The sequence below is a fragment of the Roseovarius pelagicus genome, from assembly GCF_025639885.1.
Lineage (GTDB): Bacteria > Pseudomonadota > Alphaproteobacteria > Rhodobacterales > Rhodobacteraceae > Roseovarius > Roseovarius pelagicus.
In genome coordinates, this window is the sequence record NZ_CP106738.1 from 3,140,989 (window position 1) to 3,862,953 (window position 721,965).

At 58.9% G+C, this 721,965-nt stretch carries 670 protein-coding genes, 7 tRNA genes, 1 other RNA gene, 16 pseudogenes and 3 riboswitches (1 of these 697 only partly in view); of the genes and pseudogenes, 365 read left to right on the forward strand and 329 right to left on the reverse strand.

Features of this window, described 5'->3' with window-relative positions; translation table 11 throughout:
• Positions 1-41 carry the final stretch of a peroxiredoxin gene (locus tag N7U68_RS16575; protein ID WP_165193772.1) on the forward strand. It extends 613 nt beyond the left edge of the window, so 41 of the gene's 654 nt are visible here — the last part of the coding sequence; its start codon lies beyond the left edge, outside the window; its stop codon occupies positions 39-41.
• A 298-nt stretch (positions 42-339) separates the two neighbouring features.
• On the opposite strand, the gene N7U68_RS16580 is transcribed toward N7U68_RS16575, so the two are convergent.
• The 6 genes from N7U68_RS16580 to tsaD all read right to left on the reverse strand — a co-directional run bounded on the left by N7U68_RS16580 (position 340) and on the right by tsaD (position 4,146).
• On the reverse strand, positions 340-735 hold the full coding sequence (locus N7U68_RS16580; protein ID WP_165193770.1) for a DUF1761 domain-containing protein: 396 nt from the start codon (positions 733-735) through the stop codon (positions 340-342).
• A gap of 12 nt (positions 736-747) precedes the next feature.
• Positions 748-900 carry a hypothetical protein gene (locus N7U68_RS16585; protein ID WP_165193768.1) on the reverse strand — a complete coding sequence of 51 codons (153 nt, stop codon included), beginning with the start codon at positions 898-900 and terminating at the stop codon, positions 748-750.
• A gap of 499 nt (positions 901-1,399) precedes the next feature.
• The gene (locus N7U68_RS16590; RefSeq protein WP_165193766.1) at positions 1,400-1,822 is read right to left on the reverse strand and encodes an EVE domain-containing protein; all 423 of its coding nucleotides are present in this window, start codon (positions 1,820-1,822) and stop codon (positions 1,400-1,402) included.
• Between the two features lies 1 nt (position 1,823).
• Positions 1,824-2,093 carry a YciI family protein gene (locus tag N7U68_RS16595; protein ID WP_165193764.1) on the reverse strand — a complete coding sequence of 90 codons (270 nt, stop codon included), beginning with the start codon at positions 2,091-2,093 and terminating at the stop codon, positions 1,824-1,826.
• Positions 2,087-3,052: an NAD(P)H-dependent glycerol-3-phosphate dehydrogenase gene (locus N7U68_RS16600; RefSeq protein WP_165193762.1), complete on the reverse strand. Its 966-nt coding sequence runs from the start codon at positions 3,050-3,052 to the stop codon at positions 2,087-2,089. The genes N7U68_RS16595 and N7U68_RS16600 overlap by 7 nt, the downstream gene beginning before the upstream one ends.
• Positions 3,049-4,146, reverse strand: coding sequence for a tRNA (adenosine(37)-N6)-threonylcarbamoyltransferase complex transferase subunit TsaD (tsaD, locus tag N7U68_RS16605; RefSeq protein WP_263047522.1), 1,098 nt, complete (start codon positions 4,144-4,146; stop codon positions 3,049-3,051). Before tsaD ends, N7U68_RS16600 begins: the two co-directional genes overlap by 4 nt.
• A gap of 49 nt (positions 4,147-4,195) precedes the next feature.
• On the opposite strand from tsaD, the gene N7U68_RS16610 reads away from it, so the two are divergent.
• Genes N7U68_RS16610 through N7U68_RS16620 form a run of 3 tightly spaced genes read left to right on the forward strand, consistent with a single transcriptional unit; the run spans position 4,196 to position 7,978 of the window.
• Positions 4,196-4,951 carry a uroporphyrinogen-III synthase gene (locus tag N7U68_RS16610; protein ID WP_263047523.1) on the forward strand — a complete coding sequence of 252 codons (756 nt, stop codon included), beginning with the start codon at positions 4,196-4,198 and terminating at the stop codon, positions 4,949-4,951.
• Positions 4,952-4,997: 46 nt separating this feature from the next.
• Complete coding sequence (locus N7U68_RS16615; protein ID WP_263047524.1) at positions 4,998-6,458, forward strand: COG4223 family protein; 1,461 nt, start codon at positions 4,998-5,000, stop codon at positions 6,456-6,458.
• A 20-nt stretch (positions 6,459-6,478) separates the two neighbouring features.
• A complete protein-coding gene (locus tag N7U68_RS16620; protein WP_165193754.1) occupies positions 6,479-7,978 on the forward strand; it encodes a heme biosynthesis protein HemY in 1,500 nt (499 codons plus the stop codon).
• A 41-nt stretch (positions 7,979-8,019) separates the two neighbouring features.
• Here the strand turns inward: N7U68_RS16620 and N7U68_RS16625 are convergent, their stop codons facing one another.
• The 3 genes from N7U68_RS16625 to N7U68_RS16635 form a co-directional block, all read right to left on the reverse strand.
• Positions 8,020-9,045 carry a LacI family DNA-binding transcriptional regulator gene (locus tag N7U68_RS16625; protein WP_263047525.1) on the reverse strand — a complete coding sequence of 342 codons (1,026 nt, stop codon included), beginning with the start codon at positions 9,043-9,045 and terminating at the stop codon, positions 8,020-8,022.
• A gap of 183 nt (positions 9,046-9,228) precedes the next feature.
• On the reverse strand, positions 9,229-9,687 hold the full coding sequence (locus N7U68_RS16630) for a YHS domain-containing (seleno)protein (RefSeq protein WP_263047526.1): 459 nt from the start codon (positions 9,685-9,687) through the stop codon (positions 9,229-9,231).
• A gap of 117 nt (positions 9,688-9,804) precedes the next feature.
• Positions 9,805-10,680, reverse strand: coding sequence for a hypothetical protein (locus tag N7U68_RS16635; protein ID WP_263047527.1), 876 nt, complete (start codon positions 10,678-10,680; stop codon positions 9,805-9,807).
• Between the two features lie 240 nt (positions 10,681-10,920).
• Between N7U68_RS16635 and N7U68_RS16640 the strand changes: the two genes are divergently transcribed.
• Positions 10,921-12,000, forward strand: a complete 1,080-nt coding sequence (locus N7U68_RS16640) for a DMT family transporter (protein WP_263047528.1) — start codon at positions 10,921-10,923, stop codon at positions 11,998-12,000.
• A 42-nt stretch (positions 12,001-12,042) separates the two neighbouring features.
• Here the strand turns inward: N7U68_RS16640 and N7U68_RS16645 are convergent, their stop codons facing one another.
• The 3 genes from N7U68_RS16645 to glpD all read right to left on the reverse strand — a co-directional run bounded on the left by N7U68_RS16645 (position 12,043) and on the right by glpD (position 15,894).
• A complete protein-coding gene (locus N7U68_RS16645; RefSeq protein ID WP_165193748.1) occupies positions 12,043-12,720 on the reverse strand; it encodes a glycosyltransferase in 678 nt (225 codons plus the stop codon).
• Positions 12,721-12,737: 17 nt separating this feature from the next.
• Complete coding sequence (gene glpK, locus N7U68_RS16650) at positions 12,738-14,231, reverse strand: glycerol kinase GlpK (protein WP_263047529.1); 1,494 nt, start codon at positions 14,229-14,231, stop codon at positions 12,738-12,740.
• 85 nt (positions 14,232-14,316) lie between these two features.
• A complete protein-coding gene (gene glpD / locus N7U68_RS16655; protein WP_263047530.1) occupies positions 14,317-15,894 on the reverse strand; it encodes a glycerol-3-phosphate dehydrogenase in 1,578 nt (525 codons plus the stop codon).
• A gap of 183 nt (positions 15,895-16,077) precedes the next feature.
• Between glpD and N7U68_RS16660 the strand changes: the two genes are divergently transcribed.
• The 5 genes from N7U68_RS16660 to N7U68_RS16680 all read left to right on the forward strand — a co-directional run bounded on the left by N7U68_RS16660 (position 16,078) and on the right by N7U68_RS16680 (position 22,525).
• Entirely contained in the window at positions 16,078-16,845 is a 768-nt protein-coding gene (locus N7U68_RS16660) for a DeoR/GlpR family DNA-binding transcription regulator (protein ID WP_165193742.1), read from the forward strand.
• 270 nt (positions 16,846-17,115) lie between these two features.
• Positions 17,116-19,074 carry a polysaccharide biosynthesis protein gene (locus tag N7U68_RS16665; protein ID WP_263047531.1) on the forward strand — a complete coding sequence of 653 codons (1,959 nt, stop codon included), beginning with the start codon at positions 17,116-17,118 and terminating at the stop codon, positions 19,072-19,074.
• A gap of 141 nt (positions 19,075-19,215) precedes the next feature.
• The gene (locus tag N7U68_RS16670; protein WP_165193740.1) at positions 19,216-19,869 is read left to right on the forward strand and encodes a protein-L-isoaspartate O-methyltransferase family protein; all 654 of its coding nucleotides are present in this window, start codon (positions 19,216-19,218) and stop codon (positions 19,867-19,869) included.
• Between the two features lie 37 nt (positions 19,870-19,906).
• On the forward strand, positions 19,907-21,367 hold the full coding sequence (locus N7U68_RS16675) for a TolC family outer membrane protein (RefSeq protein WP_263047532.1): 1,461 nt from the start codon (positions 19,907-19,909) through the stop codon (positions 21,365-21,367).
• Positions 21,368-21,436: 69 nt separating this feature from the next.
• Complete coding sequence (locus tag N7U68_RS16680; RefSeq protein WP_263047533.1) at positions 21,437-22,525, forward strand: putative sodium/potassium/calcium exchanger; 1,089 nt, start codon at positions 21,437-21,439, stop codon at positions 22,523-22,525.
• A 78-nt stretch (positions 22,526-22,603) separates the two neighbouring features.
• Here the strand turns inward: N7U68_RS16680 and N7U68_RS16685 are convergent, their stop codons facing one another.
• Both N7U68_RS16685 and N7U68_RS16690 read right to left on the reverse strand, forming a co-directional pair.
• Complete coding sequence (locus N7U68_RS16685; protein ID WP_263047534.1) at positions 22,604-24,070, reverse strand: cobyric acid synthase; 1,467 nt, start codon at positions 24,068-24,070, stop codon at positions 22,604-22,606.
• Positions 24,071-24,492: 422 nt separating this feature from the next.
• Positions 24,493-24,816, reverse strand: coding sequence for a DUF6280 family protein (locus N7U68_RS16690; protein WP_076531761.1), 324 nt, complete (start codon positions 24,814-24,816; stop codon positions 24,493-24,495).
• Positions 24,817-25,032: 216 nt separating this feature from the next.
• Between N7U68_RS16690 and efp the strand changes: the two genes are divergently transcribed.
• A complete protein-coding gene (efp, locus tag N7U68_RS16695; protein ID WP_165193736.1) occupies positions 25,033-25,596 on the forward strand; it encodes an elongation factor P in 564 nt (187 codons plus the stop codon).
• A gap of 61 nt (positions 25,597-25,657) precedes the next feature.
• On the opposite strand, the gene ygfZ is transcribed toward efp, so the two are convergent.
• Positions 25,658-26,392 (reverse strand): CAF17-like 4Fe-4S cluster assembly/insertion protein YgfZ, encoded by a 735-nt coding sequence (gene ygfZ, locus N7U68_RS16700; RefSeq protein WP_165193734.1) that lies wholly within the window; start codon positions 26,390-26,392, stop codon positions 25,658-25,660.
• Positions 26,393-26,457: 65 nt separating this feature from the next.
• Between ygfZ and N7U68_RS16705 the strand changes: the two genes are divergently transcribed.
• Entirely contained in the window at positions 26,458-27,129 is a 672-nt protein-coding gene (locus N7U68_RS16705; protein WP_263047535.1) for a TIGR04283 family arsenosugar biosynthesis glycosyltransferase, read from the forward strand.
• Positions 27,130-27,233: 104 nt separating this feature from the next.
• Positions 27,234-27,307: transfer RNA gene (locus N7U68_RS16710), tRNA-Gly, on the forward strand.
• A gap of 12 nt (positions 27,308-27,319) precedes the next feature.
• Here N7U68_RS16710 and N7U68_RS16715 read toward each other — a convergent pair.
• The 5 genes from N7U68_RS16715 to N7U68_RS16735 all read right to left on the reverse strand — a co-directional run bounded on the left by N7U68_RS16715 (position 27,320) and on the right by N7U68_RS16735 (position 33,788).
• Entirely contained in the window at positions 27,320-28,648 is a 1,329-nt protein-coding gene (locus N7U68_RS16715; protein WP_263047536.1) for an NAD(P)/FAD-dependent oxidoreductase, read from the reverse strand.
• 30 nt (positions 28,649-28,678) lie between these two features.
• Positions 28,679-29,248, reverse strand: a complete 570-nt coding sequence (locus N7U68_RS16720; RefSeq protein ID WP_263047537.1) for a sarcosine oxidase subunit gamma — start codon at positions 29,246-29,248, stop codon at positions 28,679-28,681.
• Complete coding sequence (locus tag N7U68_RS16725) at positions 29,241-32,189, reverse strand: sarcosine oxidase subunit alpha family protein (protein WP_263047538.1); 2,949 nt, start codon at positions 32,187-32,189, stop codon at positions 29,241-29,243. The genes N7U68_RS16720 and N7U68_RS16725 overlap by 8 nt, the downstream gene beginning before the upstream one ends.
• On the reverse strand, positions 32,186-32,473 hold the full coding sequence (locus N7U68_RS16730) for a sarcosine oxidase subunit delta (protein ID WP_165193726.1): 288 nt from the start codon (positions 32,471-32,473) through the stop codon (positions 32,186-32,188). Before N7U68_RS16730 ends, N7U68_RS16725 begins: the two co-directional genes overlap by 4 nt.
• 64 nt (positions 32,474-32,537) lie before the next feature.
• Positions 32,538-33,788, reverse strand: a complete 1,251-nt coding sequence (locus tag N7U68_RS16735) for a sarcosine oxidase subunit beta family protein (RefSeq protein WP_263047539.1) — start codon at positions 33,786-33,788, stop codon at positions 32,538-32,540.
• Between the two features lie 136 nt (positions 33,789-33,924).
• On the opposite strand from N7U68_RS16735, the gene N7U68_RS16740 reads away from it, so the two are divergent.
• From N7U68_RS16740 to N7U68_RS16750, 3 genes are all read left to right on the forward strand, one after another.
• The gene (locus N7U68_RS16740) at positions 33,925-34,830 is read left to right on the forward strand and encodes a GlxA family transcriptional regulator (RefSeq protein ID WP_241188225.1); all 906 of its coding nucleotides are present in this window, start codon (positions 33,925-33,927) and stop codon (positions 34,828-34,830) included.
• A 61-nt stretch (positions 34,831-34,891) separates the two neighbouring features.
• Positions 34,892-35,758, forward strand: a complete 867-nt coding sequence (locus N7U68_RS16745) for a carbon-nitrogen hydrolase family protein (protein WP_263047540.1) — start codon at positions 34,892-34,894, stop codon at positions 35,756-35,758.
• Between the two features lie 98 nt (positions 35,759-35,856).
• Complete coding sequence (locus N7U68_RS16750; RefSeq protein ID WP_165193722.1) at positions 35,857-36,864, forward strand: type I glyceraldehyde-3-phosphate dehydrogenase; 1,008 nt, start codon at positions 35,857-35,859, stop codon at positions 36,862-36,864.
• Here the strand turns inward: N7U68_RS16750 and N7U68_RS16755 are convergent.
• Complete coding sequence (locus tag N7U68_RS16755; RefSeq protein ID WP_263047541.1) at positions 36,861-37,544, reverse strand: tyrosine-protein phosphatase; 684 nt, start codon at positions 37,542-37,544, stop codon at positions 36,861-36,863. The genes N7U68_RS16750 and N7U68_RS16755 overlap by 4 nt on opposite strands.
• Positions 37,545-37,696: 152 nt before the next feature.
• Here N7U68_RS16755 and N7U68_RS16760 point away from each other — a divergent pair, with 152 nt between their 5' ends.
• Positions 37,697-38,893, forward strand: a complete 1,197-nt coding sequence (locus N7U68_RS16760) for a pyridoxal-phosphate-dependent aminotransferase family protein (protein WP_263047542.1) — start codon at positions 37,697-37,699, stop codon at positions 38,891-38,893.
• Between the two features lie 30 nt (positions 38,894-38,923).
• On the opposite strand, the gene N7U68_RS16765 is transcribed toward N7U68_RS16760, so the two are convergent.
• Together N7U68_RS16765 and N7U68_RS16770 are read right to left on the reverse strand one after the other, a co-directional pair.
• Positions 38,924-39,085 carry a hypothetical protein gene (locus N7U68_RS16765; protein ID WP_165193718.1) on the reverse strand — a complete coding sequence of 54 codons (162 nt, stop codon included), beginning with the start codon at positions 39,083-39,085 and terminating at the stop codon, positions 38,924-38,926.
• Between the two features lie 72 nt (positions 39,086-39,157).
• On the reverse strand, positions 39,158-40,264 hold the full coding sequence (locus N7U68_RS16770) for a pyridoxal phosphate-dependent aminotransferase (RefSeq protein ID WP_263049180.1): 1,107 nt from the start codon (positions 40,262-40,264) through the stop codon (positions 39,158-39,160).
• A gap of 99 nt (positions 40,265-40,363) precedes the next feature.
• Here N7U68_RS16770 and N7U68_RS16775 point away from each other — a divergent pair, with 99 nt between their 5' ends.
• Entirely contained in the window at positions 40,364-40,528 is a 165-nt protein-coding gene (locus tag N7U68_RS16775; RefSeq protein ID WP_165193716.1) for a Tat pathway signal protein, read from the forward strand.
• 62 nt (positions 40,529-40,590) lie between these two features.
• Positions 40,591-41,385 carry a crotonase/enoyl-CoA hydratase family protein gene (locus tag N7U68_RS16780; RefSeq protein WP_263047543.1) on the forward strand — a complete coding sequence of 265 codons (795 nt, stop codon included), beginning with the start codon at positions 40,591-40,593 and terminating at the stop codon, positions 41,383-41,385.
• A 129-nt stretch (positions 41,386-41,514) separates the two neighbouring features.
• On the opposite strand, the gene N7U68_RS16785 is transcribed toward N7U68_RS16780, so the two are convergent.
• Entirely contained in the window at positions 41,515-44,628 is a 3,114-nt protein-coding gene (locus N7U68_RS16785) for a valine--tRNA ligase (RefSeq protein ID WP_263047544.1), read from the reverse strand.
• A 169-nt stretch (positions 44,629-44,797) separates the two neighbouring features.
• Here N7U68_RS16785 and N7U68_RS16790 point away from each other — a divergent pair, with 169 nt between their 5' ends.
• Positions 44,798-45,766 carry a zinc transporter ZntB gene (locus N7U68_RS16790; RefSeq protein ID WP_263047545.1) on the forward strand — a complete coding sequence of 323 codons (969 nt, stop codon included), beginning with the start codon at positions 44,798-44,800 and terminating at the stop codon, positions 45,764-45,766.
• 92 nt (positions 45,767-45,858) lie between these two features.
• On the opposite strand, the gene N7U68_RS16795 is transcribed toward N7U68_RS16790, so the two are convergent.
• The gene (locus N7U68_RS16795; protein WP_263047546.1) at positions 45,859-46,467 is read right to left on the reverse strand and encodes an HD domain-containing protein; all 609 of its coding nucleotides are present in this window, start codon (positions 46,465-46,467) and stop codon (positions 45,859-45,861) included.
• Positions 46,468-46,704: 237 nt separating this feature from the next.
• On the opposite strand from N7U68_RS16795, the gene N7U68_RS16800 reads away from it, so the two are divergent.
• Positions 46,705-47,784, forward strand: a complete 1,080-nt coding sequence (locus tag N7U68_RS16800; protein ID WP_263047547.1) for a T6SS phospholipase effector Tle1-like catalytic domain-containing protein — start codon at positions 46,705-46,707, stop codon at positions 47,782-47,784.
• On the opposite strand, the gene N7U68_RS16805 is transcribed toward N7U68_RS16800, so the two are convergent.
• Complete coding sequence (locus N7U68_RS16805) at positions 47,785-48,285, reverse strand: PaaI family thioesterase (protein ID WP_263047548.1); 501 nt, start codon at positions 48,283-48,285, stop codon at positions 47,785-47,787.
• 164 nt (positions 48,286-48,449) lie between these two features.
• Positions 48,450-49,316, reverse strand: coding sequence for a methylenetetrahydrofolate reductase [NAD(P)H] (metF, locus tag N7U68_RS16810; protein WP_165193704.1), 867 nt, complete (start codon positions 49,314-49,316; stop codon positions 48,450-48,452).
• A gap of 98 nt (positions 49,317-49,414) precedes the next feature.
• Between metF and N7U68_RS16815 the strand changes: the two genes are divergently transcribed.
• Together N7U68_RS16815 and N7U68_RS16820 are read left to right on the forward strand one after the other, a co-directional pair.
• Complete coding sequence (locus N7U68_RS16815) at positions 49,415-50,323, forward strand: LysR family transcriptional regulator (RefSeq protein WP_263047549.1); 909 nt, start codon at positions 49,415-49,417, stop codon at positions 50,321-50,323.
• Positions 50,324-50,400: 77 nt separating this feature from the next.
• Complete coding sequence (locus tag N7U68_RS16820) at positions 50,401-51,438, forward strand: Hint domain-containing protein (RefSeq protein ID WP_263047550.1); 1,038 nt, start codon at positions 50,401-50,403, stop codon at positions 51,436-51,438.
• A 99-nt stretch (positions 51,439-51,537) separates the two neighbouring features.
• Here the strand turns inward: N7U68_RS16820 and N7U68_RS16825 are convergent, their stop codons facing one another.
• Positions 51,538-52,089, reverse strand: coding sequence for a hypothetical protein (locus N7U68_RS16825; protein ID WP_263047551.1), 552 nt, complete (start codon positions 52,087-52,089; stop codon positions 51,538-51,540).
• 114 nt (positions 52,090-52,203) lie between these two features.
• On the opposite strand from N7U68_RS16825, the gene N7U68_RS16830 reads away from it, so the two are divergent.
• Entirely contained in the window at positions 52,204-52,992 is a 789-nt protein-coding gene (locus N7U68_RS16830; protein ID WP_165193697.1) for an inositol monophosphatase family protein, read from the forward strand.
• Between the two features lie 27 nt (positions 52,993-53,019).
• Here N7U68_RS16830 and N7U68_RS16835 read toward each other — a convergent pair whose 3' ends face one another.
• Genes N7U68_RS16835 through putA form a run of 3 tightly spaced genes read right to left on the reverse strand, consistent with a single transcriptional unit; the run spans position 53,020 to position 57,615 of the window.
• Positions 53,020-53,388: a GFA family protein gene (locus N7U68_RS16835; RefSeq protein ID WP_263047552.1), complete on the reverse strand. Its 369-nt coding sequence runs from the start codon at positions 53,386-53,388 to the stop codon at positions 53,020-53,022.
• Positions 53,385-54,128 carry a rhomboid family intramembrane serine protease gene (locus N7U68_RS16840; RefSeq protein ID WP_263047553.1) on the reverse strand — a complete coding sequence of 248 codons (744 nt, stop codon included), beginning with the start codon at positions 54,126-54,128 and terminating at the stop codon, positions 53,385-53,387. Before N7U68_RS16840 ends, N7U68_RS16835 begins: the two co-directional genes overlap by 4 nt.
• Positions 54,129-54,159: 31 nt before the next feature.
• Positions 54,160-57,615 carry a bifunctional proline dehydrogenase/L-glutamate gamma-semialdehyde dehydrogenase PutA gene (gene putA / locus N7U68_RS16845; protein WP_263047554.1) on the reverse strand — a complete coding sequence of 1,152 codons (3,456 nt, stop codon included), beginning with the start codon at positions 57,613-57,615 and terminating at the stop codon, positions 54,160-54,162.
• Between the two features lie 108 nt (positions 57,616-57,723).
• On the opposite strand from putA, the gene N7U68_RS16850 reads away from it, so the two are divergent.
• The 13 genes from N7U68_RS16850 to N7U68_RS16910 all read left to right on the forward strand — a co-directional run bounded on the left by N7U68_RS16850 (position 57,724) and on the right by N7U68_RS16910 (position 66,523).
• Entirely contained in the window at positions 57,724-58,215 is a 492-nt protein-coding gene (locus N7U68_RS16850) for an Lrp/AsnC family transcriptional regulator (RefSeq protein WP_165193691.1), read from the forward strand.
• A 123-nt stretch (positions 58,216-58,338) separates the two neighbouring features.
• Positions 58,339-58,647: a YdeI/OmpD-associated family protein gene (locus N7U68_RS16855; RefSeq protein ID WP_165193689.1), complete on the forward strand. Its 309-nt coding sequence runs from the start codon at positions 58,339-58,341 to the stop codon at positions 58,645-58,647.
• 59 nt (positions 58,648-58,706) lie between these two features.
• The gene (locus tag N7U68_RS16860) at positions 58,707-59,249 is read left to right on the forward strand and encodes a tetratricopeptide repeat protein (protein WP_263047555.1); all 543 of its coding nucleotides are present in this window, start codon (positions 58,707-58,709) and stop codon (positions 59,247-59,249) included.
• A gap of 57 nt (positions 59,250-59,306) precedes the next feature.
• Positions 59,307-59,393, forward strand: a tRNA-Leu gene (locus N7U68_RS16865).
• A 268-nt stretch (positions 59,394-59,661) separates the two neighbouring features.
• Positions 59,662-59,952, forward strand: a complete 291-nt coding sequence (gene yajC / locus N7U68_RS16870; protein WP_165193687.1) for a preprotein translocase subunit YajC — start codon at positions 59,662-59,664, stop codon at positions 59,950-59,952.
• A gap of 45 nt (positions 59,953-59,997) precedes the next feature.
• Complete coding sequence (gene secD, locus N7U68_RS16875; RefSeq protein WP_263047556.1) at positions 59,998-62,631, forward strand: protein translocase subunit SecD; 2,634 nt, start codon at positions 59,998-60,000, stop codon at positions 62,629-62,631.
• Positions 62,624-63,376, forward strand: a complete 753-nt coding sequence (locus N7U68_RS16880; protein WP_263047557.1) for a sulfite exporter TauE/SafE family protein — start codon at positions 62,624-62,626, stop codon at positions 63,374-63,376. The genes secD and N7U68_RS16880 overlap by 8 nt, the downstream gene beginning before the upstream one ends.
• 39 nt (positions 63,377-63,415) lie before the next feature.
• Positions 63,416-63,769: an Mth938-like domain-containing protein gene (locus N7U68_RS16885; RefSeq protein WP_263047558.1), complete on the forward strand. Its 354-nt coding sequence runs from the start codon at positions 63,416-63,418 to the stop codon at positions 63,767-63,769.
• Positions 63,770-63,807: 38 nt separating this feature from the next.
• Positions 63,808-64,425: a heme ABC exporter ATP-binding protein CcmA gene (ccmA, locus tag N7U68_RS16890; RefSeq protein ID WP_263047559.1), complete on the forward strand. Its 618-nt coding sequence runs from the start codon at positions 63,808-63,810 to the stop codon at positions 64,423-64,425.
• The gene (gene ccmB / locus N7U68_RS16895; protein ID WP_165193677.1) at positions 64,422-65,078 is read left to right on the forward strand and encodes a heme exporter protein CcmB; all 657 of its coding nucleotides are present in this window, start codon (positions 64,422-64,424) and stop codon (positions 65,076-65,078) included. The genes ccmA and ccmB overlap by 4 nt, the downstream gene beginning before the upstream one ends.
• A gap of 26 nt (positions 65,079-65,104) precedes the next feature.
• Positions 65,105-65,836: a heme ABC transporter permease gene (locus N7U68_RS16900; protein WP_165193675.1), complete on the forward strand. Its 732-nt coding sequence runs from the start codon at positions 65,105-65,107 to the stop codon at positions 65,834-65,836.
• Entirely contained in the window at positions 65,833-65,991 is a 159-nt protein-coding gene (gene ccmD, locus N7U68_RS16905; protein ID WP_165193673.1) for a heme exporter protein CcmD, read from the forward strand. Before N7U68_RS16900 ends, ccmD begins: the two co-directional genes overlap by 4 nt.
• On the forward strand, positions 65,984-66,523 hold the full coding sequence (locus N7U68_RS16910) for a DsbE family thiol:disulfide interchange protein (RefSeq protein ID WP_263047560.1): 540 nt from the start codon (positions 65,984-65,986) through the stop codon (positions 66,521-66,523). Before ccmD ends, N7U68_RS16910 begins: the two co-directional genes overlap by 8 nt.
• A gap of 113 nt (positions 66,524-66,636) precedes the next feature.
• Here the strand turns inward: N7U68_RS16910 and N7U68_RS16915 are convergent, their stop codons facing one another.
• From N7U68_RS16915 to acnA (N7U68_RS16925), 3 genes are all read right to left on the reverse strand, one after another.
• Positions 66,637-67,611 carry a Hint domain-containing protein gene (locus N7U68_RS16915; protein WP_263047561.1) on the reverse strand — a complete coding sequence of 325 codons (975 nt, stop codon included), beginning with the start codon at positions 67,609-67,611 and terminating at the stop codon, positions 66,637-66,639.
• A gap of 3 nt (positions 67,612-67,614) precedes the next feature.
• Positions 67,615-68,172, reverse strand: a complete 558-nt coding sequence (locus tag N7U68_RS16920; RefSeq protein ID WP_263047562.1) for a toxin-activating lysine-acyltransferase — start codon at positions 68,170-68,172, stop codon at positions 67,615-67,617.
• Between the two features lie 287 nt (positions 68,173-68,459).
• Positions 68,460-71,237 carry an aconitate hydratase AcnA gene (acnA, locus tag N7U68_RS16925; RefSeq protein WP_165193665.1) on the reverse strand — a complete coding sequence of 926 codons (2,778 nt, stop codon included), beginning with the start codon at positions 71,235-71,237 and terminating at the stop codon, positions 68,460-68,462.
• Between the two features lie 221 nt (positions 71,238-71,458).
• Between acnA (N7U68_RS16925) and N7U68_RS16930 the strand changes: the two genes are divergently transcribed.
• Positions 71,459-72,154: a DUF1223 domain-containing protein gene (locus tag N7U68_RS16930; protein ID WP_263047563.1), complete on the forward strand. Its 696-nt coding sequence runs from the start codon at positions 71,459-71,461 to the stop codon at positions 72,152-72,154.
• Between the two features lie 6 nt (positions 72,155-72,160).
• On the opposite strand, the gene N7U68_RS16935 is transcribed toward N7U68_RS16930, so the two are convergent.
• The 6 genes from N7U68_RS16935 to N7U68_RS16960 form a co-directional block, all read right to left on the reverse strand.
• Entirely contained in the window at positions 72,161-73,102 is a 942-nt protein-coding gene (locus tag N7U68_RS16935) for a lysophospholipid acyltransferase family protein (protein WP_263047564.1), read from the reverse strand.
• A 64-nt stretch (positions 73,103-73,166) separates the two neighbouring features.
• Complete coding sequence (gene nthA / locus N7U68_RS16940; protein ID WP_263047565.1) at positions 73,167-73,808, reverse strand: nitrile hydratase subunit alpha; 642 nt, start codon at positions 73,806-73,808, stop codon at positions 73,167-73,169.
• 6 nt (positions 73,809-73,814) lie between these two features.
• On the reverse strand, positions 73,815-74,078 hold the full coding sequence (locus N7U68_RS16945; RefSeq protein ID WP_263047566.1) for an SH3-like domain-containing protein: 264 nt from the start codon (positions 74,076-74,078) through the stop codon (positions 73,815-73,817).
• Entirely contained in the window at positions 74,071-74,421 is a 351-nt protein-coding gene (locus tag N7U68_RS16950) for a ScnB-like protein (RefSeq protein ID WP_373322936.1), read from the reverse strand. Before N7U68_RS16950 ends, N7U68_RS16945 begins: the two co-directional genes overlap by 8 nt.
• A 57-nt stretch (positions 74,422-74,478) precedes the next feature.
• Positions 74,479-75,549, reverse strand: coding sequence for a flagellar motor switch protein FliG (locus tag N7U68_RS16955; protein ID WP_263047567.1), 1,071 nt, complete (start codon positions 75,547-75,549; stop codon positions 74,479-74,481).
• Positions 75,550-75,618: 69 nt separating this feature from the next.
• Complete coding sequence (locus N7U68_RS16960) at positions 75,619-76,146, reverse strand: tetratricopeptide repeat protein (protein WP_263047568.1); 528 nt, start codon at positions 76,144-76,146, stop codon at positions 75,619-75,621.
• A gap of 173 nt (positions 76,147-76,319) precedes the next feature.
• On the opposite strand from N7U68_RS16960, the gene N7U68_RS16965 reads away from it, so the two are divergent.
• Entirely contained in the window at positions 76,320-76,730 is a 411-nt protein-coding gene (locus N7U68_RS16965; RefSeq protein ID WP_165193652.1) for a hypothetical protein, read from the forward strand.
• A gap of 33 nt (positions 76,731-76,763) precedes the next feature.
• Here the strand turns inward: N7U68_RS16965 and purB are convergent, their stop codons facing one another.
• From purB to N7U68_RS16980, 3 genes are all read right to left on the reverse strand, one after another.
• Positions 76,764-78,071: an adenylosuccinate lyase gene (purB, locus tag N7U68_RS16970; RefSeq protein ID WP_263047569.1), complete on the reverse strand. Its 1,308-nt coding sequence runs from the start codon at positions 78,069-78,071 to the stop codon at positions 76,764-76,766.
• Between the two features lie 132 nt (positions 78,072-78,203).
• On the reverse strand, positions 78,204-79,418 hold the full coding sequence (locus tag N7U68_RS16975; RefSeq protein WP_263049182.1) for a bifunctional alpha/beta hydrolase/OsmC family protein: 1,215 nt from the start codon (positions 79,416-79,418) through the stop codon (positions 78,204-78,206).
• A gap of 105 nt (positions 79,419-79,523) precedes the next feature.
• Positions 79,524-80,255 carry an FkbM family methyltransferase gene (locus tag N7U68_RS16980; protein ID WP_263047570.1) on the reverse strand — a complete coding sequence of 244 codons (732 nt, stop codon included), beginning with the start codon at positions 80,253-80,255 and terminating at the stop codon, positions 79,524-79,526.
• 267 nt (positions 80,256-80,522) lie between these two features.
• On the opposite strand from N7U68_RS16980, the gene N7U68_RS16985 reads away from it, so the two are divergent.
• Positions 80,523-80,744: a hypothetical protein gene (locus N7U68_RS16985; protein WP_263047571.1), complete on the forward strand. Its 222-nt coding sequence runs from the start codon at positions 80,523-80,525 to the stop codon at positions 80,742-80,744.
• A gap of 18 nt (positions 80,745-80,762) precedes the next feature.
• Here N7U68_RS16985 and dddP read toward each other — a convergent pair whose 3' ends face one another.
• The 4 genes from dddP to N7U68_RS17005 form a co-directional block, all read right to left on the reverse strand.
• Positions 80,763-82,106, reverse strand: a complete 1,344-nt coding sequence (gene dddP, locus N7U68_RS16990; RefSeq protein ID WP_263047572.1) for a dimethylsulfonioproprionate lyase DddP — start codon at positions 82,104-82,106, stop codon at positions 80,763-80,765.
• Between the two features lie 237 nt (positions 82,107-82,343).
• Entirely contained in the window at positions 82,344-83,123 is a 780-nt protein-coding gene (locus tag N7U68_RS16995; protein ID WP_263047573.1) for a hypothetical protein, read from the reverse strand.
• 237 nt (positions 83,124-83,360) lie between these two features.
• Positions 83,361-84,767, reverse strand: a complete 1,407-nt coding sequence (gene glnA / locus N7U68_RS17000) for a type I glutamate--ammonia ligase (RefSeq protein WP_165193642.1) — start codon at positions 84,765-84,767, stop codon at positions 83,361-83,363.
• 36 nt (positions 84,768-84,803) lie between these two features.
• Positions 84,804-85,142 (reverse strand): P-II family nitrogen regulator, encoded by a 339-nt coding sequence (locus tag N7U68_RS17005; protein ID WP_165193640.1) that lies wholly within the window; start codon positions 85,140-85,142, stop codon positions 84,804-84,806.
• Between the two features lie 170 nt (positions 85,143-85,312).
• Here N7U68_RS17005 and N7U68_RS17010 point away from each other — a divergent pair, with 170 nt between their 5' ends.
• Positions 85,313-86,872 carry an NAD(P)H-hydrate dehydratase gene (locus N7U68_RS17010; protein ID WP_263047574.1) on the forward strand — a complete coding sequence of 520 codons (1,560 nt, stop codon included), beginning with the start codon at positions 85,313-85,315 and terminating at the stop codon, positions 86,870-86,872.
• Positions 86,873-86,888: 16 nt separating this feature from the next.
• On the opposite strand, the gene N7U68_RS17015 is transcribed toward N7U68_RS17010, so the two are convergent.
• Complete coding sequence (locus N7U68_RS17015) at positions 86,889-87,386, reverse strand: Hint domain-containing protein (protein ID WP_263047575.1); 498 nt, start codon at positions 87,384-87,386, stop codon at positions 86,889-86,891.
• A gap of 172 nt (positions 87,387-87,558) precedes the next feature.
• Here N7U68_RS17015 and N7U68_RS17020 point away from each other — a divergent pair.
• Positions 87,559-87,642 (forward strand) — tRNA-Leu (locus N7U68_RS17020).
• A 118-nt stretch (positions 87,643-87,760) separates the two neighbouring features.
• Here N7U68_RS17020 and N7U68_RS17025 read toward each other — a convergent pair.
• The 3 genes from N7U68_RS17025 to N7U68_RS17035 form a co-directional block, all read right to left on the reverse strand.
• Positions 87,761-88,480, reverse strand: coding sequence for a ribonuclease activity regulator RraA (locus N7U68_RS17025; protein ID WP_263047576.1), 720 nt, complete (start codon positions 88,478-88,480; stop codon positions 87,761-87,763).
• Positions 88,481-88,498: 18 nt separating this feature from the next.
• Positions 88,499-89,284, reverse strand: coding sequence for an SDR family oxidoreductase (locus N7U68_RS17030; protein WP_263047577.1), 786 nt, complete (start codon positions 89,282-89,284; stop codon positions 88,499-88,501).
• 73 nt (positions 89,285-89,357) lie between these two features.
• Entirely contained in the window at positions 89,358-90,572 is a 1,215-nt protein-coding gene (locus tag N7U68_RS17035) for a pyridoxal phosphate-dependent aminotransferase (RefSeq protein WP_263047578.1), read from the reverse strand.
• A gap of 260 nt (positions 90,573-90,832) precedes the next feature.
• On the opposite strand from N7U68_RS17035, the gene N7U68_RS17040 reads away from it, so the two are divergent.
• Positions 90,833-91,750 carry a LysR family transcriptional regulator gene (locus N7U68_RS17040; protein ID WP_263047579.1) on the forward strand — a complete coding sequence of 306 codons (918 nt, stop codon included), beginning with the start codon at positions 90,833-90,835 and terminating at the stop codon, positions 91,748-91,750.
• A gap of 28 nt (positions 91,751-91,778) precedes the next feature.
• Here N7U68_RS17040 and N7U68_RS17045 read toward each other — a convergent pair whose 3' ends face one another.
• Both N7U68_RS17045 and N7U68_RS17050 read right to left on the reverse strand, forming a co-directional pair.
• Positions 91,779-92,726, reverse strand: a complete 948-nt coding sequence (locus N7U68_RS17045) for a 2-hydroxyacid dehydrogenase (protein WP_263047580.1) — start codon at positions 92,724-92,726, stop codon at positions 91,779-91,781.
• Positions 92,727-92,849: 123 nt separating this feature from the next.
• A complete protein-coding gene (locus tag N7U68_RS17050) occupies positions 92,850-93,620 on the reverse strand; it encodes a LamB/YcsF family protein (RefSeq protein WP_308446187.1) in 771 nt (256 codons plus the stop codon).
• 307 nt (positions 93,621-93,927) lie between these two features.
• On the opposite strand from N7U68_RS17050, the gene N7U68_RS17055 reads away from it, so the two are divergent.
• The 7 genes from N7U68_RS17055 to N7U68_RS17085 all read left to right on the forward strand — a co-directional run bounded on the left by N7U68_RS17055 (position 93,928) and on the right by N7U68_RS17085 (position 101,915).
• The gene (locus N7U68_RS17055) at positions 93,928-94,572 is read left to right on the forward strand and encodes a GntR family transcriptional regulator (RefSeq protein WP_241188221.1); all 645 of its coding nucleotides are present in this window, start codon (positions 93,928-93,930) and stop codon (positions 94,570-94,572) included.
• A 90-nt stretch (positions 94,573-94,662) separates the two neighbouring features.
• Complete coding sequence (locus tag N7U68_RS17060) at positions 94,663-95,586, forward strand: dihydrodipicolinate synthase family protein (RefSeq protein WP_263047582.1); 924 nt, start codon at positions 94,663-94,665, stop codon at positions 95,584-95,586.
• A gap of 389 nt (positions 95,587-95,975) precedes the next feature.
• On the forward strand, positions 95,976-96,929 hold the full coding sequence (locus N7U68_RS17065) for an ABC transporter substrate-binding protein (protein ID WP_263047583.1): 954 nt from the start codon (positions 95,976-95,978) through the stop codon (positions 96,927-96,929).
• 130 nt (positions 96,930-97,059) lie between these two features.
• Complete coding sequence (locus N7U68_RS17070) at positions 97,060-98,775, forward strand: ABC transporter permease subunit (protein ID WP_263047584.1); 1,716 nt, start codon at positions 97,060-97,062, stop codon at positions 98,773-98,775.
• On the forward strand, positions 98,772-99,953 hold the full coding sequence (locus N7U68_RS17075; RefSeq protein WP_165193604.1) for an ABC transporter ATP-binding protein: 1,182 nt from the start codon (positions 98,772-98,774) through the stop codon (positions 99,951-99,953). Before N7U68_RS17070 ends, N7U68_RS17075 begins: the two co-directional genes overlap by 4 nt.
• Positions 99,954-99,958: 5 nt before the next feature.
• The gene (locus N7U68_RS17080; protein ID WP_263047585.1) at positions 99,959-101,182 is read left to right on the forward strand and encodes a metal-dependent hydrolase family protein; all 1,224 of its coding nucleotides are present in this window, start codon (positions 99,959-99,961) and stop codon (positions 101,180-101,182) included.
• Between the two features lie 25 nt (positions 101,183-101,207).
• The gene (locus tag N7U68_RS17085) at positions 101,208-101,915 is read left to right on the forward strand and encodes an SDR family NAD(P)-dependent oxidoreductase (RefSeq protein WP_263047586.1); all 708 of its coding nucleotides are present in this window, start codon (positions 101,208-101,210) and stop codon (positions 101,913-101,915) included.
• A 43-nt stretch (positions 101,916-101,958) separates the two neighbouring features.
• Here N7U68_RS17085 and N7U68_RS17090 read toward each other — a convergent pair whose 3' ends face one another.
• The 3 genes from N7U68_RS17090 to N7U68_RS17100 are packed head-to-tail and all read right to left on the reverse strand — an operon-like array spanning position 101,959 to position 104,745.
• Entirely contained in the window at positions 101,959-103,170 is a 1,212-nt protein-coding gene (locus tag N7U68_RS17090; protein WP_263047587.1) for a M24 family metallopeptidase, read from the reverse strand.
• Between the two features lie 16 nt (positions 103,171-103,186).
• A complete protein-coding gene (speB, locus tag N7U68_RS17095; protein ID WP_263047588.1) occupies positions 103,187-104,134 on the reverse strand; it encodes an agmatinase in 948 nt (315 codons plus the stop codon).
• The gene (locus N7U68_RS17100) at positions 104,131-104,745 is read right to left on the reverse strand and encodes a DUF1989 domain-containing protein (RefSeq protein WP_263047589.1); all 615 of its coding nucleotides are present in this window, start codon (positions 104,743-104,745) and stop codon (positions 104,131-104,133) included. The genes speB and N7U68_RS17100 overlap by 4 nt, the downstream gene beginning before the upstream one ends.
• A 226-nt stretch (positions 104,746-104,971) precedes the next feature.
• Between N7U68_RS17100 and N7U68_RS17105 the strand changes: the two genes are divergently transcribed.
• The 13 genes from N7U68_RS17105 (at position 104,972) to N7U68_RS17165 (ending at position 119,638) form a co-directional block, all read left to right on the forward strand.
• On the forward strand, positions 104,972-105,802 hold the full coding sequence (locus tag N7U68_RS17105; RefSeq protein WP_165193592.1) for an amino acid ABC transporter ATP-binding protein: 831 nt from the start codon (positions 104,972-104,974) through the stop codon (positions 105,800-105,802).
• Complete coding sequence (locus tag N7U68_RS17110) at positions 105,799-106,470, forward strand: amino acid ABC transporter permease (protein WP_165193590.1); 672 nt, start codon at positions 105,799-105,801, stop codon at positions 106,468-106,470. The genes N7U68_RS17105 and N7U68_RS17110 overlap by 4 nt, the downstream gene beginning before the upstream one ends.
• Positions 106,471-106,530: 60 nt before the next feature.
• A complete protein-coding gene (locus tag N7U68_RS17115; RefSeq protein WP_263047590.1) occupies positions 106,531-107,316 on the forward strand; it encodes a transporter substrate-binding domain-containing protein in 786 nt (261 codons plus the stop codon).
• A 122-nt stretch (positions 107,317-107,438) separates the two neighbouring features.
• A complete protein-coding gene (locus N7U68_RS17120; RefSeq protein WP_263047591.1) occupies positions 107,439-108,680 on the forward strand; it encodes a M20/M25/M40 family metallo-hydrolase in 1,242 nt (413 codons plus the stop codon).
• Complete coding sequence (locus N7U68_RS17125; RefSeq protein ID WP_263047592.1) at positions 108,677-109,936, forward strand: M20/M25/M40 family metallo-hydrolase; 1,260 nt, start codon at positions 108,677-108,679, stop codon at positions 109,934-109,936. The genes N7U68_RS17120 and N7U68_RS17125 overlap by 4 nt, the downstream gene beginning before the upstream one ends.
• Positions 109,937-110,093: 157 nt before the next feature.
• The gene (pxpB, locus tag N7U68_RS17130; RefSeq protein ID WP_263047593.1) at positions 110,094-110,819 is read left to right on the forward strand and encodes a 5-oxoprolinase subunit PxpB; all 726 of its coding nucleotides are present in this window, start codon (positions 110,094-110,096) and stop codon (positions 110,817-110,819) included.
• A complete protein-coding gene (locus N7U68_RS17135; protein WP_263047594.1) occupies positions 110,816-111,862 on the forward strand; it encodes a 5-oxoprolinase subunit C family protein in 1,047 nt (348 codons plus the stop codon). The genes pxpB and N7U68_RS17135 overlap by 4 nt, the downstream gene beginning before the upstream one ends.
• A 16-nt stretch (positions 111,863-111,878) precedes the next feature.
• On the forward strand, positions 111,879-112,829 hold the full coding sequence (locus tag N7U68_RS17140; RefSeq protein ID WP_263047595.1) for an NAD(P)-dependent oxidoreductase: 951 nt from the start codon (positions 111,879-111,881) through the stop codon (positions 112,827-112,829).
• Positions 112,826-114,118: a hydantoinase/carbamoylase family amidase gene (locus N7U68_RS17145; protein WP_263047596.1), complete on the forward strand. Its 1,293-nt coding sequence runs from the start codon at positions 112,826-112,828 to the stop codon at positions 114,116-114,118. The genes N7U68_RS17140 and N7U68_RS17145 overlap by 4 nt, the downstream gene beginning before the upstream one ends.
• Before the next feature lie 192 nt (positions 114,119-114,310).
• Complete coding sequence (locus N7U68_RS17150) at positions 114,311-115,549, forward strand: efflux RND transporter periplasmic adaptor subunit (RefSeq protein ID WP_263047597.1); 1,239 nt, start codon at positions 114,311-114,313, stop codon at positions 115,547-115,549.
• Entirely contained in the window at positions 115,546-118,587 is a 3,042-nt protein-coding gene (locus tag N7U68_RS17155; protein ID WP_263047598.1) for an efflux RND transporter permease subunit, read from the forward strand. The genes N7U68_RS17150 and N7U68_RS17155 overlap by 4 nt, the downstream gene beginning before the upstream one ends.
• 31 nt (positions 118,588-118,618) lie before the next feature.
• Positions 118,619-119,071, forward strand: coding sequence for a GbsR/MarR family transcriptional regulator (locus tag N7U68_RS17160; RefSeq protein ID WP_263047599.1), 453 nt, complete (start codon positions 118,619-118,621; stop codon positions 119,069-119,071).
• Positions 119,072-119,152: 81 nt separating this feature from the next.
• Complete coding sequence (locus tag N7U68_RS17165; RefSeq protein WP_263047600.1) at positions 119,153-119,638, forward strand: flavodoxin family protein; 486 nt, start codon at positions 119,153-119,155, stop codon at positions 119,636-119,638.
• Between the two features lie 6 nt (positions 119,639-119,644).
• Here the strand turns inward: N7U68_RS17165 and N7U68_RS17170 are convergent, their stop codons facing one another.
• Positions 119,645-120,307, reverse strand: a complete 663-nt coding sequence (locus tag N7U68_RS17170) for a GntR family transcriptional regulator (RefSeq protein ID WP_165193568.1) — start codon at positions 120,305-120,307, stop codon at positions 119,645-119,647.
• Positions 120,308-120,377: 70 nt separating this feature from the next.
• On the opposite strand from N7U68_RS17170, the gene N7U68_RS17175 reads away from it, so the two are divergent.
• Positions 120,378-121,529 (forward strand): benzoate/H(+) symporter BenE family transporter, encoded by a 1,152-nt coding sequence (locus tag N7U68_RS17175; protein WP_263047601.1) that lies wholly within the window; start codon positions 120,378-120,380, stop codon positions 121,527-121,529.
• 124 nt (positions 121,530-121,653) lie between these two features.
• Positions 121,654-122,985 (forward strand): trigger factor, encoded by a 1,332-nt coding sequence (gene tig, locus N7U68_RS17180; RefSeq protein ID WP_165193564.1) that lies wholly within the window; start codon positions 121,654-121,656, stop codon positions 122,983-122,985.
• 172 nt (positions 122,986-123,157) lie between these two features.
• On the opposite strand, the gene N7U68_RS17185 is transcribed toward tig, so the two are convergent.
• The 4 genes from N7U68_RS17185 to N7U68_RS17200 all read right to left on the reverse strand — a co-directional run bounded on the left by N7U68_RS17185 (position 123,158) and on the right by N7U68_RS17200 (position 127,426).
• Positions 123,158-123,640, reverse strand: coding sequence for a lytic transglycosylase domain-containing protein (locus N7U68_RS17185; RefSeq protein WP_165193562.1), 483 nt, complete (start codon positions 123,638-123,640; stop codon positions 123,158-123,160).
• A gap of 116 nt (positions 123,641-123,756) precedes the next feature.
• A complete protein-coding gene (gene metG / locus N7U68_RS17190; RefSeq protein WP_263047602.1) occupies positions 123,757-125,475 on the reverse strand; it encodes a methionine--tRNA ligase in 1,719 nt (572 codons plus the stop codon).
• Between the two features lie 67 nt (positions 125,476-125,542).
• Positions 125,543-126,766, reverse strand: a complete 1,224-nt coding sequence (locus tag N7U68_RS17195) for an MFS transporter (protein WP_165193558.1) — start codon at positions 126,764-126,766, stop codon at positions 125,543-125,545.
• A gap of 90 nt (positions 126,767-126,856) precedes the next feature.
• Positions 126,857-127,426: a YceI family protein gene (locus N7U68_RS17200; RefSeq protein WP_263047603.1), complete on the reverse strand. Its 570-nt coding sequence runs from the start codon at positions 127,424-127,426 to the stop codon at positions 126,857-126,859.
• Between the two features lie 211 nt (positions 127,427-127,637).
• Here N7U68_RS17200 and N7U68_RS17205 point away from each other — a divergent pair, with 211 nt between their 5' ends.
• Positions 127,638-128,681, forward strand: coding sequence for an aldo/keto reductase (locus N7U68_RS17205; RefSeq protein ID WP_263047604.1), 1,044 nt, complete (start codon positions 127,638-127,640; stop codon positions 128,679-128,681).
• Here the strand turns inward: N7U68_RS17205 and N7U68_RS17210 are convergent.
• The gene (locus N7U68_RS17210; protein WP_263047605.1) at positions 128,675-129,547 is read right to left on the reverse strand and encodes a helix-turn-helix domain-containing protein; all 873 of its coding nucleotides are present in this window, start codon (positions 129,545-129,547) and stop codon (positions 128,675-128,677) included. The two genes, N7U68_RS17205 and N7U68_RS17210, sit on opposite strands and share 7 nt — an antisense overlap.
• Before the next feature lie 119 nt (positions 129,548-129,666).
• Here N7U68_RS17210 and N7U68_RS17215 point away from each other — a divergent pair, with 119 nt between their 5' ends.
• From N7U68_RS17215 to N7U68_RS17225, 3 genes are read left to right on the forward strand one after another with little or no spacing between them, the layout of a single operon-like run.
• Positions 129,667-129,873: a DUF2061 domain-containing protein gene (locus N7U68_RS17215; protein ID WP_263047606.1), complete on the forward strand. Its 207-nt coding sequence runs from the start codon at positions 129,667-129,669 to the stop codon at positions 129,871-129,873.
• Positions 129,866-130,756 (forward strand): fatty acid desaturase, encoded by an 891-nt coding sequence (locus N7U68_RS17220; RefSeq protein WP_263047607.1) that lies wholly within the window; start codon positions 129,866-129,868, stop codon positions 130,754-130,756. The genes N7U68_RS17215 and N7U68_RS17220 overlap by 8 nt, the downstream gene beginning before the upstream one ends.
• A gap of 20 nt (positions 130,757-130,776) precedes the next feature.
• Positions 130,777-131,679, forward strand: coding sequence for an EamA family transporter (locus N7U68_RS17225; protein ID WP_263047608.1), 903 nt, complete (start codon positions 130,777-130,779; stop codon positions 131,677-131,679).
• Here N7U68_RS17225 and N7U68_RS17230 read toward each other — a convergent pair.
• Positions 131,642-132,349, reverse strand: a complete 708-nt coding sequence (locus N7U68_RS17230) for an NUDIX hydrolase (protein ID WP_263047609.1) — start codon at positions 132,347-132,349, stop codon at positions 131,642-131,644. The genes N7U68_RS17225 and N7U68_RS17230 overlap by 38 nt on opposite strands.
• A gap of 30 nt (positions 132,350-132,379) precedes the next feature.
• Positions 132,380-132,784, reverse strand: coding sequence for a DUF983 domain-containing protein (locus N7U68_RS17235; RefSeq protein WP_165193544.1), 405 nt, complete (start codon positions 132,782-132,784; stop codon positions 132,380-132,382).
• Positions 132,785-133,009: 225 nt separating this feature from the next.
• On the opposite strand from N7U68_RS17235, the gene N7U68_RS17240 reads away from it, so the two are divergent.
• The 4 genes from N7U68_RS17240 to N7U68_RS17255 all read left to right on the forward strand — a co-directional run bounded on the left by N7U68_RS17240 (position 133,010) and on the right by N7U68_RS17255 (position 134,978).
• Positions 133,010-133,483, forward strand: coding sequence for an EF-hand domain-containing protein (locus N7U68_RS17240; protein WP_165193542.1), 474 nt, complete (start codon positions 133,010-133,012; stop codon positions 133,481-133,483).
• A gap of 85 nt (positions 133,484-133,568) precedes the next feature.
• A complete protein-coding gene (locus tag N7U68_RS17245; RefSeq protein WP_263049183.1) occupies positions 133,569-134,153 on the forward strand; it encodes an RNA polymerase sigma factor in 585 nt (194 codons plus the stop codon).
• The gene (locus N7U68_RS17250) at positions 134,146-134,505 is read left to right on the forward strand and encodes a hypothetical protein (RefSeq protein WP_263047610.1); all 360 of its coding nucleotides are present in this window, start codon (positions 134,146-134,148) and stop codon (positions 134,503-134,505) included. The genes N7U68_RS17245 and N7U68_RS17250 overlap by 8 nt, the downstream gene beginning before the upstream one ends.
• Positions 134,505-134,978 (forward strand): periplasmic heavy metal sensor, encoded by a 474-nt coding sequence (locus N7U68_RS17255; protein ID WP_263047611.1) that lies wholly within the window; start codon positions 134,505-134,507, stop codon positions 134,976-134,978. Before N7U68_RS17250 ends, N7U68_RS17255 begins: the two co-directional genes overlap by 1 nt.
• A gap of 20 nt (positions 134,979-134,998) precedes the next feature.
• Here N7U68_RS17255 and N7U68_RS17260 read toward each other — a convergent pair whose 3' ends face one another.
• Positions 134,999-136,390: a diguanylate cyclase gene (locus N7U68_RS17260; RefSeq protein WP_263047612.1), complete on the reverse strand. Its 1,392-nt coding sequence runs from the start codon at positions 136,388-136,390 to the stop codon at positions 134,999-135,001.
• Positions 136,391-136,475: 85 nt separating this feature from the next.
• Here N7U68_RS17260 and N7U68_RS17265 point away from each other — a divergent pair, with 85 nt between their 5' ends.
• The 4 genes from N7U68_RS17265 to N7U68_RS17280 all read left to right on the forward strand — a co-directional run bounded on the left by N7U68_RS17265 (position 136,476) and on the right by N7U68_RS17280 (position 140,050).
• On the forward strand, positions 136,476-136,760 hold the full coding sequence (locus tag N7U68_RS17265) for a DUF3572 domain-containing protein (protein ID WP_165193535.1): 285 nt from the start codon (positions 136,476-136,478) through the stop codon (positions 136,758-136,760).
• A complete protein-coding gene (locus tag N7U68_RS17270; RefSeq protein WP_263047613.1) occupies positions 136,757-137,458 on the forward strand; it encodes an HAD family hydrolase in 702 nt (233 codons plus the stop codon). Before N7U68_RS17265 ends, N7U68_RS17270 begins: the two co-directional genes overlap by 4 nt.
• Positions 137,455-138,351 carry a DMT family transporter gene (locus N7U68_RS17275; protein WP_263047614.1) on the forward strand — a complete coding sequence of 299 codons (897 nt, stop codon included), beginning with the start codon at positions 137,455-137,457 and terminating at the stop codon, positions 138,349-138,351. The genes N7U68_RS17270 and N7U68_RS17275 overlap by 4 nt, the downstream gene beginning before the upstream one ends.
• Positions 138,352-138,487: 136 nt before the next feature.
• Positions 138,488-140,050, forward strand: coding sequence for a trimethylamine methyltransferase family protein (locus N7U68_RS17280; protein ID WP_263047615.1), 1,563 nt, complete (start codon positions 138,488-138,490; stop codon positions 140,048-140,050).
• A gap of 149 nt (positions 140,051-140,199) precedes the next feature.
• Here N7U68_RS17280 and N7U68_RS17285 read toward each other — a convergent pair whose 3' ends face one another.
• The 5 genes from N7U68_RS17285 to N7U68_RS17305 all read right to left on the reverse strand — a co-directional run bounded on the left by N7U68_RS17285 (position 140,200) and on the right by N7U68_RS17305 (position 143,445).
• Positions 140,200-140,955: an ABC transporter permease gene (locus tag N7U68_RS17285; RefSeq protein ID WP_263047616.1), complete on the reverse strand. Its 756-nt coding sequence runs from the start codon at positions 140,953-140,955 to the stop codon at positions 140,200-140,202.
• Positions 140,952-141,674 carry an ABC transporter ATP-binding protein gene (locus tag N7U68_RS17290; RefSeq protein WP_263047617.1) on the reverse strand — a complete coding sequence of 241 codons (723 nt, stop codon included), beginning with the start codon at positions 141,672-141,674 and terminating at the stop codon, positions 140,952-140,954. Before N7U68_RS17290 ends, N7U68_RS17285 begins: the two co-directional genes overlap by 4 nt.
• 1 nt (position 141,675) lies before the next feature.
• Positions 141,676-142,350: a thiaminase II gene (gene tenA, locus N7U68_RS17295; protein WP_165193526.1), complete on the reverse strand. Its 675-nt coding sequence runs from the start codon at positions 142,348-142,350 to the stop codon at positions 141,676-141,678.
• Entirely contained in the window at positions 142,347-143,282 is a 936-nt protein-coding gene (locus tag N7U68_RS17300) for an ABC transporter substrate-binding protein (protein ID WP_263047618.1), read from the reverse strand. The genes tenA and N7U68_RS17300 overlap by 4 nt, the downstream gene beginning before the upstream one ends.
• Before the next feature lie 19 nt (positions 143,283-143,301).
• Complete coding sequence (locus N7U68_RS17305) at positions 143,302-143,445, reverse strand: hypothetical protein (RefSeq protein WP_263047619.1); 144 nt, start codon at positions 143,443-143,445, stop codon at positions 143,302-143,304.
• Positions 143,440-143,547, reverse strand: a riboswitch (TPP riboswitch). (Overlaps the previous gene by 6 nt.)
• A 136-nt stretch (positions 143,548-143,683) precedes the next feature.
• Here N7U68_RS17305 and N7U68_RS17310 point away from each other — a divergent pair.
• The 4 genes from N7U68_RS17310 to N7U68_RS17325 all read left to right on the forward strand — a co-directional run bounded on the left by N7U68_RS17310 (position 143,684) and on the right by N7U68_RS17325 (position 148,586).
• Positions 143,684-145,435 (forward strand): DUF4153 domain-containing protein, encoded by a 1,752-nt coding sequence (locus N7U68_RS17310; protein ID WP_263047620.1) that lies wholly within the window; start codon positions 143,684-143,686, stop codon positions 145,433-145,435.
• A 74-nt stretch (positions 145,436-145,509) separates the two neighbouring features.
• A complete protein-coding gene (locus tag N7U68_RS17315; RefSeq protein WP_263047621.1) occupies positions 145,510-146,097 on the forward strand; it encodes a heme NO-binding domain-containing protein in 588 nt (195 codons plus the stop codon).
• On the forward strand, positions 146,098-147,153 hold the full coding sequence (locus N7U68_RS17320; protein ID WP_263047622.1) for a GGDEF domain-containing protein: 1,056 nt from the start codon (positions 146,098-146,100) through the stop codon (positions 147,151-147,153).
• Positions 147,154-147,341: 188 nt separating this feature from the next.
• Entirely contained in the window at positions 147,342-148,586 is a 1,245-nt protein-coding gene (locus tag N7U68_RS17325) for a glycosyltransferase family 2 protein (protein ID WP_263047623.1), read from the forward strand.
• A 20-nt stretch (positions 148,587-148,606) separates the two neighbouring features.
• Here the strand turns inward: N7U68_RS17325 and N7U68_RS17330 are convergent, their stop codons facing one another.
• A complete protein-coding gene (locus N7U68_RS17330) occupies positions 148,607-149,377 on the reverse strand; it encodes a cephalosporin hydroxylase family protein (protein WP_263047624.1) in 771 nt (256 codons plus the stop codon).
• A gap of 49 nt (positions 149,378-149,426) precedes the next feature.
• Positions 149,427-150,620, reverse strand: coding sequence for a class I SAM-dependent methyltransferase (locus tag N7U68_RS17335; RefSeq protein ID WP_263047625.1), 1,194 nt, complete (start codon positions 150,618-150,620; stop codon positions 149,427-149,429).
• 166 nt (positions 150,621-150,786) lie between these two features.
• Here N7U68_RS17335 and rfbF point away from each other — a divergent pair, with 166 nt between their 5' ends.
• Genes rfbF through N7U68_RS17360 form a run of 5 tightly spaced genes read left to right on the forward strand, consistent with a single transcriptional unit; the run spans position 150,787 to position 155,204 of the window.
• On the forward strand, positions 150,787-151,557 hold the full coding sequence (gene rfbF, locus N7U68_RS17340) for a glucose-1-phosphate cytidylyltransferase (RefSeq protein ID WP_165193513.1): 771 nt from the start codon (positions 150,787-150,789) through the stop codon (positions 151,555-151,557).
• Positions 151,539-152,600, forward strand: coding sequence for a CDP-glucose 4,6-dehydratase (gene rfbG, locus N7U68_RS17345; RefSeq protein WP_263047626.1), 1,062 nt, complete (start codon positions 151,539-151,541; stop codon positions 152,598-152,600). The genes rfbF and rfbG overlap by 19 nt, the downstream gene beginning before the upstream one ends.
• The gene (locus N7U68_RS17350; protein WP_263047627.1) at positions 152,597-153,145 is read left to right on the forward strand and encodes a dTDP-4-dehydrorhamnose 3,5-epimerase family protein; all 549 of its coding nucleotides are present in this window, start codon (positions 152,597-152,599) and stop codon (positions 153,143-153,145) included. The genes rfbG and N7U68_RS17350 overlap by 4 nt, the downstream gene beginning before the upstream one ends.
• The gene (locus tag N7U68_RS17355) at positions 153,142-154,365 is read left to right on the forward strand and encodes a class I SAM-dependent methyltransferase (RefSeq protein WP_263047628.1); all 1,224 of its coding nucleotides are present in this window, start codon (positions 153,142-153,144) and stop codon (positions 154,363-154,365) included. The genes N7U68_RS17350 and N7U68_RS17355 overlap by 4 nt, the downstream gene beginning before the upstream one ends.
• Positions 154,365-155,204, forward strand: coding sequence for an NAD-dependent epimerase/dehydratase family protein (locus N7U68_RS17360; RefSeq protein WP_263047629.1), 840 nt, complete (start codon positions 154,365-154,367; stop codon positions 155,202-155,204). Before N7U68_RS17355 ends, N7U68_RS17360 begins: the two co-directional genes overlap by 1 nt.
• Here the strand turns inward: N7U68_RS17360 and N7U68_RS17365 are convergent.
• The 4 genes from N7U68_RS17365 to N7U68_RS17380 are packed head-to-tail and all read right to left on the reverse strand — an operon-like array spanning position 155,201 to position 158,573.
• Complete coding sequence (locus N7U68_RS17365; protein ID WP_241188217.1) at positions 155,201-156,337, reverse strand: aromatic ring-hydroxylating oxygenase subunit alpha; 1,137 nt, start codon at positions 156,335-156,337, stop codon at positions 155,201-155,203. The two genes, N7U68_RS17360 and N7U68_RS17365, sit on opposite strands and share 4 nt — an antisense overlap.
• Positions 156,330-157,004: a DUF1028 domain-containing protein gene (locus N7U68_RS17370; RefSeq protein ID WP_263047630.1), complete on the reverse strand. Its 675-nt coding sequence runs from the start codon at positions 157,002-157,004 to the stop codon at positions 156,330-156,332. The genes N7U68_RS17365 and N7U68_RS17370 overlap by 8 nt, the downstream gene beginning before the upstream one ends.
• Positions 157,001-157,417, reverse strand: coding sequence for a RidA family protein (locus N7U68_RS17375; protein ID WP_263047631.1), 417 nt, complete (start codon positions 157,415-157,417; stop codon positions 157,001-157,003). The genes N7U68_RS17370 and N7U68_RS17375 overlap by 4 nt, the downstream gene beginning before the upstream one ends.
• A 13-nt stretch (positions 157,418-157,430) precedes the next feature.
• Positions 157,431-158,573, reverse strand: a complete 1,143-nt coding sequence (locus N7U68_RS17380; RefSeq protein ID WP_263047632.1) for an aromatic ring-hydroxylating oxygenase subunit alpha — start codon at positions 158,571-158,573, stop codon at positions 157,431-157,433.
• 377 nt (positions 158,574-158,950) lie between these two features.
• On the opposite strand from N7U68_RS17380, the gene N7U68_RS17385 reads away from it, so the two are divergent.
• The 3 genes from N7U68_RS17385 (at position 158,951) to N7U68_RS17395 (ending at position 163,441) form a co-directional block, all read left to right on the forward strand.
• Positions 158,951-160,255, forward strand: coding sequence for a UDP-glucose dehydrogenase family protein (locus N7U68_RS17385; RefSeq protein WP_263047633.1), 1,305 nt, complete (start codon positions 158,951-158,953; stop codon positions 160,253-160,255).
• A 305-nt stretch (positions 160,256-160,560) separates the two neighbouring features.
• Positions 160,561-162,432 (forward strand): polysaccharide biosynthesis protein, encoded by a 1,872-nt coding sequence (locus N7U68_RS17390; RefSeq protein ID WP_263047634.1) that lies wholly within the window; start codon positions 160,561-160,563, stop codon positions 162,430-162,432.
• Positions 162,433-162,649: 217 nt separating this feature from the next.
• The gene (locus N7U68_RS17395; RefSeq protein WP_263047635.1) at positions 162,650-163,441 is read left to right on the forward strand and encodes a metallophosphoesterase family protein; all 792 of its coding nucleotides are present in this window, start codon (positions 162,650-162,652) and stop codon (positions 163,439-163,441) included.
• A gap of 100 nt (positions 163,442-163,541) precedes the next feature.
• Here the strand turns inward: N7U68_RS17395 and N7U68_RS17400 are convergent, their stop codons facing one another.
• Complete coding sequence (locus N7U68_RS17400; protein ID WP_263047636.1) at positions 163,542-164,555, reverse strand: NAD-dependent epimerase/dehydratase family protein; 1,014 nt, start codon at positions 164,553-164,555, stop codon at positions 163,542-163,544.
• Positions 164,556-164,890: 335 nt separating this feature from the next.
• On the opposite strand from N7U68_RS17400, the gene N7U68_RS17405 reads away from it, so the two are divergent.
• A complete protein-coding gene (locus N7U68_RS17405) occupies positions 164,891-165,106 on the forward strand; it encodes a hypothetical protein (protein ID WP_263047637.1) in 216 nt (71 codons plus the stop codon).
• Positions 165,107-165,111: 5 nt separating this feature from the next.
• Positions 165,112-165,867 carry an SDR family NAD(P)-dependent oxidoreductase gene (locus N7U68_RS17410; RefSeq protein ID WP_263047638.1) on the forward strand — a complete coding sequence of 252 codons (756 nt, stop codon included), beginning with the start codon at positions 165,112-165,114 and terminating at the stop codon, positions 165,865-165,867.
• Between the two features lie 242 nt (positions 165,868-166,109).
• On the opposite strand, the gene N7U68_RS17415 is transcribed toward N7U68_RS17410, so the two are convergent.
• A complete protein-coding gene (locus N7U68_RS17415; protein ID WP_263047639.1) occupies positions 166,110-166,790 on the reverse strand; it encodes a GntR family transcriptional regulator in 681 nt (226 codons plus the stop codon).
• A gap of 106 nt (positions 166,791-166,896) precedes the next feature.
• On the opposite strand from N7U68_RS17415, the gene N7U68_RS17420 reads away from it, so the two are divergent.
• Complete coding sequence (locus N7U68_RS17420) at positions 166,897-167,736, forward strand: phytanoyl-CoA dioxygenase family protein (protein WP_263047640.1); 840 nt, start codon at positions 166,897-166,899, stop codon at positions 167,734-167,736.
• 16 nt (positions 167,737-167,752) lie between these two features.
• Here N7U68_RS17420 and N7U68_RS17425 read toward each other — a convergent pair whose 3' ends face one another.
• Complete coding sequence (locus N7U68_RS17425) at positions 167,753-168,505, reverse strand: pyrroline-5-carboxylate reductase family protein (protein WP_263047641.1); 753 nt, start codon at positions 168,503-168,505, stop codon at positions 167,753-167,755.
• 92 nt (positions 168,506-168,597) lie between these two features.
• On the opposite strand from N7U68_RS17425, the gene N7U68_RS17430 reads away from it, so the two are divergent.
• The 5 genes from N7U68_RS17430 (at position 168,598) to N7U68_RS17450 (ending at position 172,267) form a co-directional block, all read left to right on the forward strand.
• Entirely contained in the window at positions 168,598-170,364 is a 1,767-nt protein-coding gene (locus tag N7U68_RS17430) for a cobalamin-dependent protein (protein ID WP_263047642.1), read from the forward strand.
• A gap of 68 nt (positions 170,365-170,432) precedes the next feature.
• Positions 170,433-171,110 (forward strand): Crp/Fnr family transcriptional regulator, encoded by a 678-nt coding sequence (locus N7U68_RS17435; RefSeq protein WP_263047643.1) that lies wholly within the window; start codon positions 170,433-170,435, stop codon positions 171,108-171,110.
• 72 nt (positions 171,111-171,182) lie between these two features.
• Positions 171,183-171,389 (forward strand): YgaP family membrane protein, encoded by a 207-nt coding sequence (locus tag N7U68_RS17440; RefSeq protein WP_165193479.1) that lies wholly within the window; start codon positions 171,183-171,185, stop codon positions 171,387-171,389.
• A gap of 5 nt (positions 171,390-171,394) precedes the next feature.
• Positions 171,395-171,826 (forward strand): YeeE/YedE family protein, encoded by a 432-nt coding sequence (locus N7U68_RS17445; RefSeq protein WP_165193477.1) that lies wholly within the window; start codon positions 171,395-171,397, stop codon positions 171,824-171,826.
• A 3-nt stretch (positions 171,827-171,829) separates the two neighbouring features.
• Positions 171,830-172,267: a DUF6691 family protein gene (locus tag N7U68_RS17450; RefSeq protein ID WP_263047644.1), complete on the forward strand. Its 438-nt coding sequence runs from the start codon at positions 171,830-171,832 to the stop codon at positions 172,265-172,267.
• Positions 172,268-172,878: 611 nt separating this feature from the next.
• Here N7U68_RS17450 and N7U68_RS17455 read toward each other — a convergent pair.
• The 3 genes from N7U68_RS17455 to N7U68_RS17465 are packed head-to-tail and all read right to left on the reverse strand — an operon-like array spanning position 172,879 to position 175,681.
• Positions 172,879-173,202: a 2Fe-2S iron-sulfur cluster-binding protein gene (locus tag N7U68_RS17455; RefSeq protein WP_165193473.1), complete on the reverse strand. Its 324-nt coding sequence runs from the start codon at positions 173,200-173,202 to the stop codon at positions 172,879-172,881.
• Between the two features lie 31 nt (positions 173,203-173,233).
• The gene (locus tag N7U68_RS17460) at positions 173,234-174,247 is read right to left on the reverse strand and encodes an alpha/beta fold hydrolase (protein WP_263047645.1); all 1,014 of its coding nucleotides are present in this window, start codon (positions 174,245-174,247) and stop codon (positions 173,234-173,236) included.
• Between the two features lie 15 nt (positions 174,248-174,262).
• Entirely contained in the window at positions 174,263-175,681 is a 1,419-nt protein-coding gene (locus N7U68_RS17465; protein ID WP_165193469.1) for a glutamine synthetase family protein, read from the reverse strand.
• Between the two features lie 402 nt (positions 175,682-176,083).
• On the opposite strand from N7U68_RS17465, the gene N7U68_RS17470 reads away from it, so the two are divergent.
• The 6 genes from N7U68_RS17470 (at position 176,084) to proX (ending at position 182,093) form a co-directional block, all read left to right on the forward strand.
• On the forward strand, positions 176,084-176,923 hold the full coding sequence (locus N7U68_RS17470) for an ABC transporter permease (RefSeq protein ID WP_263047646.1): 840 nt from the start codon (positions 176,084-176,086) through the stop codon (positions 176,921-176,923).
• 58 nt (positions 176,924-176,981) lie between these two features.
• A complete protein-coding gene (locus N7U68_RS17475) occupies positions 176,982-178,046 on the forward strand; it encodes an ABC transporter substrate-binding protein (protein ID WP_263047647.1) in 1,065 nt (354 codons plus the stop codon).
• 72 nt (positions 178,047-178,118) lie between these two features.
• Positions 178,119-178,919, forward strand: coding sequence for an ABC transporter ATP-binding protein (locus N7U68_RS17480; protein WP_263047648.1), 801 nt, complete (start codon positions 178,119-178,121; stop codon positions 178,917-178,919).
• A 52-nt stretch (positions 178,920-178,971) separates the two neighbouring features.
• Positions 178,972-180,048 carry a quaternary amine ABC transporter ATP-binding protein gene (locus tag N7U68_RS17485; RefSeq protein ID WP_263047649.1) on the forward strand — a complete coding sequence of 359 codons (1,077 nt, stop codon included), beginning with the start codon at positions 178,972-178,974 and terminating at the stop codon, positions 180,046-180,048.
• A gap of 4 nt (positions 180,049-180,052) precedes the next feature.
• Positions 180,053-181,036 (forward strand): ABC transporter permease, encoded by a 984-nt coding sequence (locus tag N7U68_RS17490; protein WP_165193463.1) that lies wholly within the window; start codon positions 180,053-180,055, stop codon positions 181,034-181,036.
• Between the two features lie 67 nt (positions 181,037-181,103).
• Complete coding sequence (proX, locus tag N7U68_RS17495; protein WP_165193461.1) at positions 181,104-182,093, forward strand: glycine betaine/L-proline ABC transporter substrate-binding protein ProX; 990 nt, start codon at positions 181,104-181,106, stop codon at positions 182,091-182,093.
• Between the two features lie 49 nt (positions 182,094-182,142).
• On the opposite strand, the gene N7U68_RS17500 is transcribed toward proX, so the two are convergent.
• From N7U68_RS17500 to N7U68_RS17515, 4 genes are all read right to left on the reverse strand, one after another.
• Positions 182,143-182,673: an Lrp/AsnC family transcriptional regulator gene (locus N7U68_RS17500; protein ID WP_241188216.1), complete on the reverse strand. Its 531-nt coding sequence runs from the start codon at positions 182,671-182,673 to the stop codon at positions 182,143-182,145.
• Positions 182,674-182,776: 103 nt separating this feature from the next.
• Entirely contained in the window at positions 182,777-183,679 is a 903-nt protein-coding gene (locus tag N7U68_RS17505; RefSeq protein WP_263047650.1) for a 2-hydroxy-3-oxopropionate reductase, read from the reverse strand.
• A 35-nt stretch (positions 183,680-183,714) separates the two neighbouring features.
• Positions 183,715-184,728, reverse strand: a complete 1,014-nt coding sequence (locus tag N7U68_RS17510) for a D-2-hydroxyacid dehydrogenase (RefSeq protein WP_263047651.1) — start codon at positions 184,726-184,728, stop codon at positions 183,715-183,717.
• Positions 184,728-186,098: an aromatic ring-hydroxylating oxygenase subunit alpha gene (locus N7U68_RS17515; RefSeq protein WP_263047652.1), complete on the reverse strand. Its 1,371-nt coding sequence runs from the start codon at positions 186,096-186,098 to the stop codon at positions 184,728-184,730. Before N7U68_RS17515 ends, N7U68_RS17510 begins: the two co-directional genes overlap by 1 nt.
• Before the next feature lie 226 nt (positions 186,099-186,324).
• Between N7U68_RS17515 and N7U68_RS17520 the strand changes: the two genes are divergently transcribed.
• Complete coding sequence (locus N7U68_RS17520) at positions 186,325-186,855, forward strand: Lrp/AsnC family transcriptional regulator (protein WP_263047653.1); 531 nt, start codon at positions 186,325-186,327, stop codon at positions 186,853-186,855.
• Between the two features lie 231 nt (positions 186,856-187,086).
• Positions 187,087-187,971, forward strand: a complete 885-nt coding sequence (gene rfbA, locus N7U68_RS17525) for a glucose-1-phosphate thymidylyltransferase RfbA (RefSeq protein WP_263047654.1) — start codon at positions 187,087-187,089, stop codon at positions 187,969-187,971.
• Between the two features lie 135 nt (positions 187,972-188,106).
• On the opposite strand, the gene rfbD is transcribed toward rfbA, so the two are convergent.
• From rfbD to rfbC, 3 genes are read right to left on the reverse strand one after another with little or no spacing between them, the layout of a single operon-like run.
• Positions 188,107-188,949: a dTDP-4-dehydrorhamnose reductase gene (gene rfbD / locus N7U68_RS17530; RefSeq protein ID WP_263047655.1), complete on the reverse strand. Its 843-nt coding sequence runs from the start codon at positions 188,947-188,949 to the stop codon at positions 188,107-188,109.
• Between the two features lie 56 nt (positions 188,950-189,005).
• Entirely contained in the window at positions 189,006-190,043 is a 1,038-nt protein-coding gene (gene rfbB / locus N7U68_RS17535; protein WP_263047656.1) for a dTDP-glucose 4,6-dehydratase, read from the reverse strand.
• Entirely contained in the window at positions 190,040-190,609 is a 570-nt protein-coding gene (gene rfbC / locus N7U68_RS17540; RefSeq protein ID WP_263047657.1) for a dTDP-4-dehydrorhamnose 3,5-epimerase, read from the reverse strand. The genes rfbB and rfbC overlap by 4 nt, the downstream gene beginning before the upstream one ends.
• Positions 190,610-190,995: 386 nt before the next feature.
• Between rfbC and N7U68_RS17545 the strand changes: the two genes are divergently transcribed.
• Entirely contained in the window at positions 190,996-192,705 is a 1,710-nt protein-coding gene (locus N7U68_RS17545; RefSeq protein ID WP_263047658.1) for a bifunctional sulfate adenylyltransferase/adenylylsulfate kinase, read from the forward strand.
• A 167-nt stretch (positions 192,706-192,872) separates the two neighbouring features.
• Here the strand turns inward: N7U68_RS17545 and N7U68_RS17550 are convergent, their stop codons facing one another.
• From N7U68_RS17550 to dctP, 5 genes are read right to left on the reverse strand one after another with little or no spacing between them, the layout of a single operon-like run.
• Positions 192,873-194,378 carry a malonate--CoA ligase gene (locus tag N7U68_RS17550; RefSeq protein WP_263047659.1) on the reverse strand — a complete coding sequence of 502 codons (1,506 nt, stop codon included), beginning with the start codon at positions 194,376-194,378 and terminating at the stop codon, positions 192,873-192,875.
• An 11-nt stretch (positions 194,379-194,389) separates the two neighbouring features.
• Entirely contained in the window at positions 194,390-195,634 is a 1,245-nt protein-coding gene (locus N7U68_RS17555) for a malonyl-CoA decarboxylase (RefSeq protein WP_263047660.1), read from the reverse strand.
• Complete coding sequence (locus N7U68_RS17560; RefSeq protein WP_165193443.1) at positions 195,631-196,947, reverse strand: TRAP transporter large permease; 1,317 nt, start codon at positions 196,945-196,947, stop codon at positions 195,631-195,633. The genes N7U68_RS17555 and N7U68_RS17560 overlap by 4 nt, the downstream gene beginning before the upstream one ends.
• Complete coding sequence (locus N7U68_RS17565; RefSeq protein ID WP_165193442.1) at positions 196,947-197,495, reverse strand: TRAP transporter small permease; 549 nt, start codon at positions 197,493-197,495, stop codon at positions 196,947-196,949. Before N7U68_RS17565 ends, N7U68_RS17560 begins: the two co-directional genes overlap by 1 nt.
• A 59-nt stretch (positions 197,496-197,554) precedes the next feature.
• Positions 197,555-198,535: a TRAP transporter substrate-binding protein DctP gene (dctP, locus tag N7U68_RS17570; protein WP_263047661.1), complete on the reverse strand. Its 981-nt coding sequence runs from the start codon at positions 198,533-198,535 to the stop codon at positions 197,555-197,557.
• A gap of 141 nt (positions 198,536-198,676) precedes the next feature.
• Here dctP and N7U68_RS17575 point away from each other — a divergent pair, with 141 nt between their 5' ends.
• Entirely contained in the window at positions 198,677-199,330 is a 654-nt protein-coding gene (locus N7U68_RS17575; RefSeq protein ID WP_165193439.1) for a GntR family transcriptional regulator, read from the forward strand.
• Positions 199,331-199,617: 287 nt separating this feature from the next.
• The gene (locus tag N7U68_RS17580) at positions 199,618-200,442 is read left to right on the forward strand and encodes a DeoR/GlpR family DNA-binding transcription regulator (RefSeq protein ID WP_263047662.1); all 825 of its coding nucleotides are present in this window, start codon (positions 199,618-199,620) and stop codon (positions 200,440-200,442) included.
• A gap of 230 nt (positions 200,443-200,672) precedes the next feature.
• Here N7U68_RS17580 and N7U68_RS17585 read toward each other — a convergent pair.
• The 5 genes from N7U68_RS17585 to N7U68_RS17605 form a co-directional block, all read right to left on the reverse strand.
• Positions 200,673-200,747, reverse strand: a tRNA-Glu gene (locus N7U68_RS17585).
• 122 nt (positions 200,748-200,869) lie between these two features.
• Positions 200,870-202,615 (reverse strand): single-stranded-DNA-specific exonuclease RecJ, encoded by a 1,746-nt coding sequence (recJ, locus tag N7U68_RS17590; RefSeq protein ID WP_263047663.1) that lies wholly within the window; start codon positions 202,613-202,615, stop codon positions 200,870-200,872.
• Positions 202,616-202,661: 46 nt separating this feature from the next.
• Positions 202,662-203,627, reverse strand: a complete 966-nt coding sequence (glpX, locus tag N7U68_RS17595) for a class II fructose-bisphosphatase (protein ID WP_165193374.1) — start codon at positions 203,625-203,627, stop codon at positions 202,662-202,664.
• Between the two features lie 86 nt (positions 203,628-203,713).
• Positions 203,714-205,000, reverse strand: coding sequence for a homoserine dehydrogenase (locus tag N7U68_RS17600; protein WP_165193372.1), 1,287 nt, complete (start codon positions 204,998-205,000; stop codon positions 203,714-203,716).
• An 84-nt stretch (positions 205,001-205,084) separates the two neighbouring features.
• Positions 205,085-205,402 (reverse strand): hypothetical protein, encoded by a 318-nt coding sequence (locus tag N7U68_RS17605; protein WP_241188209.1) that lies wholly within the window; start codon positions 205,400-205,402, stop codon positions 205,085-205,087.
• Positions 205,403-205,502: 100 nt separating this feature from the next.
• On the opposite strand from N7U68_RS17605, the gene N7U68_RS17610 reads away from it, so the two are divergent.
• The gene (locus N7U68_RS17610; RefSeq protein ID WP_263047664.1) at positions 205,503-206,090 is read left to right on the forward strand and encodes a TetR/AcrR family transcriptional regulator; all 588 of its coding nucleotides are present in this window, start codon (positions 205,503-205,505) and stop codon (positions 206,088-206,090) included.
• Positions 206,091-206,227: 137 nt separating this feature from the next.
• Complete coding sequence (locus tag N7U68_RS17615; protein WP_263047665.1) at positions 206,228-207,172, forward strand: NAD(P)-dependent oxidoreductase; 945 nt, start codon at positions 206,228-206,230, stop codon at positions 207,170-207,172.
• A gap of 30 nt (positions 207,173-207,202) precedes the next feature.
• Here N7U68_RS17615 and ribD read toward each other — a convergent pair.
• From ribD to N7U68_RS17685, 14 genes and pseudogenes are all read right to left on the reverse strand, one after another.
• Positions 207,203-208,272 (reverse strand): annotated as a pseudogene (gene ribD, locus N7U68_RS17620) (bifunctional diaminohydroxyphosphoribosylaminopyrimidine deaminase/5-amino-6-(5-phosphoribosylamino)uracil reductase RibD).
• A 20-nt stretch (positions 208,273-208,292) separates the two neighbouring features.
• On the reverse strand, positions 208,293-208,775 hold the full coding sequence (nrdR, locus tag N7U68_RS17625) for a transcriptional regulator NrdR (RefSeq protein WP_165193366.1): 483 nt from the start codon (positions 208,773-208,775) through the stop codon (positions 208,293-208,295).
• A gap of 169 nt (positions 208,776-208,944) precedes the next feature.
• Positions 208,945-209,367: a secondary thiamine-phosphate synthase enzyme YjbQ gene (locus tag N7U68_RS17630; RefSeq protein WP_263047666.1), complete on the reverse strand. Its 423-nt coding sequence runs from the start codon at positions 209,365-209,367 to the stop codon at positions 208,945-208,947.
• Between the two features lie 31 nt (positions 209,368-209,398).
• Entirely contained in the window at positions 209,399-209,647 is a 249-nt protein-coding gene (locus tag N7U68_RS17635; RefSeq protein WP_165193363.1) for a hypothetical protein, read from the reverse strand.
• A gap of 227 nt (positions 209,648-209,874) precedes the next feature.
• On the reverse strand, positions 209,875-210,177 hold the full coding sequence (locus N7U68_RS17640; RefSeq protein ID WP_263047667.1) for a hypothetical protein: 303 nt from the start codon (positions 210,175-210,177) through the stop codon (positions 209,875-209,877).
• 90 nt (positions 210,178-210,267) lie between these two features.
• Positions 210,268-212,259, reverse strand: a complete 1,992-nt coding sequence (rpoD, locus tag N7U68_RS17645; protein ID WP_165193360.1) for an RNA polymerase sigma factor RpoD — start codon at positions 212,257-212,259, stop codon at positions 210,268-210,270.
• 116 nt (positions 212,260-212,375) lie between these two features.
• The gene (gene dnaG / locus N7U68_RS17650) at positions 212,376-214,319 is read right to left on the reverse strand and encodes a DNA primase (protein ID WP_263047668.1); all 1,944 of its coding nucleotides are present in this window, start codon (positions 214,317-214,319) and stop codon (positions 212,376-212,378) included.
• Positions 214,320-214,429: 110 nt separating this feature from the next.
• Positions 214,430-214,735 (reverse strand): hypothetical protein, encoded by a 306-nt coding sequence (locus N7U68_RS17655; protein WP_263047669.1) that lies wholly within the window; start codon positions 214,733-214,735, stop codon positions 214,430-214,432.
• Between the two features lie 42 nt (positions 214,736-214,777).
• A complete protein-coding gene (locus tag N7U68_RS17660; RefSeq protein ID WP_263047670.1) occupies positions 214,778-215,329 on the reverse strand; it encodes a sarcosine oxidase subunit gamma in 552 nt (183 codons plus the stop codon).
• Positions 215,322-218,246 (reverse strand): sarcosine oxidase subunit alpha family protein, encoded by a 2,925-nt coding sequence (locus N7U68_RS17665; protein WP_263047671.1) that lies wholly within the window; start codon positions 218,244-218,246, stop codon positions 215,322-215,324. The genes N7U68_RS17660 and N7U68_RS17665 overlap by 8 nt, the downstream gene beginning before the upstream one ends.
• On the reverse strand, positions 218,243-218,515 hold the full coding sequence (locus tag N7U68_RS17670) for a sarcosine oxidase subunit delta (protein WP_263047672.1): 273 nt from the start codon (positions 218,513-218,515) through the stop codon (positions 218,243-218,245). Before N7U68_RS17670 ends, N7U68_RS17665 begins: the two co-directional genes overlap by 4 nt.
• A 1-nt stretch (position 218,516) precedes the next feature.
• Entirely contained in the window at positions 218,517-219,026 is a 510-nt protein-coding gene (locus tag N7U68_RS17675) for a hypothetical protein (RefSeq protein WP_263047673.1), read from the reverse strand.
• Complete coding sequence (locus N7U68_RS17680) at positions 219,004-220,257, reverse strand: sarcosine oxidase subunit beta family protein (protein WP_263047674.1); 1,254 nt, start codon at positions 220,255-220,257, stop codon at positions 219,004-219,006. The genes N7U68_RS17675 and N7U68_RS17680 overlap by 23 nt, the downstream gene beginning before the upstream one ends.
• A gap of 246 nt (positions 220,258-220,503) precedes the next feature.
• Positions 220,504-221,933: pseudogene (locus N7U68_RS17685) on the reverse strand (Glu/Leu/Phe/Val family dehydrogenase).
• A 321-nt stretch (positions 221,934-222,254) separates the two neighbouring features.
• Between N7U68_RS17685 and N7U68_RS17690 the strand changes: the two are divergent.
• From N7U68_RS17690 to N7U68_RS17700, 3 genes are read left to right on the forward strand one after another with little or no spacing between them, the layout of a single operon-like run.
• Positions 222,255-224,012: a TadE/TadG family type IV pilus assembly protein gene (locus N7U68_RS17690; protein WP_263047675.1), complete on the forward strand. Its 1,758-nt coding sequence runs from the start codon at positions 222,255-222,257 to the stop codon at positions 224,010-224,012.
• Entirely contained in the window at positions 224,009-224,545 is a 537-nt protein-coding gene (locus N7U68_RS17695; RefSeq protein WP_165193346.1) for a TadE/TadG family type IV pilus assembly protein, read from the forward strand. Before N7U68_RS17690 ends, N7U68_RS17695 begins: the two co-directional genes overlap by 4 nt.
• Positions 224,545-225,108 carry a TadE/TadG family type IV pilus assembly protein gene (locus tag N7U68_RS17700; protein WP_165193345.1) on the forward strand — a complete coding sequence of 188 codons (564 nt, stop codon included), beginning with the start codon at positions 224,545-224,547 and terminating at the stop codon, positions 225,106-225,108. The genes N7U68_RS17695 and N7U68_RS17700 overlap by 1 nt, the downstream gene beginning before the upstream one ends.
• A gap of 61 nt (positions 225,109-225,169) precedes the next feature.
• Here the strand turns inward: N7U68_RS17700 and N7U68_RS17705 are convergent, their stop codons facing one another.
• The 4 genes from N7U68_RS17705 to N7U68_RS17720 all read right to left on the reverse strand — a co-directional run bounded on the left by N7U68_RS17705 (position 225,170) and on the right by N7U68_RS17720 (position 230,328).
• Entirely contained in the window at positions 225,170-225,643 is a 474-nt protein-coding gene (locus N7U68_RS17705; protein WP_165193343.1) for a hypothetical protein, read from the reverse strand.
• Positions 225,644-225,756: 113 nt separating this feature from the next.
• The gene (locus N7U68_RS17710; protein WP_263047676.1) at positions 225,757-227,775 is read right to left on the reverse strand and encodes a capsule polysaccharide biogenesis protein; all 2,019 of its coding nucleotides are present in this window, start codon (positions 227,773-227,775) and stop codon (positions 225,757-225,759) included.
• Positions 227,775-228,863, reverse strand: coding sequence for a polysaccharide biosynthesis/export family protein (locus N7U68_RS17715; RefSeq protein WP_165197694.1), 1,089 nt, complete (start codon positions 228,861-228,863; stop codon positions 227,775-227,777). Before N7U68_RS17715 ends, N7U68_RS17710 begins: the two co-directional genes overlap by 1 nt.
• 172 nt (positions 228,864-229,035) lie before the next feature.
• Positions 229,036-230,328: a capsule polysaccharide biogenesis protein gene (locus N7U68_RS17720; protein ID WP_165193339.1), complete on the reverse strand. Its 1,293-nt coding sequence runs from the start codon at positions 230,326-230,328 to the stop codon at positions 229,036-229,038.
• A 126-nt stretch (positions 230,329-230,454) separates the two neighbouring features.
• On the opposite strand from N7U68_RS17720, the gene N7U68_RS17725 reads away from it, so the two are divergent.
• Positions 230,455-231,042 (forward strand): riboflavin synthase, encoded by a 588-nt coding sequence (locus N7U68_RS17725; protein ID WP_263047677.1) that lies wholly within the window; start codon positions 230,455-230,457, stop codon positions 231,040-231,042.
• Positions 231,043-231,133: 91 nt separating this feature from the next.
• Here N7U68_RS17725 and N7U68_RS17730 read toward each other — a convergent pair whose 3' ends face one another.
• From N7U68_RS17730 to N7U68_RS17750, 5 genes are all read right to left on the reverse strand, one after another.
• Positions 231,134-231,760 (reverse strand): DUF3726 domain-containing protein, encoded by a 627-nt coding sequence (locus tag N7U68_RS17730; RefSeq protein ID WP_263047678.1) that lies wholly within the window; start codon positions 231,758-231,760, stop codon positions 231,134-231,136.
• A complete protein-coding gene (locus N7U68_RS17735) occupies positions 231,757-233,448 on the reverse strand; it encodes a hypothetical protein (RefSeq protein WP_263047679.1) in 1,692 nt (563 codons plus the stop codon). The genes N7U68_RS17730 and N7U68_RS17735 overlap by 4 nt, the downstream gene beginning before the upstream one ends.
• 26 nt (positions 233,449-233,474) lie before the next feature.
• Entirely contained in the window at positions 233,475-234,461 is a 987-nt protein-coding gene (locus N7U68_RS17740; RefSeq protein WP_263047680.1) for a membrane dipeptidase, read from the reverse strand.
• Positions 234,458-235,909, reverse strand: a complete 1,452-nt coding sequence (locus N7U68_RS17745) for an aldehyde dehydrogenase family protein (RefSeq protein ID WP_263047681.1) — start codon at positions 235,907-235,909, stop codon at positions 234,458-234,460. Before N7U68_RS17745 ends, N7U68_RS17740 begins: the two co-directional genes overlap by 4 nt.
• 89 nt (positions 235,910-235,998) lie before the next feature.
• Positions 235,999-236,892 carry a LysR family transcriptional regulator gene (locus N7U68_RS17750; RefSeq protein WP_263047682.1) on the reverse strand — a complete coding sequence of 298 codons (894 nt, stop codon included), beginning with the start codon at positions 236,890-236,892 and terminating at the stop codon, positions 235,999-236,001.
• 166 nt (positions 236,893-237,058) lie between these two features.
• On the opposite strand from N7U68_RS17750, the gene N7U68_RS17755 reads away from it, so the two are divergent.
• From N7U68_RS17755 to N7U68_RS17765, 3 genes are all read left to right on the forward strand, one after another.
• Complete coding sequence (locus tag N7U68_RS17755; protein WP_165193328.1) at positions 237,059-237,370, forward strand: ETC complex I subunit; 312 nt, start codon at positions 237,059-237,061, stop codon at positions 237,368-237,370.
• A 248-nt stretch (positions 237,371-237,618) separates the two neighbouring features.
• Positions 237,619-238,488: a polyphosphate kinase 2 gene (gene ppk2 / locus N7U68_RS17760; RefSeq protein WP_263049184.1), complete on the forward strand. Its 870-nt coding sequence runs from the start codon at positions 237,619-237,621 to the stop codon at positions 238,486-238,488.
• A 63-nt stretch (positions 238,489-238,551) separates the two neighbouring features.
• Positions 238,552-239,919: an MATE family efflux transporter gene (locus N7U68_RS17765; RefSeq protein ID WP_263047683.1), complete on the forward strand. Its 1,368-nt coding sequence runs from the start codon at positions 238,552-238,554 to the stop codon at positions 239,917-239,919.
• A gap of 88 nt (positions 239,920-240,007) precedes the next feature.
• Here N7U68_RS17765 and N7U68_RS17770 read toward each other — a convergent pair whose 3' ends face one another.
• Together N7U68_RS17770 and N7U68_RS17775 are read right to left on the reverse strand one after the other, a co-directional pair.
• Positions 240,008-240,433 (reverse strand): hypothetical protein, encoded by a 426-nt coding sequence (locus N7U68_RS17770; protein WP_165193322.1) that lies wholly within the window; start codon positions 240,431-240,433, stop codon positions 240,008-240,010.
• Between the two features lie 10 nt (positions 240,434-240,443).
• On the reverse strand, positions 240,444-241,646 hold the full coding sequence (locus N7U68_RS17775) for a pyridoxal phosphate-dependent aminotransferase (protein WP_263047684.1): 1,203 nt from the start codon (positions 241,644-241,646) through the stop codon (positions 240,444-240,446).
• 85 nt (positions 241,647-241,731) lie between these two features.
• Here N7U68_RS17775 and N7U68_RS17780 point away from each other — a divergent pair, with 85 nt between their 5' ends.
• The 3 genes from N7U68_RS17780 to N7U68_RS17790 all read left to right on the forward strand — a co-directional run bounded on the left by N7U68_RS17780 (position 241,732) and on the right by N7U68_RS17790 (position 242,994).
• Positions 241,732-242,133 carry a helix-turn-helix domain-containing protein gene (locus tag N7U68_RS17780; protein WP_165197690.1) on the forward strand — a complete coding sequence of 134 codons (402 nt, stop codon included), beginning with the start codon at positions 241,732-241,734 and terminating at the stop codon, positions 242,131-242,133.
• A 34-nt stretch (positions 242,134-242,167) separates the two neighbouring features.
• Complete coding sequence (locus tag N7U68_RS17785; RefSeq protein ID WP_263047685.1) at positions 242,168-242,401, forward strand: succinate dehydrogenase assembly factor 2; 234 nt, start codon at positions 242,168-242,170, stop codon at positions 242,399-242,401.
• Positions 242,402-242,493: 92 nt separating this feature from the next.
• Positions 242,494-242,994, forward strand: a complete 501-nt coding sequence (locus tag N7U68_RS17790) for a MarR family winged helix-turn-helix transcriptional regulator (protein ID WP_165193318.1) — start codon at positions 242,494-242,496, stop codon at positions 242,992-242,994.
• Here N7U68_RS17790 and N7U68_RS17795 read toward each other — a convergent pair.
• The 3 genes and pseudogenes from N7U68_RS17795 to N7U68_RS17805 form a co-directional block, all read right to left on the reverse strand.
• Positions 242,988-243,716 (reverse strand): DUF1194 domain-containing protein, encoded by a 729-nt coding sequence (locus tag N7U68_RS17795; protein WP_263047686.1) that lies wholly within the window; start codon positions 243,714-243,716, stop codon positions 242,988-242,990. The genes N7U68_RS17790 and N7U68_RS17795 overlap by 7 nt on opposite strands.
• On the reverse strand, positions 243,713-244,411 hold the full coding sequence (locus N7U68_RS17800) for a DUF1194 domain-containing protein (protein ID WP_263047687.1): 699 nt from the start codon (positions 244,409-244,411) through the stop codon (positions 243,713-243,715). Before N7U68_RS17800 ends, N7U68_RS17795 begins: the two co-directional genes overlap by 4 nt.
• A pseudogene (locus N7U68_RS17805) lies at positions 244,405-244,834 on the reverse strand (VOC family protein). The gene N7U68_RS17800 and the pseudogene N7U68_RS17805 overlap by 7 nt, the downstream one beginning before the upstream one ends.
• A 144-nt stretch (positions 244,835-244,978) precedes the next feature.
• Here N7U68_RS17805 and N7U68_RS17810 point away from each other — a divergent pair.
• From N7U68_RS17810 to N7U68_RS17820, 3 genes are all read left to right on the forward strand, one after another.
• Positions 244,979-245,812 carry a thymidylate synthase gene (locus N7U68_RS17810; protein ID WP_165193312.1) on the forward strand — a complete coding sequence of 278 codons (834 nt, stop codon included), beginning with the start codon at positions 244,979-244,981 and terminating at the stop codon, positions 245,810-245,812.
• Between the two features lie 3 nt (positions 245,813-245,815).
• A complete protein-coding gene (locus N7U68_RS17815) occupies positions 245,816-246,295 on the forward strand; it encodes a dihydrofolate reductase (RefSeq protein WP_263047688.1) in 480 nt (159 codons plus the stop codon).
• A gap of 141 nt (positions 246,296-246,436) precedes the next feature.
• The gene (locus N7U68_RS17820; RefSeq protein ID WP_165193308.1) at positions 246,437-247,021 is read left to right on the forward strand and encodes an invasion associated locus B family protein; all 585 of its coding nucleotides are present in this window, start codon (positions 246,437-246,439) and stop codon (positions 247,019-247,021) included.
• Between the two features lie 28 nt (positions 247,022-247,049).
• On the opposite strand, the gene N7U68_RS17825 is transcribed toward N7U68_RS17820, so the two are convergent.
• Positions 247,050-247,814 carry an alpha/beta fold hydrolase gene (locus N7U68_RS17825; protein ID WP_263047689.1) on the reverse strand — a complete coding sequence of 255 codons (765 nt, stop codon included), beginning with the start codon at positions 247,812-247,814 and terminating at the stop codon, positions 247,050-247,052.
• A gap of 182 nt (positions 247,815-247,996) precedes the next feature.
• On the opposite strand from N7U68_RS17825, the gene N7U68_RS17830 reads away from it, so the two are divergent.
• Positions 247,997-248,371 (forward strand): hypothetical protein, encoded by a 375-nt coding sequence (locus tag N7U68_RS17830; RefSeq protein ID WP_263047690.1) that lies wholly within the window; start codon positions 247,997-247,999, stop codon positions 248,369-248,371.
• On the opposite strand, the gene N7U68_RS17835 is transcribed toward N7U68_RS17830, so the two are convergent.
• Both N7U68_RS17835 and glyA read right to left on the reverse strand, forming a co-directional pair.
• Entirely contained in the window at positions 248,310-249,200 is an 891-nt protein-coding gene (locus N7U68_RS17835) for a DUF817 domain-containing protein (protein WP_263047691.1), read from the reverse strand. The two genes, N7U68_RS17830 and N7U68_RS17835, sit on opposite strands and share 62 nt — an antisense overlap.
• Before the next feature lie 99 nt (positions 249,201-249,299).
• A complete protein-coding gene (gene glyA, locus N7U68_RS17840; protein WP_165193303.1) occupies positions 249,300-250,583 on the reverse strand; it encodes a serine hydroxymethyltransferase in 1,284 nt (427 codons plus the stop codon).
• 176 nt (positions 250,584-250,759) lie between these two features.
• On the opposite strand from glyA, the pseudogene N7U68_RS17845 reads away from it, so the two are divergent.
• Positions 250,760-251,522: pseudogene (locus N7U68_RS17845) on the forward strand (NAD kinase).
• A gap of 123 nt (positions 251,523-251,645) precedes the next feature.
• On the forward strand, positions 251,646-251,843 hold the full coding sequence (locus N7U68_RS17850) for a CsbD family protein (protein WP_165193299.1): 198 nt from the start codon (positions 251,646-251,648) through the stop codon (positions 251,841-251,843).
• 97 nt (positions 251,844-251,940) lie between these two features.
• Here the strand turns inward: N7U68_RS17850 and prpE are convergent, their stop codons facing one another.
• Entirely contained in the window at positions 251,941-253,830 is a 1,890-nt protein-coding gene (gene prpE / locus N7U68_RS17855) for a propionate-CoA ligase PrpE (RefSeq protein ID WP_263047692.1), read from the reverse strand.
• Positions 253,831-254,050: 220 nt separating this feature from the next.
• Positions 254,051-256,330, reverse strand: coding sequence for an NADP-dependent malic enzyme (locus N7U68_RS17860; protein ID WP_263047693.1), 2,280 nt, complete (start codon positions 256,328-256,330; stop codon positions 254,051-254,053).
• Positions 256,331-256,478: 148 nt separating this feature from the next.
• Between N7U68_RS17860 and N7U68_RS17865 the strand changes: the two genes are divergently transcribed.
• From N7U68_RS17865 to N7U68_RS17885, 5 genes and pseudogenes are all read left to right on the forward strand, one after another.
• On the forward strand, positions 256,479-256,871 hold the full coding sequence (locus tag N7U68_RS17865; protein WP_263047694.1) for a cytidine deaminase: 393 nt from the start codon (positions 256,479-256,481) through the stop codon (positions 256,869-256,871).
• A 3-nt stretch (positions 256,872-256,874) separates the two neighbouring features.
• Positions 256,875-258,178, forward strand: a pseudogene (locus tag N7U68_RS17870) (thymidine phosphorylase).
• Complete coding sequence (locus N7U68_RS17875; RefSeq protein WP_263047695.1) at positions 258,178-259,359, forward strand: phosphopentomutase; 1,182 nt, start codon at positions 258,178-258,180, stop codon at positions 259,357-259,359. Before N7U68_RS17870 ends, N7U68_RS17875 begins: the two are co-directional and overlap by 1 nt.
• A gap of 76 nt (positions 259,360-259,435) precedes the next feature.
• A complete protein-coding gene (upp, locus tag N7U68_RS17880) occupies positions 259,436-260,068 on the forward strand; it encodes a uracil phosphoribosyltransferase (RefSeq protein ID WP_165193287.1) in 633 nt (210 codons plus the stop codon).
• A 65-nt stretch (positions 260,069-260,133) separates the two neighbouring features.
• The gene (locus tag N7U68_RS17885; RefSeq protein ID WP_263047696.1) at positions 260,134-261,564 is read left to right on the forward strand and encodes an SPOR domain-containing protein; all 1,431 of its coding nucleotides are present in this window, start codon (positions 260,134-260,136) and stop codon (positions 261,562-261,564) included.
• Positions 261,565-261,687: 123 nt separating this feature from the next.
• Here the strand turns inward: N7U68_RS17885 and N7U68_RS17890 are convergent, their stop codons facing one another.
• The 3 genes from N7U68_RS17890 to N7U68_RS17900 form a co-directional block, all read right to left on the reverse strand.
• Positions 261,688-262,713 carry a M48 family metalloprotease gene (locus N7U68_RS17890; RefSeq protein WP_263047697.1) on the reverse strand — a complete coding sequence of 342 codons (1,026 nt, stop codon included), beginning with the start codon at positions 262,711-262,713 and terminating at the stop codon, positions 261,688-261,690.
• 112 nt (positions 262,714-262,825) lie between these two features.
• A complete protein-coding gene (locus N7U68_RS17895; RefSeq protein WP_263047698.1) occupies positions 262,826-264,454 on the reverse strand; it encodes an AMP-binding protein in 1,629 nt (542 codons plus the stop codon).
• A 168-nt stretch (positions 264,455-264,622) separates the two neighbouring features.
• Positions 264,623-265,075, reverse strand: coding sequence for an Lrp/AsnC family transcriptional regulator (locus N7U68_RS17900; RefSeq protein ID WP_165193280.1), 453 nt, complete (start codon positions 265,073-265,075; stop codon positions 264,623-264,625).
• 154 nt (positions 265,076-265,229) lie between these two features.
• Here N7U68_RS17900 and N7U68_RS17905 point away from each other — a divergent pair, with 154 nt between their 5' ends.
• From N7U68_RS17905 to N7U68_RS17920, 4 genes are all read left to right on the forward strand, one after another.
• Positions 265,230-265,664, forward strand: a complete 435-nt coding sequence (locus N7U68_RS17905) for a universal stress protein (RefSeq protein WP_165193278.1) — start codon at positions 265,230-265,232, stop codon at positions 265,662-265,664.
• A gap of 21 nt (positions 265,665-265,685) precedes the next feature.
• Positions 265,686-267,230: an alanine/glycine:cation symporter family protein gene (locus N7U68_RS17910; RefSeq protein ID WP_165193277.1), complete on the forward strand. Its 1,545-nt coding sequence runs from the start codon at positions 265,686-265,688 to the stop codon at positions 267,228-267,230.
• A gap of 110 nt (positions 267,231-267,340) precedes the next feature.
• A complete protein-coding gene (locus tag N7U68_RS17915) occupies positions 267,341-267,985 on the forward strand; it encodes a sulfotransferase family 2 domain-containing protein (protein WP_263047699.1) in 645 nt (214 codons plus the stop codon).
• 214 nt (positions 267,986-268,199) lie between these two features.
• On the forward strand, positions 268,200-268,832 hold the full coding sequence (locus tag N7U68_RS17920; RefSeq protein WP_165193274.1) for a Hint domain-containing protein: 633 nt from the start codon (positions 268,200-268,202) through the stop codon (positions 268,830-268,832).
• A 182-nt stretch (positions 268,833-269,014) separates the two neighbouring features.
• Here the strand turns inward: N7U68_RS17920 and N7U68_RS17925 are convergent, their stop codons facing one another.
• From N7U68_RS17925 to N7U68_RS17960, 8 genes are all read right to left on the reverse strand, one after another.
• Positions 269,015-271,213 (reverse strand): 3-hydroxyacyl-CoA dehydrogenase NAD-binding domain-containing protein, encoded by a 2,199-nt coding sequence (locus tag N7U68_RS17925; protein ID WP_263047700.1) that lies wholly within the window; start codon positions 271,211-271,213, stop codon positions 269,015-269,017.
• Between the two features lie 21 nt (positions 271,214-271,234).
• Positions 271,235-272,446 (reverse strand): acetyl-CoA C-acetyltransferase, encoded by a 1,212-nt coding sequence (locus N7U68_RS17930; RefSeq protein ID WP_263047701.1) that lies wholly within the window; start codon positions 272,444-272,446, stop codon positions 271,235-271,237.
• Positions 272,447-272,460: 14 nt separating this feature from the next.
• Positions 272,461-273,096 carry a glutathione S-transferase family protein gene (locus N7U68_RS17935; RefSeq protein WP_263047702.1) on the reverse strand — a complete coding sequence of 212 codons (636 nt, stop codon included), beginning with the start codon at positions 273,094-273,096 and terminating at the stop codon, positions 272,461-272,463.
• Positions 273,097-273,237: 141 nt separating this feature from the next.
• Positions 273,238-274,389: an acyl-CoA dehydrogenase family protein gene (locus N7U68_RS17940; RefSeq protein ID WP_165193266.1), complete on the reverse strand. Its 1,152-nt coding sequence runs from the start codon at positions 274,387-274,389 to the stop codon at positions 273,238-273,240.
• Positions 274,390-274,402: 13 nt separating this feature from the next.
• Complete coding sequence (locus tag N7U68_RS17945) at positions 274,403-274,615, reverse strand: hypothetical protein (protein ID WP_165193265.1); 213 nt, start codon at positions 274,613-274,615, stop codon at positions 274,403-274,405.
• A 42-nt stretch (positions 274,616-274,657) separates the two neighbouring features.
• A complete protein-coding gene (locus N7U68_RS17950) occupies positions 274,658-276,433 on the reverse strand; it encodes an acyl-CoA dehydrogenase C-terminal domain-containing protein (protein WP_263047703.1) in 1,776 nt (591 codons plus the stop codon).
• A 41-nt stretch (positions 276,434-276,474) separates the two neighbouring features.
• A complete protein-coding gene (locus N7U68_RS17955; RefSeq protein ID WP_165193262.1) occupies positions 276,475-276,876 on the reverse strand; it encodes a MerR family transcriptional regulator in 402 nt (133 codons plus the stop codon).
• A gap of 170 nt (positions 276,877-277,046) precedes the next feature.
• Positions 277,047-277,418 carry a MerR family transcriptional regulator gene (locus N7U68_RS17960; protein ID WP_165193260.1) on the reverse strand — a complete coding sequence of 124 codons (372 nt, stop codon included), beginning with the start codon at positions 277,416-277,418 and terminating at the stop codon, positions 277,047-277,049.
• A gap of 216 nt (positions 277,419-277,634) precedes the next feature.
• Here N7U68_RS17960 and N7U68_RS17965 point away from each other — a divergent pair, with 216 nt between their 5' ends.
• The 4 genes from N7U68_RS17965 to N7U68_RS17980 all read left to right on the forward strand — a co-directional run bounded on the left by N7U68_RS17965 (position 277,635) and on the right by N7U68_RS17980 (position 280,356).
• Positions 277,635-278,066 (forward strand): PaaI family thioesterase, encoded by a 432-nt coding sequence (locus N7U68_RS17965; RefSeq protein ID WP_206295738.1) that lies wholly within the window; start codon positions 277,635-277,637, stop codon positions 278,064-278,066.
• A gap of 34 nt (positions 278,067-278,100) precedes the next feature.
• Positions 278,101-278,586, forward strand: a complete 486-nt coding sequence (locus N7U68_RS17970) for a PaaI family thioesterase (RefSeq protein ID WP_263047704.1) — start codon at positions 278,101-278,103, stop codon at positions 278,584-278,586.
• Complete coding sequence (locus N7U68_RS17975; RefSeq protein ID WP_263047705.1) at positions 278,579-279,910, forward strand: MATE family efflux transporter; 1,332 nt, start codon at positions 278,579-278,581, stop codon at positions 279,908-279,910. The genes N7U68_RS17970 and N7U68_RS17975 overlap by 8 nt, the downstream gene beginning before the upstream one ends.
• Before the next feature lie 62 nt (positions 279,911-279,972).
• The gene (locus N7U68_RS17980; protein WP_165193255.1) at positions 279,973-280,356 is read left to right on the forward strand and encodes a VOC family protein; all 384 of its coding nucleotides are present in this window, start codon (positions 279,973-279,975) and stop codon (positions 280,354-280,356) included.
• 14 nt (positions 280,357-280,370) lie between these two features.
• On the opposite strand, the gene N7U68_RS17985 is transcribed toward N7U68_RS17980, so the two are convergent.
• The 4 genes from N7U68_RS17985 to N7U68_RS18000 form a co-directional block, all read right to left on the reverse strand.
• A complete protein-coding gene (locus N7U68_RS17985; protein ID WP_263047706.1) occupies positions 280,371-281,993 on the reverse strand; it encodes an MFS transporter in 1,623 nt (540 codons plus the stop codon).
• Positions 281,994-282,078: 85 nt separating this feature from the next.
• Positions 282,079-282,420 carry an arsenate reductase (glutaredoxin) gene (gene arsC / locus N7U68_RS17990; RefSeq protein WP_263049185.1) on the reverse strand — a complete coding sequence of 114 codons (342 nt, stop codon included), beginning with the start codon at positions 282,418-282,420 and terminating at the stop codon, positions 282,079-282,081.
• Positions 282,417-283,475: a quinone-dependent dihydroorotate dehydrogenase gene (locus tag N7U68_RS17995; protein WP_263047707.1), complete on the reverse strand. Its 1,059-nt coding sequence runs from the start codon at positions 283,473-283,475 to the stop codon at positions 282,417-282,419. Before N7U68_RS17995 ends, arsC begins: the two co-directional genes overlap by 4 nt.
• The gene (locus N7U68_RS18000) at positions 283,472-283,810 is read right to left on the reverse strand and encodes a DUF952 domain-containing protein (protein WP_165193251.1); all 339 of its coding nucleotides are present in this window, start codon (positions 283,808-283,810) and stop codon (positions 283,472-283,474) included. Before N7U68_RS18000 ends, N7U68_RS17995 begins: the two co-directional genes overlap by 4 nt.
• Positions 283,811-283,928: 118 nt before the next feature.
• Between N7U68_RS18000 and N7U68_RS18005 the strand changes: the two genes are divergently transcribed.
• Positions 283,929-285,494 carry a bifunctional metallophosphatase/5'-nucleotidase gene (locus tag N7U68_RS18005; protein WP_263047708.1) on the forward strand — a complete coding sequence of 522 codons (1,566 nt, stop codon included), beginning with the start codon at positions 283,929-283,931 and terminating at the stop codon, positions 285,492-285,494.
• 63 nt (positions 285,495-285,557) lie between these two features.
• The gene (locus N7U68_RS18010) at positions 285,558-286,751 is read left to right on the forward strand and encodes a class I SAM-dependent methyltransferase (protein WP_263047709.1); all 1,194 of its coding nucleotides are present in this window, start codon (positions 285,558-285,560) and stop codon (positions 286,749-286,751) included.
• A gap of 78 nt (positions 286,752-286,829) precedes the next feature.
• On the opposite strand, the gene N7U68_RS18015 is transcribed toward N7U68_RS18010, so the two are convergent.
• The 5 genes from N7U68_RS18015 to N7U68_RS18035 all read right to left on the reverse strand — a co-directional run bounded on the left by N7U68_RS18015 (position 286,830) and on the right by N7U68_RS18035 (position 290,779).
• On the reverse strand, positions 286,830-287,369 hold the full coding sequence (locus N7U68_RS18015) for an adenine phosphoribosyltransferase (RefSeq protein WP_263047710.1): 540 nt from the start codon (positions 287,367-287,369) through the stop codon (positions 286,830-286,832).
• An 81-nt stretch (positions 287,370-287,450) separates the two neighbouring features.
• Positions 287,451-287,924, reverse strand: coding sequence for a DUF2269 family protein (locus tag N7U68_RS18020; RefSeq protein WP_165193245.1), 474 nt, complete (start codon positions 287,922-287,924; stop codon positions 287,451-287,453).
• Positions 287,925-289,085 carry an SDR family oxidoreductase gene (locus tag N7U68_RS18025; RefSeq protein ID WP_263047711.1) on the reverse strand — a complete coding sequence of 387 codons (1,161 nt, stop codon included), beginning with the start codon at positions 289,083-289,085 and terminating at the stop codon, positions 287,925-287,927.
• 150 nt (positions 289,086-289,235) lie between these two features.
• On the reverse strand, positions 289,236-289,865 hold the full coding sequence (locus N7U68_RS18030) for a LysE family translocator (protein WP_165193241.1): 630 nt from the start codon (positions 289,863-289,865) through the stop codon (positions 289,236-289,238).
• A gap of 26 nt (positions 289,866-289,891) precedes the next feature.
• A complete protein-coding gene (locus N7U68_RS18035) occupies positions 289,892-290,779 on the reverse strand; it encodes an S-methyl-5'-thioadenosine phosphorylase (RefSeq protein ID WP_263047712.1) in 888 nt (295 codons plus the stop codon).
• Positions 290,780-291,088: 309 nt separating this feature from the next.
• On the opposite strand from N7U68_RS18035, the gene N7U68_RS18040 reads away from it, so the two are divergent.
• Entirely contained in the window at positions 291,089-292,684 is a 1,596-nt protein-coding gene (locus N7U68_RS18040; protein WP_165197680.1) for a SulP family inorganic anion transporter, read from the forward strand.
• Positions 292,685-292,707: 23 nt separating this feature from the next.
• Positions 292,708-293,628 (forward strand): AEC family transporter, encoded by a 921-nt coding sequence (locus tag N7U68_RS18045; protein WP_263047713.1) that lies wholly within the window; start codon positions 292,708-292,710, stop codon positions 293,626-293,628.
• A gap of 14 nt (positions 293,629-293,642) precedes the next feature.
• Here N7U68_RS18045 and N7U68_RS18050 read toward each other — a convergent pair whose 3' ends face one another.
• A complete protein-coding gene (locus N7U68_RS18050; RefSeq protein WP_263047714.1) occupies positions 293,643-294,227 on the reverse strand; it encodes a flavin reductase family protein in 585 nt (194 codons plus the stop codon).
• Between the two features lie 83 nt (positions 294,228-294,310).
• Between N7U68_RS18050 and N7U68_RS18055 the strand changes: the two genes are divergently transcribed.
• Entirely contained in the window at positions 294,311-294,808 is a 498-nt protein-coding gene (locus tag N7U68_RS18055) for a GNAT family N-acetyltransferase (RefSeq protein WP_165193236.1), read from the forward strand.
• A gap of 40 nt (positions 294,809-294,848) precedes the next feature.
• Positions 294,849-295,616 (forward strand): EcsC family protein, encoded by a 768-nt coding sequence (locus N7U68_RS18060; protein WP_263047715.1) that lies wholly within the window; start codon positions 294,849-294,851, stop codon positions 295,614-295,616.
• A gap of 52 nt (positions 295,617-295,668) precedes the next feature.
• On the opposite strand, the pseudogene ptsP reads toward N7U68_RS18060, so the two are convergent.
• The 6 genes and pseudogenes from ptsP to N7U68_RS21015 form a co-directional block, all read right to left on the reverse strand.
• A pseudogene (gene ptsP, locus N7U68_RS18065) lies at positions 295,669-297,913 on the reverse strand (phosphoenolpyruvate--protein phosphotransferase).
• Between the two features lie 92 nt (positions 297,914-298,005).
• Positions 298,006-299,244 (reverse strand): aspartate kinase, encoded by a 1,239-nt coding sequence (locus N7U68_RS18070; RefSeq protein ID WP_165193232.1) that lies wholly within the window; start codon positions 299,242-299,244, stop codon positions 298,006-298,008.
• Between the two features lie 127 nt (positions 299,245-299,371).
• Positions 299,372-299,764, reverse strand: a complete 393-nt coding sequence (locus tag N7U68_RS18075) for an ACT domain-containing protein (RefSeq protein WP_263047716.1) — start codon at positions 299,762-299,764, stop codon at positions 299,372-299,374.
• Between the two features lie 12 nt (positions 299,765-299,776).
• Complete coding sequence (locus tag N7U68_RS18080; RefSeq protein WP_165193228.1) at positions 299,777-300,421, reverse strand: SDR family oxidoreductase; 645 nt, start codon at positions 300,419-300,421, stop codon at positions 299,777-299,779.
• Positions 300,422-300,478: 57 nt separating this feature from the next.
• A complete protein-coding gene (locus tag N7U68_RS18085) occupies positions 300,479-300,925 on the reverse strand; it encodes a DUF1178 family protein (RefSeq protein ID WP_165193226.1) in 447 nt (148 codons plus the stop codon).
• Between the two features lie 67 nt (positions 300,926-300,992).
• Complete coding sequence (locus N7U68_RS21015; RefSeq protein ID WP_308446152.1) at positions 300,993-301,754, reverse strand: NUDIX hydrolase; 762 nt, start codon at positions 301,752-301,754, stop codon at positions 300,993-300,995.
• A gap of 1 nt (position 301,755) precedes the next feature.
• On the opposite strand from N7U68_RS21015, the gene modA reads away from it, so the two are divergent.
• The 3 genes from modA to modC are packed head-to-tail and all read left to right on the forward strand — an operon-like array spanning position 301,756 to position 304,225.
• Complete coding sequence (gene modA, locus N7U68_RS18095; protein ID WP_263047717.1) at positions 301,756-302,424, forward strand: molybdate ABC transporter substrate-binding protein; 669 nt, start codon at positions 301,756-301,758, stop codon at positions 302,422-302,424.
• On the forward strand, positions 302,421-303,113 hold the full coding sequence (gene modB, locus N7U68_RS18100; RefSeq protein ID WP_165193222.1) for a molybdate ABC transporter permease subunit: 693 nt from the start codon (positions 302,421-302,423) through the stop codon (positions 303,111-303,113). Before modA ends, modB begins: the two co-directional genes overlap by 4 nt.
• Positions 303,110-304,225, forward strand: coding sequence for a molybdenum ABC transporter ATP-binding protein (gene modC, locus N7U68_RS18105; RefSeq protein ID WP_263047718.1), 1,116 nt, complete (start codon positions 303,110-303,112; stop codon positions 304,223-304,225). The genes modB and modC overlap by 4 nt, the downstream gene beginning before the upstream one ends.
• A gap of 124 nt (positions 304,226-304,349) precedes the next feature.
• Here modC and N7U68_RS18110 read toward each other — a convergent pair whose 3' ends face one another.
• The 6 genes from N7U68_RS18110 to N7U68_RS18135 all read right to left on the reverse strand — a co-directional run bounded on the left by N7U68_RS18110 (position 304,350) and on the right by N7U68_RS18135 (position 310,418).
• Complete coding sequence (locus N7U68_RS18110) at positions 304,350-305,321, reverse strand: ABC transporter ATP-binding protein (protein ID WP_165193218.1); 972 nt, start codon at positions 305,319-305,321, stop codon at positions 304,350-304,352.
• Positions 305,318-306,289 (reverse strand): ABC transporter ATP-binding protein, encoded by a 972-nt coding sequence (locus tag N7U68_RS18115; RefSeq protein ID WP_263047719.1) that lies wholly within the window; start codon positions 306,287-306,289, stop codon positions 305,318-305,320. Before N7U68_RS18115 ends, N7U68_RS18110 begins: the two co-directional genes overlap by 4 nt.
• Positions 306,289-307,197, reverse strand: a complete 909-nt coding sequence (locus N7U68_RS18120) for an ABC transporter permease (RefSeq protein WP_165193214.1) — start codon at positions 307,195-307,197, stop codon at positions 306,289-306,291. The genes N7U68_RS18115 and N7U68_RS18120 overlap by 1 nt, the downstream gene beginning before the upstream one ends.
• Complete coding sequence (locus N7U68_RS18125; RefSeq protein WP_263047720.1) at positions 307,194-308,180, reverse strand: ABC transporter permease; 987 nt, start codon at positions 308,178-308,180, stop codon at positions 307,194-307,196. Before N7U68_RS18125 ends, N7U68_RS18120 begins: the two co-directional genes overlap by 4 nt.
• A gap of 152 nt (positions 308,181-308,332) precedes the next feature.
• On the reverse strand, positions 308,333-309,871 hold the full coding sequence (locus N7U68_RS18130) for an ABC transporter substrate-binding protein (protein ID WP_263047721.1): 1,539 nt from the start codon (positions 309,869-309,871) through the stop codon (positions 308,333-308,335).
• A 259-nt stretch (positions 309,872-310,130) separates the two neighbouring features.
• Positions 310,131-310,418: a DnaJ family domain-containing protein gene (locus N7U68_RS18135; protein ID WP_308446188.1), complete on the reverse strand. Its 288-nt coding sequence runs from the start codon at positions 310,416-310,418 to the stop codon at positions 310,131-310,133.
• 199 nt (positions 310,419-310,617) lie between these two features.
• Between N7U68_RS18135 and N7U68_RS18140 the strand changes: the two genes are divergently transcribed.
• From N7U68_RS18140 to N7U68_RS18170, 7 genes are all read left to right on the forward strand, one after another.
• Positions 310,618-312,294, forward strand: a complete 1,677-nt coding sequence (locus N7U68_RS18140) for an ABC transporter permease (protein ID WP_263047722.1) — start codon at positions 310,618-310,620, stop codon at positions 312,292-312,294.
• Positions 312,295-313,087: 793 nt separating this feature from the next.
• Positions 313,088-313,717, forward strand: a complete 630-nt coding sequence (locus N7U68_RS18145) for an ATP-dependent Clp protease proteolytic subunit (RefSeq protein ID WP_165193208.1) — start codon at positions 313,088-313,090, stop codon at positions 313,715-313,717.
• Positions 313,718-313,859: 142 nt separating this feature from the next.
• Positions 313,860-315,128, forward strand: a complete 1,269-nt coding sequence (gene clpX, locus N7U68_RS18150; RefSeq protein WP_165193207.1) for an ATP-dependent Clp protease ATP-binding subunit ClpX — start codon at positions 313,860-313,862, stop codon at positions 315,126-315,128.
• 226 nt (positions 315,129-315,354) lie between these two features.
• Positions 315,355-316,266: a hypothetical protein gene (locus N7U68_RS18155; RefSeq protein ID WP_263047723.1), complete on the forward strand. Its 912-nt coding sequence runs from the start codon at positions 315,355-315,357 to the stop codon at positions 316,264-316,266.
• A gap of 142 nt (positions 316,267-316,408) precedes the next feature.
• Positions 316,409-316,792, forward strand: coding sequence for an NADH:ubiquinone oxidoreductase subunit NDUFA12 (locus N7U68_RS18160; RefSeq protein WP_263047724.1), 384 nt, complete (start codon positions 316,409-316,411; stop codon positions 316,790-316,792).
• Positions 316,793-316,912: 120 nt separating this feature from the next.
• Positions 316,913-317,371: an outer membrane lipid asymmetry maintenance protein MlaD gene (gene mlaD, locus N7U68_RS18165; protein WP_165193201.1), complete on the forward strand. Its 459-nt coding sequence runs from the start codon at positions 316,913-316,915 to the stop codon at positions 317,369-317,371.
• Complete coding sequence (locus N7U68_RS18170; RefSeq protein ID WP_165193199.1) at positions 317,368-317,724, forward strand: DUF2155 domain-containing protein; 357 nt, start codon at positions 317,368-317,370, stop codon at positions 317,722-317,724. The genes mlaD and N7U68_RS18170 overlap by 4 nt, the downstream gene beginning before the upstream one ends.
• On the opposite strand, the gene aat is transcribed toward N7U68_RS18170, so the two are convergent.
• The 4 genes from aat to N7U68_RS18190 all read right to left on the reverse strand — a co-directional run bounded on the left by aat (position 317,688) and on the right by N7U68_RS18190 (position 320,920).
• Complete coding sequence (gene aat / locus N7U68_RS18175; RefSeq protein WP_263047725.1) at positions 317,688-318,353, reverse strand: leucyl/phenylalanyl-tRNA--protein transferase; 666 nt, start codon at positions 318,351-318,353, stop codon at positions 317,688-317,690. The two genes, N7U68_RS18170 and aat, sit on opposite strands and share 37 nt — an antisense overlap.
• Before the next feature lie 3 nt (positions 318,354-318,356).
• A complete protein-coding gene (gene accC, locus N7U68_RS18180; protein WP_165193197.1) occupies positions 318,357-319,706 on the reverse strand; it encodes an acetyl-CoA carboxylase biotin carboxylase subunit in 1,350 nt (449 codons plus the stop codon).
• 10 nt (positions 319,707-319,716) lie between these two features.
• Positions 319,717-320,220, reverse strand: coding sequence for an acetyl-CoA carboxylase biotin carboxyl carrier protein (gene accB / locus N7U68_RS18185; RefSeq protein ID WP_263047726.1), 504 nt, complete (start codon positions 320,218-320,220; stop codon positions 319,717-319,719).
• 163 nt (positions 320,221-320,383) lie between these two features.
• On the reverse strand, positions 320,384-320,920 hold the full coding sequence (locus tag N7U68_RS18190; RefSeq protein WP_263049188.1) for a LuxR C-terminal-related transcriptional regulator: 537 nt from the start codon (positions 320,918-320,920) through the stop codon (positions 320,384-320,386).
• Between the two features lie 94 nt (positions 320,921-321,014).
• Between N7U68_RS18190 and N7U68_RS18195 the strand changes: the two genes are divergently transcribed.
• Positions 321,015-322,538, forward strand: coding sequence for an AMP-binding protein (locus N7U68_RS18195; protein ID WP_263047727.1), 1,524 nt, complete (start codon positions 321,015-321,017; stop codon positions 322,536-322,538).
• Between the two features lie 58 nt (positions 322,539-322,596).
• Here N7U68_RS18195 and N7U68_RS18200 read toward each other — a convergent pair whose 3' ends face one another.
• Both N7U68_RS18200 and N7U68_RS18205 read right to left on the reverse strand, forming a co-directional pair.
• Positions 322,597-323,511, reverse strand: a complete 915-nt coding sequence (locus N7U68_RS18200; RefSeq protein ID WP_263047728.1) for a DMT family transporter — start codon at positions 323,509-323,511, stop codon at positions 322,597-322,599.
• Positions 323,508-324,539, reverse strand: a complete 1,032-nt coding sequence (locus N7U68_RS18205) for a DMT family transporter (protein WP_165193189.1) — start codon at positions 324,537-324,539, stop codon at positions 323,508-323,510. The genes N7U68_RS18200 and N7U68_RS18205 overlap by 4 nt, the downstream gene beginning before the upstream one ends.
• A gap of 294 nt (positions 324,540-324,833) precedes the next feature.
• On the opposite strand from N7U68_RS18205, the gene N7U68_RS18210 reads away from it, so the two are divergent.
• Positions 324,834-325,610, forward strand: coding sequence for a methyltransferase domain-containing protein (locus N7U68_RS18210; RefSeq protein WP_263047729.1), 777 nt, complete (start codon positions 324,834-324,836; stop codon positions 325,608-325,610).
• A gap of 105 nt (positions 325,611-325,715) precedes the next feature.
• On the opposite strand, the gene acs is transcribed toward N7U68_RS18210, so the two are convergent.
• The 6 genes from acs to N7U68_RS18240 all read right to left on the reverse strand — a co-directional run bounded on the left by acs (position 325,716) and on the right by N7U68_RS18240 (position 332,971).
• A complete protein-coding gene (gene acs, locus N7U68_RS18215) occupies positions 325,716-327,662 on the reverse strand; it encodes an acetate--CoA ligase (RefSeq protein WP_263047730.1) in 1,947 nt (648 codons plus the stop codon).
• A gap of 81 nt (positions 327,663-327,743) precedes the next feature.
• Complete coding sequence (locus tag N7U68_RS18220; protein WP_263047731.1) at positions 327,744-328,499, reverse strand: ABC transporter ATP-binding protein; 756 nt, start codon at positions 328,497-328,499, stop codon at positions 327,744-327,746.
• A 15-nt stretch (positions 328,500-328,514) separates the two neighbouring features.
• On the reverse strand, positions 328,515-329,270 hold the full coding sequence (locus N7U68_RS18225; RefSeq protein WP_165193181.1) for an ABC transporter ATP-binding protein: 756 nt from the start codon (positions 329,268-329,270) through the stop codon (positions 328,515-328,517).
• Between the two features lie 12 nt (positions 329,271-329,282).
• On the reverse strand, positions 329,283-330,491 hold the full coding sequence (locus N7U68_RS18230; protein WP_165193179.1) for a branched-chain amino acid ABC transporter permease: 1,209 nt from the start codon (positions 330,489-330,491) through the stop codon (positions 329,283-329,285).
• Between the two features lie 3 nt (positions 330,492-330,494).
• Positions 330,495-331,526, reverse strand: coding sequence for a branched-chain amino acid ABC transporter permease (locus tag N7U68_RS18235; protein WP_165193177.1), 1,032 nt, complete (start codon positions 331,524-331,526; stop codon positions 330,495-330,497).
• Between the two features lie 98 nt (positions 331,527-331,624).
• Positions 331,625-332,971, reverse strand: a complete 1,347-nt coding sequence (locus N7U68_RS18240) for a substrate-binding protein (protein WP_165193175.1) — start codon at positions 332,969-332,971, stop codon at positions 331,625-331,627.
• Between the two features lie 217 nt (positions 332,972-333,188).
• Between N7U68_RS18240 and N7U68_RS18245 the strand changes: the two genes are divergently transcribed.
• The 6 genes from N7U68_RS18245 to N7U68_RS18265 all read left to right on the forward strand — a co-directional run bounded on the left by N7U68_RS18245 (position 333,189) and on the right by N7U68_RS18265 (position 339,265).
• Entirely contained in the window at positions 333,189-334,487 is a 1,299-nt protein-coding gene (locus N7U68_RS18245; protein WP_263047732.1) for a helix-turn-helix domain-containing protein, read from the forward strand.
• Between the two features lie 71 nt (positions 334,488-334,558).
• On the forward strand, positions 334,559-334,927 hold the full coding sequence (locus N7U68_RS18250; protein ID WP_165193171.1) for a response regulator transcription factor: 369 nt from the start codon (positions 334,559-334,561) through the stop codon (positions 334,925-334,927).
• Positions 334,924-335,277, forward strand: a complete 354-nt coding sequence (locus N7U68_RS18255) for a DUF308 domain-containing protein (protein WP_263047733.1) — start codon at positions 334,924-334,926, stop codon at positions 335,275-335,277. The genes N7U68_RS18250 and N7U68_RS18255 overlap by 4 nt, the downstream gene beginning before the upstream one ends.
• On the forward strand, positions 335,274-337,583 hold the full coding sequence (locus tag N7U68_RS18260; protein WP_373322939.1) for a histidine kinase dimerization/phospho-acceptor domain-containing protein: 2,310 nt from the start codon (positions 335,274-335,276) through the stop codon (positions 337,581-337,583). The genes N7U68_RS18255 and N7U68_RS18260 overlap by 4 nt, the downstream gene beginning before the upstream one ends.
• Positions 337,584-337,605: 22 nt before the next feature.
• Positions 337,606-337,959, forward strand: a complete 354-nt coding sequence (locus N7U68_RS21085) for a sensor histidine kinase (protein WP_373322940.1) — start codon at positions 337,606-337,608, stop codon at positions 337,957-337,959.
• A gap of 103 nt (positions 337,960-338,062) precedes the next feature.
• The gene (locus N7U68_RS18265) at positions 338,063-339,265 is read left to right on the forward strand and encodes a FliM/FliN family flagellar motor switch protein (RefSeq protein WP_263047734.1); all 1,203 of its coding nucleotides are present in this window, start codon (positions 338,063-338,065) and stop codon (positions 339,263-339,265) included.
• A 70-nt stretch (positions 339,266-339,335) separates the two neighbouring features.
• Here N7U68_RS18265 and N7U68_RS18270 read toward each other — a convergent pair whose 3' ends face one another.
• Positions 339,336-340,199: an MBL fold metallo-hydrolase gene (locus N7U68_RS18270; protein ID WP_165193165.1), complete on the reverse strand. Its 864-nt coding sequence runs from the start codon at positions 340,197-340,199 to the stop codon at positions 339,336-339,338.
• Between the two features lie 134 nt (positions 340,200-340,333).
• On the opposite strand from N7U68_RS18270, the gene N7U68_RS18275 reads away from it, so the two are divergent.
• Positions 340,334-342,424 (forward strand): enoyl-CoA hydratase-related protein, encoded by a 2,091-nt coding sequence (locus N7U68_RS18275; RefSeq protein WP_263047735.1) that lies wholly within the window; start codon positions 340,334-340,336, stop codon positions 342,422-342,424.
• A gap of 5 nt (positions 342,425-342,429) precedes the next feature.
• On the opposite strand, the gene N7U68_RS18280 is transcribed toward N7U68_RS18275, so the two are convergent.
• Positions 342,430-342,645 (reverse strand): hypothetical protein, encoded by a 216-nt coding sequence (locus N7U68_RS18280; protein WP_165193161.1) that lies wholly within the window; start codon positions 342,643-342,645, stop codon positions 342,430-342,432.
• Between the two features lie 204 nt (positions 342,646-342,849).
• Between N7U68_RS18280 and N7U68_RS18285 the strand changes: the two genes are divergently transcribed.
• From N7U68_RS18285 to N7U68_RS18295, 3 genes are all read left to right on the forward strand, one after another.
• Positions 342,850-343,110, forward strand: coding sequence for a DUF2312 domain-containing protein (locus tag N7U68_RS18285; protein WP_165193160.1), 261 nt, complete (start codon positions 342,850-342,852; stop codon positions 343,108-343,110).
• Between the two features lie 155 nt (positions 343,111-343,265).
• A complete protein-coding gene (locus N7U68_RS18290) occupies positions 343,266-343,937 on the forward strand; it encodes a hypothetical protein (protein ID WP_263047736.1) in 672 nt (223 codons plus the stop codon).
• A gap of 112 nt (positions 343,938-344,049) precedes the next feature.
• Entirely contained in the window at positions 344,050-344,865 is an 816-nt protein-coding gene (locus N7U68_RS18295; RefSeq protein WP_263047737.1) for a MipA/OmpV family protein, read from the forward strand.
• Between the two features lie 98 nt (positions 344,866-344,963).
• Here the strand turns inward: N7U68_RS18295 and rplI are convergent.
• The 3 genes and pseudogenes from rplI to rpsF all read right to left on the reverse strand — a co-directional run bounded on the left by rplI (position 344,964) and on the right by rpsF (position 346,219).
• Positions 344,964-345,597: pseudogene (rplI, locus tag N7U68_RS18300) on the reverse strand (50S ribosomal protein L9).
• A 12-nt stretch (positions 345,598-345,609) separates the two neighbouring features.
• Positions 345,610-345,837 carry a 30S ribosomal protein S18 gene (rpsR, locus tag N7U68_RS18305; RefSeq protein ID WP_005852865.1) on the reverse strand — a complete coding sequence of 76 codons (228 nt, stop codon included), beginning with the start codon at positions 345,835-345,837 and terminating at the stop codon, positions 345,610-345,612.
• 28 nt (positions 345,838-345,865) lie between these two features.
• Positions 345,866-346,219, reverse strand: a complete 354-nt coding sequence (rpsF, locus tag N7U68_RS18310; RefSeq protein ID WP_165193153.1) for a 30S ribosomal protein S6 — start codon at positions 346,217-346,219, stop codon at positions 345,866-345,868.
• A 255-nt stretch (positions 346,220-346,474) separates the two neighbouring features.
• On the opposite strand from rpsF, the gene N7U68_RS18315 reads away from it, so the two are divergent.
• Together N7U68_RS18315 and N7U68_RS18320 are read left to right on the forward strand one after the other, a co-directional pair.
• Entirely contained in the window at positions 346,475-347,002 is a 528-nt protein-coding gene (locus N7U68_RS18315) for a hypothetical protein (RefSeq protein WP_165193152.1), read from the forward strand.
• Between the two features lie 141 nt (positions 347,003-347,143).
• Positions 347,144-347,716, forward strand: coding sequence for a YceI family protein (locus N7U68_RS18320; RefSeq protein WP_263047738.1), 573 nt, complete (start codon positions 347,144-347,146; stop codon positions 347,714-347,716).
• Between the two features lie 60 nt (positions 347,717-347,776).
• Here N7U68_RS18320 and N7U68_RS18325 read toward each other — a convergent pair whose 3' ends face one another.
• Positions 347,777-349,003: a cytochrome b/b6 domain-containing protein gene (locus tag N7U68_RS18325; protein ID WP_263047739.1), complete on the reverse strand. Its 1,227-nt coding sequence runs from the start codon at positions 349,001-349,003 to the stop codon at positions 347,777-347,779.
• 197 nt (positions 349,004-349,200) lie between these two features.
• Between N7U68_RS18325 and fabD the strand changes: the two genes are divergently transcribed.
• From fabD to N7U68_RS18415, 18 genes are all read left to right on the forward strand, one after another.
• Positions 349,201-350,142: an ACP S-malonyltransferase gene (fabD, locus tag N7U68_RS18330; RefSeq protein ID WP_263047740.1), complete on the forward strand. Its 942-nt coding sequence runs from the start codon at positions 349,201-349,203 to the stop codon at positions 350,140-350,142.
• Positions 350,143-350,215: 73 nt separating this feature from the next.
• Positions 350,216-350,953: a 3-oxoacyl-[acyl-carrier-protein] reductase gene (gene fabG, locus N7U68_RS18335; protein WP_165193145.1), complete on the forward strand. Its 738-nt coding sequence runs from the start codon at positions 350,216-350,218 to the stop codon at positions 350,951-350,953.
• A gap of 391 nt (positions 350,954-351,344) precedes the next feature.
• Complete coding sequence (locus N7U68_RS18340) at positions 351,345-351,578, forward strand: acyl carrier protein (RefSeq protein WP_111735012.1); 234 nt, start codon at positions 351,345-351,347, stop codon at positions 351,576-351,578.
• A gap of 216 nt (positions 351,579-351,794) precedes the next feature.
• The gene (locus N7U68_RS18345; protein WP_263047741.1) at positions 351,795-352,538 is read left to right on the forward strand and encodes a 1-(5-phosphoribosyl)-5-[(5-phosphoribosylamino)methylideneamino] imidazole-4-carboxamide isomerase; all 744 of its coding nucleotides are present in this window, start codon (positions 351,795-351,797) and stop codon (positions 352,536-352,538) included.
• Between the two features lie 229 nt (positions 352,539-352,767).
• Positions 352,768-354,027, forward strand: a complete 1,260-nt coding sequence (gene fabF / locus N7U68_RS18350) for a beta-ketoacyl-ACP synthase II (RefSeq protein ID WP_165193141.1) — start codon at positions 352,768-352,770, stop codon at positions 354,025-354,027.
• Positions 354,027-355,184: an endolytic transglycosylase MltG gene (gene mltG, locus N7U68_RS18355; protein WP_263047742.1), complete on the forward strand. Its 1,158-nt coding sequence runs from the start codon at positions 354,027-354,029 to the stop codon at positions 355,182-355,184. Before fabF ends, mltG begins: the two co-directional genes overlap by 1 nt.
• Positions 355,185-355,282: 98 nt before the next feature.
• Positions 355,283-357,079, forward strand: a complete 1,797-nt coding sequence (locus tag N7U68_RS18360) for an ABC transporter transmembrane domain-containing protein (protein WP_263047743.1) — start codon at positions 355,283-355,285, stop codon at positions 357,077-357,079.
• Between the two features lie 70 nt (positions 357,080-357,149).
• Positions 357,150-357,578: a peptidoglycan-binding protein LysM gene (gene lysM / locus N7U68_RS18365; RefSeq protein ID WP_263047744.1), complete on the forward strand. Its 429-nt coding sequence runs from the start codon at positions 357,150-357,152 to the stop codon at positions 357,576-357,578.
• A 228-nt stretch (positions 357,579-357,806) separates the two neighbouring features.
• A complete protein-coding gene (locus N7U68_RS18370; RefSeq protein ID WP_263047745.1) occupies positions 357,807-358,691 on the forward strand; it encodes a carbon-nitrogen hydrolase family protein in 885 nt (294 codons plus the stop codon).
• Positions 358,692-358,783: 92 nt separating this feature from the next.
• A complete protein-coding gene (infA, locus tag N7U68_RS18375; RefSeq protein WP_005978431.1) occupies positions 358,784-359,002 on the forward strand; it encodes a translation initiation factor IF-1 in 219 nt (72 codons plus the stop codon).
• An 86-nt stretch (positions 359,003-359,088) separates the two neighbouring features.
• Positions 359,089-359,688 carry a Maf family protein gene (locus N7U68_RS18380; RefSeq protein ID WP_263047746.1) on the forward strand — a complete coding sequence of 200 codons (600 nt, stop codon included), beginning with the start codon at positions 359,089-359,091 and terminating at the stop codon, positions 359,686-359,688.
• Positions 359,685-360,704, forward strand: a complete 1,020-nt coding sequence (locus tag N7U68_RS18385) for a ribonuclease E/G (RefSeq protein WP_263047747.1) — start codon at positions 359,685-359,687, stop codon at positions 360,702-360,704. The genes N7U68_RS18380 and N7U68_RS18385 overlap by 4 nt, the downstream gene beginning before the upstream one ends.
• Positions 360,701-360,892, forward strand: a complete 192-nt coding sequence (locus tag N7U68_RS18390; protein ID WP_165193129.1) for a DNA gyrase inhibitor YacG — start codon at positions 360,701-360,703, stop codon at positions 360,890-360,892. Before N7U68_RS18385 ends, N7U68_RS18390 begins: the two co-directional genes overlap by 4 nt.
• 78 nt (positions 360,893-360,970) lie before the next feature.
• Positions 360,971-361,045, forward strand: a tRNA-Phe gene (locus tag N7U68_RS18395).
• A gap of 345 nt (positions 361,046-361,390) precedes the next feature.
• Positions 361,391-364,048: an SMEK domain-containing protein gene (locus N7U68_RS18400; protein ID WP_263047748.1), complete on the forward strand. Its 2,658-nt coding sequence runs from the start codon at positions 361,391-361,393 to the stop codon at positions 364,046-364,048.
• A complete protein-coding gene (locus tag N7U68_RS18405; protein ID WP_263047749.1) occupies positions 364,045-364,422 on the forward strand; it encodes a hypothetical protein in 378 nt (125 codons plus the stop codon). The genes N7U68_RS18400 and N7U68_RS18405 overlap by 4 nt, the downstream gene beginning before the upstream one ends.
• Positions 364,406-364,804: a hypothetical protein gene (locus N7U68_RS18410; protein ID WP_263047750.1), complete on the forward strand. Its 399-nt coding sequence runs from the start codon at positions 364,406-364,408 to the stop codon at positions 364,802-364,804. The genes N7U68_RS18405 and N7U68_RS18410 overlap by 17 nt, the downstream gene beginning before the upstream one ends.
• Before the next feature lie 132 nt (positions 364,805-364,936).
• Complete coding sequence (locus N7U68_RS18415; RefSeq protein WP_263047751.1) at positions 364,937-365,842, forward strand: radical SAM/SPASM domain-containing protein; 906 nt, start codon at positions 364,937-364,939, stop codon at positions 365,840-365,842.
• A 48-nt stretch (positions 365,843-365,890) separates the two neighbouring features.
• On the opposite strand, the gene N7U68_RS18420 is transcribed toward N7U68_RS18415, so the two are convergent.
• Entirely contained in the window at positions 365,891-366,100 is a 210-nt protein-coding gene (locus N7U68_RS18420) for a hypothetical protein (RefSeq protein ID WP_263047752.1), read from the reverse strand.
• A gap of 246 nt (positions 366,101-366,346) precedes the next feature.
• Here N7U68_RS18420 and N7U68_RS18425 point away from each other — a divergent pair, with 246 nt between their 5' ends.
• The 4 genes from N7U68_RS18425 to istB (N7U68_RS18440) all read left to right on the forward strand — a co-directional run bounded on the left by N7U68_RS18425 (position 366,347) and on the right by istB (N7U68_RS18440) (position 370,635).
• Positions 366,347-366,808, forward strand: a complete 462-nt coding sequence (locus N7U68_RS18425; protein ID WP_263047753.1) for a hypothetical protein — start codon at positions 366,347-366,349, stop codon at positions 366,806-366,808.
• Between the two features lie 282 nt (positions 366,809-367,090).
• On the forward strand, positions 367,091-367,321 hold the full coding sequence (locus N7U68_RS18430; RefSeq protein ID WP_263047754.1) for a hypothetical protein: 231 nt from the start codon (positions 367,091-367,093) through the stop codon (positions 367,319-367,321).
• Between the two features lie 1,003 nt (positions 367,322-368,324).
• Positions 368,325-369,854, forward strand: coding sequence for an IS21 family transposase (istA, locus tag N7U68_RS18435; protein ID WP_263046779.1), 1,530 nt, complete (start codon positions 368,325-368,327; stop codon positions 369,852-369,854).
• A complete protein-coding gene (gene istB / locus N7U68_RS18440) occupies positions 369,844-370,635 on the forward strand; it encodes an IS21-like element helper ATPase IstB (RefSeq protein WP_263046774.1) in 792 nt (263 codons plus the stop codon). Before istA (N7U68_RS18435) ends, istB (N7U68_RS18440) begins: the two co-directional genes overlap by 11 nt.
• 66 nt (positions 370,636-370,701) lie before the next feature.
• Here istB (N7U68_RS18440) and N7U68_RS18445 read toward each other — a convergent pair whose 3' ends face one another.
• From N7U68_RS18445 to N7U68_RS18480, 8 genes are all read right to left on the reverse strand, one after another.
• A complete protein-coding gene (locus N7U68_RS18445) occupies positions 370,702-372,021 on the reverse strand; it encodes an AAA family ATPase (protein WP_263047755.1) in 1,320 nt (439 codons plus the stop codon).
• 58 nt (positions 372,022-372,079) lie between these two features.
• Positions 372,080-372,778: a hypothetical protein gene (locus N7U68_RS18450; RefSeq protein ID WP_263047756.1), complete on the reverse strand. Its 699-nt coding sequence runs from the start codon at positions 372,776-372,778 to the stop codon at positions 372,080-372,082.
• 47 nt (positions 372,779-372,825) lie between these two features.
• On the reverse strand, positions 372,826-373,050 hold the full coding sequence (locus N7U68_RS18455) for a helix-turn-helix transcriptional regulator (RefSeq protein ID WP_263047757.1): 225 nt from the start codon (positions 373,048-373,050) through the stop codon (positions 372,826-372,828).
• A 113-nt stretch (positions 373,051-373,163) separates the two neighbouring features.
• Positions 373,164-373,895, reverse strand: coding sequence for a hypothetical protein (locus tag N7U68_RS18460; protein WP_263047758.1), 732 nt, complete (start codon positions 373,893-373,895; stop codon positions 373,164-373,166).
• Complete coding sequence (locus N7U68_RS18465) at positions 373,849-375,054, reverse strand: tyrosine-type recombinase/integrase (protein ID WP_263047759.1); 1,206 nt, start codon at positions 375,052-375,054, stop codon at positions 373,849-373,851. The genes N7U68_RS18460 and N7U68_RS18465 overlap by 47 nt, the downstream gene beginning before the upstream one ends.
• Positions 375,055-375,149: 95 nt before the next feature.
• Entirely contained in the window at positions 375,150-377,045 is a 1,896-nt protein-coding gene (locus N7U68_RS18470) for a RiPP maturation radical SAM C-methyltransferase (RefSeq protein ID WP_263047760.1), read from the reverse strand.
• A complete protein-coding gene (locus N7U68_RS18475; protein WP_263047761.1) occupies positions 377,042-377,668 on the reverse strand; it encodes a hypothetical protein in 627 nt (208 codons plus the stop codon). The genes N7U68_RS18470 and N7U68_RS18475 overlap by 4 nt, the downstream gene beginning before the upstream one ends.
• A gap of 1,319 nt (positions 377,669-378,987) precedes the next feature.
• The gene (locus N7U68_RS18480; RefSeq protein WP_263047762.1) at positions 378,988-379,620 is read right to left on the reverse strand and encodes a TetR family transcriptional regulator C-terminal domain-containing protein; all 633 of its coding nucleotides are present in this window, start codon (positions 379,618-379,620) and stop codon (positions 378,988-378,990) included.
• 132 nt (positions 379,621-379,752) lie between these two features.
• Here N7U68_RS18480 and N7U68_RS18485 point away from each other — a divergent pair, with 132 nt between their 5' ends.
• Together N7U68_RS18485 and N7U68_RS18490 are read left to right on the forward strand one after the other, a co-directional pair.
• Positions 379,753-380,568 carry a HalD/BesD family halogenase gene (locus N7U68_RS18485; RefSeq protein WP_165193126.1) on the forward strand — a complete coding sequence of 272 codons (816 nt, stop codon included), beginning with the start codon at positions 379,753-379,755 and terminating at the stop codon, positions 380,566-380,568.
• An 81-nt stretch (positions 380,569-380,649) separates the two neighbouring features.
• Entirely contained in the window at positions 380,650-382,251 is a 1,602-nt protein-coding gene (locus N7U68_RS18490) for an ABC transporter substrate-binding protein (RefSeq protein ID WP_263047763.1), read from the forward strand.
• 109 nt (positions 382,252-382,360) lie between these two features.
• Here N7U68_RS18490 and argE (N7U68_RS18495) read toward each other — a convergent pair whose 3' ends face one another.
• Positions 382,361-383,503, reverse strand: coding sequence for an acetylornithine deacetylase (argE, locus tag N7U68_RS18495; RefSeq protein WP_263047764.1), 1,143 nt, complete (start codon positions 383,501-383,503; stop codon positions 382,361-382,363).
• Positions 383,500-384,474 carry a LysR family transcriptional regulator gene (locus N7U68_RS18500; protein WP_263047765.1) on the reverse strand — a complete coding sequence of 325 codons (975 nt, stop codon included), beginning with the start codon at positions 384,472-384,474 and terminating at the stop codon, positions 383,500-383,502. The genes argE (N7U68_RS18495) and N7U68_RS18500 overlap by 4 nt, the downstream gene beginning before the upstream one ends.
• Before the next feature lie 269 nt (positions 384,475-384,743).
• Here N7U68_RS18500 and N7U68_RS18505 point away from each other — a divergent pair, with 269 nt between their 5' ends.
• Positions 384,744-386,018, forward strand: a complete 1,275-nt coding sequence (locus N7U68_RS18505) for a flavin-containing monooxygenase (RefSeq protein ID WP_263047766.1) — start codon at positions 384,744-384,746, stop codon at positions 386,016-386,018.
• 9 nt (positions 386,019-386,027) lie between these two features.
• Here the strand turns inward: N7U68_RS18505 and N7U68_RS18510 are convergent, their stop codons facing one another.
• On the reverse strand, positions 386,028-387,263 hold the full coding sequence (locus tag N7U68_RS18510; RefSeq protein WP_263047767.1) for a urate hydroxylase PuuD: 1,236 nt from the start codon (positions 387,261-387,263) through the stop codon (positions 386,028-386,030).
• 97 nt (positions 387,264-387,360) lie between these two features.
• Here N7U68_RS18510 and N7U68_RS18515 point away from each other — a divergent pair, with 97 nt between their 5' ends.
• Positions 387,361-388,293, forward strand: coding sequence for a LysR family transcriptional regulator (locus N7U68_RS18515; protein ID WP_263047768.1), 933 nt, complete (start codon positions 387,361-387,363; stop codon positions 388,291-388,293).
• Here the strand turns inward: N7U68_RS18515 and uraH are convergent.
• A complete protein-coding gene (gene uraH, locus N7U68_RS18520) occupies positions 388,278-388,631 on the reverse strand; it encodes a hydroxyisourate hydrolase (RefSeq protein WP_165193112.1) in 354 nt (117 codons plus the stop codon). The two genes, N7U68_RS18515 and uraH, sit on opposite strands and share 16 nt — an antisense overlap.
• Before the next feature lie 142 nt (positions 388,632-388,773).
• On the opposite strand from uraH, the gene puuE reads away from it, so the two are divergent.
• Entirely contained in the window at positions 388,774-390,186 is a 1,413-nt protein-coding gene (gene puuE, locus N7U68_RS18525) for an allantoinase PuuE (protein WP_263047769.1), read from the forward strand.
• A complete protein-coding gene (locus N7U68_RS18530) occupies positions 390,183-390,668 on the forward strand; it encodes an ureidoglycolate lyase (RefSeq protein WP_263047770.1) in 486 nt (161 codons plus the stop codon). The genes puuE and N7U68_RS18530 overlap by 4 nt, the downstream gene beginning before the upstream one ends.
• A gap of 31 nt (positions 390,669-390,699) precedes the next feature.
• Here the strand turns inward: N7U68_RS18530 and N7U68_RS18535 are convergent, their stop codons facing one another.
• Positions 390,700-391,206, reverse strand: a complete 507-nt coding sequence (locus tag N7U68_RS18535; protein WP_263047771.1) for an AmiS/UreI family transporter — start codon at positions 391,204-391,206, stop codon at positions 390,700-390,702.
• A gap of 551 nt (positions 391,207-391,757) precedes the next feature.
• Complete coding sequence (bhcA, locus tag N7U68_RS18540) at positions 391,758-392,948, reverse strand: L-aspartate--glyoxylate aminotransferase BhcA (RefSeq protein ID WP_263047772.1); 1,191 nt, start codon at positions 392,946-392,948, stop codon at positions 391,758-391,760.
• 182 nt (positions 392,949-393,130) lie between these two features.
• Between bhcA and bhcR the strand changes: the two genes are divergently transcribed.
• Entirely contained in the window at positions 393,131-393,964 is an 834-nt protein-coding gene (gene bhcR / locus N7U68_RS18545) for an HTH-type transcriptional regulator BhcR (RefSeq protein ID WP_263047773.1), read from the forward strand.
• A gap of 17 nt (positions 393,965-393,981) precedes the next feature.
• On the opposite strand, the gene N7U68_RS18550 is transcribed toward bhcR, so the two are convergent.
• A complete protein-coding gene (locus tag N7U68_RS18550) occupies positions 393,982-394,812 on the reverse strand; it encodes a bifunctional allantoicase/(S)-ureidoglycine aminohydrolase (protein ID WP_165193100.1) in 831 nt (276 codons plus the stop codon).
• A gap of 257 nt (positions 394,813-395,069) precedes the next feature.
• Here N7U68_RS18550 and hutC point away from each other — a divergent pair, with 257 nt between their 5' ends.
• Positions 395,070-395,759 (forward strand): histidine utilization transcriptional repressor HutC, encoded by a 690-nt coding sequence (gene hutC / locus N7U68_RS18555; RefSeq protein WP_263047774.1) that lies wholly within the window; start codon positions 395,070-395,072, stop codon positions 395,757-395,759.
• A 61-nt stretch (positions 395,760-395,820) separates the two neighbouring features.
• Here the strand turns inward: hutC and hutU are convergent, their stop codons facing one another.
• Genes hutU through hutI form a run of 4 tightly spaced genes read right to left on the reverse strand, consistent with a single transcriptional unit; the run spans position 395,821 to position 401,028 of the window.
• Complete coding sequence (gene hutU, locus N7U68_RS18560) at positions 395,821-397,488, reverse strand: urocanate hydratase (RefSeq protein ID WP_263047775.1); 1,668 nt, start codon at positions 397,486-397,488, stop codon at positions 395,821-395,823.
• Positions 397,485-398,285: an N-formylglutamate deformylase gene (gene hutG / locus N7U68_RS18565; protein WP_263047776.1), complete on the reverse strand. Its 801-nt coding sequence runs from the start codon at positions 398,283-398,285 to the stop codon at positions 397,485-397,487. The genes hutU and hutG overlap by 4 nt, the downstream gene beginning before the upstream one ends.
• The gene (gene hutH, locus N7U68_RS18570; RefSeq protein ID WP_263047777.1) at positions 398,282-399,820 is read right to left on the reverse strand and encodes a histidine ammonia-lyase; all 1,539 of its coding nucleotides are present in this window, start codon (positions 399,818-399,820) and stop codon (positions 398,282-398,284) included. The genes hutG and hutH overlap by 4 nt, the downstream gene beginning before the upstream one ends.
• Positions 399,817-401,028, reverse strand: a complete 1,212-nt coding sequence (gene hutI, locus N7U68_RS18575) for an imidazolonepropionase (RefSeq protein ID WP_165193090.1) — start codon at positions 401,026-401,028, stop codon at positions 399,817-399,819. The genes hutH and hutI overlap by 4 nt, the downstream gene beginning before the upstream one ends.
• 87 nt (positions 401,029-401,115) lie before the next feature.
• Here hutI and N7U68_RS18580 point away from each other — a divergent pair, with 87 nt between their 5' ends.
• Entirely contained in the window at positions 401,116-402,474 is a 1,359-nt protein-coding gene (locus tag N7U68_RS18580; RefSeq protein ID WP_263047778.1) for a formimidoylglutamate deiminase, read from the forward strand.
• Here the strand turns inward: N7U68_RS18580 and N7U68_RS18585 are convergent.
• The 9 genes from N7U68_RS18585 to N7U68_RS18625 all read right to left on the reverse strand — a co-directional run bounded on the left by N7U68_RS18585 (position 402,435) and on the right by N7U68_RS18625 (position 412,328).
• On the reverse strand, positions 402,435-403,022 hold the full coding sequence (locus N7U68_RS18585) for a HutD/Ves family protein (RefSeq protein WP_263047779.1): 588 nt from the start codon (positions 403,020-403,022) through the stop codon (positions 402,435-402,437). The two genes, N7U68_RS18580 and N7U68_RS18585, sit on opposite strands and share 40 nt — an antisense overlap.
• Before the next feature lie 52 nt (positions 403,023-403,074).
• The gene (locus tag N7U68_RS18590) at positions 403,075-404,220 is read right to left on the reverse strand and encodes a serine hydrolase domain-containing protein (protein ID WP_263047780.1); all 1,146 of its coding nucleotides are present in this window, start codon (positions 404,218-404,220) and stop codon (positions 403,075-403,077) included.
• The gene (locus tag N7U68_RS18595; RefSeq protein ID WP_263047781.1) at positions 404,217-406,325 is read right to left on the reverse strand and encodes an acetate--CoA ligase family protein; all 2,109 of its coding nucleotides are present in this window, start codon (positions 406,323-406,325) and stop codon (positions 404,217-404,219) included. Before N7U68_RS18595 ends, N7U68_RS18590 begins: the two co-directional genes overlap by 4 nt.
• Before the next feature lie 6 nt (positions 406,326-406,331).
• Positions 406,332-407,492: an acyl-CoA dehydrogenase family protein gene (locus N7U68_RS18600; RefSeq protein WP_263047782.1), complete on the reverse strand. Its 1,161-nt coding sequence runs from the start codon at positions 407,490-407,492 to the stop codon at positions 406,332-406,334.
• Positions 407,493-407,495: 3 nt separating this feature from the next.
• A complete protein-coding gene (locus tag N7U68_RS18605) occupies positions 407,496-408,299 on the reverse strand; it encodes an ABC transporter permease (RefSeq protein ID WP_165193080.1) in 804 nt (267 codons plus the stop codon).
• On the reverse strand, positions 408,296-409,105 hold the full coding sequence (locus N7U68_RS18610; protein WP_241188200.1) for an ABC transporter permease: 810 nt from the start codon (positions 409,103-409,105) through the stop codon (positions 408,296-408,298). The genes N7U68_RS18605 and N7U68_RS18610 overlap by 4 nt, the downstream gene beginning before the upstream one ends.
• A gap of 142 nt (positions 409,106-409,247) precedes the next feature.
• On the reverse strand, positions 409,248-410,357 hold the full coding sequence (locus N7U68_RS18615) for an extracellular solute-binding protein (protein WP_165193076.1): 1,110 nt from the start codon (positions 410,355-410,357) through the stop codon (positions 409,248-409,250).
• Between the two features lie 82 nt (positions 410,358-410,439).
• Positions 410,440-411,441 carry an ABC transporter ATP-binding protein gene (locus N7U68_RS18620; protein ID WP_263047783.1) on the reverse strand — a complete coding sequence of 334 codons (1,002 nt, stop codon included), beginning with the start codon at positions 411,439-411,441 and terminating at the stop codon, positions 410,440-410,442.
• A complete protein-coding gene (locus tag N7U68_RS18625; RefSeq protein WP_165193072.1) occupies positions 411,438-412,328 on the reverse strand; it encodes a beta-keto acid cleavage family enzyme in 891 nt (296 codons plus the stop codon). Before N7U68_RS18625 ends, N7U68_RS18620 begins: the two co-directional genes overlap by 4 nt.
• 126 nt (positions 412,329-412,454) lie before the next feature.
• Between N7U68_RS18625 and N7U68_RS18630 the strand changes: the two genes are divergently transcribed.
• Positions 412,455-413,495 (forward strand): GlxA family transcriptional regulator, encoded by a 1,041-nt coding sequence (locus N7U68_RS18630; protein WP_263047784.1) that lies wholly within the window; start codon positions 412,455-412,457, stop codon positions 413,493-413,495.
• A gap of 161 nt (positions 413,496-413,656) precedes the next feature.
• Here N7U68_RS18630 and N7U68_RS18635 read toward each other — a convergent pair whose 3' ends face one another.
• Together N7U68_RS18635 and N7U68_RS18640 are read right to left on the reverse strand one after the other, a co-directional pair.
• Positions 413,657-414,595, reverse strand: a complete 939-nt coding sequence (locus tag N7U68_RS18635; protein ID WP_263047785.1) for a 3-hydroxyacyl-CoA dehydrogenase NAD-binding domain-containing protein — start codon at positions 414,593-414,595, stop codon at positions 413,657-413,659.
• Positions 414,595-415,398 (reverse strand): carnitinyl-CoA dehydratase, encoded by an 804-nt coding sequence (locus tag N7U68_RS18640; protein ID WP_165193066.1) that lies wholly within the window; start codon positions 415,396-415,398, stop codon positions 414,595-414,597. The genes N7U68_RS18635 and N7U68_RS18640 overlap by 1 nt, the downstream gene beginning before the upstream one ends.
• Before the next feature lie 424 nt (positions 415,399-415,822).
• On the opposite strand from N7U68_RS18640, the gene N7U68_RS18645 reads away from it, so the two are divergent.
• The 6 genes from N7U68_RS18645 to N7U68_RS18670 all read left to right on the forward strand — a co-directional run bounded on the left by N7U68_RS18645 (position 415,823) and on the right by N7U68_RS18670 (position 424,371).
• Positions 415,823-416,281: an SRPBCC family protein gene (locus tag N7U68_RS18645; RefSeq protein WP_263047786.1), complete on the forward strand. Its 459-nt coding sequence runs from the start codon at positions 415,823-415,825 to the stop codon at positions 416,279-416,281.
• A gap of 58 nt (positions 416,282-416,339) precedes the next feature.
• On the forward strand, positions 416,340-416,810 hold the full coding sequence (locus N7U68_RS18650; RefSeq protein ID WP_165193062.1) for a (2Fe-2S)-binding protein: 471 nt from the start codon (positions 416,340-416,342) through the stop codon (positions 416,808-416,810).
• Between the two features lie 22 nt (positions 416,811-416,832).
• The gene (locus N7U68_RS18655; RefSeq protein ID WP_165193060.1) at positions 416,833-419,193 is read left to right on the forward strand and encodes a xanthine dehydrogenase family protein molybdopterin-binding subunit; all 2,361 of its coding nucleotides are present in this window, start codon (positions 416,833-416,835) and stop codon (positions 419,191-419,193) included.
• A gap of 14 nt (positions 419,194-419,207) precedes the next feature.
• Positions 419,208-420,002, forward strand: a complete 795-nt coding sequence (locus N7U68_RS18660; protein ID WP_263047787.1) for an FAD binding domain-containing protein — start codon at positions 419,208-419,210, stop codon at positions 420,000-420,002.
• 167 nt (positions 420,003-420,169) lie between these two features.
• Positions 420,170-421,282 carry an efflux RND transporter periplasmic adaptor subunit gene (locus tag N7U68_RS18665; protein WP_263047788.1) on the forward strand — a complete coding sequence of 371 codons (1,113 nt, stop codon included), beginning with the start codon at positions 420,170-420,172 and terminating at the stop codon, positions 421,280-421,282.
• Entirely contained in the window at positions 421,279-424,371 is a 3,093-nt protein-coding gene (locus tag N7U68_RS18670) for an efflux RND transporter permease subunit (protein ID WP_263047789.1), read from the forward strand. The genes N7U68_RS18665 and N7U68_RS18670 overlap by 4 nt, the downstream gene beginning before the upstream one ends.
• A gap of 38 nt (positions 424,372-424,409) precedes the next feature.
• On the opposite strand, the gene N7U68_RS18675 is transcribed toward N7U68_RS18670, so the two are convergent.
• Together N7U68_RS18675 and N7U68_RS18680 are read right to left on the reverse strand one after the other, a co-directional pair.
• Positions 424,410-425,339, reverse strand: coding sequence for an isocitrate lyase/PEP mutase family protein (locus N7U68_RS18675; protein WP_263047790.1), 930 nt, complete (start codon positions 425,337-425,339; stop codon positions 424,410-424,412).
• Positions 425,336-426,004, reverse strand: coding sequence for a GntR family transcriptional regulator (locus tag N7U68_RS18680; protein ID WP_165193053.1), 669 nt, complete (start codon positions 426,002-426,004; stop codon positions 425,336-425,338). Before N7U68_RS18680 ends, N7U68_RS18675 begins: the two co-directional genes overlap by 4 nt.
• A gap of 166 nt (positions 426,005-426,170) precedes the next feature.
• On the opposite strand from N7U68_RS18680, the gene acnA (N7U68_RS18685) reads away from it, so the two are divergent.
• The 10 genes from acnA (N7U68_RS18685) (at position 426,171) to N7U68_RS18730 (ending at position 438,873) form a co-directional block, all read left to right on the forward strand.
• The gene (gene acnA / locus N7U68_RS18685; RefSeq protein WP_263047791.1) at positions 426,171-428,837 is read left to right on the forward strand and encodes an aconitate hydratase AcnA; all 2,667 of its coding nucleotides are present in this window, start codon (positions 426,171-426,173) and stop codon (positions 428,835-428,837) included.
• Positions 428,834-430,192 carry a dihydroorotase gene (locus tag N7U68_RS18690; RefSeq protein ID WP_263047792.1) on the forward strand — a complete coding sequence of 453 codons (1,359 nt, stop codon included), beginning with the start codon at positions 428,834-428,836 and terminating at the stop codon, positions 430,190-430,192. The genes acnA (N7U68_RS18685) and N7U68_RS18690 overlap by 4 nt, the downstream gene beginning before the upstream one ends.
• Positions 430,193-430,203: 11 nt before the next feature.
• Entirely contained in the window at positions 430,204-430,923 is a 720-nt protein-coding gene (locus N7U68_RS18695; RefSeq protein ID WP_263047793.1) for an isochorismatase family protein, read from the forward strand.
• A 171-nt stretch (positions 430,924-431,094) separates the two neighbouring features.
• A complete protein-coding gene (locus tag N7U68_RS18700) occupies positions 431,095-432,288 on the forward strand; it encodes an FAD-dependent oxidoreductase (RefSeq protein ID WP_263047794.1) in 1,194 nt (397 codons plus the stop codon).
• The gene (locus tag N7U68_RS18705; protein WP_263047795.1) at positions 432,281-433,090 is read left to right on the forward strand and encodes a maleate cis-trans isomerase family protein; all 810 of its coding nucleotides are present in this window, start codon (positions 432,281-432,283) and stop codon (positions 433,088-433,090) included. Before N7U68_RS18700 ends, N7U68_RS18705 begins: the two co-directional genes overlap by 8 nt.
• Positions 433,091-433,123: 33 nt before the next feature.
• Positions 433,124-434,155, forward strand: coding sequence for an ABC transporter substrate-binding protein (locus tag N7U68_RS18710; protein WP_165193041.1), 1,032 nt, complete (start codon positions 433,124-433,126; stop codon positions 434,153-434,155).
• Positions 434,156-434,221: 66 nt separating this feature from the next.
• The gene (locus N7U68_RS18715; RefSeq protein WP_165193039.1) at positions 434,222-435,400 is read left to right on the forward strand and encodes an ABC transporter permease; all 1,179 of its coding nucleotides are present in this window, start codon (positions 434,222-434,224) and stop codon (positions 435,398-435,400) included.
• Between the two features lies 1 nt (position 435,401).
• Positions 435,402-436,199, forward strand: a complete 798-nt coding sequence (locus N7U68_RS18720) for an ABC transporter permease (RefSeq protein ID WP_263047796.1) — start codon at positions 435,402-435,404, stop codon at positions 436,197-436,199.
• Positions 436,196-437,323, forward strand: a complete 1,128-nt coding sequence (locus N7U68_RS18725; protein WP_263047797.1) for an ABC transporter ATP-binding protein — start codon at positions 436,196-436,198, stop codon at positions 437,321-437,323. The genes N7U68_RS18720 and N7U68_RS18725 overlap by 4 nt, the downstream gene beginning before the upstream one ends.
• 5 nt (positions 437,324-437,328) lie before the next feature.
• The gene (locus N7U68_RS18730) at positions 437,329-438,873 is read left to right on the forward strand and encodes an aldehyde dehydrogenase (protein ID WP_263047798.1); all 1,545 of its coding nucleotides are present in this window, start codon (positions 437,329-437,331) and stop codon (positions 438,871-438,873) included.
• 71 nt (positions 438,874-438,944) lie between these two features.
• Here the strand turns inward: N7U68_RS18730 and N7U68_RS18735 are convergent, their stop codons facing one another.
• On the reverse strand, positions 438,945-439,331 hold the full coding sequence (locus N7U68_RS18735) for a RidA family protein (protein WP_263047799.1): 387 nt from the start codon (positions 439,329-439,331) through the stop codon (positions 438,945-438,947).
• Positions 439,332-439,509: 178 nt separating this feature from the next.
• On the opposite strand from N7U68_RS18735, the gene N7U68_RS18740 reads away from it, so the two are divergent.
• The 6 genes from N7U68_RS18740 (at position 439,510) to N7U68_RS18765 (ending at position 446,618) form a co-directional block, all read left to right on the forward strand.
• Positions 439,510-440,046, forward strand: a complete 537-nt coding sequence (locus N7U68_RS18740; protein ID WP_165193029.1) for a hypothetical protein — start codon at positions 439,510-439,512, stop codon at positions 440,044-440,046.
• Positions 440,047-440,178: 132 nt separating this feature from the next.
• Positions 440,179-441,471 (forward strand): aspartate aminotransferase family protein, encoded by a 1,293-nt coding sequence (locus tag N7U68_RS18745; protein ID WP_263047800.1) that lies wholly within the window; start codon positions 440,179-440,181, stop codon positions 441,469-441,471.
• Entirely contained in the window at positions 441,468-442,253 is a 786-nt protein-coding gene (locus N7U68_RS18750) for a GntR family transcriptional regulator (protein ID WP_263047801.1), read from the forward strand. Before N7U68_RS18745 ends, N7U68_RS18750 begins: the two co-directional genes overlap by 4 nt.
• Before the next feature lie 110 nt (positions 442,254-442,363).
• Complete coding sequence (locus tag N7U68_RS18755) at positions 442,364-443,440, forward strand: coiled-coil domain-containing protein (RefSeq protein WP_165193023.1); 1,077 nt, start codon at positions 442,364-442,366, stop codon at positions 443,438-443,440.
• A 46-nt stretch (positions 443,441-443,486) separates the two neighbouring features.
• On the forward strand, positions 443,487-444,611 hold the full coding sequence (locus N7U68_RS18760; RefSeq protein WP_263047802.1) for a hypothetical protein: 1,125 nt from the start codon (positions 443,487-443,489) through the stop codon (positions 444,609-444,611).
• A 72-nt stretch (positions 444,612-444,683) separates the two neighbouring features.
• Positions 444,684-446,618 carry an AAA family ATPase gene (locus N7U68_RS18765; protein ID WP_263047803.1) on the forward strand — a complete coding sequence of 645 codons (1,935 nt, stop codon included), beginning with the start codon at positions 444,684-444,686 and terminating at the stop codon, positions 446,616-446,618.
• 49 nt (positions 446,619-446,667) lie between these two features.
• Here N7U68_RS18765 and N7U68_RS18770 read toward each other — a convergent pair whose 3' ends face one another.
• The gene (locus N7U68_RS18770; protein WP_263047804.1) at positions 446,668-447,084 is read right to left on the reverse strand and encodes an RrF2 family transcriptional regulator; all 417 of its coding nucleotides are present in this window, start codon (positions 447,082-447,084) and stop codon (positions 446,668-446,670) included.
• Positions 447,085-447,230: 146 nt separating this feature from the next.
• On the opposite strand from N7U68_RS18770, the gene N7U68_RS18775 reads away from it, so the two are divergent.
• A complete protein-coding gene (locus tag N7U68_RS18775) occupies positions 447,231-447,470 on the forward strand; it encodes a hypothetical protein (protein ID WP_263047805.1) in 240 nt (79 codons plus the stop codon).
• A gap of 16 nt (positions 447,471-447,486) precedes the next feature.
• On the opposite strand, the gene N7U68_RS18780 is transcribed toward N7U68_RS18775, so the two are convergent.
• Positions 447,487-448,503: an NAD(P)H-dependent flavin oxidoreductase gene (locus tag N7U68_RS18780; protein WP_263047806.1), complete on the reverse strand. Its 1,017-nt coding sequence runs from the start codon at positions 448,501-448,503 to the stop codon at positions 447,487-447,489.
• Positions 448,500-448,877 (reverse strand): DUF488 domain-containing protein, encoded by a 378-nt coding sequence (locus N7U68_RS18785; protein ID WP_263047807.1) that lies wholly within the window; start codon positions 448,875-448,877, stop codon positions 448,500-448,502. Before N7U68_RS18785 ends, N7U68_RS18780 begins: the two co-directional genes overlap by 4 nt.
• Before the next feature lie 173 nt (positions 448,878-449,050).
• Between N7U68_RS18785 and N7U68_RS18790 the strand changes: the two genes are divergently transcribed.
• From N7U68_RS18790 to N7U68_RS18800, 3 genes are all read left to right on the forward strand, one after another.
• The gene (locus N7U68_RS18790) at positions 449,051-449,338 is read left to right on the forward strand and encodes a DUF6522 family protein (protein ID WP_263047808.1); all 288 of its coding nucleotides are present in this window, start codon (positions 449,051-449,053) and stop codon (positions 449,336-449,338) included.
• 152 nt (positions 449,339-449,490) lie between these two features.
• The gene (gene nirK / locus N7U68_RS18795) at positions 449,491-450,639 is read left to right on the forward strand and encodes a copper-containing nitrite reductase (protein WP_263047809.1); all 1,149 of its coding nucleotides are present in this window, start codon (positions 449,491-449,493) and stop codon (positions 450,637-450,639) included.
• A gap of 73 nt (positions 450,640-450,712) precedes the next feature.
• Positions 450,713-451,525, forward strand: coding sequence for a formylglycine-generating enzyme family protein (locus tag N7U68_RS18800; protein ID WP_263047810.1), 813 nt, complete (start codon positions 450,713-450,715; stop codon positions 451,523-451,525).
• Positions 451,526-451,565: 40 nt separating this feature from the next.
• Here N7U68_RS18800 and hemN read toward each other — a convergent pair whose 3' ends face one another.
• From hemN to N7U68_RS18840, 8 genes are read right to left on the reverse strand one after another with little or no spacing between them, the layout of a single operon-like run.
• The gene (gene hemN / locus N7U68_RS18805) at positions 451,566-452,921 is read right to left on the reverse strand and encodes an oxygen-independent coproporphyrinogen III oxidase (RefSeq protein WP_263047811.1); all 1,356 of its coding nucleotides are present in this window, start codon (positions 452,919-452,921) and stop codon (positions 451,566-451,568) included.
• Positions 452,922-452,972: 51 nt separating this feature from the next.
• The gene (locus tag N7U68_RS18810) at positions 452,973-453,668 is read right to left on the reverse strand and encodes an NnrU family protein (RefSeq protein ID WP_263047812.1); all 696 of its coding nucleotides are present in this window, start codon (positions 453,666-453,668) and stop codon (positions 452,973-452,975) included.
• Positions 453,665-453,883: an NnrT protein gene (locus N7U68_RS18815; protein WP_165193002.1), complete on the reverse strand. Its 219-nt coding sequence runs from the start codon at positions 453,881-453,883 to the stop codon at positions 453,665-453,667. The genes N7U68_RS18810 and N7U68_RS18815 overlap by 4 nt, the downstream gene beginning before the upstream one ends.
• Positions 453,880-454,065, reverse strand: coding sequence for a hypothetical protein (locus N7U68_RS18820; RefSeq protein ID WP_165193000.1), 186 nt, complete (start codon positions 454,063-454,065; stop codon positions 453,880-453,882). The genes N7U68_RS18815 and N7U68_RS18820 overlap by 4 nt, the downstream gene beginning before the upstream one ends.
• Position 454,066: 1 nt before the next feature.
• Complete coding sequence (locus N7U68_RS18825) at positions 454,067-455,944, reverse strand: nitric oxide reductase activation protein NorD (RefSeq protein ID WP_263047813.1); 1,878 nt, start codon at positions 455,942-455,944, stop codon at positions 454,067-454,069.
• A gap of 4 nt (positions 455,945-455,948) precedes the next feature.
• Positions 455,949-456,743 carry a CbbQ/NirQ/NorQ/GpvN family protein gene (locus N7U68_RS18830; RefSeq protein WP_263047814.1) on the reverse strand — a complete coding sequence of 265 codons (795 nt, stop codon included), beginning with the start codon at positions 456,741-456,743 and terminating at the stop codon, positions 455,949-455,951.
• A 3-nt stretch (positions 456,744-456,746) separates the two neighbouring features.
• The gene (locus N7U68_RS18835; protein ID WP_165192994.1) at positions 456,747-458,090 is read right to left on the reverse strand and encodes a cbb3-type cytochrome c oxidase subunit I; all 1,344 of its coding nucleotides are present in this window, start codon (positions 458,088-458,090) and stop codon (positions 456,747-456,749) included.
• 14 nt (positions 458,091-458,104) lie between these two features.
• Positions 458,105-458,557: a c-type cytochrome gene (locus tag N7U68_RS18840; protein ID WP_165192992.1), complete on the reverse strand. Its 453-nt coding sequence runs from the start codon at positions 458,555-458,557 to the stop codon at positions 458,105-458,107.
• Positions 458,558-458,683: 126 nt separating this feature from the next.
• On the opposite strand from N7U68_RS18840, the gene N7U68_RS18845 reads away from it, so the two are divergent.
• Positions 458,684-458,905, forward strand: a complete 222-nt coding sequence (locus N7U68_RS18845) for a DUF1858 domain-containing protein (RefSeq protein ID WP_165192990.1) — start codon at positions 458,684-458,686, stop codon at positions 458,903-458,905.
• Here N7U68_RS18845 and N7U68_RS18850 read toward each other — a convergent pair.
• Positions 458,902-459,597 carry a Crp/Fnr family transcriptional regulator gene (locus tag N7U68_RS18850; protein ID WP_165192988.1) on the reverse strand — a complete coding sequence of 232 codons (696 nt, stop codon included), beginning with the start codon at positions 459,595-459,597 and terminating at the stop codon, positions 458,902-458,904. The two genes, N7U68_RS18845 and N7U68_RS18850, sit on opposite strands and share 4 nt — an antisense overlap.
• Positions 459,598-459,697: 100 nt before the next feature.
• Between N7U68_RS18850 and N7U68_RS18855 the strand changes: the two genes are divergently transcribed.
• The 5 genes and pseudogenes from N7U68_RS18855 (at position 459,698) to N7U68_RS18875 (ending at position 464,334) form a co-directional block, all read left to right on the forward strand.
• Entirely contained in the window at positions 459,698-460,126 is a 429-nt protein-coding gene (locus N7U68_RS18855; RefSeq protein WP_263047815.1) for a pseudoazurin, read from the forward strand.
• Positions 460,127-460,205: 79 nt separating this feature from the next.
• Complete coding sequence (locus tag N7U68_RS18860; RefSeq protein WP_263047816.1) at positions 460,206-461,402, forward strand: NnrS family protein; 1,197 nt, start codon at positions 460,206-460,208, stop codon at positions 461,400-461,402.
• Between the two features lie 266 nt (positions 461,403-461,668).
• Positions 461,669-462,666 (forward strand): annotated as a pseudogene (gene dusA, locus N7U68_RS18865) (tRNA dihydrouridine(20/20a) synthase DusA).
• Positions 462,667-462,727: 61 nt separating this feature from the next.
• On the forward strand, positions 462,728-463,552 hold the full coding sequence (locus N7U68_RS18870; RefSeq protein ID WP_263047817.1) for a sulfite exporter TauE/SafE family protein: 825 nt from the start codon (positions 462,728-462,730) through the stop codon (positions 463,550-463,552).
• Positions 463,546-464,334 carry a hypothetical protein gene (locus tag N7U68_RS18875; protein ID WP_263047818.1) on the forward strand — a complete coding sequence of 263 codons (789 nt, stop codon included), beginning with the start codon at positions 463,546-463,548 and terminating at the stop codon, positions 464,332-464,334. The genes N7U68_RS18870 and N7U68_RS18875 overlap by 7 nt, the downstream gene beginning before the upstream one ends.
• A 54-nt stretch (positions 464,335-464,388) precedes the next feature.
• On the opposite strand, the gene N7U68_RS18880 is transcribed toward N7U68_RS18875, so the two are convergent.
• From N7U68_RS18880 to ccmI, 3 genes are read right to left on the reverse strand one after another with little or no spacing between them, the layout of a single operon-like run.
• Complete coding sequence (locus tag N7U68_RS18880) at positions 464,389-464,643, reverse strand: DUF1289 domain-containing protein (RefSeq protein WP_263049189.1); 255 nt, start codon at positions 464,641-464,643, stop codon at positions 464,389-464,391.
• An 8-nt stretch (positions 464,644-464,651) separates the two neighbouring features.
• Entirely contained in the window at positions 464,652-465,128 is a 477-nt protein-coding gene (gene ruvX / locus N7U68_RS18885; RefSeq protein ID WP_263047819.1) for a Holliday junction resolvase RuvX, read from the reverse strand.
• The gene (ccmI, locus tag N7U68_RS18890; protein WP_263047820.1) at positions 465,125-466,351 is read right to left on the reverse strand and encodes a c-type cytochrome biogenesis protein CcmI; all 1,227 of its coding nucleotides are present in this window, start codon (positions 466,349-466,351) and stop codon (positions 465,125-465,127) included. Before ccmI ends, ruvX begins: the two co-directional genes overlap by 4 nt.
• A 202-nt stretch (positions 466,352-466,553) precedes the next feature.
• On the opposite strand from ccmI, the gene N7U68_RS18895 reads away from it, so the two are divergent.
• The 5 genes from N7U68_RS18895 (at position 466,554) to N7U68_RS18915 (ending at position 472,139) form a co-directional block, all read left to right on the forward strand.
• Positions 466,554-467,798: a sarcosine oxidase subunit beta family protein gene (locus N7U68_RS18895; RefSeq protein WP_165192972.1), complete on the forward strand. Its 1,245-nt coding sequence runs from the start codon at positions 466,554-466,556 to the stop codon at positions 467,796-467,798.
• Positions 467,799-467,862: 64 nt separating this feature from the next.
• Positions 467,863-468,060, forward strand: coding sequence for a hypothetical protein (locus tag N7U68_RS18900; protein WP_165192970.1), 198 nt, complete (start codon positions 467,863-467,865; stop codon positions 468,058-468,060).
• Positions 468,061-468,168: 108 nt separating this feature from the next.
• Positions 468,169-468,498 carry a sarcosine oxidase subunit delta gene (locus tag N7U68_RS18905; RefSeq protein WP_263047821.1) on the forward strand — a complete coding sequence of 110 codons (330 nt, stop codon included), beginning with the start codon at positions 468,169-468,171 and terminating at the stop codon, positions 468,496-468,498.
• Between the two features lie 61 nt (positions 468,499-468,559).
• A complete protein-coding gene (locus N7U68_RS18910; RefSeq protein WP_263047822.1) occupies positions 468,560-471,574 on the forward strand; it encodes a sarcosine oxidase subunit alpha family protein in 3,015 nt (1,004 codons plus the stop codon).
• The gene (locus N7U68_RS18915; protein WP_263047823.1) at positions 471,567-472,139 is read left to right on the forward strand and encodes a sarcosine oxidase subunit gamma; all 573 of its coding nucleotides are present in this window, start codon (positions 471,567-471,569) and stop codon (positions 472,137-472,139) included. Before N7U68_RS18910 ends, N7U68_RS18915 begins: the two co-directional genes overlap by 8 nt.
• An 82-nt stretch (positions 472,140-472,221) precedes the next feature.
• Here the strand turns inward: N7U68_RS18915 and N7U68_RS18920 are convergent, their stop codons facing one another.
• A complete protein-coding gene (locus N7U68_RS18920) occupies positions 472,222-473,781 on the reverse strand; it encodes an asparagine synthetase B family protein (protein WP_263047824.1) in 1,560 nt (519 codons plus the stop codon).
• A gap of 245 nt (positions 473,782-474,026) precedes the next feature.
• Between N7U68_RS18920 and N7U68_RS18925 the strand changes: the two genes are divergently transcribed.
• Entirely contained in the window at positions 474,027-474,626 is a 600-nt protein-coding gene (locus N7U68_RS18925; protein WP_165192960.1) for a superoxide dismutase, read from the forward strand.
• 305 nt (positions 474,627-474,931) lie between these two features.
• Positions 474,932-475,849, forward strand: coding sequence for an EamA family transporter RarD (gene rarD, locus N7U68_RS18930; protein ID WP_263047825.1), 918 nt, complete (start codon positions 474,932-474,934; stop codon positions 475,847-475,849).
• Here the strand turns inward: rarD and N7U68_RS18935 are convergent.
• Positions 475,789-476,340: an LOG family protein gene (locus N7U68_RS18935; protein ID WP_263047826.1), complete on the reverse strand. Its 552-nt coding sequence runs from the start codon at positions 476,338-476,340 to the stop codon at positions 475,789-475,791. The two genes, rarD and N7U68_RS18935, sit on opposite strands and share 61 nt — an antisense overlap.
• A 221-nt stretch (positions 476,341-476,561) precedes the next feature.
• On the opposite strand from N7U68_RS18935, the gene N7U68_RS18940 reads away from it, so the two are divergent.
• The 3 genes from N7U68_RS18940 to N7U68_RS18950 all read left to right on the forward strand — a co-directional run bounded on the left by N7U68_RS18940 (position 476,562) and on the right by N7U68_RS18950 (position 480,265).
• A complete protein-coding gene (locus N7U68_RS18940; protein ID WP_263047827.1) occupies positions 476,562-477,794 on the forward strand; it encodes a hypothetical protein in 1,233 nt (410 codons plus the stop codon).
• A 25-nt stretch (positions 477,795-477,819) separates the two neighbouring features.
• Complete coding sequence (locus tag N7U68_RS18945; protein WP_263047828.1) at positions 477,820-478,278, forward strand: LysM peptidoglycan-binding domain-containing protein; 459 nt, start codon at positions 477,820-477,822, stop codon at positions 478,276-478,278.
• 175 nt (positions 478,279-478,453) lie between these two features.
• Positions 478,454-480,265 (forward strand): ABCB family ABC transporter ATP-binding protein/permease, encoded by a 1,812-nt coding sequence (locus N7U68_RS18950; protein WP_263047829.1) that lies wholly within the window; start codon positions 478,454-478,456, stop codon positions 480,263-480,265.
• Between the two features lie 91 nt (positions 480,266-480,356).
• Here the strand turns inward: N7U68_RS18950 and N7U68_RS18955 are convergent, their stop codons facing one another.
• Together N7U68_RS18955 and N7U68_RS18960 are read right to left on the reverse strand one after the other, a co-directional pair.
• Positions 480,357-484,286 (reverse strand): efflux RND transporter permease subunit, encoded by a 3,930-nt coding sequence (locus N7U68_RS18955; protein WP_263047830.1) that lies wholly within the window; start codon positions 484,284-484,286, stop codon positions 480,357-480,359.
• Entirely contained in the window at positions 484,283-485,563 is a 1,281-nt protein-coding gene (locus tag N7U68_RS18960; RefSeq protein WP_263047831.1) for an efflux RND transporter periplasmic adaptor subunit, read from the reverse strand. The genes N7U68_RS18955 and N7U68_RS18960 overlap by 4 nt, the downstream gene beginning before the upstream one ends.
• 219 nt (positions 485,564-485,782) lie before the next feature.
• Between N7U68_RS18960 and N7U68_RS18965 the strand changes: the two genes are divergently transcribed.
• The 4 genes from N7U68_RS18965 (at position 485,783) to N7U68_RS18980 (ending at position 490,377) form a co-directional block, all read left to right on the forward strand.
• Positions 485,783-486,463, forward strand: a complete 681-nt coding sequence (locus tag N7U68_RS18965; RefSeq protein ID WP_263047832.1) for a tetratricopeptide repeat protein — start codon at positions 485,783-485,785, stop codon at positions 486,461-486,463.
• A gap of 46 nt (positions 486,464-486,509) precedes the next feature.
• The gene (locus tag N7U68_RS18970; protein ID WP_241188196.1) at positions 486,510-487,847 is read left to right on the forward strand and encodes a PQQ-like beta-propeller repeat protein; all 1,338 of its coding nucleotides are present in this window, start codon (positions 486,510-486,512) and stop codon (positions 487,845-487,847) included.
• A gap of 49 nt (positions 487,848-487,896) precedes the next feature.
• On the forward strand, positions 487,897-489,357 hold the full coding sequence (gene der, locus N7U68_RS18975) for a ribosome biogenesis GTPase Der (protein ID WP_263047833.1): 1,461 nt from the start codon (positions 487,897-487,899) through the stop codon (positions 489,355-489,357).
• A gap of 120 nt (positions 489,358-489,477) precedes the next feature.
• Positions 489,478-490,377, forward strand: coding sequence for a hypothetical protein (locus N7U68_RS18980; protein WP_263047834.1), 900 nt, complete (start codon positions 489,478-489,480; stop codon positions 490,375-490,377).
• Positions 490,378-490,381: 4 nt separating this feature from the next.
• Here N7U68_RS18980 and N7U68_RS18985 read toward each other — a convergent pair whose 3' ends face one another.
• From N7U68_RS18985 to N7U68_RS19005, 5 genes are all read right to left on the reverse strand, one after another.
• Positions 490,382-491,080: a TspO-related membrane protein gene (locus N7U68_RS18985; protein WP_165192942.1), complete on the reverse strand. Its 699-nt coding sequence runs from the start codon at positions 491,078-491,080 to the stop codon at positions 490,382-490,384.
• A 110-nt stretch (positions 491,081-491,190) separates the two neighbouring features.
• Complete coding sequence (gene serS / locus N7U68_RS18990) at positions 491,191-492,486, reverse strand: serine--tRNA ligase (RefSeq protein WP_263047835.1); 1,296 nt, start codon at positions 492,484-492,486, stop codon at positions 491,191-491,193.
• Positions 492,487-492,564: 78 nt separating this feature from the next.
• Complete coding sequence (locus N7U68_RS18995; RefSeq protein ID WP_165192938.1) at positions 492,565-493,806, reverse strand: multidrug effflux MFS transporter; 1,242 nt, start codon at positions 493,804-493,806, stop codon at positions 492,565-492,567.
• Positions 493,807-493,926: 120 nt separating this feature from the next.
• A complete protein-coding gene (locus N7U68_RS19000; RefSeq protein ID WP_263047836.1) occupies positions 493,927-495,603 on the reverse strand; it encodes an ABC transporter substrate-binding protein in 1,677 nt (558 codons plus the stop codon).
• A 160-nt stretch (positions 495,604-495,763) separates the two neighbouring features.
• Positions 495,764-496,465, reverse strand: a complete 702-nt coding sequence (locus N7U68_RS19005) for a glutathione S-transferase family protein (RefSeq protein WP_263047837.1) — start codon at positions 496,463-496,465, stop codon at positions 495,764-495,766.
• A 218-nt stretch (positions 496,466-496,683) separates the two neighbouring features.
• On the opposite strand from N7U68_RS19005, the gene rpiA reads away from it, so the two are divergent.
• The 6 genes from rpiA to N7U68_RS19035 all read left to right on the forward strand — a co-directional run bounded on the left by rpiA (position 496,684) and on the right by N7U68_RS19035 (position 502,800).
• The gene (gene rpiA, locus N7U68_RS19010; RefSeq protein WP_165192932.1) at positions 496,684-497,472 is read left to right on the forward strand and encodes a ribose-5-phosphate isomerase RpiA; all 789 of its coding nucleotides are present in this window, start codon (positions 496,684-496,686) and stop codon (positions 497,470-497,472) included.
• Between the two features lie 22 nt (positions 497,473-497,494).
• On the forward strand, positions 497,495-498,850 hold the full coding sequence (gene gor / locus N7U68_RS19015) for a glutathione-disulfide reductase (protein WP_263047838.1): 1,356 nt from the start codon (positions 497,495-497,497) through the stop codon (positions 498,848-498,850).
• Between the two features lie 95 nt (positions 498,851-498,945).
• Positions 498,946-500,103, forward strand: coding sequence for an FtsH protease activity modulator HflK (gene hflK / locus N7U68_RS19020; RefSeq protein ID WP_165192928.1), 1,158 nt, complete (start codon positions 498,946-498,948; stop codon positions 500,101-500,103).
• Between the two features lies 1 nt (position 500,104).
• Positions 500,105-500,974: a protease modulator HflC gene (gene hflC, locus N7U68_RS19025; RefSeq protein WP_165192926.1), complete on the forward strand. Its 870-nt coding sequence runs from the start codon at positions 500,105-500,107 to the stop codon at positions 500,972-500,974.
• The gene (locus N7U68_RS19030) at positions 500,974-501,171 is read left to right on the forward strand and encodes a DUF2065 domain-containing protein (RefSeq protein WP_263047839.1); all 198 of its coding nucleotides are present in this window, start codon (positions 500,974-500,976) and stop codon (positions 501,169-501,171) included. Before hflC ends, N7U68_RS19030 begins: the two co-directional genes overlap by 1 nt.
• Positions 501,172-501,396: 225 nt before the next feature.
• Positions 501,397-502,800: a DegQ family serine endoprotease gene (locus N7U68_RS19035; RefSeq protein ID WP_241188245.1), complete on the forward strand. Its 1,404-nt coding sequence runs from the start codon at positions 501,397-501,399 to the stop codon at positions 502,798-502,800.
• 108 nt (positions 502,801-502,908) lie between these two features.
• On the opposite strand, the gene N7U68_RS19040 is transcribed toward N7U68_RS19035, so the two are convergent.
• A complete protein-coding gene (locus N7U68_RS19040; protein WP_263047840.1) occupies positions 502,909-504,750 on the reverse strand; it encodes a BCCT family transporter in 1,842 nt (613 codons plus the stop codon).
• Between the two features lie 180 nt (positions 504,751-504,930).
• Here N7U68_RS19040 and N7U68_RS19045 point away from each other — a divergent pair, with 180 nt between their 5' ends.
• From N7U68_RS19045 to N7U68_RS19090, 10 genes are all read left to right on the forward strand, one after another.
• Positions 504,931-505,113 (forward strand): hypothetical protein, encoded by a 183-nt coding sequence (locus N7U68_RS19045; protein ID WP_263047841.1) that lies wholly within the window; start codon positions 504,931-504,933, stop codon positions 505,111-505,113.
• 216 nt (positions 505,114-505,329) lie between these two features.
• On the forward strand, positions 505,330-507,042 hold the full coding sequence (locus N7U68_RS19050; protein ID WP_165192918.1) for a BCCT family transporter: 1,713 nt from the start codon (positions 505,330-505,332) through the stop codon (positions 507,040-507,042).
• Between the two features lie 90 nt (positions 507,043-507,132).
• Positions 507,133-508,359 carry an aminotransferase class V-fold PLP-dependent enzyme gene (locus N7U68_RS19055; RefSeq protein WP_263047842.1) on the forward strand — a complete coding sequence of 409 codons (1,227 nt, stop codon included), beginning with the start codon at positions 507,133-507,135 and terminating at the stop codon, positions 508,357-508,359.
• A 48-nt stretch (positions 508,360-508,407) separates the two neighbouring features.
• Entirely contained in the window at positions 508,408-509,829 is a 1,422-nt protein-coding gene (locus N7U68_RS19060; RefSeq protein WP_263047843.1) for a cryptochrome/photolyase family protein, read from the forward strand.
• 153 nt (positions 509,830-509,982) lie between these two features.
• Positions 509,983-510,441, forward strand: coding sequence for a TrgA family protein (locus N7U68_RS19065; protein ID WP_165192895.1), 459 nt, complete (start codon positions 509,983-509,985; stop codon positions 510,439-510,441).
• A 3-nt stretch (positions 510,442-510,444) separates the two neighbouring features.
• Complete coding sequence (locus N7U68_RS19070; RefSeq protein WP_263047844.1) at positions 510,445-511,572, forward strand: NUDIX domain-containing protein; 1,128 nt, start codon at positions 510,445-510,447, stop codon at positions 511,570-511,572.
• Between the two features lie 54 nt (positions 511,573-511,626).
• Positions 511,627-512,658 carry a cysteine synthase A gene (locus tag N7U68_RS19075; RefSeq protein ID WP_263047845.1) on the forward strand — a complete coding sequence of 344 codons (1,032 nt, stop codon included), beginning with the start codon at positions 511,627-511,629 and terminating at the stop codon, positions 512,656-512,658.
• A gap of 5 nt (positions 512,659-512,663) precedes the next feature.
• Positions 512,664-515,129, forward strand: coding sequence for a DUF3772 domain-containing protein (locus N7U68_RS19080; RefSeq protein WP_263047846.1), 2,466 nt, complete (start codon positions 512,664-512,666; stop codon positions 515,127-515,129).
• A complete protein-coding gene (locus N7U68_RS19085) occupies positions 515,126-515,845 on the forward strand; it encodes an alanyl-tRNA editing protein (RefSeq protein ID WP_165192887.1) in 720 nt (239 codons plus the stop codon). The genes N7U68_RS19080 and N7U68_RS19085 overlap by 4 nt, the downstream gene beginning before the upstream one ends.
• 83 nt (positions 515,846-515,928) lie before the next feature.
• Positions 515,929-516,018, forward strand: a tRNA-Ser gene (locus N7U68_RS19090).
• 454 nt (positions 516,019-516,472) lie between these two features.
• On the opposite strand, the gene istB (N7U68_RS19095) is transcribed toward N7U68_RS19090, so the two are convergent.
• Together istB (N7U68_RS19095) and istA (N7U68_RS19100) are read right to left on the reverse strand one after the other, a co-directional pair.
• Positions 516,473-517,264: an IS21-like element helper ATPase IstB gene (gene istB / locus N7U68_RS19095; protein WP_263046774.1), complete on the reverse strand. Its 792-nt coding sequence runs from the start codon at positions 517,262-517,264 to the stop codon at positions 516,473-516,475.
• Positions 517,254-518,783 carry an IS21 family transposase gene (gene istA / locus N7U68_RS19100; protein ID WP_263046779.1) on the reverse strand — a complete coding sequence of 510 codons (1,530 nt, stop codon included), beginning with the start codon at positions 518,781-518,783 and terminating at the stop codon, positions 517,254-517,256. The genes istB (N7U68_RS19095) and istA (N7U68_RS19100) overlap by 11 nt, the downstream gene beginning before the upstream one ends.
• Positions 518,784-518,905: 122 nt before the next feature.
• On the opposite strand from istA (N7U68_RS19100), the pseudogene N7U68_RS19105 reads away from it, so the two are divergent.
• From N7U68_RS19105 to N7U68_RS19125, 5 genes and pseudogenes are all read left to right on the forward strand, one after another.
• A pseudogene (locus tag N7U68_RS19105) lies at positions 518,906-519,124 on the forward strand (transposase); the annotation flags it as partial.
• 268 nt (positions 519,125-519,392) lie between these two features.
• Entirely contained in the window at positions 519,393-519,536 is a 144-nt protein-coding gene (locus tag N7U68_RS19110; RefSeq protein ID WP_263047847.1) for a hypothetical protein, read from the forward strand.
• A 270-nt stretch (positions 519,537-519,806) separates the two neighbouring features.
• Positions 519,807-519,947: pseudogene (locus tag N7U68_RS21090) on the forward strand (IS3 family transposase); the annotation flags it as partial.
• 145 nt (positions 519,948-520,092) lie between these two features.
• Positions 520,093-520,770 (forward strand): IS21-like element helper ATPase IstB, encoded by a 678-nt coding sequence (gene istB, locus N7U68_RS19120; protein ID WP_373323010.1) that lies wholly within the window; start codon positions 520,093-520,095, stop codon positions 520,768-520,770.
• An 89-nt stretch (positions 520,771-520,859) separates the two neighbouring features.
• Positions 520,860-521,276, forward strand: a complete 417-nt coding sequence (locus tag N7U68_RS19125) for a hypothetical protein (RefSeq protein WP_263047850.1) — start codon at positions 520,860-520,862, stop codon at positions 521,274-521,276.
• A 462-nt stretch (positions 521,277-521,738) separates the two neighbouring features.
• On the opposite strand, the gene N7U68_RS19130 is transcribed toward N7U68_RS19125, so the two are convergent.
• Positions 521,739-521,879, reverse strand: a complete 141-nt coding sequence (locus tag N7U68_RS19130; protein ID WP_373322941.1) for a hypothetical protein — start codon at positions 521,877-521,879, stop codon at positions 521,739-521,741.
• Between the two features lie 207 nt (positions 521,880-522,086).
• On the reverse strand, positions 522,087-523,148 hold the full coding sequence (locus tag N7U68_RS19135; RefSeq protein WP_263047851.1) for a LacI family DNA-binding transcriptional regulator: 1,062 nt from the start codon (positions 523,146-523,148) through the stop codon (positions 522,087-522,089).
• Positions 523,149-523,328: 180 nt separating this feature from the next.
• Here N7U68_RS19135 and N7U68_RS19140 point away from each other — a divergent pair, with 180 nt between their 5' ends.
• From N7U68_RS19140 to N7U68_RS19210, 16 genes are all read left to right on the forward strand, one after another.
• Complete coding sequence (locus N7U68_RS19140; protein ID WP_263047852.1) at positions 523,329-524,306, forward strand: Bug family tripartite tricarboxylate transporter substrate binding protein; 978 nt, start codon at positions 523,329-523,331, stop codon at positions 524,304-524,306.
• A gap of 47 nt (positions 524,307-524,353) precedes the next feature.
• Positions 524,354-524,839 carry a tripartite tricarboxylate transporter TctB family protein gene (locus N7U68_RS19145; RefSeq protein ID WP_263047853.1) on the forward strand — a complete coding sequence of 162 codons (486 nt, stop codon included), beginning with the start codon at positions 524,354-524,356 and terminating at the stop codon, positions 524,837-524,839.
• Positions 524,840-524,881: 42 nt separating this feature from the next.
• Positions 524,882-526,417, forward strand: coding sequence for a tripartite tricarboxylate transporter permease (locus N7U68_RS19150; protein ID WP_263047854.1), 1,536 nt, complete (start codon positions 524,882-524,884; stop codon positions 526,415-526,417).
• A complete protein-coding gene (locus N7U68_RS19155; RefSeq protein ID WP_263047855.1) occupies positions 526,414-527,349 on the forward strand; it encodes a ketopantoate reductase family protein in 936 nt (311 codons plus the stop codon). Before N7U68_RS19150 ends, N7U68_RS19155 begins: the two co-directional genes overlap by 4 nt.
• 15 nt (positions 527,350-527,364) lie before the next feature.
• Positions 527,365-528,531 carry an enolase C-terminal domain-like protein gene (locus N7U68_RS19160; protein ID WP_263047856.1) on the forward strand — a complete coding sequence of 389 codons (1,167 nt, stop codon included), beginning with the start codon at positions 527,365-527,367 and terminating at the stop codon, positions 528,529-528,531.
• Complete coding sequence (locus N7U68_RS19165; RefSeq protein WP_263047857.1) at positions 528,528-529,940, forward strand: 3-isopropylmalate dehydratase large subunit; 1,413 nt, start codon at positions 528,528-528,530, stop codon at positions 529,938-529,940. Before N7U68_RS19160 ends, N7U68_RS19165 begins: the two co-directional genes overlap by 4 nt.
• The gene (locus N7U68_RS21095) at positions 529,937-530,524 is read left to right on the forward strand and encodes a 3-isopropylmalate dehydratase small subunit (RefSeq protein ID WP_373322942.1); all 588 of its coding nucleotides are present in this window, start codon (positions 529,937-529,939) and stop codon (positions 530,522-530,524) included. The genes N7U68_RS19165 and N7U68_RS21095 overlap by 4 nt, the downstream gene beginning before the upstream one ends.
• 363 nt (positions 530,525-530,887) lie before the next feature.
• Positions 530,888-531,406 carry a P27 family phage terminase small subunit gene (locus N7U68_RS19170; protein WP_308446153.1) on the forward strand — a complete coding sequence of 173 codons (519 nt, stop codon included), beginning with the start codon at positions 530,888-530,890 and terminating at the stop codon, positions 531,404-531,406.
• Between the two features lie 433 nt (positions 531,407-531,839).
• A complete protein-coding gene (locus tag N7U68_RS19175; protein ID WP_263047858.1) occupies positions 531,840-533,177 on the forward strand; it encodes an MmgE/PrpD family protein in 1,338 nt (445 codons plus the stop codon).
• Positions 533,174-534,079: a LysR family transcriptional regulator gene (locus tag N7U68_RS19180; protein ID WP_263047859.1), complete on the forward strand. Its 906-nt coding sequence runs from the start codon at positions 533,174-533,176 to the stop codon at positions 534,077-534,079. The genes N7U68_RS19175 and N7U68_RS19180 overlap by 4 nt, the downstream gene beginning before the upstream one ends.
• A gap of 165 nt (positions 534,080-534,244) precedes the next feature.
• Positions 534,245-536,326 carry a hydantoinase/oxoprolinase family protein gene (locus tag N7U68_RS19185; RefSeq protein WP_263047860.1) on the forward strand — a complete coding sequence of 694 codons (2,082 nt, stop codon included), beginning with the start codon at positions 534,245-534,247 and terminating at the stop codon, positions 536,324-536,326.
• Positions 536,316-537,992 (forward strand): hydantoinase B/oxoprolinase family protein, encoded by a 1,677-nt coding sequence (locus N7U68_RS19190; RefSeq protein ID WP_263047861.1) that lies wholly within the window; start codon positions 536,316-536,318, stop codon positions 537,990-537,992. The genes N7U68_RS19185 and N7U68_RS19190 overlap by 11 nt, the downstream gene beginning before the upstream one ends.
• Positions 537,992-539,155, forward strand: a complete 1,164-nt coding sequence (locus N7U68_RS19195) for a mandelate racemase/muconate lactonizing enzyme family protein (RefSeq protein ID WP_263047862.1) — start codon at positions 537,992-537,994, stop codon at positions 539,153-539,155. The genes N7U68_RS19190 and N7U68_RS19195 overlap by 1 nt, the downstream gene beginning before the upstream one ends.
• Before the next feature lie 45 nt (positions 539,156-539,200).
• A complete protein-coding gene (locus N7U68_RS19200; protein WP_263047863.1) occupies positions 539,201-540,262 on the forward strand; it encodes a TRAP transporter substrate-binding protein in 1,062 nt (353 codons plus the stop codon).
• A 130-nt stretch (positions 540,263-540,392) separates the two neighbouring features.
• Complete coding sequence (locus N7U68_RS19205) at positions 540,393-540,935, forward strand: TRAP transporter small permease subunit (RefSeq protein WP_263047864.1); 543 nt, start codon at positions 540,393-540,395, stop codon at positions 540,933-540,935.
• A gap of 74 nt (positions 540,936-541,009) precedes the next feature.
• Entirely contained in the window at positions 541,010-542,293 is a 1,284-nt protein-coding gene (locus N7U68_RS19210) for a TRAP transporter large permease (protein ID WP_263047865.1), read from the forward strand.
• Between the two features lie 1,169 nt (positions 542,294-543,462).
• Here N7U68_RS19210 and N7U68_RS19215 read toward each other — a convergent pair.
• The 5 genes from N7U68_RS19215 to N7U68_RS19235 form a co-directional block, all read right to left on the reverse strand.
• Entirely contained in the window at positions 543,463-545,100 is a 1,638-nt protein-coding gene (locus N7U68_RS19215) for a gamma-glutamyltransferase family protein (RefSeq protein ID WP_263047866.1), read from the reverse strand.
• Between the two features lie 22 nt (positions 545,101-545,122).
• Entirely contained in the window at positions 545,123-546,841 is a 1,719-nt protein-coding gene (locus tag N7U68_RS19220; protein ID WP_263047867.1) for a dipeptide ABC transporter ATP-binding protein, read from the reverse strand.
• On the reverse strand, positions 546,838-547,728 hold the full coding sequence (locus N7U68_RS19225) for an ABC transporter permease (protein WP_165192879.1): 891 nt from the start codon (positions 547,726-547,728) through the stop codon (positions 546,838-546,840). Before N7U68_RS19225 ends, N7U68_RS19220 begins: the two co-directional genes overlap by 4 nt.
• Positions 547,725-548,690 (reverse strand): ABC transporter permease, encoded by a 966-nt coding sequence (locus N7U68_RS19230; protein WP_165192877.1) that lies wholly within the window; start codon positions 548,688-548,690, stop codon positions 547,725-547,727. The genes N7U68_RS19225 and N7U68_RS19230 overlap by 4 nt, the downstream gene beginning before the upstream one ends.
• Positions 548,691-548,759: 69 nt before the next feature.
• On the reverse strand, positions 548,760-550,325 hold the full coding sequence (locus N7U68_RS19235; RefSeq protein ID WP_165192875.1) for an ABC transporter substrate-binding protein: 1,566 nt from the start codon (positions 550,323-550,325) through the stop codon (positions 548,760-548,762).
• Positions 550,326-550,532: 207 nt separating this feature from the next.
• Between N7U68_RS19235 and N7U68_RS19240 the strand changes: the two genes are divergently transcribed.
• Complete coding sequence (locus tag N7U68_RS19240) at positions 550,533-551,438, forward strand: LysR family transcriptional regulator (RefSeq protein ID WP_219436604.1); 906 nt, start codon at positions 550,533-550,535, stop codon at positions 551,436-551,438.
• 376 nt (positions 551,439-551,814) lie between these two features.
• Here N7U68_RS19240 and N7U68_RS19245 read toward each other — a convergent pair whose 3' ends face one another.
• From N7U68_RS19245 to N7U68_RS19265, 5 genes are all read right to left on the reverse strand, one after another.
• The gene (locus N7U68_RS19245) at positions 551,815-555,126 is read right to left on the reverse strand and encodes an error-prone DNA polymerase (protein ID WP_263049191.1); all 3,312 of its coding nucleotides are present in this window, start codon (positions 555,124-555,126) and stop codon (positions 551,815-551,817) included.
• On the reverse strand, positions 555,126-556,604 hold the full coding sequence (locus N7U68_RS19250) for a Y-family DNA polymerase (RefSeq protein WP_263049192.1): 1,479 nt from the start codon (positions 556,602-556,604) through the stop codon (positions 555,126-555,128). Before N7U68_RS19250 ends, N7U68_RS19245 begins: the two co-directional genes overlap by 1 nt.
• Positions 556,546-557,340: an ImuA family protein gene (locus N7U68_RS19255; protein WP_308446154.1), complete on the reverse strand. Its 795-nt coding sequence runs from the start codon at positions 557,338-557,340 to the stop codon at positions 556,546-556,548. Before N7U68_RS19255 ends, N7U68_RS19250 begins: the two co-directional genes overlap by 59 nt.
• Positions 557,341-557,739: 399 nt before the next feature.
• Positions 557,740-557,973: a hexameric tyrosine-coordinated heme protein gene (locus N7U68_RS19260; protein WP_263047868.1), complete on the reverse strand. Its 234-nt coding sequence runs from the start codon at positions 557,971-557,973 to the stop codon at positions 557,740-557,742.
• A gap of 144 nt (positions 557,974-558,117) precedes the next feature.
• Positions 558,118-558,864 carry a hypothetical protein gene (locus N7U68_RS19265; protein WP_165192870.1) on the reverse strand — a complete coding sequence of 249 codons (747 nt, stop codon included), beginning with the start codon at positions 558,862-558,864 and terminating at the stop codon, positions 558,118-558,120.
• Between the two features lie 88 nt (positions 558,865-558,952).
• Between N7U68_RS19265 and N7U68_RS19270 the strand changes: the two genes are divergently transcribed.
• Entirely contained in the window at positions 558,953-559,495 is a 543-nt protein-coding gene (locus tag N7U68_RS19270) for a MarR family winged helix-turn-helix transcriptional regulator (RefSeq protein WP_263047869.1), read from the forward strand.
• 91 nt (positions 559,496-559,586) lie between these two features.
• Here the strand turns inward: N7U68_RS19270 and N7U68_RS19275 are convergent, their stop codons facing one another.
• The 6 genes from N7U68_RS19275 to N7U68_RS19300 all read right to left on the reverse strand — a co-directional run bounded on the left by N7U68_RS19275 (position 559,587) and on the right by N7U68_RS19300 (position 565,843).
• Complete coding sequence (locus N7U68_RS19275) at positions 559,587-560,819, reverse strand: serine hydrolase domain-containing protein (RefSeq protein WP_263047870.1); 1,233 nt, start codon at positions 560,817-560,819, stop codon at positions 559,587-559,589.
• A gap of 81 nt (positions 560,820-560,900) precedes the next feature.
• Entirely contained in the window at positions 560,901-561,932 is a 1,032-nt protein-coding gene (locus tag N7U68_RS19280) for an extracellular solute-binding protein (protein WP_165192867.1), read from the reverse strand.
• Between the two features lie 32 nt (positions 561,933-561,964).
• Positions 561,965-562,777 carry an ABC transporter permease gene (locus N7U68_RS19285; protein ID WP_373322943.1) on the reverse strand — a complete coding sequence of 271 codons (813 nt, stop codon included), beginning with the start codon at positions 562,775-562,777 and terminating at the stop codon, positions 561,965-561,967.
• Positions 562,770-563,699: an ABC transporter permease gene (locus N7U68_RS19290; RefSeq protein ID WP_165197650.1), complete on the reverse strand. Its 930-nt coding sequence runs from the start codon at positions 563,697-563,699 to the stop codon at positions 562,770-562,772. The genes N7U68_RS19285 and N7U68_RS19290 overlap by 8 nt, the downstream gene beginning before the upstream one ends.
• Positions 563,700-563,716: 17 nt before the next feature.
• On the reverse strand, positions 563,717-564,823 hold the full coding sequence (locus N7U68_RS19295) for an ABC transporter ATP-binding protein (protein WP_373322944.1): 1,107 nt from the start codon (positions 564,821-564,823) through the stop codon (positions 563,717-563,719).
• 210 nt (positions 564,824-565,033) lie between these two features.
• Positions 565,034-565,843: a helix-turn-helix transcriptional regulator gene (locus N7U68_RS19300; RefSeq protein WP_263047871.1), complete on the reverse strand. Its 810-nt coding sequence runs from the start codon at positions 565,841-565,843 to the stop codon at positions 565,034-565,036.
• Positions 565,844-566,012: 169 nt separating this feature from the next.
• Between N7U68_RS19300 and N7U68_RS19305 the strand changes: the two genes are divergently transcribed.
• Positions 566,013-567,680 (forward strand): amidohydrolase, encoded by a 1,668-nt coding sequence (locus N7U68_RS19305; protein ID WP_263047872.1) that lies wholly within the window; start codon positions 566,013-566,015, stop codon positions 567,678-567,680.
• Positions 567,681-567,700: 20 nt separating this feature from the next.
• On the opposite strand, the gene N7U68_RS19310 is transcribed toward N7U68_RS19305, so the two are convergent.
• From N7U68_RS19310 to xdhA, 10 genes are all read right to left on the reverse strand, one after another.
• Positions 567,701-568,363, reverse strand: a complete 663-nt coding sequence (locus N7U68_RS19310) for a DUF938 domain-containing protein (protein WP_263047873.1) — start codon at positions 568,361-568,363, stop codon at positions 567,701-567,703.
• Positions 568,364-568,533: 170 nt separating this feature from the next.
• Positions 568,534-568,884 carry a VOC family protein gene (locus tag N7U68_RS19315; protein ID WP_263047874.1) on the reverse strand — a complete coding sequence of 117 codons (351 nt, stop codon included), beginning with the start codon at positions 568,882-568,884 and terminating at the stop codon, positions 568,534-568,536.
• Positions 568,885-568,982: 98 nt separating this feature from the next.
• The gene (locus N7U68_RS19320; protein ID WP_263047875.1) at positions 568,983-570,029 is read right to left on the reverse strand and encodes a fatty acid desaturase; all 1,047 of its coding nucleotides are present in this window, start codon (positions 570,027-570,029) and stop codon (positions 568,983-568,985) included.
• Positions 570,030-570,279: 250 nt separating this feature from the next.
• Entirely contained in the window at positions 570,280-571,353 is a 1,074-nt protein-coding gene (locus N7U68_RS19325; RefSeq protein WP_165192860.1) for a BMP family ABC transporter substrate-binding protein, read from the reverse strand.
• Between the two features lie 29 nt (positions 571,354-571,382).
• Positions 571,383-572,303 carry an ABC transporter permease gene (locus N7U68_RS19330; protein WP_165192859.1) on the reverse strand — a complete coding sequence of 307 codons (921 nt, stop codon included), beginning with the start codon at positions 572,301-572,303 and terminating at the stop codon, positions 571,383-571,385.
• Entirely contained in the window at positions 572,303-573,385 is a 1,083-nt protein-coding gene (locus N7U68_RS19335; RefSeq protein ID WP_165192858.1) for an ABC transporter permease, read from the reverse strand. Before N7U68_RS19335 ends, N7U68_RS19330 begins: the two co-directional genes overlap by 1 nt.
• A gap of 51 nt (positions 573,386-573,436) precedes the next feature.
• Entirely contained in the window at positions 573,437-574,954 is a 1,518-nt protein-coding gene (locus N7U68_RS19340) for an ABC transporter ATP-binding protein (protein WP_165192857.1), read from the reverse strand.
• Entirely contained in the window at positions 574,951-575,706 is a 756-nt protein-coding gene (gene xdhC / locus N7U68_RS19345; protein ID WP_263047876.1) for a xanthine dehydrogenase accessory protein XdhC, read from the reverse strand. Before xdhC ends, N7U68_RS19340 begins: the two co-directional genes overlap by 4 nt.
• Complete coding sequence (locus tag N7U68_RS19350; RefSeq protein WP_263047877.1) at positions 575,703-578,159, reverse strand: xanthine dehydrogenase molybdopterin binding subunit; 2,457 nt, start codon at positions 578,157-578,159, stop codon at positions 575,703-575,705. The genes xdhC and N7U68_RS19350 overlap by 4 nt, the downstream gene beginning before the upstream one ends.
• Positions 578,156-579,517 carry a xanthine dehydrogenase small subunit gene (gene xdhA, locus N7U68_RS19355; RefSeq protein WP_263047878.1) on the reverse strand — a complete coding sequence of 454 codons (1,362 nt, stop codon included), beginning with the start codon at positions 579,515-579,517 and terminating at the stop codon, positions 578,156-578,158. Before xdhA ends, N7U68_RS19350 begins: the two co-directional genes overlap by 4 nt.
• Positions 579,518-579,836: 319 nt before the next feature.
• Between xdhA and dnaE the strand changes: the two genes are divergently transcribed.
• A complete protein-coding gene (gene dnaE / locus N7U68_RS19360; protein ID WP_263047879.1) occupies positions 579,837-583,337 on the forward strand; it encodes a DNA polymerase III subunit alpha in 3,501 nt (1,166 codons plus the stop codon).
• A 19-nt stretch (positions 583,338-583,356) separates the two neighbouring features.
• Here the strand turns inward: dnaE and N7U68_RS19365 are convergent, their stop codons facing one another.
• Complete coding sequence (locus N7U68_RS19365) at positions 583,357-583,551, reverse strand: SlyX family protein (protein WP_165192840.1); 195 nt, start codon at positions 583,549-583,551, stop codon at positions 583,357-583,359.
• Positions 583,552-583,697: 146 nt separating this feature from the next.
• Between N7U68_RS19365 and hisS the strand changes: the two genes are divergently transcribed.
• The 3 genes from hisS to hisG are packed head-to-tail and all read left to right on the forward strand — an operon-like array spanning position 583,698 to position 586,959.
• Positions 583,698-585,182 carry a histidine--tRNA ligase gene (gene hisS, locus N7U68_RS19370; protein ID WP_263047880.1) on the forward strand — a complete coding sequence of 495 codons (1,485 nt, stop codon included), beginning with the start codon at positions 583,698-583,700 and terminating at the stop codon, positions 585,180-585,182.
• On the forward strand, positions 585,182-586,267 hold the full coding sequence (locus tag N7U68_RS19375) for an ATP phosphoribosyltransferase regulatory subunit (protein WP_263047881.1): 1,086 nt from the start codon (positions 585,182-585,184) through the stop codon (positions 586,265-586,267). Before hisS ends, N7U68_RS19375 begins: the two co-directional genes overlap by 1 nt.
• On the forward strand, positions 586,264-586,959 hold the full coding sequence (hisG, locus tag N7U68_RS19380; protein WP_165192834.1) for an ATP phosphoribosyltransferase: 696 nt from the start codon (positions 586,264-586,266) through the stop codon (positions 586,957-586,959). The genes N7U68_RS19375 and hisG overlap by 4 nt, the downstream gene beginning before the upstream one ends.
• A gap of 51 nt (positions 586,960-587,010) precedes the next feature.
• Here hisG and N7U68_RS19385 read toward each other — a convergent pair whose 3' ends face one another.
• Both N7U68_RS19385 and N7U68_RS19390 read right to left on the reverse strand, forming a co-directional pair.
• Positions 587,011-587,601: an outer membrane protein gene (locus N7U68_RS19385; RefSeq protein ID WP_165192832.1), complete on the reverse strand. Its 591-nt coding sequence runs from the start codon at positions 587,599-587,601 to the stop codon at positions 587,011-587,013.
• Between the two features lie 259 nt (positions 587,602-587,860).
• Positions 587,861-588,295 carry a DUF1489 family protein gene (locus N7U68_RS19390; protein ID WP_263047882.1) on the reverse strand — a complete coding sequence of 145 codons (435 nt, stop codon included), beginning with the start codon at positions 588,293-588,295 and terminating at the stop codon, positions 587,861-587,863.
• Between the two features lie 138 nt (positions 588,296-588,433).
• Here N7U68_RS19390 and N7U68_RS19395 point away from each other — a divergent pair, with 138 nt between their 5' ends.
• Both N7U68_RS19395 and istA (N7U68_RS19400) read left to right on the forward strand, forming a co-directional pair.
• Complete coding sequence (locus tag N7U68_RS19395; RefSeq protein ID WP_263047883.1) at positions 588,434-590,944, forward strand: adenosylcobalamin-dependent ribonucleoside-diphosphate reductase; 2,511 nt, start codon at positions 588,434-588,436, stop codon at positions 590,942-590,944.
• A 754-nt stretch (positions 590,945-591,698) separates the two neighbouring features.
• A pseudogene (gene istA, locus N7U68_RS19400) lies at positions 591,699-592,310 on the forward strand (IS21 family transposase); the annotation flags it as partial.
• A 113-nt stretch (positions 592,311-592,423) separates the two neighbouring features.
• Here the strand turns inward: istA (N7U68_RS19400) and istB (N7U68_RS19405) are convergent.
• From istB (N7U68_RS19405) to N7U68_RS19415, 3 genes are all read right to left on the reverse strand, one after another.
• A complete protein-coding gene (istB, locus tag N7U68_RS19405) occupies positions 592,424-593,152 on the reverse strand; it encodes an IS21-like element helper ATPase IstB (protein ID WP_263047112.1) in 729 nt (242 codons plus the stop codon).
• Positions 593,085-594,650 carry an IS21 family transposase gene (istA, locus tag N7U68_RS19410; RefSeq protein WP_263047111.1) on the reverse strand — a complete coding sequence of 522 codons (1,566 nt, stop codon included), beginning with the start codon at positions 594,648-594,650 and terminating at the stop codon, positions 593,085-593,087. The genes istB (N7U68_RS19405) and istA (N7U68_RS19410) overlap by 68 nt, the downstream gene beginning before the upstream one ends.
• Before the next feature lie 613 nt (positions 594,651-595,263).
• Positions 595,264-596,049, reverse strand: a complete 786-nt coding sequence (locus tag N7U68_RS19415; RefSeq protein WP_165193628.1) for an AraC family transcriptional regulator — start codon at positions 596,047-596,049, stop codon at positions 595,264-595,266.
• 87 nt (positions 596,050-596,136) lie between these two features.
• On the opposite strand from N7U68_RS19415, the gene N7U68_RS19420 reads away from it, so the two are divergent.
• The 3 genes and pseudogenes from N7U68_RS19420 (at position 596,137) to N7U68_RS19430 (ending at position 598,146) form a co-directional block, all read left to right on the forward strand.
• Positions 596,137-596,562: a cupin domain-containing protein gene (locus tag N7U68_RS19420; protein WP_241188223.1), complete on the forward strand. Its 426-nt coding sequence runs from the start codon at positions 596,137-596,139 to the stop codon at positions 596,560-596,562.
• Between the two features lie 50 nt (positions 596,563-596,612).
• Positions 596,613-597,335 (forward strand): GNAT family N-acetyltransferase, encoded by a 723-nt coding sequence (locus N7U68_RS19425; RefSeq protein ID WP_263047884.1) that lies wholly within the window; start codon positions 596,613-596,615, stop codon positions 597,333-597,335.
• A gap of 243 nt (positions 597,336-597,578) precedes the next feature.
• Positions 597,579-598,146 (forward strand): annotated as a pseudogene (locus N7U68_RS19430) (tyrosine-type recombinase/integrase).
• Between the two features lie 182 nt (positions 598,147-598,328).
• Here the strand turns inward: N7U68_RS19430 and N7U68_RS19435 are convergent.
• Positions 598,329-602,300, reverse strand: a complete 3,972-nt coding sequence (locus tag N7U68_RS19435) for a DUF8371 domain-containing protein (RefSeq protein ID WP_263047885.1) — start codon at positions 602,298-602,300, stop codon at positions 598,329-598,331.
• 349 nt (positions 602,301-602,649) lie between these two features.
• On the opposite strand from N7U68_RS19435, the gene N7U68_RS19440 reads away from it, so the two are divergent.
• Both N7U68_RS19440 and N7U68_RS21100 read left to right on the forward strand, forming a co-directional pair.
• Positions 602,650-603,327: a hypothetical protein gene (locus tag N7U68_RS19440; protein ID WP_263047886.1), complete on the forward strand. Its 678-nt coding sequence runs from the start codon at positions 602,650-602,652 to the stop codon at positions 603,325-603,327.
• A gap of 38 nt (positions 603,328-603,365) precedes the next feature.
• Complete coding sequence (locus N7U68_RS21100) at positions 603,366-603,653, forward strand: ATP-binding protein (protein WP_373322945.1); 288 nt, start codon at positions 603,366-603,368, stop codon at positions 603,651-603,653.
• Positions 603,654-604,267: 614 nt separating this feature from the next.
• Here the strand turns inward: N7U68_RS21100 and N7U68_RS19445 are convergent.
• A pseudogene (locus tag N7U68_RS19445) lies at positions 604,268-604,423 on the reverse strand (IS5/IS1182 family transposase); the annotation flags it as partial.
• A gap of 1,569 nt (positions 604,424-605,992) precedes the next feature.
• On the opposite strand from N7U68_RS19445, the gene N7U68_RS19450 reads away from it, so the two are divergent.
• From N7U68_RS19450 to N7U68_RS19465, 5 genes are all read left to right on the forward strand, one after another.
• Positions 605,993-607,264 carry a multicopper oxidase domain-containing protein gene (locus N7U68_RS19450; RefSeq protein WP_373322946.1) on the forward strand — a complete coding sequence of 424 codons (1,272 nt, stop codon included), beginning with the start codon at positions 605,993-605,995 and terminating at the stop codon, positions 607,262-607,264.
• Positions 607,191-607,718, forward strand: a complete 528-nt coding sequence (locus N7U68_RS21105) for a multicopper oxidase domain-containing protein (protein WP_373322947.1) — start codon at positions 607,191-607,193, stop codon at positions 607,716-607,718. The genes N7U68_RS19450 and N7U68_RS21105 overlap by 74 nt, the downstream gene beginning before the upstream one ends.
• Positions 607,719-607,747: 29 nt before the next feature.
• Entirely contained in the window at positions 607,748-608,464 is a 717-nt protein-coding gene (locus N7U68_RS19455) for a copper resistance protein B (protein WP_263047887.1), read from the forward strand.
• A 97-nt stretch (positions 608,465-608,561) separates the two neighbouring features.
• On the forward strand, positions 608,562-608,924 hold the full coding sequence (locus N7U68_RS19460; protein ID WP_263047888.1) for a copper resistance CopC family protein: 363 nt from the start codon (positions 608,562-608,564) through the stop codon (positions 608,922-608,924).
• Positions 608,925-608,926: 2 nt separating this feature from the next.
• Entirely contained in the window at positions 608,927-609,805 is an 879-nt protein-coding gene (locus N7U68_RS19465) for a CopD family protein (RefSeq protein ID WP_263047889.1), read from the forward strand.
• 7 nt (positions 609,806-609,812) lie between these two features.
• Here N7U68_RS19465 and N7U68_RS21110 read toward each other — a convergent pair.
• The 6 genes and pseudogenes from N7U68_RS21110 to N7U68_RS19495 form a co-directional block, all read right to left on the reverse strand.
• Positions 609,813-609,946: pseudogene (locus N7U68_RS21110) on the reverse strand (glutaredoxin); the annotation flags it as partial.
• Positions 609,947-609,956: 10 nt separating this feature from the next.
• Positions 609,957-610,781 carry a DUF305 domain-containing protein gene (locus tag N7U68_RS19475; RefSeq protein WP_263049195.1) on the reverse strand — a complete coding sequence of 275 codons (825 nt, stop codon included), beginning with the start codon at positions 610,779-610,781 and terminating at the stop codon, positions 609,957-609,959.
• Between the two features lie 76 nt (positions 610,782-610,857).
• On the reverse strand, positions 610,858-611,262 hold the full coding sequence (locus tag N7U68_RS19480; protein ID WP_263047890.1) for a c-type cytochrome: 405 nt from the start codon (positions 611,260-611,262) through the stop codon (positions 610,858-610,860).
• Positions 611,259-612,638, reverse strand: a complete 1,380-nt coding sequence (locus N7U68_RS19485; RefSeq protein WP_263047891.1) for a multicopper oxidase family protein — start codon at positions 612,636-612,638, stop codon at positions 611,259-611,261. Before N7U68_RS19485 ends, N7U68_RS19480 begins: the two co-directional genes overlap by 4 nt.
• 1 nt (position 612,639) lies before the next feature.
• Positions 612,640-613,080 carry a c-type cytochrome gene (locus tag N7U68_RS19490; RefSeq protein ID WP_263047892.1) on the reverse strand — a complete coding sequence of 147 codons (441 nt, stop codon included), beginning with the start codon at positions 613,078-613,080 and terminating at the stop codon, positions 612,640-612,642.
• Positions 613,081-613,167: 87 nt separating this feature from the next.
• Positions 613,168-613,485 carry a hypothetical protein gene (locus N7U68_RS19495; RefSeq protein ID WP_263047893.1) on the reverse strand — a complete coding sequence of 106 codons (318 nt, stop codon included), beginning with the start codon at positions 613,483-613,485 and terminating at the stop codon, positions 613,168-613,170.
• Positions 613,486-613,760: 275 nt separating this feature from the next.
• Positions 613,761-613,864, forward strand: a riboswitch (TPP riboswitch).
• A 59-nt stretch (positions 613,865-613,923) separates the two neighbouring features.
• Here N7U68_RS19495 and thiD point away from each other — a divergent pair.
• Genes thiD through N7U68_RS19525 form a run of 6 tightly spaced genes read left to right on the forward strand, consistent with a single transcriptional unit; the run spans position 613,924 to position 618,173 of the window.
• Positions 613,924-614,703 carry a bifunctional hydroxymethylpyrimidine kinase/phosphomethylpyrimidine kinase gene (gene thiD, locus N7U68_RS19500; RefSeq protein ID WP_263047894.1) on the forward strand — a complete coding sequence of 260 codons (780 nt, stop codon included), beginning with the start codon at positions 613,924-613,926 and terminating at the stop codon, positions 614,701-614,703.
• The gene (locus tag N7U68_RS19505) at positions 614,700-615,680 is read left to right on the forward strand and encodes an FAD-dependent oxidoreductase (protein ID WP_263047895.1); all 981 of its coding nucleotides are present in this window, start codon (positions 614,700-614,702) and stop codon (positions 615,678-615,680) included. The genes thiD and N7U68_RS19505 overlap by 4 nt, the downstream gene beginning before the upstream one ends.
• Positions 615,658-615,855, forward strand: coding sequence for a sulfur carrier protein ThiS (thiS, locus tag N7U68_RS19510; RefSeq protein ID WP_263047896.1), 198 nt, complete (start codon positions 615,658-615,660; stop codon positions 615,853-615,855). Before N7U68_RS19505 ends, thiS begins: the two co-directional genes overlap by 23 nt.
• 1 nt (position 615,856) lies before the next feature.
• A complete protein-coding gene (locus N7U68_RS19515) occupies positions 615,857-616,627 on the forward strand; it encodes a thiazole synthase (protein WP_263047897.1) in 771 nt (256 codons plus the stop codon).
• Positions 616,624-617,220, forward strand: a complete 597-nt coding sequence (locus N7U68_RS19520) for a thiamine phosphate synthase (RefSeq protein WP_263047898.1) — start codon at positions 616,624-616,626, stop codon at positions 617,218-617,220. Before N7U68_RS19515 ends, N7U68_RS19520 begins: the two co-directional genes overlap by 4 nt.
• Entirely contained in the window at positions 617,217-618,173 is a 957-nt protein-coding gene (locus N7U68_RS19525) for a HesA/MoeB/ThiF family protein (protein ID WP_263047899.1), read from the forward strand. Before N7U68_RS19520 ends, N7U68_RS19525 begins: the two co-directional genes overlap by 4 nt.
• Positions 618,174-618,730: 557 nt before the next feature.
• On the opposite strand, the gene N7U68_RS19530 is transcribed toward N7U68_RS19525, so the two are convergent.
• Positions 618,731-618,820: transfer RNA gene (locus tag N7U68_RS19530), tRNA-Ser, on the reverse strand.
• A 208-nt stretch (positions 618,821-619,028) separates the two neighbouring features.
• Here N7U68_RS19530 and N7U68_RS19535 point away from each other — a divergent pair.
• From N7U68_RS19535 to N7U68_RS19570, 8 genes are all read left to right on the forward strand, one after another.
• Positions 619,029-619,919 carry an SPOR domain-containing protein gene (locus tag N7U68_RS19535; RefSeq protein ID WP_263047900.1) on the forward strand — a complete coding sequence of 297 codons (891 nt, stop codon included), beginning with the start codon at positions 619,029-619,031 and terminating at the stop codon, positions 619,917-619,919.
• A gap of 14 nt (positions 619,920-619,933) precedes the next feature.
• A complete protein-coding gene (locus N7U68_RS19540; protein WP_165192768.1) occupies positions 619,934-621,103 on the forward strand; it encodes a D-alanyl-D-alanine carboxypeptidase family protein in 1,170 nt (389 codons plus the stop codon).
• Complete coding sequence (tmk, locus tag N7U68_RS19545) at positions 621,100-621,726, forward strand: dTMP kinase (protein ID WP_263047901.1); 627 nt, start codon at positions 621,100-621,102, stop codon at positions 621,724-621,726. Before N7U68_RS19540 ends, tmk begins: the two co-directional genes overlap by 4 nt.
• Positions 621,723-622,859: a DNA polymerase III subunit delta' gene (locus tag N7U68_RS19550; RefSeq protein ID WP_263047902.1), complete on the forward strand. Its 1,137-nt coding sequence runs from the start codon at positions 621,723-621,725 to the stop codon at positions 622,857-622,859. The genes tmk and N7U68_RS19550 overlap by 4 nt, the downstream gene beginning before the upstream one ends.
• 9 nt (positions 622,860-622,868) lie before the next feature.
• Positions 622,869-623,675, forward strand: a complete 807-nt coding sequence (locus N7U68_RS19555) for a TatD family hydrolase (RefSeq protein ID WP_263047903.1) — start codon at positions 622,869-622,871, stop codon at positions 623,673-623,675.
• The gene (locus tag N7U68_RS19560; RefSeq protein ID WP_165192760.1) at positions 623,675-624,472 is read left to right on the forward strand and encodes an MBL fold metallo-hydrolase; all 798 of its coding nucleotides are present in this window, start codon (positions 623,675-623,677) and stop codon (positions 624,470-624,472) included. The genes N7U68_RS19555 and N7U68_RS19560 overlap by 1 nt, the downstream gene beginning before the upstream one ends.
• Positions 624,473-624,474: 2 nt before the next feature.
• Complete coding sequence (locus tag N7U68_RS19565; RefSeq protein ID WP_165192758.1) at positions 624,475-625,404, forward strand: AEC family transporter; 930 nt, start codon at positions 624,475-624,477, stop codon at positions 625,402-625,404.
• A gap of 126 nt (positions 625,405-625,530) precedes the next feature.
• Positions 625,531-625,965, forward strand: coding sequence for a PACE efflux transporter (locus N7U68_RS19570; RefSeq protein WP_263047904.1), 435 nt, complete (start codon positions 625,531-625,533; stop codon positions 625,963-625,965).
• Positions 625,966-626,001: 36 nt separating this feature from the next.
• Here N7U68_RS19570 and N7U68_RS19575 read toward each other — a convergent pair whose 3' ends face one another.
• The 8 genes from N7U68_RS19575 to N7U68_RS19610 all read right to left on the reverse strand — a co-directional run bounded on the left by N7U68_RS19575 (position 626,002) and on the right by N7U68_RS19610 (position 634,166).
• Positions 626,002-627,231, reverse strand: coding sequence for a mandelate racemase/muconate lactonizing enzyme family protein (locus N7U68_RS19575; RefSeq protein WP_263047905.1), 1,230 nt, complete (start codon positions 627,229-627,231; stop codon positions 626,002-626,004).
• Between the two features lie 61 nt (positions 627,232-627,292).
• Positions 627,293-628,384, reverse strand: coding sequence for an alcohol dehydrogenase catalytic domain-containing protein (locus N7U68_RS19580; RefSeq protein ID WP_263047906.1), 1,092 nt, complete (start codon positions 628,382-628,384; stop codon positions 627,293-627,295).
• Positions 628,385-628,502: 118 nt separating this feature from the next.
• The gene (pcaD, locus tag N7U68_RS19585; protein WP_263047907.1) at positions 628,503-629,291 is read right to left on the reverse strand and encodes a 3-oxoadipate enol-lactonase; all 789 of its coding nucleotides are present in this window, start codon (positions 629,289-629,291) and stop codon (positions 628,503-628,505) included.
• Complete coding sequence (pobA, locus tag N7U68_RS19590) at positions 629,291-630,460, reverse strand: 4-hydroxybenzoate 3-monooxygenase (protein WP_263047908.1); 1,170 nt, start codon at positions 630,458-630,460, stop codon at positions 629,291-629,293. Before pobA ends, pcaD begins: the two co-directional genes overlap by 1 nt.
• Position 630,461: 1 nt before the next feature.
• A complete protein-coding gene (locus N7U68_RS19595) occupies positions 630,462-631,664 on the reverse strand; it encodes an endonuclease/exonuclease/phosphatase family protein (protein ID WP_263047909.1) in 1,203 nt (400 codons plus the stop codon).
• On the reverse strand, positions 631,661-632,647 hold the full coding sequence (locus N7U68_RS19600) for a threonine ammonia-lyase (protein WP_263047910.1): 987 nt from the start codon (positions 632,645-632,647) through the stop codon (positions 631,661-631,663). Before N7U68_RS19600 ends, N7U68_RS19595 begins: the two co-directional genes overlap by 4 nt.
• On the reverse strand, positions 632,644-633,480 hold the full coding sequence (locus N7U68_RS19605; protein WP_263047911.1) for an alpha/beta fold hydrolase: 837 nt from the start codon (positions 633,478-633,480) through the stop codon (positions 632,644-632,646). The genes N7U68_RS19600 and N7U68_RS19605 overlap by 4 nt, the downstream gene beginning before the upstream one ends.
• The gene (locus N7U68_RS19610) at positions 633,480-634,166 is read right to left on the reverse strand and encodes a haloacid dehalogenase type II (RefSeq protein ID WP_263047912.1); all 687 of its coding nucleotides are present in this window, start codon (positions 634,164-634,166) and stop codon (positions 633,480-633,482) included. The genes N7U68_RS19605 and N7U68_RS19610 overlap by 1 nt, the downstream gene beginning before the upstream one ends.
• A gap of 241 nt (positions 634,167-634,407) precedes the next feature.
• Between N7U68_RS19610 and N7U68_RS19615 the strand changes: the two genes are divergently transcribed.
• Positions 634,408-634,836: an FKBP-type peptidyl-prolyl cis-trans isomerase gene (locus N7U68_RS19615; RefSeq protein ID WP_165192738.1), complete on the forward strand. Its 429-nt coding sequence runs from the start codon at positions 634,408-634,410 to the stop codon at positions 634,834-634,836.
• A gap of 38 nt (positions 634,837-634,874) precedes the next feature.
• Here N7U68_RS19615 and N7U68_RS19620 read toward each other — a convergent pair whose 3' ends face one another.
• The 3 genes from N7U68_RS19620 to irrA are packed head-to-tail and all read right to left on the reverse strand — an operon-like array spanning position 634,875 to position 637,135.
• Positions 634,875-635,861 carry an NADPH:quinone reductase gene (locus N7U68_RS19620; RefSeq protein ID WP_263047913.1) on the reverse strand — a complete coding sequence of 329 codons (987 nt, stop codon included), beginning with the start codon at positions 635,859-635,861 and terminating at the stop codon, positions 634,875-634,877.
• Between the two features lie 45 nt (positions 635,862-635,906).
• Entirely contained in the window at positions 635,907-636,722 is an 816-nt protein-coding gene (locus N7U68_RS19625) for a phosphodiesterase (protein WP_263047914.1), read from the reverse strand.
• Positions 636,719-637,135: an iron response transcriptional regulator IrrA gene (gene irrA / locus N7U68_RS19630; RefSeq protein ID WP_263047915.1), complete on the reverse strand. Its 417-nt coding sequence runs from the start codon at positions 637,133-637,135 to the stop codon at positions 636,719-636,721. The genes N7U68_RS19625 and irrA overlap by 4 nt, the downstream gene beginning before the upstream one ends.
• A gap of 183 nt (positions 637,136-637,318) precedes the next feature.
• On the opposite strand from irrA, the gene fabA reads away from it, so the two are divergent.
• The 5 genes from fabA (at position 637,319) to N7U68_RS19655 (ending at position 641,491) form a co-directional block, all read left to right on the forward strand.
• The gene (fabA, locus tag N7U68_RS19635; RefSeq protein WP_263047916.1) at positions 637,319-637,828 is read left to right on the forward strand and encodes a bifunctional 3-hydroxydecanoyl-ACP dehydratase/trans-2-decenoyl-ACP isomerase; all 510 of its coding nucleotides are present in this window, start codon (positions 637,319-637,321) and stop codon (positions 637,826-637,828) included.
• Between the two features lie 109 nt (positions 637,829-637,937).
• Positions 637,938-638,270 (forward strand): ArsR/SmtB family transcription factor, encoded by a 333-nt coding sequence (locus N7U68_RS19640; RefSeq protein WP_165192728.1) that lies wholly within the window; start codon positions 637,938-637,940, stop codon positions 638,268-638,270.
• A gap of 45 nt (positions 638,271-638,315) precedes the next feature.
• A complete protein-coding gene (arsB, locus tag N7U68_RS19645; RefSeq protein WP_165192726.1) occupies positions 638,316-639,371 on the forward strand; it encodes an ACR3 family arsenite efflux transporter in 1,056 nt (351 codons plus the stop codon).
• A gap of 93 nt (positions 639,372-639,464) precedes the next feature.
• Positions 639,465-640,694 (forward strand): beta-ketoacyl synthase N-terminal-like domain-containing protein, encoded by a 1,230-nt coding sequence (locus N7U68_RS19650; RefSeq protein ID WP_263047917.1) that lies wholly within the window; start codon positions 639,465-639,467, stop codon positions 640,692-640,694.
• A 5-nt stretch (positions 640,695-640,699) separates the two neighbouring features.
• The gene (locus N7U68_RS19655; protein ID WP_165192722.1) at positions 640,700-641,491 is read left to right on the forward strand and encodes an enoyl-ACP reductase FabI; all 792 of its coding nucleotides are present in this window, start codon (positions 640,700-640,702) and stop codon (positions 641,489-641,491) included.
• Between the two features lie 103 nt (positions 641,492-641,594).
• Here the strand turns inward: N7U68_RS19655 and N7U68_RS19660 are convergent, their stop codons facing one another.
• Positions 641,595-642,464, reverse strand: coding sequence for a glycosyltransferase family protein (locus tag N7U68_RS19660; protein ID WP_263047918.1), 870 nt, complete (start codon positions 642,462-642,464; stop codon positions 641,595-641,597).
• A 123-nt stretch (positions 642,465-642,587) separates the two neighbouring features.
• Here N7U68_RS19660 and miaB point away from each other — a divergent pair, with 123 nt between their 5' ends.
• The 4 genes from miaB to N7U68_RS19680 all read left to right on the forward strand — a co-directional run bounded on the left by miaB (position 642,588) and on the right by N7U68_RS19680 (position 646,200).
• Positions 642,588-643,913: a tRNA (N6-isopentenyl adenosine(37)-C2)-methylthiotransferase MiaB gene (miaB, locus tag N7U68_RS19665; protein WP_263047919.1), complete on the forward strand. Its 1,326-nt coding sequence runs from the start codon at positions 642,588-642,590 to the stop codon at positions 643,911-643,913.
• 234 nt (positions 643,914-644,147) lie between these two features.
• Positions 644,148-644,723 carry an OmpA family protein gene (locus N7U68_RS19670; protein WP_165192716.1) on the forward strand — a complete coding sequence of 192 codons (576 nt, stop codon included), beginning with the start codon at positions 644,148-644,150 and terminating at the stop codon, positions 644,721-644,723.
• 48 nt (positions 644,724-644,771) lie between these two features.
• On the forward strand, positions 644,772-645,032 hold the full coding sequence (locus N7U68_RS19675; protein WP_241188243.1) for a hypothetical protein: 261 nt from the start codon (positions 644,772-644,774) through the stop codon (positions 645,030-645,032).
• A 202-nt stretch (positions 645,033-645,234) separates the two neighbouring features.
• Positions 645,235-646,200, forward strand: coding sequence for a PhoH family protein (locus N7U68_RS19680; RefSeq protein ID WP_263049196.1), 966 nt, complete (start codon positions 645,235-645,237; stop codon positions 646,198-646,200).
• 25 nt (positions 646,201-646,225) lie between these two features.
• Here the strand turns inward: N7U68_RS19680 and N7U68_RS19685 are convergent, their stop codons facing one another.
• The gene (locus N7U68_RS19685; RefSeq protein ID WP_263047920.1) at positions 646,226-647,329 is read right to left on the reverse strand and encodes a GDSL-type esterase/lipase family protein; all 1,104 of its coding nucleotides are present in this window, start codon (positions 647,327-647,329) and stop codon (positions 646,226-646,228) included.
• A 153-nt stretch (positions 647,330-647,482) separates the two neighbouring features.
• Between N7U68_RS19685 and ybeY the strand changes: the two genes are divergently transcribed.
• The 6 genes and pseudogenes from ybeY to N7U68_RS19715 all read left to right on the forward strand — a co-directional run bounded on the left by ybeY (position 647,483) and on the right by N7U68_RS19715 (position 654,355).
• Complete coding sequence (gene ybeY / locus N7U68_RS19690) at positions 647,483-647,971, forward strand: rRNA maturation RNase YbeY (RefSeq protein WP_165192710.1); 489 nt, start codon at positions 647,483-647,485, stop codon at positions 647,969-647,971.
• A gap of 42 nt (positions 647,972-648,013) precedes the next feature.
• Positions 648,014-648,920: pseudogene (locus tag N7U68_RS19695) on the forward strand (hemolysin family protein).
• A complete protein-coding gene (gene lnt, locus N7U68_RS19700) occupies positions 648,913-650,460 on the forward strand; it encodes an apolipoprotein N-acyltransferase (protein ID WP_263047921.1) in 1,548 nt (515 codons plus the stop codon). The pseudogene N7U68_RS19695 and the gene lnt overlap by 8 nt, the downstream one beginning before the upstream one ends.
• 31 nt (positions 650,461-650,491) lie before the next feature.
• A riboswitch (SAM-SAH riboswitch) is annotated at positions 650,492-650,540 on the forward strand.
• A gap of 4 nt (positions 650,541-650,544) precedes the next feature.
• Entirely contained in the window at positions 650,545-651,726 is a 1,182-nt protein-coding gene (metK, locus tag N7U68_RS19705; protein WP_263047922.1) for a methionine adenosyltransferase, read from the forward strand.
• A gap of 164 nt (positions 651,727-651,890) precedes the next feature.
• The gene (trmB, locus tag N7U68_RS19710; protein WP_263047923.1) at positions 651,891-652,604 is read left to right on the forward strand and encodes a tRNA (guanosine(46)-N7)-methyltransferase TrmB; all 714 of its coding nucleotides are present in this window, start codon (positions 651,891-651,893) and stop codon (positions 652,602-652,604) included.
• Positions 652,605-652,756: 152 nt separating this feature from the next.
• Positions 652,757-654,355 (forward strand): calcium-binding protein, encoded by a 1,599-nt coding sequence (locus N7U68_RS19715; protein ID WP_263047924.1) that lies wholly within the window; start codon positions 652,757-652,759, stop codon positions 654,353-654,355.
• A 50-nt stretch (positions 654,356-654,405) separates the two neighbouring features.
• Here N7U68_RS19715 and argE (N7U68_RS19720) read toward each other — a convergent pair whose 3' ends face one another.
• The gene (argE, locus tag N7U68_RS19720; protein ID WP_263047925.1) at positions 654,406-655,578 is read right to left on the reverse strand and encodes an acetylornithine deacetylase; all 1,173 of its coding nucleotides are present in this window, start codon (positions 655,576-655,578) and stop codon (positions 654,406-654,408) included.
• Between the two features lie 352 nt (positions 655,579-655,930).
• Between argE (N7U68_RS19720) and N7U68_RS19725 the strand changes: the two genes are divergently transcribed.
• The 5 genes from N7U68_RS19725 (at position 655,931) to N7U68_RS19745 (ending at position 664,524) form a co-directional block, all read left to right on the forward strand.
• Positions 655,931-656,335 (forward strand): BapA/Bap/LapF family prefix-like domain-containing protein, encoded by a 405-nt coding sequence (locus N7U68_RS19725; protein WP_263047926.1) that lies wholly within the window; start codon positions 655,931-655,933, stop codon positions 656,333-656,335.
• Positions 656,310-659,708, forward strand: a complete 3,399-nt coding sequence (locus N7U68_RS19730) for an Ig-like domain-containing protein (protein ID WP_263047927.1) — start codon at positions 656,310-656,312, stop codon at positions 659,706-659,708. Before N7U68_RS19725 ends, N7U68_RS19730 begins: the two co-directional genes overlap by 26 nt.
• Before the next feature lie 115 nt (positions 659,709-659,823).
• Positions 659,824-661,104 carry a TolC family protein gene (locus N7U68_RS19735; RefSeq protein WP_263047928.1) on the forward strand — a complete coding sequence of 427 codons (1,281 nt, stop codon included), beginning with the start codon at positions 659,824-659,826 and terminating at the stop codon, positions 661,102-661,104.
• On the forward strand, positions 661,101-663,335 hold the full coding sequence (locus N7U68_RS19740; protein WP_263047929.1) for an ATP-binding cassette domain-containing protein: 2,235 nt from the start codon (positions 661,101-661,103) through the stop codon (positions 663,333-663,335). The genes N7U68_RS19735 and N7U68_RS19740 overlap by 4 nt, the downstream gene beginning before the upstream one ends.
• A gap of 1 nt (position 663,336) precedes the next feature.
• A complete protein-coding gene (locus N7U68_RS19745) occupies positions 663,337-664,524 on the forward strand; it encodes a beta-barrel domain-containing protein (protein ID WP_263047930.1) in 1,188 nt (395 codons plus the stop codon).
• A 58-nt stretch (positions 664,525-664,582) separates the two neighbouring features.
• Here N7U68_RS19745 and dtd read toward each other — a convergent pair whose 3' ends face one another.
• The 10 genes and pseudogenes from dtd to N7U68_RS19795 all read right to left on the reverse strand — a co-directional run bounded on the left by dtd (position 664,583) and on the right by N7U68_RS19795 (position 674,231).
• Complete coding sequence (gene dtd / locus N7U68_RS19750) at positions 664,583-665,020, reverse strand: D-aminoacyl-tRNA deacylase (protein WP_263047931.1); 438 nt, start codon at positions 665,018-665,020, stop codon at positions 664,583-664,585.
• 57 nt (positions 665,021-665,077) lie between these two features.
• Positions 665,078-665,980, reverse strand: a complete 903-nt coding sequence (locus tag N7U68_RS19755; protein WP_263047932.1) for a DMT family transporter — start codon at positions 665,978-665,980, stop codon at positions 665,078-665,080.
• 74 nt (positions 665,981-666,054) lie between these two features.
• Positions 666,055-666,741, reverse strand: coding sequence for a nitroreductase (locus N7U68_RS19760; protein ID WP_263047933.1), 687 nt, complete (start codon positions 666,739-666,741; stop codon positions 666,055-666,057).
• The gene (locus N7U68_RS19765) at positions 666,741-667,859 is read right to left on the reverse strand and encodes a TFIIB-type zinc ribbon-containing protein (RefSeq protein WP_263047934.1); all 1,119 of its coding nucleotides are present in this window, start codon (positions 667,857-667,859) and stop codon (positions 666,741-666,743) included. Before N7U68_RS19765 ends, N7U68_RS19760 begins: the two co-directional genes overlap by 1 nt.
• Before the next feature lie 95 nt (positions 667,860-667,954).
• Positions 667,955-669,076 (reverse strand): SPFH domain-containing protein, encoded by a 1,122-nt coding sequence (locus N7U68_RS19770; RefSeq protein ID WP_263047935.1) that lies wholly within the window; start codon positions 669,074-669,076, stop codon positions 667,955-667,957.
• A 21-nt stretch (positions 669,077-669,097) separates the two neighbouring features.
• Positions 669,098-670,030, reverse strand: a complete 933-nt coding sequence (locus N7U68_RS19775) for a DUF2927 domain-containing protein (protein WP_263047936.1) — start codon at positions 670,028-670,030, stop codon at positions 669,098-669,100.
• A 40-nt stretch (positions 670,031-670,070) separates the two neighbouring features.
• A pseudogene (locus tag N7U68_RS19780) lies at positions 670,071-671,268 on the reverse strand (toxic anion resistance protein).
• Between the two features lie 13 nt (positions 671,269-671,281).
• On the reverse strand, positions 671,282-672,178 hold the full coding sequence (locus tag N7U68_RS19785) for a 5-bromo-4-chloroindolyl phosphate hydrolysis family protein (protein WP_165192675.1): 897 nt from the start codon (positions 672,176-672,178) through the stop codon (positions 671,282-671,284).
• Between the two features lie 341 nt (positions 672,179-672,519).
• Positions 672,520-673,338: a TerC family protein gene (locus tag N7U68_RS19790; RefSeq protein ID WP_263047937.1), complete on the reverse strand. Its 819-nt coding sequence runs from the start codon at positions 673,336-673,338 to the stop codon at positions 672,520-672,522.
• A gap of 101 nt (positions 673,339-673,439) precedes the next feature.
• Positions 673,440-674,231, reverse strand: coding sequence for a pseudouridine synthase (locus tag N7U68_RS19795; RefSeq protein WP_165192671.1), 792 nt, complete (start codon positions 674,229-674,231; stop codon positions 673,440-673,442).
• Positions 674,232-674,294: 63 nt separating this feature from the next.
• Between N7U68_RS19795 and N7U68_RS19800 the strand changes: the two genes are divergently transcribed.
• Positions 674,295-674,750 (forward strand): nucleoside deaminase, encoded by a 456-nt coding sequence (locus N7U68_RS19800; RefSeq protein WP_263047938.1) that lies wholly within the window; start codon positions 674,295-674,297, stop codon positions 674,748-674,750.
• Positions 674,751-674,833: 83 nt separating this feature from the next.
• Here the strand turns inward: N7U68_RS19800 and N7U68_RS19805 are convergent, their stop codons facing one another.
• Positions 674,834-675,526 carry a metal-dependent hydrolase gene (locus tag N7U68_RS19805; RefSeq protein ID WP_263047939.1) on the reverse strand — a complete coding sequence of 231 codons (693 nt, stop codon included), beginning with the start codon at positions 675,524-675,526 and terminating at the stop codon, positions 674,834-674,836.
• A 195-nt stretch (positions 675,527-675,721) separates the two neighbouring features.
• Here N7U68_RS19805 and gatC point away from each other — a divergent pair, with 195 nt between their 5' ends.
• The 6 genes from gatC to rpmG all read left to right on the forward strand — a co-directional run bounded on the left by gatC (position 675,722) and on the right by rpmG (position 679,782).
• Positions 675,722-676,009, forward strand: coding sequence for an Asp-tRNA(Asn)/Glu-tRNA(Gln) amidotransferase subunit GatC (gatC, locus tag N7U68_RS19810; protein ID WP_165192665.1), 288 nt, complete (start codon positions 675,722-675,724; stop codon positions 676,007-676,009).
• Positions 676,009-677,499 (forward strand): Asp-tRNA(Asn)/Glu-tRNA(Gln) amidotransferase subunit GatA, encoded by a 1,491-nt coding sequence (gatA, locus tag N7U68_RS19815; RefSeq protein WP_263047940.1) that lies wholly within the window; start codon positions 676,009-676,011, stop codon positions 677,497-677,499. The genes gatC and gatA overlap by 1 nt, the downstream gene beginning before the upstream one ends.
• Positions 677,500-677,532: 33 nt before the next feature.
• Positions 677,533-678,261, forward strand: coding sequence for a hypothetical protein (locus tag N7U68_RS19820; RefSeq protein ID WP_308446156.1), 729 nt, complete (start codon positions 677,533-677,535; stop codon positions 678,259-678,261).
• 51 nt (positions 678,262-678,312) lie between these two features.
• Complete coding sequence (locus N7U68_RS19825; RefSeq protein ID WP_263049197.1) at positions 678,313-678,972, forward strand: N-acetylmuramoyl-L-alanine amidase; 660 nt, start codon at positions 678,313-678,315, stop codon at positions 678,970-678,972.
• 11 nt (positions 678,973-678,983) lie between these two features.
• Positions 678,984-679,390: RNase P RNA component class A (rnpB, locus tag N7U68_RS19830), an RNA gene on the forward strand.
• 224 nt (positions 679,391-679,614) lie between these two features.
• Positions 679,615-679,782 (forward strand): 50S ribosomal protein L33, encoded by a 168-nt coding sequence (gene rpmG, locus N7U68_RS19835; protein WP_007799108.1) that lies wholly within the window; start codon positions 679,615-679,617, stop codon positions 679,780-679,782.
• Between the two features lie 69 nt (positions 679,783-679,851).
• On the opposite strand, the gene N7U68_RS19840 is transcribed toward rpmG, so the two are convergent.
• The 3 genes from N7U68_RS19840 to N7U68_RS19850 all read right to left on the reverse strand — a co-directional run bounded on the left by N7U68_RS19840 (position 679,852) and on the right by N7U68_RS19850 (position 681,826).
• A complete protein-coding gene (locus N7U68_RS19840) occupies positions 679,852-680,622 on the reverse strand; it encodes a class I SAM-dependent methyltransferase (protein ID WP_263047941.1) in 771 nt (256 codons plus the stop codon).
• 135 nt (positions 680,623-680,757) lie between these two features.
• Complete coding sequence (locus N7U68_RS19845; protein WP_165192657.1) at positions 680,758-681,477, reverse strand: Bax inhibitor-1/YccA family protein; 720 nt, start codon at positions 681,475-681,477, stop codon at positions 680,758-680,760.
• A 139-nt stretch (positions 681,478-681,616) separates the two neighbouring features.
• Positions 681,617-681,826 carry a DUF1127 domain-containing protein gene (locus N7U68_RS19850; protein ID WP_165192655.1) on the reverse strand — a complete coding sequence of 70 codons (210 nt, stop codon included), beginning with the start codon at positions 681,824-681,826 and terminating at the stop codon, positions 681,617-681,619.
• Positions 681,827-681,949: 123 nt separating this feature from the next.
• On the opposite strand from N7U68_RS19850, the gene N7U68_RS19855 reads away from it, so the two are divergent.
• A complete protein-coding gene (locus N7U68_RS19855) occupies positions 681,950-682,825 on the forward strand; it encodes a LysR family transcriptional regulator (RefSeq protein WP_165192653.1) in 876 nt (291 codons plus the stop codon).
• Between the two features lie 50 nt (positions 682,826-682,875).
• Here N7U68_RS19855 and N7U68_RS19860 read toward each other — a convergent pair whose 3' ends face one another.
• Positions 682,876-683,838: an NADPH:quinone oxidoreductase family protein gene (locus tag N7U68_RS19860; protein ID WP_263049198.1), complete on the reverse strand. Its 963-nt coding sequence runs from the start codon at positions 683,836-683,838 to the stop codon at positions 682,876-682,878.
• 303 nt (positions 683,839-684,141) lie between these two features.
• Here N7U68_RS19860 and N7U68_RS19865 point away from each other — a divergent pair, with 303 nt between their 5' ends.
• The 4 genes from N7U68_RS19865 to N7U68_RS19880 are packed head-to-tail and all read left to right on the forward strand — an operon-like array spanning position 684,142 to position 687,166.
• Positions 684,142-684,513 (forward strand): helix-turn-helix domain-containing protein, encoded by a 372-nt coding sequence (locus N7U68_RS19865; RefSeq protein WP_165192651.1) that lies wholly within the window; start codon positions 684,142-684,144, stop codon positions 684,511-684,513.
• Between the two features lie 55 nt (positions 684,514-684,568).
• Positions 684,569-685,357 carry a histidinol-phosphatase gene (gene hisN, locus N7U68_RS19870; protein ID WP_165192649.1) on the forward strand — a complete coding sequence of 263 codons (789 nt, stop codon included), beginning with the start codon at positions 684,569-684,571 and terminating at the stop codon, positions 685,355-685,357.
• Complete coding sequence (locus N7U68_RS19875; RefSeq protein ID WP_263047942.1) at positions 685,354-686,691, forward strand: 8-oxoguanine deaminase; 1,338 nt, start codon at positions 685,354-685,356, stop codon at positions 686,689-686,691. Before hisN ends, N7U68_RS19875 begins: the two co-directional genes overlap by 4 nt.
• 34 nt (positions 686,692-686,725) lie before the next feature.
• Positions 686,726-687,166, forward strand: coding sequence for a CAP domain-containing protein (locus N7U68_RS19880; RefSeq protein WP_263047943.1), 441 nt, complete (start codon positions 686,726-686,728; stop codon positions 687,164-687,166).
• A 2-nt stretch (positions 687,167-687,168) separates the two neighbouring features.
• On the opposite strand, the gene guaD is transcribed toward N7U68_RS19880, so the two are convergent.
• The gene (gene guaD / locus N7U68_RS19885) at positions 687,169-688,458 is read right to left on the reverse strand and encodes a guanine deaminase (protein ID WP_263047944.1); all 1,290 of its coding nucleotides are present in this window, start codon (positions 688,456-688,458) and stop codon (positions 687,169-687,171) included.
• 133 nt (positions 688,459-688,591) lie between these two features.
• On the opposite strand from guaD, the gene mgtE reads away from it, so the two are divergent.
• The 6 genes from mgtE to N7U68_RS19915 all read left to right on the forward strand — a co-directional run bounded on the left by mgtE (position 688,592) and on the right by N7U68_RS19915 (position 694,812).
• On the forward strand, positions 688,592-689,995 hold the full coding sequence (mgtE, locus tag N7U68_RS19890) for a magnesium transporter (protein WP_165192643.1): 1,404 nt from the start codon (positions 688,592-688,594) through the stop codon (positions 689,993-689,995).
• Positions 689,992-690,549 carry a 5-formyltetrahydrofolate cyclo-ligase gene (locus N7U68_RS19895; RefSeq protein ID WP_165192641.1) on the forward strand — a complete coding sequence of 186 codons (558 nt, stop codon included), beginning with the start codon at positions 689,992-689,994 and terminating at the stop codon, positions 690,547-690,549. Before mgtE ends, N7U68_RS19895 begins: the two co-directional genes overlap by 4 nt.
• A 36-nt stretch (positions 690,550-690,585) precedes the next feature.
• Positions 690,586-691,056 carry an OsmC family protein gene (locus N7U68_RS19900; protein WP_206295732.1) on the forward strand — a complete coding sequence of 157 codons (471 nt, stop codon included), beginning with the start codon at positions 690,586-690,588 and terminating at the stop codon, positions 691,054-691,056.
• A 200-nt stretch (positions 691,057-691,256) separates the two neighbouring features.
• On the forward strand, positions 691,257-692,069 hold the full coding sequence (locus N7U68_RS19905) for a TIGR00282 family metallophosphoesterase (RefSeq protein ID WP_263047945.1): 813 nt from the start codon (positions 691,257-691,259) through the stop codon (positions 692,067-692,069).
• Positions 692,066-693,034, forward strand: a complete 969-nt coding sequence (locus N7U68_RS19910) for a DMT family transporter (protein ID WP_263047946.1) — start codon at positions 692,066-692,068, stop codon at positions 693,032-693,034. Before N7U68_RS19905 ends, N7U68_RS19910 begins: the two co-directional genes overlap by 4 nt.
• 38 nt (positions 693,035-693,072) lie before the next feature.
• Positions 693,073-694,812, forward strand: coding sequence for an SLC13 family permease (locus N7U68_RS19915; protein WP_263049199.1), 1,740 nt, complete (start codon positions 693,073-693,075; stop codon positions 694,810-694,812).
• A 145-nt stretch (positions 694,813-694,957) separates the two neighbouring features.
• On the opposite strand, the gene N7U68_RS19920 is transcribed toward N7U68_RS19915, so the two are convergent.
• Positions 694,958-696,730 carry an SLC13 family permease gene (locus tag N7U68_RS19920; protein WP_263047947.1) on the reverse strand — a complete coding sequence of 591 codons (1,773 nt, stop codon included), beginning with the start codon at positions 696,728-696,730 and terminating at the stop codon, positions 694,958-694,960.
• A gap of 128 nt (positions 696,731-696,858) precedes the next feature.
• Between N7U68_RS19920 and N7U68_RS19925 the strand changes: the two genes are divergently transcribed.
• Positions 696,859-697,599, forward strand: a complete 741-nt coding sequence (locus N7U68_RS19925; RefSeq protein ID WP_165192621.1) for a YebC/PmpR family DNA-binding transcriptional regulator — start codon at positions 696,859-696,861, stop codon at positions 697,597-697,599.
• Between the two features lie 910 nt (positions 697,600-698,509).
• Entirely contained in the window at positions 698,510-699,094 is a 585-nt protein-coding gene (locus N7U68_RS19930; RefSeq protein WP_165197628.1) for an HNH endonuclease, read from the forward strand.
• 191 nt (positions 699,095-699,285) lie between these two features.
• On the opposite strand, the gene N7U68_RS19935 is transcribed toward N7U68_RS19930, so the two are convergent.
• Positions 699,286-699,828 (reverse strand): bactofilin family protein, encoded by a 543-nt coding sequence (locus N7U68_RS19935; protein ID WP_165192617.1) that lies wholly within the window; start codon positions 699,826-699,828, stop codon positions 699,286-699,288.
• A complete protein-coding gene (locus tag N7U68_RS19940) occupies positions 699,818-701,140 on the reverse strand; it encodes a M23 family metallopeptidase (RefSeq protein ID WP_206295731.1) in 1,323 nt (440 codons plus the stop codon). The genes N7U68_RS19935 and N7U68_RS19940 overlap by 11 nt, the downstream gene beginning before the upstream one ends.
• 366 nt (positions 701,141-701,506) lie before the next feature.
• Between N7U68_RS19940 and N7U68_RS19945 the strand changes: the two genes are divergently transcribed.
• Positions 701,507-702,304 carry a sulfotransferase-like domain-containing protein gene (locus tag N7U68_RS19945; RefSeq protein WP_263047948.1) on the forward strand — a complete coding sequence of 266 codons (798 nt, stop codon included), beginning with the start codon at positions 701,507-701,509 and terminating at the stop codon, positions 702,302-702,304.
• On the opposite strand, the gene N7U68_RS19950 is transcribed toward N7U68_RS19945, so the two are convergent.
• Both N7U68_RS19950 and N7U68_RS19955 read right to left on the reverse strand, forming a co-directional pair.
• Positions 702,301-703,230, reverse strand: a complete 930-nt coding sequence (locus N7U68_RS19950) for a choline/ethanolamine kinase family protein (RefSeq protein WP_263047949.1) — start codon at positions 703,228-703,230, stop codon at positions 702,301-702,303. The genes N7U68_RS19945 and N7U68_RS19950 overlap by 4 nt on opposite strands.
• A 10-nt stretch (positions 703,231-703,240) precedes the next feature.
• A complete protein-coding gene (locus tag N7U68_RS19955) occupies positions 703,241-705,655 on the reverse strand; it encodes a GcvT family protein (RefSeq protein WP_263047950.1) in 2,415 nt (804 codons plus the stop codon).
• Between the two features lie 156 nt (positions 705,656-705,811).
• Here N7U68_RS19955 and N7U68_RS19960 point away from each other — a divergent pair, with 156 nt between their 5' ends.
• Positions 705,812-706,813 (forward strand): GlxA family transcriptional regulator, encoded by a 1,002-nt coding sequence (locus N7U68_RS19960; RefSeq protein ID WP_263047951.1) that lies wholly within the window; start codon positions 705,812-705,814, stop codon positions 706,811-706,813.
• Between the two features lie 39 nt (positions 706,814-706,852).
• On the opposite strand, the gene N7U68_RS19965 is transcribed toward N7U68_RS19960, so the two are convergent.
• The 5 genes from N7U68_RS19965 to N7U68_RS19985 form a co-directional block, all read right to left on the reverse strand.
• Entirely contained in the window at positions 706,853-707,842 is a 990-nt protein-coding gene (locus tag N7U68_RS19965; RefSeq protein ID WP_263047952.1) for a C45 family autoproteolytic acyltransferase/hydrolase, read from the reverse strand.
• 22 nt (positions 707,843-707,864) lie between these two features.
• Complete coding sequence (locus N7U68_RS19970) at positions 707,865-709,349, reverse strand: biotin carboxylase (protein WP_165192607.1); 1,485 nt, start codon at positions 709,347-709,349, stop codon at positions 707,865-707,867.
• Positions 709,350-709,394: 45 nt separating this feature from the next.
• The gene (locus tag N7U68_RS19975) at positions 709,395-712,154 is read right to left on the reverse strand and encodes an aminotransferase class I/II-fold pyridoxal phosphate-dependent enzyme (protein WP_165192605.1); all 2,760 of its coding nucleotides are present in this window, start codon (positions 712,152-712,154) and stop codon (positions 709,395-709,397) included.
• Positions 712,155-712,240: 86 nt separating this feature from the next.
• Complete coding sequence (locus N7U68_RS19980) at positions 712,241-713,269, reverse strand: carbon-nitrogen hydrolase family protein (protein ID WP_263047953.1); 1,029 nt, start codon at positions 713,267-713,269, stop codon at positions 712,241-712,243.
• 136 nt (positions 713,270-713,405) lie between these two features.
• Positions 713,406-714,677 (reverse strand): NAD(P)/FAD-dependent oxidoreductase, encoded by a 1,272-nt coding sequence (locus N7U68_RS19985; protein ID WP_263047954.1) that lies wholly within the window; start codon positions 714,675-714,677, stop codon positions 713,406-713,408.
• A gap of 90 nt (positions 714,678-714,767) precedes the next feature.
• Here N7U68_RS19985 and N7U68_RS19990 point away from each other — a divergent pair, with 90 nt between their 5' ends.
• Positions 714,768-715,163: a rhodanese-like domain-containing protein gene (locus N7U68_RS19990; RefSeq protein ID WP_263047955.1), complete on the forward strand. Its 396-nt coding sequence runs from the start codon at positions 714,768-714,770 to the stop codon at positions 715,161-715,163.
• A gap of 9 nt (positions 715,164-715,172) precedes the next feature.
• Here the strand turns inward: N7U68_RS19990 and N7U68_RS19995 are convergent, their stop codons facing one another.
• Complete coding sequence (locus N7U68_RS19995) at positions 715,173-716,039, reverse strand: alpha/beta fold hydrolase (protein ID WP_263047956.1); 867 nt, start codon at positions 716,037-716,039, stop codon at positions 715,173-715,175.
• Positions 716,040-716,132: 93 nt separating this feature from the next.
• Here N7U68_RS19995 and N7U68_RS20000 point away from each other — a divergent pair, with 93 nt between their 5' ends.
• Positions 716,133-716,447: a hypothetical protein gene (locus tag N7U68_RS20000; RefSeq protein ID WP_165192595.1), complete on the forward strand. Its 315-nt coding sequence runs from the start codon at positions 716,133-716,135 to the stop codon at positions 716,445-716,447.
• 24 nt (positions 716,448-716,471) lie between these two features.
• On the opposite strand, the gene N7U68_RS20005 is transcribed toward N7U68_RS20000, so the two are convergent.
• Positions 716,472-717,854 carry a M20/M25/M40 family metallo-hydrolase gene (locus tag N7U68_RS20005; protein WP_263047957.1) on the reverse strand — a complete coding sequence of 461 codons (1,383 nt, stop codon included), beginning with the start codon at positions 717,852-717,854 and terminating at the stop codon, positions 716,472-716,474.
• A gap of 197 nt (positions 717,855-718,051) precedes the next feature.
• On the opposite strand from N7U68_RS20005, the gene hemA reads away from it, so the two are divergent.
• The 3 genes from hemA to ispG all read left to right on the forward strand — a co-directional run bounded on the left by hemA (position 718,052) and on the right by ispG (position 721,869).
• Positions 718,052-719,275, forward strand: coding sequence for a 5-aminolevulinate synthase (hemA, locus tag N7U68_RS20010; RefSeq protein ID WP_263047958.1), 1,224 nt, complete (start codon positions 718,052-718,054; stop codon positions 719,273-719,275).
• A 111-nt stretch (positions 719,276-719,386) separates the two neighbouring features.
• Entirely contained in the window at positions 719,387-720,619 is a 1,233-nt protein-coding gene (locus N7U68_RS20015; protein ID WP_165192589.1) for a helix-turn-helix domain-containing protein, read from the forward strand.
• Between the two features lie 116 nt (positions 720,620-720,735).
• Positions 720,736-721,869, forward strand: a complete 1,134-nt coding sequence (gene ispG / locus N7U68_RS20020; RefSeq protein WP_165192587.1) for a flavodoxin-dependent (E)-4-hydroxy-3-methylbut-2-enyl-diphosphate synthase — start codon at positions 720,736-720,738, stop codon at positions 721,867-721,869.
• Positions 721,870-721,965 lie beyond the last annotated feature (96 nt).

A 721,965-nucleotide genomic window follows, 5' to 3' on the forward strand; every position in this document is an offset into this window, starting at 1 on the left:
CGGTTCTGCCCTACTTGCGGAAAACAAAACTGCCGAGCTGACTCTGACCGCGGGTCACAGCATTTTAATGCCCCGATCGGTATCTGCCGGTCGGGTTTTCTTTTTCAAAGACCTGATTTTAATCGCATTCAATATAATCAGAATTTGCCTGACTTCATTCCGGAGGCTAAGGTGAATTCCAACAGGCTAGGATGGCCGGGACCAAATTCGACAGTTTACACGTGTGGTGCGTAGGGAGCACGTGGGGTGACGGAGGGTTTCGGCTTTGGCCTGAACCCTCCGTTTTTTTTGCACGCCTGATACCTGCCAATCCGCGTTGAGCCGTCCATATCGGAACGTTCAGAATGCTGTCAGTACGGCACCGATGACTGCACTGCCAAAAGTCGCGTATCCACCGTCAATCAGGGTTAGCCGTTTGGATCGTCCGGCAAAACCGTAGCAGGTCATCAGCCAAGGCAGTGCCAGAAACAGACCGATGCCGAGACCAGACACCAATCCCTCGCCAATCGTGTCTATCCCGCTAAGCGCAAAGATATGACGCATCATACCTGCTACCAGCAGCATCGCAACAAACCCGGCGATGTAGGGAACGGGATCAGAGCTGTTTGCGGGCTTGCCATCCGCGTTCACCGGGACGCCAGAGGCCGAGATCCACTGCTTTGCCAGAACTGAGTACCAGAATGCCCCGAAACCGAAACCTGCCACCGCCGCAATGATCACGCTGAGAAATGCCATCGGTTTGTCCTTTCACTTGCTGCTGTCTGACGCCAGAGTGCCAGCAAAGTCATAATCGGTCCAGTTTTCGGGAAGTCCACGAAAGAATGCGCCGCAGAGCGTGGCCTTTTCCATGTGATCAATCCGCTTGGTGTGGGTTAGTTGCCTTACAATTCGTCGGTTCATTTGCGCACTTCATAAACCGCATTTCGCGCACCGTGCTTGTCGACGACGTATGTGCATTGCACGCCGGGAAGGCGACCAGTTCCTTGGCCAATACAACGTCTGTGCCCTATGCGACCAGATCTAGGTCGCTCAGCGATTCATTCTTGGTGAAACCGAACTGAACGACTTCGCCAGCTTCGCTCTGGTAAGGGGCAAAGCACGACTTGCGGGTCGTGTTTTTGTGAATACTCCACGCGCTCGGATTTCGGAACAGGAGATGTCGTCTGCGCTTGCGGGCAGAACGTGGTCAGCTTCAAGCGCCGTCGCGTCGCTTGTACCTACAAACAGGGTCGCGCATGCAGGAGCGTACGCGGTGACAGTTGAAAGTACTTTGGCCATCGTCAATTTCGAGTAGATGTTTTTTTGGCTCCCTGCCGCCTAGGATAGCACCGCTCACACTCAATGGAACATGACCTGAACAAAGAGTGTGACCACTTAAATCCGGCCATATTTGGCTGGATTATCCCGGCTTTGTCTTACCCATCTCACAGACGATTTCCCATTCTCTCTCTGTCACAGGCTGAACTGACAAACGAGAGTTCTTGACCAGAACCATGTCTGCAAGTCGAGAGTCGGCTTTGATCATGTCCAGTGTCACAGGCTGTGCGAAGGGACGGACCGCCCGGATGTCCACGCATTCCCAACGATCATCGTCTGCCGTGCTGTCGGGGTGCGATTCTGCGCAGATTTCGACAATACCCACCACGGCCTTCTCTGTCTGCGAATGGTAGAAAAAACCCCGGTCCCCAGCCGCCATTTTGCGCATGAAATTGCGCGCCTGATAGTTGCGTACGCCGTCCCACTCCTCGCCTGCATCTCCCTTGGCCACCTGATCGTCCCAACTCCAGGTCGCCGGTTCAGATTTAAAGAGCCAAAGCGCCATGTCAGATCACCTTTTTCCATGCAATCATTCTGACCTCGGAGAATAATCCGGCCCTGGCATAGGGATCATTTTCGGCCCATTGCTCTGCGGCGGCCATGTCTGGCACATCAAGGATGACCAATGAGCCGATCATCTCGCCACCTTCGTCCAGAAACGGCCCCGCCTGACTAACCACGCCGCTGTCCTTGAGATAGGCGATATGCGCATCGCGATTGTCGATCCGGGTCTGGAGCGCACCAGTATTGTCCTTGGCCATAAGAGCAATCAGCATTTTTCTTCCTTCAATGGACGTGAGAGCAAATTATTCATAGCCTGATCTACACGCAGTTGACCATTGGTCAATCCGCACACGGCGTCGGTGATTGGCATGTCGATCTGTAACGCCCGCGCGCGTGCTTGAACTGCCTGAGCCGTGGCCGCACCTTCAACGGTAACCGAAGCATCGAAATCCTCTCCGCGCCCGATGCTCAGACCAAACCGTGCGTTGCGCGATTGTTCCGAGGTACAGGTCAGCGTTAAATCGCCAAACCCCGATAGTCCCGAAAGTGTTTCAGCGCGTGCACCGACGGCCTGCGCCATGCGTTGCATTTCTGCGTATCCGCGCGTCATGAGTGCGGCGCGTGCGCTCTCACCCAATCCGGCACCCATGGCTGCCCCGCAGGCAATCGCCATGACGTTCTTGAGCGCGCCACCCAATTCCGATCCGATCGTGTCGGTGGTTCTGTATAGCCGCAGGTTGGCAGTGCTGAGCCTGTCCTGTAGCGCGCCACCTGCCAGTGCGTCGGCACAGGCCAGCGTCATGGCCGTGGGCAGACCTTTCGCGATGTCATGTGCAAAGCCGGGGCCGGTCAGGATCGCGGCCACCGCATCGGGCACTGTTTCGGTGATTACCTGTACTGGCCCCTGTAGGGTCTCTAACTCGACGCCCTTGCAGCAGGCGACCAGCGTCTTGCCCGCTAGGTTGGGGGCATACTCGGTCAAAACCGTGCGCAGTTTCTGCATGGGCACAGCGAGTAGCACAATGGTCGCGTGCTGCAACTCGTCAATATCGGCACTGAGGCGCAAGGTGTCGGGCAGAGCGGTGCCGGGCAGACGGCGCGCGTTTTCGCCCGCGATCCGCATCTCGTCGATATGAGTGCGATCCCGTGCCCAGAGTGTGACAGGGCCGTTCCCGGTTAGTGAGATGGCCAGCGCCGTGCCGAATGCTCCTGCGCCCATGACCCCGATCATGCCTTTGCCCCTTTTCTGCCCGATCCCAACATCGGCGCGCTGGAGCGATCCAGCGGCCACCGGGGGCGGGCGCTTAGGTCCATACCGTCGCGTTGGCCATCCATCAGCAGCAACCCGCCCGCGTAGGCGATCATCGCGGCGTTATCTGTGCAGTATCGCAATGGCGGTGCAACGAACCGGGTGTCGGATTTGGCGGCCACGCCTTCCAGAGCGGCGCGTATGCTCTTGTTTGCAGCCACACCGCCGGCGACGGCCAATGCGCTGAGCGCTATGCCACGTTTCGTACATTCGGCCAGCGCCCGCCGAGTCTTCTCGGCCAGCACATCGCACATCGCGGCCTGAAATCCGGCACAGAGATCGGCACGGTCGGTGCGTGTCAGGCCGCCACGTTCAGTCATGGTCGCGTCACGGGTGCGCAACAACGCGGTTTTCAACCCCGAGAACGACATGTCGCATCCCGGGCGATCCAGCAGCGGGCGGGGAAAGGCAAAGCGTACCGGATCACCGGACTTCGCGGCCTCTTCAACCTGCGGGCCACCGGGCTGAGGGAGAGCCAAGAGACGGGCAGTCTTGTCGAATGCCTCGCCGGGGGCGTCATCGATTGTCCCGCCGAGGCGCGTAAACCGGTCCGGTCCGTGGACGATCAGAAATTGACAGTGACCGCCAGAGACCAACAACATAAGGTATGGAAACGGTACATTGTCCTCCAACTGCGGGCTAAGAGCGTGCCCGGCCAGATGATTTACGCCGACTAGCGGCTTGCCTGCGCCTATCGCCAAACCCTTGGCGCACATCACTCCGGAAATGACGCCGCCGATTAACCCAGGACCGGCTGTCACCGCGATTCCGTCGACAGCGTCCACCCCTAACCCGGCGACAGTCAGCGCATCGCTGACACAAAGGTCAAGCTTTTCGGCGTGGGCGCGGGCGGCAATTTCGGGCACGACGCCGCCGAAATCCGCGTGCAGCGCCTCCTGACCTTCGGTAACGAGCGCTAGGATTTCAGGGCAATTGCGCGGGTCCATACGCAAGATTGCCGCGGACGTATCGTCGCAGCTGCTCTCTAATCCCAGTATTGTCCACGTCTGTGTCATGGTTCTGCCCGTTGCGGTGCTACACTTAGGCAGGTAACACCGCAGGGCCATGCAAACAACTCCGCTCACATCTGCCGCACCCTTGGTGCTGATCACCCGGCCAGAACCGGGCGCAAGCCAGTTCGCGACCGCCATGAGTGAACGCTATGGCGGACGGATGCATGCGCTTTGTTCACCAGTGATGGATATTGTCCCTGCTGGTGCGGTGCCCGATCTGACGGGTGTCCGGACGCTGGTTTTCACGTCGCAGAATGGTGTGCTTGCCTATGCTGCAGGTACGGACCGCCGGGATATCCCGTGTTATGCGGTGGGGGATACCACCGCACAGGCCGCCGAAAGGGCTGGAATACAGGCGATTTCAGCCAAGGGGACGGCAGAAGACCTGCTGGCGATGATGCTCTCGGACGATCTGCGCGGGCCTGTACTGCATTTGCGCGGGGCGCATGCGGCGGCTGATGTGGCTGGAGCGTTACGTGATGCCGGGTACGAAGCGCATGATGCAGTGCTTTATGAACAAGAACCCCGTGGATTGACTGCTGCAGCACGAGAAGCCTTGCGCGGTAAGGGCCCGGTGATCCTGCCGCTATTCTCGCCGCGTAGTGCACGACTGGTCATTGCCGATACTTATCCTACATGTCCGTTGGTGCCGTTGGCGATCAGTGACGCCGCTGCCTTGGCGTTGCCCGCACAGCTGGCACAGGCGGCGATCGTGGCGCAGCGCCCGGATGGATGCGCGATGCTAGAGGCGATGGCGGATGCGCTGACCGCGGCCAAGCGGCTTGAGGGTGCAATAGGGCCGCAGTAAGGTTGTCGAACGCTCGGTTGTGGCAGATTCGAAAAGGGTTTTGAAAGTGGCGGAAAAAAAGAAATCTTCCAACAACGCACGAACCCGCAAGGATGACGCGGTCAAGGCGGATACAGCCACAGGTGCGGCCGGTGAGGATAATCTGGAAACGGCTCAGAAACCGGACACTTCCACGGAAGAAAGCACAACCGAGAACGTGTCAGGCAAAGATGAAGCCGATGCCGCAACACCAAGCGACAAAGCGATACGGGCGGAGGATTTAGAATCCGGGTCCAATACGGCTGAACAGGGTGCGGTTACTGCTGCCGATACGCAGGACAGTTCAACGCAATCCGATGACGATGTCGTGCCCGACACGGATGCTGAGCCGACTGGCGATGATCGCGCGGCGGGAAACCCATCAGAGAATGAAACGGTAGCGACGCCCACCGGAACGGAGCCTCTAGACGATAGTGCTGCACCTGCCTTGGTGCCAGTCACGCCGACGTCTGAGCCGAAATCGGGATTCTGGCCTATGGTTCTGGGCGGGGTGATCGCGGCAGGCATCGGCGCTGGCACCGCGTATTATGTTCTGCCGAAAATCGGCGTCTTGGGTGTACCCGAGGGTACATTCAGAGATGACGTGACGGGCATACATGCCGCACAATCGCAGAAGATCGAAGAGCAGTCAGCCGAGATCGAAACGCTGCGCAACGAGATTGCAAAGGCACGAGAGGCGGCTGAGGCCGCCACCGGTGCGGGCGGTTCCCCGGATTTGACTGCGATTGAAGACACGCAAAGCGATCTCCAGACACAGTTGGCCGCGCTATCCGATCAGATTAGCGGTTTGCAAAGCAAGATGACGGCGCTCGAATCGCGACCGATATCTGGCGGATCTTCGGTGTCGCAGAGCGAGATCAACGACCTACAGCAGATGCTTGAAACCCAATCCGAGGCGCTGGCAATGCAGCAGACCGAGATTGCGGCCCTTAGCGCGGATGCAGCCGAACAAGAAGCCGCTGCTGTGGCGTCGGCGTCTGCAGCGCTACGGCGTGCGGCCCTGACCCGAATTCGCACCGCGTTGGACACCGGGACGGGCTTTACCGGCGCACTGGATGATCTCGAAGCAACCGGGCAAGAGGTCCCCGACGCACTGCGTGCAGTGGCAGCGGAGGGGGTGCCGTCAATGGCCAGCCTACAGGATGCGTTCCCGCCTGCTGCGCGTCTCGCGCTTGCTGATGCGCGCAAGGAACTCGGTGAAAGCGGTGAGGGGCAAGGCGGAGTAATGGCCTTTCTCAGTGATCAGCTGGGCGCACGATCGCTGGAGCCGCGCGAAGGTGACGACCCCGATGCCGTGCTTTCGCGGGCCGAGTTTGCGCTGCACGAGGCGCGGCTGGGTGATGCGCTGGCTGAAATCGCAACATTGCCAGCCACCGGGCAGGCGGCTCTTGCCGGTTGGGTTGAAAATGCCCGTACACGGATGAATGCGACCCGTGCCGTCGATGCGCTCAGCGCGGAAATCAACTGATCCCGAAAGGTTAACGCTTCATGCTATGGTCCATCATCAAGATCGTTGTTTTCCTCGGACTTGTCGTCGGGGCGACGTTCGGTGCCGCATACCTTCTCGAACTGGATGGCGGTGTTCGCATCGTCATGGCCGGGATCGAGCTGAACCTGACCCCGATGAAAGCAGTCATTGCCTTTATTTTACTGCTTCTGTTGGTTTGGTTGCTGCTCAAACTCGCCTCGCTGACCATCGCGGTGCTGAAGTTCATCAATGGGGACGAGACAGCGATTTCGCGCTATTTTGATCGTAACCGACAGGAAAAGGGGTATCGCGCCCTGACAGAAGGAATGATGGCGCTGGCCTCTGGTGATGGCAACACGGCGATGTCGCGCGCGGGCAAAGCAGAGCGTTATCTGAAAAAGCCGGAACTGACGACGTTGCTGACGGCGCAGGCCGCAGAGTTGTCGGGGAACCGCGCCAAGGCCGAGGAAGCCTATAAGCGTCTTGTGGCACACAAGGACACGCGCTTTGTCGGGGTGCGGGGCATTCTGCGGCAGAAATTGGCGGATGGGGATACTGATACGGCACTGAAACTGGCCGAGACGGCCTTCGGGCTAAAGCCTGCGCATCCCGAAATTCAGGACACGCTGCTGCAATTGCAAACACAAAAAGCAGATTGGGTTGGCGCGCGCGCCACGCTCAATGCCAAGCTTAAACATGGCACATTGCCGCGTGACGTACATAAACGGCGCGATGCGGTTCTAGCACTGTCAGAGGCCCGCGAAGTGGCCGAAGAAGGGCGCGACATTGCCGCCCGCGAAACCGCGATCGAGGCAAATCGCCTGTCACCGCATCTGGTACCCGCCGCGGTCATGGCTGCGCGCAGCTATATCGATCAGGCGAACAAGCGGTATGCCACCCGCGTCATTCGCAAAGCATGGGACGCTCAACCGCATCCTGACCTCGCCGCTACATTTGCCGCCATCGAGCCGGATGAGAGCCCTGCTGCGCGGCTCAAGCGATTTGACAAATTGATCAAGGCCAAACCTGACCATCGCGAAGCCAGACTGCTGGAGGCGGAATTGTTCATCGCGAATGAGGATTTCCCGGCGGCGCGCCGTGCGCTTGGGGATCTGGCTGATCGTGACCCGGATGCCCGCGTGCTTACGGTCATGGCCGCAATCGAACGCGGCGAAGGTGCCCCTGATGCAGTCGTCAAAGGCTGGCTTGCGCGGGCGTTGACTGCGCCACGCGGTCCTCAGTGGATCTGTGACAAATGCCAACATATTCATGCTGACTGGGTACCGGCCTGCGAGAACTGCCACGCTTTCGATACACTGGATTGGAAATCGCCACCTGCATCCGCCATCGCGGCACCGACTGGGGTCGAAATGTTGCCGCTGATTGTCGGCCAACTGGACGACCAACGTGCCGAAGCGGAGGATGCGCCCGTTGAAACGACAACAGACGTTGAAGTGATTGACGCGGAAATTGTGGAAGACGCTGAGGGTGACGACACCGTGCGGTCAATGGATAGGTAGCACACCACCCGTTTCTCGTTCCGGGTGCCTGCGAAAAGTTACTACCACATTGGCGGTGGTCCGACGGTCGCGCGCCAACGCAGACTGGTCGGCAGAGCTATGGTTTTGTCGATATCGCCCTCGTCGACCATTTGCAGCAGTGCGGTTGCAGCTGCGCGTCCTATCTCGCGGTGCGGGATATGAACGGTGGTCAAAGCTGGGAATGTCGTTTGTGCTAGGTCGATGTCGCCGAAACCAGTGATCGAGACCCTTCCCGGAACATCGATCCCCATCGCCCGGGCGCAGCCAAGCGCCCCGGCGGCCAGCACGTCATTGCTGCACAGCACTGCGGTGGGTGTAGGCCATTCCTGCATCAGGGCCTCGAACGCTGCGGCGCCGGTTCCTATGCTGTATGGAGTTTCAATAACCCGCAACATTGCCGGGTCCAGCCCGGCAATGAACATGGCGGCATGAATCCCTTCGATGCATTCGCGCGTGTGATCGTTCTGTGCGGGCGGGCCCGAGATCGTAGCGATCTGGCGATGGCCGATTGCGATCACTTCGGTTGCAAGCGCTTGCATAGCGGCGCGATTATCGACACCGACGGACGGGCACGGCAGAGTTGCATCGAGCGACCACGCCGCCAGCACGGGAACGGCCTGTCTGTGCAGGTAGTCATAGAGCGCGGCATCGTGCCTGTGCCCGACGAGCAATATGGCTTCTGCTCCGCGCGCGAGCAATGCGTGCGCCTGTTCCATCTCTGCGCTCGGGTCATACCCGGTGCTGGCAAGCAATAGTGCATAGCCCGCGTTTTGCAGGTCCACCTGAAAGGTGTGCAGGCCGCAAGCATAGGCGGCGTCGTCCATCGTCGGTACGATCGCACCAATAGTTCTGGTTCGCCGAGAGGCCATCATCCGCGCGCCAAAATTGGGCGTATAGTCCAGGTCGTCGACAGCTTGCATCACCCGTGTGCGTGTTGGCCCTGACACGCTGCCGGGACTATTGAGGCACCGAGAAACTGTCGCGGTCGAAACCCCCGCGCGCGCGGCTACGTCACTTAGGGTCGGGGCACCGCGTTTGTTTGTCATAGCAAAATCCTGCGCCAGTCCGGTAAGATTGTAAAGCAGGGCGCAGCGCATGAAAGCGGTTGCACTCCCGGTGGGCGATCCCCCGGTGCAACGTAAAACCCCCCGCAGCGATTAGCTGGCGGGGGGCTCGAGGTCACCGCGCCGGAGGGACAGCCGCGCGGTGGGAGGTAACCTGTAAATCTATCAGTTCAGAACAGCAGGCCAGTTTTCATTTGCCCGCGATATATAGCCCGACGTGTCACGCTCCCAGATACGGCGCACGCTCTTGTCATAGTTAAGGTAGAGCCTGCCGTCGTGGACCGTCCAAGCATCGGGTTCGGTTTTGGCGGTGTACCCCTTGGACACGGCATAGGCACAGTAGCCGCCATATTGAGGGGCGTATTTTTCCGGGTTTTCCTCGAACATCGCCTTGTTCGCGGCACTGGCGAAATGCCATTCTGCGCCGTCCCAGCTCAGTGCATGGGCCGTATCACCCTTTACTGGTTTCATCTGAGTGAAATAGGCAACTGGATCATACCCACCAATAGCGGCACCGTCATGCGTGAAATACCGGTCTTTTCCTGCGAAAGCAGGCAAGAGGGGCAACACGATGCCCAGAGGCAGGCTCGCTGCTGTAGCCAAGAGGAAGCGACGGGTGAGCATGAACGAAATCCTGACATGGGTGACACATCTATGCCACTCAACATGCCACTTTGGCCGCGTTTCCCCAAGTCCCGTCACGCTATCGTGATCCCTGCGCGTTGGCGCGGGTCAGAGCAATCAGGTGGCAAGGGGCGAGATTTTCCAATCCGCGATATCAGTCAACTCATTCGCTGGCCGTGCGAGGAATAGCTGCGCATGGAAATACCCGGTCGTTTCGAAACCCTCTGGATCGTGGCCGCGCGCAGCGGCATTGGCGATCGCGCGGGCCTGTTCGGCATCGTCCGCGAACCGTCGGTGGCGAAAGGGTGGTATTGGCAATGCCTCGACCGTTAGTCCGTGTTGCGCCATTACGTCCATCGCGGCAGCAGTATCATTGCCGCGGATCGGTGCGGTTATGACCCACGGTTTGCGTGCGGCAGCACCTCGCAGCACGCGGTCCAGTGCTTGTGACAGCATATGCGCGACGCTGCCGATTTCGACCACCAAATCGCAGCCCGACAGCCACTCAGTCAGCGCCTCGCTGGGCGCGTCGGCTTGCAGGTCTTCGGCAAAAGCCGCGTCAAAGACGCCGATACGCTGGCCATAGGCCAATGCCTGATCAGCGATATCGAGGCCAGCATAGCTGTCTGCATTATCTTCGTCGCGCAAGGCCCGGAGCCACTCGCGATCATGCGCGGTCATCTCTGGGGTCGTAAGGCCCTCTACCGCAGGATCGCGGTAGTGGTTCAGCACAGCGTCCAACGAAATCTGGTGCCGCATCAGAAGTGCGGCGATGCCATAGCCGCTGGCAAAGTCGAGTACGCCCAGTGACGACAGATTGCGCAACCGCATCAATTCAGCCCGTGCTGCGACAAAGGCGGCCGCGCCGTGGTGAGCGGTGCGAAAGCCGGCATGGTGCATCGCACGGAAGTAGTCGCGCGCATCGGGAAGGTTGTAGATATCGTCGTAAATCGTAACGATCCGCGTTGCGCGGTTACCCTCGGTTTCGATCATCACGCTCATCCTTTCGTACTGTTTCTCTGTCGTGTGCGCCGAGTTGACAGCTATCACAAGGACATTCTGAGCCGCCCACGGGGCACTGGTTGTTTCAGAAATGCGCGCGCGCGTGAACAATATGGGACCGATAGGTCGGGTTTGAAACAATGTTTCGGGTGGGCACCGCAACGTGATAGAGATGTGCGGCATACGGTCTTGTCCGCTGCCATGCGGTCTGCGCCAAATGGGGGCAAGCCAATGCAAAAGGACAATTCGATGAGCCACGCCGAAACCCATGAAGGCCGACAGGTTCCAAAGTTATTGCTTGGGGCGGGCCTCGTCTGGCTTGCTGTTTTTGTCTATGCCTCATCAAACTCTATCGTTGCCCTGCTCACCCAGATCGGACGCGATAATCCCGTGGACGGACGCAACGCAATCACCTTTTGCAATCTGCTTTTCCTCGGGTCGCTTCTGTCGCTCATTCCGATGGTGTTTATGTTCTGGCGCGACTGGACCCGAGAGAACCTGTCGAAACTGAGCCGCAAGGATTGGAGTGTTCTGACCGTCTCAGCGGTATTGTCGTCGGCGCTTACTCCGGCGCTGTTTTTCATCGCGCTTGACTACACCACCGTGACGAATGTCGTCCTGATCGGTCGGATTGAGCCGCCGCTGTTTTTGCTTGCGACGTATTTCATCCTCGGAGAGAAGCTGGATCCGTGGGCCTTTGCCGCGGGGCTGATTGCGCTGGTGGGGGCGGTCATCATTATTTCGCTCAAGGGCGATGGTGCTTCGTTCATGGTCGGCAAGGGTGAGATCGCGACTGTGGCTGCGACCATCAGCTTTATCGCGTCTACCTTGGTCGCTCGGGTTGGATTAAAGGGCGTGCCGCTGGGCATCTTTTCAATTTACCGAACGGTATTGGGCACGGCGATTTATTTCTTCTTCGCCATGTACCTCTATGGTCCGTTGCATTTTCAGGACGTGCTATCGCCAGTTGTATGGAAATGGGTCTGGGTCTATGCGGTGATCGTGATCGTGATTGGTCAGTTCGCGTGGAACATCGGGCTAAAGAATGCCCGTTCCTCTGATGTCTCGCTTGCCACGTCATTTTCGCCACTGGCAGCTTTGCTGATTGCGATGGTGCTGCTGGGTGAGGATCCGGGTCCGGGCCTCATCCCCGGCGGTGCGATCATCCTCTCGGCAATTGCGCTCGGGCAGTTTGGTCGCAAACGCACGATAATGGCCGAGGCCGAAGCCGAGGCGGCGAAAAAAGAGAAAGACGATCACGTTGATGAAGCATTGAAAGCGGAAGGCCGTATCAATTTCAAGGGGGCGTGATATCTGGCGCGCGCGCCGCAGAAACCGAATCCGCCAGCGTGATTAAGTTGAACTGGCTTTCGAGGAAGCGCGGGCGCAATCCAGAAAGAAACCCATGATCTCATGCGCCATGGCGCTATAGTGCGCGGGGCTCCGCCGATCGTTCTCGATCTGCCCGATATCGACCTCTGCCACGCCATGCCCGGCCCACGCCATGCGCAGCATCGCATCCAGATCAACGGCATAATTGCCGCGCAGCTCGGTATGAGCGATGCGGGATCGGTCCATCAGGTAAATTCCCGAATTGGGCGCGGTCAGTTCCGCCAGTGCGGGGCAGAGTGCGGCGACTGCGGGCTGTACCAATAGGCGCGTCATCGGCATGTCGTCTCCGGGGTCCTGCCACGCGCCTTTGACCAGCCCGATACCCGGCGCGCGCGCATTTGCAAGGCATGAGACGAGTCGCGGACCAAACCTCTCTAGGTCTGCGTCGACCTTCATGACCCAATCGTTCTGTGCTGCGGCGACGCCAGCCTTGAACGCGTGGCCCATTCCCTGTCGCGTTTCAGTGACGACACGTGCACCAGCGGTGGAGGCCACGCTAGCGGTGTTGTCGACGGAGTTATTGTCGACCACGATCACCTCGTTCACCTCGGGCGCGCGGATGAGGTAGGCAACGACGGATGCGATCGTCTCGCTCTCGTTAAAGGCGGGTACGACAGCGGTGATGGGATCGTGTGCCATGGTGTTCTCCGGGATTTTCAGACGGCCATCGTTGCCTGCACAGCACGTTTCCAGCGCGCGTATTTGGCATCACGTGTGGGGCGGTTCATTGCCGGGCTAAATGTGCGGTCCAACGCCCAACCGTTCGCAAACCCGTCCTGATCGGGATAAAGGCCGACATGCATCCCCGCCAGCCACGCCGCACCCAAGGCCGTGGTTTCCAGAACCTTGGGGCGGTCCACAGGTGCGTCCAGAATGTCAGCAAGGAATTGCATGGTCCAATCTGACGCGCTCATTCCTCCGTCGACACGCAGGGTCGGCGCGCCTGTGCTGGCCTGCCCGGCCCAGTCGGCGCGCATTGCCTCCAGTAAATCCCGAGTCTGATAACCGACGCTTTCCAGTGCTGCACGGCTCAATTCAGCCGGTCCGGAATTGCGGGTCAAACCATAGATCGCGCCCCGGCATTCTGCATCCCAATAGGGCGCCCCGAGGCCGGTAAAGGCAGGAACCAGCACCACGTCCTGACCCGGATCGGCGTCGTCGGCCAGTGCGTGTGTTTCGCCAGCCTCTTCAATGACACCCAATCCGTCGCGCAGCCATTGCACGACAGCACCGGCGACAAAGATTGACCCTTCGAGCGCATAGGTGGGTTTGCCGTTCAACTGATAGGCGATGGTCGTCAGCAATCGGTTCTGCGAGGTCACGGGCGCATCACCGGTATTCAGCAGCGCAAAGCAGCCGGTGCCGTAGGTTGATTTCATCATACCGGGTCGGAAACAGGCCTGCCCTACAGTCGCAGCCTGTTGATCCCCGGCAACGCCGCGTATCTTGATCGGTGCGCCAAAGTGATCGGCGTTGGTTTCGCCAAAGTCGTCAGCACTGTCGCGCACGTCTGGCAGCATCTGCATCGGAATATCGAGAAGTGCGCAAATTTCTTTGCTCCACTCACCTTCATGGATGTCATAGAGCAGCGTTCGCGCGGCATTGGTCGCGTCGGTGGCATGTACTACCCCTCCGGTGAGATGCCAGATCAAAAAGCAATCGACAGTTCCGAAGAGCAAGTTGCCCTGTGCGGCGCGGTCGCGTGCGCCGTCATGCTGATCGAGGATCCACTTCAGTTTTGTTCCTGAAAAATAGGGATCGAGCAACAGCCCGGTGCGCCGACTGACCATGGGGCCGTGCCCCGCTGCGCGCAACGCGCGGCAGGTTTCGGAGGTGCGGCGGTCCTGCCAGACGATGGCGTTGTGTAATGGCTCACCAGTGGTGGCGTCCCAGACAACAGTCGTTTCGCGCTGGTTCGTGATGCCGATGGCGGCAATATCTGCGGCGGATAGTTCGGCGTCTTTCAGGGCGGCGCGACACGTGGCAAGGGTGGTCGACCACAGATCGCCCGGATCATGCTCTACCCAGCCGGAGGCTGGAAAGTGCTGGGCGAATTCCTCTTGCGCCGTGGCGATCGGCTGCATCTGCGCATCAAAGACGATCGCCCGGCTGGAGGTGGTTCCCTGATCAATGGCGAGGATGTGGGTCATGGGAGTCCTCCGGACAAAAGTGCGCGAACCAAGTTTACTGTGATGGGGTGGAATTCCGCAATGCTTGGCTTAGTGGTGCAAGGGGTCAAGCGCGCTGCGCACCAATCCAGTCATCTATCTCCGCGATCTGATCCGGCGTCAATTTTAACCCCAGACGGGTGCGCCGCCAGACCATATCCGCGGCAGTGCGGGCGTATTCGTGGCGCATCATCCAGCCCAATTCTCGCTCTGTCAGCGTTGCGCCGAAATTGCGCCCGAGGTCGGCGGCGGTTTTTGCTTCGCCCAGCATTTTGCGCGCTTCGGTGCCGTAGGCGCGAACAAGGCGCATGGCCCATTCAGCGGTGAGGAACGGATAATCCGTGGCCAATCCGGCGACCAGCACCGGCACGCCGTCGACCGCAAAATCGCCCCCGGGCAGTGCGACACCTGCGGTCCACTTGCCAGTTGCATCGGGAAAGAACGGGGCGAGTTTGGCGAGTGCGCTTTCAGCCAAGCGCCGGTAGGTGGTGATCTTGCCGCCAAATACATTGAGCAGGGGGGCAGGGCCAGACTGGTCCAGTTTCAACACGTAGTCGCGCGTCGCGGCTGTGGCAGACGTCGCCCCATCATCATATAGCGGTCGAACGCCAGAATAGGTCCAGACGATATCCGCCTCTTTTACAGGACGTTTGAAATATTCAGAGGCAAAGCGGCACAGATACGCGACCTCTTCAGCCGAGCATTTTGCCGGCGTCGACGGATCAGGGTGATCGGCGTCCGTTGTGCCGATCAGGGTAAATTCGCCCTCATAGGGAATCGCAAAGATAATTCGTCCGTCGGTGCCCTGAAAGAAGTAGCATCGATCATGGTCAAACAGACGCTTTGTTACGATGTGGCTGCCGCGCACCAGCCGCACGCCCTCTTGTGGTGACAGACCCAGATCGGTGCGGATGACATGCTCGACCCACGGACCTGCGGCGTTGACGAGCGCGCGCGTCAGGATGCTGCGGGTCGCACCAGTTTCGGTGTCTTGTATCCCGACCCTCCACAGATCGCCCTCGCGTTTGGCATGGATCACCTTGGTGCGCGTAAGGATCGTGGTGCCTCGGGCTTCGGCGTCGCGGGCATTCAGTACGACAAGCCGCGAATCTTCGACCCAGCAATCGGAGTACTCGAAGGCGCGGGCATATTTATCCTTGAGCGGGATGCCCGCCGGGTCGTGCGCCAGGTTGAGAGAGCGTGTTCCGGGCAGGATTTTCCGCCCACCGAGCGTATCATATAAAAAGAGGCCGAACCGGATGAGCCATGCGGGCCTGCGCCCGCGCATCCATGGCATGAACAACCCGAGAAGCCTTGACGTGGGCGTTCCTTTCTCGAACCGCATGTCACGGTGATAGGGCAGCACAAATCGCATCGGCCAGCTGATGTGCGGCATAGCGCGCAGCAGTGTTTCGCGCTCCTGCAACGCCTCACGTACCAAACGGAACTCAAAGAACTCCAGATATCGCAACCCACCATGAAACAGCTTGGTCGATGACGACGAGGTGGCAGAGGCCAGATCATTCATCTCTGCCAGTGTCACGCTCAGGCCGCGCCCGGCAGCATCCCGTGCGATGCCACAGCCGTTGATACCTCCGCCAATCACGAAAAGATCAACAGGCTGAGAAAGGTCAGGGCCGGGCATGACGAGTCCTTGGTTGCACTTGGCGTGCAAAACACGCGTAACGGGTGCGAGTCAATGCGGTAATGTTCGACTGTTTTCGGTTTTTGTTGTCCGCCGCGCCCAAGCCGCCAGACCTAGCTGGAAATTTCCACTGCAATAGGGTAACAATGATATTTTGATCACAAACGAAAACGCGCGCCAGATATGTCTACGACCTTTCGCCATCCCGATATCCTGGAGATTGCCCGCCGCGACGGTCGTGTGACTGTGGACGGGTTGGCCGAAAGGTTCGGGGTTACATCACAGACCATCCGGCGCGACCTGACCAACCTTACTCGCTCTGGGGTACTGGAGCGGGTTCACGGTGGGGCTGTTCTGGCCTCGGGTCTCACGAATATGGAGTACGAGGCGCGCAGACGGCTGAACGCGGCTGGAAAACAGGCGATCGGGCAGGCGGCAGCGGCGCACATTCCAGACGGTGCATCTGTGTTTCTGGATATTGGAACGACATCCGAGGCGGTGGCGCGGGCGCTCAGTGCGCATCGTGGCCTCTTGGTAGTGACCAACAATCTGCATGTGGCCGAGATTTTACGCGCCAGTGATTGTGGAAGTGTGATTGTTACCGGCGGCGCGTTACGTGCCGCGGACAATGGGCTGGTCGGTCCGTTGACAGTACAGAGCATCGACAATTTCCGTTTCGATTGCGCGGTACTTGCGTGCTCGGCAGTGGACGAGATGGGCGATCTCTTGGATTTTGATTTGCAAGAAGTGCAGGTAGGGCAGGCGTTGTTGCGTCGCGCGCACGAGGTCATTTTGGTGGCCGATCAGTCAAAATTCTGTCGCAGCGCACCGGTGCGCATTGCAGGATTGGCGGATGTCGGGCGCGTCATCAGCGATTCGCCGTTACCGGCGGCGTTGGCTTCTCTGTGCGCGCGCAGCGGGGCCATCATTGAGATTGTGGTGCCGAAATGACTGGGCTAGCAATCTTTCCCTTACGTCACCATAAGGGCGCAGGAATGCTGCGCTTGCAGTGTCCCGGGTTGATTGGGGGCTGGAAAACGCGCGATACTAATGAATTAGGTGAACCCGTTGTTTTTATGGGAAAAGGTGATTTTACCCTGACTCTTTTTTATGATCGGACCCAAAATTCTGGGTTGGTGGGAATTTGATATTGATAGATTTTTTTATGGATTATCCGCGTATTCTGCGTATTGGGCTGGCGAAGTTTCGAAAGATTGAGCAATGCTAGACATGAATCTGAACCGGTTGTTGCAACTGAATCGTACGCAAAAACGTGCCGTACAGCTCGGTGCTGATCTTGTCATAATTCTGGTCAGTTTTGTTTTGGCGATGATCCTGCGGTTGGAAGGCGTGGCCTTTCTGGCGGACGCCGGTGTGTGGCTCGCCATCTTGGCCACAATGCCAATTTCATTGCTGGCCTTCACATGGCTCGGCTTCTACCGCGCCGTTATCCGTTACATCTATATGTCGGAAAATGCGGCGGGTACGATCCTTGCCGGGGCCGCGATCTCGGCGCTGTCGCTGCTGGTCATATCTCAGATACTGGGCCTGCCCATTCCGCGCTCCGTTCCCGTGATATATGGCATACTGCTGTTCTTTTTGCTGGGGGCCATGCGCATGATCATGCGCGGCCTGTTTCTGCGACCGGTCGTGCGCCGGCGGGCGCCCGTGCTGATCTACGGTGCCGGGAGTGCCGGAAGGCAACTGTTGCGATCCCTTGAGCAAGGGCGGGAGTATCGGGTGGCCGCCTTCATCGACGATGCCTCGGAATTACAAGGTACGGATATTTGCGGCGTACGAGTATACCACCCGGATGATGTCGCCGGGCTGGTCGAGCGCAAGCAGCCCGAGATTATCCTGCTGGCCGTGCCCAGTGCGTCGCGAACACAACGCAAGGGGATTGTTGAGCGGCTCGAACGGCTGGCCGTACGGGTACAGACAATCCCGGGTATGGCCGATATTGTCACTGGCCGGGCAAAAGTGAACGAACTGCGCGAAGTCGCAATCGAAGAGTTGCTGGGGCGGGATCCCGTCCCCGCCATGCCTGCGCTGATGGCAGGCAACATTCGCGGCAAGGTCGTGATGGTGACCGGCGCGGGCGGATCTATCGGTAGCGAGCTTTGCCGCCAGGTCATCCGCCAGACCCCTAGCATGCTGCTTTTGTGGGAACTTTCAGAGCTTGCGCTCTATACACTTGACCTGGAGTTGCGGGACATTGTGAAGAATGAAGGACTGGACGTGCCGATCATCCCGCTGATCGGGTCGGTCCAGAACCCGCGTCGAGTGTCTGCGGCGTTGAAACGCTATGGTGTCCAGACAATCTATCATGCCGCAGCTTACAAACACGTTCCTCTGGTCGAGCACAACGTTGTTGAGGGGCTGCGCAATAATGTATTTGGTACCAAGACCGTGGCAGATGCCGCTATCGATGCTGGTGTCGAGGCGTTTATCCTTGTTTCTACCGACAAGGCTGTTCGCCCGACCAACATAATGGGAGCATCCAAACGGTTGGCCGAATTGGTGTGTCAGGCGGCTGCAGAGCGCCAGAGCGACACGATTTTTACAATGGTACGGTTCGGCAATGTCCTTGGTTCTTCGGGTTCTGTCATCCCACGCTTTCGCAAACAGATTGCCGAAGGAGGACCGGTTACCGTTACCCACCCCGAAATTACCCGGTATTTTATGACAATTCCCGAGGCGGCTCAGCTCGTCATTCAAGCGGGCGCCATGGGCGAAGGCGGGGACGTCTTCGTGCTCGATATGGGGTGTCCGATCAGGATCGTCGATCTGGCTGAGCGCATTGTACGGCTCAGCGGGCTCACTTCGTATCGTTTGCCAGAGGGGCAAATGTGTGGGGGGGATGCCTCGGGCGACATTGCGATCGCCTTTAGCGGACTGCGTCCGGGCGAAAAGCTGTACGAGGAACTGCTGATCGGAGAACAGGCGGGCGAAACGCGGCATTCACGCATAATGACCGCAAAAGAAGCAAAACTTGCCCCTGAGGCGCTGGATACTTTGCTGGACCAGTTGCTCGTTGCCTGCCAGAAACAGGATGTCGTGACTCTGCGCAAATTGATCACAGAGGCCCCGACTGGCTACAAACCGGATGCGCAAATCGTCGATCTTCTGTGGAGCGAGGTGCTAGAGGCGGGTACGCCGGTGCTGCGTGCGGGCGAATAACCATCAGACCCACGTCTTTTCGACTGCCGTGTGATTCTGCGACCTCCTTTACTGTTTATGTGTTGTGCGCCGTTGCTGTGGTCGGTCATCTGTGGCAAAACATTTGTGAAAGTGCATCGCCCGAACCGAAGAGTTTAGCCAATGACCGATTTTGCCGCCCGGCGCACCATGATGGTGGATACGCAGATCCGCCCATCCGATGTGACAAAGTTCCCGATTATAGATGCGATGCTCAGTGTGCCGCGCGAGGCCTTTGTGCCGCGCCGTCTGCGCGAGGCGGCCTATATGGGTGAAAATGTTGATCTGGGCGGCGGGCGCGTGATCCTTGAACCGCGCACCTTGGCCAAGATGTTGGACGCGCTCGAAATTCAGGGCGATGAGTTGGTGCTCGATGTGGGCAGTGCGATGGGCTATTCCGCTGCCGTCATGGCGCGGATGGCGCAGGTGGTCATCGCAGTCGAAGAGAATGCCGAACTTGCGTCAGAAGCACCGGCAGCCCTGATGGAGCATGCTGCCGACAACGTGGTGGTACACGAAGGCCCGTTGCGCGATGGCGCAGCAGAGCACGGCCCATACGATGTCATCGCGGTGCAGGGGGCGGTGGAACACCTGCCTGAATCGCTGATCGCTCAACTGAAGGATGGCGGGCGTATCGCCTGCCTCTTTATGGAAGGCGCGCTCGGTGTGGTGCGTATCGGTTACAAAATTGACGGACATATGACGTGGCGGTTCTCTTTTAACGCGGGTGCGCCTGTTCTCCCAGGTTTTGAGAAGCACGCAGCTTTTACGCTCTGACGGCAACGGTCGGAAACAGGGGCAGAGGATGACAGGTATGACACTTCGCATTTCTTCACCGGGCCGGTCAGGGGCATGGCTGCGTTTGCCTATGAAACGACTGCGCCCCATGATTTACACGGCTATTCTGGCTATCGCGTTCGCCCCGCAACAGGCGGCACAGGCTGACACGTTGGCGGATGCGCTGGTCGGGGCCTACAATCACAGCGGGTTGCTGGATCAGAACCGCGCGTTGTTGCGCGCTGCGGACGAAGACGTGGCTGCAACCGTGGCGGGGCTGCGTCCGATCATCAATTGGTCCACTGATATCACGCGCAGCTTTTCCCGTACCCCTACGGTGCCGGGGCCGGGCAACACCAATTCCGCCGCGACCAACGCCAATGCGGGCATCACGGCCGAACTGTTGCTCTATGATTTCGGCCGGACCCCCTTGCAGATCAGCGTTGCAAAGGAAACCGTGCTGGCCACCCGTCAGACGCTGATCGGGATCGAACAGCAGGTGCTGCTACGTGCCGTACGCGCCTATATGAACGTCCAGCGCAATACGCGTTTCGTCGCGTTGCGCCAGAGCAACGTACGTGTGATCAGCCAGTCGTTACGTGCCGCGCGTGATCGGTTCGAAGTAGGTGAAGTGACTCGCACCGACGTTGCGCAGGCCGAGGCTCGCCTTTCATCCGCAGAAAGTGGATTGGCGGCCGCGCAAGGCGATCTGTTGCAGGCAATCGAGGAATACATCGCCGCTGTGGGTCACAAGCCCGGGCGTCTGACGCAACCGCCGAGCCTGCCAAAGATTACCCGCTCCGTCGATTCGGCCAAGACAGTGGCTGTGCGCTATCATCCTGATGTTCTGAAGGTGCAGCATGATGTTGCTGCTGCCGAGTTAAGCATCCTCGTGGCCGATGCAGCGATGAAGCCGCGCGTCACGTTGAACGGAAGCCTTGGCGTGCGCGAAGAGCTTGGCGGCAGCAGTTTTTCTCGTCAGGGCAGCTTTGGCATTCAGGCAGCAGGACCAATCTATCAAGGCGGCGGGTTGAGCGCGGCAAGGCGACGCGCCATGGCAATTCGTGATGCTCAACGTGGTCTGTTGCACATCACGTCGCATGCCGTGCGGCAGAATGTCGGTAACGCTTATGCGATTCTGCGCGCGGCTCAGGCTGTCGCGACATCCAGCAACGATGAGGTCCGCGCAGCGCAGGTAGCGTTTAACGGTGTTCGTGAAGAGGCCAAGCTAGGCGCGCGCACGACACTGGATGTTTTGAACGCCGAGCAGGAGCTGCTGAATGCCAAGGCCAATCAGATTTCGGCGCAGGCAGATGTCTATATTGCCGCTTATTCGGTGCTTTCCTCGATGGGTCAGCTGACAGCCAAAGATCTGAATCTGGCGGTTCAGACCTATGACCCGAGTGCCTATTACAACCTTGTAAAAACGGCACCGGTCCCCAGCAGTAAGCAGGGTAAACAATTGGATCGTGTACTGCGCTCGCTCGGAAAACAGTAAAACGCGCCCTATCTGTTGTGTGAATGCCGTCCGCCCGGTAAGCTGTGCTGAGGCAAGAGTGGTAAGAAAATGTCAGATCCCGTAACCAATGTGGAAATCGAGGACGTGCTTTCATCAATTAGAAGGCTGGTCTCGAACGAATCGCGCGTTGCTGATACCGACTCACACGGTGGTGTCAGCCGGCCCGTTGCCCGCAATAAGGGCGACGCTGAAACATCTGATGTTTCAAAACTGGTTCTGACACCGTCCTTTCGAGTCGATGAAACGCAACGAGAGGTTCCGCCCGAGCCCGAATCCGAACAGGCGGTGCCCGAGGCAGAAGAACTGCGCGCACCCAAGGAGCGCACGGAAGAGGTGCGCGAGAGCGATGAAAACGAGGCGGAGAGCCAACGAACCGATAACGGTCATGCCGATGACCACGATCATCTCGACGTTAATCAGGACGATGAAGAATTCGACACTGATGAGGCTTTTGATCGGGCGGAAGAAGATCATAGCACCCGTCTGGATGATGACGAAGCATCCGATTTGGACGAACATGATCATACTGTCGCTGTAGAGAACACCGCGCCATCTGACGTTGCGAGCGCCCTGAAAAACCGCGTTGCTGAGTTAGAGCAGGCTGTAGCCGAGCGTTCTGAACAATGGGAGCCGGACGGTGCATCAGATGATGACTACGCGGGTGCAGCCGTCGAGCCGCTGCCGTGGGAAGACTATGTGCCAAGCGACACTGGCGGTGACGCGGATGGGAACACTCAAAGCGACGCTGCGGCAAAACAATCCGACGCAGCAGAAAGCACCATGCGATCGCGAGGGGCATTCGAAGTCAGCGAAGAGGCAGCATCGACCACAACCAAACCTTCTCAGGATAGTCTGAATAGCGATGACACCGATACCGCCGAGGATTTTGCAGAGCAGGAACTGCCGCTGCCGGAAGCGGCAGATACAGAAGATCGTTTGGAGGACGACACGGCCAGATTGCTTGGCCTTGATGAGGACTCCGATGCAATCCTTGATGAAGATGCGCTGCGTGAACTGGTGACTGAAATCGTCCGCCAAGAGCTGCAAGGCGGTCTGGGTGAGCGGATCACGCGTAACGTGCGCAAACTTGTCCGCCGAGAAATACATCGCGCGCTAGCCAGCCAAGAGCTGGAGTAGGCACGCAGAGCTGATCGCAGAGACTTGCGCTATTTACGGTTGAATTGACAAAGCGCCGCACGTTGTTGCTGGGTTCACTCAATTACCGACGGGGTTTGGATCCTGCGCGAGGCTAAGCAATAGGTCAATATCCATATGCCGTTCCAAGTGCGCGGCCAGAGCATCCAGGGTCTCTTCGACGCTGGTATCGTAGGCTGTATCAGAAGCCGCCCCAAACCCGGCGAGGTAGGCTGCGCGGAACGGATCTGAAGCGAAAAGCCCGTGCAGGTAACAGCCGCGTATGTGTCCGCTGGGGGTCGCGGCGCCCATGGGTTCTCCTGCCACATCCAGCCAAGCGCGTACGCAATCCGGCCCGTCGGTCTGACCGATGTGAATCTCATATCCCTCGACTGTCGCGCCGGTGGGTAGGTAAGTGGCGGATGTGCGTGCCAACCGCTTTTCGGGGCGCATTATCGTGGTGACATCTAGCAGTCCCAGTCCGGGCACACTGCCCGGCATCCCCTCAATTCCCTCCGGGTCAGCGATCTCTCGACCCAACATCTGATAGCCGCCGCAGATACCCAAAACATGCCCACCACGCCGGACGTGGGCGGTCAGGTCGACATCCCAACCGTGCATGCGGAACGCCGCAAGATCTGCAATCGTCGACTTGCTGCCGGGTATCAAGACCAGCGTTGAATCGCCGGGTAAGGGCTGTCCGGGCTTGATGATCTGGACACTGACGTTTGGTTCCGCACTGAGCGGGTCGAGGTCGTCAAAATTTGCAATCCGCCCGAGGTGCGGCACTGCCACCTTGATCGCGCCGCCGTGTGGCCCTGACGCGATGTCCATGACATCTTCGGCCGGTAGCCGCCACGCATCAGAAAACCATGGGATCACGCCCAGCGACGGCCATCCCGTGCGATCCACGATAGCGGTCAATCCGTCGTCGAAGAGCGCAGGATCGCCGCGAAATTTGTTGATGGCAAAGCCCTTTATCCGGTCAGCATCCAATGTCGGCAGAATGGCCTGTGTGCCGACGATTTGCGCGATCACACCTCCTCGATCAATATCTCCGACCAGCACGACAGGGACGCCAGCGGCCTCGGCAAAGCCCATGTTGGCGATGTCGCCTGCTCGCAGATTGATCTCTGCCGGGCTGCCTGCTCCTTCGATCAGGACCAGATCAGCCGTGCCGCACAGCCGATGAAAACTTTCCATCACTGGGGGGAGAAGCGAAGATTTGGCCTGACCATAATCGCGCGCCCGCAGCGTGGCAAAGCGTTGGCCCTGCACGACGATCTGCGCGCCGGTCTCGCTCTCTGGTTTCAGCAGAACAGGGTTCATGTCGGTATGCGGTGCGCGACGGCTCGCGAGTGCCTGAAGTGCCTGCGCGCGGCCGATTTCACCACCGTCTGCCGTCACGGCGGCGTTGTTTGACATGTTCTGGGGCTTGAACGGCGCGACGTCTAGCCCGCGGCGCACGCAGGCGCGTGCAAGCCCTGCCACGAGCATCGATTTGCCCACATTCGAGCCCGCGCCCTGAATCATGATAGCCCGTGCCATTGGGTGTCCTACGCTGCGTCCATAGCCGGGTGTACAAACTGCCTGTGCCTGATGGAACCCATGAACATGTCAGCCCGTCCGATTTTCCACGGCACCAAGGCGACAGGTGGCCGAAAAACTGGCCGTATAGAATCCGGTTTATGAAAATTCAGCTCTCAATTGTGATCGTGCTCACTGCGGATCATTCGCTGCGCTGATGGAAATGGGCGCATGCGAGATGGTGTCGCTCTTGCCGCTATCTCAGGTTCACCGACCAGCGGTCGTGAGCGTTGATTGATTTTGCCGGGGTGATCCAGTTGTCGCCAGTCATTGTATTTTCAGGTCGCGACACCTGACGTTGCGTCAATCTGAGGGGCCTAAAAACAGCGAAAGCCCCGCTTGATGGCGGGGCTTCACGCATCCCTTTCCGGGATGGAAGTGGCTCAGGCGGCTTCGGCCTGAGCGGCAGCGGCGTTGCGGCGTTCGCTCTCTTCGCGCGACAGCGCGACAGAGGTGCGGACACCTTTGGAAACAAAGTCCATCAAGCCCGACACAACCCGCTCGTTGGGGTCGATCCCGGCGCAGGATAGCACTTCGCGCCCGTCGCGCGAACGCGCCCAGCGTGCGATCTGATCGGGGCCGTTGCCATATTTCTTATCGTCAGAAATGGCATCATCCAATGCGGCCAGTACGACAGCCGCGAAAAGTTTGCGTGCACGATTGCCTTGCTCGTTATTGAAGGCGGCACCGTCAACGAAATCCTTCATGATTCGTCCTTAGTTTATTGCTCTTGTCTTTTCGGCGTAGCGATGGTTATGACGTGTTTCGATCGATTCGGATAGAGCAGATTTGCATAACATCTATGCGTTAGCTGCATGACTTCTGCACTTGCAGCACGAGATTTCGTCTGCTTGCCCCCCGGACCAACCCAATATATAGGGTAGGGCCGAATTTAATCAAGTTTTGGACAAGGTTTTGCCACAATGCCCAAGATCAACGGAAACGAAATTCGCCCCGGCAATGTGCTGGAGCATAACGGAGGTCTGTGGTCTGCTGTAAAGGTCGATCATGTGAAGCCCGGCAAGGGCGGAGCCTTTGCCCAAGTCGAGATGCGCAACCTGCGAAACGGCTCGAAACTGAACGAGCGATTTCGAAGTGCCGACAAAGTCGAGCGTGTACGGCTGGAGCAAAAGGATCAGCAGTTTCTCTATGAAACCGATGGTATGCTGGTGTTTATGGATTCCGAGACCTACGAGCAAATCGAACTGCCTGCGGAAATTCTGGGGGAACGTCGGCCGTTTTTGCAGGACGGTATGACCATCGCAGTGGAATTCCACGAGGCCGAGGCGTTGAACGCAACCTTGCCGCAGAAAGTGACCTGCACCGTGGTTGAAACCGAGCCAGTCGTAAAGGGGCAGACCGCGGCCAACAGCTTTAAGCCCGCGATTCTGGACAATGGCGTTAAGGTGATGGTGCCGCCCTTTGTCGGTCAGGATGAGGCGATTGTGGTGAACACAGAAACAATGGAATATTCCGAGCGCGCGTGACGCGATATTTTTTTCGGATGAAGGGGCTGCGTCTGCGGCCCCTTTTTTTGTGCCGATATTTTTATGCCGACGGGTATCTGACAGTGGCATCACTTGCCTGCATCGGACCTCGCGCCCGATCAAATCGCAGATAGGCGATAGCCCGCCCACCTGATTGAGTGAACAGAGTACCTGCGGCTTTGCCTTCGGCGGAGATGTCTGACCCGACCGGGGCGCTGCCATTGATGTCGACAGTGGCAAACCCTTTGCGCAGTTCAGTCTTGTGTTTCATTCGCGCGGTCACTTCCTGCCCGACATAGCAGCCTTTGCGGAAATCGACGCCGTTCAATCGTTCGAAACCGGCTTCGAGGATGAACGTGTCAGGCGTCAGCTCGATTCCGGTTTCCGGCACGCACTGAGCAACGCGCAACGCGTCCCAATCTGTGCCGTCGTCACCTTCTGAATTACCATATAGTCGCCAACCCAACGTCGAATGGCGCGGGTCGTCAAACGCGCCTTCCGGGGCAGGCCCGGTGCCGCGCGTGACGAGCAGATCGCTGGGGGTGATCTGCACATTCGCGCGCAGACGGTACATGTTCAGCCGTTGGATCAAGCCGGGAGCGATGCCTGCATCAACATCAAGCAAGATCACATCATCACGTTGAAACAGAAAAAAATCCGCCAGATATTTGCCCTGCGGTGTCAGAATTGCCGCATAGACCAGACCATGTTCCAGCTTGGCAATGTCATTGGTGATCAGCCCTTGCAGAAAGGGCGCGGCGTCACTGCCTGTGATCTGATATATGGCGCGTGTCATCGGCACTCCTGTTTTCTGTCTCCCTGTCATATAGGATCATGGCGGTCCGGCAACAGGGGGTGGTGATGCGCGCGGTACTATCAATTGTGATCCCAACCTTGAACGCGCAGGAGGCACTGCCTGTTGTCCTGTCGTCATTGATGGAAGGCCTCGAAGCTGGTCTCGTCCGTGAGTTGATCGTGTCGGATGGCGGATCACGAGATGCGACGCGACAGATCGCTGATGAGGTCGGTGCGATCATAGTGGCAGGGTCGGCGTCGCGTGGTGGACAACTGCGGCGCGGGGCAGGGATAGCGCAAGGGGCGTGGCTGCTGTTTCTGCATGCGGATACGCAATTGCCCGAGGGTTGGTCGGCAACTGTCAAGGCGCAGATTGCACAAGGGCAGCCAGCGTATTTCGGGCTGCGCTTTGGCAGTGACGAGGTGGTGGCTCGGCTCGTGGCGGGGTGGGCCAATCTACGCTCGCGCCTCTTTCATCTGCCTTACGGGGATCAGGGCCTGCTGATATCACGAATTGACTATGACGCGGTGGGTGGTTTTCCGGATATCCCTTTGATGGAGGATGTGGCGATAGCACGGTGCCTCGGCCGACGACTGATGCGGATGCCGGGGCATGTGACGACCAGCGCGGCACGATTTGAGCGCGACGGTTGGCTGTTGCGCGGGGGGCGGAACCTGTTGCTGTTGGTGCGCTATCTTTGCGGGGCAAATCCGCATGATCTGCGACGACGCTACTGATGTCCGGCAGCGTCTATGTGCCCTTTCGTAAGGAAGAAGCACACGGATTTGCGACATGAGGGCTTGACGGTTTTTGCCAGCACGAATAGCTAGAGGGTCGTTGAGCGGGTATGGTGAAATGGTATCATAAGAGCCTTCCAAGCTTAAGGTGCGGGTTCGATTCCCGCTACCCGCTCCAACGTCTCACATTTTACTGCGCACGCTTGCGGCCCTGCCGATTTTCAGACCAATCCACATAGCTGCGATACCACAGGTTTGCGGCCTGCAAGAAATGGGGATTGCTGCTGGGGTGCAGCCAACTGGGCGCGAATGCTGTGTTAGAGTACGCCGTTTCGCCTCTTGGATCGCCAAGCGCCTGCCAAGCGGCCTTGGCCCCCAGATAAGGGGCCATGACAGTGCCGGATCCGGAAAACCCCATCGCGTAATGCACGCCATCATGGCATCCGACATGCGGCATGTGGGTAAAGCTGTAGCCAGTGTTGCCGGTCCAGACGTGACTGAGGCGTGTCTGTTCCAATTCGGGCCAGACTTCGCACATGGTGGCATGCAGGCGCTCTGCGGCGGTTTGCAGGTCCACGTCGACCATTGCCGCCCGCCCGCCATACAGCAGGCGCGTACCATCGGGTGAAATCCGAAAGTAGCTGTGGCGCGCGCGGGTTTCGACCATCATCCGACCGCCCGGTACCAGGTGAGCAATCAGATCGGCCGGTAGTGGCTCGGTCGCGATGAGGTAACTGGGCAAGGCAAAGACACGGCGGATCTGCCAACGAAACGGCTTTGTTGTGTAGCCATTGGTCGCGAGCACGACCTTTCGCGCTTTGATTTTTCCTTTGGGTGTCGACGCGATATGACCTGCGTCGGTGCGCTCAACCTGTTGCACGCGCGCGTGGCCAGTGATGGGAATGCCACGGCGTCTGGCGGCAGCGATCAGTCCTGCATGGTACTTGGCAGGGTGCAGTCCGCAATGCTCTGGAAAGACGATGCCACCGAAATACTGCTCTGTCGTGATCTCGGTCGAAAGGTCAGCGCGGTCCACAATCTGCACGTTGACCGTGCTCTTGTCCCGGATTGTCCGCGCAAGACGCTTTTGGTTTTCGAAATGAGACGCACTCCAGGCGAGTTGGATGCGCCCGGTCTGCTGTAGATCGCAGATGATGGCTTCATCTGCGATCAATGCGCGGGCCCATGCCAATGCGTCAGGTGCCTCTGCAAAGATGTTGTCGGCGGTGGCTGCGTCAAAACGGCGGCGCAATTCGTCCCAGCCAAGACGGGGATGCGCGCCGAACATGCCGCCATTGCGTGTAGAGGCCCCGCGACCGGGGATGTCTGCATCGACCACTGCGACACGCGCGCCGCAATCATGTGCAGCGATGGCGGCTGACAGTCCGGTGTAGCCCGCCCCGATCACCAGAAGATCGCAGGATTCGGGTAACGGATCATCCGGTGCCGGATTTTCCAACGCATCCCACCAATACGGCGTGCCCGGCTTTGCCGCGTCTGTCCATCTGAGTGCCATCATGCCTCGCTTTCACGATGCATGGTGGCGCGCTCAGGCGGTGTTTTCAATCGACGTTTCAATGGCGTGTAAAAATGACTTGGCAGATGAGCTGGCCGAGAGCAGCAAGTAGGTATCGTCACCGGTGCGGGCGATGATCACGCCCAGATGCTCCATCACCGTTCGGGCGATGGCGTTCACCTTGAAGGCGTCCGGATGCAGATCAAGCAGACAGATACGTTCCAGTGCAGTGCGGCTGCCCGATCCGCTGATTTCCAGTGCACACCAGACGTCGGTCTGGTCCGTGGTGTAGGCAGCCCCCTTTAGCTTTTTGGCAATCCGTGGTTCGGCATCGGGCGTTTCGCAGGGGAAAATAACAAACGCCAGATCACTGCCCAAACGCATGACTGCGCTGGATTTATCCTTGGCGACATCAGACATGTCGACGTCAGGCAAGTTGATGCCGAATGCGGATTTTACCGCCTTTTCGGCCTCCGCCTCGCCACCTAATGGCAGGGCGATCGAGACAATAGCAAGGTTTTCCGGCGCCTTGAGTGATGTTGCGCCAAAGCTGCGGTTGTAGCCCGCCAGCGGCGGGGCGGCGGTAAGGGTAAAATCAGCCACGCAGACGCTCTCCTTCTGGGTCGATGAAATGCGGCGAAACGATCTCTACCCGCATCTCTGTCTTGTGTACGGGGCTGACGGCGCGAACCACTTCACCGATGCGCGTGTCCCCGGATTTGATGAAGCCCAGACCGATGGAATGGCCGAGGGTAGGCGAATAGGCAACCGATGACATCCAGCCCTCATCATTGTCCATCGTCGCATCCTTTCCCTGAGCGATGAAATGTGAACCGGCGATGAGTTTCTTCATCCGGTCCTCTGGACGAAAGCCCACCAATTTTACCGCATCAGACTGATTCATCTGGGGTCGCTGCGACAGGGTGTTGCCGATGCAATCCTTGGCGGCGCTTACCATCCGGCCAAGACCGAGGTTGAATGCCGTCGTGCGCCCGTCCAGTTCGTTGCCGGCTGCGTGCCCTTTTTCGATACGCATCACGCCGAGGGCCTCTGTGCCATAGGGCACAGCGCGGAATTCGCGACCTGCCTCCATAAGCACACCCATCATGGCGTTGCCATAGCGGGCAGGCACTGCCACCTCGTAGGCCAGTTCGCCAGAGAACGAGATTCGGAATAGCCGGGCAGGGATACCGCCACAGACAGTAACTTCGCCGCAGGCCATGAAGGGAAAGCCCTCGTTGGACAGGTCCTGTTCTGGGTCCACGACCTTTTGCAGCAGCTTGCGCGCGTCCGGGCCAGCGACTGCAAACTGTGCCCAGCCATCGGTGGTCGAAATCAGGTGAACGTCCATATCCGGCCAAAGGCATTGGCGCGCAAACTCCATCCGCCGATAGACCAGAACGGCATTGGCGGTGGTGGTGGTCATCACAAAGTGGTTCTCACCCATGCGCGCGGTGGTGCCGTCGTCGTAACAGATCCCATCCTCGCGTAGCATGATGCCGTAGCGCACCTTGCCAACGGCAAGCTTGGCAAAGCCGTTGGCGTAGACCTTGTTCAGAAACGCCGCTGCGTCCCGGCCCTGAACGTCGATCTTGCCCAGTGTGGTCACGTCGCAGATACCGACGGTTTGGCGAGTTTGCAGAGCTTCACGGTCGACGCTGTCGCGCCAGCCCTGCTCGCCGGGCTGAACGAACCATTGTGCGCGCAGCCAGTTGCCGACCTCAACGAAGGTGGCGCCATTGGCCTTGGCCCATTCATGGCTGGGTGTCAGACGGGTTGGGCGGAATTCCTTACCCCGTGCACGACCAGCCAGCGCGCCAAGGGGGACAGGCGTGTAGGGGGGGCGGAAAATGGTTGTGCCGGTCTCGGGGATCGATTTTCCGGTGCACTCCGCCATGATGGCCAGTGCAGGGATGTTTGCTGTTTTTCCCTGATCGGTGGCCATACCGAGTGTCGTGTAGCGCTTCATATGCTCGACCGAGCGGAAGCCCTCGCGGTGGGATTGCTTGATGTCTTTGACGGTGACATCGTTCTGCAGATCAAGCCACGCCCGCTTCGCGCTCGCTCCGATGTGCCAGACTGGGGCGCCTTCATGCGGCTCGTCCTCAGCGTGCGGCGCAGGGTTGCGCGCAGGCGTGAAGCCGAGGTCCTTGATCTGTGCATTCGCTACCCTGCGACCCTCGTCGAGAGCCGTACCAAGTGTCAGCGCACCATTCGCGGCCCCAGCAACGCTCATGCCAGCGGGTAGGTTGCTGCCCGGTACGAAAGCCGAGAGGGCATCGTTCCAGTCAGGCCGCCCGCGCTGGTGGCAGGTCAAATGCACGTTGGGGTTCCATCCACCCGACACAGCGAGGCCATCGCAGGGGATGACCTGCCCATCGGTAAGGGTGATAGCGCGCAGCCCTTTGCGTCCGACAGTATCGATCACGCCCGCGCTGCGAATGTGGCGTGCGCCGGGTACATTGCAGACGGCAGGTGCGTCGCGGGTGTCGATGATCGCACGGACGTCGACACCTTTGGCCACTAGGTCATAGGCCGTGCGCCAGCCATCGTCATTATTGGTGAACACTGCCATGTTCTGACCGGGTGTGACGCCGTAGCGGTTCACATACGTGCGGACCGCGCCCGCCAGCATGATGCCGGGCCGGTCGTTATTGCCGAACGCGATGGGGCGTTCTGTTGCGCCCGCCGCCAGTACAGCGCGTTTGGAGTAGATCCGCCAGAGGATTTGGCGCGGTTTGCCGTTGGCGTGGGCGAGGTGGTCTGTGCACCGCTCCAGCGCGCCATAGGTGCCATGATCATAAGCACCATAAATGGTGGTGCGAGTCATCAGGCGTACATTGTCCATCGCGGTCAGCTCCGCGATGGCCTCGGCGGCCCACTCGCGGCCCGACATTCCGTCCACTTCCAGTGTTTCGGCGTTGAGGCGCCCGCCGGGAGCGAAGTCTTCGTCTGCCAGAATTACGCGTGCGCCACTGCGACCAGCAGCCAGCGCAGCGCTCAGACCGGCGGGACCTGCTCCGATTACCAGCAGATCACAATGCAGATAGCCCTTGTCGTAGCTGTCCGGGTCATCTTGCATCGACAACCGACCAAGGCCAGCCGAGGCACGAATCGCGGGTTCGTAGAACTTTTCCCAAAACGCTTTGGGCCACATGAATGTCTTGTAATAGAATCCGGCACTTAGGAACGGAGACAGAAAATCAGTCGCCGCCATCAGATCGTATTCCAGCGACCCGCGGTGGTTCTGGCTGGTCGCGCTTAGGCCATCGAACAGCTCGGCCACGGTGGCGCGTGTGTTCGGTTCCTGATGCGCCCCAGAGCGCAATTGAACCAGCGCATTAGGCTCCTCGGAACCAGCGGTGAAAATGCCGCGCGGGCGGTGGTATTTGAACGACCGACCGACAAGGCGCTGACCGTTCGCCAGCAATGCTGAGGCCAGCGTATCGCCGGGATGCCCCTGCATCTGCTTGCCGTTGAAAGTGAACTGAAGCGTTTGCGTAGTATCGACGAGCCCGCTGCTGATACGGTTGATCTGGGTCATGCGCTGCGCCCCCGGCTGCGTGCCACGTCGCGGGCAAGTTGCACTTCTGTGATCTCGTGGGTGAGTGTGTCGCGGGTGACCACCAGCCAGCTGCGGTCTCCTTGCTCGTGATACCAAAGCTCCTGATGCCGACCCGCAGGATTGTCGCGCAGATAGCCATAGGCGTGGAACTGCTCGGCGGCATCCTTGGCCTGCCAATCGGGCCGGTCGATGAGGGCCGCATCGCCGAGATAGACGAACTCTGCCGCATCACGCGGACCAAGAAGGGGATGGTTGATGATCATGATATGGTCCTCTCGGGCGAGGTCGAAATTGGAGTATTTTTGCAAAGAAGAAGCATGAGGGCGCTCAGTGCAGGTTGGGCTGGTTGCCCATGCCCTTTTCGTCGATCATGTGACCACGTGCGAAGCGATCCAGCCGCATTTCGGCTGCCACCGGGTGCGGTGCGTCGCGGGCTAGCAGATGGGCGTAGCACCATCCCGAGGCTGGCGTTGCCTTGAACCCGCCATAGCACCAGCCGCCGTTGAAATAGAGGCCGTCGACATGTGTGCGGTCGATAAAGGGCGAGCCGTCCATCGACATATCCATGATGCCGCCCCAACTGCGAAGCAGTCGGGCACGCCCGATCATTGGCATGATTGCCATGCCGCCTTCGGCCACGTCCTCGACCACGGGCAGATTTCCGCGTTGTGCGTAAGAGTTGTAACCATCGATATCGCCGCCAAAGACCAGCCCGCCCTTGTCGGACTGGCTGACATAAAAGTGACCCGCGCCAAAGGTAATGACGCCGGGGATCACCGGTTTCAGTCCTTCGGTGACAAAAGCCTGCAAAACGTGGGATTCGATCGGCAGGCGCATACCGGCCTGCGCGGCAACACGCCCCGATGACCCGGCGACACACATCGCCACCTTGCGCGCACGGATCGGACCGCGAGAGGTCTCGACGCCGCGGCAGACGCCGCCTTCGATGTCAAAGCCGGTGACTTCGCAATTTTGGATGATATCGACACCGCGGCTGTCGGCACCACGGGCAAACCCCCATGCGACCGCGTCATGCCGGACAGTGCCGCCGCGCCGCTGGTAAAGCCCGCCTTTGATCGGAAACCGTGCGTTGTCGAAATTGAGAAACGGCAGTTCGGCGCGCAATTGGTCTGCATCGGCGTATTCGGCATCTGCCCCGGCCAGGAACATCGCGTTGCCGCGTCGGATGAACGCATCGCGCTGCCCGTCGGAATGAACGAGGTTCAGGATCGAACGTTGTGAGATCATCGCATTGTAGTTGAAGTCCTGCTCCAAACCTTCCCACAGCTTCAGCGACAGCTCGTAAAACGGCTCGTTGCCCGGCAGCAGGTAATTCGAACGGATGATCGTCGTGTTACGTCCGACATTGCCGCCCCCGATCCAGCCCTTTTCCAGCACGGCGACATTGGTGGTGCCGTACTCTTTGGCCAGATAATAAGCCGTCGCAAGCCCATGCCCGCCGCCCCCGATAATGACGACGTCATATTCACGCTTGGGTTCCGGCTCGCGCCAGACGGGTTTCCAGCCTTTGTTGCCGGTGAGGCCTTCTTTGAGAATACGAAGGGCAGAGTAGCGCATAGTGATGGTCCTGCTGGGATCAGTGTTCTCAAGCATGCGAACTTTCCAGGGAATAGACTTTCCTGAAAATGACATTTAGATATCCAAAATGGACAGTGAGCGGAAAAGTAACGTTACAAGGGTCGGATTGTTACCGATGCCGGATTTTGCCCTGATGTCCTATGCGGCAACAGCAGAACCGTTGCGCGCCGCCAACTTGCTGGCCGGCAGGCAACTCTATGACATCATCCCCGTAGGTATGGGAACCGGCGCTGTTTTCAGCTCGGGGGCCGCGTCAGTTACGGCACAGGCGCGGGTGGGTGACGATCTGGCGCTGGATTATCTGTTTGTCATCGCGGGGGGGGATCTGAGTGGAGTTTCTGACCCTGCATTGCTGCGGTGGTTGGCTCGCAAGGCGCGATCCGGAACAGTGATGGGCGGCGTCTCAGGCGGGCCGGTCATTCTGGCGCAGGCCGGGCTGATGGCAGGACGGCGAATGACCCTACATTGGGAATATGCGCCCGCGCTGGCCGAGTTGTCGCCGGACTTGCAAATCGAGCGCACGCTATATGTCATCGACCGTGACAGGATGACCTGCGCGGGGGGAACCGCGCCGCTGGACATGATACATGCACTTATCGCCAGCCAGCACGGAAAAGGCTTTGCCCGGCAAGTCAGCGATTGGTTCATGCACACGGAAGTCCGCCCGCCCATTGGCCCGCAGCGTGCCGGTTTGGTTGAGCGGATCGGCAGTCATACACCGGCTGTTCTGGATGCTGTGTCCGCGATGGAGAGCCACGTCGCGGATCCGCTTGATCTGGCGCAGTTGGCGGTCATTTCCGGCGTGTCGCCGCGCCAGCTTGCCCGGCTTTTTAGAGCGCAGCTGGGTCAGCCGGTGATGCAGTATTATAGATCTCTGCGGTTGGAGCGCGCGCAGAGCCTGTTGCGCAACTCGGCCCTGCCGTTGACCGAGATTGCGCTTGCCACCGGGTTTGCGAATTCGGCACATTTCTCGCGCAGTTACGCGGCGCAGTACGGTCAGCCGCCCTCTGCCTATCGCTGAGAGTTTTGCACAGTCCGTAGCACTGGGATAGGTTGCGGCGAACACCAAAGGAGACCCTCGGATGTCACGCCCCATCATGATCGCCTGCCTACAGACGCGCGCACGCCCAACGTTTGAAACTGCGCTAGAGGAGGCCCTTCCGCTTGCTCGCAACGCGGTTGATGAGGGGGCGCAAATGATCTTTTTGCCGGAGTATTGCAGTGGTCTGGCGACGGATGGATCCACAGTAACACCGCCCACCGCCGTCGAGGCCGACCACTCATTCCTGAAGGCGATGCAGGGCTTTGCAGCCGAACATGGTATCTGGGTCAATCTCGGGTCGATAGCCGTGGCTGGATCGGACGGGCGGATTATTAACCGCGGCCTGATGCTGGACCCGCATGGCCAGATTAACGGGCGCTATGACAAGATACATATGTTCGACGTTACGCTTTCTGCGGATGAGGTTTACCGCGAAAGTGCGACTGTCAGTGCAGGAAACTGCGCGGTCATCCACGACACAGCGTTGGCGCGTATCGGGCATACCATCTGTTACGATCTGCGGTTTGCGCAACTCTATCGGTCGCTGGCGCAGGCCGGGGCGGAAATCCTGTGTTGTCCGGCGGCGTTTACGGCGCTCACCGGCGCGGCACACTGGCATGTCCTGACCCGTGCCCGCGCGATCGAGACAACGCGGTTCGTGGTTTCGGCTGGCATGGTCGGTCCGGTGCCCGGCGGCGGCGAAACCTATGGCCATTCGCTGATTGTCGATCCTTGGGGCAGGGTGTTGGCCGATGGCGGCCGTGATCCGGGGGTGATTCTAGCCGAGATCGACCTCGATCTGGTGGCTGAGACGCAGTCGCGTGTGCCGAGCCTGAGGAATGACGCGCCATTTGCGGCACCGCGTGCGCTTCGGCCCGGCGCGGGTTCGGCGGGGACAACTCATTAGGCGTTTCCCCGTAACACAATGTATGCGGTACAATTTGTTGGTTGGCAGCATGGGGCGCGCTGCGATAGCGATGGTGCGACACGACACCGGAGGCCCCCATGTCCGATCGCCCGATCCGTATCGCCATCAATGGTTTTGGTCGTATTGGCCGCGCGTTGCTGCGCATTCTGCTACAGGGCCGCGATGGGTTCGAGCTGGTTCTGATCAACGAGATCGAACCATTGGAAACCTGTGCCTATCTCTTTCAATATGACAGTATTTACGGGCCTTGGCCGGGTACCGTGGACACCAGCGAAAATGCCCTCACCGTGGATGGTCGGCCTATCCCGTTTCATGCTGAGACCGACTTGCGTACGCTGGATTTGAGTGGTGTCGATCTGGTGTTGGAATGTACCGGAATGGCCGGGCGCCGAGCCGTGGCCGAGCGTGGGTTACAGGCTGGCGCGGGTGCGGTTCTGGTTTCGGGTCCCGCTGCCGAGGCCGACGTCACGCTGGTTCTGGGGGCAAACGAGGATGATATGGGCGATGCGCGCATTATCTCGAATGCGTCTTGTACCACCAACGCGCTGGCACCTTTGTTGAAGCGGCTGGATGAAAGCTTTGGTGTCATCGACGGGCAGATGACCACAGTACATTGTTATACCGGCAGTCAGCCCACCGTGGACAAACCGCGCGCAAACCCTGAACGCAGTCGCGCGGCGGCATTGTCGATGGTGCCCACGACGACAAGTGCGCAACATCAGACTTATCTGGTGTTGCCGCACCTCAAGGACCGGATCGAGGCGCGTGCGATCCGAGTGCCGACGGCAAGTGTTTCTTGTATCGACCTGACTGTGCAAACGGAAAAACCAGCTTCGGTGAACGCCGTAAACACGTTGTTGAAGGACGCGGCGGCATCGGGCGGTGTTTTTGGCTGGACAGAACAACCTCTGGTATCGTCCGACCTGCGCGGCAGACCGGAATCGATCATTATCTGCGGGCGTGAAACCTCGGTGAGTGCGGGCGGTTTGCTGCGTGTCTTTGGTTGGTATGACAATGAATGGGGGTTCTCGTGCCGGATGCTCGATATGGCAGAGCGGATCGGACGGCGCGGGGTGGTGACCTAAAAGCGGGGTTTGAATTTGGCTTCAAACTCGGCTTGGACTGTTTCGTTCTCGTATTCGGTCTCTACCCAGTCCTCAAAGCTGATTGGCGCGCGTGCGTTGCGCGCCTCATAAAGATCAAGGATATAGTCAAGAACACCAGTGCGTGAACTCTTGATATGAAGGTATTTGAAGCTGAGCATTTTACGCACTTCGGACACCGGCTTGCCTTCGATCACCAACAGGTAGATAGCCGAGGCGAATCCGGCGCGATCTGCTCCTGATTTGCAATGCATCACAAAGGGTTTTTCGATGCTGCGGAATGCAGCAATGACTGCCTGAATGTCGTGGCGCGGCGCTGCAAAGCGCGCGTGCAGCGTCACGTTTACCAAGTTGAGCCCTAGTTTCGCACAGCTTTCCTCTTCGACCAGATAGTGCGCGGCGCCCGCTGAACCGCGCAGATTGAGGATGCTGCGGATGCCCATTGCCTTGAGCTTTTCGAACCGGCGATGTGTTGGTTGGTTTGATCGGTAGACACCGGGCGCGACGGGATAGAAATTCGTCCAGAAAATACGCAGTACTGCGTGATCGAACCAAAGGTTGTAGATTTCAGCACGGCGACGGTTCTCGGGTGTCGAAAGGTCGGTATTGTAGGATTGACGCAGATTGCGCTCCCACTCTGTGATCCGCTTGATAAGGGTCATCTCTGCCTTGGCTTTGGGGTGCGCCGGGCAAACCGACGATGCGAAGCCCTCATGTAGGCGCAGCCCGGAGCCATGGCAAGCGGATGGATGGGCATTGACGCGACCTGCCGCCTCAGTAATGTCCGACGGACCTGTATCTCGGAGCGCAGAAAATGAGCCTTGCCAGCGGACATCCCTACCTTGCCATTCCCGGTCCGTCTGTCGTGCCCGACGAAGTGCTGCGAGCCATGCACCGGGGGGCGCCAAATATCTATGAAGGTGAGTTGATCGAGATGACGGCAAGCCTGCTGCCTGATCTGCGTCGTGTCGCGCGCACCAGCCATCATGTTGCGATATATATCGCCAACGGGCATGGCGCATGGGAGGCGGCGCTGGCAAATACTCTGGCACCGGGTGATGCGGTTATGGTGCTGACGACAGGTCGGTTTGGACATGGCTGGGCCGAAATGGCCGCGTCTTTGGGGGTGGTCGCAGAGATTATCGACTTTGGCAAGAAAAGTCCGATTGACCCTGCCCGAGTCGAGGACGTGCTACGCGCAGATACAGACCATCGGATCAAGGCAGTACTTGCCACGCATGTCGACACCTCGACCGGTATCCTCAGCGATATGAAAGCGGTGCGGGCTGCAATCGACGCCGCAGGGCACCCGGCGCTGTTGATGGCCGATTGCATTGCCAGCCTTGGATGTGACCGTCTGGAGATGGATGACTGGGGCATTGATGTGACTGTGACCGCCAGTCAAAAAGGTCTGATGACACCGCCGGGCCTTGGGTTCGTGTTCTTCAATGATCGGGCGGCGGCGGTGCGGGCCAATCAGGAACGCGTCAGCCCCTATTGGGACTGGACCCGTCGCGCCACGCCTGAAATCTTTTATCAGTATTTCTGTGGGACGGCGCCGACGCATCATCTGTATGGTTTGCGGGCCGCGCTGGACCTGATCCATGCGGAAGGGATTGAGTCTGTCTGGGCGCGCCACGATACACTGTCCCGTGCGATATGGGCTGCGGCAGATGTCTGGGGCAGGGCGGGGGCATTGAGTCTGAATGTCGCTGATCCTGTGCATCGCAGCCGCGCGGTTTCTTCGCTATCGCTGCCTGCCCCACGCGCGACGGAGTTGCGCCGTTGGGTCGAGGCCAATGCCGGTGTCACCCTCGGGATCGGACTTGGCATGGCCGAGTGTACCGACCCGGCGTGGCATGGATATTTTCGGATTGGTCATATGGGACATGTAAATGCGCATATGGTGTTGGGTATGCTGGGCGCGATCGAGGCTGGATTGGTTGCCCTGGATATCCCGCATGAGGCTGGCGGTGTAAGTGCGGCGGCGCGTGTGATTTCCGTGGGTTGATATGTGCTGAACTGTCATCCACGCACCAGTTCAGTCGCGATGCTTGATCCGGTCAATCAGCAGGTTTAACCCATAACCCGTAGCCAGTACGATCGGTAGGCCAAAGGCCACCCAAAGGACAAAGAAAACCCACACCAGATTAACCAGCCCCATGATCAGGGCTGCGTTTGTGTAATTCGGGGCAGAGGGCATGTTTCCGCGTCGCATATCCAGATGATATAACGATCCAAAGAAAAGTCAGGCGTCAATATCGACCCTGTGCGATCATGCGCGCGCTTCCGCCAGCGCCTTTGGCAGTGCGGCGCGAAACAGGGCCAGATCCGCTTCGCGCCCGCAACTGATGCGGATGCAGCGATCATGGGGAGCAGCAAAGGGCATGCGTACGAACAGATCTTGGTTCACCAGAGATGCCAGTACCCGGCGCGCAAAGTCACCATCCGCGCCACAATCAATGGTCACGAAATTGGTGGCTGAAGGCAGGGCGATCAGACCGTTTTTAGCTGCGATATCTGCAATCTGCCTGCGTGATGCATCAACCCGAGCAAGGGTTTGCGCCAACCAGTCCTGATCTTGTAATGCCGCCAATGCGCCCGCTTGGGCTGCGCGATTCAGGCCAAAATGGTTGCGGATCTTGTCAAAGCTGCGGATCAGATCGGGGGCACCGATGGCATAGCCGATACGTGCGCCCGCCATGCCGTAAGCCTTGGAAAATGTCCGCATGCGAATGACGCGCGGATCGTCTGCCGCGATCCGCGGCGCGGTCCCTTCGGGGGCGAATTCGACATAGGCTTCGTCCAGCAGCAGCAGACATCCCTCGGGCAGCATGTCGAGTGCGCGCAAGATTGTATCGCCCTCATGCCAACTGCCCATCGGGTTGTCGGGATTGGCCAGATAAACCAGCTTGGCATCCACCTCTGCCGCCTTGGCAAAGAGCGCGTCCGGGTCTTCGTGGTCGCCGTTATAGGGCAGCTTGTGCAGTACCCCACCAAAACCGCTGACGTGGTAGTTGAACGTTGGATAGGCCCCGTCCGATGTTACCACGGCGTCGCCGGGCGCGATCAGCAGCCGTACCAAATACCCGAGCAGGCCGTCGATACCTTCGCCGATAACGAGGTTTTCCGGGGTCACATCCAGATGTGCGCTCAGCGCCTCTTTCAGGTCGAAACTGGCGGAATCGCCGTATTGCCAGATACCCTCGAGCGCATCGCGCATGGCGGTGAGGGCGTGGGGTGAGGGGCCAAAGACATTTTCGTTCGCACCCAGCCGCGCGGCAAACGGTGCGCCGCGAGTGCGCTCTTGCACTTCGGGGCCGACAAACGGCACGGAGGCGGGCAGGGACAGGATCAGGTCGGTGTATCGTGGATGGCTCATTTCGCCAGATAACGCCATGCCGTGGTGTGGCGCAATCCCTTGTAATTGCGTGGGTGCACCCATAGATGCGAATCATTCGCAACTAAGAAGGACATCCAGATGCCAACATTCTCTCGCCGTGGGTTTATCGCGGCTACGCTTGCGGCCGGTGCTGTCCGTACTGTCCCGGCCATTGCTACGCGGACCGGCGGGCGTCGTATCCTGACACTGGTTTATGATAAATCACTGGGCGCGCTGCGCGCGGTGGAACGTTGGGTGCCGTAAGGTTCTTCTTGCGCGGGCCGCATCGCGCGGTTTTGCTGGCCGCAGTCGATAGGAGCCTGCCAATGTCCCGCGTTACCACTGAAATTACCGACCACATCGCCCATGTCCGGCTAAGCCGCCCGGAAAAACGCAACGCAGTCGATCCGGCAATGGCCGAGGCGATTGTCGCCGCCGGGCAGGCGCTGATGGGTGCCGATATCCGTGCCGTGGTTCTGTCGGGCGAGGGCGAAGCATTTTGTGCGGGCCTGGACGTGATGAGTTTCGCGCAACTGGCGGCGGGTGATCCCGAAGCATTGGTGATGCCACGCACCCATGGCAACGCTAACCTTTTTCAAGAAGTTGCGTTAATTTGGCGTAAACTTCCCGTTCCGGTCATCGCCGCATTGCAGGGGGCGGTCTATGGCGCCGGGTTTCAGCTGGCATTGGGGGCGGATGTTCGCATTGCCGCACCGGGCGCGAAATTGGCGATTATGGAGATGAAATGGGGCCTTGTCCCGGATATGGGCGGCATGGCCCTGTTGCCGCATCTGACGCGCAGCGATGTGATCCGGCGGATGACCTATTCGGCCACGCCGATCAGCGCGCAGCAAGCGGCAGATTGGGGGCTGGTGACAGAGATCGCTGATGATCCGCTGGCGGTGGCGCAGGCATTGGCGTCAGAGATTGCGGGCAAGAGCCCGTCAGCGATGCGCGCGGCGAAGGCACTGATAGAATACGCTGAATCCGGTGCATCGGCGGATGATGTGCTGATTGCAGAGAGCCGTGCGCAAACCGATCTGATCGGCAAACCGGATCAGATGGAAGTGATCAGCGCCAACATGGCCGGGCGCGCACCACGGTTCACGACACGCGGGTGAGCGGTGGCATTGCTGTCAGAAGTAGGCCGGGCTTTAGCCCGGCGCGTGCTATAGGCAAGGTGGGATTGAATCCGACCTTGCGATGGTTATGGAACTTCTCGTCGGTGCCGGGCTGAAGCCCGGCCTACGTTATCCGATTTCGTTCAATCGCTCCAACGCTGTGCGCAACTGCGTTTCTTCCTCTTCGCGCAGGGCGAGGTTAGCGCGGGTTTCCTCGACCACCTCGTCGGGGGCGGAGGCCACGAATTTAGGGTTCCTGAGCCGTCCACGCAGACCGCCAAGTTCCTTTTCCAGCTTGCCCAGTGTCTTTTCCAGTCGTGCCTTTTCCTCATCAATATCAATGATATCCGCCAGAGGCAGGCCAAAGTTGCCACCCTCTACAGCGACGGTGATCGAGCCTTTGGGCAATGTCTCGACATGCGTCAGGCTCTCGACCCGTGTGAGCCGCATGATCATCGCTTCGTTGCGGTCCCATGCGGCCTGACCGGCCGTATCGAGTGCGGTCACGACCATCGGGATTTTCAGCCCCGCCGGTACGTGCATCTGGGCGCGCGCAGAGCGGACGGATTCGATCAGCGCGATCACCCAGTTCATTTCGCGATCGGCATTTTCATCAACCAGATCAGCGGGTTGATAGGTGGGCCAAGGGGTGTGCACCAGCATCTGGTCGCGATCCCCCAGCGTGCCCCACAGCTCTTCGGTGACGAAGGGCATGATCGGGTGCAGCAAGATCACGCATTGGTCGATGACCCATGCCATAACCTCTTGGGTTTCCTGCTTAACTTCGTCGGTGCCATCCATCAGCAGTGGTTTGGAAAACTCCACATACCAGTCGCAGACCTTGCCCCAGACAAAGGTATAAAGCGCGCTGGCGGCGTCGTTAAAACGGTATTGTTCCAGCGCGTGGTCAACGGCGGCGCGGACCTGTGCGGTCTCTCCGATGATCCATTTATTGACCGTCTGTTTTGCGTCGGTAAGACGTCGGTATTTCGTCGGTGCATTGGCGGTGGTTGCACCGTTCATCTCGGCGAAGCGCGCGGCGTTCCAAAGCTTGGTCCCGAAGTTGCGATAGCCTGCGATGCGCTGTGTGCTGAGCTTCAGATCGCGGCCCATGGCGGCCATCGCGGTCAGGGTAAAGCGCACGGCGTCGGCGCCGTAATCGTCAATCAGCTCGATCGGGTCGAGCACGTTGCCGAGCGATTTGGACATCTTCTTGCCCTTCTCGTCGCGCACCAGCGCGTGGACATAGACGTCCGAGAAGGGTTTCTGGCCCACAACGGCGTATTGCATCATCATCATCCGGGCGACCCAGAAGAAGATGATGTCGAACCCGGTGATCAGCGTCGAGGTCGGGAAGTATTTCTGTAGCGCCTCGTTTTGGGCGTCGGTGTCCGCATCGCCGGTCCAGCCCAGCGTGCCGATGGGCCAGAGGCCGGAGGAGAACCACGTGTCGAGCACGTCGGGGTCGCGAGTGAGACGGATTGAGCTACTTTCATCAGCGCCCCGGATCTGGATCTCATGGTCGGAAACGGCACCGAGTGCTTCGTCTCCAACAAAAGGACGGGCATTGATACCCAAATGCTGACGATAGTAGGCCCTCGCCTTTTCAAGTGCTTCTTCGGCACTTGGAGCGCAGAAATACTCGACCTGGCCGAGTTGCTGGGCTTTGCCTTCAAACTTCGGTCCATACCAAACCGGTATCTGATGCCCCCACCACAATTGCCGGGAAATGCACCATGGCTCGATATTCTCCAGCCAGTGGAAATAGACCTTACGATCGCTCTCGGGCATGATCCGCACGTCGCCATTGCGCACCGCATCGAGCGCGGGATCGACGATCTTGGACGTATCGACGAACCACTGATCCGTCAGCATCGGCTCAATCACCACTTTGGAGCGGTCGCCGAAGGGCTGCATGATGGGTTTGCTTTCGACGAAAGGCACGTAGGCCGGGCTTGAGCCCGGCTCTGCGCTGTCGGCAGCGTCTTCGTCGGGTGCCGGGCTGAAGCCCGGCCTACCTTCAGCCTCGACCATCACGGCGAGGCCCTCGGCGGTGATATCCGCCACGACCCGTGCGCGCGCCTCGAACCGGTCCAACCCGCGATATTCATCCGGCACAAGGTTCATCGCGGCAATCATCGCCTCGTCGAACTCTTGTTCGCCATTCGCGATGGCCTGCGCGATCGCGGCCTCTTCGGCGTAGGGTTTGCCATCGGCGCGCATGTTCGCCTTGGTGTCCATGAGGTTGTACATCGGGATATTCCCGCGCTTGGCCACCTCGTAATCGTTGAAATCATGTGCGCCAGTGATCTTGACCGCGCCCGAGCCGAAGGTGGGATCGGGATACTCATCAGTGATGATCGGGATCATCCGGCGGTGTTCTTTGGGGCCGACGGGGATTTCGCACAGCTTGCCCACGATGGGCGCGTAGCGTTCGTCCGATGGGTGCACCGCGACCGCGCCATCGCCCAGCATCGTCTCTGGCCGAGTGGTGGCAATCGAGATGTAATCGCGGGTTTCTGTCAGGGTAACGTTACCGTCCTCGTCCTTCTCGACATATTCATAGGTCTCGCCCCCGGCGAGCGGGTATTTGAAGTGCCACATGTGACCGGCTACTTCGATATTCTCGACTTCCAGATCGGAAATCGCGGTCTCGAAATGCGGGTCCCAGTTGACCAGTCGCTTGCCGCGATAGATCAGGCCTTTGTTGTACATGTCGACAAAGACCTTGATGACCGCGTCGTGGAAATTGGCGCTGCCTTCGTGGCCGACCTTCGTATCGCCTGCCGCACCGGCCATCGTGAACGCCGTACGCGACCAGTCGCATGACGCGCCGAGGCGTTTGAGCTGTCCGACGATGGTGCCACCGGATTTTTCTTTCCACTCCCAGACTTTTCCGAGAAACGCCTCGCGGCCCATCTCTGCCCGACTGGGCAGCTGGTTTTCGGCCAGCATCCGCTCCACGACCATCTGCGTGGCGATGCCCGCGTGGTCGGTGCCCGGCTGCCAGAGCGTGTCGTAGCCCTGCATCCGCTTCCAACGGATCAGGATGTCCTGCAACGTGTTGTTGAATGCATGGCCCATATGCAGCACGCCGGTCACGTTGGGCGGCGGGATCATGATGCTGAATGGCTCCGCTCCGTCTGCGGCGTTGGCCCCGGCGGCAAAGCTGCCTGCGTCCTCCCAAGCGTCATAAATGCGCTTTTCGGCCTCGGCGGCGTCGAATGTCTTGTCCAGTCCCATCGGGTGTCTCCGCTCGTTTGCGTGGTTGAGAGGTGGCTTACCCAATGCGCGGGCCAAGGGGAAGGTGCACGGGGGGAATTTCACGGTCTCCGGTGCGTGTTACAGAGAAGTGTTGTGGAATTTGCTTGGCGTGTTCTACTGCCACGGGAAATATGGAGGGGCTGCATCAATGAACGAAAGATTTGCTCTGATGCTGGACGGCGCTGGCGGGGCGGTGTCGGTTGATCTGGATGGTCCGATACCCGCGCCAGCCGAAGGGGGATTTCTCTGGGTGCATGTGATGCAGGCGGCCGGCACTTCGGCTGAATGGCTGGCGGCGCTGGGTGGGGATGGCTTGGTCGAGGCCGCGCTGATGGCCGAAGAGACACGCCCGCGCTGCACCGTTCTGGACGAGACAGTGCTGATGAATCTGCGCGGGGTGAACCTGAATCCCGGCGCGCAGCCCGAGGATATGGTCAGCATGCGGATATGGGCCGGCGCGCGGCAGATCGTGACTGTGACGCGTCGACAGGTGCAGGCGCTGGGCGACCTGCGGACGCGCAGCGAAGCAGGCAAGGCGCCTGCCAGCCCGGCAGAGCTGATTGCGCGGCTGGCGCTGCGTCTGGCCGACCGGGCAGAGCCGGTGGTGGCAGAGCTGAACGAGCGGATTGATGATCTAGAAGAACAGGTGGCGGCGGGCCATACGATGCCGCTGCGAACGGCATTGGCCGATATTCGGCGGGTATCGATCGTGCTGCGGCGCTACATGTTTCCGCAACGTGATGCGCTCAGTACGCTGGAGATCGAGGAACTGCCGTGGATCGGACGGGCCGAACGCAGCAGCCTGCGCGAGGCGACAGAGCGGGTCACGCGACTGGCAGAGGAACTGGACGCGATTCGCGACCGGGCGCAGGTGGTGCATGATCACATGATGGATGCCCGCGCCGAACAGATGAACCGACAGATGCTGCTCTTATCGGTGGTGGCGGCGATCTTCCTGCCGCTCGGTCTGATCACCGGGTTGCTGGGGATCAATGTCGGCGGGATGCCCGGTGCGACGTCGCCGCATGCGTTCTGGATCGTCAGCGGGGGGCTGTTGGCTGTCGGTGCACTTCTGCTGTTTCTCTTTGCGCGTTTGGGATGGCTACGGTCGCGCTGAGGAACGACTGCTGTGCATTGGGTATTTTTACCAAGAAAAAGCGCCGAATCTGGTTTTTTCTTGGTAAAAATACCCAAGTTCCGACAGAGGCATCAAGCGCGCGGGGTGCCGGTTAGCGGGATACGCGTGCCCGGCTGGATGACATCAGGATCGTAGGGTTTTCGCGCGAATACTCCCTCGACCATCGGCGCAAAGAATTCCAGCGGCAGGGTGTCGTAGGCGGGGTCAAAGCTGGCCTGATCCCAGCGTTCGCAAAACTCGGCGCAGTCGTCGAAATAGGTATGTCCGCGATGGCGCTCGCGCTTGTTCTCGTCGAACCCGTCCAGGTGGTGGCCGTAATAGAGCATCTGAAAGTCGCCATGCGTGGCCACGACCCATGTGCATTGCTCGCGCACGAAGGGTTTGAGGATCGTGGCGGCGTATTCGTCGTGATTGTAGGGCGCGTAGATATCGCCGATGTCGTGCAGGAGGGCGGCCACGATCCAATCGGTATCCGCGCCGTCGCGCCATGCGCGGGTGGCGGACTGGATCGAGTGGCCGAGGCGCGTGATTTGGTAGCCTGACAGACCTTCGTCCAGTTCCACCAGCGCTTTGAGCAGGCGTTGCGCGGTATGTTTGGTGTGGTCAATCTCGTGCGCGGTCAGGAATTCATAATCTTCCTTGGTGCCGTCTTTCATCTGGGTAAAGCTGACGCGTTCCATATTCGGTGGCTCCTCAGGTCATGGTGTGCTTAGCAAACCGTATTTTCCATATCCTGCGCAAGGCTCTCTGTGTGATCGGTGCGGATTCTTGCGGCGGTTTGGCTTGCGCATTTAAACGGTGTTGGCAGTATCTCAACGTAGGATCTGGACATTCAGTGAACGAGTATCAGGTACTTGTACAATACGATCCCCTGCGGCGACGCGGCCACATGGGCGACCAAGACGAAAGGCATTGCGATGAGTTGGCGCCGGTGGGCCAAAGCCATCACCGAGATTTTCCTGCCGGGTATTCGGCGCGGGCAAAGCGTGCATGGCGTTCGAACGCGCGGGTCAGTTACCCATGTGCTGATCCTTGACGGAACTATGTCGTCGTTGTCACCGGGGAGCGAAAGCAACGCGGGGCTGGCCTATCGGCTGATTGCCGAGCAGGCGGGGCCTGCTGTGTCGGTGTTCTATGAGGCCGGGCTGCAATGGCAGGACTGGCGATCTGGCGCTGGAGTGATGATGGGGCGCGGGATCAATCGGCAGATACGGCGCGCTTATGGGTATCTGGCCAGCCGGTATCGCACTGGTGATCAGATCATTTTGCTGGGCTATTCGCGAGGTGCCTATGCGGTGCGGTCGCTGGCAGGTGCGATTGAGCGGGTGGGTTTGCTAAAGGCGGAACATGCGACCGAGCGCAATGTGCGGCTGGCGTATCGTCATTATGAGAGCCACAACGTAGGTCCGGCGGTCGATGCCTTTCGGCAGGCCTATTGTCACGAGGCGACGCCGATTGCGATGGTCGGCGTCTGGGACACGGTAAAGGCGCTGGGCCTGCATGTGCCGGTTCTGTGGCGGCTGACGGCGCATCGCTATGCATTCCATTCGGATGCGCTGGGCGCGTCGGTGCTGCACGGGTACCACGCGCTGGCATTGGATGAGACGCGGCGCGCGTTCGCGCCCGTGATGTGGGACAGTCGCGCGGCCCCGCAAACACAGGTGACACAGATGTGGTTTCGTGGGGCGCATGGCGATATCGGTGGTCAGCTGGGCGGGTTCGATGCTGCGCGCGGATTGTCGAACATCCCGCTGGTCTGGATGTTGGAGCGGGCCGAAGAGGCCGGGCTGTTGTTGCCGGAGGGCTGGCAGGCGCGGTTTCCATGCGATCCGGATGCGCCGTCGGTCGGCACATGGCGGGGCTGGGGCAAGCTGTTCTTGTTGCGGAGCCGTCGTCGGATTGGAGCAGATCCGTCGGAGCGGTTGCATCCAACGGCAGGTGTGCGCGATCTGCCGCTGGCTGTGGCATCCCAAACTGTCCGGGGTGGGCAGGTGTGATCAGTCGCGGCCGGGCGCAACCATGATCATACAGGTAGTCGAGCCGGAGGCGTAGAGGCGGCCATCGTCGCGCCCGCGAATTTCGCCGGTCGCAACCGCGGTAGAGCGGCCCGCGTGGCTGACCAGCCCTTCGGCGATGACATCTGTGCCGAGTGGGATCGCGCGTGTCAGGTTCACCTTGTATTCCAGCGTGGTGTAGAAGCTGCCGCGCGGAACATGGGTCATCACGGCGCAGGCCATGCAGCTGTCCAGAATCGCCCCGTACCAGCCGCCATGCACGCCGCGCATTGGGTTGGTGACTGCAAACTGCGGCGTGCCCGCAAAGGTCACGCGTCCTTGCTCGACGGTCGCAATGGTAAAGCCCAGTGTTGCACCAATAGGCGGGCCGGAGATGTTTCCGGCAAGGATGTCTTGCATGAATTCAAGGCCCGAGCGCGCCAGTAGCGCGTCAATGTCGGGCAGGTCGTCGAGAGAGCGGGCGGTGTGGGGTGTGTTGGTCATGCGCTGTTTCTGGCACAGGTGTAGGGCAGGGACCAGTCCCCCAATGGCGGTCATGGGACAAGCAGTGCGCGCCGGAGTGTTTCAGCCTGTCGCGATGAATGGGTGCCGCCCGGCGGCGTCATACGCCATAAAGCCGGGCATGTGTTGCACCTGTCATCCAGTCATCACGCCACGTCGCGCAGCTCTACCCGGGGTGTTACGCCAAGAGCATGGCAGATGTCGCGCGTCAGTTCGGGGCGGTTCAGTGTGTAGAAATGCAGGTTCTCGACACCTTCGTCGATCAGCTTGCTGCACAGTTCGGTCGCCACGGCGGTTGCCAACAGTTCGCACCGGTCGTCGCGCTCTGCGGTGGTGAAAGCACTGTCGAGCCAGTCGGGGATGCCGGCACCGCAAGCAGCGGCAAAGCGGCGGGTCGATTTCCAGTTCTCGATCGGCAGGATGCCGGGCAGGATGGGTTTGTCGATGCCTGCCTTGGCGCAACGATCACGGAACCGCAGGAATGTGTCCGCGTCAAAGAAGAACTGCGTGATTGCTTCGTCCGCGCCTGCGTCGAATTTGCGTTTGAGCCAGTCCACGTCGGCCTGATCACCTGCGGCCTCGGGGTGTGGCTCCGGGTAGGCGCCAACGCGGATTTTGAAATCGCCGCGGTCTGCCAATGCCTCGATCAGCGCGCAGCTGTCGGTAAACCCGTCCGGGTGTGCCGTGAACCCTGTCGCGCCTTTGGGCGGGTCGCCGCGCAGGGCCACGATCTCTTGGACGCCAGCGGCGGCGAATTCATCGGCAATCGCCATCGTCTCTGCACGGGTGGCGTCAACGCAGGTCAGGTGGGCAGCAACATTCAGGCCGGTCGCCTGATGCAATGTGCCGACCGCCTCGCGGGTCAGCGCGCGGGTGGTTCCGCCTGCGCCATAGGTGACCGAGACAAAGCGTGGCGCAAGTGGAGCCAGCGTATGAACCGTATCCCAGAGGCGAAACGACGCCTCAAGCGACTTGGGTGGGAAGAACTCGAAAGAGACGGAAGGCGTGGTCATTGTGCAAATCCTTTGCGAAAGGCTTGTCTCCTTGTCGGCGCAAAGTGTAATAGAGGCAAATTCATAATATTCACAAAGATTATGAGGCTACCCGCAGTATGCATATCGAGTTTCGCCACCTTCGCACGATCCGCGCCATTCATCAGGCGGGTGGTTTGGCGCGTGCGGCCGAGATGCTGCACATCACCCAATCTGCGTTAAGCCATCAGATCAAGGGGTTAGAGGATCAGGCGGGTGTACAACTGTTCGTGCGTCGGTCAAAGCCGATGAAACTGTCGGCGGCTGGGCACCGCCTGCTGCGTCTGGCGGAAAAGGTGCTGCCCGAGATTGAGGCGCTTGAGGCGGAATTCAGCGGCGTGCGGGACGGTAGCGCGGGGCGAATGCATATCGCGATTGAATGTCATGCCTGTTTCGAATGGCTGTTTCCGGTGTTGGAGCAGTTTCGCAAGAACTGGGGCGAGGTGGATGTGGATATCCGCCCCGGTCTGGCCTTTGACGCGCTGCCGGCGCTGCAAAAGGAAGAGGTCGATCTGGTGGTGTCGTCCGACCCCGAGAACCTGCCCGGGATCACGTTCAAGCCGCTGTTTGATTACGAGCCGGTCTTTTTGGCGTCCAGCGTACATCCGTTGGCGCAAAAGAATTATGTCGAGGCCGAAGATTTTCGCGGTGAGACACTGATCACCTATCCGGTGGATCGGTCCCGGCTGGATGTATTCACCGAATTGCTGACCCCTGCCAAGGTAGAGCCTGCCGCGACGCGGCAGGTGGAGCTGACGGCGGTGATATTGCTGTTGGTTGCGTCAAATCGCGGGGTGGCCGTGCTGCCCGACTGGGTCGTGAGAGAGCAACGCACCAATGGCGATTACGTGACCCTGCCTGTCACCCAAGCAGGGTTGACCAAGCGCCTTTATGCGGCGATCCGCGACGAGGATGCACAAAAACCTTATATGGCGCATCTGATGCGGCTGGCGCGCGAAATTCCGGTGCGGTTGCAACGCCGGGCATAGCGGCCACCTTAATCCTATCAAAACTTCTGTGGCTTAGACAGGCGGGCAGTTTTGTGCGTTTTGATGGGGGCACAGGTATGCCGACGACATTCAATGTTATATCGCTTGGCCAGTTGGCGGATATGGACACGACCGAGGGTAATGCGGTGGCCGAAAATGCCTCGGCATTGGTCGGTCAGAGTTTTGGGGGACCGGGGGCGCCATTGGTGGATGAATTTGCCTCATTCAGCCGGGTTGGCGCGGCAGATACGACATTTGATCAGGATAGTGACGCCGACACGGACTATTTTTCGATCGATGGTGGCCCGGCGCAAACCTTTGACAGTGTGGCCGTCTACAACGCCACGATCACCTATACCGACGGATCGACCGGTAGTATTTCCGCCGTGGTGTTTCAGGATGTGAACGGTCACAGCTACCTTGCGCCCGAATTTTCCGCCAATGCCGATATGGCCGCGCTGGAGGGCGGTGCGATACGGTCGATCAGCCTCGATAGCCTGATTGGCAATGAATATTCGGGGCTAACGGCGTCGCGTGAGGCATGGAATTTCGTGACCTGTTTCGTGCGTGGTACTGAAATTCACACTGCCGCGGGCCCGGTCCCGATCGAGCGATTGGTACCCGGTGATATGATCTGGACGGTGGATCGCGGGATGCAACCGCTGCGCTGGATCGGGCGGCGGCGCGTGGCGGCGCGTGGGACGCTGGCACCGATTCTGATCCGAGCGGGGGCCTTGGGCAACAGTTGCGATCTGCGGGTGTCACCTCAGCACCGTATTCTGCTGACAGATTGGCGCGCAGAAATGTATCTGGGCGCGCGCGAGGCGCTGGCGCCAGCCAAGCATCTGGTCAACGGGCATGACATCGTGCGCGAGCCGGGCGGGATGGTGGAGTATTTTCATATCATGTTCGACCAACACGAGCTGGTCCACGCGGGCGGGATCGCATCGGAGAGCTTTCATCCCGGTGCGATGGCATGGGACGGGATGGGGGCGGATGCGCGGGGCGAAATACTGGCAATTTTTCCAGAGCTGCGCCAGAGTGGGCCGGAGGTCTATGGCCCGCCGGTGCGCAGGTCACTGAAGGCGCATGAGGCGCGGCTGTTGATGAACTGAGAAAACCGCCCTACCTTTGCAGCGCGCGCGGGTTGGAAACTGCACGCAAATCTTACCCAAGTGCCGGGGAGCGGCCATTTGGGGGTGCGAAGATTTCGGCTACTGAGCGTTGAAGTACTTCAGATCTGTGATGCAAACGACCATTCCGCCGACATTATCCCCCAGACCGGTATCGTTGATGCGGAAATCCACCTGATTGGAATGGGTCGGATAGCCGGCCGCCGCGCGTTGTTCCCGTATATGCGCCAGTTTGAGATTCGCACTACGGCTCAAGAGAGCGCCGAAGGGTAAGTCGGCAAAGAACTTGTACCGCTCAAATGGTTTGAGGGCCGCCGCATCCGCGCCGGTATGGCCGTCGGGACCAACCCTGTCGTAACGCGCGCCATCGACGCTCCATTTATAGTCAACGTGAACGGAGTTGAGAGTAGACGGCGGAAAGTGAGCGGTCCCAAGCGCGTAGACAGCCGGTTTGGACAGATGCCGTGTGTCTATGCTCTGCCAGCCGAGTTGTGCGTCAATCGCAGCGCATGTGTAGTGTAGAGCGAAGTCCGCCGGCAAGGGAATGAGACGTGCGGGTATCGCGTCTGACGCATGAAGTGCAACCGTCTGCAGGGCTATTCCCGCGATGAGTGCAGTTGTCAATTTGGCCATCTGTCGTCCTCCTGGTGAGGGCCAGATTGGATCAGGTGCCGTCATTTGGCAAGGACCCTTGGCAAGAGTGGTCCTTGCGCGTATATGCGCGAGCTTAATCCAAGGAGCGTAGCAATGGCCGTTAGTGCAAACCTCAACGTGATGATGAAGGCCGCCCGCAAGGCGGGGCGCGCTTTGGCGAAGGATTTCCGCGAGGTGGAAAACCTGCAGGTCAGCATGAAAGGCGCGGGCGATTTCGTAAGCCGTGCCGATATCAACGCGGAGCAGATCATCAAATCCGAGCTGATGAACGCGCGCCCGACCTATGGCTGGATCGCCGAAGAGGGCGGCGAGGAGCCGGGTAAGGATCCGACCCGCCGCTGGATCGTTGACCCGCTGGACGGAACCACGAATTTTCTGCACGGGTTGCCGCACTGGGCTGTCAGCATCGCGCTGGAGCACAAGGGGCAGATCGTATCGGGCGTCGTTTATGACGCTGCCAAGGACGAGATGTTTTGGGCTGAAAAGGGCGAAGGTGCCTGGATGAACGAGAGCCGCCTGCGGGTGTCCGGGCGGGCCAAGATGATCGAGAGCATCTTTGCCACCGGTGTGCCCTTTGGCGGGCGGCGTGATTTGCCGCAGACATTGCAGGATCTGGCGCGGCTGATGCCGGCCTGTGCAGGCGTGCGGCGCTGGGGCGCTGCCGCGCTCGACATGGCCTATGTGGCCGCAGGGCGCTATGACGGGTTCTGGGAACGGCGCCTGAATCCATGGGACATCGCGGCGGGGATCGTGATCGTGCGCGAGGCGGGCGGGCTGGTAGAGCCGCTTGATCCGGGCCGGGATATGCTGGAGACCGGGGCGGTGATCTGCTCTAACGAGCCTATCTTTGACAAATTCGCCAAGGTGATCCGCGACGCGTGATCGCCCGGCCGGACCGTACGGCTGGCGTTATGTGTCGGACGGGTGTTCGCGGCCATTGACCCAAGGGATATCGCCCAGATCGCGCAGGTTAACACCGTGGAGCGCGCCCAGATTGACGCCCATTTCATTGGGGTTCGAGCGCCGCCGGTGATGCGTGTAGATGCCGCAAACCGAGCAAAAGAAGTGCCGCGCCGTTTTGGTCCCCCACTGATATTCGGTCAGCTTGTCGGCCCCCTTGACCACTTCGATCCCATCCAGCGGCGCTGTTACTGCCGCCGCCCCGCGCCGCACGCAAAAGCTGCAATCGCAGCGACGGGCCGTGTTCAGCCCGTCAGAGAGGCGCACGCGCATTTCGACGGCACCGCAGTGGCAGGTCGCGGTTACTGTTTCGGTCATTTACGCCTCACTTTGGGGATGCGGGAGCGGGCCAGTTCGTAACGTGCCTCGGGATGTGGCGGGTGGCCGTGGGTGCGGGCCCAAAAGCGCGGACCGCCAAGACGCAGGAAAACCGGCAGGGTCATCACGATTCCGGCGACAAAGCCACCGGCATGCGCCCAATAGGCCACGCCGCCGCTGCCCTGCACCGCGTTAAAGCCACCAAAAATCTGCATGGCCAGCCAGACGCTGAGCACGATCCACGCGGGGATCGGCAGGATGCGAAAGATGATGACGATGATGATGAGGATATCGACCTTTGCCTTGGGAAAGAGCAGAAGATACCCGCCCATGACGCCTGCGATGGCCCCGGATGCCCCAACCGTGGGCACGCCCGACAGTGGGGCGGCGACCACTTCGGCAAGGGAGGCTGCGACGCCTGCGGCAAGATAAAAGACCAGATAGCCGACATGACCCATCTCATCCTCGAGGTTGTCACCAAAGACCCATAGAAACAGCATGTTACCGGCCAGATGCATCCATCCGCCATGCAGGAACATTGAGGTGACAAGGCTATAGTATTCGCGGCCATTGCTGACAGAGACCGGGTGCATGGCCCAATCCCGAAAGAAGGCATTTAGCGCGCGCGGATCGTCGAACAGCGGCCAGTAGGAGATAAAGACGACGATGTTGATCGCGATCAGCGCGTAGGTCACATAAGGTGTGCGCCCCGAAGGGTTATGATCGCGGATCGGGAACATGGGGCATTAGTTGCCCCATGTTCCGCCGAGGTCAACCCAGACTGGTCGCGGCGCTACCCAAAAGCGCGGCGTTGCCACCCGCCGCTGTCGTATCGACACAGACGTGACGTTCGTGCAGCGCGTGGCCGGTGTCCGGCAGGCCGGTGATCAGTGGCAGGATCGGGCCCGACCGGTTGGCCAGTGCCAGCGCAAATTCGCGTGCGGCCTTGGTTTCGCCCCACCAGAGCGCCCCGGAGAATCCGGTAAGCGTGCTGAGTGCGACCGGATCGACATATCCGGTCACGATGGTGGCCACACCGCCGAGGTCGGTCACGGATTTGGCTTGCGCTTCTGCCGCGTCCTTGCCCGGGCCCATGCACAGCAGGGGCGCGCGGTGGTGTGTTGTCAGTCGGTTGGATTCACCCGTCGGGCCGGGCAGCACGAGGGCCTCGCGCGGGGTGCGCGGGTGGGTCGCGGTCTTGTCCAGCGCCTTTTGCACGTCGCTCGTTGGCATGGCACTGGGCCATTCGCCGTCGGCCTTTGGCGCAGGCCGCGCGGTGAAGCGGGGCAGATAATTTGGCCCGCCTGCCTTGGGGCCGGTGCCTGACAGCCCCTCGCCGCCAAAGGGCTGGGAGCCGACGATGGCGCCGATCTGGTTGCGGTTGACGTAAAGGTTGCCAGCCTGCACGCGTTCGGTGACATATTGCACGCGATCGTCGATGCGGGTCATCAGGCCGAAAGTCAGCCCGTATCCGGTGGCGTTGATTGCGTCGATCACCTTGTCCAGTTCGGTCGCACCAAAGGTGGTGAGATGCAGCACGGGGCCGAAAATCTCGCGCTTCATGTCGGCAATGCTGTCCACGCGGATCAATGTCGGGGCAATGTAGGTGCCGGAATTGGGTGTTTTCAATTCGTGCATCAGACGCCCCTCGGCGCGGGCGGTCTGGATGTGGTCGGCGATACCCTTGCGGGCGGTTTCGTCAATCACTGGGCCGCAATCGGTCGAAAGGTCCCAGGGCAGGCCGATCACGAGCGCGTCCATCGCGCCCTTGAGCATCTTGATGAAATCCTCGGCAATGTCCTCTTGGACATAGAGACAACGCAGCGCGGAGCATCGTTGACCTGCGGATTGGAACGCGCTTTCAACAATCGCCTGCACGGCCTGTTCGGGCAGGGCGGTGCTGTCCACGATCATCGCGTTCATGCCGCCAGTTTCTGCGATCAGTGGCGCGCCGGGGGCGAGGTTTTCGGCCATCGTCGCCTTGATCTTCATCGCGGTCGCAGTCGAGCCGGTGAAGGCCACGCCGCCGACACGCGCATCAGAGGTAAGCGCTGCGCCGACATCGCCACCACCGGGCAAGAGTTGTAATGCAGATTTCGGCACACCGGCCTCATGCATCAACGAAATGGCGAAATGCGCCATGATCGGCGTTTGTTCGGCAGGTTTGGACAGCACGGCGTTACCGGCTGCCAGCGCCGCCGCGATCTGGCCAGAGAAAATGGCCAGAGGGAAGTTCCACGGGCTGATGCAGGTGAATACACCAACGGCGGGGGCTTCGGGGGCATTGACGCCGTAGTAGCGCAGGAAATCCACGGCTTCGCGCAGTTCTGCCACCGCGTCCATCTGGCTTTTGCCAGCTTCACGGGCGAGGATCGCGAACAGCTCGCCAAAGTTTTCCTCATAGAGGTCCGCCACGCGGTTCAGCACCTCTTTGCGCTGGGCCGGGGTTGCATCCCACGGTTTGGCATTGGCCAGCGCGGTTTCGATGTCGGCGGCACTGGCGGCGGCAACGGTGCCGGGGCTGTCAGAGGGATCGGCCGGATTGGTGACGGGTTGCGCCTTGTTCGGTTTTGCCTTGCCCGCGAGCAGAGGGACCGCCGCCCATTGGTGGGTGGCAAAGGGCGCGCGCGCGACTTCGATTTTGTCGAGCGTCGGTTGGTGTTTCAGGTCGAAACCCTTGGAGTTGATACGCTCGGGCTGAAACAGCTCTGGTCCTGTCGGCAGGTGGGCGCGCACGGTTTCGTAGACCTCGAAGGGGTCACGGGCGACCTCGTCGGGGGCCACTTCTTCGTCGACGATCTGGTTGACGAAACTGGAGTTCGCGCCGTTTTCCAGCAGGCGACGCACCAGATAGGCCAGCAGGTCACGGTGTGCACCGACGGGCGCATAGATGCGGCAGCGTGTGCCTTCGGCAGTCAGCACGATGTTATGCAGTGCCTCGCCCATGCCATGCAAACGCTGGAATTCGAATTTGTCTTTGGCGTCGGGCAGGTGGGCGGCCATGTCGAGAATGGCGGCGACAGTGTGGGCGTTATGCGTGGCGAACTGCGGATAGATGCGATCGGTCATCGACAGCAGTTTGCGCGCGTTGGCGATATAACTGATGTCGGTCGCGGATTTGTGGGTGAAGACCGGGAAACCGTCGATCCCCTCGACCTGCGCCTGTTTGATCTCGGTGTCCCAATAGGCCCCCTTGACCAACCGGACCATGATCTTGCGATCCAGCCGCGTGGCCAGATCGTGAAGGAAATCGAGCGCATGGCTGGCGCGTTGGCCATAGGCCTGTACCACCACGCCAAAGCCATCCCAGCCCGCCAGCGCCGGTTCGCTGAGCACGGTTTCGATCACGTCAAGCGACAGGGCAAGGCGGTCGGCCTCTTCGGCGTCGATATTGAGGCCCATGCCGGCGGATTTCGCCAGCAGGGCGAGTGAGCGCAGGCGAGGCACCAGCACCTCCATCACCTGCTCGCGCTGGGCGACCTCGTAGCGGGCGTGCAATGCGGAAAGTTTGACCGAGATGCCGGGGTTCTTGGCGATTTCGTCATGGGTGCAGGCCTGCGCGATGGCGGAAATCGCACGGGAATAGCTGAGGTGATAGCGGGTTGCATCCTTGTCGGTGCGTGCGGCCTCGCCAAGCATGTCGTAAGAATAGGTATACCCCTTCTTCTCCATCCCGGCGGCGCGTTTCATCGCGGACTGGATGTCTTCGCCCAGTACGAACTGGCGGCCCATTTCCTTCATTGCGCGGGCGACGGCGGTACGAATGACTGGCTCGCCGAGGCGTTTGACCGCGCCGCGCAGGTGGCCGACGGGGCCTTTGCGGTCCTCTTTCAGCACCTTGCCTGTCAGCATCAAGGCCCATGTCGACGCGTTGACCAGCGACGACGTGGAATGGCCCATATGCTTGCCCCAGTCGCTGGGGGCGATCTTGTCCTCGATCAGTGCGTCGATGGTTTCGGCGTCGGGTACACGCAGCAGCGCCTCGGCCAGACACATCAGGGCGATCCCCTCATCCGTGGACAGACCGTATTCGGCCAGAAAGACCTCCATCAGGCCGGGATCAGAGGCCCCGCGAATGTCCCGGACCAACTGGGCACCACGGGCGCTGATACGTTTGCGATCTTCGACGCTGAGCGCGGCGGTGGCGGTCAGCCTTTGGATCGTTTCGGTCTCATTGGCATAGGTGTCCAGATCAATGGCGCGGCGCAGGTCTGTGTCGTATGGCATTGGGGCTACTCCAGGGTGAATTGATCTAAGTTATCACGGGGGGATAAGTTGTTTTTCCTGATAGATCGGGTTTTATAGGCAAATGGACTGAATTATAGGGAATCGACGATGCAAAGTGATCAGTTTGTGCTGGATCGGTTCGACCGGGCGATTCTAAGAGCGTTGACCAGCGATGGCCGGATCAGCATCACGGATCTGGCGCGTGAAATCGGTCTGTCGAAATCGCCCACCCAAGCGCGGCTGCGGCGGTTGGAAAAGGCGGGTGTGATCACCGGGTATCGTGCGCTGATCGACCCGATATTGCTGGGGCTGGATCATGTCAGTTTCGTCGAGGTGCGTCTGACGGATACCCGCGAGGCGGCGCTGTCGGCGTTCAACGCCGCAGTTGCGCGCACCCCCGAGATCGAGCAAGCGCATATGATCGCGGGAAATTTTGATTACCTGCTCAAAGTTCGAACGCAGAATATGTCGGATTACCGCCGTGTGCTGGCCGAGCGGATTTCAACATTGCCGAATGTGTCGGGCACATCGACCTATGTGGCGATGCAGGCGGTCAAGGAAAACAGTCTACTGGATGTAGGTGGTTCGATTGTGATCTGACCCGCGCCAGTGTCGCATCAGTGTTGACTGGTCGATGCGACAGTTTAGATTCTGCGCGTGAAAGCTGATACTTGATACACGGGCTATGTCAGACTGTCGCAGAACAATTGTGAGGTTGAGCATATGGACAGCAAAATTTCGGGTGGTCTTGTCCACGAATTACCTGCCGACTTGATCGGTGCGCTGACGGACACAAAAGAAACGGTCGACCTATGGGAAGGCTTGACGCCGATCGCGCGCAACGAATTTATTTGTTGGGTTGAAGATGCAAAACAGGAAAAGACTCGGATACGGCGGATTAAGCGAACCGTAGAAGAACTGCATGAAGGTAAAAAACGCCCATGCTGTTGGGCGGGCTGCATTCATCGAACCGACAAGAAGCCAAGCAAATGGCAGCAAGATGTGTTAATCGACAAGAAACCGAAAAAGTAAATATCAAAGGCAATCGTATGACGGCGCGGCGAGAACCCTCCATGATGAGACACGCCTGTTTGCGCCTGTTATTTTGTATGGTCGCCGCGCTACCCGCGCAGGCCGATACCTGTCCCGCTGCGCCTGACCATACCGAGGAGTTGCGCGCGCTGGTTGTCGCCGCGCAAGCCGCACCGGATCAGCAGACCGGGCGCGAGATTTCGAATGCGATGTGGGAATATTGGACCATTGCACCGGATACTTATGCGCAGGAGTTGCTGGATACCGGCATGGAACGGCGCGAAAGCTATGATTATCTCGGAGCTTTGAAGGCGTTCGAGGCGCTGGTGGACTATTGCCCTGACTATGCCGAAGGCTACAACCAGCGCGCCTTTGTGCATTTTCTTCGCGAAGAATACGAGGCTGCGCTGCCCGATCTGGAGCATGCGATCACGTTAGTGCCGCAGCATGTGGCGGCGCGCACCGGGCTGGCGCTGACTTTGATGCGTCTGGGGCGAACCGGCGAGGCGACGCTGGCGTTGCGCGCAGCACTAGAGATGAACCCATGGCTGGGCGAACGCAGCCTGCTGCCGGTGTTAGAGGCGATGGAGCAAGAACTGTGATTTGCACCTCTGGCGTACTTTACACGGCGGGCCGAGTGGCTATTGTCGCGCTCTAATGCGGGCGTGATGGAATGGTAGACATACCAGACTTAAAATCTGTTGGGCCTTGTGCCCGTGTGGGTTCGAGTCCCACCGCCCGCACCAGTCCTGTTTGTGCCACCACGCGGAACGCTGCTTGAGCACAGGTTCGGTTCGAGGTTTGTCCCTGAACCTGCATTTCTTTCATTGGGATTGTATCAGCTTGGGTCACCAGATCCTTGTTTGCACACCGCGGGATGGCTAGTCTGACATCTGGTCAGGATGCACCGGTCTGTGCAGGTTTCGCACCTTTCGCGCCTTGCAAAACCCTACGCCGGACCATAGGTTCCCCAAAAATTGCGGGAGGCTCCCGCCGGACACGAAGGAACACCCCATGGAAGGCGGAAACGCATTGGCGCAATTTGTCCCCCTAATTCTGATATTCGCGATCATGTACTTCTTGCTGATCCGTCCCCAGCAAAAGAAACTGAAGTCGCATCAGGCGATGGTTTCTGCTCTGCGCCGGGGGGATCAAGTGATCACGCAAGGCGGGATCATCGGCAAAGTTGTCAAGGTCAAGGATGACGACGAAATCGAAGTTGAAGTGGCAACCGGCGTGAAAATTCGCGTGGTCAAATCGACTGTTGCGCAGGTTTTGTCCAAAACCGAGCCTGCCGAGGGCTGATTGCCCTCGACCCAAACCTGTCTGCTACGCTGAAAAGGCATCATCATGCTTCAGATTGACCTGTGGAAACGTCTCTGCATCTGGGGGGTGGTGGCCCTTGGCCTGTTGTTGGCCGTGCCCAACGGATTTTATCCGCGGGTCGAGGCGCATAACGACGCTGTTACTGCCGTAGAGGCGGGGACAGATCCTTCCGAAGTCGCGGCTGATCTGTCGCTCTGGCCCAGTTGGATGCCATCGGGGTTGGTCAATCTGGGCCTTGATCTGCGCGGTGGCGCACATCTGCTGGCCGAGGTGAAGGTCGCAGAGGTCTATCAATCCCGACTGGAAGGCATGTGGCCCGAAGTGCGCGATTTGCTGCGCGACGAACGCGACAGTGTCGGTACCATCCGCCTGCAACCCACCAAGGGCGAAGAACTGGTGGTGCGCCTGAACGAGCGGCCCGGACAGGTCACCGAGGCCGCCACGCTGGTGCGCGGTCTGGCGCGCCCGGTGACCAGCCTGACAGGGGCCGGTGCCAGCGATATAGAGGTAACGACGCGCGGCGATAGCATTGTTGTCCGTCTGAGCGAAGCTGAGAAGCGCGCGACGGATGAGCGCACTGTGCGGCAGGCGCTGGAAATCATCCGCCGCCGTATTGATGAGGTCGGCACACGCGAACCGACGATTCAGCGGCAAGGCAGCGACCGTATTCTGATCCAAGTGCCCGGTATCGGTAGTGCGGCAGAGCTGAAGGCGATCATCGGCACGACGGCGCAGTTGACCTTTCAGCCGGTCGTCAGCCGCACGTCGAACAAGGACGAGCGCGCAGGTGCGGGCAATGAGGTGCTGCCATCGCTGGATGACGAGGGCGTTTACTATATCCTCGAAACTGCCCCAGTCGTGACGGGCGAAGAGCTGGTCGATGCGCAACCCGATTTCGACCAGAACGGTCGGCCAGCGGTATCATTCCGCTTTAACCCGACGGGCGCGCGCAGTTTTGGTGATTACACGGCCGAGAATATCGGCAATCCGTTTGCCATCGTGCTGGATGATGAAGTGATCAGCGCCCCGGTGATCCAAAGCCATATCCCCGGTGGATCGGGCATCATCACCGGCAATTTCAGCGTTGAAGAAAGCACCAATCTGGCCGTTTTGCTGCGTGCAGGTGCGTTGCCGGCTGGGCTGGAGTTTCTGGAGGAACGCACTGTCGGGCCGGAACTGGGCGCGGATAGCATTGAGGCGGGTGAACTGGCCTGCATCGTCGCCTTTGTGTTGGTGCTGGCCTACATGTTCCTCAGCTATGGTATATTCGGGATTTTTGCCAACATTGCGCTGGTCATCAATGTGGGCCTGATCTTTGGCCTGCTCAGCCTGATTGGAGCGACCCTGACATTGCCGGGGATTGCCGGGATCGTGCTGACCATCGGGATGGCGGTGGACGCCAACGTGCTGGTGTTCGAGCGTATCCGCGAAGAGATGAAGACCGCCAAGGGACCGGCGCGGGCGATTGAACTGGGCTACGAGAAGGCGCTGAGCGCCATCACCGACGCCAACATTACCACCTTTATCACCGCGCTGATCCTGTTCGCGATGGGCTCTGGCCCGGTGCGTGGCTTTGCCATTACGCTGGGTCTGGGTATCCTGACCTCTGTCTTTACCGCGATTTTCGTCACCCGCCTGATCGTGGTGATGTGGTTTGAACGCAAGCGTCCCAAATCCGTGCTTCAGGGCCGCGCATTGCGCTTGGTACCGCAAGAGACCAATTGGGATTTCTTTCGCCGGTGGAAGCTGTCGCTGGGCCTGTCGGCGGTGTTGATCGTGATTGCCGCCGGATCGTTCGGGGTGCAGGGCCTCAACTACGGTATTGATTTCAAGGGCGGCACGACGATCCGCACGCAGAGCGAACAGAGTGTCGATATCGGCCAGTACCGCGATGCGATCACCCCGTTGGAACTGGGCGATGTGTCGATTACCGAGGTGTTCGATCCGACCTTTGCCGACGATGAAAACGTCGCGATGATCCGCATTCAGGCGCAGGAAGGCCAAGAGGCCGTCACGCCGGAGGTCATCGTGCAGGTCGAAGAGGCGTTGCAGGACGCAGTGCCGGATATTGAATTCACTTCTGTCGAAAGTGTCGGGCCGAAAGTGTCAGGCGAGTTGATCACCACGGCGGCCATTGCGGTCGTTCTGGCGATCGGGGCGGTGCTGATCTACATCTGGCTGCGCTTTGAATGGCAGTTCGCCGTGGGGGCTGTGGCCGCCTTGGTGCATGACGTGGTGCTGACCATCGGCGTGTTCTCTGAATTACAGATCCAGTTCGATCTGGCGATCATCGCGGCATTGCTGACGATTGTGGGCTATTCGCTGAACGATACGGTGGTTGTGTTTGACCGGGTGCGCGAGAACCTGAGAAAATACAAGAAGCTGCAACTGAGCGAAGTGTTGAACCTGTCGATCAACGAGACATTGAGCCGGACAATGATGACATCCGTGACCACATTGTTGGCGCTGCTGGCGCTGTACGTGCTGGGGGGGGATGTGATCCGCGGCTTTGTCTTTGCGATGATCTGGGGCGTGATCGTGGGCACGTACAGCTCGATTTTTGTGGCGTCGACGATTCTGCTGTGGCTGGGGGTCAAACGCGACTGGTCCAAGCCGGACGCCAACACCGGCAACCAGTTCGCAAACGTAGATGCCTGATGGGCTAATCGCCGCAATCAGCCTTCCGGGATTCTGGTGGCTGGTGTCGACGATATCGGTGGCAGGTATTGTGCGCGGTTTTACCGGGTTTGGAACGGCGTTGATCTTTGTTCCTGTCGCGGGGCTGTTCCTGCCGCCTGCAATGGTCGTTGCGACGATTACCCTGACAGGGGTTGCCAGCTCTGCGGCGTTGTTGCCGCGCGCGTGGCGCCAAGGAGACCGGCGCGAAGTCGCCCTGCTGGCGCTTGCTGCGCTGCCGACCATTCCGCTGGGGTTGTTTATCATGGACCGGCTGGATGCGTTGACGATCCGCTGGGTCGTGGCCTTTATCGCCGGAGGCACGCTGATTGCCCTGATCTCGGGCTGGCGCTATTCCGGCCAGCTTGCATTGCCCGGCTTACTGGCCATTGGTGCCGCGGCGGGGCTGATGGGTGGTCTCACGGGGCTGACCGGACCGGTGGTGATCCTGTTCTATCTGGCAGGGCAGGCGGTGGCACAATCAGTGCGTGCCAATACGATCCTGTTTCTGGCGGCGCTGGATGTTGCAATTGTTGTTAACCTGTTGACGCGCGGATTTGCCGGGTGGGAAGTGGTCTGGTTGGCGGGATTGCTGGCGATCCCCTACTTCGTCACGACAATGATCGGTCAGGCGCTGTTTGCTCCCACGCGCGAGCGGCTCTATCGTTATGCAGCCTTTTCAGTCATCGGGTTGGCCGTCATCAGCGGTTTGCCGGTCTGGGGTTAGGCGTCCCAGCCCGGACGCGGAACGAATTGGGAGAAGTTTATGCAGATGCACGAGATTTCCTTTGGTCAGGCGACCCCGATTGATGGCTATGGCCCGGGATTCTTTCGGGTCGGCGGTACAGTGCTTCAGGGGCCGATCTGCATCACGGAAACCGGCGCGCGCAGCTGGGGCGGGATGGACGATCATGCATCGTTGCTGGCGCTGGCGGATCAGGTCGATGTGATTTTCCTCGGTACCGGGGCCGAGATAGCGCATATTCCCGCCGCGTTGCGCAGCACGCTGGAGGACGCGGGCATCGGCGTCGAAACGATGAGCTCACCCGCAGCCTGCCGGACGTTCAACGTGTTGTTGTCTGAAGGGCGGCGTGTGGCGGCTGCACTGCTGCCGGTCTGAGCTTTCCTCGACCATGTGGTTTAAGCTAGGCTTTTGATATGACATTGCGCGTATCTGATTTGACCATTGCCCGAGGGGGCATCGCCGTTCTGGAGAACGTCAGCTTTGACCTGAATGCAGGTGAGGCGCTGATTTTGCGCGGCCCCAATGGGGCGGGCAAGACAACGCTGTTGCGCACGGTGTCCGGACTGCAACCGCCCCTGCGCGGGCGGGTCGAGGCAGATTACGATACGCTGGTCTATGCCGGGCACGCCGATGGGATCAAGCCGACGCTGAGCGTGGCAGAAAACCTGATATTCTGGGCGCGGGTATTTGGCCGCAGGAGTATCTCGCATGCGTTGGCCGCCTTTGAATTGACGCCGCTGGCAGACCGACCGGCGGGCGCGCTGTCGGCAGGGCAGAAGCGTCGGCTGGGGTTGGCGCGGTTGCTGGTAACCGGGCGCGAGATCTGGCTGCTGGACGAGCCGACCGTATCGCTGGACATGCAGGCGACGGCGCTCTTTGCCACGGTGGTGCGCGATCATCTGGTGGCGGGCGGGTCAGCGTTGATTGCTACGCACATCCATCTGGGTCTGGACGAAGCGGACGTACTGGATGTGACACCCCATCGCGCCAAGGCGCCCGCGTTGGGTGATTTTGACGGGGCTTTCCTATGATCGCGCTATTGATGCGTGACCTAAAGCTTGGGGTGCGGGCCGGAGGGGGCTTTGGCCTTGGGCTTGCGTTTTTCCTGATCGTTGTGACGCTGGTGCCCTTTGGTGTCGGACCCCGTCCGGACCTGCATGCCAGTATCGCACCGGGTATTCTGTGGCTGGGTGCGCTGCTGGCCTGTTTGCTGTCGCTGGATCGGATATTTGCGCTTGATTGGGAGGACGGATCGCTGGACCTGCTGGCGACCGCGCCGTTGCCGATGGAAGCACTGGTGAGCATCAAGGCGCTGGCGCATTGGCTGACCACGGGGCTACCGCTGGTTCTGGTGGCTCCGGTACTGGGTATCTTGCTGAATCTGTCCGCCTCGGGCTATCTGCCGCTCACACTGTCGTTACTGCTGGGCACGCCCGCGCTGAGTGTGATTGGTACGTTCGGGGCAGCGCTGACCGTGGGGATCAAGCGCGGTGGGCTGCTGCTGAGCCTGCTGGTGTTGCCGCTCTATGTGCCGATACTGATTTTCGGAGCAGAGGCGGCGCGGCGCGGGGCCGAAGGGCTGCCGTACACCACGCCGCTGGTCATGTTGGCGGGGATCACCTGCGGCACTATCGCCCTCTTGCCCTTCGCTTCTGCTTCGGTACTAAGGGTCAATCTACGTTAAGCCATCAGAAGGGACCGAACCCCACCATGAGTTCGCTCTGGGAATACGCCAATCCGCGAAAGTTTATCGCGACGTCCGACCGGGTTCTGCCCTGGGTGGCGGGGTTGTCGTTGCTGACATTGACGGCGGGTTTGGTCTGGGGGTTCTGGTTCACGCCCGAAGAGGCGCGGCAAGGCGCGAGCGTCAAGATCATCTTTTTGCATGTACCCGCTGCGCTGATGGCCATCAACGCGTGGCTGATGATGCTGGTCGCGTCATTAATCTGGATCGTGCGACGGCACCACGTTAGCGCGTTGGCCGCCCGAGCTGCGGCCCCGGTTGGCGCGGTGATGACGGTGATCGCACTGGCGACCGGCGCATTGTGGGGGCAACCGATCTGGGGAACATGGTGGGTGTGGGACCCGCGCCTGACGTCGTTCCTGATCCTGTTCCTGTTTTACCTTGGGTACATCGCGCTGTGGTCCGCGATCGAGGATGACGATACGGCCGCCGACCTGACCAGCGTGTTGTGCCTTGTCGGATCGGTCTTTGCCGTGCTCAGCCGCTATGCGGTGAATTTTTGGAATCAGGGGCTGCATCAGCCTGCATCGCTGAGCCTTGACCGGGAGGAGAACGTGGCAAACGTGTTTTACCACCCTCTACTGCTGAGCATTGCAGGGTTTGTCCTGCTCTTTATCGCGCTGGTGTTGCTACGGACCCAGACCGAAATTCGCGCGCGGCGGATGCGCGCCTTGCTGGCACGGGAGCGGATGGGATGATACCTGAGCTGGGGAAATATACCGTTGCAGTGATGGGGTCGTATGTTGTTTCGATCGGGTTGCTGGGTGTTTTGGTCGGGTTGAGCCTACAGCGCGCGCGGCGCATCAAGACGCAGTTGCGCGCGGTCGAGCAGAGGATTCGCGGCAATGGCTAAGCTTTCACCCCTGATGGCCGCGCCGCCGCTGATTTTTGCGGGTCTTGCGGCGCTGTTTTTCGTCGGCATGCAGCGCGGCGATCCTGATGCATTGCCGTCTGTATTTATCGGCAAACCTGCACCGGAGGTTCCGGTCGGAACACTGGAATTGCGCACGCCGCTAACGGATGCCGACCTGCGCAGTGGAGAGGTGACCGTGGTTAATTTCTGGGCCAGCTGGTGCCCGCCCTGCCGTGCCGAACACCCCAACCTGCACGCATTGAACGAAGAGGGCGTGCGGGTTGCAGGGATCAATTTCAAGGATACCGCGGATCAGGCCAACAGCTACCTTGACGATTCGGGCGATCCGTTCTTTGCGATAGGGTTTGATCCGCAGGGGCGTGCCGCGATCAATTGGGGTGTCACGGCTCCGCCCGAGACCTTCATCGTCGATGGCGATGGAACGGTTCTGTTCAAGTTCATCGGCCCGCTGGTGGGCAGTGACTATGAACAACGTTTTCGCCCCGAGTTGAAAAAGGCATTGGAGCGTTAAAGGCAGACGTTATTGCGAAGCAATCCCAGAGGGCAATTTATATACAGGCCGCGCCTCTGTTCATGTCATTTTTCAACTATAGAGCGTAGCTATGCACAGGGCAGGATGATCGGTCAGGGCACGAGTTCCGCCAAGGTCTGTGGCGCTATCAGGGGCAGCCCGGTGTTCTGTATCTGCCTGCGGAACTGGCGCAGGTGCGTGCCGTTGGCGGGGATCAATCTGGCGGGCTGATATTGCTCTGCCAAACTGCCACCATCTGACTGCCGCGCAAGGATCGCCCTGATTTCGTCCCGCGCAGTCGGCGGCAGTAATGCCATTGCTTGGGGGCCGGGCAGCAGGGTTTCTGATGGCGCGCCCTCGGCAAAGACGATGTGGTGGGCGTCCAAGAGCAGATGAAAATACTGTAGGTCGCGCGAGGTCCGCTCGATGCTAATCCCGACCAGTCCGACCAGCTTGATTGCGGGGATCAGCACTTGCTGACACCCAAACACCTTCAGGGCGGCGGGGCCAGAGATCAGCATCCTGTGCTGTCGCGACACCAACAGGTCGCGCCGTGGCAGGCCCTGTCCCAGTGCGCCCGCGGCAATGCGGATCGGGCGGAGCTTTTTGTCGTTTCGGAGTGCGTCGGCGGATACGTCCTGCCGACCGACCCAGCGCAAGGGTTGCAACCCCCGGTCAAGCGTGTGGATGCGGTCGCCAACCCGAAGGCATTCGACCCTGCGCAATCCTTGCGCGGTTTCGATCTGACTGCCGGCAGCGAAACAGACCGCGCCGGAAATCGTGATGGTGATATTCTGCGTATCGGACTGGCCGTCGGCGTCGAGCATGTACACCGTAAATACATCCGTCAGCGTGTCGCCCGGATCGAGTGCATGAACCACAGGGTGGCTGTCGTTCAGATCATAGCTCCAGACGCCGGTGGTGGGGTTGATTGTGGCGGTCCCATAGGTCGCAGAACTGGAGATTGACCATGTGTCATCATTGTTGCCGGCCAACAGACCGACATCGTCGAGATTGCCGGAAATGATAATACCCGAATTCTCGGTCACGGCCCCGGTCGTTTGACCGCCTATGGTTGGCGTGCCCATGGATCAGGCCGCTTCCAGATGACGGGCGAACTGTCCAACACCAAAGGAGCGCACGCCGATAGGCGCGCCGGGGGCGGGACGTGCCCATTCGATGATGCGATAGCGCGTGCCCTTGGCATTGTGCCACAGGGTGCGCACGCGGGATTCATTCGGATTGCTGGCCAGAACCTTGAGGATTTCGCGGGTGTGGCCAAAGGGTGCGACAAAGTCGATCATCCATTTTGACGGTCCACTGTTCCAGTGGCGCGGCATCAACGGCTTGTGATGGAGTGCAAAGCGCCGTTCTGCCCCGTCAGCCAGCCCGGCCCATGTGACAAAACCGCGTGGAAAGCCACCCGAGCGGAAAATGCGGTATTGCCCCAACCGCAAGGCCACCTCGAGATGTGCGGTGGCCTCGGACAGAGGCATGGTCGCGTGATAGGAGCTAAGGCTGAGAAGGTATGTCATGGCACCCAAGTCCGCCAATGCGTCCTGAGGCAGATCGAACCAATCATCGGGGTAGGGGGGCGCATCCGACGCCGGTCCGGGGCGCATATGATCAAGCGCGGCCAGATGGCGCATGGACGCCCTGACAAATGGTTGGTGATCAACGCTTGTAATTTGCGTCATTGCCCTATGGGCAGTCTGCCACACCCTGCGCGCGGCAGAGTTGCCTGCCGGTTCGGTGTCGGGGCGACAGAATTGCCTGTCCTCATGCTCAGCCTTGGCACTGTTATCCGTGCCGTTACGTCAGCTTAGCGCATTGTCCTAGGAAAGCAACGAGTAAACCCGGAATGGTTGAGCGGAACCATGCCTAAACGCAAAGCGCCCCAGAGAATTTCCGGGGCGCTTTTTAGTGTTAAAGAGGTCTATCCGGCCGATTTTGCGAGGTTGCGCAGCACGTAATGCAGCACGCCGCCATGCTCAATGTATTCGATCTCGATCGCGGTATCGATCCGGCATTTGAGCGTGATTTCCTTCACGCTGCCATCGGACATCTTGATCTCGCAGGGCACCTCTTGCAGAGGTTTGATCGTGTCCAGCCCTTTGATCGAAACAGTCTCGTCCCCGGTCAGACCCAGTGACTTGCGCGTGTCGCCATTGGTGAACTCGAGCGGGATCACACCCATGCCAACGAGGTTCGAGCGGTGGATGCGCTCAAAATTCTCGGCGATCACGGCCTTGACGCCCAAGAGCGCAGTGCCCTTGGCAGCCCAGTCACGGCTGGAGCCAGCGCCATATTGTTCACCACCGAAGATGACCAGTGGTGTGCCTGCTTCCTGATAGGCCATCGCGGCGTCAAAGATCGCGGTCTGCTTGCCATCGGGGCCTTTGGTATAACCGCCCTCGACCCCATCGAGCATCTCGTTGCGGATGCGGATGTTGGCGAAGGTGCCGCGCATCATCACCTCATGGTTGCCACGGCGCGATCCGTAAGAGTTGAACTCGCGCACGGGCACCTGACGTTCGCGCAGGTACTGACCGGCTGGTGTGCTTTCCTTGAAGCTGCCCGCCGGGCTGATGTGGTCGGTTGTGACCATGTCGCCGAGGACGGCCAGAATGCTGGCATCAGTTATGTTGCTGATTGTGCCCGGCTCGGCCCCCATGCCCTGAAAGTAGGGTGGGTTCTGAACGTAGGTCGATTGTGGTGGCCAGTCATATGTCTGGCCTTCAGACGTTTCGACCGCCTGCCATTTTTCGTCGCCTTTGAATACGTCGGCGTATTTCGACTGGAATGCCTCGCGGGTGACGGTTTTCTGGACCAGATCGGCGATTTCCTTAGTCGAGGGCCAGATGTCCTTGAGGTAGACGTCGTTGCCGTCCTTGTCCTGCCCCAGAGAGTCGCGGGTGATGTCTACATTCATGTCACCGGCGAGGGCATAGGCTACGACGAGCGGCGGAGAGGCCAGATAGTTGGCACGCACATCGGGGCTGATGCGGCCCTCGAAGTTACGGTTGCCGCTGAGGACACTGACGCCGATCAGATCGTAGTCATTGATGCATTTGCTGATTTCGGGCGCCAGCGGACCCGAGTTGCCGATGCAGGTCGTGCAGCCATAACCCACAAGGTTGAAACCGATGGCATCCAGATCATCCTGCAATCCGGCAGCTTCTAGGTATTCACTAACAACCTGAGATCCTGGAGCAAGAGAGGTTTTGACCCACGGTTTGCGGTTCAGGCCCAGTTCGCGCGCCTTGCGGGCAACGAGGCCTGCGCCGATCATCACGTAAGGGTTGCTGGTGTTCGTGCAAGATGTGATTGATGCGATGACGATCGAGCCGTCATGCAGCTGATAGTTGCCATCGTCCGTTGCCACATAACCGCGTGCGTGATGACCTTCGTCGCCGGGAATGTCGCGCGGTTCGGGCTGACCGCCTTCGCCTTCCCAGCGGATTTCAGAGGTCTCGCTTGTGTCGCGACCTTCACGGAAGCCACGTACGTAATCCTTGAACGTTGGTGCCGCGACGTCGAGCGCGATGTGGTCCTGCGGGCGTTTCGGGCCCGAGATCGCGGGAACGACGGTGCCCATATCCAAGCTGAGTGTGTCGGTATAGATCGGATCGTAGTCTGCCCCGCGCCACATGCCGTTTTCCTTGGCGTAGGCCTCGACCAGTGCGATGCGATCCTTGTCGCGACCGGTCAGCTCAAGATAGCGCAGTGTTTCGCCGTCAATCGGGAAGAACCCGCAAGTCGCGCCGTATTCGGGCGCCATGTTGCCGATGGTCGCGCGGTCTGCCAGCGGAAGATTGTCGAGGCCGGGACCGTAGAATTCGACAAACTTTCCGACCACACCCTTTTCGCGCAGCATTTCAACGACGCGCAGAACGAGGTCCGTGGCGGTCGTGCCTTCGACCATCTGACCGGTCAGTTTGAAACCGACCACTTCGGGAATCAGCATCGAGATCGGCTGACCCAGCATCGCGGCTTCGGCCTCGATCCCGCCAACGCCCCAACCCAGAACGGCGGCGCCGTTAACCATCGTGGTGTGGCTGTCCGTGCCGACGAGCGTATCGGGGTAGGCGACTTCTTCGCCGTTCTGATCTTTGTCGGTCCAGACGGTCTGTGCCAGATATTCGAGGTTCACCTGATGGCAGATGCCGGTGCCGGGCGGGACCACGCGGAAGTTGTTAAACGCGCCCTGACCCCATTTCAGGAACTGGTAGCGTTCGATATTGCGCTCATACTCGCGATCCACGTTCATCTGGAACGCGCGTGGATTGCCGAATTCGTCGATCATCACGGAGTGGTCGATGACCAGATCGACAGGGTTCAGCGGGTTGATCTGTTCGGCTTTGCCGCCCAGTGCCACGATGCCATCCCGCATCGCCGCAAGGTCGACGACCGCCGGAACGCCGGTGAAATCCTGCATCAGCACGCGGGCGGGACGATAGGCGATCTCGCGCGGGTTCTTGCCGCCCTTGGTCGCCCATTCCGAGAATGCCTTGATGTCGTCCGTGGTGACGGTCTTGCCATCCTCGAACCGCAGCATGTTTTCCAGCACCACCTTAAGCGCGGCAGGCAGTCGGCTGAAATCGCCCAACCCGGCCTTTTCGGCGGCGGCGATGGAGTAATAAGCGACGGATTGGTCGCCTGAGGTCAGGGTTTGGCGGGCTTTGGCGGTGTCATGTCCGACATTGATCGGCATTGGCGCGTCCTTTCGTCTGGCAATGAAGCTGGCTTGAACTGGTTTTCGCCCATTTGGATAAGGGCAGCAAGGTGATTCACCTGTTGTCGGTATACTATTGCACACAATTCATATTGTCCAGCCAACACACAAGGCCATCGCGAAACATTGATTGGTTTTTCGGGGGCTGCGTGGCTAGATGGGACCATAACACGCCTGATCCTGTCCAAAGAGCACATTAAATGCGGTTTTTGACCTTCCTGATACTCGCGCCTTTTCTCTGGGCCAATCCATCAACTGCCGGGGATCGCCCCGTGCTGGTCGAGCTTTATACCTCGCAGGGGTGTTCGTCGTGTCCGCCCGCTGACAAGCTGTTGCACGAATTGGTGGCGCGCGATGACGTGATCGCGCTGGCACTGCATGTGGATTACTGGGATTACATCGGATGGAAGGACGTGTTTGGCAATCCCGCCAATACCAAACGTCAGCGTGGCTACGCCAAGGCGGGTGACAGACGCATGGTTTATACCCCGCAGATGATCATAGATGGCACCGATCACGTTGTCGGAAACCGGCCCAAGGATGTGAACGCGCTGATCCGCCGCCATGGGGCCGTGCCAGACAGCGTCGTGATGAAAGTGATCCGCAAAGGCAATCAGGTGCTGATAGAAGCGCGGGCGACCAAGCCCATCGGGACGCCGCTGGTGGTGCAGATTGCGAAATACACCCCGCAACGTACCGTGGCCATTGAGCGTGGCGAGAATGCCGGGCGCACATTGAGCTATGCGAATGTGGTAACGGAGCTGACGGAACTGACCCGCTGGAACACCAGCAGCCCGCTGGCGTTGAAAACCAAGGTCAGCCCTGACCAACCCGTTGTCGTGATCCTGCAACGTCCGGGCTATGGGGCAGTAGAGGCGGTGGCGCAACTGCAATAAGGTCGTTCAGTCGTCGTTCTGCATCTCGGCGATCCGCTCGGCGCCGCGCTCGGCCATGACGCCTGTACCGTCCTTCCAACGGCGGTGAATCCAAAACCACTGATCCATATGCGCGCGCACTTGCGCCTCTAGCCGGTCATTGAATTCCTGAGTCATTGTGACGGGATCAGAAGGCGGAATCGGTGCTTCGACATGGACATCGAAATCCAGTCCATTTTCGCGCCGGATACCCCAGACGGGCACCAGTGGAGCATCGAATTTCAGGGCCAGTTCGGCCGTGACCAACGAGGTCAGTGCTGGTTTTCCAAAGAAATCCAATGGTACGCCCCAATGGGCATTCAGGTCGGTCAGGATCGCCAGCGTGCCGCCTGCGCGCAGATGCTTGGTCATTTGGACCATGCCACGTTTGCTCTGTTCGAACATCGGCTGGCTGAGTGCTGTCATCGCGCGGCTGTAATGCGCGTTGAAATATCGGTTCTTGAGTGGGCGGTAGAAGCCGCCCAGATCGATCCCTTGTTCCACCATGGCAACCCGCGCGGCGTTGAAGCTGCCGAAATGGCCGGTTACGAAAATCAGCGGTCGGCCCGCTGCCTTGGCTTCACGAACCGCCTGCATGCCGGGGCCTTCAACAGGTGAGTGACGGGCGTGGGCAGTGAAATCACGTGTCGAATACATCTCGATCATGCCGCGGCCGGCATTGTCGGGGACCGCGCGCATCAGGCGGCGCACCTCTGCCTCTGGCAGGTCGGGGCAGACATGCGCAAGGTTGTCGCGTACGCGGGCAGAGTACCCCGCCAGCGGGGCGACGATCTGCGACGTGATCCAGCCCATCGCCGGGACGCGCCAGCGATAGGGCATCAGCCCTGTCAGTCCGATCAGCCCGCGCAGGATCAGATTGACGATGTATTCGCCCGCGCGGATGTGGAAGGGATCTGTTGGGGTGTTCATCTGCGCCGTCACTTGTGGAACCGCCGCCAGACATAGAGCCGGGCGCGACGGGGTACAAGCGCGGCTAGGGGGTGCGCGCCAATCCTGCACCGATCATTGAATCGCGGGTCACCAGTGCGGCCAACGCATCGGCGTCCATGCCATCGGTCCCCTTGGGGCGCGCAGGTAGCACGATATAACGCATGTCGGCAGTGCTGTCGTGGACGCGGACGCGGATGCCGTCGGGCAGATCAACGCCGAATTCACGCAACACGCTGCGCGGTTCGCGCACAGCGCGAGAACGGTAGGCGCGGGTTTTGTACCAATCGGGGGGTAACCCCAGCAGATTGCGCGGGTAGCAGGAGCAAAGCGTGCAGACGATGAGATTATGCACCTCGTCCGTGTTTTCGACTGCGATCAGTTCCAGCGGACCAATGTCGAACCCCATCTCGCGGCTGGCGTCACCGGCGTCAGCCAACAGTCGCGTCTTGAATTCCGGGTCGGTCCATGCGCGGGCGACCACGGCGGCACCGTTCGCGGGGCTGCGCGAATCCATGTCGTTGACTTGTGTGGCGATCTCGGCTGCCGTGATGTGGCCCTTTTCGATCAGGAGTTCGCGCACGGCGATCTCCATCTGTTGCCAATAGGTGAGGGGACCATCATTGTCGGCACGGTAGGGATGGCCGGACGGGCTGAGATGGTCGTGGTCGGCGTGATCATGGGGCATCGTGCATCAGATCCTTTCGAGCCAGTGTTCGTAGATTTCCGCGTCGAGCGTATCCTCTGGGCGTTCCGCGTCAGCCCCCCACAGTTCCGCCATGGTAAAGCGCACACGAAAGAGCCGTTTTTGCTCGGCTTTCAGTGCGTAGGCGAGTTGTTCGGGATTGGCGAAGCACCCTAATGCGCGCTCGACCTCTCCGGTTCTGCCGCGCAGGTAAGCAGGTGCGCGGACATGACCCGGCGGATAGAGCGATCTGACGCGGACCCGCTCAGCCATCTGTCGCCTCTCCGTAGGTGCCGCCGCGTGCGGCAACATCGGCCATGCGTGTGCCCAGTTCTTCTAGGGTGTAGACGCCGTGTTCGACGAGGTTCTGGTTAATCGCGGCGATCCAGCGGTCATAATAGCTGTAGTTCTCAAACGCCTCTTCGCCCATGTCCTCTAGCACGCGGCGCAGCCCGTGGACCGACAGCAGGCCCTTGCTGCCGCACAGCACCATCAGCGCGTCAACGCGTTTCTCCCACAGGGCAAAGTCATGCCCGTCCATAGGAACGGGACCAGCAGAGGCACCGCCCATGTCATGCCAGCGACGTGCGGCAGGGTCATTTGGTTTATCGGTCATGGAATGAGGATAGAGCCGCAGATGAGCCTGAGTCCAGCGTTCACCACGATATGCCGCTCAGGCGGCTTCTTCCTGATCCTCGGGGGTGGCAAGGGTCACCCCGCCTGACGCCTCTAACCTGCGAATGGCGTTGACGATTTCGGTCATGGCCTCTTCGCCCGGTCCCTGTTTCACGGCACCGCGATCTTCCATCTCTTCGCGGATCGCATCGGCCATACGCCGCGACATGTTTTCAAGGAGGAAGTCGACGACATTATCCAGCCCTGCGGATTTCGCTGCGGCGAGCCCGGTGATGAGTGCGGATTGTTCAATCTCGCGGATAACTTGAGGTACGTCGGTGCGGCCCAAACGATCGGGGATATGTTGAAAGGTAAAGATTGCGCGCCGGACCTGATTGGCAAAGTCACCGTCGTTTTCCTCTAACCCTGACAGGACATCATCGCGCAAGGCAGAGCTGGATGAATTCAGGATCGCGCCGACGCGTTGCACAGGTTCGTCGTCGAAGGCCACAGGCGGGCAGTCATCAAGCTGTGCTGCCAGCGCGAACCCGATCCGGTCCACAGCGTCGGGCGTGACCCGGCCCGTGCGCGAAATGGCAAAGGTGATACGCCGCGCTTCGTCACCGGGCAGCTTGCTGAGCAGTTTCGCCGCGAAGGTAACGTCGAGCTTTGACAGGACCACTGCTGCGACCTCTGTGCTTTCGGCCAGAATGATCGGTACAAGAGTGTCAATATCTGTGCGCTGGACCTGTTCCCACGGATCGCCGATCTGGCGCACGCCAGCCTCTTTTCGCAGGCGGGCGGCGGTTTGTGGGCTGATCCGCCCGTCAAGCGCCGTGATTGCGCCTGCCACGCCGTGCGGAAAGGTCAGGCCCATGCCCTCAAGCTCGGTTGCGAATTCGGAGACCACGGTCACCAGTGTCGCGCGGTCGACATAGCGCATGGCGCCCATCTGGGTCGTGAGGGTGGCCTGTAGCGCATCGGGCAGGTCAGATAGCGGCACATCGGCCCCTTCGTTCAGTAGGAACCGGACAATGATTGCCGCCTTTTGCCGTCGTGTCAGCCGCGCGGCTGTGTGACCTGCCGACTGACCCTGCGAAACCTGGGCAAGCGGACTGCGTAGACTCATTCTGTGCCCTCCTACTGTCAGCCTGACCATAGGTCACAGAGGGTGAAGAAAAGCCTAAAGGCCGTCGTTTCAGTAGTCGTAGGTCGTGCCTGTTTCAATCGCGCTGCGCAGCGATGTCTCGGCCCAAGTTCCCGCGCCGCCATGTGACCGGATCTGCCGGAGTTGGGTCAGCGCGCCCACCAGATCGCCTTCGATCACTAGCGCCTGACCCATGTAGGACCGTGCGAGGATGTTGGCGGGATTCCGTACCAGAGCCTTGCGGTAATAGACCATACCGCCTGCCGTATCGCCCATCTTTCGGGTGGTGAAGCCCCAATAGGTCAGCACGCGATCATCGTTCTGATCCGGTATCGCGCGTAGCGCGCGTTGGGCATCGTCGTATTGCCCGACGTAGGCAAATTCACGCACCGCACCGATCAGTTCGTCGGTATCAAGGCGGCTATCCTGCGGATTGACGCATGACGCGCTGCCCGTGTCCCACACCTGGCCATTGGTACAGGTACCCGTGGTCTCAGTCGTGGTGGGTTTGGTTTCATCCCCGGCGGCGAAGGCGAGGCCGGGAACCATGAAAGCGGCGAAAAGAATCGGTCTGAGCATAAAAAGGGTCCTGAAATTTAGCAGTCTACAGCCATCATATGGCGCAAACCGTACGCCCGCCCAGTATTTTCGCATCTGGAAAGTGGTGGGCGACCGTAAATTGACTATTCTCGGCTCGGCAGCTTTCGGGCTAGTGTCTGGTCACAGTTTGAAATTTTTCCTGAAAGAGTATTATGAGACAGTTATATTTTTCTGCCTTGGCGATCATCGTTTTGTCACTGCCAATTGGCGCGCATGCCTGTTCGGAGGCGATGGATCGCGCGTACCAAGAGGAAAACGAGGGAATTGAGGCCTATAACAGCGCCTATGAAATCTATGATGCCGGGCGTGACATCTTTCAAACGGACAAGGTGCGCGCCTGCGGACTGATAAAAAAGGCGGCGGCGCGGATGCGGCGCGCACGAATGGGATTCCGCCGTGCATCGCGGGCCTACAGTGATGCAGCCAGTGATTGCCGATTTTATCAACGCTACTCTGATGAAAAGCAGGTGAACAAAATCATACGCGAGGTAAACGACGATTGGGATGCCGCCGAAACGGCGGCGGACTCCATGAAGCAGGTGCACGCCGACCACTGCCAGTAAAGGCATTTGGCGGTCGGCATGCATGCCTAGGTGTCAATCCTTGCCGAACACACGGGCAAAGATCGTGTCGACATGCTTGGTATGGTAACCGAGGTCGAATTTTTCCTCGATCTCTTCCGCGCTCAAGGCAGCCAGAACGTCGGCGTCAGCCAGAAGCTCAGTTTTGAAATCCTTGCCCTGTTCCCAGACCTTCATCGCATTGCGCTGCACCAGCTTATAGGCGTCTTCGCGGCTGACCCCGGCCTGTGTCAGTGCCAGAAGCACCCGCTGCGACATGACCAGGCCACGAAATTTATTCATGTTGGCCAGCATGTTGTCGGGATAGATCACCAGCTTGTCCACAACCTGCGTCAGGCGAGCCAGAGCAAAGTCGAGCGTGATTGTGGTGTCCGGGCCGATGTTACGCTCGACAGACGAATGTGAAATATCGCGCTCGTGCCAGAGGGCTACGTTCTCCATCGCGGGCACGACGGCCATGCGCACCAGACGAGCGAGGCCAGTCAAGTTCTCGGTCAGGACCGGATTACGCTTGTGCGGCATGGCGCTGCTGCCCTTTTGGCCGGCCGAGAAGAATTCTTCGGCTTCCAGCACTTCGGTGCGCTGCATATGGCGGATCTCGGTTGCGATGTTTTCAATGCTGCTGCCGACCACGCCAAGCGCGGCAAAGAATGCCGCATGCCGGTCGCGCGGGATGACTTGAGTGCTGATCGGCTCGGGTTCCAGCCCCAGCTTGGCGCAGACATGTTCCTCGACCGCCGGGTCGATATTGGCAAAAGTACCAACCGCGCCGGAGATGGCCCCGGTCGCGATCTCGTACCGGGCTTTCTCCAGCCGGTTCAGGTTGCGATCCATTTCGGCGTAGAAACGCGCAAAGGTCAGACCCATCGTCGTCGGTTCGGCATGGATGCCATGGCTGCGGCCGATGCGAACGGTATCCTTATGCTCGAACGCGCGACGTTTGAGGGCTGCCAGCAGGCCTTTCATATCCTCGATGAGGATGTCTGTAGCGCGCACCAACTGGACGTTAAAGCAAGTGTCGAGCACATCCGAGGACGTCATGCCCTGATGCACGAACCGGGCCTCGTCGCTGCCGACGTGTTCCGCCAGATGGGTCAAGAAAGCGATCACATCATGCTTGGTCACCGCTTCGATCTCGTCAATGCGGGCGACGTCGAATTCCACATCTTTGGCCTTCCACACGGCATCGGCATTCGCACGCGGAATCACGCCCAGATCGGCCATCGCGTCGCAGGCATGCGCTTCGATCTCGTACCAGATGCGGAACTTGGTCTCGGGCGACCAGATGGCGACCATGTCAGGGCGGGAATAGCGGGGAATCATGTGTGCGGGCCTTTGGTTGAGGGAATGGCTGTTGCGCGCGGTTTAAACCGCGCGCGCCGCAGCGGCAAGTCGGGCACAGCGAAACGCTGCATGACACCTTCACCTCACATTGATGAAAGACCCCACCATGGGTTAATCTGCCAGAACGGTTTCAATACGCGAGCTGGCCTCCAATGTGCGATGCACCGGGCATTTGTCGGCGATTTCCAGCAATCGCGCGCGTTGGTCGTCGCTGAGATCTCCGTTCAGAAATACGGTGCGTTTGAACATGTCGGCCTTGGCGTCCTGACCTGTAGCGGCGTCCTGTGCATGTACCTTGTCGTGGCAGACTTCGACGCGGATGTTGTCCAGCGGCCAGCCCTTGCGGCGGGCATACATGCGGATCGTCATCGAGGTACACGCCCCCAGACCAGCGGCGAGGAAGCCGTAGGGTGACATGCCCTTATCCGTGCCGCCATAGGCCGCAGGTTCGTCGGCGAGTGTGTGGTGGTGCGGCCCGGCGTTGACGTCCTGCAAAAAACCATCCGGGTCGGCCTCGGTCACGCGCACGATACCCTCGGGCGCGCCGGGCGGCGGGGCCGGGGTCTTGATCCCCAGATAACGTGTCGCCCATGCGGCGATCACCTCTGCCGCGTATTCAGCATCTTCGGGGCGGGTGATCAGGTGGTCGGCCTCATCGAGAGTGACAAAACTCTTGGGATGTTTGGCGGCATCAAAGATTTGCGCGGCATTTTCGATCCCGACCACGGCATCGCGCGGGGCGTGCAGCACCAGCAGAGCGCGGTGGAGGTCTGCAATCTCGGGTTGGAGGGTTTCAGCCTTCACATTCTCCACGAACTCTTTGCCGATGCGGATAGAGCGGCCACCCAAACTGACCTCGGCTGTGCCGACTTCGTTGATCTCGGACAGAGCATCGCCAAAGTTGTGCGTTACATGTTCGGGGTCAAACGGCGCACCGATCGTGACCACGGCGCGGACACTGTCAATCTTGCGCGCGGTCGCCAGCACTGCCGCACCGCCAAGCGAATGGCCGATCAGCAGAGAGGGCGCTGTGCCTCGGTCTGCCAGTGACTGGGCTGCCAGTTCAAGATCGGCGATGTTGGAGGTGAATGTCGTGTTTTCAAATTCGCCGCCCGAATGGCCCAATCCGGTAAAGTCGAAGCGCAAAACGGCGATGCCCGCACCGGCCAGCCGGGCAGAGATGCGGCGCGCGGCGGGGATGTCCTTGGAGCAGGTAAAGCAATGCGCAAAAAGTGCAGTAGCCAGATGCGGTCCGTCGGGCAGGTCAAGCCGCGCGGCCAGTTCAGAGCCGTCATGGCCGGTAAATGTCAGGCGTTCGGTGGGCATGGTGTGGTCCTTCTCTGGCGTGCGTTCCAAGAGTAGGGCCGCATCCGCGACGTTGCCAGCCATGTGTCAGCGCGTCACACGAAGGTGAGGTTTCGCGTGGGAATGTTAGGTGCTGATGTGCCGATAGAGCCGGTCGTCGCCCAGATTGCCCAGCAGGCTGTACCCCATATCCCGCAGCAATGTCTCCGCGCTGGCGGTACCTTCGTGGCCGCGGAATGCATTTTCGCGCCATTCCAGATAGATCAGTTTCGGCCGCACCGCGCCCATGCTGCGCAGGACTGACAACTCGGCCCCTTCGATATCCATGTGCAGCAGGTCGATCTTGTCGATGTTCGCCTCGGTGCAGAAGGTGTCAAAACGCTTGCCGTCGACTTTGATTGGTTCTTCGGATTGCTGTACGAACGTGAACCGTTTTTGGTAGGCGTCACTGTGTTGATAAAGCGAGCCTTGGGCGTTGGTTTCACCGTTGATGGTGGCAGTGTACCATTCCACGGGGCCGTCCTGATCACACGCGGCGAAGTTATGGATTTCGACTTCCGACGCTGCGAGAGCGGCGCGCACGATCCCGATCCGGTCGGGATCGGCCTCGACAGTGACGACACGCGCGTTCGGAAAGGTCTGTTTCATCCGCCACGCATCACCGCCATCGAATGACCCCAGATCTACGATCACCGTCGGTGTGATGCCGGCCTCCGGAAGCCAGTTCATGTTAAAGCGGGAATGCTGCACATCATGGGGCGTGCCGTTTACGTCGATCCGATACATCCGCTCGCGCAAGGCGGGGGATTTCAGGCCGTTCAGCCGCATTTTCAGACGGGAGACGAGACGGTTCAACATGGCAGGCGCTCCGGAGGGGCAGACCCTATTCGCGTAGACAATCAGGGGGCAGAGATCAAGGGAGAGGGTGAAGACTACGGTTCTGCGTTGGCGCGGCGTGTTCATGCCGGCATCGGGCGAAACTGTGTGCTGTCTGGTCGCAGATCTCGCATGTGAGTCGCGCATCACAATCTGTGATATGGTGTCTAACATCAATTCATTTTACGAATGTTTTCGGCGGGCATAAGTCTGAGTTGTCGACATGACAGTATCGGAAGGAAAACCCAGATGTCCCAATCTATGAGTATCGAAACCGCGGCTACCGTGCCGCATGGAAGTCCCCGCATGTTGTTGTTGATAGCAGCACTGCTTGTTGGTTTGGCCGTTGCGCTTGTCTCGACAGGCGGCGGGGACGCGACTGTGTCGCAGGGTAGCGACAGCCAGCAGATCGAAACCGCGCCAGCAGAAGACTGGCACGGCAATGTTAAGCGCTCCCACTGGTCGCGATAAAACGGGCCGGGGCGGGCGCTATGCCTGCCCCATCAACGCCGGATCGAACGGGTATTTTGTCAGGTTTTCATATCCGTCTTCGGTGATCAGCACCTGATCCTCGAGCTTGATCGAGAAATTGCCGCCTTCGGCGCCGACGAGTGCCTCGACGCACAGGACCATGCCGGCCTCTAGCGGGTAATCGAAGGCACCGGCGACGGCCTGATCCGGGTAAGCGACCAAAGGCCATTCATCGCACAGGCCTACACCGTGCATGAGGCAGCCGTATTTCTGTTTCTGGAATTGGGCATCCAGAACATGGGTGTTTGCGCTTAGTTCAGGGATCATTACGCCGGGTTTCAGCATCTCCATGTTTGTCTGAATATGTTCTACCGCGTGCTGCATGGCATAGATCATGTCGGCGGGTGGTTTCTGATCGCCGATCCACCAGCTGCGCGAAATATCGATGCAGATGCCATAGCTGCCGATGAGGTCGGTATCAAAGCTGATGATCTCGTTCATGCGGGCGATACGCGGGCCGCATTCCTGAAACCACGGGTTCGTGCGCGGACCCGAGGCCAGCAGCCGGGTTTCGATCCATTCGCCACCTCGCCGGATGTTTTCGGAGTGCAGGACGGCCCAGATGTCATCTTCGGACATGTTGCCCTGAGGGACACCGTCGCGGGCTGCGTCCTCCATTGCCCTGACCGCAATTTCGCAAGAGAGCGACGCGCACCGCATTGCCAGAATTTCGTCGGGTCCTTTGACCGAACGCGATTTTTCGGTGACTTCCTCACCTTCCATGATCTCAAAGCCCTGTGCCTCAAGGGCGCGCAATCCGTGAATCATCGGCTTATCCACTGCGAGGCGCATGTTGCCGGGGGCGTGTTCGGCCATCAACGCGCGCACCTCGTTTGAGAACGTGTCGGCTGCGATGTCGATTTTATCACCCCGGTCAAAGTAGAACAGGTCTGCACCGGAACGCTGTTCGCGCACCAGTGGGTTGAAAGTGCTGAGAAAGGGTGAGTTTTTGTAATCCCAGATCAGCATGTAGCCGTCGGCGCAAAGCAGTACGGCGCGGAACGGATTGTGGGTGTTCCAAAGCTGCATATTGGTGCTGTCGGTGGCGTAACGAATGTTAAGTGGGTCGAACATCAACAGGCCGCCATAGCCGCGATCGACGACATGTTTGGTCAGGCGTTCCCAACGGTACCGGCGCATCGCCTGCAAGTCGGGCAGCGTCAGACCGGCGGCCTGCCATTCGGCAAAGGCCAGCCGGGTCGGGCCGATCTCGATCCGGTCGGCATCGTTTGGAGTATTATCGCCGAGGCGTTCGCCTCGTGTCGGGTCAATCTTGCGGGTGTCGCGGTAGTGCTCGTTCATGGTGAATTCCGAAGTGCCGATTTCTGTCGATACTGCGGGGCTGGAACGCGTCTGTCGGGCCTGATTGCGACATCGAAATGGTCATTTTGTCGGTGGGCCATACGGCGTAGATAGCGCAAAAACGCAAATCCATGGGGGCGTAAAGTCATTTTGCTGTGCAAAATGAAGCCTACTGCCATGCCCGAGTGCGGTGTAAATGCGCTTGAATTAGTGGAGCGGCCTGTCGTCGTTTCGCAATCAGAGCGCGATTGATGTGATCAACTGAACAGTATCAGCTGTTGCACCTGCACTGTTCAAACCAACGAACAACCCCGTAATCGCGGCGGTCTGTGCTGCCAGCCGGACACTTTCGCCCTTGAGCAGTGTCGTCAGAATCAGAGCGGTGCCGACGGGTAGGGCGATCACGGATACCGTCAGCGCCATCGCCCATGCGGTCAGTCTCTGCGGGACTTCTTCGACGATATCGGGATCAGGCAGATCCCAGTGTATTTCGGTTTGCTCGGTGGTGGACGCGTCTACATCGCGTGCGGTCATGCCAATGCTATCCAGACGCGCGCTCAGTTGATCGCAGGTGTCTTCGATCTTGGGTAGGGTGCGATTGCCCGCTCCGGCGGATGGTTTTTCTGCGGCTGCCAATGGCGTGGCTTGTTCGGTGATGCGTTCGACGCGTGGGCGTTGCCCGGCGGCGACCGCCTCGCGGAAACCGTCAATCGGTAGCCAAGCCGTATGTTTGTCCCACTGCACCTGTTCTGCCGGGAGGGTGCAGATCAGTTGCGCGAGGAACGCGCCGACCTCGCCTAGCCCGGCTTCGGGGTTGATCGGATGGATCACCATCCGCAGAACCGGAGCGGTGGCAGAGCCGTCGGATCGTTTACCGACCCCCTGTGTGATCCAGAGCACATGGTTCGGTGTCACAAGGCAGGCAGAGCGATCTGTCAGGACTCTGCCCTGACAAAATCCGGGATCAAGATCTTCGGAGTTGCAAGTCACCTGATGGAGCGCATCCGCGATAGACACGTTGTATGTCTCTGGGAGAATAAGCCACGCGGTTATTATCTCATGGTTCTGGGTCATGCTGCCTGCATTTCTTTTGCTGCCTCAATCGGAAGTTGATGGAAAAAATTGTTTCCAGTAGGACCGAAACATGACGGGTTTAGGGCAATTGTTGACTGTTTGATTTTGGGAGTAAGGGCGGCGCCAGAACGAGAAAGGGCGCCCGTTCCGGACGCCCTTTGTTCGTGAGGCTGAACGAATTCAGCAGCTGTAATACATGCCGAATTCAACCGGGTGTGGTGTGTGCTCGTAGGTCTGAATCTCTTCCATCTTCAGCGCAATATAGCCGTCGATCTGGCTTTTGGTGAAAACATCACCGGCCAGAAGATAGTCATGATCGTTTTGCAGCTCTTCCATTGCTTCGCGTAGGCTGCCGCATACGGTGGGAATGCCTTCCAGTTCTTCAGCAGGCAGATCATAGAGGTTCTTGTCCATCGCCTCGCCGGGGTCGATCTTGGACTTGATACCGTCCAGACCGGCCATCAGCAGGGCGGCAAAGCACAGATAGGGGTTCGCCGCCGGATCGGGGAAGCGGGCCTCGACACGTTTCGCCTTGGGCGACTCGGTCCATGGGATACGTACACAGCCCGAACGGTTGCGTGCGGAATATGCGCGCAGGACAGGAGCCTCAAAGCCCGGGATCAGACGCTTGTAGCTGTTGGTCGCCGGGTTGGTGAAGGCGTTCAGTGACTTGGCGTGCTTGAGAATGCCGCCAATGAAATACAGCGCCTCTTGGCTAAGGTCGGCGTATTTGTCACCTGCGAACAAAGGCTTGCCGTCTTTCCAGATCGACATGTTCACGTGCATGCCGCTGCCGTTGTCACCATAGATCGGTTTGGGCATGAAGGTGGCCGTTTTGCCATATGCCTGAGCGACGTTGTGGATGACATATTTGTATTTTTGCAGTTCGTCCGCCTGATGAGTCAGCGTGCCAAAAATAAGGCCCAGCTCGTGCTGGCAGGACGCGACCTCGTGGTGGTGTTTGTCTACTTTCATGCCGAGACGCTTCATCGTGCTCAGCATTTCCGCGCGGATGTCATGCGCGTCGTCGGTTGGGTTTACCGGGAAATACCCGCCCTTGAGGCCCGGGCGATGGCCCATGTTGCCCATCTCGTATTCGGTATCGGTGTTCCACGATGCATCCTGTGCATCGACCTCGTACGAGACTTTGTTGATGCTGTTGGAGAACCGCACATCGTCAAAGAGGAAAAATTCTGCTTCGGGGCCCATATAGGCCGTGTCGCCGATGCCCGATGCTTTCAGGTATGCTTCGGCCTTTTCCGCAGTGCCGCGCGGGTCGCGGTCATAGGATTCGCCGGTGTCGGGCTCCACCACAGTGCAATGCACGCAGAGGGTTTTTTCAGCATAGAAGGGATCGATATAGGCGCTGTCTGTATCGAGCATCAGTTTCATGTCCGAAGCTTCGATCGACTTCCAGCCTGCGATGCTTGATCCATCAAACATGAAGCCTTCTTCGATAAAATCCTGGTCGACGAGGTCAGAAACCAGAGTGACGTGCTGCAGTTTGCCGCGCGGATCGGTGAAACGGATGTCGACGTATTCGCAGTCTTCATCCTTGATTAGCTTGAGCAGGTCTTGTGCGCTCATGTCTGATATTCCCTTCTTTTCCTTGAAAGATATGCTTTACAGCGCGTCCGAGCCGGTCTCGCCGGTGCGGATGCGGATGGCTTGTTCGACGGGGCTGACAAAGATTTTGCCGTCGCCGATCTTGTCCGTTTTGGCGGCATTGGTGATTGCCTCGATGGCGGCATCAACCTGATCGTCGTCCAACACCACGTCAATTTTGACCTTTGGCAGGAAATCCACCACGTATTCGGCGCCGCGGTATAGTTCGGTATGGCCCTTCTGCCGACCAAACCCTTTGACCTCGATTACGCTAAGACCCTGTATGCCTGCGTCTTGCAGCGCCTCTTTGACCTCATCCAGTTTGAACGGTTTGATGATCGCTTCGATCTTTTTCATCTGGTAACTCCATGGCGCTTGCTTCGCGCCTGTCAGAGCACTTCTCTTGGGCGGCCTCAATCGGATAGGCTGTATCGGGCGAGGATGGGCAGGGTGTGGATTTATGAATGCCTAAAATTTAGGCATGTTGATGCCTGAATGGGCGAAAGTGAATCGTGGAGCAGGGGTGAATGACCGAATTACTGACCGGCGCCCAGATGCGGGCCATTGAAATGGCGGCAATAGAGTCGGGCGAAGTGACCGGGCTGGACCTGATGGAGCGCGCCGGGCGTGGTGTTGTCGAGGCGGTTTTCGAGGAGTGGCCAGCGCTGGCGGCGACCTCGCACCGGGCTGTCGTGCTGTGCGGACCGGGCAACAATGGCGGTGACGGATTTGTTGTTGCGCGATTGTTGCGCGAGTGGGGCTGGGAAGTGGAGCTGTTCCTCTTTGGCGACGTCGAACGGCTGCCGCCGGATGCCCGGGTAAACTACGAAAGGTGGTTGACCGGGGGCGGCACGATCTGCCCGCTTGACGATGTTTGCGGGGGGCTGGGCACGCGCACGGTCGCGCTGGTGGTTGATGCGCTTTTTGGCACAGGTTTGAGCCGGCCGCTGAACTGGGAGGTAGAACAGCCGCTGTCGGATGTGGAGTGTTGGAAGCACCGGCACGAGAAATGGCCTGCGACCGTGGCGATCGACCTGCCCAGTGGTCTTTGCGCTGACAGTGGGCAGGATTTGGGCGCGCGATTGCCTTGTGATCTGACGGTTACGTTTCATACGGCCAAACCCGGACATTTTCTTGGGGAGGGCCCACAATATTGTGGGGCAGTCCGCATTGTTGATATCGGCCTGCCTGAACGTCCAACTGGGTCGCGCCGACCGGATGATGTTGTCGGGCGGGTCGGCTCTCCGTTGGGACTGTTCAAGAACGGGGCGCATAAGTTCGCGCACGGCCATGCCCTTGTTCTGTCCGGTGGATCCGGTACGACCGGCGCTGCCCGGCTTGCCGCGCGTGGTGCGTTGCGGATCGGGGCGGGGCTGGTCACGCTAGGGGTGCCGCCCTCGGCCCAGATGGAAGTGGCAAGCCAGATCACGGCCGTGATGCTGAAGCGGGTGTTGGATGCCGCGGCGCTGGCCGACATCCTGCAGGACGCCCGCATTAATGCGCTCTGTCTCGGGCCGGGGATGGGTGTCGCATGGGCGTCGGATATGCTCGGCGCCCTGCGCGGGGAAGGGGATGTAGAACCCCGCCCGACAGTGCTGGATGCGGATGCGCTGACAGCGCTGGCAGAGGATGAGGCATTGTTCGCGGCACTGCATCCGGCTTGTGTTCTCACGCCCCACCAAGGCGAATTTGCCCGGCTTTTCCCTGATATCGCGAAGAGACTCCGCGAGGAGTCAAAGAGCGGGCCGGCCTATTCCAAGGCTGATGCCGTGCGCGCCGCTGCGGCGCGGGCGGGGTGCGTTGTGTTGCTCAAGGGGCCGGATACGGTGATTTCGGATCCCAAGGGCCGATGTTCAGTGCATTCCGCGCAATATGATCGCGCCGCGCCGTGGCTGGCCACCGCAGGATCAGGCGATGTGCTGGCCGGGTTTATCACGGGGCTGCTGGCGCGCGGATTTGCTCCGATGCAGGCGGCGGAGGCGGCTGCGTGGCTGCATACCGAATGCGCGCGCAGTTTTGGCGCCGGTTTGATTGCTGAGGATATCCCAGAGGAATTGCCGCGAGTGCTCCGCGCGCTGGGGATCTGAGGAGCCGGGGCCAGTATCAGGCAGCGTTTGATTGCGGTGTCGACGAAAGCTGCGCGGCCAACTCCAGACCATCCACATAGATGACATGCGGTGCGTCAAAACACAGTTGATAGAGCGTGAGGGTGCGCACACCGTCATGGGTGATGAATTCGTCATCCACAAGCGACCGCACCGGCACCATCGCCTGAGCCGCGCCAAAGAGCGCCTGCGCACGCCAGTCACGCACCAGAAGTTCCTGCTCGGCGGGCATGACCACGTCGCGATCAGGGCGGGTGTCGCCCAGCGATCCGGCAAGAATACGCACGGTATGCGTGGTTACATGGTGTTTTCGGATATTGTCCACGGCGACCAGCCCGCAATCGCGGGTAATGATGCGATCCCCCGGTACGATATCCTCGACCAGCGTTTCACCGGATTGCGTCAATAGGATGCTGCCGGGGCCAACCCCGGCGCAGATGGAGTGCGCCTGCACGGGCCATTGCCCGCCGCTGCGCCCGACCGTTTTCGGTTTCATGGCGACCTGCTTTTTTGTTTTCTGCTCGTTATTGTCGGCGATCATATGCCAATTTTTGGTAAATGTCCTGTCTTTTCACACAACCTGCTGAGGCACTCAATTTTAGCTCGCATCCCGGCGCGTGCTTTGCTAGGAGACGCGTCAGGTTGCGGTCCCTAAGGCCGGACCATGTGCGGGTGTGGCGGAATTGGTAGACGCACCAGATTTAGGTTCTGGCGCCTTTGGCGTGGGGGTTCGAGTCCCTTCACCCGCACCAACAATCACTTCTGAGGCAGAGGTGACAGGCGCCTTGAACAATTTTACTTTGGGCCGCAGTCGTCTTGAGATAGCGATAGACAGCTAACGGTGATTGACGTCTGTCTTCCGGGTTTCGGCTACGTTTGGCTGGCTTTGAAAGCCTCGTACCGGGCTTTGTTTTCGGCGTTCGGGGGATAAAGACCGGGCAAGGATTCGCCCGCTTCTACCTGCGACATGATCCAGCCTTCCAGACGCTCTTGTTCGACCGCCGATGCCGTGACCTCTTCTACCAGCCCTGCGGGGATGAGAACGGCGCCGTCGTCATCGGCCACAATCACGTCTCCCGGAATGACAGCGACACCGCCGCAGGCGATGGGTTCCTGCCAATCTACGAAGGTCAGCCCGGCCACGGAGGGTGGGGCGGAAACACCATGACACCAGACTGGCAGCTGGGTGGCGCGAACGCCGGCAACATCACGCACGACCCCATCTGAAATCAGCGCGGCCACTCCGCGTTTCTGCATGCGCGCGCACAGGATGTCGCCAAAGATTCCCGCGTCGTCCACCCCCATCGCGTCCACGACGGCGATACAGCCCGATGGCATTGCTTCGATGGCGGCGCGCGTCGACGTTGGTGAGGACCAACTCTCAGGTGTGGCGAGGTCTTCGCGAGCGGGAATGAAACGCAAGGTGAAGGCGCGGCCGACCTCGCGGGCCTGACCGCTATCGAGTGGCATGGAGCCACGCAGCCAGACATTGCGCAAACCCTTCTTTAACAAAACCGTGGTAAGGGTTGCTGTCGTGACCTGTTTCAAGGCTTCAAACAAGGCGGCGTCATTGGACGTGTCGATGGACATCGAAAAAACTCCCCAAGATCAAATGCTGGCGATAAAGCCGCCATCCACGCGGATGGTGCTGCCGGTGATATAGGCCGCGCGGGTACTGGCCAGAAATGCGACGGCGTCGCCATATTCCTCGGGTTTGCCGTAACGCCCGACCGGAATGGAGGCCATGCTTTCGGCTGACACGTCGGCGACGTCGCGATCCTCACGTTTGGCCTTTTGTTCATCCAGAAACGTAATCCGAGGCGTTGCGATGCGGCCGGGCAGGATGATGTTGGATGTGATGCCGTCGCGCCCAACCTCACGGGCAAGGGTCTTGGACCAGCCCACCAGAGACACGCGCAGGGCATTTGACAATCCAAGATTGGGAATTGGCGCGACCACACCCGACGAGGTCGATGTGATGATGCGCCCCCATTTCCGTTCTTTCATTCCGGGCAAAACGCGATCGGTCACCGCGATGACAGACAGCACCATGCTCTCAAAGTTGTTTCTCCAATCTTCTGGCGTCTGTCCGGATACCGTGCTGGGCTTTGGGCCGCCGGTGTTGTTGACGAGGATATCGACCGGGCCAAGCTCCTGCTCGATCCGTGCCACGTTTGGCTCGATCTGATCCAACTGTCCCAAGTCCCATTCCAGAGCGATGGCCGTGCCACCTGTCGAACGGATACTCTCGGCAGTCGCTTCAACAGAGCTGAGAGTCCTGCCGCCCAATGCAAGTTTCACGCCTTCCATGGCGAGTGCGTGGGCAATTGCGCTGCCCAGCCCGCCCCCGGCGCCGAGCACGATGGCTGTTTTGTTGTTGAGTCCCAAATCCATGATGTCGGTCCTTTCGAAGGATGCTGTCGTTTGGCGGGGCGGATGCTTGCATCCGGCCTCTGGCTGCGTTGCGTCAGGTTAGCTTTGCGCAGGCTGTCGCCATGCGATCACATGCCTGTTCAAGGTTCTCGGTGGATGTTGCGAAGGAAAGCCTGAAGAATGGTGCAAGGCCGAAGGCGCTGCCCGGAACTGTGGCGACGCCCGCTTCTTCGAGAAGATACATGACCACGTCCGTGTCTGTCGTGATCCGCTTCCCGTCTGGACGTGTTCGGCCGATCAATCCCTCGCAGGAGGGGAACAGGTAGAATGCACCATTTGGTGTCACGCAATCCAGCCCGTCTATGGCGCGAATGCGTTCCAGGCAGAGATCGCGTCTCTGCTCGAACACAGCGCCACGATCCACAAGGAAATCCTGTGGCCCATCCAGTGCGGCAACGGCTGCGGCCTGACTGATGGCGCTAGGGTTCGAGGTACTTTGCGATTGAAGTGTTGCCATCGCACGAATGATGTCCACAGGTCCGCCAGCGTATCCGATACGCCATCCGGTCATGGCATAGGCTTTCGAGACGCCATTCACCGTCAGAACGCGATCCATGAGTTTCGGCTCGACCGCTGCGATTGTGGCAAACTCCCAGCCATCGAAGCGCAGGTGTTCATACATGTCGTCTGTCATTACCATGACATGCGGGTGCTCCAGCAGCACATCAGCGAGCGCCTTGAGGCGTGCCGCGGAATAGCCTGCGCCCGTCGGGTTCGATGGAGAGTTGAGGATGAGCCATTTGGTGCGCGGCGTGATCGCGTCGCGCAGGGCGTTGGCGGTAATCAGGAAACGATCCTCGGCCGGGCAGGGCACGAGCACCGGCACTCCCCCGGCCAGTCGCACCATGTCAGGATAACTGACCCAGTAGGGGGCCGGTATGATAACCTCGTCGTCGTCGTTCAGGGTCGCAAGCAAGGCGTTGCAGAGGACTTGTTTGCCGCCGGTTCCTACGCTGATCTGGTCGAGGCGGTAGGAAAGCCCGTTTTCGCGTAGAAATTTGACTACGATCGCCTTTTTCAGATCGGTCGTGCCATCCACGTTGGTGTAACGGGTTTTGCCATTGTCGATGGCGGCCTTCGCAGCGCGACAGATGTTTTCAGGAGTGTCAAAGTCAGGTTCTCCGCTGGATAGATCAATGATGCTTCTACCTTCGGCTCGCAGGAGATTTGCGGTCTGGCTCATGGCGATGGTGGGCGAGGGCAGCACTGCTTGCATCCGTGTCGAAAGGCGCCCGGAAATTGTGGTCATCTGCGAAGCCTCCTGATTGTGTGGCCGCTACCCATTGTCACGCCAGCAAATCGGGTTCGGTGTGCGCTGCCGATACCTATGCTGCTGTGCGCGAGGTATTGGCCGGAGGCGAAATTGGTGTCCCGGCTGAAAAGTTTGGTTTCGATGGACACAGCTTCCCTCGCTTTACCCGCGCACAGGCGTTCAGAGGACAATAGATGGGGGCATAATGTAAGAAAACATTGGTTTTGAAAGCTTTATAAGATAGAAAATCTATCTTTATGAACACTCGATTCCTAGAGAGCTTTGTCGCTGTCGCTGAATGCGGTTCCATTGCCGAAGCGTCACGGCGACTGAACCTGACCCCTGCCGCATTGGCGCAAAGATTGCGCGCGCTGGAGCAAGAACTGGGGCATGAATTGGTCAGCCGGGTCGGCAGAACGGTGAAGCCCACCGCATCCGGATTGGCCGTCCTGAACCATGCCAGATCGCTGATTGAGGGTGTGCGCGATCTGAGGGCGATTGCGGGCAATAATGAACCGACGGGGCGTTTACGCTTGGGGGCCACATCAACCGCGATGACAGGTCTTTTGCCTGATATTCTGGCGGGGCTGCGGCCACGGTATCCGCAGATCGAGTTTTTTCTGTGCCCTGACACCTCGATCAACTTGTATCACGGCGTTCTGGCGGGCGATCTGGACGCCGCCGTTATCGTGCGACCACATTTTCAGGTCCCCAAGTCGATGGATTGGCTGACCTTGCGTCAGGAGCCATTGGTCCTGATTGCTCCGGATGGAGTGAACATGGACGATCCGCATGCGGTAATTTCCGATCAGGCCTTTATCCGGTATGACCGCAACCAATGGGGCGGCCAGATTGTCGAGCGCTACTTGCGGCAAAACGATCTCCGGGTTCGGGAATGGTTGGAGATCGACGCGCTTGATGCGATTGCGGCTCTGGTCAGCCGTGGGCTGGGTGTGGCCATCGTGCCGGATTGGGCTCCGCCCTGGCCCCGCGACCTGTCTTTGCAAAAGAGAATATTGCCGACCGGGGGAATTCGCCAGACCGGGGTTTTGTGGAACCGGTCGACTGTGCGGATCACCGCAGTGCGGGCCTTTGTTGATTTTTGCGCGCAGATATTTTGCCCCGACACCGCAAATGCGACAGCAGCCGTTGCCGATAGGGTAAGGGACAGATAGGCGCCAGTTTTGGCCGCATTATTCGGCCCTAGTAACCGCGCGCAATATCGACGATTTCGGGCATCGTCCCATTTGCGCGAAAAGCCTTTAGATTACCGGCGACGATCTGGGTTGCCGTCCGCATGTCTGTCGGTGCTGACACATGTGGTAGCACGGTAACGTGTGGATGTATCCAGAGCGGGCTATCTGCGGGCAGCGGTTCGCAGTCAAAAACGTCAAGGACTGCATGCCCGAGATGTCTGTCATCTAACGCTTTCATCAGGGCGACAACGTCGAGGCTGGGCCCGCGGCCAAAGTTGATGATGGATGCACCGTGCGGCATTGTCCGCAATTGCGTGTCGGACAGCAAACCGTGGGTTTCAGGCGTCAGGGGCAGGAGGCAGACGAGGATATCCGTACTGGCCAGAGTTCTTTGCAGCTCGTTTTCGCCAGCAAGGCATGTAACGCCGGGAATATCTTTTTGGGTCCGGCTCCAACCGGTCACTTGAAACCCAGAGGCGTGGAGACGTGTTGCAGCGGCCTGTCCGAGATTGCCAAGCCCGAGAACCGAAACCCGGACGTCCTGCGGGCGCCGATATGGAATGGGTGCCCATTTTTTGCGGGCTTGCTGTCTTTGATAGGCAGGCATGTCGCGAAACAGGTAGAGTGTCCATGCCAGAACGGACTCAGCCATCGTGCGAGCAAGTTCGGGATCGACCAATCTGGCGATCGGCACGGCCTGCCCGGCCAGATCGCGAACAAGCCGCTCCACACCCGCCCACAGGCTGTGAATCAATTTGAGGTCAGGTAAAGTCAGCAGTTCTGCCGGGTCGGGATTGGCAACGATCGCGATTTCAATGCCTGATCGATGGTTGGGTGGGATGTCACGCACAGGCCGAATATTCTCCTGCGGGAGCGCCGCGTGCAGGGCATCCAGCCATGCGCGTTCGTCAGTTTCCGTCATGCGGGTGGACAATGCGATGGATGTGCGTGTCATGGTGATCGTCCTGCTGGATAAGAGGTGCGGTTTTGCGTCCCAGAGCCTGCCATTGTGTCGGCGGCCGCTTGCCTTGGGCACGCTTCTTGACTGAACCCCGGTGCGATTGTGGCTGTTGCGGGGTCAGCCGCGCCCAAATGGGGCAATCGTGATCCCTTGCTCTTCAAGTGAAGCGCGTAGCGCGCGGCAGATGTCGACCGCGCCGGGAGTGTCACCATGCACGCACAATGTTTCCGGCTCTACAGGAAGCCGTTTCCCACTGGTGGTGGGTATGTGCCCCTCGAGCACCATTTCGAGAACCTGTGCAACACTTTGCTTGGGGTCGTGGATCACGGCACCCGCCTCGCTGCGCGGCGTCAATTCTCCTTTGTCGGTATAGGTCCGGTCGGCGTAGATCTCGCACGCAACCTGAATCCCAGCCTTTTCGGCAGCCTTGTAGGTCTCTGAATAGGGCAATGTCACGAAAATCAGATTGGCGTCCACGGCCTTTACCGCACGCACGCAAAGCGCAGCGAGTTCAGGGTCGCTCGCTGCCATGTTGCCGATGGCACCATGTGTTTTCACATGCGTCATTGGATGGTCCTCCAGCCCGCACATGCCCCGCATCGAAAGGATCTGAAATATGAGTTGGGTTTCAAGGTCCTCCGGCTTTTCTCCGCTAATCCGACGTCGGCCAAAACCGTAGAGATCTGCAAACGACGGATGCGCACCCACACTGACACCAAGATCGCGCGCCATTCGGATCGTTTTTCGCATAACCACCGGATCGCCAGCGTGAAATCCGCATGCGACATTGGCCGAGGTCACAAGTTTCATCATCGCGGCGTCATCACCGATCGTGTAGGCGCCAAAACTTTCGCCCATATCGCAGTTTAGGTCAATTTTTCTCATTATACCAATGCTTTGCCTGTGTTTTTTTGCGTAGGAAATCGCGCCGCAGTTTGAAAAATAGACATCCTTGCGGAATATGGTTCCATTCTTTACCAATGGGGATACATTTGGTATACCATTATTTCAACTACAGTTTAATGCGCGCTGGTTTCGGCAATGTGTGCCGCAGTCGTCATGGGTGATTGCAGAGCAGGAGTTCAGTTGAGCAGGGCAATTTGTGACTTTTCCTATCGAAGTAACTGTGCGTATACCGCACAATTCCCCGCCGCCATTGCGCCCGAATATTTGAAACAAAAAGATGGATAGCCGCGTGTCCCCAACCGAGAGTTTGACTGATAGTGCCTTTCTGCGGATGCGCGACATGATTCTCAGCGGCGAATTGCCATCAGGCACGCAGTTGCAGGAACGGGCCTTTGCAGAGCGTCTGGGCGTGTCCCGCACCCCGGTTCGTGAAGCGATTGCACGATTGATGAGTGAGGGGCTGGTGATAAGGGCGCATCGTGGCGTGCCGACAGTCAATCGCATTTCCATTTCCGAAATCATGGAGATCCTGCACATACGGCGGCTATTGGAATGCGAGGCGGCAAAGCAGGCGGCGCGGGTTTCTTCGAATCCAGAAATCTGGCTGAACTTCAAATCGACACTTGCCGGATATTTGAATGGGTACCACCCCGGAGCCGTCGAGCATGCCGATTTCGATTTCGCGTTTCACATGCAGATTGCGAATACCGCCGGTTCGTCCTTGCTGGCCGAGATGATTGGCGGGCTAAAATTAAAGACCCGGATTTTCGATCAGGGCCAGATACCAGACCGACTGGATCCCGGTACGCGCGAACATATTGCCATCGCGGATGCAATTCTGGCGCGCGACCCGGACGCGGCTGAAATGGCGATGCGCGAGCACATCAACAATGCCCGCGAAGCTATCCTGAGTCACCTCCACAGACTTTCCTAACGTCCAAGCCTCTGCTTTTGGCGGAGGTAGAAGCATGTTGACATATATAAAATACCCTAGGTATACCAAAAGTATGTATGAGGAGCCATTATGAGCCGTTTGACCGAAGATGCGCGCGGCGTCTACGTGATCGCCGCCACACCGTTCCAAGAGGATGGGACACTTGATTTCGACAGCACAGATCGAATGGTGGACACCTATCTGGAAAAAGGCGCGGCAGGCTTAACCGTTCTGGGCATGATGGGAGAAGCCACCAAGCTGACACCCGATGAGGCGCGGCGTTTCGTACAGCATTTTCTGACCCGCGTGGATGGGCGCATTCCCGTCGTGGTCGGGGTGTCTTCGCCGGGCTTTGCGCAGATGCAGGAGCTGACCAAGACCGTGATGGGCGACGGCGCGGGAGGGGTGATGATCGCACCGCCGTCAACCCTCAAGACCGACGACCAAATCGTGAACTATTACAACCAAGCCGTTGAATTCATCGGGGACACGCCGTTTGTCTTGCAGGACTTTCCGCTCGTCACAAATATTCACATGTCGGTTTCGGTCATCGCGCGGATTATTCGATCATTGCCCAGCTGCGTTTGCCTGAAACACGAAGATTGGCCCGGTTTGGAGAAGATTAGCACGCTGCGAGAGCAAGGCGTGCTCGACCGTCGAATTTCGATTTTGTGCGGAAATGGTGGTTTGTTCTTGCCCGAGGAAATGGCGCGCGGGGCGGATGGGGCGATGACCGGATTCTGCTGCCCCGAGATGATGTTCGATGTCGTCCGCGAGATGGAAGCCGGAAACACCGAGCGCGCATATGATGTCCTCAACGCCTACCTGCCGCTGATGCGTTACGAGCAGCAACCGGGTCTCGGGCTAGCAGTCCGAAAGTACGTGATGGCCAAGCGCGGCGTCATAGCCAGCGATACATTGCGCCAGCCCGGCGCACGATTGGGAGTGACGGCCAGAGCCGAGATTGATCAACTCTTGCGGCGGCAAGGCGAGAGACTGGCAGAGTTGGGCTAACTGTTATCGGCACGCAGGAGCGATCTGCGTGGAAATGATTTCCTAGGATGAAGGGAGGGTATGCAAGGTGCATCTGTGATCAGAATTCCAGCGGTTTACTTTTGGTATACCAAATGCTAGATTTACGCCGCTACGCACCTTATGAAGTTCGTTTTCTGCACTGAATTACCAGCCAGTTTCGGGGCTGCCCCGGTGTAGCAGGGGCGGTGGCTGTGGTTTCCCGAACAATAACTTTTGTCCAACAGCGAGAAAGGAACGAAACAATGGCAATGAACCGTCGTAGATTTCTAAAGACAACGGGAGCCACAACTCTGGCGTTGTCGGCGCCTTATGTGGCGCGGGCGCAGTCCAAGGGTAAGGTCACCGTGTGTTCGTGGGGTGGGGCCTTTATGGATGCGCAGCGGGCGGCATTCTTTAAGCCCTTTTCTGACGCGACAGGTATCGAAGTTGTCGAAACGACGACCCCAGAGTTCGCCAAGATCAGGGCGATGGTTGAAAGCGGCAATACTGAATGGGACGTGGTGAACATTGTCCCGAGCGATTATCTGGCTCTCACCGAACTCGATATGCTGGAAAAATTCGATTACAATATGATCGATTCCAAAATTCTCGATGGTGTCGATCCGGCGGTCATCTTTGACTACGGCATCGGAAATGACTTCTATTCCGAAGCCATTGCATATTCCAAGAAAGCATTTCCAAATGAAGCCCCCAAGAGTTGGGTGGATGTATGGGATACCGAAAAATTCCCCGGACCCCGTATGCTTTATTCGGCTGAATGGGTAATTCGACCGAACGAAGGGGCAATCATGGGCAGCGGCGTTCCTGCTGATGGTGTCTACCCGCTGAATCTGGATGCGTCCTATGACGCACTGGGTAACATTCGCGAGAACGTAGCGAAATGGGCCACCTCTGCTGCAATGCCAGTTCAGGCGCTCGTTGATGGTGAGGCGGTGATCGCACAGGCGCCGGCGAACCGGATCCAGAATATCAAAGAGCAAGGCGCGGAAGTTGACTACATCTGGAATCAGGCCCTGACCCAATACGACCTCTGGTCGATCCCGAAAAACGCGCCGAACTACGAGAACGCGATGAAGTTCATCGAGTATTGCAGCCGGCCGGAGGCAGGCGCTGCTTTGGCAATGATCCAGCCGGTTGGGCCGGTCACCGCTGCTTCGTTTGATCTGCTTCCGCCCGAACGTGCGGCCGTTCTGCCACGTAGTCCGGAGAACGCCGACAAGCTGGTCATCATCGATTCGGCATGGTGGGCGCAGAAAGGCGATGACGGAAAAACCAACATCGAGAAGAACGTCGAAATGTGGAACCGTTTCGTTCTGCTCTGATCTACGCTGAGCTTGCGCTGTCCTTTGTCGTCCGACGGCGGCAAAGGGCACCGGAGTCGTCTACCGCTGGGAGGTTGGCAAATTGACGTCGCGTAAGAAAGTGCCCGGATGGCTGCGTCGGCATGCGGGCATGCTAAGTCTTCTGCTGCTTCCCATGGCGCTGCTGTTGCTCGTTTATGTCATACCCCTCAGCAAAATCGTCTGGCTGAGCATTGGTGGCTGGGACATGACGCTGGAGCATTTTCAACGGTTGTTTCAGGATGATCTATTTCGGATCATCTTCATGCGCACCGTCTGGATCGCCATGGTTGTGACCATCCTCAGCCTGATCATCGGGTATCCGGTGGCTCTTCTTATCGCACATGTCCCGCCACGGACCGCCAGCCTGCTGCTGATGCTGGTCATCATTCCGATGTGGACATCCATATTGGTGCGCTCTTATTCATGGATGGTCATTCTCGGTCGGCAGGGAATTGTGAATTCCAGCTTGCAGGAACTGGGCCTGACCGACCAACCGCTCAAGCTTCTTTACACTAGGTTTACGGTCTATGTGGGCATGCTGCATATCATGCTGCCGTTCATGGTTTTGCCGATCCTGAACACAATGCGTCAGATTCCGCCCCTGTTAGGTAACGCTGCATTGACGCTTGGGGCGGGGCCGTTGCGAACCTTTTGGTTGGTCTATTTCCCTCTAAGCCTGCCGGGTGTCGTCGCTGGCTGCACACTGGTCGCGATTCTGTCGCTTGGGTTCTTTGTCACGCCTGCATTGCTTGGCGGAGCCAAGGATACGACATTTGTGCTGTTGATCGACCGCTACGTGAGGGCTATCCGCGATTGGGAAATGGCATCGGCGATGTCCATTGCATTGCTGATGGCAGTGCTGGCATTGGTGTTGTTTACCCAGTTCAAGCCCGCCGGACAGACCTCGGGGCAGGCCAGCCCCGGCAAGCTGACGCGGTTGGTGCTGAAGCTGGCGAGATTTTGTGCAACCCCACGCAATCCAGTGGCAGATGCGCCATCCCCGGCGGGTGGTCAGCACGTGAAACGATCGGGTGGCTCGCGCGAACAACGTAGGGGCGTCGGGTTCTGGTCGAGCCTGCTGGGGATCGGCGGCCTTCTGTTCCTGAGCTTGCCGCTGGTGATCATCATAGTGCTTGCCTTTAGCGACTCTCCGTTCCTGAAGTTTCCCCCGACCGGTTTTTCCCTGCGCTGGTTCGAGAATTTTCTGAACCGCCCCGATTGGATTAATGCCGCCTGGACCAGTTTGCGGGTGGGGCTGATGACGATGGTCGTCGCGACCTTCTGTGGATCTCTGGCCGCAATCGCACTGGAAAGGGGCAGGTTCAAAGGGCGGGGCGTTCTGTACGGGATACTGATTTCACCGCTCGTGGTGCCAGTGATCGTGCTGGCCATTGCGGTCTATTTCGTGTTTGCGCCTCTCGGTCTTGTGGGGACGCAATTGGGTCTGGTTCTGGCGCATAGTATCCTTGCCATGCCATTTGTTATTATCGTCGTGACTGGTGCGCTTAAGGATTCCAACATCATGCTGGAGAATGCGGCGCGCACGTTGGGGGCGTCCCCGATCAAGGCCTTTCTCAAAGTAACGCTTCCGACAATCCGCCCAGGTGTCGCGGCGGCTGCATTGTTCGCGTTTCTCGCGTCCTTTGATGAGTTGGTGATCGCGCTTTTTATCGCAGGAACCGGTTCGCGCACGCTCCCAAAGCGGATGTGGGAAGGCATTCGCGAAGAGATTGACCCGACGATTGCAGCGGTGGCCGCGATCCTGATCGCACTTACCCTCGTGCTAATTGCAGCCGCAGAACTGATAAGGAACCGTTCCAGATGACTTCTCAACCTGACGGCAATCTTGCCAGAAACACCGCAGCACACCCCGAGACCGATCAGAAAATCGGCCGCAGTATTTTGTTGAATGGTGTGACCAAAACTTATGGAAACTTCCGGGCGGTAGACAGTCTTGATCTGAGCATCCCCGAGGGCGAGCTTGTCACGTTGCTCGGCCCGAGCGGGTCAGGGAAATCCACGACACTGATGATGATCGCGGGCTTTACGACACCCGATGATGGCGAGATCTGGGTCGGGGACCGTCAGGTGACGCAACTGCCCGCACATCGTCGCGGGATCGGCGTCGTGTTCCAACAATATGCGCTTTTTCCTCATATGACAGTGGCGGAAAATGTCGCCTTCCCACTTCAAATGCGCGGAATGGGGCGCTCTGACTGTCAAGACCGGGTTCGGCGTGTTCTCGATCTGGTCGAGTTGCCGCAGCTTGCAGACAGATACCCGACCGAACTCAGTGGAGGGCAACAGCAACGTGTGGCGTTTGCACGCGCGATTGTTTTTGATCCACCCGTTCTGTTGCTCGATGAACCTCTGGGAGCACTGGATAAGAAACTGCGTGAAACGCTCCAGCTGGAGATCAAATTGCTGCATGCCCGCCTTGGGCTGACCATGATCTATGTGACCCATGATCAGGGCGAGGCGCTTGCGATTTCTGATCGGGTGGCTGTGATGAATCATGGCAAGCTAGAGCAAATAGGGAAACCCGACACGCTGTATGAAGAACCCAATTCCCGGTTTGTTGCGGATTTTATCGGTGACGCTAATTTCCTTCGCGGCGTGATCACGGAGCGCGGCGAACGGACGGCAAAGCTACGCCTTCGGGATGGCGCCACCGTAGATGTACTGGTGGGTGACACGGTATCGGAAGGCAGCGAAATCGAGGTCATGCTTCGCCCGGAGCGTGTCGGTTTGGTTTCCGATGACATTTCTGGCGCATCGGAGTCCGCCAACCGGATCGAAGGTGAGCTGACGGATGTCTCCTATATCGGCGAATCCAGCAAACTTCAGATTGGTATCGGTGATGGTATGTCTTTGACTGCGCGTGTTCAAAATCAAGGTCGCAAAGTTGCGGAGTACCGCATCGGGCAGAAGCTAGCGGTTAGCTGGGATGTCAACGACGGTATCGTGTTTCCCGTTGCCGATTATGATGGTGGGGGGACATAGGCATCGTGCCCCATGCGAATGTTCTTAGCATAATCGAAAACGTCCGGCTGCTGGACGTGGGCGATATGTCGTACCGGGACGACCGGCATATCGTGATCGAAAACCAGCGCATACGAGAGATCAGCGATGCGCCGGTCAGGCTGCCTGATGCTCGTCGGATCGACGCAGCTGGCCGTGTCGTGATGCCCGGTCTGATCGACGCGCATGTTCATGCGATGGCCTATACCAGCGATTTTGTCGGCCTCGCGCATCAGTCCCCCTACTACGTGGCCGCGCGTGCGGGTGCCGTGCTGCGGGATATGCTTATGCGTGGGTTCACGACTGTTCGTGATGCTGGCGGCGCGGATGCTGGGCTAAAGAAGGCGTTGGATCAGAACATCCTGACTGGCCCGCGTTTGCTGATCTGTGACCTAGGTCTGGCGCAGGCCGGGGGGCAGGGGGATTTTCGCGTGGCCGATGCGGCGCAGATCGGTTGCGCATCCTGCCACGGTCGACGAAGCATCACGAAGGTGGTCGATGGTACGGACGACGTTCGCCGCGCAGTGCGCGAGATTATCCGAAACGGTGCGGACCATATCAAGGTGATGGCCTCGGGCGGGGTGGCGTCGGGTATCCCGATTGATCGTCTTCAGTTTGGGGGCGATGAATTGAGGGTCATGGTGGAAGAGGCCGAGCGGGTAGGTCTCTATGTCATGGCACATGCCTACAAGGATGACGCAGTGCGTCATTGTCTGGATGCGGGCGTTCGGTCGATCGAACATGCCAGCCATTTGTCCGATGGCACACTGGCGGCGGTGATTGCGGCGGGGGCGGCCATCGTTCCGACGTTGAGCGTTTATCAAGCGCAGATCGAGGCCGGATCGACCGCCGCGGGGTTGTTTCAGGAAATGCGCGCTGCGTCGCTGTCGACGATCGAGCGCGCGCAGCGGCAAGGGGTGAGCATCGGGTTTGGAACGGATCTGTCCGGGGCAGAACATGCCCACCAGTCGGGTGAATTCCGGCTGCGGGCGGAAAGTCAGGATAACGCGGCAATCATCGCTTCTGCGACCAAGGTCAATGCAGCCATCTGCGGCCAGCAGGGACAGATCGGAGAAATCAGGCCCGGTGCTTTTGCGGATCTGTTGATAGTCGACGGGGATCCGCTGGCCGATATCGGCTGCGTTGCTGAGCCCGAAGATCACCTCTGCCTCATCATGAAGGGCGGCACTGTTTACAAGAATACACTTTGAACAACACCACACCAAAGGGCACAAAATGATAAGTTTTGACTTTTCCCGCAAGGGCGGGAAGCATGAGGTTCTGCTAACTGGTATTGGCGGAAGTATTGGTAACGCTATTCTCCAAACGCTGGAGGAGGCCGGCAGTTCGATCACGACGATCAGCAACGATCCGAATGAAGCGCAGTCGATCATCGCCGATTTCAGCGATGACGCGGCACTGCGCGCAGCGGTGGAGAAGTCTCCGGCGCATCTGGATGCTTTGGTTCTGGCGCATGGGTTTCTACAGCGTGGTCCCGTCGATTCCGTATCTCCCGCCGACTGGAGGCATCTGCTGGATATCAACCTGAACAGTATTTACACACTGATCCACGCATCGCTTGACCGGCTGCATGACAAGAGCAGCATCGTTATCATATCGTCGACGGCGGGTCTTGATCACAGCCCGATCGGGGGGCCGCATTATACAGTCAGTAAATGGGGTTTGAACGGCCTTGTGCGCCACCTGTGTGATGATTTGGGGCCACGGGGAATCCGGATCAATTCGATATGTCCGGGGCTCGTGGACAATCCGATGGGGCGCGCCTTTATGTCGGATGCGCAATACGAGGCATGTTTTGACGATATTCCAATGCGTCGTGCCGCCGCTCCGGCAGAAATCGCCAGCGCCGTCGGCTTTCTGCTCAGCGATGGCGCGAGCTTTATTTCCGGCGCAAACATCCCGGTTTCCGGCGGATTTCAGTAGGCTGGCGATCCCGCCCCGCGCCAAGGCTGCGGGGCGGATGACCTTAGCGTATGTAGAGGTCGCTGCTGATGTCCGAGAAAACTTCGGGTGCGCCGTTCTCGCGAATACAGAAGGTCTGCCCAATCCCCGCGGCTATTCCTGTGCGTGTGTCGGGGATCATAATGTGCACGAAAAAGACCATGCCCGGCTCCATGATCAGGCTGTTACCGGAATAGATCATTGGCGGCACGTCCATCCAAGTCGGGCGAAACGTACAGCCTAGGGCATAGCCGCACGCGGCAAACCGAACGGATTCGAACCCGGCCTTGTCCAGAACCTGCCTGTGGATGTCGTCGAGTGTTCCCAGCTCGGCACCGGGGCGGGCTGCCTCCTTTACCTTGTACAACGCCTCGTTGGCGACCTTCATCATGTCGACCTGCACAGGGTTGGTCGGGCCGACAGAAATCGTGGACTCAATACACACATTGTAGCGACAGAATGACGCCGACAGTTCCACGATCACCTGATCGTCGGGACGAATTTCGCGTGGTCCGCTGATCGCGCGACCAAAAAGCGCCCGTTCACCAGAGTTCACCAATGGCCCGCCGGGGGGGACTTCTCCGCCGCCACTCATCATCGCGGCCAGTGCGGCACCGTTCAATTCCCCTTCGTTTATGCCGGGGCGGGTTACACCTACCGCAGCCTCGACAGCAGCATCCGCCAGCTTGCCCGCTTGGCGTACATATTCCAGCTCGGCCTCCGATTTCACCAGACGCTGGGTTCGCACGATATCCGAGCCGTCGTCAAAGTTGCAGAATCCGTTCAGCGATGCCTCTACCAAACGGCCGTTTGCAGCAGTCAGTCCGTATGTCGCGAACTCGATGGCAATTTTGCCGCCCTCCAGTCCCAATTCTGCAAGAATATCGCGCAGATCTTTGGACGGGTCTGCCCCTTCGGTGTTTTTCCAGATTCGCACCTCTTCGTAGAGCGAGGCCGTTTCTGCCTGCCGCTGGTCCGGGCGGCGGGTCAATAGAATGGTGGGGCGCTCATCCGCTGTGATAATACCGGCCTGAAAAAATACGTATCCGGCGGTATCATAGCCAGTGAGGTAGTAGTGGCTTTCTTGTGCGAACACGATCAGCGCATCATATCCACGCTGCCGCAGCGCGGCGCGAGTGGTGGCTAGCCGGCTGTGATGTTCATCTGCCGGAAACCGCAGAGATACCTGGCGACCGCTGCCTGTTTGAGCCGAGTATTCCTTGAAATCGGTAGTCATATAATTACTCCGTAGTTTAGCGCCGCATGTGCGCGGCGAGGGCCAATAATTCTGCCATTACCGTTGCTGCCAATAGGGCGGTGATTTTTCCCGGGCCGTCATAAAGGGGGTTTGTCTCGACCACGTCGCATCCGACAAGATTGATCCCTTTCAGCTGTCGCAGGAGGCGCAGGATTTCAAAGGAACTGGGTCCGCCGACTTCGGGAGTTTGCACCCCGGGCGCAAAGGCTGGATCGACGACATCCATATCAAAAGACAAAAATACCGGAGCATCGCCCACGCGCGCCGCAATTCGATCCGCCAGAGCGTCGACAGAACTGAGGAGCAGTTCATCCGCATCGACGACTTCAAAGCCAAGAGCACGCGACTGGCTGATATCAGTGGTAGAAAACAATGATCCGCGCAACCCGATCTGAATTGACTTGGACGGATCGACCAGATTTTCCTCTGCTGCGCGGCGGAACGGGGTACCCGCGCTGTCACGTCTTTCGCCAAAATAGGTGTCCCAAGTGTCAGAGTGGGCGTCGAAATGGATCAGTGCGACGGTGCCGCGCGCGCGCGCGACGGCACGCAAATGGGGCAGGCTGACAGAATGGTCGCCGCCGAACGCGCAAGAGAGAACTTCGGCATCAGCGATGTTGCTGGCAAACCGCTCGATCGCGGTAAACGTTTCTTCCAGATAGCCGGGCACGACCGGGGTATCCCCCAGATCGGCGACTCGCAAATGGTCAAAGACATTCAGCATGTCGCGATAAGGGTTGATTGGTCGCAGCATGACGGACATCTCGCGAATGGCATTCGGTCCGAACCGCGCGCCAGTTCGGTAGGGCGCCCCGGAATCGGACGGGATACCGAAGATGGCTGCATCCAGTCCGTCAGTGCCGGTCGCCTGGGGGAGGCGCATGAATGTCGGAATTCCGCAGAACCGCGGCAGTTCCATGGAATCTGTCGGGTTTGCTGTCATGCTGTGCTCTCTTTCGCTTCGGGGGTGTCCAGGATTTCGACGAGCAAATCACTTGGAATGCAATCTTTGCCGTTGATTGGAGTGATGTCCTGAGGGCATGCCGATATCACGACAATCAGGTTCATGTCGGCCTCAAGACATACGTGATCGCCCGGTTTGCAGGGCGGCGGAAGTCGCGTAAGACTACCATCCGTTGCGACGGGCACGTTCATGAAGAGATTGAACGATGCAGGTGTGCAGGGGCATGACAGGCCACGCTTGGCCAGTGCTTCGTGCAGGTTGGCGGTGCAGCTGCGGTGGTTCACCTCGCCGAATTCTTCGTACAGTTCCGGAGAGCAGGGACAAAGAAGTGTGTCATGGTGCATTGCTGCGCTGTCGACGGTCATGCGCAACATGGTTCGGCGGCGTGTTGACACCAGCCTGCACCCTGTTGCCACATGCAGCAGGCTGTTAATTGAGCGAGTGTGCTCCATTGACATGTATTCACTCATATCGTCGGGGTTGAACGCCCAGATATCCGCCACCTGATTTCCGGTCTCGGTCGCGACTTTCAGCGTCTGCCCCTTTCGAAGCGCCATTGCGTCGCTGAAACGGCCCTTGATGCGTATCATTCAGCTTCTCCTTTTCTCTCGGCGCTTTATGAGCTGCCTGTTTGGGATGCACCGCCAACGATATTTCACGACGGATGATGGAATTTTATTCAATGAATTGGGCGGTAAATTCCGCTCATGGATCAGTTGTTGACAGCTATGATGAGGGTGGCTAGCTTGTGGTCTACACTGGGTATACCATCTGTGTACCCTTAGGCAAACAGAACTTATCCGAAGGCTGTGGTTGATGTCAGAAGAGCAAAGTCCGCACAAAGCGCCGCTGAATGTGGACCCAATTCTTGAGCTAACCGACATCCGGAAAAAATTTGGCGCGCTTGAAGTGCTCAAGGGCGTGTCCCTGTCGGTATCTCCCGGTGAATCCCTTTCGATTATCGGTGCAAGTGGCTCTGGCAAGAGTACCTTGCTGCGTTGTGTAAACCTCTTCGAGAAACCCACGTCGGGCCGCATCCGCTTTGATGGTAAGGACGTCGAATACGGCGATAACCTGTGGTTTATGAAGCGTGAACGGATACTGCGGAACCTTCGCCGCGAGGTTGGTATGGTGTTCCAGAGCTACAATCTGTGGCCGCACATGACGGTGCTGGAAAACGTCATCGAATCGCCAATACAGGCCGGGCTGGGGCGTCGTGCCGAGATCATCGAACTGGCTGATGGTTTACTTGACAAGATTGGCATGCGTGAAAAGCGCAACGAATACCCCAGTCGATTATCCGGTGGGCAGCAACAGCGCGTCGCGATCATTCGTGCATTGGCCATGTCCCCGAAAATCCTGTTGTTGGACGAAGTGACCTCTGCGCTCGATCCCGAGCTTGTGGGGGAAGTGCTGGAGTTGATCGCGCAACTGGCTGCCGAGGGTGTGACGATGCTTGTGGTGACGCATGAGATTGCCTTTGCGCGGGATGTCAGCGATCGGACGATCTTTTTACACAAGGGTGTCATCGAAGAAGAAGGGCCATCAGCAGAAGTCCTCGGAGCGCCGACCAGCGAACATGCACAAAAGTTCCTGCGGCGCGTGCTGCATCCCAACCTGAAACAAGCGGTGGGTGATACGAAATGAGGTTTGATGTCATCAGTGACTGGTGGGAAGTGGTGGCGCCATACGCGCCCTTGATGCTCGATGCAGCCTTCTTTGTGCTACAGATCACGGTTTGTGTCGTGCTGCTGTCTTGGGTTGTCGGGCTGGTTGTTGCCCTGTGCCGTGCGTCCAATTTCAAGCTTCTGCAATGGCCGGCCCGGTTCTTTATCTGGTTTATCCGTGGCACACCGGCGCTGGTGCAAATCTTCATCGTTTATTTCGGGTTACCGCAGTTCGGGATTTCCATGTCGCCATTTGTGGCGGGTACGCTCGCTCTTGCGCTCAATGGTGGGTCCTACGTGGCCGAAATCATCCGGGGTGGATTGATCGGCATACCAAAAGGCCAGCGTGAATCTGCCTTGGCGCTGGGACTAAGCCGTGCGACCGCCATGCGGCGGGTGATCCTGCCTCAGGTCGTGCGGGTTATCATCCCGCCCATTTCCAATGAAATCGCATCTTCACTGAAGAATACGTCATTGCTCTCGACCATCACGTTGATGGAGTTGACGCTGCAGACTGAGGTAATCGTCGCCAGCACGTTCCGTCCTTTCGAGTTCTACATCTTCACGGCTCTAATCTACCTGTTGATGACAACAACCTGCATCTACGGGCTTCAAATCATGGAGCGTCGATATGCCGTGAGGTACTGAAACCTCTGCTTTTCAGTTCCTAAATCGCTCCACCTTGCAACATGGGAGAAGACATTGAAAATGTTTCATAAACTGAAAATAGCGACGGGTCTGATCGCCGTTCTGGCCGCTGTGCCGGCTTTGGCTGACGGAGATCTGGAGGTCGCTGAACCCGGTGTGCTGACCTGTGGCGCGGACGGGGGGTACCCACCGTTCTCGTTGACCAACACAAAGGGTGAGTTTGACGGCCTTGCAGTGCGCGTTATGAAGGAAATGGCCACACGGGCAGGGCTTGAATACAGTCCCGTCATCGTCAAGTGGGACTCCGCGCTTGTCGGGGTTCTGAGTGGCAAGTTCGACATGCTCTGTAATGCGATGGACATTACGGCGGCCCGTCAGGAACAGGTCCGTTTCATCGACGGGTGGCTGGAATCCGGCGGTAGGTTGCTGGTTCATGAGGACTCGGATGTCTCGACGCCCGATGAGTTCGACGGCGTGATCGGTGTTCTGGCCAGCTCGACCTGGGCGGAACTGGCCAAGGAACTCAACGCATCTGACACCAAATATTACAAGGTCGAAGTAGATGCGATGCGAGATCTGGCCAATGGCAATATCGACGGCATGATCACTGATGCGATTGCGGCCGCATGGGCGATTGAACAGTCGAACCTCCCGATCAAGCTGACCGAAGGTTCGTTGAGTTCGATCCAGAAGGGCTTTGCCCTGCACAAGGACAAGGTCAATTTGGCCAAGGCTTTGAACAAGGCGCTGGCCAGTATGGTCGAAGACGGCACCTATGCGGAGTTGACCAGCGATCTTATCGGTTTCTCGCCGGCTCCTGAGGAGCCGATCCGAAGCCAGTTCTGATCAAGCGTCGGGCGCGCGATCCTGCGCGCCCGACGCATCTTGTCGGTACGATCGGACCGCCGCGCCAATGCGCGTGCTGTATGTCGACCTATTCGTAGCCATTTCTGCCGAGTGATTGAAATATGACCTTAGAGAAACTCCTGAAGCGGATCGACGACGACCGCGATGAGCTCGTCGCCCTTTTTCAGGCGCTGGTCCGCGCACCCAGCCCAAATCCACCGGGGAATACTCTTGATGCAGCCGAGGTTGTTTCTGATTTCCTAAAGTCCAAAGGGCTGAGCGTGGAGGTGATTGAACCGCTTGAAAACGCTCCTAATCTGATTTCTTCGTTCACGTGCAAAGACGACGGGCGGCATTTGGTTCTGAATGGCCATCTCGATACCTATCCCTGCGATGACGCAGATCGGTGGCAATACGATCCGTACGGTGGGACAATGGCGAACGGTGCCGTTTATGGCCGTGGTGCCAGCGACATGAAGGCCGGAACCGCCGCGATTGCCGCGGTCCATGCATATTTGTACACGCTTCGGCGCGAGCTCAAAGGCAAGCTGACATTCACCGCCGTTTCTGACGAGGAAACAGGAGGGAAGTGGGGTGCTCAATATCTCTTGGAACATCACGATGTTCGGGGCGATTGTCTGCTCAACAGCGAACCGGGTGGCCCGACGACGGTTCGTTTCGGCGAAAAAGGATCACTGAAGCTGCGCTTTAAAGTCAGGACGACGGGATGCCACGGCGCCTACACACACAAGAGCCGAAGCGCGACCAAGATTGCCGCCTCTGTGGTGCGCGCCCTTCCAGCGATCACCGAGCTTCCGGTGGAAACCAGCGACAACCTCGGGCCGATGCTGACGGGATCCGAGGCCGAGTTTGATCGGATTCATCTGCCCGGCGCGGCGGAGGTTCTGCGCAAGTATACCGTGAATGTGGGGCTCATACGGGGCGGGGTAAAAATGAACATGCTGCCCGCCAACTGTGATTGCGATGTCGATATCCGCATCCCGATTGGCGGCACTGCCGCTGCGGCATTGCAGGCTGCAGAGGAGATCGTTGCGCAACACGACGACGTCACGCTTGAAGTGTTGTCGACGGACGAGCCCAGCTGGTCCGATCCGGGCCATCCCATGGTGGCAGCAGTACAATCTGCGGCGGCCGAGGTGCTGGGTACGCCCATTCACACGGTCACAAGCCTTGGTGCGACCGATGCTCGTTTCTGGCGTGAGGCCGGGGTGCCAGCTGTAACCTATGGGACCACCGCCACCAATGTTGCGATGGTCGACGAACACACTGACATCGACGAGTGGATCAACGTCATCAAGGTCCACGCTTTAGCCGCTTACAACTACCTGAGGACCACCGCATGAGTACGCTGTCGAAACTCAAACAAGAGCTTGTCGATCAGGTTGATCGTGACCGGGATCTTCTGGTCGAATTCCTCAGCAAATTCGTGCGCGCCAAAAGCCCCAATCCGCCCGGCGATACACGCGATGCAGCGCGCTGTGTGACCGAGTTCCTCAAGGCACGGGATCTGGAACACCGGATCGTTTCGCCGCACGAGGAAATGCCGAATGTGATTGCCTCGTTTGATTGTGGTGCACCTGGACGACATCTGGTGTTGAACGGGCATATGGATGTTTTCCCACTTCCGACCAAGGACGGCTGGAGCCGTGACCCATGGGGGGGCGAGGTGTCCGATGGCAAGGTCTGGGGCGTAGGGTCCTGCGACATGAAGCAGGGCACGACGTCGATCCTGTTCGCCTATGCCTACTTGCACCAGATACGCGACAAGCTGAAGGGCCGCCTCACTTTGACGGCGGTATCCGACGAGGAAACCTTTGGGCCATGGGGCGCCGTCTATCTGATGGAAAACTGCCCCGAGATACATGGCGATTGCTGTTTCAATGCAGAACCGGGCGCGCCGACAACCGTGCGGATCGGTGAAAAAGCCCCGCTATGGATGACCTGTACAGTGGAATCGCCTGGCGCGCATGCGGCCTATACGCATAAGGCGCACAACCCTGTTGAGATAGCATCTGCATTCATCGCGGACCTCGAGGCAGTCGAGGATCTTGAGGTCAATCTTCCGGGGCCGGTTGCCGATGCTCTTGCCGTTGCGCGCGATGAAATTGACCGGGTTCACCTGAAGGGCGCGGCAGATGTCATGCAGAGCTTCTCGCTCAACATTGGTCAGTTCAATGCGGGCAGTATCATCAATACCATCCCGACCAAATGCACGTTTGATGTCGATATCCGGCTGCCATTCGGAATGACAAAAGAACCGGTGATGGCCTTCATGGCCGACTTGCTGGAGAAATACCCGCAGGTGAAGATGGAAGTGGTTATGGACACAGCCACGCCGGCATGGTCTGACCCAAGCCACGAACTGGTTGGTTATGTTCAACAGAATGCAAAGGAAGTGGCTGGTCTGGATGTCTTGCCGATCACAAGCCTTGCCGGGACGGATGCCCGTCTATGGCGCTATGCCGGGGTCCCCGCATTCAGCTATGGCACCACTGCGACGAATGTTGCGATGCCGGACGAACATGTTGATATTGAAGAGTGGATCGGCGTGGTTAAGACGCATCTGCTGACGATCTTTGACTATCTCAACGCTGAATAAACCGGGGAACGGTGGCGATCGGCCTGAGCGGGGGTTACCGATTTTACCTTATGGCTTTGGATCGGTGGGGCCTGTGATTGGGGCATTTGTCGGGGGTGCTATGTGATAGGAGGGTGCAAATGCGAAAACCCGACATCACCATCGAGAAGAGTTACGGATGACACCCAGCTTTCTTCCTGTAGGTGACCGCGCGCTGTTGCTGCAAGTCAGCGAGATAATTGACGCGGCAGCCAACAAACGGATCATCGCCTTTGCCGAGATGCTGAGGACCAAATGCCCCGCAGGTATCACGGAAATCGTCCCGACCTATGGCTCGCTGCTGGTTTGCTACGAGCCCGAAGTGATCCGCGGCGCGGCGTTGGAGGCGCATTTGCGCGGGCTCTGGCATAGCTACGCGGACGAGGGTGCCATCGGGCGGCTGTGGCATGTGCCCTGTCTCTATGGTGGCGAGGTCGGACAGGATCTACAGGAGCTTGCCGATCTGAAGGGCTGCTCCGCTGACGACCTGATTACGATGCATTGCGGCGCAGAGTACCGCGTCTACATGATCGGGTTTGCACCCGGTTTTGCCTATCTGGGAGGGCTGCCAAAGCCGCTGCATACCCCACGGCTTCGCGTGCCGCGACAGTATATTCCGGCTGGTGCTATCGGCATCGGTGGTCAACAGGCCAGCATCAATTCGGTCGCGGGCCCGTCTGGCTGGCGCTTTATCGGGTGGACGCCATGGCGCAATTTCGATCCCTCTCGATCCCCGCCATTTCTGTTTCACGCCGGCGATCGGATTCGTTTCCGTCCCGTTGGCGCGGACGAAGCGCGTGATATCGCAGATCAGGTAGCGTCAGGCGCGTTGTCGCCCGAGCCGGAAGAAGGGGACACCGCATGAGCGTCGACATCCTGTCTGCGGGTCCGATGCTGAGTGTGCAGGATGCTGGACGCAACGGGCTGAGGTATTTTGGGGTGTCGTCTGCTGGTCCCATTGATGCAAATGCGATGGCACTGGCCAATGCGCTCTGCGGCAATCCGGGTTCGACCGCGGCACTGGAATTCGCCGGGTACGGGGGCAGATTCAGGGCCAGCCGTTCGGTACGCTTTGCTGTCACTGGTGGCCCTTGCGAGATACGTGTCGAAAACCGGTTGGTTGCGGTTGGAGAAAGCCACTGGCTCGCACCCGGTGAAACGCTAAGCGTGGGAGTGCTGCGCGGCGTGGTCTGGGGATACATCGCGTTTTCCGGCGGGATCGAGACCGAACCCGTTTTGGGATCGCGCGCAACCCATCTGCGCAGCGGCCTGGGTGGTGTCGACGGGCGGGGCCTGCGCACGGGTGATGGTGTTCGGCTGGGGCATGAGTGTGGCGGCGATTGTTTGCGCATGGCGACCCCGCTTTCGGGGACCAGATCCCCGCTATTCGCTAGTGGCCCGATCCGTATGATACTTGGGCCGCAGAGCAACCTGTTTGCACCGGATATTCTGACTAGATTGACGTCGGAAACGTTCGTGGTGACGCCACAGCGCGACCGCATGGCGATGACACTGGGCGGGGTAGAACTGCCTGCGTTGGGTGGGCATGATATCGTGTCGGATGGCACTGTGCCCGGATCGGTGCAGGTGCCGGGATCAGGTGTGCCGTTGGTTCTGCTTGCCGAAAGCCAGACCACGGGTGGGTACCCCAAGATTGCGACCATTGCATCGGTTGACCTGCCACGTCTGGCCCAGCTGCCGGTCGGTGCGTCGGTGCGTTTTGCCACGATTTCGCGCGAAGAGGGCGAAGATTTGTGGGTGGCGCAGCGTCGGGATGTACGCGCGATGCTAGATGGTTTGGTACCAAAGCCGGATGGTGTCCTCAGCTCAGAGTATCTGTTGTCATGCGATCTGGTCGGTGGCGTGACAGCGCCGGACGAAATTGCCGGAATGGATCTGGACGGGTAAGTGAGGTGAGATAGACATGAAATGCCTGATCATACAGCCGATCCATCAAGCCGGGCTTGAGCGGCTCCGACAGAGTGGGATCACGCCCGTCATTTGCCCTGCACCAGATATGGAAACCGTCGCGCGGCACATTCTAGATTGTGATGCGGCGATCACGCGGGATGCAGGGTTTGATGCAGGTGCGTTCGCCGCTGCCGACAAGCTACGCGTGGTGGCGGTGCACGGGGCCGGGCATGATCCGGTTGACAAGCAGGCAGCGGCCAAGGCTGGCGTGCTGATCACAAATACTCCGGGAACGAATGCGCGCTCGGTGGCAGAGCTGGCGCTGGGGCTTGCGCTGGGGGTGGCGCGCCGCATACCGGCGGCAGATGGAGCAATGCGCTTGGGGCAGGCCGGTTTCCGCGAGTCTGCATCGTTCAGAGAACTGTCGGATGGCACGGCCTTGATTGTCGGCTGGGGCGCCACCGGCAGCAGTTTGGGCGGAATGCTGCATGACGCATTTGGCATGCGTGTTCTCGCCCATACACCGAGGCGACCTGCAGAGCAGTGGGTGACGCATGCGCCGGATCTGCACACCGCTCTGGCCGAGGCGGACCTGATTTCGTTGAATGCACCGCTACGTCCGGAAACCCGCAATCTGATCGACGCGAGCGCGTTTACGGCGATGAAACCGGGCGCGATCCTGATCAACGTTGCTAGGGCCGGTCTGATCGATGAACCCGCGTTACAGGACGCGCTGACCGCAGGCAAGCTGGGCGGTGCAGGGCTTGATATGGTTTCCGCACACGCGGCACAGGGGCTGCTAGCGACATTTCCCAACGTAATTTTTACGCCTCACATTGGTGGTACGACCGAAGCCGCGCTGCGACGGACTGCCGAAGCCGCAGCGTCGCAAGTAATCGAAGCGTTGTCGGGGCGGTTGCCAACCATGACGATTAATCCCGAAGTCTGGAGAAATAAGGTATGACGCCAAGCCGCAGCGCCACCACGACTGATCCGAGTGATGCCGAGCGAGTGATCAGAGAAACGATCAGCCGTGTCATTGCCGGGGTAAACACGCTGTCCGACAGCGGGCCGGGCTGGACGCGTCCATCCTACAGTGATCTGGAAAGCAAGGCTCATGCGCTGATCGAAAAAGAGGCACTCGCCCTTGGACTGGAGGTCAGTCGTGATGCGGCGGGAAACCTGTTTGCGCGCCTTGCGGGGCAGGACCGCACCGCGCCTGCACTGTTCACCGGATCACATTTGGACACCGTCAGTCAGGGCGGGGCCTATGATGGACAGGCAGGGGTGGCCGGGGCGATGGCCCTGATTGCTGCGTTTCGGGCGGGCAACGTGCTACCGCCGATGGACATCGTGCTGACCGTGACGCGAGCAGAGGAAAGCGTATGGTTTCCGGTCTCTTATATCGGGTCGCGCGCGTATCTTGGAAAGCTGACCGCAGAGGAACTGGACGCAAAGCGTGTTGATACGGGTCAGAGCCTCGCTGCGCATATGTGCTCGCAAGGGTACGATCCAGAGGCCGTGATCGCGACCAAAGCGCCCGATCCGGCGCAGTTTCTGGAGTTTCACATCGAACAAGGGCCGGTTTTGCATGCTGCTGGTGAGGCTTATGGACTGGTGACCGCCATTCGCGGCGGGTTGCGGTATCGTAGCGCCCGGATCACCGGGCAATGGGCCCATTCCGGGGGAACGCCACGTGCGGATCGTGCCGACGCTGTGGTTGCGTTTTCAGATCTGGTTCTGGCGATGGATCGGATCTGGGGCGAAATGCAGGAGGCGGGTGATGATCTGACCGTTACATTCGGTCGTGTCGATGCCGCGACTTCTGCACACGCAATGGCAAAGGTTGCGGGCGAGTTGGAGTTCTGCGTTGATCTGCGATCAACAGATTTGTCTGTACTCGAACGGGCAGATTCGCACCTGAAAACCGAGATCGCGCGGATCGAGTCAGAACGCTCGGGCATCGCGTTCTCGCTGGGGGCGCAGAGCCGCAGTCGACCTGCAACGCTGTCACGGCCTATGGCGGAGCGGATTGCGCGCGGAGCAGCGCGTTTTGGCGAAGCGCCCCGGCGCATGTCTTCGGGCGGTGGCCACGATGCGGCGGCCTTTGCCGTTGCCGGGTGGGATAGCGTGATGGTTTTCGTGAGAAACTGGAATGGCAGTCATTGTCCGGAAGAGGGCATGAACGAAGCTGACTTGGTTCGCGCCGTGATGGCCGTGCATGCGGCGCTGGGTAATGACTGGCAGCCTTAGTCTTTGAACTTTCGCTGTGGTGCCATGATCTTGATCCACTCAGGTGGCAGGTAAAGGCGGCAGAGAGAGGTCAGCCCTCCTGATTTCGTTTAGTTTGTACTGAACAATTAAATTGACATGATTGCCGCACGCTGTATTTCTATTGCGAGCTTTCCGGATCTTGGACGGCTTCGTTTTGGAAAAGGATGGTCGATGCCGGAAAACACGAAACGTGCAGCACGCGATGTACAAATCAAAGGCAATCGCACGTATTTTCCGTTGATACTCGCGGCGGCTCTGGTTGTTGGTCCACATCCGGCATGGGCCGAAAACGCGACCGCAACGCCGCAAAAGGCGGTGACGATCGCCTCTGTTACAGTCGCCTCGGTGGTTGAGGCCAAAATGATTGGCCGGGTTCCGGTGTCGGGGACGCTGGTGCCGCGCGAAGAAGTGCTGGTCTTTCCGGAGGTGAATGGGTCGCCGATTGACACATTGCAGGCCGATGTTGGCGATCTGGTAAAGGCGGGCGATGTTCTGGCTACGCTGAATGCGCGAACCCTGACCGCAGAACTGGCGCGATCCAAGGCAGAGTTTGCCCGAGCCAAATCCAGTGTCGGGCAGGCCAAAAGCCAAATCGTGTCAGCAAAGGCGACAGCAACACGGACGACGGCGGCGCTCGACCGGGCAAAGCGTCTGATGGAGGCAGGGACGACAACCCAGACAGTGCTGGATCAGGCGCTGGCTGACTCGCAAACCGCTGATGCGGCTGTTGCATCTGCCACCGATGGTCTGGCAGTGGCCGAGGCACAGTTACAGCAGGCGCAGGCGCAACTGGATATTGCCGAACTTAATCTGGAGAGAACAACCCTGCGGGCGCCGGTTGATGGTTTGATCTCTGCACGCAACGGCCAGATCGGGGCGATTGCCGCATCCGGTGGAGAGCCGATTTTCCGCATGATTGAAAACGGCATTGTCGAAGTCGAGGCAGAGGTGATCGAGACCGCGCTGGGGCAGATCACCAAGGGGGATGCCGTTAACCTGTCAGTGGCGGGGGTGGGCGACGTGTCCGGCGTCGTCAGGCGCATTTCACCGACGGTTGATCCAGTCAATCGGTTGGGAACGATCCGCATTGAGACGGACACTCAGAATGATCTGAGGTCCGGTGTGTTCGTCAGCGGCTGGGTGATCACGGATCAGAGAACGTCGCCGGCAGTCCCGACATCCGCCGTTTTGACTGACAGCGCGGGTACTTTTGTCCTCGTTGTCGCGGACGGTGTTTTGGAAAAACGCAGCGTCGTTGCCGGATTGATCTGGAATGACCTGCGCGAGATTGTGAAGGGCCTGACCAAGGGCGAAGTTGTCGTGGCCAAGGCTGGTTCTTTCTTTGGCGACGGCGACAAGATCAACCCGATTTTTCCCAAAACGACCACAGCAGAGGCTGACTCCGAATGAACATGTCCACATGGGCCATTCGCAAGCCGGTGCCATCGCTGGCGTTGTTCCTGGTTCTGGTGATTGTTGGGATGGTCAGCTTTTTCCGACTGCCGGTGACGCAGTTTCCCAACATCGACATTCCGATCGTGACAGTGGGGATCGCACAGCCCGGTGCGGCACCATCGGAAATCGCCAACCAGATCGTCAAGCCGGTTGAAAGCGCTGTCTCGGATGTCACGGGGGTGAGCCATGTGTCGGCAACGGCGACCGACGGATATGCCACCGTGACGATCGAATTCGATCTGGAGGTTGATACCGACCGGGCACTGAACGACGTCAAGGACGCGGTGGCGGGGATCATCAGTGATCTGCCTGACAGTATCATGGAGCCAAACATTCAGCGCGTCGACGTCACGGGGATGCCAATCCTGACCTACGCCGTGTCTGACCCCACGCGCACCATCGAGGATCTGTCCTATTTCGTGGACGAGATCGTTGCACGCGAACTGACTGCCGAGGATGGCGTTGGCAAGGTCGATCGGATCGGGGGCGGTGATGAGGCCATTCAGGTCGAACTTGACCCGGACCGTATGCTGGCCCTTGGGCTGACGGCGGCGGATATCAACAGCCAACTTATGCAGAACAACATCGATCTGGGCGGTGGATCGGGTGATCTGGCGGGGCAAGAGTTTTCTATCCGTGCGCTGGGCAGTGCTGCGACCGTTGCAGAACTGGCGTCGACACCGATCACACTTGGATCGGGCCGGACTGTGCGACTGGATCAGATGGGCACGGTTGCCTTTGGTGCGACCGAGACGGAGACCTTTGCCATGTTCAACGGCCAGCCGGTCGTCGCGTTCGGCGTGTTCCGCTCGACCGGGGCCAGCGATCTGGCAGCGGGGGACAATGCCAAGGCCAGGCTGGCCGTATTGGAGGAAGCATATCCGAATGCCAGCTTTTCGCTGATTGATGATGCAACGCATTACACCGAGGGAAATTATCATTCCGCGATGGAGACGCTCTATGAGGGGGCGGCGCTGGCCATCATCGTGGTTTTCCTGTTCCTCAAGAATTGGCGCGCGACGATCATCACGGCGGTAGCATTGCCACTGTCGATCATTCCCACCTTCATCGTGATGAGTTATCTGGGCTTCTCGCTCAACACTGTATCGCTGTTGGGGATCACGTTGGTAACGGGAATTCTGGTGGATGATGCGATTGTCGAGATCGAGAATATCGTTCGACATATCCAGATGGGCAAACCGGCCTATGAGGCCTCGGAGGAAGCGGCGTCAGAGATCGGTATGACGGTGATCGCAATTAGCTTTACCATCGTGGCAGTGTTTGCGCCGGTTAGCTTCATGTCCGGAATCGCGGGTCAGTATTTCAAACAGTTCGGCCTGACCGTCGCTGTTGCGGTGTTGTTCTCGCTACTGGTTGCGCGCCTGATCACACCGATGATGGCCGCGTATCTTCTACGTGACGGGATCGCGCCGGAGGAAGAGAAAGACGGATGGATCATGCGCGCCTACATGCGCATTCTGGGATGGACGTTGCACAACCGGGTGATCACGCTGACATTGGGGCTGGCTATTTTCGCCGCGTCCATTTTCTCGGCCACATTGCTGCCGACAGAGTTCGTGCCCCCCTCTGATACCGGACGTGCCAGTGTATCGATCGAATTGCCGCCGGGATCGCTGATGGAGGAAACGCGCGCAGTCTCGCGCCGTGTCACCGAAGCAATCCGCACAGTACCCGAAGTTGAAACGGTGTTCGTGGACGGTCAGGATACGACGGCGACGATACGCATCGGCTTCGGGTCAAAAACGGATCGTGAACGCAGCTCATTCGAGATCATCGACCAACTGGAAGTTCTGCTGGCCCCGATACCGGATGTCCGTCTCTTTGTTCTGTCCGAGAGTGGAACTCGTGACTTGTCGATCAGTGTTCTGGGGAATGCAGTCGATACGACCGCCGTTGCGGCTGCGGCTCTGGCCAAGGAAATGAACAAGCTGCCCGAAATCGTCGGCGCGGCGAGCGCGGCATCCTTGCTGCGGCCCGAGATCCAGATAACGCCGAAATCAGAGCTGGCGGCGGAAATGGGTATCACATCTGCGGCGCTGGCCTCGACCGTGCGAATTGCGACCATTGGTGAATCCGGCGGCAATGTCGCCAAGTTTAATACCGGCGAGCGGCAGATACCGATCCTCGTGCGATTGGAGGAAGACGCGCGAAACGACCTGTTTCGCATGTCCGGCTTGCGCATTCCCAGCACAACAGGCGCACCTGTGCCGCTGAGCGTGGTGGCCGACATGGCACTGTCCACGGGGCCTACGTCGATAGAACGTTATGACCGCCAATACCGTACCACGGTCGAAGCGGACGTGGCCGACGGGTATCTTCTGGGACCGGCCACTGCTGCGGTCAACGCGCTGCCCATCGCTATGGATATGCCAGAGGGCACATCTATTCAGGCAGGTGGTGATGCCGAAGTGATGGAAGAAATCTTTACCCAGTTCGGGCTGGCAATGGGGGCAGGTATCTTGCTGGTTTATGTCGTCCTCGTGCTGCTTTTTGCCAGTTTCGTCACGCCGATCACAATCCTGATGTCGCTGCCGCTGGCGATCGGTGGCGCGATCTTCGGCCTGTATGTCTATGGTGCGGGCATCGGTCTGTCGGTGGTTATCGGCTTCCTGATGTTGATGGGCATCGTGACCAAGAACGCCATCATGCTGGTCGAATTTGCACTGGAGGCCATGAAAGACGGCGTGGAGAAAGACGCAGCGATGATGGATGCCGGGCACAAACGGGCGCGACCGATCATTATGACCACGATTGCGATGACTGCCGGCATGGTGCCGAGCGCGCTTGCTCTCGGCGAAGGCGGTGAGTTTCGCGCACCGATGGCGGTGGCCGTGATCGGGGGCTTGTTGCTGTCTACCGTGCTTTCACTGCTGTTTGTACCGTCGCTCTTTAGTATGATCGACGGGATGAAAACGCGCATTCGACGTGGGTTAGTGACTACCTTTGGTACAAACAAACCGAGAGACGCGTGATGCAAAACGTGCAGGGAAAGAGGTCCAGAAGATGACCAAGGACATGCAACAGACACGCATTGAGTTCATTGAGAAGATCGGCCTGATCGCGCAGGGCGATGGCTTGCCTCGGATCGCCGGGCGCGTTCTGGGCTTACTGGTGTGGGGCGGTGATGCTGTGGCGTTCGGTGATATTGCCAGCCAACTACAGGTCAGTCGCGGCAGCGTCAGCACGGCCACGCGGATTCTGGAAGATCGTTGCCTAGTGCGGCGTGTCACCAAGCCGGGACAGAGGCAGGATTTTTTCCAGCTGTCCGACAATCCCTATGCCAGCATGATGGAAGGTGTGGCGACAGGCCTGGCGCGTGCGCAGCATGAAATTGATAATACGTTGGCCGAGATTCCGGATGAGGCAACCGACGTTAAGGCGCGCGTGGCAGCCTATGCGAATTTCTACCAAAGCTTGAACAAGGCCGTTCGTGGGATCATCGATGATATTGGATAAGTAGCCCTTTTCGGTCGGTGTCCCCGACAGGTGAAGGGCAGCAATATGGTACAGCGGCGCGGCAACGGGTAACATGGGGCCATGACCAAGCTCTTGATTGTCTATCATTCGAAAACCGGCGGTAGTCGACAAATGGCCGAGGCTGCGGCGGACGCTGCGCGTGATGAGGCAGAGACGATACTGAAACGTGCCGATCAGGCTGGCCCGAATGATTTGCTGGAGGCTGACGGGTATATCTTTTGCGGGCCAGAGAACCTTGCCGCGATTGCAGGGGTGATGAAGGATTTCTTTGATCGTTGTTATTATCCGGTTTTGGGCAAGATCGAGGCGCGGCCCTATGCGCAGATGGTCTGTGCTGGGTCGGACGGCGAAAATGCTGTACGTCAGGTTGCGCGGATCGCGCAGGGATGGCGCCTGCGTCAAGTGCAGGATCCGCTGATCGTCTGCACCCACGCCCAGACGCCAGAGGAAATTCTGGCCGAAAAAACAATACCCGAAGCCGAACTGGATACATGCCGCGAGCTGGGCATGGCGCTGGCGGCAGGGCTGAGCATGGGCGTGTTCTGATCTGCGCTATGTCGCGATTTGGCCTTCCTCAATCAGTGCGGTGCTGAGCGTACTCACTGCCGTGTCGATATGATAGGTTAGCAGACTTACGGCGTGATCAGCATCCCGCGCCCGGCAGGCGCCCAAGATCGCGTGATGTTCGGCATGCGACGTCCCGGCATAGTCCAGTTTTTCGACCGTACGCCGCAGGTAGCGTTCTGCCAGCAGACCAAGCGCGTCGATATGTGCCAGCAGACGCGGGCGTGCTGCGGGCATGTATAACTGACGGTGAAAATCGGCGTTGAGTTGTGCAAACTCAGCGGGTGGTGCTGCCTCCAGCCGGGTCTGGATCGCCTCTGCCTCGTCAATGTGCGCATCGCTGAGGTTGGGCACCGCGCGGCGCAGCGCCAGTGTTTCGGCGGCAATCCGCATCTCACTTAGCTCGATCAGATCAGCAATGCGCAGTGGCGTTACCCGTGCGCTGGTGTTTGGCACGATGCTGACCAGCCCATCATGCTCCAGCCGTCGCAAGGCCTCGCGTACGGGAATGCGGCTGACCGCAAATCGCGCGGCGATCTCTTGTTGTCCCAGCGGCGCGTTTGGAGGCAGCGCGCCTGACAAAATGTCGGCGCGCAGGCCGGTTACGATCTGTTCGGCCTGATCGCCGCGTGTGTGAGGAGGCGTATGCATGGCAGCCCTTCATTGACTTCATTTTATATTGTATCCAAAAATTTGAATTGGATACAATCAGAGAATCGCTATGCGCATTTCAATCGTCATTTCCGCACTGGTGGCTGTATTGGTCGGCTTTGGTGGCTCCGTCGCGATCATCCTCGCTGCCGCCGATGCGCTGGAGGCAACCGAGGGGCAGAAGGCGACATGGATCACGGTTCTGTGCCTGTCGATGATGATCACAACCGGATATCTCAGCCTGCGCCACCGCCTGCCGATTGTCACCGCATGGTCCACGCCAGGTGCGGCACTGTTGGCGGGTGTCAGCGGCACGTCGCTGGAAGTGGCGGCCGGGGCGTTCGTGCTGGCCGCGTTGTTGTTGATCGCGACAGGGTTGGTGCCGATGCTGGAACGGGCGGTGTCACGCATCCCCGGCGCGGTGGCCTCTGCGATGTTGGCTGGGGTGCTCTTTACCTTCGTTGCGGATGCGTTTCGCGCCGTGCCGGGGGCAGAGGCGCTGGTGTTGCCGCTGCTTGCGCTGTTTTTCCTAGTGCGATTGTTCTCGCCCATTTGGGCGGTGCTGACCGTGTTGGCGGTCGGGGTGCCGTTGGCGATGTGGCTAGGACTGGCCGCGCCCGTCTGGCAGGGTGGCCTGCCGCCGATGGAGATGATCGTGCCGGTGTTCGATCCGGGCGCTGTTCTGGGGATCGCGGTACCGCTCTATCTGGTGACGATGGCATCGCAGAACCTGCCGGGATTTGCCGTGCTACGTGCTGCGGGATATCCGGTGCCGGGGCGGTCGATCCTGTTGGTCACAGGGGCCGCGTCTGCGGTGTCGGCGCTCTGGGGGGCGCATTCCAGCAATCTGGCCGCGATCACCGCGTCGATCTGTACGGGACCGGACGCGCATCCCGACCCGGAGAAACGCTGGCTGACCGGGCCCGTCTATGCGGTGGGCTATGCCGCGATTGCGCTTGTGGCGATGCCTTTGGTGCTGCTCTTTGCCAGCTTTCCGCCTGCCCTGATAGCGGTGGTGGCAGGCGTGGCATTGCTGGGGCCGTTTATCGGGTCATTGGGCGGGGCACTGGCGACGTCGGCGCATGCGGCACCTGCGGCTGTCACCTTTGTCGTGACTGCCTCGGGCCTGAGTATGATGGGCATTGGCGCGGCTTTCTGGGGACTGGCGGCGGGGCTGGTGCTGGTTGCGCTGGAATGGGCGGCAACGACTGTGCGGCGCTGAGCTGCTACGCGATCGCCCTGCGCAAAGACTCTGCTTGCGCCTGCACCCGGCCAGCCCTAGAAAGCCTCTGATTTTGACCGCTGCGGACGCCTCCGCGGCCCGATGCAATGGATGAGGACGAACAATGCAGGTCACCGAGACCCAAAATGAGGGGCTGAAACGCGCCTACACGATGCTGCTCACGGCGCAAGAGCTGGATGACAAGGTCATCGAAAAGCTGAAAGAAGCGCAACCCGATGTCGAAATGAAGGGCTTTCGCAAAGGCAAAGTGCCGCTGGCCCTGATGAAAAAGAACTTTGGCCCCCGCGTGATGGGCGAGGCCATGCAAGAGGCCGTCGACAATGCGATGAAGGCCCATTTCGAGGCCACTGGTGACCGTCCTGCGGGCGAGCCAGCAGTCAAGATGGCCAATGAAGATTGGAAAGAGGGCGACGACGTTCAGGTCGAAATGTCCTATGAGGCACTGCCCGAAATCCCCGATCTGGACATGAAAAAAGTCAAGCTGGAGCGGATGAAAGTCACGCCTGATGATGCGGCCGTGGACGAAGCTCTGGCGAGCCTTGCGGAAAGTGCTCAGGATTTTGATGATCGCAAGAAGGGCAGCAAGGCCAAAGATGGCGATCAGATCACGATGGATTTCGTCGGCAAGGTTGACGGCGAGGCATTCGAGGGTGGCTCGGCAGAGGATTATCCGCTGGTTCTGGGTTCCAACAGCTTTATCCCCGGATTCGAGGAACAGCTGGTTGGCGTGAAAGCGGACGAAGAAAAAGACGTGACCGTCAATTTCCCCGACGATTATCAGGCAGAGCATCTGGCTGGTAAAGAAGCAGTGTTCAGCTGCACGATCAAAGCGGTCAAGGCGCCCAAGGCGGCGGAAATCGACGACGAGTTGGCCAAGAAGTTTGGTGCCGAGGACCTTGATGGTCTGAAAGGGCAGATCCGCGAGCGGCTGGAAGCCGAATACGCCGGTGCCGCCCGCGCGGTGATGAAGCGCGCGCTGCTGGATCAACTGGATGAGATGGTCGATTTTGATCTGCCGCCGTCGATGGTCGACTCTGAGGCAGGCCAGATCGCGCACCAGTTGTGGCACGACGAGAACCCCGATGTTCAGGGCCACGACCATCCTGAAGTCGAGCCGACCGAAGAACATATCAAGCTGGCCAAGCGCCGTGTGCGTCTGGGTCTGCTACTCGCCGATCTGGGGCAGCGCGCCGAAGTTCAGGTGTCGGATGCGGAGATGACCCAAGCGATCATGGAGCAGGCCCGCCAGTACCCCGGTCAGGAACGCCAGTTCTTTGAGTATGTGCAGCAGAACCAGCAGATGCAGCAGCAGATGCGCGCGCCGATCTTCGAGGAAAAGGTCGTCGATTATGTGGTCGAGCTGTCGGACGTGACCGAAAAGGAAGTGTCCAAGGATGAGCTGCAAAAGCAGATCGAGGCGCTTGACGAAGAGTGACCTAGGCGGCGTAAGCCACGCTGAAAGTTGGAACGGGAGGCATTATGCCTCCCGTTTTTTGTTTCTGACGTGAATTGGACTTGCTGTGGATAGCTATGCCGAATGACGGAAATATGTATTTCCTAGCTTGTTGTTTGTGCAGAAAGTGCTCTGCACCGTTGAGAATGTCACTTTATCGGCAATGCCGGGCAATCTCGCGTTCCAGCAAACCAGTCTCGACCAGCTGACAACGATCACGGGCCTCATAGTAGTAGCCGCGCGCGTACCACATCACCGCCTCATCCATGTCACCATCCGATACCAGCCACGCGCCGCGCAGGTACTTCACCGCCCAGCGTAGATTGGTTTCGGCATCCAACAGGTCATTGGGTTGCCCGCGAAAGCCCATGCCGCGCGCCGTGGCGGGCAGGATTTGCATCATACCGTAATAGGGACCGTTACGGGCCGCTGGCCGGTAGTCGCTCTCGCGCTGGATGACCTTGTGAACCAGTGGGCGGGGCACGTCGTAATGGTCTGCGTATTGGTTGACGAGCAGGCGGATTTGCGGCGTTTCCCCCGGATAGAGGGCAGGGCCGACAACGGTTTCTGGGGCTTTCGTCGACCCGCAGGCACCTAGGAGCAGCAGGACGGCGGGGATGCAGAGGCGTGCGAACATTTGCGGTCACGTGTCCCGTGAGGATTGATCGCCGCACAAAGGCCGCAGAACCACGCGAAAATCAAGAGCGACCGATGAGGCTTGGCAGCTTTCCGCCAGTGCGGGCATGCGGTTGATTAGTCTCGGGTGCCGGAAAACCGCGCTTGCCATTCCCCGAGTTGCTCATCGGTAATCTTGGCAAAGAGCACCTCGGGCACGGTAAAGGCATGGCCGGGTTTCAACGCCTCAAGCGCTGCGGGGACATCGTCGGGCCAGCTGTCATCATCCGTCTGCATGCCAGCCAACATCGCTGCGGCGGCATCGGGGATGAACGGCGCGCTGAGCACCGCATAGACGCGGATCAGGTTCAGTGCCAACCGGATCTGCGCGGCGGCGCGGTGGGGGTCGGTCTTGAACGTGGACCATGGTGCGACGGTTTGCAGATATTCGTTGCCTGCGACCCATATGGCGCGCAACTCGGCGGCTGATTTGCGCACTTCCATCGCTTCCATATGCGCCTCGTAGACGCGGATGCGGGTGGTCAGTGTTTCAATCAGCGTCGTTTCTTCGGGTCCGAATGTGCCGCTCTCGGGTACGGTTTCGTCGAATTTTGAGCGGCAGAACTTGGTCACGCGGCTTACGAAATTGCCCAGAACATCAGCCAGGTCCTTGTTCGTCGCGCTTTGGAAATTCTCCCAGGTAAACTCAGAATCGCTCGACTCTGGCGCATGGCTGAGCAGCCACCAGCGCCAATAATCCGCTGGCAGGATGTCCAGCGCCTGATCCATAAACACACCACGACCTTGTGACGTGCTGAACTGGCCGCCGTCATAGTTGAGGTAGTTGAATGATTTGATGTAATCGACCAGCTTCCAAGGCTCGCCGCTGCCCAGAATGGTGGCTGGAAAGCTGAGGGTGTGAAACGGCACGTTATCCTTGCCCATGAACTGGGTGTAGCGCACGTCATCCGCGCCCATATCGGTGCGCCACCAGCGTTGCCAGTCGGAATCTGTCAGGTCGTTGGCCTGCGCCCATTCTCCGGCGCAGGCGATGTATTCGATCGGCGCGTCAAACCAGACGTAAAAGACCTTGCCCTCCATGCCCGGCCAGTCCTCGGTCCCCTTGCGGACGGGAATACCCCAATCCAGATCGCGGGTGATGCCGCGGTCGCGCAGACCGTCGCCATCATTCAGCCACTTGCGCGCGATGGATGTTGTCAGGATGGGCCAGTCTGCTTTGCTGTCGATCCAGTCGTTCAACTGGCCGCGCATCCCTGATTGTTTGAGGTAGAGGTGTTTTGTCTCACGCACTTCCAGATCGGTAGAGCCGGAAATGGCGCTGCGGGGCTCAATCAGGTCTGTCGGGTCGAGCTGTTTGGTGCAGTTCTCGCACTGGTCGCCGCGCGCTTTGTCGTAGCCGCAGTTGGGGCACGTGCCCTCGATGTAGCGGTCGGGAAGGAAACGACCATCAGCGTTAGAATAAACCTGCTTTTCACTGACTTCGCGGATCAGGTCCTGATCGGCCAGGCGGCCTGCGAAATGCTGGGTCAGCGCGTGGTTCTGCGGACTGGATGATCGCCCGAAATGATCAAAGCTAAGGCGGAAGCCACGCGCGATGTCGGCTTGAACAATGTGCATTTCGGCGCAGTAGTCCGCGACGGGTTTGCCAGCTTTGGCTGCGGCCAGTTCGGCGGGTGTGCCGTGTTCGTCCGTCGCGCAGAGGAATAGAACTTCGTGCCCGCGCTGGCGCAGATAACGCGCATATAGGTCTGCGGGCAGCTGGCTGCCGATGAGGTTGCCCAGATGCTTGATCCCGTTGATGTAGGGGATCGCCGAAGTAATCAGATGCCGTGCCATAATGTGCCTGTTCCTGCGTCGCGCAGCCATCCTTTAACGCAGCTTGGGCAGGGGGGCCAGAGGCGGGTTAGTCCTGATCGCGGCTTTGGCGTGTGAGCCGTCCGATGATGAAACTGGTTCGCGGCGACCAGACATAGCGCGTGCGATCTGCGCGGGTCGGGCGGGCACGCATCCGGGTGAGGCCAAAGAGGATGAGCACTGCATGACCGATGGCGATCATCACGAACATCGCCGAAGGGCCGAATGCTGCGATCAGCTTTGAGGCGACCAAGGGGGCGGCGATGGCGCCGAGTGCATAGAAGAACATCAGTGCGGCCGATAGTTCGACCCGCTGATCGTTTCTGGCAAAGTCATTGGCATGCGCTGCCGAGACGGAAAAGATCGGAAACGACGTGAGGCCAAAGAAGAACGCGGTCCACATGACGCCGGTTTGGCTCAGGTTAGGAACGAGTGCGGTAACGATGCAGGTCACAATCGCTGCTAAGGACAATCCGATCAGCACATGCCGCCGGTCGAATTTATCCGCCAACCAGCCAACGGGATATTGTGCCAATGCCCCGCCGAGGACGCAAGCGGCGAGGAAATAGGCGATCTGATCAACCGCAAGCCCGACCTGTTGTCCATAGAGCGGGCCGACCATGCGGAACGTCGCGCTGGACAGCGCCGCAACGACCACCCCAAGGGCCGCTAGCGGCGAACAGGCAATGGCAAGGCTGGGGCGCAGCCGCGGGGCGACAGGCGTTTCTGGTTCGCGCATCTTGGTCAGTGTCAACGGCAACAGCGCGGCACAGCAAAACAGCGCCAGAATGTTGTAGGAAACATAAGAGGCGGGTGCGAGTACCGAAATCAACATCTGCGCCAGCAGCGAAGCGCCCATGTCGACCAGACGGTAGACGCCCATGGTGCGGCCGCGCGATTCGTTGGTAACCTTGGCCTGCAGCCAAGCCTCAATCACCGTGTAGCATCCTGCGACGCAGATGCCTGTCGCCACCCGCATCAATGCCCAGGCGTAGGGATCGATGACCAGCATGTGAGACATCAGCCCAATTGTGCCAGCAGCCGTCAGCGCGGCAAAGGCACGGCTGTGCCCGACGCTGCCCATCAGGCGTGGTGCCCACCAGCAACCGATGAAAAAGCCCAGGAAATGCGCCGATCCCAGCAGGCCGATCTGCGCGGTGGTGAAATCAAGTGCCAACCCGCTGAGTGCATCAAGTGGGCCGACGCCGCCCGACGAAAATTGCAGGAAAATCACGGACAAGAAGAGAGCAGCAAAGGAAATGATCATACGCATAATGCGGCCAGACTGTCACGAAGTGCGGTGCGCGCACCATGTGTATTCGACATCAGGTGGTCGTTTTTGGTCTATTCACTCAACGCAGAGTCATTTCTCGATTTGCGCGACAATACGAAGGCCAATCCGGTCACCTACAAAGCCCGGATATCCACCCGCGCCAAAGGCGTCTCGGCTGATCGTCCCTGATAGCAGCACGGTCAGCTTGTCTCGGTTGGATGCGTCTGTGCCGCGTTGGCGAAAGACGCCTGCTTTCAAAGTTACGGGATGGGTGACGCCGCGAATCGTCAGGTTGCCTGTTACGCTGGCGCCTTGCAAATCGCCGATGATACGCGTTGACTGAAAATGGATTTCCGGAAAATTGGCAGTATCCAGTACTTCTGGTCCCTTCATCATGCCGGTGACAAAGGCCACACCGGTTTGTGCTGCCTGCGCATCAAGTGTCACGTGGACAGTGCTGCGTTGCACATTTTCTAGGTCGATCATCATTCGGGCAGTCTTGATTGGCATCGTTCCGGGCTGCGCCGTCCCGTCCATATCCAGTTCGAAGCCGACCTGACTACGCGCCGTGTCGAGGCGATAGAGTTCGGGGGCGGCGTGTGGGGCGGTGGCAACACCGACCAACAGGCCGAGCGCGAGGGTCATCGAGCGGAGCAACATGAACGTACCTTTCTACGATGCCTTGGTCTTTATACCTGATGCGGGATGGTTGAGCGATAGGTATTAAAAAGCGCGCTTTTGCAACGGGTTGATGTGCTGCAATGAGGGCTGTGCCAGCCAACAGACCAGAAGCAACCAATCGGGTCTACAGCTTCGATGCAAAAGGCATTAAAGTTTCGCCTGACGGAGAAAGCTGTGACAGGATTGCGTGATGAAGATGAACCCGCTGGGCCGCACCGGGCTGATGGTGAGTGAGTTGTGCTTAGGCTCAATGACATGGGGCACCCAGAACACCCAAGATGAAGGACATGCACAGATTGACCGCGCTCTGGAACGTGGGATCAACATCATAGACACTGCCGAGATGTATCCCGTGAATCCAAAGGGGCCGGAAACGCAGGGTCGCACCGAAGAGATCATCGGCGCATGGTTCGCAAAAAGCGGTCGACGTGACGAGGTAATCCTCGGGACCAAAGTTTCGGGCGAAGGTTACGGCGCGGTACGCGACGGCGCGCCGATATCTTCGGCCACGATACGCGAGGCCGTCGAGGGATCGCTGAAACGTTTGCAGACTGATTACATCGACCTTTATCAACTGCACTGGCCCAATCGCGGTAGTTACATGTTTCGGCAGAACTGGACTTTTGACCCGTCAGGCCAGAACACTGCCGAAGTTTTGGACCATATGGAGGACGTGTTGGGTGCTCTTGCCCGCGAAGTGGAACGCGGCACCATACGTCATGTCGGCCTGTCGAACGAAAGCGCGTGGGGCACGGCGCAATGGCTACGTCTGGCGGAGGCCGGTTATGGGCCGCGCATGGCGTCGATCCAGAACGAATATTCGCTGCTCTGCCGTCTCTTCGACACTGATTTGGCGGAACTGAGCATGCATGAGGATGTCGGGCTGCTGTCGTTCACGCCATTGGCGGCGGGGCTGCTGACCGGCAAGTATCAGGGCGGTGCAGTGCCGGACGGGTCGCGCATGTCAATCGTTTCCGACCTCGGCGGGCGGGTCACAGACCGGGTGCCGGGGGCGGTGCAGGCCTATCTGGACATCGGGGAACGGCATGATCTGGATCCGGTTCATTTAGCGCTGGCGTGGGCTGCGCAGCGTCCGTTCATGGCTTCTGTCATCTTTGGCGCAACCAGCATGTCACAACTGGACCGGGCGCTGGATGCCAGCGAAATCGTGCTAAGCGAGGCCGTGTTAAAGGAAATCGACGCGGCACACCGGGCGCATCCCATGCCCTACTGATCACTACGGTCCATTTTAGTCGCGATCTGTTCGAGGTGGTCGGGCATTTCGCGGGCTGCAACCGCCGCTTCGCGCACGAGATGGTCGAAATGCTCGGTCATGGCGCGTACGCGTTCTGTGTCGCGAAAGGCCATGTAATTTCGCCCGATATAGATCACCGCCAATAACGGGCCAAAGATCGTGACAGGGGCAGAATATACCCGCCGAGCGTCAAAGAGGTAAAGCCGCAGGCGTGGATAGAGTTGCTGTGTCATCTCTGTCATATGGGCGATCTGGGCACGCCGAATGTCGTGGGGCAGTCCGCGATAATACCCTTCGCCCCGTGCGCAACTGTGCAATTCGGATATTGGCAAGGCGATTTCATAGTCCGATTGCGCGCTGCGCATCCATGTCAGGCGATCCTCTGACGCGCCGATAACCTGATCGGTGCTGCGGCCCAGATGGGGGGTGTACTCCCATTCCAGCATAGCGCGGGTTTTCAACATGTCGGGCAGACCTGCGGGGACGTGGCGAATTTTGTAACCTGCCGCCTCCTTGTGCCATTGAAAGATTTGCTCATCCACCAGTGCGCGCGGTGCCTCGGTCAGCGACAACGAGTTGGCAAGGATGTCGGCGGCGGTCTCTGGCCGGTCGGTGAGGCCCAAGAGCCAGTCAGCCGAAATGCCCAGCACACGTGCACATTCTCCGACCACCTGAGCGTTGGGAAGGCGTGGGCTGTCACCGGATAAAAGCTGAGAAATGGTCGAGCGGTCCACACCGATGGCGCGGGCCAGCGCGCTCTGGCTGATACGCTTGCGTTGCATCGCTTCGGCCAAACGCCCGCGAAAGAGCAAAGATCGGATACGTTTGTCTGTTTTTTCTAGCATAACGTGAATTTAATCACAGATGCGGAAGAATGTTAACTACATACGGAATGCCCTCCTGCCATTTCCTGACGTAACGCTTTTGTTAGGGCCGCTTTTGAGGTCCGGAAGCAGGAGGATTTATGGAACGGCCCAAGCGAACCTTGATCAAGGCGGTTATCTGGAACTTGATGGGGTTGATCATCATGGCATTGGTGGGTTTGGCTATGACTGGCTCCGCCACGGTGGGCGGGGCAATGGCGTTGATCAACACGGCGATCGGGCTGACCACATATGTCATCTACGAGCGTATCTGGTCGCGTATCCGCTGGGGCACACAGCATGGATAGTCGCTCCACGGAATGGCCGACTCTGGTGTTGCTGGTGCTGGTCTATGCGATCTGGGGCCTGTCGATCACATGGGCTGCGGCGTTATGGCTGCCGCTGGGGATGGTGCTGGCGACGCTGACCATTGCACAACATTCATCGCTGACGCATGAAGTGTTGCATGGTCATCCGTTTCATAACCAACGCCTGAACGAAGCACTGGTGTTTCCGTGCCTCGGTCTGCTGGTGCCCTACCTACGATTCCGCGATTTGCATCTGGACCATCACCGAGACTCGTTGCTGACCGATCCTTATGACGACCCGGAATCAAACTATCTGGATCCGGAAGTCTGGTGCCGGCTGCCGCGCTGGTGGCGTCGCGTGCTCATGTTTAACAACACGTTGCTGGGTCGGCTGGTCGTGGGACCGCTGGTGGGTCAACTGATGTTCATGCATGCCGATTGGCGGGCGATCCGGGTTGGCGACACCGCCGCGCTGCGCGGTTGGCTATGGCACATCCCGGCGGCGGGTCTGGTGCTGTGGGCGCTGAGTTACGCCACGATGCCACTCTGGGCCTATCTGATATGCGCCTATGCCGGGCTGTCGATTCTGAAAATTCGGACATTTTTGGAACATCGCGCGCATGAACGATGCAGTGGGCGGACCGTGGTGATTGAAGACCGTGGGCCGCTGGCACTGATTTTCCTCAACAATAACTACCACGTCGTTCATCATATGCACCCCAAGGAGCCGTGGTATCGTCTGCCCGGCCTCTATGTTCGCAATCGCGCGCACTACCTGAATCGCAATGATAACTACGTGTACATGAGCTATGCACAGATTTTCAGGCGGTATTTTCTGCATGCCAAGGACACTGTGCCGCATCCGCTCTGGCCTAAGTCCTGAATTCGGTGCATTCCGGGCCGATGGAAGCCTGGATCATTCTCGCCATCGCCGCCGCCGCGTTCCAGACGTTGCGCTTCATGCTGCAAAAAACACTGGCGACCGGTACATTGTCTGCGGGTGGCGCGACCTTCGCGCGATTCTTTTACTCCATGCCTTTCGTCATTTCGCTGGCGGCTGGGTATCTGGTTCTGACAGATACGGCGCTGCCGGGGTATTCCGCCCGGTTCTGGATGTTTGCGCTCTGCGGTGGCTTGGCACAGGTTTTTGCAACGTGGTGCGTTGTTGCCCTCTTTGCGCAACGCAACTTTGCGGTCGGCATCACGTTCAAGAAAACCGAAGTCGTGCAGACCGCAATCGTCGGCCTTGTCGTGCTGGGCGATCGGATCAGCATGGTTGGCCTCGCCGCGATCATTTTGGGACTGGTCGGGGTGCTGATCCTGTCGGACACACCCGAAATGACCGGTCGCTGGCACCGGCGTATCGTCAATCGGGCGGCGGGTCTGGGGCTACTGTCCGGCGCGCTTTTTGCCGTATCGGCGGTAGGGTATCGTGGTGCTACGTTGGAGATCGCGAGCGACGATGCGCTGCTGCGCGCGTTGGTCACACTGGCGGTCGTGACCACATCGCAGACCGTCGGGATGGCCGCGTGGTTGGCATGGCGCGAGCGGGGACAAATCACAAGCGTGATCGCCGCGAGGCGCACTGCCATCTGGATGGGACTGACTGGCATGTGTGGCAGCCTGTGCTGGTTCACTGCCTTTACCTTGCAGAATGCCGCGTATGTTTTTGCCGTGGGGCAGGTCGAGGTGATTTTCTCGCTTGTCGCATCGGTGTTGTTCTTTGGTGAAAAGATAACGGCCCGCGAGGGCACAGGTATCGCGCTGATCACTCTGAGTGTGATGGCTGTGGGGGTCTTCCTTTGAGCCGCAGGAACAGGCTGGCTTCGTCGTCGTTGCGAAAGAACGGAACCGATGCAGGCGGTTCGGGGTCGCCCGCCCGCGCAGCAATCTCGGCCAGAACGACCTCGGTTATGAATGGCAGGTCAAAGCGGCGCGCGTCCTTGAGCGGCACCCATTGCAAATGGGACAGTTCCTCGCAGGCGGCGCTGAAATCATCCAGATCGGTGGCCACGTGGGCGGCATCGGCCAGAAAAAAACGCGCATCAAAACGTCGTGGCCGACCCGGCGGCGTGATTGCCCGAAACACGAATTGCAGCGCCGACGCGTCGGGTCGGTGGCCGGTGGTGGCGTAGCTCTGCCAATCCGTGGGAATATCGCCTGACCAATCGCCGCGTTGGCCAAGGATCAGCCCGGTTTCTTCCCATAACTCACGGATCGCAGCCACTGCCAACGCGTGGCTGATGTTCTGCGCGCTGTCCTCTGCCAGACGTTCGGCGCATAGCGTCGGCAGTGGGGCGGCCAACGATATGTCTGCATCCTCTGCGTCGACAGCGCCGCCGGGAAAAACGAACTTGTTCGGCATAAACGCGGCCTGCGCACCGCGCTGTCCCATCAGGACATGCGGTGCCGTCGTGGGGTCACGCAGAACGATCACCGTCGCCGCATCGCGCAACTGAGATTTATCGACAGTCATGCAGGCCCTTTCCCCATTTCTAGCGGAGTGTCAGGCTTTTTTGCCGAACCCGTGCATTTGCCGGGCCCACTGAAACGCCACAACACACCCCTTTAGTCTGGGCAGAAGGTAGAGTGACAGGCTGACGCAGCCAATAGCGAATATCGTGAAGAGTACCAGTGGTTCCGGGCGGAAGCGCACGAAAACGATATGCAGCAACGGTGCCATGAGGTGCCCCACGATCAGGATTGTCAGATAGGCTGGCCCATCATCTGCGCGATTTTGCGAAAGGTCCTCGCGGCAAACCGTGCAGGTGTCGCGCACCTTGAGATAGCTTTTCATCAGCGGACCTGACCCGCAATTGGGGCATTTGCGGCGAAACCCCTTGCGCAGCGCAGGCCAGAGCTCGCGCTCTGCTTCAGGCGCATCAACGATTTCAGCAGTATTATCGGACATTCGGGGCCTCATTCTAACTTGGGTGGAAAATGAGGGATCAGGCCAACGAATGAAAGGGGTAGCAGACCGTTGCGTCGTGATGTCGCGCGTTGGCGGGCCAGTTCACGCATCCGTGAACGAGATTATGTCGTTACGGGCGACGGAATGCTGAGGCCCGTGCGTATCAGTCTGCAGAAGCCGGCGAACAGCGGGCTTCGCATAGAAACGCTAAAGGAGATTGAAGATATGGAAAATACAGGCAAAATCATCTGCCTCGGCGTCGCGATCATGCTGGGAACAGTCAGTGTCGGTGCGGCAGATACCGACAAGGGCGAGCGTATGCATGGTCCACGGCACAGCTTTGAGGAGATCGATACCAATGCAGATGGGCAAATCACCCGCGAAGAGATTGCAGCGCATCGTGCGGATCGCTTTGCAGCGGTGGACACCGATGGCGATGGTGCCCTTTCCGAGGCTGAACTGACGGCTCAGGCCGAGGCCCGTACTGCCCGTCGTGTGGCCCGCATGATCAAGCGGCATGATGCCAATGGGGATGGTGTGCTTAGCCAGGAAGAGATGGAATCGCGTCACAAGCGCGACCATTTCAAACGCATGGACACCGACGGTGACGGCGCTATCTCGGCCGAAGAGTTCGCGGAGTTTAAACCTCATCGTGGCCACGGCAAAGGTCATGGCAAGAACAAGAAGAGCGCGGACTGATAGCATCGTCCTGACCGGGGTTCTGATCTGGAATCCCGGTCTTGCACGATTGCGGGCACAAACGGGGCAGGATACGGCTTGGGTGATGGAGATGCCGCTAGACGCAATGGATGAAGCGCCGGACGATGTGCTGTTGGCGCGCTTTGCCCAAGGGGACGCGGGCGCCGCACGGGTTTTGACGCTGCGGATGACGCCGCGTGTTTTCGCGCATGCGGTGCGGATGCTGGGCAACCGCGCCGAAGCCGAGGATGTAGCGCAGGAGGCAATGCTGCGGCTGTGGCGTGTGGCCTCTGACTGGCGCGCAGGCGAGGCAAAGGTGACGACCTGGCTTTATCGGGTGACGGCCAATCTATGCCTTGATCGGTTGCGGCGCGGTGATGGCATTGCGCAAGAAATGACCGAAGAACCGGTTGATCCGGCACCGGGGCCGGGCGCTGCGATGCAAGAGCAAAGCCGCACTGACGCTTTGCAGGCAGCATTGGCGCGGTTGCCGGAGCGGCAGCGGCAAGCAGTGGTGCTGCGGCATCTGGATGGGCTGGGGAATATTCAGATCGCCGAGATCATGGGAATTAGTGCTGAGGCGGTCGAGAGCCTGACCGCACGCGGAAAACGGGCGCTGTCAGCCGATCTGGCGGGCAGGCAAGCCGAACTGGGGTATCGCGATGAGTGACCACGAGGACAAAATGCTGGAAGACTGCTTTGCCGCCGCGCGGCAGGCTGCGCCGGAACCAGATTCGGCATTGCTGGCGCGGGTGATGGCGGATGCGCGGCAGGTGCAGAGCCGCTCGCAGCGCGCGCCGCGTCGGGTTGGTCTATGGGCGAGGCTGCGGCTGGAATTGGGCGGGTGGCCTGCGGTTGCCGGGCTGAGTGCTGCCGCACTGACCGGTCTCTGGATCGGGATCAGCCCGCCCGACGGGGTTCTGACTGCGGCCGAAGGATATCTGGGGGCGGGAACCGGATCGGATTATGTCGTTGATCTGAGCGCAAGCGCCGGGTTCGATTTTGAGGAAGGAATGCTCTGATGGCGGAAGAACAACATGTACGGCCACGGATGAGCGGTCGGTTGCGCATCTTGCTGGCGCTGTCGCTGGGACTGAACCTGCTGGTTGTCGGGGTGGTTGCGGGCGCGGCGATCAACACGCACAAATGGCGCGATCACGGAGGTCGCCACGAGATGATGGGCGGGCCATTGACCCGTGCACTGAGTGACGAGGACCGGCGTGCGATCGGCCGCGCGATGCGGGCAGCAAGGCCTGATAAGAGTGAGACGAGGGCGGAACGCGGCGCGGCCATGACCGCGCTTCTGTCCGAGCTGCGCAGGGTGCCGTTTGATCCTGTTGCGCTGGCCGCGAAAATGGAGGCAAGTCACGCTAAGATGCGAGATCGGGTCGCACAGGGGCAGGCGCTGTTGCTGGACCGGCTGACGGCCATGACCGATGAGGAGCGCGCGGCCTATGCGGACCGGGTTGAAACGCATCGGCGGCACCGTCGTTAAGGCAGTTCTGGCCAGTCCTGTCAGGCTGCGGACATGGCGCTGTAGGTGACCGTGTTGCGCCCGCGGGCCTTGGCTGCATAGAGCGCACGGTCGGCCTCGCTCAGTACCGTGTCCAGACTAAGTGGACCAGGTGCGCGCGCGTCATGTACAAGCGTCACGCCGATGCTGATTGTCACACGGGTAGGAGTTCCTCCATCGGGGAGCGCGATCGCAGCGTCCCTGATCAGCTGACACAGCCTGTCGGCTGTTCCTCGCGCCACGGCGCAAGGGGTGTCAGGGAGTACGATCAGGAATTCCTCGCCGCCGATCCGGGCAATCATGTCGGCGTCTCGCAGGTTGCCCTGCAAGAGCGTGGCGACCTGCCGCAGCACTGCATCGCCTGAGGCATGACCGAGCGTGTCATTGACCCGCTTGAAGTGGTCCAGGTCGGCAACCATTACGGCAAAGGGGCGGGAACGTTCATTCGGTGCTTCGATCAATTGTTGCAAGAATGGCAGAGCAAAGCGCCGATTGTAGAGTCCGGTCAAAGGATCAATCATTGCATCACGCAAGCCGTCTTGCATACGGCACCTCAGGTGATCGACTACTTGCTTACGCAATATCTGGTTATTCAGCCGCAATGCCAGTTCTTGTGTGTCGGCGACGTCGGTCATGATGTCGTTCGCGCCAAGATCAAGTAATGTTGCAACCATCTGCGGCGCTGCATCCTGCACAACCGCCATGATATGACTGTGACGGGTGTCGGGGGACGCGCGTAATTCCGCCATGACCTTTTGCCCGGTGTCATGGTTGTTCTGGTCGGTCATGATCACAAAGATGTCCGGTGCTCGTGCGCCGATCTGCGCGGTCATAGGCTGATCCGCAGTGATGATCGTCAGATGGTGAGCCGAGCAGCGTGACAGTCTTGTGCGCAGGGCCATGGCCGATGCTCGGTCGGCTGCGACAATGGCAATCTGCCCGCGTACGGCAAAACGGCTTTGTGCATCGGCAAAACCGCTGATGTTGTCAGGACTGGTATTGAGGCGCAAATCCTGCAGATTGTGGTGTTGTCGCAGAAGGCTACGGATGCGCGCCATCAGCGTCCGCTCGTCCAGCGGATGGCTCACAACGTCATCGGCACCGGCTCGCAACGCGGCCGTTCGTCCGGTCCAGTCACCAGGGCTCAGCAAGGCAACAACAGGTGTCGCGGCAAGGCTACGACGCGCGCGCAGTTGGTCGATAAACCCCGCGATGTCCGCATCGGGCAACGGCGTCCCGACAATGATCATGTCAGGTGGCGTCGCGCTGGCACAGCGCAAGGCGTCGGCCGCGTTGGCGGCTTGGCTGACGCTGAAATGCGCCGATGTCAGTTTGACCTTCAGGACGATCCTGTTGGTCGCGACGGCATCGACGATCAGAATGTTCCCTGACATGGGCGGTTGCCTTTCTGACTTGCCCTTTTTTCTAGTCTGACTATCCATGTCAGAAGTTAAGAAAACCTTTCCGGGACAGTTAAGAATGACCCAAACGCGGGAAGCCGCCGAAACAATCGGCCTGAAATGCCTGGCATGGTTGATCGGCAACGAAGATCTGCTGCCTGTCTTCATGGGGGCGACGGGCGCATCCGAGGCTGATCTGCGCTCTGGTGCGCATGAGCCTGCCTTTCTTGGGGCTGTGCTGGATTTCGTCTTGATGGACGATGTCTGGATTATCGCGTTTTGCGAGGCAGAAGGGATGAAATACGAGACGCTGCGCCATGCGCGCGCGGCGCTACCAGGCGGGCAAGAGGTCAGTTGGACATGAAAAGCACACGCGATATTGGCGGGATCGTCTTTGACAAGGATGGCACGCTGTTTGATTTTCACACGACCTGGGCCAGTTGGGCAATGCGGCTGATGCAATCGCTTTCCGATGCGCACGGCGTTCCGATCCAGCATCTTGCCGATGCGGCAGATTTTGATCTTGGCAGCGAGCGTATCAATCCCACCAGCGCGCTGATCGCAGCAACAAATCGCGAATGCGCCGAGGCGTTGGCCACAGCCATTCCGGGTATTGATATCGACGTGCTTGAGCATGAGATGATGATCAGTTCGGCGGACGTACCGCTGGCGCCATCTGTGCCGTTGGAGCCTTTTTTAAATGGGTTACGGTCGCGCGGTCTGCGCTTGGGGGTGATGACCAACGATACCGAATATGGCGCCCGCGCGCATCTGAGCAGCGCCGGTGTTCTCGAACGGTTCGATTTCGTTGCAGGCTTCGATTCGGGCCACGGGGCCAAGCCAGCGCCGGGTCCATTGCTGGCGTTTGCACATGCCGTCGGGATCGCGCCGGAAACGGCGGTGATGGTAGGCGACAGCACACATGACCTGATCGCGGGACGGCGCGCCGGGATGCACACGATCGGTGTTCTGACCGGGATCGCCGAACGAGAAGACCTGCTGCCCCACGCCGATGTTGTTTTGCCCGACATTGGCCATATTCCCGCTTGGCTGGACGGGTGAGGCAGCATCCACTCTTTGGGCTGGCGCTAGCACTTTTTGGCGCGTTGGTGCTGACGCCCGATGCGATGCTGATGCGCCTGTCAAAGATGGATGGCGTACAAATGATGGGCTGGCGCGGGCTATGCATGGGCGGGGTGATGATCACCGGGTGGGCGCTGCTGAGTAACGCGCGGCGTGCGGACCTTGCGGCGGTGACGAACCGTTTCGGGGCGCTGATAATTCTGTGCCAATGTCTGAATTCCGCACTATTCAGCCTCGGGATCGCCAACGCACCGGCTGCAGTCGTTCTTATCGGTGTCGCTACGGTGCCCGTATTCTCTGCGTTGTTGGCCTGGGGAGTGCTGGGAGAACGGGCGCGTCCGGCGACATGGCTGGCAATTGCGGCGGTAATGTCAGGTATCGGCATTGCGGTTTTCGGTGATCACTCAGACGAGATCGGGTTTGACTGGGCCGCTCTGCTGGGGGCTGTTGCTGGCCTTGGCGTCGCGTCGGTGCTGGCATTGAACTTTGTCGTGCTGCGGGCGCGGCCGGATCTGCCCATCGCCCTGCTGATCGGCATGGGAGCGTTGTGCAGCGGGGTGATTGGCACGATGCTGACCGGCCCCAGCGCCATGCCCGATGGGCAGATATGGGCAATGGCGCTGACCGGGGCTGTGGTGCTGCCGATCTCGTTTTTCTCATTGTCGCTGGCCGCGCGGTACACGCCTGCGTCAAATGTCAGTCTGCTGTTGTTGCTCGAAACCGTGCTGGGACCATTTTGGGTGTGGCTAGCGATGGATGAAGCTGCCAGCCCGGCGATGTTGCTGGGGGGTGCGATCGTCGTTTTGAGCCTCGCGATCTACTTGCTCAACGAACGCCGCTTGCTTCTCCGTCAACGTCATCATGCAGGCTGAGCATACCCTGACAGGGGCCAGAACATGCTGATCTCTGCGCCACTAGTTAAAAGCGACACGTTCGGTCGCAAAGTGTCAAACTGCGGCGCGATCCTCGTGCTTGTCTCAAAACAGAGACCAGATGAGGAGATATTTCATGGCCGATGTCCCCAAGCGTAGAAAACGCGGAGGTGGTCGCGCGGGGAACGCGGACCGTCGTGGTCGTGCTGTGATTGATCAGATGCCATGGGCACCGCCGATCAACCTCGACCGCCCGACCGAACCGCTGAACGAGGCGGGGGTGCTGGCGATCCACGACGGTGCCATGCGCATTCTCGAAGAAATCGGAATGCAGATCCTCAATCCCGAAGCATTGGAGATTTTCCGCGCCTCAGGAGGCTGTACCATAGAGGGCGAGAAAGTCCGCATGGGCCGTGACTTCGTGATGGAGCATGTGGCCAAAGCTCCGCCCGAATGGACGATCACGCCGCGCAATCCGGAGCGCGCGATCACGATGGGAGGCCGACACCTCAACTTTGGCAACGTATCCTCGCCACCCAGCTATTGGGATATGGAAATCGGCAAGAAAGTGACCGGCACGCGCGAGATGTGCGCCAATCTGTTGAAACTCAGTCAATATTTCAACTGCGTGCATTTCGTTGGCGGTTACCCGGTGGAGCCGCAGGACATCCATGCCAGTATCCGTCACCTTGATGTGCTCTATGACAAGCTGACGCTGACGGACAAGGTGGCGCATGCCTACTGTCTGGGTAAGGAACGGGTCGAGGACGTGATGGAGATGGTGCGCATCGCGGGCGGGCACACACATGAGGAGTTCGAGAGCGGTCCCAAGATGTACACCAACATCAATTCCACCTCGCCTCTGAAGCATGATTACCCGATGCTGGATGGCTGGATGCGGTTGGCGCGGCGTAACCAAGGCCTTGTTGTTACACCATTTACTCTGGCCGGTGCGATGGCGCCTGTGACGATGTCAGGCGCGGTGGCGCAGTCTCTGGCCGAAGGGCTGGTGGCGGTGGTGCTGGCACAATTGATCCGGCCGGGGGCATGCTGTGCGATTGGGACATTCACCAGTAATGTGGACATGAAATCGGGGGCACCGGCCTTTGGCACACCCGAATACATGCGCGCCACCCAGATGACCGGGCAACTGGCACGGTTCTATAAATTGCCGATGCGCGCCAGCGGGGTTTGCGCGGCAAATGTGCCGGATGGGCAGGCGATGTGGGAGACATCCAACAGCCTGTGGTCGGCGGTGCAATCCGGCGCGCATATGGTTTATCATGCGGCGGGCTGGCTGGAAGGCGGGCTGATCGCCAGCCCGGAAAAATTCGTGATGGATTGCGAAATACTACAGCATATTCAACGATATATGGACCCAATTCTGACAGCGACCGGCCCGGACGAGATCGCCCTCGACGCCATACGAGAGGTCGGTGGCGAGGGTCACTATTTTGGCATCCAGCATACGCAGGACCGCTATACCACCGCATTTTATCAGCCCTATCTCAGCGACTGGCGCAATTTTGAGGCATGGGAGGCGGCGGGTGGTGTCTGGACAGCACAGCGCGCGCATCAGGTATATCGAGACATTATTGCCAGTTATGAAGAACCGCCGATGGAGGACAGCATCCGAGAAGAACTTGGCGCATTCGTGGAGCGGCGGAAATCCGAGGGCGGGGCGCCAACGGATTTCTGATCAATGGATGAAGAACGGCGTCGGTTTTACGTCGGTATTCTGTCGGTATCACGTCGGTGACGATTGCACGGAGCGACGTGCTGGGCGTGAGTGTTTTCTGAGCGATGAAAGCAGGGTGAACGTCTGGGGTTTCAATGTCCCAGAAATATTCAAACCCCGCCATCGCCCTCCCGATTTAGGTCAAGGGTGGCGCGGCAGGCCCGATCCACCGCAGCATGCAGCAGTACTGTAAAGATGGCCAGCACGATGAGCGCCGCGAACATCAGGTCTGTCTTGGCACGACCGTTCGCCAGCAGCATGAGATAGCCCAGCCCCTTGGACGCGCCGACCCATTCGCCGATGATCGCACCGATGGGTGCATACACGGCGGCAAGGCGCAGACCAGAGGCAAGTCCGGGCAGGGCGCTGGGCACCCGAATGCGCCACATGATGCGCGAGGGAGATGCGCCCATGATCCGGGCCATGTCGAGCCACGGTTGCGGCGTGCGCATCAGCGCGTCAAAGAAGGCTGACGTGACCGGAAAGTAGATGATCAGCAGGGCCATCGCGATCTTCGACCCCATCCCGTAGCCGAACCAGAGTGTCAGGATCGGGGCCAACGCGAACACCGGGACCGCCTGACTGAACACCAGCATCGGGCGCACCAGCTGGCGGGCGATGGAGGACGCCGCGAGGCCGATGGCAGTGGCACCGCCCAGCACACCGCCCAGAACCAGACCGGCCAGCACCTCGGCCATCGTGACCCAAGCGTTGTCTATGATGATCGCCCGGCTGGTCCAGAGCGTTTCGGCCACGCGCAGGGGGGCGGGCAGGATAAAGGGCGGCATCCCCCCGAGGCTGACCACAGCCTGCCAGAGTGCCAGCGCGAGGCAGGTTGACGCAAGAATGGCGATGTTCCGGCTCATGGTGCTTCTCGCAATCGGGCCAGAAGCCGCCCCTGAATTTGCAGGGTTTCAGCGTCGTCCACATGGCGCGGGACGCTGGTGGATGGCGCCGGGTGATCCTCGATCCCGGTTGCCGACAGAATAGCGATCCGGTCGCCCAGACGTGCGGCCTCTGCCGGGTCGTGGGTGACCATCATCACAGTGCAGCCCTGTAGCCGGTCCGCCGTCATTTCCTGCATCATCAGGCGTGTGCGTGCGTCGAGTGCCGAGAATGGCTCGTCCAGCAGGACAATGGGCCGATCCTCCATCAATGTCCGGGCGAGCGCGGCGCGTTGACGTTGGCCGCCTGACAGGGTGGTGGGACGTTTCGCGGCGTGTTCGGAAAGGCCCACGGAGGCCAGCACCTTGGCTGCGCGGTCCGGTTCGGCACGGTCGCCGCGCAATCGGCTGCCCAACATGACATTGTCGGTGACGCTGAGCCACGGCATCAGCAACGGATCCTGCGCCATCATAGCGACACGTCCAGCGAGCGGCGCGCCGTCGGTGGCGGTGATCTGCCCGGTGAGCGTGGCCTCGTCCGCGACACCTGCGATCAGGCGCAACAATGTAGATTTGCCCACGCCCGAGGGCCCGAGCAGGCAGGTCCAGCGCCCGGCGGGCACATTGAACCGGATCGGCGCAAGCACCGGCACGTCACCGATGCGTGCCGATCCGTCGATGAGGAGGCCGGGCGCAGTCATTTTACGGCGTAAGCCCCATGTCCCAGAACCGCACTTCGAGCCGGGTGGCTGTGGTGAACCGGTTTTGAATGTTTGCCCAACGGGGGCTGGTTTGTGGACGCGGGCCAAGGCGGCGCAGGACGGCACCGTCGATGAGGGCACCGACCTCTTGGCAGACGCGCTGATTATCGGCCCCCGCATAGGTGTCGATCCATTCCCGATACGGCGTTTCGCCTGCCTCGCGGCCCAGACGCGCACCAATTTCGCCATAGCCCATGACGCAGGGCGCGAGCGCCGCCAGCAGATCAAGAAAATCGCCGGAGTGACCCGCGTCCAGCACATAGCGGGTATAGGCGAGGTTTTCCTCGCGCTCGGCGGCGGCGAACACGTCGTCTTCGCTCAGACCCTCGCGGGCACAGGTGGCGACATGCAACGCGATCTCGTCATTCAGTAGGGAATCGAGTGTGCGGGCGGCAAAGCGCATTTCCTCGGGTGTTTCGGCTTTGGTCACTGCCAGCGCCCATGCGCGCGAGAAGTGGATGAGGAAGCTGTAATCCTGCACCAGATAATGCAGATAGGCCGCTCGCGGCAGCGTGCCGTCACCCAGTCCCTCGACAAAGGGGTGATGGGTGTAGGCGCGCCAGTGCCCTTCGGCTCCGGCGCGCCATGCGGCAAAAGTCTGGCCGTAGCTGCTCATTCTGCACCTAGGTCGACAGCCAGTTCCGAGACGGGGCGCACGGTGTCGATCAAGCCGGCAGTGGCAAGGAATGCCTCGAACCCGGAGTAGCGCGCGGAATCGACAGCCGAGGGGCGCAGGGCAAAGCGCGGCAGAGTGTCGGCCCATGCGCGTTTGTTCAGCTCGTCGTCCAGTTCCTCGGACGTGGATTTGAAGATTTCCCAGCTCTCGTCGGGGTGGTTGACGATGAATTGCGTCGCCACTTCGGTGGCGCGCAGGAAGCGCAGGATTGCGTCGTCGTTGCGGGTGTCCGCATTGGCGACATAGATCAGCTCGTCATAGGGTGGCACGCCTTCTTCTTCGACAAAGAAGCAACGACCCGGCGCGCCTTCGATGTCCATCTGGTTCAGTTCGAAGTTACGGTAGGCCCCGAGCACAGCATCGACCTGACCGGACATCACGGACGGCCCAAGCGACCAATTGACATTGATCATCTCGACATCGTCCAGCCCGAAACCGTGGCGCTGGAAGATCGCAGCCAGAAGTGCCTCTTCGACGCCGGCGACGGAGAAGCCGATCTTGGCGCCTTTTAGTTCGGCGACCGATTTGATTGGGCTGCTGTCGAGTACGAGCAGGCAGTTCAGCGGGCTGGCAACCAGTGTGCCGACGCGGATCAGGGGCAGGCCTTCGGCGACCTGCAAATGCAACTGCGGCTGATAAGAGACGGCCAGATCGGCCTGCCCGGCGGCGACCATTTTGGGCGGGGCAGAGGGATCGGCGGGGGCGATAACCTCGACTTCGAGCCCCTGTTCGGCGAACAGGCCGCGTTCCTGCGCGATTACGATGGGGCCGTGGTTGGGGTTCACGAACCAGTCCAGAATGATGGTCAGCTTGTCCTGTGCGTGGGCCGGTGCGGCGGCCAGCAGGGTCAGTGTCAGGGCGAGTAGTCTCATGGCAGGGTCTCCATAGGGATTAGGATGCAAAAGGCCGGATCGGGGTGATGGCGCGCTCGACGATGCGGCGAATGGGCAGGAAGGCGGCAAGGTTCATCATCGTCTCCACGCTTGGGTCACGGGCGAAAAGACGGAAAATATGCGGCAGCCGGATTTGGGCCATGCATGCTCCGTTCCCTCCGCCGGTATTGACCGGATCAGGTTCGGTGGGTTGGCGCGATGCCTCTCAGCCCTGCATTGCAGCAGAGCACCCCAACGGATGCAACGGGGTCTAGCAAGTGGCGCAGGCGGGGGCAAGACCTGCATCGCGGGATGGTGTGAATGCAGGCTGCCCCTGTTCAAGACGCCGCGCGCTTGGCATAGATGCAGGAATAGAACGCAGGGTCGGCGGGAGAGTGACGATGGCGGAACAAACCAACAGCGCGGTGGCGCGCGGTTCTCTGGCACTGATAGGGGCGATGGCGGGGCTGTCCTTGTGGGCGCTCTATGATCTGGTTCCCGACATGGTGACGAACGCCCGACTGGTCCTGTTTCTGGTGGCAGGCGGGTCGGCGTTCTTTGGCGTCCTGCTGGCGTTGCTGGGACCAGTGCGATTGCCACGTGCGGTGCTGGCGGCGGGTGTGCTGAGTCTGTTGGCCGTTCTGTTATTGATCTGGGCCAGCTTTCGCTATGACCTGACCGAGTCGTTTCTGGACACCGAACATCATGTGTTGGCCTTTATCTACATGCTGGTCATTGCGGTGCCCTTTGTGGCGGCAGGATTGCAAGAGCAGGACGGCTGGCGGGATTACCGGCTGCTGTTTGACGCGGCCTGGACCATTGTCGTGCGTTATGCGGCTGCGCTGCTTTTCGTGGCGGTCGTCTGGGGTGTGGTGATGCTGTCGGATTCGTTGCTGGGTCTGGTGGGCATCAACATAATCGACAGGCTGCTGGATATTGACCCGGTGCCATTTCTGCTGAGTGGGCTGGCGCTGGGGCTGGGGCTGGCCATCGTACATGAGTTGAGCGAGTTCGTCTCGCCGTTTCTGATTATCCAGTTGCTCAGGGTATTGCTGCCCGTGCTGCTGGTAGTGTTGAGCATTTTCATTCTGGCCCTGCCGATGCGCGGTCTGAGTGGACTTTTTGGTGGGTTCTCGGCAGCGGCGACGTTGATTGCGGTCAGTTGTGCGGCGATCACGTTGATCACCACAGCGGTACACCGTGATGACGATCAGGCGGTCGTGGGCCACATGGTCACCGCGACCAAGCTGCTGGCAATCCTGACACCGGTGCCTGCGATGCTGGCGGTTGTCGCCGTGTGGATGCGGGTGGCGCAATACGGGCTGACGCCGGATCGGGTGGCTGCACTGGTCGCGGCGGTGGTGGTGTTGGTCTATGCACTGGCCTATGCGGTGGCGGTGTTCCGCCGTGCGGGGTGGGCGGCGCGGTTGCGGCAGGCGAACCGCTGGATGGCGCTGGGCACGATCCTGATCGCCGCATTATGGCTATCACCGGTGCTGAATGCCGAACGCCTGTCGGTGAGCAGTCAGGTGGCACGCGCAGAATCGGGGGTGGCCCCCGACCAGCTGGCGTTGTGGGAGATGTCGCATGAATGGGGCCGGGCAGGCAGCGCCGGGTTGGTGCGGATACTGGAACTGACGCAACGCGAGGATCACGAGATTCTGGTCAAGGCTGTGGCCGATGCGCAGAATGCCAAGACGCGCTGGGCGTTTGAACGCGGGATGAACAATCCGCAGATCGAGACTCTGAATGGGATCGTCCCGCTGCGGCCAGAGGGGGCCAGTCTGCCACCCGGCGCATTTGATCAGTTGAGCGAACGCGACCGCAGACAATTGCATCAAGCATGTGCGCGCACCCTGCCCGGTGGGCACCCTGCCTGTGTTATGGTCGTGACGGAGTTTGATCCGCTGCGCGCGCACCCGCAGGCGATTGCCCTTTTTTCCGCCAGCGAAGACAGGGTGCGGATGCTGTCGCTGGATCTGCGCGGTGATATCCTCGTGGCGCGCGGTGGGCCGGTTCAGCCGGGAGGGAGCGGAATGCCCCTGTTGGAGCCGTCCGCGATCATTGATGTGCTGGAAGGGCGGTTCGAAATCACGCCGGTTCCGCGCAACGTACTGGATATTGGCGGGATCAGGCTGGTGCCGCAAAACTGACCCATCTGCGATGGTGTTGAGAGGATGTTAAGCCTCTGCTGTGATCTTGTCCTGTGTCTAATACGGAGCGAGATATGCACGGGCTGATCAATCGGGCCATCGAACGGTTCGTTCGCGATACCTATGGGCGGGACACATGGCAGCAGGTGATGCGCCGCGCCGCGCTGGACTATAACGAGTTCGAGGCGATGCTGACCTATGATGACCATGTCACGGTGGATGTGCTGGTGGCGGCCCAGAATGTTCTGGACAGGCCCGTGGCGGATATTCTGGAGGATATCGGCACCTATCTGGTGTCGCACCCGAAGGTCGAGGCGCTGCGACGCCTGCTGCGGTTTGGCGGCAGCACGTTCACCGAATTCCTGCATTCTCTGGATGACCTGCCAGCCCGCGCGCGTTTGGCGGTGTCGGATCTGGATCTGCCACAACTGGAGCTGCGCGAACATGCGGCAGATAGTTTCAGCCTGATTTGCCAATCGCGACACGCTGGCTTTGGTCATGTGATTGTGGGGTTGTTGCGGGCGTTGGCAGATGATTATGGCGCGTTGGTCCTGCTGGAACACAAGGGCGGAGGTGCAGGCCGCGAGATCATCGAGATTCAGCTGCTCAGCATGGTTTACGCCAGCGGCCGACAGTTCGATCTGGGTGCGAGGGCGGAATAGATGCACGGAGCCGAGCCGGAATTCATCGGATTGCTGGACATGCTGTGCCCTATGAATGTGGTTTTGGAAGCGACGGGCCATATTGTCCATGCGGGACCGACCCTGCGCAAGCTGGGGCCGGATGTTGTGGCGCTGGGCACCCGGTTTTCAGAGCGGTTCGAGATACGCCGACCGCGCATTGACGGGTCCATGGACGCGCTGCGCGCCCATGCGGGCGAGAAACTGCATCTGCAACTGCGGGGACCGACGCGCACCGACCTCAAGGGGGTCTTGATGCCGCTGCCCGAAACCGATGGTGCGCAGGGCAGCGGCATGGGGCCGCCGGGCGGGGCAGTCGTGAACCTGTCGTTTGGCATCTCGGTGGTCGAGGCGGTGCGGGCGTTCAACCTGACCAGTGCCGATTTTGCCGCGACCGATCTGACCATCGAAATGCTCTATCTGATGGAGGCCAAGACCGCGGCGATGGAAGCGTCGCAGACGCTGAACCTGCGGTTGCAGGGGGCGATGATCGCGGCAGAAGAAAAAGCCTACACCGATCAGCTAACGGGACTGAAAAACCGCCGCGCTGCTGATTATCTGCTGGAGCAACTGGTCGACAGCGAACAGGAGTTTGCGCTGATGCATCTCGACCTCGATTTTTTCAAGGCTGTCAACGACACGATGGGACATGCGGCGGGTGATCATGTTCTGCGCGAGGTGGCGCGGATCATGGTCGCGGAAACCCGCAATGAGGATACTGTCGCGCGGGTCGGAGGTGATGAATTCCTCCTGATATTCGCGCGCCTGACCGATCCGCAACGGGTGCGCGACATCGCGGCACGGCTCATTTCGTTGCTCGAGGTGCCGATGGCTTTCAATGGCCAGACGTGCCGCATCTCAGCCAGCGCCGGGTCGGTGCTAAGCTGTGATTACGCCTATCCGACGCTAACGCGGATGATGGAGGATGCCGACATTGCTCTCTATGCGGCCAAGGAGAATGGCCGGGGGCGGCACATGGCGTTTGAGGCGGATATGCGGGCAGGCAATCCGATGGCGCGCCCGGCCACGCCGGAATAGCGCATCAAGAGGTAGCGGCGATGTGACCGATTGCAAGGGAGGTAGATGAAGCGCAGGAAGCATCGCAGGAGCTGCATCCTAGGGGCAGTCAGGGGCGTGAAAACAGCGCGAGGTGGAAGTTCTGGGTGAAACGCCGCGACCTTTAGGCTACCAGATTTGCTATCTTAGAGAATCGCGACCGGAACAGTATGAAGATCAGCATCATTATCCCGACACGCGAGCGCGCTGATTATCTGCCCTTCGCGATCCGGACTGCCCTGGAGATCGACGATGACGATATCGAAATCGTCGTGTGCGATAATTTCAGCCAGGATCATACGGGCGAGGTGCTGAGCGAGATCACCGATCCTCGGGTCAGATGCATCAATACCGGCGCGCGCATCTCGATGCGTGAAAACTTCAACCATGCACTGATGGCCAGTACGGGCGCGTATGTTTTGTTCTTTGGCGATGATGACGGGATCGTGCCTGGGCAGTTCCGGTATCTGCGCCACCTCTTGGAACGCCACCGGCCCGACGGCATGTCATGGGCGCGGGCGACCTATGGCTGGCCAGTGGGTGGCTATGGCAAGAAGACCGGCGGTCTGAGGTTTTATCGGCACAGTACTTTCGGCGGCTGCATCCAATACGACCCGAAAGAGCGAAATCTGGGGGCGCTGCGCCGGTGCGAGCTGAGCGCCATCGCCCCGGTCACGCCGAATGTTTACCACGGGTGCGTTTCGCGCGGGTTTCTTGAGCGGTTGGCTCCGGCACCGGGTGTGTTCTTTGACAGTGCGATCCCGGATGTGAATTTCGAGTATCGCACCACCCTGACCGGCGGGGCGTTCCTGCATGCCGATCATCCATTCACGATCAGCGGCCACAGCCCGGTCAGCACTGGTGGCGCGCATCATGGCGGACGGACGGACGCTGAGGGCGGCAATGCGGGGCGCGCCTTTACCGCCGAGAACAAGGCCGATCCGCTGGAGGACGCCTTTGATCACGCGTTGACGATACCGCTGGCGTTCTTTGCCACGCTAGAGACGGTGATCGCGCGGATGGGGCATACGGCGTGCCGACCTGATCTTGCGCGGTGGTATCGCTATGGGTTGAGTGCGGAGCCGGGCAACCCGGAGGCGACGGCGCGGATCGACGCGATTCTGCACAAATATGCCGAACAGACGGGCACGACAGAAGAATTCGCAGCGGCCAAACTGATGCCACCAAAGCCCAAGCGCAGTGCGCGCGAACGCATCATGCGGTTGCGTAACCAGATACATAGCTTTCGCGTGCTGGCCGCGAAGGATGGCGAAAATACCATCCTGACAGCTGCGCAGGTTTGCGATGGTATTCTGGGTGATGAATTCGGTGCCGTGATCGACGGCCAAATGACGCGGGGGGCCGCATGGTCGGCGGCGCGGCATCGATCAAAGGCTTATCACCGCCAGCTATGAGGCGGCATGGTGCCGCGTCCCTAGCCGATGCGTTTGAGAAACCCGTCATGGGCGACGGTGATCAGCAGCTTGTCTGCCACGGATTTGTCAATCTCGAATTCGGGATGTGACTTGAGATAATCCCATACGGCGGTTTTTGGGTTGTCGCCCGGACCCCAAGGGCGGTCGGGATATTCGTCCGCTGGCATGTCCTCGATCAGCGTATCAAAGACCACGCAATAGCTGCCAAGAGAGGTGAGCGGCGCATACAGCTCCAGCTCGGACCGGACGTGATCATGCGTGTGGTTGCTGTCAAGGCAGACCAGAACACGGTCGTATCCGGCGGCGATGTCACGGACCTGTGCGATTACATCATCGGCGATGCTTGATCCTTGGATCATCTGTATGCGCGAGGCCATTGGATGTGCCTCGATGGCGGTGCGGTTATGCGCACGGATGTCGATATCAATGCCCAGAACCTTGCGTCGGGAGATCGCAGGGTCGAGGGGCTGACCGGCTTCGATTGCGTCATTCATGTCAAGCATGGCCAGAATTGACGCGCTAAAGATCAGCGATCCACCATGAGCAATGCCCGTCTCGATGATCAGGTCTGGCTTTACCCCCCAGATCAGTTCCTGCATCGCGACGATGTCCTGAGGGTACTGGATGATCGGACGGCCCTGCCATGCAAAGTTGTAGCAGTATTTGGGCTGTGTTGATGCCCGAAGGAAGGCTGCGGCAGTTGTGACCATTTCCGTTTCGTTGGGATAGGTGGCGATGCGGTCTCTTACTTCTTTGGGGAAATCAGTCATTCGGGTTCATCCAATCGTTTGGGCCACGCGGAATGGCGCAGCCCCAATTTCAAGTATTCAGGGTCGCGATGACCGGGGTCCAGCCCATCGCATCCACCATCTTGGTGATCTCGTCGAGGTAGTTCGGGTTCATCACGATAATGCTCTGCACCCCGATTTTCTGTGCCTGTACGGGGCTGACGACTGGTGCGCCACTGACGGGCAGGTAACAGCCTTGCTTGGCCCGGTTCAGGTCTATGGCGCAGGTGATATTTGCGCCGGCGTCCTGCAACTGGGCCAGCAACAGGGAAAAGGTGACACCCTTGGAGGCGGCCCCCCAGATGGCAACGGGGCCGTTGCGAGTGTTGCGCGCGACGAAATCTGCCCAGCGACGGATCAGTTCGGTGCTGTCTTTTGCGTAGCGGTGCGCAAGGGTGTCATCGGGGGGAATGTCGGGCCGATCGGTCACGGGCACATGCTGTGCCTCGGTCCACATATACTGACCGCCATAGACGGATGTGGTTTGGGCACTCAGGCCGTACTGCCCCAGAATGCGGGCCATGCAGGCGGGTGTGAAGATCGAGCAATGCTCGTAAAAGAAGTCCTGAAACGCAGTATTGCGCAATATCCAGTCGGCATCTGGCGTCTCGATAAACAAGCGGCGTGCGGGGTCTTGCATGGGCGCGCAGAGGGCGCTGACAAAGGCATGAACATCGGGAACATGTTCAATCGTGTGACGCGAACATATGACATTCGTGGCTACGGGGATCTGCGGCAATTGGTCAGGGCCAAAGAAGGATCGGTGAACGATCGCGCCCTCGGGCAGGGGGGTATGGCCTGCATAGGACGGGTCGAACCCGGTCGCCGAGACGCATCTGCCACGCGCGCGCTGGACCACCAGCCGCAGGAAATCGGCCTCGCCGCAGCCGACCTCAACATAGTGGATCGGCTGGTCAGCCGCAACCGCAGCGATGATGCGATCTGCCATCGCCTCGAGATGGGCAACATAGTAGCCGGAATAGGTAACGTCGTTGTTGTAGGCCGCATCATAGGTGATCCGGGCCGGATCAAAAGCCGCGTTCCAGACAAAGCTGCATCCGGCGCATCGCGTCATTGTCAGAACGCCGGTGGGGAATTCCAGCGCTGCCGATCGGCTGGCAAGGGTCACATTCTGTAACGTAGGGATGTGGGTGCGGTGATCCAGAGAAATATTGCCGACCCGGTTGGCGCATATGGGGCAGGGCGCGGTGTGCTGGTGTTTCATACGCTTTTGCCCTGAACAGTATTGCCGCCATCCGGTGAGGTCGATGGCAGGGGAATATCCGATTGTCCTATGACACATCAACTGAAACTTGAAATTCACTTACGGAGTGCTAATAGTGCGCTTTCCGCCTTCTCTTTGCGCATTTCGCTTCCTTTGGAGGAACCTCATGGTCAAAGCTGTTATTCTCGCCGGGGGGTTGGGCACGCGCATCAGCGAAGAGAGTCATCTGACGCCAAAGCCGATGATTGAAATCGGCGGGCGGCCGATCCTGTGGCATATTATGAAGATCTACAGCCATTTCGGAGTGAATGATTTCGTGATCTGCTGCGGCTATCGTGGGTATCAGATCAAGGAATATTTCGCCAACTACTTCCTGCATATGTCGGACGTGACCTTTGATCTGGCCAACAACAAAATGGAGGTGCATCGCCAGCGCGCCGAGCCGTGGTGCGTGACGTTGGTCGATACCGGGGAACTGACTCAAACAGGGGGGCGGATCAAGCGGATCGCGGAGCATCTGGATGACACGTTTTGCCTGACCTATGGCGACGGGGTCAGCAACATTGATATTTCTGCATTGATCGCGTTTCACCGCGCAGAGGGGCGCGACGCGACCGTTTCGGCCGTGCAACCGGCGGGCCGATTTGGTGCGCTGGATATCGAGGGCAGTGCTGTGCGCCAGTTTCTGGAAAAACCCAAGGGGGATGGACAGTGGATCAGTGGGGGATTCATGGTCTGCGAGCCGTCCGTTGTGAACCGGATCGAGGGCGATGACACCATTTTCGAGGGGGCGCCCCTGATGGGGCTGGCCAAGGATGGTCAGTTATCCGTACGCAAGCATGACGGGTTCTGGGCGGCGATGGATACGTTGCGCGACCGGAATTATCTGGAAGGTTTGTGGGCTGCGGACAAGGCACCGTGGAAAATCTGGTCTTGAGCGGGTTCTGGACGGGCAAGCGGGTTCTGTTGACCGGGCATACCGGGTTCAAGGGCAGTTGGATGGCCCTATGGCTTAACATGCTGGGCGCAGAGGTTTATGGCTACGCGCTGGAGCCTGACACGACGCCTGCATTGTTTGAGCAGTTGACGCTGGGCAACAAGATCCACCACCGGATTGATGATGTGACCGACATGGCCGCGATGCAGGCCTATGTGGCCGAAGTGCGCCCAGATGTGGTGTTTCATCTGGCTGCGCAATCGCTGGTGTTGCGTAGCTATGTCCGCACGCTGGAGACCTGGAACACAAATGTCATGGGCACGGCGACCTTGTTGGAAGCGCTGCGCAAAGTCGGCGCGCCCTGCACCGTAGTCGTTGTGACGACGGACAAGGTGTATCACAACCGCGAAACGCATCACGCCTATGTCGAGGGTGATCGTCTGGGCGGGATTGATCCCTATAGCGCCAGCAAAGCGGGGACAGAGCTGGTTTTGGGCAGCTATCGGTCGCTCTATGCGCAGGAGGGGCTGCCGCTGCGACTGGCGTCGGCACGCGCCGGTAATGTGATCGGAGGCGGCGACTGGTGCGAGAACCGGCTGGTGCCGGATATTGCGCGCGCGCTGTCACAGGGGCGGTCGATCGAGACGCGCAACCCTGGCGCGGTGCGGCCGTGGCAGCATGTGCTGGAACCGCTGTCGGGCTACATGATGCTGGCCGAGCGGCTGAGTGCCGATGAGACGCTGGCGGATGCGTTCAATTTCGGGCCGGATGCGGGTGACAACCGTACGGTCGAGGAAGTCATTCAGGCGGCGCTGAAATCATGGCCGGGCTGCTATCACGCCAATGTCGATCCAGCTGCGCCGCATGAGGCCGGACTGCTGAAACTGTCCATCGACAAGGCACGGAGCGTGCTGGGGTGGCAACCAAGGTGGAATTTTGATGCGGCGGTGGCGCGCACGATGGAATGGTATCGGTCGGTCGATGAAGGGGCTGCGCCGCTGGACGTGACGCTGGATCAGATCCGCGCCTATAGTGCGGCATGAAGTTCACCGCACTCGGCATTGAGGGCGCCTATCAGATCACGCCAGAGCGGCGTGGCGACAGTCGGGGTGCGTTCGCGCGGGTCTATTGTGCCGATGAATTCGCAACGCGGGACCTGAACACGAACTGGGTGCAGATGAATACCTCTATCAGCGCCACCAAAGGCACCGTGCGCGGACTGCATTTCCAGCATCCGCCCTTTGCCGAAATCAAGCTGGTGCGCTGTGTCCGGGGGCGGGTTCTGGATGTGTTCGTGGACCTGCGCGCGGGGTCGCTGAGTTTTGGCCGGACCTGCGCCGTGACGTTGGACGGGCACGCGCTTGAAAGCGTTTACATTCCGGCGGGCTGCGCCCACGGGTTTCAGACGCTGACAGACGATGTAGAACTGCACTACTGCCATTCGCAACCCTACGCGCCAGCGGCGGAAGGGGCGATTTCGGCCAGTGATCCGACCCTTGCGATCGCGTGGCCCCTGCCGATCACGGTGATGTCAGAGCGCGATGCCAATCACCCGCCATTTACCTCAATAGAGCCGATAGACCTATGAAATGCCGTCACTGCACCGCTGAGCTGGATATTGAATTTCTCGATCTGGGACATGCGCCGCCGTCGAATGCCTATCTGCGGGCCGAAGACCTGAGCAAACCCGAGGTGACATATCCGTTGCGGGTGCTGGCATGTGCGTCCTGCTGGTTGGTGCAAACCGAGGATTATGCGGATGCGGGCGCGCTGTTCAGTGCGGATTACGCCTATTTCTCGTCCACCTCAAAGGGATGGCTGACCCACGCGGCGACCTATTGCAAGATGATTACGCAACGGTTGGGGTTGGACGCGTCCAGTCTGGTGGTCGAGTTGGCCTCGAATGATGGCTACCTTTTGCGCAATTTTGTGGCGGCGGGTGTGCCCTGTCTGGGGATTGAGCCGACGCGCAGCACCGCAGAGGCGGCAGAGGTACGAGGGATTCCAGTGCGGCAGGAGTTCTTTGGCGCCGATGTGGGACGGCGGATGGCCGATGCAGGCGAACGCGCCGATCTGGTGATCGGCAACAACGTCTACGCGCATGTGCCAGACATTAACGGCTTTACCCAAGGGGTTGCGGCGCTGCTGAAGGATGAGGGGGTTGTCACCTTCGAGTTTCCGCATTTGTTGCGGCTGATTCAAGAGACACAGTTCGACACGGTCTATCACGAGCATTTCTCTTATCTTTCGCTGGGCGCGGTTTCGGCGATTTTTTCTGCGGCGGGATTGCGGGTGTTCGATGTTGAGGAATTGCCGACACATGGCGGCAGTCTGCGGGTTTATGGCTGTCGGCAGGGGGCGGGACACGAGGCGACGGAGGTGGTGCACCGCGTTCTACAGGCCGAGATCGCAGGCGGGCTGCAACAAGCCGATACCTACCGGTCGTTTCAGGCGCGCGCCAACCGGGTCAAGGATGATCTGGTGCGGTTCCTGCTGGACGCCAAGACAACGGGCAAATCTGTCGCCGGGTACGGGGCTGCGGCCAAGGGCAATACGTTGATGAACTATGCCGGTATCCGGCCCGACCTGATGCCGTTCGTGTGCGATGCGGCACCGGCGAAGATCGGGCAATACCTGCCCGGCAGTCATATCCCCATCCTGCCGCCTTCGGTGCTGACCGAGCAACGTCCTGACTATCTGGTGATTCTGCCGTGGAATATCGCGGACGAAGTGATGAAACAGAACGCGGCGCTGGCCGAACTGGGTACGCGGTTCGTCGTGGCGGTGCCCGAAATCAGGGTGCTGTGATGGCGATCCTGTTGACCGGAGCGACGGGATTTGTCGGGCGGCATATTCTGGCGCAGCTGCAACGCCGGGGACATGGCGTGACGATCGTGGCGCGGCCCGGCTGGCAGGAACGGATCGCGTTTGAACCTGAATTGACGCAGGCGGTGGAAACCGACGATCTTTTTGCGCAGGATGCGGACTGGTGGCGCGGCGTGCTGGCCGAAGGGGATCTGGTGATCCACGCGGCGTGGTATGCAGAGCCGGGCGCCTATCTGACATCCGGGAAGAACCTCGATTGCCTGAGCGGGACACTGGCGCTGGCCAAGGGGGCGACGGCCGCAGGGGTGGGCCGGGTTGTGGGGCTGGGCACCTGCATCGAGTATGAGATGGCGGAACATCCATTGTCGAGCGATGCGCCACTGACCCCGACAACGCCCTATGCGGCGGCCAAGCTGTCAGCGTTTCACACATTGCAGCAATGGTTCGGGCAGGAAGGTGTGTCATTCCTGTGGTGCCGATTGTTCCACCTGTACGGACCAGGTGAACATGCCAAGCGGCTGGTGCCGTTCTTGCATGACAGGCTAAAGGCGGGTGCGGCGGTGGAACTGACCAGCGGCACGCAAATCCGCGATTTCATTGACGTGGAAACGGCGGCGCGGCGGATCGTCGATGGCGCGTTGAGTGACGTGCAAGGTGCTGCGAATATATGCACCGGGCAGGGGAGGACAGTGCGCGCGCTGGCCGAGGAGATCGCCGATCAGTATGGGCGGCGCGATCTGCTGCGGTTCGGCGCGCGGGCGGACAATCTGGTTGATCCGCCCTGCATCGTCGGCGTGCCGACGGAGTTCGGGGCGGATTAACCCGCCATGGCATCCTGACGCGCCAGCCACAGCAGGAAATCGCGTACCGTGCCCTCGTAATCGTCACCGGCCAGCGGCCCGCCCGAGGCATGTACCGACCTGAGCGCGCGTTGCATCGCCTCCAGCTTCTCGCGGTCCTCGCGGTTGACTTCTTCCCACAGGTTGACGCGCTGCCGGATTGTTTCATCGTCCAATTCGTCGCCGTAGACCGACATTGTCCAGCGGACCTCGATCGAGGTGGCGGTCAGCGGCAGGATGCTGAGCGAGACCAGCAATGATGCGGCGACACTGGCCACCTGACAGGGGAAGGCGGCAAAGAGACTGGAGCGATTGCGCGCGGCGTCATCCAGCCCCGGTGCCCCGGCCCCGCGCGATGGGATGTTGGTGGGGTAGTTGGCGAAATAGCTGGTATAGCCCAGCCCGTTCGGACCTTTGCGGCTGAGGCCCGTGGGGGTGTAGCCGTGCAGCGTGACGGGATGCACGACCGACAGGTGGTAACCTTCCATGAAGTTTTCGACCAGACATTTCCAATTACAGTGCCAGACCTCTTGCGCGGCGTGCACGATGCGGTAATTTTCGGGCTGGTAGGGTCCGATCATGTCCGAGAGGCCGCTGAGTTCGGCGTCAATATCGGGAGCCTGATCCGCGAGACAGACATAGATGAACCCGAACCGCTGAGCGCAGTGAAATTCGGGCAGTTTGCAGGTTTTGGCGTCAAAGCCAGCGTTCTGCATACGTGGCGCGCGCAGCAGCGCCCCGTCGGTACCGTAGGTCCATGCGTGGTAGCGACAGACGAAACGTTTGGTGTTGCCACTGCCCTCGACCAACGGCATGCCGCGATGGCGACAGACATTGGACAGTGCCCGGATCGTGGTATCGTCACGCACGACGACGACGGGTTCATCCAGCAGGTTCAACGTCAGGTAGTCGCCTTGTTCGGGCAGTTCGTCCGCCCGTCCGACGCAGTGCCAGCCGCGCCGCAGCACGGTGGCGCATTCATGGGCAAAGAAGCCGGGATCGACATAGGCCTGTCCGGGCAGGCCACGCGGCGCGTCGGGCGGTGCGGCTGCGCAGGCGGCAAGTTCGTGCCGCAGGCTGACAGTCGATGTGCGATCCGAAATCATGTCAGTCATCTCCGGGTACTCCGTAGGAGGGGGCAGCGCTGGGGTCCAGGGCGCGTTGGATATAGGCGTCAAGCTGGGGTTTGTAGATGTCCCATGCGGTGGCGATGTTCTGGATCGGGCAGTCATCAGCCCAGTCGCAGCGCAAATCGGCCACGGGCCATGCGACACTGTCCACGATCATCATGCCGGCGGAATGTACCGGCCCGGCCTCGCCACCCGCGGCCAACCCGGCGCGCATGGCGGCAATCAGGCGGTCGCCGATATGACCAGAGGTGCGCAGGAACTCGTCGACGATGGCCTGTGGCACGGTGTCATTGGCCAGAAGGTTGCCGCCAGATGCGACGTTTTCGGCCTGTGCCTGTGTCCAGATACCCAGCGAGTTTGGTCCTGAATGGATGGCGGTGCGCCCCTGACTGTCGACTGCCAGAACCTGACGGTATTCGGTGAACTTACTGCGCTGCTGCATTTCGGCGATCGCCTCGGGGGCGGTCATGCCAGCCTGCATCAGGTCGAGCGTGAGCGGGCCGAGCGTCGGGTCAGTCACGTTCTGCGATGCGACCGCGCCGACGCCTGCGCGGGCAAAGGCGCACCGCGCGGCGACCGCTGGGGACGACGACGAGATGGCGAGGCCGAACATGCCGGTCTCAGCGCAACGGGCGACAAGTGAAAAGGTCATTCAGGGATCACCGCCGTGCCGTCGATCTCGACCAGCCATTCGGGCCGCGCGAGCGCCTGCACCACCAGCCCGGTCGAGACCGGGTGCACGCCCTTGATGTATTCGCCCATGGTCCGATAGACCGCCTCGCGGTGACGGACATCGGTGATGTAGACGACAACCTTGACCAGATGCTCCATGCTGCCGCCAGCCTCTTCGATCAGTTGGCGGATGTTCTGCATGACCTTGTGAGTTTGTTCGACCGGGTCATGGCTGTCGATGTTTTGCGCATCATCAAGGTTCTGCGGACATTGCCCGCGCAGCCAGACAGTCCTGCCGCCAGCTGTGACGACCGCCTGACACAGATCATTGTCGAGGTTTTGCTCTGGGTAGGTGTCGGAGGTGTTGAATTTGCGGATGCGGGTATGTGCCATGAACGTGGTCCTGTCAGTCAGCGCGCGAGACGCGGCCGTGGATATATTGGGCAAAGTCGTAGTTTGGGCGTTCCAGATGCGACAGATGACCGGGTTTTGCCAGTTGCGAGGAGAGGCCCGCGAATACCTTTTCGGTACAACCGCGATCCTCGATGTTCACATCGTCGAGCAGCGCCTTGAGATCGGCAAAGTTCTGTTGCGCATCCGGGTCGTTGGCATAGTCATCAGACATGCCGCCGCCAAAGCGGATATGCACCTGACCCGGCCCCTTTGGGTGCAGTGACAGATACCAGAAATATCCCGGCGTCAGCGTGATCAGCAGGCTGGGGTAGATCGCCAGCAGGAATGTCGTGCGACGCTCATCCCCCTTGAGACGGTCGTTGCTGGGATGCGCCATTGCTATGCGCAGCGTGTCGTCCTTTAGGATCGTGTGATAATTGAACGCGGGGCTGCCGGGCACGCAAACCATCTCTTCGAGTTTGCTCAACCCGCCGATGGTGCCAGCATGGCAGACCGGCAGATGGTAGCTTTCCATGAAGTTTTCGGCGAGCACCTTCCAATTGGTATCCCAGACGTGTTCTTCGAAAAACGCCTCGGTGTAGTTGGTCATGTCGTAGCCCGCGACCAGTGCTTCGACCTCGGCCAGTTGCGTGGCGACCGGGGGCGCATCGGGGTTGAGCGAAACAAAGACCCAACCCAGCCATTCCTCGCAACGCAGTTGCGGCAAGCGGTAGCCGTCTTTGCAGAACCCTTCATTCAGGGTCATCGCCGGGGCGCCGCGCAGGGTGCCGTCAAGGTTGTAGGTCCATGCGTGATAGGGGCAGACGATGGATCGCGCCCGTCCGCGTCCCTCCAGCAGGGTGGACATGCGGTGCAGGCAGACGTTGGATTGCGCCTTGATCGCGCCGTCCTTGTCGCGCAGCACCATGATCGGCTGTCCGGCAAGGGTGCATGTCACATAGTCGCCGGACTCTGGCAAGGCGCTGGCGCGCCCGATGCAATACCAGTCCTCGCGAAAGATGTGCTCCAGTTCCAGATCCGCAAACTCGGGCGAGGTATAGACCTCGGGCGGCATCGCGCGGGCGCTCTCGAACGGTACGCCTGCGGCTTCGCGCAGCGCGTCTGCGGCGGCGGGTCCTGCAATATCCTTGGCCATCGTTCTCTCCTGTAAAACGGGTGCCCGCGCACGGGTCTCTTGCGCGAACGCTTTCATGTTTCGGCGTGGGGCGAAAAGCACAGAGTCCCTCAGCTTGGCTTAGCCCCAGCCTAAGCCGATTGCGGATGCGTCGGGTTAAACGGACGCATGTGGCTTTCGACCCGCTGTGTCCCGGTCACGCTGGGCGATTATCATGCCGCGCAGGCAAGAGTATCTGGCCCGTCATCAGAGCAGGGCCAACAACTGTCTGCCCAAGATCACACTTGGCCACAGAATGACCCGCGTATACAGAATTTACCAAACCCCAAGTGCAATTTGCACCATAAGTTCAGCTAGAAATATAAAAACGAGCAAAAATACAGGAACAGGAGATACTCATGCGCATTGCGATGATCGGCACCGGCTATGTTGGCCTTGTGTCGGGCGTATGTTTTTCCGATTTTGGCCATGACGTGGTTTGCGTCGATCGTGACCCCGCCAAGATCGAGATGCTGGAGGCCGGGCATGTCCCGATCTATGAGCCGGGGCTGGAAGATTTGATGGTCCGCAACGTAGAGGCCGGGCGGCTGTCATTCACCGGCGATCTGAAAGCGGCAGTTGCAGGGGCGGATGCGGTGTTCATCGCCGTGGGCACGCCGACGCGGCGTGGTGACGGGCATGCAGATCTGACCTATGTCTATGCGGCGGCTGAAGAGATTGCCGCCGCGCTGACTGGCTACGCGGTCATCGTTACCAAATCCACGGTGCCGGTGGGCACCAACCGGGCGGTGCATGATATTATCGCGCGGGTGAAGGGGGCGGATGAATTCGGCGTGGCGTCGAACCCGGAATTCCTGCGGGAAGGGGCTGCGATCGACGATTTTATGCGTCCTGACCGGATCGTGGTCGGAGTAGAGAGTGACCGCGCGGCAGCGGTGATGGAAGCGGTGTACCGTCCGCTCTATCTACGTGATTTTCCCATCGTGCGGACCGATCTGGAAAGCGCGGAGATGATCAAATATGCGGCCAATGCGTTTCTGGCGACCAAGATCACCTTTATCAACGAGATTGCGGCGTTGTGCGAACGGGTCGGTGCGGATGTAAAATCTGTGTCCAAGGGCATGGGCATGGACAAGCGCATCGGGGACAAGTTCCTGCACGCAGGACCCGGCTATGGCGGGTCGTGTTTTCCTAAAGATACCAAAGCATTGGCCCGGATCGGGCAGGAACACGCTTCGCCACAGAGCATCGTTGAAACGGTGATCGCGGTGAATGACGGGGTGAAGCGGCGGATGCTGGACAAGGTGCTGGACCTGTGCGGTGACAGTTTCAATGGCAAGACCGTGGCGGTTCTGGGGGTCACGTTCAAACCCAATACCGACGACATGCGCGATGCACCCAGCCTGACGATCGTCCCGTCGATGGTCGGGGGGGGCGCGAAGGTGCGCGTGGTTGACCCACAGGGCCGTAAAGAGGGAGAGGCATTGTTGCCGGGGGTGGAATGGTGCGACGACGCCTATTGTGCTGCCAAAGATGCCGATGCGGTGGTGATCCTGACCGAATGGAACGAGTTTCGGGCGCTGGACCTGAGCCGTCTGGCCAAGGGGATGCGTACCCCTTGCATGGCCGATCTGCGCAACATCTATCACCGTCGAGACGTCGAGGCTGCCGGTTTTAAACGCTATGAGGCCGTCGGACGCTAGCAAGGCAGATTGCGCGCGAACGGGATCCCCATGCGGCGTTTTTCATATGCGCGGCATGGGCCAGCGTTGCTGCCGAAACAACTGTGTCGATTTCTCAGAATACGGGCATTCTGCTCAGGCCACAGGAGAATTGGACCAAGGGCCGCATATCGGTTCGATGGATTGGATGGCATTCTTGGACGACAAGTGTCGGCGAGAATCAACCTATGTTGGTAGAGTGTCTTCGTTCTGACGCGAAATGAGGCTATAAGCGGCGCGCGTAGACAAATACTGAGTCTTCAATTATCAAAAAAGAGCTTTTTGCCATGAAACTCAGCGATTGCAAAGCTTTGCCACGATCCGTGAAGCGGGCCATCTTCTTCGTGACCGATACGGCGCTCGTTCCGATCGGCCTGTATGCGGCATTTGGCCTTCGGTATGGCACCCTTGCGCCACTGGATCGAGTACATGACGCGTTCGTGCTCTTTGTGTTGATGACGATGCTGGGAGCATTGGTCATCTGGAAGTGCCGTCTGCCGCAGATCAAGCTGAATGCCTTTGAGATGCGTGCCGCGACCAAGATCGGCGTGGTGGCTGCGGCGTTGGCAGTGTTGGCCATCAGCCTCAGCTACATTCTAAAGCTTTCGGGGCCGCGATCTGTTCCGCTGATTTTTGGGACGCTTTTCTTTCTGTCCTCTGTCGGGGTGCGCATTGCCGGGCAGACCCTGCTGACGTGGTTGGAGGATCGCGAGGGGACGCGTCAGCGCGTGGCGATCTATGGGGCCGGGGCAGGCGGCATCCAGATGGCGGCGGCCTTGCGTCAGTCATCCGAGGCGCGGCCGGTACTGTTTGTGGACGATAATCCCAACCTGCACGGGCTGATGGCGGCAGGGCTGCCGGTCTATGCGCCCGGCAAGCTGGAACAACTTGTAAGACGGCACCGCATTGAGCGCGTTTTGCTGGCAATGCCTTCGATTTCTGAAGAACGCCGCCGTAACCTGATCGACGATCTATCAGGCCTTGGTGTCGAGATGCAGATTTTGCCCTCTTACATCGACATGATGAGTGGCAAGCAGCCGGATCATCAGATGCAGCCGGTCAGCCCGGATGCGTTACTGGGCCGCGACAAGGTTGATCTGGATACGCCCGAGATTGCCAAAGCCTATGCCGGGCGTGTGGTTATGGTTACTGGCGCGGGAGGGTCAATCGGATCGGAGTTGTGCCGTCAGTTGATCAACCGCAACCCGGCGCGCATCGTTCTGTTCGAACAAAGCGAATATGCGCTCTATGCGATTGATCGGGACATCCGCGCGCGCGCGGATGCGGCAGGTATCCCGATCGTGGCGCGGCTGGGGTCGGTCGCTGATAAATCGCGCGTCACCAGTGTTATGGAGCAGGAAGGCGTGGAAATCGTACTGCACGCTGCCGCCTATAAGCACGTCCCTTTGGTCGAAGAAAACGAGCTGGAAGGGGCGCGCAACAATGTATTGGGCACACGTATCGTCGCCGAAGCGGCCGCAGCGGCAGGGGTTGAGCGGTTCATTCTGGTCTCTACCGATAAGGCCGTGCGCCCGACCAATATCATGGGGGCCACCAAACGCATGGCCGAACTCGTGGTTCAGGATCTTCAGACCCGCAACCTGCGGACGCGTCTGGCCATGGTGCGGTTCGGCAATGTCCTGGGTTCGTCAGGATCGGTTCTGCCGTTGTTTGAAAAGCAGATAGAGCAGGGCGGTCCCGTGACTGTCACGCACAAAGACGTTACGCGCTTTTTTATGACAATCCCAGAAGCCGCCCGGCTGGTGCTGCTGGCGGGAGCCTATGCCGAGGGCGGCGATGTGTTCGTTCTCGATATGGGAGAACCGCAAAAAATCATCGATATTGCCCGCCGCATGATCGAGCTGTCGGGCCGTACAGTGAAAAACCCCAAGACAGGTCAAGGCGATGTCGCCATCAAGATTACCGGCCTCCGCCCCGGCGAGAAACTCTATGAAGAGTTGTTGATTGACGATGCGAGCCTGCGTCGGACACCCCACGCGAAAATTCTGCGCGCCCAAGAGAGCATGTTCAGTCAGATCGAGGTCGCTGCGATGCTACGCGAGTTGGAGATGGCTTTGGCAGAGGCAGACAGCGACAGGTTGCGTGGGTTGATCGCCCGCAAGGTGGAAGGATACCACATTCAGGAAGCGGTTGGCTGAGATTGCATGCGCGCGCCGCTGATGAGCGGGGGTGCCCAAATCGGGTGGTATCCTCTTCAGGGGGGCCGAAATGCCGCAGCGTTCTGATGGGGTACTATCAACCGCCCGCTTGTGAGTTTGACGTGTAGCGCATATCTTTGCTCGGATTGCCCGAGCCTGATCTATGTCTCTAAGAATGGGAGGCGGCTCTTCTGACAAAAAGGTTTCGTCTTACTCCGTGCGAAAATTTCTAAATCAGTTCCTTCCGTCCCGTTCTGCGCCGAATGTGGTGCCCCAGTCCGACATGCCGGCGTTCGCGCCTGACAGGCCGCTTTACGTTATCGGCGATGTGCATGGTCGTGCCGACCTTATCGAGCCATTGCTGCAAAGCATTGATGCGGATGTAAGCGCGCATGGCCACACCGCACCGTTGTTGGTTTTCCTCGGGGACTACGTAGACCGTGGCGAGCACTCGGACGAGGTGCTGGTGCATTTGCAGGAACTGTCCACAGCCATGCCGGATGAAGTGGTTTGTCTGATGGGCAACCATGAGCAGATGATGCTGGACTTTCTCGACGACCCTGCGGGGCGTGGTGCCCGCTGGCTGGTCAATGGTGGTCTACAGACGCTGGCAAGCTTCCGTATCGGCGGGCTGGGGCTGAACTCTCCGGTCGAGGATATGGCGGATGCAGGCGATGCACTGCTGGCCGCGATGCCTGCGGGCATGCTGGACTGGCTGCGCGCCCTGCCGAGGTGGCGTCAGAGCGGCAATGTGGTTTGCGTTCATGCGGCCATGAACCCCGCGCGCGCGCCGATTGATCAGGATGAGCGCGCGATGCTGTGGGGGCATCGGGATTTCACCACAACCCGGCGCGAAGATGGTCTGTGGGTTGTTCACGGTCACACGATCGTCAAGGAACCGGAAATGCACAACGGTCGTATCGCTATCGACACCGGTGCCTATCATTCGAACCGGCTGACCGCGGCGGCGATCACGTCCGAGGGCTGTTCGTTCCTGCAAACGTCGTAAGACGCGGGTCGCTATTGGGTCTAGGGCCGCTGTTCAGATAGTTGCGGCCTCTGGGCTTGTCGACCGCTTGCAGTCATGGCCTCAGAGAACGAGCAGATCATCATATCTGGTAGTGGCTGCGATACCAGTCGACGGTCTGACGCACGCCCTCTTGGAAATCGGTCTGTGGACGATAGCCCGTCAGGCGATGCAGCAAATCCGCATTGGCCCATGTGGCGGGCACGTCACCGGGCTGCATCGGCATATAGTTGCGGATTGCCTTGCGACCGGTGGCATTTTCCAGAGCTTCGATGAAATCCAGCAGGCGGACCTTGTCCGAATTTCCGATGTTGACGATCCTGTGGGGCGCGACTGGCGACAGGCTGTCGCCCGGATCAATCGCCTCGGGGGTCGCCGGGCGACGGGGAGGCGTGTCGATCAACAGGCTGATGCCGCGCACCAGATCGCCCACATAGGTGAAATCGCGCCACATTTCGCCATTGTTGTAGATATCGATTGTGGTGCCTTCCAGTATCCGCTTGGTGAATTTGAACGGTGCCATGTCGGGACGTCCCCAAGGACCGTAGACGGTAAAGAAGCGAAACATCGTGGTCGGCAGGTCCCAGAGGTGGGCATAGGAATGGCCCATCGCTTCGTTCGCTTTCTTGGTCGCGGCATAGATGGTGAGCGGCAGATCGGCCTTGTGTGTTTCGGCATAGGGCATGACGGTGTTGGCACCATAGACCGAAGAGGTCGAGGCCATCAGCAGATGCTGCACCTTGTGACGGCGGGCCAGTTCCATCACGTTGAAAGTGCCGACAACGTTGCTCTCGATATAGGCGCGGGGGTTCTCTAGGGAATAGCGCACTCCGGCCTGTGCGGCCAGATGTACAATCACCTGAGGCGAGAAGGCGTCACCGGCGGCGTCTAGTGTCGCGCACTCTTCGAGCATGGCAATGGTGTCTGAATAGGTCTCGTATTTCAGCAGGATGTCGCGGCGGGCCTGTTTGAGGGTTACATCGTAGTAGTCGGTCATGGCGTCGTAACCGTGTACTTCGTGCCCTTGCTCCAGCAACAGTCGCGCCAGATGGAAGCCGATGAAACCAGCTGTGCCTGTAATGAAGATGCGCGCCATATGTGTCCTCTGGCTGTGGTGATCGCGTGCCAAGCGAAAGACCGGGGTAAGCCTGACAACACTGGTATCGGTTGTCTGATCCGTGGGCAAGCCGGGCAAAGCGAGCACAAGATCGTGGGGTTGGCAGGCTGGAGGGCCGAAATCATGCCTACAGATTGCGTCGCTGAAGGAGCAAGGAAGAGTGGTGGCAGGAAATGCCGGATTGTAGATATAGGTTCGAGTGGCCAGAACAGATGGTTGGAGGCATATGGCGATAGAATATCTGTCGCATATCCGCGCCAATGTTCCTAAGGTTGAAAATTGACCGGACGACGTCACCTGAATTGGAGAACCATATGAAACGTCTCATCAATTCTGATTTGTGTTTCGCGACGCGTGCGCCGGTGGCCGTTCTGGATGGTGCGCAGAGTGATTTCACCCGCAATCGGGTGAGCGCACTCACCGACGTAAGGCGGGAGGTGCACCTGATGCGATGGAGTGCCGCCATGTTGATGAAATCACTCGGATCGGCTAGCGCCATTGAGCCATTTGGCGCGGGGGCGGCTGGATGAGAGCCATGGATTTGACGGGTAAGGTCGCGGTCGTTACCGGGGCGTCTTCTGGGCTGGGGGCGCATTTTGCGCGGGTTCTGGGTGAGGCGGGTGCCCAAGTGTGCCTGATCGCGCGCAGCGAAGATAAGCTGGCAAAGGTTTCGCAGAAATTGTTGGGGGATGGGATCAAGGTCGACAGCCATCCCGCAGACGTCGTCGACCGTGAAGGGCTGGAGCGCGCCTTTGCTGCTTTTGCCGAGCGGCACGGTAGCGTTGATATCTTGATCAACAACGCGGGGATCGCGCGGACTGCGCCGTTTCTGGAGATGCAAGAGGCAGACTGGGCCGCAGTGACCGAGACCGATCTGGGAGGTGTGTGGCGCGCGGCACAGATCGCAGCGCGGATCATGGTGGAAGGTGGCAACGGCGGCTCGATCATCAACATCTCGTCCATTCTGGGCCAAGTGGTACAGCCGACACAGACGAACTATGCCGCGGCCAAGGCAGGCGTCCTGCACCTGACGCGGGCGATGGCACGCGAATTGGGGCGGTATGGCGTTCGGGTGAATGCCATACCGCCCGGTTACTTTGCCACGGACATCAACGCCGATTTTTTCGATAGCGATGCCGGGAAAAAGATGATTGCCAAACTATTCCCGCGCCGTCTTGGGCGTATGTCGGAATTGGATGGTCCGCTGCTCTTGCTCGCCTCAGACGCGGGCAGCTTTATGACGGGTACCACGCTGACCGTTGACGGAGGTGCCACACTTTCAGCGGTCTGACGTCAGGGGGTTGTCAGGATCGACTGCCGGGCCGATCGCGTCGTCGCAACGGTCAGTGGCGGCAACGGGATTGGTGTCTGGAGTGACTTTTGCGCGTCTGCCCCGAATGGTCTTGGGGGGTGACTACCGCGATTTCCGACTGCTGGACGATGCCAAGTCAGGGACACCCATGGCGACAGTTGAACCTGTTTCTGTTTGATCCCACCCAGAGCGACACCAGATCGGGGTGATGAGGGGCGCATTCAGGCGACATCATCTGCGTAAATCCGGTTCAATGCATCCTGCACCTGTAGGCGGACCTCATCAGCCGACCGTTGCAGGTGATGTCGCAGCAGCCCGATGGCGTTGTCGATATCGCGTCGACGGATCGCATCGATCAGGTCGGAATGTTCTTCTATCCCACCCACACGCCTTGGCCCTGTATCAAGGTTGATCCGGCGGACAAAGCGAATCCGGTAATTGATGTTTTCGAGATATTTGAGGCGTGCGGTGTTCTGCGCAAGGCTGGACATCTCCAGATGAAACGCCTCGTCGAGAGAAACCAATTCGTCCAGCGTAAAGGTGTCCGCATCTGCATGTTTCTGCTGCCACGTTGTGGCAAACCTGTCGAGCGCAGCGTCGTCTGCTGCTGCAAGGGCGGCGTTGAGAGCGCCGGATTCCAGATCAAAGCGCAATTCATAGAGTTCGTTGACTTCGCTGACACTGAGCCGTCGGCAGAAAAACCCGCGTCCCGGTTCAAAGCTGACCAGCCCATCTGCAATCAAGCGGCTCAAGGCTTCGCGAACAGGGGCGCGACTCATCGACAGTTCGATTGCGATTTCGGATTCGTTCAGACGGCTGCCGGGTTTGAATCCGAACGTCACCAGCCGATCTCGTAGCTGCTCATATGCGGTGTCGACAGTTGCTTTGGAGCTGCGAGTCATGGGGTCTCCTACCGATCAATGTCGCGAGCTTGACATATCAAGGCGGGCGCGTCAATTTTGTCGGCAGGATTGTCGACAGATACGTAGACAGAGAGGACGCCAAAAAATGAATATGCAGACCGACGTGCCCGAGGCCCGTTTGAGTGACGCCGAACTCGCACAATACAACGCGAAGGGCTGGATCGTTCCGAAGTGGGAGATTCCGCAAGATATCATCGCCGACATGCGCGAGGAGTATGAACGTCTGTTGGCGGCGAACCCTGATCTGGGTTCTGACCTGATCATGGCACCGCATCAGGAAAACGGCGGGTCGATGAATATAAAAGGCGGCTCGCGCAAATGGCTAGATTTCGCCACCCAGCCCGCATTGATGGAAATCGCCCGGCAGTTGATGGGGGATGACATTATTTTGTGGGGCACGACGCTGTTCGGCAAACCGCCACATAATGGCAAGGAGACGCCGTGGCATCAGGATGGCGACTATTATCCGATCCGCCCGCTGGAAACGCTGACGATGTGGATTCCGTTGGATGACGTGACACCCGAAAACGGACCCATGTCCTTTATTCCCGGCTCTCACAAGCCGCATAAGCTGTTCAAGCATTCCTGGCAGGATAACCCGGAAGCGACGATCAACTTGGTGACGGATCAGGAGTATTTCGACGAGGCGGATGCCGTGCCACTGGTGATCCGCGCCGGGCAGGTATCGTTCCACGACATTTACATGATCCATGGATCATCGGCGAACCGGACAGACAAGCGGCGCGCTGCTTTCATCGTGCGGTTGATGCCCGCATCGTCCTTTTACGATCACGCGCTGGGGGCCGAGACTGGCAAGAAACACCCCGCACAGGGCTATGGTGTGCGGCCGCTCTATCTGGTCAGTGGTCAGGACCGGGCCGGGAACAACTTTCAGATCGGGCACGAGACGTCAGAACCGGCCTGACGGGGCAGGGTCGATGTCATTTGCCGCGCAGCCTGCCAAGCACGAGGTCGCAGGCACTGCGCCATGCCTCCGGCACGGTATTGCTCTCAAGGTGGTCCAGTCCTGCGGCAGTGATGCCGCCGGGGGTGCAAAGGCTGGCGAGGATATCGTGCATCGGCGCGTCCTGTTCGGCCTGCATCCGGCCTGCCGCGACAAAGGTACGCGCGGCCAGTTCGCGCGCAGTCTGCGGATTCAACCCCTGAGCCGCACTCCAATCAGCGCCCGCGATAATAAGCTGTTGGGCCCATCCATAGATCGCGGCACTCACGGTGGCGGCCTCAAACTGATCCTCGCTGTCCAGTTCGATGGCAGAGCCGAGCGCATCGAGAAACGGCAGCGCGGCCTCGGTCCGGGGATAGACAAGTGTCGGGCTGGCCCCGAGTTCGGAGGCGGTGATCGGCATGATGCGGACAATATGCGCAGGGGCGGCGGCCCCGATCGCGGCGCGCGATACGCCGGCGCAGGCGTTCATCAGGACCTGACCCTCGCGCCAGCCCAGCCCGTCGACCGTCGTCGCGGCATCCGCAGGACGTACGGCCAGCAGTACCAGATCGCAGCGCCGGACGAGGTCAGCATTATCCTTGGCCAGCGCATACCCATCCCTGCGGGCAAGGTCCGGCCCGTGCCCGCGTGGCGACAGGCAGATGTCGGCAGGGTTCCACCCCGATCGCGCCAACCCTTTCAGGATCGATGTCGCCAGATGCCCCACGCCGATGATACCCAGTTTCATACTACACTCCTCATTTTATACGCCCAACCTGACGACCATTGCCAAAAGCGCAAGGGCTGATACCCATGATGGAGCACCTCGGAGAGCGAACCATGAGCATGACGATTTCGTTGACCGCCCCGGATATGCGGCCCGGCCGCGCCCTGTTGGACGATGGGGCGGCGATGGCGGGCGATTGGCAGCTGGGAAGCAACGCGTTCCTTCAGGGCGAGGGTGTCGTGTCGGAGGCCGCTTACAAACGCCGCGAGGCCGCGAACGGGCGGATCATGCAGCACGCGCATATCGGGTTTCGCAGTATCGACCGGACGGTTGGGGCGATGGCGGAGTTGCACGCCGCCGCCGACGGACAGGGAGTGCGGATTGACCGGTTTGGCATCACGCTGGACTGGACGATGGGCTACCCGCCGGAACGGCGACAGGGGGCCATGCGCGGGACTGGGATCGTTCTGACCGGGCCAGAGGATTTCATCCGCATCACCAATGCTTGCCCGGCGGCGGCGCATTTCGGTGATTTCATGCTGGGCTTGCCCGGAGCATTGCACAACACGCAGGCCGCCATCGCCGCCGGGGCCACGGCGATTGGCAATCTGGGTCAGTATTTTACCTTTCGGTTGCCCTATTGGGACGATGACGTAGCCACCACGGAGGCCACGGTCACGGCGCTGGGTCTGATTGCCGCGCAGGAGGCTGATATCCTTGTGCATTCCAATCTCGACGACGGTTTTGCCGGGCTGTTTCTGGATATGGCTTCGGCGCTGGGCATGGTGGTAATCGAAAAGCACATCATTGAGGATTTGATCGGGGCGCAGGCGTCGTTTTGTTTCGGACATCACTTCTCGGACCCGCTGAGCCGGGCCGCATTCCACGCGGCATTGGCGCAGGTGACGACCACGCCGGGCACTATGTTGTTTGGCAATACGGTTGCCTATCGCGGGGCACCTGCGGCCAATTATGCCAGTCTGGCCAGTTACCTGCTGGCTGATATCGCGGCGCTGGGGCGCAGGCACACGGGACATGCGATCAATCCCGTGCCGGTGACGGAAAACCAACGTATCCCCGACACTGATGAAATTCTTGATGCGCAACTCTTTGCCGCGCGGCTGACAGAACATGCGCCGGCGCATGGCGCGCTGATGGATCACGCGATGATCGACGCACTGGCATCAAAGCTGTTGGACGGCGGGCGGGACTTTGCCATCAGAGCATTGGACGGGCTCGCCGAAAGAGGCGTGGACGTGTCGGACCCCGCGGCGTTGATGCTGGCGATCCGACGATTGGGCGCGCAGCGAATGGAGCGGCTGTTTTCTGCAACACTCAAAGGCGATCGCCCAGTGCCCTTGGTGCCTGCCGATTGGGCGCAGGAACTGGATGATATGGCCAGCACATGGGTCGCCGCGCAGCAGGAAATCCCTGCCGGGCTATCCTGTCTGAGGGTCATTCTGGGCACGACGGATGTGCACGAGCATGGTGCCTATCTGGTCCGTGCAGCCCTAGAAGGGCTGGGGCCGAAGGTCGTGGATGCGGGGACGGCGGTCGATGCCGAGGTTCTGGTGGAGATGGCGGTAAGCGAAGGTGCGGATGTAATCGCGGTCAGCACCTATAACGGCATGGGATTGAGCTATACCCGCGCAGTGATCGCGGCGCTGGAGGAGAAAGGCGTGGTTTTGCCAGTGCTGGTGGGCGGCAAGTTGAATGAGGTGCCCGCAGACTCGAATTCCAGCCTGCCTGTCGATGTCTCTGACGAGATCCGCAGCAGCGGTGCGCATCCCTGCGCGGGGTTGGATGATATGCTGGAGACTCTGTTGGACAGTGTGGCACAGAGGACTGGTAGAGCCGAACGTGACGCACCCGCGACATAACGCGCGCAGGTGAAGGCGCCTTTGGATGCTATGCGGTCTCGGTCTGTTCAACATACGGGGCGAAGGCGATGAAAACACAAGACGGGCAATGGATCGATCAGTTTGAGGGGTTGAAGCGTCTGCCAAATGACCTGCGCGCGGCTCTGACAACCGGTAGTCAACTGGTGGACGTGCCTGAAGGCACCGCCGTTTTCGAGCCGGGTCAATCGGCTGACAACCTGCTGTTGCTGCTGGATGGCACGGTCCGGGTTCAACAGAAATCCGATACTGGACGCGAGGTGTTTCTTTACCGGGTCCATGCCGGGGAAAGTTGTGTGCTGACCACCGCCTGCATGCTGGCATTCGAGCATTACGCTGCCGATGGGGTGGCAGAGACAGATGTGCGCGCCGTCGCCATCCCTCGCGCCACCTTTGACGATCTGGCTGGCCGGTCGCCGGTGTTCCGGGAATTCATTTTCAAGGCTTATTCGCGACGCATTACCGATCTCTTTACCCTGATCGACGACATCGTTTTTCGCCGTATGGATGTGCGGCTGGCAGCGCGGCTTCTGGAACTGGCTGACGGGGATGTGGTTTACGCGACCCATCAGGTGTTAGGGACCGAATTGGGCACGGCGCGCGAGGTGATTTCACGCACCTTGTCGGAATTTCAACGCCGTGGCTGGATCGAGCAGCGCCGGGGTGAGGTCAGGCTGACAGGGCGTGCTGCACTGGATCGTCTGGCACGCTCGGCCGGAGAACGGTGACGAAGTCACCGAGAGATCCCGCATCCACATGTCAAAGTGTCGTGGGGACTGATTCCTGAAAGGCGAATGGCTATGACAAAGAATATGGGGCGTATTGATCGCGGGTTTCGGATGGTCACGGGGATTGCGTTGCTGATCGCGGCCTTTGCGACGAATCTGGGCGCAGGTGGGTGGCTACACTGGGCGATGATCGTGGTTGGCGCCACTTTTGCAGTGACGGCGGCAATCGGTAGTTGCCCGCTCTACGCGATCTTTGGTATCTGCGCCGGCCAGAGGTGAATGCAATGGAAACCGTTTTTACGCCTTGGCAGTCCTTGGCTGGAGGGAGCCTGATCGGGCTTGCCGCAACCCTGCTGATGCTCAGTCTAGGGCGGATATTTGGCGCGACGGGCATCCTGAGCGGGCTGATCGCGTTCGTGCCTTCTGAGGATCGGGCGTGGCGGGTGGCGTTGCTGCTGGGAATGGTCAGCGGTCCGCTGGTGGTGATGTTGCTCAGCGGGCAGATGCCAGTCGTGCAGGTCCCGACGTCAGCCCCGATGCTAGTGATCGGGGGACTGGCGGTGGGCGTCGGCGTTACCTTTGGATCGGGTTGCACGTCCGGTCATGGGGTTTGCGGGATGGCGCGGCTGTCGCGGCGATCATTCGCTGCGGTTCTGACCTTTATGATCACCACAGCCATCACCGTGTATATCCTGCGCCACGGCATCGGAGTGTAACCAATGAGATTGTTTGCCACCTATCTGATCGGAATGATCTTTGGCGTCGGCATTTCGATTTCCGGAATGGCCAACCCTGCCAAGGTTCTGAATTTCTTTGACGTTGCAGGAGCATGGGACCCATCTTTGGCATTCGTCATGGGCGGGGCCGTGGTCGTGACCTTCATCGGCTACCGTCTGGTGCTGTTACGCCATGGCCCGGTCTATGGGGCGCGGTTTCAACTGCCTTTGAGCCGCACCATCGATCGGCGGTTGATCGGTGGTTCTGCCCTGTTCGGCGTAGGCTGGGGCATCGCGGGGTTCTGTCCGGGGGGCGCGTTGCCTGCGCTGGGCACTGGCCGCTGGGAGGTGTTGCTGTTTGTCGGGGCGATGCTGGTGGGTATCTGGCTCGCCAAGTATCTTCGAACCTTTGGTTCCACGTCTCCTGCGGACGTAAATTGAACAGCCGGTACTGAATAGCAATGGCCGATCATGCGGCCACCGGAATGTCCCCGGGGCACACATGCCGGTTGGATAAATTCAGTGATAAAACCAAGAAGCTGGCATGCGGCATCGGTGAACGCGAGCTATGGCTGCAGGTGTCGTCATATCAAGTGTCACGTAATAGGCTGATTTTTAAAGGTAAAATATATAAATTGAGCGGGTGAAGGAAGGCGTTGAGTTGAAATCGACTGATTGAAGCCACCTTGGTGGGGGACATCATTCAGCGTTGAACTGTGCGGTTACGCTATTGTTCGGTGTCGAAAATGTATGGTGCCGACGATGCAAGGTGTTTGAGCGCCGGGAGACATGGTGAATCCGCGCGGTTTGATGTCAAGACTACGGCGGCTGGCAGGGCCATGAACCGCCGGATCGAATTCAGGCGGGCCGATGGCTTGGTTCGTCGGTCGCTGCGTAGCGGGCAGGGTAATGATCACCATGCACCCCGTGATGAGGTGTCGTGAACAGACCGGATCGGCAGGTTTTGTCGTACGGTTTGCGCAGTTTGAGCTGTGTTCGCCAGTCTTCGTCCATTATGCGGGCGAGGGTGCCGATGACTGACAGCAGCATCGTCAACACTGACGCTCGGGTAGATAAACCGTCAACCCATCCATCGCGTCGGTCAGCGAAATCTGGCAGGTCAGCCGCGAGCGCATCTCGTCGGGCTCGTAAGCGAAATCCAGCATGTCGGCCTCCATCGCCTCTTTGACGGGCAATTTTTCCACCCAATCGGCATCGACATAGACATGGCAGGTCGAACAGGCGCACGCGCCGCCGCAGTCGGCGTCGATGCCGGGCAGGCCGTAATCGCGGGCGGCCTCCATGACAGTTGATCCAGTCGAAACCTCGACGTCGTGGCGTACGCCATCTGGCGTGATGAATGTGACTGTGGGCATTTCTCTGCCTCCTTGCTCTGGTTTTTGGTCTCTACGCCAGCAGGGACCGGATGTTGTCCTCTAACGCCGCAGTGAAACCTGTGTCATTTCCCGGATTAGCGGCGCAGTGGCCCCATGGTGATGTATAGGGGCGGAATTCTGCGTTTGGCATCAGGGCAGCTTCGGCGGCGTTATCTTCGGGCGGGAAGTACAGGTCCTGCGTGCAGGGCATCAGGATTGCACGGGCACGGATCGCGCCCAATGCGGCGGCCAGATTGCCACCATAGGCCGGGTTGGCGGAGATATCGCCACCTTGCCAGGTGCTCAGCTTGGCCAGCAGGTCGTTGGCGTCCCAGTTCCGGGCGTGATCGGTACCCCAGTCGGTCAACAAATCCTCGATCGTTTTGTATCCCAACTGCCGATACAGCCCTTCGCGGTAGAAAGTTTGCGAAAAGGCCCAGCCGGCATAGACCCGGCCAAAGGCTCGCAGCCCACGGACGGGAGGGCTGTCATAATCCCCATCTTTCCAGTCCTGATCAGCGCAGAGGGCTGCCTTGACACCTTCGAGAAACACAAAGTTATGGGGAGATGTGCGGGCAGATGCACAACATGGCAGGATCGCATCGACCATGTCAGGGTATTGCGCGCCCCAATGGTAGGCCTGACAGCCTGCCATCGACCAGCCCATCACCAGTGCGATGCGTTCGATTCCCAACACTTCGGTCAGCAGTCGGTGTTGGCAGGCGACGTTGTCATAGAATGACACCGCCGGAAATCGCGGGCCATCGCAGGGCGGCGCACTGTTGCTGGGTGACGATGACAGCCCATTACCGATCAGGTTGACGGAGATCACATAGTGGCGGGCCGGGTCGATAGCCCGCCCCGGCCCAAAGAAACCTTCGTTTCGGTTGTGGGTGCCAGTGTAGAACGTCGGCAACAGAATGGTGCCGCGCGTGGCGTTGGCCCGATCTCCGTAGGTTTTGTAGGTCAGCCGCGCGTTGTGGAGTGTTGCGCCGCTTTGCAGTGCAACATCCCCCATTTCGAAGGTTTCATAATCCGATGTCATCGCGGCCTCCCCGGCTTAATACAGACGCAGGTATTCTTTGACTTCCCAATCGGTGACGGCCTGGTGATACCGCTCCCACTCGTCGTTTTTGTAGGCGAGGTAGGATTTGCGCATCACCGGACCCATCACATGCTCTGCCATGTCGTCGTGGCGCAATGCCTCGATTGCGTTGTAGAGGGTGCGTGGCAGGCGGCGGATGCCCAGTTCTTCCAGTTCGGCCTCGGTCTTGGCATAGAGGTCGAAATCGGTGGGTTGACCGGGGTCTGCCTTGTTTTTGATCCCGTCCACTGCGCAGCTGAGATGCATGGCCAGCGCGAGATAACCGTTCATCGTCATGTCGCAGGCGCGGTTCTCCAGACAATACCGGCTTTGGGGCAGGCGGAACTGGGCGGACCGGTTGTTGAACCCGTAGGTGATGTTGGTCGGTGCCCACGTGACGGTGCCGCCTTCGAACCCACCAACGCGGGGCACGAGACCATTGTAGGAATTGACCGTCGGGCAGGTAATCGCTGTGATCGCCTCTGCATGCTTCATCATCCCGGCAACGGCGTGCCGCGACTCGGCGCTCCAACCATCCTTGTCCTTGAAGATGTTCTCTCCGGGGCGGCTTTCGTGTTGCAGCGACATGTTGATATGCGCACCCGAACGCCAGTCGCCGACGGTGGGTTTCGGCATGAAGGTTACGAACAACCCGTGCGTTTTCGCGACTTCTTTTAGCACGATCCGCAAGAAGGCCAGCCGGTCAGCCATTTCAAGCAGGTTGGTATAGTGGAAATCCAGCTCGAACTGCGAATAAGCGCCCTCGCAGACCACATCATGCAGATTCCAGCCCAGCCCCTCGATCGTGTCGATCATATCCTTGAGGAAGGGCATCGAATCGATTGAGTATTCCACGTCATAGCCAAATGCCTGACGGCGCGGGCGCAGACCCTCGGCAGGGTCGTCGTCAAACGCTTTGACAGGTTGGCCGGTCTCATCATAGGCCATCACGATAAATTCCGGCTCGATCCCGGCAAAGCCGGTATAGCCTTCGTCGGCGGCCTCTTGCATGGCGCGTTTCAGGGCCTGACGGGGGCAGACATTATATGGCGCGCCCTCCCAATAGAGATCGGAGAAGATCAGCGCCAAAGAATTATCCCAAGGGCAGACATAAACCGCGTCCAGATCCGGCACGACGACCTGATCACTGTCTGCCGGGCTGAGTTCGGGTACGAAAGAGATCGAGTGTACGGCGAATTGCGGTCCTTTGCCGACGCATAGATCCTCGAAATCGCTCATCGGGACTGGCTTGGTCTTGGGGATGCCATGAAGGTCGATCCAAGCGGCCATGACATATTTGACGCCCGCCTTTTCCAAGCGTTGCTTTACCTCGGCGATTCTCGGTCGGTTGCGTTCAACCGCTGCGTCGAAAGACGTGATGTAGATATCTGACATGGGTTTTCCTTCCTTGTTTAGACGTGCCTGGACTGTGATGCCGCGTCGCCGCCGCACCAGAGTGGAGTTCGCTCCGCTGATTGCGAATTTCGAAAATTTGGTTAGGTGCCGGAGAGCGTATGGCGGCGATGACGGCTGTCACAGGCGCTGGTGCTCCGTGCGGGGCAGATTTTGGCTAATATACTCGCGTTAAACACCAATTCTCCCCAGATGGTCGGCGAGAGAGCCGGTGTCGATGCGTGTCTTTACGGGTGTTTCATGTGGGTCTCCGAATTTCGAAATAATTTACGTATTGCGTAATTTCTAATTTGCGAATACGGTATCGTCAAGAATAATAAGTTCAAACAACGTTTTTCGTAATTTTTGTCAGCTCGGCAGTGAATTGCGAAGGGGAGGACGCAAGTGACATCAGATACCGCCACGCCCGCCGCGTCGGGCAACCGCCCATCTCGCGATCCGCTCCTGACGTTTAAGGCACCGATATCGACCTCCCTGAGCCTTGGCCTGGGCGTGCTTGCCTGGGCCACTTTTTTCGCCATCTGGGAGGGGGCGGTTCTACTGGAGTTGGGTAATCCGATCCTGTTCCCCGGACCCGGTCAGGTACTGTCCGCGCTATACGAGTTGCTGACGGAACGCGGATTGTTGTGGGATATCTGGGTGAGCGTCCTGCGTGTCATGGTCAGCTTTGGCGGGGCATGTCTGGTGGCGATTCCACTGGGTATTCTGATGGGTTCTTTTCGCGCGGTTGAAGCGTTCTTTAATCCGGTCGTATCTGCATGGCGCTACCTGCCGGCCCCGGCCTTTATCCCGTTGCTGCTGATGTGGTTCGGCGCCAGCGAAGAGCAGAAGTTTGCGTTGCTGTTTCTGGGGGTGATCTGGTTTCTGGTGACGCTGATCATGGATCATACGCGTGAAATCAGTGCCGATCTGATCAATACCGGGATCACGCTGGGCGGAAATCGCTGGCAAATCCTGTGGACCGTGGTGATACCGGCCAGCCTGCCGGGCATCGTCACTGCCATGCGGCAGATGCTGGCAGTCAGCTGGACCTATCTGGTCATCGCCGAAATCGTCGCTGCCGATAACGGTATCGGCGCGATGATGATGCGCGCCAAGCGGTTCGTGCATGTCGACGAGATCATGGCGGGGATCGTCGTGATCGGGGTGCTTGGCCTGACCTTCGATTTTGCGCTGCGGCAGGCCCGCAAGCTGCTGTTTCCCTATCTCGATGATGAGGACTGAACACCCCAATAACCCGACCCGCCATCAAGAGCGGGCAATCCCAACTGGAGGAATCACAATGATATTTTGCAACAACGGTTCGAATTCGAAACGAGGCATGCTGGCAGGGCTGGCGTTATCCTTTCTTGGCGCGACGGGCGCGCAGGCCGCTGAAGAAGTCCGTATTTCCGGTCTGACATGGCCCGGTTACGGGTTCTGGTACATCGCTATGGAAAAGGACCTCGCGCCTGAGCTGGACCTGTCTTATCAGCGGATTGAGGACCCATTCGAAAGCTTCAACCTTGTCACGGCGGGTCAGATGGACGTGGTGTCCAACACGGCCGAATTTACGCCCGTCGGCGTGGCGAGGGGCATGCCGATCCGGCTGGTCGCCTTGGCAAACCTGTCGAACGGCGCGGACAAGATCGTGCTGTCTCCGGGGTATGAGACTGCCGAAGACCTGAAAGGTGCCGAAGTCGCCGTGCTGGAAGGTGGGCTGGCGCAGATATTCGTGGCGATGTGGCTGGAACAACAGGGCGTCGCCTATGACGCGGTGACCTACAAGAATATCATCGCCGATGACGCATTCGCCGCACAAGTCGGCGGGTCGGTCGCGGCGTCCGAATACTGGGAGCCATATGGCTCGAACGTGCTAAAGACAGTCCCCGGATCCAGCATGGCCGCTGATTCCGCCGATCCTTATTGGCTGAAGCAGGCGGTGGTGGCTGACGGGCTGTATTTCGGCGCAGAGTTCATCGCCGAGCGTCCCGATACCGCCCGCAAGACGCTGAAGGCCATGTATGACGCCATCAGCTGGTGGAAAAACAACCCTGCCGAGGGCAATCAGATCATCGCGGATCGCATGAAGATGAGCCTTGAGGATGTCGAAATGGTGCTGGGCACCGAGGGTACATTTCTGGACGGCGGGCTTTATGTCTATGACTTCATGGAGGCCGCGCGGTTTTGCGGTTCGGCCCCCGGTGAAGCACCGTTCGGGCAGAGCAATGGGCAGATTGCCGAGCACTGGCAACTGGTCAGCGAATGGTGGGTCAAATTCGGCCTGATCGAGCGCACCTCCCCCGCCTCGACTGGTGTCGAATGCAAGTTGCACGCCGATCTCTACGCAGACGGCTATCGCGGCTGATCCATCACACCGGGCTGGCTGGATCGCGACTGGCCAGCCCCATTACCATCCCCATATTCGGAAGGTCCGCCAATGCCCCCGACCAAACTCGCCGTTCACGGCATATCCAAAATATTCGCCCCACGCGGCAAGCCGCCGGTGCAGGCCTTGTCAGACGCCAGTCTCAGCGTGTCTGAAAACGAGCTTGTCGTGCTGCTGGGGCCATCAGGCTGCGGCAAGTCCACGCTGTTGCAGATCGCCGCCGGATTGGTAAAGCCGACCTCTGGCCGCGTGGTTCTGGATGGTGAAGAAATCCATCGCCCCGGGCGCAAGCTGGGCATGGTGTTTCAGGGATATACGTCGTTCCCGTGGCTGACAGTGCAGCAGAATGTCGAATATGGCATGCGTCTGAATGGTGTTTCTGCCGCTGATCGACGCACCCGCGCGAATGAGTTCATTGACCTAGTGCGTCTGACGCCCTTTGCCGATGCGTATCCCAAGCAGCTATCCGGCGGCATGAAGCAACGGGTCGCCATTGCCCGCACCTTGGCCAATGATCCTGCGATCCTGCTGATGGACGAACCGTTTGGTGCGCTGGATGCCGAAACCCGGTGGCATATGCAGGAATTGTTGCTGGATATTCTGGCCAGTTCGAACACCACCATCGTTCTGGTCACGCATGATATCTCCGAGGCGATCTTTCTCGCTGATCGGATCTATTTCATGTCCAGCCATCCGGGCCGCATCCGCGAGGAGCTGGTCCCGGCGTTCAAAAAGGGCCAGCGGATCGCCAGCAAGGAAGACATGGTCAGCATGCCCGGTTACGCCGAAATGGAGGCGCAGATACTGCACATGATGCGCGAAGAGTCTGCCACCGGGCCTGCGCATGTTTGACAATCCTCCCACGGGGCCGCGCGCGGCATCCGATCATAACAGAGATACAGCAATGACCCATCAGGACAGCCCGGCTGTGATCGAATGTCACGGTCTATGGAAGATTTTTGGCCGACAGGCTGACAAGGCCATGAAAGCCATACATCGCGACAACCTGACCAAAGCCGAGGTGTTGGAGCAATATAACTGTGTGATTGGCGTTCAAGATGCGTCCTTCTCGGTGGCAGCGGGCGAGATATTTTGCATCATGGGCCTGTCCGGGTCTGGCAAGTCGACGCTGATCCGCCACGTTAACCGACTGATTGAGCCGACCGCAGGGGCCGTTCGGATTGAAGGGATCGACATCGGCGCGCTCGACCGGGCGGGGCTGCGCGAAATGCGCGCGTCTCGGATCGGCATGGTGTTTCAGAACATGGCGCTGATGCCGCACCGCACGGTGCGCGACAATGTTGCATTTTCGCTAGAGGTGCGTGGCCGCGATCGCAAGACCCGTCATGCCGTCGCAGACAAAGCCATTGCCACGGTCGATTTGACCGGCTGGGGGGATCGTTATCCGGACGAACTGTCGGGTGGGATGCAGCAACGGGTTGGGTTGGCACGTGCCCTTGCGGCTGATCCGCATATCCTGCTGATGGACGAGCCGTTCTCGGCGCTTGACCCGTTGATCCGGCGGCAGTTGCAGGATGAATTCAAGTCGCTGGCCACAGGAATGAACAAGACAACCTTGTTCATCACACATGATCTGGACGAAGCGATCCGCATTGGCGACCGCATTGCCGTGATGAAGGACGGCGTGCTGGTTCAGATCGGAACGCCTGAGGAAATCGTCACCAATCCCGTTGACGATTATGTGCGTGAATTCGTTGCTGGAATTTCCAAGCTGAATCTAGTGACGGCAGCCCGCGTGATGGAGCCGCTGGCCGCGTTCGAGGCCCGTGAAGGGCCGCTTGACCTGACCGCTGCATTGCGCGCCCGGCCTGACGACGATCTGGACCGGTTGGCGGATCTGTCAATCGACACCGATACCCCCCTCGCTATCGAGGACAACGGGCAGGTCGTCGGGATTGTCACCAAAAAATCCCTGATCCGCGGCATTCAAGGCCGTTGGGAAAACCAGAACGGAGCCTGAGACAATGACTGATCAACCGCGTTTTAACCTGCTTGACCCATTCGCGAACATTGATCTGGGCATTGCTGACCGGGCCGACGGGATCAAGGACTGGGCCACAGCCAACCGGGCTGCGATCCAGCCATTCAAACGTACCGTGACGGAAATTATCCAAGGGTTCGAGGCTGCGTTGCAGTCCGTGCCATCCGGTCTGATGGTTCTGATGCTGGCGTTACTCGCATGGCAAGCGGCTGGGCGACGTACCGGGATTCTGGTGTTTGTGGCCCTGCTGGCGCTGGGGTTTCTGGGGCCCAATGCGTGGCCGCTGGCGATGACCACACTGGCCATTGTTCTGAGTGCGGTGTTGATCTGCGCCGTGATTGGCCTGCCGCTGGGAATTCTGGCGGCGAAATCCGACCGGTTTGAACGGGCCATCCGTCCGGTACTGGACACGATGCAGACCATTCCGGCGTTTGTCTATCTGGTGCCGGTGGTGATGTTGGTGGGCATTGGCAACGTATCGGGTGTGATCGTGACAATCGTGTTCGCTTTGCCGCCCTTGATCCGGTTGACCGCGCTTGGCATCCGGCAGGTCGATACCAGTGTGGTTGAGGCTGCCCGCGCGTTCGGTGCCGGACCGCTGCAAATTCTGTTCAAGGTCGAATTGCCCCTCGCGACGTCGACGATCATGGCCGGACTGAACCAAACGATCATGCTGTCGCTGTCGATGGTGGTCATCGCCTCGATGATCGCGGTCAAGGGGTTGGGTAACGAAGTGCTGCGCGCGATGGGCCGGCTTGATGCTGGACAGGCCATTGTCGGCGGGCTGGGCATCGTCATCCTCGCCGTTGTGCTGGACCGCATCACCCAAGGGCTGGGCCAGTCGGGTCGACACCGTGGCCACCGCCATTGGTGGCAGGGTGGTCCGCTGGGGCTGGTTCTGCGTGTGCTCAGCTATCCATTGCGCCGTTCGCCGGTGGCAGAGATTTCCAACACCCGGCGCAACTAGGCCCCACCGCCGGACCCGACCACACAATAACATGGGCCATTCCTCCAACAGTAAAGGTGCAAAGAAAATGAAACTGACCACATATATTTTCAGTTTTGCAATGACTGCCGCGACGGCATCATCCAGCTGGGCTGTCGATGGCCCCGGCAATGGTGTTACCGTCCGCCCGATCGAAGGTACTGTCCTCGAAGAACGGTTTCAGAACCAGATTATCTATAGCGCGCTGTCCGAACTGGGCTACGAGATTGGCGATCCGCAATCGGTGGAGTACCAGACCATCCACCTGGCGATCGGGGCAGGAGATGGTGACTTTACGACGGTGCACTACGATCCGTTGCATCAGGCGTTCTTTGAAGAATCCGGTGGTGAAGATGCGATGCGCCGGGTCGGTCATCTTATCCGTGGGGCTGTGCAGGGCTATCTGGTGGATAAGGGGTCGTATGATGCGGGCATCACCAATCTGGAGGATCTGAAAGACCCCGAAATTGCCGCCCGCTTTGACGCGAACGATGATGGCACGGCTGATCTGGCCGGGTGCCCGCCGGGCTGGGGTTGTGAGCGAGTGATCGAACATCATCTGACCGAGTTCGGCATGCGCGACACTGTCACCCATAATCAGGGCGCCTATAACGCCGTCATCGCAGACACGATTGCACGTCAGTCAGACGGTAGCGCCGTCATCTATTACACTTGGACGCCCTACTGGGTATCGGGTGTGATGGTGCCGGGACAGGATGTGGAATGGCTCGAAGTGCCTTATTCCTCGCTGCCGGATGGCCGGTCTGGTGACACCACTTTTGATGGTCGCGAACTGGGCTTTGCCGTGAACGAATTGCGCATTCTGGCCAACGCCGATTTTCTAGATGCCAATCCGGCGGCGGAAAAACTGTTTGAACTGGCAGAAATCCCGATCAATGATGTGTCTGCGCAGAATTACAAAATGCAGCAGGGCGAGGATTCGATCGAGCAGATCGACGCGCATGTTGCTGAATGGATCGCAGCGCATCAGCAGGAATTTGATGGTTGGATTGCTGCCGCCCGCGCCGCGGCCGAGTAGCAGGATACTGATATCGGGCGGTGCGTCTCGTGCTGCCCGATATCCATGATCAACTGCTGCTTTGGTCCGGCCAGTCATGTTTTAGCAGGAACTGGTTTTTCAGGTTCTTCAGCCCGACCATTACATCCGCCTTGGCAATGCCGGGATTGGGGTAAATCTTTTCTTCCAGAAAATCCTTCAGAACTTCGTGGTCGTCGCTGACGATTTCGACCACCAGATCGAAGGTGCCCGCCACCCACAGAATAAACACCACGCGGTAGTCGTCCTGAAGCTGTGCGGCAATCTCTGCCGGGGTCACACCGGGGGCGACGTTGACGCCGATAATCGCGTCGGTTGAATATTCATTCACCACCGGATCTGCCAGCGCCACGATGTGCAGCATGTTGTTGTCGCGCAGCCCACTGACGCGGTTGCGGATGGTGCCCTCGGACACGTCCAGAAGCTGTGCGATCTCGGAAAACGCCATGCGCCCGTCCTGTTGCAGCAGCCGGATGATTTTCTGGTTCAGATCATCTCCGGGAGAGCGGATACCCTTGTGAGGGCCATTTTTGACGGGTCGGACTATCGGATTATCTTTCAATGGTTTGGCTAAATCCCCGCCGCAGCAGAGCTAGGCAGATGAGAGGAATTCCCACCTGCCTATATTATAGACGCAACCATTCGTATCTTCAAATACACACTCGTTAGTCAGCTGCTTTTGATGCGCCGATTTCATGGTTTGCCATCAGCTCCAGCACTTGTACCAGTCCTGAATGATCATCGTTGTCATGGCCGTGGGCATGGGCGGCACTGAACAGGGTCTGGCAATTGGCGGTTCCGGGCAAGCTGACGCCCAGATCGCGCGCGGCCTCAAGCGCGAGGTTCAGGTCCTTTTGATGCAGCCGGATGCGGAAGCCCGGCGCGAATGTACGGTTGATCATCCGTTCGCCGTGGACCTCGAGTATTTTCGAGCTGGCAAAACCGCCCATCAGTGCCTGACGGACCACTGCGGGATCGCAACCTGCCCGCGACGCAAAGACCAACGCCTCGCTGACTGCTTCGATATTCAATGCGACGATGATCTGATTGGCGATCTTGCAGATCTGCCCGGCGCCGTTATGCGTCCCGATATGGGTGATATTCTTGCCCATGATCTCGAACAGGGGCAGGGCGCGGTCGAACGCGTCTTGCGGGCCGCCGACCATGATCGTCAGACTTTGTGCCTTGGCTCCAACCTCTCCGCCCGAGACTGGTGCATCCAGATATAGCGCACCCTTCGCCTCGACCGCTTGGGCAAGCTCAGCGGTGATGATCGGGCTGATCGAGCTCATATCAATCACCAAGGTATCCGCGCGCAGCCCATCGAGCAGGCCGGCCTTGCCGCGTACCACCCGTTCGACATCCGGCGTGTCGGGGACCATGACGATCACGACCTCTGACAGCCGCGCCACGTCGGCGGGGGTCTCAACCACCTGAATTCCCTGTTCTGCCAGACCTTCTGGCACGGGGGATCTGTTCACGCAGCTAATCAACTGGTGCCCCGCTGCCGCCAGGTGCCCCGCCATCGGCGCACCCATTACCCCTAGTCCAATAAACCCAATGTTCATGGCCTTCCTTTCATGCAATCGGTCGTCGTTTCGCCTCAGTATCCCAGTTCTGGTCGTACCGGGTTCAGCAGTGGCTGATCGTCCAGAAACAGGCGCATGTTCCGAAAGAACAATCCCAGCGTCATCGGCACGTAGGCATCGCCGTCATCAGCCGAGACGTGCGGGGTGATGATCAGGTTCGGAGTGGCCCATAGCCGCGAGTCCGCAGCGATTGGCTCTGGATCGAACACATCGAGGATTGCTCCGCCAAGGCTGCCATCCTGCAATTTGTCGCACAGGGCGCCGTAGTCCATCACGGCCTCGCGGCCGATGTTGATGATACCAGCGCCGGGTTTCATCAGATCCAGCCGCCGCCGGTCCATCAGGCCGCGGGTCTGCGGCGTGTCGGGCGTTGCGATCAGCAGGTAATCGGCGCGCGGCAATACCTCATCCAGATGATCTGTCGTTACCACCTCGTCGCAGCCATCGACTGGTTGGCCAGATCGATTTACCCCAATCACGTGTACGCCCAGCTTTTGCACCGCTTGGGCACCAGCGCCGCCCAAACTACCTGTGCCCAGCACCACCAACGTGCGTCCGGCGATGGGCGAGGCGTAGAGCGAGTCATAAACCTCGTTGCGCTGGTTGGTGACGATTGCAGGCATTTTTGAGTGCAACATCAAGACCGCCATCAGCCCGAATTCACCTGCCTTAGCAGCATGTACGCCTTTGTTGTTGGTCAGGACGACGCCTTTGGGCAGCCAATCGCTGATCGGCAGCATGTGTTCGACTCCGGCGCCGATGCAGTGAATCCATTTCAGCCGTGGTGCAACCGTGGCCAGATCTGCCATCGGCAGGTCCCATGTCAGCAGGACGTCGGCATCCCGCATGGAACTGGCAAAATTGTCGGTGTCCCAATCCACGACATAGTCGGCCCGCCCTTTCAGATCGGGATATTCCGCCAGCGCATCATCCAGTCTGGCCTGCGTGATGGTGAATACCTCCTCTCCTTCGGGCGTGTTGGGAAATGACCCCGGCTTCCAGCGGTTGTTCTTGACGTGAACCTTCATCAAACCTCTCCTTCTGCTTCGAATTCCTTCAGCAGGCGGATGATCTCTTGGTCGCGGACGTCATCTCCCAATGCCTCGGTGGAAAACTGGATCTGCATCACCGCATCGCCGATTTTCTCCAGATAGGCGTCATCGGCATCATCGCCGCGCGGCGGGCGGGTTAGCACGGTGTCCTGCCCATAGGTGCGCACTGTTTCCCCACCGGTTCTCACAGGCTGTGGTGGTTCGATCCCCTCGACCAGATCGCGGATATGTTTGCGTACACGGCGGCGGTAAAGTGAAATACCCCGATCGGTTGGCATCAGGTTTTCGCCCTTGTGGGTCGAAATCGGCCCCATGCCTTCGACCGCTTCGGAATCCGCCGGATAGCGTTTCTTCTCCTCTGGCGTGCGGTCCAGCACTTCGCCCTGTTCGATCATCTCGTGACCTTCGCGGGTGTTGTATTCGTGCGGATCCCAACGATCGCCAAAGTTGGCCCAGGCGTAAACGATCGAATTCTCGTCATCGACGGGCACAACCCAACGGGTAAAGCAGGAACGCCCAAAATACCGCTGCTCGGTTCCGTCGGCGGCATAGGCGGATCCGGCCTGCGTAAAGTTCGGCAGGATCAGTTCATTCACCCGTACCCACGCGTTGTCGCCGATGCGCCGCGTCGATGATCCGAGAAACTGGTTCTCGTTGCGCTCGTAGAATTTCAGCACACCGTCTTCTTTCATTCCGTCAGAGAACTGTGGGTGGCTGTTCTGGCTGTGCAGATAGGTGGTGTGGGTCGGATCAAGGATCGCGTCGAGTACCTGAATCCAGTTGCAGGTATAGGGTGCCTTGTAGGTGGCGCTGGTCATTCCGTCATAGAGATAGGCGTCGTAGATCGGAAATTCCGGCTGCTTTTCAGGGGGACCCATATAAGCGAAGATCAGTCCGCGACATTCGATCACCGGGTAGGCGCCCAGTCGAGTCCGCTCGCGCACCATGTCGGCGGCCTTGGAATCCTCGGCCGGGGTTTCCAAGATCTCTCCGTCCGGGGCGAACAGCCAGCCGTGGTAGCAGCAACGAATGCCCCGATCCTCGCATTTGCCATATTCCAAGGACGCGCGCCGGTGCGGGCAGTATTTATGCACCAGCCCCAGTTTGCCGTCACCGTAGCGGAAGAGAACCAGTTCCTCGCCCAATATCTTGATTGCTTCGGGCAACTCGCCCAGATCCTCGGTGATGTAGATCGGATGCCAGAAGCGGCGGATGTATTCGCCACCAGCGGTTCCCGGTCCGATCCGAGCGATCTCTTCATCCGCTTCGGCGGGTGCCGATTGATGGTACCCCCGAAAATTCCCCGCGCCAGATTGAAGTCCTGTGACAGCTTTTACGTCGCTCATTGTGTGCCCTCCGGTGAATTGCGAAACCTTTATGTATTCGCAGTAATATCCTGCGTATTTCGTATGTCAAATGTTCTTTGTCTAATTATTTCGTATTTTGATGGGAAAGTGTTCTGAATTAGCGTAGATCGCGGACTGTCTGCGGTTGCTGGGCAGAACTGCCCGGCTGTCGGTTGATCGGCGGTTGATGAGGTCGAAAACTCGGGTCATAATCAGAGTGCCCTAGATGAAAGCCCATATGCCCAACGATCAGCACACTCCCGACACTGGCGTGCCACTCAGGAAGCTCTCTCAGGAGAGTGCCAATTTGCTGGACGACACGCTGAATGCCAGCATCATCCGCATGCTGCGCGCGGATGGCCGCGCGTCTTTTTCCGAGATCGCGCAAAGCCTTGGTGTTTCCGAAGGCACCATTCGCAACCGAGTCAACGGTATGAAGTCCGCCGGTGTTCTGCGTATTACGGCTGTCACGGATGTCTCTGCTGCCGAGTACCGAACAGAGGCGATGCTGGGTGTTAAGCTGCATGCCGGGGTCAGCCCGGATGTCGTCGCGAAATCCCTTAGCGAGCTGGATGACGTGGTCTATGTGGCGTGGGTCAGTGGCCGATTTGATCTGTTGGTCGAGGTCATCACCAGCGGCAGCCAGCACTCTTATGTCGATGTCCTGACCAAGAGTATCTATGGGCGTGAGGGCATTGACTCGATCGAAATCATGACCAGCCTGAAAAATTTCAAAAACCAGTTCCTGTTGAAGTGATCGGCGTTCCCCCGTGCTGAGGGTGTATTGGCGTTCTCTCAGCGGGGACTTTGGCTGGATGGCTCGATTACTTCATCGCGCGATGTTTATTTATTTACGGTGCGGTAATTTCTCTGAGGTGTAACTGTGCGATACATCGCAACAGCCGCGCAATCGTGCAGGGATAGGGATGCACGGTCATTGGATATGGGGTATAGACCTGCCGGAACAGCCCGATGGGAATTAGTCGATATGAGAAAACGCAAGGGTATCATTCTGGCGGGGGGGACCGGGTCGCGGCTCTTTCCGGCAACGGCGGCCGTATCAAAACAACTGATGCCGATCTATGACAAGCCGATGATCTATTTCCCGCTATCGGTGTTGATGCTGACCGGTATCCGCGAGATCGCGATTATCACCACCCCGGAAGATCAGTCGCAGTATCAGCGCCTCATGGGCGACGGATCACAATGGGGGCTGCAACTGAGCTATATCGAGCAGCCTTCTCCGGATGGATTGGCGCAGGCCTATTTGCTGGCCGAAGAATTCCTGAACGGTGCCGCGTCTGCCATGGTGTTGGGCGACAACATATTTTTCGGGCATGGTTTGCCGGAACTGCTGACTGCGGCCGACCGACAGGTAGAGGGCGGCACGGTTTTTGGATACCGGGTGGCAGATCCGAAACGCTACGGCGTGGTGGCGATGGATGCGGCGGGGCAGGTGACGGATATCGTCGAGAAACCCGAGGTGCCACCGTCGAATTACGCCGTGACGGGGCTTTATTTTCTCGACGCAACCGCCTCTGAGCGCGCCCGCACGATTACCCCATCTGCGCGGGGCGAACTAGAAATCACATCGTTGCTGCAAACCTATCTGACCGACGGCAATCTTTCGGTGCAGCAAATGGGGCGCGGTTATGCATGGCTGGACACGGGCACCCATACCAGCCTGCTGGAGGCTGGCAATTTCGTGCAAACGCTTCAATCGCGTCAAGGGTTACAGGCCGGTTGCCCCGAGGAAATCGCGTATCAGCAGGGTTGGATTGACGATGCGGCGTTGCGAAAGCTGGGTGAATACTATGGCAAGACCCAATACGGGTCCTATTTGCTAAGGTTGCTGAGCGAAGGTCGGAAATAGTCCGGCGGATTGGAGCACCGACCCTGCCGGTGAAACCGCCCGACGCGCAGTCCATTGTTGCACTCCATGCACATTAGGCGCTGTTCGAAGTCGAGCCGCCACACGCCAGAAACAGGGCATTACTGATGGCGCTCTTCAGGACGCAAGGTCAGTCAGAACAGCGTGCAATCCCATCCGCCAGTCAGGTGGCGAAATGCCGAAGTCACGGGTGATCGCGTGGCAATCGAGCCGTGAGTTCAGTGGCCGTTGGGCAGGAGTTGGATAATCGGCACTGGGAATGTCTTCGACTGTAATCTTGCCGCCCGTTTGTGCAAAGATCGCACGCGCGAAATCGGCCCAGTTGGTGCTGGGCTGGCCGGCAAAATGATACGTCCCGCCGGATGCGCCGTGCTCTAATGCGCTGCACATGCGCAAAAGCGCATCGGCGATATCGGCCGCTGGGGTCGGGCCGCCCCATTGGTCGGCGACAATGCGCAGATTGTCGTGGGTTTGAGCGAGACGTAACATGGTTTTCACGAAATTGCTGCCGAATGCCGAAAACACCCATGCAGTCCGCAATATCACATGGTGCCCCCCGGCAGCGCGTACGGCGTCTTCGCCAGCCAGCTTGCTGCGCCCGTAAGCCCCGAGGGGCGAGGGCGTGTCACTCTCGCGCCAGGGTTCGGTGCCGGTGCCATCGAAAACGTAATCTGTAGAGATGTGTAGAAACGGTATGCCGCGCAGGGCACACACCTGCGCCATGACGCCGGGTGCATGGGCATTGACGGCGGTTGCCGTGGCTTCATCTGTTTCGGCGGCATCGACAGCGGTGTATGCGGCGGCATTGATCACAGCATGTGGTGCGTGCGCCTCAATCGCGGTCCGGATGGCCTGTGTCTCTGTCAGATCGACATCATCGCGACCAAGCGTCTGAAGGTTGCTCTGTCGTTGCAATTCGCGCGCGACCTGACCGGTTCTACCGAAGACCAGAATCGTCATTACGCCGTTCCTTTCGTGTTTCGATCAACGGTCGTCCGACCCTTGGCGACGCGGCATCAACCCAATCCGAGGCGCTCGCCGACTTCACCGCGCGCCAGAATGGCCTGCCACCAGTTTTCATTCTTCAGATACCATTCGACTGTGCGTTTCAGTCCTTCGGTCACTGTGACCGATGGCCGCCAGCCAAGTTCGGTGCGGATGCGCGTGGGGTCGATCGCATAGCGTGCATCGTGGCCGGGACGGTCTGCGACGAAGCTGATGAGCCGGTCGTGCGGGGCGCCGTCGGGGTGTTCTTCGTCCAGTATCGCACAGAGGCTCTGCACCAGATCGAGGTTGCTCAGTTCGTTTTCGCCACCGACATTGTAACTGCGCGCAACCGTGCCACGATCCAGAACATGCAGCAGCGCATCAGCGTGATCCTCGACATAGAGCCAGTCGCGCACATTCGCACCATCGCCATAGATCGGGATCGGTTGACCTGCCAGCGCCTTGAGGATGACCACGGGGATCAGCTTTTCTGGAAAATGGTAGGGACCGTAATTGTTGGAGCAGTTGGTTAGCAGCGTTGGCAAGCCATAGGTTTCGTGCCACGCCCGGACAAGATGATCCGAGGCCGCCTTGGACGCGGAATACGGGGAGTTGGGCGCATATGGTGTTTCTTCTGTGAACGCTCCAGTCGGCCCGAGTGAACCATAGACTTCATCCGTGGAAACATGGTGAAACCGGAAAGCTTCGGGTTGACCCTGTGCCCGCCAGTAGGTGCGCGCCGCCTCCAGCAGGTTATAGGTGCCGGTCACGTTGGTCTCTATGAAAGCACCGGGTCCGTCAATGGAACGGTCGACATGGCTCTCGGCGGCCAGATGCATCACCGCGTCGGGCGCGTGATCGGTGAAAATCCGATCCAATGCTGCGCGATCGCATATATTGGCGTGCTCGAAACTATAGAGAGGATCGCCCGCAACTTCGGCGACGTTTGCAAGGCAGGAGGCATAGGTCAATGCATCGAGGTTGACGACGTGATGTCCGCGCGCCACTGCAAGCCGTACAACTGCCGATCCGATGAAACCGGCCCCGCCGGTGATGAGCAGTTTCATGGGTGCGCCTCATAAACGAACGGTGTGTCGAGTTCAGCAAGCCGGGGGGCTGCCGCGTCCTTGGCCGAGAGCACAGCGGAACCCGGAGAAACGCCCCAGTCGATGCCGATTTCCGGGTCGTCATATGCCAGAGCGCGATCACAGTCCGGGGCATAATAGTCAGTACATTTGTAACAGATTTCAGTATCTTTTTCGCGGGTGACGAAACCATGAGCAAAGCCGGCGGGCACCAGCAATTGGCGGCCGTTTTCAAAACTAAGCTCAACTCCGACCCATTGCCCGTAGGTCGGACTGCCAGCCCGGATATCGACCGCCACATCGTACAGACGCCCGCGCCCGCAGCGCACAAGCTTGTCCTGAGCGCGCGGTGGCGTCTGAAAATGCAATCCGCGGATTGTGCCGACCTGCTGTGACAGCGAATGATTGTCCTGCACGAAATCCATATCGATCCCGGCGTCGGCCAGCCGCTGACGGTTCCAGCTTTCGCTGAAAAACCCACGGGAGTCGCCATGCCGGGCAGGCGTTATGATCACCACCCCGTCTAACGCTGTCTTTTCAATTTCCATCGCTTTCGTCCTGTCGTCGGTTTTGGCTGTGGTCTGAATCCCAAGCGGGTCTTTGCATTCCCTTTATCGTATCTGGCGCGATTGGCACACTGCTCGTTTCATGTGTGATGAATGGTCGGAACTGTAGGGCAATGGGTATATTGCTGCTGCAATTCTGCTGGTAATTTCGGAATTTCGGTTCAGAACGTCATGTGAAATTTTGAAGCATTCTGCGAGATCAAAGTGACCTGTGTTTAAAGTACAGGTAGCACTGCGCGCCCTCAGGTACCTGTTTTTGACTGCACGGTTCCACTGCAGGCTGGACGTGGATCGTCTCAGACGGTATTCCGCCCACATCTGGGGGCGCCGCCTCCTTTGACTGACCCTTAGAAAGCGACCGCAAGACAATGCTTAACAACCTCACCCCGATTCCGGAACTTTATGTCAGCTATGACAGTGCCCAGAAGCTGAAGCTGGAAGCGGCCGATCTGGTCAGTCATGACCTGACGCCGCGGCAGATTTGTGATCTGGAACTGTTGATGAATGGTGGGTTCAATCCGCTCAAGGGTTTTTTGTCGGAAGACGATTACAACGGCGTCGTTGACAACATGCGGCTTGCCGATGGCACGCTCTGGCCGATGCCGATCACGCTGGATGTCAGCGCCGATTTTGCCGAAGCGCTGGAACTGGGTCAGGATATCGCCCTGCGCGACCAAGAGGGCGTGATCCTCGGCACCATGACCGTGACCGACCGCTGGACGCCGGACAAATCACGCGAGGCCGAAAAGGTGTTCGGTGCCGATGACAGCGCCCACCCGGCGGTGAACTATCTGCACAACACGGCCGGTGCGGTTTACCTCGGCGGGCCGGTCACCGGAATCCAGCAGCCGGTGCATTACGATTTCCGCGCGCGGCGCGATACACCCAACGAGTTGCGCGCCTATTTCCGCAAGGTCGGCTGGCGCAAGGTCGTGGCGTTCCAGACCCGCAACCCGCTGCACCGCGCGCATCAGGAACTGACGTTCCGTGCCGCCAAGGAGGCGCAGGCCAACCTGCTGATCCACCCGGTCGTGGGCATGACCAAACCCGGCGATGTCGATCACTTTACCCGCGTGCGCTGTTACGAGGCCGTATTGGACAAATACCCCGGATCGACCACGTCGATGAGCCTGCTCAATCTGGCGATGCGCATGGGTGGCCCGCGCGAGGCGGTCTGGCACGGGCTGATCCGCGCCAACCATGGCTGCACCCATTTCATCGTTGGCCGCGACCATGCCGGTCCCGGCAAGAATTCCAAGGGCGAGGATTTCTACGGGCCGTATGATGCGCAGGAGTTGTTTCGTGCGCACCAAGAGGAGATCGGCGTCGAGATGGTCGATTTCAAACACATGGTCTATGTGCAGGAACGCGCCCAATACGAGCCGATGGACGAGATCGCTGACAAGGATGACGTGACGATCCTGAACATCTCGGGCACCGAGCTGCGCCGCCGCCTGTCCGAAGGGCTGGAAATCCCTGAATGGTTCTCTTTTCCCGAGGTTGTGACCGAGCTGCGCAAAACCCGCCCGCCCCGCGCGAGCCAGGGGTTCACCGTATTCTTCACCGGTCTGTCGGGGTCAGGCAAATCGACCATCGCCAACGCGCTGATGGTCAAGCTGATGGAGATGGGCGGGCGTCCCGTGACGCTGCTGGACGGTGATATCGTGCGCAAGAACCTCTCAAGCGAGTTGGGCTTCAGCAAGGAACACCGCGATCTGAACATCCGCCGCATCGGGTATGTCGCAAGCGAGATCACCAAGAACGGCGGCATCGCCATCTGCGCGCCCATCGCGCCCTATGCCACCACGCGCCGCGCCGTGCGCGAGGACGTGGAGGCCTTTGGTGCCTTCGTGGAGGTCCATGTCGCCACCACGCTGGAGGAATGCGAACGCCGCGATCGCAAGGGCCTGTACAAGCTGGCACGCGAAGGCAAGATCAAAGAGTTTACCGGCATCTCAGACCCCTACGACACGCCGCAAAACCCGGAACTCAGCGTCGAGACCGAAAATGTCGAAGTCGACAACTGCGCCCATCAGGTCATCCTGAAGCTGGAACAGTTAGGGCTGATCAAGGGGTGATGAGGGTATTTGACCCAGCAAACCAGTCAGTGGTTTGCTGGGTCAGAATACGCGTGACCTATTGAGATTCGACAGATCTGCTGAGGGGGCATCGGCTGATTTTTCGGTCTGCCGCGCCAACTCTGACAAGGTGCTGACTGCGCAGCCATGATCCCGCAGGGGATGGCCTAGGCCGAACCGTATTCCTGTCGCAGCAGGTTCTTTTGGACTTTGCCCATGGTATTGCGGGGCAATTCGGGGACAAGGATCAGTTTGCGGGGTTGCTTGAAGCGCGCCAGAGACTTTGAAATACCCTCTGCAATCTGCTCGACATCTGGATATGCGCCCTTTTGGGCCACGACCAGAGCGAGAACCGCCTCGCCAAAGTCTGGATGCGGCACGCCGATGACGGCGCTTTCCAATACGCCGGGCTGGTCGTCGATCAGCAATTCGATCTCTTTGGGATAGATATTGTAACCGCCCGAGATGATCAGATCCTTGTCTCGCCCGACGATGACGACATAGCCATCATCGTCGATCCGCCCCAAATCGCCGGTGATGAAAAACCCATCTGGCCGCAATTCCTCGGCGGTTTTCTCGGGCATTTGCCAATAACCTTTGAATACATTTTCCCCACGCACCTCGATCTGGCCTATCTCACCATCAGGCAGGGTGTCGCCGGTCGCTGGATCCGTAATCTTTAGCTCGACCCCCGGCAGTGGAAATCCGACCGTGCCAGCCCGTCGTTCGCCCTCGTAAGGGTTGGAGGTGTTCATGTTGGTTTCGGTCATGCCGTAACGTTCCAGAATACGGTGCCCTGTGCGCGTCTCGAATTGCACATGGGTTTCTGCCAGTAACGGGGCACTGCCCGAGATGAACAATCGCATGTGCTGTGCGACGTCCTTGGTGAACCTTGGATCATCCAGTAGCCGGGTGTAGAAGGTCGGCACGCCCATCATCGTCGTCGCGCGATGCATATTGCCGATCATGGTGTCGAGGTCGAATTTCGGCACAAAAATCATCGCGCCGCCCGCCACAAGCGTCACATTTATCGCGACGAACAGGCCGTGAGTGTGAAAGATCGGCAACGCGTGCAGCAACACGTCATCGCGGGTAAATCGCCAAGCCTCGGTTAATGTCTGCGCGTTCGACAGCAGGTTCGCCTGCGTTAACATTGCGCCCTTGGATCGGCCCGTCGTCCCCGAGGTATAGAGGAACGCTGCCAGATCATCCGCGCTGCGATCAACGGTGTTGAAGGTATCCGGCTGATCATCTGCCAGCTGCGCCAAACTACCGCCGCCGTTGTCGTCCAGCGTCAGGAGTTGAGCATTTGCCGCTTCGGCGACTGCTTTCATATCGTCGCGTCGATTGGCTTGGCAAACGAACAGCTTTGCGCCGGAATCGGTCACGAAATAGCTGACCTCGTCAGGCGTATAGGCGGTGTTAAGCGGTAAAAAGACCAGCCCGGCCTGAACGCAGGCCGCGTAGAGTGCGACCGCGTCGGGGGATTTGTCTATTTGTGCAGCAAGACGATCCCCCGGTGTCAGCCCCATTTTGGCCAACGCATTGGCATAACCCGCGGTTCGCGCCAGAAACTCGGCATGAGTGACCTGCGCACCATCTGGTAACACAAGAAACGTCGTGGATTGGTCGGCATGGCGAGCGAACAGCGTGTCAAAGAGCGGGTTAGCCATCAAATGTTTCCTTACGTGTTCGACTTTTCGGCGGCGCGAACCAATGCTTTGACCTCAGGTGAGGACGAAATTTCGTGAGACCCGGCAAAACGTTCGTGGTTCTGCGCAATGGCGGAAAGATCGTAGAGATAGTTCACCATAGCGCCCCCCGATTGCGCCAGACCATTTGGCGAGGTGTCGGCATCAGAGTGCACCGCATGGACCGTCGCCCCATTGCCCAGATGAAACCGCGCAACCGGATCAACAGGCGCACCGTCCGACCGCTTGGCCTGCAAGAGATATTGCGCCGCAAGTTGTTGCAGACGTTCACTGGCCAAGGGCTGATTCATGCCCTCCGCCGCCAGCCATTTAGCGAGGCCGGGTATGGGTGACAAGGTCACAAAAGTCTTGAGGCCGGGCAATCCGCGAGAAAGGTCATCAACAACCTGCTTGATCAACGAATTTCCAAAGGAAATCCCCGCAAGACCCGATTGACAGTTGGAAATGGAATAGAACACGGCGGTGTCGGCCTCTTCGGCGCTCAGAACATCGCGCCCGTCCGCCAAGACCTGCTGAATCGACCCGGGGATGCCCTTTGTCAGTGCAACTTCGACAAAAATCAGTGGTTCATTTGGCATTGTCGGGTGAAAGAAAGCAAAGCAGCGTCGATCGGAAGGCTGCATGCGGCGGCGCAGGTCATCCCAGCTGTCGATGGCATGAACCGCCTCATACTGGATGATCTTCTCCAGAATATGTGCTGGGCTTTCCCAGTTTATCGGGCGCAGGACCAGAAATCCGCGGTTAAACCACGATGCGAAAAGATGCTTGAAATCCAGATCAATCGCCGCGAGTGACGCATCCTTGCGCGCCATCCCCAGCAGATCGCGCCGCATCGCCACCAAACTGCCGGTTGCACCCGGCACCTGATTCAGCCGGCGCACCAGTTCCTGTCGGGTAGGTTCTGCAGCTTCCATGAATGCGCGATAGCTGCTTTGCGACGGTTCTGCTTCATAGGCTTCCAGTGCGACGCGGACCTTGCCTGCGTCTATGTCCATGCCGGTCGCCAGATAACTGAAGAAGGCGCTCTTCTCTTCTTCTTCCATCGCTGCGTAGCGGTCCAGAATTTGCCGGGCGAGGGTCATTCCGCGCACTTCACCGCGATTGCCGATCAGTTCTGCGATCGAATCCTCAATGGGGCGGTTGTCCCATTTTGTTGCTGACAGCACCTTTGATGATCGGTCAAATACCGTCGACAGAAGATCGGCAAGCAGGCTCATATCGCTGGTCCCATTACCATATCTGGCAGCCAGGTCGCGATGCCGGGGAACAGGCACAGCAGCACAATTGCCAGCACCATACAGGCGACGAAGGGCAGGGATCCGGTCAGGATCGTCTTGAGCGGGATGTCGGGTGCGATGCCGTTGATGACATAGAGGTTCAGCCCCACAGGCGGTGAAATCAGGCCGATTTCCATGTTGATCGTCAGGATCACGGCAAACCAGATCGGATCAAATCCGGCAGTCACGATGACAGGCAACAGGATAGGTGCCGCCATCAGGATCACGGCAACGGGTGGCAAAAAGAACCCGGCGATCAGCAAGAAGACGTTGATCGCCCCCATCAGCCACCAGCGATTGACGTCCAGCGTGCCGATCCATTCAGCGATGGACTGGGTGATGAACAGGCTGGACAGCATGTAGGAAAACACCCCTGCCGCCGCGATGATAAAGAGGATCATCACCGATTCCCGCGTGCTGTCACGCAGGACCACCCACAGGTCGCGCGGGTTCCACAGCTTGTAGATCACCATGGCAATCAACAAACATAGCAACGCCCCGACAGCGGCCGTTTCGGACGGCGTCGCGATGCCGCCATACATGGCATAGAGCACGCCCAATATGATGAACAAGAACGGCAGGACACGCGGCAGAATCTCGAATTTTTCGCGCCAGCTATACGAACCAGAGCTGAGCAGATCCCGATCACCTGACCGCGCCGTGGAATAGAGCGACCATGCCATGAACAAACCAACCAGCAGCAGCCCCGGCAGGACGCCCGCCAGAAACAACCGCCCGATCGAGCTTTCTGTAGCGATGCCGTAAACGATCATGGTCACAGACGGCGGGATCAAAATCCCCAGCGTGCCACCCGCAGCGATAGACCCCGCAGCAACGCCATCGGGATAGCCACGCTTGCGCATTTCAGGAATGCCCATCTTGCCGATTGCGGCACAGGTGGCAGGGCTAGATCCTGACATCGCGGCAAACAGCGCGCAGGCCCCAAGATTGGAGATCACCAGCCCGCCGGGCACACGGGTTAGCCAGCGTTCAAGTGCCTCATAGAGGTCAGCGCCTGCCCGTGTGGAGGCAATGGACGAGCCCATGATGATGAACATCGGGATTGCGAGCAGCGCGAAATTATCAAGTTTTCCGAACAGGATTTCCGGCATCAGTTCTAACGAGCGCATACCGTCAAAGATGATCAGGAATCCGGCGGATACGATCAGCAGCCCGATGGCAACAGAGACCCCGGAAAACAGAACAAGGATCGTGGCGAGCGCGACCAGACCGCTAAGGGAAAGGGGGTCCATCAGGCGTCCTCCAGTCCGAATGGTTGATCAACCTTCAGGATAACCGCGATCAGGTCAGCGATCAGTTGCAGCAACAACAACCCCAGCCCGACGGGCAACGCCAGATAAGGAATCCACAGACGCACGCCCCAGACAGTGTCCGATTTCCAGCCTCGCTCCCACGCGAAATGCCAGAACTCGTAGCCGTACCAGACCATCACCGAAATGATCACGATCGACATTGTAAGTGTCAGAACACATAGGGCAAACCGTGCTCGTTGGGGCAGCATAAGCGGGATCAGATCGACATTCACATGCCCGCGCAGCCGTTGGACATATGGCAGCCCGATCAGTGTAGCCGCGATCACCAGATAGACGACCATTTCCGTCTGCCAGATAGTCGAATGGTTCAGGACGAAGCGGACGAAAATCATCTGACATGTAATGGCGACGGCGGCGACAATCATCGCCGCGGAACACCAACCGGCAAGTGTCGATATCGCGCCAACAGTTTTGAGAAAGGGGTTTTGCCCAGTATGGGCCGTAGCGGCATCGTGATGGCCTGTCATGGGGTCATCCTCATTGTCCGGTCAGTGGGCGGGGCAGCGATGTGCCGCCCCGCATGCGATCATTCGACTGCCAGCGCCAGATCAAGCAGCGCCTGACCATCTGGTGTGTCTTCGACAAACTTGGCGTAGGATGTTGTCTGTGCCAGAGCGCGCCAAGCGTCGAAATCTTCCTGACTCATCTCTGCGATCTCGACACCCGCCTCGCGGAATACATCTGCCGAGGCTGCGTCTTCTTTCTTGGCCTCTTCCAGATAATAGGTCTGTGCCTTGGCGGCGCCAGCCAGCAACGCGGCCTGCTGTGCCTCGTTCAGACCTTCGAATGTGGATTTGTTCATCAGCAGCGGCTGATACATGAACCACAACGCAATATCACCAGCGGGGGTGTAGCATTTCACCTGCTCATAGATACGGTAGGACACAAAAGACGACGAAGATGTGTTTGCCGCATCCAGAACGCCAGTCTGCATTGCGTTGTAGATTTCAGACGATGCCATCGACGCAATCGACGCACCGGCACCTGCCAGCATCTGCTCGAACGCCTTGCCCGCCGCGCGGGTCTGAAGCCCGGCGATATCCTCTGGCTTGGTGATGCAGCCGTCTGTCCCGGCAAACCCGCCGGCAAGGTAGCCATGAACCAGCACCATGACGTCATCCTCGGCCATCTTCTCTTCCAACGCGGCCATGAACGGCGATTCATTCATGCGCGCGGCATGATCGTGGTTCTTTACCAGTCCGGGCATCAGCGTCAGGTTATAGGCGGGTTGCTGGCCACCGGCGTATGACAGAGGCAGGACTGCCATATCCAGTTGGCCACGGCTAAGTGGTGTATACTGCTCGCGCGCCTTGAACAGGGATTGCGAGCCGAAAATCTTGATTTCAAGATCGACATCAGCGGCGGCAACTTCGTCCGCGACGATCTGCGCGACCTGATTACGAATGTCTTGGTTTGACCATTGATGCGACAGCCGCAGTTCTTCGGCCGTCGCAAACCCGGCGGCAAGCCCCATGATCGCGGCTGTCGTCAGCATTTTCAGTTTCATTTGGTTTCCTCCCAGTGATTTCAGGCCGACGCGAATCGGGCCGTATCACGGCACAGTCACGCACCTTGCATCACCAGTCAACTTTTTTGTATACAAGAATATCTATCTTGCACTATTATTGGACTGGTCTATTGTCATCGCATGACAACCCGTAGCGCCGACAAGATTGCCAAGGAACTCGAACACCTCGTTTTTACGGGCGCATTTTCCGATGGTGAAAGACTGGACGAGATCAAGCTGTCCAAGCGGTTCGGCGTCTCACGCACCCCGATCCGAGAGGCGATTCAGAAGCTTGCGCTGTCGGGTCTGGTTGTCCAAGAACCCCGGCGCGGTGCGTTCGTACATCAGCCCGGTCCGGTCGAGCTGATTCAGATGTTCGAATTTATGGCAGAGCTTGAATCGGCCTGTGGGCATCTCTGTGCCAAACGTATCTCTGACGAGGCATTGGCTTTGCTCGACGCTGCCAATGAAAAATGCCAGATCGCCTTGGACCACAATGATGTCGACCTCTATTACCTCGAAAACGAACGTTTCCATCATTTGATCTACAAAAGCTCTGGAAATGGATTTCTGGAACAAGAAGCGCTCCGTCTGCATCAAAGGCTAAAGCCGTATCGACGCATTCAACTGCATCTGCGTGGACGGATGAAACAGTCGATGGAAGAACACCACGAGATTCTGAAGGCGCTGTCAGATGGAAATGGGTGCAACGCTGCTGCCGCCCTGCGGGGGCATGTCGCGATCCAGGGCGAAAAATTCCATCACCTGATGGCAAGCCTGAAAGAAAAAGAATAGCACGACACATCGACGTGCATACGCAGGTGCAGGTTCGGGGCTTGGTCGGGAGCGGTGACCTCAACGAGCAGTCAGATTCGAGCGCAAAGACTAGGTCCTCCTGCGCGGAGATTGCATTCCCTGTAGCCCTAAAGCGACGCGGTAATGACGGGGCTCGCCCTGTCGGCGCAGTCGCACCGATTTTCCAGTGAAATCACCTTCCTTTGTTTCCAAAGGCACCGTGAAACGCGACTAAATCAACAGAATGTAACAAAAAATAGGTTTTTCTGGCGGTTTCGTGGCCTTGAGTGATCGACTGGCATAAAATATCTTATGTCTACTCAACAAGAGAACAAGAAATGTCAAAGCACGAGCAGGAAATCCTCAACATCGTTAATCTACGCGGAACCGTTACCGTGACTGAGGTGGCGCAGATTCTTGATGTATCGGATCAAACGATCAGACGATCGGTCAGGCCGTTGGAAGAGCAGGGGGATCTGAAGAAGGTTCATGGCGCTTTGGTCAGTACGCAGAACGTAAATGACCCGCCTTTTCTGTCTCGAATGAACAAGAACAGGGCAGCGAAGGTCGCGATAGCAAACAAGGTTGTCGACCTTGTCGAAAATGGCAGTTCGCTTGCGATTGATACCGGGTCGACCTCGAGCTTCATTGCGCAGGCCCTGCGCCGACGCAAGAACCTGAGTATCGTGACCAATTCGGTCTTTGTGGCAAGTACACTTTCCATGATTGATGGCAATCGGGTTTTCATGGCAGGCACGCAACTTCGAAACCATGATGGCGCCGCGTTTGACAAGGCGGCATTCGATGTGATTGCCAGCTTTTCGGTTGATTATTCAATTCTGTCAGCATCGGGTATCGAGCCGAGACTGGGGTTTTTGGGGTATGAGCAATGCGAGGTAGATATTGCAAGGGCAATGATCGGTATTTCAAGGCGCACCATCATGGCCGTAGACAAATCAAAGTTTGTCGTGGATGGGCACGTTCCGCCTTTGCGTCTGCCGAAACTCCGCTCTGATGATATTATCGTATCCGATGCAGTGCCCGATCCCCAGTTTGACGAGATTTTTGGCGGGATAAATCTGGTAGTCGCGAGCAACAACTTCGCGACATGATCGGCGACAGATGGAAGCAGTACGCCAGAGGTTCTCGGTCGCAATTGCGGGTATAGGCGGACGGGGCGAAATGCGTTTGACCAACCGCGCTCACATCTTGCACATGTTATACCAACCATTCCTTCGGGGAGTTCTGATCGAACGCGCCCTGTCAATGCGCCACGTCGGCGTGTTGGTGCGGCTGATGGTCGATAAATCGCCCGGTTTCCAAAACATTTTGCAATGCAGTGTGGCAGCCCGTAGGGGAATCGAACCCCTCTTTCCAGGTTGAAAACCTGGCGTCCTAACCGATAGACGAACGGGCCAGCGTTGGCGTGAGCCGTTTCCTAGGCAAATCCGGTTTCATGTGCAAGAGGAAAGTTGCCTCGTGGTCGCAGCAATTTGCATTCGGAGGGCAACGGAGCCTTTGGCGGGGCGGCGGCGGCGATCAACCGGGCTGTGCGGCGTCTTCCAGCCTTAGTTGCGCGCTTTCGCGGCCTTGCCAGCGGTTGATTTCGAGCCGCCCGGCAAGGTGGAAACGCGCCCCTCCGTGGGCCTCCAGTGCAGGGCCGAGTGGGCCGTCGAACGCGCCAAAGCTGATTGCGTCCAGCTGTGGGCCCGTACCGTCACCAAAGCGCAGTTTCAGGTGCCGTTCACCGACGCGCTTGGCAAATGTGATCCGCATGTCGGCAAACGCATAGCGCGGCGCAGGTGCGCTGGCCCCGAACGGACCGGCGGCATCGACCTGTGTGATCAACTCTGGCGTTGCGGCGCCCGGCATCATCAGCCCATCCAAGGCGAGGTCGGCAGCACCTGCGCGGTCGGCGCCCTGACGCGCCAGCAAATCAGACAGCCGGTCCATGGCCGCTTGCAACTGGTCGCGCGCGACGGTCAACCCGGCGGCCATCTTGTGTCCGCCACCTTTGATCAGCAATCCTTCGGCAGCCAGTCGCTGAATGCAGGCTCCCAGATCGACGCCGCTGATTGAACGACCGGACCCCTTGCCAATCTCACCATCGAAACCGATGACGATGGCGGGGCGGTTGGCAGCCTCCTTGAGGCGGCTTGCGACGATGCCGACGACGCCGGGGTGCCAACCCTCCCCGGAGGCCCACACCAATGGGGCGTCGAGCCCTCGTGTTTCGGCCTGATCGAGGGCTGCGGCCTGTACGGCGGCTTCGATTTCGCGCCGCTCTGTGTTCAATTGATCGAGCCGTTCGGCCATTGCGCGGGCTTCTGCGGGATTGGTGCTTGCCAGTAGGCGCGCGCCCAGATCGGCCTTGCCGATACGTCCCCCCGCGTTTACGCGCGGGCCCAGCAAATAACCCAGATGATAGGCGGCGGGGGCAGTGTCCAGCCGTGCCACATCTGCAAGGGCCACCAGACCGGGTCGATTGCGCCGCGCCATGATGCGCAGGCCTTGCCGCACGAACGCGCGATTGACCCCAATCAGGGGGGCGACATCCGCGACCGTGGCCAATGCCACCAAATCAAGCATTGCCATCAGGTCAGGCCCGGCTTTGCCTGCTTCACGCAGTTGCCGCCCGGCCTCGACCAAGGCGAGGAACACGACGGCTGCGGCACACAGATGCGCCAGATCGCCGGTTTCGTCTTGTCGGTTGGGGTTAACGACGGCCAGTGCCTCAGGCAGCGTTTCTGCGCCAAGGTGATGGTCGAGAATGATCACATCGGCGTCTTTGGCGGCTGCTACGGGGCCGTGGCTCAGCGTTCCGCAATCCACGCAGACAATCAGGTCATGCTCTTTGGCGAGCGCGGCCATTGCCTCGTCATTGGGACCGTATCCTTCATCTATACGGTCCGGGACATAGAGTGTTGCGGTGCGCCCCATCTGCCCTAGCCAGTCGAGCAGCAATGCCGCAGAACTGCCGCCATCGACGTCGTAATCGGCGAATATGGCAATCCGCTCGGACGCAGCCACCGCTGACAGCAGGCGTGTGGCTGCGCGCTCCATATCCTTCAGGCTACGGGGATCGGGCAGGAGATCGCGCAATTGCGGTGCGAGAAAGCTCTCGGCGCCTACGACATCCACACCACGTCGCGCCAGTATCTGACAGAGCGGACGGGGCAGGGCGGTCTGCTGTGCCAGCGCCTCGGCCTGCCGATCCATTTCTACCGAGGGGCCGACCCAACGCCGACCAGTCAGAGAGTGCGCAACGTTCAGAAATGTTGGCACTATCCTGTCCTTTGGTTGGGCAAAACGCTTTGTCGGGCAGAGAGGCTCAGGCGATGGGATTGCGGTAGAGCATCCGGCGCACCGAGCCGGTTTTAGACCGCATCAGCACGGTTTCGGTTTCTACATATTCCTGGCGTCGCTTTATCCCGGCGACGAGCGAGCCATCGGTAACGCCGGTTGCGGCGAAGATCACATCGCGCGTGACCATCTCATCGCGACTGTAGACGCGATCGAAATCGGTGATGCCTGCCTTGGTCGCGCGACCGCGCTCATCGTCGTTGCGGAACAACAGCCGTCCCCAGATTTGGCCGCCCATACACTTTAGTGCAGACGCAGCCAGCACGCCCTCGGGTGCGCCGCCTGAACCCATGTACATGTCGATACCCGTCAGGCGTGCCTCGGCACAATGGATCACGCCGGCCACATCTCCGTCGGGGATCAGGTAAACGGCGGCTCCCGTACTGCGCAACTCGGCAATGGTGTCCTCGTGGCGCGGGCGTTCGAGCACGCAAACGGTGATTTCAGAGGGGGCACAGCCCTTGGCCTTGGCCAGTGCTTCGACCCGCTCGCGCGGGGACATGTCCAGCGATACGACGTCCTTGGGGTAGCCCGGCCCGATGGCCAGTTTGTCCATGTAGACGTCGGGTGCGTGCAACAGACTGCCACGGGGGGCCATTGCAATCACGGTGAGGGCGTTCGGCATGGCCTTGGCCGTCAATGTCGTGCCTTCCAGCGGGTCGAGGGCGATATCGACGCCGGGGCCGTCGCCGCTGCCCACTTCCTCACCGATATAGAGCATCGGCGCCTCGTCGCGTTCTCCCTCGCCGATGACGACGACACCCTTGATCGCCAGCCTGTTCAGCTGTTCGCGCATCGCGTTCACGGCGGCCTGATCCGCAGCCTTTTCGTCGCCGCGCCCGATCAGGTCGGCGCAGGCCAATGCGGCGGCCTCGGAAACGCGGGCCAGCCCGAGCGATAGCATGCGGTCGTTGAAATCGGTTTCAGCGGTCATTCGAAGTGTTCCTTATCGGGGTTCGGGGCGTACGCGCGCAGGCGCAATCAGCTTTATCGGCACAAATCAGGTCGCACAAGGGTGGGTCAGACGCTCTCGATCCGCAGGGCCACTGGTTCGGCTGTCATCACGTCCAGCCGCGACATTGTTTCTAACGCAGAATCAAGTGCGGCGCGCGTCGTCTTGTGCGTCACGATCAGTACAGGCGCAGTGCTGTCGTCGTGCTGGTACTGGCGCATGCGGTCGATCGACACGCCGGCCTCGCCCAGCACTGCGGCAACTTTGGCCAGCGTGCCGGGTTTGTCCTCCAGACCCAGCCGCAGGTAATATGGGGCAGGCATCACGGCGCGGGCCGGCTTGGCGCATTCCAGCTCGGCGGCGGGGCGGCCAAAGACAGGCATGCGGAAGCCGCGCGCGATATCCATCACGTCGCCCATCACGGCGCTGGCCGTTGGCCCCATGCCGGCACCTGGGCCGCGCAATACGATCTGTTCCACGTTGTCGCCTTCTAGAACGCACATGTTGGTGCCACCCTCCAACTGTCCCAAGGGGCTGTTGTCGGGAACCAAACATGGCGACATGCGCTGTTCCAGTCCACGGCCGGTCATCTGGCAGACACCCAAGAGTTTGATCCGATAGCCCATGTCGGCGGCGTGGTGGATGTCCTGAATGGTGATCTTTTCGATCCCTTCCAGTTCGACCGCGTCGAAATTGACCTGCGTGCCAAAGGCGATGGCAGCCAGCAGCGACAGCTTGTGTCCTGCATCAATACCGCCGACGTCAAGTGTTGGATCGGCCTCAAGATAACCCAATTGGTTCGCTTCCTCGAAGACCTCTGCATAGGGCAGGCCCGCGGATTGCATGCGCGTCAGGATGTAGTTGCATGTACCGTTCATCACACCCATGACCCGGGTGATGTCGTTGCCCGCCAACCCTTCGCTCAGGGCCTTTATCACCGGAATACCGCCTGCAACGGCGGCCTCGAAACGGATCACGCGACCCGCGGCCTCGGCTGAGAGCGCGAGTTCGTGACCATGATGAGCCAGCAACGCCTTGTTCGCGGTGACCACATCCTTGCCCGCATTAATCGCGGCTTCGGTCGCGTCCTTGGCGGCGCCTTCGGAGCCACCCATCAACTCGACGAACACATCGACGTCGTCGCGCTGCGCGAGGGCAACAGGGTCGTTCTCCCACGCGTAATCCGACAGGTTCACACCGCGATCTTTGTCTTTGGTGCGCGCAGAAACAGCGGTGATCTGGATCGGTCGCCCGGCGCGGGCGGCCAGCAGGTTGGCCTTCTGCCGGATGATCTTGACCGTTCCGACACCGACCGTGCCTAAACCAGCGATTCCGAGGCGCAGTGGGTCAGTCATGTGGTTGTCTCCGCTGAAAAATAGGCCTTGCGCGCGATGTACATGGATCGCCGCGTCCATGCAACGCGGGTTTTGATAGCGTTGTCAGGAGGCAATCCCGCCTTGCATCCGCGCCCGCGTGTCTTGGTCAATCACTGTGCGGCGCAGTCGGGCGGCGCGTGATTTCAACCGTGCTACCCGCGATTCCATCGTTTGCGCAGCGTCGGGCGCAATGCGCCCTGTTCCAGTCCGAATATCGAGCGTGTCGAGGGGGACAAGGTCAGGATAGGGCGCATCACGGATGTCGTCGCTGACCGCGGCATCCAGTTCGGGAAACTGGCTGCACGATGCAAGGGCTGCCATCAGGATCAACGCATAGGGCAGGGCGGCGGGCGCAAGGCGCATAGGATAGGTTCCGATCATGGCCCCGGATCAGGGCGGTGTGGGTATGTCTTGCCATTCTTTTGCATGTCTGGGCAAGCGGGGGCTTTGATCTGAACAAATGTTCAGTTAAATTCGGCGCATGGCCCGCACCCAAGGTTCCCATTCTGGCACGACGCGTCCGCGTGTACGTGCCGCCGCCTTGCGGCTATTCGCGCAGCACGGCTACGCGGCGGTTTCGATGCGCAAGATCGCGGCCGAAGTAGGGGTGCAGGCAGGGGCGCTCTATAACTATACGCCTGACAAGCAGAGCCTGCTTTTCGACCTGATGCAAAGCCATATGTATGAACTGCTCGGGGCGTGGGCCGATGTGCCGGGGCGGTGTACGCCTCTGGAGGCATTAGAGGCATTTACCCGATTTCACATTCGTTTCCATTCGCGACGACCCGATGACGTGTTTGTTTCCTACATGGAACTGCGCAATCTTGAGCCGGGCAATTTCGGTGTGATCGAGGCGTTGCGCCGGGATTACGAGGAACAACTGGAAACGATCATTCGGGACGGAATCGCCAGCGGCGATTTTGTAGCGGCAGAGCCGAAAGTCGCGGCAATGGCTGTGATTGCCATGTTGAATGGGGTGAACACATGGTTCCGCGAGGCCGGGCGGTTGAGTTTGGAAGACGTCGAAGCACTCTATTGGGAGATGGTGCGCAAAGCCGTGTCGGTGTGAGCCTTCTATGCGCTAGGCCCGAAGAGCATGCCAAAGGGTCCAACTAAACCGGGCTTAGGTCGCGAAAATAGTCGACACGTCGCAAACCGCACGTCAGCTTGGCCGGAGTGAATCGCTTTGAGGCAGGACAGGCACATATGAAAATCGGATTTATCGGACTCGGCAATGTTGGTGGCAAACTGTCGGGCAGCCTGCTGCGCAATGGCGTGGATTTGGTCGTGCACGACCTCGACACAGATCTGGTCGCGCGGTTCGTGGATCGGGGTGCAGCGGCGGGCGGCAGCCCGGCGCAGATGATGGCGATGTGCGATGCTGTGATCACCTGCCTGCCCAGTCCGGCCGCAAGCGATGCGGTTATGCAGGAGATGCTGCCCGAGATCGGTCCGGGCAAAGTCTGGATGGAGATGTCCACCACTGACGCGGGCGAGGTCAAGCGACTGGGTGATGAGGTGATCGCGCGTGGCGGCGCGGCAGTGGATTGCCCTGTCTCGGGTGGATGCCATCGCGCCGACACGGGCAATATCAGTATTTACGCGGGCTGTGATCGTGCCACGTTCGAACGAATCCTGCCCATTCTGACCATCATGGGGCGCCGGGTGCTGCATACCGGCGATCTGGGCAGTGCCAGCGTGCTGAAGGTGATGACCAACTATCTGGCCACAGCCAACCTTCTGACGCTCTGCGAGGCGTTGACCGTGATGAAGGCCGCCGGGCTGGACATGGGCACCACCTATGAGGCGATCAAGATATCGTCGGGCACCTCGTTCGTGCACGAAACCGAGAGCCAGTTGATCCTGTCGGGATCACGGGACGTGAATTTCACCATGGATTTGGTGCAAAAGGATATCGGCCTGTTCCAGAAACTGGCGGACAAGCATGATGTCCCGCTGGAAATCTCACCGCTGATCATCGAAATCATGTCCGACGGGCAACGACGTTATGGCGAGCGGGCGCAGTCTGACCAAATCATACAGCGACTGGAAGAGGCGACAGGACTGGACATTCGGGCCCCCGGTTTTCCGACCGAGTTGATCGACGATGAGCCCGAAGAACGCGGGGCTGAAGTGGTTCTGCGCGGGTAGCGTCCATTGAAAATCAGAAGTGTTTTGGCGTCAGCCGCAACGCCACAGATGCATGATATCGTCACCTACCGGCTGTACGGATTCCAGTGTGAATCTGTGTGCCTCTTCCAAGCGCGCGATCCCCAACGCACCGATGCCGGGTAACCCTTCTGCGCCAATGGTAAGCCCGGCAGTGAACCCCACCAGCCGGTCAACCAGCCCAGTACTCAGCAGTGACGCGGCCAGCGCGCCGCCACCTTCGCAGAACACCCGGGTCAACCCTGCATCGCCAAGGCCACGCAGCACTGATGCCATGTCAAGCTGACGACCGATCAGGTCGCAACGCAACAGTCGTGCGCCAAGGCTAGTCCATGCGTCGATCAATGCGGCATCGGCATCTGGGCCATGACAGAGCCAAACAGGCACGTCGCGTGCGGTGCGGGCCAGTTGGGACATTAGCGGAATGTCTAGGCGGCGTGATACCACCACGCGCACTGGCTGATGTGTAACGCCTATGTCTCGGACCGTCAGGCCGGGGTCATCCGCTCGCGCTGTTCCAGCGCCTACCATGACCGCATCGTGGCGCGCGCGCAGACCGTGAACGGCGCGCCGCGCCGCTGGCCCGGTGATCCACTGGCTATGCCCGCTGGCTGTGGCAATCCGTCCGTCAAAGGAGGTGGCGAGTTTCAACGTCACTTCGGGCCGGCCCAGTTCGGTGCGGCAAAGGAAACCCGCCAGATCACGGCCTGCCTGATCGGTCATTATGCCGGTTGTGACCTCGATATCCGCTGCGCGCAGCCTGTCGAATCCGCGTCCCGACACGCGTGGATCACTGTCGGCAAAAGGGGCCACGACCCGCGCGATCCCTGCGGCAATCAGCGCGTCAGTGCAGGGGGGGTAACGCCATGGTGCGAGCAGGGCTCTAATGTCACATAGGCAGTGGCACCCTGCGCCGCACTGCCTGCCTGATCCAGCGCCTGTGGTTCGGCATGAGGTCGACCGCCCGGCGCGGTCCAGCCACGACCCACGACGCGACCAGCGGATACGATCACGCAACCGACAGCAGGATTGGGCCAGGTATTACCCTGACCCCTGCGGCCCAGCATCAGGGCCATGCGCATATAGCGGATGTCGTGTTGGCTCACGCGCCTTGCTTGTCTTCACCGCCCGCGGCATCAGGGCGCAATTCGCTGACGAATTTGTCGAAATCATCCGCCGCCTGAAAATTCTTGTAGACGCTGGCAAAGCGGACATAGGCGACTGTATCGATCCGAGCGAGACTCTCCATCACGATTTCACCGACGGTTTTGGACGGGATATCTGTCTCGCCCATGCTTTCCAGTCTGCGAACGATGCCGGAAATCATCTGCTCGACGCGTTCGGGCTCAACCGGGCGTTTCTGTAGCGCGATACGAATGGATCGTTCTAGTTTGTCCCGGTCGAAATCCTCGCGCCGACCGTTGGTTTTGACCACGACCAGATCTCGCAACTGCACCCGTTCGTAGGTGGTGAACCGGCCGCCACATCCGGGGCAAAACCGTCTGCGCCGGATCGAGACATGCTCTTCGGCGGGACGGGAATCTTTTACCTGAGTTTCGATATTTCCGCAAAACGGGCAACGCATAGGCGTGTCCTTTTCTCTTCTCTGCCTCTTGGATGATGGGTCTGATGCCCAAGTTATCCACAGCCACTATAGGGGAGCCGCTAGGTTTTGGGTAGATGCAATTTTATGCCCCAAGATAGGCGTTCAGAGGATGGATCGCGCGCGGAAAAGGTGTGCGTCGCGCTCGGGGTCAATCGATAAAGCTATCGAGTAGCAGGTGGGCCGCCACGTGTCGTTGGTGCGGTGCATTTCGGTGCTCAAACAGGTAAATACCCTGCCACGTGCCGAGCCGCAGATGCCCATTCTGAACTGGTATGCTCAGGCTCACGGGCAGCACTGCCGCCTTGATGTGCGCTGGCATGTCGTCTGGACCCTCGTAGGTATGCGTGAGATATGACATCGCAGGATCGGTTGTCGGCGGGACCAGCCGTTCGAAATATGCGCGCAGATCGGTCTGCACCTCTGGATCGGCGTTTTCCTGAATAATTAACGAACAGGATGTATGTTGTACGAGGAGGGTCAGTAGCCCATCACCGCTGACCCACTCAGCTATTTCACGAGTGAATTCATATAGGCCCGGTCCACGGGTCGCGATGGAAAAGCTTGTGTGCATGGCCCAAATCTGGACCACGTAAGCGGGACGTTCAAGCGTCGATCACGCACACCGTTTCAGCATCGTCGGCCATGCCAAAGAGATCCGGTACCCATGTGCCATCGTCTGTGTAAACGGCGCGTTCCTCAAGTTGGGACAGGGTCTGGCGGCATTCGGCCAATTCATCCGCAGCCACGCGGATTTCGATGATGTTCGGTTCGAACATCCCGGTTTCATCGTCAGCGATGGCCCAACCGGCCAAGGGCAGGCACAGCATTAAAATAGCAGCAAAGCGTGACATTGTATTCTCCCATTGTCTTACCCATACAACGGCGCTGGTAAGCAAAAGGTTTCATGTCCATGGGCAAATACTGCGTGAAAGGCTAAAATTCCTGCTAAACCCGCCCTTTAAGCCTGCGATATCAGCCAGCCCGATAGCGATGATTTCACAGAGTCCCGGCAAACGCGCAGCAGTGCAAGGACGAGCGATCCTTCATCATCGGCCATCTCGATCGAGCTGCTGTGCGCTCAACGTGAACAGCGCGACATCATCAGACCAAGGGTTTCCAACTCAAAAAGATAATCTTCAAATACCGGTAGAAGGCGGTCTTGGAGTTCTGCCATCTTCAGAAACTGCGCACGTTCTTTACCAGTGAATTCCAGTCCAATCTTGCGGTAATCCAATTTTTGCATGGAAATGAACATGCCGGAAAACCCTTGGCTCGCTTGGCTGACAGGACCAGAGAGCGCCGCGCAATTGGCCTTTTGCTGGGCATTTGCGCCAGCGGCGATCATTACACCAAGAAAACAGGCGGCAACCAATATACGCATTTTCGATTCTCCAAGGCGGCACTCCCCAGCGGCGCGCCGTGCTTTGCGATCATAGGAAGACTACTCAGGGTTGCAAGCTGCCTGACTAACTCACTGATCCAGAAAACTCCGCAACTTGCGCGACCGCGACGGGTGCTTGAGCTTGCGCAGGGCCTTGGCCTCGATCTGGCGGATACGTTCGCGGGTGACGCTGAACTGCTGGCCGACTTCCTCTAGGGTATGGTCGGTGTTCATCCCGATGCCAAAGCGCATGCGCAACACCCGTTCCTCACGTGGGGTGAGGGACGACAGGACGCGCGTGGTGGTTTCCTTCAGGTTGTCCTGAATGGCGCTGTCCAGCGGCAGAACCGCGTTCTTGTCCTCGATGAAATCGCCAAGCTGGCTGTCTTCTTCGTCGCCGATAGGCGTTTCCAGCGAAATAGGTTCCTTGGCGATCTTCATCACCTTGCGGACCTTCTCCAGCGGCATTTGCAGCTTTTCTGCCAACTCCTCTGGTGTCGGTTCGCGGCCAATCTCGTGCAGCATCTGGCGCCCGGTGCGGACCAGTTTGTTGATCGTTTCGATCATATGGACCGGAATACGGATGGTGCGGGCCTGATCGGCGATGGAGCGCGTGATCGCCTGACGGATCCACCATGTCGCATAGGTCGAGAACTTGTAGCCGCGGCGATACTCGAACTTGTCCACGGCTTTCATCAGGCCGATGTTGCCCTCTTGAATCAGATCGAGGAATTGCAGACCGCGGTTGGTGTATTTCTTAGCGATCGAAATGACGAGACGCAGGTTGGCTTCGACCATTTCCTTCTTGGCCAGCCGCGCTTCGCTCTCGCCTTTTTGGACTTGATTCACGATGCGGCGGAATTCGGGGATATCAAGGCCGACATACTGCCCGACCTGTGCCATGTCGGCGCGCAACTCTGCCACTTTCTCGGGCGAGCGTTCCATGAACATCTGCCAGCCGCGCCCGGATTTGGCTGCCATATCTTCCAACCAAGTGGGGTCAAGCTCGCGTCCGCGGTATTCGTCGATGAACTCGCGACGGTTGATGCGCGCCTGATCGGCCAGTTTCACCATCGCCGAGTCAATCATCATGATCCGGTGATTGATACCATAAAGCTGGTCAATCAATGCCTCGATCCGATTGTTATGCAGGTGCAGAGAGTTCACCAACTCGACAATCTCGGAGCGCAGGACCTGATAGGTGTCTTCTTGTTTGGACGAAAACGAGCCGTCCTCATTCAACGTCGCCGAAATGCGGCTGTCCTGCATCTCGCTCAGCTTGATATAGTCATCGGCGATGCGATCAAGCGTCTCCAGCACGGCAGGCTTCAGCGCAGCTTCCATCGCGGCGAGGCTCATGTTGGCCTGTTCGTCCTCATCGTCGTCATCGTCATCGGCGATAGGATTGCCATCAGCGTCGAGTTCCTGCGTGTCGCCCTCGGCTTTGGGGGTGCTGGTCGAGGATGGCGGGGCCGACACATTGGCGGCCTCGACCACCGGTTCGCCATCGTCGCCCATCTGGTTGCCAAACGTCGTTTCCAGATCGATCACATCGCGCAGCAGGATATCCTCGCCCAGAAGTTCGTCGCGCCAGATGGTGATTGCCTGAAAGGTCAGCGGGCTTTCGCACAGGCCCGCGATCATGGTGTTGCGGCCGGCCTCGATACGTTTGGCGATGGCAATCTCGCCTTCGCGGCTGAGCAACTCAACACTGCCCATCTCGCGCAGATACATGCGCACCGGATCATCAGTGCGGTCGAGTTTCTCTTCCTTACCAGAGCCGAGAACGATCTCGCCCCGCTTGCCGGTTTCGGCGAGAGCAGTTGATCTCTGCTCTTCTTCCTCGACTTCATCGGCTTCGATGATGTTGATGCCCATCTCGGACAGCATCGACATGACGTCTTCGATCTGCTCCGAGTTGACCTGATCCGGCGGCAGCGCCTTGTTCAACTGGTCATAGGTGATGAAGCCTTTTTCCCGTGCCTCCGCGATCATTTTCTTGATCGCAGCCTGACTCATGTCCAAGGACATTTCGGCGTCCTGATCGTCTGGCTTCTGGTCGTCGTTGTCCTTGGCGGCCATAAAATTCTCCTGAGAGCTGAGGCGCGGGTGATTCGCTAGAAACGAATCATCAGTTTCGTGTACTGATTCGCAACCCGTTTACCCTGTTTTTGTTAAGTATTATTCCCCAAGTGACCTCAACGGCGCGTTTTGGAGAAGCTGATCTTGTCCAGAAGTGCATCAAATTCCTCGCGCTCACCACGATTGATTCGCGCGCCGTTCTCGGCGAAGTCATATTCAGCCTTGTCTTCGTGCTGGCTGCGCACGGCCCGGTTGCGTGCTTCTGCGGCTTGTCCCAGGCGCCATGTCACGGCCTCATCGGCAAGACCCATCATATCTTCTGCCGCGTCCACGATTTCGGCCTTCAAGCCACGTGTCGCGGCAATTTTGGCCAGTTCCTCGGCAACTGTCATCTGGGCAAGCTCGGCGTTGCCGGGTTGGCGCACTGGCGGTGTTATGGCGACATGGGGCAGTGTCATCAACTTTTCAAGGGTGTCGGACCCCAGAGACCGGTCTATTTCAGCGCGAAGGGTATCGCTGCCATTTGCGGCATGATGCAACAGCAGGTCGCGTAGTTGTGCGTGTAGTGGGTCGCGGCATTCCAGATGTTCAAGCGGGGTTTCGAACTGGGTGCAGATTTCAGGTGTCGCCACCAGAGACGCAAGGATCACGGCCTCACGCATATGGTCTTGTGCGCGGTTGCCGGACGTGGCCAACATGGAGGATTTTGTGCTGGCGCGGGCGGACATTTCGGGTTTTGTCCAGCGGGGATCGCCATTTTTCCGCGGGCCTTTGCGCGGCGAAAACAGTTGCCAACGCAAATCTTTGATCGCTTGACCGTAATGGGTGCGGATCGAAGGATCACGGATCAGTTTGATTTTCTCTCGCAGGACCTTGTCCAGCGCGGCCTTGCGCTCGGGGCTGTCGAAAACCCGCCCTTCGGTCTCGCGCTGCCACAACAGTTGCACCATCGGCAGCGCGCCTTCCAGCAGCTTTTGCACAGCGCCCTTGCCTTCGGCGCGCAGAATGTCATCGGGATCCTTGCCTTCGGGCATCAGGGCAAAGCGCAGGGATTTGCCCGCCTCCAGCAATGGCAGTGCCAGATCAATCACCCGATGCGCGGCGGCCAGTCCGGCGCGATCCCCGTCCAGCGCCATGATCGGTTCATCCGTGACGCGCCACAGCAACTGTAACTGGTTATCGGTAATGGCTGTGCCCAGAGGGGCCACAGCCGCGCCAAAGCCAGCCTGAGATAGTGCGATCACGTCCATGTAACCTTCGGCCACGATCAGCGGCGCGCCTTTACCCGTAGCTTCGCGGGCGGGCGCATAATTGTACAGGGTACGAGATTTGTCGAAAAGCTCGGTTTCGGGCGAATTGAGGTACTTGGCGTTGTCGTTTGGGTCCATCGCGCGTCCGCCGAACGCGATGCAGCGCCCGCGTGCATCACGGATCGGAAACATGATGCGGTTGCGGAACACATCATAGGGCTTGCCGCCCTTGGTGCTGGGGCGGGCGAGGCCGCACTCCATGATCAACTCGGGTGTCGTGCCTTTCCCGGTCAGGTGGTCCCAGAGGTTCTGCCAGCCATCCGGCGCAAAACCGATTTCGAACTGGTCCTGTGTGGCGGCGTCCAGTCCACGCTGGTCCAGATACGCGCGCGCTGCCGCCCCGGCACCCGTTTTCAACGCGAGGCGGAAATACTGCACAGCGTGTTCCATCACCTCGATGAGTTGGGTGCGCTTGTCCGCCTTGGCCTGAGCCTGCGGGTCGCGTTCGGGCATGGGCATGCCTGCCTCACCTGCCAGAATGCGCACTGCGTCGATAAATTCAACGTTCTCGGTTTCGCGGACAAAGCTGATCGCGTCGCCCTTGGCGTGACACCCAAAGCAGTAATAGAACCCCTTTTGATCATCCACGTGAAAACTGGCGGTTTTCTCGTGGTGGAACGGGCAGGGGGCCCACATATCGCCTTTGCCGGGATTCGACTTTCGATTGTCCCACATCACCTTGCGTCCGACCACATGGGTCAGCGAGGTACGCGTACGCAATTCATCTAGGAAACCGGGGGGCAAAGACATTGCACTAATATGGGCTGAGTCGGCGCCATAGCCAAGATGGGCTGCGATTAGATAAGTCGCGTGGTGTGATCGCGGAACTGCCGCGCACCCTACGGGGTCGTCATTGTGACTCAGTTATGCGCCAGACATGCCTTTTCAAACGCGGTGGCCGCTTCATCAGTGAGTTGATCCTCGGGCAGGGTGTAAACCCATTCGACCAGCATTGGCACTGCCGCGTCATATTTCTCTTCGATCCCACCCTCGTCAGAAGTCAGGAAATCTGTGGCGCCTTCTTGTGTATTGCCGCCGTTGCGCTCGCCGACAGCGCGCGAAACGATGCCGGCCGTGGCGGCGCAATTGGCTGCCTTATCATCTGTGGCATAGGCACTTGCGGGCACCAAGAGAACGAGCGAGACGATGGCGGCGGTGCGGAACATGGCGATACCCTGACTGGTGTGGCGTTTCAGGCTACCATCCTGTCAGACCCCTGCACGGGCCGCAACGCCCTGCATCGCAGTTTTCAGATCATGGGCGAGTGTCTGCGCAAAAGCGCGAAAGACCATGATCTGCCAACTTTGCGCGCCGATGCGTGTCAGTGAGGCGTTCATGTGCATCAGGTCGGTGCGTGCCGTGTGCCCGGTCCTGAAATGCCTGTCACGCAGATCAAGAGGGACCAGCCGTGCCAGCACATTCGCTGCCCCCGGCCCGGTCAGGCGGACCACAGCCCAACCGTCGGACTGATCAGTGAGCGCCGCGTGATCGACGAGTACCGGATCAGGTGCAGGACCAATCAGCAACGCCTGACGCTGGCCGAACCAAACCGCGCGGTTGCCTTCCTTGCCGGTTGTACGGTTCGGCGCGGGAAACGCCATCCCATGCGCTGCCTTCAGCGACGCGGATGCCGCATCATCCTTGCCCTTATAGGGGCTGATCGACGTGATCGTTCCCACGTGTGCTTCGGACAGGACAAGATCACCGATTTCGATCGGCAATAAACCCTGACAGGGTGTTTTGGCGATAAGCTCAGTCACGAGTATGGCCTCCATCCGGGTCGAATTGAACGGGGTCCTGCACTTTGACCAAGGTTTCGACGCCGCGCAGATGATCGACCATGCGCACCACCTCGCCATGTCGGTCAAGGCCATCGCGGAGGAACCCAAGCCCCAGAAAACAGCCGAATGTCGGTGAGAACCCGACAGAGGTGATGTAACCCTGATCATGGCTGCGCACGGCATCGTCCCCCTGATTGAACAGATGCGCGCCGCTGGTCAGTTCCTTGACCGCTCCAACCGGCGTCAAACCGACCAGTTGCTCGCGCCCGTCCTCGATCAATCCGGGGCGCGCTGCCGCCGCCTTGCCGATGCAATCCTTTTTGGCGCTGATCATCCGGGCCATACCGATGTCGCCCGCCGTGATGCGCCCGTGGATTTCTGCATGGGTGATGAACCCCTTTTCGATGCGCAGAACATTCAGGGCCTCCATCCCGTAGGGGCCGCCGTCCAGTGCCTCGGCGCGGGTCAGCAGATCGCGAAACAGGGCGTCGCCATAACGTGCCGGAACAGCCAGCTCATAGCCGTGCTCTCCCGAGAACGAAATGCGGAAGAGACGCGCGCTGATATCGCCCAGAGCGACCCGACCGCATCCCATGAATGGCAGTTCGGGATTTTCTGCGCCCAGAAGATCGTCCAGCAGGGTGCGGGATTTCGGCCCGGCGATGGCAAATTGTGCCCATTGTTCGGTCACCGACATGATCCGCACATCCAGATGCGGAACAAGGCATTGATGCACGAATTCCAGATGTCGCATCACCTGTCCCGCCGCCGCCGTCGTGGTGGTTAGCAAATAGTGTGCCTGACCCATCCGCGCGCATGTGCCATCGTCCATGACATGGCCATCCTCACGCAGCATCAGCCCATAACGCACGTGCCCCACGTTTAGCGTCGACATCCTGTTGGTGTAGACCAAATCAAGCAGCATGGCGGCATCGGGCCCCTGAATGTCGATCTTGCCCAAGGTCGAGACATCGGCCACCCCAACCGCACCGCGCACCATGTTCACTTCGCGGTCACAGGATTGCCGCCAATGAGTCTCGCCTTTCTGAGGGAAGTAGCTGGGCCGATACCATAAACCCGCTTCGACCATCGGCGCGTTGCGCTCGACCGTCGCGACGTGGCTGGTCATAAAACGTTCCGGAGCGAACCCCTTACCCTGCGCGCCTGACCCCATCGCGGCGATTGCGACAGGCACATAAGGAGGGCGGAATGTGGTTGTGCCCGTTTCTGGAATACCGCGCCCGGTGGCGTCGGCCAGCACCGCGAGGGCGGCCACGTTGGAACTCTTGCCCTGATCCGTGGCCATACCCTGGGTGGTGTAACGTTTCATATGCTCGACCGAGCGGAAATTTTCGGTGGCGGCCTGTTTCACGTCCTTGACCGTCACATCGTTCTGGAAATCCAGCCATGCGCGCCCTTTGCCCGGCACGGCCCAGAGTGGGGTGATGTCATAGGTGCTGTCTTCGGCCTTGGGGATGTCGATCTGCGGCGCCTTCAGCCCCAACTCCACCAGCACCTCTGCCGCTGCCGTTGCGCCGCTTTCCAGACAGGCGCGAGTCGAGAAATCGCCCCGGCATGCGCCGGCCGTGATCATCCCCGGTATGGCCCCGTCGGTGGGCACAAAGGCGGCAATGTCCGGGTTCCAGACCGGTCGTCCGTTCATGTGGCAGGTCAAATGCACTGCCGGGTTCCAGCCGCCCGACATCGCGAGGCATTCGGTCTGCACCTTGTCCATACCAGATGCGCGACTGATGGTGATGGCCTCCAGCCCCTTTCTGCCCTCGGCATTGCATACCTGCGCACCTGCGTAGAACGGCACGTCAAGATCCGTCGTGGCGTGGTGGCGCGCATCGATCAAGGCGCTGACATGAATGCCTGCCGCGATCAGGTCTGCCGCTGTCCGGTGTGCATCGTCGGTGTTGCCGAACACGGCCACGTTGCGCCCCGCCGCGACGCCCCAACGATTGAGATAGCTGCGCACGGCGCTGGCCATCATAATGCCGGGGCGATCATTGTTCTGAAACGCCACAGGGCGCTCCATCGCGCCAGCTGCAAGAATGCAACGTTTGGTCACGATCCGCCAGAAACACTCGCACGGGGCACCGGGGCGTGCCGCCTGGTCCGGTGCCAGACGTTCCAGAGCGCCATAGGTGCCACCATCATATGCGCCCGTTACAGTCGTGCGCACCATGATCCGGACATTGGACATGGCGGCCAGATCATCGGCCAGATCGGTCGCCCATTGCGCCCCCGGTATGCCGTCCACTTCCAACTGTTCAGATTTTAAACGCCCGCCGGGGTGGGTGTCCTCATCGACGATGATCACGTCGGCCCCGGCCTCTGCCGCCACCTGTGCGGCCATCAGACCCGCCGGACCTGCACCGATCACCAGTAGATCGCAATGCGCCCATGCGCGCTCGTATTTCTCGGACGGCGCGTCGCCGGACAAGGCCCCCAGACCCGCTGCTCGGCGGATGATCGGCTCATAGACCGTTTCCCAAAATTTGCGCGGCCACATGAATGTCTTGTAGTAAAACCCGGCCCCGAGAAAGGGTGCGGCCAGATCATTGACGGCCATTACGTCCCAGCCCAGCGAAGGCCAGCGGTTCTGGCTGCGTGCAATTAACCCCTCGTGCAATTCCAGCGTGGTGGCACGCACATTTGGTTCCTGCGCCGGGCCAAGACCCGTGGTCACAAGGGCGTTCGGTTCCTCGCTGCCTGCGGTCAGTACACCACGCGGGCGGTGATATTTGAACGAGCGGCCCATCAGACGAATATCATTCGCCAGAAGAGCAGATGCTAACGTATCGCCCGCGAACCCCTGATAGCGGTGTCCATCGAAGGTAAAGTTGATCGGCTGTGTGCGATCAATCTGGCCCTTCCCGTCGATCCTCATGGCCGTGCCTCAGCCAGACTGCTGGCAAGTTCGGTGCCGTAAACCTCGTGTGTGACCGTGTTCCGGGTCACGACGATCCATGCGGTGCAACCGCTTTCGTGATACCACAGGTCGCGGGTCGTGCCCGCAGGGTTGTCGCGGTTATGCAGGTAGTCATCCCACGCCTGCGGTCCAGCATCGGGTTCTGGCCGCTCCAGTGCAACGGCGTCGCCCATGTAAGTGAACTCGCGGCGGTCGCGGGCACCGCAGATGGGGCAATTCAACCGCATATCAGTTCTCTACCTGAGCCATACACTGCACTTCGTCGACCCGGTTCAGCCGATATTTGACTTGTGTACCGGGAAATTCCGCAATGTTGATGGCACCGCCGCACTCTTCTGTATCGCCAACCCAAAGGCCTTCGGTTGCGATGGTGAGGGCGCTGTCAGTTTCGCGTGTGACGACAAACGATCCGCCATCGCAATCCACCGCGCATCCCTTGTGCCCTTCGCCGGTTTCAAAGCAAACCAACCCTTGATCAAGCCGTTGGGCGCCATGTCCATCGCGTTTGACATGACCTTGATTGGCAAAATCGACGAGGAGCCAAGCGTGTCGTTCCGGGGTGCCGGTAAAATCCTGATCCTGAATCCACAGCCAAACGGCGCGTGCCACCTGATCGGGATACTTGTCCAGATGCGCCTTACTGTATTCTCGCGCATAACAGCCCGGTGTCGGACCTTGCTGCGCGGTGGCCATGCCGGTCAGGGCGATTGCGAGGCTAGTGTAGATTATGTTGCGCACCGGTTCCCTCCTCATCCATCAATCCGCGTCCAGTGCGGAACCGATCCAGCCGATATCGCGCTGCGGGTTCGTGATGCGTATCCGTTGCCACCAGATGGGCCATTGAATAGCCGGATCCGGGGACCGCCTTGAACCCACCGTAGCACCAGCCACAATCAATATAGAGCCCGTCGGTGCCAGTCTTGTCGATAATGGGCGAGCCGTCGGGCGTCATGTCCATGATGCCGCCCCAACTGCGCAACACCTTGGCCTTGCCGATCATCGGCATCAGGGTCATGCCCGCTTCCATCACATGCTCGGCCATCGGCAGGTTGCCGCGTGCCGCATAGGAGGCGTAGAAATCCAGATCGCCGCCAAACACCAGCCCGCCCTTATCCGATTGGCTAATATAGAAATGCCCCATGCCGAAGCTGACGACATGGTTAATGCAGGGTTTCAGCCCCTCTGTGACAAAGGCTTGCAAGACGTGGCTCTCGATTGGCAGTCGCATGCCCGCCATCGCCGCAACCTGCCCCGAACGGCCAGCGACAATGATTGCCACCTTCTTGGCCTTGATCGCGCCGCGCGTGGTCTGCACACCTTTGACAGTCCCTGCCTCGATATCAATGCCTGTCACTTCGCAGTTCTGGATCAGGTCGACGCCCCGATCGCTTGCCCCGCGGGCGTAGCCCCATGCCACAGCATCATGCCGCGCGGTCCCGGCCCGCTGTTGCAAGAGGCCGCCATAGATCGGGAACCGTGCATTGTGGTAATCGAGGTAAGGGAGCATCCGGCGCACATCGGCACGGCTGAGCAACTCTGCATCGTCGCCCTGATTGATCATCGCGTTGCCGCGCCGCACACCTGCATCTCGTTGACCGTCGGAATGAAACAGCACGATCTGCCCGCGTTGTGAGTGCATGACGTTATAGTTGAGGTCAGCCTCCATGCCCTCCCACAGTTTGAGTGAATGCGAATAAAATTCAGAGTTGCCGGGCATCATGTAGTTGGCGCGCACGATGGTTGTGTTGCGCCCCACGTTACCGCCGCCGAGATAACCCTTTTCCAACACTGCGACATTGGTGATGCCGTGGTTCTTGGCCAAGTAATACGCAGTGGCCAGCCCGTGACCGCCCGCGCCGATGATTACGACATCGTAGGCATCCTTTGGCGCTGCATCGCGCCAATGTGCGTCCCAGCCACGGTTGCCGGACAGCCCTTCCTTTAGAACGCGCCAGCCTGAAAAGCCCATGCGCTGTCTCCCTGTTGGTCACACCGACTTGATCAATTCGCGGCGCGAAATGCAACCGCCATGGCCGTTAACCGAAGGGGCAGCACGGACCGACTGTTGGCGATCGGTTTCTTCGTGTTCTTCAAAGGTATCCGAAGGCGCGCGCGGAGCGTTCGGTCCGACCGCACCCTGACAGATCATCATCTACAAATGAAATGGGCGGCCAATCCGGGGCCGCCCATTTTTCGTTTTGCAGGTGAGGGCGCCTTAGAGGCCCAGTGCGCGGTAGCTCGATGCGACTTTGTCGATCGAGACCAGATAGGCCGCAGTGCGCAGATCGTTTACATCCTTGCGTCCGTGCCATGTCTCGCGCATCGACTGGTAGGCAGCGCGCATCGTATCGTCCAGGCCCGAGCGCACAAGCTCCAGCTCGCCGGCACCACGCAGGTACTTTTGTTTGAACCCATCGGTCAGGGTCCAGCCCAGTTCTTTGTCCGCGCTCAGCGTTTCCAGTTCATCGACCAGCAACTGGTGGCGCGCCTCTTCTTGACGTCGTCCCATCCGGCCAAACCGGATATGGCTCAGGTTCTTGACCCACTCGAAATAGGACACCGTCACACCGCCCGCGTTGGCAAACATATCAGGGATGATGACACAGCCCTTCTCGCGCAGTATTTCATCTGCACCCGCGGTCACCGGGCCATTCGCCGCCTCGATGATCAGCGGGGCCTGAATGTTGGCGGCATTGTCCATGTGGATGACCCCCTCCAGTGCGGCGGGTATCAGAATATCGCAGGCGCTTTCTAGAACGCTCGCACCGTTCTCGATATGTTTGGCGTCCGCATACCCGGTGATGCCGCCATGTTTGGCGATCCAGCTGTGCACTGCTTCGACGTTGAGACCCTTTTCATTCACCAATGCGCCATCACGCTCGATGATCCCGGTGATCACGCAGCCATCTTCTTCGCTCAGGAATTTGGCGGCGTGGTACCCCACGTTGCCGAGGCCCTGCACGATGACCTTCTTGCCATCGAGCGTGCCGCTCAGGCCAGCGGCCTTGATGTCTTCGGGATGGCGGAAAAATTCCTGCAATGCATACTGCACACCCCGGCCCGTGGCCTCGGTCCGGCCCTGAATGCCACCGGCATTCACGGGTTTGCCAGTGACGCAGGCGCGGCTGTTGATGTCAGTGGTGTTCATCCGGCGGTACTGGTCGGCGATCCACGCCATTTCGCGCTCGCCCGTGCCCATGTCGGGGGCCGGAACGTTCTGGCTGGGGTGGATCAGGTCGCGTTTGGCCAGTTCGTAGGCAAAGCGGCGGGTGATCCGTTCCAGTTCATGTTCGTCCCATTCACGCGGATCGATGCGCAACCCCCCTTGGAGCCGCCGAAAGGTGCCTCTACCAAAGCACATTTGTAGGTCATCAGCGCGGCAAGCGCCTCGACCTCATCTTGGTTGACGCCCATCGCATAGCGGATGCCGCCCTTGACCGGTTCCATATGTTCCGAATGAACCGAGCGATAGCCGGTGAAGGTGTGGATCTGCCCGCGCAGGCGAACGCCGAAGCGCACCGTGTATGTCGCGTTGCAGACCCGGATCTTTTCTTCCAGCCCCGGGGGCAGGTCCATCAGCGCCACCGCGCGGTTGAACATCAGATCGACACTCTCACGGAAACTTGGTTCTTTTGCGCTGGCCATTTGGTCCCTCCCTGCACGCAGGTCCGGCTCTTTCGGACACTGGTGTGTATGACGCTGATTGCTAAGACATGGTTAAACCCTGACGCCCTTTTGTCCAGTGATCCCTGACCGGGTCGCGACATAAACCCGTTGCAGCCACCTTTTTCCGGGCATTGTCCCGGGCGGGGAAACAGTAGGCGGATGATCGGTAAAATGTTGATAAATATCATAGTTTTCACCAATGTTTTGCTCGATTTGGCCCTAATTTCGCCACAGTGGTAGGTGATTAAAAGGATGAGCAATTCCGTGTCGGATTGCGATACTGGTCTGTGAGGTAAACAAGTGAAACGTCATCGTTCGCAGTTCCGTTCGTCTGTTGGCGACGCCATCATGCGCCCGAACCGTATGTCGACCCGATCCCATTCATGGTTGCGGGGCTTTGCCCGTGACGAGGATGGTGCGGTGATCGTGTTTTCATTTTTCATTCTGATCATGATGCTTGTCGCGGGTGGTATCGCCATTGACATATCGCGCCAAGAGATGGAGCGCGCGCGCCTTCAAAACACACTGGACAATGCGGTGTTGGCAGCCGCGGGCGCACCGTTTGGTGCTGATCCCAAGGCCATCGTCGAGGACTATTTCGCCAAGGCGCAGATGACCGATTACCTGCATGAGATCGACGACGATGGTGAGGGCGAGGATGACATCGTGACCACGCTGAACTCCAGCATGGTCAAAGCCAGCGCGTCGAAAGAGATGAACACGCACTTGATGCATCTGAGTGGCGTGAAAACACTTACGGCAACCGCAGCATCGGTGGCTGTTCGCCGTGTGCCGAAACTTGAGGTCGCGATGGTCCTCGACGTTTCGGGTTCGATGGGCAGCAACAGAAAGCTTACCAATCTGAAAGCGGCTGCCAAGACTTTTGTCACGACGATCCTGAACAGTTCAGAGCATGGTGACAGTGTGATTTCAGTCGTGCCGTTCAGCTGGAATGTCGCACCGGGCGAGGGCATCTATGAGGCGCTGACTGTCAATGAGACGCATCACTACTCGACCTGTCTGCGGTTCGACGAGAATGATTACAATTCGGCCAGCATCGACCCCGATGCGACCTACGACCAGCAAATCTATACATCACTTTACGGCAGTTTCGACAACCTGACCGCCAGCTGGAGGTCGTGCTTTACTGAAGACCGGGCCGAGATCACACCCTATTCGATCAGCGAGAGTAACCTGCATACCAAGATCGATTCGCTGCATGCCGACGGCAATACGTCCGGACATTTGGGGATGAAGTGGGGGGCTGCGCTGCTCGATCCCAAATTCCACTCCGTCGCAACCTCGCTACGAGGGGCTGAACTGATTGATGATGAACTGACGGATATTCCCGCCAGCTATACTGAGGCTGAAACACTCAAGGTCATCGTGATGATGGGCGACGGGCAAAATACGACGTCGTACCTGTTCAATGACAACAGCAGCTACCGCGGTCCCAACTCTGATCTTGTTCAGGTGAAGTGGCAGCAGATGGAGTTCAAATACGCGTACCATATCTACAAGCACAAAACGAGTTACAGCGAGAACAAATGCTCGAAGAAAAACTGGGAATGCGTGTACGAAGCTTCTGGTCCGGAGCAATCTGCAGAGTTCCTGCATGATGTGCACGATGACCGCTATTGGAACATCCAAGAGGGCGAGTGGATCAGTGAATATGCGTTCAACCGTCTTGATGAAACGCTAGAGGGATTCATCAGCAGCGAGGCGCTGGACTGGGAAGAGGCCTGGGGCCGTATGTCGCCAGAGTATTACGGGGATATCACCGGTGATTGGGGGCCTTGGAACGATTACCGCAACTCGAATTCCGAGAACGGGTCGGACAAGGACGGCATGATGGACGACATCTGTACCGCGACCAAGAACAAAGGCGTCGTCGTCTACACCATCGGCTTTGAAATCAGCCGGGGCGGGACTGCCGAGACCGAGCTGAAAGACTGTGCGTCTTCTGCGGCCCACTACTATCGGGCGGAAGGCGTGAACATCAACGATGCGTTCAATTCGATTGCTTCGAACGTGGTGAACCTGAGGTTGACGCAATGATTAGTCTCATTCGAAGAACACTTCGGGCATTTCGCCGAAACGAAGATGGCAGCGCGTCTGTCGAATTCGTTCTCGTCTTTCCGATCTACCTTGGATTGATGATCATGTCGCTCGAACTGAGCATGATCACCTTGCGGCATGTAATGCTGGAGCGCGGGCTAGATATCGCTGTGCGCGATATTCGGCTCGGGACCGGTACAGCGCCGACGCATGACGCGATCAAGGATCGCATCTGCGAAGAGGCGCTGGTGATCAACGAATGCTCTACCAATCTGCGTCTGGAGATGGTGCCGTCAGATATGCGTAATCTGACGACGTTGGGTGGCGAAGTGATGTGCACCGAGCGCGAGGAACAGGGCGAACCAGTGCTTAGTTTTACGCCGGGCCAGCAAAACCAACTGATGTTCCTGCGTGCGTGCCTGCAATATGACCCGATTTTCCCCGCTTGGGAACTGGGGAGCCGACTGCAGAGCAGTGCCAGTGGCCAGTTGTCCATCGTATCAATGTCGGCATTCGTACAGGAGCCACTCTGATGTACACGCTTCCCCTGATCCAATGGTTCAAGCGGTTTCGCGACGATGAGACCGGGACTGTAACGCTTGAGACGGTGCTGACGCTGCCGTTGCTTTTCTGGGCGCTCGCAGCCACCTATGAGTTTTTCGAGTTGCACCGCTACAATTCTGCCCGTGATAAGGCGAGCTATACAATTGCCGATATGATCTCGCGTGAAATGCAGACGATTACACCGACCTATCTGGATAGTGCCAAGACCGTCTTTGACACAATGACCAATGACGAAGGTGACAATCAGATGCGGATCTCTGTGGTGAAATACGATGCGGACAGCGATCAATACGCTGTGCGCTGGTCCCAAGTTCGCGGCGACGGAACGTTTGATCCGCTTACCAACGCGGATGTGCGCAATTCGCACGAAACCTTGCCCGTCATGCGTGACGGAGAGGAGGTCATCGTGATGGAAAGCCGCTCGACTTATCCACCAATTTTCGATGTGGGCATCAATGATGGCATGATGATCGAAACCCGTGTTCTGACCAGCCCGCGTTTTGCCCCGCAGATCGTCTGGGAAAACGAATAGCTTATTTCTGCAAGTCATGCGTCCAGTATAGGGCGCCGATGCATCGAAAAGCGCAGGATGGTTAGTCGCGCTGCGCGATCATCGCAGATAGCATTTCTGCCATTGCCTTGGTCTGGGCGGCGGCGGCGACCCCGCCAACGCCGATCCGACGACCGTGGCGCCACCACATTCCGGGCTCCCATCGGTATGGTGCTTTGTGCGTCAAGCGCACCAGAAAGCCGTTTGATGGCTTGAACGCAAAGAATCCACGGTCCAGCGACTCGATCTGGGCCACTTCGGCCAGCACTTCACCGCTGTCGGTGCGCAACTGGGTTTCGGTCAATACCAACGTGCTGCGGGTCGCCCGGCGCAATCGTTCTGTCAGCCACAGGACGATCAGTCCAAATCCAATCAGAAACGCTTGAAGGCCAAAGTCTTGGGGCGGGCGGGCGATCGCGAGGTACAGGACGATCACGCCCAATACCAGCAGCGTTCCCACTGCAAAAATGCGTCGTGGTGCCGAGGCATGTACTATTATCAGAACGTCGTCTTGCATTGTTTGATCCCATTTGTCCGGCGGCATAGCGCGATACGGGTATCAATGCGAGGGCAAAGCTTGTGAGCCGCTGCGAGTATTGTTCAGGTCAGTTCGGTTGGGCAGGAGATTCATCAACGCCAAAGCACTGCACGCGAGGCGAGAAGGCCCTGTAGTTTCGCTAGCAGCCGGTTGGCAAGGCCGGGATGCGGCACCGCGCCCGAAGCGAGCCGGTCGACCACCACTTCGACAGAGCAGGGTTGTTGTGTGACGGGATCGAAATAGCGCGGATAATCAATCAGAACGGCATGTGCAAGACCGGCAAGATCAGGCCGTGCTGCCCGGCGCGCAGGGGTGCGACCCAGATCATTGGTTAGTCCCCACCCCGCATAAAAGGGTGCGCCGGTGGTGGTCACGGGGACCCCGCGCAACAGGGCCTCGAATCCCATCAACGAAGTCATGGTCCAGACCTCATCAACCTCTGCCAGTAACGCGGTCGGATCGCAGCGGGGCAGAGTTGCGTCAGCCAGCCTTGATAGGGCGACATCTGAGACCGCGCCATTACGCAATCCGGCCTCGACATCGGGATGCGGTTTATAGAGGAGAACGGCGTCAGGATTGGCTGCGCGGACAGCCTGCAACAGATCTAGATTGGTCTTGATATTCCCCGCGCCAAGGCGGATCGACGCATCGTCCTCGACCTGGCCCGGGACCAGAATGCGGCGGCCAACAGGCAGGTCAGGCAGGCTACCACCCAGATTGTACTTGCTGATACCCAATGCGACGAGCCGCTTCATCAGCACCTCGACGCGCGCGCGCTGATCGGGGCGGAGGGTGGCGCGTTTGGAAATCCATCCTTCCAGATCGCTGGGGCGTGTCGGATCGTAATAGATGCCGCGCGTGTCGCAAACGAGGCTGAGCGGAGGGATCAACTCAGCGCCGAGGCCTCGTGAACGCAGGAATCCATCCTCGATCTTCGTCGCACCCTCGGGTGCATCTCCGGCGCGACCCGCCCATACCATATCACGGCGTGGCAGGGCGGCAGGACGGTCGAAGGTCATACGTTCATGCGCGCCAAAGAACTGCTGCAAAGGTTTGCGTTTCCACATCCGCATACCATGCGCGGACCACCCGTGGCGATCCTCGCGCCATGTGCGCACCTGAGCCTCGAGGGTTGTGATCGCATCCTCGATCTCGCATAGCTGATCATGGTGAGGATCGTACCAGACCGGGTAAAGGATCATCGCGGCTGCAAAGAGTTGCGCGCGGCTGAGATTGCGACCACGGCGTTGCAGGCCAAGCGGGTGACGGTCCTCGGTCAGACCCCAGCCCGCGTAAAATGGTTGTCCGAATACGCGCGGACGGTGCCCTGCATAGATCGCCTCGAACCCCAGTTGCGAGGTAACCGTATAGACACCGGTGGCACCCTCAAGCAGAGCCCAAGGGCTAACGGGATCTGTTAGAATGGTGATGTTGTCCGCTGCGTCATCTGGTCCGAAATATCCCGTCCGGTAGCCATCCGTTGTTTCGGGATGGGTCTTGATCACGATGCGCGCGCCGGGGTTGTCCTCTTGTGCGTAGTACAGCATCTCCCGGAACGTGTTCGCATCCGCACCGCCATAGGCGATACTGGCATCGCCGCGGGTCTGGTCGATCACCAACACATAGCCTGGGTCGGGGCAGGGTGCCGTGGGATCAAAGGCGTTGTATTTGCTTAGATGGGCGTCCTGCAATCTGGCAATGGCACCGCGTGCGCGATCCAGTAGGGCAGTGTCATCCAGCGGATGGGTCGCCAACAACGTTTCCAAATCAGAAGGACCGGTGTGGTCGAAATGCACGCCCGTCTGGTCAATGGCGAGGCCCAGTGGCGGCGCGCCTGCGCGGCCCGGATGGACGGACCGTAGGAATGCGTCCTCTACACGGATGATCTGTGCGCCGGTTTTCTCGGCTACGGCTTCACCACGCGCCGCATAGGGGCTGTGACCCCAGACGGCGATCAGATCATCGGGTCCGGGTTTGCCCACCCGCAGATCGTAACCTGCCAGCGTCAGGATGCGCCGTACCTGTGGTTGGCGCAGGAAACCGAGGTTGAAAAAATAAGCCCGCCGGGGCGCGTCGGCTCCGGCGGGCGAATGGTCGTCGGGCAGGGGCATTAGCCGCCGAAGGCCGCTGTCGCACCGTCTACTGTGCTGACCACACCAAGTGTGCCGGTCAATGCACCGATCACCTTGCTCCACTGAGCGAACGGTGCTTCGGTCACATAGAGCGTGTCCTGATCGCGAACAGAGAAATCACGCGCCATGAACATGCCGTTGGGCTTGGTCAGGTCCAGCACGTATATCATCCGCTGGTCGCCAACGAGGTCGCTGCGTCCAAGTACCTGATTGGCAATTTCCGCAGGTTCATTCCGCAGGATAAAGACACCGGTGGGATCTGATGTGCTGGAGATCAAGCCGCCCACAGTCGCGATCGCCTCGATCGCGCTCAGGGTCTGGGTCTCGAATGTCACGCGGCTTTGTGCGCCGGTGGCTCCTAGTGCGGTAAAGGCGCGGCTGTCCTGTTCGATCAGGATGCGATCGCCACCACGTAGGGCGATGTCGAACTCCGGATGCTTGTAAAGGTCCTGAAACCAGACCTTGCTGCGTTCTTCACCACGGATCACCGTGATCTGCGCCACTTCTGCGGGGATGGTTATCCCGCCCGCAGCGGACAGCATTGCTGCCAAAGTCCGCGTCGGACGCTCAATCGGATAAACACCCTGCGCACCGATCGCACCCACGAGCGACACGGTTGAACCATCGCCCGCCAGACGGCGTACCTGAACCTGCGGATCGGGCGTCTGTTCATCCAATTTGGCGGTAATGATGCGGCGGATGCTCTCAGGCGAGTTGCCTGCTGCGCGGATACGGCCTGCGTATGGCACGAAGATGAAGCCGCTGCCGTCGACCTGTACTTCTTCGAGGATGGTTTGGTTGGCTGCCTCGCCTGCCAACAGCCCGTCATCGACGTTTTCCCAGATGGTCAGACCCAGCGTATCGCCTGGACGGATCGTATCAGAACCGAGGCGGCCAGCGTTCTTGAACTTGTCTGAGAAGCCGAGGGCGGGTTGTACGGCTGTGGCACGGGTCACGCGGTCATTGACGGATACCACGTAGGCGTCTCCGGAACGTTGAACTGACCCAGAATATATCTGGCGTTTGTTCGGACCTACCTGTGGGAGGATCCCACATGATGCAACCATCAGGGCAATGGACAACAGGGCGACGGACCGCGCCCACAGACGTGTAGGGGTTTTCACTGCTCGGTCTCCTCGACCTATGTTACTGCCTCAGTACTTTTTTTATTTGTACTTTTACTTTGCGCCGAATCTACCTGAGTTGGCTAGATAAATCCAGCGCTACAGGTTGTGTCTGTCACGTCACGACCCGCAACTGTTGCCTCGGTGCCGCTGTGCCTGACTTCAGCGCGTCGTAAGGATCATCACTGCTTAGCATCATATCGACCGCCTGACGCAACAGTTGGCGACGGCCCCGCGCTGAATAAAATCCGCCCGCGATCTGGCTGGTTTCCAACAGGTAGCGGCGGTAGTCGGCATAGGCTTTGCGATCCGGGCGTTCTGCGCCGGCAAAGAAATCTGCCAGTGGTTTGGTCGAAACAAACTCGGGTTTAGCGTAAACTGCCTCGCCGAACGTCTTGAGCGGGATCCCACGCCAAAGCACCTGCTGCGCGGCAGTGGAGTTAACTGTGACGGCACTGCGTGCCTCATCCAAGAGCTGCGCCAGCTTGCCACCGCGCACGTAATGCACCCTATCCGCGACGCCGTAGGCGCGCGCTAACCGGCGCAAGTCGCGCCTGACAGGAACGCGGCCGTCTTCCAATGGATGCGCTTTAACCACGAGGTGATGATGCGTCGGGGCCCCCCGTGCGAAACCCTCTATCACGGTTTCCAGAAAATCGCTCATCGTGTCAAAGGGCGAATGCATCTGAAAGCTGCTGTCGTGTTCAAGCTGAAGCAACGCCAGATGATAAGGAAAGCCACCATGACGGATGCGCCAAGTGGAGATGCGCCGGTCGACTGCTTGGAACGGCATCAGCAGCAACCGTTGGATATAGAGCGCGAATTCCTTGCGGACCGTGATTGAACGATGTGGGCGGAAATTGCGGTAGGCCTGATTGGCCAGCAGAACGCAGCCATGATAGATCGCGCCATAGAAAACATGGTGCCGCATGTCACCCCAACTGGCAGGCGGAAGCGCGGTATCCATGTCCGACAACTCTAGATCCGCGCGCATTTCTTCGACTGATTTTTCCATCAAACGTGAATTGCCGTTGGAGCCGCCGCGTTCATAGGTAACCCAATAGGGCCGCATGTAACCTTCTTCAAATACATGCACCCGCAGGCCCATCGTCTTTGCCATGCGCACTGCTTCTGCGTGTATGGGTCTGGTATCGCCATAAAGGACGATATCGGTGATCTGGCGGTTCTTGATGGTATCGGTCAGCATCTCGGCCCATTGTCCGGGTGCGCCGCGAAAGGGAATATAACTGTTACGTTCACGCCAGAAGAATCGATCACCAGAGTTGAACCCAATGCGCCACACATCCGCACCCGCCCGACGCAGCATCCGCGCCAGTCTGGAAAAGAACGGTCCGTGCGGCCCCTGCAGAAACAGGAAAACACGGGAAGAGCCAGCATTGTTGCTCATTGCGCCAATATACTCGGTTGCCTCTTCTATTGATTACGCGCGGAGTTGGGCAAAAATAAGACGCCTGCCTTGCCTTGAACGGGCGCGATCGTTACCTCGGGCGGGCAGGGCATAGGGAGACGGACCATGTTCACCGGAATTATCACCGATCAGGGAACGATACGCCAACTGGAGCAACGCGGCGACCTGCGGGCGCGCATCGGCTGTGGTTACGATACGGCGAGCATCGACATCGGTGCCTCGATCGCCTGTGATGGTGTCTGCTTGACCGTGATCGCGCTGGGCGATGATTGGTTCGACGTCGAAATTTCCGCCGAGACTGTGTCCAAAACAAACCTCTCCCAATGGGTGGAAACGCGCCAGATCAATCTGGAACGCGCGCTGAAAGTGGGCGACGAGCTGGGCGGCCATATCGTATCGGGCCATGTGGATGGCGTGGCCGAGGTGGTGCGGATCGCCGAGGATGGTGACAGCACACGCGTGACGTTGCGCGCGCCTGATACACTCGCGCGTTTCATTGCGCCGAAAGGATCGGTCGCGCTCAACGGGGTATCACTGACAGTGAACGAGGTGGATGACTGCGAATTCGGCATCAATTTCATCCCGCACACCAAGGAAGTGACGACCTGGGGACAAGTGGCGTTGGGCGATGCGGTGAATCTGGAGATTGATACGCTGGCGCGCTATGTCGCACGGTTGCGTGACTTTGCCTGAACAGTCCGGCACGGCGCGCTACGGGCGGGCTTTTTTCTTTGATCAATGCTCCCGCCACAGGCATCACACGGGTTGTAATCACGTCTCGCGTTCAATCGTTATCCGACAGACCAGCACCCGCACCTGACAGGCGGCTGGCCTCGGTGTCCGGGGCGTATGTCCGGTGGGCATAAGCAAGCAGCACAGCTTCAGTGGAACGGGGCATTTGATAGCGCTGCTGGCAGATCAAGCGCGGGAGCCCCTTGTCTGGATCTGCGCCCGTGCTGATACGGACATCGACAGGGTGTGCGTGTGGCGGCATCTTACCGCACGCGTGCTCGCCAAAGATGAAACTTCCACCCGCGCAATCCATCCGCAATGCGGTTCCGGTCTGCGCTGCGGCGGCAGCAACGAAGGGCACCAACAACATGGGATCGGCCACGCCCCGCAAAACCAAGGCCGGACCGCACGCGACTGTCGCCGCCCTATCAGCCAACGCGACGCCCGCACCAATCGGACAAAGTGGCCCGCTGGTCGCTGTCCAGATCTCGCCATTGGGCTCGGGTGCCGCGCAGGGACCACGTTCCAGCCGCGCAACCAGCATTTCGGGTCCCGGCAACGATACCGAGGCCAGCCATCGAACCGCGCGTCCGGCCTCTTCGGCCATGCCCCAAGAGAATCCCGCGCCCCGTGCCGCCTTGCGGGACAGGCTTTCGGCCTCACTCAATGACCAACTCATCTGCTGGTTCCTTGCGGTGGCAATGTCCAATCGTCGGCTTCGGCTTCACCCAACTCGGCAGGGAAGGGCGCATGTTTGTACATGTTGATGCGCACCCAACGGTCTGACCGCGGATCGAAATGGCAAGCGCCAAAGAAGCTCAGCTTGGCGCGCAGCATATCAATCGGCAACAGGTCCGCGCCGATGGTGTTGTCGCGGATCTCTGCATAGGGTAGATGCGCGGTGATTTGCGCACGCCGCACCATATGTCGATGTTCTGGGTGATGCAGGGCAAAGGCGGCTACGGTTTCACCGCCGAAACGGTGCAAATCTTTGTACATCAGGGCAGAATCCCGTCCGGGGCAAAGCGGTTGTTCGTAAGGGGTGAGCGGCTCGGAATGACGCTCGCCCAATCGCGGTTCAAGCTTTGCCTCGGAGATGTACCAGACACGTGCAATGGCAGCGGGATCCGACCAGTCTGTATCAAGTGCCCAGCGATACACATCTTCGGTGATGGTACGAAGCTGACCGACACTCATCGCTCCGTCAATGCGCCAATGTGCTGTCTCGTCTGATGCCATGCCGGGGCCGAGATCGTCGACCAGATGCCCATAGGGTTCTAGTAGTAACGACGCCAACTGTTCCTGACCCTCAAGGCTGAGCGCAGCCTCGCCCCACAGCCAGAGCCGGTCCCACGGTGCGTTGGTCAGCAGGTCAGCGTCCTTCAGATGCGCTTCTAGCGCCTGCAGATCCGAGCGCAACGCATCCAGCTTGTCGATCTGCACTAGATGCTCGGATACCCAATCCTGGGCGTTCCGGCGGGCGCGTCGGATCAGGTGACGCAGAGTATCAATCTCTGCTATTGTTGCAGTTGACAACGAACGAACCCGCGCCAATGCGGTTTCGCGGGCGTTGATCCAACTGTGTAACAACGCCGGATGGTTGAGCAGGAATGGTGCCATCCCCAGCCCCGTCGAGTTTCCAATGCCGAATTGACGGCGCAACGCAGGGTCAATTGGCACTGCAGTCGCGGGGTTGCGTTGATGCGCCATGAACTCGACCAGATCCATCACGAACGTTCGAATCAGGTACACATGCAACATTTCGACTTGAAAGGGTGCCTGAAACTCGGGCCGGGCACAGGTGGCTTCGCGGTCCGCTGCGCCAAATTTGCCAGAGCCATAGACGGCGGTGGTACGCATCAGATACCCAACTTCACGGACTTTTTGCGCATCCGGCTGCTGCCCTGCGGCAAGGCGACTGACCACATGGTCCCACAGCCGTACGGACCGGTTGGCACGGGCCAGTGACAGTTCTTTTTCGGATATACGGCCCGCCTCCTGCAACGGCACATTCTGCTCTAGGCGATCCAGATCAGCTTTGTCAGGAATGCCGTCGAAAAGTGTGAAGGTTGCATCCCAAGCTGTTGCGATGACCCGGTCTGACCGCAGCTCGGGGGGCAGGTCATGCGAAAACGCTACCAGAGAATAGCTGTTTTGTGGTCCGTGCGCAGTATAGACAGCGCGCCCCACGCCGCGTGCGTCGATGTCGAACATGGGCACTCCGAAATGCCAGTTCTCGGATTTGAAACGGCGCAGAAGCTGACGCATGAAGGACAGGCGGCACTGATGGAGCGATCCCATTCGGGCGAGTTGCATGACAGTGGCGGGGTCGCGTGGTGCAACCGTCGTCACCTGAGTTTCTTCCATCACTCGCTCCTCCCTCCGCGCGCTGGTCAGCCAATGTTTGTTGGTGTGAAGTTTTCCTCGAAAAAGCGCAGCCAGTTATCGCCCATCAGATCGGCCACCTCGGCGCTGGCAAAGCCGATCTTGCGCAAGCCATCCTCGATATTGCCGAAATCGCGGTTGTCGGCGAACCAACCCGGTTGTGGCGGAAATCCCGGCGCTGCGGCAGAGCCTTCGCCGTAATCGACCGTTTTGGTCCAGCGTCCGGTGCGCATCCATTCCACGATGCTGTCGGGCTGATCCTGACACAGATCACTGCCGATGCCGAAATGCTCAACCCCGTACCGCTCGGCGGCTGTGGCGATCATGGCGCAAAAGCTGTCCAGCGTGCAGTCCGACTTATCCTTCAGGTGGTGCGGATATAGCGAAAACCCCATCATGCCGCCGCGTTCAGTGACCGCGCGCACGACATCATCGCGCTTGTTGCGTAGGGCGGGCTGCCAATCATGCAGATTGGCGTGGGTGATGGCGATGGGGCGCTGGGACAATTCTGCTGCCTCGATGGTCGAACGATCCGCCGAGTGGCTCATGTCGATCACCATGCCGACGCGGTTCATCTCCTTGATAACCTCGCGGCCCATGCGGGTGATGCCGGGGTCTTCGGCCTCGTAACACCCGGTCGCCAGCAGCGATTGGTTGTTGTAGCTTAACTGCATGAAGCGTGCCCCGAGATCGTGCAGCACTTCGACCAGACCGATATCGTCCTCGATCGGGCTGGGGTTCTGAAAGCCAAAGAAGATGGCCGTGCAGCCGGTCTCGTGCGCGGTGCGCACATCGCCCGCCCACCGACCCTTTATGATCAGGTCAGGGTATTGTTCGAACCAGCGATTCCATTTCTCTATGTTCAAGACGGTTTCGCGGAAGTTCTCATGGTAACTGATCGTCACATGCACGGCGTCGACACCGCCCTGTCGCATCTGGCGGAAAACCTTTTCCGACCAGTTGGCGTATTGCAGACAGTCAACGCGGTAGGTCATGCCGGATCGCCTGCCGCGATGTAGGCGGTTTTCACGACGGTATAGAATTCCCGCGCAGTCTGACCCTGTTCGCGGGGGCCGTAGGAACTGTCACCGCGCCCACCAAAAGGCACGTGATAGTCGGTACCGGCTGTGGGCAGGTTGACCGTGACGACGCCGGTGCGGGCGTTACGGCGGAAATGCGTGGCACGCGAGAGGCTGCGAGTCACGATACCAGAGGTCAGGCCGAAATTGGTGTCGTTCACCGTGTGCAAAGCTTCGTCGTAGCTGCCCACTTTGATCACGGCTGCCAATGGTGCGAACATTTCCTCGCGGTTGATGCGCATATCATTGGTGGTGTTCAGGAAAACGCCGGGTGTCATGTAGTACCCTTCGGTTTCGCGCTCGACCCGTACACCGCCGCAGGCCAGTTCGGCACCTTCGGTCTTGCCGAGATCAGCATATTTCAGGTTCTCGGTTAGCTGGCTTTCGCTGACCACCGGGCCTATTTGTGTACCTTCTTTCAGTGCGTGACCAACCGTCATTGCCTCGGCGCCCTTGATCAGCATTTCGGCAAAAGCGTCATGCACGGCCTCGTGCACGATCAATCGCGACGATGCGGTACATTTTTGACCCGATCCGCCAAATGCACCACCCAGAGCGAGGGTGACGGCCAGATCAAGATCGGAGTCATCCATCACCACCAGCGCGTTCTTGGAACCCATTTCCATCTGGACGCGGGTGAAATTCTGGATCGCTGCGGACGCGATGCCGCGTCCGACCGGTACGGAGCCGGTAAAGGAGATCGCATCCACCTTGGTGCTTTCGATCAGACGCTGCCCCACGTCGCGACCTGCCCCCATGACAAGGTTAAAGAGACCCTTGGGGATGTCCTGACGGCTGATGATCTCGGTCAGGGCAACGGCAGAGGCAGGGGTGACGTTTGCCGGTTTCCATAGCACGGCGTTGCCATAGGCCAGTGCCGGAGCGATTTTCCAGCTGGCCGTGGCGGTGGGGAAGTTCCAGGGGCTGATCACGGCGACGACACCCACTGGTTCGCGGCGCACGTCGATTTCGACGCCGGGGCGCACACTGTCTGCGTTCTCGCCCAGTTGACGAAGACATTCAGCGGCGTAGTAGGTGAAAAACTGTCCTGCGCGATAAACCTCGCCCTTGCCTTCGGCCAGCGGTTTGCCTTCTTCGCGGCTCAGTAGCGTGCCCAGTTCTTCGGCGCGCGCCATCAGTTCATTGCCGATGGCCATCAGTGCGGCCTGTTTGCGCTCCATCCCGCAGGTGGCCCATTCCGCCTGTGCGCGCCGTGCGGAGGCCAAAGCCTGATCAAGCTGTTCCGCGCTGGCCTGTGCATAGACACCGATCAGATCGCCCAGATCGGACGGGTTGCGGTTCTCGATTTCGGAGGATCCTTCGCACCAGTCACCGCCGATGTAATTTTTCTGAAGGTTGGCCATGAGTCGTTTCCTTTCGCGCGCAGTTCGGGGCAGCCGGTATCTGGCCATAGCTATGAATTTAAGGCAAACGCAAATTTGTTAACTAAAATTCAGCTTTTTTGAAATTTTGGTGGTGGAGAGACATTCGCGCTGCGAATTGCGGCGGCTAATGCGGCGGTGGCGGGGGTCATCGTGCTGTGCGTTGGTACGACCATCCAGACCTCACGTCGTGTCGTGGCATCTGCCAGTGGTAGAAACGCCAGATCCATAAACTTGGGCAACACGGCCAGTTCGGGTAGGATGGTGATGCCCGCTCCTGCGCGCACGAGGCTGAGAATGGACGCGGTATTGTGGACCATAAGGCGCGAGGAGTGCAGGATCGGCTGGAATCCCGGATCGCGGATTTGTTGACACAGACCGTTGGCGATAAAGGCATGGCTCACGAGGTCATCCCACCCCAGATCTGTCCAGTGTTGCGCCAGTGGGTGATGGATGGGGCAGACCACACCGAAAGCGTCGGAAAGAATCAACTCTCGGTCGAATCCCGGAAAGGGCGCGAGGCTGGCAATGCCAATGTCGGCCTTGCCCTGCTCCAGATCGCGCTGCACCGATGCGCTATCGGTATCACGCATCTCAATCCGGACGCCGGGCCGCGCTTGCATGTAATGCTCCAGTATCGGGGGCATGATGGTCTGCGCGACCGAAGGCGTCACCGACAGGCGCACATGCCCATCCTCTGCCCGCGCCAATGCCTCTATGGCGGCGACGGTCCGATCAAAGTGACCTAACTCTTGCGCGGCCTTTGCTGCAATCTGAGCGCCGAGCGGCGTCAGGTGCGATTTCCGCGCGCTTTCAAACAGGGGCGCGCCGATGTGATCTTCGAATTGACGGAGCATCATCGATACCGCTGACGGGGTGCGCCCCAGCACCTCTGCTGCGTCTGCCAATCCGCCTGCGTCTGCGACAGTGCGAAAGCATCTGAGCATTTCAATCTTTATCGCCAATTTCAGATCCTCTTAAGTGTGGGCGCGGCTAGTTCACTCATCTTGTCACCCGACGGGCAGGTCAGACAAGAGCACCCGTGGCGTCATACATCGCTGCCAGACCTCGATCACAGCTTGCCCATGTCGCGTGAATTTGGGATAACCGCCCAAGCCAAAGGAGACGCGCATGCCCGCACGTATTTTCAGACCCACCCGAACCGCAATGTCATCGGGTACCGCAAAGACCCGCAAATGGGTTCTGGAGTTCGTCAACCAAACGGCGCGCGAGGTCGACCCACTGATGGGCTGGACGTCATCCAACGACATGCAGGCGCAGGTGCGTTTGACCTTTCCGACCAAGCAGGCTGCGCTCGACTATGCCAGAGAGCATGAGATCGACGCCGTTGTGCAAGAACCAAAGCCACGCAAGGCCAATGTCCGTCCCGGTGGCTATGGTGACAACTTTGCCACCAATCGCCGTGCTGTCTGGACGCATTGAACCACTTGCGTGACTTGCCCCGACCAGAGGCAATCAGGCCACCCGCTGGCCTGTACTGACCGCGATTCCCCGCAACAGCCAACTAAATGCCAGTTTCTGGATCAGGTTTGACCCGGATCAAGGCCAGATCTGTGTACCAGTGCTAATCTGATCGCGAAAATGCGAGAGGGACAAAAGCAATGGTGAGCAGAACGACAGTTGCCCAGAAGGTGGACCATGATCAGGCTGAACAGGTTTTGGCTGCTGACATGAGGTCGACGCCAAGTACTGTAGACGATTTGCGTCATGCCTTTGAGAACGGCGATTATCCCTATAAGAACAAGTTAGGCCGCAGCCTCTACGAGGAACAAAAGGCTCGCATTCAGGTCGAGCTTTTGAAGGTGCAGCATTGGGTCAAGGAATCTGATCAGAAGATTGTCTTGTTGTTCGAGGGCCGAGACGCGGCGGGCAAAGGGGGTACGATCAAACGGTTTACGGAGCACCTGAATCCGCGCGAGGCGCGCGTCGTTGCGTTGAACAAGCCGACGGATCAGGAACGCGGCCAATGGTATTTCCAACGCTATATCGAGCATCTGCCGACCACCGGTGAAATGGTGTTTTATGATCGGTCTTGGTACAATCGCGCAGGTGTAGAGCGTGTTATGGGGTTTTGTGAGCCCAGCGAATATTTGGAATTCATGCGGCAAACGCCCGAATTGGAACGCATGTTGGTACGCTCGGGCATCCGACTGTTCAAATACTGGTTTTCAGTCACTCAGGACATGCAGAAACGGCGCTTTGCCAGTCGAGCAACGGATCCATTAAAGCAGTGGAAGCTGAGCCCGATTGACAAGCAGAGCCTCGACAAGTGGCGCGATTACACCGAGGCCAAAGAGGCGATGTTTTTCTACACTGATACTGCCGATGCGCCTTGGACGGTGATCAAGTCGGATGACAAGAAGCGTGCACGCCTGAACTGCATGCTGCATTTTCTCAGTACACTCGATTATCCGGGCAAGGATCCAGCGGTCGCAGTAGCGCCTGACCCATTGATCGTTTGCAACGCGCAGCATGTCATTCATAATTCCTCGCACATTTTTGGAAAATCGCTACATCCAGAGGCGCGCGCGCCACGTTGAGTTTCGTACGCTACCCCCAAAGGACATCTTGCCGGGCGCGTCCGCCCGGCATAGGGGTAGGGCATGAGACAGCCCGGGACAAACCGCCATCACGCCAAGCGTCTGCTGACGCTGGGATTGCCGTTGGTTGGCAGTCATTTGGCACAGTTTGCCATTACTCTGACAGATGCGCTGATGCTGGGGTGGTACAGCGTTGACGCGCTTGCCGCCGAGGTGTTGGGCGGGACGCTGTTCTTTGTGTTTTTTATCATGGGATCGGGTTTTGCCTGGGCGGTGATGCCGATGGTTGCTTCGGCGCAGGCATCCGGCCAAGAGACGCAAGTCCGGCGCGTCACGCGCATGGGGTGCTGGGCCTCCATCGCGTTTGGTCTTGCGGTGCTTCCTCTGACGTATTTTTCGGAATTCCTGTTTCTGGCGTTGGGGCAAGACCCTGAGATTTCGGTCATGGCCGGGCAATATCTCAGCATCGTCGGCTTTGTCGTGATCCCGTCGCTGCTGGTTATGGTGTTCAAGTCCTGCCTTGCCGCGCTGGAGCGCACGCAGGTGGTTTTATGGGTCACGCTGGGTGCGGTGATCCTGAATGTGGTGGTGAATTATCTACTGATTTTCGGCAACATGGGCTTTCCCGAGTTGGGCATTGTTGGCGCTGCCGTTGCTTCGGCGACAGTCACGACAGCGTCTCTGGTGGGCTTGGCGATTTACGTGGCTGTGGCATTACCCGAACATGCCATGTTCACCCGCGTCTGGCGCCCCGACTGGGAAGCGTTGCGGGCCGTGTTCCGTCTTGGCTGGCCGATCGGCATGACCAACCTTGCCGAAGTGGGCCTGTTTGCTGCGTCCTCGATTATGATGGGCTGGCTGGGTACGATGCAGTTGGCGGCGCATGGGATCGCGCTTCAGATCGCGTCGATCACGTTTATGATCCACCTCGGGCTGTCGAATGCCGCCACTGTCCGCGCGGGCCAAGCCTTTGGAACCGGCAACATGCGCAGCCTCAAGGATGGTGCCAAGGTGGCGGTTGTGCTGTCCTTGGTCGCTGCCGCGCTGACGATGATCGTGTTCTTTACGATCCCCGAATTTTTGATCGGCATATTTATGAGTCCGTCAGAGCCAGAGCGCGACGCGGTGATCGCCATTGGTATCTGGCTGTTGGCGGCGGCGGCCCTGTTTCAGCTGGTGGATGCGGGGCAGGTCATGGCGCTGGGCCTGTTGCGCGGTGTGCAGGATACGCGCGTGCCGATGATCATTGCGGCTTTCAGCTACTGGGGGATCGGAATCCCGGTCAGCTATGTCTTTGGTTTCACACTTGGTTACGGTGGCGTTGGCATCTGGCTTGGCCTTGCGGTTGGTCTGGCCTTTGCTGCGGTGTTCATGCTGGCGCGATTCTGGCGCTGGCTGAAACGGAATGCACACAGCGCGCAGGATGCTTAGATATGTAAAATTCCGCGTGCTGTGCGGAATTTTACAACCTCAGCGCAGCAAATTTGCAAAGCATTGGCAGCAGGGGAGAACGACGTGGTCAATCCCCGTCGTCGTCATCATCGACATCTTTTAGCAGTCTGTCTGCCTTCTTGCGCACCAGAACCGTGCGCAAGTCATGCATCGCCATCAACAGCGCGTCGGTCACTGCCTCCAGCTGATCATCAGTCGCACGGGACTGTGCCCAATGCGTTGTCGTATTCAGATAATCGACCGCCCTGTGGATGTCGTCAATGTCGCGGTATTCCTGTAGCTCCAGACGTTCGGCCATCCACTCTTGGATAACCTCCCTGTCTCGGTCGGTCAGTTCGCGTTCGCCATGTGGCTTGATCTGGCCATTGCGGATGTTGACCACCGCAATCTGATCCATGTCGATCCGGCGCTGCCGGTTCTCCGTATCGACGCGGAACACGAAAGCACCATTTTCGCGCACCCTGAAATAATATTCCGGCAGTTCTCCGGCCATGCGGTCTCCTTTAACGCAGCTTGGCGCAGAACTGTTGGATGCGTGTGCAGGCCTCCTCTAGCGCGGCGTCCGACGTAGCGTAGCTGACGCGGAAGTTCGGCGAAAGTCCGAATGCCGCTCCAAAGACAACCGCGACGCCGGTTTCCTCCAGCAGTGCGGTGGCAAACACCTCGTCATCGGTAATTTTTGTGCCAGCCTCGGAGGTCTTTCCGATCAGCTCTGCGATCGACGGATAAACATAGAACGCGCCGTCTGGGGTCGGGCATTGGATGCCGGGTGCTTCGTTCAGCATCCTGACCACCAAATCACGGCGGCGTTTGAAAACAGCGTTATTCTCTGGGATGAAATCCTGTGTGCCGTTCAGCGCCTCAACGGCTGCCCACTGGCTGATGGTGCATGGGTTCGAGGTGCTCTGGCTCTGAATTTTACGCATCGCACCGATCAGCCATTCGGGGCCGGCGGCGTATCCGATACGCCATCCGGTCATGGCATACGCCTTGGAGACGCCATTGCAGGTCAGCGTGCGGTCATAAAGCTGCGGTTCGACCTCTGCGGGGGTGCAGAATTTGAAATCACCATAGGCGAGGTGTTCGTACATATCGTCGGTCATTACCATCACGTGCGGATGGCGTAGCAGTACGTCTGTCAGTGCCTTCAATTCGTCCCAACTGTATCCCGCGCCGGTTGGGTTGCTGGGAGAGTTGAAGATGAACCACTTCGTGCGGGGCGTGATCGCGGCTTCCAGTTGATCCGCGGTCAGCTTGTACCCGGTCTGCATCGAGGCCTCGGCAATGACTGGTTCGCCACCTGCCAACAGCACCATATCGGGGTAACTTACCCAATAGGGGGCGGGTATCACCACCTCATCACCCGGGTTCAGCGTTGCCATGAGGGCATTATAAAGGATTTGTTTACCACCAGTGCCGATGCTGACCTGAGCCGGGAGGTAATCAAGTGCGTTATCGCGTTTCAGCTTGGCGCAGATGGCTTGCTTGAGTTCGATAATGCCGTCGGGAGCGGTGTAACGCGTCTTTCCCTCCTGAATCGCGCGGATGCCAGCGGCGGCGATGTTTTCGGGCGTGTCGAAATCCGGCTCGCCTGCGCCAAGGCCGATCACGTCGCGCCCGGCCTCTTTTAGCTCGCGCGCCTTGGTGCTGACGGCGATGGTGGGCGAGGGTTTGACGCGCGATAGTGTCGCGGAGTGGGCATTCATGGCGGGCTCCGGTTTGAATGATGGCTCTGCATGTCTTAGGTTGCGCTTGAAGGCGGATCAAGCATGATCGCCAGAAAGGAAAATGATGACTGCTGTATCACTCGAGGGTTGGTACGACCCGGACGCGACCACATTCGGCGATCGCGTGGCAGGTGCGCGCGAACAGGCCGGTATGAGCCAAGCGCAATTGGCAAAACGGCTGGGGATCAAGAAGAAGACCCTAGAAGAATGGGAAAACGATCATTCCGAGCCGCGTGCAAACCGTCTGTCGATGATGGCCGGGCTGATGAATGTCACGATTACATGGTTGTTGACAGGGCAAGGCGAAGGACCGGGCGATCCCGAGGGCGCCTCACTCTCGCGCGAAGCGTCTGAACTCTTGAGTGAAGTGCGTGAGATCAGTGTGCAGATGCGGCTGGCCTCTGAGCGGCTGAACCGGGTCGAGAAAGAATTGCAGACGCTGCTGCGCGAGCCCGAGATTGCCTGACGAAACCCGCGCTACCCGGCTGCGGCGGCTGGGCATGCGATCGATCCGTCGCGGAACCAAGGAAATGGATATCGTGCTGTCGCGCTATGCGGCGGCACGGTTGGAGATGCTCGACTCCGAAATGCTGGATCTCTACGAGGCCCTGCTGGAGGAGAACGATCAGGACCTATACCAATGGGTTTCAGGTCAGGTTGCGCCACCGGCGCGGTTTGAAGTGCTGGCAGCAGATATCGTACAGCACGGCACCGCAGGTGCGGCAACGAAGTAGATTGCATTTTAGGCGCTATCGGTTCGGTTTAACCGATTGTTGGGCATTTTCGCGCAGGGTCACTCTCCAAGCGGTTTCGCACGGAGATGATAATGACTTTGCACGACACTCTGAGCCCCCCAAAGGCTGAGCAGGGCTTTATGACCGGCTATCTGGACGCTCTTGCGCTGGTGGAACGCCTGCATCGGCTGTTACTGGATGTCATCAAGGATGAATTCGAACGCGTCGGAGTACTGGAGATTAACGCAGTTCAGGCGCTGCTGCTGTTCAACATCGGTGATAACGAGGTTACAGCTGGTGAACTGAAGTCGCGCGGATATTATCAGGGCAGCAACGTCAGTTACAATCTGAAGAAGCTGGTCGAGATGGGCTATATGCACCATCAGCGGTGCGAAATTGACCGTCGATCGGTGCGCGTACGCCTGACGCAGAAAGGGCGCGATATTCGCGATATCGTTGCCGGCCTTTTCGAGCGGCACGCCGAAGGGTTGCAGGGCAGGGGTGTTCTGGGCGCGGACGGGATCGACCAGATTGCCATTTCTCTGCGCAGGGTAGAACGGTACTGGACGGATCAAATTCGCTATATTTATTGAAGATCTGATGGAATGGTCTGTGTGGTTGTCTCTGATACAGTCAAAATCTGCACCTCGCGCAGCAGCTTGCGTGCCATAGCCTGCTGGAATGCGTCGAAATCGACGGCAGTCTCGATAAAGCTGCCGGGGCCTCGGATCACATGGGTTCGGTAATGATGTTCAAGAGTCTGCGTCAGGCTGAGATCCTTGTCGATATTGTCGCGCCCGAGGGGATTGATGACCAATCCGTTGATCGTGATCCAGCCATCACGCGGTAAACCGCCCGGATGCGGACCGGCATTCGAGGGACCGTCGCCCGAAATATCCAACGTATGTTGCCAGCATAGGCCGCGCTCTTTGAGCAGCTCTGTGCCGAATGTAATCGCTGCGCCAACAGCAGTAGTGGGGTCGGAGAAACGCAGATTACTGGAACGAAGCTGAGCCGCGACATCCGCCGCATCCTTTGACGTGCGAAGCGTCGTCCAAGCCACCAGAATATGTTGTTGATTGGGCGCGCCCCATTGGTAAACCGCCAAATCTACATGCGCTTGGGGCATTGAAAAGAGTGCGGCCTGCACGCTCTTGGTTTCCAGTGCATCCGCCACCCCGTCAAGTTGTAGCCGATATTCGCGTTCGTCAACTGAGTCTGAAACATCAAGGCCAAGTGCCAATGCCAATCGGCACTCAGCCTGCGCCGTTGGCGGCGCGAGGCAGAGAGCGCAGAGCAGCAGAAGCTGTCTCATCCGCGTGGACGTGGGCGCGCAGTCGGGCCCGTTCCCAGTATGATGTCGCTGATCTCGCGGTGCAGTTTGCGTGTCATTGCATTTTGAAAATCGGCAAATCCATTCGCGATCTCCAGAAACGCGCCGGGACCGTGCAGAACCTCGCCATGGTAAAACCCTAGCACATCGGGGTCGTCCCCGAGGATCACCAACCCGTTCACAACAACATCCTGAAACGGAAAATGCCGATAGGCATTGCCGGGGCGAAAGCCGTAATTGTTGACCCCGTCACCGGACATATCGATCACGCGCCGATCACAGTCTGGCCCGCGCTCCAGCACGGATGCGCCATAGGCCAATGCCTGTCCTACCGAGGTGGGGAACTCATCGTGGCTGCGTGTCATTTGCCCCAAGGCAAGCACCGCACGATCGATGTCGCCGTGAGTGCGCAATGCGGTCCAGTCCAGATGCAGCTTTTGCTGATAGTGGCCTGACCATTCATAGACCGCGAGCGCCACATGACCCGGCGCACCCTCTAGAATCGCGTGCCGAACATCGGACGAATCGAGTGCGGCAGACGTCCCCAACCGTTGCAGGTTGTACTCTGTCGCATCCACCGAGGCTGACACGTCCAGCGCCAGAACCAGCGCAAGCCGACAGTCGGCCTGCGCGATTCCGGGCCAAAGCAGCCCCAGAAGGCATGCGAGCCTTACCAATGGCCGGTATTCTTCATGCTCGCCCAGGGCTCTTGCGGGGCCAATGCATCGCCCTCCTGCAACAATTCGATCGAGATGTTGTCGGGGCTGCGCACAAATGCCATATGCCCGTCACGGGGGGGGGCGATTAATAGTCACCCCGTTGTCCTGCAGATGCTGGCACATGTCGTAGATGTTTTCGACACTATAGGCCAAGTGTCCGAAGTTCCGGCTGTCGTCCGGCAGGGCCTCATCGCCATCCCAGTTATAGGTCAGCTCGACGGGGCATTCTTCCTGTCCGTCGGGTGCCAGGAAAATAAGGGTGAACCGCCCCCCTTCATTTTCCATGCGACGGGTCTCATTCAATCCGAGCAAACCGTAGAAAGCAATTGATGCGTCCAAATCTTTAACGCGCACCATCGTGTGCAGGTAACGGGTTTTCATCGGCAGTTCTCCTTATTTTGCGTTGTCTGTGATCCTAGGGGCAAACGCCGTGCCGTCCACCCCTACAACGGGACGCGATCAAACTTGTGATCTGTGCAGGTGCCGGGTAACTCTGGACCAAGACGAAGGCCATGAGGGGCGAGGATGCAGCAATATCACGACGCATTGAAAACCGTGCTGGCCGAAGGCACGGAATCGACCGACCGAACCGGCACCGGCACTGTTTCCTATTTCGGTTTGCAGAGCCGCTATCGGATGTCAGATGGCTTTCCTTTGGTCACGACCAAGAAACTGCACCTGCGTTCGATCATTCACGAGTTGCTGTGGTTTCTGTCTGGCGACACGAACATCGGGTATTTAAAGGAGAACGGTGTTTCGATCTGGGATGAATGGGCAGATGAGAATGGTGATCTCGGCCCGGTTTACGGTGCGCAATGGCGGCGCTTTCCTGCCTTGGGGGTTGAGGTTGGCGAGGCCGACGGCGCCCCGGTGTTTCGTGCGCGGACGATTGACCAGATAGAGGATTTATTGGACTTGATCCGAAAGAGTCCGGACAGCCGCCGGATGATCGTGTCCGCGTGGAATCCGGGTGATGTGCCACAAATGGCGCTGCCACCATGCCATACGATGTGGCAGGTGCGGATCGCCGGCGGCAAGCTGCATCTGCAACTCTACCAACGGTCTGCGGACATGTTTCTCGGTGTTCCGTTCAATATCGCGTCCTACGCGCTGTTGTTGCACATGCTGGCCCATGTGACAGGATACGAGCCGGGGGATTTCGTGCACACACTGGGCGATGCGCATATCTATTCCAACCATATGGAACAGGTCGAAAAGCAGCTGGCGCGCACGCCGAAACCACTTCCGAAATTGCGCATCACCCGCGATGTCGGATCGCTATTTGATTTTCGTTATGAGGATTTCGAGATTACTGACTATGATCCTGATCCGGGCATCTCTGCCCCTGTGGCGGTTTAGACGATGTTGTCGCTCGTCGTCGCCCGCGATCGTAATGGCGCCATTGGCAAGGATGGAGATATCCCTTGGAATGCGCCCGAGGATTTGGCCTTTTTCCAACGCGAGACCACTGGCGGCGCAATCATCATGGGGCGTAACACGTGGGAAAGTCTGCCCTACAGGCCATTGAAAAACCGCCTGAATATCGTAGTTTCCTCCCGTGAAATCCTGGATGTTGACCGTTTCGCCAGCGTGTCGGAGGCTATTGAATTCGCCAAATCCCGAGGGCACGCGCGCCTATATGGGATCGGCGGCGCGGGTATCTATCGTGAAATGATCGAAATCGCGGACAGATTGCTGATCACAGAGGTTGACTTGGACGTGGACGCGCCTGATACGTTTTTCCCCGCATTTCAGGCTGCCGAATGGGTTGAAACCTCGCGTCAGGTGCTGCGCGGATCTGACCCGCGTTGTATGCTGGTCGAGTTGATGCGCAGCCGTTGATGGCGTCTTACCGCCCAAATGCCGCTATGACTGGTTGCGCTCGGTCTTGTGATCCATTTTAGTCGCGCCCAACAGGTAGCCTACATAGATGCGCCCGCTGGTGCGTGGCATTTCTGACAGACCAACGAAAGTGAGCCAAGAATGTTTGCCATCGTCAAATCTATCGTCACACTGCCGATCAGCGTCGGCCTGATCTGCGCCGGTTTTGCCGTATCAGTAAATGCGCAGGAGGCGGAACAGCCAAAACGGACGACCGAGGTGTTTGGTGATTGGACGGTAGAATGCATCGCACCGCCTGCCAAGGCAGACAGCGCAGAAAAACCTGCTGAACAATGCGAGATGCGCACTCAAGTCACCGTGCGGGGGGAGGATGATGTGCAGCGCCCCCTTATTCAGTTAGGAATTGGTCAGTTGGGGCTGGCGGACGATTTCTGGATTGTTATCCAGACACCGCTGAAGGTGGTTCTGCAAGACGGCGTCCGGTTCGTTTTATCCTCCACTGAAAGTGACGATCCCGACGCGGACGAAGCTTTGGTCAAGACGCGCTTTCTCTATTGTGAGAAAACGCATTGTGTGTCGCAGGGTCGGATGGGCACGGTTCAGTTGGATGCGCTGGGCGATGCGGATGGTGCGCGGGTGATTTTTGTTGCCGCTCCTGAAAAGAAGCTGGAGATTCCGCTGTCCCTTGATGGGTTTTCAGAGGCCCGTGCGGCCTTTGTTGAGTAAGCGGGAAACACCACGCACAGCAGAAGGGTCAGCCAGTGCGCTCCAACCAGGTCCGCACTGTCGCCTCGAACGCGCGTGGAGCCTCGGCATGTAGCCAATGACCCGCTTCGGGCAGTTTGACGAACCGGGCTTTGGGAAAGAGACGCTTGATCTCTGGTCGGTGTTCGGGCTGAACATAGTCGGATTTTCCGCCTGACAGAAACAGCGTGGGGTGGGTAAACTCGGCGTCGATCTGCGGGAAACCCATGATGTCTGGCATTGCAGCACCCAACGCGTCGAGGTTTAGACGCCAGCGCCCGGCAGACACATCCAAAGACTGCAAGAAGAACGGGATGAGCGCGGGATCATCAATCAGGTCCTTCATCCGGTCAATTGCGTCCGAGCGCTTTTCAAGCCCGGTGAGGTCTACGGATTTGAGGGCATCGACATATCGGATCTGGCTATGCTCATACGTCACCGGCGCGATATCAGCGACGATCAGTCGGCCCACATTCTCTGGGTACTGCAGGGCTAACGTCATGGCTGCCTTGCCGCCCATGGAATGACCCAAAACATCAAACGGGCCGTCCTGCGCCACCAACACTTCGGCCAGATCGAACGCCATGTCGGCGTATGTGTGGCTGTCCATCCAAGGGCTGGCGCCATGATTGCGCATGTCTACGGTAACGACGCGCCGGGTATCCGACAAACGCTTGGCGATCACGCCCCAGTTGCGGGCGGATCCGTAAAGGCCGTGCGCAATCAGCAGGCTTGGCTGATCGGTGCGGGTTCCGTGTTCGATAAGATTCAGCATGCAGCCTAGATAAGCGGTTTCAGGTCAAATCTGAATGGCAGATTTATGTGCCCGGGTCGTTTGGCCCCAAAATATTTCTAAGACCGGGCCGAGGAGGCGATGCAACGTGTATGCGCAACATATTGAGACCGATGCGCGCGCACTGTAAGGTGTTGGATGGTTGCAATGACAGAGCGAATAGAATGATTGATCAGGACCGCTTCGGGCATGACGTCACTGCGCTGATGGAAACGCTGCGCGCCAAGTTAGGTGCGCGGGGGTCAAGCCTGCACAAGCGTTTGCGCCGTGCCGGGCGGCGGTTGCCTAAATCGGGGCACAGGGCCGGTCAGGTTCTGACGGAAGCAGAACGATGGATGGCGCACCCCAAGTTGCGCGCGCGCCTTGACGCGGGCAAGATTGACGCTGCCCTGACCGAGATCAACCGTCAATTGGAGGATGTTGACCCGGTCGACGCCCGCAAGGGTATGCTGCTGGGTATGGCGGGCGGCTTGGTGTTCAACCTGATGATAGCCGTCGCCGTTCTGATCGCGGTTTTGCGCTGGCGCGGTTTGGTTTGATCAGCGCGGCGGTATGCAGCACCCGCCGCACCACCAGCGTCACAGTGACGAAACTGACGAATAACAACAGATACCAAGACCCCATTTTGCCAAAGCTGACCAATTGCATGCGGGCTTGTCCGCTATAGACCCAAGTGCCGGTCATCGTGCCGATATTTTCAGCCAACCAGAGAAATATAGAGGACAAAAATGCGGCCAACGGCAGCGGCATCCAATAATCGTTCTCGCCGATCCGAAACCATATCCTTGTACGGGCATATAGCAGCACCGTGGCGGCAAAGAGCAGCATACGGATGTCGGGCAGAAAATGATGTGCAAAGAAATTGATGTAGATTGCCGATGCCAGAACCACCGTCATCCAAAAGGGTGGGTAGGGGGCAAACTGCATCTCGAATACGCGGATTGCCCTCGCCATGTAACTGCCGACCGCGGCATACATGAAGCCAGAGAATAGCGGTACGCCGAATGCCTTTAACAGGCCGGGTTCGGGATAGCTCCAGCTACCTGCGTAGACCTTGAATATCTCCATTGCAGTACCGGTCAGGTGAAACAGGGCGATCACGCGCGCCTCTTCCCACGTTTCCAGCTTGAAGACGAGAAAGAGAGCCTGAAGCCCAACCGCCAGCAACACGAGTGCATCATACCGTTGAAACGTCCAGCCGTCCTGCCAGATCGCTTTGGTCAGCAGGATGCCGAGGAGCAAGGAGATGCCAAAGAGAGCTGACCAGCCCTGTTTCAGCACAAACATGGTGAACTCGGACAACCAGTTAGGCAGACGCGCGCGCATCCAGTTGCCCAAGGCGCGTTCTATTCGGCGGGTGGTGGTCATGGGATGAGTAGTTGCGAACAGAGTCGCGGATGTCCAGCGCGTTTACGCGGTTAGACGTGTTTGGGCTTAGGCCGGGCTATAGCCCGGCCTACACCTAGATCAGAGATCTGGATAGAGCGGGAACCGCGCGCAAAGCTCGGCGACTTCACCACGCACTTTGGCCTCGACCGCGTCGTTCCCGTCGGGGCCGTTGGCAGCCAGACCATCGACCACTTCGACAATCCAATCAGCGATCTGGCGGAACTCGGCCTCTTTGAAGCCGCGTGTTGTGCCTGCCGGTGTACCTAGGCGCACGCCGCTGGTTACGGTCGGCTTTTCGGGGTCGAACGGTACGCCATTCTTGTTGCAGGTGATATGAGCACGCCCCAGTGCGGCGTCGGTGATGTTGCCGGTCACTTTCTTGGGGCGCAGATCGACCAGCAGAACATGGGTGTCGGTGCCGCCGGTGACGATATCAAGCCCGCCTTTCATCAGCTGATCGGCCAGCGCCACGGCATTGGCGCGAACCTGCTGAATGTAGGTCTTGAATTCAGGGCGCAGTGCCTCGCCAAAGGCCACAGCTTTGGCGGCGATCACATGCATCAGCGGCCCGCCCTGAATACCGGGGAAGATGGCCGAGTTGATTTTCTTGGCCAGCGCCTCGTCATTGGTCAGGATCATGCCGCCGCGCGGACCGCGCAGGGTTTTGTGCGTGGTGGTGGTGGCCACATGCGCATGTGGGAAGGGCGAGGGATGTTCACCCGCCGCCACCAGACCGGCAAAGTGGGCCATGTCGACGTGCAGCCAAGCGCCGACCATGTCCGCGATTTCGCGCATGCGTTTGAAGTCGATCTGACGCGGAATGGCAGAGCCGCCCGCGATGATCATCTTGGGATTATGTTCCTTGGCCAGCGCCTCGACCTGATCGTAATCCAGCAGATTGTCCTGACGACGCACGCCGTATTGAATCGCGTTAAACCATTTACCGGATTGGTTGGGCGCGGCCCCGTGTGTCAGGTGCCCACCCGCGTCCAGGCTCATGCCCAGAATCGTGTCGCCCGGTTGCAGCAGCGCCTGCATCACGCCTTGGTTGGCTTGGCTGCCTGAATTGGGTTGCACGTTGGCAAAGTCGCAACCAAAGAGCTGTTTGGCCCGGTCGATGGCAAGGTTTTCTGCCACGTCGACATACTGACACCCGCCGTAATAGCGGCGCCCCGGATAGCCTTCGGCGTATTTGTTGGTCAGAACTGTGCCTTGCGCCTGCATGACGGCGGCAGAGACGATGTTCTCGGAGGCGATCAGCTCGATTTCATCGCGCTGACGGCCAAGCTCGTCTGTGACAGCGCCGAAAATTTCAGGATCGCGTGAGGCTAGGGATTCGGTGAAAAAACCGGAATCGGACATTGGGGCAGGCTCCGTCGAAGGTTGCAATTGCGGAATTTCCTATCGGAAACCCAGCGGGTGTGTAAGCCTCTAAACCGACAAAATCCCTTGCAGGACCGTCATCGCTGGTGCAGGGGAGGGAAGGTATGCTTCATTAGGCGCAAAATGCGTTGGATCGGAAACGGAACCAGAGTGCCATGACAGCCAAGATCGCCTTTCTTGCCAGTGACGCCCCGACTGCGCAGATTGCACGCGCGGCACTAGCGTGTCGGTTTGGCGAGGTGTCAGAGGATGCCGCTGATGTGGTTGTCGCGCTGGGTGGGGATGGCTTCATGCTGCACACCTTGCACCGCACTCAGGAATTAGGAGTGCCCGTTTACGGAATGAATCGCGGGACAGTCGGTTTCTTGATGAACGACTATAGCGAATCCGATCTGCTTGACCGACTGGCCGCCGCCCAGGAGGAAGTGATCAATCCGCTGGCGATGCAGGCCGAGTCGGCGGATGGTACGCTTCACCGCGCATTGGCGATCAACGAGGTTTCCTTGTTGCGAGGGGGGCCTGCAGACGGCGCAACTGCGGATCACTGTAGATGGGCATCTGCGGCTCGAAGAGCTGGTATGTGACGGCGCACTGGTAGCTACGCCTGCTGGGTCTACTGCCTATAATTACTCTGCGCACGGGCCGATATTGCCGATCGGATCCGACGTTCTGGCGCTCACGGCTGTCGCGGCGTTTCGCCCGCGACGCTGGCGTGGTGCGCTGTTACCCAAGACTGCGGCGGTTCGTTTCGACGTGATCGATCCGGAAAAACGTCCCGTCATGGCGGTGGCGGACAGCCGATGGGTAGAAAATGTTCTATGGGTTGAAATAAAATCAGAGCCAACCATCGGACATCGCATCCTTTTTGACCCCGGTCACGGGCTCGAAGAGCGATTGTTGCGCGAACAATTCGTCTGATTCCCTTCTTTTTCTTTGGTCTGTGCGGAACCAGCTCATGGATGCTGGAGTTTTATCCCCGAAGACCAGGACAGCGATGGTCGCTGCGCCAATGTCTCGCCCGAGTAGAAAAGGAGATATGTGATGAACTGGGATCGTATCGAAGGCAACTGGAAGCAATTCAAAGGCTCTGTCCGCGAAAACTGGGGAGAGTTGACCGACGACGAAGTGGATCAAGCAGAAGGCAAACGCGAGCAGTTTGTGGGCCTGATCCAGAAGAAATACGGTATCGCCAAAGACGAAGCTGAACGTCAGGTTGACGAGTTCGCCGCCAAGCACTGACGCTTGTCAGCACAAGTGTGTGTCATGTGGGTGGTCCCTGTCGGGGCCACCCTTTTCGTTGCCCGTCTGCATGCCGAGGGTGACAACAAGACATTGCCTAATTCGCGTACCCGATTGTTTGCAGCGCCTCTTTGATCTCGTCCAGAATTGCGGGGTCATCAATCGTCGCTGGCAGCTTGAATTCCTGATTGTCGGCAATTTTGACGATTGTTGCGCGCAGGATTTTGCCTGAACGGGTCTTTGGCAGGCGCTCTACCACCAGTGCCAGTTTAAATGCGGCGACAGGTCCAATGCGGTCACGAACAAGTTTCACGCATTCAGACGTGATCTCGGCGTGTGGGCGATTAACGCCCTTGCTGAGGCAAACGAACCCGACGGGCATCTGCCCCTTCAGCTGATCCGAGACCCCAACCACGGCACATTCGGCTACATCCGGATGACTGGCCAGAACTTCCTCCATCGCGCCGGTGCTGAGACGGTGACCAGCCACGTTGATCACGTCATCGGTGCGCGCCATGATGTAGAGGTATCCATCCTCGTCGATCATGCCTGCATCGCCGGTTTCGTAATACCCCGGAAAGGTGGTTAGGTAGGATTTGCGGTACCGATCTTCTGCATTCCACAGGGAGGGCAACGTGCCGGGGGGCAGGGGCAGTTTGATGGCAATGGCGCCCAGTTCATTAGGCTTCATTGGGCGGCCACCGTCATCAAGGATCTGCACATCGTAGCCGGGCATCGGAACAGTGGGCGATCCGATTTTGACAGGCAGCGCTTCAAGTCCGGCGGGGTTGCCGACCATCGGCCAGCCGGATTCGGTTTGCCACCAGTGATCGTAAACCGGCTTGTCCAGTTTCTCTTGGGCCCATTCGATCGTGTCGGGATCCGCTCTTTCTCCTGCGAGATAGAGCGCACGCAAGCACGACAGGTCGTACTTTCCGATGAACTCGCCCTTGGGATCTTCGCGCTTTACCGCGCGAATTGCGGTCGGGGCGGTAAAGAAACTGCGCACGTTATGTTCGCTGATCACCCGCCAGAATGTACCGGCGTCAGGAGTGCCGACCGGTTTACCCTCAAAGACGACCGTGGTGTTGCCATGCACAAGAGGCCCGTAGCAGATATAGCTGTGTCCGACGACCCAACCAACGTCTGACGCCGCCCAGAATACATCGCCCGGATCAACATTGTAGAAATTCTTCATCGTCCAGTTCAGCGCGACCAAATGTCCGCCCGTAGGACGCAGAACACCCTTCGGCGCGCCGGTCGTGCCGGACGTGTAGAGGATATAGGCGGGGTGGTTGCCCTCGACCGGCACACATTCGGCGGGCTCAACCCCGTATTGAAAGCCGTGCCAGTTCACGTCGCGACCCTCGATCAGGTCCGCGACTTCTTGTTCGCGCTGGAATATTACGCAGAAATCGGGCTTGTGGGTGGCTTGTTCGACAGCGCCATCCAGCAGCGGCTTGTAATGCACGACACGACCCGGTTCGAGGCCGCAAGAGGCGGCGATGATCGCTTTGGGTGTGCAATCATCAATCCTGACGGCCAGTTCGCTGCTGGCGAAGCCCCCGAAAACGACAGAGTGGACCGCCCCCAGACGTGCGCAGGCCAACATTGCCTCGATCGCTTCGGGGATCATCGGCATGTAGATGATGACCCGGTCGCCTTTCTCGACACCCTTGGCGCGCAGGGCACCGGCCAGCGTGGCAACGCGGTTGCGCAGCTCGACATAAGATATCTCGCGCTTGGTATGGGTGATGGGGCTGTCATAGATGATCGCGGCCTGTTCGCCGCGGCCGTTTTCGACATGTCGATCCACCGCGTTGTAACAACCGTTCACCATACCGTCGCTGTACCATTCGTAGATTGGTGCGTTGTCGTCAAAGAGGGCCTTGCTAGGCTTGCGGTCCCAGTCGATGGCTTCGGCGGCCTGCATCCAGAACGCTTCGGGGTCAGCTTTCCAACTGTCATAGACGTCTTTGTATGCCATTGTATCCTCCTCCAAGGCCTAGCTTCGTGTTAGGGCCGGGGTGTCATCCGGACAAGTGCGATGCGGCCCTGCGCGGCGGAAGGACGCAGAAATTTGCATATCCGCCGCTTTGATCACTGCAAATTTTTGCAAACACCTTTTTTATGGACACTTTCCCAAAGTGTGCTTTTCGATTTTGCAAATCTGCAAATACCTCGCTGCTAACTTGCCCGAATCGATTCTACCCGTAATGCGCAACCGGCGTTCCTGCGATAGCGGCCATGTTCAGCAATCCGCGCGCTGTCACGCCGGGGGAAACAATATGCGCCCGGTTGCCCATACCCATCAGGATCGGGCCAACCTCCAGTCCGCCGCCTTTCATCTTGAGGATGTTACGCACCGCCGAAGCCGCGTCAGCGTTGGAAAAGATCAGCACATTCGCGGACCCTTCCATCCGGTTATCCGGCAGCAGCCTCGCGCGCAGATCAGCATCAAGAGCCGCATCAACGTTCATTTCCCCTTCGTAGCAGAAGTCGCGCGGGGTGGCGTCCAGCAACCGCATAGCGGCGCGCTGACGCTTGCCGGAATCCTCACCCTGATTGCCAAATTGCGACTGCGAACAGAAGGCGATCTTTGGCTCGATCCCGAAACGGCGCACATGGCGCGCGGCACCGATGGCGACGTTCTTTAGGTATTCGGGGCTAGGGAAGGTGCTAACATGCGTGTCGGCGATGAACAGGGGACCATCCTCGAGGATCATCAGCGATAGTGCGCCTTGGGGATGATAGTCGTCATTGCCGAGCACTTGTGTCACGTAGTTCAGGTGCCAGCGGTATTCGCCGAACGTGCCGCAGATCAGGCTATCGGCCTCACCGCGATGCACCATCACCGCACCGATTGCTGTGCTGTTGGTCCGCATCACCGCTTTGGCCAGATCCGGGGTTATGCCGCGACGCTGCATGAGTTCGTGATAGCTGCCCCAATAATCACGGTAACGGGGATCGTCTTCGGGGTTTACCAGATCGAAATCCATACCGGGTCGGATGTCCAGACCCAATCGTTCGCATCGTTGTTCGATGACCGATGGGCGGCCGATCAGGATCGGCCGTTCGGTCGTTTCTTCCAGTATGGCTTGTGCTGCGCGCAGCACGCGCTCGTCTTCGCCCTCGGCAAAGACGATGCGACGGGCCTCTTTTCTGGCAGCCTCGAATACCGGGCGCATCAGCAACGCTGACTTGAACACCGATGCATCGAGACGCGCCTTGTAGGCGACCAGATCATCCATCGGACGCGTGGCGACGCCTGTTTCCATGGCCGCACGGGCCACAGCGGTCGACACGATGCCCGAAAGACGGGGGTCGAACGGCTTGGGGATGAGGTAATCAGCCCCGAATGTCAGCGCCTCGCCTTGATAGGCAGCGGCAGCTTCGGCACTGGTTGTTGCACGCGCCAGATCTGCGATACCCTTGACGCAGGCGACCTGCATCGCGTCATTGATTTCGGTTGCGCCCACATCCAGAGCGCCGCGAAAAATGAACGGAAAGCACAGCACGTTGTTGACCTGATTGGGAAAGTCGCTGCGGCCCGTCGCAATGATCGCCTTCGGGGCCACTTCACGGGCCGCATCGGGCATGATTTCCGGATTGGGGTTGGCTAGGGCAAAGATGATCGGCCGATCTGCCATCTTAGCAGCCATTGCAGGTTTCAAAACATTCGGCCCCGAGAGCCCGAGGAACAGGTCGGCTTCGTCAATCACCTCGTCCAGCGTGCGCAGGTCGGTTTTCTGGGCGAATTCGGCCTTTTGCGGATTCATGTCCTCGGTCCGGCCCTCGTAGACCAGTCCGTGAATGTCGCAGAGCCAGATGTTCTGGCGACGAACCCCAAGCTTTAGCAGCATGTTCAGACAGGCGATGCCAGCAGCGCCGCCGCCCGTCGAGACGATCTTGATATCTTCGAACTTCTTGCCTGCCACATGCAGCGCGTTGGTTGCAGCAGCACCGACAACAATCGCCGTGCCGTGCTGGTCATCGTGAAAAACTGGGATATTCATCCGCTCGCGGCACAGTTTTTCGACGATGAAACAATCGGGTGCCTTGATGTCTTCGAGGTTGATCGCGCCGAAGGTTGGCCCGAGCGCACATACGATATCTGCCAATTTCTCGGGGTCGGATTCGTCTACTTCGATGTCAAAACAGTCGATATTGGCGAACTTCTTGAACAGAACCGCCTTGCCTTCCATTACTGGCTTGGACGCCAATGCGCCGATATTGCCGAGGCCAAGAACGGCGGTGCCGTTGGTGACGACCGCAACGAGATTGCCGCGCGCAGTGTAGCGGCTGGCGTTGGCCGGGTCTTCTTTGATTTCGAGGCACGCCTCGGCAACGCCCGGAGAATAGGCGCGTGCCAGATCACGACCGTTTGCCAGAGGTTTGGTCGCGCGAACCTCCAGTTTGCCGGGTTTGGGAAACTCATGATAATTCAGGGCTGCCTGTCGGGCATTATCAGTGGTGTTGTCGTTCATTTCCTGTCCCCTGCGCGTAAATTATTTGGCGATAAGCTGCTTTACCAAGAATTTCGTTTGGTATGAGCCGTTTCCGCATATCTGGCTCTAGCTTGCATCTTTGGACTGCTGGGCGCAATCATTGCATGGTGCGGTAGGGAGGGCAGTCATGGATTTACTGGATGCGGCGACAAAAGTGCGAGAGATGGCCTATGCCCCATATTCGGGCTTTCGTGTCGGAGCGGCAATCCGCGCGAATTCAGGCAAGATTTACGCAGGGTGCAACGTCGAGAATGTCGCCTATCCTGAGGGCACCTGTGCCGAAGCCGGTGCTATAGCGGCGATGATCGCCGGTGGTGACATAGTGATTACCGAAGTGGTCGTGATCGCGGGTGGACCGGCGCCGGTCGCGCCATGTGGTGGCTGCCGCCAGAAGCTGAAGGAATTTGGTCAGGGTGATGTTTGTGTCTCCATGCATACGCTGGACGGGCAAACCCAGACTGCCTTGCTGCGTGATTTGCTGCCAGGAGCCTTTGGCGCGGACCAGATGGCAATAGGCTAGCCGATGGATACGCGTCAGATCATTACGGCCCTGCGGGACGGGGTCGATCCGGGTGCAGATGCGCTGCACGAGTTTGCACAAGGGCTGGCTAACGGTGCAGTAAGCGATGCGCAGGCGGGGGCCTTTGCCATGGCGGTGCGTTTGCGCGGCCTCGGGGGGGCGGGCGCAAAGCACTGACATTGGCGATGCGCGACAGCGGTGCGCAGCTGAAGTGGGATCTGGACCGACCGGTGATTGACAAGCATTCCACCGGCGGGATCGGTGATTGCGTCAGTCTGGTGCTGGCCCCGGCTCTGGCCGCCTGCGGCGCGGCAGTGCCGATGATCTCGGGTCGGGGGTTGGGCCACACCGGAGGGACGTTGGACAAGCTGGAGGCAATACCGGGCCTGTCCACCCGCTTGAGCGAGGCGCAACTGCGCCGAACCGTTTCGCACGCAGGTTGTGCCATTGCGGCGGCCAGTGCGCAAATCGCACCCGCCGATGCCCGGCTTTATGCCGTGCGCGACGTGACCGCGACCGTGGACAGCATTGATTTGATTTGCGCCTCCATTCTGTCGAAGAAACTGGCGGCCGGGCTGGATGCGCTGGTGGTGGATGTGAAAACGGGCAGTGGAGCATTCATGGCGCGCGCCGAGGACGCGCGCGCCTTGGCAGAGGCGCTGTGCGAGACGGCCAATGCCGCCGGATGTCGGACGAGCGCAGTGATTTCCGACATGAGCCAGCCACTTGCGCCCGCATTGGGCAACGCGCTGGAGGTCGCCGAAGCGATGCAGGTCCTGACGGGGGGGCGGACAGGGCGGCTTGCAGAGTTGAGTATCACGCTGGGCGGCGTGTTGTTGCAGCGCGCGGGTCTCGTCGCAACGGTGGAGGATGGCGCCAACGGCGTTTTGACGGCGATTGCCGACGGAAGTGCCGCCGAGTGTTTTGGCCGGATGGTGGTCGCGATGGGCGGGCCGGTTCGCTTTGTTGAGGACTGGCAGCGTTTCCTGCCCGAAGCAACTGTGATCCGAGAGGTACCTGCCTGGCGCGATGGCTATGTTACAGCCATGGAGGGCACCTCGCTGGGTATGATCGTGGTCGATCTTGGCGGAGGACGGCAGGTTGAGAGCGACCCGGTCGATCCATCGGTTGGATTGAGTGATGTTTTGCCGCTGGGCACACGGGTCGTCGCCGGGCAGGCTGTTTGCCGTATCCATGCGGCGCGTGTTGCCAATGCAGATCGGGCTGAGGCCGCGCTACGACAGACAATTGCGATCAGTGCCGCGCCCGCGCCGGTGCCTGAGTTGGTTCAGGCCCGGATAGGCTGATGGCGCGCGCGTTTCTTATCGTCCTCGACTCGGTGGGTATCGGTGGCGCTCCGGATGCCGACCAGTATTTTAACGGTGAAATTCCTGATACCGGCTCGAACACGGTGGCGCATATCGCGCAGGCGGTGGGCGGGTTACATTTGCCGCATCTTGATGCACTGGGGTTGGGCGCGGCGGTTGCGCTTTCCTCTGGGGCGGATGCGCCGGGTCTGGGCACCACGCCGCAGGGGCGTTGGGGGGCCGCAACGGAGACGTCGCGAGGCAAGGATACGCCATCCGGTCATTGGGATCTGGCTGGGGTGCCGGTTCCGTGGGACTGGCATTACTTTCCTGATGCTGATCCGGCCTTTCCATTGGACGTGTCACAAGCGGTGGCCACGGCGGCAGGTACGGCAGGGATCTTGGGGGATTGTCATGCGTCCGGCACCGAGATCATCGAACGGCTAGGGCACGCGCATCTGCGGACGGGCTGGCCGATCTGTTACACGTCTGTCGACAGCGTTTTTCAAATCGCTGCGCATGATGCGGTGTTCGATCTGGCGCGGCTTCACGCTCTTTGTGCGGCGGTTGCACCCAGATTACATGCAATGAATGTGGGGCGGGTCATTGCACGACCCTTTACCGGCAGTCCAGAGACCGGGTTTCACCGTATGTCTGGACGCCGGGATTTTGCGATTGCACCGCCTGCGCCGACACTGTGCGACTGGGTCCATGACGCAGGACGTTGCGTGCATGCCGTGGGAAAGGTTGGCGATATATTCTCGATGCGCGGCATTGACGATGTGGTGAAGGGGACGGATGAGGCGCTGCTGCGGGCAATAACCGACCTGATCGGCACGGCGGAGGAGGGTAGCCTGACCTTCGCAAACCTCGTCGAGTTCGACAGTGACTACGGCCATCGGCGTGACCCGCAGGGTTATGCCGAGGCGTTGCGTCGGTTCGATGATTGGTTAGGCGTGGCGATGACCCGGCTGCGTCTGGGTGATATGCTGCTGATCACTGCCGATCACGGAAATGACCCGACCTGGGCGGGGACTGACCATACCAGAGAACGCGTGCCGGTCCTGATCGCCGGGTGCGGCACGGGCGCATTGGGGCAGGTATTGATGGCCGATGTCGCGGCTAGTGTCGCGATGCATCTGGGTGTGCCTTCGCACGGGCAGGGGCGCAGTTTCTTGTGATCTATCGCGCTGGCCATTGCCCTTGGGCAGTGCAAGTGACTAAAAGCAGCGCATACGCCAGCCCGGAGGAACCCCAATGCAAGAGCATCTCACAATCGTCAAACACCCGCTTGTTCAGCACAAGCTGACTTTGATGCGGGAGAAAGATACCTCGACGGCGGTGTTTCGCCAGCTGTTGCGCGAAATCAGTCAGCTGCTGGCCTATGAGGTCACGTATGAGCTGCCAATGACCACCAAGAACATCGAGACGCCGATGGAGGAGATGGAAGCGCCGACGCTGGCAGGGCGCAAGCTGGCGCTGATTTCGATTCTGCGTGCCGGTAACGGATTGCTGGATGGCATGTTGGAGCTGATCCCCTCGGCTCGGGTCGGGTTTGTCGGGCTTTACCGCGACGAGAAAACGCTAAAGCCGGTGCAATATTACTTTAAAGTACCGGATATGCTGGAAAAACGGCTGGTGATCGTGGTTGATCCAATGCTCGCCACGGGCAATTCCTCAGCAGCGGCCGTGGACCTGCTGAAACAGGCAGGCGCCAAGGATATCCGTTTTCTATGTTTGCTGGCCGCGCCTGAAGGGGTTGCGCGGATGAAAGAGGCACACCCCGATGTTCCGATTGTGACGGCCTCGTTAGATGAGCGTCTGAATGACATTGGATACATCCTTCCCGGGCTAGGAGATGCGGGTGACCGCATGTTTGGCACAAAATAGGCTGCTTGCCTGTTTACTCAGGGTTTGAATTAAGGCAGAGTTTTCCCACATCTTGTGGGGACAAAATGAAAATAACGAGAGTCATTGCACTCGCAGTTATCGCAGCGTCATGTGGCCTGAGCTATGTTCAGGCAAAGACGCTGAAAGATTCTGGCGAGCCTGCCGAATTTCCGCCCTCGTCCTATACCGGTCGACAATATGTAGACAGCAAAGGCTGTGTATTCATCCGCGCCGGGATCGACGGGAATGTAACGTGGGTGCCGCGTGTTTCGCGCAGCCGAACAGTAGTTTGTGGTTTTCAGCCATCGCTGGCGACAGCGCGCCGTGCACCTGAACCAGTGGCTACGCCTGCCGCCAAGCCCGCCACGGTGGTTGCGGTCGCTCCGGCGCCAAAACCGGCGCCTCGCGTCGTGCGGGCAGCACCGGCGCCAGCGCCTGTGACAGCCAGTACCAGACGCGTCGCACGTGCACCAGCGTCCAACCCTGTCGTCGTGACAGCACCCAAACGCAGCGTTGCTCCGGTATTGGTTGCTCCTGCCCCTGCGCCCACGCCAGTGGTGGCTGCGGCTCCGCAACCGAAGCGCCGCGTCGTTCAGGCCCCGTCGGGCTGTGCCGGACGCAGTGCGGTTTCGCAGCGCTATATGGCCGGAAAACATGCGGTTCGCTGTGGACCTCAGTCCGCAGGCCATATCACCTACGCTGACAATTCCGCTGCACCTCGTCGTGTCGCGCCTGCACCCGTCTATACACAGGCGCCGACATACACTGCGCCAAGCTATCAGGCACCCAGCTACAAGCCCGCTGCCGCGGCCTATGCAGCGCAGCCTAGCCCAGCATACACCACCACTACGACACGTATCGCGCCCAAGCATGTCTATGAAAATCAGGTCGCCAGCTATCGTGGCCTCAATGGTGTGCCAGAAGGATACAAACGAGTTTGGATGGACGGCAGGCTTAACCCGCACCGTACGCATCAGACCTTTGAGGGTAAGGCGCAGATGGACGTTGTCTGGACCAAAACCCTGCCGCGGCGTCTGATCATCCGCGACACAGGGCAGGTGGTCACGCAGGACTATCCCGGACTGATGTACCCCTACACCAGCTATGAACAACAAAAGCGTGCCAATGTTTCGACAGCCTATGCGACACAGCAGGCCCGTGGCTACGGAATGGCGACGACCAGTGCTGCGCCAGCCTATGCTACGCAAACGGCGACCGTATCGACCAAATCCAGTGCGACCGTCACAAGCCAGTCGCAGCGTGCGGCCAGCCACCGGTTCGTGCAGGCCGGGGTTTATTCGTCCCGCGCGCAGGCACAACAGGCGGCACAGAGAATTGCGGGGGCAGGGCTGCCGGCACGGCTCGGCACGATGCGGCGGAATGGGCAGACCTACAGCCTGCTGCTGGCCGGACCGTTCAATAGCCAATCACAGCTCAACTCGGCACTGTCGCGCGTACAGGGTGCGGGCTTTGGCAACGCAAAGTTGCGCAAGTAACGAGCGTTGCGTTTCCTGAATGATGTTTCGGGCCGACCTTTTGCCGGGTTGGCCCGTTTTCTTTGGTTAACGTCTTTTGTTTTGGGCTTTTCCTGAATCAGGGAATACGCAATCCTCTTTGGGCTAGCTGCCACAGATTCCTTGCAAGCGCAGCCAGTCACCATCGCTGAGGATCGCTTCTGGTGCGGCTCCTCCAAAAGGGTCCGCCTCGATCAGTGGCAGCACTGTTTCCCCTGAAATGTCACGCGCATAGGCATAGGGCGTCGAGCGCACAGACCACGCGCGAAATCCGTCAAGCAACACCTCGTCGTCCAATGGTGCAGGAGGGGCCGTCAGAAGATGTTCAGCGTAACGAGCCAACGCTGTTTCGCCGGGATGGCCCGTGGTCATCAGGCGAAAGGTGGCAATCAGTCCTGCATGCTCTAACAGTCGGTCCAGTGGATCGTGCGCCCGCGCGCGCAGACGTTCGGCAATGATGTAGCCTGCGATCACATCCGGTTCCTCGTGGTCTTCGACCAGTGAGCGATTTAGCACGATTGTACCGCCGGGCAGTGTGGTGGCATTTGCGACACCGCTGCGGACGACCATCAAATCGGCGGTGCGGTCTTCGGATGGCAGACGTGTGGCAAGCTTTGACAGCGCGGCGGGGCCACCGGCCGCCCCGCATGGCGGGCCCGTGACCGGCAACATATGCATCAGCAGGGCGCGACCGATTTCGGCGCGCTTTACAGCAGGCACGACGGACACCGCATGATCGCGCACGGCATTAGGCAGCCAGAATACCGCCACAGCGACAGCCATCAGCATCGAGCCCAGCAAGACCATCAACCGTAGTCGTCCGGGGTGTGGGCGCCGACGCTCGACTGCGGCGCGCAACTTCTCAATGGCATCAATCATTGCGGCCTCGGAGGCCGCCAATTCCAGCGTTTCGCCGGGATCGCCGTCAGGATGATAAATCGCCGGACGGTGGCCGGGGTTAGACCGAGTAATGGCTGGGATAGACCAATGCGTCAGCGCACGGTCGCGCATATCGCTGATGATCAACGTCGCATCGCCGATAGAAACGACGACTTCGCTGCGCTGGGCATCGGGTGCGGAGCGCCATAGCCCAGAGGCTTCTAGCCGATCATATTCACGGAGTGCGGTCATTATGTGCCGGGCCTGCTTCGCCTCTTTGAACGCAGCCTAGCACGTTACATCTGATCGCTCAATTGCGGGAGCATCGTTACCGTCATACCGAATTTCATACAAAGCCATGAGTTCAGAGGTCTTTTGCACGTTCACGCAACTCGAACTTCTGAATTTTTCCTGTCGACGTTTTTGGCAGTTCTTCGAATACAATTCTCTTTGGCGTTTTGAACCCTGCGAGACGCTCGCGCGCATAGGCGATGACATCTGCTTCGGTGGTCTGGGCGCCTTCTTTCAGTTCCACAAATGCGCAGGGTACTTCTCCCCATTTCTCGTCGGGTTTGGCCACCACGGCGCAAAGCAGGACTGCCGGGTGGGTCATAAGCACACCTTCGACTTCGACAGAGCCAATGTTTTCGCCACCGGAGATGATGATATCCTTGGCGCGATCAGCTATCTGAAGGTAGCTGTCGGGATGTTGCAACGCAATGTCGCCGGAATGGAAGTACCCCCCCCGGAATGCCTCTTCGGTAGCTTCCGGGTTTTTCAGATACCCCTTCATCACTGTGTTGCCGCGTATCATAATCTCGCCTTGCGACGTGGCGTCTTTCGGGGTCTGGGTCATTGTTTCGGAATCCATCGCGGTGATGTCCTCGGCCATGCACATTGGCACGCCGGTCCTCGCCTTGATTGCATAGCGTTCTTCATCGGATTTATCATCCCATGCCCCGTGCCACATACATTCGGTCACATGCCCGTAGGTTTCGGTCAGGCCATAAACCTGCGTGACCTTGAACCCGAGCGGTTCGATCGCGCGCAATGTGGCGGCAGGCGGCGGGGCACCGGCGGTGAAGACATCTACGATGTGGTCGAATGCGCGCCTGTCCGCGTCCTTGGCGTTGACGATGGTGTTAAGGACAATGGGTGCGCCTCCGAAATGGGTCACGCCCTCGTCGGCGATGGCATCATAGATTGCGCGGGCCGTGATGTCGCGGCAACAGATCACCGTCCCGCCCAGTAGTGGCATCATCCAAGTATGATTCCAGCCGTTGCAGTGAAACAGCGGCACGATCGTCAAATAGCGTGGATGGCGTGTCATCTGCCAGCTTATCGCGGTGCCCATGGTCATCAGGTAGGCGCCCCTGTGGTGGCACACGACGCCTTTGGGTCGTCCCGTGGTGCCGGATGTGTAGTTCAGCGCGATGCTCTCCCATTCGTCCTCGGGCATCACCCAATCGAATTTGGGATCTGCGGCAGCCAGAAAACCCTCGTACTCTGTGTGGCGCCCTGTGGCATGGTGACCGGCCTGCGGGTCGGCCACCTCGATGATCGTCGGGGCGGTCCCTTGCATCGCTTTTATGGCGGCTTCGACCAACGGAATGAACTGGGTGTCGACCAGCGCCACTCTGGCTTCGCCGTGATCAAAGATGTAGCTGACCGTATCGACCTCTAACCGGGTATTGATCGTGTTCAGCACTGCACCAGTGGCGGGTACTCCGAAATGCGCCTCGGCATGGGCTGGGATATTGGGCAGAAGCGTCGCGACCACCTCGCCGGATTTTACACCTAGCGTACTCAGCGCAGAAGCGAGCCGCGTACAGCGGTCGTAATAGTCGCCGTATGTGCGGCGGACGTCCCGATAGATCACCGCTTCGTAGTCGCGAAACAATGTAGCGGCGCGGCGCAGGTGTGATAGCGGCGTGAGCGATACGAAATTTGCTGAACGCTTATCCAGCCCGGTCTCGTCCGTCATCCAGCCCATTAGATTCTCCTAGTTGATCTGATTCTCACGTCGTTCGACTGGTTGAGGATATTGGGTTTGGCGCGTCGATCAATTGGTAAGTATTTATGCGCCTTTATTGTCCAAAATGGGGGCCTACACTGCCTAGCGGTTCGAAATCTGAAAATCATCCGGTATCCACCGCTGCCGTCAACATAGATGGTAGCCGCGAAATTCTTTGACCGTCGACAGGCTCATCAGGGTTTTCAACTGAGAGACACCAGGAATTTGCGAGAGCCGGGTGCGGTACAATTCTGCGTAGTCAGACGTATTGCGGGCAGCAACGCGCATCAGGTAGTCCAGCTCGCCCGAGACCAGATGACATTCCAAAATCTCGGGCATCCGTGCGATTGCCGCTTCGAAGGCACTGATTTCTTCCTGTCGTTGGCTGGCGAGCCGAACCTCAATGAACACCTGAATTTCAAGTCCAAGCGCCTCGCGATTCAACCGGGCGCCATACCCCTCGATTGTGCCATCGGCTTCTAGATTTTTGACGCGCCTGTGACAGGCTGAAAGCGACAGCCCGACCCGTTCTGACAGGCGGGCCATTGAAATCTGACTATCATGCTGAAGTATGGAAAGAATCCGCGTTGTAATGCTCATATCGCAAAAATTTCTCAATTATGGGCCGAAATCAAGGGAAGTTTACAGAAAAATTCTCAAATGGACAGAAAAGAGAGCGCCATTTACATTTGACAATCACGTAGAGTGGTGGAACGCCCATAGGGGCGTGACAAAACCCAAAGGGAGGGAAGTAATGTCTAATACAATCGTCGTCGGTTACGATGGCAGTGACAGCTCGCTGCGCGCGCTGAACTTTGCCGTCGACCGCGCTAAGGCGGAGAAGGCGGAGTTGATCGTTGCCCATGTTCTGGAATGGTCACCCTACGCATTTCTGACGCCAACGGAGTTGGAGGAACGTCACAAGCGTCGCGGGGAAGAATTGGATCGTGCCAACAAGCATGTGCTCGAGCCGCTTACCAAGCGCCTGAGCGACACAGGTGTCAAGGTCACGACCGAGCTGCGCTATGGCCGAACTGCCGATACGCTCTGTTCGATTGCGGCAGAGAAAAGCGCAAGCCAGATTATCATCGGTCGTACCGGTGGAAGCGGGATTGCTGCGCGGCTCTTTGGTGCTGTTGCAGGCAGCGTGGCGCAGGTCGCGACCGTACCGGTCACGATCGTTCCATAACTAATAAAAAATGAGGGACATATGACACAATTCATGAAATCCGCGGCGCTGGCCGCGACGGGCCTTGTGGCGGCATCTGCCCCCGCGCTGGCCCAATCGCTGGATGACAAGGTGAACCAGATATTTGCCAGTTCTACCGGCTGGTTCGTCAATCTCATCTTTGCCCCGCTGCCCGGGACGGCGTTTCCGTGGATCGTTTTGTGGCTGGTCGTCGGGGCCACCATTTTCACGCTATATTTCGGTTTCGTCCAATTCCGCGCGTTTCCGCATTCGATCTCGTTGGTGAAAGGTGACTATTCTGATCCCAACGACGCCGGTGAGGTCAGCCACTTCCAAGCGCTGGCGACAGCCCTTTCAGGTACTGTTGGTCTGGGTAATATCGCCGGTGTTGCGGTCGCTGTGGGCATTGGTGGACCGGGCGCCACATTCTGGATGGTTCTCGCCGGCCTTATGGGCATGGCATCGAAGTTCACAGAATGTACGCTAGGTGTGAAATATCGCAACGAATACCCGGATGGCACCGTTTCAGGTGGTCCGATGTATTATATGACCAAGGGCTTCGAGGAGCGCGGTCTTCCACTGGGCAAGTTCATGGCGATCCTGTTCTCGATCTTTTGTATCCTTGGCGCGCTGGGTGGCGGTAACATGTTCCAGGCCAATCAGGCACATGCGCAGATCACCAATGTGGTCGGTGAGTATCCCGGCTGGATCACAGGCGTCGTATTTGCGGGCATCGTGTTCGCGGTTATCGTCGGCGGGCTGCAATCCATCGCCAAAGTCACCGAGAAAATCGTGCCGTTCATGGGCGTGCTCTATGTCGCTACCGCGATCGTCATCCTGCTGTTGAACTTCGACAAGATTGGCTGGGCATTTGGCCAGATCTTCGAGGGCGCCTTTACAGGTCTCGGCGTTGCCGGCGGCATGGTCGGTGCGTTGATCCAAGGCTTCAAGCGGGCCGCGTTCTCGAACGAAGCGGGCGTTGGTTCGGCTGCGATTGCGCACTCGGCTGTGCGTACCAAGGAACCGATCACAGAAGGGTATGTATCGCTGCTGGAGCCGTTCATCGATACGGTCGTAATCTGTACCATGACTGCATTGGTGATCATCATCACTGGTCAGTTGATGTCAGATCCAGAAACCGGTCTATACATTCTGAACGAAGCTGGCAGCGCGATTCAGACCGTTGACGGTAACTCTGGTGTGGCTCTGACATCGGCAGCGTTCTCGTCCTCGTTTGGCTGGTTCAAGTACATCCTTGCGATTGCGGTGATCCTCTTTGCTTTCTCGACGATGATCAGCTGGTCATATTACGGGCTGAAAGCGTGGACGTTCCTCTTTGGTGAGGGCAAAACAAAAGAGTTGGTCTTCAAGATCATCTTCTGCGTCTTTGTCGTCATCGGAGCGGCCGCCAGCCTTGGTCCGGTCATCGACTTCTCGGATGCGGCGATCTTTGCGATGGCGGTGGTCAACATCGTGGCGCTCTATTGCCTGATGCCGATCGTGAAGCGTGAGATGAACAGCTACATGAGCCGCCTCAAGTCGGGTGAGATCAAGAAGTTCCACTGACGTAGAGCAGACGGAGCGATTCATAATGCAGGGCGGGAAACCGCCCTGCATTTTTTGTGGCATGGCTATGCCCCTATCAGCGCGACGACAATGCAGTTAGCGTGATCCACATGATCATTTCGGCCGGGCGAAACTACATATTCGTACACATCCCCAAAACTGGCGGCACGGCTATGGCGCTGGCGCTGGAGACGCGCGCGATGAAGGATGATGTGCTGATCGGAGACACGCCCAAGGCGGTGCGTCGGCGCAAACGGCTTAAAGACGCGAAAACCTCGGGGCGGTTGTGGAAGCATTCGACCCTTGCTGATATAGATGGTCTGGCTGGCACGGCTCAGATTTCTGAAGCGTTTACCTTTACGCTTGTGCGCAATCCGTGGGATCGGATGGTCAGCTACTATCATTGGTTGCGTGCGCAGCACTTTGACCACCCTGCCGTCACGTTGTCGCGACAATTGAGCTTCTCCGAGTTCCTGCATCACCCACAGACCAAAGCGTCATTTAAGGCGACCCCTTATGCGCATTACATGATCGATGCCACAGGGTCCGAGCGTTGCAGAGCCTACATTCGCATCGAACACCTAGAGCAGGATGCTGCACCGCTCTGGGCACATCTGGGATTCCGGCTCAGCCTGCCACGCGCCAACGCGTCCAATCGTGATGCAGATTATCGCCGTTACTACAGCGATCGTGATGCCGAACTGCTGGCAGATATTTGCGCGGATGATATCGCGCGATTCGGATACAGCCATTGAGGCGTACATGCATAGCGTGCGTAATTGTTTCCATTTTCCCCTAAGAAAGTGAGGATAACGCGTGGATCGGTGCCGGTTTACGGTCAATGCCCGTTTTGCGCCTTAAACTTTTCTTAACCATACCCAAATCCTGAGGCCAACTCGACTGGCTACTGGCCCTTTTTGCTGCACTGGGTCTGACCAAAGGGGAACTAAGAGGATGTTGGACAGGAGCATGGGAAGCGACGTTTCGCTACAGACCTCCGAACGAACGGGGATAATGACTGGCACGCGGGTTGCGACCCGTGCGGGCTGGTGCCCGATTGAATCGGTCTGCGCAGGTACAGAAGTGCTGACCTTCGATGCGAGTTTTCAGGAGGTTCGGGATGTCCAGCGTGCTCCGCTTTGGGCGGACGAGGCACCATGCCCGCAACACTTGTGGCCGCTGGAGGTGCCTGCAGGGGTGCTGGGTAATCGCGACGCGCTGCTGCTGATGCCGGAGCAACCGATCATGATCGAAATTGACGCCGCAGAAGAACTGTTTGGTGATCCGTTTGCCCTGATCCCGGTGCGGGCACTGGATGGTATTTGCGGTATCTCGCGCACTGCGCCAGAGTTGCGGGCGATGGTGACATCCATACGGTTTGATGCGGAACAAATCGTGTTCGCCAATAGCGGTGCAATGTTCCTTTGCGCCTCTGCAATGGATCTGCTGGATGTCGCAATGAGTGACGATGCGCCAGACCAAGAATATACGGTATTGCCGATGGGGGCAGCACAGCAATTAGCTGCCTTGCTTGGCACTGCGATTCAGCCTGAAATGCCACTTAACTGGCCAGAACCGGAAAAGCTGGCCGCGCACTCGTGAATTCTAAATGCGATTGTCGCGGTGTCCGCAGAATGACCTGTCTATCAGCAACCGATCTATCCACAGACGCATTTTGCGGTAGCGCAAGAAATCACAGAGCAATCATCTGATCGTATTGCGAAAATGCAATATCATTGCCCCGGATCGCACAATCGAATCCGGGGCAATGTCGTTGTCGTCTATCAGGCGGCGTCTGCTTGCGCGGTGAAGCGCCCGTAGAAGCTTTGGCCCTTGTTCGCCATCTCACGCAGCAGGGCAGGTGTCGCAAAGCGGGGTCCGAACTCTTCAGTCAGGGCATCGCAGCGTTCTGCGGCGTAAGGTGTCCCGAGAATGTCGAGCCAAGCGAACGGACCACCCGACCAGGGGGCAAAGCCCCAAGCCAGAATCGCGCCAACGTCGCCCTCGCGGATATCTTCCAATACGCCTTCTTCTAGCGCGCGGACCGCTTCGAGCACTTGGGCGAACATCAGGCGATGCTGCACCGTGATCAGGTCGGGCTGCTCATCCGCATGCGGATATTTCGCAGCCAACCCTTCCCAATAGCTCAGGCGCTTGCCCTTGTCGTCATAGTCAAAGAAGCCAGCATTGGATTTGCGACCTAGACGGCCTTCGCCTTCCATCCAGAAGATCACCTCGTCAACGGCAGCGTCGGGATAGTCGTCGCCCATTGCGGCCTTGGTCGCGCGGGCGATCTTGGCACCGAGGTCAATCGAGGTTTCATCGACCAACTGCAATGGTCCCACGGGGAAGCCCAACTGACGTGCTGCGTTGTCGATCAGTGACGGTGCGACACCTTCGGCGACCATGCGCAGACCTTCGTTGATGTAGGGGATGATGCAGCGGTTGCAGTAGAAGAACCGCGCGTCATTCACCACGATGGGCGTTTTTCGGATCTGGCGCACATAATCCAGCGCTTTGGCCACGGCGACCGGGCCTGTCTGTTCACCCTTGATGATTTCTACCAGCATCATCTTTTCAACGGGCGAAAAGAAGTGAATGCCGATGAATTGCTCCGGCTTGTCGCTGGCCTTGGCCAGTTCGGTGATCGGCAGGGTCGAGGTGTTGGTGGCAAAGATGCAATCATCGCCGACGACCTTAAGCACATTTTTGGTGACTTCGGCCTTTACTTTCGGGTCCTCGAATACAGCCTCGATGATCAGGTCGCAGCCCTTCAGCGCGTCGTAGTCGGTGGTTGCGGTGATGCGACCCAAGGCCTCTTCCTTCTTAGCTTCGGTTGCCTTGCCGCGCTTGATGCCCTTGTCCATATAGTCGGCGGTATAGGATTTCCCCTTGTCTGCCGCTTCTTGCTTCTGGTCGATCAGTACGACCTCCATGCCAGCCATGGCGGAGACAAGCGTGATGCCTGCACCCATCATACCCGCGCCCATGACGCCAACCTTTTTCACCCGTTGATCGGGTACTTCGGGACGGTTCGCACCTTTTTCCAGCGCCTCTTTGTTGATAAAGAGGCTGCGGATCATCGCGCTAGATGAAGGGTTCAGCAGGACGTTGGTGAACCAACGTGCCTCAATCTTCAGTGCGGTATCAAACGGAACCAACGCTCCTTCATAGACCGCGCTCAACAGGGCTTTGGCCGCAGGGAAGGCACCTTGGGTCTTGCCGTTGACCATGGCGGAGGCGCCGACGAAGTTCATAAAGCCGGCAGGGTGGTAAGGTGCGCCACCGGGCATCTTGTAACCCTTTTCGTCCCACGGCTTTACAATCGTCGGCTCGCTCAGCACCCATGCGCGGGCGGCGTCCAGCAGCTCATCCGCAGGCACGACTTCGTCCACGACACCAGCGGATTTTGCCTTTTTGGGGTCGTTCAGTTTGCCCTCCAGCAGCAGCGGGGCCGCAGCGATCGCGCCCAGTTTGCGTACCAGTCGCGTGGTGCCGCCAGCGCCGGGAAAGATGCCGACCATGATTTCCGGCAGACCAATCTTGGCCTTTGGATTGTCGGCGGCAAAGATGCGATGGCAGGACAGTGGAATTTCCAACCCGATCCCCAGCGCAGTGCCGGGCAGGGCGGCGGCAATCGGTTTGCCGCCCTTGTTTGTCTTGGGGTCCATGCCTGCGCGCTCGATCTTGCGCAGGATCGCATGCATTCCCATCACGCCATCAAAGAGACCGCGCGCCGGATCGTCGCCCGCGTCTTCTTTCATCTTGGCGATGATGTTGAGGTCCATACCACCGGCAAAACTACCGTCCTTACCTGACGTGATGATGATGCCTTTCACGGTATCATCGGCCAACGCGTCATCGACTAATGCTTCAAGGTCAAGGAACCCTTGGCCGTTCATCACGTTCATCGATTTGCCGACCGTGTCCCAGGTGATGATCGCGACGCCATCGGCGTCTTTTTTCATTGTGAAATCAGTCATGTTTTATCTCCTTTGCGCGCTTTAAACGCGCTCGATGATCGTGGCGGCACCCATGCCCGATGCGATGCAGAGCGTGGCAAGGCCGGTTTGCTTGTCGGTGCGTTCCAACTCATCCAGCAATGTACCAATGATGATGGCACCGGTTGCACCCAGTGGGTGCCCCATCGCAATCGAGCCGCCATTCACGTTTACCAGTGCCGGATCGACATCAAACGCTTGCTGGAAGCGCAACACGACAGACGCGAATGCCTCGTTCACCTCAAAGAGGTCGATATCCCCGATCTGCATGCCGCTATCAGCGAGGATTTTCTGCGTTGCAGGAACCGGACCGGTCAACATGATCGTTGGATCGGTGCCGATCTTGCAGGTCTGGCGGATGCGTGCGCGGGGTTTGAGGCCCCATTTTTCACCGAACTCCGCGTTGCCGATCAGAACGCCGGCCGAGCCATCAACGATACCCGATGAGTTACCAGCGTGGTGAATGTGGTTGATCCGCTCCAGATGCGGGTATTTCAGCTTGGCCACGGCATCAAAGCCCGGCATCACTTCGCCCATTGCCTGAAACGCCGGGTTTAAACTGCCCAAAGTCTGCATATCAGTGCCGGGACGCATGTACTCGTCATGATCCAGAATGGTCAGGCCGTTCTGATCCTTTACCGTGATAACCGACTTGGCAAAACGGTTGTCATCCCACGCCGCCTTGGCCCGTTTCTGGGATTCCATCGCCAGCGCATCGGCCTGATCGCGGGTAAAGCCATATTCAGTTGCGATGATATCGGCGCTGATCCCTTGCGGGACAAAATAGGTCTCCATCGCAACGCTGGGATCGACAGCAATCGCCGCGCCGTCGCTGCCCATTGCCACACGGCCCATCATTTCGACCCCGCCGGCGATGTAGGCCTCACCTGCGCCGCCTTTGACTTGATTGGCGGCCAGATTCACCGCCTCCATACCCGACGCGCAGAACCGATTGATCGCGAGACCGGGAATGGATTCATCCAGATCCGAGGCCAGAACCGCCGTGCGTGCCAGGCAGCCGCCCTGTTCCATAACTTGGGTTACATTGCCCCAAATGACATCTTCGACGGCGTGCCCGTCCAGGCCATTGCGTTCTTTCAGGGCGTTCAACACCTGCGCACTGAGGCGCACGGCTGTCACTTCATGCAGGGCGCCATCCTTGCGGCCCTTGCCGCGCGGGGTGCGCACAGTGTCATAGATAAATGCGTCAGACATATCGGTCTCCTTTTTTACGCGCGGTCAGCCGGGCTGCCGGGCATCAGATCGTATGGGTGTTTCCAGCCGGGGATGTTTTCAATATTCGAAAGCCACCGGTCTATGTTGGGCCAATCCTTGCGGTCAAAGCCGAAAGGTTCAGGGTAGAAGAGGTAGCCACAGCACGAGAGGTCCGCATTGGTGATCGCGTCACCTACGATCCATTCCCGTCCCTTCAGATGGGTGTCGAGTACGGCATAGGCCGCCTTAAGCCGTGCCTGACTGAAACCGATCACTTCTGCGGGACGCTTGTTCTCGGGTAGGAAGTTCATCAGGAACCGCACCATGCCCGCTTGGCTGCTTAGTTTGTGATTGTCCCAGAAAACCCAGCGCATGACCTCGCGCTGCTCTTCGGGTGTGCTGCCGCCAAAGCGACCGGTCTTTTCGGTGATATACATCTGTATCACCCCCGATTGCGTCAGCGTGGTATCCCCATCCACCAGCACGGGTACTTCGCCCATCACGTTGAGTTGGCGAAATTCGTCGCTGCGGGCGGCACCGCCAAAGAAATCCACATAAACAGGCGTCCATTCCATCCCTGACAATTCCAGCGCCAAAGCGGCTTTGTAGGCGTTTCCGCTTTCTCCCATGCAGTAGAGTTCGATCGTCATTCTATCCTCCCAGTGCCGTTTTGGCGGCAGGCCGTTGATTTTTAGTACTTTTAGGAGGGTGAAAGCGCAGACTGATGCTTTCACCTTTCGTCAAAATATCACCGCCGGGGACGTTCCAGGATCGATACCCGGTTGGCCTGATCAAGCGGTTCTCTTCTCGGTAAAGCTGCGCGCGATCAACTCCTTCATGATCTCGTTTGTGCCGCCATAGATTTTCTGTACGCGCGCATCGGCCCACATTTCGGCCACGGCATATTCTTGCATGAAGCCATAGCCACCATGCAGTTGAACGCAGTCATCCAGCACGTCACATTGCGTATCGGTGAGCCAGTATTTTGCCATCGCGGCCTTCTCGACGCTCAGCGCGCCGTGCAAATGCTCGGTGATGCATTCATCCAGAAATGCCCGCGCTACCTTGGTGCGTGTCAGGCATTCTGCCAGCTTGAACCGGGTGTTCTGGAACTGTGTCAGCGGTCCTCCGAAAGCTTCGCGTTCATTGCAATAGGCGATCGTGCGCGCCACTGCGCCCTCCATCGCGCCCACCGCGCCGCAACCAATGATCAACCGCTCTTGTGGCAGTTGGTTCATCATCTGGCCAAACCCCAAGCCTTCGGCGTCACCGAGGATGTTTTCGGGGGCAATCTCGACATTGTCGAAAAACAGCTCCGAGGTGTCCGCAGCGTGCAGTCCGACCTTGTCAAGGTTGCGTCCGCGCGAGAATCCTTTTGCGCCATCGGTCTCGACAACCACAAGCGAGACGCCCTTGGCGCCAGCTTTGGGATCGGTCTTGGCGGCGACGATGATCAGATTGGCATGCTGGCCATTGGTGATGAATGTTTTCTGGCCCGACAGGCGATAGGCGTTGCCATCGCGCACGGCCTTGGTCTTGATACCCTGCACGTCCGAGCCTGCAGCGGGTTCGGTCATTGCCAAAGCGCCGACCATTTCGCCGGTGACCATCTTTGGCAACCAGCGTTTTTTCTGCTCTTCGGTGCCGTAGGCGAGGATGTAATGCGCGACGATGCCGGAATGGATCGGGTTGCCCCAGCTGGCTAGGTTGGCGCGCGGCGCTTCCATCAGGATGACGGCCTCGTGACCAAAATCACCACCGGCACCACCATATTCCTCCGGGATCGAGGGGCAGAGCAACCCCAGCGCCCCGGCCTGCTGCCATGTCTCGCGGTCCATCTGACCGGCTTTGCGCCACCGCTCGAAGTGCGGGGCCCATTCGGCCTCGATAAAGCTGCGGGTCATGTCCGCCAGCATTTCGTGCTCTTCTGTCATCCAAGTCATCGGATGGCTCCCCTTAGCGTTTGCGCGCGTCCAGTTCAGAATTGAAAATTCTCAGCCGGTGCGAAAACGTGTCTTCGTCGATCACGCTGTCGAAGTTCTCAAAGAGAAAAGACAGTGCCTCGCCTTCATCCAACCCGGCCTCAGCGGCGAATTTCCGCAAGCGGCGATAGCCTTCTTCGGTCATTGCCGCGTTAAAGCGCCGCGTCAGGCGAAAGCGTTTTGGCATCTGTCGGTCCCCCCCGTAGGCCGGGCTTCAGCCCGGCACCCGTTAAAATTGCTCGGCGTCCAGCCCCATCACCGGCTCTGCGCCTGATTGGATACGCGCCAGATGCATGGCCGTCGCGGGCAGGCGGCGTTGCATGTAGAAACGTCCGGTTTTCAACTTCGCCTCGTAAAACGCCTTGTCGCCGCTGCCGTCCTCCAGTGCCGAGAGTGCGGCGCGCGCCATGCGTCCCCACATCAGGCCGAGACAGACATGCCCGAAGAGGTGCATGAAGTCATAACTGCCCGAGAGCGCGGCATTGGGGTTTTTCATGCCATTCTGCATGAAGAACATACCGGCAGTCTGCAAATCCTTCGATGCAGCCTTCAGCGGCTCGACGAAGTCACTCATTCCTTCCACGTCCTTATTATCTTTGCAGAAGTTTTTGACCATTTCAAAGAAGGCCATGACGTGCTTGCCGCTGTCCTGTGCCAGTTTCCGGCCCACCAGATCGAGCGCCTGAACACCGTTGGCGCCTTCGTAGATCATCGCAATCCGTGCGTCGCGGGTGTATTGTGACATGCCGGATTCTTCGATGTAGCCATGACCGCCATATATTTGCTGTGCCAGCACAGTCATGTCGTAGCCTTCGTCCGTCAGGAAGCCCTTGACCACAGGCGTCATCAGCGAAATCAGGCCTTCGGCCGCAGCGTCATCACCGCGGTGCGACTGGTCAATCAGCTGAGCACTCCACAGAAGGAATGCCCGCGCCCCTTCGATAAATGATTTCTGATCCATCAGGCTACGGCGGATGTCAGGATGCACAATCAATGGATCGGCAGGGCCATCGGGGTTTTCTGCACCGGTCACGGCGCGGCCCTGCAGCCGGTCCTTGGCATAGATCACCGCGTTTTGATACGCGATTTCGGCTTGGGCGAGGCCCTGCATACCGACGCCGATGCGCGCTTCGTTCATCATCGTGAACATGGCGCGCATGCCTTTGTGCATATCGCCCAGCAGCCAACCTTTGGCACCGTCATAATCCATCACGCAGGTGGAATTGCCGTGAATGCCCATCTTTTCTTCGATCTTGCCGCATTTCACGCCGTTGCGGTCGCCCAGACTGCCATCGTCGTTGATCAGGAATTTCGGTACGATAAACAGGCTCACGCCCTTGATCCCTTCGGGGCCGCCGGGGATTTTGGCCAGCACCAGATGGATGATGTTGTCGGCCATGTCATGCTCGCCCGACGAGATAAAGATCTTCTGCCCGGTGATCGCATAGCTACCATCGTCCTGCGGCTCTGCCTTGGACCGCATCAGGCCCAGGTCGGTGCCGCAGTGAGGTTCTGTCAGGTTCATCGTGCCGGTCCATTCGCACGAGAACATGTTTGGCAGATAAGTCTGCTTTTGTTCGTCTGTCCCATGGGTCAGAATCGCGGATGCGGCACCGTGGGTCAGACCCTGATACATCGTGAACGCCTGATTAGCCGCCGAGAACATCTCGCCGACAGCAGTGCCCAGAACGTAGGGCATATTTTGTCCGCCATATTCTTCGGGCAGGTCAAGCGCGGTCCAACCGCCCTCGCGCACCTGATCGAATGCTGCCTTAAAACCAGTCGGGGTTCGCACGACACCGTTTTCAAGAACACAACCTTCGGTGTCACCCACAGGGTTCAATGGGGCCAGCACTTCACCAGCGATTTTGCCCGCTTCTTCCAGCACCGCGCCAGTGAATTCGGCGTCAAGCTCGGCATAGCCGGGGGTATCGGCCTGCGATACGTTCAGTACGTTATGCAGAACGAATTGGGTATCCTTGGTGGGGGCAATGTAGCTGGGCATGTCGTGTATTCCCTGAGTTTTCGTGGTTGTTTCTTGGTTGATTATTCTGCGGCGTCGCTGGCCCGGCTCATTGAGGCGAGCACTTTCTCGACCCATGCCATCTGTTCACGCAGATCAGAAATGGCGTCTTCGAGTTCCGTGCGCTGGTGCTCCATGTCCCGCAGCCGTTCAGCGGCCAATTCACGGGTTCGCACCATTTGGGCATGTTGCTGGTCACCGGTGTCATAGAGATCGAGCAGTTGACGAATTTCTTCGAGGCTGAAGCCAAAGCGCTTGCCGCGCAGGATCAGCTTCAGACGCGCGCGGTCGCGCTTGGTGAACAGTCGCTTTTGCCCTTCGCGGATCGGTGCAAGCAGTTCCTTGGACTCGTAAAAGCGCAAAGTTCGGGGCGTTACCTCGAACGCGTCGCACATTTCACGGATAGTCATAATATCGGCGGTCATATCAATCCTGGAGTCTCGTTTCGGTTGTGCTCGATATGTAGTCTCAAGCTGAACTTACAACGGGAATTGACGTTTACGTAAGTCCGACGTCGCGTCACTTTTGGGGGATTGTTGGTTTATCCGGTAAAACCAAGGTCTGGTTTGCTGCCTGACGAGCCGCAGACCGAGGCTCAGTTCTTCAGAGAGGCGGAAGTATCATCGCGGAGCTTTTGCAATTCTTCTATCGCTTCGTCAATCTGTTCACGCTGATCGGCGAGCTCGCGTAGCTGCTTATCCGCCAGATCAATCCAACTGCTCATTTGCGCAGTTGTGCCGTCGTTCTCGTAGATCAGTAGCCACTGACGAATTTCTTCTAGGCTGAAGCCGAACTTGCGCCCTCGAAGGATGAGCGTCATTCGTGCCATTTCCCGAGCGCCATAGTATCGCGCACGCCCGTCTCGTTCGGGCTGAAGCAGCTCGATATACTCGTAATATCTCAGTGTACGCGGCGTTACGTCGAACTTTGCGCACATCTGCTTTAGGGACAAACGTGGTTCTGGCATCGCTACACCCAACGCGAAACATGGCATCAAGTTCCGTCAGAGTGCCGTATTTTTGAACATTGTGAAACCCCTTCATTGCCGCAGGTCGACCGCGATTTGGCGCTCTTGGGGCTGCGGTGCCGGACGTGGGTTGCGCCAATCGGCGCTTGCGTGCTGTGGGCCAAGTGACAATAAAGGCGGCGTAATCCCGAAGCGATGGTATACAAGGTCCGTGACATGAGCAGCATAAACGATGACGGCAACCATCCGGGAATGCAGTTCTTTCGCGAGCTGCCTCATGCGGTGGCGCTTGGCATGACGGCCCATGTTATGAAGGATGGTCGTGCAGAGATGGCGATGCCTTGGGATCAAAAGCTGGTTGGTGATCCCGAAAGCGGCGTCATCCACGGTGGAGCGGTCAGTGCTTTGATGGATACCTGTTGTGGTGCCGCGGCGATGTGTCATCCTGAGTCTGTCGGGGGTACCGCAACGATCGCGCTTCGGATCGACTATATGCGTCCTGCGACGCCGGGCCAGACAATCCGAGCCCGCGCCGAGTGCTATCATATCACCCGGTCCGTCGCTTTTGTTCGGGCGACAGCTCTGGACGATGATGATGATCGACCGGTCGCTACAGCCACCGGTACCTTTACCGTGGAGGGCAAGTGATGGAAAAGCCCCCCGCCGCCCGCGCCCGGAGCCAGTGCAGGTCGTCAAGCAGCGCCGTGATGAGGCGTTGAACGCGCTGGTTTCTGGCGTGCCTTACATTGGATTTCTGGGAATCACCTTTGATCGGCGCGGGGACGAACTGACCGGCGTTCTGGCCTATCAGGATGCTCTGATCGGCAATCCTATTCTTCCCGCGCTTCACGGCGGTGCAACTGCGGCATTTTTGGAAGTGACGGCAATCATCAGCCTCAGTTGGTCAATGCTGTGGCCCGAAATCGAAAGCGGTGGGGCCGAGGCCGAGGCGCTGGCGGCGGGGCAGATGCCGCGCCTGCCTAAAACGATCGATTTTACTGTGGACTACCTGCGAACGGGCCTGCCGCGCGATGCGTATGCACGGGCCAAGATCAATCGGTCGGGGCGGCGTTATGCGTCGGTGCATGTTGAGGCGTGGCAGGATAATCGTGACCGCGCGTTTGCGCAGGCAACGGGACATTTTCTGATGCCGCGCCGCGATGGCTGATAGTGTGGCAATTGCTGCCGGGCCCCTGACGCATATGCGCGTGTTGCGCATTGCGGGCCCCATCGTGATTTCCAACGCGACCGTTCCGATCCTCGGTGCCGTGGACACTGGTGTGGTGGGGCAGCTGGGTTTGGCTGCACCGATCGGCGCAGTCGGGATCGGCGCGATCATCCTCACGGCACTCTATTGGGTTTTCGGATTCCTGCGGATGGGTACCAGTGGGCTGACCAGTCAGGCCAACGGTGCCGGCCAAACAGGTGAAGTCGCCGCTATGCTGACCCGATCTTTGATGATCGCGGCTGCGGGGGGCGTGGCCATCATCGCCCTGCAGTTACCGCTGTTCTGGGGGGCGTTCCGCATGGCCCCCGCCAGTGCTGAGGTCGAAACCCTTGCGCGCGACTATATGAATATTCGCGTTTGGAGTGCGCCAGCAATCATTGCGCTCTATGCCGTGACCGGCTGGCTGATTGCTTTGGAACGGACGGGCGCCGTTCTGATGATCCAAGTGCTGATGAACGGCGCAAACATCGTGCTGGATTTGTGGTTCGTCCTCGGCCTTGGTTGGGGCGTAGAGGGGGTGGCCTGGGCGACGTTTATCGCGGAATGGAGTGGATTGGCCTTGGGCCTGTGGTTTTGTCGGGCGGCGTTCAGAGTGCCTGCATGGCGTGATTGGGCGCGTGTATTTGATCCTGACCGGTTACGCCTGATTCTGGGGGTCAACGTAGACATCCTGCTGCGGTCGCTGATGCTGGAGATGATCTTTGTCTCGTTCTTGTTTCTTGCCAGCGATTTCGGCGACGTGACGCTGGCGGCCAATCAGGTTCTGATTCAGTTCTTGCATATCACCGCCTATGCGCTGGACGGGTTTGCCTTTGCCGCCGAGGCGCTGGTAGGTGCCGCTTTCGGGGCGCGTTCGATGACACGCGTGCGACGTGCATCGATCATAACCAGTATTTGGGGTGTTGGGTGCAGTGTGATGCTGATGATAGGGTTCTGGATTGTCGGCGTGTGGGGGATTTGGCTGATGGCAAAAGCACCAGAAGTGCAGGCGGCGGCGCAAACCTATCTGCCTTATATGATCGTGGCACCGCTGCTGGGGGTTGCTGCCTGGATGCTCGACGGAATTTTCATCGGTGCGACGCGCACGCGCGACATGCGCAACATGATGGTAATCAGTGCTGTGATCTATGGTGTGGCGGTGCTGCTACTGGTGCCGAATTTCGGAAATCACGGCCTCTGGATTGCGTTGCTCATATCCTTTGTCGTGCGCGGGCTGTCCTTGGGGGCACGCTATCCGGCGCTGGAACGCGCGGCAGACCCTTGAGATATTGCTCGCCACCCGGCGGGCCGTGCTAAGCTCCTGATCGGTAGCAAGGAGGGAACGGCATGGATTTAGGAGCATTCTCGATCAGTCTCGCAGTCAAGAATCTGACACGGTCGCGGGGGTTTTATGAGGCGCTGGGGTTCGCCGAGGCTGGCGGCTCGCCAGATCAGGGTTGGCTCATTTTACGTAATGGCGATACTGTGATCGGCCTTTTCGAAGGTATGTTTGAGGGCAACATCCTTACGTTTAATCCGGGCTGGGATCAGAGCGGCGCATCGAAACCCGCATTCTCTGACATTCGAACGATCGAGGCGCGATTGAAAAAGGCGGGGCTGAAAATCGAGCGCGAGACTGGCGGCGGAACCGGGCCAGCCAGCCTGATCCTGCGCGACCCCGACGGTAACTCGGTGATGCTGGATCAGCATGTGGATGCACCGGACGATTGACTGCCTCGCGGCGGCTAGTCCGTGGTGCGCAGGCGCGAGTGCTGCACCAGCAGGATCGTCAGCAAGGGCAGAACAAATCCCAGAACACCGGCAGTAATCAGCACCCAACCAAGTTGGCTGTAATCGGCGGGTATCTCGACCACGCCTGTGGTGTCTGTAACCTCGCGGCTGACCACGAAAATCTGATTCAGATATTTCGTTGCCAGCGAACTGGCTGAAAGGGCCAGATTGGTGAATGATGCCATGACGGCAAAGAACGTTGCCTTGAGGTTATCAGGGGCATTGCGCGCGATCCAGGCCAGCATCGGAATGAGCGCGATCTGGCTGAGCGGGGATTCCGCTGCGGTATCCAGCACCGCGATGAAACGTGCATCAATCAGCCCGCCGGTCAGCGGGGCGGTGATGTCTTGTACCCCGTAGTAAAGTGCGATGTTGGGCAGGGCGAGCAGACCCGCTGCGATCGTGAGGATCAGATAGACCTGCGTCAGCCGCCGCTGGGCCATGAACGGGCGCAGGACAATCATTGCGGCAAGCGTCAGCGCAGCTGCAACCAGTTGCAGCACCGATAGGAATTGCGGATCGAACCCCAACTCGTCAATGGTGAACCAAGTGGCCCCTTGGCCGGGTAAAGGGACGGCACGAAAGACAAAAATGATCAGAGCCGTGCCTAGCAGCATACGAGCCTGTGCGGCTGGCAAGCTGCGCATCAGTTGCCGCATTAGTGTCAGCACGATCGCCATCGAGCCGACAAAAACGATTTCCTGTGCAAAGGGCACGTTCAGCAGGCCGACGGTTAACGACAATGCAACGAAGGCGCCGCCGCCGATAAAATACCACGGGTTTACCTGCGTTGGTGGTCCGGGCCGGTCGATCAGGCGTTGGGTATCACGCCCGGCTCGCGCTGCGCGGTGGATGGCGCGCCGTCGCTGTACGGATGCGAGGATCACGCCCGAGACTGAAATCAGCGGCACCATCATCGCGATGAGGTAGATCTCGGCATAGACCTCTGCCTTGGCTGCTTGTGGCAACGTGTCGACGTCGTCGAAGGCCACGATGTTGATCAGGGCGACGATCAGGGTCCCGCCGATCAGCGCGATGCGCCCCAGCATCTGCATTGTCGTGTGCATGGCCCGCAATGTGTCTTCGTCCAGAGGGGTGCCATCCGGGCCACGTCGTGGCACGGCCTCGACCGACATCGCGTCGGCAACCGCGTCCTGCAACACCAAGCCACAGGGTGCCAGCAATGTTGACGCGACATACCATGCCTCTACCGGCAGTAATGCGCCCATGGCCTCTGGTGCCGTGATCAACAGATACATGATGGTGAAACTGCCCGCGACCAGCCCCGCCCCGAGATAGAGCAGCAGCCATTTCCAACGCCATATGATATCCACCAGATGCCCCAGCGGCATTTTCAAGGCCCAAGGCAATCCCGCCCAAAAGGTCAACCCGGCGAGGAACGCGGCAGAGAGGCCTAGATACTCCTTGACGAAAAACACGCCGACGATCGTGGTCAGGGTTGAAACACCATAAGCAAGGTAGACCATCAGCGGCGGCAGGAATGACCAGCGCATCTGTCGAAAGAGGTCAAACAGCACCGTATCGAGCCAGCGACCGGTGCTTTGGGCGAATGTCATGGTTTTAGGTATCTCATTAACATTGGCACGGATTTAGGCTCATCGAGACGCATTGCAAGCTGCCCGATTGACGGTCGTCCGGTCGTCACAACAGGCGCAGCAGGTCTTCGGACGGACGCCCGATCGCTGCGGCTGTGTCGGTAAATGCGATAGGGCGTTCGATCAGTTTTGGATGTGCGGCCATTGCGGCAAAGAGATCGTTTTCGGCGTCGGACAGGCTTAGTCCCAACTCGCGGAACTGGGCCTCTGTCGGACGCAACATGTCAGCCAAGGGGCGTTCCAGCAGCGCATGAACCGAACGCAGCTCTGCCTCTGTTGGGGCATCTTCCAGATACTTCCGCACAGTCAGCTGAACGCCGCGCGCCTCCAACAATGCCAGACCGGCGCGTGACTTTGAACAGCGCGGATTGTGCCAATACGTGATCATAGCCATTCTTCTCGTTTTGTGGCGACCGCAGCCGCGACCGATGTGTACCCATCGGCCTCAAGCAACCGGTCCAGTCCAGCGGTAATGCGTGGGACCAGCGACAAGCCTTCGTAAACCAGTGCAGAGTAAAGTTGTACCGCAGAGGCCCCGGCGCAAATCTTGGCATAGGCGTCCTCGGCGTTGGCGATCCCGCCGACGCCGATCAGAGGGATGTTCCCCTCGGTCAGCTTCGATAACTGTGCCAGAACGCGAGTGGACTTGGCAAAGAGCGGCGCGCCCGACAGGCCGCCCTTTTCGTCACGGGCGGTATCCGTCAACCCGTTACGATCCAGTGTCGTGTTGGTAGCGATGATACCATCGAGAGCGGAAATCCTTGCCACTTCGGCGATTTCTGCTAGCTCGGCTTCGTTCAGATCAGGCGCGATCTTGAGAAAAATCGGGATAGGCCGCTCCAGCCAATCGCGCACTTCCATCACACCTGCCAATAGGGTGGTCAGCGCCGCTGTCCCTTGTAGATCGCGCAGCTTTTCCGTGTTGGGAGAAGAGACGTTGACCGTCGCGAAATCAAGATGCCGACCGCAATGGGCCAAGACACGGGCGAAATCATCGGCCCGGTCGGCGCTGTCCTTGTTCGCGCCTAGGTTCAGACCGATCACGGCACCTCTGGGGCGTTTGGCCAGCCGTTCTTCGGCGGCGTCCATTCCAGCATTGTTAAATCCGAAACGGTTGATCACTGCGCGGTCATTGCGCAGACGGAACAGACGCGGACGCGGATTGCCGGATTGTGCGTGAGGGGTTACCGCGCCGACTTCGATCATGCCGAAGCCCGCACGCGACAGCGGTTCCAATGTCTCGGCGTTCTTGTCAAACCCGGCGGCAAGGCCAACAGGATTAGGCAAAGTCATCCCGGCAACCTCAGTCCTCAGACGTGTGCTGGTGATCTGGCCGGGCAGGGGCACCAGACCGAGGCGCAGCGCCCTAAGGGCCAAACCATGCGCCCGCTCCGGGTCGCACCGGTGCAGCAGTCCAAGCCCGAGACGTTCCAGCCTGTTCATTCGACACCGGGCGGAAACTGATGTTGACCGTCCGCCAGTGGCAGCGGCTGTGCCCATGACACATCGGACAGACGTAGCTCGCGGTAGAGATGTGGAAAGAGTGCCCCACCGCGAGAGGGTTCCCATCGCAGATCATCCCCCAGCCGGTCGGTTTCAACGCCTAGCAGCATCAGGCCGTCTTCCCCTGCAAAATGCTTGGCTGCCGTTTCGGCGGCTTGCGCGGGTGTCGAAAAATGCACGAACCCATCGGCCAGATCGACAGGCGCTCCGTCGCTTTGACCGTTGGCGCGTAAATCGGCCCATTCGGGCGCGCGAAAAATCTTGTAAATGATCATGGCCGGGTGATGCCCGCCTGCGCGCGCGCGGTCAAGCATAGATAGGTTTGACGCCGCACGCGTGACAGGGCACGATTGTCCGGCATACTCGTGTCCTCTGTTGCCAAGGAGACTGCCAATGATCCGCCCCCTAATGACCGCAGCCGTGTTAAGCTTTGTGACGTTGCCTGCATGGGCGCAGGACCGCCTGACCATTCTGCACACCAACGATTTCCATTCCCGTTTCGAACCGATCAACAAATACGATTCGACGTGCAAGCCGGAGGACAACGTCGAGGGGAAATGCTTTGGTGGTACCGCCCGGTTGATTACCGCGATTCAGGCCGCCCGCGCTGCATCCGACGCGCCGGTGATCCTTGTCGATGGTGGCGATCAGTTTCAGGGAACCCTGTTTTACACTTATTACAAGGGTCAACTGGCCGCAGAAATGATGAATTTGCTCGGCTATGATGCAATGACCGTCGGCAATCACGAGTTCGACGATGGCCCAGAAGTGTTGCGCGGGTTTGTGGATGCTGTGGAATTTCCCGTACTGATGTCCAATGCCGATGTTTCGGCCGAGCCTTTTCTGGCGGACAAGATCGCCAAGTCGATCGTGATTGAGCGTGCTGGTATGACAGTGGGCCTAATCGGTCTGACGCCGCAAAACACTGATGAGCTGGCCACGCCCGGCCCCAATGTCACGTTTTCCGACCCGGTTGCCGCCGTACAGACCGAAGTGGATCGACTGACCGATGCGGGCATCACCCGCATCATCGTCTTGTCCCACAGCGGATATGGCGTTGATCAGCACGTTGCACGCGAGACGACAGGCGTGGACGTCATCGTCGGTGGACATTCCAACACCTATCTGCATCCGACTGACCCCGACGCCGAAGGATCCTACCCCACGATGATTGGCGATACGGCAATCGTGCAGGCCTATGCCTATGGCAAGTTCCTCGGCGCGCTTGATGTGACTTTTGACAAGGCCGGCAATGTCGTCACCGCGACAGGGACGCCGCAACTGATTGATGCGGATGTTTCCGAAAATGCCGATGTGCTGGCGCGCCTGACAGAGGCCGCCGCACCGCTGGAGGCAATCAGGAACAAGGTCGTGGCAGAAACATCCAGCGCCATCGGCGGTGATCGCGACGCCTGCCGTAGCGGGCCATGCGAGATGGGCATCGCCGTTGCTGAGGCGATGTTGGAACGGGTCAAGGATCAGGGCATTGAGATCGCATTGCAAAACGGCGGTGGCGTTCGCGCTGGCATTGATGCGGGCCCTGTTACCATGGGCGAAGTTCTGACCGTACTACCATTCCAGAACACACTCTCGACCTTTCGCGTGACCGGAGCCGAGGTGCGGGCGGCGCTGGAAAACGGGCTGAGCCAAGTCGAGGAGGGCGCAGGTCGGTTTCCACAGGTGGCGGGGATGAGCGTGACCTATGATCCCTCTGCCGCGCCCGGTAACCGGGTGCGGGAGGTGACAGTAGCTGGTGTCGCGCTCGATCCAGATCGACTTTACGGGATGGTCTCGAACAACTATCTGCGCAACGGTGGAGATGGCTATTCAGTGTTGAAAGACGCGCGCGATCCTTATGATTACGGTCCCGATGTCGCGGATGTGTTGGCTGAATACCTTGCACAGCGCATTCCATTCTCTCCGACTGTGGATGATCGTGTCCGCACGGTTTCCGAGTGACATCATGGGTCTCAATGTTTCCAACATACTCAATGCAATCCGTCGCAAAGGCCAAATACCAACATGAATCAGGTCAAAGGCCAGTACGAGGCATATCCGTACCCAGAGCGCGACCCCAAGGATGAGGCCAAGCGCCTGATCACCGGGTCGCCCTCGCACCCGCTGGAAATCGACCATTTTGTATTCGGCGGGCAGCGCGACTGGTCAAAACCGTTGCGTGCCCTCGTGGCGGGGGGCGGCACCGGGGACGGGCTGATCCAACTGGCACAGCTGATGGCGCAGGCGGGGAAACCCTGCGATATCACCTATGTGGATCTGTCGAGCGCATCGCGTAAGGTGGCCGAGGCGCGGGCACGTGCACGCGGGCTGACGGGGATCAAGTTCATCACCGGCAGTCTGATGGATGCGCCTGACCTCGGGTCCTTTGACTATATTGATTGCTGTGGTGTGCTGCACCATCTGCCCGACCCCGTGGCCGGTTTCGCAGCGTTACGGGCGGCTTTGGCTCCGGGCGGCGGGCTGGGGTTCATGGTTTACGCGCCCTACGGCCGATCCGGCGTATATCCGCTGCAAGAGGCGTTCGGCGCGCTGTTAGAAGGCCAGTCACCACAGCAACGTCTGAAGGCCGCGCGCAAAATTATGGAAACACTGCCCGAGGGCCATCCTTTTGCGGGCAACCGAAATGTCGTAGACCACAAAAACAGCGATGCGGGGTTCTATGACCTGCTGCTGCATTCGCAAGACCGCGCTTTTTCGGTGCCCGATTTGCTGCAAACGCTGGAACAGGGGGGCTGGGCTCTTAGCGGGTTCGCCATGCCTGCCCTCTATCAGTTGGACCGCCTGACCGAGGTGCCCGATCACCTCGACATGCCGGCGCAGATGGCCATAGCGGAAAAGCTGCGCGGCACGATCAAGACCCATGTGGGTTATGCCGTGGCGTCTGACGCGCCGGTGTTGCCCGCATCGGGAAAGAACCGCGCGCTTGTCCCGCATATTCGCGGGATCGCAGCGCAAAAGCTGGCTCAGGGTCTTGCACAGGGGCAGCGTCCCAAACTGGCCTATCCGGGAACCAAAAGCCATCTGTCTTTGGGCCGTGAGTCCGCGCCGCTGATCGGGGCGATCAATGGTCGCCGGTCATTGGCCGAGATCGCAGCCGCCGCGCGACTTGATCCCATCGGGATGGGTGCGCAATGGGGCCGGATCGAGCGAGAGTTGGTCAGCTGGGGCATGCTGCATTACTCGGGCATCCTACGCTAGAGAGGCGTACGGCTGAGGCGCTGCCCGCAGGGCATGTCGTCTTTTTAGGCGCAAGTTCCGCGACCGGCGGTGAGAGGGTCAGTCCCCTTCGAACGCGCAGAGAACATGCACGTCCATGCCCATCGCTTCAAGCCGGGCGCGCCCGCCCAGATCCGGCAAGTCGACGACAAAGGCGCAGCCGGCAATCTTGCCTCCCAGCCGTTCGATCAGGCGAATGCCCGCTTCGGCGGTGCCGCCAGTGGCCAGCAGATCATCGACCAGCAGGATCGTTTCACCGGCCTCGATCGCGTCATCGTGGAGCTCGACCGTCGCGTTGCCATATTCCAATTGATAGTCCTGCGAAATCGTGCGGCCGGGTAGCTTTCCCGCCTTGCGTACCGGCACGAAACCGGTGCCGAGTTGGTGCGCCACCGCGCCGCCAAGGATGAAGCCGCGCGCCTCCAGACCGACAACCTTATCAATCCGCAACCCGGCATAGGGGTGCAACAACTGGTCGATGGCCATGCGGAACCCACGCGGATCGGCAAAGAGCGTGGTCACATCGCGGAACATGATGCCCTCATGGGGGAAGTCAGGGATCGTACGGATGTAGTCCTGAATCGTCCGGGTCGCTGGCATTATCTGGGCCTTTTGTTTGAATTCGCTCTGGCCCGACGGTGTGGCCGATCCGCTGCGCGCATGCAAGAGTCGGCTGTCGCGCTACCACAGGTGCGGTTTCGAGACCATGAGCCAAAACACCACCAACAATGCGCCGAAGGCAGGCCAGCCCAGACAAAACCAGATGCGATAGGCGCGCCAAACACGGGCTGGCAGAGCCGTACCCTCGCGTACTGCGTGGGCGGCCATGTTCCGAATGCGGATTTGTAGTATCGCGACCGGCAGCCAGCACGAGAAGGCCAGAATATAGAGAACGATAGCCAATTGCAGCCAAGGCTGGCTGAGCGAGTGCCCCTGCAGATGAACCAGCCAAAGCCCTGTGGCCAGTTGCATCACTCCTGCAGGTATCGTGAAAAACCAATCAGCCAGTACCACTGCTGTTGCAACATCTGCCACGGTTTCGGTGCGTCGGGTACGCATTGCCAAGACCATCTGAAACGCGGTGCCAATCCCGGTGCCAAAGAGCACGGTCGCGCTGATGATATGCATCCATTTTGCAATGAAGTAAGGATCCATTCAGCGTTCCTGTTCCAGAATGGCCGATATGGCTATGAGCATCAGAACGGGAATGTTTTTGAGCAGTCCACCCAGCGGTAACAACCACAATCCTGCACTGAGCCACGTAAAGATGACAGTGTAACCCAGCACCAGACCTGCCTGCAGAGCGGCTGTTAGGCGGGGGCGCCAACCTCTTAGTAACGCGACGCCGAGGGCAATGTCCAAAATTCCGCCCATCCGCGCCATGGCGATGAGCAGGCCATCGCTTAGCGCGGTATCTGGCAGAAGTGGCAGAAATTCTGTTGCAGGCAGCGTGAGACCGATGACGCCTGAGGCAAGCCAGAGAAAGGCCAGCACCAAACGCAACAAGGGGCGCATCAGATAGAGCCGCGCATGCCACAGATCCTGTGTTCCCGCAGGGCGAGAGGTCAGGAATTGGTCAAACCCACGCATCGGGCCAGTTGCCGGGGTGATCGCATCGTTTGATCGTGCCAACACCCCGGATTGTAGCTGCGCCACTGCCGTCGCCGAAATAGGCCCCCAGCGCAGGGCATCGCCAACCCGCCCTATGCCACGGGCGACCCAGACGGGCAAAAACAATAACGAAACCGGACCCAGTCCCATCCAGCCGCGTAACCTGCGCAGTATCTCGGCTTGGCCAAGAGTTTGCGTTCCACCGATTTCATGCGCGCCTTCGGGCGGCGGATGATCCAGCAAATGCACCACCGCGCGCGCGAGGTCGGCGGCGTGCAGTGGATTGAACTGCTGGTCGCCGGACCCGATGACAGGTGTGACGAAAGGTAATGCTGCCAGTGCGCGCATGAGTGAAGAACCGCCGTAGGATGTTTCGCCCAGCACCAGCCCGGCACGAAGAATCGTTATCCCATGCGCGGCTGCGACTATTTCTCCTGCGCGTCGGTGGCGGGCAAATCCAGTTTCGCTTTCGTCTATGCCAACCGCCGAAATCAGTATCCCACGCGCGTGCTGGGGCAGGGCTGCGTACACAGCTTCTGGCGCGGCGACATGAACTGCATGCGTGACCGTCTCGGTGGCATTCAGGACACCAGCGGCGTTGACGACATGGGTAACGCCTGTCAGCTTTTCCTGCCAAAAGCCGCGTTGCTGTGATGCCGCAGCGGTCAGATCCGCGCGCAGAGTTTCAGAATCCCATTCTGTCAAGAGCCACGGTGCGCCTTGCTGACGTCAACACCTGCCAACCGGCTGTGCGCAGCTCATAGGCGAGATGTCGGCCGATGAAACCATCAGCACCAAGAATTAGTACGCGGCGTTGCTGGGGTGCGTGATCGGACATGGGGCAGCCGCGCCCCCTTAACCTGTGCGTCTCAGCGCAGCGGTCATCACACCCATTGCGACCAGCGCGCCGCCGCCGGTGCGGGTTAGCCAGGTGATGACGCTCGGTCGGCGGATGGTCTGACGCAGGCGGTCCGCCAGCAGCGCGTAGGCGAATGCGTTGATTGCCGCGAGACCGACAAAAGTGCTGATTAGAATAACAAACTGCGGCAGTAGCGGTGCATTCAATGATACAAACTGCGGCACGAACGCGATAAAGAACGCGATGGATTTCGGATTGAGCGCCGTGACGGCTGACATATGCCAGAAGACGCCGCTGCCGGTGATGTCGCGCCCGGCTGTGCGTGCATCCAGCCCGGTAGAGGGCGCGCTGCGTAACAGTTTGATTCCGAGATATATCAGATAGAGCGCGCCTGCCCATTTGAGGGCGGTAAAGAGCGTGGCGGAGGCCAGAACCAATGCCCCCAATCCCAGCAGTGAAGCTGTCATCGCCACCAGATCACCCAGCGCCACGCCTGCCGCACTCGCAACCGCCACACGGCGCCCTTGGCTCAGCGCGTAGCTGAGCACCAGCAACACGGTCGGTCCGGGTATCAGCAGCAGAGCGGTCGATGCCGCGACGAAAGCCAACCAGAGTTCAACAGGCATCATTCAAATCCTTCGTAGGCCGGGCTTCAGCCCGGCATTTTATTCAAGACACGTCCCGCCACCGCATCCAGCCGTGCCACCAGTTCCGGATCGCGGGAACCCGGCGCAGTCAGCACGGCAAAATCCAGTGCCCGGTCGCAGCCATGCGGACAGGGCGCGCGGTCTGTTCCCAACAGGGCAGGCAGGCGGCGCACCATGTTGCGACCCTTGTCCGCATTACCTGTCAGAGTGGCGATAATCTGGGTGACATCCACTTCGCCGTGGTCGGGGTGCCAACTGTCATAATCGGTGATCATTGCCACGCTGGCATAACAAAGTTCCGCTTCGCGCGCGAGCTTGGCCTCGGGCATGCCGGTCATGCCGATGACGTCGCAGCCCCAGACCTCGCGGTAAAGGCGCGATTCGGCCAAGGTCGAGAATTGCGGCCCTTCCATCGCCAGATAGGTGCCACCGTCATGGACCGTTACGCCAGAGGCGCGTGCCGCATCCGCGCAGGCCGCCGATAGGCGCGGGCAGGTGGGATGCGCAACGCTGACATGCGCCACGCATCCTGCGCCAAAGAATGATTTCTCGCGTGCAAAAGTGCGGTCGATATACTGATCGACGATGACGAAATCCCCCGGTGCCATCTCGTGCCGGAACGACCCGCAGGCGCTGACGCTGATCACATCCGTGACGCCCAGACGTTTGAGCGCGTCGATATTGGCGCTGTATGGGATGGTTGAGGGGCTATGAGTATGCCCGCGTCCATGACGCGGCAGGAATGCGATGGATACCCCCTCCAGCGTCCCGGTCAGAATTTGGTCCGAAGGTGCGCCCCAAGGGGTTTCGACTGTTTGCCATGCGGCGTCTTTTAATCCGTCAATCTCATACACGCCCGATCCGCCGATTACGCCGATCATTGTTTTGCTCATCAATTAGGTTCCCTGCCGCCTGTATTGGTGCCAGAGTGTTGCGCGCTGACGCGGCGAAGAAAAGCAGGTTTTGGCATGCAACGCGAATATGTGAGCGGGCGGCTCGACCCGGCATTCGTTTCTGGCATGCGATCAGTCACATAACTGGATGATCGTCAGAGTAACGCGGCGTTTGCAACCCTGCCTTTCGCGCAGGGCGCTGGCCAAACCTTCAGAGTGTCTGTAAGGGAGCGACGCGCACACAGGACATCAAAGTCAGGACACTCCGTGAAACAAGCCATTCTGGCGGCCTTCGCCAGCCGTATCGATATGCCCGATCTCGCCGTCATGCAGGACGAGAAATTTAGCCTGACGCGGCTCCGGATCGAGTTGCTCTCGGGTTTGACGGTCGCGTTGGCGCTGGTTCCCGAGGCGGTGGCCTTTGCCTTTGTCGCCGGTGTCCACCCGCTGGTGGGGCTATACGCGGCATTTCTGGTCGGTTTAGTGACTGCGCTGATCGGCGGACGCCCCGGAATGATCTCGGGTGCTACGGGCGCGTTGGCGGTGGTCATGGTGGCTTTGGTGGCTCAGCACGGGGTCGAATATCTCTTTGCCACGGTCGTTCTAATGGGGCTTTTGCAGGTCATCGCGGGCGTATTGAGATGGGGGAAGTTTATCCGACTGGTGCCTCATCCCGTGATGTTGGGTTTCGTCAATGGTCTAGCCATCGTGATTTTTCTGGCGCAGATGGGCCAGTTCAAAGTGCCGGGCACGATGGTGAACACCGGACACGGTATGTCGGGGGGGGAATGGCTGAGTGGCTCTGCCCTTTGGACCATGCTGGGCCTCGTGGCGCTGACGATGGCGATTATCTGGCTCATGCCGCGCATCACGCGTGTGATTCCAGCGCCTTTGGCCGGGATCGGTGTTGTCGCGGGCCTCGTGATTGCCTTCGGTCTGGAGGTGCCACGCGTGGGTGATCTGGCGTCCATTCAAGGTGGCTTTCCCAGTTTTCATATCCCGGTTGTGCCGCTGACACTTGAAACGTTCGAGATCATCCTGCCCTATGCAGTGATCCTCGCCGCAATTGGTCTTATCGAAAGCCTTCTCACCCTTAACCTCGTTGGGGAAATGACGGGCAAGCGTGGCGGTGCCAGTCAGGAATGTATCGCACAGGGATTGGCCAATACGTTGACCGGGTTTTTTGGCGGCATGGGCGGTTGCGCGATGATCGGTCAGTCTATGATCAACGTAAAATCCGGCGGGCGCACCCGTATCGCAGGTGTCGCGGCGGCTCTTTTCCTGCTGATCTTTATCTTGTTCGCAGCCCCTGCCATCGAACAAATCCCGCTTGCTGCGTTGGTCGGTGTGATGTTCATGGTGGTGATCGGAACGTTCGCATGGAACTCGTTGACTATCCTGCGCAAGGTTCCGCTGACCGATGCGTTGGTGATCCTGCTCGTCACTGCGGTGACGGTAAAATACGATCTGGCCATCGCTGTCGTCGTGGGCGTGATCGTCTCCGCGCTGGCCTATGCGTGGAACAATGCAACACGGATTCATGCAGTTGCGCGCGCGTCTCATACTGAGGAGGGTGCCAAGGTTTACGAGATTCAGGGACCGCTGTTTTTCGGCTCTGCCGCTGGATTTGCTGAAATCTTTGATATTGAAGGTGATCCGGAACTCGTGATTATTGATTTCGCCGCAAGTCGCGTCGTGGATCAATCTGCCCTGCAGGCAATCGAGACGCTAGCGACGAAGTATGAAGCAACCGGTAAGCGTATCCAATTGCGCCACCTGAGCCGTGACTGCCACCGTCTGTTGACCAAGGCAGGCCACCTGATGATCGACAGCGACGATGATCCCGACTACGCCGTTGCGGTAGATTACGGCGTGCGTACAGGGATTTTGGGCGCGGGTCACTAACTGGGGCAGGAAGGCGTGCGGGGATGATGGTATTCTTGGTGATCCTCGCCGGATTGATGCCGTCATTTCTGCTGGTTGGCCTTGGTGGGCTGGTGCGTGAACGCCTGTCAGCGAACGCCTGGCAAGGGCTTGACCGGCTTAATTTCGAAATCCTGTTCCCCGCGCTCTTGTTTGTCGCGGCCTCTAGCCGCCCGATTGAACTGTCTGCGGTAGCCACTATTGCCCCGGCTGTTTGGGCGCTGCTGACCTGCGGGTTGATCGCGGGCTATTTTGCCCGCCGGTTCGGGCCGGAGAGATTTCTCGACTTTGCCGGTGCATGGCAAACTGCGTGGCGGTTCAATTCGGCTGTCGGCATTGTTGCGGCGGGCGCACTTAGCGGAGGCGACCCGGCATTGATGGCGGTGGCGATCGGTATGGCGGTGCCGTTGGCCAATGTGTTCGCGGTGTCGGCCCTGTCGCGTGGCGGCGCGCTGGGCCCGATGGCGACGCTGCGCAAGGTTGCTCTGAACCCGTTCCTGCTGGCCTCGCTCAGCGGTGTGCTGCTGGGCCTGTCGGGCTACCGGCTGCCCGGTCCGGTATTGGCGCCGCTGTCGTTGCTCGCGGATGCAGCCATTCCCATTGCGCTGATTTCGGTCGGCGCGACGATGAACTGGGGTGCCTTGGCACGGTTGAACCGATTCAATGGTACACTTTGCGGGGTGAAGTTATTGCTGTTGCCCACGCTTGTGACAGTCACCGCTCTGGCGTTGGGGGCAAGTGGTTCTTATGTGGCGGTATTGCTGGTGTTCGCTGCACTGCCGACGGCGTCGGCCGCGCATGTACTGGCTGCCGGATTTGGGGCGGATCGGGAACTGTCTGCCACGCTGGTCGCGCAATCGACGTTGCTGAGTGCATTGACGCTGCCGATCTGGGTGACGTTCGCGCAGGTGTTCTTTTTAAGCTGAGAACCCTATGCCATCTAGTCGTCGGGCCGCTCTAGGGTGAAGACATTCTCGACCACAGCATAATCACGATACCCCAGCCGCGAGAGGGGCTGAAATGTGGTCACGTCGAACAGCCCGTTTACCAAACAATCATCCCGGATATGCACGCCAGTGACTTCGCCAAAAATGGCGTAGTTATCCTGCCCGCCCAACTCAAGAATATGGGTCATTCGGCATTCCATCGAGGCAGGTACGCCCGCGATGCGTGGGCAATTGATGGTTGTGCAATCCGCAACCTCTAGGCCCGCATGCACAAATTCGTCCACATCGCGCGGGACAGTTGCAGATGATGCGTTCATAGGGTGCCGCATATCCTGTGCCACGACATTGGTGCAGAAGACCCCTGTTTCGCGGATGTTGTGCACCGAATCCTTGTTGCCGCTGGATGCAAACATGACCTGCGGCGGCACATAGGCCACTGCGTTGAAAAATGAATAAGGCGCGACATTGCGAACCCCATCCGCGCCAATCGTGGAAATCCAACCGATCGGGCGGGGCGATACGATGGCATTGAACGGGCTGTGCGGCAGCCCATGCCCGTTTTTCGGCTCGTAGAACATCTGGCCTCGGCGGATGGTTGATCTGGGTTTGTGCCAGACCTAACGCCGTGCTAGGCGCTTTGCCACCCGTATTTTGACCAAGGATGCCCTGCGTGCTGGAGTTGCGCCCGGAAACACAAGACGACTGGTGGGAGGTCGAGGCACTCTATGATCTGTGCTTTGCACCCGGACGCGAGGCGCTGTCGTCCTACCGACTGCGTGATGGGATTGCCCCCGTTGCGGGTCTCAGCCTTGTGGCGCGCGATGCGGGGGGCATTCTGGGCGGTGCGATCCGCTACTGGCCGGTGCGTATTGGCGAATATGACGCACTTTTGCTGGGACCGGTCGCCGTGCACCCGACGCGGCAGGGCGAGGGACTGGGCGGGTATCTGATCCGGGGCAGTCTGGAGCGGGCGCGCGCGCAGGGATGGGAACGCACGATGCTGGTGGGCGATGCACCCTATTACAGCCGCTTTGGCTTTACACGTCTCGATACGGTCGAGATGCCACCGCCGACCAATCCCGAGCGGGTTCTCGGCATCTCGCTGGTTCCCGGCGCATGGGATGGGATCGTGGGGAAAGTGACCCGCGCTGCGCCTTGACCTTGAATTTTTTGCTAAACAGTCCGATCTTTAGGGGATGATGGATTTGCTTGACCCCCCGATAGACAATGATGCCGTCGACGCAAGGCTGACGGAATTGGCGCGCAGGCATGCGCAGGCGGGCAATTTTGGTATTCAGGTTCTGAATGTCGTTGGCAGTCAGGCCGAAAAGCTGCTGGATCGTTTGCCCTCTGATATGCGCAACAGACTGGGTGACGGCACCGAACAGGCATTGCGTCTGGCGATGCAGGCGGCGCACGGCTCGCGTAGTGTGCTGGGTGGTCAACCGGGCTGGCTGAACCGTGCGGTAACAACGGCGATGGGGGCCGCCGGTGGTTTGGGCGGATTGCCGAGCGCCATGGCCGAATTGCCGATCACCACCACGATTCTGCTGCGCGCGATTCAGGATGTGGCGACTGAGCATGGTTTTGACCCCGATGAAGAAGGCGTGCGTTTCGACTGTATTCAGGTCTTTGCCGCTGCCGGGCCGCTTGATCATGCGGATGGCTCTGATCTGGCGTTTCTCAGCACGCGGGTCGCGGTGACTGGCAAGACGATGCAGGCGCTAATCGCCCGCGTTGCGCCACGTCTCAGCACCGTGTTGGGGCAAAAGCTGGCGGCGCAAATGGTGCCGGTACTGGGCGCGGCTGCTGGGGCCGCGACGAACTACGCCTATACCAGCTACTACCAGCAGATGGCGCATGTACATTTTGGATTGCGCCGGTTGGCGATCGAGTCTGATCGCGATCATGCGGACCTGATCGAAGATTTTCGCGCACGGGTCAAAGCGCCGGTGAAACGGAGCTAAGCCAGAGGGGCTGGCGGAGATGCCGTCGGCGTTGGTTAGGCAGGTTTAGCGCCTAAAACTTTTCGCGCAGGTAATCCATGACCGCAGGGCGAACCGATTGGTCTCCGCGCACGCCTGCTTCCTCTATGATGCTTTTCAGTTCTCCCAGATCCGTGCGGCGCAGGATTGATTTGACCGGCCCTATGGAGGCCGGGCGCATCGAGAGATTGCGCAGCCCGATAGCTGCAAGACAGGCGGCCTCGACTGGTCGACCGGCATCCTCGCCACAAAAACTGAGCGGCGTGTTCGTACGGGTACAGCGTTCGACGATGCCCTGCAGGAACGTCAGAAAGCTGACATTGAGTGTGTCATAGCGCCGCCGCACGCGCTCGTTCTCGCGGTCGGCAGCAAAAAAGAACTGTTTGAGGTCGTTGCCCCCGATCGAGAGAAAATCGACGTCATGGTAAAAACTATCTGGCGCAAACGCGAGGCTGGGTGTTTCTAACATCGCGCCGATTTCAAGTGTGCTGGGTAACGGATGACCAAGAATGCGCTCGCGCTCCATTGCTTTGTCCATCTCCGCGCGACCGGCAGAGAATTCGTCCCGCTGGGCGACGAACGGAAACATGATGCTCAATGGGCGGCCGTTGGCCCCACGGATGAGCGCCTGAAGCTGCATGCGCATCACCCCCGGTTTGTCGAGACCAACACGGATCGCCCGCCAGCCCATCGCCGGGTTCGGTTCGTCCGTGGGTTTCATGTAAGGCAGCACCTTGTCCGAGCCGATGTCTAGGGTGCGAAATATGACGCGCTTGCCATGCGCGGCGTCCATGACCCGCGCATATAGCTCGCTCAGTTCTGACCGGCGCGGCATCTGGCTGCGCACCAGAAACTGTAACTCGGTCCGAAACAGGCCGACGCCATCGGCGCCCTGACCCTTCAAGGCTGGGTAGATCAGCCATCAGCCCGGCATTCATCGTCAGCGCAATGGTTTGTCCGCAGAGTGTCTTGGCTGGTTTGTTTCTGATTGAGGCATAGCGTTCCTGTGCCTTGGCCTGCATTGCCATCTTGTCACGGAAGGCCGCAACAACACTGTCATCGGGGCGCAGATGTGCGATGCCCTGATCGCCGTCCACCAGAATCGGATCACCATTGAGCGCCTCGGTGGTGATGCGTGCAGCATGGATTACCAACGGGATCGCCAAGGCACGCGCGACGATGGTGGCATGAGAGCCGACCGCGCCTTCCTCCAGCACGATCCCCTTGAGTGAACGACCGTAATCCAGCAACTCGGCCGGCCCGATGTTGCGTGCGATCAGGATCGGGTCCGGGGGCATTTCGGCGCCGGTTTCGCCGCCTTGCCCAGTCAGAATGCGCAGCAGACGGTTGCTGAGGTCATCGAGGTCGTGCAGCCGGTCACGCAGGTAGGCATCGGCAACTTGGGTCATGCGGGCGCGGGCGGTCGACTGCTCCTTTTCCACGGCGGCTTCGGCGGAAAGGCCGCGACCGATATCCTCTTCCATCCGGCGCATCCAGCCTTTGGAGTTGGCGAACATGCGATACGCTTCCAGCACCTCTAGCTGTTCCTTGTCGCCGCTGCGCGCAAAGCTAAGCATGCGATCCACGCCGACGCGCAATTCTTCGACGGCCTCATTAAGGCGCTCCAGTTCGCGCGCGGGGTCCTCAGCGATCAGGTTCGTTACGACCACACGCGGCTCGTGCAGCCAAACATGACCGCGCGCAGCGCCCTCCTGCGCCGTCGCGCCGCGAAAAAGCACTGCCTGTTGATGCCGTGCTGACATTGCGGCACCTTCGCCGACAAACGCGCCGAGTTCGGCCATTTCGGCCAGCACCATGGCCACGACTTCGACGGCATAGACTTCTTCATCGGAAAAGGTGCGAGAGTCCTTCGACTGCACGACCAGAACACCCAGCTTTTCGCCCAGCCGCTGCACTGGCACACCCATGAATGATGAATATGCCTCTTCGCCGGTCTCTGGCATGTAGCGGAACCCGCGGGTCGAGGGCGCATCATCGGTGTTGATCACAGATCCGGTGCGTGCGACGCGGCCTACCAGACCTTCGCCCATACGCATGCGGGTCTGGTGGACGGATTCGGGATTCAGACCCTCTGTTGCGCACAGTTCCAGAGTGTCCTCATCCCGAAACAGGTAGATCGAGCATACTTCGATGCGCATCTCTTCGGCGATCAGACGGGTGATCTGGTCAAGCCGGGTTTGCCCGGCTGCATCCTCGGCCATGACGGCGCGCAATCGGCCCAGCATCTGCCGGCTATCTGTCTGGAACGACTCGCTCATATAGCCCGCACCCCCCGGATGCGCCCCCTCGGGCAGGTTGCCTGCGTGGTTCAAACCAGCCTGCCATTAACCCTGCACAATGCGCAGAGGTGTCAGGCCACCTTGTCCAACTCGAAGGCATCATGCAGTGCCTGAACCGCGAGTTCCATGTATTTCCGGTCGATCAGTACGGAAATCTTGATCTCTGAGGTTGCGATGACCTTGATGTTCACGCCTTCATCGCTGAGCGTTTTAAACATCTGCGCTGCGACGCCGGATTGGCTGCGCATGCCGATCCCCACGGCCGAGACCTTGGCCACGTCGGTGTCTGCCACCAGATCGTGATAGTTGATCTCGCCTCGCTCCTTTGCGCCCTCCAGTGCCTTTTCGGCGCGCATCACCTGATCGGTGGGGCATGAAAAGGTCATGTCGGTGCGCCCTTCTTCGGAAATGTTCTGAATGATCATGTCCACATTAACGCCGCCTTCGCTGAGCGGGCCAAAGATCGCGGCGGCGATACCGGGGCGGTCAGCGACCGAGATGAGGGTCATTTTGGCCTCATCGCGGCTGTAGGCGATGCCCGATACGACATTGGATTCCATGATTTCCTCCTCGGAGCAGACCAACGTGCCTGCATCATCTGATTGTTCTTCGAAACTGCTGAGCACACGTAGCTTCACATTGTAGCGCATTGCCAGTTCAACGGAACGGGTTTGCAACACCTTGGCGCCGAGTGACGCGAGCTCCAGCATCTCCTCGAAAGCGATCTTGTTCAGTTTGCGCGCTTTGGATGCGATACGCGGGTCGGTGGTGTAAACACCATCCACATCCGTATAGATATCGCACCGCTCGGCCTCAAAAGCGGCGGCAAAAGCTACTGCGGTGGTGTCGGAGCCACCCCGCCCGAGTGTAGTGATGCGGCCCTCGGGGCTGACACCCTGAAATCCGGCAACGACAGCAACGCGCATACCTTCGCTGAACTTGGCAACAATGTTGTCGGTCGGGATTTCCTCGATCCGGGCAGCGGAATGCGCTGAGGTCGTCCGCACAGGAACCTGCCAGCCCTGCCAGCTGCGCGCAGGCACATCCATTTCCTGCAAGGTGAGCGCCATCAGGCCCGCGGTCACGTTTTCTCCGGAGCTGACGATCGCATCGTATTCACGCGCATCATAGAGCGGTGATGTCTCGTTCACCCAACCCACCAGTTCGTTCGTCTTGCCCGACATGGCGCTGACGATGACGATCACATCGTACCCTTTGGCCACTTCGACACCGACACGCTTGGCGGCGCGGCGAATGCGATCAAGGTTGGCGACTGAGGTGCCGCCGAATTTCATCACGAGAACGGGCATTGGAGCGTCCTTGAGCTTGGAAGTCGCGCGGGGGTTTACGCCGCGTTCCGGACAAGAGCAAGTGTCAGAGGTGTGGAACTGGAAAAATGCGTCCTCTGCGGGCGTATTTTCGGCAAGTATGTCCTAGTTACGCTGAAAATGCCCGCAAAATACGCATGGCGTCGTCCGCACGATCTTCGGGAATGAACAGGTGATCGTGATAATATCCGGCGACAGGATTGACGCCCATGCCATGTGCAGCAAGTTCGGTTGCAATACGCGCGATGAAACCGACAGCGTCCAAAGCCGAATGCACATTCAGCGTGACCATGCGCGCGGCAAAGGTGTAGGGCAGGTTCGCCGCTTCGGCCTCTGCGCGGGTCAGGATCAGCGTCGTGCCCTCCGCCTCTTGGAGCATCATTTTGGCGGTGATGCCCATTGGAACTTGTCGCGAGGGGATCGTGACAAAAACAAAAGTCTCAGGCGCCAGAACGGGGTCCATACTGGCAAGGAGTGTATTCAGATCATGCTCGCCCGTCATCACTTGCCAATCTTAGAAATCATGTGGTTGTCCGTCCCAAGTCAGAAACGTTCCGGTTGTCTGCATGTTAAGTTCGTCAAAACGCGCCATCAAGCCGCGAACCGAGTCCTCGGTGCCAATGCTGGCGCTGCCACCGCCCATATCCGTGCGCACCCAACCGGGGTGGTAGATGCCGACGGCAATGCCACGCGGGCGCAGATCAGTCGCAAGGTTACGGCCCAGGTTCAGCGCCGCAGCCTTGGACGCGCGGTAGATGTAGCTGCCGCCCGGCGCATGGGTCTGGCTGGCCATCTGACTGGATATGATCGCGATCTTGGGCTGTTCGCTGCGTTCCAATTCGGGCAGAATTGCCTGCACCGTCAGGAAAACACCGGTCACGTTGGCGGCAAAGGTTTCAGCCCAAAGCGCCGCGTCATACCCGGTTTCAATCGCATGCCCCTTGTCCAGATAAACCCCCGCGTTACACACCAGCAGATCCACGGCACGTCCCTCCAGTGACGCAGCCAGATCCCGGTGTTGTGTGGGATCGGTAACGTCGAGCCGCGCCAGATCACCGCCCCGGCGCGATGTCCCGGTCACTTGGTCGCCTCTGTCCGCGTATGCGGCGGCCAATCCGGCGCCAATCCCGCGATTGGCCCCTGTGATCATCACGTGCATGTCGTTCTCCTGCGCTCTGTCTGGAAATCATCCGAAACCGCGCTCATACGCAGTCAGCTAGTTGGATTTTCGCCCGGCACGAAATGGCAGCGGCGTGACGGGAACACCGTCTTCGATGAGCTTTTTTGCGTCTTCAGGCTTTGCCTCGCCGTAAATGGCGCGTTCCGGGGCATTCCCGTCATGGATATCACGCGCCTCGCGCGCAAAATCATGGCCGACATATTCCGAATTGCTTTCGATTTCCTGACGCAGGCGGGCCAAGGCTTGCTCGGCGGGGCTGGCGGGGGCGCTTAGCGTACCTTGGGCGGATTGCTCGGGGGCATTTGCGGCCCGTTTTCGGCCAGCTTGCACCGTTGGGGCCATCATGGCCTTTTCCACGTCGGTGCCGCCGCAGATGGCACAGGTAACCATGCCTGTACGATCCAGCTTGTCAAAGGTGGCGGTGGAGTGGAACCAGCTGTCAAACTGGTGACCTTCCGCACATTTCAGTGTAAATTTGATCATCTTCGGGACCACAATATCATGCTTAGTTAGATAGCTGAAAACGTGGCCAGATCAAGTAGACGGTTGTTCAGCGCTTGATTTGCCTTGGGTGAAAATTCGCAATGATATGCGCCAATTCCGGCTCGTTGACGAGGGCCGCCGCCTTCTTTGGCCGCAGCCATTTGCGTTTGCGTTGACCAGCCTCGGGATATTTCGCGACCAGCGATTTTACCCGTACTGCGTAAACCATGGCAACGCAGGGCATGCCCCGCTCGGCGCCAAGTGACTTGTGGTATGAATACAGGCCAAGGCAGCGTTCATTGACTTTGCCGCGCACGCCCGCCTCTTCCCACGCCTCGGTCAGGGCGATGTTTGCAGGGGTTTCACCGTCCATCGGCCAACCTTTGGGAATGATCCAGCGGCCCGTGCGGCGCGATGTGATCAAGAGGATTTGAGGCTTATCTTTGACCATACGGTAGCACAGCGCGGCGAACTGTGTTCGCACATCGCTTTTGTGCGCATCCAGTAATGCGATGGGTACCTGTTTTGCGCCCAGCACGGTCATCGCGCCCTTCACCCCGCAGTGTGTTAGCGTCTTATTATACTCGCCTAAATGACAATATAAGCGGGTGATAAGGTAAATTGCCAGTTTGATTTGATTGAATCCTGATATTTGGGGCAGACCTAGCGACTCGGGTAGGCAAATCCACAACATGATGTGGATGTCAGCGGGCTTGCGTTGCTCGGTTTTGCGGCCAATACTCTGCCGCATGATCCGATTTTCCAACTTGTCTGCAATACTTTGCGCCATGCTTCTGATGTGCGGAATTGCGCCTGCGGAGGAGCGCATTTTGGTCTTTGCAGCGGCGTCACTGCAAGACGCGATGCACGACGTCACAGATGCTTACCCAGATGCTGTGGTGGTTTCCTATGGCGGCAGCGGTGCGATGGCACGTCAGATTGCGCAAGGTGCGCCAGCGGATGTCGTTGTGTTGGCGAACAGCGCATGGATGGACTGGCTGCAACGGGGTGGATACCTGCGCCCGAACACACGGCGCGATTTGCTTGGCAACAGGCTGGTGATGGTTGGGCCAATGGGCGCTCCGCCACTGCCAGAAGTGAGTGGCGAGGCGCTGATTGCCCGGCTGGCGGGCGGGCGACTGGCATTGGGCCAAACCACTGCCGTGCCAGCGGGCATCTATGCCCGCGCATGGATGGAGCACGCCGGGTTGTGGGAGGGACTACGCCCGCATCTGGCCGAAACGGATAATGTTCGCGCGGCACTTGCGCTGGTGGCATTGGGAGAGGCGCCCTTGGGCATGGTCTATGCCACCGACGCAGCCGCAGAAACACGCGTTGTGACGCTCTATGCCGTGCCGCGCGGTGCACATTCGCCGATTGTGTATCCTGTCGCTGCCATCACGGAGCGCGGCGAGGATTTTGTCGCCTATTTGGCCAGAGCGGAAGTGCAGGACACCTTTCGCGTGCATGGCTTTACCCTACCCGGAGTTGAGCAATGAGTCTGGAGGCGGCGGAATGGGCTGCACTGTCTCTGTCTCTGAAGGTATCTTTGGTGGCGATGCTGGCCAGCCTGCCGCCTGCGATCGCGGTGGCGTGGTTGCTGGCACGGCAGGAATTCTGGGGCAAGACGCTGTTGAGCACTTTGATTCACCTGCCGTTGGTGTTGCCGCCGGTGGTGACGGGGTATCTGCTGTTGCTGACATTTGGGCGCAACGGCGCAGTCGGCCACTTTCTCGACCAGAGTTTTGGCATCGTGCTGGCATTCCGCTGGACCGGGGCCGCGCTGGCGGCGGCAATCATGGGGTTCCCGCTGATGGTGCGCGCGATTCGATTGTCGATCGAGGCGGTGGATCCAAAGCTGGAAGCGGCAGCGGCGACGCTGGGTGCAAGTCGTATGGGCGTGTTCGCGCGGGTGACGTTTCCGCTAATTGCCCCGGGGGTTTTGGCAGGTGGTGTATTAGGGTTCGCCAAAGCGATGGGAGAATTTGGAGCGACCATCACTTTTGTTGCCAATATCCCCGGCGAGACCCAGACGCTACCTTCGGCAGTTTATGCGTTCCTGCAGGTGCCGGGGGGCGAAGGGAGCGCGATACGACTGGTATTGCTGTCCTTAGTCGTCGCTGTCGGGGCTGTTTTGATTTCGGAAGTGTTGGCAAGGCGCGTGGCGCGGGGGATCGGCCAGCGATGAGCCTGAGCGTCAAGATAAAACACGACTTTGGCGATTTCACTCTGGACGTCGCGTTTGAGGCCGGGCCGGGTGTTACGGCGGTTTTCGGGCCGTCAGGCGCAGGTAAAACCAGTGTTGCAAATGCGGTCGCGGGGCTTTTTGCCCCAGAGCAAGGCATGGTGACACTGGGCAACAGGTGCCTTTACGATCCGTCGGCCCGCGTGAATGTGCCGCCACACAAGCGGCGGATTGGGACGGTGTTTCAGGACGGTCGGTTGTTTCCGCATCTCAGCGTGGCAGGGAATCTGGATTTTGGAGCGCGATATATCCCGCGGGGTAGCAAGATCCCGAACCGGGATCAGGTCATCTCGTTGATGGAAATAGGCGCGTTGCTGGATCGGCGGCCAATGCATTTATCGGGCGGAGAGAAGCAGCGTGTGGCGTTGGCGCGGGCCTTGCTGATGGCGCCGGAGCTGCTGGTCATGGACGAGCCTCTGGCGGCGCTGGATGGCCCGCGCAAGGACGAAATTCTACCTTATCTTGAACGGTTTACGGGTAGTAACGGGGTCCCCGTTCTGTATGTCAGTCATTCGGTGGCCGAGATTGCACGTCTGGCCGATCAGATTGTCGTCTTGCGGGCAGGACGCGTGATCCGCTGCGACGCGGTCAGCGAAGTGCTGAGCGATCCCGAGATGGTGCCGTTGATGGGGGTTCGTGAGGCGGGGTCGGTATTGCGCGCCAAGATTTTGGGGCACGATAGTGACGGTCTCAGCCGTCTTGCGGTCAGCGGAGGCATATTATTGATCCCTCGCGTCCAGGCAGAGCCGGGAAATTATATACGTCTCAGGGTCTTGGCACAGGATATTCTACTGTCACTCGAAGCTCCGGTCGGCCTGTCGTCGCGTAATATTCTACCCGTTATGGTGCTTGGACTTCACCGCGGTGATGGCCCCGGCGTGGCGGTATCGTTGCAATTGGGTGACGAGCGGCTATTGGCGCGGGTGACAGCGCGGGCGGCGCAAGAGATGCATCTGCGGCCCGGACTGGAGTGCCATGCTATCCTGAAAGCAACGGCAGTCCCGCGTGGGGATATCGGAATTGAACAAAGCGGTGACCAGTCTGCCAAAGCCTGAGGTGTTATCCTCGGAACCAGTTCTCAACCTATTCAATTCTCAACCACGGCGGAAACTATCCACAGATAGACGCGCATGCACATCCACGACGGCGCGGCTGCCCCTGAGCATCGTTCAGAAGGGGCTATTCGGCGAAATGGCAGGCTGCTTGCGTTGTGCTGCCGGGTATCACCCGCAGCTTGGGACGCTCAGAGCGGCAGAGATCCGCGGCGATCGGGCAGCGCGGTGCAAAGGGGCAACCGGGGGGCGGGTTCACCGGGTCGGGCAATTCGCCGGGCTGGCGGGGGCGCTCGAAAGAGCCGCCTTCCAGCTTGGGGATCGCATCCAGCAGAAGCCGTGTGTAGGGATGTTTGGGATCGGCAAAGATGGTTTCGGCATCGGCCAGCTCCATCACCTGTCCCAGATACATCACCGCGACGCGGGTACCGAAATGTTTCACCACGCTGAGGTCGTGGGTGATGAAAAGATAGGTCAGCCCGCGCTCGGCCTGAAGATTGGTCAGCAAGTTCAGGATCTGCGCCTGAATTGAAACGTCGAGCGCCGAGATCGGTTCGTCCGCGACGATAAAGGCAGGGTTGGTGACAAGCGCGCGGGCGATGGCGATCCGCTGGCGTTGCCCGCCTGAGAATTCATGCGGCAGCTTGCGTTGCCATGAAGGGTCGCAGCCGGTGGCGGCCAGAACCTCTTCGACCTGTGCGCGCACTTCAGTCTCGGACTTTTCCGGCATCAGGTGGCGGATCGGTTCTGCCAGTGTCTCGAACACGTTGCGGCGCGGATTCAGCGACGCATAGGGGTTCTGGAACACCATTTGCATGTCACGGCGGATCGGCTTGCGCTCTGCCTCTTCCATCTGGTCGATGCGTTTGCCGTTGAAATAGACCTCGCCCGCCGAAGGTGAATTCAGCCCGATGATCGCACGGCCCAAGGTTGTCTTGCCGCAACCGCTCTCTCCGACGACGCAGAAGGTCTCGCCGGGCATGATCTGTACATCGACGCCCGACAATGCATGCAGTACCGGTTTTTCGCGGCTCAGAAAGTGCGTCGGAAGTGCAAAGCGGACTTCGATCCCGCGGGTTTCGACGATTGGATCGCTCATGTGCTGGCCTCCGCATCCTGATTCAGCGGGTGGAAACATGCGACGCCGTTTTCCAGCGGCGGCATGGTGGCGCGACAGCCGTCATCGGCGCGGGCACAACGCGGGTGGTAGGGACAGCCGGTGGGCAGTGCCGTGATAGGCGGCATTGAGCCGGGTATCTGATAGAGTTTTGATCCGCGTTCTGCATTTTGCGGCAGCGCCTTGAGCAAGCCACCCGCATAAGGGTGTTTCGGGGCGTCGATGATGTCGCGGGTGCGGCCCGTCTCGACGCATTTACCAGCATACATGATCATCAGTTTTTCGGTAACTTCGGCCACCACGCCCAGATCATGCGTGATCAGGATCAGCGCCACGTCGTTTTCGCGACAGAGTTTCAGGATCAGCGCCATGATCTCCGCCTGGATCGTCACGTCCAGCGCGGTCGTCGGTTCATCCGCGATAATGATCTCGGGGTCGGTCAGCAGGGCGATGGCAATGACGACACGTTGGCGCAACCCGCCCGACAGCTCGTGTGGGTAGGCATCCATGCGGCTTTCGGCGGAGGGGATCGCGACCAGCTTCAGTTTGTCCACACAAAGGCGGTGCGCCTCGCGGGTGCTGATGCTGCGATGCGCCTTGAGCGTTTCGATCATTTGGGTGCCGATCGACAGGACAGGGTTGAGCGTGACCATGGGATCCTGAAAGATCATCGAGATACGGTTGCCGCGGATTTTCCTGATCTGTCGGTCGGACATGTCCAGCAGGTTATCGCCATTGAACTTGATCGTGCCCTGGGACACGCGGCCCGGCTCGGCGATCAGGTTCAGGATGGCAAAGGCAAGCATGGATTTACCAGCCCCGGATTCACCCACGACGCCGATGCGCTCGCCCTTTTCCAGTGTCAGGTCAACGCCGCGCAGGGCTTCGATTTCGTCATTCTTGCCGCGCGGAAAGGCAACATGCAGGTCATGTACTTCGAGCATCGCCATCAGTCATCCCCCCGGCGCAGTTTCGGGTTCAGCACGTCACGTAGCCAATCGCCCAGCAAGTTCAGTGCGAGAACCAGCGCGATCAGAACGAGTGCCGGATAGAAGGTGATCCAGTATTGCCCCGAGAACACGAACTCAAAGCCGGATCGGATCAGCGAGCCAAGCGACGGCCGATCAACCGGCATACCCAATCCGAGGAACGATAAAGCGGCCTCTGTCATAATGGCTTCGGCAACTTGGATGGTCGAAATGACCAGAACGGGTGTCAGCGTGTTGGGTAGGATATGACCCCACATCACCTTGCGTGCGGGCAGGCCGATCACGCGGGCGGCGTCGACATATTCCTTGTTCTTTTCGCCCAGAACGGAGGACCGTACGGTGCGCGCGAATTTAGGCCATTCAGCGATGCCGATAATCAGGATCAGCATGATGATGGCGTAGTCGGCATAGACATTCGCATCGAATGCCGCCTGAAACAGGGCCAGCGCGATGATTGCTATCATCAGTGTCGACAGCGACATCTGGATATCGGCCAGACGCATCAGAAAGCTGTCGATCCATCCGCCCTTGTACCCTGCAATCAGGCCCAGCGTCACCCCGAGGATACCCTGCACGATCACGGCTCCGATGCCGATCAGCAGCGAGATACCAGTGCCGTACATGATCGTGCTCAGCACGCCGCGCCCTTGGGCATCAGTGCCCAAAAGGAACTGCTCATCGCCACCCGGCTTCCAACTGGGGGGCAATTCGCTGTTCATGATATCCAACTGCATCAGGTCATAGGGGTTCTGCGGTGCCAGCACAGGGGCAAATAGCGCCATCAGCACAAGGATCAGCAGAACCACACCCGCGCCGATGGCGACAGGATCAGACAGGAAACGTTTGAGAAAGCCGCGCCAGGTAATCATGATTTGGCTCCTGGCAATTTTACCATCGGATTGATCAGGGTGTAGACAAAATCGACGATGGTATTGACCACCACAAAGATCAGGCCGACGACGATGATGTAGGCGATGATCAGGGGCGTATCGACCCGGTTCACCGCTTCGAGAAAGAGAAAGCCCATACCCGGCCACTGGAACACCGTTTCCGTCAGGATCGTGTAGGCGATCAGCGTTCCGATCATCAGGCCGCCAACAGTCACGACGGGCAGCAGCGTGTTGCGGAACGCATGGACATAACGGACGCGGCGGGTACTTAGCCCCTTGGCGCGGGCGAATCGCACATAGTCGGTGCCCATGGCCTCCATCATTTCGGCCCGGATCAGGCGGATAAAGAGCGGCAGCATGATCGAACTGAGCGCGATGGATGGCAGCAGCAAATGCGCCAGTCCGTCCAGCGTGAGAAAGCCGGTGTCCCAGCCCCATGGCATTTCAACGGTATCACCGCGCCCGAAGGCCGGTAGCCATTGCAGTTCGACCCCGAAAATCCAGACGAGGAAAATCGCGGTGAGGAAGACGGGAACAGAGATGCCGATGATCGAGCCGGTCATGATCGTTTTGGCGATCCATTTATCGCGATTGATGGCGCAGTAGATGCCGCCGGGGATCGACAAAGCGAGAAAGATGAAGGTTGCGCCGATGACAAGCTCTAACGTGGCGGGAAATTTATCCATGATTACGTCGAGCGCGGGGCGCTTGAAAAAGTAGGACGTGCCCAGATCGCCCTGTAGGGCATTGCCGAGAAAGCGGGCGTATTGAATCAGAAACGGGTCATTCAGACCCAGCTCATCACGAAGCAACTGGCGTTCAGCCTCGGACACGGATTGGCCCACAAGCTCGCGTAGCGGATCACCTAGGTTGCCCTGAATGGAAAACCCGATGAGCGAGATAACGAACATCACGATCACAGCCTGAAGCGCGCGACGAATGAGGAATGCGATGATATGCATGGGACGGGGTGTGCTCTCTGGCGGTTGCTGGAGGCGATGTCCCGCCTCGGATCAAATCCGGTGCCTCCTATAAACGGAGCGGCCTCGGGTCAAGTCCTGAAGGGGGAGGGGAGCGGGCCGAAAAATATCCGGCCCGCCCGAGATGTATAACCTTACTCGCTGATCACCAGATCGCCGAGATAGGGGAAGTTCATAACGTTGAGCACTGGCTCAATGTCTACGCCCTTGCGTGCAGCCCATGCGAGGTCCTGCCAATGCAGCGGCACAAAAGCAGCTTCATCATAGAGGATTTTCTCGACCATTTGCAGATCCGCGGTGCGTTTCGCCTCGTCTGTTTCGGTCAGCGTCGCGATGGTCAGTTCGTCCACCTTGGCATTCGAGTAACCACCCGAGTTGTACTGGCCTTTGCCGGTGTCGGCATCTGGAGTCATGTTGAGGAATTCGTAGAAGTTAGCGGAATCCTCGGTGTCGGCATGCCAGCCAATCATCATGATGTCCGCCGCGCGTTCATCGAATTTGGGCCAGTATTGTGCCTTGGGCATAGTGGTCAGGTCGATGTCGATGTTGATCTTGGCCAGCATCGCCGCCGCCGCTTCGCAGATCTTGAAGTCGTTCACGTAGCGGTTGTTCGGGCACATCATCGTAGCAGAGAACCCATCGGGATGGCTGGATTCTGCCATCAGTGACTTGGCTTTTTCCAGATCGAAGCGTGGTTTCAGATCGGGGTTGTGGCCCAGATAACCCGCGGGCGAGTTCTGCGCCGCAGTCGTACCGAAGCCTTTCATGATCTTGTCAACGATGCCCTGGTTATTGATCGCGTTGACCATCGCCAGACGTACCTTGGGGTCGGCCAATGCTTCGTTGCGCTTGCCGTTGAGTTGCAGCGTGATGATGCGCGTGCCGCTCATGGTCACCAGTTGGGTATTCTCATCGGCCTCGATACGCTCGAGATCGGTGGGCGGTACGGGCGCGATGAAATCAACGTCACCAGCCAGAAGAGCAGCAACACGCGTTGGCGCCTCTTTGATCGGCGTCAGAATGGCAGTCTGCACGTTGCCCGGGCTATTGGTGTCCCAATAGTTGGCGTTACGCTCGAATACGACCTTCACACCCTGCTCACGCTCGGAGATGGTAAAGGGGCCGGTGCCCGAGATGGTTTTCGATGCGAAGCTGTCGCCGTGTTTGACGATGTCGGCTCCGCCTTCCTCGTAGAACTTGCTATCCATCGGGAAAACATAGGTGGCGGTATGCATCACCAGTGGGCTGGGGCCATCGGTCTTGATTTCAACGGTCATATCGTCGACCGCAGTCGCGGAAGTCCAGCCCGAGAAGATGCCCTTGAAGTCAGGCGAGGATTTCAGACGGTCGATGGTCCAGACCACATCGGCGGCGGTCATAGGGTTGCCCGAGTGGAACGTTACACCTTCGCGCAATTTGAAGCGCATGGTGGTGTCGTCGACGCGTTCCCAGCTCTCGGCGAGGCGAGCGTCAAAGCCCAGGTCCTTGTTCCAGCGCACCAGTGGGTCAAAGACCATGTGGCTCAGCTGAAGGGTGCCGCCGGACAGCTGCTCATGCGGGTCAAGCGAAACCGGGTCGGCGTCATAAGCGAAATTCAGCGTTTGCGCCGAGGCAAGCCCCGTCGCACCCAGCAGAATCGCCGTTGCTGTGGCAATGTGTCGTAGTGTCTTCATAGTGTATCTCCCTGATTTACTGGACACTTTCGCGGAAAGTGTGTGCGCGATGGTCCAAGTATGCGCGTACGGTAGTCGCGATTCCGGGGTGGTGTAAAGATCAGCTTCCGTCGCGTCAGCCGGAAGATTCCACAAAAACGAACGAAAACGCGCGTTGTCAGCAGGCTTTTGGGGGATGGGCGGTTTGCAGGGTTTGCTCCGCGTATCACATGTCAGTCACGCGAGCGGGTGCGCAAGCTGAGGCTGCGTTAGCCCTTCATCAACTTTTTCCGCGCTTCCATCGCGATCCCGTGGCGCATTTCAAGTTGGGCCAGCTTGGCCATCCCGGCCCTGCGTGTAGCCTCGGTCGTAGGGTTGCCAGATGGTGGCGATGCGCTTTGGTCTGTTTCCTGAGTGTGATTTCCTCTGGTACGACGCTAGCCTCTACCATCATCCGAAAGCCAACGGCATCCGCAGTGCTGGCAAGGGTTTGTTCGGATCGCTCCGGCGGGGGTTTGCCCTCGCCCTCCAGCCCATCAAGCTGTCCCTCCAGACGCGCCTTTTGGATCCGTCATTCAATTAGGTTTCTGATGGTGCGGATCATGCTGAAGTTCTATGGGGCCCGCCCGATTGGTGCCATTGCGCACAGAACAGCCGGAGGTGTCGCAGATGTTGACCCTTGGGCGGCAGCGGAATACTGATCGATTTTGTCGGAATAGCGCATCAAAGTGCGCCGAACCCATGTGTCCGAAGAAAGGATTGCTGCGATGACCGAACGGCTGATTTACCGGCTGGCATGGGCTGTCGCAGTGCTGTGCGTCGCGCCGATCGTCGCTGCAGCGATTGCGGCCTTTTCGGGCGATTTACAGACGTGGCGCGATATTCTGGGGTCAGTATTGCCACGTTACACTTGGGTCACTCTGGTTTTGGTGACGATTGTCGGCAGCGGTGCGGCAGCGATCGGAACCGCGACGGCATGGCTGGTCACGGTCTATCGTTTTCCGGGCGTGCGCTGGCTGGAAATCGCACTGGCGCTGCCGCTGGCGTTTCCGGCCTATGTGTTGGCCTATGCCTATACGTCGTTACTGGATCACCCCGGTCCGGTGCAGACGCTTCTGCGCGATCTGACCGGATGGGGGCCGCGCGATTACTGGTTCCCTGAGATACGCAGTGTGGGCGGGGCTGCGATGATGTTGATCATCGTGTTATATCCCTATGTCTATTTGTTGGCGCGTGCGTCGTTCCGACAGCAAAGTTCCAATGCGTTTCTGGTGGCGCGTACGCTGGGGCGTACGCCGGGCGCCGCGTTCTGGCGGGTGGCGTTGCCGATGGCACGTCCGGCGATCGTAGGCGGCACGCTGCTGGTGATCATGGAAACGATAGCCGATTACGGAACGGTGGCGTTCTTCAATGTGCAAACCTTTGCAACAGGCATCTATCAGGCGTGGTTCTCACTGGGCGATCGTGCGGCGGCGGCGCAATTGTCGCTCTGTCTGCTCAGCTTTGCGTTGTTGCTGGCAGGACTAGAGCGCGCGCAGCGGGGACGGGGCCGGACTGCCGGTCGGGGCGGCGCACGATTCGAGGCGTTGTCTAAACCCCAGCTGACGGGCGTGCGCGGCTGGGGGGCGGCGGCGCTGTGCTTTGGACCGGTATTGCTGGGGTTCGTAATTCCGGTCGTCATGTTGGGGCAGATGGCCATCGGGTCGGGCCAGAGCCTGCTTGAGGCGCGGTATCTGTCGCTGATGTCCAACTCTGTTGTGCTGGCGGGCATTGCCTCGGTTCTGACGGTGCTGGGCGCGATCCTGATCGGGTTCCGTGCCCGCACGCGTCCGGGGCGCACGTCACGCGCGCTGCTGGTCGGCGCGGGGCTGGGTTACGCGGTGCCCGGCGGGGTGATCGCGGTCGGGCTGATGGTGCCCTTGGCTGCACTCGACAACCTGATCGACAATGTGATGGAGGCACGCTTCGGGATCGACACCGGGCTGCTGATCACCGGCTCGATCTGGTTGATGGTGCTGGCCTATATGGCGCGATTCATGGCTGCGGCGCTGAATGCCTATGACAGCGGCATGGCGACGGTGCCGCGCCACTATGATGCGATCGCGCGGTCGTTGGGGCAGGGTGCGCCAAAGCTGTTGTGGCGGGTACACCTGCCGGTAGCGCGCACGTCGGTTCTGACCGCGCTGCTGATCGTTTTCGTCGACGTGATGAAGGAATTGCCTGCGACGCTGATTCTGCACCCGTTCAACTTTCAGACTCTGGCTGTTCAGGCACACAGACTGGCGGCGGACGAGCGTCTGTCAGAGGCGGCCGTGCCGTCGCTGGCTCTGGTCGCATTCGGTCTGATCCCGGTGATTCTGCTCTGTCGCACGATTGGCCGCGAGAGTGCTGAGCCGCGCCGCACCACAACAAGGCGGGGGAAGGACGCGCTATCTCTGCATTGAGATCGGGTCGTACTGCGCCCGAGACTGTCCAGAATAACAAGTGGGGATGAGGGTGAGCCGATATTTCCCGCTCATTCTGCATGGCTGCGATGTACAAATTTGATTACAAACAAGCAATGAAACCGACTGAGTGTTCTTGTCTGATTGTATTGCTATTGGCTGGCTTTGGTCTAACGCCCTCGGCGCTGGCGTCTGAGGTTAAGGTACGAACCTGTGCCGAATCGCTGGCGGATTTATCTTGGGTACTTAGGGATGAAGGCCAGTATTCTCTGTTAAATTCAGACAGGCTGGGTAAGAGGTTACACGGATTGCAGTGCCGTGAAGCTGAGATAATCGCTTGGTTTGACGCGCACGCCTGGACATATCGGAAAACAGTTTCTCTAAGTGGTGAGTCCTTTGGTCACGGCGAGCGAATTTATCGGGCCGATAGAGGTCTGCTGTTTTGCCTCCCGCGCCGTTTTCCATTCAGATGGCTGACCAACGGATGTGTTGCGCAGGCCAGCGTTTCGCTGTTTGACGGGAAAATTACACAGCTAATCGCAGGGCCATCGATCTAGCCGCAATCGTGCGGGGGATGGTTGTGTGTGAGCCGACCCAGACAATCAGTATCGCCTTTCGCGATTGGTTTTTTGGAAAAGCGACGTGCGATGATCTACCAGACAGGTCGAACCTGCACGCAGCGCAATGAGGCCAAAACGCTCCGCCTCCCCTTGCAGCCCCTTGGGCGCGCAACTAAGACTCTCTTAGGACCTGATCCGGTAAGGATCGGACACACATCAGCAGGCAGGCAGATATGACAGACCCAATGGATACCTACATGAACACCCTTGTGCCGATGGTGGTCGAACAGACCAGCCGGGGCGAGCGGGCCTATGACATCTTTTCGCGCCTGCTGAAGGAGCGGATCATTTTCCTTAACGGTCCCGTACATGATGGCATGTCATCGCTGATCGTGGCGCAGCTTCTGCACCTTGAGGCAGAGAATCCCAGCAAAGAAATCAGCATGTACATCAACAGCCCTGGTGGTGTCGTTACCTCGGGCCTGTCGATCTATGATACGATGCAGTATATTCGGCCCAAGGTCAGCACGCTGGTGATCGGACAGGCGGCCTCGATGGGTTCGCTGCTGCTCACTGCAGGGGCACCGGGCATGCGGTTCTCTCTGCCGAATTCGCGCATCATGGTACACCAGCCCTCGGGTGGGTATCAGGGACAGGCGACAGATATCATGATCCACGCCGAAGAGACGCTGAAGCTGAAGAAACGATTGAACGAGATTTACGTTAAACACACGGGCCAGACGCTCAAGAAGGTCGAAGAGGCGCTGGAGCGCGACAATTTCATGTCGCCCGAGGACGCCAAGAACTGGGGCCTGATCGATGAGATTGTCGAGAACCGTGCCAAACCGGATGCCGAAGAGTAAGGCGGTATCAAGGTCATGCGGCGGGCAGCCCATTTTACGATTGTGGCTGCTCGATGCCTGTCCTAAGCTGGCCGTCAACATCGCCGCTCGGTCCGGCTCGGTCCATTCCACAAGGGGCGGCGCAGCGTCCGAAAGGTAGATAATGTCGAATAGTTCTGGCAGCGACAGCAAAAACACCCTCTATTGCAGCTTCTGCGGCAAAAGCCAGCATGAAGTCCGCAAGCTGATCGCCGGACCGACGGTGTTCATTTGCGACGAATGTGTCGAGCTTTGCATGGATATCATTCGCGAAGAAACCCGCAGTGCAGGGCTGAAATCCGCCGATGGTGTCCCGGCCCCGCGCGAGATTTGCGATGTTCTGGACGATTATGTGATCGGCCAGGCGATGGCCAAACGTGTGCTGTCCGTGGCGGTCCACAACCACTACAAACGGCTCGATCATTCCGGCAAGGGTGGCGATATCGAGTTGCAGAAATCCAACATCTTGCTGATTGGCCCCACCGGTTGCGGTAAGACGCTTCTGGCGCAGACGCTGGCACGTATACTGGATGTGCCGTTCACGATGGCCGACGCGACGACACTGACCGAGGCGGGTTATGTAGGTGAAGATGTCGAGAATATCATCCTGAAGCTGCTGCAATCGTCTGAGTATAACGTGGAGCGCGCACAGCGCGGCATCGTCTATATTGACGAGGTAGACAAGATTACGCGCAAGTCCGAAAACCCGTCGATCACCCGCGATGTATCGGGTGAGGGCGTGCAGCAGGCCCTGCTGAAGCTGATGGAAGGCACCGTGGCGGCCGTGCCGCCGCAGGGCGGGCGCAAACATCCGCAACAGGAATTCCTGCAAGTGGATACGACGAACATTCTGTTTATCTGCGGCGGTGCATTTGCCGGTCTGGACAAGATCATCTCGGCCCGCGGCAAGGGCAGCGCGATGGGCTTTGGCGCGGATGTGCGCGACAAGGATGATCGCGGTGTCGGCGAAGTGTTCAAGGATCTGGAGCCGGAAGATCTGTTGAAATTCGGCCTGATCCCCGAGTTCGTTGGCCGTTTGCCAGTGATTGCGACGCTCGAAGATCTGGACGAGGATGCGCTGGTAACGATCTTGACCCAGCCGAAGAATGCATTGGTCAAGCAATATCAGCGCCTCTTTGAGCTGGAAGATGCGCAGCTGAGCTTTACCGAAGATGCGCTATCAGCGATCGCCAAACGCGCAATTCAGCGCAAGACCGGCGCGCGTGGCCTGCGGTCGATCCTCGAAGATATCCTACTGGATACGATGTTCGAATTGCCCAGCATGGAAAATGTCGAAGAGGTCGTGGTCAACGAAGAAGCGGTCAATTCCGACGCGGCGCCGCTGATGATTTATGCGGATGCCAAGAAGGAAGAGGCTGCCAGCGCGGGATAAACCCGAGGCTTTGACCCCGATACATTTAAGTTCTGTCAAAGAAGCCCGCGAATTTCGCGGGCTTCTTTGCTTAGCTTATCGCAATGACGGACGAAAAAACTGCCGCCACTCGGTCCGCTAGTCGGGCCGCACCATCCGCGATGACTCGCGAGAGATACCGCACCAACCTTGCCGATCATTTTAATCGTGATACGCTATTCCGAGTTTGCAGTGGGGGCAGTTAGTGATGTTAGGCATTGTTTTAATGGGGGTTCTTGGCACCGCCCTCTTGGGGTCTATTGCCTTTGATTGGTTCGATGACAGCGACGACGATGAACAGCGTAGCTCTGATGAAGAAACCGGTTCAGAGGATGAGGTGGATGCTCTGACAGAGATCATCGGGACCGACGGTAATGAGGAGCTGATCGGTTCGGACGCCGACGAGGCCATCTATGGATTGGGCGGTGATGATACTCTGATCGGCGGTGGCGGTGATGATCTTCTCGATCTTGGCGATGGCTCGGAGAGTGGCGCCAGAAGTGTTGCCCAAGGGGAAGAGGGTGATGACACGATCATTGGCGGCACGGGTTTTGACAGACTGTACGGTGGCGCAGGAGACGACGAACTACATCTTCTGGGAAGTTTCGAGCGGCCTTGGGGCGGGGATGAGGAGGCCGTTGGCGGAGAGCCGGAGTTGGCCTCTGGCGGACCCGGAGAAGACACCATCTATGTGGAAGAAAGCGACCTGGGCGCGGAAACACCGGGCGTCTGGGTGGCCTTGAATGACGGGGTATCGCTCTCGCAATCGACGTCTGACGATGTGGCGGCGCAGGACACCGTTATCATCCGCGATGGCGATGCGGATGTCCTCATCACCCGGTTTGAGTTGGGAGGTGCAGACAGCCCCACCGGGGACATGCTGGACCTCAGCGAACTGACGAACACCGATGGCGATCCAATCACCGTGGACGATGTTGACCTCTATTTCAATCAGTCGTCAGGGCAATTTTATAATGCCTTCATTTCGATCCCTACCGGGCCAGATGGCGAAACGCTGCGCATCAGGCTTAACCATATCAATTTTGGTCAGGATAACGGGATCGGAGGTCCGAATTTGCCGAACGACGAATTCCTGTCCCTAATCGGAATTCCTGCCTAGCGCGCTTTGGAGTGGCGCCTCTTTCGCGAGGCCGCGTCCTGCCCGGCTGGGCAATGAACCGGAGCTGAAACGAGACGACAGGATGTCTGGACCTTTGCGCGTGGATGCGCCATATCTGAGGCAACGTTTACCGGAGGACCCGATGGGCATTCTCAACACTCTTTTGCGCTCCGTGACCTGGTGGAACGGGCAGACGCTGAATACGCAGTTCTACACTTGGCGCCGCGGCACCAAGGTCGGAGAGGATGCGCAGGGCAATATCTATTACCGCTCTAAAGACGACAAACGCCGCTGGGTGATCTTTAACGGCGAGGCCGAAGCGAGCCGCGTCAGCCCTGACTGGCATGGCTGGTTGCATCATACGTTCAAAGAGCCACCCACCGACACGCCGCTGCCGCGCAAGACATGGGAAAAGCCGCATCAGGAGAACCTGACAGGGACCGCACTGGCCTATGCGCCTGCGGGGTCCATTCGCCGAGCGCAACCCAAAGCGCGCAGCGACTATGAGGCGTGGCGCCCGGAATAGGGTGTTTTGCAGCCAGTCTGAGCGACAGATTCGGATCAGAACGCCTGCAACACTGACGCGGCTAGAGCGATTTTTATACAGGCCCGTTCAGGAAATACGCAAAAGGCTTTAGGCAGACAGATGTCAGAGAACAAAACCGAGATTATTGTAGGCGGTGCCGTTCTGGCGGTCGCCATCGGGTTTTTGACCTATGCCGGACAGATCACCGGGTTTTCCGCTGGTCAGGAGGAATATGTGCTCTCGGCCAGTTTCCGGTCAGCGGACGGCGTATCGGTGGGCACCGACGTGCGCCTTGCTGGCGTCAAGGTGGGCCGCGTGACGGAAATGAAGTTGGACCCAGCGACCTATCGCGCCGGGGCGACCTTTACCGTTCGTGCCGGCATCGACGTGCCGGACGACAGCGCGATAGCCATCTCATCCGAGGGGCTTTTGGGTGGCAACTACGTTGAAATCCTGCCCGGCGGGTCGCCGTTTCACTTTGAACCCGGCGATCAGGTCGAATTTACCCAAGGGTCGGTCAGCCTTGTTTCGCTATTGATGAAGTTTGTTGCAGGCGATCCCGAAGAGACGCCCAAATGAAAACGCTGGCCTTCATGGCGGCACTCGCAGTGCCGGGAATGGCCGTCGCCCAAGATGTCGGGATCGGGACCGGTGCGGTGTTGCGTGGACTGGAAAAAGTATCAGGCGAAATCGCCGATATCACGCTTCGTTCTGGCGAGCATGCGACCTTCGGGCGGCTCACGATCGAGATGTCGCAATGCCGTTATCCGCAGGGCGATCCGGCAGGCGATGCCTTTGCCTATCTCACGATACTGGAGGCCGATGATGAAACGCCACGCTTTGCTGGCTGGATGATCGCTTCGTCACCCGCGTTGAACGCGCTGGATCACCCGCGTTACGATGTTTGGGTCATGCGCTGTACCACCGAATAAGGCGTGGTGCAGAGCGGAACGTGATCGATGTCGGCGCGCCTGCGCAATGCCGCATCCAGACGTTTGCGATACTCCGCTCGACTGATTTCCACGGCCCCCAGCGTCGCCAGATGTGGCGTGATGAACTGCGTGTCAAACAGGGTAAAGCGGCAGCGAGCGAGATGGTCCACCAGATGCGCCAGCGCCAGCTTAGAGGCGTCCCGCTGCCGCGAGAACATGCTCTCGCCAAAGAATGCTGTCCCCAGCGTCACTCCGTAGACACCGCCGATCAGCGCACCGTTCGACATGACCTCGATCGAGTGCGCATGGCCGAGGTCGTGCAGCGCGATGTAGAGGCTTCGGATTTCATTACTGATCCACGTCTCTGGCCGGTCAGCACAGGCGTCTATCACATCGGCAAATGCCGCGTTCAGCGTGACCCGATATCCGGCGCGCCGCATCCGGCGCGACAATGAGCGTGATACATGAAATCCACCCAGTGGCAGCACGCCGCGTCTGCGTGGATCGACCCAGTATACCTCTGGATCGTTGCGATATTCGGACATCGGGAAAACGCCTGCTGCATAGGCATTGAGCAACAGTTGCGGCGTCAGATCGAAGTCCGCATCGCTATCGTCGGACTTCGCCACGCGTCACCCCCGCAGGTTCGTCTCCAGCCATTTTTCCAACCAATGGATGTTGTAGTTGCCAGACTGGATGTCGTCCTCGGCCAGAAGTGCGTGAAACAGCGGCACAGTGGTATCAACGCCATCGACGATCAACTCGCCCAATGCCCGCCCTAGTCGGGCCAATGCCGCCTGACGATCAGGGCCATGCACGATCAGCTTGCCGATCAGGGAGTCGTAGTAGGGCGGGATCGTGTAGCCATCATAGAGCGCGCTGTCGATCCGCACACCCAGGCCGCCGGGGGCATGAAATTGTGTGATCTTGCCTGGACGTGGCGAAAACTCGGGCAGCTTTTCGGCGTTGATGCGAACTTCGATGGCGTGGCCGTTAATGACCAGATCATCCTGAGTGAAGGACATTGGCAGCCCTTCGGCAACGCGGATCTGTTCGCGCACCAGATCGACACCAAAGATCGCTTCGGTCACGGGATGTTCGACCTGCAGACGGGTGTTCATCTCGATGAAGTAGAATTCGCCATTCTCATAGAGGAATTCGATCGTACCCGCGCCGATGTAATTGATTGCCGCAACCGCGTCGGCGCAGGTTTTGCCAATGGCGGCGCGTTCCTCGGGGGTGATGACCGGGCCGGGGGCCTCTTCGAATACTTTCTGGTGCCGACGCTGAAGCGAACAATCGCGCTCGCCCAGATGTACCGCGCCGCCCTTGCCGTCACCAAAGACCTGAATTTCGATGTGGCGCGGGGTGCCGAGGTATTTTTCGATATACACCTCGTCATTGCCAAAGTTCGATTTACCTTCGGCGCGCGCGGTTTGAAAGGCGCGCTCCATTTCGGCTTCGGTCTTGGCCACTTTCATGCCCTTGCCGCCACCTCCTGCGGTTGCCTTGATGATCACCGGGTAGCCGACATCATCACCGATGCGTTTCGCCTCGGCCAGAGTGGAGACGCCGCCGTCGGAACCGGGCACGCAGGGCACACCGAGCTTCTTCATCGTGTCCTTGGCCGTGATCTTGTCGCCCATGATGCGGATATGTTCCGCAGTGGGGCCGATAAAGGTCAGGCCGTGATCTTCGACGATCTGCACGAAATTGGCATTTTCCGACAGAAAGCCATAACCCGGATGAATTGCTTGTGCGCCGCTGATTTCGCAGGCGGCGATGATCGCGGGGATTGACAGATAACTGTCGGTGCTGGGCGGTGGGCCGATGCAGACGCTCTCATCCGCCATGCGCACATGCATGGCATCAGCGTCGGCGGTGGAATGCACAGCGACTGTCTGAATGCCCATCTCGCGGGCGGCGCGGATCACTCTGAGGGCGATTTCGCCACGGTTTGCTACCAGGATTTTCTCGAACATTGCCAGCGCCCTATTCGACGATCATCAGCGGCGCACCGTATTCAACCGCGGCGCCATCCTCGACGAGAATCCGCTTGACGGTACCACCGCGCGGGGCGGGAATATGGTTCATGGTTTTCATCGCCTCGATAATCAGCAGAGTGTCGCCTTCGGCAACTTTGTCGCCGACGCTGACGAAGGATGGCGCACCCGGCTCTGCCTGCGTGTAGACGGTGCCGACCATGGGCGAGGTCACTGCGCCCGGGTGGCTGGCGGGATCTTCGACAGATGCATCCGCACCGCCTGATGCGCTAGCGGGCGCAGCCGCAGAGACGGGGGCAGCGGCGGCATAGGCCTGCTGAGGTGCTGCGATCATCTGAGGCGCCGCATCCTTGCGGCGGCTCACGCGTACATTCAGGCTGTCATCTTCGCCGTAGTCGCGTTTGACCTGCAATTCGGTCAGATCGTTCTCGTTCAGAAGTTCGGCCAGCGCCTTGATAAAGGCGACATCATCATCATGGGTTTTGTTTGACATCAGGTTCCTCGACCGGTTGCTGCCCTTATTTGGGCTGCGTTTGTTTTTTCACGCTTATATGGCATTGCGCGGGCTTAGAAAAGCGGGCTTCTGCGACCCAAAGTGGGGTATGGCGCAGCAAATTGCCAGCAACTAGGGGAATTCCGTTGGTGCTACGTCAATGTTACAGCGGCATACCGCTGAGTTTGGCGACCAGTTCGGCCAGTTTCCGTGCCTGAAACTTTTCCAGCAGGCGCGCGCGGTACACTTCTATCGTACGATAGCTCAGGTCAAGTTCCAGCCCGATTTCCTTTGATGTCATGCCGCGGCAGGTCAGGATCGCGACCTCGCGTTCGCGCTGGGTCAGGCTGACCATGGGGCGGTCGTCCGACAGGTCCGCGAAACTCCAGACGCCACAATGGAATGGGTCGTCGGGTGTAACCGATTGCCCCCTGACGCGGCACCAAAAGAGCGCACCGTCCGAACGTTTCATCACCCGTTCGTCCGAGTAACGTCCGGTTTTTTGCATTGCGCTCAGGCCGCGCTCGCCAATGCGGCGGTAATCCTCGATGGAGGGATAGAAATGGGCCAGCGGAACACGCGCGAAATCGGCGACGGTACCACCGAAAATCTCTGCGAATTGGCGGTTGCAATGACGGATGATACGCCGCTCCAGAACGGCGAGACCCACGGGCGCATGATCAAAGGCAAGATCGCTGATATCCATAAAAGGACTATGCGCGCGTATTTCTACGAATTGCAATGTGGCTGTCGCGGAGGTCACTGTGGCGGCACGGGATCAGGGAGAGGTCGGGATGAATATTGCACTGTGGCTGCGCCGAATGGCACAGGTGCGCGGGGCCGCACCAGCGCTCTTTCATGGGTATGACATGATTGAGGATTACGCCGGGTTCGATCGCCGGGCCGGGCAGATTGCCAGCTGGCTGCGGCAGACCGGCGTGCTGCGCGGGGACCGCGTTGCGCTTTACATGAAGAACCACCCGGACTATCTGATCCTGCTCTATGGCATCTGGTATGCCGGAGCCGTGGCCGTCCCGATCAACGCCAAGCTGCATCCGCGAGAGGCGGCGTGGATCACCGACAACGCCGGGGCTGTCCTCACTTTCATTTCCTCTGGTATGGTCGATGAACTGGCGCAGGTCGGTGCAACGGGCCGGATCGTCTCTCATCTGGATGATGCGCTGGCCACGGCTTACCGGCTCGACCCCGTTTGCGATCCGGCAGAGTGTGCGTCCGCTGATCTGGCGTGGCTGTTTTACACCTCGGGCACCACCGGGCGGCCCAAGGGGGTCATGATCACGCATCAGATGCTGAGCGTCATGGCGCAGAGCTATCTGGCGGATGTGGACGCAGTCACCCCCGAGCATTGTGCAATCTACGCCGCCCCGATCAGCCATGGTGCAGGGCTGTATGTGGTTCAGCACGTCCTGATGGGGGCGCGGCATGTCGTGCCTGCATCGGGCGGGTTCGATGGGGTGGAAATCCTCGATCTGGCTGCGCATTTTGGACAGGCGCATCTCTTTGCCGCGCCGACGATGGTGAAACGTCTGACAGCTCAGGCGCGGGCAATGGGCAGTGTCGGCACGGGTTTGCGCAGTGTCGTCTATGCCGGTGGGCCCATGTATCTGGCAGATATTATCGAGGCAGTTGAAACGTTTGGTCCTATATTTTTGCAGGTTTACGGGCAGGGGGAATGCCCGATGAGCATTACCGCATTGTCGCGTGCGGATGTGGCGGACCGCAGCCACCCGCGCTGGCGGGAACGGCTGGGGTCTGTGGGCCGTGCGCAGAGCGTGTGTGAGGTTCGCATCGGTGGTCCGGATGGGTCCGCACTGGCACCCGGCGAGGTCGGAGAGATCATGGTACGTGGGCCGAACGTGATGCCGGGGTATTGGCAGAACGACAACGCCACAACCAAGACGATCAGGGACGGTTGGTTGATGACCGGCGATGTCGGATATCTGGATTCCGATGGTTATGTCACACTGCAAGACAGGTCCAAGGATGTGATCATTTCTGGCGGATCGAATATCTATCCGCGCGAAGTCGAGGAAGTACTGCTGCTGCACCCCGAAGTCAGCGAGGTTTCGGTGGTTGGACGCCCGGAACCGGAATGGGGCGAGGACGTGGTGGCCTTTGTGGTGGCGAGTGTGGGGTGCGCACCAGACGAGCAGGCGCTGAGCGCGCATTGTCTGGAACATATCGCGCGTTTCAAACGACCCAAAGCGTATTTCATGCTGAATGAACTGCCCAAGAACAATTATGGCAAGGTTCTGAAAACAGAGCTGCGGGCGCGGCTTGCACAGGATGGCGGTTAAGAAAATTCGGGCATTTTCTGCTCGTCGAGGTTTTTCGCCGAAGTATCGGATTCCGGGATCAGACGTGAGGCGGCGGACGCTTACGACGTGCGCCGCTTAATGCGTTACTGGCGATGGCTGCCAGCAGGATACAGCCACCCAACATCGTGTTGGGCGTCGCGGTTTCGCCCAATGCCAGCCAAACCCAAAGCGGGGCCAAAACCACTTCGGCCAGCGACAATAGCGTCAGCTCCGCAGCGGGCACCGTGCGCGAGCCGAGGGTATAGAGCACCAGCCCGGCGCCGACCTGAAAGACGCCCATGCCGATCGCCACGCTGCCATCGTTCGGGCTGAGGACAAGGGGCAGACCCGCACCGAGGCAGATCAGGCCCATGATGCCGACGGCCATCAACCCCGACAGGAATACCGCCGGAAGCATCTCGCCAGCACGCCCCCAGCGCAGGGCAATGGTGAAAACGGCAAAGCCAAAGGCCGACCCAAATGCCGCAAGGTTGCCGCGCAATGCTGCGCCATCCGGTTTGTCCCAGACCATGATTGCGATCCCGAGTATGGCGGCGGCAATGGCGATCCATGTGGCGCGGCGCACTGGCTCTCGCAGAATCACAAGTCCGAGGATCGCCGCAAGGAATGGAGCAGAGGCAAACATCATCATCGCATTGGCGACGGAGGTGTGCTGCAGCGCATAGATGCCGCCCGTATAGGCACCGACCAGCGCCAGTGCGCCGATGACGCCGGGCCAGCCTACACGGCGGACATGGCCAAACGGATCGCTGCCGGTTCTGAGGCGGATCACGACATAAAGCAGCGCACTGAGGCTGATCGAACGGTACAAGAGGATCTGCCATACGACGGCATCCTCGATCAGTCGGATGCCCAGCCCGATCGTGGACCACAAAACTCCGGCCAGAAACACCAGCAGGATACCGCGCCCGCGTCCGGTGGACACATCCGCAAAGTTGGCTGCCGTGCTCATGGCAGGTCTGGTTCGTCAGACGGCGTGGGCGGCGGCATCGGCGTGCCTGGGGCAAAGGTGGCTTCGGCGACGTTGGTCGGATCATCGCCGTGCCGTGCCGCGCGCAACTCGCGGTAGCCCAGATAGAGCCCGCTACCGACGATCAGCGTCATGCCGACCCATGTGGTCGTCGGTGGCATTTCATCAAAGAATATCCACGCGACGGCGATCGCGATCGGCATGTAGGTGTAATCAAACGGCGCGACCAGACTGGCATTGGCGACCTGATAGGCACGGGTCAGCAGCATCCAGCCCATCATGCCGACCAGACCAAGCAGGATGAGTTTGTGCCCGTCTCGCGCCAGCTCGGTAGGCCATGCCATACGCAGGTGGTGAAACTCTGGCCCGAGCGTGATGAACTGATTGGTCAGCCAGCCCAGCGGCAGAATCATCAATCCCATAAAGGTGATGGTTTGCAGGCCCATCGTCAGCGTCGACTCCTGTTCACCCATTTGCCGAGCAAGGATTTGACTGATCGCATAGGAGAGCGCGCAGATCAGGGGCAGGATCGCCACCCAGCTAAAGCCTTCGCTGCCGGGGTTCATCGCGATGACCACGCCGACAAAGCCGACGATCAGCGATAACGTACGGTGGATTCCGATAGTTTCCCGCAGCACGACCGCGGCCAGCAAGGCAGTCATCAATGGAGCCGAAAAGAAAATCGTCGTGACTTCGGCCAACCCCATAAAGGGAAAGGCGGCGTAGAATAGCGAAAAGCCAACGGCAAGCAGCGTTGCGCGCACTAAATGTAGCTTCCAGAACGGAGTCAGGATGCGATGCGGGCCGCCGAGCCATAGGATAAGCGGCGTCAGCACCACCAGCGTGATGATCGAGCGGACGAAAATCAGATGCCAGAGCGGATGGGTGTCCAGCAACGACTTTACCAGCACGTCCTGCACAACAAAGAGCAACATGCCAATTTCGGCGCAGGCGATCCCGTGCAGGGCGCGACTGGGCGGCGGGGCGGTATGGGGGTGGATTGCCGTCATGGCGCCACCTTGCCGATTCGCCCCCTACCGGGTCGCGCTTGTTTGCGACGCGGTGTCGCGAATGGGCGATTGGATGAAGTGCGCTGGCGGGTGTGCGGATGAATTCGCTAAACCGTCGCCATGCAGCAAAGGTTGGGTTGTCCCCCAAATGGCAGGAACACGTGGCGAAGCCTAGCCTGCTGTGCCGCTGAAGTATCGCCATGGTTTTGACAACGCTAAACCAGCTCTGGACTGCGTAAGGGACATTGGTGATCTATCGTTTCAAGTGGCGCATGGAGACGCTACAATTGCCGTATGCTGAAGTTTGACGACGAAACGACCAAGCTGCTTGAGATAGCCTATCAAGGTGGCGATGTTAGTCGACGCCGTCGGATGGCCTTCGACGCGCTTTGCCTGTCTCAGGGCGATACGGTCGTCGATATCGGGTGTGGTAATGGGCTTCTGACAGAAGAGATCGCCCGCGCTGTCGGCGCGGCTGGACGTGTCTTTGGCATTGATCCAAGTGAAGATATGCGCGCATTGGCGCTGGCGCGATGCGCTGCTTTTCCGGCGGTTCGCATCGAGGATGGTCTGGCCGATAAATTTCCGCTGTCAGATGGCGAAGCTGATAGCGTCGCTGCGGTTCAGGTGCTCGAATATCTCCCAGATATCCCTGCCGCGATCCACGAAGCACATCGTGTCTTGCGTCCGGGTGGCCGGTTCGTCGCAGTGGATACCGGATTTAGAACGCTTGACTGGTTTTCAGAATACGAAGACCGAATGAAACGCGTCCTGACAGCATGGGATCAGCATTACACCGAGGCGCGCGTGGCGGCCCTTTGGCCCGGTTTGACGCGCGCGGCAGGATTTACGGCGATTGAAATCGAACCATTCACGTACTGCGATGTGACTTTGCGTCCAGACGGTATCGCCTTCATGCTGATGCATCTGATGTCACGCTATGCGGTTGAAAACGGGCACATGCCCGAGCATGAGGCAAAGGCATGGTTTGACGAACAGGAGAAACTTGCAAAACAAGGACGCTTCTTCTTTTCGCTGACATATTATCGGATGAGCGCGGTCAGGCTATAGACCGCGTTCTCCACGAACCGCCATTCTCAACCCTCGGAACAAAGAACCCCGCAAGGCATAACCATGCGGGGTTCTAAACTCAGGTCTTGGCGGGTGAAAGGACGATCAGCCCTTGTTCATCCGGTTTTCGATCAGATCGTCGACCACAGCCGGTTCTGCCAAGGTCGATGTATCCCCCAGCGCGCCGAAATCGTCCTCGGCGATCTTGCGCAGGATGCGACGCATGATCTTGCCCGACCGGGTCTTGGGCAGGCCGGGTGCCCATTGAATGAGGTCCGGCTTGGCAATCGGGCCGATCTCGGTGCGGACCCATTTTTCCAGTTCCTTGCGCAATTCCTCGGATGGCTCGACGCCGTTCATCAAAGTGACATAGGCATAGATGCCCTGACCCTTGACGTTATGCGGATAACCGACGACCGCGGCCTCGGCGACCTGCGCGTGGGCGACCAGTGCGGATTCGACCTCTGCCGTGCCCATCCGGTGTCCGGATACGTTGATTACATCATCGACGCGGCCGGTAATCCAGTAATAGCCATCCGCATCGCGGCGGCAGCCATCGCCGGTAAAGTAGTAGCCCTTGTAGTCAGAAAAGTAGGTTTTCTCGAACCGTTCGTGATCACCGTAAACGGTGCGCATCTGGCCCGGCCAGCTGTCCTTGATGCACAGCACGCCTTCGGCAACGGTATCGGTGATTTCCTCGCCAGTTGTCGGCTCTAGGATCACCGGATGAACACCAAAGAACGGTTTGGTGCAAGAACCGGGTTTTGCCGCCGTGGCACCGGGCAGGGGGGTCATCATATGGCCGCCGGTTTCGGTCTGCCACCACGTGTCGACGATGGGGCGGGTGCCCTTGCCGACAACGTCATTGTACCAGTTCCAGGCCTCGGGGTTGATCGGCTCACCGACGGTGCCCAGTACCTTCAGATCACTCAGGTCGGATTTCTCGACGAACTCATTGCCCTGACCCATCAATGCACGGATCGCGGTAGGCGCGGTGTAGAATTGGTTTACTTTGTGCTTTTCGCAAACCTGCCAGAAACGGCTGGCATCAGGGTAGGTTGGCACCCCTTCGAACATCAGCGTGGTCGCCCCGTTGGCAAGCGGGCCGTAGATGATGTAGCTGTGGCCAGTGACCCACCCAACGTCTGCGGTGCACCAGAAAACATCGCCGGGTTTATAATCGAAAACCAGTTCATGCGTCATCGATGCATAGACCAGATACCCGCCAGAGCTGTGTACGACGCCTTTTGGCTGCCCGGTAGAGCCGGAGGTGTAGAGGATAAAGAGTGGATCCTCTGCATTCATTTCCTCCGGCGCACAATCGGTGCTGGCGGCAGCCATCAGCGCCGTGCAATCGTGGTCGCGTTCGGTCCATGTGGTCTGTCCGCCGGTGCGTTTGACGACAAGACATTGTACGCGGTCATCGCAATGCAGCAATGCCGCGTCGGCGTTGGATTTTAGCGCCGTCTTGCGCCCGCCACGCGGCGCTTCGTCGGCGGTGATCAAGACTTTGGCGTTCGAGCCGTTGATGCGCGCGCCCAACGCGTCGGGTGAAAAGCCTGCAAAGACGATGGAATGAATCGCACCGATCCGCGCGCACGCCAGCATCGCATAGGCGGCCTCGGGGATCATCGGCATGTAGAGGACAACGCGATCCCCCTTGGTCACGCCCAGACCCTTGAGAACATTCGCCATGCGACAGGTCTGCGCGTGCAATTCCTGATAGGTGATATGCTGGGCGTCATCTTTCGGATCATCCGGTTCCCAGATGATCGCTGTTTGATCGCCGCGCTCGGCCAGATGCCGGTCAATACAGTTGGCTGCGACATTCAGGGTGCCGTCGGCGTACCAGTTGATCGCGACATTGCCGAGATCGAAATTGACGTCCTTGACAGTGCTATAGGGCTTTATCCAATCGACGCGCTTCCCTTGTTCGCCCCAGAACGCGTCTGGGTCGGTGATCGAGGCGGCGTACATCTCTTCGTATTTCGCGGCGTCAATCAGGGCGTCGGCGGCAAAAGCATCGGAGGGCGGATAAGTTTTGTCAGACATGTCAGACCTTTTGTATTCTATTCGTACCTGTGCGGGATGCCGCCCGTGACGGGCCGCGTCCGCATAGTGGGTTCCCTTGCGTCAGATGGCAAGGTACTCGGCGCGCAGTTCTTCGTTCTCCAGCACCTCGGTGGCAGTGCCGTCAAAGACGATCCCGCCCGTATCGAGGATCACAGCGCGGTCGGCCAGTTCCAGCGCACGCACGGCGTTCTGCTCGACGATGATGGTGGTGATCCCCTGCTCTTTGATGATGCGCAGGGTCTTTTCGATCTCGTCGACGATCACAGGCGCGAGACCCTCATAGGGTTCATCCAGCAGCAGCACCTTGATGCTGCGGGCCAGAGCGCGGGCCACTGCCAGCATTTGCTGTTCACCACCCGACAGGGTTACGCCTTCTTGCTTGCGACGTTCCCTGAGGCGTGGAAACAGCTCGTACAGACGCTCGATGGACCAGCCGATCGGCGGCGCGATTTGCGCCAGTTGCAGGTTTTCCTCGACGGTCAGGCCAGGAATGATGCAACGGTCCTCAGGCACCAAGCCGATCCCGGCGATGGCTGCCTCGTGGCTGCGCATCCGGTGAAGGGGCTGGCCGTCCAGCCAGATTTCGCCGTGGTTCAGCTGTGGATTGTCCATCCGCGCGATTGAGCGCAGCGTCGTGGTCTTGCCCGCGCCGTTGCGGCCCAGCAGGGCCAGAATTTCGCCTTCGTGTACGTTAAAGCTGATGTCCTGAACGATATAGCTCTCGCCGTAATAGGATTGCATGCCCCAGACCGACAAAAAGGCGGGGGCGGTTTCGGCATAATTCTTGCCTTTGGAAAAGTCGGGTTTGACGTTCATGTTAGGCGTCCTTCCTTATGCGCTCTCGCCGAGATACGCTTCGCGCACCTTGGGATGGCCTTTGATCTTATCCGGCGTGTCCTCGACCAGCGGGCTGCCCTGTGCCAGCACAGTGATCCGTTCGGCCAAGGAGAACACCACATGCATGTCGTGCTCGATGATGGCGATGGTGATGTCACGCTCGTCCTTGATCTGTTTCAGCAGGTCGATCGTGTTGTTGGTGTCGGCGCGGGCCATACCTGCTGTCGGCTCGTCCAACAGCAACAGACGCGGGTTCTGTGACAGGCACATGCCGATCTCGAGGCGACGTTTGTCCCCCCGGCTCATCGAGGCAGAGTGAAAATGCCGCTTGTCCGCCATGTTAAGGCTTTCCAGCATGTGTTCGGCCTGCTCAATGACGTTTTTCTCGTTCACGGTGGCCCCGATGGCGTTCATCTGGAATGCCCCGTCGCGCTTGGCAAAGATCGGGATCATCATGTTTTCCAGCACGGTCAGATCGCCGAAAATCTCGGGCGTCTGGAACACGCGGGAAATACCCATCTGGCAAATCTCGTAGGGTTTGCGCCCCAGCACCGACTGTCCGTCAAACATAACGCTGCCGGTGTCCGGGATCAGTTTGCCGATAAGCACGTTCAGTAGGGTGGATTTACCGGCCCCGTTCGGGCCGATAATCGCGTGAACGGTGTTTTCCTCTACGCTGAGGTTCACATCGCCCAGTGCCTGCAGACCGCCGAACCGTTTGTTGACGTTCTTGACTTCAAGGATACCCATGGTTCTGTCTCCTTATTCCGCAGGCGTGGAATGGTTGGCGTCGGCTTCGGCCTGCTCGGCCTCGGTCCGCCCGGTAAATAGGCCACGGATCTTTTGGCCACCCTGTACCAGCCCGCCCGGAAGAAAGATCACGATCAGCATGAACAGAACACCCAGTGTCAGGTGCCAGCCTTTGCCGACGAACGGATGTACAATCGTCACCATGAAGTCCTCAATCCCGTCAGGCAGGAACGAGAACCAACCGTGCAGAACGCTGTCATTGATCTTTGAGAAGATGTTTTCGAAGTATTTGATCAGACCAGAGCCGAGTACCGGCCCGATCAGCGTGCCAGCCCCTCCGAGGATGGTCATCAGAACGACCTCACCAGAGGCGGTCCATTGCATCCGTTCAGCACCGGCCAACGGATCCACCGCCGACAAAAGCCCACCGGCCAGCCCGGCATACATGCCAGAGATCACAAAGGCCGCCAGCGTGTAGGGACGCGCATTCAGCCCGGTGTAATACATCCGGGTATTGTTCGATTTGACGGCGCGCAGCATCATCCCGAAAGGCGACCGGAAGATGCGAATGCTGAGGTAGAACGCGGCGATCATAATGAGCGCACAGAGGTAGTATCCAAAGTTGAACTGAAACGCCCACGCGCCGACTTCCATTTCATGGGTGGCCCGCATGCTGATGCCAAAGAAGTGCGGCAGGTCCGGCTTGCTGGCCGAATGCATCCATTGCGGATCGTTGGCGTAGACCTGCAACCCGGTCTCGCCATTGGTCAGGTTGAACTTGGGGTTCGACAGGACCGAATAGGCCAAGGCAAACGACATCTGCGCAAAGGCCAGCGTCAGGATCGAGAAATAGATGCCCGACCGCCGCAGGCTGACCACACCGATCAGATAGGCAAAGATGCCCGAGGTAACGATGCTGAGCAAGATGCCCGGCATGACGTTGTAACCCAACAGCTTGAACATCCAGACGCAGCTGTAGGAACCAACCCCGAGAAAGGCGGCGTGCCCGAAGCTGAGATAACCGGTCAGACCAAACAGGATATTGAACCCGATTGCGAAGATGCCGAAGATCACGAATTTCTGCATCAGGTCTGGGTAGCCGGCGTTGAATTGCGCCATGGCCGAACCTTCGGGAAAGGGGTTCAGGATGAAGGGAGCCAATGCCGTCAATGCGACGACGATCAGCAGCAATTGGAAGTCTTTTTTGTTCAATCCGAGCATGGTTTATTCCTCCATCACGCCTTTTTTGCCCATCAGGCCCCGCGGACGTGTCAGCAGGATTATGATCGCGACAAGGTAGATGATGATCTGGTTGATGCCCGGGATTGTTGTCGTCGCCCAGGTCGTTGATGCAAAGCTCTCCAAAATCCCCAGCAGGAAGCCGGCCGCGACGGCGCCGGGCAAAGAGCCCATGCCACCGACGACCACAACCACGAAGCTGAGAACCAGAAAATCCATGCCCATGTGATAGTTGGGGGCGTTGATCGGGGCGTACATCACCCCGGCGAGCCCGGCCACCGCGGCCGCGATGCCAAACATGATGGTAAACCGCTTGTCGATGTTGATGCCCAGAAGGCCAACAGTCTCGCGATCGGCCATGCCGGCCCGGACCACCATCCCGAATGTGGTGAATTGCAGAAAGGCGAATACCGCACCTATGATGAGTGCCGAGAAGGCAAAGTAGATAAGCCGCCAGACAGGGTAGATGACCGAATTCGGATCGAACCCCAGAAGCGGGCTGAAATCATAGCTGCCACGGAACATATCCGGCGCAGGCGTCGGAATTGGGTTGGCGCCAAAGTAGTATTTGATGACTTCCTGCAGCACGATTGCCAGACCAAAGGTCACTAGGATCTGGTCGGCATGGGGGCGTCTGTAAAAATGCTTGATCAGACCGCGCTCCATAATGACGCCGACAGCGATCATGACGGGTATTGAGAACAGGATTGCCAGTGGTACGGACCAGTCGATCAGGGCCGCGCCCATTTCGGGGCCGAACCAGTATTCGACATAAGGCGTGTCGACCTTTAACGGATTGCCCAGAAAATCAGTCTGGGTTTCGTCGACAGTCTGATAGCTGATGCTAAAGATTTTCGACAGTGTGACGGCGCAGAATGCCCCGAGCATGAAGATGGCGCCGTGGGCGAAGTTTACCACACCCAGCGTACCGAAGATCAGCGTGAGGCCCAGCGCGATCAGCGCATAGGCCGATCCTTTGTCCAAGCCGTTCAGAATTTGAAGGATAATTGCGTCCATTATGTCCACCCGTGGCAAATGAATTGCGGGAGATGTTCCACAATCCTGCGGAACGGTCCCGACCGCGCATGGAGACGCGGCCGGGTATTTTAAAAGGCTCAGGCGCCTGGGTTACACTTGCCCAGATCGCCACCTGCGAACATCGGGTGATCAGGTGCGTATTCGACCTGTGCCCGCGGTGTCACCTCGACGATTTCCAGCGTGTCGTACTGGTTTGTCGGGTTCTCTTTGCCTTTCATAACCAGCACGTCCTTGAAGCACTGGTGATCGGCGCCACGGTAGGTGGTGGGGCCATTGCCCATGCCGTCGAAGTCGAAATCTTCGAGGGCTTCGACCACGCCGCATGGATTGAACGTGCCCGCACGTTCGCACGCATCCGCATAGAGCAGGGTCTGTACGTAGCAGGTGTGTGCCGAGTTGGATGGCGGACGGCCGTACTTTTCGCCGAACGACTTGGTGAACGCCTTGGAGCCTTCGTCTTGCAGCTGCCAGTTCCAGTTCATCGAACCGATAACACCCTTCACGTTGTCGCCCGCACCAGCGGCCATCAATTCCGAATAAAGCGGTACGACGATTTCGAAGTTCTTGCCGTTGACCTGCTTGCTCAGCAAATCGAATTCGATGGCGTTCGACAGCGAGTTCACCATGTTCCCGCCGTAGTGGTTCAGAACCAAAACGTCGGCGCCCGAGTTCAGAACCGGCGCGATGTAGGACGAGAAGTCCGTGGACGCCAGCGGTGTCAGAACGTTGTTCACGGTTTCCCAACCGATGGCTTCGGTCGCGGCTGCGATCGATTCCTGCTGCGTCCAGCCCCAAGTGTAGTCAGCCGTCAGGTGATAGGCGCGGCGCTCTGATCCATAGGCATTTTTCAGCACGGGTGCCAAAGCCGCAGCAGACATGTAACCGTTAAAGAAGTGACGGAAGCCGTTGGCCTTCTTGTCCTTGCCGGTGGTGTCGTTGGAGTGCGTAAGCCCTGCCATGAAAATGACGCCCGCATCCTGACACAGACCCTGAACCGCAACAGCCACGCCCGAAGACGAGCCGCCGTTGATCATGATCGCGCCGTCTTTTTCGATCATCGACTTGGCCGATGCGCGTGCGGCGTCTGATTTGGTCTGGGTGTCGCCCGTTACGAAGGTGACTTTCTTACCCAGAATACCGTTTCCTTTCAGCGCCTTGGAGCTGAACGTATTCAGCATGCCGCCGTCACCCTCACCGTTGAGGTGCTCGACCGCAAGCTCCTGAGCGCGCAGTTCGTCCAGACCTTCTTCGGCGTAGGGGCCGGTCTGCGGAACGTTAAAGCCCAGCGTGACTGTGCTGCCGGACGGGGCATTGGTATAACCGGAATGCGACGCGGCGCTCAGATAGGTCGGCAGCGCCAGACCAGCACCGGCGGCGGCACTGGTCTTTAGCAGGCCCCGGCGCGTGAAATTTGATTTGGACATGTAGATCCTCCCTTAAAGAAATCATGGGGAGGGACTCCCTTGCGCCTCCCCACATGGCACAGGTGTGCAAATGCAATATGCCACAGGTTAAGAAAACTTCTCAACAACGTCCTTGAAAGAAACAATAATTTTGTAAAAAAATGAACAGGGAGTTGCTGGTGTTTGTAAAATAAATTTCATATCGTCGAAAAAGCATTGAAACGATGGAGAAATTGCCGTGACGGAAAGTTCGATCACTGGGACGCGGATACGCGAGCGGCGGGTGCAGCGCGGGATCAAGCAGACCTCGCTGGCGGCGATGGTCGAAATCTCGCCCTCGTATCTCAATCTGATTGAGCACAACCGGCGCAGAATCGGTGGAACCTTGCTCTTGCGGATTGCGCGGGCGTTGGGGGTAGAGCCGCAGGTGCTGAGCCAGGGCGCAGAGGCGGCGCTGATTGGCGGGCTGCGCGAGGCCGCGATTGATGGTTCTGTCGCCGCGTCAGAGCGTGATCGGCTGGAAGAGTTTGCAGGTCGGTTCCCCGGCTGGGCGCAAGCGCTGGTTGATGCCTTTCGGCGCGGCGAAGAAATGGAGAGGACAGTGCAGGCGCTTACCGACCGGCTGGCCCATGACCCGCATCTGGCGGAATCGATCCACGAGGTTTTATCCGTGGTGACGGCAATTCGATCTACCGCGTCAATTCTGGTGGAGACGCCGACGCTGGAGCAGAAATGGCAGGCCCGGTTCCATCGCAACATAGACGAAGACAGCAAGCGACTGGCAGATGGTGCGAAGTCTTTGGTGAGATACCTCGATGCCGCGCCGGGGTCAGAGGCCGATATTCGCTCGCCTCAGGACGAACTGGATCAGTTTCTATCGGAGAACCGGTTCTATTTTGAGGCGCTGGAGGCAGGAGATCGCGACCCAATCAATACAGTGCTAGAGGCGGATAACCTACTGACCTTGCCCACAGCGCGTGAACTGGCGCGGGCGTTTCTGGAGCAATATCAGAAAGATGCTGCACGGCTGCCACGGGCCAGACTGGAGCGCGCACTGGGTCGTGTCGGTCTGGATCCGGTGGCCTTGGCCGAGGATGTGCAGTTGGATCTGCCATGCGTCTTCCGACGTCTGTCGTCATTGCCGGACGATGTGGCAGGCCCCGTGGGGCTGGTGGTCTGTGACGGGGCGGGCGCGATGCTGACGCGCAAGCCGCTGGACGGCTTTGCGGTGTCGCGGCTGGCCGGGGCTTGTCCGCTTTGGCCGATCTATCGTGTGCTGACCCAGCCGGGTGTTCCATTGCGCATGACCGTACTGCAGTCGGATCGCGATGCACGGCCCGTGCTTGCGCTGGCGGCGACCGAGCAGATCGGACCGGTTCGGTTCAACGAACCGCCCCTTCTGCGGGCTTACATGCTGTTGCTGCCCGCGCCCGACAGCGAACAGGCACCAGCACCGGTGGGAACCAGCTGTCGTATCTGCCCTCGTATGAATTGCGCAGTGCGCCGCGAACCGTCGGTAATGCAAGACGGGTTTTGACAGCCCCGGCCAGTTGCCGGATAGTGGGACGGGGCAGCGTGCATCGCGCGACTGAAGGGGAGCAGGATCAGATGGTCAGGCAGGTTCTGCTGATAGAGGATGAGCCGAACATCATTGAGGCGATCAGCTTTATCCTGTCGCGTGACGGATGGGATGTGAGATCGCACTCTAACGGACATGATGCGGTGGACGTGGTGCGCGCACGTCGCCCGGATGTGGTTATTCTGGATGTGATGCTGCCGGGGCGCAGCGGCTTTGACATACTCGCGGACATCCGTGCTGACCCCGATCTGGAACAGGTGCCGGTTCTGATGCTGACCGCGCGCGGTCAACGCAAGGATCGCGAAATGGCCGAACGCGCCGGGGCCACCCACTACATGACCAAGCCGTTTTCGAATGCCGAAGTGCTGGATGTGGTGCGCACATTGGTACAGCCATGACCGAGGACGTCTCTGGCGAGCGCCCCGACGAAGTGCCCGGCGACGGCACCCGTACTGTATTTGTCGAACGAAGCGCCTATCGCCGTCGGCGCATGACGGACGCGGCCAGTCTTCTGCCGATCTTGGGTGTTGTGCTGTTTCTGGTGCCATTGCTATGGCAAGGAGACAGCGGGTCGCAGACGACCGATGTCATGCTCTATATCTTTGGTATCTGGGCGTTGCTGGCAGGGTTGTCGGGACTGATCTCGCGCGATCTGGGGCGCGACCGATCCGGAGGTGGAACCGGTCCCGGTCGCGACTCTGACGCAGACACCGACGCCGACAAAATTGCGGGCGGAGAGAGTGGATGACGACGCTCAATCTGCTGGTTCTTGTTTGCGTGCTATATGTGACGTTCCTTTTTGCCGTGGCATTTGGCGCCGATCGTGCTGCGCGTATGGGCCGTGGAAGATGGCTGCATTCGCCGCTGGTCTACACGCTGTCGCTGTCGATCTATTGTACGGCCTGGACGTTCTATGGCGCGGTTGGATTTGCCGCACGGTCCGGGCTGGAATTCGTGACGATCTACTTGGGCCCGACGCTGGTGATGATCGGCTGGTGGTGGATCCTGCGCAAGATGGTGCGCATCGGGCGTAGTCAGCGGATCACCTCGATTGCCGATATGATTTCGTCGCGCTACGGCAAGTCGAACACGCTTGCCGTGTTTGTCACGTTGATCGCGGTGATTGGCACAACGCCTTACATCGCCCTGCAATTGCAGTCGGTGACACTGTCGTTTGCCGCCTTCTCGGAGGCGGACCCGACACTGACCACCGCGCCAAATTTGCAGTCTACCGCACTCTTTGTTGCGATCGGTCTGACGGTTTTCACCATCCTGTTCGGCACGCGCAATGTCGATGCGAACGAGCGGCATCACGGCGTGGTGATGGCCATCGCGCTCGAGGCGGTGGTCAAACTCTTTGCCCTGATGGCGGTCGGCGTCTTTGTCGTCTGGGGGCTGGGCGACGGGATCGGCAACACGCTCAGGGTCATTGATGCGTCGAAGATTGCCGAATGGGAAGTACCGGGAAGCCGCTGGGCCGGACTGACGATGTTATCGGCGGCGGCGTTCCTCTGCCTACCGCGCATCTTTCAGGTGATGGTGGTCGAAAATGAGGACGAGGGTCATCTGCGCACGGCGACATGGGCATTTCCCACCTATCTCATGCTGATGAGCCTGTTTGTCGTGCCGATTGCCGCTGTCGGGCTGGAACAGATGCCAACCGATGCAAATCCCGACCTCTTTGTGCTGACGCTGCCGTTGCTGGCAGGAGAGGACGGGCTGGCAATTCTGTCATTCCTCGGCGGGTTCTCGTCAGCGACGTCAATGGTGATCGTGGCGGCGATTGCGCTGTCAACGATGGTGTCAAACCATATCGTCATGCCGATCTGGCTGCGGTTGACCGGCGGCACGGCGATGATTGCGGGCGATGTGCGTGGCGTTGCATTGCTGGCGCGGCGGCTTTCCATCGCCGGAGTGGTGATGCTGGGTTATCTCTATTTCCACTTTTCCGGCGCGGGCACTGCGCTGGCTGCGATCGGGTTGGTGTCCTTTGTCGGATTGTCACAGTTCTTGCCGGCACTGATGGGCGGGCTGTTCTGGCGTGGGGCTACCCGTACCGGTGCGTTGGCCGGGCTGACGGTGGGGTTCGTCCTCTGGCTCTATTGTTTGTTTCTTCCCAGCTTCGGTCCCGGCGTGCTGTTGCCGGTATCCGTCATCGAAGATGGACTGTTGGGGTTGTCGTGGTTGCGGCCTCAGGCGCTCTTTGGCGCAGAGGGAATGGACAAGGTCGTACATGCGGTGATGTGGGCGATGTTGCTGAATACGTCGGCCTTCATCACCGTGTCGCTGCTGACATTCCCAAAGCCGGTCGAGCGATTGCAGGGCGCGCAGTTCGTCAATGTATTTGACCATTCCAGCCGTCCGGGAACCTGGTCAGGAGGACTGGCGCAGTCCGAGGATCTGTTGATCATGACTCAGCGGATCATGGGGGCGGCGGATGCACAGGCATTGTTTTCGAACATGGCGCGCAAGCAGGGTTTGACCGGCTATCTGCCAGAGCCATCAACAGAGTTTCTGGAAGTGCTGGAACGCGAGCTGTCGGGATCGGTTGGGGCGGCCACAGCCCATGCCATGATCAGCCAGATCGTCGGGCGCGCCACGGTGTCGGTCGAGGATCTGTTGGCCGTGGCCGATGAGACTGCGCAGATCATGGAGTATTCCAGCAAGCTGGAGGCAAAATCCGCTGAACAGGCCCGCACCGCGCGGCAACTGCGCGAAGCCAACGACAAGCTGACCAAACTATCGGTGCAAAAGGATTCCTTTCTCAGTCAGGTCAGTCACGAACTTCGGACACCGATGACATCCATTCGCGCCTTTTCCGAGATTCTGCGCGACACCGGTGGGATGAATGCCAGTGATCAGCAGAAATACTCCTCAATAATCTATGATGAGTCCCTGCGCCTGACGCGCTTGCTGGATGATCTGCTGGATCTGAGCGTGCTGGAAAGCGGTCAAGTCACTCTGAACATGCAGTTGGGGCTGGTTTCCGAAATGCTGGACAGGGCTGTGGCGGCAACCGGCGGGGCGACGGGCGGCATTCAGAATCGAGCGTGATCTGGCAACGGAGCAGATCGTCTTGAACACCGATGTGGATCGGCTCAGTCAGGTTTTCATCAACCTGATCGCCAATGCGCGCAAATACTGCGATGCCGATCAGCCCGTGCTCAGGATTAGTGTGAGATCCGCAGATGATATGCTGGAGATCGACTTTGCCGACAACGGCACCGGGATCCAGATGGCCGATCAGGCGGTGATTTTCGAAAAATTCGCGCGCATTGGCGTGTCTCAGGCGGCGGGGGCGGGGCTTGGTCTGGCGATCTGCCGCGAGATCATGGCGCGGCTGGGGGGAGACATCAGTTATCTGCCGGGCCAGAGCGGTGCCGCCTTCCGCGTGACATTGCCGCAAGGGATGCGGATGACGGCACAATAACTGTCATATGAAAGGTGGCAGATTTTACCGGGAAACGTTTTGGTAACCGTCACGCTCGTAAGGTCAGGACAAGTGGCTCTGAACGCGTTGCAACGGCGGATGTATGGCGGACGACAATACTAGATCAGTGATGCGCCGTATGGCCCGGATGGGACGGCAGGAAAGTACCGCCCGCGCAATGAGCCCGGCCAAGGCGCTGCGCCTTTCGCTTGCACGGACGGCTGACAGGCTGTTTGATCTGCCGTTGACAGTGACGGCGGTCGAACAGGATCAAATCAGCTTTGCCGACCTTGCGCCCGAACTGGGTCAGGGTGGAATGCTGGCCCTGCTGTATGGCGCGACCGGCGAGAGCGGTGCGATGCGTCTCGATCCGGGGTTGTTGGCGGCGCTGGTCGAAGTGCAGACCACGGGTCATGTGAGTGGGCATAGCGACGCGAACCGCCGCGCCACTCGGACCGACGCGGCAATTGCCGCACCGATGATCGACGGCACGCTGGAACGCATAGATGCCTGTATGGCCTCGGACGCGGGTGAGGCTTGGATCGGGGGTTATCGCTACGGCGCCATGTTCGAGGATGCCAGAACGCTCATCTTGTCGCTGAGCGCGTCCGACTACACCATTTTCCGTGTGATGCTCGAGATCGGCGCGGATGCCCACCCCGGTGCACTGACGATGATACTGCCGCGGGTGGCTGACAATGATGTGGCTGAGACAACGGCGGTCATCGAAACAGGCACCACAAAACCCGACAGGGCCCTTTCACGGGCGGTTCTGGAGGCTCCTGTCACGCTTCGTGCGGTGTTGGGCCGTATCACAATGCCGCTGGACAAGCTTTGCGCATTGAAAGCGACCGACAAGCTGCCTTTTGGCAAGTATCAGCTGTTGGAGGCGCGTCTGGAAACGGGGCAGAAGCACCTTGTCGCACAGGCCCGGCTGGGACAGATGAACGGCGCACGGGCTGTTCGGCTGATGTCGCTGGGCAGATCAACCGACACCGCGACGGGTCTACAGGTCAACCGGCGCGCGGAGTCCAAGGGGGCAACAGAGAAGCCGACCCAACCGGCGGCACTTGATATTGCCTCGCTCGCGCGTGCGGCCGGTCCAGTACCGGATATGACGCCCCCCGATGACGGAGGGCATAACACTATGACCGCCGCCACGCAGCCGGATCGCGATACGCCGCTGGTCGGCATGACGCCACCAATCGCCGCCAGGGTCGATGTCACAGAGCATCTAGGCGATGAAACCACGGTCGACGAGGCGCATGATCAGCCGATGCAGGTTCAATCCGTCAGCAACGTGTAACCTGCACGAGGCCTGCGGCGCGCATCGGCCATGGGTCGGGTTTGGTTGAGATCTGCCATTACCTCTTGAGTCAAAGTTTGTTGATCGGCACCTTGAGGAACACGTTGCCGCTCTCGTCTTCGGGGGGCATTTGTCCTGCGCGCATGTTGACCTGAAGCGACGGAATGATCAGCCGGGGCATGGCCAACTGCGCATCACGCGCGTCTCGCATGGCGGTAAAGTCAGCTTCTGCGACGCCGCCGCCGACATGGACGTTGCGCGCTTTTTGCTCGCCAACCGTACTCTCCCAGGCGAATTCTTCGCGTCCGGGCGCCTTGTAATCGTGCCCGACAAAGATACGCGTATTATCCGGAAGGCTGAGTATTCGGTGGATCGAGCTGTATAGTTGTGCAGAAGAACCGCCCGGAAAATCACAACGCGCCGTGCCGAAATCGGGCATGAAGAGTGTATCACCTACGAAAGCTGCATCGCCGATCACATAGGTCAGGCAGGCGGGCGTATGGCCGGGCGTGTGTAGAACATCACCACGCATCTGACCAATATGCAGGCTGTCGCCATCGGAAAACAGCCGATCAAATTGCGAACCGTCGCGCTGAAACTCCGTGCCTTCGTTGAATACCTTGCCAAAGGTTTCCTGAACCATCCGGATATTTGCACCGATACCGATCTTGCCGCCAATGCGATCCTGAATGTAGGGTGCAGCCGACAGGTGGTCGGCATGCACATGTGTCTCCAACAGCCAGTGCACTTCAAGTTTATTGGCCTGAATATGGGCAATTATCCGGTCGGCAGAAGTGGTATCGGTCCGTCCCGACGCATAGTCGAAATCCAGCACCGGGTCGATCACGGCGCAGGCGCTGCCCGCAGGGTCGCGTACCACATAAGAAATCGTATTGGTGGCCGGATCAAAAAAGGCGGTGATTTCGGGGGACACGGGCGATCGTACTCCTCTGGTTTGCCGAAGGATAACCGCGCAGGGCCAGCCCTGACAAGCGGACGATTGCGCGCAGCCCCGCCGATCGAACCGCGCGGTATCGGTTCAGGCCCTTGCCAGTGCGCAGGGCTTTGGTGCTAAATGCGGCAAAGGTCGCAAAATACGACCAGAGTGAAGAGGTGAAGGTGTCGGGGCAGGATCTGGAAATCTCAGAGGATCAGGACAAGCACCACCCCGGTGTTCGTGTCATCACCCTTGCTGGAGGTACTGGGGGTGCGCTCGATCCCGGCGTGCGGACCCGGCTGAGCGAAGCCCTCGTTGCCGCGCAGGCGGACCCGGACGTGAGGGCCATGGTTCTATGCGGTGAGGGCGGGATATTTTCCGCCGGTGTCAATGTGACGGAGTATGGTGCGCCACTCTCTGCGCCATGGGTCGATGTGTTGGCCGAAAAGATCGAAGCCAGCGCCAAACCGGTCGTGGCGGCCATCGCGGGGGTCGCGCTGGGGGCTGGATTTGCATTGGCCTTGGCGGCGCATGGACGTGTTGCGCACGCAGAGGCACGCGTCGGCCTCCCTGAGGTGAAGCTGGGCCTCGTGCCCGCTGGTGGCGCGACGCAACGCCTGCCGCGATTTGTGGGCGCGCAGGTCTCATTGGCGTTGATGCTGTCGGGGCGCCCGGTGTCTGTGCGCGATCCGGGGCTGAAACGTGTCTTTGGCCGGATCGAGACGCAGGGCGTGGTTGCGGCGGCGTCCGAAATGGCGATCAAACTGGCCGATGCTGGTCCCCCGGTGCGGTCCGGCGATCTACGTATTGGGTTGACCGACCCCGGTGCCTATCTTCGGTCTACCGCCGAAATTGCAGCGAAAGGATTTGCCGAGGACAGCGCCGAGGCAGGCATCGTGCGCGCCGTTGAGGCGGCGCTGCTGTTACCATTCGAACAGGGTATGGCGTTGGAAGTGGCCCTGTTCGAAGAAGCTAGGATGGCCCCGGCAGCGCGCGCGGCGCGTCATATGCTGATGGCGGAACGTCGTGCCGCGACGGTGGCGCTCTCTCCACCCGGCACTGCACGACAGTTGCGCGATGTGATCGTGACTGGCAGGCGTGGTGCCTTTGTCGAGACGACGATCATGGCGCTTGATGTCGGTTGGGCTGTGCATTTGCGCCCGCCGCGACCGGCTGATGCGCCGACAATTCGTGATCGCGTGACCGAAATTTATGATGGTGCTGTAGGGCGCGGACGTATGGATGCTGCTGCGCGTGATGCCCGTCTTGGGCGACTTCACTTGCCGGATGAGAACGTATCGGATCCGGATATGCCTTTGGTGTTCGAACTTGGCGGCGCAGGGCCGACGCTTGCAGGCGATCCGATCCGCGTGCGGTTAGGGGAGGCGGACATGCTGCACCCGGAAGCTGACGGCCCACAATATTGGGCGCGCCTTTATGCTCCGGCTCATAGTGCACCGCTTGCCGAGGTTGCATTTGGCAGCGATGCACAACCCGACGCGATTGCAACCGTGGTGCAGGCCCTGAGAAAGGCACGCAAGACAGTGATCCGCGCGGGCATCTTTCCGGGGATGATCGGGCATAATCTGGACTGGGCGCTTTGGTCGGCGGCGCTGGCGTTGGCCGAGGCCGGGCACAGCCCATATGACATCGACATCGCCGCGGAAAAGCTGGGCTATGCGATCGGCCCATTTCGTCAGATGGATGTCGAGGGGCTTGCCGTTGCCGCAGCGCGGTTGGATCATCTCGCCGCAGCGCGAGGGGCACCGCCGCTGTCCGAGCATAGCCCGGTCCGTCATCTGGCAAGGGATGGTCATAGCGGACGCCGTGCGGGTCGCGGATTTTACATCTACGAGGCAGGCACCGCACAGAGGGATTCGGCACTCCTGTCGCGCATCCAAGGTCTGGGCGCAACGCCAGATGCCGACCTCGGCGCTGTGGACCCCGGCGCGGCGCTGGAGGCAGCGATCGTAAACGAGGCGGCACGTCTTCTGGCGCGGGGTGTCGCTCTGAGAGCGAGCGATATCGACGTTGTGCTGGTAAAGGGAAGCGGTATTGACCGCAGGCGAGGGGGGCTGCTGATACAAGCCGATATAAAGGGTCTGTTTCCCATCCTGCAGGTGATGAAATCCCTTCAGGATGCCGCCCCTCATGTGTGGCAACCTCAGGACGGGGTATTGGATATGGTCAAGAATGGCGTTGGGTTTTTCGGTCGGGTCTGACGCGATCAGCCGAGCAGAATACCAATGACCACCATCATCAACCCTATCACCGACAAGAAGAGTGCAGCAGAATTGAGCGGCACGACACCTTGCAGGACGGCCCGCATTTCCGCGTCTCCCAGCCCTGCCTTGCGTGCCCTCCAGACCCGGACGATGCACCAGACAAGCCCCGCAAGCCCGGCCAACGACACAGCCGCACCTGACCAGATTACAATGTCCATTTCGCGCGCTCCTCTCGGGTCAGTCATCCTGCTCTGCGCCTAAAGCGTTTTGCATTTGATTTGAAGTAAAGATTTGCCGCACGCCTCTCGTGATGCGAGTGGGTTTTGGTCCAGTTTTGAGCTGCGCGCATGCCGCTCGACCCTTGCGGGAGGGGCTGGTGCGCGCTACTCACGGGGTCCAGTTATCAGGCAGAGAGACAGAATATGAACGACAGCGTTTCCGACAGCACCTACCGCGTGACCGCTGATGAACTGCGTCAGTTCATCGAACGGTTCGAACGGCTGGAGGCCGAGAAAAAAGACCTTGCCGAGCAGCAAAAAGAAGTGATGGCAGAAGCCAAGTCGCGCGGTTACGACACCAAGGTGCTGCGCAAGGTGGTGGCGCTGCGCAAGCGTGACAAGGACGACATCGCTGAAGAAGAGGCAGTGCTGGAGATGTACAAAGAGGCACTGGGTATGTCGTAACGACCTTCCGGGATGCGTTCAGGTGGACGTAACAGGCGTGCACCAGAATTGAAACCGGGCATCAGGGCGCTATATCCCCCTCATCTTGGGCTTGGTCCTTCGAGGGGGAATTCGGCGTGCCGGAAAAGATCGGTAGCATAAGGCTGACTGTTTTCATGTTGGCACTTTTGCTCTGCGCCACGCCGATACTTGTGATGGCCGCAGAGCACGGTGCGGCCCCGACCGCCCGAAGCACCGGCCTGATGTGGAACCGCACCGGATTACCTGCCGTATTTCCGCTTCAGGTCAAGACGCCCGTGGGGCAGGACTATTTTCTGACTTTGGTAGATGACGAAACCGGCAAGGACGCGCTGGCCGCCTATATTGAGGGTGGCGATTTCTTCAAGGTTCTTGTCCCGCCGGGGGTGTTCCGGTTGCGCTTTGCCGCCGGAGACGTCTGGCAGGGCGAGGAAAACCTGTTTGGACCAGACGCGCGGACTCGTATTTTCGAGTTGAACACACCGCTGACCTTCCGGGTTCGCGGGTTGGGCACGAAAATGGGTCATGTCGTGAATATCTTGGAATTAGAGGCCGGTCAGGCCGTGCAAGCGGCGGTAAAGGACCAGAACATCTGCCAGTCGTTGCGGGTAGAGTATCCATCGCTGACTTACCGCACGCTGCAGCAAGAGATGGACCGGCAAACAAGTCGCCGCGGACCGATCAGAACACTGGCAGAGCAACCGAAATACCTGAATGAGCATCTGTCTGGCAAAGTGCTGGATGGGCAATCGAACAGCTTTTACATTGAGGGACCCCAGTATGAACTGTGGTCGCAATTCTGCGACTGAGCAGACATGGAACATCGCCATAAGGCGAGATTCACCAACGCCCTTCAACCTGCGCGTATGATAACGTAAGGCAGGGAAAAATAAAAAAATACAGATACAGGACGACACCTAGATGAGACTTATTTTGCCATTCGTGGCCTGCGCCGCGTTGCTTGCTGAGCAGGCTAATTCGCAGGAGATGCCGAACGAGGATGGTTGGAAATTCACCCTCAGTGCCGGGATGATCGCGGCTCCGTACTACCTTGGCGATGACGACTATCAGCTCAGCGCGGTTCCTGGTTTCCGCGTGAGTTACGGAGACCGTTTTGAGGCCTCCCCGTTCGGGCTGCGGTATGCGTTCATCTCCGGCGGCCCGATCCGCGTCGGGGGCATCGTGTCCTATGACTGGGGGCGTGATCAGGAACTGGATGGCAGTCCGTTCGGACTGTGGGGCGGAGGCGGGTCAACTGAACTGCTGGGATTGGGTGATGTGGATGGCACGGTGGAGCTGGGCGGTTTCATCGCCCTTGGTGGACCGCGCTATACTGCCAGATTTGAATTGAGGCAGGCGGTCGATGGCGGCCATGATGGATTGCACGGCAGCGCCGAGTTAAAGGCGAACGGTCGAACCACGGCGTTCGGTGCGCCGATGTTCTTCAGCTTCGGTCCCGAATTGTCGTTCGGTGACGATGACTACAACAGCGCGTTCTTTGACGTGAATGCGATCCAATCGGCGGCGTCGGGCATCACCGCCTTTGACGCGGGCGGCGGGATCAATTCGATCGGTCTGCACGCCACGACAGTGGTACCGGTGAACGATCATGTTTCAGTGATTGGATTTGCCGGGTATGATCGGTTGGTCGGGGATGTCGGTAAATCGACGATCGTGTCCGAGCGCGGATCAAGCAATCAGGGTTCGGCGGGGTTCTTTCTGAACTACAGCTTCTAAAGCCATTGGCAGCGGCATAGACGTTTGCCAGCACCGACATAAGAAAAGGCCGCGCAGTCTCCTGCGCGGCCTTTTGCAATTCTTCGAGAGGCGCCGGATCAGGCAGTCTCGTCGTCCTCGCCACCTTCGGGCAGCACTTCGTCGACAGTTTCGGCCAGATCGTCGTCGTCGGACGCGGCGGCACCAATATCGTCAAAAAGCTCGGCGATCTCATAGTCGGCTGCTGCTTCTTCTTCGGCTGCCATCTCTTGGATCGATTTGCCGGACGCTTGCAGTTCGGCCTCTTCGGGCGAACGGGCAACGTTCAGGATGATCGTGGCTTGGACCTCGGGGTGCAGCGTCACGATGACGTCATGCAGACCCAGTTCCTTGATCGGGCTGGACAGTGCGACCTGCTTGCGGTCGAGCGTGAAGCCCGCCTCGGTCGCTGCCTCGGCTGCGTCACGGGTCGAGACGGAACCGTAAAGCGCACCCGAGATCGGCAGCTTGGCGAATCACGATGAACGTCTGATCGTTCAGCTTGTCGGCCATCGCTTCGGCTTCTTTGCGGGTTTCCAGGTTATCCGCTTCGAGTTGCGCCTTGCGCGTCTCAAAGCTGGCGATGTTCTGCTCGGAAGCCGACAGCGCCTTGCCCTGAGGCAGCAGATAGTTGCGTGCGAAACCGGGCTTTACGTCCACGACTTCGCCCATCTGGCCCAGTTTGGCCACACGTTCGAGAAGGATCACTTGCATATCAGATACTCCTTACTTCACTGCGTAGGGCAGCAGGGCGAGGAAGCGGGCGCGCTTGATGGCACGGGCCAGTTCGCGTTGCTTCTTGGCCGAAACGGCGGTGATGCGCGACGGCACGATCTTGCCGCGTTCGCTGATATAGCGTTGCAGCAGGCGTGTGTCTTTATAGTCGATCGCAGGTGCATTGTCGCCCGAGAAGGGGCAGACCTTGCGGCGGCGGAAAAATGGTTTTGCGGCCATGGGTTAGTTCCTTATCTCTGGACGTTGATCAGCGGCGCTCACGGCGCTCGGCGCGCTCGTCGCGTTTCTGCATCTGGACCGATGGTCCTTCGGCGTGCTCGTCGACCTTGATGGTCAGAACGCGCATCACATCGTCATGCAGGCGCATCAGGCGTTCCATTTCCTGCACGGCCGCCGCAGGGGCGTCGGTGCGCAGATAGGCATAGTGGCCCTTGCGGTTCTTGTTGATCTTGTAGGCCATCGTCTTGACGCCCCAGTACTCGTTTTCAACGAGTTTGCCGCCGTTGTCGGACAGCACGGTGCCGAAATGTTCGATGAGGCCCTCGGCCTGCGCCGACGAAAGGTCCTGGCGCGAGATAAAGACATGCTCGTAAAGGGGCATGCGAATTCCACTTCTATCAAGGCGCATTTCAAAGGACGGGCCAGTGATCCTTTCGCGGCCCATCCACGAGAGACTGCGCGGGTTCACGTATTCTTGCGAAAGGAATGGCTCCTATAGGCCGGATTGCGCCGTATCGCAAGACCCGCTGGCCCGGCCTGACCGATGGCCCGACTATGACCGATCTTATGCCTAATTTCAGCCGTCATCGTGGGGCAGCGTGGTCCAAACAACATCACAGAATGTGAGGCGAGCAAGATGACCATGTTACCGCAGAGTGCATTACCGCAAACCTATATGCCCGAAGGGCCAGCCCGCAAAGAGGCGCCCATCCCGTCACACCATTTCGAGGCCGAGCACGAGTCGCCGCTGCGCTCATTCGTTTATCGCTGCACGGGTGTTGCGGCAATGCTGGCGGCCGTGGGTATCTGGCTGGTGCCCGTGGTGCCCGGAGATGCCGCGATGCAATTGGCAAAGGTTGTCATGTCTGCTGCGCTGGTACTTGGTGGTGGAACACTCTTTGCCTCGTTGCGCCGCGCCGACGGGCCAACGATCGAAATCGACACCAGACGCCGCCTGTTGACCATCATCGACCACGATACGCGTGGCAAGGTTCGCATGACCAATGTCCATTCCGTCGACAGCCTGTCCGAGATCGTGTTGCGTGATGGTCTGTTGACTGCGCGCGATGCGCAGGGCCGTAGCCTGCTTGCCATTGGCGTGACGGATGAGGCAACCAAGATGGCGCTTCGTCAGATGCTGGGTCGGGGTCTGCGCCCGGCCTGATGGGCGACATCTCGGGTGATTTGCGCGCGAACGCATGCCAGTGTTCGCCAATTCACACGAGATGTTTACTTCTGGGCAATTGCCTGACGCGCATCACAGGCTAAGTTCTCTGCATGATATTCTCAACATGGAGAGAGACAGATGAAATCGACCATTTTCGCTGCCGCGCTGGCGTTGACTGCCACGGGGGCATATGCCGCTCCGGAAAAATACGTTCTGGATGCCAGCCACAGTCAGGTTGTGTTCAGCTATAACCACCTCGGCTATTCCACCACCTACAACATGTTCGCCGGGTTCGAGGGCGAAATCATGTTCGACCAAGAAGACCCGGCGAATTCATCGGTTTCGGTCTCGATCCCGGTGATGTCGCTGTTTACCGGCTGGGAAAAGCGGTTCGGTCATTTCATGTCCGACGATTTCTTTGGTGCGTCCGAAGGGGACATGGTCACGTTCACATCCACCGGCATTGAAGTGACAGGCGATGATGAGGCGATCATCACTGGCGATCTTACGATCAACGGCATCACCAAATCCGTGCAGCTTGAGGCCGAATTGAACAAGGCCGGTCAACACCCCATGGCGGGCAAGGCGTGGGCCGGTTTCGATGCTGAAGCGGAAATCAAGCGTTCCGATTTCGATTTGGGCAAATTTGCACCCAATATCAGCGATGAAATTGACATCGAGATTTCGATCGAGGCCATGAAGGCCGAGTAAAGGCACTGCATCCATGCAAAATGAAAGCGCCCGCGACTGGCTCGCGGGCGCTTTTCTGCGTTAATCTCCGCGGATTGCCGTCAGGTCGAACCGGATCTCGACGCCAAAGCCCAGCGAGTCTTCGTCGCTCATGCTCTGGCCAATGTTGTAGTCGCGCCGATCGACGCCTGCGCTGCCCTGCGCGACGGCTGTCGCGTCGTCGATTTGCAGATCGAATGGAATGCGCAGAGGCATTGTCTGATCGCGAATGCGCAGCGTGCCATCGGCGACCAGACCGGCTTCGGCGTCACGCTTCAGAGCGGCGGTGAATGTCGCCGTGGGGTGGTTCGCAGCATCAAGAAAATCCGCGCCCATTGCCTGTTCGGTCACACTGCCCAGCGTCAGTGACGGGATCGATACCGTCACCTCGACACTGCCGCGCGTGCCGGGTTCGTCCGACCCGTCATAGGTTATATCGGCCGTCCAGTCGGCAAACTGGCCATTGATTTGTGATCCCATCTGCACGATCTCGATGGTCAATGTGCCGTCAGTCACCTGCCATTCGCCCTGCGCCTGTTCCAGCGCGGCTGTCTGTGTCTCGGGCGCGGCATGGGCGAACCAGCCCAATCCGGCAGCGCCGCCAATCGCAGCGGCCCACACGATCAGCGCCGCGACCAAGGGCAGGGCATGGCCGGGTTGCATGGCCGTAGGCTGGGCGGGGGTGTGCCCCGGTAACATCCGGCGCAGAGTCGCATCCTTGTCGATGATATGATGCTTTAGTGCGCCCGCAACATGCAGGCCAATGGCCCCGGCCAATACCCATTGCAGGATATAATGCAGCGTGGCGGCGATCTCGGACACGTACTCGGACTTTGGGACGTAGGGTAGGGATTGCCCGAAGGGCCACCAGATCGGGGCAAACCCGCTGGCGGCTGCGTGGCTGACCCAGCCCGCCAGCGGCACCGCGACGAGCGAGCCGTAAAGCAGCCAGTGCACGGTTTCCGCCGCACGTGATTCTGCCCAGTGATCACCGTTCAACAGCCCCGGTTTGGTTTGCGTCAGCGCCCATAGGATACGCGCAAATGCCGTAAAGAACAGGGCGACACCCAGCGTCTTGTGCAGGGAAAACAGCAGCGCCGTCCAATCGAGCAGGGTTTGCGACGCGCCGCCCTCTGCTGATCTGATTTGACCGGCCAGATTGCTGGCCAGCAGCCCCAGCGCAAAGAGGCTGAGGATCAGCAACACCGTCAACCAGTGAAATATCTTGGTGACAGCTCCGTAGGTGTCGGAAGTATTGGAAAGAGTCATATGGGATCGCATTCCGTGGGTTCAGGGCGGGACAGTTGTCTGTGATTAACCTAACGAACCCCGCGCGCCGGGCAATGGCGCAATGCGCAGGGTGGATGTTCGCAGATGCACGGGTGGGCCGCGGTTTCCGACTTGGTCGTTGCCTCTGAGCGGCAGGCGCGCTATCCGAAAGAAAAGGCCAGAGGGGGACAGCAGCCATGAGCCGTGCATTCATATTTCCGGGGCAGGGTGCCCAAACGATCGGCATGGGCCGCGCATTGGCCGAGGCCTATCCAGCCGCCAAAGCCGTCTTTGACGAGGTCGACGAGGCATTGGGCGAGGCGCTGTCTGCGTTGATCTGGGAGGGCGCGCAGGACGACCTGACACTGACGCGCAATGCCCAGCCTGCGCTGATGGCCACATCGCTGGCAGCGTTACGTGCGCTGGAGGCTGAGGGCGTGTCACTGGACGCCGCGCAATTCGTGGCAGGGCATTCGCTGGGCGAATATTCGGCGCTGGCCGCCGCGGGATCGCTCAGTATCGCGGATGCGGCGCGGCTCTTGCGCACGCGCGGGGCTGCGATGCAAGAGGCGGTGCCGGTCGGTGTTGGCGCGATGGCAGCCGTGCTGGGCCTCGATCTGACCGCCGTGCGCGAGGTCGCCGAAGCGGCCGCGGAGGGGCAGATTTGTCAGGCGGCCAACGATAATGATCCCGGGCAGGTGGTCGTCTCGGGACATGCAGAGGCGGTCGAGCGCGCAACCCATCTGGCCAAAGAACGCGGCGCGAAGCGTGCGATGCTCTTGCCGGTCAGCGCGCCATTTCACTGCGCGCTGATGGAACCGGCTGCCAAGGTCATGGCAGAGGCTCTGGCACAGGTCGATCTGAATGCGCCAAAGGTGCCGCTGGTCGCCAATGTGCTGGCTCAGGCGGTCAGCGATCCGGCACAGATCCGGCAGCTACTGATCGATCAGGTCACCGGCTCCGTGCGCTGGCGCGAAAGCGTGATGTTCATGGCAGGCGAAGGCGTGACAGAAACATGGGAGATCGGCGCGGGCAAGGCACTGTCGGGCATGGTCCGCCGGATCGAGCGCGAGATGACCGTGCGCAATGTCGGCGCACCCGACGATGTGCAAGCCGCGGTCGAGGCATTGAACGCATAAATCAGGTCAATCAGGCGTTTGGTTTTTCCGACGAAAAATCTCAGCCTGCGCAACTGAAATGGAAGGAACGCAAATGTTCGATTTGACGGGAAAAACAGCGCTGATCACCGGCGCATCGGGCGGTATCGGGGGCGGTATCGCCCGCGCGCTGCACGGTGCAGGTGCCACTGTCGGCCTCAGCGGGACACGGGTCGACCCGCTGGAGGCACTGGCTGCAGAACTGGGCGACCGCGCACATGTGCTGCCCTGTGATCTGGGGGACGGCGATGCAGTGGGCGCGCTGCCGAAACAGGCGATTGATGCGATGGGCGGGCTTGATATTCTGGTGAACAACGCGGGTATCACCCGCGATCAGATTTTCATGCGCATGTCGGATGAGGACTGGCAGACGGTGCTGGATGTGAACCTGACCAGCACCATGCGGCTGTGCCGGGCTGTCATGCGTCCGATGATGAAGGCGCGCTGGGGGCGGATCGTGAATATCAGCTCGATCGTGGGGGCTACTGGCAATCCTGGGCAGGCCAACTATGCCGCGTCCAAGGCCGGCATGGTGGGGATGACCAAATCCATCGCCTACGAGGTGGCCAGTCGCGGCATCACCGCCAACGCAGTCGCACCGGGCTTCATCGCTACAGCGATGACCGACAAGCTGACTGACGAGCAGAAAGAAAAGATCAACGTGCAGATACCCGCTGCGCGCATGGGAACACCCGAAGAGATCGCGGCGGCGGTGCTCTATCTCGCCAGTGTCGAGGCCGGGTATGTGACCGGCACTGTGCTGCATGTGAACGGCGGGATGGCGATGCTTTGATCCGTAGCCGAACGGGGAATCGAAATCCGCTGCCGGGTAGGAGTGCAGACGAGCAAGCGTAGATCGCTGGGAAAGACGGTAAATCTTTGACTTTGTTTGCGCGGTTTTTATTTATTATATACCGGCGCTTTACATGGTACTTGACGATCCATTCGATGTGATCCCCTCTTGTATTCTGTGCGCATCTCGCCGATCTTTGAAAGGATTTGCCAAAGCCGCGCCATATGCTATAGGCGGCGCAGATTTGCCGGGGGATAGGCCAAGCGCCGCTCTGGTGGTCCGGGTCCGGGCCAACACCACCGCCCCTCCGGGGCACGACTTCAAGGCCACTTCCCGTCTCGGGCGGGGGCGATAACGGGCCTAGGCGCCCAAAGACGATGAGGATTATAACATGAGCGACATCGCAGACCGCGTGAAGAAAATCGTTGTAGAGCACTTGGGCGTGGAAGAAGACAAAGTGACTGAGAACGCTTCGTTCATCGACGATCTGGGCGCAGACAGCCTGGACACGGTCGAGCTGGTCATGGCGTTCGAAGAAGAGTTCGGCATCGAGATCCCCGACGACGCGGCTGAAACCATCCAGACGTTCGGCGATGCGGTGAAGTTCATCAAAGAAGCATCCTGAACGCTCAGCCCCGCTGAGAGTTTACCAAAGACCCTCGCCAATCGGGCGGGGGTCTTTTCGTTTCTACAGCAGCGGAAAAAGTCCCCGGAAAGCCGCGAACGACGCCGGGGATGCCGATTTGGTGATATCGCTCCCAGTGTGTAGGATGCAAAGATCGTACTCGCCCCGGCGTGGTGCAGGGGTGCGCAAGCGCGATCAATCGGGGGCAAGCCTGCCATGATTATCTATCCCACTCTCGAAATTCTGAACGGAAAATGCGTGTCTCTGACTCGTGGTCGTCTTGATGAGCCGATGCTCTGGCATGTGGATCCGATCGAGCGCGCCAAGAGCTTTGCTGCGGCGGGTGCGGAATGGATGCACCTGACCGACATCAACGGCCTGACGGGGGACAGCCCCAATGCCGAATTATGCGAAGAGATCATTCGCAGCGCCGGGATTCCGGTGCAATTCGGCGGTGGCTTCCGGACCCGCGATCAGGTCGATAGCTGGATCGACAAAGGCGCCGGGCGCATCGTGATCGGCACCATGGCCACGCGCGAGCCAGAACTGTTGCGCAATCTAGCGAAAATGCATCCTGATCAGATCGTGCTGGCCGTAGACATCTTTGAGGGCCATGTGATGACCGATGGCTGGCGTTCGCGCAGCAGCTTTACCCCCGAAACCTATGTGGCGGCCTTTGATGATGCCCCGCTGGCGGGAATCATCGTTACAGACATTGATGCCGATATCGCCGATCAGGACGCAAGTCTGGGCGTGATTACCGGCTTGGCCGCTCAGACTCGCCATCCTGTCATTGCGCGCGGCACTGTGCGCGGGATCGACGATGTGGCGCGGTTGAAATACGTCAAGAATGTCGCAGGCACCCTGATTGGCCGTGCCTTGCTGTCAAGGGATGTGGATCTGGACGAGGCGCTTGCGATGGCTGCGGCTGTCCAAGAGCCGGTGGCAGAGTTCAAGTAAGCCACGGACAAATCTGCGGCAGGGCGCTTTGCCGCCCGCGCGCTTCGGCTTGGTCTTGCCCCTGAGGGGCAAGCCGGGGTATGCACTGAGGTCAGCGCGGTTTGCATATGTTCCGAGTATTGGATTCAATGTGGACCGCCTATCGCGCTGAGGGCTGCGGAGCTTTTCCGGGTTCTTTGAGTCAGGAAAACGCAAGAAGCGTTGAGAAGCAGATTGAGGGGGCAGCATCATGCGCCGCGTCGTAGTAACAGGCCTTGGATTGGTCACACCGCTGGCCTCCGGCGTCGAAGAAACCTGGGAACGTCTGTTGGCTGGGGAATCCGGTGCCGGGCCTATCACCCGGTTCGATCCCACCAATGTCCTCACCAAATATGCATGCGAAGTGCCCTATGGCGACGGCACGGAGGGGACGTTCAACCCCGATCAGTTCATGGAGCCGAAAGAGCGCCGCAAGGTTGATGATTTTATCCTCTATGGTGTCGCGGCTGCCCAGCAGGCTGTCGAGGATTCAGGCTGGATGCCCGAGGACGAAGAGAGCCGCCTGCGCACTGGCGTGATGATCGGTTCCGGCATTGGCGGACTGCAATCAATCGAGCAGACCACGCTGACGATCCGGGACAAAGGGGTGCGCCGAGTCTCGCCATTCTTTATCCCCGGCGCGCTGATCAATCTGATTTCGGGTCAGGTTGGCATCCGCTACGGCTTCAAGGGGCCGAACCATGCGGTGGTCACGGCCTGTTCCACGGGCGCACATGCCATCGGCGATGCTGCGCGGCTGATCATGTTCGGTGACGCCGATGTGATGGTCGCGGGCGGGGCAGAGGCGGCGATTTGTGAGATTGGGATCGCCGGGTTCAACGCCTGTAAGGCGCTCAGCACAAAACGCGCGGACGACCCCAAGGCGGCCAGCCGCCCCTATGACACGGATCGCGACGGGTTTGTGATGGGCGAAGGTGCGGGCATCGTCGTGCTGGAAGAGTTGGAGCACGCACAGGCCCGCGGCGCCAAGATTTACGCCGAGGTGCTGGGTTATGGCCTGTCGGGCGACGCGTATCACATAACCGCCCCCTCGGAGGATGGCGATGGCGGTTATCGCGCCATGCAGAGCGCGCTGAAACATGCGGGCGTCGACGCGGCAGATGTAGACTACATCAATGCACATGGCACCTCGACCATGGCCGATACGATCGAACTGAAAGCGGTCGAACGGCTGCTGGGTGATGCGGCTGGAAATGCGACGATGAGTTCGACCAAATCCGCGACCGGCCACCTCTTGGGCGCTGCCGGTGCGATAGAGGGCATCTTTGCCATTCTCGCCATTCGCGATCAGGTTGTGCCGCCTACGATCAATCTGGACAATCCCGCTGTCGAGACACCGATTGATCTGGCCCCCAATGCCAAGCGTGCGCGCAAGGTCGATATCGCCATGTCCAACAGCTTTGGCTTTGGTGGCACCAATGCGAGCCTGTGCATCGGGAAACTACGATAATGTGGCGTCATATTGCCTCGAATGCGCTGACATTCCTGGTGGTTCTGGCCTTCCTTCTGGGGGGCGTGATCCTCTGGGGGCAGAACACCTATAACGCCGAGGGTCCGTTGGAAGAGCAGATCTGCCTGCGGGTCGAGCGTGGCAGCTCGATGCGGCGCGTCTCGACCAATCTGGCATCGGAACAGGCCGTGACCAACGCTGCGATTTTTCGTGTCGGCGCGGAATACACGGACAAGAGCGAGGCGCTGAAGGCGGGTAGCTGGTTGATCCCGCAACGCGCCAGCATGGCTGAGATTACGGATATCATTACCAAGGGCGGCGCCAGCACCTGCGGCACCGAAGTGGTCTATCGCATCGGTGTGACCAGTTCCGAAGTTGAGGTGCGAGAGCTTGACCCGGCGACGGGGCGCTATGTGGAAAAGGCAGCCTTTGATCCAAAGCAAGACGCCGCTCCGGCCGAATTTGTTGATGTGCGCGCGGAAAGAGATACGCGCTACCGCGTGGCGATCGCCGAAGGTGCGACCAGCTGGCAGATCGTCGATGCGCTAAAATCTGTTGACGTCCTGAAAGGCGACCTCGAGGCCATTCCACCCGAAGGCAGTCTGGCACCCGACAGCTACGAAGTGCGCCTGGATGACACGCGCGCTTCGATCATCGCCCGCATGCAAGAGGCTCAGGAGGCGCTGGTCGCAACGGCATGGGAAAATCGCGATCCTGATTTGCCATTGGCCAGCCCCGAAGAAATGTTGATCCTCGCGTCAATCATCGAAAAGGAAACCGGCGTGGCAGAAGAGCGCGGTCAGGTGGCCTCGGTCTTTGTCAATCGCCTGAACAGAGGGATGCGCCTGCAAACCGACCCGACCGTGATCTATGGCGTCACCGAAGGTAAGGGGACGCTGGGACGGGGGCTGCGACAGAGCGAACTGCGCCGCGAAACCCCGTGGAACACCTATGTCATTGACGGGTTGCCCGCGACACCCATCGCCAATCCGGGCCGCGCTAGCATTCAGGCGGCAGTCAGCCCGGCCACGACGGATTTCATATTCTTCGTGGCGGACGGCACTGGTGGCCACGCTTTTGCCGAAACGCTGGATGAACACAACGCCAATGTCGCCAAGTGGCGCCAGATCGAAGCAGAGCGCAGCCAGACCGACTAACGACCCTTTTTGTTTGGTGCGCCCCTGCGGCATGACGGCCCCTTGACCGTACGTCCGCAGGCGGCCATGACCCGGCGAAACAACACAAAGGAAATGGCATGGTACGCAGGGCCGAAAACGGTGCGGATCTGCTGGATCGCGAAAAGTCGAAACGCGTCGGCGCGCTGGGCGCGCTACGCCCGTTCATCGCTCCTTACAAATGGTTGGCGGTTGCCGCAGGGCTGGCGCTGATGCTGACCGCAGGTGTGTCACTGGTCCTGCCACTGGCAGTGCGCCGTGTTATCGACAATTTCAACGCTCAGGATGGCGCGGTTCTCGATCAGTATTTCATGGCGGCAATGGGCATTGCCGCGTTGCTGGCGGTGGGGACCGGGCTACGCTACGCGCTGGTCTCAAAGCTGGGCGAGCGGGTTGTGGCGGATGTGCGCAAGGCGGTCTTTGACCGGGTCATCGGCATGAGCCCCGCGTTTTTCGAGCGTACCATGACAGGTGAAGTCCTGAGCCGGATCACCACCGACACCACGCTGATTCTGAGTGTTATCGGGTCGTCCATCTCGATCGCGTTGCGCAATCTTCTGATCTTTCTCGGTGGTCTGGTCCTGATGCTGTTCACGGCGGCAAAACTGGCCGGTATGGTGCTGCTGATCGTCCCGTTGGTGGTGGTTCCGATCCTGACGCTGGGGCGCCGCCTGCGCAAGCTGAGCCGCGAAAATCAGGATTGGATCGCCGAAAGCTCGGGCACCGCGTCTGAGGCATTGCTGAGCGTGCAGACGGTGCAGGCATTCACCCATGAGGACGCCACGCGTCATAGCTTTGCCGATGTGACCGAGCGCAGCTATATTGCCGCACGCCAACGCGTGCGTACGCGAGCGATAATGACGGTGATCGTGATTTTTCTGGTATTTGCCGGTGTTGTCGGCGTGCTGTGGTTCGGCGCAAACGCAGTGCGGGCGGGCGAAATGACAGCCGGAACGCTGGTTCAGTTCGTGATCTATGCCGTCATGGTCGCCAGTTCGGTTGCCGCCCTGTCGGAAATCTGGGGAGAATTGCAGCGCGCAGCTGGCGCGACTGAGCGGTTGGTCGATCTGCTGAATGCCGAGGACCCGGTCACGGACCCGGATGTACCGGCGGAACTGCCCGCCAAAATCGCCGGCGCGATCAGCTTTGACAATGTGCAGTTTCACTATCCGTCGCGCCCGGATGCACCGGCGCTGGACGGTTTGACGCTGGATATCGCGCCGGGAGAGACCATCGCACTGGTCGGTCCATCCGGCGCTGGCAAAACCACCGTCATCCAGCTTATTCAACGGTTCTATGATCCCGAGGCGGGGCGTGTCACCCTCGACGGCGTCAATCTGCGTGACGTGCGGCGTGATGCATTCCGCCACCACATGGCGCTGGTCCCGCAGGACCCGGTGATCTTTGCCACGTCTGCCCGCGAAAACATCCGTTTTGGCCGTTTGGGTGCCACCGATGCAGAGGTCGAAGCCGCTGCGCGCGCCGCTGCCGCGCATGATTTCATCGCAGCTCTGCCCGACGGCTATGACAGCCCGGTGGGAGAACGGGGTGTGATGCTGTCAGGTGGGCAAAAACAGCGTATCGCGATCGCACGGGCGATTCTGCGCGATGCGCCCGTGCTGCTGCTGGACGAGGCCACATCGGCTCTGGATGCCGAGAGCGAACGCGCAGTGCAAAGTGCGGTCGAGGCGCTGGCGCGCGGACGCACCACAATCATCGTCGCGCACCGATTGGCCACGGTAAAGAAGGCAGACAGGATCATCGTCATGGAGGACGGTCGCATTGTCGCCACTGGTACACATGACAGCTTGGTGGCTGAAGGTGGGCTATATGCGCGCTTGGCCAAGCTGCAGTTTACCGATGGGGAGGTTGCCTGAGCATTTCCCCCTCGACCTTTGTCGCAGCGCCGATGATGATGCACCTATTGGCAATCAATTGGAGTGTGACATGGGACTGTGGAATTTTATCACCGGCTCGGGCAAAAAAGTCGAAGGCAAGGACGGCAAACCCGATGCTGAGGCGCTGAAGAAAGAAGTCGCGGACCTTGGGCTTGATGCCGAAGGGCTGGATATCGCGGTTGAGGATGGCGTGGTCAAAGTTTCGGGTACGCCGAAAAGCCAGGAAGCCAAGGAAAAAATCATCATGGCTGTCGGCAATGTTGAAGGTGTGTCGGGCGTCGAAGACAATGCTGGTGGCGCTGACCCGGTGTTTCACGAGGTTAAAAAGGGTGACACGCTCTGGGCGATTGCAACCGAGACCTTGGGCAACGGCGCGCGCTATACTGAGATTTTCGAAGCCAACAAGCCGATGCTGAGCGATCCTGACAAGATCTATCCCGGCCAGATGCTGCGCATTCCGCAGGATGCATCGGCCTGATCCTATTGTGCGCCTGACGGCGCGCTGGATGCTTTACACCGGCCCTGCGGGGCCGGTGGGCGCGTGAGGCGGCGTCGCACCCATGCCGCAACTAACGATCACATGGTTTTCGGTGTTCCAAAATTACTCGACCCGACGGCTCAACGTTTCGAAGGTTGAGTATTTGGGGGTACTGAAAGTCTGTTGTTTGATCTGGACGTCGCGCGTTGCTCGGGTCAGGATGGAAACATGAAAGTTGCAACCGCCGCCTATCCGCTGGATCCGCTCAAGAGCTGGTCTGAATATTCCGAGAAGCTCGATGACTGGGTCGGCCGAGCCGCGGGGCAGGGGGCCGAACTGCTGGTCTTTCCCGAATACGGGGCGATGGAACTATCGATGCTGGCTGGACCAAAGGTCGCCGGTGATCTGGAAGGTTGCCTGCACGCGGTCTCGGACCGGATTGCGGATGCCGACGATCTGCATGCCGATCTGGCCAGCAAGTACAAAGTGCACATCCTTGCCGCTTCGGCCCCGGTTTTTGACGACGCGGTGGGCGAGCGGCCTGCGAACCGCGCGCGGCTGTTTTCGCCGACCGGCGGGCGCGGTGTGCAGGACAAACAGATAATGACCCGATTCGAGCGTGATCCGTGGGACATCGCGCCGGGTGGTCCGTTGCAGATATTTGACACCGCGCTGGGCAAACTTGCCGTGTTGATCTGTTACGACAGTGAGTACCCGTTGCTGGGCCGGGCCGTGTCAGAAGCGGATGTGATTCTGGTCCCGTCCTGCACCGAGGCGTTGGCAGGCTACTGGCGTGTGCGCATCGGGGCGATGGGCCGCGCATTGGAGCAGCAATGCGTCAGTGTGATGTCCTCGCTGGTCGGTGATGCGCCGTGGTCGGCTGCCACCGATGAGGGGACCGGTATGGGCGGTGTTTTCGGGCCGCCTGACACAGGATTTCCCGCGACGGGTGTTCTGGCCGAGGGGGTCCTGAACAACCCCGGCTGGACCTATGCCGAGGTCGATGCCGAGAAGATAGCGCAAGTACGTGCAGACGGCATCGTGCTGAACCGAACCCATTGGCAGGAACAGACTGGGCGTGATGCAGCGCCTGTGTTAACACGGCTTGGCTGACAAATCACTTTAGAGGCTTGAAAATCCCCGCGAATGGGGCCATTTAATGCCGCATTCCGCAGTTTGGCGGAAAAGTGGATGTAGGAGACCACATGGCCAAGGAAGATACGCTCGAATTTCCCGGTGTCGTCAAGGAACTCCTGCCGAACGCGACATTCAGGGTCGAGCTGGAAAACGGCCATGAAATCATCGCGCATACGGCGGGCAAGATGCGTAAGAATCGCATCAGGGTTCTGGCAGGCGACAAGGTGCAGGTCGAGATGACCCCCTATGATCTGACCAAGGGTCGGATCAACTATCGGTTCAAATAGGGCAAAGCGCAGCTTTGCCCAGCGCGGGAAAGCGTTCTGCCTTTGGCGGAATGCGGCGGTACCCGCCTGAGATCTGGGGGCGAAAAATGCCAACTTCTGCCGCGGCCCCCAAACTTATCCTCGGCTCTGGCAGCCCGCGTCGGCGCGAACTGCTGGCACAGATCGGTATCGTGGCGGATGACGTCTGTCCTCCCGACATTGACGAAACGCCCCGCAAGACCGAATTGCCGCGCCCGTATTGCATTCGCATGGCGCAGGAGAAGGCGCTGGCCGTGACGGCTGGCGCGGACGATATTGTGCTGTCGGCGGATACAACGGTGGCATTGGGGCGGCGCATATTGGGCAAGCCGGTGGATGCGGGCGAGGCGGCTCAGTTTCTGCTGGCACTTTCAGGGCGGCGCCACCGGGTTATCACGGCCGTGGCAGTCCGGCGCGGTGGCCAGATATGGCAGCGAGACGTGCTGAGTCACGTTAAGATGAAGCGGTTGTCGGACGTCGAACTGAACGGCTACCTTGCCACGGGTGACTGGCAGGGCAAGGCTGGAGGCTATGGCATTCAAGGACCTGCGGGCGCGTTGATCCCGTGGCTGAGCGGGTCGTTCACGGGCGTTGTCGGCCTGCCATTGGCGGAAACGGCGACATTGTTGCAGGCGGCGGGTTATCCATTTTGGAGGCAAGACATATGAAGGGACGAACAATCGTTCTGGATCATATCGGCGACACCGAGGCAGCGGCACTGCTGGTGGATGGGGTGCTGGACGATTTGCTGGTCGATAGCGATGCGCCGCGTCCGGGGACAATCTATCGCGCCATTGCGGATCGCCCGGTCAAGGGGCAGGGCGGGATGTTTCTGCGCACGCCGGATGGCGCTGCGTTCTTGCGTCAGATTAAGGGACTTTCACCTGGGCAACCCCTGCTGGTGCAGGTCACTGGTTATGCCGAGCCCGGCAAGGCGATCCCGGTCACGCAAAAGCTGTTGTTCAAGAGCCGTTACGTGATCGTGACTCCCGGCGCGCCGGGCTTGAACGTGTCACGCAGCATCCGCGACGAAGACCGGCGCGACAGCCTGCTGGAGATTGCGCATGCCGAGATGGATGCCAACTCGATGGGGCTGATCCTGCGGTCGTCCTGCGTGGATGCCTATGCGGACGAGATTGCCGAGGATATCCGCGGAATGGCCGATCTGGCGCATTCCGTGATGGGGGATGTGTCGGGCGATGCCGAAACGTTGACCGAAGGTGACGCGCCGCATCTCTATGCGTGGCGCGAATGGCAGGCAGAGGACGTACACAGGGCACCTGACGGGTTTGCCGATCTTGGTGTGCTGGACCAGATGGAGGCGCTGCGCGAGCCTCTGGTGCCGCTCTCCGGCGGCGCAGCGCTATATATAGAGCCGACGCGCGCACTTGTGGCTGTGGATGTGAACACCGGCGGGGATACCAGCCCTGCCGCTGCACTGAAGGCCAACCTCGCCTGCGCCAGTGCGTTGCCGCGCCAGTTGCGTCTGCGGGGCCTGGGCGGGCAAATCACGCTCGACCTTGCCCCGATGGCGAAAAAGGATCGACGCGCGTTCGAGTCAGCTTTGCGTGCAGCATTTCGTGCCGACCCGACAGAGACCGCGCTGGTTGGTTGGACCCCGCTGGGTCACTTCGAGCTTCAAAGAAAACGCGACCGCATCCCGTTGGAGGCCTGCTTGCGATGAGTTGCCCAATCTGCAAAGCGGCGACCAAGCCGGCGTTTCGTCCGTTCTGTTCGCGTCGTTGTTCAGATATCGATCTCGGCAAATGGTTGAGCGGCGACTATGCTGTTCCGTCTCGCGACCCCGAAGATATCGACGCCGCGCAGGAAGCCGCAGAAGCTGCGCGGGCAGTCCCGCCGAAACCACACTGAAATTTTTAATCTTACCTCTGGACAGCCCCGCACGGCTGACCTAGAACGCGCTCACCCGAACGCCTTGGCGTTCTCCGTGCCCGGGTAGCTCAGGGGTAGAGCAGTGGATTGAAAATCCTCGTGTCGGTGGTTCGATTCCGCCCCCGGGCACCATATAAACCGAATAAAATCATAGCCTTACGTAAAATTTTGCCTTTTGCGTGGTAGTTAAGAATTGCTTCGGGTATCGCTCGGGTATCATTTCTTGACTGACGAGCTCATAACCCAAGCTCTGGGATCACGCTGTCCCATCGTTGGGATTCCATGCAGGCACCAAGCGCGTCCTATCAGATTGATCAATTCGATAAGTTGAGCGGCCGATCCGCCCAACGAATGTACACGGCTTGGTTGCTCAGCGGGATGCCCATCTATAGCTTGCATCTTAATTGGTCTTTTCTGGCGAATAAACAGCTCACTAAACCATTTGAAAACGACGAGCACTGAGGCTGAACGAAACTAATGACAAGACAAGAGCTACTTCAAAAGTCTGCCTCACTACTTGGACGATTTGCATACGAGGTGCGGGTTTCAAACGCTCTAGGTTTGTTTGACATCAATACCATCGCAGAAGATCTACTTGTGCCAATCTTCGCGACAATCTTGGACTGCCCAAATATCCAAAACCAGAACCGCATTCAAATGAACTACCCAGCTGTAGATTTGGGATGCAGTGTCAGTCGAATATCAATTCAGGTCACATCAGATGCATCCAGCAGCAAGATCAACGAGACACTAGAGAAGTTCCAGTCCCACGGCCTCGATGCGGACTTCGACCGGGTTTTGGTATATGTACTCACCGAGAGGCAACGGTCCTATAATTCCAAGGCGCTCGCAGCAACCGTCGCAGGTTTGCCGATAGAATTCAGCATTTCTCGCGATATCTTGGATTTCCACGACTTGGCGCAACTGATCGGCGAACTTTCAAATGAAAAAATCCAACAGGTTTGTGATCTTCTAGAAGGAGAGTTCAAGAAAGCAGATGCCAATGCGAAATTTCGCGCAGAGCTGGATGCCTTCCTGAACGTAAGTGGCCAGAAAATTGAAGACGAGAAACGCACGAAAAAGTACATACCTTCTGTGTTCGTGGAAACATCTGGAACCAAGGAGCAGATGCGGTTTTTTGCGCATCCTATGTTTTTCCACAGAAAAATTGATGACGCGCTCAGTCGCTTCAGTCTAGAGCAATTCAACGAACTCTTACGGTTAGCTCAGATTGATGAGGTGCATGGTGACCTGCCTTCGCTGGCAAGCCTGCCAGCCCCCAAAGACCTGCCTGATCTACGAAATCGGCTTACAGCTCAACTGGAGGCAACAACCCGGCTTAAAGATCGAGTCTCAGTCTTCTCATGGTACGGCGAACGTGAGGAGCGGTACGTGCCCAAGGACTACCTAACTGGATATTGGACGGTGTTTCGACATAACGTCGAATCCAACGGGAGTGGAGTGCACCGATCTCTCGACGAGATCACAGATCAGATAAACCTAGCACTGGCAAAGATTTTCCTCGTGACCGGAATGGCTGGACAGGGAAAAACAAACTTTGTTTGCGATTTGGTCGAGAACCAGTTCAGAAAATTTGAGATACCAACGATCTTCATTCCGGCAAGGAAGTTGAACGATTTCCACGGCTCAAATCGAATCCAAGACTACATTGCGAACAATAGGTTTGCGCCTGAAACCAGGGACATTCATGAGCTGCTGGCTGTGTTTGACGAGGTGGCTAAGGAATGCGGCAAACCGTTCATTCTCGCCATTGATGGGATCAACGAAGTAGGTGACCTCGACGGCTTTGTCTCGGAGCTACGAGTGTTTCTGGATGCACTTTGCCAGTACGATTTCGTCAAGGTAATCATAACCTGCCGAAACGAGTTCTTTGATCACAAATTCGCCGGGGTGTTCGAGCCGGAATTCGCAAATCATTTGCATCGGGTTCAAGACCTTCGCAACGAGATGTCGGAAGACAACAAGACCCGATTGCTTCGCTCATACCTTGATCATTTTCAGATTGATGTAGGCCTTTCCAGTTCGGCGAAAGAGTTCCTGAAAAACGACCTCATACTGCTCAGAATATTCTGTGATATCCACGAAGGAAAAAGTATTGGGGACGTACCTGAAATCTACAAGGGCGATCTCTTCGAAGCATATCTGACGATGAAGATCAAAGAATTTCCAGTCTCTTTGCAGCGAGTAGCTTTGGCTTCGATCTACAAAATTTGCGCGGGAATGTTGGAGAGCGGCGAGTTTTCACAGCTTCAGCTGGATGGGTTTGAGGGTGCGGAAATAGAGATCGTCGAGAAACTGATAGGGGAGGATATCATTCTCAGAAGAGAGTTGCCGACTACAGGCCTCGCATCAATTGGTATTGAAAATATCTCATTTACTTATGATGAGATGAGAGATTTTCTGCTTGCACATTTCGTAGTTTTTGAACTTGCAGCGAATGCGCCCGAGAAAGTTGATCAACTATTTAAGGCGGTGACCGTTTGGCCGATTTATGAAGGTTTCTTTCGATACGCTTACGTTCTGGCAAGAAAGAACAATTGCGATGGCGTTATAAGATCGTGCGAAGCTTTTGATGACTTTGATCAGCACTACCTCAATAATTTGGAGCTGTTGTCTGTTGACGTACAAACGGAAAACGATGTTTCACGAGTTAGGTCACTGTTACGAAGCCTTCGTGTTGTGAATGACATCCATCACCTTGCTTGGACTTTGTTCCGAAAAAGAGATGAAGCCGCCCCTTTGAATGTTCAGATTTTGGCGGATCATCTCGCCGATCTGGACGATGCTGCGCTGGAAAAATTCGTAAAAGCGATGTTCTCGTCTGAGCACGGTTACATAGACGATCGTTGGAAGGATAGAGTGAGCCACCTTTTGAAGAGCTTGCTCGGGCTTGATGATGACCAGCAACTTGGTCTTGGAATTCCTGCATTGGCTGTGGCTTTGTACTTTGTACCTTTTGCGCGTTGGGATGAACGAGAAGCTACGAAGAACCTTTTCTCGCGAAGGGCAGACGAACCAGTATTCCGCGATGCGGTCAGCATGTGCAACCAAGCGAATTCAGACTCAGTACGAGCATGCAAAGCGGAAATCTCCGGCGAACAGGCGCTTGCATGAGAGACGATATTAAACTCATCCTTCCAACATCGTGGGAGCCGGACAAGGGTGCCTTTCTCGCAAAGCTTGGGGTTGCCAAAGGGGGGTTAGGAGAGCAATTTTTCGGTAGTGTGTACGATGCATTCTTTACCCATGCTATTGATATAAAACAAGAGTTTGAAAAATACTACTCGGTCGAATATGCAAGCTTGGCCGACTACATGGAGATTAGGTATGGGGAAGCCTTGAGCGAAGACGACTTGGGTTGTGAACACATATTCCTAGTGACTTGGATACCGCAAGTCGTTGATGAGGATTACGAGAACAACAAATTTGATGTAGTGACTGAGTGCATCGGAGAGTTGGAAAGGTCTCAAAATGAAGATCAAACTTGATTTCGTTTCGAACAGTTCATCGACGTCATTTGTGTATATTTCTGATGTTGAATTGACTGAAGAGGCATTTTTGGAAGCTGCGGGTGTAGAGCGCGATGGTCCTGTCGGCGATCTGTTTGTGCAGATGCATGGAGAGGTTAAGTATGCGTTGCAAAGAGGTGCTACGGTGACCTCTAAAGAAGCTGCCGAGCGACTTTCGGGAACACATGAATTCACTCCTGAGGTAATCCAGCGGATGAAAGACGCCATTGATCAAGGGAAAAGGGTTTCGACAGGGTCGCTTAGCAGCGATGGGCCTCTCGCAGAATCCTTACTGTGCATGGCCATGTTTGAAGTCGAGTCCGAGGCATTCTATATCAACGCATACAACAATTATTGGTGATCTGTGCTGAAAGCCCAACGCTACAAGAGCCTCGGCTATACGTCTTTTTTTAACTCGGACACCGGTTTCTTCGCGCGGGTTCCGGACAAAGACTCGAAGGATCCGTTCTGGTCCCCCCACGGACCAGAGTTGATGGACATATCGATCACCAACTGGTGTGATAAAGGCTGTGCCTTCTGCTACAAATCTTCGACCAAGCACGGTCAGCATATGGCCTTTTCGGACTACAAGAACGTCATCGACCAAGCTTCAGAGATGGGGGTTTTTCAAGTTGCCTTAGGGGGCGGCAACCCGAACCAGCATCCTGATTTTGTGGAGATTTTGGAATATACTGCGGCAAAAGACATAGTACCAAACTACACGACCAATGGGCGTGGCCTGAGTAGCGAAATTCTTGAGGCGACACGCAAACACTGCGGCGCTGTAGCTGTATCTGCCTACGAGCCGTTCGATGAAACAGCGGGTACTATTCAGACACTGACCTCTCACGGTATTAAGGTCAACGTTCACTTCATTCTGGATTCTGAAAGCATCGACTTAGCAATTAAATGGCTCAACGAACCACCAGAATTTTTGCGCGGGATAAACGCCATAATATTCTTAAATTACAAACCATCTGGGCGGAAAGTTTTCGAAAAAAGAATGCTGCGCAATAGTAATCGTCTGGATGAGTTTTTCGAGTTGGCAACTTCAAGTCAGCGTAAATTGAAGGTCGGTTTTGACGCTTGTTGTGTAAGTGGTGTTTTTGCCCGAACAAATGCCAATTCAACCATGGTCGACGCCTGCGACGCCGGACGTTTTTCCATGTATGTTTCGGAAGACCTTTCAGTGCACCCGTGCTCTTTCCAAAGTGGCCTCGCTGAAGGGGACCAGCTCAATGAAGGTACTTCGTTACTCGAGATTTGGACAAATTCGGAGAACATGTCTTCTTTTCGAAACTACTTTGCTTCCGAGCGCTGCGGTGGGTGCTCGCATCGCTCGACCTGCATGAATGGATGTCCTCTTTTTGACGACCTTGTCGTTTGCGGCAACCGCTAGAGATTGGGAGCTCGTCGAAACAAGATATCAAGCTTTAGTAGTTGAGATTTAGTCAGACTGCGGTGCCAGCACCTTTCGCGCCTCCTTTTCGGCGTCAGCCCCTTTTACCCATTGCCACGGGGTGCGCGGCTTTCGCGCCTTCACGAGTTCGGGGTTCGCCTTGGCGTCGCTGGCAGCAGCGCGCAGGCGTTCGCGGGCCTCACGTGGGTCGATCTTGAGTTCTTCGCAAAGGGCTTTCAATGTGATGATATCGGTCATGTCGATCTCCTAAGTTTCTGATGCAGATCGATAAGACGAGGCCAGCAGGCATGTCAGGGACAATCCCAAATACCACTTGCTGCGCCAGTGATGTCAATTTGTCGAACAGCGGATGGATCATCTCATTCTTGGAGCATTATTGCGCATAGGCCGTGAACAGGTTGGATAGAAGCCATTACTTGTTGGGCTGCTGATTTTCGGCGACACTAAGTAGAACAGATATTGGTTACTGGGAGGGCGGGCCCCTTGTGGAATGTGGTCAACTTTGGAAAGTGGAAAGGCAAAGGGAAATCCCTGCCGCAAATCCTTGTTTCTGATCCGGATTGGTTTTTCTGGGCTCTAGAAAGCGGTGCGTTCAAAGGCCCCCTCGCGACGCAGGCTGAAACACTGGCACATCGAGCCCGCGCGATAAGGCTTCCTCCAGCGTTGGCGGGGACGCATTGCGTACGGCATTGGCTATCGTTCGATGGAAAATATCATGGTTTCGAACTAATTGAGACGACGCAAGGGCCGCATCATGGGTCGAGTTCGGAAGCGCGCCGCCTTTTACTCAACATGGAGTTCCCTCGAAAAGTTCAGCAGTACGACAAGCTCGGGTGCAAGCACATGATGAAGAGCTTCAAGCAGCATTGGTTTGGGGGAAAACCTTTTGCCAAAGCGAAGGTTGAAGCTTTCTTTAGCGATCCGGCGAACTTCGATGCGGTCTGATCAAAAATAGGCGAAAGGCCAAGCCGCGCTGCAATTGGCTAACGCTGGGTGATCCCAAACCAAGCCCTGGCAGGCACGGTTAAACGCGCGCGCGGCGGCGTTACATTGAGCCAGAGGGCCTCATGGCCGAAATGAACGACATATTGCGACAACAGCGCCAATAACGTCGGTATTGGCCCGTGTCAGCTGCACAGACTCCCCTCGATCTAGGAAAAACCCTGACGCCCACCACCCCTTGATCTTATTGCGCTGTCGCAACCGCAACTAGCAAAGGAGGCCACAATGGTCATTCGGGCGACATGGGCATTCAACGGGCAGGAGAAGATCATTCTCGGCAACTGGCACAGCCTGTGGTGCCTGCTGTTCGGGCCGCTGTACTACCTGTTCAAGGGGATGTTCCTGTGGTCTATCTTGTCACTACTCACAGCCAACGGCCTGTGGATTGGCTTCCCGCTCTACAATCGCGCCATCGTCACGCGACACTTCCACAAGAAAGGATGGGTTCAAGAATGAACCACGGCGCACCCAACCGTAGGGATTGCTACCCGACTGAGACCCGACAGGCGGTGCCGAAACCCAGCGCGATTGCGGACCGCATGAAAACACTCGACAAATTGGCTGCGACGAAATCCCGACAGTCTGATACATAGTCCTCGTGTCGCCCTAGACAGGCTTGCCGGACACCCAACGAGATGCTGGCGAGGGGTATGGAGCGAGGCGTTTTTTTTAACGGCACGCGCCCAGTGGGCGGACAAGGTGTCATACATACTGCCGAGATTTTCAGCTCCTAGCCGCTCCGCAGCCCTTTCTCGCGCTAGCCCCAAAAAAGCGAAAGACGGACCTGAGCCCGCCGCTCGTTCGATATAAAAATTATTGTACACGAATTATTATAACGATCACTCCTCGGCGCTGGGCTGCCCGAGCTTCCAGCGAGTACTTTTTCCCTTGCCCACTTGCTCGATCTCGCCGGACTTCGACATTTCAGCACGTAGGGCGTTCAAAGTACCGGCAGATGCAAGGCTCCGGGCTGTCACAGCGCTTTCGACCTTCTCCCACCTGACCGGCTTTTCGGAAAGAAATTCGAGAACAAAAACTCTCGCAGCATCAGTCGCTGACGAGGGCCTGCCGACCGTATTTGTCTCGACCCTGCAAACCTCGGCTTCATTCGCGTCCGAGAATTCCACCGGATGCAGAACAGGTGTTCCGTCGCGGCCTCCACCGAAGCGCTCGAATATGATGGTCTTTCCGAGTTCGCTGGCATTGGCCTTGCCGTGCGCTAAGGCAAACCTTGACCGATCCGTTGGGTCCGTCCCGTAAAAAAGAGCGGACCGAATGCTTGCGGCGAAGCCGATGGAACCGACAATGCGGTACAGGGGGTGTTCTGCCGATTGTTTGTTCAGGTGTGTTGATTGTCACTGAGAACTGACCCGGTAGCCCCATAAATTGTCACTGAGAACTGACCCATGTGAACACACTTCCCCGACGGTTTTGGTTGGGGGGATTTGGAGTGATCGACATGGGATTTTTGAGTGTCATTCGACGCTGGGCATTGCGTGACAAAATGCCAATCAGGGAGATTGCCCGGCGGACGGGTTTGTCTCGGAACACGATCAAGAAGTATCTGCGTGAAGGTGCGGTGGAGCCGAGGTTCAAGACGCCCAAGCGTCCAAGCAAGCTGGACCCCTACGCGGATCGGCTGTCAGCCTGGCTTTTAATCCAGACGCGGAAGTCACGCAAAGAGCGGCGGACAGTGAAGCAAATGCATGCTGATCTGGTGAAGCTGGGATATAATGGTTCCTATGAACGCGTGGCAGCTTTCGCCCGGGCATGGCGTGAAGATCGGCATCGAGCGGAACAGACGACGGGGCGCGGCACCTATGTGCCTTTGGTGTTCGCGCCCGGCGAAGCCTTCCAATTCGATTGGAGCGAGGACAGGGCCAACATCGGTGGTGAGCGCGTCAAACTTCAGGTCGCGCATATCAAACTGTCACACAGCCGGGCTTTCTTGGTGCGGGCCTACCCGCTGCAAACGCACGAGATGCTGTTTGACGCCCACTGGCATGCATTCCGCGTCTTCGGCGGCGTGCCTGGTCGCGGGATCTATGACAATATGAAGACCGCCGTTGATCGTGTGGGCAAAGGCAAGCAGCGGGACGTCAATGCACGCTTCAAGGCTATGGCCAGCCACTACGTGTTTGAGCCCGAGTTCTGCAATCCAGCCGCAGGTTGGGAGAAAGGCCAGGTTGAGAAGAACGTGCAGGATGCGCGCAACCGCATGTGGCAGGTCATGCCAGTCTTTGCCGATCAGGCAGAGCTGAACCAATGGCTTGAAGATCGCTGTATCGCCCTTTGGGCAGAGACACCGCACAAGGCTTTGCCGGGGTCCATCGCTGACGTGTGGGAGGCCGAGAAGCCCACGCTGATGGCACTGCCGCCGGCATTCGATGGCTTTATCGAACATAGTAAGCGTGTGTCACCCACATGCCTGATCACGTTCGAACGCAATCGCTACAGCGTTCCCGCCAGCTTTGCGAACCGACGTGTCAGTTTGCATGTCTATCCCGAACGGCTGGTCATGGTCGCTGAAGGGCAAACGGTTTGCGAGCATGCGCGGATCATCGAGCGGTCTCATCGCAAGCCCGGCAAGGTCATCTATGACTGGCGTCACTATCTCGCTGTCATCCAACGCAAACCAGGTGCCTTACGCAATGGTGCGCCGTTCACGGAGATGCCGGATGCCTTCCGGCAACTTCAGGATCACATGCTGCGTAAAGAAGGCGGTGACCGAGAGATGGTCGACATTCTGTCTCTGGTCCTTCAGCACAACGAAGATGACGTTTTGTGCGCAGTGGAGCTGGCACTTGAAGCGGGCGTCCCCACCAAGACGCACATCCTGAACCTGTTGCATCGATTGATCGACCGCAGACCGACAGATCACCCCGAGGTCGATCCGCCGGACGCACTGGCATTGCAGTCAACGCCAGAGGCCAACGTCGATCGCTATGACGGGTTGCGACAGACTAAGGAGAAGCGCCATGCGTCATGACCCAGCAGGAGCTTCTATCGTGATCATGCTACGCAGTCTCAAGCTGTACGGCATGGCAAATGCGATTGAAGACTTGGTCGCCCAGGGCGCGCCAGCGTTCGAAGCTGCCACACCAATGCTGTCACAGCTGCTCAAGGCCGAGATCGCCGAGCGCGAGGTACGGTCTATCGCCTACCACACGAAGGTCGCCCGCTTCCCCGCATATAAAGACCTCACCGGCTTTGACTTTGCGTCCAGTGAGATCAACGAGGCAACAGTCCGACAGTTGCATCGGTGCGAGTTCATTGAAGCGACTGAAAATGTCGTGCTGATCGGCGGCCCCGGAACCGGCAAAAGCCATACTGCTACAGCAATTGGTGTGCAGGCGATTGAGCATCACAGGCGAAAGGTCCGCTTCTTCTCGACCGTGGAATTGGTTAATGCACTGGAGCAAGAGAAAGCGCTTGGAAAGGCTGGGAAACTGGCTGAGATGCTGACCAAGGTCGATTTGGTTATCTTAGACGAGCTTGGCTACCTGCCGTTCAGTTCATCTGGTGGGGCATTGCTCTTCCACCTACTCAGTAAGCTCTATGAGCGCACCAGTGTGATCATCACCACCAACCTTAGCTTCTCAGAATGGGCGCAGGTCTTCGGGGATGCAAAGATGACCACCGCTCTCTTGGATCGGCTTACCCACCGCTGCCACATCCTCGAAACCGGAAACGACAGCTACCGCTTCAAGGTCAGTTCTGAGGCAGCAAAGAAAACTGCAAAGGAGGCCAAAACATTGACCGCATCATAGACCACGACGCATAACTGAGGGTGGGTCAAATCTCGGTGAAAATACCGGGTCAGTTCTCAGTGACAATCAACAGTTCAGGTGGCCAATGGCCAGCACAGCACATCCAGCGTCTTCGGCTATTTCGGTCAGTCGGCCCAGAAATTCCCCGACTTCGTTTTGCCGGTTCATATCCCGCCCACTGCCCATGTAGGCGGTCAGCGTGTCGATCACGACCAGCTTGGGCTGCTCTTGCTCGATGTAACGCGCCATCGCCTCAAGGTTCTCTGGCGACAAAATTTTGAAGCGGTTCATCACGCGGATTTGGTTGATGTCCGCGTTGTTCTCTAACAATCGCGGCAACGTCACCCTCTGCCAGTTGTCTTCTGCAGACAGCATGAGGACTTTGCCTTTCGGCGCGCACTCACGGGTGAGCGGCCAAGGCGTCCCCGTAGTCACGGCAGCGATCAGCTTGGTCACCAACAGCGACTTGCCCATGCCGGGATTGCCCGCAAGAAGAGTCACACCGAAATAAGGGATGTATGGGTAGTAGAGGAATTCCATCGGCAACGGCTCCGTTGTCTTCGGCGGGCCGAATAGAGCTGCGGTGTCCTCAACGTAGTTTCCACTACTATGGATCACAGAACGCAATTCAGCCGGTGACAATGGGGTTTCGGTGAATTCGTCATTCAGCGCTTCCAGCATGGCCTCAACCGCATCTTCGTCCTCGAACCGGCGGCGCAGGAAGCAGGAAGTACGGAAGAAGAAATCGTTGCGGGCTCCACTCTTGATGACGAGATCAGATGAACTCAATTGCGTCTGTTCATGTCGTCGCCCTGTCTTCTCGGGTTTTAGTCTGCTCAGGTTCTTTGGCACTCTGGCCGCGCGATCTGGTACTCGCGCCGAGTGATTGTAACGTTTGCCGATGGGATGCATGCTGGGCGGCACCATCACCATCCGGCTGCCACCGGTCAAAACGTCGAGTTTTTCACCCTTGAAAGTACCATCGGCAAACTCGCCTTCGTAGTAGAGATGATAGCCGCGTCCGGTGAAGACTTTGACCGTATCGGGGAGGCCGAGGCTCTTAACCGCTTTTCGCCCTTCATCTCCATCGACATCGACGACCGTTAGTCCCTCAAGGCCTATTGCGAGATTTGCATCCGGGTGCCGCCGAAGAGCTTTTTGAACCGCCTCGATATCATCGGTCGCGCTATGAACACCGTTTGGGAAAAACTTTGGCAAAGGGTGTTTGCCCGGAGACGCGCAGTCCTCGCGCTTGCATGAGCAGCGCCCGTCTTCACGAACGCCATATGTTAAAATTACTTTCCGACCAGCCGCAATTTGCGCCTTAGCAGCGGATAGCGTCGTTTTGGAGCGCATCAATTTAGACACGCGATATTGTCGTCGCATGGAGTCACCTCAAGACATTCTGGGGGGAGTGAGAGGGGTCTGAACCCCTCTCGAATTTTCAATATTTGGTCCAAAGCCAATCACCGCCTTCGACTTCCACCTCGGAAAAGGCATCGAACAACACTTCGGCCGTGAAAGGAGGAAGACCGGGGCGATGTATCAGTGAGCCCGGCACATAGAGCAGCTCATCATTGGGGTTTTCGAGCCTGTGAGCGCGAGACAGGCCCGCGCAATCCAGCATCTCAACCATTTCCTGAAGTTCCATTGCGCGGGGCAATGGAGCCAGAAACTGATACGCCGAAGCCCCAATCCCCCAGAACATCGTTGGACATGGAAAGTAGTCGAATGGGTGCTCGCCTACGATTGTTTTGAAGCCCAATCTGGTTCGATTTGAACGCACACCTCGTTTCCAAGGCACCGGGTCAAACATAACGTTGTGGTCAGTATGGGCTGCCAAATTAAGCAGCACATCTGCCATGGTCATATCTTCAGCAGGGCTTAGAAAGTGCTCTGCCTCAATGTCGCCATGAGGTGACACGGCACAAACCCGTACGCGGTTGCTGGGCGAACAATCACCTACCTTTTGTAGGAAGATTTCGGCCTCTATGGGCCAGCCATTTGGCTTGGGGTGCTGGTGATAGTAGTTCTGAATCCATCCGGTGTGGATTGATTTCTTCCACCCGTATCCGTCAGTTTTGACTTTGAGTTCAGTTTCGGAAAGCAGCACTGCAGGCTGCGATGATCGCATATCGTCCATGAGACAACTCCTTTTAGATTTAGTGATGATTGTCGGCTGAACGCAGGTCAGTATTCTGCGTAATGTGTTCGGGCGCGTTCCGCGTCACGCTCGGCAAGCCATGCCTGAATCTCCGACATGAACCATGCAACAGTTGTGCCGCCGGGGCGGCATCTTCGCGGAAAACGACCGCGCGCTTCCCAACGAAGCAAGGTAACGTTGGAGACCTTGATACCCATGCTTTTGAGGTCGTTGCGGGTGGCAAGCGTCTTCGTCAGTGTTTCGTCTGTCATCTTTTTCCCTTTCATGACTAAGGGAACCGGTTCCTGAGATGACTTTGACACACGTAGAAAAGCGTTTCATTTCAATTCAATGAACGAAGCGGGGTTGCTTTCAGGCGTTTGGTTCAATCGCGACGGGCATAGCGAACGACCGCTTCTTGTATCTGCGTGTTTAAGTTCTCAACGCTTCGCTTGGACGCCATTGATTTGGGATAGTGAACAGCCATGAAGGGCCTTGCTGCTTCACGTATGAAGTCAGGGAACATGCCGTCGATATCTTTTCCGAAAGCTGTTCTCTTTACGTGTTCAATTCCAACAACGCCAATAAAGACCTCGGTCAGGGCATCAACGATGAGTTGCAAGGTTTGGGCGTGGTTTGTGCCGCCCTCAATCTTGTCTGATGATTTCTCGACAGCTCCCAACAGTTGGCGCAAATCTGATATCGCGTCGCGCGTGCGCTGAACACGCCTGCGCATCTCAGATGCAGGAAAAACCATCAGCTTGCCCTCATTGTCCTTGAGTGAAACCGTGGACACGTGATTAGTCGCGTCATCAAGTCGGCTGATGGCTCGTCCTAGAAAGATGTCCAAGTCGTCCGCCCAGATGTGCTTTTGGGACAAAGTTGCTGCTCCCCCCACGAACCCCAATGCTGCCGTTAGGTGCTCCGCTGTAGCTGCCAACTGAAACCGAAGGCGTCCAATGGTATCTGGATCGAAAATCGCGACTGTGTCTGAGATGTCTTGGCAAACCTGTTCGGTGTATAGCTCAGTCCACGGATTGCCGCCCGCAGGGTATTTGAAATCGTCACAATCAACCCAGCGATCTGGCGTCTCCACATCCAGCAGATTGCGGATCATCCTCGGTCTTTTTGATTTCTTCGATGTGGGCATTCCATTTGTCCAAGGCGTCGCGCTTTTCATCTGCGTATGAATAGACATTGTAGATTGCCGCCACGCCTGAGACCACACCTGTTTTGTGGTTCAACAGCGCCTCGGTAACGGGTTGAGGAACACCGAGTTGGGCCATGTTGGTCGACATGGTGCGGCGCAGATCATGGGGAGTCCAAGGTTCGGCGTCCTTGGGAAGCGATTTATCGAGACGCTTTTTCAATCGACCAAATCCAGAAATTGGTGTCGTGCCCGTCGTAGTGAACACGAAATCGGAACCGATAAACTTTGGCAGCCTGCGCAGCACGTCCAGCATTGCGTCGGTGAGCGGTATGGTGTGCTGCCTGCCGTTCTTGGCTCGCTGCGAAGGTAGGGTCCAAAGGCGATTTTCGAGGTCGAGTTCTGACCAGCGCATCTCGGCGACTTCGGCGCGCCTCTGGCCGCTTAGGATCAACAGCTTCATGCAATCCCCAAAAGGATAGCCTTCGTCGTCACAGGCCTCCCACAGCACGCCTAGCTCATCGTCCGATAGCACGCGCTCACGAGGCTTTTCTTTCGACGGAGGTTTCATTCCAGCAATGGGGGAAGCGTCGATAATGCCGCGCTCGACACTCCAGCTCATCAAATGCTTAAGATGAGCCAGTGCACGGTTCACGCCGATTGGCGCAGATTTCTGAATTGTATCGCAGGCTTTCACCACATCTGCGCGTTTGATCTCGTTGATCGGTTTTTCGTGCAGGGTTGTGAACTTAGCCAAATGAGCTTCTTTGCGCTCGAAGTCGCGGTTGTGAACCTTGGCATACTTCTCAATATAGTCAGGGATCACGTCGCCTAGCGTCGGTTTCGTGTCGACTTCTATGCCGGTGTTCTGTTCGAACTTGCCTGTTTCAACTTCATAAAGGATTTGCCGCGCGCGTTCTCGGGCGTCGTTAAGGGAAAACGGCCCGAACTGGCCGATGGTCAGGCGCTTCATTTTTCCGTTTATTCGCTTGTGGAAGCTGAATGTTTTGGTGCCGGACTTGTTCACGCGAAGTACCAAACCGGGAACCACTGTGTCACGGTAGTCTTCCCGCTTGGCTGGGTTTGGCTTTCTGGTTTCGATGAACTTTGTGGTGAGTTTTTGTTTCATACAGCCATGATACGAGACCAATATCTGCTTCGTCAGGGACAATCCTAGACAAGATGATACGGTTTGTACGACGATGGCTACACGTGTCACAGAGCTCAAGCAAAATTTCCAGCCATGTCGAGCGCATAGTTTTCTGCTACACACGCTCGACTTATCGCAAGGCCAACCAAACGCCCATCATCCTCAAATATTAGGTGTTTGTCTCTAAGTTCATCCAAACAACGTTCGACGCCCTTGGCGTCAAGAGAGGGGAGCTGCACGTTTATGTTAGAAGATGATAATACGTTTTCATCTATTGCACTATAAACAAGGCTGGCTTCAGAACTTATCTGAAAGACCTTAACCTCGTCATCTCGCGTATCAAAAAATGATATAGGCTCTCCCGGTGATTTTTCATATGTCAAAAAAGAGTCTTTGCGTTTGTGATAGCGAATGTTCCACTTTTGAACCTCGGCTCTCAGAAGGTCGTATTCGTCAGCCAAGCTATCGCTGAGTGAAAACTCAGGTTCGAAATAATAGCAATAGTCCGCCATGTCCAAATTAGTCGCCTCAAGAAAACTCCTTGAGAAAATGACATCGAAAAATCGATGTGCCTTTTTTGCTTCGCCAACATTTGGTACCCGCCCCTCCTGTAAGGGAGAGAAGCGCGTAGTAAGCACTTCAACTAGTGTTGCAGGAGGCTGTAGGTGGACCAAGTCTTTTAGCGAGGCGACCATACTAGAGACACTTTGCTTAGTATCGCGTGGAAATCCAAACAGAAGATTGTAGTGACAAACAATACCTGAACGCATCGCCAGTTTCAGGGCCAAAACATTTTGAGCGGCAGTAACGCCCTTGCCCATTTCTTTAAGAGTGTCTGTTGAGAATGACTCAATACCGGGCTGAATCTCTACAAATCCAGCGTTCTTCAAGGCGTCTATTCGAAGTGCGCTAAGATTTGCCTTTAACTCGCATGTGAGCTTCAGATTTGATTGTGTGGCGTGAAGTTTTGGCAGAAGTGTCGAGTAATATTTTGCGGGTAGAATGTAGTCTACAAATCGAAAGACCGTTCTTTCATATTTAGAGCTAAGATCGCCGAGGTCTTGCAGAACTGCGTTGGCGTCTTTTGAGGTATAACCCAAATCTTCAGAAGCTATTCCACAGAAAATACAGTGGCTTTTACTACCCCACCAACACCCACGTGAACACTCGTACGGGATAATACGCCAATCGATTTTTATTTTATCCTCCCTATCCAAGCGTTTAAGTTCATCTTGAAAGTCGGTGAAATCCGGTGTGGGCGATTGGGCTATCGGGGTGGTCACTTTTCTAAGACGTTCCAAATCGGCTTGTTTCGACTGGGGGAGAACTGATGCATGCGCCTGCGAAACGATCTCGGTCTCTCCCGCGCCTTGCACCACGGCGTCGACAAAATCAAAAGCCTTAAGTATCGCCTCCCCCGTTACACCGGACACAGCATAACCGCCAAGAGCGATGCGCACGTGGGGTGCGCGCTCTTTTACTCGTTTTGCCACGGCCAAAGAGGGGATCGTCTGGTCAAACAAACAACTGAAACCAACAAACGTTGGAGACTTGCTCAGGACAACATCAACACAGTCATCTAGGTATTTTGGAATGATCTGCGAGCGCAGGAGCAGTAGGTAAGAAGCAATGGAACTTGGCCCGTCAAACCTCGGGTCATTTCTCCATTTGGGATTGGAATTCCATAACTGATTGCAGATATCACTTAATGTGAGTGACTGATGACAGGAAAGCTCAGCTTCAAAAGTCGCGCTGAATACGAAGTCATTGAGCGCGAAAACATCGGCAAGTCGGCGATAACTTGCATCCGTTATATACCTCAACAAGCGGTGTTGCAGATAGAGGACTTCGGTCCGAATTCCTTCGTTCCGAAGGGATGCCGCCAGCAGTGAAGCTCCCAGCGCTGGTTCTTGAATACTTCCCCATGGCATATTCGCCAGCAGAACCTTAGGCGTCTGTTGTTCATTCAAAGTTTTTTTAGCCCAGAATAGTCAATTATTGGGTCTTCGATTGTCCGATCTTTGTTGCTCAATAGAATAACACCGATTGCAACTGCGATGATCACAGACGCCGTTCCAATGCCTGCGTGGGGATCAAACGGATCTATTGTCGGAATTGGTCCGCCTCCGGGTAGTGGCCGAGGTGTAACTGGCCACGGAATTCCATCATCTGGGCCTAAAGGCGGGTCCTCTGGGACAATAGTAAGGTCGACATCCTCAAAGGCGTCGAAAACTGACTCGTCTATAATATCTTCAAATGGCACATGCTGTAGGAAAGCTTGTGTTTGTGGTGATAGTTCAACCGAAAGCTCCCGGGCAACACCGGTTGGGTTTTTCATAATTGCGGGCAGGCTCTTGGGTCGTTCGAGTGCGGCATTGTAGAATTTCACTAGTTCGCTCATCACGATTGGGTCTGTGGTAGTCGGAGCGACTTCTAGCGCCCTTGAAACCCTCTTTGCAGCATCTTGGGAAATCGAGATACTATTTAGTTGGAGAGCGGTTTTAGCATCTCTTTGTGCTTCGGAAAGAGGAATATCCCGTAGCAGTATCTCACGCATCGTGGCCGCGCTTTCAAAATTGAGACCTTTTTCCATAGATTCCCCCGGTTCATAAGTCTTTGGTCCATAGTTTGATCATCGGGGAATTTCGGTGTTTGGGTCAACACCTTTGGACTTATTTTCTTCTGTTGGCGCGCTACAGGCCCTAAACAGGTGGTTTGTCCCCTTTCAGTAGCAACGGCGGTGGGTATCACTGGGGTAGCTTGGGCGGTGTGCTTGAATGCTTTGGTATGGGACGGACCGAGACGACCTGCCATGCGCAAAGATCAAGGTTTTCAAGCCGCTACGTTACGGGTTGAGCACTCCTGAGACAGTCCGTGTGGACATCAAGGCTAATTGAAAATCCTCGTGTCGGTGGTTCGATTCCGCCCCCGGGCACCACGTTTTCTAAACAAGAACAGTGCGTTGATGCTAGTCGTCGTTCCTAGGCGATGTGTCAATTTTGAGCTGGGTGTCGTATGGATACTATATTGCAAGTTTTGCAAATTTCACCCGTGCTTTCGAGCTTTGCAGAATGAGGTTTGAAGTCAAACTATTGAAAGTATTTAGGTAGTTCAGACTTCAAGCGGTCTAGGTCCCAGAGGGGATCGACATATGGGCACTGATAGTTGGGGCCCAGATTTTCTGCCTCTGCGTCATTGAAGAACGAGCTGGTCGTTTCGTGGGACTCTTCTGGGATAACCAAGAATGCTACATCAGCGGGCTTAAAGTCGATGTTGTTCGCGACACGCCACTCGCGCTCCCAATCAAAGAGGCACTTCGATTTTCCATAAACTCCTGGAGCATCGATAAATGGAGCAAGCTGCCAGAAAGGGTCTGAACAATCAGATTTTGGCTGGTTTCTAAGTTGCAAGACAGCCTTGTGCTGGGGTGAGTCCTTCTAGACATAGAGAATGGGGCCACCTCCCACAGATTGTATGAAACCCTTCGTGAAAACAATTCCATATGGGCTTCCCCTCTCCGCAGACAAGCGACCGATCTGGTGTAAAGGTATTTCACTCAGATAAGCAGAAGGCACACAATGCTCGCTCTTGCGCGCAAAACCATACCTCGTCTTAGCCCCAATCCGTTGCGAAGAAAGGATGGATGCCCATCATCTTGTCGTAAGATGTTTTCTCTCCCTTACCGTCCGTGAAGTGCACTAACCATGGCAACATGTCTTCCCAGCTTTTCTTCAAGTGGCCCATGATACGATCCTTTGGCTTTTGCTCTGATAAGTGATCAACAACTTCGCGTTTCCGCGACGAGCATCTTGCTTTATCGAGACAGTCAGTGGGGAAACATCCGACCTCAGCGACGGGGTAAGCGTGTCGCGGCAGCGAGGCCGCGCGCGCCTGAGCTACGCTGCATATGCATCAGTTTTGCTGCAATTCGCGCGAGATGTAATTCTGACAAATCTCGATTGCCTGTTCGCCGGTGATCACGTCGTCATGGATCGACAGCCCCAACCATAGACCGTCCGACAGCGCGATATAGCCCAGTGCTGCCCGGCGTGGATCGAACTGCACCCCCAGTTCAGCTGCCGCGGCGATGAACATCCGCTCCATCCGGTTGATGTAGTTGCGATAGAGCTGTCTGTTCGCCACGCGGACCTGATCGTTGAATCTGGTCTCATGCCACAGGGCCAGAAACGCGGTTCGGTTCAGTTGTGTGAACACGGGCGCGGTAAACATCACGGATGGGAGTTCGTGCAGTGTTTCCACGGCTGTGCCGTTGAAACGATCCAGTGATTCTCGGACAGTTACCGAAATTTGCCCGAACAGATAGTCCAGCGCAGCGACCATGACTTCGTCCTTGCTGGAGAAATAATGCCCCAGCAATCCGCGCGAACTGCCAGCCGCAGTACAGATTGTCGAGACAGTCGTGCCCGACACGCCGTTTTCAGCAAGCGACCTCAAAGCGCCTTCTATCAATGACTTGCGCCGAAATTCGTTGATCTCTGCATGCGTGCGCGGGCGTTTTTTCGATGGGGTTTTCGGGATGATCACACGGGCGACTCCTGCTGGGTTTCGGCGGCTTATCCTAGCCGAACAAATGGCGGTTGCAAATATTTGTTGTACGTTCAACTTTTTTATGGAACGTTTTTTCACTACCAAAGCATTGCAGGGAGGAAAGCCAGAATGCGACCAGAAGACGTAGTAAATCTTGACGCCTATCCGATTCTGGATCGGTCAGACCCGGCCCGCACCGCGCTGGTCGAACGACTGCGACAGGAGCTGGAGGAAAACCAGTTCGTGTCCTTGCCGGATTTTATCCTGCCTGCCGCGCGCGAACAGGCTGTGGCGGATGCGATGGAGGCGCGCGGGCGTGCCCATCACAACAACTCCAACCGCAATTGTTACCTGCACAGAACGGGTGATCCGTCGCTGCCCGACGACCATCCGCGCAACATCATGCTGAGCGCCAGCACCAAGATGATCGCCTACGACCGGTTCTCGGATCAGTCGCCGGTCAAACTGCTCTACCATTGGGAACCGGTGCGCCAGATGGTCGCCGAAATCGTCGGGGTCGAGAAACTCTACGATAACGAGGATCCCTGCCAGCCGGTCAACCTGCTGTGTTATGAGACAGGTGACCGGTCGGCTTGGCATTTTGACTCGGTGAATGCGTTCACCATGACATTGATGCTTCAGGCGGCAGAAGTGGGCGGCGAGTTTGAAATGGTGCCGAACACACGCACGGACGACGATCAGAACTACGATTATGTCGGCCGGGTCGTGACAGGGCAATGCCCCGAGGACGCGGTGGCGGTCGCCAGAGAGGCCGGTGCGCTCTGCATCTTCCGCGGCTGCAACTCATTGCATAGGGTGTCGCCGGTCGTTGGGGACACCACGCGGGTCATGGGCGTTTTTGTCTATGAAAATGAACCCGGCATCGTCGGTGACCCCGAAGTGAACGCAACCGTCTATGGCGAACGCGAGGCGGTCGCAGGTTAGGGCAGGGGCCACACGCCTCTTCACAAAACATCAGATCGGGGTGCATCGACACCCCGACAATCACCAACAAGGGATGACAGCATGACCAAGTTAATTCGGACGACAAACCATTTCCGCCGCCCCATCGGGGATCTTTCGCGGCGCGCCTTTATCAAACGCGCCATGGCCACCGGGCTGTCGATGTCGGCGGCCTCTGCGCTGGCGGGTCGCGCAATGGCTGCGACTCCGGTCAAGGGCGGGCATATGCGCTTTGGCATCGGCCATGGCAGCACTACGGATGTTCTTGATCCGGGGCAGGTGCTGAACGGGCTGCTGTCTGCCACGCATTATGCCATCACCAACACGCTGACCGAGGTGGATACCGATGGCAGCCTCGTACCCAAACTGGCAACCGAATGGGATGCGTCGCCCGATGCGCGCGTCTGGACGTTCAAACTGCGCTCCGGTGTCGAATTCCACAATGGCAAGTCGCTCACTGCCGAGGATGTTATCGCCTCTATCAACCATCACAGAGGCAAGGATTCCACGTCGTCGGCTGCCAGCATCGTCGCGGCCATCACCGCGATCAAGGCGGATGGACCGGATCGGGTGTCGATAGAGCTATCGGGCGGTGATGCGGATTTCCCGTTCAAACTTAGCAGCTTCAACTTTCCAATTTATGCCGCGCGCGAGGATGGCACCCTCGCCTTTGAAGAGGGCAACGGTGTCGGTGCGTATAAACTGGTCAACTTTGAGCCGGGGGTGCGGACCACGTTCGAGAAGAATCCGAACTACTGGAACGATCAGCGCGGCCATTTCGACAGTGCAGAACTCTTATCGATCAAGGATGTAACCGCCCGCACAAGTGCGCTCAGAACTGGTGCGATCGACGGGATGGATCGCGTCGAGCTAAAGACCGCTGCCTTGCTCAAGAAGGTGGATGGCATCGACGTGCACGAGGTCGAGGGCAAGACGCATTACACATTCCCGATGCACACCAATACCGGGCCTTTCGACAACAATGATGTGCGAATGGCGGTCAAGCTGGGACTGGATCGCGAGGCGATGCTGGAGACGATTCTGTTCGGCCACGGACAAGTCGGGAACGACCAACCGATCAGCTCTGCATACAGCTATTTCAACAGCGATCTGGAACAGCGCAGCTATGACCCGGACAAGGCCCGCTGGCATTTGAAGCAGGCTGGTCTGGACAGCATTGACCTCCAGCTTAGCGCCTCAGATGCGGCCTTTGGCGGGGCGGTGGATGCCGCCGTGCTGTACAAGGAACAGGCGGCCAAGGCCGGGATCAACATCACGGTCAAACGCGAGCCGACAGATGGATACTGGTCCGATGTCTGGATGGCCAAGCCGTGGTGCGCCTGCTACTGGCCGGGATACGCGACCCAGGACAGCATTTTCACCCAAGCCTACTCCAAGGGCGCATCGTGGAACGATACCTACTGGAGCAATGACCGCTTCAACACATTGTTGGTGCAGGCACGTTCCGAGCTCGATCCGGCTGTGCGTGGCGAACTCTACGGCGAAATGCAGGCACTGGTTCGCGATGATGGCGGGACGGTGGTGCCGTTCTTTGCGAATGACGTGTTTGCAACCTCCAGCAAGGTCGGGTTCGAACAGGCCTCGAACAACTACGAGGTCGATGGCAGGCTGTTTCTGGAACGCTGGTGGTTCAAAGAAGGCTGAACCGGGTTGCCCGATCGGCTTTGGAGACGCCTAAATGATGGGTTCCAGAGTCAGAAACACACGGCGCCGCCCGTCAGGGGGGCGCTGACCCACGGCTGGGCGCGGTCTGTCAGCATAAACTGTCGATGATGTTCTGCATCATCCGCTCGCAGGCGGCGATCTGTCCGATCTCTATATACTCGTCAGGCTGGTGCCCTTGGGTCATCGACCCCGGACCGCAGACGACAACCGGTATACCCAGATCATGGAACACCCCGGCCTCGGTGCCAAAGGCGACCTTGGTTGTGTCGGTGCCCACGAGGCGTTGTGCCAATCGGATGATGTCTGCCTCTGCTGGCACGTCCAGACCGGGATAGGCATTGTATCGGTCAATCGTGATCGCCGCTCCGTCCCATTGTGCGCGATACGGTGTCGCGGCCCGTTCGGCGGCCGCATCAATGCGGGCCATCAGCCTATCGGGCGCATCGGCGGCAAGGTGACGATATTCGAACACCATTTCGGCACTCGCTGGCACCATGTTTAACGCTGTGCCGCCCGACAGTTTGCCCACATGGACAGTGCTGTAGGGCACATCATAGGCCGTATCCCGCGCGCCATGCGTCGCCAGCCAATCTTGTACACCGCGCAATTCGCGCATGAAGTCACCTGCCAGATAGAGCGCGTTCACGAATGAGGGCGCCAGTGCCGAATGCCCGTTCTGTCCGTAGCAAATGGCGCGCAAAGCGGCTTTTCCCTTGTGCCCGGTGGCGATCTGCATCGACGTCGGCTCGCCCACGAAACACGCGCGCGGCGCGGCCAGCAGTGGCCCCAGCGCAGGCAGCATCTGCTGTATGCCGACACAGCCGATTTCCTCATCATAAGAGAACACCAGCTTCAGCGGTGCGCGCAGCGGCGCGCGCGCGGCCAGATCGGCGGCGTGCAACATGCAGGCCAGATAGCCTTTCATATCGGTGGTACCGCGTCCGTATAGACGCTCTCCCTCGCGGCTCATCGCAAATGGCGCACGGGTCCAATCCTGCCCCTCAACCGGCACGACATCGGTATGACCCGACAACATGATGCCGCCTTCTGCCTCGGGGCCAATCCGCGCGAACAACCCGCATTTGCCCGCGACGTGGCCAGAGATGCGCGCGGTATGCGCGCCGCGCTCCCCCAAGAACGCCTCGATGAAGTCGATGATGCCTGCGTTGGATCGCGCACTGACCGTGTCGCAGCCGATCAACCGATCCAGCAGTTCCAGCGTAAGGGTCATTGCGTGCCCCCCTGTGCAGGGCCGTCCGAAACCGACACATCTGTGCGCGCGACATTGATACCGGGCAGATGCCCCGCCGCGTACTCTGCCTTGCAATGTGCGATGAAGGTGCGGATAACATTGACGTTCTCAGCATCTGGTGCAGTCAGAAGCCCCAACTGCATTGACCGCACTTCTCCGGCCAGTGGAACGAAATGCAGGCGTTTGCCATCGGGGGATAGATCATCGATCGGGCGGACATTGGCGATGGAATACCCGAACCCGTTGGCCACAAGGCTGCGCATCACGGCCATATCGCGGGTCCGTTCGCCGATATTCGGCTTGGCACCGATAGTGTTAAAGAATGACAGGAAGTAATCCGAACTGAACGGCAGATCGAGCAGCACCATCGGATAGGGCAGCAAATCTTGGATCGTGACAACGGACCGTTCGGCCAGCGGGTGCCCGGTGTTCAGAATCGCATAAGGTGGCAGGGTTGCAATCGTTTGAAAATTCAGATCGGCTGGCAGGTCCAGATCATAGGTCAGCGCCACGTCGATCTCTGCCCGCCTGAGACGGCTATAGATTTCCGCTTGGTTCAGCTCGAACTGGCGAATGCGAACCTCGGGGTATAGCCGTTCGAACCCGGCGCGCAGCGCGGGGACCATGATCTGCGCAAAGGTCAGCAGACACCCGACAGCCAGCGGCCCCCGGACGCTGCCGGAAATGTTCCCTGCCAGATCGACCAGTTGCTCGGCGTCGCGCAGCACCAGCTTTGCCTGAGTCAACATCTGCCTGCCGGCAAGCGTCAATGACAATCCGTGTGCGTGTTGCCGAACAAACAGCGGCAGGCCGAATTCACTCTCAAGCTGATTGATCGCCGCCGAAATCGACGGCGACGACACGTTCACCTTCTCTGCGGCAAGCGCAATGCTGCCTGCTTCGCCGACGGCGACAAAGTATTCCAGCTGCCGGAGCGTGAACCTCAGCATTGCAGCGGGCCGGGCTGATCTGTCGGGGCGTGTGGGGTGGGTAGATGTTTCATAGTCTTACAAGTGCTGGATATTTCTGGGGGAAATGCAAGCAAAGATCGCAGCCACAGCCCAATTGTTCGCCTGTCACTGGCCGGGATTACGGGTCATAGGCAGAAGCTAATCAATGCTGAATGATATCATGTTTTTCGTGGCGGGGCCTTGTCGATAGGGTTGTCCGAACGCTCCGCCGCTGGCGGTGATGATAGGACATGGGAAAGGGCGCATGGATGCCGGTTGAAAAAATTAATACACTTGTCGTCGGCGGCGGTCAGGCCGGCGTCGCGATGAGCGAACATCTTGGCAACAATGGTATCCCCCATCTGGTACTGGAGCGCGACCGCATCGCGGAACGCTGGCGCACCGCGCGCTGGGATAGTCTGGTCGCCAACGGACCTGCATGGCATGATCGGTTTCCCGGCATGGAATTCCCTGATTTCGATCCCGATGCCTTTCCGGGCAAAGAGGCCGTCGCGGATTACTTTGTCGAGTATGCCAAGAAGATCGACGCCCCCATCCGCTGCGGTGTCGAGGTCAAGTCCGTGCGCCGCAACGAGGGCCGCGCCGGGTTCACCGCCCTGACGTCACAGGGTGTTATCGAGGCGCAGCACGTGGTTGCGGCCACTGGCCCGTTTCAAAAGCCTGTGTTCCCAGAGATCATTCCGGCCGAAGCCGACCTGATGCAGATCCATTCCAATGCTTACCGCAACCCTGATCAGTTGCCCGCAGGGGCCGTGATGGTTGTGGGGGCAGGGGCGTCGGGCGCGCAAATCGCCGAAGAGCTACAGCAATCCGGGCGGCAGGTTACGCTATCGGTTGGCCCGCACGACCGCCCCCCGCGCAGCTATCGCGGGCGCGACTTCGTCTGGTGGCTGGGCGTTCTGGGCAAATGGGACATGCAGACACCCGGTCCGGGAACCGAGCATGTGACCTTTGCCGTGAGTGGCGCCAATGGTGGCAATACCGTGGACTACCGGCGCTTTGCCGCGATGGGCATGACACTGGTAGGACGCACCGAGAACTATGAGAACGGCACATTGCGCTTTTCCGGCGAATTGCCCAACAGCATCGCGCATGGCGACCGGAACTACCTGTCGGTTCTGGATGAGGCAGACGCCTATGCAGAACGCAATGGCCTCGACATGCCGACAGACCCAGCCGCGCGGCAGATGCTGGAGGACCCCGATTGCATCCGCGACCCGATCCGCGCGTTGGATATTGCCGCGGCGGGGATCACATCGGTAATCTGGGCCACTGGCTATACGCAGGATTATAGCTGGTTGCAGGTGGATGCGTTCAACGACGCTGGCAAGCCCGATCATCGACGTGGTGTATCAACCGAGCCGGGCGTTTACTTTGTCGGATTGCCGTGGCTGTCACGGCGCGGATCGTCGTTTATCTGGGGGGTATGGCATGACGCCAAGTTTGTGGCCGATCACATCGCGACACAGCAGACCTATCTGGAATACACGCCCGCCGCATCGGCACAGACAATCGACGCCTGAGCCACTGCTCTACTCAGCGCGCGCCTGTCGAAACCACGCGATGATGGCGGCGCGGTTCTGGTCGGTCATGGTCCGAATGGCATTAGGCGGCGGCATGGCATGGGTTACACCGGCCTGAAGGTAAATCGCCTGCGCGTGCCGCGCGACATCGCTCTGGGTTTCCAGCACCACGCCCTTGGGCGGCCAGCGAATGCCGTCCCAGACCGGTTCGCGCGCGTGGCACATCGAACAATTGCCCAGCACGATGTCATAGGCTTTGTCGAACCCGTCCGCCGCTGCGAATTGCTGTTCCTGCGACGTCAGCGGGCGTGCCTCGGCATCATCATAGCTATCGAGCAGCGGCGCGGTCGACAGCCACGCAATCACCACCATCAACAGAATCGTTACCGCCCATGTCCAGTGCGGCCCTTTCCCAGTGGCATGCATGGTGTTGAAATAATGCCGGATAGTGACGCCCGTGAGAAAAATCAGGCTGGCGATGATCCAGCTATGTTCTGTCGCAAAGGCCAGCGGGTAATGATTGCTCAGCATCAAAAACACGACCGGCAACGTCAGATAGTTGTTATGGGTCGACCGCAGCTTGGCTATTTTGCCATATTTCGGATCGGGCGTGCGACCTTCTTTCAGGTCTTTCACCACGATACGCTGGTTCGGCATGATGATGAAAAACACATTCGCGGTCATGATCGTCGCAGTGAATGCACCCAGATGCAGCAGGGCGGCACGCCCGGTGAATATCTGGGCATAGCCCCATGACATGACCACGAGGATCACGAACAACAGCAGCATCAGCAGGGTCGGGGTTTCGCCCAGCCGAGATTTGCACATGAAATCATAGGCAATCCAGCCGATGGTCAGCGACCCGCCGGAAATCGCAATACCCTGCCACAGCGCGAGATCGGCCTTGGTCGGGTCCAGCAGATACAGTTCGCCACCAACCCAATAGACGATCATCAGCAGCGCCGCACCAGATAGCCACGTCGTATAGCTCTGCCATTTGTGCCAGATCAGGTGCTCTGGCATGTTTTCCGGCGCGACCATGTATTTCTGGATATGGTAGAAACCGCCACCATGTACCTGCCATTCCTCGCCTGAGGCACCGACAGGCATGTTGGGCGCTTTCTTCAGCCCCAGATCGAGTGCGATAAAGTAGAACGATGCCCCGATCCACGCCATTGCGGTGACCACATGCAGCCATCGCACGGCAAAGCCGACCCAATCCCACATAAGGGCGAGATCATACATGACGTGCCTCCTCAGATTCGCTGCGATCAGACTAGGTGGAAACCAACTTTTCTGGTATTGCCTCTAATATCCTAGCTGTATCAAAAAAAGCAGAACAGTGTCCTATTTTGATAACATTCGTACGTTCGTCCGGGTTTATGAACTGGGCAGCATGTCCGCCGCAGGGCGCGACCTGCGGATATCGCCGGCGGTGACATCTTCGCGCATTTCCCAACTCGAAACTCATCTGGGTGTGCGTCTGTTTCAGCGCACCACCCGCAATCTGACGGCGACAGAACAGGGCAGGGCGTTCTATGGCGGCGCGTGTCAGGTGCTGGAATCTGTCGAAGCCGCCGAGGCGCAAGTGGTGGACATTACCGAACACCCGCGCGGATCGCTCTATGTGGCCGCGCCCTTGGGGGTGGGGCGACGTCTGATCGCGCCACAGGTGCCCGGCTTTCTGGCGGCTTACCCGGATGTAAACGTACGGTTGCGCCTGACAGATCGTAAGGTTGACCTAACCACCGAAGGGCTGGACCTCGCGTTTTTCCTCGGGCAGCCCGAGGATAGCAATCTGCGGATCAAGAAGATCGCCGATGTGACCCGTGTCCTGTGTGCCTCACCGGATTATATCGCGGCGCATGGGCACCCGCGCTCTGGCGATGAGATTGACATGGGACAGCACGAATGTCTCAAGCTGCGCTTTCCCGGCGCGACCGAATTTCAATGGCCGCTGCTGACGCCGGACGGCCCCAAACGGTTCCGCGCGCATGGCCGGTTCGAATGTGATGATGGCGATATACTGGTGGATTGGGCGCTGGCCGGGCACGGAATCACGCTGAAACCCGTCTTTGAGGTGGCCGAGCACCTGAAGTCCGGCGCGCTGGTGGTGGTGGCCGAGGACACGCCGCCCGAACCGATCCAGATGGCGTGCCTGTTCACCCATCGCCGCCATCAGGATCCCAAGACGCGGCTTTTCATGGAGTTCGTGATCGACCGGATCGGCAATGTAGTCCGGGATACCAGGGCAGAGCCTCAGCTACCGCGATAGGTCGAATACCCGAACGGCGACAGCAGCAGCGGTACATGATAATGCACATCTTCGGACATGCCAAAACGCAGCGGGATCACGTCCAGAAAACGCGGGCCTTCCTGTACCACACCCGTCCGGGTCAGGTAATCGCCCGCGTGAAAGAGCAATTCGTATGTTCCGGCCTGAAATTCTGCGGCAGGCAAAATCTGCGCATCGGTCCGCCCGTCATCGTTGGTAACAAGGGTTTTCAGATGATGGCGCTCTGATCCGTCAATACGGTACAGTTCGATCGTCAGCCCGTCGGCGGGGCAGCCACGCGCCGTATCCAATACATGGGTGGTCAGATAGCCGGACATGAGAATCTCCTGTATTTTCCCCACTGTCTCAACTGTGCATGATTGACGCAAACCCTGACAGGCTTAAGGCTGCTTTTCATCTTATTTGAAAAACAAATATATTGTTCTGAAATACAAGCATCCCACACGAGGAGGATGAAACGTGATCAGGTACCCGCGCGACATGACCGGTTATGGCGCAACGCCACCCGCCCCGAACTGGCCGAATGGCGCGAAAATCGCCGTGCAGATCGTGCTGAACTACGAGGAAGGTGGCGAAAACAACATCCTGCACGGCGATGCCGCGTCCGAAGCGTTCCTGTCCGAGATCACCGGCGCGCAGCCATGGGCGGGTCAGCGGCATTGGAACATGGAATCGATCTATGAATATGGCGCGCGCGCCGGGTTCTGGCGCGTACACCGGATGCTGGGTGATCTGCCGGTGACGGTTTACGGTGTCGCCACTGCGCTGGCACGCGCGCCTGAGCCGGTCGCCGCGATGAAGTCATCTGGCTGGGAAATCGCCAGCCATGGACTGAAATGGGTCGAACACAAGGACATGCCAGAGGACGAAGAACGCGCCGCCATCGCGCAGGCCATCGCCCTGCATACAGAGATCGTGGGCGCGGCCCCGCGTGGCTGGTACACCGGGCGCTGTTCCAACAACACCATGCGTCTGGCGGCAGAGACGGGCCAGTTTGCCTATATCGCGGACAGCTATGCCGATGATCTGCCTTATTGGATGCACACAGGGGGGCGCGATCAACTGGTCGTGCCCTACACGATGGATTGCAACGATATGCGCTTTGCCATTCAGGCAGGCTTTACCACCGGCGACCAGTTCGAAAGCTACCTCAAGGACAGCTTTGACTGCCTCTATGCCGAGGGTGTCGCGGGCCAGCCCAAGATGCTGTCCATCGGGTTGCATTGCCGGATTATCGGACGGCCGGGGCGGGCGGCTGCCCTGCGTCGTGCCATCGAATATTTCCAATCGCACGAGGGCGTCTGGTTCGCCACCCGGCTTCAGATCGCCGAACATTGGACCAAGGAACATCCACCAGTGACCCAAAGCCGCCCATCCCAGATGGATCGCGAGACATTCGTCGCTGAATTTGGCGGCATTTTTGAACATAGCCCGTGGATCGCCGAACGGGCTTATGACCTAGAACTCGGTCCGACCCATGACACGGCGGCAGGTGTGCATCAGGCGCTTGCCCGGATATTCCGTAGGGCAGGGGCAGACCAGCGGCTGGCCGTGCTGACTGCCCATCCGGATCTGGCGGGTAAACTGGCCGAGGCTGAACGCCTGACGGCAGACTCCTCAGCCGAACAGGCCTCTGTCGGGCTGAATGCGCTGACAGATGACGAACGCGCAACGTTCACCGCGCTGAACGATGCCTACATGTCGAAATTTGGCTTTCCGTTCATTATCGCTGTGCGCGACAACACCAAGGCGACGATCATGGACGCCTTTCGCAGACGCGTCGAGCATGACCGAGACACGGAATTCGTCGAAGCCTGCCGTCAAGTCGAACGCATCGCAGAACTGCGCCTGCAAGCGAAGTTTTCAACATGAGTACGCGGATCAGAATTGAGCCACTGTCTGTCGAGGCGTTCGCACCCTACGGCGATCTGATGCAGGCATCGGGCCCCCCGGACAAGCTGATCAATCTTGGCAGGTGCGGCCGCTTTCACGACCGTGCGCGACTCGATTTTGCCGATGGTCGCGCCGGGATCAGCATTTTTCAGGCCGAGGTCGAAACGCTACCCTTGGCGCTGCAGTTGGTCGAGCGGCACCCCGAAGGCAGTCAGGCTTTTGTGCCGATGTCGTTTGATCCCTTCCTCGTCGTCGTCGCCACGGACGCGGGCGGCGTGCCGCAAAATCCCCGCGCTTTCATGACCGCGCCGGGGCAGGCGATCAATTTTCATCGTGGCACATGGCACGGCGTGCTGGCCCCGCTCTGTGCGCCGGGACTATTTGCCGTGATCGACCGGATCGGCGATGGTGCGAACCTTGAGGAATATTGGTTCGACACGCCGTATATAATCGAGGAATAACAAGAGGCGATGATGGTTCAGGGCAGCCGCATCAAAACCCGTAAAGCAGTGCCAGCCCCGGTGCCCAGCCCGTCGTGACGCCGATCCACGAGGTCACGATCCCGGCCATGCGCTTGATCGGCCAGCCTGCCACATGCCGCAGGAATGTGAGAAACCACAGCACCGTCCACGCCGCCCATGACAGCGCCAGCCAGACATCCATCGCCACCTGCGCTGTGGCCAGCCCGGTCACGGCCATTGGAATGACGGTGATGGCGACAAACAGGCTGAACCAGCCCAGCCCGCGCTCGTCGCAATCATAAATCTGGTTATACGCGACCCACAGATAGGTGATCGCAAAGAGCAGCGTCATCGCAGCGAGGCGCACACCCTCCAGACTGTCCGCCAGAACGGCGGAATGGAGCGCGACCAGAAACGAGATGCCCGCCACCACCAGATTGATCACGATGATTTCGCGGCTCGCGATCCTGCCGCATTGCCACAGGCCGTTCAGGAACAGAACAGCCCCGACATAGAGCAGCGACAAGCCCACCATCATAATGTACTCCCGTTATTTGCGGTGTAGGTCCTGTCTAGCCTGAAAATCTGTGCTGGCGAGTGCCGTTTTGGACCTGTGCGCCAGTTTTCCGTGTCGCGTGGCATTTGGGATGTCTGCCCGGCCTGCTTGGACGCACGCGTGCGCTAAACGCGGGTCCGAGGGTAGGCAACCTCACAGGAAAACAAGCAGCTGTTTTTCATGCGACCGCATCCGCGGTTCAAGAGCTAATTTAAAGAATTACTTTGATCTTATATCATGCTGAAAATGAATTACAAATTCACTTATATTGCCGCGCCATTTTCTGTCGAATGGCCGTCCACATGCGCAGTCATGGCCAGATATTGTGATCCGAGATTCGTATCATCAAACAGGGTGATTTCATCGTCTGATACCCGCGCTGATGTGTGCCGTCGATGACGGCAACCCGTGTCCCGGTCAAACCGGAACACGGTGGAGTGATGGTTGATATTGCCGCGCGATCCCCCGTCGTTGGACGAAGAGTCCTCGGCCTTCAGCCCTAGCGCTATGCCCGGCGGGTCATCGCCCCGGCATCATGCAGCATACCTCTGGGCCGCGATCCCATTCGCCCGGTAATGCTCCTGCGCGGCGGCAACGCCGGATCCCAGCCTGATATTCAGCCCCAGATCGACCATGCACATCTCGGCGGTGGCCAATCCGCTGAGCATCATCACGTCAGTCAGGCTGCCCAGATGCCCGATGCGGAAAACCTTGCCCGCGACCTCGCCCAGTCCAACGCCAAAGGCAACGCCGTAGGTGTCGGCGGCGTGGGTCACGATATCGGTGGCATTGAACCCATCTGGTGTGCGGATGGCACTGACGGAGTCAGAGTATAGATCCGGGGTGGCGGCGCACAGATCCAACCCCCATGCGTCCACGGCGGCGCGCACGCCCTCTGCGATCCGTGTGTGTCGGGCAAAAACGTTTTCCAGCCCTTCTTCCAGCAGCATTTCCAACGACAGCTTCAGCCCGTTCATCAGGCCCACAGGCGGTGTATAGGGGAACGCGTTCGCATTATATCCGGCTTGCATATCATTGATATCAAAGAAAGTACGCGATAAATTGGCATCCTTTGCCGCCGCGATCGCCTTTTCCGAGAACCCAACGATAGCCAGACCCGCAGGCAGCATGAAACCCTTCTGACTGCCCGTCACGGCAACGTCCACACCCCATTCGTCAAACCGAAAATCCATCGACCCGATAGAACTAACGCCATCCACGAAGAGCAGCGCCGGGTGACCGGCAGCATCCAGCGCACGCCGCACGGCTGCGATGTCGGATTTCACACCAGTGGCCGTCTCGTTGTGCGTGGCCAGAACCACCTTGATCTGATGCGTGGTATCCGCACGCAGAATGTCCTCATATTGGTCAGCCGGAATACCCTGTCCCCACGGTGTCTCGACCACTTGAACCGTCAACCCATGCCGCTGGCACATGTCGATCCAGCGATGGCTGAACATGCCGTTACGTGCCGCCAGAACGGTGTCGCCACGACTCAGCGTATTAGAGAGGGCGGTTTCCCAGCCGCCGGTGCCCGTGGACGGAAAGATGAACATCCTGGCGCTATCCGACTTCAGAACCTGCCGTACGCCCTCCAGACAGGGATGCAGGATTTTGCCAAAAACCGGCGACCGGTGGTCGATGGTCGCCATATCGCAGGCCTTGCGTAGTGCCTCGGGCATATTGGTTGGGCCGGGGATGAATACGGGGTTCTGAAAGCTCATCTTGATCTCCTGTTGTTCTGTGATCCGTGACCGTCGATCCCGTTGTAAATCGCTTGGGCTGATGATGATATTTTTTTGAAATCATTTTTCAAAAACCACAAATCAGATAAAAATGATAATTGTCAGCATGTTATGTTTTTCATATAGTGAAATCAATTTTCACATGCTCGGAGGTGGCGGCGATGACAGCACATGAAAATGCCGATGCGGGGCGCAGACGCGCGCGCGGCCGCCCGCGTGACTGGCATGACAAAACGGCGCAGAATACGAACAAAACGCTAGAGCGCGCCATGCGTGTGCTGGAGTTTCTGAGCGAGGCGCAGGGCAAGACTTTGACGGCGCTGGCCAATGATTTGGACGAAGCCCCCGCCACGGTCTACCGCATTCTCGTCACCTACGAAGGTCTCGGCGTGGTCCAGTGCGACATGTCGGATCAGACTTGGTATATCGGTCCTCGCGCCTTTATCATCGGCTCGCGATATCTGCGTCGTACCAGCCTCGTTGATCGCGCGCGCCCTATCTTGCGCGCTTTGATGGAGCAAACCGGAGAAACCGCCAATCTGGGAATCGAGCAGAACGGTCATGTCCTCTTTGTGAGTCAGGTCGAAACCTACGCCAGCATCCGCGCATTTTTTCCTCCCGGCACGCTGACACCCATGCATGCCTCAGGCATTGGCAAGGCACTGCTGGCGGAGATGGATGATCGCCGCCTCGAGAAATTCCTGAACAATGCCCCGCTGGAACGGTTCACCGATTACACCCTCGCTGACCCGGATGCACTGACCAAAGATCTGAGGGCCATCCGTGCGCGCAATTATGCGGTCGACGATCAGGAACGCAACGTCGGTATGCGGTGTGTGGCAGCACCGGTCTTTGATTTCTATAACGAGGCGATCGCGGGCATTTCGGTCTCTGGTCCGACATCGCGTATCGGGATCGAGCAGGTCACGGCACTGGGTCAGGCGGTCGTCGATGCTGCCGACGATCTGACCGAAGCGATGGGCGGTGGGGACTAGATTGTTCGAGGCGCTGCTCAGCCGATGTGGGGCCGTAGCGGCATGTGCCGGTTCACGTCCTTATAGAGCAGATACCGAAACTTGCCCGGTCCGCCTGCATAACAGGCCTGCGGGCAAAATGCGCGCAACCACATGTAATCGCCTGCTTCTACCTCGACCCAATCCTGATTCAGCCGATAAACCGCCTTGCCCTCCAGCACATACAGCCCGTGTTCCATCACATGCGTTTCCGCAAACGGGATCACGGCGCCGGGCTGGAATGTGACGATGGTCACATGCATGTCGTGACGCAGATCGGCGGGATCGACAAAGCGTGTTGTCGCCCATTTGCCGTCTGTGCCGGGCATCTCTGTGGGGGCAATTTCTGTCTCGTTGGTGATGATCACCTCTGGCAGCGGCAGTCCCTCGACTGCCTCATATGCCTTTCTGATCCAGTGAAAGCGTAGCATTGCATCGCCGTTGTTGCGTAGCGTCCAAACAGCACCGGGCGGCAGATAGGCATAACCGCCCGGCGTCATCTCATGTGTGGCACCGTCCACAGCCAACGTTGCCGTACCTTCGACGATAAACAGAACACCCTCGGCCGCCGGATCGGTTTCGGGGCGATCCGACCCGCCGCCCGGCGCGACGTCCATGATGTATTGCGAAAATGTCTCGGCAAAGCCGCTCAAAGGGCGTGATAACACCCATAATCGCGTTCCCTCCCAGAACGGCAGCGCGCTGGTGGTGATGTCGCGCATAGTCCCTTTCGGGATGACAGCATAGCTTTCGGTGAACATGGCGCGGTCGGTTAACAGCTGTTCCTGTCCGGGATGCCCGCCCGTCGGCGCAAAGTATTTTGGAGCCATTGATCACACTCTTTTGGGGGATATTTGCATCAACTATAGGGTCGGGGACAATCAGTGACCACGGTTTTCGCGCAAGTAGAACTTTCTGTAAAATTTTGAAAACTAAGCTGATATTCATGGGCGACAGAAACGTGTGCCGTACTGGCGTGATCCCGGCAGTGGTCGGCATCGGCTTTGGTCCCTGAGCTGCTGCCATATATACATCTAGTGTATTTAGCATTATGAATAGCGTTAATCCCATAGAGGAGCGCGCAGCAATGAAGTCCACCTACCGGGATGTGAAATCCGACATTCTGTCAAAGATAACCAAGGGCGAATGGAAGCCGGGCAGCCTGATACCGAACGAGGTGGAACTGGCCGAGATCTATGGCTGCGCGCGGGCGACGGTTAATCGTGCCATGCGCGAATTGGCCGATGAAGGTCTTATCGAGCGGCGGCGCAAGGCGGGAACGCGGGTGCGCATGGCACCGATCCGGCAGGCACGTTTCGACATTCCCGTTGTGCGCGGCGAGATCGAGGAGAAAGGCGCAGAATATCGCTATTCTCTGGTCAGTCAGGTGGTTGAGGATGTGCCGGATTGGTTGCGCGCACGACTGAAACTCAGTGCAAAGGGGCAGGCACTACATCTGATCTGCATGCACTACGCCGACGGCGATCCCTATCAGCACGAGGATCGCTGGATCAATCTCGCGGCGTTGCCTCAGGCCGAAACCGCAGATTTCCGCGATACCGGCCCGAACGAGTGGCTGGTGTCCACCATCCCCTTTTCCGATGCCGAAATCAGCTTTTCCGCGGCCCTCGCGGACAAAACCATCGCCGAATACCTTAGCAGCGGTATCGGCGATCCGGTGTTCACTGTAGAGCGGTCAACATGGTGGGAGGGGCAGGCGCTGACCTATGTCCGGCTCACCTATCGACCGGGTCATCGCCTGACGACGCGGTATTAGGCGCGGCACTATATAACCTGTCGGTGTGCCGCCACCCGGATCAGCGGCGGCACAGCCTATTTTACAGTATACCGGGCAGGTTCAGGCCATTTTCACGCGCGCAATCCAATGCGATGTCATAGCCCGCATCGGCGTGACGCATGACGCCGGTAGCCGGATCGTTCCACAGCACCCGCGCGATGCGACGGTCGGCATCCTCGGTTCCGTCACAGCAGATCACCATGCCGGAATGCTGGCTGAACCCCATGCCAACCCCACCGCCGTGGTGCAGCGATACCCATGTTGCCCCTGACGCCGTGTTCAGCAGCGCATTCAGCAACGGCCAATCGGACACGGCGTCGCTGCCGTCCTTCATCGCCTCGGTCTCGCGGTTGGGCGACGCGACCGACCCGCTGTCCAGATGGTCGCGGCCGATGACGATGGGGGCTGACAATTCGCCAGTGCGGACCATTTCGTTAAATGCGAGGCCCAGCTTGTGCCGTACGCCCAGACCGACCCAGCAGATACGCGCGGGAAGGCCCTGAAACGCGATCCGTTCGCGCGCCATATCCAGCCAATTGTGCAGATGGCTGTCTTCGGACAGGATTTCCTTCACCTTCGCGTCTGTTTTATAGATGTCCTCGGGATCGCCGGACAGGGCGGCCCAGCGGAACGGCCCGATTCCCCGGCAGAACAGCGGGCGGATATAGGCAGGCACGAAGCCGGGAAAATCGAATGCGTTCTCCAGCCCCTCTTCCAGCGCCATCTGACGGATATTGTTGCCATAATCCACGGTGGGGATGCCCGCAGCGTGGAAATCTACCATCGCCTTGACCTGCACCATCATGGATGCGCGCGCGGCCTTTTCCACCGCCTTGGGATCGCTTTCGCGTTTCTGGCGCCACTCGCCCATTGTCCAGCCCTGCGGCAGATAGCCATTGACCGGATCATGGGCCGATGTCTGGTCGGTGACGATATCCGGGCGCACGCCGCGCCGGACCAGTTCGGGGTAAATATCTGCCGCGTTACCCAGCAGCGCCACGGATTTCGCCTCGCCCGCCTTGGTCCAGCGGTCGATCATCGCCAGTGCTTCGTCCAGATCGTCAGTCTTTTCGTCGACGTAGCGTGTACGCAGGCGGAAATCGATGCTGTCAGGATTACACTCGACAGCCAGACAGCACGCCCCGGCCATCACAGCGGCCAGCGGCTGCGCGCCGCCCATGCCACCCAAGCCGCCGGTCAGAATCCACTTACCCGTCAGATCACCATCATAATGCTGGCGTCCGGCCTCGACAAAAGTCTCATAAGTTCCCTGCACAATCCCTTGAGAACCAATGTAAATCCACGATCCGGCGGTCATCTGACCGTACATCGCCAGACCTTTCTTGTCCAACTCGTTGAAGTGGTCCCAATTGGCCCAATGCGGCACAAGGTTCGAGTTCGCGATAAGCACGCGCGGCGCGTCCTTGTGGGTCTGGAACACGCCCACAGGCTTGCCCGATTGCACCAGCAATGTCTGATCTTCGTCCAGATCACGCAAGCTGGCGACAATGGTATCAAAGTCAGCCCATGTGCGCGCCGCACGGCCAATACCGCCGTAAACCACCAATTCATGCGGGTTCTCGGCCACGTCCGGGTGCAGGTTGTTCATCAGCATCCGCATCGGCGCTTCGGTCAGCCAGCTTTTCGCGGTGATCTCGGTCCCGGTCGCGGGATAGACGTCGCGGGTGTTCTTGCGGGGGTCGCTCATGTGTTGCCTCCTAGGGTCGGGGCCAGATCGGCCAGAGTTGTCAGTATGTTGGATAGAATTGGCCGTAGCCGCGCCGTTTTGTCCGCGTCATAGGCCCAGGGTGCCGCCTCGTCCGTCAGATAGGTGGATTGCGCCAGTTCCATCTGGATCGCGTGGATGCGAGTGTCGGGCTGTCCATAATGGCGGGTGGTCCAGCCCCCCTTGAACCGTCCGTTGATCACCGACGTATAGCCATCCGCGTCCGCGCAAATCTGCGCAACAGCGGATTCAATGGTCGGATCACATGTCGTTCCCAAATTGGTCCCAATGTTGAAATCTGGCAATTTTCCATCAAATAAATAGGGGATAAGTGACCTAATAGAGTGGCAATCGTACAATATTGCGACGCCATGAATATCGCGAACACGGGCCAGTTCGGCCTCCAGAGCAGCGTGATATGGCGCGTGGAACGTCAGGCGGCGCTGCTCGATTTCGTCATCACTGGGCGGGTTGTCCCAGATATCATTGCCGTCGAAATCTGTCAGCGGCACCAGTCCAGTCGTGTTCTGCCCCGGATAGAGCGACGCGCCGGACGGGTCGCGATTGGCATCGATGACATATCGGTGGAACGTCGCGCGCACGGTCGTCGCGCCCTCCAACAACCCGTCATACAGGTCGTGAATATGCCAGTCGGTATCGTCCATCCCCTTGCCGCGCTGGTTCAGCTTGGCGGCGACGACGTCGGGGATATGTGTACCCGTATGTGGCAGGCCTAGGACGATGGGGCTGTCGCCCTGATGGATTTCTACGGCGTTCATGTTGTGATCTCCGGCATAGGGATGGCGGTGGCGGCGGCAATGTCGCCGTTGGCGATGATGTTGGCTGCGCGTTCGAGATCCGGGGCCAGATAGCGATCCTCGCCCAATGTCGCCACGTCCTCGCGGACGCGCGCGACGACACGCTGCAACGCGGCGCTGGTGCTCAGAGGCGCACGAAACTCGATCCCTTGCGCAGCACAGAGCAGCTCGACCCCCAGAATGCGTTCCAGATTGTCGACCATTTGCCCCAGTCGTCGCGCGCCATGCGCCGCCATGCTGACATGGTCCTCCTGGTTGGCTGAGGTGGGCGTGCTGTCGGTGACGCAAGGGTTGGCCAGATGCTTGTTTTCGCTCATCAATGCGGCGGTTGTGACCTCGGCGATCATATAGCCCGAATTCAGCCCCGGATTGCGCGTCAGGAACGGCGGCAGGTTAAAGCTGAGTACCGGATCGACGATCAATGCCACGCGGCGCTGGGCGATCGCGCCAATCTCGGCAATCGCCAGCGCAATCATGTCAGCGGCAAAGCCCACTGGCTCGGCGTGAAAATTGCCCCCCGAGACGATCAGATCGGCCCCCACCAGAACCAGCGGGTTGTCGGTGGCGGCGTTCGCCTCGACCTCCAGTGTGCGTGCGGCCATGCGCAGAACGTCCATCGCGGCACCTGTCACCTGTGGCTGACACCGGATGCAATAGGGATCCTGCACGCGGGCATCGTCGACGACATGGCTCTCTCGGATTTCCGAACCATCCAGCAGCGCGCGCATGGTGGCACCCGCCTCAATCTGGCCTGCATGACCACGCAGGGCGTGGATTTCAGGCTGCAACGGGGCGGTCGAGCCCATGATCGCGTCCGTGCTCAGCGCCGATGTCACCAGCGCCGAATGCGCCGCCTGCCATGCCCCAAACAACCCCGCCAGCGCGAAAGCAGTGGAAAACTGCGTCCCGTTGATCAATGCTAGCCCCTCTTTGGGGCCCAGTTCCACCGGCGTCAGGCCCGCCGCTGCCAGCGCATCGCCGCCCGGCATCACCTTGCCGCCGAACTCGGCTTGCGCCTCGCCCATCATCACGGCAGCCATATGCGCCAGCGGCGCCAGATCGCCCGACGCGCCGACTGACCCTTGGGCCGGGATCACCGGCGTCACGCCTTGTTCCAGCATACCTTCCAGCAGATGCACCAGTTCCAGCCGTACACCGGATGCGCCGCGCCCAAGGCTGAGCAGTTTCAGTGCCATCAGCAGGCGCGCATGACGGCGCGAAATCGCCGGGCCGACACCGCAGCAATGCGACAGGATCAGATTGCGTTGCAGTGTCGCGGTATCTTCGGCCGCGATCTTGACGCTGGCCAGCTTGCCGAACCCGGTGTTCACACCGTAGACGGCATCGCTGCCTGCGACGGCCTTGGCAATACGGTCATGGGCCAGCTGGATCGCGCCGTGACAGGCCGGATCAAGTCGCACCGACGCCTCTTGCCAGTAGATTTGTGCCAGATCTTTCAGGGTCACGGCACCGGGGGTGAGGGTGAGAGTGGTCACGATTGGCCTCCGAAAATGCGGGAATGCAGGGGGTTAAAGCCGATTCGATACGCCAGTTCGGCAGGGTGGCTGACGTTCCACACGGCCAGATCTGCGCGCAAATCTGTCGCGACCCGCCCACAATCGTCAAGCCGCAGCGCAGCAGCAGCATGACGGGTGACGCCTGCCAGCGCCTCTTCTGGCGTCATGCGGAACAGGGTGCAGGCCATGTTCATCGTTAGCAGCAGTGAGGTCATCGGCGATGATCCGGGGTTGCAATCGGTTGCCAGTGCCATCGGCACGCCGTGTTTGCGCAGCGCGGCTATGGGCGGCATCTGCGTCTCGCGCAGGGTATAGAACGCACCGGGCAGCACGACCGCAACGGTACCAGCCTCGGCCATGGCGGCCACGCCGTCCTCGTCCAGATACTCGATATGATCGGCGGACATCGCGCCATAGCTGGCGGCCAGCTTGGCACCGCCCAGATTACTCAGTTGCTCGGCATGCAGTTTCACCGGCAGGCCCAGCTCGCGCGCCACGTCAAACACGCGGGCGATCTGTTCGGGCTGGAACGCGATGCCCTCGCAGAAGCCGTCGACCGCATCCACCAGCCCTTCGGCATGGGCGGCACGCAGGGCGGGAATGCAGACCGTGTCGATATAGGCATCGGCCCCGCCGGTGAATTCCGCGGGCACCGCATGCGCACCTAAAAAGCTGGTCGTGACCCGGACCGGGCGGGTCTGCGCAATGGCGCGCGCGGCGCGCAGCATGCGCAGCTCGGTGTCCTGATCTAGCCCGTAGCCCGATTTGATCTCCAGCACGCAGGTTCCCTCGGCCAGCATCGCATCGACACGGGGCAGGGCGCTGGCGATCAGCGCCTCCTCTGTTGCGGCACGGGTCGCCGTCACGGTCGACACGATCCCGCCGCCGGCGCGTGCGACTTCTTCGTAGCTGGCACCATTCAGGCGCATCTCGAATTCCACAGCGCGGTCGCCGCCGTGGACGATGTGCGTGTGGCAATCAATCAGCCCCGGCGTCACCAGTCGCCCGCCCAGCGATATCTGCGTCTGTGCGCTATAGTCCTGCGGCAGATCGGCTTTGGGTCCGGTCCATGCAACCTTGCCTTTTGACACCACAATTGCCGCATCTTCGATCAGACCATAGGCTGTGTCCGATACTTCCATCGTTGCCACAGTCAGGTCAGTGTAAACTTGGGTATTGTCGGTCATCGCGAGTCTCCGGGGATGTCGATTTCTCTTTTCTAGTACGAATTAATATGAAATATGTCTATACATAAAAACACGAAGGAACGTCAGATGATCTTTGCAAAGCGCGCATTATTGCCGACAGGATGGACCGACAATGTACGTCTGTCCGCAGCGGGCGGCAAGGTGACTGAAATCGACACAGGTACGACCGCCACGCCGGGCGATGTCACTGTGGATACGCTACTGCCTGCGCTGGCCAACCTGCACAGCCACAGCTTTCAGCGCGCGATGGCCGGCATGACCGAATACCGCATGGCGGGCAAAGACAGCTTCTGGACATGGCGCGACCTGATGTACCGCTTTACCGAGACGCTGACACCTGATCAAATCGAAGCGATCGCTGCACTGGTGTTTCTCGAAATGCAGGAGGCAGGATATGCCAGCGTCGGCGAGTTTCATTACCTGCACCATCAACCCGGCGGCACGCCCTATGATGATCTGGGAGAGTTGTCGGCGCGTATCGCCGCCGCCGCCGCCCGAACCGAGATCGGCCTGACACATCTGCCGGTGCTTTATACCTATGGCGGGGCAGGGCAGGTGGCGCTGCAGTCCGGGCAGGCGCGGTTCGGCAACCCGGTTGACCGTTTTGCCGATCTGGTGGATCGCGCACGCGTCGCCGTGGGTCAGTTGCCGCCCGATTGTACCGTGGGCATCGCGCCGCACTCGCTGCGCGCCACATCGCCAGGTGATTTGCGTGCGGTCTTGGCTGCACATGACGCCGGGCCGATCCACATCCACATCGCGGAACAACCCAAGGAAGTTGAGGATATACAGGCGTGGCTGGGTGCGCGCCCGGTCGAATGGCTGCTCGGCAATGCCCCCGTCGGTGCCGACTGGTGTCTGATTCACGCCACCCACATGACCGACGCCGAAACGCGCGACATGGCGCATTCCGGTGCCGTGGCCGGGCTGTGTCCGATCACCGAGGCCAATCTGGGCGATGGCCCCTTCAACGGCCCCGCCTATCTGGACGCCGGGGGGCAATTCGGGCTGGGATCAGATTCAAACGTGCGGATCTCCCTGACAGAGGAATTGCGCACGCTGGAATATTCCCAACGTCTGCGCGACATCGCCCGCAACGTGATGGTAGTTGGCGAAGGATCGGTTGGCGAAACGCTTTATACCCGCGCCGCACAGGGCGGTGCGCAGGCGCTGGGCCGTGGCACCGGACAGATCGCCGTGGGGCAACTTGCCGATCTGGTGGCAATTGACGGCACCGATCCCGCACTCTGCGCGCTGCGGTCCGATCAGCTGCTCGATGGTCTGTGTTTCGCCGCCAGCGACAACGTCGTGACCGATCTATGGTCGGCGGGACGACACGCTGTTCGCGACGGGCGGCATATTGCGCGTGACCGGATCGTGGCCGATTACCGCGCCGCGATGGCCAGCTTGATGGCAGCGCTCTGATCCAGATAGTGCAGGCGAATTTCCAGCATCGCGTCGCCGGCCTTCAGGGTCGGCGATGCAGCACTATTGCCTGCAAAAATGGTATCACCGGGCGACAGGGATACGCCGTCAATCACCGGCGTCCCGGCCAACCCGTGAAACGCGATCATTCCCGCGCTGGCAGCCGACACCGCAGGCTCACATGGTCCGCGATGCACGATCACCTCGCCATCACAGATTGACGGATCGAACATCAGGTTGAGGTCAGTCAACGGGCCATCGGTGAGACGGGCAAACACCTTCAGCGCACCGTCAAAGCGCACAGGCGACCAAAGCGACGCGTTCAGCACACCAGTCGCGTGCTCCAGATCGACACCGCCGCCCGAGACAACGGTCAGAATCCGCACCACGCCCGAAAAATCCGAAAATGGGCCATCCTGCGCCACATCCGCCCGGCTCAAACGCCATGCGGTTCGTGATCCCAACGTTGCCGTGGCGATCTCTCTGGTGATGCCTCCGCCGTTTTTCCACGGGACGTCGATCAGGTCGGTATGACGTAAGATTTCCATCGGCTCGGCCCTTGTGTTGCACGTCTTCAATGGCGTGATGTGGCCTGCACGTCTAGTCCTGACGCGCGTATTCCGTCAGCACGGCCTCCAGACAGGCGATGGTTTCGGCCATGTAATCATCACAATATCCGGCTTCATTCTCCAGCACACTGAAATAGGCACAGGACAGCCCGGTAACCGTGTCCACCATCAGGAACTGCCCGCCATACCCCGCATGCCCAATCCATCGCCCGTTGGTCATCATCTGGTTGGCATAGCGCACACGGTCGCGCGGCGATGACAGGGTCTTGGCCTCGCGGGTCAGGACCGCTTGGGTGAATGTCTGGTTCCAGCCGGGGCAGGGGGCTGGGCCCGCGATCCGCGCCAATAACAGGCCGAACCGCGCCAAGTCGGTGGCAGTCATACAGCCCCCGCCAGAAAACGCCGGTAACCCATCGGGGCTGAGGCTGATATGCAGCGCGCCTGCAATTCCCGCCGCCTCGGCAATCGCGTCGATTTCGGCCGGCAATCCGCCGGGCCGTAGATGATCGCAGATCAGGGTCAACAGGTCAGTGTTGGCAGAGCAATAGTTGATCGCCGATGCGTGGTTCGTCAGGTCGTCGCCGCCGACGGAGCGCACGAATTCACCCATCCCGGTCTCCGGCGCGCCCTCGGGTGGCAGTCGCCAGCCCAGAGCGATCTCTTCGGTATAGCAACTGGCATGCGGATCGGCGTAATCCTCGGAAAAATCATTGATCAGGTTCATGTCCAGCACGTCCTGAACCCGCGCGCCGCGATAGCCTGTTCCGATGTCTGGGATATAGGCCTCGACCGGCTTGGCCGGATCCAGCAACCCCTCGGCGATCATTCGGCCTGCAATCAGGTGGATCATCAGCTTGCTCACCGACTGCATTGAATGCGGTTGGTCGGGGGCGAAATCTGCCGCGTATCGCGACATGACCACCTTATCGCCTTGGGCACAGACCAATGCCGAAAATTCTGGCCGCGTAGTCAACGTCGCCACTTCGGGCAATGCTGCCAGCGCGCGGCATTCGTCAGGCTTCAGCATCGATTGCGCCCGCGCCCGCACCATGTAGGCGCGACGAAACAGGCGATACACGTTATGGAACCCGTGACGGCGGAACTCTGGCTGGTTCCAGCGTTGTTTGTTGCCCGCACCGACGGCCAGATCGGGATTGGGGATGCGCTGGCCGGTCACGCGGATTCAACCTGCATCAGCACATCCACCGCCACGACGTCACGCTCATACACAAACAGCGGATTGATCTCGATCTCGACAATCTGCGCTTCCTGCGCGATGGCGTATTCCGCCAATTGTGACAGTGCGCCGACCAGTGCCGCGCGATCAGCCGCGGGTTTGCCGCGAAATCCGTTCAGCAATTTTGCGACCCGCAATTGATCCAGTGCCCTGTGAATGTCCGCCGGTTGCGCAGGCAGCAACAATGACACTGTATCGCCGATCAGTTCGACCAGTATGCCGCCGCTGCCCAGTGTCATCGCCAGTCCGAATTGTGGATCGCGACGGATGCCGACCACCAGTTCCGCCAGCGGTGGGGCGGCCATGCGCTCGACCAGATAATCGTCTGTCACCGCTTCTGGCGCATAGCGTGCGACGGCGGCCCGCATTTCCTGTGCTGCCAATGTCAACGCGCTCTCATCTGGAATGCCGACGACGACAGCCCCCGCATCGGACTTATGCGCCAATGCCGGTCCCATCATCTTGAGCACAACCGGATAGCCGGTTTCGGTCGCGGCGCTCAGCAACCCTGCGCTGTTTGTCAGTTGTCCTTTGGGCACGGCGATCCCTGCCGTGGCCAACCGTGCCTTGCCCTCGGCCTCGTTTAGCAGTGTGATCGGTCCGATGGGCCGTCCGGGGACGAGGGGCTTTTGCGCAGCAGACAGTATCTCGTGTTGTCGTCTGCGCCACCATGACGCGCCTCGAATGGCGTTCAGCGTCTCGTGTATCCCCTGCATCGGGGCAACGCCGCGCGCCACGTAGTGATCACGCACCTCTTGGCCGATGTTTTCGGGGATCGTGGCGCAGATCGCGGCAGGCAGACCAGCGCGCCGGGCCGCATCGGCAAAGGCCGCCCCGTCATTGAGGTATAGTTGCTTGGACTCGTCCAGATCGGGGGCCGGATAATCCTGCACCAGCACAGCCGCATGCACCGGAATATGTGCGAAGGCGGCGTCGAACACCGGTCCCGTCTTGTCCTGCTGGCCCCAGATTGGCGTGGTGTAGTCCAACGGGTTCGACACTGTGGCGATAGGCGGAAGCAACGGCACTAGCGCAGCTTTTGCAGCCGCGTCCGGGGTGGGGTAGCGCAGGCCAATTGTCTCGCTGTGATCGGCCAGCATCGTGGCACCGCCGCCCGAACAGGTGAACCCCAGTACATCTGTGCCCTCGGGCGCACCCGCGACACAGAGGTATTTCAGGGTTTCCAGAAATTGCGCGGGATTGGTGACCGGGATCACACCAGTCCGTTCAAACAGGGCCGTGTAATGCGCGTTTGATCCGGCCAATGATCCTGTGTGGCTCAGTGTCAGGCTTTCGCCAATCGCGGAACTGCCGGTTTTCAGCGCCACAATGGGCGTGCCCGCGCGGATCGCCTTGAGCGCGGCGCGCTCAAACGCAGGTACATTGCGCAGCCCCTCGATATGCAGCCCGATGGCGCGCACTTCCTCGCGTTCGCATAACAGGTCGATAAACTCGGCCATGCCCAGATCGGCCTGATTTCCCGCCGATGCCATGTAAGCCACAGGCAGGGATCGTTGGCTCATCGTGATGTCGGATGAAAACATGCCCGATTGCGTGATGATGGCGGCACCGTAGCCGGGGCAGGTGCCACCATGGGCAAAGGGCCAGAGCGCAGATTTGCCGACATAGTTGATCAGCCCGTAACAATTTGGCCCGATCAGCACCATGTCACCCAGCGCGTCTTTCAGCGCCTGCTCCAGCGCGCGACCCTCATCATGCGCTTCTGCGAACCCGGCAGAATAGCACACGATGCCACCCGCCCCCATTGCGGACAGGTCCGCCACTGCTGCGGGCACCAACGCCGCCGGAATGGCCAGAAACACCGCGTCGGGGGGCTCTGGCAGCGCGGCAATGTCTGGCAGACAGGGCAGCCCGGCGATCTGTGTGCGCCGTGGGTTTACCACCCACATCTGCCCCGTATATCCGGCGCGGCGTGCCTCGGTGATGCCTACGGCGGCATCTGCCCCGCCGATAAAGGCAATATGGCGCGGATTAAGAAGCCGCTCGAAATTCTGCCGCTTGGCCGGAGTCATGGACGTGGTCATGGATGGTCAGGCCCCCAGCGGGCGCAGGATCGACCGGGTGATGATGTGGCGCTGGATCTCTGACGTGCCGTCCCAGATGCGTTCCAGCCGACTGTCACGCCACAGACGCTCGATCGGCAGTTCCTCCATCAGGCCCATGCCGCCATAAATCTGCACCGTGTCATCAGCGATCCGGTTCAGCATTTCGGAACAATAAACTTTGACCATGGCCGCATCAGCATCCTCCATCGCGCCACGCTCTGCGCGGGCCACGGCATCGGCCACCAGCAGGTCCGCCGCACGCAGCCCCATCGCGCCATCCGCCAGCCGGAACCCGGTCGCCTGAAACCGCCCGATCGGCTGGCCAAACTGACGACGGCTTGCCGCCCATTCGGTTGCCAGTCCCAGAATGCGCTCTGCCTTGCCACAACAACTTGCACCGACCCAGATGCGTCCCATGCCCAGCCATTGACCGGCCAACTCCAGCCCGCGCCCCTCTTCGCCCAACACCTGACCGGGGCCAAGGCGGACATTGTCGAAGGTCAGTTGATAATTGCGGTAACCACGGTAGCTGACACAGCGGTTGCCTTCGCGGCACTCGAACCCCGGCGCGCCGATATCGACCAGAAAGGCGGTGACACGCTTGCGGCTGCCACGCGGGCTTTCATCCACACCCGTGGCGGCAAAGACGATGGCGAAATCCGGCATGCACGGACCAGAGATGAAGTGCTTGGTTCCGTTCAGAATCCAGTCATCGCCGTCGCGCCGGGCGTTGGTCTTCATGCCCATCACGTCCGATCCGGCCTCGGGTTCGGTCAGACCGAAAAGCTCGCGTTTCTCACCGCGCACGGCTGGCAGCAAATATTGTTCGCGCTGATCGCCCTCGCAGGCCAGCAACAGTTCCGTGGGTCGCGCGGCCCAACTGTGCAACGCATGGCTGGTCTTGCCGTATTCGCGCTCGATCAGGTGCATTGCCGACAGGCCCAGACCACCGCCGCCGACGTCCTCAGGCAGGTTGCAGGCATAGAGACCAACCTCCTTGGCACGCGCTTCGATCTGGCGGCCCAGATCCTCGGGCACCTCGCCGGTCTTGTCGACCATCTGCTCGTGCGGAAACATCTCTGCCTCCATGAAGGCGCGGACTGTATTCAGCAGCAGCTCGTTCTCATGGCTGACCATAATATTCATGCGTTAGTCCTCTTTCAGAGCGGTTTGCGCGCGACGGCGCGACACGATGGCCGAGATTGCGAACGCGGCCAATGTTATGGCGATCAGCACCACGGCGGCGGCCGCCACAGTCGGATCGGTGTTTTCGCGGATACCGTTCCACATCCGGCGGGGCAGGGTGTAGACGTTGAACTTCGAGATAAAGAGCGTGACGACGATCTCATCCCAGCTCAGGATGAAAGCAAAGAGAGCGCCAGCAAATACGCCGGGTCGGATCGACGGCAGGATCACGCGCCGCATCGTCATCCATGCGGGCGCCCCCATGTTGCGGCTGGCCTGTTCCAGCTTTGGGTCGAAGTTGGCCAGGCTCGCACTGACCGTGATCAGCACCATTGGCGCTGCCAGAACCGTATGCGCCAGAATGAGGCCCGCATAGCTGTCCAACAGACCCAGCGGGATCAACAGACGGTAGAACGCCATCGCGGAAATGATTTGCGGGATGATCAGCGGCAGCAGCAGAAAGGCGCGCACAATTTCACTGTATTTTGATGTTACGCGCCACAGGCCAATCGCCGCCAGCGTCCCCAGCGCCGTGGCCAGTACTGCCGTGCTGATGGCGATGATTCCGCTCTGGGCAAAACTTGACAGCCATTCGGGGCTGGAAAACAGGAATTCGAAATGCCGCAGCGAATAGTCGCCCTTGGGCATCGACAAGAACCGCTTTGGAGTCAGCGATACCGGGATCGCGATCAGGGCAGGCAGCACCAGAAACAGCAGTGCCATCCATGCGCCGACACGGTTCAGACGTGCAAATAATCCGGGTTTCATCGTGCCGCTCCGCCACCAAAGACCGCGCTGAGCTGCATGAACCGTGACATGATCCAGAGCAACGCCAGCACAGAGAACAACATCAACGTGCCCAGCATCGCAGCCGTGCCCCAATTGAGTGTGACCAACAGCTGAACAGAGATATATTCAGCCACCATCAGAACCTTGCCGCCGCCTAGGATCGCGGGCGTCACGTAGAACCCAAGGCTGAGGATGAAGACCAGCAGCGACGACGCGATCAATCCCGGCATCGTCAGTGGCAGATAAATGCGCCAGAAGGTCTGTGTGCCCGTCGCCCCCAGATTGCGCGAGGCCGACATCACGCGGGTGTCCAATGTCTGCATGTTCGCCAGCAGCGGCAGCACGGCATAGGGCACCATGTAATGCACCATCCCGATCAACACTCCCAATTCGTTGCGCATGAACCGGATCGGGTCGGAAATCAGGCCAATCGCCTCCATCGACTCGTTCACCAGCCCGTTGCGCCCTAGCAGCATCAGCCACGCAAAAGTGCGTACCAGAACCGATATCCAGAAGCTGACCAGCAGGAATGTCAGCATGATATGCTGGTTCTTGCGGTGGGCATGCACCATCGCGTAGGCGACGCTATAGCCCAATGCGACGCTGAAAAACGTGGTGATCAGGCAGATGCGGAATGTCGTCCACAGAATGCGCCCCAACGCGTCGGTTTCGTACAGTTTTTGATAGTTGCCAATCCCCGGCTCTGGATCGGTCACGCTCAGCCACAGGATATTGATCAGCGGGCCAGCATAGAACGCCAGCACGACGATGACGAACGGCGCCACCAAGAGCCATCCGGGGCTGATATATCTCTGGAATAACTGCATGTTTTAACCGATGTGCTAGGAAAATGCCGAAGGCCCGCGTGGCCTCCGGCCAGTATGCGGGCAACTCAGAAAGAGAGGCCGCCCGCATGGGAGAGGTTCGTTAACTGATGGCGTCAAGGAAGGCGTTGACCGCCTCGCTGCCATTCTCGCCCCACCAGACCGGATCGTTATAGACGATCTTGTCGATATTCATGGCCGAGGTGATGGCATAAGGTTGTTGATCTTCGGGGATTTCGCCAAAGGCCGCAGGGTTCGACGGGGTCATGCCCAGACAGTTCAGAATCTCCAACTGCGCCGGGACTTCCTGCGCGGTGGCGATGTATCTCATCACCGCATCGCGGCCCGCCGGGTTGCCCTTGGGAACGATATAGGCGCCGGGCATGGCCATCGCCTGATTGTTCACCAGCTTGTAGCGCCCTTCGGTGTCGGTCTCGATATTGCGGCCACGGTTCTGCCAGATGATCGCCATTGAGGCTTCGCCATTGACGCACATCGAATGCACCTCGGATCCGGAACCCCAGTAGATGCTGTCATCCTTGATGGATTTGACCTTGTTCAGCGCCCGTTCCATGTCCAGCGGATAAAGGTCGTCACCGGCCACACCATCGGCCATCAGTGCCCCTTCAAGCGATCCGTTCGCCCATTTGTAGAGTGCGCGGGTGCCGGGGAAATTGGCCGTGTCAAAGAAATCCTTCCAATCCTTGGGCGGATTGTCTCCGTACACTTCGGTGTCATAGACGAAGGCATAGCCGTAGAGGATGATCGAAACGCCGTATTCCAGCGCATATTGCGGCAGGGTCTTTTCCTTGCTGACGATGCTGTAATCAATCGGCTCCAGATGTCCCGTGGGGCCAAGCGAAACCGCGTTGAACAGGTCCGCGTCGGCTACGTCTGCCGTCACGTTGCCGCTGTCCACCATCTCGCGGATCTTGCCTTCTAGCGGGCCGGAGGTGTCGTATTTCACGCCCAGACCGGTCTCTGCTGTGAACGCATCCCCGATGGCTGATCCGTGGCACTCCACCGATTGCCCGCCCCAGTTCCACATCACCACATGATCGGCAGCGGCCTTGGCGTCGCCCGCGATCACGGACGAGGTGGCAACACCCGCCATGCCGCAGAGCGCCAGAAACGTGCGGCGGTCCATCCGGCCTGCCTTGTAGGCGTGGGCGCTCTCTACCAGCGTCTCTTTCATGAATTGCTTGTCTTGCATATTGGTCTCTCCTTATTGGTTATGGGCAGTTTTAGCCCTTCTTTCGTGGGGCGCGCGCAGGGCGCATGCCCGGGGTCTTTCTTCAGGTATCTTCTAGTTTCACCGCAGCAGTATCGACCCAGCCCAGATCGACGGACTGTCCCACGCTGAGCGCGTGCCTGTTGCGCCAGCTGTCCACGTCCACCTCGATGTCATCGCGGTTTTCGACGGTGACCATGAACTTCTGCATCGCCCCGAAGTAGGTGATGCTCCGGATGGTTCCCGACAACTGCTTGTGGCTGTCCAGTTGCCCGGTCGGCGCGATGTCGATCTTCTCGGGGCGCAAGGCATAGGCGCCGTCACCCATCGACAGAAAATTGCTCTTGCCCAGAAATCCGGCGGCAAACCGCGTGCGCGGGTGTTCGTACAACTCGTTCGGCGTGCCCACCTGCTCGATCCGGCCCTGCTGCATGATCACGATGCGGTCGGACATGGATAGCGCCTCTTCCTGGTCATGTGTGACATAGACAAAGGTGGTGCCGACGCGGCGGTGAATATCCTTGAGCTGATCCTGCACTTCGACGCGCAGTTTCTTGTCCAGCGCGCCCAACGGCTCGTCCAGCAACAACACCGGCGGGGCAAAGGCCAGCGCCCGTGCCAGCGCCACCCGCTGTTGTTGTCCGCCCGACAGCTGGCCGGGCTTGCGGTGGCCAAACTCGGTCAACTGCACCAGATCCAGCATTTCATCGACCCGCGCCTCAATCTCGGCGCGGGGCCGTTTACGCACGTCCAGCGCGTAGCCGATATTCTGCCGCACAGTCATATGCGGGAACAGCGCATAGCCCTGAAACACCATGCCAAAATTACGCTTCTCAGCAGGCAGGGTGCGGATCGACCCGCCATCCAGTAGGATATCGCCCTCGGTGATGTCCAGAAATCCGGCGATCATCATCAGCAGGGTCGTCTTGCCCGATCCCGACGGACCAAGCAGGGTCAGGAATTCGCCCCGCTGGATGTCCAGATCGACATTCTCCACGGCGGTAAAAGATCCGAACCGCTTGGTCAGCCCTTGCAGGGTCAAGCCTCCCGATGCGGCCTGAGTCATGTGTCTGCTCCGCGCAGATTCAGCCGGTTACGGGCCTCTTGCGGGCTCAAGGCGCGGCCGCCCATACGTTCGATGATCTCGACCGCGCGCGTGACCAACTGCCCGTTCGTGGCCAGCACGCCGCGATCCAGATAGATGTTGTCCTCCAGCCCGACCCTGACATTGCCCCCCAGCGCCACGGCTGCGGCAGCCATCGGCATCTGCATCCGGCTCACACCGAAACTGGCCCAGCTTGCACCGTCGGGTAGTTGCGCTTTCATGGCGGCCATTGTCTCGACTGTTTGATCGGCCCCCCACGGGATACCCAGACACAGCTGGAACATTGGCGGCGCGTCGATCAGACCCTCTTCCACCATCGCCTTGGCAAAGCGGATATGACCCAGCTCAAACACTTCCAGTTCGGGCTTCACCCCCCATTCCTGCACTAGTTTTGCCATCCGGCGCAGTGTCGGAGGTGTCGAAATATAGATACTGTCCGTGTCCGAGAAATTCAGCGTTCCACAATCCAGCGAGCAAATCTCGGGCATGCATTCACGCACATGCGCCAGCCGCGCGTCTGGACCGATCATATCGGTGCCGGGGCCGGGCATCGCAGGATCGTCTGCTGACGGTGCCCAATCGCCGCCCATCCCCGCGGTGAGGTTGATCACCACATCGGTGTCACTGGCGCGAACCAGATCGACGGCCTCTTTAAATAATGCCACATCGCGTGATCCCTGACCGGTCTCGGGGTCACGGACATGCAGGTGTGCAATGGCTGCACCGGCCTTTGCCGCCTCTATTGCTGCATCAGCGATCTGTCGCGGTGTGACCGGGACATGCGGGCTTTTTCCGGTGGTATCTCCGGCGCCTGTTACGGCACAGGTAACGATGGTTTCGAACTTCATGCGCGCTTCCTCTTCCCGCTCAGTGTGCGACTGTGCGTCGCAGAAAATGTCGAATATTCGACGAATTTTGATGTATGATGGCGAATATTCGCACTAACTGCGCCGCAGTTAATCCCAGAGTGAGCCATGGCATCCCAGATCAATCAGACAAATCAAACCGGACGAATCGTCTGTGTTTTGGTGCCCCGCTTCAACATGATGAGTCTCATCAGTTTGCTGGAGCCGGCGCGCATCGCAAACTACCTGTCGCGCCATCCGCTTTACGCGATCGAGTATTGTTCGGTGGGGGCGGCGACCACCACGGCCAGCAACGGTATGCCCGTCGCATGCGCGGAATTGCCCGATAAACTGGCGCGCGAGGATCTGGTGATCGTGGTCGGCAGCTGGGGGGCAGAACACTACGATAATCCCCGGCTCATGTCGTGGTTGCGCCGACAAGAACGTGCTGGTGCGCGGCTCTGCGCGGTCGAACTGGGCCCCTATATCTTTGCGCGTGCGGGGCTGCTTACGCATCGGCGGGCCACAGTACACTGGTCCTATCTGGCCGGGTTTCAAGAGCTTTATCCGGACGTGCAGGGGGCAGAGCAGCTGTTTACCATCGACGGTCGCATTATGACCTGCGCCGGATCAACCGGCGGGCTTGATCTGATGCTGGATCTGATCCGCAGCGATCATGGCAATGCCCTGATATCCGAAATTTCGGACAACATCATGCACCACCCTGTGCGCGAGGATACGGACCCGCAGCGCCGCCCACTGGGCCGCGGACTGGAAGGGGTGTCGCCGCCGGTTCGGGCGGCGATCAAACTGATGGAGGCGCATATCGACGAGCCGCTCAGCATACCAGCGATTGCCAAGAGTGTGGGTCTGTCTCAACGTCAGCTGGAACGTCAGTTCAACCATGCGATGGGGTGCAGCGCGGTGCAGTTCAGCCGACTGATGCGGCTACAGCACGCGCGCGTGTTGTTGATTTCGACCGATCTGGGCATACGCGAAGTCGCGGCTGCCTCAGGGTTCAATTCACTGTCACATTTCGCCTTTGCGTTTCGCAATTGTTTTGGCAAACGGCCCAGTGATTATCGGCAAGCATGGCCCGAACAAAGCGAGGGACCCGTCTGGCCCGGCACACTGGCGCGCTACCTTGAAACGTTGCGCCCGCGCCGGTGAGGTTGCACAGCTATCGCGGGACTGACTGCACATCTCGCGGCGCACGCTGCGTTAACCGGATTATTCTATACATCGATACCGACGCGATACCGACGTATTACCGACGCAATGCCGAACCGGGTTTTTGACGGTTAATCAATATCTTGAACCTGATTCGCGCCTCAATCCCGCAGTGCTTTCAACACGGCCACGATTTTGCGATCCCGTTCTGCCGCCATCTCGGTGAAATGTCGATCCCCCGCAATGGCGTTGCATCCGTCTACCATCCGGTCACGCAACTCCTTGGTCAGTTCCGGGGCCTCCAGCCGGGTCCATGGCCATTTCAACGCCGGGCCGAACTGGTCAAGGTTCGTCGCCATGCCGCCCGCGCCGCAGGCAACGTGAAACGCCATGCACTGTCCTTGAACTGCCATGCGGGGGGCCGGGCCGTTTATCAACGCGGTATCAATGTCTTCGGGGGTTGCCTCGCCATTTGCCACCATGTGCAGCGCCTCGCGCCACAGTGCCTCTTGTAGCCGGGTGGCGACGAATCCGGGGATTTCTTTTTTCATCACCAGCGGTGCTTTGCCCGCGACCTCATAGAACGCCGCAGCCCATGCCACGGCATCCGGATCCGTTTGCTTGCCCCCGATGATCTCGACCAGCGGTAGCAGGTAGGGCGGATTGAACGGATGCCCGATCACGGTGCGCTCTGGCGTCGCGCAGGTGGCCTGAATATCGGTCATGGTCATGCCGGATGTGGACGAGCCGATGACCACATCAGTCGGCAGAATGCGACCTAGCTCGGCATATAATGCCTGTTTGATGTCCAGTCGTTCTGGCGCACTTTCCTGAATGAATTCCGCACCTTGAACCGCCTCTTTCAGATCGGTTGTTACTGTCAGCCGATCCAGCGATGCACCCTCTGCCAATCCCAATGCCGTCAGGCTGGCCCATGCGGTTTCAATCACCGACATCAGTGCGGGACGTTCAGCATCGTCGTGAATATAGGCCGTTACATCGTAGCCCCGTGCGAGGAAATGCGCGGCCCACCCGCCGCCGATCGGGCCTGCGCCAATGCTGGTGATGCGGCGTACGGTCCGTGGATCTGGATAGCCCATCATTCGCCCCTGAACTTTGGTTCGCGTTTCTCGACAAAGGCGGCGACACCTTCGGCGGCATCGTCGGACTTCAGCATCTTGCGGTAGGTCGGCAACCCATCCCCGCGCATGTTGGCAAAGGCATCTTCCAGCGGCACGCATTCAATCGCGCGCTGCACTTCCTTGACACTCTGCATCGCCAGCGGCGCAGACCATGCGATACTGGCTGCCCATTCGCGGGCGGCATCCATCAGCTGATCTTTCGGGACAACCTTGTTTACCAGTCCGTAATGCGCCGCTTCCTCAGCGCTCATGCGGCGGCCCAGCAGGAACATCTCCATTGCGATGTTATGGGGGATACGACGCGGCAGACGCTGCAATGCGCCTGCGTCTGGCACGATCCCCAACGGCATTTCCGGCAGGCCGAACTCGACGTGATCGGCCGCAATCAGCAGGTCACATCCCAGCGCCATTTCGAACCCGCCACCGATGGCCAGCCCGTTGATCGCGGCGATCACCGGCTTGTTCAATGCCCAGTTCTCGGTCAGGCCAGTGAACCCGCCAAATCCGTATTCGTCAGCTTCCCACCAGTTATCGAGGCTCATTTCACCCGCGTTCAACGCCTTTAGGTCCCAACCGGCCGAGAAAATCTTGTCTCCGCCGCCGGTCAGGATCGCACAACGCAAATCCTTATCCTCGTGCAGTTCCTGAAAGGCGGCAGCCAGCGCCTGACTGGTGGCGACGTCAATCGCGTTCACCTTGGGGCGATCCAACGTGACCTCAAGTACATGGCCATCGCGAACGACCTTCACTCCGTCTGACATGCGTATTCTCCTTGTTTGCTTTGCCCGCCGGGTCGGGTTTTCTTGGGTATCTTCGTATGAAAGGGTCGCAAAGAATGCGATTTTTCGTCACCATTTGGCGAAAATTGCGCCAGTTTGCTGCAATTCGACCGGACTTGTTACGCGAAAGGGTTTCCGGGGGCCGGTTTGCCGATCGGCCTTGAGTGCGGCGATTCGACGGTCAAAGTCTGGCAACTGATGCTTTGGCGAACACCGGCGCATCCTTCAGAGCATTTGCCTCATCAGGCGCTTTGCCATCTCTGGTCCTTCGGCAGCGAGCGCCTCAATGCGCAGCACATCAAAACACTTACTCGGAGGATAAGCGCCGGAAACGGTTCAAAACTATTGCCTTAACGTCTGGCCCGCCTATGATCCGAATGCGTAAGACATGGGGGAGGACAGTCGTATGGACATGACGGGCGAACACCGCATTGCGGCACCGCGGGACGAAGTCTGGGCGGCGTTAAACGACCCGGAAGTGCTAAAAGCCTGTATTCCCGGTTGTCAGGAATTGGAAAAAACCAGCGAAACCACGATGGAGGCCAAGGTCGTTCAGAAGATCGGCCCGGTAAAGGCCAGCTTTACGGGCGCGGTCGAGCTGGTCAACATCAACGCACCTGAAAGCTATACTATTCAGGGCGAGGGCAAGGGCGGTGTCGCGGGCTTTGCCAAGGGGGCGGCAGATGTGCATCTGGCCGAAGATGGCGACGAGACAATCCTGACATACAACGTGCAGGCTACCGTCGGCGGCAAGCTGGCGCAGCTCGGCAGCCGTCTGGTCAGTTCGACCGCCAAGAAACTGGCGGCAAAGTTCTTTGACAATTTCCACGATCACTTGACCCAAACAGGCGCGCCAGAAGCATAATCTGTGCGGCCCATTGAAAATGCGTGCGGGGGCACCCGCCAATCCAGGGAGGACCCAGATGACAAACGTAAAGATGAAGGTGAACGGCAAGGAGGTCAGCAGGGAGGTTCCAGATGAAACCCTGCTTTCGGAATTCCTGCGCGAGCAGTTGCGCCTGACCGGCACCCATATCGGATGCGATACCAGCCAATGCGGCGCCTGCGCGGTGCACGTGAACGGCAAGGTGGTCAAAGCCTGCACAGCATTGGCCGTGTCACTGGACGGCGCCGACGTTACCACCATCGAGGGGCTGGCCAATGGCGAATTGCATCCGATGCAAGTGGCCTTCAACGACAATCACGGCCTGCAATGCGGGTTCTGCACGCCGGGTATGATCATGGCCGGTGTCGACATGGTGAACCGTTACAAGGCCGAGGGTCGAGATCTGACATCCGACGCGATCCGCCACGAGCTGGAAGGCAATATCTGTCGCTGCACGGGCTACCACAACATCGTGAAGTCCATCGAAGACGCAGCGGCGAAGATGTGATTGACGCAAGGGAGGACATAACATGAGTTCAGGCATTGGCAAAAGCGTCAAGCGCAAGGAAGACAAACGGTTCACCACTGGCAAGGGCCGCTATACCGACGATCACAGAATGGACAATCAGGCCTATGCGGCCTTTGTGCGCAGCTCACACGCGCATGCAACGGTCAAGGGCATTGATGCCACTGCTGCCAAGGGCATGCCGGGTGTGATCGACGTGCTGGACGGGCATCAGCTGACCGGCGACGGCATCGGCAATATCATCTGCGGCTGGGCCATTACGTCCAAGGATGGCAGTCCGATGAACATGGGCGCATGGTCGGCACTGGCCACCGAGAAGGTCCGATATGTGGGTGACGCAGTGGCCGTGGTCATTGCCGAAACACAGGCGCAGGCACGCATCGCCGCCGAGGCTGTCGAAGTGGATTACGAGGAGCTGCCGGTCGTGGCGCATGTGCTGGACGCGATGAAGGATGGCGCGCCGCAAATTCACGATAACGCGCCGGGCAATCAGATTTACGACTGGGAACTGGGCGACGAGGCGGCCACTGATGCAGGGCTCGCGGACGCGGCGCATGTCACGACACTGGATATCACCAACAACCGGTTGTCGCCCAACCCGATGGAGCCCCGCAGCGCCATCGCCACTTATGACGACGCCGAGGAACACTATACGCTCTACACCACGTCGCAGAACCCGCATGTCGCACGTCTGGTGTTGTCGGCCTTCTACAACGTTGCACCCGAACATAAACTGCGGGTAATCGCGCCCGACGTGGGCGGCGGTTTCGGGGCCAAGATCTATATCTACCCCGAGGAAATCACCTGCCTCTGGGCGTCGATGAAAACCAATCGATCGGTCAAGTGGACATCAGACCGGTCAGAGGCGTTTCTGACGGACGCGCATGGCCGCGATCATGTGACACACGCGAAGATGGGTTTTGACGCGGATGGAAAGATCACGGGCTTCAAGATCGACACGATCGCCAATCTGGGCGCGTATATGTCGCTCTTCTCCAGTTCGGTGCCTACCTACCTTTATGCGCCGTTGATGTCCGGGCAGTATGACATCCAGAACATCCATTGTAACGTACGTACCTATTACACCAACACCGTCCCGGTGGATGCCTATCGTGGGGCCGGTCGCCCCGAGGCAACATACCTCGTGGAACGGATGATCGAGACTGCTGCCCGCGAAATGGGGATGGACCCGGCAGAGCTGCGGCGACGCAACTTTGTTCAATCCTTCCCGCACCAGACACCGGTATTGATGCAATATGATGCGGGTGATTTCCCCAAGATACTGGAAATGGCGCAAGAGGCGGCCGATGTGGCGGGCTTCGAGGCGCGCCGCAAAGAGGCCGCATCGCGGGGCAAGCTGCGCGGTCTGGGCTACTCAACCTTTATCGAGGCTTGCGGGTTGGCTCCGTCCAAGGCGGCAGGATCGCTGGGCGCGGGCGTCGGCCTATGGGAATCTGCCGAAGTGCGGGTAAATCCGGTCGGATCTATTGAAATCCTGACCGGTAGCCACAGCCACGGGCAGGGGCACGAGACGACTTTTGCGCAGATCGTCGCAGAACGTTTCGATATTCCCGTCGAAAATGTGCAGATCGTGCATGGCGACACGGACAAGGTACAGTTCGGCATGGGCACCTATGGATCACGCTCTGGTCCGGTTGGTATGTCCGCAGTGGTTAAGGCGATGGACAAGGTCGAGGCGAAGGTTCGCAAGATCGCGGCGCATACGCTGGAGGCCAGCGAGGACGACATCGAGATCAAGGGCGGCAACGTTAGCGTCAAGGGCACCGACAAGTCGATGGCCTGGCACGAAGTCGGGCTGGCGGCCTATGTGGCCCACAACCTGCCCGACGGGATGGAGCCGGGGCTGAAAGAGACCGCGTTCTTCGATCCGGTCAACTTCTCGTTCCCGTCAGGTGCCTTTATCTGCGAGGTCGAGGTCGATCCCGATACCGGAGAGACAAAAATCATCAAGTTCACCTCTGCCGACGATTTCGGCACGATCATCAACCCGATGATCGTCGAGGGGCAGGTGCATGGCGGTGTCGCGCAAGGCATCGGTCAGGCCATGCTGGAACAGGTGGTCTATGACGACGACGGACAGCTGCTGACGGGATCGTACATGGATTACACCATGCCACGCGCTGCTGACATGCCGTTCTTTGATGTACAGCACCACGAAACCCCCAGTCCGAACAATCCGTTAGGTGTCAAAGGATGTGGCGAGGCGGGGGCCATCGGCGCACCGCCTGCGGTGATCAATGCGATCACAGACGCGATCGGCACCAATGATCTGGCGATGCCGGCCACGCCCCAAGCCGTCTGGCGCGCATTGCGCTCGGCGTCCAAACCCATCGCGGCAGAGTAAGGAGGAGACAACAGATGTATCCGTTAAAATATCACAAACCAAACTCCATCGACGATGCGGTTGCTGCTCTTTCCTCGGGCGAAGAGGCGATGGTTCTGGCCGGAGGGCAGACCCTGCTCGCCACGATGAAACAGCATCTGGCCGCGCCCAGCGATCTGGTGGATATCCGCGGCATTGACGGTATGGTGGGTGTGCGTACCGACGGCGGCACGCTGATCATCGGCGCGGCCACAACCCACGCCGAAGTGGCTGCGAGCGAAGCGGTGCGAAAGCATTGCCCGGCGCTGGCCGATCTGGCGGGCGGAATCGGTGATCCGGCAGTGCGCCATATGGGCACCATCGGCGGCAGCCTTGCCAACAACGATCCGTCTGCTTGCTATCCGGCGGGTCTGTTGGGGTTGGGAGGTACAATCGTGACCAACCAGCGCGAGATCGCGGCGGATGACTTCTTCGAGGGTCTGTTTACCACCGCGTTGGACGAGGGCGAAATCATCACCTCAGTGAGGATTGATGCGCCCAAACGCGCGCATTACGCGAAATTCGCGCAGGCCGCCTCGCGCTTTCCGTTGGTGGCTGTGTTTGTCTCGGATGGCCCGCACGGGGTACGCGTGGCGGTGACCGGAGCAGGGGATGACGGCGTTTTTCGCCACGCGGGTATGGAGGCGGCGCTGTCTTCCGATTGGTCGGCGGAGGCGCTTGATGCTGTCGAGATCGATGATGACGGGCTGATTTCGGATATGCACGGCTCGGGCGACTATCGCGCACATTTGATCAAGGTGATGGCCAAACGCGCAGTGGCCGCAGCCTGAACAGTGGCTGGCCAACCTAGGCAAAGCGTCCGGTTGGCCAGCCATCATATCAACAACTGGCTGCGCGTTTCACGGTGTCTTGAGGACTTTCAACAGCGCAGCTATCGCTGGTGGCGGAATTACATGCTAGGTTAAGCTCGTCGAAACTTGCTGCCGGAACCCGCTACATGAACCGAACCGCTTTCTGGAAACAGGCTGCATTATCCGTGATGCTACTGATCGCGGCGGCTCTGGCTTGGGAAAATCGCACCGAACTTGGTGCGATTTGGGCCTCGATCGGTTCTGAGCAAAGTCAAAGCGCGGCCGTCGTCAGCCCAACGGACAGCGGCGCGCCAGTGATCACCGGGCATGTGCGCGAAATGCAGGATAATCTGACATTTTCGGCAATCGGTACTGGTTTCGCGCTAAAATCGGTCACGCTACGGGCACCCTCTACTGGTGAAATCGTTGAATTCAATATCTCGCCCGAGCGCAAGTTCCGCGCCGGCGATGTTCTGCTGCGCCTCAAGGATACCGACCAACGGCTGGCCGTAGCTTTGGCCGACGCGCGATTGAACCAAGCGACTTTGGAACAAGACAGATACAGCCGTCTTCAGGATAGCGGCATTGCGGCAGCGGCACGGTTGGAAGAGGTGCAAACCGCATTCAAGGTCGCCAGTATTGAGCTGGAGAAAGCGACAGCCGATCTGAATGATCGGACGCTGCGCGCACCCTTCGACGGTGTGGCGGGCCTTGCCTCTTTCGAGCAGGGTGAGCGGATTACCGAGGCGACACCGGTCGCAAGCTATGACGATCGCAGCCAGATTTTGGTGGAGTTCGATTTGCCCGAGGCGCTGCTGTCGCGTGTTTCGCCGGGACAGGCCGTTTCGGCGAGTACGCCTTCGATGGACCGCCAGCAATTCGCCGGTGCGATCACCGCAATCGACAGCCGCGTGGATGCAACGACCCGCACGGCGCGTGTGCGCGCCGCCATAGACAACAGCGCCGACCGTTTCCGCCCCGGTGCGTCCTTTGCCCTGACACTCGATTTGCCGGGAGAAACCTATCCCACGGTCCCGGAACTCGCGCTGCAATTTTCACGCGGTGCGTTGCATGTCTGGCGGGTGAAGGCTGGCGCTGCTGAGCAGGTTGAGGTGCGCATGGTCCGTCGCCGCGCCGGTCACGTGATTGTCGAGGGGCCATTGGCGCCGGGTGATGTGGTGGTTGTCGAAGGCACCCAACGATTGCGACCCGGTATTGCGGTGAATGTCCTGAACGCGAACGAGGATGGCAGCACATGACGCTCGGAGGGCGCGGCCTCAGTGAGTTGAGCGTACGCCGCCCCTACATGGCGGCGGTAATGAGCTTGCTGATCGTGATCGCAGGGATCGGCGCGCTCTTTGGGGTTGAGATACGTGAACTGCCTGACGTGGACCGGCCGGTGGTCTCGGTCCGGGCAAACTATCCGGGCAGCTCGCCCACCACGGTCGATGCCGAGGTTGCGTCCTTGGTCGAAGGCGCGGTCGCGCGCGTTGCCGGGGTAGAAGCGGTGCGCACGTCGTCGGAAGAGGGAAATTTTCGCTTGCGGGTGGAGTTCGGACCCGGCCGTGATCTGGCTACGGCGTCCAACGATGTGCGCGAGGCGGTCAGCCGAGTCGAGAACCGGTTGCCAAGCGGGGTAGAGGACCTCTTTGTCGTCAAGTCCGAACAGGATGCTAATCCGATCATGGACATCGCCGTGTGGAGCAACTCGCGCTCGGTCGATGCGTTGACGCGTCTGGTGGAAGACGCCATCGCGACCGAGTTCACCGCCGTCGATGGTGTCGCAGAGGTCGTGCTGTTCGGTGATAGAGAGCGGGTGCTGCGGGTCGGCGTCAAGCCGGATCGGCTGGCCGCATTCGGGCTGTCGATTGGCGAGGTGGCCGATGTGTTGCAGGCGGCGCAGTTCGATGTGCCGGTCGGCAGCTTTGCATCCGGTCCGCTAGAGGTGCTGGTGCGGGCCGATGCAACTGTCGCGGACCCCAAGCGCATCGAGGACCTGATGCTGCGTGACAAAGTGCGGTTGGGAGATGTGGCAGAAGTTTATTTCAGCATGGCCACGGCAGACAGCATCGCCCGGCTGAACGGGCGGCAGGTGATCAGTCTCGGGATTGTACGGCAGGCGCAATCGAACACGGTACAGATATCAAGCGACGTGCGCCGCGCGATTGAGCAGTTAAAGCTGCGCTTTCCTGATCTGGGCTTTCAAATCAGCAGTGACGACGCGGTGTTTATCGAAGGATCGATAGCAGAAGTGCTCAAGACGCTGGTTCTGGCACTTTTTATTGTGATTGCGGTCATTTGGGTATTTTTCGGACAATTGCGCGCGACGCTCATTCCGACGATCACCATTCCGATCGCTCTGATCGGTTCGGTCGCAGGGATCTGGCTGATGGGTTTTTCGATCAACCTCGTCACGCTCTTGGCGCTGGTGCTGGCGACAGGGTTGGTCGTGGATGACGCCATTGTTGTAACTGAGAACATTCAGCGTCGACAACAAGAGGGCATGGGCCCCCGTGCGGCAGCTGTCATTGGGTCGGGGCAGGTTTTCTTTGCAGTGATCGCCACGACATTGACGTTGATTGCGGTGTTTGTGCCGATCTCGTTCCTTCCCGGCGATGCCGGGCGCCTCTTTACCGAGTTTGGCTTTGTTCTGGCCGTCACTGTGGCAATTTCGTCTTTTGTTGCGTTGACCATGTGCCCGATGTTGGCGTCTCGGACGGGCAAACTGGGCGGCGACGATGGACTGTTCGCTGCCATCGGGCGCCCGATCGCCAAGCTTTATGCGGCGTTGATCGGCCCGATGGTGCGGGCACCGTTGGTCACGCTGGTGGCCGCGGGCATGCTGGCGGGCGGTGCCGCACTGGTTTACGATGAGCTCGGAGAGGAACTGGTGCCGCCCGAAGACCGCGGCTTCGTCAACGTCTGGCTACAAGGGCCGGATGGTACGGGGCTGGAATATACTGATCGGCAGGTTGTTCAGGTTGAAAACACCTTGCGCCCATATGTCGAGCAGGGCGTGGCGCAGGGACTGTATTCAATCACCGGGCGTTACGACCTCAACCGTGGCAGCATCGGCGTGCGATTGGTCCCGTGGAACCAGCGCGACATCGGCCAAGGCGAGATTGAGGCGGCTATCCGGGATGATTTGAATGCGCTACCGGGTGCGCGGGCGCGGGCTTGGCCCGGTAACAGTCTGGGATTACGCGGCGGGTCCGGTGGTGGGCTTAGTATTGCGTTGCTGGGGCCGACCCATCCAGAAATCGCCGAAGCTGCCGAAGATTTCGCAATCCGGCTGGAAGACGTGAACGGGGTATCGGGTATTCGCGTCCAGTATCAGGCCACCCAGCCGCAGCTAAGCATCGGGGTGGATCGCGAGCGCGCCTCGGATTTGGGGGTGCCCATGTCGACGCTGTCTGCGACCCTGCGCGCATTGATCGATGAGGCCGAGATCGCAGAGCTGACCATCGGAGACGAAGCCGTGCCGATCCTGTTGCAATCGACGGCAGGCGCAGTGCGCGATCCTGTTGATCTGATGAACCTCTATGTGCGGTCAGATGACGGTGATCTGGTTCCACTGAGCCAGATCGTGAGTCTGGATGAAAAAGGTGTCGCGGCAGAGCTTGACCGTCATGCGCAGCGCCGGGCTGTTGAGATTGACGCATCTGTTGCGACCGAGATCACTCTGCGCGAAGTGATTGACGACGTGCGTCTGTTGGCGCAGGAAACCTTGCCGGACGGGATCGGCCTGATCTTTTTGGGTGAGGCCGCTTCGCTGGATGAGACGTCCTCTGCCATGATGGTCACGTATGTGATCGCGCTGCTGGTCGTTTTTCTGGTGCTGTTGGCCCAGTTCGAGAGCCTGACCAGTGCGTTGGTGGTTATGACAACGGTGCCCTTCGGCGTTTGTGCCGCGATTTACGCGCTGCTGCTGACAGACACGACAATCAATATCTATAGCCAGATCGGTGTTCTGATGTTGATAGGCGTCATGGCCAAGAATGGTATTCTGTTGGTGGAGTTCGCAGACCAGTTGCGTGATCAGGGTATGAGCGTCGTGGATGCGGCCTACGAGGCAGCACTTGCCCGACTGCGCCCCATCTCGATGACCTTGATCTGCACGGTGATGTCCGGATTGCCATTGATTCTGGGCGGCGGACCGGGGGCCGAAGCCCGCGCCGCAATCGGCTGGGTGATCGTTGGCGGGTTGGGGATGGCAGCAGTGTTCACGCTGTTTTTGACGCCTGCTGCCTATGCGCTGGTTAGCGGGCTGTCGGGGTCGCGGGCGTCCAGCGCCGAGGCGCTTGAGAAAGAGCTGAGGGCGGTAAACAGCGGAGAACCCGCAGAGTAGAGCGCCCCGTACCCATCTATGGACGTTCCCCCAAAACCCTAGTTCACCTTTACACCTTCAAGATCGTTGTACTGCGCCTCCAGCGCCTTCATTTCTGGCTGACCCATGAGTGCCCAGATGTCATCAATGCTCGATAGCAGGTCTGGCCTGTGCATGATTTCGCCGGTGTCCACGGTCGATTTGAGCAGGCCAAGCGCGTTTTCCATTGCGGCCAACGCGGCGGCCGGAAGCAAACGGGGCAGGGTAACACGGCGCACACCGATTTCGGCGAGACGGGTAAAGGGGATGAGGGGCGTCGTGGGACGGTTTCGAATGCCAAAACCCATATTGACCGACACGGGTACCGGGACGGCATCCACTAGCGCCTTGATCTGGTCCTCGTCACTGATGGCGTCGGCAAAAATCATGTCCGCACCGGCCTGCGCATATAGTTGGGCCCGGCGGATCGCGCCTTCCAGTCCTTCGACGGCGATGGCATCGGTGCGCGCCAGTACCACGAAATCATCGTCGCGACGTGCGTCACAGGCCGCCTCGACCTTGCGAGCCATTTCGCGCATGTCAATCACGTCTTTGCCTGCCATATGGCCGCAGCGTTTGGGGCTGACCTGATCCTCGATATTGATGCCTGCCACACCGGCCTCTTCGAACCGCTGAACCGTGTGCAGGACTGTGACGGGATTACCGTATCCGGTGTCGGCATCGGCCATGACAGGGATGGACACAGAGCGCGCGATCATGCGGCAGGCCTCGACATTATCGGTCAGGCCCATGATCCCCACATCCGGGACACCAAGCCGTGAATTGGATAGCCCCGCCCCCGTCGTACAGGCGGTTTTGAAGCCCATTTTCTCGACCATCCGAACGCTGTAGCCGTCAAAAACACCGGGCGAGACCAAAAGCTCACTTCCCGCCATCAACTCGCGCATGCGGCGCGTGGGTTTGGTCGCTGCAGTTTCGTTCACGCTCATTCGGCGTCTCCTTTGGTTTTCATCGCCAACGCGGTCGTTTCCTCGGCCAGCAACTCTTGCAATGAATGGGTGGCGCGCAGGATGTGCGCCCGCATCAGGGATTCCGCGAGGTCAGCATCGCGTGTCTTCATCGCGCGCAGGATCTGCCAGTGTTCGGCATGGGCATTTTCGCGTCGTCCCGGCATGTCGCCTGAGCGTGCCCGATAGAGGCGCAAGAGGTAGTAAAGTTCATCACACAGCAGCGCGCGAATGCGTTTGTTACCGCTGCCTTCGGCAATACGTACGTGTACATCCAGCACTTCGGCGGTGTCCGGCCGGGGCTGCGAGAAGTCAGCGAGCAAGGCATCAAGCGCAGCTTCGGTCATGTTTTGCGTGGCAAGACGCACGGACATGCCTTCGACTGCCTCGCGCAGTTGAAATATCTCGACCATGTCCGAGACGGAGAGTTCGACAACGCGTGCCTTCAGGTATGGCTCCTTAATCACCAGCCCACGTCCCTGAAATTGTTTGACTGCTTCGCGCACCGGCCCACGGCTGACGGAAAACCGCTCTGCCAGTGCCGCCTCGTTTACAATACCGCCAAGGGGAATCTCGCCAGAGACCAGAAGATCGAATATCCTGTCAAAAACCTGATTGACCAGCGTAGTTTGTTCTGGGCGGGGCAAAGGGCGCGGCTCCTGTCAACACTTCTGGCACATTCGCTTATAATTTCGACTAATATCGGATTTTTACGCGCCCTGCAAGCCTGCGTTGAGCAAAGTGTTGACACTTTTTGAGTTCGGTGTAATGTCTGGCCGAATGTGATGCCACAAGCGACGATCCGGAGGAAAGTTGGCCAAGCTGCATGTACCACAACTGCTTGAATTCGACCTGCCGCGCGGTGGGCGGGCGCGTTGCGTTGATCTGCATGCGCTACTAGCGGCGCGCGCACGGCCTTTGCCCTATTGTCTGAGAGTAGTTCTGGAGAATGTCGCCCGGCAGGTGCTAGCAGGTCATGCCGACGCTGCGGATATTGCACGAATCGCGGATTGGTCTGCGCGGGGGGCACCGGTATCTGCCGCGCTGGAAGTCACGCGTCTCATCTTGCCCGATTCCAGCGGATTACCTGTGCTGATGGATCTGGCGGCTGCACGCGATGCCGCTCATGCCGCGGGTGCGCCAGTGGACGCGGTTGAGCCGCGGGTTCCGATCACGCTGGTGGTCGATCACTCGCTGATCGTCGACCGGGCGGGCGAGCAGAGTGCTGCGCAACATAACCTATTGGCCGAATATGCGCGTAACGCAGAACGGTACAGTTTCTTCAAATGGGCGCAACAGGCCTTTGCTAATCTCCGGGTTGTGCCGCCGGGAGCGGGAATAATCCATCAGGTCCATCTGGAGCGGCTCGCCGAAATTGTACATATGGCCGAGGTGCCGGCCTGTGGGCCTGTCGTCGCCCCGGAATTCGTGCTGGGCTGCGATAGCCACACGCCGATGGTGAATGGGCTGGGGTTGTTGGCCTGGGGTGTAGGCGGTATCGACGGCGAAGCCGCTGCCCTGGGGCAGCGCCATGTCGTCCGCATTCCGCGTGTCGTCGGGGTGCGCCTGACGGGACGGTTACCAGCCGGTGCGACGACGACTGACGCAGTATTGACCATCACCGAGCGGTTGCGCGAGGTCGGGGTCGTAGGGGATTTTGTCGAGTTCTATGGCGCGGGGGCGGCACGGCTAACAGTGCCAGACCGTGCGACGATTGCCAATATGGCGCCAGAATATGGCGCCACAATCGGCTATTTTCCCATTGATGCGCAGACCATCGCTTATCTGGCTCAGTCAGGACGCGCGCCGGATCATGTGGCGCTGGTCGAAAGCTACGCCAAGGCGGCAGGACTATATGCGCAAGCTGATACAGCCGAGGCAGAGTATTCTGAAACGGTTGAGATTGATCTGGACCGGGTTTTGCCCAGCATTGCCGGACCAAAACGCCCGCAGGACCGTGTGCCGCTGGCGCGGGCAAAAGAAGCGTTTCAGACGGTACTCCGCGCGCCAAAAGCTGCGGGTGGGTTTGGCCTGACGGATGAGCAGATCACCCAAGACGCGGCGAGCGATGGCCTGCGTCACGGCAGCATTGTTCTGGCAGCGATCACGTCCTGCACCAATACCTCGAACCCGCATGTTATGATCGCGGCAGGACTGCTTGCACGGAATGCCGTGGCGCGCGGGTTGCGTGTTCCCCCCCGCGTGAAAACATCGCTCGCGCCCGGATCACGTCTGGTGGACGGATATCTGGAGCGTGCTGGCCTAATGGCACCGCTGGAGGCGTTGGGGTTTCATGTGGTGGGGCATGGGTGCACCACCTGTTCAGGGAAATCCGGCCCGCTGAATCCCGGTGTGGCCGAGGAAATTGACGCGGGCGATCTGGTCGCGGCTGCCGTTCTCTCGGGCAATCGCAACTTCGAAGGACGCACACACCCGCAATGCCGCGCGGCGTATCTCGCCTCTCCACCCTTGGTTGTCGCATACGCGTTGGCGGGGCGCATTGATATCGCGTTAGAGGAAGAGCCGCTGGGCGTGGGCATGGATGGCACGCCGGTATATCTGCGCGATATCTGGCCGGACGAGGATGAAGTCGCGACACTGGTTGCAGGCAGCCTTACACCCGCACGGTTTCAAGAAAGCTATGCAACGCTTTTTGACGGGGCGGAGCTGTGGCAGCGGCTCGCTGCACCGTCGGGCCGCCGTTTCGCGTGGGATCCAGAGTCGACCTATGTGTGCAAGCCGCCGTTTTTCGACACGGACAACCCGGCGATGCCGGATGTTCTCTCTGGCGCGCGTGCGTTGCTATGGGTAGGGGACACGCTGACCACGGATCACATTACGCCAAGTGGCGCGATTGCACCGGATGGGATGGCTGGACAGTACCTGATCGCGCAGGGTGTCGCACCGAAGGATTTTAATGCCGTCACACAGCGCCGGGGCAATCACGAATTCATGGCGCGTATCACGTTTGGCAATCCGCGCCTGCACAACCGGCTGGCACCGGACGCGCCGGGGGGCATGACGCGGCTCTCATCCGAAGCGCCGCCGGTTTCGATCTACGCCGCAGCGCAAACACTGATGGCCGAAGGGGCGCCTGCGGTCGTTCTGGCCGGGCGCGATTACGGCATGGGGTCGAGCCGCGATTGGGCGGCCAAGGGTCCAAAGCTTCTGGGGGTCCGTGCTGTGCTGGCCCAAGGTTTTGAACGGATACACCGCGCTAACCTCATTGGCATGGGGATTGTACCGCTGCTGTTTGACGCGGGGCAGGGTGCCGAGGCTCTGGGATTGACCGGGTTCGAGACGCTGAACATCACCGGGCTGCGGGCAGGCGTCTCTGAGGGTGCGCCTGTGCGTGTCAATGCCGAAGGCGTGGCGATATTTGAAGCGCGCGTCGATATCGCAAGCGATGCCGAGCGTAGCTTGTTGTTGTCGGGCGGCATGTTCGCGGGGCTACTGCGTAAGTTGGAGGATGCAGCATGAGCTATGATCTGATCCTGAAGAATGGTGAGATCGTTTTTCCGGGCGAAGGTATGCGACGCGGGTCCGTCGCTGTCGCCGATGGCAAGATTGCCGCCATTCTTGAGCCGGGCGAAGAAACGCGCGCAACCCGAGTGATCGACTGCACGGATCGTTTGGTGATGCCGGGACTGATCGACCCACACACGCATATCGGTTTCGGTGATAAGGAAAACGACTGGTTGACCGAAACGCGTACTGCGCTTCTGGGCGGGGTAACCGGCCTGTTCAGCTTCTGGCGCAGTGACGATTTCAACGCCACGACCAGCCCATGGATCGACAGTGCCAAGGCACAGGCGGCAATGGATTTCGGCCTGCATTTTGGCGTGACCGCGACGCGACATGTCGAGGAACTGGCGGCGCTATCGCAGCGGTTTGGCGTCACCTCGATCAAGGTCTATTTGATGTACAAAGGCGCGGCCGGCGCGGCCAAGGGCTTTGGCGAAGTGGATGATGCGCTGCTGTTCCGCGCATTGCAGGCGGGCGCTCGGATCAAGGGCGGTGTCGTCGGAGTGCATTGCGAGAACACCGAAGTGATCCCGGTGTTTCGGGAGCCTCTAAAGGCCGCCGGGCGCGATGATCTGCCGGTCTGGGACGAACAATCGCCCGGCTTTCTTGAAACCGAGAACGTCTTTCGCGTGGCCTATTTCGGGGAGAAGGCCGAATGCCCGGTCAACATCGTTCATATGTCAGCAGTAGAAAGCCTCGATCTGGTGCGGCGCCTGCGCCATGAGGGCCGCCCGCCTATCAACGTCGAAACTTGCATTCACTACCTGTCGCTAACCAAGGACAGCGGCATCGGCAATCTGGGCAAGGTCAATCCGCCGCTGCGTTCTCAGGCCGATGTGGACGGGCTGTGGGAGGGGGTCCGCAACGGCGATATCTCGACCATCGGTTCGGATCATGTGCCGCGCAAGCGCGCGACCAAGGGGCCGGATATCTGGCAGGCAACAGCGGGCTTTCCGGGAATCGCACAGATCCTGCCGGTGATGCTGCACGAGGGATGGTCCAAGCGAGGTATTGCGATCGAAACATTGGCGGCGGCGACGTCATCCAACGTGGCCGATCTCTATTCGGTGCCGAACAAGGGTCGCATCGTGCCGGGATTTGACGCCGATCTGGTGGTGGTTGACCCCGAGGGCGAAACGCATGTGGATGCTGCGAACTATCCATCGCATTCGGACTATTCGCCCTTTGAGGGCATGACGTTTCGTAGCGCCGTTACCCATACCATTTTGCGCGGGCAGATTCTGGCCGAGAACGGCACGCTTGCGGACGGGATCGTGAATCCGGGCCGCTACCTGCATCGCAACCCCTGAAAGGAACCGACATGAGCACACGTATCTGGGACAAGTTCCTGACCGACCACGACCGTGAAATCTATGAGCTGGCCGGATATGGCAAGCGCGCAGGATTCGGCAAACGCCCGGCGTTATTCATAATCGACGTGCAATATAATTTCTGCGGCGACGAACCGGGGCAGAGCCATGCTGATGGGGTCAAGCAGTATCGTACCCATTGCGGCCCTGTCGGTTGGGAGGCAGTGCCCCATATCGAGCGGCTGATGCATTTGGCACGCGAGAAGGGCATCCCGATCTTCTACACCCAGTCAGAGCGCCGTCCAGATATGATTGACAGCGGCGTTCAGACCGGCAAAAGCCACCGCGGTCACGAGAAAACCTCGACCGAGGGCACGCATGCGACCCAGACAGTGGCGCCGCTGGCACCGCGTCCGCAGGACATTTTGATTGGCAAGCGTAAGCCGTCGGCATTCTTTGGCACGCTTTTCATGAGCCATCTGAATTTTCTGGATGTGGACACGTTGATCATGACAGGCTGTACGTCTTCGGGATGTTTAAGAGCCACCACGGTCGATGCGTATTCGTACAATTTCAAGACAGTGATCCCCGAGGAAACCGCGTTCGACCGGTTCGAATCCAGTCACGCAATGAGCTTGTTCGATCTGAACTGCAAATATGCCGACGTGATTCCAACAGAGGAGGTGGCCACCTATCTGTCTGGTCTGCCTGACGCTGAAAATGCAGGTTGATTTGCGCGTGGGTAACGCATCAGTGTTGACACTTACGTTGATTTTTTCAGCCTTTATGGCGGGAAGTGACAACTTTCTAACGTTCTGCTGTCTGGTCGTCCGCCGTCGTCGCATAAGTGTTGACACTTTTGAATCAAGTGCTAGGGTCTCAGCACTCTGGAGGGTATATTGATGTCTGACTGCGCAGCGCAGGATACAATTGTTGTGGGGGCCGGGCCGGTAGGTCTGACCCTCGCGCTCGTTTTGCTGCGTGCGGGGCATTCAGTCACGGTTCTGGAGAAGCGCGATTCGGTAAACCTGCAATCAAAGGCGTCGACGTTTCACGCCTCAACGCTTGATCTGCTGGAGACGCTGGATGTGCTGGGTCCGATGCGCGCAAAGGGCGTGCAGGTCGATCATGTCCAATATCGCGCGCCGGATGGCGAGGTGCTGGCGCAACTCGATTTTGACCTGCTCAAAGATGTGGCGCGCAACCCGTTTCGACTGCACTACGAGCAGGGCGACCTGACGACGGTGTTGGCCGATCTTTTTGTCCGTGAGGGCGGCGTTCTGACATTCGGGCAGGGTGTGCAGACGGTACGACAGGATGCGGATGGCGTCACTGTCACCTGCGATGATGGTTCAGAACATGCAGCCAGTTTCGCATTCGGCTGCGACGGCGCCGCTTCGGCGGTGCGCGAGGCATTACGCATCGGATACGTGGAAAAACCCTATCCCGGTATGGTGCTGCGGCTTTACGCCAATCGGGATATGCGGGTGCAGTTTCCGGATCTGGGTGGAATATCTTATCTGCACGCGGGCGACGATACGTGCAGCCTGCTAGAGATGCCGGATTGTTGGCGTGTCGTGGTCCGTGTTCCTGCCGGAGTGTCCGCCGCCGAAGCCGTCATGGATGAGTGGATCACAGAGCGGCTGGAGAACCTTTTGCCGATCAAAGATATTCTGAGGGATGTTACGGGGCGTGACGTCTATTCCGCTCGGCGGCGGGGCGCGTTGTCTGCGGGTGGCGCGCGGGTGTTTCTAGCTGGCGATGCGCTGCACCTGACCAACACCAAGGGCGGCATGAACCTCAATGCCGGGCTACATGATGCCTTTGCGCTGGGCCATGCCGCAACAACTGCACTGCGCAGCGGCGGTAGCGCATCACTGGAACGCGCCGCCACAGAGCGCGCGCGCGTTGCGCGCGACGTCCTGATCCCGCGCACAGATGAAAACATCGGCACTGGCATGGATCGCGTGAAACGTATCGCGACGCTGTCGCAAAGTCCCGACAAAGCGGCCGTATTTCTGGCCAAGCAAGCAATGTTCGACATGCTGGATGGTATCCCTGCTGCCGTGATCCGGGGGGAGGTGTCCCATGGGTGACATCAATGCAATGTGCCGCCTTGGCGTAATCGTACCTCCGGCTAATCCGGCGGTAGAGCCGGAAATGCGGGTTTTGCTGCCCGATAATGCGGCAGTGCATACTGCGCGTCTGCCGGTCTATCCTGATACCACGCTCTATGAGCGCAATGCGCTGTATCTTGAAGCGTATCCAGAAACGCTGCGCGGATTTGGATCGCTCTGTCTTGATGGTGTGTCTATCGCGATGACCGGTTCATCCTACAGCCTGTTGCGCTCTGGTGATCGCAACATGTGCCGGACGCTATCGGCGCAGGTGGGGGCACCGGTGGTGACGGCGAGTCTGGCTATTGCGATAGTGCTGGAGGCGCTTGGGGCAAGACGCGTTGCAATGATTTCGCCCTATCCCAAGGAATTGACCGAGAAGGCACAGGCCTATTGGCGTGATGCGGGGATGGAAATCGTCCAGACGCATTCGATTTCCAAAGAGTTCCGCGCATACGAGTTGACGCCAGACGACATTCAGGCGGCTGCTGCCCATATTGACGTAACCGTCGTGGATGCTGTGATTATCAGTGGCACAGGGGCCAATACGTTGGCGGCTCTACCCGCATTGAACACGGGCGCATCCGCGCCGTTTTTGCCATCGAACCTGTGCTCGGCAATGGTGATGGTGGCCCTCTCCGGGTTGCCTTTGTCTAAGCCGTTGCAAGCCGCGCTGCCAGAGCATGCAGCAGGCGATGATCGGATATGGGCACGTATTTCCAAGCTAACAGCCGAGGGGGTTGGTCCGTCGGCCGACCTGACAAAAAGAGCAGATAACTGAAACACCAACAGACCAGCAATGGAGGATTGAACAATGAAAAAGACACTTACTCTGGCGGCAGCCGCGCTTATGGCGATGACGCTGCCACATGCGTCAATGGCCCGCGACCTGACGATCGTCGGCTTTGGCGGCGGGTATCAGGACAGCGCACGCGAACATCTGTTCGAGGGCTACGAGGCCGCCAGCGGCACCGCGGTCAGCGATGATGTCTACAACGGCGAGATGGCCAAGATTTATGGCATGGTCGAGACCGACAACGTGACCTACGACATCATCATGGTTGAGGCGCCCGAGCTGGTGCGCGGCTGCGAGGATGGCGTTTTTGCACCGATAGATTACGACGTGGTCGATGGGGCCAAGTTCATCGAGGGCGCGACACATGAATGTGGCGTCGGTGGTACGGGCTGGGGTGCTGCGATGTTCTTTGATCGCGAACGCCACGCTGAAGGACCGACCACCTTTGCCGAGTTCTGGGATGTCGAGGCGTTCCCCGGCGTGCGTTCCATGCGGACCGGTCCCAAAATGACACTGGAAGCGGCCCTGATGGCCGACGGCGTAGCCAAAGCCGATGTTTACACGGTGCTGGCGACGGACGAGGGCGTCGAGCGCGCTTTTGCGAAGCTTGATGAGATCAAGGATCACATGGTCTGGTGGAAATCTGGTGCACAGCCTCTGCAACTGGTGGGCAGTGGCGAGGTTGACTACGCGTTCGGTTACACCGGTCGGATCATCCGCGCCAATGGCGAAGGCAAGGACTATCAGCTGAACTGGGGCACGCTGCTCTACTCCATCGACTATTGGACCGTCGTCTCTGGTTCGCCGATGATGGATGAAGCAATGAAGATGATTGACTGGATCACCAGCGAAGAGCCGCTGCGCGCGCAGGCCGCTGTCTGGCCGATCTCGCCTGCCAACGCCGCTGTCAATGCGGACCCTGAATTGCAGGCAGCTAACCCCGGTATGGTTCTGAACCACTCCGAAGAGGGCACATTCATCAGCACCGAGTTCTGGATCGAACACGGCGATGAACTGCAGGCCAAGTTCACGTCCTGGGCGGCACAATAACCGCCGCCCCCTGCGCCCCGACGTCTCCCTGCCGGGGCGCAGAAACCTTCAACTGAAAGCGCAGGCATGTCCAAGAAAAGCCGCATATCCTGGCTCCTGATCGCGCCGTTGCTGGCGCTGGTCGTCGCGGGTTTCATCCTCCCCATCGGCTATACGATGGTCAAAGCGGTGAAAAACCCCGAAGTGAGTGCCGCGCTGCCGCGCACCGTGATGGTGCTGGATGCTTGGGATGGTCAAGGTATGCCACCCAACGCCGCGTTTGATGCGTTGGTCGAAGATATAGAAGAGGGCCGCAGAGGCCGCGAATTCGGTGCGATGACCCGGCGGCTGAATTTCGAGTTGAACGGCGCGCGCTCTGTGCTGATGCAAACCCGCCGTGCACTGGGAAAGCTGGAGCAGCCCTATGCCGAGACATTGCCCGAGGCCGTACCGGAGTTGGCAACGCCTGAAATCTGGCAACTGATCAAGACCAATTCCAACCCGTTTACCGCCAGTTTCCTCCTGCGGGCCGTCGATTTGCAGATCGCGCCCGATGGCCGCATCGAAGCGGTGGCCCCTGACACTGCGATTTTTATCGACCTGTTTAAACGCACGTTCTGGATCAGCATCTGGGTCACATTGATCTGCATCGTACTGGCCTATCCAACGGCCTACTACATCGCCACGCTCAGCAATCGCGCGGCCAGCTATGCGATGCTGTTGGTGCTGGTTCCGTTCTGGACCTCCATTCTGGTGCGCACCACGGCGTGGTTCATTTTGTTGCAGCGCGAGGGGCCAATCAACGCGGGTCTTCAGGGCTTGCAGATCGTGGATGAGCCGATCCAACTGATCTTTACCCGTTTTGCGGTGTACGTGGCGATGGTGCATGTGTTGCTGCCGTTCCAGATACTGCCGCTCTATAGCGTGATGAAGCGGCAAGGGACGATGATGATCCGCGCCGCCGCATCGCTGGGCGCACCGCCGTGGCGCCAGTTTCTGCTGGTGTATCTGCCGCTGACGATGCCGGGCGTGGCGGCGGGTGCGATCATCGTTTTCATGCTGTCGGTCGGGTTTTACGTGACACCTGCCTTGGTCGGCGGGCTGCAAGACCAGATGATCAGCTATTACATCGCGTTTTTTACCAATCAGTCGATCAACTTTGGCATGGTGGCTGCATTGTCATTGCTGTTGCTGGTTTTCACCGGTGCCCTGATCCTGATTGCCAGACGGTTTGTGCCGGGCCTTGGCACCATGAAGGCAGGTTGAGATGACACGCATCTTTGTCCCCATATTCGCCTGGCTAGTGCTGTTCTTTCTGGTCGCACCTTTGCTGGTCATCTTCCCCCTGTCTTTTTCGTCGGGTGAAATCCTGACGTTGCCGGTGCCGGGGTATTCGCTGCAGTGGTACGAGGATTTCTTTCTGACCGAACGCTGGCTCGATGCAACCAAGAACAGCTTTATCGTAGGGATTGCCACGATGGTGATTGCCACGTTGCTGGGAACAACGGCGGCTTACGGGATCAACCTGACCGATTTCCGCGGCAAAACGACGGTGCTGGCCCTTTTGTCACTGCCGATGGTGGTGCCGTTGATTGTCACGGCGGCGTCGATGTATCTGGCGTTCTCCGTGGTCGGGCTGGCGAATTCCCTTTGGGGGCTGATTGTCGCGCACACCATCGTCGCGACACCCTATGTGTTGATCACAGTACTGGCCTCGCTACAGACGTTTGACCCGAACCTGATGCGCGGTGCCCTATCATTGGGCGCGCGGCCCGTTACAGCGTTCAGGGAGATCGTCTTGCCACTGATCATGCCGGGCGTGGCGGCTGGGGCGATCTTTGCCTTTGCAACTTCCTTTGACGAGCTGGTGATCGCGATCTTTATCACCAGTCCGGGCGAATTCACACTGCCGCGCCAGATGTTTGCGGGTCTGCGTGAATTCCTTAGCCCGACCATCACAGCGGCGGCGGTCATTATGATCCTGTTGTCGTTCATTCTGCTATTCATCAGCGAGGCCGTGCGGCGGCGTGGCGAGCGACTGACCGCCGGGAAGGTGAACCAATGACCAAAGCTAATGGAGCGCCGCTCGTTGTTTTTGAGAGCGTCGACAAGGTATATGACGGGATGACCAAGGTCGTTGATGACCTCAACCTGCGGATCGAGCAGGGCGAGTTTCTGACACTGCTTGGCCCGTCGGGATCGGGCAAGACAACGACACTGATGATGCTGGCCGGGTTCGAGGCACCAACAAAGGGCAATATCCTGTTCGACGGTGCGCCGCTCAATAATGTGCCGACCTACAAGCGTGATTTCGGGATTGTGTTCCAGAACTACGCGCTCTTTCCGCATATGACGGTAGCTGAAAACCTTGCCTTTCCCCTGCGTATGCGGCGTATCGGCAAATCTGACATCGAAGCGCGGGTTCAGCGCACACTGAGCATGGTCAAGCTGGATGCGCTCAAGGACCGGATGCCGACCCAGCTGTCGGGCGGGCAACAACAGCGCGTGGCGTTGGCGCGCGCGCTAGTGTTCGAACCGCGCATGGTACTGATGGACGAGCCGCTGGGCGCGCTGGACAAACAGTTGCGTGAGCACATGCAGCTCGAAATCAAGCGACTGCACGAGGAACTGGGGATAGCCATGCTCTATGTCACGCATGATCAGTCCGAGGCGCTGACCATGTCCGACAGGATAGCGGTGTTTGACGAAGGCCGCATTCAGCAGATCGGGCCACCCCGCGATGTCTATGCCCGTCCGCAGACGACGTTCGTGGCATCCTTCATGGGCGAAAACAACCGCCTTGATGGGACGGTAAATGCGACGCAGGGCCGCGACGTATCGGTGCAGATGAATGCAAACGGGCCGCCAATCAGGGCGATGCAGGCAGGTGATGCCGTGCAGGCCGGAGAGACGGTGACGCTGATGGTACGGCCCGAGAGTATTCGTATCAGCCATGCGGATGGTGCCGACAACAGCTTTGACGGGCGGATCGAGGAAGTCGTCTATCACGGCGACCATGTACGGCTGGGCATCGCGGTTGACGGTGTCGGCACCTTGGTCGCGCGTCATCCGGTTAGTGAGGCGGGCACAGAATTCACGCCCGGAGACACTGTGCCGGTCAGCTGGTCTGCACAACAGATGCACGCTTTTGCGGGCTCAAGCCCGTCCAACCCATCCAACGGAGACTGATTGCAATGACGTCGCTCTTTCCCCAACCGGTCACGCCACAGATTCAGCCGACGCGCATCGGCGCACATGATCGTCCGCGCTATGACCATTACATCAACGGCGCGTTCACGGTGCCGTCCTCCGGCGTCTATTTTGATACCTCCGATCCGGTCTCGGGCGAGGTCTGGGCAGAGGTAGCACGCGGCACTGCAAGCGACGTGGACGCGGCCTGTCGCGCCGCCGCTGACGCGTTCGAGAACCCCGCATGGCGCGGCATATCGGCGTCGGCGCGCGGGCACATGATGCGCCGTCTCGGTGATCTGATCGCCGAGAATGCCGATTGGCTGGCCGCGGTCGAGATGAAAGACAACGGCAAGCTGATTTCGGAACTGCAAATGCAGATGCGATATATGGCGAACTACTACTATTACTACGGTGGCCTCGCGGACAAGATTCAGGGCGACACCATCCCCTCGGACAAACCCGGAGTTTTCAACTTTACCCGTTACGAACCACTGGGTGTTGTGGCCTGCATCATGCCGTGGAATTCGCCGCTGCCGCTGACGTCGCTCAAGCTGGCGCCGGCACTGGCCGCTGGCAACACCGTGGTGCTGAAGCCATCGGAGTTTACCTCCGCCTCGCTGCTGGAATTCGTGAAGCTGGTGGAACTGGCCGGTTTTCCCAAGGGTGTCGTCAACGTCGTCACCGGGTTCGGCAACGAGATGGGAGAGGCGCTGGTATCGCATCCGCTGGTCGAGCGGATCGCCTTTACCGGCGGACCGCAGGCCGGGCGGATCATCAATGAACAGGCGGCACGGTCGATGAAGCGGGTGACGATGGAATTGGGCGGCAAATCGCCCAACATCATCTTTGAGGATGCGGATCTGGAACAGGCGGTCAAGGGTGCCGTCGCCGGGATATTCGCCGCCTCTGGTCAGACCTGCGTTGCCGGATCACGCCTGCTGTTGCAGCGTTCCATCCATGACGATTTTCTGGCGCGGCTGGATGATTTCCTGAAGGATATAAAATTCGGCCATCCCAGCGATCCGGCGACCCAGATCGCCCCTATTTCGACGGCCCCACAAATGGCCAAGATCGAAGAATATGTTCAGATCGCGCTGGGCGAAGGCGCGCGTCTGGTGCGTGGCGGCAAGCGTGCTCGGGTTGCTGGATACCCTAACGGCCTATTTTACGAGCCGACGATTTTCGCTGACGTCACTAACGACATGCGCATCGCGCAGGAGGAAGTGTTCGGGCCCGTGCTGTCTGTCATCCCGTTCGAGGACGAAGACGATGCGGTGCGCATCGCCAATGACGTGGATTTTGGACTGGCAGCCGGTGTCTGGACGCAGAATCTGGCACGCGGCATTCGCATGACTGAGCGCGTGCGCGCTGGAACGATCTGGGTGAACAACTATCGTTCGACGAGTACCACATCGCCTTTTGGCGGGTTCAAGATGAGCGGCACAGGGCGTGAGGGCGGAATCGCTGGTATGATGGAATATCTGGAGCTGAAAAGCGTGTGGATCTCGACAGGGGTGGAAATACCGAACCCCTTTATCCGGCGCTGACAACATGGCGCGGTGATCTCTTGGGACGCTGGGACCACCGCGCGCATCAACGTGCTGGTTCTGTCGGAGAGCTAACCGCGCCACGCCACCGCGCGTATCTCGACCAGTGCTCTTGGGTGCATGAAATCGGTCACGCCGATTGCGGTCCACGCGGGGTAAGGTTCCCCCATATACTGATCCTTTACCCTGGCAAAGACCTCGGCGTGTTTGCGTAGATCAACATGGTAGGTAGTGATTTCCACTACGTCATCGAATCCCAGACCGGCCTCGGCCAAATAGGCGCCCAGCTTGGCGAAGGCGTCGTGAAACTGCGCTTCGGGATCGTCTGGCATGTCCTTGTCTGGATGCGATGCCGTACATCCCGACAGATAGACTATCGGGCCCGCGTCGACGGCTGCGGAAAAGTGGTAGTTGTCATAGTAATGGCGAAACTTTTCCGGGACATGGGCGGTTTTCATCTGGATTCTCCTGTGTGGTATCTGACCGGGCGACGTGCTGGGCAGAGAGTTAATTTCCATCTCCACTATTTCATGGATGCCTGCGCGCCCTATGTCTATGCTGTAACCAAGACGGCCCACCTCGAACGCCGGAAACGGTGGCAGGCCGCGACCTTCTTTTCGCGACAGGAGCCATTCCATGCTTGAAACCCAAACCTACGAAATCGATGTGAAATCGGTAGATGTAACCGAGGCGCAGAACGGATCGGGCAGTGTGCGCATCACCTACCGTGGGCGTGACACCGAGAAGACTGTGACTGAACGGTTTGCATCGTCAGAATTTCGCGATGTGTTCGAGTGTTGCCAGGGTATCGCGCGCGCTATCATGGAGAGCGAGTTCCACCCAAATTCCGGCGTGAGTTTCGAATTCAAGCTGGTCGACGAAGAGGGCATCTCAATCTGGCACACGTCGCCCAACAATTTCCTGAAAATGCCACTGCGGATGAACATGGACTGGACCTGTAACCACCTCCAGAACAATTTCAAATCCTACACCACGCTAGGCGTCGTCGAGGTGCCCGAAGAATTCCACTTGGTCGAAGGTCGTATGCCGACCCCGAAACTGGTCGAGTTGTTGATGGATTCGATGATTTCAGGGTTGGAATTCATCGGTTTGATGTTCCTGCAACGCGAACATATGGGGCAGGCGCACGAGGATGTTCAGCACACAGGCTGACTCAGTACTCCAATTTCCGCGCACCGAGAATTCCTAGACCCTTGCGGTATTAAATCGCTGGGAAGTCGTGTGTTTTTACCTTAAACATATTAAAGATAGTACATTATAATAACCAAGAAGGTGAAGCCCACCATGACGCCTGATCCTGCGAGCTTCGATGCGGCAAAATCCTATCGCGAACGCGCACTGAAAACGCTCAGCTACGGTGTGTCCTCGACCCCCCGAGGGCGACAGCAACCCGCGCCCATCGTGGCCGACCGGGCAGCGGGTGCGCATATCTGGGATCGTACCGGGAGCCGTTTCATAGATTATGCGGCAGGATATGGGCCGTTGATCCTTGGTCATTCCCCCAGTTGCGTGATTGATGCCGTAAAGGCAGAACTGGATCGCGGGTTACGCACTGCCAGTGTGCATGAGGGCGAGGCGACGCTGGCAGAGCTGGTGTGCGAGACATTGCCTGCCGCTCAGAAATGTGCGTTTGTCAGCTCTGGTTCAGAAGCGATACAACTGGCGTTGCGCATCGCCCGTGCCGCAACAGGCCGGACCAAGGTGGTCAAATTTCGTGGAAATTATCATGGCTGGATGGACGGCGTGCATGTTGCAGGTGCACCCGGAAATGATGGACCCGGAACGATTGGACAGGATCCGGGGGCGGCCGCATCTCTGACGATATTGGATTGGGGCGACACCAATGCATTGGCTGAGACGCTGAATTCTGATTATGCCGCCGTGATTCTGGAACCGGTTGCCGTGAATGGTGGCTGCTTTGCGCCGCCAAACGGATTTTTGGCCGAAGCGCGTAGATTGACTAAGCAACACGGAGCGGTGCTGATCTTTGACGAGGTCATAACAGGCTACCGGTTGGCGCTTGGGGGCGCGCAGGCCGTGCATGGTGTGACTCCGGATATGGCGGTAATCGGCAAGGCGATGGGTGGGGGCCTGCCTATCGGCGCAGTCGTCGGATCGGACGCGGTGATGGAGCCCGTCAGCAGCGGAAGGTTGCTACATCGCGGCACGTTCAACGGTAACCCGGTCTCGATCGCGGCGGCAATCGCCTGCATCTCGCATCTGATGGAGCATGCCCCGACGCTTTACCCTTACATCGACGGGTTGGCGGCACAGCTTGAAACGGGATTGCGGGACGCGGCTGCTCGAAATGGTACGGTTTGTACGGTCAACCGGACCGGATCAGCGGTGCAGTTGGCACTGGGCGTGGCAGAAATGCGCGGGCTGGCAGATACGGCGCGGGCCGATTTCCCTGCGACGGCGCGCTTTGCCGGGCATCTGCTGCGGGAAGGTGTTCAGATTATTGGGCGCGGGCTGACCTATACGACTGCCGCGCATGATGCGGGTGACATTGCCGAGACCATCACCGCCTATGATGCTGCCTTTAAGGCGATGGCGGATGAGGGAGGCGCACCATGAGCCGGATCGACAGCGGTACGGGGCATGACGCCATGCAGGTCATGCCACTCTATTTCAAGATATTCATGGTGCTGGAACGCGAAATCAGAACCGGGCACTATCCGGGTGATGCGCCGATGCCCAGCGAGGATACGCTGGCAGGACGTTTTGACGTTTCGCGTGTTACGGTCCGGCATGCGATGTCCCTGCTGGCAGAGCGTAATCTGGTTGCCCGCCAGCGCGGGCGGGGGACATTTGCGACGCCTCCGGTCAGTGCGCGGGCTGATCCGGGCAGCTTTGACGGGCTGAACCAGAATATTGCCGAGTTCGAGGCAGACACGAGCGTTTCGCTGATTGAGACGGGGAACGATGTTCTGCCACGTTGGGCCGGTGCCGAGGCAGGCGAGGCTGGTGCTATGCGCATCACCCGCGTGCGCCGCGATGCGATCGGGCCGATCTCCTACTCTGCGTGTTATCTTACCGCAGCGGCTGCGGCTCATATTGATACGGACGAGTTAGGCAACCGGACCGTTATCGGCGTGCTAGAGGCCGCTGGGCTGCGGGCGGCGCAGATCGAACAGCGTCTGACGGCTGTGGCGGCCCCGCCCGAGATTGCACCGCATCTGGATGTTGCCGTGGGTGGGCCACTGACCTTGATGCGCCGCATAATGCGCGATGCGGATGATGCGGCGTTCGAGTATCTTGAAACCTACTATCGCCCTGACCGTTACGAATACAGTGTTAACCTGACCCGCGATAGCGGCGCGTCCGGGCCGCCCAGATGGACGCCAAAAGGCGGCTGATCGTCACCTGATGCCGCGATTTTCATGGACTCAGCCCCGCGTGATATTTCAAATGGGGTAGCGGCCCCGTATATTGAGGGCAACGGAATGAAAACGGGGATCAGGCTGAAATGGCAAATTTGGATGCGCAGGTACGGGAATCGCAGGCAGAGGTGAGCGCGGCACAGGCCAAGATCGCCGAGGTGACCAGCCAGATCGAAGCGGCGCGCGCCAAGATCAGGGGTGGTGAGGACGCGGTTCTGGATATCGAGAACGCCTCGCTGGAGGATGTACATGCCCATACCGAGGTGATGAACGCCAATATTGCCGAACTGATCATGGGACTGGACGACATCACCGCCGCCTTTTCCCGCGACTTCGACGAAATGCGCAACAAGACCGGCTGGGAAAGCTTCGTCGGTTTCTTTAGCAAAACGCGCTCTGACGCGATGCGGCAGGACCGGGTACGCACCGCCTCGATCGACGATAAATTGCAGGATCTCATTTCCAAGTCAGACGTGATCGTGCGGCTGTTGGAGAGTCAACTGGCCACGCTGGAGACGCACAAAGCCAAGGTCGGGGAGAACCTGACCGACACGCTGGACGAGCGCGAGATGACTGTGGGCGAGTTGGAGGATATCCGCAGCCAGATTACCGCGATGGACCCAGAAATCATCGCGCTGGAGAACAAGATCGCCAACGAAACGGACGCTGCTGCACGCACCAAGCTGGAGACGCAACTGGCTGATCTCAACTCGAAATACAACGAACTGGTGCAGTCCGAGCAGGTCAAGCTGAGCAAATCGCAGACGTTGGAGCGGTATATCGAGAAGGGCAAGACTTGGGTGGACAGCCTGCAAAATCAGGCTGCGACGCAGATGGTACTGATCAACAAGTTGCAGACAGATACCAAGCAGCGTGTGGTGTTGTATGATGCGTTGACCAAATCTCTGAAAACCGCACAGCAACAGGATGTGGCGCACCGCATCAATGAGATTGGCGTCGAAACAGACAAAGAGGCGCAACAGGCGATGGCGGGCATCGGCGCGGCCACCAACAAGAAAATGGCCGAGATGATGGAAAGCCACGAAGAGCATATGGTTTTTGCGCGGGACGTGCTGGAGGCCAAGGCGAAGGCGGACGAGCGTTTTGCCCGGCGTTTTCAGGCGATTATCGAAAAGCACGACAAGAACCTGTATGGAGCCTGAACCGTGCGTAACCGTAATTCGGTGACAGGCGGCGCGGATCTGCGCCATGAGTGACCGCGCACCCAAAACCGATCATGTCGGGCTGACCGATCTGATGGCCAGCCGCCGCTACTTTGCCAAATTCGAGCAAATCACCAGCCATTTGGGACGGGTGGCGGCAGTCATGCAGGCAGAGGGCAACCTGACCAAGGATGAGGTCGAGGTGCTGGTGGCCTATGTCCAAGGCATCGCCTACACGTTTCGCGCGCTTGGCATGAAATACCTGCTGGTGGGGCGCGACACGGGGCAGTTCTTTGGCTCTTTGCAGATGGATAACCGCGAGAGCGGATTTCCCGTGTTCAATGAGTTACTGGTCATGGCCAATGACGCGCAACAAGCCGGGCGGCATCTGGATAGCCTTCCGAATGTGGAACACCTCAAGGCGCAGATGGTCGAACAGATTATTGGCGCACAGCAGATTCCAACACGCTTGCAATTCGCGCTGTCGCAGCGGCTATATTACGAAGAGTTGCAACGCGGGCATCTGTTCTGGGCGCAGAACGATCCACAAATGATCTGGCAGAGCGGGCTGGGCGACAGACGGCGCTATTTATTGCATTGGGCTGTTTATGACAGCCAGATTAACCTGCCAACGATCTATTTGATGGAGGTCGAGGATAGCGGGCGGCGCGCGTTGCCCAAGGATGAAGGACGCTGGCCGGAAGTGCAGGCGCATCTGATGGGGCAGGCGCTGGGTGGGCTGAAATTGTTGACCATCGCGCGCGGCTTTGACGAGGCGTTTCCCGAGTTGCATCCCAAGCGGCTGCGTCGTCTGCATGTGGGGCCGATGTATTCGCACCGCTACACACAACAGACTGGCCCTCTGCACGACGTGTTGCGCGATGCGGGCGCGCCCGAGGGGCAGGACTGGGCGCTCGCATGGACAGACGAAGTGCTGGAAAGTGAGCGCACCGAGACCGAGCGTGATGGTTGGTTTGGCTCGGTCGAGCGCGAGATTTTCGCGCTCGATCCGTTTTCGGGACGCGGGGCGGAAACCGGCGCAACCCGCCAGACCCGCAGCATTGTATTGCCAGAGCGGCCCTATCAGGTACTGGCCGAAAAGAACCCGCCGGGCTTTGCCAGCGTGACGAAATACGTCGTCAGCGCCGGGGGGCGGGTCTTGCGATATTGAACCGTTGCCGGGCTGAAGCCCGGCCTGCAAGAATTGGTAGGCCGGGCTTCAGCCCGGCAGGTGGAGAAAAACATGAGCCTGACAGCCGATATGATGGAACTGCGCGAAGCGGACGTGACCAAGCATTACGACGCGGCGACGCGTATGCTGGAGGGGTTCGATCATACGCCCCGGATCGGCAAGCCGGTCGATACCCCGAGCGAAGAGCGGTCTTCCGGCATTGCGACGCGGCGGCGGTTCCGCACCACCACACCGGGATTGGTCACGCGCAGCGCCGCGCGCCCCCAGGGCGTACATCTCATCGCGCGGATTGAGGCTGCGGATGGCGATGACCCGCTGGTGTCGCCGTTGCAGGCCACGGTGATGCACGCCTTGCGCCGCTCTCTGGCCATCGCGCTGGCCGTGGGCGAAGCCTATGCCGATGCCACAGGTCTGGCCGACCTGCGCCGCGCCAACCTCGCCGGGTCGTTGCCCGGTGATCGCAAGACCGAGTTCAGCGAGTTGCTGAGCGCCGAGGCGCTGGCAGTCGCTTATGTCTTTGCAAATGCTGCCGCGTTCCTGCTGGGGCCGCATGGCAGCGAGGTGTCGGTGGAGGCCGGCGAAGCCGAGGAAGTGCTGACGGACAACCCACAACTGGCGCTGCACGGTGCTCTTTGGGAGCTGGATCAAACCATTGCAACCCATGCCGGGGATGATGCACGGCTGGTGGCCAGCGTGACGGGATATGCCGAGGCGCTGATGGAGAAGGTCGCGCTGCGCGCGCAGAATGCCGGGCGGCTGGAGGCCTTTGCCAGTGCCAGTTGGCGCGTGGAGGCGGATGATTTCACGATTCGCGGGTTTACCCCGTCGTCCAAGGCGAAATCCACAACGCTGACCATGACATTCAAGAAGCCAAACGAAGTGGTGGGCAACCATATCGCCAAATATCAGGCGCTCAAGCTGGCCAAGATGTTGATGGCTTACGATTTTGACCGGCGGCTGAACCCGTTCGCAGAATTGGGCGGGTTCATCTTTACCTTTATGGGGGACGGGAAACCGGGCACCGGCAAAACGACGCTGATCCAGATGATGGCGGGACTGGTTCACGGCTATTGCCAGACGGCGGGCTATCCGTTTCGTTATCAAAACCTGAGCACCGACAGCATTGACAGCTATCAGGGCAAATCGGCGCAAAACGCCAAGGCGTTCATCAATTCCATCATCGACCCCGGCGTGATCGGTTTTGGCACGATTGATGATATTGACCAGTTAGCGGGCAGGCGCGGGGACCGGCAATCGTCGTCCGGGCAATTGGAAATTACTGCCGTGTTGATGGAGAGTTTTGCCGGGGCGAACACCGTCGTACGTGGCAATTGTACGTTTGGCATGTTTTCGAACTACCCTGAGAATGTGGATGATGCCCTGCGACAGCGCGCGGGCGCGCGCTTTTTGGTGGATGGCCCGATCAGCCGCGAGGATTACATCGATATCCTGAATCTGCTGTTGGGCCGGAACCACGATATCCCGCTGGGTGATCACGAGGCGTTTGCCGCGCAGGAAATCAAGAAGGCCGTGGCCGCCAGCTTTGCCTCGCATTCCAAACCGCATGAGGAAGGTTTGTTGCGGGTCTATGAGGCGGTGGATGCCAAGATCGGCGCGCTGGACACGATTGCCAAGCTTGGAACATATCTGAAGGGCATTCAGGAGGTCGATGACCGATTTACCGGGCGCGCAATCAAAAACATCACCGACGCAGTGAAAGTGCGCGCGATGGATTTTGAGCTGCCCGATGAGTGGATGGAGGAACCTGATCTGTTCTTGTTCAAGGACTACGAGACCAAGAAGGGTATGATCGAGGAGCTGCGTCAGCCGATCACGGTCGAGATGGTGATTCAGGAGATCAACCGGTACGCCGACAGCGAATTCCGCTATGCTGACAAATCCGACGAGGTGGCAATCGAGAATTCCGTGCGCGAGATGGGGCGGATGGAGGAAGCCAAGCGTCGCTATCTTGCGCTAAGGGGATAGGGCGGGCGTGAGCGATCTACCGGGCAAGTGACAGACGAACGACGCTAGATCAGGCTGTGATCGGTTCGTTTAAGGCGATATCCGCGAGGGTCGAACGGTCAAGATTGGCGAGAAATGCCGCTTCGGCAATGCGCAGTCGACTCTCTAGGCGGCAATGTCCACTTATGGTGCAATTTCCACCATCGGCCTGAAAACACTCCACCAATGCCTGTCCCTCTTCGAGGACGCGTACGACTTCGCCCAGACTGATGTCTTTTGGCTGGCGTGCCAGTTTGGCACCACCACCGCCACCGCGGCGTGTCTCGACGATGCCGACCTTTGCCAGCTTTTGCATGATCTTCGTCAGATGATGCCGGGACAGGCCAAATTCTTTGGCAAGCTCAGCGGTAGAGAATATCCTGTCGGGGGTCCCTCCCATCCGCATCAGCATCCGCAGCCCGTAGTCGGTGAAGGAGGTCAATCGCAACGTGTTTATCCCTGAATTGATATTTACAGAACCGATTAGCAAGCGTAGGCCACGATGAGAAGCTCGGACACGGTCACCATTCTTGGTGTGTGGGAATTTGCCCGCATCCAAGACGCTGGTTGGCCATTATAGCCGGAGGCGCGCAGTTGAGCGACGATTTTGACAGTTTTCGATGCCGTAGCGGGTTTTCTTCGCCGCCAGAGCAGGCATCAGACGACGTGTCGGACGACCGCGAGGCAACTGTAAAGGCCCGTATTCCGACACAGGTTGTGCCGAAGGAGCGCGAAGGAAACACGCGCCAACCCGATGTTTCGCGCCCAGAGGGACGTGACGGCATTCTGAGTACGCTCGCTGCTATGATCAGGTCCGTGCTGGGCAGATCATAGTGCGCGATTCCGCACGCTACCCATGCTGCAATTCACTCAGGCAGCGTCGGGCGTCGTCTGCCATGTATCGCAGGCGATCTCCTGCGCTGACAACGGACGTGACCGCGTCGACGCCCTGACCGGCATAGAGAGACATCGCCTCAAGCTCTCCGGTGGTGGTGCGCATCGGGGAATCAGTGCTTTGACGAAAGCGGGGCGTGTCGCCGTCATAGGCAATGACCTCTGACGGGATCTGCGCGGGGTCATGCCCCAGAAGGCGGTCCCCGAATCCTGCGGTCACACTGTTTTTCAACACCCGCACGGCTGATCCGGCGGGCCAGTTCAGGACAAACCCATCGGTCAGGACGGTATCCTCTGACGTGGCGTCGATAATGCGACGTTTATGATAATCGTGGGCAAATGCCTCGGTTGTAGCAAGGAAGGCCGTCCCACATTGAACGCCCACAGCCCCCATTCCAAGAGCGGCGGCAAGCCCGCGCCCGGTCGTGATGCCGCCGGAGATAACGACCGGAACACTGGCTGCTGTCAGCACGGAATCAGCCAATGCAAAGGCACCGGTGCGCCCGTGTACATGGCCGCCTGCCTCGCAACCCTGCGCGATCAGCACATCCGCACCGACCGCTTCGGCCCGCCTTGCGGCTTCGATATTGCCGATCTGGTGCAACACTTTGCAACCGGCCTTCTTCACCCGCTCCACGGCGTCCGGCACCACGTCCCAGAAGAACGAAAATGTCGTGACGCCCAGATCAAGACAGGTGCCGATCTGGGCATCCAGCAGTCCGGGTTCTGTCGCCGCAGGGATCAGATTAACTGCAAAGGGCTTGTCCGTTGCGCGACGGAGCGCGGCAACCTCAGACGCTATCAGGGCAGGGTCCTCGCGGACCATGCCGAGCGTCGGATAGCCACCAGCCAAAGCAACCGCCGCAGCCAGTTCTGACCGTGCGACGCCGCCCATTCCGGCAAGGATGACTGGCACATCGCAGCCCAGCAGATCGCATAGGGGGGTGCGTAAGAGATCAGGGTGTGCTGTCATGTTGTCGTGCTTTTCATGCGTTGGGACAGGTAATCTCTCAGTACGACCGCTTGATTGTGCTCGCGGTCCTTAGCAGCATAGAGCAGCGTCACCGGACCCTTGCGGCAACATTTCAGGCAGCGTTCTACGGCATCTGCATTTCCCGCCAGTTCATGCATGTACCGATTACGGAACTCTGCCCATCTGTCGGGGTCATGTCCAAACCATTTTCTGAGATCATCGCTGGGGGCGACCTCCTTGTTCCAATCATCATGGTCCAGGTCTTCTTTTGCTATGCCGCGAGGCCATACGCGATCCACCAGAATCCGCGTGCGATCGTCGGAAGCCGGGTCGTCGTAGACTCGGGCAATAGTGATGTCGGGTGTCGTATTCATTTTGGATCTGTCCAAGCAGGGCCGGAGCAGGCCGAGGATCGACGGGTAGTGGCTGAAATGGATATGAAGGTCGCCCGGCCCCTCATCATAATGTGTATTGTATCGAGAGGCTAAAACTCATAATGAGTATTGTAAATACCTATTCAATTTCTGGAACTGGCCGAGAGGGCGAAATGAGCAAAGTTTCCGTGACTGCTGATGGCTTCGTCGTCGATGCTGAGTTGCTCGGGGCTGCGTTCAGCGTGCCGCCGGAAACCATTCCGACCGAAATGCGCGACGGTAACATCACCAGCCGATGCGAGATCGGTGTCGACGCTGATGCAGGAACATCGCGGCTGACATTCTTTCGTGACGGGCGCGCGTTGCGGCTTGTCGTGAACCTCGATGGGGCCGTTCTGTCGCAGTCGCGCTTTCCGGTGGCGCCTCCAAATGCCGCTAAGGTGCCCGAGGCGAAAACCTGAGCATCGGCGGACCGGTAAATTCGTTTTTGGCGTGATTTTTCGCGCCTAGAAGCGAAAGTCTTGTCAGAAGGTTGCGGTGCCGCAACGTTCGCAATCAGCAATCGCAATAGATTCATCTCAACCGGCAATCATACCGATAAAGGAGATGGAAAATGCTGACGAGAAGAGCCGCACTGATGGGGGCCGCGGGCATTGCCGCGCTACCCATTCTGGCGAAAGCCACAAACGCCGAGGAGATCATGGATACGTCCATGGCAGCCCCCGTCGACCTGTCCAGCCTGAAGCGGATCAAGCGCAAACTGGTCCGCCCGCCGATGGTACACGAGCACGAGCAAGTGGCCCCGGCCGAGCCGCGGGTGGTCGAATTCGAGATGCAGATCGTAGAAAAAGAGATGGAGGTCGACAACGGTGCTTACCTTCAGGCGATGACGTTTAACGGGTCGGTTCCCGGACCGCTGATGGTGGTACATGAGGGCGATTATGTAGAGTTGACGCTGTTCAACTCTCCCGACAACCTGATGCAGCACAACATTGACTTCCACGCCGCAACCGGGGCGTTGGGCGGTGGTTCACTGACCTTGGTCAATCCCGGCGAAAAGACCACTTTGCGGTTCAAGGCAACGCGGCCCGGCACCTTTGTCTATCACTGTGCGCCGGGTGGTCCGATGATCCCGTGGCACGTCGTCAGCGGCATGGCCGGGGCGATCATGGTTCTGCCCCGTGATGGATTGCATGACCATGAAGGTAAACCGGTCCGCTATGATCGCGTTTATTATATCGGCGAGAATGATTTCTATATTCCGAAGACGGAAGACGGCGATTACATGCGGTTCGAGGACGTCGCGGAAAGCTATCCCGACACGTTGGAGGTAATGAACGGGCTGATCCCCAGCCATGTGGTGTTCAACGGCAAGGTCGGCGCATTGACCGGTGATAATGCCCTGACCGCGTATCAAGGTGAAAAGGTTTTGTTTGTCCACAGTCAGGCCAACCGCGATACCCGTCCGCACCTGATCGGCGGTCACGGTGATCTGGTCTGGGAGCGGGGCAAGTTCAACAACCCGCCCGAGCGCGATCTGGAAACTTGGTTCATCGCTGGAGGCTCTGCCGGGGCGGCGCTCTATGAGTTCCTGCAACCGGGCGTATATGCCTACGTGAACCACAATCTGATCGAGGCGGTGAACCTTGGTGCGACGGCACACGTTGTCGTGCAGGGTGATTGGAACAATGACCTGATGGAACAGGTTCAGGCGCCAACCGAATACAACGCCGCCTACGAAGGCAAAACCGCGCTGCCATAAGCAGACGATCCGGCAAATGCAGCACAAGGCGACCGGATCACCGGTCGCCTTTTTTGATCAGAAGGGAAATGCCATGACGAAGCGTTCGATATCCCCTCGGTACATCCTGATGGCGGTGGCTGCATCCGCAGCGATATGCGCCGCTGGATATGCTACGTTTCGCGATGTGCGGCCTGCGATGGTCGGGCCGGACACCGTGATGATCCCCGCAGGCGAGGTTTCATTCCGTCCGTTGGGCACGTTTGCGCAGGATGGCAAGGTTCGCACACCGACGGCTGTCCCGATTGCCGTCGATGCGTTCGAAATCATGAAATATCAGGTTTCGCGTGATCAGTATGCCGCCTGTGTCGCCGATCAGGCTTGCGCGCCGGTTCCGGCAGTTGGCGGGCAGTTTCCGCAGACCCAAGTGAACTGGATTGATGCCACGGCCTATGCGCAATGGCTATCAAAGCAGACCCGGCAGACGTGGCGCCTGCCAACAGAGGCGGAGTGGCAGCACGCCGCCGCAGAACGCTACGGAGATGCCACTGCGGGACCAGAAGCACTGGATCCGGGCGAGCGGATGCTGGCGCAGTATGCGCAAGGATTGTTGTTGCGGGGAACCTCCAGTCCGACGCTGCGCCCCCCGGGTGGGTTTGGCGAAAACTCCTATGGTGTGGCTGATATTTCGGGCAATGTCTGGGAATGGACGGATGGCTGTGTCGAGAACGGAACCATCCGCGCCGACGGAAGCGTTGCCGAGCGCGAAAGCTACTGTGGCGTGCGCGTGGCCGGAGGTGTTCACCGGGCGGCGGTCATCGATTTTATCCGCGATGCCAGCGTGGGTGGCTGCGCGGTCGGGTTGCCGCCGGACCATCTGGGGTTCCGCTTGGTGCGTGATGGATGATTGCCCGCTGTTTCGAAGGGGCAATCATCCATAGAGCCGGCTAAGATGCCTGACTGTAGCGGACACCATCCGCTGAATGAGCGTCGAACCGCGCGGCGATAATACGGGTCAGGGCGCGACCTGCTGGGCGAATAGACAGCGACGTATCCGACACGGTGACCAGATCCCCGAACTGCTCTGACAAGCGCGTGATGCACGGGTCAAGACTGCCGGCGAGGGGGCCGAAACGATCCTGCAACGCGACTCGATCAATGGTGAAATCGCACATCAGCATTTCGATTGCGCGGGCCCGCAGCCTATCCTCGGCGGTCATCATGTGCCCGCGCGCTCCGGCCAGTTGTCCGGCCTCCACACGCTGTACATAGGCAGGGGTGGCGGCAGCGTTCTGGATGTACCCGCCGGGCAACCGCGAGATTGATGATGCGCCCAGCCCGATCAGCGTGCCGCAGGTATCATCGGTATACCCCTGAAAATTACGACGTAATTTCCCCGAGGTAGCCGCGCGGGCCAGCCCGTCATCAGGGCGGGCGAAATGATCGATGCCGATGGCGTCAAAGCCCACATCCTGGAACCGCTGCGCGGCCAGCTCTGCCAGCGTGTAACGGTCCATCTCGCGCGGTAGCGCGCTCTCGTCGATCAGCTTCTGTCGCTTTGATACCCACGGCACATGTGCGTACCCAAACAGCGCGATCCGGTCAGGTGCCAGATCCAGAACCTGTGAAACTGTATCGTCCAGCCGGGCGGCAGTCTGATGTGGCAGTCCATAAACCAGATCGGCATTGAGTGACCGAACGCCCGCCGCCCGCAAATCATCGACGCAGGCGCGGGTTATGTCGAATGGCTGAATGCGCCCGATGGCGGCTTGGACCAACGGATCAAAATCCTGAATGCCGATGCTGGCGCGGTTCATGCCTTCTTCGGCCAGTGCGGTGATTTTGCCGCGGTCGACCATTGTCGGGTCGATCTCTACCGAGAATTCGCAATCGTCCGTCGGTGGGATCACTGCTTTGACGGCTTGTGCCAGCCGGTGGATCAGTTCGGGTGGCAGGATTGTGGGCGTGCCACCGCCCCAATGCATCCGCCCCATGCGCAGGCCCGTTGGTATTGCGTCGCGCAGCGTTGCCAGTTCGCGCTCCAGCGTGCCGATGTAGCTTTCGACCGGCGAGAGGGTCTTGGTGCCTTGCGTGTGGCAGGCGCAGAACCAGCAGAGTCGTTCGCAGAATGGAATATGCAGGTAGACCGAGACTGGTTCGGACGGATCCAGTGCGGCAAGCGCCTGCGCCTGCTGGACAGCCCCGACACCGGGCGTAAAGACCGGCGCGGTCGGATAAGAGGTATAGCGGGGCACCCGAAGGTCAAAGAGACCGAGGGATTTGAGGCGGTCGATATGTTTCATACGCCGGATATGTCGGCTTTTTGCCTGCGCGACTTTGCGCAGGATCAAATTTCAAACAGGGAAGGGGGACACGCCGATCACATATTCATGCAGGTGCAGCAGGGCGAGCCAAAGGACCAGCCCGGCAATCGCCCGAAGCGTGATGGATCGTCCGTTGAGGCGACGCCAGTTCGGATCGAACAACGGAGCAAGCGACAAGATCGCCGTAGTGTGCATGAAGCGATGGGCCGCCTGCGGGCCAAGTGCCCGGCGGGCTTTGGCATCAAAGGCAGGGATTGCGGCCAGCGCCATTGCGGCAAAACTGCCAAAGAGGATAACGTGCGCCAGATCACCATTCGGGACCAGGTGGGCCCCGGACCAGAGCGCCAGTGCAAGAAAGAGGGGGTGTCGGCTGACGGCGGCGAAACCGGGTGCGACAGCGTCGAAGGTCACGCGGCGCCTGCCGCCCAAGGTGAAAGGTTGTGCGATCCCCACACCACATGTTGCAAGGATGATCGCCGCGGGCATGACGATATTCGGCACGCAACGGGTCCACGGCATCTGTGGCCACAGTTCCATATAGGGTGCGCGGCCTGCGGCGATGACAACCCAGACCAACAGGGCCAGCGACATCATCCCATAGACGCTGAAATAGATGCGCTGGCCAAGGGCGGTGATCAACCGGTCGCGCAACCCGCCAATGCGGGGTACGAAATGGCTGCCGATAAACAGGGCCATCGCGAGGCTGTACTCCCCCCAGCCAGTCATTTTCCGTCAGCCTTGGCCATGAGGCGCGTGATATGGCAGGCGAAGGCCCATGTCGCGGGTACCCCGATGACAAGCCCGCCGGCAGCCGCCTCCCACGGGGTCAGAACCCGCCAGCCCAGCCAAGAGCCGATGAGAGAGGCGAAAAATAGGTTCACTGCCATCGCTCCGGCCCCGAACGGGTAGAGCGCCGCGAGAAGTTTAGCAGAGGGTCTCATCGCCGTTGGACGAGCATGTGAACGGCTGCCAGAGCTGCGATCAGGGCGACCGAGGCGATCAGGAACCAGACTTCGGCGGTTTCGGTCTGTGGTTTCGGGACAGGGCGTTCAAAACCCGCCGCAAAGATTGCGGTGGGAGCGAGCAGGATCAGTGCGAAAATCGTTGCAAGGCGGTGTTTCATCTTAGGACTCCATCGTCAGGGATTGGTATATCTCGGGCAGGGCGCGGGGCAACCTTTCAGGATTGGGCAACAGGGTATGACCGGCCTGCCCGAAGATGCGTGCGAACCAGTCCTGCCCGTCGGCATCAATGATCACGCCATGAACGGATTGCCCCAGCGCGCGCGCCTCGCGGACGGCCATGCGGCTGTCCTCGATGCCGTGGGCACCTTCATAGTGGTCCAGATCGTTTGGCTTTCCATCCGTCAGTACCAGCAGCAGGCGGCGTGTTGCCCCCTCATCTGCAAGCTGAGCTGTGACATGGCGGATCGCGGCGCCAAGGCGGGTGTAGTGACCGGGCTTCAGCCCGCCGATCCGCTGGGTTATCTGCTGCGACATTGGCTCGGAGAATGCCTTGGCACGGTGCAGAAAAACCCGGTCGCGACGCAGTGAGGAAAATCCCCAGATGCCCAGCCGGTCCCCGGCAGTGTCGATCCCGCCTGCAAGCGCCGCAAGCGCCTCGCGGGCGGTTTCAATCACGGAAGTGTCCCCGAGGGCGGCCTCGGTCGAACGCGAGCAATCCATCAGGATCGCGACTGACAGGTCCCGCGCCATCGGGCGACTGGCCTGCCAGACGCGATCGCTGCCCTCGTGACCGAGGGCGATGGCGGTACGGGATGCGACGACGGCATCAAGGTCCAGATCATCGCCGTCGATCTGACGGGGTAAGACCACCCGGCGCGGATGCAGCGGGGCAAATTGGTTTTTGACGCGTGCCACCAGTCTGGGGTCGGGGGCATATGCTGCGAGTGGTTCAGCGTCGATCTCCAACACCCTCGTATGATCGGGCATGTAATCGCCACTGCGGCGGTTCCATTCAGGGTAGGTGAATTTGCCCGCCAGCCTTTCGTGTTCCGCATCTTGTGGGGACAGGTCCAGCGAAACGCGCAGCCGGGTGGCGGCGCGCTTCATGTTCTGACTCAGGGTCAGGTGATCCTGATCCTCGGCGGCCTTGGCCGCGTTGTCCTGATCGTCATCGTCGACCATGCGGTTAATGTTCAGGCTCTCGGCCCATGACATGATCGTTTCGAACCGGTGGATGATGAAACTGTCACGCCGGTTGGCCTGATCGCGGTCTTCGCGACGTGCGTCCTTGCGGCTGGGGATCCCGACAGCAGGTTGCGGGGCTGCGGTGTCGTCCGGGGCGGCCCCGGCGACATTGCTGCTGGCACGTAGGCGCAGCCAGATCGGCACAGGTTCATAGGTTCGGTATCCGCGCGGGGCGGGGCAATTCAGGCACGCATCATCGGCAACATTACCGTTGATCTGATCAAGGATCAGCCGCTCGACACCGGCCTCGCAGCGCGGCAGGCCTGTACGGGCGCGAGTCGTGACGATGTGATTGCACAGTGCGGCATATGGCTTTCTCAGGCCGGGGCAGGCGGCGTAGGCACGGTCCGACGCGATGGCGATGGCGGCTATTTCAGCCCGATCCCTAGCGAGCGCGTCGGTTTGCGGAGAGGGCAGCTCAACGCTGGCAGCAAGGGCTGCCAACCACAGATAGGCCGCGCGGTTCAGATCGTTGGTGTCAAAAACATCAATCACCGACGGCAGACGCAGCCGATCACCGTCAAAATCGGCGACATGCAGCATCTCGCGCGGCGTACCGATCCGGCGCAGACGGTCGGGGCGATGGTCGGATGTGGCGGCTGGCGCCGGCAGGATTTCTGTCCCCGCCGGGCCGCCGAGCGCGCGATAGAGCGTGGCGATACTGGGCCGCATCGCCGCGAAACTGGCGGCCCGCTCGGCAGCGCCGTCGGCGCGTCCCGCACGGGTCGCCATATCATGCCAAAGGTTGCCGATGGTTTCTTCCGGCTCCATCAGGTCGAGCAGGTGTATCATCGCTTCACCCGTAGACGCTGGCGGCCAGATCGCGCAGCGCCTGCTGGACGTCGGGCTCATCCGATAACGGCTCGATGATCGCGGCCTCAATGGCGCGATCCACATGCATACCGTGCGCGATCATGGTGGCGGCATAGATCAACAGACGAGTCGAGACGCCTTCTTCCAGATCCATGCCTGACAGCCTGCGAATATGGCCCGCAAGACGGACCAGCGCTGCCGATCGGGCCTCGTCCAACCCGCTTTCGGCGGTGACGACAGCGATCTCCACGCGTGGATCGGGGAAGTCAAAGCCAATCGAGACAAAGCGTTGCCGCGTCGATGGCTTCAGCTTCTTCAGGATGTTCTGATAGCCGGGGTTGTAGCTGGCCACGAGCATGAAGCTATTGGGTGCGACAAGTTCCTCGCCGGTGCGGTCGATGACCAGCCTGCGACGATCGTCGGTCAGCGGGTGCAGTACGACGGTCACATCCTTTCGGGCCTCGACCACCTCGTCGAGGTAGCAAATGCCACCGGTGCGCACGGCCCGTGTCAGAGGACCGTCAACCCACACAGTTTCACCACCTTTGAGCAGGTAGCGCCCGATCAGGTCGGCCGCAGACAGATCGTCGTGGCAGGCGACCGTGTGCAGGGGCAGGCCGGTGCGGGCGGCCATATGTTCGACAAAGCGGGTTTTACCGCAGCCGGTCGGCCCCTTCAGAAGAAGGGGCAAACCGTTGGCATGGGCCGTCTCGAATACATCGCATTCATCTGCGACAGGGGCGTAGAACGGCAGTTCGGGTTTCGACGCGATGTTCATGGCTTACTCTCCGGGTACGGTTGCGGAGCCGGGCTTGATCACCTCGCGGCGCACCACCAGCATGGAGTAGATGAACAGGAGTGCCCCGAGCACCACGGCGATACCTGAGCCGAAGCGCATCATGTAGAAGAGGCCAAGCTGGTCCTGCACGTCCATGTAGTAGTCGCCTACGATCCGCTGCATGTGTGTCTGGATCGTCCCGGCAAAGGTCAGCGTAAAGGTCATGAAGGCCATGCCGCCTGTCATCAGCCAGAAGGACACCATATTCAGCACCTGATTATAGGGATCACGTCCGCGCAGGATCGGCATCGCGTAGGTGAACATCGCCAAGTTAAGTGCCACATAGGCGCCATAGAACGACAGGTGCCCGTGGGCGGCGGTGATTTGCGTGCCGTGGGTATAGTAGTTTACCCCGTGGAACGTGTGCAGGAAGCCCCAGACGCCCGCGCCGAAGAAGGCGACGGTGGACGCGCCCAGTGACCAGAGCAACGCGGCCTTGTTCGGGTGGTTCTTGCGGCCTTTCCACACCATGATGAAGGAAAAGGACATCATCGCAAAGAATGGCACCACTTCGAACGCTGAGAAGATAGAGCCGAGCCACTGCCAGTACCCCGGCAAGCCGATCCAGTAAAAATGGTGCCCGGTTCCGAGAATGCCGGAAAAGAGCGCCGTGGCAACGATGACATAGAGCCATTTCTCGATCACTTCGCGGTCAACACCTGTAAGCTTGAGCATGAGGAAGCCAAGGATCGCGGCCATCACCAGTTCCCACGTCGCTTCGACCCAGAGGTGAACGACGAACCACCAGTACATTTTATCAAGGCTCAGGTTGTCGGGGTTGATGAAGGCAAAGACCCAGAGCAGGCAAAGCAGCCATAGCCCCATTAGCAGGATGTTGGTGATTGCTGTCTTGCGCCCGGCCAGAAAGGTCAGCGAGACGTTGACGAGAAAGATCACGGCGGCGACGAGAATGCCGAACTTGACCCAAAGTGGCTGTTCGAGGAATTCGCGCCCTCCGTGGATACCCACAAGGTAAGAGCCGACGGCGCCGAGCGTGCCGACCACGAGGATGATCAGCTGGAGATAGGCCAGCTTGACCGAGAAAATCTCGCGTTCGGACTCCTCTGGTACCAGATAATAGGCAGCACCAAAGAAGCCCAGCAACAGCCAGACGATCAGCGCATTGGTGTGGATCATGCGCACGACGTTAAACGGCAACAGCTCTGACAATGTGTTGGGCGATACATAGATCCACCCGGCCAGCAGCCCGCCGAGAACCTGAATGGCAAAGAGCCCCATGGCGACGAGAAAATAGGCGTAGGCCACTTTCTGTGATTGATATTTCATCTGATTGTTCTCCCTCAGCCCGCGTCGTTGGGCGGCCAGTTCTGGGTGTCGGTCTGATCAGCCCAGCGAAGGAATTCGGCCAGCGCCTTCATCTCTTCTTCGGTGATCTCGAAAAATGGCATCTGGCGTCTGCCTTCAATGCCCGAAGGCTGTGCCTGCATCCATCCGTCGAGCATCTCGAAAGCGCCCTCCGGATCATCCAGAACCCCCCAGCGGGTCATGACATTGCCGACTTCGGGGGCGAAATAGGCCCCTTCACCGTGCAAGGTGTGGCAGTTGATGCACGAATGCCGTTCCCATACGTGTTTGCCGAGTATGACCTCTTCGGTCAGGGGCATACCGGCTGTGGATGTGTTGACGATATAGTGGTGGCTCTGAATCGTTAGGGCGATGAACACGACGACGAAGAAGATGGATCCTCCGTAGAACACGTTCCTGGCCCGCGATTTGGTAAGTAATTCTGACATGTCGCGGTCCCGACAAATTGTTGCGGATGCACACTGCCTATCGGTCGCCTCACCAGAGAATGTTGCGCAAGCGCAAAGAAGCCGCAGAAACATCGCAGCAAGATGGCTCTGTGCAAGGAGATCATCATGCGACGTCCCGATTTCGACGATCCGGATTTGCCGCTGTCAGTGCTGTTCGCAGAATGGCCAGAGGCAATCGCCCCATTTCTGGAACGCCGGATGCTGTGTCCGGGCTGCCCGATTGCGCCGTTTCACGCGATTACGGATGCCTGTGTGGAATATGATCTGGACGAGGATGAGTTTCGCGAAGAACTGAGAGCCGCGATAAGCGCCGCGAAAGCGTCCTAGCCTTGCGCGTCGCTGATCAGGACAAGCCTGTGCGGGTCGGTGACGACGATGTGCTTGCGCGTTGACCGCACGATCCCGTCCTTTTCCCACGCAGACAGCAGACGACTGACCGTGTGCAGCGTTGTTCCGGTCATGTCTGAAATGTTTTGCCGGGTAATCGGAAAGGCGATCTCGATCCCCTGATCCGTCTTTCGTCCGCTTTGGTTCACCATCCTTAGGACTGCGGCGGCAACCCGTTTTTCGACGGCCTGCGTCGCCATCTCGGTCAGGGTGTCCTGAATTTGGCCAAGACGCTGGCCGACAGTCTTGAAGCTTTCGCTCGCAAAGCCTTGATACTTTGCGGTGAACTCTGGCCACAAGCGAGCGGGCCAAGACAGGGCGATCGATTCTGCCGCAGCGATGGCGGTGGCGGGATAGGTGTCACGCTGTAGCGCGGGTGCAATACCGAACAACTGCCCCGGAGAGATATGCAGCACGATGATCTGATCGCCGCCCGGTGTCGTGCGCACCACGCGAAGGTAGCCGTCCAGCAGCAGGAAAAAGTGATCGGCTGCAAAGCCCTCACTGAAAATGGCAGTCCCTTCGTCGAACCGACGCGGCGTTGCCAGACCGAGGATTTCGCGAATCTGCGTCCGCTCCAGCAGGCTGAAGGGGGGCAGGCCGGTCAGAAGGCTTTCGTCTAGCTTGGGCACGAATATCTCGGAAGTTTGTTTCAGAGCAATGTTTCGAGGCGGGGCATACCTCATATCAGCGTCAGACGAAACAGTTGGATCACTAAGAAAGGATGCTCCAATGCTCAAGACAATGATGATGACCGCCGCCCTCGCTCTGATCGCAGTGACTGCGAATGCCGAGACTTATGAGGTTCATATGAAGAACCGCGGAGATGCGGGTGTAATGGTATTCGAACCAGCATTTGTAAAAGCGCAGCCCGGCGATGTGATCCGGTTCCTCCCCACAGACAAGGGGCACAACGTCGAGAGCATTGATGGGATGCTTCCCGAGGGGGTCGAATCCTTCAAGACCAAGTTCAACAAGGAATTTGATCTGACTGTCGAAAAGGAAGGTGTCTACGGCATCAAATGCACACCGCACTACGCCATGGGCATGGTTGCTCTGATTCAGGTGGGTGAGGCTGCCAATCTGGATGAAGCGGCGGCCGTAAAGCAGAAGGGCAAAGCCAAGTCGCGCATGTCGGACCTGTTTGAACAGGTTGAGTGACGTACCGTCCCACGTCGCGTGACCTTTTGGGGCGGTGCCAATGGCGCCGCCCCAGCGCGTTCAAATCTGGAGATTCGACATGTCTGCCCGTACCAAGTATTCTGGCCCCGCCCTGTTTTCTTATGGCTTTAGGCCATTTTTCCTGTCTGCGACGTTATTCGCCCTGCTTGTTGTGCCGGTATGGTGGTTGGTGTGGCGGGGGGATGTCGTGCTTAGCAGTACATTTTCGCCGACGGACTGGCATATCCACGAGATGGTTTTCGGGTATGGCGCGGCTGTCATCGCCGGGTTCCTGTTTACAGCAGTGCCAAACTGGACGGGCCGCTTGCCTGCGCAAGGCTGGCCGTTGGCTGCGCTGTTGGCGATATGGATCGCCGGGCGGCTTGCCTTGGCCGGGGCAACAGGCCTTGGCCCAATCGGAGTGGCCGCCATTGATCAACTGTTTCTGGTGGCCGTGGCGGGGATGATCGCCCGCGAAATCATCGCAGGCAAGAACTGGCGCAACCTCAAGGTATTGATCCCGGTGACATTACTGTGGTTAGCCAATCTGGCATTTCATATAGAGGCGATGATGCAGGGCGGCGCAGATGTCAGTCGCCGCGCGGGCATCGCGCTGCTGATCTTTCTTATCATGCTGATTGGCGGACGCGTCGTCCCCAGCTTCACGCGCAACTGGTTGGTGAAGCGTGGCGCCACAGCCCTGCCGGTTCCGTTTAACCGGTTCGACGGGCTGACATTGCTGGTCAGTGTTCTGGCGTTGTTGATTTGGGTCGCCGCGCCGTTCAGCATCGTGAATGCAGCATCCGCATCGGCGGCTGCCGGTGTCCAAGTCATACGATTGCTACGCTGGCAGGGGATGGCAACATGGCGTTCGCCGCTGTTGGTGATGTTGCATGTGGCATATCTTTTGATACCCGCCGGGTTCCTCGGGATTGCTGGGGGCGCGCTGGGCATCGTATCGCCAGCGGTCGGCGCGCATCTGTTCGGCATCGGGGCCGTCGGCGGGATGACCGTCGCGGTGATGATGCGGGCGACGTTGGGCCATACGGGGCGCGATCTGGTCGCCGGGCCAATGCTGACAATCGCCTTTGCGCTGCTGATGGTATCAGCGGTTTTGCGGGCCGCAGATGGCACTGCTCTTTTGTCCGGGGTAAATGGCGTCGGGTTGTCAGCGGTATGCTGGACAGCGGCCTTTGCGGTGCTGGTGTTGCGCATCGGTCCGTGGCTTGCGACACCAAATGTTTCGAGGCGCAAGCCATCGGGTGGAGCCCAGTAGCGATGCCAATCGCGAGGTTCCGTCGAAAGAGAGGAGCGAACAATCTTAAGTTGCCGGGGAGAACCTGAGGCGTTGGGGCTGCGAAGATACGCTCTGGAGACCCGAACATTCCGATCTGGTCAGCAGCAGCGCCGATGGTTAGGGCTCTTACCGGGGACAGAATCGGAAACCGGGTCTGTTTTGGGGCAAGTGAATCCGTATGATGGCGGTTGAAACCTCCGGAAAATCCGCCGATCCATATGTGTCCCGGTGAGAATGGCAAGCAGATGAAATCAGATCCCAAGAGAAACGCACGCCTCAGCGTTGCACCGATGATGGATTGGACAGACCGGCATTGCCGGGTGCTGCATCGGCTGCTGACGCGTGAGGCGCTACTTTATACCGAAATGGTGACAGCCCCTGCGCTGGTGCGGGGGGCGCCCTGCATTTGCTGGACCATTCCGCGCGCGAGCAACCTGTAGCGTTGCAATTGGGCGGTTCCAACCCAAGCGAGTTGGCAGTGGCCGCGCGATTGGGGCAGGACGCTGGCTATGCCGAGATCAACCTGAATGTCGGATGCCCGTCGGACCGTGTTCAGTCGGGCACATTCGGGGCTGTCTTGATGAAATCACCTGCGCTGGTGGCGGAATGCTGTGCTGCGATGATCGAGGCAGTGGATGTGGACGTAACGGTCAAATGCCGGATTGGCGTTGATGATCAGGTGCCCGAAGATATTCTGCCGGAATTTATCGCGCAGGTCGGCGCTGTGGGGGTGGAGCGGTTTGCTATTCATGCCCGCATGGCGTGGCTGGACGGGCTGAGCCCAAAGGAAAACCGCGACATCCCGCCGCTGAACTATCCGCTGGTCCTGCAGATGAAACAGCTCTTTCCGGCGCTGCATTTATCCGTCAACGGCGGGATCAACAGCCTTGATCAAGCCGCGGCATTTTTGGAAGCCGGGCTGGATGGCGTGATGATCGGCCGGGCCGCCTATCACCAACCCGCAGACATGTTGTGCGCGGCTGACCGGCGGGTATTCGGCGCAAAAACACCTGATACCACTGCTGAATCTGCCGTGTGCGAAATGCTGCCCTATATTGAGGCGCATATGGCGGCGGGCGGGCGGCTGCATCAGGTAACGCGGCATATGCTGGGTCTCTTTGCCGGGCGACCCGGCGCACGGGGATGGCGGCGTGCATTGTCCGAGGGCGTGTCAAAGCCCGGCGCCGGGCCAGAACTGGTCGAGGCGGCGTTGCAGCACGTGACCGCGTTGCGTGCGGCGTAGAATCCCATTGCTGCATGGTCTATTTCCCGGTCTAACGCGGTATAGCTAGAGGGATTGCCGAATGATGGACATGACGTTGCTGCTAAGCATGGGCGCGATGCTGATGGTCATCGGAGCTTTTGCAGGGGTGTTGGCGGGGCTATTGGGCGTCGGCGGCGGCATCATTCTGGTGCCTGCGTTCTTTTACGCGTTTCAGACACTTGGGTATGATGGCCCGCAACTGATGCAGATGTGTCTGGCAACCTCTCTGGCGACGATCATCGTGACATCGGTCCGTTCGGTTCTGAGTCACAACAAGAAAGGCGCGGTGGATTGGGTCATTCTGCGCGGCTGGGCGCCGGGGATCGTGATCGGCGCAGTTCTGGGCGTCATAGCCGCGGCGGGGCTACGGTCCGGAACGCTACAGGCGATCTTTGGCATTCTGGCGCTGGTTATCGGGCTCTACATGGCATTGGGTCGATCCGAATGGCGGGTTGCTGATGCAATGCCGACTGGTGTGCGACGCGCGGGGCTATCGCCTGCGGTGGGGTTCCTGTCGGTTCTGATGGGGATTGGCGGTGGCAGCTTTGGTGTGCCGATGATGGCTCTTCATGCCGTGCCGATTCACCGGGCGGTTGCCACGGCGGCGGGCTTTGGCGTGACCATCGCCGTACCGTCGGTGGCAGGGTTTCTGTTGTTCGACATCGCGCCGGAAAATCGTCCTCCGCTGACCATTGGTGCGGTGAATCTTGCGGCTTTTGCCATCGTGATCGCAATGACGCTGGTGACAGCCCCGATTGGGGTGAGACTGGCACATGCGATGGACCCAAAGCCGCTGAAACGGGCGTTTGGGATGTTTTTGATACTGGTCGCCTTGAACATGCTGCGCAAAGCGATGGGATGGTAGCGGAGTTCCTGCGGCGGGGCTGGGCGCATTTCGCCTATGCGCCTGACGTCGCTGAATGGGCTGCCGCGGCGCGGGCTGCCGCATTGCCTGAGGTCGCTGCCCCGGCTGCGCAGTCCGAGTGGCTGCAATGTGGTGGAACTTGGTTTGTCGGCGTAGATACGCTGCCCAATATGTCGGATGGATCAGTGGGTGTTTCTGGCCGGCTGACCGGGGCCGCCTACGATCAGGCAACTGATATTTACGGTGTATTACCGCTGCATCGCGGGCAGGTGTCGATCACCTATCCGGGCTATCCGAAGCCGCGCAAAGGCGAGGGCGACGGGGCGTTTCGTTACCGATTGCGGCGCGATGCGGCGCATGTCGACGGATTGCTGGCGGTCGGCTCCGCGCGTCAACGGATGCTGAAAGAGCGACACGCCTATATTCTGGGGCTGCCCCTCACACATGCCAGTCCGGACGCCAGCCCGCTGGTCGTCTGGGAGGGCAGCCACGAGATCATGCGCGCCGCGTTTGCCCGTGCGCTGCGGGATACGCCGCCCACGCATTGGGGAGAGGTCGATTTGACCGAAATTTATACCTATACCCGTGCGCAGGTTTTCGAAATCTGCCGCCGCATAGAACTGCCAGCCAAACCCGGTGAGGCGACGCTGGTGCATCGTTTGGCGGTGCATGGCGTCGCCCGCTGGGCAGAGGGTGCTGCCGCGCCTGAAGAAGGGCGGATGATTGCATATTTTCGACCGGAGTTGCCGGATTTGGATGACGGCTGGTTGACGCTGCCCTAAACGTGTTCGGTTCGCATGGGCCGAGTGGCTTGTGCCCGCGTGAGATGTTCGCGCCTATTCATCCCGCGCTGCCAGCCGTGCGGCCCTGCCGCCCCGGCGCTTGCGCAACAGCGCCGTGCGCCCCGGCAATTCGGCGTTGATCCGCGCGCGTTCGTCATCTGTCATGCGGGACCAGCGGCTGATTTCGTCGGTGGTTCGGTTGCAGCCGGTGCAAATGCGGGCCTCTGGATGAACCACGCAGATGCGAATACAGGGGCTTTTGACTTCGTCGCGGCTCCAGATTTTTGCCGCTTCGGTATTGTCACTCATGTCATCACTCACGGCTCGCTCCTCATGTGGCGCAATCGGTCCAGCACACCTTGAAGGATATAGGAAGCGGCGATGTTGTCGATCACCTCTGCGCGACGTTTGCGTGACGCATCCGCCTCCAGCAGCGCTCTTTCGGCGGCGACAGTCGACAGGCGTTCGTCCCAATAGCCGATGGGTAACTCGGTCAACCGCGTCAGGTTGCGTGCAAAGGCACGAGTCGACTGGCAGCGCGGTCCCTCGGACCCATCCATGTTGCGTGGCAAGCCAAGGATGATACCGCCCACTTCGCGCGCTGCGGCGATCTCAAGCAATCGCGCGGCGTCGAGACCGAATTTTTTCCGTCGTATCGTTTCAAACGGGCTGGCAACCGACAGCAACCGGTCCGACAAGGCGACACCGATCGTTTTGTCCCCCAGATCAAGGCCAATGACCGCCCGCATCGGGGGGACGGCAGCGGCAAAATTGGTGATATCCTCGCAGATCATTCTGTCACCCCGGCGCGAATGGCACCGGCACGCACCACCTCTAGCGCCTCAGGGCGATCGGCAAAGACCTGATTGGCCTCCTTCCAGATGGCCGCCGCGCGCTCGGTTTCACCCAATACGCCATAAGCGCCGATCAGCCGTGCCCATTCGGCAGCTGTGCCGCCCTCGCTGGCAAGCCGTTCAGAGAGTTGTGAAACCATACCTTGGATCATTTCCATCCTGTCGGCTGCGGTCATATCGCTGGCCGCCTCAACATCGGCGGCGCTGGGGCCGGGCGTATCGGGGAGCGGCGGCAACTGATATTTTACGCCCGCCATAGAGGCCAGATCGGGCAGGCCCTGCCGTACCAGAGGCACCCAAGGGGAGTCTGGCGCGCTGTCTGTCAGCAGTTCTTGCCACAAACGAAAGGCCGTATCCGGGCGGTCGACCTGCGCCAGATAAAGCCCGAGGTAATAGCGCGCAGCGCCATGGGACGGATTACGTTCAAGGGCCGCGCGTAGGGCTGCCTCGGCCTCGATCGAGACATACCCATCGGCGGCCGTTACCATTAAGTCGGCCAGAAAGGCATAGTCATCCGCCTCGGCACTGGCTTCCTTTACCTCGATCAGGCGGCCTTGGGCAGCGATGGCGGCTTGGGTGTTGCCGAGCAGCGCCTCGTTGCGCGCCAAAAGTGTAAGTCCGCGCGGGTCATCGGGATTTTCCTGCATCGCGGTTCGCAGACGCTCCATCAATGCGGTGAACTCGGGGCTGGGCGCGGCTTGAGCGGGGGCGGGCAGGGCACGGGCCTCAGCGGCGGACTGGGTCAGACGGTCTGCACGCGCCGCGTCAGAGGCCGCAAGGCGGGCCTCGCGTGGAAAGTCAGTATACCCCGGCGCGCCCAACTGCCAATATAGCGCAAGAGAGCCACCGACCAGAACCAGTGTTGCCAGCGCGATCACCACCCGACCGGCAGCGCGGGGCTGCCCGCCAGTGACGCCGCCTTGCTGCAATTGTGCATCGGCCGCCAGAATACGGCGCGATACCTCGGTGCGCACGCGCCCTGCCTCTGCCGGGGTCAGGACACCACGCGCTTGATCGCGTTCCACCTCGCGTAGTTGATCACGGTAGACGCCGATATCATAGGCTGCGGGGGCTGTGCTACCAGCACGCCCGCGCAGCAACGCCATGCCAATTGCGCCACTGACCGCCAGCGCCAACGCGCTTGATAGGATCCAGAATATCATGGTCTCTCCCAGTTCTTGCCACGACATAACCCTGTGCGGGGCAGGAAAAAAGGGGCACGGTGTCGCGACTGCGTCGGCACAGTCGCCAATGTCGCAATTTTTGCGCCGGATGTCGCGATATGTATGTGGCTCAGAGCGGAGATGCCCCATACCCGATCAATGTAATCGGCTGTGACGAGATCCCCTGAAATCGAGGTTTGCCATGAAAAAATATTCTGCCTTTGCCGTCGCCCGCGAAGCTCTGCGCTATCATACCGGCTGGGATCGTGCCTGGGCATCGCCAGAACCGCGCGCCAAATACGATGTGATCATCGTGGGGGCCGGCGGGCATGGTCTGGCTACGGCGTATTATCTGGGCAAGAATTTCGGCATTACCAATGTGGCGATCCTCGAAAAGGGGTGGCTGGGTGGCGGCAACACGGGTCGCAACACCACGATCATCCGTTCGAATTATTTGCAGGATCCGTCGGCGGCAATCTACGAAAAGGCGCGCAGCCTCTACGAGACGATGAGTCAGGATCTGAACTATAACGTCATGTTCAGTCCACGCGGCGTAATGATGCTGGCCCAGACCCAGCACGAGGTTCGTGGATATGAGCGTACCGCACACGCCAATGCCTTGCAGGGTGTGACGACTGAATTCATCGGACCTGAACGGGTCAAGGAACTGGTGCCGATCATCAATCTGGATGGGCCGCGCTATCCGGTACTGGGGGCGCTGTGGCAGGCGCGCGGCGGTACGGCGCGCCACGATGCAGTGGCTTGGGGCTATGCACGGGCCTGCTCGGACATGGGTATGCATGTCATTCAGAAATGCGAAGTGACCGGCGTCTCGCAATCCGGTGGCAAGGTTACAGGTGTGACCACCAATCGCGGCGATATCGCTTGTGACAAGCTGGGTGTCGTCGTGGCGGGCCATTCCGGACATCTGGCCGAAATGGCGGGATTCCGCCTGCCGATTGAATCCGTGGCGCTTCAGGCGCTGGTCTCTGAGCCGATCAAGCCGTGCATGGATGTGGTGGTGATGGCCAACACGGTGCATGGCTACATGAGCCAGTCCGATAAGGGCGAGATGGTGATCGGCGGCGGCACTGACGGCTATAACAATTACACCCAGCGTGGCGCGTTCCACCATATCGAGGAAACTGTGCGCGCCTTGGTTGAGACATTCCCGATGATCGCACGGCTAAAAATGCTGCGCCAATGGGGCGGGATCGTCGACGTGACTGGCGACCGTTCGCCCATCATATCAAAGACGCCCGTCGACGGCATGTTCATCAACTGCGGCTGGGGCACCGGCGGGTTCAAGGCGATCCCCGGTTCCGGCTGGGGCTTTGCCGAACTGATGGCCAACGGGCACTCGCCCCTGACCGAAGCCTTCGGCCTTGAGCGGTTCCACGAGGGACGGTTCATTGATGAGTCTGTTGCAGCAGGAGTGGCGCACTGATGCGGAACCATTTCATGCAGACCTGCGTTGTAGCCATCAAAGGTACTGACGCAGGAGATTTACAATGTCTGAACAATCCGAAACGACCCGAAACTCGGGCAACGGCTTTCTCGCGTTCGTCGTGGGTGGGCTTGTTGTCGCTGTTGGCGTCATGGCGTGGCTGCTTTATGGCGGCGGCGAAGCCAACGATGACGTCAATATTTCCATCGAAGGCGCAGCACCTGCTGCCGAAGCCGTCGAAGACGCTGTCACCGGCGACTAACGACACAACCGTCAATGTTATGCTGCAAAGAGGGCGCTGCCGTTTGGCACGCGCCCTTTTTGTGTGGTTTCACGCCAAATCTGCCCCGCTTCAAAAGGAATGTGCCTCATGCTGATCCTCACCTGCCCTTGCTGCGGCGTAACTGGCGAAGAGACGGAATTTCACGGTGGCGGCGAAGCGCATCTGAAACGTTTCGGCCCCGGATCCTCCGATACCGATTTCCACGACTACCTCTTCTCAAAGGTGAACCCGAAGGGCGTCCATCTGGAGCGGTGGCGACATAACAATGGCTGCGGCAAGTGGTTTCATGCGGCGCGCGATACTGTGACTCTGGAGGTCTATGGCACCTACGCAGCCCAGACCTTTGAGCCGCCACAGGCGATCAAGGATGCGATCACCGCCAAGCGCCCCGGCTGGGTGTGGAGGGAATTCTCGTGATCTTTCATCTTTCCCAAAATACTTCAATCGCTCCCGCAGCCACAGGCACGAGGGTTTCCAAATGAGCACACGTCTGGCAAATGGCGGCCGGTTTTTAAACAAATCGCGCAGCCTGGAATTCACCTTCAACGGCAAACGGCTGCGCGGCGTCGAGGGCGATACGATCGCTTCGGCATTGCTGGCAAACGATCAGATGATGGTGGGCCGCTCGTTCAAGTATCACCGCCCGCGCGGTGTCGTGGCCTCGGGTGCAGAAGAGCCGAATGGTCTCGTCGGTATGGGGACAGGCAATGATTTCGAGCCGAACCAGCGTGTCACCACGACAGAGTTGTTCGCTGGATTGACCTGCGCCAGCCAGAATCACTGGCCATCGCTGGAGTTCGACATCGGTGCAATCAACACCAAGTTGAGCCGCTTCCTGCCGGCTGGGTTCTATTACAAGATGTTCATCCACCCGCGCCCCTTCTGGAAACACATCTACGAACCGATCATCCGGCGCTCTGCCGGGTTGGGTAAAGCGCCCAAAGATCGCGATACTGACACGTACGAGCATTTCTATGCCTTCGTCGACGTTCTGGTCGTCGGTGGCGGTGTGGCCGGGCTGCAGGCGGCCAAGGCCGCAGGCGATGCCGGTGCCAAGGTGCTGCTGATTGAGCAGACCCCGCAATGGGGCGGGCGCGCGCCTGTCGACGGCGGTACCGTGAATGGTGCCCCTGTGGATAAGTTCGTGGACGAAACCATTGCCGCGCTCGAATCCATGCCCAATGTTACGATGCGCAACCGGATGATGGGGGCTGGCGTCTATGACCATGGCTATGCGCTGGGCTACGAGCGTGTGGGGGACCATCAGCCAGAGGTGGAGGGACCGCGCCATCGGTTGTGGCGCATTCGCGCGCAGCAGATCGTCACGGCGACAGGCGCAATAGAGCGACCCCTCAGCTTCGCGGGCAATGACATTCCCGGCGTCATGCTGGCCTCGGCGGTGCGTGATTATGCGGTGAACTATGGTGTCTCTCTGGGGGATCGCACCGTCGTTGTCACCAACAATGATGACGCCTATCGAACTGCGATATGCCTGAAAAAACAGGGTCTTACAGTTCCTGTTATCCTCGATGCACGGGTGCTGCCCATTGATAGTGCGTTGATGGCTGAGGCCAAGGAACTGGGTATCCGGGTGATGATGGGGCATGGCATTGCGTCGGTCAAAGGCGGCAAGCGCGTGACCGGGGTCGAGATTTGCAGTCAGGCCGGTGAAGGTGCAGTTCTGGAGGAGGTGGCCTGCGATGCGGTTGCCATGTCCGGTGGCTGGTCACCCGTGGTGCACTTGTGGTCACATTGCGGCGGTAAGCTGATCTGGGACACTGATCATGCGCATTTTCGCCCCGATGTGGATAAAGCACCGACGGGTGCCGTTGGCGAAGCCTTTGTTATTGCGGCAGGCAGCGCTAACGGTGCTCTGGGCCTCGGTGATGTATTGCGTGATGCGGACGCGGCGGGGCAGTCCGCAGCCAAGGCCAGCGGTCACGCGCCGAAGAAAAGTGATCCGCCACAGGCCGAGACGCCAGACGAGGCCCCTATGGCCCCGGTTTGGATGATGCCGCAGGGCGCGGGCATCAAGAAGCGGATGAAAGCTTGGCTGGATTATCAGAACGACGTGAAAGTATCGGACGTGCAACTGGCCGCGCGCGAAGGGTTCGAAAGTGTCGAACATGCCAAGCGGTACACCACGCTGGGTATGGCGACGGATCAAGGCAAGCTGAGCAACATTAACGGTCTGGCGATCCTTTCTGATGCCTTGGGACAACCAATCCCGCAAACCGGCACCACCACGTTCCGGCCGCCCTATACGCCGATTTCGATGGCCTCGATCGCGGGCGAGGCGCGTGACGCGCGGTTCCAGCCTGTGCGCCGCACGACGATGTATGATTGGCATGAGGAAAACGGCGCGTATTGGGAGCCGGTCGGCCAGTGGCGTCGCCCGTATTGCTATCAGAAACCCGGCGAGAGCATCGAGGATGCGGTGAACCGCGAGGTGCTGGCGGCTCGCAACAGTCTGGGTCTGCTCGACGCCTCTACTCTGGGTAAGCTGGTCGTGAAAGGGCCGGACGCGGGCAAGTTTCTGGACATGCTCTATACCAACATGATGTCGAGCCTGAAACCGGGCCGCTGTCGCTATGGACTGATGTGCAACGAGAACGGGTTCCTTATCGATGACGGTGTCGTTGCGCGCATCGACGACGATACGTTCCTGTGCCACACCACCACCGGCGGAGCCGAGAGCATTCATGGTCACATGGAAGAGTGGCTGCAAACCGAATGGTGGGATTGGGATGTCTATGTTGCCAACCTGACCGAGCAATATGCACAGATCGCGCTGGTTGGCCCGAAGGCGCGCGAGGTTCTGAGTGCGCTGACTGGCGATGATGTCAGTAATGATGCGCTGCCTTTCATGGCATGGTCGGACATCACGCTGGGCGGTATGTCGGCGCGCGTTTACCGCATCTCGTTCTCGGGCGAGTTGAGCTACGAGATCGCGGTCAAGGCCTCTCAGGGGCGGGCGTTGTGGGATCTGCTGCTGGCGACCGGGGACGCGCATGGCGTGACACCCTATGGCACCGAGGCGCTGCATATCTTGCGCGCCGAGAAGGGCTTTATCATGATCGGGGACGAGACCGATGGCACGGTGATCCCGCAGGATCTGGGGCTAGGCTGGGCGATTTCCAAGAAGAAAGAGGATTATCTGGGCAAACGGGCGCAGGCGCGCAGCCATATGACCGATCCGAACCGCTGGAAACTGGTCGGGTTGGAGACCACCGACGGCAGCACGCTGCCGGACGGTGCCTACATTACAGCCGAAGGCACCAACGCCAATGGCCAGCGCAACACCCAAGGGCGGGTGACATCGACCTACCATTCGCCGACGCTGGGGCGTGGTATCGCGATGGCACTGGTCCTGCATGGGCCGGACCGCATGGGCGAAGTGCTGGATATTCCGCGCATCGGCGGCTCGGTGACACAGGCCAGGATCGTTGATGCGGTATTCTTCGACAAAGACGGGGAGAAGCAAAATGTCTGAGGCCATGAGCGCGCTAAATGGTGCATCCTTTAACGGGATTGTCGCGGTCCGCGAGATAGGATTGCAGGGGATGATCACCCTGCGTGGAGACCTGAGCGCAGCAGCAGTGCAAAAGGCCGCCGCAGCGGCCTGTGGGCAGGATATGCCCGGCCAGCGCAAGGCCAACATGCAAGGCGAGGATGGCATCGCGTGGATGTCATCGGACGAGCTGATGATCCTTGTGCCTTATGACGCGGTAGAGGCCCGGCTGGACGCGTTGGGCGATGCGTTATCTAAGCACATTCACTTGGCCGTCAATGTCTCGGATGCCCGGGCGGTGTTCGAGTTATCGGGCGGTCCTGCGGTGCGCGAAGTGATCGCCAAGCTGTGCCCGGTAGATATGTCAGATACCGCTTTTGGTCCCGGCGATTTCCGGCGTACGCGGATGGCGCAAGTGCCGGCAGCCTTTTGGATGCCGGACGCGAATAGCGTGCGCATCGTGTGTTTCCGATCGGTGGCTCAATACGTCTTTGATCTGCTTAAAGGCGCGGCAGCACCGGGCAGCGCGGTAGGGTATCTCGGCTGAACCGCAAACCGGGATCGCCTTGCCGAAAATGCCTGTTAGGTTGTTCAGCGGACCTGCTCGGATGTCGCGGCGCATCGTGCTGTCAGAGTGACAATCTATCGACTTTATCGGATCGCATGGCATTGATGTGCTGATTGACGGCAGGGCGGGCGAAATGCAGACTCGACAATTCTGGCGCGCGCCAATCGGTGATTGCCAGATTGTAATGCAATTGCTGACGTTTGGTCGGCGATAGTGATGTAGCCGCGCCCAATAGGCGGCGGTCATTGAACGGGCAGATATAGAAATTATTGATAAAGCTGTAGAGCAGGTTGCCAAAGCCATGCGACAGAAACTGTTCTGCGAACATCAGGTCATAGGCGCGGTGCCGCGCGGAACCGGGCAGGGTGGCGTACCAGTCCTCGTACATCCCTTGGATTGCAGGGTTTTCGACGATGGTCTTATCCGACAGCATCATCATGCGGATGCCAGTGCGGGTATCGTGCGGTAGGCCTTGGGCGTATTCCCTCCCGCCGCGCCGCCACAGTACAGCCTTCAGGAAATCGCTGCCGTTGCCGCGCAGAAAAATGCCGCCCGGTTTATGTGCCAGCAATACCTCGTGTCGGATCGGTTGTGGCGCGTCGTTCAGGCCGGTGATGATGCGGTGCAGCTGTCCGAGATGTTTCAGGCGGCTGTCGCTGGTGATTTTGAATTCATCATGGCGAATAGGGTCGATTTCCCGCAACGGGGCGTTGACGCGTTTGGCCAAATGGCGCGCTAACCGCAGATCCTTGCGGCTCATCGAGTTTTCGACATGCGAAAAGAGCGCGATCTTGTCCAGCGCGGGTTTGGCACAACTCAGCAGCAGGCGGCTGTCCAATCCGCCGGACAGAGGTAGATGCACATTGCCAGGCAGGTGGTTGGCAAGGCTGGTTATGACCTGTTCCAGCCGTCGAGCGATGCCGCGCACCACGTCTGCCTCCCTGTCGGGCGTCGGTTCGGTCACATCATTTGGTCCGGGCCAATGCCGAACCGGCATCCACAGGTCGAGGTCCAGAAAATGGTTTGGCAACAGTCTCTTGACTGAAGTATCGGGCGTGTGACCAAAGGCAAATCGGTTCGATCCGGTTGTTGCGTTGGTCGTCAGCGGGTAGTCCGTGTTCGGCTGTGGCGCGCGTGTCAGAACCAGATTCGTGGTCGACCCAACGCGCATCGTGTCCTTGTCGTAGACTGCCCCCAAAGATCCTAAACTATCGAGGTAGACCCGGTGACGAGTGCCAGTGACTACGATGATGGCATAGCGCCCGGCGCTATCGTTGAGCCAGTTCAGCAATTCCTGCAGCGGTTGATCAAGTGCGGTCAGCGCGTTTAGCCGTGCGGTGGTGATGACCATGCCATCAGGATCCACAGCAAGGCCGAGCACTGCGATCCTGCCATTTCCGAATGCGGCCGTCGCCACTGGCAGGTTCGCCCCGTGGTAGAGAATCCAGTTGCCCAACGCGATGCCGCGCATGGTTGCCGGGGCGGCGGTCCCGCTGGGCGCGAGCAGAAATTGCTGCGACAGGACTGGCGCACTGTCGATGCCGTGATCAGAGCACAGTTGTTCTGCCCAACTTGCATGGCTCGCCCATGCCGGATCAACCGGCGACGAAAGAAACGACATGTCTTGCATTTTGCCTGCCCGGCCTTCCCTCTTAAAACGTTGCCTCAATTATCTTTTTTCTAAAATTGTAGGGGATTGACCAATATAAGTCTAGAGTCGCGTCGCGCAGGCGTACGTGGGCCATCCGGGACAGGGGCGCAGGGCCCTTTCAGTGCAGGGAACTTCCAGTACGGGGTTGACGTTGTCCCCACGCGCCTACCATGTAGGCAATATAAATTTTGACACGCACCAAAAGGGGGCAATCCATGAGCTTTCAACTTCCCGACCTTCCCTATTCGCATGACGCTCTGGCACCGCACGGCATGTCTGCCGAAACGCTGGAGTATCACCACGACCTGCACCACAACGCCTATGTGACCAACGGTAACAAGGCGATTGAGGGCACCAAGTGGGATGGCAAGTCACTCGAAGAGATCATCAAAGGCACCTATGATGCAAACGCCGTGGCGCAGAACGGTATTTTCAACAACATCAGCCAGTTGTGGAACCACAACCAGTTCTGGGAAATGATGAGTCCCGGCGAGAGCAAGATGCCCGGCGAGTTGGAGAAAGCGCTGAATGACAGCTTTGGTTCGGTCGACAAGTTCAAGGAAGAATTTTCTGCTGCGGGCGCGGGTCAGTTCGGCTCTGGCTGGGCGTGGCTGGTCAAGAAACCGGATGGTTCTCTGGCCGTCACCAAGACCGAAAACGGTGTGAACCCGGTCTGTTTCGATCAAACCGCCCTGCTGGGATGTGATGTGTGGGAGCATTCGTATTACATCGACTTCCGCAACAAACGTCCGGCCTATCTGGAGAACTTCCTGAACAAGCTGGTGAACTGGGAAAACGTCGCCAGCCGGATGTAATCAGGCGCAAGTTTGAGTGACTATCGAGCCTGCCGGGATTGGTCCCGGCAGGCTCTTTTATTTTTTCCGGTGCGTGACGGGGCGCTATTCACCGCATCGGGTGGGCGTTACCGTGACATTTGCGGTTGTGGTGCCGCGCCTTTCGGACCATCAACGGGGTGGGTCGGTCAGTTCGAGCCAGAATTTTGCGTAGCAAATGAATTCAAGGCAAAAGATGTGACCATACACCCTGTCCTGCGATGCGCCGGAGTTCATTCCTGCGGCGCGCCTTTGACCCATGCGCGGGCGCGGCTGGAGCATTACACATGACCGAACCGATGCGCGGCGTGATCGCCATGGTCGTTGCTTGCACGATCTGGGGCATGTCGGGAGTATATTACAAGCTGCTGGCCCACATCCCGCCCGTTGAGGTGCTGGCACATCGCACAATCTGGTCATGTGTTTTCTTTGCTTTGGTGCTGGTGTGGCAGGGCCGTCTTCGGTTGCTTCTGGACGTGTTCAAATCCCCGCGCGTCATGCTGGTGGCGGGTTTTGCGGCGCTGATGATCTCGACCAACTGGTTGGTATTCATCACGTCGATTCAGATCGGCAAGGCGATGGAAGCATCGCTGGGATATTACATCTTTCCTTTGTTTTCGGTGGTGTTGGGTGCTGTTGTCTATCGCGAACGGATGAGTGCGGCGCAGGCGGCGGCCGTTGCATTGGCCTTGATTGCGGTCGTGATCCTGACGATCGGACTGGGCGTTGCGCCATGGATTTCGTTGATACTGGCCGGGACGTTTGGCCTTTATGGGTTGATCAAGAAGAGCATGGTTCAGGGACCAGTGGTGTCTGTGTCCGCCGAGGTCCTGATCCTTGCGCCTCTCGCTCTGGGGGTGCTGTGGTATGCCCATCCGGGCGGCACCGGCGCGTTCGGTGACGGATGGCAGGACGCGGCACTACTGGCCTTTTCGGGTGTGCTGACCGGGTTCCCGCTGATCCTGTTCAGCATGGCGGCGCGCCGGGTTTCGATGGCCACCCTTGGCCTTGTTCAGTATCTCAATCCCAGTTTGCAGTTCGCCGTTGCTACATTTTTGTTTCTGGAACCCTTCACGCGCTGGCACATGATTGCCTTTCCGATCATCTGGACGGCACTGGTGATCTACACGGCTGCGGGGTGGCGTCAGGACAGAGCGGCGCGTAGGGCAGCAAAGAGCGCGCCCACATCCGGTACCGACGTGTAGAATTCGCGCAAGGATGGATCGGCGAACCCTTCGGCGATGATATGGTCGATCAACCCGGTCAACGGCTGCCAGTACCCATCCAGATCGAGCAGCAGGATCGGCATCTCGTGCAGTCCCAGCTGTCGCCAGGTCAGGACCTCGAAAAACTCGTCCAGAGAACCGGCACCGCCGGGTAACACCACGATCGCGTCCGAGTTCATAAACATGACTTTCTTACGTTCATGCATGGTTTCGGTGACGATGTAGGTGGTCAGGTCGCTCTTGCCGACCTCACGACGCACGAGGTGCTGTGGGATCACACCAAAGGTTGATCCGCCTGCGGCCTGTGCTGCGCGCGCCGTGCGGCCCATCAGGCCGACGTCGCCTGCTCCGTATACCAGCCGCCATCCGGCACCCGCGAGCGCGGTCCCGACGGCATCAGCTGCCTCCGCAAATGCGGGGTTAACGCCCGTACGTGAGCCGCAAAAGACACAAACTGATCGTTCTGTCATCAAAAAGCCTGCTGTACAAAAAGGGTTGTTTTGACCCGAGATTGCCTAGTTGCTAAAGCTTCTTGCACATAATCAAAAGCAGAGAAAATGCAAAACGCTGTGCAGCATCGGACCTATTCGGGGCAATTGGCCCAGATACACGTATCAGGCCAGTGGCGTATGACCCGTGATTTCGGTAAATGCGCCGCGCCGAGAGTATGCGATGCGGTGGAAGGGCAACGATGAGCAAGCTGGCAGGATTGGCGAGCGGACAGATGATCGGAGTGGCCAGTGTCGCCGTTGCGGCGATTGTCGCAGTGGGGCTGTATGCGGCGGGCGTCTTCGCGCCTGTGTCGCAACCTGATCCTGCAGGTGGGACGACGTCGACATCCTTGGCTGACATGCCTGCGGAACCGGCGACTGGGACAGAAGGCACGGCAGAAAGCGAAATCGCTGCTCGTGCACCAACAGCAGACGCCACGACCACGCCGGAGACCATCGGAACGGATACTGCGGTAGCGGAGGATCCCGCAACGCCGGAGCTTGAAGCGCAGGTTGCTGCACAACCGAATGCGCCCCGCATTGATGTGTTTCGTCTGGAACCGGGCGGTTCGATGCTGGTCGCAGGTAGCAGCGCGCCCGGCTGGATGACAGAAATCCTTATTGATGGGACGTTGCTGGCAGATGCGGCCGCCGACGGTAACGGGCAATTTGTTCAGTTTGTTAAACTGGAACACAGCGATCAGCCACGGATTTTGTCGCTGGTTATGACCTCACCCGAAACCGGGGACCGCATCACATCGCCCGACGAGGTGATCATTGCACCGAACCCCGCCGCGGTGGCCACAGTAGAGACTGTGGATGCCCCTGAGAATGAGGCCGCGCCAAGCGTTCCTGATGGCACCGAGCCTGCTCCTTTGACCGCCGAGGCCACGCCACCGAGTATGCCGGATACCGAAACCACCGCGGATATTCAGACAACGACTGCAGCACCTCAGGAAGAGGTGGATAGCGCGGAAATCGCATCGGCTGTTGATGCAAATCCGCCAGCCGAATCCACTGCTGATCCCCAGACAACGTCTGCAATGCCTCAGGCAGAGACGGATACCGCGAAACCTGCGTCCGATACCGCGCAAATGCCACCCGTTGACCCAACCCAAAACACGATTGCCACCTCGCCGACAGAGCTGGCTGCTGTGGCACCAGAGTCTGTTGCTGCGCAGGTTTCGACGGTTGAGGAGTCAGGTGCGAACGCGGGCGACGCGCCGGTTGCAGATGCAGGTTCGCAAGATGTTGCGACACCCGACGTAACCTCGGAAACGGCACAAGTGCCGCCGACGATGGAAACCTCATCGGCAGCCACTGAAACAGTTCAGGCCTCTGCGCCTGAGCCAACCCGGAGAGTCGCAATCGCAAACTGTGCTGCTATCAAACGAAGAGGGCGTCACGGTATTGCAAGCTCCGGTTGCCTCTGACGTCTCGCCTGAATTGATGTCGGCAGTGGCGATCGACTCCATCACCTATTCGAACGCGGGCGAGGTACAGCTGGCCGGACGTGGTACCGGGCGTGGTTATGTGCGGGTCTATCTGGACAATACGCCCATCACCACCTCGCGCATTGCCGGGGATGGTGGCTGGCGAACCGATCTGCCAGAAGTCGATACAGGTGTTTACACGTTGCGGGTTGATGAGGTCGACAGTGACGGCACAGTTGTCAGCCGCGTCGAGACACCCTTTAAGCGCGAGGACGAGACCGTTGTGGCTAATGTCGAAGCGCAGGCAGAGTCCGCAAAGCGCATTCGGGCCGTGACGGTTCAGCCGGGCAATACGCTTTGGGCGATTTCACGCGAACATTATGGCGAGGGAATTTTGTATGTGCGTGTACTTGAGGCCAACGCTGACCGCATTCGCAATCCGGACCTGATCTATCCGGGGCAGGTCTTTACCGTTCCGGATTAATACCATCATGTATCCCACGGCGTATCGTCAAACGCGCTGCACCGCCTAGGAAATACGCCGTATATTGCAGGCTCGACCGCTGATCGCTGTGCGTAAATGCGCAGAACGCTGCGCACTGGATGTTTCTGCTCATGCGGCCTATCTCTAGCCGGTCTCAATAACCAGAAAGCTTCCTATGCGCCGCTCCCGTCTGACCACGACTGAGATGCCCAGCGATGGCTGGAGCACGATCCGCCGGGTGGTGCCGTACCTGTGGCCCGAGGATCAGCCTTGGGTGAAGCGGCGCGTGGTTTTGGCATTGGTCGTTTTACTGTTGGCCAAACTTGTCGCGGTGGGCACACCGTTTTTCTACAAGGCGGCAGTGGATGCACTTGCGGGCGATGCGGACGGTCCTGCATGGATGCTGGCCTATGGTGCGGTCGGTTTGACCGTTGCCTATGGTGGTGCGCGGCTGCTGAATGTCGGCTTTCAGCAGTTGCGCGACGTGATTTTTGCCCGCGTGGCACAGCGCGCGCTGCGCGCGTTGGCGCTGCGTACCTTCCGGCATATTCACGCGATGTCGATGCGCTATCACATCACGCGCAAAACTGGCGGACTGAGCCGGATCATCGAACGCGGCGTGAAAGGTGTCGAATTCCTGCTGCGGTTCCTGCTGTTTTCCATCGGGCCGTTGGTGATCGAGTTGCTGTTGATCGGGATCGTGCTCTGGACGCTGTTTGATTTCTGGTATCTGGCGGTGGTGATGGGGGTGATCGCGCTCTATGTCGCGTTCACTTTCAAGGTGACTGAATGGCGTGTCAAACTGCGCAAGCAGATGAACGATCAGGATACCGACGCCAACCAAAAGGCGATCGACAGCCTGTTGAACTACGAGACAGTCAAGTATTTCGGCGCCGAGGACCGCGAAGCGCGACGCTATGATGCTGCGATGGCGGGCTATGAACGCGCCGCATTGTCGACCTCTTATTCACTGGCGTTTCTCAATTTCGGTCAATCGGTTCTTATTACCGGCGGATTGGTGATCGTTATGGTCATGGCCGCAATCGGGGTTCAGAGCGGCGCGATGACGGTGGGCGACTTCGTGATGGTGAACGCCTACATGATCCAGATCACCATGCCGCTGAACTTTCTCGGGACAGTTTACCGCGAGATCCGACAGGCGCTGGTCGATATGGGGGAAATGTTCGGTCTGTTGGAGCAACCACCCGACGTGACAGACGCGCCTGACGCCGCTGAACTGGATGTGACCGGTGGGCAAGTGGAACTGCGCGATGTGCATTTTGGCTATGATGCGGATCGCGCAATCCTCAAGGGGGTAAGCCTGACTGCCGCGCCGGGCGAAACCGTGGCCATCGTCGGGCCAACCGGGTCGGGAAAGTCCACTATCGGACGGTTGCTGTTCCGCTTCTACGACGTGCAAAGCGGCGCGATCTGCATCGACGGGCAGGATGTGCGGAGCGTACGTCAGGACAGCCTGCATGATGCCATCGGTGTTGTGCCGCAGGACACCGTTCTGTTCAACGATACGATCGGTTACAACATTGCCTATGGGCGCGCAGGCGCCACCGAGGCGGAGGTGATCGCGGCGGCGAAGGCTGCACAAATCCATGATTTCATCGCGGGGTTGCCGCTGGGCTATGACACAGCGGTGGGCGAACGGGGGCTAAAGCTGTCGGGCGGTGAAAAGCAGCGGGTCGGAATCGCGCGGACGCTGCTGAAGAACCCGCCGATCCTGCTGCTGGACGAGGCGACCTCGGCGCTCGATACGGGAACGGAGGGCGAGATTCAGGGCGCGTTGGCACGGGCCGGGCAGGGCCGCACTGTGTTGATCATCGCCCACCGGCTGTCGACTGTGGCAGAAGCAGACCGCATCGTGGTGCTGGAGGAGGGCCGCATCGTCGAAGAAGGCAGCCACGCGGCGCTATTGGCGCGCGGTGGACGCTACGCCGGGTTGTGGCAGCGCCAGCAGTCAGAAGAAGCGGCGTAAGCTGCGGGCGTCAGAGCCGGCAGAAAGTTAAGAGGCGATGGCAGGTGTGTGCCGGGCTGAAGCCCGGCCTACGTCGGTCGTCGGTGAATACTTACTCCGCTGCGCGCAGTGGTTTGCCATCCGGGGTTGTGTCGCTCTCATCCGCTGCTTGCGGAGTTTCTTCGGTTTTGTCGAAGCCGACCGGAACGCGGGGAACCTCGCCCCAGACCGGGTCATTGGCAGCTTCGCGCGGTGCCTGTGCCTCTGCCACGTCGAGCGTCGCGTCCATGGTCGGGGGCGGCATAGGCGTGTCCGATGCCTCTGGTGACGCGGTGGCCGCCGTTGCTGAGCGCATGACTGGCTTTTCAGGGATGGCTAGGCTGTCCTCATCCCAAATGAGCTCTGGTGCGCGCACCCGGCGGGCTGCCCGTGCCAAGGCCCAGTCGCGCGCGGCGCGGCTGGATCGGCCCATCGACAATGCAGCCATGCCGCGTGAAATCCACAGGACATATGTACCGGCCCAGACGCGCAGCGCCAACATCGACGGGGTAAAGACCAGTGTCAGTACTGTCGCGATCCCAAGGCCGAACACCACCGCTGTCGCCAGCTGCTTCCACCAAAGTGCCGTTGGACTGTCAAAACTGTACCCCCCGTTGATAAAGTCGAGACTGAGGCCGAACATCATCGGGGCAAGGCCCGCCATGGTGGTGATCGTGGTCAATAGAACGGGCCGGATACGGGCCTCGGCTGTTCGCGTGATCGCCTCGATTCGGGGCATGTAGCGGCTGAATTCCTGATAGGTGTCAATGAGGACAATGTTGTTGTTCACCACGATCCCTGCCAGCGCTACGATCCCCGTTCCGGTCATGATGATCGAAAATGTCTGGCCCATGACCAGCATCCCGATCAACACACCCGTGGTGCTGAGAACCACGGCCAAAAGAACCAGCACAGCATTGTAAACGCTGTTGAACTGCGCCAGCAGAATGATGAACATCAGGCCCAACGCCCCCAGAAACGCCTTTTGCAGGAACGCGCCGGATTCTTCCTGATCTTCCTGATCGCCAGTCCATTCATAGGCGACACTGGCCGGAATTGCCCCATCGGCCAACCATGCGCTCAATGTCTCGATCCGTTCATTCGCGGTGATCGGCACGGTGCTTTCGTTGCCGCTGTCATCGGTGATGGTTTTGAACAGCCCGGTTTCGACACCTGCCTTGACGTCGAAGTATCGCTGTTGGTCGATGCGGTCGATTTGTGCCAGTTTCTGCACCGGCTTGCGGGTGATGAAATTGCTCAGTGGGACGAGGCCCTGATTGGTCCGCACGCGCAACGTGTCGAGGGTCGAAAGCACGCGGTATTCGGCGGGTAGGCGTACGCGAATGTCGATCTCTTCGTCTGATGACGGAACGCGCATCGTGTCGAGGAACACGCCGCGCGTGACCAGCTGAACCATTGCGCCCACAGTGGCAACATCCGCGCCAAACCGGCCGGCCTTTTCGACGTCAACGTCGATTTGCCAGTCGATGCCGGGCAGGGGCATCGTGTCCTCAATCAGCGTAAGGCCGGTTGTGTCTTCGAATTTGGCACGCACGGCAAGTGCCGCTGCTTGCAGGTCTTCCCAGTTATCGCCCTTCAGGCGCAGGTGTACCGGCTTGGCCGAGGCGGGACCGCCGGTATCGGCGAGGATCTCGATCTTGATACCGGGAATGTCTTCCAGCTTGGCCGTCAGTTGGCGGATGATCACGTCGCCGTCTAGCTGCGAGGCCTTGATCTGACGTTCCCACAGGCCCCATGCCCACGGCTCGGTCACGGTTTCGCGGTCCTCCCACGGGATCGTTTCAAACTGGATTTGTCCGATCGTGTCGAGCGGAGCCATCGCGCCGCCGGTATTGCTGTCCAGCCCGCCCTCACCGGCAAAGGCAAAAGCAGTCTGAATGCCGGGTTGATCCAGCACGATCTGTTCGACTTCGCGCACCAGCGCGTCCTTTTGGTCAATCGACAGGTTGCCGCGTCCGCGCACGTAGACAATGGCGCGCTCCGGTTCCGTCTCGACGAAGAACTCGGTGCCGTTATTGTTGCCGATGTAATAAATCAGCGTGCTGCCCACGATGACGAAGATCGCGCAGAAGGCAAGCAAAGGGGCGACCGGGTTGCCCGCGATGGCATGGATGAGCCAGCCAAATGCGCTGCGGCGATAGCCCGAGCGCACCTTGTGGTTGCGGTTTGGCAGGATTTTGCGTCCCGCCCAGTGCAGCCCGTTTGAGACCCGCCGAAACACGGCCATGATCCCCAGCAAAATGGCCGTAACACCAGCGAGTGCTGCGGCCCCCAGCACCACGGCGCCAAAGAGCAGCGCGAACACAGTGGCCAGAACCGGGACAACCGATCCCAGTATGTCGCCCATATTCATAACCGCAAAGCGAGCAGAGACCTGTTCCAGCAGAGCTGGGATCAGCGCGCCCGCGCCAATGACTGCTGCTGCGGCGACGGGAAACAGAAGGATGTGCCAGAGCCAGAAGCCACCAGCGATCTGATCGATCTTGTCGTTGAACCAGCGTTCAACCCGCCCGGTGACGCCACCCAGAACCGGCAGGTAGACCAGCGCCACCAGCAGCGAGGCCGACAGGACAAAGATCAGCGTTACGGGCAGCATTCCCATGAACTGCCCCGGAACGCCCGGCCAGAACAGCATCGGCAGGAAAGCGCAGAGCGTCGTGGCGGTGGAGCTGACAACGGGCCAGAACATCCGCTTGGCCGCGTCCACATAGGCATGCATGGGGCCGGCACCTTCGTCGATCCGCTTGTCGGCGTATTCGACAACAACGATTGCACCGTCCACCAGCATACCAACGGCAAGGATCAGACCGAACATCACCATGTTCGAGATCGTGATGTCCATCACGGCCAGCATCGCAAAACACAGCAGGAAGGACGTGGGAATGGCAAAACCGACCAGTAAGGCGGGCCGGATGCCCAAGGCTGCCAGAACCACGATCATCACCAGCGCGATGGCGGTCAGGACAGACCCTTCGAGTTGGCGCACCATGGAGCCGACGATACGGGACTGGTCATTTGATGTGCCGACTTTCACCACTGCCTTGAGCGCGTCCGGCCATTTTGCACTTTCTGCCTCGACCGTTTCGCGCACCAGATCGGCAGTGTCGATGACGTTGAATCCCTTGCGCTTGACCACCTGTAAGGCAACGGAGGTGTCGCCGTTGAACCGTGCGGTGCCGGTGCGGTCTTCAAAGGTAAGGTTGATCGTCGCCAATTCGCCCAGCAGCACCTGACGATCGCCGTTGGTCTTGATCGGCAGCCGGTAGATGTCGCGCGTTTTGTCAAAGGATGACAGGATTTTGACCGCGAAACTGCCGCCGCCGGTGGTGACTTCGCCTGCCGCGATCAACTGGTTGTTATTTTGGACGACACTGATCAATTCGGTCGCGGTGACGTTGTAGGATTCCATTCGCAGCGGGTCGATGACGATCTCTACCATCTCGTCGCGGCTGCCTGCGATGCCGGCCTCCAGAACCGGCTCCAGACCTTCCAGCCGATCCTGCAAATTCTTGGCCAGCTGGGTCATCTTGCGTTCGGGCACGTCGCCGGTGAGGTTCACGATAATGATCGGAAACTCAGAGAAATTGATCTCGTTGATCGTGTATTTCTCGGCACCTGCGGGGAATTTGGCCTCGGCCGCGTTCATCGAGTCGCGCACATCGGCCATGATCTTGGTCTTGTCCCAGCCGAATTCGAACTCCAGCGCGACGCCAGCGTAGTTTTCGGCGGCGGTGCCGGTCATCTTGTCCAGCCCGTCCAGATCGCTCAGCTCGGTCTCCATGACCTTGACCAGCAGTTTCTCGCTGTCCTCAGCGGATATGCCGGGAAACGGGACCGAGACAAAGAGCGCCGGGATTTCAATATCCGGCTCACCCTCTTTGGGCAGGCTGACATAGGCGACGCCGCCTGCCAGCAGCGACAGCACGACGAAGGCAACGACCATCCTCGCTCGGGCGGCGGCCCAATCGACCAGACCGGTCACTGTGTAACCTCGCGGTAGCTGGCTTTGACCGGCACGCCGGAGATGACATATTCCTGTCCTATGATGATGACATCCGCCTCTGTCGGCAGTCCAGTAAGCCAGACGCCGTTCACAGTGTCGCGCATCAATGTGACCGGAACGAAGTCTGCTGTATTCTCGGCGGTGACGATGCGGACGCCCAGCGTGCCCTCGTCATTCAGGGTCAAGGCAGACTGCGGCAGTAAATGCGCGTCGGTGCCGTCCGAGGATATCAGAATCTCGGCGGTCTGTCCGTCACGCACCGACAGATCTGGGTTCGGCACTTCGATCTCTACCCGGAAGGTGCGTGTTTGTGGATCGGCGGATCGCGAGATGAACGTTACCTTGCCGTGCAGGCGCTTGCCGCCGGATGGATTGTGCGACACCAGTTCTGCCCCGGCGTCGGCACCCAATGCCACGCGATCCACTTGGGTTTCGGGAACGAAACCCACCAGAATAATCGGGTCGAGTTGCAGTACCGTGGCGCAGACCGAGCCGGATTGAAGCAGGCTGCCCAGTTCAGCAGTGTCAGTTTCCAGCAACCCTTTGAATGGGGCGAGGATTTCCAGACGGGTGATTTCATTTTCTGCGGCTGCCATGGCGGCGGCGGCAGAGCGAATTCCGGTCTGTGATGCTTCCAGTCCGGCCTTGGCCGATTGTACGGCAGCTTTGGCCGCGCTAACTGCGGCACGGGTCGCGGCCACTCGGGTCTCGGACGCATAGCCACCTTCGGATAGTTTCGAGGCGGCGTTGTTGTTGATCAATGCTTCTTCCAGACTCGATTGTGCCTCGGCCAGCCGCGCCTCGGCTTCGGGGACACGGGTGCGCGATTCATCCAGACGCGCCTTGGCTTCTGCCAGCGTGTCTGCCCGCGTTGCGGGGTCGAGCTTGCACAACGGCTCACCAGCCTCGACGAAGCTGCCCTTGCGCAGCGGATCAGAGATGATCCTGCCATCGGTTTCGGCGCGCACTTCTACCTGACGATCCGCCTCGGTGCGGCCGCGCAGGATGACTGCGCTGTCGATGTTGCGGGCAACAGAACGGACAGCCACCACACCAACCGGAGCATTTGGTTGTGCTGCCGCCACCGTATCGGCTGTGGCCTCTTGGGCTGCGGGCACTTCGTCCGATGCCTCGTCCTCTACATGCGTATCGACGGGGGCGGGGGCCAGCGTCGCCATGAACCGTTCGCGCTCAAAGACAAAGCCGTAAATCAGCACAGAGACCGCGATTGCGGATATGATCGGAAGTAGACGCATTTTATACCTTTAGGCCTCTGTGGCTGTGTTTACGCGAAATTGTCGGTTTGACTAAGCAATTCAAGGCGAAAAATCTCTAAACTATTCGGTTCAGTTTAAACTTTTACATGATCAGGTGCAAGACGGCGACACATAGCAAGACGGCGCGGGTCTTGGCAGTGGCAAAAGGACAGGGTAAGAGGGGCGAAATTCCAATACCACAAGAGTGGCCGAGGTCTCGTGAGTAATACCGACAGTTTCATTGATGAAGTGACAGAAGAGGTCCGGCGTGATCGTCTGTTTGGCCTGATGCGCCGATACGGATGGATTGCTGTACTGGCAATTTTGGTTTTGGTCGGTGGTGCCACCTACAATGAATGGCAAAAGGCCCGGGCGCGCGCTCAGGCCGAGGCGTTGGGGGACAGTGTCCTTGCCGCTCTGACGACCGAAGAACCTGCAAAGCGGGTTGCGGCACTCGATGCGATTTCAGCCCCTGACGCCGCAAGCCAATCGGTCGTGGATCTTTTGGCCGCGTCAGAAGAAGTGTCAGAAGCGCCGGAAAACGCTGCCAGACGGCTGTTGGCCATCGCAGACCGTAACGATGTCGAGCAGGTCTATCGCCAGATTGCAACGCTCAAGGCAGTGATGATCCCGGCAAGCGGACTGGACGTTGAAACCCGCCGGGCGCGCCTTGACGGACTGGCATTGGGGAGTGGCCTTGTGCGGCTTTTGGCTGAAGAGCAACTCGCCTATCTTGATGTCGAAACAGGCGATCGTGATGCAGCGATTGAGCGACTTCAGCGCCTGACTGCCGATGCTGGTGCGACGCCGGGCTTGCGTCGTCGCGTATCACAAGTGATTGTGGCATTGGGTGGTGTGCTGGATACTCAGACCGAGGGCGGTACGGCAGCGACCGAATAGATCACGCGATCTGCGTGGTGAACTGCGACAAGTGGGGACAGAACTGGTGAAACGTAACGGACTGATCCTGGGGCTCGCGGCTGGTATGCTGCTGACGGCCTGTTCTGAAAATGACACGATCCTGCAGGGCAAGCGTGAGAATATCTTTGCCGTGGTGGGCGATGCCGAGGCGGATACATCGCCGGTGATCGCAGACGCGGCCGCAGGTGACGGACCCGCACCGATCAGCCTGCCGCCTGCGCAAACCAATACGGAATGGACCCAAACAACCGGGTCGGCAGCAGGGCGTCCGCAACACCCGGCACTGAGATCTGCGCCGCAACTGGTGTGGTCGGCCAAAATCGGATCTGGCGACGGACCACGCAGCCGCATCACCGCCGATCCCGTGGTTGGTGGCGGCCGGGTCTTTGCCATGGACAGCAGCGCGCAAATCAGTGCGCATTCCACAGACGGGGCGGCGCTCTGGAGTGTTGATCTGGTCCCCGAGAATGATTCGCCCAACGACGGTTCGGGCGGTGGTCTGGCCTATAGTAACGGCAAGGTTTTTGTATCCAGCGGCTTTGGTCGACTGACCGCGCTGGATGCTGCGACGGGCCGCGAACTCTGGGAACAGGAACTGCGTCAGACTGCAACGGGCAGCCCGGCTGTCTATGGCAATCTGGTCTATCTGGTGGCGGGCGATGATGTTGCTTGGGCTCTGGATACAGATACGGGCCGGATCAAGTGGCGTTTGACTGCGACACCCGATGTTAACAACATCCACGGTGGTCCGGCACCTGCGATATCAGAAAAATATGCGGTTTTCGCGTTTGGCTCTGGCGAGTTACAAGGCGCGTTCCGCAAGGGTGGTCTGCGCCTCTGGGATGCACAGATCGCCGGACGGCGTGATGGTCTGGCACAGTCCAGCATTACCGATGTCGTCGGCGATCCGGTGATTGACGGTGATCGCATTTATGTCGGCAACAGCGCGGGTCGCATGGCCGCATTCCGCCTGGCCAACGGTGCGCGTATCTGGTCAGCGAATGAGGGTCCGATGGGGCCTGTCTGGCCAGCGGGCGGCGATCTGTTCCTTGTGTCTGACAGGAACGAACTGGTCCGGCTGGATGGCGAAACCGGCACGCGGATCTGGGGCGCCAAACTGCCCTTCTTTACCAAGGATCGCCCACGTCGGCAGGCCGAAATCTATGCTCACCAAGGGCCCGTGATTGCTGGCGGTCAGGTGGTGGTTGCATCCAATGACGGATTGCTGCGGTTTTTCGATCCGGTCTCGGGCGCGCTGCAGCGCACAGTCGAAGTTCCCGGAGGGGCCACGACTGCACCAGTGGTCGCGAACCAGACGCTTTACGTAGTCTCGACCAAGGGCACGCTTCACGCTTTCCGTTGAGCAGCGTTTGCTGTAACAGGAGCGCTCTGACCCGCTGCGGAGCCGCGACATGACGTTCAGCCTGGCCATCGTGGGCCGCCCCAATGTGGGCAAGTCCACACTTTTTAACCGACTTGTCGGTAAACGTCTGGCGCTGGTTGATGACCAGCCCGGCGTCACGCGCGACCTGCGCGAAGGTGCGGCACGTCTCGGCGATCTGCGCTTTACCGTGATCGACACGGCAGGGCTGGAAGAGGCGACCGACGAGAGCCTGCAAGGCCGCATGCGCAAGCTGACCGAGCGTGCAGTGGACATGGCCGATATCTGTCTCTTTATGATTGATGCCCGCGCAGGCGTGACGCCGACCGACGAGATTTTTGCCGAGATTCTGCGCAAGCGGGCCAAGCATGTGATTCTGGCGGCGAACAAGGGGGAAGGTTCTGCTGCTGACGCTGGCGTGATCGAGGCATATGCATTGGGCCTGGGCGAGCCGATCCGTCTATCGGCAGAACATGGCGAGGGATTGAACGACCTTTATTCACACCTGATGCCACTGGCTGACGAATATGCCAAACGCGCCGAGGCCGAAGCGCCCGAAACCGATGTCACGCTGGATGAGGATGATCCCGAAGGTCCGCGCATCCCCACCGCAAAGCGGCCATTGCAAGTGGCTGTAGTGGGACGACCGAACGCAGGAAAATCCACGCTGATCAACCAGATCATTGGTGAAGAGCGGCTGCTGACGGGTCCTGAGGCCGGGATTACCCGCGATGCGATCTCGCTTCAGGTCAATTGGGACGGGTTGCATATGCGCGTCTTTGACACTGCCGGGATGCGCAAGAAGGCACGCGTGCAGGAGAAGCTGGAAAAGCTGAGTGTTGGCGACGGATTGCGCGCGGTAAAGTTCGCCGAAGTGGCGGTGGTTCTGCTTGATGCAGCGATTCCGTTTGAACAGCAGGATCTGCGCATCGCCGATCTGGCCGAACGCGAGGGCCGGGCGGTGGTCGTCGCGGTCAACAAATGGGACGTCGAGCAGGAAAAACAGGCCAAGCTGCGCGATCTGCGTGAAAGCTTTGAGCGTCTGCTGCCACAACTGCGCGGCGCACCTCTGGTGACAGTGTCTGCCAAGACGGGCAAGGGCATGGACCGGCTGCGCGCAGCGGTCGAAAAGGCGCATGAGGTCTGGAACCGGCGGGTGTCGACGGCCCAGTTGAACCGTTGGCTGACAGGCATGTTGGAGGCGCATCCGCCCCCCGCGCCGGGCGGCAAGCGGATCAAGCTGCGTTACATGACCCAAGCCAAGACGCGCCCGCCCGGATTTGTTGTGATGTGTAGCCACCCGGACAAAATGCCCGACAGCTATACCCGCTATCTGGTCAACGGTCTGCGCGTGGATTTTGACATGCCGGGCACGCCGATCCGCTTGTACCTGCGCAGTCAGTCGGACAAAAATCCGTACAAGGCCAAGAAAAAGTCCACACCTTCGCGTTTGCGCAAGCATCTGGGTAAGGGTGGTTCAGACTCCCGATAGGGGGCTGCGCTGCGTGTGATTGGCGAGACTATCCAGCCTTAGATATCAAACCGGTGTCTTGAGACTGTGGGGTTTCTGTATACGCTTGCGTCATTGCCTAAAGTTATTTGGGAGAAGACAATGCGTTATTTGATTTTTACCATTGCTCTGTTCTGGGCCGGTGCCGCCGCGGCGGCGTGTGACGGTCCCTACAAAGCGGTACGCACCGATGGTCGCTGTGTATGGAGTTGTGCTGCCGGGACGGCACCGGATGCAGCGCGTGGGGAATGTACCTGCAAGGCTGGCCACCGCGAGACAAGCAAGGACCGTTTCGGACGCAGGCAGTGCGAGGCAGATAGTGCCAAGGGAACAGGTCAGAAAAAAGCAGTTAAACGCTATGGCGCACGTCATCCGTTCAACACGGCGCCGGTGAACCTGTGCGCGCGCTTTGCCCGAGACGACACACCGGGCTGGCCGGTCGCCTGCGGCACGCGTCCGGGGCGTGTGCAGTTACGCGTACTGCGCCCGCAGGAGATCATCGTGCGCCGCAGCGCACCGATGACCCAGACTGAGTTCGTGCCGGGGAGCTATCAGTTTTCTTTTCCGCGTCCGAAGCCGCCGAAACGCTTGGACGGCGTATGCGACGAAGCCCTGATTTCCTCTCCCGGAGCGTGCCGCGCAAAATGTGAGCGGATGGAAATGTACGCTTTTTTCGATGACGGTAATATTGCGGAACTGCGCCGCGCCGATCATGGGCAGATTGGGCGTTGTGAGGGTCCTGTGACGATGACCTACCGCGTGGGAAAACCCACTGCCGCGCGTGCATGGGATGCGTGTGTGGACGGGGACAAAGGACGCAGCACACAAGGATGGGGCCATGACGCGCGCATCGAAATTCCACGCCGAGTGGCGGCTGATTTCGGTTTTCGCGATGCGCGCACGGTGCAGACGTCGGACGGATGGCGATACGTGGCGAAGGTCAATCACGTAATCCGCGATGCGACTGTGAAATTGCCTATCATCGTGCACTGCCGCCCGTGAGGCGTCAGAGGCGTCGATAGTTCGTCACAGTGGCAAATGCGGCGATCCCAACTGCGCCTGCCGTGGCGAACCAGATCACGCTTTGCGGACCGTCGGCCCAATTCGCGACGACCACCGCGATCAGTGCCCAGATCACACCGACGGGGTAAGTAATCGCGGTTGCGCGGCGTGTCATGACGACGAGGGTCACGGTCAGCGCGATGGCCAAAGCTAGAATGGCGGCGTTTGTGCCGGTCATGAATCCCCAGCCCGCGCCGATCAGGGCCAGCGATATACTCGCCGCTGCTGTCAGCCAGCCTGCGTATAATCCCACTGGGCCAGAGGCGAATGCCGCGTCACGATCCGGGCACCGACAGAGTGCCAGCACTGCGGTGATTTGCATCGCCCATATCAATACCGTAGCCCCAAGAGGGCTGACTAGCGCCACCGGCAGCCAGAATGCACCAATCGCCAGAGAAGCAAACAACGCAGGACGCATAGACACCCAATCGGCGGCCGTTTTGCGCCACAGCATCTGAAATCCAGTTGCGATAACCAGCCACAGATAAATCAATCCCCAGATTGCGAATGCATATCCCGCTGGTTGTGCTGGCGGGTTGTTCTGGGGGACAGGGAATTGATTAGGCTCAAACCCGCCGAACCCGGGTGTCAGTAAAGGCGATGCGACAAAGCTTAGCGCGGCGAGAAAAACAAGGTAGGGCATTGGCGGTGGATCCGTTTCGTCGGGGTCGGGCATGTTATATGCCAGAACCTAATGCATGAGCGGCAAAGTCAATTCTGGCCGCTCATGTGCGCATCCCGTGCGTTGGGACGTCAGCCCAGAGTGCCGTCGACCATCAGTGTCGATTTTCCGCCCAGATAGGGATGGATCACCTCTGGCAATACGACCGAGCCATCGGCCTGCTGTCCGTTTTCCAGCACGGCAATCAGACAGCGTCCGACAGCCAGTCCCGACCCGTTGAGTGTGTGCAGGAATTGCGGTTTGCCACCTTCGGCGGGCTTGAACCGGGCATTCATCCGGCGCGCCTGAAAATCGCCGCAGACCGACACGCTGCTGATCTCGCGGTAGGTATTCTGTCCGGGCAACCAAACCTCGATGTCATGGGTGCGACGCGCGCCAAACCCCATATCGCCGGTACACAGCACGACGGTGCGATAGGCGAGGCCAAGCGCCTCGAGGATGCCTTGGGCGCAGCCGGTCATACGGTCCAGCTCGTCACGGCTGTGATCAGGATGCGTGACGCTGACCATCTCGACCTTTTCAAACTGGTGCTGCCGCAGCATTCCAGCCGTGTCGCGCCCGGCGCTGCCCGCTTCCGAGCGGAAACACTGGGTGTGGGCCACATAGCGGCGCGGCAGATAGTCTGCATCCACGGTCATACCGTTCACGATGTTGGTTAGGGTGACCTCGGCCGTGGGCACCAGCCACCAGCCATTGGTGGTGCGATAGCTGTCCTCGCCGAACTTGGGCAGTTGTCCGGTGCCCAGCATCATTTCATCGCGCACCAGCACAGGCGTCCATGTCTCGGTCAGCCCGTTCTGGTCGATATGGGTGTTGATCATGAACTGCGCCAGTGCGCGGTGAATGCGGGCTACGGCACCGCTGAGAACGACAAAGCGTGCCCCGCTCAGCTTGGCTGCGGTCTCGAAATCCATACCGGAAATGACACTGGGGATTTCGTAATGTTCCTTGGGCGCGAAATCGAGTGTGCGAGGTGTGCCCCAGCGGTGAATTTCCACATTGTCGGCTTCGTCCGCGCCTTCGGGCGTGTCGTCATATGGCAGATTGGGGATGCCCATCAGCATCTCGGACAGTTGTGTATCGAGCGCTTTGGCCTCGGTCTGCATTTCGGCCACTTCGGCCTTCTTCTCGCCGACGAGCGCGCGAAGCCGTTCGAATTCGGCATCATCGCCGCTGGCCTTGGCGGCGCCGACCTCTTTGGAGGCTTTGTTCTGGTCGGCTTGTGCCCGCTCTGCCGCCGCGATCTTGCTGCGGCGCGCTTCATCCAGAGCAAGGATATCGGACGAGACCGGCGAAACCCCCGGACGCCGCGTCAGGGCGGCGTCAAAGGCGGCAGGATTTTCGCGGATCGCACGGATGTCATGCATAGGTCTGTCCTCGGCGTTTGGTGAATCACTTGGTAGCCGGGTTATGCACCACAATCGCGGCCGGGTGTAGGGTGCGGTTTATTCCGCAGGCGCGACATTCTCGTCCCGGTCGGCCCAGAGGATCACCACGAGTGCAGCTGATGCGAGCACACCGAAGCCGCCGATCAGTGGCAGAACGCCGCCGTCAAAGAGATGCCCCAGATACCATGCCAGCGGCAGCGATATGAATGTAGTGCCCGAACCCACCAGCGCCGCCCCAAGCCCCGCGATATGGCCCAACGGTTCCATCGCGATGGCATTGAGGTTGCCGAACAGAATGCCGGTGCAGAAGAAAACCACCAGAAGCCAGAGCATGAACATCCAGAAGGGTGGCACCCCATCGAACATCACTACGGGTCCGGCAAAGAGGGCTGATGCAATGGCGATTCCGATCATTGCAGTGCGCGTCAACGAGCGCATGCCGAGGCGCATCACCAGCATCGAGTTGACCATCGAGGCGCCGCCAATGGCGAGTGCTGCCATGGCGAAGTAAAGCGCAAAGAGGGGCCCGGTATCATAGATCTGCTGAAATATCTGCTGTGCTGTACTGAGATAGGTCAGGAACGCACCAAAGATCAGCCCGGCCGCCACGGTATAGCCGATTGCGACGCGAGAGGCGCAAACTTCAACCAGACCGGTCTGGATGCTGCGTAGGGAAAAGGGCCGACGCGCATCGTGTGGCAGTGTCTCGGGCTGGCGCAGTGCAAACCATCCGCATGCGCCGACGGCCATTGCGATCAGTACGCCGAACATCGCGTGCCAATCGCTGAAGGCCAGCACCAACTGGCCGACTGCGGGCGCAATCGTGGGTACAAGGATGAATACCGCCATCACCACCGACATGATCCGAGCCATTTCGCGTCCGGCAAAACCGTCCCGCACCAACGCGATCGTGACAATGCGTGGAAAGGCGGCTCCGAACCCTTGCAGCACGCGCCCGGCGATCATCGCCTCCCAGCTTTGGGCCCAGAGCGACAGGGCGCACCCGACGAGAAAGATCGCGTAACCGCCATAGATCACCGGCTTGCGCCCAAAGCTGTCCGACATCGGCCCGGCCAAGGCCTGCCCCAAGGCGAATCCGAGAAAGAGCGAGGAAATCACCAGCTGCGTCTGATTAGGGTCTGAAACCCCCAGATCGCTGCCGATCCGGTCCAACGCAGGTAGCATTACATCGGTGGCCATCGCGGTGATCGACACCATGAATGCCATGAGAATCACGAACTCGACAAAACCGAGCGGTGTGCGTGTGGTCGCTAATGGAGCGGGGGAATTCAGGGTCATGGGGTTCTTTACGCCCGGAATGCAGGGGCAGGCAATCGCTGTTGGGCCGGATTTCTGTGCAAATTTGCGGTGCTGACTGTGGAGGCAGCAGAATACGTATGCGTCAGTTTGCGAGTTCCGTCAGACCCATCGCAATTCGGCGGGCCGGATTTCAAAGCCGATGTGGTGCTCGCCACCTGACAGCCCTTCGACGGTGTGATTGAACAGGCGGCGCCAAAATGGTTGTACTGTCACCCCTTCGTCGCGCAGCAGTTTCTGACAGCGACCGACCAGTGCGCGGCGTTTGTCGATGTCGAGTGTCGCCAACGCCTCTTCCAACGCTGCATCGAATTCGGCGTTTGCCCAGCCAAATTCGTTCCAGACTTCATCAGAGCGATAGGCCAGCGCGTAGGTCTGTACCCCCAGCGGGCGGTGGCCCCAATCCGTCGTACTGAAGGGGAAATTCATCCAGTTGGTCCAATAGATCGCGCCGGGCACGATCGTGCGGCGTACGTTGATGCCCGCATCTCGCAACAGGGCAGCAGCAGCATCGGCGGTGTTGCGCCGCCAGTTGTCGTCAAGCGAGACAAGCTCGTGTTCGAAATCGGCCATACCTGCCTCTGCCATCAGCGCGCGCGCGGCGGCGGGATCGTATTCGGGCAGCGGCATGGCCGTGTATTCGGGATGCAGGGGGGAAATATGGTGGTTTTCTGCCAAGATACCGCGATCAGAGTATCCTAGCTCCAACAGGATTTCGTTGCTCATGGCCAGTTGTAGCGCGCGGCGCACGCGGACATCTGCGTAGGGTGTGGTGCCGTCCACTTCGGCCTTTTGGTTGGGGCGGATCACGATGGTGGCGGCTGTTATGATATCATTCTCGACCCAGCCATCCATGCCGCCAAAAACTTCGACGAAATCACCCTCTACGGAATGGGTCATGTCGATCCGACCGGCTTCGGCGGCGGCGGCATAGCTGGCGGGATCGGTGCCCAGATCGATGAATTCGATCCGTTCCATCCATGCACCGTTGCCGGCATTCCACCACCGGTGGCTGTCATTGCGCACCAAAACCGCACCTACGCCAGGTGTGACGCGTTCGGGCAGATACGGTCCGGTGCCGATTGGTGCCTCCATCATGTTATCGGGATCGAATCCGGCGGGCACAATGGCTGCTGGGTAATCGGCCATGCCGGCGATCAAGGAAATGTCTGCGCGGGGCAAGTTGACGATCACGGTCAGATCGTCGGGGGTCGTGACCGCACCGTCGATCAACTGGCCGGTATCGGGATCGACCAACACCGCAAAACGCCCGGCCATGGAATTGCCCGGCGCACTCTTGTCGCACCAACGCGCGATGTTACGCGCCACGTCAGCCGATGTGAATGGAACACCATTGTTCCAGGTTACGCCGGGGCGTACGCGCAGTGTGTAACGGCGGGCGTCGTGGCTGATTTCCCAATCTTGCAACAGTTGCGGCAGGAACGTGCCGTCGTTTTCATACGTGACGAGGTATTCCAGCCAACCTCTTGTAACGTTGGCGGCCTGAAACCAATCAAAACTGCGTGGGTCGCCGACAGGCCGGACTTCCATCTGGATTCGGACGGCCGCGCCGTTGGCGGCACTTGGCTCAGATTCTCCGGTATCGGCCCGCGCGGGGGCAGACAAACCCAACATTGCATAGGCTGTGGCGGTACTGGCACCAAAGCTGCTGGCCAGCGCCAAAAATTCGCGACGGCTCACACCATCGTCGCGGGCGTGGTCTGCCTGCTCCACGATCGAACGGGGGAGGGGGCGACCGGAACGGGTAAGCCAGCTCATGCGAAATCCTCGCGTCTGGGCGATATGCGAGGTGGGCACATGCAACCCTGCCCCGGAATCGGATTGGTCTGTATATCCTTTGTCGGCCATACTGCCGCGGATGGCAAATCAGAACTCCGCTTGCTATTGATACTGTCAGTCCCGGTTTTGGTTTGGTATGTCAGGTTGCACTGCCCACAGGGGGCGCGGCCAGACATGGTGCGGAAAATGGTGTCGGCCCGAGCCCCTCCAGTGCAGCAATGCGCTGTGTGCTCGCTCGCGTGTCCATGGAGCGCGTGATCGCATACAGTGCAGGCCATTGACCAAGGTCGAACCAGCCAGTGCCCCCTGTGGGATAAAGCGCCATCCAGCGCAGCATAGGGGCAAGGTAGAGGTCGATCAGGCTGGGGTCTGGCGCACCAAAGACGGCGCCGGTCGCATGTGCATCCAGTGTATTCAGGTGCCGGGCGATATTCTGTTGTGTTCTGGCGCGCAACGCGGCCTCCAGCTTTGCATCCGGGCCGATGTATTTATCAGCGTAGAAGGTCATGCGGAGCGCGGGGTGTACTGTGTTGGCCAAAAAGATCAGCCATTTCAGGAAATCGCCTCGACGTGGATTGCCGGGGTGAGGGGCCAGAGCACCAGGGTAGGCTTCATCCAACCAGAGCAGGATCGCGGCCGTCTCGAAAATCGCGCCGTGGGGTGTCTCGATGGCCGGAATCAGGCCGTTTGGATTGATCCTGCGGTAATCGGCGCTGTCTTGTGCCCGGATGGCACGATCAACCAGCACAGTTTCGTAGGCGCAGCCTAACTCCTCCAGCGCAAGGCGGATGATCAGCGAAGCGTTATCGGGCGCATAATGCAAGCGGAGTGGTAGTTTCATGGCTATGCGTACCGCGCCGTAAGTGACATGGCGAGGCTTGTTATGGCCAAACGCATTTTCACGCAGACCACAAAAGGAATAAGGCCGTGACCAATGGCCGGGCACGGCGGGCCCGATGGTCTTGCGCAAGCAATCGGGATGGGTCGGCAGGGTAATTCATCCTCGCACCTTTTGGGCTTCTCTCTTATACCAGTCGCAATCACGAAGGAGTCGCTGCCATGACTGGGGAACTGTCGCCAATAGACAAGGCAAAATTCGTCGCCGCCAAGCGGGCAGTGGATTTTGTCGAGGATGGAATGCGCGTCGGCTTGGGGACCGGCAGTACTGCGGCGTGGATGGTGCGTTGTCTGGGTGAATTGGTGCGCGAGGATGGTCTGAAAATCCGCGGCGTGCCGACGTCGACGCGCACGGCGCAACTGGCCAGCGAAGTCGGAATCGAGGTGATCAGTCTTGACGAGGCCAAGTGGCTGGACCTGACGATTGATGGGGCGGATGAATTCGACGGTGAATTGAACCTGATCAAAGGTGGCGGCGGTGCGCTGTTACAGGAAAAGATCGTGGCGACGGCAAGCGACCAGATGATCGTGATCGCGGACGCGGCCAAAGAGGTGGAGCGGCTGGGGGCTTTTCCACTACCCGTCGAAGTGATCCCGTTTGGCTGGCAGACCAGTCGCGCGCTGATTGAGGAAATGTTGATCTCGGTCGATGTGATGGGGCGCGACGTATCATTGCGGATGAACGGCACGCGACCGTTCGTCACCGACGAAGGCAATCATATCCTTGACCTGCATCTGGGCCGGATTGGCAATGCTCGCCAACTGGCGATGGTATTGAACCAAATCCCCGGCGTGGTTGAAAATGGCTTGTTTATAGATATCTGCGATGTGGTCGTGATCGGCTATGGCGATGGCCGCGTCGAGATGCGCGACATCAATGAGGGTACGGTAGAGCGGGATCGCCTCGATTTTGTCGAGAGTGACAACCTTTTCACCGACATGATGGACTGAAAGTAGCGGGCAGGGGACAGGCATGAGTTTTGACTACGATCTATTCGTGATCGGCGGCGGATCCGGTGGGGTGCGTGCCGCGCGTGTGGCTGCCGCCGAAGGCGCCAAGGTCGCCTTGGCCGAAGAAGATCGGTATGGCGGTACGTGTGTTATTCGCGGCTGCGTGCCGAAAAAGCTGATGGTGTTCGCCAGCGAATATCCCGACGCGATAGAGGATGCGCGCGCCTATGGCTGGACTGTGCATTCCGGGGGCTTCAACTGGGGTGATTTCAGCACCAAGCTGCGGTCAGAACTGGACCGGCTGGAAGACGTTTATCGCAGTATTCTGTCCGGTAGCGGCGTTACCACCTATGACGCGCGCGCCGTGTTGAAGGATGCGCATACGGTCAGCCTGTCCACTGGCGAGGTCTTCACCGCCAAACACATTCTGGTGGCGTCGGGTGGTCATCCGGTGCGCCCTGATCTGCCGGGGGCTGAGTGTGGAATCGTCAGCGACGACATCTTTCATCTGGAAACTTTGCCGAAATCCATCCTGATCGTCGGAGGCGGCTATATCGCCTGCGAGTTTGCCTGTATCCTGAATGGGCTGGGCGTTCAGGTGACGCAGTATTATCGGGGCGCGCAGGTGTTGCGCGGTTTTGATGACGAGGCGCGCGGACTGGTAGCAGAAGAAATGCAGCAGTCAGGCATCGATTTGCATTTGGGCACCAATATCCTCGAAATGGCGCCAACAGAGGGCGGGTGCCGGGTGAAATCCACCAATGGCACGGAAAAGGTATTCGAACAGGTGTTTTTCGCCACCGGACGCAAACCGAACACGGGCGGACTGGGGCTGGCAGAGGCTGGGGTGGAATTGGGTCGCAATGGTGAAATCATTGTCGATAAATTCAGCCAGACCGCTGTGCCATCAATTTATGCCATCGGCGACGTGACCGATCGCGTGGCGCTGACGCCGGTCGCGATCCGCGAAGGCATGGCCTTTGTTGAAACCGTGTTCAAAGGCAATCCGACGCCAGTTGATCATGCGTTGATCCCCACCGCGATTTTTACCCAACCTGAGGTTGGAACGGTGGGGATGACCGAAGAAGAAGCTCGCGAACAGGAAACAGTCGAGATTTACTGTACCTCGTTCAAGCCGATGCAGCAGGCCTTTGCCGGGCGTCAGAACCGGGTGCTGATGAAGCTGGTCGTGAGTCAGAAAACGCGCAAGGTGTTAGGGTGTCATATCGTGGCGCCGGGTGCGGGCGAGATGATCCAGTTGGCGGGGATTGCAATCAAAATGGGCGCGACCAAGGAGGACTTTGACCGGACATGTGCGGTGCATCCGACCATGTCCGAAGAAATCGTGACCATGAAAACCCCTATTCGCACGGTTTGAACAGGCTTGTTGGGTTGATTTTTGGGCGCGGCTATACAGTTTAAAGATAACGTTTGCGCGTAGCGCAGGCCAAGAGACAGAAGGAAAACGACACGATGGCAGGACAGTCTGGCGGCCCTTGGGGCGGCGGCGGAAATTCAGGTGGCGGCAATGGCTCTGGTGGTGATAACCGCGGAAATGGCGGTAATCGGGGCGGACGTCGCCCACCAGAGGGTAGCAGTCAGATTCCCGAAATCGATGAACTGATGAAGAAAGGCCAAGATCAGTTGCGCGTGCTGATGGGCGGACGCGGTGGCGGCGGTGGCACGAACGGCACCGGCGGCGGCTCGGGCGGTCCGGGCCTGACACGCGGTACCGTCTTCATCGGGCTGTTGATCGCTGTCGGTATGTGGTTGTTCGCCAGCTTTTACACGGTCAAACCCGAAGAGCGCGCAGTTGAGCTGTTCTTGGGCGAGTATCACCGCACCACGGGATCAGGTGCGCATTTGGCACCGTGGCCATTCATCACCTACGAGAAGGTCGCAGTGACCAGCGAACGTAACGAGGATATCGGCGTGGGTGTACGCGGGTCCGAGGCGGGGCTGATGCTGACCGGCGACGAAAACATCGTCGATATTGATTTCCAAGTGGTTTGGAACATTAACGATCCGGCAAAGTATCTGTTTAACCTTCGCGATCCGCGCATGACCATCCGCGCTGTGTCTGAATCGGCCATGCGCGAGATCATCGCGCAATCGCAACTGGCCCCTATCCTGAACCGTGATCGGGGCGTGATTGCCTCGCGGCTCGAGGAATTGATCCAGTCCACACTGGACAGCTACGACAGCGGCGTGGACGTGATCCGTGTCAACTTTGACAAGGCTGATCCGCCGCAACAGGTGATTGACGCCTTCCGTGAAGTGCAGGCCGCTGAGCAGCAACGTGACCGGCTGGAAAAAGAGGCCGACGCCTACGCTGCCCGCGTTCTCGCGCAGGCGCGTGGTGAAGCTGCACAAACGCTGGAAGAGGCTGAAGGGTATCGTGCGCGTGTCGTGAACGAGGCCGAAGGTGAAGCAAGCCGGTTCTCCGCGGTTCTGACCGAGTATCAGAAAGCACCGGAGATCACCCGCAAGCGTCTCTATCTCGAAGCGATGGAAGAAGTGTTGGGCGATATGGACAAGATTATCCTCGACGAAAATCAGGGCGGCGGAGGTCAGGGCATTGTTCCTTATCTGCCACTCAATGAACTGCGCCGTAATTCGGGAGAACAATAAGATGCGGAAATCAGCTTTTTTCCTACCGGTGCTTGCTGTCGTTGTTATCACAGCACTCAGCTCGGTTTTTATCGTGGACGAGCGCGAGAAGGTTCTCGTGCTCCAGTTCTCTAAGATTATCGCGGTCAAAGAAGAGCCGGGACTTGGTTTCAAAATTCCGCTGATCCAAGAGGTCGTGCGTTATGATGACCGTATCCTGAGCCGCGACATCGACCCGCTGGAAGTCACGCCACTGGATGACAGGCGTCTGGTGGTGGATGCATTCGCGCGCTACCGGATATCCGAAGTGCAGAAGTTCCGTGAGGCCGTCGGTGATGGTGGTATTCCGTTCGCCGAAAACCGTCTGGATTCGATCCTGCGGTCGAAAACTCGTGAAATCCTCGGTTCGGTCAGTTCGAATGATATTCTCAGTTCTGACCGTGCCGCGCTGATGCTGCGTATTCGCAACGCCGCTATCGCCGACGCCAATGCGCTGGGGATCGAGGTGGTAGACGTACGGTTGAAGCGTACGGACCTGCCAAGTCAGAACCTTGACGCGACTTTTGCCCGGATGCGTGCTGAGCGCGAGCGGGAAGCCGCCGATGAGGTCGCTCGCGGTAACGAGGCGGCCCAGCGTGTCCGCGCGCAAGCGGACCGGACCCAAGTGGAGATCGTATCAGACGCCAAACGTCAGGCCGAAATCACACGAGGCGAGGCTGACGCCAAAAGCAACGCGATCTTTAACCAAGCGTTCGGAGCCGATCAGGAGTTCTTTGAATTCTATCGTTCACTGAATGCCTACAGGATCGCACTGCGCGGCGATAACTCTTCTATTGTGATGTCGCCAGATAGTGAATTCTTCAACTACTTCAACTCGGTAACGGCCGAGTAATGTTGGGCGTTGCTGCGCTTGCCCTCGGGCTTGTGCTGATTGTGGAGGGGCTGGTCTATGCGCTGGCTCCTCAGATCGTTGAGCGGATGCTGGAGGCGCTGCGCAGCATTCCACCAGAGGCACGTCGCACCATTGGCATGCTGGCGCTGGTTTCCGGTCTCATTCTCGTCTGGTTGGGAAAATCTCTGGGTGCCTAAGCTTTGGCGACACATGATTTCACGGTCGCGTGACTCTGTGTTGCATGCTTTGCGATCCGCGCGCGAGTGCCTACATTACCGACACAGGAGGCCCGCCCGTTATTTGGTGCGGCAGATCGAGACACTTCAGTTCAAGGAGACTTTGGCATGAGAGCCCCCAGCCAAACCACACCCTATTTAGACGTCAGGTATCTGCGCGCTTATGCGCTGACAGTCCTGACCGCGATGCTGATGATGGCGCAGACCATTGCAGCACAGGCCCGGCCCGATAGCTTTGCGGACCTGGCGGAGAAGTTCAGCCCCGCAGTCGTCAACATTACCACATCGACAGTCGTAGCCACCGGTACCGGCCCCTCGCCAGTGGTGCCCGAAGGATCGCCGTTCGAGGATTTCTTTCGTGAATTTCGTGATCGCAGTGGCAATGGAGATCGACCGCGCCGCACGTCCGCGCTTGGCTCGGGCTTTGTCATTTCCGAAGACGGCTACATTGTCACCAACAACCACGTGATCGAAAGCGCTGACGAGATCATCATCGAGTTCTACGAAGGCGGTGAACTGGAAGCCAAAGTCATCGGCACTGACCCCAAAACGGATATTGCGTTGCTTAAGGTCGAGGCCACGACGCCGTTGGCTTTTGTGCCATTTGGCGACAGTGATACAGCGCGCGTTGGTGACTGGGTGATGGCCATGGGCAACCCGCTGGGGCAGGGATTTTCTGTCAGTGCGGGTATCGTTTCTGCGCGTAATCGGGCGCTCAGCGGTACATATGATGACTACATCCAGACGGATGCCGCGATCAACCGGGGTAACTCTGGCGGTCCTCTCTTTAACATGGACGGCGAGGTTGTCGGCGTAAACACAGCGATCCTCAGCCCCAACGGCGGCTCGATCGGTATCGGATTCTCGATGGCGTCGAACGTGGTTGTCCGGGTGGTCGATCAACTGCGCGAGTTCGGTGAAACGCGGCGCGGTTGGCTGGGTGTTCGTATTCAGGACGTGACAGATGACGTGGCTGAGGCGATCGGCCTTGAGAAAGCTGCTGGTGCGCTGGTGACGGACGTGCCGGAAGGCCCCGCCGCCGAAGCAGGTATGCTGGCTGGTGACGTGATCCTGTCATTCGATGGCAAGGATGTCGCGGATACACGCGAACTGGTGCGCCGTGTCGGCAACGCAACCGTCGGCAAGACCGTGCGCATGGTCGTCTTTCGTGACGGCGGAACGCAAACGCTGAAAGTAACGCTGGGCCGTCGTGAAGAGGCCGAGGGCGCAGTCCCCGCCGCACAGCCGGGCGGTGATGATGCAGACGAAGGTTTGACCGAGAAAACCATGCTGGGTTTGACACTGGTGCCGCTCGATACGGAGTTGCGCGAGCAACTGAACCTTGCCGACAGTGCGACGGGCCTGGTGGTGCGCGACATTGATGAGATGTCCGAGGCCTATGAGAAAGGCTTGCGTGCAGGTGATTTGATCACCGAAGCAGGACAGCAAAAATTGTCCGGTGTAACCGACCTTGAAGAGCGCGTGTCCGAGGCCCGCGAGGCGGGACGGAAATCGTTGCTGCTGCTGGTTCGCCGCGATGGAGAGCCGCGCTTCGTGGCGCTTTCTCTGGAAGAAAAATCAGCCGAGTAACCCGTTGCCCGGCAGATAGAAGGCCCCGCCAGATGAGTTCTGGCGGGGCCTCTTTTTTTACCGATGCCGTTCTGGCGATCGTATGATCATCCGATTACTGCGGCAGGGTCATTCTGCGGGTTGGCTAACGCCCTCTTCCTTCTCGCGCAAGCCGTCGCGGAACAGCGCCTTGATCAGGGCCACGCACATCAAACCCATCACCATGGTAAACGGCAATGCGCCGATGATCATCGCGTTTTTCAGCGCATCCATCGGGTTGTTGTCCCCTGCGGCGATGATCAGCGTACCGATCACCAGTGTCAGGATGATGCCCCAAATGATGCGGTGCTTGATCCCTGTTTCCTGTGCGCCACCCGACATGATGGTGTTCATAACCAAGATACCCGAGTCCGCTGATGTCACGAGGAAGGTCATGATCAAGACCACGCACATCACCGTTAATGCGCTGAGCAGACCGCCGTCGATCATCTGCCCGAGCGTGACGAACAGCTTGGCCGTGTTGGATGCGCCGATGATGGCCCCATCCGCACCGCCTGTGATCTCCAGATCAATCGCTGTGCCGCCAAGGATGGTCATCCACGCAAAACAGACCAACGCCGGAGCGATGACACAACCGAGGATGAACTCACGTACCGAACGGCCCTTGGAAATCCGCGCAAGGAACAGACCCACGAAAGGCGAGAATGCAATCCACCATGCCCAGTAGAACGTGGTCCAGCTGGATTGCCAGCCGAACTGACGTCCCTGATTGCCGGCCTCGTAGACAGCCGCCAGCGTGGCTTCGTCCAGATCGGCCGCAGCCCCTTCGAGGCCAGCCTTGAACGTTTCAAAGCCAACAGATCCACCCCATGCACCATATGCGTTTGTGGCGCCCGGCATCAGATCAGCGGCCAACGGTTTAGCCGCCTCCGGCAGCGCCGTGGCAAAGGCTGCCGCATCCTGCGGGCCCCAGGCACCAAAGCTGATCGAGACGAAGTTGATGATGTAATCCACAATCGCCGAGCCGTAAGTCGACATTGCAAACAAGAAGGACCCATAAATCACGAAGGTCAGCAGCAAGATCAGCGACAAAACCAGATTGAGGTTCGATAGGTATTTCACCCCGCGCCCCACACCAGACACAGCCGAGATGATCGACATGCCCATGATCGCCACCAAACCAGCCACAAGGCCCACTTTGCCGGGGGCAGGCGCATCACCGTCCATGTTCATCATCCATTCCATGCCGGTGATGGCATAAAGTCCGTCAATGAACTGGCTGACGCCAAAACCGATGGTTACCGACACGCCGAGGATCGTGGCGACCACGCCGAGAACATCGACCACATGGCCCAGAACCCCGTTCATCAGGCCACCAAAGAGCGGCGTCAATGCTGTGCGGATCGTCAGCGGCATGTCGCGCGTATATGCGTAGTAGGCAAGGCTGAGGCCCGTCACCACGTAGATTGCCCATGCGTGAAATCCATAATGCGCAAAGGTGTAGCGATAGGCCGATTGCAGCGCCTCTTCGGTATTTCCGGTCACTTCGCCAGCCACGACCACGGGATTTGATCCCCACAGGCTCAGCGGTTCGGCTGTCGCAAAGACCATCAGGCCAACGCCGAGACCGGCGCCAAACATCATCGAGAACCAAGAGAAATTGGAGAACTCGGGCTTCTCGCCGGGCGTACCCATAATCCGCGCACCCGTCTTAGGGAGAAGTGCAATCACGAAAAGGAAAAAGGCGAAAAAGCCGACGATGATGATATAGAAGCTGTTGAATACTTCCAGAATCTGGCTGTTCCAACTGCCCAGTGTGGTGTTTGCATTTGCAGGCCAGACGAGGGCCCAGATAACCAGTGCCACCATGATGCCTTTGCTAATAAGGGCAATGGGCAGACTGTTGTCTTTGTAGAATCCATCGTCCTGGGTGTTGATATCCAGGTCCGTGAACGGAGGTTTTATAGCCATGGGGGTGTCCCTGTGATCGTTTCTGGTTTGGGAAAGGCAATAAATGGCCCGTACAATAGTATGTACGATGCCAATCAGCGCAGTCGCCTGCACCGCCTCCCCATTTGATAGTGTGTCATAGCACATGTCGCGGGCGGCTCATTTTTACGGCACTGATACTACGGATTGCGACCTTTGCGGGTGCCCAAACTCCTGTTCATGTCGCGATCAGGCGAGATCGAATCCACAGGCATGAAATATTGTGTTGGCCCCGCTGATGACGACGTCGACCTGCGCAAGACATGGTGCCAGAGCGGCGAGGCGAGCCTGTGGTTCTCGGATGAGTATTCAGAAAACGACGAAAACATGCCGCTTTTTTGCTAAAATGTTCTGTGGGATGGTTGTTATCGTTCCGATAAGTTTGATACCGAGGCCACATGAAATGGGTTGAGTGTGCGGCTCTGCGAGCCGCGGACGCGCTGCTGTGCCACGCGGGCAGAGTGTCAACGATCCGACCAAGCACCATATCGACTGCACAGGCGGCACCGACTGATACCGACTGTGAACTCGGTTTGGGTAAAACCAACACAAGGATGACCAATGTCAGACCAAACAACAGATCAGGGCATTCCGGCACCAGAAGGTGCCTCCGATGTCATAGATACAGAATATGAGATAGGGCAGGATAACCTGACGACCAATGTCGGCCCCTTTGGGCTGGATATTCACAACCCGGTGTTTTTCATCTCGGGGTTGTCCATCGTCTTGTTTGTCTTCTACGCGCTGGCCCTGCCGGATCAGGCCGCAGAAATGTTCAAATGGCTTTTCGATTCCGTGACACAGGGGTTTGACTGGTTCTTTCTGAGTGCGGCCAACATCTTTGTCATATTCTGTCTTTTCCTGATCATAAGCCCTTATGGTTCGGTGCGATTGGGCGGGGCTGACGCCACGCCCGATTATGGCTATGTCGGCTGGTTCGCGATGCTCTTTGCCGCTGGGATGGGCATCGGCCTGATGTTCTTTGGCGTGTCAGAGCCGATGAGTCATTTTTCCAGCTCGCTGGCCGGAACGACGATGGAGGATGGGCTGCGTACCGATTGGGCACCGCTGGGCGCCGCAGGTGGCGACGCAGCAGAGGCGACGCGCCTCGGGATGGCGGCCACGATTTTCCACTGGGGTCTGCACCCTTGGGCGATCTACGCGGTCGTCGCTTTGGCGTTGGCGCTCTTTTCTTACAACAAAGGGCTGCCGCTGACGCTGCGCAGCGCCTTCTATCCCATCTTTGGAGAGCGTGTCTGGGGCTGGACCGGGCATATCATCGACACACTGGCCGTTTTTGCCACGCTGTTTGGGCTGGCGACATCGCTGGGCTTCGGGGCCGAACAGGCCGCATCCGGCCTGACATACCTCTATGGTTCCGGTGATGCGGCGGAGGGGACGCGCACCTTTATCGGCATTCCCTACGGCAACACTGAGGAAAGCGGCGTGGCAAATTCCAGTATGCTGCTGGTCCTGCTCATTTCCGGCATCACTGCTATCGCCCTGATTTCGGTGGTGCGTGGCCTTGATGGCGGGGTTAAGGTCCTGTCCGAGATCAACATGGGGCTGGCCGCATTGCTGCTGGTCTTTACGCTGATCGTCGGTGGACCGATTTTCTTGTTGACGTTTTTTGCCGATAGCCTCTGGGCGTATCTGCAAAACATCGTGGCTCTCAGCAATCCGTTCGGTCGCGAGGATACCAACTTCATGCAGGGCTGGACCGCATTCTATTGGGCGTGGTGGATCAGCTGGTCACCGTTCGTGGGCATGTTCATCGCCCGCGTCAGCCGGGGTCGTAGTGTGCGCGAGTTCCTGATCTGCGTGTTGTTGATCCCCAGTCTGGTCTGTGTGCTGTGGATGAGCGTTTTTGGCGGCACCGCGATCAATCAGGTGGTGGCTGATGGCTACACCGTGGCCAAGGACGCAGCTTTGGAGCTGAAGCTGTTCTACATGCTGGAACCTCTGCCGCTGGCAACGATCACGTCGACGATAGGGATCGTGCTTGTGGTGGTGTTCTTTGTCACCTCATCGGACAGTGGCAGCTTGGTGATTGATACCATTACGGCGGGCGGCAAGGTCGATGCGCCGGTGACGCAGCGCGTGTTTTGGGCGATCTTTGAAGGTGCGGTTGCGATCGTGCTGCTTGTTGGTGGTGGATTGGCGGCGTTGCAGTCAGCGGTCATTTCGACCGGGTTACCCTTTACGCTGGTTCTGCTGGTGATGTGCTGGGCGATCTTCCGGGGTTTGCAGAGCGAGCGTGCGGGCCTCAAATAAACGACGCTGACGATGCTCTTGAAGCCCTCCGACGCTTGCACGTCGGGGGGCTTTGCTGTTTTTCTGGCAAAAATACAGAGAGGACGGGATATGGTTGGGCAGTTGGATGTGGATTACGTTCGGGCGCAGTTCCCTGCGTTCGAGGAACCTTCGTTAAAGGGGCAAGCGTTTTTCGAGAATGCGGGCGGGTCCTATACCTGCCGTCCGGTGATTGAGCGGTTGGAGCGGTACTACCGTCAGCGCAAAGTCCAGCCCTATGCGCCCTACGAAGCAAGCCGCCTTGCCGGCGAAGAGATGGACGAAGCGCGCACCCGGCTTTCGGCGATGATGGGGGTCGCGGCGGATGAGCTAAGTTTTGGTCCCTCGACCACGCAAAACACCTATGTTCTTGCCCGTGCGTTTGCCCAGTGGATGCAACCCGGCGACGCGATCATTGTGACCAATCAGGACCACGAAGCCAATACCGGGCCCTGGCGGCGTCTGGCTGATGAGGGCTTTGTGGTTCGCGAATGGAAGATCGACCCAGAGACCGGGCATCTGAACCCGGAGGATCTGGAAAACCTTCTGGACGACAAGGTGCGGCTGGTTTGCTTTCCGCATTGCTCGAACGTGGTGGGCGAGGTCAATCCGGTGGTTGAGATCACCGCGCTGGCGCATGCGGCAGGGGCCTATGTCTGTGTCGATGGTGTCAGCTATGCGCCACACGGTTTCGTCAATGTGGGCTTGATGGGGCCGGATATTTATTTGTTTTCAGCCTACAAGACCTACGGTCCGCATCAGGGGATCATGGTCATTCGCCGCGAGTTGGGCATGCAACTGCCGAATCAAGGCCATTATTTCAACGAGGGCAGCCTCTACAAACGGTTCACGCCAGCGGGACCGGATCACGCGCAGATTGCGGCCTCGGCCGGTATGGCCGATTATTTCGACGCCCTCGCGGACCATCACGGCATCAAGGGCGATCATGGCGAGCGAAACAACAGCCTGCATGATCTGATGCGCGGGCATGAAGTGGCGCTGCTGCAACCGTTGTTGGATTATGCCAAGGACCGCAACTCGGTTCGTCTGTTGGGGCCGACCAATGCCGCAGAACGCGCACCCACGGTTGCTCTGGCGCTGAGCCGTCCTGGGGAAAGCGTCGCACGTGATCTGGCCGAACATGGCATCATGGCAGGAGGTGGCGATTTCTACGCTGTCCGCGCGCTACAGGCGATGGGCATCGACCCCGCACAGGGCGTTCTGCGGCTGAGCTTTGTCCACTACACCAATCGGGCGGAAGTGGATCAGTTGCTGAACGCGCTGGACGATTGCCTTTGATCCGAGATGCGTTGCGCTAGGTAGGAGTGGGTAGCAAACGAGGTCGCCATGACAGAACCCACTCCGACCCTTCTGTGGCTGCGGCGCGATCTGCGTCTCAGCGATCACGCTGCATTGTCCGCCGCTTTGGCGCGCGGTAGCCCGGTGATCCCTGTGTTCATATGCGATAACACGGTCGAGGCGCTGGGCGCTGCCCCAAAATGGCGGTTGAGACTGGCGCTGGCTGCGCTGTCTCGACAGTTGCAGGAAAAGGGCAGCCGCCTGATCCTGCGGCGTGGTGATGCGTTAGAATGCCTGCGCGCGTTGATCCGCGAGACGGGCGCGCGAGCAGTGCATTGGTCACGTCTCTATGATCCGCAGGCGATCGAACGGGACAAGGCTGTGAAGTCGGCACTGACTGAGGCCGGGGTCATCGTAAAGAGCCATCCGGGCCATCTGCTGTTTGAGCCTTGGACGGTCGAGACGCAGCAGGGAGGATATTACAAAGTCTACTCGCCAATGTGGCGCGCGGTGAAAAATCGCGACATCGCCAGCCCGGGCAGCACGCCGGATAAACTGAACGCGCCGGAGGATTGGCCGCAAACCGAGATGCTGGCCGACTGGACACTGGCCGCAGGCATGAACCGGGGGGCCGAGGTTTGCTTGCCGCATCAACGTGTCGGCGAGATGGCGGCGCGGGAGCGGTTGGAGTGGTTCATTGCCAACGCCATCGCGGATTACAACGATGCGCGCGATCTGCCCGCTGTGGCGGGCACATCCGGCCTGTCCGAAAATCTGACGCTGGGAGAGATCAGCGTCGCGCAATGCTGGCACGCTGGACAACGCGCGCTGCACGAGGGCGCGCGAGGGGCTGAACAATGGCTCAAGGAATTGGTCTGGCGTGAGTTTGCCTATCATCTGCTTTTTCACACGCCGCGGATCGCCACGCGCAACTGGCGTGAGGAATGGGATGCGTTCCCGTGGTCCGAGGACGCAGATGCCGAGGCGGTGCAACGCTGGAAACAAGGGCGCACGGGCGTGCCCTTCGTCGATGCCGCGATGCGAGAAATGTATGTAACCGGAAAGATGCACAATCGCGGGCGTATGATCGTGGCCTCTTACCTGACCAAACATCTGATGACCCATTGGCGCGTGGGGCAGAAATGGTTCGATGAATGTCTGACCGATTGGGATCCGGCGAGCAACGCGATGGGCTGGCAATGGGCGGCGGGCAGTGGACCAGACGCCGCGCCGTATTTCCGCATATTCAATCCTGAAACGCAGTTGGCAAAGTTCGATCCCAAAGGAGCCTATGCTCAGGCGTGGATCGCCGAGACGAGCGACAGCCCCAGTGATACGGCACTGTCCTATTTCGAGGCTATACCGCGCCGATGGGCGTTTGGTCCGCAGGATGCTTACCCACATCCCATGATCAGCCTGAGTGCCGGCCGTCAGCGAGCGCTTGATGCGTATCAGGGACGAAGCTTCTGACGAAACCGCGGATGCTCTTTCACGGCCAAACAACGGGGCAGGGCTAAATCATTGATACCAACGTATTGCTTAATTCAATCTGACCACTTGCGCGGTCGCGTTCGACGGGGGAGACTGCGCTGTGACGCAAATCACAAACGCAAGGCCCCGCCGATGCCCCAAACAGACAAGATGCCAAGCAGTGCACGCCTTGTTGCCGCCGTATCACTAGGCCTGCTGGGCTGGATCGGGTCTGAGATGGTCCGCGATCTGATGCCACCGCACACAGCCTTTGGATGGTTCAACTATGTCAACGTCGGGCTTGGTCTGCTTTGCGGCTGGCTGGTCATCGGCAGTCGTGTTGGCTCTGGATATGTGGATGCGATCAGTATTGGCCTGACGGGGGCCGCTGCGTTGGTATTTTGGGGACTATTCACGCAGAGCTTTAACCTTATGCTCAAGCAATCGCTGGAGCGTAAATACGATGGCCCGTTCGAAGGCATCGTGGGCATGTTCAACAATGCCGTGGACTATGGAGAATTCCTGCTCGACGGAACGCTGATCGGCGTATTGGTTGCCGGGGGTATTCTGTCCGGTCTGTTGGCGGAGTTTGTTGTGCGGCGCTGGACCTGATTTATGGCGGCGCTTTTTTTCTACGGTACGCTGCGCGATCCAGAATTGATGCAGATCGTGATGGGCTCTGCGTCTGAGGGTGTCGTCATCACCGATGCATTGCTGCCGGATCACGCAGTCTATTGGGCCAATGGCCAGAGTTTTCCGACGATCGAGGTTTGCGCCGGGGCAAAAGCGCCAGGTGTATTGCTGACCGGGTTGAACGAAACGGCTGTCGCACGGTTCGACTTTTACGAAGGCTCCTTTGGCTACACCCTGCGTCCCGTTGAGGTGCGCGCCAACGATGTGACGCACGCGGCGCTGGTCTACTTCCCGGAACCCGGTTTGTGGCAGGCGGGTGCGCCCTTTGATCTGGCGCTTTGGCAGCGACAGACCGGCCCTTTGAATCGACTGTCTGCGGTCGAGGAAATGTCGTATTTCAACCTGATCAGCGGCGAGGAACTGGCCCGCCGCGTGCCGATGATCCGTGGCCGCGCAGCGTCGCGCTTGGCAGCGGCCAAGGGCGTCCCGGCTGAAGTCCGCTCGGCACAGAGCCGCGACGGCATCGAGCAAATATCGGTCGAGGCCGCGCATGCGGGATTCTTCCTGACGCAAGTGTATCACCTCCGTCATCCTACGTTTTCTGGCGGAATGAGTGATGAGTTGCGCCGCGAAGTATTCGTGGCCGTAGATGCAGCCATCGTGCTGCCCTACGATCCGGTGCGCGACCGGGTTCTGTTGGTCGAACAGTTTCGCATGGGGCCCTACGGGCGGGGGGATCCGCGTCCGTGGATGCTGGAACCCGTCGCAGGCCATGTTGATCCCGGCGAAACACCGGAACAGGCCGCGCGTCGGGAATGCCTCGAAGAGGCGCGGCTGGAGTTGATCGCGCTGGAGCGAATCAACAGCTTTTACGCGACGCCGGGTTCATCGACCGAGTATTTCCACTGCTATCTGGGCCTGTGCGCTTTACCGGACAGAGAACAGGGTAATGGTGGTCTGGCAACCGAGAATGAGGATATTCGCACGCATGTTCTGCCATTTGATGATGCCATGCGACTTTGTACCACCGGAGAGGCAGATAACGGACCGTTGATCGTGTCGCTCACTTGGCTGGCATTGAACCGCGACCGGCTGCGCGCATCGGCTTGAGTTTCGGCGGCGCGAAGCCTAAATGTGAAGCCAATTCAAGCAAGGGATATAGACATGCGCATTGCACAGGATTTGGCCGCAGCGGTCGGCAACACACCGATGATCCGCCTGCGCAAAGTCAGCGAGCAAACTGGCTGTACCATTTTGGGCAAGGCCGAATTCCTCAATCCCGGTCAGTCGGTCAAGGACCGCGCAGCTCTCTTTATTATCCGGGATGCTGTGGCGCGCGGAGATTTGAAGCCGGGCGGCACCATTGTCGAAGGGACCGCCGGAAATACCGGGATCGGGCTGGCGTTGGTGGGGGCGTCGATGGGGTTCAAGACGGTTATCGTCATCCCGGAAACCCAGAGCGAAGAGAAAAAAGACATGTTGCGCCTTGCCGGGGCTGACTTGGTTCAAGTCCCCGCTGCGCCGTATTCAAATCCGAACAACTTTGTGCGCTACTCCGAGCGTCTGGCGGCAAAGCTGGCACAGACCGAGCCCAACGGTGCGATCTGGGCCAACCAGTTTGACAATATCGCCAACCGGCAGGCCCACATAGAAACCACCGGCCCGGAAATCTGGGACCAGACGGATGGCAAGGTGGATGGTTTCGTCTGTGCCGTCGGGTCGGGGGGGACACTCGCGGGTGTTGGAATGGCACTCCAGCCCAAGGGCGTCAAAATCGGCATTGCTGACCCGATGGGCGCGAAGCTGTATTCCTATTACACCACCGGCACGTTGGAGAGCGAAGGCGGATCAATCGCCGAAGGCATCGGGCAGGTGCGCATCACAGCGAATCTGGATGGGTTCACCCCCGATCACGCCTACCAGATCACCGACACAGAGGCGCTGCCCTATGTATTCGACCTGCTGCGCGAAGAGGGGCTGTGCCTAGGAGCATCGTCAGGCGTCAATATCGCTGGTGCCGTGCGGCTGGCGCGTGAGATGGGGCCGGGGCATACGATCACGACGGTCCTGTGTGACTACGGGACACGCTATCAGTCCAAGCTCTTTAACCGTGATTTTCTACTGGAAAAGGGCCTGCCTGCGCCTGAATGGCTGGGACAAGCGCCACGGTCCATCCCCGGAGTGTTCGAAGGATGATGACTATGATGCGCATGCTTCGGCACCTTGTTGTTATATGGGCGCTGGCACTTGTACCGGCTGCGTTCACCTATGTCGCATTGAGTGACACCGCCGCTGCGCAACAATCGTCCGGACCTGACTATGACAAATGGGAAGCCACAGCACAAAGGGCAGGAGACGCGATTGATGCGTCACGTGCATCTACGTCTGCGATGGAGGATCTGCGCGATCAGCTGGTCGAATGGCGCGACATTTTCACGGCTGCGCAAAACGTCAACAGTAACTCCATAGCGACGGCTCAAGCGCAGCTGAAGGCACTCGGCCCAGTACCTGAAGAAGGGAGCGAAAGCCCGGAAATCGCGCGTCAACGTGAAGAATTGAGTGACCGTGTTTCGCGACTGACCGCGCCAGTCAAAGCTGCTCAACTGGCATACAGCCGCGCAGATGGAATGATTAAGGGGATCGACCGGATTATCCGTGAGCGTCAGGCCGAGAAGCTGTTGGAGCTGGGGCCGTCCCCCCTGAACCCCAAGCATTGGCCTGCCGGTGTGGAGGCTGCTACCAGTACGTTCGATTCCGTGCGTTCAGAGGTTCAGGCTGCTTGGCGGAATGACATCCAACGCGTGGAAACGAAAAGGGATCTTCCCAAAATCATCCTGCTGACATTGCTCGGCTGTGTATTGCTGATCCGTGGGCGGTTCTGGGTCGAATTGGCTGTTCGGCTAGCCATGCCGCAACGGGCGACGTCAGCGCATTGGATCATTTCGCTCTTGATGTCACTGGGCGAGATTATTGTCCCATTCATTGGATTGTTGCTGATCACGCAGGCGGCGTATTCCAGCGGGCTTGTCGGGTTGCGTGGGGATCTATTGTTAAACGCACTGAAGCCAACCTTCGTGATCTTCTTGTTGGCACGCTGGCTGTCACTAAGGTGCTTTCCCCGGCTTGAAACTTACCGCTTGCCGCTGTCGCTGGACGCCGATGATCGCCGGTCGGGCCGTTTGTATGGCGGCGCGCTGGGGCTGGTCGTCGCGGTGTTCTTCTTTATCAACCAAATTGGCAAGATCGTGGGCTGGTCTGAAGCCGCGGTGAACGTGGTCCTCTTTCCTGTTCTGGTGGTTGCGGGACTACTGCTATTGCGGCTGGCGCGGTTGTTGTCCAAGCATAGCCGAAATGCCGGAACGAACGAGAATACAGATACCTACCGAAACCGGCTGACTCGGCTTCTTGCGAATGCACTGACCGCGCTCGCGGTGGTGGCGCCGGCGCTCGCTGCTGTGGGATATTTTCAGGCGGCTACCTCGCTTATGCTGCCGTCACTGCTATCGTTGATCCTTCTCGCCGCAATTCTTGTTGTTCAGAGGGTGATTTCCGAAGTGTTTACCCTCGTGTCCGGAAATCGCGAAGGTGCGGCTGATGAACTGATTCCGGTTTTGCTGAGCTTTGGGATTGTGCTTTTGTCCGCGCCGATGTTCGCGCTGATCTGGGGCGCGCGGGTGGCTGATCTTTCAGAACTATGGATGCAGTTTACCAAAGGCATCACTCTGGGCGAGATGACCATCTCACCGACGATCTTCCTGACGCTCGCGGTTATCTTTACCGTTGGGATGATACTCACGCGGCTCCTGCAGGGGACGCTGAAAAACACACTGCTCCCCAAGACCAGACTGGACGCTGGTGGGCGCAACGCCATCGTTTCAGGCGTAGGCTACATTGGTATTTTTCTGGCAGCACTGATTGCGGTGACGTCTGCCGGGATCGACCTTAGCTCTCTTGCGATCGTCGCGGGTGCGTTGTCAGTTGGTATCGGTTTCGGTCTTCAGAACATCGTCTCGAATTTCGTGTCAGGAATCATCCTTCTGATTGAACGCCCTATCAGTCAAGGTGACTGGATCGAGGTGAATGGTCAGCACGGCACAGTGCGCGAAATTTCTGTCCGCTCGACCCGGATCGAAACATTTGACCGATCCGATTTGATCATCCCCAATGCCGATCTCGTCAGTGGAACTGTGACCAACTACACGCGTGGCAACACCGTTGGCCGCGTCATCGTGCCTGTGGGGGTTGCCTACGGAACGGATACCAAAAAAGTCGAAGGCATCCTGAAAGAAATCGCCATGGCCAATCCTATGGTGATCATCAACCCCGAGCCGTCAGTTGTGTTCAAGAACTTTGGCGCGGACGCGTTGGATTTTGAGATCCGCGCGATCCTGCGCGATGTAAACTGGGTTCTGAGTGTGAAGTCCGATATGAACCACGAGATTGCCAAGCGGTTTGCCGAAGAGGGTATCGAGATACCTTATGCACAGCGCGACATCTGGCTGCGCAACCCCGAAGTGCTGGCTCAGGCCGCAATGGGGGGAGCGTCTCAGGCAACCAAAGCCGAAGACGAGGCCCCAGCAGAGAAGCCGAAAAGAAAACGCCGCAAACCAGCGCCGTCTCAGCGGGTCGAGGACCCCGACGGCGGGCCTGACGGAGACGGTCGATGACCGAAATGCTGTTTCGTCAGGACGCCTACGCGGCAGAATGCGTTGGAACTGTTATCGGGCATACAGACGAGGGCGGGCTGGTTCTGGACCGGACGGTTTTTTATCCCACGGGTGGCGGGCAGCCGGGCGACTCCGGGCGCATCCTGTGGTCCGGGGGGGCGATGATCGTTGCCACAACCGTCAAGGCGGCGGAGAGCCAAATCGCGTTGGTTCCTGCCGAGCCGCAGCCGCTACCTCCTTTGGGCACGAAAGTGCAGCAAATTCTGGACTGGGAACGTCGGCACCGTCTGATGCGTATGCATACGGCGCTGCATTTGCTCTCGGTCGTGATCCCTTTGCCCGTTTCCGGTGGGGCAGTGGGCGAGGGGCGCAGTCGGCTGGATTTCGATATGCCCGAAGCACCGCAAGACAAGGAAACATTGGAAAACCAACTTAATCAGCTGGTGGATCGCGATCTGCCTGTGACAGAGGATTGGATTACCGATGCTGAACTGGTTGCAAACCCCAATTTGGTCAAGACCATGTCCGTTATGCCCCCCAGAGGCACGGGTCACGTGCGCCTGATCCGGGTTGGTCACGACCGTGATCAGGTGGATCTGCAACCTTGCGGGGGTACGCATGTGGCACGCACTGCGGAAATCGGCGGTTTACGCCTCGGCAAGGTCGAAAAAAAGGGTCGCCAGAACCGCCGGGTGTACCTGCATTTTGATAACTGACGTGCGGCGGACGAGGCCGCTGTCAGAATTTTGTCACTACCCACTTGCGGCTGGTTGCCGAACGGCGCTAGAAGCCCTGCAACGGAGCGGTGGCCGAGTGGTCGAAGGCGCACGCCTGGAAAGTGTGTAGGCGGGAGACCGTCTCCAGGGTTCGAATCCCTGTCGCTCCGCCATGAACTTTAGTAATGCTGATATATATCAATGACTTGAGCGGGGCTGCTACTTTTTCGTCCCCCATTTAAGCCTCCATTAGTTTTTTGAATGGCCTGAACTATTGATGATTGGTGGCTTGCGGGTATTTGATTCCTTGCCCCCGTGCGCATTCGGATCTTGAGGATAATTCAAAGGTTTCGTGCAGCATGTCCCCACCCCCCGGCCCACCCCGAGCCCATGCGCGATTTCTTATGTTAGACACCTTGAGAAATTTTATGCATTTTGAATTTTGACATCTAACACCGGGTTGAATGCGCGGTGGTTGCAACGGGTGTTTCTGCACTACAGTAGACGTTGACCGAAATATGGTAGTTCCTGCTTTTTAGGGTTTGCTGACCTTAGTGTTGATTGTCACTGAGAACTGACCCGGTATTTTCACCGAGATTTGACCCACCCTCAGTTATGCGTCGTGGTCTATGATGCGGTCAATGTTTTGGCCTCCTTTGCAGTTTTCTTTGCTGCCTCAGAACTGACCTTGAAGCGGTAGCTGTCGTTTCCGGTTTCGAGGATGTGGCAGCGGTGGGTAAGCCGATCCAAGAGAGCGGTGGTCATCTTTGCATCCCCGAAGACCTGCGCCCATTCTGAGAAGCTAAGGTTGGTGGTGATGATCACACTGGTGCGCTCATAGAGCTTACTGAGTAGGTGGAAGAGCAATGCCCCACCAGATGAACTGAACGGCAGGTAGCCAAGCTCGTCTAAGATAACCAAATCGACCTTGGTCAGCATCTCAGCCAGTTTCCCAGCCTTTCCAAGCGCTTTCTCTTGCTCCAGTGCATTAACCAATTCCACGGTCGAGAAGAAGCGGACCTTTCGCCTGTGATGCTCAATCGCCTGCACACCAATTGCTGTAGCAGTATGGCTTTTGCCGGTTCCGGGGCCGCCGATCAGCACGACATTTTCAGTCGCTTCAATGAACTCGCACCGATGCAACTGTCGGACTGTTGCCTCGTTGATCTCACTGGACGCAAAGTCAAAGCCGGTGAGGTCTTTATATGCGGGGAAGCGGGCGACCTTCGTGTGGTAGGCGATAGACCGTACCTCGCGCTCGGCGATCTCGGCCTTGAGCAGCTGTGACAGCATTGGTGTGGCAGCTTCGAACGCTGGCGCGCCCTGGGCGACCAAGTCTTCAATCGCATTTGCCATGCCGTACAGCTTGAGACTGCGTAGCATGATCACGATAGAAGCTCCTGCTGGGTCATGACGCATGGCGCTTCTCCTTAGTCTGTCGCAACCCGTCATAGCGATCGACGTTGGCCTCTGGCGTTGACTGCAATGCCAGTGCGTCCGGCGGATCGACCTCGGGGTGATCTGTCGGTCTGCGGTCGATCAATCGATGCAACAGGTTCAGGATGTGCGTCTTGGTGGGGACGCCCGCTTCAAGTGCCAGCTCCACTGCGCACAAAACGTCATCTTCGTTGTGCTGAAGGACCAGAGACAGAATGTCGACCATCTCTCGGTCACCGCCTTCTTTACGCAGCATGTGATCCTGAAGTTGCCGGAAGGCATCCGGCATCTCCGTGAACGGCGCACCATTGCGTAAGGCACCTGGTTTGCGTTGGATGACAGCGAGATAGTGACGCCAGTCATAGATGACCTTGCCGGGCTTGCGATGAGACCGCTCGATGATCCGCGCATGCTCGCAAACCGTTTGCCCTTCAGCGACCATGACCAGCCGTTCGGGATAGACATGCAAACTGACACGTCGGTTCGCAAAGCTGGCGGGAACGCTGTAGCGATTGCGTTCGAACGTGATCAGGCATGTGGGTGACACACGCTTACTATGTTCGATAAAGCCATCGAATGCCGGCGGCAGTGCCATCAGCGTGGGCTTCTCGGCCTCCCACACGTCAGCGATGGACCCCGGCAAAGCCTTGTGCGGTGTCTCTGCCCAAAGGGCGATACAGCGATCTTCAAGCCATTGGTTCAGCTCTGCCTGATCGGCAAAGACTGGCATGACCTGCCACATGCGGTTGCGCGCATCCTGCACGTTCTTCTCAACCTGGCCTTTCTCCCAACCTGCGGCTGGATTGCAGAACTCGGGCTCAAACACGTAGTGGCTGGCCATAGCCTTGAAGCGTGCATTGACGTCCCGCTGCTTGCCTTTGCCCACACGATCAACGGCGGTCTTCATATTGTCATAGATCCCGCGACCAGGCACGCCGCCGAAGACGCGGAATGCATGCCAGTGGGCGTCAAACAGCATCTCGTGCGTTTGCAGCGGGTAGGCCCGCACCAAGAAAGCCCGGCTGTGTGACAGTTTGATATGCGCGACCTGAAGTTTGACGCGCTCACCACCGATGTTGGCCCTGTCCTCGCTCCAATCGAATTGGAAGGCTTCGCCGGGCGCGAACACCAAAGGCACATAGGTGCCGCGCCCCGTCGTCTGTTCCGCTCGATGCCGATCTTCACGCCATGCCCGGGCGAAAGCTGCCACGCGTTCATAGGAACCATTATATCCCAGCTTCACCAGATCAGCATGCATTTGCTTCACTGTCCGCCGCTCTTTGCGTGACTTCCGCGTCTGGATTAAAAGCCAGGCTGACAGCCGATCCGCGTAGGGGTCCAGCTTGCTTGGACGCTTGGGCGTCTTGAACCTCGGCTCCACCGCACCTTCACGCAGATACTTCTTGATCGTGTTCCGAGACAAACCCGTCCGCCGGGCAATCTCCCTGATTGGCATTTTGTCACGCAATGCCCAGCGTCGAATGACACTCAAAAATCCCATGTCGATCACTCCAAATCCCCCCAACCAAAACCGTCGGGGAAGTGTGTTCACATGGGTCAGTTCTCAGTGACAATTTATGGGGCTACCGGGTCAGTTCTCAGTGACAATCAACAGCCGCTGATGCCATGCGCGCGATCGGCGCATGGTTTCTGTTCTTGCCGCCCTACAGCCCCGATCTCAATCCCATCGAAATGGCCTTCGCAAAGCTCAAGGCTCTTATCCGAAGGGCGGCCGCCCGGAGCTACGACGATCTCTGGCGCGCCGTAGGACACGTCTGTGATCTTTTCACTGACGAGGAATGCTACAATTTCTTCAGGGTCGCAGGATATGAAACCAATTGAACGCAACACGCTCTAGTGAATTGATTGTAAGTATTTAGAACAGCATGACATTTTCGAATCCGCAGCTAAACACTTCGATGCCAGTGACATTCGGGGGAAGGAACATAAATCGAACTCGACACTTCTACTGCCCCACGCTCGGCACAAGCTTTTGGAGATCATCTGGCACTATCGCTTCCAGCGGTTGAGAAGCGTCTTCGTCGTGAAGTGGTCCGGTAAAACTGGGCAGCCTGCTAAGATGTATCCGACAATGACACAGAATACACAAATGACGAAGAGACGCAGTTTTTCGGACAAGTTCAAAGCCACCGTTGCGCTGGAAGCGCTGCGAGGTGACAAGACGGCGCAAGAGATTGCAGCAAACACAAACCCACCCGACGAAGGTTACGACATGGAAACGGCAAGCGATTGATTGACTGACTGGCGTGTTTTCCGACTAGGTCAGAAAGGCTGGAAACAATGAGGCCGAAGCCAAAGAACTGCGCGCCAAAACCGGGAAGCTGGCGGTCGAAAACGATTTTTTATGACAAGGGCTGAAGCGATGAGCGCGTCAGAACGCAAAGCGATGATCCGCAAAGATCATGCCGATCTGAGCCTGACCAAGCAATGCAAGCCGCTAAAGAGCAGCCGGTCATCGCTGTATTACGCGCCGGTTGGAGTGAATGCTGAAACGCTGAAGCTGATGAATGAGATCGACAGGGTATTCACCAAATATCCGTTCTTTGGCAGCCGCCAGATCGCAGCATTTTTGCCCAGAAACGGGTTCCATGCGGGCCGTCACCGCGTGCGTCGACTGACGAGTGTCATGGGGCGTCAAGCCATCTACAAAGGTCGAAACACCAGCAAGAAGCATCCCCAGCACCCGGTCTATCCTTACCTGCTGAGGAAATTGTCGATCAGCCTCAGGAGACCCAACCATGGAAAGATCACAAGTGCTGGACGCGATGAGCCAGCTGAAACTCTACGGCATGAAGGCCGCCTACGATGAGATCATCACCACAGGGGTGAAGCGGCAGCACGAACCGCAGCAGATCGTCGGTGATCTTCTGAACGTCGAGATCAGCGAGAAGCAGGCCCGGTCGATCAAATACCAGATGACAATTGCCAAGCTTCCCCTCGCAAAGGAGGTCGACGAGTTCAGCTTCGAGGACACGCCTGTCAACGAAACGCTGGTGCGCGATCTGGCCTCCGGCGAGTGCCCTGAGCATCAACGCAACGTCGTGCTGATCGGTGGCACAGGGACCGGCAAATCCCACCTTGCCGTGAGCATCGCCCGGGCGTGCATCCGGCGCGGCAAACGGGGACGCTTCATATACGTCGTGGTCTTGGAGAACAAGCTCGATGCGGAGGCCCGTGCCGACCGCCAAGGGCGAACCGCCGATCTCCTCTGCCGTCTCGACTTCCTGATCCTCGCCGCGCTTGGCTACCTCCCCTTCGCCCAGACCGGCGGCCAGTTGCTGTTCCACCTCATCAGCCGCCTTTACGAGCGCACCTCGGTCATCGTGACCACCAACCTCGACTTCGGTGAATGGCCTTCCGTCTTTGGCGACGCCAAGATGACCACTGCGCTCCTCGACCGCCTTACCCACCATTGTGAGATCGTCGAAACCGGCAACGAAAGCTGGCGCTTCAAGACCAGGGAATAATCGAACTCCCGCTGGCCCGATACGGCTGCGCTGTGTGGTGGCTACACCGCATCGGGCCAGCTACCCGAGGGCGCAGCAAGGGGTCATTTTTGGACGCCGATAGAGGGTCAAGATTGCGTGCCGATTACCGTCGGCGTGTCGCTGCAACCACTTTCCTGCATTCCCAGACCGAACGGCATCCTACAGATGTCGCGGGCCGGCACGGGGCGCGTCTGGCCGTAGCTTCCGAGCGTCCCCGAGGCAAGACGTGGGACGAGTCGACGATCAAGGCCCTCAGAGGCGGTGATCGGTTGACCGCGCGGTTCATGCGGCAGGATTTCTTCGACTTCAACCCGCAGATGACCGTGATGATTGCCGGTAATACGCAGCCGTCGTTTCGTGGAGGCGATGAGGCGATCCGCAGTCTGGTCGTCCTGATACCGTTCTCGGTCACCATCCCTGCGGGACGCCGTGATCGGACATTGCCGGACAAGCTGGCGGCCGAAGGTCCGGCCGTCCTGCGATGATGCATTGACGGGGCGTTATTGTGACAAAGTGAGGGTTTGAACGTGCCCCCTCCATTGCGAAAGCGTCGGCGGCGTATCTTGACGAGGAGGATACCGCGGGTCAGTTCCTGCAAGACGAAGCTGATGCGGACCCGCATGCGTTCGTCGCCTCAGAGGTCCTGATCTTTCGGTTCAACAGCTGGTCTGAGCGCCAAGGCCTCGGCACCTGGACCCAGCGCACGCTGATCAAGGAGTTGCGGCAGCGGGGCTTCCCGGATGCCCGCAACAAGAAGGCAGCGTGGTCTGCGCGGCCTGAAACTGCGACTGGGGTGACAATGGTGACAAAAAGCAGACTATCCTACGTTTGCGCGTTTTCGGTCTCTCTATACGGGGGATTATGGGGAAGCTGTCACTTTTTGTCACCGTCGTCGATTGGCCGGGTGGTGACAACCATCCGTTCTATCGCTTCGAGCGTGCTGATCGCTATTGATATTTCCAATAGGTTTGTTCCGTCACGCCGATCTGCCTGATAGCGTCAATCGGGAGAAGGCCTTGCCCCATCAGAACTTCAATCGGCCGCAATTTCACGACGATCTCTTTGGGCTTGGGTATCTTGATGATCATCTATGGTCCTCCTCTGTCCAAATTATAGGGGCGGAGCACTTCTTTGGGGGAGGTTCATTGCGCCGGATGCTGGCGATCGCTGTCACCTAATATGAACCCAATGAAAAACCAAATCCGAGGCGAGCAAAACGCGCTCAATTCTCAAAATTGCCCTGACGACGGTTGGAAATAATTCAGGTTTCAAAAAAACCTGTTTACATATGGGCCCTATGATTGACGTGGTGGACCGCAACTTCCCCTCTCAAGAAGCTCCACGGGGAAGAGATACTTGTTTCCAGTCGCCAACTGTTCACGCTGAACGGTGATGTGTTGTGGAATCGTGCTGTCTGAGGTGCAAATCATTTGCGCGGCGAATTTGGCCATCTCCCGAATTGGCAACTCGATCGTTGTTAACCCTCGTCCCCAGAGCCGATGCCAATCTGGATCGTCGTAGCTGACAAGCGAGATGTCTTCTGGGGCCGAAAGGCCAAATTCCTGGATCACCTGCAGTACACCTAGAGCAATTTGGGAGCTACCGATGACCAAGGCGGTCGGAGGATCTGCCGTGCCAAGGAGTTCCTTGGCGGCGACATAGGCATTCGCGGGGCGCGGTGGTATGAGACGGCTGAGCGACCGGGCGTTTTCAGTTTCTGCGATGGCGCGAAGATAGCCTTCAAGCCGGCTAGTGCCGGTGCTGAGCGTCTCCGCGCCACCGCCGAGATAGGCAACGTGGCGATGGCCGAGAGATAGCAGGTGCCGAGTCGAAAGATAGGTCGCATCGGCATCTTGCGCGGCGACGAGATCGGCATTTACATCAGGGTGAGAGCGCACTAACTGGACCGCCCGCATATTCGCGAGCAACACAGATGTTTCTGGCATCAAATTTTCAACGGGTGTGATCACGATACCGCGTGCGCGGGCCCGGCTAAGTTCCAGAACCTGACGATGCTCTTCCTCGGGGTCGTCTTCCGAAATCGCAAGGACCAGCTGCAGCCCCTGTGCCGAAACAGTCTCGGCCAATGCCTTGGCCATCGCACTGTAAAAGTGGTTTTGGACATCGGGTAAGATAAAGCCAACGAGATTGGAGTCCTCGCCGCGCATGACGCGGGCGGCGGTGTCAGGCGCATAACCCATCTCGGCTGCTGCTTCACGTATCCGGTCTTTGGTAGATCCGCTTATCTGGGGAGAGTCGCGAAGCGCACGAGATACAGTTGCGTGAGAAATGCCCAGCGTTTGAGCAATGTCCTTGATCGTAACGCGTCTTGGTGAGCCGGTGGTTCTTTCCTTCATCAGACTCCTTTCTCACTTCCGGGCATTCTGATCCACACCTAAAGCAATCTTGACATATTAAATTCTTTATCACTAAATGCATTTATGCACACGTGTGCATAGCGTGAAAACAGTTATTTTATTCGGCCGGGTCGGGCTGGCTGCGCGGAATGACATGGGATGATTTGGGAGGAGAACCACATGAAAGCCTTGAAGACGTTTGCCGTAGGTGCGGCGATGGCCATAATCGCGATGTCGGGATCGGCCGTCGCTGACACATGGCCTACAAAGAACATAACGATGATCGTGCCGTTTGGCGCAGGCGGTTCGATTGACCGTTTCGCACGCGGGCTCGCTCAGCACTGGGAAAGCCGTTTGGATGGTGTATCGATCATCGTCGAAAATCGGTCCGGGGCAAGCGGACTCCTCGGGGCAAAGACATTCTTGAGCATGCCCGATGACGGTCATACCATGTTCGTAGGAATTCAGCCGACGCTCAGCATGAATATCGCTGTTCAAAATGCGGATTTCAGCCTCGATGATTTCGCTTTCGTGAATTTTGAACAACGCGATTTTGGAGATGTGGTTGTCAGCGCAAATTCTCGTTTCGACACCATCCAGCAGTTTGTGGATGAGGCGCGTGCCAATCCCAACACTCTTTCACTTGCGATGATTCTCGGTGGCGGTACCTCGTTGTTTGGGCTGGCGTTGATACAGGAGCTGGACCTCAATGTGCGCGTGGTCACCTTTGACAGCGGCGGCGCGCTGCGGACCAACATGCTTGGCGATCACAGCGACGCCACGATTTCTGGGGCTTATGGCGACCTTTCTCTTGGTGACCAGGTCAAAGTGCTCGCGGTCGCATCTCCTGAGCCGTTTCCAGGTCTCGAAGGCGCTGTGCCAGCGTCAGAGGCATTTCCTGGTCTCGATATCCCGCAGATCGGCGATAGTCGTTTCGTCGCGGTGCACGGAACATTCGCGCAAGAGAATCCCGAGGCATTCGACCTGCTTGTCGAAAGCTATAAGGCAACCTTCGAAAGCGAAGAGTATCAGGCGTATCTCAAATCGTCCGGCACTGACATCATCTCGGGCTACTACGGGCCTGAGGTCTCGACCGAACAGGCGAAAGCCATGTCCGGCGTTGTTGAGCGCTTCAAAGATGTGCTTACCAACAACTGATACGGCGTGCCGGGTGCCGGCTCTTTAGCAAGAGGTTCACTGTGCCAATGTCTAAACTTAACAGCCCTTGGGGGCGGTTCTTTGGAGAGCTGATCGTTCCAGTGCTCCTTTTGAGTTACGCGAGTCACTACTACGTGAGCGTAAGGCAGCTACCGCGCCCAGAGACAAACCTTTTGCTAATCGGACCAGTCTACTGGGTTCTCGTGATCTGCTCCCTGATCTTCGTAGGGGGGCGTTTGCGGACGGCGCTGCGGGATACCGTGGCGCCGGAGGCTGACATTTCAACAAGCCTGCCGAAGCTAGACCTTTGGAAATCTACAGCCTTCATCGTCCTGACCGGTTTTTGCATCTGGGCAATTCCGGTTTTAGGCTTCGTGATTGCCACGCTGACCTACACCTTTTTGCTACTTCTTGCGCTCGGCGTCCGATCGAGGCCGATACTTGTGCTCGTTCCTGTGGTGCAAGTCGGTCTGCTTTGGGTCGGGATGGAATATTACCTGAATCTTCGTCTTCCCTCCGGTCTGTTCTTTTGACGCGGCGCCGCGTCATGCAGATACTTTCACAATAGGTCCGAAATGCTCGAATTCAGTTCCATCGCCGCCGGAGCCTCGCTGCTCATGGAATGGCATCTTTTGCTCATGCTGCTTCTCGGCCTGTTGTTCGGCATCGTCACTGGTGCCATTCCTGGTTTCAGTACGCCCTTGGCAATCAGCGTGATGCTGCCGCTGACCTTTCCCATGACGCCAATCGCCGCGATCGTCTTTCTTACGGCGGTCTATGCGGGCGGGAATTTCGGCGCATCGGTATCTGCCATCTTGCTGAATATTCCCGGCTCGCCACAAGCGATCATGACCGGATTGGATGGTTATCCAATGACCCGAAAGGGGAGGGGCTACGAAGCACTTGGCATGTCGGTCGCAGCATCGGCCACGGGCAACCTTGTGGGATCCTTTTTCCTGATCCTTGTGATGCCTCTCATTGTGATGCTGGCGCTGAAATTCGGACCGCCCGAGTTGTTTCTGGTCGGTGTGCTTGGCCTGACTATCATAGCATCGCTCGACGACAATTTCCTCAAGGCCATAATGGCGGGTATGTTCGGCGTGCTGGTAAGTACCACCGGGATGTCGTCGACTGGCGCAATCCGGGGCACCTTCGGATATTTCGAACTGATGGACGGAATTTCTATCATTCCTGCCCTGATCGGCTTGATCGGGTTTTCTGAACTGTTCTACATGCTTCAAAAGTCTCGAGTGATCGACAGCGATAGTGTTTCTACGACACTCAGGGGTTCGGCCTGGGCGCAGCTTGCCAAAGGGTACCGCACCGCGTTCCGGTTTCCGGTAACGCTCATGCGGTCATGCGGGCTGGGTGTTGTTATCGGTGCATTGCCTGGGGCAGGGGCTACGATTGCGAGTGTCGTAAGCTACAACGAAGCCAAGCGAGCCTCTGCGACGCCCGAGGAGTTTGGCAAGGGCGCCCCCGAAGGGGTGATTAGCGCTGAATCGGCCAATAACGCATCCGAAGGCGGTGCGCTTGCGCTTATGCTCGCCCTCGGCATTCCAGGTGGACTTGCGACGGCGGTGTTGATCGGGGCTCTCATGCTTCAAGGGCTTATCCCAGGGCCTCGCCTGTTCATGGAAGAGCCGGAACTCGTCTACGGTGTAATGCTGGCGCAGTTCGTTACTTCGGTTTGCCTAATGGGCGTGGGCCTGTTTGTCAGCTTCTGGGCCGGGCGAATCGTTAAAATCCCGACCCAGGTCCTGATCCCCATGATCTCGGTGTTTTCCATCGCGGGTACCTATGCAGTGCATTTGCTGATGTTCGACGTGGTACTCATGGCGATTTTCGCGGTGCTTGGCATCATTCTGAGACGGTTCAACTATCCGTTGATCGCCGTGGTCCTTGGAATCGTCTTGGGGCCGATCCTCGATGCCGAACTGCTGCGGACATATCAGACGTTCGATGGAATCGGGCTCTCGGTGTTCATCGGCCGCCCCGTGTCACTGGTGCTCATCGCTTTGCTTCTATTCAGCTTGGCTACCGCGGTCTTTCGGGCATGGAGTGGTCGCAAACGCGCTCAGATTGAAAACCATGGAGAAACGAAACAATGAAAATTGCAATAATCGGGTGCGGCGCAATGGGCTCTGTCTATGCTGGACTGCTGGCCGATGCAGGTAACGAGGTGCTGGTGATTGATCGGTGGGCAGCGCATGTCGCCGCCATAAACAGTGACGGGCTGACCGTGGACGGTGCCAGTGGTCATCGCAACGTAAAGGTACGCGCCTTTGAATTGGCACCAGCGGGAGAAACCGTCGATCTCATGATTGTCGCGGTCAAGTCGGCGGTGGCAGGCGCTGCGGTCCGGTCAGTCGCGTCGCTTGTCGGGCCGGAAACATTGATCCAGACGATTCAGAACGGTTTGGGCGCTGCGGATGATGTTGCCGAGTCGGTATCCGCTGATAGGCTGATCGTAGGGATCGCCGGTGGTTTCGGGGCTTCTCTGCAAGGGCCCGGGAAAGCCCATCACAACGGGATGCATGTCATCCGCTTTGGTGCTTATGCGGGCCTAAGCGACGCCGCAGTTGAGCGTATCGTAAACGTTTGGAACGATGCGGGCTTCACGACCGAAGCTGCGCAAGACATCCTGGCAATGCAGTGGGACAAGCTGATTTGTAACGTGGCATATAGCGCGCCATGCGCCCTGACAGGGATGACGGTTGGCGAGGCGATGGATGATCCTGAACTTGGCCCTCTCAGCCGGGCAGCCGCCATTGAAGCGGCTGAAACTGCTCTCGCTCGCTCCATCGCGATCGACATTCCCGACCCGGTCGCTCATGTCCGTGCGTTTGCCGCTCGTATGCCTGCGGCCAAGCCATCGATGCTACTGGATCATGAAGCCGGACGACTAAGCGAGATCGATTACATCAACGGCGCGATCCCTCGTGAAGCAGCCAAGGCGGGAACTTCGGCTCCCGTGAATGAAATGCTGGCTCGACTGGTGAGGATCAAGGAACGCTCGCTTGGTTCCGGGCCAAAAGATTAAGGCAGGAGTTGTTGAGTGAAAATTCTTGATATCGTAACCCAGAGCGTCAAGCTCGAAGGTGCCATTTCCAATGCCGTGGTTTCCTTCGATGACCATGACGTTTCGCTAGTCGCAGTAATCAGCGATGTCGTGCGCGATGGCAAACCTGTCGTTGGCATCGGGTTTAATTCTATCGGACGATACGCGCAGCGTGGCATCCTGATGGACCGTATCCGGCCTCGTATTCTGGGTGCACCACCTACCAGCCTGCTGAACGAAAACGAAACGGCATTTGATCCCGCCAAGGTGTTTGCGGTGGCGATGAAGAATGAAAAGCCAGGGGGGCACGGGGACCGGGCTTCGGCCGTAGGTGCGCTTGAGTTGGCATTCTGGGATCTCAATGCCAAGCTTCAACAATGCCCCGCTTATGTGCTGATTGCCGAAGCTGCGGGGCGACCGGTCGATGATACACGGGTGCCTGTCTACGCGGCAGGCGGGTACTATTACCCGGACGGAGCGAGCCGCACGCTTCGCGACGAGTTGCAGAGCTATCTCGACCTTGGTTTCGACGCGTTCAAAATCAAGATCGGCGGCGCAAGTGAAGCCGACGACATGACCCGGATAGATGAGGCGCTAACGCTCTGCGCAGACGGATCGCGGCTTGCTGTGGACGCAAATGGTCGTTTCAGCTTGCCACAGGGCCTCGCGTTCGGGCAGCGTATCGAGCCCTATAGCCTGCGATGGTACGAGGAGATTGGTGATCCTTTGGATTTCGCTATGAATCAGGCGATGGCGCACTGGTATGACGGTGCGATTGCTACGGGCGAAAATCTGTTTTCCTATCAGGATGTGCGCAACTTACTTAATTTCGGCGGGATGCGAGCGGGGTGGGATATCTTTCAAATGGATGCTGGGCTGAGCTACGGCCTGACTGAGTATTTGCGGATTATTGACTTGCTCGAACGGAACGGCTTCAGCCGCAAACAAGTATTCCCTCATGGCGGCCACCTGATCAACCTCCACATCGTTGCCGGGATGGGACTTGGCGGATGCGAAGCATACCCGGGCGTGTTCAAGCCATTTGGCGGATATCCCGCGTCTTGTCCGGTCGTGGAAGGTACCGTGCGACCCAGCGACGCGCCGGGCTTCGGTCTGGAGGAAAAGCCCGATATCGCGGCGGCTATCGGTGCGTTGCTGACATGATTGGAACGCTCTACGAAAAGGTCTTTGATGCCCATGTCGTGCGCGAGATCGCAGAGAACCAGTTCCAACTGGCTGTAGATGTACATTTGGTTAACGAGGTCAGCAGCCCTCAGGCATTTGAGGAGCTGTTGCGGCGTGGGCTGCCTGTTGCGCATCCGGAGCGTACATTCGCAAGCGCGGATCATTCGATATCTACCGGTGGCGATGTGACACTCTTCGATGATGCCATGTGCGAAGCACAGGTTGATATGCTGGGCAAGAATGCGTTGGACAACCGCTTAACCTATTTTGATCCGATGCAAGGACTGCACGGTATTCTGCACGTTGTTGCGCCAGAAAATGGCCTGACCCAGCCGGGCATGGTGATCGCCTGCGGTGATAGTCATACGTCGACACATGGGGCTTTCGGAGCGATAGCATTCGGCATCGGTACGTCGCAGGTGCGCGACGTTCTTGCTAGCCAGACGCTGATCGTGGACAAATTGCGTGTGCGTCGTATCATCGTGGAAGGTACACTGGCCCCGGGCGTCTTTGCTAAGGATGTCGCCCTGCATGTTATTCACTGGCTCGGGGCAAAGGGAGGCTTGGGCTTCGCCTATGAATTTGGCGGCGACGCAGTTTCAGCCATGTCGATGGAAGAGCGCATGACACTCTGCAACATGGCGGTCGAAGGCGGGGCACGCTGCGGATATGTTAATCCGGACGCCATTACACTGGACTATCTACGCGGACGGGCATTCGCACCGAAAGGCGCTGAATGGGATGAAGCGGCGACGCGCTGGCTGTCTTGGGCCTCAAGCCCTGATGCGATGTGGGACGATGAGGTTATCTTTCGTGCAGACGACATAGCACCGATCGTGACATGGGGGACGTCACCTGATCAATCAGTCCCAGTTGGCGCGCCCTTACCGGATCCCGGTGTGGCGGGCGGGGATGCCGAGGATTTGCGCGATGCCATGATTTTCATGGGCGGAGAACCCGGTCGTCCGGTGGTCGGTACGCCGATTGACTTGGCTTTCATCGGGTCCTGCACAAACGGACGGCTATCCGACCTAGAGGCGGTAGCCAATTTCCTGCGTAGAACAGGTGGGTGTGTCAAGGAAGGCGTGCGCGCTTTAATCGTGCCAGGATCGCGAGAGGTTCGCGAAGCCGTGATCGCGCAGAATCTGGATCAGTTGTTTGCGGAGCGGGGATTTGAGTTGCGAGACGCCGGTTGTTCTCTCTGCTGCGGTATGAATGCAGATCGGCTGGTGGGGCGGCAAGTCTGCGCGTCGTCGTCAAACCGAAATTTTCGCGGTCGTCAGGGGTCGCCCGAAGGGCGCACCTATCTGATGTCACCTGTCATGGTTGCTGCTGCGGCGATCGAAGGAAAAATCATCGACGCCCGCGCGCTGGAGAATTTGGCGTGAGCATATTAATCGAACGAGTCTCCGGTCGCGGGCTACCTCTTGCTGGCAATGACATTGATACGGATCAAATCATCGAGTCCCGATATCTGCGAATGACCACATTCGAGGGAATTGAGGCTCACCTATTTGAAAGTTTGAGGCAGGCCAGCACACACCCGTTTGACGACTCTCGCTTTGCCGGTGCATCAGTGCTGATCGTTGGACGAAACTTCGGTTGTGGGTCATCCAGAGAACATGCTCCTCAGGCGCTTTATCGCTATGGCATCCGCGCAATAGTGGGGGAATCTTTTGGAGAGATCTTCGCAGGAAATTGCCTTGCGATCGGAATTCCGTGTCTTTCGCTCACTTCGCAAAATTGTAGAATGCTTATGAACATATGCTTGGCTCATCCGGAGAGGCCGTTCGACATCGATATTCGCGATGGCATAATCTGCACATATACTCAACGGTTCGAATTCGACTTGCCTCCGGGGCGACGGGAGCGGTTACTAAATGGCTCGTGGGATGCGTTGCAGGTTCTTCTTTCAGAGAAAACTCTGATAGAAGAGAAGCTTATGTATCTACCTCAAGTTTTGCGACGCTAGGTGTTCATTCCCGGTATCTTGTGGGTCAGATTGAAGATGAAGCGACCCGGCTTAGAAATCCAGATTTTGCAAATGTACTCTTAAGGCGTGAGGCATCCAAGTGCCTTAAGACGGCAGGCCAAATCGTAGGCTGAGTAAGACAGCAGCATGTGCGACGGCGTGACCAGCGGCGAATCTGTTGAATCCTCACCCGCATATTAGTCCTTCGCACACGATGCCGCGGATACCTGCTCTGGTTTGGTGTGCGGTACACGGGATGATCAACGAGGGCGACTCGGCTCAGGATCCGCTTTAGCACCGAGTTGCATGCAGTAAGTGCAAGCGATCCAGCGCTGGCGATTTTTCAGTGCACAGGGCGGGGGCATGGCAGTAACGTCCCACAATCAGACGGCAGGCTATGACGCGATCGGTGCGCGGTCGGTCGATATGTGCCTGGTCGCGAACCTCGTGCCCCACGCGCGCAATGCCCGGACCCACAACCAAGCGCAGGTGGCCAAGATCGCGGGCTCGATCCGGGAGTTCGGGTTCAACAACCCGGTACTGGTGGACGCCGAGAGTGGTATCATTGCGGGGCACGGTCGGGTGCTAAAGACGCCCAGCGACTACGTGCAGCAGTCGCCTTGGCTCTCAGTCGCCAACAAACAGATGGAATTGATTGCGCGCTACATGGATGACCTAGGGTTGACGCCGGTTACGCGGGCTCGCCTCGACATCCGTCAGAACAGTTTCGTGGATCAGGTGACGATAATCAAGTTTGCAGCCGTGTATACCGACAAGGACGGCATGCGCTGCGAGCGGCCTCTGGCATTCGTTCATGCGCAGGGTCGAAGAGAGAAAACAGAAGCTGAAACAATCACCTATGAACCGGATGAGTGCCTTTGATCGCACCAATCCGGCGCGGATCCGTGTACACAACTGCCAAACCCACGTTACGCAGGTTTGTACATGTCCGATCCAGCTCCGAAGTTCGTTGCCTATGAGCGGGTCTCGACAGTCTGGCAGGGGGGACCGGTTCAAAAAACCTCAACGGATGCCTGACCAAATGCCGGGGGACCGTGTGGAACAACATACGAGGCAGGAATCTGCTCAAGTTTCTAGATTAGAAATCATTCTCAATGATAAAAATAATCTATCAATTTGTCCAAATTTATTGAGTTTGATTTTCAGGCCTGCCTCTCGCAACAGTACACTGACAGAAGCGTTTCCGGCTTAGATAGTGGCGCGCCCACAGCTCGAAAAGCTTCAGAAGGTCATTGAATTTTGAAATGAGCATGATCAAGCAGAGGGGCAGCAGGAAATGAATTCGGACAGATGTATGACCATGCGATTTGCAGAATGGATCACGACATTGCCGAACGACAATCTACCGCATGAAGTGATCGCGCGCGCCACAGACTGCATCCTCGACATCATTGGTTGTTCGCTGGTTGGTTTTAATGCGCCGGGAACGACAAGTGCACGGGCGGCGGCCGAACTGAATTTTCGCGGCGGAGATGCACCAGTTTACTTTAGCGACCGATCTATGGGCGCAACCGGGGCTGCCTTTGCCAATTCGGCGGCGGCTTCGATGCTAGATCTCGACGACGGGCATCGATTGGCGATGGGGCACCCCGGCGCGGCAGTCGTTCCGGTGGCGTTGGCAATTGCGTCCGAGATTGGCGCCAGTAATGCGGAACTCTTAGCTGCGATTGTTATCGGCTATGAAATCTCGGTTCGGCTCGGCGCAGGGGAAATCAGAAAGTCGCATCATACCGGAAACTGGACCACCTTTGGTGCAGTCGCGACCGCCGCTAGGCTGCGGGGCTTGAACAAGGAACAGATTGCTCATGCTCTCGCCATCGCCGCATATCATGGACCGCGCTTGCGCAGCTTGACGGAAAGCGCCGAAATGGGCTCTCATGTGAAGGAATCCATCCCCTGGTCGGTTGTGACCGGAATGATTGCGACTGATCTTGCTCGCGCGGGTTTTACCGGCAGCCGTGATGCGCTCGATTTGCCGGATCGGTTCGATTCCAAAGTGGCGCTTGACGGCCTCGGAACGGAATTTCACATCAACGGCGTTTATTTCAAACGATTTTCGACCTGTCGTTGGACGCATACTTCCGTCGACGGGCTCATGCAGCTTATGCAGGAGCGGCAGGTGTCCGCCAATGAAATCCAGGCGATCGAAGTCATGACGTTCCGCGAGGCTGTGTCACTGAATAACCGGGCAAGCCCACCCAGTCTGGAGAGCGCGCAGTATAGCCTCCCTTTCAGTCTAGGCGTAGCGGCGACATTGGGGCATGACCATCTGTCGCCTATGACCGTTGACGTTCTTCACCACAAAGCGGCGGTCGAGCTTGCACGCAAGGTCAAAGTCATTCACTCGACGGAGATGGACTCCTATCTGCCGTTGCGGACACCGGCACGTGTGCGGGTATGCGCCAGAGGGGAATGGGTGGAAAAGCTGGTGATTGATGCGTGGGGCGACAGCGGAAGCTCTACCGCGCGCGCGGATTTGCGCGCCAAATTCCAAAGCCTCGCCAGCAAGACGTTGAACCCGCCTGCGATAGAGGCCATCATTGCTGCTGTGGGCGAGGTGCACCTTCGCGGGGTTAGACCGCTTAACCAGGCACTGACCAATCCGGAGGTATTGAATGAAGCTTGGCGATGACATTTGACCAGATTAGGAGCTTTTACCTAGTGGCTGTGTTGGGCACCTATGCCAAGGCAGCCGAACATTTGAATGCGACACAGCCTACTATTTCTGCACGTATCGTAGCTCTCGAGGGTCGGCTCGGCGTCAAGTTGTTCGACCGGTCCGGCCACCGCGTCGCCCTGACACCCGAAGGCCGTAGTTTTCTTCGGAGCGCGGAAAAGCTACTGGATATTCAGGCCGATGTTTTCAGACGCTTTGACAAACCGGGAATCCGTGGCATCGTACGTATTGGCGCGTCGGATACTATGGCCGTGACATGGATACCGTCGTTCATTGCGGAGTTGAGGGCGGCGAACCCGAATGCGGAATTCGAACTGCATATCGGTCCGTCCTATCGACTGCACGAAGAATTGCTGGCACGCAAGATTGACATAGCCTTCATCGTCGGCCCCATTGCTAGCCCCGAACTGATAAGTCATCCCTTGTGCCGTTGCCCCCTAGTATTCACCGCTGCGCCGTCACTGGGTTTGCATCTCAGGCGGATTGTGTCGGCTGACATCGAGAAGATGGATATTTTTACCTTCGAGCGGATGACGCGCCCGCATCAGGAACTGGTGCGCGTCCTTCGCACAAAGAACCTGTCACCGCGTATACATCCGGTCAACTCCCTGCAAACTGTGGTTCTGATGGTCAAGAAGGGCCTAGGTGTCGGAGTTGTCCCTTTTGGTGCGGTCGAAGAGGACGTTGCTGACGGCAATCTTGCCGTGCTCAACACCGATTTCAGTCTTAGCGATACCCCCTTCATTATCTGCTATCCGTCGGGGCCAGACTCACACGCGGTGGAAACCTTGGCGCAGCATGTCAAGGAATTTCTCAAGGCGCGCGGATCGTCCGATTCAATAAGAATTATTGATTGAGTCTTAGTCAATTTTTTAATTTGATTTGATGTTCCCCTCATTCGTATCGTTGATCGAAACGGCAAGGCATCCGGTTTGGTCATCACCAGCTGCATGCCGTCATCTTAACTGGCAGTGACGGTCTGTGACCGGGCACGCAAAGAAATAAGACGGAGATAGCCCGCCATGGGATCAGTTCGAATTGGTGTAGATATCGGTGGCACGTTCACTGATGTGACGGTTCTGGATGAGAGGGAGGGTGATGTTACCATTGCCAAGGTCCCGAGCCGCAGGAGCGATCCGGCTGGCGCGTTGCTCGATGGGGTCACGACAGGCCTGGAGGCGGCGGGTGTCGATCCTGCAGATGTGAGTCTTCTGGTACACGGCACCACGATCGTCACCAACGCGGTTCTGGAAAACAAGCTGCCAAAAACCGCGCTGATCACCACCGAGGGTTTCCGCGATGTTCTCGAAATCGGGCGCCATTTTCGCCCCGATATGTACGACCTGCAACAGGACCGTGCCGCCCCTGTCATCCCGCGCAACCGTCGCTATGGCCTGGCCGAGCGCACCGCCGCAGATGGTGAGGTTCTGGTGCGTCCCGAACAAGGCGAGTTCCGCAAACTGCTGGACAGCATCAAGGCCGATAACGTCGAAGCCGTCGCGATTTGCTTTCTGAACTCCTACGTCAATCCCGAGAACGAGGCGCAGGTCCTTAAGTGGTTGACCGATGAATTGCAGGATGTGGCAGTTTCGGCATCCCACGACGTCTGCCGCGAAATGCGCGAGTTCGAGCGGATCAGTACCGTATCGGTTAACACTGCCGCGATGCCTCTGGTGGCAAAATACCTCAGCGAGATCGCGCCGAACATCCACAAGGTGCTGCCGAATGCCAAGATCCTGCTGATGCAGTCCAATGGCGGATCGCTGACGGTTGATGCGGCCAAGGCGTTCCCGGCGCGTATCCTGACCTCCGGCCCGGCGGGAGGGGCGCTGGCCGTACAACGGATGAGCAAGGCCACCAAATACCCCAACCTTCTGGGAGTGGATATGGGCGGCACCAGCACAGATATCTGCCTGATCCAGAACGGCGAAGTGACCATGACGACCGAGGCCGAAGTGGCCGACCGTCCGATCAAGCTGCCGATGATCGATATCAACACGATCGGCGCGGGTGCCGGCAGCATCGCCTGGCTGGACGAAGCCAACGGCTTGCATGTCGGCCCGCACAGCGCCGGATCCGATCCGGGGCCGGTCGCCTACAAGAAGGGCGGGACGGAACCCACGGTCACGGACGCGAACATCGTTCTGGGTCGTCTACTGCCGCAGTATTTCGCCAGTGGCCGGATTGCCCTTGACATCGAAGCCTCGCGTCAGGCGATCAAGGAAAAGATTGGCGATCCGCTGGGCATGACCATCGAAGAAGCCGCGCAAGGTATCATTCGCATTGCCAACGCCAACATGGAGCGCGCGGTACGTGTGTCTTCGGCGGAAAAGGGCTTTGATCCGCGAATGATCACCATGGTTGCCTTCGGTGGCGCCGGTCCGATGCATGCCGCCGCTCTGGGGCGCGCGGCGGGGATGCCCACGGTTCTGATCCCGGGTCAGCCCGGCGTGTTCTCCGCTGTCGGTCTGGTGATGGCCGATATCCGGCACGACTTCGTGCAGACTAAGATCATGCGCGGTGCCGAGATAACGCCGGACGCCTTGAAAGGGGTCTATTCGGGCCTGGAAACACTGGGGCGCGAAGCGCTCGAAGCCGATGCGGTGCCCGCAGACAAGCAGGACATCACACGTACCGCCGATCTGCGCTATGTGGGCCAGGCCTATGAAATCAATGTGACCCTGCCCGAAGGCGAAATCGACGATGCGCTGATCAAGAACATCTTCGACAAGTTCCACGCACAGCACAATCAGCTCTATGCTCATTGCCATCCGCACAAGATAATCGAGTTTGTTAGCGGGCGTCTGACGGCCACCGGTTCTATGTCCGCGCCGCCAATGCGCAAATACGACTCGCCCGGTGACAAGGCCTCGGGCGCGCCGAAAACCGACGGCACGCATCCGATCTATTTCGAGGAAGCCGGGGCTTACGTCGATGTCCCGATCTATGCCCGCGAGAACCTGCCTCCGGGCTCCGAGATCGAGGGGCCCGCGGTTGTTGTCCAGCTCGATACCACCATCATCATTCATCCCGGTCAGGCAGCTACCGTCGATGACCATGCCAACCTGCTGATCGCTACGGGGGAAACACCTTATGCGCGTTGATCCAATTACATTCGAAGTCGTTAGCAATGCCCTTGTCGGGGTGGCCGAGCAAATGGCTGCGACGATCCTCAGAACGTCCTATTCCACCGTTGTGCGTGAAATGCTGGACTATTCGACAGCGGTATTCGATCCCAACGGGCATATCATCGCCCAGTCCTGCCGGATCCCGATCCACCTGAACTCGATGTCGCGTTCCTTGCGCACGACACTGGACGGGATAATTCCAATCGAGGAATGGGACGAAGGTGACATCATCATCACCAACGATCCCTATCTGGGCGGGCAGCACCTTCCCGACGTGCAGACCTTCATGCCGGTCTACGCTGATGGCAAGATCGTCGCGATCTGCGGCACGCTCGACCACCATCTGGATGTTGGCGGCATGCGTCCCGGCTCTTACGCTGGTGACGCCGTCGAAATCTTCCAGGAAGGGTTCCGCATTCCACCGATCAAGCTGCACGAGAAGGGCGAGCCGAATGAGCGCTTCCTTGCGGTCTTTGACGCCAACGTGCGTCAGCCGGATCAGACCGGTGGCGATCTGCGCGCCCAGGCCGCCGCGCTGAGCATCGGCCGCGACGGGGTTCTGGAACTGGTCGAGCGTTACGGCGTGGAAACCTTCGAGAATTGCCTGCTTGATGCCATCGACACCTCCGAAACCCGGATGCGCGCGAAAATCCGCGAACTGCCCGAAGGGGACTATTACGGCGAATATCAGGTTGATGACGATGGCGTCACGGACGAGCGGATCACCGTCAAGGTTAAGCTGACGATCAAGGATGGCGGTATCCACCTGGATTTCACCGGCACCGACAAACAGCGGCGCGCTCCGACCAATGCGACGATCTCGTCTTGTGAATCGGCCTCGTATTTCGCGATCCTGTCGATCCTCGATCCGACGATCCCGTCGAATTTCGGCCTGTACAAGCCGATCACGATCACCGCGCCCGAAGGCACGGTCGTCAACGCGCAATCGCCTGCACCCGTGGTGGGGCGCAACACGATCACCCATACGATTGTCGGTGCGATCATGAAGGCACTGGCCGACGTGGTGCCTGACCGGGTGACTGCGGGGTATTATGCTAACTCCAACGTGCATATCCTTGCCGGCGACGGCACGGGCGAGCACGCGCCGTGGATTCTCTTTGACATCGAAGTGGGCGGCGGGGGCGCACGCCGCACCAAGGACGGTGTCGATTGCTGGTCGCAGGGCGTCCACAACCTGGCGAACACGCCCATCGAGATGATCGAAGTCATGTATCCGCTGCAATTCACCTGCTACGAGTTCCTGCCCGATACCGGCGGGGCTGGGCGTACCCGTGGTGGTCTGGGTGTGCGGCGCGATATCAAGTTCCTCGACAAGAGCGGCACACTGGAAACCCAATTTGACAAGTTCAAGGTGGAGCCCTTTGGGCTGGAGGGTGGCAAACCCGGCGCCGTGGGCAAGCTGTTTCTCAATCCTGACAGCAACGCCCCTAAATCGCTGCGTTCGAAAACCAACAACCAGCGGCTCGAGCGGAACGACATCTTTTCGATGTTCACGCAGGGTGGCGGTGGCTACGGTCCGGCAGCCGAGCGCAACAAGGACGACATCTTGCGCGATATCGTCGAGGGCAAGCTGACGCCCGAACGGGCCAAAGCCGACTACGGTGTGGAGGTGAGTGTCTGATGAAAATCACAGGCCTGATCCCACACACCATCCAGTTGCCCGGAAGGTCGGATTACAAGTGGCGTTCGCTCGAGGTGCCGATCGGGCGCTACGTAATCCTGCAAATTGAGACTGACGACGGGATCACCGGCTTAGGCGAAGCGCCGGCGATCCTGACATGGGGTGGTGAAAACCAGCGCTATTCCGGCGAAGACCCGGAGATTGTCACGCATCTGACCAACAACCTGATCGCGCCAAAGTTGATCGGCACCGATCCGACGGACATCAAGGGCGTGCTGGCCACGATGGACGAGTTTGTCCGTGGCTTCTCCTATACTAAGGCGATGGTGGAAAGCGCGCTGCTGGACATTACCGGTAAATCGGCGGGTCTTCCGGTTTACCAACTGCTTGGCGGGGCTGCCCGCAAGGTGATCCCGGTTTGCCATTCGGTCGGTATCGCGCCGCCGGATCAGGCTGCCGAAACCGCGTTGCGGGTGGTCGAGGACGGGATCAAATACCTCCAGATCAAGGTGCCGGGCGACCCGACCACCGATCTGGCCATTGTCAAAGCGATCCGCAAGGCGGTCGGTGACGACATCGTCATGCATCCCGATATCAACCGCGGCTACAAGGACGCCAAGACGGCGATCAACAGCACGCGTGCGATGGTTGCCGAGGCCGGTGTCTGGGCGGTCGAGCAACCCGTCGAGGGTGGCGACATGATGGCCCGCATAACGGCTGCGCTGGATGTCCCGGTGATTGTCGACGAAGGTTGCTGGACGCCATTTGATGCGATGGAGATCGCGCGGCGCAACTCGGCGGATATCCTGTCGATCTACTTCACCAAGGCCGGTGGGCTGATCCGTTCGATGGAAATCGGCGCAATCGGTCGCGCGGCGGGGATGCCGATGAATGTCAACGGCTCGCTGGAAGGGGGCGTTGGCAATGCCGCCAACCTCCATCTGTCGGCCGCATTGGAAGGCCAGGTCCTGCCGGGTGTGATCTCGATCAACACGCTGGAGGGGCGCGAACAGACCAAGGTGGGTGGAGTGTTCTATGTCGACGACGTGATCTCCGAACCTTTCGCTTACAAGGACGGATGCCTGACAGTGCCGGATACCCCTGGCCTTGGGGTGGAACTCGATATGGACAAGATGAACAAATACCGGCTTTCCATGACCTGAGTTCAGACGATTGAAACTAAAGTATAATCAGCAGGGAGAAACACGATGAAACTGAAAAAAATCTTTGGCGGCGCTTTGACCGCATGCGTGATGTCATATTCAGCTTACGCCGAAGAACTGACGCCGAGATCACTCACCTATGTCGGCAGCTGGAGTGGGCTGCTGAACTTTAAAGCGTATGAGAATCCGTTCTGGAAAGAGCGGATCGCGAAATCTTCGGATGGCAAATGGGATGTAAGCATCACCACGTTCGACCAGATGGGCCTCAACGGATCGGAACTGTTCCGAATGCTGTCGAAGGGGACCTTCAGTGTCGCAACGACTGACGTAGCCTACATCCTGTCCAGCGCACCGGAGCTGGGTGGCTCGAACCTTCCGATGTTGATCGCAGATCAAGAAATGGCGGAAGATGTGATGGATGTATATCGCGATACGCTTGACAATATCTTGTTCGAAAGATTCGCTGGCGCCAAGCTGTTAGGAACTTCGCATTTCCCTCAACAGGGTTTGTTTTGTCGCGATGAGTTAACAGGGATGAGCGATCTTGAAGGGCGCAAGATCCGCGCGACCGGACGCAGTGTCGCGCAATTTTTGGATGCCATCGGCGCGGAAGGTGTCACAATTTCCTTCGCTGAGGTACCGGGTGCTTTGCAGCGCGGCACGATCGATTGTGCCTTTACCGGTACGTTGTCAGGATATCAGGCGGGTTGGTACGAAGTTGCGGATTACCTGTACCCACTGCCGGTTGCGGGATGGGACTTTATCATTACCGCAATGAACGGAGCCGAATGGGAGGCTCTCTCCCCAGAAGAACAGCAATGGCTACTTGCAGAAGTTCGCGATCATTATGAGGATCAGGCTTGGAATGGCGCTGCGGACGCATATGAAGATGGGATCACCTGCCTGACCGGTATGGGGATATGCGAAGATGGCGCAGCTGCGAACATGACGTTGGTCGAGGTGACAGACGAGGACGTCCAAGCTGCCCGTAAGATCGCAATCGAGCAAATCTTGCCGAAGTGGGCCAGTACTGTTGACGCTGAAACCGTTGCAAGTTGGAATGAAACCATCGGTAAGGTGACTGGTGTGAATATCACAGAAGAATAATCGCAGGGCCAATTGGCGGAAGTGGCAACACTGACTAGAGTGTCTCGTCGCTTCCGCTTGCCATCAATGGTCATGGCCGGTCGGGAATAGAGTATTCGATGATGAGGGGAAGCTAAAGTTGGACAAGGTTGTGAGCTATTTAGATCGCGTCTTGGAGATAATGAGGGTTGTTTCCCTGTACCTTTCAAGGTTGGCTGGTTTCGCTGTGTTGCTGGTGGTGGCAATGGTCACCACCGAGGTTGTTTCCAGAAGTCTAGTCGGCCGGTCCATTGGTTTTTCCACGGAAATCTCCGGATATATCTTGGCGTTATGTGTCACCTGGCCATTGGCGCATGTACTGCATCGCAAAGGACATATCAGAATCGATGTCGTCTACACTCTTGTCCCGCAATTTGTCAAAGCTTTGCTGGATATTTTTGCGCTCATCATTGTTGCCGGCATTTCATACCTGCTGGTGAATGCCAGCATGGATCTGGTGGCGGTGACTTACGTACAGGGTGACATCGCCAATACGACGCTTGAGACGCCGTTGTGGTTTCCTCAAGTGATGTGGGCGTTCGGGTTTGCCTGGTTCGGGATGAACGTCGCCGTCCTTATGCTTCGGGCGATTATCCATCTCTTGGCAGGGAATTACGATAAGATAAACTACCTGATTGGCTTCGAAGAAAATTAGATCAGGACGGATAGTGTACCGCTTCCCTAAAACCAGCATCTGACAACAGGTGGCATCGCGATAGGAATGGAAATATGATTGGGTTAACTGTTTTGGGGATGTTCATCCTGCTAGCGATGAGCGTGGCAGTTGCGGCATCCATCTTGACACTGGGGTTTTTCACCGGAGCATTTTTTTCACCATTTCCATTGCATTCGGCTCTGGGCGATGTGCTTTGGTCTGCGTCAGACAGTTTCCTACTAATTGCTATCCCGCTGTTTGTGCTGATCGGTGAAATTTTGGTGCGTACAGGGCTGGCGAAGAACATGTATGCGGCGATGGAGGCATGGCTGTCCTGGCTACCGGGTGGATTGCTTCATGCGAACCTGGGTACGGCTACACTATTCTCGGCAACTTCTGGATCCAGCGTTGCGACTGCCGCTATTGTAAGTTCGGTCGCCATGCCTCAAGCAAAACCGCTGGGTTATGGTCAACAGCTGTTTGCAGGTTCGATTGCCGCTGGCGGGACATTGGGCATCATTATTCCGCCCTCGATCAGCCTTATCATCTACGGATTTCTAACGCAGACATCGGTGCCAAAACTTTTTGCTGCAGGCCTGATCCCGGGGTTGATGCTCGCCAGCATGTTCGTATTGGGGACAATTTCCATATGCATTTTCCGCCCTGAAATGGGGGGGCCACGGCGCCAGTACGATCTGATGACACGACTCCGCGCGCTGGTTCACCTAATTCCGGTGCTGATCCTGTTTTCCCTAATTGTGGGTTCGATATACGCGGGTTGGGCGACCCCCACCGAAGGTGCGGCACTGGGGGTGCTGGGGGCTCTGACGATCGCGGCCGCTATGCGTATGCTGACCATCCGCATCATTATCGAAGCGCTGGACAGCACGATGCGCACCTCGGGCATGATCCTGATCATCGTCGTTTCGGCATATTATCTCAACTTCGTTCTTGCCGCGGCAGGTATCAACAAAGATATTGAGAATCTGATCCAAGGCGCCAACTTCGGGCCTTACCAGACGTTATTCATGGTTATCCTAGTCTATTTTCTACTTGGTTTGTTCATTGAGACCATTTCCCTGCTAGTGTTGACGGTTCCTATCGTGTTTCCGATTGTGATGGCGCAGGGATTTGACCCGATTTGGTTCGGGATCATTGCAATCCTGATGATCGAGATGGCTTTGATAACGCCGCCCGTGGGGCTCAACCTTTTTGTCGTTCAAGGCGCGCGCAAAGACGGGCCGTTCATCGATGTGATTATCGGAATAATCCCTTACATAGTGATTATGATGATAGCGATCGTGTTCGTAATTATATTTCCAGGAATTGCGACATTCTTGCCGGACTTGCTAAATTAGACCAGTATGTTGTGGAGATATTCAATGTCGCGCACTTCATTCGCCATGAATATTTCCTCCATCCAAAATTAGAAAATTTGCAGAACGGTTTCCGAAAGTCCGTACATATTTACAACTTGGTCGAACGTGACCCAGACCCAGACCCTTGATCCGGGCCGTTTGTATATAGAATCCGGTCCTGTTTTTTTCTCGTGATTAGGTTGCGGTCAAGGGTTGCTGAACGCGTGCGGCATTGACAGCAGCCAAAAAAACGCACCGGTTCTGGTTGAGCTGTTTCAGTCACATATTTGCGTCAGAGTTACGCAAGAAGCGGGTCCGACATCTACGCTCTTACTCCAATTGGCAGTGCCATAGTAACGAGGTTTCGTGAAGATTTACGGCGAGGGGCACCATCTCTGGCGGGCCGTGGATTTCAAAGGCAGCTGTGCTGAAAGTACGAGTTGGATCTACGTCGCGTTTGCAGCGAATGAGATTTGTAACGATATCCCAGCAAAATAGTTTCAATGACGTAGATGGTGGAGAACCTTCGCCCCCGGTCTCGTCCCCTCCGCCAGACCAGCATTTTTACAGTGTGATCGGGTCGCCTTTGGCGGCTTTTTTCTTTGTTGATATGGCTGTCACGCGTCTGGTGCTTTGCCATGAGGTCCTTCCGACGATGCCATGTTTGATCTGGTGGCGTTCCGTGGCGCAGTGGCCATGACCTTGGCGGCGAACGCCCGGGCGGCGTGCTGCTGTCGACCCTGCCGGCTGACGGTGTGACTGTGCAAGACTACTCGCGCGCGAGCCAGCTTGAACGCTGACGCCTGCAGGATCCAAAGCTGCATCCCGGTATGCTCGCCGCCGAGCGCAGCACCGCCTTGCGCATCGCGACGCAACGCCGACGACGCAGCGGCAGATGCATGTGACCAGTGTCAATGACACGAAGATCAGGTTAGAAACGTCCGTCCCGATCGAATGCGACTACGATGTTTGCAGAAATTCGCGCCGTCCATTCTTCCATGCACAGCCATTTTACCTAGGAACGCCGTCTTTATTCACGTGACAATCTCAAATTGAATCGTGCCGCGCCTCTCGTTTTGAGTAGCGGCAGCTTTGTTCAGCCCAGGCTCCGGCATTTGGTGGGAAGCTGAGACTGGTTCGAATTCGTCTGACACCGCCTGCCAATCGCTTTAAGGTACCCCGACGGCCAGTCCGTCGCGTTGTGGGTCCGCCCCACCCTCAACTACGTCGGGCCACATGGTCAGCCCGTGCACCCCGGCGAAAGCATAGGACAGGGGCGAGCGGCGCACCTCGTATCCCAAATCAACCAGTGCCGCCTCCGTCATGGGCGAAATGCGGTTTGAGATGTCGATAACGTTAGAAGTCGCCACCATGCGCGGTGCCATCACAGCCTCTTGGATGCCCATGCCCCAATCCAGCGCGTTCACGACCACCTGAAATACAGCAGGCCCAATCCAAGATGCACCCGGTGCGCCGAGCGTCATCACAGGCGTGTCGCCCTCGAAGATGATCGACGGGCACATAGACGATGTGCGCCGTTTTCCGGGAACGATGGACTGCACATGACCGGGTCGCGGGTCGAAGGTGCTCATAGCGCCGTTCATCATAAAGCCTGTGTTTGCCGCGATGAAACCCGACGGATTGCCCAGTGTATGGGTCATCGACACGACCATGCCGTTTGCATCCACGCAGGACACATGGGTCGTGTGCTTGGATTCCAGATGGCCAGAGCGGCCTGACTTGACCTTTTGACCACTGCGGATAAATGCCGCGCAATCTGCCAGATGTGCGTCCGACAACAGCTTGTCCGTTGGCACATCCAGAAACCGCGGATCTCCGACCAAGTTATCGCGGTCGCGCACGGCGGTCTTCATCACTTCTGCCATCAGCCGAAGGTACTCGGGTGAGTTGTATTCCATTTCACTTAGATCGAACTGCTCAAGCAGTTTCAACGCCAGCGCGAGATACACGCCACCCCCCGGGGCAGGAACAGTCGACACGCGCCGTCCGCGATACTGGATATTCAGTGGCTCCATCTCGTCGGCGTGGCAGTCAGTCAGATCCTCCTTGGTCAGGATGCCGCCGTTCTTGGCCAGCTCGGCCACCAGATGATCGCCAAGCGGTCCGTTGAAAAACACATCCACGCCTTCGCGGGCGATCAGATCGAGGGTTTGCGCCAGATCGGGGTTCGTGATTGTCGCCCCCATCTTCTTGGGTGCCCCGTCCTCGTCCATGTAAATGCGGCGGCCGTCTTCTGTCAGCAACAGTTTCTCGCTGTAATTCATGCGGCCGTATTTTCGCTCGTTCTGGGTGAAAACCGTATTGTTATGAGGGCGCACGAGCCAGCCATCCCTTGCGGCGGCGATGGCGGGGGCGATCAGATCGGCCCAATCCCGGCTGCCATAAGTTGCATGCGCCTTGCGAAATAGATCCAGAATGGGCGGTGGCGTGACGGCGGTCGCGCCGGTCTCGTTCACGAAACCCTTGGTGATATGGCCAAACCCGTCCGAGGTTTCGCCGATATACAGATCTTCCCACATGGTGTCGGTCGCGGCCTTGGGACAACCACCCAGACCGCTCCAGATCGTCTGGCGGCCGGTCGCGGGGTCGTAGACGTTCATCAGGCCAAAGCCGCCGATGCCGCACATCAGTGGGTCGACGACGCCCTGCACGAAGGCGCAGGTCAGGACCGCGTCCATGGCGTTGCCGCCATTGGCCAGCACTGCCGCACCTGCGTGGACCGCTTCGGGCTGGGGGGCGACAATCATCGCGTTCGAGCGAGGCATGCGGCGAACGGGTCTGGGCATATTATTTCCTTCTCTGATCTGCTTAGCGTGCTTGCAAACGCGCGCCAGACGTGAATTTAGGCATCATTTTCAGTAGGTGGCGGGTGTAGTCATGTTGAGGGTCATCAAACAGCGCGTCGGTGTCGGCTTCTTCACAGACGCGCCCGTTCTGCATCACGAAAACACGATCACTGACTTGACGGATCACGGCCAGATCGTGGCTGATGAACATCAGGGTGAGGTTACGCTCGTCCCTGAGATCCTTGAGCAGATTCATGATGGTGGCCTGCACCGAAACATCCAGGGCCGAGGTCGGCTCGTCACAGATCAGCACGGCGGGCTGCATGACCAGCGCGCGCGCGATACAGATCCGCTGACGCTGGCCGCCTGAAAACTGGTGAGGCAGTTTGCCTGCGTCCTCTTCCTTCATGCCGACACGAATGAGGGTGTCGCGGGCGATTTCGCGAGCCTCGTCGCGGCTGGCCATGCGGTTGACCAACAGAGGCTCGATCAATGCGGCGCTAATGCGTTGACGCGGATCCAGCGAGGCGAACGGATCCTGAAAGATCATCTGTGCCTTGACCCGCGTGCGCTTCAGTGCCGGGTTGCTGGCCAATTCCGTGACCTCATGGCCCATCAATTTAATTGTGCCGGAATCGATAGGCTGCAATCCGCAGATCGCGCGCGCCAACGTGGATTTCCCACTGCCGCTTTCGCCGACGATGCCGATAGAGCTGCCTGCATTGACTGTTAGCGAGACATCATCCGCCGCCTTCATATAGCTGCGGTTATGCGCCAGAATGGCATTCTTAATCATAAAGGTGATCGTGACATTCTGCGCGTCAATCACGGGGCCATCGGCTGTGATGCGTTCCGCTGGCTGCACGGGGAGGGCGGTCGGGACCAGTGCTGTGTCGTCCAGCATCACGAACCGGTCCATCCGCTTGTCGATCCGCGGCACTGCGCTGATCAACGCTTTGGTATAGGTCTGTTCGGGGCGGGCCAACACGTCGCGCGTCGCCCCGTGCTCAATCAGCCTGCCATGGCGCATGACGGCGACGCGGTCGGTGATTTCCTCGATCACCGCCATGTCATGGGTGATTAGGATCACGCCTGCGCCATGCTCGATTGCCAGCCGTTTCAGCAGGCCCAGAATTTCCGACTGGATCGACACGTCCAGTGCCGTTGTCGGCTCGTCCGCGATCAACAGTTGCGGATCGCCAGCCAGGGCAATGGCGATGACGATACGTTGGCGCATTCCACCGGAAAACTGGTGGGGATACTGACGCATCCGGTCCTCGGGTTGGGAGATGCCGACCTCCTCTAGCAACTGCAATGCACGCGTGCGCGCAGCGCTGCCCTTCAACCCTTTGCTCAGTTGAATGGCACGCATCAATTGCCATCCCACTGTCTTGACCGGAAACAACGCACTCAGCGAGTCCTGAAAAATCATGCCGATATGTTTGCCGCGCACGCTGCACATCTGTGCCTGGCTCAGCGCGGCCAGATCGCCGGAATTGCGCAGTAGGATGCGCCCGCCGGTGACAGCACCGGGAAAGTCAATTAGCCGCGCAACTGCGTTGCCGACGGTTGATTTACCCGCCCCGGATTCGCCGACAAGGCCCAGAATCTCGCCCGGGTTCACGTCCAGCGTCACATCGTCGACGGCTGTGAAACTGCCACTCGTCAGCGCGTATTCGATCTTGAGATTCTCGATCGAAACAATCGGCTCTGCTCTGGTTTGCGGGTTCGCGAAGCTCATCGCTGCAACCTCGGATCGGTGATATCACGCAAATGGTCCGCGATCAGATTAAGGCTGAGGACCGTCACCAACAGGGCCAGCCCAGGAAAGATCGAGATCCAGTATTCACCGTTCAGCAAATAGTTGAACCCCGCGGAAATCAGATAGCCCAGCGATGGTTCTGTCACTGGCAGGCCAACACCGAGGAAGGACAGCGTCGCCTCCAGCGCGATGGCATGCGCAAACTCGACCGTGACAATCACTGTGACGGGCGACAGGCAGTTGGGCAGGATGTGGTTTAGCAGGATGCGTGTGTGTGAAAATCCCATCAGGCGACCTGCCTGCACATATTCCTTCTCCCGCTCGATCAGGCAGGAGGACCGGACCGTACGCGCGAAATAGACCCACTGCACCGTCACTAGAGCCAGAATGATATTGCCCACGCCGCGCCCCAGAACGGCCAGCAGGATGATGGCGATCAAGATCGACGGTACGGACAGTTGCAAATCAACAATGCGCATGATTACCGCATCGACCCAACCTCGAGCATACCCGGCGATCAGCCCCAAGGCGGTGCCAAGGACAAGTGCGATGGTGCTGGCGGTGACGCCGATGCAAATACTGGTGCGCAGTCCGTAGATAATCGCGCTGGTCATGTCACGGCCCTGCCCATCGGTGCCCAGCCAATAGGTGTAGCCGTCAATCCCCTCGGACCCCGGCGGCAGGCGGTTGTCCAGCAGGTTGATGGATGCCAGATCATAAGGGTTCTGCGGTGTCAGCCACGGCCCGATCAGCGCGATACCGGCAGTCAGCAGGAACAATCCCAGACCGGTCAGCGCCAGCGGGCTGGCGGCGAACAGGATCAGGAAACGGCGCAGACCGCTGGGCTGAGTGGCAGGCGCCATCATTTCAACCTCACGCGCGGGTCAAGCAGCGAATAGATGATATCGACCGCAAGGTTAATGAACATAAACAGCACGGTGGACAGCATCATGTAGGCCACGACCATCGGGCGATCCAGCTGGTTGATGGATTCGATGATCAGCTTACCCATGCCGGGCCATGAAAATACCGACTCCGTTACAACTGCAAAGGCGATCAGTGTGCCGAAGTAAATTCCCACCACCGTCACCAGAGGCATAGAGATATAACGCAGCACATAGCGCGTCACGATCCCGCTACGGGTGTTGCCCTGCGCGCGAGCAAAGCGTGCGAAATCCAGACTCATCGCCTCGATCACTCCGGACCGCGTCAGTCGTCCGAGAATTGCCATAGGCAAGAGGGACAGGCTGAGCGCAGGCAGGACCAGATGGCGCAGCCCGTCCAGCGTCAGGAATGACAGGCCGACGCCGAACACCTCAACGGTATCGCCGCGCCCTGACGCGGGCAGTACGCCCAGATTGACGGCAAAGAACAGGATCAACAGGATACCGATCCAGAAAGTCGGCAGGCTGAGCCCCAAAACTGAGCCAATCAGCAAGGCCCGATCTGCTAGCCCGCCGGGCTTCATCCCGGCGATCACGCCAAAGGGAATACCGATCACAATGGCCAACAACATCGATGCCGAAGCCAGTTCCAACGTGGCGGGCAGACGTTCCAGAATGACCTTCAACGCGCTTTCGCGGAAGACAAACGAAATGCCCAGATCTCCCTGCACAGCGTTGGTGAGAAAAGCGAAATATTGAATATAAAGTGGACGATCCAGCCCTAGCGCCTGCCGCGCGGCTTCGCGCGTTTCGGTGGTGGCGTCGGGCGGGACCAGCAGCGACATCGGATCGCCGATGGCATAGACGCCGACGAAAACCAGCATCGAGGCAACCAGCACCATAAGCAGGCCCTGTAATAGTCGGCGAAATAGAAATAGGGTCATGGATGCTGTCTCTTACTAGGGCGCAGAACGGCCCGGCGTCATGTCTGAAGCGCCGGGCCGTATCGTTGTTTACTCTTTGCGCAGGCTTAGCGCGTTGGTGTTCTCGTCCATCTGGGGGGTATAGGTCAGCCCCTTACGGGTAGCCGCTATCACGTTGTTAACATGCATCGGCAGGAACGCGTGTTCTGCGACGGCGATCGTCATCACCTCCTGCAGCAACTTGATGCGTTCGGCCTCATCGACGGTTGATGCTGCCTTATCGATCAGCACGTCCAAATCCGCGTTAGAGAACGAGCGGTTGTTGCTGCCGCGCCCGTGTTCCTTGTTCGGCGTGCCGACAACCGACTTCAGGAACGAGATTGAGTCGCCCGCCGTGTTCCCCCATGCCAGATAATGTGCAGGAAAATCACCGGCCAACATCTTCTTGAAATAGACCGCTTTGGGCGAAGTATCGACGGTGACATCCATGCCGATCCTGCTCCACATCTGACCGATGGCCTGACACAGTGCCGCGTCGTTGACATAGCGATCATTCGGGCACCCCAGCGTCAGGGAAAAGCCGTCGGGATATCCTGCCTCGGCAAGAAGAGCCTTGGCACGCTCGACGTCATAGCCGGGCAATGGAATGTCCGGCGCAAATCCAGTCAATCCCTCGGGTACGCCCTGACTGATCGAAGCGGCGAACCCGTCCATGATGCGGTCCACGATCAGATCGCGGCTAATCGCAAGGCTGAGGGCCTCGCGCACGCGGATGTCAGCATAGGGGTTCTCCGTCAGAGGCGCACCATCCGCCCCAAATGTTAGAGGCGGCACCTCCGAGGTGCTGTCGAACTGCAGAAAATGCGCGCGCCCCGAGTTGGCCACGGTGACGGTGACGTTGTCGCGATCCATCAAGCGCTGTGCATCCAGTGGCGGGATGTTGTCAACCATGTCGAGATCGCCAGCCTCTAGTGCGGCAACGCGCGTGGCGGGGTTAGTCATCGTGCGCAGAACAACACGCTCAAAGGCCGACTTGGTGTCCCAATAGGCGTCGTTACGATCCAGAACTAGCCGATCTCCACGCTGCCAATCGACGTATTTGAATGGCCCGGTACCGATGGCGGCATCGCCTGAGTTGAACTGTGCCGAGGTGACATCCTTGTCCAATTGGTTGGAAATGATGGAAATCTGGGCCATCCGTTTGGCAACGTCGGGCGTCACGACGTTGGTTTTCATAAGAATTGTGTGTGGATCGACGATTTCGATGTCTATGATTGGCGCAACGTATTGCGCGGCCAGACCATCATGCCCTGGCACGGTTCCCAGTCGCTCCAGCGTGAAGACGACGTCATTGGCGTCAAAATCGCTGCCATCATGGAATGTGACGTCCTCGCGCAGCTTGAATTCCCATGTCAGATCGTCGATGGGGCGATAGGCAGTGGCCAGATCCAGCACCACTTGGTTGTTACTGTCCACCTTGACCAACGAGCCATAGATGTGGCGATAAATTCCCACATCTGAGGTTAGCAGGCTAAGCTGTGGGTCCAATGTGGAGGGCGCGATCGCTACGCCAATAGTGGCGGTTTCAGCGGATACCATCCCCGCCATTGTGGTCAACGTGACCGCCGTGGCAGTTGCAAGATTTTTTAGTCGCATATGCTTTATCTTTCCTTATGGGCCCCACTGTGTCCAGCACCTGAACGGTTATGCAGAGGCGCACAGCGTTTTAGGAGCGGGGCAAGAGAGCGGTTTCGGTTCTCGCTTGTGGCTAGCTTAAGCTGCGTCCTGAGTAGGGACTAATTCTAACACTTTCCTAAGTGGTTAAACTCATTCACAATTGGAATGACACGTCAGGAGAGTGTGATGAACATTGACCCGCGCCTTTTGCGCATCTTTGTCGCGGTGATGCATCGCGGGTCGGTGACCCGCGCGGCGGAACAATTAAATACGTCACAACCCAGCGTTAGCAAGGCATTGAAACGTCTAGAAGAATTGGTGGGGTTCTGCCTGTTCAAACCGCAGGGTCGCAGCATACAACCGACAGCAAAAGCGCAGTTATTGCTGGAATCCGCCATGCGGGTCGAACGAGAGCTGGAGGAAATAGACCACCGGATCATGGAAATCAGGCACGGGCGCATGCAAGGGTTACGCATTGCTGTGACTCCTGCAATCGCCGCCGCACTATTACCGCGTGCCATCATCGAATTTCGCAAAACCTATCCAGACACCACCTTGGAAATCGAACTGTGGAGACGAGAATTGATCCTTTCCGAGCTGGACGCAGGGCGGGTGGAGATCGGGCTGTTGTATTCCACTACGCAAAGCGTACCCGCTGGTTTTCGGATCGTGGCCGAGGCACCGACATTGTGCGTTCTGCCCAAAGGCCATCCTTTATGTGCAAAAGCCGTCGTCACTGCCGCCGATCTTTACGGGCACAAGCTGTTGATTTATCATAACTCTCTTGATTTTGCTGACCGTCTCTGGAGCGTTCTCAAAACCATCGATCCTGAACCCGAGATCGTTATCGAAGCCAACCAAGGTGCGTTTCTGCGCGATCTCGTGATAAACGGTATCGGGATCAGCCTGTTGGATGGGTTTACGGTTATGGACGCCGATATGAGGGGGCTTGTGACCCGTCCCTTCCTGCCTGCCATGCCCTTTTATCTGGCCATTGCGGACCAAGAACCGCGATTAACCGCGCAAGGACGTGAATTCATCCGCATTATCAGCGCGATCGCGGTTCAATTGCAGATGGACCTGCAGCAGTAAACTGCGGTTGAGGTGGGGTGGGCGTCGCATCATGCCGTCAAACTGCGGCATTGAAATCCGGTTCGCCATGACATGTGTCGTCGGGGCAGTGTTAGAGAAAATCTGCTTGAGACGGGCAGGCGGTCGCGGAGCGTTTGAGGGTAACAAAGCACAATCTGTTCAACGATTTCAAGACGCTGGTTGCAGTCATCCCGTTTGCGGTTGTTGTGCTCTTTGTGCGGTTTCCGCGTACGCTTCGCAAAGTGAATGATCTGTTGCACGAACGCGGTATAGAGATCAGCCACGAACCCCTTCGGATTTCGCGGAATAGATTTGGCCCGTTGTTTGCACGGGACATTCGCTGGAAGGGTGTCTAACAAATGTCCGCCATGCAACATCAATGGAAATCGCGGCTTGGAAATAGCCTTTTGGCTTGTTCGCGAGGATGTGTCGCCCGAGGAGGAGATTTTCGCGGGCGTGGTGTGTCGTCTGCTTGTGGAAGTGTTTCTCCGAGAACGTCGTCCCTTGGGTGCCCGAGGTCGGACAATTTGTGCGACATATCTTCGATCTGTTGCGCGATCAGATGTACTACACGGTCTTCGCGCTGCAAATATCCACTCACCTTCAAAAGCCGTCCGCCCATGACAATGCGGCGAAACTGTTTGTAGACCGTTCTCCAAACAACAATATTGGACACGCCAGTTTCATCTTCGAGGGTGAGGAAAATGACCCCCGAAGCTGTGCCGGGGCGTTGGCGGGTTATGACAAGACCGCAGACGCTGACGTGTCCGAGCGGGGCGGTTACAAGTTTATCATGTGGGGTGATCCCCGGAACTGCGGGGCGTAAAAGCTCCATTGGGTGGGCGCGTAAAGACAGACGTGTTGCGACATAGTCTTCGACAATTTCTTCACCTAATTGCATGGTCGGGAGTGTCACTTTCGGTTCGGTGATATGTTCTCCATCAATCGGATCATTAAACAGCGGTAGCGGCATTTGATTGCGAATGGCTTTGACCTGCCAAAGCGCTTCGCGGCGGGTCAGGCTGGCGTCGGTAAAGGCATCAGCCTCGGCCAAGCGTTCCATCACAGTCGGTTTTATGCCTGCGCGCAACCATAGGCTTTCAGGATCACTATACCCATTGCCGCGCGCTGCTACGATCCAGTTCGCATCCTCTTCTTTGAAACCTTTGATCTGCCGAAATCCAAGGCGTAATGCCAAAGCACCATCCGCGCGCCGCTCAAGAGTATTATCCCATGCGCTGTTGTTCATACAAATAGGCCGTATCTCGACCTGATGTTCGCGGGCATCGCGCACCAACTGTGCCGGAGCGTAAAACCCCATCGGCTGGGAATTTAGTAAAGCGCAGGTGAAAATTGCAGGGTGGTGGCATTTCAGCCAAGACGACACATAGGTCAACATAGCAAAAGCAGCAGCGTGGCTTTCAGGGAAACCATAGTCGGCAAAACCTTCGATTTGACTGAAACATCGCTCGGCAATCTCTGGGCTATAGCCGTTCTTCAACATTCCTGCGGTGAACTTGTCGCGGAATTTTCCAATCGTTCCCATCCTACGGAACGAAGCGATAGACCGACGCAGATGGTCAGCTTCTTCGGGGGTGAAGCCCGCGCCAACAACAGAAATTTGCATTGCTTGCTCTTGGAACAGGGGTACACCCAGAGTGCGTTTCGTAACCTCTTCTAAGGCGGGGCCAAAGGGGTCTGGTTTTTCCAAACCTTGCCGTCGTCTGATATAGGGTTGCACCATGCCGCCCTGAATAGGGCCGGGACGTACGATGGCGACTTCTATGACGAGATCATAGAATGTCTTAGGCTTCATGCGGGGTAAGAAATTCATCTGTGCCCGGCTTTCCACCTGAAACACACCAACCGCATCCGCAGCACAGAGCATATCATAGGTGGCGGTATTCTCTTGTGGGACTGTGTCAAGCGTGAAGCATTGTTTCTCGTGGGTCTGCAACAAATCAAACGCTTTGCGGATACAACTCAGCATCCCCAGACCCAAGATGTCGATCTTGAGGATACCCAGGGCATCAATGTCATCCTTATCCCACTCGATCACAGTACGATTTTCCATGGCCGCGTTTTCAATGGGACAAAGTTCATCCAACCTGCTCTTGGTAATGACAAACCCGCCGACATGTTGGGACAAATGACGCGGAAATCCGATCAGTTCTCCGATCAAATGGATCGTTTGGACAAGACGTTTGTCATTCAGGTTTAGGCCAAGCTCTTTAATCCTTTCAGGATCAGCACCTTTGTTAGACTGACCCCAAATCTGACCAGACAGGTTTGACGTAATATCGTCGCTGAGTCCCATCACCTTCCCAACTTCACGGATTGCCGCCCGAGATCGAAAATGAATAACGGTTGCACAAAGCCCGGCCCGTTCACGGCCGTATTTGTGGTAAATCCACTGGATGACCTCTTCGCGGCGTTCGTGTTCAAAATCGACATCGATATCTGGCGGCTCGCCTCGGTATTTCGAGATAAAACGTTCAAACACCATCGTAATCATATCCGGGCTGACATCGGTGATCCCTAACAGGTAGCAGATGATTGAGTTTGCCGCTGATCCCCGGCCTTGGCACAAAATGTCTTGGGATCGTGCGTATTGTACGATGTCGTGAACCGTCAGGAAGTAAGCGGAGAAGTCTAAATCAGCGATGAGCCTGAGTTCTTTGGCGAGAAGATCATGCACACGTTGCGATGCCCCATTGGGATAGCGGTGGTTCACGCCTTCCTTTGCCAAACGCTCCAACCGTTGTTGTGGTGGCTCTGCATCCGAAACTTCGTCAGGGTATTCATAAGACAACTCACTCAGGCAAAAACTGCATCTTGTCGCAATATCCTGTGTGCGTTGGATGGCGGCCGGATGATGACGAAAGAGGCGCGCCATATCCGTGTACCCTTTGAGGCGACGTTCTGCATTTGGTAGGGCGCGCGTCCCGATTATGTCGATTGTGATATTCTCGCGCATGCAGGTCAGCACATCGGCTAATTGCCGACGATTGCCGCGGTGCATCAACACATCGCCCACAGCGACCATTGGTGTGCAACAGTGCTGTGCCAATGCTGCGCAATCATTCAGATAGGCTTGGTCTGATCCATCATAACGCGGTGCCGCTCCTAAAAACACATGCCCTGGAAAGCGCTGTTGTACATCCGCTATCACACGGCGACAGCGATGAAGCGGGCCTTGAGGCAACGCGATAAAAATCATTCCACGCCCCCCATCTAACAGGTCTTTGACATCGAGATGGCATTGCCCTTTTTCAGCCCGCCGTTTCCCTAGAGTAAGTAATCGGGTCAGCCTTTGATACGCCGCACGATTCTGAGGCAAGACGATCCAATCAACAGGGCTGTCTCGCAACACCAACCGGCATCCCACAATGAGCTTTGGTAATGTTACAGTGGCAGGACGGAGGATGCGCTCGGGGTTGCCGTTCTCTTGGCGTGAACTGCTGTCTGTTCTGTGGCGCGATCTGACTTTGATATCCTTCTCCGCTTCGGCTTTAAGGGTTTTAAGAGCACTATAGGCCCGCACAACACCAGCCAGCGAATTTCGGTCTGTTATCGCAACGGCTGATAATCCCAGCTCAGCGGCGCGGGTTACGATTTCTTCGGGATGTGACGCGCCGGTGAGAAACGTAAAGTTCGTTGTCACGCAAAGTTCGGCATAGCCCGCCATCATGCGAATTCCCCCTGTACGAACCAGCCTGGGTTTTGTGGTGTGTAGAAAAGCCAAAGCCTGCGACCTTCCTTGGTATCCACCTTCCAATAATCCCGTACACCCGACCGCCAGTTTTCATCTGACATCCACCATTCCGGCGCGATCCGTTCCGGCCCTGTTGCGCGCCCTGTCGTGAGTGACATGCGTCGCCAACGAAAATGAGTCGGCGGCGAGGCCCCATGACCGGAAACCTTTTCCGGCGGAAAAAGACAGAGGGGGCGAGGTCGGATGAGATGCCAAGCGTTGTCAGGATCCGAATATGCAGCCGGAGCAATAATAAAACTGCGTTCTGGGATGTGACTATCTGCTGGCAGAAACCTCTGAATATTCTCCAGCCCGATACGGATTCCGAGGCGTGTGATAAGGTCGTCTAAGCCGTCTTGATGTTTAGTGCTTGTCGCGTTCAGCTGTTGCGCAGGCAGAGGTTCAACCTGCGTTGCTTCCAGTCGTATTTGATCAATACCGAAAGCGGCCTCAATCTTACCGATACCGCGCTCAAACAGGGGTAATATTCTGCGGGCATCCCGCAAAGGCTGTGCCAATCGGAGTTCGACCTGTTGATATTCTCCGTCCACTCGGCGTAGCGATAGGCACAGCACACGGGCACCAGTCTCATTTGTTTTCAGGGAGACGCATAACCGATCTAGCAACCGCGCAGTGCCCGCCATGACATCATCCACTAGGCCGATTGGGTCAGGCAGCGTAAGGCGCACCCCGTAATGAGGCGGCACCTCAAGCGGAGAGACCTGTTCGGGTTGCTGGCCTAAAGCCTGATCCAACCGCATCAACAGATCGGTTCCAAATCGTCGTGCCAAAGGCGCGCGGGCTGCTGATGCCAAATCACCCACGGTCCGCAGGCCAAGCCGCTGCAATGCTTGATCCGTTTGAATATCCAGCCGTAATGCCGCGACTGGAAGCCTGCTGAGGGCATTTAGCGTGTCTTGTGGTGCCGCCGCGCCCTCTTTGAAATGGGCTAGCGCCCAGGCAGCGCCGCGTGTATCTGCGGCTCCAATTTTGGCAAACAGGCCTGCATGACGAAGGCGCTGGCGCATATCCGCCAACATGTCGGTTTCCCCCCCGAACAGATGCGCGGCCCCTGTAATGTCCAATATCAAACCATCATCTTGTTCGAGGCCAACCCAAGGGCAATACCGTGTGGCCCAGCGGCTTAGGCTGAGCAGGAAACGTTGAGAGGCATGAAGATCAACGGGTGCACTTATTAAATCCGAGCAATAGGCCTGCGCATCGGAATAGGACATTCCCCGATGCAACCCTTGTTTTTCGGCGGCGGCGTTGAGGCAATGAAGACGGTTCGTATTCTTTTGGTGGATCGTGAGCGCAAAGGGCCCGCTGACAGGGCGCGCGCGTAGAACCCGATCACTTGCCAGTCTCGGAAACCATATTGATACGACGCGACGATGATGACCACCGAACATTCCAGACACCCAGTGTTCCTGATTTGTTCCTAATAAGTTCCCATCGTTGAAGAGTCGAGTCTTGGGGATCAAACACCGGGTAACAATGCCACCGTGTTTCGGCAGCATTGCTGCCCATGCCCTCAGATATCAAGGCGATCCCCATTGCCTTTCCGGCCTGTGCAGCCAGTTGCAAACGACGACCTGCCGTCAGGTTAAGCGGCGTTCTCAGCTCCATGATAACAACAGAGATCGCGCCGGAGCGCAGCGCCTCTTCGGCGACAGCCAATGTCTCTACTTGTTCTTTTGTGGATGCGATTATGAGGTTCTCCGGATGAAGAACATCAATCACTCCGAGCGGATTCAATTGCTCTACACGCCAATGTTCTTTCACCCAAAATACCGTGCCTTGCGTTTTTGCGGCATACATCGCAGCAAAGGACATCGCGCTTGGTCCGTACACCTCATGCACGCGATCAGGCTTAAGCGGGTAAATGTTATGTTTATCGTGCATCATATCGCTGAAACAGCATAAAGTTATATAAGAGATCAAGAGAAGAGGGGGCGTTGATGGGCCACGCAGCGGACGGCTTCTTTCCGCCCGTAGTGTCGAAGACTGAATGGTGCACATATGCCGTTTGGTCACTGGTTCAACCTGCCAGAGTGGCGTAACCGGCCAGTTTTGTAGAAATGCACCATGCAAAGTTTGAACCGTTCCTGCAACGATGATGGCGAAATGCCAGCCAGCAGAGAACACTGGTCTGACGAAACCGTTGCAGAGGCCGCCCGTTCAAGGAAGCTCGTAGAACCGCGTGAGAGGCCTGCGATAGAGAAGAACCTCTCCAGCTTGTCCTGAAGCACCAGCGATGCGCGGCTCTACACGGGCCTCAAGCATGGTGGCCATGTTGATGTGTCCGATTGCAAAACCATGAAAAAGCTTGGGCGATCCACGGCAGCAAGAACGGCAGATCGGGGGATCGCATTGGATTGCAGCTATAGTGATATTCCTGATCTTAATCGGGTGTTTCACCCACGATACGAAAAGACGCGCGCAGAATGCAGGACCCGCAGTTCTGGCTGACATTCACGCCGTCAATGCCCAGAACCCGAGTGATGCTAAGACTGTGCAGAGATGATCGGCGCGCCGCTGCATTGGTCAGCGATCCTTCCAGTGGTTATTGGCCTGCGCAATTGTCTGGAAATGCACGGCGACGACTGATGATGCTGCAATCAGAGCATTAGCGTCATGTTCGTAATCTGCGCGTATTTTTGCACGCACGTCGCCATCCGGCTGTGTCATCTTAACGGCGACACGAGAGAGCTTGACCGCCAACTCGTAGCCTTCTTGCGGCGTTTGCGTGACCAGCGTGGGTAACCAAGTCTCTGACATGGGGATTTCCTTCCTGTAGGGGGGCGTGCTGTAATTCCGAGAATTAGATGCAAAGTTTGAAGCGCATGATACTGTCTTCGCTGTTTCGTGAAAAGCTGCACAGCAGAGTTTCACGAAACAGCTATGGGGCCGCGTTTCAAGACGTCAATCGACCCGACCAGGCAGAGACAGATCGCCGGATGCGACGTCAAACACATCGGTAACACAAGCCAGAGGCGCGTGGAGATCAGCATTGACACGCAGGGCGGCAGTCACGCCATCATAGGACGCGGTGTCGATCTGTTCTGCGTCTGCCGCCGCCAGAACGACGTTGATGGAAATCTGAGGTCCATCGAATGTCGGCGTGTAACCGGGGCTGTCCAGAAACATGGGAACGCCGGGCCAGGTGGCGGGCATTTTTGGTGTTTCGCCCTCTGGGATGTCACGTACGGCCAGCGTGCCTGGCCCGCAATCGTGGTTTTCCACCAGAACGACCCAATGACTGTGCCAGTGGGCACCATCGTTGCCGGTGTCGCCGTCAATGTTCTCGTCATAAAGAGGCGTGTCGTCAAAATCAGGGTGGTTGGTGGCCGCAAGCGCGAGAATGCCGGTGTCACCTTCAAAACCGACGGTCGCTGGATCGAGTGTTGTTGGCCAAACATACGCCCAGATCGACGAGCCGGCAAAGTCTCCGGTTGCTTCGGGTGTTGCCGTTCCAGCCGCGCCATTTGCCGTCATGTGAAAGGTGATTACCCGTCCTTCGCGATGGACATGCGCCTTGAGAATGTCAAAGGCAGCAACGGTTTGTGTATTCTCGTCCGAGATCACTGCCCCCGCGTGGCTGTGGGTGCCATCGGCGAGTGCGAAGGTTCCTGCACAGCAGGCAGCGCCGATCATCAAATATTTCATCATTTTTCCATCTCCTGTTGAAATCATGCGGTGATTAATAGTAGCGAGTCGATAATATTGCAATAAAAATATCGACTCGCTATAATGAGGGATGGGAAAAACAGACCAGATACGTGCCTTGATCACCCGGCTAGGGCGACTGGATGCGGCGGACGGTTGGGGGGACGACCTCAATCCGGCGCAGCGCAGCGCGTTGGACTATCTGTCGCGGGCGAATGAGCTGTCGCGTTCGCCGTCTCATGTGGCAGAGTATCTGGGAACGACCCGTGGAACGGCTTCCCAGACGCTGAAGGCATTACTGCGCAAAGGTTTTGTGACTGAAATACGATCAGAAAGCGATCGACGGTCGATCCAATATGATGTGGCCGAAGCAGGGCATACCGCCCTCTTAACCAAGTCTCGCCTGTTGCTGGCACTTAGCGAAATGCCAGATAGTGAACTTAGCGAAGTACATTCAATCTTGGCGAAAACCTTGGAAGTGGCGGCTGACAGGAATGGGTTCCGACCGTTCGGAATATGTCAGACATGCCGCTATTTTGCACCAAGGCAGGGCGGTGGCCATTGCAAGCTGCTGAACATCGCGCTTGCAGCATCGGAAACAAAGAAGATCTGCCACGAACATTCCGTAGAGTGATGGGCCGGAGTGGGGCTGGGCCCACTTGAGGGCGTCACGCACTTGTTCGTTCCGCACTTGCGTAGGGACAATCGTTGTTACAGCCGATGCATCACGCGCTCAGCGCGTCGCGGATCGCAGTGACAGCGGCAAGCATGTCGACGGTGAAGCTTTCAATCAGGTAATCCGGCCAACTGGACAGTTTTACCGCCATGAAATCTGTTTCAGGATCGAGATAGATCAGTTGGCCAAAGACACCCCGGGCCATGAAGTCGCGCCGTTTGGCATCGTGTATCCACCACTGACGGCTATAGGCGCCATTCGGCGATGCAATGGTGTATGGTGCGCCAAACACGTCAGGGTCGCCCGTGCGGCTGTCTTCGACCCATGTTTCGGGGACAACCTGCACATCGCCAACACGGCCACCACTCAGCATCATCAGACCAAAGCGCGCGTAGTCGCGCAGCGTTGCATTGAACCCACCATCAGCGAGCGCAGTACCTGCGCTGTCGACGGTAAAGAATCCGTCACGTTCGCATCCCAGCCGCGACCAGATGCGCTCTGACAGCAAGGTGGCGAGAGATTGTCCGCTGACACGTTCCAACACCCAAGCCAGCAAGTCAGTCTCGATCGAGCGGTACTTGAACGCCTCGCCGTGGTCGCGTTCTTGCGGCAAAGTCAGTATCACGTCGCGGATCGTTGGCACGATCTCACCATAGGCAGGCGGACGCCAGCCGCTGGCAATGTCTATCTGCGTCATGTCAGATCCGGCCATGCCGTAGTCTTCGGTAAAGCGCACACCAGAGCGCATGTCGAGCACTTGGTTCAGCGTTGCCGTCGCGTATCCACATTGCGCAAGTTCAGGCACGATATCGGCCAGTGGGGCGTCCAGATCAACTTTGCCTTCGCCGTGCAGCACACCTACCAAAGCGCCGACGATGGATTTGCCCACGGATTGCGAGAGATGCGGGGTCTGGCGACGCATGTCGTTGAAGTAGCTTTCAGTTATCACATGGCCTCGGTGCATGATCAGAAAACCGTCAGTATAGCTGCTGGTCAACCAGTCGCGGACCGATTTTGTGCTGCCGTCCTGGGCAGTAAACGTAATGGTATCCAGGTCCTGTAGATCGCTGTGGAACGGGCGCACCGGTGCTGTTCCGCGCCAGACATCGGCCGTCGGAAAGAGGCTGCGCATGTTCTGAAATGACCAGCGGTTAAACGGGGCCAAGTCCCAGTTTTCCAGCGTGGGGCGTTTTTCCGGAGGCGGGGGGAAACCACGCATGATGCCCAGATCGCGCGCGCTGCGCGGGTTTTGCTGCGTCCGTGCGAGGGCGGGGGGGGGCATTTGCGCATTCCTTGGTTCATCGGTAGGGCGTCAGTCGGAAAGGGGGCGGGGCAATTGACGGCCCCGCCCCCAGCAGAAACGTTACTGCTTCAGCTTGGTCCAGATCTTGTTGTACATGTCCGTCACTTCCTGCGAGCAGGGTTTGACGAAATCGGGCGTAGGTGCATCCGCAGGCATGACAATCTCAGGCGCGCTCAGCATTTCTTCGTCCATGAACTCTTCGCTGCCTTTGATGCCGTTGGCATAGCGGGCAAAGTTCGAAATCAGCGCGGCGTTTTCAGGCGCCATGATGAAGTTCACGAAGAGTTTCGCGTTGTCCATGTTGGGTGCGTCCTTGAGCACGGCAACGTTGTCCATCCAGCCGGTAAAGCCTTCGACCGGATAGGCGTATTGCAGCGTTGGACGCTGGGCACGGGCACGCATCGCGGCCCCGTTCCAGTTCTGGCTGAGATCGACGTCGTTCGATGTCAGTTTCTCGATGGTGGAATAATCCATAGTGCGCCAGTGCTGCTTGGCATTGATCAACAGTTCGGTCACATCACGCAGCTCATCAGTGTTAGAGTTGCAGCGATCATAGCCCTTGTAGCGCAGACCGGCGTTGATCACGTCATGCATGTCGTTCAGCATGTTGATCCGGCCTTTTAGCTCTTCTGGTGGTTCAAACATCAGAGCCAGCGTATTGATATCGCCGCCAAATACCTCGGTATCGACCGTGAAAGAGGTCGTGCCCCATTGCCATGGCACCGAGTAGCTCCGGCCCGGATCCCACCAGACATCAACCCATTTCGGGTCCATGTTGCCAAAGTTTTCCATCTCGTTCGGTTTGATTTCGGCCAGCATTCCCTGTTCGATCATGATCTTCACAGTTGAATCGCCGGGAACAACGATGTCATAGCCGGTGTTGCCCTCACGGACTTTGGCCAGCATCGTTTCGTTCGAATCGTAGCCGTCCAGATTGACTTCTACATCGTACTTTTCTTCGAACTTCTCGATCAGTTCTGGGTTGGTATAGTTGCCCCAGTTATAGATGTTCAGCTCGCCTTCGGCGAGAGCCGGCGTTGCGAGCATGAAGCTCGCCGCGACCAGCGCGGGTATGGAACGTTTGAGTGTCATTGACTTACCTCCTGTTGATTGTCGTCTGGTTATTATTTCTTTTTGTTGCCGAGTAGGAAGAACGCGGAAACCAGCACGATCGACAGCAGCAAGAGCAGTGTCGATACGGCGTTGATCTCGGGCGTGATGCCACGGCGGATCTGGCCGAGGATATAGACCGGCAGCGTCGTTTCGCCGGGGCCTGCAACCATCAGCGTGATGATCACGTCGTCCAGCGATACGACAAAAGCCAGCATGCCGCCCGCCACGATACCGGGGGCTAAGAGCGGCAGAGTCACTTTGCGGAATACCTGAATGGGCGTGGCATAAAGGTCTGCGGCGGCCTGCTCCAGCGTCAGGTTCATATCCTCCAGCCGCGCCCGGATGGGCATATATGCGAACGGGATGCAAAAAACGGTGTGCGCCAGCATCAGATAGCCGATTCCGGTCACGCCGGTCAGTTGCTTGATAATCGAAAAGAACGACAGTGTGGCGACCGCGGTTACGATTTCCGGGATCATCAATGGCTGGTTGATGATCGCATATGCCGCCATCTGTCCCTTGAAGGGAGGCGTGCGGGTGGTGGCAAGAGCCGCCATCGTGGCAAATGTCGTGGCGAACAACGTCGAAACCGCCGCCACCTGAAGCGACACCACGGTGGCGTTGCGGATGCCTTCGTTATCAAACGCTGCCGCGTACCAGCGCAGGCTGAATTCAGTCCACCGTACCACGGATCGGTTGTCATTGAACGAAAACACGATCAGCACAACGATGGGTGCGTACAGGAAAAAAATGCAGAACCAGGCGAGGAAATCGAAACCCGGTTGCTTGCGCAGATCCTTCATTTTGCGAGCGCGTTCAGCCATGACCTTTGGCCTCCTTGCCAGCGTAGCGGACGTAGATGATCAGCGACAGCATCACCACCACCATCAGGATCAGGGCGGCCGCAGACCCAAAGGGCCAGTTGCGCGATCCGCCAAACTGTAGCGCGATCAGATTGCCGATCATCAACTCCTTGCCACCGCCCAGCAACTCGGGGGTGATGTAGGCACCAAGGCCGGGAATGAAGACGAGGATGCAGCCCGCAACGATGCCGGGTTTGGCCATCGGAACAATCACATGACGCAACACCTGAAAACGTGTGGCGTATAGGTCGTAAGCGGCCTCGACCAACCGGAAATCGAGCTTTTCCAGCGATGCATAGAGCGGCAGCACCATGAAGGGCAGATAGCTGTAGATCAGGCCGAGGAATACCGCGAGATCGGTATAGAGGATCGTCAGCGGCTGGTCGATCAGGCCAATGCTCTGAAGGCTGAGGTTGATGATACCCTCGTCCCGGATGATCAGCAGAACAGCATAGGTGCGGATCAGCAGGTTTGTCCAAAAGGGCAGTGTGATCAGGAACAGCCAGAAATTGCGCTGTGATGGCGGTTTGCTGGCGATGAAATACGCGGTCGGAAATCCGATTAGCAATGCCCCGACAGTGGCTACGAAGGCCAGTCCGATGGAACGGCCATAGATACTGAGATAAGTGGAAGAGAAACTGAGCGTATCATCAAAGATGTCACGTTCGAACAGGAACTGCACATAGGCGTTAGTGGAAAATTCCCACGTTACCCCGCCATATACGCCCGGGCTGAGAAACGAATAGATCAACGTGATTGTGAGTGGGAATAATCCGAACACACCGATTACAATCAACGTTGGCGACAGCAACTGCCGGCGACGGCGGCGCGTATCGGCATCAACCCGACGTTTGGCATCTTCAAGCCGCGTGTCGGCGCCCATATTTTGTGCGGCGTCGGTCAATCTACCAGCACCTGTACCCGGTCAGGCAGTATCAGCCCGACTTCGTGCCCATCGGACCGTACCTCGCCTGATGTGCGCACGATGACTTCTGCTCCGCCTTTCAACGCGACATGCACGTTGCTGCCCGCACCGAAATAAACGACGTTTGTCACGGTGCCGGTTAGTTTGGCAGCCTTGTCCCCGGCATCGGTCAGCAGCATGTTCTCGGGGCGGATCGCGACAGATACGGTGCCCGCAGCCACGTCCGGCTCCGGCAGATCAGCGGGCAGGGTGGCACCGCCAGGTAATGTGACGCGCCCCGCTAGTCCATCGACCTGATCAAGTGTCACTTCGAAGATGTTGATATCACCGATAAAGTCCGCGACGAACCTGCGCGCGGGCTGATTATAGATTTCTTTTGGACGGCCGACCTGAAGGATGTGACCCGCCTTCATAACCGCGATGCGGTCTGACATGGTCAGCGCCTCTTCTTGGTCGTGGGTGACAAAGACGAACGTGATCCCGGTTTCGCTTTGGAGACGCTTCAATTCGATCTGCATTTCTTTGCGCAGCTTCAGGTCAAGCGCGGATAGCGGCTCATCCAGCAACAGCACCTTGGGGCGCGGGGCCAACGCGCGGGCGAGGGCCACACGTTGCTGCTGTCCGCCAGACAACTGATCGGTTTGCCGGTTGGCTAGATGCTCCATCTGCACCAGCCCCAGCATTTCCTCGGTGGCTTGTTTGATCTCGGATTTCGAGCGGCCCTGCATCTCCAGACCAAAGCCGATGTTGCGCGCGACGGTCATGTGGGGAAACAGTGCGTAGTTCTGAAATACGGTGTTCACCGGACGTTTGTAGGGGGGCAGGTGGCCGATCTCTTGACCATCAAGCAGGATATTGCCTCGTGTCGGCAGGTCGAACCCGGCGATCAGACGCAAGAGAGTCGTCTTACCGCAGCCGGAGGGCCCCAGCAGCGTAAAGAATTCATTCTCGCGAATGTTGACCGATACATCGTCTAGTGCGTGCACCTTCGTGTCACCCTGACCAAATGTCTTGGTAACGTTCTCGGCCAGAATCATATTCGCAACCGATTTCTTCGACATGTCTGCCGTGTCTCGCGCCATGCGCATCCCCCAGTTAGCGTGTAGCATGCCGGTCTCGTGCCGGGCTTTGCTGGTAGTTCAGCCTAAGCGGCGGCGGCGCTCTGCGTAAATACCCCATCGGGGATAGGGTCGGAATTTTGGTGATCCACACGCTGATGCGGTCTGATTTTCAGGCACATGAATTATTCTATCTGACGGAGATATGGTCGTTTTCAGCGCCCGGAGTGCAAGCTAGGCTCGCCGTGTAAGTGAGCCTAGAAACATCGAAAAAAGCTCACTTTGCGCGGATATGTTCAGTTTTCTGTAAAAATTCCGCCGGTGGATTTTCACGGTTCCCGGGCTAACGCCGATGCGCTGGGCGATGGATTTTGATGAATGCCCCTTGAGGATGAGAATTGCGATCTGACGTTCACGATCGGTCAGCGTCTCCGCGCCGAATCGGGCCATGGCGGTTTCGATCTCTTGCTGCGCGATGGCGGGATCAGAGACGGGTTCGGGCGCGGGGCGGCCTGCGGCAAAGTGGCGGCGGTTGATCGCGGCAAACACTGGCAAAATGCGCCGCGTACGATCCATATCCCGCTGCGAGAAGCGCGGGCTATCCTCGGTTCGCCCGACTGAGTAGAACAGATGCTGCCCGCTCGGCAGATCAATGAAAATGGCCGCTTCGTCACGCAATCGGATCGAACTGTAATAAGTTTCGTAATAGCTGGAATGCTGAAAACGATCTGGGGCTACATCTCGCAAACGCAGCGCATCACAAGGCTGCTGCTCCGTATAGGCGACGTAGAATGGGTCGAGCAGATAAGCACCATCCAGATACCGGTCGACGACATCCGCCCGTCGTTCGGCGCGCACATCATCATAGACATGTTCCGGTGAACGGGTCCCATTGAGCCGGGTTAACAGGCACCCCTGATACATCATCGCGCTGCCCAGATAGTCCAGCGCGCGCAGGACGAAATCGGCGCGGCCAATGCTTGCTATGGCACGCGCCAGAATTTCTTCTGGTGTGGAGTCACTTGCGCGGGTGCGTTCAGTCATTGCGGGTCTCGTGCCACGGTCGTGGGACATCGACAAACCCGTGGCAACAGGTTTGCGCGATGAAAACTAGACCCGAAGGGGTATTGTCCGGGCCGCTATTCTGTCTCAGTCTAAGGCTGAATAAAGGGTATTAGAAGGGGGCAGATTGCCCTCGAGAGGGGATGCAGAGATGGCGCAGCAAGCCGATATGGTAATTTTGAACGGCAAGGTCCTGACGATGGACGACGATGTGCCCCGAGCTGAGGCCGTGGCCATCGCGGATGGGTTAATCCTGGCTGTTGGAAATACGTCTGATATCCGCGCGCTGGCGGGGCCGGGAACGCAGGTTGTGGATGCGGGGGGGGCGACAGTGCTGCCGGGGTTCATCGACAGCCATGTGCATCTTTTCCAAGGATCGGCATCGCTCGAGTTCATGTCACTTGAGGGTGTTCAGGGGCGCGCCGCATTGGAGCGCGCAGTCCACAGCTACGCCGCGAACAACCCGAACGAGCCGTTGATCCTTGGGATGGGCACGAACTATGGCATTCTGGATGGAGCAGAGCCAACACGACACGATCTGGATGCCATCCTGTCTGACCGCCCCTTGGCACTGCTTGCGCCCGATATTCATACTGTCTGGGCCAATACGATGGCGCTGGACCGCGCGGGCATCCTGCATGGTGCGAAAGTGGCGGAAGGCAGCACAATCGTGATGGGTGACGACGGTCTGGCGACGGGACTGTTGTTGGAAACCGGCGCGTTCGGCCCTGTGATCAAGCTCAGTAAAACCGGCGGGCGGGACATGTTGGGATATGTTACCGGCAATGATCCAGAGCCACCCGCGACCGAAGCCGAGCGCGCCATGGACCGTGCCTTGATTACCCGTGGCCTAAATCATGCGGCATCCAAGGGCGTGACCACGATGCACAACATGGACGGCAATTTCTACCAGTTGGAACTGTTGACCGAGATCGACGCCGCGGGTGATTTGGCCGCCCGTATGCAAGTGCCCTTTCATCTGAAAAACTTTGACCCGCTGGATCGTCTGGAAGAAGCCGCCGAGATGCGCCGCAAGTATACCGGCGACCGGGTATGGTCAGGCGCGGTCAAGATGTTCATGGACGGGGTGATCGACGCGCGGACTGCACTGATGATACGGGGCTATCCGGATGCGCCCGACGTGACCGGTGATGCGGTGTTCGAGCCAGAGCATTTCAACGAAGCCTGCCGCCGGATCGACGCGCTGGGCCTGCAGATATGTGTGCATGCCATTGGCGATCTGGCAGTGCGCCGCACACTGGATGGCTATCAATTCGCGCGTGAAGCCAACGGTGCGCGCGACAGCCGCCATCGGATTGAACATATAGAAGTGATCACACCCGAGGATATACCGCGCATTTCGGCGTTGGGGGCCGTGGCGTCGATGCAACCGCTGCATTCGGCGCTGGGCGGGCATTTTCCACCGATTCCGCAGGGCACGATCCTGCATGATGATCAATACCCTTATGCCTTTGCGTGGCAGCGCATCCGTGACAGCGGCGCGCCTTTGACGTTTTCCACCGATTGGCCGGTGGTGCCGGTCGACGTGATGCCCAGCATTCAGGCCGCCGTGGCGCCGATTAACCCCGGCGCACCATGGGATGTGCGACCACAGTCGCTGATGGATACGCTGGCCAGCTACACGCGTGCCAATGCTTGGGTGGAGTTCAGCGAAGGCCGCAAGGGACAGCTGATTGCTGGGCAACTGGGGGATGTGGTGGTGATGGATCGCGATATCGAAGCGATGGACCCCAGCACATTGGGCACCGCAAAACCGGTCCTGACGGTGTGTGGTGGGCGGGTAACCTACAGCGCGTGACGCCAAGGCGTGAACGGCGGTTACTCTACAGGCACGCGTGCAAAGAACAGCAGGTTGTTGGCCGGCATATCTTCGACAGCCTTTAGTTCGAACCCAAGTGTGCTGAGCCAGGTGCGGATGTCGCCCGCGTCCTTGTATCCGATCTCTGGGTCACTGGCGCGCAGGCTGGCATGAAACCGGGTGTCAGCCTCGGATGTCGTGTTGCCATCGCGCAGGAACGGCCCATAGAGTGCCAGAATACCACCGGGAAAGAGCGCAGCGCGTGCCTCGGTCAGCAACACCAGTGTTTCGGGTTCGGAAATCAGGTGTAGCAGGTTGGCCAGCACAATCAGGTTGTACTGTCCAACCGTTGTGCCCCAACCCGGAGTTGTCGCGTCGAGCGTCAGTGCAGGATGCAGATTGGGCAGGGACGCCGCCTGCGCGTAGGCGTCGATGCTGATGCGGCGGTCCGGGTCAATTTCAGATGGGTGCCAGTCAAGGCCGGGCAGGGTGGTCGCCAGTCGTACGGCATGTTGACCAGTCCCGCTGGCAATTTCCAACGCTCTGCCGGTTGGCGGTACGTGCCGGGACAATGCATTTGCGATGGCGTCGGCATTGCGTTCTGCCGACGGCGCGAAGAGGCGACCTTCACCAGCATCTTGTGCGATCGATGCTGTCGGGGGCAATTGGTTACGTTTGGGCATGTAATGAACCTTCGGGTGGGGTATCAAATCAATCCGCGCAATATAGCGATCAGAAGAGACCTATTGCCGTCGGTAGTGTGGCAATGAGGCGCGATACACAAGGCCATCGGCCTAGGGTCGTGATAAATGAAGCCCTGTGAGACGCGTCCCATTCATTTTCTGGAAAAGGATCATGTGTCGATATCATGATGAAAATGAAAGAGATTCCCGTACAAATCGCGCGCCGTGAATTGGCGCAAGCCCCAAGGTTTATCTGCTATCGGGTCGATGATGTCCGCGCCACGACCTGTCAGTGCGGCATAGGTTTGGTCCACATCCGCAGCGTAAATCCAGAATGTAGCGGGGTGGATCGGCCCGTCAGACTGACGCATGAAAATCGCGCAATCACCATGCGAGACGGCTCCGATACGTCCTTCGGCATGATACCACGCGATGTCAAAGCCGAAATGTGCGTGGTAATAGTGCTGCGCCACCTCGACATCGGCGACCGGCAATTCGGGGGTGGGAGGGTAGATAATCATCGCAAATTGTTTGCTCTGCGCCTAGAAAGGCAGCCGATCATCGCCCTGCCAATCGCGCAAGCCTAGACTGGATGTTGCATCGGGATCAACGGTGCAGATCAGGCGGCGGTTTCGGTGCGGCGCGCGATCCATTCCTGCGAGAACGACAGCAGTCGCTTGGTCTTTTCATCCCATAGGTGCAAGCGCGCACTGGCGATACTCTCTTTAATCGTCAGTCGATTGCCATCGGCCAGTTCGGCATGATCGCGCAAAACTTCGGGCAATCGGTAGAACGGGATGCGGCTATAGAGGTGGTGCACGTGATGAATGCCTATGTTCGCGGTGAACCAGTTCAATACACCGGGCAGCACATAGTGCGAGCTGCCGTGCAGTGCCGCATCGTGTAGTTTCCAGCGTTCGTCTTCGTCCCAGTATGTCGTTTCAAACTGGTGCTGTACGTAAAACAGCCAGACGCCGGCAGTTGCCGCCAGCAGGGTTGACGGCAAAAAGATCAGCAACACTGGCATGATCCCACCGAAATACACGATTGTGGTCAGGGCGGCGATGATCGCGGCATTCGTGCTCATCGCGCTGACCCAATACCGGGCATTGGCCATCAACCCCAGCGGCAGGCGGTTCTGCAATAAGAACAGATAACCCGGCCCAAGGCCGAACAGGATGATAGGATGCCGGTAAAGACGGTATTTCAGACGTTGGAACCACGTCATTTGCCGGTACTCATCAACGGTCAGCGTATGAACGTCGCCCATGCCGCGCTTGTCCAGATTGCCCGCGCTGCTGTGATGGACGGAATGGGTGTGCCGCCAGACGTCATAGGGGGTCAGGGTGAATACACCGATAGCCCTACCCAGCCAATCGCTGACTGATCTGTTGTGGAAGAATGCGCCGTGACCGCAATCATGCTGGATGGCAAACAGGCGCAGCAAAAAACCGGCATTCAAAACTGACAGTGCAAAAGTCAGCACATAGCTGTAGGATAATGCCCACCAGGCAAGAGCCCAGAGCAGAACAAAAGGGACGATGGTAACCCCCAGTTCGAACGCGCTCCGGAATTCTCGGGGTTCGCGGTAAGCCGCTAGAATTCTGACCCAATCGCGCGCTGCGCGTGGCGCCTGTTTTGTCTGGACGTCCAAGGTGTCTATCATTCTGCTTCTTTTTTGTTGTTTCTATGTTGTTTTGCGAAAAACCGACAGCCAGACAGTTCGACGAACATCACATGCGCCCGGATAAACCACCTGCCGTACATAGCAAGCTGTAAGTTCGGGTTGGGCCGAGAAAACAGGCAATCAGCCGCTCATTGGGGCGATTTTGATCCATACGAGTGTTTTGGTTACAGTTGCAGGCATGACAAAGGCTCCACGGTGCGGTGGGGCCTTTGCTAGGATCATCCGTTTCTTATTGAGGGATATCGCCTTCGATACCTTCGACGTAGAAGTTCATGCCCAGCAAGGTGCCGTCATCGGCGGTTTCACCCTCCTTCAGCCAGACAGAGCCATCCTGCTTGTTGATCGGCCCGGTAAAGGGGTGGTGTTCGCCAGACGCTATGGCGTCTTTCAGAGCGAGAGCTTCTTCCTTCACGTCCGCAGGCACTTTGTCGGTGATTTCACCGATGCCGACCATGCCCGGACCGATACCGTCCCAAGTTTGCACGCTTTCCCAAGTGCCATCCATGACGGCGCGGGTGCGGTCGATGTAGTAGGGAGACCAGTTGTCGATGATCGAGCTGACACGCGGGCCATCCTTGTATTCAGCCATATCAGATGCCTGACCAAAGCCGATCACGTTGCCCGCTTCTTCGGCGGCGGCCAGCGGCGCAGTACTATCGGTATGTTGTAGGATCACGTCCGCACCCTGTTCGATCAGCACCTTGGCGGCGTCCGCTTCCTTGGCCGGGTTGAACCATTCAAAGACCCAGACGATCTTGAACTCGACGTCAGGGTTGACCTTTTTGGCATGGATGTAGGCCGAGTTGATGCCACGGATCACTTCGGGGATCGGGACCGAACCGATGTAGCCGATGACATTGGATTTGGTCATCTTACCCGCGATATGTCCCTGAACTGCGCGGCCTTCGTAAAAACGGGCTGAATAGGTCGACACGTTCGGTGCTGTTTTGTAACCGGTCGCGTGTTCGAATTTCACGTTCGGGAATTTTTTAGCAACGTTGATCGTCGGGTCCATGTAACCGAAGGAGGTGGTAAAGATCAGATCGGCGCCTTTCAGGGCCATCTGGGTCATAACCCGTTCGCTGTCGGGTCCTTCGGCGACGCTCTCGACATAGACGGTTTCCACCTTGTCGCCGAATTCCTTCTCAATCGCCAGTCGTCCTTGATTGTGTTCATAGGTCCAGCCGCCGTCACCTACCGGCCCGACAAACACGAACCCAACCTTGGTTTTCTCTTCGGCAATGGCAGTCCCAGCCAGCCCGAGTGCCAGTGCGGCCCCTGTCAGTAATTTGGTGAATTTCATTTGAGTTCCCCCTGTTATTATGGTCTGCCTCAGCTTGAGGCGTGGAAAATTCGTCCCAGTGATCCGGGCGCCCTGCTGCGATCCGCGGATAGAATGACCAGCACCAGGATCGTGATCAGATAAGGTGACATGGAAAGGTATTCGACAGGAATATCAACCCCTGCGGCCTGCAAGTTCAACTGCAACACCGTGACGCCACCGAAGAGATAGGCACCCAGCAGCACACGCCCGGCCTTCCACGACGCGAACACAACCAGCGCCAGTGCGATCCAGCCGGCGCCTGCAGTCATCCCTTCGGTCCATTGCGGCACGCGGATAAGGCTGATGTATGCCCCACCAAGCCCGGCACAGGCCCCACCAAAGAGGATCGCGACGATGCGCACCCGCACCACCTTGTACCCCAGCGCATGCGCCGCATCGTGGTTCTCACCAACTGCCCGCAGGATCAGCCCCGCGCGGGTGTATTTCAGCAGCGCCCAGACAGCGAATGTCAGCGCAATACCAAAATAAACCATCCAGTCATGCCCAAAGAGGATTGGTCCCAGTACTGGAATATCGCCCAACAGCGGAATGTCCAGTTTGGCCGTCGAGGGCGGTTTCACCCCGACGTAGGATTGCCCCAAGAGTGCGCTCAGGCCCAGACCGAACAGCGTGAGGGCCAGCCCGGAGGCCACCTGATTGGCCAATGCGAATTGCGTGAGACCGGCAAAGAGCAGCGACAAGAGCGCGCCGCCGACCGCAGCACCGGCAAATCCCAGCACCGGTGATCCGGTCTCGACAGCGATGGCAAAGCCGCAGATCGCGCCGGTGATCATCATACCCTCGACCCCGAGGTTCAGCACGCCCGCCCGCTCGACCACCAACTCGCCCAAGGCCGCCAAAAGGATCGGAGTCGCGGCCACCATGAGCGAGGCCAGCAACAGAATTGGGTTGATTGAAGAAAGGTCCATTATGCTACCTCCGCCCGTCGCATCCGCAGCCGAAACTGCACCAGCACATCGACGGCAAGCAGGAAAAACAGCAGCATGCCTTGAAACAACTGGATCGCGGCAGCAGGCAGTTGCAGGTTCGACTGCGCGATTTCACCGCCGATATACGTAAGCGCCATCAACAGCCCCGCCAACATGATGCCCACCGGATGCAACCGTCCCAAAAAGGCGACGATAATCGCGGTAAACCCATAGCCTACGTTAAAATCAATGCTGACCTGCCCGGATGGTCCGGCGACTTCGAACATTCCCGCCAAACCTGCCAATGCGCCGGATGTGCCAAGGCAAAACAGGATCAGCCGATTGGGCCGCACCCCGGCAAACCGTGCAGCACGCGGGGCCTGTCCAGTCAGCCGGATATGATAGCCTAGGATATGACGATTCAGCAGGATATAGGCAAAAATCACGGCGATCAGCGCAGCGGCGACGCCCCAATGCAGACCGCTGCCCGTGATCAACTCAGCATTATGGGCCGCCTCGTATTGCTGCAAATTTCGGCTGCCGGGAAATCCCATGCCCTCGGGGTTGCGCATCAGGCCCAGCGACATCGCGGCTAATAGCTGCTCGGCCACATAAACCAGCATTAGCGACACGAGGATTTCGTTGGTGCCGAACTTCACCCGCAGCAGGGCGGGGATCATTCCCCATGCCCATCCACCAAACGCCCCAGCGACGATCATCGCCGGAAAGATCAGCACATTCTGCGACGGATAGGCGGCGAGTGCCACGCCAGCGCCGCAGAGCGCGCCCAGTATATACTGCCCCTCGGCACCGATGTTCCAGATACCGGCCCGAAAGCCCAGACTGAGCCCGATGGCGATCAGAATGAGCGGCGCTGCTTTCACCAGCAATTGTGGGCGATAGTAAAATGCGAATTCGCCGAACAATGGCTCCCAGAAAATCGTCGCAATCGCTTCACCGGGGGCTTTGCCCAATGCCGCAAAGAGGGCTCCACCTGCGATCATGGTGATGACCACCGCCACAACAGGGGTCAGATACACCCACATCTTTGACGGCTGAGGCCGTCGTTCCAGCCTCAGCATGAGCCGCCTCCTGATCGTTCAATGCTTTGAAAAAATTCAAATTCCATGGCCTCAGACATGGGCTACCTCCATGCCATGCGCGCCACCCATCATAAGGCCAATCTCATCCACGCTTAGGCCCTGTGCCGGACGTATCTCGGACAGACGGCCCTCGTTCAGGGCACCGAACCGGTCAGAAATTTCCATCAATTCATCCAGATCTTGGGAAATACAGATCACAGCTGTTCCATTTGCGGCCAAATCCAATAGCGCCTGTCGGATGGCTGCGGCTGCGGCGGCATCGACGCCCCATGTGGGTTGATTGACCACCAACACTTCGGGGCGCTGCATGACTTCGCGACCGATGACAAATTTTTGCAGGTTCCCGCCTGATAATGCCCTTGCCGCCACATCGGGGCCAGGGGTGCGAACGTCGAACGCCTCGATGATACGGCGCGCAAAGGCTTCTGCCGCAGACCAACGCAGGAAACCGCGCTGCATCAGCTGTTCGCGTTCAGCCCCCGTCAGCAGAGCGTTCTCTGTCAGGCTCATGTCTGGTGCTGCAGCGTGCCCCAACCGTTCTTCCGGCGCGGTCAGCAACCCCATCTTGCGGCGCGGTCCGGGCCCAAGGCGACCGATCGGTTGCCCCATGAATTGAACGGCGTCGGCATTGCTGCGCATCTCACCCGATAACACGGCCAGAAGTTCATCCTGCCCGTTGCCCGCGACACCACCCAGCCCCAGGATCTCGCCTTGTCTGACGCTAAGGGTGATCCCTTTCAACGATGTGCCAAAGGCGCTGGATGATACCGCGGTCAGATCCTTTAGCTCCAACGCTACCTCACCCAGATCGCGCCCTGCGCGCTCAGGCGCGGCAAAGGCGCTGCCAACCATAAGCTCCGCCATATCGCGGGCACTGGTGTCGCGCGGGATGCAGGTGCCGACGTTCTTGCCCAGTCGCAAGATCGTGGCGTGATCACATAGTGTGCGAATTTCCTCCAATTTATGAGAGATATAGAGGATCGCCACCCCTTCGGAAGTGAGCTTGCGCAGGGTCTCGAACAGGATGTCCACCTCCTGTGGTGTCAGCACCGAGGTTGGCTCATCCATGATCAACAGGCGCGGATCTTGCAGCAGGCAGCGGATGATCTCGACCCGCTGGCGCTCTCCGGCAGACAGTTCGCCCACCGTCCGCGCTGGATCCAGCGGCAAGCCGTAGGTTGTGGATACTTCGCGAATTCGTGTCGCCAAATCCCCCATAGGGGGCGGATTTTCCATCCCCAACGCCACGTTCTCGGCGACGTTCAGCGCATCGAAAAGCGAGAAGTGCTGAAACACCATCGCCACTCCGGCGGCGCGCGCCGCGCTCGGCTCGGTTGGGGCGAATGCTTCGCCATGCAGGACCATCTGCCCGCTGTCGGGACGTACCAAACCATATATCATCTTAACCAACGTAGACTTGCCTGCGCCGTTCTCGCCCAGCAGGGCGTGGACTTCGCCGGGCTGGACCTCGAACGATACGTTGTCGTTGGCGACGACACCGGGGTAGGCTTTGGTCAGCCCGGAAAGGCTCAGCAGTGGAGAGGTCATGCAGGTGTCCTTTCGCGCAGCAGCGCGGCAATGGTGCTCCGGGCGATGGTGTCGGGACGCTTGTCCAGCGACTTATCACCAATCGGGCAGGTAATCTGTGTGGGATCAAGCCCTGCTTCGATCAGACGTTTGGAAAATCGCGCCCATTTGGTAGCAGAACCGATCACACCACAAGACGCAAAGCCGTGCCGCAAGAGCGCCGCGCAAAGCGCAAGGTCGATCTCGTGGCTGTAGGTAAAGATCAGGTGATGCGCCTCGCGTGGCGCGTGAGCCGCCAGCCGTGGCATGTCAGCAGCAGGGATCGTCCTGACATGGTTCGCGATATGCGCGGGAAAACGGTCCGCGCTGCTGTCCACCCAGATGATTCTGGACTCATTCGGTGGGCAGGCCCGGACAACTGCGCGCCCCACATGGCCAGCGCCCCATATCCACAGGGCACGCAGGGGCGCATGGTGTGAATGAATGACCTGCGGGTGAGGGTCGTCAGTGTCAATTCGGCGCTCTTCGCGCGTGAAGTTCAATGTCACCACCCCACCGCAACACTGCCCAAGCCCGGGTCCAAGCGGGATGGTCTGCGCCCGGTCAGTCGCTCCTTCAATCATAATGCGTCGGGCTGTTGCAATTGCCAGAAACTCTAACGCGCCGCCACCGATCGTCCCTTCGATGCTTGATGCTGTCACCTTCATGGCGGTTCCGACGTTACGCGGAGCCGACCCGCGCGTTGCCGTGATTTCTACGTAGATCGCGCTCATCCACGCACCCTCTGGATGGCTGCGAGCAACCGTTCGGGTGTTGCCGGGCTGTCGAGCGCAGGATAGCCCCGCCCGCAGGCTGCCACGGCATCCGACAATGCCAGAAACGCCGAGATGCCCAACATCAGCGGTGGTTCCCCCACTGCCTTGGAGCGATAAATCGTCTCTTCGCGGTTCTCACCCTCCCAGAGCGCCACGTTGAATACAACAGGACGATCCCCGCAGGCCGGTATCTTGTAGGTTGATGGTGCATGAGTGCGCAACCGACCCGCATCGTCCCAGACCAGTTCCTCGGTCGTCAGCCAACCTGCGCCCTGCACGTAGCCGCCTTCGATCTGGCCGATATCCAATGCGGGGTTCAGGCTGGCACCCGCGTCATGCACGATATCTGCACGCAGGATGCGGTTCTCTCCGGTCAGCGTGTCCAGCACTACTTCGGTCAGCGCGGCACCATAGGCAAAGTAGAAGAACGGACGTCCCGTGCCCTTGATCCGGTCCCAAGCCAGCTTGGGTGTGGCGTAAAACCCGGTGGAGGACAGGCTGATGCGGTGCTCGTAGGTCAGTTGCGCGGCGGCAGCAAAACTGAGGCACTCAGTCCCCAAGCGTACCTCGCCACCTTCGAACCGCACGCTATCCTTTGCAGCCTGATAGTAGTCCGCCAAAAAACCGGCCATCCGTTCGCGGATCGTATCGCAGGCCGCCTTGACGGCCATGCCGTTCAAATCACTGCCCGATGATGCCGCGGTCGCCGAGGTGTTGGGCACTTTGCCGGTGTCGGTGGCGGTGATGCGCACGCTGGGCATGTCAATGCCGAACGCAGTGGCAGCGACCTGCGCCACTTTCTGAAACAAGCCCTGACCCATCTCTGTACCGCCATGATTGATCTGCACGGAACCATCGGCATAGACATGCACCAATGCCCCCGCCTGATTGAGATGGGTCAGGGTAAAGGATATGCCGAATTTGACCGGGCTGAAGGCCAGTCCCTTTTTCAATATCGGATTGGTGGCATTCCATTCTGCAACTGCCGCGCGGCGCGCGGTGTAATCCGCACTACTCAAAAGCTTGTCTGTCATCCCGTTCAGAATGAAATCCTCGACCTCCTGACCATAGGGCGTCGTTTGCGCATTTTCCGGCACTTCAGGGGCGGGGCCTGACGGGACGCTACTCACCGCTCCACGAGATGTCAGATCCACATCGCTGGGCACTTCTTCGTCCAACTTCTGGCCAGAAGCGCCCTCTGGAGGAGCGTTGCAATCCTGCTTGGTATCAACTTGGGGGACAGGCCGCCCTCCCGCATCTCCGGCGTCCATATCTGCGTAATAGTTGACGCGCCGGACGTCCGCCGGGTCGCGGCCCAGAGCATGCGCAATGTGGTCCATCACCCGCTCAATCCCCACCATCCCTTGCGGACCGCCAAAGCCGCGAAAGGCCGTTGCGCTCTGCGTATTGGTGCGCAATCGGTGGCTCTCAATCCGTGCGTTGGGCAGTAGGTAGGCGTTATCGGAATGTAGCATCGCGCGATCTGCAACCGGTAAGCTGAGGTCCAGCGCCCAGCCGCAGCGGGCATACTGCGTGAATTCAACGCCCGTTATGCGGCCAGTGTCGTCAAACCCCGCACGATAGATGATGCGGAAATCGTGCCGTTTGCCGGTGATCATCATGTCGTCATCGCGGTCATAGCGCATCTTGCAGGGGCGTCCGGTGCGATCTGCCGCCAGCGCGCAGGCGACGGCCAATGCATTGCCCTGACTTTCCTTGCCGCCAAACCCGCCACCCATGCGCCGGGTTTCGACCCGCACATTGTGCATCGGCACATTGAGGGCATGGGCCACCTTGTGCTGGATCTCTGTCGGGTGCTGCGTCGAGGAATGCACCAGCATGTCGCCGCCTTCCTGCGGTATTGCCAGTGCGGCTTGACCTTCAAGGTAGAAATGTTCCTGCCCGCCGATCTCCATGCTACCTTCGATCCGGTGCACAGCGGCATCTATAGCTGTCGCGGCATCCCCTTTCTGGTAGATACGCGGTCCTTCCTCGAACCGACTGTTTGCGGCAATGGCGTCATCAATACTGAGGATCGCGCGGCGCGCATCAATCTCGACGCTGGCCAGCCGCGCGGCCTTTCGCGCTGCCAGATGGCTGCGCGCGATCACTAGGAAAATGGGCTGGCCTATGTAATGCACTTCGCCGAGTGCCAGTAACGGTTCGTCATGGGCCGAGGGTGAAACGTCAGCACCGTTCGGCAGGTCATCGGCGGTCAACACGTCAACCACGCCATTGGCCGCACGTACCGCAGACACATCCAGCGCGGTTATGGTGCCAAATGCCACGTCGCTCAGCCCAAAGCACAGGTGCAGGGTGCCGGAGGCTGTCGGGATGTCGTCTACATACCGCGCGCGTCCCGTCACGTGTAATGGTGCAGCGTCATGGGGCAAGGATTGGCGCACGGTCATACGCGCACCTCCAGAACCGAAGTCGCAATGCCTTCATCCTCGTGGAAGTACCGCAACAGCAGGTTTTGCGCCGTTTGCAGACGATACCCGGCAGAGGCGCGCATGTCGCTGAGCGGTGCAAAATCGCGGGCAAATGCAGGCAGAGCAGTCGTTACCGTTTCCATAGTCCAAGGCGCGTCCGTCAGCGCCGCCTCGACATCGGTCGCACGCTTGGGCACGCCGGCCATGCCGCCAAAGGCGATCCGTGCCGCTGCTACAGTGCCATTCTCCACAGTGATGTTGAAACAACCGCACACTGCTGAAATATCCTGATCGAACCGCTTTGACAGTTTGTAACAACGCAGCCGATCGGGCTGACGTGGAAAGCTAACCGCTTCGACGAATTCCGACGCGCGCAAGTCCTGTTTACCGTAGTCAACAAAGAAGTCTTCTAGCGCAATGTCGCGCCGGTCATCCCCTCGCCGAAGATGCAGCCGGGCCTCTAACGCAATGAGCGCGGGTGGCCCATCACCAATGGGCGATCCATTGGCGATGTTGCCGCCGATTGTTGCGGCGCTGCGCACCTGAACCGATCCATAACGGCGGATCATCTCGGCAAAGGACGCGTGATAGGGGGCAATGGCGTGTCTCAGGTCCTCAACCGTTACGCCTGCACCGATGTGGATCGTGTCGTCGCCTACAGCGATCTGCTGCAAGTCGGTGCAGCGATGCAGGAATGCCGCTGGTGCGATGTCTTTCAGCGATTTGGTGACCCAGAGGCCGACATCTGTCGCCCCGGCGACAAGTGTGGTTTCCGGCGCATCAATCAACAGTGCAGCCAGCGCGTCGCTGCTCTCTGGCAGGGCTGGCACCGTGTCGGTGGCCTGTGATGGGGCTGTCTTCATCCAAGTGGGAACGGGTTGGACTGCCGCCGCTTCGGCGGCGCGCACGATTGGCGCGTAACCGGTGCAACGGCATAGGTTGCCGGCCAATGCCGTGTTATAATCTGTTGTCTGGCTCAGATGCGCCGCAGCCATCGCAACCACAAAGCCGGGCGTACAGAACCCGCATTGTGACCCGTGAAGGTCGACCATCGCTTGCTGCACCGGGTGCGGCTGTCCTTCGGGGCCGTTGATCCCCTCGATGGTGCGGATCGACTTGCCGTGCAGTTGCGGCAGCAGCAGAATGCACGCGTTGAGCGGGCGCGTTCCAGCATCGTCTGTAATCAGCACCGTACACGCACCGCAATCGCCCTCATTGCAGCCTTCCTTGGTTCCGGTCAGCCCGCGAACCTCGCGCAGCCAGTCCAGCGTGGTGTCGTCCGGGGACACACCATCCAGCACGACCGCCTCTCCGTTCAGGTGGAACGAAATTTGCATTCTATATTGCCCGCCGCGTTACCTCCGCCCTTTTGGTGCCCACCTCGATGCGGCATAGAGGTGGGCGGGATTCTAAGTCAAAGGCTACGCGGCAGTGGGACGACTTGGCAAGAGGGCAGAGGTGGCAGGCATTGTTACAGGCAACGTGTTTCCGGTCGTGAAAGGAAATGTTGCAACCCCCTATGTTTATGCGGCTTTTTCTCTTGACGTTCGGTCATCTTATTGGATTTCAGGCAAGTCCTTCTTGCCCGGTGCGAGAATGTTGGATGTGGGCAATCCGACGCTGGCACGCGCGCCAGCACTGCCATAGACTGACAGCATGAACAAAGCACCGCGATTCATCCATCTGAGAGTTCACACCGAATATTCGCTGCTCGAAGGCGCGGTACGGCTAAAGAAGTTGCCGGATATGTGCGTGGATGCCGGGCTGCCCGCAGTGGCGGTGACTGATACCAACAACATGTTCGCAGCGTTGGAGTTCGCCGTAGGGGCACAGGCGGCGGGCATTCAGCCGATCATGGGGTGTCAGGTGGATCTGGCCTATGTCGCTGTCATCCCCGGCGAGCGCGCCAAAGCCCCCGCGCCGATCGTTTTGTTGGCTCAGAACGAGATCGGGTATGAAAACCTGATGAAGCTCAATTCATGTCTTTACCTGCGCGGCGACGGGGAACTGCCCCATGTCACCCCCGAGGAATTGGCACAGCATTCGGATGGGATCATTTGTCTTACGGGCGGATCGGATGGTCCGGTTGGCAGGCTGTTGCAGGCAGGCCAGCGTCCGGCTGCCGAGACGTTGATGGGGCAATTCGCGGCCGCGTTTGCGGATCGGCTCTATGTCGAGTTGCAACGCCATCCGGGCGAGGGAGGTGCGCCGGAAGCGGAACGCCTGACCGAGCGGGGCCATATCGAGATGGCATATGCGATGGGCCTGCCGCTGGTGGCGACCAACGACGTCTATTTCCCCAAGGCCAAGATGTACGAGGCGCATGATGCAATGCTCTGTATTGCGGAAGGCACATATGTAGACCAATCGGCCCCACGCCGTCGCCTGACTGCTCAGCATTACTTCAAAACACCACAGGAGATGGCGGCACTTTTCTCGGATTTGCCTGAGGCACTGGAGAACACCGTCGAAATCGCACAGCGTTGCGCCTTTGGTGCGTATCGGCGCGATCCGATCCTGCCAAAGTTTGCCGATAACGAGGTCGAAGAATTGCGTCGGCAATCCAAAGAGGGACTCGCCGAACGGCTAAAGGTGATCCCTCATGCCACAACCGTGGAAGAGTATGACAAACGGCTCGAATTCGAACTGGGCATCATCGAGAAGATGGGCTTTCCGGGGTATTTTCTTATCGTGGCCGATTTTATCAAATGGGCCAAAGACCGTGATATCCCCGTGGGACCGGGGCGCGGGTCGGGGGCGGGATCGCTGGTCGCCTATGCGCTGACGATTACCGACCTTGATCCGCTGCGCTACAGTTTGCTGTTCGAGAGGTTCCTGAACCCGGAACGAGTCAGCATGCCTGACTTTGACATCGACTTTTGCATGGATCGCCGCGAGGAGGTGATCCACTACGTACAGGAGAAATACGGTCGCGACCGTGTCGGGCAGATCATCACGTTCGGCGCGTTACTGTCCAAGGCCGCAGTACGCGATATCGGGCGGGTGCTGCAAATGCCCTACGGTCAGGTGGACCGTTTGTCCAAGATGATCCCCGTTGAGGGTGTGAAACCTGTCAGTATCGAACAGGCATTGGCGCAGGAGGAGCGTTTGCGCGAAGAGGCGCGCAATGAGGAGGTCGTCGACCGTCTGCTGAAATACGGCATGCAGGTCGAGGGGCTGTTGCGCAATGCGTCCACTCATGCGGCCGGCGTCGTGATCGGTGATCGGCCTCTTGATGCGTTGGTCCCGCTATATCAGGATCCGCGCTCGGAAATGCCGGCAACCCAGTTCAACATGAAATGGGTTGAACAGGCCGGGCTGGTGAAATTCGACTTCCTTGGCCTCAAGACGCTGACTGTCGTGCAGAACGCCGTTGAGCAAATCCTAGCAGGTGGCCGGGCGTTACATATCGCCGCCGATGGAACGCAGTTGTTTGAGCCGCCCGAAGGGGCCGTGAACGACATTGGTGCCATACCGTTGGATGACGAGGCGACCTATCAGCTCTATTCCAAAGCCAAGACAGTTGCAGTGTTTCAGGTGGAAAGCTCTGGAATGATGGACGCGCTGAAGCGCATGAAGCCTAACTGCATTGAGGACATCGTGGCTCTGGTCGCGCTTTACCGCCCCGGCCCGATGGAGAATATTCCAAAATATTGCGAAGTTAAGAACGGGCTGAGCGAGCGCGACGGACTGCATCCGTCTGTCGATCACATTCTGGACGAGACGCAGGGTATCATCGTCTATCAGGAACAGGTGATGCAGATCGCGCAGGAGATGGCCGGATACAGCCTTGGGGGTGCGGACCTGTTGCGCCGCGCGATGGGCAAGAAGATTCAGGCCGCAATGGACGCTGAGCGGCCAAAGTTTCTGAAGGGATCCGCTGAAAACGGGGTGGACAAAGACAAGGCGATGGAGGTCTGGAACCTTCTGGACAAGTTCGCCAACTACGGGTTCAACAAATCCCACGCGGCGGCCTATGCAGTGGTCAGCTACCAGACCGCATGGCTGAAAACCAACCACCCGGTCGAGTTCATGGCGGGGGTGATGAACTGCGATATTCACCTGACCGACAAGCTGGCGGTGTATTTCGAAGAGGTAAAGAAGGGGCTGGACCTACCTTACAAGGCCCCTTGCGTGAATCGCTCAGATGCGACGTTCATGGTAAAGGATGGTACGCTGCATTATGCGCTGGGCGCGCTCAAGAACGTTGGTGTCGAGGCGATGCGCCTGATCGTTAGCGGGCGCGAAGAACGCGACTTTGCGACGCTTTATGATTTTGCCCGGCGGGTGGATCTGAAACGAATTGGCAAACGTCCGCTGGAGATGCTGGCCCGTGCGGGCGCATTCGATGCGCTGGATCGCAATCGCCGCAGGGTATTCGAGGCGGTCGAATCTCTGATGAGCTACTCGGGTGCGATCTTTGACCAGAAATACTCTAATCAGGTCTCTCTCTTTGGCGAGGCAGGTGATGATCTGCCAGAGCCACGCCTGAGCCCGGTGGAAGATTGGCTGCCTGCCGAACGATTGACCGAAGAGTTCAAGGCGGTGGGCTTCTACCTGTCGGGGCATCCGCTTGATGACTACATGGCGGCGTTGAAACGCAAAGACGTCAAGACGCTTGATGACGTGATGGAGCAAGCCTCTCGCGCGCCTTGCGTCGTCAAGATGGCCGGTGTGGTGGCCGGACGCCAAGAGCGCAAGTCGGCGCGCGGCAACCGGTTCGCCTTTGTCCAGTTGAGTGACACGACGGGCGGGTATGAAGTCACGATGTTCTCTGAAACACTGGAAAAATCGCGCGAACATCTGGAAACCGGCACACATGTTGTGGTGACGGTCGAGGCCACGATGGAAGCCGAGCAGCTTAAGCTGCTGGCGCGCAGTGTGGCGCCGATAGACGGTGTGGTGGCCGACGCAGGCAGCACCGGGTTGCGCATTTTTGTCGATGCACCTGATGCGATTCAATCGGTCGCAAGCGTGTTGGAAAACACGCGTGACGTGGCCAAGGCGGTCCGCCCCGGTCCGATCCGGTTTTGCTTACTGTCACCGGGCCTGCCGGGCGAGGTCGAAGTCGATGCCGGTGCCAAATATCCGGTGAACCCACAGATCAAGGGTGCGATCAAAAGCCTGCCCGGTGTGATGGATGTTCAGGAAATCTGAGCGTCAAATTTGAGTGGCATCAGTAATGTGGCGGCCGTTCGTCACCCACAACAACAGCGACGCCTGCATTGGCCTCGCGTTCGCCTTCGCGACGCATCAACATCTCGACCCGGCGCGTCAGTATGTCGATCTCACGCTCTTGCCGCGCGACCACGTCTGATAGGTCATCGACGGCGCGCATCAGGTGGGCCATTTTTTCTTCGAGTGCATCCATGTGCGTGGGTCTATGCGACGAGTGCTGTCCGGGTCAACGGATGGATGAGTATTTGAAGAACATTGAAAGGGTGTGGGCGCGCCTTGCCCAGCGGCCAGCCATCCGGTAGACCGCGCGCAGGTTCAGCACCCCGGAAGGCCCAGCCCATGTCTAAGCCCAAGAAAACACCCCGTCCCAAGGCCGAAACGCCCAAGGGATTCCGCGACTATTTCGGCTCCGAGGTGAGCGAACGCAAGGCGATGCTGGACGCCATCGCGGCCGTTTACCATCGCTACGGGTTTGACGCGCTGGAGACGAGTGCAGTCGAGACGGTCGAGGCACTGGGCAAGTTCCTGCCCGATGTAGACCGGCCTAACGAAGGTGTCTTTGGCTGGCAGGAAGCGGATGATGAAGGCAAGGGCGACTGGCTGGCATTGCGCTATGATCTGACGGCGCCGTTGGCGCGGGTCTATGCGCAGCACCGCAACGATCTGCCCACGCCCTACCGGCGCTATGCGATGGGACCGGTCTGGCGCAACGAGAAGCCCGGCCCGGGGCGGTTTCGCCAGTTTTATCAATGCGATGCGGATACGGTTGGTTCTGGCAGCGTGGCGGCAGATGCCGAAATTTGCGCGATGCTGGCCGACACGCTGGAAGAGGTGGGCATTCCGCGCGGCGATTACATCGTGCGGGTGAACAACCGCAAGGTACTGAACGGGGTTTTGGAGACGATGGGCTTGCACGACGCGGGCCAGCGCGACGCGGTGCTGCGCACGATTGACAAGTTCGACAAGGTCGGTGCAGCAGGTGTGCGCGAATTGCTGACCACCGGGCGCAAGGACGCCTCGGGCGCGTTCATCGACGGCGTCGGGCTAAGTGATGTGCAGGCAGAGCCGGTTCTGGCTTTCTTGACCTCAAAGGCGGCAGGCGTGACGCAGACGCTAGAGAATTTACGCGCTGCCGTTGGTGATAGTGAGGCGGGCGCGCAGGGGGTGGACGAACTGCAAGATATTGCTGCACTGCTCGGCGCGCAAGGGTATGGCCCCGACCGGATCGACATCGACCCCTCAGTCGTGCGTGGTCTTGGCTACTATACCGGCCCCGTGTTCGAGGCGGAACTCACCTTCGAAATTCTCGACGAGAAAGGCCGCAAGCGCCAGTTCGGCAGCGTCGCGGGGGGCGGACGCTATGATGATTTGGTCAAGCGTTTCACCGGGCAGGCGGTGCCTGCCACAGGTGTCAGCATCGGGGTTGACCGGTTGCTGGCGGCACTGCGCGAAAAAGGGCGGATGAACAGCACAACATCCGGGCCGGTTGTCGTCACCGTGATGGATAAGAGCCGCATGGCGGATTATCAGGCGATGGTGGCCGAGTTGCGGCAGGCGGGTATTCGGGCAGAGGTTTATCTGGGCAATCCAAAGAACTTCGGTAACCAGCTGAAATACGCAGATCGGCGCGGCAGCCCGATCGCTGTGATCGAGGGTGGAGATGAACACGCTGCAGGCGTGGTGCAGATCAAGGACCTGATCCTAGGGGCGAAAATCGCCGAGAGCGCGACGCTAGAGCAATGGAAGGAGCGGCCCAGCCAGTTCGAAGTGCCGCGTGTCGATCTGGTCACCAAGGTGCGCGAGATACTGGAAAGCCAAGCCTGATGCCGCAAAAATCCGCGATCATATCTGAGGCCGTCCGGCTGCGCGCGCTGTTTGAACAGGCGGGCGCTGTGCCGGTGGAAACGGACATATTGCAACCCGCCGGGATCCTGCTTGATCTATATGGCGAGGACATTCGCGCGCGTGCCTACACGACCCATGACCCGCTGCGCGGCGAGCAGATGCTGCGACCCGATTTCACAGTCCCCGTCGTTCAGATGCATATGGAACACGGCGCGGAACCGGCACGCTATACCTATGCCGGCGAGGTGTTTCGCCGCCAAGAGGACGATGCGGAGCGGGCCAGCGAGTATTTGCAGGTCGGTTACGAGGTTTTTGCGCGGAATAATCCGGCGCAATCCGACGCCGAGGTTTTTGCGTTGTTTCACCGAATGCTGGCCCCGCTGGGACTGCGGGCGGCGACGGGTGATATCGGAATTCTGATGGCCGCGGTCGAAGGATTGCGCACGACAGAACGGCGCAAGGCGGCGTTGATGCGGCATATATGGCGGCCGCGTCGGTTTCGCGCGCTGATCGACCGATTCTCAGGTCGTGCCCCGGTACCCGAAAGCCGGGCGGCGTTACTGGCTATGAGCGATCCGATGGCTGAGGCCGGGCCACTGATCGGCTTGCGTGGGGTCAGAGAGATCGCAGCACGGATTGACGCCTTGCGCGAGGACGCATCGGCCGCGCCGCTGTCAGAGACGGAAGTGGCGCTGATCGACGCGATCCTTGCCGTGCGCGAAACCAGCCCTTTCGCGCTGGAGCGGTTGCGCGATATTTCGGTCGACCTGCCTGCGATTGGGCCAGCCGTTGATCTATTAGCTGCGAGGTTGGACGCGCTGGACGGGCAGGGGATCGACGTGGGTGCACTGCAATTCGAGGCGTCTTATGGGCGCACGCAGATGGAGTACTATGATGGCTTCGTCTTCGGCTTTACCGCCGAGCTACGACCCGATCTACCACCCGTGGCGACCGGGGGACGCTATGATGCATTGACCCGGCGGCTGGGAAATGGTGGCGAGATACCTGCCGTGGGGGGCGTGATCCGCCCCGGACTGGTCTTGGCGCTGGGAGAGGCACAATGAGTGTAAAGCTGGGCGTGCCATCCAAGGGACGGTTGATGGAGAAGACGTTTGACTGGTTCGGCGCGCGTGGGATCACGCTGGGCCGCGCCGGGTCGGAACGTGAATATGCCGGGCAGGTGGACGGGATTGACGGTGTCGAACTGATCCTGCTGTCAGCCGGGGAAATCCCGCGCGAACTGGCGGCGGGTCGTATCCATCTGGGTGTCACCGGCACGGATTTGGTTCAGGAAAAGCTGAGCGGCTGGAATTCCTGCGTCGAGGTGATGGCCGAGATGGGGTTCGGCCAAGCCGATCTGGTGCTGGCGGTACCGAGTGCTTGGGTCGATGTGGGGACGCTGGACGATCTGGATGCGGCTGCGGCGGCGTTCAGGCAGGTGCATGGATTTCGTTTGCGGATCGCGACCAAGTACCATCGATTGGTTCGCGAATTCCTGCGGGACAATGGCGTGGCGGATTATGCTCTGATTGATAGTCAAGGCGCGACAGAAGGCACGGTCAAGAATGAGACCGCAGAGGCAATCGCCGACATCACGTCTACCGGGGATACGCTGCGGGCAAATCATCTGAAGATGCTGGATGATGGATTGATCCTTCGCAGTCAGGCGACGCTATTCCGGGCGCGTCGGGCTGAATTGTCGAATGCGGATCGCTCGGTTCTGGCGCAGCTGCTACGCCAGCTAGAAGTAGATTGATGTCCGGCAGTTAACGACCAGACCCCGAGAGGTCTGGTCGATATCGACTGCTTAGAACCGGAACGTTGCACGCACCTGATAGGTTGTCGCGTCTACGTCGTTGGCTGTCGCTCCGACATTGTCAAACTCGTGGTGCAGCACTTCGCCACCGACCGAGATGTTCTCGGTCATCATATGCTCGTAGCCCGCACCGTAGAATTTGCCACCCTCATCGCCGAAACCGCTGGTGTCGACATGGGCGTAACCCCCGGACAGATAGAGCAGGCCATCGCCAATCTTGACACCGCTGCGCATTTTCAGACGCCAGATGCTATCGAGACTGTTGGTGGGGCTGAGGCCGACATCTGCGAAGTCATAGTCAGCGCCGACGCCAACCACGTATTTTCCCAAATCCCAGTCATAACCGGCAGTCAGACCGCCAATCATATCGTCACCGTCGACATTGGCCACGTTAGTGTCGACGTCGGCATAGCCGAGCTGTGCACCAGCGTAGAATCCGGTCCAGTCCGGACCAACGGCCACAACCGGCGCTGCGGGAGTTATTGCGGGTTCAACCACCACTGGTTCGGGCGAACCAGCGAAGGCGGGTAGTGCCACCGAGGTAGATAGGGCGGCTACGATCAGGGTTGCTTTGCGAAACATTGAATTGTCCTCTTTGGTTAGTTCAGCCATCGTGCTGGCGTCCCGTCGAATATGAGAGCCATTGGGGGTTAAACAAGGCGAGGACGGCGCGTGTTCCATCACCGATGCGTGATCTTGCCGAGCGTCTTGGCGGACAGTTGCCGATCAGACGGATCGCTATCACATGAATTTTGGAAAATTCTTTATATACAATGATTTGGTTGGCGTACTTTGTTCGAATGATGCCTTCGGCAAAACTCCGCTCAGAGCGAGATATCGCCTAGATCACACCGATATCCGCTAGCGCAGCCGATAACGCTGCGGGCAGCGCGTCCTCGTCCTGCCGCGTACGTGCCAAATCCGGAGGCGCTTCTGCTCCGGGCAGGTAGCGCCAGCCCTGAAATGGGCGTTTTTGCACCGTCGCCGTGCGAATGATTTCGGGTGCCAGCACGATCCCGCACCGCCGGATGCCGTCTTCGCGAACGACTTCGTCGAGCCGGACAATCACCTGACGACACTGCACCAGCCCCTGAATCACCCAGTAGATCGAGCCACCCTGTAGCAGCTCAACCTCACGGCGGGGCCACATCCGAGTCACATGTCGCGGCGCCCCATCCGCACCATGGGCGCGCGGGTTTTTCTGCCAGGCGATCAGGCTTTCGACACTTTCGGTGCCGACGCTGAGCTTGATAAGGTTGAGTGGCGCGGCAGTCATGAAACCAAGGGTATGGGATTCGGTGTCGAGTTCAATAGAGCATGTGCGCACAGGTGTAATCCCCGCATGTTCGGTTGACCTGTATGGCGTGCGCGGATACGGTGGTTTCCTGCCGCTGCAACCCCCGGATATTGTGCCATGACCCGTTTTTCTGCCCCGATTGCCGAGCAAATCTGGAATATGAAGTACCGCTTCAAGACGCCGGATGGAACGGCGATCGATGCGTCCGTCGAGGACAGTTGGAGGCGCATCGCGCGCGCACTGGCCGAGGGCGAGCAGACCCCAGACAACTGGGAGGACAAATTTTACGCCGCGCTGGAAGATTTCAAATTCCTGCCGGCGGGTCGGATCACGGCCGGGGCGGGCACGGCGCGCCGGGTGACGTTGTTTAACTGCTTTGTCATGGGGACGGTCCCGGACGATATGGGCGGGATTTTCGACAATCTGCGCGAGGCAGCACTGACCATGCAGCAGGGCGGGGGGATCGGCTATGATTTCAGCACGATCCGCCCACGCGGCGCAGACGTCAAAGGTGTGGGTGCAGATGCCAGTGGGCCGCTCAGCTTCATGGATGTTTGGGACGCGATGTGCCGCACGATCATGAGCGCGGGCAGTCGCAGAGGCGCGATGATGGCGACGATGCGCTGCGATCATCCCGATATCGAGGATTTCATCGCCGCCAAGGCCGACGCGGCACGCCTGCGCATGTTCAACCTCAGCGTTCTGGTCACGGATGATTTCATGCGCGCGGTCGACGCGGATGGCGCGTGGGATCTGGTCTTTGATGATAAGATATATCGCACCGTGCAGGCGCGTGATCTGTGGAATCGTATCATGCAGGCGACCTATGATTTTGCCGAGCCCGGGGTGATTTTCATCGACCGGATCAATCAGGCCAATAACCTGAGCTATTGCGAGGATATCGCGGCGACCAATCCCTGCGGCGAGCAACCTTTGCCGCCTTATGGCGCGTGCCTGCTGGGGTCGATCAATCTGGCGCGGCTGGTGTGTGACCCGTTCGAGGCGGACGCGGCGCTGGACGAGACGGCGTTGGCAGAGTTGGTGGCGACCGCGGTGCGGATGATGGACAACGTGGTGGATGTGTCGAAATTCCCGCTGGAGGCACAAGCCCGCGAGGCGCAGGCCAAGCGGCGGATCGGTCTGGGCGTGACAGGGCTGGCCGACGCGTTGCTGATGCTGGGGCTGCGCTATGGCAGTGACGCGGCGGCGGCGCAAACCGGCGATTGGCTGCATGCGATCGCGCGCGCGGCCTATCTGGCCTCGGTCGATCTGGCCAAGGAGAAGGGCGCCTTTCCGCTCTTTGATGCGGAGGCGTATCTGGCCACCGGTAACATGATGGGGATGGATGCCGATGTGCGCGACGCGATTGCCCAGCACGGCATTCGCAACGCACTTCTGACCTCGATCGCGCCAACCGGGACCATCAGCCTCTATGCTGGCAATGTCAGTAGCGGGATCGAGCCGGTGTTTGCCTATTCCTACACGCGCAAGGTGCTGCAAAAGGATGGCAGCCGCACCGAAGAAGAAGTGGTGGATTACGCTGTGGCGCTCTGGCGGGAAAAGTTCGGCGATGCACCGCTACCCGATCATTTCGTCAATGCCCAGACGCTGGCCCCCGCTGATCACGTCAAGATGCAGGCCGCCGCGCAACGCTGGGTGGACAGCAGCATTTCCAAGACGATCAACTGCCCCGTGGACATCAGCTTTGAGGCGTTCAAGAGCGTCTATATGCAGGCGTGGGAGCAGGGCTGCAAAGGCTGCACGACGTACCGGCCGAATGACGTGACGGGGTCGGTGTTGAGTGTTGCCGATGAAAAAGTTAGCTTACCATCGTTGGAGACCACTGCGGAACGAGTGAAGTGGTCACAAGAAAAAGCAGGATTTACGACGCAGCTAGAGGCGGCTTCCGCGCTAGGTGTCCAAAGAAGCCGGTACTCCCATTGGGTTCAGAAAAATGATGCACTGTCTAAAGAGGGTGCAGCGCTCGTAGCCAAGACATTTGGAGTGCCAGCAGGTTGGTTGCTTTATGGAAATCGAGATGATGCGCCCGAAATTATCGCTAACTCCGATGCCGAACCCCAAACGCCCCACGGCGACGTTATCTACATGTCCGAGCCGCTGGACCGCCCGAACGAGTTGGAAGGCGCGACCTACAAGCTGAAATGGCCCGATAGCAACCATGCGATCTACATCACCGTGAACGACATCGTCATGAGCGGCCACCGCCGCCCCTTCGAGGTGTTCATCAACTCCAAGAACATGGAACATTTCGCATGGACTGTGGCGCTGACGCGGATGATCTCGGCCGTATTCCGGCGCGGAGGCGACGTCAGTTTTGTGGTCGAAGAACTGAAAGCGGTCTTTGACCCGCGCGGAGGCGCGTGGATGCAGGGCAAATACGTCCCGTCCATCTTAGCCGCCATCGGGGGCATTCTGGAACAGCACATGATCCGCACCGGCTTTTTGGCGGGCGAAGGTCTGGGTTTGAAATCCGACCCGCAGGCCGAGGTAGTCAATCTCGGCTCAAATCGCGGCCCGGCATGCCCCAGCTGCGGACAATACGACATGCGCATGATCGAGGGCTGCATGACCTGCGCCAGTTGTGGTCATAGCAAATGTAGTGGTTAAAAGGCTTAGTCCAGTTGCTGTGCAGTCCGTAAAGCAATGAATGCATTCACGAGGGGTAATCCGCGAGATTGCACCCTCGTGAAGTGCCTATAATCGACCTCAGACATTTTCGGAGAATTCTATCCGACGATGTTTTCACGGCCTGTAAGGCCGAACACCCATTTTGTCCGCACCGGGAACTGAAAGTTATCGCCTTTGAACGCGCGGGTAGCAGGCCCGATGCGGTGTAGCCCTCATACAGCGCAACCGTATCGGGCCTGCGGTCCTTCAGGCGATAGGCTTCGTTCCAGGTTAAGGTGGACAAAAAATGACCAACGCAGTCGTGTGATGGTTTGCTGCTCGATTGGCGTGCTTATTCACTTCGTTCCGGAGAACGGACGGCTGAGCCGTGTGCACGGAGGATTATAAGAAAAGCTTAAAGCTCGAGCGGCATGTTTCGCTACGATCCTGATATTTAATGAGAAAATGCGGTTAGGAGCGCAGATTAGATCTGCACCCCATCAAGGAATTTGAGTAATGTGGCATCCTTGCAACACTTGAATGTTCTGTCTAACTTACTAATTTTGCGACATTTTTTATAGGCTTCCATTCTTTTGGATCTGCACCCCATCGGAAATCGAGATGCATATCTGATTTTCCGTTGTTGATTGTCACTGAGAACTGACCCGGTAGCCCCATAAATTGTCACTGAGAACTGACCCATGTGAACACACTTCCCCGACGGTTTTGGTTGGGGGGATTTGGAGTGATCGACATGGGATTTTTGAGTGTCATTCGACGCTGGGCATTGCGTGACAAAATGCCAATCAGGGAGATTGCCCGGCGGACGGGTTTGTCTCGGAACACGATCAAGAAGTATCTGCGTGAAGGTGCGGTGGAGCCGAGGTTCAAGACGCCCAAGCGTCCAAGCAAGCTGGACCCCTACGCGGATCGGCTGTCAGCCTGGCTTTTAATCCAGACGCGGAAGTCACGCAAAGAGCGGCGGACAGTGAAGCAAATGCATGCTGATCTGGTGAAGCTGGGATATAATGGTTCCTATGAACGCGTGGCAGCTTTCGCCCGGGCATGGCGTGAAGATCGGCATCGAGCGGAACAGACGACGGGGCGCGGCACCTATGTGCCTTTGGTGTTCGCGCCCGGCGAAGCCTTCCAATTCGATTGGAGCGAGGACAGGGCCAACATCGGTGGTGAGCGCGTCAAACTTCAGGTCGCGCATATCAAACTGTCACACAGCCGGGCTTTCTTGGTGCGGGCCTACCCGCTGCAAACGCACGAGATGCTGTTTGACGCCCACTGGCATGCATTCCGCGTCTTCGGCGGCGTGCCTGGTCGCGGGATCTATGACAATATGTCAATCGGCATTGAAGTTTGACCCCCTATCGGCGTCCAATATTGACCCCCTTGGTGGTGAGCAGGCCCGGCGCTGCGTAGCCCTCACATAGCGCAGCGGCGGCGGGCCTGCGGGGTTTCGGGTTGGCGCTATGCGCGGTTCTTGAAGCGCCAGCTTTCGTTGCCGGTCTCGACGATCTCGCAGTGGTGGGTGAGCCGGTCGAGCAGGGCCGTTGTCATCTTGGCATCCCCGAAGACGCTGGGCCACTCTCCGAAGGCCAGGTTGGTGGTGACGATGATCGAGGTGCGCTCGTAGAGTTTGCTGATCAGATGGAACAGCAATTGGCCGCCGGTCTGGGCGAAGGGCAGATAGCCCAACTCATCCAGGATCAGGAAGTCGAGCCGGGAGATCAGGTCTGCGGTGCGTCCTTGCCGTTCTGCGCGGGCTTCAGCGTCCAGTTTGTTGACCAGATCGACCACATTGAAGAACCGTCCCCGTCGTCCGGCCCGGATGCACGTCCTGGCGATACTGACGGCAAGATGGGTCTTGCCGGTACCGGTTCCGCCGATCAGCACGAGGTTGCGTTGATGATCCAGGAAGTCGCCCGTGGCCAAGTCCCGGATCAGGGTCTCGTTAACCTCGGCGGCCTCGAAGTCGAACTCCTCCAGTTCCTTGGCGAGCGGCAGCTTGGCAATGGTCATCTGGTATTTGACCGACCGGGCTTGCTTTTCCCTGATCTCGGCTGTCAGCAAATCCCCGATGATCTTCTGAGGCTCGTGCTGGCGTTTGACGGCGGTGGTCAGGACCTCGTCATAGGCAGCCCTCATTCCGTAGAGCCGCAGCTTCCCCATCGCATCGATTACGTCGGATCGTTCCATCTGTTTGTCTCCTCAGGCTGTCATATCGGTTGCAGTCGGCAATGGGCTCACAGGCCAGCTTCAGCGCATCCGGTGTGGTGATGGTCAGGGGCGGTGGCGGCTCGCGGTGCCGGGCCAGGATGTTCAGCACGACACCCGCGGAATGGACGTTGTGCGACAGAGCCTCGGCGCAGGCGGCATCAACAGCATCCAGACCATCGGTCAGCACGGCGGCGAGGATATCGACCATCTGCCGGTCGCCGCCCGGCTGGCGTTCCAGTTTGCGCCACACGCGACGGATCGGGAGCGGCAAGTCCCATTCCTTGAAGGGCGCGCCGTTGCGAAGGGCGCCGGGTTTGCGGGCTAGGACGGGGATGTAATGCAGGGGGTCGAAGATGGTTTTGTCCCGCCCGAAAGCCCGCTCATGCTGGCCAACGATTTGCCCATCCTGCCAGCATTCCAGCCGGGCGGCATAGGCCCTGATCTCCACCGGCCGCCCCACGGCACGAGCATCGACCGAGTATCGGTTCTTGTCGAACCGCACGAGGCAAGTCTTGGACACCGAGGCCGGAACCGCGTGGAATCCATCGAACGGGCCGACGTATGGCACCAGGCTCGGACGCTCTTCTTCGAACACCTCCCAGATGGTCTTGTCCCGCAGCTCCGGATGTTTGTTCGCCTTGGCATAGGCCAGGCATCGGTCTTCCAGCCAGGCGTTCAGCTCGGCATAGGATTTGAACTTCGGGCGCGGCACGAAGAAGCGCCGCCGGATCACGCCCACCTGGTTCTCGACCTGCCCCTTCTCCCAGCCCGAAGCTGGCGTGCAGGCAACAGGGTCGACCAGGTAATGGCCGCACATCTGCTGGAACCGCCGGTTATAGGCGCGATCCTTGCCGACGAAGATCGCATCGACCGCCGTCTTCATGTTGTCGTATATCCCCCGGGCGCAAGCTCCGCCGAAGAACGCGAACGCCTTGTCGTGGGCGTCGAATACCATCTCTTGCGTCTCGCGCGGATAGGCCTGCACAAACGGCATCCGGCTGTGGCCCAGGCGCACATGCGCAACCTTCACCGTCGTGGTGACGCCATCGATCAGGACAACCTCGTGGCTCCAGTCGAACTGATAGGCTTCGCCCGGATCGAAGCTCAGCGGCACATAGGCAGCGGCGGAAGCTTCCCGGGTCGCCTTCGACCAACTGGCCGCATAGCGCCGCACCGCATCATAGCTGCCGTCATAGCCCCGGTTGCGCAGCTCTTCGTAAATCCGAACCAGTGTCAGCCGCTGGCGTTTGGGTTGCCGGTCATTCTCGGCCAGCATCTCATCCAGATCGGACCGCCACGGGTCGATCTTGGGGCGGGGTTGGCTGGTTCGATCATAGCTGAACTCCGTCGCGCCTGACCGCACCACCTTGCGCACCGTGTTCCGTGATACCCGCAGCTCCCGGCAGATCTGCTTGATCGGTTTCCTCTGAATGAAATACGCCCGTCTGATCTTCGCAATCGTCTCCACAACCAACATCCCCAACTCGCTCCCTCAAATCCGTCGAGGAAGCTTCTGAACAGAAATATCAGGGGGGTCACTTTTGGACGCCGATTACCCCAATACGGGGGTCAATTTTGCATGCCGGTTCACATGCGGGTCATGCGTTGGGGGTTCTGAGAGGCTGAAAAAGCTTCTTTCGAAGTGGGACTGCATGTGTGCCCGCCTCGGCCTGATCTTTCATCTCGACGACATTGCGTCGATCAGCCTATGCCGCAACCGCGAAAACCTCCGACGCCAACGCAGTCAGTATGGGCTTAGAGTTGCCGTTCGCAACGTCCGCAATCGGGGCGGCATCGAAGGTGCCGTCCAACGACAGCTTTGCGGGACAAAGGGTGAATTCGCTGTGAAGTCACCAATGACGGCTTTCAAGAAATTGCCAAATCTCTTCCGCCTAAAGCTGTCAATATCGGTGAAAAACTCGACCATGTGACTTTGCAGCTCATTTTACGAGAAATCTGTCCTGCTGGATTGTTAGATATGGCGGTTTTCCAGATAAGAAGGCTCGGTAGCAGAACGCTCGTTCACCTCCTGCGGCGAGATCAAAGTTCTATGGAGTTTTTCACCGATATCTTTCGTTCCAGGTAGAAAATCAAAGACCGTTATTCAATCCGCCACCGCCCATCGCCTTTACCTGTCCTGGCGTGATCCCGAAGATCTTGCGGAATGCCGCACCGAAAGCGGGTTGGCTTTGAAAACCTGCGAGGTTCGCGGCGGCCGTGAGACTTTCACCGACCGACAAGGCACACATTGCCGCCGTCATTCTGGCATGCTGCCGCCATTGTCGGAACGTCAGACCGGTGTCTTTACGGAACAGCCTCGCGAGGGTCCGCTCCGAGGCACCTGCAATGTCAGCCCACTCTCCGAGCGATCGCTGGCTGCTTGGCATCTGACGGATAGCATCAATCACCCGGCGCAGCCGGACGTCCGAGGGCAGCGGCAAACTCAGCGCCAGCACATCGGATCGGTCGATCTCGTCCAGCGCCAGTGAGGTTATGTAGTGGCCCCGCCCCTTGAGATCCCAGTCCAGCGGTTCCAGACAGGCAGCAACGATCAGTTCCCGCAAGAGCGGCGTGACCGAGATCACTTTGCAAGTGTTTTGCATCCGGGTCGCAACCCCGTCGCGCATGAACAGGCACCGCATCGCCACCGGACCATCCATGTATATCGAGTGGACCATGTCTGAGGGCATGAAAAGCGCCGTGCTCGGCGGAATCGTATAGCTTGCCTCCTGCGTCTCTACCTGCATCACGCCCGAAACCGCATAGATCACCTGCGCCTTGGGATGTGCGTGTGCTTCCGCCAGCAGGCCGGCGGGATAATCCTTGGCATAGCCGACAACAGGCCGCGCCGCCGTCTCAACCGGGGCGATCTCCATTTGTCTGGTTGGAGACAAAAATTGTCCGAGTGTCCTCATACGGCCATGTTACAGTGATCGGTGAAACAATCAACGGAGATCAGTCAAATGGCACCCGAGACATCCAAGCCTTCCGGCATCTTTGGCCGCGAGATCATTCACCTGACTCAGGCCGATCTGCAGGACGGCCCCAACACGCCGGGCCAGAACCGTCAGACAGCCTATTCCGAGGACGGTCTTTGGATTGGTCAGTGCGAAGTCACGGCACGGGACCAGCCCAGCCAGTGGCACCACCACAAGGACTACGACAGCATCATGTATATGATCGAAGGTCGTATCCGCGTGGACTGGGGCGAATATGGTGAGAAAAGTTTCGAGATGGGACCGGGCGACTACGGCTTTTTCGGGCGCAAAGTGATCCACCATGCGCAGATCATCGACGCCCCCGACAACTGCCGCTACGTCTTTGTCCGGATTGGCTCGGGTGAGTCCGTGGTCAACGTTGATGGGCCGGGGTTCGCGCCCGAAGACTGATGCGATGGCCTGCGCTTAACCAAAAACTGAACTTGCTTCTGGATTCTGATATGAACCAACAAACCACCCGCCGTCTGAATGATCTGCAACAGCCCATCGGTGACGAGGTCGCCAACTGGACCGGTGCGCAGCCTATCGCCGACCTGTCAATGGCAGGGACTTACGCGAAGCTCGAACCGTTATCGAAATCGACCCATCTGGAGGATCTGTTCGAGGCCATCTCGGTAGACACAACGGGCAGAATCTGGACCTACATGCCAGTCGGTCCTTTTGCCGACAAACAGCAGTTCGCGGAATGGATGGAATGGGCCTGCGCGAGTAAAGACCCGTTGTTCGCAGCCATTCTGGATAACCGCACCGGCAAGGCTGTCGGGTTTGCAAGCTATCTGCGGATCGCACCCGAACCGGGTGTGATCGAAGTTGGCTACATTGCGTTTTCACCGCTGCTCCAAAGGACCCCAATTGCGACTGAAGCGATGTATCTGATGATGAAGCACGTTTTCGAGGATCTCGGCTATCGCCGATATGAATGGAAGCTGGACGATCTTAATGCGCCGTCACACAAGGCCGCCAAACGGCTCGGCTTTACCTATGACGGGTTGTTTCGTCAGGCGCTCGTCTACAAAGGTCGAAACAGGGATACGGCGTGGTATTCGATCCTTGATACCGACTGGCCACGTCTCAAGATCGGGTTCGAGAAGTGGCTTTCATCCGAGAACATGGCTGGCGAAGGGCAGCAACAGCAGCGCTTGGCCGACCTGATGCCTGCCTGAGTGCCAGCTACACTCGCTTTTGGAACAGGCACCAGCTGCCCAGATTGAGCGCTCCACAAACCCCTTTCAAAACCAAAGCAGTTGTTGAAGATTTTTGCACCGCACATATTAGCAGTCATTCGTCGCATTGCAGAATTTCGGTAAAGTGGGCTCGAAGCCGACTTTCGCCGCAGATCAATTGTAAAGTTGACCGTCGGCGAAACGCCGAAGACGTGGCGGGACCGGTGGATTGGAGGAACCGCTATGCCTACCGCCAACCTACCAGCAAAGCATGTCTGGGCGATCCAGGTCCGATTGGAGATCGCCCATCGGACCCGAGAACTGGCGCTCTTCAATCTTGCCATCGATAGCAAGTTGCGTGGCTGCGACATGGTGCGGCTCAAGGTCGCCGATGTCTACGCCGCGGGGCAGGTCAGGCACCGCGCTGCGATTGTCCAGAGCAAGACAAGCAGGCCCGTGAGCTTCGAGATTACCGAAGAGACTCGGAAAGCAATCGAAGCTTGGCTCGAATCCCCGCTCATGATTGTGTCGGAGCATCTCTGGCCGAGACGGTTCCACGAACGGCTGCACATTTCGACGCGGCAGTATGCTCGCCTCGTCCGGGACTGGGTGGCCTCCATCGGTCTCGAGCCGAGCGCCTACGGCACCCATTCCATGCGTCGCACCAAGGTAGCGGGGATTTATCGGAAGACCGGCAATCTTAGAGCAGTGCAGCTATTGCTTGGCCATACGAAGATGGGACAGCACCGTGCGCTACCTCGGCGTCGAACTGGAAGATGCGCTCGCGATCGCAGAGTCGGTAGAGAACTAAGCGTCAGGGGCCGGTCTGTCGCGGCCGGCCCTTTACGGTCTTTCATCTTGGAGTTTGTCGCTGCAATGCGGCGTCCGCTTAGCTGCCGTTCATGATGGCGAACCTCATGTGCCTCCTGCCGGGCAACGCCAGTGCAATTTGGGATGGAGCATGCTGCCGATGAGATGATGCTACCGCCTGTTTCAAGCTATTCTTCGTCGCTTGTTGACAGAGTCGATCATCGACTGGGGCCGAGATACATCCAGAACCACAACCGAGAACTTCTTCTTTAAGTGAAGTGGAAGGTCATCTACGAGCATCGCCTCAAGCGCTTCGGCGCTGTCTGGCCCGTCGGCGCCATCGTTTCTCTTTGCGGCTTTGAATTCCGAGCCGAACCAGAAAACGAGATAGATCCCGAAACCGCAGGCGTCCGGATCGGCGGCGTAGCCCGCCAGCTGGGTCGAAGCGGCCGTCCAAAGTTCGCCGTTGTAGTGTCTCTTGGCTTCAACCGGCAGATTCTTACCCGCGTGGCTCAATATTAGGATGTCGGCTCTGGTGTTTTCGCCGCGACGTGCCTCCGGAAAGCTGGCGGCAATGCCATATCTTTCGAAGCGCGGACGAAACAGTTCCAGAAGCCGGTCCCTGTCCTCATTCTCGATCTGTGGTTCCGTCGCCGCTCCATACTTATCGGTGTTCCAGAACCGCTTCCAGGGTGTCTCGCTTCCTGTCCTCAGGGTGCTCTTGTATCGGTCGATTTCCTCGAGAACTACGGCCGCAAGATCCGATGCAGATGCCGGGGGGCCGATTGCGAGCACGCTCATCAGCTGGATTACCGAAGGAGCTGAGAATTGCTCATCTCTCAGCTTGCGAGCGTGTTCCGCAGCTGCATGCGCGATGTGCGGCGCCCAACTTGCATCCACGGTTGGAGCAAGTTTTTTTAGGCGCTCTCCCGCATCAGTTGCATTGGATGCTCCGAGGCGCTGGATGGCCGCTCGCACAATCCCACTCCCTCCATCTGAATGCCACCAATCATTGTCGCGTGCCTGATATTTTTTGCCGAGAACGCTTATCCTGATGTAGTCCAGCAGATCGATGTTCGGACACGACTCGTTGAATGCTTGCGCGAGGTCCCCGTTTGGAGCCAATAGCGCCGCTTCAAGATCTCTTTCCGAAAACCGATCGGCAAATTCCTCGGGCTTCAGCGCAAGGCCGACGAACGACCAAAGATCTATTTGCTTCCGCTCGAGATCATCGCGATTGAGTGCAAGCCTGACAAGCTCTATGAGTTGACTGCTGCCTAAACTGGCCGCGCATGCGGAGATCGCCTGCTTTAGGGCGGGCTCTGGAAGTCCCGGTCTCTCGCCAAGTAGGCCAACCATGCACATAGATACCAGTTCCGGCCTGTCTGCACTCGTCAGATAATGGATAGCGTCGAGGTCGTCATCGCCCGCATCCAGAGCGGCGTTCCAATATTGCACTATCACGGCAGCGCCTTGATCAGGATAGCGAGCCAAGCGGTCAACTGCCCAAGCGGCGATCGAAGGATCATCGTCGGAACTGAAATAGGCTTGCCGAAGCCCGATCAACGCAATTATCAAGGGGGTCGCATCGATGTCGTTTTCACGCCCGTGCAAAAGCGCTTGATGCAACCCTGCGGCTACGGCAATCTCTTGCGGGAATGTCCCGCGTTTGGCTTCGGCCCTGCCAAGATCCTGGACATCAACCTTGATGTCAGTGTTTATCGCAAACTGGATCAACCCCTCGGCGATCGCGGCTGCGATTTGTCCATTCGTGTATTCTACAACTTTTTCAAGCGGCGCTTCGTCCTTGCGGATGCAGCCATTACGATAGTGGTTAGCAGCCCAGCTCAACACTCCGAACTGGTCATCAGCTCCGCTTGCGATCCCTGAGAGTTTCGGCGTGAGTTGAGCCACATTGCCAATCCGCGATCTCTCTGTCTCTCGCTCCTGTTTCGCTTTTCGCTTGGCCTCCTTCTTCTCCCATCTTGCGTTGGGGTTAGAGAGGAGTGACTTAATGAAGCCCTTGAAGCCTTGTTCCTGCTCAAGCAGCGACACGATCAGATCTTTCCATTTCGGCCAGTGCGTTTCACTACGCGCTGCATAGGCCGCGATCTGAAACAATTGCTTTCGCGCCGCACCTTTCTTCGCCGCTTCTGCTCGATCCAATAACCCGCGGATCAATGGATCTGACGGCAAACGCCTCGTGGTGGAGACGTATTCGCTTGTCACCAGCCAGGGACGATTTTGGGAGCAGATATCTTCCATGTGGGCGAGGAAAAACTCAAGCTCACGAACGTCAGAATCGCGATCAATCCACCTCCGAATGGCCTCAACAACTTCGCTGTCAAGCATATCCCATTGATGTTTCCGGAGATTGCCAATCCAACATTGAAGACGCACAGCGGATATGTCCGGGTTGGCATCAATTGTGATGACAAACGCGCGATTGAGGAGTGATTGGACCTGAACTTTGTGCTGGTGTTTTGTGTCGCTTCGTCCAATACCTTTGTCGAAAAAGTCCGGTCGCGGAGACTGCGCGATCGCTATGCTCAGAGAGACCAGCGAACCAGTATCGTCGTTGTCCGCGCCATCGCGCGTTTTCGCAGACACGCTGTTAAAATCCATTAGTAGTGCATGAAGATCGGAAAACTGAACATCTTGAGTTGAACCGCTTGAAAGGATGCGGGCGCGGATCGCCACTTGGTCCCGGTCCACCGTCATGCCGGCTAAATCGTCCAATAGTCCACGTTGCATACCGTCCGTGTCGACGGCTTTAGAGACGAGGACTCCGGCCGCCCTCTCCCGCATCCAGAGTGGTCGCGCAGCGTCGAGCACGATCTCCCGCAACTTCGGCGTCATCCGTTCAACTGGCGGACCGTCGGGGAGTGCTTGAAGGACGGTGACCTGTAGATGGCTGCGGACCTCAGCGTCGAGAACAGCTGTGAAATCATCAGCAAGATCATCGCCGGCAAGCCCACCGATGACAGTAGCGTCATCTTGGGAGGCGAGGAAAAACGGGTCGTCACGATCCAGGTGATAGAGGATTTCTCGTCGTCCATCGGTGTCGAACGCTGCGGCGTCGCCATATGCCAGCACCGTAGTAGCATCATTTTGAATCAGCCGTCTTGCCCCAACGGGATCTCCTTCTGATTGCAAATGGGCGGCAAACCACGCAAATAGCCCCCTGAGTTCGCTCGGTGCCTTCTGGTCGCTTCCCGTGATGAGGGCAATCGCACTCCGCAATGGTAATGCGGAAGTTTCTCCAGCACCCGTCACCCTTCTTGCCAGAAAACGCCCTGCCAAAAACTCAGCGACCGTTCGGTGAACGGGCGCGAACTCGTGCCCTTCTCCCCTGAACAGGGCTGTATCCAGCGCGGCTTCGAGAACGCGCGCTTCGAGTCCCAAGGCATGCGTAGCAACATACTCGCTTTGTGTGGAACCAGGAGGCAACGCGTTTGAGCGCCAAAGTGCTTTCGCCCCGGAGACGAGAAGGTAGAAGCTCATCGCGGCAGCCGCAGCGAGGATTTCTTCCGCTCCCGGCCGTGGATCTGTTGCGCGCTGAGGGTCGTGTTCGTGGGCAAGTGCCGATGTGGCTCTCGCGAACAAGTCAAAGCGGGAGGTCGGCCACAGGCCGTTCGATACTACAACCGAGTGAAGCAGTCTCAGACTAAGCGGATTCTCGAGAAATGCATCAGCCCCTCGATTTCGTGCTTCCCGGATGAAGCGCTCGGGATTAGTTTCTTCCAGAGAGGCCAAGACCAGTTGCGCCTCGTCCTCGCTCAAAGGCAGGAGATGGGCCACAACGATGGGCATGTTCTTCGCTGCACGCCGCATCGAATTGATGTCGGCCGTTGCGCGCCAATCCTCAGCACGGCAGGTGAGGCGCCATCTGCCAATGTTCCTGCTCGATATCGAGTTGGCGATCCGCAGAAGCTTGTCTTTGCCGCCGTCGCCTGAACGATATTCATCGAGGGCATCAAGATAAACGGTTCCAGACAAGCCGATCGGAAAGCCGTTCATCACTTCCCTGCAAGTTGCGACCTCGCCACCCTCGTCACGAGCCTCCTTTTCCAGAGCTGTCGATTTTCCCGCACCGGGCTCACCAAGCAAAACAACATATGGATGGCCGCGCAAATGGCTCAGCGGCTGAACCACGTTCTTTCCTTGAACTTGGAAGGCGACTCGTCTGTCTAAGGGTGCACTTGCCATGTCGGGAAGATACTGATCCGGCAGTGCTTTGAAAACAAGAAGCAGCGCAAACCCACTGCAAAGGACCGATGTCGGCTTTGAGAGCTCGGAGAATTCATGGTATGCGGAACCAGATTTCGTTCGCGTCGACCCGCAATGATCTGCTTCTTCTGGAATGTTATGCGTCTGCCATACTCCGAGGCGCTCACTATGCTGGCCTCCGATTTGCTCGTGCGTCAGCCCAGCTGCATGTTGCTTCCGACGCTTCGGGTGTGGATGGTCGGCGGAACATCAAGCGCGCATCCGGAACCACGCCATGCTCCTCAGCATCATCGGGCATGTCATAGCCCTTCTTGCGGCCGGCATTGCCGTGGCTGGCGACACTTGGGATGCGACACGGCGCGGGATCGCGCGGCTGCGCCCGACCGGGTGGTTCGCGATCGCAATCGCACTCGCCGGCTTTGCGGTCTCCACCATCGATAGCTGGCGCGCCTACCAGGACCAGCTCGAGCGGCAGCGCCTCGCCATGGAAGAAGTCCGGTCGGCTTGGCGTGATCTCGTCGGGCCGTTTCGCCTACTCCTCTGGGAGCTCGACGGGGCACAGAGCAATCCCGACGCGGCGATGATCGAGCGGCTGCTGGCCAACGGGGCGCTCGAGCGCCTCGACAGCATCGATCTCAGGGGCGAGGCGCCGCATCACCACGGCGCCTGGATGGCCAATATTTGCGGCCCGGCCGAGCGGGGGCGCGACGAGCTGCGGCGCCTTCAGGCGATCTATGTGGGGATACTGGAAACCGAGCTAATTGCCGCAATGAAGGAGGTCGCCGCGTCTCACGTGCCGGAGTTCATGTCCGTCTACGCGCCTTGCGACACGGTCGAATTTGATCCCAGCTACCCTTGGCGGCTTGAGTCGATCGTCAATCACCGCGAGATGCGTGGTTATCTCGCGGCGCTGCTCGAGCTTCGCCGCGGGATCGACCGTTTTGCTGAGTAGGCCCTGGAGTCCAGCACCGGTCCAGCGCGGACCATGCGGTGCCCCTTGGTCTGATTGCGAACGAGTTCGCGACGAATAGCCTGAAGCACGCCTTCGGCGAGAAAAGTGGAACGATCACCCTCAACCTTGAGGTCGAAGCATCTACCCTCAGTCTTACCCTGGGGGACGATGGGCGCGGACTGCCGAACGACGGCGAGCAGGACGGGACTCGACACGGAGGAACTGGCTTGCGCCTCATGGAAGGTATGGCCCAGCAGATCGGCGCCAGGCTTCACCGGAGCGAGGTCAAGCGCGGAAGGATGCTCGTAGTGGAGCTCGTTCAGTAGGGCATCTTGCAGCACCCCGGGGCAACTCTTTCATCCAGGCCAAATCTTACCGGCAGCGCGCGCCTCTACGGCCGCGCCAAGATCAAGGGTTCGGGCACGCATATGGCTGTTCCGCAGGAGCGGCCGTTCGCTACACGCTGACGACCTTGCAGGGAGGGTTAGAAGCGGTCAGAGCCATGACGTCGCCCACTTGCAACACGAAATGCAAAGGCCGGCCAGAGCTTTGGCCTGCAACCTCAGATGGGAAGCCGGCCCACGGTCGCAGGCACAAATCACGCGCTTTCGGCAACATCGGCTTGGATATGCGGAGTAGATTCCGAGCTTACAACCACCGGCGCGACTTCGGGAACGCGCCTGCACTCTTATCAAGGTCCCCACAAATTCTTTTCACCTTCGAAAATGCACGTCTGTAGGGATACCCGAATGTCCGTTTCCGTTTCACCGGCAAGCTTGCCTCGCTCGCGCAGAGAATGTCCGGAATCCGCCCAATTCTCCGGAAACATCCGGTCGCGAGCGCAGAATGTTGCGGCTTGAGTTGGGCGCGAGCGCCTTTTCCGTCGGACTTAGCGCGGCTATTGCGATGCAGGAAAGATTTTCGCCAATTTGCGGGGGTTTTAGGCGGTGGCGGCGAGTAGGAATTCCTCATTTGCGCTGCATGGGTCGCGCAATCGGAGCTGTCCGAGACCGAGGATGCGCTTGAGGTGTGCGTAGAGCATCTTGACCCTCTTTCGGAGCTTCGCTGAGATGTCGTATTGCTTGGTTTTTGCCATGTGCCAACTCACCTCTCGATTTCCCACCCTCCCGCGCGAAAAAAGACGCCCGCTGCGAAATAAAATGCGCCCACCTTTGCGTAGCGCTGCATGAAAGAGGTGCGCTTGTTTTTCGAGGAGAGCCCTTTTAACGGATTCAGCATGGGCTGGCAGGCCCCTTTATGAATTGAGCCTTGGTGCGACTTTGCTTCGTCCGAGCCCTCGCGTCTTTTTTTGGAGGGCTCTCCAAACTGAACCAACGAAGTGGAGTTGAAGTGTTCGATGGTCGGATGGCGTTCTGGGATTTGTATTTTTTTACTTAGGCTTGCATGAAAGTGGACTTGGTGATGTGATACATTACAAATGCGGGTGATTTCTAGGCATTTGTATGTGTTGTCAGTGCGTGCATAGTTATGCCAAAAACCCCGGTTTTGTTCGCCATGAAACGGGGAAAGTTTTGCTGTGGGTGTCTAAGGTGCTGATTTGAAATGGTTTTGGCCGAAAGGGAGTTTTGGCCAAAACAGATCATGTTGAGTGAGTTAACGGCGGAAGAGGCAAGGGGCATCAGGCAGATGGCCGTGTCATTGCACCGCAAGCCGCGGTGATTGGGAAGAATAGCTGCAAATTTGGTTGCTGCAATAGCCGTTATACTCTGTCCGCTGCCTTCTCACCTGATTTCCAGATCTTGCGCGGGCCCTCTTTTGAGGCCGCGAAGATCCGGAAACTCTGGTGAGACCGAACCAAAACAAACATCAACAAATGCCAGACCGATAGACAATGCTGCTGCTACAGCGTGTCTGGCAAGATTGCCTTTTAAAAGGAGGGAATGGGCTTCTTGATCTGTCGATTGGCGCAGCGTTTTTCGGGATGAATCCACGACGTTGAGGAAGTGCTACATCAGCGCGTGTTCGCCGTCCTTGTTCAAGAAAGAACGAAAGCTGCCCTTCGGCGCTCAATCACATTTGCGTGAGTTTCCACCTACTGGAAGCCACTTTCGTTGTTGACGGAATGCTCGGCCCGTTGTGTCTAAGGGGAAAGGATAGAGGAAAGCCTTGTGATCGGTCGTCTTATCATCGTTCTTGTTGCGTTGCATCTCGTTGTTACGAGTGCATTTGCGCATGGGATGTCGATGCCCGAGCATTGCGCGGACCCGTCGGCGCAACACATGCACGGTGAAGAAACGTCCTACGTTCAAGATCAGGGCGCTGAGGTCACTTTCGACTCTGAAGAGAAAAGCAAGCCTTTAGGGCTTTTGCATTGCGCCAGCGTTGCCTGCACGGACCAGTTCGCGGGCAACGCTGTCCCAATCCTAGTGAAGGCGTCTCGGAGTGCCGATCTGAATCCCGCGGAGCCGCAGATGGCTTTGCAGTCCGTTTTTCTGTCCCAACTGCGGCCTCCGTTGGTCTGACATCGCCTGCCCGGCGAGGATTGCGGTGTCGCCTGTGCAGGCGCGCCCGACGATCCGATCACATGCCGCCTGTCTCGGCCTAAGCCCAAGGCGCATCTGAACCTCTTCTCCCTACCTTCACTGTTTTTGCAGTGATCTTCTCATTGCGTGACCAATCGCTGGTCTACGCCCATGGAAAACACATGAAACACACAAATTTTCTGCGGCCCTTGGCCGTCATGCTGGGGCTTGCACTGGGCGCACCCGCTCAGGCTGGCACTTATGATATTACTGTCGATAAGATCCGGATCGATACCGGCACCTTTAAGAAGAAGGGCATTGGCTACAATGGCAGTCAGACCCCGACCATCCTGAACTTCCAGGAAGGGGAAGATGTTGTCATTCGCGTTAAGAACAATCTGCGCGAAAGCACTTCTATCCATTGGCATGGCCTGATCCTGCCGTTCCAGCAGGACGGGGTGCCGGGTATCAGCTTTAATGGCATCAAACCGGGCGAGACCTTCACCTACCGCTTTCCGATCGAGCAAGCGGGCACTTACTGGTTTCACAGCCACTCAGGCTTTCAGGAGCCTGACGGCGCTTACGGAGCCATCGTAATAGCGCCAAAGGGTGGCGAGACCGTGCATGCGGACCGCGATTACGTAGTCCAGTTGACGGACAAGCATCCTCACAGTGGGTCGCGGATCTTCCGCAATCTCAAATCGTCTGCCGATTACTATAACCGTGCTCAGCGCACCGCACAGGATCTGATCGAAGACGCCGGTGCCATCGGGCTGAAGGCCGCGCTTGAGAACCGCAAGATGTGGGGCGCGATGCGTATGATGCCCACGGACATCGAAGACGTGCAGGGATTTACGCCGCTAATCAACGGGGCAAGCACCCACCAGAACTGGACTGGCATCTTCAAGCCCGGTGAGAAGGTTCGCCTACGGCTGATAAACTCTTCGGCCACGACCTATTTTGACGTGCGCCTGCCGGGGCTGAAAATGACGGTGGTTCAGGCTGACGGGAATGATGTGAAACCAGTGGCCGTGGATGAACTGCGCATTGCTGTGGCTGAAACCTATGATGTGATCGTCCAGCCGCGCGAGGCGAAAGCCTATTCGATCATCGGGGGAAAGCGCAGGCCGGACGGCAATGGTGCGCGGCACCTTGGCCCCGGCCGCGGGTATGGTCGGCCCATACTACAAAATGCGGCCCAAACCTTTGCTCACCATGGCGGATATGGGCGGCATGATGTCTGGCATGGATCATGCGGGTATGGACATGGGCGGTTCGGATATGTCGGGCATGGATCATTCCGGCCACGACATGAGCGGCATGGACATGTCCGGGATGGATCATTCCGGACACGATATGGGCGGCATGGATATGGGCGGCATGGATATGTCCGGTGGTATTCCAGTGGTTCCGTCAGAGGGTGCAACTGGTGCCGAATTCTATGCACCGGGTAGTGGCCTGATCCCGACAGCGGCCAATGGTGGCAAGTTTCTTGGCTACGAGGATCTGACCGCAGGCAAGCCGCTTTATCGGGACCGCCACGCGACGCGGGAGATCGAGATCCGCCTGACCGGAAACATGGAACGCTACATCTGGTCGATTGACGGCGTCAAATACGAAGATGCCGACCCGATCCGTCTGAAGTACGGCGAACGTGTTCGGTTCAAGTTCGTTAATGAGACCATGATGGCGCACCCGATGCACCTGCATGGCATGTGGACGATCATCGACACCGGCAAGGGCGCATACGACCCCGTGAAACACACGGTTAGCGTGGCCCCCGGCACGACCCTTTACACCGAGACCGAAGTCGATGCGCCGGGCCAGTGGGCCTTTCACTGTCACCTCTCCTACCACATGGTCGGCGGCATGTTCCGCAAGGTCATCGTTGAAGGAGGCCCGTCCTAATGGGCGCGCTTTTCAAGGGAACAAACAACATGAAAAATCTAATACTTGGAGCAGTATGCGGGCCGCTTTTCGCGTTTCCTTTTGCCTCTGGCGCACTGGCAGAGTTGGGCGTTTCCCCGACCGTCTGGGGCGTTCGCACGGACAAGCTTGAATACCGGATCGGCGATCAGGAGGACTCTTTTGCTTGGGAATTCGATGCCTGGGTCGGCAATGATGAACTGCGTCTGGTCTGGAAGAGTGAAGGGGCTAAGATCGAGGGCGGCGACATTGAGGAGATGGACAACCAGATCCGTGTTCAGAAGCCGATATCAGATTTTTTCGATGGTTTCATCGGGGTTGGGACGTCGACGCCGGATGGTGCGCCCGAGCGCTATTATGGCGCTTTTGGTTTGACTGGCCTCGCGCCACAGTGGTTCGAGGTCGAGGCGGCACTCTACGTCTCCAAGTATCCCTACATCGGGGCGGAAGTGGAGTATGAAGGTCTTCTGACCAACCGTCTGATCCTGACGCCGTCCATCGCGGTTAATTTGCCACTGGCGGACGATCCCGGACGAGGAGCCACCGCAGGGGGCGCTACAGTCGAACTGGGATTGCGCCTGAGCTACGATCTAATCGGACGCAGCGTGTCCCCGTATATTGGCGTGAACTATGAACGCGCCTTTGGCGGGACGGCCGACATCCTGCGCAATCAGGGTCACGACGTCGATGATCTGACCGGCGTGGTGGGCATCAACTTCATGTTCTGATTTTCCTGCGTCCCTCTCCTTAGCTGCCCTTGCAAAGCGATGGTGATGAGGAGGGGCGCAGCCTTTTTAACTCCAACCAACCAAAGGGAACTATCCAATGAAAATTCGCAACATACTTACCTCGGCGGCACTTTCGATCGGCCTCGCTCTGAGTGTGGGGGCTGCGCTCGCACATGGCAAAGGCATGATGACCATGCCGGGCAATGGCCAGACGGTGGGGGCGGACACTAAGGTACTGCACTTGATGTTCACCGACCCCATGAAGATCACCACAGTCACCATGAAGGCGCCTGACGGTAAGACATACAAAATCAATGGCCCGGCTGCGAACAGGGCTGTCAAAATTTGGGAAGGCAAGCTGCCAAAGCTCGCGCCGGGCAACTATAAGGTCGACTGGCGCGGCATGTCGCCAGACGGCCACCCGATGAAAGGCAGTTTTGCGTTCAAGGTCGCGAACTGATCATGGGCGGAGCTATTGCCGCACTGGAACCGGTGCAGATCGCCTCGATCTTCGTCAAGGCGGGGATGTATGTCACTGTCTTGCTTGCGGCGGGCTCCGTCATCAATCTCTGGCTCCTTGCGGAGCTGGATAGCGTTGCAAGCGGTCGCCTTAGGCGGCTTGCGGCATGGTCTGCTGTGGCGGGCGTGGTATTCAGCGCGCTGAACATCCCGCTACGCGCTGCATTCTTTTTTGGGAGCATTGTCGGTGCGTTTGATCCCATCATGCTTCAGGTTGCGGTGTCCAGCCCGCTTGGGGTTTCTACTGTGGTAGGTAGTATGGGGCTTGCAGCCATCGCTAGCATCAAGCTCAACCGCAGTTGGACACGAGCTGTCGCGTTTCTAGGCGTTGTCCTTGTGGTCATCAGTTTTGCATTACGCGGACATGCAACCAGCGATCCAAGGGTCGCAATGTCAATGCTATTTGTTATCCACATCCTTGCGGCCAGTTTCTGGGTCGGTGGGTTCTTTCCGTTATATGACATGGTCGGCCGGGGCGGCGCGGGAGCAGTGCGCACTGTTGAGCAGTTTGGGCAGGCCGCGCTGTTTATGGTGGGGCTACTTGTTGGTGCCGGTGCTGCAATCCTTGTGATGCTGGCGGGTGATCCCATCGCGGTCTTGACCCAGACTTGGGGCCAGTTCCTAGCGCTGAAATTGATCGTCGTGGCTCTTTTGCTCGGGCTTGCTGGCCTGAACAAACTGCGTCTGACGCCGATGTTTGCTGAAACCGGAGACGGTAAACCGTTGCGGAAATCCATTCGGTGGGAAATGGCGGCTTTCGTCTTGATTCTGCTGATCACTGCGACCTTCACCTCAATCGCAGCACCGGAATATGCCGGATAGAAATCAGAGTTAGGAGATGATGCTCATCGACTTGATAGCCGCGGCACTCCAGCAGGTCCTTGGATTTCAGACCGTAGGGGCAGGAATGATCCGGCATTACCATGCATAGAGCGTGGCGGCTTTATTCGCACTCTGTGGCATGAATGAGCCGTCAGCTTGTGCAGTTGTAGTGGCCACGGAAACCCGCCGCGTAGCTCGGGCCAGCGCTTATGATCAGGTCGTGAAGATCATTGTCGTCTGTTTGGCGTAGCTCGACGGAAATAGGGCTTGCTGCAAAGCGATCATCGTCGCCGTCAAGACGCACGAGGTCGCCGCTGATCTTGATCAGAGCGGTGTCGTTGCCGGACACAAGCACTGGCGGGCTGGTTTCAGTGTATGCGAAGCCACACACCGGGACATCCGCGAAGACCTGAGCGATGTCTCCCTCTGACAGGAATTCCGGGTCGACTGTGTCGACGACTTCGCTGGCCAATGCCTCTTGTGCGGTCTTCAACTGAGGTTCTGGTGATACCGCCCTTGCAGCAGCTTCGCCATTTGCCGAGATCTCCGCGATCAAGTAGCGCATTTCCGCGATCTCCTTATCCTGCGCGTAGATGATGTCATTGGCCATGGTTCGTACTCGCGGATCGGTGATGTCCGCGCGCGCGGAGGTCATAATCGCAATCGAATGGTGCGGAATCATCGCCCGCATGTAGGCGCGGTCTTGCACCGTGGCCTGGCTGCGAACCAGCCAGAGCGCCCCGGCGAAGACCACGAGGGAGCCGGCAAAAATGGCGATATTCAGTATGGGATTCTTGTACATGCCCAGCATGAACGCCAACATGACAAAGGCCATGACCGCTCCCATAACAATCGCCATGTAGGCGCGTGTTTCTGACCAGAAGACATGGCTGATCAGATAGGTGTTGAGATACATCAATCCGAACATAAGCACCGTAGAAACGGCGATCATCAGGAAAAAGCGGGAATAAGCCATCGGCACCTCCAAGTTTGTTTGAAGGTAAAACAACCTTCCAGCGTTGGAGGGTTCCCATAAAGTCGACGTTTTCCGACTATTTTTTTCCGCTGATCGCCTCTTGATAGGCGCGTTCACGGTCCGGCCATGTGGATTTAATGTATTCGAGGATGGCGTGGATTTGCTCATCCTTCAGTGTATCGCCAAAGCCCGGCATGTTGCTTTCATAGTCGTCGCCGACAACTGCGGCCGTCCCATCCCGCGTAATGCGGAACAGGATGTCGTCGCTGTGATGCCATGTGTGACCCGTGACATCATGGGGCGGTGCAGGAAGTCGTCCATCAGTGCCACGGCTGCGCCAGTCTGGCTGACCTTCAAGTTTGGTCCCGTGACACGAGGCGCAGTGCTGTTGGTAGAGCGCAGCGCCATCCATGCCTTCTTCTGCCACGACAGAGTAAGCCGCACCGGAAAGCGCCGCTGCAAGCAGGAGAAGCCACCTCATGAGACCGTAATCCAGTTGGTCATGCCCGAGGCGGCGTGCCCCAACATGTGACAATGCAACAGCCATTTTCCCGGATTATCCGCGACGAATGCGATCTCGGTCGTCTGGTCCGGCATCACCAATACCGTGTCCCGTAGCGGTCCAGTGGTGCCGTCTGCGTTACGCACCCGGAAGTGCATCCCGTGCAAGTGCATAGCATGCGGAAAGATCGTGTCGTTCGTCATGCGGATGCGCGCCGTTTCTCCGAGTGACAGGGCGGCAAAGGGCGTCTTCCCCATACCTGCTTGTCCGGCCAGTGCCCAGAATTGGCCGTTCTGGACCAGCTCTTGCCAGCCCATTGTCTGTCCGTTGAAGGAGGCGCTCTCCAGCCCGCGCATGGCGCCACCTTGAAGGGGCATGTCAAAGACACGGGCCGCGTCGATTCCGGGGGTGTCCATTCGTGGGTTGGATGGCAAGGGCGCAGGCAGGTCTCGGTGAACCGAGGCCGCACGCCCCGTGACCGTGAATTCCACCAGCGCTCGCCAGCTGTCGTCGGAAGCGGCAAAAAGAAGCCCGGCTGGCGCGTCCTTCTCGGCGGTGACGTCCACGATCAGGTCTATGCGCTGCGCGGGAGCAAGGACAAGCGTGTTCGACACCGGCTCTGGTTCCGCAAGAGGCATCCCGTCGAGAGCGATCGTCCACCCCCTCAGCCCCTCAAGTCTAAGTCCAAAGATTTGCGCATTGGCCGCGTTGATCAGCCGCAAGCGCAGCCGGTCGTTCTGCCGCGCCGGGAGGCTGTAGTTGTAGCGCCCATTCACCCCCACCAGATTGCCGATGCGGCCGCCATGGCTCCGTGCCATCGGAGCCGCAAAGTTGTCGACGAACCGCCCGGTGTCCGGGTCGATCAACCAGTCGTCTATCATCAGGACTTCGTCGCCGTCAACGTCCGGCTGTGTCGGTTCTTCGACGATCAGCGCACCGGAAAGGCCCCGCGCTACCTGCTCCATGGAATTGGTGTGCGCGTGATACCAATAGGTGCCGGCGTCCGGCAGATCGAAGGCATAATCGAAGCCTTGCCCAGACGGTACTGGCTCTTGCGTCAGCCCCGCGACGCCATCCATCGCATTGTCTATTCGAATGCCGTGCCAGTGGATCGAGGTGGGAACAGTCAGGGTGTTGACCAGTCGCCGTTCAAACCGGCTGCCTTGCGCAACGCGGATCATGGGACCGGGGATCGTGCCGTCGTAACTCCAGACCGGCGTGGCGGGATAGCTGTCTGGAGCAAGCTGGATCATGGCCTCTTTGGCCGTCAACAGCGGCATGTCTTGGGCGAAAGCAGGGCGGACCAGCGGGGTAGAGGCAAGACCAGCGCAGAAATTGCGTCGTGTCAAATTCATATCAGTTAATCCCATTTGCACGTTGCACTTCACGGATATAAGCAATGATAGAGCCAGCATCAGCACGGGTGACCTGAGGCTGCGGCGGCATGTCCCCGAACTTCCAGTGATGCGCACGCACGCCATTTTGTGCAGCCATCTGAAAAGCCATATCCCCGTGGTGTGACGGCTCATAGATCTTGTGGATCAGCGGCGGTCCAAATCCCACTTTCCCCGCGGCATTTGCGCCGTGACAATCAGCGCAGACCGCATCGAATGCCCGTTTTCCCATAGAAGCCTCGGGCGAAAGACTCTTGGGTAGGGTGACGGCGACCATAGCCGCGCCTTGGGTGGGGGTCGATGCTTGGCCTGCCGACAGATCGTGGTCGGTAAGACGGGTATAAGTATATGTACCAAGTGCTACAGCAATGACCGCAGCCCCGGCAAGGAGCGTATTTTTCATGATATTTTCCTGTCCTGCGCAAGCCTTCGTGCTGCGCGTTCTCATTTAGGGCGGACGAATGTCAGCCCAGGACGCAGTAGAGAAGGATCAGGCGCGGGGAGGTGGCAGGTCTAGTGCCAAGCGAATGGATGCGCCTTTATATGCATCGGGCCATGCGTGGCGATGGCCAAGGTACTCTCCGTCGCGTTGTGAGAAAGCATCAGAAATAAGAGCCATGGGGGCACAAAGGGACATATCCGCGCAAGACGGTCCCTGATGCATTTTGCCCGCCTCGGCTTCCTGCATTTCGACCATCGCCTCTGGACAGGACGGGCATTCATGCATCGACATGCCAGCCGCATCAAAATGCGGAGATGAGACTAATACCATAAGGTTGGCCAGAAGGATAAAGGCGATCAGGCGCATGCGGGCTTTCTTACTTGTCATAGCTAACATGGGACGCCACGGGGGGCTGGTCAATGCAGATCTGAATTGCCAATGCACATCATGTACATAATCTTATCTCGACGAATTCGCAGATCGCGAGACAAGGGCGAAACTTCCTCGCCGTATTGGTGATTGAGTCGGTCCGCCAACGCGGTTCCGGTGGGATCTCGGACCAGCGCCAAGAGTGTGGCGGCAGGTTCTTTGGTTGCAGTATATCTGTTTGACGAAGCAATCACGCAGATCTACTAATCCATTGAAATCTGTTGGGGTGCCCTTGTCGGGGCTGAGATGCGCAATGCGCGAACCCATTGAACCTGAACCGGTTAGGACCGGCGGAGGGAACAGCTAGCGGACACAGCGTTCGTTCTGGTCGTACCCTCATTTCCTGTCCTGACCCTGAACGCCAAGGGCGGTGCCATGGTTGCAAAGGCGCTGACGATTGCAGGCTCGGATTCCGGTGGTGGCGCGGGCATTCAGGCCGATCTGAAAACGTTTTCGGCGATGGGCGTCTACGGCGCTTCGGTCGTTACAGCGGTGACCGCGCAAAACACGCAATCTGTCACGGCAATTCACGCCATTCCCGACGCGGTCGTGGCAGCGCAGATCGAAGCGGTCCTCAGTGATATAGAGATTGGCGCGATCAAGATCGGGATGCTGGGCACACCGTCGCTGATCAAGGTGGTCGCTGATGCCTTGGCGGGATATGACGGCCCCGTGGTGCTTGATCCAGTCATGGTCGCGAAATCGGGCGACACGCTGCTGGCCGATAGCGCGATTGATGCGCTAAAGTCCGAACTGTTCGGTCGCGCAACGCTAATTACTCCCAACTTGCCAGAAGCCGAAAAGCTCGCCGGTGCGGGCACACCCCAAGAGCAGGCTCAACGGCTATTGGAACTGGGCGTTGGCGCAGTGCTGATGAAAGGCGGGCATGCGGAGGGACAGATCTGCAAAGACACTCTGGTGTCGAGCACTGGTGCCCGGTCCTTTTCTGCACCTCGCGTGAATACACGAAACACTCACGGCACGGGGTGTTCCTACTCCTCGGCCATCGCTGCATGCATGGCACAGGGCATGTCGATGCAGGAGGCTGTTGCCCGCGCCCACCGTTGGCTGAATGCCGCGATATTGCAGGCGGATGACCTAAACGTTGGACACGGCCATGGGCCGGTTCACCATTTCCACGCGCTTTGGGGATGAGCGATCGTTTTACCATACTCGGTGGCGGCGTGTGCGGCTTGACGATGGCTGCGGAACTGTCGTTGCGCGGTGCGCAGGTCACGGTCAGTGACCCCAATGGAGCGCCCGGCGACCACGCCTGCTCGTGGTGGGCGGGAGGCATGTTAGCGCCCGAATGCGAGGGCGTGAGCGCGGAGCCAAACGTCGTTCATCACGGCCGCGAGGCTGCGGATTGGTGGGAAAGCCACGGTGCGACGGTGACCCGGAATGGGACGTTGGTTGTGGCCTTGGGGCGCGATCAGAGCGAATTGACAACATTCGGGCGCCGCGTGCCGTCCGCCGTGCCCATGGATCGCGCCGGGATCGAAGCATGCGAACCCCACTTGGCCGAGCGGTTTTCCAAGGCGCTGTTCATACCCAATGAGAACCACCTCGCCCCTCGTGCGACCATGATCGGACAGTATGACCGGCTGACGAAGGCCGGGGTCGTCTTTGAACGTGTGTTGCGGGGACAGGTCATAGACTGCCGCGGATTGGCTGCGCGTGACACGCTCCCTGACCTGCGCGGCGTCAAGGGCGAGATGCTGGTGGTGCGCTGCCCCGATGTCGCGCTCTCGCGTCCGGTCCGGCTGCTGCACCCGCGCTTTCCGCTATATATCGTGCCTCGTGGCGATGGGGTCTTTATGCTGGGTGCGACACAGCTTGAGAGTGGCGACCGCAACCGGGCCACCCTGCGATCTGTCATGGAGCTGATGAACGCTGCCTACGCCCTGCACCCTGCCTTTGGCGAGGCGGAACTGCTGGAAATCGGCGTCGATGCGCGGCCCGCCTTTCCGGACAACCAGCCACGTATTCGCCGGGTCGGCGAGCGGATTTACGCAAATGGCCTTTTTCGGCACGGATTTCTGCTGGCGCCCGCCCTGGCGCGGATGACTGCGGATCTGGTGCTGGAGGGCAAAACGCCGGAGGTTTGGTATGAAGATCATCGTGAACGGTGAGATGATGAACAGTGACGCGCCCACATTGGCGGCGTTGCTCGCTGAGCTTGGGAAAGGCGACGCGAAGGTGGCCACGTCGGTGAATGAGGCCTTTGTTCCTAAAACCCTGCGGGAACAACAGGTCCTGCGAGACGGCAACCGGGTCGAGATCGTCGCCCCGCGGCAGGGGGGCTGAGATGCCTACATTCTACGGCACCACGATCGATTCTCGCCTGATGTTGGGCACCGCTCAGTACCCATCCCCTGCCATTCTAGCAGACGCGTTTCAGCAATCGGGGGCGGGTATTGCCACAGTGTCGGTGCGCCGCGAGGCCGGCGGTGAGCAGGCAGGGCAGGATTTTTGGTCGCTGATCCAGCAACTGGGCGTTGCGGTCTTGCCCAACACCGCTGGCTGCCATTCGATTCGCGAAGCGGTGACCACAGCGCACATGGCGCGCGAACTCTTTGATACCGACTGGATCAAGCTGGAGATCATCGGCAATGCCGACACATTGCAACCCGATCCCTTCGGGCTGGTCGAGGCCGCAGCACAGTTGGCCGAGGACGGATTCGAGGTCTTCCCATATTGCACCGAGGATCTGGTGCTGTGCGAACGCTTGGTAGAGGTCGGTTGCAAGGTCCTTATGCCTTGGGGCGCGCCCATCGGCACGGGGCTTGGCCTAAATAACATTTACGGGCTGCGCAGCCTGCGGGCGCACTTTCCGGATATCCCCTTGGTGGTGGACGCCGGACTGGGCCTGCCGTCGCAGGCGGCGCACGCGATGGAATTGGGCTATGATGCGGTGCTTCTCAATACCGCCGTGGCCAAGGCGGGCGACCCCGTTGCGATGGCCAGAGCGTTTGCACATGCTGTGGAGGCTGGCGCGCTGGCGGCGCAGGCCGATCCTATCGACGCGCGGGATATGGCCGCCCCCTCTACGCCCATTATCGGAAAGGCATTCCTTTGACGCTACATCGCTTTTACCCGATCTTTGACGATGTCGCGTGGCTGCGGCGCATGTTGCCGCTAGGGATAAAGCTGGTGCAATTGCGGATCAAGGACCAGCCGCAGGACGCGCTGCGGGCGCAGATCCTTGAGGCGCGCGATCTGAGCCGCGCCCACGGTGCCGTGTTGGTTGTCAACGACCACTGGCAACTGGCCATCGAGCTTGGATGTGATTGGGTGCATTTGGGCCAAGAAGATTTGGACGACGCTAATGTGGATGAGATCCGAGCGACCGGCCTGAAACTGGGCATCTCGACCCATGACGAGGCGGAATTGACGCGGGCTCTGGCGTTGATGCCCGATTATGTCGCCCTCGGCCCGATCTATCCGACGATCCTCAAGAAAATGAAATGGCATCAGCAGGGCGTCGAGAAGCTGACGCTCTGGAAGGCACGTACGGGGCGCATCCCGCTTGTTGCGATTGGTGGAATGAGCGTTGCGCGCGCCGAAGGTGCTTTTGCTGCCGGTGCGGATATCGTTTCGGCCGTCACGGACATCACGTTGCATGATGATCCGGAGGCTCGCGTCACGGCATGGCTCAAGGCCTGCACATGAACCGATACGCCCGTCAAACCGCTGTTTTGGGCGTGGCCGCACAGGAACGGCTTGCTGCGGCATCGGTTCTTGTCATCGGCGCGGGTGGTTTGGCTAGCCCGGTTTTACAGTACCTTGTGGGCGCGGGCGTGGGCCATATCCGGCTCGTCGATGCGGATGTGGTGAGCCTGTCAAACCTGCATCGCCAAACGCTCTTTCGTGAGGCCGATATCGGCCAACCCAAGGTCGGGATCGCCGCAGCCACCTTGGCTGCACTGAACTCGGACACCACGATTGATCCCATCCAGAAGCGCTTTGATCCTGCCACGGCAGAGGCGCTGTGTGACGGCATGACCCTCGTCCTCGATTGTGCCGACAGCTTTGCGGCCAGCTACGTGGCGTCGGACCATTGTCTGCACACTGGGCAGCCGCTGATCAGCGCCAGCGTTGTGGGGTCCGAGGGCTATGTGGGCGGATTTTGCGGCGGTCAGCCGGGGCTGCGCGCGGTGTTTCCCGACCTGCCAGATCAGTTAGGCTCTTGCGATACCGAAGGCGTGTCAGGCCCAAGCGTTGGTGTCATTGGCAGCCTACAGGCGCAAATGGCGATGGCGATCCTTACGGATGATCAGACGGCCTTGGGTCAGCTCGTCACCTATGATGCACGCACGCTGCGGTTTGGCGGGTTTCGGTTCGATGCTGCCCCCGATCCTGCGCCGAACCCGGCGTTCATCGCGCAAGCAGACATTGCGGCAACTGACTTTCTGGTCGATCTGCGTGCAAAAGAAGAACAGGGACCGGAATTGCCGCTGGCGATGCGCCATGCAGTCACGGATTTTGGGCCGCACGGTCCCCAGCCAGACCAAGACCAACGCGCCGTTCTGGCCTGCCGGTCAGGTCTTCGGGCGTGGCACGCAGCGGAGCGGCTTGCAAAACATTGGGACGGTGAGATCAAAATCCTTGCCCTTGGAGACTAAGGTGATCGAGCTGATACGCGGTATGACAAGCCCCGAGCCGATCACGTGATATACCCGCGTCGCCGTGGCGCTGCCCGGCTCAGCGTTTAGCCTGCGGCTGGCGGTGGTCTGCGCCCTCAAAAGGCTCGGGGTATCGGGCGTTGTTGCCCAACGGTCGCGCCAATAGCGACGTCGGGTTCGTCGCTCTTATGGTACCGCGTTGCTTACCGTTCTCCTGCATGCAGGTGTGAACAAAGTGTGAGAAGAGACATTGGGCCGGCCTGATATCGGCCGAGGAAATTCAACGTCTGCGCAAACACGAGGCGGTCAGTGCGCAATCGGCCCCGGGGCCAGATGGGGCAGCACTTTTCGCGCATCCACAACGCAGAGAATCTTGCTGGAGGGGCGAGGGAAGTGAAGTCTCCGCTGCCCCGAATCGGGACCGGTATGGGCAAACAAATTTGCGTGCGGCCAGTTCAGGGAAGGATACCGAGGCGCGGCCCGCGAGCATACCAGACGTTTTCTAGACGGGGTGGTGTGCGGAAATTTACATATTTATGAATGACATAAATGGAACTTGGCGGAGGAGGTGGGATTCGAACCCACGGTAGACTTTCACCTACGTCGGTTTTCAAGACCGGTGCATTCGACCACTCTGCCACTCCTCCGACAGAGATAGTGCCTACAGTGCGTTGCGCGATTCTGAAAGTACCAGTTTCTGGGGAATTCCGCCGAAGATGCGTCTGCGCGCTTTTCTTGCATCGGACAAAGGGCTAACATGTCGCAAGGCGGCAACGACCGTCTTGGCAGCGCAGTTCCGGGAAAACCGGCGGGGCACCGTTTTACGGTGGCCATCAGACAGGCAAAGGGCACGGCATGGATTTCTCTGGGGAAGGCGGAAGAGCGGGATTGCGCAGCGCATTCGGGGCTGGCACGATTATTGTTTTTCTCAGTGGCTGCCAAGGGTTGCAGGACGTTAACCCCTTTAAGGCAAGACCAGACACAGAGGCTGAGGTCACCACTGTCGCCGGGGGGGATGCATCCTCTGTGCGTTTGGTGGAGCGCGATGTCGAGGCACCGGATGTCTTTCAGGTCACCGATATGGGGCTCTGGGATGGTCGCCCGTCCTTGGGTGGTGTTTGGGTCGCACATCCTGATGTAAGCGAGCCTGAGCGTGTGATCATCCGCAATACGGCTAATTCAAAATTCGTGATCGGCGCGCTGTTTCGCCGCGAACGGGCCAATCCCGGCCCAGAGTTGCAAGTGTCATCCGATGCTGCCGCAGCGTTGGGGATGCTGGCCGGGGCGCCAGCACAGTTGAACGTGACGGCGTTGCGCCGTGAGGCCGCGCCGGAGCAGCAACAGGCGGCAGCCCGTCCGCTGACACCCAGCACGGTGGAGTCGACATCGCTTGATCCCATCGCCGGGGCAGCTGCGGCGATTGATGCTGCCGAAGCAGACGATGCCGCGACCTCAACGGTCAGCGTGACCCAACCTTCGGCGACCCCTGCCACGCCTGCCAAAGCATCTTCGCTGGACAAGCCGTTCATTCAGATCGGTATCTTTAGTGTTGAGAAGAACGCCAACAACACCGCCACCGCGATGCGGCAGGCAGGCATGGTGCCCACTGTGCTGGCGCAGGAATCGAGCGGCAAGAAGTTCTGGCGCGTTGTTGTCGGTCCGGCGGCCACGAAATCCGAGCGCACCGCGCTGATGAAGAAAATCAAGGGTGTCGGGTTTGACGACGCCTATCCTGTGACCAACTGATCCGGAAAGAGCCCATGCTGCCACATGCCGTTCGACTGAGTTTTGCCCTTCTTGTTGCGCTTGTCATGGCGTTGCCCGCCGCTGCGTTCGACACGCAGGCGCGTGCGGCCTACGTGACCGACCTTAAAACCGGCACGGTTCTGTTGAACAAGAATGCCGATCAACCGCTACCGCCTGCGTCGATGTCCAAGCTGATGACGCTATATGTGGCGTTCGAGGCGATCCGCGAGGGGCGGCTCTCGCTTGATGAAAAGCTTCCTGTGTCCCAGCACGCGATGAGCTATGGTGGCTCGACCATGTTTCTGGACACCACGGACCGGGTACGGGTTGAGGATCTTTTGCGGGGTATCATCGTGCTTAGCGGCAATGACGCCTGTGCCGTGATCGCCGAGGCGTTGAGCCCGGATGGGTCCGAAGCCGGGTTTGCACGTTTCATGACGATGCGCGCGCAAAAGATGGGTATGACCAATTCTACTTTTGCCAATTCCAATGGTTGGCCCGCTGCGGGCCACCGGATGAGCATGCGCGATCTGGCGCTGCTGGCACGTCGTTTGATCGAGGATTTCCCGGAATATTACCCGATGTTTGCCGAGACCGAGTTCAAGTTCGATGGCCGCGCGCCGCAGAACACCCAGAACCGTAACCCGTTGCTGGCGCTGGGGATTGGCGCGGACGGGCTGAAGACCGGTCACACTCAGGCGGCGGGCTATGGTTTGGTTGGGTCGGCGCGGCAAGGGGATCGGCGCATCGTCTTTGTCATCTCGGGGTTGAACAGTTCGGCGCAACGCGCTCAGGAAGCCGAGGCAATCGTAAGCTGGGCGTTTCGCCAGTTTGTCGAAAACACCGTTGTCAAAGGCGGTACCGAGGTATTGCGCGCGGACGTGTGGCTGGGTGATGCCCCCAGCGTCGGATTGGTTGCCGAGCAGGATTTGACCATGTTGCTGCCGGTGCTGAGCGCCGAAGAGGTCAAAGCCGAAGTGATCTATGACGGTCCTATTCAGGCACCCGTCGCGCAAGGGGATCGTCTTGGGACGCTGATTGTCAAACCCGAGGGCATGCAAGAGGTCGAAGTGCCGTTGATTGCGGCCGCCAGTGTCGCGCGCGGCGGTTTTGTTACCCGGATCAAGACTGTCTCGGGACTGTTGCTGACACGATTACAGCAGGGGCCTGAGGGCGCGCTTTGAGCGGGCAGGGGCTTTTCGTCAGTTTCGAGGGGATCGACGGTTCTGGTAAGTCGACGCAGGCGCGCTTGTTATCTGACGCCCTGAAGCGCGCGGGCCACGATGTCATCCTGACACGAGAGCCGGGTGGCAGCCCCGGTGCCGAGGAAATCCGCAAGCTGGTGTTGGAGGGCGATCCGGATCGCTGGTCAGCCGAGACCGAGTTGCTGCTCTTTACTGCGGCCCGTCGCGACCATCTGGAGCGAACCATTCGTCCGGCGCTGGCAGCGGGGCAGGTCGTCATCTGTGATCGGTTTGCTGACAGCACGCGTATGTATCAAGGATTGCGTAGCGGCGATCTGCGGGGCCTGGTTGATGCCCTGCATGACCTCATGATCGGTCAGGAGCCGGATCTGACCTTGTTGATCGACATGGACCCCGATGCGGGGCTTGCGCGGGCACTGGGACGCGGCGGCAACGAGGAACGGTTCGAGTCCTTTGGCGGAGATTTGCAACGCCGGATGCGACAGGGGTTTCTTGACCTCGCGACGGCTGCACCTGACCGCATTCAGATAATTGATGGCATGCGCGATGTGGATGCCGTCGCGCGCGAGGTCTGGTCCGTGATGGCAGAGGCGTTAGGATGACAGACGACGCTCCGCAGCCAGATCGCGTCGAAGGCGCGCCACATCCGCGAGAGACGCGCGAGCTGATTGGGCAAGCAGCAGCCGAAACGGGGTTTCTGGAGGCGTTCAACTCTGGCCGGATGCATCATGGCTGGCTGATGGTTGGCCCGCGCGGTGTCGGCAAGGCAACGCTGGCATGGCGCATCGCACGATTCCTGCTGGCCACACCCGACCCGGTTGCAGACGGAGGGCTGTTCGGCGATGCACCGATTTCGCCACAATCTCTTGATGTGCCTGATGAGCATCCGGTCGCGCGGCGGCTGTTGGCGGGGTCCGATCCGGGCCTGTTTCATATCACCCGCACCCTCAACGAAAAAACCGGCCGGATGCGTGATATGATTGTGGCCGAGGACGTCCGGCGGCTGAACGGATTTCTGGGGCTTAGTGCGGCGGATGGCGGCCGTCGGGTAGTGCTCATCGACAGCGCGGACGAGATGAATGCACAGGCGGCCAATGCGCTGCTGAAGATGCTGGAAGAACCGCCCGCGCGTACGACACTGCTGCTGATCAGCCACCAGCCGACAGGTCTGTTGCCGACCATCCGTTCGCGGTGCCGCGAACTGCGTTTGCCGCCATTGGATGCGGAGGGTATGGCTGCAGCACTTGCGCAGGCAGGTGTCGATACGGGCACCACTGATGCCGCTGCATTGGCTGCGTTGTCGGGTGGGTCGGTCGGAGAGGCAGTACGCCTGACCAACCTCGGCGGGCTAGAGATGTACCGCGAACTGACGCAGATCTTCGCCGGGCTTCCCCGGCTTGATCGGTCACGGGCGTTAAAGCTGGCGAATGCGGCGGCGACACGCGGGGCGGAGGACAAGCTCGACCTGCTGATTGGGCTGTTCGATCTGCTGCTGGCACGGCTGGCACGCACTGGCAGCATGGGCGCGCCACCCGCGCCCGAGGCGGCGCAAGGCGAGGCCGAGATGATGCTCCGACTTGCCGCTGATCCGGCCCAAGGACGGGCGTGGGCGGACTGCGCGCAGCTGGTCGGTGCACGAGCGCGCCATGGGCGGGCGGTGAACCTTGACCCTGCCGCGCTGGTCCTAGATACCGTGGTCAAGATACAGAAAACGGCGGCGGGCAAAGCTCGCTGAAAGGTGTGCATGACCGAAACCATCCAGATCACAGACAGCCATTGCCACCTTGATTTCCCCGATTTCGACGCGGAGCGCGATGCCGTGATCGACCGCGCCGTGGCCGCAGGGGTTACACGGATGGTCACGATCTGCACCCGGTTGCGATTGGAGCCGCAGGTGCGCGCGATCGCCGAGGCTTATGCGCCAGTGTTCTACGCCGCAGGAACACACCCGATGAGCGCCGCCGATGAGCCCTTGGTCAGTGTCGATGAGTTGATCGCCTTGGCAAAGCATCCCAAATTCGTGGGTATTGGCGAGACCGGGCTGGACTATCACTATACTGCTGACAGTGCCGAGGTGCAGCGGCGCAGTCTGCGGATCCATATCGCGGCGGCGCGAGAAACCGGGTTGCCGCTGATTATCCACGCTCGCGCGGCGGATGACGATATGGCGCGCATTCTGCGTGAAGAGCACGCGAAGGGCAGCTACAGTTGTGTGATGCATTGCTTTTCGTCCAGCGCGGAACTGGCCCGCGCTGCGCTTGATCTGGGGTTTTACCTGTCGATGTCCGGTATTGCCGCATTCCCCAAGAGTCAGGAGTTGCGTGATATTTTCGCCTCCGCGCCGGTCGAGCGTGTTCTGGTCGAGACGGACGCGCCTTATCTTGCGCCACCACCTTTCCGTGGCAAACGGAACGAGCCGTCTTATACGGTACATACCGCCAAGGTGGGTGCAGAGACGTTTGGTATGGACTGGCCCGACTTCGCGGCGCAGACGCAGGCCAATTTTGACCGGCTGTTCTGGAAGGCCGCTCAGTTCGAGGCGGCGGCCTGATGGCAGAGCGTCGGTTTATCATCCTTGGTTGTGGGTCATCGGGCGGCGTACCGCGTCTCGGCGGTCATTGGGGCGATTGCGATCCCGAAGAACCGCGCAACACCCGCCGCCGATGTTCGATGCTGATCGAACAGGAAGGGCCGGAGGGGATCACGAGGGTGCTGATCGACACCTCTCCTGATCTACGCGCGCAGTTATTGAGCGTCGGCGTGGGGGTATTGGATGCGGTGCTCTTTACCCATAGCCACGCTGATCACGTACACGGAATCGACGATCTGCGGGTGGTTGTGTTCAACACCAAAAAGCGGCTGCCGGTCTGGGCGGATGGTGACACGCAGAATGCGCTATATGCGCGGTTCGGCTACGCCTTTGTCCAACCTGACACGTCGCCCTATCCGCCGATCCTGAACATGAACACGATTGATGGCGATGTGACCATCGACGGCGCAGGAGGGGCGATCACTCTGACGCCTTTCACCGTCGGGCATGGTGCGATTGATGCACTGGGGTTCCGCATCGGCGATGTGGCCTACCTGCCTGATGTGGCGGATATCCCCGATGATGTCTGGCCGTTACTGGATGGGCTGGAGTGCTGGATTGTGGATGCGCTGCGCCGCACGCCGCATCCGACGCATTCGCATCTGGAGAACACGCTCAAGTGGATTGACCGCGCTGCCCCGCGCAATGCGGTCATCACCAATATGCATATCGACATGGATTATCGTACGCTAGAGCGCGAATTGCCGGAAAATGTTATTCCCGCGTATGACGGGTTGACGCTCGCCTACGACGTCTAACCATGCAGGCGCTGCTCGATGTCATCCTGCCGGTCTTTGTGGTAATCGGGGCTGGTTATCTGGCGGTTTGGCTAAAGTGGTTTCCGCAAACGGGCGTCGACGGGTTGATGAAGTTCACACAGAACTTTGCAATCCCCTGCCTCCTTTTTACCGCGTTGTCACGATTGGATCTGGGGCAGGGGTTCGACTGGCGCCTGCTGCTGAGCTTTTATACCGGCGCGCTGGCGGGTTTTGTGCTGGGCCTTTTCGGCGCACGGCTGATCTTTGGCCGCACGTGGGAAGATGCCATTGTCATCGGATTTTGCTGCCTTTTTTCGAACTCCGTCCTTCTGGGGCTACCTCTGACTGAACGCGCCTATGGTGCGGATGCACTCACGTCCAACTATGCCATCATCGCTCTGCATTCGCCGTTCTGCTACGGTGTGGGCATCTCGGTGATGGAGATCACTCGCGCGCGTGGCGCGGCGGGTGTCGATGTGGCACAGCGCGTGCTGAAGGCGATGTTTACGAACGCGCTGATCATCGGCATCGGTCTGGGGCTGCTAGTCAATCTGACCGGTCTGACCTTGCCGGGGACAGTGCAGGCAGGGCTGGACCTGATTGCGCGTGCGGCATTGCCTGCGGCGCTGTTCGGGTTGGGTGGGGTTCTGGTGCAGTATCGGCCAGAGGGCGATTTGCGGGTGATCGGCTGGGTTTGTCTGATCGCGCTGGTGGCGCATCCGCTGATTACACGAACGCTGGGTGGTGCGCTGGTATTGGACAACGGGCCGATGCGGTCGGCGGTGCTGACGGCGGCGATGGCGCCGGGGGCGAATGCCTATATCTTTGCCAATATGTACGGGCGGGCCAAACGTGTCGCGGCCTCGGCGGTGCTGTTTGGCACGGGGCTGTCGATCCTCAGTGCATGGGTGTGGATGGGGCTTTTGCCATGACGCGGTTATCTGACCCTTGCGGGTCATCAATGTGACGGTGTAGGCAATGCCCAAGTGAGGACGGCCTCCCGCCCGAAGGGGTGTGATCCACCGGGACGGCCCGGTATCATCCAAGGGAGAGGTGCCATGCGCAGCACAGCAGACCGGATACGCCACGCGCTGTCATTTGAAATCATCGCATTGCTGATTGCCGTGCCGGGAGGCGCGCTGATTTTCGGCCTTTCATTGCATGACGTGGGGCTGGTCGCGGTGGTCAGCGCCACGATCGCGACGCTGTGGAATTATTTCTATAACATCCTGTTTGACCATGCGCTGTTGCGCATGACTGGACGCGTGGCCAAGACATTCGTGATACGCCTGATTCATACGGCCTTGTTCGAGGTCGGCCTGTTGGCAGCATTGTTGCCCTTTATCGCGTGGTATCTGGGGATGACGCTGTGGGATGCGTTCGTATTGGATATGTCGTTTACGATTTTCTATCTGTTTTATACGTTCGCGTTTAACTGGCTTTATGACATCGTTTTTCCGGTGCCAGGCACCCGACACCAAGAGCATTCTTGAAAAACTGCGTAGATCCTGCGCCCAAAAATGTGCGTGTCAGCCGTCCGACGGCGCGCCGCCGGTAAAGGAATTGCTGTCATGGTATTTGCACGGTGCTTCCTGCATTTCCAGATGCAGCCCGGTGCCGGTGTAGGGATGAGCGCGGGCAAGTGCCTCGTCCACGTCGATACCCAGACCGGGCGTTGTGGGCGGTATGATGTAGCCATCCTCGATCTGAATGGTGTCTTTGATGAGGGCGGCGTGAAACGGTGTCTCGATCGTTTCGGCAATCAGGATATTCGGAATTGATGCCGAAAGGTGCACATTGGCCGCCCACTCAACCGGCCCGGCATAGAGATGCGGAGCCATCTGCGCGTTGTACACCTCGGCGATTGCGGCGACTTTCTTCATCTCCCAGATACCGCCCGCACGCCCCAGCGCGGGTTGCAGGATGCTGACGCTTCCATCGCGCAGGGCGGGCGCGAACTCTGCCTTTGTCGTCAGACGTTCGCCGGTGGCGATGGGGATGCCAGTGGCTGCGGCAACCTTGGCAAGTGCGCCGATGTTGTCGGGCGGCACGGGTTCTTCGTACCACAACGGGTCGTAGGGGGCGATGGCGCGCCCCAGCCGAATCGCACCTGCGACGGAGAACTGACCATGAGTGCCAAACAGAATATCGGCCTTGTTACCAATGGCTTGGCGGATGGCCTTGCAAAAGGCGACGGACTGATCGATGTCCAACAGGCTGGGCATGTGCCCCCCGCGCATCGTGTAGGGGCCGGCCGGGTCAAACTTCACTGCCGTATAGCCCTGCTCTACAAGTGATACTGCGCTTTCTGCGGCCATATCGGGCGATGACCAGAAGGCGCTGAGATCGTGATGCGCGCGCGGATAGAGGTAAGTGTAGGCGCGGATACGATCATTCATTCGCCCGCCCAGAAGCGCGTGGACGGGACGCCCGCGCGCCTTGCCCAGAATGTCCCAACAGGCGATTTCCAGTCCGGAAAATGCGCCCATGACAGTCAGATCAGGGCGCTGGGTGAACCCGGACGAATAGGTGCGGCGGAACATAAGCTCGATGTTCTCTGGGTTTTCGCCTTGCATGTGGCGCGCGAACACATCCTCGATCACGGGGCGCATCGCCTCTGGCCCGACGGTGGAGGCATAGCATTCACCCCAGCCGGTGATACCGTCATCCGTGGTGAGCTTGACCAATATCCAATACCGCCCGCCCCATCCCGGCGCCGGGGGGGCGGTAACGATGATGTCGAGATCTTGCAATTTCATGGTGCGGCTCCGGAGCGTGGCATGAGGGGCGCGGGGCGGTGGATTGTGCCACCAAGCGGGGTCAGGTCTGGTCGAACAATATCACGTTGCGGCTGGCACGACCGGCCTTGGTGTCGGCGATCGCGTCGTTGATTTGATCAAGCTGCCAGCGGCCTGAAATCAGCTCGTCCAGTTTCAGTCGCCCCTGTTGATAGAGGTCGATCATCCATGGAATATCGCGGCGCAACACCGTATCGCCCATCTTGGACCCAAGCATTCCCTGACTGGCGGCTGCAAAATTGACCGGCTCGTACCGCGCCTCGGCGCCAACATGCGGCATCCCCATCATTATGATCTTGCCGCCGGTCGCCAGATAGCGTGGGGCCTGATCGTAAACCGGGATCGCACCCACAGAGACAACAACAACATCCGCGCCCCGTCCGATCGCGTTCTTGGCCGCGCGCCATGGCTTGTCTCCGGTGGCGAGCACACCGTCAGTGGCTCCGAAACCGCGCGCGATTTCCAGCTTTTCGTCGGTCATGTCGACGGCGACGATGCGCCGGGCACCGGCGATGCGCGCACCCTGAATGGCATTGAGGCCAACGCCACCCGCGCCGATCACCACCACGTCCTGACCGGCGCGCAGCTGTGCCACGTTGACCACCGCGCCGACGCCGGTGATGACCCCGCAACTGAGCAGGCTGGCGGCATCCATGGCCATATCATCAGGGATATGCGCGATCTGGCTCTGGTCAACGACGACCTTTTCCGCAAAGGCACCACAGGCCATCGCCTGATGCAGTTTGCCGCCATCTGCGGTTTTCAATGGTCCGTGATCGCCGTCATAGGGGGTTTCGCATGAGTTGGGTTTGCCACCGCCGCAACTGGCGCACTGGCCGCAAGCGCGGATTAGCGTGACCAGAACCGGATCGCCGGGTTTGAAGCTGGTGACACCTGCGCCGGCGGCGCTGACACGACCCGCTGCCTCGTGCCCATAGACAGCAGGCAGTGACCCGCCCCATGCGCCGTCGATGAATGATATATCCGAGTGGCAGATGGCGACGGCAGAGAGGTCGACCTGCACTTCGCCCATTTCGGGTGCACGCAGTTGCACATCTTCGATGGTAAGAGGGGTGCCAAATGCGTGGCATACTGCGGCTTTGATGGTCTGCATGGTCGCTCCCTCTTTGCTTGGAGATCAGCCTGACCCGGTTCGCTGAGGCGTTCAAGTGTGGAATGCGGGCTGTAGGGCCGCTTTTACACCATAGCCGTGACGTGTGCCTGTTCAGCAATCAGAGATGGCTGTTGCGTTCCAGGAAACTCTGTAACAACGCCGCATAGTCAACGGGTTTCTCGACGCAAGGCAGGTGGCCGACACCGCGCATCAGAACCATTTCCGCTTCTGGGATCAACTCGATGGTTTCGCGTACCAGATCGGGTGGGGTGGCGCGATCCTCTGCCCCGGCGATGCCCAAGGTGGGCAGGCGCAGTCCGCTGGTTGGGGTGTAAAAATCGGTGCCTGCGATGGCGGCACAGCAGCCTTTGTAACCTTCGACGGGTTGACGCAACAACATATTACGCCACGGTTTGTGCGCGCCGGTCTCGCGGAAATTCCGGCCAAACCAACGGTCCATTACCGCATCTGCAATAGCGTCCATCCCGAGGCGGTCGACATCCGCAATGCGGTCGCGCCAGAGCGCGGGTGTCCCAATCTTGGCGGCGGTGTTCGACATCACCAATGCGCGCACCAGATCGGGACGCTTGACGGCCAAACCCTGTGCGATCATTCCGCCGATGGACAGGCCTACGATGGCTGCCCCCGCAATGTTCAGATGATCCAGCAGACGTTCTGCGTCACGGATCAGCCCACCCATCGTATAGGGGGGCGGAGGGCATCCCGACGCGCCGTGCCCGCGCAGATCGAAGCGGACGATGCGCAGACCGGCAGGCAAGTGCGCGATAACATCATCCCAAAGGCTGAGCTCCGTGCCAAGCGAGTTGATAAACATCAGCGGCGCGCCATCGGCTGCGCCATCCAAACGGTAGTGCAGGGTGAGATGGGCAAGGTCGAGCGTTGGCATCAGTAGGGTAGTCCCACGTAATTTTGGGCTAGCGCGGTTTGCGCGGCACGGTTTTCACTCAGAAAGGCCAGATCGGCCTCCTGCACTTTTAGATCAAAGCGGGATTGATCCGGGAAACGGTGCAGAAGGTTGGTCATCCACCAGCTGAAACGCTGCACCTTCCACACCCGTGCAAGAGCCTGCGCGGAATAGCTGTCGAGTCGGTTTTTCTCGCCTGTGTCGTAGTATTTTTGCATGGCCTCAGAAAGATACGCTACATCGCTGGCGGCTGTGTTCAGTCCTTTGGCCCCGGTGGGCGGCACGATATGGGCCGCATCACCGCAAAGATAGAGCCGCCCCCATTGCATCGGCGCGCAGACGAATGAGCGCAGCGGAGCGATAGATTTCTCGATGCTGGGCCCGATGATGAGCTTATCGGCGACCGCGGCGGGGAGGCGGCGGCGCAGTTCGTCCCAAAAGGCCGTATCGGTCCAGTCATCCGGGCTGTCAGAGAGGGCGCATTGCACGTAATAGCGGCTCAGGTTCGCGTTGCGCTGAGAGCAGAGTGCGAAACCCCGCGGGGAACTGGCATAGATCAATTCATGTGCCACCGGGGATGTTTCCGAGAGGATGCCAAGCCAACCAAAGGGGTATGTTTTCTCGAACTCGGTGCGGTGCTCTGCCGGGATCGCCTGACGCGAAGGGCCGTGATAGCCGTCACATCCCGCAATCAGATCACACTCCAGTCGGTGGGACTGGCCATCATACGTGAAGCTGACATGGGGCGCATCGGTGTCGATGTCGCAGGGGGTGACATTGGTGCAATTATGCAGCGTCGTAGCGCCCGTCGCATCGCGTGCCTCATAGAGGTCGCGGGTGACTTCGGTCTGGCCATATATGACCACGTGGCGGTCTGTCAGCGCATTGAAGTCAATACTGAAATCGGCGCTGTCAGACGTGATGCGCGCACTGTTGTGGATCAAACCTTCGGCGTGTACCCGTTCGCCCACACCAGCTGCGTCCAGCAGATCCACCATACCGGTTTCCAATACACCCGCGCGCACCCGCGACAGCACGTGGTCGCGACTGCGGCGTTCCAGCAGGATCGTGTCTATGCCCGCCCCGTGCAGCAATTGCCCCAGCAGCAGCCCCGCAGGCCCGCCGCCGATGATTGCCACCTGACAGCGCATGTCAGCGCAGCCTCATATGGGCCATGATCTGCCCGTGATCCGAGGCGAGCTTGTTATAGGGGGCCTCGGCATGGCTGCCGTCGGTGATGTGGTCGTTAAAGACGCTGAAATAGGACATATCGCCGATCCGGGCATCGAAATCAGGGTGGAAATGTCGCGACATGTAGATTTGGTCAATACTTTCGTAGATGCCGCCAAAGGCGGATGTGTAAACCATGTCTCGCAGGGATTTGCGCACAAAGAGCTTTTCAGCGGAATGCAGGCGCACGGCCTCGATATCTTCAGTGATCTGCTGGTGTTCTTCGGCCGTGTAGCGATCACCGCGATCCTTCGCGTCGTGGCGTAACATCCATTGGTAGTTCTTGAACGGGACTTCGCCAGCGATAATTTCGGATGAGGTGGCGTGTTCGCCATCGTTGAAATCGCCCAGCACCATTACCGGATGGCCCGCGCGCAGTTCGGCTACGATCTCGGCGCGCAGCACCCACGCTTCGGCCATGCGGCGAATGGCGGCGCGCAGGCTGCCCAAGGCGCGACCGACGGGATCATACCGGGTCAGGTTCGCCTCGGGCGCGAAATCTGCCCCGTCGGGTTTGATGTATTCGCCCAGTTTGGACTTCAGATGGCAGTTGAAAACGGTGATCGTCTGGTCGCCCACGGGGATACGCGCTTTTAGGATCGGACGTGACAGGCGGCGCAATGCAAAACTGCCTGCATCGGTGTCGCCATCCAGCCCGCGCAATGGCTGGAACGGGATGATCAATGGTTTCGGCAGATCCTGAATGAGCTCGGGTTGCCCGGCAAAACCCATGCGCGACAGGATCGCCACGCCGGGACGGCGTTTGCCCGGCTCGCCGGTGTCGGCAGCGTTGGGCGCAAAGGCGAGGGACGCACCCGCATATCCAGTTGCGGCCAGTTTGCGAAAGATGACCTTGCGGTGATAGCGCTTGGTTTTATCGGGAACAGAGGCGGCGTTCAGAACTTCGGCGCGGCGGCTGGCCTCGTCCACCACGGCGCGCAGCGGCGCTTCCTCGAAAATCTCCTGAAACCCGATGATGTCCGCATCCAGCGTCAACACTTGATCGGCCATCCAGTCTTCTTTCCACGCGTATTCCTCGGGGGTGTAGGTCTGGAATTCGTAATATTCCTTGTCTGGCCCAATCAGGTTCTTGACGTTGAAGCTGGCGATGGTGAATTCTGTCATTCCGCCCCCCCATAGGTGGCAAGGGCGCGCTGGAACAGATCCGCGTCGACGTTGCCGCCCGAAATGGTGCAGATCACGGCATCGCCCTCGATCTCGTCGCCGTAAAAGAGTGCGGCGGCCAAGGCCACGGCTCCTCCGGGTTCTGCCACCAGCTTTAACCGTTGGAAGGCGAGGGCCATGGCGCGCAGGCAATCCTCTTCGGTCACGGCAATGCCTGGACCGCAAAGGCGGTGCAGGATCGGAAATGTCATCTGCCCCGGTGCAGGCGTCAGAATTGCGTCACAGATGTTGCCAGATTGCGTGTTGTTGGTCTCGATATGGCCGGAGTTGAGCGAACGTTTCACATCGTCAAAGCCCTCTGGCTCGCAGGGGCGCGCGCGCAGGCCGGGCGCATCGGCCTCCAGCGCCATCGCGATGCCGGATGTCAGACCACCACCCCCGCAACAGACCAGCACATCGCCCGCCGTCACGCCCATTTCGGTGGCCTGTGCCGCGATTTCGAGGCCTGTGGTGCCCTGACCCGCGATCACCTGAGGGTCGTCATACGGGCGGATCAGGGTCAGGTCGCGCTCGGCCTTTAGCTTGTCACCTATGGCCTCGCGGCTCTCACCGCCCGCGCGATCGTACAGTACCACCTCAGCGCCTAATGCGCGGGTGTTGTCGATTTTCATGCGCGGCGCGTCGGCGGGCATGATGATCACTGCCGGCACGCCATGTTCGCGCGCGGCCAATGCCACGCCCTGCGCATGGTTGCCGCTGGAAAAGGCGATGACGCCTTTGGCGCGTGTTTCGGGATCGAGGGCAGACACCGCAGAGCGTCCGCCGCGATACTTGAAGCTGCCGGTATGTTGCAGGCATTCGGGCTTGACCAACACGCGCCGCCCGGCAATTTCATCAAGAAAGGGTGAGGTGAGCATCGGCGTGCGGCGTGCGTGACCTTCCAGCCGTGTCGCGGCGGCGCGGATCATGTCGATGTTGCTCATGTGGCGTACTCCTTGAGGTGGGCGCGGATCGCATCCAACGCCTCGGTCTCGTCCAGAAATGGGACATGCCCGCGATCGGGCACTGTTGCGACATGCATACTGGGCGCACGTTCTTGCATTTTTGCAAAGGTGTCTGCGCTCAGCAGGTCCGAATTGGCGCCGCGAATGGCGGTCAGAGGTAGTTTGGCCAGCGCGTCAAACAGAGCCCATAAATCAGGGGCAGGGCCGACACCGGCCTGACCGATCAGCGCATCCCGCAAACGCGCATCATAACGCAGTCCAAGGCCGCCGCCGGGTTTCTCATAAAACATCATATCTGCCTGTGCGCGCCAGCGATTGAGGGTCACGCCGGGAAAGGCATCAGCACCGAGCGCGTGCAACGTGGTCGCAACCGCATCCAGATCGGGCGCGTTCGGTTCGTTACCGACATAATCCATGATCCGCTCAATTCCGACGGACGTCACTTCTGGGCCGATGTCGTTCAGGATCACGCCCTTCAGACGCTCTGGTGCCATATACGCCAGTAACATCGCGATCAGGCCGCCGCGTGACGTGCCGATGATCGTAACGCGATCCAGTTTCAGATGATCAAGCAGGGTCAGGACGTCCTGCGCCTCTTGGGCGATGGAATAGGTCATGTAATCTGCAGCGTGGTCCGATTGTCCGCGCCCGCGATAGTCGGGTCGGATCATGCGATACTCGGGCAGGAAAGGCAGCAAAAACCCAAAATCGGCATTGTTGCGGGTAAGGCCCGCAAGACAGAGCACAGAAGGGCCATCTCCAGCGTCCTCGTAATGCAGGTTAAGGCCGTCCTTGGACAGAAATTTGGGCATCAGGCGCCTGCCAGCGCCGGGATGCCGGTCAGATCGGTCAGTATTTGGTCGGGCTTTGCTGGGAGGCGGTCCACGGGTTCAGACGCGCGATTGACCCACGCAGTTGTGAACCCGTAGCTGGCAGCGCCCGCCGCGTCCCAGCCATTGGACGAGACAAAAAGAACCTCTTCGCGGGCGCAACCGAAACAGTTGCCGACCATATCATAAACCACGCTGGCAGGTTTGAAGATGCCCACGTCCTCGACCGAGAGTACATGGTCGAGCAGATCGCCCAGACCTGCCGATTTTACCGCGCCGTCCAGCATGTCGGGTGATCCGTTTGACAGAATTGCGGTGTTGAGACCGGCGCTCTTGAGTGCGCGCAGCATGGCAGGCACTTCGGCGTAGGCTTCCAACTCCCAATAGAGTTGCAGCAGCCGTTCGCGCAGGTCTGCATCGGCGTTCAGTCCTTCGGCCTCCAGCGACCAGTCCAGCCCATCCTGTGTGACCTGCCAGAAATCGGTGTGCTGGTTCGTGATCGCGCGCAGCCATGTGTACTGCAACTGTTTCAGCCGCCAGTTCTGCGCGATCCGGGGCCAGTGTGCAGCGAATGCCGCGCGTCCCGGCTCTGCGGCGGCGATCCGCGCGGCTGCGGCGACATCAAAGAGCGTGCCATAGGCATCGAAAATACAGGTGGTAATAGGCATAAGATCCTCCGGGAGATTAGCGGCAGACTGGCATGGATGGGGCAGGGGGGGAAGGGTGATCTGGATGTGAAAACGCGCTAGAGGCAGGTCCGCCGGGCCGTTTGTTTGCAAACCGGGCAGGCGGGCGTTAGCGTCCATGGCGAATCGCAATCGAGTACCTGCGCGCGGCGCGGCCTCGACAAACCCTGACAACCCGCCGCCCAGTGCGCCGGGTAAAATCCCCCCAAAGACTGGAGACACTATGACCGAAGTTAAATCGGGCGACACCGTCCATATTCATTACACTGGCACGCTTGAGGATGGGTCTGTCTTTGACAGTAGCGACGGGCGTGATCCGCTGAAATTCACTGTCGGATCGGGCCAGATCATTCCCGGTCTCGATACAGCGTTGCCGGGCATGACCCTTGGCGATAAGAAGGTCGTCGAAGTGGCGGCGGACGATGCGTATGGCCAACCCGACCCGGCTGCCCTGCAACAAGTGCCGCGCGAAGGTATCCCGGCAGATATCCCACTTGATCTTGGGACGCAGTTGCAGGTCCAAACTCCCGACGGGCAGGCGATGCCGGTGACCGTTGTCGAAGTGACAGACGACACTGTAACGCTGGATGCCAACCATTTCCTTGCAGGCAAGGATCTGACATTCGCGATCGAGCTCGTTGCGATTGGCTGACCCGTGATGGGTAAGGTGGGTTTCAAACCCACCTTACGTCAAATTTCCAACAGAACCGCGCCCGCACGGCCGGGCGTCATCACCGCGTCCTGGGCGATGGCACATTCGGCCAGCGGGTAGGTGCGCGCGATCTCGGGACGCAACGAACCTGCAATTAGCGCTGCGTGCAGTCGGCTGATTGCGGCTGTGCGGGCTGCTGCCCCCAGAATGTAAATTAACACGATATCGAGGGTGAGCGCCTTGAAGAGGTATGGCCCGAACGGCAATGTCGGCGCCATATCGGCCCCCGATCCATAGGCGCAGATCGTGCCGGATGGTCGCATCACCTCGGGGAGCATCGCCGCGTTCTGGCCGAATTCAACCTCGACCGCGCGATCAACGCCCTCACCGTTCGTCGCTGCGAGAATTTGCGCGGTCAGATCCGGATCGGTGTAATCCAGACAGACATCCGCGCCTGCCTGTGCTGCGCGTTCCAGCCCCGGACCCCGGGCGGTGGCAATGACCCGTGCGCCGCCCCATTTCGCCAGTTGCACCGCGTTGTGACCGACAGCCCCGGCGCCACCGCTGATCAGCAGGGTTTGTCCCGCTACGTCGCCACCGCCAAAGACCGTATGCGCGGCTGTAAGTCCCGGAATGCCCAATGTCGCGCCGATGGCGAGGTCGACGCCCTCGGGCAGTGGCACGGTCTGAGCCTCTGGCAGGCAGATCGTCTCTGCAGCAGTGCCGAAGGGACGCTGCCACTGGCCGTTCCATATCCACACGCGTTGGCCGATCCGTGACGTGTCGACGCCATCGCCCACGGCGTCAATCTCGCCCGAACCATCGGAATGAGGGATGATGCGATCAAATGCCGGTTTGGTTACACCGGGACGCGCGCCCGCGCGAGCCTTGGCATCGGATGGGTTCACACCGGAATGGCTGAGCCGCACGCGCACTTCACCGGGGCCGGGAAGGGGCAGGTCTACGTCACCAAGTTCAAGTACATCAGCCGCAGGGCCGAATCGATCATAAGATATAGCACGCATGTCGGAGCCTCGTGACGCAAGTGTGGCATTGGCCGAGTGTGGCTATCAGACAGAAGCAACACCGAACCCGGCGGGGCAGAACGCCAGAGTTTGGACCATCACGCGCCCATCGTCCAGCGTGATGACGCCCAATTCCGGGGCTTCATGGGCGGGGGCAAATGTATCCCATGTCCAGTCTGGGCGCGGCGGGGGTGCTTGATATAGCACTGACCGCAGGCCGCAATATGCCATACCCTGTATGCTGCCCGCGACCGGCCGATGGATGTGGCCGAAGCACAGTTGCCGGACTGCAGGGGTCGCACGCAGAATACGCAGCAAAGTCTCGCCATTTTCCAACCGCATCGGATCGAGCATGGGCAGGCCCAGTGCCATCGGCGGGTGGTGCATGAATATAATGATCGGCCGACCGTCATCGGGCGCCGCCAGCCGCTCTCGCAGCCAGTCCAATCGTGTCTGACAAAGCACGCCTTTTCCAGAGCCTTCCATCAGGGTATCGAGGCACAGCAGCCGCGCCTGCGGCAGCGCAATTTCATATTGTACGAAATCCGGCATGGCTGTTTCGGGCAGTGGCAGATGCGTGCGCAATAGTGCTCTGGAATCGTGATTTCCGGTCATGGGATGCCACGGCAGGCATAGCCGATCCAACGACTGTCGTAGGGTCGCGTAGTTTTTGGCTGAAGCCGTTTCGACCATATCACCTGAAATAACACATAGGCGGGCATCGCCGTAATGCGCGTTCACATAGTCAATTGCAGCGTCGAGCCGGGCGCGCGGATCATGGCCCAAGACGCGATCAGACGCATCAAAATGAAGATCGGAAAGCCAGACAATGCGCGACGTCGTTGCGGCGTCTGCGCTCACTTGCGTCGCAGTCGGATCACCACATCGACTGATGCGATTTCGACACCTTCAGGGGCGTCGGGCAATCGGGTAATCTGTAACTGATCCGCAGGCGCGTCGCTCAGCCGGTTTTCGTCTTCCCAGAAGAAATGCGGATGGTCATGGGTGTTGGTGTCGAAATAGCTCTTGGTGCCGTCTACCATCACCTCTTGCAACAGTCCGGCACCACAGAAGGCGCGCAGCGTGTTATATACTGTGGCGAGTGAGACGCTCTCTCCCATGCGGCAGACATCGGAAAACAGGCTCTCTGCCGTAACGTGACGATGCTGGCCATCGCCAATCAGCAGTGCCGCCAGCGCCACACGTTGCCGCGTGGGCCGTAGCCCTGCATTGGTTAGCCAGTCTGATCCGCGTTCCAGCGCGCTGTGTAACATCTGAGCCTGCGTTCTTCTTACTGGGGCAATATAGGATGCGGGGCGGGGAGATTTCAAATAAAATCCGCGTTTTGGCCTGCCTGTTTCAGCAGGCAAGGTAGGTGAGGCGGGCTTGCATGCGCGCGCCCTCGGGTGCTAGACGAGACGCAGAGACCAGCGACCAATCAAGAGGGAGCCGTGCGAATGGCCGACTATCCGAGCAGCTTCGGAAAAGACGATTTGTTGAAATGCGCACGGGGCGAGCTTTTTGGTCCCGGAAATGCGCAATTACCTGAGCCACCGATGCTGATGATGGACCGGATTACCGACATCTCGGCGGATGGCGGGGCACACGGCAAGGGGCACGTGCTGGCCGAATTCGATATATCGCCAGACTTATGGTTCTTTGACTGCCATTTTCCCGGCAATCCGATCATGCCGGGTTGTCTGGGCCTTGATGGACTGTGGCAACTGACCGGGTTCAACCTTGGCTGGCGCGGCTGGCAGGGGCGCGGTTATGCGTTGGGCGTGGGCGAGGTGAAGCTGACCGGAATGGTACGACCTGACCGCAAGATGCTGACCTATAAAATTGATTTCACCAAGGCGATCCAGACCCGACGCCTGACCATGGGCGTGGCCGATGGCATCGTCGAGGCCGATGGTGAAGTGATCTACATGGTCAAGGATATGAAAGTCGCGCTGAGCGAGAGCTGAGCAGATATTTCCACGCCAGCCCGCTCTGCACGACCTGTGTCGCCAGCAGGGCGGGTGCCATCATAATTGATGCTTGACGAAAACTCGTTATATCCATAATTCGTGATATATGGATAAAGATGAAACCCTCACTGCTTTCGCAGCCCTTAGTCAATCGACCCGTCTGGACGTGTTCCGCCTGCTGATCAAGGCTGGTGGGGCCGGTATGTCGGCGGGAGAGATCGGCGAAACCCTGAATGTGCGACAGAATACGATGTCGGCAAACTTGGCGATCCTCCTGCGCGCGGGCCTGATCCGCAAGACCCGAGAGGGCCGCAGCATTCGTTATTTCGCCGACATGAACGGACTGCGCGGATTGCTCGCTTTTTTGATGCAGGACTGCTGTGGCGGGCGACCCGATCTGTGCCAACCGGTCATTCAGGAACTGGCCTGTGACTGTTAAAACAGCAATTTTTTGCCCTTCGGGCGACAACACTGAAAGAACGATATGACTGATACATCGCTCCCTGCTGCGGCGGGATTGGGAACCTTTGAACGTTGGTTGTCTGTTTGGGTGGCACTCGCCATCGGTGCCGGGCTGTTGCTGGGCAACCTCATTCCCGGTGTTTTTGGTGCGCTCGCATCTCTAGAGGTGGCATCGGTCAACCTGCCGGTGGCTGTGCTGATCTGGGCGATGGTCTACCCAATGATGGTCGGCGTCGATTTCGGGGCGCTGCGTCAGGTCGGGGACAGACCCAAGGGGCTGGTCGTGACGCTGGTGGTCAACTGGTTGATCAAACCTTTTACCATGGCGGCGCTGGGTGTTTTGTTTTTCGAGTATGTGTTCGCCGGAATGATTCCACCGGACGATGCGCAGGCCTATTTGGCGGGTGTCATCCTGCTGGGGGCTGCGCCCTGTACGGCGATGGTCTTTGTCTGGTCGAATCTGACGCGCGGTGATGCGACCTATACGCTGGTGCAGGTCAGCGTAAATGATGTGATCATGGTCTTTGCCTTTGCGCCGATTGTGGCGTTTTTGCTGGGCGTGACAGATATCGTCGTGCCTTGGGACACGTTGCTGCTGTCGGTGGGCCTCTATGTGATGTTGCCGCTGCTTGCCGGATATGTAACGCGCAAGCGTCTGGTCGCACAGGATGGCGAGCGGGCTGTGGATGCGTTCAAATCCCGTGTGCAGCCGTTTTCGATCATTGGATTGCTGGTGACCGTGGTTTTGCTCTTTGGTTTTCAGGGCGAGGTGATTCTGGATCGTCCGCTGGTCATCGTGCTGATTGCTGTTCCGCTGCTGATCCAGTCCTATGGTATCTTCTTTGTCGCCTACGGCGCGGCGCGGGCGTGGGGCATTCCGTTCAATGTTGCGGCCCCCTGCGCCCTGATCGGCACATCCAATTTCTTTGAATTGGCCGTTGCTGTGGCAATCAGCCTGTTCGGGCTGGGTTCAGGCGCGGCGCTGGCGACCGTTGTGGGCGTTCTGGTGGAGGTGCCGGTGATGCTGTCGCTGGTTGCCTTTGCCAACAGGACGAAACACTGGTTTCCGGCAGGTTAGGGCAGAGATTGACGCCCACGTTTGTCCTAACTGCTTGCTCCTTTCCCCTTGCCTGTCTTACACAAGACTTTGAACCGCCAAGGGAGATTGCCTATGCGTCGCGTCGTCGTGACAGGGATCGGGATCGTATCGTCGATCGGGAACAACGCTGACGAGGTTCTCACCTCGTTACGGGATGGCCGATCGGGCATCACGGCAAATGAGTCGATGAAAGAACACGGCTTTCGCAGTCAGATCGCGGGGGCCGTAGATCTGGATGTGGCCGATCATGTGGACAAACGCACGCTGCGCTTTATGGGGCCGGGCAGCGCCTATGCGCATATCGCTATGGGACAGGCGATTGCCGATGCCGGACTCGAAGAGGCGGATATCGTCAATCCTATGACGGGTCTGATCGCCGGATCGGGCGGGCCATCGACCAGCGCAATGTTGCAGGCGCATCAAACCGTGTTGAAAACCGGCGCGACCAAGCGGATCGGCCCCTTTGCGGTCCCAAAGTGCATGTCCTCGACCGTAAGCGCCAATCTGGCAACCGCGTATCAGATCAAGGGGATGAATTTCTCGATAACCTCCGCCTGTTCGACGTCGCTGCATTGCATCGGCATGGCGGCGCAACAGATTGCACTGGGTCATCAGGATGTGATGTTCGGCGGCGGCGGAGAAGAGTTGGACTGGACGCTGTCGTGTCTCTTTGACGCGATGGGAGCGATGTCCAGCAAGTATAATGACACGCCCGAGAAAGCCTCTCGCGCGTTTGATGCGGGCCGCGATGGTTTCGTGATCTCTGGCGGCGGTGCGATCGTCGTGCTGGAGAGCCTTGAGCGCGCGCAGGCGCGCGGGGCCAAGATTTATGCCGAGGTCACCGGGTTCTCGGCCACATCGGATGGTGCAGATATGGTTGCGCCCTCAGGTGAGGGTGGCGAGCGAGCGATGCGGGGGGCACTGCGCACGCTGCCCGACGGTCGATCCGTCAGCTATATCAACGCGCATGGCACCTCGACGCCTGTTGGTGATGTCGGCGAAGTTGAGGCCGTGCGCCGCGTGTTCGGACAGGGCACGACACCGCCGATCAGCTCGACCAAGTCAATGACCGGACACAGTCAAGGGGCGACCGGGGCGCAGGAAGCGATCTATTGCCTGCTCGCGCTGCAGCATGATTTCATCATTCCATCGATCAATGTTGACACACTTGATCCCGCACTTGATCCGGCTGAAATCGCAACGGCGCGGGTGGACAATGCCGAGCTAGATACGGTGATGACCAATTCCTTTGGCTTTGGCGGCACCAACGGATCAATGCTGCTGAGCAAGTTTCAAGGATGAGCGGCATGGGAAACTCGATGTGCGGTAAACGTGGGCTGGTCATGGGGGTTGCCAATGACCGCTCCATCGCGTGGGGCATCGCCAAGGCAATGCACGAAGCGGGGGCCGAACTGGCGTTCAGCTATCAGGGGGATGCGTTCGGCAAGCGCGTGGCCCCCTTGGCCGAATCTGTCGGATCGGATTTCCTGGTGGATGTCGATGTAACCGACGATGCTTCGCTGGATGCGGCCTTTGACGGGCTGGCGCAACGCTGGCCAACGATTGATTTCGTGGTTCACGCCATCGCGTTCTCGGACAAGTCGGAGCTAACGGGCAGATTTCTGAACACCAGCCGGGCCAATTTCAAACACTCGATGGATATATCGTGCTATTCGTTCATCGAAGTGGCGCGACGTGCGCATCCGCTGATGTGTGAAAATGGCGGCACGCTACTGACGCTGACCTATCAGGGCAGCAACCGGGTTGTGCCGAACTACAATGTCATGGGCGTGGCCAAGGCTGCATTGGAGAGCGCGACGCGCTATCTGGCCAATGACCTGGGCCCGGACGGTATTCGGGTGAACGCGATCAGCCCCGGACCGATGAAGACCCTTGCCGGTGCGGCGATCGGTGGCGCGCGCAAGACCTACAAACACACGGATATGAACGCACCGCTGCGTGCCAACGCAACATTAGAGGCGGTGGGCGGCACTGCGGTCTATCTGGCATCTGACGCCGGGGCCTGCACCACGGGAGAAGTGATCCGGGTCGATGGCGGGTTTCATGTTCTTGGGATGCCGCAGGCCGATAATCTTTGATCACTGCCAGTTTTTTTCTGCGAAAAACTATGCCTGCTTCTTTTTAGGAAAGCGTTCTACCGACCGCGCAAGAGTATTTTCGCAAAAAAGAAGCTGCGGGTATTCAGAACCACTGGCCGGGTTCCATCAAACCAAGGTCGAGAAGCTGGCGCGAATGCCACTCGAATTGCGTCGAGTTGTGCCATTTGAACGTCTGGATATCAAACGTTGAACCGGGATTGCGCTTTAGCGCCTTGGCCGTGCGGAATGACACGATCGCTGCGGTCAGATTATTGTGCCAGGGGCAGGCGTAGGTGTTATATTCTTCGTCGTTGAAAGTGTGGTCGTCGCGCAGTGTCAGCCCCTGTTTGGCACGGAAGAGAGCGATGCGGTCGATTTTACGGCGCGGCGCCGGGATGTGTTCTTCATAGCGCCAGCGCAACCCGCCAAAGAAGTCCAACTGTCGTTCCTTAGGGTGGTTGTGGTTGGCGGGATCGAGCCGGGCGAGAGCGTAGTAACCGGATTTATCCATATGCGCGTCTTCTAACGAGACGGCAATTGGATGACTGTCCAGATCGCCCGCGTAAAGGTCGATCACATAGGTCAGCATCGCGTCGCGACGTTCTTCGGTGTGATAGGCCAGCATCTCGCTGACGGTGCGGGTCTCGCAGAATGGGTAAAAGAGATATTCGGCGTTGTAGCAATAATATAGCCACTCTCCCGGTGCCATCGCGATAACGGCGTTGATCGCGTTTATTGCGTTATCTCCACGGCTGAGATCAAAATCGACACGCAATGTCTGGTCTGCCACATCCTCGGGCAGCGTAAACGAGGGCGGTACAAATACGATCAATGCGCGAAACCCTGCATCGAGATGATGGCGCAGTGTCGTGTCGATCTCGACGTCGTCCTCGACAAAGATCAGTGCGATCGGGCCTTTGGCCAGTGCTGGCTTCCCTCGGGTGGTGAAATCGTCAAGTCCGGTGAACTGCACGTCAGGCCTCATGTGATTTTGCGTCAAACTCGGGTAAATTGCAGCGCATTGCAAGAACCCCCTGCCTTGGTATAGGCAGGCGCACGTCCGCCAACCGCAAACCGCTAGTCAGAGGCGCAGCCTATGTCCGCACCCAAGAAGCTTTTTATCAAGACCTACGGCTGTCAGATGAACGTCTACGACAGCGAGCGCATGGCCGAGACTATGGGCGGTGCGGGCTATGTCGAGACGCAGAATGTAAACGATGCGGATATGATCTTGCTGAACACCTGTCACATCCGCGAGAAAGCCGCCGAAAAGGTCTATTCGGAACTGGGCCGGTTTCGCGATCTCAAGGATGCGCGTCCTGACCTGAAGATCGGTGTGGCTGGCTGTGTCGCACAGGCCGAGGGCGAAGAGATCATGCGCCGCCAGCCACTGGTTGATCTGGTGGTCGGACCACAAAGCTACCATCGCCTGCCAGAGATGGAGGCAAAGCTGGCAACCGGGCAAAAGGCGCTCGATACTGATTTTCCCGAAGAGGACAAGTTCGAGAAACTCAAAGCGCGACCAAAGGCCAAGCGCGGACCGACAGCGTTTTTGACCGTGCAGGAGGGCTGTGACAAATTCTGCGCCTTCTGCGTGGTGCCTTACACCCGCGGCTCCGAGGTCAGCCGCCCGGCGGACCGCATTCTGGATGAGGCGCGCGATCTGGTTGAGCGCGGGGTGCGTGAGATCACCTTGCTGGGGCAGAATGTGAATGCGTATCACGGCGCGGGCGAGGGGGGCGATTGGTCATTGGCCCGGCTGATCTGGGCATTGAGTGACGTGGATGGGCTCGAGCGTATCCGCTTTACCACCAGCCACCCCAATGACATGAGCGATGATCTGATAGAGGCGCATGGATCCTGTGCCAAGCTGATGCCCTATCTGCATCTGCCGGTACAGTCCGGTAGTGATCGTATCCTCAAGCGGATGAACCGCAAGCATACCGCCGAAAGTTATCTGAAGGTGATCGAGCGGATCCGCGCGGCACGACCCGATATTCTGCTTTCGGGTGACTTCATTGTCGGCTTCCCCGAAGAGACCGATGCCGATTTCGAAGATACGCTGCGCCTGATCGAGGCCGTTGGTTATGGCACGGCCTATTCGTTTAAATACTCGACCCGTCCTGGCACGCCAGCGGCAAACCGCCCGCAGATCGATGTGGACGTCGCTGACGACAGGTTGCGGCGGCTTCAGGCGCTTTTGACCCGGCAGCAACAACAGATACAGCAGAGCATGGTGGGGCGTGAGGTCAGCGTTCTGTTTGAGAAACCGGGCCGGCAACCGGGACAGATGGTCGGCAAATCCGAATACCTGCATGCGGTTCATGTGGTCGCACCGGATGTCAGGCCGGGGGATATTGCGCGTGTGCGGATCACCGAAAGCAGCACCAACTCGCTCGCCGGGGCATTGATCGCAGATTGATCCGGCGAGATCGAGGCTTGCTTTGCTCCATGCTCGGCCCTCGTATTCCCCCTCTATATAGTTAATCGTCGTGCAGTTGACGCCACTGGTAGGTTTTCGCGCGCGTTTCACCCCTTATTAGTACTTCACAACACCTGCAAAGCTGCTAAGGTTGAACGATAATTTACGATTTCGGCGGACTCGGGAAAACCCAAGCTGGCCGGGTGGGGGAACAGAAGAAGGAATTTGGCTGTGATGACGAGACTGAGCAAGTCATGTCGCAATGCCCTGGGCGGGATAGCTGCTGCTGCCCTGGGTGCTGTGGTCGCGTTTTCGGGCGGGGCCGCCTTGGCCCAGCAAAAAACGGTTATCGGTGAAAACTACACACCGACGATCTGGGTCGACCCGGATGGGTGCGAGCATTGGGTTATGGATGACGGCTGGGAAGGGTATATGAGCCCGCACACCAATCGTCAGGGTATTCCGGTTTGTCGCCGGGGCAATGTCTGCGGCGTGATGAATTCTGATCAACTCTTTGCGACGGATAGCGCGCGGATCAGTTCATCGGGCCAGCAATATCTGGCGAACTTTTTCCGCCAGACAGGGGCCGTTTCCTATATTATAACCGGCCATACTGACAGCAGGGCGTCAGACCAGTACAACATGAACCTGTCGCTGCGCCGGGCCAATTCGGTCGCGCGGGTTGCTGCCAGCACCGGCGCACGAATCGCGGATGTACGTGGATATGGTGAGCGGATGCCAAAAGCATCGAACAACACGGCCGCGGGCATGCAGCAAAACCGCCGCGTCGAAATTATTTGCATACGCTAGGGGGCGGACATGACAACAGGAAAAGTGGTGCTTGCCCTTTGTGCAGCGATGTTGGTTTCGGGATGTCTTGGTGACAAACGGGACAAAACCGTTGACCGCGGGTTTGACAGCAAACATTTGAGCCAGCTCAAGGCCGGTATCTGGATCGACCCCAACGGGTGCGATCACTGGATTATCGACGACGGGATCGAAGGATACCTGTCGCAGCGTCTGGATAAGTACGGCAAGCCGGTCTGCTCGGGCACGGCGCCGCCGAACACAGCGACAGGCGCGTTCAAGCGTGGCTCTCCGGTGTCGGACCCGATTTGATCACAGATCGTGTTGCCAGAAGATCAAAACCGCGGGCGCATCGCCCGCGGTTTTTTCGTGTCAACTGCATGACAATTGTCGAGAGGCGCTTGCACGCCCTGCCGCAACTTGGCACGATTGGAATAACCATCAGTAGCCCCACCAAATCCCGGAGAGTTGATTGACCCAAATCGAGCTGCCCGATGCTGCCGCAGGTGACGCCATGCATCAGCAGACTGTCGAATTTCCCGACAATTTTCTGCTAATTGATCTGTGCGGCGAACATGATCGCAATCTGGCCGAAATCGAACAGACGCTGAGCGTGCAGATATTGCGCCGCGGCAACCAGCTGGCGGTACATGGCGAAGCGCAACAGGTGGCCGAGGCCGTAGATGTGCTGCGTGCCCTCTACGAGCGGCTGGAGGCGGGACGCGCGGTGGAGCATGGCGATATCGATCGAGAGCTGCGCATGGGGGGCTCCGATGCGGGCACAGGTGTACGAGACGGCGACCAGATGGAGCTGTTTCAGGGTGGCCGGGTCGAAATCAAGACCCGCAAGAAGCTGGTTGAACCACGCACAGATGCGCAAAAGGCCTATGTACGCTCGTTATTCACCAATGAACTGGCGTTCGGGATCGGTCCCGCAGGCACGGGCAAGACGTATCTGGCTGTGGCCGTCGGCGTGGCTATGTTCATCGAGGGCCATGTTGATCGCATCATCCTGAGCCGCCCTGCGGTTGAGGCAGGCGAGAAGCTGGGTTATCTGCCGGGCGACATGAAGGACAAGGTCGATCCTTATATGCAGCCCCTCTATGACGCGCTGAATGACTTCCTGCCGGGCAAGCAATTGGCCAAATTGGTCGAGGACAAGAAGATCGAGATCGCGCCGCTGGCCTTCATGCGGGGGCGGACGCTATCCAATGCCTTTGTTGTGCTGGATGAGGCGCAGAATGCCACGACCATGCAGATGAAGATGTTCCTGACGCGTCTGGGCGAGGGTAGCCGTATGGTGGTTACCGGGGACCGGACGCAGATCGACCTGCCGCGCGGGGTGACCAGCGGGCTGCATGACGCCGAACGCCTGCTAAAAACGATCCCGAGTATCAGCTTTAACTACTTCACCGCCGATGATGTCGTACGTCATCCGCTGGTTGCGGCGATCATCAAAGCCTACGAGGCGGATATCTGAAGCAGAGTCGGGGCGCGCACGCAGGTCAGAACCCGTCCAGCACCTCTAGCTGATCGTGCAGGTAGCTGGCGATGCGCTTTGCACCTTCGGCGTTGGTGTGAACCTCGTCATAAAAGTCGCGGGCCAGATCGAATGTCACGTCCTGCATGAGGTCAAAACAAACGGCATCTGCCGTGTGGCAGGCGTCAAGGATCGCGGCAGCGATACGGCTTTCTATAGCATGGATATCGACACCGTTGATTGGGCCGAATCGTGCGGTATACCGGTTCAGAAATCCCGGCGATATCTGCTGTATCCCCACCACTCTTCCGTCCTGTCGTGTCCATGCCGTGCTGCGCTGGGTGACGAAAATGGGTATCGCATTCATCTCACGCGTGAGCGCGGCGAGGGTCGTGATATTATCGCGCAGCGTCTGCAACGCCTGCGTCACCTCGTGCGTATCCAGTGCGTCGGGGGAAAGTGTCGAGCGATCAGTCAGTGCAGAGCCCGGCAGCGCGAAATTGTCGTGGCTGAGCTGATGGCTTTCTTCCGCAGGTCGCATGGCCTGTTTTCCGATGAGGTATAGCTGATAGAACGCTGATTTTTCGCGAATAAACAGTTGGATGCGACGCAGCTTTCCGGTTGCCTCAATCGCATCATATTCCGGCTTGGACGACACGATCAGCGCATCATTGATACCTACGTAGAACAGGATATAGCGCGGCGTCAGCCCCTTCACATGGCTAAACCATGAAGAGAAGTTCGCGATATGACCAAAGGTGGATTGCCCGTCTATGCCTGCGTTGGCGATAATGATGTCGCGCCCATCCTCGGCAAAGCGTTTAGCCAACTGCGCCTGAAAGGTCGCTGTGTCGTCGAGGTAGCGTTGATCGGTGGTGCTGCCCCCCACGGTCAGCAGATCGATTTCGGACACATCCGACGTCAGACCACGAAATCCGTTGGCATCCCGCGTGTAGTGAACAACCGGTGGCACGTCACCCAACGGATTGGCGCGCTCCAGCGCAATATTGCGCGGTTTGGTGAACTGGTGCAGCGCATGTGTGCTGGAAAACCATGTGCCAAAGATCAATTCCAGCCCAATGAGCAAACAGGTGAATATGATCAGGTTAATTGTGACGATACGCAGCACAGCAGATTGCCTCCGGTGGTTACACCCGCATGTCTAGCGCAAGGTCAGACAAAGCTGAACCGCCAGTGAAAGGGCATCGGTCAAAATCCCTGAAACCGCTCTCTGTGTTTGTGCAGACTTGCCGTAGTCGCTCTGCAACTTCATAACAGCTGAATGAGCGTGGATATCATCATAGAGGATGCCCGTTGGGAGCGATTGGACATCGAGCCATTATGCACTGCGGCAGCTGATACGACACTGACCTGTCTCGGGCTGGATGCACACGCATTCGAGATCAGCGTCCTCGCCTGCGATGATGCGCGTATTGCTGCGCTCAACACTGCCTTTCGCGACAAACCGCAACCGACCAATGTGTTAAGCTGGCCTAGCGCCGAGCGTGGCGTGTCTGCGCCGGGCGGCATCCCGATTTTACCAGAGCAGGATTGGGATTCTGAACTGGGTGATATCGCCATCGCATATGATACCTGCGCCGCCGAAGCGGCTGCCGCTGATAAACCGCTGCGCGATCATGCCACGCATCTGATTGTGCATGCGGTCTTGCATTTGCTGGGTTATGACCACATGCGTGACGCAGATGCCACGTTGATGGAATCGCTTGAGATTGAAATACTTGGCAAAATGGGCCTGAACAGCCCATATTAAACCGCGTCGGGGCTGGCCCTCGCGGAATATGGAAAAGGAACGATGGGCGACAGTAACGAAGACTCCTCTAGCGCAGCGCAGGGCGCGCAGATGGAAGAGGACGATCAGGGCGGGTTTTTCCGCCGTTTCATCGGGGCGTTCGCCTCGAGCGATACGGATGACGAGGATGAGGGCCAGTCGAATGGCACCACGGCGGCAAGTCCCCGAGGCATGCTCAACCTCCGCAATATGGTGGTCGAGGACGTATCAATCCCCAAGGCCGACATCATTTCGGTCGCATCAGACATCACCAAGGACGAATTGGTGCAGGTATTCCGCGATAGCGGGCTGACGCGTCTGCCAGTGTACAAGGGCACACTGGATACGCCGATCGGATTGGCACACCTCAAGGATTTTGCTCTCAAACATGGCTTTAACGGCAATGGCGGGCGCTTTTCGCTCAAAAACATGCTGCGCCCGTTGCTTTATGTACCGCCGTCTATGCCTATCGGGGTCCTACTGCAAAAGATGCAGAGTGACCGACGGCATATGGCGCTGGTCATCGACGAATACGGCGGTGTTGACGGATTGGTGACCATCGAAGACCTGATCGAGCAGGTCGTCGGTGAGATCGAGGACGAGCATGACATCGGCGAGGGCGCGCTATGGTCCGAGGAAACTCCGGGCTGTTATCTTGCGCTGGCCAAAACGCCGCTGGAAGAGTTCGAAGCCGAGATCGGCCAGTCGTTGACCGATGTTGAGGACGTGAAGGAAGAGGAGATCGACACGTTGGGCGGGTTGGTCTTTATGCTGGTAGGCAGGGTTCCGGTGCGCGGCGAGGTGATTGAACACCCCGGTGGCACCTCTTTCGAAGTCATCGAGGCTGATCCAAGGCGAGATCAAGCGTCTGCGTGTGCGGGTATCGGGCCTATCTGGTTCAGCGACAGCATCGTCGTCAGAGAATGGCTGAGAACGGCGCGCCGGACCGTTTCGCGACGTGGGTCTGCGGACTACGGCCCCGAGGGCGGTTCGCGATATGCGCTGCACTGGGGGCGGTGGCCGGGTTGGGGCAGGCACCATTCGGTTTATGGCCCCTGACAGTGCTGGCGTTGGCTGGCATCTACGGTATTTTCGGACAACGTTGGCGCGTGTCTCAGGCGGCTCTTATCGGGCTGGCCTCTGGCACCGGGTATTTTCTGGTGGCCTTGGCATGGATGGTCGAGCCGTTTCTGGTGGATGCGGCGCGGCATGGCTGGATGGCACCCTTTGCACTGATCCTGTGCGCACTGGGGTTTGGCCTGTTCTGGGCGGCGGCATTCGGGCTGGCGCGATGGGTCGCGCGGCATAGCGCGACAGGCAATGCTCTGGCATGGATCGGGACTGGTGTATTGGCTGAATGGCTGCGCGGTACGTTGTTTACCGGGTTTCCATGGGCACAGACCGGACACGTGTGGATCGGAACGCCGATGATGCACTGGGCAGCCATAGGCGGTGCGCTGTTGCTGTGTGCAATCAGTCTAGGGGCTGGCGTCGCGCTATGGCACACGCTGATCGGGTCCTCTCGCGTCGCAGGCGGGCTAGGGATCGCGGCGCTGTCGGCGGCCTATGCCTTTGGGCCGCGGCTAACCGCACCAACTGAAACTGGGCTACAGGCCCCGGTGGTCCGGCTGGTCCAACCCAATGCCGCGCAACGTGACAAGTGGAACCCGGACAAAATGCAGGGGTTTTTTGATCGACAGGTTAGCTATACCGGCGCAGCTACGCCGCCCGATCTGGTGGTATGGCCGGAAACATCGGTGCCTGTACTGTTGAATAATGCGACAGAAACATTGGGCTATATCGCGGATGCAGCGCGCGGCGCGCCGGTGGTTCTGGGGTTTCAGCGACGCGACGGACTGCAATACTACAATACGGCTGTGTTGCTGGGTGCCGACGGTACGGTGACAGCGCAGTATGACAAGCACCATCTTGTACCGTTCGGCGAATACATGCCGCTGGGGGATTTGCTGGCGAAAGTTGGGATTCACGGGCTTGCCTCCAAGCATGGTGGCGGGTTCTCGGCGGGACCGGGGCCGACGTTGATCGAGGTGCCGGGGGTCGGAGAGGCGTTGCCGCTGATTTGCTACGAAGGGATTTTTGCGCGCAACGTGTCCGGTGTGGCCGGTCGCCCCGATTTCCTGCTGATGATTACCAATGATGCGTGGTTTGGCCGCGTTTCCGGGCCCTATCAACACTTGGCACAGGCGCAGTTGCGCAGCGTTGAGCAAGGCTTGCCGATGGTCCGTGCGGCCAACACGGGTATTTCTGCTGTGATTGATCCGCGTGGACAGATTATGGCGCAGATTGCGCTGGGGCAGGCCGGCTGGATCGACGCACCTTTGCCCCGCGCGGCGCCCCCCACACCCTATGCCCTGCTGGGGGATTGGCTGGTACTGACCGCGATGGTGCTGATGGTTGGGGCGGGGGCGTATTGCGGTGCAGGTCGCCGCAGGCCAACACTTAACGATTGACGTTATGCGTAGCAGCGCGCTAGCTAGCGCAAATTCGTCACAACGGCTTCCTGACGTGGCGATTTCATATGATTGGAGCATTTCATGGCACGACAGAATTATACTTTCACTTCGGAATCCGTTTCCGAAGGGCATCCTGATAAGGTTTGCGATCGCATTTCGGACGCGGTGCTGGATGCGCTATTGACCGAAGAACCCGAGGCGCGGGTAGCGGCGGAGACTTTTGCCACCACCAATCGGGTGGTTATCGGCGGCGAAGTGGGGTTGTCTGATCAGGAAAAGCTGCGCGATTACATGGCCGGGATGGAGGATATCATCCGCGCCTGCATCCGTGACATCGGGTACGAGCAAGAAAAATTCCACTGGAAAACCTGTGAGATAACCAACCTGCTGCATGAGCAGTCCGCGCATATTGCCCAAGGGGTCGATGCGGCCGCGGACAAGGAAGAAGGCGCCGGCGATCAGGGTATCATGTTCGGCTTTGCCACGGACGAGACCGAGGCACTGATGCCTGCACCGATCCAGTACAGTCACGCGATCCTGCGCCGTCTGGCTGAGGTGCGCAAGAATGGCACCGAGCCGGCGCTTGGCCCGGATGCCAAGAGCCAATTGTCGGTCAGTTATCGCAACGGCAAGCCGGTCGGCATCAGCTCGGTCGTGCTGAGCACGCAGCACCTGGATGAGGCGCTGACCAGTGCGGACATCTACGACATCGTCAGTCCCTATATCCACGAAGTGCTGCCCGAAGGCTGGCTGACGGATGCGACTGAATGGCATGTGAACCCCACTGGCAAGTTCGTGATTGGCGGGCCTGACGGCGACGCGGGTCTGACGGGCCGCAAGATTATCGTGGACACCTATGGCGGTTCCGCCCCACATGGCGGCGGAGCGTTCTCGGGTAAGGACCCGACCAAGGTGGACCGTTCGGCGGCCTATGCCGCGCGCTATCTGGCCAAGAACGTCGTGGCGGCTGGCATGGCTCAGAAATGCACCATCCAGTTGAGCTATGCGATTGGCGTCAGCAAACCACTGTCGGTCTATGCAGACACCCACGGCACAGGTGACATAGCACCTGCACAGATCGAAAAAGCGATCTCGAAATGCATGGACCTCAGCCCGCGTGGTATTCGCGAGCATCTGCAACTGAACAAGCCGATTTATCAGCGCACGGCGGCGTATGGTCATTTTGGACGCGCACCCGAGGCCGATGGTGGCTTTAGCTGGGAGCAGACCGATCTGGTGGATGCGCTGAATAAGGCGATCTGATCGGCCTGCCGACAGGTCTGTGTCGATAGCGGCGGCTCGATCAGAGCCGCCGCTTCGCGTTTCTCGCGCGTGTGCTTTGAGTATTTTGAGAACACTGAGAGGATGGGCTGCGCGCCTGTCTGAGTGTTTGCGCTTGGACCGGGAGCACGGTAAAGGCAGCGACCATGGCAACGCTCAAACATCCTTCTGGCGCCCCTTGGCGCAATTTTTACGGCCGCTTCAAGGGCAAGTCGCTGCGCGCCTCGCAGGAAGTGTTGCTGGATGAGGATCTGGAGGGGTTGTCGCCGGGTGCCGTCGGCTGGGATGTGAATCCCGACCGCGTGCCGCTTGATCTGGCCGCACGGTTTGGGGAGCGACCCATCTGGCTGGAAATTGGATTCGGTGCGGGCGAACATCTGGTGCATCAGGCAACGTCCGAACCCGATGTGGGTTTTATCGGCTGTGAACCTTATCTCAACGGCGTAGCGATGTTGCTGGCCAAACTGCGCAAAGCTGATGTGTCCAATGTGTCGGTGCATCCCGGTGATGCGCGCGATCTTTTTGATGTATTGCCTGAGGCGAGCGTTGCGCGGGCATTTCTGCTCTATCCCGATCCGTGGCCGAAAAAGCGCCATCATCGCCGCCGGTTCGTGACGCAGGAACATCTTGTGCCGCTGGCAACGGTGATGCAGCCGGGCGCGATCCTGAGAGTGGCGACGGATATCGAGGACTATGTGCGTCAGACGCTGGAAGAGGTTCCCAAGGCCGGATTTGAATGGTTGGCCGAGAGGCGTTCTGACTGGCAGACACCGTGGGAGGACTGGACCCGCACCCGGTACGAGGCCAAGGCGCTGCGCGAGGGCCGAGTGCCGCATTACCTGACATTCAGACGTGTTTGATTATCCGGCGCTGTAGCCCATGCTTTAGAGAACGCATTGTTTCCAAATGAGAAACTTGCCGCAAAGGCAGCAGTCCAGTAGTGTTAATGTGTATTAACACGTATCCTAAGCGGAACTGGGCCGCTCAGGAACAATGTACTGGGGGTACTGCCATGATCTGGGCAATTGCGTTGACCGCACTGGTTGGCTGGGGTCTGTTTGAGTTATTCGATGATGACGATGATAATGCAGGCGCACCTCCGCCGGATATGGGGGGCGATGCGGTTGGCCCGACGGATGACACCACCGTAGAGGGCACCAGCATCAGCGAGGTAATCTTTGGCGGCGATACCGATCAGTCGATAAACGGCCGAGGTGGTGACGATACCATCGAAGGTCGTGGTGGTGATGATGTTATCGTGACCGGTGCCGGTGATGACGTGGTCGACGCCGGGGCAGGCGATGACCGGGTATATGTGCGCGAGGGCGACGATCAGGTGGTTGGCGGTCCGGGTGATGATCAGATCTATGGTCGCGAGGGCAATGATACCATGAACGGACAGGAGGGCGATGATGCTCTCTTTGGCAACGAAGGCGACGACAACCTGCGCGGCGCGGCGGGCGATGACACACTGAACGGCGGCGATGGCGATGACAGGTTGAGCGGGCGTGACGATGATGATCGCCTGAACGGTGCCGATGGGGATGATACGTTGCTGGGCGGTGCTGGCAATGACCTGCTACTGGGCGGGAACGGGATGGATTCGTTGGAAGGCTACAGCGGAGACGATACGCTGAACGGCGGTGATGACGACGATATGCTGAAAGGCGGCAGCGGCGATGATGACATCAGTGGCGGTGCGACCGGTGCCGATACGCTGTTGGGTCAGGCGGGCAACGACATGCTGCGTGGCCTGCTGGGGGCTGACAGCCTAGATGGCGGCGACGGTGCCGACACGTTGGATGGTGGCGAGGGCGCTGATACACTCTTGGGCGCGGAGGGTGATGATCTCTTGCAGGGCCGTGGTGGCGACGATGCGCTGCACGGGGGCAGGGGGGCTGATCTGGTCTTCGGCCACGAAGGCAATGACACGCTCTTTGGCGATGAAGGCTCTGATACGTTGAACGGCGGCGGCGGCGATGATGAGCTTGCCGGGGGCGCTGACGACGACCGGCTACGCGGTGACGTCGGCGACGATACCTTGGCTGGTAATGGCGGCGATGATGAGATTTTTGCTGATGGCGGTGATGACCTTCTGTTAGGCGGTGACGGCGCAGATACCCTGAATGGCGGTACTGGTCTTGATACGTTGGAAGGTGGTGCAGGAACAGACCGGCTAAACGGTGCGGGTGGTAATGATCTTATCGACGGGCGCGACGGGATTTCGGCGTCGCAGGATACCCTGATCGGTGGCGAGGGAGATGACCGGCTGATTGGTGACGATGGCGATATCCTGTGGGGGGATGGCGGCGTCGACGTGTTCGAGGTTGTGGTCGGTCCGGTAGGATCAGATCCGGTGGTGATCCGCGATTTGTTCGAGGGCGGAGCCGCGGAACAAGTGCTGTTCTCCAACCCCGACGGATCGTTCCTGTCGGCGGCGCAGGTGTCGGGCGGTGCGCTCGGGATCGTGGCGCAGGGATCGGGATCGGCGATTCAGCTTGGCGGTACAACGGTGGCTGTCGTTTCAGGCGTGACACCGGCGACACTGATGGCGGACGACGCCTGGATTGCCAATCTGGCTCCGGGCGGGCTGGTGCCGGTCACGGCCTGACATTACCTGATTTCGCGCCGCGGATAGCTAAAGGCCGGGCGCGAAACCGTTCAGCCGGCCTTGGTGTCCAACCGGTGCGAGAGACGCTCCAGCATGTCGAGGCATTCGGTCATCTGACCCACACTGACAAATTCATCAGCCTTGTGTGCCTGATCTATTGATCCCGGTCCGCACACCACTGCTGACATCCCGTAAGCCTGAAAAATGCCGGCTTCGGTGCCAAAGGGCACTGTGCTGGCGCCGTTCGCGCCGGTCAGTTCCATCATGATGTTGCGGGCTTCGTTGGGATCGGTTGGGACCAGTCCCGCCACCTCGCCGATAATCTCTGTGTCGATGTCGGCGTCCGGGTAGATGGCGCGCATTTCAGGCAACAGGGTTTCGACGCAGTAGCGATGCAGATCGTCCTTGACGAATGCGGCATCGCTTAGTTGCACGGGGCGCATCTCCCAGTCTATGCGCGCCTGACTGGGGATGACGTTATGCGCAACGCCACCTGTGAGTGCGCCGGTGTTAATCGTGGTCCACGGCGGATCAAATCGGCTGCCTTCGGGCGCGCGGCTGCGCAGCTGATCCTTGAGCATCAGAAGTCGCGTGACAAATCGTGCCGCGTATTCGACCGCATTGACGCCCTTGTCGGGTCCTGATCCATGCCCGGCCAACCCGTGAAAATGGGTGGAGTATTCATAGCACCCCTTATGCCCTTCGATGACGCGCATCATTGTTGGCTCGCCGATCAAGGCGACGCCCGGGCGTAGATCCAGCGCGCGCAGGCTGTCGACCAAAGCGCCCGCACCGAAACAGCCGGTTTCCTCGTCATAGGTAAAGCTGAAATGCAGTGGTCTGTCTTTGACCCGTTGAGCAAAGATCGGTGCCATGGTTGTGGCTGCAGCGATGAACCCTTTCATGTCACAACTGCCGCGCCCATAAAGCAGTCCGTCAGTCTCATGCATCTCAAAAGGATCGCCGGTCCAGTCCTGATCCGCGACGGGAACCACATCCGAGTGTCCTGACAAGACGATCCCGCCGTCGCATTCCGGCCCAAGGGTGGCAAAGAGGTTGGCCTTCTGGCCGGTCGCATCGGGGAAGATATGGACGCGCGCGCCAGCACCCTCCAGCCGTTCCGCCAGATGATCAATCATCGCCATGTTGCTGCGTTCAGAGATGGTAGGGAAGGCGATCAGCTCTGACAGGAGTTGCGTCGTATCAGTGATTTGCGCGTTCATCCTGCCCTCCCATGACTGCATCGGTAAACATTGCTGCGCGCGGATGACGGCGTCAAGCGTGCGGGGAGGTCCTGATCGCGGGGCAGAACACGCATTACGTGAATTTCTGGTGCGTCAACCTCCTTAGACGAAAGCGGTGTTGCAAAATTGACTCTGCATGACTTGGGGTAAGATGCCCAGATTTGGCCTAAATTCGCGGAATAGTCCGCAAATACCGGAAATGTACGGATTTTTAAAAGGTACGTAAAAAAACACACTAGCGGTATTTCACGAAGTCGGTTATTTTTTGGGCAATTAAAAAACGTGGCGACCTCGAAAACGGGGCGCCGATTGAGGTAGAGTGGTGGTGATTATGAGCGCGATTAATTTCGTAGTACGTACACGTACGGGCGATTCCCGACATGGCAATGTGACAATGGATGGCGAGAACGCGCTTCTCGACGTCACGCAGGCCCATGAAGTTTCATTGAACATGCGGCAAAGCGATATTCGCGGGTATCAACGGTTCGGCGAGGACTTGGAGATAACCTTGGCGGATGGGCGCATTCTGGTCCTCAAGAACTACTTTTCTGACGCTGGCGGTGAAAGTCGGCTCTTTATCAGTGCCGATGGTTATCTAAACGAAGTCGCTTTGTCCGAAGACGCGGATGGGACGCTCTATGCACAATACAGCCCGGCAGCCGAGTGGGGTAAGTGGAGCCCGTCCGATGATCTGATTTTCCTTGGGAGCAGTGAAGTCGCCAGCGTCGAGATCTGAAGATGATGGCGAAACGGTCACGATGCTTGGCGCCGCAGCCGGAATCCTTGGTGGGACGGGGCTGCTGGGCGCCGCCGGAGCCGGAGCTGCAGTTATCGCGGCCACACAGGTGGTCGGCGCGGGCGATGACACCCCGGCGCGGATCGAACCCAGTATTGATCAGGATACCGATATTTCTATTGGTGGCGACGACGGGGGTGACGGCAGCATCACAATCTCGGGCAAGGCACAGCCCGGTTCTGATGTCGCAGTGACAATTGGCGACAAGACTGTTGAGACTCAGGCTGGTCCGGATGGCAATTGGAATGTCGTTTTTCAGGGTGATACCTTTCCATCGGACGGCGATCACACCGTCACCGTCGTGGTGACGGAGCCGGGTGGCACCAAATCCGATCTGACCGGCCCTGTCGTGGCCATCGACACCACGCCCCCGGCGACGGACGTGACCGAAGGCACCGTCACCACCGGCGATATCACCAATGCCGCCGAATACGACGCGGGTGTTCAGGTTTCCGGCACGGGCGAGGCTGGATCGATTGTATCCGTTACCATTCAGGAGGTTATCCGCGAAACCGTCGTGACCGAGAGTGGCAATTGGACGGTCACTTTTGAGAAAGGCACTCTGGCAGAGGGCGAATACGATTCCGAAGTGACCGTTGTGGCGCGCGATGCGGCGGGCAACAGCACCACCATCACGGATACCATCCGGATCGACACAGTGGCCAATGATGTCACGATTTCAACAGCGACGATCGAAGGCGATGGTGTCGTCAATGGCACCGAAATGGCTGGTGGGCTGGATGTGACTGGCACTGCAACGCCGGGTGCCGAAATTGTCGTGACTGTCGAAGGTGTCGAACGGACCGTCGTGGCCAATGCAGGTGGCGAATGGGTCGCGACATACGCGGCGGGCAGCTTGCCGAATGGCACTTACGATGCGGCTATCACCGCCACGACCACCGATGTGGCGGGAAATGTGAACAGCACTACCGGCACGATCCGGGTCGATACTTCGGTTGAAAATTTCAGCATCACCAGCCAGTCCGGCGGGGCCGACGGCGTCATCAACGCTGCCGAGGCGCAGGCAGGATTGACCGTAACGGGCACCAGTGAGCCGGGCAGCACCGTGACGGTAGAACTGGGGGGCGCAATCGTAAATGCGGTTGTGGGAGCTGATGGGTCCTGGGCCGCCACGTTCAATGCCGGACAGATCGCGGCGGGCACCTATACTGCCGATATGGTGGCAACAGCCACTGACGCAGCGGGCAATATCAGCACTCTGACTAATGCTGTGAATGTCGATACGGACGCAGGCGCGCTGAGCATAAATACCGCCGCAGTGGGCGGCGATGGCACAGTGAACGCGGCTGAAACGGCCGCCGGAGTAAGCGTCACTGGTACGGCTGATCCGGGCGCAACGGTTGTTGTGTCCCTCGCAGGGGTCGAGCGGACAGTAATCGCGGGCGCGGGTGGCACATGGACGGCGATTTACGCGCCCGGCAGCCTGCCGGATGGCCAATATGATGCCCCGGTGACGGCCACCACGTCCGACAGCGCCGGTAACAGCACGACGACGTCCGGCACCATTCAGGTCGACACATTCGTTGAGAACTTTGCCGTGACCAGTCAGGCGGGTGGCGCGGATGGCGTTCTCAATGCCGCCGAAGCAACCTCTGGTCTGACGGTCAGCGGCACCGGTGAGCCGGGGTCGAGCGTTTCGGTACAACTGGGCGGCGTTACCGTACAGGCGGTCGTTGCGGCGAATGGATCGTGGACCGCGGGCTTTGCCGCAGGTCAGATCGCGCAGGGCACCTATGTGACGGATCTGGTGGCGACCGCTACAGATGCCGCAGGCAACGTCAGCACGCGCACCAGCCAGGTGCAGGTTGATACCGAGGCAGGCACGCTGACGCTGAACACCGCGCAGATCGGTGGGGATGGCACAATCAATGCCGCCGAAGCACAAGCCGGTGTGGTGGTCAGCGGCACTGCCAATCCGGGCGCGACTGTCACGGTCACGTTGGATGGCGTCGCACATCAGGCTGTCGCGGGTGCCAATGGGGTCTGGCAAACCACTTATGCCCAACATGAAATCATTGCCGGCGTGCATGATCCACAGGTCACAGCAACGATCACTGATGCGGCGGGCAACACTGCCAGCGTCGATGGCACGGTACATGTCGATACTCGGGTGGACAATTTGAACCTGACGCCACCACGGATCGGCGTTGCTGCGGACGGCCAGGATCTGATCAACAACGCGATCGCTTCGGCTGGGTTCGACATCACCGGCACAGTCGAGCCGGGATCAACCGTCGTAGTGACAATCGCAGGCGTGCCGCAGCAGGCGGTCGTGGATGCAAACGGTAACTGGACAGCGCATTTCCCCCCCGGGTCCATTCCGCCGGGTGAATATGATGCACCACTGTCCGTCGATGTGACCGATGCTGCGGGCAATACATCCAGCATCAACGACACCGTGCGCGTGGATACGCTAGTCAATCAACTGGAGCGAGCCGGTGCGATTGAGACCGACAATGTTGTGAATGCGGCAGAGGCGCTGGATGGCGTCACCTTGACGGGGACGGTAGAGCCGGGATCGACCGTGCAACTGACAGTTCTGGGCAAAACCTATAATGCGGTTGTTGATGCAGCAGGGAATTGGTCGGTAGATATCCCGGCGGGTGATATTCCGCAGGTCGAACAGGATTTCGCCATGGTCATTACCGCGACAGACAACGCGGGCAATGTAACCACGGTGAACGACACACTGAGCATAGACACAGTCGTCCCGGATCAACCTGATATCGTCGGGTATTTCCGTGAGGGTGGCGGGTATCGCTCGGTCACACTGGACACTCCGGATGACCCGGTCACGATCCACCAGATCGACGGGGGTGGCAATGTGAACGAACTGTCACTGCATGCCTCTGCTGATCCGTTCCTTGGCGAGACGGATTATCACTTTCTCGATGGTGCGGGCGCACCGACGCGCATCCCGGACGGGTCGCAACTGATTGTCACCAGTTCAGATGCGGCAGGCAACGCATCCAGTACCTTTGTGGTGCTCGATGAAACAGACACGGCAGTGGTGAATGTAAGCAATGCGAACCTTGCGAACTTCCAGATCGAGACGATCGACCTGCGGTTCGGCGATCAGAGCGACCTGACCCTGACCGATGCCCAGATTCGCGGGCTGTCGGATAGCACGGATACCGTGGTCGTGCATGGCGGGGCCGATGACAAGCTGACCATCGCGGGCGGGCAACAGACCGGCCAGACCCAAGTGGATGGTCAGACCCATGACATCTACACGCTGGGCAACAACGGTGCGACCATCGTGGTCGACGATGACATCAACGTAATCACCTGACGGAGGTAACATGCGCGCGCGGTCGGAATCGCGCGCGCCAAGACGGACAAATAACAAGCTACCGGGTACAGGGGCGAAAAATATGGGGCAGAGGTACGGATCGGGACGGGGGGCCATGTTGGCCACGGCGGCGATGATCTTGAGTGGGTGCATGATGCAGAGCGGCGCGGACGAAGATGCGCCGGTTACGCGGTTCAAATCCAATACTGACGGCGCGCCGATGACAGCGCGCGACAAAGAAGCGGCGACTTCGCCGATTATCACCGCGCTTCAGGCGCGGCGTAGCGTGCTGCCGGACGGCAGCAGCTTTGATCAGGTGGCAAGTGCGGTTCTGGCCGCCAATAGCCGCACTGCCGAGGCCGACCTGCGCGCGGCACGCCTGCGTGCCGAGGCCGCGTCGAGAAACTGGCTTCCCAAGATCGGGCCAAACATCAGTCTGACAAGCCTTTCTGAAGTCGTGGCCAATTTGATCGTTGAGCAGGTCTTGTTTGACCACGGACGGCTCAAGGCCGAGCGTGCGTTTGCCAAGGCTGATGTCGAAGTCGCCGCCGTCGGGCTGGCCGATGACACCAATGAACGGGTATACACTGCACTGAAGCTGTATCTGGCGGCCGTGGAGGCGCGCGAACGCGTCGCGCTGGACGCTCGTACGCTCAAGGATATGGGCCAATTTGAATGGGTCATGGTCGAACGGGTGAAGGGTGGCGTCTCAGATCGGTCTGATCTGGCAGTGCTCCGCCAGAAGCTGGGTGAAATCCGGTCCGACATGGCCGCCAGTCGCGAAGCCGCAGATATCGCGTTGGCTGAACTGAGCGCGATGTCCGCCGTTCCGATCACCAGCGTCTCGGGACTGAGCGATCTGCGCGTCAAACCGGAAGATGCCAAACCGCTGTCGGTTCTGCGTGCCGAAGCAGAGCGGGATCGGTCCATCGCGCAAGCCAAAGTCAATCGCGCGGGGCTGCTGCCCGGTGTGACGGCCAGTGGTACCATCGGCGACACCACCGATGGCGGCATCAATGTGGGCGGTGACCTGCTGGGTTTGGGGACCGGGGCCAGCCTAAAGGCTATAGAGAGCGAGAAGGACGCCGCCAATCGCAGGGTCGGGCAGGCGCAAGAAGACGCGGATCGCCAACTGCGTCGCTTGGGGCAGAGGCAGGGTGCCATCGCGCGACAAGTCACAGAAGCCAGCGCGCTGACCGCGCAAGCTCGGTCGAACCTTGATCTCTTTCAGGAGCAATACGAAGCCGGACAGCGACAAGTCATGGATGTAGTCGGTGTGTACGAGACATTCGCGACTCGTGAAACCGCAGCCGTGGGACTTAAATACGAACTCAGCCGCACCCGTCTCGAAATTGCCCGCCTGTTGGGACTGCTCGCAGACGGGAGCGCGATTTGACGCAACCTCCTGTGACACTCACCATCACCGGAGGGACTGGCGCGCGTGTGGATGCCGCGTCGAATGCCGATGCTCCGCCGAGCGCGTCTGCCTCACGGTTCAGCAAACGTGCCGAGGCGCGTGCTGATCTGGCGGCGACCTATGCTGCATTGCTGGGCGCCGACGTCATGGCGCGTGATATTCTGGAGGCGATGACTGCCAGCGATGTGCGTGGCGGGCGCGACCATGCGGACCAAATCCAGCCACAGGCGCTGGCGGATGGCTTGGCCGATTGTGGTCTGCTGACCGAAGTGCTGAGCGTGCCGCATATGATCGGCGATCACTGGCCAGCGCTGGCGCAGATGACCAGCGGCCAGTTTGTTCTGGTGCTAAAACAGCTCCGGGGTGATCTTCAGATTTACGACGCAACATGCGTGGATAACCGCGCTGAAGTGGCGTTGGATGAGTTCGAGCCGTATTTCACCGGGATCATCGTCCGGGCAGAGGCACCGGTCCACGCGATTTCCAAGGCTCATGTCGCGCCTCAAGCAGCCCCCCATTGGTTTTGGGGCGAGTTTCGCAATTACCGCCGCCATTTCGCCGAGGTGGCGTTGGGGTCGTTCGTCGGCAACCTGTTGGCGGTGGCTGTCGCGCTCTTTAGCCTGCAGGTATATGACCGGGTGATCCCGCATCAGTCCAAGGCGACGCTGTGGGTTCTGGCGGCGGGGGTAGCGCTGGCAATCGTGATGGAGGCGTTTCTGAAGATCGCACGCGCGCGCCTGATGGACGGGGCCGGACGGCAGATCGAGGTCAAGATACAAGGACTGTTGATGGACCGATTGCTGGGCATGCGATCGGCTGCCGCCAGCCGCTCGCCCAGCAGTCTGTTCAGTGCGATGCGCGAGTTTGGCTCGGTACGAGAATTCTTTACCGCGACCACGATCGGGACGCTGGCAGATATCCCGTTCCTGTTCGTCTTCTTGCTGCTGGTTGCGTCGATTGCGGGCAACGTCGTCTGGGTACTGGTGTTAGGGGCTGTGGTCATGGTCGTGCCGGGCTTTTTCCTGCAAAAGCGGATGATCCGGCTGACACAGGAAACCCAAGGGGCAGGAGCCAAAGCCTCGCGGCTGTTGCATGAAACGGTGTTTGAACTGGATACGGTCAAGACCCAGCGCGCCGAGGACCGGTTTCGCCGCCTCTGGGCCGAGTTGACGACGCTGAGCGCGCTGAAGTCCAGCGATCAGCGCAAACTGGCCTCGGCTTTGACATTCTGGGCGCAGGGCGTACAGCAGGCAACCTATGTGACCGCCATCGTCACCTGTACCTATCTGGTTTTTGCCGGACAGTTCACGGTCGGGTCGATCATTGCCGTCAGCATCCTGACCAGCCGGACATTGGCACCGCTGTCGCAACTGGCGGGAACCATGGCGCGCTGGAGCAATGTCAAATCCGCGCTCGACGGACTGGAGGTCATTGCCGAGGCAGAACAGGACACATTGCCCGATCGCAGCTATCTGCGGCGTGACACGCTGGAAGGCGGGTTTTCACTGCATGAAGTGCAGTTTTGCTATGACGAGAATTCTGCACCGACTCTGGATATTCCGGCGGTGGCATTGCAATCAGGTCAGGCCGTGGCGGTCTTGGGTACAAACGGTTCGGGTAAATCGACATTGCTGCGGCTGCTGTCGGGTCTTTATGCACCCGATCGGGGCAGGGTGATGATTGACGGCACGGACATGAGCCAGATTGATCCGCGTGATTTGCGCCGGTTAATCGGATATCTGGGGCAGGACGTACGGCTGTTCACCGGCACTTTACGGGAAAACCTGAACCTGAATCTGCTGGAACGCGACGATGGCAGATTAATGCGGGCCTTGGATTTTGCCGGGTTGGGCCCGTTTGTCCGGGCACACCCCAAGGGGCTGGATCTGGAGATACTCGATGGTGGCCAAGGGTTGAGCCAAGGTCAGCGACAATCCATCGGATGGGCGCGGCTGTGGCTGCAGGACCCCAAGATCTGCCTTCTTGATGAACCCACCGCAGCCTTGGATCAGACGCTGGAGCGCACCTTGGTCAGTCGGCTGGAAACGTGGCTACAGGGGCGCACGGCGATCATAGCGACCCATCGCATGCCGATCCTGTCGCTAACCAGTCGTACGGTGATCCTGCAAAACGGGCGCATGGCTGTCGATGGCCCACGCGATCAGGTCTTGGCGCATCTGGCGCAGGCCGGTGCGCAGGGAGGCAACTGAGATGGCGGTGAGCAGTACAAACCTTTCGGCGCAATTGGGGGACCGCCTGCGCGGACCCAGCCTGACCATTTGGCTATGTGCCGCGACCGTCTGGCTGTTTATCCTATGGGCCGCCTTCGCCTGGCTGGACGAGATCGTGCGCGCTGATGGTGAATTTATTTCCAGTTCGCGCCCGCAGATTATCCAGAATCTGGAAGGCGGCATCCTGTCGGAGCTGCTGGTGCAGGAGGGTGATGTCGTACAACGCGGTGACGTTCTGGCGCGGCTGCATGGCACGCAGTTCAAATCATCGGTTGCAGACCTGCTTGATCAGATCAATGCACTGGAAATCCGACGTTTGCGGCTAGAGGCTGAGCTGGCAGGTCAGTTCGATTTTCAGGTGCCAACGGTCATGGCGGCGCGCACGCCAGAGATCGTCGAATCTGAACGCGCGCTGTTGTCTGCACGACAGGCTGATTTCGTGAAACGTAGTGAAGGTGCAAAGAGTGTCCTTGATCAGGCGGCCGAAGAACGACAGCTGCTAGAGAACATGCTGGCGCGCAAAATTGTTGCGCTGATCGAAGTGACCCGCGCGCGCAAGGCGCATGCGGATGCGCAAAAGCGGTATGACGAGATCGTGACCCAGACTGAACTGGATCGCGCGCAGGAATTTTCCGAGACGCTCAAAGAACTTGCGACCCTCAAACAGAACCTTAAGGCCAGCCAGGACCAACTGAACCGCACAACGCTGGTGAGCCCGATGCGCGGGATTGTGAACAACCTCAGCGTCACGACCATTGGCGGCGTGGTGCGCCCCGGCGAGGAGATCGCGTCGATCATTCCGCTTGACGAAGAACTCTTTGTCGAGGCGCGCGTACCGCCCGAAGACATCGCGGGCCTGCGTCATGGACAGGAGGCCACGATTAAGCTGACAGCCTATGATTACACCATCTACGGCACGCTCAAGGGTGTGGTCGATTTTATCTCGGCTGATACGTTCAAGGAAGAGCGCGCGCGGGAGGCAGACAAGAATCCGCATTACCGCGTGACGTTACGGGTGGATATGACGGCACTGACTCCGCGTCAGGCCAGCATCGAAATGCGTCCGGGCATGCAGGCGCAGGTGGAGTTGCACACAGGGCAGAAAACGGTTCTGCAATACCTTCTCAAACCGCTCTACAAATCACAGGAAGCATTCCGCGAACCATAGAGTTCATAAAATCGGTCGAGTTTTACAGGTTAAGATTTTTCGCGACTAGTTTGCGATTTTAGACATCGAGCCAAATCGTTACCGGGCCATCGTTGGTCAGGCTAACCTGCATATCCGCGCCGAATTTTCCAGTCTCGCAGGGAACGCCCTCTGCGCGCAGACTTTCGGTGAATAGCTGGTATAGCCGGTTGCCCTCGCTCGGTGGGGCGGCTTGGGAAAATCCGGGGCGATTGCCGCGCGAGGTATCTGCCGCCAATGTAAACTGACTGACCACCAGAGCCGTGCCTGCAATGTCGCGGACAGAGCGGTTCATTTTGCCTTCTGGGTCTGTGAATATTCGCAGTTTGGCGATCTTGGCTGCCATCGTGACGGCCGCCGTGTCATCGTCGTCCTGCATGGCGCAAATCAGGATCAGCAGACCGGGACCGGTTTCGCCAATGAGATGACCGTCCACATGGACGCGGGCTTGGGTCACACGTTGTATCAGAGCGCGCATTCGCTTGTCCTCTCGGTGTTTTTCCCTTGATGCGCCGACGTGCGAGCGGGCGCAAGGCTATCTTCGGAACACTTGCAAAGCCCGCCCGTCGGTCACCAGAATCCCGAGCGCAATCACACCAAAGCCTGCCATGGCAGTTGGGCCTAGGGTTTCGTTCAGGAACGCGCTGCCCAGACCGATGGCAAAGGGTGGTATCAACAAGGTGACGAGCATCAGGTTCGCGGCCCCGGCACGGGTCAGAATAGCGAAATACAGCATATAGGCGATGGCTGTGGACAGGATAGAAAGCCCCAGTAGTGCGGCCCATGTGCCACCCGACAGCGACAACTGCGGCGTGCCGTCCACGCATAGGGCAACTGGGGCCATGACGACGGCACTTCCCATAAGCATTCCCAGTGCGTTCATCTGGGGTGACTGGCCACGCAGGTGCATCTTGGCCCAGACACCAGCCAGTGAGTAACACAACGCCGCCCCAAGAATTGCCAGTTGCGCAAGGTTACGCAGATCAAGCCCGCCCAGCGTTTCTGGTCCCATGACGATGGCCACGCCGACCAATCCGAGCAGCGCGCCTATTACCTTGCGTGGGGTCAGACGCTCATCCGCCAGCAGCAGTCCGGCGACAACTGCGCCAAACACGGCGGTAGTGCCGTTGAGGATCGAGGCAAGGCCGCTTTCGATTTGGGTCTGACCCCAAAAAATTAGCGAAAAGGGCAGCGCGTTATTAAGTGTCCCCATCACGACATAAGCCCCCCAGACCCGCGGGCTGCGGGGCAGGCTCTGGCCTTGCCACCAGATCACGATAGCAAGAACCGGTATCGCCCAGACAACGCGATGTAGGGTGATGGTCAGCGGCGGCACTTCGCGCAAGACAAGCTCGGCAAAGAAGAATGACCCGCCCCAGACGGCAGCAAGGGCCAGCAACATTACAGTGGCAGCGGGTGTGAGAGAAGCTTGGGTCATATGGGCATCTAGAACCGGCCGACCCATGCAGGCGACCCGTTTCTTGCGCAAGACGCTACACGGTTTTACAAATCTCAGCCGCGCGGGTCGTAAATATCGGACAGGTCCGCCCGTTGGGTGCGAAACCCGTTAGCAGGGTGATCCGGGTCGGCATATCCAAAGGAAATGGCGCATAGGACGTTGCGGTCATCGGGCAGGTCAAAATGCGCCCGGATCATGGCCGGAAAGGCGGCAACCGATGCTTGAGCGATGGTGGCGACGCCCCGCGCGGTGGCCGCCAGGCAGAATGCCGTCACGAATCCGCCCGTATCCATTGCCGCATAGGGACCAAGGTCCGCATCGGCATGCACGATTGCGACATGCGGTGCGCCAAAGAGGTGATAGTTTTGCATGGTCTGGGCTGCACGCCCAGTACGATCGCCGCGCTCAATTCCTACCGCTTCGTAAAGTTGAAAGCCGCAGGTCCGGCGGCGTTCGCCGTAGGCCCCTTTATAGGCGGTCGGCCATGGCATGTCGGGGGCAGGTTCGGCCGCTTTTGCCGTTTCGACCAATGCAGTGCGGAATCTGTCAGTGGCCACGCCGTGTGTCACGGTCACCTGCCACGGTTGCGCATTGCACCATGACGGCGCGCGACCGGCGTCGCGGATGATTCCACTGATGGTCTCGTCAGGCACGCTTTGCGACAGAAAGGCGCGGCAGCTATAACGCGCAGTCAGAAGATCGCGCAGGATCGCGGCACGATCGGCGTCGTAATCTTTCATCACATCGCCCCTTCGTTCAGCGCCAGTGCAAAGCCGACGGCTCCGGCGATCAGAAGTCCGATCAAGACTGCAAAACCGATTTTCCACGCGGACCAGGGTCGTGCGCCCTGAACACGACCCGTGCGGCCATTGACCACGAACCGATAAGATTTGCCACGATATTTGTATGCGGCGAGCCATACCGGTAGCAGGATATGCTTGAACGTTACGTCATTGACCTGTGTCTGGATGTCGTGAATGCGCTGGCGGTCACCGCCGATATCGAACCTGACATCGCGCGTGATGATGCTGTCCATATGGCTGCGTGCCTGCACAAAGCCTTCTTCGAGAGGCACAGAGTAAGCCTCGGCGCGGAAACCTGCAAGGAATTCAGGGCGATAAGGTTCCAGCGCCCCGAGGTCCCATGGTTGCAGGCCGTCTGTGTACTGCTTTGGCAATGACCGCGAGGCAAGCACCAGTACGTCGTCGAAGAACCGCGCGACCCGGCCGGTAACGCCTCGCCAGCGCACCTTGGCCACGCGGACCTGCTGGCGTTTGCCATTGCGCATGACAGTGCGGGTTTCATAGTAGACAGTGCCGCGCTCGCCGCGGTAGGCGGATTTCGTATCGGCATCGAAGGTCCAGTAGGGCACATAGATGCCCTGTAGCTTGCGCCCCTTGCGGGCGTATTCCTGCAGGCCATTGGGGGCGAACCACAGTTTGCCAAGCCAATCGGTCATGGCGGCACGCGCGGTTTTTTCATCAAGGGCAAAGGGCAGCACACCACGCGGCTTAATATGGCGGCTGGTGCCTGTGTCTGTCACCACAGGGGTTGCGCAAAAGGGGCATTCGGCAGCGTGATGACCGGGGTCGAATTCGACCTGTGCCGCGCAATTGGGACATTGCAGAACCCGCGTTTCTTCCATGTCCTGATCGGGCAGATCGACGGCGATGGCACGATCAAAATTAAGCTCTGCCAAGGGATTGGCCCAAGGGCTGTCATCGGCGACAGGTTCGGTGTTGCCGCAGTGGTCGCACACCAATTGACTCGTTTCAGGAGAAAAGCGGAAATCCGAGCCGCAGTTATCGCAGGGGAAGCGGTGGGTTTCAGATGGCGTGTCAGCGACGGGCGAGGGCATAGTGTGGTTGTCCTTGGAATTTGAGTATTTTTACCAAGAAGAATGGCAAGGACCACGCGATCTGTCTGAAGACATATGCGCGGACCTTGCGAGGGTTAACCAGCGGGCGGGGGCGGCGGCATCACGGTAAAGAGCTGGGCCAGTTCGGCCACGTCCTCTGCTTGCAGCCAGCCGTCCTGTCCGGCGGTCCAGACGTGACTTTGTCGGGTCAGTTTGCCGTCACGCACCATGCGGCCCATGGCTGCCTTGGAGTAGGGGCCGTGAGTCTCGCCATTTTCTGCGATGTGCCATACACGCTCGACCGGCGGCGGGGGCGGCATCTGGGACGAGGGCGCGTTCGTGGCAGGGGCTGTGCCCCATGGGCCGCTCTGATCGGCCATCTGCTGCGCCATGGCAATGCCCATACCGGCGCCCATGCCCGCAGCCATGCCGCCACCAGCCGGGTTACGGGCGGCCTCTGTCATCGCCTCGGCGGCGCTATATTGAGTGTAGCGCCCCAGATCACCGGCCACCCCGACGGATGTGCGTTTATCCAATGCGGCCTCGACCGCGGGTGGCAGTGAGATATTCTCGATGTAAAGCTCGGGGATAGAGAGACCGTATCCGGCGACTGTCTGGCTGATTGCAGCGGCCACCAGCTTGCCCAGATCAGCGGTGTTGGCGGCCATGTCGAGGACCGGAATACCCGACGAGGCGATGACGCGGGAAAACTCCTGCACAATGATATTGCGGATTTGATAGCTGATCTCGTCCATGGTGAATTCGCCATCGGTGCCGACGATTTCCAGCAGGAATTTGGCCGGGTCAGCCACGCGCACGGAATAGGTTCCGAAGGCGCGCAGGCGTGTGGGGCCGAACTCCGGGTCGCGCAACATGATCGGGTTCTTGGTGCCCCATTTCAGATCGTTGAAACGGGTGGTGTTGACGTAATAAATCTCGGACTTGAACGGGCTTTTAAAACCATGATCCCAGTGTTGCAGTGTTGTCATGATCGGCATGTTGTTGGTTTCGAGCATGTAGAGACCGGGGGTGAAGACATCCGCCAGTTGCCCCTCGTGGACAAAAACCGCCGCCTGTCCTTCGCGCACGGTCAGCTTGGCGCCGTACTTGATTTCGTGTCCTTCGCGCTGGAACCGCCAAACCATCGTATCACGGGTGTCGTCGGTCCAGTGGATGACGTCGATGAATTCGCCGGTGAGAAAATCGAAAATACCCATCTGGTGATCTCCTGTTTGTAATTAGCTGGGGCCGATGCCGCGTTGCGCGATCAATTCGCGTAGTATCGGCCGTGCCTCTTCGGCAGTCATGCCGGGCGTCAGGCGGGGCGAGTAGAGCAGGCGCAGCAGTTCTTCGTCGTGGGTGGTCAGCAGCGCAAATTCATCGTCATCGTTAAAGATCGATGGTCGCGCGCGCGGGCTGTCGTTGGCGAGGCCAAGCCCTTGGGCGAGTTCCTCGTGGATGCACGAGCGGCGCATCAGGTCCGGGTGTTCCGCCCGGATAAAGGCGATGGCGCGGCGATAGGTGTGATCGTCCTTGGTGTCCGAGAACGCGACCACCAGACAGTGGATCGAGCGCGGCAGTGTCTGGAACAGCAGCACCGACGACTGGTTGATGTTGGGCACCAGTTGCTGAATGCGCGTCACAGCAGCGCCGCGGTCATCTTCGCCTACGATCAGCACGTGAAAATTGGCATCCTGAGTGGTGCCTGCCGAAATCGGGTGCCCGGTGATCCGTGCCAGACGGTCGGCATAGGCCACGACGTTTTGCACGTCGGTCTTGCGCTGTGCCTCGGGTACGGAATCGCCGAATTCGACCTTCATGCGTACCGGCGTCGTCCATTTGCGCAGCCCGCCCGCCTGACCGTTGGATCGGGCGAGGCCGCGATTGCGTTCGTATTCGTCATAGAATGCGATGCGTTCGAAATTGCGCAACAAATCGTTGTCGGAATAGGGGGTATCGACACCGCCACCACCGCTGCGCAGCAGACCCTGAGCCAGCAGGTTCGCCTGAACCCGACTGTAGTATCGCGCCATGTTCTGGCTGCGCACTGATGGGCCGGTGGCATGCGGAGTGGGAGTGGGTTTCAGGTTCGTTGGGCGCGCCTTTGGCGATGTGGACGGTGGTGTCACGGGCATATCGCACGCAGCCAGAGCCACGAGCCCAACGCCCATAACCGCCGCCCTTATGATCGCCACGATGCCCAAGCCGCGGTTACGCACCGGCTGCCGTGCCGACATTGTCACCGGTGCCGTCGCCGCGTGCCTTGGCCGATGCCAGCGTGTCGCGCAGATCGGCTTCCATCTTCTTGAGGTCGGTTTCGGCAGCGGCGCGGCGGGCCTTGCCCTCGTCTGCTATTTGCAGGGACTCCTCGATCGTGCCGATGAGGTCGGCATTGGCCTGTTTCACGGCCTCTATGTCGAACACACCACGCTCCATCTCGGTGCGAGATCATCTTGTTGCTCTCGCGCAGATTTTTTGCGTTCGCGGTCAGCAACTCGTTGGTCAGGTCGTTGGCATCACGAACGGCAGCGGCAGCTTCGGCAGAGCGTTGGATGGTCACCGCCTGTGCCAGCTGAGTTTCCCACAGAGGCACGGTGTTCACGAGGGTCGAGTTGATTTTGGTTACGAGGCTTTTGTCGTTTTCCTGCACCAATCGGATCGAGGGCAGGGATTGCATCGTCACCTGACGTGTTAGTTTCAGATCGTGCACCCGGCGTTCCAAATCATCGCGCGCGGCGCGAAGATCGCGCAGTTCCTGCGCTTTCATTACCTGATCTTTTTCGGGCGCCTTGGACACTTTGGCTTCCATTGCGGGGATGTCTTTTTCGTCCAGTACCCGCAGCTTCTCTTCGCCTGCCGCGATGTAGAGCGCCAGCTCGTCATAGAAGGCCAGAGTTTTCTCATAGAGCATGTCGAGCGATTTGATGTCTTTGAGCAGCGTGTGCTCGTGCTGGTGCAGATCTTCAGTCACCTTGTCGATCTGGCCCTGTACTTCTTCAAACCGTGCTGTGAACTTGGCGAAGGGGGCCGCACGGCCCAGCAGACGCTCCCACCATGTGCGTTTGCGCCGCACATCCAGTTCTGAGACGGAAAAGCCGCGGATCGTGGTAACGATCCCGCGCAGGCTGTCGCCCGCGGGGCCAACATCCTTGTTGCGCACGCCCTGAAGCATGGACTGTGAAATGACTTGTAACTCTGCCTGCGCGGCAGACCCGAAGGAGACGATTGATTGCGTATCCTCCATGTCGATCTCGCCCATGCGCTTCTTGATCGCATCGCTAAGGGGTTTGTCGGCATCCTTGAGTAACACGATATCAGTGGCGCCTTTGGGCTCTGGCAGCACGACGGCGCTGATCTCTTCGACTTGGGTCAGTGTGGCAGCGGCCTTTTGACGGACTGTGTCGGACATGTGATGTTTCCTCTCAACTCGGGGAATTATGCGTGAGGTGAACGCCTTCGCGCTCAAGGCGTTCGCGCAGCACTTCGATTTCGACCTCGAGATCACTGTGGCTGTCGCGTAGGAGTTTCTGGGTTTTGGCGTCGAAATTCGTCTCAAGATCGCGCAGCAGGGTGAGATAATCCTCTCGCGCCTGTTTATCGGCGCTGCGAGCATAGATATCCGCAAACTTGATCGTCGCATCACGCGCACCCATCAGATAGACGCCCATGTACTTGCGGGCGGCTGTCAGGTCGCGTGGGTCTTCCTCAACAGTGCGGAGCATATCGCGGACTGCGTCCTGAAACCGCTCCAGCCGGGCTTCGATCTGACGATCGCCCGCGCGTTTGATCGCGTCACTCATTGCCGCCAGATGGGCCTCGGCCTTTTCAACCGCACGAGCGACACGATCCGTCTGGAACTGGTCAATGCCTTCCATGCCTTTTGATTTCATCGGATCGATGCCGAACGAGAAAATATGCAATCCGGTGGTGACGCCGCCAAACAGCAGCGGCGCGACCAGACCGGGCTCGACCTTGTAAGCTGCGATGGCGATACCCAGACCGGCCAGCGCGGATGAGAACATCTTGCGCGGGATGCCGGGCGCGCGCGCCACCTTGCGACTGGCGAATTCGGCCTCGGCGCGCAAACCATCGCGCAAGAGCCACGCCGACAGGGCCAGTAGCCCCGCGGCGACAACGCCCAGCGTCAGTCCCGCCGCACCGGACGTGAGCGAGGTAAACAACACCAGAGCAGCCGGCAGGAACATCAGGTTCGACCGAGCACCTGCGGGGTCCACCCGTACAGATGCGCGGCGTGGTCCTGCGCCGTCAGATGCGTCGGATCCATCCGGGCTGAACTTACCACCGTATTTCTGGGCCATACCCGTCAAAGCCCCCCGAGAAAGCCGCTGGTCACACCCAGCATAAGCACAAGTAGCGCCACAAAACCGACTTTCTGCATTGTCGTTCTCCTTGCGATACTTCCTGACAGTCCACGCACGGCAGTTTGACTGTCTTCGGTTGCACGCGAAACCGATGAGACGACCATAGCAGCCAATGCAATCAATACCATGATTGCGCAAACCAATAAAAATGCACGTCCCATTCGGTATCTGGTTTCCGTTTCTGACCTTTATCGCCTTGGTTAAAACCTAAGTGATGGAGGGACTGGTTGCTAGGGGGAACCTGCGTGACCGGTCCCCCCTGTTTTCTGCGCTGCGATTCAGTGCGATTTACCGGCGCGACGTTCGGCGTTCAATTTTCGGGTATAGCCCGATTGGATGACTTCGACCGCAACCAGAACCACCACGCTGAAATAGAATGTCGTCTTGGACATTGGCACCACTTCGTAACCAAAGAACTTTAACGCCAATGTGTCGTCATGCATGGCATGCGCGGCCGCTTGCCCGGCCTCGCCTAACAAAACGACGCCGACGATCAGCAGGATGAAGAGGCCCAGAACCTCGTACATCCGGTTTTTCTCTAGAAAACGGGTGACTCCATCGGCCAGCACCAGCATCGCCAGCCCTGACAGGATGATCGCAAAGGCCAGAATCGGAAAGACATCCGTGATGGCTAGCGCTGACAGCACGGAATCGAACGAAAAGATCAGATTGGTGAGAACAATAAGCGCGATCACTTTGGCCGCCGATTTGCCTCCCTTATCTGCCAGATCGGCATTCAGATGCTCGACGCTCAGCATGTGTGCGATTTCCTGAACCGCCGTATGTATGATGAAAACACCTCCGAACACAAAAACGCAGGTGGCGAAATTCACCCCGCCCTCGATCACGCCGGTCCAGTTGAGTATGAAAAACGGCTCTGCCATCGCGTCGATCAGCCGGATCATCACGAACAGCAGCACCACCCGCAGCACAACCGCGATGATGATCCCCCACATGCGCACCGCCTTTTGCATGGCCACAGGTGCACGTTGCGATTCGATCGAGATGTAGAGAAGATTGTCAAAGCCTAGAACAGCCTGAAGAAAACATAGCATCAACAGATTGCCGAGGTTTTCAGCGGTCAGAAGGTCTGCCATCGGTAAGGTCCCCAAAGTCGTGTCACTTGATCATCGGTTTGACCCGGGAACGCGCCGGGTTGTCAAACCCTAACTTTGCTGGGGACGTGTCTGTTCCCGTGTCAGTCGGACCGACGCTTGCGCTTGGGTGTGGGGCGTTGTGTCTTTGGCTTGGCGCCCTTGTCCTCCATCCCCAGTTGGTCACGCATGACACGCGGGCGCACCTCTTCGACCTCGCCGGGTTTGAGCTGCGCCAGTTGGAACGGCCCATAGGAGACACGGATCAGACGGTTCACGGCCAGTCCGACGGACTCCATCGCGCGGCGCACTTCGCGGTTCTTGCCCTCGCGCAGCGCCACGGTGGCCCATGCGTTCGCGCCGGTCTGTCGGTCCAGCGTGACAGTCATGGGCTGAAAGCGTTCACCGTCCAAGGTTAGTCCCTGACGCAACGGTGCAAACGTGTCGTCCGTCGGGCGGCCTTTGACCCGCACGCGGTATTTGCGCAGCCAACCGGTGCTGGGCAATTCCAGCTTGCGTTTTATGCCACCATCATTGGTCAGCAGGATCAACCCCTCGGAACTGATGTCGAGCCGCCCGACACTCATCACGCGGGGCATGTCCTCGGGCAGTTCGTCAAAAATCGTTGCCCGGCCTTGTTCATCGCGGGCCGTGGTAACCAGCCCGGTTGGCTTGTGATAGAGCCAGAGGCGCGCGGGCTCAGGCGCATTTAACGGTTTGCCGTCGACGGTGATGCGGTCCTTGTCGGTCACGTTCAGCGCAGCGCGGTCAATCTTGACGCCGTTGACTGTGACGCGACCTGTCTCAATCAGTCGTTCAGCCTCGCGGCGGCTGGCGACACCGGCGCGGGCAATGACCTTGGCGATACGGTCGCCGGGAGGGGGCTTTTGGCTCATCCGCCCCGCTTAGCCGAAACGGGGCCCTTGCGAAAGCGCAGATCGTGCGGCAGGACAAGGCGCATGAGTTTTACCAGCCATATGGATATCGCCCTGACCGAGGCGCGCGCGGCGGCCCAACGCGGCGAGGTGCCGGTGGGCGCGGTGTTAATTGCGCCGGATGGGAAAGTGGTTGCGCAGGCAGGCAATCGGACCCGGGAATGGGCCGATCCTACTGCCCATGCCGAAATTCTGGTGATTCGTGCGGCCTGTTCTGCGCTGGGGTCAGAACGGCTGCCGGGGTATGCGCTCTATGTGACGCTGGAACCTTGCGCGATGTGCGCAGCCGCGATCGCCGCAGCGCGTGTGGCTCGGCTCTATTTTGGTGCGTCTGATCCCAAATCGGGCGGTGTTCTGCACGGTGCGCGGGTTTTTTCGCACAGCCAAAGCCACCATATACCCGAGGTGTATGATGGAATCGCAGCAGACGAAGCTGAAGGCCTGCTCAAGAGCTTCTTTTCCGCCCGCCGAGCGCAATAGGTTTTCGTGCCTCCGGCGGGGGTATTTTCGGCCAAGAAAAAGCGGATGGTTTTCACCCGTTCCAAATACCTGCATCTCTCTACCTAGATATCTATGGCCTCCATCACCTGAGGTTCGATTACACGGGTACCCGGCAGCGCGTTGATCAGCGTTTCGGCGGATTGTTCCAGCAGGGGAAATGTCCGGTAGTGGCAGGGAATTACCGTTTTGAAATTAAAGAACCTCTTGGCGGCGTAGGCGGCACGGCGCATGTCCATGGTGAAATGCCCACCGGCACACAGAATGCCAATCTCGGGCGTATGCAGGTCGTTGAACACCTTCATGTCCGCCATGACGTCCGTATCGCCGCTGACATAGATCGTGCGGTCTTTGTGTTCGATCATGTATCCACACTCGGTGCCCGGCACGTTGGGGCCATTGGCACCGCCAAAGCTGCTGGAATGCACAGCATGCACCATGGTGACATTCACGCCGCCTAGGTCAACTGTGCCACCCTTGTTAAATCCAACGGTTGCAATCTTCTCATGTTCTTCCCAATGAGACATAAGATCATACTGACCGACTACGGGGATATTCAGATTTCGCGCCAGATCCAGCGTGTCAGCGACGTGATCGAAATGCGCGTGAGTGAGCAGGATATGCGTGGCCCCTGCCGTGGCCGCTGTGTGCTGATCCTCGGCCAGCATCGGGTTGCCGGTGAGCCAAGGATCGATAAGCAGCACCTTCCCGCCGATCTCGATACGAAATGAGCTGTGTCCTAGCCAAGTGATTTTCATGGTTGCCTCCTATTTTGTGTCTCACTCTAGCGAATGGTGATCCGGAGAAAAGCAATCAGTGCCATAATGGACTGATCGTCCGACGCGGGCTTGACCCCAGTCGGGCTGGATGATCGCGCTTTACCGCACGCATGTGGTTGCGCGCCGCAGCGTCGAGGGATAAATGCAAAAGCCAGCAACGACCGGAGATTAGTCATGTCCATCGATCTGGAAACAGCCGCCAAGGTGGCCAAGCTCGCGCGCATCCGCGTCGAGAAGGAGGCGCTGCCCGCACTGGCGGACGAGTTCAACACGATCCTCGGCTTTATCGAGCAGTTGAGTGAGGTCGATGTGGAGGGCGTAGAGCCGATGGTCAGTGTCACGCCGATGCGCCTCAAGCGGCGGGTCGATACCGTGACCGATGGCGATCAGCAGGCGGCGGTGCTGTCGAACGCGCCAGATGCGCGCGAAGGGTTTTTTGCAGTTCCGAAGGTGGTTGAATAATGTCGGGTCTGAACACGCTTACCATTGCCGAGGCGCGCGACAAGTTGCGTGCCAAGGATATCACCAGCACTGAGCTGACCGAGGCATGTCTGGCGCAGATTGACACTGCCGGCGCATTGAACGCGTTCGTGCATGGCACAGCCGATCTGGCGCGCCAGCAGGCCGCGCGCGCGGATGAGCGTCTGCAGGGGGCTGATGAAACCCCAGCGATGTGTGGCATTCCGCTGGGCATCAAAGACCTTTTTTGCACCAAGGGTGTCGCCAGCCAAGCGGGCAGCGCGATCCTGAATGGGTTCCAGCCGGAATATGAATCGACGGTTACGCAGAACCTCTTTGATGCGGGCTCTGTCATGCTGGGCAAGCTCAACATGGATGAATTTGCCATGGGGTCGAGCAATGAGACCAGCACATATGGCAACGCGGTCAACCCGTGGCGGCGTGGCAATGACGATGCGGCCCTGACGCCGGGCGGATCATCTGGCGGCTCGGCCAGTGCGGTCGCTGCCGATCTCTGTCTCGGGGCGACCGGTACTGATACCGGCGGGTCAATCCGTCAGCCAGCGGCATTTACCGGAATTACCGGGATCAAGCCGACCTATGGTCGCTGCTCTCGCTGGGGGATCGTCGCATTTGCCTCTTCATTGGATCAGGCCGGACCCATGACCAAGGATGTCCGCGACGCCGCGATCATGCTTGAGGCGATGTGTGGACATGATCCCAAGGACAGCACCAGCGCCGATCTGGCCGTGCCCAATTTCGAGGCGATGCTGACAGGTGACATCAAGGGCAAGGTGATTGGCATCCCGCGCGAGTACCGGATGGATGGTATGCCGGACGAGATCGAAAAGCTGTGGGCGGATGGCACCGCGATGATGAAGGATGCGGGTGCGACAGTCCGCGATATCAGCCTGCCACACACCAAATATGCGCTGCCCACCTATTACGTGATCGCCCCTGCCGAGGCGTCCAGCAATCTGGCGCGTTATGATGGTGTGCGTTACGGTCATCGTGCGACATTGGCGCAGGGCGATGGCATTACGGAAATGTACGAAAAGACCCGCGCCGAAGGATTCGGCCCCGAAGTGCAGCGCCGTGTCATGGTGGGCACCTATGTACTGTCCGCCGGATTTTACGATGCCTACTACAACCGGGCGCGCAAGGTGCGCACGCTGATCAAGCGTGACTTCGAGAATGTGTTCGCCGATGGGATCGACGCGATCCTGACCCCTGCCACGCCGTCGGCGGCGTTCGGTCTGGGAGAGATGGCGGATGCCGATCCGGTGGCGATGTATCTCAACGATGTGTTCACCGTCACGGTGAATTTGGCCGGTTTGCCGGGTATTTCCGTGCCTGCGGGGCTGGATCGTCAGGGGCTGCCGTTGGGGCTGCAATTGATCGGTCGCCCGTGGGAAGAGGGCGACCTGCTGAATTGCGCCTACGCGTTGGAAGGCGCTGCCGGTTTTGTAGCCAAGCCCGGAAAATGGTGGTAGACCGCCCGCAAACAGCATGTTGCAGGACAAATGATGCATAAATTTTGTGGATTCGTTGCCGTCGCGGCATTGGCGGCTTGCGGAACGTCCATCCCCGAGAGTGGCCCCAACACTGGCGCTGGTGTCGGTTTTGGTAACTATGACGAGTATCAGGCCCGGCAGGATGCCGCATTGGCTGGTGATCCTGTACCTGCTCCCTCCGTGGTCAGTACCACGGCGCTGGATGGTACATCGGAAAGCGAGCAGATCGCGGCGCAGGCCCGCGCGGCGCTGGATAATGACGATCAGGTTGAAGAGCGCGCCGCCAATTCCGGCGAGCGGGTCGTTCAGGCCAGCCCGGATAATGCACCGCCTGCCGTGGTAAACAGTGTCGGCATTTCGAACGAGAATAATTTCGATGCGGTCGGCAATCAACGGACGATCGAGGATGACGCGGCGCGGATCGCGGTAAACCGGCAGCAATATCAGGTTGCCGCGGTCGAGGCGCTGCCCAGCCGTTCTGGCGGGCAGGGGGCCAATATCGTGGCCTATGCGCTTAAGACCAAGCATCCGGTGGGCACGCAGGTCTATCGCCGCGTTGGTGTGAACAAAAGCGGTCGTTACGCCAAGAATTGCGCAAAATACACCGGGCCGGATCTGGCGCAGATCGATTTTCTTGACAAGGGTGGACCCGAGCGTGACCGTCTCGGGCTGGACCCTGACGGGGATGGATATGCCTGTGGCTGGGATCCTCGCCCGTTCCGCAAGGCACAGGGCGGCTGATCCGGCGTGAGTCCTGATCTGCCCGAGGTCATCCAGCGGACTTCGCCCAACATGAATGCGCGGCGGGGTGGGGTGCGTCCCGACATCCTGCTACTGCACTTCACTAACATGGATACCGCCGAGGACGCGGTTGAGCGGCTCTGCGATCCAACTGTTACGCCGCCGGTATCGTGCCACTATGTCATCGCCGAAGATGGACGACTGTGGCAATTGGTGCCCGAGGAAATGCGTGCATGGCATGCCGGTCTGGGGTGCTGGGGGGCGGTGGACGAGGTCAATTCACGCGCCATCGGGATCGAACTGGCCAATCAGGGCGATCATCCTTTTCCTGACCCGCAGATGCGTGTGCTCGAGCGGCTTGCGCAAGACATCATGGAGCGTTGGGCGATCCCGCCCGAGCGGGTCATAGGCCATTCGGACATGGCGCCGGACCGAAAGGACGACCCCGGCCCGCGCTTTGATTGGCGTCGGCTTGCCTTGCGGGGGTTGGCGGTTTGGCCGCAACCGGGGGCGGATGCGCCGCTGAGCGCGTTTCGTGCGCTGACAGGGCGCATCGGCTATGGCGCTGCATTTTCCGACGCCGACGTGCTCAAAGCGGTACGCCTGCGCTATCGCCCGTGGGGGCGTGGGCCGCTTTGTGCGGACGATATGGCGGTGCTGGCGGATATTGCCGCACGCTTTCCCGTTGACCCCGGTGGGGCGGATGCTTAACTGAGCGACGCGCGGAGGGCCGGATGGCCGCTTGGACGGGTTTCGGCCTGTTTGGGAGGAAAGTCCGGACTCCACAGGACAACGGTGCCGGGTAACGCCCGGCCGGGGCAACCCGAGGGAAAGCGCCACAGAAAACAAACCGCGTCAGAGCAATCTGGCGTAAGGGTGAAACGGTGGGGTAAGGGCCCACCGCGGGGCTGGCAACAGCACCGGCATGGCAAGCCCCACCGGGAGCAATGCCAAATAGGGACCGCGCGCGGGGCTGGTCGGGCAACCGAAACCGCCCGCAGGCACGTCTTGGCCCGGCGGTCCGGGTTGGCAGCTAGAGGGGGATCGGCAACGGTGCCTTTAGATGAATGGTCATCCATGGGGACCTAGGTCCTCGGGACAGAATCCGGCTTATAGGCCCTCCGCGCAAATTCACCGACATGCCGGGAAACCTGCGAATTTCGCGCGCGTATGCGAGATGTGCGTGTCGAAATTGGGCCTGCGGGCATGTGAGTATTTGTCCAACGAAGAAAGCGAGCGCACTGCGTACGACATTTGCACAATCGTGGTTGACTCGGGCGCGCTGGCGGGTAAAAGGCGGGGTTCATACCGAATTCACGGGGCGGCTTGGCCCCCCGGCGCAGGAGAACACCAATGGCGAAGCCGACGACCATCAAGATCCGTCTGAACTCGACCGCGGGCACGGGCCATTTCTACGTGACCAAGAAAAATGCGCGCACCATGACCGAAAAGATGACGGTTCGTAAATACGACCCGGTTGTGCGCAAGCATGTCGAATACAAAGAAGGCAAGATCAAGTAAGATCACTGCTTGTCTGTCTGCCATGACAGATTTTGAAAGCCGCGCCTTCTGAGCGCGGCTTTATCTGTTCTACGCGCGCTTTTGCAAGTGCCAGACCTGCTCGCACGGATAGGCCTTGGCCCACTCTGCGGGGATGCCATATGCATCCTCTGTGGCGTTTTCAGGCGCGTATAGCTCTTGGTAGCGAACAACGCTAAAGCCGATCTTTTCAAACAGCGCCATCCAATCTGATACTGGCATGTTGAATTCGATCCCGCCGGGATCAACCGAGACTTCTGTGTAATCCTGCCGATTCATACCACGATAGGGAACGTGCAGAACCCGCTCGCAATCGGCACCACTGGGCGGAATGCACGCGACCATCAGCGGGTGATGGCCCAGAAAGACCAACCTGCCGCCGGGTCGCAGCAGGCGGTGTGCCTCGGGTAACCAAACCGTCGGGTCGCACCAGATCGCAGCCCCATATTCCGAGATGGCGAAATCGAATGCTGACGCCGGCCGATCGACGCTCTCGGCATTGCCGTGCGCAAAGTTCATCTGCGCACAGTGTTCTGCTGCCAGCCGCCGGGCGGTGTCCAGTTGTCCCTCCGACATGTCGATGCCCGTCACCCGCGCCCCACGTCGCGCCATCCACGCCGAAACATAACCGGTGCCGCAGCCCAATTCGATCGCGTCCATGCCTGTCATGTCCTCAGGCAGCAGCCGCAGGTCGTGCTCTGGCAGGCTCCATGCACCCCAATATGGTACATCGCTGGCCCAAGCGCGCGCGCCCTCAGCGGCCCAGTCAGAGGCCATTGCGTTCCAGTGATCCCGGTTGATCGTGACATGAGAATGGGTCATAGGGCGCTCCTGCATTCGGTGTGGCGAAAGGTTAGGTTCTCGCCGAATGTGATGCCAGCCAATTGATCAAATAATCGGCCCCACAAAAAAGCCGGTCACTATGGACCGGCTTTGGTTTTTGTTATGCGCTGCTGGTTATTCGCGATTGCCGAGAAGTTGCAGCAGGAACATGAACATGTTGATGAAGTCGAGGTAGAGACGCAGCGCGCCCATGATTGCCGACTTACCCAGCCATTCACTGTCGCCGTGATGCGCGTGCGCCAGATACTCGTTCTTGATCGACTGAGTGTCGTAGGCTGTGAGGCCTGCAAAGATCAGCACACCAATGATCGAAATCGCGAACATGATCGCCGGGCTGCCGATAAAGATGTTGATGATCGACGCCACGATGATGCCGATCAGGCCCATGATCAGAAAACTGCCCCAGCCAGAGATGTCTTTCTTCGTGGTGTAGCCCCAGAAGGACAGACCTGCAAAGGCGATTGAGGTTGTTAGGAAGATTTGCGCGATCGAGTAATCCGTGAAGACTACGAAAATGTAGCTGATTGAGACGCCCATAACAGCTGCGAAAGCATAGAAAAAGAGCTGTGCCGCTGCTGCCGATAGCTTGTTAATCACGGCACCGAAAGCAAAGACCATGATCAGAGGGGCGAACATGACAACCCAGCGCGTCATGCCTGTAAACAGTGTCTGCATCATGTATGCGTTGTTACCCACGGCCCAAGCCGCGAGGAATGTAAGAAGCATGCCCACGGACATGGTCCCGTAGACCTTGTTCATATGGGCGCGCAGCCCTTGGTCAATCTGGGCAGTGCGGCTGCCTGCCGCCGTCCGGATCGTGTCAAATTCAGCCATCAATGCCTCCGATATGTATGTTGGCAAGCCCCGTGGTGGGGCTTTGCCGTCAATATCGGGTGGGTGGCGCGCCAATTCAAGTGTTCATGTCACTTGATTGGCTGGGATTTTATCCAGACGGACGGCGTGCTTGCCGTGTTTAGCGTGCCCAGCGGCGCGGCAGGTCCCATGCGGGACGATTTGCTTCGCGTAGAGCAGCGTCACGGTTGATGCCGATATCGGCCAGAGCTTCCGGGCTGAGACCGGCGAGCGCACGGCGCGAGCGATAGAGCGCCACGAGTGTGGAGAAGGTCCAGCCATGCGTACGCGCTGGGTGGCAGGTGGCGTGGGAGTGAGAGACGTAGGTCATGGTCGTCCTTTCCTAAATGTGATGTTTCATGCTGGTTGCATTTCCTATGTTGATGTTAATGCCAGAAGGTGCTTAATATTGAAAATGAATGTTTATGGATGACATCATCAAGGAATGTGATGAATGCGTAATTTGGATATGACCACCCTCCGCTCTTTTGTCGCTGTCTCGGACCACGGCGGTGTCACCCGTGCTGCTGCTGCGCTCAACCTGACGCAATCGGCGGTGTCGATGCAGCTTAAAAGGCTGGAAGAGTTATTGGGAATTGACCTGATGGACCGCTCGAACCGTAAGATCGCGCTGACGGGTGCAGGTGATCAGCTACTGACCTACGCGCGTCGGCTGGTTGCGATGAATGATGAGGTGGTCGGACGGTTGACCGATCAGGTTTGGGAGGGCGAGATTAGTCTCGGGGTGCCGCACGACATCATTTACCCATCGATTCCACGAGTGTTGAAGCAGTTCAATGCAGCCTTTCCACGGGTTCGGGTGCATCTGACATCATCTTATTCCACGAACCTGATAGAGCTTTATGGACGCGGCGAAATCGATCTGATCCTGACCACCGAAAGCGTTGTTGGTCCGGGCGGTGAGACGCTGATTGAAATGCCGCTGAAATGGTATGGCGCGCCCGGCGGGGAGGTCTGGAAACAGCGCCCTCTCCCAATTGCGCATTGCCGAAACTGTCTGTTCCGGCCGGGGGTGATCAAGCATCTCGATGCTGTTGGGATTGACTGGGATCAGGCGATCGATTCGGATTCCGATGGCGCGATCGAGGCAACGGTAAGTGCCGATCTGGCCGTGACTGTAGGGCTGGAGGGCAGCGCACCACGTCATTTCGATCCAGTGCCGCATCAGGGCGCTTTGCCCGACCTGGGCAAGCAAAAGATCAACCTCTATGGCGCGCGAACGCCAAGGGATACGCTGGTGGAGCAGTTGGCCATCATGGTGCGGTCCGGGTTCGCGTCGCCCGCAGCCAAAGCTGTGAGCAGTGGTTGATCGCCCGTGAAGGGCTGCGATCCGCGTGCGCCCGATCGGATCATCTTGATCTATGAAACCGTCACGACCACTTTACCTGTGGATTTACGCGCGCGCAGGAGCGCCAGTGCATCGCTGGCCTGATCAAGCGAATAGGTATGACTGACATGTGGCGTGATGCGCCCTGCGCGGTGCCAGTCCAGCAAAGTGGCAAGCGATCCGGTCACGACCTCGGGGCGGAACGCCAGATACCCGCCCCAATACAGCCCCATGACACTGATATTCTTAACCAGCAGGTGGTTGGCGGGGATTTGAGGCACCTCACCGCTGGCAAAGCCAATCGATAGGATTCGCGCTTCGGGGCGGCAAGCGCGGAACGCGGCGGTGAACTGATCCCCTCCCACCGGATCATAGATCACATCGACGCCACCAAGTGCGCGGCAGGTTTCGCGAATATCATCTGTTTTCGCATCAATCAGGTGATCGGCACCCGCAGCCTTGGCGACGGACAGTTTGTCAGCGCCACGCGCGCAGGCGATCACCCGCGCGCCCATGAGCTTGCCAATTTCGACGGCTGTCAGGCCAACGCCGCCTGCAGCCCCCAGCACCAGCAGTGTTTCGCCGGGCTGCAACCGCGCCTTGTGATCCAGGGCGACGTGGCTGGTGCCATAGGCGATCTGAAAGGCGGCTGCACTGACATCATCCATCGCATCTGGCAACACCACTGCGCGGGCCGCGTCAAAACATCCGTACTCGGCCAGACCTCCGTGACCGCCGAACACGGCGACACGGGTGCCGACCGCAGGTGCCTCGGTGTCCGGGCCGATGGCATCAACCGTACCCGCCACCTCCATGCCCAGCGTGAAGGGCAGGGCGGGGGTATCCTGATACCTGCCCGTCATCATCAGCAGATCGGCGAAGTTCAACCCGCAAGCATGAATACGCAACCGTATCTGCCCCGGTCCGGGTGTCGGCACAGGACACTCGACGATCTTTGGCGGGCTCTCGAAAGAAGTTATGTGAAAGGCGCGCATGGGAAATCTTTCGACGGTAGGCAGTTGAAACAGGAACGTGCCGACCGGACGTAATCTCATGGCATAACGCTGTCAAACCCTTGGCCACAGCAGGAGCTGAATACGTTTACGTATGGTTTCTCCCTAAAATTGTTCACAACTTGATCAAATAACTCGCCAATTGCGATACTTCTTGTATATTGAGACTAGGATGGTACCATCCCTCGACTGACAAAAGGTCGTGCGGAATTGATGCTTGAGTAATAGTAAACCTGCCACAGTAATGTACCGCACAGGGCAGGACACAGTAGGAAGGACGTTGTAATGCCCCATCCAGTAGACATGCACGTAGGCAAACGAATCCGGCATCGCCGTTGGCTGGTTGGCATGACCCAGCAGCAGCTGGCCGAAAGCGTTGGAATAAAATTTCAGCAGATTCAGAAATACGAAACCGGCGCAAATCGAGTCAGCGCATCGCGCTTATGGGATATCGCCGCATCAATGGATGTCGATGTCAGCTTTTTCTTCGAGGGAATCGAGGCGCAACAGGTCGACGCGCAAGCGGCCGGCGCAGGCCCATCGGATATCTTGGGTGATAAAGAGGCGCTTGATCTGGTGCGTTCCTACTACGCTATCCCGGAAAACCAGCGCCGCCGTCTGTTTGATCTGGCGCGGGTGCTGAGCGACGTCGCTTGAGTTGACGTGCGGGCCGGGCTACTCGTGTCGTCGTTGACGACATGGGGAGTAGGCAGTGGACATTCAGGCGATTTCTGAAACGGCACATGCGTTGGCGAATGCTGCGCGTGCGGCTATCCTCCCTCATTTTCGTACGGACGGTCTGAAAGCCGAGAACAAGGATTCTGTCGGTTTCGACCCTGTCACTGTCGCAGATCGTGCCGCTGAGAGGGCGATGCGCGACATTCTGGCCGTTCATCGCCCGGATGATGCCATCCTCGGCGAAGAGTTTGGCGCAAAACACGGCAATTCCGGCCTGAAATGGGTGCTTGATCCGATTGACGGTACGCGCGCCTTTGTCTCTGGTGCGCCGACTTGGGGCGTTTTGATCGCTGTCGCGGATAGCAGTGGCCCGATCTATGGGCTGATCGATCAACCATACATAGGCGAACGGTTCGAGGGGGGATTTGGTCGCGCGCAGATGCGTGGACCACTCGGAGAGAGGCCGCTCGCAGTGCGTGGCAGTCGGGCGCTGGCAGCCTCGACATTGATGACCACCTTCCCAGAGGTCGGAACAGCGCAAGAAGGTGCAGCCTTTGCTGCGGTAGCAAAGACAGTTCAACTGACCCGCTATGGCATGGATTGCTACGCTTATGCGATGCTGGCCGCTGGACAGATTGATCTGGTTATTGAGGCCGGCCTGAATGCCTATGACATTCAGGCCCCGATCGCGGTAATCGAAGCGGCAGGTGGTATTGTCACTGATTGGCAAGGTGGTCCGGCCCATGAGGGGGGGCGCGCGATTGCTGCTGCGGGGGCTGAACAGCACGCGGCGGCTCTGGCGATACTAAGAGCGTTCGCATGACTTCCATACTTGTCCAGGGCGCCACACTGATCGTGACGATGGACGACAATCGGCGCGAGATTTCCGGCGCCGATATTTTGATCAAAAACGGCGTGATTTCTGACATCGGCCACAACCTTGCGGTGCCGGACACTGTCATTGACGCGACGGGGTGTGTGGTGACGCCGGGCTTGGTGAACACACATCACCACCTCTACCAGACCCTGACGCGGGCAGTGCCGGGGGCGCAGGACGCGCTACTGTTTGGTTGGCTCAGAACACTTTACCCCATCTGGGCGCGGTTCGGTCCGGACGAAATGTTCACTTCGGCTCAGATCGGTCTGGCGGAACTGGCGCTAAGCGGATGCAGCCTGAGTGCGGACCACCTCTATCTCTATCCCAATGGCGCGCGGTTGGAGGACACGATTCACGCTGCCGCAGAGATCGGCTTGCGGTTTCACCCCACACGCGGCGCGATGAGCATCGGCGAAAGCGCCGGTGGCCTGCCCCCCGATACGTTGGTCGAAGAAGAGGCTGCAATACTCGAAGATTGCATTCGCGTAATTGATGCCTTCCACGATCCGCGCGAGGGATCGATGTGCCGGGTCGGGATTGCGCCGTGTTCGCCGTTTTCCGTCAGCCGCGACCTGATGCGCGATGCGGCTCTGTTGGCGCGGGACAAGGGGGTGATGCTGCACACCCATTTGGCTGAGAACGCCGAAGACATTGCATATTCCGAGGCGCAATTCGGCTGCCGCCCCGGACAATATGTCGAAGATTTGGGTTGGACGGGGTCAGATGTCTGGCACGCGCATTGTGTCAAACTGAACCAATCCGAGATTGATCTGTTTGCCCGATCGCGTACTGGCGTGGCGCATTGTCCATGCTCCAATTGTCGATTGGGCAGTGGAATTGCCCCGGTCCGCGCCATGCGCGATGCCGGAGTGCCGGTCGGCTTGGGTGTCGATGGATCCGCCAGCAACGACGCAGGCAATATCTTGGCTGAGGCGCGGCAAACTATGTTGCTGCAACGAGTGGCAAGCGGTGCTGACGCCATGAGCGCGCGTGAGGCACTGGAAATAGCGACGCGCGGCGGGGCCGATGTGCTGGGGCGGCCAGATTGCGGGCGAATTGCACCGGGAAAATGCGCCGACATTGCGATCTGGGATGTTTCGGGGGTTGCGAGCGCGGGCAGCTGGGACCCGGCGGCGTTACTGCTGGCTGGCCCGATGCAGGTGCGCGATTTGCTGGTCAATGGGCGGCAAGTGGTTCGGGACGGACGGCTGGTCACGGTCGATCTGGACGCTGCGCTACACCGGCAAAGAGGACTGGCTCGCCGCCTCATGGATGGCTAAGTGTGGGCACCGCTTGATTTGAAAGGTACGTACTATGCAATACGCCCTGATTTTCCTGCTGGGTCTCATGTGTTTACCTGCCTCGGCGCAGCAGGTCGAAAACCTTGGCCCGGCTGCACTACAGCAGATGAATACAATCCGCGCGACGAATGGCTTGGGATCAGTGCAGGTCGACAAGAAGCTGACCGAGGCGGCGACAGCCCATGCGCGCGACATGGCAAAGAAAGGTTTCTTTAGCCATACGGGATCGAATGGATCAAGCATTGGCGATCGCGCGAGAAAGGCCCGCTATGGCTTTTGCTTCATTGCCGAAAATATCGCCAAGGGACATGGATCGCTGACACAGGTTCTGACCGGTTGGCTGAATTCGCCGGGGCATCGCGCCAACATGCTGCATGTTCAGGTGACCGAGTTCGGTCTGGTACGCGGGCCGGGCAACCATTGGGTCATGGTGCTGGGGCGGCCCGGCTGCTGAGGTCAGGCGGACATCCGTGATCCGTTCACCCAAACTTCGCGCATGGCACGGTCGTCCCCCATCATAATGGTTGGAAAAAGCGCCTCCCAGATGTCCTCGGCACGGGCGTGCCGCTGGGCGATGGCGGGGGTCGATGCCAGATCGAGAACCACGATGTCGGCCTCCATCCCCGGTGTCAGATTCCCGATCCGGTCGCCCAGATGCAGCGCCTCAGCCGATCCCGCTGTCGCCAGCCACAGCAATTGGGCCGGGTGCAGCGGTGTCCCGGTCAACTGGCCGATCTCATAGGCCGCCGCCATCGTCCGCAGCATTGAGAAGCTGGAACCGCCACCGGTGTCAGTGGCCAACCCGACGCGCATCCCTTCGGTCTTGCGCACGGCCGTATTGAACAGGCCAGATCCGATAAACGTGTTCGAGGTTGGACAATGCACCAACGCGCCCCCGGTCTCGCAAAGGCGATCGCGCTCTCGTGGCTCCAGGTGGATCGCATGGCCATAGAGACCGCGTGCACCCAGAAGCCCATGCATCTCGTAAGTATCCAGATAGTCGCGCGCCTGCGGATAGAGGTCACGCACCCATGCAATCTCATCCACCTGCTCACTCAGATGGGTCTGCATCAGGCAATCGGGATGTTCGGCCCACAACGCCCCGAGCGCGGCGAGCTGTTCAGGCGTAGAAGTGGGCGAAAAACGCGGTGTAATGACGTATTCCAGACGGCCACGCCCATGCCATTCACGCAACAACGCGCGGCTGTCGTCATAGGCCGATTGCGCAGTGTCGCACAGCCCTTCCGGGGCATTGCGGTCCATGCAGGTCTTACCCGCCAGCGCGCGCATGCCACGGGTTTGTGCCGCCTCAAAGAATGCGGTGACGCTCGCAGGGTGGATCGTGCAATAGCTGGCCATCGTGGTCGTGCCATTGGACAGTGCCAGATCAAGGTAGCGACCTGCGATCTCTGACGCATAGACAGGATCGGCAAAGCGCATTTCCTCGGGGAAGGTATAGCTGTTTAGCCAATCAATCAGGCGCTTGCCCCAACTGGCGATCATGGCGGTCTGCGGGTAGTGGACATGCGCATCTACAAAACCTGCGGTGATCAGTGCATCGGGATGATGAATCACGTCTGCGTCCGGGGCCGATGCTCTCAATTGCGCCAATGGGCCGAGTGCTGCGATATGGCCGCCGCTGATGTGCACGGCTTCATGCAGTTTGGCGGCGCCCGTCGCATCGTCGTCGAACGGGCTGGCTGCAAAACTGAGAACTTGACCGGTCAGGATGGTATTAGAGGGCATCGGGCCTATCCGTGTTGGTGTAGGGGCCAAGGATAAGCGTATGCCGGAAAGGCGTAAATCACCCTATTGTCATTGTTTTTCGCAAGGAGCTTCTTTAATCCTGCGAAGGCAACACCGCGCGAACGGGAGCAACATGGCCGACGAGAGCAACCAGACCGATCGGAGCAATCAGGAATCCGAGCGCGACGAGGACGATTTCTATGCCCTTGATCCGTCGGCAGTGGCGCGGATCATCTATGCGGTCGACATCGGTGACCGTGAGCGTCTGATCGCAGAGATGGAGCCGCTGCACCCGGCCGACATCGCTGACCTTCTGGAACAAAGTAACGCTTTTGATCGCCGCCGGATCATCGAGCTGTATGGGCCCGAGTTCGACGGTGACATTCTGTCCGAGCTCGACGAGTCGATCCGCGAAGAAGTGATTGGGCTTCTACATCCCGAAGTTCTGGCCGAGGCGGTGCGCGAGCTGGACAGCGATGATGTGGTGGACTTGGTCGAAGATCTGGAAGACCACCAGCAAGAAGCTATTCTGGAGGTTCTGGAAGACAGTGACCGTGTTGCGGTTCGCCAATCGCTGACCTATCCCGAATATTCTGCCGGACGCCTCATGCAGCGCGAAGTCGTCATGGCGCCAGAGCATTGGAATGTCGGAGAAGCTATTGATTTTCTTCGCAATCAGGATGACCTTCCCGAACAGTTCTATCACATAATTTTGGTCGACCCACGCTTGCACCCGGTGGGGAATGTGACGCTGGGAAAATTGATGGGCTCGCGCCGCGAAGTGATGTTGTCCTCGCTTGTCGAAGAGATGTTTCACATCATCCCTGTCACGCGGGATGAGGGTGAAGTCGCATATGCGTTCAATCAGTACCATCTGATTTCTGCGCCTGTTGTCGACGAAAATGACCGACTCGTGGGCGTGATCACGATAGATGATGCGATGGCGGTGCTGGACGAAGAGCACGAGGAAGACATCATGCGTCTTGCCGGTGTCGGTGAAAGTGGCATCAACGACAAAGTGTTCGAAACCACCAAGGCGCGGTTTCCGTGGCTTGCGGTTAATCTGGTCACGGCGATCCTTGCGTCATTGGTCATCGCTCAATTCGAGGTCATCATCGCGCAATTCGTGGCTTTGGCCGTGTTGATGCCGATCGTGGCGTCGATGGGGGGGAATGCAGGCACACAAAGCCTGACAGTGGCCGTGCGGGCGATTGCAACCAAGGATTTGACCGGAAGTAACGTCTGGCGGGTTATTCGGCGCGAAGTGCTGGTCGGGTTGGTCAATGGTCTGATCTTTGCCGTGGTGATGGGCATTGTCGGCATGTTGTGGTTCGGTGGACCTGCGCTGGGCTATGTCATTGCGGCGGCAATGGTGATCAATCTGGTGATGGCTGGTCTGGCGGGAACTGTCATTCCCGTGCTGCTGGAGAAGGCCGGCGTCGACCCCGCGCTGGCCTCGGGTGCGTTTGTGACGACGGTGACGGATGTGGTCGGTTTCTTTGCCTTTCTCGGGTTGGCAGCGGTGGTGCTGTTGTGACGGATTTGACGGCTATCAAGGCGGCAGCGCGCAAGGCGGCGCTGGCCCGGCGCAGGGACGCGCATGATGCGGCAGGTGCCGGGCGGGCCTCTCTGCTGTCAGGGGTTTTGGCCGGATACCGGGGCGTACCGCTGGCGGGTTACATGGCAATCCGGACAGAGATTGATCCGCTTCCCGCCATGGAAGAAGCTGCTGCGCACGGCCCGGTTGGCGTGCCGGTGATCACGGGGGAAGGGTTGCCGCTGGTCTTTTCCCGTTGGGAGCCGGGATGTGTATTAAAGGACGGACCGTTCGGTGCGCGAATTCCCGAAGTGGATGACCTTTTTGAGCCTGAAATCCTGATTGTGCCGTTGGTTGCGTTTGACCGAAACGGCGGACGGCTGGGGTATGGCGGCGGCTTTTATGACCGCACGCTGGAGAAGCTGCGCGCACGTCGCGCGACATTGGCCATCGGCTTTGCCTATGCGATGCAAGAGGCGAACGACTTGCCGTTGGAACCGACAGACCAGCCGCTGGATATGCTGGTGACGGAAACTGAAGTGATCACGTTTTAGTCGAGGCGGGTTTGCGACACCTTTGGAGGAGAGATCTTGGCGATACATGATTATACGGCGCGCGTGGTCTGGACGGGCAATCTTGGGGCAGGCACCGAAAGTTACGGCGGCTATGACCGCACTTGGAATGTAGAGACAGCGGGCAAGCCAGTCATTCAATGCTCGAACGATCCGCTCTTGGGGGGTGATCCGACGATGCACAATCCTGAGGATATGCTGGTCGCGGCACTTTCGGCCTGTCACATGCTGTGGTTCCTACATCTGGCGAGCAATGCAGGCATCAATGTTCTGGGGTATTCGGACGACCCACTGGTTGTCGGCGAATCCGAGATGAGTGGCGCAAGTCGGTTTTTGCGCGCGACGCTACGCCCGCTGATCGTTCTGGCCGAGGGCAGCGACGAGGCGAAGGCAGATGCCGTGCATTCGCAGATACACAAGGTCTGTTTCATTGCCAGATCTGTGAATTTTCCGGTCGAGATCGACGCCCGCTATCGGATCGGTGCGTGAACTGACCGCCTCGACCAAGGAAGCCGGGGATTGAAGAGGGTGTGGCGACCGAAACTCCGGTGGTTGGAGTGTAAGCCGCGCAGCTTTTCCTGTTCGTATTTCTGCCTCGTAGCGACGATCATGGGCCTCATCACTGGCGGAAGGGCACGCCATGCGAAACGCAGCTTGCTCTTGGGCGCGCTGCGCCCTAACACCTCTATATGAAACTCTTATTTCTAGGCGATGTGGTTGGCCGTTCTGGTCGAAAGGCGATCATCGAGACTCTGCCGCGCCTGCGCGCAGACTGGGGCCTCGATTTTGTCGTGGTGAATGGTGAAAACGCAACCAGCGGCATGGGTTTGAACCCCGATCATGCCAAGACGCTGCTGGACGCAGGTGCCGACTGTCTGACGTTGGGGGACCATGCGTTTGACCAGAAGGGCATGTTGCAATTCATTGAGACCGAACCACGTATCGTGCGCCCGATTAATTTTGCCAAAAGCGCGCCGGGACGCGGGCACAAAGTGTTCTCGGACGCGCGTGGACGCAAGGTACTGGTGTGTCAGGCGCTGGGGCAGGTGTTTATGAAGCGCGCCTTTGACGACCCGTTTTCGGCACTGGATGCCGTGTTGCGTGCGCATACGCTGGGCGGCGCGGTACAGGCGTCCATCGTCGATTTCCACTGTGAAGCCACCAGCGAGAAGATGGGGGCGGGCCATTTCTGTGACGGTCGTGCCAGTCTGGTGGCGGGCACACATACGCACGTTCCAACCGGGGATGCGCAGATCCTGCCCGGCGGCACGGCTTATCTTAGTGATGCGGGGATGTGTGGCGACTACCTGAGTGTGATCGGCATGGATAAGACCGAGCCGATGCGCCGCTTTGTCACCGGCATGTCTAAGGGACGTTTCGAACCGGCTCAGGGCGAAGCGACACTGAGCGGTGTCTACGTCGAAACCGATGACCGCACCGGCAAGGCGCAGCGTATCGAGATGGTCCGTCAAGGTGGGCGTTTGGCACAGGCCGGACCATGAGAGAAACGCCGTTTCTATATGCGGTGCTGTTCGTCATGGGGATCGGTTGGGGTCTGACCGTGCCATTGGCCAAGATCGCGGTCAGCACCGGACATCAACCGATGGGCCTAATTTTCTGGCAACTGGTCGTTGTCGTCGTGTTTCTGGGGGGAATCACCCTGATACGTGGCAGGCGGTTGGTTCTCGGTCGGCAATATCTGCTGCTTTTCCTGATGGTCGCGCTCTGTGGTGCGGTCCTGCCGGACATTTTTTTCTACCTCGCGGCGTCGCGGCTGCCCGGAGGGGTGATGTCGATTGTCGTCTCCAGTGTTGCGATGTTTTCACTGCCAATCGCGCTGTTGATGGGGAATGAAAGGTTTGAGCCACGCCGTCTGTTTGGCGTGTTCGTCGGGATGATGGGGATTGTCCTTTTGATCGGGCCGGAAAACAGTTTGCCCGGCGGCACCTCAGCGGGTTTTGTGTTGCTCGCCCTTTGTGCGCCTGCGCTCTATGCCACCGAAGGCAATCTGGTCATGAAATGGGGCACGCAGGGTCTGGATTCGATGCAGGTCATTTTCGGCGCATCACTGCTGGGCATGGTGATTTCAGCGCCGATCGCGGTTGCCAGCGGTCAATGGATTGATCCGATGGACGGCTTTGGCATCCCCGAGGCTGCTTTGGTGCTGGGGGCAGTCATCCACGCGGCAGTCTATGCCTGCCATGTCTGGTTGGTCGGGCGTGCCGGATCCGTCTTTACCGCTCAGACCAGCTATGTGGTGACGGGATGCGGCGTGATCTGGTCTATGTTCCTGTTAAACGAGAGTTACTCCATCTGGGTCTGGCTGGCGTTGGGGGTGATGATGTTGGGTATGTTTCTGGTGCAGCCCCGATCAGCGCGTGTGCTGGTACCCGGGCGTGTGATAGAAGAGGCCGATGCTGGTGCGGGTGCTGAGCGTCTGCACAATCAGGAGAGAACGCCAAGGTGATCGCATATCTCGATCTTTCACAGACCACGCAGGCGCTGATGACGCTCAGCGTTGTCGCCGTGATGTTCGCACTGTTTGTGCGCGAAACCTATCCGACCGAAGTGGTGGCGTTGGCCGGGGCGGGCACGATGCTGGCGCTTGGACTGTTGCCATACGATGCGGCGCTGGCGGTTCTGTCGAATCCGGCCCCTTGGACCATTGCGGTGATGTTTGTGATCATGGGCGCGCTGGTGCGCACTGGCGCGCTGGAGGCGTTCACCTCGCTGGCGGACCGGCAGGCGCGGACCAACCCGAAAGCCGCCATCGCGATGCTGCTGACGCTGGTGGTTTTCGGATCAGCTGTGATGAACAACACGCCGGTGGTGGTGGTGATGATACCGGTCTTTGTACAATTGGCGCGCACCATGGGCATTTCGGCGTCGCGCTTGCTGATCCCGCTCAGCTATGCGGCCATTCTGGGCGGAACACTGACACTGATCGGAACATCAACAAACCTGCTGGTGGACGGTGTGGCAAGGGCGCAGGGGTTAGAGGGGTTCACGATTTTCGAGATCACGCCGCTGGCGATCGTGCTGGTGATCTGGGGGATGATATATCTGCGCTTCATCGGGCCGATGCTGTTGCCAGAGCGTGACAGCATGGCTGACATGCTGTCGGACCGCAGCCGGATGAAGTTCTTTACCGAGGCGGTGATCCCGCCCGACAGCAACCTCATTGGGCGTGAGGTCACCGGTGTGCAGCTGTTCAAGCGCGAGGGCGTGCGCCTGATAGACGTGGTGCGCGGTGACCTGTCGCTGCGCCGCAATCTGGCGGGCGTGGTGCTGGAGGTTGGCGACCGGGTAGTGCTGCGCACCCAGATGACGGAGCTGTTGAGCCTGCAACGGAACAAAAGTCTTAAACGGGTTGATCAGGTTTCTGCGGTCGAGACCTCGACCGTGGAAGTGCTGATCACACCGGGGTGCAAGATGGTCGGGCGCTCGCTGGGCGCGCTGCGCCTGCGGCGGCGTTACGGGGTTTATCCGCTGGCGGTACACCGTCGGAACCAGAACATCGGACGACAACTGGATGATCTGATTGTCCGGGTGGGCGATACGCTGCTGCTGGAAGGGGCGCCCGCCGATATACAGCGGTTGGCCAGTGACATGGACATGGTCGATGTTTCGCACCCCTCTGCGCGAGCGTTCCGACGTGGGCATGCGCCGCTGGCGATTCTGGCGCTGATGGGGATCGTGGTGTTGGCGGGGCTCGGTGTGGCGCCAATCCTGCTGTTGGCGGTAGTGGCGATGGCGGCAGTCCTGCTTCTGCGATGCATTGATGCGGACGAAGCGTTTTCCTTTGTCGACGGGCGGCTTCTGGCGCTGATTTTCTCGATGCTGGCAGTCGGAGCGGCGTTGCAGGAAAGTGGTGCGGTGGCATTGATCGTGGGTGGCATTGCGCCCTATCTGATGCTCTTGCCCGGTGTGGTTGTGATCTGGGCCGTTTATCTGCTGACTTCTGTGTTGACGGAGATGGTCAGCAACAACGCAGTCGCCGTCGTGGTGACGCCTATTGCTGTCGGGCTGGCAGCGGCGATGGGAATTGATCCGCGCCCGTTGGTAGTGGCGGTGATGGTGGCGGCAAGCGCCAGTTTTGCCACGCCTATCGGCTATCAGACGAATACGCTGGTTTACGGGCCGGGCGGGTATCGCTTTACCGATTTTCTGCGGGTCGGTGTGCCACTGAACCTGAGTGTGGGGTTGCTGGCATCGGCGCTGATTCCGTATTTCTGGCCGCTTTGATCTGACGGAGCACGCTACGCGTGCGCATCTTCATCATTTGCGTCCACGCAGGGTGGGGGGCTCTGCCCCTCGGCCTTGAAAATTCTTGGAATTTTCAAGGCCTCCCCCGGGATATTTTCGGCAAAAAGAAGCTGGGACAGGTCGCTCAGAGAGGCCAAAAGATGAGGATCGCAGGAATTGAAACTGCTATGACGATGATTTCCAGCGGCAGTCCCATGCGCCAGTAGTCGCCGAACTGGTAGCTGCCGGGCCCGAGGATGAGGGTATTGTTCTTGTGGCCGATAGGGGTGAGGAAGGCCGAAGAGGCGGCGATGGCCACAGCCATCAGGAAGGGATCGGGTGAGACATTCAGCGACTGTGCCATCTGGATCCCCACCGGGGCCGCGACGATGGTGGTGGCGGTGTTGTTGAGAACGTCAGACAAGCTCATCGTGACGACCATCAGCACTGTCAGGATCACCCAAGGCGGCATGCCCTCCGTCAGGTCGTTCAGCGCGCCCGCGATCAGTTCAGTACCGCCTGCGTCCTGCAATGCCGCCCCAAGCGGGATCATAGAGCCCAAGAGGACGACCACGGGCCATTCTATGTGACTGTATAGTTCGTTCAGGGGAACAATCCGTGTGAGCACATAGGCAGTCACAACGAGGCCGAGCGCGACGGGCAGGTAGATGAGTCCAAAACTGGCGCCGGCGACGGCTGCGCCGAACAGGCCGATGGCGAGCCATGTCTTGCTGTCTTGGGTGACGCTAAGGCCGCGGGCAGCCAACGGTAGGGCCCCCAACCACTCTGCTACATCATCACCGCGGTCCTTGGGGACGAGCAGCAGCAGAATATCACCGGGTTGGATGGTGGTTTTTCGCATCTGTTCGGTGATGCGTTTGCCCTGTCGTGAAAGGCCCATGAGGACCGAACGCTGGCGCCAGTGCAGACCAATGGATTGGGCTGTTTTACCGGCGATGCGTGCGCCTTCGGGCACAACCAGTTCGAGGACATCGAGACCTTCGCCCTCGGCCTCCAACCGTTCCGTACGCTCGGCATCAGAAAAGGCGAGGGACAGGGCGGCGCGAAATTCGTCCAGCGCATCGGGCTGCGCCTCCAGCACCAGAACATCGCCCGCGCGCAACACTGAATTCAGTGCCGTGCCATAGCGCCGTTTGCCATCGCGGATGAGACCGAGGAGGGCGACATCGGTTTTCTGTGCCGTTTCCTGCAATTCTGCCAAGCGTTTGCCGATCTGGTCCGAGTCTTCCGGCACAGTCAATTCGGCAATATAGCTGCCTATATCAGAGGTGGCGAGCACGCTGCCTTCGCGTTGTGGAATGAACCGCCAGCCGATGAGGGCGACAAATGCGAGGCCGGCGATGGCCGCGACGCCGCCGACCGGGGCGAAATCGAACATTCTGAACGGTGCGCCCAACTGTTCTTCGCGGATCGCGGCGATGATGATGTTGGGCGGCGTGCCGATGAGGGTAACCATCCCGCCGAGGATGGTGGCAAAGCTGAGCGGCATCAGGCTAAGCCCCGGCGCGCGGCCGGCCTTGCGCGCGGTTTGCACATCGACAGGCATCAGCAGCGCCAGCGCGGCCACGTTGTTCATAAAGGCCGACAGCACGCCGCCGATCCCGCCCATCAAGGCGATATGCGTCCCGAGCGCCCGGGAACTGTCGACCATCGTGCGGGTAATCAGGAACACCGCGCCGGAACGTACAAGGCCTGCCGAGACCACCAGAACCAGCGCCACCACCAGCGTGGCGGGGTGGCCGAAGCCGGAAAAGGCGTCCTTGCTGGGAACGACGCCCAGCACGACGCCGGCCATGAGGGCGGCGAAGGCGACGATGTCATACCGCCACCGGCCCCAAAGCAGGAGGGCAAAGACGGCACCGAAGAGGGCGAAGAGGATGATCTGATCTGTTGTCATGGAAAGGAGCCTAGACCGAGGTCGGGGGCGCGTCACGCGCGGAATGAAAGACGAGGTGCGCTCAGACATTGCTCCCTGCGGTGGGAGGCGATATGAGGGCGTTAAAATCGCATGACGGGAGCGTATCAATGGCCGGCCACTCAAAATGGGCGAATATCCAACACCGCAAGGGGCGTCAGGACGCGGCGCGCTCCAAGCTGTTTTCCAAGTTCTCAAAGGAGATCACCATCGCCGCCAAGATGGGCGATCCCGATCCAGAGAAAAATCCGCGTCTGCGACTGGCGGTCAAGGTGGCCAAGGCGCAGTCCATGCCGAACGACAATATCGATCGGGCGATCAAGAAATCGCAGGCCGGAGATGCGGAGGATTACGAGGAAATCCGCTATGAGGGCTATGGTCCCGGCGGCGTAGCCGTGATCGTCGAGGCGATGACCGACAACCGTAATCGCACGGCCAGTAACGTACGGAGTACATTCACAAAACACGGCGGCAACCTGGGCGAGACCGGCAGTGTGGGGTTCATGTTCGAGCGCAAGGGGCAGGTCACTTATACCGCTGCGGCTGGCGATGCGGATACAGTGATGATGGCTGCGATCGAGGCCGGTGCCGAGGACGTAGAAAGCGCCGAAGACGGCCATGTGATCTGGTGCGCGGACAGCGATCTGAACGAGGTGTCAGTCGCGCTGGAGGCCGAGCTGGGCGAGAGCGACGAGACGCAGTTGGTCTGGCGTCCGACCACATCCACCGAGATGGATCTGGAGGGCATGCAGAAGCTGATGAAGCTGATAGATGCGCTGGAGGACGACGACGATGTGCAGCGCGTCACGGCCAATTTCGAAGCCTCCGACGAGGTGATGGAACAGCTCTAAGAACGGCCCGGATCCGGCGTCGGTATTGCGTCGGTAACACGTCGGTATTGCGTCGGTGGCTGCGTGTCGGGATACGGGGGCCCGGGCTGAAGCCCGACCTACAGAAGGTCGCGGCGCGCGCCACGGTGAAACCTGTCCCGGCCGAGATCAATTGCACGTTTCTGCCATGCCCCGCCAGTGCCGCGCCGAGCGCGACCGCGGTACTGCAGAGCGCCCGACGCGCGGTGAGGTCGTTCATCTGACCGGCCTCGTCATGCAGAAAAGCGATGGTGGCGCGCAATGCGGACCGGTGACCCTGATGAAACTGGGACGACCGGACTGGCCTGCACATGAGATTGCGACAATCCGACGGAACGGGTTTGTCGGAGAAACCTGCCATGTCAAAAATCCAGCTTGCCTTGTGATCTGGTGCCCTCTTCGCGGCTGGAGCATAAAACATGACCGAAACGATGCACGGGACCGATAGATTTTGCGGCAGTGTATTTTGCTGAAACAGTTTCCCTTGGCGTGTTCCAAACAAAGTGATCTGGAGATTTTACATAGAACTAGATGATGTCGGATGCGCGACGTCACGTCTTTGAACCGCTCTGCGTTGTTGTCCGCTTCCAAACAATCTCATTCTCGTAGCTTCGTGCCCTAAACACCGCATGTCCGTTCCGCCCGTTTGAATTGGACTGCCTGAACTGGCCAGTCTGGATGTGCCCGTATCGTTACGGGTGCGTGGTTAATGCCGAGTGTCGGCGGGTGGGGCTGATTGGGCAATCGCCGGGTGTGCAGGGTGTCACGGTGGTGTCACGCGGTTCCGTTACCCAAGCCCTAGATGTGCCATGAAATCGTGGCTTGTCAGGTAGCGAACACGATATATAGTGATCCCCAGACAAGCCACCTCAGATGGGAGCGGCGGGTGATCATGGAAGGTGAGTTCCGAACCGAGTTTGTTCGCGCGCCGGGCGCGTTGAAACAGCATCCGGCATTGGTGCTGAATGCCGATTACCGTCCGCTGAGCTACTATCCGTTGTCGTTGTGGTCATGGCAGGACGCGGTTAAGGCGGCCTATCTGGACCGGGTGGATATCGTCGCGGAATACGACGAGGTGGTGCATTCGCCAACCCTGCAAATCAGGATACCGTCGGTCATTGTCCTGAAGGATTATGTCAAGCCGCAGCGGCGGGTCGCCTTTACCCGGTTCAATCTGTTTTTGCGCGATGAGTTCTGTTGTCAGTATTGCGGCAGTCGGGGCGATCTGACCTTTGACCATGTGGTGCCGCGCGCAAAGGGCGGCGTCACCAGCTGGGAGAATGTCGTGGCGGCGTGCAGCCCGTGCAACCTGAAGAAAGGTGCAAAGAGCCTGCATCGAACCGGTATGGCACTGCGCAAGCCGCCGCGTGCGCCCGAGGCCGAGCAGTTGCGTAATCTGGGACGCAAGTTTCCGCCCGGACATCTGCATGAGAGCTGGGTCGATTTCCTGTACTGGGATGCCGAACTGGAAGCGTAGGCGTCCTGCTGCCCTGTTGGGTCAGGTATTTCGGGAAAGATGAAAGGCGCGGGCATATCGGGCCGGGGCTCGCATATGCGATGGATCATGCGCTCGACGGCGCGAACGAAAACCGCCCCACCCAGTCTATCTGGTGTGAGGCGGTGTTGTCGGTAGCGGGTAAGCACCACATAGAAGGGTTGAGAGCGAATTCAGCTCTTGCTCTGGGCCGCACCTGAAGGCTGCGCCGCCGAAGGAGCCTGAGCCGGGGCTGCGGCTGCTTTGGATTTGCCGTTGAGCGGGTCATCCTGACGTTGCACCGAGCCCTCAAAATGAGCACCGGATTCGATGGCGATCGTCTTGTGGATGATGTCGCCCTCGACACGGGCGGTCGAGGTCAGGCGCACCTTGAGGCCACGCACGCGACCGACGATGCGACCGTTAATGACCACGTCATCTGCGATCACTTCACCCTTGATGGTGGCACTTTCGCCAATGGTCAGCAGGTGGGCGCGAATGTCGCCTTCTACGGTGCCTTCGACCTGAATATCGCCGGTGGTTTTCATGTTGCCGGTCACATGCAGGTCCGACGAGAGGACCGATGCGGGCGGTTTCGCCTTTGGGGCGGTCGCCTTGAATTCGCCGGGGGCGGGTGCGGCGGGTTTCGGCGCATCCAGTGATTTGTCTGTGCCGGAGGGTTTCGGCGCATCGCCCGTCCGGGGGCTCGGGTCGTTGATTTTGCTTTTAGAAAACATCTCTCGCAGCCTTGATATAGATCATTGGGTTGATAGCTTTTCCACCTACACGAACCTCGTAGTGTAGGTGTGTGCCGGTCGAACGTCCAGTGCTCCCCATATCACCGATACGGTCTCCGCGCGAGACCCTTTGGCCCTTTGTGACGCGGATTTTGGACATATGCGCATAGCGGGTTTCAATTCCGAACGCATGTTGGATTTTCACAAGGCGTCCATAGCCCGATTGCCAGCCGGCATGGATCACGACGCCATCGGCGGTGGAATGAATCGGTGTGCCGTGCGGCGCGGCGAAATCAGAGCCGCTGTGCATCCGGCCCCAGCGCATGCCAAAGCCCGAGGTGTAGCGGAAGGCGCTTTTGACTGGGACTGCGAAGGGCGCCTTTTGGGCGGCGATCCGGTAGAGGTTCAACCGATCCATCTGGTTGAGGATTTGGTTGGCGCGCATAGCGTCGGGCGAGGGGTCCTCGCCACGGGTGGAGAAACTGAGTGGCATCAGCGGGCCACCTTGACCGGAATAGCCGCCACGGACTGTATCAAGCAGGGATTTGGTGTTCATGCCGGCCGCGCGAAACATTTTGTCCAGCGGTTCGACCGAGATGCTCATTGCATCCTCGAGCTGGCGGAATATCTGATCGTTCTGATCCTGCATCAGACGGATCTGGTGGGTCATGTCCTCGGCCTGCAGGATTGCATCCTGAGCGTTGGCGGTGACTTTGTCGCGCTCCATCGCGGTGTCGGCCAGTGCGGCAGTGAGGAAATCGAGCGTCACGGCACCAGCGCCATCATCAGTGGACAATACGCTGCCGCTGCCGGCGCTCTTGGCCATTTCCGCGGTCAGGGTCGCGGATTTATCGCGGGCGCTATCGCGCTCCTTCATCGTGCGGCGCAGGGTGCTCTGGATCACCTCGATGCCGGTTTCCATTTCGCGCCGCCGGGTCTCAGAGGCCAGCAATTCGGATTGCATGATCGAGATCTGTGCCAGCGCCGAGTTGAAGCGCGCCTGTGCATCATGTGCCTCTTGGGCGCGGGTGTCGCGTTCGCGCGACAGCGCGTTGAGGCGGTTCTCGTAGGTGCGCTGGTCGCGTTTGGCCTGTTCGCGGAAATTACCGGATCCGATGCTGTCCATCAGCAGGATGGCCGTGGCGATGATGGCCCAGGCAACAACGGCCGACGCCCCGGTAAAGGCGATTAGCTGAGTGCCCGACCGCAGCCGGATGAAGCGCGTGTCAGTATCCGACCGCAGAAAAACCCTGCGCTCGGGGAAATAACGCTCTAGCAGAGCGTGAATTTTGATCGCTATGCGTGTCCGCAAGTTGCCCTGTCCCTAGTTGTCCCTTCCGCCTGGCGTTCTATCTCCGTCGCGCAAGTGTTGCTCCGAAACGTCGCCTTGGCTGCGTCCTACCCTAGACCTTTACAATTCAGCAACTCTTTTGACCAGAATTATAGCCGAATCGTGGCCAGTTCATGCCGAATGGCAAAAAATCGCCGATATGCAACGGGTTGAAATGGGATTTTCACGCTTGGTCTGCGCCGGATTGCCGCAGGTTGCCAAATCGGTTGGTGGGGCTGGCAGGAGGAATACCCGGTGTCGGGGTTCCGTGTCGTGCCTGTTCTTGCTTTAGTGCGCATGAGGTATTCAGCCGCCGTCAGCGCGGCAAATCACACCAAAGGTATCACAATGGCCAACGCACCTTATCCGATCATCGCCCTGTGGTCACATCCGCGATCCATGTCCACGGCAACCGAGCGGATCATGCGCGAGCGTGGCGATCTGGACTGCGCGCATGAGCCGTTCATGTATGAGTATTACGTTGGTCGTCAGGCGGGGCAGACGCCGCATTTCGATGTGCAGCCGGGGCACCCGACGCGCTACGAGGATATCCGGGCGATGCTGCTGAAACGAGCGGAGGCGGGGCCGGTGTTTTTCAAAGATATGAGTTACTACGTGATGCCGCGTTTACTGGAGGACACAGCGTTTCTGGAGCGGCTGACACATGCGTTTCTGATCCGCTATCCGGAGGCAGCGATAGCGTCCTATCACAAGCTGGATGCGCAGGTGAGCGAAGAAGAGATCGGGATTGCTGCACAGTGGCAGCACTATCAGGGGTTGGTCGCGCGCGGGCTGACCCCGCCCGTATTGCGGGCCGAAGATATTCGAAATGATCCCAAGGGGATGATGGCGGCGTTCTGGGCGGCGGTGGACCTGCCATACACAGCGCAAGCATTTGACTGGGCAGGAGATGTGCCCGAGGACTGGGCGCAGGTCGAGGCATGGCATGGATCGGTGACCGACAGCCGCGCGATACGTCCCCTGCCAGAGGATTACCACGAAGCCGCGCAGGCAAGGTTTGACGCGGCAGCGGCAAAGGCACCGCAGTTGCGAGAGTATCTGGCGACGCATCGCCCGGCCTATGAGGCGCTGAGCGCATTGGCACTGGACCCGCTCAAGCGTCCGGGCGGCTGCCTTATGCTCTAGCCCGCGCGCACCGCTGCCACATGTGCGGCGAAGGCCGGGTCGTTCATCAGTGCCTTGCAGCGGTCAAAGCGGCCAGTGGCGTAAGCCCAGAAATCTTCGGCAGGGTTGCCATCGGCGTGCTGGATCAAGCCCCAGAGGGTCCATAGCAGATCGCACATCGCCTTGTAGATCACCACGCGGCCATGCTGTGCAGCACTGGGATCACCGTCGAAATAGGCGCGCATCAGGTCCATGTCCTGTGCATCCGTCAATCCGGCCTCTACCGACAGGTCGCCCACGTCCCAGAGCGGATCGTTCATGCCGGAATATTCCCAATCGACGATCCACATGCGTGTCCCGTCGTCAAGGAAGTTCTCGCACAGCGGGTCGCAATGGCAAGGGGCGAGCGGCGTGGGATTGTCGGCAAGCGCCGCCTTGACCGGTTCGGCGGCGGCGACGATATCGTGGTAGCCGTCGGGCAGGTCCACATCTTTGGTGCTGAGGATCTTGAGATAATCGTCGATCATTGGAAACACATCGAAACGAAATTCGAATGTCTGGCCCGAGCCGTGCAGTTTCGCCAGCGCCTCGCCCGCGCGGGCAGGCGATCCGTCGCGTGTGGCGAACAGGTCAGGCGTCATCGTGACGATATCCGGAATTGTCCGGCTGATCATAATGCCAGAGGCGGCATCGGCCCAGAGCACATCGGCCGAGACGCCGGCCGCATGGGCGGCGTTCGCGTTCACGATCTCGATCCGGCGGTCGATGTAATCCTCGGTGCCGGGGCCGGGGATGCGCACAATCACCGACTGGCCGCGTGCCTCGACCCGGTGGACGAGGTTCGTGAGGCCGCCCAGACGGGTAAGGGTACAGTCCTGTACTGTGATGTCGGTGAAACCGGGGGCATTGCGCAGGGCGGCGATGACGTGGGTCGTATGCTCTGTCATGGGCTTTCCTTCAGGATTTCAGGCGGACGTTTTCGGGATCATAAAGCGGCGCAGCGGTGTGTGTGATGCTGTGGCGCTGGCCAAAGACTTCGATTTCGAAGTCGGTTGCGTCCCAAAGGGTGCGCGGCAGATAGGCGTGGATGATCATCTGACCCACGCTATGGCCAAAACCCGAAGATGTCACCAGCGACACCGGGGCACCTGCATGAACGATGGTTTCGCCGCCAAATAGCGGCAGCTTGTCAGGGCTGGTGAAGGTGCACAGCTTACGCTCTGGTCCGGCTGTCTTTTGCGCGGCAAGCACATCGCGCCCGATGAAGTCGCCGCCCGATTTCAGATGCACGCGGAACCCGAGGCCCGCCTCGATCGGGGTATAGTCGGGGGAAATGTCGCCTGACCAGTAGAGATACCCCTTTTCCATGCGCAGGCTGTCGATGGCGCGATAGCCAATGTCGGTCAGATCGCCTGCCTTGCGCAGCCTCTCCATCACATAGGCGGCAAATTCGGTGGGAATGTGCAATTCCCATCCCAGTTCGCCGACGAACCCGATCCGTACGGCGCGCACCGGGGCCGCGCCGATGGTGATTTCGCGTGCAGTGGCAAAGGGGAAGGCGGCGTTGCTGATGTCCTCTTCGCAGGCAGTGGCGAGGATTTCGCGCGATTTCGGCCCGCAGATGTTCAGCACCGCGCGGGCAGAGGTGACTTCGATCAACTGGACCGTGCCGTTTTCGGGCATATGACGGCGGATCCAGTCTGCATCATGGGTGCCAAAGCCAGCGCCGGTGACGATATAGAAATGGTCGGTTCCCAGACGGGTGATGGTCAGGTCTGCTTCGATCCCGCCCTGAGGGTTGCAGAACTGTGCGTAGATGACGGATCCGACGGGTTTATCCATGTTGCAGGCCGCGAGGCGCTGGAGCGTGTCGAGCGTGCCGGGGCCGATCATCTCGAATTTGGCAAAGCTGCTCTGATCTATCAGCGCCGCACCTGTGCGCACTGCGCGGTGTTCCTCGGCGGCGAAGGTGTGCCAGCCGGGATCGAGGAAATCGAGCTGATCTACGGCGGGTGTTCCCTCGGGGGCGAACCACAGCGGGCGTTCCCAGCCGTTTTTCGAGCCGTAGACAGCGCCGCGTGCCTTGAGCGCGTCATAGAAAGGTGAGCGTCGCAGGCCGCGTGCTGTTTCGGCTTCGGCTCCGGGGTAGCGCATCTTGTAATGGTGCGCGTAATGTTCGACTGCGCGCGGATACATAAAGGCGCGGGTGCCGTGATGCGGGCCAAAGCGGCGTACATCCAGCGGCCAGAGGTCAAGACTGGGCCGACCTTCGGTGACCCACTCGGCGATCATTTCGCCCGCACCGCCACCTGCGGCGATACCGTAGAGGAATCCGGTGGCCATCATCAGGTTTTTATAGTCCGGGGCCCAGCCCATGACGAAATCGCCATCGGCGGAATAGGGGATCGGGCCGTTGATGACCTGCCGGATGCCGACCTCGTTTACGACCGGCGTGACGCGCCCCGCGAGTTCGGCCAGCGGTGCAAAACGGTCTAGGTTATCTGGCAGAAGCTGACGCACGAACGCGCCGGGGATGCCATGATCGCCAAAGGGCAGGGTGCCTTCCTCGTAGCCGCCGATCACCATCCGCCCGCCTGCGTCGGGTTTGTAGTAAACCAGCCGCTCGGGATCGCGTAGCGACGGCAGACCGCGCACCAGATCGGCGTCGGGCAGGGGTTCGGTCACGACATACTGGTGTTCGACTGCACAAGCGGGGACGCGCAGGCCCAGCTTTGCGCCCAATTCGCGCGACCACATGCCGGTGGCGAGAATGATGTTCTCTGCCTCGTAATCGCCTTGGCTGGTCATCACTTTGGTGATGCGGCCATTGGTGATCTCGAAATCCGTGACTTCGACGCCTTGGCGGATGTCCGCGCCGTGCAGACGCGCGCCCGCTGCGATCGCCTGGCAAAGGCTGGCCGGGTCCACATGTCCGTCCGAGGGAATGAACGCAGCGCCCTCGATACCTGTCTCGTCGATATAGGGGAACAGATCTTTGGCCTCGGCGGGGGTGATCATGTGCATTTCCAGATCAAAGCTCTGGGCCATGGTCGTCAGGCGCTGCGCCTCGAGCATCCGTTCGCGGGTGGCGGCCAGCCGGAGGGAGCCGACCTTTTTCCAATCAAAGGCCATGCCGGTTTCGGCCTCGAGTGTGTCATAGAGCGCGACAGACCGTTTCAGCATTCGGGTGGTGTTGCGCGACGATCGCAGTTGCCCGACCAGCCCAGCCGCATGCCATGTTGCCCCTTCGGTGAGGGCCGCGCGTTCTAGCAGGATAACGTCGCGCTCGCCGCGTTTGGCGAGATGGTAAGCGGTGCTGCACCCAATAATGCCACCGCCGATGATCAGATGTTTTGCCGAATGCTGCGTCATGCCCTTACCCTTTGTTGGTTTCGGAAATGTTGCAGATAACGGTCAAAATGCAACATAATTTGTTGAATTTTGTTGATTTGAGCATCACCTAATCTGACTAGGCCCGTGCGCTGCCGCATGATACAGAGAAAGTCATGCGTCTTGAGGAGCCATGCGGTGTCGCAGTCGGACTATATTGCCAAGGGATCCGCCAGTTTCACGATTCCCAAGGTGGACACCCCGCGCGACTTTGATTTCGTTTTGTTGCCCAAGCTGACCATGCTGGCGCTGAGCGCCGCGATTGAGCCGTTGCGCGTGGCCAATCAGATTTCGCAGCAAGAGCTTTATCGGTGGCGCACAATGACCACTGACGGGGCACCAATCCGCTGCTCGAACAACCTGCAACTGGTGCCGGACGGGCCGATTGCCAACGCCGCACGCGGCACGCGCGTCTTTGTGTGTGCCGGGGTGGAGCCATCCGAAACCATGAATGCGCGGCTGGTGCAATGGACCGCACGGCAGGCGGCGCATGGGGTCGCGGTCGGGGCGATCTGCACCGGGGCGTTTACACTGGCAAAGGCCGGGTTGCTGCGCGGGCGCACTTTTACGCTGCACTGGGAGAACCAGCCCGCGTTTCTGGAGACATTTCCCGACCTTTTGCCATCGCCGAATCTGTTCGAGATTGACGGCGATCTGATGACGGCGGCAGGTGGCAGCGCGTCGACCGATCTGATGCTGAACGTGATCGAGGACGATTTCGGACCGGAATTTGCGTTGGTGGTGTCGGATATGTGCCTGCATGGGCGCAGCCATTCTGAACATGCGCCGCAAAAAACCGCGCAATCTGCTATTCTGGGTAGTCGCAACAAGAACCTGATCGCCGCCATCCGCATCATGCAAACCCATCTGGAAGAGCCGCTTACGGTGGAACGCATCGCAAAGGAGATCGGCATTTCACGGAGGCAACTTGAGCGCAGCTTTGCCGAGCACGCGCGGCAGAGCCCAAGGCAGTATTACGCCGATCTGCGGTTGAGCAGGGGCTATGCGCTGTTGTCCGAAACCGATCTGCCGATTTCCGAGATTGCTGCCGCGACGGGATTTGGCGACACGTCCGCTTTTGCGCGCGTGTTCCGCGGGAAATTTGACATATCCCCCAGCAAATTTCGAAAAAGATGGTGAAAAAGCCCGCTGCGGACGCGCCGCGGATGGGGGATGTGGTCAGGTGTCCTGCGCTTGACCCTCTGGGGTATAGATCAGCCGCAGATCCTCGTGAAAATCATTCAGATCGAACGGCCAGCGTGCACGCGGCCATCGTAGCTCCATCTGGAGGCGCTGAGGACGATAGACGGCAGTATAGAGCGTGCCGAAACCCTGATCGAAGCGCGTGGAATAAAGCGGCGGACGCAGGAAAGCGTTGATGAATTTCTCTTCCGGTTCGACGTGCAGGGTTAACCGTTGCAGCAGGAACCGCTCGCGTTCGACTGTGGCGGTAAATCGCGCATGACTGGCCCACTCGACGCGTTCTTGGTGGTTGGTGGCGACGGCCTGATGGGTGATGACCGTCTTGCGATCAGGGGCCATCAACGCCGTCAGATAGCGCCGCTGTGCATCAACGACGGTGACATTGTAGCTCATGTGGGTGGGGATGCGTGCCAGCACCTTGCCCGCTTCGGCAGCCGTTTCGCAGGTTTGCAGCACATAACGCAGGATCAGCGGCACGCCGAACCCGTCGCCGACCACACGTCGTCCGCCAAAGGTCAGCGACACTGCGAGGCCCGCGTCGTTGATCCCGTCAACCAGCCCCCAGAGACCGTCCGACGTGCCCATGACCGTGCGCCCCTGCCATTTGGTCCGCAGGGTCAGGCTGTCGAACGCCTTTGGCGAGTAGTCGTAATTGCGCACCATCACCGGTTCTTCGCCGGGCCAGATCGCCTGTGAGCAAGATGAGAGATATGGCGGCGGGCAATAAAAGCTGAGGAAGCGTGCGGCATGATCGGTGCCGCCTGCCAATTCGCAAAGCTGATCATAGAGCGGCAGAAGTTCGGGCATATGCGCGCGCAATGCCTTGTGACTGTCCAGAAAGCCGGGGCGCGCTTCGGGGCCCTCGCGTGCCCACCAACGGTGGTAATCGGGCCAGTACTCATGGAAAAGCCCGGCCCACTTGGGGCCGGGTTCATCCTCGGAAATGGCGCGCCAGTTCAGTTGCATACGGCGTAAGCCTGCCTTTCGTCTACATGATCTTAAAGGCAGGGTCGGCCAGTGCCGGACCCGCCTCGGCGGTGGGCATGGGCCGGGCTGAAACGCCTTGCTTGATCCCGTGAATCCAGCGTTTTCCGCGTTCGTTAAGCTGGAAGCCCGGCGTCATCGAGCGCCCGCGCGTTACCAGAATGCCGATATCGGCACCCTCGTAGCGATAATCGCCCGGTTGCAGGATACGCAGGAAGAATGCCTCGTTCTCGTTTTCTACCGCGCGCCGGTGATAATCAAAGCGGTTGAAGTCGATGCTGCCGTCCTCTTTCATCCGGTAAATACCGGTTTCGGGAACTTCGGTGGCAATATCAACGGTATCGTCGGTATGCTTGATGACCATCTGGCTCCAGCCGTCGATCATTTTGGGATCGGCCCAGCGGGCATTCAGTTCCTCGACATCGAGATCGAATTTCTTCTTGGAAAACTCAAGAAGGTGGAAGAGGAAGAGTGGCGCGTCAGCATGGGCGAAGGCTGCGTGGTTGGTCATTGAACTGGCACCGGTGATGCGTGGATTCAATTCGCCCAGCCAGATATCGCCGGTTTTCTTGTCGATCAGGAAATCCAGCTCGAAATAGCCGCGATAACCCTCTTTGCGCAGTTGTTCACCGAATTTGAACGTCAGATCGCGAGCTTTCTGGCGGACCTTGGGCGGGAAGGCGGTGCTGAAAATCTCGTTTCCGCACCAGCCGCCGCGATAGGGGGTCAGTTCCTTGAAGCCCACCAGCTCTGTCATGAGCGGGCCGACGATGGTGCCTTCCTTGGTGGCGCAGGCTTCGATCGCAGAGCCCCGGCAATCGATCCGCTTCATGATCTTGATCTCGCCCTCGCCGATGATCTCATGCTCGTGACGGCGGAAGTCGGCCTCGGATTTGATAAAGAACGTTGTGTGCCCGCTGTCACCAAAGGCCGATTGCAGAACCAGATCGTGGCCGATGCCGGCCTTTTCGCAAACCTCCCGCAGGTGGTCGTAGGATTTGACCTCGGACAGGGTGTTCGGGACCGAAGGCACGCCGGCCTTGTTGCCGATGCGGACAGTCTCGATCTTGTTGTCCATCGCGGTACGCAGTTTGGCCTTGGGGAACCAGACGTCGGCGCCAAGTTCCTTGGACAGGCGTTCGGTTTCCTCGTCAAACATCAGGAACACGAATTTGGGCTTGCCGCCGCGGCGCTTGATCAGGTCGATGACCTCTTTGTGCTGCAAGAGATAGTTGTTGATATCTTCGATCGACTGGAATTCGGCATGTGGCTGCTCGGACGGGCAGAACACGTTCGGGTGTTTGCCGCCGTAGCAGTCGATATAGCAGATATATTTGAAATTCTTGCACCATTCGTCCAGCCCCAGAAGGTTAAAATTGGTGGCCGAGATGAAATAGATCGGGTCTTCGTTGCGGTGAAAATGGCGGCGGATTTCCGAGATGTTCTTCAGGTCAGCCGATTTGCTTTTGGGTTCTGCCTTTTTGGCCATTTGTCGTTCTCCCTTGGACGTATTTTCTGTTTTATCAGTTTCTTATTATGTTTTCTGTCGTTGCACGTTCAGCTTGAGCCGTGCTGCGTTGGTCTTGATCTGCTGTTTCAATGCGTCCTTGGCAAAGACGCGCAATCCCAGATCGGGCCGGTAGCCGTGGATTTCGCTGACATCCAGTGCGCGCATGAACGCAAGGATGCCTTCGCTGACGACCTGTCCGGGGACCAAGATTGGAAAGCCGGGCGGGTAGGGGATGATGAACGAGGCCGATACGACCTCTTCGCCACTTTCCATTGCCTCCTTGAGCGAGCCGTTCAGTTCCAGATAGTCACAGTTGCGTTCATCGTAGGATAGAAAGAACGCCGAGCGGATGTCGCCCTCGGACGTTACGTCATCGGTGCGGAACGCGTCGTGGAAACGGCTGAAGTCGGGCAGGGGCGGCAGGTCGTCCATCAGGTTCGCCACGCGTTTTTCAAACCCGCGCCGTTCCATCATCGATGCGTCGTCGATGAGATCATCCAACTCCTTGGCAATCTCGACCAGCACTTCGATCAGATAAGCGACCGAACTGCGCGTGGTGCCGATATTGGTCATGAAGAGGACTGTGTTGCGCGACGTCTTGTTGATCTGGATGCCGTATTTATCCATCAAGATTTCGGTCTTGAACGTGTCGCCATCCCAGCCTGTGCCACCGACAGCGAGCGTGACGCGCGTTGCATCCAGCACGAATTCGTCTTTTTCCCAGCAATCCCAGATATCGGTCCAACCTTGTTCGGGATCGTAATAGCTTTGGACCCCGCTTTCGCGATGGGTCTCTGGAATCATGTCGCCTGCGGTCAGCACCTTGAAGTACTTTTTCAGCAGGGGGTGGGTGGAAATTGCCCGCCGCATCGACATGGCCGCCTCGACCTGCCGCTGGACAAATTCGAAACCTTCCAGCTCTACCTGCCTGCGGCCGACATCCAGCGATGCGATGATCTGGTAATTGGGCGAGGTGGATGTGTGGGTCATGTATGCTTCGTGGAACGATGCCTCGACCTCGCCTTTGAAGTCCTGATCGTTGACGTGGATCATCGACCCTTGGCGCAACGAAGTCAGCGTCTTGTGTGTCGACTGGGTGGCATAGACGCGCACGCGTGCATTGGGTGGTGGAATGAGCCGGGTATCGAGCAGGGTCTCATCATCTGCGTCTTTCAGCTTGGCCTGTTGTTCCGCGTAGGCGGCGGCATGCGCATCACTGCGCAGGCGTTCGCGCAGGGTATTGGCTGCGTTCATGCCGGTGCGTTGCCGGTAAGTGGGGCCGAACCGGGCAAAGGCAAACCATGCCTCGTCCCACAGGAAGATCAGGTCTGGTTTGATCGCCAGACATTCCTCCATCATCCGTTCGACATTGTAGACGATGCCATCAAAGGTGCAGTTGGTCAGCAACAGCATCCGCACGCGATCCAGCTTGCCTGCCGCCTTGAGCGCCAAAAGCTGGTGCTTGATCTCGCGCAGGGGGACCGCGCCATACATGGAATATTCATTCAGCGGATAGCTGTCGAGGTAACAGACCTGCGCGCCGGCCAGCACCATGCCGTAGTGGTGTGACTTGTGACAATCGCGGTCGATCAGGACGATATCCCCCGGCCTGACAAGGGCTTGGACGACGATCTTGTTGCAGGTCGAGGTGCCGTTGGTAGCGAAATAGGTCTGTTTCGACCCAAAGGCACGGCTGGCCAGCCGCTGTGCCTCTTTAATGGGGCCGTGCGGTTCCAGCAGGCTGTCCAACCCGCCGGACGTTGCAGACGTTTCGGCAAGGAAAATGTTGGGGCCGTAGAACGCCCCCATGTCCTGAATCCAATGCGAGCGCGAGATGGATTTGCCGCGGCTGATCGGCATCGCGTGAAAAACGCCGGTCGGTTGCTTGGAGTATTCCACAAGTGCTGTGAAAAAGGGCGTGTTGTAGCGTGATTGCACGCCGCGCAGGATGTTCAGGTGCAGTTCAAGGAAATCTTCTTGGTTATAGAACACCCGGCGACAGATCCCCAAATCCAGCCCGGCGATGTCCTCGACTGATCGTTCGGTGATCAGGTAGGCGTCGAGTTCGGGACGGACCTTTGCGATCATCCGGCAGAGTTCCGGGCCGTAGTTCTGTGGCTCGAGGTTTTCGAGTGCCTCCAGCCCACCCGCGCGGTTCAGATAGCGGGTCAGGATGGCCAGTTCGACCTTTGATTCCAGTATCAGACCGGGTCGGACAACGATGGCCTGAATATTGTGGTTGAAGAGGATACCGATCAGCGCATCCTGAAGGCTGGGAACAACCACCGTTTCATAGTGAAACTGGTCTTCGGGGCGGCGCATCTGGGCAAAGTTGGACTTCATCCAACGTTCCTGATGCTCGTTCAGATTGTCGACGATCATCACTTCGAAGTAGGGTTTGCTGAGGGCGCGTGCCTCTAACGACTGGATTGCCTCATCTTCGTGCTCGTCCAGATCAGAACTGTCACGATCAAGTGGAATGTGGCGCCGACGGTACGCGCCGGTTGTCAGAGCGCGCGTAATACGCTGCACGGAAAACGCGAGATCGGCAAAATTTCGGTGGTCGAAATGGCGGCGCAGCGTGTCAAAGGCCTGAACCCCGGGAAAGGCCCAGTAAGCTTCGATCAGGGAGAGAGAATCGAAAAGCTCGGTGATTTTTTCCAGATTGGCCTTGGCATTTCGCCCCTCTGGAGCGCGCGACAGGGCATCGGCGGCCTCGCGTAACTGGCTCCACCTGTCCGAGCGCAACTGGACGGCAGAATAATAGTCACCCATTGATTGCATAGATTTAGTCCCCGCTGTTATGCGACCGATCTAAAATGCACTAGATATGGTACAGGCAGTCGATGATCGGCCGCTATTTTTTTGTGTCAGACGGTGTAGGGCACTGCCTCCCTTTCGTCGCTTTTTGGTTGTTCGTTTGCCTCGGCCATTGCATTTGGCGCGATCAGTGCCCCTTTGAACACTTCGGTCGCGCTTGCCAGTTCAACATCTGAACGCTGTTCGGCCACGTTTGGTTCCTCACTGCGAAGTCCTGCGCGTGAGCCCTGTTTGGGGATTTCCAGAGCGCCGAGCGAATGCAGATAAGCATCGGTGCCGCTGGCGCGGTCATAGACCGAGAAATCAACCGATCGGTCGCGGAAACTCTTGAGCACCTGACCCAGTCCTTTCATGCCCGCCTCACGTTGGCGGCGCACATGATCCAGATCCATCTCAATCGGGAACATGTCCTCTTGGCCGGCCGATTGGTGCAGCACCGTGGCAGAGGGGTCAATGACGCAGGATTTACCCACGCCGCCCGCGCCCAGACCGTTCACATCGACCACGTAACACTGGAACTGTGCGGCGGTCGCACGCGCGATGCTGAGCTCCGCGTCGCGGTCGGTGGTGCCGGTCAAAACCGGGTGCAGCAGCACCTCGACGCCCTGAGACGTCAGCTGTCGGGTGGTTTCGGGGAACCAGATATCATAGCAGATCGACAGGCCAAAGCGGCCCACATCAGGCACGTCAAAGACGCAGAAACCGGTGCCCGCCTCAACGCCCGCCTCGTAGGGGCGGAAAGGAAACATCTTGCGGTAGTTGGCGATGATTTCGCCAGCCGGATTGATCACGGTCGAGGTGTTGTAGATGCGTCCGTCTTCGGCGGTCTCGAACATCGAACCGGGGATCAGCCAGATATTGTGTTTGATTGCTGCCTCGCGAAAACGATCAATCGTCTCGTTGAGCAGTGGCAGAGAAAACTTGGTCAGCGGGCCTAATGGCGCAAGTTCCGAAAACAGAACCATCTGTGTCCACGGGAAGCGGGCCATAAGCACATCAAGCCGGTGGATCATTCCATCCACGTTTGGTTGTAATGCATTTACGTACATCTGTACGCCTGCAACGGCAAATGGCGTCATAAAATAGGCTCTCCTAGCGCGTTCGCGTCGCCCGCCGTCGCGGTTTAGCGCGGTCCTGTTCGTTCGGGCTTTACCACCTTACGCCAATAGGATCGGGAATAACAACAGCGCATAAATGCCTGTATGTCAGGTTGTTTCACAGGCTGCGGAAAAGTTGATTTGCAGTAAATGCGACCTCAAGCGCGGCTTGCTTGAGCTTACGCAGGGGCACCTTTTGCAGCGATGTCGGCGGAACTGGAAGCGCGTCGGGTCCACCCCCTGTCAATGCGGCGGCCAGCCCGGCGCCGAACACAGTGCCCGGCCCGATCCCCCGGCCATTGTAACCGATTGGGGCATATAGGTTTTCGGCAAGCTGATAGATGCGCGGCAGATGGTCTGGCGTCATGGCGATACGCCCGTGCCACGCGGTTTCGAAACGGACCTTGCCCAGTTCGGGAAAGAGCCGCCTGATTTGGCGTGTGGCCCAGCGGTGTGACAGCCCCTCTGCGCCACCGATCACGGACCCCATCGAGCCCACGCAGATGCGCCCTTCGACGTCACGTCGAAGAGAAAACATAATCGTGCCGGTGTCCCACATACCCTCGCCGTTGGGCAGGATATGCGCCGCCTGCGACCCCATGGGTGCGGTGGTGAGCTGAAAGTAATGAATGGGGGTGAAGCATCGCTGAAGTTCGGGCCAGAGGCCGTCGCTATAGCCGTTGGTACAAAGCAGAACGTGGCGCGCGTGTAGCGTGCCGGTAGACGTCTGCAACCGCCAGAGGCCGCCGTCACGGCGAAGGTTCTGAACCGGGGTTCCGGTGCGTATTACGGCCCCGGCGCTGCGCGCGGCGCGGGCCAACCCGCGTACGTAGCCAACCGGATTAATGGTGCCCGCGCGTGCATCATATAGCCCGCCATGCAGTGCCTGCGTGCCGATGCGTTCGGCCGCCTCATCGCGCGACAGCAGTTGCACCGGCGCGCCGAGGCGTTGCCATTCATCGGCTCGGGCGCGCAGGTCGGTCATGCCGCCGGAGGTGCGCGCGGCGTGGATCGTGCCAGCGCGGGTTGCTTCGCATTGCATCTGATGGCGTTGGATCAGGTCGAACACCATATCCGGTGCGTTGCCCAGCAGATGCACCAGACGGGACCCGATCGTATCGCCCAGCTTGGCACGACAGACCTGCGGCGGCAGCCATAGGCCGGCGTTCACCAGCCCGACATTGCGCCCCGATCCGCCATAACCGATCGCTTGTGCCTCCAGCACATGACAGGCCATTCCGGCCTCGGCGGCATGCAGGGCGGCGGACAGCCCGGTAAAGCCGCCGCCGACAATTGCCAGTTCTGTGGTGGTATCGCCATCAGGCTGGTCAAGGATATCGGGTTCCTTGGTGGAAGCGTTCCAAAGAGAGGGGGGCGCGGCGACGGTCAAGGCAGACGATCCTGTGTTGCGGGTTATATCGGGATGGTTGCACCAGATTTCGGGGCATGTCACGCTCTGTGAGTGTCAAAGGAGATGCCCATGCAAAAACTCAGGACAACCGCCGCAGAGATGGTTGAAGCCGCCCGCGCGCGGATTGACGAAATCGAGACAGATGACCTGATCGCGACACATGCGGCTGCGGATGTCGTGATCGTCGATATTCGCGATGTGCGTGAACGTCAGCGCAGCGGATATATCCCTGGCAGCGTCCATGCCCCGCGCGGAATGATCGAATTTTGGGTCGATCCGGACAGCCCGTATCACAAGGACGTCTTTGCCCAAGACGGTAAGCGGTATGTGTTCCACTGCGCCTCTGGCTGGCGGTCGGCGCTGACCGTGGCGATGTTGCAGGACATGGGCTTTGACGCGGCGCACCTGAAGGATGGGTTCTCTGGCTGGGTCAAGGATGGCGGTCCGGTCGAGACTGCGGACTGAACAGCGGCGTCAGACGCCTAGGAACCGTTTGAGCGCGTGCAATGTATCGCGTGGAGTCGTGTCGATGAAAAAATGTCCGCCGGGGATGGGGTTGGCTTGCATGTCGGTGCAATACTGCGACCACACCTGTGGCACGTCATAGGCGCGTGCCATGACCCCGTTCGCGCCATAGAGGATCAGCGCGGGGCAGGTGATTTGCGCCCCTAGATCGGCCGCATCATCGTCAAAATCATGCGTCAGCCCGGCCCGGTAATCGTTACATATGCCGCGGATCGTGTCCGGCTCGCGCCAAGCGGTGCGGTAGGCCGTCAGTTGGGCGGGGTCGAAATCGCTCAGGTTGGAGCCGCCCCAACCGAGCAGGCAGGCGTGGAAATAGGCGTCAGGGTCGTGCCCGATCATGGTTTCGGGAAAGGGCGCGGGCTGAGCCAGAAAGAACCAGTGATAATAAGCTGCGGCCACGTCGCGATGCAGGTCGGCCAGCAGGTGATGCGTCGGCACGATATCCATCAAGGCGATGCGCGTGACCGCCTCTGGCGTATCAAGGCAAAGCCGGTGCGCCACCCGTGCGCCCCGGTCATGGGCCGCCACGGCAAAGCTGTCATGCCCGAGATGCGCCATGAGGGCCCGTTGGTCCGCCGCCATGTGGCGAAAGCTGTAGTCGGACACGCCCTGCGGTTTATCACTGGCACCATAGCCGCGCAGATCGGGACAGATCACATGGTGCGTTTGCGCAAGGTCGGGCGCGATGCCGCTCCACATCGCGCGGGTCTGCGGAAAGCCGTGCAAGAGCAGCAGGGGTGGGCCGCTGCCGCCCGCGGAGTAGGCGATTCGCGTGCCGTTCAGGGTGACCGAGTGATCGGCGAAGCCGTTTATCATTGTAGGATTTAACCTCTCGGGTCATGTAAAATCAAACGGGTTAAGACGGCATTAACCAAGTAAGATGACTCTGTCCTGCAGGAGGTCCACAAGATGTTTCGAGTCTATCCGGCATTGTTGGCCGCAATGCTTGTACCCGCCGCCGCGTCAGCAGATTCAGTGGGCAACGCCTATGCGCTGTGCGGCGTATTCGATGGCACCGGGCTGCTGAGCGAACCCTGTAGCGTTTCCGGCTGGCATTCTGCCGTTGATGTCACGATGGACACATCCGCTGGCGAGGCACGCAAGATATGTGTCGGTGTGGCGCAGATGATGCGCAAAGAAGGCGTGCGTTTCGATCCGGGCTGGAAAATCCGGATTTATTCGCCCTACAGTGGAGACAACTCCATTGCACAATGCAATCTTTGACCGGGGGCCGGGTTGAAGCCTGATCTACGCAGATGAGGCGGAAAGCGCATCTAGGATGCGCGCCCAGCTACGGGTGCCTTTGTGAAAGCTCTCCATATCGTATTTCTCGTTTGGGGAGTGGATGGCGTCGTCATCTTTGCCAAAGCCGATCAGCATAGCATTCATGCCCAGCACTGCGCCGAAATGGCCGGCAATGGGGATCGAACCACCACAGCCGACATACGCCGCCTCTTCGGGCCATTCATTGCTGAGGGCGCGGCGCGCGGCCTCAAACGCGGGGGCCGATGTCTGCATGATACCGGCGCGGCTGCCGCCGTGGGCGTGGAACTCTGCCGTGACATCATCGGGAAGCTGCGTGGTGACATAGGCGCGAAAGGCGTCGCGAATGCGGTCGGGGTCTTGCCCCTCGACCAGACGAAAGCTGACTTTGGCGTGGGCTTCGGCAGGCAGCACGGTCTTGAACCCCGCGCCGGTGTAACCGCCCCAGATGCCGTTGACCTCTGCTGTGGGGCGCGACCAGACCATTTCGAGCGGAGTGCGATCCTGCTCGCCCGCAGGTGTGCTGAGGCCGACATCGCCCAGAAACCGCGCGTGATCAAAGCCTAAGCCCTCCCATTGCGCCCGCAATTCTGGCGTGAGCTCAGGGATGTCGTCATAAAAGCCGGGCAGGGTGACGCCCCCGATGTCGTCGTGCAGACCCGCCAGGATGCGGCTGAGTGTATGGATCGGGTTGGCCGCCAGACCGCCGAAAAAGCCCGAGTGTAGGTCAACGTCTGGGCCTTTGATGGTGACTTCTTCGGTCACCATGCCACGCAGCATCGTCACGATGGCGGGTGTTTTTGACTGGAACATGCCGGTGTCGCAGATCAGTGCCAGATCGGCGCGTAACTCGTGCGCGTTCTCTTGCATGAAGGGTACCAGCGAGGGAGAGCCGGATTCCTCTTCGCCCTCGAAAAAGAAGGTGATGGCGCAGGGCAGGGTGCCGTTGACCTCTTTCCACGCGCGGCAGGCCTCGACAAAGGTCATCAACTGTCCCTTGTCATCGCTGGAGCCGCGGGCACGGATCACGCGGCCTTTGGGGGTGTCTTCGATCTGGGGATCGAACGGGTCGGTTTTCCACAATTCCAGCGGATCGACGGGCTGAACGTCGTAGTGGCCATAAAACAGCAGGTGCGGGCCGTCCCCCGGCACATGACCCACGACCATGGGGTGGCCGGGCGTATCGCGGCGCTGGGCATCGATTCCAATGCTTTGCAGGTCGGCTACCAACCAGTCAGCGGCGGCGCGGCAATCAGCGGCATAGGCCGGGTCGGTCGAGATGGATGGAATACGCAACAGCGTCTGCAAGCGCGTCAGTGCATCCGGCAATTGGTCGTCGATACGGGACAAAACGGCGTCCAGAGACATGGGGAAACCTCGCAATGGGATATTTTGGGCTGAACGTATCAGGCGGCGCGGAACTGTCCAGCAGGTAGCGGCGGGGGTGGTCGTGGGTCGCGGCAATTTGTAAACTGTTGTGGCGTTGCGATGTGGTCTATATGCGACGGCGCACGCAAAGTACCGGGCCAGTGGTCGGGGATCAGACGTACTGGGGGATGGTGAGTTTGGACTATACTGCAAAACTGGATCAGGCGATCGGACGACTGCACGATGAGGGCCGTTACCGGACTTTTATTGATATCGAGCGGCGCAACGGGCATTTCCCGCATGCCACATGGCGTCGTGCGGATGGCAGTGAACGGCCCATCACGGTCTGGTGCGGCAATGATTATCTGGGCATGGGGCAGCATCCGGACGTGTTGTCCGCGATGCACGAGGCGCTGGACGCCACTGGTGCGGGCTCTGGCGGGACGCGAAACATTTCGGGCACGACGGTTTATCACACCGCGCTTGAGCGTGAATTGGCCGATCTGCACGCCAAGGAAGCGGCGCTGCTCTTTACCAGTGCATATATTGCCAATGATGCAACATTAAGTACGCTCCCTAAAATATTTCCGGGGCTCATTATTTACTCTGATTCACTGAATCATGCGTCAATGATCGAGGGCGTGCGTCGCAATGGGGGTGCCAAGCGGGTGTTTCGCCACAATGACGTGGTGCATCTGCGCGAGTTGATGGCGGCGGACCCCGCGGACGCGCCCAAGCTGATTGCGTTCGAGAGCATCTATTCGATGGATGGCGATTTTGGTCCCATCGAGGCGGTCTGCGATCTGGCGGATGAATTCGGCGCGTTGACCTATATCGACGAGGTACATGCCGTCGGAATGTACGGCCAGCGCGGGGCTGGTGTGGCCGAACGTGATGGGTTGATGGGGCGGCTGGACATCATCAACGGAACGCTGGCCAAAGCCTATGGCGTGATGGGGGGATATATAGCGGCGTCCGGTAAAATGTGTGACGCAATAAGGTCTTATGCGCCGGGCTTCATCTTTACATCCTCGCTGTCGCCAGCCGTCGCCGCCGGGGCAGCGGCCAGTGTTGCCTACCTGAAGCAGGATGCGTCGCTGCGTGAGGTTCACCAGACGCAGGCCCGTATCCTGAAGTCGCGGCTGAAAGCGATGGATCTGCCGCTGATTGACCATGGCAGCCACATCGTTCCGGTCGTCGTCGGCGACCCGGTCCATACCAAGGTTCTGAGCGATACATTGCTGGAGGATCACGGCATTTACGTGCAGCCGATCAACTATCCAACTGTGCCGCGCGGCACCGAGAGATTGCGCTTTACCCCGTCGCCGTTGCACGGGCCGGACGAAATTGACCGGCTTGTGCGTGCTATGGATGCGTTGTGGCAGAAATGTGCGCTGAATCGTGCCGATCTGGCTGGCTAAGGCTTGGCACGTGCAAAGAAAAACGTCATGTGGTATTGTATTGGGAAACAAAAGAGCAGGGTTCGAATCAATAATCGGGACCACAGGCTTTGACGACGAAGGGCAGGTTGCATGAAATTGCGTCGGTTTTCGCGCAAGATTGAAGTGAAAGAAGTCGAGCCAAAAGGCTTTGACAGCTTTGAACTGCGTCTTGGCGATCTGATGCGCGGTGAGCGCGCCACGCTGGGCAAATCCCTGCTGGATGTTGAGCGCGAACTGAGGATCAAGGCCAGCTACGTGGCCGCGATCGAAAATGCTGATCCCGATGCCTTTGACACCCCCGGTTTTATTCCCGGATATGTGCGTTCCTATGCGCGCTATCTCGGTATGGATCCGGATCGTGCCTATGCGGTGTTCTGTGCCGAGAGCGGATTTTCGACCGCGCATGGCATGTCGGCAGCGGCGTCGTCGATCCGCAAGGCTGATGACCCGATTTCCCGCGCCCAGTCGAAACGCGGTGATGATCGCCTGACATCGCCCAGCACGCCGTTCGTGCCCGCGACCGAAAGTTTGTTTTCAAGGATTGAGCCGGGCGCGATCGGATCGGTGACGGTTCTCGTCGCGTTGATTGCCGCGATTGGATATGGCGGCTGGAGTGTGCTGAACGAAGTGCAGCGCGTTCAGGTTGCCCCTGTCGAGAATACGCCGAATGTGCTGGCCGACCTAGATCCTCTGGAAGCGGCGAAGCCCGGACAGGGGACTCCGACGACGCTGGCAGGCAATTTTGCCGCGCCGGAAGATGACACATTGGTTCGACTGTATCGCCCCGAGGCGCTGGACGTGCCGGTAATGGTGGCGCGCGATGCGCCGATTTCCACACTGGACCCGAGCCAGATCGGGACGCTGACGGCGTCGATGCCGCAGACACCGTCGCAGGCCGCCAATCCGGGCCTAACGGGTATCGAGGCGGCCGTAGCGGCGGCGATCAATCCTGGTCTGGTCAGTCCGCAGGTTGTGGCACCACCGACACCCGGCGTGCAGATGGTGGCCGTGCGCCCGGCATGGGTGCGTGTGCGCGCGGCTGATGGCAGCGTCATTTTCGAAGGCATTATGAACGCGGGCGACAGCTATGATGTGCCCGAGACCGAAGTGCCGCCGACCCTGCGTGTGGGCGAATCCGGTGCGATCTATTTCCGCGTGGACGGGCAGCATTACGGACCTGCCGGGCCGCGTGGGTCTGTGACCACCAATCTGGCGCTGGCGGCAGCCGATCTGTCGGGAACATTGAGCGTTGCAGACCTGACGCAAGATTCTGACCTGTCGCGTTACGTCGCCGAGCTGGCACAGGCGCCGGGCCAGCAGTAAGCAGCCCTTTGCATTGTCAAACTGGCGCGGCTTTCCGCGCCGCAGCGATTGCAGCGGGCGGCATGTATCCTTATCTTGGCCCCAAGTCCGAAACCGCGAGGCGAGGAGCCTGAGCTATGTCGCTGAATCACATTCGCCCTTGGCGCAACATCTACCGTCGGGAGAGCCGCCAGATCCATGTCGGCTCGGTTCCGGTTGGGGGTGGTGCGCCGATCAGCGTACAGACGATGACCAACACCGCAACGACGGATGTGGCCGCGACTGTGGCGCAAATTCAGGCCGCAGCAGATGCGGGTGCGGATATTGTGCGGGTTTCGGTGCCTGACGAAGCGTCGGCCCGCGCGATGAAGGATATCGTGCGCGAAAGCCCGGTGCCGTTGGTGGCGGATATCCATTTTCACTACAAGCGCGGCATCGAGGCTGCCGAGGCAGGCGCTGCCTGTCTGCGGATCAACCCCGGCAACATCGGCAGTCCAGAGCGTGTGCGCGAGGTGATCGCGGCGGCGCGCGATCATGGCTGCTCGATCCGGATTGGCGTCAATGCGGGCAGTCTGGAAAAGCATCTGCTGGAAAAATATGGCGAGCCGTGCCCCGACGCGATGGTGGAAAGCGGGCTGGAGCATATTCGCATCCTTCAGGATAATGATTTTCACGAGTTCAAGATCAGCGTGAAAGCGTCGGACGTTTTCATGGCTGCTGCTGCCTATCAGCAATTGGCCGAGGCCACGGATGCCCCCATTCATCTGGGCATCACCGAGGCAGGCGGGCTGATCAGCGGCACGGTGAAATCCGCCATTGGCATGGGTAACCTGCTGTGGATGGGCATCGGCGATACGATCCGCGTGAGCCTGAGCGCCGACCCTGTGGAAGAGGTCAAGATGGGGTTTGAAATTCTCAAATCGCTGGGCCTGCGCCACCGGGGTGTGAACATCATCAGTTGCCCCAGCTGTGCGCGGCAAGGCTTTGACGTGATCAAGACGGTCGAGGCGCTGGAGCAGCGGCTGGAGCATATCAAGACGCCGATGAGCCTGAGTATCATTGGCTGTGTGGTCAACGGGCCGGGCGAGGCGTTGATGACCGATGTGGGCTTTACCGGCGGTGGCGCCGGGTCAGGCATGGTTTATCTGGCGGGCAAGCAGAGCCACAAGATGAGCAATGATCAGATGATCGAGCATATTGTCGAGCAGGTCGAGCGCCGCGCGGAACAGATCGAAGCCGAAAGTGCCGCCGCAGAAAAGGCCGCAGAATAGCGTGACACGACGCCGGAACGTATGTCAGTGGTCCGTTTGTTTTAGGCGGTGCTAATCGATACTGATCGCGGCGACGTCGCCATCGGCAGCCTGATC

What these genes read in the sequence shown, in the direction of transcription:
- N7U68_RS16580 (WP_165193770.1), bottom strand. Translation starts at nt 735, where the DNA reads ATGGCATTTCTCAGCGTGATCATTGCGGCGGTGGCAGGTTTCGGTTTC.
- N7U68_RS16585 (WP_165193768.1), bottom strand. Translation starts at nt 900, where the DNA reads ATGAACCGACGAATTGTAAGGCAACTAACCCACACCAAGCGGATTGAT.
- N7U68_RS16590 (WP_165193766.1), bottom strand. Translation starts at nt 1,822, where the DNA reads ATGGCGCTTTGGCTCTTTAAATCTGAACCGGCGACCTGGAGTTGGGAC.
- N7U68_RS16595 (WP_165193764.1), bottom strand. Translation starts at nt 2,093, where the DNA reads ATGCTGATTGCTCTTATGGCCAAGGACAATACTGGTGCGCTCCAGACC.
- N7U68_RS16600 (WP_165193762.1), bottom strand. Translation starts at nt 3,052, where the DNA reads ATGATCGGGGTCATGGGCGCAGGAGCATTCGGCACGGCGCTGGCCATC.
- tsaD (WP_263047522.1), bottom strand. Translation starts at nt 4,146, where the DNA reads ATGACACAGACGTGGACAATACTGGGATTAGAGAGCAGCTGCGACGAT.
- N7U68_RS16610 (WP_263047523.1), top strand. Translation starts at nt 4,196, where the DNA reads ATGCAAACAACTCCGCTCACATCTGCCGCACCCTTGGTGCTGATCACC.
- N7U68_RS16620 (WP_165193754.1), top strand. Translation starts at nt 6,479, where the DNA reads ATGCTATGGTCCATCATCAAGATCGTTGTTTTCCTCGGACTTGTCGTC.
- N7U68_RS16625 (WP_263047525.1), bottom strand. Translation starts at nt 9,045, where the DNA reads ATGACAAACAAACGCGGTGCCCCGACCCTAAGTGACGTAGCCGCGCGC.
- N7U68_RS16630 (WP_263047526.1), bottom strand. Translation starts at nt 9,687, where the DNA reads ATGCTCACCCGTCGCTTCCTCTTGGCTACAGCAGCGAGCCTGCCTCTG.
- N7U68_RS16635 (WP_263047527.1), bottom strand. Translation starts at nt 10,680, where the DNA reads ATGATCGAAACCGAGGGTAACCGCGCAACGCGGATCGTTACGATTTAC.
- N7U68_RS16640 (WP_263047528.1), top strand. Translation starts at nt 10,921, where the DNA reads ATGCAAAAGGACAATTCGATGAGCCACGCCGAAACCCATGAAGGCCGA.
- N7U68_RS16645 (WP_165193748.1), bottom strand. Translation starts at nt 12,720, where the DNA reads ATGGCACACGATCCCATCACCGCTGTCGTACCCGCCTTTAACGAGAGC.
- glpK (WP_263047529.1), bottom strand. Translation starts at nt 14,231, where the DNA reads ATGACCCACATCCTCGCCATTGATCAGGGAACCACCTCCAGCCGGGCG.
- glpD (WP_263047530.1), bottom strand. Translation starts at nt 15,894, where the DNA reads ATGCCCGGCCCTGACCTTTCTCAGCCTGTTGATCTTTTCGTGATTGGC.
- N7U68_RS16660 (WP_165193742.1), top strand. Translation starts at nt 16,078, where the DNA reads ATGTCTACGACCTTTCGCCATCCCGATATCCTGGAGATTGCCCGCCGC.
- N7U68_RS16665 (WP_263047531.1), top strand. Translation starts at nt 17,116, where the DNA reads ATGCTAGACATGAATCTGAACCGGTTGTTGCAACTGAATCGTACGCAA.
- N7U68_RS16670 (WP_165193740.1), top strand. Translation starts at nt 19,216, where the DNA reads ATGACCGATTTTGCCGCCCGGCGCACCATGATGGTGGATACGCAGATC.
- N7U68_RS16675 (WP_263047532.1), top strand. Translation starts at nt 19,907, where the DNA reads ATGACACTTCGCATTTCTTCACCGGGCCGGTCAGGGGCATGGCTGCGT.
- N7U68_RS16680 (WP_263047533.1), top strand. Translation starts at nt 21,437, where the DNA reads ATGTCAGATCCCGTAACCAATGTGGAAATCGAGGACGTGCTTTCATCA.
- N7U68_RS16685 (WP_263047534.1), bottom strand. Translation starts at nt 24,070, where the DNA reads ATGGCACGGGCTATCATGATTCAGGGCGCGGGCTCGAATGTGGGCAAA.
- N7U68_RS16690 (WP_076531761.1), bottom strand. Translation starts at nt 24,816, where the DNA reads ATGAAGGATTTCGTTGACGGTGCCGCCTTCAATAACGAGCAAGGCAAT.
- efp (WP_165193736.1), top strand. Translation starts at nt 25,033, where the DNA reads ATGCCCAAGATCAACGGAAACGAAATTCGCCCCGGCAATGTGCTGGAG.
- ygfZ (WP_165193734.1), bottom strand. Translation starts at nt 26,392, where the DNA reads ATGACACGCGCCATATATCAGATCACAGGCAGTGACGCCGCGCCCTTT.
- N7U68_RS16705 (WP_263047535.1), top strand. Translation starts at nt 26,458, where the DNA reads ATGCGCGCGGTACTATCAATTGTGATCCCAACCTTGAACGCGCAGGAG.
- N7U68_RS16715 (WP_263047536.1), bottom strand. Translation starts at nt 28,648, where the DNA reads ATGATGGCACTCAGATGGACAGACGCGGCAAAGCCGGGCACGCCGTAT.
- N7U68_RS16725 (WP_263047538.1), bottom strand. Translation starts at nt 32,189, where the DNA reads ATGACCCAGATCAACCGTATCAGCAGCGGGCTCGTCGATACTACGCAA.
- N7U68_RS16730 (WP_165193726.1), bottom strand. Translation starts at nt 32,473, where the DNA reads ATGATCATCAACCATCCCCTTCTTGGTCCGCGTGATGCGGCAGAGTTC.
- N7U68_RS16735 (WP_263047539.1), bottom strand. Translation starts at nt 33,788, where the DNA reads ATGCGCTACTCTGCCCTTCGTATTCTCAAAGAAGGCCTCACCGGCAAC.
- N7U68_RS16740 (WP_241188225.1), top strand. Translation starts at nt 33,925, where the DNA reads ATGCCGGATTTTGCCCTGATGTCCTATGCGGCAACAGCAGAACCGTTG.
- N7U68_RS16745 (WP_263047540.1), top strand. Translation starts at nt 34,892, where the DNA reads ATGTCACGCCCCATCATGATCGCCTGCCTACAGACGCGCGCACGCCCA.
- N7U68_RS16750 (WP_165193722.1), top strand. Translation starts at nt 35,857, where the DNA reads ATGTCCGATCGCCCGATCCGTATCGCCATCAATGGTTTTGGTCGTATT.
- N7U68_RS16755 (WP_263047541.1), bottom strand. Translation starts at nt 37,544, where the DNA reads ATGACCCTTATCAAGCGGATCACAGAGTGGGAGCGCAATCTGCGTCAA.
- N7U68_RS16760 (WP_263047542.1), top strand. Translation starts at nt 37,697, where the DNA reads ATGAGCCTTGCCAGCGGACATCCCTACCTTGCCATTCCCGGTCCGTCT.
- N7U68_RS16765 (WP_165193718.1), bottom strand. Translation starts at nt 39,085, where the DNA reads ATGCCCTCTGCCCCGAATTACACAAACGCAGCCCTGATCATGGGGCTG.
- N7U68_RS16770 (WP_263049180.1), bottom strand. Translation starts at nt 40,264, where the DNA reads ATGAGCCATCCACGATACACCGACCTGATCCTGTCCCTGCCCGCCTCC.
- N7U68_RS16775 (WP_165193716.1), top strand. Translation starts at nt 40,364, where the DNA reads ATGCCAACATTCTCTCGCCGTGGGTTTATCGCGGCTACGCTTGCGGCC.
- N7U68_RS16780 (WP_263047543.1), top strand. Translation starts at nt 40,591, where the DNA reads ATGTCCCGCGTTACCACTGAAATTACCGACCACATCGCCCATGTCCGG.
- N7U68_RS16785 (WP_263047544.1), bottom strand. Translation starts at nt 44,628, where the DNA reads ATGGGACTGGACAAGACATTCGACGCCGCCGAGGCCGAAAAGCGCATT.
- N7U68_RS16790 (WP_263047545.1), top strand. Translation starts at nt 44,798, where the DNA reads ATGAACGAAAGATTTGCTCTGATGCTGGACGGCGCTGGCGGGGCGGTG.
- N7U68_RS16795 (WP_263047546.1), bottom strand. Translation starts at nt 46,467, where the DNA reads ATGGAACGCGTCAGCTTTACCCAGATGAAAGACGGCACCAAGGAAGAT.
- N7U68_RS16800 (WP_263047547.1), top strand. Translation starts at nt 46,705, where the DNA reads ATGAGTTGGCGCCGGTGGGCCAAAGCCATCACCGAGATTTTCCTGCCG.
- N7U68_RS16805 (WP_263047548.1), bottom strand. Translation starts at nt 48,285, where the DNA reads ATGACCAACACACCCCACACCGCCCGCTCTCTCGACGACCTGCCCGAC.
- metF (WP_165193704.1), bottom strand. Translation starts at nt 49,316, where the DNA reads ATGACCACGCCTTCCGTCTCTTTCGAGTTCTTCCCACCCAAGTCGCTT.
- N7U68_RS16815 (WP_263047549.1), top strand. Translation starts at nt 49,415, where the DNA reads ATGCATATCGAGTTTCGCCACCTTCGCACGATCCGCGCCATTCATCAG.
- N7U68_RS16820 (WP_263047550.1), top strand. Translation starts at nt 50,401, where the DNA reads ATGCCGACGACATTCAATGTTATATCGCTTGGCCAGTTGGCGGATATG.
- N7U68_RS16825 (WP_263047551.1), bottom strand. Translation starts at nt 52,089, where the DNA reads ATGGCCAAATTGACAACTGCACTCATCGCGGGAATAGCCCTGCAGACG.
- N7U68_RS16830 (WP_165193697.1), top strand. Translation starts at nt 52,204, where the DNA reads ATGGCCGTTAGTGCAAACCTCAACGTGATGATGAAGGCCGCCCGCAAG.
- N7U68_RS16835 (WP_263047552.1), bottom strand. Translation starts at nt 53,388, where the DNA reads ATGACCGAAACAGTAACCGCGACCTGCCACTGCGGTGCCGTCGAAATG.
- N7U68_RS16840 (WP_263047553.1), bottom strand. Translation starts at nt 54,128, where the DNA reads ATGTTCCCGATCCGCGATCATAACCCTTCGGGGCGCACACCTTATGTG.
- putA (WP_263047554.1), bottom strand. Translation starts at nt 57,615, where the DNA reads ATGCCATACGACACAGACCTGCGCCGCGCCATTGATCTGGACACCTAT.
- N7U68_RS16850 (WP_165193691.1), top strand. Translation starts at nt 57,724, where the DNA reads ATGCAAAGTGATCAGTTTGTGCTGGATCGGTTCGACCGGGCGATTCTA.
- N7U68_RS16855 (WP_165193689.1), top strand. Translation starts at nt 58,339, where the DNA reads ATGGACAGCAAAATTTCGGGTGGTCTTGTCCACGAATTACCTGCCGAC.
- yajC (WP_165193687.1), top strand. Translation starts at nt 59,662, where the DNA reads ATGGAAGGCGGAAACGCATTGGCGCAATTTGTCCCCCTAATTCTGATA.
- secD (WP_263047556.1), top strand. Translation starts at nt 59,998, where the DNA reads ATGCTTCAGATTGACCTGTGGAAACGTCTCTGCATCTGGGGGGTGGTG.
- N7U68_RS16880 (WP_263047557.1), top strand. Translation starts at nt 62,624, where the DNA reads ATGCCTGATGGGCTAATCGCCGCAATCAGCCTTCCGGGATTCTGGTGG.
- N7U68_RS16885 (WP_263047558.1), top strand. Translation starts at nt 63,416, where the DNA reads ATGCAGATGCACGAGATTTCCTTTGGTCAGGCGACCCCGATTGATGGC.
- ccmA (WP_263047559.1), top strand. Translation starts at nt 63,808, where the DNA reads ATGACATTGCGCGTATCTGATTTGACCATTGCCCGAGGGGGCATCGCC.
- ccmB (WP_165193677.1), top strand. Translation starts at nt 64,422, where the DNA reads ATGATCGCGCTATTGATGCGTGACCTAAAGCTTGGGGTGCGGGCCGGA.
- N7U68_RS16900 (WP_165193675.1), top strand. Translation starts at nt 65,105, where the DNA reads ATGAGTTCGCTCTGGGAATACGCCAATCCGCGAAAGTTTATCGCGACG.
- ccmD (WP_165193673.1), top strand. Translation starts at nt 65,833, where the DNA reads ATGATACCTGAGCTGGGGAAATATACCGTTGCAGTGATGGGGTCGTAT.
- N7U68_RS16910 (WP_263047560.1), top strand. Translation starts at nt 65,984, where the DNA reads ATGGCTAAGCTTTCACCCCTGATGGCCGCGCCGCCGCTGATTTTTGCG.
- N7U68_RS16915 (WP_263047561.1), bottom strand. Translation starts at nt 67,611, where the DNA reads ATGGGCACGCCAACCATAGGCGGTCAAACGACCGGGGCCGTGACCGAG.
- N7U68_RS16920 (WP_263047562.1), bottom strand. Translation starts at nt 68,172, where the DNA reads ATGCGCCATCTGGCCGCGCTTGATCATATGCGCCCCGGACCGGCGTCG.
- acnA (WP_165193665.1), bottom strand. Translation starts at nt 71,237, where the DNA reads ATGCCGATCAATGTCGGACATGACACCGCCAAAGCCCGCCAAACCCTG.
- N7U68_RS16930 (WP_263047563.1), top strand. Translation starts at nt 71,459, where the DNA reads ATGCGGTTTTTGACCTTCCTGATACTCGCGCCTTTTCTCTGGGCCAAT.
- N7U68_RS16935 (WP_263047564.1), bottom strand. Translation starts at nt 73,102, where the DNA reads ATGAACACCCCAACAGATCCCTTCCACATCCGCGCGGGCGAATACATC.
- nthA (WP_263047565.1), bottom strand. Translation starts at nt 73,808, where the DNA reads ATGCCCCATGATCACGCCGACCACGACCATCTCAGCCCGTCCGGCCAT.
- N7U68_RS16945 (WP_263047566.1), bottom strand. Translation starts at nt 74,078, where the DNA reads ATGGCTGAGCGGGTCCGCGTCAGATCGCTCTATCCGCCGGGTCATGTC.
- N7U68_RS16950 (WP_373322936.1), bottom strand. Translation starts at nt 74,421, where the DNA reads ATGACCGATAAACCAAATGACCCTGCCGCACGTCGCTGGCATGACATG.
- N7U68_RS16955 (WP_263047567.1), bottom strand. Translation starts at nt 75,549, where the DNA reads ATGAGTCTACGCAGTCCGCTTGCCCAGGTTTCGCAGGGTCAGTCGGCA.
- N7U68_RS16960 (WP_263047568.1), bottom strand. Translation starts at nt 76,146, where the DNA reads ATGCTCAGACCGATTCTTTTCGCCGCTTTCATGGTTCCCGGCCTCGCC.
- N7U68_RS16965 (WP_165193652.1), top strand. Translation starts at nt 76,320, where the DNA reads ATGAGACAGTTATATTTTTCTGCCTTGGCGATCATCGTTTTGTCACTG.
- purB (WP_263047569.1), bottom strand. Translation starts at nt 78,071, where the DNA reads ATGATTCCCCGCTATTCCCGCCCTGACATGGTCGCCATCTGGTCGCCC.
- N7U68_RS16975 (WP_263049182.1), bottom strand. Translation starts at nt 79,418, where the DNA reads ATGCCCACCGAACGCCTGACATTTACCGGCCATGACGGCTCTGAACTG.
- N7U68_RS16980 (WP_263047570.1), bottom strand. Translation starts at nt 80,255, where the DNA reads ATGTTGAACCGTCTCGTCTCCCGTCTGAAAATGCGGCTGAACGGCCTG.
- N7U68_RS16985 (WP_263047571.1), top strand. Translation starts at nt 80,523, where the DNA reads ATGTCCCAATCTATGAGTATCGAAACCGCGGCTACCGTGCCGCATGGA.
- dddP (WP_263047572.1), bottom strand. Translation starts at nt 82,106, where the DNA reads ATGAACGAGCACTACCGCGACACCCGCAAGATTGACCCGACACGAGGC.
- glnA (WP_165193642.1), bottom strand. Translation starts at nt 84,767, where the DNA reads ATGAGCGCACAAGACCTGCTCAAGCTAATCAAGGATGAAGACTGCGAA.
- N7U68_RS17005 (WP_165193640.1), bottom strand. Translation starts at nt 85,142, where the DNA reads ATGAAAAAGATCGAAGCGATCATCAAACCGTTCAAACTGGATGAGGTC.
- N7U68_RS17010 (WP_263047574.1), top strand. Translation starts at nt 85,313, where the DNA reads ATGACCGAATTACTGACCGGCGCCCAGATGCGGGCCATTGAAATGGCG.
- N7U68_RS17015 (WP_263047575.1), bottom strand. Translation starts at nt 87,386, where the DNA reads ATGAAACCGAAAACGGTCGGGCGCAGCGGCGGGCAATGGCCCGTGCAG.
- N7U68_RS17025 (WP_263047576.1), bottom strand. Translation starts at nt 88,480, where the DNA reads ATGTCCATCGACACGTCCAATGACGCCGCCTTGTTTGAAGCCTTGAAA.
- N7U68_RS17030 (WP_263047577.1), bottom strand. Translation starts at nt 89,284, where the DNA reads ATGGATTTGGGACTCAACAACAAAACAGCCATCGTGCTCGGCGCCGGG.
- N7U68_RS17035 (WP_263047578.1), bottom strand. Translation starts at nt 90,572, where the DNA reads ATGACCACAATTTCCGGGCGCCTTTCGACACGGATGCAAGCAGTGCTG.
- N7U68_RS17040 (WP_263047579.1), top strand. Translation starts at nt 90,833, where the DNA reads ATGAACACTCGATTCCTAGAGAGCTTTGTCGCTGTCGCTGAATGCGGT.
- N7U68_RS17045 (WP_263047580.1), bottom strand. Translation starts at nt 92,726, where the DNA reads ATGACACGCACATCCATCGCATTGTCCACCCGCATGACGGAAACTGAC.
- N7U68_RS17060 (WP_263047582.1), top strand. Translation starts at nt 94,663, where the DNA reads ATGAGCCGTTTGACCGAAGATGCGCGCGGCGTCTACGTGATCGCCGCC.
- N7U68_RS17065 (WP_263047583.1), top strand. Translation starts at nt 95,976, where the DNA reads ATGGATGCGCAGCGGGCGGCATTCTTTAAGCCCTTTTCTGACGCGACA.
- N7U68_RS17070 (WP_263047584.1), top strand. Translation starts at nt 97,060, where the DNA reads ATGCTAAGTCTTCTGCTGCTTCCCATGGCGCTGCTGTTGCTCGTTTAT.
- N7U68_RS17075 (WP_165193604.1), top strand. Translation starts at nt 98,772, where the DNA reads ATGACTTCTCAACCTGACGGCAATCTTGCCAGAAACACCGCAGCACAC.
- N7U68_RS17085 (WP_263047586.1), top strand. Translation starts at nt 101,208, where the DNA reads ATGATAAGTTTTGACTTTTCCCGCAAGGGCGGGAAGCATGAGGTTCTG.
- N7U68_RS17090 (WP_263047587.1), bottom strand. Translation starts at nt 103,170, where the DNA reads ATGACTACCGATTTCAAGGAATACTCGGCTCAAACAGGCAGCGGTCGC.
- speB (WP_263047588.1), bottom strand. Translation starts at nt 104,134, where the DNA reads ATGACAGCAAACCCGACAGATTCCATGGAACTGCCGCGGTTCTGCGGA.
- N7U68_RS17100 (WP_263047589.1), bottom strand. Translation starts at nt 104,745, where the DNA reads ATGATACGCATCAAGGGCCGTTTCAGCGACGCAATGGCGCTTCGAAAG.
- N7U68_RS17105 (WP_165193592.1), top strand. Translation starts at nt 104,972, where the DNA reads ATGTCAGAAGAGCAAAGTCCGCACAAAGCGCCGCTGAATGTGGACCCA.
- N7U68_RS17110 (WP_165193590.1), top strand. Translation starts at nt 105,799, where the DNA reads ATGAGGTTTGATGTCATCAGTGACTGGTGGGAAGTGGTGGCGCCATAC.
- N7U68_RS17115 (WP_263047590.1), top strand. Translation starts at nt 106,531, where the DNA reads ATGTTTCATAAACTGAAAATAGCGACGGGTCTGATCGCCGTTCTGGCC.
- N7U68_RS17120 (WP_263047591.1), top strand. Translation starts at nt 107,439, where the DNA reads ATGACCTTAGAGAAACTCCTGAAGCGGATCGACGACGACCGCGATGAG.
- N7U68_RS17125 (WP_263047592.1), top strand. Translation starts at nt 108,677, where the DNA reads ATGAGTACGCTGTCGAAACTCAAACAAGAGCTTGTCGATCAGGTTGAT.
- pxpB (WP_263047593.1), top strand. Translation starts at nt 110,094, where the DNA reads ATGACACCCAGCTTTCTTCCTGTAGGTGACCGCGCGCTGTTGCTGCAA.
- N7U68_RS17135 (WP_263047594.1), top strand. Translation starts at nt 110,816, where the DNA reads ATGAGCGTCGACATCCTGTCTGCGGGTCCGATGCTGAGTGTGCAGGAT.
- N7U68_RS17140 (WP_263047595.1), top strand. Translation starts at nt 111,879, where the DNA reads ATGAAATGCCTGATCATACAGCCGATCCATCAAGCCGGGCTTGAGCGG.
- N7U68_RS17145 (WP_263047596.1), top strand. Translation starts at nt 112,826, where the DNA reads ATGACGCCAAGCCGCAGCGCCACCACGACTGATCCGAGTGATGCCGAG.
- N7U68_RS17150 (WP_263047597.1), top strand. Translation starts at nt 114,311, where the DNA reads ATGCCGGAAAACACGAAACGTGCAGCACGCGATGTACAAATCAAAGGC.
- N7U68_RS17155 (WP_263047598.1), top strand. Translation starts at nt 115,546, where the DNA reads ATGAACATGTCCACATGGGCCATTCGCAAGCCGGTGCCATCGCTGGCG.
- N7U68_RS17160 (WP_263047599.1), top strand. Translation starts at nt 118,619, where the DNA reads ATGACCAAGGACATGCAACAGACACGCATTGAGTTCATTGAGAAGATC.
- N7U68_RS17165 (WP_263047600.1), top strand. Translation starts at nt 119,153, where the DNA reads ATGACCAAGCTCTTGATTGTCTATCATTCGAAAACCGGCGGTAGTCGA.
- N7U68_RS17170 (WP_165193568.1), bottom strand. Translation starts at nt 120,307, where the DNA reads ATGCATACGCCTCCTCACACACGCGGCGATCAGGCCGAACAGATCGTA.
- N7U68_RS17175 (WP_263047601.1), top strand. Translation starts at nt 120,378, where the DNA reads ATGCGCATTTCAATCGTCATTTCCGCACTGGTGGCTGTATTGGTCGGC.
- tig (WP_165193564.1), top strand. Translation starts at nt 121,654, where the DNA reads ATGCAGGTCACCGAGACCCAAAATGAGGGGCTGAAACGCGCCTACACG.
- N7U68_RS17185 (WP_165193562.1), bottom strand. Translation starts at nt 123,640, where the DNA reads ATGTTCGCACGCCTCTGCATCCCCGCCGTCCTGCTGCTCCTAGGTGCC.
- metG (WP_263047602.1), bottom strand. Translation starts at nt 125,475, where the DNA reads ATGGCACGGCATCTGATTACTTCGGCGATCCCCTACATCAACGGGATC.
- N7U68_RS17195 (WP_165193558.1), bottom strand. Translation starts at nt 126,766, where the DNA reads ATGCGTATGATCATTTCCTTTGCTGCTCTCTTCTTGTCCGTGATTTTC.
- N7U68_RS17200 (WP_263047603.1), bottom strand. Translation starts at nt 127,426, where the DNA reads ATGTTGCTCCGCTCGATGACCCTCGCGCTCGGCCTGTTGGTCGGTGTT.
- N7U68_RS17205 (WP_263047604.1), top strand. Translation starts at nt 127,638, where the DNA reads ATGAAGATGAACCCGCTGGGCCGCACCGGGCTGATGGTGAGTGAGTTG.
- N7U68_RS17210 (WP_263047605.1), bottom strand. Translation starts at nt 129,547, where the DNA reads ATGCTAGAAAAAACAGACAAACGTATCCGATCTTTGCTCTTTCGCGGG.
- N7U68_RS17215 (WP_263047606.1), top strand. Translation starts at nt 129,667, where the DNA reads ATGGAACGGCCCAAGCGAACCTTGATCAAGGCGGTTATCTGGAACTTG.
- N7U68_RS17220 (WP_263047607.1), top strand. Translation starts at nt 129,866, where the DNA reads ATGGATAGTCGCTCCACGGAATGGCCGACTCTGGTGTTGCTGGTGCTG.
- N7U68_RS17225 (WP_263047608.1), top strand. Translation starts at nt 130,777, where the DNA reads ATGGAAGCCTGGATCATTCTCGCCATCGCCGCCGCCGCGTTCCAGACG.
- N7U68_RS17230 (WP_263047609.1), bottom strand. Translation starts at nt 132,349, where the DNA reads ATGACTGTCGATAAATCTCAGTTGCGCGATGCGGCGACGGTGATCGTT.
- N7U68_RS17235 (WP_165193544.1), bottom strand. Translation starts at nt 132,784, where the DNA reads ATGTCCGATAATACTGCTGAAATCGTTGATGCGCCTGAAGCAGAGCGC.
- N7U68_RS17240 (WP_165193542.1), top strand. Translation starts at nt 133,010, where the DNA reads ATGGAAAATACAGGCAAAATCATCTGCCTCGGCGTCGCGATCATGCTG.
- N7U68_RS17245 (WP_263049183.1), top strand. Translation starts at nt 133,569, where the DNA reads ATGGAGATGCCGCTAGACGCAATGGATGAAGCGCCGGACGATGTGCTG.
- N7U68_RS17250 (WP_263047610.1), top strand. Translation starts at nt 134,146, where the DNA reads ATGAGTGACCACGAGGACAAAATGCTGGAAGACTGCTTTGCCGCCGCG.
- N7U68_RS17255 (WP_263047611.1), top strand. Translation starts at nt 134,505, where the DNA reads ATGGCGGAAGAACAACATGTACGGCCACGGATGAGCGGTCGGTTGCGC.
- N7U68_RS17260 (WP_263047612.1), bottom strand. Translation starts at nt 136,390, where the DNA reads ATGTCAGGGAACATTCTGATCGTCGATGCCGTCGCGACCAACAGGATC.
- N7U68_RS17265 (WP_165193535.1), top strand. Translation starts at nt 136,476, where the DNA reads ATGACCCAAACGCGGGAAGCCGCCGAAACAATCGGCCTGAAATGCCTG.
- N7U68_RS17270 (WP_263047613.1), top strand. Translation starts at nt 136,757, where the DNA reads ATGAAAAGCACACGCGATATTGGCGGGATCGTCTTTGACAAGGATGGC.
- N7U68_RS17280 (WP_263047615.1), top strand. Translation starts at nt 138,488, where the DNA reads ATGGCCGATGTCCCCAAGCGTAGAAAACGCGGAGGTGGTCGCGCGGGG.
- N7U68_RS17285 (WP_263047616.1), bottom strand. Translation starts at nt 140,955, where the DNA reads ATGAGCCGGAACATCGCCATTCTTGCGTCAACCTGCCTCGCGCTGGCA.
- N7U68_RS17290 (WP_263047617.1), bottom strand. Translation starts at nt 141,674, where the DNA reads ATGACTGCGCCCGGCCTCCTCATCGACGGATCGGCACGCATCGGTGAC.
- tenA (WP_165193526.1), bottom strand. Translation starts at nt 142,350, where the DNA reads ATGAGCAGCTACGGCCAGACTTTTGCCGCATGGCGCGCCGGAGCCGAA.
- N7U68_RS17300 (WP_263047618.1), bottom strand. Translation starts at nt 143,282, where the DNA reads ATGAGACTACTCGCCCTGACACTGACCCTGCTGGCCGCCGCACCGGCC.
- N7U68_RS17305 (WP_263047619.1), bottom strand. Translation starts at nt 143,445, where the DNA reads ATGGCCCAAATCCGGCTGCCGCATATTTTCCGTCTTTTCGCCCGTGAC.
- N7U68_RS17310 (WP_263047620.1), top strand. Translation starts at nt 143,684, where the DNA reads ATGGCGGAACAAACCAACAGCGCGGTGGCGCGCGGTTCTCTGGCACTG.
- N7U68_RS17315 (WP_263047621.1), top strand. Translation starts at nt 145,510, where the DNA reads ATGCACGGGCTGATCAATCGGGCCATCGAACGGTTCGTTCGCGATACC.
- N7U68_RS17320 (WP_263047622.1), top strand. Translation starts at nt 146,098, where the DNA reads ATGCACGGAGCCGAGCCGGAATTCATCGGATTGCTGGACATGCTGTGC.
- N7U68_RS17325 (WP_263047623.1), top strand. Translation starts at nt 147,342, where the DNA reads ATGAAGATCAGCATCATTATCCCGACACGCGAGCGCGCTGATTATCTG.
- N7U68_RS17330 (WP_263047624.1), bottom strand. Translation starts at nt 149,377, where the DNA reads ATGACTGATTTCCCCAAAGAAGTAAGAGACCGCATCGCCACCTATCCC.
- N7U68_RS17335 (WP_263047625.1), bottom strand. Translation starts at nt 150,620, where the DNA reads ATGAAACACCAGCACACCGCGCCCTGCCCCATATGCGCCAACCGGGTC.
- rfbF (WP_165193513.1), top strand. Translation starts at nt 150,787, where the DNA reads ATGGTCAAAGCTGTTATTCTCGCCGGGGGGTTGGGCACGCGCATCAGC.
- N7U68_RS17350 (WP_263047627.1), top strand. Translation starts at nt 152,597, where the DNA reads ATGAAGTTCACCGCACTCGGCATTGAGGGCGCCTATCAGATCACGCCA.
- N7U68_RS17355 (WP_263047628.1), top strand. Translation starts at nt 153,142, where the DNA reads ATGAAATGCCGTCACTGCACCGCTGAGCTGGATATTGAATTTCTCGAT.
- N7U68_RS17360 (WP_263047629.1), top strand. Translation starts at nt 154,365, where the DNA reads ATGGCGATCCTGTTGACCGGAGCGACGGGATTTGTCGGGCGGCATATT.
- N7U68_RS17365 (WP_241188217.1), bottom strand. Translation starts at nt 156,337, where the DNA reads ATGACTGACATGATTTCGGATCGCACATCGACTGTCAGCCTGCGGCAC.
- N7U68_RS17370 (WP_263047630.1), bottom strand. Translation starts at nt 157,004, where the DNA reads ATGACCTTTTCACTTGTCGCCCGTTGCGCTGAGACCGGCATGTTCGGC.
- N7U68_RS17375 (WP_263047631.1), bottom strand. Translation starts at nt 157,417, where the DNA reads ATGGCACATACCCGCATCCGCAAATTCAACACCTCCGACACCTACCCA.
- N7U68_RS17380 (WP_263047632.1), bottom strand. Translation starts at nt 158,573, where the DNA reads ATGGCCAAGGATATTGCAGGACCCGCCGCCGCAGACGCGCTGCGCGAA.
- N7U68_RS17385 (WP_263047633.1), top strand. Translation starts at nt 158,951, where the DNA reads ATGCGCATTGCGATGATCGGCACCGGCTATGTTGGCCTTGTGTCGGGC.
- N7U68_RS17390 (WP_263047634.1), top strand. Translation starts at nt 160,561, where the DNA reads ATGAAACTCAGCGATTGCAAAGCTTTGCCACGATCCGTGAAGCGGGCC.
- N7U68_RS17400 (WP_263047636.1), bottom strand. Translation starts at nt 164,555, where the DNA reads ATGGCGCGCATCTTCATTACAGGCACAGCTGGTTTCATCGGCTTCCAT.
- N7U68_RS17405 (WP_263047637.1), top strand. Translation starts at nt 164,891, where the DNA reads ATGAAACGTCTCATCAATTCTGATTTGTGTTTCGCGACGCGTGCGCCG.
- N7U68_RS17410 (WP_263047638.1), top strand. Translation starts at nt 165,112, where the DNA reads ATGGATTTGACGGGTAAGGTCGCGGTCGTTACCGGGGCGTCTTCTGGG.
- N7U68_RS17415 (WP_263047639.1), bottom strand. Translation starts at nt 166,790, where the DNA reads ATGACTCGCAGCTCCAAAGCAACTGTCGACACCGCATATGAGCAGCTA.
- N7U68_RS17420 (WP_263047640.1), top strand. Translation starts at nt 166,897, where the DNA reads ATGAATATGCAGACCGACGTGCCCGAGGCCCGTTTGAGTGACGCCGAA.
- N7U68_RS17425 (WP_263047641.1), bottom strand. Translation starts at nt 168,505, where the DNA reads ATGAAACTGGGTATCATCGGCGTGGGGCATCTGGCGACATCGATCCTG.
- N7U68_RS17430 (WP_263047642.1), top strand. Translation starts at nt 168,598, where the DNA reads ATGAGCATGACGATTTCGTTGACCGCCCCGGATATGCGGCCCGGCCGC.
- N7U68_RS17435 (WP_263047643.1), top strand. Translation starts at nt 170,433, where the DNA reads ATGAAAACACAAGACGGGCAATGGATCGATCAGTTTGAGGGGTTGAAG.
- N7U68_RS17440 (WP_165193479.1), top strand. Translation starts at nt 171,183, where the DNA reads ATGACAAAGAATATGGGGCGTATTGATCGCGGGTTTCGGATGGTCACG.
- N7U68_RS17445 (WP_165193477.1), top strand. Translation starts at nt 171,395, where the DNA reads ATGGAAACCGTTTTTACGCCTTGGCAGTCCTTGGCTGGAGGGAGCCTG.
- N7U68_RS17450 (WP_263047644.1), top strand. Translation starts at nt 171,830, where the DNA reads ATGAGATTGTTTGCCACCTATCTGATCGGAATGATCTTTGGCGTCGGC.
- N7U68_RS17455 (WP_165193473.1), bottom strand. Translation starts at nt 173,202, where the DNA reads ATGCCCACAGTCACATTCATCACGCCAGATGGCGTACGCCACGACGTC.
- N7U68_RS17460 (WP_263047645.1), bottom strand. Translation starts at nt 174,247, where the DNA reads ATGACATCGGATTATGAAACCTTCGAAATGGGGGATGTTGCACTGCAA.
- N7U68_RS17465 (WP_165193469.1), bottom strand. Translation starts at nt 175,681, where the DNA reads ATGTCAGATATCTACATCACGTCTTTCGACGCAGCGGTTGAACGCAAC.
- N7U68_RS17475 (WP_263047647.1), top strand. Translation starts at nt 176,982, where the DNA reads ATGATATTTTGCAACAACGGTTCGAATTCGAAACGAGGCATGCTGGCA.
- N7U68_RS17480 (WP_263047648.1), top strand. Translation starts at nt 178,119, where the DNA reads ATGCCCCCGACCAAACTCGCCGTTCACGGCATATCCAAAATATTCGCC.
- N7U68_RS17485 (WP_263047649.1), top strand. Translation starts at nt 178,972, where the DNA reads ATGACCCATCAGGACAGCCCGGCTGTGATCGAATGTCACGGTCTATGG.
- N7U68_RS17490 (WP_165193463.1), top strand. Translation starts at nt 180,053, where the DNA reads ATGACTGATCAACCGCGTTTTAACCTGCTTGACCCATTCGCGAACATT.
- proX (WP_165193461.1), top strand. Translation starts at nt 181,104, where the DNA reads ATGAAACTGACCACATATATTTTCAGTTTTGCAATGACTGCCGCGACG.
- N7U68_RS17505 (WP_263047650.1), bottom strand. Translation starts at nt 183,679, where the DNA reads ATGAACATTGGGTTTATTGGACTAGGGGTAATGGGTGCGCCGATGGCG.
- N7U68_RS17510 (WP_263047651.1), bottom strand. Translation starts at nt 184,728, where the DNA reads ATGAAGGTTCACGTCAAGAACAACCGCTGGAAGCCGGGGTCATTTCCC.
- N7U68_RS17515 (WP_263047652.1), bottom strand. Translation starts at nt 186,098, where the DNA reads ATGAGCGACGTAAAAGCTGTCACAGGACTTCAATCTGGCGCGGGGAAT.
- N7U68_RS17520 (WP_263047653.1), top strand. Translation starts at nt 186,325, where the DNA reads ATGAAAGCCCATATGCCCAACGATCAGCACACTCCCGACACTGGCGTG.
- rfbA (WP_263047654.1), top strand. Translation starts at nt 187,087, where the DNA reads ATGAGAAAACGCAAGGGTATCATTCTGGCGGGGGGGACCGGGTCGCGG.
- rfbD (WP_263047655.1), bottom strand. Translation starts at nt 188,949, where the DNA reads ATGACGATTCTGGTCTTCGGTAGAACCGGTCAGGTCGCGCGCGAATTG.
- rfbB (WP_263047656.1), bottom strand. Translation starts at nt 190,043, where the DNA reads ATGAAACTGCTCATCACCGGCGGGGCCGGTTTCATCGGATCGGCAGTT.
- rfbC (WP_263047657.1), bottom strand. Translation starts at nt 190,609, where the DNA reads ATGGAAATTGAAAAGACAGCGTTAGACGGGGTGGTGATCATAACGCCT.
- N7U68_RS17545 (WP_263047658.1), top strand. Translation starts at nt 190,996, where the DNA reads ATGCTTAACAACCTCACCCCGATTCCGGAACTTTATGTCAGCTATGAC.
- N7U68_RS17550 (WP_263047659.1), bottom strand. Translation starts at nt 194,378, where the DNA reads ATGGCTAACCCGCTCTTTGACACGCTGTTCGCTCGCCATGCCGACCAA.
- N7U68_RS17555 (WP_263047660.1), bottom strand. Translation starts at nt 195,634, where the DNA reads ATGAGCCTGCTTGCCGATCTTCTGTCGACGGTATTTGACCGATCATCA.
- N7U68_RS17560 (WP_165193443.1), bottom strand. Translation starts at nt 196,947, where the DNA reads ATGGACCCCCTTTCCCTTAGCGGTCTGGTCGCGCTCGCCACGATCCTT.
- N7U68_RS17565 (WP_165193442.1), bottom strand. Translation starts at nt 197,495, where the DNA reads ATGACAGGCCATCACGATGCCGCTACGGCCCATACTGGGCAAAACCCC.
- dctP (WP_263047661.1), bottom strand. Translation starts at nt 198,535, where the DNA reads ATGAAACTGAAAATGCTGACGACAGCCGCGATCATGGGGCTTGCCGCC.
- N7U68_RS17575 (WP_165193439.1), top strand. Translation starts at nt 198,677, where the DNA reads ATGACAACCCGTAGCGCCGACAAGATTGCCAAGGAACTCGAACACCTC.
- glpX (WP_165193374.1), bottom strand. Translation starts at nt 203,627, where the DNA reads ATGACCGCTGAAACCGATTTCAACGACCGCATGCTATCGCTCGGGCTG.
- N7U68_RS17600 (WP_165193372.1), bottom strand. Translation starts at nt 205,000, where the DNA reads ATGACTGACCCACTGCGCCTCGGAATCGCTGGTTTAGGCACGGTCGGT.
- N7U68_RS17605 (WP_241188209.1), bottom strand. Translation starts at nt 205,402, where the DNA reads ATGATCGGAACCTATCCTATGCGCCTTGCGCCCGCCGCCCTGCCCTAT.
- N7U68_RS17610 (WP_263047664.1), top strand. Translation starts at nt 205,503, where the DNA reads ATGGCCCGCACCCAAGGTTCCCATTCTGGCACGACGCGTCCGCGTGTA.
- N7U68_RS17615 (WP_263047665.1), top strand. Translation starts at nt 206,228, where the DNA reads ATGAAAATCGGATTTATCGGACTCGGCAATGTTGGTGGCAAACTGTCG.
- nrdR (WP_165193366.1), bottom strand. Translation starts at nt 208,775, where the DNA reads ATGCGTTGCCCGTTTTGCGGAAATATCGAAACTCAGGTAAAAGATTCC.
- N7U68_RS17630 (WP_263047666.1), bottom strand. Translation starts at nt 209,367, where the DNA reads ATGCACACAAGCTTTTCCATCGCGACCCGTGGACCGGGCCTATATGAA.
- N7U68_RS17635 (WP_165193363.1), bottom strand. Translation starts at nt 209,647, where the DNA reads ATGTCACGCTTTGCTGCTATTTTAATGCTGTGCCTGCCCTTGGCCGGT.
- N7U68_RS17640 (WP_263047667.1), bottom strand. Translation starts at nt 210,177, where the DNA reads ATGCGTATATTGGTTGCCGCCTGTTTTCTTGGTGTAATGATCGCCGCT.
- rpoD (WP_165193360.1), bottom strand. Translation starts at nt 212,259, where the DNA reads ATGGCCGCCAAGGACAACGACGACCAGAAGCCAGACGATCAGGACGCC.
- dnaG (WP_263047668.1), bottom strand. Translation starts at nt 214,319, where the DNA reads ATGTCTTTGCCCCCCGGTTTCCTAGATGAATTGCGTACGCGTACCTCG.
- N7U68_RS17655 (WP_263047669.1), bottom strand. Translation starts at nt 214,735, where the DNA reads ATGTTCCGCACCGCCGCCATCGTCTCGCTCGTTCTCTTGGTGCCCGCA.
- N7U68_RS17665 (WP_263047671.1), bottom strand. Translation starts at nt 218,246, where the DNA reads ATGAGGATCGACGGGAAGGGCCAGATTGATCGCACACAGCCGATCAAC.
- N7U68_RS17670 (WP_263047672.1), bottom strand. Translation starts at nt 218,515, where the DNA reads ATGCGGTTGAATTGCCCCATCTGCGGTGCCCGCGACCGCCGCGAGTTC.
- N7U68_RS17680 (WP_263047674.1), bottom strand. Translation starts at nt 220,257, where the DNA reads ATGGGCTTTTCAGGCTGGCGCGTTCTAAAGGAAGGGCTGTCCGGCAAC.
- N7U68_RS17695 (WP_165193346.1), top strand. Translation starts at nt 224,009, where the DNA reads ATGATTAGTCTCATTCGAAGAACACTTCGGGCATTTCGCCGAAACGAA.
- N7U68_RS17700 (WP_165193345.1), top strand. Translation starts at nt 224,545, where the DNA reads ATGTACACGCTTCCCCTGATCCAATGGTTCAAGCGGTTTCGCGACGAT.
- N7U68_RS17705 (WP_165193343.1), bottom strand. Translation starts at nt 225,643, where the DNA reads ATGCAAGACGACGTTCTGATAATAGTACATGCCTCGGCACCACGACGC.
- N7U68_RS17710 (WP_263047676.1), bottom strand. Translation starts at nt 227,775, where the DNA reads ATGCCCCTGCCCGACGACCATTCGCCCGCCGGAGCCGACGCGCCCCGG.
- N7U68_RS17715 (WP_165197694.1), bottom strand. Translation starts at nt 228,863, where the DNA reads ATGGTTGCATCATGTGGGATCCTCCCACAGGTAGGTCCGAACAAACGC.
- N7U68_RS17720 (WP_165193339.1), bottom strand. Translation starts at nt 230,328, where the DNA reads ATGAGCAACAATGCTGGCTCTTCCCGTGTTTTCCTGTTTCTGCAGGGG.
- N7U68_RS17725 (WP_263047677.1), top strand. Translation starts at nt 230,455, where the DNA reads ATGTTCACCGGAATTATCACCGATCAGGGAACGATACGCCAACTGGAG.
- N7U68_RS17730 (WP_263047678.1), bottom strand. Translation starts at nt 231,760, where the DNA reads ATGAGTTGGTCATTGAGTGAGGCCGAAAGCCTGTCCCGCAAGGCGGCA.
- N7U68_RS17735 (WP_263047679.1), bottom strand. Translation starts at nt 233,448, where the DNA reads ATGGAAGAAACTCAGGTGACGACGGTTGCACCACGCGACCCCGCCACT.
- N7U68_RS17740 (WP_263047680.1), bottom strand. Translation starts at nt 234,461, where the DNA reads ATGACCTACCGCGTTGACTGTCTGCAATACGCCAACTGGTCGGAAAAG.
- N7U68_RS17745 (WP_263047681.1), bottom strand. Translation starts at nt 235,909, where the DNA reads ATGGCCAACCTTCAGAAAAATTACATCGGCGGTGACTGGTGCGAAGGA.
- N7U68_RS17755 (WP_165193328.1), top strand. Translation starts at nt 237,059, where the DNA reads ATGCCCGCACGTATTTTCAGACCCACCCGAACCGCAATGTCATCGGGT.
- ppk2 (WP_263049184.1), top strand. Translation starts at nt 237,619, where the DNA reads ATGAGGTCGACGCCAAGTACTGTAGACGATTTGCGTCATGCCTTTGAG.
- N7U68_RS17765 (WP_263047683.1), top strand. Translation starts at nt 238,552, where the DNA reads ATGAGACAGCCCGGGACAAACCGCCATCACGCCAAGCGTCTGCTGACG.
- N7U68_RS17770 (WP_165193322.1), bottom strand. Translation starts at nt 240,433, where the DNA reads ATGGCCGGAGAACTGCCGGAATATTATTTCAGGGTGCGCGAAAATGGT.
- N7U68_RS17775 (WP_263047684.1), bottom strand. Translation starts at nt 241,646, where the DNA reads ATGAATGCCCACTCCGCGACACTATCGCGCGTCAAACCCTCGCCCACC.
- N7U68_RS17780 (WP_165197690.1), top strand. Translation starts at nt 241,732, where the DNA reads ATGACTGCTGTATCACTCGAGGGTTGGTACGACCCGGACGCGACCACA.
- N7U68_RS17785 (WP_263047685.1), top strand. Translation starts at nt 242,168, where the DNA reads ATGCGATCGATCCGTCGCGGAACCAAGGAAATGGATATCGTGCTGTCG.
- N7U68_RS17790 (WP_165193318.1), top strand. Translation starts at nt 242,494, where the DNA reads ATGACTTTGCACGACACTCTGAGCCCCCCAAAGGCTGAGCAGGGCTTT.
- N7U68_RS17795 (WP_263047686.1), bottom strand. Translation starts at nt 243,716, where the DNA reads ATGAGACAGCTTCTGCTGCTCTGCGCTCTCTGCCTCGCGCCGCCAACG.
- N7U68_RS17810 (WP_165193312.1), top strand. Translation starts at nt 244,979, where the DNA reads ATGCAGCAATATCACGACGCATTGAAAACCGTGCTGGCCGAAGGCACG.
- N7U68_RS17815 (WP_263047688.1), top strand. Translation starts at nt 245,816, where the DNA reads ATGTTGTCGCTCGTCGTCGCCCGCGATCGTAATGGCGCCATTGGCAAG.
- N7U68_RS17820 (WP_165193308.1), top strand. Translation starts at nt 246,437, where the DNA reads ATGTTTGCCATCGTCAAATCTATCGTCACACTGCCGATCAGCGTCGGC.
- N7U68_RS17825 (WP_263047689.1), bottom strand. Translation starts at nt 247,814, where the DNA reads ATGCTGAATCTTATCGAACACGGAACCCGCACCGATCAGCCAAGCCTG.
- N7U68_RS17830 (WP_263047690.1), top strand. Translation starts at nt 247,997, where the DNA reads ATGATTGATCAGGACCGCTTCGGGCATGACGTCACTGCGCTGATGGAA.
- N7U68_RS17835 (WP_263047691.1), bottom strand. Translation starts at nt 249,200, where the DNA reads ATGACCACCACCCGCCGAATAGAACGCGCCTTGGGCAACTGGATGCGC.
- glyA (WP_165193303.1), bottom strand. Translation starts at nt 250,583, where the DNA reads ATGTCCGATTCCGGTTTTTTCACCGAATCCCTAGCCTCACGCGATCCT.
- N7U68_RS17850 (WP_165193299.1), top strand. Translation starts at nt 251,646, where the DNA reads ATGAACTGGGATCGTATCGAAGGCAACTGGAAGCAATTCAAAGGCTCT.
- prpE (WP_263047692.1), bottom strand. Translation starts at nt 253,830, where the DNA reads ATGGCATACAAAGACGTCTATGACAGTTGGAAAGCTGACCCCGAAGCG.
- N7U68_RS17860 (WP_263047693.1), bottom strand. Translation starts at nt 256,330, where the DNA reads ATGAACGACAACACCACTGATAATGCCCGACAGGCAGCCCTGAATTAT.
- N7U68_RS17865 (WP_263047694.1), top strand. Translation starts at nt 256,479, where the DNA reads ATGGATTTACTGGATGCGGCGACAAAAGTGCGAGAGATGGCCTATGCC.
- N7U68_RS17875 (WP_263047695.1), top strand. Translation starts at nt 258,178, where the DNA reads ATGGCGCGCGCGTTTCTTATCGTCCTCGACTCGGTGGGTATCGGTGGC.
- upp (WP_165193287.1), top strand. Translation starts at nt 259,436, where the DNA reads ATGCAAGAGCATCTCACAATCGTCAAACACCCGCTTGTTCAGCACAAG.
- N7U68_RS17885 (WP_263047696.1), top strand. Translation starts at nt 260,134, where the DNA reads ATGAAAATAACGAGAGTCATTGCACTCGCAGTTATCGCAGCGTCATGT.
- N7U68_RS17890 (WP_263047697.1), bottom strand. Translation starts at nt 262,713, where the DNA reads ATGACCGCACTCCGTGAATATGATCGGCTAGAAGCCTCTGGGCTATGG.
- N7U68_RS17895 (WP_263047698.1), bottom strand. Translation starts at nt 264,454, where the DNA reads ATGGGCTGGATGACGGACGAGACCGGGCTGGATAAGCGTTCAGCAAAT.
- N7U68_RS17900 (WP_165193280.1), bottom strand. Translation starts at nt 265,075, where the DNA reads ATGAGCATTACAACGCGGATTCTTTCCATACTTCAGCATGATAGTCAG.
- N7U68_RS17905 (WP_165193278.1), top strand. Translation starts at nt 265,230, where the DNA reads ATGTCTAATACAATCGTCGTCGGTTACGATGGCAGTGACAGCTCGCTG.
- N7U68_RS17910 (WP_165193277.1), top strand. Translation starts at nt 265,686, where the DNA reads ATGACACAATTCATGAAATCCGCGGCGCTGGCCGCGACGGGCCTTGTG.
- N7U68_RS17915 (WP_263047699.1), top strand. Translation starts at nt 267,341, where the DNA reads ATGATCATTTCGGCCGGGCGAAACTACATATTCGTACACATCCCCAAA.
- N7U68_RS17920 (WP_165193274.1), top strand. Translation starts at nt 268,200, where the DNA reads ATGGGAAGCGACGTTTCGCTACAGACCTCCGAACGAACGGGGATAATG.
- N7U68_RS17925 (WP_263047700.1), bottom strand. Translation starts at nt 271,213, where the DNA reads ATGACTGATTTCACAATGAAAAAAGACGCCGATGGCGTCGCGATCATC.
- N7U68_RS17930 (WP_263047701.1), bottom strand. Translation starts at nt 272,446, where the DNA reads ATGTCTGACGCATTTATCTATGACACTGTGCGCACCCCGCGCGGCAAG.
- N7U68_RS17935 (WP_263047702.1), bottom strand. Translation starts at nt 273,096, where the DNA reads ATGACGATCGAACTCTACTGCATGGGAGAAAGCGGAAACGCCTACAAA.
- N7U68_RS17940 (WP_165193266.1), bottom strand. Translation starts at nt 274,389, where the DNA reads ATGACTTGGATGACAGAAGAGCACGAAATGCTGGCGGACATGACCCGC.
- N7U68_RS17945 (WP_165193265.1), bottom strand. Translation starts at nt 274,615, where the DNA reads ATGCCAAAACGCTTTCGCCTGACGCGGCGCTTTAACGCGGCAATGACC.
- N7U68_RS17950 (WP_263047703.1), bottom strand. Translation starts at nt 276,433, where the DNA reads ATGCCCAGCTACATTGCCCCCACCAAGGATACCCAATTCGTTCTGCAT.
- N7U68_RS17955 (WP_165193262.1), bottom strand. Translation starts at nt 276,876, where the DNA reads ATGACCGCCGATATTATGACTATCCGTGAAATGTGCGACGCGTTCGAG.
- N7U68_RS17960 (WP_165193260.1), bottom strand. Translation starts at nt 277,418, where the DNA reads ATGCCAGAACCACGTTTGTCCCTAAAGCAGATGTGCGCAAAGTTCGAC.
- N7U68_RS17965 (WP_206295738.1), top strand. Translation starts at nt 277,635, where the DNA reads ATGAGCAGCATAAACGATGACGGCAACCATCCGGGAATGCAGTTCTTT.
- N7U68_RS17975 (WP_263047705.1), top strand. Translation starts at nt 278,579, where the DNA reads ATGGCTGATAGTGTGGCAATTGCTGCCGGGCCCCTGACGCATATGCGC.
- N7U68_RS17980 (WP_165193255.1), top strand. Translation starts at nt 279,973, where the DNA reads ATGGATTTAGGAGCATTCTCGATCAGTCTCGCAGTCAAGAATCTGACA.
- N7U68_RS17985 (WP_263047706.1), bottom strand. Translation starts at nt 281,993, where the DNA reads ATGACATTCGCCCAAAGCACCGGTCGCTGGCTCGATACGGTGCTGTTT.
- arsC (WP_263049185.1), bottom strand. Translation starts at nt 282,420, where the DNA reads ATGATCACGTATTGGCACAATCCGCGCTGTTCAAAGTCACGCGCCGGT.
- N7U68_RS17995 (WP_263047707.1), bottom strand. Translation starts at nt 283,475, where the DNA reads ATGAACAGGCTGGAACGTCTCGGGCTTGGACTGCTGCACCGGTGCGAC.
- N7U68_RS18000 (WP_165193251.1), bottom strand. Translation starts at nt 283,810, where the DNA reads ATGATCATTTACAAGATTTTTCGCGCGCCCGAATGGGCCGATTTACGC.
- N7U68_RS18005 (WP_263047708.1), top strand. Translation starts at nt 283,929, where the DNA reads ATGATCCGCCCCCTAATGACCGCAGCCGTGTTAAGCTTTGTGACGTTG.
- N7U68_RS18010 (WP_263047709.1), top strand. Translation starts at nt 285,558, where the DNA reads ATGAATCAGGTCAAAGGCCAGTACGAGGCATATCCGTACCCAGAGCGC.
- N7U68_RS18015 (WP_263047710.1), bottom strand. Translation starts at nt 287,369, where the DNA reads ATGCCAGCGACCCGGACGATTCAGGACTACATCCGTACGATCCCTGAC.
- N7U68_RS18020 (WP_165193245.1), bottom strand. Translation starts at nt 287,924, where the DNA reads ATGGATCCTTACTTCATTGCAAAATGGATGCATATCATCAGCGCGACC.
- N7U68_RS18030 (WP_165193241.1), bottom strand. Translation starts at nt 289,865, where the DNA reads ATGCCTGTTGAACTCTGGTTGGCTTTCGTCGCGGCATCGACCGCTCTG.
- N7U68_RS18035 (WP_263047712.1), bottom strand. Translation starts at nt 290,779, where the DNA reads ATGAGCAAAACAATGATCGGCGTAATCGGCGGATCGGGCGTGTATGAG.
- N7U68_RS18040 (WP_165197680.1), top strand. Translation starts at nt 291,089, where the DNA reads ATGCCCGATCTCGCCGTCATGCAGGACGAGAAATTTAGCCTGACGCGG.
- N7U68_RS18045 (WP_263047713.1), top strand. Translation starts at nt 292,708, where the DNA reads ATGATGGTATTCTTGGTGATCCTCGCCGGATTGATGCCGTCATTTCTG.
- N7U68_RS18050 (WP_263047714.1), bottom strand. Translation starts at nt 294,227, where the DNA reads ATGTTCTACGAGCCGAAAAACGGGCATGGGCTGCCGCACAGCCCGTTC.
- N7U68_RS18055 (WP_165193236.1), top strand. Translation starts at nt 294,311, where the DNA reads ATGCCCTGCGTGCTGGAGTTGCGCCCGGAAACACAAGACGACTGGTGG.
- N7U68_RS18060 (WP_263047715.1), top strand. Translation starts at nt 294,849, where the DNA reads ATGGATTTGCTTGACCCCCCGATAGACAATGATGCCGTCGACGCAAGG.
- N7U68_RS18070 (WP_165193232.1), bottom strand. Translation starts at nt 299,244, where the DNA reads ATGCCCGTTCTCGTGATGAAATTCGGCGGCACCTCAGTCGCCAACCTT.
- N7U68_RS18075 (WP_263047716.1), bottom strand. Translation starts at nt 299,764, where the DNA reads ATGACGGGCGAGCATGATCTGAATACACTCCTTGCCAGTATGGACCCC.
- N7U68_RS18080 (WP_165193228.1), bottom strand. Translation starts at nt 300,421, where the DNA reads ATGCACGTGATGATCACAGGGGCCAATCGCGGGATTGGCGCCGGATTG.
- N7U68_RS18085 (WP_165193226.1), bottom strand. Translation starts at nt 300,925, where the DNA reads ATGATCAAATTTACACTGAAATGTGCGGAAGGTCACCAGTTTGACAGC.
- N7U68_RS21015 (WP_308446152.1), bottom strand. Translation starts at nt 301,754, where the DNA reads ATGCGCTCCTCCGCAGGCGCAATTCCGCACATCAGAAGCATGGCGCAA.
- modB (WP_165193222.1), top strand. Translation starts at nt 302,421, where the DNA reads ATGAGTCTGGAGGCGGCGGAATGGGCTGCACTGTCTCTGTCTCTGAAG.
- modC (WP_263047718.1), top strand. Translation starts at nt 303,110, where the DNA reads ATGAGCCTGAGCGTCAAGATAAAACACGACTTTGGCGATTTCACTCTG.
- N7U68_RS18110 (WP_165193218.1), bottom strand. Translation starts at nt 305,321, where the DNA reads ATGAGCGATCCAATCGTCGAAACCCGCGGGATCGAAGTCCGCTTTGCA.
- N7U68_RS18115 (WP_263047719.1), bottom strand. Translation starts at nt 306,289, where the DNA reads ATGGCGATGCTCGAAGTACATGACCTGCATGTTGCCTTTCCGCGCGGC.
- N7U68_RS18120 (WP_165193214.1), bottom strand. Translation starts at nt 307,197, where the DNA reads ATGATTACCTGGCGCGGCTTTCTCAAACGTTTCCTGTCTGATCCTGTC.
- N7U68_RS18125 (WP_263047720.1), bottom strand. Translation starts at nt 308,180, where the DNA reads ATGCATATCATCGCATTCCTCATTCGTCGCGCGCTTCAGGCTGTGATC.
- N7U68_RS18130 (WP_263047721.1), bottom strand. Translation starts at nt 309,871, where the DNA reads ATGAAGACACTACGACACATTGCCACAGCAACGGCGATTCTGCTGGGT.
- N7U68_RS18140 (WP_263047722.1), top strand. Translation starts at nt 310,618, where the DNA reads ATGACCGAACGGCTGATTTACCGGCTGGCATGGGCTGTCGCAGTGCTG.
- N7U68_RS18145 (WP_165193208.1), top strand. Translation starts at nt 313,088, where the DNA reads ATGACAGACCCAATGGATACCTACATGAACACCCTTGTGCCGATGGTG.
- clpX (WP_165193207.1), top strand. Translation starts at nt 313,860, where the DNA reads ATGTCGAATAGTTCTGGCAGCGACAGCAAAAACACCCTCTATTGCAGC.
- N7U68_RS18155 (WP_263047723.1), top strand. Translation starts at nt 315,355, where the DNA reads ATGTTAGGCATTGTTTTAATGGGGGTTCTTGGCACCGCCCTCTTGGGG.
- N7U68_RS18160 (WP_263047724.1), top strand. Translation starts at nt 316,409, where the DNA reads ATGGGCATTCTCAACACTCTTTTGCGCTCCGTGACCTGGTGGAACGGG.
- mlaD (WP_165193201.1), top strand. Translation starts at nt 316,913, where the DNA reads ATGTCAGAGAACAAAACCGAGATTATTGTAGGCGGTGCCGTTCTGGCG.
- N7U68_RS18170 (WP_165193199.1), top strand. Translation starts at nt 317,368, where the DNA reads ATGAAAACGCTGGCCTTCATGGCGGCACTCGCAGTGCCGGGAATGGCC.
- accC (WP_165193197.1), bottom strand. Translation starts at nt 319,706, where the DNA reads ATGTTCGAGAAAATCCTGGTAGCAAACCGTGGCGAAATCGCCCTCAGA.
- accB (WP_263047726.1), bottom strand. Translation starts at nt 320,220, where the DNA reads ATGTCAAACAAAACCCATGATGATGATGTCGCCTTTATCAAGGCGCTG.
- N7U68_RS18195 (WP_263047727.1), top strand. Translation starts at nt 321,015, where the DNA reads ATGAATATTGCACTGTGGCTGCGCCGAATGGCACAGGTGCGCGGGGCC.
- N7U68_RS18200 (WP_263047728.1), bottom strand. Translation starts at nt 323,511, where the DNA reads ATGAGCACGGCAGCCAACTTTGCGGATGTGTCCACCGGACGCGGGCGC.
- N7U68_RS18205 (WP_165193189.1), bottom strand. Translation starts at nt 324,539, where the DNA reads ATGACGGCAATCCACCCCCATACCGCCCCGCCGCCCAGTCGCGCCCTG.
- N7U68_RS18210 (WP_263047729.1), top strand. Translation starts at nt 324,834, where the DNA reads ATGCTGAAGTTTGACGACGAAACGACCAAGCTGCTTGAGATAGCCTAT.
- acs (WP_263047730.1), bottom strand. Translation starts at nt 327,662, where the DNA reads ATGTCTGACAAAACTTATCCGCCCTCCGATGCTTTTGCCGCCGACGCC.
- N7U68_RS18220 (WP_263047731.1), bottom strand. Translation starts at nt 328,499, where the DNA reads ATGAACGTCAAACCCGACTTTTCCAAAGGCAAGAATTATGCCGAAACC.
- N7U68_RS18225 (WP_165193181.1), bottom strand. Translation starts at nt 329,270, where the DNA reads ATGGGTATCCTTGAAGTCAAGAACGTCAACAAACGGTTCGGCGGTCTG.
- N7U68_RS18230 (WP_165193179.1), bottom strand. Translation starts at nt 330,491, where the DNA reads ATGCTCGGATTGAACAAAAAAGACTTCCAATTGCTGCTGATCGTCGTC.
- N7U68_RS18235 (WP_165193177.1), bottom strand. Translation starts at nt 331,526, where the DNA reads ATGGACGCAATTATCCTTCAAATTCTGAACGGCTTGGACAAAGGATCG.
- N7U68_RS18240 (WP_165193175.1), bottom strand. Translation starts at nt 332,971, where the DNA reads ATGTCCAAATCAAATTTCACGCGCCGGGGCCTGCTAAAGACCAGTGCC.
- N7U68_RS18250 (WP_165193171.1), top strand. Translation starts at nt 334,559, where the DNA reads ATGGTCAGGCAGGTTCTGCTGATAGAGGATGAGCCGAACATCATTGAG.
- N7U68_RS18255 (WP_263047733.1), top strand. Translation starts at nt 334,924, where the DNA reads ATGACCGAGGACGTCTCTGGCGAGCGCCCCGACGAAGTGCCCGGCGAC.
- N7U68_RS18260 (WP_373322939.1), top strand. Translation starts at nt 335,274, where the DNA reads ATGACGACGCTCAATCTGCTGGTTCTTGTTTGCGTGCTATATGTGACG.
- N7U68_RS18265 (WP_263047734.1), top strand. Translation starts at nt 338,063, where the DNA reads ATGGCGGACGACAATACTAGATCAGTGATGCGCCGTATGGCCCGGATG.
- N7U68_RS18280 (WP_165193161.1), bottom strand. Translation starts at nt 342,645, where the DNA reads ATGGACATTGTAATCTGGTCAGGTGCGGCTGTGTCGTTGGCCGGGCTT.
- N7U68_RS18285 (WP_165193160.1), top strand. Translation starts at nt 342,850, where the DNA reads ATGAACGACAGCGTTTCCGACAGCACCTACCGCGTGACCGCTGATGAA.
- N7U68_RS18290 (WP_263047736.1), top strand. Translation starts at nt 343,266, where the DNA reads ATGTTGGCACTTTTGCTCTGCGCCACGCCGATACTTGTGATGGCCGCA.
- N7U68_RS18295 (WP_263047737.1), top strand. Translation starts at nt 344,050, where the DNA reads ATGAGACTTATTTTGCCATTCGTGGCCTGCGCCGCGTTGCTTGCTGAG.
- rpsR (WP_005852865.1), bottom strand. Translation starts at nt 345,837, where the DNA reads ATGGCCGCAAAACCATTTTTCCGCCGCCGCAAGGTCTGCCCCTTCTCG.
- rpsF (WP_165193153.1), bottom strand. Translation starts at nt 346,219, where the DNA reads ATGCCCCTTTACGAGCATGTCTTTATCTCGCGCCAGGACCTTTCGTCG.
- N7U68_RS18315 (WP_165193152.1), top strand. Translation starts at nt 346,475, where the DNA reads ATGACCATGTTACCGCAGAGTGCATTACCGCAAACCTATATGCCCGAA.
- N7U68_RS18320 (WP_263047738.1), top strand. Translation starts at nt 347,144, where the DNA reads ATGAAATCGACCATTTTCGCTGCCGCGCTGGCGTTGACTGCCACGGGG.
- N7U68_RS18325 (WP_263047739.1), bottom strand. Translation starts at nt 349,003, where the DNA reads ATGACTCTTTCCAATACTTCCGACACCTACGGAGCTGTCACCAAGATA.
- fabD (WP_263047740.1), top strand. Translation starts at nt 349,201, where the DNA reads ATGAGCCGTGCATTCATATTTCCGGGGCAGGGTGCCCAAACGATCGGC.
- fabG (WP_165193145.1), top strand. Translation starts at nt 350,216, where the DNA reads ATGTTCGATTTGACGGGAAAAACAGCGCTGATCACCGGCGCATCGGGC.
- N7U68_RS18340 (WP_111735012.1), top strand. Translation starts at nt 351,345, where the DNA reads ATGAGCGACATCGCAGACCGCGTGAAGAAAATCGTTGTAGAGCACTTG.
- N7U68_RS18345 (WP_263047741.1), top strand. Translation starts at nt 351,795, where the DNA reads ATGATTATCTATCCCACTCTCGAAATTCTGAACGGAAAATGCGTGTCT.
- fabF (WP_165193141.1), top strand. Translation starts at nt 352,768, where the DNA reads ATGCGCCGCGTCGTAGTAACAGGCCTTGGATTGGTCACACCGCTGGCC.
- mltG (WP_263047742.1), top strand. Translation starts at nt 354,027, where the DNA reads ATGTGGCGTCATATTGCCTCGAATGCGCTGACATTCCTGGTGGTTCTG.
- N7U68_RS18360 (WP_263047743.1), top strand. Translation starts at nt 355,283, where the DNA reads ATGGTACGCAGGGCCGAAAACGGTGCGGATCTGCTGGATCGCGAAAAG.
- lysM (WP_263047744.1), top strand. Translation starts at nt 357,150, where the DNA reads ATGGGACTGTGGAATTTTATCACCGGCTCGGGCAAAAAAGTCGAAGGC.
- N7U68_RS18370 (WP_263047745.1), top strand. Translation starts at nt 357,807, where the DNA reads ATGAAAGTTGCAACCGCCGCCTATCCGCTGGATCCGCTCAAGAGCTGG.
- infA (WP_005978431.1), top strand. Translation starts at nt 358,784, where the DNA reads ATGGCCAAGGAAGATACGCTCGAATTTCCCGGTGTCGTCAAGGAACTC.
- N7U68_RS18380 (WP_263047746.1), top strand. Translation starts at nt 359,089, where the DNA reads ATGCCAACTTCTGCCGCGGCCCCCAAACTTATCCTCGGCTCTGGCAGC.
- N7U68_RS18385 (WP_263047747.1), top strand. Translation starts at nt 359,685, where the DNA reads ATGAAGGGACGAACAATCGTTCTGGATCATATCGGCGACACCGAGGCA.
- N7U68_RS18390 (WP_165193129.1), top strand. Translation starts at nt 360,701, where the DNA reads ATGAGTTGCCCAATCTGCAAAGCGGCGACCAAGCCGGCGTTTCGTCCG.
- N7U68_RS18400 (WP_263047748.1), top strand. Translation starts at nt 361,391, where the DNA reads ATGACAAGACAAGAGCTACTTCAAAAGTCTGCCTCACTACTTGGACGA.
- N7U68_RS18405 (WP_263047749.1), top strand. Translation starts at nt 364,045, where the DNA reads ATGAGAGACGATATTAAACTCATCCTTCCAACATCGTGGGAGCCGGAC.
- N7U68_RS18410 (WP_263047750.1), top strand. Translation starts at nt 364,406, where the DNA reads ATGAAGATCAAACTTGATTTCGTTTCGAACAGTTCATCGACGTCATTT.
- N7U68_RS18415 (WP_263047751.1), top strand. Translation starts at nt 364,937, where the DNA reads ATGGACATATCGATCACCAACTGGTGTGATAAAGGCTGTGCCTTCTGC.
- N7U68_RS18420 (WP_263047752.1), bottom strand. Translation starts at nt 366,100, where the DNA reads ATGACCGATATCATCACATTGAAAGCCCTTTGCGAAGAACTCAAGATC.
- N7U68_RS18430 (WP_263047754.1), top strand. Translation starts at nt 367,091, where the DNA reads ATGGTCATTCGGGCGACATGGGCATTCAACGGGCAGGAGAAGATCATT.
- istA (WP_263046779.1), top strand. Translation starts at nt 368,325, where the DNA reads ATGGGATTTTTGAGTGTCATTCGACGCTGGGCATTGCGTGACAAAATG.
- istB (WP_263046774.1), top strand. Translation starts at nt 369,844, where the DNA reads ATGCGTCATGACCCAGCAGGAGCTTCTATCGTGATCATGCTACGCAGT.
- N7U68_RS18445 (WP_263047755.1), bottom strand. Translation starts at nt 372,021, where the DNA reads ATGCGACGACAATATCGCGTGTCTAAATTGATGCGCTCCAAAACGACG.
- N7U68_RS18450 (WP_263047756.1), bottom strand. Translation starts at nt 372,778, where the DNA reads ATGGACGATATGCGATCATCGCAGCCTGCAGTGCTGCTTTCCGAAACT.
- N7U68_RS18455 (WP_263047757.1), bottom strand. Translation starts at nt 373,050, where the DNA reads ATGACAGACGAAACACTGACGAAGACGCTTGCCACCCGCAACGACCTC.
- N7U68_RS18460 (WP_263047758.1), bottom strand. Translation starts at nt 373,895, where the DNA reads ATGATCCGCAATCTGCTGGATGTGGAGACGCCAGATCGCTGGGTTGAT.
- N7U68_RS18465 (WP_263047759.1), bottom strand. Translation starts at nt 375,054, where the DNA reads ATGAAACAAAAACTCACCACAAAGTTCATCGAAACCAGAAAGCCAAAC.
- N7U68_RS18475 (WP_263047761.1), bottom strand. Translation starts at nt 377,668, where the DNA reads ATGGAAAAAGGTCTCAATTTTGAAAGCGCGGCCACGATGCGTGAGATA.
- N7U68_RS18485 (WP_165193126.1), top strand. Translation starts at nt 379,753, where the DNA reads ATGCGACCAGAAGACGTAGTAAATCTTGACGCCTATCCGATTCTGGAT.
- N7U68_RS18490 (WP_263047763.1), top strand. Translation starts at nt 380,650, where the DNA reads ATGACCAAGTTAATTCGGACGACAAACCATTTCCGCCGCCCCATCGGG.
- argE (WP_263047764.1), bottom strand. Translation starts at nt 383,503, where the DNA reads ATGACCCTTACGCTGGAACTGCTGGATCGGTTGATCGGCTGCGACACG.
- N7U68_RS18500 (WP_263047765.1), bottom strand. Translation starts at nt 384,474, where the DNA reads ATGCTGAGGTTCACGCTCCGGCAGCTGGAATACTTTGTCGCCGTCGGC.
- N7U68_RS18505 (WP_263047766.1), top strand. Translation starts at nt 384,744, where the DNA reads ATGCCGGTTGAAAAAATTAATACACTTGTCGTCGGCGGCGGTCAGGCC.
- N7U68_RS18510 (WP_263047767.1), bottom strand. Translation starts at nt 387,263, where the DNA reads ATGTATGATCTCGCCCTTATGTGGGATTGGGTCGGCTTTGCCGTGCGA.
- uraH (WP_165193112.1), bottom strand. Translation starts at nt 388,631, where the DNA reads ATGTCCGGCTATCTGACCACCCATGTATTGGATACGGCGCGTGGCTGC.
- N7U68_RS18530 (WP_263047770.1), top strand. Translation starts at nt 390,183, where the DNA reads ATGAGTACGCGGATCAGAATTGAGCCACTGTCTGTCGAGGCGTTCGCA.
- N7U68_RS18535 (WP_263047771.1), bottom strand. Translation starts at nt 391,206, where the DNA reads ATGATGGTGGGCTTGTCGCTGCTCTATGTCGGGGCTGTTCTGTTCCTG.
- bhcA (WP_263047772.1), bottom strand. Translation starts at nt 392,948, where the DNA reads ATGAGCTTTCAGAACCCCGTATTCATCCCCGGCCCAACCAATATGCCC.
- bhcR (WP_263047773.1), top strand. Translation starts at nt 393,131, where the DNA reads ATGACAGCACATGAAAATGCCGATGCGGGGCGCAGACGCGCGCGCGGC.
- N7U68_RS18550 (WP_165193100.1), bottom strand. Translation starts at nt 394,812, where the DNA reads ATGGCTCCAAAATACTTTGCGCCGACGGGCGGGCATCCCGGACAGGAA.
- hutC (WP_263047774.1), top strand. Translation starts at nt 395,070, where the DNA reads ATGAAGTCCACCTACCGGGATGTGAAATCCGACATTCTGTCAAAGATA.
- hutU (WP_263047775.1), bottom strand. Translation starts at nt 397,488, where the DNA reads ATGAGCGACCCCCGCAAGAACACCCGCGACGTCTATCCCGCGACCGGG.
- hutG (WP_263047776.1), bottom strand. Translation starts at nt 398,285, where the DNA reads ATGAACGCCGTAGAAATCCATCAGGGCGACAGCCCCATCGTCCTAGGC.
- hutI (WP_165193090.1), bottom strand. Translation starts at nt 401,028, where the DNA reads ATGACCGACAATACCCAAGTTTACACTGACCTGACTGTGGCAACGATG.
- N7U68_RS18580 (WP_263047778.1), top strand. Translation starts at nt 401,116, where the DNA reads ATGATCTTTGCAAAGCGCGCATTATTGCCGACAGGATGGACCGACAAT.
- N7U68_RS18585 (WP_263047779.1), bottom strand. Translation starts at nt 403,022, where the DNA reads ATGGAAATCTTACGTCATACCGACCTGATCGACGTCCCGTGGAAAAAC.
- N7U68_RS18595 (WP_263047781.1), bottom strand. Translation starts at nt 406,325, where the DNA reads ATGACCACGTCCATGACTCCGGCCAAGCGGCAGAATTTCGAGCGGCTT.
- N7U68_RS18600 (WP_263047782.1), bottom strand. Translation starts at nt 407,492, where the DNA reads ATGAATATTATGGTCAGCCATGAGAACGAGCTGCTGCTGAATACAGTC.
- N7U68_RS18605 (WP_165193080.1), bottom strand. Translation starts at nt 408,299, where the DNA reads ATGAAACCCGGATTATTTGCACGTCTGAACCGTGTCGGCGCATGGATG.
- N7U68_RS18615 (WP_165193076.1), bottom strand. Translation starts at nt 410,357, where the DNA reads ATGCAAGACAAGCAATTCATGAAAGAGACGCTGGTAGAGAGCGCCCAC.
- N7U68_RS18620 (WP_263047783.1), bottom strand. Translation starts at nt 411,441, where the DNA reads ATGACTCAGGCCGCATCGGGAGGCTTGACCCTGCAAGGGCTGACCAAG.
- N7U68_RS18625 (WP_165193072.1), bottom strand. Translation starts at nt 412,328, where the DNA reads ATGAAGTTCGAAACCATCGTTACCTGTGCCGTAACAGGCGCCGGAGAT.
- N7U68_RS18630 (WP_263047784.1), top strand. Translation starts at nt 412,455, where the DNA reads ATGGCATCCCAGATCAATCAGACAAATCAAACCGGACGAATCGTCTGT.
- N7U68_RS18635 (WP_263047785.1), bottom strand. Translation starts at nt 414,595, where the DNA reads ATGGGCTATCCAGATCCACGGACCGTACGCCGCATCACCAGCATTGGC.
- N7U68_RS18640 (WP_165193066.1), bottom strand. Translation starts at nt 415,398, where the DNA reads ATGTCAGACGGAGTGAAGGTCGTTCGCGATGGCCATGTACTTGAGGTC.
- N7U68_RS18645 (WP_263047786.1), top strand. Translation starts at nt 415,823, where the DNA reads ATGGACATGACGGGCGAACACCGCATTGCGGCACCGCGGGACGAAGTC.
- N7U68_RS18650 (WP_165193062.1), top strand. Translation starts at nt 416,340, where the DNA reads ATGACAAACGTAAAGATGAAGGTGAACGGCAAGGAGGTCAGCAGGGAG.
- N7U68_RS18655 (WP_165193060.1), top strand. Translation starts at nt 416,833, where the DNA reads ATGAGTTCAGGCATTGGCAAAAGCGTCAAGCGCAAGGAAGACAAACGG.
- N7U68_RS18660 (WP_263047787.1), top strand. Translation starts at nt 419,208, where the DNA reads ATGTATCCGTTAAAATATCACAAACCAAACTCCATCGACGATGCGGTT.
- N7U68_RS18665 (WP_263047788.1), top strand. Translation starts at nt 420,170, where the DNA reads ATGAACCGAACCGCTTTCTGGAAACAGGCTGCATTATCCGTGATGCTA.
- N7U68_RS18670 (WP_263047789.1), top strand. Translation starts at nt 421,279, where the DNA reads ATGACGCTCGGAGGGCGCGGCCTCAGTGAGTTGAGCGTACGCCGCCCC.
- N7U68_RS18675 (WP_263047790.1), bottom strand. Translation starts at nt 425,339, where the DNA reads ATGAGCGTGAACGAAACTGCAGCGACCAAACCCACGCGCCGCATGCGC.
- N7U68_RS18690 (WP_263047792.1), top strand. Translation starts at nt 428,834, where the DNA reads ATGAGCTATGATCTGATCCTGAAGAATGGTGAGATCGTTTTTCCGGGC.
- N7U68_RS18695 (WP_263047793.1), top strand. Translation starts at nt 430,204, where the DNA reads ATGAGCACACGTATCTGGGACAAGTTCCTGACCGACCACGACCGTGAA.
- N7U68_RS18700 (WP_263047794.1), top strand. Translation starts at nt 431,095, where the DNA reads ATGTCTGACTGCGCAGCGCAGGATACAATTGTTGTGGGGGCCGGGCCG.
- N7U68_RS18705 (WP_263047795.1), top strand. Translation starts at nt 432,281, where the DNA reads ATGGGTGACATCAATGCAATGTGCCGCCTTGGCGTAATCGTACCTCCG.
- N7U68_RS18710 (WP_165193041.1), top strand. Translation starts at nt 433,124, where the DNA reads ATGAAAAAGACACTTACTCTGGCGGCAGCCGCGCTTATGGCGATGACG.
- N7U68_RS18715 (WP_165193039.1), top strand. Translation starts at nt 434,222, where the DNA reads ATGTCCAAGAAAAGCCGCATATCCTGGCTCCTGATCGCGCCGTTGCTG.
- N7U68_RS18720 (WP_263047796.1), top strand. Translation starts at nt 435,402, where the DNA reads ATGACACGCATCTTTGTCCCCATATTCGCCTGGCTAGTGCTGTTCTTT.
- N7U68_RS18725 (WP_263047797.1), top strand. Translation starts at nt 436,196, where the DNA reads ATGACCAAAGCTAATGGAGCGCCGCTCGTTGTTTTTGAGAGCGTCGAC.
- N7U68_RS18730 (WP_263047798.1), top strand. Translation starts at nt 437,329, where the DNA reads ATGACGTCGCTCTTTCCCCAACCGGTCACGCCACAGATTCAGCCGACG.
- N7U68_RS18735 (WP_263047799.1), bottom strand. Translation starts at nt 439,331, where the DNA reads ATGAAAACCGCCCATGTCCCGGAAAAGTTTCGCCATTACTATGACAAC.
- N7U68_RS18740 (WP_165193029.1), top strand. Translation starts at nt 439,510, where the DNA reads ATGCTTGAAACCCAAACCTACGAAATCGATGTGAAATCGGTAGATGTA.
- N7U68_RS18745 (WP_263047800.1), top strand. Translation starts at nt 440,179, where the DNA reads ATGACGCCTGATCCTGCGAGCTTCGATGCGGCAAAATCCTATCGCGAA.
- N7U68_RS18750 (WP_263047801.1), top strand. Translation starts at nt 441,468, where the DNA reads ATGAGCCGGATCGACAGCGGTACGGGGCATGACGCCATGCAGGTCATG.
- N7U68_RS18755 (WP_165193023.1), top strand. Translation starts at nt 442,364, where the DNA reads ATGGCAAATTTGGATGCGCAGGTACGGGAATCGCAGGCAGAGGTGAGC.
- N7U68_RS18760 (WP_263047802.1), top strand. Translation starts at nt 443,487, where the DNA reads ATGAGTGACCGCGCACCCAAAACCGATCATGTCGGGCTGACCGATCTG.
- N7U68_RS18765 (WP_263047803.1), top strand. Translation starts at nt 444,684, where the DNA reads ATGAGCCTGACAGCCGATATGATGGAACTGCGCGAAGCGGACGTGACC.
- N7U68_RS18780 (WP_263047806.1), bottom strand. Translation starts at nt 448,503, where the DNA reads ATGACAGCACACCCTGATCTCTTACGCACCCCCCTATGCGATCTGCTG.
- N7U68_RS18785 (WP_263047807.1), bottom strand. Translation starts at nt 448,877, where the DNA reads ATGAATACGACACCCGACATCACTATTGCCCGAGTCTACGACGACCCG.
- N7U68_RS18790 (WP_263047808.1), top strand. Translation starts at nt 449,051, where the DNA reads ATGAGCAAAGTTTCCGTGACTGCTGATGGCTTCGTCGTCGATGCTGAG.
- nirK (WP_263047809.1), top strand. Translation starts at nt 449,491, where the DNA reads ATGCTGACGAGAAGAGCCGCACTGATGGGGGCCGCGGGCATTGCCGCG.
- N7U68_RS18800 (WP_263047810.1), top strand. Translation starts at nt 450,713, where the DNA reads ATGACGAAGCGTTCGATATCCCCTCGGTACATCCTGATGGCGGTGGCT.
- hemN (WP_263047811.1), bottom strand. Translation starts at nt 452,921, where the DNA reads ATGAAACATATCGACCGCCTCAAATCCCTCGGTCTCTTTGACCTTCGG.
- N7U68_RS18810 (WP_263047812.1), bottom strand. Translation starts at nt 453,668, where the DNA reads ATGACTGGCTGGGGGGAGTACAGCCTCGCGATGGCCCTGTTTATCGGC.
- N7U68_RS18815 (WP_165193002.1), bottom strand. Translation starts at nt 453,883, where the DNA reads ATGAGACCCTCTGCTAAACTTCTCGCGGCGCTCTACCCGTTCGGGGCC.
- N7U68_RS18820 (WP_165193000.1), bottom strand. Translation starts at nt 454,065, where the DNA reads ATGAAACACCGCCTTGCAACGATTTTCGCACTGATCCTGCTCGCTCCC.
- N7U68_RS18825 (WP_263047813.1), bottom strand. Translation starts at nt 455,944, where the DNA reads ATGATACACCTGCTCGACCTGATGGAGCCGGAAGAAACCATCGGCAAC.
- N7U68_RS18830 (WP_263047814.1), bottom strand. Translation starts at nt 456,743, where the DNA reads ATGAACATCGCGTCGAAACCCGAACTGCCGTTCTACGCCCCTGTCGCA.
- N7U68_RS18835 (WP_165192994.1), bottom strand. Translation starts at nt 458,090, where the DNA reads ATGAAATATCAATCACAGAAAGTGGCCTACGCCTATTTTCTCGTCGCC.
- N7U68_RS18840 (WP_165192992.1), bottom strand. Translation starts at nt 458,557, where the DNA reads ATGTCAGAATTACTTACCAAATCGCGGGCCAGGAACGTGTTCTACGGA.
- N7U68_RS18845 (WP_165192990.1), top strand. Translation starts at nt 458,684, where the DNA reads ATGCGACGTCCCGATTTCGACGATCCGGATTTGCCGCTGTCAGTGCTG.
- N7U68_RS18855 (WP_263047815.1), top strand. Translation starts at nt 459,698, where the DNA reads ATGCTCAAGACAATGATGATGACCGCCGCCCTCGCTCTGATCGCAGTG.
- N7U68_RS18860 (WP_263047816.1), top strand. Translation starts at nt 460,206, where the DNA reads ATGTCTGCCCGTACCAAGTATTCTGGCCCCGCCCTGTTTTCTTATGGC.
- N7U68_RS18870 (WP_263047817.1), top strand. Translation starts at nt 462,728, where the DNA reads ATGATGGACATGACGTTGCTGCTAAGCATGGGCGCGATGCTGATGGTC.
- N7U68_RS18875 (WP_263047818.1), top strand. Translation starts at nt 463,546, where the DNA reads ATGGTAGCGGAGTTCCTGCGGCGGGGCTGGGCGCATTTCGCCTATGCG.
- N7U68_RS18880 (WP_263049189.1), bottom strand. Translation starts at nt 464,643, where the DNA reads ATGAGTGACAATACCGAAGCGGCAAAAATCTGGAGCCGCGACGAAGTC.
- ruvX (WP_263047819.1), bottom strand. Translation starts at nt 465,128, where the DNA reads ATGATCTGCGAGGATATCACCAATTTTGCCGCTGCCGTCCCCCCGATG.
- ccmI (WP_263047820.1), bottom strand. Translation starts at nt 466,351, where the DNA reads ATGATATTCTGGATCCTATCAAGCGCGTTGGCGCTGGCGGTCAGTGGC.
- N7U68_RS18895 (WP_165192972.1), top strand. Translation starts at nt 466,554, where the DNA reads ATGAAAAAATATTCTGCCTTTGCCGTCGCCCGCGAAGCTCTGCGCTAT.
- N7U68_RS18900 (WP_165192970.1), top strand. Translation starts at nt 467,863, where the DNA reads ATGTCTGAACAATCCGAAACGACCCGAAACTCGGGCAACGGCTTTCTC.
- N7U68_RS18905 (WP_263047821.1), top strand. Translation starts at nt 468,169, where the DNA reads ATGCTGATCCTCACCTGCCCTTGCTGCGGCGTAACTGGCGAAGAGACG.
- N7U68_RS18910 (WP_263047822.1), top strand. Translation starts at nt 468,560, where the DNA reads ATGAGCACACGTCTGGCAAATGGCGGCCGGTTTTTAAACAAATCGCGC.
- N7U68_RS18915 (WP_263047823.1), top strand. Translation starts at nt 471,567, where the DNA reads ATGTCTGAGGCCATGAGCGCGCTAAATGGTGCATCCTTTAACGGGATT.
- N7U68_RS18920 (WP_263047824.1), bottom strand. Translation starts at nt 473,781, where the DNA reads ATGTCGTTTCTTTCGTCGCCGGTTGATCCGGCATGGGCGAGCCATGCA.
- N7U68_RS18925 (WP_165192960.1), top strand. Translation starts at nt 474,027, where the DNA reads ATGAGCTTTCAACTTCCCGACCTTCCCTATTCGCATGACGCTCTGGCA.
- rarD (WP_263047825.1), top strand. Translation starts at nt 474,932, where the DNA reads ATGACCGAACCGATGCGCGGCGTGATCGCCATGGTCGTTGCTTGCACG.
- N7U68_RS18935 (WP_263047826.1), bottom strand. Translation starts at nt 476,340, where the DNA reads ATGACAGAACGATCAGTTTGTGTCTTTTGCGGCTCACGTACGGGCGTT.
- N7U68_RS18940 (WP_263047827.1), top strand. Translation starts at nt 476,562, where the DNA reads ATGAGCAAGCTGGCAGGATTGGCGAGCGGACAGATGATCGGAGTGGCC.
- N7U68_RS18950 (WP_263047829.1), top strand. Translation starts at nt 478,454, where the DNA reads ATGCGCCGCTCCCGTCTGACCACGACTGAGATGCCCAGCGATGGCTGG.
- N7U68_RS18960 (WP_263047831.1), bottom strand. Translation starts at nt 485,563, where the DNA reads ATGCGTCTACTTCCGATCATATCCGCAATCGCGGTCTCTGTGCTGATT.
- der (WP_263047833.1), top strand. Translation starts at nt 487,897, where the DNA reads ATGACGTTCAGCCTGGCCATCGTGGGCCGCCCCAATGTGGGCAAGTCC.
- N7U68_RS18980 (WP_263047834.1), top strand. Translation starts at nt 489,478, where the DNA reads ATGCGTTATTTGATTTTTACCATTGCTCTGTTCTGGGCCGGTGCCGCC.
- N7U68_RS18985 (WP_165192942.1), bottom strand. Translation starts at nt 491,080, where the DNA reads ATGCCCTACCTTGTTTTTCTCGCCGCGCTAAGCTTTGTCGCATCGCCT.
- serS (WP_263047835.1), bottom strand. Translation starts at nt 492,486, where the DNA reads ATGCATGACATCCGTGCGATCCGCGAAAATCCTGCCGCCTTTGACGCC.
- N7U68_RS18995 (WP_165192938.1), bottom strand. Translation starts at nt 493,806, where the DNA reads ATGACCCTGAATTCCCCCGCTCCATTAGCGACCACACGCACACCGCTC.
- N7U68_RS19000 (WP_263047836.1), bottom strand. Translation starts at nt 495,603, where the DNA reads ATGAGCTGGCTTACCCGTTCCGGTCGCCCCCTCCCCCGTTCGATCGTG.
- N7U68_RS19005 (WP_263047837.1), bottom strand. Translation starts at nt 496,465, where the DNA reads ATGAAACTACCACTCCGCTTGCATTATGCGCCCGATAACGCTTCGCTG.
- rpiA (WP_165192932.1), top strand. Translation starts at nt 496,684, where the DNA reads ATGACTGGGGAACTGTCGCCAATAGACAAGGCAAAATTCGTCGCCGCC.
- gor (WP_263047838.1), top strand. Translation starts at nt 497,495, where the DNA reads ATGAGTTTTGACTACGATCTATTCGTGATCGGCGGCGGATCCGGTGGG.
- hflK (WP_165192928.1), top strand. Translation starts at nt 498,946, where the DNA reads ATGGCAGGACAGTCTGGCGGCCCTTGGGGCGGCGGCGGAAATTCAGGT.
- hflC (WP_165192926.1), top strand. Translation starts at nt 500,105, where the DNA reads ATGCGGAAATCAGCTTTTTTCCTACCGGTGCTTGCTGTCGTTGTTATC.
- N7U68_RS19030 (WP_263047839.1), top strand. Translation starts at nt 500,974, where the DNA reads ATGTTGGGCGTTGCTGCGCTTGCCCTCGGGCTTGTGCTGATTGTGGAG.
- N7U68_RS19035 (WP_241188245.1), top strand. Translation starts at nt 501,397, where the DNA reads ATGCTGATGATGGCGCAGACCATTGCAGCACAGGCCCGGCCCGATAGC.
- N7U68_RS19040 (WP_263047840.1), bottom strand. Translation starts at nt 504,750, where the DNA reads ATGGCTATAAAACCTCCGTTCACGGACCTGGATATCAACACCCAGGAC.
- N7U68_RS19050 (WP_165192918.1), top strand. Translation starts at nt 505,330, where the DNA reads ATGTCAGACCAAACAACAGATCAGGGCATTCCGGCACCAGAAGGTGCC.
- N7U68_RS19055 (WP_263047842.1), top strand. Translation starts at nt 507,133, where the DNA reads ATGGTTGGGCAGTTGGATGTGGATTACGTTCGGGCGCAGTTCCCTGCG.
- N7U68_RS19060 (WP_263047843.1), top strand. Translation starts at nt 508,408, where the DNA reads ATGACAGAACCCACTCCGACCCTTCTGTGGCTGCGGCGCGATCTGCGT.
- N7U68_RS19065 (WP_165192895.1), top strand. Translation starts at nt 509,983, where the DNA reads ATGCCCCAAACAGACAAGATGCCAAGCAGTGCACGCCTTGTTGCCGCC.
- N7U68_RS19070 (WP_263047844.1), top strand. Translation starts at nt 510,445, where the DNA reads ATGGCGGCGCTTTTTTTCTACGGTACGCTGCGCGATCCAGAATTGATG.
- N7U68_RS19075 (WP_263047845.1), top strand. Translation starts at nt 511,627, where the DNA reads ATGCGCATTGCACAGGATTTGGCCGCAGCGGTCGGCAACACACCGATG.
- N7U68_RS19080 (WP_263047846.1), top strand. Translation starts at nt 512,664, where the DNA reads ATGATGCGCATGCTTCGGCACCTTGTTGTTATATGGGCGCTGGCACTT.
- N7U68_RS19085 (WP_165192887.1), top strand. Translation starts at nt 515,126, where the DNA reads ATGACCGAAATGCTGTTTCGTCAGGACGCCTACGCGGCAGAATGCGTT.
- istB (WP_263046774.1), bottom strand. Translation starts at nt 517,264, where the DNA reads ATGCGTCATGACCCAGCAGGAGCTTCTATCGTGATCATGCTACGCAGT.
- istA (WP_263046779.1), bottom strand. Translation starts at nt 518,783, where the DNA reads ATGGGATTTTTGAGTGTCATTCGACGCTGGGCATTGCGTGACAAAATG.
- N7U68_RS19110 (WP_263047847.1), top strand. Translation starts at nt 519,393, where the DNA reads ATGACGAAGAGACGCAGTTTTTCGGACAAGTTCAAAGCCACCGTTGCG.
- istB (WP_373323010.1), top strand. Translation starts at nt 520,093, where the DNA reads ATGAAGGCCGCCTACGATGAGATCATCACCACAGGGGTGAAGCGGCAG.
- N7U68_RS19130 (WP_373322941.1), bottom strand. Translation starts at nt 521,879, where the DNA reads ATGATCATCAAGATACCCAAGCCCAAAGAGATCGTCGTGAAATTGCGG.
- N7U68_RS19135 (WP_263047851.1), bottom strand. Translation starts at nt 523,148, where the DNA reads ATGAAGGAAAGAACCACCGGCTCACCAAGACGCGTTACGATCAAGGAC.
- N7U68_RS19140 (WP_263047852.1), top strand. Translation starts at nt 523,329, where the DNA reads ATGAAAGCCTTGAAGACGTTTGCCGTAGGTGCGGCGATGGCCATAATC.
- N7U68_RS19145 (WP_263047853.1), top strand. Translation starts at nt 524,354, where the DNA reads ATGTCTAAACTTAACAGCCCTTGGGGGCGGTTCTTTGGAGAGCTGATC.
- N7U68_RS19150 (WP_263047854.1), top strand. Translation starts at nt 524,882, where the DNA reads ATGCTCGAATTCAGTTCCATCGCCGCCGGAGCCTCGCTGCTCATGGAA.
- N7U68_RS19155 (WP_263047855.1), top strand. Translation starts at nt 526,414, where the DNA reads ATGAAAATTGCAATAATCGGGTGCGGCGCAATGGGCTCTGTCTATGCT.
- N7U68_RS19165 (WP_263047857.1), top strand. Translation starts at nt 528,528, where the DNA reads ATGATTGGAACGCTCTACGAAAAGGTCTTTGATGCCCATGTCGTGCGC.
- N7U68_RS19170 (WP_308446153.1), top strand. Translation starts at nt 530,888, where the DNA reads ATGGCAGTAACGTCCCACAATCAGACGGCAGGCTATGACGCGATCGGT.
- N7U68_RS19175 (WP_263047858.1), top strand. Translation starts at nt 531,840, where the DNA reads ATGACCATGCGATTTGCAGAATGGATCACGACATTGCCGAACGACAAT.
- N7U68_RS19180 (WP_263047859.1), top strand. Translation starts at nt 533,174, where the DNA reads ATGACATTTGACCAGATTAGGAGCTTTTACCTAGTGGCTGTGTTGGGC.
- N7U68_RS19185 (WP_263047860.1), top strand. Translation starts at nt 534,245, where the DNA reads ATGGGATCAGTTCGAATTGGTGTAGATATCGGTGGCACGTTCACTGAT.
- N7U68_RS19190 (WP_263047861.1), top strand. Translation starts at nt 536,316, where the DNA reads ATGCGCGTTGATCCAATTACATTCGAAGTCGTTAGCAATGCCCTTGTC.
- N7U68_RS19195 (WP_263047862.1), top strand. Translation starts at nt 537,992, where the DNA reads ATGAAAATCACAGGCCTGATCCCACACACCATCCAGTTGCCCGGAAGG.
- N7U68_RS19200 (WP_263047863.1), top strand. Translation starts at nt 539,201, where the DNA reads ATGAAACTGAAAAAAATCTTTGGCGGCGCTTTGACCGCATGCGTGATG.
- N7U68_RS19210 (WP_263047865.1), top strand. Translation starts at nt 541,010, where the DNA reads ATGATTGGGTTAACTGTTTTGGGGATGTTCATCCTGCTAGCGATGAGC.
- N7U68_RS19215 (WP_263047866.1), bottom strand. Translation starts at nt 545,100, where the DNA reads ATGCCCAGACCCGTTCGCCGCATGCCTCGCTCGAACGCGATGATTGTC.
- N7U68_RS19220 (WP_263047867.1), bottom strand. Translation starts at nt 546,841, where the DNA reads ATGAGCTTCGCGAACCCGCAAACCAGAGCAGAGCCGATTGTTTCGATC.
- N7U68_RS19225 (WP_165192879.1), bottom strand. Translation starts at nt 547,728, where the DNA reads ATGATGGCGCCTGCCACTCAGCCCAGCGGTCTGCGCCGTTTCCTGATC.
- N7U68_RS19230 (WP_165192877.1), bottom strand. Translation starts at nt 548,690, where the DNA reads ATGACCCTATTTCTATTTCGCCGACTATTACAGGGCCTGCTTATGGTG.
- N7U68_RS19235 (WP_165192875.1), bottom strand. Translation starts at nt 550,325, where the DNA reads ATGCGACTAAAAAATCTTGCAACTGCCACGGCGGTCACGTTGACCACA.
- N7U68_RS19240 (WP_219436604.1), top strand. Translation starts at nt 550,533, where the DNA reads ATGAACATTGACCCGCGCCTTTTGCGCATCTTTGTCGCGGTGATGCAT.
- N7U68_RS19245 (WP_263049191.1), bottom strand. Translation starts at nt 555,126, where the DNA reads ATGGCGGGCTATGCCGAACTTTGCGTGACAACGAACTTTACGTTTCTC.
- N7U68_RS19250 (WP_263049192.1), bottom strand. Translation starts at nt 556,604, where the DNA reads ATGTTCGGTGGTCATCATCGTCGCGTCGTATCAATATGGTTTCCGAGA.
- N7U68_RS19260 (WP_263047868.1), bottom strand. Translation starts at nt 557,973, where the DNA reads ATGTCAGAGACTTGGTTACCCACGCTGGTCACGCAAACGCCGCAAGAA.
- N7U68_RS19265 (WP_165192870.1), bottom strand. Translation starts at nt 558,864, where the DNA reads ATGATGAAATATTTGATGATCGGCGCTGCCTGCTGTGCAGGAACCTTC.
- N7U68_RS19270 (WP_263047869.1), top strand. Translation starts at nt 558,953, where the DNA reads ATGGGAAAAACAGACCAGATACGTGCCTTGATCACCCGGCTAGGGCGA.
- N7U68_RS19275 (WP_263047870.1), bottom strand. Translation starts at nt 560,819, where the DNA reads ATGCCCCCCCCCGCCCTCGCACGGACGCAGCAAAACCCGCGCAGCGCG.
- N7U68_RS19280 (WP_165192867.1), bottom strand. Translation starts at nt 561,932, where the DNA reads ATGACACTCAAACGTTCCATACCCGCGCTGGTCGCGGCGAGCTTCATG.
- N7U68_RS19285 (WP_373322943.1), bottom strand. Translation starts at nt 562,777, where the DNA reads ATGGCTGAACGCGCTCGCAAAATGAAGGATCTGCGCAAGCAACCGGGT.
- N7U68_RS19290 (WP_165197650.1), bottom strand. Translation starts at nt 563,699, where the DNA reads ATGGGCGCCGACACGCGGCTTGAAGATGCCAAACGTCGGGTTGATGCC.
- N7U68_RS19295 (WP_373322944.1), bottom strand. Translation starts at nt 564,823, where the DNA reads ATGGCGCGAGACACGGCAGACATGTCGAAGAAATCGGTTGCGAATATG.
- N7U68_RS19300 (WP_263047871.1), bottom strand. Translation starts at nt 565,843, where the DNA reads ATGACTGAACGCACCCGCGCAAGTGACTCCACACCAGAAGAAATTCTG.
- N7U68_RS19305 (WP_263047872.1), top strand. Translation starts at nt 566,013, where the DNA reads ATGGCGCAGCAAGCCGATATGGTAATTTTGAACGGCAAGGTCCTGACG.
- N7U68_RS19310 (WP_263047873.1), bottom strand. Translation starts at nt 568,363, where the DNA reads ATGCCCAAACGTAACCAATTGCCCCCGACAGCATCGATCGCACAAGAT.
- N7U68_RS19315 (WP_263047874.1), bottom strand. Translation starts at nt 568,884, where the DNA reads ATGATTATCTACCCTCCCACCCCCGAATTGCCGGTCGCCGATGTCGAG.
- N7U68_RS19320 (WP_263047875.1), bottom strand. Translation starts at nt 570,029, where the DNA reads ATGATAGACACCTTGGACGTCCAGACAAAACAGGCGCCACGCGCAGCG.
- N7U68_RS19325 (WP_165192860.1), bottom strand. Translation starts at nt 571,353, where the DNA reads ATGAAATTCACCAAATTACTGACAGGGGCCGCACTGGCACTCGGGCTG.
- N7U68_RS19330 (WP_165192859.1), bottom strand. Translation starts at nt 572,303, where the DNA reads ATGGACCTTTCTTCAATCAACCCAATTCTGTTGCTGGCCTCGCTCATG.
- N7U68_RS19335 (WP_165192858.1), bottom strand. Translation starts at nt 573,385, where the DNA reads ATGCTGAGGCTGGAACGACGGCCTCAGCCGTCAAAGATGTGGGTGTAT.
- N7U68_RS19340 (WP_165192857.1), bottom strand. Translation starts at nt 574,954, where the DNA reads ATGACCTCTCCACTGCTGAGCCTTTCCGGGCTGACCAAAGCCTACCCC.
- xdhC (WP_263047876.1), bottom strand. Translation starts at nt 575,706, where the DNA reads ATGAGCGCGATCTACGTAGAAATCACGGCAACGCGCGGGTCGGCTCCG.
- N7U68_RS19350 (WP_263047877.1), bottom strand. Translation starts at nt 578,159, where the DNA reads ATGACCGTGCGCCAATCCTTGCCCCATGACGCTGCACCATTACACGTG.
- xdhA (WP_263047878.1), bottom strand. Translation starts at nt 579,517, where the DNA reads ATGCAAATTTCGTTCCACCTGAACGGAGAGGCGGTCGTGCTGGATGGT.
- dnaE (WP_263047879.1), top strand. Translation starts at nt 579,837, where the DNA reads ATGAACAAAGCACCGCGATTCATCCATCTGAGAGTTCACACCGAATAT.
- N7U68_RS19365 (WP_165192840.1), bottom strand. Translation starts at nt 583,551, where the DNA reads ATGGATGCACTCGAAGAAAAAATGGCCCACCTGATGCGCGCCGTCGAT.
- hisS (WP_263047880.1), top strand. Translation starts at nt 583,698, where the DNA reads ATGTCTAAGCCCAAGAAAACACCCCGTCCCAAGGCCGAAACGCCCAAG.
- N7U68_RS19375 (WP_263047881.1), top strand. Translation starts at nt 585,182, where the DNA reads ATGCCGCAAAAATCCGCGATCATATCTGAGGCCGTCCGGCTGCGCGCG.
- hisG (WP_165192834.1), top strand. Translation starts at nt 586,264, where the DNA reads ATGAGTGTAAAGCTGGGCGTGCCATCCAAGGGACGGTTGATGGAGAAG.
- N7U68_RS19385 (WP_165192832.1), bottom strand. Translation starts at nt 587,601, where the DNA reads ATGTTTCGCAAAGCAACCCTGATCGTAGCCGCCCTATCTACCTCGGTG.
- N7U68_RS19390 (WP_263047882.1), bottom strand. Translation starts at nt 588,295, where the DNA reads ATGACTGCCGCGCCACTCAACCTTATCAAGCTCAGCGTCGGCACCGAA.
- N7U68_RS19395 (WP_263047883.1), top strand. Translation starts at nt 588,434, where the DNA reads ATGACCCGTTTTTCTGCCCCGATTGCCGAGCAAATCTGGAATATGAAG.
- istB (WP_263047112.1), bottom strand. Translation starts at nt 593,152, where the DNA reads ATGGAACGATCCGACGTAATCGATGCGATGGGGAAGCTGCGGCTCTAC.
- istA (WP_263047111.1), bottom strand. Translation starts at nt 594,650, where the DNA reads ATGTTGGTTGTGGAGACGATTGCGAAGATCAGACGGGCGTATTTCATT.
- N7U68_RS19415 (WP_165193628.1), bottom strand. Translation starts at nt 596,049, where the DNA reads ATGGAGATCGCCCCGGTTGAGACGGCGGCGCGGCCTGTTGTCGGCTAT.
- N7U68_RS19420 (WP_241188223.1), top strand. Translation starts at nt 596,137, where the DNA reads ATGGCACCCGAGACATCCAAGCCTTCCGGCATCTTTGGCCGCGAGATC.
- N7U68_RS19425 (WP_263047884.1), top strand. Translation starts at nt 596,613, where the DNA reads ATGAACCAACAAACCACCCGCCGTCTGAATGATCTGCAACAGCCCATC.
- N7U68_RS19440 (WP_263047886.1), top strand. Translation starts at nt 602,650, where the DNA reads ATGCTCCTCAGCATCATCGGGCATGTCATAGCCCTTCTTGCGGCCGGC.
- N7U68_RS19450 (WP_373322946.1), top strand. Translation starts at nt 605,993, where the DNA reads ATGAAACACACAAATTTTCTGCGGCCCTTGGCCGTCATGCTGGGGCTT.
- N7U68_RS21105 (WP_373322947.1), top strand. Translation starts at nt 607,191, where the DNA reads ATGGATATGTCCGGTGGTATTCCAGTGGTTCCGTCAGAGGGTGCAACT.
- N7U68_RS19455 (WP_263047887.1), top strand. Translation starts at nt 607,748, where the DNA reads ATGAAAAATCTAATACTTGGAGCAGTATGCGGGCCGCTTTTCGCGTTT.
- N7U68_RS19460 (WP_263047888.1), top strand. Translation starts at nt 608,562, where the DNA reads ATGAAAATTCGCAACATACTTACCTCGGCGGCACTTTCGATCGGCCTC.
- N7U68_RS19465 (WP_263047889.1), top strand. Translation starts at nt 608,927, where the DNA reads ATGGGCGGAGCTATTGCCGCACTGGAACCGGTGCAGATCGCCTCGATC.
- N7U68_RS19475 (WP_263049195.1), bottom strand. Translation starts at nt 610,781, where the DNA reads ATGGCTTATTCCCGCTTTTTCCTGATGATCGCCGTTTCTACGGTGCTT.
- N7U68_RS19480 (WP_263047890.1), bottom strand. Translation starts at nt 611,262, where the DNA reads ATGAGGTGGCTTCTCCTGCTTGCAGCGGCGCTTTCCGGTGCGGCTTAC.
- N7U68_RS19485 (WP_263047891.1), bottom strand. Translation starts at nt 612,638, where the DNA reads ATGAATTTGACACGACGCAATTTCTGCGCTGGTCTTGCCTCTACCCCG.
- N7U68_RS19490 (WP_263047892.1), bottom strand. Translation starts at nt 613,080, where the DNA reads ATGAAAAATACGCTCCTTGCCGGGGCTGCGGTCATTGCTGTAGCACTT.
- N7U68_RS19495 (WP_263047893.1), bottom strand. Translation starts at nt 613,485, where the DNA reads ATGCGCCTGATCGCCTTTATCCTTCTGGCCAACCTTATGGTATTAGTC.
- thiD (WP_263047894.1), top strand. Translation starts at nt 613,924, where the DNA reads ATGGTTGCAAAGGCGCTGACGATTGCAGGCTCGGATTCCGGTGGTGGC.
- N7U68_RS19505 (WP_263047895.1), top strand. Translation starts at nt 614,700, where the DNA reads ATGAGCGATCGTTTTACCATACTCGGTGGCGGCGTGTGCGGCTTGACG.
- thiS (WP_263047896.1), top strand. Translation starts at nt 615,658, where the DNA reads ATGAAGATCATCGTGAACGGTGAGATGATGAACAGTGACGCGCCCACA.
- N7U68_RS19515 (WP_263047897.1), top strand. Translation starts at nt 615,857, where the DNA reads ATGCCTACATTCTACGGCACCACGATCGATTCTCGCCTGATGTTGGGC.
- N7U68_RS19525 (WP_263047899.1), top strand. Translation starts at nt 617,217, where the DNA reads ATGAACCGATACGCCCGTCAAACCGCTGTTTTGGGCGTGGCCGCACAG.
- N7U68_RS19535 (WP_263047900.1), top strand. Translation starts at nt 619,029, where the DNA reads ATGGATTTCTCTGGGGAAGGCGGAAGAGCGGGATTGCGCAGCGCATTC.
- N7U68_RS19540 (WP_165192768.1), top strand. Translation starts at nt 619,934, where the DNA reads ATGCTGCCACATGCCGTTCGACTGAGTTTTGCCCTTCTTGTTGCGCTT.
- N7U68_RS19550 (WP_263047902.1), top strand. Translation starts at nt 621,723, where the DNA reads ATGACAGACGACGCTCCGCAGCCAGATCGCGTCGAAGGCGCGCCACAT.
- N7U68_RS19555 (WP_263047903.1), top strand. Translation starts at nt 622,869, where the DNA reads ATGACCGAAACCATCCAGATCACAGACAGCCATTGCCACCTTGATTTC.
- N7U68_RS19560 (WP_165192760.1), top strand. Translation starts at nt 623,675, where the DNA reads ATGGCAGAGCGTCGGTTTATCATCCTTGGTTGTGGGTCATCGGGCGGC.
- N7U68_RS19565 (WP_165192758.1), top strand. Translation starts at nt 624,475, where the DNA reads ATGCAGGCGCTGCTCGATGTCATCCTGCCGGTCTTTGTGGTAATCGGG.
- N7U68_RS19570 (WP_263047904.1), top strand. Translation starts at nt 625,531, where the DNA reads ATGCGCAGCACAGCAGACCGGATACGCCACGCGCTGTCATTTGAAATC.
- N7U68_RS19575 (WP_263047905.1), bottom strand. Translation starts at nt 627,231, where the DNA reads ATGAAATTGCAAGATCTCGACATCATCGTTACCGCCCCCCCGGCGCCG.
- N7U68_RS19580 (WP_263047906.1), bottom strand. Translation starts at nt 628,384, where the DNA reads ATGCAGACCATCAAAGCCGCAGTATGCCACGCATTTGGCACCCCTCTT.
- pcaD (WP_263047907.1), bottom strand. Translation starts at nt 629,291, where the DNA reads ATGCCAACGCTCGACCTTGCCCATCTCACCCTGCACTACCGTTTGGAT.
- pobA (WP_263047908.1), bottom strand. Translation starts at nt 630,460, where the DNA reads ATGCGCTGTCAGGTGGCAATCATCGGCGGCGGGCCTGCGGGGCTGCTG.
- N7U68_RS19595 (WP_263047909.1), bottom strand. Translation starts at nt 631,664, where the DNA reads ATGACAGAATTCACCATCGCCAGCTTCAACGTCAAGAACCTGATTGGG.
- N7U68_RS19600 (WP_263047910.1), bottom strand. Translation starts at nt 632,647, where the DNA reads ATGAGCAACATCGACATGATCCGCGCCGCCGCGACACGGCTGGAAGGT.
- N7U68_RS19605 (WP_263047911.1), bottom strand. Translation starts at nt 633,480, where the DNA reads ATGCCCAAATTTCTGTCCAAGGACGGCCTTAACCTGCATTACGAGGAC.
- N7U68_RS19610 (WP_263047912.1), bottom strand. Translation starts at nt 634,166, where the DNA reads ATGCCTATTACCACCTGTATTTTCGATGCCTATGGCACGCTCTTTGAT.
- N7U68_RS19615 (WP_165192738.1), top strand. Translation starts at nt 634,408, where the DNA reads ATGACCGAAGTTAAATCGGGCGACACCGTCCATATTCATTACACTGGC.
- N7U68_RS19620 (WP_263047913.1), bottom strand. Translation starts at nt 635,861, where the DNA reads ATGCGTGCTATATCTTATGATCGATTCGGCCCTGCGGCTGATGTACTT.
- irrA (WP_263047915.1), bottom strand. Translation starts at nt 637,135, where the DNA reads ATGTTACACAGCGCGCTGGAACGCGGATCAGACTGGCTAACCAATGCA.
- fabA (WP_263047916.1), top strand. Translation starts at nt 637,319, where the DNA reads ATGGCCGACTATCCGAGCAGCTTCGGAAAAGACGATTTGTTGAAATGC.
- N7U68_RS19640 (WP_165192728.1), top strand. Translation starts at nt 637,938, where the DNA reads ATGGATAAAGATGAAACCCTCACTGCTTTCGCAGCCCTTAGTCAATCG.
- arsB (WP_165192726.1), top strand. Translation starts at nt 638,316, where the DNA reads ATGACTGATACATCGCTCCCTGCTGCGGCGGGATTGGGAACCTTTGAA.
- N7U68_RS19650 (WP_263047917.1), top strand. Translation starts at nt 639,465, where the DNA reads ATGCGTCGCGTCGTCGTGACAGGGATCGGGATCGTATCGTCGATCGGG.
- N7U68_RS19655 (WP_165192722.1), top strand. Translation starts at nt 640,700, where the DNA reads ATGGGAAACTCGATGTGCGGTAAACGTGGGCTGGTCATGGGGGTTGCC.
- miaB (WP_263047919.1), top strand. Translation starts at nt 642,588, where the DNA reads ATGTCCGCACCCAAGAAGCTTTTTATCAAGACCTACGGCTGTCAGATG.
- N7U68_RS19670 (WP_165192716.1), top strand. Translation starts at nt 644,148, where the DNA reads ATGACGAGACTGAGCAAGTCATGTCGCAATGCCCTGGGCGGGATAGCT.
- N7U68_RS19675 (WP_241188243.1), top strand. Translation starts at nt 644,772, where the DNA reads ATGTTGGTTTCGGGATGTCTTGGTGACAAACGGGACAAAACCGTTGAC.
- N7U68_RS19680 (WP_263049196.1), top strand. Translation starts at nt 645,235, where the DNA reads ATGCATCAGCAGACTGTCGAATTTCCCGACAATTTTCTGCTAATTGAT.
- ybeY (WP_165192710.1), top strand. Translation starts at nt 647,483, where the DNA reads ATGAGCGTGGATATCATCATAGAGGATGCCCGTTGGGAGCGATTGGAC.
- lnt (WP_263047921.1), top strand. Translation starts at nt 648,913, where the DNA reads ATGGCTGAGAACGGCGCGCCGGACCGTTTCGCGACGTGGGTCTGCGGA.
- metK (WP_263047922.1), top strand. Translation starts at nt 650,545, where the DNA reads ATGGCACGACAGAATTATACTTTCACTTCGGAATCCGTTTCCGAAGGG.
- trmB (WP_263047923.1), top strand. Translation starts at nt 651,891, where the DNA reads ATGGCAACGCTCAAACATCCTTCTGGCGCCCCTTGGCGCAATTTTTAC.
- N7U68_RS19715 (WP_263047924.1), top strand. Translation starts at nt 652,757, where the DNA reads ATGATCTGGGCAATTGCGTTGACCGCACTGGTTGGCTGGGGTCTGTTT.
- argE (WP_263047925.1), bottom strand. Translation starts at nt 655,578, where the DNA reads ATGAACGCGCAAATCACTGATACGACGCAACTCCTGTCAGAGCTGATC.
- N7U68_RS19725 (WP_263047926.1), top strand. Translation starts at nt 655,931, where the DNA reads ATGAGCGCGATTAATTTCGTAGTACGTACACGTACGGGCGATTCCCGA.
- N7U68_RS19735 (WP_263047928.1), top strand. Translation starts at nt 659,824, where the DNA reads ATGTTGGCCACGGCGGCGATGATCTTGAGTGGGTGCATGATGCAGAGC.
- N7U68_RS19745 (WP_263047930.1), top strand. Translation starts at nt 663,337, where the DNA reads ATGGCGGTGAGCAGTACAAACCTTTCGGCGCAATTGGGGGACCGCCTG.
- dtd (WP_263047931.1), bottom strand. Translation starts at nt 665,020, where the DNA reads ATGCGCGCTCTGATACAACGTGTGACCCAAGCCCGCGTCCATGTGGAC.
- N7U68_RS19755 (WP_263047932.1), bottom strand. Translation starts at nt 665,980, where the DNA reads ATGACCCAAGCTTCTCTCACACCCGCTGCCACTGTAATGTTGCTGGCC.
- N7U68_RS19760 (WP_263047933.1), bottom strand. Translation starts at nt 666,741, where the DNA reads ATGAAAGATTACGACGCCGATCGTGCCGCGATCCTGCGCGATCTTCTG.
- N7U68_RS19765 (WP_263047934.1), bottom strand. Translation starts at nt 667,859, where the DNA reads ATGCCCTCGCCCGTCGCTGACACGCCATCTGAAACCCACCGCTTCCCC.
- N7U68_RS19770 (WP_263047935.1), bottom strand. Translation starts at nt 669,076, where the DNA reads ATGGGTATTTTCGATTTTCTCACCGGCGAATTCATCGACGTCATCCAC.
- N7U68_RS19775 (WP_263047936.1), bottom strand. Translation starts at nt 670,030, where the DNA reads ATGGGCGTTGGGCTCGTGGCTCTGGCTGCGTGCGATATGCCCGTGACA.
- N7U68_RS19785 (WP_165192675.1), bottom strand. Translation starts at nt 672,178, where the DNA reads ATGGCCCAGAAATACGGTGGTAAGTTCAGCCCGGATGGATCCGACGCA.
- N7U68_RS19790 (WP_263047937.1), bottom strand. Translation starts at nt 673,338, where the DNA reads ATGGCAGACCTTCTGACCGCTGAAAACCTCGGCAATCTGTTGATGCTA.
- N7U68_RS19795 (WP_165192671.1), bottom strand. Translation starts at nt 674,231, where the DNA reads ATGAGCCAAAAGCCCCCTCCCGGCGACCGTATCGCCAAGGTCATTGCC.
- N7U68_RS19800 (WP_263047938.1), top strand. Translation starts at nt 674,295, where the DNA reads ATGAGTTTTACCAGCCATATGGATATCGCCCTGACCGAGGCGCGCGCG.
- N7U68_RS19805 (WP_263047939.1), bottom strand. Translation starts at nt 675,526, where the DNA reads ATGAAAATCACTTGGCTAGGACACAGCTCATTTCGTATCGAGATCGGC.
- gatC (WP_165192665.1), top strand. Translation starts at nt 675,722, where the DNA reads ATGTCCATCGATCTGGAAACAGCCGCCAAGGTGGCCAAGCTCGCGCGC.
- gatA (WP_263047940.1), top strand. Translation starts at nt 676,009, where the DNA reads ATGTCGGGTCTGAACACGCTTACCATTGCCGAGGCGCGCGACAAGTTG.
- N7U68_RS19820 (WP_308446156.1), top strand. Translation starts at nt 677,533, where the DNA reads ATGCATAAATTTTGTGGATTCGTTGCCGTCGCGGCATTGGCGGCTTGC.
- N7U68_RS19825 (WP_263049197.1), top strand. Translation starts at nt 678,313, where the DNA reads ATGAATGCGCGGCGGGGTGGGGTGCGTCCCGACATCCTGCTACTGCAC.
- rpmG (WP_007799108.1), top strand. Translation starts at nt 679,615, where the DNA reads ATGGCGAAGCCGACGACCATCAAGATCCGTCTGAACTCGACCGCGGGC.
- N7U68_RS19840 (WP_263047941.1), bottom strand. Translation starts at nt 680,622, where the DNA reads ATGACCCATTCTCATGTCACGATCAACCGGGATCACTGGAACGCAATG.
- N7U68_RS19845 (WP_165192657.1), bottom strand. Translation starts at nt 681,477, where the DNA reads ATGGCTGAATTTGACACGATCCGGACGGCGGCAGGCAGCCGCACTGCC.
- N7U68_RS19850 (WP_165192655.1), bottom strand. Translation starts at nt 681,826, where the DNA reads ATGACCTACGTCTCTCACTCCCACGCCACCTGCCACCCAGCGCGTACG.
- N7U68_RS19855 (WP_165192653.1), top strand. Translation starts at nt 681,950, where the DNA reads ATGCGTAATTTGGATATGACCACCCTCCGCTCTTTTGTCGCTGTCTCG.
- N7U68_RS19860 (WP_263049198.1), bottom strand. Translation starts at nt 683,838, where the DNA reads ATGCGCGCCTTTCACATAACTTCTTTCGAGAGCCCGCCAAAGATCGTC.
- N7U68_RS19865 (WP_165192651.1), top strand. Translation starts at nt 684,142, where the DNA reads ATGCCCCATCCAGTAGACATGCACGTAGGCAAACGAATCCGGCATCGC.
- N7U68_RS19875 (WP_263047942.1), top strand. Translation starts at nt 685,354, where the DNA reads ATGACTTCCATACTTGTCCAGGGCGCCACACTGATCGTGACGATGGAC.
- N7U68_RS19880 (WP_263047943.1), top strand. Translation starts at nt 686,726, where the DNA reads ATGCAATACGCCCTGATTTTCCTGCTGGGTCTCATGTGTTTACCTGCC.
- guaD (WP_263047944.1), bottom strand. Translation starts at nt 688,458, where the DNA reads ATGCCCTCTAATACCATCCTGACCGGTCAAGTTCTCAGTTTTGCAGCC.
- mgtE (WP_165192643.1), top strand. Translation starts at nt 688,592, where the DNA reads ATGGCCGACGAGAGCAACCAGACCGATCGGAGCAATCAGGAATCCGAG.
- N7U68_RS19905 (WP_263047945.1), top strand. Translation starts at nt 691,257, where the DNA reads ATGAAACTCTTATTTCTAGGCGATGTGGTTGGCCGTTCTGGTCGAAAG.
- N7U68_RS19910 (WP_263047946.1), top strand. Translation starts at nt 692,066, where the DNA reads ATGAGAGAAACGCCGTTTCTATATGCGGTGCTGTTCGTCATGGGGATC.
- N7U68_RS19915 (WP_263049199.1), top strand. Translation starts at nt 693,073, where the DNA reads ATGACGCTCAGCGTTGTCGCCGTGATGTTCGCACTGTTTGTGCGCGAA.
- N7U68_RS19920 (WP_263047947.1), bottom strand. Translation starts at nt 696,730, where the DNA reads ATGACAACAGATCAGATCATCCTCTTCGCCCTCTTCGGTGCCGTCTTT.
- N7U68_RS19925 (WP_165192621.1), top strand. Translation starts at nt 696,859, where the DNA reads ATGGCCGGCCACTCAAAATGGGCGAATATCCAACACCGCAAGGGGCGT.
- N7U68_RS19930 (WP_165197628.1), top strand. Translation starts at nt 698,510, where the DNA reads ATGGAAGGTGAGTTCCGAACCGAGTTTGTTCGCGCGCCGGGCGCGTTG.
- N7U68_RS19935 (WP_165192617.1), bottom strand. Translation starts at nt 699,828, where the DNA reads ATGTTTTCTAAAAGCAAAATCAACGACCCGAGCCCCCGGACGGGCGAT.
- N7U68_RS19945 (WP_263047948.1), top strand. Translation starts at nt 701,507, where the DNA reads ATGGCCAACGCACCTTATCCGATCATCGCCCTGTGGTCACATCCGCGA.
- N7U68_RS19950 (WP_263047949.1), bottom strand. Translation starts at nt 703,230, where the DNA reads ATGACAGAGCATACGACCCACGTCATCGCCGCCCTGCGCAATGCCCCC.
- N7U68_RS19955 (WP_263047950.1), bottom strand. Translation starts at nt 705,655, where the DNA reads ATGACGCAGCATTCGGCAAAACATCTGATCATCGGCGGTGGCATTATT.
- N7U68_RS19965 (WP_263047952.1), bottom strand. Translation starts at nt 707,842, where the DNA reads ATGCAACTGAACTGGCGCGCCATTTCCGAGGATGAACCCGGCCCCAAG.
- N7U68_RS19970 (WP_165192607.1), bottom strand. Translation starts at nt 709,349, where the DNA reads ATGGCCAAAAAGGCAGAACCCAAAAGCAAATCGGCTGACCTGAAGAAC.
- N7U68_RS19975 (WP_165192605.1), bottom strand. Translation starts at nt 712,154, where the DNA reads ATGCAATCAATGGGTGACTATTATTCTGCCGTCCAGTTGCGCTCGGAC.
- N7U68_RS19980 (WP_263047953.1), bottom strand. Translation starts at nt 713,269, where the DNA reads ATGACGCCATTTGCCGTTGCAGGCGTACAGATGTACGTAAATGCATTA.
- N7U68_RS19990 (WP_263047955.1), top strand. Translation starts at nt 714,768, where the DNA reads ATGCAAAAACTCAGGACAACCGCCGCAGAGATGGTTGAAGCCGCCCGC.
- N7U68_RS19995 (WP_263047956.1), bottom strand. Translation starts at nt 716,039, where the DNA reads ATGATAAACGGCTTCGCCGATCACTCGGTCACCCTGAACGGCACGCGA.
- N7U68_RS20000 (WP_165192595.1), top strand. Translation starts at nt 716,133, where the DNA reads ATGTTTCGAGTCTATCCGGCATTGTTGGCCGCAATGCTTGTACCCGCC.
- N7U68_RS20005 (WP_263047957.1), bottom strand. Translation starts at nt 717,854, where the DNA reads ATGTCTCTGGACGCCGTTTTGTCCCGTATCGACGACCAATTGCCGGAT.
- N7U68_RS20015 (WP_165192589.1), top strand. Translation starts at nt 719,387, where the DNA reads ATGAAATTGCGTCGGTTTTCGCGCAAGATTGAAGTGAAAGAAGTCGAG.
- ispG (WP_165192587.1), top strand. Translation starts at nt 720,736, where the DNA reads ATGTCGCTGAATCACATTCGCCCTTGGCGCAACATCTACCGTCGGGAG.